At 31.1% G+C, this 684,838-nt stretch carries 561 protein-coding genes, 31 tRNA genes, 4 rRNA genes, 3 other RNA genes and 4 pseudogenes; 334 read left to right on the top strand and 269 right to left on the bottom strand.

Going from position 1 to position 684,838, the window contains the following annotated elements; all coding sequences use genetic code 4:
* Window positions 1-290: 290 nt before the first annotated feature.
* From rpmH to yidC, 3 genes are read left to right on the top strand one after another with little or no spacing between them, the layout of a single operon-like run.
* A complete protein-coding gene (gene rpmH, locus ACSH40_RS03015; RefSeq protein ID WP_438341802.1) occupies window positions 291-440 on the top strand; it encodes a 50S ribosomal protein L34 in 150 nt (49 codons plus the stop codon).
* A 6-nt stretch (window positions 441-446) separates the two neighbouring features.
* The gene (rnpA, locus tag ACSH40_RS03010) at window positions 447-779 is read left to right on the top strand and encodes a ribonuclease P protein component (RefSeq protein ID WP_438341521.1); all 333 of its coding nucleotides are present in this window, start codon (window positions 447-449) and stop codon (window positions 777-779) included.
* Window positions 748-2,784 (top strand): membrane protein insertase YidC, encoded by a 2,037-nt coding sequence (yidC, locus tag ACSH40_RS03005; RefSeq protein ID WP_438341520.1) that lies wholly within the window; start codon window positions 748-750, stop codon window positions 2,782-2,784. Before rnpA ends, yidC begins: the two co-directional genes overlap by 32 nt.
* 152 nt (window positions 2,785-2,936) lie before the next feature.
* Here yidC and ACSH40_RS03000 read toward each other — a convergent pair whose 3' ends face one another.
* The 9 genes from ACSH40_RS03000 to ACSH40_RS02960 form a co-directional block, all read right to left on the bottom strand.
* Entirely contained in the window at window positions 2,937-4,160 is a 1,224-nt protein-coding gene (locus ACSH40_RS03000; protein ID WP_438341519.1) for an MIP family Ig-specific serine endopeptidase, read from the bottom strand.
* Window positions 4,112-5,491: a hypothetical protein gene (locus ACSH40_RS02995; RefSeq protein WP_438341518.1), complete on the bottom strand. Its 1,380-nt coding sequence runs from the start codon at window positions 5,489-5,491 to the stop codon at window positions 4,112-4,114. The genes ACSH40_RS03000 and ACSH40_RS02995 overlap by 49 nt, the downstream gene beginning before the upstream one ends.
* A gap of 47 nt (window positions 5,492-5,538) precedes the next feature.
* Window positions 5,539-7,821 carry an ATP-dependent zinc metalloprotease FtsH gene (gene ftsH, locus ACSH40_RS02990; RefSeq protein ID WP_438341517.1) on the bottom strand — a complete coding sequence of 761 codons (2,283 nt, stop codon included), beginning with the start codon at window positions 7,819-7,821 and terminating at the stop codon, window positions 5,539-5,541.
* Between the two features lie 57 nt (window positions 7,822-7,878).
* Window positions 7,879-8,754, bottom strand: coding sequence for a tRNA lysidine(34) synthetase TilS (gene tilS / locus ACSH40_RS02985; protein ID WP_438341516.1), 876 nt, complete (start codon window positions 8,752-8,754; stop codon window positions 7,879-7,881).
* A complete protein-coding gene (gene pth, locus ACSH40_RS02980) occupies window positions 8,747-9,301 on the bottom strand; it encodes an aminoacyl-tRNA hydrolase (RefSeq protein ID WP_438341515.1) in 555 nt (184 codons plus the stop codon). The genes tilS and pth overlap by 8 nt, the downstream gene beginning before the upstream one ends.
* Window positions 9,302-9,310: 9 nt before the next feature.
* Window positions 9,311-11,488, bottom strand: a complete 2,178-nt coding sequence (locus ACSH40_RS02975; RefSeq protein WP_438341514.1) for an ATP-dependent DNA helicase — start codon at window positions 11,486-11,488, stop codon at window positions 9,311-9,313.
* Window positions 11,489-11,573: 85 nt separating this feature from the next.
* Window positions 11,574-20,039 carry a hypothetical protein gene (locus ACSH40_RS02970; protein ID WP_438341513.1) on the bottom strand — a complete coding sequence of 2,822 codons (8,466 nt, stop codon included), beginning with the start codon at window positions 20,037-20,039 and terminating at the stop codon, window positions 11,574-11,576.
* A gap of 20 nt (window positions 20,040-20,059) precedes the next feature.
* The gene (locus ACSH40_RS02965) at window positions 20,060-28,528 is read right to left on the bottom strand and encodes a hypothetical protein (RefSeq protein WP_438341512.1); all 8,469 of its coding nucleotides are present in this window, start codon (window positions 28,526-28,528) and stop codon (window positions 20,060-20,062) included.
* A 32-nt stretch (window positions 28,529-28,560) separates the two neighbouring features.
* Window positions 28,561-28,818: a hypothetical protein gene (locus ACSH40_RS02960; RefSeq protein WP_438341511.1), complete on the bottom strand. Its 258-nt coding sequence runs from the start codon at window positions 28,816-28,818 to the stop codon at window positions 28,561-28,563.
* 258 nt (window positions 28,819-29,076) lie between these two features.
* On the opposite strand from ACSH40_RS02960, the gene serS reads away from it, so the two are divergent.
* Both serS and ACSH40_RS02950 read left to right on the top strand, forming a co-directional pair.
* Window positions 29,077-30,342, top strand: a complete 1,266-nt coding sequence (gene serS, locus ACSH40_RS02955) for a serine--tRNA ligase (protein WP_438341510.1) — start codon at window positions 29,077-29,079, stop codon at window positions 30,340-30,342.
* Window positions 30,342-31,811, top strand: coding sequence for a DNA recombination protein RmuC (locus ACSH40_RS02950; RefSeq protein WP_438341509.1), 1,470 nt, complete (start codon window positions 30,342-30,344; stop codon window positions 31,809-31,811). Before serS ends, ACSH40_RS02950 begins: the two co-directional genes overlap by 1 nt.
* A gap of 119 nt (window positions 31,812-31,930) precedes the next feature.
* Here ACSH40_RS02950 and rplA read toward each other — a convergent pair whose 3' ends face one another.
* A complete protein-coding gene (rplA, locus tag ACSH40_RS02945) occupies window positions 31,931-32,620 on the bottom strand; it encodes a 50S ribosomal protein L1 (RefSeq protein WP_438341508.1) in 690 nt (229 codons plus the stop codon).
* Window positions 32,620-33,057 (bottom strand): 50S ribosomal protein L11, encoded by a 438-nt coding sequence (rplK, locus tag ACSH40_RS02940; protein ID WP_438341507.1) that lies wholly within the window; start codon window positions 33,055-33,057, stop codon window positions 32,620-32,622. Before rplK ends, rplA begins: the two co-directional genes overlap by 1 nt.
* Window positions 33,058-33,253: 196 nt before the next feature.
* Between rplK and ACSH40_RS02935 the strand changes: the two genes are divergently transcribed.
* The 13 genes from ACSH40_RS02935 to pip all read left to right on the top strand — a co-directional run bounded on the left by ACSH40_RS02935 (window position 33,254) and on the right by pip (window position 48,512).
* Window positions 33,254-34,381, top strand: a complete 1,128-nt coding sequence (locus ACSH40_RS02935) for an MnuA family membrane nuclease (protein WP_438341506.1) — start codon at window positions 33,254-33,256, stop codon at window positions 34,379-34,381.
* A 180-nt stretch (window positions 34,382-34,561) separates the two neighbouring features.
* Window positions 34,562-35,428: a hypothetical protein gene (locus ACSH40_RS02930; RefSeq protein WP_438341505.1), complete on the top strand. Its 867-nt coding sequence runs from the start codon at window positions 34,562-34,564 to the stop codon at window positions 35,426-35,428.
* A complete protein-coding gene (locus tag ACSH40_RS02925) occupies window positions 35,421-36,455 on the top strand; it encodes an aromatic motif membrane protein (protein WP_438341504.1) in 1,035 nt (344 codons plus the stop codon). Before ACSH40_RS02930 ends, ACSH40_RS02925 begins: the two co-directional genes overlap by 8 nt.
* Window positions 36,448-38,250, top strand: coding sequence for a hypothetical protein (locus ACSH40_RS02920; RefSeq protein WP_438341503.1), 1,803 nt, complete (start codon window positions 36,448-36,450; stop codon window positions 38,248-38,250). Before ACSH40_RS02925 ends, ACSH40_RS02920 begins: the two co-directional genes overlap by 8 nt.
* A complete protein-coding gene (locus ACSH40_RS02915; RefSeq protein WP_438341502.1) occupies window positions 38,250-38,969 on the top strand; it encodes an ABC transporter ATP-binding protein in 720 nt (239 codons plus the stop codon). Before ACSH40_RS02920 ends, ACSH40_RS02915 begins: the two co-directional genes overlap by 1 nt.
* Complete coding sequence (locus ACSH40_RS02910) at window positions 38,956-39,876, top strand: aromatic motif membrane protein (RefSeq protein ID WP_438341501.1); 921 nt, start codon at window positions 38,956-38,958, stop codon at window positions 39,874-39,876. The genes ACSH40_RS02915 and ACSH40_RS02910 overlap by 14 nt, the downstream gene beginning before the upstream one ends.
* A 115-nt stretch (window positions 39,877-39,991) precedes the next feature.
* Complete coding sequence (gene asnS, locus ACSH40_RS02905) at window positions 39,992-41,335, top strand: asparagine--tRNA ligase (protein ID WP_438341500.1); 1,344 nt, start codon at window positions 39,992-39,994, stop codon at window positions 41,333-41,335.
* A gap of 5 nt (window positions 41,336-41,340) precedes the next feature.
* Window positions 41,341-42,336, top strand: a complete 996-nt coding sequence (locus ACSH40_RS02900; RefSeq protein ID WP_438341499.1) for a glycosyltransferase family A protein — start codon at window positions 41,341-41,343, stop codon at window positions 42,334-42,336.
* Window positions 42,336-43,010: an RDD family protein gene (locus ACSH40_RS02895; protein ID WP_438341498.1), complete on the top strand. Its 675-nt coding sequence runs from the start codon at window positions 42,336-42,338 to the stop codon at window positions 43,008-43,010. The genes ACSH40_RS02900 and ACSH40_RS02895 overlap by 1 nt, the downstream gene beginning before the upstream one ends.
* Window positions 43,011-43,026: 16 nt before the next feature.
* Complete coding sequence (locus ACSH40_RS02890) at window positions 43,027-45,210, top strand: ATP-dependent helicase (RefSeq protein WP_438341497.1); 2,184 nt, start codon at window positions 43,027-43,029, stop codon at window positions 45,208-45,210.
* A 2-nt stretch (window positions 45,211-45,212) separates the two neighbouring features.
* The gene (locus ACSH40_RS02885; protein WP_438341496.1) at window positions 45,213-46,736 is read left to right on the top strand and encodes a hypothetical protein; all 1,524 of its coding nucleotides are present in this window, start codon (window positions 45,213-45,215) and stop codon (window positions 46,734-46,736) included.
* Window positions 46,729-47,577, top strand: coding sequence for a DegV family protein (locus tag ACSH40_RS02880; RefSeq protein ID WP_438341495.1), 849 nt, complete (start codon window positions 46,729-46,731; stop codon window positions 47,575-47,577). The genes ACSH40_RS02885 and ACSH40_RS02880 overlap by 8 nt, the downstream gene beginning before the upstream one ends.
* Window positions 47,577-48,512: a prolyl aminopeptidase gene (gene pip, locus ACSH40_RS02875; RefSeq protein ID WP_438341494.1), complete on the top strand. Its 936-nt coding sequence runs from the start codon at window positions 47,577-47,579 to the stop codon at window positions 48,510-48,512. The genes ACSH40_RS02880 and pip overlap by 1 nt, the downstream gene beginning before the upstream one ends.
* Before the next feature lie 70 nt (window positions 48,513-48,582).
* On the opposite strand, the gene ACSH40_RS02870 is transcribed toward pip, so the two are convergent.
* Together ACSH40_RS02870 and ACSH40_RS02865 are read right to left on the bottom strand one after the other, a co-directional pair.
* Entirely contained in the window at window positions 48,583-49,482 is a 900-nt protein-coding gene (locus ACSH40_RS02870; protein WP_438341493.1) for a nucleotidyltransferase, read from the bottom strand.
* Window positions 49,482-51,695 carry a hypothetical protein gene (locus ACSH40_RS02865; RefSeq protein WP_438341492.1) on the bottom strand — a complete coding sequence of 738 codons (2,214 nt, stop codon included), beginning with the start codon at window positions 51,693-51,695 and terminating at the stop codon, window positions 49,482-49,484. Before ACSH40_RS02865 ends, ACSH40_RS02870 begins: the two co-directional genes overlap by 1 nt.
* Before the next feature lie 244 nt (window positions 51,696-51,939).
* On the opposite strand from ACSH40_RS02865, the gene mnmE reads away from it, so the two are divergent.
* Window positions 51,940-53,271 carry a tRNA uridine-5-carboxymethylaminomethyl(34) synthesis GTPase MnmE gene (mnmE, locus tag ACSH40_RS02860; RefSeq protein ID WP_438341491.1) on the top strand — a complete coding sequence of 444 codons (1,332 nt, stop codon included), beginning with the start codon at window positions 51,940-51,942 and terminating at the stop codon, window positions 53,269-53,271.
* Window positions 53,271-54,584, top strand: a complete 1,314-nt coding sequence (gene rlmD / locus ACSH40_RS02855) for a 23S rRNA (uracil(1939)-C(5))-methyltransferase RlmD (RefSeq protein WP_438341490.1) — start codon at window positions 53,271-53,273, stop codon at window positions 54,582-54,584. Before mnmE ends, rlmD begins: the two co-directional genes overlap by 1 nt.
* Before the next feature lie 63 nt (window positions 54,585-54,647).
* Here the strand turns inward: rlmD and ACSH40_RS02850 are convergent, their stop codons facing one another.
* Window positions 54,648-55,382, bottom strand: a complete 735-nt coding sequence (locus ACSH40_RS02850) for a hypothetical protein (RefSeq protein WP_438341489.1) — start codon at window positions 55,380-55,382, stop codon at window positions 54,648-54,650.
* Between the two features lie 610 nt (window positions 55,383-55,992).
* Window positions 55,993-56,958: a hypothetical protein gene (locus tag ACSH40_RS02845; RefSeq protein ID WP_438341488.1), complete on the bottom strand. Its 966-nt coding sequence runs from the start codon at window positions 56,956-56,958 to the stop codon at window positions 55,993-55,995.
* A 912-nt stretch (window positions 56,959-57,870) separates the two neighbouring features.
* Between ACSH40_RS02845 and ACSH40_RS02840 the strand changes: the two genes are divergently transcribed.
* From ACSH40_RS02840 to ACSH40_RS02830, 3 genes are all read left to right on the top strand, one after another.
* On the top strand, window positions 57,871-58,323 hold the full coding sequence (locus ACSH40_RS02840) for a type IV toxin-antitoxin system AbiEi family antitoxin domain-containing protein (protein ID WP_438341487.1): 453 nt from the start codon (window positions 57,871-57,873) through the stop codon (window positions 58,321-58,323).
* Window positions 58,324-58,510: 187 nt separating this feature from the next.
* The gene (locus tag ACSH40_RS02835; RefSeq protein WP_438341486.1) at window positions 58,511-58,918 is read left to right on the top strand and encodes a type IV toxin-antitoxin system AbiEi family antitoxin domain-containing protein; all 408 of its coding nucleotides are present in this window, start codon (window positions 58,511-58,513) and stop codon (window positions 58,916-58,918) included.
* The gene (locus ACSH40_RS02830; protein ID WP_438341485.1) at window positions 58,911-59,756 is read left to right on the top strand and encodes a nucleotidyl transferase AbiEii/AbiGii toxin family protein; all 846 of its coding nucleotides are present in this window, start codon (window positions 58,911-58,913) and stop codon (window positions 59,754-59,756) included. The genes ACSH40_RS02835 and ACSH40_RS02830 overlap by 8 nt, the downstream gene beginning before the upstream one ends.
* A gap of 94 nt (window positions 59,757-59,850) precedes the next feature.
* On the opposite strand, the gene ACSH40_RS02825 is transcribed toward ACSH40_RS02830, so the two are convergent.
* Genes ACSH40_RS02825 through ACSH40_RS02810 form a run of 4 tightly spaced genes read right to left on the bottom strand, consistent with a single transcriptional unit; the run spans window position 59,851 to window position 64,782 of the window.
* Window positions 59,851-60,234, bottom strand: a complete 384-nt coding sequence (locus tag ACSH40_RS02825) for a hypothetical protein (RefSeq protein WP_438341484.1) — start codon at window positions 60,232-60,234, stop codon at window positions 59,851-59,853.
* Window positions 60,218-61,015, bottom strand: coding sequence for a hypothetical protein (locus ACSH40_RS02820; RefSeq protein ID WP_438341483.1), 798 nt, complete (start codon window positions 61,013-61,015; stop codon window positions 60,218-60,220). Before ACSH40_RS02820 ends, ACSH40_RS02825 begins: the two co-directional genes overlap by 17 nt.
* Window positions 61,008-64,424, bottom strand: coding sequence for an AAA domain-containing protein (locus ACSH40_RS02815; RefSeq protein WP_438341482.1), 3,417 nt, complete (start codon window positions 64,422-64,424; stop codon window positions 61,008-61,010). The genes ACSH40_RS02820 and ACSH40_RS02815 overlap by 8 nt, the downstream gene beginning before the upstream one ends.
* Window positions 64,414-64,782 (bottom strand): hypothetical protein, encoded by a 369-nt coding sequence (locus ACSH40_RS02810; RefSeq protein ID WP_438341481.1) that lies wholly within the window; start codon window positions 64,780-64,782, stop codon window positions 64,414-64,416. The genes ACSH40_RS02815 and ACSH40_RS02810 overlap by 11 nt, the downstream gene beginning before the upstream one ends.
* Window positions 64,783-64,949: 167 nt before the next feature.
* On the opposite strand from ACSH40_RS02810, the gene trpS reads away from it, so the two are divergent.
* The 9 genes from trpS to ACSH40_RS02765 all read left to right on the top strand — a co-directional run bounded on the left by trpS (window position 64,950) and on the right by ACSH40_RS02765 (window position 78,681).
* Window positions 64,950-65,939 (top strand): tryptophan--tRNA ligase, encoded by a 990-nt coding sequence (trpS, locus tag ACSH40_RS02805; RefSeq protein ID WP_438341480.1) that lies wholly within the window; start codon window positions 64,950-64,952, stop codon window positions 65,937-65,939.
* Between the two features lies 1 nt (window position 65,940).
* Window positions 65,941-67,692: a threonine--tRNA ligase gene (thrS, locus tag ACSH40_RS02800; RefSeq protein ID WP_438341479.1), complete on the top strand. Its 1,752-nt coding sequence runs from the start codon at window positions 65,941-65,943 to the stop codon at window positions 67,690-67,692.
* Between the two features lies 1 nt (window position 67,693).
* Complete coding sequence (locus ACSH40_RS02795) at window positions 67,694-68,182, top strand: hypothetical protein (RefSeq protein WP_438341478.1); 489 nt, start codon at window positions 67,694-67,696, stop codon at window positions 68,180-68,182.
* A gap of 41 nt (window positions 68,183-68,223) precedes the next feature.
* Window positions 68,224-68,328 (top strand): 5S ribosomal RNA (rrf, locus tag ACSH40_RS02790).
* Window positions 68,329-68,443: 115 nt separating this feature from the next.
* Entirely contained in the window at window positions 68,444-72,439 is a 3,996-nt protein-coding gene (locus ACSH40_RS02785; RefSeq protein WP_438341477.1) for a hypothetical protein, read from the top strand.
* A gap of 149 nt (window positions 72,440-72,588) precedes the next feature.
* Window positions 72,589-73,371 (top strand): hypothetical protein, encoded by a 783-nt coding sequence (locus tag ACSH40_RS02780; RefSeq protein WP_438341476.1) that lies wholly within the window; start codon window positions 72,589-72,591, stop codon window positions 73,369-73,371.
* An 82-nt stretch (window positions 73,372-73,453) separates the two neighbouring features.
* Window positions 73,454-74,455 carry a nicotinate phosphoribosyltransferase gene (locus tag ACSH40_RS02775; protein ID WP_438341475.1) on the top strand — a complete coding sequence of 334 codons (1,002 nt, stop codon included), beginning with the start codon at window positions 73,454-73,456 and terminating at the stop codon, window positions 74,453-74,455.
* Window positions 74,456-74,620: 165 nt separating this feature from the next.
* Window positions 74,621-77,518 carry an endonuclease gene (locus ACSH40_RS02770; protein ID WP_438341474.1) on the top strand — a complete coding sequence of 966 codons (2,898 nt, stop codon included), beginning with the start codon at window positions 74,621-74,623 and terminating at the stop codon, window positions 77,516-77,518.
* Between the two features lie 131 nt (window positions 77,519-77,649).
* Window positions 77,650-78,681 (top strand): endonuclease, encoded by a 1,032-nt coding sequence (locus tag ACSH40_RS02765; RefSeq protein ID WP_438341473.1) that lies wholly within the window; start codon window positions 77,650-77,652, stop codon window positions 78,679-78,681.
* 30 nt (window positions 78,682-78,711) lie between these two features.
* Here the strand turns inward: ACSH40_RS02765 and rsmA are convergent, their stop codons facing one another.
* Both rsmA and ACSH40_RS02755 read right to left on the bottom strand, forming a co-directional pair.
* A complete protein-coding gene (gene rsmA, locus ACSH40_RS02760) occupies window positions 78,712-79,491 on the bottom strand; it encodes a 16S rRNA (adenine(1518)-N(6)/adenine(1519)-N(6))-dimethyltransferase RsmA (RefSeq protein ID WP_438341472.1) in 780 nt (259 codons plus the stop codon).
* Window positions 79,481-80,251, bottom strand: a complete 771-nt coding sequence (locus ACSH40_RS02755) for a TatD family hydrolase (RefSeq protein ID WP_438341471.1) — start codon at window positions 80,249-80,251, stop codon at window positions 79,481-79,483. Before ACSH40_RS02755 ends, rsmA begins: the two co-directional genes overlap by 11 nt.
* 61 nt (window positions 80,252-80,312) lie before the next feature.
* Between ACSH40_RS02755 and ACSH40_RS02750 the strand changes: the two genes are divergently transcribed.
* On the top strand, window positions 80,313-81,677 hold the full coding sequence (locus tag ACSH40_RS02750; protein ID WP_438341470.1) for a Sapep family Mn(2+)-dependent dipeptidase: 1,365 nt from the start codon (window positions 80,313-80,315) through the stop codon (window positions 81,675-81,677).
* On the opposite strand, the gene ACSH40_RS02745 is transcribed toward ACSH40_RS02750, so the two are convergent.
* Window positions 81,674-82,135, bottom strand: a complete 462-nt coding sequence (locus ACSH40_RS02745) for an NUDIX domain-containing protein (RefSeq protein ID WP_438341469.1) — start codon at window positions 82,133-82,135, stop codon at window positions 81,674-81,676. The genes ACSH40_RS02750 and ACSH40_RS02745 overlap by 4 nt on opposite strands.
* Window positions 82,136-82,220: 85 nt before the next feature.
* On the opposite strand from ACSH40_RS02745, the gene ACSH40_RS02740 reads away from it, so the two are divergent.
* From ACSH40_RS02740 to ACSH40_RS02695, 10 genes are all read left to right on the top strand, one after another.
* A complete protein-coding gene (locus ACSH40_RS02740) occupies window positions 82,221-82,973 on the top strand; it encodes a PQ-loop domain-containing transporter (protein WP_438341468.1) in 753 nt (250 codons plus the stop codon).
* 90 nt (window positions 82,974-83,063) lie between these two features.
* Window positions 83,064-83,489: a hypothetical protein gene (locus ACSH40_RS02735; protein ID WP_438341467.1), complete on the top strand. Its 426-nt coding sequence runs from the start codon at window positions 83,064-83,066 to the stop codon at window positions 83,487-83,489.
* 8 nt (window positions 83,490-83,497) lie between these two features.
* Window positions 83,498-85,069 (top strand): transcription termination factor NusA, encoded by a 1,572-nt coding sequence (gene nusA / locus ACSH40_RS02730; protein ID WP_438341466.1) that lies wholly within the window; start codon window positions 83,498-83,500, stop codon window positions 85,067-85,069.
* Between the two features lie 2 nt (window positions 85,070-85,071).
* On the top strand, window positions 85,072-85,362 hold the full coding sequence (locus ACSH40_RS02725; RefSeq protein ID WP_438341465.1) for a DUF448 domain-containing protein: 291 nt from the start codon (window positions 85,072-85,074) through the stop codon (window positions 85,360-85,362).
* Window positions 85,329-87,137, top strand: a complete 1,809-nt coding sequence (gene infB / locus ACSH40_RS02720) for a translation initiation factor IF-2 (protein ID WP_438341464.1) — start codon at window positions 85,329-85,331, stop codon at window positions 87,135-87,137. The genes ACSH40_RS02725 and infB overlap by 34 nt, the downstream gene beginning before the upstream one ends.
* A complete protein-coding gene (gene rbfA, locus ACSH40_RS02715) occupies window positions 87,130-87,468 on the top strand; it encodes a 30S ribosome-binding factor RbfA (protein ID WP_438341463.1) in 339 nt (112 codons plus the stop codon). The genes infB and rbfA overlap by 8 nt, the downstream gene beginning before the upstream one ends.
* The gene (gene mnmG, locus ACSH40_RS02710) at window positions 87,461-89,293 is read left to right on the top strand and encodes a tRNA uridine-5-carboxymethylaminomethyl(34) synthesis enzyme MnmG (protein WP_438341462.1); all 1,833 of its coding nucleotides are present in this window, start codon (window positions 87,461-87,463) and stop codon (window positions 89,291-89,293) included. Before rbfA ends, mnmG begins: the two co-directional genes overlap by 8 nt.
* Entirely contained in the window at window positions 89,283-89,717 is a 435-nt protein-coding gene (locus tag ACSH40_RS02705) for a 23S rRNA (pseudouridine(1915)-N(3))-methyltransferase RlmH (protein ID WP_438341461.1), read from the top strand. The genes mnmG and ACSH40_RS02705 overlap by 11 nt, the downstream gene beginning before the upstream one ends.
* 131 nt (window positions 89,718-89,848) lie before the next feature.
* Window positions 89,849-89,945, top strand: an RNA gene (gene ffs, locus ACSH40_RS02700) — signal recognition particle sRNA small type.
* 9 nt (window positions 89,946-89,954) lie between these two features.
* Window positions 89,955-90,611, top strand: coding sequence for a hypothetical protein (locus ACSH40_RS02695; protein ID WP_438341460.1), 657 nt, complete (start codon window positions 89,955-89,957; stop codon window positions 90,609-90,611).
* Window positions 90,612-90,776: 165 nt separating this feature from the next.
* Here ACSH40_RS02695 and ACSH40_RS02690 read toward each other — a convergent pair whose 3' ends face one another.
* Window positions 90,777-91,103: a hypothetical protein gene (locus ACSH40_RS02690; RefSeq protein ID WP_438341459.1), complete on the bottom strand. Its 327-nt coding sequence runs from the start codon at window positions 91,101-91,103 to the stop codon at window positions 90,777-90,779.
* Between the two features lie 376 nt (window positions 91,104-91,479).
* Window positions 91,480-93,015, bottom strand: a complete 1,536-nt coding sequence (gpmI, locus tag ACSH40_RS02685; protein ID WP_438341458.1) for a 2,3-bisphosphoglycerate-independent phosphoglycerate mutase — start codon at window positions 93,013-93,015, stop codon at window positions 91,480-91,482.
* Window positions 93,016-93,060: 45 nt separating this feature from the next.
* Here gpmI and ACSH40_RS02680 point away from each other — a divergent pair, with 45 nt between their 5' ends.
* The 5 genes from ACSH40_RS02680 to ACSH40_RS02660 all read left to right on the top strand — a co-directional run bounded on the left by ACSH40_RS02680 (window position 93,061) and on the right by ACSH40_RS02660 (window position 98,904).
* Window positions 93,061-93,861, top strand: coding sequence for an alpha/beta fold hydrolase (locus ACSH40_RS02680; RefSeq protein WP_438341457.1), 801 nt, complete (start codon window positions 93,061-93,063; stop codon window positions 93,859-93,861).
* A gap of 278 nt (window positions 93,862-94,139) precedes the next feature.
* Window positions 94,140-95,396: an ABC transporter thiamine pyrophosphate-binding lipoprotein p37/Cypl gene (gene cypl, locus ACSH40_RS02675; RefSeq protein ID WP_438341456.1), complete on the top strand. Its 1,257-nt coding sequence runs from the start codon at window positions 94,140-94,142 to the stop codon at window positions 95,394-95,396.
* Window positions 95,389-96,150 (top strand): phosphonate ABC transporter ATP-binding protein, encoded by a 762-nt coding sequence (locus ACSH40_RS02670; RefSeq protein WP_438341455.1) that lies wholly within the window; start codon window positions 95,389-95,391, stop codon window positions 96,148-96,150. Before cypl (ACSH40_RS02675) ends, ACSH40_RS02670 begins: the two co-directional genes overlap by 8 nt.
* 179 nt (window positions 96,151-96,329) lie before the next feature.
* Complete coding sequence (locus tag ACSH40_RS02665) at window positions 96,330-97,931, top strand: PhnE/PtxC family ABC transporter permease (RefSeq protein ID WP_438341454.1); 1,602 nt, start codon at window positions 96,330-96,332, stop codon at window positions 97,929-97,931.
* Window positions 97,924-98,904: a S66 family peptidase gene (locus ACSH40_RS02660; RefSeq protein WP_438341453.1), complete on the top strand. Its 981-nt coding sequence runs from the start codon at window positions 97,924-97,926 to the stop codon at window positions 98,902-98,904. The genes ACSH40_RS02665 and ACSH40_RS02660 overlap by 8 nt, the downstream gene beginning before the upstream one ends.
* Window positions 98,905-99,001: 97 nt before the next feature.
* On the opposite strand, the gene ACSH40_RS02655 is transcribed toward ACSH40_RS02660, so the two are convergent.
* The 8 genes from ACSH40_RS02655 to ACSH40_RS02620 all read right to left on the bottom strand — a co-directional run bounded on the left by ACSH40_RS02655 (window position 99,002) and on the right by ACSH40_RS02620 (window position 107,741).
* Window positions 99,002-99,076 (bottom strand) — tRNA-Gln (locus ACSH40_RS02655).
* Between the two features lie 5 nt (window positions 99,077-99,081).
* Window positions 99,082-99,165, bottom strand: a tRNA-Tyr gene (locus ACSH40_RS02650).
* Window positions 99,166-99,258: 93 nt separating this feature from the next.
* Complete coding sequence (locus ACSH40_RS02645) at window positions 99,259-101,175, bottom strand: M13 family metallopeptidase (RefSeq protein WP_438341452.1); 1,917 nt, start codon at window positions 101,173-101,175, stop codon at window positions 99,259-99,261.
* 2 nt (window positions 101,176-101,177) lie between these two features.
* On the bottom strand, window positions 101,178-104,114 hold the full coding sequence (locus tag ACSH40_RS02640; RefSeq protein ID WP_438341451.1) for an AAA family ATPase: 2,937 nt from the start codon (window positions 104,112-104,114) through the stop codon (window positions 101,178-101,180).
* A 1-nt stretch (window position 104,115) separates the two neighbouring features.
* Window positions 104,116-104,808, bottom strand: a complete 693-nt coding sequence (gene rnc / locus ACSH40_RS02635; protein WP_438341450.1) for a ribonuclease III — start codon at window positions 104,806-104,808, stop codon at window positions 104,116-104,118.
* Window positions 104,801-105,796 (bottom strand): phosphate acyltransferase PlsX, encoded by a 996-nt coding sequence (gene plsX / locus ACSH40_RS02630; RefSeq protein WP_438341449.1) that lies wholly within the window; start codon window positions 105,794-105,796, stop codon window positions 104,801-104,803. Before plsX ends, rnc begins: the two co-directional genes overlap by 8 nt.
* A 5-nt stretch (window positions 105,797-105,801) precedes the next feature.
* Complete coding sequence (locus ACSH40_RS02625; RefSeq protein WP_438341448.1) at window positions 105,802-107,442, bottom strand: DAK2 domain-containing protein; 1,641 nt, start codon at window positions 107,440-107,442, stop codon at window positions 105,802-105,804.
* Window positions 107,442-107,741 (bottom strand): Asp23/Gls24 family envelope stress response protein, encoded by a 300-nt coding sequence (locus ACSH40_RS02620; RefSeq protein WP_438341447.1) that lies wholly within the window; start codon window positions 107,739-107,741, stop codon window positions 107,442-107,444. The genes ACSH40_RS02625 and ACSH40_RS02620 overlap by 1 nt, the downstream gene beginning before the upstream one ends.
* Before the next feature lie 142 nt (window positions 107,742-107,883).
* Here ACSH40_RS02620 and rpmB point away from each other — a divergent pair, with 142 nt between their 5' ends.
* From rpmB to ACSH40_RS02575, 9 genes are all read left to right on the top strand, one after another.
* Window positions 107,884-108,078: a 50S ribosomal protein L28 gene (gene rpmB, locus ACSH40_RS02615; RefSeq protein ID WP_438341446.1), complete on the top strand. Its 195-nt coding sequence runs from the start codon at window positions 107,884-107,886 to the stop codon at window positions 108,076-108,078.
* A gap of 64 nt (window positions 108,079-108,142) precedes the next feature.
* Window positions 108,143-108,865 carry an ATP-binding cassette domain-containing protein gene (locus ACSH40_RS02610; protein ID WP_438341445.1) on the top strand — a complete coding sequence of 241 codons (723 nt, stop codon included), beginning with the start codon at window positions 108,143-108,145 and terminating at the stop codon, window positions 108,863-108,865.
* A gap of 135 nt (window positions 108,866-109,000) precedes the next feature.
* Window positions 109,001-109,984 carry a ribose-phosphate pyrophosphokinase gene (locus tag ACSH40_RS02605; protein WP_438341444.1) on the top strand — a complete coding sequence of 328 codons (984 nt, stop codon included), beginning with the start codon at window positions 109,001-109,003 and terminating at the stop codon, window positions 109,982-109,984.
* A complete protein-coding gene (gene rsmG / locus ACSH40_RS02600; protein ID WP_438341443.1) occupies window positions 109,947-110,651 on the top strand; it encodes a 16S rRNA (guanine(527)-N(7))-methyltransferase RsmG in 705 nt (234 codons plus the stop codon). The genes ACSH40_RS02605 and rsmG overlap by 38 nt, the downstream gene beginning before the upstream one ends.
* Before the next feature lie 111 nt (window positions 110,652-110,762).
* The gene (locus ACSH40_RS02595) at window positions 110,763-118,982 is read left to right on the top strand and encodes an ABC transporter permease (RefSeq protein ID WP_438341442.1); all 8,220 of its coding nucleotides are present in this window, start codon (window positions 110,763-110,765) and stop codon (window positions 118,980-118,982) included.
* Entirely contained in the window at window positions 118,982-119,806 is an 825-nt protein-coding gene (locus ACSH40_RS02590) for an ABC transporter ATP-binding protein (RefSeq protein ID WP_438341441.1), read from the top strand. The genes ACSH40_RS02595 and ACSH40_RS02590 overlap by 1 nt, the downstream gene beginning before the upstream one ends.
* 151 nt (window positions 119,807-119,957) lie before the next feature.
* Window positions 119,958-120,467, top strand: coding sequence for a DUF262 domain-containing protein (locus ACSH40_RS02585; protein ID WP_438341440.1), 510 nt, complete (start codon window positions 119,958-119,960; stop codon window positions 120,465-120,467).
* Window positions 120,400-122,235, top strand: coding sequence for an HNH endonuclease family protein (locus ACSH40_RS02580; protein WP_438341439.1), 1,836 nt, complete (start codon window positions 120,400-120,402; stop codon window positions 122,233-122,235). The genes ACSH40_RS02585 and ACSH40_RS02580 overlap by 68 nt, the downstream gene beginning before the upstream one ends.
* Window positions 122,236-122,339: 104 nt before the next feature.
* A complete protein-coding gene (locus tag ACSH40_RS02575; protein ID WP_438341438.1) occupies window positions 122,340-124,358 on the top strand; it encodes a DUF262 domain-containing protein in 2,019 nt (672 codons plus the stop codon).
* A gap of 72 nt (window positions 124,359-124,430) precedes the next feature.
* On the opposite strand, the gene ACSH40_RS02570 is transcribed toward ACSH40_RS02575, so the two are convergent.
* Both ACSH40_RS02570 and ACSH40_RS02565 read right to left on the bottom strand, forming a co-directional pair.
* Window positions 124,431-125,453 (bottom strand): hypothetical protein, encoded by a 1,023-nt coding sequence (locus ACSH40_RS02570; RefSeq protein WP_438341437.1) that lies wholly within the window; start codon window positions 125,451-125,453, stop codon window positions 124,431-124,433.
* An 8-nt stretch (window positions 125,454-125,461) separates the two neighbouring features.
* On the bottom strand, window positions 125,462-127,132 hold the full coding sequence (locus tag ACSH40_RS02565; protein ID WP_438341436.1) for an MAG3240 family lipoprotein: 1,671 nt from the start codon (window positions 127,130-127,132) through the stop codon (window positions 125,462-125,464).
* A 127-nt stretch (window positions 127,133-127,259) separates the two neighbouring features.
* Here ACSH40_RS02565 and ACSH40_RS02560 point away from each other — a divergent pair, with 127 nt between their 5' ends.
* Window positions 127,260-128,270 carry a ZIP family metal transporter gene (locus tag ACSH40_RS02560; protein WP_438341435.1) on the top strand — a complete coding sequence of 337 codons (1,011 nt, stop codon included), beginning with the start codon at window positions 127,260-127,262 and terminating at the stop codon, window positions 128,268-128,270.
* A 2-nt stretch (window positions 128,271-128,272) separates the two neighbouring features.
* A complete protein-coding gene (locus ACSH40_RS02555) occupies window positions 128,273-129,040 on the top strand; it encodes a hypothetical protein (RefSeq protein WP_438341434.1) in 768 nt (255 codons plus the stop codon).
* A 17-nt stretch (window positions 129,041-129,057) separates the two neighbouring features.
* On the opposite strand, the gene uvrB is transcribed toward ACSH40_RS02555, so the two are convergent.
* Window positions 129,058-131,055: an excinuclease ABC subunit UvrB gene (gene uvrB, locus ACSH40_RS02550; protein ID WP_438341433.1), complete on the bottom strand. Its 1,998-nt coding sequence runs from the start codon at window positions 131,053-131,055 to the stop codon at window positions 129,058-129,060.
* A 58-nt stretch (window positions 131,056-131,113) separates the two neighbouring features.
* On the opposite strand from uvrB, the gene ACSH40_RS02545 reads away from it, so the two are divergent.
* On the top strand, window positions 131,114-131,932 hold the full coding sequence (locus ACSH40_RS02545; RefSeq protein WP_438341432.1) for a leucine-rich repeat domain-containing protein: 819 nt from the start codon (window positions 131,114-131,116) through the stop codon (window positions 131,930-131,932).
* Window positions 131,933-131,972: 40 nt separating this feature from the next.
* Here ACSH40_RS02545 and ACSH40_RS02540 read toward each other — a convergent pair whose 3' ends face one another.
* Complete coding sequence (locus ACSH40_RS02540; protein ID WP_438341431.1) at window positions 131,973-132,320, bottom strand: hypothetical protein; 348 nt, start codon at window positions 132,318-132,320, stop codon at window positions 131,973-131,975.
* Between the two features lie 38 nt (window positions 132,321-132,358).
* Window positions 132,359-133,894 carry an MATE family efflux transporter gene (locus ACSH40_RS02535; RefSeq protein ID WP_438341430.1) on the bottom strand — a complete coding sequence of 512 codons (1,536 nt, stop codon included), beginning with the start codon at window positions 133,892-133,894 and terminating at the stop codon, window positions 132,359-132,361.
* Window positions 133,895-133,988: 94 nt separating this feature from the next.
* On the opposite strand from ACSH40_RS02535, the gene ACSH40_RS02530 reads away from it, so the two are divergent.
* Genes ACSH40_RS02530 through ACSH40_RS02500 form a run of 7 tightly spaced genes read left to right on the top strand, consistent with a single transcriptional unit; the run spans window position 133,989 to window position 142,375 of the window.
* Entirely contained in the window at window positions 133,989-134,438 is a 450-nt protein-coding gene (locus tag ACSH40_RS02530; RefSeq protein WP_438341429.1) for a hypothetical protein, read from the top strand.
* 56 nt (window positions 134,439-134,494) lie between these two features.
* Entirely contained in the window at window positions 134,495-135,553 is a 1,059-nt protein-coding gene (gene ftsY / locus ACSH40_RS02525; RefSeq protein ID WP_438341428.1) for a signal recognition particle-docking protein FtsY, read from the top strand.
* A complete protein-coding gene (locus ACSH40_RS02520; RefSeq protein WP_438341427.1) occupies window positions 135,546-135,788 on the top strand; it encodes a sigma factor-like helix-turn-helix DNA-binding protein in 243 nt (80 codons plus the stop codon). Before ftsY ends, ACSH40_RS02520 begins: the two co-directional genes overlap by 8 nt.
* A 60-nt stretch (window positions 135,789-135,848) precedes the next feature.
* Window positions 135,849-136,565, top strand: a complete 717-nt coding sequence (gene pyrH / locus ACSH40_RS02515; protein ID WP_438341426.1) for a UMP kinase — start codon at window positions 135,849-135,851, stop codon at window positions 136,563-136,565.
* Between the two features lie 21 nt (window positions 136,566-136,586).
* Window positions 136,587-137,138, top strand: a complete 552-nt coding sequence (locus ACSH40_RS02510) for a ribosome-recycling factor (RefSeq protein ID WP_438341425.1) — start codon at window positions 136,587-136,589, stop codon at window positions 137,136-137,138.
* Window position 137,139: 1 nt separating this feature from the next.
* Window positions 137,140-138,063: a phosphatidate cytidylyltransferase gene (locus ACSH40_RS02505; RefSeq protein ID WP_438341424.1), complete on the top strand. Its 924-nt coding sequence runs from the start codon at window positions 137,140-137,142 to the stop codon at window positions 138,061-138,063.
* A gap of 10 nt (window positions 138,064-138,073) precedes the next feature.
* Window positions 138,074-142,375 carry a PolC-type DNA polymerase III gene (locus ACSH40_RS02500; protein WP_438341423.1) on the top strand — a complete coding sequence of 1,434 codons (4,302 nt, stop codon included), beginning with the start codon at window positions 138,074-138,076 and terminating at the stop codon, window positions 142,373-142,375.
* A 66-nt stretch (window positions 142,376-142,441) separates the two neighbouring features.
* Here ACSH40_RS02500 and ACSH40_RS02495 read toward each other — a convergent pair whose 3' ends face one another.
* The 5 genes from ACSH40_RS02495 to ACSH40_RS02475 all read right to left on the bottom strand — a co-directional run bounded on the left by ACSH40_RS02495 (window position 142,442) and on the right by ACSH40_RS02475 (window position 149,720).
* Entirely contained in the window at window positions 142,442-143,362 is a 921-nt protein-coding gene (locus tag ACSH40_RS02495; RefSeq protein ID WP_438341422.1) for an NAD(P)/FAD-dependent oxidoreductase, read from the bottom strand.
* Complete coding sequence (gene lgt, locus ACSH40_RS02490; protein WP_438341421.1) at window positions 143,355-144,302, bottom strand: prolipoprotein diacylglyceryl transferase; 948 nt, start codon at window positions 144,300-144,302, stop codon at window positions 143,355-143,357. Before lgt ends, ACSH40_RS02495 begins: the two co-directional genes overlap by 8 nt.
* Window positions 144,303-144,352: 50 nt before the next feature.
* Window positions 144,353-147,175, bottom strand: coding sequence for an excinuclease ABC subunit UvrA (gene uvrA / locus ACSH40_RS02485; protein WP_438341420.1), 2,823 nt, complete (start codon window positions 147,173-147,175; stop codon window positions 144,353-144,355).
* A gap of 118 nt (window positions 147,176-147,293) precedes the next feature.
* On the bottom strand, window positions 147,294-148,901 hold the full coding sequence (locus tag ACSH40_RS02480; RefSeq protein WP_438341419.1) for an MATE family efflux transporter: 1,608 nt from the start codon (window positions 148,899-148,901) through the stop codon (window positions 147,294-147,296).
* A gap of 54 nt (window positions 148,902-148,955) precedes the next feature.
* Complete coding sequence (locus ACSH40_RS02475) at window positions 148,956-149,720, bottom strand: hypothetical protein (RefSeq protein WP_438341418.1); 765 nt, start codon at window positions 149,718-149,720, stop codon at window positions 148,956-148,958.
* A gap of 76 nt (window positions 149,721-149,796) precedes the next feature.
* On the opposite strand from ACSH40_RS02475, the gene ACSH40_RS02470 reads away from it, so the two are divergent.
* Together ACSH40_RS02470 and adhP are read left to right on the top strand one after the other, a co-directional pair.
* Complete coding sequence (locus ACSH40_RS02470) at window positions 149,797-149,949, top strand: hypothetical protein (RefSeq protein ID WP_438341417.1); 153 nt, start codon at window positions 149,797-149,799, stop codon at window positions 149,947-149,949.
* A gap of 112 nt (window positions 149,950-150,061) precedes the next feature.
* Window positions 150,062-151,111, top strand: coding sequence for an alcohol dehydrogenase AdhP (adhP, locus tag ACSH40_RS02465; RefSeq protein WP_438341416.1), 1,050 nt, complete (start codon window positions 150,062-150,064; stop codon window positions 151,109-151,111).
* Between the two features lie 46 nt (window positions 151,112-151,157).
* Here the strand turns inward: adhP and rpsD are convergent, their stop codons facing one another.
* A complete protein-coding gene (gene rpsD / locus ACSH40_RS02460; protein ID WP_438341415.1) occupies window positions 151,158-151,757 on the bottom strand; it encodes a 30S ribosomal protein S4 in 600 nt (199 codons plus the stop codon).
* A 251-nt stretch (window positions 151,758-152,008) separates the two neighbouring features.
* Between rpsD and ACSH40_RS02455 the strand changes: the two genes are divergently transcribed.
* From ACSH40_RS02455 to gap, 8 genes are all read left to right on the top strand, one after another.
* Window positions 152,009-153,721, top strand: coding sequence for a hypothetical protein (locus ACSH40_RS02455; RefSeq protein ID WP_438341414.1), 1,713 nt, complete (start codon window positions 152,009-152,011; stop codon window positions 153,719-153,721).
* Window positions 153,721-154,878 (top strand): tRNA uracil 4-sulfurtransferase ThiI, encoded by a 1,158-nt coding sequence (gene thiI / locus ACSH40_RS02450; RefSeq protein ID WP_438341413.1) that lies wholly within the window; start codon window positions 153,721-153,723, stop codon window positions 154,876-154,878. Before ACSH40_RS02455 ends, thiI begins: the two co-directional genes overlap by 1 nt.
* On the top strand, window positions 154,865-157,852 hold the full coding sequence (dnaE, locus tag ACSH40_RS02445; RefSeq protein ID WP_438341412.1) for a DNA polymerase III subunit alpha: 2,988 nt from the start codon (window positions 154,865-154,867) through the stop codon (window positions 157,850-157,852). Before thiI ends, dnaE begins: the two co-directional genes overlap by 14 nt.
* Window positions 157,842-158,723, top strand: a complete 882-nt coding sequence (locus tag ACSH40_RS02440; RefSeq protein WP_438341411.1) for a 5'-3' exonuclease — start codon at window positions 157,842-157,844, stop codon at window positions 158,721-158,723. Before dnaE ends, ACSH40_RS02440 begins: the two co-directional genes overlap by 11 nt.
* Window positions 158,723-159,274, top strand: coding sequence for a dephospho-CoA kinase (gene coaE / locus ACSH40_RS02435; protein ID WP_438341410.1), 552 nt, complete (start codon window positions 158,723-158,725; stop codon window positions 159,272-159,274). The genes ACSH40_RS02440 and coaE overlap by 1 nt, the downstream gene beginning before the upstream one ends.
* A 72-nt stretch (window positions 159,275-159,346) precedes the next feature.
* Window positions 159,347-160,255: a DnaD domain protein gene (locus ACSH40_RS02430; RefSeq protein ID WP_438341409.1), complete on the top strand. Its 909-nt coding sequence runs from the start codon at window positions 159,347-159,349 to the stop codon at window positions 160,253-160,255.
* 3 nt (window positions 160,256-160,258) lie between these two features.
* Window positions 160,259-161,218 carry a hypothetical protein gene (locus ACSH40_RS02425; RefSeq protein ID WP_438341408.1) on the top strand — a complete coding sequence of 320 codons (960 nt, stop codon included), beginning with the start codon at window positions 160,259-160,261 and terminating at the stop codon, window positions 161,216-161,218.
* Between the two features lie 85 nt (window positions 161,219-161,303).
* Window positions 161,304-162,308, top strand: a complete 1,005-nt coding sequence (gap, locus tag ACSH40_RS02420; protein ID WP_438341407.1) for a type I glyceraldehyde-3-phosphate dehydrogenase — start codon at window positions 161,304-161,306, stop codon at window positions 162,306-162,308.
* Window positions 162,309-162,488: 180 nt separating this feature from the next.
* On the opposite strand, the gene ACSH40_RS02415 is transcribed toward gap, so the two are convergent.
* Genes ACSH40_RS02415 through ACSH40_RS02400 form a run of 4 tightly spaced genes read right to left on the bottom strand, consistent with a single transcriptional unit; the run spans window position 162,489 to window position 170,685 of the window.
* Window positions 162,489-164,138, bottom strand: a complete 1,650-nt coding sequence (locus ACSH40_RS02415; protein WP_438341406.1) for a hypothetical protein — start codon at window positions 164,136-164,138, stop codon at window positions 162,489-162,491.
* A gap of 6 nt (window positions 164,139-164,144) precedes the next feature.
* Entirely contained in the window at window positions 164,145-165,956 is a 1,812-nt protein-coding gene (locus ACSH40_RS02410) for an ABC transporter ATP-binding protein (protein ID WP_438341405.1), read from the bottom strand.
* A 13-nt stretch (window positions 165,957-165,969) separates the two neighbouring features.
* Window positions 165,970-167,799: an ABC transporter ATP-binding protein gene (locus ACSH40_RS02405; protein ID WP_438341404.1), complete on the bottom strand. Its 1,830-nt coding sequence runs from the start codon at window positions 167,797-167,799 to the stop codon at window positions 165,970-165,972.
* A gap of 60 nt (window positions 167,800-167,859) precedes the next feature.
* Window positions 167,860-170,685 carry a cation-translocating P-type ATPase gene (locus ACSH40_RS02400; protein WP_438341403.1) on the bottom strand — a complete coding sequence of 942 codons (2,826 nt, stop codon included), beginning with the start codon at window positions 170,683-170,685 and terminating at the stop codon, window positions 167,860-167,862.
* A 105-nt stretch (window positions 170,686-170,790) separates the two neighbouring features.
* On the opposite strand from ACSH40_RS02400, the gene ACSH40_RS02395 reads away from it, so the two are divergent.
* Genes ACSH40_RS02395 through ACSH40_RS02385 form a run of 3 tightly spaced genes read left to right on the top strand, consistent with a single transcriptional unit; the run spans window position 170,791 to window position 173,443 of the window.
* The gene (locus tag ACSH40_RS02395; RefSeq protein WP_438341402.1) at window positions 170,791-171,624 is read left to right on the top strand and encodes an HAD family hydrolase; all 834 of its coding nucleotides are present in this window, start codon (window positions 170,791-170,793) and stop codon (window positions 171,622-171,624) included.
* A 9-nt stretch (window positions 171,625-171,633) separates the two neighbouring features.
* Window positions 171,634-172,617, top strand: coding sequence for a lipoate--protein ligase (locus tag ACSH40_RS02390; protein ID WP_438341401.1), 984 nt, complete (start codon window positions 171,634-171,636; stop codon window positions 172,615-172,617).
* Entirely contained in the window at window positions 172,607-173,443 is an 837-nt protein-coding gene (locus ACSH40_RS02385; RefSeq protein ID WP_438341400.1) for an alpha/beta fold hydrolase, read from the top strand. Before ACSH40_RS02390 ends, ACSH40_RS02385 begins: the two co-directional genes overlap by 11 nt.
* A 32-nt stretch (window positions 173,444-173,475) precedes the next feature.
* Here ACSH40_RS02385 and ACSH40_RS02380 read toward each other — a convergent pair whose 3' ends face one another.
* Genes ACSH40_RS02380 through ACSH40_RS02370 form a run of 3 tightly spaced genes read right to left on the bottom strand, consistent with a single transcriptional unit; the run spans window position 173,476 to window position 177,741 of the window.
* A complete protein-coding gene (locus ACSH40_RS02380; RefSeq protein WP_438341399.1) occupies window positions 173,476-174,810 on the bottom strand; it encodes a C1 family peptidase in 1,335 nt (444 codons plus the stop codon).
* A 2-nt stretch (window positions 174,811-174,812) separates the two neighbouring features.
* Window positions 174,813-176,150: a C1 family peptidase gene (locus ACSH40_RS02375; RefSeq protein WP_438341398.1), complete on the bottom strand. Its 1,338-nt coding sequence runs from the start codon at window positions 176,148-176,150 to the stop codon at window positions 174,813-174,815.
* The gene (locus tag ACSH40_RS02370; RefSeq protein ID WP_438341397.1) at window positions 176,128-177,741 is read right to left on the bottom strand and encodes an ABC-F family ATP-binding cassette domain-containing protein; all 1,614 of its coding nucleotides are present in this window, start codon (window positions 177,739-177,741) and stop codon (window positions 176,128-176,130) included. The genes ACSH40_RS02375 and ACSH40_RS02370 overlap by 23 nt, the downstream gene beginning before the upstream one ends.
* Window positions 177,742-177,993: 252 nt before the next feature.
* On the opposite strand from ACSH40_RS02370, the gene lysS reads away from it, so the two are divergent.
* From lysS to ACSH40_RS02330, 8 genes are all read left to right on the top strand, one after another.
* Window positions 177,994-179,469 (top strand): lysine--tRNA ligase, encoded by a 1,476-nt coding sequence (lysS, locus tag ACSH40_RS02365; protein WP_438341396.1) that lies wholly within the window; start codon window positions 177,994-177,996, stop codon window positions 179,467-179,469.
* A gap of 66 nt (window positions 179,470-179,535) precedes the next feature.
* The gene (gene fmt, locus ACSH40_RS02360) at window positions 179,536-180,390 is read left to right on the top strand and encodes a methionyl-tRNA formyltransferase (RefSeq protein ID WP_438341395.1); all 855 of its coding nucleotides are present in this window, start codon (window positions 179,536-179,538) and stop codon (window positions 180,388-180,390) included.
* Window positions 180,371-181,036 carry a uracil-DNA glycosylase gene (locus ACSH40_RS02355; RefSeq protein ID WP_438341394.1) on the top strand — a complete coding sequence of 222 codons (666 nt, stop codon included), beginning with the start codon at window positions 180,371-180,373 and terminating at the stop codon, window positions 181,034-181,036. Before fmt ends, ACSH40_RS02355 begins: the two co-directional genes overlap by 20 nt.
* A gap of 65 nt (window positions 181,037-181,101) precedes the next feature.
* Window positions 181,102-182,076 carry an aspartate--ammonia ligase gene (gene asnA, locus ACSH40_RS02350; RefSeq protein ID WP_438341393.1) on the top strand — a complete coding sequence of 325 codons (975 nt, stop codon included), beginning with the start codon at window positions 181,102-181,104 and terminating at the stop codon, window positions 182,074-182,076.
* A 9-nt stretch (window positions 182,077-182,085) separates the two neighbouring features.
* Window positions 182,086-183,444 carry a M17 family metallopeptidase gene (locus tag ACSH40_RS02345; protein ID WP_438341392.1) on the top strand — a complete coding sequence of 453 codons (1,359 nt, stop codon included), beginning with the start codon at window positions 182,086-182,088 and terminating at the stop codon, window positions 183,442-183,444.
* Between the two features lies 1 nt (window position 183,445).
* The gene (locus ACSH40_RS02340) at window positions 183,446-184,801 is read left to right on the top strand and encodes a M17 family metallopeptidase (RefSeq protein WP_438341391.1); all 1,356 of its coding nucleotides are present in this window, start codon (window positions 183,446-183,448) and stop codon (window positions 184,799-184,801) included.
* Between the two features lie 257 nt (window positions 184,802-185,058).
* Window positions 185,059-185,634, top strand: a complete 576-nt coding sequence (locus tag ACSH40_RS02335; RefSeq protein WP_438341390.1) for a hypothetical protein — start codon at window positions 185,059-185,061, stop codon at window positions 185,632-185,634.
* Between the two features lie 61 nt (window positions 185,635-185,695).
* A complete protein-coding gene (locus ACSH40_RS02330; RefSeq protein ID WP_438341389.1) occupies window positions 185,696-187,600 on the top strand; it encodes an MIP family Ig-specific serine endopeptidase in 1,905 nt (634 codons plus the stop codon).
* A gap of 34 nt (window positions 187,601-187,634) precedes the next feature.
* On the opposite strand, the gene ACSH40_RS02325 is transcribed toward ACSH40_RS02330, so the two are convergent.
* From ACSH40_RS02325 to ACSH40_RS02315, 3 genes are read right to left on the bottom strand one after another with little or no spacing between them, the layout of a single operon-like run.
* Complete coding sequence (locus ACSH40_RS02325) at window positions 187,635-188,075, bottom strand: hypothetical protein (protein WP_438341388.1); 441 nt, start codon at window positions 188,073-188,075, stop codon at window positions 187,635-187,637.
* Entirely contained in the window at window positions 188,059-188,496 is a 438-nt protein-coding gene (locus ACSH40_RS02320) for a hypothetical protein (RefSeq protein WP_438341387.1), read from the bottom strand. Before ACSH40_RS02320 ends, ACSH40_RS02325 begins: the two co-directional genes overlap by 17 nt.
* Window positions 188,489-188,974, bottom strand: a complete 486-nt coding sequence (locus ACSH40_RS02315) for a hypothetical protein (RefSeq protein ID WP_438341386.1) — start codon at window positions 188,972-188,974, stop codon at window positions 188,489-188,491. Before ACSH40_RS02315 ends, ACSH40_RS02320 begins: the two co-directional genes overlap by 8 nt.
* A 91-nt stretch (window positions 188,975-189,065) precedes the next feature.
* Between ACSH40_RS02315 and hrcA the strand changes: the two genes are divergently transcribed.
* From hrcA to ACSH40_RS02295, 4 genes are all read left to right on the top strand, one after another.
* Window positions 189,066-190,067 carry a heat-inducible transcriptional repressor HrcA gene (gene hrcA, locus ACSH40_RS02310; RefSeq protein WP_438341385.1) on the top strand — a complete coding sequence of 334 codons (1,002 nt, stop codon included), beginning with the start codon at window positions 189,066-189,068 and terminating at the stop codon, window positions 190,065-190,067.
* A 1-nt stretch (window position 190,068) separates the two neighbouring features.
* Entirely contained in the window at window positions 190,069-190,932 is an 864-nt protein-coding gene (locus ACSH40_RS02305; protein ID WP_438341384.1) for a nucleotide exchange factor GrpE, read from the top strand.
* 138 nt (window positions 190,933-191,070) lie between these two features.
* The gene (dnaK, locus tag ACSH40_RS02300) at window positions 191,071-192,873 is read left to right on the top strand and encodes a molecular chaperone DnaK (protein ID WP_438341383.1); all 1,803 of its coding nucleotides are present in this window, start codon (window positions 191,071-191,073) and stop codon (window positions 192,871-192,873) included.
* 93 nt (window positions 192,874-192,966) lie between these two features.
* Window positions 192,967-193,836, top strand: a complete 870-nt coding sequence (locus ACSH40_RS02295; protein ID WP_438341382.1) for a Cof-type HAD-IIB family hydrolase — start codon at window positions 192,967-192,969, stop codon at window positions 193,834-193,836.
* 168 nt (window positions 193,837-194,004) lie between these two features.
* Here the strand turns inward: ACSH40_RS02295 and ACSH40_RS02290 are convergent, their stop codons facing one another.
* Window positions 194,005-195,432 carry a phosphotransferase gene (locus ACSH40_RS02290; protein ID WP_438341381.1) on the bottom strand — a complete coding sequence of 476 codons (1,428 nt, stop codon included), beginning with the start codon at window positions 195,430-195,432 and terminating at the stop codon, window positions 194,005-194,007.
* Between the two features lie 38 nt (window positions 195,433-195,470).
* On the bottom strand, window positions 195,471-196,769 hold the full coding sequence (locus tag ACSH40_RS02285; protein ID WP_438341380.1) for a CNNM domain-containing protein: 1,299 nt from the start codon (window positions 196,767-196,769) through the stop codon (window positions 195,471-195,473).
* Window positions 196,770-196,975: 206 nt separating this feature from the next.
* On the opposite strand from ACSH40_RS02285, the gene ACSH40_RS02280 reads away from it, so the two are divergent.
* The 4 genes from ACSH40_RS02280 (at window position 196,976) to ACSH40_RS02265 (ending at window position 205,549) form a co-directional block, all read left to right on the top strand.
* Entirely contained in the window at window positions 196,976-198,928 is a 1,953-nt protein-coding gene (locus ACSH40_RS02280) for a ribonuclease J (RefSeq protein ID WP_438341379.1), read from the top strand.
* A 96-nt stretch (window positions 198,929-199,024) separates the two neighbouring features.
* Window positions 199,025-200,599 (top strand): M28 family metallopeptidase, encoded by a 1,575-nt coding sequence (locus ACSH40_RS02275; protein WP_438341378.1) that lies wholly within the window; start codon window positions 199,025-199,027, stop codon window positions 200,597-200,599.
* Between the two features lie 306 nt (window positions 200,600-200,905).
* Window positions 200,906-201,511, top strand: coding sequence for a hypothetical protein (locus tag ACSH40_RS02270; RefSeq protein WP_438341377.1), 606 nt, complete (start codon window positions 200,906-200,908; stop codon window positions 201,509-201,511).
* 30 nt (window positions 201,512-201,541) lie between these two features.
* Window positions 201,542-205,549 (top strand): hypothetical protein, encoded by a 4,008-nt coding sequence (locus tag ACSH40_RS02265; RefSeq protein ID WP_438341376.1) that lies wholly within the window; start codon window positions 201,542-201,544, stop codon window positions 205,547-205,549.
* A gap of 136 nt (window positions 205,550-205,685) precedes the next feature.
* Here ACSH40_RS02265 and ACSH40_RS02260 read toward each other — a convergent pair whose 3' ends face one another.
* Complete coding sequence (locus ACSH40_RS02260; protein WP_438341375.1) at window positions 205,686-206,879, bottom strand: phosphopentomutase; 1,194 nt, start codon at window positions 206,877-206,879, stop codon at window positions 205,686-205,688.
* Window positions 206,880-206,990: 111 nt separating this feature from the next.
* Here ACSH40_RS02260 and pyk point away from each other — a divergent pair, with 111 nt between their 5' ends.
* A complete protein-coding gene (gene pyk / locus ACSH40_RS02255; protein WP_438341374.1) occupies window positions 206,991-208,373 on the top strand; it encodes a pyruvate kinase in 1,383 nt (460 codons plus the stop codon).
* 200 nt (window positions 208,374-208,573) lie between these two features.
* Here the strand turns inward: pyk and ACSH40_RS02250 are convergent, their stop codons facing one another.
* Window positions 208,574-208,942 carry a YigZ family protein gene (locus ACSH40_RS02250; protein ID WP_438341373.1) on the bottom strand — a complete coding sequence of 123 codons (369 nt, stop codon included), beginning with the start codon at window positions 208,940-208,942 and terminating at the stop codon, window positions 208,574-208,576.
* Between the two features lie 53 nt (window positions 208,943-208,995).
* Here ACSH40_RS02250 and ACSH40_RS02245 point away from each other — a divergent pair, with 53 nt between their 5' ends.
* The 10 genes from ACSH40_RS02245 to ACSH40_RS02200 all read left to right on the top strand — a co-directional run bounded on the left by ACSH40_RS02245 (window position 208,996) and on the right by ACSH40_RS02200 (window position 220,207).
* The gene (locus ACSH40_RS02245; protein ID WP_438341372.1) at window positions 208,996-209,901 is read left to right on the top strand and encodes an RluA family pseudouridine synthase; all 906 of its coding nucleotides are present in this window, start codon (window positions 208,996-208,998) and stop codon (window positions 209,899-209,901) included.
* 75 nt (window positions 209,902-209,976) lie between these two features.
* Complete coding sequence (locus tag ACSH40_RS02240; RefSeq protein ID WP_438341371.1) at window positions 209,977-210,921, top strand: hypothetical protein; 945 nt, start codon at window positions 209,977-209,979, stop codon at window positions 210,919-210,921.
* Window positions 210,921-211,976, top strand: a complete 1,056-nt coding sequence (locus tag ACSH40_RS02235; protein WP_438341370.1) for a hypothetical protein — start codon at window positions 210,921-210,923, stop codon at window positions 211,974-211,976. The genes ACSH40_RS02240 and ACSH40_RS02235 overlap by 1 nt, the downstream gene beginning before the upstream one ends.
* Before the next feature lie 148 nt (window positions 211,977-212,124).
* Window positions 212,125-212,544, top strand: a complete 420-nt coding sequence (gene rpsL, locus ACSH40_RS02230) for a 30S ribosomal protein S12 (RefSeq protein ID WP_438341369.1) — start codon at window positions 212,125-212,127, stop codon at window positions 212,542-212,544.
* A 57-nt stretch (window positions 212,545-212,601) separates the two neighbouring features.
* Window positions 212,602-213,072 carry a 30S ribosomal protein S7 gene (gene rpsG / locus ACSH40_RS02225; RefSeq protein WP_438341368.1) on the top strand — a complete coding sequence of 157 codons (471 nt, stop codon included), beginning with the start codon at window positions 212,602-212,604 and terminating at the stop codon, window positions 213,070-213,072.
* Between the two features lie 20 nt (window positions 213,073-213,092).
* Complete coding sequence (fusA, locus tag ACSH40_RS02220) at window positions 213,093-215,186, top strand: elongation factor G (protein ID WP_438341367.1); 2,094 nt, start codon at window positions 213,093-213,095, stop codon at window positions 215,184-215,186.
* A gap of 68 nt (window positions 215,187-215,254) precedes the next feature.
* Window positions 215,255-216,316, top strand: a complete 1,062-nt coding sequence (locus tag ACSH40_RS02215) for a hypothetical protein (RefSeq protein ID WP_438341366.1) — start codon at window positions 215,255-215,257, stop codon at window positions 216,314-216,316.
* A gap of 144 nt (window positions 216,317-216,460) precedes the next feature.
* Window positions 216,461-217,495, top strand: coding sequence for a hypothetical protein (locus ACSH40_RS02210; protein WP_438341365.1), 1,035 nt, complete (start codon window positions 216,461-216,463; stop codon window positions 217,493-217,495).
* A gap of 2 nt (window positions 217,496-217,497) precedes the next feature.
* Window positions 217,498-218,361, top strand: a complete 864-nt coding sequence (locus ACSH40_RS02205; RefSeq protein WP_438341364.1) for an MAGa7180 family putative nuclease — start codon at window positions 217,498-217,500, stop codon at window positions 218,359-218,361.
* The gene (locus ACSH40_RS02200) at window positions 218,351-220,207 is read left to right on the top strand and encodes a DUF2779 domain-containing protein (protein ID WP_438341363.1); all 1,857 of its coding nucleotides are present in this window, start codon (window positions 218,351-218,353) and stop codon (window positions 220,205-220,207) included. The genes ACSH40_RS02205 and ACSH40_RS02200 overlap by 11 nt, the downstream gene beginning before the upstream one ends.
* Window positions 220,208-220,261: 54 nt before the next feature.
* Here the strand turns inward: ACSH40_RS02200 and ACSH40_RS02195 are convergent.
* The 3 genes from ACSH40_RS02195 to ACSH40_RS02185 form a co-directional block, all read right to left on the bottom strand.
* A tRNA-Lys gene (locus ACSH40_RS02195) sits at window positions 220,262-220,337 on the bottom strand.
* Between the two features lie 49 nt (window positions 220,338-220,386).
* Window positions 220,387-221,895 (bottom strand): cardiolipin synthase, encoded by a 1,509-nt coding sequence (gene cls, locus ACSH40_RS02190; RefSeq protein ID WP_438341362.1) that lies wholly within the window; start codon window positions 221,893-221,895, stop codon window positions 220,387-220,389.
* A gap of 65 nt (window positions 221,896-221,960) precedes the next feature.
* Window positions 221,961-222,051, bottom strand: a tRNA-Ser gene (locus ACSH40_RS02185).
* 192 nt (window positions 222,052-222,243) lie between these two features.
* On the opposite strand from ACSH40_RS02185, the gene ACSH40_RS02180 reads away from it, so the two are divergent.
* From ACSH40_RS02180 to ACSH40_RS02140, 9 genes are all read left to right on the top strand, one after another.
* A tRNA-Asn gene (locus tag ACSH40_RS02180) sits at window positions 222,244-222,318 on the top strand.
* Between the two features lie 3 nt (window positions 222,319-222,321).
* Window positions 222,322-222,397 (top strand) — tRNA-Glu (locus ACSH40_RS02175).
* A gap of 9 nt (window positions 222,398-222,406) precedes the next feature.
* Window positions 222,407-222,482, top strand: a tRNA-Val gene (locus tag ACSH40_RS02170).
* 96 nt (window positions 222,483-222,578) lie between these two features.
* A complete protein-coding gene (locus ACSH40_RS02165; RefSeq protein WP_438341361.1) occupies window positions 222,579-222,992 on the top strand; it encodes a GNAT family N-acetyltransferase in 414 nt (137 codons plus the stop codon).
* Between the two features lie 53 nt (window positions 222,993-223,045).
* Window positions 223,046-223,121, top strand: a tRNA-Thr gene (locus tag ACSH40_RS02160).
* 3 nt (window positions 223,122-223,124) lie between these two features.
* A tRNA-Leu gene (locus ACSH40_RS02155) sits at window positions 223,125-223,209 on the top strand.
* Between the two features lie 93 nt (window positions 223,210-223,302).
* Window positions 223,303-224,160 carry a DNA adenine methylase gene (locus ACSH40_RS02150; protein WP_438341360.1) on the top strand — a complete coding sequence of 286 codons (858 nt, stop codon included), beginning with the start codon at window positions 223,303-223,305 and terminating at the stop codon, window positions 224,158-224,160.
* Between the two features lie 135 nt (window positions 224,161-224,295).
* The gene (locus ACSH40_RS02145) at window positions 224,296-224,766 is read left to right on the top strand and encodes a hypothetical protein (RefSeq protein ID WP_438341359.1); all 471 of its coding nucleotides are present in this window, start codon (window positions 224,296-224,298) and stop codon (window positions 224,764-224,766) included.
* A gap of 1 nt (window position 224,767) precedes the next feature.
* Complete coding sequence (locus tag ACSH40_RS02140) at window positions 224,768-224,986, top strand: TM2 domain-containing protein (protein ID WP_438341358.1); 219 nt, start codon at window positions 224,768-224,770, stop codon at window positions 224,984-224,986.
* 43 nt (window positions 224,987-225,029) lie between these two features.
* Here ACSH40_RS02140 and rpmE read toward each other — a convergent pair whose 3' ends face one another.
* The 3 genes from rpmE to ACSH40_RS02125 all read right to left on the bottom strand — a co-directional run bounded on the left by rpmE (window position 225,030) and on the right by ACSH40_RS02125 (window position 226,297).
* Window positions 225,030-225,239 (bottom strand): 50S ribosomal protein L31, encoded by a 210-nt coding sequence (rpmE, locus tag ACSH40_RS02135; protein ID WP_438341357.1) that lies wholly within the window; start codon window positions 225,237-225,239, stop codon window positions 225,030-225,032.
* A 68-nt stretch (window positions 225,240-225,307) separates the two neighbouring features.
* Entirely contained in the window at window positions 225,308-225,946 is a 639-nt protein-coding gene (locus ACSH40_RS02130; RefSeq protein ID WP_438341356.1) for a thermonuclease family protein, read from the bottom strand.
* 72 nt (window positions 225,947-226,018) lie between these two features.
* Window positions 226,019-226,297, bottom strand: coding sequence for a hypothetical protein (locus ACSH40_RS02125; protein WP_438341355.1), 279 nt, complete (start codon window positions 226,295-226,297; stop codon window positions 226,019-226,021).
* Window positions 226,298-226,699: 402 nt separating this feature from the next.
* On the opposite strand from ACSH40_RS02125, the gene arcA reads away from it, so the two are divergent.
* On the top strand, window positions 226,700-227,920 hold the full coding sequence (gene arcA, locus ACSH40_RS02120; RefSeq protein ID WP_438341354.1) for an arginine deiminase: 1,221 nt from the start codon (window positions 226,700-226,702) through the stop codon (window positions 227,918-227,920).
* 160 nt (window positions 227,921-228,080) lie between these two features.
* Window positions 228,081-229,871, top strand: a complete 1,791-nt coding sequence (locus ACSH40_RS02115) for an APC family permease (RefSeq protein WP_438341353.1) — start codon at window positions 228,081-228,083, stop codon at window positions 229,869-229,871.
* A gap of 100 nt (window positions 229,872-229,971) precedes the next feature.
* On the opposite strand, the gene plsY is transcribed toward ACSH40_RS02115, so the two are convergent.
* Window positions 229,972-230,643: a glycerol-3-phosphate 1-O-acyltransferase PlsY gene (plsY, locus tag ACSH40_RS02110; protein WP_438341352.1), complete on the bottom strand. Its 672-nt coding sequence runs from the start codon at window positions 230,641-230,643 to the stop codon at window positions 229,972-229,974.
* A 120-nt stretch (window positions 230,644-230,763) separates the two neighbouring features.
* On the opposite strand from plsY, the gene ACSH40_RS02105 reads away from it, so the two are divergent.
* The 10 genes from ACSH40_RS02105 to ACSH40_RS02060 all read left to right on the top strand — a co-directional run bounded on the left by ACSH40_RS02105 (window position 230,764) and on the right by ACSH40_RS02060 (window position 241,399).
* Window positions 230,764-230,840, top strand: a tRNA-Arg gene (locus ACSH40_RS02105).
* Window positions 230,841-231,074: 234 nt separating this feature from the next.
* Window positions 231,075-231,557: a hypothetical protein gene (locus tag ACSH40_RS02100; protein ID WP_438341351.1), complete on the top strand. Its 483-nt coding sequence runs from the start codon at window positions 231,075-231,077 to the stop codon at window positions 231,555-231,557.
* A 69-nt stretch (window positions 231,558-231,626) separates the two neighbouring features.
* Window positions 231,627-232,151 carry an adenine phosphoribosyltransferase gene (locus ACSH40_RS02095; protein WP_438341350.1) on the top strand — a complete coding sequence of 175 codons (525 nt, stop codon included), beginning with the start codon at window positions 231,627-231,629 and terminating at the stop codon, window positions 232,149-232,151.
* Entirely contained in the window at window positions 232,151-233,977 is a 1,827-nt protein-coding gene (pepF, locus tag ACSH40_RS02090; protein ID WP_438341349.1) for an oligoendopeptidase F, read from the top strand. Before ACSH40_RS02095 ends, pepF begins: the two co-directional genes overlap by 1 nt.
* A 60-nt stretch (window positions 233,978-234,037) precedes the next feature.
* Window positions 234,038-235,783 (top strand): hypothetical protein, encoded by a 1,746-nt coding sequence (locus ACSH40_RS02085; RefSeq protein WP_438341348.1) that lies wholly within the window; start codon window positions 234,038-234,040, stop codon window positions 235,781-235,783.
* A complete protein-coding gene (locus tag ACSH40_RS02080) occupies window positions 235,773-237,467 on the top strand; it encodes a GIY-YIG nuclease family protein (RefSeq protein WP_438341347.1) in 1,695 nt (564 codons plus the stop codon). The genes ACSH40_RS02085 and ACSH40_RS02080 overlap by 11 nt, the downstream gene beginning before the upstream one ends.
* Before the next feature lie 188 nt (window positions 237,468-237,655).
* Window positions 237,656-239,452 (top strand): translation elongation factor 4, encoded by a 1,797-nt coding sequence (gene lepA, locus ACSH40_RS02075; RefSeq protein ID WP_438341346.1) that lies wholly within the window; start codon window positions 237,656-237,658, stop codon window positions 239,450-239,452.
* A gap of 8 nt (window positions 239,453-239,460) precedes the next feature.
* Window positions 239,461-240,420 (top strand): MSC_0882 family membrane protein, encoded by a 960-nt coding sequence (locus ACSH40_RS02070; protein WP_438341345.1) that lies wholly within the window; start codon window positions 239,461-239,463, stop codon window positions 240,418-240,420.
* A 15-nt stretch (window positions 240,421-240,435) separates the two neighbouring features.
* Entirely contained in the window at window positions 240,436-240,663 is a 228-nt protein-coding gene (locus tag ACSH40_RS02065) for a YneF family protein (protein ID WP_438341344.1), read from the top strand.
* Window positions 240,664-241,252: 589 nt separating this feature from the next.
* Window positions 241,253-241,399 carry a hypothetical protein gene (locus ACSH40_RS02060; protein ID WP_438341343.1) on the top strand — a complete coding sequence of 49 codons (147 nt, stop codon included), beginning with the start codon at window positions 241,253-241,255 and terminating at the stop codon, window positions 241,397-241,399.
* Between the two features lie 34 nt (window positions 241,400-241,433).
* On the opposite strand, the gene ACSH40_RS02055 is transcribed toward ACSH40_RS02060, so the two are convergent.
* Window positions 241,434-241,985, bottom strand: a complete 552-nt coding sequence (locus ACSH40_RS02055; protein ID WP_438341342.1) for an NUDIX domain-containing protein — start codon at window positions 241,983-241,985, stop codon at window positions 241,434-241,436.
* A gap of 83 nt (window positions 241,986-242,068) precedes the next feature.
* Between ACSH40_RS02055 and rrf (ACSH40_RS02050) the strand changes: the two genes are divergently transcribed.
* The 23 genes from rrf (ACSH40_RS02050) (at window position 242,069) to ACSH40_RS01940 (ending at window position 264,537) form a co-directional block, all read left to right on the top strand.
* Window positions 242,069-242,173, top strand: a 5S ribosomal RNA gene (gene rrf / locus ACSH40_RS02050).
* Between the two features lie 47 nt (window positions 242,174-242,220).
* Window positions 242,221-242,310 (top strand) — tRNA-Ser (locus tag ACSH40_RS02045).
* 50 nt (window positions 242,311-242,360) lie between these two features.
* A complete protein-coding gene (gene whiA / locus ACSH40_RS02040; RefSeq protein WP_438341341.1) occupies window positions 242,361-243,188 on the top strand; it encodes a DNA-binding protein WhiA in 828 nt (275 codons plus the stop codon).
* 2 nt (window positions 243,189-243,190) lie between these two features.
* Window positions 243,191-243,994, top strand: a complete 804-nt coding sequence (locus ACSH40_RS02035; RefSeq protein ID WP_438341340.1) for an MAG0110 family membrane protein — start codon at window positions 243,191-243,193, stop codon at window positions 243,992-243,994.
* A gap of 179 nt (window positions 243,995-244,173) precedes the next feature.
* Complete coding sequence (locus tag ACSH40_RS02030; RefSeq protein ID WP_438341339.1) at window positions 244,174-245,355, top strand: acetate/propionate family kinase; 1,182 nt, start codon at window positions 244,174-244,176, stop codon at window positions 245,353-245,355.
* 118 nt (window positions 245,356-245,473) lie between these two features.
* Complete coding sequence (gene rpsF, locus ACSH40_RS02025; protein WP_438341338.1) at window positions 245,474-245,875, top strand: 30S ribosomal protein S6; 402 nt, start codon at window positions 245,474-245,476, stop codon at window positions 245,873-245,875.
* Between the two features lie 21 nt (window positions 245,876-245,896).
* The gene (locus ACSH40_RS02020) at window positions 245,897-246,427 is read left to right on the top strand and encodes a single-stranded DNA-binding protein (protein WP_438341337.1); all 531 of its coding nucleotides are present in this window, start codon (window positions 245,897-245,899) and stop codon (window positions 246,425-246,427) included.
* Between the two features lie 15 nt (window positions 246,428-246,442).
* Window positions 246,443-246,697 carry a 30S ribosomal protein S18 gene (gene rpsR / locus ACSH40_RS02015; protein WP_438341336.1) on the top strand — a complete coding sequence of 85 codons (255 nt, stop codon included), beginning with the start codon at window positions 246,443-246,445 and terminating at the stop codon, window positions 246,695-246,697.
* Between the two features lie 61 nt (window positions 246,698-246,758).
* Window positions 246,759-247,310 carry a ribosome biogenesis GTP-binding protein YihA/YsxC gene (gene yihA / locus ACSH40_RS02010; RefSeq protein WP_438341335.1) on the top strand — a complete coding sequence of 184 codons (552 nt, stop codon included), beginning with the start codon at window positions 246,759-246,761 and terminating at the stop codon, window positions 247,308-247,310.
* Between the two features lie 51 nt (window positions 247,311-247,361).
* The gene (locus ACSH40_RS02005) at window positions 247,362-249,353 is read left to right on the top strand and encodes a DHH family phosphoesterase (protein WP_438341334.1); all 1,992 of its coding nucleotides are present in this window, start codon (window positions 247,362-247,364) and stop codon (window positions 249,351-249,353) included.
* Window positions 249,334-249,774, top strand: coding sequence for a 50S ribosomal protein L9 (gene rplI / locus ACSH40_RS02000; RefSeq protein WP_438341333.1), 441 nt, complete (start codon window positions 249,334-249,336; stop codon window positions 249,772-249,774). The genes ACSH40_RS02005 and rplI overlap by 20 nt, the downstream gene beginning before the upstream one ends.
* A gap of 12 nt (window positions 249,775-249,786) precedes the next feature.
* On the top strand, window positions 249,787-251,235 hold the full coding sequence (dnaB, locus tag ACSH40_RS01995) for a replicative DNA helicase (RefSeq protein ID WP_438341332.1): 1,449 nt from the start codon (window positions 249,787-249,789) through the stop codon (window positions 251,233-251,235).
* A gap of 24 nt (window positions 251,236-251,259) precedes the next feature.
* Window positions 251,260-252,486: a YitT family protein gene (locus ACSH40_RS01990; RefSeq protein WP_438341331.1), complete on the top strand. Its 1,227-nt coding sequence runs from the start codon at window positions 251,260-251,262 to the stop codon at window positions 252,484-252,486.
* A gap of 70 nt (window positions 252,487-252,556) precedes the next feature.
* A complete protein-coding gene (locus ACSH40_RS01985) occupies window positions 252,557-253,876 on the top strand; it encodes a YitT family protein (RefSeq protein ID WP_438341330.1) in 1,320 nt (439 codons plus the stop codon).
* 191 nt (window positions 253,877-254,067) lie between these two features.
* Complete coding sequence (gene argF, locus ACSH40_RS01980; protein ID WP_438341329.1) at window positions 254,068-255,111, top strand: ornithine carbamoyltransferase; 1,044 nt, start codon at window positions 254,068-254,070, stop codon at window positions 255,109-255,111.
* A gap of 4 nt (window positions 255,112-255,115) precedes the next feature.
* The gene (gene arcC, locus ACSH40_RS01975; RefSeq protein WP_438341328.1) at window positions 255,116-256,051 is read left to right on the top strand and encodes a carbamate kinase; all 936 of its coding nucleotides are present in this window, start codon (window positions 255,116-255,118) and stop codon (window positions 256,049-256,051) included.
* Between the two features lie 92 nt (window positions 256,052-256,143).
* Window positions 256,144-256,608 carry an rRNA maturation RNase YbeY gene (gene ybeY, locus ACSH40_RS01970; RefSeq protein WP_438341327.1) on the top strand — a complete coding sequence of 155 codons (465 nt, stop codon included), beginning with the start codon at window positions 256,144-256,146 and terminating at the stop codon, window positions 256,606-256,608.
* A complete protein-coding gene (gene era / locus ACSH40_RS01965; protein ID WP_438341326.1) occupies window positions 256,608-257,489 on the top strand; it encodes a GTPase Era in 882 nt (293 codons plus the stop codon). Before ybeY ends, era begins: the two co-directional genes overlap by 1 nt.
* A gap of 39 nt (window positions 257,490-257,528) precedes the next feature.
* Window positions 257,529-259,193, top strand: a complete 1,665-nt coding sequence (locus ACSH40_RS01960; protein ID WP_438341325.1) for a hypothetical protein — start codon at window positions 257,529-257,531, stop codon at window positions 259,191-259,193.
* A gap of 318 nt (window positions 259,194-259,511) precedes the next feature.
* Entirely contained in the window at window positions 259,512-261,137 is a 1,626-nt protein-coding gene (locus ACSH40_RS01955) for an ATP-binding cassette domain-containing protein (RefSeq protein ID WP_438341324.1), read from the top strand.
* On the top strand, window positions 261,137-261,973 hold the full coding sequence (locus tag ACSH40_RS01950) for an ABC transporter permease (RefSeq protein ID WP_438341323.1): 837 nt from the start codon (window positions 261,137-261,139) through the stop codon (window positions 261,971-261,973). The genes ACSH40_RS01955 and ACSH40_RS01950 overlap by 1 nt, the downstream gene beginning before the upstream one ends.
* The gene (locus ACSH40_RS01945; protein WP_438341322.1) at window positions 261,966-262,808 is read left to right on the top strand and encodes an ABC transporter permease; all 843 of its coding nucleotides are present in this window, start codon (window positions 261,966-261,968) and stop codon (window positions 262,806-262,808) included. Before ACSH40_RS01950 ends, ACSH40_RS01945 begins: the two co-directional genes overlap by 8 nt.
* Complete coding sequence (locus ACSH40_RS01940) at window positions 262,786-264,537, top strand: hypothetical protein (protein WP_438341321.1); 1,752 nt, start codon at window positions 262,786-262,788, stop codon at window positions 264,535-264,537. Before ACSH40_RS01945 ends, ACSH40_RS01940 begins: the two co-directional genes overlap by 23 nt.
* A gap of 21 nt (window positions 264,538-264,558) precedes the next feature.
* Here ACSH40_RS01940 and ACSH40_RS01935 read toward each other — a convergent pair whose 3' ends face one another.
* The 5 genes from ACSH40_RS01935 to ACSH40_RS01915 form a co-directional block, all read right to left on the bottom strand.
* Window positions 264,559-264,939: a hypothetical protein gene (locus tag ACSH40_RS01935; protein ID WP_438341320.1), complete on the bottom strand. Its 381-nt coding sequence runs from the start codon at window positions 264,937-264,939 to the stop codon at window positions 264,559-264,561.
* Window positions 264,923-266,953: an Mbov_0121 family peptidase domain-containing ABC transporter gene (locus ACSH40_RS01930; protein ID WP_438341319.1), complete on the bottom strand. Its 2,031-nt coding sequence runs from the start codon at window positions 266,951-266,953 to the stop codon at window positions 264,923-264,925. Before ACSH40_RS01930 ends, ACSH40_RS01935 begins: the two co-directional genes overlap by 17 nt.
* Window positions 266,954-267,023: 70 nt before the next feature.
* Complete coding sequence (locus ACSH40_RS01925) at window positions 267,024-267,209, bottom strand: hypothetical protein (RefSeq protein ID WP_438341318.1); 186 nt, start codon at window positions 267,207-267,209, stop codon at window positions 267,024-267,026.
* 41 nt (window positions 267,210-267,250) lie between these two features.
* A complete protein-coding gene (locus tag ACSH40_RS01920) occupies window positions 267,251-267,616 on the bottom strand; it encodes an NAD(P)H-dependent oxidoreductase (protein ID WP_438341317.1) in 366 nt (121 codons plus the stop codon).
* Window positions 267,617-267,718: 102 nt separating this feature from the next.
* Window positions 267,719-267,792: transfer RNA gene (locus tag ACSH40_RS01915), tRNA-Gly, on the bottom strand.
* A 225-nt stretch (window positions 267,793-268,017) separates the two neighbouring features.
* Between ACSH40_RS01915 and glyA the strand changes: the two genes are divergently transcribed.
* The 52 genes and pseudogenes from glyA (at window position 268,018) to hpt (ending at window position 304,764) form a co-directional block, all read left to right on the top strand.
* Window positions 268,018-269,265 carry a serine hydroxymethyltransferase gene (gene glyA, locus ACSH40_RS01910; protein WP_438341316.1) on the top strand — a complete coding sequence of 416 codons (1,248 nt, stop codon included), beginning with the start codon at window positions 268,018-268,020 and terminating at the stop codon, window positions 269,263-269,265.
* Window position 269,266: 1 nt separating this feature from the next.
* Window positions 269,267-270,121 (top strand): tRNA pseudouridine(55) synthase TruB, encoded by an 855-nt coding sequence (truB, locus tag ACSH40_RS01905; RefSeq protein ID WP_438341315.1) that lies wholly within the window; start codon window positions 269,267-269,269, stop codon window positions 270,119-270,121.
* Window positions 270,121-270,939: a YcsE-related riboflavin metabolism phosphatase gene (locus ACSH40_RS01900; protein ID WP_438341314.1), complete on the top strand. Its 819-nt coding sequence runs from the start codon at window positions 270,121-270,123 to the stop codon at window positions 270,937-270,939. Before truB ends, ACSH40_RS01900 begins: the two co-directional genes overlap by 1 nt.
* A gap of 2 nt (window positions 270,940-270,941) precedes the next feature.
* The gene (locus ACSH40_RS01895) at window positions 270,942-271,766 is read left to right on the top strand and encodes an FAD synthase (protein ID WP_438341313.1); all 825 of its coding nucleotides are present in this window, start codon (window positions 270,942-270,944) and stop codon (window positions 271,764-271,766) included.
* Window positions 271,767-271,837: 71 nt separating this feature from the next.
* On the top strand, window positions 271,838-272,104 hold the full coding sequence (gene rpsO / locus ACSH40_RS01890; protein WP_438341312.1) for a 30S ribosomal protein S15: 267 nt from the start codon (window positions 271,838-271,840) through the stop codon (window positions 272,102-272,104).
* Between the two features lie 213 nt (window positions 272,105-272,317).
* Window positions 272,318-273,837, top strand: a 16S ribosomal RNA gene (locus ACSH40_RS01885).
* A 240-nt stretch (window positions 273,838-274,077) separates the two neighbouring features.
* Window positions 274,078-276,974: ribosomal RNA gene (locus tag ACSH40_RS01880) — 23S ribosomal RNA — on the top strand.
* Together the 16S and 23S rRNA genes form the textbook arrangement of a ribosomal RNA operon.
* Window positions 276,975-277,074: 100 nt before the next feature.
* Complete coding sequence (locus ACSH40_RS01875; protein WP_438341311.1) at window positions 277,075-277,395, top strand: hypothetical protein; 321 nt, start codon at window positions 277,075-277,077, stop codon at window positions 277,393-277,395.
* Between the two features lie 163 nt (window positions 277,396-277,558).
* Window positions 277,559-277,864, top strand: coding sequence for a 30S ribosomal protein S10 (gene rpsJ / locus ACSH40_RS01870; protein ID WP_438341310.1), 306 nt, complete (start codon window positions 277,559-277,561; stop codon window positions 277,862-277,864).
* Window positions 277,865-277,945: 81 nt separating this feature from the next.
* Window positions 277,946-278,620 (top strand): annotated as a pseudogene (rplC, locus tag ACSH40_RS01865) (50S ribosomal protein L3); the annotation flags it as partial.
* Between the two features lie 143 nt (window positions 278,621-278,763).
* Window positions 278,764-279,435 (top strand): 50S ribosomal protein L4, encoded by a 672-nt coding sequence (gene rplD / locus ACSH40_RS01860; RefSeq protein WP_438341309.1) that lies wholly within the window; start codon window positions 278,764-278,766, stop codon window positions 279,433-279,435.
* Entirely contained in the window at window positions 279,435-279,836 is a 402-nt protein-coding gene (rplW, locus tag ACSH40_RS01855) for a 50S ribosomal protein L23 (RefSeq protein WP_438341308.1), read from the top strand. The genes rplD and rplW overlap by 1 nt, the downstream gene beginning before the upstream one ends.
* A gap of 97 nt (window positions 279,837-279,933) precedes the next feature.
* Window positions 279,934-280,779 (top strand): 50S ribosomal protein L2, encoded by an 846-nt coding sequence (rplB, locus tag ACSH40_RS01850; protein WP_438341307.1) that lies wholly within the window; start codon window positions 279,934-279,936, stop codon window positions 280,777-280,779.
* Window positions 280,779-281,057, top strand: coding sequence for a 30S ribosomal protein S19 (gene rpsS, locus ACSH40_RS01845; RefSeq protein WP_438341306.1), 279 nt, complete (start codon window positions 280,779-280,781; stop codon window positions 281,055-281,057). The genes rplB and rpsS overlap by 1 nt, the downstream gene beginning before the upstream one ends.
* Entirely contained in the window at window positions 281,057-281,392 is a 336-nt protein-coding gene (rplV, locus tag ACSH40_RS01840) for a 50S ribosomal protein L22 (RefSeq protein WP_438341305.1), read from the top strand. Before rpsS ends, rplV begins: the two co-directional genes overlap by 1 nt.
* A gap of 16 nt (window positions 281,393-281,408) precedes the next feature.
* Complete coding sequence (rpsC, locus tag ACSH40_RS01835) at window positions 281,409-282,083, top strand: 30S ribosomal protein S3 (RefSeq protein ID WP_438341304.1); 675 nt, start codon at window positions 281,409-281,411, stop codon at window positions 282,081-282,083.
* Complete coding sequence (gene rplP / locus ACSH40_RS01830; protein ID WP_438341303.1) at window positions 282,061-282,489, top strand: 50S ribosomal protein L16; 429 nt, start codon at window positions 282,061-282,063, stop codon at window positions 282,487-282,489. The genes rpsC and rplP overlap by 23 nt, the downstream gene beginning before the upstream one ends.
* The gene (rpmC, locus tag ACSH40_RS01825; protein ID WP_438341302.1) at window positions 282,489-282,689 is read left to right on the top strand and encodes a 50S ribosomal protein L29; all 201 of its coding nucleotides are present in this window, start codon (window positions 282,489-282,491) and stop codon (window positions 282,687-282,689) included. The genes rplP and rpmC overlap by 1 nt, the downstream gene beginning before the upstream one ends.
* Window positions 282,689-282,958 (top strand): 30S ribosomal protein S17, encoded by a 270-nt coding sequence (rpsQ, locus tag ACSH40_RS01820; protein ID WP_438341301.1) that lies wholly within the window; start codon window positions 282,689-282,691, stop codon window positions 282,956-282,958. The genes rpmC and rpsQ overlap by 1 nt, the downstream gene beginning before the upstream one ends.
* Entirely contained in the window at window positions 282,958-283,326 is a 369-nt protein-coding gene (gene rplN / locus ACSH40_RS01815; protein ID WP_438341300.1) for a 50S ribosomal protein L14, read from the top strand. The genes rpsQ and rplN overlap by 1 nt, the downstream gene beginning before the upstream one ends.
* Window positions 283,326-283,658, top strand: coding sequence for a 50S ribosomal protein L24 (rplX, locus tag ACSH40_RS01810; RefSeq protein ID WP_438341299.1), 333 nt, complete (start codon window positions 283,326-283,328; stop codon window positions 283,656-283,658). Before rplN ends, rplX begins: the two co-directional genes overlap by 1 nt.
* Before the next feature lie 10 nt (window positions 283,659-283,668).
* Window positions 283,669-284,217, top strand: a complete 549-nt coding sequence (gene rplE / locus ACSH40_RS01805; RefSeq protein ID WP_438341801.1) for a 50S ribosomal protein L5 — start codon at window positions 283,669-283,671, stop codon at window positions 284,215-284,217.
* Window positions 284,218-284,227: 10 nt separating this feature from the next.
* Window positions 284,228-284,413 (top strand): type Z 30S ribosomal protein S14, encoded by a 186-nt coding sequence (locus ACSH40_RS01800; RefSeq protein ID WP_438341298.1) that lies wholly within the window; start codon window positions 284,228-284,230, stop codon window positions 284,411-284,413.
* Between the two features lie 9 nt (window positions 284,414-284,422).
* Window positions 284,423-284,824 carry a 30S ribosomal protein S8 gene (rpsH, locus tag ACSH40_RS01795; RefSeq protein WP_438341800.1) on the top strand — a complete coding sequence of 134 codons (402 nt, stop codon included), beginning with the start codon at window positions 284,423-284,425 and terminating at the stop codon, window positions 284,822-284,824.
* Between the two features lie 9 nt (window positions 284,825-284,833).
* Window positions 284,834-285,373, top strand: a complete 540-nt coding sequence (rplF, locus tag ACSH40_RS01790) for a 50S ribosomal protein L6 (RefSeq protein ID WP_438341297.1) — start codon at window positions 284,834-284,836, stop codon at window positions 285,371-285,373.
* A 25-nt stretch (window positions 285,374-285,398) separates the two neighbouring features.
* Window positions 285,399-285,746, top strand: a complete 348-nt coding sequence (gene rplR, locus ACSH40_RS01785) for a 50S ribosomal protein L18 (RefSeq protein WP_438341296.1) — start codon at window positions 285,399-285,401, stop codon at window positions 285,744-285,746.
* Window positions 285,746-286,411, top strand: coding sequence for a 30S ribosomal protein S5 (gene rpsE, locus ACSH40_RS01780; protein ID WP_438341295.1), 666 nt, complete (start codon window positions 285,746-285,748; stop codon window positions 286,409-286,411). Before rplR ends, rpsE begins: the two co-directional genes overlap by 1 nt.
* A gap of 13 nt (window positions 286,412-286,424) precedes the next feature.
* Complete coding sequence (gene rplO / locus ACSH40_RS01775) at window positions 286,425-286,871, top strand: 50S ribosomal protein L15 (RefSeq protein WP_438341294.1); 447 nt, start codon at window positions 286,425-286,427, stop codon at window positions 286,869-286,871.
* A complete protein-coding gene (gene secY, locus ACSH40_RS01770; RefSeq protein WP_438341293.1) occupies window positions 286,871-288,307 on the top strand; it encodes a preprotein translocase subunit SecY in 1,437 nt (478 codons plus the stop codon). The genes rplO and secY overlap by 1 nt, the downstream gene beginning before the upstream one ends.
* Complete coding sequence (locus tag ACSH40_RS01765; protein WP_438341292.1) at window positions 288,301-288,978, top strand: adenylate kinase family protein; 678 nt, start codon at window positions 288,301-288,303, stop codon at window positions 288,976-288,978. The genes secY and ACSH40_RS01765 overlap by 7 nt, the downstream gene beginning before the upstream one ends.
* The gene (map, locus tag ACSH40_RS01760) at window positions 288,968-289,726 is read left to right on the top strand and encodes a type I methionyl aminopeptidase (protein ID WP_438341291.1); all 759 of its coding nucleotides are present in this window, start codon (window positions 288,968-288,970) and stop codon (window positions 289,724-289,726) included. The genes ACSH40_RS01765 and map overlap by 11 nt, the downstream gene beginning before the upstream one ends.
* The gene (gene infA, locus ACSH40_RS01755; RefSeq protein ID WP_438341290.1) at window positions 289,727-289,942 is read left to right on the top strand and encodes a translation initiation factor IF-1; all 216 of its coding nucleotides are present in this window, start codon (window positions 289,727-289,729) and stop codon (window positions 289,940-289,942) included.
* Window positions 289,943-289,956: 14 nt separating this feature from the next.
* Window positions 289,957-290,070 carry a 50S ribosomal protein L36 gene (gene rpmJ, locus ACSH40_RS01750; protein WP_438341289.1) on the top strand — a complete coding sequence of 38 codons (114 nt, stop codon included), beginning with the start codon at window positions 289,957-289,959 and terminating at the stop codon, window positions 290,068-290,070.
* A 6-nt stretch (window positions 290,071-290,076) separates the two neighbouring features.
* Window positions 290,077-290,445 (top strand): 30S ribosomal protein S13, encoded by a 369-nt coding sequence (gene rpsM, locus ACSH40_RS01745; RefSeq protein WP_438341288.1) that lies wholly within the window; start codon window positions 290,077-290,079, stop codon window positions 290,443-290,445.
* Between the two features lie 2 nt (window positions 290,446-290,447).
* Complete coding sequence (gene rpsK, locus ACSH40_RS01740) at window positions 290,448-290,822, top strand: 30S ribosomal protein S11 (RefSeq protein WP_438341287.1); 375 nt, start codon at window positions 290,448-290,450, stop codon at window positions 290,820-290,822.
* Window positions 290,823-290,835: 13 nt separating this feature from the next.
* Window positions 290,836-291,834 (top strand): DNA-directed RNA polymerase subunit alpha, encoded by a 999-nt coding sequence (locus ACSH40_RS01735; RefSeq protein ID WP_438341286.1) that lies wholly within the window; start codon window positions 290,836-290,838, stop codon window positions 291,832-291,834.
* On the top strand, window positions 291,834-292,196 hold the full coding sequence (gene rplQ / locus ACSH40_RS01730) for a 50S ribosomal protein L17 (protein ID WP_438341285.1): 363 nt from the start codon (window positions 291,834-291,836) through the stop codon (window positions 292,194-292,196). The genes ACSH40_RS01735 and rplQ overlap by 1 nt, the downstream gene beginning before the upstream one ends.
* A 42-nt stretch (window positions 292,197-292,238) precedes the next feature.
* The gene (gene rpmF, locus ACSH40_RS01725; protein ID WP_438341284.1) at window positions 292,239-292,433 is read left to right on the top strand and encodes a 50S ribosomal protein L32; all 195 of its coding nucleotides are present in this window, start codon (window positions 292,239-292,241) and stop codon (window positions 292,431-292,433) included.
* A 72-nt stretch (window positions 292,434-292,505) separates the two neighbouring features.
* Window positions 292,506-293,123: a hypothetical protein gene (locus ACSH40_RS01720; protein WP_438341283.1), complete on the top strand. Its 618-nt coding sequence runs from the start codon at window positions 292,506-292,508 to the stop codon at window positions 293,121-293,123.
* Between the two features lie 128 nt (window positions 293,124-293,251).
* Window positions 293,252-293,692 carry a division/cell wall cluster transcriptional repressor MraZ gene (locus tag ACSH40_RS01715; RefSeq protein WP_438341282.1) on the top strand — a complete coding sequence of 147 codons (441 nt, stop codon included), beginning with the start codon at window positions 293,252-293,254 and terminating at the stop codon, window positions 293,690-293,692.
* 11 nt (window positions 293,693-293,703) lie between these two features.
* Complete coding sequence (gene rsmH, locus ACSH40_RS01710; RefSeq protein WP_438341281.1) at window positions 293,704-294,585, top strand: 16S rRNA (cytosine(1402)-N(4))-methyltransferase RsmH; 882 nt, start codon at window positions 293,704-293,706, stop codon at window positions 294,583-294,585.
* Between the two features lie 3 nt (window positions 294,586-294,588).
* Complete coding sequence (locus tag ACSH40_RS01705; RefSeq protein ID WP_438341280.1) at window positions 294,589-295,761, top strand: hypothetical protein; 1,173 nt, start codon at window positions 294,589-294,591, stop codon at window positions 295,759-295,761.
* Between the two features lie 17 nt (window positions 295,762-295,778).
* Window positions 295,779-296,927 (top strand): cell division protein FtsZ, encoded by a 1,149-nt coding sequence (gene ftsZ, locus ACSH40_RS01700; protein ID WP_438341279.1) that lies wholly within the window; start codon window positions 295,779-295,781, stop codon window positions 296,925-296,927.
* A gap of 130 nt (window positions 296,928-297,057) precedes the next feature.
* Complete coding sequence (locus tag ACSH40_RS01695; RefSeq protein ID WP_438341278.1) at window positions 297,058-297,762, top strand: hypothetical protein; 705 nt, start codon at window positions 297,058-297,060, stop codon at window positions 297,760-297,762.
* A 29-nt stretch (window positions 297,763-297,791) separates the two neighbouring features.
* Entirely contained in the window at window positions 297,792-298,910 is a 1,119-nt protein-coding gene (mnmA, locus tag ACSH40_RS01690) for a tRNA 2-thiouridine(34) synthase MnmA (protein ID WP_438341277.1), read from the top strand.
* Window positions 298,911-298,912: 2 nt separating this feature from the next.
* Window positions 298,913-301,585, top strand: a complete 2,673-nt coding sequence (alaS, locus tag ACSH40_RS01685) for an alanine--tRNA ligase (protein ID WP_438341276.1) — start codon at window positions 298,913-298,915, stop codon at window positions 301,583-301,585.
* A complete protein-coding gene (ruvX, locus tag ACSH40_RS01680) occupies window positions 301,578-302,006 on the top strand; it encodes a Holliday junction resolvase RuvX (RefSeq protein ID WP_438341275.1) in 429 nt (142 codons plus the stop codon). Before alaS ends, ruvX begins: the two co-directional genes overlap by 8 nt.
* Window position 302,007: 1 nt before the next feature.
* Complete coding sequence (locus ACSH40_RS01675; RefSeq protein WP_438341274.1) at window positions 302,008-302,268, top strand: hypothetical protein; 261 nt, start codon at window positions 302,008-302,010, stop codon at window positions 302,266-302,268.
* Window positions 302,261-302,947 carry a BC85_0335 family putative methyltransferase gene (locus ACSH40_RS01670; protein ID WP_438341273.1) on the top strand — a complete coding sequence of 229 codons (687 nt, stop codon included), beginning with the start codon at window positions 302,261-302,263 and terminating at the stop codon, window positions 302,945-302,947. The genes ACSH40_RS01675 and ACSH40_RS01670 overlap by 8 nt, the downstream gene beginning before the upstream one ends.
* Window positions 302,948-302,957: 10 nt before the next feature.
* Window positions 302,958-303,428 carry a transcription elongation factor GreA gene (gene greA / locus ACSH40_RS01665; protein ID WP_438341272.1) on the top strand — a complete coding sequence of 157 codons (471 nt, stop codon included), beginning with the start codon at window positions 302,958-302,960 and terminating at the stop codon, window positions 303,426-303,428.
* A 134-nt stretch (window positions 303,429-303,562) separates the two neighbouring features.
* Window positions 303,563-304,222, top strand: a complete 660-nt coding sequence (locus tag ACSH40_RS01660) for a deoxynucleoside kinase (protein WP_438341271.1) — start codon at window positions 303,563-303,565, stop codon at window positions 304,220-304,222.
* On the top strand, window positions 304,222-304,764 hold the full coding sequence (gene hpt / locus ACSH40_RS01655) for a hypoxanthine phosphoribosyltransferase (protein ID WP_438341270.1): 543 nt from the start codon (window positions 304,222-304,224) through the stop codon (window positions 304,762-304,764). Before ACSH40_RS01660 ends, hpt begins: the two co-directional genes overlap by 1 nt.
* Before the next feature lie 34 nt (window positions 304,765-304,798).
* Here hpt and pgsA read toward each other — a convergent pair whose 3' ends face one another.
* From pgsA to rnpB, 3 genes are all read right to left on the bottom strand, one after another.
* A complete protein-coding gene (gene pgsA / locus ACSH40_RS01650) occupies window positions 304,799-305,377 on the bottom strand; it encodes a CDP-diacylglycerol--glycerol-3-phosphate 3-phosphatidyltransferase (protein WP_438341269.1) in 579 nt (192 codons plus the stop codon).
* Window positions 305,361-305,975: an MHJ_0274 family protein gene (locus ACSH40_RS01645; protein WP_438341268.1), complete on the bottom strand. Its 615-nt coding sequence runs from the start codon at window positions 305,973-305,975 to the stop codon at window positions 305,361-305,363. Before ACSH40_RS01645 ends, pgsA begins: the two co-directional genes overlap by 17 nt.
* 173 nt (window positions 305,976-306,148) lie before the next feature.
* Window positions 306,149-306,457, bottom strand: an RNA gene (rnpB, locus tag ACSH40_RS01640) — RNase P RNA component class B.
* Between the two features lie 81 nt (window positions 306,458-306,538).
* On the opposite strand from rnpB, the gene ACSH40_RS01635 reads away from it, so the two are divergent.
* From ACSH40_RS01635 to rplS, 34 genes are all read left to right on the top strand, one after another.
* Window positions 306,539-307,057 (top strand): MAG0490 family ComEA-like DNA-binding protein, encoded by a 519-nt coding sequence (locus ACSH40_RS01635; protein WP_438341267.1) that lies wholly within the window; start codon window positions 306,539-306,541, stop codon window positions 307,055-307,057.
* A 344-nt stretch (window positions 307,058-307,401) separates the two neighbouring features.
* Complete coding sequence (locus ACSH40_RS01630) at window positions 307,402-308,337, top strand: ComEC/Rec2 family competence protein (RefSeq protein ID WP_438341266.1); 936 nt, start codon at window positions 307,402-307,404, stop codon at window positions 308,335-308,337.
* Window positions 308,338-308,456: 119 nt separating this feature from the next.
* Complete coding sequence (gene holA / locus ACSH40_RS01625) at window positions 308,457-309,404, top strand: DNA polymerase III subunit delta (protein WP_438341265.1); 948 nt, start codon at window positions 308,457-308,459, stop codon at window positions 309,402-309,404.
* A gap of 2 nt (window positions 309,405-309,406) precedes the next feature.
* On the top strand, window positions 309,407-310,978 hold the full coding sequence (locus ACSH40_RS01620) for an alpha-amylase family glycosyl hydrolase (protein WP_438341264.1): 1,572 nt from the start codon (window positions 309,407-309,409) through the stop codon (window positions 310,976-310,978).
* 140 nt (window positions 310,979-311,118) lie between these two features.
* Entirely contained in the window at window positions 311,119-311,616 is a 498-nt protein-coding gene (gene rplJ / locus ACSH40_RS01615; protein WP_438341263.1) for a 50S ribosomal protein L10, read from the top strand.
* A gap of 14 nt (window positions 311,617-311,630) precedes the next feature.
* On the top strand, window positions 311,631-312,002 hold the full coding sequence (rplL, locus tag ACSH40_RS01610) for a 50S ribosomal protein L7/L12 (protein WP_438341262.1): 372 nt from the start codon (window positions 311,631-311,633) through the stop codon (window positions 312,000-312,002).
* A gap of 176 nt (window positions 312,003-312,178) precedes the next feature.
* Complete coding sequence (gene rpoB, locus ACSH40_RS01605) at window positions 312,179-315,766, top strand: DNA-directed RNA polymerase subunit beta (protein ID WP_438341261.1); 3,588 nt, start codon at window positions 312,179-312,181, stop codon at window positions 315,764-315,766.
* A 2-nt stretch (window positions 315,767-315,768) separates the two neighbouring features.
* Entirely contained in the window at window positions 315,769-320,130 is a 4,362-nt protein-coding gene (gene rpoC / locus ACSH40_RS01600) for a DNA-directed RNA polymerase subunit beta' (RefSeq protein ID WP_438341260.1), read from the top strand.
* Window positions 320,131-320,332: 202 nt separating this feature from the next.
* Window positions 320,333-322,249 carry a DNA topoisomerase IV subunit B gene (gene parE / locus ACSH40_RS01595; protein ID WP_438341259.1) on the top strand — a complete coding sequence of 639 codons (1,917 nt, stop codon included), beginning with the start codon at window positions 320,333-320,335 and terminating at the stop codon, window positions 322,247-322,249.
* A gap of 8 nt (window positions 322,250-322,257) precedes the next feature.
* Window positions 322,258-324,936 carry a DNA topoisomerase IV subunit A gene (gene parC / locus ACSH40_RS01590; RefSeq protein WP_438341258.1) on the top strand — a complete coding sequence of 893 codons (2,679 nt, stop codon included), beginning with the start codon at window positions 322,258-322,260 and terminating at the stop codon, window positions 324,934-324,936.
* A 261-nt stretch (window positions 324,937-325,197) separates the two neighbouring features.
* Entirely contained in the window at window positions 325,198-325,791 is a 594-nt protein-coding gene (locus tag ACSH40_RS01585; protein WP_438341257.1) for a hypothetical protein, read from the top strand.
* Window positions 325,792-325,862: 71 nt separating this feature from the next.
* Complete coding sequence (gene metG / locus ACSH40_RS01580) at window positions 325,863-327,425, top strand: methionine--tRNA ligase (protein WP_438341256.1); 1,563 nt, start codon at window positions 325,863-325,865, stop codon at window positions 327,423-327,425.
* A gap of 77 nt (window positions 327,426-327,502) precedes the next feature.
* Window positions 327,503-328,300, top strand: coding sequence for an energy-coupling factor transporter ATPase (locus ACSH40_RS01575; protein ID WP_438341255.1), 798 nt, complete (start codon window positions 327,503-327,505; stop codon window positions 328,298-328,300).
* Window positions 328,291-329,265 carry an energy-coupling factor transporter ATPase gene (locus ACSH40_RS01570; RefSeq protein ID WP_438341254.1) on the top strand — a complete coding sequence of 325 codons (975 nt, stop codon included), beginning with the start codon at window positions 328,291-328,293 and terminating at the stop codon, window positions 329,263-329,265. Before ACSH40_RS01575 ends, ACSH40_RS01570 begins: the two co-directional genes overlap by 10 nt.
* A complete protein-coding gene (locus tag ACSH40_RS01565; protein WP_438341253.1) occupies window positions 329,266-330,195 on the top strand; it encodes an energy-coupling factor transporter transmembrane component T family protein in 930 nt (309 codons plus the stop codon).
* A gap of 2 nt (window positions 330,196-330,197) precedes the next feature.
* Window positions 330,198-332,195: an NAD-dependent DNA ligase LigA gene (gene ligA / locus ACSH40_RS01560; RefSeq protein WP_438341252.1), complete on the top strand. Its 1,998-nt coding sequence runs from the start codon at window positions 330,198-330,200 to the stop codon at window positions 332,193-332,195.
* A gap of 253 nt (window positions 332,196-332,448) precedes the next feature.
* Complete coding sequence (locus ACSH40_RS01555; protein WP_438341251.1) at window positions 332,449-334,014, top strand: type I restriction-modification system subunit M; 1,566 nt, start codon at window positions 332,449-332,451, stop codon at window positions 334,012-334,014.
* A complete protein-coding gene (locus ACSH40_RS01550; protein WP_438341250.1) occupies window positions 334,014-335,186 on the top strand; it encodes a restriction endonuclease subunit S in 1,173 nt (390 codons plus the stop codon). The genes ACSH40_RS01555 and ACSH40_RS01550 overlap by 1 nt, the downstream gene beginning before the upstream one ends.
* The gene (locus ACSH40_RS01545; protein WP_438341799.1) at window positions 335,140-335,775 is read left to right on the top strand and encodes a restriction endonuclease subunit S; all 636 of its coding nucleotides are present in this window, start codon (window positions 335,140-335,142) and stop codon (window positions 335,773-335,775) included. The genes ACSH40_RS01550 and ACSH40_RS01545 overlap by 47 nt, the downstream gene beginning before the upstream one ends.
* Window positions 335,776-335,799: 24 nt before the next feature.
* Entirely contained in the window at window positions 335,800-338,973 is a 3,174-nt protein-coding gene (locus ACSH40_RS01540) for a type I restriction endonuclease subunit R (RefSeq protein ID WP_438341249.1), read from the top strand.
* Between the two features lie 142 nt (window positions 338,974-339,115).
* Complete coding sequence (locus ACSH40_RS01535) at window positions 339,116-339,637, top strand: tRNA (cytidine(34)-2'-O)-methyltransferase (protein ID WP_438341248.1); 522 nt, start codon at window positions 339,116-339,118, stop codon at window positions 339,635-339,637.
* Window position 339,638: 1 nt separating this feature from the next.
* The gene (locus tag ACSH40_RS01530) at window positions 339,639-339,803 is read left to right on the top strand and encodes a DivIVA domain-containing protein (protein WP_438341247.1); all 165 of its coding nucleotides are present in this window, start codon (window positions 339,639-339,641) and stop codon (window positions 339,801-339,803) included.
* A complete protein-coding gene (gene ylqF, locus ACSH40_RS01525) occupies window positions 339,796-340,626 on the top strand; it encodes a ribosome biogenesis GTPase YlqF (RefSeq protein ID WP_438341246.1) in 831 nt (276 codons plus the stop codon). The genes ACSH40_RS01530 and ylqF overlap by 8 nt, the downstream gene beginning before the upstream one ends.
* Window positions 340,627-340,634: 8 nt before the next feature.
* Window positions 340,635-342,860 carry an SGNH/GDSL hydrolase family protein gene (locus tag ACSH40_RS01520; RefSeq protein ID WP_438341798.1) on the top strand — a complete coding sequence of 742 codons (2,226 nt, stop codon included), beginning with the start codon at window positions 340,635-340,637 and terminating at the stop codon, window positions 342,858-342,860.
* Window positions 342,860-344,017: a YbhB/YbcL family Raf kinase inhibitor-like protein gene (locus ACSH40_RS01515; RefSeq protein ID WP_438341797.1), complete on the top strand. Its 1,158-nt coding sequence runs from the start codon at window positions 342,860-342,862 to the stop codon at window positions 344,015-344,017. The genes ACSH40_RS01520 and ACSH40_RS01515 overlap by 1 nt, the downstream gene beginning before the upstream one ends.
* A gap of 556 nt (window positions 344,018-344,573) precedes the next feature.
* Window positions 344,574-347,519 (top strand): OppA family ABC transporter substrate-binding lipoprotein, encoded by a 2,946-nt coding sequence (locus ACSH40_RS01510; protein WP_438341796.1) that lies wholly within the window; start codon window positions 344,574-344,576, stop codon window positions 347,517-347,519.
* 3 nt (window positions 347,520-347,522) lie between these two features.
* Window positions 347,523-348,620: an ABC transporter permease gene (locus ACSH40_RS01505; protein ID WP_438341795.1), complete on the top strand. Its 1,098-nt coding sequence runs from the start codon at window positions 347,523-347,525 to the stop codon at window positions 348,618-348,620.
* Window positions 348,601-349,917 (top strand): ABC transporter permease, encoded by a 1,317-nt coding sequence (locus ACSH40_RS01500; RefSeq protein ID WP_438341794.1) that lies wholly within the window; start codon window positions 348,601-348,603, stop codon window positions 349,915-349,917. The genes ACSH40_RS01505 and ACSH40_RS01500 overlap by 20 nt, the downstream gene beginning before the upstream one ends.
* An 8-nt stretch (window positions 349,918-349,925) precedes the next feature.
* Complete coding sequence (locus ACSH40_RS01495; RefSeq protein ID WP_438341793.1) at window positions 349,926-350,990, top strand: ABC transporter ATP-binding protein; 1,065 nt, start codon at window positions 349,926-349,928, stop codon at window positions 350,988-350,990.
* Window positions 350,977-353,430 carry an ATP-binding cassette domain-containing protein gene (locus tag ACSH40_RS01490; protein ID WP_438341792.1) on the top strand — a complete coding sequence of 818 codons (2,454 nt, stop codon included), beginning with the start codon at window positions 350,977-350,979 and terminating at the stop codon, window positions 353,428-353,430. Before ACSH40_RS01495 ends, ACSH40_RS01490 begins: the two co-directional genes overlap by 14 nt.
* Window positions 353,420-353,956: a hypothetical protein gene (locus ACSH40_RS01485; protein WP_438341791.1), complete on the top strand. Its 537-nt coding sequence runs from the start codon at window positions 353,420-353,422 to the stop codon at window positions 353,954-353,956. The genes ACSH40_RS01490 and ACSH40_RS01485 overlap by 11 nt, the downstream gene beginning before the upstream one ends.
* Before the next feature lie 149 nt (window positions 353,957-354,105).
* A complete protein-coding gene (gene rpsP / locus ACSH40_RS01480) occupies window positions 354,106-354,363 on the top strand; it encodes a 30S ribosomal protein S16 (RefSeq protein ID WP_438341790.1) in 258 nt (85 codons plus the stop codon).
* A 5-nt stretch (window positions 354,364-354,368) separates the two neighbouring features.
* Window positions 354,369-355,040 carry a tRNA (guanosine(37)-N1)-methyltransferase TrmD gene (gene trmD / locus ACSH40_RS01475; protein WP_438341789.1) on the top strand — a complete coding sequence of 224 codons (672 nt, stop codon included), beginning with the start codon at window positions 354,369-354,371 and terminating at the stop codon, window positions 355,038-355,040.
* Window positions 355,033-355,392: a 50S ribosomal protein L19 gene (gene rplS, locus ACSH40_RS01470; RefSeq protein WP_438341788.1), complete on the top strand. Its 360-nt coding sequence runs from the start codon at window positions 355,033-355,035 to the stop codon at window positions 355,390-355,392. The genes trmD and rplS overlap by 8 nt, the downstream gene beginning before the upstream one ends.
* A 127-nt stretch (window positions 355,393-355,519) precedes the next feature.
* On the opposite strand, the gene ACSH40_RS01465 is transcribed toward rplS, so the two are convergent.
* Genes ACSH40_RS01465 through dcm_N form a run of 4 tightly spaced genes read right to left on the bottom strand, consistent with a single transcriptional unit; the run spans window position 355,520 to window position 357,909 of the window.
* The gene (locus tag ACSH40_RS01465; protein WP_438341787.1) at window positions 355,520-355,987 is read right to left on the bottom strand and encodes an MAG4270 family putative restriction endonuclease; all 468 of its coding nucleotides are present in this window, start codon (window positions 355,985-355,987) and stop codon (window positions 355,520-355,522) included.
* Window positions 355,956-356,102, bottom strand: a complete 147-nt coding sequence (locus tag ACSH40_RS01460) for a hypothetical protein (protein WP_438341786.1) — start codon at window positions 356,100-356,102, stop codon at window positions 355,956-355,958. Before ACSH40_RS01460 ends, ACSH40_RS01465 begins: the two co-directional genes overlap by 32 nt.
* A 47-nt stretch (window positions 356,103-356,149) precedes the next feature.
* Window positions 356,150-356,758: an MAG4270 family putative restriction endonuclease gene (locus ACSH40_RS01455; RefSeq protein ID WP_438341785.1), complete on the bottom strand. Its 609-nt coding sequence runs from the start codon at window positions 356,756-356,758 to the stop codon at window positions 356,150-356,152.
* Window positions 356,746-357,909 (bottom strand): DNA (cytosine-5-)-methyltransferase N-terminal subunit, encoded by a 1,164-nt coding sequence (gene dcm_N, locus ACSH40_RS01450; RefSeq protein WP_438341784.1) that lies wholly within the window; start codon window positions 357,907-357,909, stop codon window positions 356,746-356,748. Before dcm_N ends, ACSH40_RS01455 begins: the two co-directional genes overlap by 13 nt.
* Window positions 357,910-358,118: 209 nt before the next feature.
* Between dcm_N and ACSH40_RS01445 the strand changes: the two genes are divergently transcribed.
* The 13 genes from ACSH40_RS01445 (at window position 358,119) to ACSH40_RS01385 (ending at window position 380,522) form a co-directional block, all read left to right on the top strand.
* The gene (locus ACSH40_RS01445) at window positions 358,119-359,099 is read left to right on the top strand and encodes a leucine-rich repeat protein (protein WP_438341783.1); all 981 of its coding nucleotides are present in this window, start codon (window positions 358,119-358,121) and stop codon (window positions 359,097-359,099) included.
* Window positions 359,100-359,296: 197 nt separating this feature from the next.
* Window positions 359,297-359,554, top strand: a complete 258-nt coding sequence (locus ACSH40_RS01440) for a hypothetical protein (RefSeq protein WP_438341782.1) — start codon at window positions 359,297-359,299, stop codon at window positions 359,552-359,554.
* A 24-nt stretch (window positions 359,555-359,578) separates the two neighbouring features.
* The gene (locus tag ACSH40_RS01435) at window positions 359,579-359,896 is read left to right on the top strand and encodes a hypothetical protein (RefSeq protein ID WP_438341781.1); all 318 of its coding nucleotides are present in this window, start codon (window positions 359,579-359,581) and stop codon (window positions 359,894-359,896) included.
* Window positions 359,860-360,390, top strand: coding sequence for a hypothetical protein (locus tag ACSH40_RS01430; protein ID WP_438341780.1), 531 nt, complete (start codon window positions 359,860-359,862; stop codon window positions 360,388-360,390). Before ACSH40_RS01435 ends, ACSH40_RS01430 begins: the two co-directional genes overlap by 37 nt.
* A 182-nt stretch (window positions 360,391-360,572) precedes the next feature.
* Complete coding sequence (locus ACSH40_RS01425; RefSeq protein WP_438341779.1) at window positions 360,573-363,152, top strand: hypothetical protein; 2,580 nt, start codon at window positions 360,573-360,575, stop codon at window positions 363,150-363,152.
* A gap of 139 nt (window positions 363,153-363,291) precedes the next feature.
* Window positions 363,292-368,274: a hypothetical protein gene (locus ACSH40_RS01420; RefSeq protein WP_438341778.1), complete on the top strand. Its 4,983-nt coding sequence runs from the start codon at window positions 363,292-363,294 to the stop codon at window positions 368,272-368,274.
* A gap of 17 nt (window positions 368,275-368,291) precedes the next feature.
* A complete protein-coding gene (locus tag ACSH40_RS01415) occupies window positions 368,292-370,883 on the top strand; it encodes a hypothetical protein (RefSeq protein ID WP_438341777.1) in 2,592 nt (863 codons plus the stop codon).
* 108 nt (window positions 370,884-370,991) lie between these two features.
* Entirely contained in the window at window positions 370,992-371,729 is a 738-nt protein-coding gene (locus tag ACSH40_RS01410; RefSeq protein WP_438341776.1) for a hypothetical protein, read from the top strand.
* Window positions 371,717-376,450, top strand: coding sequence for a hypothetical protein (locus ACSH40_RS01405; RefSeq protein WP_438341775.1), 4,734 nt, complete (start codon window positions 371,717-371,719; stop codon window positions 376,448-376,450). The genes ACSH40_RS01410 and ACSH40_RS01405 overlap by 13 nt, the downstream gene beginning before the upstream one ends.
* Window positions 376,416-376,901, top strand: coding sequence for a hypothetical protein (locus ACSH40_RS01400; RefSeq protein ID WP_438341774.1), 486 nt, complete (start codon window positions 376,416-376,418; stop codon window positions 376,899-376,901). The genes ACSH40_RS01405 and ACSH40_RS01400 overlap by 35 nt, the downstream gene beginning before the upstream one ends.
* 90 nt (window positions 376,902-376,991) lie before the next feature.
* Window positions 376,992-379,493, top strand: coding sequence for a hypothetical protein (locus ACSH40_RS01395; protein ID WP_438341773.1), 2,502 nt, complete (start codon window positions 376,992-376,994; stop codon window positions 379,491-379,493).
* Complete coding sequence (locus tag ACSH40_RS01390; RefSeq protein WP_438341772.1) at window positions 379,493-379,729, top strand: hypothetical protein; 237 nt, start codon at window positions 379,493-379,495, stop codon at window positions 379,727-379,729. Before ACSH40_RS01395 ends, ACSH40_RS01390 begins: the two co-directional genes overlap by 1 nt.
* On the top strand, window positions 379,701-380,522 hold the full coding sequence (locus ACSH40_RS01385; protein ID WP_438341771.1) for a hypothetical protein: 822 nt from the start codon (window positions 379,701-379,703) through the stop codon (window positions 380,520-380,522). Before ACSH40_RS01390 ends, ACSH40_RS01385 begins: the two co-directional genes overlap by 29 nt.
* 48 nt (window positions 380,523-380,570) lie before the next feature.
* Here the strand turns inward: ACSH40_RS01385 and ACSH40_RS01380 are convergent, their stop codons facing one another.
* From ACSH40_RS01380 to ACSH40_RS01360, 5 genes are all read right to left on the bottom strand, one after another.
* Complete coding sequence (locus ACSH40_RS01380) at window positions 380,571-380,894, bottom strand: MMB_0454 family protein (protein WP_438341770.1); 324 nt, start codon at window positions 380,892-380,894, stop codon at window positions 380,571-380,573.
* On the bottom strand, window positions 380,872-381,435 hold the full coding sequence (gene efp, locus ACSH40_RS01375) for an elongation factor P (RefSeq protein ID WP_438341769.1): 564 nt from the start codon (window positions 381,433-381,435) through the stop codon (window positions 380,872-380,874). Before efp ends, ACSH40_RS01380 begins: the two co-directional genes overlap by 23 nt.
* Before the next feature lie 15 nt (window positions 381,436-381,450).
* The gene (locus ACSH40_RS01370) at window positions 381,451-382,068 is read right to left on the bottom strand and encodes a signal peptidase II (RefSeq protein ID WP_438341768.1); all 618 of its coding nucleotides are present in this window, start codon (window positions 382,066-382,068) and stop codon (window positions 381,451-381,453) included.
* The gene (ileS, locus tag ACSH40_RS01365; protein WP_438341767.1) at window positions 382,061-384,712 is read right to left on the bottom strand and encodes an isoleucine--tRNA ligase; all 2,652 of its coding nucleotides are present in this window, start codon (window positions 384,710-384,712) and stop codon (window positions 382,061-382,063) included. The genes ACSH40_RS01370 and ileS overlap by 8 nt, the downstream gene beginning before the upstream one ends.
* 101 nt (window positions 384,713-384,813) lie before the next feature.
* Window positions 384,814-385,506, bottom strand: coding sequence for a potassium channel family protein (locus ACSH40_RS01360; RefSeq protein ID WP_438341766.1), 693 nt, complete (start codon window positions 385,504-385,506; stop codon window positions 384,814-384,816).
* Window positions 385,507-386,071: 565 nt separating this feature from the next.
* Here ACSH40_RS01360 and ACSH40_RS01355 point away from each other — a divergent pair.
* Both ACSH40_RS01355 and ACSH40_RS01350 read left to right on the top strand, forming a co-directional pair.
* A complete protein-coding gene (locus tag ACSH40_RS01355) occupies window positions 386,072-387,508 on the top strand; it encodes a potassium transporter TrkG (RefSeq protein WP_438341765.1) in 1,437 nt (478 codons plus the stop codon).
* A 19-nt stretch (window positions 387,509-387,527) separates the two neighbouring features.
* Window positions 387,528-401,894, top strand: coding sequence for an SGNH/GDSL hydrolase family protein (locus ACSH40_RS01350; RefSeq protein WP_438341764.1), 14,367 nt, complete (start codon window positions 387,528-387,530; stop codon window positions 401,892-401,894).
* 111 nt (window positions 401,895-402,005) lie between these two features.
* Here the strand turns inward: ACSH40_RS01350 and ACSH40_RS01345 are convergent, their stop codons facing one another.
* A complete protein-coding gene (locus tag ACSH40_RS01345) occupies window positions 402,006-402,236 on the bottom strand; it encodes a hypothetical protein (protein WP_438341763.1) in 231 nt (76 codons plus the stop codon).
* Window positions 402,237-402,270: 34 nt separating this feature from the next.
* Between ACSH40_RS01345 and ACSH40_RS01340 the strand changes: the two genes are divergently transcribed.
* From ACSH40_RS01340 to ACSH40_RS01325, 4 genes are all read left to right on the top strand, one after another.
* Entirely contained in the window at window positions 402,271-402,666 is a 396-nt protein-coding gene (locus ACSH40_RS01340) for a hypothetical protein (RefSeq protein WP_438341762.1), read from the top strand.
* A 486-nt stretch (window positions 402,667-403,152) separates the two neighbouring features.
* A complete protein-coding gene (locus ACSH40_RS01335; protein WP_438341761.1) occupies window positions 403,153-404,397 on the top strand; it encodes a DNA cytosine methyltransferase in 1,245 nt (414 codons plus the stop codon).
* Window positions 404,381-405,736, top strand: coding sequence for a DUF262 domain-containing protein (locus ACSH40_RS01330; RefSeq protein WP_438341760.1), 1,356 nt, complete (start codon window positions 404,381-404,383; stop codon window positions 405,734-405,736). Before ACSH40_RS01335 ends, ACSH40_RS01330 begins: the two co-directional genes overlap by 17 nt.
* A gap of 300 nt (window positions 405,737-406,036) precedes the next feature.
* The gene (locus tag ACSH40_RS01325) at window positions 406,037-407,266 is read left to right on the top strand and encodes a GmrSD restriction endonuclease domain-containing protein (protein WP_438341759.1); all 1,230 of its coding nucleotides are present in this window, start codon (window positions 406,037-406,039) and stop codon (window positions 407,264-407,266) included.
* 83 nt (window positions 407,267-407,349) lie between these two features.
* Here ACSH40_RS01325 and ACSH40_RS01320 read toward each other — a convergent pair whose 3' ends face one another.
* A complete protein-coding gene (locus tag ACSH40_RS01320) occupies window positions 407,350-407,724 on the bottom strand; it encodes an NUDIX domain-containing protein (protein WP_438341758.1) in 375 nt (124 codons plus the stop codon).
* 89 nt (window positions 407,725-407,813) lie between these two features.
* Between ACSH40_RS01320 and tpiA the strand changes: the two genes are divergently transcribed.
* Window positions 407,814-408,575, top strand: a complete 762-nt coding sequence (tpiA, locus tag ACSH40_RS01315; RefSeq protein WP_438341757.1) for a triose-phosphate isomerase — start codon at window positions 407,814-407,816, stop codon at window positions 408,573-408,575.
* Window positions 408,576-408,624: 49 nt separating this feature from the next.
* On the opposite strand, the gene ACSH40_RS01310 is transcribed toward tpiA, so the two are convergent.
* The 4 genes from ACSH40_RS01310 to ACSH40_RS01295 form a co-directional block, all read right to left on the bottom strand.
* The gene (locus ACSH40_RS01310) at window positions 408,625-409,284 is read right to left on the bottom strand and encodes a ribonuclease HIII (protein ID WP_438341756.1); all 660 of its coding nucleotides are present in this window, start codon (window positions 409,282-409,284) and stop codon (window positions 408,625-408,627) included.
* The gene (locus tag ACSH40_RS01305; protein WP_438341755.1) at window positions 409,274-410,224 is read right to left on the bottom strand and encodes a Cof-type HAD-IIB family hydrolase; all 951 of its coding nucleotides are present in this window, start codon (window positions 410,222-410,224) and stop codon (window positions 409,274-409,276) included. The genes ACSH40_RS01310 and ACSH40_RS01305 overlap by 11 nt, the downstream gene beginning before the upstream one ends.
* Before the next feature lie 69 nt (window positions 410,225-410,293).
* Window positions 410,294-410,599 carry a hypothetical protein gene (locus tag ACSH40_RS01300; RefSeq protein ID WP_438341754.1) on the bottom strand — a complete coding sequence of 102 codons (306 nt, stop codon included), beginning with the start codon at window positions 410,597-410,599 and terminating at the stop codon, window positions 410,294-410,296.
* A 44-nt stretch (window positions 410,600-410,643) separates the two neighbouring features.
* Window positions 410,644-413,019 (bottom strand): phosphoketolase family protein, encoded by a 2,376-nt coding sequence (locus ACSH40_RS01295; RefSeq protein WP_438341753.1) that lies wholly within the window; start codon window positions 413,017-413,019, stop codon window positions 410,644-410,646.
* 174 nt (window positions 413,020-413,193) lie between these two features.
* Here ACSH40_RS01295 and ffh point away from each other — a divergent pair, with 174 nt between their 5' ends.
* Window positions 413,194-414,543 carry a signal recognition particle protein gene (gene ffh / locus ACSH40_RS01290; protein ID WP_438341752.1) on the top strand — a complete coding sequence of 450 codons (1,350 nt, stop codon included), beginning with the start codon at window positions 413,194-413,196 and terminating at the stop codon, window positions 414,541-414,543.
* A 58-nt stretch (window positions 414,544-414,601) separates the two neighbouring features.
* Window positions 414,602-416,329 carry a hypothetical protein gene (locus ACSH40_RS01285; protein WP_438341751.1) on the top strand — a complete coding sequence of 576 codons (1,728 nt, stop codon included), beginning with the start codon at window positions 414,602-414,604 and terminating at the stop codon, window positions 416,327-416,329.
* A 43-nt stretch (window positions 416,330-416,372) separates the two neighbouring features.
* Here ACSH40_RS01285 and ACSH40_RS01280 read toward each other — a convergent pair whose 3' ends face one another.
* The 7 genes from ACSH40_RS01280 to ACSH40_RS01250 form a co-directional block, all read right to left on the bottom strand.
* Window positions 416,373-416,645, bottom strand: coding sequence for a hypothetical protein (locus ACSH40_RS01280; RefSeq protein WP_438341750.1), 273 nt, complete (start codon window positions 416,643-416,645; stop codon window positions 416,373-416,375).
* On the bottom strand, window positions 416,646-418,871 hold the full coding sequence (locus ACSH40_RS01275) for a hypothetical protein (protein WP_438341749.1): 2,226 nt from the start codon (window positions 418,869-418,871) through the stop codon (window positions 416,646-416,648).
* Between the two features lie 177 nt (window positions 418,872-419,048).
* A complete protein-coding gene (locus tag ACSH40_RS01270) occupies window positions 419,049-420,320 on the bottom strand; it encodes a hypothetical protein (RefSeq protein ID WP_438341748.1) in 1,272 nt (423 codons plus the stop codon).
* A 36-nt stretch (window positions 420,321-420,356) separates the two neighbouring features.
* A complete protein-coding gene (locus ACSH40_RS01265) occupies window positions 420,357-424,667 on the bottom strand; it encodes a hypothetical protein (protein ID WP_438341747.1) in 4,311 nt (1,436 codons plus the stop codon).
* Window positions 424,582-424,920 (bottom strand): hypothetical protein, encoded by a 339-nt coding sequence (locus tag ACSH40_RS01260; RefSeq protein WP_438341746.1) that lies wholly within the window; start codon window positions 424,918-424,920, stop codon window positions 424,582-424,584. The genes ACSH40_RS01265 and ACSH40_RS01260 overlap by 86 nt, the downstream gene beginning before the upstream one ends.
* A 413-nt stretch (window positions 424,921-425,333) precedes the next feature.
* Window positions 425,334-425,636: a hypothetical protein gene (locus tag ACSH40_RS01255; protein ID WP_438341745.1), complete on the bottom strand. Its 303-nt coding sequence runs from the start codon at window positions 425,634-425,636 to the stop codon at window positions 425,334-425,336.
* A 384-nt stretch (window positions 425,637-426,020) separates the two neighbouring features.
* Window positions 426,021-433,991, bottom strand: coding sequence for a hypothetical protein (locus tag ACSH40_RS01250; RefSeq protein WP_438341744.1), 7,971 nt, complete (start codon window positions 433,989-433,991; stop codon window positions 426,021-426,023).
* 413 nt (window positions 433,992-434,404) lie between these two features.
* Between ACSH40_RS01250 and ACSH40_RS01245 the strand changes: the two genes are divergently transcribed.
* On the top strand, window positions 434,405-435,778 hold the full coding sequence (locus tag ACSH40_RS01245; protein ID WP_438341743.1) for an FAD-dependent oxidoreductase: 1,374 nt from the start codon (window positions 434,405-434,407) through the stop codon (window positions 435,776-435,778).
* 50 nt (window positions 435,779-435,828) lie between these two features.
* On the opposite strand, the gene ACSH40_RS01240 is transcribed toward ACSH40_RS01245, so the two are convergent.
* The gene (locus ACSH40_RS01240; RefSeq protein WP_438341742.1) at window positions 435,829-436,545 is read right to left on the bottom strand and encodes a pseudouridine synthase; all 717 of its coding nucleotides are present in this window, start codon (window positions 436,543-436,545) and stop codon (window positions 435,829-435,831) included.
* Between the two features lie 79 nt (window positions 436,546-436,624).
* On the opposite strand from ACSH40_RS01240, the gene ACSH40_RS01235 reads away from it, so the two are divergent.
* Window positions 436,625-436,699 (top strand) — tRNA-Thr (locus tag ACSH40_RS01235).
* Between the two features lie 104 nt (window positions 436,700-436,803).
* Here ACSH40_RS01235 and ACSH40_RS01230 read toward each other — a convergent pair.
* The 34 genes from ACSH40_RS01230 to ACSH40_RS01065 all read right to left on the bottom strand — a co-directional run bounded on the left by ACSH40_RS01230 (window position 436,804) and on the right by ACSH40_RS01065 (window position 465,669).
* Window positions 436,804-436,878, bottom strand: a tRNA-Trp gene (locus tag ACSH40_RS01230).
* A gap of 26 nt (window positions 436,879-436,904) precedes the next feature.
* Window positions 436,905-437,132: a phosphopantetheine-binding protein gene (locus tag ACSH40_RS01225; protein ID WP_438341741.1), complete on the bottom strand. Its 228-nt coding sequence runs from the start codon at window positions 437,130-437,132 to the stop codon at window positions 436,905-436,907.
* 8 nt (window positions 437,133-437,140) lie between these two features.
* Window positions 437,141-437,662, bottom strand: a complete 522-nt coding sequence (locus tag ACSH40_RS01220) for an MHO_1590 family protein (RefSeq protein ID WP_438341740.1) — start codon at window positions 437,660-437,662, stop codon at window positions 437,141-437,143.
* Entirely contained in the window at window positions 437,637-438,809 is a 1,173-nt protein-coding gene (locus ACSH40_RS01215; RefSeq protein ID WP_438341739.1) for an MHO_1580 family protein, read from the bottom strand. The genes ACSH40_RS01220 and ACSH40_RS01215 overlap by 26 nt, the downstream gene beginning before the upstream one ends.
* Before the next feature lie 522 nt (window positions 438,810-439,331).
* A tRNA-Phe gene (locus ACSH40_RS01210) sits at window positions 439,332-439,407 on the bottom strand.
* Between the two features lie 4 nt (window positions 439,408-439,411).
* Window positions 439,412-439,487: transfer RNA gene (locus ACSH40_RS01205), tRNA-Asp, on the bottom strand.
* 5 nt (window positions 439,488-439,492) lie between these two features.
* Window positions 439,493-439,568 (bottom strand) — tRNA-Met (locus tag ACSH40_RS01200).
* Between the two features lie 42 nt (window positions 439,569-439,610).
* Window positions 439,611-439,701, bottom strand: a tRNA-Ser gene (locus tag ACSH40_RS01195).
* Window positions 439,702-439,703: 2 nt separating this feature from the next.
* Window positions 439,704-439,780: transfer RNA gene (locus ACSH40_RS01190), tRNA-Ile, on the bottom strand.
* Between the two features lie 23 nt (window positions 439,781-439,803).
* Window positions 439,804-439,880, bottom strand: a tRNA-Met gene (locus ACSH40_RS01185).
* A gap of 4 nt (window positions 439,881-439,884) precedes the next feature.
* A tRNA-Ala gene (locus tag ACSH40_RS01180) sits at window positions 439,885-439,961 on the bottom strand.
* A gap of 8 nt (window positions 439,962-439,969) precedes the next feature.
* Window positions 439,970-440,046 (bottom strand) — tRNA-Pro (locus ACSH40_RS01175).
* Window positions 440,047-440,136: 90 nt separating this feature from the next.
* The gene (obgE, locus tag ACSH40_RS01170; RefSeq protein WP_438341738.1) at window positions 440,137-441,402 is read right to left on the bottom strand and encodes a GTPase ObgE; all 1,266 of its coding nucleotides are present in this window, start codon (window positions 441,400-441,402) and stop codon (window positions 440,137-440,139) included.
* A 71-nt stretch (window positions 441,403-441,473) separates the two neighbouring features.
* The gene (locus ACSH40_RS01165; RefSeq protein ID WP_438341737.1) at window positions 441,474-442,514 is read right to left on the bottom strand and encodes a M24 family metallopeptidase; all 1,041 of its coding nucleotides are present in this window, start codon (window positions 442,512-442,514) and stop codon (window positions 441,474-441,476) included.
* Window positions 442,515-442,539: 25 nt separating this feature from the next.
* On the bottom strand, window positions 442,540-442,692 hold the full coding sequence (rpmG, locus tag ACSH40_RS01160; protein WP_438341736.1) for a 50S ribosomal protein L33: 153 nt from the start codon (window positions 442,690-442,692) through the stop codon (window positions 442,540-442,542).
* Between the two features lie 79 nt (window positions 442,693-442,771).
* Window positions 442,772-443,602: a deoxyribonuclease IV gene (locus ACSH40_RS01155; RefSeq protein ID WP_438341735.1), complete on the bottom strand. Its 831-nt coding sequence runs from the start codon at window positions 443,600-443,602 to the stop codon at window positions 442,772-442,774.
* Window positions 443,595-444,773: a potassium channel family protein gene (locus tag ACSH40_RS01150; protein WP_438341734.1), complete on the bottom strand. Its 1,179-nt coding sequence runs from the start codon at window positions 444,771-444,773 to the stop codon at window positions 443,595-443,597. Before ACSH40_RS01150 ends, ACSH40_RS01155 begins: the two co-directional genes overlap by 8 nt.
* A 52-nt stretch (window positions 444,774-444,825) precedes the next feature.
* Window positions 444,826-445,605: a Nif3-like dinuclear metal center hexameric protein gene (locus ACSH40_RS01145; protein ID WP_438341733.1), complete on the bottom strand. Its 780-nt coding sequence runs from the start codon at window positions 445,603-445,605 to the stop codon at window positions 444,826-444,828.
* A gap of 1 nt (window position 445,606) precedes the next feature.
* Window positions 445,607-447,145 (bottom strand): RNA polymerase sigma factor, encoded by a 1,539-nt coding sequence (locus ACSH40_RS01140; RefSeq protein ID WP_438341732.1) that lies wholly within the window; start codon window positions 447,143-447,145, stop codon window positions 445,607-445,609.
* Window positions 447,132-449,060 (bottom strand): DNA primase, encoded by a 1,929-nt coding sequence (gene dnaG, locus ACSH40_RS01135; protein ID WP_438341731.1) that lies wholly within the window; start codon window positions 449,058-449,060, stop codon window positions 447,132-447,134. The genes ACSH40_RS01140 and dnaG overlap by 14 nt, the downstream gene beginning before the upstream one ends.
* Window positions 449,047-450,423 (bottom strand): glycine--tRNA ligase, encoded by a 1,377-nt coding sequence (locus ACSH40_RS01130; protein ID WP_438341730.1) that lies wholly within the window; start codon window positions 450,421-450,423, stop codon window positions 449,047-449,049. The genes dnaG and ACSH40_RS01130 overlap by 14 nt, the downstream gene beginning before the upstream one ends.
* Before the next feature lie 85 nt (window positions 450,424-450,508).
* The gene (locus ACSH40_RS01125) at window positions 450,509-451,384 is read right to left on the bottom strand and encodes a tetrahydrofolate dehydrogenase/cyclohydrolase catalytic domain-containing protein (RefSeq protein WP_438341729.1); all 876 of its coding nucleotides are present in this window, start codon (window positions 451,382-451,384) and stop codon (window positions 450,509-450,511) included.
* Entirely contained in the window at window positions 451,384-451,599 is a 216-nt protein-coding gene (locus tag ACSH40_RS01120) for a DUF2188 domain-containing protein (protein WP_438341728.1), read from the bottom strand. Before ACSH40_RS01120 ends, ACSH40_RS01125 begins: the two co-directional genes overlap by 1 nt.
* A gap of 818 nt (window positions 451,600-452,417) precedes the next feature.
* Window positions 452,418-457,205 carry a valine--tRNA ligase gene (locus ACSH40_RS01115; protein ID WP_438341727.1) on the bottom strand — a complete coding sequence of 1,596 codons (4,788 nt, stop codon included), beginning with the start codon at window positions 457,203-457,205 and terminating at the stop codon, window positions 452,418-452,420.
* A 1-nt stretch (window position 457,206) separates the two neighbouring features.
* Window positions 457,207-458,211 (bottom strand): ECF transporter S component, encoded by a 1,005-nt coding sequence (locus tag ACSH40_RS01110; protein ID WP_438341726.1) that lies wholly within the window; start codon window positions 458,209-458,211, stop codon window positions 457,207-457,209.
* Between the two features lie 37 nt (window positions 458,212-458,248).
* Window positions 458,249-459,193, bottom strand: a complete 945-nt coding sequence (locus tag ACSH40_RS01105; RefSeq protein WP_438341725.1) for a YihY/virulence factor BrkB family protein — start codon at window positions 459,191-459,193, stop codon at window positions 458,249-458,251.
* 76 nt (window positions 459,194-459,269) lie between these two features.
* A complete protein-coding gene (gene gatB / locus ACSH40_RS01100; protein ID WP_438341724.1) occupies window positions 459,270-460,676 on the bottom strand; it encodes an Asp-tRNA(Asn)/Glu-tRNA(Gln) amidotransferase subunit GatB in 1,407 nt (468 codons plus the stop codon).
* Complete coding sequence (locus ACSH40_RS01095; protein WP_438341723.1) at window positions 460,676-461,995, bottom strand: amidase family protein; 1,320 nt, start codon at window positions 461,993-461,995, stop codon at window positions 460,676-460,678. Before ACSH40_RS01095 ends, gatB begins: the two co-directional genes overlap by 1 nt.
* Complete coding sequence (locus ACSH40_RS01090; RefSeq protein WP_438341722.1) at window positions 461,988-462,281, bottom strand: Asp-tRNA(Asn)/Glu-tRNA(Gln) amidotransferase subunit GatC; 294 nt, start codon at window positions 462,279-462,281, stop codon at window positions 461,988-461,990. Before ACSH40_RS01090 ends, ACSH40_RS01095 begins: the two co-directional genes overlap by 8 nt.
* A gap of 9 nt (window positions 462,282-462,290) precedes the next feature.
* Window positions 462,291-463,130, bottom strand: a complete 840-nt coding sequence (locus tag ACSH40_RS01085; RefSeq protein WP_438341721.1) for a pseudouridine synthase — start codon at window positions 463,128-463,130, stop codon at window positions 462,291-462,293.
* Window positions 463,123-463,743 (bottom strand): SMC-Scp complex subunit ScpB, encoded by a 621-nt coding sequence (gene scpB, locus ACSH40_RS01080; RefSeq protein ID WP_438341720.1) that lies wholly within the window; start codon window positions 463,741-463,743, stop codon window positions 463,123-463,125. Before scpB ends, ACSH40_RS01085 begins: the two co-directional genes overlap by 8 nt.
* Entirely contained in the window at window positions 463,730-464,494 is a 765-nt protein-coding gene (locus ACSH40_RS01075) for a segregation/condensation protein A (protein ID WP_438341719.1), read from the bottom strand. Before ACSH40_RS01075 ends, scpB begins: the two co-directional genes overlap by 14 nt.
* 5 nt (window positions 464,495-464,499) lie before the next feature.
* Window positions 464,500-465,363 (bottom strand): lysophospholipid acyltransferase family protein, encoded by an 864-nt coding sequence (locus ACSH40_RS01070; protein ID WP_438341718.1) that lies wholly within the window; start codon window positions 465,361-465,363, stop codon window positions 464,500-464,502.
* A 9-nt stretch (window positions 465,364-465,372) separates the two neighbouring features.
* Complete coding sequence (locus ACSH40_RS01065; protein ID WP_438341717.1) at window positions 465,373-465,669, bottom strand: holo-ACP synthase; 297 nt, start codon at window positions 465,667-465,669, stop codon at window positions 465,373-465,375.
* 93 nt (window positions 465,670-465,762) lie between these two features.
* Between ACSH40_RS01065 and recU the strand changes: the two genes are divergently transcribed.
* On the top strand, window positions 465,763-466,254 hold the full coding sequence (gene recU / locus ACSH40_RS01060; protein ID WP_438341716.1) for a Holliday junction resolvase RecU: 492 nt from the start codon (window positions 465,763-465,765) through the stop codon (window positions 466,252-466,254).
* On the opposite strand, the gene ACSH40_RS01055 is transcribed toward recU, so the two are convergent.
* Genes ACSH40_RS01055 through prfA form a run of 8 tightly spaced genes read right to left on the bottom strand, consistent with a single transcriptional unit; the run spans window position 466,244 to window position 472,921 of the window.
* Window positions 466,244-466,519: an HU family DNA-binding protein gene (locus tag ACSH40_RS01055; RefSeq protein WP_438341715.1), complete on the bottom strand. Its 276-nt coding sequence runs from the start codon at window positions 466,517-466,519 to the stop codon at window positions 466,244-466,246. The genes recU and ACSH40_RS01055 overlap by 11 nt on opposite strands.
* 2 nt (window positions 466,520-466,521) lie before the next feature.
* On the bottom strand, window positions 466,522-467,517 hold the full coding sequence (locus tag ACSH40_RS01050) for an NAD(P)H-dependent glycerol-3-phosphate dehydrogenase (RefSeq protein WP_438341714.1): 996 nt from the start codon (window positions 467,515-467,517) through the stop codon (window positions 466,522-466,524).
* Window positions 467,510-468,826 carry a ribosome biogenesis GTPase Der gene (gene der / locus ACSH40_RS01045; RefSeq protein ID WP_438341713.1) on the bottom strand — a complete coding sequence of 439 codons (1,317 nt, stop codon included), beginning with the start codon at window positions 468,824-468,826 and terminating at the stop codon, window positions 467,510-467,512. The genes ACSH40_RS01050 and der overlap by 8 nt, the downstream gene beginning before the upstream one ends.
* A gap of 4 nt (window positions 468,827-468,830) precedes the next feature.
* Complete coding sequence (gene cmk, locus ACSH40_RS01040; protein ID WP_438341712.1) at window positions 468,831-469,502, bottom strand: (d)CMP kinase; 672 nt, start codon at window positions 469,500-469,502, stop codon at window positions 468,831-468,833.
* A 2-nt stretch (window positions 469,503-469,504) separates the two neighbouring features.
* A complete protein-coding gene (locus ACSH40_RS01035; RefSeq protein ID WP_438341711.1) occupies window positions 469,505-469,909 on the bottom strand; it encodes a hypothetical protein in 405 nt (134 codons plus the stop codon).
* Between the two features lie 46 nt (window positions 469,910-469,955).
* The gene (gene dnaJ, locus ACSH40_RS01030; protein WP_438341710.1) at window positions 469,956-471,092 is read right to left on the bottom strand and encodes a molecular chaperone DnaJ; all 1,137 of its coding nucleotides are present in this window, start codon (window positions 471,090-471,092) and stop codon (window positions 469,956-469,958) included.
* Window positions 471,093-471,119: 27 nt separating this feature from the next.
* Window positions 471,120-471,833, bottom strand: coding sequence for a peptide chain release factor N(5)-glutamine methyltransferase (locus tag ACSH40_RS01025; protein WP_438341709.1), 714 nt, complete (start codon window positions 471,831-471,833; stop codon window positions 471,120-471,122).
* A 5-nt stretch (window positions 471,834-471,838) separates the two neighbouring features.
* Window positions 471,839-472,921 (bottom strand): peptide chain release factor 1, encoded by a 1,083-nt coding sequence (prfA, locus tag ACSH40_RS01020; protein ID WP_438341708.1) that lies wholly within the window; start codon window positions 472,919-472,921, stop codon window positions 471,839-471,841.
* Between the two features lie 99 nt (window positions 472,922-473,020).
* Between prfA and ACSH40_RS01015 the strand changes: the two genes are divergently transcribed.
* The gene (locus ACSH40_RS01015) at window positions 473,021-473,752 is read left to right on the top strand and encodes a nitroreductase family protein (protein WP_438341707.1); all 732 of its coding nucleotides are present in this window, start codon (window positions 473,021-473,023) and stop codon (window positions 473,750-473,752) included.
* A 90-nt stretch (window positions 473,753-473,842) separates the two neighbouring features.
* On the opposite strand, the gene ssrA is transcribed toward ACSH40_RS01015, so the two are convergent.
* From ssrA to ACSH40_RS00955, 12 genes are all read right to left on the bottom strand, one after another.
* Window positions 473,843-474,224, bottom strand: a transfer-messenger RNA (tmRNA) gene (gene ssrA, locus ACSH40_RS01010).
* A gap of 30 nt (window positions 474,225-474,254) precedes the next feature.
* Window positions 474,255-474,689 carry an SsrA-binding protein gene (gene smpB / locus ACSH40_RS01005; protein ID WP_438341706.1) on the bottom strand — a complete coding sequence of 145 codons (435 nt, stop codon included), beginning with the start codon at window positions 474,687-474,689 and terminating at the stop codon, window positions 474,255-474,257.
* Entirely contained in the window at window positions 474,667-476,826 is a 2,160-nt protein-coding gene (rnr, locus tag ACSH40_RS01000) for a ribonuclease R (protein ID WP_438341705.1), read from the bottom strand. Before rnr ends, smpB begins: the two co-directional genes overlap by 23 nt.
* Window positions 476,816-477,058 (bottom strand): preprotein translocase subunit SecG, encoded by a 243-nt coding sequence (gene secG, locus ACSH40_RS00995; RefSeq protein WP_438341704.1) that lies wholly within the window; start codon window positions 477,056-477,058, stop codon window positions 476,816-476,818. Before secG ends, rnr begins: the two co-directional genes overlap by 11 nt.
* Before the next feature lie 3 nt (window positions 477,059-477,061).
* Complete coding sequence (gene aspS, locus ACSH40_RS00990; RefSeq protein ID WP_438341703.1) at window positions 477,062-478,759, bottom strand: aspartate--tRNA ligase; 1,698 nt, start codon at window positions 478,757-478,759, stop codon at window positions 477,062-477,064.
* Between the two features lies 1 nt (window position 478,760).
* Window positions 478,761-480,032 (bottom strand): histidine--tRNA ligase, encoded by a 1,272-nt coding sequence (gene hisS / locus ACSH40_RS00985; protein WP_438341702.1) that lies wholly within the window; start codon window positions 480,030-480,032, stop codon window positions 478,761-478,763.
* A 9-nt stretch (window positions 480,033-480,041) separates the two neighbouring features.
* Window positions 480,042-482,558 carry a protein translocase subunit SecDF gene (gene secDF, locus ACSH40_RS00980; RefSeq protein ID WP_438341701.1) on the bottom strand — a complete coding sequence of 839 codons (2,517 nt, stop codon included), beginning with the start codon at window positions 482,556-482,558 and terminating at the stop codon, window positions 480,042-480,044.
* A gap of 66 nt (window positions 482,559-482,624) precedes the next feature.
* Window positions 482,625-483,566: a Holliday junction branch migration DNA helicase RuvB gene (gene ruvB, locus ACSH40_RS00975; RefSeq protein WP_438341700.1), complete on the bottom strand. Its 942-nt coding sequence runs from the start codon at window positions 483,564-483,566 to the stop codon at window positions 482,625-482,627.
* Window positions 483,547-484,191: a Holliday junction branch migration protein RuvA gene (gene ruvA, locus ACSH40_RS00970; RefSeq protein WP_438341699.1), complete on the bottom strand. Its 645-nt coding sequence runs from the start codon at window positions 484,189-484,191 to the stop codon at window positions 483,547-483,549. The genes ruvB and ruvA overlap by 20 nt, the downstream gene beginning before the upstream one ends.
* A 129-nt stretch (window positions 484,192-484,320) precedes the next feature.
* Window positions 484,321-484,396 (bottom strand) — tRNA-Lys (locus ACSH40_RS00965).
* A 6-nt stretch (window positions 484,397-484,402) separates the two neighbouring features.
* A tRNA-Leu gene (locus tag ACSH40_RS00960) sits at window positions 484,403-484,489 on the bottom strand.
* 88 nt (window positions 484,490-484,577) lie between these two features.
* Window positions 484,578-484,661: transfer RNA gene (locus ACSH40_RS00955), tRNA-Leu, on the bottom strand.
* A gap of 50 nt (window positions 484,662-484,711) precedes the next feature.
* Between ACSH40_RS00955 and ACSH40_RS00950 the strand changes: the two genes are divergently transcribed.
* On the top strand, window positions 484,712-485,194 hold the full coding sequence (locus ACSH40_RS00950; protein WP_438341698.1) for a dUTP diphosphatase: 483 nt from the start codon (window positions 484,712-484,714) through the stop codon (window positions 485,192-485,194).
* Window positions 485,195-485,258: 64 nt separating this feature from the next.
* On the opposite strand, the gene ACSH40_RS00945 is transcribed toward ACSH40_RS00950, so the two are convergent.
* The 8 genes from ACSH40_RS00945 to infC form a co-directional block, all read right to left on the bottom strand.
* Window positions 485,259-485,333: transfer RNA gene (locus tag ACSH40_RS00945), tRNA-Thr, on the bottom strand.
* Between the two features lie 50 nt (window positions 485,334-485,383).
* Window positions 485,384-485,460: transfer RNA gene (locus ACSH40_RS00940), tRNA-Ile, on the bottom strand.
* Window positions 485,461-485,490: 30 nt separating this feature from the next.
* A complete protein-coding gene (gene rpsI / locus ACSH40_RS00935; protein WP_438341697.1) occupies window positions 485,491-485,883 on the bottom strand; it encodes a 30S ribosomal protein S9 in 393 nt (130 codons plus the stop codon).
* Window positions 485,883-486,317, bottom strand: coding sequence for a 50S ribosomal protein L13 (gene rplM / locus ACSH40_RS00930; protein WP_438341696.1), 435 nt, complete (start codon window positions 486,315-486,317; stop codon window positions 485,883-485,885). Before rplM ends, rpsI begins: the two co-directional genes overlap by 1 nt.
* Window positions 486,318-486,583: 266 nt before the next feature.
* Complete coding sequence (locus ACSH40_RS00925) at window positions 486,584-487,249, bottom strand: 16S rRNA (uracil(1498)-N(3))-methyltransferase (RefSeq protein WP_438341695.1); 666 nt, start codon at window positions 487,247-487,249, stop codon at window positions 486,584-486,586.
* A 65-nt stretch (window positions 487,250-487,314) separates the two neighbouring features.
* Window positions 487,315-487,671, bottom strand: a complete 357-nt coding sequence (rplT, locus tag ACSH40_RS00920) for a 50S ribosomal protein L20 (RefSeq protein ID WP_438341806.1) — start codon at window positions 487,669-487,671, stop codon at window positions 487,315-487,317.
* 10 nt (window positions 487,672-487,681) lie between these two features.
* Window positions 487,682-487,870 carry a 50S ribosomal protein L35 gene (gene rpmI, locus ACSH40_RS00915; RefSeq protein ID WP_438341694.1) on the bottom strand — a complete coding sequence of 63 codons (189 nt, stop codon included), beginning with the start codon at window positions 487,868-487,870 and terminating at the stop codon, window positions 487,682-487,684.
* On the bottom strand, window positions 487,851-488,513 hold the full coding sequence (infC, locus tag ACSH40_RS00910; RefSeq protein WP_438341693.1) for a translation initiation factor IF-3: 663 nt from the start codon (window positions 488,511-488,513) through the stop codon (window positions 487,851-487,853). Before infC ends, rpmI begins: the two co-directional genes overlap by 20 nt.
* Before the next feature lie 176 nt (window positions 488,514-488,689).
* Between infC and cdd the strand changes: the two genes are divergently transcribed.
* Both cdd and ACSH40_RS00900 read left to right on the top strand, forming a co-directional pair.
* Window positions 488,690-489,094, top strand: a complete 405-nt coding sequence (cdd, locus tag ACSH40_RS00905; RefSeq protein ID WP_438341692.1) for a cytidine deaminase — start codon at window positions 488,690-488,692, stop codon at window positions 489,092-489,094.
* 10 nt (window positions 489,095-489,104) lie between these two features.
* Window positions 489,105-490,496 carry a hypothetical protein gene (locus tag ACSH40_RS00900; protein ID WP_438341691.1) on the top strand — a complete coding sequence of 464 codons (1,392 nt, stop codon included), beginning with the start codon at window positions 489,105-489,107 and terminating at the stop codon, window positions 490,494-490,496.
* 41 nt (window positions 490,497-490,537) lie between these two features.
* Here ACSH40_RS00900 and ACSH40_RS00895 read toward each other — a convergent pair whose 3' ends face one another.
* From ACSH40_RS00895 to ACSH40_RS00720, 36 genes and pseudogenes are all read right to left on the bottom strand, one after another.
* Window positions 490,538-491,320, bottom strand: coding sequence for a tRNA1(Val) (adenine(37)-N6)-methyltransferase (locus tag ACSH40_RS00895; protein ID WP_438341690.1), 783 nt, complete (start codon window positions 491,318-491,320; stop codon window positions 490,538-490,540).
* 101 nt (window positions 491,321-491,421) lie between these two features.
* On the bottom strand, window positions 491,422-492,315 hold the full coding sequence (gene tsf / locus ACSH40_RS00890; protein ID WP_438341689.1) for a translation elongation factor Ts: 894 nt from the start codon (window positions 492,313-492,315) through the stop codon (window positions 491,422-491,424).
* Window positions 492,316-492,317: 2 nt separating this feature from the next.
* Complete coding sequence (gene rpsB / locus ACSH40_RS00885; RefSeq protein ID WP_438341688.1) at window positions 492,318-493,169, bottom strand: 30S ribosomal protein S2; 852 nt, start codon at window positions 493,167-493,169, stop codon at window positions 492,318-492,320.
* Window positions 493,170-493,363: 194 nt separating this feature from the next.
* A complete protein-coding gene (gene lon, locus ACSH40_RS00880; RefSeq protein ID WP_438341687.1) occupies window positions 493,364-495,814 on the bottom strand; it encodes an endopeptidase La in 2,451 nt (816 codons plus the stop codon).
* Between the two features lie 89 nt (window positions 495,815-495,903).
* Window positions 495,904-496,541, bottom strand: a pseudogene (gene upp / locus ACSH40_RS00875) (uracil phosphoribosyltransferase).
* Window positions 496,542-496,545: 4 nt separating this feature from the next.
* On the bottom strand, window positions 496,546-497,190 hold the full coding sequence (gene deoC, locus ACSH40_RS00870) for a deoxyribose-phosphate aldolase (protein WP_438341686.1): 645 nt from the start codon (window positions 497,188-497,190) through the stop codon (window positions 496,546-496,548).
* Between the two features lie 7 nt (window positions 497,191-497,197).
* A complete protein-coding gene (locus ACSH40_RS00865) occupies window positions 497,198-498,487 on the bottom strand; it encodes a thymidine phosphorylase (protein WP_438341685.1) in 1,290 nt (429 codons plus the stop codon).
* Between the two features lie 8 nt (window positions 498,488-498,495).
* Entirely contained in the window at window positions 498,496-499,242 is a 747-nt protein-coding gene (gene deoD / locus ACSH40_RS00860; protein WP_438341684.1) for a purine-nucleoside phosphorylase, read from the bottom strand.
* A 46-nt stretch (window positions 499,243-499,288) separates the two neighbouring features.
* Window positions 499,289-500,026 (bottom strand): DNA-processing protein DprA, encoded by a 738-nt coding sequence (locus ACSH40_RS00855; protein ID WP_438341683.1) that lies wholly within the window; start codon window positions 500,024-500,026, stop codon window positions 499,289-499,291.
* A 173-nt stretch (window positions 500,027-500,199) separates the two neighbouring features.
* Window positions 500,200-500,574 (bottom strand): hypothetical protein, encoded by a 375-nt coding sequence (locus ACSH40_RS00850; RefSeq protein ID WP_438341682.1) that lies wholly within the window; start codon window positions 500,572-500,574, stop codon window positions 500,200-500,202.
* Window positions 500,564-501,982, bottom strand: a complete 1,419-nt coding sequence (gene atpD, locus ACSH40_RS00845) for a F0F1 ATP synthase subunit beta (RefSeq protein ID WP_438341681.1) — start codon at window positions 501,980-501,982, stop codon at window positions 500,564-500,566. Before atpD ends, ACSH40_RS00850 begins: the two co-directional genes overlap by 11 nt.
* Window positions 501,983-501,994: 12 nt before the next feature.
* Window positions 501,995-502,849: an ATP synthase F1 subunit gamma gene (atpG, locus tag ACSH40_RS00840; RefSeq protein ID WP_438341680.1), complete on the bottom strand. Its 855-nt coding sequence runs from the start codon at window positions 502,847-502,849 to the stop codon at window positions 501,995-501,997.
* A complete protein-coding gene (gene atpA / locus ACSH40_RS00835; protein WP_438341679.1) occupies window positions 502,849-504,411 on the bottom strand; it encodes a F0F1 ATP synthase subunit alpha in 1,563 nt (520 codons plus the stop codon). The genes atpG and atpA overlap by 1 nt, the downstream gene beginning before the upstream one ends.
* Window positions 504,412-504,423: 12 nt before the next feature.
* Window positions 504,424-504,957 (bottom strand): F0F1 ATP synthase subunit delta, encoded by a 534-nt coding sequence (locus ACSH40_RS00830; protein WP_438341678.1) that lies wholly within the window; start codon window positions 504,955-504,957, stop codon window positions 504,424-504,426.
* Window positions 504,947-505,504 (bottom strand): F0F1 ATP synthase subunit B family protein, encoded by a 558-nt coding sequence (locus ACSH40_RS00825; protein ID WP_438341677.1) that lies wholly within the window; start codon window positions 505,502-505,504, stop codon window positions 504,947-504,949. Before ACSH40_RS00825 ends, ACSH40_RS00830 begins: the two co-directional genes overlap by 11 nt.
* A 4-nt stretch (window positions 505,505-505,508) precedes the next feature.
* Complete coding sequence (atpE, locus tag ACSH40_RS00820; RefSeq protein WP_438341676.1) at window positions 505,509-505,808, bottom strand: ATP synthase F0 subunit C; 300 nt, start codon at window positions 505,806-505,808, stop codon at window positions 505,509-505,511.
* Window positions 505,809-505,819: 11 nt separating this feature from the next.
* Window positions 505,820-506,611 carry a F0F1 ATP synthase subunit A gene (locus tag ACSH40_RS00815; protein ID WP_438341675.1) on the bottom strand — a complete coding sequence of 264 codons (792 nt, stop codon included), beginning with the start codon at window positions 506,609-506,611 and terminating at the stop codon, window positions 505,820-505,822.
* Window positions 506,595-507,065, bottom strand: a complete 471-nt coding sequence (locus ACSH40_RS00810) for a hypothetical protein (protein WP_438341674.1) — start codon at window positions 507,063-507,065, stop codon at window positions 506,595-506,597. Before ACSH40_RS00810 ends, ACSH40_RS00815 begins: the two co-directional genes overlap by 17 nt.
* Window positions 507,066-507,161: 96 nt before the next feature.
* A complete protein-coding gene (locus ACSH40_RS00805) occupies window positions 507,162-512,021 on the bottom strand; it encodes a hypothetical protein (RefSeq protein ID WP_438341673.1) in 4,860 nt (1,619 codons plus the stop codon).
* A 355-nt stretch (window positions 512,022-512,376) separates the two neighbouring features.
* Window positions 512,377-512,637, bottom strand: a complete 261-nt coding sequence (gene rpmA / locus ACSH40_RS00800; RefSeq protein ID WP_438341672.1) for a 50S ribosomal protein L27 — start codon at window positions 512,635-512,637, stop codon at window positions 512,377-512,379.
* Window positions 512,638-512,644: 7 nt separating this feature from the next.
* Entirely contained in the window at window positions 512,645-512,944 is a 300-nt protein-coding gene (gene rplU / locus ACSH40_RS00795; protein ID WP_438341671.1) for a 50S ribosomal protein L21, read from the bottom strand.
* A 121-nt stretch (window positions 512,945-513,065) separates the two neighbouring features.
* The gene (locus ACSH40_RS00790) at window positions 513,066-514,157 is read right to left on the bottom strand and encodes a nicotinate-nucleotide adenylyltransferase (protein WP_438341670.1); all 1,092 of its coding nucleotides are present in this window, start codon (window positions 514,155-514,157) and stop codon (window positions 513,066-513,068) included.
* Window positions 514,158-514,305: 148 nt separating this feature from the next.
* On the bottom strand, window positions 514,306-515,568 hold the full coding sequence (locus tag ACSH40_RS00785; protein WP_438341669.1) for a Y-family DNA polymerase: 1,263 nt from the start codon (window positions 515,566-515,568) through the stop codon (window positions 514,306-514,308).
* A complete protein-coding gene (locus tag ACSH40_RS00780) occupies window positions 515,561-516,004 on the bottom strand; it encodes an iron-sulfur cluster assembly scaffold protein (protein WP_438341668.1) in 444 nt (147 codons plus the stop codon). The genes ACSH40_RS00785 and ACSH40_RS00780 overlap by 8 nt, the downstream gene beginning before the upstream one ends.
* Complete coding sequence (locus tag ACSH40_RS00775) at window positions 515,976-517,133, bottom strand: aminotransferase class V-fold PLP-dependent enzyme (protein WP_438341667.1); 1,158 nt, start codon at window positions 517,131-517,133, stop codon at window positions 515,976-515,978. Before ACSH40_RS00775 ends, ACSH40_RS00780 begins: the two co-directional genes overlap by 29 nt.
* A gap of 3 nt (window positions 517,134-517,136) precedes the next feature.
* Window positions 517,137-517,874 (bottom strand): TlyA family RNA methyltransferase, encoded by a 738-nt coding sequence (locus ACSH40_RS00770; protein WP_438341666.1) that lies wholly within the window; start codon window positions 517,872-517,874, stop codon window positions 517,137-517,139.
* Window positions 517,862-518,353: a hypothetical protein gene (locus ACSH40_RS00765; protein WP_438341665.1), complete on the bottom strand. Its 492-nt coding sequence runs from the start codon at window positions 518,351-518,353 to the stop codon at window positions 517,862-517,864. The genes ACSH40_RS00770 and ACSH40_RS00765 overlap by 13 nt, the downstream gene beginning before the upstream one ends.
* Window positions 518,340-518,765: a transcription antitermination factor NusB gene (locus ACSH40_RS00760; RefSeq protein ID WP_438341664.1), complete on the bottom strand. Its 426-nt coding sequence runs from the start codon at window positions 518,763-518,765 to the stop codon at window positions 518,340-518,342. The genes ACSH40_RS00765 and ACSH40_RS00760 overlap by 14 nt, the downstream gene beginning before the upstream one ends.
* Before the next feature lie 13 nt (window positions 518,766-518,778).
* Window positions 518,779-519,591 (bottom strand): TIGR00282 family metallophosphoesterase, encoded by an 813-nt coding sequence (locus ACSH40_RS00755; protein WP_438341663.1) that lies wholly within the window; start codon window positions 519,589-519,591, stop codon window positions 518,779-518,781.
* A 77-nt stretch (window positions 519,592-519,668) separates the two neighbouring features.
* On the bottom strand, window positions 519,669-520,640 hold the full coding sequence (recA, locus tag ACSH40_RS00750; protein ID WP_438341805.1) for a recombinase RecA: 972 nt from the start codon (window positions 520,638-520,640) through the stop codon (window positions 519,669-519,671).
* A 90-nt stretch (window positions 520,641-520,730) separates the two neighbouring features.
* Window positions 520,731-522,899, bottom strand: coding sequence for a phenylalanine--tRNA ligase subunit beta (locus tag ACSH40_RS00745; protein WP_438341662.1), 2,169 nt, complete (start codon window positions 522,897-522,899; stop codon window positions 520,731-520,733).
* An 11-nt stretch (window positions 522,900-522,910) separates the two neighbouring features.
* Window positions 522,911-523,855 carry a phenylalanine--tRNA ligase subunit alpha gene (gene pheS / locus ACSH40_RS00740; RefSeq protein WP_438341661.1) on the bottom strand — a complete coding sequence of 315 codons (945 nt, stop codon included), beginning with the start codon at window positions 523,853-523,855 and terminating at the stop codon, window positions 522,911-522,913.
* Window position 523,856: 1 nt separating this feature from the next.
* Entirely contained in the window at window positions 523,857-525,059 is a 1,203-nt protein-coding gene (locus ACSH40_RS00735) for a replication-associated recombination protein A (RefSeq protein WP_438341660.1), read from the bottom strand.
* 105 nt (window positions 525,060-525,164) lie between these two features.
* On the bottom strand, window positions 525,165-525,683 hold the full coding sequence (locus tag ACSH40_RS00730) for a hypothetical protein (protein WP_438341659.1): 519 nt from the start codon (window positions 525,681-525,683) through the stop codon (window positions 525,165-525,167).
* A gap of 154 nt (window positions 525,684-525,837) precedes the next feature.
* Window positions 525,838-526,581 (bottom strand): nuclease-related domain-containing protein, encoded by a 744-nt coding sequence (locus ACSH40_RS00725; RefSeq protein WP_438341658.1) that lies wholly within the window; start codon window positions 526,579-526,581, stop codon window positions 525,838-525,840.
* Complete coding sequence (locus ACSH40_RS00720; RefSeq protein ID WP_438341657.1) at window positions 526,574-527,299, bottom strand: YgjP-like metallopeptidase domain-containing protein; 726 nt, start codon at window positions 527,297-527,299, stop codon at window positions 526,574-526,576. Before ACSH40_RS00720 ends, ACSH40_RS00725 begins: the two co-directional genes overlap by 8 nt.
* Before the next feature lie 82 nt (window positions 527,300-527,381).
* Here ACSH40_RS00720 and rpsT point away from each other — a divergent pair, with 82 nt between their 5' ends.
* The 4 genes from rpsT (at window position 527,382) to ACSH40_RS00700 (ending at window position 530,124) form a co-directional block, all read left to right on the top strand.
* Window positions 527,382-527,651: a 30S ribosomal protein S20 gene (rpsT, locus tag ACSH40_RS00715; protein WP_438341656.1), complete on the top strand. Its 270-nt coding sequence runs from the start codon at window positions 527,382-527,384 to the stop codon at window positions 527,649-527,651.
* A gap of 67 nt (window positions 527,652-527,718) precedes the next feature.
* The gene (locus tag ACSH40_RS00710) at window positions 527,719-528,267 is read left to right on the top strand and encodes an inorganic diphosphatase (RefSeq protein WP_438341655.1); all 549 of its coding nucleotides are present in this window, start codon (window positions 527,719-527,721) and stop codon (window positions 528,265-528,267) included.
* A gap of 47 nt (window positions 528,268-528,314) precedes the next feature.
* Entirely contained in the window at window positions 528,315-529,403 is a 1,089-nt protein-coding gene (locus tag ACSH40_RS00705) for a M20/M25/M40 family metallo-hydrolase (protein ID WP_438341654.1), read from the top strand.
* A gap of 1 nt (window position 529,404) precedes the next feature.
* Window positions 529,405-530,124, top strand: a complete 720-nt coding sequence (locus tag ACSH40_RS00700) for a phosphotransferase family protein (protein WP_438341653.1) — start codon at window positions 529,405-529,407, stop codon at window positions 530,122-530,124.
* Between the two features lie 125 nt (window positions 530,125-530,249).
* Here ACSH40_RS00700 and ACSH40_RS00695 read toward each other — a convergent pair whose 3' ends face one another.
* Both ACSH40_RS00695 and nadE read right to left on the bottom strand, forming a co-directional pair.
* A complete protein-coding gene (locus ACSH40_RS00695) occupies window positions 530,250-530,939 on the bottom strand; it encodes a pseudouridine synthase (protein ID WP_438341652.1) in 690 nt (229 codons plus the stop codon).
* Window positions 530,918-531,754 (bottom strand): NAD(+) synthase, encoded by an 837-nt coding sequence (gene nadE, locus ACSH40_RS00690; protein WP_438341651.1) that lies wholly within the window; start codon window positions 531,752-531,754, stop codon window positions 530,918-530,920. Before nadE ends, ACSH40_RS00695 begins: the two co-directional genes overlap by 22 nt.
* Window positions 531,755-531,820: 66 nt before the next feature.
* On the opposite strand from nadE, the gene ACSH40_RS00685 reads away from it, so the two are divergent.
* A complete protein-coding gene (locus ACSH40_RS00685; protein ID WP_438341650.1) occupies window positions 531,821-532,561 on the top strand; it encodes a YebC/PmpR family DNA-binding transcriptional regulator in 741 nt (246 codons plus the stop codon).
* Window positions 532,562-532,645: 84 nt separating this feature from the next.
* On the opposite strand, the gene ACSH40_RS00680 is transcribed toward ACSH40_RS00685, so the two are convergent.
* From ACSH40_RS00680 to tyrS, 6 genes are all read right to left on the bottom strand, one after another.
* Window positions 532,646-535,153: a hypothetical protein gene (locus tag ACSH40_RS00680; protein ID WP_438341649.1), complete on the bottom strand. Its 2,508-nt coding sequence runs from the start codon at window positions 535,151-535,153 to the stop codon at window positions 532,646-532,648.
* 146 nt (window positions 535,154-535,299) lie between these two features.
* Window positions 535,300-536,217, bottom strand: coding sequence for a hypothetical protein (locus ACSH40_RS00675; RefSeq protein ID WP_438341648.1), 918 nt, complete (start codon window positions 536,215-536,217; stop codon window positions 535,300-535,302).
* Window positions 536,201-538,042 (bottom strand): type I DNA topoisomerase, encoded by a 1,842-nt coding sequence (gene topA, locus ACSH40_RS00670; RefSeq protein WP_438341647.1) that lies wholly within the window; start codon window positions 538,040-538,042, stop codon window positions 536,201-536,203. The genes ACSH40_RS00675 and topA overlap by 17 nt, the downstream gene beginning before the upstream one ends.
* An 85-nt stretch (window positions 538,043-538,127) precedes the next feature.
* Window positions 538,128-540,764: an MnuA family membrane nuclease gene (locus ACSH40_RS00665; protein ID WP_438341646.1), complete on the bottom strand. Its 2,637-nt coding sequence runs from the start codon at window positions 540,762-540,764 to the stop codon at window positions 538,128-538,130.
* A gap of 95 nt (window positions 540,765-540,859) precedes the next feature.
* The gene (locus tag ACSH40_RS00660) at window positions 540,860-541,645 is read right to left on the bottom strand and encodes a hypothetical protein (RefSeq protein WP_438341645.1); all 786 of its coding nucleotides are present in this window, start codon (window positions 541,643-541,645) and stop codon (window positions 540,860-540,862) included.
* A gap of 291 nt (window positions 541,646-541,936) precedes the next feature.
* Window positions 541,937-543,166, bottom strand: coding sequence for a tyrosine--tRNA ligase (gene tyrS, locus ACSH40_RS00655; protein WP_438341644.1), 1,230 nt, complete (start codon window positions 543,164-543,166; stop codon window positions 541,937-541,939).
* Window positions 543,167-543,286: 120 nt separating this feature from the next.
* On the opposite strand from tyrS, the gene ACSH40_RS00650 reads away from it, so the two are divergent.
* From ACSH40_RS00650 to ACSH40_RS00630, 5 genes are all read left to right on the top strand, one after another.
* Complete coding sequence (locus tag ACSH40_RS00650) at window positions 543,287-544,168, top strand: DegV family protein (RefSeq protein ID WP_438341643.1); 882 nt, start codon at window positions 543,287-543,289, stop codon at window positions 544,166-544,168.
* A 9-nt stretch (window positions 544,169-544,177) separates the two neighbouring features.
* Complete coding sequence (locus tag ACSH40_RS00645; protein WP_438341642.1) at window positions 544,178-546,310, top strand: Tex-like N-terminal domain-containing protein; 2,133 nt, start codon at window positions 544,178-544,180, stop codon at window positions 546,308-546,310.
* A gap of 776 nt (window positions 546,311-547,086) precedes the next feature.
* On the top strand, window positions 547,087-547,635 hold the full coding sequence (locus tag ACSH40_RS00640; protein WP_438341641.1) for a dCMP deaminase family protein: 549 nt from the start codon (window positions 547,087-547,089) through the stop codon (window positions 547,633-547,635).
* 103 nt (window positions 547,636-547,738) lie between these two features.
* A complete protein-coding gene (locus tag ACSH40_RS00635) occupies window positions 547,739-549,862 on the top strand; it encodes an ATP-dependent Clp protease ATP-binding subunit (RefSeq protein ID WP_438341640.1) in 2,124 nt (707 codons plus the stop codon).
* A gap of 90 nt (window positions 549,863-549,952) precedes the next feature.
* A complete protein-coding gene (locus ACSH40_RS00630) occupies window positions 549,953-550,675 on the top strand; it encodes a hypothetical protein (RefSeq protein WP_438341639.1) in 723 nt (240 codons plus the stop codon).
* Here the strand turns inward: ACSH40_RS00630 and ACSH40_RS00625 are convergent.
* The 9 genes from ACSH40_RS00625 to ACSH40_RS00585 all read right to left on the bottom strand — a co-directional run bounded on the left by ACSH40_RS00625 (window position 550,672) and on the right by ACSH40_RS00585 (window position 558,815).
* On the bottom strand, window positions 550,672-551,715 hold the full coding sequence (locus ACSH40_RS00625) for a DNA adenine methylase (protein WP_438341638.1): 1,044 nt from the start codon (window positions 551,713-551,715) through the stop codon (window positions 550,672-550,674). The genes ACSH40_RS00630 and ACSH40_RS00625 overlap by 4 nt on opposite strands.
* 92 nt (window positions 551,716-551,807) lie before the next feature.
* Window positions 551,808-552,647: an Hsp33 family molecular chaperone HslO gene (locus ACSH40_RS00620; RefSeq protein ID WP_438341637.1), complete on the bottom strand. Its 840-nt coding sequence runs from the start codon at window positions 552,645-552,647 to the stop codon at window positions 551,808-551,810.
* A gap of 8 nt (window positions 552,648-552,655) precedes the next feature.
* Window positions 552,656-553,348: a chromate transporter gene (locus ACSH40_RS00615; protein ID WP_438341636.1), complete on the bottom strand. Its 693-nt coding sequence runs from the start codon at window positions 553,346-553,348 to the stop codon at window positions 552,656-552,658.
* Complete coding sequence (locus ACSH40_RS00610) at window positions 553,348-553,983, bottom strand: chromate transporter (protein ID WP_438341635.1); 636 nt, start codon at window positions 553,981-553,983, stop codon at window positions 553,348-553,350. Before ACSH40_RS00610 ends, ACSH40_RS00615 begins: the two co-directional genes overlap by 1 nt.
* On the bottom strand, window positions 553,970-554,350 hold the full coding sequence (locus ACSH40_RS00605; protein ID WP_438341634.1) for a hypothetical protein: 381 nt from the start codon (window positions 554,348-554,350) through the stop codon (window positions 553,970-553,972). The genes ACSH40_RS00610 and ACSH40_RS00605 overlap by 14 nt, the downstream gene beginning before the upstream one ends.
* A complete protein-coding gene (gene gltX / locus ACSH40_RS00600) occupies window positions 554,341-555,732 on the bottom strand; it encodes a glutamate--tRNA ligase (protein ID WP_438341633.1) in 1,392 nt (463 codons plus the stop codon). Before gltX ends, ACSH40_RS00605 begins: the two co-directional genes overlap by 10 nt.
* A gap of 6 nt (window positions 555,733-555,738) precedes the next feature.
* Window positions 555,739-556,272, bottom strand: a complete 534-nt coding sequence (locus ACSH40_RS00595; protein ID WP_438341632.1) for a hypothetical protein — start codon at window positions 556,270-556,272, stop codon at window positions 555,739-555,741.
* A gap of 35 nt (window positions 556,273-556,307) precedes the next feature.
* On the bottom strand, window positions 556,308-557,927 hold the full coding sequence (gene argS / locus ACSH40_RS00590; RefSeq protein ID WP_438341631.1) for an arginine--tRNA ligase: 1,620 nt from the start codon (window positions 557,925-557,927) through the stop codon (window positions 556,308-556,310).
* 63 nt (window positions 557,928-557,990) lie between these two features.
* The gene (locus ACSH40_RS00585) at window positions 557,991-558,815 is read right to left on the bottom strand and encodes an MAGa3780 family membrane protein (RefSeq protein WP_438341630.1); all 825 of its coding nucleotides are present in this window, start codon (window positions 558,813-558,815) and stop codon (window positions 557,991-557,993) included.
* Between the two features lie 151 nt (window positions 558,816-558,966).
* On the opposite strand from ACSH40_RS00585, the gene cysS reads away from it, so the two are divergent.
* From cysS to nusG, 6 genes are read left to right on the top strand one after another with little or no spacing between them, the layout of a single operon-like run.
* Entirely contained in the window at window positions 558,967-560,181 is a 1,215-nt protein-coding gene (gene cysS, locus ACSH40_RS00580) for a cysteine--tRNA ligase (RefSeq protein WP_438341629.1), read from the top strand.
* Window positions 560,181-560,870: a 23S rRNA (guanosine(2251)-2'-O)-methyltransferase RlmB gene (gene rlmB, locus ACSH40_RS00575; protein WP_438341628.1), complete on the top strand. Its 690-nt coding sequence runs from the start codon at window positions 560,181-560,183 to the stop codon at window positions 560,868-560,870. The genes cysS and rlmB overlap by 1 nt, the downstream gene beginning before the upstream one ends.
* 60 nt (window positions 560,871-560,930) lie before the next feature.
* Window positions 560,931-561,437, top strand: a complete 507-nt coding sequence (locus tag ACSH40_RS00570) for a hypothetical protein (RefSeq protein ID WP_438341627.1) — start codon at window positions 560,931-560,933, stop codon at window positions 561,435-561,437.
* 40 nt (window positions 561,438-561,477) lie between these two features.
* Window positions 561,478-561,627: a 50S ribosomal protein L33 gene (rpmG, locus tag ACSH40_RS00565; RefSeq protein WP_438341626.1), complete on the top strand. Its 150-nt coding sequence runs from the start codon at window positions 561,478-561,480 to the stop codon at window positions 561,625-561,627.
* Complete coding sequence (gene secE / locus ACSH40_RS00560; RefSeq protein ID WP_438341625.1) at window positions 561,627-561,878, top strand: preprotein translocase subunit SecE; 252 nt, start codon at window positions 561,627-561,629, stop codon at window positions 561,876-561,878. The genes rpmG (ACSH40_RS00565) and secE overlap by 1 nt, the downstream gene beginning before the upstream one ends.
* Window positions 561,879-561,886: 8 nt before the next feature.
* Window positions 561,887-562,474, top strand: a complete 588-nt coding sequence (nusG, locus tag ACSH40_RS00555) for a transcription termination/antitermination protein NusG (protein ID WP_438341624.1) — start codon at window positions 561,887-561,889, stop codon at window positions 562,472-562,474.
* Window positions 562,475-562,504: 30 nt separating this feature from the next.
* Here nusG and ACSH40_RS00550 read toward each other — a convergent pair whose 3' ends face one another.
* Both ACSH40_RS00550 and ACSH40_RS00545 read right to left on the bottom strand, forming a co-directional pair.
* Complete coding sequence (locus tag ACSH40_RS00550; RefSeq protein WP_438341623.1) at window positions 562,505-563,089, bottom strand: DUF402 domain-containing protein; 585 nt, start codon at window positions 563,087-563,089, stop codon at window positions 562,505-562,507.
* A complete protein-coding gene (locus ACSH40_RS00545) occupies window positions 563,082-565,073 on the bottom strand; it encodes an MYPU_1760 family metalloprotease (protein ID WP_438341622.1) in 1,992 nt (663 codons plus the stop codon). The genes ACSH40_RS00550 and ACSH40_RS00545 overlap by 8 nt, the downstream gene beginning before the upstream one ends.
* A gap of 58 nt (window positions 565,074-565,131) precedes the next feature.
* Between ACSH40_RS00545 and trmB the strand changes: the two genes are divergently transcribed.
* Window positions 565,132-565,740 carry a tRNA (guanosine(46)-N7)-methyltransferase TrmB gene (gene trmB / locus ACSH40_RS00540; protein WP_438341621.1) on the top strand — a complete coding sequence of 203 codons (609 nt, stop codon included), beginning with the start codon at window positions 565,132-565,134 and terminating at the stop codon, window positions 565,738-565,740.
* 140 nt (window positions 565,741-565,880) lie between these two features.
* Window positions 565,881-568,544 (top strand): DNA gyrase subunit A, encoded by a 2,664-nt coding sequence (gene gyrA / locus ACSH40_RS00535; RefSeq protein WP_438341620.1) that lies wholly within the window; start codon window positions 565,881-565,883, stop codon window positions 568,542-568,544.
* 147 nt (window positions 568,545-568,691) lie between these two features.
* On the opposite strand, the gene ACSH40_RS00530 is transcribed toward gyrA, so the two are convergent.
* A complete protein-coding gene (locus ACSH40_RS00530) occupies window positions 568,692-569,900 on the bottom strand; it encodes a phosphoglycerate kinase (RefSeq protein ID WP_438341619.1) in 1,209 nt (402 codons plus the stop codon).
* Between the two features lie 115 nt (window positions 569,901-570,015).
* On the opposite strand from ACSH40_RS00530, the gene ACSH40_RS00525 reads away from it, so the two are divergent.
* From ACSH40_RS00525 to mgtE, 3 genes are read left to right on the top strand one after another with little or no spacing between them, the layout of a single operon-like run.
* Window positions 570,016-570,417 carry a hypothetical protein gene (locus ACSH40_RS00525; protein ID WP_438341618.1) on the top strand — a complete coding sequence of 134 codons (402 nt, stop codon included), beginning with the start codon at window positions 570,016-570,018 and terminating at the stop codon, window positions 570,415-570,417.
* A gap of 9 nt (window positions 570,418-570,426) precedes the next feature.
* Window positions 570,427-571,005: a diadenylate cyclase gene (locus ACSH40_RS00520; protein ID WP_438341617.1), complete on the top strand. Its 579-nt coding sequence runs from the start codon at window positions 570,427-570,429 to the stop codon at window positions 571,003-571,005.
* An 18-nt stretch (window positions 571,006-571,023) separates the two neighbouring features.
* The gene (gene mgtE, locus ACSH40_RS00515; RefSeq protein ID WP_438341616.1) at window positions 571,024-572,487 is read left to right on the top strand and encodes a magnesium transporter; all 1,464 of its coding nucleotides are present in this window, start codon (window positions 571,024-571,026) and stop codon (window positions 572,485-572,487) included.
* A 121-nt stretch (window positions 572,488-572,608) separates the two neighbouring features.
* Here the strand turns inward: mgtE and ACSH40_RS00510 are convergent, their stop codons facing one another.
* Genes ACSH40_RS00510 through mutM form a run of 3 tightly spaced genes read right to left on the bottom strand, consistent with a single transcriptional unit; the run spans window position 572,609 to window position 574,594 of the window.
* A complete protein-coding gene (locus tag ACSH40_RS00510) occupies window positions 572,609-573,529 on the bottom strand; it encodes an SPFH domain-containing protein (protein WP_438341615.1) in 921 nt (306 codons plus the stop codon).
* Between the two features lie 8 nt (window positions 573,530-573,537).
* Window positions 573,538-573,765 (bottom strand): Smr/MutS family protein, encoded by a 228-nt coding sequence (locus ACSH40_RS00505; protein WP_438341614.1) that lies wholly within the window; start codon window positions 573,763-573,765, stop codon window positions 573,538-573,540.
* Window positions 573,758-574,594: a DNA-formamidopyrimidine glycosylase gene (gene mutM, locus ACSH40_RS00500; RefSeq protein WP_438341613.1), complete on the bottom strand. Its 837-nt coding sequence runs from the start codon at window positions 574,592-574,594 to the stop codon at window positions 573,758-573,760. Before mutM ends, ACSH40_RS00505 begins: the two co-directional genes overlap by 8 nt.
* Before the next feature lie 51 nt (window positions 574,595-574,645).
* Here mutM and ACSH40_RS00495 point away from each other — a divergent pair, with 51 nt between their 5' ends.
* Window positions 574,646-575,113 carry an L-threonylcarbamoyladenylate synthase gene (locus ACSH40_RS00495; RefSeq protein WP_438341612.1) on the top strand — a complete coding sequence of 156 codons (468 nt, stop codon included), beginning with the start codon at window positions 574,646-574,648 and terminating at the stop codon, window positions 575,111-575,113.
* 12 nt (window positions 575,114-575,125) lie between these two features.
* Window positions 575,126-575,581, top strand: coding sequence for an RpiB/LacA/LacB family sugar-phosphate isomerase (locus ACSH40_RS00490; RefSeq protein WP_438341611.1), 456 nt, complete (start codon window positions 575,126-575,128; stop codon window positions 575,579-575,581).
* A 130-nt stretch (window positions 575,582-575,711) separates the two neighbouring features.
* Here ACSH40_RS00490 and ACSH40_RS00485 read toward each other — a convergent pair whose 3' ends face one another.
* The 8 genes and pseudogenes from ACSH40_RS00485 to ACSH40_RS00450 all read right to left on the bottom strand — a co-directional run bounded on the left by ACSH40_RS00485 (window position 575,712) and on the right by ACSH40_RS00450 (window position 585,379).
* On the bottom strand, window positions 575,712-575,873 hold the full coding sequence (locus ACSH40_RS00485; protein ID WP_438341610.1) for a hypothetical protein: 162 nt from the start codon (window positions 575,871-575,873) through the stop codon (window positions 575,712-575,714).
* A gap of 2 nt (window positions 575,874-575,875) precedes the next feature.
* Window positions 575,876-576,856, bottom strand: a complete 981-nt coding sequence (locus tag ACSH40_RS00480; protein WP_438341609.1) for a carbohydrate ABC transporter permease — start codon at window positions 576,854-576,856, stop codon at window positions 575,876-575,878.
* Complete coding sequence (locus ACSH40_RS00475; RefSeq protein ID WP_438341608.1) at window positions 576,798-577,826, bottom strand: carbohydrate ABC transporter permease; 1,029 nt, start codon at window positions 577,824-577,826, stop codon at window positions 576,798-576,800. Before ACSH40_RS00475 ends, ACSH40_RS00480 begins: the two co-directional genes overlap by 59 nt.
* A complete protein-coding gene (locus ACSH40_RS00470) occupies window positions 577,826-578,542 on the bottom strand; it encodes an ABC transporter ATP-binding protein (RefSeq protein ID WP_438341804.1) in 717 nt (238 codons plus the stop codon). The genes ACSH40_RS00475 and ACSH40_RS00470 overlap by 1 nt, the downstream gene beginning before the upstream one ends.
* A gap of 1,155 nt (window positions 578,543-579,697) precedes the next feature.
* Window positions 579,698-580,096, bottom strand: a pseudogene (locus tag ACSH40_RS00465) (ATP-binding cassette domain-containing protein); the annotation flags it as partial.
* A gap of 17 nt (window positions 580,097-580,113) precedes the next feature.
* Window positions 580,114-581,163, bottom strand: a complete 1,050-nt coding sequence (locus tag ACSH40_RS00460; RefSeq protein ID WP_438341607.1) for a hypothetical protein — start codon at window positions 581,161-581,163, stop codon at window positions 580,114-580,116.
* A 4-nt stretch (window positions 581,164-581,167) separates the two neighbouring features.
* Window positions 581,168-583,387, bottom strand: a complete 2,220-nt coding sequence (locus tag ACSH40_RS00455) for a P68 family surface lipoprotein (RefSeq protein WP_438341606.1) — start codon at window positions 583,385-583,387, stop codon at window positions 581,168-581,170.
* Between the two features lie 192 nt (window positions 583,388-583,579).
* Window positions 583,580-585,379, bottom strand: a complete 1,800-nt coding sequence (locus ACSH40_RS00450) for an MATE family efflux transporter (RefSeq protein WP_438341605.1) — start codon at window positions 585,377-585,379, stop codon at window positions 583,580-583,582.
* Between the two features lie 237 nt (window positions 585,380-585,616).
* Between ACSH40_RS00450 and metK the strand changes: the two genes are divergently transcribed.
* Window positions 585,617-586,744: a methionine adenosyltransferase gene (gene metK / locus ACSH40_RS00445; RefSeq protein ID WP_438341604.1), complete on the top strand. Its 1,128-nt coding sequence runs from the start codon at window positions 585,617-585,619 to the stop codon at window positions 586,742-586,744.
* Between the two features lie 60 nt (window positions 586,745-586,804).
* Here the strand turns inward: metK and recO are convergent, their stop codons facing one another.
* From recO to ACSH40_RS00430, 3 genes are all read right to left on the bottom strand, one after another.
* Window positions 586,805-587,464: a DNA repair protein RecO gene (recO, locus tag ACSH40_RS00440; RefSeq protein ID WP_438341603.1), complete on the bottom strand. Its 660-nt coding sequence runs from the start codon at window positions 587,462-587,464 to the stop codon at window positions 586,805-586,807.
* A 119-nt stretch (window positions 587,465-587,583) separates the two neighbouring features.
* On the bottom strand, window positions 587,584-589,191 hold the full coding sequence (locus ACSH40_RS00435; protein ID WP_438341602.1) for a HinT-interacting membrane complex lipoprotein P60: 1,608 nt from the start codon (window positions 589,189-589,191) through the stop codon (window positions 587,584-587,586).
* 2 nt (window positions 589,192-589,193) lie between these two features.
* Window positions 589,194-591,362, bottom strand: a complete 2,169-nt coding sequence (locus ACSH40_RS00430; protein WP_438341601.1) for a HinT-interacting membrane complex protein P80 — start codon at window positions 591,360-591,362, stop codon at window positions 589,194-589,196.
* A gap of 153 nt (window positions 591,363-591,515) precedes the next feature.
* On the opposite strand from ACSH40_RS00430, the gene ACSH40_RS00425 reads away from it, so the two are divergent.
* Both ACSH40_RS00425 and ACSH40_RS00420 read left to right on the top strand, forming a co-directional pair.
* Complete coding sequence (locus ACSH40_RS00425) at window positions 591,516-592,322, top strand: hypothetical protein (protein WP_438341600.1); 807 nt, start codon at window positions 591,516-591,518, stop codon at window positions 592,320-592,322.
* Window positions 592,323-592,403: 81 nt separating this feature from the next.
* Window positions 592,404-592,802 carry an MscL family protein gene (locus ACSH40_RS00420; protein ID WP_438341599.1) on the top strand — a complete coding sequence of 133 codons (399 nt, stop codon included), beginning with the start codon at window positions 592,404-592,406 and terminating at the stop codon, window positions 592,800-592,802.
* A 104-nt stretch (window positions 592,803-592,906) separates the two neighbouring features.
* Here the strand turns inward: ACSH40_RS00420 and ACSH40_RS00415 are convergent, their stop codons facing one another.
* Window positions 592,907-593,875, bottom strand: a complete 969-nt coding sequence (locus tag ACSH40_RS00415) for a lactate/malate family dehydrogenase (RefSeq protein WP_438341598.1) — start codon at window positions 593,873-593,875, stop codon at window positions 592,907-592,909.
* Window positions 593,876-593,971: 96 nt separating this feature from the next.
* Window positions 593,972-595,192, bottom strand: a complete 1,221-nt coding sequence (locus tag ACSH40_RS00410; protein ID WP_438341597.1) for an AEC family transporter — start codon at window positions 595,190-595,192, stop codon at window positions 593,972-593,974.
* A gap of 270 nt (window positions 595,193-595,462) precedes the next feature.
* Between ACSH40_RS00410 and ACSH40_RS00405 the strand changes: the two genes are divergently transcribed.
* From ACSH40_RS00405 to ACSH40_RS00370, 8 genes are all read left to right on the top strand, one after another.
* Window positions 595,463-596,428, top strand: a complete 966-nt coding sequence (locus tag ACSH40_RS00405; protein WP_438341596.1) for a TMEM164 family acyltransferase — start codon at window positions 595,463-595,465, stop codon at window positions 596,426-596,428.
* A gap of 124 nt (window positions 596,429-596,552) precedes the next feature.
* Window positions 596,553-598,919 carry a DNA polymerase III subunit gamma/tau gene (dnaX, locus tag ACSH40_RS00400; protein WP_438341595.1) on the top strand — a complete coding sequence of 789 codons (2,367 nt, stop codon included), beginning with the start codon at window positions 596,553-596,555 and terminating at the stop codon, window positions 598,917-598,919.
* Between the two features lie 9 nt (window positions 598,920-598,928).
* Window positions 598,929-599,222, top strand: a complete 294-nt coding sequence (locus ACSH40_RS00395; RefSeq protein WP_438341594.1) for a YbaB/EbfC family nucleoid-associated protein — start codon at window positions 598,929-598,931, stop codon at window positions 599,220-599,222.
* A 2-nt stretch (window positions 599,223-599,224) separates the two neighbouring features.
* Window positions 599,225-599,806 carry a toprim domain-containing protein gene (locus ACSH40_RS00390; RefSeq protein WP_438341593.1) on the top strand — a complete coding sequence of 194 codons (582 nt, stop codon included), beginning with the start codon at window positions 599,225-599,227 and terminating at the stop codon, window positions 599,804-599,806.
* A gap of 10 nt (window positions 599,807-599,816) precedes the next feature.
* Complete coding sequence (gene tmk, locus ACSH40_RS00385; RefSeq protein WP_438341592.1) at window positions 599,817-600,473, top strand: dTMP kinase; 657 nt, start codon at window positions 599,817-599,819, stop codon at window positions 600,471-600,473.
* A complete protein-coding gene (locus ACSH40_RS00380; protein WP_438341591.1) occupies window positions 600,473-601,366 on the top strand; it encodes a hypothetical protein in 894 nt (297 codons plus the stop codon). Before tmk ends, ACSH40_RS00380 begins: the two co-directional genes overlap by 1 nt.
* On the top strand, window positions 601,356-602,069 hold the full coding sequence (gene rsmI / locus ACSH40_RS00375; RefSeq protein ID WP_438341590.1) for a 16S rRNA (cytidine(1402)-2'-O)-methyltransferase: 714 nt from the start codon (window positions 601,356-601,358) through the stop codon (window positions 602,067-602,069). The genes ACSH40_RS00380 and rsmI overlap by 11 nt, the downstream gene beginning before the upstream one ends.
* 40 nt (window positions 602,070-602,109) lie before the next feature.
* Window positions 602,110-602,185, top strand: a tRNA-His gene (locus tag ACSH40_RS00370).
* A 204-nt stretch (window positions 602,186-602,389) separates the two neighbouring features.
* On the opposite strand, the gene ACSH40_RS00365 is transcribed toward ACSH40_RS00370, so the two are convergent.
* Window positions 602,390-602,944, bottom strand: a complete 555-nt coding sequence (locus tag ACSH40_RS00365; RefSeq protein WP_438341589.1) for a thymidine kinase — start codon at window positions 602,942-602,944, stop codon at window positions 602,390-602,392.
* 190 nt (window positions 602,945-603,134) lie between these two features.
* Between ACSH40_RS00365 and ACSH40_RS00360 the strand changes: the two genes are divergently transcribed.
* Genes ACSH40_RS00360 through ACSH40_RS00345 form a run of 4 tightly spaced genes read left to right on the top strand, consistent with a single transcriptional unit; the run spans window position 603,135 to window position 608,809 of the window.
* Window positions 603,135-605,963, top strand: a complete 2,829-nt coding sequence (locus ACSH40_RS00360; RefSeq protein WP_438341588.1) for an OppA family ABC transporter substrate-binding lipoprotein — start codon at window positions 603,135-603,137, stop codon at window positions 605,961-605,963.
* Window positions 605,923-606,918 (top strand): ABC transporter permease subunit, encoded by a 996-nt coding sequence (locus tag ACSH40_RS00355; RefSeq protein WP_438341587.1) that lies wholly within the window; start codon window positions 605,923-605,925, stop codon window positions 606,916-606,918. The genes ACSH40_RS00360 and ACSH40_RS00355 overlap by 41 nt, the downstream gene beginning before the upstream one ends.
* A gap of 1 nt (window position 606,919) precedes the next feature.
* On the top strand, window positions 606,920-607,996 hold the full coding sequence (locus ACSH40_RS00350) for a hypothetical protein (RefSeq protein ID WP_438341586.1): 1,077 nt from the start codon (window positions 606,920-606,922) through the stop codon (window positions 607,994-607,996).
* A gap of 9 nt (window positions 607,997-608,005) precedes the next feature.
* Complete coding sequence (locus ACSH40_RS00345) at window positions 608,006-608,809, top strand: alpha/beta fold hydrolase (protein WP_438341585.1); 804 nt, start codon at window positions 608,006-608,008, stop codon at window positions 608,807-608,809.
* Between the two features lie 228 nt (window positions 608,810-609,037).
* On the opposite strand, the gene ACSH40_RS00340 is transcribed toward ACSH40_RS00345, so the two are convergent.
* Complete coding sequence (locus ACSH40_RS00340; protein WP_438341584.1) at window positions 609,038-609,358, bottom strand: carboxymuconolactone decarboxylase family protein; 321 nt, start codon at window positions 609,356-609,358, stop codon at window positions 609,038-609,040.
* 179 nt (window positions 609,359-609,537) lie between these two features.
* Between ACSH40_RS00340 and proS the strand changes: the two genes are divergently transcribed.
* From proS to ACSH40_RS00255, 17 genes are all read left to right on the top strand, one after another.
* Entirely contained in the window at window positions 609,538-610,977 is a 1,440-nt protein-coding gene (gene proS / locus ACSH40_RS00335) for a proline--tRNA ligase (RefSeq protein ID WP_438341583.1), read from the top strand.
* A 110-nt stretch (window positions 610,978-611,087) separates the two neighbouring features.
* Complete coding sequence (locus tag ACSH40_RS00330; RefSeq protein WP_438341582.1) at window positions 611,088-611,393, top strand: thioredoxin family protein; 306 nt, start codon at window positions 611,088-611,090, stop codon at window positions 611,391-611,393.
* On the top strand, window positions 611,393-612,187 hold the full coding sequence (locus ACSH40_RS00325) for a Cof-type HAD-IIB family hydrolase (protein WP_438341581.1): 795 nt from the start codon (window positions 611,393-611,395) through the stop codon (window positions 612,185-612,187). Before ACSH40_RS00330 ends, ACSH40_RS00325 begins: the two co-directional genes overlap by 1 nt.
* Before the next feature lie 187 nt (window positions 612,188-612,374).
* On the top strand, window positions 612,375-613,157 hold the full coding sequence (locus ACSH40_RS00320) for a hypothetical protein (protein ID WP_438341580.1): 783 nt from the start codon (window positions 612,375-612,377) through the stop codon (window positions 613,155-613,157).
* Between the two features lie 1,163 nt (window positions 613,158-614,320).
* A tRNA-Cys gene (locus ACSH40_RS00315) sits at window positions 614,321-614,395 on the top strand.
* A gap of 4 nt (window positions 614,396-614,399) precedes the next feature.
* Window positions 614,400-614,476 (top strand) — tRNA-Arg (locus tag ACSH40_RS00310).
* Window positions 614,477-614,559: 83 nt separating this feature from the next.
* Window positions 614,560-616,839, top strand: coding sequence for a P68 family surface lipoprotein (locus ACSH40_RS00305; protein ID WP_438341579.1), 2,280 nt, complete (start codon window positions 614,560-614,562; stop codon window positions 616,837-616,839).
* A gap of 115 nt (window positions 616,840-616,954) precedes the next feature.
* On the top strand, window positions 616,955-618,604 hold the full coding sequence (locus ACSH40_RS00300; protein ID WP_438341578.1) for a ribonuclease J: 1,650 nt from the start codon (window positions 616,955-616,957) through the stop codon (window positions 618,602-618,604).
* On the top strand, window positions 618,594-619,883 hold the full coding sequence (locus ACSH40_RS00295; RefSeq protein WP_438341577.1) for a hypothetical protein: 1,290 nt from the start codon (window positions 618,594-618,596) through the stop codon (window positions 619,881-619,883). The genes ACSH40_RS00300 and ACSH40_RS00295 overlap by 11 nt, the downstream gene beginning before the upstream one ends.
* A gap of 3 nt (window positions 619,884-619,886) precedes the next feature.
* On the top strand, window positions 619,887-621,755 hold the full coding sequence (locus ACSH40_RS00290; RefSeq protein WP_438341576.1) for a hypothetical protein: 1,869 nt from the start codon (window positions 619,887-619,889) through the stop codon (window positions 621,753-621,755).
* Window positions 621,756-621,798: 43 nt separating this feature from the next.
* A complete protein-coding gene (locus tag ACSH40_RS00285; protein WP_438341575.1) occupies window positions 621,799-622,044 on the top strand; it encodes a hypothetical protein in 246 nt (81 codons plus the stop codon).
* 1 nt (window position 622,045) lies between these two features.
* Window positions 622,046-622,447, top strand: a complete 402-nt coding sequence (locus ACSH40_RS00280; RefSeq protein ID WP_438341574.1) for a LemA family protein — start codon at window positions 622,046-622,048, stop codon at window positions 622,445-622,447.
* 116 nt (window positions 622,448-622,563) lie between these two features.
* On the top strand, window positions 622,564-624,507 hold the full coding sequence (gene gyrB / locus ACSH40_RS00275; protein WP_438341573.1) for a DNA topoisomerase (ATP-hydrolyzing) subunit B: 1,944 nt from the start codon (window positions 622,564-622,566) through the stop codon (window positions 624,505-624,507).
* Between the two features lie 3 nt (window positions 624,508-624,510).
* Complete coding sequence (locus tag ACSH40_RS00270; RefSeq protein WP_438341572.1) at window positions 624,511-625,269, top strand: phosphotransferase; 759 nt, start codon at window positions 624,511-624,513, stop codon at window positions 625,267-625,269.
* Entirely contained in the window at window positions 625,247-626,692 is a 1,446-nt protein-coding gene (locus ACSH40_RS00265) for a phosphotransferase (RefSeq protein WP_438341571.1), read from the top strand. The genes ACSH40_RS00270 and ACSH40_RS00265 overlap by 23 nt, the downstream gene beginning before the upstream one ends.
* 63 nt (window positions 626,693-626,755) lie before the next feature.
* Window positions 626,756-627,565 carry a hypothetical protein gene (locus tag ACSH40_RS00260; RefSeq protein WP_438341570.1) on the top strand — a complete coding sequence of 270 codons (810 nt, stop codon included), beginning with the start codon at window positions 626,756-626,758 and terminating at the stop codon, window positions 627,563-627,565.
* Entirely contained in the window at window positions 627,565-627,897 is a 333-nt protein-coding gene (locus tag ACSH40_RS00255) for a hypothetical protein (RefSeq protein ID WP_438341569.1), read from the top strand. Before ACSH40_RS00260 ends, ACSH40_RS00255 begins: the two co-directional genes overlap by 1 nt.
* Window positions 627,898-627,982: 85 nt before the next feature.
* Here the strand turns inward: ACSH40_RS00255 and tuf are convergent, their stop codons facing one another.
* From tuf to rsmD, 10 genes are all read right to left on the bottom strand, one after another.
* Window positions 627,983-629,170 (bottom strand): elongation factor Tu, encoded by a 1,188-nt coding sequence (gene tuf / locus ACSH40_RS00250; RefSeq protein ID WP_438341568.1) that lies wholly within the window; start codon window positions 629,168-629,170, stop codon window positions 627,983-627,985.
* Between the two features lie 209 nt (window positions 629,171-629,379).
* On the bottom strand, window positions 629,380-630,333 hold the full coding sequence (gene tsaD / locus ACSH40_RS00245; protein WP_438341567.1) for a tRNA (adenosine(37)-N6)-threonylcarbamoyltransferase complex transferase subunit TsaD: 954 nt from the start codon (window positions 630,331-630,333) through the stop codon (window positions 629,380-629,382).
* Window positions 630,333-630,872: a hypothetical protein gene (locus tag ACSH40_RS00240; RefSeq protein WP_438341566.1), complete on the bottom strand. Its 540-nt coding sequence runs from the start codon at window positions 630,870-630,872 to the stop codon at window positions 630,333-630,335. Before ACSH40_RS00240 ends, tsaD begins: the two co-directional genes overlap by 1 nt.
* Window positions 630,872-631,258 carry a tRNA (adenosine(37)-N6)-threonylcarbamoyltransferase complex ATPase subunit type 1 TsaE gene (gene tsaE / locus ACSH40_RS00235; protein ID WP_438341565.1) on the bottom strand — a complete coding sequence of 129 codons (387 nt, stop codon included), beginning with the start codon at window positions 631,256-631,258 and terminating at the stop codon, window positions 630,872-630,874. The genes ACSH40_RS00240 and tsaE overlap by 1 nt, the downstream gene beginning before the upstream one ends.
* A 2-nt stretch (window positions 631,259-631,260) precedes the next feature.
* Window positions 631,261-631,920, bottom strand: a complete 660-nt coding sequence (locus ACSH40_RS00230; RefSeq protein WP_438341564.1) for a ribulose-phosphate 3-epimerase — start codon at window positions 631,918-631,920, stop codon at window positions 631,261-631,263.
* A complete protein-coding gene (rsgA, locus tag ACSH40_RS00225; RefSeq protein WP_438341563.1) occupies window positions 631,913-632,761 on the bottom strand; it encodes a ribosome small subunit-dependent GTPase A in 849 nt (282 codons plus the stop codon). The genes ACSH40_RS00230 and rsgA overlap by 8 nt, the downstream gene beginning before the upstream one ends.
* A 3-nt stretch (window positions 632,762-632,764) precedes the next feature.
* On the bottom strand, window positions 632,765-633,748 hold the full coding sequence (locus ACSH40_RS00220; RefSeq protein ID WP_438341562.1) for a serine/threonine-protein kinase: 984 nt from the start codon (window positions 633,746-633,748) through the stop codon (window positions 632,765-632,767).
* The gene (locus ACSH40_RS00215; protein ID WP_438341561.1) at window positions 633,748-634,497 is read right to left on the bottom strand and encodes a PP2C family protein-serine/threonine phosphatase; all 750 of its coding nucleotides are present in this window, start codon (window positions 634,495-634,497) and stop codon (window positions 633,748-633,750) included. Before ACSH40_RS00215 ends, ACSH40_RS00220 begins: the two co-directional genes overlap by 1 nt.
* Before the next feature lie 3 nt (window positions 634,498-634,500).
* Window positions 634,501-635,094 (bottom strand): guanylate kinase, encoded by a 594-nt coding sequence (gmk, locus tag ACSH40_RS00210; protein WP_438341560.1) that lies wholly within the window; start codon window positions 635,092-635,094, stop codon window positions 634,501-634,503.
* Between the two features lie 43 nt (window positions 635,095-635,137).
* A complete protein-coding gene (gene rsmD, locus ACSH40_RS00205; protein ID WP_438341559.1) occupies window positions 635,138-635,674 on the bottom strand; it encodes a 16S rRNA (guanine(966)-N(2))-methyltransferase RsmD in 537 nt (178 codons plus the stop codon).
* 98 nt (window positions 635,675-635,772) lie between these two features.
* Here rsmD and def point away from each other — a divergent pair, with 98 nt between their 5' ends.
* From def to secA, 4 genes are all read left to right on the top strand, one after another.
* Window positions 635,773-636,324, top strand: a complete 552-nt coding sequence (gene def / locus ACSH40_RS00200; protein ID WP_438341558.1) for a peptide deformylase — start codon at window positions 635,773-635,775, stop codon at window positions 636,322-636,324.
* A 1-nt stretch (window position 636,325) separates the two neighbouring features.
* Complete coding sequence (locus ACSH40_RS00195) at window positions 636,326-637,042, top strand: hypothetical protein (protein WP_438341557.1); 717 nt, start codon at window positions 636,326-636,328, stop codon at window positions 637,040-637,042.
* On the top strand, window positions 636,984-637,391 hold the full coding sequence (locus ACSH40_RS00190; RefSeq protein WP_438341556.1) for a hypothetical protein: 408 nt from the start codon (window positions 636,984-636,986) through the stop codon (window positions 637,389-637,391). Before ACSH40_RS00195 ends, ACSH40_RS00190 begins: the two co-directional genes overlap by 59 nt.
* 90 nt (window positions 637,392-637,481) lie before the next feature.
* Window positions 637,482-640,139 carry a preprotein translocase subunit SecA gene (gene secA / locus ACSH40_RS00185; RefSeq protein WP_438341555.1) on the top strand — a complete coding sequence of 886 codons (2,658 nt, stop codon included), beginning with the start codon at window positions 637,482-637,484 and terminating at the stop codon, window positions 640,137-640,139.
* A gap of 15 nt (window positions 640,140-640,154) precedes the next feature.
* On the opposite strand, the gene ACSH40_RS00180 is transcribed toward secA, so the two are convergent.
* Window positions 640,155-641,171, bottom strand: coding sequence for a DHH family phosphoesterase (locus ACSH40_RS00180; protein WP_438341554.1), 1,017 nt, complete (start codon window positions 641,169-641,171; stop codon window positions 640,155-640,157).
* Window positions 641,161-642,132 carry a DHH family phosphoesterase gene (locus ACSH40_RS00175; RefSeq protein WP_438341553.1) on the bottom strand — a complete coding sequence of 324 codons (972 nt, stop codon included), beginning with the start codon at window positions 642,130-642,132 and terminating at the stop codon, window positions 641,161-641,163. Before ACSH40_RS00175 ends, ACSH40_RS00180 begins: the two co-directional genes overlap by 11 nt.
* Window positions 642,133-642,270: 138 nt before the next feature.
* Here ACSH40_RS00175 and leuS point away from each other — a divergent pair, with 138 nt between their 5' ends.
* Together leuS and ACSH40_RS00165 are read left to right on the top strand one after the other, a co-directional pair.
* On the top strand, window positions 642,271-644,682 hold the full coding sequence (gene leuS / locus ACSH40_RS00170; RefSeq protein WP_438341552.1) for a leucine--tRNA ligase: 2,412 nt from the start codon (window positions 642,271-642,273) through the stop codon (window positions 644,680-644,682).
* A 20-nt stretch (window positions 644,683-644,702) separates the two neighbouring features.
* Entirely contained in the window at window positions 644,703-646,061 is a 1,359-nt protein-coding gene (locus ACSH40_RS00165; protein ID WP_438341551.1) for a M17 family metallopeptidase, read from the top strand.
* Between the two features lie 229 nt (window positions 646,062-646,290).
* Here ACSH40_RS00165 and ACSH40_RS00160 read toward each other — a convergent pair.
* The 6 genes from ACSH40_RS00160 to cypl (ACSH40_RS00135) form a co-directional block, all read right to left on the bottom strand.
* Window positions 646,291-646,364, bottom strand: a tRNA-Trp gene (locus ACSH40_RS00160).
* 5 nt (window positions 646,365-646,369) lie between these two features.
* Window positions 646,370-647,476, bottom strand: coding sequence for a redox-regulated ATPase YchF (gene ychF, locus ACSH40_RS00155; RefSeq protein WP_438341550.1), 1,107 nt, complete (start codon window positions 647,474-647,476; stop codon window positions 646,370-646,372).
* A gap of 112 nt (window positions 647,477-647,588) precedes the next feature.
* On the bottom strand, window positions 647,589-648,059 hold the full coding sequence (locus tag ACSH40_RS00150; RefSeq protein WP_438341549.1) for a hypothetical protein: 471 nt from the start codon (window positions 648,057-648,059) through the stop codon (window positions 647,589-647,591).
* 58 nt (window positions 648,060-648,117) lie between these two features.
* Complete coding sequence (locus ACSH40_RS00145) at window positions 648,118-648,618, bottom strand: hypothetical protein (RefSeq protein WP_438341548.1); 501 nt, start codon at window positions 648,616-648,618, stop codon at window positions 648,118-648,120.
* 23 nt (window positions 648,619-648,641) lie between these two features.
* A complete protein-coding gene (locus ACSH40_RS00140) occupies window positions 648,642-650,213 on the bottom strand; it encodes an ABC transporter permease subunit (RefSeq protein WP_438341547.1) in 1,572 nt (523 codons plus the stop codon).
* 101 nt (window positions 650,214-650,314) lie between these two features.
* Window positions 650,315-651,400 (bottom strand): ABC transporter thiamine pyrophosphate-binding lipoprotein p37/Cypl, encoded by a 1,086-nt coding sequence (gene cypl, locus ACSH40_RS00135; protein WP_438341546.1) that lies wholly within the window; start codon window positions 651,398-651,400, stop codon window positions 650,315-650,317.
* A 126-nt stretch (window positions 651,401-651,526) separates the two neighbouring features.
* Here cypl (ACSH40_RS00135) and ACSH40_RS00130 point away from each other — a divergent pair, with 126 nt between their 5' ends.
* Genes ACSH40_RS00130 through ACSH40_RS00120 form a run of 3 tightly spaced genes read left to right on the top strand, consistent with a single transcriptional unit; the run spans window position 651,527 to window position 654,343 of the window.
* Complete coding sequence (locus tag ACSH40_RS00130) at window positions 651,527-651,895, top strand: S1 RNA-binding domain-containing protein (RefSeq protein WP_438341545.1); 369 nt, start codon at window positions 651,527-651,529, stop codon at window positions 651,893-651,895.
* Window positions 651,879-653,174 (top strand): hypothetical protein, encoded by a 1,296-nt coding sequence (locus ACSH40_RS00125; RefSeq protein WP_438341544.1) that lies wholly within the window; start codon window positions 651,879-651,881, stop codon window positions 653,172-653,174. Before ACSH40_RS00130 ends, ACSH40_RS00125 begins: the two co-directional genes overlap by 17 nt.
* Window positions 653,174-654,343, top strand: a complete 1,170-nt coding sequence (locus ACSH40_RS00120) for a hypothetical protein (RefSeq protein ID WP_438341543.1) — start codon at window positions 653,174-653,176, stop codon at window positions 654,341-654,343. Before ACSH40_RS00125 ends, ACSH40_RS00120 begins: the two co-directional genes overlap by 1 nt.
* 47 nt (window positions 654,344-654,390) lie before the next feature.
* Here the strand turns inward: ACSH40_RS00120 and lpdA are convergent, their stop codons facing one another.
* From lpdA to pdhA, 6 genes and pseudogenes are all read right to left on the bottom strand, one after another.
* Window positions 654,391-655,818: a dihydrolipoyl dehydrogenase gene (gene lpdA / locus ACSH40_RS00115; protein ID WP_438341542.1), complete on the bottom strand. Its 1,428-nt coding sequence runs from the start codon at window positions 655,816-655,818 to the stop codon at window positions 654,391-654,393.
* Between the two features lie 311 nt (window positions 655,819-656,129).
* A pseudogene (locus ACSH40_RS00110) lies at window positions 656,130-656,360 on the bottom strand (biotin/lipoyl-containing protein); the annotation flags it as partial.
* Window positions 656,361-656,362: 2 nt separating this feature from the next.
* On the bottom strand, window positions 656,363-657,091 hold the full coding sequence (locus ACSH40_RS00105) for a 2-oxo acid dehydrogenase subunit E2 (RefSeq protein WP_438341541.1): 729 nt from the start codon (window positions 657,089-657,091) through the stop codon (window positions 656,363-656,365).
* Window positions 657,092-657,103: 12 nt separating this feature from the next.
* On the bottom strand, window positions 657,104-657,316 hold the full coding sequence (locus tag ACSH40_RS00100) for a hypothetical protein (RefSeq protein WP_438341540.1): 213 nt from the start codon (window positions 657,314-657,316) through the stop codon (window positions 657,104-657,106).
* A 169-nt stretch (window positions 657,317-657,485) separates the two neighbouring features.
* Window positions 657,486-658,484 (bottom strand): alpha-ketoacid dehydrogenase subunit beta, encoded by a 999-nt coding sequence (locus ACSH40_RS00095; protein WP_438341539.1) that lies wholly within the window; start codon window positions 658,482-658,484, stop codon window positions 657,486-657,488.
* Between the two features lie 43 nt (window positions 658,485-658,527).
* Window positions 658,528-659,625 carry a pyruvate dehydrogenase (acetyl-transferring) E1 component subunit alpha gene (pdhA, locus tag ACSH40_RS00090; protein ID WP_438341538.1) on the bottom strand — a complete coding sequence of 366 codons (1,098 nt, stop codon included), beginning with the start codon at window positions 659,623-659,625 and terminating at the stop codon, window positions 658,528-658,530.
* Between the two features lie 263 nt (window positions 659,626-659,888).
* Here pdhA and ACSH40_RS00085 point away from each other — a divergent pair, with 263 nt between their 5' ends.
* Window positions 659,889-660,860 carry a phosphate acyltransferase gene (locus ACSH40_RS00085; protein ID WP_438341537.1) on the top strand — a complete coding sequence of 324 codons (972 nt, stop codon included), beginning with the start codon at window positions 659,889-659,891 and terminating at the stop codon, window positions 660,858-660,860.
* A gap of 22 nt (window positions 660,861-660,882) precedes the next feature.
* Window positions 660,883-662,070, top strand: a complete 1,188-nt coding sequence (locus tag ACSH40_RS00080; RefSeq protein ID WP_438341536.1) for an acetate/propionate family kinase — start codon at window positions 660,883-660,885, stop codon at window positions 662,068-662,070.
* A 721-nt stretch (window positions 662,071-662,791) separates the two neighbouring features.
* Here the strand turns inward: ACSH40_RS00080 and tig are convergent.
* Genes tig through ACSH40_RS00065 form a run of 3 tightly spaced genes read right to left on the bottom strand, consistent with a single transcriptional unit; the run spans window position 662,792 to window position 665,406 of the window.
* Window positions 662,792-664,189: a trigger factor gene (tig, locus tag ACSH40_RS00075; RefSeq protein ID WP_438341535.1), complete on the bottom strand. Its 1,398-nt coding sequence runs from the start codon at window positions 664,187-664,189 to the stop codon at window positions 662,792-662,794.
* Between the two features lie 58 nt (window positions 664,190-664,247).
* On the bottom strand, window positions 664,248-664,958 hold the full coding sequence (locus ACSH40_RS00070) for a hypothetical protein (protein WP_438341534.1): 711 nt from the start codon (window positions 664,956-664,958) through the stop codon (window positions 664,248-664,250).
* Window positions 664,948-665,406, bottom strand: coding sequence for a hypothetical protein (locus tag ACSH40_RS00065; RefSeq protein WP_438341533.1), 459 nt, complete (start codon window positions 665,404-665,406; stop codon window positions 664,948-664,950). Before ACSH40_RS00065 ends, ACSH40_RS00070 begins: the two co-directional genes overlap by 11 nt.
* 135 nt (window positions 665,407-665,541) lie before the next feature.
* On the opposite strand from ACSH40_RS00065, the gene eno reads away from it, so the two are divergent.
* Entirely contained in the window at window positions 665,542-666,909 is a 1,368-nt protein-coding gene (eno, locus tag ACSH40_RS00060; RefSeq protein WP_438341532.1) for a phosphopyruvate hydratase, read from the top strand.
* 41 nt (window positions 666,910-666,950) lie between these two features.
* Here the strand turns inward: eno and ACSH40_RS00055 are convergent, their stop codons facing one another.
* The 7 genes from ACSH40_RS00055 to ACSH40_RS00025 form a co-directional block, all read right to left on the bottom strand.
* Window positions 666,951-667,940, bottom strand: coding sequence for a hypothetical protein (locus ACSH40_RS00055; RefSeq protein WP_438341531.1), 990 nt, complete (start codon window positions 667,938-667,940; stop codon window positions 666,951-666,953).
* A complete protein-coding gene (locus ACSH40_RS00050) occupies window positions 667,940-669,166 on the bottom strand; it encodes an ABC transporter ATP-binding protein (RefSeq protein WP_438341803.1) in 1,227 nt (408 codons plus the stop codon). The genes ACSH40_RS00055 and ACSH40_RS00050 overlap by 1 nt, the downstream gene beginning before the upstream one ends.
* 131 nt (window positions 669,167-669,297) lie before the next feature.
* Window positions 669,298-670,506, bottom strand: a complete 1,209-nt coding sequence (locus ACSH40_RS00045; RefSeq protein WP_438341530.1) for an ABC transporter ATP-binding protein — start codon at window positions 670,504-670,506, stop codon at window positions 669,298-669,300.
* 7 nt (window positions 670,507-670,513) lie between these two features.
* The gene (locus tag ACSH40_RS00040) at window positions 670,514-671,500 is read right to left on the bottom strand and encodes an ABC transporter permease (RefSeq protein ID WP_438341529.1); all 987 of its coding nucleotides are present in this window, start codon (window positions 671,498-671,500) and stop codon (window positions 670,514-670,516) included.
* Between the two features lie 29 nt (window positions 671,501-671,529).
* A complete protein-coding gene (locus ACSH40_RS00035) occupies window positions 671,530-672,588 on the bottom strand; it encodes an ABC transporter permease (protein WP_438341528.1) in 1,059 nt (352 codons plus the stop codon).
* A gap of 2 nt (window positions 672,589-672,590) precedes the next feature.
* Entirely contained in the window at window positions 672,591-675,626 is a 3,036-nt protein-coding gene (locus ACSH40_RS00030; protein ID WP_438341527.1) for an ABC transporter substrate-binding protein, read from the bottom strand.
* Window positions 675,627-675,634: 8 nt separating this feature from the next.
* Window positions 675,635-681,286, bottom strand: a complete 5,652-nt coding sequence (locus ACSH40_RS00025) for a PDxFFG protein (protein WP_438341526.1) — start codon at window positions 681,284-681,286, stop codon at window positions 675,635-675,637.
* A 232-nt stretch (window positions 681,287-681,518) separates the two neighbouring features.
* Here ACSH40_RS00025 and tpx point away from each other — a divergent pair, with 232 nt between their 5' ends.
* Window positions 681,519-682,001 (top strand): thiol peroxidase, encoded by a 483-nt coding sequence (gene tpx / locus ACSH40_RS00020; protein WP_438341525.1) that lies wholly within the window; start codon window positions 681,519-681,521, stop codon window positions 681,999-682,001.
* Window positions 682,002-682,073: 72 nt separating this feature from the next.
* Here the strand turns inward: tpx and ACSH40_RS00015 are convergent, their stop codons facing one another.
* The 3 genes from ACSH40_RS00015 to ACSH40_RS00005 are packed head-to-tail and all read right to left on the bottom strand — an operon-like array spanning window position 682,074 to window position 684,820.
* On the bottom strand, window positions 682,074-682,289 hold the full coding sequence (locus ACSH40_RS00015; protein WP_438341524.1) for an RNA-binding S4 domain-containing protein: 216 nt from the start codon (window positions 682,287-682,289) through the stop codon (window positions 682,074-682,076).
* Window positions 682,289-683,425 (bottom strand): DNA polymerase III subunit beta, encoded by a 1,137-nt coding sequence (gene dnaN / locus ACSH40_RS00010; RefSeq protein WP_438341523.1) that lies wholly within the window; start codon window positions 683,423-683,425, stop codon window positions 682,289-682,291. The genes ACSH40_RS00015 and dnaN overlap by 1 nt, the downstream gene beginning before the upstream one ends.
* 9 nt (window positions 683,426-683,434) lie before the next feature.
* Window positions 683,435-684,820: a DnaA ATPase domain-containing protein gene (locus ACSH40_RS00005; RefSeq protein ID WP_438341522.1), complete on the bottom strand. Its 1,386-nt coding sequence runs from the start codon at window positions 684,818-684,820 to the stop codon at window positions 683,435-683,437.
* Window positions 684,821-684,838: the final 18 nt, after the last annotated feature.

Genomic DNA, 684,838 nt, shown 5'->3' with positions numbered 1-684,838 from the left:
CATTTACTTTATAAAGTAAATTTGAAATAAAAATTGTCAATTTGTAAAATTATTTACATAGTTATTGACAATTTATTTACACAAAAAGCACACAAAATGAGTGTTTTTTTGTTTTATTGACAAAATTTGCTTGTCGTTTTTAAATTTTTTGTTTAAGGGTTGCAAACAATACTTTGCTCGCTGCCCCTTTATACTTAATGTATAAAAGAATAAGGTTTTTGGTAAAATAATATTACATATTTTCAAATTTATCAGCTTGAAGATAATCAAAATATTAGTTAAAAGGAGTAATTGTGAAAAGAACATATCAACCTAAAAAACGTAAACACATTAAAGTTCACGGTTTCCGTGCTCGTATGCAAACTAAAAATGGTAGAAAAGTTTTAGCTGCAAGAAGAGCTAAAGGAAGAGCTAAATTAACAGTTTCAGATGAAAAATAGTTAACAATGAATAAAAAACACGTTGTTAAGAAAAATTGAGAGTTCCAAAAAATAATTGATGGCAAGAAGCAGTTTGTTTCTCGCTATGTAATCGTTTATTATGAAAAATGACCTACATTTCAAGTTGGAATCTCTATTCCCAAAGCTTTTGCAAATGCTTGCACTCGTAACAAATATAAAAATCAAATACGACAAATTGTTCGTAAAAGCGATTTTTTTAATATCAGTGCTCGCAGTGTCATCATTGTAAGAAAAGATTTTTTTACAATTGATTTCGCTAAAAAAGAATTGGAAATAAAAAAACTATATGAAAGGATTCGTAGTGTCGTACAAAAATAGATCTAAACATTACGACTTCTTTAGCCCTAAATCAAAACAAGGAGCAAATACACCTGAGGGTCGGAAAAATATCCTGAAAAAGATTTGAAAATGAATCAAGATTTTACTAATTATTTTCGTAATCGGAACAGGACTTGCTGGCTGTGTGCAATCGTTTGTTCTTCGTTCACCAGTTAAAATCGGAACAGGTTTTGAAATGTACGGTGCGAAAGAAGAAGTTTCGCCTAACGTAGCACCTCTACGTTACAACGACAATACTGGTACTTTTGAAAACGTCAACACTGGCGGATTCACAAATGGTAACCCTTATGTTTGAAAAGAAGATAAGCAAGAACTAGAAGCTATCAAAAACCAAATCAATAACAACGGTGGAAAATATGGTGAAAAATACACACGTAACCTTGCTTTCCAATTGCGTGATAGTAGTAATGCTTTAATTAACAACTCAGATGCTAATAAGGGTGTAGTTTATAACAATGGCACAAACTACATGGTTCTGTCTTATGGACAAACCAATAAAGATGGAAGTGTGTCAAACGCCATTACAAGCTACGACTATGTAACAAAACTAGAAGACATTTATTTCTTTGACTTTGCTATTACAAGTCTTCCAAAAACAAATAACTCAACTGATGCTACAACTAACAATAATTCAGAAGCAACAACAAATGATCAAGTTAGTGATAAATACAAACTGGCAATCAGTAGTTTCTCAGTGCTACCGGCGTACAGTAACGCCAACGGTAATGCACTAATTAAGTTCTACCGTGACATGTACCAAGCATTTATTAACGAAGGTAGTGAACAATTCAAAAAACACTATGACAAACAAGATCTTAATGATGCAAGCTTGTATGTTGATAAAGAAAAAACAACAACATACTGACAAAAAATAGCTTCAGAATCAGGATTGACTGAAGAACAATTGCAAAATGCTTCAGCGCTTGATGTTATCAATGCATTTATCTTGAATTTCAAAAATAACAAACAAAATGTTGAAGTAGATGAAGCATATTACAAAACCATTAGTAAACTTAGAGAAATTTCAATTAACAATTTCAGAACTTATGGGTCATACACAGGATACAGATTATTAACAAACAAAACTGATAAAAATGGTGCTAATTTAGTTGGTTACACATTGCTAGATAATTACAATAACTATGTAAATCCTAGCCAATTGCTAAGTGGACTAGTTGGAGAAGCACAACGCCCTATTGCTACATATGGAGATTATTGATCATACGGACCATTCTATGGAATCTTCGTTTGACCTATCTTCAAAATGTTAGTGGGTATGATGCGGGCAATGGATAGTATTGGTGGTTGATCATTCATTATTGCAATTATTATTACTATTATTGTTACTCGTCTAATCACAATTCTATTGTCATACAAGAGTATTCTTGCTTCAACAAAACAAACAGAATTAAATGCTAAAAAAGCAAAAATCGAAGCAAAATATGCACCTTACAAAGGTGACAAACAAATGGAACAAAAAAAACGGATGGAAATTAACGAAATGTATAAAAAGAACAAAGCCAATCCGTTTACCGCTTTAATTAGCTCATTTATAACGTTACCTATTCTTTTGGTTATGTTTAGGGTTATTCAAGGGTCTCCTGATATTAAAAGCACAGTGTTCCTTGGTTTAGATCTAACTGCAACTTCTTGAAGAAATTTAGTATACAATCGCGAATTCGGTTACTTACCGGTTATATTGATTTCAGTTGTAATTCAATTATTCGCTCAACTTTTACCAAGAATATTGAATCGAAAAAAAGATAAGTTACGTACTAATGCTGTTGAAAGAGAAGCGTTTAAGAAATCTAACCGTACTCAAACAATTATTACAATAGTATTCGTTGGTTTTGGAGTTATCTTCCAGGCTGGACTTCAAATTTACTGAATCTTTACTGGTATTTGACAAATATGTCAAACATTGGCAGTTTATAAATTAGAAAGAACCTCATTCTATAAAACGAAAATCTTGCCAAGATTATAAAGTATGATAAAAAGCACGCTCTTAACTGACGCGTGCTTTTATTCATATCAAATTAGAGAAATGTTTCAAATATATTTATGTTTAAAAAAGTTATTTTAAACACACTAACATTATATTACTTCACTGATTTAAAGTCAAGTACATAAGTGAATCTATTTAAAAAGTTTCGTCTTGTAATTGCTTCCATATTTAGCAATTAGCTGTTCACGATAAGAATTTGTTTGGTGTGGATATTTTTGTTTGTCTGTGCCATCTATTAAATTAAAAGCATAGGCAATTCCATTTTCAGTATATATGTCTTTTTGTTGTGTAAAAGGTTGCACTATATTAAGTGAATACTTACTCATTGTACCATCATCATTTTGCAAATCATATCAGCCTTGATTACCGTAAATTAAACCAATAGGCATCATTTGTGCATTCAATACCATCCCACCGCTGACTCCACCTACTGGGCCTACTTTTTGATAAATACCATACGAAAGTCCATAGTACAGCGATTTAGCGCTTTCATTAAACTTAGCACCGTGACTTGCAATTGGTTGATTGTGAAACAGGGATTGAACTGTAAAAATGCTCTTAGTAACCCCATCTTCTTTATTGACATTATTTGTTGCTAAATATTGATTAGGTACTGAAGCTAAAAATTTTCATTCAATACCATTCACTAAAGGAAACCCAGCTCAATACACATTATCAGTAGATGAATTATATTGATAACCATGTAAGTATTTTTTCACAAGTGCTGACTGTGATTTTGCTTGTTGTTCGCTTGTAGGTAATGCAGATTCGAAGGTTTTTGTAACATTACCTGATTTTTTTATGTCATTGACAGTGGAATAATCTAAGCTCAATAACTTGTCGGTTTTAGTTGCATTGATCAAAGTATCTACGTCTGGATTTATGTCAAAATTGTTAACAATTCTCAACAATTTTCTCCTGAATTCAAGAGCATCTTGTTTTGTGGTCTTATATTTTATAGCACTCAATTCATTAAGATCAACAGTTCATTCAATAACAGCGAAATCAGCATAATGATAGGGATTTTGATTGTAATCCATAGCAGTTGAATCCATAAAGTTTTGAGCTAAGAAGAAAATTCTTGGTCAATTATCCTTTGGTAAATTTAGTAAATACGATGGTGTGTTAGATGAAGAATTATCTTTTCAATTTTTAGGACTTAGCAATCTAATATTTGTTATTGTATTGGTTCTTTTTAATTGCTGATACTCTTTAAAATCTTTGTCTCCTTGATAAAGTTCCAAGGCAACATGATAATTGGTGGCAAAGTAAAATGTGTATTTAGAATCAGTTAATTTTTTATAGTCTAAAACTCATACTGTTCCGGCGTGTTTGTTCCGTCTTGAAAATCTCACATTAATGAAAAACTTTGATCAACAATCTTTCGCACGTATTGTTCATTAGTTCAATTTACAGGCCTATTTTCGCTTGTTTCTTGATACTGTTTTTCTTCTGGATGTTGTTTAAAAAATTCAACTGCATCAAAAGTTTGTTCTTCAGAATTTGCTTCCGAATCAGTGTTATTTTGTTTTTTGAAATTTTCTATTTGCTTGTTTAGTTCTAATATTTTTGCTTCCAGATCCAAATTCTTTTGTTGAATTTGATTGTAGTCTTTAAGTTTTTCTTCTAGAGAAGATATAGCATACTGATTTTGAGTAATAGTTTGTTGTAAAGACTTAATATTTTCACCTTGTTGCTTGTTAGTTTGTTGTAACAAGTTTAACTGATTTTGCAAGTTTTTATTTTGTTCTTGAATAGTGTTTATTTGATTTTGATACTGAGTGATTTGAGTATTCAATTGAGTGGATAATGAGTCTTTTTCAGTCTTTAGCTGTGTGAGTTTCTGCTGCAGATCACTAATCTGTTTTAAATAGTTAGAATCTTTTGTCTTTAATGCTTCTAACTCTTGCTTTGCTTTTAATATCTCTTTATCCTTCGTGTTAACTTGTTCTATAAGTGTTTGAATGGTAAATTTCAATTGTGCAATCTGTGCATTTTCATCGTTTTCGTTTGAATGTTTTGTTTCTTCTAATTGTTTTTTAAGAATTTCAATTAATTGGTCTTTATTTTTAATTTCAGTATTCAAATCAATAATTTGTGTATTTAAACGTAAAGAAAGAGCGTTATTTTCAATGTTTTTGGCGCTAATTTGTTTTTTTAATTCTGAAATTAGTTCATCTTTGTGTTTTAGGATCTTATTAAGATTGTCTACCTGGGCCTTTAACAATTGAATGTCTTTGTTATCAGTGTGAGACTCACTCGTTGAAGAAGTTTTTTTAACATCATCCAAGTCATCTTTAAGCTGTTCAATTTCTTTATCTTTTAACAAAATTTTGGCTTTTAAATCATCAATTGTACTTTGATAACTTTGAATTTTTAGGCCGCTTTTATCCTCGTTATCTTTAAGTTTTTCTTGAGCTGTTATGAGATTATTTTTATATTCATTCACTAACTTGTTTAAATCGCTAATTTTGATCAAAAGATTACTTTTTTCAGTTTCGTTAGTTGCAAGTTTTTTGCTAAGTGAAATGGTTTGATTTTTTAAGTCTTGAATTTGTTTTTCAAGTATATTTATATTGTTTTGTTTTTTATTATTTTGATTTATTAAAACACCACAGGCAATAGATGTGGGAATAATTGCGGATGCTAATAATGCTAAAACTGACAAAAAGATTTTTTTCTTCATTAGTATATTAATTGTATTAAAAAAGCCAGCTTAAAGCTGACTTTGGACTAATTATTAGAGTCTTTTTTATTTTCTTTGTCTTGTTGAGCTTTTTTTCTTCTTTCAAGAATTGCTTTTTCACGAGGTGTCAAATTGTTTTCATCCAAGACTTTTTCTTCTTTTTTAGATTCAGATGATTTCTTTGAAAACATTGAAAAATCTAAAACGTCATTTGAAACTTTTAGTTGTCCTACTACTGCAGGAGCTGAGTCTTCAGCTTTTTCTTCAACCTTAGTTTCTTGTTGTGGTTTTGCCTCTTCTTTGCTTGGTTGTGTTGCTAATGAAACTAACTCTTCAAATGAAGGCTCATCATCATTTTTAACATCATAATGTTCTTTATCTTTTAGAACTTCCTCAGGCAATGACATATGTTTTTCAATATATTCAATTTCTTCTGCAACAATAGTTTCTTTAATAATTAGAGCTTGTTTAATTAATTCTAATAATTCGCGATTTTGAGAAATGATTTCTTCAGCTTTTCTTTCTGCTTCAGTAATGATGTGTCTAATTGCTAAGTCAATTTCTTGCGCCACTTTAGAACCAAATGAAGCACTTTTAGCATAGTCACGCCCTAAGAATGGGTTAGAACTATCTTCTTCATATTTGATAGGTCCTAATTCACTCATACCTCACTCAGTAACCATACGACGAGCAATTTGAGTTGCACGAGAAATATCATCACTAGCACCTGTTGAAACATTGTCGGCACCGTAAATTATCTTCTCTGCTGCTCTTCCACCCATGTATGAAGTTATCACAGCAATTAAGTCGTGTTTAGACATATTGTATTTTTCTTCTTCAGGCATCATCAAGTTGTAACCACCAGCATTTCCACGAGGAATGATGGTAATTTTTTGAACTTTGTTTCCGCCTTTCATTTTTAGCCCAACAACAGCGTGTCCGGCTTCGTGATAGGCAACTGCAATGTTTTCATCTTTTGAAATTGTTCTTGATTTTTTAGCAGGTCCTGCCATTACTCTATCGATTGCTTCATCAATTTGATCCAGAGTAATAACTGAAGAATTTTCTCTAACACTTAGTAACGAAGCCTCATTAATAACGTTTTCTAATTGTGCTCCACTAAAACCTGGGGTACGTTTTGCAACTTTAGCAAAACTTACGTTTTTATCCACTCTTTTTCCGCGAGCATGTAGTTTTAGAATTGCTTCACGCTCTTTAACGTCTGGTAATCCTACAGTGATGGTTCTGTCGAAACGTCCAGGACGCAATAGTGCAGGATCTAAAACGTCAGTACGGTTTGTTGCTGCCATAATCAGCACACCACTATTTTCTGTAATACCGTCCATTTCAACTAGCAATTGGTTAAGAGTTTGCTCTCTTTCATCATGTCCTCCACCAATACCAGCTCCACGTGTACGACCAACTGCATCTAGCTCATCGATGAAAATGATAGCCGGTGCATATTTTCTTGCTTCACGGAACATTTCTCTAACTCTTCTTGCTCCCATTCCAACAAATAGTTCAACGAAACTTGAAGCAGAGATAAAGAAGAAAGGCACATTAGCTTCTCCAGCAGTTGCTTTTGCAAGTAAAGTTTTTCCTGTTCCTGGAGGACCTCCTAATAAAATACCTTTAGGAATTCTTGCTCCCGCAGCAGTATATTTCTTAGGATTTTTAAGGAAATCGACAAGTTCCATAACTTCTTCTTTTGCTTCTTCATTTCCAGCAATATCACTAAATTTAGTTTTTGAATGAATTCTGATAGCTTGACTTTTTGAAGCATTTGCCCCCAAGCCACCACTTTGTCCTTGTCTCATCATTAAGAACATGATTAGACCAAAGAATAAGACATAAATGATGATTGGTAATAGAAGACGAATTCATGAAACAAATCCGTTTTCTCTTGGTACTTCAACTGATTTAAATGAACCTATAACAGTTTTTCCATCTTTTACATAAGATAAAGCATCAGTTCAGATTGCATTGTTTACTGGGTATAGTTCATATAAACTCTTCATCTGATTTGACGAAGCATAAACATAACCATTCAATGCTGATCCATTGTTTACATATTCAAAAGCTATTTGATTTGTAAATGGATTATCGCTAATCGAAGTAAAGTAGATGTTATCTGATGTACTTGCAGACGCATCTTTTAAGGCTTGTTGGAATGTGTTGAGATCAATTGCAGTAGCATTTGTTCTTCTTAAAACACTAACAACAACGATTCCGATAATAATTGCAACAAGAACTAAAATAACTATTGCTCATTTAGTTGCTTTTGAGCGGAAGAAACCATTTTTTTTCGGTTTGTTGTTTTGGTTATCCATTACTCTCCTTTCAAATTATTAATAAAATTATATGTGTTTTTATTCAAAATAAGTCTTTTACTTGATTACTAAGATGTTGTTTTTCTTCGCTAAAAAGATATCATTTGCCAATTTGTATTGCTTTGCACCATTTTTTGCTTCAATAAATTGTCAAATTGAATTCATTTTTTTGTTGCTGATATTAATTGAACCAAAATGAATAGTTAGAAAAAGATATAGTACTTCATTTTTATTTTTAATAGCTTTTAAAACTTCAGGACGACAAGAGAAAAGATTGCTTTCTCAATATTTGTATTGTCTTTTTACTTTTAAATTACTAATACTTTTTAGTAAATTTATGAATCTAAATTTTCAAAAAATCAATTGCTTATAGAAATAAGATTTTGACTTTAATTGATTGCGAATTTTGTTTCTTTCATAAATATCTAAATCGTTAGTATAGTCTAAAGCATAAGGAATTTTCTTGCTTGCTAATTTCTTTAAAATTTGTTTTTTGCTAAGTTTATAAATAAATGGACGATAAACATTCATCCCATTTATATAAGTATGTTTTTTGATTCCGAAAAAAATTTTTTTTCGTTTTTGTTGTTTTTGCAGCAAACAAGTTTCAATAAAGTCGTCTTTGTGGTGGGCAACTACTAGCTGATAACAATTTTCTCGCTCATAAATTGTTTTAAAGAACTCATAACGAATTTTTCTAGCATGATCTTGGAAGTTGCTAACTTTTTCTTCTTTTTCATTAACATTTAGAACTTCAAGTTTTAAATTGTATTTTTTGCAAAAATCACGCACAACCTGTTCATCAATGTCGCTATCAACACGTTTGTGGTAGTTGACGCAAGCAACAATAACATTTGGTTCTTTGCGATACTTGTAAGCAAGTAACATTGAATCAGGACCACCACTGACTGCAAGCAAAATGTTTTTAGTCATTATTCTCTGTGTTAAATTGCGTTATTGCAAAGCGAATATCATTAAAAATGTATGTTTCTAATACTTGTGCTGATTTTTCCATCACTTGTCTTACTATTTTGTCTTGTTCAGGACTAAAACGATTAAGAACATAATTTTTTAGATTACCAATTGGTCTTCCAATTCCAATCTTTAATCTCTTAATTTCTTTTGTTCCTAACTTTTGAATTATGTCATCTAAACCGTTGTGTCCACCAGCCGAACCTGAAGTTTTAATTACTGCCTTTCCTACTGCGTGATCCATATCATCATAGACAACAATCAAGTCATCTATGTTAATTTTGTAAAATTGCATTAAAGCTTTAACAAAATCCCCACTGCTGTTCATAAAAGTTAGTGGTTTAGCAAGAATGTAATCATCAGTTTTACTATATTCTCCTTTAAATTTTTCACGAAAAGCAGGAGCTTGTAATCTTGAAGCTAGAATATCGATAACATCAAAACCAACATTGTGGCGTGTGTGTTCATATTCTTTGCCAGGGTTGCCTAAACCAACAATAAGTTTCATGTTACCTCCTTATAATTTTTGTCACAACAATTTGATTGATGTGTCTCTTTTTGAGTCGTTGTCATTTTGAATTCCAAATTCTAGTGTACTTTGTTCACCATAAATAATTGAAAGTTCTTTTGCTCGTGTTATCGCAGTATAAATCAGTTTCTTGGATAGCAATCTTTTGGCTTCGCTAAATAAAACTGTCAGTACAACATCACATTCTGAACCTTGATATTTATGCACGCTAGTGCAATAAGCCAGCATAGTTTTGTTTTTAAACTCAGAAGGAGTATAAGCTATTGTTTTTCCATCTTCAAAAACTACGTATACAAATAAAACATTACCTTCTTCGTTAGCTTTGGAATAACTAATTCTATCGACATAGCCAATTTCACCATTGAAAACATTTTTTTGCACATCATTTTCTAAATTAATGACTTTATCATTTAGAAAAACTTTTCTTCCATTTACATTGTGCTCTTTTTTGTTTTCATGCTGCGATCAGAAATTTTGTAATTTTTCATTTAAGTTATCTATTCCGACTGGAAAATCATAAATCGGTGAAAGGATAGCAATTTGTTTCTTGTTAAAACCTTGAGAAATCAATCTTTTTACTTCATCAATAATTTGGTCTGTTAAGTTTAAACGTTGTGTTGGTATAAATTTTGAACGTTGTTGAGAAAACAACGGCAAAAGACCCTGATTTATTTGCTTTGCATCATCAATGATGGCAAAGTTTTCTTTCTGACGATAATTTTTTTCTAGATAGATAGTTTTAAAAATATTGTTCTCAATAAAATCACTAATCAAGTTACCAGGACCTATTGCTGGTAATTGATCGCAATCGCCTACTAGAATAATTTTTTGTAAACTGTTGTTCTTTATTCCTTTTAGTAAGTGATAAAAAATTGTATTTGAAACCATTGAAAACTCATCAATGATTAGAACTTTGATGTCTAAAGCATTATTTTCATTAACATAGAATTTTTGTGCGTCTGTATCTCATTTCAAAAGTGAGTGAATAGTTGAAGCACGTACAGTGTTTTTTTTATTAAGATTAATGGTTGCCCTTCCGGTTGGGGTTACAACAGCTATGTCATCTTCATGGTATAAAGTCATTAACTTGCAAATTATTTCAGTTATTACAACTGTTTTTCCGGTTCCTGGGGCTCCAGTAATTAGTGATAATGGGTTATTAAGTGCTTCTTGAACTGCATTTGTTTGAATGCTATCAAGATATGATGATGAGTAACTCACTTTTTTTACATTAGCATTATTAGCAATGTATTTTAATCTTCTAACAATGTAAGTTTCTTGTTCGAACAATTCCCGCGGTTCTAAGATGTTATAGTTTCCGCGTTTAATTTTTAAAATGTGTTTATTTTGTTCTAGAGTATCAACTACTTTTTTAAAATCTGCAGGGGTTAAAACAATATTCTTTGCTTCTAATTCAGTTCATATTTTTGACTCAAAAACTCTTGTATTTCCTGAACTAAAACAAAAATCAAGAATTAAATCATAGATTAAAGCCATAGTTTTTCAGAAAGCATCATTTTTGTCTAATTTTGATGCTATTTTTTCAACGTCCTTGAACTTCGCTTCTGCCATGTCAAAGTAAAGTTGTCAAGGATTCGAACCATATAAATCAAAAAAGCTGTTGCTTTTGCAATGTTTCACTAAATTTGAGTAAAAGTTGTCGCTAAGCCCACATTCATATAAGAAAAGTTTAAGCTTGATGTTGTCTTGTGAAGAAGTTAAATCTGTTTTTAATAACTCAAAAGTTTCTCTTGAAATATTAAGATCTTTTTCTGAAACCAAGTTTTGCTTAATTTTTTCTAACACGTCTCTACCCAAGCTGTCCACAATTTCCTTGGCCTTTGTTGCTCCTATTGATTTATAAACATTCGAAGATAACAACTTTATCACGTTTTGATAATCGGCATTTGTTAACTTTTCCATTTTCATAACTAGATAAGTGTCTTTGTAACGCGCGTTATTAGCGTTCATCAAGTCTAGTTTATAAATGGAGTTAAACTCAAAATCGACATTCGAAGTATTGATAGAAATGCTACGAAATCTGTTTAAAACAAAGCTGGGGCTTGTTTTAACTTGTTCATCAACTACAAAACTTGAAATTCTAAAGGTATTATCTTTAGAAACGAATATATCTCTGACAAATCTTCCTTTTACTGTTTCACTCATAATATTTATTAATTTTACACATTTATACTGCCTTAAAACTAAAGTTTTAAGAAAAATTACCCAGCACTCAAACTGGGTAATTAGATTATCTAATCTTGAATTTAAAGAATTTTGTTCCTGAGTTAAAGATAAGTGGTTCTTGTGTTAGATCTGATGTTGTGGTTGTTTGAGTTGGGTTATCACTTGATGATCAAATCAATTTTCCTCTTCCACTCGCTTTGTATATTTTAGCAAATGCATCTGATGAGATGAAGTCATCATCTTTTAAATAACCTTTACCATATCCACTTGTTGTAATTGTTGAATTGTTGTTAGGTACAACACTTCCTGTATCTACATTGCTTGCATACTTATTTAAAACATTGGCAGCAATATTGATAATTCATTTTTCTGGTGCAACTTGTCAAATTTGAGTGCCTGGTGTTCCACCAGTATATGAAATAGTGTAAGGGGTATAGTTTGAAGATAAACTTGGATTTACTGAATCATGGAACGATGGATCTTTGTAATAACTTTGTGTTTCCATTCAACTATTGTATAAATACATCTTGTTATCTGATTCATTGTATTCAAACTTGAATTTGTATAAATAAACAGTAGCAGCAGGCATTGTGTATTGATTTTGGTACACAGAAATACCAGCTTTTGTAGGCGCATATGCCTTTCCTTGACCAACTAGATCACCATATTCACTAGAATTGGCAGCAGCTGATGCAGTTGGCCCAGAAACTAATGTACCAGGTACAACTTCCACTAGAACTATTTCCTTATTGGTATCATCGGCATTTATCACAATCATTTGGTTAGCTAAATCTTGATAAATAGCTGAGAAGCCAGCTCTTTCGTAATTTAGAACAGGTGAGTTCAAGAATTCAATTTTCATGTTTTCAATGTCAGTATTGCTTGGTTTAAACATCACTAAAGCATTATTATTTTCTTTTTGAACTACTTGGTTTTTATCTAAATCGGAATTATTTGCTTTCAATGTATTTTTGAAAGCTTCGAACATTTTGTTTTCATATTGTTCTTTGGTTAAACCGGTTGCTCAACCAGCATCATTAACATCTAATAGAGCAACTTTTGATTGATAACCAGTGTTTTCACCTTGGAAAATTAACTCGCTACTTCCATCTGAAACTTGAGCTCAATCTACTGAATTAAATGATACTGTGACATCATCAAAACTCATTTCACCTGTTTTGACACCGTTTGTGTAAACATCGTACGGACCACTTCCTGTGATGATTGAAAGACTTTCAATGTTTTTGAACTCAGTTAAATTGTTTGGAGTGTATTCGAATTTTAATCTTAATGTTGCTTTTTTAATGGCCTCTGTATCTTGAGAAGGATCTACTTTGTACCATGAACCGTCTTCTCATTTTAATATTTTTAATCTAACGTTTGTTGAATCGAAAAACGTTAAACCACCAAGACTACTCAAAGATGAGAATTTTTCAAACAAATCAGTAAATGAAGTTGCATTTGTTACATCTATCTCATTCGAGTTTTCCCTGGCTAAACTAGACAAAATTGCACCGAATTTGGTCCGCGTTGTTGTACTTTCAGGTACAACATGTTTGTAGTCCACATTATTGTAACCATTTTGAGGCGCTTCATAACGACCACCATATAAATATAAACTAGTGAATAAATCAGTTATAAATTTTGAAGGAAGCTTAGTAAAATCATAAACTTTATCAATTAGTTTCTTCAATGCAAAAGTGGGACTAGAATCTTCGGGAACAACATTTAAATTACTTTCAACGTCACTGAAAGTATTTGCGTTTACAGTTTCACTATTGTAATTATTTAATATTTCTTTTCATCCTTGCAGATTTGCATTTAACTTATTTTTTGCTATGTCTTGTCATGTAGGGTCAGAGCCAAGAACCTCTCTAATTAAGTTATCAAAAACATGCTCATTATTATAAATAGTGTTGGCTTTTGACTTAATTGCTGCGACAAATGAATAATATGAATTTAATGTTTCATTCATTGAACTGGCTTCTTGTGCAAAGATGCTGTCATAATCAAATTTCGACAAGTCTTGAGTTGCAGAATAGGTTGAACTTAATCCAGAATATTTTGGTAAGAATTCGCTAACAAAAATATTTTTAGCATCGGTCATTTCTGATTTGGTGAAAATATCGTTTGTTCCTGTTTCTAAAATATATTTCATACCAAATTCACTATCTTTCTCAATAAGAAATGCTTTAAGTTTATCAAATAGTCCAGTTAAATCACTCTTAACAAGTGTGTGCAGTTTTTGATTCACATTGTTTGCTAATTGAGTAGGAAAATCTCCTAACTGTCATCAATAGTCTCTACTTTGTTTGAATCAAGTACTGAAATCCTGATTTTCTGATAAACCTAACGCTAAGTAATTATCAATATTAAATGTTTGGTTTGAATGTTGAGATGCTTGCGAAGCTAATGAATTCATTTGAGTGTAAATATCATTTCCAGCATAACTTCTAATTGTTGTGTCTAGGAAATCATTCTTAGTTTCATCAGCAGTTTTTATTGCATTATCTAAACGACTTTTTATAAAGTCATAAGCTTTAACAATAGCTACTGAATAAGTTTCGAGTGCTGTGTGAATTCTCTTATTAACTTCATCAATAGGGTTTGAGTCAGCTGGTATTTCCTGATTTAACAAATCTAAAGTTTTAGCGTCAAAATCAGAATCTAAAATCTGTGAAAAATCAGCATATTTTGTTTGCTCGCTATTGTCAATTTGTTCTTGAATTTTATTTTTTAATCAAGTGATTTTTTCTTTAACTTTATCAATATCAGATTTTCTTTGTTCAATAAGCTCACTTATTGCTGTATTTAGTGCTTCAACTGATTCCTTTTTATGTTGTGTTGTTCCAGATTGTAAGTTTTGGTTTGCATTTTGAACAACAGTACGCAATGCACTATATTTTGTTTTTGTATCAGAACTATCTTCATATGATTTGATACCAATATTTTCATATGATAGATACTCGTTTGCTTTGTTGATTGCCAGTTTTAAAGCAACTGTGTTTTCAAACACAAAAGGAATCGATTTTTCTGTTTCTGTTGCATTGTTCAAGTATGTATTGTAAAGATCGTCATAATCAGCAGCACTACTATTATTTGTATCTATTGAATCTAATTTGCTTCTAAATTCAGTGAATAGAGACTCTAAATATGCTTTTTCTGATTGACTTAACACTCTATCAGCATCAACTTGCGCCCTAATGATTTGGTATTTATTTAAAAGATTTAATTTAGCACTTTCACTTGCAAGCTCTTTTGTTTTTTGATTGATAGAAGCAACATCTGTTGAAACATATAAATCAATAGCATCTTCTAATAGATTGCTTAGTTTTGTTTTACTACTCATTACCTCTGGATAGTTAGCTTGTACACTATCGTAGATGGTATTTGAGGCCTTAACTTGTTTTGCTAGTTTTAATAAACTTTCGAATGCATCTTCCAATTCTTGTAGTTTTTTATTGACTGCAATGTTACCGCTTTCAGCCTTCAATTGACTTAATTCTGTTGATTCAATATTTTGCTTATTAATTGCACTTAAAGAACGTGAGATGTATTTATAAAGTGTCGCAAAATCAGTCTTGAATGAATCTTGCTCTACTTTAGATGTTTTAAATGACTCAATATTTTCATTATTTGCCATTCTTGCACTGTGTAAGTCTTGAATAGCTTGTAGACTTGTTTTTAAATTATTGATTTGAGTAACAATTTTTTGTGAGTCTTTATCATCTTCGTACCATTCGCTAGCCTTAGGTGAATTTGTTCACAATTTTGAAAGCAATAATTCAATATCAGTTGCATACCCACTGTATGTGTTTTCAGGTGCTTTTCAATCAGTAATTTGGTCTGAAACTACCTTAAGCTGTTGCATTAATTCCAAGGCTTTTTGAGCTCTTGCCTTTATTGCTGGTAAAAGCACCGAATTTTGTGTTCCGTCTGTTGCAAGTGAGTCGTTTTGAATACTATCTAATCATTTGTTAACTTGTGAAAGTTTTGTAGTTCCTGGTGTACCTTCGAATTCATAATATTTGACTCCGTTATCTTCGTTTGGTTGGCCATTAAGAACTAATTTTGCTTGTTTGATTAAATCTTCAATTTCTAAAGCTAATTCTAAATTATTTCTTGTTTCAATAATTTGTTGTTTTAGGGAATTTAACGTGTCAATGTTCATATCTTGTGGCACATAATTATTTTGTGCTTTTTCAACAAGACTTTCCAATTCTCTTTTTAGATTTAGTGCGCTCAATTGTGTTGTATCTTTAGCATTTTCTAGTGTATTTTTAGCTTTTTGTACTTCTTTTGATAAATCAATAACTTTGTCTTGATTGTCTTTTAATTCTTCAATAAAATCTTGTAATTTCTTTAGCTCATCAATAGATTTTGCGTCATTGTTTTTTTGTAACAAATTGTCTAGTTGTTCTTCTAATTTTTGCTTTGTGTCAGGATCTACTTCTGTTGCATTTGAGCTTAAATCATCGTTAAGTTGTTTTTTGATTCCACTAGTTTGATCTTGAATTGCATTGAAGTTATCAGTTTTTCACTTATCGGCTTCTTTCGAAAAATCATATGCTTTTTTCAACTCTTCATATTTTTTTGGACTATCGTTGTAATCTAAGTCTCTGGTTGGATAAGACTTGGTTAAAGCAGTAGCAAGACTTGACAATGATTGTTGTTTGCTTTCTTTTTCACTTGCATCCTGAATAGCATCTCATTCTTTTAATTGTTGAGCAACATTTGATTGCAATGAAGAAAGCTTTTCGCTGTCCGAAATCTGTTGCTTATATTGATTTATTTGTTCTTCAGTCAAGTCAGTGTTTGTTAATTTATTTTTAAGATCTTCTGTAAAGGCAAGAATTTTTGCCTTTGTTGTGTCAATAGCATTTTTGGCTGGATTTTCGACATTATCTGTATTGAAGTTGTCTGAATTCGCTAAAGCTTCTAGTTTTGTTAGGCGGTTGTTTAGCTTATCTCTTTCAAAAGCATTCAACATTTCAGTTTTTAAGTTTGCTAAAGTTTCTAAATCTGTGCTTGGATCTTCTTTAGCAGCTTCATATTTAGCTTTTGCCGCATCATAAAGTGGGAAAGTATCATTTTCATTTCCGCTCACTTGTTTTAAGGCTTCAATTGCAGCATCTGTTTTGTTAACAACATTTGTGTCAATATCATCAACAGCTTGTTGTCAGTTTGTATCTATTTGTTTTTTAGCAGCTAGAATTTCAGCAATTTTGGCATCCAGTTCTTTTTTCTTGTTGTCTAATTCAGTGCTTGACAGGAAGTTAGAATCAACATAACTAGAATATTCAGCTGATAACGATTCAACCTCTGCTACTAAGTCTTCGTAAATTACTTTCTTTTTGTCATCTTGAGTAAAGATGCTATTTAAATTATCAAGTGACTCACTTAGACTTAATTTAGACTTTGCTACCTCGAAAGCAGTTTTAATATTTTTTTCTTTTTCTTGCGAGCTTTCTACTGTGTCATTTGCTAATAGAAGATTATCACTAACCACATCTTCTAACTCACTAAAAATGTTGTCATATTTATTGTTTTTGTTTGAAGCAACTCAGTCTAAAGCATCTGCTGTGGTTTTGTTTAATGAGTCTATTGCTTTTATTTTGTCTAAAGCATCTTCAAGAGAAGTTGTTGAATTTGAGTTAACTAAGCTTCCATATCAAGTATTGGTAATATTATTTTTAGCATTTTCATATTGTTTTGCAACTTCAGAATCGGAGTCAGTAGTTTTATTAGCAATCCCTTGATTATATTTAGTAATTTTATCTTTTAATAAAGCGTTGTTTGTTTCGGTCTCACGATTTTTCAACGCATCGATTTCACTCTGTAAAACACGAAGATCAGGAACTAAATCAGAGTTGATTTTGCTTACCAATGAACGAGCTTCTTCGATTTGTGCGCTATTTAGTTGTTTTGCACCATTAACGAAATCTTTAGCATCGGCATCTGATGTTACTTTTTGTTCTTCAGTCTGCAGCTTCTTAATTTCTTCTTCAATTGAATAAGTTAGAGACACAGCATCTTTTACTTTGTATATTTCTTGTAATAGACTTGCTTTATCTTCATCTGACAATTGCTTTTGTTCACTTAGCTTCTTTAAGTCAGCGGCTTTTTGAACTATTGTTTGGTATCCTGGTTGAGATTTTAATTCATCAGTGTTGTAATATTTGTCCAACTCTTGTTGAATCAAGTCTAGACCGTTTGTCAAGTCAGCACTTTGACCTGAGTCTTTTAGTGAGTTTAAAGCTGATTGTAATTGTTTTTTGAGTGATTCAATATCTTCTTTTTTAGCATTTTCATCAGCAAACAATTGTTCAGATTGTTCTTGTAATTTTTTGATGTTAGCTATTTGGTCTTTTAATTGTTCTTTTTTAAGTGGGTCTTTAGAAATGTTTTCAATTAAATCATTAATTTCTTTATTTGTAGCGTCAATGTCGTTCAAAGAATCAATGTTTTGACGATAGTTTTGAATTGATTTATTTAGCTCATCAAGTTTTTTAGTTAGATCGTCAGAAGGTTCTTGGTATCAAGATTGATAATTTAATTTGTTATATTCGTCAAGATACTTATCCAACATATCTAATTGTTTTTTAACTGCATTAGATGGTTTTCAAATTAAATCATTAGCACGGTTATATGTGATACGAGCATATTTATCCGCATCATCGTAAGCTTCTTTTAGTTCAATAGTTTTGTAGATAACCGAAGCCTGAGCAAGTTCTTTCAATCTTCTTATTAATGCATCTTTATAAATTTGAGCAGTATCAGTTGTGTCGTCTGCAATTGATTTTGTATATTCCTCTTCGATGAAATCTTCGATTTGTTTTGCTAATTCATCAGTATTTGGCTTGTTGTAAATCAATGCTAAGAATTGTGCAATTTTTGCATCAATACCGTTTAGAGATTCAATTAAAGTTTGACGATATTTTTCTTCTAAAGAAGCACTTAATGTCTTAACATCTTCAGAGCTTAAATTTTTGTTATTGAAAACTGAATCAATTTGTAAATAAATTTCTTTTAGTTTAGCTTTCAAAACATCTTTGTCATCATTAAATCAAGAAACGTTCGAATATTGTGAAATTTTGTTGTTTAAGTCTTCAATACTTTCTTTGGTATTTTTAGCAAAAAGCTGTGCTGAAACAACAGCCGCCACATCGCTGGCAACTTTATTTATTTTTTTATCAAGACTTTCAACAGTTAGATTTGCATTAACCGACTGTGTTAATTCTTGTTTTAGTAAGTTGTATTTTGCACTATCAATCAAATCTTCGTTAAAACTATCACTTAGTGATTTGTGAATGTTAGCTATTTTTTGTTCTAATAGTACTAAGTTTGAAAACTGATTTGTGTAATTTGCTTTTGACTCTATAACTTCATTGTAATTGTTGTTTTCAATAAAGTTTTTGTAGCTATCAGAATTTTTGATGTTTTCTGCGTAAGGTTTCAAGACTGAAATTTTGCTTTCTTGCGATGAAAGGTAAGAATTTCAGTTATTTTTAATTTCTTCAATACTTTTTGTTCTATCAATGGCGTGAGTTGCTGCATTTGAAGTTTCAGCAGATAACTTTTCAAAGTCATCCACACTTACACAGTTATTTAATTTATCAAGATAATTATTTGCTAAGTCAATTAATTTTTGACTTACTACAGAATTTTCAGTATTCTGAGTAGCAAAAGTCTTTAAAACATTGATGTTTTCATTGATGTTCTCTACGAAATTATCAATTTTGTCTTTGTTACTTGTGTAAAGATTTAAAACATCTTGTACTTTATTTTTTAAGATTGTTAATTCATTGTAACTATATTTTGATTCTAGCAATTTAGATTCAATTTGATTAATTAAATCATTAGCTTGATTTTTAAGAACTTTGCTTGGTAATGAATCAATTTCTTGTTTGTATTGCACTAGATAATTAGTGTCATTTGCTCCTAAAACATTATCCAAAAGTTGTGACTGACGGCTGTTTGCGTCAGTTAACATTTCACTAAAATTGTCTAGTAATTTTAGCTTATCTTCTTTTGAAATATTGTTATACCCCGAAACAAATGTGTCAATATCAGTACTAAATTGTGGATTGTTAGCATAGTAGTAAGAATAAACGCTTTGTTCTTGGATACGGTTTCTTTGTGAATAAAGAAAACTTTGTAGCTCTATTTGATTGCTTGAACTTAGGCTGTAGTCAATATTGTTTTTTAGTCAATTAATTACATTATTTAAGAAAGTATTTTGGAAATCATTGATTGCTTGAATTTTTTCTTTAAGTGTTTTAGTTTCATCTGCTCAACTACTTTCAGCTGTTGTTAATTTTTGATTTAAATCATTTTGTGATTCCTGACTAAAATTTCAAAAATCTTTGTAAGTTTGGAATTGTTCTTTTGAACGAGTAAAAGTTTTATATAAATCGCTTTGATTTTTATCAAAGTCTTGTTTGGTTAGAGCAAGTCCTACAGTTGATGCAGTTATAACAATACCCAAAACAGAACTTAATGCAAGTAGTACTTTGCTTGATTTAGTCATAATATCTCCTTATTTCCTAATTAGTGTAATTTCATTTTTATGTTTATTGTTTCTACGACCTCAACAAATTTCGGATCCCCTGGATAGTAATCACCATTTAAATAAATAGCCCCGTCTCATCAGGTACCTTTATCTCAGCTACTATCTCAAATAGAACGTAGACGGTCGGCACGTCCAGTGATTGTTTCTGCAGCTCGACGAGCATAAATTTCTGGAATGTATTTAATTAAGCCATTCTCTTTTCCTTCATTTAGCGCTAGTGTTAACGAATTTGCTTCAATATTAGTGTTGATTGTTTTTTGTGTCCCATCACTCAATGTAATTGTTTTTTGAGAACGAGTAGAACTTTGCTTAGGTCAAAATGCTCTTCATTCATTTCCTTCTAAACCATTACCACTACTTTGTTTCGAATATCCTAATTTGAAACTGAAGTTTTCATTTGATGACGTGTCAATGCTTCCACCAACAAATGTATGCAAGTTGTAAATTGCTACTCTTGGTACTTCTGTTTCTGAAACAGTTTGATTTTCTTCTACCATTGGAACCATAATATCGATGTAATATGAGTATTTATATATGCTTCCTTCAACTTTAAATTTAGTTTCCATTGGAGCTCAGTAAATTATTGCATCTCCATTTGGACGCACATATTGTTTGTATTTATATCCTTCTATATTTAATCTAAAGTCATCTTTGAATTTGAACTTAACTTCAAAGTTTTCATTTTGCTTATTGTTAACATCATCTCTGCCTTCTGAAGAACCCAATGTTGAGTATGAAGCGAATGACTTAATTTTTCTCTTTAGTAAATCATAGTAAGAATATTTCAAGTAAGCTGCTAAGTAGTTAGGTACTGCAGTATATTTGTTTCATCCTGCTTCATTCATTGTGAACAGCGATGCATTTTCCATAGCATCAGGACTCGAAAAGTTTTCTTTAGTTAATGTTGAAACATCGAGTGTTTTAAACGTTAATAATTGTGTTTTAAGATCTATTCAGAATGGGGGAACGTCTTTAAATACGCTGTTTTGCTCGTAGTCAGCAGGTGTGTATGAAATTCTTATGTTAAAACTTACTTTCTTTGTGGATGTATCAGACTGCAAGATGACTTTGGCAAAATTTTCTTCACTTTGTTCTTTGTAAATTCAGACTTTTACGTTATTTACGTTATATGTCTCAAGTTCATCTAAAAAATTCACTGGTGTTTTTACAACAGGGAATCAGCGGAACAAATTAATAAATGCAGTTTGATTATTAATTTCCTTGTACTCATACACCTTGCCATCTTTTATAAATGTATTTTGAGATGTGGGAATATCGTTTAGTTTTTGTATAAATGTTTCCGCAAGAGTATTTGAGTCTGCTAAAGCAATTCCTCCTCAATATGAGTCTTCCGAATTATATTGGTATTTAACTGGTGAATAAAAAAGATCAAGATTTGTTGGTTCTTCTAGTCATTTTCACAAGGTGTGAGTGGATTTATATGCTTTGTAAATGCTATAAATAGAGTCAGCAAGACTCATGCTATCTTTGTTTCATTTGGTTATAAGTAAATTTTTAAAATCATAAGTACTTTTAGCAACGCTTTTGTAGCTGTTTGTTGCTATTAAAAATGCGTCGTTACTTGCCCAATCTCACTGTGGTCCAAATACCTTACCACCGATTTTTCTTACTACAATATTTTTTAAAAATGGAATCAAATCAACCCGGGCATCTACATAGGTAGCAAAAATATTCTTCAATGACACATCTTCGTTTGAAGAAGTTCCATAAACCATGTCGTTGAATTTTTCATGTCTTTTTCAAATATTAGCCACTGTTGTAATTCAACCATTCATTGATTCATTTACTTTATTGCTTGCATCACTTTGATCTTCTTTGACAGTTGCTTTATCAAAAGTAAATTTGTATTTCGAAAATGCAAATGGAGAGTTTTGATAGTTAGCCCATGCAGTTTCTGACGAACTTGTGTCTGAATTTGCAAAAGCAGTAATAAGATTTTCGATTTCTGAATATCTATCGATATTTTTTAGAACTTGAGTAAAGTATGTTGAGTTTGAATCATCTGACAAGTGTGACTTAATTTCATTAGCAAAGTCATTATATTGAGCTAATAAAGGCGGGGTGGTTATAACAAACTTAGATCATAAGTTTTTGATTTGTGATTCTAGTGCTTTTTGAACAGGCACATAGTTGTTAATAATATTTGAACGGTAATTGGCAAATAAGTCTGTTCCTTTTGCTGTGTGAGTTTCATCCGGTTTTTGTTCTAAATCAAAGCTAAAGCTGTTTAGATATGTGTTGAAACTTTTTAAATCTTGTTCAGTCATATTCATTGATTCTAGAACTTGTGATTTTTGCAAGTTTTGTCAATCTTGAGCAGTATTTGCTGTTCCTGCATTATTAATACTGTCAATGAATTGTTTTAGTCATTTGTGTTCTCAATAGATTCTAGATCATGAACTTTCATACAGTCATGAAAGATTTTGTTGATATTTTGTAGTTGCTTCATTAAAGTTTTCAGAAATAGCATTAAATTTGTCAGTGTCTTGAATTTGAACATTATTCATTGAACTGAATGGATCATTAGAAATGCTATCAAGTGTTTCTATTCCTTGAAGTGTCATAAAGCTGAATAGTGATTTTGATTCATCATATAAATTACGTGCTTCTGATTCTTTTGTTTTCTTTAATTTAGCAATTAATCCATCAAATGGATCACTTATTTTATTAATGCTTTCTTCTTTGTTTGAATTTAATAAAGCAATCACTTGATCAGTTGTCATATTTTGAGTGTTTTCACTCTTAGCAGTAGCAATTGTTTTGGTTGTGTTTACTTTTGCTTTTTCAATAGCAGTTCCTAATTCTGTAAATAAACCTTGAATTGCTGGAGTTTGTGCATTTACATCTTTTTGGTTGTATCAATTTTGAGCATCAGCAATAATATTTTTTAGTTGGGTTGTAGCATTGATTGCTGTTGTATATGAATAAGGTCCTGAACTCTCAATGTATTTTTGTCTTAGAGAGTTGTAACCTTCTTCATTTTCTAAAGTGCTATCGTTAGCTAACAATGTAAAAATGTTTTCTAGAATGTCTCTAATTGGTGTCTTTTCTTCTTCTGATAATGAATTATTGGTATTTAGCTGATTTAATGCAGTTGCATACGCTGCGATAATTTTTAATTTTGCAATAGCATTTAAAATTTCAGTGTTTCTTGTTCTTAGGTTTAGATTGACAAAATCTTTAGCATATGTTTCTTTACCTTTTTCGATTAGACCTTTTACAGCAGGATTTACACTAGCATCTCCTTTTAGTACTTTCAATTGTTCAACAACTTTTGGATTGTTTTTAATATCATCATTCGACTCTACACTTGTTATTTCTTCTTGTGCTTTAGCAATGCTGTCAGCAATATCTTTGTATAAACTTAGCACACCAAAAGCATTGTTAGAAGATTTTTTAACATCTAACAATTTATTAATAACATTGTCAAAGTTGTTTTGTTGTGGGACAACAGCAGGATTTACAAAGTTGATTGATTTTGTTTTTTCTAATTGACTGGTGAAGTAATTTACCATAGCAGTTTGCAAGTCTTGATATTTTGCTTCGACGTCTTCTGATGATTCCTGTTTCAATGCTGCTTTGGTTTTATCAATCAAGTTTTCGTTTGGTGTGTTGATGATAACGTTTGCAACTTCTTTTCTTGTTTGATAAATCTCATTTAAAGAAACAAACATATCATCTAAATCACTTGCCAAGTCATTAATATTTGATTCCTGTAATTTTTGTCCTGATAGCGCATATTTAGGAACACTTCTTAAAATGGCATCAGCCATGTTGGTTGTATCAATATCAAATTTGTTTGTTTGATACAAGATTTCATCTTTAATACTTGATTGCACTGCAATTTTTTCGATTTGTTTATCAAATAAATTGCTAAATTTGTTCATTTCAAGGGTTATTCTTGTTACTTCTTCATTTGTTGTGTCAGATGCTTCTGACTGTTTTAACAATTGGTCAATGTAGTTTTGAACTTCTTGTTTTTTGGCATCTGGTGTACCAAAATTATTACTTCCTTGTGGGTAAGTAATTGTCGCTAATTTTTCTTTAACTGAAGCATATTTTTGACGCAAGTTGGTTGAACTACGTAATTTATCTAATAGTTCATTAATTTGTTCTGAAAGTTCAAAAACATCTGCTTCTGTTGCACTATCTGAACCATATTTTGTCTTAGCTTCTGCTATTTTTTGTTGTAGCTTTTGAACCGCTTCTTGTTCAGCTTCACTTAGATTTTGAGTTCCAGTGTTGGTGATTAAATCACTTGCTTTCTTAACTACTTTAGCTAGTGAACGAGTTTTTTCTAAACGTCCAACAAGATCATTTAATTTTGTGTCAACAACTTTTACGTCCGCAGTTGTATTAGCATCTGTATTTTCTTGTGAAAGTTGATCAAATAAGGCATCAATAGCATCCTTGTAATCTTGATCAGTTTCACTTAAGTTAATTGAGTTATCGAAATCTTTTTTAGCAGTATTGATCTTTTGTGCTTCTTGTCTTTTAGCTTCTTCTAATGACAATGAGTCAATTAAAGCGTTTTCAAGATTTTGTTTTTCAGTTTTTAGTTGCTCAGTTGTTGTATTGTCAGCAGCTGAAGGAGTGTTGTCACGAATCGATTGTTCTAAATAATCAGGAGTGATAGTTACATCGGTAGGTGGATTATCTTTTAGGTCCTTAATTCTATCGAAGACTTTCTTTTGAGTATCAACTAAAGAAACTAAGTTTTTTAATCTTTCAGTTTCGTTAGCGATTTCTTTTTCATCTCCTACTTGAAGACTTTGCACATGATTGTCAATAGAATTTAAATATTCTTGTAATTTTTGTTTTGTTTCTTGTGCTAAAGGACTTTCTGAGTAAGGGCTTTGGCTTAGTTCATCAAGTTTTTGTTGAGCTAATTGTTTTTGGAAATCAAATAAATCGTTTTGATATTGATAATTCATTTGATTATAAATATCATCTAGTTGTTGTTGGGTGGTACTATCAGCATCTTTTAGTTGTTGATATTGCTCATATAAAGCATTTAGTTTAGGTACTACTGCTTCTGAACCATTGACAATATCTTTTGCCTTGGCGTCGTTTACTAAATCGTTATATTTAGCTTCAATATCACTTTTAGCTTTGGCAAAATCACTAGTGATTTGATCTTTTTCGCTATTGCGTTTTCTTAATTCTTTAACTGCTTCAACTTTTAAGTTCTTTAATTCAGAAATTGTAATTGGTTCATTGTTTAAGCTTTCACTCAACTTGTTAATTTTTTGTTCAAGTTCATTTGCAGGAGCTGAATAGATAGCCTTATTTTTCTCCGCATCATTGTAAACACTTTTTAGTTGGTTAATGGCGTTTTCAGCTTCTATGTAACTATTTGATTTTGAAAGCTCTTCATTTAGATTATTAATTTTTTCTTGAATTTGTAACGCATTGTCACCATCATTAACAAGTGGTTCATTGATGGTGTCAGCAAATTTTTGTCAAGCAACTGGATTAGTTTCTTTATCGATTGCGTCTAAACAACTTAAAGCATCGTTAAGTTTATTAGCAAGCTTTTGTTGTCTTGCTAGTTTTTCAGTCATCTCTTGAATTTGTTCCACAGTAGCATCAGGGTTGGCTAAAAGTTGATCTTTTTGATCTAAAAGAGCTTGAATTGAATTATTTACTGAAGCATAAGGTTCTAAGTTTTTGTTGTCTCCAGTATACAAACTTTTTGCAAGATTTGCTGCTTCATTTTTCAATTCTGCCAAAGCAACTTGAATTTGTAAGTTTTTATTTGCTTCATCAATTTGAGCTTGAATTTGGTTGTATTCGCTAGCCTCATTAATATTGTCTTTATTGAAATCAGCACCATTACTGTATGTTTGCAACAGCTCTTGTGCTTTGTTGTACGCTTGTTTTAACTCTGGATAGTTTTCGCCATTTTTATTTACAGAAGAAGCTGAGTTATTGTATGTTGATTGCAAAGCTTGCAAAGCAAGTTCTAAATTTGCTGCTTGCGGGGCAGATTTTTGCATTGTCAACATTTGGTTTTTAATTTTTTCACGTTCATCAGTATCTTCAGTTGCTAAATAAGCTGTCTTTAAAGCTTCCAATTTATCTAAGAAAGTTTTTTCGATTGCAGTTGGTTCACTTGAGTAACGAGTTGGCACAAAAGCATCTTTAATTGCTTGTAGAGTAGGTTTGTAAATACTATTAACATCAAATTGTTTTTTCTTTTCGTTGAAATCTTCGATTGCTCTTTGCAATCTTTCGTATGTATCAACAGGATCTGAATTTTGTGGATTGTCAAAATCTTCTTTTGCTCTGCTTAGCAATTTTTCAATGTTTTTAATTTCTTCACCTAGTTCAATCTTTAAACTTTCAGGTAGATTTGAAATTGTGTTTTGTGCTACTGGGTAAATAGTGTCAAGTTTGTGGAAATTCTCAGCATTATCATTGATAGCTTTAATTTCTTGGTAGATTTTTTGTAATTGTTCCTCTTTTTGCTCAACACTTAAAGTTTTATCTGAGTCTACACGATCAGCATCGTTTCTTAAAGTGCTAATTTGAGTAAGTAAGATTTCTTTTCCTTTGCTTCATTTTTCACCAAAAACATCCACAACTTTTTCTTTTGTTACATCAGCATAACTTTGAACATCGTCTTTTTTAATTTTTACTCTTTGGTAAATATAAACGTCCTGAGCTCAAGCAATATCTTGTTGTAATTCTTGCCGAGTTGAACCATCGTACAGGGTAGCAACTAAAAAGACATCATTTAGTTGTCATTTATCAAGTCAGTTTTGAACGTTTTGTTTTTCAGTTTCATCAACAATTGAATCTTTTAATTTACTTAAGGTTGTGACTCAACCTTTAAGTTCTTCTTTGTTAATTTGTCTTTCTTCTTCGGTTAGTTCAGCTAATGCCTTTTCATTTTCACTAATTGTGTGGCTTTGTGCAAGGTATTTAGATAACTTATCTTTAAGGTTTTGAATTCTAGTTTGATTTTCTGAATCCAATTTTGTATATTTTAAATTTTGATAAGAAACTTTTACTTGTTTTTCAAGTACTTCTAATTGATTAATTAATTGTTCATTATAAGAAATTGATGTGGCTAATGAATTGTATAAATCTGATAATTTTTTAACGAATTCACCTAGATTTTCAACATTTTGAGTTAGTAATTCATTGTTAATGTATTTATCAAAATCATCACTACTAATTGAGTGATTGTCTTTTGCATTTGTAAGTAATTGTTTTAATTTTTGACTGTAACGGTTAGCAGTTGAAATCAAGAAGCTATTGTCTAGCATCTTGATATATGTTTCCACATTCACAGAACTTGTGTCAACTGAAGTAATTAATTTTTCAACTTGTGAGCTAAAAATTCCGTAGTTATCTTTGTTTTCTTGATAGCTGTTTTGTAAGGTTTGAGCTGATTTTTTTAGTTCTTCATCTGTTAAGAAGTTGGCACTAATTTTTGAAAATTCCGTATTAATAAAATCACTAACATCGCTTTGAGCACTTAAATTGTTTGCTGGAACTAAAGCGTAAGAATTTAGGATTGCTTCTTTGAAATCGGAAACTTCTTTGATAAATTTATCTTTTGAATCTTTTTGTAGTTGTGAAGCATTAATTTCGTCAATTAGAGAGTTTAATTTTGTGTTGATACCTTCTAGATTTGCTGTGCTTAAAGACTGCATTGATTCATCAATGTTAGTTGCTGCTGTATTTAAAACATTAGCAAAAATGCTATTTAAGGTTTGTAAATAATCTTTAGTTAAGTTTTTGGCATTTAAGTTTGTTCTAATTGTGTCGATAGCTGAAAAAACATTTGCTTTGTCAGTTGAATTTTTTAAGAATGAATTGTCATAAATGTTGTTTTCAATTAGGTGATAAAATTCTTTTTCAAGATCTCAAGTTGACTTGTTACTACTATTCACCATTCCATCAAAGTTTGAATAAAATTTAGTGAAATCAAATGAGTCACTATCAGCCTTAACTTTTTCGTAAAGTGGTTTAACAAGTACTTTTAGCTCTTTATCTTTGATTAAGTTACTTAGGTTATTTAGAGCAGCATCAACTTGGTCTGTTGTGGCATTAGTGTCTTTTACCACTGACTCAAATTGAGCTTTTGCAACTTTATCAACTAATTCATTTTTCAACTGATACATTGTGTTTATATCAGAATTCTTTTGCTTAATTAATTCTTCAGCTCTTTTTACAAGATCATTAATGTTGTCAACATTATTTGCATCTAGATTTTTGTTATCTGCTAATTGTTTTTTTGTGTCAACTACTTGTTGTTGTAATGCTTGATAAATATTTTTATCTTTTACGAAGTTTTCATTTTTTGAATCTAACTCATGAACAAGAGCTAAGGCAGTTGCAAGTCCTGCAGCCGCTGCTAGAGTTGTTCCAAGAAAAATTGAAGCATTTAATTTTTTGTTATTTCTTTTAGCCATAAATCTCCTTTGTGTTTTAGTATTTATGATTTCTAGTTATTTTTGAAGAATCCAAAAATTCCATTAACTCTTTGTGCCTTAGTTAAAAGTAAACCATTTGCATCTGTGTTATTGAAACGAATAAAATCTGCTAGATATGCTATTTCTACGCACAAAATTAAAAGTAAAAGTAGTGTTAGTATGATAGCGATTGCTAGTCAAATTTTTTGTCCTTTGGTCATCGCTTTTTTTTCTTTTTTTGCTTTAGCTGGTTTTTGTTCGACAGCTTGCATGTTATCTGTTGAGTTCATATTTACTCCTTGGAAAATAAATGTTTGAAAATCTATTGTTAAAACATTTTGAAAATAAAAATATTTTTAAAATTATACTACAAATTTATAAAATTTGTTAGAGGGCTTAGATAAAAAAAAAAAACATTTTTACTCAAAGAAAGACTGAAAAATTGCTTTTTTTGTTTGCGAAAATGTCAAAAAATTATTGAAAAAACTAGCAGTTGTCATTTTTTTGTGCTGTTGTATAATTTAAATAATTATTTAAGGCGGTAAAAAATGTTAGATTTAAAATGATTATTAAATAATGAAAATATAGCAAAAGAGGGACTGAAAAAGAGAGGTTTCAATGTTGAAGTTGTTGATAATTTGATAACTTTGACAAAACAAAGAAATGCAGCAACACATGTTGTTGAAAATCTTCAGTCTCAACGCAATAATTTGAGTGAAGAAATAGGTATCAAAAAAAGAAATAAACAAGATGCTTCTGAGTTGATTCAAAAAGTAAATGAAATTAAAGAAGAAATTGAAAAACACAACGTTGAACTAGAAAAATTGAACCAAGATGTACTAAACTTAGCAAGTCAAATTCCTAATGTCCCACACGAAAGTGTTCCTGTTGGGGCTGATGAAAATGACAACGTAGTTATCAATGAACATGCGAGCTTAGGAAGAGGTTTGGTTAAAGGTATAAAACCTCACTACGAAATTGCTAAAGATTTAGATATTGTTGATTTTGAAAGAGCAGTCAAACTGGCGGAATCAAGATTTGTCACATACAAAAAAGATGGGGCAAAATTAGTTCGTGCACTAGCATCGTTCATGCTTGACACACACATTGCGAATGGGTATGAAGAAATTATGCCAGCACACTTGGTTAACTCAAAAATGCTTTTTGGAACCGGACAATTACCTAAATTCAAAGAAGACCTATACAAATTGGAAAATGAGGATTTATGACTTATTCCAACAGCAGAAGTTCCAGTTACAAACTATTACAATAGTGAAATTTTAGATTTAAGCAAAACCAAAAAATTTGTAGCATACACTAAGTGTTTTCGTTCTGAAGCGGGGAGTGGCGGAAAAGATACTCGTGGTTTAATTCGCCAACATGAATTTCACAAGGTTGAACTGGTAAAACTTTCGAACAATGAAAATGTAATGCAAGACTTTTTTGAAACAGTTGAAGATGCAAAAAGAATTTTGGAGCTTTTAGAAATTCCTTATCGTGAATTAAGTTTAAGTACAGGAGACATTGGGTTCAGTAGTGCTAAAACTACTGACTTAGAACTTTGAATTCCTAGTGAACAAAGATATCGCGAAACATCATCAATATCTGTTTTCTTTGATTTTCAAGCTCGTAGAGCAATGATGAGATATCGTGACCTGGAAGGCAAAATTCAATATGCCAACACAATTAATGGAAGTGGATTAGCAATCGACAGAGTAGTTGCTGCAATATTAGAAAACTACCAAAATGAAGATGGAAGCATAACAGTTCCTAAAGTATTGGTACCATACATGAAAAAAGAGGTAATTAAATAATGGCTGTAGAATTATTGATTTTAACTTTTGTCATCATTATTTTATTGATGGCAATTGGGGCAGCAATATATGCGTTTATAAAATTAAAAAAATGAAAAGATTCAAATAAGGAAACAAGGGAAATAATTGAAAAAACGAATAAATTAAATGATGAAACAAATAAATTGTTACAAGAATTTAGAAGTGATTTCAAATTACTTGAAAACGATCTTGTCACTCTTAAAGCTGACTTTAAAAACAATGTAGAAAACATTGAAAAAGAAATAAAGAATTTCAAAGAAGAATTAAATCCAAAAATTGAAAACTTTATTAATAATTACGACAAAAAGTTTTCAAGCGCTGTTGAGTCGTGAGAAACAAAAGCACAAGCAAATCATGATGCATTAGATAAGATTTTAAAAGAAGGTGTTAACAACAATACAAATATCACAAATAAGTTTGTATTGGACTTCAGTGAAGCATTAAACATTAAATTTGAAGGTTTAGACGTAAAAATCGACACAAAACTTACTGAAATTGAAGATGCTTTCAAAAAACGTTTTGAAAACGAAATGACTGCTAAATTGAAGGAACATTTTGCAAATGTAACAAACACAATGAGCGAGCTTTCTAAAAACTTAACCAAATTTGAAACAGTGCAAGATTCTGTTAAAAACGTAGAAAAAATATTTAGCAATGTAAAATCGTTTGGGGCATTTGGTGAAAAATTTGCTCAAGATTTAATTGAAGAGTCATTTGGAAAAACTGATTCTTTAGTAGAAATACAAAAACAATTTGTTGTTAGTGATTCAAAAACAAATGAAGAAAAAACTTACAAGCCTGATTTTTCAATCAAAGTTTTTGATGTGAACGGTGAATCAAGAAACTTGTTTTTGGATGCTAAGTTCCCGCTACAAAAATGAAAAGATTTAACAAGTGCTTTGGAAGAAGGGAATAAAAGCAAGGTTGAAACTGCAAGTAAAAATTTAACAAGTGCAATCAAAAACAATATTAAAGACATTAAAAGATATGTTGATCAAATTGAAACATCTATAGATTTCGCTATTATGTTCTTGCCTTCTGAAGGATTATATGCTTGATTTACCACAAATAACATTTTAGTAAGTTTAGCAAGAGAAAATAATATTGTGGTTTGTGGACCAACAACTTTAGTTGCTATCATTAATACAATTAAAACAATTAACGAAGTTGCTGCTTACTCATACAACTCGTTAGAACTCGTAAAGCAAGCTAAAACTTTGAAAAAGAGTGTTACAGCACTTCTAACTGACATCGAAGACGCAAAAAAATGGGGTCAAAGATCAGTAGATACACTTACAAAAGCAGTGGGTAAAAGTTCTACTGTATTTAAAAACATCGAAAATGTTGGTAAATTTGAAAAGTTTTTACCAGATGTTGAGATACCAAACAGCTCACACGTATTAGTGTCTCCCTCTGGAATTGATGAAGTCGGCACAGACAAAGAATAAGTTGTTAAATTTTGATTTTTAAACAAGGCGAAGGTCTTGTTTTTTTTGTTTTTTGTTGTTGCTAGTTACAAATTATAAAAAAATACCAGTCCGCAGACTGATATTCTCGCTAGCTTATATTAATCAATTTTAATTTTAACTGCTGGTCCCATTGTTGCTGAAACTGTTAGGTTTAGCATGTATGTCCCTTTAACTGCAGCTGGTTTTAATCTTTTGATTGTTTGGATTAAAGTTTGAGCGTTTTCTACAAGGTGTTCTGTAGACATTGATTTTTTACCGATAAGTGAGTGGATAATTCCACCTTTTTCAGCACGGTAGTTTGCTTTCCCTTTTTTGATTTCTTCAACAGCTTTTCCTGGTGTTACAGTAACTGTTCCTGTTTTAGGGTTAGGCATTAGACCTTTAGGTCCAAGTTTTTTCCCGTATTTTCCTAAAACAACCATCATTTTAGGGTCGGCAACAATGATGTCAAAGTCATATTTGTCTTGATTTAAAACTTCAGCTAATTCTGCTCCTGAATAAACAAAATCTGCTCCCGCTTCTTTAGCTTGTTGTTGAGCTGTTGCATCATCTGTAGCAACTAAAACTCTTACAACTTTTCCTGTTCCATGTGGTAACACAACTGCTCCACGTAGTTGTTGATCTGCTTTACGAGTATCAATGTTTAATTTGATTGCTAAATCGATTGAAGCATCAAATTTTGCATATGAAGATTTTTTAGCTAATTCAATAGCTTCTTCTAGTGAATAAACAGCATTTTTATCTACTAATGCACGTGCTTTAGCTAGATTCTTAGAAACTTTTTTCATTAGTTGCATCCTTCACTTTCATCGTATCCTTCAACAACAATACCCATGTTTTTAGCAGTACCAGTAATTGTTCTCATTGCTGATTTTAGGCAATCTGTATTTAGGTCAGGAAGTTTGTATTCTGCGATAGCTTTTAGTTGGTCAACTGAAATAGTTGCAACTTTTGTAGTTCTTGAATTTGAAGAACCAGATTTGATTTTTGCAGCTTCTTTTAATTTGTATGATGCAGGTGATGTATATGTTTTAAAGTCAAATGATTTGTCTTTGTAAACTCAAATTTTAACTGGAACTGGTTCACTTCCACGGTCTCTTGTAGCGTCGTTGAATTGTTTTGTGAATTCAGGCATAACAATTCCTAATCCAGCTAAAGCAGGACCCGGTTTAGCTTGACCAGCATTGAATTGCAATTTAGCAATTCTAACTAATTCCTTAGCCATTGTATGTTTCCTTTCGAAATATGTGGTGCAAATGATTTACATAGAAATCTCCCACTTGCTAGAGGCAATTAAAAATTGCATTAATATTTTATCACAAAAAATACTTTAAAATAGGACAATATTTTCTAATCAAAAAAACACTCAAAAATAAAGCTTTTTCATTAAAATTGTTTTATTACTAAACTTGGAGTAAATAATGGCTAAAAAACAAAATTCTAAATCTAGAAATACTAAATCAAAAAAACCAAAAACTTTAGTTTCACTACTAACAGCTTTAATCGTGCTAGCAGCTGGTGGTGGGGGAGTGGGATACTACTTTGCAAATCAAAAAGAAAAAGTAGTTTTAAATACATCAGTGAGCTTAGAAAAAACTTCTGACTTGCGTCTTATGAGCTGAAATGTTCTAAATTTCGGTGGTTCTAACACTGCCTATAACTCAAACAAAATGATTAACATAGCAACTACTATTTTGAGTTCGCAGGCTGACGTTATTGGATTGGAAGAGATTAACTGAGGACAGGAAACAAGTGTTAAAAACTTGGTGAAACTTCTTAACCAAAACAATCAAGAAGAAACTTGACAATATGTTATCAGTCCACTCAATGTAGCTTCATATCGCAAAGAATTCGAAAATTCTAGAGAACAGATTGCTGTTTTATATCGTAAAGATAAAGTTAAGGTTCTTAATTCAGGATTTAAAGGTAAAGAAATTTATGCAAGACCACTTTACTATGTGCAATTTGAATCTGTAACAAAATCAGATTACAAGTTTGTTTCAATTTTTGGTCATTTTGATGCTCCTGATGTTAATACGAAAAACGGCGAGACAAAATCAAATGAATATTCTGGACAAGGTAACCAAGAAATAAAAGAAGCTAAGGCCTTAGCACAAATTCTGGTTGAACTCAAGACACAATACAACTGCGACATTATTTTCGGTGGTGACACAAACATTAAGGCAAAAAACAATTCGGCAATTGAAAGTGAAAAATATGCTCTAGGTTATGTTGATTTTGAAACTAATCTTGAATATTACAAAACATCTCTTTCAAACAAAGTTAAAGCTTATTCTGAGCCTTATGACAAATGAGCGATTATTGACACTGGAACAAAAAATGTTTATTATGGACAAAACTACCCATACAAAATAGATATTATTAGTGCTTTTAAAGAAGATGCAAGCGGGCATAGTTTATGAAATAGACAGGAAAGTGTTCAGAATTATAAAAGATATAAAAACGATAAACCAAATCCAACTGATCTAGAATTAATCCGTGATGTTAGTGACCATGCTCCTATCTTAGTAGATATCAAGTTTAACTAATCCCTTAAAAACAATAGCCAAGCATAGCTTGGTTTTTTTTAAGCAAAAGAAATGGAAACAAAAAGACATAATTTTTGTTTTCTTTTTTTATAAAAGCACAAAAAATTATTACCTTTGAGTTAATTTTTTTTGTAATTATTGAGATTTTTATATATAATTGCCATATATCAAAGGAGAAAAATGTCAGCGAAAATTAAAAAAATCTTGGCTTTTTCATCGTTTGTTTCGGTTGTTTCAATTACACCTTTAATTCCTTTGAGTTGTAATCAGCTCAAAAGTGAAAAAAGTACTCATAATGACACAAAAAATGAAGAAAATAACAATCAGGAAGAGTTCAAAAATGCAAAGATGGATGAACTTCTTTCATTAGTTTATGATCCAATTGAAAATGACAAAACTCAAGATGAAGCCAACTTGCAAAAAGCTTCTTTTCTTGCAAGAATGCAAGAACTAGAAGTGGACAACTTTTATATTAAAAATGTGCGTGAAGCGATGCTTTATTTTAACGGACAAACTTTTTACTATATAAAAGGAGAAGATATTTCTTATCAAAACATTAGCTCCACATTGGTGAGAATTCCTGACATTAAAACAAGTCAAGAATTTTTCTATCAACTTTTACGAGAAAACTGATATTTAGCGCTCAAATGAAGAAGTGATTTCACTTTTGTTGGTGACTTACATCAAGCTCCAAGTTTTGCATACAACAATCCGCAAGATTTTGCTGTGGTTTATCCTAATGAAGCCCTTCAAATTACTGGTGTTTCTAACAAATTGGTAGATTTGAAATACCAATACAACAAAGATAAAAATAGTTATTGAATCATGCTTAAATTCAGTGACGATACGTATCAAGCAATGTATGTCTATCGCAATACTGGAGCAATTATGTTGGAACCAAGAATATACAAATTTAAAAAAGATGATAAAGATGCAGAAATTTCAATGGATGATGCTTTTGATGTTGTTGTAAATTTAACAAAAAACGATTCAATCAAAGACATCGATATAGTTCCTTATGACATTAAGAGGTTAAACAATGTTTAAAAAATGAAAACTATTTTTACCTGTTTCACTGAGTATTTTAACGCCGCTAAGTCTTGTGTCTTGTGTTACAACTGAACAAGAAAATCCAGTTATTAAAAATAATCTTAATCTTGATGTTAAAGCTTTTTTGAATCAAAATGCTGTCCAAAGCGTCTTAGATGAAGTTTATAAAAAAGATTTTTGGGATGAACAAAGTCAGGAAGAATTAGACAAGCAAAAGCAAGAATATATTGATTCACAATTGTTAGAAAAAAATATCAAGAAACTTGATAAAGAAATGGAAAAAATTTATGCTAATTATTCTTTTGCTCGTTTGCAAACAAATGCAGCAATAGTTTCAATTAGAAAAATTGATTTTTGACGACCTAATCGATACAATCCTTTGATATTTACAAAATACAGTGATCAATGAGATGAGTTCAAAAGACAAAACTGACTGTATCTTCTTTATCGTGTAAATTGCTTTACTGCTGTTGGTTATCAGTTTGCTAAAACATCAGACAGCACTAATTTCAGAGCAACTTATCGCAATTCGCTTCCCATCACTTGACAAATGAATTCAAACCAGATAATTGATTATGCTAGTGAAAAGTTTCCGCTTAAAAGTGGACTATGGAGTGACCAACCTACTCCTAAAGAAGGTGATAATTATCAGTTTTCGACGCAACTGTTTTTATTCAAATATCCTAATGACACTTTTTTAAAGTTAAATATTGTTAAAGAGCAAAAATGAACAAATAACACACCTTCAAGACTGAAAACTGTAACTTTTGCTCCCGATAATGCTTTCAGAAGTTTTCAAAGAACATTCAACAAAGAGGTAAAAGACTACTCAGCTTCTGAAGTTTTACCATACATTATTGATATTTCAAGAGACTTGGTAGCAAAAAATGATTTTATTAGCTTAGACATTCCTGATTCAGGATGAAATCCAGATTTTGAGTTAGCAAAAGTAGAAGATAAATTTGGATCATATGTTTCATGAATATTTGCAGATTTTATAGTTCAAGGAGACAAAAATGACTAATATCAATTTAAAAACAAACTTTTTAAAGTTCTTACTTTACTACTTGATAAATAAGAAATCGACATTGTTGATGCCGATTTTGGGTTTTGCATTAACTCTTGGACTAAGTTTTATGTGTCTTGCAGCCAACAATTTGTATCAATTGCAAATGTTTATGATCGCACCGATTGTTTTATCTTTAGTCAACACAGTTGTGTTTTCTAATCTTTTAGCTATTAATATTTTTAAAAGTATTGAAACAGACGGAATGGAATTAATTGTCACTTCGAAACCAGTAAGTAGACATAGTATGGTAAATGTAAAAATTTTAATTTTCTTTGCCTTTAGTTTATTAAACGCCTTGTTAGTGTTACTTGCATTTGTTATAGGATTAAGTCCTGTTGCAAGTCAATACACTACTTACTATAAATACTTAGTGGGTGGTTCATTTGTCACAAGTCTTTTCGGATTTTGCTTCTTTGGTTTAATAACAGCACTGATTTGTACACGTTCTTCAAGAAGACTGGCTTCAACATTGGCTTCTACTGTTTTTGTACCATTATTTTTACTAGGAACATTCAGTTCTTACTTTGCTGAGCCTGCTATTAAATCAATGGCTAAGCAATTAAATAATAATTACAACGATTTAAATGTATATTCTTTTGCAACTAACAAAAACGATGACAGTTTTTACATTGTTGATAGACAACCAAGAGACATTAAAGGAGGTATAAAACCTTCTAATGAGTCAACTTATTCAACATCTCCAGAACAAAAATTGAATACTTTATTCAATCAAGTGAAAGATAATGCTGCAATCGCTCAAAGTCTTGCCTGATTAAATATTCCTTACCAAATGTCGACAATGATGACACAAAACGGAACGGATTTAATTAATACATTACAAAACAATAAGTCCAAATTTTTAGATAACATCATTAACTATTCAAACAACAATGATTTGAAATATAGTTATCAACTAATTAATAGTCAACAAATGAGTCAAGAGCAAAAAAACATTGTGTCACTAGTTCCTACAGCACCACTAATCAATGACGACATTGACTATGCTCAACAAAAATGACCTACTAATGAAATTATTTACGCTTGAGAAAAAGCTGATACTAATGAAAAATTAGCACAAGATAGTTTTGGATTTTCAAATATCGAAAACTTTGTTGGAAGGCTTAAATGAAACATTATTTCTTCTCTCTTACATAGTTCTATTTATCAAAACGAATTCAAAAACGATTTCAAAAATGATTTCAATAAGCAATTAACCGTTGATGAATTTAATGACAAAATTTATCAATTGATGAATAAATATTTAGAATTAAACCAAATTGCAAAATGATTCGATTCTTCTGTTTTAAATCATGAAAAACAAATTTATCTATATGTGGTAGCATACTATAATCTGTTTTATAACTTCAACCAAAGTTCTTTATACAAATCAGTCGTTTTAAATTACAACACTCAGGATAACGAAACAAAACCACAGCAATATAAATTCAAAGTTTATATGAATGAATACGAGACAAGAAATTATTTTGTTGGAGGATATAGCTCATTTATGCCTATCCTGACTGTCTTACAACCAGAAAATGATAGTGATAAAACCAATCAAAAAGTTGCTCGTTACCAACTAACAAAAGACTCAAATATGAATCTTTTTTCACACATAAATAATGTATATTTAATTCAAAGAAAAGCAAATATAGTTCCTGCGTCCGCAGTAATTCCTGTGTGAGTGATATTAATTGTTTTCTTAACATTAATTACTATTTGAGCGCAACGTAGAAAGGATTTTAGATAATGGAAAAAATTATTGAAGTTAAATCACTTTCAAAAAGTTATGACAAGCAAAATTACGCTATTAAAGAATTGAACTTTGATATTTTACCTGGTAAATTTCACGTTTTTATTGGTTCAAACGGTTCTGGAAAAACAACAACTATTAAATCAATTGTTGGCGCTTATGCTAACTATGAAGGACAAATTCTTATTGGCGGACTGAAAAATACACAAGCCGAAGCAAAAGCTAAAATTGCTTACATGCCGGAAAACCCAAACTTCCCTAAGGAATTGAATTTAACAAAATACATTTATTCTTTTGGTTTATTGAGTGGTTTGAGTAAAAATGAAGCAAAAAAACGTACTGAAGAAATTATTGAAAAACTAAACATTAAGTCATTTGCAAACAAAAAACCAATCAATTTTTCGAGTGGTGAAAAAAGAAAAGCACTGCTTGCTCAATGTTTGATTAGTCAACCGCAATTGATGATAATGGATGAACCTGCCGCTAACTTGGATCCAGAATCTCGTCGTGAGTTATTTAATATTCTTAATGGTTTCGTTGCCCAGAATCGTTCAATCTTTATTTCTACACATGAACTTCATGAAGTTAATCGTTTCACTAATTATGTAACCATTATTGACAAGGGAAATATTGTTTACTCAGGCGATTTTAATCCTTTAGACGATTTGGAAAAATTCTATTTCAGTCAAGTGGAAAGCTATTATGCTAAGAAATAAAAAATTCTTTATACTTTCTTCGCTTTCTTTATTGTCTTTAACTGCCATTTCGTTTGCTAGTGTGTCTTGTTCAATCAAGTTTGTTGATGAAAATCCCATTCCTGCACCAATCAAAAAAGTTGATGAAAATAGTAACATTAACATTGATAGTTTCTTGAAAAATTTCGTATTTGCTAATAAGGGTGATGCTGAAATCAACACTTTTAAAGAAAGTCAAAAAGTTAGTCAGGAATGAATTAGTGATTTAAATAAAAAAATTACTGAATATCAGTCTCTTTTCAGTGAAAACACTGAAGCAAATAACTTGAAAATGAGTAATTTGGAAACTGAAATTTCTCAACTTTTAAGTGACAAATGATACTGATACTTAACACATTTAAATCATTTCAATTTTGCATTCTCAGGTGTTGATAGTCAATTTGAGCAAATTCCTAAGTTATATAACTTTAAGCCTTCAGTGGAATATTCAAGCGCACAAAAAGACATCATACAAAATCCTTCTAAATATGTGAGTCTGACTTATCGTTCAAAATGACCTGAAGTGGAAAGTATTGTTCCAATTGAAAATGTTGATTCTGATGCCAGCGGAGTTTTTGCAGCAAAAATTAATCAAAACTTCTTTATAAGACTTTGACTGACCGAAAAAAATGGACAACCTTCAGTCGAAGTTCCATTCTTTATTTATCGTTTTAGTGAAGATAAACAAATCTTGTATACTCAGTTTCAACATTTCTATCACCAGTTTATATACCACACCAACACTTTAGGTGACGTTGCTCCAAAATTATTTGGCCAATGAGAGCAATTTGTAAAACAAAATGGTTTTTGATTGAATTATCATATTTCAAAATGAAATGATAGTGTCGGACCAAATAAAAATGTAACCGACTTACCGGTAGGACAATAACACGGATTTTCCGTGTTTTTTTTTCATTCCACACTCACTACAAGAGGCTTTTGTAACTATATTTTGGTAAAATTATAAATATTAACATATTTATTTAATGGTTAAAGGATAAAAGATGACAATAAAAAAATTATATGATTCACTCCAACAACATGATGGTAAACACTTTGCAATTAAAGCATGGGTGGCAACAAATAGAGGAAATAAAAAAATAAGATTTATCGAAATTAATGATGGAAGCACAGTGCAAAACTTACAAGTTGTACTAAACGAACAAAATGTTAATCTAGATGAAGTTGAATCAGCAAGAAGTGGGGCTGCTATTGAGGTAAGTGGAACATTAGTTCTAACACCACAAGCAAAACAACCTGTCGAACTTAAAGCTGATTCTTTTAAATTGCTTGCTAACGTTGACGAAGACTATCCAATTCAAAAGAAAGAAACAACATTAGATTTTTTAAGAGAAGTTCCACACTTAAGACACAGAACAAATCTACTTAAAACTGTTATGTTAATCCGTTCAACACTAGCTCAAGAAGTACACGATTACTTTAGAAATCATGACTTCGTTTATGTAAATAGTCCCATTATCACTTCGAATGATGGAGAAGGTGCTGGGGAACTTTTTGTTGTTGACGACGAGAATGAAGACATGTTTTTCAAGCAAAAAGCAACACTGGGAGTAACTGGACAATTGCATGCTGAATCTTATGCCCTAGGGTATAAGAATGTTTATACGTTCGCTCCTACATTTAGAGCTGAAATGTCACACACATCACGTCATGCCGCTGAATTCTGAATGATTGAACCTGAATGTGCTTTCTATGATTTAAATAAAATCATTGATCTTGCTGACGATTTATTAAAAACAGTTATCAAAAAAACAATTGCAAAACATCCTGCTGAGTTTGAATTCTTGACTAAAAATGTTAAAGCTGATCTTCTTGACACATTGGATAAATTCATTAATACTAAATTAACAAAACTTGAATATCGTGAAGCTTTAAAAATTCTTGAACAAAACAAAGAAAAATTTGAAGAGCAAAACTTTGCTTTCGGTACTGACTTAGCTTCAGAGCATGAAAAATTTCTTTCTTCAGAAATTATTGGTGGGCCTGTGGCAGTTATAAACTACCCAAAACAAATCAAAGCATTTTACATGTATCAAAACCCAGACAACGAAACAGTGGCTGCTTTTGACTTGCTAGTTCCAGGAATTGGTGAATTAGTTGGTGGATCACAAAGGGAAACAAATTACAACAAATTGTTAAATAGAATGAATGAACTAAATATGAATATTGAACCATTGCAATGATATTTAGATTTGCGTAGATTCGGTGATGCTCAATCTGCAGGTTTTGGAATTGGTTTCGAAAGATTAGTAATGTATGTAACTGGAATGTCTAATATTCGTGATGTTATCCCTTACCCAAGAACAACTGGAAACTTGAAGATGTAGGTTTTATGTTAGAAATAATTATTCCTATTTACAACCCAGACAATTCAGTTCATGAAATCTTGAAACAAGTTTATAAACAAAATTCGCGGAACTTTTCAGTTTCAATAGTTATTGATAAACCAACAGATGAACACTTGGTAGCGATTAATGAAGCTCTAAAAAACTTTGATGCAAACAAAATAAAGTTAGTTATTAACTCAAAGCATCAACCTTTAAATTCAGTCATTTATGAAGCTTTAAAACAAAGTGATAAACCTTATTCTTACATTTTGTTTTCAAACACTGAATTGGATGAAGACTTCGTTACAAGAGTAACAAAGGCAATTAAGAAATCACAACAAGCAGACATCATTGAGTTCAAAGCGGTTTATCGAGGTCTAGTGCGCCATGATGCACCCACAAAACCATTTGAAGAAAAAACTATTAATTTAAAGGAGAATTGAGAACCATTGATAGTTACTTCTCCTGTTGTCTTCAATAAAGTTTTTTCTAACAAACTTGCATTAAGTATCTACGAAAACAATAAAACATTAAAATCTACAAACAAACAATACTCAATCGATATTACAGTTAACGCTTTTTTAAAAGCAGCAACATATTTTTACACATCAAGCATTGAAGTTAGAGATTGAAACTACCAACTTGCTAACTTGAATGTTAAATCAATCAATCTTGAATGAAAACAAATTTTGAACCAAACAAAAGAAGCAAGTGATGATTTAAAAGATGCTTTGAACTTGCTACACATTATTCACTATCGACTTTTTCTAGCAGGATACATTGGTTTCATAAAACAATGAAAAATGTTCATCGTTCTAGGAAAAACATTGAAAACACAAAACATTAAAGATGTGCTAGCAAAAGAGTTGGCTGCTATTTATGGTTCAAATCCTGACTTAACACAAAATCGTTACTTTGCTTGATACAAATGATCTGCTTTAATCGATCCTAAACTTGTTGACGAAAAATACTGATCTGATATTTTTCACAAAATTTACTAATGGCACAAAATGAAATAGTAACAACCAATAAAAAAGTTGGTTTTTGAATTAGATTCACCATAACATTCTCAGATCTATTTGTTTTCTTAATCTTCTTATTCGCAATAACTTTCGCAATGATAAGTCCAGACAAAAACAATGTTAGTTTTAGACAAAATTACTTGTATTACGTTTGACTAAGTTTAATAATAATCTTTATTTTTAGCTGATGAATATTAATTCCATTCCTAACTAAAGGTCAAACAGTGATAATGTGAATTTTCAGAGTCAAAATCATTCCAAAAAAGAAAAAACAAAATCTTTTTCTTGCTTTACTGTCAAGACAATCATTCGGAGCAATTTTTTGAATAATCGTAATGTGGGCTTGAATGATTTTAATAAGTCCAGAAAGTTTTGAACAAGTAGCATTCCAAAGAAAACATTTAACTGAACTACCACCAATAACTAGAGCCTTCGTCACCTTTCCTTTATCACTAACATCATTAGCATTATTGATTGAAGTTATGTTCATCCTTTCGGTTGCTAAACCTAACAAAATAGGATGAAATGACTCACTATCGCAAACATACACAGTTTACAAAAACAAATACACTACTGAAAGAATTAGTAGTTGAGATCAAAAGTCTGTAAAGCCAAAAAGCAGACCCTTACCTGACATAGACATTCAATTTTAAGACTAGGAGGTTTTGAATGAGTACAGAACATCTCGATTTGACTATGCTTAATGAAAAGCAGCTAGAAGCAGTAAAACACACCCAAGGACCACTGAGATTAATTGCTGGGGCAGGTAGTGGTAAAACTAAAGTTTTAACTACCAAAGTAGCCTACTTAATTAAAGAAAAAGAAATTGTTCCGTCAAAAATTTTGGCCGTTACTTTTACTAAAAAGGCAGCAGATGAAATGCTGGATAGAGTTGTGCGGATTATCGGCTCGAGTGAAGAACATCCACACGTTTCTACTTTCCATAGTTTATGTGCCAAAATTTTAAGAAGTGATATCCATGTAATGGGTATACCGAATGATTTTAAGATAATTGATGACCCTGAGCAAAGGCAAATTTTAAAATTAGTCTATGACAAACTCGATATAACTAATGAAGATTACACTTATGATTCTGTGCTTTCTTATATTTCTAAAGAAAAAGTCTCACTAAGAAAACCAAAACATAGTCTTGAAAATGCAGAAGATAAAAATGATTTAAGACCAACAATTTATAAAGAATACGTTGAATATCTAAAGAGAGGTAAAGCTTTAGATTTTGATGATTTGCTAGTCTATGTACATGATCTATTCCATAATCCTAAATATGAAGCTACTCGTCACAAATGAGAATCTAAATTTGATTATGTCTTAGTTGATGAGTTCCAGGATACAAGTCACGTTCAGTATGGTATTGTAAAAGTTTTAGCTAAAAAAGGTGACATTACAATAGTTGGAGATCCTGACCAAACTATTTATTCTTGAAGAAATGCTGATATTAATATCATTATTAACTTCGAAAAGGATTTTCCAAACGTTACAACTATATTGTTAGAAAAAAATTATCGTTCAACTAAAAAAATTCTTAATGCTGCTAATAACTTAATTTCATACAACTCATTAAGAATTAAGAAAAAACTTTACACCGACAATGAAGAAGGTGAAGACATTGAATTCAATTGTGGTTTCAGTGATGAAGATGAAGCGCGTTGAATATCAATGAAAATCAATGAACTAAAGAAAAACCGTGTGCAACTTAAGAATATTGCTATCATTTATCGTGCAAATTCTTACTCACGTGCAATTGAAGGTTCTTTAATCAATGACAACACTAATCACTATGTTGTTGGTACACAAAGATTCTATGAACGTGAAGAGGTTAAAGATGCCCTAGCCTACCTTCAACTAATTTATGCTCCTGATGATTTATCTTTACAAAGAGTTATTAACAAGCCTGCTAGAGCGGTTGGTAAGGAAACAGTACGTAAACTTTATGATTTTTCACTGCAAAAAGATGTTTTAATGTTTACGGCTATTGAAGAACATATTAAAGAAATTTACGAAACACTGAAAATTAATATGAAAACAATGAAAGGTCTTGCTGATGTTGTTAATAAAGTTAGATGAGCAAGAACTCAAATTTTTAAACACAAACAAAAACCTACACTAATTCTTAGAAAATTAATGTACGACGAATTAAAATACTTTGAATCGTTAAAGGTACAACCTGAAACACTGGAAGCAAAAGAAGAAAACTTCAATGCTTTAATTAATGCTATTGACGCATGAGAAGAACAAAACAAAAACAAAGAATTAACCGACTACTTACAAGAAGTTGTTATTTTAGGTAATGAAAAGCCTGGTGGAGATCCTTTAAGTTCTGTTGCTTTAATGACAGTACACAATGCTAAAGGATTAGAATTTGACTACGTTTTTGTTGCTGGTTTAGCTGAAGGAGTCTTTCCTAATGCGCGTGCTCTTAATGTTAAAAACAATGACTCCACAAAGAAAAAAGGTTTATTGTTTAATAAACTATCTTCAGAACAGATTGAAGCACTAGAAGAAGAAAGACGTCTGGCTTATGTTGCTTTTACACGAGCTAAAAAGAAATTGTTCTTAAGCTTTTCAGCAGCAAGAAATGGACAAGAAAGTCGTTTTATTAGTGAAGCGGGTGTAAAAGGTGGAAAAAGAGGTATTCATATTGCCTCAATGTTTGCGAAAAGTGAAACCGAAGATACAAATAATCTTATTGAAGGTGACTCAATCATTCACTCTAAATTTGGAGAAGGAAAAGTTCTTCAAGTGCAAGGTGATGTAATACATGTTAAATTCCAAGGTGACGGAATTAAAACACTAAACAAAACTCACCCATCTATCCGCAAAAAAGAAGATTAATCATGAATTTTGGTTATTTAATTGTGGTACTAATTATTTGTTTGGCAGCACTTGGAATTATCATTTACTTTTGTTATTACAAGTTTATTGTCAACAATAATGCCACTGTTTCTTTTACATTTGACTTTGAAGAAAACAGGGTAAAACTTTTAGCTTCAGAAGTTAATAAGAAAAATAAAACTAGAATTTTTCATAATAAAAACTTAACCCGCGGATATTGAATATCATTTGAGGATTTTAGTAAAAGTTTTGTTACAGAGAGTGCTCGCTTATGTGTGAATTCACTTGCAAACTTTTTAGACAACAACAAAAATATTGATATTGTTTTAAATCTTAAAAATGTCACAGACAAAGAAAAATATCAATGTCGTTTAATGATTGAAAAGTTAGCAACAAAATCAAAAACTGTAGGTGTTATTGCTTGAAAAAAAGTTTCTAAAAGCCACAAAACTAATATTTTCTTTTTACGTAAGCCATTTGAGTTTATGGAAATGAACAAATCGCTCAATTTTGTTGTTTTGCTAGGCGAGCACCAGTACTCACAAAGAGCGAATGTACTGAACTCAATATACAAAAGACTGGCTAAATTTCACAACATAAACTATGTTTTTTATAGACAATATAATGCAATTGTACTAAGTGTTGTTCCTAAAAGTCAAGTAGTTAGCAAAAAGGTACACAAGTATTTTGTTGCTAAAATGCAAGATTTAGTAAATCAAAAGAAGTGTCAAACAGTTATTTTTGTTGATGCACACTTTGACTGCAGTCTATTGAGTGGTCAAATTCTATTGGACTACTTAACTCTATTAGGAGCAAAGCACGACAATTTTTATCAAGTAAAAGTGCAAGATTTTGACGAAAATGTTATTTATGAATTTACTTCAGCTTACAAGAAAACGCAAGCCCTTGTTGAAAAGAAACTAATAATAGAAGATCAACATTTAGTTATAGACACACAAAATCAAATTGTTGCAATGAAAATTGATTCTGAGTTGCAAAGTTTAGATAACTACAGTAGTTTAATTCTTAATACATCATCATTAAAGACAAATTACTACAATAATATTTTTCCACTTGATGAGGACAATTTTGACAAAGTTAAGTTCGTTTCCTTCAAAGATAGTGAATATGTTTTTTTAAGGGATAGTACAATTCCTTTAATAGAACCTACAAAACAGAAACTAATTTGCTTTTTAGAAAGTGAAGAATTATCAGAACAAGTCATTAAAAGAATGAATGAATTTAAACAACGTAACATTGAAACGTATTGAGGTTTTGTTGAAATTAACACAACTTTTTACTCAATGATCAGTAACTATCCAACTGAATATGTTTTCATTTCTAAGAAAATGACTAACATGTTTAATGACAATAACATTTTTCTAAAATTCATGAGCTTTTTGGAATATGCTAAGAAACGTAACATTAAGGTTGTAATTGAGGATTTTAATAAAGACAAATTTTTAGCAAAAATACTAAAAGTGAACAAGGACGTTTTGCTAACAGAAAGGATAACTAATGACTAAAATAGGAGTAGTATTAGACTCGTATTCGGGGTACACAAAAGACGAATTAAAAGAATATGGTTTTGAATTTTTACCACTTCAAATAAATATTAACAATAATAATTATTTAGAGGGTATAGAGATTGACAAGGTTGAAGTTCTTTTGAAATTAAGAGAAAAAAAAGAAGCCAAAACTTCACTTCCGCCTTTCTTATATATGGAAAATTTGATGAAAGAATTAGACTCTAAGTATGATAAAGTTGTAATTCTTCCTATTAATAGTAACTTATCAAGTGAATGTGGTTATCTTCAAACGATTGCTGCCGATATTAACAAATCAAAATTTATTATTTTTGACAATAATTTTAATGGCGAGCAATATTTATGAATGGCACAAAGAGCAAAAAGCATGCTTGAAAATGGCAAATCAGATGCTGAAGTTATTAAGTTTTTAAAAGAATATAACGAAAGCTCGTTAAATTTCATTGTTCCTGCTTCATTAGATCCATTTATTAAAGGTGGAAGATTAAAGGGAGCTAAAAAGATTTTAATGACTTCTCTAAAGCTGGTTCCTTTACTTAAAAATCAAGATGGAGTTACTGTTGATGGAGTAAAGAAAACTCACAAATCGGCTGTTGTAAAAGTAGTAGAAAAACTAATTGAATTCATTGGTGGTGAAAAAAATATTCAATTTTATGATTTTTGAATATTGCAAACCGGGGACGGACAATTAATAGATTTTGCTAATGAAACATTAGCTAAGTATTCAATTGTGCCTGTTTTCACTCGTTTAGCTTCTTCTTCAACAATGATTCACGCTGGAATAGACTCAATTTCAATAGGAGTTTCGAAAAAATTATAATGTTTTATGAACACAACGAATTTGAAGAATACCAGCTAGAAATTGATGGACATACAGTTAACTATCAGGTTTCTGGCAAAAAGAATGGTATACCAGTAATTTTTGTTCACGGTGGTCCAGGTGGCGGCACTAGTCGTGATGATTGCAAATATTTTGATCCTAAATATTATCGTGTTATTCTTTTTGATCAGCGTGGTTGTGGTAAAAGTTTACCAGCAGCTAAAATAGAAAACAACACAACTCAAGATTTAATAAATGACATGGAACAAATTAGACAGCATTTGCAAATTGAAAAATGAATTCTGTTTGGTGGTTCTTGAGGTACAACCTTGAGTCTTTTATATGCTCAGACTCATCCTGATAAAGTAATAGAAATGGTGTTAAGGGGAATATTTTTAGGTCGTCAAAGTGATTTAGAGTGATTGTATGGTGCAAATGGAGCAAGTAATTTCTTTCCTCGTGATTATGAAATTTTTACTCGTTTTGCCGAAACAACCGATGTAAAAACTCTAATTAGTTTCTACTATGAAAAAATCAAACTTCCTGACATGCGTAAATCTTTCGTAGCTGCAAAAAAATGAGCAGATTGAGAAAATGGTCTTGTTACTCTCGTTCCAGAAAGAAGAGACATCGCTAGAGTTCAGGATACAATAAATTTTTCACTAATGGAAACTCATTATTTTGCTAACAATTGCTTTATAGAAGAAAACCAAATTTTAAAAAATATGCACCGAATTAGACTGATACCAACAACTATTGTTCATGGAAGATATGATGTTGATTGTCGTCTTTCTGGAGCTTATGAATTAGCAAAACAATTGAAATTTGTAGACCTACAAATAATTGAACAAGCAGGACACTCTTCTAGGGAAAAACCTATTGCTAAAGCACTTTTGGAAATAATGGACAAATTAAAGAAAAAGATAATTTATTAACACTCGTTTTGAGTGTTTTTGTTTTGTTTTTTTAAACAAAAAAAAGCACAAAGGGCTTTCTCTGTGCTTTCTATTTTTTGATATCTAAAAAAATATATAAAAGAATTCTTTGAATTCTAGTTTTTGTATAGCGTCTACTTGTGCAAGCATCAACAAAAGCATCGAAATCAGTAATATTTGAGTGTTTTTTGAGTAAATTTTCAATGCCTTCACTTACTAATTTATGTTCAGCAAGTATTTTTGGATCTGTGTCTATTATTTTTTGTCTGATTGAGCTAAAATGATTTTTCAATCTGTCTGGTTCTTCATAAAAAACAACAGGAGTGTATTTTTTATAATCTTCGTTTTTATCAAAAATCATCTCTCTTATTTTTGAAGCACTGGCAAAATTTTCTTTCGTTTCTAAAGAATGAAAACCTATGGTCCTTTTCATACAAAATGCTTCGATTTTATAGTTATTTTCTACTATCTGTTTAACGTACTCTAAACCTAAAATATCGTTGGGTAGCACAAAGTTTTCTCCATTTATTTCTTTTAACGCTTCAGCAGATGCCCTTACAAATGAATAACCTTGTTTGAGTCAAAATTTAACGTTTGTATTATATTGTTCTTTGTTGTTTTTTAAAGTTCTGGCAGCTTTATAAAATGATTCAATATTATCTGTTTCGCTACCAAAAAACAATTTGTCAATGTTATTCTGAGCTATTAATTTTACTGCTCCATGAGCAAAAATGTGTGCTGCTTGGGTTGAAGAATCAAAGTCTAGAGCAATAACTTTACTAGCACCATATTTTAATGCGTATGTCTTTCTTTGTTCAAAATCCATAACATTAAAATCGCCTCTTTGTGTATAGTTGGAACTCAATATTATAACTATTTCATCATTAGGAAATAGTTCTTTAGCTTTTTTTAATTGATAAATGTGGCCATTATGAAAGGGGTTGTATTCTGCAATTATTGCTACTGCCATTAACTAAATTCCTCCACTGAGAATAGGAGAGTGTCTTGATTTACATCACTAAATTTTTTACTATGGTGACTAATTATTTTTTGGTTATTTTTACTTTCAATCGAAAGCAAAATTCTTAAAGATTTGCGAGCAAAAATATTTTTTTCAAAGCTAAATTCAAGAAGTTTGTTTCCTTGATGAACAAAAGAGTTGGGAATTTGTTTAAAAATTGTGTATTTATTCAAATCACCTTTAAACAAAATTTGCATTTTTATTGTGAAATTATCATTTTTTATCGTTATTTCGTTTGTTACATTATTGAACGATTCCACCATTCCTGATATTTGGCTGTTTATTTTGTTGCCAAATTTAGATAAACTAAACTCTCAAGTGTTTGCATTCAATTGAGCAACTTTACCCGCAACTGGAGAAGAAATGAAAAATTCTGTTTTTCTTTCTTTGTTGTCAAAATTTAGCTCAATTACTTCTTTATTTTCAATGTCATAAACTCCAGTCATGACTTGGGTTTCGCTATAGTTGGATTTTTCTAAATTGTATTTTTGTGTGTCTTTTTTAGTGTTAGACGTGTTATTTATTCAAAATTCTTGAGTCGGTATTGAGTCTTCAAGATTAATGGGTTGTTTTTGTTTGGAATTTCTTGATTCGAAGATGATTGATACATCCATTGACTTACAATTACCCATTCCTGGTGTAAAAGGCTTTGTTTTCAAAGCAAAGAAGTAAAATCCTATTGCTATTAATAAACCAATTAGTAACGCAAAGATAAATATAAATGCAATTCCTGTTTGATTCTGTGTTCTAGCTGCTATATTGATATATTCAAAGAAGCCATAATTACTTGTTTCTGCACTCAAGCCAATTCTAGCTATTATTAATTGCATTATTGGTGAAATCAAATAGAAAATAGCAATGTACATTAGTGGGCTTGACATTAAAACAATTAGTGTTATTGTGTATTCTGTACCTATGAAAAATGAACCAAGAACTGAAGCAATTACAACTTGAGTTGTGAAAATTATTTGATCTTTGTCGGTTAATAAAATCATTACGATTCCTAAAAATGGAATAACGAATAATGAATTTAATAAAGTGGCTACATTGAACTTACCGAACATTAAATTGAATGCTTGCTGGGTGCTAGGATCAATAAAATACACTGAATTTGACTGGTTTTTTCATCAGGCAGATGAATTGTGATTGAACTGATTTATATTAAATAAAAATGAATTATCTAAAGTTGTTATTAACTCTTTTTTATTTAAATTGCTATTCAACATATTGAACAATTGTTCTTTTGTTGTTGCAAAATCTAAATTGGAATTAAGTAATGTTTTGTATGTTTCAATGTTTTTAGTAGAGGAATCAATAACTTGTTGTGGCTGATTGTTAATTATTACTCATACTTGTTGATTGAGATCAAAATTAACTGTAGTGAAATCGCTCACAAGTGATTTATTCATTCCGAACGGTATCAAAATTTGCTCTAATAATCCCACAACAAAAGAAGCTGATGTTTTTGTGCTAAACCTATTATTCTTTAGCGATGAAAGACTTGTTGCAAAAAAACCCATAAATAATAGGTGAATAAAAATTAGAACAAAAACAAGCATTGGAGCAAAATACATTACAACACGATTGAAATTTATGTACTTAAAGGTTTTGTGCTTTTCGGTTTTGTTTAAACAAAATCCAATTAAGTAACCTGTCAAAATAGCGTCAATAAAATTAAAAGAAAATCCTTTTATTTCACTAATTCCTAAAAAATTATTAATATAAGACGAATTTATGTTTTTGTATCACAATACTTGATAAATTCCGTCTGTTGATGTTTTATGTATAAAAAGCGTTTGACTAAAACAAAATACAACTCATATTATTATTGAGCTAAATGTTGCTAAGACAAACTTTTTGGAATAATACATTGCAATACTGATTGTTATTGTTAAAGGAAACAATTCTAAAAGAAATTTAGATAAAGTTTCCAACACTTTAATTCATTCTGGAACAAACGAATAATTGATTTTAATTAAATAATTTTCTTTTGTAATGACAAAAATGGCATAAAAAATAGAAAACACTGACAAATATGCAAAAGGCAGTAACAAAAGTCTTAAAATGCTACCCATTTTTGTTGAACGAAGGTAAAAGAATTTCTTCCATTTACTACTTTCAATATTTATTAATTGTGTTTTAGAGCTTTTAATTCAATTCATGTCCTAAATTATAAAAAAATAACTATATTTTTACTCAATGTCAATAACTCTTAGTTACAAACATTTTTTTGACAATATTTTTTTATAAAAAATATCTTTACACAAGATTCTTTTTGAGTTTTGTAAGTTAAAAACAGAGTATATAAATATTATTAAATAAATAAAACAAGAAAACAAATAAGATCAAAAAAAATCAAAAAACTAAACTTAAAATAAACATTAAATAATTTAAAATTTATTTATTATGTGAGATACAATAACGGCAATTAGTTCAGGAAAAATTAATCAAGCTGTTTCTATTATTAGAATTTGCGGTCCTGAAGCAATAAATATTATTAAAAAAATTTTTAGAGGTAAAGAAGGTAAAAATAAGGAAATAACTTTTGGATCAATATTTGATGGCAATCAAAAAATAGATGAAGTTTTAGTAGCATGATTTCCTGGAACACAAAACTATATAGGCGAAGATACTGTGGAAATTAATGCTCATGGTGGAGTTGTGGTTTCAAATATGATTTTGGAATTAATTTTAAGACATGGTGCAAGAATTGCGGATCCTGGTGAATTTAGTAGAAGAGCATATTTAAATGGCAAAATCGACTTAATTAAAGCAGAGGCTATAAATGATTTGATTCATGCAAAAAGCGAAAAACAAGTTAAAATGAGTGTTAATAAGTTTGATAATAGGCTTTCAAACAAAATAACTGCTTTTTTGAATGAAATCGAGTATTTAATTGGAAATTGTGAAGTTAATATTGACTACCCAGAAATAACAGATATTGAAGTTTTAACAAATGAAACTCTTTTACCAAAAATTAAATCTTTAATCAAAGGTATAGACGAATTAATAAAAGTTAGCTCTGATGCACAGAAAGTTTATGAAGGGATAAAAGTTGCTATTGTAGGAAGACCGAATGCCGGGAAATCTTCATTGCTTAATTGTTTATTACAAGAAGAAAAAGCGATAGTAACTGAGATAGCAGGAACTACTCGGGATGCGATTGAGGCACAATTTCAATTAGACGGAGTTTTGTTTAATCTTATTGACACTGCGGGTATTAGAGACACTGAAGACATAGTGGAAAAAATTGGTATTCAAAAAGCAAAGCAAACCATTGAAAAAAGTGATCTTGTTATTCACGTTGTTGACCAAAAAGAAAAATGAAATGAAATTGACGAACAAATTAAACAACTTGCCAAAGAGAAAATTTATTTACAAGCCTTAAATAAAACAGATTTAATAACAACTAATAAAATATCTCACGAACCTAATCAAGCTCTTATTTCGGCTAAAAACAACGAAATAGAGTCGCTTTTGGATTTAATCAAGCAGCAATTTGCGAACATTGATTTCAATAACCCTGATCTAATCTATAATACACGTCAACTTTCGTTGATTAAAAGCGCTAAAAATAATCTTTCCGACGCTTTAGATGCTCTTGAACAAGGTTTTGGTACTGAAGTTATTGTTGTTGATTTGACTGAAGCATGAAAAGCAGTTTCAAGCATTATTGGAAAAGGCAAAGAAAGTGATTTGCTTGACTCAATATTTTCAAACTTTTGCTTAGGTAAATAATGTATAAAATAAACGAAATACTCACAAATATACACACAACAGAGTTCAGTTATGAAGGTTTAGGTGTGTATCGGACAGAAAATTATGCTATTTTTGTTTTCGGGATGCTAGAAGACGAAGTGGCGGACATTCAAATTACTAAAGCTAATTCTCGTTTTGCTTTTGCTTCAGTAGTTAGATTAATAAAAGCTAATCCTAAAAGAATAGAAATTAACAATAAAAATCTAGTTACAAGTGGTGTAGCACCGCTTGCAATTTTAGATTACCAAGATCAATTAAATTTCAAGCAATCAATAGTTGAATATCTATTCAAAAGACAGTTAGATTTTACTGATATCAATAAAATTCAGGCAAGTGATAAAGAGTGAAACTATAGAAATAAAATAGTTGTATTTGTTAAAGATTTTGAGTTAGGTTTTTATAAAAAGAATAGCCATGAATTCATAAAACAAACATCATTTGATTTAGCAAGTGAACCAATAAATAAATTTTTGCAATATTTAAATCCGCTAATTAAAAAATATAAATTAACAAATATTAGTAGAATTGTTGCACGAAGTTCAGATATAGACAATTTTCTACAAATCGTCTTTGTCAATAAAATAAAGAAAGAATTGCCACAAGATTTCATACAAAAAATTACGAATGACTGGCTAAATGTTGTTTCAATCGTTAGCAGCATAGAAGACACAAAAAACAAAGACAATCTTGTTGGAACCGATCTAAAAACACTGATAGGAACTGATTTTTTGACACAAAAGTTAGAAAATTTCGAATTCAATATATACCCACACTCATTCTTTCAAGTAAATACTCAACAAGCTGTTTTGATGTATAAAAAAATGATTGATAAACTCAATCTACAAGAAGGTGACAAAGTTATTGACATGTATTGTGGTGTTGGAACAATAACTTCATTTATATCTAAAAAAGTCAATAGAGTTTATGGTATCGAAAATATTAAACAAGCGATCGTTAATGCTAACGAAGCTATGAAAACAAACAAACTAAACAACATTGAATTTATTCTGGGCGACGCTTCAAAAGTAATCAATAATCTTAAATTATCAGATTTCAATGTAATCACACTTGATCCACCACGAGCTGGATTAAGTCAGGAAGTTATAGACTATATAATAAAAGCAAACCCCTCAAAAATTGGATACATCAGTTGTAATGTTCATACATTAGTGAGAGATTTGGTTAAATTGAAAGATTATTATGATATTGAGTTTGTACAACCTTTCGATATGTTTCCGCAAACTCACCACATTGAAATCGTTGTCACACTATCTAAAAAAATAACTCAATAAACCAAGGAAAGGATTTATTCTTTTTTATCTTGGTTTATTTTTTTTTTTTTTTTTTTGATTTACTTACTTGACTATCAAGGAAAGCAAAAAAAAACGATCAATATATGCTTCGTCCAAGAAATTGCAAGCAAAAGAAATTAAAATTTTTGCTTTTTCTTGTCTGTTAAGATCTAATTTTCATATTTTTGTTTTGTTAACAAAACTCAATACTCTATAGGCATAAATTGAAATTGACGAATATACTCGTCTATACAAACCAAAATTTAGATTGATTTTTTCTCAATTTGTGCAATAACGTGCTCATTTACTAAATTTATGCTCTATCTTTTTCAAATATTCATCTTTAACAAATAAAGATAAATATTTTCTGAAATCCATATTCAATATTTCATTTTTATCGAAACACTTATAAATTTGTCCGTTTTTTATTAAATATCTAATTTGAAGTAAAATAGGAATCCAAAGAAGAAGACTAACAATATAAAAAGGTAAAAAGATACAAGCAAAATTAAAGCAACTTACATTACCTATGAAAATCATTTTTTTCAATTGCCCATGAAAAACAATCATTAATATAGATGAGACAAACAAAAGAACAGTATTAAAAATTACAAGACTTATAGCGGAAATATACTCACTCTTCGAAATTCATTTGTTTTTTCGAAAAAATTTACTGATAAGTAACAATAAAGGTACAAAAAGCAAAATACAACCAAAAACAGCAAGTTCTATACAAAAGATCTCTGGCAAAAGATTTCGTTTTGAACTTAAAGTTAAATCATAATTCATGTTTTTCATATAATCTCTTTCTTGTGTGATTGGGTATAAACTATACATTTGAAATATTAGAGTAACAAAAAAAAAAAAAAAAAACTTAACATCTAGAATGTTAAAGAGACATTTATTAATCACTAATGTATATCATTTAATAAATGTCGATTTAAAAGTATTGAAATACTCGAAAAGTGATTAATATCAAAATGTTGCAATAAAATATAACTCTATCATGTAGCCTTGGTTAAGTCTCAGTTGTAGATATATTTAAAAAATGTAAATACTCATTTGTGAATAATTAATAATAATAAAGTAATAATGAAAGAAAACATAAAACAAAAATGTTGTAACCAAAAAATACAAGCATATTCAAATAACTAAGTTTCAGTGATTTTTTATGTTTACAAAATAAAATAAAAACACGCGTAACAAGCTAACAAAAACAACAAAAAAAAAAAAAAAACGGAATTACAACAAAATTTATTGATACAAAAAACCTGATTTAATATTTATTTTGTGCTTCTTACAAAGTAAAATTGCAAAATGCATAAAGGCAATTGCCCTAATAGACATTAACATATAAAAAAAGCGAGATAGGAATTATTGGTTCTGCCCGCTTTATTTAAGTTGTTAATTAACCAAGATTATCAATTTTGGTATTATTCTTTATTGTTCTCACATATCAACCTTTGATACTATCATTAACTTTTTGTAGACCCATCAATCTAAGTTCGAACTGTGATTTATTTATTAAATCATTTACATTGAAAATCTCTCCAGTTTTTATGTTTTTAATAACTAAATTCTTACCACCATAACCTTCTTCTGAATAATTACCGTACTGTTTGGTTTCATCTATAACAACCCATCTAACTTTGTCTAGATAATTCTTACTTATTTTATTCAAGTTTTGTATTTCATTTCTAATTTCACTTACTAAACTATTTATTTCATAGAATTTTTGAAATTCACTTACAACATCTTTAATATCAAGTCCAAAAGAAATGGTAGAAAGTGCTAGTGATCCTATTTTTGTTCCTATTTGCGCAATTTCAATGTTAGATAAAGAAGCTAAGTTGCTAATTTTTTCAAAAATAGATTTGTTCAAAACATTTCCAAATATTAAGGATGCCGCTCCATTTTTAAGCGACGAACTTTGTTCTTCAGCCAATTTGATAATGTTATTAATATTGTTCATTCTCTTGCTCACGGCAATGTCGATACCAAGAGAAATTGCACCGCAAATCCCTGCAAACCATCCTGCAGTAGTAGCAACAGCTGCTAGCGGGGGAAATAAAAAAGAACCAACAAAGGATGCGACGGAGATTCCGGCAGCAACAGCTGCGGCTGTTTTAATAGCGATTGAGGCTTTAATTAAACCTTGATTCAAATTGCTCAAAGCATCTTTTTGAGAAACCAAATATTTTAATTTTGTGTTTATTTCAATAAGCTTTAAATGTATGTCTTTAGAATTTTGACCTATATCACTGCTATCGAAATTTATTGAATACCCTTTTTCTTTATCTATAATTACGGAATCTTTTACTTGCAAATCTTTCGATGGTTTTCAAGTAGAAGCATTGTTTATATTAGAGAGCATGGAATCTATTGATTTTTTTTTACTTTGCTAAGCATATTTTTTTCTTCCGAAGCCGAAATAGTTTGAATTTCTATACCTTCATTAGAAAGTATGCTTTTTACATGTGAAACAATTTTTGACAAACTTTTATTTGTTATTTTTTTGTTGCTTCTTTGTTCATTTAGTACATCAGTTATATAGCTGTCACTTTTAATTTTTTCAATAAATCTTGTAATTTTATCATCTTGTTTAACTAAATTGATATCTTCTTTGTTATTGATAGCATTATTAGTAATTGTTACTGTGCAGATATAGGATCTTGTATAAGTGGATTAATTTGTAATGGGGTTGCTACCGCATTTAAAATATCGAGCTTTTTCATATATTCTTCCTTCTTGTGTAATAATTTTGCATCAATATTATATTTAATTTCAGAAGGTAAAATTACAAGTTTTTTGAAATTTTAAAGGACGAAAAAAACAAAAAAATTAAAAGACTTTTTAAGTAAAAAAAACAAGTAAAAAGACTGAATTATTGGCATTTTTTTGAGTTTTAAGTAAAAGAAAATAACCTTAAAATTTTACCCATAACACTTATAATGGGTGAAATTTAGAAATGAAATAAAAACACATAAACATTAATATTTACCAAAAGTTAAACTTTAAAATAAACATATTTAAAAACAATTTTACAATTCAAAATTCAGTCTTTTTAAAACACATTTATCAGCTATCTTATTTTTACTTATACACGAAAATTGTTTAGTACAAAAATCATTATATGCTTAATAATTCTTACAAATTGGGTTGATTTTTACATATAAGAGACAGTTTGTTACGCAAAAAACAATAAAAATAAATTTATTAATTTAAAATTTAAATATCTAAAAAACTCTTTAACTTTTGTTTTTTAAAGAGTGAAAGTGACAAAATTATGAAAACAAGACTGACAAAAAAATTAGATTTTTATAAGACTGCCTCAAAAAGTAATAACATCATTTTCTCACACTCATCAGCCGTCAATCTCCTTAAAAATGAAGATCCAGTTCGTGTATTTGAAATTACTGTTCCGCAAGGTTACAATGTTATTCACATTACAAAAAAATATAAAAATGTCAAAGTTCATTATGTAAAAAAAGAAATTTTCGATTTTGGAATCATCGAAAAAGAGATTTCTGATAATGTGAAAATTAAGTTTTATAACTGAGAGAGAACATTTTGTGATTTAGTTAAAGCAAAATTTAAAAATGGAAGTACTTTTTTTACTTCAATAATTGAAGACTACTTTATGAGTACAAAATTCGATTCCAATCTTTTGCATAAAACAGCGAAATTTTTAAAAATCGAAAGTACACTCAGTGAATTAACCAGACTATGAATTTATTAGGGATAACATATGGAAAAACTATTTAATTTTTTAAACGAGAATAACTTCGTTAATTCTAATGATTTAAAAAGCTTGAATATAAGCCAACGAAAAATTAGATATTTAGAAAAAAAGTATTGTAGAAAGAATTAAAAAAGGTATTTACAAAGAAAAAGATTTACCTTTTAGTGTTTATAAAGAAATTTCATTGAACAATAACATTATTTTTTCTCACGCTACCGCGCTTAGTTTTCATGATTTATCACTAAGAGAACCTTTAAGATATGACATTACAGTCATGCAAGGCTATAATGCAAAACATATAATCAAAAAGCACGGAAATGTTGACGTTCATTATGTAAAAAAAGAGATTTTTGAATTAGGTATGTCAACAAAAAAAACCATTTTTGGTGATGCGGTTCCTTGTTATGATGTTGAAAGAACTATTTGCGATGTAATTAAATGACAAAAAAATATTGATCCTGAGATTTTTGCTCGTGCTATTTCAAAGTATTTTCAGAACAAAAATAAAAATTTAACCAAACTTCTGACATATGCAGAGAAAATGAATATTTTAAACAAAGTAAAGAGAGTATTAACATTTTTAAATGTATAACGAAAGTTCTGTTAAAGATAGGCTAAAAAATCTTGCAAAAAAGTTCAACCTTAGAAACGACGAGTTATTTTATATTTTTTTCATAGAAAGGTTCCTTGAAAGATTAGCTAAAAGTTCTCATAAAAAGAAATTTGTTATTAAAGGTGGGTTAATAATATCTTCAATAACTGGTATAGATAGAAGAACAATGAAAGACTTGGATGCATCAGTTATTGGAAAAAAACTAGGACTTAAAGAATTGGAAGTAATGCTATTAGAGATACTGAAAATTAGCTTAAATGATAGTGTAAAAATTGAGTTGGAAGAAATAAAGAAAACCAAATTTCATAACATTTTTCTTGGATACGAAGTTAAATTAAAATTCACCTTAGGAAAAATAACTAATAAAATAGTCTTTGATATAGTAATTAATGATGTTTTACTTGAAAGAGCGATAGATTTTGAATATAAAAGCATAATAGAAAACAAAGCAATTACTATTAATTCATACACAGTAGAAATGATTTTGGCCGAAAAACTCCAAACACTTTTATATCATGGAATTTTTAATACAAGAATGAAAGATTTTTACGATCTGCATATTTTGTGAAAATTAAAAGAAGAGGAAATAGATTTGAAAAAGTTATTTTTAACTCTCAAAGATGTTTGTATAAAAAGGCAAAAAGCTAACTTGCTTGATTCATGACAAATTATTTTAGAAGAGATTGAAACCAATGATGACATTCACTCTAAGTGAAATTTGTATAAGGACTTATATAGCTTTACTAAGAATTTAGAGTTTAAACAAATAATTGAGGAAATTAAAACCCTGCTGCAAAAAACCACATGTAAACAATAAGCAAGAATTAAAAACACCCCAGTATTTCTGGAGTGTAGAGGTGCAATTTATGTAACACCCGAAAACCAGGGTGTTTTTTGTTTGATAAGTAAATCTATTTATTAAAATTTTGCAAGTTTAAAACAGCACTAGCATTGCGAATTGAGTTTTCCAAATCTAAAACAAGGCTTTTGAATTCTTGCTCACTCAAATTGGAGTCTTTTAGTCCTTTCTCAGCTCTTTCAATACTTAATTGTAATTTTGACAAAAACTCTACAGGGAAATTGTTTGTTGTGTTAAGTTTTGCAAGATATTTTTCCTGGATCTCCTGAGCTTGTAAGAGCAGTTTTTCTATTTTAGTTTGTTTTTCTTTTTTATTTTTAGAAGAAATAGAAATAATTGAAACAGTGGTTATTATTGGAACAACAACTATCAATGCTCCTACAGCAAATAAAACTCAGAAGAATTTTCAATTAAATTTTTTAGCTTTTTTGCTCATTCGTTCAACTTAATTCTTTGGAGATGGTATTTGAATTTATTTGAATATAAGCCCCAATGTTTCTTGAATATTCGATGGTTCAAAAAACTAAAGGTACAACAATTTTGTTATTTGCTTCAATCTTTATGTCGCCATTAATGTAGAAAGACACACTTCGCGAGAACGATGTTTTAAATGAGCTAACAAAAGCATTAGCTTTTTCTTCCATGTTTTGAATTCCATTAATTCTCTCGACGACATCTTGCAAGGTTTCATTTTTTAAATCAAATACAGCACTAAATTTGAATGAATTTGCCTTTTCATCACTAATAAAAGTTGGTTCACTTTGTTCAAAGCCTTTTAGCTCAATATCAAAAAATTTATTATTTGCCCCGACCGTGAAAATCACTGAATTTGTTGAATCATTAATTCTTAAATTAAATATGTCATAGTCCATTTTTGGGTCGGCAAGTTTTACATCAAAATATTCATTTAACGTTTTATTGTCGAATTTTTTTGTTTTACTGAATTGTGCAACAAAATCTTTTGCTGAAATCTGACCTACATTTTCTTTAGGTGTGATATCTACATAAAAAGTTTTGATTTCTTTTTCATCATAAATTTTATTTTTGTATGAATAAAGTCTCCATTCATTGCCGTTTGCTCTTAAAACTATTGCTGATGTACCAACTGCAATAATGCAAATTCCCAAAGTTCCTCAAAGAATAAATTTGCGATATCTTTTGAAAAAACTTTCTTTCTTTTCAAAACCTAATTCAGGCTCATTGTTTCTTTTAAACATTTAACCCACCTTCTTCATCATCAAACGGATTTAAAGAAAACTCCTGTCCGCTACTGTTTGAATTAGACTCTTCACTTTGTTCATTAAATATATTGTGTGTTTCTGTTTCTTGACTCTGAATCTTAGCGAACTCTTCGTTTTGAATTTCAATCTCGTTTTGATCTTCAACTAAAATATCTTCAGTCTTATCCGTGTCAAAATATGCATTTTGTTGTTCGATTAGATCACTATTTTCAGTCTTTGTTGTGTCTATTTTCTTTTCTTTTTCTTTTAGAGTTTTAAAGTAGTTATTGATTGCTTCTCTGGCTTTTGTGATAAAAATGTCTTTGTTTACTTTTCATTCAATCTCATGAATTAAAACAATTGGATAATTTTTTGATTCTAAGAATTTTAGTTGATCATAGAATTTCAAATAAGCCTTTTCATTCCCACCGTATGAGTAATTGTCGATAACAAAACCTTGAATTATTCTATTTGTGTCATTATCAACAATAGCTAAATCTATTTTTTTTGTTCCAATTGAATAATCTAAATATAGTTGCAATGTAGGTCACTCACGAACTAGTGGATTCAGTGTTTTATATACTTCATTTAATAAATCCAAATTAACATCAATAACCGAAGTTTGAGTTCAATCTTCTTTTTTATCCATTTCAATGTAATTTTTCTTTTTTGCTTCACTTAAGTCTAAAAATCTCAATCATTCACGCAAGGTAATCAAGTCTTTAGATGAGTATTCATTTAACTTAATGTCATCAGCATAAATAGATTTAATAACAATCATTTTTTCTTTAGCTCTTGATATTGCAACGTTCAAGGCGTTTTTTCCGCCAGGACGAGCAACATAAGTTGATGAAAGGTTTGTGTTAGCATCATAAACAACACTAATAATTACTAAGTCTGCTTCATCACCCTGGATATTTTCAATGTTTTTTAAACTCAAACGCTCATCTTGTAAAGCTCTTTCTAGCTCTGGAAAATCAGAGAAAATTTTGTTAAAGATGTACTCTTGTTGCTTAACGTTGAAAACAAGCAGAATAATTTTTTTGTATTTATCTAGATTTTCCCTTACTTTTTGAATAGCGATATTTGCTTCTTTTTGGTTCAGTGAGTTGTCTCAAAATCCATCAGTTTGAATAACTTCAATTGTTTGTTCATCATTATCAATTTTGTAATCATCAACAACATCCAATTTTGAATCATAGAAAATTTTCGAACTAAAGGTCATCAAAGAAGCTCTTTTTGAACGATAGTTTTTGTCTAAAAGAATTTTGAAAACTCCTCTAGCAATAGCGTAATCTAATAAGCTTTCAATACTTCCTAAATCTTCATCATCTTCAACTGTGTATGAAGCACTAAATCATTTGGTGGGTTGCATTTGTTTGTCATCTCCTGCAAACACCTTACGTTTTGCAAGATAAAGAATTGGCAATCCTTTTTCAAGAAAAATTTGACTAGACTCATCCAAAATAGCATAGTCGATTTCGTTTTTGGTTCACATTGACAAATCAGTATCAGGAGTTGCAACAATAACCGGGAATAACTTTTTGATCATGTTTTTGTGCTTGTGGAAAAACTTGTAAGGTTTTAAGTTAGCACTTCTTACACTTAAAGCAAAATCACGATATTCTTTTTCTTCTTCTTTTGTAAAGTTAGACATTTTAGCAACGATTTTTTCAATTAACATTTTTGCTAAAACTTTCGATGTGTTAACTTCAAGAGTTTTGTTACGCAACTGAATTTTGTAGAAGAAATCAATCTTTTTCAACGCATCAATATCAACACTTTGAATGTTTTTTACTACACGATTAATATTAATTTTAAGTAAGTTAGGATTTGAAGCTAAAACCATAGCAGCATCCTTAATGTTTTTTGGATACATATTAATCAGTGAAAGCAGTTTATTTTGCTTCTTATTATTGTTTACTTCATATAGTTTTTTAACAATTTCATTGTAATCAGTGGTGTCAGATTTGAAGCTGTAATTTAGATAAGGGTCTAATTTTTTAAGATCCTCTAAGGTTTGTTCGTTAATCTCGGCATTAGCCATCCCTGAATATACATTAACTACTTTTTCATAATCTGGAATTGAACGAATTTCTTTTGCATAGTCAACATATCTTTTTTCTTCCTGAGTAAGAATTTCAATGTATGGCTCACTTGCATTTGAGTTAAAGTTCTCAATTTTGTTTAAAAAGTCGTTTAAAGGATCATAAAATTGATCAAGTTTCATATTTTTGTCATTTAGCAAGAAAATACAAAAAATAGACAATTCTTTAAGTCTTGTTCTCAACACTTCAAGGGCTGCTCTTTTTTGACTGACAACTAAAGCGCTTCTGTCACGAGCTAGAATATTAGCAATGATGTTTGTGATGGTTTGACTTTTCCCTGTACCTGGAGGACCTCAAATTATTGTATCTTGGTATAGAGCACTAACGGTTGCACAGTCTTGTGAAAAGTTTGTTTTCTGAATTTTGTAAAACTTGAAGTTTTTATTAAAAATAACATCATCGATTTTTTCACGATATTCGTTTTTGTTAAATTTAGTTGCCAAGATTTCATCAAGCTCATCGTTTTCAATAATTTTCTTCATTTGGTTTCATAAGTAACCACTTGACACATTGAAAAATCCTAGAATCAATCCTTCATGGAAAACAATGTTACGATCTAATTCATCAACAGAAATTTTTGGAATAGTATCTTTAAATTTTTCAGGAATTTTGAAAACTTTATTTCAAGAATTTCTGAAATCGTTGTAAACATCATAAATGGTTTTCTTAGTAAAATCGTACGAACTTGTGTCTAACGAATATCCAAATTGTTGCAAGAAAGCAACAAGTTTTGAGTTAATTTTAATTTCCGAAGCACTCTTTAAATAAACTTGTGAGTTTTTAATTTCAATTGTTACTTCTTTGAAGAACAAGGGTGCAAAAATGTCTTTTTTCTCAGTTCTTACTCCAACAAAGAAAAATCCAACATGCAAAGGTCAGATGTTTGTTTCAATATTGATGTCTTGTGCTTTTTTAAGGATTTTTTTTCACTTAGTAATTGATTTTTGATAACGATTTTCTAAATTGACAACTAACTCTTTTTTAGCAAATTCAAAATCACCATTCAGTAATGAATTGGCATTTTCAGGTAAGGGAATATTAAATTCTTTGAACGAGTCAGTAATTTCTTCAATTGTTTGTGCATTTTGAACTTTACGAATTAAATCTTTGTGCCCGAACTCATTAAATAAAATTTCAAAATCAGCTCTTGAACAAATCTTTTCGAAAGTTTTTTCACCATTCATTTTGAAGATATCAAAAAATCTTTCATTGTCAACCTGACAATAAAGTGAAGAGTCGTTATTGTTGATGTCTAAAAGGTTTGTAAGCAAAAAATCGTAATTGTGTTTATTTGACATTTTCAACCCTTTCCATAATTAATTTTTTAATATAAGCAGCGTTATTCCCGGTAACTAAACTTATAGAGGATGATGTTGCTACAACACCTGAAATTCCATCTAATTTTTTTATTTTTTCAATATCTATATCTTGGCGAACTTTAAAACCAATCTTAATCTTTTTGTTTGATGTTTCGACATTTAAAATATTCTTCTCACCACCCAAAAACAAAATAAGATCATTAATTGAAAAATCTATTTTTTCAGTAGTTGACAAGCGATCTTTAACTTCTTGTTGACGATATTTCTTTCATTTGAGTTTTATTAAACCTAGCGTGCAAATAATTAATGTGTAATATTTAATTTTATTTTTATTCATACTTAACCCCAAAGTGCTTAAATATAAGAAATTATAACAATTTAACGCTTGGGCTTCATTTTAAATATTAATATTTAATTTAAATCAAGTTTTGGTCTCTATCTATGTGTGCTTTTGAATGCTTTCAAATGTAATATAATATAAAATATTATTTACAAAGGATTTTTATGAAAAAAATAATTAGTGGAATAAAGCCGACAGGAGAGCTTACTTTAGGTAATTACATTGGAGCTTTAAAAAATTTTATAGACTTGCAAAACGATTATCAAACTTATTATTTTGTTGCTGATTTACATGCCTTAACAATGGGTGATAGCAACGCCAAAGAATTAGCAAAAAGCCGTCAAGAAGTTGTTGCTTTATACTTGGCTTGTGGTTTAGATCCAAATAAATCAGTAATTTTTTACCAAAGTGATATTCTAGAGCATGCCATGATTCAGTGACTGCTATGTACTGAAACGTCACTGGGTGAGTTAAACAGAATGACTCAATTTAAAGATAAAGCTCAAAAAGCAGTCAAATTAAGTAATGGGACTGAAACAATTCCAACTGGATTGCTGATGTATCCAACTTTAATGGCTGGAGACATTCTTCTTTATAATGTTGATGCCGTTCCTGTTGGTGAAGATCAAACTCAACACATCGAACTAACAAGAACACTTGCTAAAAGAATTAATAACAAATACAAAACTAATCTTAAGATTCCTGATGCCTTCGTTCCTAAAGTGGGGTCAAGAGTTAAGGATTTACAAGATCCAACTAAGAAAATGTCGAAGAGTGAAAAAAGCTCAAAAGGAACAATTTACTTACTTGAAGATCCGGAACAAGCCTACAAAAAAGTTCTCAAAGCAGTGACAGATTCAGAAAACAAAGTTTATGCTTCAGAACAAAAACCTGGAGTGACAAATCTACTAAATATTTATGCAAGTTTAAAATCAATAACTCTACAAGAAGCAGAAGAATTCTTTAAGGACAAAAACTATAAAGAATTCAAAGAAGCGGTTGCTCTAGAAGTTAAAAATTTACTAACAAAAATCCAAAATAATTTCCAACAAGCACTACGTGATGTAGAAAAAGTAACGCAAGAAGGAGCACAAAAAGCTCGTCCTGTAGCACAAGAAACACTTAATGAATTAATGACAAAAATGGGGTTCTAAAATGAATGACAAAAATGATTACAAATCAAAATTAAATCACACCACCAGCCACTTATTAGCAGCTGCAATTTTGAAACTATACCCTAACACAAAACTAGCAATCGGACCTTCAATTGAAGATGGTTTTTATTATGATTTCGATTTCGAACAACCACTAGTTGAAGAGGATTTAACTAAGATTGAAAAGTTAATGCAAGAATTAGCAAAACAAGACTATGAAATGGTTGAAGTAAGTAAAGATGAATATGATCTTTCAAATCAACCATACAAGCAAGAATTGTTTAATGAATTCAGTAAAAAGAGACGTAAAATCACTTTTTATGCACTGAAAAACACCAAAACAAATGAAACCTTGTTTGTTGACTTGTGTGCTGGAGGCCATGTTCATTCAACAAAGGAGATTAAACACTTTAAGCTTCTTTCACTAGCAGGCGCTTACTGAAGAGGGGACTCAAAAAACAAAATGCTGACTCGTGTGTATGGAACAAGTTGACCTACAAAAAACGAACTAATGCAATACCTTGAAATTCTTAAAGAAAGAAAAGAAAGAGACCACCGTAAAATAGGAAAAGAATTAAATATTTTCACACTAAATCCACTATGCGGTCAAGGTTTTCCAATCTGACTTGAAGATGGAATGAAAATCCACAATGCAATTCGTGATTATGTTTTAAAACTAGACAAACTTTATGGTTTTAGAGAAGTTTTAACCCCGCACTTTGGCGAAAAGAAATTGTATGAAATTTCAGGACACTGAGCTCACTATAAAGACACAATGTTCAAACCTATTAAGATGGATAATGAACAATTAATTGGACGTCCAATGACTTGCCCACACCACATTATGCTTTTTAATATGACAAGACGTTCATATCGTGACCTACCTATGCGTTATAGTGAACAATCACGTTTATATCGTTATGAAAAAAGTGGAGCTTTAACTGGTCTTGAGAGAGTTAGAGGAATGGATTTAACTGAAGGACACATTTTTGTTCGTCCTGATCAAATCAAAGACGAGTTTAAACATTTATACAAAATGATTTTACAAGCACTAAAAGATTTCAATATAGAAGTTGATCACATCTCACTAAGTTTAAGAGATCCTAAAAACAAGAAAAAATTCTTTGATAACGACGAAATGTGAAACAAAGCTGAAGATGATTTACGTGAAGTTTTGCAAGAGTTGAATGTTGAATATAAAGAATTTGAAGGAGAAGCTGCATTTTATGGACCAAAAGTTGATATTCAAATTAAAACAGCTCTTGGAAGAATCATTACTATGTCGACTCTTCAATTAGACTTCTTACTACCAAACCGTTTTGAAATGCAATATGTCGACGAAAATCAAAATTTAGTTACTCCTGTTTTAATTCACAGAGGATTAATTGGTACTTACGAAAGATTTGTGGCTATTCTTTTAGAACAAACTAAAGGAGTTTTACCTTTCTGATTAAGTCCAAAACAAGTGGTTATTGTCCCTATTAGTGATGACCAAATGGATTATGCTCGTGAAGTTTATGAATTATTATTATTGAACGATTTTAATGTTGAACTAGATGCAAGAAACGAAAGAATGCAAAAGAAAATTCGTGAAGCACAAATGTCAAAAGCAAAATATGTTGCTATTTTAGGACAAAACGAAAAAGAACAAAAAACTGTCAGCCTGCGTGCTTATGGTTCACAAGAAACTACAACTTACTCACAAGAAGAATTGCTAAATCACTTGACCAAATTAAAAAGAGAATTAAAATAAAATGTCTAAAAAAATTGAATCTTATCGTGTAGCCAAAATTTTAGGCCTTTCTTACCATGCGAGAATTGCTCTTTTTGGTATGGTATTCATTGTTATACCTGCCTTTATTATGTATTTTGTTTTAGGTAAAGATGTTCCTACTGTTTACGAAGCTTATTCAAAAAACTTTACTTGATGACATCTAACACTAATTACTCTAGGAACCTGAGTATTATTGATGTTTCTTGCCTTTTTATTTATTAAAGTATTTCGTTGATTCGGATTTGAAGCGTATAACTTTTTTGTTCCCCTTTCATTAGTTATGCTCTCATTTACAGTCACAAGCGGGCTAAATGACTTATGATTTGTCCGTTTACTAGTTGTTGCTGTCTTATTTTTAACAATTCCACCAGTGGTTTTACTAAATAGAAAATTAGCAACTAAACAACTTAAAGCAAAGAAACAATACGATGAAGAACAAAGAAGAAAAAATCGTTCTTTATTAGATTAAAAATTTTTATCAAAATACTTTTTATTGTGCTACAATATATTCATAGCGACCAAAGCGAAGGTGTCCACCTGAACCCATTCCGAACTCAGCAGTTAAGCCCTTCAGCGCCGACGATACCTCCAAGGGAAAATAGGGCGTCGCTTTTTTTTATTATCTTTTTTTACTTAAACTTAAGGCAACCTTTTTAATGGGCTGCTTTTTAATTTAATTTATAATTAAATTGATAAAACATTTAAGAAGAAAGAACTAAGGAAAGACAAAATGAAAAAAACCAAAAAGACAAAGCTTTTAGCTTTGGCAGGACTTGTTGCAAGTACTGCAATTATTGCTACGCCTTTTATAGTTTTAGAAGTAAATAAAACTAAGAAAATTGACCCCGAAACAGGAATAAATAATCAGCCAGTAAGTATTAAATTCCTACCAGCTTTAAGCACTAATACAGGAGCAATAAATAAAGCACAAATACTTGCCAAAGATCTACAAAACAGTCTTGTTTTAAACAACTCATCTTCAACTAAGAATTTGACAGACGCAATCAGCGAAGGAAAAAGATTTTTCTGAAATAAAGAAAAGCAAGCAGTTTATTTTGCTAATAAAGAATTGCTAGTTAATGAGCTAAATGACAATAATATTGTTCTTAGTATAAACAGCGAAAAAACTAGTTTATTAACTGATGAAATTGATTTAGCTAATCACTTTTTACCAATTATCGACGTTGATGGTGTTAAACAAATCAATCATGAAATTAAAGCGAAAATTACCGATGATAACAACATAACATTTCTATTTAAAGTTGCGGTTTTAGATGGTAACGGAGAATATAATTTTTCAAAAACTTCAGTTTCTAACGTTATTGAAGCACAAAATCTTGTGAGTCAGTTGCCAAGTGATATCAAAGCAACTTCACCACTTTTAAGTGAAGAAAACCGTAGTGCTGAATCTGTTTTAGTAAAGAAAACACAAATTCGTGAAGTAAGCAAAAAAGATCTTAAAAAAGCAGCACTAGACACACAAAAATACACTCAAGAATTTGAAAAAATCCTGACTGATGCAAATGAGAAATTGAAACTAGCACTAAACAATCCAACAATTTTAAATAAAGTTTTTGCTGAAGGTATAAGCCTATATTTCAACACAACTAATCGAACAGTATTTTGATCTCCTAACGATCAATATTTTGCTTCAAATTCAAATGCTCCGATGTTTACGTTAGACTCAGCTATTAGTGACAAATTAATCTTAGTTAATGATGAAGCACCGGTAAGTAGTTTTAATTTACCAAATGTTAAATTGAATTACTCAATTGATACCGAAACTGAAACAATAACTATTAAATATAAAGAAGCATATGTTTACAAAACCTTGCAAACACCTTTAGTCAGCCAAAAAACATACCAAACTTCGATTCAAATACCAGGGCTTGTTCATGAAAAAACCCCATTGACTGAAGAGCAAATTTTTAAACAAAGTGAAGCATGAACTAACTTTGTTAACTGATATTCAAATACTGAAAACTTCAATCTTCAAATCAATGATCCTGACAATAAATTAGAATCAAGATTGAAACAAAAAAGACACTTGTTGTTCAATGATTCAAACAACACAATTTCTTGATCTACAAAACTTAATCCAACTGAACAAACTAGAGAAAAGAATAAAACTTTCTCTTTTGTAACTCCACTATTAGACAATGTAGTCTTAAGAAATGCTAATGACGAAAATAGTGATTTGATGGATTACACCTATGATCAAGAGACAAGAAAATTAGTTCTAAAATTCTACCCTTATATTAAAGACGGAGATAAAAAATACAAGGCAGAGCTTGAACAACCAATTGAAGCAAGTGTGGTCTTGCCACAAGTTCATGAAGAGCCAGTTACACCACCTTCACAACAAGACTTTAAACAAAGTCAAGAATGAAACGATTTCAAAACTTGATATCAAAATCTAGAAAACTTCAAAGTGAAAGTTCAAGATAAAGACAAAAAGCTTGAAACAAGACTAACAAAAGGAAATCTATTCTTTAACGATTCTAAAGACACAAGTGGTAAAAATAGTATTTCATGATCAACAAGTGTGTCACCCTCACAAGCAACAAGAACTAAGAATAAATCATTTGTTTTTGAAACTACATTCCCAGAAAACACTGTACTAAGAAATCCAAATGACGAAACAAAAGATAGTCTTACATTCAGCTATGATAAATCTAATAAGACTGTATCAATTACTTTCTACCCATACATTTCACACGAAAATAAACTATACAAAGCAGAGCTTGAACAACCAATTACAATTCAAGTTAACTTAGAGCAACAAGAACAACCGAATACTGATAATAACACTGAAAATCCAACACCGCCAACACACAACGATACTGATAATCAAGGTTCAAACACTGAAAACCCTGATGCAAATAATCCTCAACCAGCACCAAATCCAGAACAACAATTTAAAGCAAGTGAAACATGAAGAAATTTTGTTTCTTGATATTCAAATAAGGATAATTTCAAGACTGAGATTACTAATCAAGAAAAGCTAACTAGTGCAATAAAACGTAAATATCACTTCTTCTTAAATGCAGCAAGTAATACAATTGCTTGATCTTCATCTAAAACTCCAAAACAAACAACTTTAGATAAAAATAATGTTGTTAACTTATTAACAGCTCTTCCTGAAAATGTTTTAATCAAAAACGATTCAGATACTGATAACAAATGATTAAATACTGAATACAATGATGAAACTAAAGAGTTAACCATTCTATTCCATGCATATATTCAAAATGAAGGAACAGAATATAAAGATGAGAGTCAAGAACCTTTAAGAATTAAAATTTCACTACCTATTGACACAAATGAATTCGACACTTGAGCTGTAGGAGCTACAAACGGATTCCAAGTGATCGAAAACAAAAAAGATTTTTTGATTTCTGAACTTCAAAAAGAAGGCAAATTATTCTACAACGAAAACACTCAAAGTATTTTCATTGTAGGCAAAAAAGACAATCCAAATAGTGGAACTCTTGCAACAGACAATACAGTTCTTGAACTAAAAACTAAACTAGATCCAGCTGATGATAGATATCTAGTTGTTAATGGCGGTGCAAAACAGTACACTAAGAAAACAAATAAAGAAACTGGTGAAGTAACATATTCTCCAAACAAGTTTATAACTTATGAATACGATCAACAAGCCGCTAAATTAACAATTCACTACACAACAATGCTTATGTTGCCAGGTGATAGAGAACCTAAAGTTTCAGAACAAAAAACTACATACGAAATCAACCTTACCTCATCTTCTGAAACTCCAGCTTCAGATACAAACACCACACAACCTTCAAATGAAGGAAATGAAAATCAAAATATCGAGATAAACACATTTGATGATTTTAAAAACAGTCTAAAAATTAATGCTCTTAAATTAAAAGATGGTAAGTTAGATGCACTGAAAAAAGCAATCAAAGACAATAAATTAGACTTATATTACTACTACCGTTCAGGAACAATCGTTAACAAAACCGGTAAAAAATTTGATACAAGAAATACCATCTTTGAGCTAGTTAATAAACCAACAAATACAAGTTACCAACTTGCTTCTCCAGATTCAGAGCAAGGCACAACAGAAGCTAATAGAAAACTTGAAACTGAAGTGGCCAACAACGTACTAACTATTAAATTTAAAGCATTAGAATACAAAGGAAAACAAGGCCCTCACAATGTTTCTGATGAAGTTTATACATTTACATTTAATTTAGGACAAGATTCATCTAATACAGAAGATAATGATTCTTCTTCAGGTTCTTCAACTGCACCTGAAACTGAAACTCCTTTAAATGAACAAGCTTACGAAACTTGAGCTAGATCATTAACTAGTGAAGATTTCACCCTAACAAGTGATACTGAAAAACTTAACCAAGCGAAAGAATTACTAGCAAAAGAAAAAGGAACAAGTATCCACTACGATCCCGATGCCCAAACACTATATTTCACAGAAGGCGATAAACCTACTGCTAAAAAGGCAGAAAAAGCTAACGTTCTACTGTCACTAAAACCAGAAAAACAAAACCAGTCAGGATATGTTTTAGCAAATGATTCCAGACCTATAAATGGAAAGAAAAAGAAAGTTCCTAACTATTATCTTTCATCAACTTATGATGCTGCAAACAGTCAATTAACAGTATCATTTAAAGCATTGAGTTCTGAGTCTAATCCAGAAGCTTCACAAAACAGTTACTCGCTAACATTTACCATTTAGTTGTATTTAACGCCCAATTTAGGGCGTTTTTTTTTACTGAAAAAACACTCATAATAACACACTTTTTTGACTAAAATGGCAAATATAATATAATTTAATTATGGAGAATTGTTGTTCTTCATTCAAACACAAGGAGAAAAAAAGTCTAAATGAAAAAAACTAAAAAATTTTGAAGTTTGATTTCAACTGTTGCCATAGCATCAGTATCGCTATTATCAGTTCCTGCTATTGCAGCTCAATGCAAGAACACAACTGAAGATCCTAAAAAATCTGAAACACCAGCCAATCCAACTCCTGAAACACCTACTCCAGCAACACCATCCACTGATGCAACCACACCAGCAACTCCAGTAGAAGGTTCAAATACTCCCGCTACTCCGGTTGAAACTCCGACAGTAGAAAATATTACAACTGCAGAGGAATATGGTAAATATGTATCAGAAAAAGGATATAAAGTTAAAGACGAAGCTGCTGGAAAAACACTATATGAAAAACTAAATGCAAACAAAAAACTTTGATATGAAAGAAACTCAAGATCAATTATTTGATCAGATGGTGATACGCCTGTTTGAAAAACCGAAGCGAGCGCTAATGCTGTATTAGTTTTACCCGAAGACTCATCAGTAAATCTAAATCAAAATGTTCAACTTGCTAACCCTACAGATCCAACCTACACTAATAAAAGAAACCAAACAGCTATCTCATCTCAAATAACATATGAATTTACAGACAGCAAGTTAACACTAAAATTTAAAGGTGCTAAATTCATTCCGAACGCTGCTCCAGAAATTGGTCAAACTGAATATTCAGTAACAATCGATTTAAGTGCTTACAAACCACAAACCACTGAATCACAGCCTTCATCAGAAGCAGCCACTACAACACCTTCAGAAACAGCACCAGCAACTACAGAATCTACAACAACTGCTTAATACAAATCAAACTCATTATTAAAAATAAAAGATCCCAAATTTGAAGGGGGTCTTTTCATAAATTACTTAGGAAGATAAAAAAATGAAACTCGAAGACAAAACAGCCATTTATTTTTCAAAGACAGCAAACATTTCAAAGACTTTTTATAATAACCAAATTGTAACTTTGCAATTTTTTCAAAGGGAAGACGATGTAATCCTGTGTGGAATGACAGAAGTTCTAAATTTGCTTAAAAAACATACAAATATTAATAATTATGCAATCAAATATTTGCCCGAAGGAAGCCATCTACAAAGTAAGGAAGTTGTCCTAGAACTGATTGGACCTTATCATGAATTCGGACTTTATGAAGGAATTATCGATGGAATTTTAGCTAGACAAAGCTCAATTGCAACTAATGCTTATCGAGTTAAAAAAGCAGCAGGAGAAAAAATAGTAATTTCTATGGCCGACAGAGCTGATCACTACCGTAATATTCGTTCAGATGCTAAAGCTATAGAAATAGGTGGAATATATAACCATGCAACAAAAGCAAGCGCGGTATCAAAAAAATCAAAAGTGTTTGGATCAATGCCACATGCTTTAATTCAAATGTCTAAGGGTGATTTAGTAAAAGCTTGTCAGTACTATACTGAACTTTATCCAAATGATAATTTAGTTGCTCTTGTGGATTTTCACAATGATGTTATAACTGATAGTCTAAAGGTCTTAAAAGTATTTGGTAAAAAATTATTTGCAGTACGTGTCGACACGTCAAAAAATATGAAAGATAAAATGTTTCAAGATAACGAGCAAGAATATGGAGTAACTGTTAATCAAATTAAAAGACTTCGTGAAGCCTTGGACAAAAACAATGGACAGCACGTAAAAATATATGTTTCAAGTGGATTTAATGTTCAAAAGATTGCTGAATTTGAGTCTCAAAACGCTCCAGTGGACGGGTACGGAGTGGGTGCTTCACTACTTAAAATATGAGTAAATTTCAGTGCGGATGCAACAAAATTGAATGAAGAGTTGATAGCAAAGGCAGGAAGGGGATATAATCCCAATCCAAAGTTAAAAACTTTTCGCTTGAGAAAGTAAATCCTTTGGATTATAATTTTTATGGAAATGAAAGAAAAAAACACACAAAAGTTTGTAAATTGCAGAACCTTCGTGGCCAAGTGTGCCATTGTGTTTTTAGTAATCCAAACCCACTAATGACGGCATTTTTGCCGTTATTTTTTTATTAAAAAAAGGAAAGAGAAAATGAAAAAAACGAGCAAAACTAGGCTTTTTAAAATCTTAGGTGTATTGTTGGGAACTTCAACATTAGCTATGCCTTTTGTTGCGGCTCAATGTAATAATGAAATTGCAAACCCAACTCCAAAGCTAGGACAGTCTAACGACAATGATACCAATAATACTCAGGCCTTTGAGGAATGAAGAAGCAAATTAAATAATGCTTTTAAATTAAAAAAAGAGGATATTAAATCATTCACTGAAGCTTTAAGTAGAAACAAACAAGCTATATATAATCCACAAACAAACACAATTGACTTCGTAGATAATAATCAATCAATATTATCTATTTCTCTAAAATCTGAGCTACTACCTTCAAATTCAAATTTCACAATCATCAGCTCGACGGACGACAGTAACAAAATCTTGTACGACTTTGATGTTGATACAAAAACTGTAACCTTTAAATATCGAGCAAAAAACAATTTAAACAATACAGTTTCAGTGGAAATTTACACAACTCCTATTAATCTACTGGATTACATAACAGAAGATGATATTGATATAGCGTTAAAATCACTTGAGGAAATATTGCTAAACACTAAGGCTTTCCAAATAGAAGAAAATAAAGAAAAGCTATTGATTCAAAAAGTAAATCAAGAAAAAAAATTACACTACAACTCAAAAACACAATCAATTTATTACAAGGACAATGAAAATGATACATTGACTGATGAACAAGAAGAAACCAATAAGGTTTTGATTGTAAATCCATTATATGTAGATCTTTTTAAAGATGTTAAAATAGTTGGAACTGATTCAACTGCTGAAAAAATGACTGACAACATTGGTGCAGTTATCAATGAAAATGTCTTAACAATCAAATTCACTATCGCTTTGCAACACAAAGATAAATTAATTTTATCTAACATTGAAATTTCGAACAGTTTCGTTTTAAGTGAAAGCGACAATGTTGTAAAACCGGAAACAAAACCCGAAGAACCTAAACAACCTCAACCAGTTCCCCGACCAGACAATGATAAAAATGAAGTAATTCATGCAGGATTTGAAGAATATCAAAAAGAAGACTTAAATAACGTTTTCGAATTCGTTAATGAAGAAACAAAACAAGAATTAATTCAAGGACTTCAAAGTAATGAACATGCTGCCCTACGTTACGATTTTAAAGAACAAAGAATAGTGTTCGCTCCTAATGGATGAGTTGATTGAAGAAAAGAAAATAAAACATATTTAACACTGAACAAAAAACCAAGTGTTACTAATATTCAGTATGTAAATAGCGATTCTCCATTACAGAGCAACGGAAAACCAAACAGCATCATTAAATATGAAATAAAAGATAACAAATTGATATTAACTTACAAAGTCGTGCTTTATGATGCTAAAAACCAAATTGCACAAGTTAGTCCTGAACAATGAACAACTACTTTCAATTTAGAAACCAAAACAAGCAATGAACAAGAAAAACCACAACCTGAAAAACCAGTTGTAAATGAAGAAGAAAATAAGGAAGAAACAAAAGAAACTCCAAAACAATTAATGGCAATTGAAAACTTCTTTGATTATCAAAAAAGTCTAGAAGAAGACGGTTTAAGAATCATTAAAGACAAAAAAGAATATTTTGTTAAAGCACTAAAAGAAGGCTACACACTTCGTTATGATTACGTAGCACAAGTAATTTTAGCTATTCCTCAAAATGAACAACCTGACTGAAATAATTCAAAAGAAAAATATGGAGTTCTTGAATTTGTAAATAAACCAAAAGATACAAAATATCAAATTGCTAACGCAATTGATTCTATTGGTAAAAAGAATTCTCCAAAAGCAACAATTGACTATACATTAGAAGGTAATATTGCTACTCTTGAATACAAAGCAGCTCAATATAATGGAAGAAAACAAAAACCTTTAATTGGTGAAAAAGTGTTAAAATCAACATTTGATTTAACAAATCTGCCTGAGTATGCATATCCTAAAGAAGAATCTAAGGAAGAAGATACAAATAACACATTACCAACTGAAGAAAACACAAACACCGAAAACGGCCTTTCTGTTGAAAATAAACCTTCATTACTAGGTGGTACCTTAGTCTATAACAATAAAGATGAGTACTATAAATCATTAAATGGATTAGCAGGACAAAATTTAGTAAGCAACTTAATAAAATTGCAAAGCGATATTATTAGAGATAAAATGCCTAATGTTATTTGAAAAAAGGCCATTACAAGACCAAATTTAGCAAAAATTTTCAGCGACACAATGTTTGATGACGACAAGTCGATAATTGACATTTATTCAGAAAATCCAACAGGGGCAGACGCATACAAGTATGTATTAAGTAGTGGAGTTGGGTCTAAAGGCGAAGCTGGTGGATGAAATAGAGAACACACAATTCCTAAATCGTGATTCGGTGAGTCAAATAAGTTAGCAGCAGATTATCAACAAGTATGACCTTCAGATACATACTTAAATGCTATGAGAAGCAATTTCATTTATGGTGAAGTAAAAGACGTTAAATATATATCAAAAAATGGAACTAAATTTGGAAAAGACAGTAAAGGAAGAACAGTTTTTGAACCTATTGATGCTTTTAAAGGTGATATTGCAAGAATCTATTTCTATGCAGTAGTTTCATATAGTTCACTAAACAAAACAAACGGTCACGGTGCTAGTGTATTCACTGACCAGTTCCCTTTCTTCCAAAAAGATTATCTAGAAATGATGACTAGATGAGCTGCTATGGATCCTGTTGACAAGTTTGACGTCATTAGAAACCAAAGAACTTATGATGTTACTAACACAACTAGAAATCCTTTCATCGATTATCCTGAGTTGGCAAAAATTTTCACCAATGCAGAAGGTATTAAATTTGAAAATAAAGGAACAGCAATAGACGTCAAATAATAGAAGACTGAAAAAGCACACAAAATGAGTAGTTTTTACTCATTTTTTTGTTGATTTTCACATACTGCTCTATATAATTAAATAGTGCCCTTATTTTGAAAGGTACATACTAAATTTTGTTTAAGGATGATATGAAAAAAGTAAATAAATTCAAAGTTTTTATTAGTTCATTAGCATTGACTTCACTAACTGCTTTAGTGACCGCTGTTACAATTTCATGTGTTAATAAAAATCCAGAGACTGATAAAACTCCAGTTAAAAATCCCGAAACTACTCCAAAAGTAGAAATGGATTCTTTTTTAACTCAAGGTCTTAAACCAACATATGCTGCAAGTGACTATTACGACTCACTAAAAGATAAAAGTGGTGAAAGCCTTCTAAACGCATTAATCACTTTACAGGAAGAAAAGACTAAAAATTTACCTGCGAACAAGACTATAAGCCAAGTTGTTACTTGAGACAAGGTTGCAAAGATTTTTGTTGACAAGTATTATGAAAAAGATAATACATTATTAGATATTTATTCAGAAAACCCAACAGGTTCAGACCCTTATGAATACCCACTAAATTTCAAAGATCACAGTACTGGCGGTAGTGAAGGTTTAGGATTTAATCGTGAGCACACAATTCCACAATCATGATTCAATAGACAAGCCCCACTAGTCTATGATTTCAACATGGTTTGACCTACAGATATTGAAGTAAATAAAGACAGAGCAAACTATCCTTATGGTGAAGTTGTTACAGTTATCAAAACTTTTAGAAATGGATCTAAATTAGGAAAAGATAAAAATGGTAACACAGTCTTCGAACCCATTGATGCTTTTAAAGGTGACATTGCTAGAATTTACCTATATACAGTGGTTTCATACAGTAAATTAACTAAAACAGTCGACAAAGAAAAAAATGGAATTAAGGTATTTAGAGAAGACAATGTTTACCCATTCTTTACTGAAGATTATTTGAAATTAATGGTTAAATGATCTAAGTCTGATCCAGTTGATAAATTTGATGTAGACAGAAATAATACAACATACGAAGTTAATGGGAACGCAATTAGAAATCCATTTATCGACTACCCTTCACTAGCAAACTTGTTTATTGAAGCAAACAAAGACAAAGTATCAATTGACGTACAAGGAATACTTAAAGAACTTAATTAAAAACTAAAAAAAGAGGCCAGCTATTATGTTTTAGCTAGTCTCTTTTTTAGTTAACTCTAGATATAGAGATTCATAATCTGACACGTTAATTTCTTGTGGGCGAACTGTCAATTTGTAATTATTTTTCTCTATCGCTGCAATTATTTTGTTTTTATCATAATAAATCATTAAGTTGTTAAGAAGTGTTTTTCTTCTAAAAGCAAACGATTTTTTAACAAAATCGAAAAATGGTTCAGTCTTTTCTCAGTCAATTTTATTGAAATCAAATTCCACGACACTCGAAAACACTTTTGGTGCAGGAACAAAACAAGTGGGTGAGACATCAAAAAGTTTTGTTACCTTTGATAAATATTGACAGCAAACACTAAGTTTTGAATACTCACTTGAACCTGGATTTGCAGTGATCCTTAATGCTACGTCTTTTTGCATCATAATAATTGCTTTTTCGAATTTTTCAACATTCTCGAAAACTTTAAACAAAATATCAGAAGTTATGTAATAAGGGATGTTAGCAACCAAGATATTATTGTTTCCTATTTGTTCAAGATTAGCTTTTAAAAAATCTTCATGTTTGAGAATAAAGTTATCATCATTTATTTTGTTTTGTAGAATTTCTATCATGTCCTTGTCAATTTCAAAAGCAGTCAACCTTGCTGCCTTTTTTACAATTAATTCAGTAATTGCGCCTTGACCTGGACCAATTTCTATGACTTGTTTATCTTTAAGATCAACAGCATTTACTATTTTTTGGATTATGTTGTTATCAATTAAAAAATTTTGCCCTAATGATTTTTTTGCTTTAACTTGCATGTACTTTAAAAACTTTCTCTATATTTTCTTCAATTTGTTTTAGTAAGGTGGTTTCACTCACATTTTTCATAGCAGCTATAAATTTAGTTGTATACATAACGTAAGGACTAATGTTATCTTTACCGCGCATTGGAGTTGGTGCAAGATAAGGTGTGTCAGTTTCAGTAAAAATTCTGTCTATTGGTATCATTTTTACTGCTTCTTGTAGTGACTTGGCATTTTTGAAAGTTACTACTCCAGAAATTGAAAAATATACATTGTTTAGTCTCAATAATTTTTCTGTTTCTTCTGCATTTCCACTGTACGAATGAAACACAAAAGTTAAATCCTTATATTGCTCTTGGGACACAAATTGGATGGCATCTTCCATAGCATCGCGGATGTGCAACATAACAACCAAATTGTGTTTTCTCGCAACTTCAACCTGACTTTTTAAAGACTCTAATTGTATTTCTTTTGATGGAGTGTTGTCATAGTGATAATCTAGACCGATTTCACCAATTGCAATAATTTTTTTAGTTAAAAGTTTTTCGATAATTTCACCATCAATTGCACCATGTGACTCGTTTGGATGAATGCCGATTATGCCTCAAAGATTGTCAAATTTTTCTATCATTTTCACAACTTCTTTTGAACTAGGTTCATCTACTCCTACAAAAAACATTAATTTCATATTTTCTTTAAATCACGAAGAAATTACTTGCTCTGGATCCTCATAATATTCTAAAAATGGGTGTGTATGGACATCAAAGTATTTCATGTCAACTCCTTTATTACAAATTGTAATAAAATTATAACAACATAGATAGAAAGGTCTAGATATGAACAAAATAATTCGTTACAAACAAACAGAAAAAGAATTCAAAGAAATGGTGCAACACATTGCAAACGTGTGCGCCATCCCTTCGATTTCAGTGGCTGATTTAACTAGTCAATACCCTTTTGGTAAAGAAGTTGATAAAGTTTTAGATTATGTTTTAAATTTATCAAAATCTTTTGGTTTTCAAACCCACAAAGATAGTAAAAATCGTTATGGTTATGCACAAATTGGTAATGGTGAAACTTTAATTGGCATCCTATGTCACCTTGATGTTGTTCCAAGTGGTGACAATAGTCAATGAGAAAGTGAAGCCTTTAAGCCACTAATAAAAGAAAATGAAATATTCGGAAGAGGAACTTTAGATGACAAAGGGCCAACAATTATCACTTTGTATACTCTAAAATACTTACTTGACAATAACTTGGTGAACAAAAAGTACTCAATACGAGTGATTTTTGGACTGAGTGAAGAAACAACAATGGAAAGCATGAAATTTTATTTACAAGATTTTGGCGCACCAGATCTAGGTTATACCCCAGATGGTGAATGACCTATTATTTTTGCTGAAAAGCTTATTTTTGATTATGACTTAATTTTTAGCCAATATGATGATTTTGTACTTGAAGCAGGTGAGGTTTACAACCAAATTCCTGACGCCTTAAAACTACATTCAAATAGAGCAAAAGAAATTGCTAATTATTTCGACAAAAAGGATGTTATTTTAAAAAGTGATACTGAGCTAATTGTCAAGGGTGTGGCAGGACATGGTTCTACTCCTTATGCGGGCGACAATGCAATATTAAAATTCGTTAAAGCAATAGTTAAAAACGAATCACAAGCTCTAAAAAATGATTTTTTTAAATTCATGTTCAACAACTTCCAAAATAGTGATTTTTCAATGTCGAACATTTTTCAAAATTATCGAGATGACAGCGGGCTTTTGACATCAAATCCTGCTTTTTTAAGAACTTCCAATGGCCATGTTTCAATCGGTTTTGACATGCGTGTACCCGCTACTATCAAAGCTGATCAAGTGCAAAAAGACTTGCTTGAATTTTTAGACAAAAATAATTATCAATGTGAATTTAAAATGGTCGGATCTAAAAATGCAAAATATATTCCTAAAGATTCTTGATTAATTCAAACACTAATTCAAACTTATCGCGACTTAACAGATGATAAAGGTGCAGAACCAATAGCGATTGGTGGCGGCACTTATGCAAGAACATTTGAAAATTGTGTTGCTTTTGGTGCTACTACTAAAATGGAGCTAATGCATGCACCAAACGAAGTCTTCACATATGACGAAATGAAACAAGATTTAGAGATTTACATTAATGCCTTGATTAGATTGCAAAAAGACTAATTTGTCTCTCAATCCCAAAGAAGCGATTCAATATCGCTTTTTTTATTTCATTCAATTCGTTGATTTTCAAACAAAGAAACAAAATTTTGAAGATGTTTTCTATCTGTTTCGTGTGTCAACATTTTTTTGGCTTTTTTAAAAGAAACAAACTTAGCAGCCAAAGATTCAGTTGGATTTCTTTTTGCTTTATTGCTGTTGCTGGTAGCTACAAATCAGTACACAAATTTCATAATATCTGGTTGAAGGTTGTATTGGCTGATCGCAAATTTTTCTATTAATTTAGCATCAATATTTGCCTCTTCTTTAGTTTCTCTTGTTGCTGCTTGATAAGCTTTTTCACTACCTTCTAGATGTCCTTTTGGAAATCCTCAGGCCTTATTTTTGTTTTTGACTAGTAGAATCTTAGGTTTTTTAGCCAAGAAAACACACAATGTACCAGCACTTTTTTCTATCTTCATTTTCTGTCCTTTGAGTTCATATTGTTATTTTAAAATATACACTCAATAAGTTGTTTTTTAACCAAAATAAGTTAAAATTTTATGTATGACAACAAATCAACACTTAATAAATGCCGGTGAAGTATTTGGTTGATTTGCAGCAGTTGTTACAGTCTTATTAGGAGTTCCCCAATTAATCAAACTTTTAAAAGAGAAAAGAACCGGAAATGTTAGTTTTGTTTCATTTTGAATCTTTTATTTCGGTTTATTTGCTTGAGTAGTTCTTGGTACATTTTTACCAGGATCACTTTTACAGACTGCTGTAGCAAACTTAATTTCAATCATTATTTATTCATTCACAGTTTTTTATTTATATTATTATCAATACGACCATAGTGGGTCGAAAAAACATTCAAAAGCAAAGTTGTTTAATGTTTCAACAATTCTAGGAGTTTTTGTTTTAGCCTCAATTGCAATAACTATCTTGTGTGTTCTAAACGATGAAAGAATTAACAAAATTGATGTTACAATCAAAAACACAGCAGTTTCAACAATTCTAGGTGCCATCGTACCAGTGTTTACAACCTTTGCTTTCATGCCACAACTTATTCTTAGCTTCAAAAATAGAGATTTTGGTGGTGTAAGTATTTATATGATCATGCTTTTTGTTTTCAATAACGTTTTTTGAATCATTTTCTGAGCTTCAAAAATACACATTTTACAAGTTGAAAACAAGTCAATTTTACCTATTGTTATAGCTACAGTGTGACAATCAGCATCACTAGTAATTTATGGAATTCAAATGATTTTCATGTTAATAGACAGATGAAAGAAACCTTTGGCAAAAAGTCATAATTAAATTTGTTATAATAATAAAGCCTAATTTTGAAAATATTTTTTAAAGGGCTGCCAGCAATGGCAGGCCTTTTTACACTTTTAAGGAGCGGTAATGATAGAAAAATTAAAACAAGAATTTGTTAATGTAGTAAGTAAAGTATATTGAGAAAATCGTGAGGGCCAAAAAGTGCTAAACATTGAGCTGAATGTGTCAGATTTTGAGCAGGTTCAAGAAATAAGTGCACAAATCAATACTTTTGTTGATGCTTTTGACTCAGAATCTTTTGTTTTAGATATTTTTTCAAGCGGAAATAATTTAACTATTACAAAAGATGACCTAGAAAAATACGTTGACCAAAAAATAGTTTTGTCATTGTCAAAGCCATACCTTAATGAGTATAAAATAGTCGTAAAATTAGTTGAAATTAAAGAAATGCAATTATTAGCAATTAAAAATAACAAAGGAAGAATGCAAAAAATTCTTATCGATAAAACTAACATTACAAACATTGAAAAGTTTATAGATATTAAAAAATAGGAGACCTTATGTCAAACAATTTTTATACAAAATTATCGGATTTGTCAAATATTAAAAACATTCCTGAATCTGAAATTCAAGAAATGGTAAAAGACTGTATTACCAAGATTTTTGAAAAGAATTTTGATGCAGATGCAGAACTTGAATTTATTTTCGACCAAAAAAATAAAGAATTTAAGTTAATCAACCGAACAAAATACGTTGTTCCAAATGTTGATAAAAGTCACTTGAGTGAAGATGAAGAAGGTTATGAACCAAGTTGTGAAATTCCACTGTCTGAAGCTCGTTTAATCAATCCGAATGCACAAGTTGATGATATTATGAGTCAAGAAGTTGACTTTGATCGTTTTTCAGGAAAAACTTATACTCAAATTCGTTCACTATTTTTACAAAGCATTCGTGAATGAGAAAAACAAGCAGTATATCGTAAATACTTCCCAAAAATTGGTGAAATTATCAAAGCAAGATTGGAAACCAAGACATCCAAATCTTACTTATTTGTTTTGGAAGATGGGACTGAAGCGTTCATGCCTAAATCAGGAAATTACATTCACAACGTTCCAGTAGGAACTATTATGGATGTTGTAATTATTGATGTTTTAGAAGAGTCTAAGAACGCACAAGTAATTATCTCTGGTTCTGAAAGAGCAATCCTAGAAAAAATTCTACGTGAAGAAATTCCTGAACTATCACAAGGAATTGCTGAAATCGTGGACATTGCTAGAACATACGGAATTAGATCGAAAATTTCAGTGCGTGTGGCCGTAGGTCAAGATGCAAGCATTGATCCGGTAGGAACAATGATTGGACCAGATGGAAATAGAGTTCAAAGTATTGAATCAAAACTTAATGGTGAAAAAGTCGAAATCGTTGCTTGAAGTTCTGACATTAAAAAATACATCATTAATTCTTTGACACCAGCAAGAGTTATTGATGTTGTTAGAAATGAATCACTTGATACTGAAACAATGCAAGCTTTTGATGTAATTGTTCCAGATCGCCAACACACCCTTGCAATCGGAAGAAAAGGAAACAATGTTATTTTGGCTGTTGAATTAACTAAGTCAAAAATCAATGTTATTTCACAGAGTATAGCTATTGAAAATGGAATTCATTTTGAGTGAAACGGGAACATTACACAAGAAGAAGTTGAACAACTTGAAAGAGGACACAGATTGAAAGCTAGTGTTCCTACTAAAGCTTCTGTTCAAAAGAAATCACAAAGAAAATTCGAAAACTTCAACATTGACAAAATGTGAGAGTCTGAAATTGCTCAATTCCACTCAGAAATGGACAGCTACCAAAATGATGACTTTGAGAAAGCATTGATGGAAATGAATGCTAACACAGATTTCATTAGCGACGACATGATTAAAAACTATCTAGATGAAATGCAAAATGAAGAAGAATCAATGGTGCTAGATGAAAAAGAAGATAGTGATGTTTACTCAAAACAAAAACAACAACCTTCTGAAGATTATGAAAAAATTACCAAAACCAAAATGAAAGACTTTAAAGTTGACAAAGATTTAGCTAGTGGTCTTGAAAACATTAACTGAGACGACGAGGACTGAGATTAACATTGAAAAAAGACACAGTTTTACGCAAAAATTGCGTTGACAATAAAGTATATAGTGCAAACTCAATGTTAAGATTTGCCAAATTTAAAGATAATACGTTTCATTTTGATCCTGAACATAAATTAGGAGGCCGAGGAGGATATTGTTTAAACGACGAACAAACTATTAATACAATGTTTAGTCATAAATACCTAAATCGCGCCTTTAGAATGAACATTCAACAAGAAATTTATAAACAACTAGAAGAAGAGGTGAAAATATGGCTTGCAAAACAAAAAGAAAATCAAATTTAGAAGACGTAAAAAGTCATTTAAAAAACGCTGAAATAAAGTTGCAAGATGGTGTTTTTTACTTTACTGGACCAATGACTATTTCGGACTTTAGTCAGTCAATATCAATCAAACCAAATGATGTTATTATGCACTTTTTCAAAAAGGGTATTGCTAAAACGCTGAACACATCATTAACTGAAGAAGAAATTGCTGAACTATGTTTAGAATTTGACTATGACTTTGTCAAAAGTGAAAATGTTAACGCCCAAAATGTTGTTGACTCATTGGTTATTAGTCATGAAGGGGCTAAACTTACACAACGCCCACCGGTTGTTACAATAATGGGGCACGTTGACCATGGGAAAACCACACTGATTGACAAAATTAGAAACTCAAATGTTATCTCAACTGAATTTGGGGGAATTACTCAACACACTGGAGCATACCAAGTAACACACAACAATTCAAAAATCACTTTCCTTGACACACCAGGACATGAAGCATTTACTGAGATGCGTTCAAGGGGTGCTAAAGTTACAGACATTGTAGTTTTAGTTGTTGCTGCAGACGATGGGGTAAAACCACAGACAAAAGAAGCGATAGCACACTCAAAAGCTGCTGGAGTTCCAATGATTGTTTTTGTTAACAAGATGGATAAGCCAAATGCTGATGGTGAAAAAGTTAAAGCACAACTTTCTGAAAATGATGTTGTTTCTGAAGAATGAGGAGGAGATGTTCAATTTGTGTATGGTTCTGCTCTTCAGGGTAAAGGAATTAACGAATTGTTTGATGCTATTTTTGTTTTAAGCGAAATGTTGGAATTAAAAGCTGATTTCGACCGTGAAGCAATTGGAACAATAGTTGAATCGCGTTTAGATAAAGGTAAGGGAGTGGTTGCAACAGTTATCGTTGAAAATGGTACATTGTTAACTCGTGATTTTATTGTTGCTGGTTCACAATATGGAAAAATTCGTTCAATGACAGACAGCGAAGGAAATGAAATTCAAAAAGCAACCCCTGGTATGCCTTGTGTTATTACTGGACTAAACAAAAACCCTTCAGCTGGGGACAAATTTGTTGGACTGAGCGACGAAAAATATGCTAAAAAACTAGCTGAAGAAAAAGCTTTTTTAGATAAGCAAAAAGAATTAAGCGAAAAAAATGTTGTTGTTGCTGATGGTGACAAAAAAATCGTTAACGTAATTATTAAAACTGACGTTCAAGGGGTGGCTGAAGCAATTAAAAGCGCTCTTTCAAAACTGGGAAATGATGAAGCAACTTTAAACATTATCCAAGCATCAAATGGGGATGTAACAAAAGCTGACGTAACACTTGCTTCAACATGTAACGGAATTATTTATGGTTTCAATGTGTCGATTAATGAAAGCGTTAAATCTCTTGCAGATCAAAAAGGTGTAGAAGTTAAATTACATAATGTTATTTACAAGATTGTTGATGAATTGGAAGCAAAACTAAAAGGGTTAAAAGAACCTGTCTATGAAGAAAAACAAATTGCTGAAGCAATTATTTTACAAATTTTCTACTACTCAAAAGTTGGAAACATAGCAGGATGTAAAGTGTTATCAGGGCAAGTAAAAGCAAATTCCAAAGTCGAAGTAATTAGAAATAATAAAGTTGTTTATAAAGGTGTAATTGACTCACTGAAAAAAGAAAAAAATGATGCAAAAACCGTTGATAATGGGTTTGAATTCGGTACCCATATCAAAGATTTTGATATGATTAAAGTAGATGATACATTAAAATTTTACGAGGACGTATTAGTTGAAGATGAATAAAATACAACACGAAAGAAAAGAGTCATTGCTAACTCAATTGGTAAGTAATGCTCTACTAGAACTTAAAGACTTTGATGTGACAAATGTTGCAATCAATGATGTGGTATTATCTAATGATGATCAACATGCAAAAGTGTATGTGACTTTGTTCAAAGACAAAGAAAGATACTATGAAAAATTGCAAGCAATGACACCTTTTATAAGAAGTGTCGTAGCTCAAAGTTGAAAATATTACAAAGTTCCACAGTTAATTTTTTCTTTAGATACAGTGGAACCTAAAGCACAAAGAATCGAAAAGATTTTGGCAGAAATCAAAAAAGAAAATGAATAACAAGTTTGATGCCATCGTTATTGGTGGCGGTCATGCAGGAATTGAAGCAACTTATGCGTTGGCAAAACGCAATCTAAAAGTTGCTTTAATTTCTTTAGATAGAACAAAATTGGCAATGATGCCTTGTAATCCTTCAATTGGTGGTTCAGCAAAAGGAATAATAACAAGAGAAATCGATGCCCTTGGAGGAATGCAAGGGTATTTTGCTGATATGGCAATGATACAAATCAAAATGCTTAACACATCAAAAGGTCCTGCTGTATGAAGCTTACGGGCACAAATTGACAAAGATAAATACTGCCAAATCATTTTAGAAGATATTCAAAATCAACCTAATATAACCTTGTTTGAAGATTTAGTAACTGACTTAGTAGTTGACAATGGTGTTTTAAAAGGTGTAATAACTCAAGAACATGGTGCTCTTTATGCAAACGCTGCTGTTATGACTACTGGTGTTTACATGAATAGTCGAATCTTGCAAGGAGATGATGTTAAACAATCAGGTCCTGACGGACAAAGAACTGATGTTAACTTGAGTCAAAATTTAGCAAAATATGGTTTCAGAATTCAAAGATTAAAAACTGGAACTCCTTGTCGTATTTACACAGATTCGATTGATTTTAGTCAAGTGGAAGAAGAACAATTAGAAGAAAATGAATTAAGTTTTTCAACAAGAAGTGGAATCAAGTTAGACAAGCAAACATCTTGTTGGCTGACACATACTACTGAGGAAACAAAAAAAATCGTTTTGGAAAATTTAGACAAATCAAGTATGTATTCAGGACTTATTGTTGGAACGGGACCAAGATATTGTCCTTCATTTGAAGATAAGATTGTTCGTTTTCCGGAAAAAATTGGACACCACATCTTTTTCGAACCCGAAACTAATCGCGGTGACATTATGTATATTAATGGACTTTCAACATCTATGCCAGTTGATGTACAAGATAGAATGATTAGAACAATACCTGGTCTAAAAGATGCTAGAGTGCAAAAATATGGGTATGCCATTGAATATGATGCAATTAACCCTTTAGATCTAAAAAGAAATCTTGAGACTAAACTAATACAAGGATTTTTTAGTGCTGGCCAACCTAATGGAACTAGCGGTTATGAAGAAGCAGCTGCGCAAGGTCTAATAGCTGGAATAAATGCTGCTAACTACATTCAAAATCGTGAACCTTTATATCTGGATCGTTCAGATTCATACATTGGAGTACTTATTGATGACTTGGTCACAAAGGGGACAGCTGAACCTTACCGTATGTTAACTTCTCGTGCTGAGTATCGCTTGTTACTAAGAAATGATAATGTTGATCAAAGGTTATCAAAATACGCTTATGAAAACTCAATGATTTCAGAACAAAGATATAAAGAAATAGTTAATAAATATCAGCTTATCGAGAATAAAATTCAAGAACTTAAAAATACGTTTGTAGGTTCAACTTCAGAACTAGGTAAAAAATACAATGTTGAACATGGACTTAGCTATTTAAAACTATTGGCACGTCCAGAAGTTGATCCTTATGATGTTGTTGGAAATTTCCCTTATATCAACGAATTAACTGTCAATGTGCGTTTGTTTGGATATATTGAAAAACAACAAACTCAAGCAGCAAAAATGAAACGTCTAGAAGAATTAAAAATACCTGAAGATATAGATTATTTTAAAGTTGAAAACTTGGCATACGAAGCAAAAGAAAAATTATCAAGGGTAAGACCAACAACCATTGGTCAAGCATCAAGAATAAGTGGAATTAATCCAGCAGATATTCAAATGTTAATGTTCCACATGGACCAAAAGAGAAAGAAAAATGAAGCTTAATTTGATTTGTGTAGGTTCTTTAACTGGAGATTTTCAAAATCTTTACGACTCTTATTTAAAAAAGTTAAAATTTTTTACAACTGTTAACTTGATTGAAATAAAAGAAGTTAAAGAAGATAATATTGAATTGAAAATTAAAAAAGAGACTGAAGCAATCTTGGCAAAAATTCCCAAGAATAGTGAGATATATTACTTTAGTTTACAAGGCAAACAATATAGTTCTGAGGAGTTTGCAAAAATAGTAACATCGAAAGATAATATAACCTACATAATAGGTGGCTCGAATGGAGTGGATGAGAGCTATTTTGACAAGAAAATAAACTTTTCTCCTATGACCTTTCCACATCAACTTTTTAGAGTAATGGCAATTGAACAAATTTATCGTTCTTTTGCTATAACAAACAACATTAAGTATCACAAATAATCGCGTGATACTTTTTTTATTTTCCGACTCAAATAATACTCATTTTGAGTACTTTTTTACCGGTAGAGTATAACATTAAAAATAGTGACAAAAGTCCATGTGAAACAGTTTGTATGTTGGTTGTGGTATAATTATGAAGCCATGAGAATGATAACCTTGTAACCTGGTCAGGATGGAAACATAGCAGCCATATCGAGAAGTGTTGTGTCTTGTGGTTTTTTATTTAAAAGGAGCAATATGTTTTTTATAAACAAAGCCTTAATTCCATTATTTAATAAACCACATCATTTTGTATTGCTTTATAAAAACCCGGAGATCGCAGTGTGAACTCAGTTGTATCGAAAAGACGCATTTGACAAAAAACCTGAGTGAACAACTCTTGAAGAATTTGTGCCTAATGCTAGTCAGTACGATAAAGAAAACTTTACCAATTTTTACATTGATCCTTCATTTTTCTTTGTAAGTGGCAGTGAAATTTTTGATAAAACTATTTATCCCGACAATGACTGAGACTTTAAAAAAGAAGAAAACAACTACATAGGTTCGCAATTAGTTGTAGAGTTAATGAGATCATTTTTAAACTCATTGGCTGAAAATGAACCAAGTGGATGCATAGTGTTTTATGAACAAGACGTTCAATCGAAACAATTTGAGATTAGACCATATTACATGTGTATAAATGTCGAATTAGCGCAAAGAGATCGTCAAGAAATAGAAAATCAAACTGAAGACAATAAAGAAATTTTTACTAAATTTTTAGACCAAGTTTTTGAAAAAGAAATTGTTTCAGCAAATGAAATTTGACAAACAAATCCTAACGTTCAAACATATAAGGCGAGATTGAAACTTTACACACAGCACTTTATAAAAATAGCTCAAAAAACAGTCAAATAATTTTATTAAATTAGACACCGTCGCTTATGCAAGTGTCTGATTTTTTTTTTTTTTTGCAGTGTAAGTTTAATAATAACTTGTATAAAAAAGATTTACGTAACCCCATTTGGTTAATAAAAAAGCATTTAGACACAATTGATTTCTAAATGCTTTTTGATCTGAATTTTACTTGAAATACAAATTACAGATTTCTAAGAATTTGTTTTTTTGCTCATCCTCTAATTTTGAATAACAAACAGAAAGAAGGAATTCTAGTTTTTCCTGGGCTGTTATCTCGCTTTTTCATTCATAATAATTTAGCTGATAGAAAACTAAAACAAAAAAGTCGAAAGTTCTAATTGACAATTTGGCTTTTGTTTGTTGTGAGTGAATCGAAAAATGCAAATTATTCATTGTTAGCTGTATTGTCTTTTGTTTTTTTCCTCATGATCAATTTGTTCTAAATAGAAAAGGTAGACTAGGATTTTCTTTGTTTAAAATTTTTTCATTCAAATCTCTAACATTATTGATATTTATTTTTGATATTACGTGATTTCTATTTATAAGTCTGTTCATTCTTAAAAAAATAAACAAGAGAATAAACCAGAATAAAGGAAACAGCAAAATATAGATTATCAATAAAGTATTTGTTAAGATTTCGCTTTCTTCAGAATTAAAGAATTCAATAGTTCAATAAACCAAAGGAATTTCTAAGATCAAAAGTAGAAAAGTAAACAATAAAAACTTCATAAGGCTTGCTTTTGCTATTTGTTTGCTAACTCAAAAACTTTTTCGTTTTGATAAATCTAACATTCTTCAGGTTGGTAGCTTATAAAAATTTATTCCTTGAATTATGAGTATGCAACCCAAAGCATAAAGTGTTATAAGATTATAATTCATTATTTTTTTCTTCCTTTTCGCAATTGATAAGATTTCTACCAATCATCTCAATCGGAACTTTTATATTTAAATAATTTAATATTGTTGGAGCAACATCGCATAGTGATCCATTACCAAGATTTATATTTTTGTCACTTGTAACAAACATGACAGGAAAAGTAGTGTGCTTTGTAGCTGGTTTATTGTTTTCGTCTTCAGTTAGTTCAGCATTTCCGTGATCTGCAGTTATAAATCAAGTGATATTTTTATTGTTTTCAACGTAATCCAAAATTCTAGCAAATTGAGTATCTAAAATTTCTATTGCTTTGATTGTGGATTGTAAGTTCCCTGTGTGTCCTACCATATCAGGATTGGCATAATTCATAACCACAAAATCAGTATTTTCTACATTTTCCAACAATCGATCTGTGATTTCTTTAGCTGACATTTGTGGGGCATTAGCATAAGATTCCACTTTTAATGAAGGAACCAAAATTCTTTGTTCTAGTGGGTATTCAACGTCTTTTCCACCATCAAAAAAGAAAGTAACGTGTGCATATTTTTGAGTTTCTGCTAGTCTTAATTGTTGTATTTTGTTCTTAGCTAAAACTTCACCTAAAGGAGAATTTACTATCATTTCTTCAAATGCAATTTGAGTATTCAAACCTTCGTATTTCATCATCGATACAAAATTGTCAATTTTTACTGCATTCTTTGGAATGTAATTGTAAAGATCTGAACCAATAAACATATGTGTTAATTGTCTTGCTCTATCTGGTCTAAAGTTAAAGAAAATTATTGAATCTGAATCACGTATGAACTTTCCATTTCTGTTTTGTGCAGGAATAAAAAATTCATCATAAATATTTTTACTATATTGTTGCTGAATATAGCTATTTACATCATCATAAGCATTACTGCATTCACCCACTAAAGCATCAAAAGCCTTTTGGTTGCGATCAAACATTTTGTCACGATCCATTGCATAAAAACGGCCACTAATTGAACTTATTGGATAACCAAATTGATTACTTAATTTTATTAGCGTGTCAAGTGAATTTTTTATTGACTGAGGTTTTGTGTCACGACCATCTCCAAAAATATGAATAGACACGTTTTTTAAACCTTTTTGGTGTACTAGTTTCATTAATTCAAACAAATGTGTGTCAAGTGAGTGAACTCCACCATTACTCAACATACCAATCAAATGCAGTGTTTTTTGTGTCTTTTTGACTGATTCAATGACATCCAAAAAGACTGAATTATTTTTAAATTCTCCTGTTTCTATTTGATTATTAATTAAAGAAAGTCCTGTGTAGACAATACGCCCGGCACCGATATTTAAATGTCCTACTTCACTATTACCAATTTGCCCTTCCGGCAAACCAACAAATTTTCCTGATGCTTGCAAGATCGAATTAGGATACTCACTTAGTAATTTATCAAAAGTAGGATGCTTAGCTAAAGCAAAAGCGTTACCTTGCTTTTCCTTTCTTATTCCTAGTCCATCAATTATTGTTAAAATGATTTTTTTATTGTTTTCCATATAAAAAATTATAATAATTAAAACATTGTAAGTAAAGGAATTTTTATGAATAAAACAATCAATATTTGTAACGAAGAAATAAATTATTTCATTGAAATTGATGACACAAAACCTTATGTTCTTTTTATTCACGGATTTGGCGATTCATTGAATATCATGCGTTCAATTGAAAGAATTCCTAATCGTGATTTCAATATTGTTGCTTTAGATATGCCTGGATGTGGTAAAAGTAGTTGAAACACTCGGCCTTTGACTTTAGAACACTATTTCGAAGTAGCCAAGACATTTATAAAAGAAGTTTTAACAGACAAAGAACTATACATTGTTGGACACTCGCTAGGTTGTTTGAGTACGTTATATTGTTTAAAACACACACATGCTAAATATGGATTATTAGTTGCTCCAGCACATTATGTTCTAACCAAAGCAAGAAAAGAGTTCGGATTGAAATTTTTAATCCCTAAAACAACAGAAGATGCAATAGAATCCTATCTATTACTGAGTCACAAATATCAGGAACAAATGAAAAGAAGTGCAAATATGTATGCTACTAGTGTGGTTGATAAAGATCAAACTCGCTACAAAAAATTTGGATGAATGATAGAAAACCAAATGTTAAATCTAGACTACACATATAATAACTATTTCAATCTTTTTGCTGGCGTTGATAATTACAAAATAGTAAGTGGTGATAAAGATTACTTTACTAACATATATGAAATTTCTTTAGTTGCTTACCAACAAAATAAAGAACTAACAATTCTAAAAGGTGCAGGTCACGCGGCCTTTTTAGACTCAGGACAAGAAATCTATGAGCAAATAGTAAAAATGACAAAAGAGCACTAAAGACTGGAAAAAAGACACAGAATTACCTTCTTTTGTTCTAGCTACAAACAATATAATCAAAAAAGATTTTCTTTTTATTATAATTTAAGTAAACAAGGGTGCTCGAAAGGGCTGAGATTATACCTATAGCTGATCAGGATAATACCTGCGTAGCTCGTTTCTCAATTTTATACAAGTATTGCACTCCTGTTATCAACGGGAGTTTTTTATTTCCTTGTTAGCAAAACTTGTTTGAGAAAAGGTAAATTTTTTTATCAATATTTTTAAAGGAATGCAAAATGACAAAATTCAAAAAGGCCATTTTTTCTCTACTACCTTTAGCTGCTTCAATAGCTGGAATTAGTGCCGTTTCAGCTGCGTGTGCCAACACTGAAATTGACAAATGAGACAAAGACATTACTATCAATGTCAGTTGAATCAACGACGGATGGCAAGGAACAGAAGCAGAAAAAACTTATGTTTCAAAATTGACAGAAGAATTTAACAAGTTAAAAAATGCTGATGAGGAAACAAAACAGTTTCCAGACGTGAAATTCAAAGTTTCTCAAGGTGAAGTGGGGATTGATGACTTGAAAGCAAACAAGGCAAATGCTGACATTTTTGTTGCTTCTTATGCTAAATTTGCAGATTCACTATCAGATAAAAGCAATATTGACACAAACACCTTGCCTGTGGTGGGGCAAACAGCAACATGAAAATTCTCATGAACAATTGGTGATAATACTGCAAGATATACTGATGGTTCTGAATCTGACCCACTAAGAATTCAAGCTGAAAACGAAAACCAAATTCAATTAGCTAATAGTGATCTAGGTGAATATTACACTTGAGATGCTAATAATCCTAAGTACAAGTGAAATGGTTCAGTTTACAACATTTTCTACGACAAATCAAAAACTGACTTCACTTTCTACTACCGTGGTGCAATCTTAATGAGTGGAGATGATGCCCAATTAAAAGCAATTAAAGATGCTTGAGACACAAAAGACTTTAACAAATTTATGAGTTATGGTCTGGTAGTCGGAAAAACAAAAAGTGCTGGAAAATATAGATTCCAAGTAGCCTTGCTTGCAAAACACTTTGGTAAAACTACAGAAGAAGTAAACAAAACAATTCTGACACTGAAAGAAAACAACAAAGTTAAACAAGGTGATGCAAGTGATTTACTAGGTAAAAATGGATTTAATATTGCTTTTGATGATGAAGGTTCATTCAACTGAACAAAATCAGATGGTTCTAAATTTAAACCAAGTGATGCTAATGCTAAAATTCGTGTTTTAACATTGACTGAGGCAGCTCCATATGACATCATTTTAGGAAGAAAGAACTTGAATCCAGTACAAGCAAAACTAATTGCTAAAGCACTTTCTTCAATCAAAGGTGAAGAAAATACACTAGGAGTCTTCACAGGATACAACTACTTCATGAATCCAAAGAATTCAGACTTGTATAAAAAATTATTTGATATTTATTTAGCAGCCAGCGATCCAACTAAGACAATCACTGACATGCCATCTGTAAAAAGTTATGAGTAAAAACAACAAGTTTATCGAGTTCCAGAATGTTAGCTTAAAGTATCAAAATACTAATCAAACAATATTGCAAAACTTAAACTTCAGTATCGATGAAGGCGAAATGATAGCAATAATCGGTCACTCTGGTGTTGGTAAAAGTACTCTATTCAAAGCATTTGTCAAAGCAGTACAAATTACTGAAGGAGACATTTTCATCAACGGCAACTCATTTAATTCTTTCTCTAAAAAACAACTAAAAAGCTTCATTAAAAGTATTGGTTTTTTGACACAGAAAGCAAACTTGATAAACACAGACACCGTTTTTAATAATGTAAAAAAGTCAGCTGTGGATTTTAAAAATCCCTTCATGGCTTTTTTTAGTTTATTATCAAGAAAGCAAAAGGTTGAAATATTTTCAACTTTAGATAAATTAGATATTCTTGATAAAGCATTCTATCGTGTTAGTGATCTAAGTGGCGGGCAACAACAAAGAGTTGAAATTGCAAAACTTTTAATTCAACATGCAAAATTACTTCTTGCTGATGAACCAACATCTAGTTTGGATAATGCTACATCTAATGAAGTCTTAACAATGCTAAAAGAAATCAATCAAAAAAATAAAACTACAATTCTGGTGAATATTCATGATTTGAGTATGGTAAAAAAATATTTCACTAAACTTATTGTTTTACAAAAAGGAAAACTAGTTCTATGAGACTCAACAACCAACATCAGTCTAAGCGAAATGAAACAACTAGTAAACAAAACTACTTAAAATTTGTCTATCGATTATTTTTTTACTATGTAGAATCACCAAAAGCCAAAACCACAAAAAAAATTCGTCCGCTTTGAATCCACATTGCCATTTTTATTGCTCTTGCATTTATTATCTTTCTTTTTTCACTCAATAATTACTCATTAAATTACAATAGTTTTTCTGTATTCCGAGAAAATGTGAAGAAAATTTTCACCTTTTCAAATGTTTCCGACTTAAATGGTTTTGACCAAAATTTGGTCAAGTTAACTTTTAAATATTTAGGAACAACCCTACAATATGCACTCGCCGGAACATTCATAGGTTTTGTTGCAGCAATCATTTCTGCTTCGTTAAGTTCTAAAAATTACAACAACAAATATGTCTCATTCTTTGCTCGCTACTTTGTTTTATTTTTAAGAAGTATTCCAGAAATTGTTTTTATAACTCTTTTCAATCTTTCTTTTTATAGCAAATTAGCCTTGATATTAATATTTTTATGATTTAGCTGGCTGTGATTACACAAATATTTTATTGAAGCTATTGATAACTTAGATAAAACCCCTTATTACATTGCTCGCCGACAAGGAAAAAGCCACAGTAAAGCATACTGTAGTGAAGTTATGCCAAGATTATTTAACAGGTTCATGTCTCTTTATTTATATAGTTTTGAATCTAACATGCGTTGAGCATCACTGCTTGCGGCTTTAGGTGCTCCTGGGATTGGTCAATTGATTTATCACAGCACCGAATTAACGCAAAACATGAGTCAGTTAGGTATCCCATTAGGCATCCTGCTGTTAGTAGTTATTGCATTAGAGGCAATTAATTTAGTACTTAAAAAACATGTTTTTGAAGTTAAATCCAGAGACATTAAAACACGCAATTACAATCAATTAGCAAAGCAATGAGACTGAAGATTACTGATAAAAACACTGATTTTTATTTTCAGTATAGCTATTGCTGTATGATCTTTTGCTACAATCAACTTACAGAAAATGACTGCTTCAGCAACACTTTCTAACTTTTTAAAAAACATTTTTACTCCTGACTGAAATATTTTCGAAAACGTTTTAGAGCCAAACTTTTTTGAAAGTAATTTTGGGATGTTAGTACAGAGCTTAATGTTAGCAGTGATGACATTGACAATAACACTCGTTCTTTCTTTTGCACTAGCACCTTTTGCAACAACAAGACTTTCGAAATCAGGCTCAGTTTATTGCTCAAAGTTTTTCATTGCATCACTAAGACTCATTCCAGAAATCATTATTTTCTTTATTTTTAAACCTATTATCAACGATGCAACAACACTTATCATTTTCATTTTAGGAATATGTTCGATGGGCTCATTCACTAAACAATTTGCGGAAATGATTGACAATGTCGATGAGGAGATTATTGCTAATTTAAAAATGCAAGGCTGGTCAAAATCAAAAATTTATTTCAGATATGTCTTGCCTAGTGTCAAAAAAGATTTAGTTAGTTTAAGCTTATTCTACTTTGAAAACGCCTTTAGAAATATTATTACATACAGTGCAATAGTTGGTCAGAATATGATAATGGGTTACAAGATTTCTAATCTATTAAATGAAAGAGGAACTCATTTATCTAAAGCGGCAGCAATTATGTGAATAGCAACGGCAGCCATTTTTGCAATCAATATTTTGAGTGAAATTATAATTTGAAGAATTAACACTATTAGCTATGACATAAGCTACTGACAAAAATTAAAAATTATGTTCACTAAAAAAAGCCACTCTTTTGTAAAAATAATAAAATTGAAGAGAGGTAAACATGAATAAGTACTGAAATTTAAATAAAGGCGACGAAATCAGAGTAATTGCCCCTTCAAGAAATCTTAATTTAATAGGTAAACCTAACACTGACCTTGCTATAAAAGCACTAGAAGAAATGGGCTTCAAAGTAACTTTTGGTAAAAATGTTTATGAAAACGGAAGACGTTTTTCATCATCTATAGAAAGTAGAGTTAATGACATTCACGAAGCCTATCAAGACAAAAATGTTAAATTGATTTTAACAGTTATAGGTGGGTTCAATTCTAATCAATTACTGCCTTACTTGGACTGAAGTTTGATAAAAAATAATCCAAAACCTTTGTGTGGATTCAGTGACATTACTGCCTTAATTGTGTCAATTTATGCTAAAACTCAAAACATTAACTTCTACGGTCCTCATTTTAGTAGTTTTGCAATGATTCAAAATTCAGAGTTCATTAAACAACAATTTAAAGAAATGTTTTTAGAAACTGACGAGCCATTCAAAATGAAAGAGTCAGACAAATGAAGTGACGATATGTGATTTTTAGATCAAGAGAACAGAGTTTTTGAACAAAACACGAAAAGATTTGTTATTAATCCAGGAATAGCACAGGGAAAATTATTTGGTGGTAACTTATCAACCATTGCCTTAATAAGAGACACGGAATACTGACCTGACTTAAATGATGATATGATTTTCTTCACTGAATCAGTTTCGGCATATTCTTATGATGAATTTGAAAGAATGCTAGTATCATTAACACAATCAAAATGATTTAAAAACGTTAAAGCTTTAATGATCGGAAGAATGCAAAACGGTTCAAAACTGAGTCTTGAGGAAATCAAAGAAATTATCGACAACATTGATGTGTTGAAAAACATTCCTGTTATTGCCAATTTAGATTTTGGACACACAATGCCACTAAGTATTTTACCTGTTGGTTTAGAAGCTAAACTTGATACAAGTAAAGAAGATTTTCTAATTGTCGAAAGATAGAATTATCACTCATTATGAGTGATTTTTTTATTTTTCTTTTGAGAAATTAAGAAATAAAAAACACTCTCATTTGAGAGTGTTGATCACGTTAATGATATGGCTGCCCTTGTTAGATTCGAACTAACGCATGGCGGTACCAAAAACCGCTGCCTTTCCGCTTGGCTAAAGGGCAATTTATGGTGGGAGGGGAGGGATTCGAACCCCCGAACCGTAAGGAAGTGGGTTACAGCCACCCGCGTTTGGCCGCTTCGCTACCCTCCCATTTCTATTGCTTTAATAATTATACACAATTTTAATTTTTTGTGAAATTTTTTGTTCATAAAGAAAAATAGCCCCTAAAGGCTATCTCGCTAATTATCAAATGTTGACTCTTTTTTCTGGAGACATATACATTGGATCGTCTTCAGTAATATCGAATTCTTTGTAAAAATCATCCATGTTTGCAAGTTGTATATTTGCTCTTAATTTTGTAGGAGCATGAACATCGGTTTGAAGCAAGTTTTTAGCAGTTTCCAGTAAATATTTTGCTCTTCAAATAGTTGCATAATTAATCATAAACTCTTTAGCATTAAAATCTTTTTCTAATTTAGCTGCTTCATATGCACAAGCAACTCCACCATTATCAGCAATGTTTTCACTGACAACTAGTTTTCCATTACATTTACCTGCAAAAGTTTCAACACCATCAAATTGAGCAATGATTCCCTGTGCCTTTTGTTCAAAGTTTTTTCTATCTTCATCAGTTCATCAATTTACCATGTTTCCATTTTCGTCGAAATTTGCACCATTATTATCAAAGGCATGGCTAATTTCGTGAGCAATAACAACACCAATTCCACCAAAATTTTGTGAACTAGTTTGTTCTAGTGAATAGAAAGGAGCTTGTAAAATAGCGGCTGGAAAAACAATTTTATTTTGAGTCGGACTGAAATAAGCATTAACTTCACTAGGAGACATTGATCATAGTTTGTTGTTTGAATCTTTATCTACATTATTTAATACTCACGCTGTTTTAAGTTCAACAAAATTTAAAACGTTTTCCAGTAAGTTTGAACCCTCTTCATATGTTTTAGTTTTCATTAAATCATAGTAAGATTCAATTTCATCAGGATACCCAATTGACACTTCCATAGTATCTAATTTTTTTAGTGCCATATTGATTGTATCTTTTGACAATCAAGTGTTTTTTGCTAGACGTTTTTTGTAAATTTCAATCATGCTTTTTGTTAAGTGCTCAACGTCAGCTTTGGCTTCAGGACCAAAGAAATGCAAACCATAGTAAGTTCCTACTGGCATTTTGAAGAATGATAAAGAACTTAGTAATGCAATTCTTTCTTGACTTTCAGCTTCTTTTGAACCGGTAAATGCTCTTCTGAATTCACCAGCAATAATTCTTAATTCATCAGAAAGATAAGCTGAGTAACTTACTAATGTTGCGATGTATAATCTTGCTTTGTAATTTTCAAAATTATCATCAGATAACAATGTATCAATTTCATTTACAAACTTAGGATATCCAACAACAACCATTTCAGGTTTTTTGTTAATTGTTTGTTCAATTAACTGAGCTAAATTAACTTTTGAAGATTTAGTTTTAAGCTCTTCAAGTGTGGTTGGATTGTAAAAATTAGTGTAAACAGCTGCGTATTCAGGCTCTATTGATAAAGGTAATAAAGTTTTGTCGAAAGCAAAGGCTTTTTGTACCATTTGTTTTGCATCTTGTTCGCTTTTGCCAACAAAAGCAAGCAATTTAATAGCCATTTTTTCATATGCATCTAATAGTTTAGTTTTTCTTTCTTCTTCTTGGTAAGGTTTAGTTGAACCTAAAATCAAGCTGTTTGGAAAAACAAATAGAACTTGTTTTTTCGAATTTTTGAAATCTGCTTCTACATCAAATTCAACCGGAACATACAATCCTTTTAGAACAAGTAAACGATAATTCTCAAAAACATCTTTAAATGAGTGCAATTTTTCAATTTCAGCAAGTAAAGGTAAGATTGGTTTTATTCCTAGTTCTTGACGCTTGTTTCAATCTAAAGACATTTTAAAAAACTTAACAAAATTTTGAATTTTAGAGTCATTTGGAACTGATTTTTCGTCATTTTTTCAGTTAAAAAATAACTCTTTTAGCTGTTCTTCAACTTTGTCGTAGATGTCAACAAATGAACCGGCAGATGTACGATCAGGCTTGATTTGAGTTTTTTCCATTCACTCTTTGTTTATTTCTTCATAGAAGTCAATTTTAAGTTTATTGGCATCGTATTTTGACATTATTATTTCCTTTCTTCATCAACTAATTCTTTCGCTTTTTCTAAAGCCACCGACAAGAATGTAGTAATTCCACGGTTTTGCATTGTTGCTCCATACAGTCTATCTACTCTTTCCATTGTTCCTTGACGGTGAGTAATAACTATAAATTGAGTATCTGCTTTCAGTTTGTGCAAGAATTCAGCAAAACGAATAACGTTAGCTTCATCAAGAGCAGCTTCAACCTCATCCAAAATACATAGTGGCAGCGGTTTAGCTTTAAGGATAGAGAATAATAGAGAAATTGCAATTAGCGCTTTTTCTCCCCCTGAAAATAGTTTTAAATTTTTGATTGATTTTCCTGGTGGTTGAGCAATGATGTCTAAGCCTGAATCTAGAAGGTTATCGGGTTCAGTAAAACGAATTTCAGCCATACCCCCACCAAACATCTTGTTAAAAACATACTTGAACTCATTATTGACCAAGTTGACGGTGTTCTTAATCTTAGCAATGATCATTTTGTCCATTTCGTCAATAGCTTGATTAATTTTGTTTACTGCTTCAGTTAGTTCATCTTCAGTTTTCTTGTGAATGTCATAACGTTCTTGAACTTCTTTTACTTGCTCGATTGCTTGAAGGTTAACATTACCTAGCTCTTTGATTTCTTGTTGTAGTTGAAGAACAATTTTCTTAGATACTGAATAGTCAATTTCTGGGTTGTAGTATTCTTCTTTAGCAACTTCAAATGTTAAAGAATATTGTTCACTTAAACGTCTTGCAGCTTGTTGAATAATTGCTTCGTTTCTTGTTTTTTCAATCGAAACACGGTTAAATTGCTCGCTTTCAAAACGATATTTGCTGTCTAATTTTGTTTTCTTATCAATAATTAGATTTAAACGTGCATTAACAGCATTTTGGTGCTGCTTTGTAGTTTCTAAAAGTGCTTCTTTTGCGCTTTTTTGACTAGCTAAAATTTCTATTGACTCAACGAAATTGATATTTTCATTCAGTTGTATTTTCTCTTTTGCTAGTGCTTCATAACGAACTGTTAATTCATCAAATTCTTTTGTGTCTTTTAACACGTTTTCATTGATTTTAACTGCTTCAATCATTAATTCGCGAGCAGCACTAGTATGTTTGTTGTACTGTAATTCTAATTCTTGTACTTCAGTCTCGAAACGCGTAATTTCTTCTTCAATATTTGGTAGTAAGTCTTCAAGTTTTTTGATATTTTCATCTAATTGGAAAACGTTGTTAGTTTGTGGTGCTTGTCCTCCAGTAATAACCCCACCAATACGAATGATATCTCCTTCAAGAGTAACAATCATGTATCTTTTTTCAAGAAGTTGTGAAATTTTTGTTGCTTCATCAATGTTATTAGCAAGGATGATGTGTCCCATTAGAAAGCGTTTTAATTTATCAAATTCAGGTTTAGTGTTAATAAAATCCGCAAGAACTCCCACAAATCCAGGGTGTGTTTTTGCAACTCTTATATGGTCTTCACGAATACTTCTTTCACTAATTGAAGCAAGGGGGATAAATGATGTTCTTCCACCTTTGTTTTTCTTCAAGAATTCAATTGCTTCAACAGCTGTTTTGTCATCAGTAACAACAATGTTTTGAAGTGCATTAGCTAAAACCACTTCGACAGCTGTTGCATATTGAGATGGAACTTCTAACAGCTGAGCAACTGTTCCTTTAAAACCTTTAAATAAATGTGAGTGGTCTAAGATTAATTTTGTTGCACGAGCAAAGTTTAGACCATTATCTTTCATATCTTTAAGGTTGCTAATTCTTGCTTGCACATCACTTCTTTGCTTGTAAACAACAGATCTTTTGTTTTTTACTTCATATATGTTTTCACTAAATTTAAGTGCTTGTGAAGATTCTGTTTGTGACTTTTCTTTGTAATCTTTTTCTAATTGTTTAAAGCTGATAATTCTAGCATTAAGTTCTTCAATTCTTGCTTTTAGTGTTGAAATTTCTTCTTCTTTCGAAACATTAATTTTTCCTTGAAGAATTCATTCTTGTTGTTGTTTTGTGCCTGCATCACGAAGTTTTAGATTAACAATTTGTTCACTAATTTCTTCAATTTCTGAACGCAATTTTTCAACTTCGGAATCAACATTGGTTCTTTCTTTTGAGACAACTGTTGCTTCATTTTCTAAAGCTTTAATTTCGTCACTTAATTGTTTAAGAACTTCTTCACCTGCTCCATTTTCATTTTGAATTTTTGAATTTTTGTTTTGTGCTTGGTCAATTTCGTGAACTAAAAGACTGATTTCTACATCTTTCAATTGGTTGCTTTTTTCAATGTATTCTTCAGCTTTTGAAGCTTGTCTTTTTAGTGGAGTAAGTTGCTTATCTAATTCTTGAACTTTAGCTGCAATAACATTCAGTGATTCCTCAGTCTTTTGAAGCTTACTTAGTGCTTCTTTTTTTCTTGTTTTATACATGCTGGTTCCAGCCGCTTCTTCAAAGAATTCTCTTCGTCTTTCAGGAGTAGCTTCAGCAACATCGCTAATAGTTCCTTGGCTAATAATAGCTAGCGAAGATTTAGAAATACCAGATTGCATTGCAATCTCTTTAATATCTTTCATTCTTGCTAGTTCGCCATTGATGTAGTACTCGTTTGAACCTTTTCCACGGTTAAGAACACGGCTAATAGTGAAGACATCGTGTGGAATATTTACTGCTCTATCACTGTTGTCAAAAGTTAAAATAACTTCTGCTCTTTCCATTGGTTCTTGACTCTCAGAACCAGCAAAAATAACATCACTCATTGTGTCACCACGTAATGCTTTTGAGCTAGTTTCTCCAAGAACTCAACGAATAGCATCATTAATATTACTTTTTCCTGAACCATTTGGCCCAACAATAGCAACAATTCCTCCGTCAAATTTTAGAGTTACACGATCAGCAAAAGATTTAAATCCATGTGCTTGTACTTCGATTAATTTCATATTAAACTCCTAAACTTTCTAAAGCGTGAAGAGCAGCATTTTCTTCAGCTTCTTTTTTACTCTTACCTTCACCCGTTCCATAGACAGTTTTATTGCAAAAAACTTTCGAAATAAAACCATTCTCATTGGTAAGAGTTTCATAGTGAATAGTTTTCTCAGCAGATTGCATATATTCTTGAAAAAGTGACTTAGGATCTTTATTTTCTTTTTTAACTAATTTATCAAGAGCAGGATAAATAGTTTTTTGTAAAACTTTTTCTACACCATCAAATCCGATTTCTAAGTAAATTGCAGCGATTAAAGACTCAAAAAGGTCAGCATTAGCTTTCTTAGAATCTTTTAATCCTGTTGCTCCTTTTGAGACACGCAATAAATCAAACAATTTTAACTCGTGACTTATTTCGGCAATGAAATTAGTTTTGACTGTGGCAGCTCTAAGTGTTGTTGCTTTTCCTTCAGTCAAACTCTGAAAATGATTGAATATATACTCAGTAACTTTTAGTTGTAATACTGCATCGCCCAAAAACTCGTGGTATTCATATGATTGCTTTAATTGATTTTCATTTGCAAAAGTGCTATGAGTAAAAGATATTACGAAATTGTCTCAATTTTTGACTTTATTAGCATCAATATCAAAATTACTCAACAAATTTGATACCTTAGTTTTAAATTCTTCAAAAGTTCAATTATTCATTTTGCTCCATGGTTTGTTTAATTTTATTTACCACGTCATTTTCCAAGGCTAATTTAATTTGATTTAAAGCACCTAAAAAAGCTTTTTCATCACTCGCTCCGTGTGACTTTAAAACTATCTTATCAAGACCAACAATGAAGGCTGAACCAACGTTCCGATAATCAAATTTTTCTTTGATTTTGTAAAACGGTTTACGCAAAATTAAAGCACCAATTTTAGTGAAAAAGTTTTTTGTAATTTCTTTTTTTAGCAATCTTCCAAATGTTAAAAAACTTGTTTCCATAGTTTTCAAAACCATGTTTCCTGCATAACCATCAACTATAACAACATCACAAATATCCTTGAATAAATCTTTTGGTTCCACGAAACCAACATATTCATAATTTAATTTTTCGAGCGTTTTAATTTGTTGATTTGCTTCTTTAGCTCATTGTGGTCCTTTATAGTCTTCAGAACCAATGTTCAATATTCCTACACGAACTTTATTGTTGTTAAAAAGTACTTTACTAAATTCAGAGGATACACTTGCTCACTGAGTCAAATATTCAGGTTTTGTGTCTAAATTTGCACCAACATCAAGCAACAATCAGTGCCCGTCAATTGCTTTTGGTATCATTGGCATAAAAGCGGGTCTAGAAACATTAGGAAGCCTCTTGATTTTTAGCATAGCCATTGCCAAATACGAACCGGAATCCCCGCTGCTTAACAATGCTTGTGCATCACTGTTATTTAAGTAATTAATGGCATCCAACATTGATGAAGGCTTTTTAATAACATCGCGAAGGTTATCGCTTTTTTCTAACAAGATTGGCGAGTGATGAAACTCAATGTTTGTTGCTAAAGGTTTGTTTAATTGTTTCAAAATTGTTTCATCACCAAATAGAACTAATTTAAATTGCGGATTCGCATTAGCAAAAGAATTTGCTGCTTTCAAAGCTTCTAAACTTCCATTATCATTGTTTAAAATATCAAAAACTATTTTTTTCATATTTATTATTCAACACTAATGTAGTAAGGGTAAAGTGCCTGTCCACCAGCATTGATTTCAACTTCGATTTCATAATTAGTTTGAATGTAATTTTTTAATTCTTGTGCGTCAGCTTCACTTGCTTCCTGACCGTAGAAAATGTTAACAATTTCGCTATCATCATCAATCATTGAGTCAAAAAGACTAATAGCAGCTTGATTATGCGTTTTATGAGTTGAAACTACTTTGCCCTTTGAAATTGCAAGATATGAACCTTTTTTAATCTTAACACCATTCAATTTAGTGTCTTTTACAGCATAAGTAACTTCAGCGGTTTTTACTGAACGAACTGCATCTTTCATATTTTCTTCATTATCTTTAGCACTAGAATCTTCATTAAAGTTTAAGGCAGCAGCAAGTCCTTCCATTTGGTTTTTAGTTGGAATAATAACAATATTTTTCTTACCACTAATTTGCGAAGCTTGTTGTGCTGAAAGAATGATGTTTGAATTATTTGGAAGAATGAAGACAGTTTTAGCATGAATTTTTTCTATTGCTTTAAGAATATCTTGGATTGAAGGGTTGTTAGTTCATCCTCCTTCAATTACAATGTGTGCTCCATATTCTTTGATTAAATTTGTAATACCTTCACCAGAGTTGCATGAAATTAATCCACATTTAACTTGGATTTTTTCATTATTTTCAGTTGTTTTTTTGGCTTTTTCAGCATTTTCTTTTGACTTGTTTGCTTGTTGAGTCATGTTTTCAATCTTGATTTTAATAAACTCACCCAATGATTGCACTGAATTTAAAATATTTCCAGGTTTAATTGCATGAACGTGGACTTTTAAATATGAGTCATCTTGAACGACAACAATTGAATTTCCATGTTTTTCTAATTTTTTAACCAAGTAATTTTTATCGAAACTATGTGGTTTTTGTAATTCAACAATAAATTCAGTACAGTAACCAAATTCACCATCAAAAACTTCATTGTCATTGATAAATTTATTAATGCTGTCAGTGCTTTCTTTCTCTTCAACAGGATTTCCAGATAAGTATGCTGAAATACCTTCAAAAATCTTAACTAGACCTTCTCCTCCTGAGTCAACAACTCCAACTTCTTTTAAAATTGGTAATAGTTTAGGGGTTTTATCACAACTTTGACGAGCGTATTCATAAGCTTTGCTAAAGACATTAGAAATTTCGGCCGAAGCCAAAACATTTTTAGCAAGTTGTTCGCTAGTTTCACGAATAACTGTCAAAATTGTTCCTTCAACAGGTTTTAAAACGGCTTTGTATGCTGTTTCTTTTGCTGATTTAAATGCTTGAACAACTTCTGATGCTGTGGCTTGTTTTTTATTTTTAAATTCGTTAGCAAAACCTCTAAATATTTGTGAAAGAATGACTCCCGAGTTTCCTCTAGCACCCATAAGCATATTTTGTGCAACTAAGTTAGCAACGTAACTAAGTTCTTGGCACTGACTATCATCTATTTGCATCAAGGCGTTTCGCGCTTCTTGGATTGTTGCATTCATGTTGGTTCCAGTGTCTCCATCAGGAACAGGGAAAACATTCAATGCGTCTACTTGGTTTTTATTGTTACTTAAATTGTTTGCCGCGGATATAACTGCATACTTTCAATCTTTTCCGTTAATAGTCTTCATTATTCAATACCTCTAATAAAAATATTCAAATTTTGCAAGCTCATTTTTTGTTTTTCTAATCGATAGATAATTCTTTGACTAATTTCATCCGCTAGTCCTTTTACACTAACGCTTGAAAGAATTATCAAAGCAATTTTGATGCTTACTTGATTTTCGTTAATGTTGATTTCAATTCCTTTGTCAAAATCATTTTCTAATGTAGTTGCAGGTTCATCAAAATTAAGCGACGAAAAGCCTATAACTCCTACAACTCTTGATACAATTCCAGTGATTTGTTCTTTGATGTCTACTGTTTTCATATTTGAGAATTATACCACACCTCCTTTTTTCTGTTAGGTATAACCTAACAAGCTTCCTAAAGACTCAAAAACAAAAACAAGTGCCTTTTTGTGTTAAAATAATACATATTATTCGAATAATCTATACGTAAAGGAGTTTTAAATGCCAGGAAAAGATCAATTAACCGGTAAAAAAGCTCTAAGCGGTAACAAAAGATCACACGCTCTAAACGCTACAAAAAGAAGATTTGATCTAAACTTACAAAAAGTTACTGTCTTAGAAAATGGGCAAAAGAAAACATATCGTGTTACTGCAAAAACTGCAAGAACATTGAAAAAATATGGACTTACAGCTTAATTAAAATTCATGAAATGATGTGTCGCTTAGGCGGCATTTTTTATTGCTTGTATAATTAGAAAATATGGAATTAAATAACGTGATTAAATTTATTAATTTTTCAGGATCTTATACTAGTTCAAAGTCAGCACAACTCCACAACATAAATACAGAAATTCAAAAAAGTGATTTTTTAGCAATTATTGGACCTTCAGGAGCAGGAAAAAGCACTTTTTTAAATGCTATTTTCAAAGAATTAAAGTCAGTAAGTGGAGATATAGAATTTGAAAATATTTCAATTTATAAAATGACTAAAAAGCAACGCAAAAACATGCTAAAAAATATTGCTTATTTTTCACAAGAAAATATTCTGATCGAAAATGATACTGTGCTAAAAAGTATTGCTCGTGAGTACTTTTTCAGTTTTCTGACTGCTAAAAGGTTTGATAAAATAAATTCAATTTTAAAAGAATTGAATTTAGCAGACAAAAAATATGAGCCCATTGCTAAATTGAGTGGCGGACAAAAGCAAAGACTGCAACTAGCAAAGCTATTTTTAAAGAAAAAAGATCTTTTTTTAATTGATGAACCGACAAATAATTTAGATATAAAAATGAGTGATATTTTTGTTGAAAAATTGCAAAAATTACATAGCGAACAAAATATAACTATAGTGGCAATAATGCACGATATCAGTCTTGTTAAAAAATATTTCAAACATTATATCGCTATAAAAAATGGCACAATTTTCAGCCAGGGAAAAGTTCAATTATTATCTGAACAAGAGATTCAAAAAATCTTCGAGTAATATTTCAAAAGCAGTCATTGACTGCATTTTTTGTATCTTTTTACTTACTTTTTGTCTCTCAAGAGATTGAAAATGCAAAGCAATATATTAAAATTTAAATAGTTAAAATAAATATTAATTACTTAAGGTTCAAGAATGGAAAAAATATATAAAGATTCAATTATTTTCGGTATGGATAATTCTTGAGAATTAGCTCAAGAAATTGGACAAATTTTAAATATTGAGGTTCAAAAGCCAAAAAAAACTGTCTTTAGCGATGGCGAAAGAATGATTTCTAGTGAAATAACAGTAAGAAATTTAAACACTTACGTTATTTGTAATACTGGTTCACCAGTTAACGATAACTACATGGATATTTTGATTTTTATTGACTCGCTAAAGAGAGCAAGTGCAAAAACTATTAATGTTGTTATGACTTACTATGGCTATGCACGTCAAGATAGAAAAGTAGACGGAAGACAACCAATCAGTGCCAAGTTAATGGCCGATTTATTACAAACTGCTGGAGTCACAAAACTTATTACTGTTGACTTGCACAACTCATCGATTCAAGGTTTTTTTGATATTGCTCTAGATGATTTAAAAGGACAATTAATTTTTGCTGAAGAACTAAGAAAACGCGAGCATAAATTTACTGTTACTAGCCCTGATCATGGTGGTGCTGTTCGTGCACGTCAGTTGTCAGAAATTATTTCTCATGATGTGCAAATTGCAATTGTTGACAAAAGAAGAACTGCTCCAAATGTGAGTGAAGTAATGGGAGTTTTAGGAGATGTTAATAACAAGAATGTTGTTATCATCGATGACATTATTGATACAGGTGGAACAATCATCAAAGCAGCCCATGTTTTAAGAGAAAATGGCGCAAAACAAGTTATAGTTGCTGCTACTCACGGAATATTTTCAAAAGGTTTTGAAATGTTTGAAAATGATGATGTTATTAGCGAAGTTATCATCACTAATTCGCTAGCAACAGAACACTTAAAAAAATTCAAAAAAATCAAAATTCTTTCGCTTGGTTTCTTATTGGCTCATGTTATAAAATCAAACATTGAAAGAAAATCAATAACAGGAATTTATAATGCTTTCAAAACAGAAAACTTCGAAGATTTTTCTTAATTATTTACCCAACTTAAGCAACGATCAAATTGATAAACTTTATCAATATTATGAAATGATTGAAGAAAAAAATCAAGTTATGAATTTAACTGGTTTCACCGATGAAAGACTAGTCAAAGAAGGCTTGATTGAATCAATTTTACTGCTTGAAAAAGCTTTCGACTTATCTGAAAATAAAGTTTATACTCTTGCAGATATTGGTGCAGGAGCTGGTTTTCCTAGTGTACCTTACTTAATAGTAAATAAAGATAAAGTAAAATTGAGCGTAATCGAGCCGATGCAAAAACGATGTTTGTTTTTAAAGGAAGTATCACAGAAATTAAATCTAAATATTGAAATAATAACCAAACGCGCCGAAGACGTAAAAGACAAAAAGGAATATTTTGATTTAGTAACAGCACGCGCAGTTACAGAATTAAAGAAACTTTTAGAAATAAGCTGTCAGTTAGGAAAAATAGGTTCACAACAAGTTTTTATTAAAAGTAAAAATATTAATCAAGAACTACAAGATTCAGAAAAAATAATAAAAACACTGAAAATAAACACTGAAATCAACACTTTTTACTTTGAAAACACCCGTGAAAACAACTTGGTGAAAGTGTATAAAAAAAATTCAGCCCCTGAGTCTTATCCTCGTCCTTGAGCAGTCATTAGCAAAGAAAAATAATAATTTTAGATAGAGTTTCAAAAAACTCTATTTTTTTGCATTTTTTTGCATTTTTTTGAATTTTGCTAAAATATTATTATTTATTAATAATAAACACCAAAAGAGGTAGACATGATTCGTTTGTTAAAAGAGGTTTTTAAATCACTTTCTAAGAACAAGATTACAGTCATAGGTTTGACAATTCTAATGTTTATAACTTGTGGAATTTTTACACTTCTATTTGACGTTAAAAAAAGTTATACAACTACTCTTAAAAATTTCTCACAAGTTTCTAGACAGCAAGATTTAACTGTTGACTTAGACGTTAACCCTTCAGGAACTGCTCCTAATGAATGATATAGTCAAGTTGATGATAATGGTAATACAACCACTCAACCAGATATATATGTTCCTGAAGAAAATACAAGCTTCAATTCAGTTGAACGTAATTTAAACATCCCGACTGAATATATGAACTACTTACCACTTGAAAAATTAACTAAAAACTCAAATGATAAAGGTTCATATGTTGATACCGAAAGCTTTCAAACCTGATTTTGAAATTCTTTAAGGGGTAACAGAAATGTGGTTTTTGATTTTGAAAACAACAAAATCAAATTTTTAGATAACGAAGTTGCTAACTTATACAAAGTTGTTGATAACGAATATGTCTTGCAAAAAAGCAAAACAACAATTGATAAAAATACTCAATTCAAATTCATTAAACCTTTTAAATTAAGTGATATTGCCAAAGTAATAAACACTTCCGGTGACGACTATGTTAAAAAAGACGACTATCTAGTTAACCCTGGTGATTTATTTATTAATCCTTTTACACAAGAAGCTACTTTCGATATATCACAATATCAAACTTGAGACTTGACTGAAAATGTGCTAGTTATTAGTGGAAGCAATGTTTTAAAATCATTAGGTTTTGTTGAAAATAATGGTCGTTGATACTTTAGTAATAGTGCAAAAGATTTAAGTTTTAAAAATAAAGATGACATAACAAAAAGAGATATTAATCCTAATGCTGTGTTAAATGATACTTTCAGCTTAACAAATTATTTTTTGGACAATAATTTAAAAACTTTAGAATTCAACAAAAATGCAACGAAAACTTTTTCAAGTAATGATGAATATACAATTCCAACAGATTGAGTTCAAACAGTTGAAAAGAAGACTGAATTTATTCGTCGTAATTACAAGCTAAATTGAGACTACAACGAGCAAGAATCAAAATCAAATTGAACCGGAACATATTTAACTTACATAAGCCAAATTTACAATCAAAATAACAAGCAACTTCCTAAAGATATTAAAGAATTTAGCTATTGAGTAAAAAATATTAGTACGAGAAGATCAATAGGTAACAATCCTTTTGGTTCTTGAAACTCAGTTTTAGAAAACATTTCGCCAGAAGATACTACTATCAAACTTGCAACGAAAAATAATCATCCTACTTCTTTAACAAAAGACACAATCCGCGAAATAGAAGGCTATGACGATAACTGGACCACACTTGCTAAAAATCAGTGATTTAAGAATATTTCAGACACATCTATTTTGCAGCAAAAAAGAAACAACATAAGTTCAGGAGCAAGCAAAATTGCTCAAAACAGCATTATTGATGAGGTTATTTCTAAGGCAGGCCTAGAAAATGTTGGATTAAGAAAAACTATCACTGTCGATAATATTAATGATGAAGAAAATACAAAGACAGTTTTCCACTTTATTAATACCGGTGATCGTAACATGGTTGTGGATGGAGTTAAACAAAATGTTGGAAAAATGTTTAATGAACAATCAAATCCTTCAATTTTAAACTCATCAATTAATCCTCAAAATTTAGATGAATACTTATTGGTAAAAGATGAATCTAAAAAAGATAGAATTTACAAATTACCTTCAATTTATGCATCTTCAATCATCACATACATTTATCGTGGATATACTCCAGATCCCGCTTATTTAGATGTTAATGTGTTGTTTGAAAATTACACTGACTACTATCCAGAAACTAAAATTCCTTATCAAAGAGCAGCAAAGATAGTGACACTGACTTCGGAAAAAACAAACACTATTAATGTGCAATACGGAATTACAAAAGCACCTTCAAAAAGTGGTGCAACAAAATACATTATTCTGGAACTAAAAAATGTAAATGGTCAAGAGATTTGACAAAAAGCACTATTTTCAAACCAGTCTTCTGAATTAACCATTGAACAGTTAAGTGATTTTTTAATTAAGAACAATTTAACAATTAATGCAAAAATTGGTGACAATGGTTGAGCAAAAATTGACAGTGTTTATAAAAACTCAACATCTTTACCGTTACTAGTTGGGTCAGTTGACTCAAACGCTGTTGAAGATATTACTCAAAATAACTCAATTGGAGTTTTAATTAAACAAATTAAAGATGCTGTTTTATCTACTCAGTTATCAAAAATAATTACTGAGAATCAATTAGATAGAATTCTTTACTCAGGACAACTGGCTGTAGAAAAAAATAAATTTCACAACCTTCTTGCCACAGGGAAAACTAACGACCAAATTGTGCAACTTGTTATTTTTGACTGACTATATAATTTAACTCAGCCACTGAATATTGATGGTGTGACTGTTGCAAATACTAATGGAAATGCCTTCATTTATTCAATCTTTAACAATATTATTAATTACATTCGTTCTGAGTATCAAAAACAAGCCACGGACGAACAGAAAAGACAATATTTGAGTGACCAATTGAACTCAATTGAGTCTTTAATCAGTAGTTTTACCGGCGCAACTAACGGATTGTTAGGCAACATTATTCCGAACTTTAGACTTGGAGACTTGACTTGATACATTAAAGATTTTGAAGCGCTGTTAAGCAGTGTTAGTCAATTGATTAGCTCACTAGACTTTATTAAGTTTTCAACCTTAGTTCACAATTGATATCAACAACATCCATACAAAATTTATTCAAACCCTAATTCTGAATACTGAATCCTTTCAAATGAAGAAAAATTAAACTTCTTGCTACAAAGTTTTGATGAATTAAAGCTAAAAACAGCACTGAAATCTTTGGTTTCACAGATAAATTTCAACGCATTGTTAAATCCGTCACAACCGCATAGTATTTATCAACTAATTGTCAAAAGTTATGTAGATGCAGACAAAGAATTGAGTACCGCAAACAGAAACTCGATTAAAACACTGTTTGAAAAATTTAATGCTTACAAAGACGGCTCAAAAGAACCTTATAGCAATGTTGCTGAAGGTTTAAACGAATTAATTGATTTATTTTCACTGAAAAACCTAACTCAATCATTCAATTATTTCTTAGCAAAAAACCTACACAAAATTGAATTGGTAATTGGTTCAATCAGTTTCAAAAATAATTACACAAGAACGATTAAACAAAACGAGTTTTTAGCCTCTGTCATTGCTTCAATTAGTCAAGTGTCAGAACAGTCAAATACTAAATCAGTCAATAAATTCAAACAATTTAAAGAAGCGCTAACAACAATTTTCAACTTATCAAGCGCAACCTACAAACCTATTGACTTAATCGGTTTACAGCTTCCTGCCGAAGATAAAAATAAAATATCAATTACTGATGTAGGACTATTTAGTCTATTAGGTTTTGCCAAAAAAGATTCAAAAACTAGTTATGTTGACAATTCTATAGGTGCTTACGATTTAGACAAAATGTCAGCATTAAGAAATAAAATCGCACAAGGAAATAGTGACTTAACAATCGAAGAAACTAATTTCTTGTCTTCAGTCGTACAAGTTTCAAGTGCCGATTTTAATGATTTAGCTAAAGTAGTAGTTAAACTTGATAACTATATTAATCTTGTTAAAAAACTAAAATTACAAAACTACGGCTTAACAAGCAATCAAGTTAATTTAACATTTAAAGACGACGTAACCAAACAAGTTAAATCTTTTGGAGACTTAGCTTATCGTTCAGCTTTATTAAACCCACAAGATCCAGTCTATGACGGTTACTTTAAGCTTCTTTACAACAACATTAGTCCGCTTTTAAAACAATTTATGGCTAATGACACAAACGGAACAATCAATCAGGAATTAGTACTGTTTTCACCATGAATTAGTTTGGCCTACCAATTAAGAAATTCAAGATCTGAAATTTCATTAACTGATGTACAAAAAATTCTTTTAAACTTATTTGAATTTGCACAAAGCCAGGACGTAAAAAATATAGTTCTAAACTATGGTGCGGTTGCTAACCCTATTCCTTCATTTGGTTCAATATTAGGAGCGGATGAAAACAATAATGCAACTAAACTAAAAATCAGCTATGGATTAAGTGACAATCTTGCCACAACTCAACAAGTAATTAATGCAAACATAATTGATAAATTTATTGCACAATTACCAGTTAATTTGCAAACTAATAATCAAATTATCAAACAAGTATTAAGTGATAACATTTATCAACTAGTTCAACAATTTAGCTTGATTAATTCTGCAACTATTTTCCCTACATTCTTTGTTCAAAGTCAAAAAGAGTTTCTAAATAGTTTTATAAAATCAAATGCTTCTACATTAGAACCTTTAGTTGTTAGCGATTATGAATTAGACATTCTTTATCGCGATATGTTGGCTGCTACAAAATTATCAAAAACAGTAAGCATTTTTGGTCTAAACAGTGCAATTTTAAACCCTTACATTGCTCTAAGTTTTCCACAAATTTTACTATGATCAGCTATTACTGAAAAGACTAATGTCGGAAATCTAAAATACATCTTGGATAATTTACCAAACACAATTGAAACAATGAGTCTTGATCAGCTTGCTAAGATGCTTGAACCTTTATACTTTGCTCCGCTTGATAAAAATGCCGGAACAAATGAATCTGAAGGAGATAAAAACATTGAACTTGACGTTTCATACTTAAACTGAATAAGCGCCAAAATTAGTAGTTTTAATAACAATAATCCAGTTATTTTTGGCCTTAATATTAATGACATTTTCCGTCATGTTTTCTACTCAGCCACAGGAAATATTGTTATTAATAACTTAATTGTTTACTCAGATTCTGCTTCATATTTAGCAAAAGTTAATAATGCTTTCTTAACAAAAAATAACAAGGAAGTATACAAAGGCGATCTAAGTAAATACTTATCTAATCCATTTTTAATGGCTCAGTTTGTCTCACAACTAGATCCAAAATACAAGATTGTAATTAACTCGCTTGAATACGTAATTATTGGTGATGATATTTCTGCTGACTACTTGTACCCAGTAATTAACGAAGAAAACTTACAAGTCGACACTAAGAAGCAAGCTCTAGTTTATGTTAATGAAGATGGATTTGACCGGGTAGTTAGTGCCTATCCTACATTTGCTATTAAAAAATATTTACTAGTTGATACAAATGGTGATAAGAAAAAAGCGGCTACTCTAAAATCAGAATTCAATAATTTCATTCGTTCTATTTCAATAAATATTTCTGACAAATCATACCTAGCAGAAGAGCTAGATCCTTTAAACCCTGAACGTAGTATAAGAATTAAATTGATTAATTCAATCATTACTGCTATTGGCGCTGTGCAAACGTTCTCTATTATGATTTTGATCATATTAGTAGCAATCAGTGTTTATTTCATTATTAGACGCTATATTAATGTTAGAAACAAAGTTATTGGTATTTTAAGAAGTCAAGGATACCGCTCAAGAGAGATTGCTTTTGCCTTTTCGAGCTTCTGTTGATTGAGTACATTTATTGGTGGATTATCAGGTTACATAGTAGGTCACTTTGCTCAACCTGCAGCCTTTAGAGTATTCTCTTCATACTGAACCTTACAAACTACAATCATTGGTTTCAACTGATGAACTTTATTGGTTACAATAGCAATTCCTATCATCACAACATCAGCACTAATCTTCTTAATTACATACTTATCAATGAGAATTAAACCGATTGAAATGATGTCTGGATTGAGTGATTTACAAATTGGTCCAATCGCTCAAAGAATTGCGGTTTCATTCAGAAAATTACCGCTTAAATCACGTTTTGTGGCAATGTTAACACTAAATAACTTCTGAAAATTATTCTCATTATTTATTTCATTTGCAATTACTGCCTTGATAACGATGTTCAGTCTTTCAAGCTTTAACGTCTTTCCTAAATCAATTAATAGAACATATCAAAACCGTAGTTACACCTACAAAATGGACTTAGAAACACCAACAACTGAAGGTGGACCTTATGCTCTATATAACAAGAATGATTTGGAAGACCTATTATACATGCCAGATGATTTGAGCGCTAGTGCTTCTTCGACTGAAAAGAATCAAAATGATTACAACTCTCCTTACTTCTTTAAACCTGGATACACATTTAACACTGACGTTGTAAACAAACCTTTTGCTCCTTCAGTGCTAACTAAATCAAGTTTAGACATTGCTTTAGACACTTCAGTAGAATTATCACCTTGAGACATTGTTTATGCTTCATTGCCAGAAACTCAAAAAGCAAGAGTTGTACAAATCTTTAAAAAAGCTTCAAGTGATATGATGCTGACTCAATTTATTTGAAATGCAAACACTAAGAAGAGAATCACTGATGTTGACGAATTCTACAAAACATATGATATGTATGGTGAAAACGGAATTTACGCAACTGCTACAGAAAATAATAATGCGCCAAAAGTTTCTTGATTCTTGTATCAAAGAGCAAACCAAGATTTATCTTCAAACTCAAATGAAATTGGTAAATTCGTCTTCATTGAATATGACAAAGAAATAGAAACTTACAAAAAGGCAATTATTATCAAAACGGACAAGGTTAGAGTTTTATACCGTGACTTTTTACTAAATGCAAGTAGAAATGGTAAATATACCGACTTCTTTATGTCGTTTGGCGGAGTATTATGAAACGATAATACTAATGAAAAATACTCTTACGCTAAAACAATATTTAGAAATCAAAATATCAATGTATATGGATACAAAGATGATTCTAAATTCGTTACTTTAGAAAATCAAAAAGGTAAAAATCTTTTATCACTAATTAATACTGATTTTGATTTCAGCGTAAGTGATGAAGAATTCAGCAAAAATACTCTACCAATCATCATTAACAACTTATCTGCAAATAAATACAACTTGAGTATAGGTTCAGTCATTGAAATGCAAGTTACAAACAATATTAATCGTTTTGTCAGTCAAATAGTGCATTCTCCAGTTGCAACTAAATATCATTTCAAAGTAGTAGGAATTAACAACACTTACATCAACAATGAATTCATTACATCGAAAAAAATTGTTGACAGAATTACTGGTTTAGACAAATTAAGTACTGCTTTCCAAAATGCTAGAATGAGTGAATTAAATGCTCTTGAGGCTCGTGCTAGTGATGAACAAACTAAACAAAATTACAGAAAATGATATATGGATCATTATGAAGCATTCAATGGTATTTTGTCAAGTGATCCTATGCCATATCAAACAACATCTTCATTAACTACTTATTCTTCAAGTGGTTATTGGGGAGCAATACAGACTTATAATGCCAATACAGCTGGTGATAAGTCAGTTACTTCATTCTTCAAAAAGCTGTTTGTTGGATATCAAAATGCAGACGGACAAACTACAATAAAACCTATGTTCCAAGCAACTATTGAGTCATACAATGCAATCAATAATGCAAATGAAGATTGACAACAATTGCTTGCTCAGTTCTTGAATGTTGATGAAAAAGAAGTAAAAGACATAAACTATAACGGAAAAAACAACTACCATACTTGGGGAAATGAAACCTTAGAATCAAAACCTATTGCTAACCCTGCTTTCCGTAAGAATATGATTGACGCAATCAACAAGTTCTATGCTGCTGAAAATTCAATCTATGGAAAAGACATTCTATATGCAGCTTCAAATAATGTAAACTCAAAAGACATTGAGGCAGGATTTATCGAAGAGATTTCAAAAACTATAACAAGTATCACTATTGCCTTTGTTGTTATAAGTTTCATTGTGTCAATAGTTATCTTGATTATGATTACTAACTCAATGGTTTCAGCAAACGAAAGAAACATTGCAACATTTTCAATCTTAGGTTATACATCAAAAGAAAAAATTTATCTTTTCTTCTTCAATTACATACCTGTTATCTTGATTGCTTCACTATTAATGATTCCAGTCACACTGGCCTTAATCGCTGGTTTCCAGGCCTTCTTGATTGCCACGAGTCAAATGGTACTGCCACTGACACTTTACTACTCAACTATTCTCTTAAGTATTATTCTTGCACTGGTTGTTTTTGCAGTCACATCAATCTTTGCTTGAATTGGATTAAACAAAATTAAACCTATTTATCTATTGAAAGGAAAATAATGTTTGGGCACAAAAGTAAGAAAAATAAAACTGATAACGAAAATCAAGTCTCAAAACAAGAATTACGCAAAATTATCAAAGCTAACAATACGCCACGTTCAAAAGATAAGTTTAAAGACGAAAAAAACACTGATGATAACATTGTTGAAGTAAGAAATGTGCGTAAATCATATGTGTCAGGAACAAACGTTACAGAAGTCTTAAAAGGTGTAAGTTTCGAAATTAAAAGGGGAGAAATTACAGTTCTTTTTGGTAAATCAGGTTCTGGGAAAAGTACCTTACTTAATTTAATAAGTGCTTTAGATAGACCGACAGAAGGACAAATAATTGTTAATAATGTAACTCTTCCTTATCTTTCTGATGCTAAACAGACTTTATTTCGTCGTAAAAACATTTCGTTCATTTTCCAAGACTATAACTTATTACAAAATTTAAATTCATACGATAACGTTGAAACAGGAGCTCATTTACAAACTGATAAAAGCAAAAGAATGGATATTAAGCAATTATTTGTAGATTTCAATCTAGAAAATTGTATGTACAAATATCCTTCGCAAATGTCGGGAGGACAACAACAACGGGTATCAATTCTTAGAGCTTTAGCAAAAAACTCAGAAATAATAGTAGCTGATGAACCTACAGGAGCTTTGGATGAAAAAACTTCTTTGGTTGTCCAAGGTATTTTAACTAACATCAATAAAAAATATAATTCAACCATAATTATTGTTAGTCACGACCCGGATATAGCAAAAATGGCTCACAAAGTTATTTATTTAGAAAACGGTTTAATTAAAAAAATTGACATTAAAAACCCAGGAGAATAGTCAGAAGCTAAGGTATATTAATACCTTAGTTTTTCTTTATTTTTTCAATAAAAACGAGTGGGATTTATTGTGTTTTTTTGAGTAAAAAATACCAAAAAATCACTCGAAACGAGTACTTTTTATGAAATGTTAAACCTGCTATAATATCAGTATGATCGATAGTTATAACGCAAATGAAACAGTAATTATACTTCAGACTCTTGGACAAATTCTTTATCCTAAAGAAATAAAAGGCTTTGAAAGATTTATAATCCCACGTTATCAAAGAAGATATTGTTGAACTAAGACGCAGTGAGAATCCTTAATTCTAGACATATTTAATAATAAAAATTTATTTTTAGGAATTTTAATATTTCAAAAAATATTTAAAGAAAAAACTTTCGAACTGAGTTATGTTTTAATCGACGGTCAGCAAAGAATAACAAAATTATGATTATTGTGGCAAGCTCTTTTGAGATACGAACCAAAGCAACCAAAAAGCGAAAACCGGATAAAAATTGACAAAAGCATGCTTGAATCAAGAAAAATTCGTTCAATAGATTTTGTTAGTAAGTTGGACTCAGTTTTATTCGAGAAACTAGAAGAATTATTTGATGAACAAGAAAGTAAACAAAATATCAAAAAAAACAGAAGAAAACCTTTTTTACAAAAATTTCGTTAGCTTAAAAACATACTTAAGTGATTTTTTGGATACTCAAGAGAAATTTGATCTTTTTGTTGATAATTTACTTAATGCAAAATTTGCTACATGGTCAGTTGGTGATGAAGAAGATGTGCACAAAATTTATTCAACTATCAACACAAGTGGAGTGAAATTAAAATCAATTGATTTGGTCAAAAATTTTCTTGTGACATTAATTAAAGACCTTGAAAAAGCAGATAGTTTATTCTTGGATTACTGACCTTGTTGAGAAGAACAAAAAATAGATTTGACTAAAGTTATAAGAACTTTTGTTTCGTACAAAAAACAAAGCGTAATTAATGAGTCAGAAATTTACAAAAATTTTAAAGACTGAGCAAATGATGTTGTTGGAAATGAACCTTCAAATGCAGAAAAAGTTTGAAATGAAGTAGATCGTTTTCACAAAAAAATGATGAATCTTTACTCGAATAGTTTAAGTAACGATAAGCTCATTAAAGAAGAACTTGATACTTATTTAAAATTACCCGGAACAAGTGCTGATAGTTTTCTTATCGAGCTTTTAGGTTCAAAAGTTGAAAATAAAAATCGGTCTTCAGAAATAAATATTATTAAGTGAACTAATTCATTTATATCAAGGGCAATAATTAAAAACATTAGTATTTCAGTTATCAATTGAGCTTTTGTAAGCCTATATCAAAAGGTAGAGAACCACAACAAGCAAAATAATTTCCCAACATTTTATGATGCTTTTAAAGATTATTTGAAATTACACCCATTTGAAAACGTACAACTTGCTAGTGATGAAGAAATAAGAACAAGTTTTAGAGATGATAATTTTTACTCAAGAGACATAAAAAAGAGATTGGTAAAATCATTTCTTTATTTATGAGAAAAAGCTAAATCAAAAGAAATTGCAGAGCTTTCAAGCAATTTATCAATTGAGCATATAGCACCACAAAATGCAAAAGGTAGCAATTGAATTGATCTTTTTGGTTCAAACGATGTGTATTCATCATATTTACACAAAATTGGAAATTTGACATTGACAGGACATAATACAGAATTAGGTAATCTAGATTTTGAGTCTAAAAAAGCTATACTTAAAAATCGAGAAAAAACTAAATTCTTGTTAATAAATGAGTACGTAATTAAGTGTGACACTTGATCAAAAGATCAAATTAATGAAAGGTCGCAAATAATGGCAACTAAATTCATTGAAATGTTTCCATATCAAAACATTGGTTTCTCAGCCCAGAACGAAAACATTCCAGAATATAAAAACTTGTTATCAAATGATGATGTAAATACACAAAGTAAAGACATCTTCCTAAATTCAATTACTGCTGATAGCAGTGTTTTGAATGAAAACAATAACATCGATAAAACGGATACTTACATTAGATTTAATGATGTGCCTAAAAAAGGTTCTTTCACAAAAATAACATATTCTCAAATTGCCTTCAATGATTCTAAAATTTGAAGAGATGATAGACAATACTCTAGCACTCGTACTTTTTACAAAGACATAGTCAAAAAAATATATGAAAATTACCCAAAAACCTTACACAAATTAGCGGAAAAAAGTACAACACGGAGATACAGGAACACTCGCAATTTACATGAGTTTAAACATAATAGATATTATCGTTTGAGTGATGATTTCATTGTCGATCAAGACTTAAGGCAAATTGATCAACTCCATGTTATTAGTGACATCTTGAAAGCATGCGGTGCAGATCTTGTTAATTCTTATGTAAAAGTAGAAACTAAAGATAAAGGTGAGTAAAGCTCACTTTTATTTTGCACAAATTTGACAACGTTGAGTATTGCTATAATTTAGATATAAGTAAAAATAAGAATTTAAATACATTCAAACGCTCAGTCAAAGATATGCTAGATAAAGAAAATAAGCTAGAACTTGTAATTCCTAGCTATCAAAGAGACTATTGTTGAAATAAAAAGAATTGTCGACAATTAGTTATTGATATAAAAACAAATAGAAATCTTTTCATTGGTATCACTATTGAGCAAAGCATGTCCGTTTATGATAGGGTATCGCAAAAAATAATAATTGACGGACAGCAAAGAATCATTACTTTATTTCTTATTTTTTTGGCACTCAAAAAGATAAGCAAATCATATAACTGCGACATCAGTGGTCTTGAGTGGTATAAAGAAATAAAGTTTGATAACTATTTAGAAACTCCTAAACTCGCAAGCTGTGACAAAAAGACTCAGTCTGGTAACTATAATCAGTTTGCTCAAAATTATGAGAGTATTCTCTTTCTCTTGAAAAACTCGATATCAAGCAAAAAAGAATTTGAAGAATTTTTAGATAACTTTTTCAATGTTTATTTCATTGTTTGAAATGTAGATGATATTGACCAAGTACACAGAATTTATGAAACCATCAATACCCGTGGAGTTAATTTAACAAACGTTGATTTAATTAAAAATTATCTTTTCATGAATAAGAGTTATGACGATGAAAAATTCAGAAAATATTGATTAGAGTGAGCTAAATGCCCAGTTGGAATTGATAAATTATTAAAAAACTTTTTAACTTATGTCGACGACAGAATTTATTCCGAACATGAAGTATATGAAGCGTTTCAAAAATGAAATGCCAGAACATATGAAAAAACGAGAAGCATTGATTCTGTTTTGCAACAAATTAGTGAATTTCAAGATTTATATCAAGATTTGATTGATCAACAAAGAATAAACTCAAAAGAAATTAGACAAAAAATTGAGATGTATAAAACATTGCCAGGAAGTTATGCAGATGTTTTCATTCTAAAAATATTAAAACAACATAACTTACATCCTGAAGCATTACCAGAAAATGAAGTAATTGATATCTTAAATTGAACCATATCAATAATAGCAAGAAATATCTTGATAAAAACAAGCGCTTCAAAGATTAGAATTTCTTTTGCCAGTTTATTTAAAAAGATTGAAAATACTAAAAATTTACACTCAGATTTGAACTTTTTTCAAACATTATTAAAAGAAACAAATGATATTAGTTTTTCACTTTCAATGCCATCAAATGACAAAATACAAGTGATTTTTAGAGAGGAAGATTTTTATAATAATCAATCATTAAAAAAATGAGCTAGAGGATTTTTATTCTTTTTAGAAAATAGAAACAAAAAGGAAAAAATTGAGGATTCAGACAAAATTTGAATTGAACACATAATGCCCCAAAGACTATCAAAAGCATGAATTAAATCGTTATCAGAAAGTGACGTGAAGAATCACAATTTTATAATGGATAGAATTGGAAATCTTACCTTGACTGGTTACAATCAACAAATGAGCAATAAGCCTTTTCAAGAAAAACAAGTTATTTTAAGAGATAAGAACCTATCGAAGTTTTACACCATACATGAATCTGTTATAAACGCTAAGGAATGAAATAGTAGCATGATTGAGAAGAGATGCTTATGACTTTATGACAATTTCATTGGCATTTTTGAATATATAACAATTACAAATTTATTAGTGCAAAATGAAGAACAACAAAAAGAAATCACTTTTACACTTAAAAAACCTATTGATTGTAGCAGAAAAAAACCTATTTCGTATCTAATTCCTTTATCAAATAATCAAGTATTGAAAAGTAATGAGTTTACTAAAAATTGAACAAAATTGTTTGAATTCTTAGCTAAGGAACTATATAATTTGTATCCAAATGAATTGGAAACATTTGCAGCCGATGTTGATGTAAAGAATTTCGCAAACCAAACAAATGCAACTTATGCAGCGGGAACTAAGTGACATAAAATAAGTGATAAGTTTTGAATTAATACACATTCTGACACAAACAATAAAATAATAAGACTTTCAAATCTTTTAAATGTTTCTGGAGTTGACTTGGACAAATGCATTATAAAAGTCAAGTAGTGGCTTGGTATAACAACTGAATATAAGTTTCTCGATAAAAAACAAAAAACTCAGTCCTTGGACTGAGTAATTTTATATTTTTGCCAAAAGTTCATTAATTTTTTGTCAGTGGTCTGAGTTTAAAAAATCATTCTTGATATTTTGAATATCTTTTTGAAAGTCTTCGTGTGAAATGTTGTTAATGTCATTGATTTTAGATTCTAGGTCCTGAAGTTGAGCTTCAATTGTTTGAACTTTTACTAGTACTTCTTTATGTTCGCCCAGTTTGTTTTTTACTTCTTCTAACAGCGAATTAATATCTAACTTCATTTTTGCAATAACGTTATCTTTTGCTATGTCATTTTTAAATCTTGCTATTCAGTAAATATTTTCAATACTTAAGTTTACATAAGCGTGTGTATGGAATTTGTTTATATTTGATGAGTTATTTACAAAATTATCTAAATCTCCAAGAGTATTAAGTTTATTTGCATCAAATATATTAGTTTTTACGTATTCATTTATTCGTTTTAGAGATTCTTCGCTTGATGAGTATCCGCTTGTATCTTGTTTGTTTTGTTGTGCTGTAAATAGAAGCCTTAGATTCAATAGTGCTTGTGATAATTCATTGTTTTGCTTAAACGAACTTTGATTAATAAGTAAGCTATTTATTTTATCTTCAGTCAATACTAGCGTGCTTTGAGATTCTTGATTTACGTAGTACATTTTTGAAAACATTTCACTTGATTTAATTTCAGCAAGTTTTGTACCATTATCAGAAAGATTAACTCTTAGAAAATATTTTCTTTTAACATTGTCTGCTTTTTGAATTAAATCTGAATCGGAAACTTTTACAGTCAATTGGAGATCATCAATACTTCTACTTAACGAATCGAATGAGTCTACAAACTTTTGCGTAAGAGCGCGATATTTTGTATTTATTTGACTGATTTTTGTTAAATCTTCACTCAACAAGCGATAATTTTCAGTCAATTGATTTACTATTTCTGTTTTATCTTCCTTTGAATTTTCATTGTCACAACTCATTGCTAAAACAGGTATAAATGCAGCAAGGGGAACTAAAGAAAATAGTGTTAAAAATTTCTTTATTTTCATCTTAACTCCTAATTAATTTCTTTTTCTAAAAGGACGATTCCATTTTTATCAACAAATTGAACTACTAGTTTATAGTCTCTATTGTTTTCTTCAAAACTCTTAACTTTTAAATGATTTACTCCAGTATGAATGTCACCTTTTTGAGTTCCTATTGCATACTGTAAAGAGATTATGTTTAGTCAAGTTTCGACAATTTTAGTTTCGTCATCTCAACTTAAGTCATTTATGTTTTGTTTCATTGTGTGCGCTTGTTGTACGCTATAGATTGCGATAGCCTTAAATAAAGAGCTATTTGCAAAATCCACAACACTTATTCCTTCAAAGTCAGGAACTTTAGCGATATTTTGCAAATCATATTCATACAAGTCTGTGCTATCCACAAGCTCAAGATCTGGGGTGTATTGTTTTAACTCTTGAAGAGTTTTTAGATTTTTGATTAAACCTTTCATTTTGTGACCATGATCGTCAAATGCACTGCTTAATCATCAATAATAAACTTTTGAACCATCTAATTTTGTTACTTCGATTTTAATTTTAAGAATTTGGTCAGTGTTATAGTAACTTGTCAATTCACTAGAAACAAAGCGATAAGATTTATCTTCATTTTTTTTGTATTCAGGAACGGGAATATTAATGAAATGATCACCTCAATTGTTTAATCAATAATTAAATGAACGAGCACTGAAAAATTCTAAACTATCAATAGATTTTAGAATGTAATTAATGTCATAAAAACCAAAAATGTTTTTGTTAAATGTTAGCAAAGGATTGACTAAATATTCATTAAATAAATTATCCATGGAATCATCTAAATCTTGTCCTACCCCAAATATTGCATCAGTTTTGTAGTCTCTAAATGTTGGAATGTAAAATACTTTTTTAGTATTTTCGTCTCTTAATATATTTTTACCATTTGTGTCGTAAACCTTTGAAATACTGAAGCTTACTAATTGATCTTCAGTGTTTTTTCAGTCAATTTCGATATCCTTAATGTCAAGATAGAAAAAATTCAAGTAAGCAAGTAAAACGGTTTTGAAAAACTGTTTTTGTAATTCTTGTTTTATTCAAGCTTGCGATCTAATTCAAGAAAACTTATAAAAGATGCCACTCATAAATTGTTTTGGCAGCACGCTATTAAAATATGAATTTGAATTAAGATCACTTATGATTTTCAAAATTATTGTTTGGATATCAGCAAAAACTTCAAGATTTTCACTATTATAGTAAGTATTGTATTTGATAGGCAAAATAATTTTTAGTCATGACTCGTAATTAGTAACATTTTTTACATCTTCTTTGTTGTATTGAGTAAAAAAGTTATTAATATCCATATAGCTTGAAGGTTGTTTTTGTTTTGTTATGTATGCCTCGTTAACAACTTTTATTTCATTACCATCGGCATCACTAATACTCTTTTTTCTTGTTTGCTGAACATTGTAAGAACGATTAAGCAACAAGTTGTCAGTTTTGTTGTCATGTAAGAAAGGTTTATAGTTGTTAAAGATCTTGACTTGTTTGTCATTGAAATTTTTCAAAAATTCTTGGCTCACAACTTTTGAGTCAAAATCTGAAGCTCTAAAATCTTGCTTCAAACCCTTAATAATTACGAAAGTTGACACACTTGCTAGAACAGTGGCGGTCAGTAAAGCGGCAATAAATCATTTTTTGGATTTTGTCATGTTATTTTTCCTATATAATTAAACAATATCTTAAATTTTACAAAATAAAAAGTACATTGGTTATAAAAAATTAGGAAATTTTCAGACTGTATTTGACAAAAAAAATATAAGGAAAGGTAAATAAAAAATGTTTTTTACACAGTCAACATTCAACAATAATTATGGTTTAACAATTTTTGTTAACCTTCTTCTTTACATTTTGATATTGCTATTAGGACCAATGATTATTTCATTTTTAGTTGGACTAGTCAAAAAAAATGTAAAAAGCTCTAAGATGATTTATTTATATGCATTTAGTGCCGGAATGTTTTTAATGATAGGGGCACTAGGATTTATGAAAGAATCATCAACAGGATTAGAAACTTGATTTCACTCGAGCGATCAAGGAAAAAGTCTAACCGGCGGCAGTTCAGCAAAAGAACAACTTTACATGGCTTTAATTATGGGAATAAGCTCATTTGTCGGTTTGGGTCTAGTAATAGGCTGAAGATTTGCTATGGTTAAATTAAGCAAAGAGGAAGTTCATAAATCACACACCGATCACAACCACTCAGATCACTTTATTTCTTTAACTGATATAGACAATCCAAGAGCAGCTTGAGTAGCAATTTTCATGCTATTGAGTCACAGAATTATCGACGGTATAGTTTTAGGATATAGCGTTTTTCAATTCACTAGTGACGACTATACCAACCCAAACATATCATTAATAGTTACTTTTAATATTCACATACTAATTGAATCCTTAATTATTTATTACAGACAGTTGCAATATGGACAGACTCGTTGAAAAGCACTTTTATACAATTTCTACACAATGTTATTAATCATTCCAGTGATGTTTATTGGTGCTTATAGTGGTCCCTTATTTCTAAAATCTGGTTGATTATTACCAGCATTACAAACTCTAGCTGGAGCAGTAATTGTTTTTACTTCAGTCTTTGAACTAATTCCTGAATTTATTCACGCACGCAATGACAAACCCAAAGTTGTGTACCTAACATTTATTTCGTTTAGTTTAAGTATTGTTTTTTCAATCATTTTATTATCATTCCACACTCACAATGGTTCAGTGTCATTGCAAGGCGGTGATATCATTTACGAACAAGCAAAAAATCTTAAATACATAATGGTCTAAGTATGAGAAAAAGTCTTAAATTTATTTTCGGTTCGTTAGTTTTAACAGCATTTCTTGCAACACCAATGATTGTTACTTCTTGTGATAACAAAACAAATGACTTAAATGTTTCACAATTAGAAGAAGTTTTCAAAGGTTTTAAAATTGAAGTTAATAGTACCAACAATCTTTCTTTTGAAGAATTTCGTTCGTTGTTTGAAAAAACATATAAAAAAGTAAACAAAGATATTAAAAAAGTATTTAAAGATGAAGAAATTGCAAAATCAGTCAATGTAACATTGTTCAATGTTAATAAACTTTCATCAGGACACACAATAGAAATAAATCCAGTATTCAATAACAGCACAAAACAATTTAAATTAAGAGTCAAAATTATTCACACTGCCGGAGAGTATGTAGAAGGACAAAAAGACATAACACAGGTAGGTTCTTTTGTTAAAAAAGGCTTGAGTGAAGAAGAAAGAAGCCAAGCTATCCAGTCATTCAAAAATGACTCAAAAACACTGCTTTTTACACTCAAAGAAGACTCAAAATACCAAGATTTCATTGACTCAATTGATACTAAAAATGTTTTTAGTTCACTATTGAAACAAAGTGTTATTTCTTTTAAACCACAAACAAATTCATATGACAAAAATATTTACTCAACATCATACAATCTTCAAACTGATGATGAAAGCAAGACAGCAACATTGTTAGTAGAACTTAAACAAAAAGAAGGTTCAGTTGTTTTATATTCTTATTCGAAAAAGATTGAGTTCAAAAAATAGAAAGCTGCAACAGCTTTCTATTTTTCTAAATCTCCACCTAATTCTAAAATCATGTCTCTTAATTTAGCAGCTCTTTCAAAATCAAGTGCTTGTGAAGCTTCACGCATTTGCTGACGTAATTTTTCAAAAAGTTTTTCTCTTTCAGTAACAGGAACTTTTGATTTTTTCGCTTCTTGTGCCATTTGTTCAACTTCTTCAAGTAATTCTTCGTTTTCGATTGGTTCAACAATTTCTTTAATAATAGTTTTTGGAACAATGTTATGTTTTTGATTATATTTGATCTGAATTTCTCTTTTTACCTTGTTGTCTTGAATTGTTTCTTCCATTGCTTTACTCATTGTGTCAGCATAGAATATAACTCTCCCATGATCATTTCTTGCTGCCCGTCCAACAATTTGAATCAAACTTGTTGTATTACGCATGAAACCATTTTTATCTGCATCAAGTAAACAAATCAGACTGACTTCTGGTAAGTCAATTCCCTCACGTAAAAGATTAATTCCAATAACAACGTCATAAATTCCTTTACGTAGTTTCCTTAAAATTGTATTTCTTTCAAAAGTGTTAAATTCTGAGTGAATGTAAGCAGCCTTTACGCCCTTTGAAACTAAAAACTTATTCAATTCTTCAGCGTTTCTCTTGGTTGTTGTAAGAATTAGAGTGCGATCATTATTTTCTTTTTGTTTCTTAAGTTCATCAAAAATATTTTCCATTTGATTTTCGGTTGGTCGTATTTCGATGATAGGGTCCAGCAATCCAGTTGGGCGAATAAATTGTGTAATAACTTCACCTTCTGTCTTATCAACTTCATAATCACCTGGTGTAGCAGAAATATAAACTTTTTGGAAAGGATATTCTTCAAATTCGTGGAATTTCAAAGGTCTATTATCTAGTGCCGATGGCAAACGAAAACCATATTCAACAAGAGTTTGTTTTCTAGAACGATCTCCATTAAACATTCCGTGTAATTGTGGAAGCATAATGTGACTTTCATCAATAAAAATAATTGCATCACTTGGTAAATAATCTAATAATGTGTATGGTTTTTGTCCCGGCTCACGTCCATCAATGTATCTTGAGTAATTTTCAATCCCACTAACATAACCGAATTCACTCAAACTATCCATGTCATTATTGATTCTTTCTTTCAGTCTTTGATACTCAAGAAGTTTACCTTGCTGTTCAAATTCTTTTAGTCTTTGCTGTAATTCTTCATTAATTTCACTGACTATTTTCTGTACTGTTTCAGGTTTAGTAGTGTAGGCTGTGGCAGGAAAAATGGTAGTAGCATGAATGTTTTTTAATACCATTCTGCTAACAGGATCAACAGTGACAATTTTTTCAATTTCATCATCAAAAAATTCTATTCTTAAATTGAATTCATCAGTTCAAGAAGGAGCGATTTCAAATGTGTCTCCTTTGAGTGAAAAATTACCCCTGTTGAGTGTTAATTGGTTTCTTGAATAACCCATTTGAACAAGTTTAACCATGAAGAAACGGCGATCAAAATTCATTCCAACTTCAATTGGCAAAAATGACTCACGATACTCACTAGGATTGAAAGCACCATAAATTGATGCAACAGACCCAACAACAATTGTGTCTCTTCTTAAGCTTAAAGCATTAACTGTTCTGTGTCTCATTGCTTCAATTTCTTTGTTATTTTTTGAAGTTTTGTCAATAAAAATATCTCTACTTGGTATGTACGCTTCAGGACGGTAGTAATCAAAATATGAAATAAAATATTCCACCCTGTTGTTTGGAAAAAATGTTTTTAATTCACTATATAACTGACTGGCTAATGTCTTATTGTGACTCAAAACTAAGCACGGACGATTAACACGAGCGATAACGTTAGCGATAGTAAAAGTTTTTCCCGATCCAGTAACCCCAAGCAATACTTGGTCTTGAACTCCATTGTTTAAATTTTCAACTAAGCGCTCAATTGCTTGCGGTTGGTCACCTGTTGGTTGATAGGCAGCAACAAGTTCAAATTTTTTATCTTCTTTTTCCATACTAACCTCCAAATTTATTAAAAATTATATAAGTTTTGTATTTGGTATAATAGTTTTTATGAAATTAACAAAGAAATTATTACTAACTTCAGTGTTATCATTGAGTGTTTTATCTTTACCAATTGTAGCTTTAAGTTGTGGGCAAACAGCGCAGGTAGTTAATGACTCTTTTGCAGTAACACAATGACAAAAATACCAAGATCAATATAATTCTTCAACTAAAACTTGAGATTTATCACAAGCCGACATTAAAGAAATTCCTAATCAAGGATTCAGTTTCATTGCTTTAGCAAATCTAACATATGGCGAAGAAAGAAAAGCAGATGGAACTATTGACAATTCTAAAGTTAAAATAGCAGTTATTGAAAATATTATCTTACCAGCTTCATTACAAAAAATTGGTGACAGAGCCTTCTATAATGTCAGTGCATTAAAAAATGTCGATTTTTCAAAAGCAACTAGTCTATCATCAATCGGTTCTAATGCGTTTGAAGGAACAAGTATTGAAAATATCCAACTTCCTGAGAGCTTAACTCAAATTGGTTCAGAGGCCTTCGAGAACACAAAACTAACCACAGTAAAAATTCCATCTTCAGTAAAAATCATTGAAAATAGTACATTCTTCGGTGCTAATTTACAAAGCGTAACTCTTGATGGAGTACAAAAAATTAGAGGTTATGCATTCGGAAATAACCCAGAACTAAAAGAAGTTGTACTTCCTGAATCAGTAAATGAAATGGATATCACTGCATTTGATAATGACCACGGTCAAGAATATCAATCACCAGTGAGTTTAACAGTAAACAATGCCGAACTTAAACAAGCACTAACAACAGAATTGCAAACAAACACCAATCACAATTTCACTATTAAATAATGAGTATGAAAAAAACTTGGTTCAAACAACCAAGTTTTTCTTATTCCATTGGAATTTTGTGAGTGAAATCATCCTTTATTAGCTCGGTATAATCGCTCATATCTTCCATTTTGAAAACATTGAAGCTGATCAATGATTTCTTGAATCATTCTACATCACGAAGACGTGTAACTAATTTATGAATTTTAGCTAAAACATCAAGAGTTTTACTAAAGTAAAAACTGTTTGATAATCAATGGAAACCATATTTACGCATCAAGGCACGAATTTCTTCATACCCTTGGTGATAGTCGCCTTTGTATTCTTTAATTAGTTTTTCTTTGTCAAGGTAAAAAACAATTCCGTACATCTGTTTACCTCCAAAATAAAAGCCCGTAACGGGCACCATTTTTCATAGATTTATAAAAATATTATAACAAAGTAAGACTAGAATTGCTTAATATACTTGTGTCAGGTCTTTCTTGTTCATCGTACAGTATAGATAAAGGATCTTAATAATGGGTCGCTAATTAGGCCAACAAATACTCAAATAAAGCACTCACTGGCTGTTTTGATTGATCCTTGTCCTTTATTGTAACCGACATTGATAATTAGATAAACTATTGATACTTGTACTGCCATCATAGTTACTATCGAAATAAGAATAGGTACTCAAATGTCACTAGCACTTCATAATGCTCTTAAGAATGTTAAATTAGCAACGTCAGCCAGGATTTTTGCAAGTGTTAGTGCTACAATAGCATATCCTAATGTTTTGATAACGTCCTTATCGACTTTGTAAAGCATGAAGAAAGGATGTGTTAGTGCTAAAAATACTATTCCAGAAATAATGGTTATATAGATACCTACCATAAATAATTGTCAGCCAAGATTGTAAGCTCTTTTTAAGTCATTTCTACCTATTTCAACTCCTATTAACACATTAGTAACAGCACCCAGAGCAGTGTTGAATGCAGAAAAGAACCCGCTTAAAACGACAATAACTCTTCACAATGCTACATATCTATCGCCTAGTTCACCATTACTAATTGCACTAGAAACTAAGAACTGACTTATAGTTCACACTCCATATTCCAAAGCAATAGGAGTACCTAATTTAAACGTGTCTCAACAGTATTTTCACTGAAATAGTTGTTTTATAGGAGTAGGGTATTTCCTCAAAATTAAAAAGTAGCAAAAAGCAAAATTGATACACAATTGAATAAAGGCACTAAGTACGTAATATGCGGATGCTCACATGATTGTGTCACCACTTTTTGGAATATATAGAACCATGTATAAAAATGCTATACCAACAAAATTACCAGTAATTGCACCAATAACAGCTATATTATTTTTCTTAATTGATTGCAGTGCGGCAGCGAAAACTTGTGCTGCTGAGTAAACAAACAGTCAATAAAGCATATTACGTAAGTATTGAGTAGCAAAAACTAGCTCACTCTTGTGTAACACACTACCATTGACATCATAAATTGCTTTTGTATCTCTTGCACCCATTGCTTTTAACAATACACCAGCTAAAAAGTACATTAGAACAAAGAATACGAGTGAAATAATTAAATTGACTACTACTCCAGTTCAAATTATCTTTGGTAATTCTTCTCTTCTTTCTTGACCAATAACATTAGAACAAATTATTAATACACCACTTGTAACCAAAGAGGGAATAAAATTAATCAAGTTAAAAACGAGAATAATCTTGGCGGCAATATAAAAATATGTCCCAGTTGTATCATTAGTGTCAGAGTGATAAATTTCTTTGTATCAATTAATACTTAAAGAAGCAACTAGTGTTGCAATCACGGTAATAAACACTTGAATAAAAATAGGGGTTGTTAATTTCATAATCATGCCGAAATCACGAGGTCAAAATAATTCTTTTAATGAACTAGTTTCAGTCTTTTTAAGAATTCATGACTTAATTTTGTTCGGTTTTTTTGTGATTTGTTCTTGATTTTGCATAATTTAAAAATTTTATAACATTTCTTAATTTTTTAAAATCCTTTTTGTTTGCTTGTGGTTTGCTTTTAGACCAAAGAATATATAATTAAGAATTATGAATAAGAAAAGAAGATTTTGTTTGCAGCTAATAGGAGTTTTGATTATTTTAAATCTTTTTTTATTACCCGTTTTACTTCCTATAGCGCATCATCTTGATAGTGTTAATTGAGTCAAAAAATATTTCTTGAGTGTAGGACCAAATCTTGGATTAATTATAATTTTGTACTCATCTTGTGTACTGTTTTTATTAAAACACGGAAATACTTGATACCACTCAATGTTCTTTTTTGCGAGTGTTAAGAAGATTGAAATTACGTTTAAAAAGCAAATATATTTACAAAAATTTTCAGGTCTAATAATATGCCTAGCCGCATGCTTTTTGACAATCTTTTTGAATGTTAGAAATGATTGATATTGATACATAAATTTAGGTTTTACACTGGCATTTTTATCAGATTTAGTTGTTGTCAATATTGTTTCAAGAAAAGAAAAATTGATTTTTTAAGTAAATGGCTTTGCCATTTGCTTTTATATAATTACTTATGATTAATGGAGTAAAATATGGGTTTTTTCAAAAAATTAAAAGACAGAATTTTTAAATCTAAAGAAGATGAAATAGAAAAAGTTAACGAAGAGATAAAAAACAAAAAAGCAAAAGAAATAGAAAAAGAGCTGTCAAACAAGAAAAAAGTTGACAAATACATCTCAGGATTAAGTAGGTCGAATACATCTTTCAGTGAAATGATTAAATCACTTGAAAATCAACACAATGAAATTGATGAAGACTTTTTTGAAGAGTTAGAAGAAGTTCTAATTATGTCAGACATCAGTGTGAAACTGGTTGACATAATAGTTCATGAAATCAAAAAAGAAGTAAAAAATGAAAACATTAAAGATATCAAGTTAATTAAAGAAATTATTGCTGACAAATTATTTACCATTTACACAGCAAACAGTGTGGTGGATACAACTTTAGATATTCAAAAAGGACGTTTGAACGTCATTTTAATGGTTGGAGTAAATGGAACTGGAAAAACAACTTCCATCATCAAAATAGCTAACAAGTTGAAAAATGAAGGTTATAAAGTTTTAGTTGCAGCAGGAGATACATTTAGGGCAGCCGCTGTAGAACAACTAGAAGTATGAGCACAAAGAGTAAATGTTGATATAGTTAAACCTAATGAAAACGAAACAGATCCAGCTAGTGTGGCGTTTAGAGCTTGTGATAAGGCTCTCGAAGGACACTATGATGTTTTATTGATAGACACTGCCGGAAGATTGCAAAACAAAGCAAATCTTATGAATGAACTAGCGAAAATAAAAAGAGTAATAAGCTCTAAAATCGAAAATGCTCCACAAGAAACACTTCTTTCCATTGATGCAACAACAGGACAAAATGGAATCAGTCAAGCAAAATTATTCGGTGAAGTTACTCCATTGACTGGAATTGTTTTAACAAAAATGGACGGAACATCAAAAGGTGGAATTGTCTTAACAATTAGAGATGAACTGGGTATCAATGTAAAATTCATTGGACTTGGTGAAAAAGTGGATGATTTACAAGAATTTGACTTAGATAATTTCATTTACGCGCTGACAATGGGGTTAAGTGATGAGTAAAATTGATGATAAAGACTTAGAAGAACGTGAATATTTAGTTGAATTATTTGAAAAATATCAACAACTTTTGCCAACTTCACAACGCCAAGCACTCTATCTTCACTTAATTGAAGATCTTTCATTTAGTGAAATGTCAGAGGAATTAGCAATGACTCGTTCTGGCGCTTTCGATGCAGTGAAAAAAGGCAAGAAAAAACTGTTGGAAATTGCAAAAAAATTAGAACAAAATCCATAGCTTTTTGACTTTAGGCAGTTAAAATGTTAAAATTTATTTAATAAATTTAGGAAGGTGGCTATGGCTTATAAAAGAGTTTTAATTAAATTATCAGGAGAAGGATTAGCAAACAAGTCTAAATCTCTTGCTATTGACTATGAACTAGTTAAGAAATTTGCCTCACAACTTAAAAAAATAGTTGCTAAAAATGTTGAAGTGGCAATTGTTGTGGGTGGAGGAAACTTTTGAAGAGGAACCAGTGCTGAAAAAAACGGAATTAATCGGGTAAGAGCTGACTACATCGGAATGTTGGCAACAACCATGAATGCTTTGGCACTACAGTCAGGTTTCGAAAATCAAGGTCTACAATGTCGTGTTCTTAATTCATTGACAATGGATCCAAAAGTGTGTGAAGTGTATGTTAATGAGAGAGCTAAAAAATATCTACAAGATGGTGAAGTAGTAATCTTTGCCGGTGGAACAGGTAGACCATTCTTTACTACCGATACAGCTTCAACTTTATTTGCTTCAGAAATCGGAGCCGAAGCTATTTTAATGGGTAAAAACAATGTCGAAGGAGTTTATGATAGCGATCCTAAATTAAACCCAAATGCCCAAAGATTTGATGAAATTACATATGACGAAATTCTTGCAAGAGACTTAAGAGTAATGGATCAAACTGCAGTATCAATGGCTAAAGATAACGATATTGAATTATTAATTTTTAACATTAATGAGGAAGATTCACTATTGAAAGCCATTGATGGCAACATTGTTTCAACAAGAGTGCACAAATAATTTTTAATAAGGAGACAAACTATGGAATTAGATTTTTATTTAATGCAATTAGAAGAAGAATGTCAAAAAGCAATCAATAATTTTGAAATTCAAATGCAAAAAGTAGCCGTAGGAAGAGCGAATCCTAATTTAGTAAACAAAGTTAAAGTTAATTACTATGATTCTATTATGAACCTAGATGAAATAGCAGCTATCTCAGTTGCGAGTGCATTGCAACTATTAGTAAAACCATACGATATGGGTTCAATCAAAGAAATTGAAAAAGCAATCAAAGATTACAAATTACCAGTTTCAGTTTCAAACGAAGGAAATCAAATTCGTCTTTCATACCCAGCAATGACCACCGAAAAAAGAAAAGAAATGGTTAAACAATTAAACCAACTAACTGAGCAAGCAAGAGTTGGAATTCGTCAAGCCCGTCAAGATGTTAACAAAGCAATCAAAGCTGACAAAGAATTAAGTGAAGACTTGCAAAAAAATTACCTTGATGTAGTGCAAAAACATGTTGACAAGCAAGTTGAAGTTGTTAACAAAATGAGCGAAGAAAAAGAAAAAGATTTAATGACTATATAAAATGAAAAATTTAACAAAAAGAGCATTCAGTGCCACGATTTTATTTTTAATACTAATACCTTTTGTTTTTATTACTTACTATGCCAATTTTGTCGGAAGAATAATTGGCATTTGTTTTTATATTACCTTCGCACTTTGAGCAAGCTGGGAAATTATTAAGCATTTTAATATCGATTTAGCCTCAAAAATACTGCTTATGACTGGTATTTTACTCATGATGTTGTTACCTTATGAGATCTTTGCCAATCTAAAAAATCAGGCATTTTGAGCAATAGATTCCAAAATTTTATTGAACCGTTATGCCTTTTTGGCAATTTCGTTTAGTGACAAGCTATATTTTACAGACCTGATTTTTGCTTTTATCCCCTTTTTATTAGCCATGCTTTTAAATATAAAAAAAATCATATGATCACAGTGGCTTATTGCCTTGCTAGTACTGCTTATTGTGCCAATTTTTAGCAAGATTCTATTCATTGTTAATGTCAAAAATATTTATATTTTATTAGCAATAGAATTAGTGGCAGTTTCTGTCGATACTAGTGCAATGCTGGGTGGTATGGCTTTTGGACAAAAGATCATTAAAAGAAAATTTGCTCCTAGATTGAGTCCCAAAAAAACATGAGAGGGTGCGTTGTGTGCGTTTCTACTGGGTAGTTTAGCAGTCTATATGTTATTTTGTCTTCCAGGGATGGTGGTCAAAAATAGCATCACAACAATCTACACAAGTGATTTGCAAGTTGCTTTTGGAGTTTTGTTTCTTGCTCCTATTACAATCTATGCGGATTTATTATTTTCCGCTTTCAAAAGAAGTCTTAAAATTAAAGATTTCAGTAATTTAATTCCAGGACACGGTGGAATCATGGATAGATTTGATAGTGTGTCAATTCTTACCATTGCTTCAATGCTAATTTACACATATTTATAAAGAGGTAATTATGGAGATTTTTAAAAAGCTTTGTCTAAAATGTAATATTAAAGTCGATGATGAATTTAATTCATTTTCAGTACCGTATGCTAAATATAGTGAAGCAACCGGTGCGATTGAGATGCAAATTGTTTTTGACCACCACATAACTCTTTCAAAATTCCGTTATTTTTATGAGTCATTAAACAAATGCTTTCCTAATTTAGATCTTAAGCTTTCAGTGCGTTTTAATTCAATGGACGCACACTTAATTTTTGACTATCTTCTGTTAGCAGCGGAGATGAAAAACAAGCCCCTTTATAATGAATTAATTAAAATATCTAAAACTAATGTTTCATTATCAGATGGAACATATTTAACAATTATCAGTTCTTACAAAAAAACTCTTGATGTTCTTAGCGCCTACAAAGATACAATTAATGCTTTTTTAGTTGGTTGGGGATTCAAAAATATAAGTCTTAAATTATCTCTTAAAAAAGAAGAAACAAAAGATACAAATAAAGAAATTGAAAGACTCATTTCTGAAGCATCGGCACAAATTGAAGAAAGCAAAAAAATGGTCGAGAACGAGCAAAAAAAAACTGCTTTTGTTCCTCGAAAATCTTCACCACGTGAATACAAGCAAATAGCAATTAAGGATATTGATATTGAGTATGTTGAAAACGTTGAAATTAAAGGTCAAGTGTTCGGTATCGATGAAAGAAAAATTCGTGATAACTTTGTAATAAAAACCTTCACGGTTAGTGATTTTTCTGAAGCTATTACTGCCAAAATAATTAATAAAGACATTGAGATAAAGGAAAATTCCTTCGTTTCTATTAAAGGAAAAATAGAAATGGATCCGTATTTAAAAAGAAAAATTCTTCGTGTCGATTCTGTTGTCGAAATCGAACCACTGTGAAATAATAAAACTGACAATGCTCCAGAAAAAAGAATTGAGCTTGCATTGCGTTCAAATATGTCAACGCAAGACGGAGTTGTGTCAGCCTCTGATTATATCAAAACAGCTCAAAGATACGGACACCAAGCACTAGCAATAACTGATATAGATGGTGTTCAGGCCTTTCCAGATTTTTTCAATGCTACTAAAAAATTAGATTCATTAAAACCTATTTATGGAGCAACTTTATCTTCTATCACCAAGGATAATGGAACTGTATTATCAAGCCAAGATTTTGACTTAGCGACTCAAAGATACATTGTTTTTGACTTAGAAACAAGCGGATTGAGTCCGATATTTGATGAAATCATCGAGTTTGGAGCAGTGATAGTTGAAAACGGCGAGACTATTGACAAAATTCAGTTTTTTGTTAAACCTTCGAAACCAATATCTAAATTTACTACTGAACTTACTAACATTACTAACGAAATGTTAGAAACATATGGAATTAGTCAGGAAGAAGCAGCACACAGAATTCACAAAATTCTTTCAAGTGGTATCGCAGTAGCTCACAATGCAAATTTTGACATCAGTCACTCAAAAGAACTGTTTAAACGTTGAAATTTACCATATCTAGATATTAAAGGTATCGACACAATGTTTGTTGCCAGAATTTTATTTCCACTAAACAGCAAATTCAGATTAGGAGTAGTGGCAAAAAAATTCGATGTTGTTTATGATGAAGAAACAGCCCACAGAGCCGATCAAGATGCGAAAGTATTGGCTGAAATTTGAATTAAAATGATAAGTAAACTAGCACGGGATTTGGAAATTACTACATCAGCTCAGCTGCGTCAAAAAATCGATCCTGAATTCTATCGAAAAAAATTTCCTTATGAAATAAGATTGTTGGCAAAAAATCAAAAAGGATTGAAGAAACTATTTCAAATTGTATCTAAAGGAAGTACTGAAGACTATCACAATGGGTTAAGAGTATTTCTTGAAGATATACAAAAAGGTGAAGATTTATTGATAGGAACTTCTACTCATCTTTCTTATTTCTGAGACAAAGTTTTCACTGGTTGTTCAGAAGATATAGAAAAAGAAATTACTCATTATGACTATATTGAATTCGCTCCCTTATCAACAATGGAATATCGTGTAGCGCGAGGCGATATAAACAGTCTGGAAGCAATAAAAACTGCTTATAAAATGGTTATTGAATTAGCAAAGAAACATAATATACCTTGTGTTGCGGTTTCAGATGCTCGTTATACTGAAGAAATTGAAAAAATTCTTCACCATGTGTATATTTTTGCGGATGGTGTTGGTGGTAAAAAACACTGATTGTACTCATTTAAAGATCAAAACACTAAGGCATACCCGGTTCTAGATTACAAGACAACAGAAGAAATGCTGGCTGAATTCAGTTTCTTGAATGACGATAAACTAATCAAAGAAATAGTTATTTATAACACTCATTTAATAGCAAACCAGATTGAAAAAATTGAAGTAATCAAGAAAGATTTATTTAAACCTATTTTTGATGATAGTACCAATAAATTGACTGAACTTGTATACAAAACAGCCCACGAAAGATACGGTGAAATACTACCTGAAGCCATTGCAAAAAGAATTGATAGAGAGCTTAAACCAATCACTGAAAATGGATACAGTGTTATTTATTGAATAAGTCATAAGTTGGTAAAAAAATCTAATGATGAAGGCTACTTAGTTGGAAGCCGTGGTTCAGTAGGTTCATCTATCGTTGCAAATTTATCTGGAATTTCAGAAGTTAACCCCTTAAATCCACACTACTTGTGTTCACAATGTAAGTTTTTTGAAATGTTCGATCCTAGTCCTGAATTATCAAGTGGTTGAGATCTGAAAGATAAATTGTGTCCGAACTGTGCTATTCCTTTGACAAAAGACGGACACTCAATTCCTTTTGAAACATTTCTAGGTTTTAATGCTGACAAGGTTCCTGACATTGATCTAAACTTCTCTGGAGACTATCAAGCATACATTCACAACTATGTTCGTGAATTATTTGGAGAAAGTCACACTTTTAGAGCTGGTACCATTTCAACTATTGCTTCAAAAACAGCATATGGTTTTGTTAAAAAATATGATGAAATAGTCAATGCTCAATCACGCTCATTTTCTACCGCCTACATTGAATTTTTAGCAGGAAAATCAACGGGAGTAAAACGTACAACAGGACAGCACCCTGGAGGAATTATCATTGTTCCAAAAGAATATGACGTTGAAGATTTTACTCCAATAAACTATCCAGCTAATGATAAAAGCAGTGATTGAAAAACTACTCACTTTGATTTCCATTCTATTCACGATAACTTACTGAAACTTGATATTTTAGGACACGATGATCCGACTGCTATTAGAATGCTAGAAAGACTAACTAAAATAAATGTTAAAAATATTCCTAAATCGGATGAAAAAGTTATCAAGTTATTTTCTACAACTGAGTCACTGAATATTGATCCAAATCAAATTGGCGGTGAGGTAACAGGAGCTAAAGGATTGCCAGAATTCGGTACTCAATTCGTGCGCCGGATGTTAAAAAGTGCAAAAGCCAAAAAATTTAGCGATTTAATTTCTCTTTCTGGTTTGAGTCATGGTACAGATGTTTGAACTGGTAATGCTGAAGAATTGATTAAAAAATACAATTTTGATCTATCGCAATTAGTTTGTTGTCGTGATGATATTATGAACACCTTAATCTTGCATCAAGTAGATCCTAAAAAAAGCTTTGATATTATGGAAAAAGTTCGTAAAGGTAAAGGATTGACTCCTGAAGAAGAAAATCTTCTAAGAGATCATAATGTACCTGATTGATATATTGAATCACTGCAAAAAATTAAGTACATGTTCCCCAAAGCCCATGCTACTGCCTACGTTATTATGGCCTGAAGAATTGCTTGATTTAAGATTTATTATCCACTTGAATACTACGCAACATATTTCACTACTAGAACAGAATCAAATGACATTAAGGTACTATCAGATTCAAAAGAAGCAATTGATCAAAGAATTGAAGAAATTAACACACTAATTAGAAATAAACAATCAACTACTAAAGAGCAAAATTATTTGGATGGTTTAGAAATCGGTCAAGAATTATATGCTCGTGGTTACAAGATTCTTAATGTTGACTTAGAACGTTCGCTTGCTAAAGAATGAGTAATTGATTATGACAAAAAAGCTTTGATTCCACCTTTTATCAATGTTGATTCACTTGGAGAATCAGTGGCAGAATCGATAATTAATGCTCGTAATCAAAATCCATTCTTATCTGTTGAAGATTTGCAAGAAAGAACACAAATCAACTCTAGAATTTTAGAAAATCTAAAATCTTTAAATATTTTAGACAAATTAGACGAAAACAATAATATTAGTTTATTTGATTAAAATTAGCCTTGTGCTAATTTTTTTGTAACAAAAAAAAGCACCCAAAATGAGTACTTCTTCAGTCAATTATAGTTTGTTAGTAATATTCTTGGCAGCTATTGTTCCGTCGCTTACAGCTGTAGTAATTTGACGAATCTCTTTTACTCTAACGTCTCCTGCTGCATAGATATTAGGAACCGCTGTTTCCATGTTTTCATTGGTTATAATGAAGCCATTAGGAGCTAAAATATTTAAATCCTTTAAAAAACTTGTCGAAGGAATGAATCCAATGTATGGAAATAGTGCTGCCAATTTAATTGTTTTTATTTCTTCACCCATTTTAACCACAACACTTCCTACACTATCATTTTCATTAGGAAGTATTTCAAGAATTTGAGAGTTTTTAATAATTTCAACGTTACTTTTAGCTTCCAGTTCTTCGACTAGTTTTTTCTCAGCAATAATTTCATCTCTTACAAAAATATAAACTTTAGATGCAAAAGAAGCAACATATGCCCCTTCTTCAATGGCAGAGTTTCCACCACCGATGATTCCAATAGGTTGGTTTTTAAAGTTAGGCCCATCACAAATAGCGCAGTAACTTACACCTTTACCATCAAAATAATCAATACCTTTGATTTCTTTTGGGATTCTGTTTTGCATTCCGGTCGCAATAATTATTGTTTTTGTTTCAATAACTTGTCCATCATTTAGAATCACTTTTTTAGCAAAATTATCATTAGGATCGTTTTCTATTTTAACAACTTCACCATAAATAAATTCCGCACCATTTTCTTGTGCTTGTTGAAACATTTTTGTCGCTAACTGAGCTCCTTGAATTAATAATTCTCCGGGTCAATTTTCAATCTTTGACTGAAATGGTAATTTTCCACCAGGAACTTTGTTTTCAATAAAGACAGTTTTCAAACTGCTTCTTGTTGTATAAACTGCGGCAGTTAGTCCAGCAGGACCTCCCCCAATAATAACCACATCATACTTGTTATTCATGTACCGCCTCCAATTTTTCTTTGTTTTTTAGCAAATTGATTCTTTCAATTTCTTTTTGGCGGCGCATAGTAAATGAAACTGAATCTTCTCAAACAATGAAGTAAATTCATTTGGTTCCATACTGATTAACTTTGTAAATTGTGTAGCGTTTGTTAGTTGTGAATTCAAATACAAGTACAAGAAGTACACCTACAACTATGTAAATTACCGAAAGAACATTATAGAATGTATAACTTTCAGCACGTAAATTTTCCATTGATAAACGAACCACACCGTATCAAATTCAGTATAGTCCACCAGTAGTTCCTGGTCTCAATCAATTTCATTTATTTAGAACTCAAACTAAAATAATATATCCTAGCAAGTTTGCCATCGATTCATACAAGAACAATGGAGCACGGTATGCTGTTTCACCACCGTCAGTTATATACATGTGTGATTTGATGAAGTTTGGCAGTCAAACTATTGATCAATCGTCAGCACCTACAATTTGTCCAAAAACTTCATGATTTGCGAAGTTTCCTCATCTACCAATTGCTTGACCGATGAAGACAGTTGGCAAAATGATTGAAAGACATTTGCGTAAATCTACTTGTTTTCTGAAAAATGATAGAAAAATCAAGTCAGCAATGGCAGCAGTGACAACCCCCCCTTGAATTGAGAGTCCACCCTCTCAAATTTTGTACCAATGTTTAAGTGTTATTCAATCCTTGACTGCAATTCTTTCGAAAATAAAGAATAAACGCGCTCCAATGATAGCTGAAGGTAAAGTGACTATTACTACTCACACGAAAAGGTCAAATTTATATTTCTCTCTTTTTCAAAATCAATAGACGGTAAGAATAGCACAAAACATTCCTAGCATCATTAAAAAAGAATAAAGACGAAGATCTCCTAATTTTAAGACCGTACTTTGATCATCAGGGATATATGCTGTCATATTCCTCCTTTATGTATCTTAAATTTTAATAAATAACCTTTAATATTGAGTTATTTTTTCAACATTTCAGCAAGGTATTTACCTGTCAGCGAACCGTTTACTAAGCTAACTTGCTCTGGAGTACCAGTAGCCACTATTTTTCCACCATATCTTCCGCCACCTGGACCTAAGTCAATTATGTGGTCAGCAGACTTAATTACATCTAAATTATGTTCTATTACTAAAACACTGTCGCCACTATCAACAATGCGGTTAATTACTGAAAGTAATTTTTTAACATCGTGAGTATGAAGACCAGTAGTTGGTTCATCAAGTACATACAATGTTTTACCTGTGGGTTTCTTTTGTAAAAACGTTGCTAGCTTGACCCTTTGGGCTTCTCCACCACTCAATGTTGTTGCACTTTGACCTAGCTGAATGTAATCTAAACCAACATCCATTAGTGTTTTTAGTTTGTCTTGAATTTTCTTTTTAGCAGCAAAAAATTCATAAGCTTCTTTTATTCTCATATTTAGTACATCATTAATGTTTTTGCCATGATATTTGATTTCTAAAGTTTCCAGATTGTAACGTTTTCCATCACAGTGATCACAGTCAACATAAACATCAGGCAAGAAGTGCATTTCGATTTTAATTACTCCGTCCCCTTGACATTTATCGCAACGCCCACCAGGAACATTGAAACTGAAACGGCCTTTTGTGTATCCTCTGAATCTTGACTCTTCAACATTAGCAAAAACATCACGAATATCATCGAAAACAGAAGTATAAGTAGCTGGGTTAGAACGCGGTGTACGACCGATCGGACTTTGTGTTATTTGGATAATTTTGTCGATATTGACATAACCACTCATTTTTGCTATCTCAGACTCATAATTGAACTCATTTATGTATTTATTTAATTCATTAACTATAACTTCATTTACTAAAGTACTTTTCCCTGAACCACTAACACCAGTAACACAGACCAATTTACCTAAAGGAATATCAACATCAACCTTCTTTAAGTTATTCATTGATGCACCTTTGATTTTTAACACTTTGCCATTTCCACTGCGGCGTGATTCTGGGACTGCGATTTTTCATTCTCCAGAAAGATATTTACCAGTGATAGACTCAGGTGCTTTGGCAATGTCTTCAACTGAGCCAGTAGCTACAACATAACCGCCTTCTTCTCCAGCTTTAGGTCCTATATCAACAATATAATCGGCATCAAAAATTGTTTCTTCATCGTGTTCTACAACAACAAGAGTGTTACCGATATCAACCATTTTTCTTAGTGAATTCAGTAACTTACGATTATCAGCCTGATGTAATCCAATGCTTGGTTCGTCTAAAACATATAAAATTCCAGTTAAATTTGCTCCAATTTGTGTGGCCAAACGAATTCTTTGGCTTTCTCCCCCACTCAATGTTTCAGCCTTACGATTTAGGGTTAAGTAGTCTAAACCAACGTTTACCAAAAACTCAAGACGGTGTTTAATTTCAATAAGAATTAAGTTAGCAATTTCCTTTTCGGTTGCATCTAATTCTAAGTTATTAATAAATTCAAGCAAGGTGTTTATGTCATTTTTGCAAGCTTCATAAATATTTTGATTTCCTAATTTAACTGCCAAAGCTTTAGGATTTAATCTAGCTCCCTTGCAAGAAGAACAAACAATTTCTGACATAAATTTTCCATATCAGGCTCGAATATCTTCACTAGTGGTTTCAAGATATTTACGTTCTAACATTGTTGCAATACCTTCAATGTACCCACTGCGATTATATTTATTTCCTGAAGCTGAAATCAGTGTATAAGTTAAAGGTTCATCTGAACCATACAATAAAATTCTCATTTTATCTTGTTCGATTTTCTCTAGCGGTAAGTCAATACTAATGTCATAGTGATCAAGCAGTACTTTAAATTCTTGTCACTCAAGATTCGTTGTGTTGACTGTATTTTCAAAATATTTAATTCCACCACCACGAATGCTTCGTTTGAAATTAGGAATTAATTTGTTGACATCAACTGATTGTTTAACACCTAGACCCTTACATTCCTCACACATTCCAAATGGAGAGTTGAATGAAAATAATTTAGGTTCAATCTTAGGCATATCAAAATCACCATACTCACAAGCATGGAAAATTGAAAATTGTTGAGTAGCACCATCAACTTCATGAACATTGACTAGTCCTTTTGAGTATCCTAAGGCAATTTCAACTGCTTCAGAAATTCTTTGACGCATGTCATATTTCAAGGTTAAACGGTCAATGACTATATCAATATTTCAACGTTTATTTTTATCTAATTTTATTTCATCGTCAAGACTAAAAATTGCGTCATTAATTTTGACACGCACGAAACCATCTTTTTTTAGTTTTGCTAGCAGTACTTGATGAGTTCCTTTTTCACCTTGTACAACAGGAGCGAGAATATATAATTTAGTATTTTCCGGTAGTTGAAAAATTGCATCAATAATGTCTTTTAATTTTTGTGCCTTTATTTCGATATTATGTTTAGGACAATAAGCTTTTCCAATTCTTGCATATAACAATCTTAGATAGTCATAAATTTCTGTAACAGTTCCAACAATTGAACGAGGGTTATTGTGAGTAGTTTTTTGCTCGATACTGATCGAAGGACTCAATCCTTCAATACTATCAACATTTGGACGTTTTGTGTTACCTAAAAATTGACGTGCATATGAAGAAAGTGAGTCAACATATCTTCTTCTTCCTTCTTCATAAATTGTGTTGAAAGCAAGGCTTGATTTTCCTGAACCACTAAGTCCTGTAAAAACAACTAATTTTCCTCTCGGAATTTCCAAATCAATATTTTTTAAGTTATTTTCTCTTGCTCCTTTAATGATAATCTTGTCATTTTCCATAATTCTAAAATTATATTCTATTGAATATAAAAGTTAAAAAATTAATTTTTCAATGCTTAAATGGAAGAAAAATTGCTTTTTTGAGAGATTTAAAAAGCAATAAAAAAACTAGGACAACCTAGTTTTCACTTTGTACTTGTTTTGCAGTTGTAATTTTTTCAATTTCGTGGTTGACATTTCTTTTTCAGTCATTTCTGTGTTGTACGACTTCATAAATTGCTAGCCTTACTAGGTCTCAACAATAGAAAATAAAGTATGCTCAAGCAATAGAAATGTTTGTATGTGGCACTATTGCAAAACGAATAATAATTAAGAAAATGAATTGAGATCATTGTGCTACTAAAGTAGTTAAACTACTCAAGTTTGAACGCCCACCACTAGCTATTAGTGCATTAGTTGTGTAGAATCAAGCTCATAGTGGATTAACTAAAGCAACTGTCAATAAAGTTCAACAAATCAAATTACTATTTACATTTTTTGCATAGTTACTCATTGCTGTGATTAATGCATCTTTATCTGTGTTAGTTCAATCATATAATGAGTAAAATTTACTTCCTTGAAGATCATTTTGAATTGTTGAAAAGTCTTTATCTTTGTATAGTGTTTGAATCTTTTCAGCTATTCCACCAGACAACATTTCAGTTTGATAAATAATAAATACAAATATCAATAATATTAATGAAAATAAAGCACCCGCTGTAGCATGGAATCCTTTTAAGGCATGAGCATGTTTATCTGCTTCATCAAAATCATTTTTTCCTAGATTTGATGCAACAAACACACTGACATTAGCCCCGCAGGCGACTGTCACCGCTCCAAAAACAGTGGAAATACTTTCTGTTAGTGAAAGCACAGCAGCAGCATTCATATTCATTCATTTTTCGCCTACTCTGCCAGGTATAAATCCATCGTTTCAAATCGGCATTCGCAATGGAATAACAATCATTCCCGCTATTGCAATACCAAATGAAAAACCTCTCTTAAAAAATAAAACTGTAATTTCGCGACTTATTTTAAATAGGTTTTTAACTTTTATTACAATCTCTTTTCTTTTCCTACTCATTCAAAAATTATCCAAAAAGATTGAAATAAAGACCGAAGCAATTGTTCCATAAGCAGCGGAATAAGCTCCTAATTTAAAACCATAGATACAAATAGCATTAATTGTTGCATTGATAGACAAGTTTAAACAAGCAGTAAAGAAAGCATATTTTGAGTGTCCTGTCTCATTCAAAAGTCCATTAGTATTTCAAGCAACTGCCAACAATATTCAACAAATAGCAATCAAGCGGATGTAACTTACTCCGGTGTTAACTGCAGGTTCATCATCTCTTCCAATCAACCGAATCATTTCAGCCGGCATCGACCAAGCACAGATTGCAAAAATTACTCCAATTGACACATAGGTTCAAATTCTTAAAGCCATTATTTGATTAATTTTTGAATATTGTTTACTTCCATAAAATTGTCCTACTAACATTCCGACAATCATATTAATGGTAATGAAAATAGTTGTTACTATTCCTGATCACGTATTAGCATAGGAAAGCGCTGTTGTTCCATTTTCGATTGGAGCAACCATGAAATTATCAATAAAAGAGGTTAAAGAAAAAACTAACTCTGCCACGACTACTGGTAGAGTGTTTTTTAAATATCTTAGTCAATCTTGTTTCGAAGCAGGAAAATGTCTTCGAATAATATTTCTTCTCTTAGTGATTTTCTCCATACTTAAAGTATTGTAACAAAAAAAGCCAGTTTTTGACACTGGCTTAGTTGTTGTCTAGATGTCCCAAATTTTTTCTTTCAGTTCCTTTATCGTCATTGAGTCTTCCAACTGAAATTGATTCAACAATTTTAAAAATTCTTTTTTATGATTCAACAATTTTATCATTTCATCAATATCGTCTCTGCGTTCATCAATTCAGAACATTTTTAAAACATCATCTTTTGAATATTGTTTTAATTCTTTTAGAACTGTTTGCCGACTAATTTCCAGGTTGTATCTTTTAAAGGGGATTTTTCTTTGTTTTTGCATACAAAATAACAAGCATCCCACAAAGCTAGCTAGTGAGCCATCATGGACAAATTTATTTTCTAAAACATTATTTTTAGTATTTGAAAGAATCGCATTTCTTACTTCGGTAAAGTATGGCTGATTAAAATCTTTGTGAGTTATTAAGTCAAGCGAGACAGTTGCATGTGATAAGAGCGGTTTTACTTCATTGTTAGGAAAAAGTTCTTTAATTATTTTCTTTTCCAACACTGGGTTGTGACCTACAAAAATAACTTCACTCATTTTTATTGTGTTATCGATGCGGTTAATATCTCTGATTATTGCTTCACGCATTACTTTCATATAATCAGATTTTTTGAAGTCATTTACAAATGTATGAGTTTTTATCACATTAAAATTATTTTTTATTCCCAAAGTATAACAATATGGAGTTCCACTTTTTAGACCAATCATTTTAGCAAAAGGATTAGTTATTGCCTCAAAATCGATATATATTTCAGTTTTTTTGTGATTACTTGACTCTTTTTTCATAACTTTAAATTTTACTTACTTTTAAATAAACATTGTAATTTTGAACCTATTTTTAAAAAAGAATATAATAAGCATTATGAAAAATAATTCATCAAACAATGTATCAGAAGTAAACACAAAGAAAAGTCCAAAACAAACTTTGAAATTAATATTATCAATTTTATTACCTTTATTTGTTGTTGTGGTCTTTATTGCTCTTTTAAGTTTTTTACCCAACGCTAACAGTTAGAAGTTTTAGAAAAAAGTACTTGTTGTGAGTACTTTTTTTGATACCTCTTGACTTTAATTTAGGCATTTAATATAATTTAAGTGAAAGAAAAAACATTTAAGGAAGCAAAAAAATGTCTGCAAAAATGAAAGCATTTGTGGTGCGTTCACCACGTCAATGAAGTGTTGAGGAAGTTGATATTCCTGAACCAAAAGAAAAAGAAGTTTTAATTAAAATGGAAACTAGTGGTATTTGTCATACTGACTTACATGCTGCTAATTTCGATTGATTAGTACAACCAAAATATCCACTAATTCCAGGACATGAAGGAATTGGTATTGTAACAAAATTGGGTCCTGGATGCACCCACTTAAAAATAGGAGACAGAGTTTGTTTAGCATGGTTACATGATGCATGTGGACACTGTGAATACTGTTTAACAGGTAAAGAAACTCTATGTCCTAACCAAAATATGTCTGCATATACAAAAGATGGATCATTTGCTGAATATGCAATCGGTCATGAAGACTATGTAGGAAAAGTTCCTGCAAATCTAGATATCATCACAGGTGCTCCAGTTGTTTGTGCTGGTGTTACAACATATAAAGCAGTAAAACAAGCAAAATTAAAACCTGGTGAATATGTAGCAGTTATCGGGGTTGGTGGACTAGGTCAAATGGCAATTCAATATGCCAAAGCAATGGGATATCGTCCTATTGGAATTGACTTATCGGATGACAAGGTAGAACTAGCATTAAAATCTGGTGCTGAATATGCATTCAACTCTAAGAAAGTAAATGCAGCAAAAGAAATTTTAGAAGTTACTGATGGTGGAGTTCATGCGGTAATCAACACATCAGTATCAACAAAAGCTGCTTACGAAGGAATGGAAATGTTACGTCGTGGTGGAAGACAAGTTTTAGTGGGTCTTCCAGCTAAAGACAACTTAGGAAAAGATGAGTTCCCTGTTTCTGTCTTCTGAACTGTATTATTTGAAAGAGAATTAGCAGGTTCAATAGTAGGAACAAGAAAAGATCTACAAGAAGCTCTTGATTATGCTGCAAGAGGATTAGTAAAAAGTGAAGTTACAAAAACTGTTAGCCTAGAAGAAGTTGCTGATATTTTCGAAAAATTGGAAAAAGGTGAGTTCTTAGGAAGAGCAGTTATTGACTTCAAAAAATAAGTTAATAAAAAAGTTCAGGCGCAAGGGCTTGAACTTTTTTTGATAATTAACGGTTGTAGAACTCAACGATTAGTGATTCGTTAATGTCTTTATTTAATTCATTTCTTTCAGGTAAACGAGTGAAAGTTGCTTTGAAGTCTTCTCTTTTTACTCATTCAGCAACAGCTCTTTGTTCCATAGCTTCTTTAATTTCTGAGTTATTTCTTGATTTTTCTTTTAATTCAATAACTGAATTTACTGATACTAACATTGAAGGAATGTCAGCCTTGTGTCCGTCTAGTGTGAAGTGTCCGTGATTTACTAATTGACGAGCTTGTGCTCTTGTTTTAGCAAATCCTGCACGGTATACTAAGTTATCTAGACGTGATTCTAGAGTTTGTAGGAAATTTGTTCCTGTAACCCCTGATTTTTTAGAAGCTTTAACGAAAGTATTGTGGAATTGTCTTTCATTTAGACCATACATGTAACGAACTTTTTGTTTTTCGTATAAGTGTAGTCCATAGTCAGTTAATTTTGCACGTTTTTGTCCGTGTTGTCCTGGAGCGTATTTTCTTTGTTTTCCTTTTGCAAATTCTTTATCGTTTTCTAGTAATGAAAATCCGTAACGACGTGATTTTTTAAATAAAGATCCTCTAAATCTTGACATATTTTAATCCTTTCCGCAAGGACACAAAAACTCTTTATAAATGTTTTTTATTTAATGATTTCGGTTTTGACAGCTTACTTACTTTCAAATCTACACGAATTCAAAACAGTTTTATAAATGTTTTATTGCTGTATCAATGCTTTATATATTGTACACTAATTTATTTAAATCAATTAAATACTATATTTACTATTATTTCCCCGTTTTTCTTTTATAACTTGTTTGCTGTTATAAAATTTAATAAAATGAGTATGGACAATCAGACAACGTTAAAAATTTTTATAGTTTTTCTTTTAATTTTATCTTTTGCAGCTCTTGTTATGGCAATAGCTGTTTATGTTTATTTTTACTTTCAGGTTTATCTAAATCAATATTTTCAAAAGCAAAAAAAATGGCTTAGCGACATCAATGCTAAACACTCGAAGACAAATGAAATGCTAGAAACATACTCAAAAAGCAGCCAAAAATATGAAAAAACTTATGAAGTCTTTTTAAGAAATTTCTACCAGTTTGTTTCACTTAAAGACAAAATTTCTTTTAATATGACAAAAGTTTTAATTTTGATCAACAAGAATGCAAATAAGATTTTCAAAGAAAGAATAAAAAATTTCAAAAAAATTCACGATGAGTCAAAAGAACTGAAAAAAATGATTCGTGAAATAAAAGTTTTAAGCAAAAGACTGACACACTACACAAAAGAAAAAACATCAGAGACGCAATTGGTATTAACAAGATACCAAAAAGTACTGTATGCTAACTCAGAAATTTCTTCAATAATAGTCCAACAAAGCGATAAACTTACGTTTTTTAAGGCAGAACTAGAATTACTTGCTAAAAAATGAAAAAAAGAAGTTTCATATTTTTCAGAAGACAAGCATTTAAATAATGTAGAACAACAAAATAATTTCAAACTTGAAAAATTAAATTCTATAGTTCAAAACTTATGTCTAATAGTTGGTGAAGGTAAAAAAAGCTTAGATTTTTACAACACGAAGATTCGAACATATGATGAGCGAAGATTAACATACATTATGCAAAACTACGATGTATTTGAAAAATTGTATCAGGAGCAAAAATTAGAAAAAAAAATTTATGCAATAAGAGCAAAAAATAAAGAGATAGAAAAGCTTTTTAGTCAACAAGATTATGTAGCAAATCGTGAAAGAATTCAAACATTACTAAAAGATAATTTCTTACTCATGTCAGAGTTTTCAGCTATTCTTAATTTTGAAAATTCTGCACGTAACTATTTCGAAGAACAAAGTTTTAGTTTAGAACAAATAAACCAAACAATATCAGAGTTAAATAAACGTTTTTTTACACTACAAGAAGATATAAAAGTTTATAAGTTAGATTCAAATTTCTCACACACCAAAATCAAAAAAATAAATCAAATCATGAAAACTAATTTCTACGAAGCAATAGATTTTCTACTGTCTGATAAAACAATTTCTTCTACTCTTCGTTTTAAAAGACTAGAAGAATTTTTAAAGAAATTAGATCAAGCAGACAGGCTTTTATTAGAAATTGATAATGAATTAGAACAACTAAAACAAATTTTAAATACATTCAGTGATTTAGAAAAAAAGGTGATGCAATTATCATTCGAGTGACAAAGCAGTGAAATAGTAATGAATCCACAGCGTAACTTTTATCTCGAAGCAGTCTATAAACAACAAAATAGAATTCAGAATGCATTAGAACAAAATTTAGTGAATTTTGATCAACTTAAAAACGAAATAGACCTTTTTGAACTTCTGGTTAATGGATTAGATGTTGAAAATTTAGTAACAAAGGATGCTAATGATGTTTTCTATGTGATTAGTAATCACCTAAATAGATATCGATCTCATAAAGAAAATATTGCAGCAATGCTAAACGTTGCAACAGTTGAAAACAATTCAGGAAAGTATGTTAAAGCTTTAGAAACAATCAAAGAATTCTTAGCAAAAGGAGAAAACTAATGGAAAAGAAAATCTTACTACGTTATGGTGAATTAACACTAAAAGGTAAAAACAGAGAAAGTTTTATTAAAAAGTTACGTCAAAATTTAGAAAATATCATGGAAGGTGAAGTGGTTTGTAAGTTTGACAGGGGATATTTAGAATATAGCCAGAAAAACATTGAAAACCTAGCATATATTTTTGGTCTTTCAAGCTATAGTGTTATAACTATCACTGCTAACGATTTTGAATCTATTCAGCAAGCGATTTTAGAAGAGTTAAAGGACAAAAACTTTGAAACTTTCAAAGTGGATACCAAGCGTTCAAACAAAAACTATCCATTAACTTCAAGTGAAGTGAGTCAAAAAATAGGTGGTTTTGTGTTAAAAAACACTGAAAATAAAAAAGTAGCAATGTACAATCCTGATTTAACTATTTTTCTTGAGTTAAGAGGGGATAATTGTTATGTTTTTTCAAATTGACATCAAACAAGAGGTGGAATGCCAGTTGGTATAACTGGAAAAACGTTGCACTTGATAAGTGGCGGGATTGATTCTCCCGTTGCTGCCAACTTGTTACAAAAACGTGGTCTTGTTGTTGATTATTTAAACTTTATTACTCCGCCGCACACGGATGAAAATACAACACGTAAAGTAGAAGAAATCATTCAACAACTCACAAAATTCCAAAGTCATGCAACTTTATTTCAAGTAAATTACACAAAAATAATGAACTATATTGCACTTATAAGCCAACAAAAGTACAAAATTACATTGATGCGTCGTAGTTTCTATCGTATTGCTTCACAAATTGCCAACAAATATAATTACCTATCACTTTCAAATGGAGAAAATATAGCTCAAGTTGCTAGTCAAACATTGGAAAGCATGGCTGTAATTAATGAAGTAACAAATATGCCTATTTTTCGCCCATTACTAACTTTTGATAAACTGGAAACAATTAAAATTGCTCAAGAAATTCACACACTTGAAATTAGTAATCAAAAAGCATGCGAAACTTGCGAACTTTTTGCGCCAAAAGAACCAGTGACCAAACCGCAACTAAAAGACGTTCTTAGAGTGGAACAAGAATTGCCATTACTTGCCCAACTTGAACAAGAAGCAGTTGAAACAGTATCGATTTTCAAGTTCAAAAATACTTTAAATGAAACTAATTAATCTTCATACGAACACAACTTTTTCTTTTTTAGAATCAACAATCGAACTAGACAAATTGCTTCAATGAGCTCAAGAAAACGAATTGGATACTGTTGCAGTAACAGAGCACAACAACATGCTAAGTTATGCAAGTTTTTGCACTAAAGCTCACAAATTGGGTATTAACACAATTTACGGGATTGATTTAGATGTAACAATCGAATCAACTGTTTATCGTTTTATTTTATTAGCAAAAAACTTTTTAGGATTGCAAGAATTATTTGCAATCAATTTTGACTTTTTCAAAAACCATAAAGTAGATTTAGAACAAATTCTAAAAGCTAAAAACATTATCATTATTGACCACCCAACTAAAGGTTTTTTTGTGTCAAATAACTCAGTCTTACTGAAAAAAGAAAATTTTTATACTGGACTAACCGCGGATCTAGCAGAAAAAATTGATATCGATTTTGACAAAAACAATTTTTTATTAGTTAATGAAAACCGATGTTTTGACAGTTTCGAATCTAAAACCCTTTCAACTTTAAATTGAATTAAAACACAAGAGCACGAAAATAAATTAGCCACCGGAATATACACAAGTTTTGAAAATCCGAGCCCAAGAATGGCTCAATTAATTGAGAAAACTAACAATCTTGCCAAACAATTGGTTGTTAAAATTGAGCACAGTAAATTCAAAATGCCAGTCTATCCAAATCCCGACAATGTTTCAAGTACTGAATATTTAAAGAAGATAATTCTTGAAAATATAGATTGAAAATTGAAAGGTAAACAATCACTTTACAACACATACAAAGCCAGAATCAAATATGAACTAGATGTCATCGAATCATTAGGTTATTGCGACTACTTTTTGATTATTTGAGATTTTATTAAATGAGCTAAAGAAAATAATATTTCAACAGGACCCGGAAGAGGTTCGGCTGCTGGATCATTGATTTCATATTTAATGGATATAACTCAAATGGACCCCATTGAATACGGTTTACTTTTTGAACGTTTTTTGAATCCAAAAAGAATTTCGTTGCCCGATATTGATATAGACGTTCAAGATGATAAAAGACAAGAACTAATTGATTATTTAATTAGAAAATATGGAACCGAAAATGTTGCTACTATTGTAACTTTCTCAACACTTGGAGTTAAATCATCAATGCGTGATGTTGCAAGAAGTTATTCAGTCCCTATTCCACAAATTGATTCATTAGCAAGAAAAATTCCTTCCACAGCAATTACATTGCAAGAAGCTTATGACGAAAGCTTCAGCTTTCGAACTGAACTTAACAAATATATTAACAATCAAACAGGCAATAATGACTTGATGGAAGCATATGAAGAAGCATGTCAAATTCAAGGTTTTTATCGTCAAAGTGGTACTCACGCAGCTGGAATTGTCATTAGCCAGGACAAAGTTGCAAATAAAATACCAGTAATGCTTGATAGTCAAGATCACCTACAAACACAACTTTCAATGGATTATCTAGAAGATTTCGGACTACTGAAAATTGATATTTTAGGTTTAAGAACATTGACAATCATTAATGAAATTTTGATGCAAGTTTGAAAAATTAATCCTGACTTTGACATTAATAAAATTGATGTTAATGACAAAGAAACATTCCGACTTCTTTCGGAGGCAAGAACTGCCGGAATTTTTCAACTTGAAAGCCCTGGTATGCGTTCAACATTATTGAAAGTTAAGGTTGATCATTTCAATGATATAGCGGCTATCATTTCACTTTTCAGACCAGGCACTGCACAATATATAGATCTTTATGCAAAAAGAAAAAATGGTCTTGAAATTATTAAGAAAAAAGATCCAGTTTATGACGAAATTATGGCTTCTACTTACGGAATAATGATTTATCAAGAACAAATTTTGCAACTGGTGCAAAAAATTTCAAACATGGATTGTGCTGAGGCAGATTTATTGCGTAGAGCAATCTCAAAGAAAAAGATTGAAGAATTTGAAGAATTTAAAGCTATTTTTGTAGAAAAATCAGTCCAAAATGGCTATAGCGAACAATTTGCACTTGACATTTTTAAAGATATTGAGAAATTTGCAGGATATGGTTTTAACAAATCTCATGCTGTTAGTTATTCACTGATAAGTTATCGTATGGCTTATTTAAAAGCTCATTTTCCGCTGGAATTTTACTCAGCTATTATCTCTTCAAGCATTAATTCCTTAGAGGATATGAATAAATATTGTCTCGAAGCACAAGACTTAGGAATAAGAATTTATAGCCCTTCTTTAAATCATAGTTCAAACATTTCAGTAATTGATCGTGAAAAAAATGCCATTTATCTTCCTTTTGCCATGATTAAAGGTTTAGGTAAGGTAACTGAACGCGACATTATCCTAAAAAGACAAGAAAGAGGCGAATTCAAAAACTTATTGGAAGCCATTTTGTGTCTAAGAGAAGCAGGAATCGGTGAAGAAAAAATCAAACTTTTGGTTAAAGCTGGAGTTTTTAGAGATTTCGGCAATCAAACAATGATTTTAAATAATCTAGAAAATAGTAGTGAGTTAAAGTTTGAAATTGCGAATGCCTTTGATGCCAGAAACAAAAAAGTCTTTTGGGACAAAATTGATTGGAATATTAACTTGTTACACTACAAGCAAGATATTGACCAAGAAATGATTAATGAAATTACTTATTTAGGAAGAACCTATAATGTTAGTCCAACTATTGGCTATGAAAATAAAAATTGTAAAATAATAGACATTCATCGGGGAACTCAACATGTTGTCGCTGCTTATGTTAAAGATGCAGTAGTAAAAATAACTAAAACCAATAAACCGTATACACATGTTGTATTATTAGACTCTAGTGCGACAATTGATGTAAGAATTTGAAAAGAATCTGACATAGTTAATGCTAAAAATAAAGTCATTTATGCAACTTTAACAAAGAAAATGAATGGTGATTGAGTTCTTGGAAAATGAGAGGAGAAACATCGTGAAGAATAAAAGAATTATTGTTGTTGATGGGACATATTTGATGTTTAAGTCATATTATGGAACATTGTATTCAAATCAAAGATTAGAAACATCAACAGGAATTAAAACTAATGCTTTAGTTGGCTTTTTCAATACTGTTTTTAAATTAAACAATTTGTATCAACCTGACCACATTTACTTTTGTTTCGATGCCTATGGAAAAACTTTTCGCCATGAAGAATATTCAGAATATAAAGGACAAAGACCAAAAGCTCCTGAAGATTTTTACACTCAGCTTGTATTAATTAAAGAACTTTTAACCAACCTTAACATTCCTACGTTTGAATATTTAGGCTTTGAGGCTGATGATATTGTTGCTACAATTACAAACCAGACAAAAAACGAAAATTATGTGCTAATTTTTTCAGCAGACCAGGACTTAAATCAATTAATCGACAAATCGGTAGCAATTTTGAAGCCAAAAAACCGTGATTTAGTTGTTATAAATAATAAGAATTTTTATGAAACTTATGGATTCAATCCTTGACAAGTCACTGATTATAAAGCAATAGTTGGTGATTCGAGCGATAACATTAAAGGAATCAAAGGTGTAGGACCTAAAACTGCATGTAAGCTGTTAGAAAAATATGAATCAGTTGAAAACATTTACAGTAATATCGAAAATTTAGATGCCAAAATGAAAACTAAATTCATTGAAGATAAAGAATTAGTTTTCAAAAACAAATTCCTTACCCATCTTCGTGATGATGTTCCAATTGATTTTAAAAAATTAGAGGCTGAATTTTTGGACTTGCGTATTTCTCCTAAAGCACATGAAATTTTAGAAGAATTAGAACTTAAACAAATTTATCACCGCCTGAAAGATTTGGAGTCAAACTAATGATCGCGATTATTGGAAAAAGTGGTGTGGGAAAAACGACAATTCTCAACATTCTGGAAGCGAAGGGTTTTAGAACTTTTAATGCTGATATTTACGTGAAAAATCTCTATAAAAAAGGTGGTTTAGGTTATAAAAAAATGCAAGAAAAATGGGGTAATTTATACATAAATAATGAAGGGGTTGACAAAAATGCCTTGAGAGCAAGGCTTATTGAAGATCCAAACTTTATAAATGAGGTTGAAAAGCTTATTTACCCCTTGATTGAAGAACACTTAAAATTCAATTATTATGACTTCGCAGAGGTGCCAAATTTGTACTCTCCTAATGGAAATTTTGTGGGACTTTTTGACAAAATAGTCAGAATTGAAATGGACGAAAAATATAGACAAAAAAATTTACAAAAAAGAAATGTAAATAAATCTCAAAAAGCGGTGATTGATACTTTAAATAAGGGCTTTTTTGAGAAAAATGTTGTCAATATCAAGTGTAAAAAAGTTACTACAAAAAGGTTTTTTGACAATCTTATGGAAATTTATTTTGCTGCTTTTTAAAATATTGTTACTCTTCAGCGATGAAGGGTCAAAAGTTAAAACAATATTAATATAAAAAGGCAGGACAAAATCATGAAATATGACAGTTTTTACATTGAAAAAAATTTAGTAGTAGATCAAAAAGATTTTGAAATTGTAAGGCTGTTATATCTACCTATTATTGGTGTTGAAGCTTCGAGTTTTTATTGTGCTTTAATTGATGAAGCAACTCTTTTACAATCAGCAAGAGTTCGTATTAGTCAAAAAGAACTCGCTTATTTATTAAATATAAGTTCACAAGAATTAATACAAGCAAAAGAAAAATTAGAAGCTGTTGGCTTAATTAATTATTTTGAATCAGATTTATACAATAGTGGGCTAATTGAAATTCGTAAACCAATGGATGTGAAGACATTTTCAAATAGCATTATTAGCAAATCATTAATCGCTAAAATCGGACAACAAAGATTTGACAAAATTCTTAAACACAACGCAATTAATAATTATTCAAGATCAGATTATGCTAACAAAACTAAAAAGTTCACTGAAGTTTTTGCTAATGAAGAACTAGGAGTTTTTGTTTCAAATAATCATGATCTTCGCGCAACCCAACAAATTGATTTAGATGATTTAGAAAATGAAAAGAGATTGTCGCCACGTGATTACATCAAGCATTTAACCAATTTAGAACCTAGTCCTTCGCAAATTAATATGGTTTCAAAACTTTCAGACTTAGGTTTTACTTTTAATGCAATAAATTTATTCATTGATTATTCAATGAAAATTAATAAAAGTATTGTTTGCCAATACATTGAAAAAATTGCTCGTGATTACGCAAATAAAAATATCAAGTCAGATATTGATGTTGAAAACGAATTACAAAGAGCACTTTCATATAAAATTTCAACTAATACTCAAATTGACACACAATATTTAGTAAGAAAAAGCTTTAAAGAAGAAGAATCAGTTCTAAACTGAGCAGAATTAGGTTTTGAGGATTAATTTATGTCTGAATTAAAACAAGTAAGAAACTTATCTCAATTGTCAGTTTCTGATACTCAGCATAGCAAAAGCCGTCTTGACGCTTACCGTCAAGAGGTTTTTAATAGTGAAATAATCAAAAAAGTAATCAAAAAACTTAAACTGACTGACTGACAAATTAAAAACGGTGAAACAGTTCTCTTCGATTATTATAGCTATTTTAAAACGCATAATAAATTGCCAAATTGAAGTCCGATTTTAAACGCTAACAATTCTCTTGATCGTGATTTTTCAAAAGAAAGTTGATACAAAAGTGCTTTAATGCGCGACAAGTTTTGACTAACCGCAATAACCCCTTTAGAGCGTGACCTTGATTCAATAATTGACAAAAAATTAAAAAAATCTTCGCGTGAAGGTAAAAGAATGATGGACGATTTAGAATCGATTATTTGCGATACTAATTCATATTGAACAAAAGACTTAGATTTACTCAAAAAAGTAGTATCTCCAAAGTATTCTTTACCAGCTTATTCGCTTTATTTAGTAGATTACAACATTTTTCGCTCTTTGACAGTTCTGAAATTTCTAGCTTATCAAGAGGCAAGCAAAGGACACAGTGTAGCACTGTTAGACTACAACGATTTGTATCTTTTTTACTCAAAATCAAGCAATGAAGAAAGAAGAACACTGACAGATCTACTGAGCGAAGTAGATAATTTATACATTAGTGATTTTGGCTCAGGTTCAAAACCAGACTGATATGTTAACTCATTCATAAGTTACATTTTAAGAATCCGTGTAACTTATGAAAAAAGTACTTTTATTACTGCTTCGGATGATTATTTTGATGGAAAATTGTCGCTAATAACCAAAAAATCCAGTGTCGAAGACACACAGAATTCCAAGATAATTCGCAACTTGAAACTAATAATCGACAACGGATTCAAGGTTATTAAACCAAAGCGTTCAAACAAAGCTTTTTAACCATTTTTATGTCCCCAAACGAACATTTTTTATTTGACATAAGGGGTTAATTTTTTTATAATTAAGTTAAATAATAAGGAGAAATATGCAACCTAAAAAAATAGCTATAAATGGTTTCGGAAGAATCGGAAGATTAGTGTTCCGTGAAATCTATAATGACCCAAATTTAGAAGTTGTTGCTATTAATGATTTAACAGATGCAGCAACACTAGCACACCTATTAAAGTACGATACAGCACACCGTGCTTTTAAACACGACGTTAAAGCAGAAGATAATATGCTTGTTGTTGATGGTAAAAAATTCCCAGTTTTTGCAGAAAAAGATCCTTCACAATTACCTTGAAAAGACTTAAATGTTGACATTGTTATTGAAGGGACTGGGCGTTTTGTTACTGAAGAAGGTTCATCACTACATCTACAAGCAGGAGCTAAAAAAGTTCTAATTACTGCCCCTGCAAAGAATTCAAAATCAGTAAAAACAGTAGTTTACTCAGTAAATGAAGAAATTTTAACTAAAGACGATGTTATTGTTTCAGCGGGTTCATGTACAACTAACTGTTTAGCACCAGTTGCGAATGTACTTGAAAAAGAATTCGGAATCGTTAAAGGATTCATGACAACAGTTCATGCTTACACAGCTGATCAAAATCTACAAGATGCTCCTCACCGTGACTTACGTCGTGCTCGTGCAGCAGCTCAAAACATGGTTCCTACTACAACAGGTGCTGCAAAAGCAATTGGAAAAGTTATTCCTACACTAAGCGGAAAATTAGATGGTACATCATTACGTGTTCCAACAATTACTGGATCAATTATTGATCTAACTGTAGAACTTGAAAAACAACCAAGTGTTGAAGAAATTAATCAAGCAATTAAAAACGCTTCTTCAGATTCGTTACTATATACAGAAGACGAGCTAGTTTCAAGTGATATTATCGGAACAACTTATGGTTCAGTTTTCGACTCAAAATTGACTACATTTGTAGAACATGAGGGAAAAAGATTATACAAAGTTTTTGCTTGATACGACAACGAGCAAAGTTTTGTTTCTCAATTCGTTAGAACACTAAAACACATGGCAAGTCTATAATTTAGGCACTTCACAAGGACACTTAATGCCCTTGTTTTTTTTTTTTTTTTTATTCTTTGAAACTTTTGCCATAGAAGTTTTTTACTTTTTTAGCAAAAAAACATTTTCTTGAGTGCTAACAATCAGTAAAAGTTCACTTTTATCTAATGTGACTAAAAAACATTAAAAAAAATGGCATTATTAGCCATTTTTCGAACTCAGTACTTTAGAAAGTGAGACGGAAATATTTTTTTTATCTTTCTTGTTTAAAAGTGAAATTACTTTCTTAAAGAACTTTTTAGTTTGTGCAATATCCTTTTTATTTTTCAAAACTTGATTATAGAATACTAATTCGTCTTCATTCTTGTCAAATTTTATTCCGAGTCATTCACTATTATCAAACACTACTTTATACACATATTGATTTTCATATGAACGATAATCTTTCATAGGTATTTGATTAAAAATATAACGATTAGCAATTTTTTTAAGTTGCACTAATATTTCAAGAAAATCCTTTACAAACTTTCTATTAATGGGCACTCTGAAAATGTCCACTATTTCATTACCATATAGTTTGTTTTGTTCTTTAAAAACCTGTTTAATGCTCTTATTTTGACTTTTGAAATAGTTAAGCATTTCAATCATAGTAACAAAGAACATTACAGCATTGTTTTCACTCATTAAAGGTTTTTTTACATACATTGCACCATCTTCATCGAAGCTCATGAAATATTGTGCTCTAATCAATAAGAAATCTCTTTTATCTAAAAATATTTTTTTGTGAATGTTACCATAATATTTTTCGTCCAATTTATAGATATTGTTTCTTAAAAAAGGACTAATGTAAATTTCTTCATAACGTAAACTCTTTTGATTTTGTTTCATTTGACTTCCGACAAAATCTAAATAAGCCATAATCAAGTCATTAGGATTTATTTTCTTATAAAGGAGCAGAAATTTCCTTTGATAAACATTTAAAACTTTTATTTCAGGATTAAAAACAAACAAAAAGTTATCATGCTTATAATTGGATTTTTTGAATTTTAAAAAATCTTTATTGAAAATTAAAGTTGCATTTTTATGAGTTTTTTTAGTTTTCAAGTAAGAATAACTATAGTCCATCTTACCTAGTATTTTTTGCACAGCTAATTGTGAAGCAGGATTATTTACTAGTTTGATTTTTAGTTCTTTTTTGTCAAAAGGTCTAATTTGTAATTTAAGAATTTCACTTACATATTCTTCCATTAACATATCTACTTTTAGATAAAAGAAATCATCTAAAAGACTTGGTGTTAAGAATATGTTTACATTTTGTAAGTAGTAATTGTAAATTTCATTGATATCTTCGTCAAAAAAACGTCTTAATCTTTCATCAAAGAAGTACAGTGCTTTTGTTTTGTGTGACTGACTAAAATCACTGAAGAAAACTAGATTATGCAAGTCTTTTGTTTTTTGCATCACGTAAAAGGCAAAGTCTTTTGAAACATGAGCAGATTTTTCAAATAAGTAAACCTTGATATTTGAAGCCATCAAGACTTGACCGAATTCGTTGATTAAGCGGCTGAATTGAGCATCACTTCCATCAGAAGCTAGCAAAATTCTTATTGGTTGTGTGGAATCATATTTAGATTTAAGGAAATTGGCATATGAGTGTGCTAAGCCCCTGATTGTGGCTTCATTGAATTTATTGTATCCATAACCAGTTTGAGCGACGAAAACTCCTTCGTTTATTTTAATATCTTGATAAAATTCACTGTTTTCATCAGATGACTGGTATTTTTTTATTTGTCTAAGAGCTTTACGATTTTTACCATAAAACTCACATCATAATTTATATTCTTTTTGCATCTTTAATTAATCATTATCCTCAAAGTTTGAATGGTACATTTTTTCATACATACCTTTCAATGCTAATAGTTCTTGGTGATTTCCTTTTTCTACAATTTGCCCTTTATCGACAACCAATATACATGTAGAGTTAACTATTGTTGAAAGACGGTGAGCAATGATGAATGAAGTTTTTCCTTTCATCAAGTTAAGCATTGCTTTTTGAATATTTTTCTCTGTGTGTACATCGACATTACTTGTTGCTTCATCAAGAATTAAGATGTCCTTATTACTTAAAATAGCTCTTGCAATAGCAATAAGTTGTCTTTCTCCTTGAGATAAGTTTGAACCGCTTTGATCAATTACAGTATCATATCCGTGTTCAAGTTTTTGAATGAATTCATCAGCATGTGCTAATTTAGCGGCTTCATGAATTTCTTCATCAGTAGCTTTTAAGTTTCCATAACGAAGATTTTCTTTGATAGTTCCTTTGAATAAGAATGTGTCTTGAAGAACAACAGAAATATTGTCTCTTCATGATTCTTCGCTATATTGTGTTAAGTCACGATCGTCAACCAAGATTTTCCCACCTAGTGGTTGGTAGAACTTCGAAAGCAAGTTAACAATTGTAGTTTTTCCTGCTCCGGTAGGCCCCACAATGGCAATGCTTTGCCCTTTCTTAGCTCAAAAACTTGCTTTTTTAAGTTGTAAGTTTTCCGGATTGTTTGTGTATGAAAAGTCAACATTTTCAAATTTAATATCACCTTTGATATCGGTAATTGTCAATAATTTCGAATTGTCAATTTCTGGTTTTAAAACCATCATTTCACTGATTCTAGAACTAGAAGCAACTGCCATTTGAATAGTTGAGAAAACGTTCATTACTTGAATAAATTGGTTGGTAAAAATTACTAAATAGATATTAACTGCTGATAATGCTCCAAGTGTCATAACTCCATTACCACCAGATTTGTTATTCATAATTAGAAATGCCGCAAGACTGATTACTGCTAAACGTAAAATCATAGCAGCCAGATTTGAGTAAGGATATGTAATTCCTCCCAAAATTCCAGCTTTCATTGCAGGTTTAACTAAATTATCGTTGTGTACTTTGAAACGTTTAATCATTTCTTCTTGGCGATTGAAAGAAGTAATAATATTTTGTCCCTTGATAATTTCTTCAACAAATCCGTTAACCATTGAAATACTGATTTGTTGTTGATGGAATGCAGGCATAGCAAATTTAATAAATAGAAACATTGCAGTGTAAAGAACTGGAATCAAAGCAACCGTAAATAGTCCAATGAAAGGAGCTGTTACAAATATCGCTATTAAACAAATAATAGTAAAGTTGATAGTTATCATTGCTTGTGAAATCAAGGTCATTAATCCCATGGCAACGTTATCAATGTCATTTGTAAGTGTTGACATTAATTGTCCACTATTTTTAGTTTCAAAATAGCTTAATGGCATTTTCATTAAGTTTTTATAGGATTGTAGCCTCATTTGTGCTGCAGCCCGCATAGCCATTTTGGCACTGAATCAGTTAATTATTAAAATGAATGCTTGTCCTAATATGTAACAAATTGCTAGATATATTAGGAATATTATGAATTTGTTTTGGTCAAAACCAGCAATTTTATTAGGTAAAAAGAATTTATCTATAAGTTTACCTACTAAAAAGTTTGCAAGAACAGTGACAGCAGCAGAAAGTAAACTAACAAAAAAGATTGAAATTGTTTTAAGTCCATTTTTGTCAAAGTACTTATTCATTTTTTTGAATTCTTTTCAGTAGCTTATTTTTCTGTAGGGAACAGCATGCATATTATATCTAGACATCATTTCCTCCTAACTATGCTTCAGCCACTTCACGATAGTATTTATTAGTTTTTAATAAGTTTTCATGATTGTCAAACGCTGTGATTTGTCCATCTTCAATAATTGCGATTTTGTCACATTCAATAATTGAAGAAAGTTTTTGACTGATGATGATTGTAGTAGTATCTTGATAATATTTTTTAATGTTTTGACGAACTAACTTGTCAGTTTTATTATCAAGTGCTGATGTTGAGTCATCAAAAATTATGATTTTTGGATTTTTCAGCAATGCTTGAGCAATAAAAATACGTTGTCTTTGTCCGCCACTTAAGTTAGTTGAGCCTTGACTCACAGGGTGGTCTAGACCGTCATTAAATGAGTAAACAAAGTCATAAGCTCCAGCGATTTTTAAAGCATGATCTATTTCTTCTTCAGTTGCATCAGGATTTCCAAAAAGCATATTTGAACGAATAGTTCCTGATAACAAGAAAGGTTTTTGATACACGTGACTTATTGATTTGTTAACGTTGGCAATACTATAGTCAGTGATATCAATGCCGTCGATAAGTAAATTTCCTTCAGTAACATCTCAGTCATGAGTAATTAGCTTAGCAATTGAACTTTTTCCTGAACCGGTAGGTCCAATTATTCCAATAGTTTGTCCTGCTTGAATTTCAAGATTGATATTTCTTAAAACATATTCTGGTGAGTCTTTGAAATATTTAAAGAACACATTGTCAAATTTGATTGTTCCTGCTTGAATTTCATCTTTTGAGTCTAAATTTTGTTTTAGACTATTTTTCATTGCCATAATGTTTCATACCCGTGAGGCTGACACTTGGCTTCTAAAGAAAAAGACTGAAACAAAGATTGACATAATTAATCCGCTCGAAACAACCCATAGATATCCAATAAAGGCGTTAATCGATGTTAAGAATTTTGCATATTCAGCTAATTTTTCTTGAATTTCATTACTTTGTAATCCGCTTAAGTCCGGTCTTTCAAAGATACCAGCAATAACGAAGATAACTAGTGTACTCAATTTTACAATCAGTGAAACAACTGGGATTGCCATACTTTGAATCAGGTTGGCACGAGTTGAAACACTTAGTCAATTATCATTAGCTTTAATATATTTTTTTTCTTGATTGTTTTCAAGATTGAATGATTTAATAACTTTGATTCCACCAATGTTTTCTTGACTTTCTAAGTTGATAGCATCTAATGCAGTTTGTTGCTTCTTAAAGTAAGGAATACCTTTAATTGCAACAATAACTGTTACTAAAAGAAGTAAAGGAATTAAAATTGCCATCGAAATTGAAAATTTTAAATTAGTCATTAAGGCCAAAATGAAACCACCAATAAAGAAAATAGGCCCTAGAATCATTGTTCTCAATGAAGTCAGAATTCCATCTTGAATTCTTGCTATGTCACTAGTAAAAGTAGTTAACAAGCGAGGTTGTGAAATTTGAGTTAGTTTTTTAGCATTCAGTGTCTGAATGTGAGCAAAAAGATTTGCTCTCAATCTTTGTGCTGTTTTAACAGCGATAACATTAGCACAAACACTGGCCGAAACTCCTAGAATTAGTCCCACAAAAAGAGTAACTAAAAAAATAATAGTTATCCCAGTCATAGCTGATTGTGGATCTTTGTATGAGATATGGATAATATTTAGAATATCAATCGAAACCGGTTTGGTTTCCATTAATTTTTGATTGGCCTCATAAAGTCCAACTTGTGTTATAAGTTGTGCTAAGAAGTTAGGCGCTAGAATTGAAATGATTACTTGTCCAATTGACATGAAAACAGTCAACAAGGCAAGCATCTTGTATTTGAATTCCATTGCCCGAAAAACTCTTCACATATTTTCCGTCCTTTCTAAAAAATAAACAAAAATAGATTTTTCAATCTATTTCTTTAAATTTTATTCTTTTTTAAAACCTTTTTTGAAAAAACCAGTAGGTTTTTGGATAAGTTCAAAACTAGTAATTTGGTGTTTTTTCATTCTTGAACTTATCACTAAATTGGTAATAATTTTATGAACTACACACACTGGAATAATTATTGCTACTAAACCATACGCGTAGGCATTAAGTATTGAATATTTAGCAAAGTTAGTCATTAAGTTAAATACTTCAGCAATGTTTGATACGTATGTTACTAGCAGTAAAAATCCAATTGAAAAGATAACAGAACTGTAAACTTTTCAGTATTTTAATGGGTTTAAGCAAATAATTGGTTTTCTAGACATTAGTGTCAATGTATTAAATGTTGCACCAATTCCTAGAATGATGAAGGCTACAGTAGAACCGGCATTTACGAATTCTGAACCATGACCATTTTTTAGCGCTCAACTAGCTCCTAATCAGTAACCTATGACTGATAGTGAACCCATAAAAATTCCTTGTCAGATTGTATTAATACCGATTCCACGAGCAAAGATAGATTCATGTTTTGAATATGGACGTCGGTTCATATAATTTTCATTATTTTCTTGCAATCCAAGTGCTATTCCTGGAAAACCGTGAGTAAATAAGTTAATTCACAATAATTGAGTAGCTGATAGAACAAAGAAATCTGATCCAGCAACTTCTGAACTGTATTTATTAATTTCATTTTTGAAAACTAAGCGGAAAATGATTAGTCCAAAGAAAACTAAAACAATTTCAGCAACAGATGTAATAAGTAAAGACTGAATGACATTCTTAATTCTTTGGTAAATTGAGCGTCCATTTTTAACAGCTTCAACCACAGTTGCAAAGTTATCATCTACTAAGATCAAGTCGGCAGCTTCTTTTGAAACTTCAGTACCAGTAATTCCCATTGCACAACCAATATCACTGGCTTTTAAAGCAGGAGCATCATTAACTCCGTCTCCTGTCATGGCAACTACTTGATCTTTTTGTTGTCACATCTTAACAATTCTAATTTTATCCTTTGGAGCAACACGAGCATAAACCGAAATGTTTTGAATTTCATTTAAAAGCTCTTCATCACTCATTTTTTCAAGTTGTACACCATTAACTGTGATGTCACCTTCTTGGTAAATTCCTAGTTCATGAGCAATTGCTTTTGCGGTTACTAAATTGTCACCAGTAATCATAATTGGTTTAATTCCAGCTTTTTTACAGATAGCAATTGCTTCTTTTGAAGATTCTCTTGGTGGGTCAATCATTGCTACCATTCCACCAAAAATTAAATCATTTTCAATACTTTGCTCTGATAGTAAGTCAATATTTTCAGCTTCTTTTTTATTTAAAGGACGCATTCCTAAAGCTAGAACACGATAACCTTGTTTAGCTCATTGTTCGTTAATTTTGTGTAGTTCATCTAGATTTGACTTGTCTTGTAGAGCATTGAAAATTTGTTCTGGTGCTCCCTTTACAATAACTACTTTCTGATTGTCGATTTCATTAATAGTAGACATTAATTTTCTATCGCTATCAAATGGGAATGATTTAACTCTTGGATATAAAGAACGAATTTGATCAACTGTTTGATTATTTAATTTTTTTAGTGAGTGAAGTAAAGCAGTTTCAGTCGGATCTCCAACTTCTTTTAGCTCATCGTTTTCATAAAAAACATTAGCATCAGTACATAAAGCAAACAAAATTGCTGTTTTTTGAAAATCTTTCTGATTATTCTCACTCATGAACTGATTGTTTCAGTAACTTACAACAGTCATTTTGTTTTGAGTCAAAGTTCCTGTTTTGTCAGAACATATAACTGCAGTTGACCCAAGTGTTTCTACTGCCATAAGACTTTTTACAATTGCTTTTCGTTTTGCCATTGAGCGAACGCTCAATGAAAGAATAATAGTTGTGAAGGCAACTAATCCTTCAGGAATTGCAGCTACAGCAAGTGAAATTGAGTTAACTAGGCTTGAAGATCAAAAACTAGTTTTATCAAAACCTTGGTGTCCAACTGCTTGGAATATTATTTGCATAATGAATGAAACTACAAACAATATAATTCCACCAAACCCAAAAACTTTTCCTAGTTTGTTAATTTTGATTTGCAATGGAGTTAATGAGTTTTCTTGTTCAGATATTAGAGTAGAAATATTTCCGATTTGAGTTTGTTGACCAACTTCAGTAACTAGAACTACTCCTCTTCCTGTTGCAACGGCGGAAGAAGAGAAAACTTTAAAGTCTTGATCTGCGATTGGTAAGCTCAAGTCTCGAGTAGCTTTTGCATCTTTTTGACTTGCAGTAGATTCTCCAGTTAGAGAAGATTCAATACAGCTTAGATTTGTACTTTCAAGTAGCAAACCATCAGCTCCAACAATATCTCCGGATTCAATAATTAAAATATCACCAACAACAATGTCTTCGGCTTTAATGTTTTGTAAAATTCCGTTTCGAATTACTTTCGACATTAAGGGAGACATATTTTTTAAGGATTCAACAGCTTTTTGACTTTTTATTTCTTGTACTGTTCCTACTATTGCATTTGTCATTACAACAAATAAAATGATGAATGGTTCAACAAAAGAAACCACTAGTGAGGTTTGTCAGTTTCATTTTGTGTGTACCCCTTCGAAAATTGCAAGTGCAAAGGCGATAACGGTAGCAACAAGTAACAAAATAACCATTAAATCTTTAAATTGTTCCAAATAAACAATAAGTCAGTGCTTTTTCTTTGCTTCTTTCAAACTATTTTTACCAAAGAGTTCACGACTTTTAGCAACTTCAGCATCGTTTAAACCTTTAGCAATATCATTTTTAGAAAAGTATTCTTTTGAGTCCATTTTCCTCCTTAAAATAGTGCTTATCTAATATTATAAATATTAACATACAAAACAAAAAAAGCACAATTTTAATTTTTTGTGTCTAAAAAATATAAAATATTTTTTATGAATACAAAAAACCTAAATTATTTTATTTTTGACCTAGATGGGACTTTGTTAACGAAAGAAAAACAAATTGACCCTAGAACATTAAATACTATCAAGGAGTTAAAAAAACACGGAAAAAAATTCTCACTTAATACAGGGAGAACACCTTTTCTATCTTTAAAATTTATGGATCAAATTGAGCCTGATTTTCCTTGCTCTTTCTGCAATGGAGCACTAATTTATGACTGAAAAAATAAGTCTTTCATTTCTAAACATGCGATTCCATTAAGTGATGCAACGAAAGCATTCAATATTCTTTGAAAAGAAAAATCAACTATTTTAGTTTATACTCAGGATTCAATTTATTACAAACACTTCAATGAGCAAAGTAAATGAGTAAATTTCATTAAAAAAACTAATGATGCTGTTGAAAAGGAATATCGTGCCAAAGTTTTAGAAATTGACTTAAATACTTTCAAACTAAGTGACCATGAAATTTACAAAATCATTTGCATCAGTGATGAAGTATTGGGAAGTATTGAAGAAATTAAAAAAGAACTAAATGAATTGCAAGACTGCTACCCACTACAATCTAACTCAGCAATTTTAGATATAATTCCTAAAAACATCGATAAAGGTACTGGTTTACAATACTTGATTGATAACAATTATGTAAAAAAATCGGAAACCGTTGTTTTTGGTGACGAAAACAACGACTTACCAATGTTTGAGGTCAGTGACTATTCAGTAGCATTAGGGCAAGCAAGAGATGTTATCAAACAACAAGCAACTTTTGTTACTGAGTCAAATGATGATAATGGAATTGGAATCTTTTTAGAAAAAACCATTTAAGGAGCAAGTATGAAAATATATTTAGCTAAAAAATATTCACCTTTTTACACTCTTACAATGGAAGAGTTGTTAGTTAAAGATGATTCTAATACCGAAGATATTATTTACTTTTACCAACATGAAAATGCAGTTATTATTGGACGTAATCAAAATGTCTATGAAGAAGTTAAAATCGATGAATTAAACAAAAATAATGTTGAACTTTACCGTCGTTTAAGTGGTGGTGGAGCTGTTTATCATGACCTAGGAAATGTTAACTTTAGTTTCATTACAAAACGCGAAAACGGACAAAGTTACGAACAATTTTTACAGCCAATTTTAGAATTTTTAAAATCTTTAGGTGTTAATGCTTATTTCAAAGGACGTAACGATTTAGTTATTGATGGACTTAAATTTTCAGGAAACTCACAATTTATTTACAAAGACAAAATTGTGCACCATGGAACATTACTTTTCGACGCTAATTTAGAAAAAGTTGGAAACTATTTAATTCCTTCGAAATTAAAAATGCAATCTAAAGGAATTAAAAGCGCAAGACAAAGAGTTACAAATATTATTGACACATTACCAAATAAAATTGACGTTAAAGAATTTGTATCAAGACTTGTAAGCTTCTTCGAACATAAACATAATGTTAAAGTTGAAGATCTACCTGCTAAATACGAACAAGAAATGCTTAAATTAGCAGAATATCGTCACTCAGATGAATGAGTATTTAAAAAACAATTCCCATTCAGTGTTATCAATGAAGCAAAATGAGATGGTGGAATTTTAAAAGTAAAATATTCAGTAAAAGAAAACGTTTTTGAACACATTCGTCTAGAAGGTGACTACTTATCATTAACAGATCATGATGAAGTTGAAAAACAACTAACTGGAAGCGAATATAAAAAAGAAGTGACAAGAAAAATTCTTGAATCATTTGATAATTTCAGTGAAATGTTTGGAACACTAACCATTGACGAAATTATAACAACTATTTATGGAGAATAATAACTGACTAAATATTCAGATACTCAATGAAAATGTTCATTGCTATGTAGAAAATAATAACCGTGCTAAAAAAGTTTTATTTGTGCACGGTTTTAATTCTTCATTAAATATTTGAAAAGCATTCATTGATACTGAACGTGATTATGATATTGCTATGCTAGATTTGCCTGGGTGTGGGTTCACTACTGCTTGCAATCAAATAACTATTGAATACAATCAAAAAATTGTTGCTGAATTTGTTCGTAAAATTGGCTATGAGGATTGCTTAGTTGTGAGTCACTCAATGGGAGCATGCATTGCTTTATATCTCTTAGAAAATAACTTAGCAAAATATGGAATTCTGTCTTCACCTTTCAATTACAAAACAAATTTCTTCACTTCTGAATGAGCTAAAAACTTTTTCAAATCTACAAACTCATTTCTATCCTTAGCAAAAGCAAATAAAAATAGTGACAAAAATAATACTTTATCACTTACAAAAATCACTAAAAATTTAGTGAAAAAAACTTCAGCTTTGATAGGTGCGAGTAATAAATTCGCTTACTTAGTAAGTACTCAGCTAATGAACAAAAAATACACATCTAACAAAATAAAAGAATTGTACGAAAATGTACACAATTACATGTTGATTACCGGTTCAATTGACACTTGTATTCAAAAAGATGATGTTGAAAATGTAGCTAAAGAACAAGGTGTCGAAATTATTGTTTTTGATAATATAAACCATGGTTTTTGGCAACAGATCAATAGTAAACAATTTCAAGACATTGAAAAATTAATAGATGAAAAATTAAATCAGATACAAAAAATAAGCCGACAGCTTTAACTAAGAAAGCAATTGTCGGCTTTTTATTACTTTTAGTGTAAGTATGCTAACGGATCATTAATGTCAAGCATGTGTGGTTCTTCATCTAAACCTTTTAGATACTCAGGATCAACATATTTTTTGTCAACTACACATTGGAAGTTTCATTCTTTGAATCACTCATTTGACATACTGAACATACCTTTATCAGCGATGTCGTCACCTCATGAGTTTTCAACTTTTCATTTGATTACTTTACCATTTTCATCTAAATCAACTCCAACAAAATTCATTAAGTGAGTTGGAAGACTCATATGATAATTTAGTCTTTGTGCTTTAGTTGTGTAGATATTGGCTACAACATCTTCAAATTTGTATAACTCTTGATCCATAATCCCAAGTTTACGATCATGAAATTTTGAAACGTCACAAGCAAATGGAACACTAATGTTGTCTAAAATTGATAATTTTGTAGCTTTAACTAATTCTTCAATTGGTACATTTAATTGGTTGTTTCCAACAGCTTCATAAACACTTCTAAAGTATTTTGAACTTAAAACTTTTCCGTATGGGTGCTCTGGACGTGGATCATTAACAAGACACACTTTGTTTTTCAGTGAATCACCAATAGTCAAGTCAAAGAATTCTTTTGGAGTTGTGTTTAATATTTGTTGAAATTTCTTGTCCTTGTCATAGTATTTGTAGTCAAAAGTTTTTGGTGGAATACCCAAACTTATGGCGCAGATTGAGTAAATTTCACTCATTGTCTTTTCTTTTAATTCATAAAGTTTTTCAACATTGTGATTCTTTTGTCAGTTTTGTCTTAACTCCATTGCTGCTTGTTTTAGTTTTGAATTTAGAACGAACATTAAAGTATCAGTGTTTTGGGCTTCAAATACATCTGGCATTACTGATTTTGGCACAATTCCATATTTATTAATAAGAGCTAAGAATCATTCTCAGAACCCACCATCGTCTGCCGGACCATCCATTAGTTTAACAAACAATGTATCATTGAAGTCAAGCTCTAAACCATATTCAATAAAGTTTTGTAAAAATGTATTTGATTTTTCGATTTTGTCATAAAAAAGTAAGAAACTTTGACTAAATTCAATGTCTTCGATGTTGAGCTTTTTAGCAGCATTAATTCTTTCCATATTTAATGAAGCAAAAATTCAGCATCTTCCTGAATGTTTTTGATTCGTTACTGCCCCTGAATTAATAACACTTGAAAACACGTGATTGTGTTTGATTTTTACTTCATTATTGAAACTTACTTCTTTAATTCCGTTTTTTGTAACAGCATTTATTAGTGTTTTATTAAAGTTATTTTTAACAAAATCGGCTTCAAATTTTGTTAGTAATTCTTGAGTTATTTCTTTTTTCATAATTACGCTAGAGGGTCTCAAGGTTCGACAATAATAGGATCCTCTTCTAATCCTTTCAAATATTTTTCGCTTACAAATTCTTTATCTACAATCACTTCGAAAACGTAGTCATCAAATCACTTATCTGACATTGAAAAAATTCCTTTTTTAGCAAGATCTCCGCCCCAAGAATTTTCTACTTTTCAGTTTTTGGTTGTGTCATTTTCAATGTCTACACCAGTCAAAGTCATTGCGTGGTTGAGTGAAATCAGTCCTGTTGCAAATTTTTGTGCTTTTGTTAACTGTGAAATTTTTATTCCCATTGCGTCATAATTGTAAATTTCAGAATCAAAAATTCCTAGTTTTCTATCAACCATTTGACTAACATCACACCCGAATCAAACCGCTTTATTAGCTAGCAATGATTTTTTAGCTGCAAGTTTCAGTTCTTCAATTGGAACATTTAGAGCTTTGTTTAAACTTCCTTCAACAGCGGTACGGAAATATTTTGCCTCAATCATTTTTCCATAAGGATAAATTTCTCTAGGATCTGAAATAAGGGTAATTTTTTGACTCAATTCATCCTTAAGAAATTTTTCATAGAAACTCATTGGTGTCATATCTTTTAGACGATGAAATTTTTTATCTTTGTCATAGTACTCAAAATCAAATTCATAAGGAGGAATTCCGAAAGCTTGAGCACAAATACTGTAAACTTGGTCTAAAGTTTGAATTCTAATTTTATCTAAATCAGCCTTTTTGTTGTTTGCATATTCTTGACGCATTTTTAAAGCGGCCATAATGACTACATTATTCAATAACTCACTTACTTTGTCAGTTGCTTCAGAACTAATTGTTTCTGGCATTACTTGTTTTGGAACTGCTCCATATTTGTGAACCAAACTCTCTCATCAAGCATAATAACCACCATCCCCAACTGGATCTTGTAAGAATCTTTGCATCAGGCGATCATTAAGATCCAGTTCTAAACCATAAGCCATAATGTTAGTTAAGAAAGTGTTAGCTTTTTCTACTTTTTCTCAAAAATTGAAGTAGTTTTCACTAAATTCAAAGTTTTCAATGTTTAGTTTCTCAATGCTTTGAACCCTTGCCATATTCAAAGAAGCAAAAATTCAACATCTTCCAGATTGTTTTTGGTTAGTTATATCTCCAGTCTTTAATTCGTGACTGAAAACATGGGGATGACGAGCAATAACATCATTATTGTAAACTGTGTTATTAATTCCGTTTTTGATTATCGAATGACTCAAAACATTCAAATTTTTGTTGCTTTTGAAATTATTTTTTCATTTATTTAACAATTCTCAGTCAATCATATTAGTACCCCATTGCTTCTTCATATTCATCTAAGTTTCCGTAGAATAAGAAACTTTCATTATTTTTAACTTCTAAAATCACATTAGCTGCTTCTTTAACTAACCCCCGGTTGTATGTGGTGAAAATAGTTCCAGATTTATATTTTTGAATAGCTTCAACAAGCGAGTCAATGCTTTCTGAGTCCAAGTGGTCAGTAGGTTGGTCAAAAACTAAGAAATTACTTTCTTCTAACATTAGTTTTGAAAACATTAATCTTGCTTTTTCTCCCCCAGATGTTACTTTTACTTTTTTAAATACTGAATCATTCGAAAATAGCATTCTTCCTAAGTAAGCACGCATACGGTGATCTGAATTATCCTTAGTTTCTTGTGTCGAATTGTTTAGTGGTCATTGACTAATTCACTCCAAAATAGTCATATCATTTTGGAAAAATTTTTCGTTGTTGTTCGGGAAGTAGTTAGGAGTAATAGTAATTCCCCAGTTTACTGTACCACTAGTTGGTTTCTCAAGCCCCATAATGATTTCTAGTAATTTGGTTTTAGCAATGTCATCGTCACCAATGATTGCCATTTTTTCACCAGGTTTCAAGGTAAATGAAACATTTTGGAAAAGTGTTTCGCCCTTATCATTAATGTAACTTAAATTTTCAACTTCTAAAATTTGTTTACCAGGTGCACGGTTAAGATCGAAGTTGATAAATGGATATTTACGCGATGAAGGTTTAATTTCGTCAATGACAATTTTTTCTAAAGCTTTCTTACGGCTTGTTGCTTGACGACTTTTTGAAGCATTAGCACTAAAACGAGCAATGAATTCTTTTAATTTAGCTGCTTGCTCTTCTTTTTTTAGATTAGCTTGTTTTTGCATTTCCATGATCAATTGACTTGATTGTTTTCAAAAACTATAGTTACCAGTGAATAATCTAGCTTCGTTAAAATCGATATCAACTGTGTGGGTACACACAGCATCTAAAAAGTCACTATCGTGGCTAACAACAATAACTATGTTTTCATAATCAATTAAAAAGTTTTCTAATCATTTGATTGTTTTTAAGTCAAGGTGGTTAGTAGGTTCATCCATTATTAGAATGTCTGGATTGCCAAATAAAGCCTTAGCAATCAATACTTTAACCTTTTCATTAGCTTTTAGCTTAGCCATTGGCATGGTTCATTTTTCTTTATCAATTCCTAAGCCAGATAGTAAGGTTTGGGCATCATTTTCAGCATTTCATCCACCCATTTCACCAAATTTTTCTTCCAAAACGCTAGCTCTTTCATAATCTTCCTTCGAAGCTTCAGGATTAGCATAAATGGCATTTTTCTCTTCTTGAATTTTGTATAAATCTTGATTACCCATAATAACAACTTCGGTAACAATAAAATCGTCAAACTCATTTTGATTTTGACTCAATACTGAAAGACGAGAACCTTTTGATTTAATAATTTCTCCGCTACTTTGTTCTTCTTGTCCTGCTAGGATTTTTAGAAATGTACTTTTTCCGACTCCATTTGCCCCAATTATTCCGTAAGTGTTCCCAGGTAAAAACTTCAAATTAACATTTTGAAACAGTTTTTTATCACTGAAAATTTTGCTTAAATTTTGTACTTCTAACATAAAACCTCCATTTAATGTATAACATTAACAATTTTACAACAATTGCAAATTTTAGGCCAAATAATATTATTTACGTGTTTCACAATAGATTATTTTTGTGTCTTTTTTCAGTCTCTTGAATATTCTTTTGTTTACTTTATGACCTTAAGAAAGCAATTGTGTAAATTCTGTAGTCTTTTTTTATAAAATATTAAGCATAAATATTTTTAAACTCATGTTTAATTAATTTTTTTTGACTATTGGAGACACATTATGGAAAGAAAATTTTCAGAACAAGAACTTGTCCGTCGTGAAAAAATTGCACAATTGCAAAAACTAAATAAACCAGCATTTAGTTTAGCGATCAAAGCAAGTCACAACTGTGGACAAATCCATGAACAATTTGATTCATTCGACCGCGAACAACTAGAACAAAAAAACGTAATAGTTTCAGTAAACGGACGTCTAATTGCTAAGCGTGGGCCTTTTTTGGTGCTTCAAGACAGAGAAAACACAGTGCAACTTTACATTGATAAAAAATCACTATCTGAAGTACAAAACGAAGTTCTAAAATTAGTCGATTTAGGAGACATCTTACATGCTGAAGGGTTAGTTTCAAAAACTCACACTAATGAAATTATGGTTAAGGTTGCTAAGTTTGAATTGCTAACTAAAGCTCTAAGACCATTGCCAGATAAATTCCATGGATTAGTTGATCAAGAAGAAAGATACCGTCGTCGTTATGTTGATTTAACAGTTAACAAAGATACGAAAAGAACATTCATTTTACGTTCAAAAATTATTGCTTCTGTGCGTCGTTTCTTTGACTCAAACGGCTATTTGGAAGTTGATACACCAGTTCTTCAACCAATTTTGGGTGGAGCAGCTGCTAGACCTTTCACTACATACTACAATGCTTTATCAAGTGATTTTTATTTACGTATTGCAACAGAATTACCACTTAAAAAATGTTTAGTAGGTGGACTAGAAAGAGTTTACGAAATAGGTCGTATTTTTAGAAATGAAGGAGTTGACACAACTCACAATCCTGAATTTACATCTATAGAATTCTATGAAGCACACTCGAACATGGAAGGAATGATGGAACGTTGCGAACAACTATTCAATTACTTGGCTAACGTTTTAGGATTTGAAACAGTAAATTTTGGTGGTCAAACTATTTCATTTAAAGCACCATTCAAACGCATTAATATGGTGGATGCTGTGAGTGAAAAAGTAGGATTAGATGTAAGAAAACTAAATGACCAAGAAGCTGTTGAACTTGCTAAAAAACATGGAATTAAAGTTGAAAAATATTTCAAATTAGGACACGTAATTAACGAATTGTTTGAAAAATATGTAGAAGAAACATTGATTCAACCAACATTTGTGTGAGGACACCCAATTGAAATTTCACCTTTAGCTGCTAAAATGCCTGAGGATGAACGTTTCACATTAAGAGCAGAATTATTCATCAACAAAAAAGAATTCGCTAACATGTTTACTGAGCTAACTGACCCAATTGACCAATTAGAACGTTTTGAATCACAATTAGAAGAACGTGAAGCAGGAAACGACGAAGCTAACGAAATTGACTGAGACTTTGTCGAAGCTTTAGAATATGGAATGCCTCCTGCTGGTGGATGTGGAATCGGAATAGATCGCTTAGTAATGTTACTAACTGAAAATGAATCAATTCGTGAAGTTTTATTATTCCCACAATTGAAAAATTTACCTAACCATGAATAATATTCAAGTGCCCAAATGGCACTTTTTATTTTCTGTTGCCAACAAGGTTTTTGTATAATTCAAGACATGAAAAAAACTAGAGTTATCCTTGCTGGAACTATTGATTTCAGTGCCAAAATTTTTTCTCATTTTATTAATAACGAAAAATATGAGGTTGTAGCAATCGTTTCACAACCGAATCGTCAATTTGACAGAAAAAAACAACTTTTGGATACATCAACTGCAAGCCTTGCTAAACAAAACGCTATCAAGTTATACCAACCTGAAAAAATTGGCGAAATTTATGATGAATTGTCTTCGTTGGACTATGATTTTTTGATTACTGCTGCTTTTGGACAATATATTCCTGAAAAAGTTCTTAAGTTAGCGAAAATAGCATCAATAAATGTGCATGGTTCATTGCTAGAGAAATATCGTGGAGCAGCTCCTATTCAACATGCGCTGTTGAATGGAGATAAGCAAACTGGAGTAACACTAATTTATATGACTAAAGCAATGGATGCTGGTGACATGATTGCACAAGTTTGCTTTGATATCGAAGAAAATGACACTGCTTTAGAGCTTTATGAAAAAATGGCTGATCACACAACAAAGAATATTGATAATTGACTGAATGATTTAATTCAAGGTTCAAATGAAGCAGTAGTTCAAGACGAAGCAAAAGTTACTTGAGCACCAAAAATAGAAAATCACGAAGCCGAAATTCTGCCAGCTGATTCTATTGATAAAGCGCTAGCAAAAATTAAAGCTTTTAATGACCAACCAGGAGCATTTATAGTTGAAAATGGAAAGAGAATAAAAATTTTCCGAGCAACTAAGAAAAAGGTTTCTACTCCTATGAAAATAAGTATTAACAGTGAGTGATTGTACTTAATTGAATATCAAATAGAGGGGAAAAAACGTGTCAAACAAAACGTTTAGTTTCAATGACTTTTTAGAGCAAGAGCAAAAGCAAGAATATTTTGTCAAAATTGCAAATAATTTGAATCAAATCGAAGATGAAAAACTAGCTCCATCAAAAGACAACATTTTTAAATGCTTTGACTTGGATTTTGAAAATCTTAAAGTCATAATACTAGGTCAGGACCCTTATTTTACCAAGGGAGTTGCGGATGGTTTAGCTTTTAGTTCCAGCAGTAACAAACGACCACCTTCATTAAATAATATTTTCAAAGAAATTAAAAATTCATATCCTGATTCAGCCTTTTTGACCAATAATCTAATAAATTGACGCAATCAAGGAGTTCTTTTGCTTAATACAACATTAACTGCTGAAATTGGTAAGGCTTTGTCGCACAAAGACTGAAATTGAAACATTTTTACTGCCAAGACTCTTAGTGAAATTTGTAAAAGACACAAAAATTTAGTGTTTTTAGTTTTTGGTAATTACGCCAAAAATTTCTTAATCAAGAACAATTTGATTCTCAAAGACAATTTTTACTTGTTCACTTCTCATCCTTCAGGATTAAGCGCTTATAGAGGTTTTTTGGGTTCTAATGTTTTCAAAAAATGTAATGACATATTGACTAGTTTAAACAAAACAACTATTGATTGATCTACTAAGTAACTGCGATAATACAGTTATTTTTTTCTTTTCGAAAAGTTTTAAGAGATTGCATTAAAATTTATTCTATGAATAAACTAAACATAAAAGAAACACAATTTGCTATCGAAAAACTTAAAGACATTTTTTCTCATAACTTACGTAAAGAACTAAATTTAACAAGAGTATCTGCTCCATTATTTTTAGCCAAAAATAGTGGATTAAACGACACATTAAATGGTGAAAAAGCAGTAGCATTTTTTGCTAAAAATTTTGAATACGAATTAGAAGTTGTTCACTCACTTGCAAAGTGAAAGAGACATGCTCTTAATCGTTATGATTTTCATGTTGGAGAAGGTATTTATACTGACATGAATGCAATCAGAAGAGAGGAAATTTTAGATTCCTTACATTCATTTTATGTCGACCAATGAGACTGAGAGAAAGTTATTGGCGAAGATCAATACAATATCAAGTACCTTAAAAAAGTAGTTGAAACAATTTACAAGTGTCTAAAAAACACTGAAAAAGCAATCAATCGTTTATATCCGGTTTTGGAACAAAAATTACCCAAAAAGATAACATTTATCACTTCTCAGCAACTATACAGCCTTTATCCAAATTTAGATCCAGGACAAAGAGAATATGAATTTATTAAAAAACACAAGGCTGCGTTTATTAGTCAAATAGGGTATGATTTGCCAGACAAACAACCACACTCGAAACGGGCAAAAGATTACGACAATTGATTATTGAATGGTGATATTGTGGTCTACGATGCAACTAACGATCAAGCACTAGAATTGAGTAGTATGGGAATCAGAGTAGATGCAGAATCAATACAACGACAATATCAATTAAGTAAAGAAGAAATTAAAGCAATCAGTCCTTATCATGCCAAAATTATTGATAAAACTTTACCGCTTACAGTAGGTGGAGGTATTGGTCAAAGTAGAATAGCAATGTTTCTTTTAGAAAAGCACCACATTGGAGAAGTACAAGTAAGTGTTTGAGATGATGAAACGGAAGCTCAAGCAATTATGCGTAAAATTCCACTTTTATAGGAGGTTGAAATGTTGAAAAACTATACTAATAAATTACCTAAAAACAAAAAAGTTTTGCAGGCTGTATATAAAAATGGCACTGCTCCAGAATTTATTTCACGCATCAATGATAAAGTGACTTACGATAATGCCAACAAAAAATATTACGTTTATTTAGACAAAATTAAGAATTATGTTGAATTAAGAAAAGCGGTCGATAAAATCATAAATTCTGACTATGAATTTGATGTTATTGACTTAGACTCTTTTGTGAATGAAAAAATATCAAATGAAGACGTTTTAACTGCTTTTTACACACGTTATCCATTTTTTAAAGAAAATATTTACAATGTAAAAACTGAAAAAACCAAATCTTTCAAATATCCTACATTGGTTATGAGTGATGCCAAATATCGTTCTTTAGTAAAAGAGTTATTGATTATCAGTGAAAATGTAACAAGAACTCGTGACTTACAAATCACCCCGCCAAATGTATGTAATAGTGAATGATTGGCTGACTATATAGTTGAGGATTTTAGAAATCTAGAAAATGTTGAAGTACAAGTTTTAGGAAGAAAAGAAATCGAAGATCTCGGAATGGGTCTAATGTTGAGTGTTAATCGCGGATCAACTTTTGAACCACGAGTTGTAGTAATTAATTACACAGGAAATACTAAAAAGACGCAAAGAATGGCTTTTGTTGGTAAAGGAATTACTTTTGACACTGGTGGAGTTAACACTAAAGGATATTTCATGGAAGGTATGAAATATGATATGTCAGGAAGTGTAATTGCTGCTTATGCTTTAAAATCAATAGCACAACTAAAACTAAAAGTAAATGCCAGTGCAGTGATGATGATTACAGATAACAGATTAGATGGTGATGCTTCACTACCTGAAAACGTGTATGTTTCAATGTCTAAGAAAACTGTTGAAATAGTTGATACTGATGCTGAAGGTCGTTTGGTTTTAGCAGATGGTAATACTTATGCAAAAGATGTTTTAAAAGCAAACTTGATTGTGGATGTGGCTACTCTAACTGGTTCAATGGTAAGAGCCTTAGGTTCAGTTTATAGTGGAATTTATTCAACTAGTGATGAAAATTGATTGCTTTTTGCGCAAGCGTCACAAATTGCAAGAGAAAAAGTTTGAAGAATGCCTTTACATGAAGATTTTCATAAATATAATCAAGAATCAAAAGTAGCTGATCTATTAAACTGTTCAAATGACACACCAAGTGATAGCAATACAGCTGCAATGTTTTTAAAAGAATTTGTTGACGATGTTGATTTTATTCATTGTGACGTAGCAGGAACTGCTGACAGAAAACAAATTCCGCAGGGTGAATTGGTCGCAACACTAACATATTTCGCAAAATTGAGAGGTTAAAATGACTAAATTAGAAAATCAAAACAATAATGCTTGATTACTAAAGGCCGACTATTCTTCAAAAGCAAAAAACAAGCACAAAAAAGTTGAAGAAGATGTTGTAACAAAACAAGCAAAACTATATTTAGATTTAAATAAATTAAAAAATGTCAGCGACTTTAGTCAAATTGCCAAAAATTTAGTTACAGATGCTAATCGTGAATACACTTTTGAGCTAGATTCTTTTAAAAACAACAAATTTGAACAATTAGACCAAATTCTCTACTGACTAACTTATGGTCTAGAATATGCAAAGTTTGACTCATTTACTTGAAAAAACAATGACAAAGTACACAAATTTGATCACAAGATTTTAATAAGTGAGACTAGTGAAGCATTTGACAAAGCTTATCAAAAAGCACTGATTGTTTCAGAAGCACATAACCAAGCAAGATACTATCAAGCAATGGCACCAAACATTGCCAACAGCGAATTTTTAGCACAGGAAATTGTTAAAAAATTTAAAGGGCTTAAAAACATAGAAGTAAAAGTTCTTTCTAGAAAAGAAGTTGAACAATTGGGAATGAATTTATTCTTGAGTGTAAACGCAGGTTCTGTCTATGAACCTAAATTAGTAGCAATAACTTATAAACCAAACAAAGACTCACAAGAAAGTTTAGCTCTAGTAGGTAAAGGAATCACCTTTGACTCAGGTGGTTACCAAGTAAAAACCAAAAAAGGAATGCCTGGAATGAAATATGACATGACAGGAAGCGTTGTGGCCGCTTTCAGTCTATGAGCGATAGCTAAACTGGGTGGAACTAAAAACATGAGTGCTATTTTGATGTTAACTGATAACAAAATAAGCTCACTTGCATCAACACCTGACACAGTGTATCGTTCAATGAATGGTTTAAGTGTTGAAGTTAACAATACTGATGCTGAAGGTCGTTTGGTTTTAGCTGATGGAATTACTTATGCTGTAAGAAATTTAAAAGCAACTCAAATTATTGATATTGCCACATTGACTGGAGCAGTAAGTTACTGTGTTGGAGAAACCTACAGTGGAATTTTTTCTTCGAGTCAAGAACTTTTTGATAAGCTAGAAAATGCTAGCCAAGTTGCTGGTGAGCTGATTTGACAATTGCCTCTAGATGATGAGTATTTAGAAGGATTAACTAAATCAAAGATTGCCGATTTATATAATTCAGATTCCTCTGGAAATGCAGGAAGTTGTACTGCCGCTATGTTTTTACAACAATTCAAAGAAAACGCAGATTTATTACATATTGACATTGCTTCAACTGCAAAGAAAAATAACTACTCAACTGTGCCTATGTTGTTGTCGTTGATTGAATTAGGATTACAGGAGGATTAGTCACAAAGACATTCATTAGTAGACTGAAAAAAGAATTTACTTTCAGTGTTTATGATTTAGCAGTATTCGGAATTTTATTAGCTCTTTACTTCATTATTGAGTCAATTGAAAGATACGCTTTTGTTGGTGCTTTTAAAATTTCTATTACTTACACTTTGTTTATTATTTTTGGAATAGTTTTAGGACCAATAAAAGGAGCATTTTTATCATTTTTCTGTGACCTTGTCACACAACTAATCTACGGAATTCATTTTTATATGTTAGTTTATGCCATTATTCCACCTTTGATTGCTATTTTGGCATGATTGATGTTTAAAATGCGAAGTTTATCAAAAAAAACTATTTTTCTAACAGGATTCGGTACTTTACTGCTTTTAACAATTTTGTTTGTAGTATTCATAAGTACCCAGTACTCACTGATTCAAAGTGGAATGAGTGCTAAAAAACCAAAATTAGTAAGTATTCAGACAGTTATGATTGTTTCTAGTTTGTGTATTTTAACAATATGAGCAATCGCCATATTCTGTTTATTTATGAGTGAAAGAAAATCATTTCAAAACTTCTTTGTTATATTAATCATCGTATTTACAATAATTATTATTTTTAGATGGTTATGAGGACCTTTTGCATATATAACTTTTTATAATCGTTACTTTGCAAGAAGTTCAAAATGAGCGTATGGTGATTACTATTTCTATTTTATGATTCCGATAATGTTTAAAACATTAATTGAAATTCCAGTTTACGCATTCATTTTATTTGGATTGCAACATCTAATTATTTGAATGCAAAAGCAATTCAAAAATCAACAAAAAATGCGTTATTTTAATTAGTTAAAGCTCTCGGGCTTTTTTTCTTTTTGTCCTGCATTTCACTAGTATAATATTTGTAATTATGAAGAGAAAACTATGAAGTTTTATGACACCTTTAGCTTTGTTGCCTGTCATTAGTGCACCAGTTATGTTGAGTGCTTGTGATAATAGTGCTGAAAAGAAAAAAATAACTGAGCTTGAAATAAATATCCAACAATTAACTCAACAACTAAATAACAACAAAGATATAATTACACAACTAAATAAACAGAGCCAAGACCAACTTAGTCAAATTCAACAACTAACTCAGTCATTGAGTAGTGAAAAGACTGAAAAAGAGTCAGCACAAACACAACTAGAGCAAAAAATTAAAGAATTAAATGATACAAATAGTCAAATTCTTGCTCGCAACGAACAAATAAGTTCTTTAGAAAAACAGCTTAATTCTTTACAAGACTCATTAAAAACTCTTAGTCAAAACTATCAGGACATTCAAAAACAGAATCAAGATCTGACTAAAGCAGTCGAAGATATTCAAAAAGATAATGATGACTTAAAGCAAAGTAATGAAAAGTTGCTTAATGAATTTAAATACTACTCATTTGACAAAGATAAATACTATAGTCAAAACCCACAAGTAACATCTTTTTCAACAACTACTGAGTCAAAAAATAGTCAATTAGTAACAAATCAAGACTATTTAAATTCAATTGCTAATCGTACATTTTCATTCACTATTTACACTCCTTCAAAAGATCCAAACAAGATTACTGCTAATGTTGGAACTACTTGACTTTTAGATTATAAAAACATTGCCGAAAACAAATGGCGTTTATATCTTGCAACTAATTATCACGTTGCTTTGCTATTTAGTCAATTAGATAGAGATTTTGCTGAGTATAAACAACCTGATGTAACTAGACCAATAACAAGTATAAGTGTAAACTTCATAAACCCAGCAACTGGCAAAATAGTAGTAAACCAACTAGCTAAAAATGCTTGACCAAAAATATTTTATATGGCAAGAAACTTCATGGATAAATCAGCACTATCGTATCCTGATCCAGACAATGTTGATCACTATGCTGACTTTGCAGTTCTTGAATGAAACATTAACACTGACGAATTTCTAGATAATTGACTTTCGGATAATAAAAGATCTTTAAATGTCTTACTATTGAATCATATTCTTGATGCCAAGCAAGAATTTGATAGTTTAAAAAAATATGGACAAGAACATACTTTGACAAATATTAGTAAAGAATCAGCACCATATATGAACTTAGATTATGCAACAGTTCAAAGCATAGCTGATACGAATTTTTTAAACAGACAATACACAAAAGACAATATAACTTCAATCCAAAGAGCAAATGAGGCTTCGGAAGATGCAAAACAATATTTATCTTCTTGAACTAAATACACCGCCATTCCAAATGCAGTCTATTGAAATGGATTCTTTTTAGATAATAAGGCTAAGAATTTAGTTTCGCAAATTTACAACATCGGTGACGAAAACTTGGAAGATATTGATTTTTCTAACTCGAAACCTGCCAACAAACTACTTTTTCAAGTAAAAAGTACTCTTAACAATCGCATTATCAGTGAAAAAACTTCATTCAATGGACGTGGCGGAGCAAGATATTACGGAATTCATTATCAAACCCAAGCCTTAAAAGGTTCAAGGGGTGGAACCAGCGGAACTATGGTAACTAATAGTGAGGGAATGACTATCGGCTTAGTGTTTGGCAACATGGTTGAACCTGTTTCATACACTGGTTCTGATGGCACTAAGTATGAACTAAAAAGCACACTTATCCAACCTCTGACAGTAACAAAACCAATTATTAAAGACAATATAAGAGTGGAAGCCTACAATTTAATTGATAATACTGATAAACAAAAATACCCTTATCAAAAAACTTCTTATCGTCAACAATTAATAGCGAAATATGGACCAAGCTACAAAACAGCATTATTTAGTTAACAAAAAAAATCAGCCAAATTTTACAGGCTGATTTTTAATTGTTGTCTTTTTTAGAAATATCGTAAATTTGATTAGCAACTTTTGAAACTTTGATACTTTCGGGATTTGCAATGTACTCATCTTTTAGTTTTTGCAAGTTTCTTAGTTTTGCCATTTCAACTTCTTTTGAACCTTTAAAGTCAAAGAATAATAAAATTGATTGCACGAATGCTACAATTGCACTAAGAATTGCTACTGCCAAAAACAAATCTTTCAAAAGTTGTGTTTCATTTCATCGAATAGCAAACAAGTTTAGAAGAATTTGCAGTGAAGAAATGATCATAATAACTAGTGAAATCATGATGTAAGTAAGACGCGAAATGATGTATTTTTTGCGGTAAATTAAGTAGTTAGTTTTGCTGTTTTTAAGAACTGATAAGTCTTTATTGTGTGGGTTTTCAACTATTCAATCTTCATTATTATTTTTCTTCTTCATATTTTATCTCCCAGCTCATACTGCAAATATCACACACATTTTTATAGAATTTCAAATCACGATCTTTTGAAAAATACTCACCTATTTTTTGTTCATAAAGTACTCATTGAACTTTTAATTTTTCAATCCGTGATTGATATTTAGAAATTTTTACTCGTAGGGCGAAAAATGACATGATTGAAGTACAAAAAGTGGTGATTGCTGTGATTGCATTAGTGTATAACAAATAATCATTTCAAGAATTAGGACCGAACAGCTTACTTCCTGAATAAATTTGTAAAGTACTTAATATTGACAGCACTAAAGCAACTAAAAGCACAATAATATTTAAAGAAACAAATCAAAAACTTCAAATAATGAGTCTTTTTTTCATTTTGCTTTCATAGTCTTTGATTATTTTTATCAATAGAGAATTATTCACCTTTTTCTCCCCTCAGTGTTTTAATAACTATATTTTTAACTCTTTCATTGCTTTTGTTTTTTTCTAATGCCATTATTTCTTCAATGTTGTATTGATATTGTTTTTGTTCAAAGTTAGCATCATAAATGTATACATTTTTCATAAACTCGATCGACTCATACATCTTTTTATATGTATAAGTTTTAGCATATGTTTTGTAAATACTTTGTACTATAGCAAGAATGAAAATCAAAATTGTGAAACTAGCAACAATAATTGAAATGGTTACATTAACTTCAGCTGCTTTATTAGTTTTAAGAATTTGTTGTCCTTTGTAAATTGCAAAAGAACAAATGGCAATAATTGTTAAGTTAATTAAAATTATTAAAAAGTTAAAAAAAGACTGAAAAAAACTCTGAAATTTGATTCTTTTTGAAATTTGTTTGATTTCACTATCAAAGTAAGCAATCAGTTTTTCATTGATTTCTGGTTTGTTCATGCCTTAATTATAACAACTAATAATTTAGCACTAAGCAATTTTGACTGCTAAAATGGTGCTATTTTTTGTTATAATAACTTTCAGAGGTTATATGAACAGGTTAAAAGAAACAGAAGAAAATATTTTCAAATACATTGTTGAAGCCTACATCGAAACTGGTCAACCGGTAGGTTCTAAATTTTTATGTGAAAGATATTCTCTAGATTGATCGCCAGCAACAATTAGAAATATCATGGCTAAGTTGGAGCAAATCAATTTCTTAGCAAAAAACCATACATCAAGTGGAAGAATTCCTTCAACTGAAGGTTTAGAATATTACGCCAAGTTTCTAGCCTACAATCCAGAAAAATATTTCAAAGATCATTTAGAAGATTTACTAGCAAAAAGAAGATTGTCAATCGATTGTACTGTTGAACAAGCAGCAAATGCAATTAGTGAGCTTGCAGGACTTACTTTAGTAACAGTATCAAACAATGCAAACGAAGTCTTGAAATCAATTCAGTTAACTGTTTTGAGCGAAAATAGTGCAATCATTGTTTTGGTAACATCAACAGGAAGAGTGGAATCGAAATTATTTAATTTTGATAACGAATTAATTGACATTAATGATGTTAGAGTAGCGGTGCGCTTATTTAAAGATCGTTTAATAGATGTACCTTTAATTGAGCTAAATCAAAGAGCAAAATTACTAGCACCAATCTTAGCGGAGCAAGTTAAAAATTACGAGCAATTGCTGCAACAATTTGTTCGCGAAGTCTTGACATTTGAAGAAACTATCAAATCGCGTGTTTACAACAAGAATCAAATTATCCTTTCGCGTGACATAAGTCGTGAACAAATTACTGAAATTTTTGATCTTATTGAAAATCACTCAATATGAGAAGCGCTAGAACGTGATTTAGACGAAGAAAATTCAATTAAATTCAATATCAATGACCAAAACGTAAGTGTTATATCAAAAAAAATTAATTTCAACAACAGCGAAAATATTCGTGAAATTTCTATTGTTGGTTCAAATAGAATGAATTATGGTGAAGCAATAGAGGCTATGACCTTAGTAGAAAAATTATTGATGTATAAAAAGGAAAAATAATATGGAAATGAAACAAAAAGAGCAAAAAATACACAAAAAATCACACGAAAAATTGCCTTTAGAAAAATTTGACTCTCTTAATGTTGAGTTTGAAGTTGAAACAACTAAGGATAAAAACATTGAAAAACATACCAAAACAATTGTTTTTGGTTTTTATGAATTAGGCCAAAAAGTTGAAGAATTACTGCAAAGAGAAGCAAAGCACATCAAGTTAGATAAAATTTATAAAACAGAAGAGGATAACAAGGAAACAAAATATAAATTAGTTGTAAAAAAAATTTACAAAGCCAATTCACACACTAAAAAAGATCGTGAGCAAATCGAACAATTACGTCAAGCCTTATTAAAAAAACATCAAGAATTAGTCTTGGCGAATTTGCAAGTTTTAGAGCAAAAGAATATTAATGAAAAAAATGTTGAAGATTTTAAACGAAAAATAGAAGAATTTCAACAAAAAGCTAGTGAAGAATTAGCGGCTTTTAAAGCTAAAAATTATGATCATATGCAAAATGAAATGGCAGAAAATAAAAAATATGCTATTCAAGGCTTTGTTGAAGATATTCTATTACCTTTAGATAATATTGAAAAAGCGGCCTCAGCAGGATTAAATAGTCAAAATCCTGAAGTTCAAGCATACACGAAAGGTTTTGCAATGCTGCTAGGGCAAGTGGAAAATGTAATGCAAAATTATGGAATTAGTAAAATTATTCCACAAGTAGGTACTGATTTTGATCCTTATACACAACAAGTTTTTGAAACTCAAGATGCGGGACTGGAAAAAGAAAAAATCATCGCAGTTAAAAGCATTGGTTACAAACTACACGATAGAGTTATCAAGCCAGCATTAGTTGTTGTACAAAAATAATATCTATTCATTAGGCAAGGTTAATTTCTTGCCTAAAAATTTAAAAAAGAAAATTTAGCACTCTAATGTTGCAAGTGCTAAAAATATGGTAAAATATAGTTAGCTTATTGAATTAACAAAAAATTTAAGGAGTTTATTATGGCAAAAGAAATTATTTTAGGAATTGACTTAGGAACTACAAACTCAGTTGCAGCAATTATTGAAAACAAACAACCTAAAGTTTTAGAAAATCCTAATGGAAAAAGAACTACACCTTCAGTAGTAAGTTTTAAAAACGATGAAATTATTGTAGGAGAAGTGGCAAAAAGACAACTTGAAACTAACCCTAATGCAATTGCTTCTATTAAAAGATTAATGGGAACAAGTCAAAAAGTAAAAGCAAATGGAAAAGAATACACACCAGAACAAATTAGTGCAATGATTTTAAGTTACATTAAAGACTATGCAGAAAAAAAAGCTGGACAAACAATTAAAAAAGCAATTATTACTGTTCCCGCATACTTTGACAACGCACAACGTGAAGCAACTAAAAACGCAGGAAAAATTGCTGGTTTAGACGTTATCCGTATCATTAACGAACCAACTGCAGCAGCCTTAGCTTTCGGTCTTGATAAAGATAAACAAGAAAATCAAAAAGTTTTAGTATTCGACCTTGGAGGTGGAACATTTGACGTTAGTGTTCTAGAAATGGAAGAAGGAACATTTGAAGTTCTTTCAACATCAGGAGACAACCACTTAGGGGGAGACGATTGAGACCACAAAATTGTTAATTGAATGGTTGAAAAAATCAAATCAGAATACAACTATGATCCTTCAAATGACAAAATGGCTATGGCCCGCTTGAAAGAAGAAGCTGAAAAAGCAAAAATCACATTATCAGCATCACTAGTTGCTAACATCTCATTACCATTTTTAGCAGTTACATCAGAAGGGCCAATCAACGTTGAATTAGAACTAAGTAGATCAGAATTTGAAAAAATGACTCAAGATCTACTAGATAGAGTAAAAAAACCTATTTTAGATGCTCTAAAAGAAGCAAAAATTGAAGCCAAGGATCTTGATGAAGTTCTTTTAGTTGGTGGTTCAACTAGAATGCCAGCTGTGCAAGAATTAGTTGAAAGAGTTTTAGGCAAAAAACCTAATCATTCAGTTAACCCAGATGAAGTTGTTGCAATGGGCGCAGCAATCCAAGGTGGAGTTCTAGCTGGAGACATTGATGACATTCTATTATTAGATGTTACTCCGCTAACTTTAGGAATTGAAACCGAAGGTGGAATTGTTGCTCCTTTAATCCCACGTAACTCAAAAATTCCTGTTACAAAATCACAAGTTTTCTCAACTGCATCAGACAATCAAACTGCTGTTTCTATTGTTATCGTGCAAGGTGAAAGACAAATGGCTTATGACAACAAGATTTTAGGGCAATTTAATCTTGAGGGTATTGACCCAGCTCCTCGTGGAGTTCCGCAAATCGAAGTAAGCTTTACAATTGATGTTAATGGAATTACCACTGTTACTGCTAAAGATAAGAAAACTAATAAAGAACAAACTATTACTATTCAACATGCAAGTCAATTATCAAACGATGAAGTTGAAAAAATGGTTAAAGATGCTGAAGAACATCGTGAAGCTGACCAAAAACGTCGTGAAGAAGTTGAAACAAAAGTCCGTGCTGAATCAATGATTAATCAATTAGAAAAATCATTAGCAGAACAAGGTGACAAATTAAATAGTGATCAAAAAATCAAAGCAGAAGCAGAACTAAAAGAATTAAAAGATTTATATGAAGCAGGAAAATGAGCAGAATTAAAATCAAAAATTGATTTATTTGAAACACAAATGCGTCACTTCCAAGAACAAATGCAAGCAAGTGGAATGAAACCAGAAGACTTGGAAAATATGATGAATAACCAAAACAATGAACCTAAGGAAGAAAACTAATCCTTCAAGTTTATTAAATTATCTAAATGTGGCACTTGCCACATTTTTTTCAACAAATAATGTTATAAAATAACTAATTAGTAAGGAGTAAAAATGAGTAAAATTATCAAACCAGTTATTTTTAGCGACATGGATGGAACTTTATATGGCAAAGATTTTGTAATAAGTAAGGATACAAAACAAGATATTAATTTTGCAATTCATAGCTCGGAAGAAAACCTTAACCCAGGAGACTTCAATCTGGCAACAGGAAATCCTTATTTTGAACGGGTGGCAGAAGTGTGCCAACAATTAGGAGTAAGGTTTGCAATATGTTCATCCGGAGCGCAGATTTTTGATGTTCAAAATCAAGAATTTGTGTATGAAAGATACATAGATGTTGATAAAGTAAAACGAATTATCAATGTTATTAAAGAAAATAAGTGACCTACAACTTTTTTTAATTCTAACAAGTATTATTACTTGAATATATCGGATAATAATTTTCTTGATTATGTTACTGATTTTCACTTTACTAATAAAGAACAAAAAAGTATCATTTCAGAGTATAAAGATGAATCGCTAGAAGAGATTGTTAAAATTGAAATTTGAGCCGAAAGCGCTCAAGAACGTAACCAAATTGCTGAGTTATTGAGACCTATTTCTGAAGATGTAGTTGTTGGTAATTTTGTAGTAGAAGTAACACCAAATAATGTTTCAAAAGCTAGTGGTATTGAGTTTTTACAAAGCACCATTTATACGCAACATTCATTTGAAGATTTTATGGCTGTAGGCGACAGTGGAAACGATGTATCTATGCTTTCGTTATGTGGTTTTTCTTATGCCATGGCGAATGGTGATAGTAAGATTAAAAAACTTGCTCATTTTCACACATCATCAGTTGAACAAAACGGACTTGGTGAAGCAATTATTGATTACTTGTACCGTTTTGATAACATAGTTAAAAAATTCTTACTCCACTAAAATAAAGCAATTTGACATCTGTAAGAGAATATTTTCTCTTGCTTTTTTTATATAAAAAATGCAGTTTTACTTAATGTTTGACGCATAAAACACTCTTTTCGGGAAAATTACAAGTCGTTAAGACAATATAAAAATCTACTCAGCCATTGACTGAGTAGTCTGCAATTTTTATTTTAAATATTCTTTATATTTATTTATATTGTTGATATTAACACACAAATTGAATTCATCATTGATATCAAGAGATCACAATAAACCGTAGAAATTAACTAAACATTTCAATCGATAGTATTCACTTCAATCAGTTACTTCTTCATAACAAGACAGTAAATATTTTTCTTGTTCGTCAGTCAAAAAAGCGTTGCTTGAAAAATATGCAAGGTCGAAATATTTTGTGTTAAAACACACATATTCTAAATCAATAAATTTTATTATTTCATCTTTTGTATAAATAATGTTTAAAGGATTTAGATCATTGTGGCTTACAACATTGCTATCAAGTAAATGAAAATTTTCTAATAATTTTTTCTTTAAGTTTTCATCTAATTCTTCAATTTTGGGATGATAATGATACTCGTGAAACCAAGTTTCAACCCTATCTGACACATTGTTATGTTCAACATTGATATTCGAGTAATGCATTTGTTTTAAAGCTAAGGCTATCTTTTTCAATATCGTTGGACTGCTAATTTCAAAGATGGTATTTTTTATGAAATCACGAACTACAATTTTGTCATCTTCATAGACAACACTTACGTTTCAAGGTTGATTGTTAAAAATCATATGATTGTTAAGATGATTGTATCCGTTGTATTTTTTAAACTGAATGAATTTATCATTTAGAACATAACTTTCGTTTGTTAGTCCGCCTTTTATCTGTTTTAAATTCACATTGTTTTGTAACAAATTAACATATGTTTGTTTGTAAGCATAAAATCTAAACTGCTCACATAAATACTCGAAATCAGTGAAATATTCTTCACTCATTCCAAAGCTTTCTTTTAAAAGTTCTTTGTCAAAACCATTTTGATACAAACTTAGTACATCAAAAGCTTCATTACATTTGCGCACTCATTCAAAATCCAGTAACACTATTTCATTGTTGTTTGTTAGCAAAATATTTTTGAGCGCAAGGTCACCATGTGATGTAACAAGTGTTTGGTCTTGATATTTTTTAACCAATCTTTTATATTTAGGATCTTCAATGTGATACACATCTCAGTCAAAAGCAGCAACATCAATGTTTTTGGTGTGAAATTGTTTGACTTTTTCAATTACCTTTTGTTGAATTTCAGTTGTTACTCTTACTTTGTCTAGCGTTTTACCTTCATATCATTTTTTTATTAGTATTCCTTCGTTGTAGTACAAAACGTCTTCCAGTTGACTGAAAACTTTGTTTTCATTTTCTCAATTAACAAAATCATTGCTAGGAATTCTTAACTGTACTGTTTGTCCGTTAAATATTGCTTTAAATGTTACATTATGAAAGCCTTGATAGAAAAATTCAATATTGTCTAATTGCTTTTTATTCATGAATTGTTTGAGAATTCCTTGATATTTAGGTGCTATTTGATACTCATTCAATAAATTATCCATGTAATAATTTTAACAACAAAAAAGTTGCTGCCGCAACTTTATAAAATGTATACCTCTATCAATCCTGGACTCTTTTCACTCTTTGATGTTTCCAATACTTTGAAGCTTACGTATTCTTCTCATTCATATCTATCATTTTTTCTAAGCTTGTGTTCTAATTTTGTTTCTAGTCACTGTTCTAATGAAAGATTCAGTTCATCATCCGACATTTCGTTGTCAATTTCCAATTGTTTGAACAGTTGTTTCATTGTGATGTTTGCTTTAGCTCGAGAACGCTGTAAAGAAATTTCATAAATGTCTTCATCGTTGTCATACTCATCATATATTTCTCCAACTAATTCTTCCAAGATATCTTCTATTGTGATGATTCCTATCACTTCACTTGATGAATTGTTGGCAGTAACAAAGGCCATTTGTGCTCTATTTAGACGCATTTTTTCAAGCGCACTTGACAGCGACATGTTAGCAGTAACATTAGGCACTATTTTTAGATAATTAATTACTTTTCCACTTTTTTTATTGAAAATATCTTTTAAGTGAACAATTCCAATTAATTCACCATTTTTAACTACTGGTAAACGTGAATACTGAGTTTCTGCAAATAATTCAAAAGCATCAACAAGTGAAGCACTTGATTTGATAGTTTGTACGTTTTTCAGTCTGATGTAGTGAGTCGAAACTTTAGTTGAATCCAAGTCAAGTGCTTTTTGAGTAAGAATTGATTCTTTAGTTTCTAAAACCCCTTCCTCGCTGGCAATATCTAAAATAGATTTAATTTCTTCTTCTGAATTTGTTATCAGTGCTTTTTTACCGATTTTAGAAATTAAGAAAGTTAGTGGATAAGAAATGATGTATAAAAATTCAATGAAATAACAGAATATTTTTAAGTATCCAATAGGGTGTGATTTAGCAACAATTTTTGGTGTTATTTCACTAAAAACGACAATTAATGGGGTCATAACAGCAGTAGAAATTACTGGAATTAAGTTATTACCTGCCCCCATTCATATTCCTAAAATGAATGAGGTTAGTGTTGAGGCGCCAATGTTAACAGCATTGTTAAATAATAACAAGGTACTCAATGTTTGGTTGAATTTATGATAGTGTTTTTGAATAATTTTTGCACTACGCACTTTCTTTTCCACTAACATATTAACTTTTGCTAAATTCAGTGATGTATAAGAAGTTTCTGCTCCTGAAATAATCCCTGAAATAGTCAACAATAATAACAAAATAACAAATAAAACGATTTGGATTGGTGTGGCAATAGTAGTACTTGTAGTAACACTTGTACTATTTGCTAAATTTACCAAAATCTGCTGGGAGTCTTCTAACATATATTTTCCTTTTTATATATAAATGTACTTAAAATTTTACTAAATTTCCTTTTAAATGTTTGAAGATAACTTACAAGAGATCCCACAATGATTTAAAGAAGCAAAAACTATGGGAAGAAAAATGCTTTTGAGTTATAATTGTATAAGTTTTTATTTTGAAAAATACTATAGATTCGCAAAAATAATGGACATTTAGGAGAAAAAAAATGACACCGACTAAATTATGAGGGCTAGGTGGAATGCAAGAGATTGGAAAATCCACTTTAGCAATCGAACATGAAGATGTAATTTTCATTCTTGATTCAGGAATTAAATTCCATGATTCTTTCACTACAGGAATAAAGGGTTCAATTCCTGACTATACATATTTACACGATAACAACAAAAAAGTTCAAGGACTTTTCATTACCCATGGACATGAAGATCACATTGGGGGAGTTCCTTACTTAGTACAGCAAGTAGACGTTAAAAGAATTTTTGCACCAAGAATAGCTATTCAATACTTAAAACTAAAATTTAAAGATTTAAAACTAAAAGTAAACGTTGAATTCATTGAACTTACCGCAGATTTTGAATTCAAAATAGGCAATGTCAAAGTTGATACTTGAACAGCACAACACTCAATTCCAGATGCTTTCGGAATAAGATTTACTACCCCAAATGGTTCAATAATGTGTACTGGAGATTTCAGAATTGATTACACACCTATTGGTAATTTAACTGATTTCACTAAGCTGCATAAAATGGGTGCAGAAGGGCTAGACATTTTACTAAGTGACTCAACAAATGCAATGCGTCCAAATCACTCACCAAGTGAAAAAGACATTTTAAAAGACATTGAAGAGCATATGTTAAATGCAAAGAAAAAAATTATCGTTACTGCATTTGCTTCAAACCTAACAAGAATAAAAGCAATTATTGAATTAGGTTCGAAAATGAACAAAAAGGTTGTTGCTTTTGGACGCTCAATGGTTCAGGGTATTGATATCGGACGGCGTTTAGGTTATATAAATGCTCCTGATGAAGTTTTTATCGATAAAAAGAATATTTCGAAATATGATGATAATGAATTGTTGATTTTAACAACTGGATCACAAGGTGAAGAAATGGCAGGGCTTGCTAAAATGTCTTACCAAAAACACCCCCAAGTTACTATTAAAAATGGTGATGTAATTATTTTCTCTTCTTCACCAATTCCTGGAAATCGTTCAAAAATCGAGCTTTTGGTCAACCGTTTATATAAACTAGGAGCAATTATTAAAGAAAATGGTCCAGATGGTTACCTACATACATCAGGGCATGCTTACAAAGATGAACATAAAACCATTTTCAATATTGTCAAACCCAAATACTTTATGCCTTACCATGGTGAGTATCGGATGAGTGTAGTACATGGTCACACTGCTATTGAATGTGGAGTTAAGCCAGAAAATGTTGTAGTTGCTAAATTGGGTGAAGTTTATGAACTAGTTAATCATGAACTAAAACTAAGTGACCAACGCATTTATACTGGTCCTGTGTTTATTGATGGTGAAGTTGTTTCAAAAGTTAACACTCAAATTTTAAAAGAAAGAATGGAATTGGCAGCTAACGGATTTGTGCATGTGATTTTAGCTATTAATAAAGAAAAAAATATTATTTTAGGGCGTCCAAGAGTTGTGTCTCGTGGAGCTTTCTATGTTAAAAACTCTGCTGATTTAATTGAAGAAAGTAAAAGGTTAGTTCACAGTGCTGTTTTATACACAATTAGAAACAAAAAAGACTGAACTGTGCCTGAAATTAAACAGTTGATAAAAGATCGTTTGGAACCATTCTTCTACAAAGAAAAACGTCGTAATGTAGTGGTAATTTCAACAATTTTAATAGCTGATGAAACTGTAATGAAAGAAACGAAAAGTCCCGCTAAAAAACAAAGTAGTAAAAAAAGAGTTGAAGAAAAAATTGCTGTCAAAGCTAAAAGTTTAGAAAAAAAAGTGAAATTAGAAACCACTAAACTGAGAACCAAAAAGCAATTAGCTATTAACCAAGAAACTCAAGACTCAAAAGCATCAACAAAAATTGAGTTGAAAAACCAAAAACCAAAAACCACGAGAAGACCACGCAAAACAAATCAACCAAACACCACTAAAATTGAAAAAAGTACTCAGGAACAGGCATAATTTGACCTGTTCCTTTACTTTTTATTTCTCTTGTTTATAATTTAATTAGGACACTTTTTAAAAGTTTGTCTAATAAACAAAATTTGTAAGGAAGAAATGAAAAAAACACATAAAATGATACTTTCAGGTTTGGCACTTGCGAGTATTTTAAGCCCACTTTCAGCAGTCATGCTGTCTTGCCAAAACATTGAAAAAAGTAAGGATGGTGTTGATATCAATAAATTTGTTACAACTAAAATTTTCAATGGTCTTTTAGAACAAACTAAAGGACGTTGAGCCGGAAATAAAAGTAACATTACAAACTACAACAGTGAAACATTTGCAATTGATCAAGAGCAGTTGACAAATAAAAACTTGAAAAGGTTGTATCCTTTGGATGCTGATGTAAAAGAAGATAAAAACTATGGTAGTTTGCACGCTTATGAATATATCAAGCAACAAGTTATTAATCTAGGATACACTGACCATACTCCAGAATTTTCATACCCAAATCAAAGCGTAATTTCAGTTTCTAAAGATGAATCTACAAGCAAAGAAGTTGCAACTTGAACATTAGGTCAAGATACAAGTGAATCGCAACTATCTGACAAAACTTGAATTGTTTACAACAACTCTTTAGAGCAAAGAAATAGATATCATGATTTAATGAAAAAAGATGGATTAGTTTCACAAGGTTTCTTGTTCCACACTTCAAAGACATATAACAACCTTGGAACAAATCTTATTGTAACAGTTAACCCAAGTTCTAAAAACTTTGAAGCAGGAACTGAACCAAAAGATTTCTATATTGCTTCACACTATGACTCAACAGCTCAAGGACCTAACAAGAGTTCTTGAGGAGCGACTGATAATGCAACTTCAGTTGCAGTAAATTTAGCACTTCTGAAATATTACTCAGATGAAAAAAATCGTGAAGACTTAGGAGTTAGATTGCACTTTGTTTTTGTCGATGCTGAGGAATTAGGAAAACTAGGTTCTTATGCATTCGTTAAACAATTTTTAAGTAGTTCAGATAACAACAAAAATAGTATGAAAGATAATTCCGTTGGAATGATAAATCTTGATACTGTTGCCGGTGGAGATGTATTGTATGTTCACTCACCAGATGCTAAAATGTTTTACTCAAATACAGATAGCACAATTAGAGATCAATTACATGCCATTTCAAGAGCAAAAAGCTTACTCGCTAATAGACCAGATTATCTATTAGAAATTCACCCATACTACACTGCAGGTGAATATAAACCAGGACAGACTGGTTATTGATCTGATCATGCCCCGTTTTGTACTGAAGTAGTTATCCCTGTCGCTTACATAGAAGCAACAAACTTCGCTATTAAATCAAATTATGGTTCTTTTGATGGATATTCGCAAGTAACTAATCCGAAAGCTTGAATTACTAAAGATGGAAAAAACGTTGAGCTAGTAAAAAGTAAATTAAATGGTTCAATAGTTGATGTTTATGATCTACCAGAAGGAATAAAAAGAGAAGATATGGTAGTTGCTGGTAACATTTGACACTCAGACTTAGACCGTTTAGACTGAGTTCAAGCAAACATTGGTAACAAACTATACGAGCAAATGAATGTTGTTTATGAACTATTGATTGACTACTTTAAAATCATTAGTGTTAAAGATAATGAAGGTAAGGTTGTCAACTTACTAATTTAGCACCAAAATCACTCATGCTACTGACAAGAATTTAGTTAGTCAGCACTGAGTGTTTTTTTTTTTTTTTTTTAAAAGTTTCTTGTTCAAATTAATTGAAAGTTATTGTTTTGAGGATTTTTTTGACTTTTGCGTTTAAAAGTTTGTGCAAAAAATCGAGAATAAAAACAAAAAGACTTATTTATGAGAACAAAAAGGACAAAAAGAAGGTCATATTGCAACTTTTTTGCACCAATTTGTTTTTTTTTTTTTTTTTGATATACTTCAAAAACTTTTTTACACATCATCTCTAAAAGTCTAAGGAATTTAATGAAGAAAACTAAAAAAATGGCAATCATCCTATCGATACTAAGCACACTAGTTATAGGAGGTTCTGTTGCTTATGTGATAGCATCACGTTCGCATCAAAAAACAAGTGCTTTAAACACAAAAAATTTAGATAAAACATTGCAAGAAGTTGCAATCTTTTTAACAGAAAATAACTCTAACAATGAATACCAAGAATTGAATCAAAAATATGAATCAGTAATCCAATCAAAGAATAGTTATACAAATCAAAGTCAGATTGAAAAAGATAACAATGATTTAACAGACTTACTAGCCAAAGCAAAAGAGAATCTAGCCTACAGAACAGAGCTAAGAGAAAAACAAAAGCAAGCAGTTTTGCAACCTATTGAAGAAAACACAAAAGTAGTGACTGAAATTGACAATTTCATAAAAGATAATCAAAACAATCTTTCAGAAGAAGAAAAACAACAGCTAACTGATTTCATAACAAAAAATAAAAATGACATAGCAAAAGCCAGTGAAAATAATGACGCTGACAAAATTCAGGAATTAACTAAAGAATTAAACGATAAATTGTCCAATGTTAAGTCACAAGTGACTCAAAATAAAGAAGTTGCTAAAGAATAATCACGCAGTAAATCATCAAAAGCAAGCGAATTGATTGAAAAATTAGATGAAAATCAAAAAGAACAATATTCTAACTCTATTGAGTCAAATACAGCTTCTGACAATGATAATTTAAAGGCTATTATTGAAAAAAATAAAGATTTAGACAAAATTATCAGTGATATTAACAATCAAATTATTGAAAATACTCAAACAAAAGAAGCAAACGATGCTTCTCAACAACAAGCACAAAATTTATTAGAGTCATTATCTAACAACACTGACGTTGATACTCATTCACTAAAACAAAAACTACAAGAAGCTATCGAAAAAAATAATAGTGATTTTGTTAACTCGTCAACTACTGAAAATAAAAAACAAGCTACTAACAATTTAAACACTGAGATTGAAAAAATTCAAAAAGAATTTGAAAGCTTGAAACATCGAAAAGCTGTTGGTGATGCAAACAAACTTATTGATTCATTGAGTAATTCTGATACAGACTCAAATCTAAAGAATAAATTACAAGATATATTGAAAAATAATTCAGTTGCAAGCGATGGTTCAACAAGTAATTTAGAAGACATAACCAAGAAAATTAATAAAGCAATCGAAGAAATTAAAAACATTCAAAACCAAGAGTTACAAGAAGCTAAAAACAATTTAGAAAAGTCACTAGATAAGGCTCAAGAAACGCTTAAATTTTTAGAAGAACTTAATAACCAAAAACCAAGTAACGCACTGAGTGAAAACATCGAAAAACTGAAGAAAGCCTTGCAAGATCAAAACACAGTTGATGCAAAGAACAAGCAAGCATTAACAACACTAAACAATGCTATTAATCAAGCTGTTGAAGATGCTAATAACGAAGTCAAAGACTTGCAACAACTAGCAAAATCTAACTATGATAAGCTCCTAACTAGCGTTAAAGAGTTAAGAAAAAATAGCACTGATGAAAATTTAAATGCATACCTAGACAAAGTAATTGAAGACAATTCAAATCTAAATAACCCAACTACATTGACATACAACAAGGCTATTGAAAATCTAGAAAATGCTAGTGCTAGAGCACAACAAGCTAAAGGCTTTAATACTGAAAAAGACACCATTTTAGACTGAATTGAAGCGAATAACTCTAGTGTTGATCCTAAACTTATAACTGACCTAAAAGACAAATTAAAAGACATTAGTAAAAATTTTGATAACAATTTCAATAATCAAAACTCAAAAGCTAGTGATTTAAGTAATCAGGTTCAAGCATTAAAAGATGCACTTAACAAAGCAAAACTTGAGAACAAAAAGAATGAACTGGATAATCTACAGTCAAAAGTAAACAATGAGTTAAAAGATAATGATAATGATCCAAAAATCAAAGCAATAAAAGAGGAGTATGACAAGCTGTTAGAAAAAGTGAGAAATTTAAACACTGAGTCACAAATAAGTGATGAAACAGTTAAACAACTTGAAGAAACTACTGACAAATTAAAACAACAATTAGCCAAAAGTTTAGAACAACAAAAAGGTAGTGATCTGATTGCAAAAGCTCAACAACTACTTGATGGCAATAGTAGTCTAAATCAACCAAAAGCAAAAGAAGAACTAAGTCAAAAATTAGGTACTTTAAAACAAAAAATCGAAAACAACGAAATTAGTCAGGAAGACTTAGGAAAAGCAATTGAAGATCTTAATAAAGCCATTGATGATGCACAAAAAACTAACAGTGACTTAAATTTAAAAGACAAGATTGAAGAAACAAACAAAGTATTAGAAAATCTTCCTGAAGAATATAAAACAAAACTAAAAGAAAAAATAAAAGAAGTACAAAATGGTACAAAACTTGAAGATTTAGATAAAGATCAAATTGATAAGTTATTAAATGATTTAGATCAAAGTCTTAACAAAGCAAAAGTTGATAATAGTAAAGAAATTCTTGACAAAGAGTTAGAAAAAATCAACCAGCTGACTGAAAATAACACAGAATTAAATCAAAAAGCGAAAGAATTAGCAGACAAAGCTAAAAAAATGGCTTCACAAGATAGTATAAGCGATGCTGAAATTAAAAAGTTGGAAGAGGAAATAAAAGAATTAGATCACGACATTGATAAGCAAAAAGGCAAAGAACTAATCAAAGATATTGAAGACTTTGTCAACAGCCCTTCAAGTAACCAAAATCCTAAGAATAAAATGACTAAATTGCTAGATGAAGCAAAAAATTCTATTGAAAGTAGTAAAACTTCTCCTGAAGAATTGAAACAAAAACTTCAAGATTTAAAAAATGCATATACTAATGCTCAAAATGAGAATGCCAATATAAATCTAAAACAAAAAATTAGCGATGTTGAAGCGTGACTAAACACAAATTCTGTTGAAAACAATCGTTTAGTAAATAGTCCTTCTAATTCTTCTGGAATTCTAAAATCTTCACTAACTAGCTTAAACAACGCCCTATCGGATGCAAAGGTTAAAAGCAATTCGAACGAACTTAATAAAGATGACTTTGACACAATAACAGAAGATTTAGATGCTAAATTAAAGAGAGTAAGACTTGCAAAAATTACTGAAAGCATTAATGTAGAGAACAATGCTTCATTGAATAAATATGTAGAAAAAGCGAAACAACAAGGTTACTTGACTGAAGTATCTTCAATTTCAGAAAATTCAAAACAATTATTAAATGAAGCGCAAATAGATACATCACAAGTAGTAAATTTGGAAAACCGTTTGGACGCATATAACTTGAATATTGCTAAAGAAGGAATGAAATATTACTTAAATAAAGTACAAAATTTCGCAAATCAACCTTCGACACTGCAAGAAATTAAGTCAAAAGCTAATGCTTTGGTGCAAGAGTTAAACGATGCAATTGGTAAAGAAAATATCAATGTAAGTGAAGCTAAACAGTGAATAGTTGATGCAGATGCAAGACTAAATAATCTTGAAGATGAAAATAAGAACATATTAAAAAATAAGATAACTAACCTAGAAACTCAGGTAAGCAGCTGATTATCACAAAACGCTGTACAACAAAACTTAACAACAACGCAAAAAGCACTAAAAGATCAGCTAAATTCTACTCAGTCTGCTAAGAATTCTAATTCAGCAGCAACAATGTTTGAATCACACCAAAATTTAAGTGAGAAATTTGAAGCAGCTAAGATTGAACTTATTAAAAACAATGCTACACTAGTAAAAACTAATTTGGAAACAACATTAAGCGAAACTAATTCGTTACTGGAAAAAGTTAATAATGATTTTGCGTCTCAAGATATACCAGAAAAAACAAATCTAGCAAATATTAGAAATGAAGTGACTCAAGCAATAAGTGAAGCAAGTTACTTAATTAACTCAGATTCGCCTTCAAAAGAAAAAGTTGATGTACTAACAGCAAAAGCTAAAAATTTTGCAAATTCTAAACTAAAAGAAGAACAAAGATTAAACAATCGTTTATCGTTAAAAAACACTATTGCAAGTATAGATGGCCCAAATGATCCTAAACTGACTGAATTTGTAAACAATATGTCATCTAAATATACTGAAAAGCTAAATGATCCAAATATGCCTTTAAGCGAATTAAAAGACATAGCTAATAAGCTGAATAATATTAATAATATAGTTTCTGCTAAGAATACATACAATAAACAAGCTAATGCCATTTTATATTATGCGAATAAATATCCTGGTGCAGCTTATGTATCTGATGTTAAATGAATGTTAGCAAAATATAATCCTATGGCTAATGAACAACTAAGAGAAGACGGAAACCCTGGACTCATTTGATCGTACAAGAGCAAATTTTTCCATGCCTTGCCTGCTATAAATTGAGCAAATAAAGAAGGATTCTGAGTAGCGGACGCTTTATTATGAGAGCTAAGACAAAATGGATCACCATATACACAAGAATTAATTGAAGCCATTGAAAATGCAAACCACTTAGATGGAAAAGATATAAATGAAACTAATGTCAAAGAACCGGTAAACAAATTGCAAAGAGAAATTGAAAGAATCAAACAATTGGAACAAGAGCGTCAGGAAAAATTGAAAACCAGTGAGCAAAGCTAGATAGCAAAAACATTCAAAAAAAACAAATAAACTCTTTTTACTCCACTAATGTGGAGTTTTTTATGCTTTTGGCCAGTTTATAACTCTAAACAAGACACAAAAAAAGACAAGAAATTCTTGCCTTTCATTATGGAAATTAGATCAGTTGGTCAAAAATGTCTTCACCGGTTTCTAGTAATGGACAATCAAAGTTACGAGCAACAATGTTTCCGGCTGTTCCTAAACCCATCAGTGGTTGTTTGAAAGCATGTGGTTTTGTGAAAGATTTCGAAAATACTGTCAGTGGTAACGCTTCACGTGTATGATCACTTCCTGGTCAAGTAGGATCATTTCCATGGTCTGAAGTCATAATCAATAAGTCATCTTCTCGCATTGCATTTATTAGTTTTGTTAGTTTAATGTCAAGACGTGAAATGTTTTCACTGTATCCAGTAGGATTACGACGGTGTCCGTAGTGGCTATCAAATTGAACTAAGTTGACAAAAACAAATTGATTAGTCGAATCAGAAGAAGCAATGTCGATAGCGATATCCATATTTTCATCGTCACTTGCAGGTCCATAAATTGTTTGGATTCCTACTCCTGAAAAAATATCTTTAATTTTTCCAACTCCAATAGTTTCAACACCTTTTGCTTGTAAATCCTCTAGTAAAGTCCTCTTCGGTGGCACGTTAGCGTAGTCGTGGCGGTTAAATGTACGAGTAAAGTCACCATTTTGTCCGATGTATGGGCGACTGATAACTCTTGCTACATTTCATTCTGGTCTAGATGAACAAATTTCTCTTGCTTTTTTAGCATATTCATTTAGTTTGTCTAGTCCTAATGCTTCTTCGTGCCCACAAATTTGCAATGTTGAGTCAGCTGATGTATAAACAATAATTTCTCCAGTTTCCATTGATCTTTGACCTAATTCTTTTAAAATTACTGTTCCACTTTCTGCTCTGTTACCAATAAGCTTACGATTATCTCAAGCTTTTGATAACGCTTCTAGCATTTCTTTTGGAAATCCATTTTCAAGAAACTGAGGACTTGGGGTTTTAGTCAAAATTCCCATCATTTCTCAGTGTCCTGTCAGTGTATCTTTTCCATTTGAAAGTTCATGGATTCTTCCAACATATGCTAGCGGTTTTTTATTTCTTGGCACGTGTCCTGCCATTTTTGCAACTTCAGTAATTCCTAGTTTATATCATGTAGGAATTTTGTAAGGTAAGACTTCTGAGGCGTGTAAAAATGAGTTAGCCCCCTTGTCTCCAAATTCTTCTTGACGTGGTTCAGGACCAATTCCTAGTCCATCAGTTACCAACATAAATATACGTTTAAATTTAGGCATTTTATCTCCTTTGTACTCCTTAATTTTATTACACATTTTTCACAATTATGATATATGGGGTAAAATTTTAATACTAAGCAAAAAGAATGAAATAAGGAGAAATTAAAGACAATGCAAAAAACCAAAATTGTAGCCACAATTGGCCCTTCAAGTGATAATTTAGAAACCATGAAATCGTTGCTTTCAAATGGTATAACTTGTGTCAGAGCAAACTTTAGCCATGGAAGCGGACAAGACCACAAACACAAATTTGATTTAGCTCGTCAAGCAAGTGATGAGTTAGGAGTCAACGTATCTTTAATGCTTGATACTAAAGGTCCTGAAATCAGAATAGGAAAAATGTTAAATGATATTCAACCTATTCAAAAAGATCAAACATTGGAACTTGTGTGTGACCCTAGTCAATACAAAGAAATGGTAGGAAACAGTCAAAGAGTTTGTGTCTCTTATGAAATGCATAAAGACTTAAAAGTGGGTGACACAGTTCTATTAGATGATGGTAAATTACAAACTAAAGTAATTAAAATTGAAAATAGTTCAGTATTTGTCAAAGCAAATAATAGCCACAATCTAAAAACTAACAAGAGAATTAACATTCCTGGAGTTGAATTTTCACTACCATTTATGTCACAAAAAGATCGTGATGATGTCTTATTTGGTATTGAGTATGGTGTTGACATTATCGCTGCAAGTTTTGTTAATAATAAAGAAAACTTGATTGAACTAAGAAATTACATGCACAAACATGGTGGAGATAATATTCAAATTTGTTCAAAAATTGAGTCTCAAAGTGGAGTTAACAACATCGATGAAATAATTGAACACAGTGATTCAATCATGGTTGCACGTGGAGACTTAGGATTAGAAATTCCTTTTTACGAAGTTCCTAGAGTTGAAAAAATGATTATTAAAAAATGTTTAAAAGCCAAAAAACCAGTTATTGTTGCTACTCAGATGCTAGACTCAATGGAAAAAAATCCATTACCTACAAGAGCTGAAGTAACAGATATTTATTGAGCTAATGAACTGGGTGCAGATTCAACAATGTTAAGTGGCGAAACTGCAAGTGGAAACTTCCCATTAGAAGCAGTGAAAGTAATGCATAAAGTAAATCAAGCAGCAAATGAAGATATTTTACACTGTCCTACTAAATTCAAAAATTACATTACTAAAATCTTTAACTATGCTGATGAATCTGAAAAATGAGCTTATGATATGGCTCTAGAACTATTTAACGATGAAAGTAAATACCTTATTGTTTTCTTACAAAACGATATTAACAAGCTTAAAACCTTAGCTAAATATCGTCCAAAACAAGAAATGATTGTTTTCGTAAATGACGAAAATCTTAAAACAAGATTCGGAATTGATTACAACATCAACATTCAAAAACAACTTCTTTCGTATGATGAGTTCAAAAAGTCAGGATTTTCTTCAGAAAAACTAAAAAATTCAATTTTTACTGAAAAAAATAGCAAAATTTTAACTTTTTAGTTCTATAATGGTTTTATAAAAAAACAAATTAAGGAGCTAATATGGGATCATGCTGTAAAGAAAAAACAGCTTGCAAATGCAAATGTGAAAACAAAGAAACCCAATGCAATTGCAAAGTTGACCAAAAATGTAGCTGCAAAGAAAAATGCAACTGCTAATTGTAGTGAAATAGACAGGTTCTTGCCTGTCTATTTTTCTAATTACTTTTGTGTGTTTAAAAAAGTTTCAATTTCTTCTTTGGCAGCTTTAATATAAGCTCCTGGCAATTTTGAGCGACCTAACAATTTTCCACCAAAGTAACGAACAACAAAAACTGCCAAGTTTTCAACATTTTTAAGCTGTAATAAATTCAATAAAGGCAATCCTGCTGAGTTTTTTGGTTCGCCATCATCAAAACCTTTTTCGCTCATTGAACCATCATTGTTTTTAATTCGATATGCATAACAAACGTGACGACAACGTTTGTGTTCTTTATACAGTTGTGCATAATAGTTGTGAATTTGGTTTTCGTTACTAACAGAATAAACATATGCCAAAAAACGAGATTTTTTTATTTCAATTTCATACATACTCAATCTTTTTAATTATAAAGAAATCAACTTGCTAATTGTATAATTGAAGAATGTTAAAAATTGAAGTTAAATACAGCGACAGAATAGACAAATACATTACAAATAATAGTGAAATTACGCGTAACGATGCGCAAGCTTTAATCAATGAAGGGGCAGTTAGCATCGATGGTCAAAAAGTGAACAAAAATAAATTCATTGTCAATGAAGGACAAGTAATTGAGATTGAAAAATTGATTGATAAACAGGTAAAAATTGAGCCCCAAAATATTGGGATCAATATTGTTTATGAAGATGACAAATTGTTAGTTATTAATAAAAAAAGTGGGATGGTAACTCACCCTGCACCAGGAAATTACAAAGATACTTTAGTTAATGCTTTAATGTATCATTTCAAAAATAATTTGAGTAATGAAAATGGTTTAAACCGCCTTGGGATTGTACACCGTTTAGATAAAGATACAAGTGGACTTTTGTTAGTTGCTAAGGATAATGAAACTCACCGTTTTTTAGCAAAACAGCTAAAAGATCACAAAATAAATCGCCGCTATCTTGCGATTGTCGATGGGATTATTGAAAATAAAATCACAAATATTGATTTGCCTATTGGAAGAGATCCTAAAAATCGCCAAAAAATGGCTGTAACCAAAATTAATTCCAAAGAAGCACAAACAAAAGTAACTGTTTTGGACTATGTGAAAATCAAAGATAAAGATAAAACTCTTATTGAATGTGAGCTAAAAACTGGAAGAACACACCAAATTAGAGTTCACCTTTCTTACATCGGACACCCAGTTTATGGTGATCCCGTTTATGGAAAGGATGTAGATGATTTCAAACAAAGATTACATGCTTACAAAATAAGCTTTACTCATCCTAATGGCAATTACATGGAATTTGAAATTGAAATGCCTTGAAAAATGGATAAAGATATTCGCTTAAAAGGATATGATCAGTAATTTAGCAATTTAAGCCTTAGAGTGCTAAATGTGCTATAATTTTATTAATTGATAGGGGGTAAAATGTTTCCACTAATGCCGAAACCACCAACCAAAGAAGAATTGATGCGTGATGAAAAAGCAAAATTCAGACCTTGATTCATTTGAACAGGGATATTGCTATTCTTCTTCTTAGCTTCGACCATTGCCAACTTTGTAATTTCAATCATTCGCAGAGATTTCTATATAACTGCTTTTGATAGTCTATTAAGACAAGCGAATGCTGATGCTGACCAAAGTAGAATAACTGCCACTGCAGTTCAAGAAGCAAATGTAATTATTATTTACCAAACTGTATTTTTATTAGTTACCTTAGCTCTATCAACAATATTTGTAATCAACTTTTTTAGAGCTTTAAAAGATAAGGATTATGGCAAATTTAATCCAACAATGATTAGCTATTCAATCCTAGTTATAGGTTTCATTTTCTTTAGTCAGTACTCAATGTATTCACGTTTACAGACTTTGGGATCACAGGACTGAGTAGCCATTATTTCAATTTGCGAAATTATTTACTTTGTTGCTTGATGAATATTCTTCTGAAGAAAATGTCTGAATGTGATTCGTCAATTCAAAATGTATGAATTATGACAAAAACAACAAGAACTACAAGAAACTATGTTGCAAGGAATGAAAAATCAAAATGGACAATTCCCATTTTTCCCATTTGCACCGTCACAAGACAATGGAGAATCTAAACAACCACAATTTGAAAATAACACTGAACCACACACAGTTGCTACTGAAAATAATAAGTCAGTCGCAATGGATGAAAAAGAAAAAGAAATTTTTGACAAATACCCACAAGTGAAAGATTCAAAATATTGATCTTCATTAAAATCATTAACACGTGAGCAAATGCTAACAATGGCTCACCGCTTAAATATTTTTGAACCAGAAAATTTGTCAGATCTAGAATTAAAAGCAAAAATTACTATGATTTACATTGAAAAAGAAACAACAAAAAGCGAGGCTAACTAATGCTGTTTTTAAGTGAAGAAACTGCTAATACAACTCAAGAAGTAGCAACTAAAGAAAACAATAACAATTTAGCACAATTAGTAGTAGTTTTAGCATTGATAATTTCTGCTTGAATGGCATTTAAAATTGTGTCGTATTTTAAAAAAAGCTTGCAAATTTATCAAGCTGTACAAGGTGAAAAATTAAGAATAAAACACACATATGGACTAAAGAAAAACTTTAATATGTGAGTTTCTCCTGTTATAGCTTTTGCATTATTATTAGCAATTTTCATAGCAGGAATTGTGTTCTTGGCAATTGAATTGACCAAAAAGGAGCATAATTCAACATTATTAATTCTTTATAGTGTGTGAGCAGTAGTTTCAGTTGGAATAATTCTGGCCACTTCGCTATCAATGTTATTAATTTATAGAAAAGTGTACAGTTCTGAACTTTACCAAAATAAAAATTGATCTTCAATATTGAAGGGTGACTTAACAAGAGCATATGGTAATAATGAATATGTTGAAATTACTTTAGATGAAGAAGGGTTGAAAACTAAAAGTTCAATGCTTTACAAAGCTCTTAGTCAAAGAATAGATCAATATAGATTGCTAGGTTCTAAATCTGTTCTAGAACAGTACAAAACAGTATTAGACATCAATTTTGTCGCAGAGTATTTACCACACTATGTTTCTGAATACACACTTTATGGAAATGTATTTAACCCAACAAGTGTTGATGACGAACAAAACATAGAGCCGTCAACACAAGATCCAAGCATTAGAGAACAAATCGCGTGAATGAATGCAATTGACAATAAATTTAGTGCTAAGAAAGATTTTGAACAATCAAAAGCAAATTTAGTGTCTGAGCAACCAAGATCGTCGCAAACTAGAAAAATTCAAAAAGCTAATCTTTATTTCATTAATACCAATGAATTTATGTGACTATCGTCAGAACCGTTTACAAAAATTAACGTTTTAGTAAATAATGAAAGACAAGCATTAAGAGTGCATGAATTACTAAAATTAATTAGTATTAATGCTTGAATTAAACTTAAAAACAATCTTTAATTTCTAAGGCAAACTAGCTAGTCTGGTTTGCTTTTAATTTAGCCCAAAAACAAAATAAAAAATTTTTTAGCACACCGGTTAAGTTGTTGTATAATTATGAATATTTTTAATTTCAATCAAAACAAAAATCATATAGAAAGGACACGATATGCCAACAATTAGTCAACTTATCACTAATGGTCGTAAAGATAAAGTTGTTAAACCAAAAGCACCTGCATTGCTATTGTCATACAACTCTTTACTAAAAAAAGATAAGAAAATTCCGGCACCATTCAAACGTGGTGTGTGTACTCGTGTTGGGACAATGACACCTAAAAAACCTAACTCAGCTACACGTAAATATGCTCGGGTAAGACTTTCAAACGGAATGGAAGTTACAGCCTACATCCCAGGAGAAGGACACAACCTACAAGAACACTCTGTAGTACTAATCAGAGGGGGAAAAGTTAAAGACCTACCTGGAGTTCGTTACACAATCGTTCGTGGAACACAAGATACAGCAGGAGTTAACAACCGTAAACAAGGACGTTCAAGATACGGTGCTAAAAGACCTAAAGCAGCAAAATAATTTAGTACATTTTTGAAATAAAGATATTAATACTTACATTTATTAAAAGGAGAAATCATGTCAAGAAAACGCCAAGCGCCAGTTCGTGATGTTTTAGCAGATCCAATTTTTAACTCAAAAATAATTACTAAATTAATTAATGGAATTATGCTTGATGGTAAAAAATCAATCGCTGAAAATATCTTGTACTCTGCATTTGAAATTGTTAAAGAAAAAACTCAAAAAGACCCAATGGAAGTTTTCAACCAAGCTATTGAAAACATTACTCCACAATTAGAAATTAGATCACGTAGAATTGGTGGAAGTAACTACCAAGTTCCAGTTGAAGTTAGTGCACGTAGAAAACAAACTTTAGCACTACGTTGATTAATCCAATATTCTCGTCTAAGAAGTGAAAAAACAATGGATTTACGTTTAGCAAATGAAATTATTGATGCATCAAACAAAGTTGGTGGATCAATCAAAAAACGTGAAGACACACACAAAATGGCAGAGTCAAACAAAGCCTTTGCTCACTTTAGATGATAATTTTTTAAGGTTAAGTTACTATGGGAAGATCAGTTCGCTTAGAAGACTACCGTAATATTGGAATCATGGCTCACATTGATGCCGGAAAAACAACAACAACAGAACGTATTCTATTCCACACAGGAAAAATTCACAAAATTGGTGAAACTCACGAAGGGGAAAGCCAAATGGACTGAATGATCCAAGAACAAGAACGTGGAATTACCATTACATCAGCTGCTACAACAGCTTTCTGAAAAGGAAAAAGAATCAACATCATTGATACACCAGGACACGTTGACTTTACAGTCGAAGTTGAACGTTCACTTCGTGTACTTGATGGTGCCGTAGCTGTTCTAGATGCTCAAAGTGGGGTTGAACCTCAAACTGAAACAGTATGAAGACAAGCTACAACATACAAAGTTCCTCGTATCGTTTTCGTTAACAAAATGGATAAAGCTGGAGCAAGTTTCAAAGATTCAGTTGCCTCAGTTAGAAGTCGTTTAAACGGAAACTGTCACGCAATCCAATTGAACATTGGAGAAGAGTCACAATTCAATGGAATCGTTGACTTAGTAGAAATGCGTGCTTATGAATTCGATGGGCAACCTGAAGAAAACATGAAGGATATTGCTATTCCTGAACACCTAGTTGAAGAAGCACAAATCATGCGTCAAGAATTAGTTGAAGCTGTTAGTGACTTCGATGAAGAATTAATGATGATGGCGCTAGAAGGAGAAGAAATTAGTGCTGAAAGATTGAAGCAAGGTATTCGTAAAGCTACCTTAACATCAGAATTCTTCCCAGCAGTTTGTGGAACCGCTTTCAAAAACAAAGGTGTTAAATTAATGATTGATGCTGCTGTTGATTATCTGCCTTCACCAGTAGATATTCCAGCAATCAAAGGTCACCTAGGGGATGAAGAAATTTCAGTGCACCCTTCAGATGATGAGCCTTTTGCAGCACTAGCATTTAAAGTTATGAACGACCCTTATGTTGGAAACTTAACTTTCTTCCGTGTTTATGCCGGAGTTCTAGAAAAAGGAAGTTATGTTAAAAACTCAACAAAAGATCAAAAAGAAAGAATTAGCCGTATTCTACAAATGCATGCTAACTCTCGTGAAGACATCAATGAAGTTAGAACAGGAGACATTGCAGCTGCTGTTGGTCTAAAATCGACAACAACTGGAGATACTCTAATCGCTGAAAAATCAGCCGACATTGTTCTAGAAAAAATGGAATTCCCAGAACCAGTTATTTCTCAAGCTCTAGAACCTGCTTCAAAAGCTGCTACTGAAAAACTTTCACTATCATTGCAAAGACTTTCAGCAGAAGACCCAACCTTCAGAACATATACTGATGAAGAAACAGGACAAACAATTATCGCTGGAATGGGAGAATTGCACCTAGATATCATTGTTGACCGTCTAAGAAGAGAATTTGGAGTAGACGTAAACGTTGGAGCACCTCAAGTTTCATACCGTGAAACAATTACTAAAACAGCAGATGTTGAAGGAATTCACAAGAAACAATCTGGAGGAAAAGGACAATACGGACACGTATGAATTAAATATGAACCTAACCCAGATGGCGGATTTGAATTTGTTGACAAAATTGTTGGAGGAAAAATTCCAAAAGAATACATCAAATCAATCCAAAAAGGTCTTGTTGAAAAAATGGAAATTGGTATTCTTGCAGGATACCCAATGATTGACATTAAAGCAACACTATTTGATGGATCATACCATGAAGTCGACTCTTCAGAATTAGCTTACAAAATTGCTGCATCTAAATCACTAACCAAAGGAAAAGAATTATTAGGAACTGTTCTACTAGAACCAATCATGGACGTTGCTGTTACTGTTCCTGAAGATTACTTTGGAGACATCATGGGAGATATTTCACGTCGTCGTGGACAAGTTCGTGGAGACGAAACACGTAGTGATGGAGTTCACATCATTAAAGCATTCATTCCACTAAGTGAAATGTTTGGTTATGCAACCGACTTGCGTTCAATGACAGCTGGACGTGGAAACTACCAAATGTGATTTGACCACTACGAAAAAATGCCTAAAAACTTATCTGATGAAATCATCAAAAAACGTGGTGGAAAAGTTAAAGTTGAAGAAGACTAATTATCTAAAAAAGCAAGCCAATAATAAGCTTGCTTTTATTTTGTTAAAATTTCTTAAGGTATTACATCATGAAATTACTTAAAATTCTTAGATTTAAAAAAAACATTTCCCGTGTCAAAAATCACTCTGAATGTAAGAGACTTTTATACGATAATATTAATTTAATAACCTTTGTTTATACGAACACGAGAAGAAACAAACCACAATTCAAAAATGCATTTTATGCTTTATTTGAAGTTGTTTTACTGGCTACATTTATTGGTGTCATTGCGTTGCCTTTTTTCAGTATTTATAATCTAGCTGTAAAACAAGAACCTAATAAAATGTATTATTTATGGATTTTTGTGGCTGCAAGTATATTGGCATTTGTTTCACTGCTGATAGTAAAAATAATCCAGATTATTTTCATCAATCATATGCACAAATTGTCTGAAATTATTCGTACCTTTTTGAAAAATGAAAAATTAGATAACAATGAAAATGTTATTCTAAACCAAATTGTTAATGAAAGATTAAATGTCTTCAAACTTGATTTTGCTCCTTATGCAAAACATTTTAATCTAAACAAATTGGATAAGTTTTTAGAAATGGTCGAAGATACTTTAGAAGTTGCAACTAAAGATAAACGTAAAAACATTTCAACCTGAGTATTGGAAAAGTTATCAATTTTAGCTATTTATTGCTTAGCTTTATTCTTACTGGTAGACTTTTTAATTGAATTGCAACTGAAATTGAGTAATAATCATCAAGAAATTTCGTCAGGTGGTTTTGTTTCGCTTGTTTCTAGTCCTTTGGTTTTGATTATTTTTCTTGTAACACATCATAGTAAAGTAAAAGTCACTAAAAAGATTTTTAAAGTTGCAATAGGTGCATTAGTTGCAAAACAATCAGATATTTATTTAAATCTTCAAGTTGAAAAAACCCTTGAAAAAATCAAGTACTATCGTTATTTATTAGAGAAAAATGAATTCAAGCAAAAATACATTTTTATGATTTTGCAGCAAATTAATATTTTTGCAAATAAAGACGTCGTACATGGAATGAACAAAAATTATAGTTACATAAAAATTGATATTATCAGTCAAAATTTAATGGCAATTCAGTCTTTTTTAGAAAAAACACAACAATAGAAAAATGGATTTTGCGGAAAATGTCGAACTTTTCGACATTTTTTTATCTACTTTTTACAACTTTTTTGTGTCAAAAAAATGAACAAAATCATACTTTTTTGTTTTTGTTGCATATAATTATTACTATGTAATAAAGGAGCATAAATGTCAGAAATACCAACCATCGATCAGTTCGAGAGTTTTAGTGATGAAATTAAATTCTTACTTGATAAAAACGAAATGAGTCAAAAAGAACTTGCTTTGCGACTGGGTTTGAGTTTAAAACATGTTAATAGTTTTTTAAATGAAGATAGCAATGTGATAACAACAGGAATAATTGAAGGTTTAGAATTTGTTTTTCAACTTCCTAACGGTTCACTTTGAAGGCATTATCAACTATATCGCAACCGTAAACAAGGTCTTGATATGGGGGATAACCTAAAAATTCATCTAGAAAGTTATGGAGTAAAATTTCTAATCAAAAATCCACAACTTTTAATTAAGCAAAACATTCAGATTCGTGAAGAAATGGAAGACTGAAGAAAATTGATGTTATTAAAAGAATTTTATGGGGTCAATAAATTAGAAAATTACAAAGAGTATTTGGAAAAACACATTTTGGCAGAATCTAAAAAATATTACAACAAGCCTAATACATATGTTTGAATTCGTTTCTGTGAATTGGGTATTGATCACAACCTAGAAGTTGGAAACTTTAGAAATAGTCAATTTAAAGTAACTCTAAAAAAAGTGCTGAACATTATGTCAAGCAGCGTAACTTTTAGTGAAAAGATCGAACTTTTAAAACATTTTCTAGCAAGCAAAGGGATAGTTTTAGTAACAAAAAAATATATAACAGGAGCAAAAATAAGAGGTATTACTCTTAAAAAACGTGCTAAACGTTACATTTTCTTGAATGACATTTACAATCGTGAAAGTTTTATTTTCTTCAACTTATTGCACGAAATTATTCATTGTTACCTACCAGATTTAAAAGAAGAAGAAATTGACAAAAAAGTTTTTGAAGAATATGACAATTGAGAAAGTCATGCTCATACAAACTATAAAGCAATTTATGATGCAATCATTTCTATCAAACAAATCACAAGCCTAAGAGAAAAAAGCCCAAAAGCAGACATTTCACACATTTGAGAAACTATTCAACAAAAATATGAAAGTGTTAGTTTCGAAGAGGAATAATAATGGAAACCACAGAATTAAGAGAAAAGCTTTTGGCATCATTTCCAAGAAAATACTACAATGATCGCCACTACACACTTGACGAAGAAAAAAGAATAGTAATATTAGAACCTTTTTTTCATAATATGCTTTTTAAAAATGAACCAGGTTCATTCGCGGGATTTAAAAAAATTGGGGGTTCATCAATAGCTAAGGTTTTAAATACTGACGTTTTTAACAATCATTTTCAAGCCTTTTGCCATATAAGTCGTTTAGCGTTGCCAATGTTAGATCCTAAATATGTTAATGCAGGGGTTATTTTAGAACCTAAAATAATTGCAAAATTAGCAAGAGAAGCGAAAGTTGAAGTGCAAACATTTAATGCCCGTGAGTACAAGTATGACTATTTTGCTGACAAAAATAAATATGTCGGTGGTATTCCTGATGGTTTCATTGAGTCAAAAAATACAGTAGTTGAAATTAAAACTGCTGGTGTTAAAAAATGGGAAGAATGAAAGAAAAATGGTCCAAGTCTCGCTTATATCAAGCAAGCTCAGTTATATGCTTACTTGATGGGAGCTGAAAAATTTGGTATTTTTGCACTCTTTTTAGAAGAAGAAGACTATCAAGATCCAAATAAAGTTGATGTCAATAAAAGACATGCTTTAGCCAATATATACCCATTAGACGAAAAGCAAGCACGTGACGATTTAGAATACGTAATAAACTGATTTAAAAAAACAACTATTAATGGTTTTTCTGAACATTATGATCCAGTTATTGATGCTGATCAAGTCGACTATCTGCGCTGTCGTAATGAAAATGACTGAGCAAAATTGCTGCTTAAGTGATATGAAAATGGAAAGGTTGTAATTCGTGACAAATAAAAAATACATTCAATATAAAGACTATTTTACATACAATGTTTCATCAGAGTACTGATTAACACACACTGAAGAAGATTTTTTATTAGAACATAATGTAGAAAATGCAAGTTATTATGATGAAGACGATGATGAATTAGAAGACGATGATGAAAATAAAGAGTGAGCTAACTTCATAGGTCTTTTTGAAACTACTGAAGAATTCAACTATTCAGACAAATTTGGTCTTGATTTGTATCGCGCTCATGCTGACAACAAGGCTTTTAATTTAGTAAACAAATCTATCAACTTGTATATCAATAAATATTTTCAAAATTTCAAATCAGTAATAATTCCTCTTTCAACCAAACTGGAACAAAAAATTGAATTGACTAAAAAGCATTTAGATGACCCGGAAATAGAGGTAATTATTGGTCCAGTTTTTGAGTATAAAGATGCTTTGGCTAAACCTGCTGCATACAACAAAAAAACAGGTTTAATGCTAGACAAAAAACCAGTAGCTAAAAGCTCACTTGACAATCTTTTAAAAGGTTATTGAAATTGCCAGATAGCAAAACTTTCTGGTGTCAAAAATTTAACAAGTTATCGACTTCTTGTTTTTAATAAAGACGCAAACAACACTCAAAAAAATACTTTAGATTTCTACTTGGCAAGTGAAGTGGCAAGCACGAAAAGTCAAAAAGAATTCATTGCCTGGTTAGACGACAGCAAAAAGTTTTCTTTCGATAAAGTAATTTTTGAAAATGACGGAAAAGTAAAAAAAGATTTACGATGTGCTGATGTTGAATACTTTATAAAAATAATTAAAGAGTTAAGAAGTAAAAAAGAAAAAACTTCTTATGTTCTAAGTGAGAAGGATGATTCAAGCAAATGATGCAAAAAATACAAGACAAAAACAAATCTTGTCTTCAACACCCTATATCCAACTTTTTCACATATTCATGGTTCATTTGTATCTAAAATAGCCGAAAAAATTTTTCACGACCAGCCATATGATGATATATTGCAAAGAACCACTTCTCAAGCTAATGCTCTCTACAAGATTTTAAGAAAAGAATCTACACTAAATGAGCAAGTGGTTGAAAATATAATTAAGCCATTAAGACAAAAAGATAAAGTGGTTGTTTGATACGATTTTGAAGGTTTTTCTATGCCTTATCCAATTTTTGATTACACTTTGCCATATCGACAAATAGTTTTCCAAGTAAGTGTAATTAAAACAATAAACAATCAAATAATAAGCAAGGAAAATGTTGTCTTAGATCCTAGAAATCTTGAACTATCACAATATTTGGATTTTATTAAAACAATTTATGATCCTAATGCCTGTGCGTATGTAGTCTTTAACAAATCTTACGAAAATACTCGTTTAAGAGAAATGGTTGAACTTTACGAAATAACTAATTTAAAAACAGGCGGTAAAGCAATTTCACAAGAGCAAATTGATGAATTGAAAAAAATGGTTGACAAAATTATAAGTGAGGAATTGTGTGTAGATCTCGAAAATGTTTTCAATTACTCAAAAAATGCTATCTATTTCCACCAGCTAAGAGGTTTTTCTTCAATTAAAAAGATTGAAAAATTAATAACTAAATCAAAACTACAACTTCCTGTAATGATTACTCCTTATAGTGAGTTAGAAGTACAAAACGGAACAATGGCAATGACATATGCTATCTGCCGTTATGCTGACACAATTCAAGATAATAAATGAGAAGAAGTAGTCAATAATTTAAAAATATACTGTGAAAATGACGTTATGGCAATGATTATGGCATACCAGTTCATTGAATTAGTACTGGAAAAAGGTGTTAATATCATTGATAGGGACCTAAATATTTTTGAATAAAAAATCAGACCTTGCTAAAAAAGTCTGATTTTTTTTGTGGTCAAAATGATGATATGGTACACCGTACAGGGTTCGAACCTGTGACCCGAAGATTAAGAGTCTCCTGCTCTACCAGCTGAGCTAACGATGCATATACTTAAAATGATAGCACTTTTAAACAAAAAAGCACCAAAAGTGCTCTATAAAACCGGTTTAAAAATTCTCAATAAGTACTTAGCTATCAAACCGTTTTTCTTGTTCAACAACTTTTTAAGTTGCTTTTCATCATGTAAACGGTCGTAAGTTTCAAAAATATATTTTATATCTTTTGTTGCTTCACCACTGTAAAAATTGGTTACTTCAAATTGAGTATAGAAACTGCGATGGTCAAGATTTAAAGTTCCCAAATATGCTAATTCATCATCAACTAAAGCAATTTTTGAGTGTAAAAAGCAATTTTTTACTAATTTAACTTTTAGTCCTAGTTTAATCAGAGGTTTTAAACAAGAAATAGTTGCAAAATATACATATGCCTTATCTCACAGACCAGGAATGTAAAGAGTAATATCAATTCCTTGTGCTAAAGCATCACTTAATGCCATCGAAAGTCTTTTACTTGGTATGAAGTACGGTGTCGATAATTTTATTGATTTGTCCGCTTCGCTTAGCATTTTAACCATTGTTGACTCTATAAATGGAAAATCACATGCTGGCCCGTCTTCAATGGTTGTGATAGCATTTTCATATTCATTATGTTCGTTATTTGATGCCAAAAAATAGCTTTCAATATTACCTATTTTTTTACCCGATTGTTTGTATCAATCATAGCCAAAAAGTCTTGTGTAATACTCAACTATTGGTCCTTGTAAGCTGATATTTGCGTCTTTTCAAATTCCATATTTTTTTGAAAAGTTAGCATATTCATCACTAATATTACATCCACCTGTAAAAACGTAATTGCCATCAATAATAACAAATTTACGGTGACTGCGATAGTTGGCATTTCCAGTAATAAAAGGAAAAGGGATTTTTTCAAACTGAACAATTTTTATTCCAAGATTTTCAAGTTCTTTAAATGTGCTACGCGGTAAGTCTCAAGAACCAAAATCGTCAACAATAATTTTGACTTCTAAACCTTCAGAAACTTTTGAAATTAGAATTTGCTTCAGTTCTTCAAAGATTTCTCCTGGCTTAATAATGTAAGTTTCTAAAAAGATGAATTTTTTAGCCTTTTTTAATTGGTTAAAAAGTTCTTGAAAAAAGAAATGTCCATTATCAAAAGTTATTATTTTAGCTGGATATATGTTTTTAGCATTCATTTTGGCAATTTTTTGTAACTTTTCGCAGTTGATTGACTCATTCAATTCATATGTTTTATTGTTTTGTAAAAATGAATTTCTTTCTTTTACATAATCTTCAAAGGACAAAACTTTTGAATATTTTTGTCCAAAGATAATATAAAGAATATGTCCAATTAAAGGCAATGAAATAAAAACAATAATTCAACTTTGCCTTGTTTCGTTTGGCCGATCTTGAGTAAAAACAATGATATTAAAAATTAAATTTAGAAAATAGATAGCAGCAAGAGTTGAAATTAAGGCAATATTGTTGCTGTTTTGAATTATTAAATATATGACTCCAAAGAGTCCTAGAATTAATATTAATAACAAAATATAATAGCAAACCAACTTTAATTTACGCTTATCCATAAGTAAAATTTTACAATTTTGTGCCATTTTTGTCTACTTTTAGGTCAAAAAAGTTATAAAAAAAATGGCGGGCTGGAGAGGATTCGAACCTCCGCGGGAATTGCTTCCCCTACAGTCTTAGCAGGACCGCCTCTTCGGCCTCTTGAGTACCAACCCAAATTTTGTATATCTATTATAACATGTTTTATGTATTTTGTTTTGTCTTTAGTTGCTGACCAACTAATCCAATTGTTGAGTAAACTTAAAAAATTTGTTATAATATTCAAGCGAAACAGCCAAACAAACAATAAAAATATTTTTTGAAAAGAAATTTATTTTTATGTATAATTATTAAGCAATTTAAAAGTTGCCGACATAGCTCAGCGGTAGAGCAGTTGGCTGTTAACCAATTGGTCACAGGTTCAATCCCTGTTGTCGGCGCCAGTTGGCCCTATGGTGAAGCGGTTAACACACATGGTTTTCATCCATGCATTCGCGGGTTCGAGCCCCGCTAGGGTCACCATTTTTTATCGGACGATTAGCTCAGTTGGGAGAGCATCGCCCTTACAAGGCGAGGGTCGTGGGTTCGAGCCCCTCATCGTCCACCATATGTTAAATCACCAAGCACACAAGTGCTTTTTTTATTTGCTTTTTTGTTATTATATTTGTGTATTATGGATATCAAAATTAAAAAACTTAGTGAAATGACAGGTTTGGAAGCAATGCATATCTTTGCTTTGCGTCAAAATGTTTTTATGATAGAACAGCAGTGTTTATATCATGATATCGATGAAATTGATGCTACTGCCAGCCATACCTTTTACTATATTGGAAATGAAATTGCTTGTTATTTGAGATATTTTGAAAGTGATGGAAAATACAAAATAGGTAGAGTTATAACTAACCCACGTTATAGACGCCAGGGATTGATGCGAAAGTTTCTGTCTGAAGTGTTGCAAATTGTAAAGAATGTAGCACAACAAAAAGGGTTACAAATATGACTATCGGCGCAAGTTTATGCATTAGGTCTATATGAAAAATGTGGCTTTGTAACAGTAGGTTTTGAGTATTTAGAAGATGATATTCCCCACATCGATATGTGTCTTGCTGAAAAATAAAAAATTTTAAAAATTTGTTCTTTAAATTGTTATAATATTAAAGCAAATTAAAAGCCTCCTTAGCTCAGTTGGTAGAGCAACTGACTTGTAATCAGTAGGTCGTAGGTTCGAGTCCTATAGGTGGCACCATTTGCGCGAGTGGTGAAATTGGCAGACACGCTAGTTTTAGGCACTAGTGCTTCACGGCGTGAGGGTTCAAGTCCCTCCTCGCGCACCATATCAAGAAATTGACCAGAAAGCCCAAAGGGGCTTTTTTTGTTTCAAATTTGTCTTTGTTTATGTTAGGATACTAGATCCCTAGGAGGCAAATTTGAAAGTAGAAAATAGCAAAAAAGCAATTAGACCAATCTTAAAATGAGTTGGGGGTAAGCGACAATTATTAGATGAAATCTCCAGGTTGATACCACCAAAATTTAATTGATATTTAGAGCCTTTTGTAGGTGGTGCAGCAGTTTTGTTGGCAATTTTACCTAATAAAGCAATAATTAACGATCTTAACAAAGATTTATTAAATATTTGTATAACTGTAAAAACACAATCTTATGAGCTACTAGAATTACTTAAAAAACACCAATCAAATAACTCAAAAGAATATTTTTATTACTTGCGAAATCAAGACAGAGATTCAGATTTTAGGCAAAAAGACTTTCTCTTTAAGGCTTCAAGGCTAATTTATTTAAACAAAACTTGCTTTAATGGCTTGTATCGAGTCAATAAACAAGGTCATTTTAATAGTCCGTATGGATATTATAAAAATCCAAATATAGCAAACAAAGAATCCATATTGGAATTATCTAGCTATCTGAATGAAAATCACATTGAAATATTTTGCAGAGATTATAAAGAAGTTCTTAAAGTGGCAAGAAACGGCGATTTTGTGTACTTAGATCCTCCATATATGCCAATATCTAAATCTTCATCATTTACAAATTACACAAAAGAAGGTTTTACTAAACAACAACAAATTGAACTAAAAGAAGAATGTGATAAATTACACTCACGTGGTGTGAAATTTTTGCTGTCAAATTCTGATCATGAGCTTATAAGAGAACTTTTCAAAGAATACAAAATTAAAGCAATCCAAGCTAAAAGACTAATAAATAGTGTTGCAACCAAGCGAGGCAAAGTAAATGAAGTTTTAATTTGGAATTATGACTTAAACAATTAATGTTACACAAAGTAAAGATACAATCACTAGTAGAATAGTTTAAAAAAATCAAAAAGACAGCCAAAAAATAAGCAAATTATGCAATTTTTAAAAAATTGTTATAATTTGAAATATATATTTTAAATAAGGAAATTTATGTACGAACAACGCGAAGAAGTAGAAATAGTGGATGGAGTGAAAACAGGGAAAGCAATTTATTACTTTCGTTGTGGTTCAACCGAAACTTACTCATATGTTAATGGACAAAAAAATGGTCCTGCCAAAATGGTAGTTCCAAATGGTGATATTGCTGAATACACATATGTTGATGGTTTAGCACAAGGTCCTGGTTATTTACAATATGCTAATGGTGATCGTGAAGAATTTATTTATGTTGACAATCTAAAACACGGGAAAGCAACATTTTATAAAGCTAACGGTGATCGTGAAGAATGCAATTACAAAAACGACATGCTAAATGGGGATGCAACAACATACTATGCAAATGGTGATGTTGAACGTTACAAATACTCAACAGGTAAAAGACAGGGGGACGCTGTCTACATCACTAAGGATGGTAAAGAAAGCCACTATAAATACTTTTGAGGAAAGAAATACGAGGAATAAAATGAACGCAGTTTCAGATAAAAGTAGATTAGTATTAGTTTTATTATCTTGATTTTTAGGTGGACTAGGAATTGACCGTTTTTACGCCGGAAGAACAATGTTGGGCATTTTTAAATTATTAACTTTAGGACTTTGCGGAATTTGATGATTTATTGATTTTGTTCTAGCTTTATTAGGATCACAAAAAGATTCAAATGGAAAACTAATCGCTAATTGATAAAAAAGGCATAATAAAAAACTCTCAACACGAGAGTTTTTTATTATTATTTTGAATTTTTACCGAATCTACGGTTGAATTTTTCAACTTGACCAGTAGCTTTAGCACTTGTACGGTTACCTGTATAAAAGGCGTGACAACTTGAGCAAACATCTAAAGAGATTTTACTTGCAGTTGTTCCGAATTCGTGTTCTGCACCACATGATGAGCAAGTTATTTTAATTTGTTGATATTGTGGGTGAATATCTTTTTTCATAATATGTTGCTCCTTTTAATGTTGTATTGCTTTATAATTCTACCAAAAAATTAACTTTTTTTGCTTTATTAATATAGAAGGCCGATAACGTATGCTTTAGTTCCAAGCGACCACATACCGATTTTATTTAAGATTGCTTGGTTTTCAGCTTTTTCTAGCTCCATGTAAAATGTTGTGTCACTTGTGTAATATTTATTTTTTCTTTCCAAACTAATATAACGCTTAATTGCTAAACCCTTTGTTACTAAGTCTATGTTCAGCATATGTTGCTCGCTAAGATAAATTTTTCCCAAAGATCGAGAGTATTTATCCTTTTTAGGATTTTTTGGCACTCACACAAAGTCTTTATTTTCAGTTATTAGTCTTTTTAATTCTTCTTTAGCTTTTGTTCCCCATAAATGTTGGTCTCCAGTAGTCGGTTCTCAACTTCCGTCAGGTGCATGTTTTCTTGTTTCTGGAGTGTCAATTCCACTGAATCTTCACTTAGTAAAATCATTGTTATTCTCAGTCACGATAGTATCACCATCGATAACTTCCGTCACTTTTGCTTTGTAATACTCACTTAAAAATTGTTGACTAAATTTTGTTTCTTCTTGTGGGTGTTTTGTTTCAACATTATTACATTTTTGGGCTGAAAGTAAAACAGTTGGAATCATCAAACTAGTTAGCATTAAAGGTAAAAGTCATTTTTTAATTTTTGTCGCCATATACAAAATTATTTCACTTTCTCTTCCATTAATATAAAAATGAAAAAAATCAGGGAATGAAGCCCCTGATTATTAACGATTTGTATTCTCAATTGGTCGGTTAATGGTTCATCTTCCATCTGCTAAGCGGAAAAATTTACCATCAATAGTCAACAATTTATACAATTGCCCTCTTTTTAATTCATCAATTTCATCTTCACTAAAATTATTATCGTTTTGTGAGAATTGTTCGATTCAAAATTGAATAAATTTTTCACGAACGTATTGATAAATTTGCTCAAAAGTAAGATTTTCTTTATTCATTGTTTTAAAAGCTTCTAGAGCAGTTGAAAGCATTGTTTCATTTTGCATTGTTATACTCCTTAATCCCCAAAGCACTTGTGTTTCTAAATTTAAACATTAATAAGAATTATAAAAATTAATTAAGAAAGAATGAGAAAAGTTTATTTAAAGAAAGAAAAAAACAAAATGTTGAATATTAAAATACACAAGAAGGTATACAAAACACAGTGTGGGGTCTTGAATATTTATGTTAATAAACTATAATATTATTGTATAAATATTTTTTTGCGTGTAGCTGTTGTTTATACCACCAAATTGAGTTAGTGGTTTTTATCACAAAAATAAATTTGCAAATAAAAACAGTGTAATTTTACCATAAAATTTCGAATTACACAAAAAAATTTATTTATGCAAACAACAAAATTTATTAATTTAAAGATCTATTAAAAAACTATTTAAGGAAGGCAATAAATGTCAGTTTTTAATGAAAAATTCAAGGGAATCAACGTCTACAGTGAAGTTGGTGAACTTGAATCTGTATTAGTACATGAACCAGGGCGAGAAATTGATTACATTACCCCTGCTCGACTAGATGAACTATTGTTCTCTGCTATCTTGGAAAGCCATGAAGCAAGAAAAGAACATAGATCATTCGTTGAATCACTAAAAGGACATGGAATCAATGTAGTTGAACTACTAGATTTAGTAACAGAAACCTACGAACTAGCTAGTCCGGAAGCTCGTAAACAATTTATCGAAGACTTCTTAGAAGATTCAAACCCAATTCTAAGTGAAGAAAAGAAAGCTCTTATTAGAGAATTCTTCAGCAAACTTTCACCAAGAAAAATGGTTGAATACATGATGTCAGGAATCACAAAATATGATTTAAACATTGAATCAAAACACGAATTAGTTGTAGATCCAATGCCAAACTTATATTTCACACGTGACCCATTTGCATCAGTAGGTAATGGAGTTACAATTCACTTCATGCGTTACAAAGTGCGTCAAAGAGAAACACTGTTCTCATTATTCGTTTTCAAAAACCACCCAAAACTAGTTAATACTCCTATTTATTACGAACCAAGTCTAAAACTTTCAATCGAAGGTGGAGATGTATTCGTATACAACGAAAAAACACTAGTTATTGGAGTTTCAGAAAGAACAGACCTAGATACAATTGAATTATTAGCTAAAAATATTAAAGCTAACCCAGAAGCAAAATTCACACGTATTGTTGGGGTTAATGTTCCTAAATGAACAAACTTAATGCACCTAGACACATGATTGACAATGTTAGATAGAAACAAATTCTTATACTCACCAATCATGTTAGATGTTCTAAAATTCTGAGAATTTGATTTAACAGAAGATGAACCAAAACGTAAAGAAAGCGGAGCATCTCTATCAGACTTATTAGAATCAATTATCGGTGAAAAACCAGTTCTAATTCCTATTGCAGGAAAAGGTGCAACTTTAATGGAAATTGAAAGAGAAACACACTTCGACGGAACAAACTACTTAGCTTTAGCTCCAGGAGTTGTAATTGGTTACTCACGTAACGAAAAAACAAACAAAGCTTTAGAAGCTGCTGGAATTAAAGTTATTCCATTCCACGGAAATCAATTATCACTTGGAATGGGAAATGCTCGTTGCATGTCAATGCCTTTATCAAGAAAAGACCTTAAATAATAATTAATAAATTTATATTTGTGAACATTCATAAAATTATTAGCGTTTATAAAAAAACAACTTAAACCCATTTAAATTCATTCTTTTTCTTAATTTTTATAAACAAACAACAAAACAGTAATAAGAAAAACTTATTACACAACATACGAAAGGATAAACAATGTCTGACGAACAATTAGTTGTGACTGCTGACAAGAAAAAGAAAATTAGTTTCTTTTCAGCAATTTTAATTGTTATCGGTTCATCAGTCGGAGCAGGAATTTTCCTACGGGCAGATAAAGTACTTGCAGAATCTGCTGGAAACATTTTCTGATCTATCTTAGCTTGGGGACTAGCAGCATTTGCGGTTATTGCCATGGCAATAGCACTTGTTGAAGTTGCTTCAGGTCGTAATGATAACCTTGGTATGATTGGGTGAAATAAAGCGTTCAACAGTCTTTACATCTATAAAGCATGTAAAAACTTCATGACTTTTATTTACTTACCTTTCACTTACTACTTTATGCCACTATATGTAATTATTCAAATGCAAGACGCTGCTGGAGGATTTGTCACAGATGGTGGTTTACTAATCAATAAAGCATTCGGAAATAATGACTGAATTATTATGATGCTTTTTGCTTTAGGAATTTCATTCTGATTCTTATTTACATCAGGATTAAGTTCAAAAGCAGGAAACATTCAAAACTTAGTTGTTACTGCTATTAAATTCTTCCCACTTATCGCAGTAACCATTATCGGATTAGTATTTGCTGGTCAAAAACTATCTGAACAAGTCAGTGATGGAAGCACAGTCACTGTCGGTCAACAAATGACACAAATTAAATGATGAAATCCACAATCAACAAGCCTAGCAAAACTATCACCAATCTTTGGTATCTTCACAAGTATGGCTGCTATCTTCTTTGCATATGATGGATTTTATGTAACAGCCGGAGTTCAATCAGAAATGGCTGAACCTAAGAAAACACCACTTGCTCTAGTTATTGGACTAGTAACTGTAACTATTATTTACTTGATTCTTGCTGTTACAATGACAATTGGTGCTGCTAGTGGAGGATTCTATGGATTCTCGGATCAACTAAAATCAATTAAAGCAAGTTGATTATTTGGATTAATTAACTTTGCTATTGCAATCGGAATCTTAGGAATCATTAACGGATTCACAATGTGATGTACTCGTTTCATTGAAGACTTAATAAACGAAGGTGAGTTGTGAGTTCCACTTAAAGTTCATGCAAAAATGCAAAAAGCAAAAACTCCAATCGTCGGAACTATCTATGCAATCATTCTAACAATTCCTGTTACTCTAATCTTTAATGTTGTTGGATCACTTGCTTACTTCCCAGGTGGATATGACGGTTTATATGGTTCAAGAAACTTCAACTCAAATATGAACTTCTCTGACTTAATGGCTAACTGAATGGCTGTTATCTCATTCGCATTCATTATTGTTGCTATTTTTGGAACAATCAGAAACCGTAAATTGAACTTTATTAAAGTTGAAAAAGGAAAACACACAGTTTGAGCAGGTTGAGTTGGTATTGTATTAGTTGCTTTAGCATTAGTTACTTATGCAATTAATCCATATGTATCAATCGCTTTAACTGAAAAACAAATCGAAAACTACTTTGACCCTAAAGTAGGACTAATTACAACAGTAGAAAAAACAAAAGACATGACTGATGCTGCTTTTGTTAAAGCTCAATGAAAATTATTAGAGAATTTACACTATGAATGAATCGGAAACATCGTAACAGCAATTCTTCTTCCTTCATTTGTATTAATTATGTTCGGACTTGTTCCTATTGAAAAAGCAGTAGTTTACAAGAGAGCTAAAAAATACGAAAAAAGACTTGCTAAAACTTCTGATCCAGTTCTAAAAGAAAAATTAGAAAAATTAATCAGCTTCAACAATCTAAGAATTCAAACTTTTGAAACTGCACGTTAATTAGCATATATTGAACACAGGATAAGCCAAGTGCTTATCTTGTTTTTTATTCTTGCTTTTGCTATATAAAAAGCTTAGTCTTTTTGACTAAGCTTTAAAACTATTTTTTAAGTCTTAACTTATTTTCTGTTTTATTTACCAATCTTTTAATATTGGTGCGATGCATAAAAATAACTATCAAGTCAGCAACAAGTAAGACAATACCTGGAATATAAAACCAATCTTTATTAATTGAGCAAACACCAAGAGGTCCAGAAGCAATTCAAGGAATAAATGCAAATAAAACTAGTATGAATGGAACAACTATTGAACCAAGTGAAACATATTTTGTTATTAATACAACACTTAAAAATAAAACAATACCAATGAATAGTAAGATGATGTTGGTTGCAATAACCATTCCTAAGAAACAAGCAGCTCCCTTACCACCTTTAAATTTAAAGTAAATAGGTCACACATGTCCAACCAAGGCACCTAGACCAGCAATCAATGGAATCAATGAAATACTGATGCTTAAGTCTCTGATTACTCATCTTTGCAAAATAACAACGAAAAAACAAGGTAACATCGCTTTTAAAACATCAAAGCAAAAGACAACTAAAGCAAATTTCTTGCCGTAGACTCTTAAAGCATTTGTTGAACCCGCATTATTTGAACCTTGTGATCTGATATCTTCTTTTTTAAGTTTTTTAGACATGATAATTGACAGATTTATTGAACCAATAAAATATCCTGCAATAAAAATAAAAATGTTAATTCATCAATATGGCATTACTCTATTATATAAGGTTTAAAAATGGCAAACAAAAAACAAAATATTTTTTGTACTTTTTCAGTTAAAAATAGTAAAATTACAAATGTAGCCAAAAGCACTTGACTACGAAAAAAAAGTGGTCGCGTAGCTCAGCTGGATAGAGTACGTGCCTTCTAAGCATGTGGTCGTGGGTTCGAGTCCCGCCGCGATCGCCATTTTTTTTATTCTTTTTTTCAAATTTAATTTATATAACAGTTTTTAAAATCAAATAATTCTCATTTTTTCGTTTAAAAGCAGCCGGGTTTGGCTGCTGCTTTTTTAAAACTAAAAACGACTAAAAACAATACCAAATTAAGTAAAAAAAATACTAGAAACAACTTTGTTTTCGAATTACAATATTTGTGAAAAAAAGAAGTATATTCACTTTAAACTTCAATAAGGAGCAAATAATGAATTATTTTAGTCCCAACAAATTGATTAGTTATCTACAAACAGCAGCATTTTTGTATTTTTTCTCGTGATTCTTTAGTATGTTTATTTATGTTGGTATTTACATGGGTACATGAGACAAAACATTTATTGTTGCTAGAAATGCAATGATTATTTGCGGGATTTTGCTAAATTTATTGGTTTTAGGATTAGGTTATTTGATGTATTGAAAATATGAAAATGAATACAACACCAAAATCAAAATATCAGCTACTGAAGTGCTTGTAGCAAAACATAAGAGTCTACAAAAACACAAAATTTGACTCATTTTGTCAGTCTTTTTACCTGGTTTTGCAAATTTAATATTGGTTTGAATTTTTTGAGCAAGATCCAACAGAGTTATTGCTGTTTTGCATAATAATTCAATAAGCAAAACTGATTTAGATTCATTTGATAATGTTAATAATCAAAATGATGATTCAAGAATAAAAGGAGATTTTTAGAATACTGCTTAGCAGTATTTTTTATTGCTTTGTCAAGTAAAGTAAGCCAAAAGGTATAATTTTAGTATTATGGATAAGAAAGAACTAAAAGATTTGATTCGTACAGTGTACGATTTTCCTGAAAAAGGAATTGTTTTTAAAGATATTTCATACTTGTTAGCTAATGGAGAAGCTTTACATTACACAATTGATGAAATAGCTAAATTTACCAATGATGCCGATATTATCGTTGGACCTGATGCACGCGGTTTTTTATTTGGGACACCAGTAGCAGCTAAAACAAAAAAACCGTTTATTATGGTGCGTAAAAAAGGTAAATTACCTGGTCCTGTGTTGTCTTGTGACTACGGGCTTGAGTATGGGCGCAATGTTTTAGAAATTCAAGATAGAATCACTAAACCAGGACAAAAAGCAGTAATTATAGATGACGTTTTGGCAACTGGAGGAACATTAGAAGCAATCATTAAACTTCTAGAAAGAGAAAAAGTGGAAGTTTTAAGAGTAGTTGTTTTGATGGAATTAGATGGATTTGATGCAAGAAATAGACTAAAAGTTCCAGTTGAATCACTAATCAAAATTAACAAAGGAGAATAATGAAAAAATACAATTCATACAATGGAGTTCCTAAAGATTACAAGTGAGATTTAGAAGATATTCTTAAAGGGACAACACTAGAAAAATTACAAAAAGAGTATTTTGATTTATACGAAAAAATTATTGAACTTAAAGACTCCAAATACAGCTCTAAACAAGCTTATTTAGATTATTTAAAAATTTATGACAAAAAGCTTGAAGTAGATTTTAAAATCGGAAACTATTTATCAAATAAAAGAAACATCAACGTTGTTGATCCTGAAATTAATAAATTGATTGCTGATTTTTCAAATAAAGATGATGATTGTGAAGCAAGATTAGGTTCTGAATTAAACAGAGTAAAACAACACAGAGCAAAAATTGAAAAATGAGTAAATGATAAAGATTTTGCAGCAGTTAAAAAAGACTTTGAAGAAGCCTTAAGTGCACTAGATCACAAGTTAAGTGATGAAGTTGAAAATTACTTAACAGAGGCAAATAGTGGTCACCCTTCAGTGCATGCTGTTTTTAGCATCTTAGAATCAAGTGAAGTTGATTTCGGTTATGCTATTTCTTCAAAAGGTTACAAACAAAAAATTACTCGCGGAACTAGAATTAAACTAGCAAAGTCAAAAGATGAGCAAACCCGTAAAACAGCTTATCAAAATTACTTAGCAGGTTTCTATAAACACAAAGAAAGTTTTGCTAACTTGCTAATTCAACACTTTAAAGAATACTCAACTAGTGCAAAACTAAGAAAATACAACTCATCAATTGAAGCTTTGCTTTCGGATGACAATATCGACCCAAAACTTTTAGAAATTATCTATAACAATGTTGCTAATAATATGGCAATGTTTAAGCGTTTCAATAAAGCCAATAAAGAATTCTTCAAAATTAAATATAAAAAAGAACGTAAAGTTTGAGATAGTGCTTTAGATTTAGTGGATATTAAAAATGAATATTCTGTTGAAGAAGCAAAGCAAATTTTTGTTGACTTGATGTCGGTGATGCCTACTCGTTATGCACAAGTTGCAACAAAAGCAATGCAAGAAAACTGAGTTGATTTTGTTAATGTGCCAAACAAACGTAGTGGTGCTTATTCAATTGGTGCTTCATACGGTCTAGACAAAAAATACATTTTGATGAATTTTAATGGTTCACTAGATTCAGTGGGGACACTATGCCACGAAATGGGTCACTCAATGCACTCATACTTTTCAGACATTACACAGGACATTAAAAGAAGTCAATACCCAATCTTTTTAGCAGAAATAGCATCCATTTTTAATGAATTAATGCTAAACGATTACTTAATTTCTAAAGCTAAAAGCGACAAGGAAAAGTTTTATTTATTAGGTGAAAGCATTAATGATTTTGTCGGAACTGTTATTCGTCAAACTCAATGATCTAATTATGAGTACAATCTTTATCAAGCAATGGATCAAAAACAACCTATTGCTTCATACAAGGACTTAGAATCAATCTACATTGATATTGCTAACAAGTATGCAATGAGTGATAAAAAATCAAAACCTGGCGATCATATAAATATTTATTCAGTTACTGTGCCACACTTTTACTACAATTTCTATGTTTACAAATATGCTTTAGGCTACATTGTAGCTAATGTTTTCTACAACAAGTACAAAAAAGAAGGCGAAAAAGCACTGAACGAATACATTGACAAGTTTCTTTCAGCCGGAGATAGAGATTGACCTGCACAAATTTTAAAAGATGCCGGAGTCGACATTTATTCAGACGAAGTTTATAAAATGGCATTTGAAAATGTAGAACAAAAAATTAATACTTACATTAAGTTGGGTAACAAAATTTTCAAAAAATAACACATAAAAGCTGCTTTTGCAGTCTTTTTTACCTTAAACGCAACAAGATAGGAGTTTTTGATGACAACAAATGAAAAAAATAATAAGACAGAAGACAAGGCAAAAAAACTAGTTGTATACAAATATATTCATTTTGATAGCTGTGACTATATAAAATTGAAAGAAGACAAAGAATCTAAGTATGAAGTGCATGATCTTCAAGATAATATTTATTATTTAACTAATTCACTGCGAAAGTTTATTACAGACAATGGAGACAACAAGGAATTCTTTAAAAGAACTAAAGTTATTAATGTGCTAAAAGGTGAAAATAGCTACAATGGAACTGAATATACTTATCACTATGAATTTAGGCTAGAACGATATATAACTGATGTAAATTTCATAGTGATAAAGGCTACTTTTGACTTCCCAAATTATAAAATCGACGAAAGTATCGAAGAAGCACAAAAATCGATTCTTAATGATTTAAGTCCTTCTGCAACGCGTGAATTTCTATTTGATGAAGAGAATCATGATTACATAAACTTTCAAAATTTTCTTATAAATAATGTTTTTGCAAAAAACTTTTTGTTTAGAAACAGCCTAAAAGAAGAGTTTCAGGAATGAGTTGCTGATAAAAAAAATAAAAAAAAACAAAATGAACATAATAATCAATTAAATACCATATTAACTTATGTGAGAAATGCTTTTACTTATGCATTTGTGTATGTCAATAAAAATGTAACAAAAGATATAGAGTCAATTAATGATCACAATAATGAAGATGCTCGTATGATGGCATGAAATTTTTGAAATTATGATCCAGGAAATACAGAAGTTTTAGCGAACACAAAAGAGGCGATAATTACTAAGGCTCATTCAATCATTACATATTTTTATTCTTTGGATGAGACAAAACATTCGACGCACTACAACATATTTGAAAGTGATTATAAAATTTTGTTTATCATTGCTTTAGTGCAAAAATGAGGCTACACTCAAGCGCTAAATATTTTAGACGATCTTATATCTTCGTTTAAGAAAGTGAAATCCTCTAACCTTGGTAAAAACAAAAATGTAAATAATAAATTGGTTGATAAAACAGGTAGTTTTGATGCTCTAAAAATTCACAAAACACTAAGCACTCTTGAATTTGGATTCGTGTCTAATGACAATAGCGAACAGCATTTTTATGAAAGACTTTATAGTGACTTCTATATTGAAAAAATAAAGAAAGAAATTCACGATGTTTTAGAAAGAGAATCAATAATCGATAGTTTAGAATCAAGAATCACAGTAAACCATGACAAAATAGATCAAATTCTTCGAGACAATAATCGTTTTATTAGGGATATTCGTAGTTCAAGAGCAGTTTCAACACTTTCAATTTTGACAAACGTTGCTGTAGGTGCGACTTTTACTCAGGTGTCACAATCTTTCATTGATGATAATTACCCAAATTTAAGTTATTTAAAATGAGTAATTTCATGCAGCATTTTTGCTTTTTTCATTTTACTTGCATTAATAATTTTCTTCATCATGGATAGGGGTAATGCAAAAGTACTTTTAAGCGATCTAAAAGAATCTTCTAAAAAAGCTGTTGAATTACTCTTAAAAAATGAGTGATTAATCTCAGATAATGACTCAGAATCTCACAAACAAAAAAATGAGCTAGTAGAACAATACAAGAATTATTTAGACAAAACTAAACGAAAAAGAAAGATTATTAAAGCTGCCAAATGCTTAAATGTTGACTATGATAAATTTAAAGCTAGTTGTGAAAAATCATTGTTAATTTTATTAAAGAGACAACATGACAATTAGCGACCTAAACGACATTCCACATTTGCCTGGAGTTTATTTTTGAAAAAATTCTAATGACGAAATAATATACATTGGTAAAGCAAAAAATCTTTACAAAAGAATGCGTCAGTATTTTTTAGGTGCTCTTAATTCTTATAAAACTACTAAATTAGTTGAAGAAATTGCTTCTTTTGAATTTGTTACCTTTCAAAATGAAAAAGAAGCCCTATTATATGAACAATTATCAATTACCAAGTTCAGACCGCGTTATAACATCTTGCTTTTAGATGATAAAAAATATCCATATCTTAAAATATCTTTAACTAATAAGATTAATATTCAAATTGCCTGAAAATACAAAAAAGAACCAAACACAATTTATTATGGACCATTACCACCAGGATATGGTTCTAGTGATTTAAGAAAATATTTAGAAAGTCAAGTTTTGTATCGAAACGGTTTTTTGATTGAAAATGAAAGTTATGAATATTGAAAAAATGCTTTTAATAAAATAAAATCGATTTTACTTTTTAAAGAGAAGAATTTTTTAAAGCAATTAGAATCTAATATGCAAGAAAGCGCATATAATTTTCGTTTTGAAGAAGCCGCTAGCTACAAAAGACTGATTGAAACTGTTAAAAAAATTCAAGATAAACAGTTGGTTGAATTGCAAAATTATGAAGATGTTGATATTTTTTATTTCGCAAGAAAAAATGAGTATGCAGTTTGAGGAATTCAAGTATATCGCTTCGGAACATTATTAAATAGCGAAACTGGTGCTCTTAACATAGTTTTTGATTTCGAAGAAACCATCAATGCATTTTTAAATGCTTTTTATGCCAAAAACCAAAAACCAAAAACAATATTTTTTAATCCTGAACTTAAAGATTTTGATTTTGACATAAGCCATGAAATCAAAAGTCAATATCCGCAAAAAGGTCAGTTTGAAAAAATTATGGAAAATGTCAAAACTAATGTCGAAATAAAAGCTGACAATGAAATTCAAAAATTAAACAAATATGAAACTAAAACTGTTGCTAACGTTGAAAAATTACAAAAACTACTCAACATCAAATCAGCGAGAGACATCGTAGTTTTTGACAACTCTCATTTTGGCAATCAAAATCCTATTAGTGCAATGATTAGAATTATTGATGGAAACGTTTACAAAAGTGAGTATCGTAAGTTTAATTTGGAAGTGGTCGACTATCGCAAGGCAGATGTTGAGTATATGAAACAAGGGGTTCAAAAATTTGTTGATATGACAAAAGATGGCCCTAAACCAAATTTATTGATTGTAGATGGCGGCGTTGCCCAAATTAATGAGGCTAAAAAGGTGCTAGCCAAAAACAATTGACAAGATGTCGATTTGATAGGTTTAGTAAAAAACGACAAACACAAAACTGACCACATAATAAATGCCAACAAGTTAGCGATAAAAATAGATGATATCGATTTGTACAATTTCCTTGCCAACATTCAGGAAGAAGTTGACAGATATGCCAAAGCAAATCAGTGAAAAAAATCCATTTCTTCAAGTTTAGAAGTAAGTTTATTAAAAATACCTGGTGTAGGTTTTAAAACTGAAGAAAAGCTTTTGACTCATTTCGGTTCTTATTCAGCAATTTACAATGCTTCGATTGAAGAATTGAAAAAAGTTGTTTCTGAGTCAGTAGCTTTCAAAATCAAAGAAATTTTTGAGTAATCAATAAATGATAGAAGGCTAAAAACAAGCCTTCTTTTTAATTCATATTTTGAATTAAAAAAGACTGAAAAAAGCACTCAAAATAAGTATCTTTTTATATTAAGATGTTTGCTAAAAAATATTACTTCTTTTTTATGTGTTTTATAAACACACAAAAAAATGGCGCTCTTTGATAAAATTAATAAACTATGACTAATAACAAAATAAGAAATTTTGCAATTATTGCCCACATCGACCATGGAAAAAGTACTTTAGCTGACAGAATTCTTGAAATAACTGAGACTATTGAAAAAAGAGATCTTGAAGCACAACACTTAGACACAATGGACTTGGAAAGAGAAAGAGGAATTACAATCAAACTCAATGCAGTCCAAATTAAGTACAAGGATTACATTTTTCACTTAATCGACACTCCAGGCCACGTTGACTTTACATATGAAGTTTCTCGCTCGCTAGCAGCTTGCGAGGGTGTTTTGTTATTAGTTGATGCAACCCAAGGTATTGAAGCTCAAACACTTGCCAACGTTTATTTAGCACTTGAACACAATTTAGAAATTATTCCTGTTATTAACAAAATTGATTTACCTTCAGCTGATCCGGAAATGGTAAAAAAAGAAATTGAGAATGTTATTGGCATCGATGCTAGTGATGCTATATTAGTTTCAGCAAAAACTGGACTAGGGATTGAAAATATTATTGATGCCATTATTAGTCGCATTCCCGCTCCAAAAGAAGCAGATCCTGAAAAGGAACTTACTGCCTTAATTTTTGATTCATACTTTGACCCATATCGTGGAGTTGTCTTGCTAGTTCGTTTGTTTAACGGAACTTTAAAAGTCGGTGATGAAATCTTACTAATGCATAATGACAAAAAATTCCACGTGACTGAATTAGGAATTAGAACTCCAAAGGAAATTAAAAAGGAACATTTAGAAGCTGGGGAAGTAGGATGAATTGCTGCTTCTATTCGTGACGCTAAAGATATTCAAGTTGGAGATACAATAACACTGGCTAAAAGACCTTCTCCATTGCCTTTGCCGGGATATAAAAAACTGAAACCGGTAGTTTACACTGGTTTTTACCCAGTTGATACTCGTGATTTTAATGATTTAAAAGATGCCTTAGAAAAAATTTCTCTATCTGACTCAAGTATTAGCTATCAACCTGAAACATCAAAAGCCTTGGGTTTTGGATTTAGAATTGGATTCTTAGGAATGCTTCATATGGAAATTTTGCAAGAACGTTTAGAAAGAGAATTCGGTCTAGATATTATCGCGACAGCTCCTAGCGTTGAATTCTATGTAACTAAGACTGATGGTGAAACCTTAAATATTACTAACCCATCATTATTGCCGGACAGAAACTATATTGAAACGATTGAAGAACCCTATATAAAAGCAAGTATTTTTCTACCACAAGATTACTTAGGTGCAATTATGGAATTGTGTCAAGACAAAAGAGGAAAATATATTGACCTTGAATATATTGATGATAATCGCCGTAGATTAATTTATGAATTGCCGCTAAATGAAATAATTTTTGACTTTTTTGATTTACTGAAATCTTATTCAAAAGGGTATGCATCATTTGAATATGAATTCATCGGATTAAGAGAAAGTGATTTAGTAAAAGTTGACATTTTATTAAACGGTGAAAAAATTGATGCCTTGGCTATGATTGTGCACCGTGATTCAGCATATGTGCGTAGTCGTGAGTTGTGTGAAAAACTTAAAGATGTAATTCCACGCCAAAACTTCGAAGTTCCAATTCAAGCTGCTATCGGTGGTAAAATTATTGCAAGAGAAACTGTTAAGGCATATCGTAAAGACGTTACTGCTAAATTGTATGGTGGAGATGTTACTAGACGTCAGAAACTACTGAAAAAACAAAAAGCAGGTAAGAAAAGAATGAAAGCAATCGGAAGTGTCGAAGTACCACAAGAAGCATTCTTAGCAATATTGAAAACAGACACATCGAAAAAATAGGAGAAAGAATGGGATTAAAACCTTTTGGGCAAAATTCGAACAACAATATTAAGACCGAAAATGCACTACCTAACAATAGTGCTTCATTACAAAACACTCAGTCAATATTACTAAACACAACAATTGAAGAAAAAACATTTGAAAGTTCAAAGAGAATTGATAAAAAAGGTGTCATACCTAATGGAATAATGCGTGTTTTCAATTCTCAAATCAGAGTTAAAACTTTTAATATCATCTGTGTATCTTTGCTTTTATTTGTTGCTTTTATCTTGTGCTTATTGTTTGCGTTTAAGCCAACACTTTTCATCGAGGCAACAGAGAAAAATCCAAATCCTTCTTCACCTTGAATTTGATACGTTTTACTAGCAATTGCTTCAATACTATTGACCTGAAAATTAATAATTGATGCAATTAGTTTAGTGAATTTAAAAAGAAGCATCAATGAGTATCGTGATGCCATTAATAAAGGTACACAAGAAGTTCCGGCATTTGTTTTGTTACTATACCGCAAACTAATGTTTAACCAAGTAACACATAATTGAATTACAATCGCCTTTGTATTTTATTTTGGTATTTTCACTCTTATTTTCTGAGCTTTGAAGGATGCTCAATGAATCAAATTTGATGGTGCAACTAGGGCTGATGGTTCGCAGGTATATGTCTTGGATTTCAAAACTTGAATTCACAACTCATTCCCTAACACTAATTTATGAATTGTACTGTTCTCTGCAATTATCGCAGTAGTTGTTTTAATCCATATTGTTTTTTCAATCTTAAGAAAAATAAAAATATCTTCTATTCAATCTTTTATGGGTTTAGGGGCCTTTAATTTCAATGAAATTGCAAAAGAAAAACGTAAATATAACATTACGTTAATGAAGATATTTATAATTTCAATATTAGTGGTTCTAATATTACCATTTATAATATATTTTATTGCTACACGTATTATTAGAAGAAAGAAGTAGCGAAAAGGAGTTTATATGTCAACAGGAGCAATCATTGCACTAGCACTAGGAATGGTGGCATTAGGAATTTTAATTGGTGGTTTTTTGGGTATGTGAATATCACAAAGAAAAATTAAAAAACAATTAGAAGAAAATCCGCCAATTAGTGAAAAACAAATTCGTGCTATGTTTATGCAAATGGGAAGAAAACCATCTGAAGCACAAATTAAGGCAGTAATGCGTTCAATGAAACAAGCAAAATAATAATAACTTTTCACAAGCACTTAGAAATTGGGTGCTTTTATTTTGCTAATTTTGAGTCAAATTTTGAATTTCTTATTGAACTATGACTGGCTTTTGTTTGGAAAAATCTTTTACTTCCTTGCAACCATTAAAATTTTGGATGTAAGAAAAAGACACAAATTAGAGTGAATTATTTGCTGCTTTGAATGTTTTCTATTATTTGTTTTCGAGCAGTGGTTTCACTTATTTCTTTGTTGCAAAGGCCTATTTAAAACCAGTACTACACTTATTTTTAGTTGTATTTTCGTATATTATAGAGAGATAACAAACAAGTAAAATAGTTCTAAATCTTACTAAATTCAAGTATTACACTTGTTGTATTATCAATAACGATTGAATGCGTGGCCAAAATTTTGAGCTTTAAACTTTACAAACAAAAGGTGAGTGAATCACAACTGTCACTTGAACAACATTAGCACATGCAATACTAATAGTACTGAAATTTCGACTCCATGACTGAGAAAGAATCAAAAAATTTGCTACAAGTTATAAATAGCTAATAAAAAAGCATTTCATTAAAAATGAATTTTCTAGATCCAGTACTCATGTGATGAGAGTATTGTTTTTGATAGCTTTAATAGTTGAAATAAATAACTTCACTACTTTAATAAAAGTTTCAATCATTACATTAATTCTTACTGTTTCATTAATAGCAAATGAAACTGTGGCAATACATAAATTCAGAAACAAAATGTAAAAAACCTCAGTTGTTATGACTGATGCCTTTTTTATTATATTAAGTTCATTTTTTGTTTGAAGAAATAATAGCAGTGCACTAATGCAGTAAGAACCATTCCACTATTAATTATGTTTTGTAATTCTTGTTCGCTAGCTCAACGGTTGTAACTTATTTGTTCGAAAATACTTCCATCCCCTAAAGCTTCATGCTGCTGTAAGCCGGTAACATCAAAAATGTAACCAAAAACAATTTCATTTGCTTGTGTTGAAGCTAAAAACTTAAAAGTTTCAAAAACATTATTTTTGTTAACAACAAATCCCGCTTCTTCTTCAACTTCACGAATAGCAACTTTCAAACTATCAGTTTCATTGTTTTCAAATCCACCAGTTATTGGGCAAGGGAAGCAATCATCTCATTTTTGTTTTTCAACAATTTCAGGCAAAGGTTGATAACGAATTAAAAATTCAAATTCGTTATTTCCTTTTCTTCTAAATAATAAAACCGCTACTGAATTAACATTACGACGTTGGGCATAAACAAAACCTTTGTCAGTTTGGTATAAGGATAATCAATAGGCATCATGCAATAATTTATCTTTTTTCATATCCATTAATTATGAACTAAATAGAATACGAAAAACAAAAAATAAAAAATTGCAAATAATATTTTTTTGTGCTAGAATATAAACGTAGCGACCAAAGCGAAGGTGTCCACCTGAACCCATTCCGAACTCAGCAGTTAAGCCCTTCAGCGCCGACGATACCTCCAAGGGAAAATAGGGCGTCGCTTTTTTTTATTATCTTTTTTTAAGTATTGAACTATAATTTACAAATATATGTCGGTAGTTGCTCGAGTGGCTGAAGAGGTTTGTCTCGAAAACAAATAATGTAGCAATACATTCAAGGGTTCAAATCCCTTACTACCGGCCATTTTTTATTACTTTTGCAATTGCAAGGCTAAAATTTTAGTGGAGTAAAAAATGAAAGAAACATTTACATCGGAAATTAAACAAGAAATCATTAGTAGAAAAATCACTAAAAATGTTGCCGTTAATTTTATTCACGGCTTTTTAGCAACACAAAAAGATGAAAACTGTTTCTTTACAATAAATAAAGAATATATAAGACAATTTGTTTTTCAAATTTTACAAACTTTGCAAATTGAATATAGTCAACCACGCAAAAATCAAATTAGTTTTGTAGTGCCAAAAGATATTAAAAAAGCCAATTATGTCAAACAAAACGATTACTTTGCCGCTATTTTTCTATTGACAGGCAGTGTTAGTGATGTAAGTCAAACCATGTACCACTTGGAAGTTAAGTTTTCAAGCCAACAAAAAGCTAAAATGATTCAGAATTTTTTGGAAAAATACGACATTTGTTTTCGATTAATTGAAAGAAAAAAACAATTTATTCTATACATCAAAAAAGTAGAAAGCATTTGCGATTTTCTTAAAGCAATAGGTGCAATTAATGCTTACATGAAGTTCGAGGAAGCCAAAATCAATCGTGACTATACTAATGCAGTTAATCGCTTAACTAATTTTGATTTTTACAACCAGCAAAGACTTGCGAGCAAAAATACTGATTTTTTAGTGCAATATCAATTCATTTTGGATAATAATTTAGTTAACCAATTTACTCAAGATATGTTAGACTTTTTCGAACTGAAAAAACAAAATTTAGATTTAGGTCTAAGTGACTTAGTTTTGCTAATGTCGCAAAATGGCGAATTAAAGTCAAAATCAACATTGTATTATTATTTGAAAAAGCTATCAAAAATTTACTTAAATAATCAGGAGGGATAAACATGGATTTTGGTTCAAGAATTGATGATAACACTAACTATTTTGCTCAATCAGAAGCAACTAAATTGTTAAAAAAGAAACAAAACAAACTACTTTCAATAAGTTTGCTTTGATTTAGTTTGGGGATTTTTATCACTTTTCTATTTGCCGGACTATTTTCATACATTCCGGCTTTAGGAAAATTAATTGTTCGGCCTGAAAGCAAAGATACTTTTCAACCTTGATTAGTTATTTTAATTGCTTTAGCAGCTCAGATTGGTGTATCAATAGTTATTAGATCGTTCTTTAATATTAAAAAATTAGGTAGTATCAAAACAGTATGACTTGCAGTTGGGTATGCAATTTATGTAGCATCTTCAACCATAATTTTGACTATCATGGCCACCTTTTTGAAATGAAGTGGTTATCTTGATGGATCAACACTAACACTTTCATTCTTAATACCATTTGCAATTTTTGTTGTAACTGGTTTGTTAGGATATTTCGGAATAATCAAATTTGAAAAACTGTGACCTATTATAATTGTTTGTCTAGTTGCTAGCTTTATAGTTATGATAACAACAATGTTCACTGTTTTTAGAAATCAAAAAGCTTATTCTCTCCTATCAGTTTTATTTATTGTTATTGCAACAATATCAATAGGTATCAACTTTAGAGCAATAAGACTAGCAACTGAATCTACTAAGAATAACTTAGACAACGTTAGCATGTGAAATCTTGGACTATTTTTTGGTTTTGATTTGTACACCAATTTATACTCATTGACTTTACAAACACTTAGCTTGTTCTCTTATCTAAAAAGTTAATTAATGACAGGTTTTACCTGTCTTTTTGTTACTTTTTACTTTCCAAAAACATGACTAAAGTAGTTTGGTTTCACAAAAAAAATTTTAATTCAAATCAACTATTGACTTTCTAAGTTAAAAAAAATTAAAAGTCTTATAATTAAAAAGTATTTATAAAACACATTTTTAAGGAATATTATATGAGCAAAAAAATACTTGTTATTAATGCTGGTTCTTCATCAATGAAGTGATCACTTTTTACAAAAGATAAATTAGAATTAATTGCTTCAGGATTAGCTGAAAGAATTAATATTGATGGTAATTTAATTTGCAAATACCAGGGACAAAAATTTGAAAAGAAAATTGGACTAAAAAATCACGAAGATGCAGTTCGTGAAACTCTAGTTCAATGACAAGAAAATCACGTTATTGAATCAATTGATGAAATCGATGTTGTTGGTTTCAGAGTTGTTAACGCTGGTCCAGAATTGATGAAATCAATGATAATTGATGATTCAGTAGTTGAAACTATTGAAAAATACACAAAATTAGCTCCATTACACAACCCAGGAGCAATTCAAGCTATCAAAGCTTTTGATAAGTTATTACCAAATGCAAAGAAAACAATGAATACAGACACTGCTTTCCACGCAACTATTCCAGAAATTAACCACGTTTATCCAATTAATCGTGAAATTGCTAAAAAACACAATATCCGTAAATATGGGTTCCATGGAATTAGTCACCGTTACATGACTGAAAGATTAGAACAAATTTTAAATAAAAAACCGGTTAACTTTGTTAGTTTACACCTAGGAAACGGGTCATCACTATGTGCTGTTCGTGACTCAAAATCATACGATACTTCGATGGGATTCACACCATTAGCAGGGGTTATGATGGGAACACGTTCTGGAGATGTAGACCCATCAATCGTAGCATATTTAGCAAACGAACTAAAAATTGACGCAAAAGCAGCAACTGACATTCTTAACAAAGAGTCAGGACTTCTAGGAGTAAGTGGAATCTCAAGCGATATGCGTGATCTAGAAGCAAAACAATTAGTTGATCCAAATGCACGTTTTGCACTAGACTTATTTGCCCAAAAAGTAGCTGATTATTTAGCGGTTTACTTGAACAAAATTGCTAACAAACCAGATGCAATTGTTTTCACAGCCGGAATTGGTGAAAACGACCCTCTAACAAGACAAAACATTATCAACAGAATTCACTCATATAACGTTAAATTGAGTGAAGCAAATACCCAAAAATTTGACGATTACATTTTAATTAGTACACCAGATAGTGAAATTCCTGTGTATGTAATTAGAACAAACGAAGAATTAGTAATTGCAACTGATGCTAAAAACTTAGCAAAGTAGCACTAAAATAAGTCTTTTTCAAGTATAATAACATAGTTATTTTTTATAAATAACAATCAAGGTAAGTTAAACTCCTTGATCTAAAATTAGATCCAATTTAAAGTCCAAAAGGAGAACAATGGCAAAATACGAAATTATGGTACTATTGGATTCAACTGCTAACGAAAGTGTATTGTCATCACTTTTATCTTCAGTTTTCAAAAACAAAGCTGAAGTTACTAAGTTAGAAGAAACCCAATTAGCTTACCCAATCAAAAAGCAAAATACTGCACAATACTTTGTTGTTAAAGTAGATGCTCAAGGCGAAGAAATTAAAGAATTTGGACGTCGTGCAAATCTAGAAAAACAAGTTCTAAGAAACCTAGTAATTAATCTAGATACAGAAAGAGCATTACAAAGAAAACCAAAAGTTAACAGAGCTAAAAAGTTCCAAAAACCAAAAAAACAAGCAGATAGAAGACCAGTGGAAAACAGACAACCACGTGACAAAAAAGACGCTAACGAATCTTCAGCTGAGTAGTTTTAACTAATAAGGGGTGTTATGAATAAAATTTTATTAATTGGAAGATTAACTGACGATCCACAAGGTGGAAAAACTAAAGCTGGTGATCGTGAGTATGCTAGATTTACACTTGCTGTTACAAGACGTCAATACGGACCAAATCCACCACTAACAGATTATATTTCTTGTGTTGCATTTGGAATAACAGCATCAAGCATCAACAAATTCTTAGACAAAGGGGCCTTAATAAGCATCGAAGGTTCTTTACAAGTAACTTCTTCAATTGCCAATGGGCAAAGAATTACAAACTATTCAGTTTTAGTTGATAGCTTTGATTTCCTTGAAACAAGAGAAATTGCTGAAAAACGTCGTAACAAAACAAATAACGATAATCCAAGACCAAGCTTCCAACAAACCCAGCAAAGAGTAGGAATTAATCTAGAAAATGCCTACGAAATGGATAAAAAACAAACTAACACTTCTTTTAAAAATGAAAGTTTTAGTCAAGACGAGGAAGAACACGTTGATTTTGATATTGACGATTTCCAAAACGTTTTTGACGAAGATTAATAAGGAGATTTTTATATGGCAAGAGTAGTTTCTAAAAAACCTTTTGTTCGTCGTCGTCCATGTCAATTCTGTCTTTCAGATCACCAATACATCGATTACAAAGACAGAGAATTGGTTGAAAAATATGTTAACCAACACGGAAAAATTCTATCTTCACGTATTACAGGAACATGTGCTCGTCACCAAAGAAATTTAGCTACAGCAATCAAGAGAGCGAGACTTGTTGCTTTACTGCCTTTCATTGGAAGTAACAAAGTTAACAAAAAATAATTTTTAAGAGCCTTTTCGGCTCTTTTTCTTTACAATTTAAATAGTTTTAAGGAGTCATATTATGTGAAATTTTATTAAAAGTGCTGACAAAATGGATTCTTGATATCAACATGACAATGAAGAAATTGCTTTTTGAGGTCGTTCAAATGTTGGTAAATCTTCGCTGTTAAATGCACTAGCAAATCAAAAAATCGCCAAAGTTTCTTCCACTCCTGGACGCACAAGACTATTAAATTATTTTCAAACTGATAATCAAAAAATTATTGTCGACTTACCAGGTTATGGGTTTGCAAAAATGTCAGCAAGCGAGCAAGTGCATATTTCTAAAATGATTGCCAATTACTTAGAAAAATCAAAAAATTTAACTAAGATTTGTATTCTTATAGATTCAAAAATTGGAATTACTCCAATTGACAGCGAAATGATTGATTATTGCACCGAATTAAATCTTGAAATCTTGTTAGTAGCCACCAAAATCGACAAAGCGAATCAGAAACAATTGCACCAAACCAAAAAAGATATTCAAACACTGTACAGAGACATGGATATTATTTTTGTAAGTTCAAAAAACAAAAAAAATCTAGAATTACTCAAAGAAAAAATAGCCATTTAGTTATCTAACTAAAAGCCAGCTTTTTTGGACTATAATAATATAGATATAGACATGAACAAAAAGAGTAGATCTAAAACTTGAAAAAACATCAAAATATGATTGGGAATAACATTGCTTTTTGTTATTCCTTTTATTCTATTTTTTGTTTTTAAAAGTCTTTATAGCACTAACCAAACACTAAGCATAGTTTTTATTTCAATTTTTTCAGCAATGATGATTGCGAGTCTTGGACTGTTAATTTACAACTTGATTGTCATTTTTCAGCGTAATAGTTTGATCAAAAACACACTGAATTATCATATTGAAAATGAAATTGCTAAAGAAGGGGTAGGAGTAGTAATTTTTGACGAAAGAACCAGAATTATATGAGTGTCAAAATTCATAAGTCAGCGTTTCGGTTCGTCAATAATCGGTAAAAATTTAAAAAATTATGTCGATTTTGACAACATTGATTCAGAGCAATTTTCGCGTAAGATAAATTACGAAGATTTTGACTATGAAATGAATGTAGACTTGACTAAGAATGTGGCAGTTATAAAAGATGTGACTGATGAATTGAACGTTTTTAGAATTTACGACAATGAAAAAATTACTTTTGGAGAAGTTGAAATTGACAATATGTCTTTATATCAATCGATTTATTCAGAAGAAGAAATTTTTAAAATTTATAATGCTGTAGTTAGTGTTTTAGATGATTTGACCGCAAAGCATGATTTTGTTTATCGTCGGTATGTAAATAACAATTTTTTCATTATTACAACTAATGAAACACTAAAAAAATTAATGTCTTTAGACTTTAAACAACTGACTAATATCGAATGTAATGATATTCGTGACAAAAATATAAGAATTCCAATTTCAGTAGGTTTTGCTTATGGCTTAGAAAAGTTAAATGATTTAACTGAAAAAACTAAAGATGCTTTAAGTCAGTCTAAGGCGCGTGGTGGCGATCAGATTACAGTAATTGAAAAAAATAACAAACCAATTTATTTTGGGTCGCGTTACGAAGTTGCTCACACTACCAATAGAACAAGAATGGCCCACTTTACTGCTGAAGTGATGGAAAAAATGCGTAGTAGCAAGATAGATACCGTTTTAATTTATGGTCACAAACTTGCTGATTTGGATGCTTTAGGTTCAGCATACGCATTTTATCTAATTGCTCACTCTTTAAACAAAAGAGCCTTTATTCAAAATAAAACTTTTGATCCTACTTGTCAGCGATCAATCAACCGCTATTTAAACAAAAATCAAAATATTTTTATCACCCCAAAACAAGCAACTAAGCTTAATAGTGATTCAACCATGGTTTTAGTAGTCGATTGTGCTACTGAAGATAGAATTGAAAACAAAAATGCTTTTAAAAACGTTTCTCAAGACAATATTTTTGTTTTCGACCACCATCGAATTAGTTGTAGTCCTGACTATGTTTTAAAACAGAATTTATATGTTGATACCGGAGCCTCAAGTGCATCAGAAATAGTGACTGAATTCATTATGTTTAGTCATAAACAAAAAGCAATAACAAAAGAAGCAGCACAGATGCTTTTAGATGGTATTTACATGGATACCAATAGATTTTTAAAAACAACATCATCAAGAACATTCTTCGCTGCTAGTTTCTTAGAAGAACTGGGGGCTTCAAGTGCAACAAGTATAGAAACACTTAAAATGGATGAAAATGTTTATGAAATAGTAAGCAAAATTTTGAGTAATTTACGAGAAGTAAAACCAGGATATTTCTTGGCAACTTATGAAGGTGATGTGGAAAGCGATGTTGTTTCTATAGCAGCCGATGAAATTTTAAGAATTCAAGGAAGAAAAGCAGCATTTGTGGTTGCTAAAATCCCAGGAATGAAACAATATAAAATGTCAGCCAGAGGAATCGATACTAATGTTCAAATTATTGCTGAAGCTGTCAATGGAGGAGGACACTTTGCAGCTGCAGCAGCCGTTAGCGATGAAAATGAACCAATGGAAACATTTGTCGATAATATAATTCAAGCAATAGTGAGTGTGAAAAATGAAAGTTATAATAATTAAACCTTATCAAAAATACAAAGTTAATGAAATCATCGATGTAGCAGATGGTTTTGCTAAAAATTTCTTAATTAAAAATGGTTATGCCCAACCATTAAATGATGCAACTCTAAAAAACCGAAAAAACGTGCTTAAAAATTTAGCTGAAACTGAAAAACAAAGAATTCAAGAAGCTGAGGCTTTAAAAGCACAAATCGAGAGCGTAACTTTAGAATTTGAGCTAAAAGTTAACAAAGATGTAGTTCATGGTTCAATAACAACGAAAAACATTGAAAAAGAATTACAACAAAAACATAATATTAAACTTCCAGCTCATTCATTAGCATCAATGAAAATTGCAACTTTAGGTATCCACGGAGTTCCCATTACTCTTCACCCTGAAGTTAAAGCATTCTTAAAAGTAAGAATCAACGAAGCAAAGTAGTAAAGGAGAAAAATGTCATTCAGTGAATCAGAGTTAAATAACATTCTTAATAATGAGATTTCATTACTAGGAATTTTGATTAGAGATTACAAAGTCTTAAGTGACATCAATGATTCAATCACTGATGATATTTTTTATTCTAAAAACAATCTTTTAATTTATAAAGCACTGTGTGAAATTTCAACTATCAATGAAGCGTACGATATTGAAGTTATCACTACCTTCTTAATCAAAAATAAGATTTATGAAAAACTAAACGAATTTGAAGACATAAAAGGTGAAGATTACTTTAATTATGTAATCGAAAATGCCGGATACAAAGATTTAATTTCGCAATATATTTTAGCATTAACTGAATTTGCTAAAAAAAGACAATTACTTTTAGCGATGGAAAAGGCACAACAAAACTTGCAAAGTCCAATGGAAGTTTCAAAAGTAATAAGCGAATTACAGCTAAGCTTGATTAACATTGATCTGAGTGAAAATAAAGCTCATTATCAATCCCTTTCAGAAGTAGTCCAGGAGACTACAACCATTCTGCACCAACGTCAAAATAATTTAGAATCAACTGGTCTAAAAGTTGGATACCGCAATTTAGACGCTTTGTTACTAGGCTTCAATCCGGGAGACTTAGTGATTTTAGCTGCGCGTCCTTCAATGGGTAAGACTGCTTTTGCTCTTAATATTGCAAGTAATGTAGCAGAACAAAATAAAACTGTTCTTTTCTTCAGTTTAGAAATGACTAACCAGCAGCTTGTTGAAAGAATGGTTTCAATGAATTCTTGAGTAAAGTTATCGAATATGAAATCTGGTGCCGTCACTGAAGAAGATTGAATCAAGATTGATGCAACGACTGAAAAATTTCAAAATTGACATTTTTACCTAAATGACAAATCAGCTTTAACGTTGAATGATTTAATTGCTATTTGTCGTCGTTTCAGTCGTGTGAGGCAGATTGATTTAATAGTTATTGATTATCTGCAATTAATTACTGATTCGAAAACAAGTTCAGACAATCGTCAGTTAGAAATTTCTAAGATATCACGCTCTTTAAAACAGTTAGCTAAAGAATTGGCTTGTCCTATCATTTCGCTAAGCCAATTATCAAGAAGAGTTGAAATGCGTGAAGACAAAAAACCAGTACTTTCTGATTTACGTGAGTCAGGATCAATTGAGCAAGATGCCGATAGTGTCTTATTCTTATATCGTCCTGATTATTATCGCTTAGATAAAAAAGCAAATTCACTTGGTGATTTTAATGATACAGCTTCTACATCAAAGCAATCACCACTAACCTTTACCCTTACAGTTGATAGTTCTTCAAATTTAACTTTTGAAGCATCTTTAACTTATGTCATTGTGGCAAAAAACCGGAACGGTGCAACAGGAGAAGCAGAAATTCTTTTCTTCCGTGAAGCTAACAAATTTAAAGACAAAGACACTCAAGAAAATAATTTTTAAAACTTAATAAATGAAAGGAGATGAATGCCTAAATTACACTTTTTAAAAAATAAAAAAACCGAGCAAAGCCTTTCAAGTTCGCAATCTAAGAATAAAAAAACAAAAGAAGAAAAAAGGGCCAAAAAGATTCTTAACCGCGAAAAAAAACAGCTTGCTGATGCTGAATGAAAAGCAATAATGAATCCATACAATGTCAACATGATCAATGTCTGAAGAAAATTCCCAATGAAAGTAATTATCATGTTTCTTTCGGCATTTTTCTGAAACCTAGCTGTCGGAACATTTTTAGGTAAGGCTGCAGCTGTTTCTACTGGAGTTTCTGCTCTTACACAAATTATTACTTATACAATGGACTGAGGAAGATACTTTGGATTTTTCTATGTGCTTTTAAACTTACCAATCATCTTTTTCTTTTGAAAAAGAAATCCTCGACTTTTCATGGTATTAACAATTTATTGAATGATTTTCCAAGTTATTATCCAGTTAATTATCGGTAATATCAAAGTTATTGATAATTTCATTAAGGCTGAAGTTACCATTTACTCTCCGCACATTGATGGTCTTAAAGAGGGTACAAAAACCTACTGAAGAGCATTTAATTATGATGGAGCAGCAGCAAATGGAGTATACGATGGACAAACTTGACCTATTTTTGCTTATGCATTTATTGGGGCCGCTTTGGATGGTTTAGCATCTGGAATTGCTTGAAAAGGTGGGGGTTCAATTGCTGGTTCTAATATTATCATCTACTATATCTCAAGAGTTAAAAAGATTTCGGTAGGTAAAGTTGGAATCATCGTCAACTTGTGTATTGCCACATTTTCAACTATTGTGTTAGGTGGACTAGAAATTGGTAATTTGATTAAATCTCGCCCTTGAAGAGTTGAAGATCAGCCACAAACAAGATTTATAGTTAGAGTCATAGCAACAATTCTATACATTGGTCTATACAATGTTGTTGTTGATAAAGTTTATCCAAAATACAAAAAAATCAAATTTGAAATATATTCAACAAGACTTGAAAAGATTTCAATGAAATTGCGTGAAACAGATTTTGCTCACTCATGAAATATTTACTATGGAACTAGTGGTAAAACACACAAAGACATTGGAAGAATTGAAATTACATCGCTGTATTTAGAAAAAGATTTCATCATTTCTTTAATTCACTCAGTGGACAAATATGCTTGAATTAGTGTAGTTCCGATAAGTGAAGTTAAAGGAAAATTTAATACTAGCTCGATCGATTAAAATATTGTCTTAACGGCAATGTTTTTTTTGTATAATTTTCAAGTATTTTTAAGAAGTAAGAAAGGTAATTATGAGCAAGTTAGAGCAAACAATTCAAGACGCAGACAATCAAGAAATAAATAAGAAGAGTGCCAAAAAAGCTAAAAAGGCAAAAAAAGTACCTAGTTATTTTGATGTAAATCCTTACAATGTCAATTTTTTGAATGTTTGAAAAAAGTTTCCTAAAAAACTGGCTTGAATGTTTATTTCAGCTTTATTATTTAATATTGGGATTGCCTTTTTCTTAGGAAAAGCAGCCACAGTTGCTTCTGGTTTCAGTGCCTTAATTCAATCTTTAACTTATACTCTTGATTTTTTAAGAAGTTACTTTGCTTTACTTTACTTGTGCTTAAATCTTCCGTTCATCATTATTTTTTGAAAGAAAAATTCTCGTTTATTTATGATTTTGACAACATATTGACTAATTTTTCAAGTAATTAGTGAACTAATATTCAATGGTGTTGGTCAAAACTATCCAATCAAAGAATGATTAGATAATGATTTTAGTATTTACTATACCCGTCACTCACTTGGACAAAATAATGAAACCCACATTGCATGAAATGTTTATTCAGGAACTTTCTATAATGTGCAAGTTGATGAATTTGGTAATAAAATTGTTGGAACCTGAAAATCATGAAAATTAGTTTCAGATATAAAAGATAGTAGTGGCAACATCATACACGCAAGCGGCTCACTAAAAGGTTGAAAAGAATTTAGTGCTCTAAATCCAAACTTCAATGTTTCAGTTGAAACTTGACCTATTATCATTTATACCCTTGCAGGAGCACTGCTAGGTGGAACAGCAGCAGCAATTGCTTGAAAAAATTCAGGTTCAACAGCCGGAAGCGACGTTATTATATATTACATTTCAAAAGTAAAGAAAATGTCAGTTGGTAAAGTTAGCTTTTTTGTAGCTTGCATGTTTGCTGGATTTTCAATTTTAATGATTGGTGGAGTTGAGCTTGGTGGACTAGTAAAAGATCACCCTTGAAATCTTTCAACTTTTGTTGTTAGAGTTATTTCGACAATTCTTTACATTGGAGTTTACAATCTTCTAATTACCTTTATATATCCTAAATATCGCAAAATCAAAATTACCATTTATACAACCAAAATTAATGAAATTTGTGAGCACTTTAAAGCTATTAACTATTGACACGGTTATAACATTGTTAAAGATCGTAGCGGATTCACTGGTATGGAAAAAGAAAGAATTGAAACTATTGCTTTATTCTTAGAACAACAAATATTGGAAAAGGAAATTTTAAAAATTGATCCAAAAGCTTGAATAAGCGTTCAACCAATAATGCGCATTCGCGGCGATTTTGACACTAAAACAGTTGATTAATATACTGACAAACAGGACTTAAGTGTCCTGTTTGTTTTTTACATTTTTAAGCAAATCAAGCAATTATTTTCAACAAAAATATTTGACAAAAAATTCAAAACTAGTAAAATTAAGGTATGTTTATATGGTTTATATAAATATGCTATTTTTAAAAATTTATTTATACATTTTAAATTTCTAAAGGAGGCAAAATGCCTGTTAATTTGAAAGGAAGAAGTTTAGATACAGCTCTAAATTTCACAACAGAAGAAATTAGATACTTATTAGATCTATCAAAAGATCTTAAAAAGTCAAAATACCAAGGACTACACACAAATTCACGTCCTTTAACTGGTAAAAACATTGCTATTATGTTCCAAAAAGACTCAACTCGTACACGTTGTGCATTTGAAGTTGCTGCTTTTGACCTAGGATCAGGTGTTACATACATCGGACCACAAGGTTCGAACTTTGGTAAGAAAGAATCAATCGAAGACACTGCTGCTGTTTTAGGAAGATTCTACGATGGAATTGAATTCCGTGGATTCAAACAATCAGATGTTGATGCACTAGTTAAACACTCAGGTGTGCCAGTATGAAATGGACTAACAGATGCTGAACACCCAACACAAATGTTAGCTGACTACATGACAATGGAAGAACACCTAGGAAACATGAAAGACAAAAAAGTCGTTTTCGCTGGAGACATTAAAAACAACGTTGCTCGTTCATTAATGATTGGTGCTGCTTTCGTTGGAGCTCACATTGTTATGTGCGGACCAAAAGAAATGCACGACTTAGTTAAAAATGGTGAAGGATTCAAAGAAGTTTACGACGAGGTTCAAAAACTATTCGCACGTAATGGTGGATCAGTTTCGTTCAGTGACAACAAAATCGAAGCAGCTAAAGATGCTGACGTTATTTACACAGACGTTTGAGTATCACTAGGAGAAGATTTCTCACTATTCAAACCAAGAATTGCTCAATTAGGAGCTTACCAAGTGGATATGGCAATGATGAAAGCAGCTAAACCAACAGCTATTTTCCTACACTGCTTGCCTGCATTCCATGATGATCACACTGAATTCTCAGCAAAAATTAAAGCTGAATTTGGAAAAGAACACCCAGAAGTTGCTACAGGAGCTATGGAAGTAACAGACGAAGTGTTCCAATCAAAACACAATAAAGCTTTCGATCAAGCTGAAAACCGTATGCATACAATTAAAGCAGTTATTCTAGCTACAATCGGATACTAATAAGATGGCAAGAATAGTTATTGCTTTAGGGGGAAATGCTCTAGGAAATAATCCTGCTGAACAAAAAGAATTAGTTAAAATTCCAGCACAAAAAATTGCTGAAATGGTTAAAGCAGGACACCAAGTTATCATTGGGCACGGAAATGGACCACAAGTTGGAATGATTTTCAACGGATTTGTTTCAGCTCATGAAGTAAATGCAAAATCTCCATTAATTCCACTACCAGAATCAGGAGCAATGTCACAAGGTTACATTGGATTCCACATGGTAAGTGCTATTACTAACGCATTTAAAGAACACGGTGTAAAAGGGCACGAACCTCTTTACATTCTTACTCAAACATTAGTTGATGCAAACGACAAAGCTTTTTCTAACCCAACCAAACCAATCGGACCTTTTTACGACAGTTTAGAAAAAGCACAAGAAGCAAATCCAGGAAGCATAATTAAAGAAGATGCTGGACGTGGATTTAGAAAAGTAGTTGCTTCACCACTACCATTAGGATTTGTTGGATTTGAGCAAATGAAAAATGCAATTGAAGCAGGTGCTACTGTAATCGTTGGAGGTGGAGGAGGAATTCCTACAATCATCAACGAAAATGGTGATGTTGAAGGTGTTGATGGAGTTATTGATAAAGACTTCGCTCTAGCAAAATTAGCTTCTCTAGCTAAAGCAGATTACTTTGTAGTTTTAACTGCTATTGATAATGTAATGGTAAATTACAACAAACCAGATCAAAAAGCTTTAAAACATGCAACAAAAGCTGAGTTAGAAAAATACATCTCAGAAAATCAATTTGCACCTGGAAGTATGCTTCCAAAAGTGCAAGCTGCTATTAAATTCGTTGAAGAAGGCGGAAAAGCCGCATTCATCGGAGACTTAAAAGATTTAGAAGACATTATTGCAGAAAAAACTGGAACAAAAATCACTTTAAATTAAGCCCAAAGACCAAGCTAAAAATGCTTGGTTTTTCTTTTTTATTTTTGATATTTTTTTGAAATATTTACTTGTAAATATTTATAATTTTTCTTATGTTAAAACAAGAGCAAATCAATCAGATCGAATTAACAAACGAAACTGATTACCAATTTAAATATTTAAAAAAATATCATCAAATTCTAGATGCAGCAGCTCAAATTCAAAAAACTAGAAAAGCCTTGTTTGTTGATTTAGTGATTGTTGATAATGAAGAAATGCACAAATTAAACAAACAATACCGTAACAAAGACTATCCAACTGACATTTTGTCTTTTCCCTTTGCCGATGATGAGATGAATTTTATGGATGTCAAATTTTTAGGCCAAATTATTATTTCATATGAGAAAATAAGACAACAAGCACATGAATATAATCACTCAATTCAAAGAGAATTTTGTTATATTTTTGCTCATGGAGTAATGCACTTGTTTGGATACGATCATCAAACCGAAAAAGAGGAAGAGGAAATGAATGCTTTAGTTGATAAAATCATGGACAAAATCAAGGTGTACAGATAATGAAAGTTTGCACTATTTCGATTGTAGGGCGCCCAAATGTTGGGAAAAGTACTCTTTTAAATGCAATAATTGGTTATGATTTGGCAATTGTTACAAATGTTGCTCAAACAACACGTAATCAAATTAAAGGAATTTACACTGACGAAAATTACCAATTAATTTTTACTGACACTCCTGGGATCCACAAAGCTACTCACTTATTCAATGAAAAACTTAATAAAGCTTCGTATGACTCACTCGAAGATGTTGATTTAGTGTTATTTTTACAACCAGGAAATGAAGAAATTGGTAAGGGTGACAAATTCATTATTGAAAAAATTAAAAACATTAAAAATAAAGTTGCAGTTATCACAAAATTAGATCTAATTGATAACGACATAGCAAGCCAAAAAGCTGAACAACTTAAACAACTTGGTTTTGAAATTGTTGTTGGAGTTGGCCAAAACATTGATTCATCATACAAACATCTTTTAGATCTAATTAAACATGAATTCGCAGACCGTTTACAAGATCAAGAACCATTTTACGATCCAGAAGAATTTACTGATATTTCAATGCGTTTCATTGCTAAGGAAGTTATTCGTGAAACTGCTCTAAAATACTTAAAACAAGAACTACCTCACTCTATTGCTGTTGTAATTGATAGTTTTGAGGAAAAAGAAGACAAGCCTTATGTAATCCATGCCACTATTTTTGTGAAAAAAGACTCACAAAAAGGTATTGTTTTGGGTAAAGGTGGACAAATGATTAAAAATATTTCAATGCAGTCAAGAAAAAAACTAGCAGTGCTTTTTGACCATGCGATTTACTTAGAAACAAGAGTAAAAGTCAGTGAAGACTGAGTTGATAAAGAAGATAAGATTACACAAATGGGGTATTAATTAGTGAAACAGATACGATTTAAGTTCAAAAAACTATGAATGATTTTTATTTTGATATTCATAGGACTTTTCGCTATTTTAGGAGTGAGTTTTAAAATTAGCTCACACTACAAACCAAGTATTTATAATTATGAATCATACATGTCAAAAGATTTGATTCACAAAATTAACCAAAAATACTCATATCGTTTATTTGGTGAAGTTAATGAATTTACCCGTGCTCTAGACCAAGGAAAAGCATTGGCAGGAGTAGGTAGTGATTATCAAATTGCACAATTAATTTATCAAAATCAAATTCGTAAAATTAATTATTCAAAACTAAACAAAAACATATTAGACTGAGATGATGTAAAAACCAAACAGCAAGAAGAAGAAAATAAAGCAAAAATTTTGTCACTTTTCAATGATATCATTGTTAAACATATGGCTAAATTTGATGATTTTATCAAAAGAGAAATTGAGCAGAAAAACCCTAAGAATGTCAAGACTAAGCCGCACTTACTGTTTGATGAAAACAATCAATATGTAGGATACAGTGTTGACGGAGATGACAAAAAAGACGAATTTTATCAATATGTTATCCCTTACTTTTACCAAGATAAAATCGTTGCTTATAACATTAATAAGCAATCAAGGACATACATTAAAGACATTGAAAACGTTGAACAAAAAATGCTTGAAATCAAAAATAAAGACTATGCTGATTGAAATGAAATTTATCAAGTATTAAGAAATGCTGGTTACCACAATTATGGTTGAACTAACTCATTTTTAGATAATTTGATGCTAGGTTCATTCTATCAAAATTCACTTTCACACTCAGATCCTAACTATAAGCAATGAATTGATAAAAATCACCAATTAATTCCTTTTGATGAAACTAATTACAAAGATTCAATTGAAATGTTTGCTAAATTCGTGCAAAAAGCAACTGGTCATGATCTTAAAGAAACAAAAAATAACAAGTTAATTTCGAATGGATTACAACTTGTTACAGACTTAATCGATCCCGACTCAACTAAATTAGATGTTGGTTTAATGTATAACGGTGATGTTTTGGATGCATATTATTCAAATGATAACTTTGCGTCGTTAGAAGACGGGCAAAGTGTAGGATACATTCGTCCAAGTGAAAACATGCTTCTTTTGGATGCTTGAATCATTTCAACAAAAACTCCAAAAAAAGAAGCTGACAATTTCCTTGAATATGTTTCTGATATTTTGTTCACTGACTTAAAATACTCAGTAAAAGAATTAGAAAAACTTTACTACGAAGAAATTGAAAAAAAAGTTGTGGAGCAAATTTTGAGTGAAAAAAGCAATACCTTGAGTGAAGAAGAAGTTAAAAACTCAGTCAAAAATGCAATGTATGTCAATCCTAAAGATGAAAACTCTGAAATAAACAAAGAATTTTTCCAAGACCACTATGACGTATTTTCAGACTCATTTGATTTCACTGATTCAATCATTAACTTTGATGCAATAAATTACACTCCAACAGTTAAAAGTACATACGAATTTATCAAGAAATACTACTTCAGAAATGAAGATATGACTAACGATGAAAAAGCGTTAGATATCTATAAAGTTGAAGAAAATTCTGAAAATCAAGGTGCAAAAATTTACCACCACATATATCAACCTACTGACAATAAACTAAGAAGCAAAATCATTCAGGAATACTACAACAAAACTGTTTCTTAAGAAAGATTATTCGCCCAAAAATCGGGCGAATTTTTATGTCTTTTTTGAGCCCCAAAAAACTATGTTTTTTATGGTAAAATTTTACTTATGCTAAAGAGTACTAAACTAAAACTAAAAAATGCAATCAAGTGAATTTTCTTCATTGAAGTTTTTCACTTATCTTTTAGCACTCTTAAGAGACTAATTGAAGAATATAGTCAAAATATGTACGATCTCGCCCTCCTTTAGTTGAAATTAAATCAAGGCAAATTTATAAGTCGCGATTTAGTTTCATTTTGGTTACAAATTTACATTTTTAAATCAAAGTAAAGGATCATAATGGAAATTAATAACGATATTAAAAAAGACAAAAAGAAATATCCAATTATTGAGTTAGTAGACGTTACTAAAGAATATGACGAAAAAATAGTTCTAGACAATGTTAATTTAAAAATTAATCGTGGAGAATTTGTAACATTGCTAGGACCTTCTGGATCAGGAAAAACTACAATCTTGCGTTTAATTGGTGGTTTTGAATGAACTACTCGTGGGGAATTAAAATTTGATGGAAAAGACATTAAAGATTTATCACCACACAAAAGAAATGTTTCAACCATCTTTCAGGATTATGCCCTATTTCCACATCTAAACGTTGAAAACAACATTAAATACGGATTGAAATTAAAACGTATTGCTAAAGATATTCCAACTCCAGAGGTTTTAGATAAACTAGCTCGCCAACAAAAACAATGAACAAAACATGCTACTCAGCAAAAACAAAAATTAAATAAAAAAGTAGAAGATTACAACAGAGAATTGCAAAATATGCAGCTAAGCCAAAGTCAACGTCAAAAGATTCAATCAAAAATTGATGCTGTTAATCAAGAATGCTTAGAATGAGATAATTATGTGCAACAAAAAACTGAAGCATTTGAAAAAAGACACATCACTTTAAGTGAAACAGCTAAATCTGAGCTTTTAGTGAGATTAGAACGTCAACAGCAACAATGAAAAAAATATGCTGCACAAAAAATGCAAGAACTTGACAAAAAAATGGCTGAGTATGAAAAAGACTTAGAAAACAAAAAACTAAGCAAAAGCAAACGTCAAAAAATTCAATCATGAATTGATGATAGTGATTTCAACTACTCATACTGAGAAAACTATGTAGACTTGAAAACTGAAGCTTTTGAAAAGAAACACACAACTAGAAAAATTAGTCCAAAAGAAATGGATAATGCTGTTGCTGACATTGTTAAACTGGTAGGGCTAGAAGGAAATGCCCAAAAGCCAATTAATGCACTTAGTGGAGGAATGAAACAGCGTGTTGCCCTTGCTAGATCGCTAGTCATTGAACCGGAAATTTTACTTTTAGACGAACCTTTAAGTGCATTGGATGCAAAAATCAGAGAAAAAATGCAAATTTTGTTGCGTAGTATTCAACAAAAATTAGGACTAACATTTATTTTTGTTACTCACGATCGTGATGAAGCTCTGCAACTAAGTGACAGAATCGCAGTTATCCGTGACGGGCAAGTTGAACAATATACTAAACCACATGAACTATACGATTACCCAATCAACAAATGAGTAGCTAATTTCATTGGTGATTCAAACTTTTTCGATGCTTCTTTTGTGCAAAAAGGAAAAGTTCACTTTATGGGCAAAAACTTTATGACTATTCACGATGAGTTCGAACCAGGACAACAATTAGATGCCTTAATTCGTCCTGAAGACATGATTATTTCACGTGATAAATCTAAAGGTAAATTATCAGGAACTGTTACAAAAATTGTTTACAAGGGAAGTTATTATTTCATCGATGTTGATGTAGACGGAAAAATCGTTTATGTTGAAACAACCAGAAAATTTGAACCCGGTACACAAGTTTATCTAACTTGAGACACTGATGCAATTCACTTAATGAACAAAGATTCTAAAGAATGAAATAACGAACAAGTCTAATGTTTAAGAAAATCAATAAAAAATTAGGGTTTAATCTTCGTTTATCGCTGATTCTACCTTACATATTATTTGCTTCAATATTTATTGTTCTACCATTAATCTTTGTTTTTATAAAAGCGTTCAGTCCAATCGATGGTCAGTTAGACAACTGACACATTATTCAAGACAAAAGTACTTGAAAAATTTTGTGAAGAAGCGTTTGAGTAGGGGCTGTAGGTGGACTATTTTGTTTATTAATAGGTTTTCCATACACTTACATCCTGGCAACCGCAAAATCAAAAATAACAAAAAATATTGGTTTAAGTTTAATTTTTTCACCTTTGTTTATTTTTACTATTTCAAAAGCATTATCACTTAGAGGATTATTTAGTGTGATGTTTGATGAAAATAGTTTGAATAATGAAGCTTTCATGATTTTAGGGGTTGTTTACTTGTATTTACCTTTCGTGATCATGCCTTTATATCAAGTTTTAAAAGATATGCCTAAAAATATCTTGGAAGCAAGTGAAGATTTAGGTTATTCAAAAGCTAAAACAATTTGAAAAGTTGTAGTCCCATACTGCATGAAAGCATTGCTAGCAGGTTTTAGCACAGTGTTCTTGATAACTGCAACTTCAATTATTTTGAGTGACAGATTGCTTCCACATGGAAGTCAAAATCAATTGATCGGTAACTTGATTCAAAACTTTGCTAATGCATCAAACCCGTTTGATTTGGCTGTTGCTTCAACACTTGTTTTAATAACATTAGCGATTTTAATGTTGTTGTATAGTGTAACCTATCTACTGCCTTTACTTTTAAACAAGTATCGTTTCAAAGGAGGTAAAGATGAGTAAGTTTTCTACCTTTTTCAAAAGATCATACATTGTAATAATCTTAATTTTGTTCTACATTCCAATAGTTTTTGGAACAATTTATTCATTTAATGCACCAAGTGATAAAGGTGTCTTCAGTGTTACAACTTGAAACAGAACCTCAGCTGCTGCATATAAAGCACTTTTTTCAACAGATCACGCTGGTGCATTCATTAACTCTTTATTAATAGGATTGTGTGCTTCGGTTTTAGTGATAGCAATTTCACTACTAACTGTCTATGGTTTGTGAAGACAAAAAAACAAAAAACCTAGACAAGTAGTTCAAGGAACAGCAAACATTCCTTTAATCAACAGTGATGTTGTTACTGCTTTAACGCTAACAATCATTTTGACTGCCTTCTTTGGAGTCTTAAGTGCTACAAGTGAGGGATTTGTTCGTGTTATTGTAGCTCATACAGTAATCATTCTTCCATATGCAATTATGATAATGTTGCCAAAATCTGACAAGTTTTCAAAAAACATTTTTGAGGCTAGTCAAGATTTAGGTTATTCAAAAGTAAGAACTTGATTCAGGACTTATTTTGTTTATATGCTAGGTTCAATTGGATTTGTATTTGTAGTTTCAATGGTTTTAAGTTTCGATGACTTCATTGTTACCAGAATTGTCTCAAATACAGAAACTTTAGGAACTCAACTTTACGAAGGACAATTCCAAGCCTGAAGTTTAGCATTGGGTGCAATATGTTTAATGATTGTTTTAGTTGCTAATTTAATTTACATTATTACTGCAACAAAAGCATTAACACTTCTAAAAAATAAAACCAAAGCATATTTTGCAAAGAAATCAGGTAAATAAAATTAAGGAATTTCTAAAACGTAATTTAAAACGTTTTGTAACATTCATAGTATTTCTATCTATTTTACTTATTGCAATTTTATCTTTTGGTTTTAAAGCTAAACACCCATATTCACCAAGTCTTTATAACTATGGTTCTTACTTGAAAAAAGACATCATTGACAAAGTTAAGAGTCGTGGATATAATTACAAAGTATTCAACGACATAAATGATTTTACTGTTGCTTTAAATAATGGAAAAGCAGCAGGTGGAGTTGGAAGTGATTTCCAAGCAGCCCAACTAATAATTGAAAATCGTTTGAAAAAATTTAATTTTGCCAACGTTTTCAACACAAATGATTCAAAACCTTTGATTGAACAGTTGGCAAATGTCTATCGTCCAAGTGTAATTGAACACTTGAAACAATATGATCAAATGATTTTTGACCTCATTGCAACTAATGACGAATACAAAGCTAAAAGAATTTTAGATCCTGTTTCGAAGAAAATGGTTGCATATGATATTGACAGAGATGGAAAAGAAGACCATTTCTGAGAATACATAATTCCTTACTACACTCAAGACAAGGTTATTGCTTATAGTATTGATTATGAAAATCGACCTTACCTAAAACTTTCGGCCGAACAAAAACAAAAATTGATTGACGAAGGTTTATATGATGAAGAAAATGAATCAATTATTTTTAAAGACCTTTCTTGAACTGGGATAATGGAAACACTAAAAAAATTCAATTACAGAGTTTTTGCATGAAATAATGCTTACTACGACAATATGATGATCGGCGCTTTTTATGAAAATGATAAAGGCGAAAAACAGTGAGTAGTTAATAACAAACTAAAACCTTTTAATGAGGATAACTATCTAGAAGCGATAAAAGGTTTTGAAGAATATGTAAAAGCAGCATCGGGATACTCGCTTAGAGATACAAAACACAACTTTTTAATTGGTGATGGATTAGAACTAGCAAATAATCTTATTGAGCCAAAAGAAGGACGTGCTGATGTTGCTGTTATGTATAACGGTGATGCAATTGATGCTTACTATTCGGCTGACAATTTTAGTTCTTTAAAAGAAGAAGGATTAGTAAGATACGTAAGGCCTAAGGATAATTTCTTACTAATGGATGGCTGAATTCAAGCAAATGTGATGACTGATGATGAATCTATCAAATTAGAAAAAACTATTGGTGAATATGTTTTTGGCAACATTGATGCCCAACAATCATCTCAGTCTAGAGTTTTAGACCTTGAACAAAGTTACATTAACACTTTGAAAAATCTTCTTATTTCTAATTCTGAAATAAATGAAGAGATTAAAGAAGAATTAGAAAAAATAAAGGACGAAGACAGCTCATTGTATGAAACCAGTATGCAAATTTTAAATATTTTAAAAGAAGATAAAGAGCAATTTTCACAGCAAGACATTGACAAAATTTTTGGATTGCACATGGAAAATGAAGATGCTTTATCTGATTATTTTGCTGAAGCATTTACAGATGATAACATTGCGGTTGAAGTAGAAAACTTTGACTACATCAACTACACTCCAGCTAATCAAGGAATTTTTGCTTTCATTGAAAAATGATATTTCGGTAGTGACGAAGTTGCTAAGTCAATGTACATTCAACCAGAGCAAAGTGATGATTACAAAGTGTTTCTATATCAAATCATCAATCGAAAATTGCGAACAGCAATAAGCTTACAATACTTTAAGATCACAAAATCATAGAAACTGGCAATGCCAGTTTTTTTATTTGCTGAAAATAACCTCTCAATATTTTTTTGTTTCTTCCGTTATTTCAATGCAAGCCTTAACGGTTTTTGTAAAGTTAACATCTTCAGTGAAAGATATTTTTGCTTCAAAAATATTTAAATCGACTGGTTTTATTCACAAAATCTTTGCTTTTCAAAGCTTATTGTTTATTTTCAAGTTAATAGTTTGATTAAAATCAAATTCATGATTTGTCAAATTTTGGAACTGAATAATATTTTGTCTTTCATCGAAATTAATGATTTTGAGTTCTTGTTTTACTTTCATTTTTCAAGTTGTTAAAACAAACATAATGGCAAAAATTACAATAAGGCTTATTATCAAGATTAATAATTCTCATTTTTTAAGCTTTAAATTCATCAAAATTCACCACCTTTGCTTTCTCAAAAATATATTTTTGCGAGTGTGAAACTTCAATGACTATTTTTTTACTCAAAAGTTTTTGTAGGAAAGGTTTTAATTTTTCAAAAATGTTTAAGTCAATATTCTCAAAGCATTCGTCTAAGAGCACAACTTCATTCTCATTAGCAAATAACTTCAAAAGCTGGATGAATTGTTTTTGTCCTGCTGAAAAATTTTCACCATTCAAAACTATTTGGTCCGCAAGAGATAACTTAAAGTAGTCAAAAAATTCTTGAAGATTGTATTCAATAAAACTTTGTTCGAATCTAGATTTAAGAACAGGGTTATTTTGATGAATATTGTTAGCAATTGTATTATTGAAAAGTGATTGCGATGAATTGATATAACTTATTTTTGTTCTAAGAAATGATGTATCTAAATTCTGAATATCAACGCCATCAAACAAAATGGAGCCATGATAGTCAAAGAAATTTAACAAAAGCTTAAGAAAGGTACTTTTTCCACACCCATTTTTACCTATTAAGTGATTTTGAGCTTTTAATTCTAAGTTACCTATTTTGAATAGATGATTATATTCACTATATCCAAAAGCTAAATTTTTGATAGTAATATTTTTGATTTCAACTTTCTGATTAAAGTATTTATTATCAATTTCCAAATTTATATGGTTAAAGCTATTTCACAATTTACTAGCTTGCATAAAGTTTGAATATTGAGCAATATTGTTTGCTAGCAGCTTAGCAGGATTAATTAAAAAGTTGTAATAACTGACAAAAATTAAGAAATCACCAACATTTTTATTGTCATTTTGAGAATATCAAAACAAATAAATTATTAAAACAGGACAAATAGCAAGAATAACGTCTGATAATGTAGCAAAAAGTGAATTTAAATAAAAAAACTTATTTGTTGCTTTTATTTGATTCTCAGTATTTTTTGTATTAGTTTGGAAGATGAAATTAGGCACATTTTGCATTCTAGTTTGTTGAAAATTATTAATAACAAACAGAGTATCAGAAACAACTTCACTGTTCTTTATCAAAAGCTCTTGCCATGGTTTTTTTCGCATGTAATTAGCCAAAATGTTAACTAAAAACAAAAAACTTATTGCGCAAACAATGAGAAGTGTGACTTTGAAATTGATTGTGACTAAAAAGAATCCTGATAGTACAATGAAAGCGAAATTAGCAAAAGTTTGGAGGCTAAGAGATGCTCGATACGAAGCTAAAAACCCAAAAGAACTATAAATTTTGATCAAATCTTGCTGGCTATATTTTTGTATTTGATGTACCCTTCCATACAGCAATTTATGATTGAATATTTTTTGATACTGGAAAAGATAAAAATTCACTATTTTTCTTGTGCAAAATTCATTAATAGTTGAAAACGATATTTTCAGTAAGCTGCAAAAACCCAAAATGATTAAAAAATGCAAAAAGTAGGAATCTCTTGTTTCTTTAAGAGCACTGTTAAAAAGATATTTACTTATTTGTGAAGCAAGAATTGACAACCCAAATACCAATAAACTCATAATTGAATTTAGAAATGTGTATTTATAAGTAGTTTGGAAATAAGTTACACTGTTTTCTTGATATGAGTTTTGTTCACAACTAGTTTTGGTGACATCAATGATTATTGAAGCATATTGTTGTTGCAATGTTTCTAACTTCATTTTTAACTTACCAATAGCAGGATCGAAGATAACAACATAATCATCTGTCTTTTTTGTAACTACAACAGTGTGCAATAAATTTTGCTTTGCAAGGACAATAATTATTGGATGCTCTAATTTTAGATTAACAAAACTATTTCACTCACCTTGCATAATCTTAAAATCTAAGCCAAACTGCTTAGCTTTATGTTTGAGTTCCAAAAGATTTATTCCTTTTTCTTCATAATTTGTGGCTTGTTGCAAGCTTTCAATATTCAAACTCTTTTTATACCAGTATTTATACAGTTTACTTAAACACAATAAACCACAATCTCTTGTTTTTTGTTGTAATTGTTCCATCTACTCATTAAAGTAAAAAAAACAGCAAAAAAAAAAAAAAAAAAAACTGAGAAAATAAAATTTCCCAGTCTTAGAATTGTGAAGCAAGTTTTTCAATTTCGTTTCGGTGCATGGCAACAACTTCTTGCGCTGATTTGGTTGCTAGTTCACCAACTTTTGTTCCGTCAATTAAAAAACTTTCATTCAGTTTTGCATAAACAAACTTAAATGTTCCTTCAAGATATTTAACATGGTTTCCTCATTCATATCATCCCAATGGAGCACCTTGAGTTGCTAAGATTTGAACTTTTAGATGATCTAACAGCCCGACAGCGTCTCCTTTTTTTGAATATTTGTAACAAATGTTTTATTCGCTACTAAAACTCTATCTAAATAATTTTTTAATGTTGCAGGAATGTTGAAATTATACATTGGAGCTGTTATAACTACTTTATTAACACTTTTTAATTGATTAATTAGTTCATCACTTTCTGAACCAAAGAATTGAACAAAATTTTGCTCGTTTAAACTTTGTTTAGCAGCTTCTAATTCATTTAAATCTAAATATTGCACTTCATCTTGAGGATTTAGTTGCTGATATTTGTTTACAAAAACCTTAGCCATTTGGTTAGTAATTGATTTTTGTCCGTTTACTCAAGATAAAATAACTAATACTTTATTCATTTTCATCCTTTCTCTTCATTAGAATTGTATGGCATAAAAACCAAAAATGCCAAAAAGGAATTAAAAAAGTGGCCTTTTGCCACTTTTTGGTGATTTAACATATGGTGCAAGCGAAGGGAATCGAACCCTCACAGTCAGCTTGGAAGGCTGAAGTTCTACCATTAAACTACACTCGCATTTGCTTGTTGCTTTAATATTATACATAAAATTTTTTCTTTTGCAAATAATTTTATTTTTTTAAAGCAACAGCTAGTCTGAAAACACAATTCATTATATAACAAAAAACCTAATTTCTTTTATTTTGAGTTTTTGACTTTTTGTCGCCTAGCATTTTTTGGTTACATATTATATAATTTTAAAGCTATTATGAAACTATATTCATAATCCCTAAAGGAGAAACTATGTATCGCAAAATTGATTTAAAAGATAACGAAATTGCTGAATTAATTAATAAGGAATTGCAACGTCAAGAAACTAATATTGAACTTATTGCTTCTGAAAATTATGTGTCTGATGATGTTATGAAAGCAGCAGGATCTTGCTTGACTAATAAATATGCCGAAGGTTATCCAGGTGCAAGATATTATGATGGTTGCGAATACGTTGATCAAATTGAACAGCTTGCTATTGATCGTGCTTGTCAATTATTTAATTGTGCATATGCAAATGTACAACCATATTCAGGTTCTGTTGCTAATGCCGCAATTTACATGGCCTTATTGGAACCAAATGATCGTGTTTTAGGTTTGCAGCTTTCATCGGGAGGACATCTAACTCACGGATTCAAAATTTCTTTTAGTGGTAAATTTTATGAACCACACTTTTACACAGTTAATGAAGATGGAATTCTGGACTACGATGAAATTGAAAGAATAGCTTTAGAAGTAAAACCAAAAATGATTATTACAGGATATAGTGCTTACTCACAAATTATTGACTTTAAGCGTTTTGGTGAAATTGCTAAAAAAGTTGGTGCTTATTTACTTGCCGATGTAAGTCACATTGCCGGATTAATTGTTACCGGAGTTCACCCTTCTCCTTTTCCTTATGCTGATGTTGTAATGACTACCACTCACAAAACATTACGAGGAACACGGGGAGCAATGATTTTAACTAATGACGAAGAATTGGCTAAAAAAATTAATCGCTCAGTTTTCCCAGGATATCAAGGTGGACCTTTATTGCATCAAATCGCAGCCAAAGCAGTTGCTTTTAGAGAAGCACTAAGTCCTGCTTTCAGTAGTTATGCTAACCAAATTATTCTTAATGCCAATGTTTTTTGTCGTGCTTTTATGTCAAAAGGTGTCAAAGTTGTTTCTGGTCTTACCCAAAACCACCTATTTATTATTGATACAAAAACTTCTTACAATTTAACTGGAAAACAAGCAGCTGACATCCTTTCTTCAATTTCAATTACTGCCAATAAAAACGCTATTCCTTTCGATAGTGAAAAACCAACAGTTACTAGTGGTATAAGACTGGGTGTTGCAGCTATGACATCACGCGGATTTGAAGAAAATGAATTCGTTACTATTGCCAATTTAATTCACAAAACACTAAGTGAGCCTGATAATGTTGCTTTACATCAAATCATTAAAAAAGAAGTTTTAAAACTTTCAAGCCAATTTCCAATCAAAAAAACTTACTAACATGTTTTTCAAAATAAATAAAGCAAAAGGTGTGTCAAGTTTTAAAGCAATTAGAGATTTTGCTAAACAAAACAACATTCAAAAAATTGGTCACTGTGGAACCTTAGACCCTTTAGCAACTGGTCTATTGATTGTTGCAACTGATCAAGATACAAAACTCTTAAATTACATCCTAAGTCAAGACAAACGCTATATTTGTACAATGCAACTTTTTCGCCACAGTGCATCTTGGGATAGTGACTCCATTGTCAGCATTTTAGAATGAAAAGAAATTTCTCATAATCAATTAGAACGAGCTTTCGAGCAAATTAAAAACTCAGAAGAACAAATACCTCCAGTTTTCAGCGCCAAAAAAATTAATGGTGTGCGAGCTTATGAACTAGCGCGTAAAAATATAGATGTTAGTCTAAAACCAAACAAGATTAAAATTCATGAACTAAAAATTCTTAACTATGACTTAGAAAATGATGAAGTTACATTCGAAGCTTTTGTTTCGAAAGGTACTTATATTCGCTCGATTGTGCATGATGTTGCTTTGCTTTTAAATACTGATGCAATTATGGTTGATTTAAAACGTACTCAGGTCGGAAATGTACTTTTAGATGAGCAAAGAAAAGTTAGCGAAATTGACAATATTGAGCAATTATTTGGTATAAATATAGTTACCCTAAACAAGGATGAATTAAAAACACTTTTCAAAGAGCGCGTGGTAAGAAAAAAATACAATCTACCAAACGCTAATTACTTATTAAAACATAATAATAATTTTTTAGGAATAGTGCAAATATTTGATGATCAATTAAAAGTCATCAAAATTTTTTGACCCCTACTAGAAGCTATTATTAGGGAGGAATAATGAAAAAATTCAAATTAGTAGCCTTTGATATTGATGGTACTATTCTACCATTTGAAGATGGTAAAAAAAACAATGACTTAAGTCAAGTTATTGTGCAAATGTTTAAAAAATTAAAAGATGCTGGATACATTACAGTTCTATGTACCGGAAGAGACATTTTTACTGTTGGTAACAGAATTGAGACTCCTAATGTTGATTATTTCATTGGAGCTAATGGTTCATTTATTATTGACTTAAAAACTAATGAATACTTATTTGAAAAATCAATTTCTTATCAAGATTACAAAGTATTTTTAGAAGCAACTCAAGCTCGTAATTTACCTTTTACTTTTGTTGGTAAACAAAAAGGATACTACAACAATCTTTTTGACATTAACCACTGATTCTATGAACCTTTCAAAAAAGATTTCTATGACATTAGTGAATATAATGAAAATTCTACTGATACAAACTATTTAATTACTGTAAATTCAGATGCTAGCCGTGAACTTAAAGAATTTTATGATGATCTTTTTGCTAAAAATAATTTAGACATGTGAGTTTTAGCAGAATGAACTAATGGGGTTTTCATTTCAGCAAGAGATGTTAACAAGGCTAGAGGACTAGAAATTCTTTGTGAAAAACTAAATATTAAACTAGATGAAGTTATAGCTTTTGGTGATTCTTCAAATGATGTTGAAATGTTAAGCGAAGTTGGACTAGGTGTTGCAATGGGTAATGCCGAAGAAGAACTTAAAGAAGTAGCTGATGATGTTTGTGGTGATGTAAGTGACCACGGAGCATACAATTACTTACTAGAAAAAGGATTTATTAAATAATTATGAAAGTTTATAATTGGCCAGTTGACAAAACTTTTGAAAATCAAAAAATTGCTATTTTAGGAAGTTTTGAAACTTTGCACCTAGGTCATTATGAACTATTCAAAATCGCTAAAAATTTAAAAGCTCAAAATCCTGAAAAAGAAATTGTTTGCTTTTTGTTTGATAACAAACATCAGCAAAAAGCGAAAATGTTCCAAATCAAGACGCGTTTATATACTTTATATAATATAGGTATAGACGAAGCTGTTATTATTCACTTTGACCAAGATTTTCGTAATCTTTCTGCCCAAACATTTATTGATAAATTGAAAGCAATGAATGTCAGTGATATAGTTTGTGGCCAAGATTTTCGTTTTGGTTTCAATCGCTTAGGTAATGTTGATGCTTTAAAAGCTAACTTTAATTGCCAGATTGCTAGTCTTAAAAAAATTAATGGCATGAAAATAGCTTCTTCAATAATTAGACAAATCATTGAGGATGGTTCAATCGAGTTACTAAATACTTTGCTAATTGAAAAGTATGCTTTTATTATTGAATTAAATACTGATGATTATTCTTTTGAATGACCTAACAATTTAGAAAAAATACATGCCGGAACTTATTTGGCCAATGTAGTAATTGAAAATGTTGAATATCATGCAATTGTCAAAATTGGTTTAGAAAAAAATGAAATCGTTTTTCTAGACCTTAAAAAACAATATTTGCCCAAAGTCGAAACTTTTGTTGAAATTCTTAAACAATTAAGATTTATTAATCACATGGCGGATGACAAAGTTTTCAAAGACGAAATAAAACAAGCCTTTAAATTTTTTAGTATAATGTAGTGCATCAATAATACATTAATTTATTGCTCGGTTGTAAAGTAAATTTATTGCTGGGTTGTAAAGGAGAAAATATGGTAGACAAAAACACCAGACTTGAATTAATTAAAAAATTCGGAAAAAACGATAAAGACACAGGTTCAGCAGCAGTTCAAATTGCTTTGTTAACAGCTGACATTGAAAGTTTAAAAGTTCATTTCCAAAACAACAAAAAAGATTTACACTCAATGCGTGGATTTATGGCAAAAGTTAACCAACGTAAATCATTATTAGCTTATTTAAAAAGAACTAACTATAACGAATACCTAAACTTAATTCAAGAACTAAACATTCGTAAATAAAATCTCGCTGAGATTTTATTTTTTTTATTTTTTTAATGTATAATTAGAAAGCAATTTTTAGCAAGTTCAAACAAGTTGATAAACAATTAAAAAATAATTTATTTTTTTTAAAACAAACAACAAATTATGCTATAATTGTTTTTGTAGACCTTGAGAGTTCTACAAGAAAATAGTTCTTTGAAAACTGGATATAAATACCATAATCGTCAATTTTTTTATAAGAGTTTGATCCTGGCTCAGGATGAACGCTGGCTGTGTGCCTAATACATGCATGTCGAACGAAGTAGCTTGCTACTTAGTGGCGAATGGGTGAGTAACACGTGCTTAATCTACTTTTCAGATTGGGATAACAGTTGGAAACGATTGCTAATACCGGATACGTGACAAATTCGCATGAAATTGTCATAAAAGGAGCATTTGCTTCACTGGAAGATGAGAGCGCGGAACATTAGTTAGTTGGTAGGGTAATGGCCTACCAAGACGATGATGTTTAGCCGGGTTGAGAAACTGACCGGCCACACTGGGACTGAGATACGGCCCAGACTCCTACGGGAGGCAGCAGTAGGGAATATTCCACAATGGGCGAAAGCCTGATGGAGCGACACAGCGTGCACGATGACGGCCCTCGGGTTGTAAAGTGCTGTTATTAGGGAAGAAAACTCAGCGGAGGAAATGCCGCTGAGCTGACGGTACCTGATCAGAAAGCGATGGCTAACTATGTGCCAGCAGCCGCGGTAATACATAGGTCGCAAGCGTTATCCGGAATTATTGGGCGTAAAGCGTTCGTAGGCTGTTTGTTAAGTCTGAAGTTAAAGCCTGGGGCTCAACCCCAGCCCGCTTTAGATACTGGCAAGCTAGAGTGAGATAGAGGTAAGCGGAATTCCATGTGAAGCGGTGAAATGCGTAGATATATGGAAGAACACCAAAGGCGAAGGCAGCTTACTGGGTCTATACTGACGCTGAGGGACGAAAGCGTGGGGAGCAAACAGGATTAGATACCCTGGTAGTCCACGCCGTAAACGATGATCATTAGTCGGTGGAAAATTCACTGACGCAGCTAACGCATTAAATGATCCGCCTGAGTAGTATGCTCGCAAGAGTGAAACTTAAAGGAATTGACGGGGACTCGCACAAGCGGTGGAGCATGTGGTTTAATTTGAAGATACGCGGAGAACCTTACCCACTCTTGACATCTTCCGCAAAGCTATGGAGACATAGTGGAGGTTAACGGAATGACAGATGGTGCATGGTTGTCGTCAGCTCGTGTCGTGAGATGTTTGGTTAAGTCCAGCAACGAGCGCAACCCCTATTTTCAGTTACTAACGGGTTATGCCGAGGACTCTGGAGATACTGCCTGGGTAACCAGGAGGAAGGTGGGGATGACGTCAAATCATCATGCCTCTTATGAGTGGGGCGACACACGTGCTACAATGGTCGGTACAAAGAGACGCAAGACAGTGATGTGGAGCAAATCTCAAAAAGCCGATCTCAGTTCGGATTGAAGTCTGCAACTCGACTTCATGAAGTCGGAATCGCTAGTAATCGCAGGTCAGCCATACTGCGGTGAATACGTTCTCGAGTCTTGTACACACCGCCCGTCACACCATGGGAGCTAGTAATGCCCGAAGCCGGTTAGTTAACTTCGGAGACGACTGTCTAAGGTAGGACTGGTGACTGGGGTGAAGTCGTAACAAGGTATCCCTACGAGAACGTGGGGATGGATCACCTCCTTTCTACGGAGTACACAGTACAACATTTTTTAAAGACTTATAAAGTCTGTTTCACAAAACAATCAATCTTTTTTTAAGGTTATGGTAATTTATATCCAGTTTTGAGAGTTCTATTCTCTCAAATATATAGATCTTTGAAAACTGAATAGAAAAGACATTTGTATATATTAATATTCAAACGTTTTGATCAACCTATAGAATACATCATATCTATCTAATAACAATTAGACAATAGGAACATACTATTAAATAAGTAAGAGTTTTTGGTGGATGCCTTGGGTCTGGAAGTCGATGAAGGACGCGATTACCTGCGATAAGCCTCGTGGAGCTGGAAATAAGCTACGAAGCGGGGATTTCCGAATGGGGAAACCTAACTAGACTAATCTCTAGTTGCCTTGCCAGTGAATACATAGCTGGAAGCGCGAGACACGTTGAGAACTGAAACATCTTAGTACCAACAGGAAAAGAAAATAAATAATGATTCCCTCAGTAGCGGCGAGCGAACGGGGAAGAGCCCAAACCAACATTGAAGTTGGGGTTGTAGGACTGTCTACATAGAGTTACAAAACATACAGATAGCAGAACAAGTTGGAATGCTTGACAATACAGGGTGAAAGTCCCGTAAGCGAAATTTGTATGTCTCTTGATGGTATCCTGAGTAGGGCGGGGCACGTGAAACCCTGTCTGAATCTGCCGGGACCACCCGGTAAGGCTAAATACTAACCAGACACCGATAGTGAACTAGTACCGTGAGGGAAAGGTGAAAAGAACCCCGGGAGGGGAGTGAAATAGATTCTGAAACCAATTACTTACAATTAGTCAGAGCCCGTTAATGGGTGATGGCGTACATCTTGCAGTATGGACCGGCGAGTTACGACAACATGCATGGTTAAGTGGAATAAAGCGAAGCCGTAGAGAAATCGAGTCTGAAATGGGCGAAAGTATGTTGTTGTATACCCGAAACCAGGTGATCTATCCATGAGCAGGCTGAAACCTAGGTAACACTAGGTGGAGGGCCGAACCGTAGTACGCTAAAAAGTGCCCGGATGACTTGTGGATAGGGGTGAAATTCCAATCGAACTTGGAGATAGCTGGTTCTCTTCGAAATAGCTTTAGGGCTAGCGTGTGGTGTTAAGTATTGGGGGTAGAGCACTGAATATGGAATGGCGGCGCCTAGCTGTACTGACTATAATCAAACTCCGAATACCAATATGAATTGCCATGCAGTCGGAACATCGGTGATAACGTCGATGCTCGCGAGGGAAACAACCCAGATCGTCAGCTAAGGTCCCAAAATTGTGTTAAGTGAGAAAGGTTGTGAGATTTCTTAAACAGCTAGGATGTTGGCTTAGAAGCAGCCATCGTTTAAAGAGTGCGTAATAGCTCACTAGTCGAGAGATCTTGTGCCAATAATTTAACGGGACTAAAACACAATACCGAAGCTACGGGCTAAATTTTAGCGTTAGGAGAGCGTTCTAAGGGCATTGAAGCCAGACCGTGAGGACTGGTGGAGCGCTTAGAAGTGAGAATGCCGGTATGAGTAACGATTCAGTGTGAGAATCACTGACGCCTATTGGGGAAGGTTTCCTGGTCAAGGTTCGTCCACCCAGGGTTAGTCGGGACCTAAGACGAGGCCGAAAGGCGTAGCCGATGGACAACTGGTTAATATTCCAGTACTTCCTTAAAATGTGATGGAGTGACGGAGGAGGATAACATTACCACTTATCGGATTGTGGGGTAAGTATTTAGAAGGTTGCTGGAGGCAAATCCCTAGCGACATAACTTTGAGATACGATGCATAGTGAAATGGCAACAAAGTAGCGAATTATGTGATTTCATACTTCTTAAAAAAGCTTCTAACTTAAGTTTTAAGGGACCCGTACCGAGAACGGACACACGTCCCCAAGATGAGTATTCTAAGGCGAGCGAGAAAACCAATGTTAAGGAACTCTGCAAAATTATCCCGTAAGTTCGCAAGAAGGGATGCCTATAGCAATATAGGCCGCAGTAAAATGCGAGGGGGAACTGTTTATCAAAAACACAGCTCTATGCTAAGTCGCAAGACGATGTATATGGGGTGACGCCTGCCCAGTGCCCGAAGGTTAAGATGATACGTTAGCATTTGCGAAGCGTTGATTTGAAGCCCGGGTGAACGGCGGCCGTAACTATAACGGTCCTAAGGTAGCGAAATTCCTTGTCGGCTAAATACTGACCTGCACGAAAGGCGCAATCATCTCTTGACTGTCTCAACATTGGACTCGGTGAAATTATGGTCCCAGTGAAAACGCTGGGTTCCCGCATCAAGACGAAAAGACCCCGTGGAGCTTTACTATAACTTCGTATTGAATTTTGGCTTAACATGTGTAGGATAGGTGGGAGACTTTGAAGAGTAGACGCTAGTTTACTTGGAGTCGTCGTTGAAATACCACCCTTGTTAATTTGAAATTCTAACCTGTCACCGTCATCCGGTGAGGGGACAGTGCGTGGTGGGTAGTTTGACTGGGGCGGTCGCCTCCCAAAGGGTAACGGAGGCGTTCAAAGTTACACTCAATACAGTCAGAAACTGTATGTAGAGCATAAAGGTAAAAGTGTGATTGACTGTGAGACCTACAAGTCGAGCAGGTGCGAAAGCAGGACTTAGTGATCCGGCGGTACATCGTGGAATGGCCGTCGCTCAACGGATAAAAGCTACCCCGGGGATAACAGGCTTATCTTCCCCAAGAGATCACATCGACGGGAAGGTTTGGCACCTCGATGTCGGCTCATCGCATCCTGGAGCTGGAGTCGGTTCCAAGGGTTTGGCTGTTCGCCAATTAAAGCGGTACGCGAGCTGGGTTCAGAACGTCGTGAGACAGTTCGGTTCCTATCTGATGTGGGCGTTGGAATATTGATGAGAGCTGCTCTTAGTACGAGAGGACCGGAGTGGACGTACCGATGGTGCTCCAGTTGTTTCGCCAGAAGCACAGCTGGGTAGCCAAGTACGGAAAGAATAACCGCTGAAAGCATCTAAGCGGGAAGTCTCCTCAGAGATGAATATTCCCTATTAAACTCCTTGTAGACTACGAGGTTGATAGGCTGGAGGTGTAAGTGTAGTAATACATTCAGCTGACCAGTACTAATAAGTTGATTGATTTAATAGTTTAATTCTATATGTTGATTAGTCTTTCTATTCAGTTTTCAGAGATCTAGGAAAGCCCTTTTTGGGCTTTTTTATTTATCTTTTTAGTACAATATATGAATATGAAACAAATCACTAAACAAAGCAAAAACTATCATATTAAAGACATCACTAAGGCTTTGCAATTGCTACTTTTTTATTTTTTGATTGTAGCTATCTTTGCTTTATTTATGATGATGGGAAAATATATAAACAACGATCAATACTTCAAGAATAAGTTAGTTATTTCGTATTGATTAATTGCTGTAATATTAGTTAGTCTTTGTTGTGCAACTTATGATTTTATAAATTATAAAAAAGGTTGAGTAGCAATTAAAATATTTGCTTGGTTTAGTCTTGTTTTGTATATTTTAGCCTCGGTAATATTTGTCATTATTGTTTAAGAAAAGGCTAAAAAATCGTTTTGTAAAAAAATCGTTTTTTGTTATAATTAATAAGCAACTACGACTGTGATACATAAGGTTGTAATACTCCGAGCTTAGTTGTTCTTCTCGGAGATTAGTTTTTATGTGGAGTCAGTTCAAAATTAATGAACAAGGAGAACAAATGAAATTACAAATCAAAGTTAAATCATTCGAACATGCTTTAGTTGACCAAGCTAGTGTGAAAATTGTTGAATTAGCTAAAAGCGAGAAAGCTAATGTAAGTGGACCAATTCCATTGCCAACAAGAAAAGAAATCATCACTATCTTGCGTTCAGTTCACGTTAACAAAAAATCACGTGAACAGTTCGAATCAAGAACTCACAAACGTTTAATCATTATTGATAACGTAAGTGAAAAACTAGCTGATAGATTCAAATCTTTAGAATTGCCAGCTGGAGTTGAATTAAGTATCAAATCTGTTAAGTAATTAACAGTTTGTTTTTATTTTATATATGCGCCCGTGCGTACATATAAATATCAATTTCAATAACAAAATGAAAGGATCAAGATGAAAGGAATCTTAGGAAGAAAAGTTGGGATGACTCAATTATTCACAGCTGAAGGTAATGCAATTCCTGTTACTGTGATTGAAGTTAAACCAAATGTTGTTACTAAAGTTCTAACAGCTGATAAAGACGGTTATGTTGCTGTGCAATTAGCTGTTGAAGACAAAAAACAATCAAGAATCAAAAAACCTGAAGTTAATAGATTCGCTGCAGCCAACACAACACCTAAGCGCTTCGTAAAAGAAATTCGTAACATGTCAGGTTACGAATTAGGGCAAATGGTTGATGTAACTATTTTTGAAGCAGGAGAAGTCGTTGACGTACAAGCAACTTCTAAAGGAAAAGGGTTTGCAGGAACCATTAAACGTCACAATCAAAAAATCGGACCTAAGTCTCACGGGGGAGGGGGAGGAAGCAAACCTATCCGTCAAACTGGATCAATCGGGGACATTTCTGGAAACCGTGTTGTTAAAGGAATGACCATGCCAGGTCACTTAGGAAACGTTAAAACTACTGTACAAAACTTAGAAGTTGTTGCTACTGATAAAGAAAACAACTTAATCATTATTAAAGGTTCAGTACCAGGACCAAACAAAGGATTTGTAACAGTTAAACAAAATGCAAAACATATTGCTAAAAGACCAGCTATTGAATTAGTTGATCTAAAAGTTGCAATTGCTAAAAATGAACTATTCGAAGAAGCTAAAAAATATGGTGTGGTATTAGAATCATCAATGTCACTAGATGAAATGAAACAACTATTAGAAGAAGCAAAACAAAAAGCTGAAGAAGCTAAAGAACAAGAACAAGAGGTTTAATAATGGCAGAAAACAAAAAAGCTACAACTAAAAAAGAAGCTAAACCAGCTGTTGATGTTGTTAAAACACAATCTCAAAGTCTAAAATTTGCTTCAGATAAATTACCACAAAGATTATTCGGATTAGAAGAAGTTCACGCACAAGCAATTTTCGACACTATTTTAAGTGATCGTGCTTCAAGAAGATTTTCAACTCACAAAGTTAAAAATCGTGGAGAAGTTTCAGGGACAGGTAAAAAACCTTGAAGACAAAAAGGAACTGGTCGTGCACGTGCAGGATCAATGCGTTCACCAATTTGAGTAGGTGGGGGAAGAGCATTTGGACCTACCACAGCTAAAAACTACTCATTAAAAGTAAACAAAAAAGTTCGTGCTCTAGCAGTTAAAAGTGCTTTAAGCCAATTAGCTCAAGCACAACAAGTTTTTGTTCACGAATACAAACTTGCAAAACCTTCAACTAAAGAACTAGTTAGTCAATTAAAGGCAACAGGTCTAGCTGATGTTAAAAACGTTTTATTAGTAACTAGTGATGAAAATGTTTTCCTATCAGCAAGAAACTTACAAAACGTAGTTACTGTTAAAGTAAGCTCACTAAGCGTTGAAAGACTATTAGCAGCTGATGTGATGGTAATTAGTGAAAACGATGTAAAAGTATTAGAAGGGTTGGTTAAATAATGAACGTTAATGATGTAATTAAATATCCAATTTTAACTGAAAAAAGCTACAACCAAATGTCAGACAATATTTACACATTTGCAGTAGATCGTCGTACAAACAAAGTTGAAGTAAGAAAAGCTGTTGAATTCATTTTTGACGTTAAAGTAGCAAGTGTTAACATTCTAACAGTTGCTGCCAAACCAAAAAGACTAGGACGTTTTGCAGGATACACAAACAAATACAAAAAAGCTTTAGTATATCTACAAGATGGATACAGCATCAATTTCTTCCCAGAAGAATCTAAAGCTGAAGAAAAAGAAGAAACTGCAGCACAAACAGAAGTTGCAGAAAACAAAAAAGACGCTAAAGCAGTAGAAGCAAAAGTTGCTGAAAAATTAGCTAAAAAAGCTGCTAAATAATTTATCTTGCTAACCATAAGATAAGTTTTAAAACAGAATTAATCACCTAAAAGACAAAATCTCATTATTTTTAGGTCAATCATTAAAGGAGAATACGATGGCTATTAAACATTACAAGCCAACCTCTAATGGTCGTAGACACATGACATCGTTAGATTACAAGAAAAATCTAACTGGTCATGCTCCTGAAAAATCTCTACTAGTTACTTTAAAAAAACATGCTGGTAGAAATAATCGGGGAGTTATAACAACTCGTCACCACGGAGGTGGAACTAAACGTAAATATCGTATTATCGATTTCAAACGTAACAAAGATGGAATCGAAGGAATTGTTAAAACAATCGAATACGATCCAAACCGTAGTGCAAACATTTCATTAGTTGTTTATCGTGATGGAGAAAAACGTTATATCCTTCACCCTAAAGGACTAAGTGTTGGAAGTGTTGTTGTTTCAGGAGACAGTGCTGACATTAAAGTTGGAAACAGCTTGGCACTAAAAAACATTCCTGAAGGTACATTCGTTCACAACATCGAATTACAGCCTAAACAAGGGGGAATTATTGCCCGTAGTGCTGGAACAAGCGCCCAAATTTTAGGTAAAGATGAAGAAGGTAAATATATTATTCTAAGACTAAAAAGTGGTGAAGTACGTAAAGTTCTTGGAGAATGTCGTGCAACTATTGGAGTTGTCGGAAATGAAGAACACTTATTAGTAAATATCGGAAAAGCAGGACGTAACCGTCACCTTGGAATTCGTCCAACAGTACGTGGGTCAGCAATGAACCCTAACGATCACCCACATGGAGGGGGAGAAGGGCGTCAACCAATCGGACGTAAAGCTCCACTTACACCATGAGGTAAAAAAGCTCTTGGAGTTAAAACTCGTTCAACTAAGAAAGCTTCAAACAAGTTGATTATAAGAAGAAGAAAGGCAAGTAAATAATGGCTAGATCACTAAAAAAAGGTCCATTTGTTGATGACTATTTAATGAAAAAAGTTGTTGCTATTCTAGAAAACAAAGCACCAAAACGTCCAATTAAAACTTGAAGTCGTCGTTCAACAATCTTCCCAGAATTTGTTGGATTAACATTCCAAGTTCACAATGGAAAAGTTTTCAACGATGTTTTCGTAACAGCTGACATGGTCGGACATAAATTAGGAGAATTCTCACCAACCCGTACATACACAGGACATGGTGCAGATAAAGGGAAGAAGAAATAATGAAATCAGCAAACGCAAGTGTTAAAACACAAAGAATTTCTGCTCGTAAAGCCCGTCTAGTTGCTGACTTAATTCGTAACAAATCAACTCAAGAAGCTATCGCTATTCTAAAAACTACTAATAAAAAAGCTACTTACATTCTTTTAAAACTTCTAAAAAGTGCTATCGCTAATGCAACCAACAACCACGGTCTAAATGCTGATAAGTTATACATTTCAAAACTACTTGTAAATGAAGGTCCAACTTTAAAACGTTACCAACCTCACTCACAAGGTAGAGCATATCCAATCTTAAAGAGAACAAGCCACTTCTTTATTGAAGTAAGTGAATATTAATTAAGGAGAGTTTACTATGGGACAAAAAGTTAATCCAAATGGTTTTAGATACGGAATTACTAAAGACCACAACTCAACTTGATATGCTGACAAAGCACAATATGCTGCTAACTTATTACAAGACCAAGCAATTTACCGTTTCTTCAATAAATTAGTTCGTAACTACCAAATTGGAAATGTACAAATTAAAAGAGACAACAAAGAACACATTTCAGTATTATTGCACACAGCAAAACCAGGTGTTGTTTTAGGGACAAACGGAGACAACATTAAACAACTTACTGCTGATTTGAAAAAAGCGTTAAGAAATAAAAATTTAAATGTCAACATTGAAGTTGTTGAACTTAAAAAACCAGATTTAAATGCTAAATTACTAGCAGAACAAATCGCTGTTAAATTAGAAAACCGTGGAAGCTTTAGACTAGCTCAAAAACAAGCTATCAAGGCTGCTATGAAAGCTGGAGCTAAAGGTGTTAAAACTGCAGTTTCAGGACGTCTAAATGGAGTTGACATGGCTCGTAAAGAGGGATACAACGAAGGTGAAATGAAACTTCACACCCTTCGTCAAGATGTTGACTATGCAACAGCAACAGCTCGTACAACATATGGAGCACTAGGAATTAAAGTTTGAGTATCATTGGGAGAAAAATTAGAAAAAGGAGCTAACGATGTTACAACCAAAAAGAACTAAACACCGTAAAATGTTCCGTATCCGTCACGACAAAACCAAAGCATTTCGTGGAAACAAAGTAAGTTTTGGAGAATACGGATTGCAAGCTAAAACTTCTGCTTGAGTTTCAGCTCGTCAAATTGAAGCAGCCCGTATCGCTATTACCCGTAAAATGGGACGTGAAGGACAAGTTTGAATTAGAATTTTCCCACATATGTCAAAAACTTCTAAACCTATTGGAGTTCGTATGGGATCAGGAAAAGGATCTCCAGATCAATGACTAGCAGTTGTTAAAGAAGACACAATGATGTTTGAAGTTAAAGGTGTTAAAGAAGAAATTGCTCTAGAAGCACTACGTCTAGGTGGACACAAACTACCAGTTAAAGTAAAAATTGTTAAACGTGAAGAAACAGAAGGAGAAAACTAATGGAATTCAAAGATTTTCAAGCTAAAAGTGTTGAAGAACTAGAAAAATTAGTAGCTGACTACAAAGCTAACTTATTCACTCTTCGTTTCAAATCAAAAACTGGACAATTAGAACAAAACCACAAAATCAGAGAAGTTAAAAAAGATATCGCAAGAGCACTAACAGCATTAAATGAAAAAAAATCAAAGGAAGTTAAATAATGGAAAGATCAAACAACCGTAAAGTTTTAACTGGAAAAGTTGTTTCAACCAAAAATGATAAAACCATTATCGTTTTAGTAGAAACATATGTAAAACACCCAATTTACCAAAAACGTTTCAAAAAATCAAAACGTTTTGCAGTACATGATGAAAACAACCAAGCAAATTTAAATGATGTAGTTAGAATTCAAGAAACTCGTCCACTTTCAAAAACCAAACATTTCCGTCTAGTTGCAATTAAAGAAAAAGCTCTAGTGGGAGAAAACTAATGTTACAAGAATTATCAAGAGTTGTAGTAGCTGATAACTCAGGTGCTAAAGAAGTCGGAATTATTCGTAACTTAGGAGGAAGTGTTAAGAAATTTGCAAACATTGGTGATGTTGTTATCTGTTCTGTTAAAAAAGCTCTTCCAAACGGAATCGTTAAAGAAGGACAAATCGTTAAAGCTGTTGTTGTAAGAACTAAATACGGAATTCAACGTAAAAACGGTTCAAACATTCGTTTTGATGATAATGCTGTAGTAATCATTAAAGAAGATAAAAACCCACGTGGAACTCGTGTTTTCGGACCAGTAGCGCGTGAACTTCGTGATAAAGGATACTTAAAAATCGTTTCATTAGCACCGGAGGTACTATAATGGCTAGTCAAAAAATTCGTAAAAATGACACAGTTGTAGTTATCAGTGGAGCTCAAAAAGGTAAAGTATCAACCGTTCTAGCAATCGATCCAGTTAAACAATTAGTTACTTTAAAAGACGTTAACAAGAAAACTAAACACCACAAACCAAGCCAACAAAAAAATGAAGGTGGAATTGAAATTAAAGAATTCCCTATCCACATTTCAAATGTTGCTATTCTAGTTAAAAAAGGAACAGCAACAACCCCAGCAACATATTCAAGAGTAGGATTTAAAGTTGATAAAAACGGTAAAAAAGAAAGAATTGTTGTGAAAACTCAAAAAGCTATCTAATTAAGGAGACATTATGAATAAATTACAAAAACACTATAATGATGTAACCAAAGCTGAACTTAAACAACAATTCAACTACAAATCAGATATGCAAATCCCACGTATTGAAAAAATCGTTTTAAACATGACTGCTGGAAATGAAGTTTCAAACTCAAAAGCAATTGAAGAAGTTATGAATGAACTTGCTTTAATCGCAGGACAAAAACCATACCAAACCACAGCTAAAAAATCATTAGCTTCTTGAAAATTACGTGCTGGTATGCCAATGGGAGGAAAAGTTACTTTAAGAAGAGAAAGAATGTGATCATTCTTAGCAAAACTAATTGAAGTAGCACTACCTCGGGTACGTGATTTCCACGGTACAAATCCAAAAAGCTTCGATGGTAATGGAAACTATGCAATCGGAGTTAAAGAAGAAATTATCTTCCCAGAAATTAGTTTCGATAAAATCCGTAAACTAAAAGGACTAGATGTTCTAATCGTTACAAGTGCTAAAAATGACAAAGAAGCTTACGCTTTACTAAAAAGTTTAGGAATGCCTTTTGCGAAGGCTGAATAAGGAGTAATTAATGGCAAAAAAATCATTAAAAGTTAAAGCTAAAAAGACTCCAAAATTCTCAACCCGTTTCTATACACGTTGTGAATTATGTGGACGTCCACATGCAGTTTTAAGAAAATACAAAATCTGTAGAATTTGCTTCCGTACATTAGCTCACGAAGGTAAATTACCAGGAATTAAGAAAGCGAGTTGATAATATATGGCTATTATTATTGATCCAATTGCGGACATGTTTGTTCGTATCAAAAACGCTAATGCTCGTAAACACCGTGAAGTAGTTGTTCCTCACTCAAACAAAAAAGTAAAAATCCTTGAAATCTTTAAAAACGAAGGATACATTGCTGATTTTAAAGAAGTTGAAAAAGATAACCATAAAGCAATTTCAATTTCACTAAAATACAAGGGATACACCGGTTCACAACCAGTTATTAGTGGACTTAAAAAAGTTTCAAAACCAGGACTAAAAGTTTATGCATCAGCTAAAAACTTACCTAAAGTTCTTTCAGGATTTGGAACTGCAATTATTTCAACATCACAAGGACTAATGACCGATAAAGAAGCAAGAAAGGCAAATGTTGGTGGTGAAGTTATCGCCTACATTTGATAGGAATTAAGAATGTCTCGTGTCGGAAAAAGAGTTTTAAATATCCCAGCAAACGTTGAAGTTAAAATCGAAAAATCATTCGTTGAAGTTAAAGGACCAAAAGGAACACTAAGCTTTCAATTCTCAGATTTAATTGAAATTAAAAACGAAAACAACCAAATTACTACACACCGCCTAAACGAAGAAAAAAGCACCAAACAATTACACGGAACAACCAACTCTTTAATTAGTGGAATGCTAAAAGGAGTTAGTGAAGGATTTAAAAAAGAAATCGAAATTAAAGGGGTTGGATATAAAGCAACTCAAAAAGGTAACCAAATTGAAGTTATCGCCGGTTACTCACACCCAGTTTTAGTAGACATTCCTGCTAACTTAAAAGTAAGTCTACCAAAACCAACAAACATTGTTATTGAAGGAATTGATAAACAAGCTGTTGGTCAATTCGCAGCAGTTCTACGTGACATTCGTCGTCCAAGCGTTTACTCAGGAAAAGGAATTATGTACAAAGACGAAGTTATTCGTCGTAAAGAAGGAAAAAAAGCTTCTAAATAATCGAAGCTAGAAAGGTTAGACAAATATGCAAAAATCAAGAAATGACAGACGTAAAGTAAAACACTTAAAAATCCGTCAACACTTAAGTGGAACAGCTTCAGTTCCTCGTGTATCTGTTTACAAATCTTTACATAATTTCTATGCACAATTAATTAATGACGAAAACCACACCACGCTAGCAGCTGCTTCAACCAAAGATTTACCACAACATGCTAATAATATTGATGCGGTAAAACAAGTAGCAAAATTATTTGCTAAAAAATTACACGAACTAAAAGTTGAACAAGTTGTTTATGACCGTTCAGGATACATTTACCACGGAAAAGTTGCTGCTTTTGCTGATTCACTAAGAGAAGAAGGGATTAAATTCTAATGGCAAACGAAAATAAAAACGTAAAAGAAATCACCGAAACAAATGCAGAAGCAAGAAAAACTAGAGTAGTTAAAAAAGCACGTCCAAACAACGCTGATGAAACTAAAGCAGTTCGTAAACCAAGAAATACTGAAAATAATCAAGAAGAAAGAAGACGTCCAAATCGTCAAAATTCTAATCGTGAATTAAATTCAGAATTCGAAGAAAAAGTTATTGACATCGCCAGAGTTACTGTCGTTGTTAAAGGGGGGAGAAGATTTAGCTTCTCAGCCTATGTAGTAGTTGGAAACAAAAAAGGAAAAGTGGGATTTGGACACGGTAAAGCAAACGAAGTTCAAGACGCTATTAAAAAAGCTGTTAAAGATGCACACAAAAACATCTTTGAAGTTCCTGTTGTAAACGGAACAGTTCCACATGAAATTCAAGCTAAATTCTTAGCTTCAAAAGTACAACTACGTCCTGCCTCAAAAGGAACAGGATTCAAAGCTTCAAATACCGTTCGTAGTGTTATGGAATTAGCCGGATATACTGATGTTTCAACAAAATCATTAGGATCAAGAACCAAACAAAACGTTGCTCACGCTGTAGTTAAAGCTTTAAAACAACTAAGAACCACTCAACAAGTAGCTGAGCTTAGAGACATTAAAGTAGAAGATTTACAATAATTAAGGAGATTTTATGAAACAAACATTAAGCAATTTATCATACACTCCTGGTTCTCGTAAAGAAAAACACCGTGTAGGACGTGGACACGCTGCTGGAAAAGGAAAACAAGCAGGACGTGGACAAAGTGGTCAAACTAAACGTAACACAGTAAGACTAGGATTTGAAGGGGGACAAAACCCATTATTCAGAAGAATTCCAAAACGTGGATTCAAAAATGTTAACCACGTGGAATACCAAGTTGTTAACTTAGATCAATTACAAGAATATTACCAAGCAAATGAAGTTGTAAGTTTTGAATCTTTATTCAATAAAGGTCTAATCAAAAAATACGATATGCCAGTTAAAATTCTTGGAAGAGGAGAACTATCAAAAGCTTTAGTAGTTGAAGATGTTCACGCTCTAAGTCAATCAGCTAGCGAAGCAATTGTTGCAGCTGGAGGAAAAATCGAGGTTAAATAATGGCCTTAACAAAGAAAAAAACAAGCACTAACAATCGCAAACAAAACCAAGTGCGTTTCGATGCGAAGTGAGTGAAATTTAAAAATAGTTACACCGAGTTTTGAAAAAACCATGATCTTGTAAAAAAGATTTTGTATACTATTTTTCTTTTAACAATCTTTGTTGCAGCGGGAACTATTACTGTTCCAGGAATTAATTTAGTTAACCGAGATCAATTAAATGGTGGAGACTTTTTAGGAATCTTGAATCTAGTTGGTGGTGGAGGACTAAGAAACTTTAGCATTATGGCTTTAGGAATTAGCCCCTTCATTACTGCTAGTTTGATTATGATGATTTTACAAACTAAGCTCTTTCCACCAATCTATCGTCTAAGTCAAGCAGGACCACAAGGGAGAATAAAAATTAATATTATTACTCGTTTTGTAACGTTTGGCTTTGCAATTATTCAGGCTATTGTTTTAACAAGAGCCTTAAAAAACCCAACAAGTGGGTTCGGAATCAGAATTGTTGATAGTTTGAATACTAATGCTTATGCATTCTTCTTACTACCTTTAATTCTGATTGCTGGTAGCCTCTTTGCCTTATTTTTAGGTGAAGAAATTACTAACAAGGGTGTAGGAAATGGAACAAGTTTAATCATTTTTGCTGGAATCGCTTCGAATTTGATTCCAACATTCAGAAATGCTTTCGAGTTTTTAGTTCCTTCATTCAAACAATCTAGTGCTACACTAAAAGAATTACTAAACTTTGGTGTTTATGTTCTTGGCTATTTATTAGTTGTAATGATAGTCGGTATCTTCTATCTAGCAGAAAGACACATTCCTATTCAACAAGTTGGAGCAGGGCTTTCAAGAAATGAAAAAGAACTTTCATATTTACCTTTAAAAGCCAATCCAGCTGGAATTATGTCAGTAATTTTTGCTTTAATGTTTCTAAGTTTACCAACTATGATTGCTGGATTATTCAATCCCGCAACGAGTGCTTTTTATCACTGAGTTTATACTAATTTACAACTAACCCAACCAATCGGTTTCTTCTTATTTGTTGTAATAACCTTTGCTTTCACACTTCTATTTGGTTTACAACAATCTAAAATTGACAAAATTAGTGAAGATTTTGCCAAAAATTCAACCTTCATCCCTGGTGTTAGACCAGGGGAACAAACCGAAGATTATTTAATTGCCAAAATTCTTAATTTAAGTTATTTTTCAAGCATTTATTTAATCTTAATTGGGGCTATGCGTTACATCGAAGAAATTTTAGGAATGCCACAATCAATAGCGTTCGGTGGAACTGGATTAATGATTTTAGTTTCAGTAACTATTGAAACAATCCAACAAATTCAAGCGCGTTACAAGTCTCAAGAACTTGCTCGTAAACGTAAAAAAATATTATATTCACAACAAAATGGTGAAGAAGGTGATTTATTGTGATAAAAGACTGAAACAATGTTAACCTAATATTCTTAGGTGCTCCGGGAGCAGGTAAGGGAACCATTGCGGAAAAATTATCCCTTCAAGATAATTTTGCCCACCTATCAACCGGTGCAATGTTTCGTGAAGAAATTAATGCCAAAACGCCATTAGGTTTACAAGTTGTTGAATTGACCAGCAATGGCCTATATGTTAGTGATGAAATTACTAATCAATTAGTTAAAAACAAGTTGGAAAAATTGACACTTGCAAAACGCCACTATATTTTAGACGGTTACCCTCGAACCGTTGACCAGGTCAATTTTCTTGACAATTTAGACTTTACTAAAATTGACTGAGCAATCTTATTAGAAATCGATTCAGAAAGTGTTATCAAGAGACTAAGCGAAAGAAGAGTATGTCAAAAATGCTCGCGTACCTATCACTTGTCTTACAATCCTTCAAAAGATAACATTCACTGTGACGATGATGGTGAGAAATTAGTTCAAAGAAAAGATGACCAAAGCGATGTTGTTTTAAGAAGATTAAATGTTTATGACCAGCAAACAAAACCACTAATTGATTTCTACGCATCAAAAGGAATTTTAATTAGTATCAATGCCGACCAAGAAATTGAAAAAGTTTATCAAGACGTGGTTGATGCATTGAAACAAAAGGCTGCAAATGAATATTAAAATTAAAAATAAGCAACAAATTGATGATTTAAAAAAATCATGTGCTATCCTGGCAGAAGTTAAATACTTAGTTTATGACTTTATAAGACCAGGTGTTTCTTTAAAAGAAATTGATAGCATCGCTTTTAAAGAAATCATTGCTCGTAAAGCAAAACCTGCCTTTTTAGGCCAATATGGGTTCCCTAATACTTGTTGTATAAGTGTTAACGAAGAATTAATTCATGGAATTCCAAGCGACAGAGTTTTACAAGAGGGAGACTTAGTCAAAGTTGATATGGGTGTTATTTGAAATGGCATGTACAGTGATTCAGCTTTTACTAAGTATGTAGGTTCAAACCCAAGTGAAGAAGATAAAAAACTAATTAAAGTCGCCAAAGATGCTTTTTATGCCGGTTTTAATGAAGTCAAAGTCGGTAATCGAATTGGAGACATTTCAGCTGCTATTTACAGAGTCATCAAAGCAAATGGAATGTTTACTCCAGAAGAATTCAGCGGTCACGGTATAGGTACTGAGTTACACGAAGATCCCTTTGTGCCAAACATCGGCCTAAAAGGAACAGGACCACTAATTCGCAATGGTATGGCAATTTGTATTGAACCAATGATTTTGCAAGGTTCAGCAAATGTTAAAACCTTAAAAGATGATTGAACCATAGTGAGTCGCAATAATAAAAAGACAAGTCACTATGAACAAACAATTCTTATTGAAAATGATCAAGCAATCATTTTAACAGGAGACAAAATTTAAATGGCAAAAGATGCAATTAAAATGACTGGTAAAGTAACCAAAGTCCACTCATCAAAAGCCTATGTTGTAATGCTTGATAATGGTCTAGAAATTCAAGCTACAATTTCTGGAAAAATGGCTTTATACAATATTCGTATTATTCCAGGAGATGGTGTTGACGTGGAAATGAGTCCTTATGATTTAACTAAAGGACGAATCGTTTATCGTCATAAATAGCGAAAGGAAAAACGATGAAAGTTCGTGCTTCAATCAAACGTATTTGCAAAGATTGCAAAGTTATTAAAAGAAATGGTACAAACCGTATTATTTGTATTATTCCAAAACACAAACAAAGACAAGGATAGTAAATTATGGCTAGAGTTTTAAACGTTGAAATTCCTAACAATAAACGTGTAGTTATTTCTTTAACATACATTTATGGAATAGGAAAAAGTTTGGCACAAGAAATTTTACAAAAAGCTGATATCGATGAAAATATCCGGGTAAAAGATCTTTCTGAAGACCAACTTACAAAAATTCGTGACATTGCTAAAGAATACACAACTGAAGGTGATTTACGTCGTGAAGTTTCTTTAAACATCAAACGTTTAATGGAAATTAAATCATACCGTGGAATCAGACACCGTAAAGGATTACCAGTTCGTGGACAATGTACACAAAAGAATGCTCGTACAAGAAAGGGACCTCGTAAAACAGTTGCAGGTAAGAAAGGTAAATAATAATGGCTAAAAAACAAAAAAAAGTTATTACTAGCGGTATCGCCCACATTCACTCAACTTACCAAAACACTATTGTTTCATTTAGTGATGACAAAGGTAATGTTTTCGCGTGATCTTCATCAGGAGCAATTGGTTACAAAGGAACCAAGAAAAAAACCCCTTATGCAGCTGGTTTAGCAGCTGCTGCAGCCCTAGAAAAAGCTAAAGAATTTGGACTTAAAGAAGTAAAAATCTTAGTTAAAGGGGTAGGAGCTGGAAAATCAACAGCTCGTAAACAAATCGAAACTTCTGGTTTAATCATTAAAGAAGTTAAAGATGTAACACCAGTTCCACACAACGGAACCCGTCCACCTAAGAAAATTTTAAAAAGAAAGTAGAGCTTAAGTAATTATGGAAAAAATGGCAAAAATGAATTATTCAGAATTAAACAGTGAAAGAGTTGATGAATTTAGTTCAACATTTAGCTTAAAACCACTTTCAAGAGGTTTCGCTAATACACTGGGTACAGCGCTTCGTCGCACATTGCTATCATCAATTACTTCTTGCGCTCCATTCGCAATCAAAATCAATAAAGTCGAACATGAATTTTCTACAATCGACGGTATCAGAGAAGATGTTGTTACACTATTACAAAATTTGACTAAAATTCGTTTCACATACAATGAAGAACTATTTAACAAAAATCAAATTGTTAAAGTAAGCTTCCGTTCGAACAAAATTGGTGAAGTTTATGCTCGTGATATCGAGTTTCCAAGCGGTCTAGAAATTGTTAACAAAGATTGCTACATTGCTGACATCCAAAAAGATGGAGATCTAGAATTTGATATGTTCTTACGTGCCGGAAGAGGATTTGTTGATTTCGAAGACAACAAAGCTTACATCCAAACATTAGAACAACGTCTAGATTCAAAAATCAAATCAGGACAATATTTAGCAGTTGACAGTGATTTCAGTCCTGTTAAAAAAATTAGCTTCCAAACTATTGAACTTAACTCTTCAAGTGCTTTAGTGGAAGAAGAATTACTAATGAGAGTAGAAACTGACGGAACAGTTGAAGCTCGCGAAGCATTAAGTCAAGCATCTAAAATCTTAATTGCTCACTTGCAAGTAATTGGAAATGTCCAAAACATTGAACAAATTGATCTTTTTGAAGATGAAAAAATCGAAAAACCAGTGGACGATAAATTAATTCTTCCAATTGAAAAATTAGACTTAACTATTCGTTCAGTTAATGCTTTACACCGTGCTGGATACAACACCATCGATGATTTAGTTAAATTAAGTGAAGATGAATTAGGTAACATTAAAAATCTAGGTAAAAAATCAGTCGACGATATTATTAAGAAAATTCAAATGTGAAAAGAATCAACCAATAAAGGAGATGAATAATGGCAAATCCTGTTCAAGTTTTTAGACGTAATTCAAAATGAACACGTCACTGACAACGTTCACTAGTAACAGATGTTTTAGTAAACGGAAAAGTTGAAACAACTTTACCACGTGCAAAACAATTACGTCGTAAGGTGGAAAAAGTTATTACCTTGGCTAAGAAAAATACTTTAGCAAGTCGTCGTCAAGCAGCAGCTTACTTAAGAGATGTTCAAATGAAAGATGGACGTGATGCTGTGCAATACTTATTTGAAGTTTTAGGACCTCGTTACGCAGAACGTAATGGTGGATATACTCGTATTATCAAAACTGGACCTCGTCGTGGAGACGGTGCTCCAATGGCAATGATTTCTTTAGTTTAATTACTAGCAAATTAAATTAGAAGCAATAAAGGAGATTAGAATATGGCTATAGTTCCAAAACGTAAAACTTCAAAACAAAGAAAACACCTACGTCGTGCACACCACGCTTTAGATGTTAAAGCACAATCAAGCTGTTCAAACTGTTTAGCACCAGTTTTATCACATACAATCTGTAATGAATGTGGTTTCTACAAAGGTGCTAAAGTAGCAAACTTCAAAGCTAAAGCTGACAAATAATTAATTTAATTAAAACCTTTGCTTCGGCAGAGGTTTTTTATTTTTGGTTACAATTAAAGTAAAGGATTTATTATGCGTTTAATAATTTTTGCCAATATCAACCAGGACAACATCAGTATTGAAGATTTTATTCATTTCGAAAAATCATTCGCCAAAAAAGATAATCAAGTAGTTAAATTTATCAGTTGTGGAAATAGCGAAATGCCCGATAGTCGAATTAAAAATCATTTTGACTGAGCAGTACGTGGTCCAAAAGATATTAATAGCAAGTTGGATAACTTTTTAACTGTTACTTTAAATTTTGCCAACAATATTCAGAAAAGAGTATACCTAACCTACCAACCATCAGGAGCAAAAGAAGTTGATTACAACTCAGAGCTCTCAGTTGCAACTAAGGTAGAAGAGTATTTAGCCAGCAAAAATCTTGAAATTGACAACAACATTTTTATTCACGGTTTTGGAAGATACCCGTTATTAGTACAAAATGAAAAATTTACCACAATCTGCCCTGGAGCATTTATTGACCCACTTTTTGGTAGCGCCGAAACATATCTAAGTCTAGATTTAGACAACAATAGTGGTAAAATTACAAAATTTGAATTCAAAAAAGAAGGACTTTTAAACCACTATTACGAAATGCATAATCTTCACACTTATACGCTTGAAGATGTTACCAAGAAGCAAAAATAACCATTTTTACATAAATACCTATTATTAAGGTATTTTTTTTATTACTTTTCTTAACCAAAATCAAAATATTTTTGATATAGGTGGAAACAAATGTATTATAATATGGGTGATAGTGGGAGGAAATGGGAATGTATGGTAAATATGACCGAACATTAGACGAAAAAAACCGTTTAGTTGTACCTTCTAAGTTTCGTAATGAGTTAGGAAACACTTTTTTCATAACTTACGGACTAGATAGTTCAATCACTGTTCGTAGTCAAGAACAATTTGAGTTATTACAACAAAAATTGAATCAAACCAATATGCTAGATAAAAATGCCCGTAATTTTGCTCGTTACATATTCGCTAATACCGAAGAAGTAACATTAGACAAGTCAGGTCGTTTAAGTCTACCCCTACGTTTCATTACTCGTGCCGCTATCAAAAAAGATGTTGTGTTCATTGGTATGGGTCAATATTCAGAAATTTTCGCTAAGGAAGTTTATGAAGCGACCGAAGGTTCAATGGATGATGATGAGAACTTTGACAAACTAGCCCAAACATTATTTGAAAGTGGAGTTAGCTTATAACCCACATTCCTGTGCTTCTTTATGAAAGTATTGAAGCTCTTGACATAAAACCAAATGGAATTTATGTTGATGTTACTTTGGGAAGGGGTGGTCATAGTGAAGAAATCTTAAAAAAATTAACAACTGGCCATTTATATTGTTTCGATAAAGATAAACAAGCAATTTTAGAAGCAAACGAGCGCTTGAAAAAAGTATCAAATAAATTCACCTTGATACATAGTGATTTTGCTTCTTTAAAAGAACAATTGCGAACTTATGGCGTTACAAAAATAGATGGATTGATTGCAGACTTAGGAATTTCAAGTCCGCAAATTGATGATGCTAGTCGCGGCTTTAGCTATTCAAAAGATGCTAAATTAGATATGCGAATGAATCAAGAGCAAGAAATAAGTGCTTGAGATATTGTTAACCAAACTAGTGAAGAACAATTGGCAAAGATTTTGCAAAAAAACGCTGATGTTAAGCTTTTTTCAAAAGTTGCGAAGGCCATTTGCAAATCTCGTCCAATCGATAGTACTTTGCAATTGTGTGAGGTTATTAAAAATGCTTATCCTGCTGCAATATTGCGTCAAAAAAATCCTTATCGCGCCATTTTTCAGGCAATAAGAATTGAAGTTAATCAGGAATTTGAGGCAATTGAAAAAATGTTGCCACAAGCTGTTGAATTACTAACTAAAAATGGTAAATTGGCAGTTATCAGTTTTCATTCTTTAGAAGACAGAATAGTTAAGAACTACTTTAAATCGTTAAAAATAAATAGCGATACTTACAAACTTCCGGTGCAAATTACCGAAGGTTATAAATTTAAAAAAATTACTGTCACCGAACAAGAAGCGACTGAAAATTATCGCTCACGTTCAGCAACATTACGAGTATTGGAGAAATTAATTTAAGTTATGGAAAGAAAAGTTTTGGTTTTTTTAAAACTGAAAAGCAAAAACTTTGAAGTTAGTGCCTTAGAGTGCATTAACAATAACTTTTATACACTTTTCCAAAAAGATATTGAATTCAAACAGGCTTTAGCGCAAGTTAAAAATGCATTTGAAGAAATTCAAAGAATTGTTAATGTTAAAAAAACAATTAACAATGTTATTTGTGTTTTTGATAAGCCAGAAAGTCTAAAAACTCAAGTTATAAATTACCAAGCAAATTATCACGGCCAAAAATTTGATGCTCTTTGTCTAAAAGAAATCGAAAATCATTTTGCTAACAATTTAGGAAATGATTATCTAATTTCAAAAAGAGACTTAAAAGTAGCTGCTAATGTTGACAACAACTTCCAAGAATATAAAAATTTAAAACAGTTAATCAATAAAAATGTAAACCAATTAATGCTAGAATCTCGTTTAAGTTTTATTGATAGCGAGGCTTTTGAAATGATGCAAGCTTTAGTTAAAAAGTTGAATTTAAAAGTCGAAAAATTCTTGTCGCAAAACGAAGTTAATGCCATTTATTTAGCAAGCAACGTTTATAGTTCTCTAAAACAAATTAGCGTTACTCTAGGAAAAGAACATTTAGAATTAAGCCTTATTCAAAAAGATAATTTAATCAATTACAAAGCAATTAATTTTGGTCTAGCAAATTTAGTAAAACAAATTGCTAAAAAACACAACTTAAATTTTCAAGAAGCACAAAATATTTTAGTAAGTTATCCAAAAATGGTAAAAGATGCATACCAAAGTTTAACTTATAGAAATAATTTAAAAACGTATCAACTATATTCATTAATTAATAATTTTTGAGAAACAATTTATCAAGAAATCAAAGCTTTTAGTCAAGAAAATGACTTAATTGGTGTTAATGTGGTTATTAACAAATCCAATTTAATCAATTTAGAAAACATGATGCAGTTTTTTAAAACAATTTCCGAAGACTTTACATTTTCTTTAAACAAACAAAGCTTTGTAGACAAAAATCTAAAACTAAACAATTCAGCAATAATCAATTACTTATGCTTTAACGATTACGAACAAGATATTACTAACACCTTTATTATTGATACAAACGTTATTAGAGATGTTAAAATTAAAACTAGTATTTTCAATCGTATTCGCATGTTATTTAATTAATAAATATAAGGAGCATTATGGATCAAAAAGAACTTTCAGCAATTGCCAAAATTAAAGTTATTGGAGTTGGTGGAGCAGGTAATAATTCAATTAAAAGTTTAATCGATGTGGTTAAAATTGAAGGGGTTGAATATATTGCTGTTAACACTGATAAACAAGCTTTAAAAGATATTGCCGATCAATCTATCTGCTTGCAAATCGGGCACGCAAGTGGTAGAGGTGCTGGTGCCAATCCCGAAGTTGGTCGCCAAGCTGCCATTGATAGTAAAGAAGAAATTCGTGAAAGAATTAAAAATGCTGAATTAGTAATTATTGCTGCAGGAATGGGTGGAGGAACCGGAACTGGTGCTTCACCTGAAATAGCAAAATTAGCTAAAGAATCAGGAGCTCTAACTTTAGCAGTTGTTACAACTCCTTTCGGTTTTGAAGGAACCAAAAGAAGACAAACAGCTGACAAAGGTTTAGAAGAACTGAGAAAAAATGTTGATGGTTATGTTGTTGTTTCGAACGAAAAATTGTTAGAAGAATATGGAAATATTCCTATTGATGAATCTTGAAAATATTCAAACAGAGTTTTAAAACAATTAATTCGCTCAATTATTGATATTACAGTTTTACCTTCATACATCAACCTAGACTTTGAAGATTTAAACACCCTAATTCGTTCTAACCCAGGAGAATTTGTGGTTGGAATCGGACAGGCAACTGGAACAGATAAAGCGCAAAAAGCTGTTGCAGCTGCTCTAAAAAGTCCAATTTTAGAATCAAGTATACTAGGTGCAACAGAATGTATAGTTCAAATTTCAATCGGTAAAAAAGGTACTTTAAACGACGTTAACAACGTAAACGAAACAATGAAAGAAATCATTGGAAGTGATGTTAATATGATTTTCGGTTACAATTCACAATCACAAAGTGATAAAGAAACTGATGATTCAATTATTGTTACAATTATTGCTGCCGGTGTCGAAAATAAAAAACAATCAAGTCATGAAATTTCAGAAGAAATTAATGAAAGAATTAAGAGTTCAAATATTCAGTTCGAATCAGATAAAACAAGAGAAATTATTTTAAGTAAAGACTCGCATTCAATGCTAAATGAATTTAACAAAATCGAAGATGAACACAGTTTTGAAAATGAGCTATCAGATGTCTTTGGTGAATAGTGATGTTTCGAAGCTACAAATGCAAAAGATAATCATTTTAACAAGAACCTAACAAGGTTCTTGTTTTTCAATTTATATCTTATTTTGAGTACTTTTTCAGTCTTACTAGCAATTAAGTATAATTTAAGCGATGACAAAGAAATTTATTGATGAATGACTAAAACAAGTTACTCTAGAACCCTATGATGAATATCGACATGGTTCGCTAAAAGGAATTTATTTAATAAGAATTCAAAACTTACTTTATGTTGGTCAAACTGGTGAAAATTTTAAATCACGTTTTGCTTCTCATAGAAGAGAATTTTTAAAAGCCTCAAAGAATTGAAAAAGCATGAAAGAATCAGGAAAAACTAACATGTATACCAAGTGTTTTGAATACTACAGTAGATCACACAAAGATCCTGACTGATTGATTAAAAGAACTAAGTATTTCATTCTTGAGTCTCACGGTGTTGCAATTTTTGAACAATTAAATCGAAGCGAACACCACTACATAAAATTACTGAAAACCCAGATATATGGATTGAATCAACTCTCAATTGTTGCACATGAGAAACATCATCTAAGAAGAAAAGCAACCAATTGAGATGAGAAAGCACAAAAATATTGAGAAAAAGATAAACAAGAATTTCGTGCCTGACAAAGAGAGGTGGTGCAAGAATTGGAACAAAAAGACAAGAAACTACTAAAACTTTTACTCAGAACTAATGAGCGCTCCGCTGAAAGAGTTATTGGCGAGATTGAAGGTCACAAAGCATTTTGATTCATTTTATTAATAGTGCTAGTAGTGGCAGTCGTGTGTTGTATAATATTAGCATTAACTTTGAAAAAATAAAATAAATATTTTATTTAGAAAGGAATTAGATGGCAAAAATTGTAGTAGGAATGAGTGGTGGAGTAGATTCTAGTGTTGCAGCATATTTATTAAAAAAACAAGGCCACGAAGTTGTTGGTCTTTTTATGCGTAATTGGGACAGTATGTTGAACAATGATTTTTTAGGAAATGATGATATTTCACAAGATATTTGTCCCCAAGAACAAGACTATCAGGATGCTCTTGCTGTGGCTAAAAAACTTGATATTCCACTACATAGAGTAGATTTTGTTAAAGAGTATTGAGACAATGTTTTTTCTTACTTAATTCGTGAATATGAAGCAGGAAGAACACCTAATCCAGACATTTTCTGTAACAAATACATTAAATTTAATGCTTTTGCTGAATATGCTTTCCAGACACTAAAATCTGACTATATTGCAATGGGTCATTATGCCAAAAGTGTAGGTGATCAATTGTTTAGAGCCAAGGATAATTCCAAAGATCAAACTTACTTTTTAGCCCAACTTTCTAATTCACAAATTGCTAAGTCATTATTCCCACTGGCAGATTATCTAAAAAGTGAAATTCGCCAAATTGCTCACGATCTAGATTTAATCACTGCTGATAAAAAAGATTCAACCGGAATTTGTTTTATTGGTGAAAGAAGATTCAGTGACTTTTTAGAAAATTATATTCCTGCCCAACCTGGAAATATTATTGATATCGAAACAAAGAAAATTGTCGGTAAACACAAAGGGGCAATGTACTACACAATCGGACAAAGAAAAGGACTGAACCTTGGTGGTTTTGAAAAGCCTTACTTTGTAGTAGGACACAATATTGCTAAAAAAGAAATTTATGTTGCCAATGAAGATAATAAAGAATACTTACTAAGCGACAAAATGATTGCAAATGATTTTAATCAAATTGCTCACGAGTGAAATAGTGATAATTTAACAGCTAAATTTAGGTATCGTCAAGAAGACATTAAATGTCGAATTAAAGTTTTAGCAAACAATCAAATTGAAGTAATTTACGATGCCACTGAAGCAGTAACACCAGGACAGCAAGTTGTTATTTACGACGGTCAAAAAGTTGTTGGTGGTGCAATAATTGATAAGATTTATTATCAAGACAAATTAAAAACATTTTTATATGAGGACTAATTATGTTAACAAGCAAACAAATAAGACAAATGTGATTAGACTTTTTCGCTTCAAAAAACCACATGGTAGTTGAATCAAAAAGCCTTATTCCAGTTAATGATCCTTCACTTTTATGAATTAATAGTGGAGTAGCAACTTTAAAAGATTATTTTAGCGGTAAAAAAATTCCCCCATTCCCAAGACTAACTAATGCGCAAAAATCTATTCGTACTAATGATATTGAAAACGTTGGAATCACAACTCGTCACCACACATTTTTTGAAATGTTAGGTAATTTTAGTATCGGTGATTATTTTAAAAATGAAGCGATAGCTTTTGCATATGAATTTGTATTTGATGTTCTGAAATTTGAAAAAGAACGCATTTATATTACTTTTTACGAAGAAGATATGGATACTTACCGTCGTTGAGTGGAACTGGGTGTGGATCCAAACCACATGATAAAAGGGACAAAAGAAACTAACTTTTGAGATATCGGTCAAGGTCCTTGCGGTCCTTGTACTGAGATTTATTACGATAGAGGTCCTAAATATGACAGTCGTGGTGTGGAATTAATTAAAGATGACATTGAAAATGATAGATTTATTGAAATTTGAAACGTCGTTTTCAGTCAATTTAATAATGATGGAGAAAATAATTACACCGAATTAAAACATAAAAACATTGATACTGGAGCAGGATTCGAACGTTTATGTGCCATTATTCAAGATGTGCCAACTAATTTTGATACTGATTTATTCCAAACAATTATTCATGAAATTGAAAAATACACACCTTACCGTTACGATATAAATAATTACTTCACAAAAGAAAAACAACAAGCAATCATTAACAGTCAATTTAAGATTATTGCAGATCATATGCGGGCAAGTGTTAATGCTATTAACGACGGAGTGAAACCTTCGAATGTTGGAAGAGGTTACATTATTCGTCGTCTAATTCGTCGCTCATATCGTTCAGGATTGAAGCTAAAAATTGAAGGTAGCGCCTTTTTATACAAATTAGTCCAAGCTGTTAAAGATTCATTAATTTACGACATTGATGTTGAAACGGTTTCGAAAGTAATTTACGACGAAGAAATGTTATTTTCAAAAACTATTAATCAAGGTGAAAAATTACTTGAAAAAGAAATAGAAAAAGAAGGAAATATTTCAACCGAAATTGCTTTCAAAATGTTTGATACTTATGGATTCCCAATTGAATTAACTAGCGAAATTTTGGCTGAAAAAGGTTTAAAAATTGATATTAGAGAATTCAATAAATACCTAGAAATGCACCGGGAAAAATCTCGTTCACAAGTAGCAAGCGGGATGCAAAAAGTTATTGCTTCATTAGATTTAATAACAAAATTAGAATCTGAATTCACAGGATATAGCGAAACTCAACATAACAAAGCTAAAATTCTTTACTTACTAAATGAATTTGAAGAAATCGAGCAAACCAATAACAGTGAAGATGTAAGTTATGTAATTTTAGATAAAACTCCATTCTACGCAACCAGTGGAGGACAATTCCACGACTGAGGAAAAATAGTTCAAGATGGTGAAGAAATTGAAATTTTGGACGTTTTCAAAGATAAACACTGAAACCATGTTCACAAAGTTAAAGGAAAAATTCAAAAAGACTTGCCTGTCGACTGTTTTGTCGATGTAGAAAAAAGACAAGGATACATGCGTGGGCACTCAGCAACACACATTATGTTCCATGCTTTAAGAGAAACATTTAATGATGAAAAGATCGAACAACTAGGTTCAAGCATTATGCCTGAATACTTCACATTCGATTTCCCTGCTGATAAAAAACCAACTAAAGAGCAAATTCAAAGTATCGAAGCTAAAATGAAAGCATACATTGCTCGTGATGTTAAACGTGAATATAAGATTATGTCAGTCAAAGAAGCAGAAGCATTCGGTGCATACATGACTATTGAAGAAAGTGATTATCATGACCAAAGCCATGTTCGTGTAGTTGTTTTTGATGGAATTACTAAAGATTTATGTGGTGGAACACATGCTCCAAGCACTGGATTTTTAGAAGATTTTAAAATTATTTCTGTTGACTCAAAAGGAACTGGAATTTATCGTTTAAGAGTTATAACATCAACTAAATTAGTTAAAGAATACTATGAACAAAAAATTCAAGAACAAATTGAATTACTAAATGCATTAAAAGCAAAAAACATTGAACTTGATGCAAATTATCAATATGAGTTGAGTCTTTTTGATACAACTAGTTACACAAACGATCAATTACATGCTTACTTAGAACAATTGGAAAACGAAGAAGATAAACTAAGAAATGACTTCAAAGAACTACACAAACAAAAGCAAAATGCGAGTCTTGACTTGAGTGGTGTTGAACTTAAAGTTTCTTCAAATGGAACTCAATATCTAATCTTGCAAGCAGATGAAGCAAGCCTAGTTAAAAAGACAGCTATCGAATTAAGAGAAAAATACCAGGAAGCACTAATTATTGCCTACAGTCTAAATGAAGGTAAAGTATTTGTAACTGTTGCATCTAAACAAAAACCTTCAAATTTAATCCTTAAAACCATTCTTGACAAAAATAATGGTAAAGGTGGTGGAAATGCAATAGCAGCGCAAGGAAGTTTTGAAACCGAAAAAGATAGCACACAACTAGAAGAAATGTTTTTATCAATTATTAACAATGCGTAAATTAGCTTTCGATTTAGGAACAAAAACTTGTGGTTTTGCAATTACTGATTCGGATTGCATCATTGCTAGTGGTTTGGAAAATTTTCGCTTTGAAGAAAATAATTTTCAAGCAGTTATAAAACGCGTGCAATTGTATTTAGAGCAATATAAAAACGATATTGATGTTTTTGTATTGGGTTATCCATTAAGAAAAGACAATTCTAAATCAGAACGAAGTATTATGGTTGAAGAATTTAAAACATTACTAGAACAAAATTTCAGTCAAAAAGTTATTTTAGTAAACGAGCACTCATCAACAATCGGAGCTGAATCAATCTTAATCAATGCCGGTTATTCAAGAAAAAAACGCAAAGGAGTTAAAGATAAATTAGCAGCTCAGTTAATTTTAGAAGATTATCTGACCTACTATTTTAAAAATTAATATGGCCAAAATTTATTTAAGTGACCCAGAAAGAAAAATTACTATCATGAGTGATGATAATCAAAGTCAGGATGCTATAGTTTTATTTGAATATAGTGAAAATGGAGACGAATATCTATTTGTTGTTACTGATGATGAAAAAAACGAAGCAATAGTGTTTAAACGTTCAGAAGGAAAATTGGTAGCTTTACCAGATGATGAATTTGCCATCATGGAAGAAGTTTTAAACCAATTTTTAGAAGAAAACGAAATTTATGAATAAAGAATGAGCTTCTTGAAAAACTCCACTTTTAATTAGTGTTTTTGTTGTTATTGTAATTGCCGCTGTTGCTTACTTCATTTTGCATCGTTCAGTAATAAAACTTAGAAAAAAATACGAAACCAAAATGCGTGAGGAAGCATTTGCTGAAGCTGCTACCTTCAGTCCAGATTTCGAAAAACATTTGATTGCTTTACAACAAAAAACTGAAAATTGAAAAGCTAATGATCTATTGAGTGCGTTCTTAGTTAACACAACCTTTATTAATCAATTTAAAGACGTTTATCTTGAAGATAATGTGGATGATTTTGTAGCACAAATATTGTTACGTAACAATCCTGGCTTGAATGTTGATATGCTTAAACCAAAATCTGAAGGTTTTGTTGATATTGACTCACAAAATACAGTAAACAAAGTGGACTCATTGCAAAAAGACTATGATTTATTACTCTTGTTGAGTAGTCTTGATGATGATTATGAAAAACAATTGCTAAAATTAAATTATGCAAAACAAAGTGGTATGACAGTTTTAATTTATAATTCTTATACCAAGAGACAAGTTAAGCATATTTGTGAACTTTTAGAACAACGCCACTACCGCTTTGAAAAAGTTGGTTATCGTTCTGTTTCACTATTGTTGATAGTAAAAGATGACAAAAGCAAAACTACTTTAAAAAAATAAAGAGGATAAAATGGAAGAAAAAGATATTATTTACTTATCAAAAGAACGTTTAGACGAATATGTTGCTGAATTAGATTATTTACGTAATGTAGTTCGTCCACAAGTTATTGACGAAATTAAAGAAGCACGTGGACAAGGTGACCTTTCAGAAAATGCTGAATATGATGCAGCCCGTGATAAACAAGCCCAAATTGAATCAAGAATTAACGAAATTCAACACATTATAGAAAATCACGTTTTAATTGACACAAAAAACAAAAAAACCACTGTTTCAATTGGTTCTACAGTAACAATCGAAAACAAAAAAAATGGTGAAAGAAAAGTTTTAACCATTGTAGGTTCTCTTGATGCTGATCCTTTTGCAAAGAAAATTTCAAACCAAAGCCCACTAGCAAAAGCAGTTTTAGGTAAAAAAGTTAACGAAGAAACTGAAGTTGACGCGCCCGAAAAATACATCGTAAAAATCATTAATATCGAATAAAAAAAACAAATCACTTCGGTGATTTTTTTGTCAAAATTTTGACAAAAAGTGGTAGTCAAAAATTATTCATTTTTTTATTTCAAAGTCCCAATTTTTACTCTAAAATAGAAACATAAAAAACGGGAGGACACATTATGATTATTGGTATCAGTGGAATGATTTCAAGTGGAAAATCATCACTATCGGACAAACTACAAAAACACTATGAAAACGCCAAATTACTACACGAATTTGACGAGAATGATGAAGTATTCAACACATTTTTAAAATGACTATACGAGAAAAAACCAGATTTAACGATTGGTTTTCAATCTTACATAGTTGAAAGTCACTCAACAAAATTCAATCAAATGATGAAGGATTATTTAGCAAGTAATCCTAATATGCAAAAAGATCACATTTTCTTAGACCGTTTTAGTCTAGAACATTACATTTTTGCAAAAATCATTTTGCAACAAAAAGGTGAAAGATATCTAAAAGCATATGATGCTTTATTCGAACACTTAATTACTGAAGATGAACTACCTGATATAGCAATTTATTTAGACATCAACTTTGATACATTCCAAAAAAGAATTTTTCAAAGAGGTCGGGCAAGTGAAGTTGATAACTGAGAAGCAAACTATGACTATTTCAAACACTTGCATGCTAATTACTACTCAACATTTTTGGAATTATGTAAAAAATACAATCTAAAACATGTTGTTATTGATACAAATAATATGACTGAAGAACAAGTCATGCAAAAAGCAATCGAAATTATTGACAATTACGCCAAGGATTTTAAAAAATAATGATTGATAAACGCATTGAAAAAGTTCTTTTTACTCAAAGTCAACTTGAAACGCGAATTACTGAATTGAGTGATTGAGTAAATAGTCAGTATCAAGATTCCAAAGACTTGATTATTGTGTCAATTTTAAAGGGTGCAATACCTTTTGTTGCTCAGTTAATCAAAACTATTAGTGTTGATTTTATTCTCGATTTTATGACAATTTCTTCATATCATGGTTCAACTAAGAGTTCAGGTAGTGTAAAAGTAGTTTTAGACTTGGCTTTTGATATTGAAAACAAAGACGTTTTGATTGTTGAAGATATTGTTGACACAGGACGTACAATTTCAAAAGTAGTTGCTATGCTAAAACAACGTAATCCTAAGAGTTTAAAAGTTTTAAGCTTACTTGATAAACCAATTGGTCGTGAAAGTGAATTTAAAGTCGATAAAAGTGGTTTTGAAATAGGCAATGAATTTGTTGTTGGATTTGGTTTTGACTATCAAGAAAAAATGCGTAACCTTCCATATATTGGAACTCTCAAAAAAGAATTAATAAAATAAAAAGCTCACTTGTTTAATGCAAGGAGCTTTTTGATTATTTTAAGTATTTGTTTAAGTAGATAACTCCACTAATTAGGGCAATAATTGCTCCTATTATTAACGGAATATTGAATAATAAAATATTTAAGCCTGTTGGTGCAAATATTGCAAATGATAATACAATCAATGCTAAAGAAATAACAATAGTTTTAACTTTGCCTCAAACTGAAGCAGATACTTCTTTATTTTTACTAATAGCTCAAATTCTTGCGCCGTCTACAAAAATGTCACGAACAATAATAACAAGTACTAAAGGAATATATGTAAGCCCTGCTGATGCTAAAAATAGAAGCATACACACTGTTATTGCTTTATCGGCTATAGGATCAAAAATCTTTCCGAACGTTGATACAACTTTTCATTTTCTTGCTAAAAAACCATCTAGAAAATCTGTGATCATACAGAAAATAAAGATAGCAACGTTGGTGAAGTAAATTGGTATTCATTTCGTTGAATGCATGGCGTTAGCGTATCTAAGAACAATCATTAAAACTATGAAAGGAACTATTAAAAACAAACGACAAAGGGTTAAAAAATTAGGAATTTTTGTTTTTATATTATTGTTTTCCATCATTTGCCTCTTCAAGTTCTAAATCTTCATCGTCATAAAATTTTTCTCTAATACTTTGTTTAGCATTTTGACGATATGTTTTCAGCACATCATCATCAATCAGTTCAGTCTGCAATTGTTTAAAATAGTTCATTTCTTCCTGACATTTTTTGTGTCAAGTATTCAATGAAGTGTTATTTAGAGTAACCAAAGCTTTTACAAAATATTGATATTTTTCACTTTCTTTAAAATCTTTAAAGTCTTCTCTTTCATATAAAACTTGTAAAAGTTTAGCAGCTCCATTTTTTAGTTCAGACATTTTTCTTTGTCCAACACTAACTTGGAATTTGTCTAATTCTTCAAGTGAGTAATCAATAATTTCATTGATAGTTACAACATATTCACGATAAACTTCTTTGTTTACTTCGATTCTTTTGATACGTTTTCTTACTTCCCGTTTTTTATCAACAAAGTGCTTAATAATTTTGAAAATAATGTAACCTACCAAAATAACTAGAATACCACCCAAAATTGCATAAGTCACTCATGACATTGCGCTAGTTGGTCGTTGCTGAGTGTTTGTTGCTTCAGCAAAATTGATTAGTAATTGATTGTTCTGCATGTTAGTTCCTTTTATTAATGAATTAATAACTTCTAAAATTATAACATAAGCAATCTTAGTCTTTTTTAGCCTAAGCTAGCTTGATTCCCACATTTTTCTCATCCCTTGACTCAACAAAATCGATATAGTAAAATTAAAGTGAGTAGATAAAATAAAAGCACCCGAAGGTGCCTGCTCTTAAACCCGGTTTTGTATCAATGTAAATTGATGTCGATTATTTATCTAAGAATATTGATATTCTTCTCGGTTTTGGTTCAATTCCCTTAACCAAGCTCCCTTACCATAATTTAGGTTTCTAGCTTGCGGAGTTTAACCTTTGCACTCTTACCCTAACGGGCAGACTTAGTTTCTGTGTCACTAGTCGTCAGCATCAAATGCTGCCTGAATTTATTAGATTCAGCACAAACACTACTTTCATCGCAGAAAGTGCTAGCCGGGATTTTCCTCTACATTTTTTACAAATGCAGCAATCGACGAGCCATTAAGAATTATAAATTAATTTTTGAAAAAAAGAATATCTACTCGATTTAAAAACTCGCAGCAAAATTTACTTAAATAAGTAGATGAAAAAGTTTAAAAAGATTAAAAACGTTCTAATTTTCATTGCCCTAGGCAGTGTTTTGGTTGCTTCCTTATTGAGTATTAATCATTTGAAAAACCAGTCAACTCTAAAATCTAAGAAAAGGAACAATGACAAGCATTACAACGAATTTTTTCAAATCACTGTCAGTGGCGCAATAGAATTACCTGGAACATACTACTTCGAAAAAGATGCAACTTTGAGAACCGTTTTGAAAAAAGTCGGAATAATGAAGCAAGCTGATTGATCAAAAATTGATCTAAGTATGCATCTAAAAGACAAAATGAATGTTGAAATCCCTTTTAAGCCGGACTTTAAATTGCCTGTGAGTTTTTTTAATACAATCGAGAAGTTTAAAATCCTTAACATTGCACCTAAACAAGCTAAGAGTCTTTTCAATTATTTCAAAGAAAACACTTATTATCAATGAGAAGATATTGCCAAACTTGATCAAATTGGTGAAATTACTATTGCCAAATTGCGCGAGCATTTAATTTTGTAAAGCATGGTTGAGTAAGTCTCTTGACTGTGATTTTAGGTTATTATTTTTTTCAAAATTACAACTTTTATTTACTTCCAATTATTATTCTTTTAATAGCATCAAAAATAGCAAGTTTAGGTTTTTGAAAATCCATTTTGATATTATCTTGTTTGTTATTGTTAGCACTATTAATTTCTAATCTCGCGTGACAAAATGCCCAGCACTTTAGTGTTATTGTCAGGCCAAAAATAATATTCAGAAGAGGTCTTGTTTTCCAGTTTTTAAACAAAACTTTTTTAGTTCAAAACGTAAATTATATTAAGCCTCAAAACTATTATTTTATACAAGGTTGTATTGAAAAAAATTTGAATGAAAACACTCAATCTTTTCTAGACCAACTAAAAATTGATTTTGTACTTAAAACCAGTACTTTTTCAGTCTTTAATAATAATAAAATTTACAATTTTTTAATTCACAACATTGAAAGAAACGATGTTGTTTCCCAAACGTTTCTTAAGCTTTTATTACTTGGTATTAAAGATAAAAATGACATTGTGGTTCAGCACATTTATAAGTTGAATATTAGTCATATTTTTGTGGTTAGCGGATTTCATTTTGGACTAGTAGGATTTGGTTTAATGACAATGTTTAAAAAGTTAAAAATCAATAACCACATTTGTTACTTTTCAACATTTGTAATTTTGTTTTTATTGTTGTGTTTACTGAATTTTTCAATCAGTGGTTTAAGGTGCTTTGTTTACTTTGTAATTCTTTATCTTTTGGATTGCAAAAAACCAAACAAATCAAATAAAGTTTTAGCTTTTTATTTAACGCTCTTTATTAATTTTGTTTACATGCCTACTCTTTTTTACAACATTGGTGCAATAGCTAGTTATAGCTTAACTTTTATGTGTTTGAATGTCGCAACAAAAGACACACGATTGAAGTTTATTCAAATTAATCTACTTGCTTATATTCTCAGTCTCGTTTTATTTTCATCAATAATGAAACGAATAAATGTTTTGGCTTTATTTTATCAATTGCTCTTTAGCGCAATAATTCCATTCATTTATCTGAATTCACTTCTTTTCTTTTGGTCACCATATACTAATTATTTGATCTTTAATTCTTTGAATTGAATTTTGAATTTCTTAACATCATTACCTTCCACTATTCCTATCCTTAGTTTTGGTACAACATCGTTTCTATATTTCTACTTATTTTGCCTACCTTGATTTTATTTTCAAAAGCAACAAAAAGTAAAATCAAAATGAGAATTCACAACTCTTAAATACACTTAATCAATATTGGTGAAAATCTGTGCATTTTTTCGACTGGATAACCTTTCTTTCTATAAGAAAAAGTCGACTTTTTACAATATCACTTTTCAGCAAAAAAGTTAATGGGTATAATTAGAATTATGAATTTTGTTTATGGTGACGAAAAATTTTTCGTCGAATTTTATATTAAAAAGTTTATAAAGGCAAACAAGGATGTTTTTGACCGTCGTAAGTTTGATGAATCTTCTGATTTGGAAGATATTTTTGATGCACTTTCTTCAGTTGATATTTTCGATGAAAAAAGATTGGTAATTATTGAAAATTTAGTGCTATTTAAAGACTTAAAAAATCAAAAAAAAGACATCGACAAATTTATTGAGGTTCTTGATAATTTATCGCCAACAGTTGAAGTTTTGATTTCTTTATATAGTGAACAAGAAGCTAAAATTAGTCAATCAAAAATATTCAAATATCTAACAAAAAAAGCAAATGTCAAAAAAGTTAATAAACTAAAAGCATATGAAATGAATGCTTTTATCAAGAAATATGTCGAAGATAACAAGGGTTCTATTACTCCTGATGCAATAAACGATATCGTTGCTCGTTATGGTTCGAATTTATTCTTAATTTGCCAAGATTTAGATAAATACTTAGTTAACAAAGAACAACCAATAACTCTTAAAACAATGGAAAATGATGAAATAATGTTTTCTGAAAATCCTGAATTTGCATTTGGTGATGCCTTTCTAAAATGTGTAAGCAATGAAAAACTATACGAAAAATTTGAAGAGCAAATGCTTATGGGGACTCCTTTTGCATTACTTAACACTTGAGTAGTAAATATCTTAGAACAAGCAATAAAAATCCACGTTTTAAGGCAAAATAAGCTGTCAGATTCAGAAATTATAATGATTCTGAAATTACATGCCTTTCGTTTCAAATTAATCAATAACTTTTTAAATTTTCATAAAATCGAACAAATTCAAAGCTGAATGTCACAAGTAAGCCAACTTGATTTAGATTTAAAAGAAGGTTTTTTATCTGAAGAAGTTTGTTTAAGCAAGTTTATAACTGTTTTAATGGAGTAAAAATGAATAATGATTTTTTGAATAAAAAATACCCAAAATTAAATTTCTATGAGCTAAAAGTTGACAAATTTTTAGACACAAATAATTCTGGTTTTGGAGATTATCAAGGAGTAGAAAGAAAAATTGAATATTTTGAAAAAATGAATTTTAATGTCATTTTGTTCAACAATATCCTTGACTACTACCAGGAATTAGACAACATCAATGAAATCCATAATCGCTATGGATCTCTTTATGACTTGCGAAGAATGGTGAAATTATTAGCAGAGAAAAATATTGCTTCAGCTGTCACAATAGACATTAAAAAAATTCAACAAACTTACACGAACTTTAAACGTGCTAATCAATTTTATGACAACAACAAAACACTTAAAGAACAAAAAGAATTATCAAGTTTAGAACGTTATGTATCTTTCGAACATGTTCGTGAAAACAAAATTGATCTAAACTCGAACATCTTAAGCTATTATGAAACAATCCTGAAATTCTATGGACGTTTAGGATTTAAGTATATTTTTATTGAAAATGCTGAAGTTTTACAAGTACAAAAAAGCGACACTTTTTCTTCTGAATTGATTCAAAAATTGAAAGAAATTTACATCATGACAAAACGTTATGATGGTGAGATTAAATTAGTCTTATCAGCCGACAATGTATCTCATAAATTCATAAAAAAACTTCTTTCAGCTGATGCTACTATTTGCGATTATGTGTTTCTAAATTACTTTGCTTTAATTGGAAGAGACAAAAATTATAAAAACTACCTGATGCGAACTTTCCGGCCAGCAAAATTATTTAAAGAAATCAAAAAATACTCAAAATTGCATCAATTTATTATTTCACTTGCATCAGATAAAACAGGAAGAATTAATTCACGTTGGGGTGATGAAAATGCTTACAAATTTGAGTCTGCTAAGTCACTGGCCTTGTTGTTGTTCTCTAGTGCTAACTCAACATCAACTTATTATGGTGATGAACTTGGAATGTTAAAAGCAAAGATTTCTGATAATTCACAGTACAAAATTGCTAATTTTAATGAAATTAAACGTAATCTTGAATCAAAAAATATTAGTAACGAAAAGTTTTTAAAATCAATATCCTATCAACACCCAATTAGTACTAATGGGGTAATGAGCTGATCTAATCAACTTAATGCTGGATTTTCACAACAAAGAGAAATTAGTTTTACAAAACCAGAAAACTTTAAGGAAATTAACTTTACTTCAGAAGCAAACAATAAAAATTCACCGCTTAATTTCTATCGCTTCTTACTAAGTCTTGTTAATGATGATGATTGAGGTGATTTAATGAAGTATGGTTCAACTCATTTTAGAATCTCACTAAATCGCAAAATTTTAAAAGTTATCCGTAAACACCAAAATCAAAAAATGATATTTGTTGTTAATTTAAGCAAAAAACCTCGTCACTACAAGGTAGGTAAAAAATGACAAATTTTTGCTTCTAGCTACTCAGATAAAACCTACACCACAATACCAGAGCAACTAGATGCTTTCGAAAGTTTAATCCTAGTTAAAAAAGACGATGACATTGAGAAATTTAATGCTGAAAAATAAGCTAAAAACTTATGTTAATTATTAATTAAAATGTGATAAAATTGAAAAGCAATATATGAAGACAATAACTGCGAAAGCTTAATTTGTTATCGAGTATAGAAGTTTTGATGTATTGTATCCAAATCTTAAAAGGAGACAAAATGAGCGACTTAAGAAATGCTAAAGTTTTGGTAGTTGACGAAATTACTAATGCTTTAAAAAATTCTCATGCTCTAGTTGTTGCACGTTACCAAGGATTAAACGTTGAACAATTACAAACATTGAGAAAAGAAGCTAAAGCTCTAGGTGTAACTTTAAAAGTTTACAAAAACCGTTTAGTAAAACAAGCTACTCCTGCTTTAGGTCACGAAGCTCTTAACGACTACTTAACAGGTGCTAACATTTATGCATTTTCAAATAACGATGATATGTCAGCAGCTAAAGTTATCGCTAAGTTTGCTAAAGAATTCTCTCAACTAGAAGTTGTGGCTGGAATTTATGAAAACCGGGTAATTGATGCCCAAGAAGTTCAAGTAGTTGCTTCTCTACCAAGCTACGAAGAAGCACTTATGTTACTTGGAAACTCACTACTTGCACCATTGAGAAATCTTTCAATTGGTCTAGATATGTTAGTAAAAGAAAACAAATTACAAGGATAGGATAGGTAAAAACTATGGCAAAATTAACAAAAGAAGAATTTATCTCTGCATTAAAAGAAATGAACATTAAAGAAGTTATGGAACTAGTTGAAGGACTAAAAGAAGAATTCGGAATTGACCCTTCAGCAGTTGCAGTAGCAGCAGCCGCTCCAGCAGCTGGTGCAACAGAAGAAAAAACAGAATTCAATGTTACTCTAAAATCAGCTGGAGACCAAAAAGTTAACGTTATTAAAGCTGTTAAAGAAGCAACAGGATTAGGACTAATGGAAGCTAAAAAATTAGTTGAATCAGCTCCTGCAGTTGTTAAAGAAAACGTTAAAAAAGATGAAGCTGAAGAAATCAAAGCTAAACTTGTTGCTGCTGGTGCAGAAGTTTCAATCGATTAATAATTTTCTATAAACATTAAATGGCTCTATGCCATTTTTGTTGTTTTATTAAGGCACTTTTATTTTTCGCCTAAAAACACCAAAACCACTCAAAACTGAATAAATTTTGTATACAAAAAACATTTTTTAAACAAAAAATTTGGCTTAAGCCAAGCATTATTTCTGAGGAGTTAAATATGGAACAAAACCACCAAAAATTTATTGAAAGAAAATTCGGGCCGATTACCACTCGGCGTGATTATTCAAAATCTCCTAAAGTTTTTAAAACCCCAGACTTTTTAAAAATGCAACGTGATTCTTTTGAACAATTCATTGACCAAGGAATTGAAGAAGAACTAAACTCAGTTTACCCTATCGAAGTTCCTAACAAAGTAAGAATTGAATATAAGAAAAACTCACGTGTTTTTGAAAAACCAAGTAAATCAGAATTCGAATCAATAAAAACCGCTAAGCAAAAAGGTTCTTCATACGTTGGAAAATTAAAAGCAACTCTTCGTCAAACTAACACAACAACTGGTGAGACTGAAGACTATGAAGTTGTTTTTGGAGAAATTCCAATTATGACTGATGGTGGAACATTCATTATCAACGGAAGTGAAAAAGTTATTGTTAGCCAATTAATTCGTTCAACCGGAGCATATTTCGGAGTAGGAGTTCGGAACAAACAAGCTAACGACCTGTTCAACAAACTTGAAATCTTCCCACACGTTGGTTCATGATTAGAAATTAGCCACAAAGTTACTGGAGTTAGTGTTGACTCAGTAAAAATTAAGATTGACAAAAACAAAGGAATTTACTTAACTACATTTTTAAAAGCATTAGGATTAACTGAAGCATCAATTACTAATTTGTTTGGTACAAATGATGTTTTAGCTGAAACTTTAAGAAAAGACAAGGTAAAAGAGGATGACCGTGAAGAAGCTATAAGACTTTCACAGGAACAAATTTACCGTATCATCCGTCGTGGGGATAGAATGACTGATGATAGTGTTAGAAATCTATTACCAAATGTACTATTCAACGAAAAACGTTATGATCTAGCAATCACTGGACGTTTTACTATTAACCGTAAACTAAGTGTTATCGATCGTATCGTAAACTCATATTTAGCTCAAGATTTAATCAAAACTGATGAAGACGGAGTAGTAAGTGTAGTTTATAAAAAGGGAACATTCATTACTCCTGATCTAGCAACCAAAATTAATGATGATTTTAAAAATGGAAACATTGATTTAACAAGATTACCAGATATTAGTGAAACAATCTATGCAAATCAATTAAGTACCCCAACAAAATCATTAGCAAACAAACTAAATGTTTCAATGGTTCGTATTTGACCTACTGAAAAAGCAATGGAATTAAATAGTGAACCTGTTTTAGTTATCGGAAATGATCAAAGTTCAGAAGATAAACACTTAATCATTCCTGACATTATTGCTGCTGTTTCATACTACTTTAATTTATTAGAAGGAGTAGGAACTAGTGATGATAATGACTCGCTTGTAAATAAGAGAATTGTTACAATTGGAGAATTATTACAAAACCAATTCAGAATTGGATTACTAAGACTTGAAAAAGTTTCACGTGAAAAGATTTCTGGAAAAGACATTGAAAAAATTACTGCTAAAAATGTAACAAACAACAAGCCTATTTACAACCAAATGAAGACATTCTTCAACTCATCAAAACTTTCACAATTCATGGATCAAGTTAACCCACTAGGAGAAATTTCGAATAAACGTCGGGTAACCAGTTTGGGACCTAGAGGACTTAACCGTGATACAGCACAATTCGATGTTCGTGACGTTCACTCAACTCACTATGGACGTATTTGTCCGATTGAAACACCTGAAGGACCAAACATCGGACTTATCTTAAATATGGCTTCATATGCCAACATTGATAAACACGGATTCATTCAAACTCCATACTTTAAAGTAAATAACGGAGTTGTTGATTTTAACGATGTTCGTTACTTATCAGCAATTGAAGAAGTAAATTACTCATTTGCCCAATCATCAATTAATATCGATGAAAATGGAAAAATTTTAGATCCTAAAGTTGTTGTTCGTAAAAACAATGACTATATTGAAGTTGATGCTAAAGATGTTAACTACCTAGGAGTTAGTTCACGTCAAATGACATCAATCGCTGCTTCAGCTATTCCATTCTTGGAAAATGACGATGCTAACCGGGCACTAATGGGATCAAACATGCAACGTCAAGCAGTTCCATTAATTAAACCTGAAGCGCCATTAGTTGCAACTGGAGTTGAAGCAGATATTGCTAAATACTCAGCTGCTAACATTCGTTCAAACCACGATGGAGTTGTAACTTTCGTTGATGCTTCAAGAATTGACATCAAACCAAACGGACAAAAACAAGCAATCAAATACTGATTACGTACTTTTGAGCGTTCAAACCAAGGAACAGTTATTCACCAAAGACCAATCGTTAAAGTTGGACAAGAAATTGCTAAAGGTGATTTACTAACTGATGGACCAAGTATGGAAAATGGGGAATTAGCTCTAGGTAAAAACGTACTTGTTGGATTCAGTACCTGATTTGGATACAACTATGAAGATGCTGTTATTCTTAACGAAAGATTAGTTAAAGATGACGTTTATACATCAATTCATATTGAAGAACAAACCATTCAATTCCGTCGTTCAAAAGCTGGAGACGACATTCTAACCAGTGAAATCCCTAACGTTTCTAACCGTTCAAAACGTTTCTTGACTGAAGAAGGAATTGTTAGAGTTGGATCAGAAGTTAGTGCTGGAGACATTCTTGTAGGACGTGTTTCACCAAAAGCTGAAGAAAACCCAAGTCCTGAAGAAAAACTAATGGCTGCTATCTTTGGGCAAAAAACATCAACTCACAAAGATACATCACTAAAAGTTAAACACGGACACGCAGGAACAGTTGTTGCTGTTGATGTTCTAAGTCGCGAAAATGGTGATTCGCTAGAAGATGGAATCGAAAAAATCGTTAAGGTCTCAATTGCACAAAAACGTAAAATCAAAGTCGGGGACAAAATGGCCGGACGGCACGGAAATAAAGGGGTTGTTTCAATCGTTTTACCAGAAGAAGATATGCCATATCTAGAAGACGGAACACCACTTGATATTCTTCTTAACCCACAAGGGGTTCCTTCACGGATGAACATTGGACAAGTTCTTGAATTGCACTTAGGACTGGCTGCAAGAAAATTGAATACTAAAATTGTTTCACCAATTTTTGATGGAATTAGTTACCAAGAAATCAAGAAAATCCAGCAAGAAGCAGGAATTGATCCAAGTGGAAAGATGACTGTCTACAGCGGACAAACCGGAGAACCATTTGATAACCCTATTTCAGTTGGAATCATGTACTACTTGAAGCTATACCACATGGTTGATGACAAGATGCATGCTCGTAGTGTTGGTCCTTACTCATTAATTACTCAACAACCTCTTGGAGGAAAGAGTCAAAATGGGGGACAACGTTTCGGAGAAATGGAAACTTGAGCTATCGAATCGTATGGAGCAACAAACGTATTGCAAGAATTATTGACATACAAATCAGATAACATTATTGGACGTAACCAACTTTACAATGCTCTTGCTACAGGTTCAAAACTACCACAACCAGGTACTCCAGAATCATTCAGCGTTCTAAGTTATGAACTAAGAGGATTAGGAATTAAATTAGAAGTTAGTGAGCAAGAAAAAAATAAACATGTTGGTGAACAATTACCACTAGAAGCGCAAGGAGAATACTAATTATGGCAAAAAATTACAAAGGTAATCATGACTCAATTTCACATATTTCACTTGCACTTGCAACTAGTGAAGATGTTCGAAACTGAAGTAATGGTGAAGTAACAAAACCTGAAACTATTAACTATAAAAGTTACAAACCAGAACGCCACGGATTATTTGATGAATTAATTTTCGGACCAATGATTGACTTCCGTTGTCCAATCTGTGGTCACAAATACAAAAAAATTAATGAAGGACAAAACTGTTCAAAAACTGACTTGTGTAAACTAGAAAAACCAGTCATCTTGCAAAAAATGGCTCGTCGTAACCACATGGGTCACATTGAACTATCCGCTCCTGTTGTTCACTTTTGATACTACAAAGTTGACCACTCAATTTTGGCAAAATTGTTAGGTTTAAGAGTTGAAAATACTAGTGAATATGTTCGTCGTGCGGATTATGAAAACTTAATTTACTACAAATCACACATTGTTTTAGAATCAGACGGACTGAAAAGCCTACCAAAAAACAAAATCATTGAAGTTAATAACGCTGGACCTATCTACCGTGATGCTTTACAAGAATTAGCATATCGTTTTGAAGAAGGTAGTGAAGAACGTTTAGATATTGAAGAAGCAATCGAAAACTTGATTGAAAAAGGGGAATCAAAAATCGGTCAAGACTATGGGATTGACTTCTATGAATTCAATGACATTATTCAAGAGTACTCAAATGCTAAAATCACTACCGGTTCAAAAGCTATTGAGTATTTACTAAAAAACATTAATCTAGAACAAGAACAAAGTGAAGTTGAAGCAGCAATTAGAGAAATCAATCACGAAGAATACACAAATGGAGTAATTTCTTCAACTCAAAAAACTAATCGTGAAAAACTTTACAAACGTTTACAAGTAATTAATTCATTCATTGAAAGTGGTCAATCACCAACCTCAATGTTGATTTACAATCTACCAGTTATCCCTGTTGACTTGCGTCCATTGATTCAATTAGATGGAGGACGTCACTCAACTAGTGACGTTAACGAACTATATCGTCGTATTATCATCAGAAATAACCGTTTAAAACAATGAATTGAAAAAGAAGCACCTAACTTGATTATCCAAAACGAATTACGGATGATTCAAGAAGCAGTTGATGCTTTAATTGACAATGCTCGCCGTAGCCCGAGCCCAGTCCTTTCAAAAGATAACCGTCCATTTAAGTCAATTAGTGATGCGCTAACTGGTAAAAAAGGACGTTTTAGACAAAACTTGTTGGGAAAACGTGTTGACTACTCGGGTCGTAGTGTTATTGTTGTTGGTCCGAATCTAAAAATGCACCAATGTGGTATCCCACGTGAAATGGCTGCGAAACTATTTGAACCATGAATTATTAACGTTTTAATTGAAAAAGAAATCGCTTCAACCATTAAACAAGCCAAAAAAATGATTGAAGATCAAAACCCAGTAATCTGACCACATGTTGCTGAAGTAATTAAAGGAAGATTAGTGCTTCTTAACCGGGCACCAACCCTTCACCGTCTAAGTATTCAAGCATTTGAGCCAGTTTTAGTTCGGGGGAAAGCTATTAGATTACACCCACTAGTATGTACTGCCTTCAATGCTGACTTCGACGGGGACCAAATGGCTGTCCATGTTCCAGTTAGTGATGAAGCATTACTAGAAGCTCGTGAACTAATGCTTGCTAATAAAAACATTCTAGGTCCTAAAGATGGAGAACCTATCATCAACCCTTCACAAGATATGATTTTAGGTCTTTACTACTTAACTTTAGAAAAGCCAGGATCTAAAGGAGAAGGAAGAATTTTCCGTGACTTTGAACACATGATGCGTGCTTATGAAGCTAAAAGAGTAGACTTACATGCTCGTGTTGCTATGCCAATCGAAGCAATTAAAGATAAATCTGAATCAATTTACAATCCTGAAGACAAATACATCATTTCTTCAGTTGGAAAATTCATCTTTAACTCAGTATTCCCACGCTCATTCCCATTCATTCACCACGCTGATTTTGGAACAACAAATGAAGAAATCAAACAAAACTCAAGACGTTTTGTTCTAAGAAGTGGTCAAGATATTGAAAGTTACATTAAATATGAGTTAGGAATTCAAAAAGCATTTACCAAGAAAAACATTGCCAAAATTGTTCGTTTAGTATTCGATCGTTATGTTTCAGTTGTTTCAATTAAAGATATTGCAACAGTGATTGATAAATTAACTCCTGAAAATTACAAACAAACCTTATCAGAATACATTCAATTGCTAGATTACAATGGTAAAAACATTAATGCTTTACACGCTAATGAATTAGCACAACTAACAGAAAAACACTTTGAACACTGCTTTAATAAAGCAAAAACAGACGCAAACGGTAACTACTACAGCTATTTATCAAGTGCTGAAAAAGCTCGTATTTTAGATGGTGTTTGATTTGATTACACAAACAAAGTAGCTTCAATTCTAGACAAAATTAAAGCTCTAGGATTTGAGTACTCAACAAAGAGTGGTATTAGTATTGCTATTAGTGACATCATCGGAACTGACAAAAAATCGGATTTCATTGATGAAGGGGATAAATATATCAACGAACTAAAAGAATTCTATAACTCTGGAGAATTAACTGATGACGACCGTTATAACTTAACTATCCGTAAATGAACTGAAGTTAAGGATAAAATTCAAAGTCAACTAAGTGAAGTTATTAAACAAAATACTTATAACCCAGTTATTATGATGATTGACTCAGGGGCTCGGGGAACAATTAATAACTACGTTCAATTAGCAGGTATGCGGGGACTAATGGCAAACAACACCAAAACCCTAAAAGCCGATGCTAAAAACGACCGGGTAGTTCGTTCAACTGTTGAAGTTCCTGTTAAATCTTCATTCCTTGAAGGACTAACAGCATACGAATTCTATTCATCAACTCACGGGGCTCGTAAAGGACTAACCGATACTGCTCTTAACACCTCAAAATCTGGATATCTAACCCGTCGTTTAGTTGACGTTGCACAAAACATTGTTGTTAAAGAAGAAGACTGTGGATCAGATTACGGATTCTTAATTAGAGACATTACTGACACAAAAACAAAGCAAACAATCGTGTCAATGTTAGACCGTATTGAAGGTCGTTTCTCTAACCAAGATGTTTATGATAATAACAACAAATTATTAATTGCTAAAAACCAACTTATTACTCCTGCTGATGTAGCTAAATTACGTAAAGCTGAAATTAAAGAAATTGAAATTCGTTCAATTTTTGGATGTAATACACGTAATGGTGTATGTAAACACTGTTTTGGAAAAGACTTAGCAACAAACCGTCTTGTAAACATCGGAGAAGCAGTTGGAATTATTGCTGCTCAAAGTATCGGGGAACCAGGAACTCAGCTAACCATGCGTACCTTCCACTCTGGAGGGGTTGCTGGGGTTGAAGATATTACTGGTGGATTTACCCGTCTAACTGAATTAATCGATGCTTATGAACAACCTTGAGGAACTCCGGCTGTTATTTCTCCTATTGAAGGACAAGTAGTTGGAATTGAAACTCAAGAAGGAAAAGAAGGACACTATCTAGTTAAAATTGAATACACTAACAGTAACAAAGAATCACAAATTCTTACTCAACACGTTGAAACTAAGAAAAAACTACGTGTTGAAGTTGGTGACAATGTTCGTATCGGGCAAAAAATCTCAGAAGGTCCAATTATTCTTAAAGACTTACTACAAATTGCCGATGCTCATGCCGTACAGAATTACTTGCTAAAAGAAATTCAAAGAATTTATCGTTCACAAGGAATTGCAATTAGTGATAAATATATCGAAATCATTGTTCGTCAAATGATGTCTAAAGTTGTAATTACTGATCCAGGAGATTCTAAATTCTTTGCTGGAGCAATTGTTGACATTTTTGACTACCAAAGTGAAAGTGGAAAATTATTATCACAAAACAAACGTCCTCCATATGGAAATATCATCATTAAAGGAGCAAAACAAACTCCTTTACTAAGTGATTCATTCTTAGCAGCTGCTTCATACCAAGAAACTACAAAGATTTTAGTTCATGCAGCAATTTCTAACCAAGTAGATCCATTAGAAGGACTAAAAGAAAACATCATTGTTGGTAAGAAAATTCCTGCTGGAACAAACTTCTTACCAGTAGAAGAAAATTCAAAATACAACATTCGTTCATTTGCTAGCTATTTCAAAAACGATGACGAAATGAATTTAGATTTACAAACAGTAAATAAAGATTTAGAAGAAGAATTAACTCAAATTCACCAAGAAAGAGAAATTGAAAATATTTACGAATATTTCGATGATTCAAGTACTGATGAAGATAGCTATGAAATCGATGAAGAATAATTAAATAGCCCAATTTTTGGGCTGTTTTTTTATCTTTTTTGCCCCAAACACCAAAGCACTAAAAGCAAAACATTTTAAACTTGTCTAAGACTGAAAAAGTACTCAAAATAAGCATTTTTTTGGATTTTAAAAATTCAGCAAAATCTCATTTTTATATTGACTAAAAACCTTTAAAAGTTGAATAATGTATAATTATTTAACAATGAATACAAATTACGAATCAAAAGACTTAAAAGTACTTAGAGGTTTAGAACCAGTCAGAAAAAGACCAGGAATGTATATTGGTTCTACAGATATCAATGGACTACATCACTTAGTTTGAGAAATTATTGATAACTCAATTGACGAGGCTTTAGCGGGTTTTGCGACCGAAATTACCGTTACTCTTCATAAAGATCAATCAATCAGTGTTGAAGATAATGGAAGAGGAATTCCTGTTGATTATCGTGAAGAGTTCAAAAAGACTGGAGTTGAGTTGGTTTTCACAGAACTTCATGCCGGAGGAAAATTTGACGACTCAGTCTATAAAACCAGTGGAGGACTACACGGAGTAGGTTCAACTGTAGTTAATGCCCTTAGTTCACGCTTGGTTGCAACCATTTATAAAAACAAAAATATTTATCAAACTGAATTTAAACAAGACGAAATAGTTCAAAGAACAAAAATCATTGGCCCAACCACAAAACAAGGAACCCTTGTTCATTTTTGACCTGATCCTACAATTTTCAAAAAAGTTAAGTTTAATCCCCAAACAATCATTGAAAAAATTCGTGAATCGTGTTTTTTGATTTCAAAATTACAAATTACGTTCATTGATGAAAATACTGAAACCAGTGAAACTTTTAAATATGAGGATGGTTTAAAAGAATATGTTCGCTTTGTTAATGAAAACAAAGACTTAATAACTGACATCATCTTTTTTAAATCACAATTTAAAGGAATTGACGTTGAAATTGCTATCCAATATACTGATAGCTACTCGGAAACTATTGTTTCATTTGTTAATAACATTAAAACTAAAGATGGAGGAACCCACGAAACTGCTTTCAAAACTGCATTAACTAAAACAATTAACGAATATGCACAAGAAAAAGGTTTTGCTAAAGGTAAAACTAGTTATGATGGAAGTGATGTTCGTGAAGGTTTAACGGCAATTATTAGTCTAAAAGTTCCTGAAGCTATTTTGGAATTCGTGGGACAAACTAAAGATAAATTAGGAACTCCAGAAGGACGTGAAGCAGTAGATGAAGCATTAAGTTCTAATTTAAAAATTTTCCTAAACGAAAATAAGCAAGAATCAGAAAAAATTCTTAACAAAATCAAGAAAGCATTCGACGCCAGAACTGCTGCCCGTAACGCTCGTAATGAAGTAAGAAAAGTAAAAGATAAATTACAAAACAAAAAGATTATCAGCGGAAAATTAACTCCTGCCCAATCAAAAAATTCGACTGAAAAAGAACTGTTCTTAGTCGAAGGAGATTCGGCTGGTGGGAGTGCTAAACAAGGTCGTGATGCTAAAATTCAAGCTATTTTGCCACTAAAAGGTAAAGTTGTTAACTCAGAAAAAGAAAAATTACTTGACATTCTAAAAAATGAAGAACTAGCCACAATAATTAACATTTTAGGAGCTGGAATTGGAGAAGATTTCAATCTTAAAAATCTCCAATATAACAAAATAATCATTATGACTGACGCCGACACTGATGGAGCACATATCCAAATTCTTTTACTCACATTCTTCTTTAGACACATGAAACCATTAATTGAAAATGGTCATGTCTACATCGCTTTACCACCTTTATACAAAATTAGTGGAAAATCTAAAACATACGATCCAGTAACTTATGCCTGAAGTGATGAAGAATTGCGTCAAATACTAGCTGAATTTTCTTCTTATACAGTGCAACGCTATAAAGGGTTAGGGGAAATGAATGCTGATCAGTTATGGGAAACTACTATGAATCCAAAAACAAGAACTTTAATTCAAGTAAGTTTAGAAGATGTAGTTTTAGCTGAAAAAAGAGTTTCAACTTTTATGGGTAAAAATGCTGAAGCAAGAAAACGCTGAATTGAAAATAACATTGACTTTTCTCAAGAAGATGACTATAAAATCGATTAAGGAGTTTTATGGCTAAAAATCGTGATGAAATTATTGAAAAAATCATCAATGAAAGCTTAGACATCATCATGTCTAATGGTTTTAATCGTTATTCAAAATATGTTATTCAACAAAGAGCATTGCCCGATGCAAGAGACGGATTAAAACCAGTTCAAAGAAGAATTCTTTATTCAATGTGAGAAATGTCACTAACAAATGACAAACCTTTCAAAAAATCAGCCAGAGTAGTAGGAGATGTTATTGGTCGTTTTCATCCACACGGAGATAGTTCAATTTATGAAGCACTAATCAGGATGTCACAAGAGTGAAAAATGGCTTTACCATTAATTGAAATGCATGGTAATAAAGGTTCGATTGATGATGATCCAGCCGCTGCTATGCGTTATACTGAAACAAGACTGGAAAAAATCGCCAATCCTTTAATGGGCGAAATCGATAAAAAAATTGTTTCTTTTGCACCTAACTTTGATGACACTGAATATGAACCAACTGTTTTGCCGACTTATTTTCCTAATTTACTAGCCAACGGAGCTAAAGGAATTGCTGAAGGGTATGCAACCGAAATACCGCCTCACAATTTAAATGAATTACTTGATGCTTGTGTCAAAATCATTCAAAATCCACACATTTCAAATGAAAAATTGTTACAAATCATTCAAGGTCCTGATTTTCCAACTGGTGGAATTATTAGTGATATTGATGGCTTCAAAGAAGCATTTGAAACCGGAAAAGGAAGAGTTGAAATTTATGCTAAACATCGTTTAGTTTATGACAAAAATAATAATGTTGAAGCAATTGAAATTCTAGAAATTCCTTATGGAGTAGTTAAGGTTGAATTAATTAAGCAAATTGATAATCTTATTTTTAATAAAACTATCAATGGAATCAAAGAAGTTCGTGACCAGTCTTCAAGAAATGGAATTAGTATCTATATTGAGTTAGAAACCGAATCAAATGCACAAGCAATTCTTAACTATTTGTTTGAAAAGACTGATCTTAAAAAATATTTCAATTACAACATGGTGGCAATTTGCGATAATGCGCCAAAACTTTTAGGTATTAGACAACTTCTTGATATCTTCTTAAAACACTTATTTAGCTGTAAAACAGACGCTTTAAAATATGATTTTGAAAAAATTTCGCGTCGTCTAGAAATTGTTGAAGGATTGATTAGAGTTAGTGAAATAAGTGATGCAGTAATCAAGCTGATTCGTGAGTCAGACAACAGCAAAAAAGGTGTAATTGAAGCCTTGATGCGTGAGTTTAAATTTACTGAATTACAAGCAACAGCTATTGCCGAATTGCGTTTATATAAATTGTCTAGAATGGATCAATTAGAGTATCAAAAAGAACGCCAGGAACTTCAAGAACAAATTAATTGCCTAGACTTACTTCTAACTAATGAGCAAGAATTCAAAAAATTCTTAATTGATCTTTTACACGACATTAAGAAAACATATGCTTTACCACGAAGAAGTGAAATTTCGCATGTCAAGATTGAAACAGAAATAAACACAAAAGCACTGGCAAAAAATGAAGATTTCTATGTTTTTGTATCAAATGATGGTTATATAAAACGTTTAAGCAGCAAAATTTTTAATGCTAACTCTTTTGATACTTACAATTTAAAAGAAAACGATTTTGTTATTTTTGGACAAGAAATTAACTCACTATCACAATTATTATTTTTCACATCACAAGGTAATTATTTTGTTATCAATGGTTTCGACCTAAAAGAAAACGGTTGAAAAGAACTGGGTACCCATGCAAGTGACTATGCTCGTTTAGAAGGCAGTGAAAAAATTGTTGCTATTTATAATCTCAAAAATGCCCGTCAAAATAATAATGTTTTACTAGTTTCAAAATATGGAGTAGCAAAGCAAATTAACCTTGAAGAATTGAGTCAACAAACTAATCGTAAATTCCTTGCTATCAAACTAAAAGATGAAAGTGATGAATTAGTTGCAGCTCAAATTGTGAGTCCACAAAGCAATATTTTTGTCTTGCTTTCCGACGGACTATACCAATATTTTGAAAATAGTCAAATACCTCTATATAGTCTTAAAGCAAGTGGAGTGCAAATGACTAAACTAAACGATAATTATGTTGCCAAAGTGCTAGTAATGAACGAAAATGACAAGTTATTGTTATCAACTTCACAAGGACAATTCAAAAAAGCATTGGCTAAAAATATTGTTGATGTTAAAAGAGTCAATGTACCAAAAGTTTTCTACTACATCCTAAAAAACAAACCAATTGTAATTCAAGATATTGCTACTTATGAATCAGGAATTGAGTTCTGGTACACATCGCAAGAAAATAAATTGCAAAGATGATTAGTTGAAGATATTCCCGCTTCACAGCCAAAAGAAAGTTTTGGTGCTGTCAAAATTAATGATTTAAACGTTGGTAGATTTATTAAAAATGTATTTATTAGTCCAGATAAAAATTCCAAAACTAAAATTCTTGATGAATCTGAAAATGATAATTTAGATGTAGATGTTATGGAAACATTCATTTTTGATGAGCCTTTATCAAGTGAAGAAATAGCAAGTGAACAAAAAGAAGAAAACGAGCCAAAACACCAAAAATCAAATCAGGATAATGTCGGAATAATAGATTGATTTAATGTTGATGCCTTAATTGAAAAAGCCAACAATCTCGAAAAAAACAACAAAAAAAATTAGTATAATTTTTAAATAAATTAACAACATTAGGAGGGAAAATGCGTATTGAAATCAGACAAAGAAACAAAGTTAGAGCTGAAAAAAGAGCTAAAAAACTAGCTAAAGAACGTGCTCGTGACCAAAGAAGAGATGCACGTGCTGCTGAAAATAAATAGATAAATGCACACTACAAAAATTGATCTAAGTAAGATATTTAAAGTTAATTGAATTAGTATCTTAGCTATCAACATCAGCTTGTTTTTTATATTAATATTCGAACCAATGGCTGTTTTGGGAATTTTTGCACCAATAATCGCAATTTTTGCGTACTCGGTGTTAGGTTCATTTCTAGCCTTTGAAACACTAAAAGTGAAAAAAACTACCGTTTGAAGAAAAACGGAATCACTTATCGCTAATTTATTCTTAGTATTTTTAATTAGCTTTTTTGTTATCAAACTTGTTAACTTAGTATTACAAGCCATACTTTTTGACAAACTAGATAAATGACTTTTAGCAACACAAATTTTTAGTACCTTTGCTTTTGTCGTAATGATCTTAGTATTGGCAATTTTGATTTGATACTTTGTTAAAAAAGTGCGCGAAAATCGTCGTCCAACAGTTTGAGATGTAACAGATAAGTTAAAAATCATCGATCTTATTTACTATCCAACTACATTCTTGATGTTATTCTTAGCAGTAATCTTGAAACCAATAATGTTTTTTACTAATGGTTTTTGATTATCATATCAGATTGTAATTTTACCAGTTTTGTTAAGTTTAATTGTTGCTAATAATGTTTGATACGCAATAGTAAATTACAAAAATTTTCATTCAAAGAATAAATCAAAATTGGATGTAAAAACCTTTTTAAAATAGGCACAAAAAGCCTATTTTTTTATATCCTGGCTAGTTTATAAACTAGCGTTTTAATCTATAATTAAAAGAATATGGAGAAAGCAATGAAAAACAAGACATTTTACATTACAACACCTATTTATTATCCTAATGGAAATTTACATATCGGTCATTTTTACACAACAACGATTGCTAAAACCTTGGCAAATTACAAAAAAATGCAAGGATATGACACATTTTTTGTAACTGGTATCGATGAACACGGTCAAAAAATTCAAAAAAGTGCTCAAGCTCAAGGTATTGAGCCTCAAGCCTTTGTTGATTTACAAGCTGAACAATTCAAAAAGTTATGAAAAGATAGTCAAATCGAATACGATTTTTTCTCAAGAACTACTGCCCCAAATCACCAAAACGCAATTCGTAAGATTTTTGCAAAAATGCTAGAAAAAGGTTTAATACGTTTAGGAAAATATAAAGGGTTATATTCAATAAGTGATGAAGAATACCTTACACCTTCACAAGCACTTGAAATTGATGGTAAATTCTATCACCCATCTTCAAAACATGAATTAGTTGAAATCGAAGAAGAAACTTACTTTTTTGAAATGTCAAAATTCAGTACTTGAATCGAGGCTTTTTACCAAGAAAATCCTAACTTTATGACTTCAAATAAGGTTAAAAATGAACTTTTAAATAATTTCATTCAAAAAGGTTTAGAAGACTTGAGCGTAACAAGAATTACTTTTGATTGAGGAATAAGTGTTGTTACTCCTTCACAGTTTAAACACGTTATCTATGTGTGATTAGATGCTTTATTTAACTATTTAACTGCACTTGGATATTTAACAGATGATGAGACAAACTATGTTAAATACTGACAAAACGGTAATGAAATTGTCCATGTTGTAGGTAAAGAAATTACTCGTTTTCACTGCATTTATTGACCTATCTTTTTGAAAAGTTTAGATTTAAGATTGCCAACTTGCATCTTGACTCATGGTTGAATTGTTACTCCTGAAGGAAAAATGTCAAAATCTAAAGGTAACACTGTAGATCCTTACTTTTTAATTGAAAACTATGGTGTCGAAGAAACAAAATATTTCTTCATGTCGCAAATTAATATCAATAACGATGGAGTGTTTGAACTAAACAACTTCATTAATACACTAAATGCTGATCTTGCTAACAACTTTGGTAACTTATTAAACCGTACAGTAGCAATGCTAAATCAGTCTTTTGACAATGGAATTGTTTACAAAAAGCAATCATTAGAGTCTATTGATTTAGAAATGTATGAACAAATTGCATCAAGTTTTGTTGAATACCAAGAACATTTTGATAATTTTGAGTCTGATAAAGCACTAAAAGCTGCAATTGCACTTTCAAAAGAATTGAATTTATATATTGACAAGACTACACCTTGAAAACTAAAAGACAATTTAGAACGTTTAAATGATGTGTTGTGTGTACTTTTAAATGGAGTGTATGCAGTTAATGTTATGTTAAGTGTTGTTTTAAACAATAAAAGTCAGAAAATCAACAAATTTTTAGCTCAGAACGAGTTAAGTTTTGAAAAAATATATGATTTTAGCAAGTTTGACAACAAAAAATGCTTAGTTAGCGAAATCTTATTCACTAGAATCAAAACTAACTAAGTTGTTGCTAGCAAGTCTAGCAACTTTTTTATTGCTTGTATACTCTTAAAAAGAGTATAACTTGTATAATATTAGTCATGATAAAAATTAAAGACTTGTATTATAAATATCCTGAAAGTGATTCTTTCGCTTTACAAGGAGTAAATTTAGAAATTAAAACTGGCCACTATGTGGGTATTTTAGGACACAATGGAAGTGGAAAGAGTACTCTTTCGAAACTAATAAGTGCAATTTATAAAGCTACTGAAGGTCAAATTTACATTGACGATATTTTGTACTCAAAAGAAAACTTGCAAAAGATTCGTTCAAAAATCGGAATTGTTTTTCAAAACCCAGACAACCAATTTATTGGAGCGACAGTTGAAGATGATATTGCTTTTGGTTTAGAAAACAAACTAGTTCCGCGTGAACAAATGAAAGAAAAGATTGAAAAATACACAACTTTGGTTTCAATGCAGGATAGTTTAGATCGTGAGCCACAAAATTTAAGTGGTGGACAAAAACAAAGAGTTGCCATTGCTTCAACTCTTGCTCTTGATCCTGATGTTATTATTTTTGACGAAGTAACTTCAATGCTTGATCCTAAAGGAAAACATGAAATTTTGGAAATTATTCATAATTTGCATCGTGAAACTAATAAAACTTTAATTTCTGTTACTCATGATATGGATGAAGCAATATTGTGTGATGAATTGTTAGTTTTTAGCGGTGGAAAACTAATTGCTTCAGGAAGTCCAAAAGATATCTTAAATAACAAAGAAATTGTGGAAATTGCAAAAATTGACTCACCTTTTATCTACAAGCTTAGTGAGTTAGTTGATGGCGTAGAACCAACTTATAACGAACAGGAGTTAATTGAAGCAATATGCAAATAAAAGTTGACAATATTTCAAAAGAATTTGATAAAAAATTACCTACTCACATTCAAGTTTTAAAAGATATTAGCGTAGATATTTCTGAAGGTGAAATTATTTCTATCATCGGACATACAGGAAGTGGAAAAACTACTTTTATCGAACACCTTAATGCATTACTAATTCCAGATAGTGGAAAAATTACTTTTAAAGATGTTACAAGTCTTAAAAAATCAAAAAAGAATTTGTTTGCTAAATTTAGAAAAACAAAAACAAGTCCTGAACCAGAAGATGTTGAACTGGTAACAATGGATATTGAAATTGTTAATACTAAACGCAAAATTAAAAACATTAAAGCACTGAGAAAACAAGTTGGAGTAGTATTCCAATTTGCTGAATATCAATTATTCGAAAAAACTATTGAAAAAGATATTATTTTTGGCCCTGTTTCAATGGGTATGGATGTTAATAAAGCAAAAGAATTAGCGAAAAAATACATCAAAATTGTTGGACTGCCTGAAAGTTATTTGACTCGTTCACCTTTTAATTTAAGTGGTGGACAAAAACGTCGTGTTGCCCTTGCTGGAATTTTGGCAATGGAACCGAAATTCTTAATTCTTGATGAACCAACTGCTGGACTAGATCCAGCTGGGGTTGAACAAATGTTGCAACTTTTCTATGACTTACATGTTAAAGAAAACAAAACAATCATTATTGTTACTCATGATTTAGATAATGCTTTACGTTGAACTAAAAGAACCATTTTGTTTAAGAATGGTGAAATTATTCGTGATGGTGACACCTACAGCATTCTAAATGATGAACAATGTTTAGTTGAAAACAATTTGCGTTCAACACAATTGCTAACTTTTGTTCGTAAATTAGAACAAAGAGGAGTAAGAGTTGGAAAAGTAACTAATGTTAATGAATTAGCTCAAGCAATTAACAACTGAAAACAAAGACAAAGACAATTGAAAGGAGAATAAATGAATGCCATTATAGGAAAATATGTCAATCTTAATACTCCTATCCACAAAATGGATCCGAGATTGAAATTTATTGCAAACATTTTATTCATCATTTTATTCTTCTTAGTCGATCATTTTGTTACTCTTGGGATTTTGTTAGTTTTCATTGCTTGTGCTTATTTACTGGCTACTCATTCAGTACGCTCATTAATTAAAAAGATTCGTTTACCAATTTATATCGGTCTAGTCTTAGCGCTAATCAACTTTTTTACCATTAAAGGGGCAGGTATAAATTATGTTCCTTTGAGTGGTGAGAGTAATGTTGATGCTTATGTAAATTACAATGGTTTGATTTTGGTAAATGACACATATTGAGCACCAGGCGGACCTAATAGTGCTTTCCAAATTACTCGTTTCTCACTAATGCGAGCAGCAAGTATCACAGCAAGAATTTATGGAATCATTCTTTCAACTACAATCCTAACTTTTACAACTAAACCAGTTCTACTTACAAAAGCAATTAATGACTTACTTTATCCTTTGAAGTTATTAAAATTTCCAAGTGAAATTATTACAATGATAATTAACATCGCTTTACGTTTTATTCCTACTTTATTAGATGAAGCGGGCAGAATCATGAAAGCTCAATCTTCACGGGGAGTTGACTTTAAAAACGGAAGAACAAAAGAGAAAATTAAGTCAATGTTAACCTTAATTATTCCTTTATTCGTTTCTTCTTTTGCCAAAGCAAACGACTTGAGTGATGCGATGACAGTTAGAGGTTATAATCCTTACCAAAAAAGAACACACTATCGTTTGATTAAACCAGTTTGAATTGACTTTTTAGCAGTTGTAATTTTAATGGGTATTTCAACTATGGTTATTTTCTTCCAAGTACAGTCGCAATCATTACCACATTGATGATTACAAACTTTTGTTAAGGTATAATGATGACAAAAAAAGAAAAAGATATTCGCCTGGAAATATTAGAATTACAACAACAAATTCAAATTTGAAACAACGCCTATTTTGATAATGATGATCCATTAGTAAGCGATGCTGAGTATGATGTTGCTTTAGTTAAACTTAAAGAACTGGAAACTCAGTTCGCTTATTTATTAACTGAACAGGAACTAAAAAACAGTCCCACAAATCGCATTGGGGCTTCAGTATCAAATGCTTTTGCTAAATTTCAGCATGCAAAACCTATGCTTTCATTGCAAAAAGCGTATGAAAAAGATGAACTAAAGCGTTGAATTGAAAATGTTGAAAAGGCTAATTCGCAATCAACTTTTTTCATTGAACCTAAAATTGATGGTCTCTCGATTTCTTTACATTATGAAAATGGAAAATTAATTCGAGCAGTAACTCGTGGAGATGGAACAGTTGGTGAAGATGTTACTCACAATTTATTGGTAAACGAAGAAATTCCTTTACAAATTGATTACTTACAGCCATTAGAAGTTCGTGGTGAAGTTTATTTAAAACTTTCACAATTCGAACAAATCAATAAACAATTAGCACAAGAAAACAAGAAGCTTCTTGTTAACCCCAGAAATGGGGCAAGTGGAACACTGCGTCAATTAGATAGTCAAATTACGAAACAAAGAAAATTATCAGTATATTGTTATGCTATAAACGACGCAACCAAGCATAATCTTTATACCATTGATGAAGTTCGTGATTTTTTACACACACACAACTTTCCAGTCACAAAAGAAGGTAAAAAAGTTTACAATCTGGAAGAAATTTTGACTTGGATTAATGAATTTAAAGAAGTCAAAAAGACTTTAGACTATGAAACTGATGGTGTAGTTATAAAGGTAAATGAGTTTAATGTGTATGACTTATTGGGTCAAACTCAAAAATTCCCTCGCTGAGCGATTGCTTTTAAGTATGAACCTGATGTTGCTACAACTGTTATTTTAGATATTTTTACTACAGTAGGAAGAACTGGTTTTATTACCTATAATGCTAAACTTGAACCAGTCTTTTTATCAGGATCGACTATCAGTGCTGCAACTTTACATAATTATGATTACATTAATAAGTTAAAAATTGACATTGGTGATTTAGTTTATATTAAAAAAGCTGGCGAAATTATTCCTAAAGTCATTGGAACAGTGAAGCAAAAAGGTTCGACCAGTTACAAAAAACAAAAATATTGTCCTAAGTGTGGTTCACTGCTAGATGATAGCGAAACCTTAATTGATCAATTTTGTACTAATGATATGTGTCCTGAGGTTAGACTAAGAAAATTGATTCATTTTGCTTCAAAAGGAGCAATGAATATTGACTTTTTAGGTGAAAAAACAGTAGAAATGTTATTTAATAAAAATCTTGTTACTGATTACTATGATTTTTACTCTTTAAAAGATCATTACGATGAATTGATTCAAATTGAAGGATATGGGAAAAAGAGTGTTGACCAAATTCTAGCAAGTATCGAAAAGAGTCGCCAAAATTCTTTAGCAAGACTGTTACATGGTATTTCTATTAAACACATTGGTGAAAAAAATGCTTACTTTATTGCTTCGGAAGTGCAAAAATTCAGTAACTTTTTGACTTTTGATTTTGATAAGCTGATTAATTTTGATGAAATCGGGCAAAAAACGGTTGATTCGTTAAAGAATTTTGTTGCTAATGAAAAAAATGTTGCAATGGTTAACAATTTACTTGCCTGCGGACTAGATTTAGAACATCAAAAAAATATTAAGTCTTTAGAATTAGCAAATTTAGTTTTTGTTATTACTGGAACTTTAAGTCAAAGTAGGAAAGAAACTGAAAAAATGCTAATTAGTAGGGGTGCTAAAGTAACAAATACTGTAACAAAATCAACATCATATTTAGTCGTTGGTGAGAATCCGGGTTCTAAGTATGAAAAAGCTCAGCAATTAGGCACTAAAATCATTTCTGAACAAGATCTAATAAATGAATTTCTAAACTAATAAATTACTGATTTTAAGCAACCAGTTGGTTGCTTTTTTGTCATTTTTTTTCAAAAAAGAGGATCGCATAGCAACAAGACGTTGCTATTTTGCCGAACACAAAAACACTTAAAATGTAGTTTTTTTAACCTATAGGTTAATTTTTTTTGAAAAAAGTCAAAAAAATAGACCTTTTCCAAAAAAAAAAAAAAGTGTTAACTTTTTTGTGACTAATTTTTTACAAAAAATTAGCCTACAAAACTAGGAGTACACTATGGATAACAAGAAAGAAATAGAAAGAGCTGAATTACATAAAGCGATCTGAAAAATTGCCAATGACTTGCGTGGTCAAGTAGATGGATGAGAATTTAAAAACTTCGTATTAGGAACAATGTTTTATCGTTACATTTCAGAGCATATCACAAGCTGATGGAATGAAAATGAACAAGACAGCGATCCAAATTTTGATTATGCTAACTATGATGATAAACTTGCAGATGAAGAATTCAAAGAAGCATCTATTGAAGAAATTGGCTTTTACATAAAACCTTCGCATCTTTTTGCAAACGTTCGTAAAAACGAAAGACAAAATGAAAATTTAAATACCTTAATTGCAAACATTTTCAAAAGTATTGAAGATTCATCTAAAGGAACAAGTAGCGAAGAAGATTTCAAAGGTCTTTTTGATGATTTTGATGTTAACAACATTAAACTTGGTACAACAGTCGCAGAAAGAAATAACAAGATCATCAAGTTGTTAGATGGTATTGGAGACATGAGACTCGGAGAATTTTCAGAAAATACCATCGATGCATTTGGGGATGCATATGAATTTTTAATGGGAATGTATGCATCAGATGCAGGAAAAAGTGGTGGTGAATACTATACGCCACAAGAAGTTGGTCAACTTCTAGTAAAACTAGCAATCAAGAACAAAACGAAAATCAACAAAATATATGACATGTGTTGTGGTTCTGGTTCACTTTTATTACAAGCAATTAAATTGCTAGGTATTGACAAGGTTAATGGCTTCTACGGTCAAGAAGTTAATCCAACAACATATAACTTATGTAGAATCAATATGTTTTTACACAAAGTTCCATTCAATCAATTCCACATTGCATTAGGGGACACACTTAAAGGCTCAGTATTAAAAGATGAAGGCCCTTTTGATGTTATCGTGTCTAACCCTCCTTACTCACTTAAATGAGACGGAAATAAAGATATAACACTTATCCAGGATGAACGCTATGCCCCTGCTGGAGCACTTGCTCCGAGAATGTATGCAGACTTAGCTTTTGTAATGCATGCAATTCATTATTTATCTTCTGATGGAATAGCAGCAATAGTTTTATCGGTTGGAGTTTTGCATCGTGCTAGAGAAGAACAAAAAATCAGAAAATATTTAATAGAAAAAAACTTGGTTGATGCAATTATTCAATTGCCACAAAACTTATTTTTTGGAACATCTATTGCTACGTCAATCCTAGTATTGAATAAAGCCAAAAAAGATACCAACATCCAGTTTATTGATGCATCAAATGAATTTGTAAAGGTTAAAAATAATAACAAGTTAAGTCAAGAAAATATTGACAAAATTTTAAATACTTACTTAAATAAAGAAGTTACAAAACACTTTTCAAATATTGTTCCGCAATCTCAAGTTATAGATAAAAAGTACAATCTTTCAGTTTCTAATTATGTTGAACCAAAAGATACTAAAGAGCCAATCGATATACAAGTTTTGAACAAAGAAATAGCTGAAATTGTCGCTAAACAAGAAAAGTTGAGAGAAGAAATCAGCAAAATCATCGAAGAAATCGAAGGGTTTAATAACTAATGTTTGAAAAAGAGATAAATAAACTAATGTCATCTTGTACATTAAAAAAAGAGTTGCTCGAGAATATTTGTGTTTTTGGGAATAAAGGCAATATTGCAAAGAAAGATCTAAATAAAAATGGAAAATATAATGTTGTAAATTCGTCAATTGATTACTTTGGAAAAATCGACAAATTCAACAACTCGGGAGAATGAATTTCAATTACTTCGCATGGTGAAAACGCAGGGCACGTGAAATATTTAAACGAAAATTTTTATGCAGGAAAACTATGTTACATACTGAAAAGCAAAGATGAAAATTTGATATTAACTAAATTTCTTTATTACTATTTAAAAAATAATGAAAATGTAAAAGTAAGGACTAATGTAATCAAATCTTCTATTAAGTACATGAACTTTCAAAGTTTAATAAAAATTGAAATAGCCATACCTGTTGTGGAGGTACAAAAAAAGATTGTCGAGATTTTGGATACTTTTCAATCATCTACAGCGGAGCTGACAGCGGAGCTGAATAAGAGATTAAAACAATATGATTACTATAGAGATTTACTATTATCTAATGATAATGGTGTTTTTAGTGTTGTAAATCAATACAATCTTGATGAAATCTGTGACTTTAAAAAAGGTAACATTGTTCGTTTATCGTCTTTAAAGACGGGAAATATTCCAATTGTTAGTGGTGGCAAAGAGGTTTCGGGATATACCGATAAATCCAATTTTGATGGTGAAACAATTGCGGTTGCTGCTTCAGGTTCAGCAGGTTATGTTTCTTGATGAAATGAACCAATATTTGTATCGGACGCATTCACTCTTAAAAACAAAAATAATGATGTTTTGAATTTGAAGTATTTATTTTATTGATTAAAGTCAAAGCAAGACATTATTTATTCGTTTAAGAAGGGTGTTGGTACACCACACGTCTATATAAGCGATGTTTCCAAAATGGTAATAACACTGCCACACATTGACAAACAAAACGAAATTGTTCGTTCATTGGACAACTTCTACACAATATGCAAAGATCTTAATATTGGACTTCCTGCCGAGCTTGAGGCTCGCAATAAACAATATGAATTCTACAGAGATAAATTGTTTGAATACATTGAAACAGGCAATATCAATGTAGATAACTTGAGAGAGAGAGAGAGAGAGAGAGAGAGAGGATCTAATTAGATTCATAGAGAACTTTGTTAGCTCAATATCATTCTTAAATGCTAAAAAAATATATTTACTCAAAGATGTTTCAACCATCAAAAAAGGGAAACAAATAAATAAAGTGCTTTTAAGTCCAATTAGAACTGACACATATTGTTATCCTGTGATGAATGGTGGTAAAAACCCATCCGGATATTGACATAATTTTAATGCTGAAAACGTTATTTCTATATGTGAAGGTGGAAGTGTTGGTTATTTAAGGATGATGAATGAAAAGTATTGGTCTGGCGGCCATAATTACGCAATATCAGTAGAAAATACTCAAAATTGGGTAAACATTGAATATTTATATTTTTATTTGAAACAAAATGAAACAAAACTAAAACGACTTGCAAATGGTGTGGGGATAAAAAACTTAAATTTTAGTGATTTACAAAATTTTATGGTTCACTTGCCAAACAAAAATATTCAAGATGAAATTGCTTCAAAACTAATAAGATTCGAAAGTCTTACTAATGGGATAACTGAAGGAATTCCACTACTAATTGAAAAAGTTGAACAACAATACGAATACTATCGAGATTTATTATTTAAAAAAATTGAGTAAAAAAACAAAAACTAGAAGGGTAATATGAATAATTCGCAACATATTTTTGAGACAAACAAAAATACTATTGTTGGTGAATATGAGCCAACAATAAATAACAAAAATAGATCTTTTTCAGAAGAATCTACTCTAGAAAATTTCTTGATTGAAATGCTTGAAAATCAAGGTTATGAATATGCTAGCGAAATTAAAAATGAAGAACAATTGCTAGCTAACCTAAGAAATCAGATTGAAAAGTTAAACAACACAAAATTTTCAGATCAAGAATGAAACATCCTAAAAAGAGATTATTTGTGTAAACCAAACGAAAGCATTGAAGATAAAACACAAAGAATTCAAAATGATTACTTATATACTCTCAAAAGAGACAATGATGAGTCTGAAAACATAAAAATCATTAATAAAAAAGACATTCACTCGAACTCTTTACAAGTAATCAATCAATTTAGAGCGGATTCTAAAATTCCAGGAAGAAAAAATCGTTATGATGTTACTATTTTAGTCAATGGTTTACCTTTAGTTCATATTGAACTGAAAAAAGCTGGTGTTAATATTGAAAATGCTTTCAATCAAATTGAACGCTACCAGGCTGAGTCTTTTGATGAAAGCGAAGGATTGTTCAATTATGTACAAATATTCATAATTTCTAATGGAACTTTAACCAAATATTACTCAAATACTACTCGAAAATATGCTATTGATCAGCGAAAACAAGCAACCAAAAAAGAAACTCGAAGCTCAAATAGTTTCAAATTTACAAATTACTGAGCCAATGTCAACAACAAATTACTAGAAGGTATTGAGGATTTTGCCAGAACCTTTTTAAGAAAGTCTGTTTTGTTAGAAGTTTTAACAAAATATTGTGTCTATACTGAAGATAAAAAGTTATTAGTGTTGCGTCCATACCAAATAGCTGCGGCTGAAGGAATTATCAACAAATTAAGACTAGTAGTTAATTATCCAGATAAATTTAAAGGAAACAAAAAAGGTGGTTATGTTTGACACACAACCGGTTCTGGTAAAACATTGACATCATTCAAGACTGCTCAGCTAGCAACACAAATTAGTGAACTTAAAAAGATTATTTTTGTTGTTGATAGAAAAGACCTTGATTATCAAACAATAAATGAATTTAATAAATTCCAGAAAGGCTCTGTAGCAAGTACAAGAAACACCAATATTTTGGCTGGTAAAATCACCAGCACCAAAGAAACTGATAGAGTAATTGTTACAACTATTCAAAAACTTTCTCGTTTTGTCAACAAAAATCACTCTAATTTAAGTATTTTTAATGAAAATGTTGTTTTCATCTTCGACGAGTGTCATCGTTCGCAATTTGGTAAGATGCATGCCCAAATTAAGAAGAAATTTAAAAATGCTATCATGTTTGGTTTTACTGGAACACCAATTTTGGATGAAAATTCAGCATCTGCTTCAAATAATTTAACGACTGAAGCACTTTTTGGTGAAAAGATACATTCATACACAATTATTGACGCAATCAGAGATGAAAATGTTTTGAAATTCAATGTTGAATATGCCAAAATTGAGCACAATTTACACTTAAGTATCAGTGAAGAAGACATTTATATGCAATCTGGTTATATTTCAGCAGTTGTTAGTCATATATTAGATAATTTTGATAAAAAAACACTGCAAAATGAAAGTTATAATGCAGCAAAACTAACAAATATTAAACAATTGACAACAAGAAATGATGGTGCTAAACAAATGAGTGTTTCGGTACAACAAAATGGATTTAACTCAATTTTTGCTGTTTCAAGTATTGCACAACTAAAACTTTATTATGACGAATTAATTAAACAAATTGAAAAAAGACAAAGCAACATCAAAATTGCTGCTATCTACAGCAAAAGTGCTACCGATTCAGAAGAATATGAAGATATTGACGGAAATGACTTTGAAGCAGTTAATTCGCTTTCGGATTCTGATAAGAAATTCTTAACCAAAATTATCAACAATTACAATAATCATTTTGGTACAAATTACAGTATTGACGATGAAGGTTTTGCAAGTTACTACAAAGACATTTCATTAAGAACTAAAAACAAAGAAATTGACATTTTGCTAGTTGTTAATATGTTTTTAACTGGTTTTGATGCACCAACATTGAATACATTGTGAGTCGATAAGAATTTAAAACACCACAGCCTATTGCAAGCATTTAGTCGAACAAACAGAATTTATAACAATGTAAAAGATTCAGGTAATATTGTTTGTTATCGTGACCTAAAACAACAAGTTGATGAATCAATTAGACTGTTTAGTGATGAAGATACAGCATCAACTATTGTGTTGATGCGTACTTTCGAAGAATACAACAACGGTTATTACAATGATAAAGGCGAATATCAACCAGGTTTTAGTGAAATTCAAAATAACTTAAAGCAAAAATTTAATCCCAATGATCCATATGTTTTTGATAAGTTATTATCCTTTGAACCATTTAGAAATGATTTTTTACGCCAATATAACTCTTTTATCAAATTGAAAAATATAATTCAGAGATTTGATGAATTTAATGAAGAAAAACATGCCATTGTAACAAGTGACGAAAACCTTAAATACAAATCTTGATATTTAGAATTGCATGATCGTGCCAAAAATACTAGCAAAGATCATACACCAATTGAAATTCCGGAAGATATTGTTTGAAATATTGAAATCATTCGTCAAGATCAAATCACTGTGCTTTATGTTCTTAACTTAATTAACAAGTACAAACAAGCAAATAATTATATTTCATCAGAATATAGAGAAAAAATTATGAATGCGGTTAATTCTGCAATAGACACAAGACGTTTAGCTGATATTTTTGAAAAATTCATTGATATTTGTATTTCTAAAGAAGCCGACGAAGACGATATTGTTTCGCAATTCAAGAATTTTGCTATTTCTAACTATGAGCAAGAAAAAAATAATTTGATAACTAATAAAAAATTAAAACAAGATAAGATCGATGAAAAAATGGTCGATTTTTTCAAAGAAGCTAAAGTTAATTTGGAAGGTTCTTTAAATGATTTAACTGCTCAAAGAATTTCATCACGTGGTGATTCGAAAACAAAGAGACAACAATGATTTGAAGAAATCCGTGAAGGAATTAATTATTTATTCAATAAATATTTTGTAATCAAAGATGACATCGTTGCTGAATATGAAAAGAGTCTTTCAAATTAAAGCAAAAGAATACTACCTAATTCAAAGGGCAGGAATTTAATTCTTGTCCTTTTATTTTCGATTATTAAATACGAAATTAGACCCAAGACAACTTAAAGGTTTTTTATTTCATAAAAAAAGCGGAATGGTTATAATTTTTCATATGATTAATATAGTTTTATACCAACCTGAAATTAGTCCTAATACCGCTAATATCATTCGAACTTGTTTTAGTGCTGGTGCTAAATTGCACATTATTAAACCAATTGCTTTCGATTTACACCCACATTGAATGAAAAGAGCGGCAGCAGGAAGATTTTTAAGTGATATCGAGCACGAAATTCACAACTCATACCAAGATTTTTTAGCCAAATATGGCTCAAAAAATGTTTACTATGTAACTCGTTATGGATACACTACATATGCTGACATAGATTTTAAAACTGAATTTAAACAAAATGATGAAGTGTGAATTATGTTTGGTACTGAATCTACCGGGATACCAAAGAAAATTTTGCAAACTAATTTAGATAATTGCTTGCGTATTCCAATGACACCAGAAAGTCGTTCGATAAATTTAGCAAATAGTGTAATTGTTGTTTTATATGAGGTTTTAAGACAATTAGATTTTATGAACTTATCAAAATACGAAGTGCAAAAAGGAAAAGATTTTATCAAGGAGTAAAATGCCAAAACTTACTGTCGACCAAATTGTGAAAATGAAATTTAGTCCGGCAATTAACGGTTACAATGCTGATGAAGTTGATGAATTCATTGATCTTTTGATTGAAGATATTGTTGAATACATTGATGAAATTGAAAAATTGAAGGCAAGGTTAAAAAATGATTAATTGATTTCCAGGACACATGAAAAAGGCATTCGACCAAATCAAACAAAAAGAAAAGTTGTTTGATGTTTTTATTATTGTTTTGGATGCCCGTTGTCCAATTAGTTCTTACAATGCCGAATTTGATAAAATCTCACCACACAAAAAGCGGATTTTTGCTTTTACCAAAATTGATCTTGTAGATAAAAATCGTTTTAATCAAGTTGTTAAATCATTTAACAATCCCAACGATGAAATAGTTTTTTTAAATTTAAAAGACAATAATAAGTCTTACAATGCACTAACAAAAGTAATTAAAAAAATTTATACTCAAAAACAACAAAATACTAAAAAAGGTTTTAAAGTTCCACCATTAAAAATTGGAGTATTAGGAGTTCCAAATAGTGGCAAAAGTACGCTAATCAATATTTTAGCTAAATCTAAAGTAGCTAAAGTTGGTAATGAAGCAGGAATAACGCGGTCAGAGCAGTGAGTAAATTGTAATAACGAATTCATTGTTTTAGATACTCCTGGTTTGCTGTGACCTAAATTTGATGATCAAATGCAAGCTGTCAAATTAGCTGTCATCGGTTCAATAAAAAAAGAAGCATTAGACTTAAAAGATTTTTGTTATGAAGCATACAGGTTAGTTTCACAATATAAACCTCAAGCCTTAGAAGCTTTAGATTTAGAAGCATCGCAAGAAGATGAAATAATTTATAACAACATTATTCAACTTGCTAGACAGAAAAACTTTTTAGATAAAAACAAACAAGTTTTATTTACTGAAACTTATAATTTCTTAATTAATTATTTTAGAAATCTAAAAAACATTATTTACGACTAGGAGAAAGTATGGATTTTCGTGATTTTGTTGAATTTAAAGATAACAATAGACTACCAATACACACAAAAGTTATCGATTCTGACTTGAGAATTGTTTTTTTAGGTGATTCAATTTCAGCTGGTTTTAACTCAAAATTTGGTTTTCAGTCTTGTGGTTATTTGGACAAAGAACAAAGAAAAGTTATAGGTTTAAGTTATCCTGCCTATTTAGTGCGGATGATAGAAGAAATTAGACCCCACTTTTTAAGTTCTTATGATAATTTTGGTTTTAGCGCAATAACAGCAGCTCAATATAGTGAGTTGCTAGATTTTAAGCGTGAAGTTTCAGTTTCATTGCAAAATGAAATGGATTTTATTCGTTCAATTAATGATAATGATCAAAACCCTTTTCAACATGAATTAAACCCTTACTTTAAAAACTTTAATTTCGGTAATGGTGATTTTGACATAATTAAGGCAAAAATTCAAAATGCTAATGTTGTTGTTGTAACCTTAGGAGCAAACGATTTTTTAGCTAAAATTCCTTGAAATTTATTACGTAATTTTTATGCTGTTAAAAATCTTTCACGTCGCGCCTTTGCTTTTTCGCAAGTTGTAGAACATTTACATATAACAAGTGAAAAAATTGTTAGTGATTTAGAGCAAGTAATTACTAAAATTAGAGCTTTAAATAGCGAAACAAACATAGTTTTAGTTGGTTATCCTTTACCTTTAATTCACTTTAAAAATGCTTTAGATGACACATTTTCAACCACTGATATCAGTTCTGAAAAAATGAGTGATATTATGTTGGGATATTTAAATGCCGCAATCAAAGAAGCTGCCAATAGAACTAACAATATGTATGTCGACAGTTTTGATCGCGATTTTTGAATCACTAACAAAAATTTCTTATATGAAAACATTTTAGACATTCATCCAACTGAAAAAGGGTACAAACATATGGCACAAAGTATTCTTTTAAAACTTGGATTAGATGACAATTATGTTTCAAAAGTCTATGGGGATGATTCTGATAATATTTTGAATTTTTTACCAAAATTCAATATCTACAAAAAAGATTTCAATAGTTATCGCAAAATTTTCAACCTTAAAGCCAATAGTTTAGGTTTAATATTGGCAGTTTTAGGTATGAATCGTGGAGATAAATTATTTTTAGACGATTACTATGAACAAGAAATCAAAAACTTAATGTTACCCAACTATCGCATTTCTGAAGCAACTAGAGCATTAGAAAAACATTTGCAAATGGGATTCGGAAGTACATTAACAAGATATATCGAGAAAAAGTTTGCTTCCGCACCACAAGAATATAAAACTAAACAAAATCTTTTAAATTTCTTAGAAGGTAAGAAATGAAGTCAGGAAATTTTTCTTACCTTACTTGAAAACAACCATGTTGATAATTTTATTTACACAGTTCAAACAAATTTAACAAAGAAAAATCAAATTGCTTGAACTGATATTATTGAGTCAAAAAATAATGTTATTAAGAGACAAAATTTAGTTTACCCAGTTGCTCAAAATTTACTAAAAGCAAAATTTATTAATGATTCAAAAGAAGAGTTATGAAATATTGTTTATGATTTTATGACTGAAATTTTGACTACTCCGCTTCTGGAAACACTCATCAATCATAAATTGGATGAAAGATATAGTTACAGTCGTGATTATTTGGCGCAACTAGAAAGTTTTAAAGAATTTATTGATTTCTTATTCAATAACTTTATGTTAAATATCAAAAAATACTCAGAATTAAGATCTTTTGACGAGTTATGATACGTCTGATTAAAACAAAACCACTACAAAATCATTTTCTATTTTGACAAGATTCTAAAAGAAATCAGTTCAAAAGAAAACTTTGCCAAATCAATTCAGTTCATTAAATTAAATTTATTTTCAATTTACAAAATTAATTTTGAACTAAGCGAAAAAGAAAACGCAAAAATTGAAAGAGCAATTTCAAACTTGCTATATTTTGTTTCTGACAACAAGCCGAAACTGAACAAATTGTTAACAATGTTGTTGCAAGAAGCACAAACAATTTCAATTTATGATTATTTATTCAGTGCCGAAAAACAAAAACGTCGCAAGATGATTAAACGTAAATTCTTTGCCAAAGCTTATTTATATTCAAGAATTTTTGGAAAAATCTTTTATTCATCAAGTTCTATCCACTTAATCTTAACCAAAGCTAAAAAAGCACATAGTCAAGAAACTAAGAAAGGAAAATAATGCGTGTATATTCAAAAACAATGAATGTTTATAATGTCATTGAACTAAAAAACGGTTTAGGTTCACCACACTCACCACACATTGGTTGAGAAGAAGTAAAAGGTGCAAAATCTTATGCTATTAGTTTAATTGATCATGAAGCTAATGGGGTTGTGGGAATGTCATTTATTCACTGAATAGCATTCAATATTCACAATGACCATATATGTCGTAATTCAAGTATTTCGAAAGCAAATGAAATAGTGCAATTTGAAAATTCACTATCAAAAAATGTTAATGAAATTTTGTTACCAAGTCAATATTTAGATGATAATGCTTCACGTTATTACGGGCCTTGTCCTCCTGACCAAGATCATACTTATGAAGTGCGTGTTTATGCTTTAGATTTTGAAGATGTAAGCAAATTTGTTGATACATCAAAACCATTATTTTGAAACGATATGGAAGAAATAATTGCAAACCACGTTATTGATGAAGGGGTACTAACTTTTGCTTCGCAACAAGCATTAACTGATTCAGAAGGTAACTTATATGCCGATGAAAGTCAAACTCATGGAATGTTTTATGTCTTAAATGAAAACAAAGAAGTCGACGGCCTAAAAGTTACTATTCCTGCTTTGGAGCAAGATGATAAAAACATTCTTCACTTGCCCAAAAAATATTATTTTGATATCGACAGTGTGTCAAAACCAGACTTGAAGGTTTCAACTCCCTTAATAAAAATTAAAAACATTAAAAATGTTAAAGAATATGCAATTTTTATTTTCAATTCTTCGACAGCACAACAATGAGGATTAGTAAGTTGTGAGTTTGCATGTTTAGGTATCAAACCACAAAGTGGAGATTGAACAATTATTATAGAAAACGACTTTACTAAAGATGAAGAACGGAGCGCTCGTCACTACATTAATAATTCATTTAGTCAGCAGTCGATTATGCCAGAAGAAATTAAAAAGTATTTCGTTAATCGTCAAAATAAGTGAAATGTTTTTAAAATCAAAAAGTCAAAAACAAAAAACAAGTTCCATTGAATGGTAGTTTACGCTTTAGATCAGAACATAACTGAGCGCCAAAAAGCTAACAACGTAGCGGATGCCTATCGGCTAATTAAAAATAAAGTAATAGCCGAAAAAATCATTAAATTCAAACTCAAATAAAAATTATGGTGGGTTAAAAACCTACCTTTTTATTAAAAACACTAAAAAAGACTGATTATTTTGCATCTTTTTCGTATTTTTTAAGATTCTTAATTTCATGCCAAAGAAAATTTAAAAAATAATTTGAAAACAAAAAATAAAAATATGTCTATAATTATTTGCGAAAGGAAAAGTAAAATGACTACATTTAACTCATTACGCAAGTGTACATTTTATATGACATACATGTTTATTAACACATGTATTATTTTCTTTTCAAATTTTGATTTTATTATTAAGTGAATTATTATTAATTTATAACCAAAAACTAAATTTGAAAGCAATCTAGCTTTTTGCCAAAACTTTAATTCGACAAAAGGCTAAGAAGTCCGTTTTTTTCACATAAATAAAGTCAAAATTAATTGTTATTCTTGTGGTTTATCCCAAAATTGAAACTATTTTTAATAATTTTAATTCTAAAAGCTAGCAATTAACTTTGTCGGTTAAGTGCTAGCTTTTATTTTTTAAAAGCAGCAAGAAATAACAAAATTATCTAAAAACAATTAAGGAGAAAAAAATGAAAAAACTTAAGTGACGTAAATCGCTTCTTCTCTCATCATTGACAGTTTTAGGATTAGGTGCCAGTGCTGTGCCATTTATCGCTGCTTCATGTGATGATACAAATAGTGGTGGTGGTACTGGTGGTGGTAAAACCGAAGGTGGAAGCCAAGATGGAAGTCAAAATTCACAAAACAGTGTTGAACCAAATATCGATGTAAATGATTCTTTATATAAATCTTATTCACCAGATTTACAAAGTTATTACAATGCTAAGATTTCAAAATCAAAAAGTGATGCTCTAAAATACTGACAAGGTAAACAAACAGTTGCAAGTCTTAAAAAATGATCAACAAGTTATAACACTGATGCTCCAAACCGTGCCTTCATATATGAAGGTTCAAGAGGATATGGTTCATTAGGAAATGCTGCAAGTCTTTCAGAAACATCAACATTATTGGTTCGTATGCAAGGTTTAAATCAAGCAACGTATGAAACAAAATTAGTGATTGATGATGGTAAACCAACTACTCAAATTTTGATTACTCGTCCTTCATACTGAAGATATACACTTGATGGTGCAAAGGCCATTTTAGTTACTAAAAACGATGGTTCAGTAGTTGTTTTCGACAATGATGAAGTAGATTCAATTGATAAACAAAAACCAGTAATGTTAGCAGATGGTATTCATTTTAGATACATGGATAACCAAGCAACTTCAAGTAATGATCGTTCAATTAACTCACAACACTTCAAAGATGTCTTAAAAGACGCAAAAAGTATGCAATTCGTTGTTCGTGAATATGCTTGAGTAGATGGTGATGGTAAAGATTCAGGAACTAAAACAAAAGCCGAAGACTACTATGTAAGTTTTGTTCGTACTGTTGCTAATTCAAAAGGGTTCAGACTAGAAAATGGTGGAACTGAAAGTTTAGACAAAATCATCAATGAAATCTCAACAAGAATGGGTTCTCCAGACATTTATGGTGAAAAATCAAAATATCCAAATGCTTACATCTACCAAGCCTTCGGAATCGACTTATCAGCACTATTGGATAAATCAAAAGCTATAACCAAAACACAAACATCTGAAGCTCAGTACAATAATTTAGATGCTTATACTTTTAGTCTTGTTGATGGAGCAACAGAGCCTAATTTCTATGGTTTATTTGAACAAGTTGCTAAATCATTTGAATGATCAGCGGCACCTAGTGACTGAATTAAACAAAATACCAATAATATTGATGCAAGTTCTCCATATTGAGGAAATCTTGAGAGTGATGAAAAAACTCAATTAGAAAGTGCACTAAAAGATTCTCAATACAATAGTCTTGCAAAAGAAGCAGGAATTTACTGATATGGAATTACTCCAAAAGCTACTTTATACTCAGGACGTTACTTACCAACAAAAACAATTAACTCAACTGAACTAAGAAAAAACCATTCATACTGAAATCAAAATTGAGTAAATTCAGGATTAACAATTGATACAATCGTTGAAAATTACAACTTAAGTCAAAACCCTGAAGCATTCAAAGTCCAACAATACAACCAATACAAAGAAGGAAGTACATCAGCAATTTCTTATTCTTCTTTAACATCGGCACAACGAAGTGAATTTACTAAAGACATTTGAGGTTACAGATATAACCAATCAAGAAACTTAAAAACATGAGTAGCTCGTGATCTTCTTTCTGCATTCCCAACTAATCTATCTTCTTTAGTAAAAGATTTAAAATCAGACAAAAAATACACTGATCAAGTGCCAGGATGACAAGCTAAATACCCTTACAATGATGCATATGCAAAATTAATGTACGGTGCTTCATTAGAAGATATTGCTAATGGAAATGTAAAAGATGTAACATCATTTATCGCTGGAAGTGGTTTAGAATTCAGAACATTAACTAATGCTGCTTTAAACTGAAGAAAAATAGCATTTACTGTAAGCCCAAATGCTCGTGAATGATTAGTTCGTTTTGCGCAAGATACACCTTTTGGTGGAACAAACCAAGCTGAATGAGCTGCTAAAGATGAAGTCACTCCACGTGATAAATATAATGAAATTAACGCATTGTATGCAGTTGATAAAGACGGAAACAAATTAGGTTTAAATGACAACAATTCTTCAATCACTCCAAAAGACAATGAAAATGCAATTCTAAAAGTTTCAGATGACTTAGATCAATACAAATCAGCTGCTTATGACAAAGTAAAAGTGGCAGTAAAAGCATTGTTGGACAAATTCTATGCAGAAAATAATCTATCAAATGATGTAAAAGTAAGTTGAGAATTAATTTATCCATATTCAAATATTTCGGCTAACGACACTAAATTGTACGAAAATGTGCAAAAAACTTTGAACTCACTAGATTCTCGTTTAGATGTTAAATTCAATGCTACAATCGGAAACTGAACTGAAGTGCAATATCCAAAACTTGTAGCAGCAGGCCTTGACATTGTATGATGAGGATACGACTACCAAACAATAGGTTCAGGATTTGACGCTTACTCATGAATGGGTTCATTGTTACCAACACTATATGAAATTGCAACTAAACCTGAATTACAAGCTAGCTTGCAAAAAGCATTCCCTCACTTAGTTGAACTATCAAAAGAATTGAAAAAATTCTATGATGACAATAAATCTAAATTCAGCAATCTTTTAGATGCAGATAAATGATGAAACACTGCGCTAAAAGAAGGAAGAGATTATTACTCAAAATTCGGTGACAATATTTGAACTTTCTCATACCAATTCTGACAAAATATTAACAGTACAAGTACAAATGAAAAATTACTAGCACTTGCAAATGAAGTGTCAGTATTCACTGGACCTTCACTTGATGGAAATATGGTAACAGCACGTTCAGCCTTTATTCCATACTTAGCATCAATTCAATATGACATTCCAAGAGTTGGGACAGACTACGTATACATTGCAGATTACAAACTAAATAAATAGAAAATGACTCGTTATATTTTAGAAAGAATAGGTTTTGCACTCTTAACCTTATTTCTAATTTCTTTAGTTTCGTATGTTTTAATGGCAGCTTTTTCACAAGAAAACCCATTTTTAACTTACGCTCAATCCAAAAACATTAGTCCAGTAGCTGACTATGTTAAAGCACAAGAAATTAAATATGGTTGAAACTTACCTATTATTGTTCGATTTTTCAAATATTTAGGGGGGATTTTTAAAGGTGATTGAGGTGCAATTTATAACCCTGATATAGCAACCAAGTTAGGAATGGAAAATAGTACAATTCCAAAACTATTCTTTGTTCCTTTAGTTTACTCGATCCGTATTTCATTACCAGCCTTTTTCATTAGTGCAATTATCGGAATAGGGTTAGGAACTTTATCAGGATACAAAAGAGGTACACTAACCGACAGTATCATCAATACTTTTGTACTTATCTTTATTGCATTGCCTTCATTCATCATCGCCCCACTAGCAATCAATTTAGCCGTTAAATTAGGTTTACCTTCACGGGTATTCTTAGAAAAGGACGGCTTTTCTCAGTCTAGACAGATTTTGTCATATTTAACCCCAATCATCATTGTTATTCTAGGTTCACTAGCAACTTATACTTCATATACTCGAAATCAAATTATTACTGTTTTAACTTCAAACCATGTTTTAATCGCTAAAACTAAAGGTTTGAGTAATTGACAAATTTTCTGAAAACACGTTTTAAGAAATATTTCCATTCCGTTGTTTTCAATCATTTTTCCATCATATATTGGTTTATTAACTGGTTCGATTGTTATTGAAACGTACTGAAGCGTGCCAGGAACATCACAAGTTATTATTAACTCATTCCCTAAAGGTGAAATCAATATTGTGATGTTTAACATTGTATTCTTTACATTCTTATCAGTCTTTACTGAAATTATTGTTGATGTCAGTTATGTAGTTCTAGATCCAAGAATTAAATACGCATCAGCTTCAAAATACAACTATTTAGGTTACCTAAAATCTTGAAATGAAAGAAGAAGAATCTTCAAATCAATGCAATTAGAAATTAGCGAAGGAGGACAAAGTGAAAGCAGCAGAGTTTAATAAAAAATACAAACTGAGTAATGAATTAAACGAAAAAATTCATTTTGTTGACCCTAATAAACGTAAAATCATTTCAAATATTGCTGGTAAGCCCAAAAAAATCGTTATTGAAATCTTCAAACGTTTCTTCAAGAACCCTTATGTAGCGTTTTCATTCTTTATTTTTGTTGCTTTATTGTTGTGTGCTTTTATCATTCCAGCAACATCGCAATATCAAGCAAATAAACCAGTCACCGGTGATAACTTAGAATTTATTAAATTTTTACCACCTAACAACAGTCCGATAACAACTCGTAATGTTACTTTAACTCCAGGTTCAGGAGCAGAAGCAGTCAGTGATCAAGTTTTTGCTACTTACTTAAGAATTAAAGACTTAGTAAGCAAGGATGACACTCCAGAATATGTAAAAGATTATTTCCAAATCTTGTTAAATTCTTCATCATTTTCACAAATTGGAGAATCAGTTCAAGTTTCCTTTACTTACAATAGCTATCAAATGTATCAATCTTATGTTGTTTACGCAAAATTATTTGCTTATTTAAGTGAAAATAACAGCAATTTCCCAGCTCAAGATGTTTTCACCTCTTGAATAAACTCAGCACCAAAAGTTAATTCGATTTTAGGAACTGATGTTTACGGAAGAGATGTTTGAACAGCTTCTTGATATGCAACTGCTGAATCAATCAAAATTGCTATTTTAACTGCTATCGTGCAAACCATTATTGGAGTATCAATTGGAGCTTATTTAGGTTTCAAAGCAGGAACAAGAATTGATACCATAACAATGCGGGTAATTGAAATTATTCTTTCACCACCTTCATTAATTTGAATGCTACTATTCGTATCAATTTTAGGAGTTAACAACTGAGCTTTAATCTTGTCACTAATCATTACTGGTTGAGCATGACCAGTTTCTTCAACAAGAATGTTTATTATTACTGTTAAAGATGAAGAATACATTACAGCTGCAAAAAGTATTGGTGCTTCGACCACAAGACAAGTATTCATTCATGCACTACCAGCAATCTTAGGAAAAATTGCTAACTCATTTGTTAAAAGAATTCCGTCAATCATCTTGTCTCTTGCTTCACTTGCCTTCTTAGGTTTCTACAAAGACAACAACAATGTTAACTTAGGACAATTATTAATTGATGCAACACCACAAATTTCAAATAACTTCTGAATCTTATTATTGCCTTCATTAATCCTTCTAACTCTATCACTTTCATTGCATTTCATTGCTATCGGAGTACACGATTCACTCGATCCGCGTATAATTAGTGCGAATAAAAAATAGAGGTTTTTATGTCAAAAAGTAAAAAAGTCGTTTTAGACGTTGAAAATTTATCAGTCAGTTTTCGCACTGGTAAGAAAAAAATCTTAAACATCATTCGCGGTGTTGATTTAAAAATTTATGAAGGACAAATTGTTGGATTAGTTGGTGAATCAGGTTCAGGAAAAAGTGTTACATCCAAAAGTTTAATTAATGTTAATGGTAAAACTATTTTTAAAGCTGACAAGGCAATGGCTGAAGATGTTGATTTATTGAGTCTAAAAAAAGATAAAAGTTGGCAAAAAGTGCGTGGTTCAAAAATTGGTTATATACCTCAAGACCCACTTACTTCGTTAAATCCAACTCGTAAAATCGGGAAACAATTACTTGATGCCTTAAATCACAATAGTGAGTGAAAAAAGGCTTCTTATGCTGCCAAAAAAGATTATTTAATTGGCTTGTTGAAAAAATTTGGTCTAAGAAATGCAGAAGAAATTTTCTACATGTATCCACACACATTAAGTGGAGGGATGAAACAAAGAATTGTTATCACAATGGTGGTTGCTTTAAAACCAAAAATTATTATTGCTGATGAGCCAACAACCGCTCTAGATCCTACTGTTCAGGCTTCAGTATTGGCATTATTTAATGACATTAATCGTGAGTTTGGAATATCAATTATTTTAATTAGTCACAACATTTCAGTAGTTGCTAAATTCTGTGATTACATTTACGTAATGTATGCTGGAAGAGTAGTTGAACGAGGAACTAAAAAAGAAATTTTCACTGACCCACGTCACCCATATACTTGAGCATTAATTAGCGCAGTACCAGAAAATAAAGAACAACGTCTTTACTCAATTAAAGGTACTCCACCTGATATGGCTAATTTATCGTTAGGTGATCCATTTGCACCACGTAATGACTATGCTTTAGAGATTGATTTTATTAAAGAACCACCTTTAATCGAAGTCAGTCCTACTCACTCAGCTGCGACTTGATTATTGCACCCAGATGCACCAAAAGTTGAGCTTAATCCTGATTTAGTAAAACGTTTAGAATCATTTAGAAAGGTTTTTGAAGATGAACAAAGATAAGCAAAAAGTTGTTTTAGAAATAGACAATCTAAAGAAATATTTTATTCATGGTTCAAACGTTAACAAAGCAGTAGATTCAGTATCTTTCAATGTCCATGAGTCAGAAATTGTTGGTTTAATCGGAGAGTCTGGTTCAGGTAAAACAACTGTTGGACGTTCATTAATGCGTCTGTATGATGATTACAACGGGTTCGTTCGTTTAGATGGAAGAATAGTTAGTGGTCGCAAAATTAGCCGTGATACTGAAAAGTTTCTACGTCGTAATGTACAAATGATTTTCCAGGATCCACATGCTTCTCTAAATGGACAAAAAAACATTTTCTCAACACTAAAAGAACCACTTGTAGTAAATGGGATTATGCGTGAGAAAATGAAAGATCTATTCAGTGACTGAAGACACGTTAAGAAAAATTTCCGTTACACTTTTAAATCATTAGCACAAGAATATGAAATCATTAATTTAAGTTCATTCAATAATATTGCTAAAGATTTTGTTGTTGAGTGAGAAAATAAATTCAATAATTTAACTTTTGACAGCCAACTTTCAAATGAAGATAATTTCAATCAATACTTTGCATTTTTAGAAGAAAAGCAAAGCATGGAGACTGAAGTTATCAACACCATGTACTCAAATACAAACAAATTGATTGACTTTTATTACCAGAAACAAAAAGACTACCGTGAAGACAATATCGACTTAGATGAAATTGAATTACGTAATGCTTTAAAAAATTACAACAATGCTAAACTAGGTCTTCGTTACACAAACGAACAAGTTAAACTTTACCATGAGTATAAAAATATTAGATCTCAGTATAAAGCACTCAAAAAAGAACACAGTGAGTTTTTAAAAGTTTCTAAAAATGCTTTTACAAATTATATTTATGAGTTCAAAAATGAAAAAAACATGCTAAAGAACTCACGTTTGCTTTCGACAAATTTAGATTTTTATATCTATAACCTAAAAAGAGAATTAATTAATTCAAAAGCAAATGAATTTCTAAAAGAAGTGTATCCTGAACTGAAATATTTAGAGTTTGAACAAATCAAAGCTTTAATTAAACACTTGCGTGAATACATGGTTGGTTTTTATAGAATCAAACTGAATGTTGAATACTCAAAACAAGCAAAACAATTGTTACAAGAAACTATTGATTCTGAGTTTAATTTCAATATCGATGAGTATTTAAAACAGTCAAAAACCAATAAAGCTAACTTTGATAAAAGATTTAAAGACATCGAAAGCCAAATTGCTTTCTACATTGAAAATTTGGCACCTAAAACTGTTGATAAAGCACAAGCTAAACAAGATTTAAATAAAGCAAAACAAAGACTTTCACTGGCTGAAGATAGCTATCAAAAACGTTATATTCAACATGTTAGTGAAAGAAAAGAATTAATTGCAGCAACTGAGGCCAAAATTGTTGAAATTAATGAAACTTACTATGCTTTAAGAAAACAAATTAAAGAATTAGTTAAAAGATTTAAATCAGTGCACAAAAATTTCATTCAATATCTAAAAAATCAAGAAGTTGCTAGCGAAAAAGTAGCTAAAAAACAACAAAAATATGAAATTATTTCTTTCAATACAGTTGTTAACGCTAAATTAGAAACTCAAAAATCATTTGCTATTGAGTATCGCTACTTGGTTAAAGATATTCACAACATTGACTTACTACTAGGAATAAACCATAATTTAGTAGACATCATTTTCAAAGACAAATATCCAAAATTGCGTTTTATCTATTCAAATTACATTTTTGCTCCTTTTGCTTGAATTAGATTAAAGAATCTTTTCTATAAAACAATAATTTACAAAGCTTTAGAAGATGTTGGTTTATTAAAACAATTTGCATATCGTTATCCACATGAATTTAGTGGTGGGCAAAGACAAAGAATCGTTATTGCGCGGGCATTGATTACTCAACCAAAAGTAATTATTGCTGATGAACCAATTGCTTCACTTGATATTTCAATTCAGGCTCAAGTTGTTAACTTGTTAAAAGATTTATGTAAAGAAAAAAACATTGGACTAATATTTATCGCTCACGACTTGTCAATGATTGAATACATTGCTGATAAAGTGCAAATTATGCACCTTGGGAAAATTGTTGAATCAGGTGACACTGAACAAATTTATGCTCACCCAGTGCACCCTTACACAATCAATTTATTCAAAGCGATTCCAAAAATTTCCAATGCAAATGAAAAATTTGAAAATGTAAGTTTCGAACTAAATTACTTAGAACAACAAAAATTCCCTAACGTTCCGAAAACTTGACAAATTGGTCAAAATCACTTCGTTTACGGAACTAATCAACAAGTTCATGAGTGAACTAAAGAAATTAGTGATGTTAAAACTTTAAAACTAAATAGTGATGATGATAGTTATTTTGAAGAATTAATTTTAAGCAACGAAGAAAAGAACAATGACAAATAAAGAAAGATTAACTTTTAAGCAACGATTTTCAAGTTATGTAAAAAGAGGTTTCAACACTGGAACAATCATCTTTTTAGTTGTCAATATAATAGTTTTTTTGACTTTCTTTTTAATATTATTTTTTCGTTACCGTGCTCAGGCTGAACAAAACAAAATCGCTTTAACAACACTAAAGATTTGTGATGCATTAACGGTAGCTAATATTATGGTTTTTTCATTAAATATTCTTGCCTTGATTGTTAGAAGAGGATTTGGAAGAGGAATTATTCGTTTTTTCCGACAAACCTTTAATGGTATGAAATATTACAAAGACGATGATACATTTCGCAAATCACAACAAAGAAAACATAATAATAGCTTTAATGATGATTATTATGATGCCTTACGAAATCAGAAAAACCAGCAACCAAAAGAAATTAGTTCTAAAGATCCCATTAGTTGAAAAAGTTCATCTTTTATATTCATATTTCTTATCTTGTTAACTATTATTTTACAAATCATTTTAATACCTTTTATGGTTAGATAATTTTGTTCCTGACTAGGGTCGAATAATCAGACTCTAGTCAGTTTTTTTATCTTCGAAAGGTGTTAAGTAAAATTGCTTGACACCTTAACAAAATATGCTATAATTTGTTTTATTAAAAACACATCACATTATTATGAAAGGAAAACGCTATGGTTAAATTAAGACTAAAACGTAATGGAAAAAAATTCCAAGCTATTTATAAAATTGTTGCTGCCGATGCTCGTTCACCACGTGATGGACGTTTCATCGAAGAAGTAGGTTTTTACAACCCTCACTCAAAAGAAGTAGTATTAAACAAAGAATCTCTAACTAAATGATTAAACCAAGGTGCTCAACCAACTGACACTGTTAGAAAACTTCTAAAACACGACAATTTCTACGCTGAATACACAAAAAACCGTAAATAATCAGTATGAAAATTAATATTTTGACTTTGTTTCCGAAATTTTTCGAAAATTTCGTTCAAGAATCAATTATTGCAAGAGCAATCAAATTAGGTCACTTGGAAATCAATATTATTGACTGAAGACAATTTTCAAAAGATAAACACCAAAAAGTAGACGATGAAGTTTATGGCGGTGGCCAAGGGATGTTGTTGCAAGTGGAACCATTAGATTTAGCGTTGCAAACAGTTGGTGGTAAAAAGATTCTTCTTTCACCACAAGGAAAAGTTTTCAATCAACAAAAAGCTCGTGAATTTGCTAAAGAAAATGAAATAACACTAATTGCCGGACATTATGAAGGTTTTGATGAAAGAATTCTAAATTTTGTCGACGAAGAATTAAGTATTGGTGATTATGTATTAACTGGTGGCGAAATTCCGGCTATGATTGTGGCGGATGCTATTGCTAGACTTGCACCGGGAGTTATTAGAAAATCATCACATTTAGAAGAAAGTTTCGAAGGTGATGGCTTGCTAGATTATCCACAATACACAAGACCAAGAGTTTACAAAGGTTTTGAAGTACCAGAAGTACTGTTAAGTGGTGACCATAAAAAAATTGAAGCTTGAAGACAAAAAGCAAAATATGAAAAAACATTAAAAAATCGTCCAGATATAATTGAAAGGTTAAAAAATGAGTAGAGCAAAATTATTAGAAATTGTTGAACAAAAACAATTAAGAAGCGACTTACCAGAAATTAGAGAAGGATACAATGTTCGTGTTCACGTTCGTATTAAAGAGGGAGACAAAGAAAGAATTCAAGCTTTTGAAGGTCTAGTTATTGCTTTAAGCGGAACAGGAACAGCTAAAACATTTATAGTTCGTAAAAACTCATACGGAATTGGTGTTGAACGTGTATTCAACTACAACTCACCTCTAATTAGCCACGTTGAAGTGCTACGTAAAAACAAAGTTAGAAGAGCAAAACTATACTACATGAGAGAACTTAAAGGTAAAGCAGCAAGACTTAAAGAACTTAAAAACACAAAATAATCGTGAGTGTTTTTGATTGCAAATCAAGCAAAGCCACTGTGCTTTGCTTTTTTATTTAGAGGGCAAATAAAAAGTCGCAAGCGCGACTAAATTTACAAAAAGACACAAAAACAACCAAAAAAGACTGCTAAATTATCTTTTCTTGTGAAATTAATCCATTTTTTGATAGGTAGTCATTTCTTTTTGATATGAATTTCTTAAGCTCATTATTAAGTTTGCTATGTTCTATTTGCTTGTAAGGTTCTAAGTATGTTGCTATACGTTCATTTTTAGCTATAGTGTCATCCAGTATTACTTGATTTCCATTTTTAGCATCGAATGTAAATTTATATCCGTCAAACATTTTATGAACAGTAGCATCTAGATTAAGAAAGTTATATTTGTTAGATATATCAGATAAAATGTTATTAATTTCTTTTTCTAACTTACTCTTTTTTCAGCTAGTGTTTTGATGTGCGTATTCAATAGCATCTCTTTTGATTCAACTAACATTATAGATGTGTGCTTTTTCAATAGCTTCTACAGCAAAATTTTCAAATACAAGTCACTCTGATGTTTTGTCTCTATATTGTGCTCTTTGTTTTTTTTGCTTCATCTTTAATGTATTGAATGAATCAATAGTACTTTTCACTCTTTTTTAAAGTCTTTTCACGTAACATTTTAATTTCTATGTATTTTTGGTTTTTTAGTGATTTATCATACTTATTCAATAGTTTTATCAAGTTGTACAAAAATTCACAATCGGATTTAATGTATTCTAAAAAATCATTGAAAGATTCAACATTTTTTTTCTAGTATTAATTGTTAAAAATTCATTTAAATTTTGGTACTTAAAGTCATCGGTATCCAGAAAAACTGAGTCAAAAGCTAATGCTGGATTGATTATTGTGAAGTTATCTTTTTTACTTGGGAGACTTACAATTTCAGAAGAAGATGGATTTGTAACAGAACCCCCAGGATTATTTCCTTTAAACAGGTAAATTAGACCCTTCAAAGTGCAACCATCTTCAAAATAATTGTTGTTAACATAGTATTCAAGCGATTTTAACTGCTCGTCATCAAGAGTCTTGATGAGCTTAGCTTTTCTGTCGGGTCTTTCTTGAATTTTGAAACCAAGTCTTTCTTCTAATAGTTGTTTTCTGTGTCTGAAATTCTTAGGATTAGTTTTGAAGTGAGAAGGAGTTGTATACAAGTCAATTTGAGCTTCTAGAAAGTTAGCATATCATGTCTTGATATAAAGAAACTTAGTGTCAAAAACAATATATAAATCGAACAGGACTTTTTCGCCTCTACTTCTTTTATTAATGTATGACTTAGAACACAAAGGGATTTTAAAGATTCTAGTGTTTTTGTCTATTTTAAACATTTTAGTATTTGGCTAAAAAGTTGTTCTAAAACTTCAACACAAATTGAATTTCCACATGTGTAAATCATTTTTGTTTCAGAAACTAAATCACTGCTTTTTACTATCTGTCAGTCACGCTTTTCGAATCCCATATACTCGTAAGCTTCCTGAGAGTTAATTACCTTAAGAATTTTAGATCTTTCAAAATAGAATTTTAATCTGGCATTAGCACCAGAAGCGGTCAATGTAGGTCCTTTATTAATTGGCTTATAAACGTATGATTCTGAGTTAAATTCAGTGTAATTTAGTAGTCTTGCCTTAGTTATATTGTTGGCTGTTGTTACAAAATCAGTCATTTCATATTTTTGTGCTAAATTAAGGCGTTTATCATTGCTCTTGACTGTGCGAATGATATCTTTTAAACTTTTACCATTTTCAACTTTTTGAGGAAATTCAAATTCTTCTGATAATTTATCTTTCAGGATTGAAATAGCAAAAACTCTTTCGCGATTTTGAGCACTACCCATATCAGCGGCATTAATTACTTTTCAATAACTTTTATAACCTAATTTCTTGAGTGTGTTCAGTCAATCTTCAAATTGGTGAATAAATTTTTGTGAAGCTAGCGCTTTAACATTTTCAAGTACTAACACTTTTGGTAAACGATCCTTATTTTGTTTTAAAATTCGTTCGACCTGGTATAACAGACCACTACGAGTTTCCTTAGTTAAACCTCGTTGTTTACCTTGCTGGCTCAAGTCCTGACAAGGAAATGAATAAGTGAAAATGTCAATTCCTTCTGGTAAGGTTTGAAATTTCGAAATATCAGTGTTACTACTTGCTTGTTTGTCTTTTTTGAAACCATATTTTTGATGAAAGTAATCATTGTTAACATACGAATATAAGTAAGGAAAAATTGATGCCAACTTTTGTTCATTCATTTTCATAAAATAATTATTGCCAACTGGCTTTTTGCTATCGGCACTAAAAGTATATTGTGCTAAAAGATTAGCCATTTGTTCGTGGCTATATTTTGTTTCTTTTTTTAGTTTTCCATAATGAATTAGTTGATATGAAATAATAGCATCAATGTATCAATCGATTGTTCCTAAATTGATTACTCTATACTTAGATTGCCTTTTAGAGAGAGAGAGAGAGAGAGACGCGCTCAAGCGCTCTATATTGGCTTCCTATTCCAGCGAAAGCCTCAAATAGTGTAATTTCCTTTTTCATGTCTAAAGTATTATAACGAAACGATATACAAAAACAACGATACCCGGCGTTCGAAATTGACAACTAATTATCATTTTTAACGTCATAAGTAAAACGACACAAAAAATGTTTTTGACTTTATAATTTTAGTAATTCTAAGGAGGTATGTATGAATGAAAAAAATGAACTAATTATGACAATTGATAAATCATACATAAATAATGAAAAAGACGGTTTTATTTTAATTGTTGAAAATAACAAATTAATTGCTTATCGTCAAAAAATTCCTTTTAAATTCCGTTTAGTTTTAAATGATATTGATGAAGTGGTTCAATCAGTTTTTGTAACTAATAAATACTTAGTTAGCGTCGAGATGAATAACGTTAAAACTATTGGCACAAGAGCTTTTTATCAATGTATTAATTTACAAGAAGTTAAAATGAAAAATTTACAAGAAATTGGTGTTGCTGTCTTTGAAGGTTGTGTCAGTTTGAAAGATGTTGAGATGCCAAGTATTAAGAAAATTCATGCTTCAGGGCTTTCTTATACTACACTTGAAAAACTTGATGCCCCTGCTCTTGAATACATTGATTTTTATGCCCTAGCATATTGTTACAAATTACAAGAAATCAATGCTCCTAACTTAAAACACATCGCTCCATATTCTTTATTTGAAACAAAAACATTATCAACCATTAATCTTGAAAATGTTGATTTTGTAGGTGAATATGCTTTCGAAAACTCAAGCCTAGCACAAGCTAAATTTCCTAACATCAGTTATGTTGCTAAAAATGCTTTTACTGGTGCAAAATTCTTTAATGACAACAAATTAGACACTAAAAGCTTATTAATTTACGACAATATTTTAGTTGAATCAAAACAAGAAGTAAGTGAGTTAATCTTAGGTTCTAACATTCGTCTTATTGCACAAAAAGCCTTTTATTTCGACAATAAAATAAATAAAATTAGTGCTGAAAATGTACTTTTTGTAAACGATTTAGCCTTTGCAAATTCTTCAATTTCAAAAATCAAAATGCCAAAAGCAAAGTGACAAAAATCCAGTCTTTTTGAAGCAAGAAAATTGAATTTTTTAACTCGTTTAAAATTCAAATTTAAAGACGCAAAAGTGTTTGAAAAACCAGAAAATTAAACCAAAAAAAGACTGAATTTTTTTAGTCAAAAAAACCGGTCAAAAAACTCAAAAAAACAGTATTTTTCCGCATTACGAGCAATATTGCTCGCATTTTTTTTTTTTTTTTTGCAAAGCCGACAAATTTATTTAAATTTGTAGTAAGAATTTTAGAAATCTTGTTTTTACAAAACAACAAATTAAGGAAGTGATTTTTTATGGAACAAAGAACAAGCCAGGAAGTTGCTAAAAGCAACTCAGAAAGCAAAAATAAAGAAAAAAAGCCAATGACTAAGGGGCAAAAAATTTGACTAGCGATAGCAATCATTTTGACTTTGCTTCTGCTTTTGATTTTGTGTGTTGAAATCGCTTATCTAGCAGACTTTATTCGTTTCAATAACACTGATGCAAATGGTTTGCTTTTAACTAAAGCACAAAGAGTAAATGGAATTTTTGGATTTTTTAAAAATAACTAATCATCAAAACTAAGGAGAACAAGTATGAAAAACAAATTATTAAATTCAATGATAGCCTTGGGTACTGGAACTGCAGCTGCTGTTGGTCTTACTACTGCACTTCTTTTGGTAAAACAAAGTTCTGTTGAAGAAGTTAATTATGCAAAGAATAACAACATTTACCAAGCAATGGAAGATGAAATTAAGAAAACTCAAGTCGAGTTGGCTGAAAACAAAAATCTAAGTGATGACAACAAGCAAAAAATTAGTGACTTAGTACAAAGAGCATCAGAATTTGTAAAACAAAAGATTCTGATGTTGCGCAAATGTATCGTCTTAAAAATGAATTATCCCAGTCGGTAAAAAAAGCAAAATTTGAATCTGTTGTTGCTAATAAAGAAGCTACAAAAGAACAAATTCAAGCATCATTAGACGAATTAGCATCACTAGTTAAAGATAATGAATTAAAGGCAAAAGTTACATCACTTTATGACAATGTAAAAAATAGTGACGCTAATGATTTTGATTTTGACAATTTCTATGCCAATTATGATGCATTGCTACAAAAAAGTAATGAATTTTCAGATCAATTAGAACAACAATTTTATGAACTAATTGAAAAAGATATTTACAACGATAATTTCTTCAAAAACTCAACTGACAAAAATAATGTTTTCCAAGCTCTAGACACAATTAAAAATGAAATGGCTAACCCAAATACTAGCCGTGACTTTGCACAAACTTTAAACAATATTTTCAACCAAGTTCTAAGAAATGCAGCAAGCAGTACTCAGGATGCTTTAAACACTTTATCAAAAGAAACATTGATTCAATCAATACTAAATTTGATGCATTAGTTAAAGAAATTCAAAGTGCACAATTAGACGAAGCAACAAAAGACTCTTACATTAAACAAGCTTCAAGCTTCAAGCAAGCAATATTTGATTCATATGCCAAAATTCCTGCTAACAACTTAACAGTTAAAGAAGATATTAATGACTTTATTAACACAAGTTTTTCAAAAATCAGTGCTAATTTCTTGTCACAAAATGATTTAAAACAAGCCATTCAAACTCTACAACAATATTTTGCTAACAACGCTCAAAACTATGGAATCTTAACAAATTGAGTAAATGACAACATTGTCAATGTAGACATACAAAATCCAAGTGTGCAACTTTATAACCAATTGCAAGACAAAAAAGTTTTATTCAATCTTGCTTGACGTTACACACAAAAACTTCATGAAGTCTTAGAAAACGCTAAAGATACTAATTTAATCACTTTAGAAGATTTTGAAAAACTTGCAAATGACCAATTACTAAAAACCAATGTTGATAATATTGGTGATTTTATTACTAGCCTTTCAAATGTGTACAATAATTTAATCAGCACTGTTGCTTATAATCAACAACTAGTAAATGAAATCAAAAAATTACAAGATCAAGTAAAAACATCAATCAAAAACGAAGAATTCACTGGCTTAAATGTTGAAGATAAGCAAAAACTTACTTCATTAGATAATTCAATTACAAACCACTTGTCTGTTCCACGAACTATTGAAGCGAATACCAAATTTTTAGCAAGTGCAATTGAATCATTGCGCACTATTAACAAAGATGAAATCAAAAACTTGGTGCTAAATTTAAAAGCTATTCAAAACGATATTCCTGACGTTTCAATAAAACAAAATGTTCAGACTTTTGTTAATAAATGAGAGTTAAATGATGTTTATTTAGTTACAAGTCTTTACGATGGTGCTACTCGTCAAGAAATGCAAAATGATATTAATTGAGCGCAAGAAACTTTATTAAACCAAGAAGCTGCTATTAGTAGTGCGAAAGTGCAAAAACAAGTTGAGGATGCCAAAAAGACAGTTAATGATAAATTTGGTGACAATTCAAATGGTGGAAAAGAAAAATTACTTAACTTATTAGATGCTTTAAAAGCGAAAGCAGTTTTAATTTCAAAAAATAATGATTTAACTTTAGAACAAAAAGAAGAACAGCTAAAAGCTATTGAAAAACAAATAGAATCAGTAACTACCAATCTTGATAAATACAAAACACTTGATGATTTGTTAAAACAAGCAAATGATTTAGTTGACAAATACAATCAAAATCCCGATCCTAAATTTAGTCAGGATATTAAAAATATCAAACAAATCATCAAACAAGCTGACGAATCATTCAGTAATCCACAAAACACTGATAAAACCATAGATTCAATTCAAAAAGCATTAGATGATGCAATCAAAAACACTGAAACAAAACAAAACCAAACCAAAGCAAATGAAATTTTTGATTCTAATTTAAAAGCAATTGTTGATGCTTTTAAAAATGCGCATGAAATTTCACAAACTCACGCAGTCGAACAATCATTTTTAAATAAACTTGACAAACTATTTCAAGATTATTCAAATGCTGAAAACGAAGAACAAAGAAACAATGTAAAAGCACAAATCGAAAAATTAAGTCAAAATGCTCCAAGTGGTGCAAGTTTAGAAATTTCACTAGCAAAATTACAACAAAGTTACGAACAAGCATCAATCAAGAAAGTTGACTTAGATAACACTGATAGCCATAAAGATTTTGATCAAGCATACCAAAAAGCAAAAGCACTTTTAGATCAGTACAACAAACCAGAAGCTTTTAATCAAAAAGAGGTTAGTGAACAAAAACAATACCAAGAAGTACAACAACAACTTGATGAAAGCAATAATGAACTTAACAAACAATTATCACTAGCGCTTCTTGATAAAAGCGGAAGAGATCTAAGTGATGCACTATATGAAGAAGATGAGCAAAATTCTCAGGAATCACCTTATAAAGAAGTAAATGAAGTAATTAAATCACTTTTAAATGAAAAAGAAAATTTACTTTCTTCTGCTGATCCTAATTTGGAAAAATTACAACAATTAACAGATAAAATCAAAAAAGTTCTGCCACTTGTACAAAAATTGTCTAATGCTTTAAATTCATTAGATGATATCAACAAGGATGAAAATCCATATGCTTGACAACATCTAAAAGACGCAATTTTAGACTCTTTACCAAACGATAAAGATGATGATGACCAAATAAAACAAAAAATTGATAATCTAAACAATGCGCTTTCAAAAAATAAAGATTATATTGAAACAGAAAAGGCTATCAATAAAGCTAAAAATGTATACACAGATAAAGAAAAGAACTCACCAAATTTTGCTACTAAAGCTTCAGAATTAGAACAAAAGATAAATGATCTAGAAACTAAGGTTTTAAACAAAGATGCTTCAATTTTGGATCTAAAGAAAGCAAAATTGGATGCCGAAACATTGTATGACGAAGCAACAAAAGATAAAAATGATTTCTACAACAAACTAGAAGAAGTAAATTCTGAAATTTCTAAAAAAATCAATTACTTATTAAAAGATTCTTCACTACGTGGAATCCAAGTTCCAACTCTTGAGTCTGTTATCAATCAATACAATGCCGATAAAAACTCTCCCGAAGCTAACAGTGAAAATCTAAAAGCATATTTACAAAAAATGGATGACGCTTACCAAAAAGATATATTTAATGCTAAAAAAGACGAGACATTAAAATATAAATTCTTTAAGGGAACATCCATACACTAATAATCCACTTGCTTCCGAAGTTGCTCAAAAGCTAGAAGAATATGTACAAAATATTGTCAACAAAGCTAATGCTTTAAGCAGTTCGGATAAAGAAGAACTAAGCAAGTTAAAAGATAAATTAGATGCAATAAACTCTTTAGTGAAATCACAAAAAGAGGCTTTTGATCGTATTCAAAATCTTAAAAATCAAAATAATGATACTAATAACCAAAAAGCTGTTGATCTTGAAGATAAAATTAAACAATCACTACCATCTACAACTACAGATGAAAGTTCGCAAGAAATATTAAATAAAAAGCAAGATCTTGATAATGCGGTAATTCAAACCAAAACATCACCAGAAAACAAAGAAGATATAACAAACAAAGTAACAGATGCTAAAAATGATTTTGACCAAGGTTCATTTGAAAATTTAGATCCTGGTTTCAAACAAAAAATGGACGACCTTTTCAATGGGTTGCAAACTGATGCAAATAATATTACAAATAATGAACAAGCTGCTGAAGTTAACACTAAGTTAAATGATTTAATTGATTCAATTGATAATAGCAAGCAAATTGCTAAATTAGTTAAAGATACAAACGATTTTTATCAACAAAAAATGTCTGAAGTCGAAGATGAGAATCACGAAAAAACTCAATTGATTGAAAAAGCATTAACCGAACTAAATAAAGCAAATGAGCAGTTAAAAGACTTATATGGTTCGAAAGATTTAAATGACAAAGATGTCTATGATTCAAAAGAAAAAATTGAAAATTTAAAATTACTAGTTGATTTAACAACAAGATTGCGTGAACTTTACCTTCTTTCTTTACAAAAAATTAATAGTATTAAATATCCAGAGGGAACTGGTAATTTTGGCTCAGCAAACGGTGAGCAAGAGGCTTTTGAAAATTATGTTAATAAATTGTATTCAGGAGCAACAAGTGAAGTATTGAGTCGCGAAAACATAATTGGTTACATTGAAAAATTCAACGACATAATTAATTTATTAAACAAACAGGAAGAATTGATTACTAAGCAGCAAGAAGTAGCAGCATCAAGACTATACAGAACCGTAAAAGATGTAGTAGATGCCAAAAACATGGCTGATGCAATTTTAAGAAGTGTTCCAGTTGATGCTGTCTGAAAAAAACCTGCTATAGGCGATGTTGTTAAACCTGTTAATTACATTTTGAGTCTTCAAAAAGTTTTAGAAAACGATTTTACAAAACTTTTAAATATTGCAACTTTAAGACAGGACATTGCTGATGACATTATTAACAGAAACCAAACTAACTTATTCGATTTAATTGAAGAACGTTATGACGAAATTTATTGAGTTGACCTAAATGAAACCGCTTCAAAACAATACATTAAGGCTTACTATGAAAACCTTTTAACTGAATTATCAAATGCTAATTTAGATTCGCTAACTAAAGCTCCTAGTGATTCAAGTTTTAATAATTTAAACAATAAACTTGAAGAGATTAGAGCAAATGCTTTTGATAAATATGCTAATCTCTACTTCTATGAAGCAATTATGACTAATGTGAAAGCTGTAAAAGAACAAAATGATTACTTAAAAAGTCTTTATCCTGATGCTTTCACTGACTCAGAAGTTATTAAACAATACACTGAAAAACTATTTGGCTCAGCCCAAGATGTAAATCCTCCTGTTGTAGGTTTAGTAAATAAAATTACTGACAATTTATTAAATGATGACATTTCTAAAGATACACTGATTGAGTGAAGTAAAGAAATGTTAACAATCTCAGCTGCTTACATACCGGCTCTATATTATTCAAAAAACTATTATTTCACTGCATGACCACAAATCAAGTTATCAGACGAACAAAAAGCACCATTAAATGAAATAGTTGATCTAGCGTTACAAAAACTTAAATCACGACTAATTGTCAACGATCAAAATTATGATATTGTCATTCCTAGAAGACAACTAGAGTTAAAATATCTTCAATTTGTTCCTAATACTTACAAAATTGAAGTTCCAACAAATGGATCATGATCAGAATTGTATGTAAATAAAGATGCTGCTAATGCTCATACATTCAATCAAGCATTCTGAGACACATACAAATTGCAAGCCAACATCCAAATTGCTCAATCTTGATATGCACTAAAAGATACTTATGCTCAAGATGACACAATGAAAGCTGTTTTTGAAGAATTGAATCAAGCTATTCAAAGAGCAATTCAACACACAACTGAAACACTAGAACAAATCAAGCAATCAGATCCAAGCATTACTACTGACGATCAAGCGATTGTCGAAATGAGTAAAAGAAAAAATGCCTCATTCAAAGAACTAAGAAATATGCAAACAGGATTGTTGCACAAACTAAAACAAACCAAACTGAACCAAGCTAAAACCTTAGCAAACAACTTTGTAAAATTGAGCGTTTTAATGCTTCAAAATAATATTAGACCAACACTAGAATACTCAAGCGATCCAGATTTTACATACTTGTCTTCAGTTAAGGGTATCAATGATAAGGATACGTTCAATGAAATTTCTGAAAAATACAACTCATTACAACAAAAATACCAACAAAATGTCTTGAAATTGTATCAAGGTCTAAAAGCTAGAATTTATTGAGAACATAAATGATTAAAAGACTTTGCTGATTTAATAAATAGCGTCGAGGGAACATCAAAACCACAAGATTGAGAAGATTTAACTAAAGCACAATTGCTAAAAATTATGCAAGCAAGTGAAGATGATTTAAACTCACTAAACACATTCTTAAGTGAGTTCAATTTTGACCTAACACAAGAATTAAGTGATGAAACCGTTAAACCAGGAAGCGACCTTTACGAAAATGTGTTCACTACTGCAGTTGATTCATACATGGCACAAATCAAATCACTTGATACACAATTACAAACACTGAATACTAAATTCATTAGTACATTAAATAAATTAGCAAGAGAATATAGTGATTTCAAAAGTGATTTTGCTGCTAAACAAAATAATGATGCGTATGCAAATTACTTTACAACTATCTTAAGAAGCATTAATAAATATAGTGATATTGAATCAAGTCTAAATAGTTTTAAAAACGAAGGTCTAGATGCAGCCACAATAAGCGTTGTTGAAACACTTAGCTCGCTTGTTTCATCTCTAGCTAATAACGATTATACAGATACTTCAGTACAAGCTCAGTATCCACAAACTGGCGACCAAGTTCAAAAAATGAACAACGTAAAAGAAAAACTACAAACACTAATTGGTCAAATTTATAAAAATCAAAAACAATTCAACAACCTAGTTTATGGTGCAAATGACAACGCTAATTCACTTGTAAAAATTTACAAAGACTACACTGAAACTTATTCTAATTTTGGTTTGCTATTTTCACAAGTTGTTAATAATATTAGCCCTTACAACATATACGAAAATAGCAACAATATTTCTAGTCGAAATCCAGATTTCAGTAATTTCATTAAAAATTCATATAAAGAAAAAGATGCAGTTAAAAAGTTAAAAACTGATATTTTAGCCAACTGACAAAAAGACGTTACTCCTTTCGACATGGTATTGAAAAACATTGAGAGTTCATACGATTCAATTAAGCAATTAAGAGATTGAATTGGTTACAAGGATAATCTAAATGAAATTTTTAGCTATTTAGATGTCGTTCCGGACTGACAAAAACCAAATGAAGCAAATTACAACGATATCGTTGTAAAAGAAGGAATTTGTGCTGAAGATATCGTTGAGAAATGAAATCAAGTAAATACTTCAAATGTTGAAGATCCTAATGAACCTAACCCAGAATATGACTATGCTTCTATTAAGGATAAAACTGAATTTTTAGACTTGTTCAATAAGTTCAATATTCTAAAGTCTAGTGAAAATCAGAAATTTAACCTAAATAATGTTGATGTTCAATTCTATAAAGCTAAAACTGATTCTCAATACATTAAAATATTCAACCAAACCGATGGTTTAACTAAGAAAATTAAATTTAATTTAAGGTTCATTTACAAAAAACCTGAAGGTAGTTCATCTTATCCAGGCGTAGATTACATTGCAAAATACTATGACGGTGTAACCATTTCAGTAAATACTTTGGACGAAGTTTTTATAACACAACAAAGCTTAGGTTCTACAACAAAAGAAAAAAGCAAAATTTTCGACTGAAATAAAGCAGGTTGAAATGCACAAAATGTTATAAATAATTATGTTGGCGCATTTGCTAAATATTCACTCTTAGACATGGCAAAGCGTAATATAGACATATTTTCTTCAGAAGTAAAAAATTATGGAAATATAAACAATCCTGAATCAAGTACAAATAGCAGAGAAGATGCACAAAACGACAATTTAAAAGTAAAATTGAAGTTAAAAGACGATTTTCTTTTAACACTACGAAAAAGTAAGGCTGAACCACTATCCGATGGCGACTCATACAAACCATCTGTGTCTAGTGATGGAAATCAATATATTTATTGAACTGTTAAAGATATAAATATTAAAAAATATTCAGAATATGTTGATTATATGATTAAACTTCGTATAGCCTTTCCTATGGTAAAGGTCAAAAATTATGAAGAAGGCGAATTTAAAGATAGAGCAGTTTTAATTCTTGATTTAGATTTAGGAAATAGACTTTATAAAAATAGTGACGAGGGAGAAACTAATCTTCTTACTGGATATATAAATGACAGCAATAATTATGTAAAAAAACCTAATACTTCTGCTAATTGAATGTTCAAAACTTATAACTTTGGAACTCTAGATGATGAAGCAACAGAAAAAACAGTACATCTAAATGATGGGACAACACAAACTTATAAAACCCAAATCAAAGCAGACAAATTAACTGAGTATTTAAATATGGCAAAGGCCGAAGATTTGTTGAATGATCTCGATGCTTTTAACACCAAACTTTTACTTAAAGATTCAATTGTGAACAATGATGAGACTTACATAGAAAGATTTGGTGATTTTACTGCAAAGAGCTTTTATTCTTTGTGACACCCTTCACATGACAATCCAGATTTTGAGGGAGTGGTTCAAGATATTGCATTTACTCCAAAGGGTGAAACCATATATAAAACTTCTTCTTATAAGACAAACATTGACAAACTAGAAATCAAATTGAAATTACACTAATTTAAGAAAGGTAAAACATGACAAAATCAAGCAAAATATTATTATCACTAAGTGGACTTCTAGGTATAGCGGTTTCATCTTCAACAATTGCACTAGCTTTACAAAAGCAAGATTTTGACAAAAATAAAAATGACTTTTATAAAACTTTTGACCAGTCAAAAGATCAATTTCAAACATACAAAGATGTATGAAATTTCAGTCCAGAAGTAAAAGAAGAGTTAAATCAAAAACTTACTAGTGCTCAAAATTATTGAAATGATGATAATAAAAATTTCAAAGAAAAAGTTACTGCCATCAATGATTTTCAAAATTCATTCTTTTCTAGTGTAATCGATGATTTACAACAAAATACTAATAGCAATCTAACTCAAGATCAGACTGTTGAACTACAAAGTTTTCTATATACTCAAAGAAACAGAATACAGGAACAAAGTATTTATTCATATTATTTTGCCAACAATCCGCAATTCTCAACTGATATCGATAATTTTGTCTCAAACTGAAACTCGCTTTCGGTACAACAAAGACAAGAAAAATTAGCGGCTTTTAAAGATTTATTCACTACTTCAGTAGAAAAGCAAGAAAAATTACTAAATGATGTACTTGAATCTAATGAGAGTGACTATTTAGCATCACTAAAAAGTGATATCAACTCTTTACCAAGTCAAGCGCTTAAAAACCAAGCCAATTCTTTAATAGATAATATTGAAGCCAAGTTGGTACAAAAATCATTTAGCTACAATGAAATCAATATTTTAAAAAATGATGCTAAAGAAATTGTTAATGTTTACAAGAAAGATAAACAATCTATTGACCAATTAGTTTATGAAATTAATGGTTATTTAGATCAATTAAATTCTTATTTGAAAAATAACGATGCAAATAAGGAAATTGCTTCACAATTGCAGCATTTAATTTCTTCATTTAATGTTCGATTAAATTCATCTACCTCAAAAGATGATTTTGAGCAATTGAAAATTGACTTACAAAACACTGTTTCAAAAGTTTTTGACAATACTAAAAACATTGAAGAAATTAAATATAACTGAACCTCATTTCTTGAGATCCAGAAAAAACAAATTAAGCATTTAACTAAACAAGTAGAACAAATGCAAAATTCGAGTGCTTATGAAGACTTCGTTGCAAGTACCGAATATGATAAAGTTATCGAAGAGAAAGCTAAATATAGTGCTCAGCTTTCACAATTAAACTTATTAGATAAGAAAATTTCAACTATTCTTAAAAATTTAGATGAAAGTCAAAAACAAAACCTAATCAGTTTAGATAAAAATCATGAGTACAAAAATGCTTTAAATAATTTGATTAATAGCAATCTAACAACTGAAAGTTTAGACAAACAAATTAATGAAATTGCTAACAATGTTTTAGCCGATGTTAGTGCACAAGTTTATGCAAAGGAAACTAAAAATGACATCGAACAACTACTAAACGCCTTGAATGCTTATGCTGATCTAGGTTTAGCAAAAGAAAATAAACAACTTTTCAGCGCTCAATTGCAAGAAATGTATCTACAATTAGATTCAATCCTCAATAGCGATAAACTAAAACCTACTGATGCTAAAAAATTAAGTACTGCCCTAGAAGAAAAATGTCGTCAAGCATTGCTAGGAATGTTAAAGACTTTGGACGATACACTAGCCAAATTTTTAGCTTCAGTTTACAATGATGCAAACTCAGCTTACATTGTGAAAAGAATTCAAGATTTCATTGATCAAGAGTACTCACAACAAAACATTACTTCTGACACAACAAATAGCTCACAAGCATACAAAAACGCAATCATTCGTCGTTTAAAAGAATTAGCACGTTTACCTTTAATTAAAAAAGCCAGTCAAATTAAACAATATCTATCTAATACTACAGATAATGCTTACATTACTTATAATCGTAAAAATGATTTAATTTGAAAAAGCTCACAAGACATCCAAGAGCAATTACAACTTCTAAATGATTATCAATCTCAATTAGATAGTTTATCTAATGATGCCTGAAATGGTGAACCAACTGAAACAACAGCTAAAAATTTGGATGCTTTAAATGAAAAAATAGCATCATATGCTAAAAATATTGATGCTCTAAATAATTTAGATGCAATCAATGAAAAAATCAATGACTACATTCAAGAAATTTTCAAAGATACAATTGGAAACGAAAAACTTGAAAAACAAATTATTGCTATTAGAAGTCTTCAAAATAGTTCACATAATTTATTTAAAGATGACAATGTTGATTCTTCAGCAATCAAAGATGTAAGTGACAAATTAAGTCAAGCCTTCAATCAATTACAAAGTACAAAAATCGATTCTAATTTATCTTCAAAAGCTGAAGACGCTAAAAAAGAATTAGACAACCTTTATCCAGATGAAGAAGATAAAAAGTTGACAAGTTATCAAAAATTAAGTCAAAAATTAAATGATTTAAGCAGCAAAATTCAAAATCAATCACTTTCACAAGATGATGTTGATGCAATTAACAAAAACATTGATAATTTAGAGCAAGCCTTACCTTTGATTCGTAATTTAGAAAAAGGGACTCAATCATTAAATGATGCTGAAAATGAAGTATCTAACGATTCAGATGCCGGATAATATGTAAATAAAGCAAAAGAAGAAAATGATAAACTAAAACAAAAAATCAATGACTTAATTAATAACGTCAATACCGACGAAAACATCAATCTTGAAAATCTTCAAAACTTGCTAGACTCACTAAAAGAACGTCTACAGGACACAAAAAACAGTCTTTTAAAAGATAAAATTGCCAAAGTTAATGCTCAAATCAAATACACAAAACCTTCAGACTATGTTGTGGGTGTTGCAATTAAGTATAAAAGTGAAAAATCAAAAATCACTGATGGCTGATTTGAAAGTTTAATGAATAGCAATTCAGATGAAAAATTAAAAGATGCACTGCAAAAATTTGAAGCAATAAAATCTCTAAATGATTCACTAGTTGAAGCACAAAACTGAATTTTGCAACATAATAAAGAAACAAAATATCAAGAAATTATTGACAAATTAAGTGAACAAGTAGCAGATAATATGTTTGCTTATGATGATACTGTCGAAAATTCACAAAATAAAAAAGCAGAAATTGATAAAAAATTAGCAGAAGCAAAAGCTAAAGTTGAATTACTATCTTCAATCGATGATTTGAAGGCTATTTTAGGCAACCAAAATGACCAACAAAAAGCAATTTATCATGATTTGTCAAACGAAATCAAACAATTAGAAGCAGAATATAGTTCATACTTGGAATCTAATGATTTAACTAGTGAACAACTAGCCAACAAAAAAGCTGAATTAGATGCAAAAATTACTGAACTAAAAGCTAAAAAAGAAGCAATTGATACACAGTTGCAAAATCTAATCAATGATATTGACGCAAACGTTGTTAATAAGACAGATAAAGCAATGAAGCATTGAAACAAGTAAGCGGTAATGAAAATGATTCATTCCCATTGTATGAAACAACTAAAGCTGATTATGAACAGCAAAAAACTGATCCACAGATTACCTTAGATTCGCTAAATAGTTTTAAAGATAAAATACAAAAGGCGTTTGCTAAAGATAAGCTAAACAACAAATTAAATAAATTAGCTAAGTTAACAAATCTAGATGAGTTCGACACAACTAATGTCGAAAATCCAGCTTTAGATGCAATTAACAGTGTCAAAAAAGGTATTCAATCATTTGTTGAAGACTTAAAAAATAGACTAAGCCAAGACGATTTAAATCAAGAAGATTTTGATAAAATTAATGGCCAAATTGATAAGTATTTAGATTTAATTAACACTCAGAAAAAAGTCGCAAAACAACTAAAAGACTGATTAGCTACTGAAGATAGTCAACAAAAACAAAATCTTCAAAATGCAATTCAAACATTATCAAAAGCATTGCAAAATTCACAACCAAGCATTGAAAAAGACTATGATGATACAGAAGCAAAAAATTCACAACTGCAACAAGTTTATGATTCGCTAAAAGATCAACAAAGTAACAAAGATGAAAACAAAGATGCAATAGATAATCAAGAAAATGGTTTAAGACAAGTACTTCAAAATACTTTAGCTGAAAACGCAAGCGATGTTGATAGTGAAGCACAAACTAAAATTAACCAACAATTAGATGAGTTAGTTAACAAAAACAATGGTGCAACATCTGACGAAGAAATTCAAAAAATTAAAGATTTTATCAATGACTTAAAAGCAAATAAAGATAACGTAGTTGAACTTGCTAAAGAAGTAAAAAATGCCCAAGACGCACTGAATGCAACAACTGATACTGACGATTCGCACATTAATCGTCTAAAAGATAAAGTTAAAGATTTAATTAAGAAAGCTCAAGAAAATTATGTGCCACAGAATTTGGACACAACTACTCTATCAAAACTAAAAGATGAGCTTACTAAAGCAGTAAAAGAATTGAAAGATTCGACTGAACTTCAAGACTTAATTAAACAAGCAAAACTTATCCTAAATGGTGATAAAACTCAAGAAGGTATTGAATTCTATACATATAAAGGTCTAGAAGACAAATATCAAAAAGCAAGAATCAATCAATTTTTGGATAACATTCAAGCAGATTCATTAAACGAAGACGGAAGCCAAAACTCAGCCATTTTACCTCAACTAAAAGCAAGAGTTAGCGCAACAATAACCTTGCTAAACACATTAAAAGCCATATCACAACAAATTAATCAATGAAAAGGTGAACAAACTGATAAAAATGAAGTTTACAACATCGATATTGAAGCATTAATCGATACATTGTGAACTAACAGTCCACAACCAGAACAAAGATATCAGGATGACCAAGATAATGCTAAAATTTCGGCTAAAAACACAGCAGCATCTCAAAAAGAAAATGAAATCAAACAACTTCACAATCACAGACTTGCAAACTACAATTTAGCCAAAGAAATTTTAGAAAAGGCTGAGTCAAATGACTTAGCAAATTCACTTCCTGAATTCAGTCAAACGATTGCCGAACGTGTAAAAACATTGATGGCACTGAATGTATCTTCAACAGATGATAGTGTATTATTCAGTCAAAGTAATTCTGAAGCTATTAATCAACAACTACAAGTAATTAAAGATTCTTTTGACACCTTAAAACAACTAGCAACAGTAATTAAATCAATTGAAAATGATGGTTCATCAACTAAATATGCATTTAATAATGACAATGAAAACATCAAACCATTCTATGATGAATTTACAAACTTAATTGCTAGTGCTAAAAATCTATACAACACTAATGATGTAGCAAAAGCACAAGAGTATACTAAAAAATTGGCTTGATACCAAAAAGTTGCTAACTCATTTTTACCAAGTTATGTAAAAAGTATCAAAAAGGTTAATGGTAATGAACAATTATCAGATAAAAACTTGAACACAAAATTAGTGGAAAAATTAACATCGCAATGACTAGAAGCTAAAAATATTTCTCTCGATGCTAGTGAAGAAGATTTTGAACATGCACAAAGTGATTACGAAGCAAAAAATAATGCTGTAGTTGATTTAAAAAATGCCTTATTTGAATTAGATGAAGCTTTAATTGATGCGCAAAATTTCCTTGATTTTGAACCAACAAGACAAAATCAAGAATACATTCGTAGCAAGCAAACAAAACAAAGCATTGAACCACTAAAACAAACAGTTGCGCAAGCCAGTGCAACTTTCCACAGTAGTGATTTATCGCTAGAAGCAGTAAAACAGGCTAAAAGTGATGTTTTAGATAAAAGCAATGAAGTAGCAATTAATATTTCGCATGATGTTGACAAATTAAAAGAAACTTGTCAAGCTCTTTACGACTATGTAAAAGCTAAAAATAATGATTCAACAACATGAAATGTAACCATTCCTGACGGATTTACATATGAAGTTTTAGATAGACTTAATAAAGCTAAATCAACAAATATCCATGACCATTCTTTCATAACTACTGAAATTCTTGACTATGGAATTAGAAAATTAACTGAATTCATGAATGATGTTTTCAATTACGAACAAAGCAGAATGTTTGAAAAAATTAAACTTCTTCAAACGTACAAAGATGCTTTCAGTAGTTCGAAAACAAGAGACTATGAAGGTGTGCAAGATGCATACGATGAAATAGTAAGCACACTCACTGATTTACAAAACATCAGTGATGCAAGTTTATTCAATGTATTTGGGTATGCTTCAGTTGATGCAACAAAATCTTTTGAAAGTGATTTTGTCGATACTGTGGAACAAAAAATTAGTGCAGTTCAATCTAAAATTAATGCCTTAGTGTCTAAAGCAAAAGAATTTTTCAGTATGTTATTTGATAATACTGCGGATAGCCCTCTTGAACAAGGCTTATTCTTTAGATTTGAAACTACTTTCTTAGGTGAGTATGCTTCTTATGAAATGCTTTATGCAATTGAACCTTACAAGATGATTAATATTGAAAATCCAAATTTAGACGTTTACAAATTTTTAGGCTTCAATGAATCACGAAGAATTTGAGTTGAAAAAATTCATCCTGCGATGCAAAAATATGCAAATTTGCTAAAGCAAGATAAACTTCTAAGTGGTTATGCAAGTGCTACAACCCTAGCAAAACTTATGCTAAACACAAATTCAACATTGAATGATTTTTATGATTTTTGAGAAACTCTGTTAAAAGAATATAGTGCGAAATATGAAGAAATTAGAAATTATTCTTTACTAAAAGAAGCAATGGCTGATATCTACGCAACAAAAGACATTAATAGTAATGACGCTAACATAGAAAGTATCAAATCTTCCATTAATAGCATATATAGCAATTATTTGGACTTAATACACGTAACAAGAACATGACGTGATTTGGTAAATCTCTTCTGAGTAAGTTCTAAAATTCCTGGAACTAATGAATTCTATAACTCAAAACAATTGTGATTTATAACTGACATTTCAAAATTAGCGCAGCTATCTACAATGATGAGAACAGTTAATGAGCAAGATCCAAGCGATGGACGACTTAATAGTTATTTTGCTTCACTAATGTCAAAATTAATGAAATACGACTACACCTATGGTCGAAGATATTTAGCCATAAGCGTTTCAAATACTGCTACAAGAGAGCAATTCTATCAAGCGCTGATGAAATATTCAAAACCAGGTGATACAGAAATTGACATCACCGAAAATGATGAAATCCTTTCACTATTTAATTTATTTGCATTTACTAAAAAAGACAAGTCAAGTGATCCATCTGATTTTAATTTAAAAAATGTAAGAGTTAAAATTGTAAAACAAGATGATGGTTCTTGATACAAAATACCTAACGCATCAAATTCTCGAAATATATCATTTAGACTTAAATATGAATATACCCCAAGCTACTTACCGGACTATATAAAAGTAGATCCAGTGTTAAGTATAAGAACGTGAAATTCGTATGATCAAAATTCAATGCAATCATTGATAAAAAACGACAACACAAGATTTTGAACTTCCGAAGAGGCTTCTGAGTTTCCAGCACAAAATAAATTTGGCGACGCTTCTGTCAGTTTCGTGGCTGCAGGTGGTTATGCTGGTACTGATGAAGACAAGCCTTTTACTGAAAGCAATAATAAATTTGGTTATGATGCAAAAACACCTTTCTTTGATGTGGCAACTTCAAGTTGAGACAAAAACTTAACCAAAGATCAATATGAGCAAAAGATTTCTGAAGACATTGCATGAGCAATTAAAAATTCAACTAACAGCCAGGCACTAACAAAAGTTTTCGTTGATAAAGAAAATAATGCTATTTGACAAGACGCGTCTTATGACAATAATCAAAGTAAGTTTGACATCAAGTTCACAAATCCTAGATTTATTAATTATCAAAATAATGGGCACAGTGCTACATATCTATATTTAGAGCATCAATTCCAAATTATGCAAATGAATATCAATAAAAGAGAATTAACTGTAATTCAAGCGATTCCAGGAGAGTTTATATCGGCTCCTTATAGAAATACAGAAGCTGACTCAGAATTCAATGATCTAGTTGGACTAGGCAAAGCATTCGTTCCTAGTGATGAAACTAGCGCTTACTCATACGTTAAGGAATATAATTCACCAACGGTTACAGTTTATTACTACAAATTCAATTTTGAATACAATGAAGAAGATAAAAAAAATCTACATTTGAAATAGTTGAATGGAAAATCAAACATTCTATAAGAATTTTACAGTATGATCGACAGGCAAATTTTACGCACCAATGTTTACTGAGCATAAAGTTACTTACCCAGGACAAACTAGTGAAAAAACCATACACACAATATCACCAGTCAATGCAGCAATTCTTTTCTCTAGAGGTGATGTTATGCAACAAATGGGATTAGGAACATCAAAATCTTGAAACTATGATGATGCTAAAAAAGATACATATATCGACATAAGGGAAAATGCAGATCATGTTTTAACAATACAAGATGCTGCTGGAAAATATAATTCATTCAAAGTTTTCAAAAACGATATGAGTGGAAAATTAGTGTGATCAGATCCTGACAATCCTAAAAACACACACGTTACTGACGATCCTACTAAAAAATCAATTTTATATAATGCTGGATTAATTAAATTCAAAACCCAAATTCAATAATACTTCAACGTGACACTCCAAAATTACTTGGAGTGTTTTTTATTTTTAAAATTGGTTTCATTTTTTACTTTAATAAGTGAAAGGAGGAAAATGCAGAGTGCTGCAAATATTTACAAAAACACAAGAACAAATCCCAAAGATCGCAAAAAAATATTTGCATTTATCGCCTTAGGCTTAATGGCATGTGCAAGTGTAACAACATTTACAATTAGTGCTATTACACAAGTACAAAAAAAGTCAACGTTGCGCAAAAGCAATGAAAAAATAACGGATTTAAGAACTGAATTAAATGACTTAAATAAGCTTTTAATTGAAAAACAAAATCATAACAATGCACTTTTAGAACAAATAGAATCATTCAAGCAAAATGCTTCTTCTGACGAAAATCAAAAAATTGCTCTTAGTGAAAAATTACAATCTTTGACACAATTAGTAAAGAAATTAGAATTAGAAAATTTACAAATAAACAAAACGTTGCTTGAATCGAACAGCAAAATTTCAACACAAAATTCATCGCTAGAAGATTTAAAAACACAAAAGCAAAACTTATTAGTTGCTTTGTCAAAAAGCAAAAGTGAAGTTCAAAAATATCAACAAGAAATAGAAAACGTTAAAAATGACTTAACTAAATCTGCAACAGAAGCTAAATTAATGTCCGATAAACAGATAAGTCAATTAGTAAATCAATTGGAACAATACAAAAAAGATTATGTTCTACTTACTGAAAAATACAATCAAAATCTTGCTGAGTACAATGCTAAGCTTATAACTAATAAACAAGTTTTAGATGAAGAAATACTTAGATTACAAAACGTTTTAAATGGTTTGAATGCTAAATATGCGGCTGAAAAAAATGAATTACAAGCAAGAAACAATACCTTAAATGAACAACGTGATAGAGAAAGACAAATCTATGAGTCGCGTATTGATGTTATTACAAACGAAAATGAACGCAATAAAAAGAACATTTCATCACTGAACAAACAAGTGGAATCTTTAAATAATGAAAAAAGCATTTTGACCGAAAAAATAGCTTCAGCTATTGAAGACAAAAAACAAACTGAAGATAAGTATAAAAGTATGTTAGGAGCTTTGAATACGAAAATAGACGAATTAAACAACGCTAATTTTGGTTTAAACAATAATTTGATAGCTTTACAAAAAGAAAATGAAGAAGCAATTAAGAAGATAAATGAGTTGCATGAATCAGAAACAACGAAGCTCAATATTTTAATTACTCAACTTAAAGCAGACAATTCAAAATACACAGAAAACGCAAAAGCATATGTTTTAGTAATTAAGGCAATAATTGAGAAAATGCTAATAAATGTTGAAACCACGTTCGCATCTGCTAAAGAAATTTTCAAAGGCTCAAGTTTTGAAAAACTTAAAGACTTTTATGGTAATACTGAAACATTTATAGCATTTTTAAAAACATTCAAAAGTGACGTGCAAGCCATGATAAATGAAAATAAATTCATTCAAAAGGAAAAAATGATAACGAAATCCGAGACTATGATGTTGAATTTTGAGTCATGATTAAAATCTTACAATCTTTTGAATTGAAACGTTGTTGATGTTTATTTTAAACATCGTCAGACTATCTTGGAATTAAGAGACGAAGCAGCAAAACTTAATCAAAAAATCGGATTTCTTCAACAAACTATAACTAATAACCAAAACTTGCTTACTACATCACAAGGTAACTTAAACAAAATAAGCCGGGACTTATCTGTTGCAAGATCTGAAATTATTGGCTTAAAACAAGATGTAAAATCTAAAGAACGTACAATAAGTCAAAATGAATTAATAATCCGAAATTTAAAAGACGACATAAGTAAGTTAAGAGTTGAAAATGGTGATTTAGTAAAATACAAAAAACAACTTTCAGAAATGACTGCTAAATTTAACAAATCAAATGATGACTTAAAACTCGCTTTAAGTGAAATAGAAAACAAGAAAGCACTTATAGAGACACAAAATCAAAAAATTCAACTTTTAACCAACAAAGAAACAGAATTAACAAAACAAGTTCAATCATTAATTAAGGAAAAAGAACAACTTGCCACAAGTATTGCTGAATTAAAAACTAAAATTCAGTCAGTAGAAAGTTTATTGCTTCGTGCCCAAAGCAAGTGAGCTAAGGCAATAATAGATGCTAAATTTCAAACATGAAAATTATATTTAAACGATATCAATAGATATATTGGCTTCCACAACAATTTAAGTTCTAACTCATTTAGTGGAATTAATGCTAGAGCATACGAAATATACACATTGAATCAATTTGACGGCAATGAAAGTATTTTCATAAAATTGGATGGCGATTTTAGTGATGCATTGAGAAAATATTACAACACTTCTTACTATGAAGTAAACGCTATGGATGACAAAATAAAAACACTAGCACAAAATATTAAAGCAAATAAATCAAGTTTATCAAAAGGATATGGCATTACCACTGCTAATCAATTAATCGATGGCATTAATAGACATATTTCAAATGATTTTTCATTTTTAAGTAGTCTTAGACTAAGTACAATGCAAAATCCACCAAAAGTTAGAGGAAGACCAAAAGGACCATACCATTAATGAATAATTTCAAAGAAATAAGTGACACAAATGCAGCAAAAATTCAAGTTGGAAGCTTGATAACAGTTCTTACTACACTGATACCGCTTGGAATAAACTTAATATCTTCACTGATTGGTATAGGTAAAATGGCAACATCACAAAGCGGAGAAATTAAAACAAAAGATGTAACATATAAGTGAACTAACGAAGCTGCCAAGGAAAATTATGTATTTCCAGTCCATTACAACATCTAATTTTGCAAATTACCAAGTTAGCAAAGAAGTTAGTGACGCTATTGATTATGCTAAAAAGAAAAATAATCATTTTTTTAGCTCAAAACAAAACTTGATAGCATCTTTAAAATATCTTTCACACTTATTACCTTACGATTTAATTAATATTTGACTGCTTGAAAAATATCAAAGCAAAGGTTTAGTTCATGATGATTTTGAAGGTTGAAAAAAACGTGGCTACTATGTTAAAAAAGGACAAAAAGCTTCCTACATAGTAATGCTTAAGAATGTTTCATTTTTGATTGATAAAGAAAATAATGATGTAAGTTTAGTTGAATTTAAAAGGGCTAATTCAGATCAGATCAAGAAGTATCAAAATGGCGAACTATTTCTGTTAAAAAAGAAAATGTATACGCTTGTACCTGTTTTTGATGAAAATCAATTAAACAAACCTTTTGAAAATAAAACTAAAAACGTCAATTTTGATACTTTCAAAAAGATTATTATCCAAATTGCTAAAGAGCTAAATTGCTACGCGGAATTCGATTTTAGTGACAATCAAAAATTTAAACAGCAATTTTACAATGTGTTAAAGCTTGTATTTGATCTAAACAATTCTAATAAATCGATTGCCAGTTACAATTTAAACTTAGAAATGATAGCTTACTTGTTGTTAGAACATTTTAATTTAAATGATGTTAACGATTGATCATATGACTTTGAATTTTTGCAGTGATATGATAAGAATTTAGATGAAACAGAAAAAGAAAAATTAATTATAACAGTACATAACATAGCTTTATTTTTTGCATAGAAAATTAAAAAAACCCTAGCCTAACATCTGGCTGGGGTTTGTGTTTAATTAATATGTTCCGCAATATTCTAAATTAACATTAATAGGTTTAACATTGATTAAGCTGAATGTTTTTTGTTCAACAAAAAAGATTAGATTCTTAGTTTCGAAAACAAAATCAGCATTTTTCTTTACTTTGTATTTAATTTTGAAAGAAACATTATTTTTGTTGTTATCAATACTAATTTGAAAATCATCTAGAATGTTAATATTTGCATGTTTTTGCTCACAAATGGCTTTTTTTAGTACATCGATGTGAACTGAATAAGTTACATTCATGCCTGAATTAACATTAATTCATTCTTTCATTTTATTTGTTTGCTCTTCCAACATATTTACCTGATTCAGTTGATACTAAAATTGTTTCTCCTTCTTTAATGAACATTGGAGTTTCAACTTCGAAGTTAGTTTCAACAATAACTTTCTTTTGTGGGTTATTTGCTGTGTTTCCTTTAACAGCTTCAGGTGCTGAGATAACTTGCAATTCAACGTTAGCTGGCAATTCAATGTCTAAGACTTCTGTTTCATATTTACGTACTAAAACTTTTAGTGAAGGTTTCAAGAAATTCATTTCTCACTCAACTTTAGCAACTGGAATTTCAATTTGCTCGAAAGTTTCTTGATCCATCAAAATAATGTTTTCTCCATCGCTGTATAGATAGTCCATTGAAGATTTTTCAATTCTAGCAGGCTTAACTTTATCTCCACCGGTGAATGATTTGATTGTAGTTGAACCGCTACGTAGATTTTTAACTTTTGCTTTAACTGTTGCTTGTCCACGCCCTTGTTTTGAGTGTTGTGATTCTAAAACAACATAAATATCACCATCTAATTCAAATGTGATTCCTGGTTTAAATTCATTAACATTTAACATATTGTCTCCTTATGATTATTTTAATTGTTGATGTTGTGCACTAGTGTGTGCTGATTGGTTTTGATTTTGGTGCTTTTTAGAGTCTAAAACTCAAAAAACAATGTTTGAAATAACAACGTATAATGATGTGAAAATTGCTCCACACACTAAGCTTAAGTCTGCTCAGTTGAATACTCCGTGACTAGCTCAAGGAACGATAAAGATATCTCTTACTCCATCGTAGTTAATTCTGTCAGCCATATTTCCTACTGCACCAGCACTAATACTTGCTAGTCCAATAATAATCGCTAAATTTCTTTTGTTTGTTATTGATACCGTAATACCATAACTTAATAAAACTATTACGATACTCAAAAAATGTAAAAATCCATATGAAAGTGAAGAACCAAAGAAGGTTGTTCCAGGATTAAGAACATGTCTTAGGCCTCATAATCTTCCATAGTCAACTGCCAAGGTGGCATCGTTTTTATTATAGATTGAATATTTAGTTGCTAAGTCAATAACCAGCATTAATCCAAAAACAGCAAAAAAGATAGTTGTGTTTACAAGAAATGTGTAAAAAGTGATTTTTTTGTAGTGAGCAGCAATATCATGAGCTGCCTTTTTTAGTCATTTTTTAGCATTATTAAGCATTGATGACCTCCTCACATCTTGAACATAAATCATCTTTGATTTCACTAGATTCAAAATGGTTTCAACATCTCTGACACTTGATACTATCTTTTAATGGTTGTACTTTTGTTTCGTTAGCAAAATCTACTTTAGCTACCATCAATAGAGAAACTAAATCTAAAGACTTGATAAATTCACTGTCAGTTTTAATTGTTACGTAAGCTTCATTCACTCTCTTGAATTCTTGGTTTTTAATAGCATTTTCAATTAGTCTGTAAACTTCATCCTTTAGTTCAAAGAATTCTTTTCATTGATTTTCGATTGTAAAATCAAGTGATTTAGCTTTGAAAAAGTCAAGCAAGTGAACTGAAGATTTTTTATTTTGGTGTTTGAAATATTTATAAATTTCTTCGGTTGTAGTTGGCAATATTGGCGCCAAGGCAGTAATTAATGTTTCAATGATTTTGTAGAAGTTGTATTGAATTTGTAAACGATTTGCATTATTTTTAGCATCTGCATATAAACTATCTTTCGAAATTGAAATATAGTAAGAACTTAGATCAATAACGAAATTGTTGATATCCTTGATTACGTTAATGAAGCGATAATTTTCGTAATTTTCAACAATTTTAGCCTCAAGGTTTTTTCTTCTTTCATCGATTAAAACATGGATTGATTCAAGTTTAGTTTCGTGGAACTCATAATCACTAATTGCTCCCAACATAAACTTAAATGTATTTCTTAATTTACGGTAAATTTCAACATTTTGGTCAAGAATTTTGTCATTAATTGAAATATCAGAAGTGTATTCACTATTTGCAACTCAAAGTCTTAAAATGTCTGCTCCGTATTTTGAAACGATGTCCAAAGGTTTGATGATATTTCCCTTTGATTTTGACATTTTCTCACCCTTACCATCTAGTAAGAAACCATGTGATACTAATTGTTTATAAGGTGCTGTATCTCTTCAAGCAATTGAGTTGATTAGACTAGAGTTAAATCATCCACGATATTGGTCGCTACCTTCAAGATATAAATCAAAAGGTGCCTTAATCCCTTCTACATCCAGACCAATTGAAGTTGAACCTGAGTCAAATCAAACGTCCATAATGTCATTTTCTTTGGTGTAGCCTAAATTACGGAATTTTTCTGGTAATAATTCATCCGCACTTAGTTCATATCAAATATCTGTTCCATGTTTTTCAACCAACGCAATAATGTGATCCATAATTTCATCGTTGAATACTGGTTCTTTATTTTTGTCATAGAAAACAGTAATTGGGACTCCTCAAGATCTTTGTCTTGAAATAGTTCAACTTTCTCTTGCTTCTAGCATTAGTGACAATCTTTTTTTGCTTCAATCATTGAAAGTTTGGACATTTTGAATAGCATCCATTATTTCTTTTTTGATTGGTTTTAAAGATACGAATCATTGTGGTGTTGCACGGTACATTATTGGCAAGTGTGTTCTTCAATCGTGTGGGTATGAGTGTTTAATTTTCTTGAACGCAAGTAGTAAACCTTTTTCTGTTAGAAGTGCTCCCACTTTTGGATTAGCATCATCATAGAATAAGTTAGCAAATTGACCTGCTTTATTATTTAACGAACCATCGTCTTCAACATGCATAATCATTGCTAAATTGTTCTTTTTCCCAATTAAAAAGTCATCTTCACCAAAAAGTGGAGCCATATGCACTAAACCTGTCCCACCGTCCAATGTTACGTGGTGACCTTCAACAATTGGACAAACTAAGTCATTCACTGGCGAAAGGTACTTAGCATCTAAAAGTTTTTGTCCTTTAAATGTGTCTAAAACTTGATAATTTTCTCACTTAAAAATTTCGACTAAAGACTCAAGCAACTCTTTTGCAACAATGTAATTTTGATTATTAGCACTAACCTTAACATAATCGAATTCTTTACTTACTGCTACCCCACTATTGGCAATTAGAGTTCAAGGAGTAGTTGTTCAAATTACAACGTTATCGTCTTTGGCTAAGACTTCATTTCCTTCAACAATTTTGAAAGCAACATACATTGATGGAGAGATATGGTCAGCATATTCAACTTCTGCTTCAGCTAAAGCACTTTGACTCGAAGGCGATCAGTAAACTGGCTTTAAATCTTTGTAAATTAATCCGCGATTAATCATTTTTTGTAATAAACGCAATTGATCCGCTTCCATTTTTTTATCTAAGGTTTTATAAATGGTTTCAAAATCTGTAAGCAGTGATAATTGTTTGAATTCTTCTTTTTGTAATTCAATTTGGCTTAGTGCATATTCGGCACAAGCTTTTCTTAGTTCTACAACACTGAAATCATTTTTATTTTTCTTAGCTTCAGAAAGCATTTTGTGTTCAATTGGTAAACCGTGAGTATCTCAACCAGCAACAAAAGGAGAATAAAATCCGGCCATATTTTTTTGACGAACAATGATGTCTTTAAGCACTTTATTCATTGCGTGTCCGGTGTGAATGTGGCCATTTGCATAAGGTGGTCCATCATGTAACACGAAACTTGGCAAGCTCTTATTTTTAGCTAAAATTTGACGATACAACTTATCTTGTTCTCATTGTAAACGGTAACTTTTTTCTTTGTTAGCCAAGTCTGCTTTCATTGGGAAATCAGTCTCAGGCATTAACAACGTATCTTTGTAATCTTTCATATTGCTCCTCGTTTTAAAATCAATCATTTTTTACAATTTGACGTATTATGTAATATTTTACCAAAATATTAAAGAAAAACCGACAAGCAGTCGGTTCACTCTTAGCTCTTCACTTCTGAAAATCAGTCAATGATATTGATAATGTCTTCCAATTTTGCAATTACAGTAACTAAATCTCCTTCTTCGATGACGAAGTCCCCTTCAGGTAAAAAGCTTGAAAGTCCACGTTTTATTAACACAATTGATGCATTTTTGCTACGAACATCTAGTTCACGAATGGTTTTTTTAGCTAGTTTTGGGTTCTTAATGTAGGCTGAACCAAACACAAAGCCATCCCCAGCGTCTTCTAAGTCTTGCGAGTATGAAATTAGCGATTGGTTGGCAACAATTAAAGCAGTTTTAATTCCTGCTTCTTCTTCAGGACTAATAATGACATTTACTCCGATTTGCTTTAATACCCGTGAGTGACGTACTGAATTTGCTCTGGCAATGATGTTTTTAATTCCAATTTCTTGTAACGCTGCCACAATTTCAATGTTATCTCCAGTTGCAACAACAACGGTTTCAATGTCGTTAATTGCCATTGCCATTAGCGCTTTAGGATCGGCCGCATCTGCCACAAAAACTTTATTTACTTCATCCCGGAAAGGAATTAAATTCTTTTCACTTTCGTCAATTAAGGTTAGGTGTAATTTATTATCATAAGTTTTAATTAAATTTTGGACAACACTTTGTCCATAACGACCCATTCCGATGATGCAAATTTCAACAATTTTTGACTTATTTTTTTTCATTTTTACCTCTGTTTTTTGCAAAATATTGCAATTTTTACGTTAACTATTATAAATATTTTAATTTGTGTTAAGCAATTTAGCACAATTTTAGTTTCTTAAAAGTCCAAAAACAGATTTTTTAAAGCCTTTAATCCTTATTTTTGGTATACTTACTTAAAATTTTTTTGTTCCTAATTGGCAAAAAACACAAATCCTCTTTCAAATTATTTATTAATAAATAATTGATGCTTATCAATCCTGATAATTTGTTAAAAAATACGTTTCGAAGCTAAAAATTAGCCTTTTTTTGCCTTTTTTTGCCTTGAAAAGACCTAAAAAATATTTTTTTATTTACTATGTAAATAAACTAAAAGACTAAGTTTCGGATATTTATAGTAAAATTTTCAATATGAAAAAAATAGCCAGCAAAGGTAAAGTAGTCAAAAAGATATTTAATTTCTTTAACTACTTTAAGCGAATGGGAAGTATCAAACATATTTTTCTCATTTACCTATTAATAACCTTTATTATCAGTTTTCTCTTGTATTCGAAAATTACTTGAAATCTTGATAGTAACGGACAACCTATGGGAAAAAAAGATTTTTCTTATAGTGATGCTTTATTTTTAGCCGCTAGTGCATTTAGCGATACCGGGCTAAGTTCTGTTAATATTAGTGAACATTTCAATGCCCTAGGTCAAGCGATAATTGCAATTGGCATATTAATTGGAGGTTTTGGTTTTTTTACCTTGAAGCTTTATTTCTTCAACTTGGTAATAAGACACTTTGGATGAAAAAGTACTAACCATGATGTCTCTCTAACTCAATTTGAAAGAGGAACGGCCGTCATTGGTGATACAAAAAGACTAGTTAAAGTTAGTGTGACCACCTTATTTATCACAATTATCATTAGTTCGATTGTTTTATTTTTATATTTTTACTTTTCAAATGATGGTTTTTATGATGATAAAGCTTGAGTACAAGACTGAAAAGCACATCATAAATTTGATCGAGTAAGTAGTTTTGATCCGATAGTAAGTGGTAAGTTCGACCCTAAGGGTAATATCGAAATGTCGCTACGGTATGCTGTTTTTCACTCAATCAGTGCAGTTAATAATGCTGGATTAGACATTTTAGGTGGTAAATCTTTACAAGTTTATTACACAGGATACGGAATTCAAATCATTTTACTAATTTTATTCATTATTGGGGGAGTTGGTTTTCCTACTATTTATGACATCTATCGTAAATTAGAATCACTAGCCACCAAAAAGCGTTACCGTATCACTTTATTTACAAAACTGAATATCACAACATGATTAATCATTTCAGTAGTTGCTATTGCCTTGACTTTTGCTTTAGAAACAACGGCATCCAGTCGCATGGCATTCTGAAAACAAGAACAATATGGTTCAACAGCTAACAAAAGCCTAGCTATTTTCTTCAATACAATGGCAACTCGGAGCGCTGGATTTTCAACTATTGATTTTTATGTTTTGACCCAACCAACCTTAGTTTTACACGGAATTTTAATGTTTATTGGGTTTGCTCCTTCATCAACAGCCGGAGGGGTAAGTAATATCACTATTGCAATACTATTTTTGAGTATTTTTAGTGTTATTCGGGGAAGAAAAAATATTGTTACTTTCCGACGTCAGATCGGAAAAGAAACCCTTATCAAAGCAATTAATGTTTTTGTAATCGGGTTAGTTTTAGTATTTATTGGTATGTTAGTAGTCACAACTTCAGCAAACGGACTAACAAATGAATCATGAAAAGATTATGACGGTTCACAAAAGAAATTTAATTTCGTTTTAGTATTTTTTGAAACTTTATCAGCTTTCGGTAGCTCCGGAATATCAACTGGACTATCAGCCAACCTTAATATTTATTCAAAAATAACACTGATTCTATTGATGTTTATTGGACGGATTGGAATTAGTTCAACAATTCTAATATGAGGAAGACAAAAACACTATAGTTCAAGAATTCAATACATTTATGAGGATATTTCAATTGGATAACTTGGAATAGGAGATTAGTATGCAAAAGAAAAGAAAAATTGCTGTTGCTGCTTCATTAGGGCTTTTAGCACTATTAGGAGCAACAATTCCTACATCGATTTTATTGACAAAGAAAAACTCAAAAGAAGAACCTAAACCACCAGTAGTGGAAAATAGTTATGCTATTAGTGGAAATATCAAATACGCTGCTTTAGGAGACTCTATTGCAGCTGGTTTTAATGTTAAACTAGGATTTGATCAAGGTGGATATTACGATAGTGAAAACAACGAAGTACAAGGAATGTCTTATTCTTCTTTTATTGCCAATGCAATTCGTGAAACCAATCCTAATCGCCTTGAAAGCTTTTATAATTTCGGTTTGTCAGGAACAACAATCACGGATTGACTATATCTTTTAGACCCACAATCTGCAAGCGAAAATGAAAAGCAAAAAGCTACTTCGAACTTGAAATTTGACTTAAATATTGATAGTGACAGCAATAATCCAATCACTATCCAAGGACAAAAAAGATTGCAATATTTATTCAATAATTTTGAACAAGCTAACAATGAGTTTGGTATTTTACAGCAACAAATTAAGAATGCTAATTTGATGACTATTTCACTTGGGGCAAATGATTTCATTAACCAAGTTGACTTATTCAGTATTCTTTCAACGTTAAGTTTTGATGAAACAAATAATTCTGAATTAATCAAAAAATATTATGATGATTTTATTTCACAAGCTCAACAAACAAGCCAAAACATCATTGAAAATTACACAAAATTAATTACCAAACTTAAAGCAATCAATCCGGATTTAAGAATTAATTTAATTTCTTATCCAATGCCTTTTTTAAGACTTTCACCACTTATTGATAAAAAATTCAGTCTTTTAACTACTGATTTGACTGAAAAAGCATTAGATATCTTAAATGGTGCAATTAAACAAACAGCAGCTAATACTAATGTTCAATACATCAATACTTTTGACAAAATTTACTGACTAAAAAACGCTAACTTGTTATCAAGTAATATTTTTGACATTCACCCAGATATTGCTGGATACAAAAAAATGGCACAAGATATCTTCTTGAAAATGTCACTAACTCAAGATGAAGAAAACGGTCAAATAGTAGCTGATAAAAATTATCTAGATAGTGATGCAAACAGTTTTAAACAAAGTCTAAAATTTGCCAAAAGCAATATAGAACTAAAAAGAATTGTGTTGAAATTGAGTGCTTCAGGAGTGCAAAACACCGATTCTATCGATGTTAGATACGACTTTGAACAAACTGTTTATAACAAAGCAATTTACAATTTCTTATTAAAAAATCCAGTTGTTGATTATGGAAAATTAATTAAATTCTGAACTAGCGATTCGGCCTTATTATTTGAAAAAGAAAATTTTGAATCTTTACTAAAACGAATGTTTAAAAATATTGGTGTTGACTATGATCAAATGCCAAATATTAAAGCATTTTTTGCTAAGTTGATTGCCGACAACAAGCAATCTTCATTTATGCCAAAATTAATTGATGCATTTGTTGAATCAAAATATATCGATAAGCTTTTTGCTAATTTACAAGCTGATTTAGACAAATTAATCAGTGAAAAACAAATTGAAAACATTTCAGTTAATGAAATTCAAAACGTTTTTGAAAAAAACATTTTCAATTTGCCACTAATTTTTGCAACCTTAAAATCGATTTACAAGTCTGATGTAGTTAAAAATGAGGAAGATAAAAATTACTTCAAATCATTACAAAATGCAATCGTTAAAGATTTATTAACAAGCAAAATTGTCTTAGAACTAATCGATAAAGATCACAAAGATGTTGTTAATGCAATTTTAAATGATGAAAAAATCAATAATTCTATTTCTTCTGCGGCTTCAGCAGTTTTAGATGATTTTATTGATAATTATGATTTTTATTTTGCTTCTTCATACTCAATGACCGACTTATTAAGCAAAGTTTACGAGCACCACGGCGCAGAGATTCGTAAAGTTATTGCTACACTTATCGACTTTTTAGCTAACAATAGTTCATTTGAAAAGTATGTTTCAAACGTTGTAATTAATCAATTAGAAAATACTTTTGCAACAAAATATAGTGATGAACAAAAGGCCAATATTGCCCACTTTGCAGTTCAAAGTTTAAAAGTTATTCCAAGCAAACCATATTTAGATGGAATGCTAGATTTAATCATTTCTAACTTTATAAAAAGCATTGAAAACAACAACTTTAACTTCAAAAACTTTATGCTTCAAAGCATTTATGGTGCAATTTTAAAACCATATAAAGGTAATGAAAATGCTGAAGTTATTTTAGATTTTATTAACCAAATAGGTAATGATGAAAAATATGCAGCAGGTCTAAAAGATATTCTTGAATCATTCGTTAACAGTAACTTGATTACTGATATTTCATTCACTGACTTAGGACAAAGTCAAATTAGTGTCGAAGAAATCAAAAAATTAGCAGTAATCTTGATTAATAATGAACAGCTAGTAACTAATGAAAATCTAAAACAAATCCTAAAAGATATTTTCAAATTATTAGTTGAATCAAACGTTTTAAGATCTGACTTAATTCCACAATTTTTAAGTGCCTATGCACAAGGGAATTTAGTTAATAAAGTTTATGCCTTCTTAGATAAAAACAACCTAGTTAACGGACTTAATTTACGTTATCTAAATCAAGGTGGACTAAGAGAAGCAATAAATGAATGAGTTTCAGCGTTATTAAACGATATTTTTAGCAGTTCTAAATTTAGTGATGCATTAGTAGAAATTTTCAATAATTTTATTGATAATGTCGCTAAATTCAAAGGTGCTACATTTGAAGAAATTCTGGCTAACTTAGTAAAAAATATCGATTTATTGAAACCAGAAAAAGTACTTTCAGCTCTAGCAGAAGTAATTAACCAGGACTCACAATCAAAACAAAAAGGTTTAGATCTTTTCTATAACGCTTTAGAAGTTTATTTTGACATTGAATTATCAGGACAACAAAAAACCTTGTTGCAACAAAATATTGCAGCTGTTCTTCAAAATTTACCAAATACTGTTTTATTTAAAGAATTAATTCAAAAAGTAACACAAACTGAAATTCAAAACAAAACTCCAGCTGACTTTTTTGAAGAACTCGCTAAAAACATTAATAGTATTTTCAAAGTTAATACAATCGAACTAATTAACAAGTTTTTTGGTGTAATTTTTGCAAAAGATAATAACAACAACGATTTTGTTAATGTTAAATTAGACAAATGACTATTAGCATTGCAACCAATCGTGCAAAGCCCTAAATTCTACAATGTTGTATTCGATAATTTAAAACTTAAAGACAAATTAATTAGTTTGATCAAAAATATCGATCTAAGTTCATTACAACTAGAAGATAGTTTAAGACAACAATTGCAAAACATCATGAACCGTTTAGGTTATGTAGTCGAAGAAAAATTTGACACATTAGTCAAAGAAGCACTTGAACAAATTTTTGCTTCTTTATTCAATGAAGAATCAATCAAAAGAGCACAAGCTAGTCCACACAATTGATACAAAGACTATGCAACAGTCAAAATCACTGAAGCAATTGATAAACTATTAAACAATGTTTTAAGTACTTTACTAAATGATTCTGAAAATACTCAAAGCATTGCTTCATCAGTAGCTGATTTCATTGTAAATTACTTAAAACAACACATTCAAGCTACACAAAGTGATTTTGACACTATCAAAAAACTACTTGAAAAAGTTTTTGCTGAACTTACTCAAAAAGATTTCGTTCGTTCAACAGCTAAAAGTATTTTTGACAAATTATTGAACTCAATTAATCTAAGTGATGATTTAGTTGTTTCACTTCAAAATACAAATTTAAGTAATTTATTGAATGTAAAAAGTGTAATTAACACTATTTTGATTGATAACATTGATAAATTGCTTGATCTTCTAACTGATAAAGAAATTAACACCATTGTTCGTGTATTAGACAATAACTTCGATACTGTGGCCAAACTTTTAGTGCCGAAAGAAAACAAGAATTCTGAAACTAATGCTGAAGTTAATAGTGGAATCACAGATAATGTTGAAGTTAACATTCAAATCAATGGCGAAACAATATTTAAAGTAATTAAAGCATTTAACAAAAAATTAACTGCTTCGCAATATAGTCAAGACACTAGAAATCACTTGGATAGTTTAGTTGATAAACTTTCAAATAATGACTCAATTAAAGACTTTTTTGTTCAAAAAATCGCTTCTCTACTAACTATTGACGAACAAAAAAGTCAGGAAATTTGAAACTTACTAGCACAAGATAGTCAAACTAAGACTATTCTAAAGGATGCTTTAAGTCAAACTTTAACTGCTAACAATTCAGAAGTCAACAAAGCTAACAACTTTGCTAATTTAATTACTATCTTTGTTAACAAGAACAGAGAAGAACTTTCATCATACATCGATTCACTAGTTCAAAAAATTAACAATGTTTGAGTAATTAGAGATTTTGTTATTGACAAAATCACTGATTTGATGAAAAAAGAGTTAAAAATCGACTCATTAAACAAAGAAGTAACTACCGATATCAAAGAAATTCTTTCGCAAGTTATTTCTAAGGCTAATACATTAGATGTTTACCAAAGTTTAAAAAATCAAGTACTTGATAATTTCAATAAACTAGATCAAAAAGATATTAATGATTTAAATTCAATTACCTGAGCTAATTTATTCGAAGGCTTAACAGTTGAAACATTATTAAATAAACACGACATTAACTTGCTAGTTAATGCTCTTTTCACTAACGAAAATGTAGCTCGTTTAACTAGAATTTGACTGGCAATCAAAAAACCGGTTCTGGATTTAGTGTTAAGCGAAAAAACTAACGAACAATCACAAAATCAAGAAGCAAGTGATGAAAAACAACAACAAAGCAGTCAAAACACAGATCCATACATTGGAATTATCAAGAAAATTATTAATTCTGTAAACTTCGAAAACGAACAAATTAAAACTAATTTGACTTCGTTTATAACTTTTGCTATTAAAGATTTTGTTGAAAATAACTTATTTGACATCAAACAAATTAAAGATGCTTTAACTGAAGATCAAATTACATTAATTAAGCAATTAAGCATTAATTTCGTTAGTGATCCAGATTTTAACGAACTAGTAAGCTCATTTGTTACAAGTGTTATTGCTTCAAATCGTTACGAAAATGTAACATCAACAAAAGATTTTGTTAATCAATTAGTAAAAGACAATGTTGACAAGGTCATTAATTTAGTCAAAAAATCATTATCACAAAGTTTAACTACAGAACAAAATCAACAAGCTTGAATAGATTTAGTAAACGAATTAATAATCAAAGAATTAAAACTAAATGATGAACAACAAGCGACTTGAAAACAATACTTTGAACAAGTTGCTAAAAGATTACTTTCTGTTATTCCTTCAACTGAACTTTACAACAATGCATTCGCAAAAATAAGTGAAATTTTAACTAAAAACGATTTATTAACTAGCCTAACTGAGATTAATCAAGAATTAGTAAAACTTATCAAACAACAATTATTAAATGTTGATTTTGTATTTGATTCAACATCGAAACCAGACGTTGATAAGATTCTAAATGCTTTATTTGTTTCGACTGACACTGAAGATCAAGATGTTGAATCAATTTATCAATTATTGGTAATTGTTATTGATTCTCTAAACACTAAAAATAAAGAAGCTTCTAGTGAAGATAAACAAGAAAATGTTCAAAGGGACACAAATGTAACTTCTTTAGACTGAAAATCACTAGTTGTAAAAATAGCTAAATTAGCAAATAATTCAGTAAATCACAATGGTGAAATAATAGCCCACAAACTAGTCAAATTAGGTCTAAAACTAGCTGATAACAAAATCAAAAATCAAATCAATAAGCTAGATCTTTCAGAAGACATAAAACAATTAATCAATGATTTTGAAAAACAAGCTTTAGAAAATAAACAAATTATTTCGCTTCTAGAAAAAACAATTTACAATGTAATTTCTAGTCCTGACTATCAAGGAATTGAAACTTTTGATGCTTTAGTTAATAAAGCATTTGAACTAAACAAAAATGATTTCATTTCGGCAATTAGTTCAGTTGCAAAAGACTTCATTTCACAACCAGATAATAAAGCAAAACTGGCTAAAATCATTGCTTCCACAATTAATGAAAAACTTAACAATTTAGCAAGCAAACAAGAAAAAAACGCTTTACAAAATTTAGTGCAAAAACTTCTTGAATTTGTGTCTTTACAAGACATAATTGATACTATTAGCAAACGAGTTCAAACAGTTCTTGAAAACCAAAATAATTTAATGGCTGATGGCAAATTGAATACAGATGTTTTCCAATCCGTTATCAATGGATTATTGAATGAAGAATTTTTAACTTCAGTCTTTAATACTGAAAATGTACAATCTTTATTACAAAAAGTATTGGGAACTGAAGAAAATGACACTGAATTAGATGATTTAGTAAATATCTATCATTACGTATTAAAAGTTGTAAAAGACCAAAACAAATCTTCACAAACTAGTGATCAAAATACTCAAACAGATTCACAACAAACAACAGGCAAAAACACTATTTCAATCCCTGAAATCAATTGGGCAAAAGTAATAATCAAAGCATTTAGTAACTCGCTACCTGATAGTTTTGACAAAAAAGATGTTTTAGTTAACAAACTAGTAACTTTATTAACTAAAGTTGCTGCTGATTATCTAGACAATGATTTAACAAAATTAGATTTTTACACATCATTAACTCAAGAACAAAAAGACTTATTGCAAAAAGTTAAAGCAAAAGTTTTAAATTCTTCAAATCTTCAAAACACTCTAAAAACTGTTTTATCTGACTATTTATCAACAGATAAATATCAAAATGAAGAGACTGTTGCTGATATTGTAAATGATTTTGTTAAAAACAATAGTCAAGTAGTTCTAGATTATGTAAAAAATGAAATTTCTTCATTACTAGGTGATAATGAAATTGCACAGCCTTTAAATGATGTGCTTCTTCACTTAATTGAAAAGAAATTAGAAATTAAAGAAGAAGATAAAGCAACATTTGAACAAAATGCTGCACCTTTAGTTTCGCGTCTAATTGCTAAACTAAGTTCTAGTGACTTGTATGCTAAAGTATTCGAAAAATCAAAAGAAATTTTCGATGCAAAAGATTTACTAACTCCAGAACTTGCAATTAATCAAGAATTTGTTGAAGCATTCAAAAAACTTTTTGGTTCAATCAATTTTGTATTTGACAATGCTTCTAAAGGTGATGTCAAAGTTTTAGCAAACATCATTTTTGACGTTAATGACAAAGAAGATAATGATGTTAAACAACTAGCAAAACTTTACAAAATTCTATATCCAGAAATTGTTAAATTAATCAATAAATCGCAACAAAACGAAGGTTCACAAGGTTCTGAAGATAGTCAAGATAAACAGACTTTAGACTGAAAAGACTGAGTCGTTAAAACTGTTAAAATGCTAAATAATTCAGTGGATGAAAACGCTGATATCATTAGCAAAAAAGTTGTTTTATTGGGACTAAATATTGCAAGCGAACAATTAAATGATTTAGTAGATAAGAGTCAAAATCTAACTCAAGAACAAAAAGACTTAATCAAACAAGTTATTGAAAACAGTTTTGCAAATACTAAATTCAATGAATTTTTAACAAGTGCAATTCAACAATTAATTAGTCAAAATGACTATGATGATTTAACTACTTTTGATGCCATAGTTAATAAAGCTTTTGCCTTAAATAAAGAACAATTAGCTCCAATGCTAGAAAACTTAATTTCTGATTTAATGCAAAATGAAAATTTAAAGACTAATTTAGCTAAAATAATTGTCGATTTAATCAATACAAATCTAAATAACTTAGCTTCAGAGCAAGATAAACAAGCAATGATTAATGTGGTGCAAAAACTGCTTGATTTTGCAAACCAAAATTCTGTGTTAAATCCAATTATTGAAAAAGCCACTCAAGTTCTAAATGCAAATGAAACAATCATTAGTGATGGAACTTGAAACAAACAAATTGTTCAAGATGTTGTTAACGCTTTAGTTGATAAAGATTTCATTAATAGTCTACTAACTGATAAAAATATTCAAGCACTAGCTGAAAAAATCTTGGGAACAGGACAAGGAAAAGATGAGCTAAATGATTTAGTTCAAGTCTATCGTTACGCTCTTAAAGTTGTTAAAGATAAAGCAAATAACCCGCAAGAAGCAAATACTGATTCACAACCAGAAAATACTAACGAAACAGATAGCAATCAATTCAAAATAGAGTTGCCACAAATAGATTGAAGCTTACTAGTCTTACAAGCTTTCCATAACTCAATGCCAAATGATTATGCAAATCAAGAAGTAATCATCAATAATCTTTTAGATTTAGCTAAATTAATTAGTCAAGATTATTTAGATAACGAGTTTAAAGAAACTGCGACATTTAAAAACTTGACAACCGAACAACAAAATCTATTTAATGTTCTAGAAACAAAACTATTAGTTTCTGAAAATGTCGATAATGGACTAAAATCAGTTCTAAAAGATTATCTTGCTAGCGACAAGTACAAGACTAAAACTTCAGTAGCAGACTTCGTTAATTCACTAGTTAAGGCTAACGTACAAACTGTAACGACTTCACTAAAAAGCGAAATTACTAATCGTTTAAGTGACAATGATGTTAAAGAGTCGATAATTCAAGTTGTCTTAAAACTAGTTGAAAAAGAATTAAAAATTGAAACTGAAAAAATTAGTGATTTTGAGCTTAATGCAACTCCACTTCTAAGCCGTTTACTAGCTAAAGTTTCAACAACTACCTTGTTCCAAAAGGCATTTGAAAAATTTGCTTCAATCACTGAAGCTAATGACTTGTTAACAGCTTCACTAGAGTTGAACAACACTCTTGTTGAAGAATTGAAAAAAGAATTCTTAACTTTTGATTTCGTGGTTAAAAATACTGCAAAACAAGATATCAATGTTGTTGCAAACACAATTTTTGACTCAGCTGATGCACAAAATCACGATGTTGAACAATTATTTAAACTTTACGAAATTGTTTATCCAAACTTAAAAGAGTTATTAACTTCAAAACAACAAGAATCAAAATCTACAGATGCTGAAATCAGTCAACCAGTTGATGGGAATTCACAAGCCAGTCAAGGTCAAACACAAGAACAATTAACCTGAAAAGATTATGTTGTTAAAGTCGTAAAACTTCTTTCAAATTCAGTTTCAGATAATAGTGAACAAATCAGTCAAAAAGTTGTGCTTTTAGCGCTAAAAATAGCTAATAAACACTTAGTTGAATTCTTAGATAATGAAAACAACAACACTCTTAGCCAAGCACAAAAATCACTAATTGCTTCACTAAAAGATGTAGCAATTGAAAATCCAAAACTAAACCAAACTCTTGCGAATGCTGTTGCTAACTTAATTGCTTCTGAAAACTATGAACAATTAGAAGATTTCGATGCAATAGTTAACAAGGCATATAACTTAAATAAAGAAGCTATCATTGATTCACTATCTTCAGTCATAGCACAAAGTTTAGCAAGCGAAGACATCAAACAAAAACTATCACAAGTTATTACTGAAGCAATTAATACTTCTTTTGATAAACAAGCAAACGAACAAGATTTACAAGCATTAACTAACCTAGCAAATAGACTAATCGATTTTATTAGTGAACAACAAATCTATGACTTAGTTTTAAATAAAGCTAAATCATTCCTAGCAACAAAAGATAGCATTATTACAAATTCCGCTTGAAACACTAACCTGGTTCAAGAGTTTGTTAACGACGTAATAAATGAAGAGTATCTAAAAACCATCCTTAGCGCACAAAATATTCAAAAATTACTTGAAAAAGTACTTGGATTAACTGCTAATGAGCAAGAATTAGATGACTTAGTGCAAGTTTATGACTATGCATTTAAGGTAATTAAATACAAAAATGAAAACTCTTCACAGGAAGCTAACACTGAAAGTCAGGAAACTGTTGATAATAAATTCCACTTATCAGTTCCGAGCTTAAATTGAAGTTTAGTTATTGCTAAGGCACTTCATGGATCACTTCCTGAAGAATATGAAAACAATGCAATCATAATTTCAAAAATATCAAAATTAATTAACAAAATTGCTAACGAATTTGTTAACAAACAATTAAAAGATTTGCCAGAATATGCAAATCTAAGTCAAAATCAGAAAGACTTGATCGAGCAATTACGTCAAAAAGTTTTAAATCAAGATGATTTGATTAGCCTAGTAAAAGATTTAATTAAAGATTTTGCTTCAACTCACAAATATGAAGAAAAACAAAGTATTGAAGAATTTGCTAATGCTGTAATAAGAGCAAATGCACAAAGAGTGATTACATATCTAAAAGAGAAAGTAGCATCTCTATTGCAAGATGATGTAGTAAACAATTTAGTCGCTAAATCGTTAGCAGATGTTGCACAAAAAGTAACAAAACACGATTTTGTTGAAGACCAAAGAGAAAGTTTTGAAAGATTAGCACAAAGAATTCTAAAAACAGTTGCTAGTGTTCCTGCATACAACGTAATATTTAATAAGATTTCAACAGTCTTGAGTGAAAATGATATTTTTGCCTTAAATTGAAAAGTTAAAGATGAATTCATTAGGGCAATAAACAATATTTTTAGCTCAAGTCAAGCAATTAGTGAATTGTTAGATCAGCCAAGTCTAAAAGCAGTAATTAATGCTATTTTTGACACTGAAAACGATATCGATCAAGCGCAAGACGACATCTTAAATGTTTATAAATGAGCAAGAACTATTGATAACAAACAATCTTCATCAAACAACACTCAAGAACACTCAAATACTGATAAAAATACTGATTCAGAAAATCAAGACACTGAACTAGATACCGAAAATAGTCAAAAAATTGATCTAGCATCACTTGCAACAAACATCATTAAAACCTTAAATGGAGTTATTGAACAAGATAATGTAAAACTAAAAAGTGCAGTTGCTAATGTAATGTATAACATTGCTAAATTTGAGATTAGTAATTTAGACTTAAAAGATACATTAAAAGATTATTCATCACAAGAAACTAACATTAAAAACTTGTTATTGGCAATTTTAGAAAATCAAAAACCAACAGATCTTGAGTCAATGAATACCAGTCTTTTAACATCATTGATTTTCAAATTCTTAGATAAAAGTTATGATTTAACGCCAGCTCAAAATGCCAATGAAGTAATTAAAACATTCATTAAACTTGCTAAAGGTGATGTAGTAGTAGGAATTGAAAACTTTATCAATTCAGTTCTTTCAGATGAAAATATCAAGTCTTCATTAAAAGAAATTCTTATTGAAGTACTTGCTAAATATGTTGGTGTAGAGCAATTAACTGATGACCAAAAACAAGCAACTAGAAATGTTTTGGAAAGTTTATTCACCTTTATCAAAGGCACAGATGTTTACACAACAGCCTTAACGAAAATACTAGACAAACTGCAAGATGTTGACTTTATTAAGGATTCACAATTTAATAAAGCAGGAATTGTTAGTGCAGTTAAAGAAGTGTTTAAAGATCTTGATCTAAGTGAATATGTCACTGAAAAGAACACAAAATTACTAATTAACTCTATGATTAATTCAGAACATTCAGCAAAAGACTTGATGACTGTTTACAAATTAATTAGATCTAAGAGTCTAGAAGCAATTAAACAAATCACAGATAGCAATGGCACAGACTCTTCAGAAACATCAAATCCTGAGTCAAGTTTAGAATCGGATAGTCAATCTGAAGAACAAGCAAAACAAAAATCGAATAAAATTATGAATGCCATTTTGGTCGTTCTAAAAAGTTTGAATGGTTCAACAAATGAACAAATTTCTCGTTGATCTTCTGACTTTGTATCGCAATTCATTAGATATGAATTAGGCATTGAAACAGATAAAAACTTAGTAAAAATCAATTCCGATTTCATTTCAGATCCAACAGTGCAACACATTCTGTCAACTGCTGTTAACAATGAGGAAGTTGATGCATTGTTGCAGGGAATAGTACAAAAATACTTGTCAAATAAATTAGACGAGTATCAAAATGCTGAAGATTTAAACAATTTTGTAAAACAATTCATCTCCCTAAACATTGAAGATCTAAAAAATATATTGATCAAAGGTTTAGACGCAGCATTTTCAAAAGAATCAAATACACAAGAATTCTCACTAGACTTATTTAATTACATCAATAATAAATACAAAATAGGTTTAACAGTTGGCAACGAAAATGTAATTCAATTCAGATACTACATTGAAGCATTATTATCAAAACTAGCAAAACAAAACTTTGCTAAGAGATTGATTTCTGATGCAATGGAACAACTGAAAGATTTAGATATTCTTGATGGAATGGTACTAGACAGTAAGATTTTTGACAAACTATTAGTAAAAATCATCACTAATATTGATTGAAATGCAATTATCACTAGTGAATTACCTGAATATGTAATTAATACTATGATTCCTGATGAATCAATTGATTTTGCTGATAGCAAACAACAAGATGAAGCTGTAAGTACTCAAACAGATAAACTTGCCAACTTCTTAGATTTCATTATGCAAATTGTTAAAAAGATAACAGAACAGGAAGCGAAAGCAAGCGAAGGAGCAACAAGTGATACTCAAGACGTTCCTTCAACTGAACAGGATCCAGAATTAGAACAAAAGAAACGTGAAAAACTTGAAGGTATTGTTCTTAACTTGCTACGAGTATTTAACAACTCAATTCCTAACCCAAATAATGAAACAATTCCTAGACTCAAAGCACAAATTATTTCTGATGCATTTATTCGTCTAGCACGCAATGCTATTTCCAACATTAATATTGCTTACTTGTTAGGAATTACTGATGAAGAGCAAGAAAAAGAAGTTAACAAACTTGTTAAAGACATTTCAACATATGATAGTATCAGTAGATTTGTTCGCCAATTATTAAGCGATTTCTTCACAAGTGATCTAAAAACTTGAAAAGAATATACATCAGGTGATGAACAAAGTCTACAAAAGGTTTTAAGCCTATTAATTAAACACGAACAAACGCCAGTTAAAACCTTCATTAAAGACACTCTTCTAACTTTCATTGGCAAAGAAGAAAACCGAAGAATTTTTAGTAAAGCGGTATTTAAAGTTATGAAACTTGATAATACTACCGATGATGACATTACTACATTCAGTACATTTATCCAAAGAGTGTTGCCTCAAATCATTAATACTAACTGATTTGAAAATAAAATTCTAAATCGTTCATTCTGATGATTACAAAAAGAAGCCCTAAATTTCAATATCTTTAAACCAACAGAATTCATTACCAGTGCTATGAATAAAGTAATTTCTAGAATACCAATTGATGATATTACTATTCTTAATAGTTTGATGGGAAGAACTGATAACTGACCAATAGGTCCAACAATGATGGTTAAACTTATTAACTTATTTATCGGAAAATCAAATTTTGAAGATTCTCCACTATATAATGGTTTAAGAAACTTAAATATGGATCCAGATCCTTCAAAAAGAACAAGTAAGAAAGATATCGATAAAATTACTGGAAGCTCATTTTTTGAAGTAATCGGAAAACTAACTGCCAAATCTGGTACAGCAAATGTTCCTGAAGGTGAAAATAAAGACTACTGAGTACCAAGTCCGGGAGATATCGTAAGTTTCCTTTCTAAAACATATGAATTATTGGCAGTTGCCTGGACTAATGCAAAAGTTCCTGATAATTATAAAGATTTCAAAAAACGTCGTCAATATGAAGAATACAAAGCTGTTTATAGAATATTTACATTGGTAAATTACGCAGTATTTAATATGTATTATCGTGAAACTTATGTTGATGATAGAGAAAAAGGAGTTATTGGAATGTTTACATCAGACATTGCAATATTCTGAGCATTACAAGAAGACTATGCTTCATCTTTTTCACTAAATAAGTTTTTAGGAGCTTACTTTAAAGGAAACAAAGATACCGCTTTAAAATACAGATGAATAAGAGATGAATTAAATCAATATTACATATCTGATAAAATATGAAGCTGATCTGATTTTAAATACGTTTACAAATATGCTGACGAAAATAATTACAGTCCGGATTCTATATTCCACATTTTGATGACTTCTGGATTTAAAGCAGGAGATCCAAAAGCAACAAGTCTTTATATCAACTTTGATGCTTATGGTGATGGTCGTCCACATATAACTAAAAAAGAATACGTTCTTAAAACCATAAAAGACGGTGGGTGAGCCATCTCAATGAATAATTCAGGAAAAGTTTCAATAAATGGGTTCTCAGGTATGAATCAAATCGAAAAAGGACAATACTAATAATATTTTCAATATAACAAGAAGAGCAAAGCATATTGTTTTGTTCTTTTTTGTTTACTTTTTAGCACATACTCGAAATAAAAAAGTAAAATTCCCCTAAATTTTTCGAGTTTATGAGATAAACATGGTTATAAAAAGAGCTAACTTGGTGATTGAAAAATCTAAGCTATGAGTTGTTAAGTTGTCAGTTGCTAAAAAACTTTTGTTTTGCAAATTTTGTTGATTGGGCTCTAGGATGTAGTCAAAAAATGCTTTGACGAAAGGTAAAGTAGGTCAGTTAACTGAGCTAAAATTTTCGTAACTTTCTGTTAGTCAGTTTTCTTTTGTTAACGGTTTTTTCATGTTATTCTCCTTGGGGGTTTTATAATTTACTTATATGAAAGTATTAAAAACCTTTAAATTTAAATTGTTTTTTTGAATAAGTTTGACAATCATTGGTGTCTTTGTAATTCTTTTTACTTCTATCTTTTTACATTTGGGTAATGATGCAATAACGGTTAAGAATGGTGCATGAAATGGTAGTTTCAATTTCGCACAAAAGCTTGTTTGAGGTGGTTCTAATCCATTAATAGTTACCAATAAGTATGAAGCTATAAACGATTTTTACATCATGACATATCACAGATCGGTTCAAAACACCCTTTATGCTTTTTGTTCTCTTTTCATTATTTCTGGTATCTTTTTAACAAGTTTTGCAGTTTACAAAATGGTAAGAGTTATTAAATTAAACAAATTAGAAGCACAAGCACAAAAAACTAAATTAGTTAGTTAATAATTTTTAGAAAGGATTAAGAAGTAGTCAATAGACTGCTTTTTAATTTATTTATGAGTTCTTAAGTGAACTTGTTTTGTTTTTTTTCACTACGTTATTCGACTAACTAAATGCTTTTTGAATAATTATTGAAAAACTAATACAAACAAGCTGTATCAAAAAGACTCAAAAGATACAAAACATTTGTATCAAAACATCTTTTTTTGTATTTTCGAGAAGAAACATTAATATAACAGCTATAATCGTCTTTTACTAAAAAGGCTGTGCTGTACTGAAAAAGTATTACAGTATAATTAAAATTATGTCTAAGTACAAGATAAATATGAAAACAAATGATACATTAAGTAACGTTATTTGACGCGAAGCGTCTCTCTCTCTCTCTGAGCTCAATTTAGAAACATTTTTAGTATAAATGTTCTAAACTTTTTCATCTGCAATAATTTAATCAATACTTTTTGCCTATAGTTTTCTATAGGTTTTTTAGCTTTGACTAAAATCAGAGTTTTCGAAGCATTTGCAGGTGTAGGGGCACAACATTTAGCAGCAAAAAATGTTAACAAGAAAAACAATGCTAAAGATTTTTTCAAGATAGTAGCGACAAGTGATTGAGACGTGAGAAGTAACATAAGTTATGCTGCTTTTTATCACAACTTGAGTCCGCAAAACATTAGTGACTATATTCAAAAGTACAACATAACTGAGCAACAAATTAAAGATTTTATAAATGGGCAAACTTTTTCACTAGACAGTAAAAAACCGATGAGAAACTTTAATTTTAATAACAAGGCTTTTGCTGAAGCCATATTTGTTGCTAACAAACTAAGTAACAATTTTCCTGACATCACACAAGTTCAAGGTAAGAATTTAGATGAATTGAAAATTGATCTATTTACATACTCGTTTCCATGCCAAGGTCTTAGTGTTGCTAACATGGGGCGCGAAAAAGGGATTATTAATGAAAGTTCAACTTCACACTTAATTTGACAAGTCGGAAGAATTTTAAGTGAAATGGAACACAAACCTAAATACTTATTATTAGAAAATGTCACTCAATTGGTTAAAAAATTCGGTCACGAATATGATGAGTGAAAAGCATATTTGCAAAAAATGGGATATAAAACTTTTACAACAATTATTGATGCTCGTGAACACGGTTCATTGCAAAAACGACAAAGAGTTTTTGCTTTGAGCATTCAAAAGAACAGTGTTCCTAAGTGGTTGAAAAACGATACGGCTTTTGACACATTTATCAAGAAATTAGGCAAAGAATATACTCAATCAAGAACTAAAACAAAAGAAAGATATTTCAATGAAATCTTTAGCTTTAACTCAAATAAATATTTAGACGAAAAAATGCAAGCGGCACTTAAAGATACACCTTCAAGACAAAAATACATAAAAGAAGGAAGACAAATATCTAAAGAAGACTATGAAAAAGCTATTCCAACGGTAACTACAAGACAAGATAGATTTCCTAATGTTGGTATTATTCCAATTAACAAAAATGAGAAAGGTTTTTTAAACTGACGTATCATCACCCCGCGAGAAGCATTTAGAATTATGGGTTTTACAAACAAACAATATAACAAGCTAAAACCATTCATTGACTCACAAATTACTAACTGAACTGCCTTGTACCGCCAAGCTGGTAATTCGATTGATGTTAAAGCTATTACCCCTGTTTTTGAATTAATTTATGAATTGGAGAAAGAGAATGACAGAAAAAAATAATATTAAATATTGAAAAATTGGCACAAATGTAAGTCGATATCTCGATACTTTTTTTGAATCTTGAATGAAGAGCTCCGAAATACGTAAATATCTTCTCGAAAAACCTTCAGAATTCACTATCGTTTACGAAGAGAAAAAGAAAGATAATAATCAATGTGAGCTCTACTTCAAAGAGTTGAAAGATTGTTTCGTTTTTCGGGATAGAACTATTCATCCTAAGAGTACCATCACACAATTTCTTAGAATTTTACTATTTACTGAATTAATAGTTATAAAAAACCAAACAAATGATGAAGAGTATTGTGTCGAATTTTCTCTTAGTCAAGATGTAATAGATGCTGTAAACTTGCATGACAAAGACTCAAATATTTCTAAGTTAACAGAAAAATTAAAAAAGCATGTTTATGATAAGACAATGAATAATATGCAAAATTTAATTAATCAAAACCAGGATTTTTTAAGTTCAGAATCGCGGAAATGAAACAATAATAAAGTTGATTTCTTTTATTCAATATTATTTACTATTGTTTACAACAAATCAGATAACAAAAAGAAAAACGAACTAGCTAGAACTTTAGACACAGACATAAAAAATATAAACAAGTCACTTGGTTATTATATGTTCATCGATAACTATAAAAATGAAATTTCTAGAAAAAATAACAAAATTTCTTCTTCCGAAAACTATCTAGAAAATAAATTCAAAACATGGCTTTACAAATACCATGGAATTGATGGTAATAATGATTCAATCAAGGTAGACATTAATACTAGTTTTGAACATCTTTACAAAAATGCTAAATATTTAAACTTTAAAGATAGCAAGAGAGAAAGTAGTATTGAACCTAATTTTGAAGCTGAAAGAATGACTATTCAAGAATATTTTAAAATGTTATTTCTTAACAAATATGGGGATTTTTCAGTTTTAATCCCTTTGTTTCAACGAGGTTATGCTTGAAATAACGAGCTGATTCAGAGATTAGTTAAAGATGTGTTTTCATTAGCTAATTCTGAAAATGAACAAGAAACGTTAGATTTAGGTTTTATTTCGTTGTTAAAAGACAATGAAAGCTCCACATATTGACTTATTGATGGTCAACAAAGAACAATGACGTTATTAGTTATTTGTTATTGAGCCATCAGAATGCTATATTCAAGCGAAGCAAAAGACTTAGAAATAAATGGTTATGACAATTTAGTTGAATTATTTGAACCCAAAACTATCAATGGATCAAAAACTTTATATGTTTTAAATAAATTTGTAGATCTTCAACAAATCAAGTGTTATAAAAACTTAAATGAATTCTTCATGTATCCTCAAAAATACAAAAATAAATAAGCAATAAAAGAATTTTTAAAAACAAAAGAATTTATTGAATCAGAATTGAACTCATATAAAGTCAATAAACGTGCTAAAATATTGGCAAAATTCATTGATTGTTTACTTAATAATATTATAATTGTTGCGAAAGTAAATAAAAAGAAAGAAGATACCTTCAAATTTTTTGAAAGCATCAACACTCTATCGAAACCTTTACAAACGTACGATATATTTTTCTCAAAACTTTACTCGCTGCACGTGTCTCATTACAAAGATAAAGGTGAAGCGGAAAGGCAATTTCGAGATTTCAAAAAACAAATGAAATTAAATGCTAATAATAAGGATATTTTAGAAAATATATTCCAAATTATCATGCTAAAAAATTTCAAAAAAACTCAAAGTGAAAAAATTAGCATCTATAACATAGGTAAAACTATAGAAGAAATCATTGATCATGAGGCTGTTAATGATGTTGAGAATAATAATAAACAAAAAATTGTAGAGAATTTAAAAGAAAATCTAATAACTGAGCTTTGGAGAATGTCATATATTAAGCACGGAGATTTAGATAACCCAAAAATCATAGACAAAGAAAAAAGAAACCAACTTAAGTTTATTTATACCCTTATGGTTTCAAAAATAAAAGGTATTTTTATAGTGAAAAAGGCTGAAAATTTACCAGATGTTGCTATCAATTTAATTTATATTATTCTGGATAAATTTGGTGTTTTTGATGATGAATGCTTGAATGATTATAAAATTCATGAATTAAGATTGTGACTGAAAACATTGGAAAAGGTTATCATTTGATGAAAAACTAAAGGTAATTTTCATGATAGGTCTCTAAGATCAAATTTCGATAGAATTGCAATCAAAATTCTAGACTGAAATGATAAAAATTCGAAATACGAAATTGATACTCAAGAAGAGTTAAAGATACATTTAATAAATGAAATTTCCAACATTAAAGAGGTAACTTCATTCGACCAAGATTTCAATAAATTAGTCGAAGATGGACTAAATGAATGAAACAAAGAAGAAAACAAACATAATTTAAATGAAGTTTATACTAGAATTTGACTTAAATTAATCTTGGAATATATTTACCCAAAAAATGATAATTTGAGTACTACACCTATTGATGAAGTAGATACAATATACAACAAAATTATCCATGCAATAAACAAAGACAAAAACAAGGATAATGAATTAAGTTTAGAGCACTGTCACCCACAAAAACCAAGAGAAGGATCTAAACTTTTTAAAAACGAAGATGATAAAAAATATCTTTACTCAATTGGAAATACTTGTTTAATACCAAAGAATTTAAACTCAAAAATGTCAAACAAAGATTTTAAAGAAAAGATAAACACATATCCTCAAGATAAAGCTCTTAATTTCTTATTAAAAGAAATGAAATTTCCAAATGCAACAATTTTGGGAATCGATTCATTAGATCAAAAAACTATTAAAAAAGTTGTTCAAAACATCAAAGACAGACAAGATAATATTATTAAAGCATTGCAAGAAATTTATAAAGGCGTTTAATATACAGATATTAGATTACCCTTAGTCTCTAAAAGTTAAGCAAAAACTGGCAAACGCCAGTTTTTTCTTCTTCCTTCTTCCTTTTATAGTTTTGAAACAAATTCGTGTGCTGCTTTAGTCATCGGAATTTGCAATGCTTCTTCTTTGATTACCCATTTAGCTTCTTTGTGTTGTAATAACTTGATGTCACCCTTCACTTCAATTTCATAGAAGTTAACTTCTAGCTTCCCTAATTCGTGAACGTGTGAAATTTTTCTTAAAAACTTGTAATTTACAACATCAACATCTAATTCTTCTTTGATAATGCGTTTTAGTTGTTCTTCTTTATCTAGTCCAAAATCAAATTTTCCACCAGGCAACTCAAATAGGTGTGGATTGTGTTTGTGTTCTGGTCTTTTAAGCATCAAAAATTTGTTTTCCGAATTCTTAATTAATCCTGCTACTACTTCTAAAATCATACTTTTATTATAAATATTAAATGGCCTTGGAACTCAAAAATTTCTTAAAAAAGTTATAATTTTTTTATTAAGTGTGAAAGAAGGAAAAAATGGATAAATATTTTTTAATTGGTAACCATAAAATGAACTTAACATTCACTGAAGAAATTCAGTTCATGGTAAAGCTAGATGAATACTTTTCAAAGCGTAAAAAAAGTAATGGTGTATTCTTTGGAGTAGCTCCATCGTTGTGTAATTTAGCAGTTAAGACATTGCCAGGAGTGAGTCGTTCAGATATCAAGGTAGGAGCACAAAATATTTCTATGTTTGATAAGGGAGCTTACACTGGTGATATATCAGCTGCACAATTAAAAGATCTTGATTTGGACTTTGTAATTATTGGGCACTCGGAAAGACGGCTATTTTTCGAAGACAACGGGCACAAAATCAACCGCCGTATTAAAAATGCATTGACTGTTGGATTACATGTTATTTTGTGTATTGGTGAAACCTTAGAAGAGTATGAAAACAACCAAACCTTAGACTCACTAATCAAACAACTAGATGAGGCATTAGAAGGAGTTAGTGACCTTAAAAATGTTATTGTTTCATATGAACCAATCTGAGCTATAGGAACAGGAAAAGTTGCTTCAAACGAACATCTTATTAAGGTTTATGATGTACTAGGTAAAAAACTACCAAACGTAAGTTTTATGTATGGTGGTAGTGCTAAACCAGAAAACATTAAACACTTGCTAGAAATCCCTTACATAAGTGGTTTTTTAGTGGGTAAGGCATCATTGCAAGCTGAAAGCTTTTTTGAAATGCTAGAAATTATGGATAAAAACATTGAACTGTTAAACCAAAAATAGTTATCCAATTAAGACTAAAGCCAGTATCTGAGTGAAACTGGCTTTTTTGTTAACCTAGAATGGCATCGGTAGTTTTGAAATTAGTTTTTGCAACAACATTAAGCTCTTCTTTGCCATAGATTTTGATAAATTCTTTACCAAACTCAATGATTTTGTTGCTTGCTCCAAATGGAAAAATTACTTTATATTTTTCATTTTGTTCTTGCATTGCTTTTAAAAAGAAATAACGTGCCAAAATTGAAGCAACTGCAACACTTAAATAATTATCTTCAGCTTTAGTTTCAAATAAAACTTCGTAATGCGGTTTTTGAAAATTTAAATTAGTTTTAGCTAATCTTGCTTCATAGCCAGCAATGCTGCGGAGAGTAGAAAATTGGTCAATAATGGCCGGCTTAGAGATTTTTTCTTGTAAAGCAACAATATTTTTGTAGTGATAAAGTAATTTAACTTCATTAACATTTAAAAATCGAGCAAGACTATTGTTTCCTTTTTGGGTTAAAGTTGTTTTTGTATAAAAAACCTTGTCAAGAATTTGACTAGCAATCTTGACTATTTTTTTATCTGATAATTTTTTAGAATCTTTAACACCTAAATTAATAATTTCTTCTTTTGCTTGGTCTGGCACATAAGCTGCTACAAAAATAATGGGGCTAAAATAATCTCCAACTCCGGTTTCATCGCAACCGATCAAATCTAAATTATTTTTCATCTTCGTAAAAGTGTGAAGCACTTACTAATTGTAATTTTTCTTTATCTAATTCTTTATGGAAGGCTTTGGCTTTTTTGATGTATTTTTCAGGATTGTTTAGGAACTTTTCAATAAAAATACCAACAGCTCCTTCTTTATTAGTTTGTTTCATTTTTTCACTTGCTAATGATTTTATGAATTGTTCGGCATTAGCAGGGGCTACTCCAATGTTACATGTTTCAAACATACTTGCATCATTGAATGAATCTCCAAAAGCAATAGTATCATCAATATCAATATCGTAGTAACGCATTAATAAACTAATTACTTTGGCTTTTGTTACTCCGATTGAAGTAATATCAACAACTGGAGTTAAACCTTCTCCTTTAGATCAAGAAGAAAATTCTCCTAAGTCTCCATATCTTTTCTTTAGATAACTTAATAGTTCAACAACATCAGTAGTTGGTTTAACATCAAAAACAATTCCTGTTGGTTTTAAAGGTAATTTAGTAAGTTCAATTTTTTCTTTAAATTTTGTTGCTGTATTGAAGTTGAAAACTCTTTCTAGAGCTTCGTCGCGGTGCATTAATTGTACTCAGTCAGGTCCTTCAATAGCGTAGTTAGAAATTTCTGCTTCAACCTTTTTATCACCTAAAATGTATAAAACTTCATTTAAATCTAAATAAGAAATAGTTGGGATAAAAAATGGGTCATTAGGATTATGAATGTGTGCTCCATTATAGTTTCCAACAATAGCATTAAGTCCTAAGCGATCATAAATTGGTTTTGTACTTCTTCAAGGACGTCCAGTGATGATTGAAACAACGTGTCCTTCATCAACTGCTCTTTTAATTTGTTCAACTGTTTTTGGGTGAATAGTTTGTTCAGCACTGCTTGCTAACAAAGTACCATCCAAATCAATCGCGAATAGAAATTTTCTTTGCTTGTTTCTTCGATCCATATATCTCCTTATTAAAAATTATAACTTAACACACAAAAAAGCGAAAAAATACTCATATTGTGTGCTTTTTTACTTCTTCTTAAAGATTAAATAAACAATAACAGCAATGATTCCTACTACTGAAATACTAAGTCCAGCAATAATTAAAGCATTTCAAGGAGCTGTGCTTTTAGAAACAGTTTTAGTTTCTTCTTTAGTAGGAACGAGTGTTGTTTGGTTTTCTAAGTTAGTAATTATCGGCTCGGCATTAATTTTTTGAGTCTTTTGATTGTGATTTTGACTCATATTTTGAACAACAACTGGACTAGCAACAACAGTCAGGCTAGTCAAAGTTAAAAGTGATGTTAGTGCAAATATTTTGGCTAGTTTTTTCATATTTAAAATTATACAAAAAGCCCGAATCAATCGGACTTTTGTAATTATTTAATAGGTTGTCATTTTCAGTTTTTAACTTCGTCAATGTCTGTTCCTGCTTCACGAATATATTGGTTATGGTAAGCAATTTTTTGCGCCATTTCGTTTACAAAATCATTTGCTTTTTGATCATATACTGCTTTAGCTGCGGTAGCTGCGATGTCGAAACGATCCATTTTACTCATTACCCGAATATCAAATGTTGTGGTAATGTCTCCATTTTCACGATAACCATGAATGTGAAGATTGTGATTGTGACGTTTAAAGAAAATATCTCTAATTAAAGCTTCATATCCGTGGAAAGCAAAAACAATAGGTTTATCTTTAGTGAAGATTTTGTCAAATTCTTCGTCTGTTAGTCCACGTTCATCGATTTCTGGACTTCGCAGTTTTAATAAGTCAACAACATTAACAAAACGAATTTTTAAATCTTTGTATTGATTGTGTAACAAGTTAACTGCTGCTAGTGCTTCGATTGTAGGTTCCGTTCCAGATGAAACCATTACTAAATCAACATCTTTGTCAGTAGCAGTTGAAGCTCAATCAATAACTTTTAGTCCCTTGTCAACTAATTCTTGAGCTTCTTCAACACTAAAGAATTGGTCACGAACTTGTTTTGAAGCGACAATTAGGTTAATTACATTACGGTCTGAAAATGCTTTATCCATAACTGCTAATAATGTATTTGTATCAGCAGGTAAGTATTCACGAATGTATTTTGCTTGTTTGTCTGCTAAGTGCCCCAAAATTCCAGGATCTTGGTGAGTATAACCGTTGTGGTCTTGTTGGAAAGCAGTTGAAACAGCCATGATGTTTAATGAAGGATAATCATTTCTTCAGTGCACTTCATCAGCCTTTTTGATTCATTTCATGTGTTGAGTAATCATTGAGTCAACTACTCTTAGGAATGCTTCATAACTAGCAAAAACTCCGTGTCTTCCGGTTAATACATAACCTTCTAAAAATCCTTCAGCTTGGTGTTCTGAAAGTTGTGAATCAATAACTCTTCCTGAAGGCGCTAATCATTCATCTAGTTTTGGATTAATACTTTCTAATCATTGACGTTTAGTAACTTCGAAAACTTTGCTTAAACGGTTTGATTTTGTTTCATCAGGTCCAAAAATACGGAAGTTTTCAGGGTTGTTTGTAATTATTTTTGCTAAATAACCACCTAATTCAACCATATCTTGTGCTTTCATTTCACCTGGTTGTTTGAAATTTAAAGCAAATTCTTTTCAGTTAGGTAAATCTAATTTGACTGGTTTGATTCCTCCATTGGTGATAGGGTTTGTTGACATTCTCTTGTCACCTTTTGGAGAAATTTGACGGTATTCATCTTTGAATGTTCCGTTTTCGTCGAATAATTGGTCTGGGTTATAACTTCTCAATCAAGCTTCCAACTTATCTGCATGTGACATTTTGTCAGCTGCTACCGGAATAGGAACTTGGTGTGCTCTGAAGCTTCCTTCGATTTGAAGATTATCTCATTGTTCAGGTCCAGTAATTCCTTTTGGAATCCGAGCAATAAGAACTGGTCAATTTTGGCGAGTTGCGACTTGTGCACTTTTAGCACGTGCTTTTTGTTGAATTGCAAGAATTTTTTCAATTGCTTTATCCATTTTTGAAGCCATTAAAGCGTGTTGGCTTGAAGTATTATCAATTTTAACGAAGATAGGATCTCAACCTAATCCTTTAAAAAACATTTCTAGTTCTTTATCACTTTTACGTTCTAGAATTGTTGGGTTTGAAATTTTTCCACCATTTAAGTACAAAATTGGTAAAATTGCTCCATCTTTTACTGGGTTAATGAATGAATTTGAGAATCATCCAGCCATTAAAGGTCCAGTTTCAGCTTCTCCATCTCCAATGACTGTTGCAGCAATCACATTTGGATTATCTAAGATTGCTCCCATTGCATGGCTTAAAGCGTAACCTAATTCTCCACCTTCGTGAATTGAACCGGGAGTTTCAGGAGCGGCATGAGAAGCAATTCCGCCTGGGAATGAGAAAATTTTGAATAATTTTTGCATCCCTTTTTCATCTTGAGTAATTTCTGGAAATAGTTCTGAATAACTTCCATCTAAGTATGAGTTTGAAACCATAACTTGTCCACCATGTCCTGGTCCTTCGATGTAGAACATGTTTAAATCGTATTTATTAATCACACGATTTAAGTGGGCGTAAATGTAATTTTGTCCTGGGATAGTTCCTCAGTGCCCAATTGGATAAATCTTAACATCATCACTTGTTAAAGGTTTACGTAATAATGGATTGTTTCTTAAATACATTTGACCAGCAGAAATGTAAGTAGCCGCTCTAAATCAAGCGTCTAATTTGTCAAAGTATTCTTTGGTTGAAAATTTATCGTTTTTGAATTTCATTTTTCTCCTTCGTAATAATGTGTATATTACTTATTTATTGTACCATTAAAAACCTTCAAAATGTAAGTGCTTGCAAAGAAAAAATGAGTAATTTTGTTTATCAATTTGAGTCTTTATGGCTGTTAAAAGTCACTGCAAGTACTTAAAAAAGGTTTTAGGTTATAATTAAATATTATGTTTGAATTTATTGGTAATAGAATACAAAAATCAATTGAAAAAATGAATAAAAAAACTCGCATTGAGGAAGCTGATGTTTTAGAAATAATCCGTGAAGTAAAACTTTCATTACTTGAAGCTGACGTTAACTTAGAAGTTGTTAAAACTTTTACAAAAGAAGTGAAAACAAAAATTCTTGAAAATGGAAAATTAGGTAATTTAGACACACAACAAACCGTAGTTAAAATCTTCCGAGAAGAATTAGTTCGAATTCTAGGTTCAAAAGCAACAGAAATCAAGATAAAATCACAACCTACCAAGATTATGATGATTGGGCTACAAGGTAGTGGGAAGACAACATCGACTGCCAAATTAGCAGCATTTTTAAGAAAGAAAAAAATCGCTTCTAAGCCATTATTAATAGGAGCGGATATTTATCGTCCGGCTGCTAGAGATCAATTACAATCTCTTGCAAAACAAATTGATGTTGATTTTTATACTGAAAAAGTTGATGACGCATTAGCGATTGTTAACAACGGATTACAACAAGCCAAACAAAACAGCAACGATTTAGTAATTGTCGATACAGCGGGACGTTTAGCAATTGATGAAAACTTAATGCAAGAGTTAAAAAATATCAAAAAGAATATTCACCCAGACTACATTTTCTTAGTAGTTGATGCAATGAGTGGGCAGGATGTTATTAATGTTGCCAAAATTTTTAATGATGAGTTGCAATTAAACGGAACAATTATTACTAAACTAGATTCTGATACTCGTGGTGGAGCTGCTCTTTCAATCACTCATCTTTTAAACGTTCCAATCATTTTCATCGGAACAGGAGAAAAAATTTCCGCTTTAGAAGCCTTTGATCCCCAAAGAATGGCAAAAAGAATTTTGGGAATGGGTGACATTGTTGGACTTATCGAACAGGCAGAAGAAAATATTGATGAATCAAAAGCTCGCAAATTAGGACAAAGATTTTTTAGCGGTCAATTTAGTTTAGAAGATTTAATGGAAACAATGGCACAAATCAAGAAATTAGGAAAAATGACTAAAATCTTGAAAATGATTCCTGGTTTAGGAAATAAAATTGACGAAGATCAAATTTCAAGAGCAGAAGAAAAATTCGACATTTACAAGATTTTAATGGACTCAATGACCAAAAAAGAACGTAAAAATCCTAAATTATTAAAAGATGCAAACCGCAAAGCAAGAATCTTGAGTGGTTCTGGTCGTAGCGCGCGTGAATACAATATGTTAATAACTGATTATGAGCGCATGGCAAAGCAAATGAAAGAGATGGCTTCAGGAAGAGGTCAAATGAATATGGCTCAATTGATGAAAAATGGTGGTTTCGGTTTCTAAGTAAAAATAACCCAAAAATTTTACCTAGAAGCACTTTTAGTTGTAAAAAGGATAAATAATGAGAAAAAGAGTTTTATGAAGTGCATTATCGCTATCAATTAGTCCACTAGTGCTACTTCCAACTGCATTAGTTTCTTGTGCTAATAACGCCCACGATAAACAAAGAATTGCTGATTTTAGTCAGCAAGTTTTTGACTCAAACTACATTAAAATTAAGCAATCGAATGAAAATCAAAACCTTTTAGATAATCTTGAAAGTCAAGTTAAAAAATCTCCATTCGAAAACTTAAGGCTGTTTTTTAACATTAAAATTCTTGAAATCAAAAATCAAAATTACAACTCTTTAGAAACTTTTAAACAACTAAAAAGTGACATTGATAACCTTTTTTCAACTGAAAATATTGCTACTTTTATTAAAGAATTTGAAACGAAAAACAATATTAATAAGAAAAATGATTTAGTAGTTCAAAACCTAATTAACGGTAAGTTTTCAAAAGAATACAACGATAACATTTCGTTACTTTTAAATCAAAAATCAAAATATCAAAATGATAATAATGTAATCAAAATTAGAATTAGCAATCTAAAAGATACTTATGAAACAATTCAAAAAGCAATTAATGATTTTTATACTAAATTAAACACTTTATATAGTGGTAATAGTGTTGTTTTTAAGCGTATTTTTGAATTATTAAGTCAAAGATTTGATACCAAAATTAATACAGTAATCGAAGAATACAAAACTTTTATTGACACTAATCCTAGTGTTTTAGTTAACCGTATTAATCGTTTAAGCATTGAGTTTGATAACTTAGTAAGTAAGTGACAAGCGTTACTAAATGGTAGTGATTTTATTGAAACTTACAATACTTATTATGCTAAGTTTTTAAATCCTGAATTAAAAGAATTTTATACTGTTTGAAAAGATAAATTAAGTCAGGAAATCGAAAAAATTGCGTCTTGAAGTGACAGTGAATTAGAAAATAAATTAACCGTTTTATTTACTTCAATGCGTGATTATGGTAATGATACCTGAATGGTATTTTCACAAGATAAAGCAGTTAATTTAGATAGTTACACTCACATTACTCCTTTTGTTAGAAAGGATTTGTCAAAATCATATAATTTTCAGTACGATGATGTTTACCAATATATGCTTAAAAAAGCAACTGAAAAACAGTTAAATATTTGAGTTAATTGAAAAGACCTAAATGAAGCACAAAAACAAGAAGTGAGACAACTATTTGAAAAACAAATTTCAATCGTAAAACACTTTGTTTCACAACTAATTTCTAAAGACTTTAATTTAGACCAGGTAGCATTAGTTTTGACTAGATTTTTAAGCATTAAAGTAATTTATGAGTATGGTTATAACAAGAAATTAATCGACTACATTACTATTTTTGATACCCCTATTGATACTACTAATTATGCTTATTTTAATTGTCAAGGATACAGCGAATTCGTTTACATTGCTTTAGATATGCTAGGATACAAGAATTTAATGTTTTATGGAAAGTACTATAAAATTTCTAATAATGAAGATTTTCAACACGTCAATGCAGGACTAGTTTTAGACGGTACTGAAATGGTAATTGACGCAACTTTTAATGACGATATAGGTGACTGGAAAAACAATTTTGACTTACAAAAAACAATAGATTGATTTATATACAATAAGTCACACTATCTAGTAACTAAAGCAAGTTATATGAATGAATATAGCCTTTACTACGACAAAACTCCTATTGAAATTAAACACACTAATGATAATCTTCCATTTTAGTAAAAGAAAAGTAGACTTCAAAAAAGTCTACTTATTTTATTAATTAGTTATTTCCTTTATAGTATGATAGTGCTTGATTGACTCTTCGTAATAAGTCGCACATTGAAAGAAATGCTATCGCTTCTTTTTCTAGTCAGATTTGTGAATCAATTCTTAATATCTCACTTTGAAGTTGTAAAGCATTAGAAGCATATGTTCTTGGTGGACTTGTCTCGTATCTCATTAATTCATAAATACCGTTTTCCACGTCTTTTTTAACTTTTTTATAAAGATTTCTAAGTGCTTCTTTTACGTTTTCAAGTCCTAATACTGACAATTACCTTTCAATATAATCATTTTTTCCGTTACCGCTAATATCCGCACCAGACATTGCTCCATAATTGTCTTGCGCAACTCCAATTGCATATAGCATTTCTTCTCGATTTTCATATCAAGGAGTACTAAAAGGTACACTCACTTCAGTAGTCAAGTCAACTAAGTTTACTTGTTTATACACATTATCAATAGTTCACACAAGTTGTTTCATTTCTTGTTTTTCGCTATTAGTTCTTTGTCTTGAAGTTAATTCTTTAACTTTTTTCAGTGTTTGCAATTTTTTAAGTTTTTCAAAATCTTTTTTTAAAAGGTTTCAATTTAACATATAGTTGTCAGGTTTAAGCGATCGCACAATAGCAACCTTTGCTTTGTTTGTTAAGTCAATGTCACTGAATAAACTATCAAAATCCTTTTGTCCTTTCTCGACTTGTTTGAAAAACTCCGTATTTGGTGTGTTTCAAGAGTGATATTCTCCTTGTCGAATGTTAGGACGTTCTCAATTAATCACTTCGTCACCTTGTAAAAATTCTAGATATTGTTTTGAAAACACTAAAATGTTATTAAACTTTTCAATAAATTTCTTTGCTTCACTGAACTTTTGTCAATCTTGATAATCAAGAATATATAAGTTCAATTCCTTATTTTCTCCTTTTAGTCTATTAATTTCCTTAGTGTTTTCCGAAATTGTTGTATTTAATGTCTCAATTTGTTTTTGTAGTTCGCTATTCTTTTGTTTCAACTGACTATTTTCTTGTTGTAATTCAGTATTACTTTGCTCTAGTTGTTGTAACTTTGGATTTTTTTCCAACTCTTGAATTTTTTTTCCTTGTTTGTCGATAATTCTATTCTTTTCTCTAATCTCACTATCTTTTGCTTGAATAGTTGCTTCTAAACTTGCTTTTTGTTGTTTTAAACTTTGAATTTCGCGACTTAAAGTTGAAATTTGACTATCTTTTGAAGTAATTTGACTATTTAAACTATTAATAGTAGTTTGTTTTTGTTTAATATCGTTATCTTTCGAAGACACTTGACTTCTTAAGTCACTAATCGTTCTTTCATTTTGTCTAATTTCACTTTCTTTTCTAGTTTTATCTCCTTGCACTTGTAAAAGAGTTCTTGTTGTCGTAGTCAATTGACTTTGTAAATTATCTCTTGCTGATTGTAATTCTTGTTTTTCTCTTTCAAGTTGACTAATTCGTTGCTTATCTTCTTCTTTTGATTTTTGTTTTTCTTGTGCTAATTCACTTTCTAATTGACTAATACGTGTGTCTTTTTGTTTAATTTGTTCTTGTAAGTTAGACACTTGACTACTCAAGGAAACTTGTGATTTTTTCAGTGTGTCTAACTCACTAGTTAAACTGCTAATCTTTGCTTCTAAGGTACTAATTTGTTCCTGCAATTGTGTCTTTTGAGTCTCTAAAGTTTGAATTTGTGTATTCTTAGTTTCAACCTGTTTACTCAATTGTTGCTTTTGAGTTTCTAATTCTTGTTTTTGTGTACTTAAAGTTTGATTTTGTTTTTCAAAACTATCTTTTTGTTGTTGTAAAGTCACAATTTGATTTTGTAATTGTTGAATTTTAGTATCTTTTGTGCCAAGATTAATTCTTGCTTGTGCCAAATCATTTTCCAATGCTAGACTACTTGTTTCTTGCTGCTTAATTTTCGCTTCTAGTTCACTAATTTTTTGATTATTTTGTTCGATTAATGCTTGTTTTTGTTTTAGTTCTTTATTCTTTAGTTCAATATCATTTCACAATGATTTTAATAATGAATTATCTTTTGCGTTTTGTGGACTAATAGTAGTTAGTTCGTCAATATTTTTTGTTCCTGTTAATGTTAAAAGTTTATCTTCTACTTTTTCAATCTCGTCTTCATTTTGTGCGTTAATTTCACTGATTTTGTTATCGTAATCAATAATTACTTGCTTATTGGTATTAAATACTTGACGTACTTTTGATTCTATATCGGCTAACAATTTTAATAACTTAGCAAGTTTTTCATTATTAACATTTGCTTGATTAAAAAACTCATTTACCAACTGATTATCATTTAGTTGTTGATATTGTGTTAGTTGTGCTTTTAAACTATCTAATTGTGTAGTTGACATTTTTTCGCTTAAATATTGTTTTGGACTCTTATTATCTAGTCCAGGACTAGTCTTCTCACTCGCATTTTGGATGATATTATCATAAATTGCTAATGTGTCAATAGTATTTTTACCATTCAAAATAACCTTTTTAATAATAGGTACAAGTTGCTGTTTCGCACTTTCTAATGAAAGTTGTAAGTTTTTAGTATCTTCATTATTTTTACTGTTTCGCTAAAAACTTGTAATAGGACATACATTTGGAAAATAACTAAAAAGCTCCAACTAAAAGTTGGAGCAAAATTTAGCATCAATTAACTAAGATTGTTCTTCTTGTTTAAGTATTTGTGTTACTTCGTCTTCAATTTCTTGACATTTTTTGTTATATTCAGTCATGATTTGAACAATTTTGTTAGCGCCAAGATAAGTATTTAATTCAAAAGGTCTCAGGAAAAAGAACTTTATGTCATTTGTTAAAGTCATAAAATGTGTTTTGTTGAAACTTGGTGCTAGTTTTTCAATTAAAGTATTTGTTTCGTTGTATTTTGGAGAATCACCTAAAGATCCTAAAGAACTTGATATCATTGATCCTAAAATGTAGTAGTCAGTAGAAGAAGTAGCATTATAATAAATGTTTTTTAAGTCTTCATTTTCTAATATATCACCTATTTTTCTGTTTACATCATCGATCTTACTTATTATTTCTTTATTGTTATCTAAACTAAAGTCAATACTATGAATAAGCTGTTTAATTTCATCAATTTTCGCTTCTTTTGCTAGTGCAAATCATTTTTGTGTTATTGTGCTGAATTGTGGCGCTGAGCTTAAATTGTCAAAATATTGTCTTACATTAGAATCAGTGATTTGATTTTGTTTGTAGGCATTATAATCACTTTCTAAAGTATTTAGGCTATTTATTAATTGAACATAATTATCCACACGATTCAATATTTCCCCATATTTAGTAATTATTGATAAAACGTCACTTACGCTAGATATGTTTGCATAAAGGTTTTCAACTAGATTGTTATTCATTATATCCAATGAATTGAAATGAACTCTATCAATTTTGATATTCGGCATTATTGTGTTTTTTAATTTATTTACGAAGTTAGCAATTAAATTATTTCTTTGGTCTTGTGTCATTAAATTATTATTATCAGAAGTCAAGATTTTTTTGACTTGACCGTAATTATAGAAAACTTCATAAGCCTTACTGTTTAATTTGTTTTGAATGTAACCAAAATATCAATAAGTAAGCAAATTATCATCATTTCTAGCTATTACTTGATTGTGTGATAATTTTCTTTCTTCGCTAGCGTAATCATTTCTCAATTCCGGAAATTGATAGTAAAGTGGAGCCCCTTCAACTGGATCATCAAATTCAAATTTTCCGGTTTTGAGTAAATCTTGATACTTTTGATAATATCTTTGAAGATTAGACTGAACTTTTTCTGATACTTTGCGCAGTGTAGGTAAATCGCTACTTAAGTATTTGAAGCGCTCACTATCTTGCGAATCAATGAATTCTCATCTCGTAAAATCAATAAAGCTATTGTAATTACGTATTATGGTTAGTAGTTTATACAAACAAAAAAGCACTTAGGTTTTGCTAAGTGCTAAATGTTAATTTTCTGTTGAAAGTGAATTAATTAATGAATCAAGAATATTGAAAGCTTTATTAGCCTTTTGTAACGAATCGTATGTTTGAGAATATGAATTGTCATCAAGATTTTCTTGTTTAACTGAAGCTTGATCATAGTAATTTTGTGCTTCGTCTAGTTTTTGCAAAATATCAAAGTATTTTGATGATAGTTTGTTTTCAATTTGTTGTGCTTTTTGTTTGATTTTGCTTACTTTTTTATTATATAAATTCTCAATAACTAGATTTATCTTATTTTGTGTTGATATTATAGCCTGGATGAAGTCATAAGCATTTTTGCTTTTGTTTGTCATATATCCATTTCCATCTTCATAATACTCTCTTAATTGTCACTCTATTCATCAACCTAGTTCTTCATGTTTTGCATACAACTCAGCAACCTCTTGATGATTTGCTTTAATTTCATCTTCTCTGCCTATTTTTATGAAATCACTATTATCCATTGATGAATAATTTTGAAGTGAACTAATCGATTGATTAAAATCACTATTCTGTCTTAGCTCATTTAATAGAGAATCATTCACATTATCTTGCTGTAAACTATTTATTAAATTCTCATAACTTGATGCAAGATGTTTTATTCTAGTTATAACTGTTCCATCTTTATCTGTGTGTAGAAGAATAAATGTGTAAAATAAACATTTTTTAAGTGTTTCGATTGCTTCATTTGGATCATCTTTTCGATCTTCTGCTAAATAGTCACTGTAGTTTATACATGTGTAATCTTCAAACAATGCTTTTTTAATTAGAGCATATTTATTTTTTAATTTTGAAACAATCTCTTCTTTGTTTTGTTCTCAATTAGGATATGAACTATTTAGATCAAAAAAGTCTAAGAATAATTCAAGTGATTTGAATTGTTTTAAATCTTCATTCTTGATTTCGTTGTAATGTTCGACAACTAAATTGCTAATATTTCGATATAGTTCTAGGTATTCATTTCGATTGTCATCATCTGCATAATTTACTATTTTTGTTCAACTAGCAGTTTTGTTATATGCTTGTTTAATAGCGTCTAAATCTTGCTCATTGTATGCTTGCTCGATTTTTTTGTAATTAGTATCGATTTTACCAATAATGAACATATGATATCATCCTCTTTTTTCGAAATATTCAGAGTCTTCAGCGCTTCTTCACATGTCAAAAATGTTTCAACTAGCAATTTGATACAGTTCTGAACTAATGTTACTAAATTTAATTACATAATCATCGGCAACCATTTTTATAATCGCATCTTTAACATCTTGATATTGAGTAGAAGTATTGTAAGAAGCTATTTTTTGTTTTACATCTTGAATATCTTGTTCGACATTAGCTAAGATTCCATGCAAGTCGCTAACATCATTATTTTGTTTGTATTTATTTCAAGTATCAGTTGTATCAACTAAGGCTTTTGTTACTTGTGCTAAAGCAAAAGTGTTAGCAAGTCCTGATTTAAGTGTTGGGTATTCTTGTTTGACTTGCTCCTTAGTTTTAGCTTCAATTTGGGCAATATTGTTAGTTAAATTCAAGTAGTGTGGATAAGCATATAAATAGGTATTTGCTAGAGCTCAAGTTTTAGCTTTTGAAACATCCAATTGTAAGTCTTCATTATCTTTTTCATCTAGAGCAGTTTGGTAATCTAAACCTAGTTGTTTTAAAGTCTGGCTGACAATATCTTTGTTACCGTTGTCATTAGCTTGGCTAAGAACTGTTTGGTCATGGTTTTGAATTTTGGCTTCTAAATCAGTCACGTAACCAGGTTTTGTGTCAGTGTATTTTGATAGAAAATCATTATTAATTTCAGTCTTATTATCAAAGTATTTTTCTACTTCTTTAGCCAATCCCAATTTATTAGCAAGCGAAGTTGCTAATTGTTTCAACTGATTGAAACTCGAATTTTTGCTATCTATTACGCCTAAACTTGTTGTAAGAGTAGGTTGCAATATATTCTTAGCCAGTTCGCTGGCAGTTGAAGAGTCATTGTAAAAATCATTAGCCTCAGTGTATTTTTGGCGCGTTAATGAACGTTGTGTTTCAGTTTGAATAATACTTTGATAGTCACTAAATGCATTAGCAAGCTTAGTTTCATCTTTATCTGTAACTTTGTTACCATTTAGCAACTCGTTAGCAATTTTTAGTGACTCAGTGATGTTATCATTAACTGCTGTAACAACTGATTTTTCTAGACTATTATCAGTCAGTGTTGGAAGTAAGTTTTGATTATTTTTAAACAAATTACTTAAATCAGAAACTGATTTAGCAACTTTAGTTTTGTTGAAAATTAAAACAAGTTTATCTTTTAAGTTGTCGAAGTTTAAATCAGGGTTTTGGTTTATTGTTTGATTAACATCATCAATTATATTTTTCAATGTCTCAAGTCGATTGTTTCCAATGGCTTGGCTGTTTTTTGTAATTCAATCTTGTGCTTCATTACATTTATCTTGAAGTTGAGCTTTTGAAATTGAATTAACTGCTATTTTCAAAAAATTGTTAATGTTTATTTCAGTTTGATTCGCCTCATTATCTAAGATTTTTGATTGTAAAATCTTGTCTTCAATTTCTTGGATTTTAGTATTGATTTCACTCACTAACTGTTGACGCACTTTAGCTTCTTCTAATTTGCTATTTAAAGTTTCTAAAGCTTGATTGTTTTGCGTTTGGAACTGACTCACTTCATCTTTTTTAGCATTTAAACGAATGTGATTAAAATCATTTTCTAGGGATGAAACTACATCTGACATTGCTTGTGAGTTTTTGTTATTTTCATCCAAAAGATTATCAATATTAGTTTGTGCTTGAGTTTTCTTATCAGTAATTTGAGTCTTGTATTCATCGGAAATGCTTAGATTTTGTTCTAACCAGGTATCAATTTCTATCTTTTCTTTTTCAAATTCTTGATAACTTAGTACTTTGTTGCAAGCATTTTCTAAATTGGCAGCCGCATTGGCATAAGTTTTTAATTCTTGATCTTTTAAGTTACTATTTTCTTGTAATTTTTGAGTCAAGTAATTTTTAAGCTTTTCATTGGTTAAAGTAGTTAGTAATTGCGAAACAACATTATGTTGTTGCTCGTATCACTTGTGTGCCACATCAGTCAAATTGTTCATTCTTTGTTTGATAGAATCCATATTTTGAGTCAAATTTTGCACTCTTAGATCATATTGCTTGCTATCTTGGCTAATTAAATTATCATTATCTTTAATAGCTTTAGTTAGTTCCTGGATTAAGCTCTTTAACTCATCAGTTGACTCGTTTGGCATTGCACTAACAAGGAAGTTTTTTAGTTTTTCAGCTTGCAACAGAGTTTCATAATATTGATTCTTAGACTTAATTAGTCTTCTTTGATATCAATATTCTAGCTCACTTGAAATTTTAGCTAGTGAATATGAAGAATTCTGTAAATCAGTGTTACTTGAATCTTTTGTTTGAATATTGTTATCAATTAATTCTTTAGCTTTTGGTGCTAAATCATTAGCACCTTCTTGTTGTGCTAAATACGCGTATATTTCATTCGTTTTTTTGCTTGCTAACTGATATTTATTATAGAAAAAGTCGTGCTCAACTTCGTCATTAGTTTTTTGTAATTTCTTAACTTCGTTTCAGCAACTTTCATTGTTAGTTAATTTAGGATAGATTTCATTATTTGCATTTATGGCATCTGTGATTTTATCTTTAAGATTTTCGTTCAAAACATTATTTGACTCGTCTAATTTAGTTTTTATGTCCAAAGCTCTATTTAGTTGTTCTTCATTTGCCTTATTAACTTGTAAGTATTCTTCTTTTCGTTTTTGAAGACTTGTTATTATTGCTGAAAGATTATCATTTTTTGCTTGAATGGTTTTATCATTGTCATCTGCTGCAAAAAAGTTGCTTGTTATTGTTTTTTGAATTGGATCATTTTGCAATTTCAAGTCTAAAACTAACTGACTAGCAGTTTTGAAAAGCGATTGGTTTTGTTCTTTTAAATTATTTGTTTGTGCTAATGAATAATCATCTTTTAATTGATTAAATTTTTGTTCCAATGATTGTGCATACTTCAAAATAATGTTAATATCTTTATTTTTGTATGCTTTGTTAATAGAATCCAAATCATCGGCTATTTGCTTTTTAAGTTCTTGCCAACTTTGCGGTAGTTTATTACCAAAAACTTGCTCAATATACTCTTGAATAGTTTTTACTAAGCTGTCATTTTCGTTTTTGGCATCATTAAGTTTTGAAACATCGTCCAAAATTTTTCTTAATGCTTCAAATGCATCACTTAACATCTTTTCTAAATATGCACTTTTTTTCATCAACTGATTTTTGATCGTAACTTTTATATTGCTTAGAAACTTCTTCATAAATGTTACGCAACACTTCAAATCCCGGTTGATCTTTGTTTTGTTCCAAAAACGAGTCAACTTTATTAAGAATTTGTTCTAGTTTTGTGTAAACTACTTTCACTCTTCTCTTAGTATTGTTATAAATAAGGTATGCAATACTTATTGAAATTGCTATTAAACTTAAAGTGCTGACTGAAATCAGCATTTTGCTGCTTTTTCTCATTTTTTCTCCTTATACAATGCAAAAATGTAGCATTGCCATACATAAATTGTAATGCTTGTAAAAAAAAAAAAAAAAGTGTTAATGTTTATTAACAATCTTGACACAAAAAACGCTGGCATTTAGTACTCAAATACTTACTTGTTTATTTATTAGTTATTTCGGATGAATTAACTCTTTGTGCTATATAATTATTGTTATGAAAAATGAAAGTAATAAAGAAAAAAGTTTTCTAAAATACATTGTTATTGGTTCTATTTTATTAGTGGGTTCAATTATTTCTTTAATTGCAATGTTTGCACACTTAAGATAATCAATTCTTTAAGACATTCGCTAAGGCGAGTGTTTTTTTGTCAAAAAAACGCGAGTAATAAGCTCACGGTTTTTTATACTTATGTTTAGTGTTTACTTGGATTTTAGTGTTGTGACAAATTCAATCCTTCTAATGTTTTGGTTCAAGTATCGTTAACAATTTTTGCTTGTTCTTCTGTTATGCTGTTAAGTTGTGAAAAAACAGGCTCTAACTGAGATTTAAGTGTGTCTCAAATTCCAAGTGATTTGTATGCTGTTACAAGTTTGTCAAGTGTTACTCTTAATTTGTCTCTTTCAGGTGTAGCAGATTCTTTTTTGTTTCCACAAGAGATTACTGGTGCTGAAATAGCAATAACTGATGCTGAAACTAATCCCATCGCTATCAGAGTTTTTTTAACTTTTGTCATTTTTTCTCCTGATTTTAAATTTAAAAAACATGTAAATCCTCTTGTATTTGCAAAATAAAGTAACAAGAGTAGTCAAAGAAATATTAACTAAAATAAACTTCATGAAATCTGAATATAGGAAGTCAAAAAACCAACATTTATCTGATTATTTTTGAGGCATTTCCTGCTTTAAAAAGCTTCTAAATCATATATTAATTTAGAGTCATTTTTTGTTTGTTGGTGCTTTTTTCTTATTTCAAACCAATGGAGTAGTATTTTACTACATTGTTAAAAAAGTGAAGTTTAAAAGAAAAACACAATTTTTGTGCCTTTTTAGGTTAATTTTTGTTGCTTTTGTGTCAGGACAAAGAAAAAGTGCCCGACAGGCACTTTAACTAGAAATTATTATTTGTTTCTTTTGTTTTTGGCTCTAACTAGTCCTAGTGAGTAAATTGCAGCTCCTAAAACGATGAATGGTAATGTTGCTAGAGTTCAGATCATGTATTTTCTATTTTTGATTGCTTTAGCTTTGTTTTTGCTTGCTTCATCATTGAATTTATCGAATGCTTCTGCTTTAGCTTTAACATCATCTAAAGTTGCATTTGTTTCTGAATCGGCTTTTACTAATTCTTGTGAATCAGCTAAGTTTTGTTTGTATTCAGCTAAACTCTTAGCAGATAAGTGTTTTAGGTTGTCTTTGTCGATTTGTTTATTAGCAATAGTGTCTTTTAATTTACTCATTGCTTGATTTAAATCAGTAGCTTCTTTATTTAAATCATCAAATGATTTTTCACCTTGGTAAGCTTCATTTATTAATGCAGCTTTTTGACCCTTATTTAGATGGTTGAAGCTTAGTTTAGCAAATTTATCTCCCACTGTTTGACCGCTTAGCGCTTTTAGAAGATTTTCTAAGGCAACTTTGATTTGTTCTGGAGTAGCACTTGAGTTTTTGTAAACGTCTAATGCTTCATTTAGTTTTGATTCTAAGAAGTCTGAGCGATCTTCTAATTCCATTGCAATGTTAATTGTTTCAGTTAGAACATTTTTATTAACAGCATCTTGTAATTGTGATTGTGCTTTTGTAATTTCAGCACTGGTTGCGTTAATATCATTCAATACTAAATGAGCTCTGTTAATAGCAGGAGTTAAGTCCATTGATTTTGATTGAATTTCATTTGCTGAAACTACTAGAGTTTTAAGTTCTTCTTTTTGTGAAGAAATCATTGTGACAACTTCATTTGCTAAATTGTATAGATCATCAGCACTCGGAGCATTTTCAACTTTTTGTCCACTTACTTGTTTCAATGCTTTATCTAGATTTGTGTTAACCTTAGTTTCTAGTTCTTTTGCTTTTGCATCAATAGCTTCATCAATGTAAGGTTTTACTGATTGCAATAATTCTACATTGGTCATGTATGCATTATTTTCAGCTTTTGTACTTAGTTTTGCTTCTAAATCTTGCAATTCTTGTACTGTTGCCGGCATTTGTGCATCTAGATTGTGTTCTGAGTCTGAAGCATGTTTGTATTGATCTAAAACATTGTTTACTTCGTTTAAAGCAGTTTGTAAATCGTTTGATTTTTTAGCAATTGTTTGTACTTGATCAACTGCTAGTTGTAGTAGAGCAGCTTGTGCTTGATTTTCAAGTGCGCTAGTTCACTTGCTTATTGTTTCATTTGTTAGTTCATCGCTAGAATTTAGAACTAATTTGTCTCCACTGATTGAATCGATACCTTTTGAAGCGTTAAATACACTGTCAACACTTGGATTTGGAACAACAATGTTATTTTTGTAGTTGTTTCATTTGCTGATGTAGTCTAGCAAGTTAATTGCATTTTGCAATTGGTTATATGTTGTTTGATAGTCATCTGTGTAACCATTTGCATAAGCATTGAAGTCACTTTCTAGTTTAGGTAAAGCATTAGGTAGATAGTCTTCATATCCTTGCAATTGTGTTAATAATTTTGCCATTCTTGCAATATTTGTTTGTCTTTGTAAATCATTTGCTTTAGCAACGATTTCACTAGTAATTTGATTGTTTGTGATTGCTTGTTGAATATCCTGGATTGCTTGTTGTTGTTCTTGAGTAGGGTTTTCAATGTATTTCTTAGCATTATCAACAATAGTTTGTAGTTCTGAAGCTAAATTGGTTTGTTCTTCTTTTCCATCTAGAAGATTATTTAGTTTTTGTGCTTCGTAGTTGTATCAAGCAGCACTTAGAGTTTGTTCGTTATTGTAGATCGCTTTAGCTAGAGTTAATTCTTTAGCAACACTGTCTTTCTTAGCTTGTTCTTCATCATTTTTAGCGTCTACTGATAGATATAGTTTTGCTTTATTAATAGCTTTTTGTAAGTCTTCAGCAAGCATTGCTTTATCTAAATTTTTTAATGCTTCGCTAACGTGTGTTGCTTTTGTTGGAACTTCATATAGATATAGAGTGGCTAAATCAATTTGAAGTTGTAATTTAGGAGTTGGGTTAGCGATTTCATTTGCTTTAGTTACTAAATTACGTAACAATTCTTTGTCAACAACTAAATTCAAGTTGTCAGCTGCTTTATTTCAATCATTAATTACTTGCGAGCTTTGCAATACATTTTGTGCTCTTTGAATATCTCTTGCTAAATCTTTAGTAATTTGTGATTGAGCATGCTGTGCTTTTTCGATTGCGGTTTTTAGTTTGTTTTGCTGTAATTCTTGCACTAATGTTTTGTGTGCTTCTTGTAATGCTGTTGTGTTAGATTCAGCATTTTGTAATGCGTTTTGTGCTTCTGTAACAGCTTTTCTTAAGTTTGATGATTGCGCGCTTAATTGGTTTGCAACAGTGACATTGTTTGTCATTTTTGAACGTAGAATTGCTTTTTCAAGATCACTGATTTGAGTATTAACTTCTTCACTTGTTGCATCATTAGATAATTCTTTAGCACTTTGTAATTGTTTGCTTAGTTCATCAGTTTTGTTTGCTAATGGATCTGCTTCGCTGATTAAACTTTGAAGTTGTTCCATTGCCTCAGATTTTGCTTCTAGTTCTGCATTGTAAGCTGATAGTAATTCTTCAGAAGCAACTGTGTAATCATTTTGAGTAAGTGCTTTGTTTTCGTATGTTGTTTGTGCTTTTTTATTTTCAGCATCTAAAGCAGTAGCTAGTTTTGGTAAAGTAGCAACTTTTTGTAATACTAATGCCAATCTATTCGAAGCAATTGCATATTTTAATTCAGTTGTTTGGTTTTCAACTTTTGTATTGTTAGCAGCAAAATCTTGATTGTTTAGAATTGCTTCTTTTTGGTTGTTTACTAATTGTGTACTTGCATCAATTGCAGTTTGTAAAGCACCTGAGATTACTAAGATGTTGGCTTGTGAAACTGAGTTTGCTAATTCATTAACTAATAGGGCTGATTTGATTTGGTTTGCTAATGTTTGCACTTCTTCGACACTTGGTTGGTTTGGATTTGCAACATATTCATTAGCTTTGGCAATTAATGAGTTGAATAAATCAGTCAATGTTGAGTTAATTGCTTGAGATTTTAGTTCTTGGTTATAAGCATCAAGTTGAATTTGTAAATCGTTTAATTTTAGGCTTGGTGCTGCATCATTAATTGCTTCATATAAAGCACGAGTAATTAATAAATCAGAACTTGAGTTTAGGCTTTTTGCCATTGCATAGTAAGGAATTGAGTATAGTAATTCACTTGCTTTTGTTTGTCAAGTTTTTAGTTCTGAAGAAGCAGGACTAATTTTTTCAACTTGGTCTAAACTTTTGTCTAAAACATTAACTTTATTATCTTCTAGGTAGTATTTTGTATATGCAAGAGCTTTAGTTAAATCAGAAACTGAAGCATTTTCGTCATTAACAATTGCTTGTGCACAGTCTTTTAATGAAGTAGGTGTTTTGTGAATTCAAGCATTGTGTTCTTGTCCATCTTTGATTATGTCGTTTACTTCATTTCTTAGTAGTGCTTTTTGTAAATTATTATATTGAGTTGCGATTTCTTCAATTGTAGCATCTTGTTTTGTTAACAATTGTTGAGCATTTTGTAGTTCAGTATTTAATTTATCACTCTTAGCATCCTGGCTAGCATTAACTTCATTTACTAATTTGGTTAAATCACTTGCTGAATGTTTGTAAATTAAAGTGTTGAAGTAGTTGATTGTAACAGCATTTTTGTCTTTTAATAAGTTATTTTCTTTTAAGAAGTTTGTGTAGGCTGTTAGTAATTCTTTTGCTTTTGACAAGAAATCTTGTGTTTTGGTTGAGTCTTCTAAAACATTATTTAGGAGTTGTTTTGCTTCATTATTTAAGCTTGTTACGTTTTCAGGAAGACTATTTTCTTCTTTATCAATTGTATCTGAAAGTTGTTGTAGTTCTTGAGTAGCTAAAACTTTGAAAATGTCGTCAGTAGCTTTTTGAATTTGAGCTGCTTTTTGACTATCTTCTAACATTTCTGAATTGAATGTTGTTAGTAAGTTTTTAGCATTTTGTTTAACTTCGTCTAAGTGGTTTAGTCCATAAGCAGTTGAAGCTACTTTTAAAGCAGTTTGTAATTTAGCTTTGAGTACAGCTAATTTTACATTAGTTGTTAATTGATCATAATATTGAATTGTTTCACGCGAAGGAGCAGTGTATCTTTTTACATTTTCTAAGAATAGTTCGTATTGTTCATTGTATGCAAAGTCAATAACTGATTTTAGATCTGAATTAGCATAGTAATTTTGGTCGTTATTTTCAATTACTCAGATACTTGCTAGATTAATAGCGTTTACTAAGTTAGTTCTGCTTATTTGTAATTCAAGTGCTAGCGCTTGTTGGCTGTAGTTTTGTCCATCTTTTGCCAAAAGTGCTTGTGAAGTAGCAATTTCTTGTACTAGTAGTGGGTTTTTATTTTCTATTGCTAGTGCTTTATCTAAAGCTAGATTTAAACTGTTTTTAGCAGTTGCTGTTTGGATTTGGCTAATGATGTTGTTTAGATTTTCAACACTTTCATCAATACTATTAGCAGCTGAAGCAATAACTTGTGAAAGTTGTGAGCTTAGTCCTTTATCTAAAGTGGCTTGATTGTTAGCATTAGTAATTGCTTGTTGTAATTTAATTTTGATTACTACTTGTTCAATTGCTTGAGTTGCTTTTTCAAAGTCACTTGCTTCATAACTATTGCTGTCGTCTAACATTTTCTTAGCTTCATCTAAAACTAATTTAGCAGCTGAATTTCATTGATATTGAACATTTGCTAAGTAAGTATCTTGTAGTTGTTTATAAGCTGAAGATCTTGATAGTGCATAGTTAGTTAAAGCATTTTGTAACATTGAAGCAATTTCAGTTGCTTTCTGATTGTCAAGGTTTGTATCTTCTAAAGCTTTGTTTGCTTGTTGTAATTCATTTTGCAATGCTTTAGCTGCCAATTGATCCTGGTTAACTCTATCAATTTCATTGCTAATAATGTCTTGGTTTTCAGCTAAAACTAAGCTTGCAATAACATCGTTTGCTAAGTTTTCATCAGTGCTAGTTAAATCAGCAAGTTTGTTTTGAGCTTCTGTTACTGCTTTGTATAGATGTAGACCAAAGTGTTCTGAGTTTTGTTTGTTTGCTAATTCTAAGTATGCTTCGTTTAGTTTAATTGCTCTTTGTAAACTTTTAGCAGCATTTTGATAATCTTCGGCTGAACGGGTTGCTCTTTGTGGATTTGCTAAGTAATCAGTAGCTTTTGTGATGTTTTGTTTTAAATTGTTTGACTTGTTAACTACATCATAAGCATCTTCTAAAGCATCATATAGTGGTTGTTTTGCTTCGGCATCTGTAATTCTTGCTGTAATTACAAGAATTTCTGCTTCTGTTACAGCATCTTTTTTAGCCAATTCTCTTGCAAAGTACAATTTGCTTTCTAGATATGGGTTTGTTTTGTCATGACTTGCATGGATTAGAACATATAAAGCATTTTTAACTAGTGCACTGTCAATTTTAGCAATAGCATCTGAAACCATTTTTGGACTGATTTCACTATCAGCAACTTCGATAACTTGGCTTGCTTCATTAATAGCTTCTTTAGTTTCTGCTTGTAAATCAGCAACTTGATTTGCCTCATAAACTTTTTGTACTAAAGCATCTTTAGCAATAGCAACAAATAGACTGAAGTAAGCATTTTGATAGTCTTCAGGACTTTGATTTTCTTTGTTAGCAACTTCATTTGCTTCAGTGATTTTAGCAGTTAAAAATTCTTTAGACTTGTCACTATTAACAGTATCTTGAGCAACTGAAATTAAGTTTAATAGTCTTTGTTTTGATTTATCGACTTGTGAGTTGTATGTATTTAATGTGTTTAATGCTTCTTGACCTCAAGCTCTTCATTGACTTAGAACTCTTGTTTGCTCGTTTAGTCTTTGTTTTGCAAAACCTAATGCTTCTTCAAGAGTAGTGTTTCTAGTTTGAACTTTTTCAATTGATTCTACAGCGTATAGTAATAGGTTCTTTTCACTTAAAAGTACTAAATCCTGGTCTGCTTTTTCGATTTCTTGAACTGAATTTGAAGATGAAAGTAGTTGTTCTAGATTTGCTAATCCTTGACTTACTTGGCTTGAAATTGGATCTTGAGATAGATTAGTTTGTTTAACTACTAATTCAATATCTTGTTTTGCTCCATAAACAGCATTTGCTAGATTTAGTTGGTCAGCTTTTTGGTTAAGTTGTTCTTCAGTAGCACCTTCTTGGCTTAATGCTTCTTTTGCTTCAGTAATATTTTGTTTAAATGTTTCTAAAGCGGTAGAAAGTTTTGCTTTAACGTCACTATTTTCTTCTAAAGCATCAACTTTTTGATCTGCTAATTTTGCACTTGCTTCTGCTTTTTCAACTGCTAATTCTAAGTTGTTTTTGTTGTATGCCTGTTCGAAATTAGTTAAAACTTGGTCAACTGCACCTTCAGTTTTGTAAACATCATTTAAATTTTGAAGAGTTGCTTGAACGCTAGCTACTGATTGTGAAAGTGAAGCACTTTGATTTTCTACTTTGCTTGCTTTATCTAATGCTTGTTGTAGTTTTGTTTCATAGAATACTTTTGTTAATTCGTCAACTGCAATTTTTAAATCGCTGCCACTTACTGTTTGGCTTGCTACTTTTTCAACATAAGGTTTTAAGAATTCTTCTTTTTCGCTTGTTAGTGATCTAATATTGTCAATTTGTTTTTGTAATTCTTGTTTTAGTGAATTTAAATATGACTGTGAAAATTCAGTTGCTTCTTTAACAATTGAATTTAATGTTTCTTGATTTGCATCATATGTTAAAAGAGTGTTGGTAGCAACTTGTTGAACTTTTTGTAAGTATTCATCTTTTTTACTTTGTTCTAGATCTAAAGCATTAATGTCATTTTTAGCTTTTTGTTTGTCTCCATCCAAAGTAGCAAATGCTTTCACAACAGCGCTAGTTTTAGCTGATAATTTGTCAACTTCAGAATTTACTTGTTCGATTGATTGACTTGGATAACTACGTGCATTGAAAGTTTGATCTGCAGTTGCTAAAGAACCTAATTGACTCAATAAACCATTGAATACTGAGTACTTATCTTGAGTTGAAGAGTCACGTAATGTTTTGTATTTATCTTCACTACGAACTTTTGCATAGTCTTGATATGCTTGATTAGCATTGTCTAAAGCAGTAATGTAAAGTTTTGTAGTTTCTAGACTTGAATTTAAAGTTTCTAAGTTTTGAGCATTTGCTAAAACTAAGTTTAAAAATCCTTTAATATCATCTGACAAGTCTGAGTTCTTAACAACTTCAAGAGCTGATTTTAAAGTGCTTAGACCATCTAAAGCTAATGATGCTGATTGATAATCGTTTTGAGCTTTTGATACAAGTTGTTGGTTTGCATCATTGTTAGAATATGAAACACTCCCTTGATCGTCAGTATTAAATTCTGGTGCTAAAGTTTGTAATGATTGCTTGATTTCACTTGTTTTTGCACTAAATGATGTTTTAGCATTTTCACTAGCAAATTTTTTGTTTAAAGCTTCTAATAATTTAACATCTGCACTACCATCAAAAATTGCACTAACTTCTGAATTGCTTTTAATGTTTGTTTGTGTAGTTGTAGCATCATCAATTTTGTTAATTAATTGTTGTGCTTCGTTTGCTAGTGAAGCATAAGCGTTAACGGCGTCAAATCATTTTTTTCCACCGTTTGTGAAATTTTCAACTTTGTCTTCACGAATTTTAGCTGCAAATGTCTCTTCTTTATCTCCTAATCCTGCATTAGGTAAATAATCAAGAACACGTTGTCTTGCCGCTTCTAAAGTTGCATTGTCTTCTGAAGTTGTTGCAGACAACATTGCTCCTGATAGGGCAATTGTTGAAATAACAGCAGAGCTACTCAATAAAACTTTTTTGCTTTTACTCATTGTTTTACTCCTAAATAAATTAATGTTTTGTAAACATAAATAAAAATGTAATTTTTAATATCTTTAATTATACATTACTTACAGCCTTTAAATGCTTCGAAATTTGACTATTTAGCCATTAAAAACAAAACAATTTCAATTTTGAAAACAATTCATTTTTTTCAGTCTTTTTAATTTTTTGTTGCACTATCAAACAGATTTAATATTTTTATAAAAGCGGTTTTTTGTGTAAAAAAAACACTGAAAAAACTACTTTTTAATTTTTTATCAATATTAATCAGGACAAAGACCGCTAAAACGATGCATTAGTTGAGTCTTTTACATATAAAAAATTGATAATATCAATTTACATTTGTAATAAAATTAGGTTACAAATATGTATAAATAATTTTTAAAGAGAAAGGAAACTAACTATGAAAATTTTAGTAGTTGGAGCAAACCACGCTGGAACATCATTTTTAAGAACTTTAAAAACTGTTAATCCTGATGCTCATGTAGTTGCTTATGACCGTAACAATAACACATCATTTTTAGGATGTGGAATCGCAATCTGAGTTGGGGGAGAATTTACTGATCCTGCTGGATTATTCTACTCATCACCAGATATTCTAAGAAATGAGTACGGAGTTGATCTAAAAATCAACCATGAAGTAATTAAAATTGACCGTGCAAACAAAAAAGTAGTTGTTAAAAATGTTTTAACTGGTGAAGAGTTCGAAGATAGTTATGACAAACTAGTTTTTGCTGGAGGAACATGACCAATCGAACCTCCATTCCCAGGACGTCAATACAAAAACATTTTACTTTCAAAACTATTCCAACACGCTGAAGAAATCGTTGAAAAAGCTAACGATGAAAAAATTAAAGATGTTGTTGTTGTAGGAGCAGGATACATTGGAGTTGAATTAGTAGAAGCATTCCACCAAAAAGGTAAAAATGTAACTCTAATTGACCTACAAGACAGAGTAACACCTAACTACTTTGATAAAGAATTTACAGATGTAATGGAAAACAACATGAAAGCTTCTGGAGTTAAATTACATCTTGGTGAATCAGTTAAAGAATTCAAATCAAAAGATGGAGAACACGTTTCAAGTGTTGTTACTGACAAAGGTGAATACAAAGCTGATTTAGTAATTCTATGTATCGGATTTAAACCACGTACAGATGCTATTGACGGAGTTGAAAAATTACCAAACGGAGCAATCAAAGTTGATGAATTCCAAAGATCAATTTCAGATCAAGATATTTATGCAATCGGAGATTCAGCTGCAATGCAAAACGTTGTTCTACACAACTACGCACACACAGCACTTGCAACAAACGCAGTTAAATCAGGACTAGTTGCTGCTTTACACCTAGCAGGACTAAACGTTCCATTCCCAGGAGTTGCAGGAACAAATGCTATTAACGTATTTGATTGTCACTATGCATCAACTGGACTGACAAAACAAATGGCTCTGAAACTAGGATTTAAAGAAGACGAAGTTGCTGAATCATCATGAACAGACAACGACAGACCAGAATTTATGTCAAACTATGAAAAAGTTTCATGTAAAATCGTTTACAACCCTAAAAACTTTAAACTTTTAGGAGTTCAAATTGGTTCTTGAGGTAAAGCAATCCACACTGAAGTAATTTACATGTTTGCTTTAGCACTACAAAAAGGATTAACACTTCCAGAAATCGCTCTAACAGACGTTTACTTCTTACCACACTTCAACAAACCATTCAACTTCTTCTTAGTTCCAATGCTACACGCTTTAGGTCTAAAATACAAAAAATAGTTAACATAGCTTAAAGATAGAAAAAGTCCCACCGTTTCTCCGGTTGGGACTTATTTTTTTACTATCATTTTTTTGAGATTATTGACTTCCTGATCAGTTAGAAATCTTCATTTTCCAACTCTCAAACCTTTATCGGTTAAAGTAGCAAATTTTTGACGATGTAGTGAAGTAACTTTATTATTAACTTCTAAAAACAAGTTTTTAACGTGATGGTAACGTCCTTCTTTTAAAACTACTGAATAATCATTGTTTTGAATATGAGTTACATTTTGAAGTGAACGTTTTCCTTCAATGAAAACATCTTTTGAATTAAGAAAATTAAGTTCTGAATCAGATAAAGGTTTTTGTAAGGTAGCAATATATTCACGCTCAACTTCATTGCTCGGATGCAATAAATTATTAGTTAACTCACCATCATTAGTTAACAAAATGATTCCGGACGTATCAAAATCCAGTCTTCCTACTGGGTAAATATATTCTTTAAGATTGACAATGTCTTTAACTGTTTTTCGGTTTTGCGGATCGCTAACGGAAGTAATAACGTATTTAGGTTTATTCAGTAAAACATAAACTCTTTTTTTATCAATTACTAGCTTTTTATTTTTGTAGAAAACTGCATCATATTTTGTTACTCTGTCACCTAATTTTGCCACATTGCCATTGATTTTAAACATTCCTCTTTGAATTTCTTCTTCGGCTTTTCTTCTTGACATCAACCCTGATGCTGAAATAAATTTCTGTAACTTTTCACTTTGATTATTTTGCATAGCTCCTCTTTAGATAATAATTATAGTTAAAAACTAATTTTTTTAGACTTTTCAAGTATAATTAATTTATTAATTAGTTGCCGTCATAGCTCAGGGGCAGAGCACTTCCATGGTAAGGAAGGGGTCGCTGGTTCAAATCCAGTTGACGGCACCATTTCAAGAAATTGTCCGAGGTAGCCAGAGCTACTTTTTTTGTGCTTTTTTGGCTAAAAAACAAACAAAAAACCGGCTTTTAGCCGATTCTAAATCTATCAATAATGGCAGGGGTAGCAAGACTCGAACTCACAACACACAGGGTTGAAGCCTGTTGTTCTACCATTGAACTATACCCCTAAATAAGCATGCTAAGATATTATACATTATTTAGCTTGCTTTTTATTAATTAAATCAATGATGTCCGATACTTTTTTGATTGATAAAAGCTCTTCATCACTTATAGAAATGTTTAATTTTTCTTCCAATTCAGTGACCGCTTGCACTAAATCTAGTGAATCTATACCTAAACTTTTAATTTCAGAATCACGTGAAATAGGTTTGCGGGTCATGGTTTTTAGTTCTTCAATAACAGTGTTTTCAATGTTTTTCATGTCTTTAATTATACTTCATATCCGACTGTAAATAAATACTTTCTGTTGACCTCTTGATTTTTATATTTCCATACAAAATCAAGGTGGAGTTGTTGCCTAGTAGGTTGGAAATATCCGGCTTCAACATCACCATAATTGACTGATAATTTTTTAATCACATCTTGAATAATATAAGCAATCATGTCATCAGTAATAACTGGCATACCTTTTTCAATGCGAATTAAATCATAATAATCAGAAATGGAAATATCGGGAAAAATATTTTCAGCTTGCAAGGCATTTTTGTCAATTGTTTCTTTTTTAATAACCTTAGGCTTGTTATCGGTTTCAGGACTCTTATTATCCTTAGATTCTATTTTAGGTTCATCATTATTCACTTTATCGTCAATCGGTTTTTTAGGTTTATCTTGAGTGGTTTTGAGACTAAAAGGTCAAAAATAATATAACAATGTTGCTCCAGCAGAGGCTAAAAGTAAGGAAATAAAGATAAAGATGTATTTTTTCTTAATTGAGAGCTTTCGCATTGGCATTATTTCTACTTATGTCTATTAAATTGTCTAAAGTTAGTTCATTTTGATAGATTTGGTAAAAATCAGCATTCTTTATTTTTAGCCAGTACATGTGGTTAGCAGTTGCAACATCTTTTTCAATCTTTAATTTCACCAATCCAGAACGGATATTGAGTAAAGGACGTTTGATTTCTTGTTGGTAGCCGACAACGAAAATTGACTTTTCGTCGAAAATAGAAAATGCCATCGTGTGCGACAAAATACCACTGAAATCTAAAGGTATCATATAACCAAAATCACTATTTAGATTGAACCCTGACACTGTTTTGCGTTTCTGGTAATCATAGTAAAATGGACTCAAGATTTCAATTTGACCAATCACAAATTCACCAGTTGGCAGTTGTTGTGAATTTTGAATATTTAGGCTAATATTAACGTCTTTAAAAACCTCTCCATTAACTATGAATTGTTTTACTTTGAAGTTTTTTAGTTCACCAAAATAAACTGGTCGAATTGTTCTGTTACCATTCTTTATTGCTCCACTGATGTCATAAATATCTTTGTTATTAATGTTTTGGAGTAATTTTTTGGCCTTAAAATACAAATCAACATATTCAAAATCAATCATACGGCTATCATTTTCTTCTTGATAAGAACCGGGATTGATATCAAAATCTAGCATCTTTGGAAAACTAACATTATATTTTCCTGTTGTATCAGGAGCACTATTTGCTTGACTGAGATGATTGATTTCAATATGATTTGCTCACATTAGCTTGCGTTGTGAACCATTTTGCTGATAAATATCAACATTTATATGCCTTATGTCTTGGAATTTGTAGTTTTTAATCTTGGTTTTTTTATCTAATTCTTTGCCTGAATAGAAGCTAAATTTGTTTTCGACACTTCATGAATCAAAAACTGGAAGAATATCGTTGTTAATTTGAACAACTATAAAAATTTGCCTACCGCTTGTGTTTTGGTACTCAAAATCAAAGTGTAATATATCGCTTGGTAATTCACGGTTAAGACGAATTTTTAGTTTGTTATGATCAGATAAATCTTGGCTCAATTTTTCGCTTTTAATCTTAATTAAAAAATGTTTGGCAATCAAACTATCTAAAAATTCGCGTTGCTGATAATTTTGATTATAGGTTACTGTGTCCAAAATACCTTCAAGATGAATTTATAACCGATTTGATACGACGATAATATGTACTCTTTGAAAAATAGTCAAGGAATCAAAATTGATCTTCATTCACTTCTCAGAACTCATTGAAAAATATTAGCCTATCAATTTCAGATAGTGTTTGGCTGAAATAATCTATTATGGCTACATACGTTTTATATCTCGTTTTCAAACTAGCTTTGTTTTTTGCACTTTCTATAAAATTACGACGATTTTTTACTATTTCATCATGGTACTTAAGTTTCAGAAAGGCACAATATTCACGAATTTGTTTGCGATGTTCTGATAGTGATAATTCACTTGAGTGTGAATTTGATTCTATTCCCCTTTTCAAATTTAATTTTAATGACTGAGTCTTTTACAACGAATATCAACTCTATTTTTATTTTATTTCACTTATTACCTTCAAATTATTAATATTTTGCGTTTTGGGAAAAAATGAGCAAAAAAGTAAGAAAAAAAAAACACCTTGCGGTGTTAATATTTTTGATCAGCTTGATATGGTGGCTCCGGCAGGAATCGAACCAGCGACACACGGAGCTTCAGTCCGTTGCTCTACCAACTGAGCTACAGAGCCATAATGGCGGTCCAGACGGGAATCGAACCCGCGATCTTCTCCGTGACAGGGAGACGTATTAACCACTTTACCACTGGACCGTATTTGGTTGCGGAGGCAGGACTTGAACCTGCGACCTTTGGGTTATGAGCCCAACGAGCTGCCGACTGCTCCACTCCGCTATATGAGGAATTTACATTGGGCTTTGACCTTCTGTAAATATATGGCGGGCAATGAGGGATTTGAACCCCCGCGGGCCGTGAAGCCCCTGGCAGTTTTCAAGACTGCTCCCTTCAGCCTCTTGGGTAATTGCCCATTGGTGGACCCAGCAGGACTCGAACCTGCGACCGACCGGTTATGAGCCGGTTGCTCTAACCAATTGAGCTATGGGTCCAAATCCTATTGAGTATATCCGTTTGGTGGCTCCGAAGAGAGTCGAACTCTTGACCTTCCGGGTATGAACCGGACGCTCTAACCAACTGAGCTACAGAGCCATAATGGTGGAGAGGAAGGGAGTCGAACCCTCTACCTCCTGCGTGCAAGGCAGGCGCTCTAGCCAGGTGAGCTACCCCCCCATAACAAATGGTGAAGAAGACAGGATTCGAACCTGCGACCGCTTGAGCCCAAGTCAAGTGCTCTACCAAGCTGAGCTACTTCTCCACAACATTGCTAATTACTTCATTTAATAATTGCTATATTATTATACACAATTTTAAATTTTTTGTAATTTATTTTTATGAATTTTTTGACCTAATCTTCATTATTTCAGGTAAATTCATAACCTTCAATCCGAACAGTATCACCTTCATTGATACCCATTCGCATTAATTCTTCTCAAACCCCTAAATTTTTAAGTTTGCTATTAAATCTTAACAAATTATCGTGTGAATTTAACGGAATTCTTTGATAAATTTCAACAACCTTGTCACCTGTTACTTCAAAGTGGTCAATGTTAATTCTTCTTACTTTGAAATTATCTTCCGGTAATGTTATTGTGACTTCTTTTTGTTTAGTTTCTGCAAAAATTAAATCTTCTGCTTCTTTAATTGCATTTCATAGACTGTTTTTTATCTCATCCAATGATTTTTTCTCATCTAAAAAGGTATGTTTGATAATCTTTAAATCTGAATATTTTTGTTTAAATTGTTGATATTTAGCATCAAAATCCTCTAAGTCGCTTTTGTTTGCAATCACTATTTGAGTTCTTTTTTCAAGTTGAAGATTGTACTTGCTTAACTCATTATTAATTTCTTCATAGTCCTTGATTGGATCTTTAGTAGCACTACCAAAATCAATAACATGGCAAAGTACTCGGCATCTTTCAATGTGTTTTAAAAACTGATGTCCCAATCCTTTTCCTTCACTTGCACCTTTAATTAGTCCAGGTAAATCGGTGATTACAAAGCTATTTTCATGATATTTAACTAATCCCAATTGCGGTACTAAGGTAGTAAAATCGTAGTCGGCAATTTTTGGACGAGCATTAGAAAGGGAAGAAAGTAATGTACTTTTTCCTGCACTAGGTTTTCCAATTAATCCGACATCAGCTAAAACTTTAAGACTTAAATATAATTCAATGTTTTTAGTTTCTTCACCGTTTTCCGATAGCCGTGGAGCAGTGTTAGAAGAAGTTTTGAACTTAACATTCCCTCTTCCGCCTCTTCCACCTTTAGCAATTAAATAAGGTTTTTGTTCAACAATATCAGCAATTAATTCTTTTTTGTGAAAAACTAATGTTCCTAATGGTACTTTTACATAAGTATCTTTTCCATTTCGTCCGTAAGCGTTTTTGCGTTTACCATTTTCACCATCTTCAGCAGTGATTTTGTTTTGGTAGTGAAAATTTAGAAGGGTATTAACTCCGGCATCACCAACAAAATAAATGTCTCCACCCTTACCGCCATCACCACCATCAGGACCTCCACGATCAACATGGGCTTCACGACGAAAGCTGATTAGTCCATTTCCACCTTTTCCGGCTTTTACAATAATTTTTGCATCATCTATAAATTTCATAATAAAAATAATACCATAAATTCAATTTTAACCCTTTAAGGCAAAAGAAAAAATCACCGAAGTGATTTCTCTTACTTGTAATCTTCTGGACGGCTTAAAACTTTGTGTGAATCTGCAGTTACTAAAATTGTATCTTCAATTCTAGCCCCACCTAAACCTTCAATGTAAATTCCTGGTTCAACAGTGATGATCATTCCTTCTTCAAGAACAAAATCACTCAAAGCACTTACATTTGGTAATTCGTGCACATTAATTCCAACTCCGTGTCCTGTTGAGTGAGTGAAATATTCACCATATCCTTTTTGTTCAATGTAGTCACGGCAAATTTTGTCAATATCTTTGGTTTTCATTCCTGGTTTAACGGCTTCACGACCCAATCTTTGTGCTTCAACAACAACATCTAAAACTTCTTTTAATTTTTCATCGCTAGCATTTCCAAAGAAGAATGTTCTTGTAATATCGCTTGCATAACCTGCATATTGAGCTCCAAAGTCGATTTTAACAATGTCACCACTTTTTAGAGTAGCTTCAGTTGGGTGATGGTGTGGTTCAGCAGCATTTTTACCAAAAGCAACGATTGATTCAAAGCTTTCTTTTTCAGCTCCAAATAAACGCATTAAGTAGTCTAATTTGTTAGCGATTTCTCTTTCAGAAACTCCAACTTTTAGGTATTTTTTAACTTCGTATAAAGCTTCTAAAGAAATTCTACATGCTTCTTCAATGATTGAAACTTCACGACTATCTTTTTTAATCCGGTATTGTTGTCCAACAACTTCATGGAAATTAGCTGTTGGCATCATTGCTTTAAAACGATTGAACATATCTAATTTTAGATAGTCTTTTTCAACTCCAACGTTTTGGTAATTTTTTTGGCTTAAAAATTCTTTTAATGAATTTGCTTGTAATAATCTAACTTCGACATTACGAGCTTTTGATTGACAATATTCAATGTAACGTCCATCAACAAATAGGTAAGCATTATTTCTTTCAATAACTAAAACACCATCTGTTGTTTGTACTTCTGCCATTCATAGTCTTGTTTCAGGCGCTTCTGAAATAATGGCATCTAATTTTAGGTTATCAAAGGTTTTTAATAATTCGTTTTTTAGCATTTTGCGTCCTTTTTTTACTTACTAATTATTTTTTTTCTTTGTGAGTTGTGTGTGAGTTACATTTGTGGCAGTGTTTTTTAACTTCCATTTTTTCTGGATGTAACTTTTTGTTCTTTTTGGTAATGTAATTTTCCATTTTACATTCTTCACATCTTAAAGTGATTCCATCTCTTGGCATTTTTACTCCTTTACTAAAATATCGATATTTGGTAATTGAAATATTTAATATTATAACCTAATAAGGTATTTTGATAGTGCTATTTTTTATTCAGAAGCATACTAATTTCTTCATCATAAATTGGTTTATTGTCAACTCACGGTGTTTCAAGAATAATTGGAATGTTGTCAAAATCTGGGTCAAAAACAAATTTTTGCAGTGTTTGTAGTCCAATGTATCCTTTGTCGATGTTAGCATGGCGATCTTTGTGGGAATTTAAATCATTTAGACTGTCATTTAGATGGATTACTTTGATATGTTGTAACAAATCTCAGTCTTTTAATTGTTTTTTGAAATCATCATAATTTTTAATATCATAACCAGCATCTCAAATGTGGCAAGTATCTAAACACATTTGGATCCTTGACTCATTCAATGTTTTGATAACATATTTCATTTCTTCAAAATTAATAAAGACTTCAGTTCCTTTACCTGACATTGTTTCTAAACATATAACAACATCTTTAGTTAGTGACAAGATTTTCTTTAATGACTCAATTAAGCATTCCAAAGATTCTTGACGAGTAAATGTTGTTGACGCTCCTGGGTGTAAAACTAAGTATTTAGCACCAATATAATTCATCCGATTAATCTCTTGAACTAGAAAATTAATTCCAAATAAAGCTTTTTCGGGATTTGAAATATTGACAATGTAAGGCGCGTGAACTACGATGTCTTCAGCTTTAATTTGTGATGAATATTTTTCTTGGTATTTTTTTAGATTGTATAGCTGTACATCGACTCTTTTTGTAGTTTGTGGCGCACCTAAATAAATCATCATGGTGTTTGCTTTATTAGCAATTGATTCTTCACAAGCAGAAACTAAATAATCTGGCGATTTAAAGGAAATATGGCTACCTAATTTAATCATTACTTGTCTCCTTTTGTGTGTTAGATTCAGTGTTATGTGAGTCTTTTTCAGTGTTATTTGATTCTTTTGTGTAATATTGTTGCATATTTGACAAGAATGCTCCTGCTACAATTCCAGAAGGAATAGCAATGATTGCAACTCCTAGTAAAGCAACAACAATCACTATTGCTCGAGACTCAAAAGCGTGAGGCGCAAAATCTCCGTACCCAATTGTTGTTAAAGTGATAGTCATAAAATAGAATGCATCATAAAATGTTTGAATTACTCCATTTCCTAAGGCTTGGAAATCATCATTTTGACTAATTTTTTCATACCAAAGTGGCATATAGGTCAAGATATCATTTTTAGTTTTTAAGCTGTTTATGAATGTGTCAATGTTACTGTTGAATCAAGTGGAAACAATTGATTGCAACGTTTCTGGACTGGAGTTATTTCTTACTACTGTTAAAGGTGCTTCAGTATATAGTTTACGAATTTCAGGAAGCAAGAATTCGTATTGCTTTTGACTCAAATAAGCAGATTCATTATTTCAGACAACTAGTGAAAATATCAAAATTAAAATGATTATCATCACAAAAGCAACAATCAAAATTCTCTTTTGTTTTTGAAAAACATTCAAAATAATTCCAAAGGGTGAAAATAAAGAAAGAATAAAAAACAATCTCACAAATCTTGCGACATTCAGTGAACGGAAGAAATTAAAACCTTTTATTGATTCAGTATCGGCTCCAAAATATTGCACAACGTGTACTGAACCTAGAATGCAAATCAATAAAATTATTCCTAAAAATGTTATAGCAAAACCATATTTAGCTTTTCATAAATTAGCACCTATCATCGACTTGCGGTAACGATAAGTGATAAAGTGTAAAACAAAGTCAATAATAAAAACAAAAAAAGTAAATATTTGCGAAAACTTGACAATTTCTAAATATGTATTGCGAAAACTTGGTGACGGATTAATCAATGATAAGGCCGATACCAAACAAGAAAAGCTAATTAAAAGTGCGTAAATGAAGCGTAATATCCTAATTCTCGTCTTGTACTCACTCAAGTGAGTAGCGATTTTAGCTTCACTTCACACAATAATTCTTAAACATTCAGTCAAAAATGTGATTCTAGGCTGATTAGTTTTGTGCATTTTAGTGTTAATATTGGTTGCTAAATTCATACAAAAATAATACTACAAATGAATGCTTTTTTGTTCTTAAAGAAAAAACTTGCTAAATGTTTTTTAGCAAGTCTTGCGGTCAAGAAACTAACACTTGACCTTCATTATTTATAACTTTTTGCACAAATGGTAACATTGAATTAATAAATTGTGCTTCGAGACTATGACTAACATTAATTAGTCTTACACCTTCATTCTTGTAAGCTACTAAATCGCTTCATTTAGCATCTGAAGAAACAATAACTTGAGCTTTCTTAGCTGCTTTAATTAGTTCAAAATAAGGACTAGAACCCGGGAAGATTGCGAGTGTCTTGATTTGTTGATTTTCAGTGTCAAAATTGGCTTGAATATGTGTTATTTTCAGTCTTTTTATTTTCTGAATCAATTCTTTTGTGTCAATATTTGCTTTAACAAACAACACAAATTCACCGAATTCTTCTTGTGTTTTTTTGATAAATTGTTTTTCTTCAAAACCAAGTCCTAAAGCGATTGATTTAGCAGTCAATTGTCTTGTTTTATCAAAAGCCGTATGAAATGAATAAGTGCAAATTTTGTGTTGTTTTAGTAATTCATACTGTTTTTGTTTTGCTTGAGAAAAAGCAAATTCTTTTTCTTTTGTATAAAAAATGAATGGGTGATGACTAATAATTAAATTAACGTTATTTTTGATTGCTATATCGATGGCATTTTGGTCAATGTCTAAAGTGATTAAAACATTAGTTAATTTCTTTCTTCCTCGTGGTGAGATTGAAAAACCAACAGGATCTCAAGGTTCTGCTTCAGCAATTTTCAATTCTTTAGCTAGATTTAAAACAAAATCTTTAACTAACATCTTATTCGCTTTCAGATTGGTAAAACTCTTTTAATTTTTTACGTTTTTGTGGGTGTTTTAGTTTACGAAGAATTTTAGTTTCAAGCTGGCGAACTCTTTCTTTTGAAATATTTTTCTCACGTGCTAACTCTTCAAGTGTATGAACGTGATATGGGATACCATTTTCGTCTGTTCCCACACCATAACGTTTTTGAATTAAGACTCTTTCATCATCATCTAAATGCTTTCTTAACATGTCATCAATGATTCCTGAAAGTTCTTCTTTTGCTGAAAAATCAACTGGATTAATAACATTTTCATCTTTAACAAAGTCACTGAAATTTGAGTTTTCTTCTTTACCAATTGATTTATCTAATGAAATTGGATCAATATTGATTTTACGAATGTAACGAACTTTGTCAGCATCCATATCGCCACCATAACGACTAGCAATTTCATCATCTGTTGGCGCATTTCCGGTTTCTTGTTGCAATTCTCTTTCAATTTTGATAATTTTGTTGATTGTTTCAACCATGTGGACTGGCACACGAATAGTTCTTGCTTGATCTGCTACTGCTCGAGTGATTGCTTGACGAATTCATCAAGTCGCATATGTTGAAAACTTGAATCCTTTAGTGTAGTCGTATTTATCAACAGCTTTTAAAATTCCGGCATTTCCTTCACTAATTAAATCGATAAATGATAATCCCCTATTTTTGTATTTTTTGGCATTGTTGATTACTAAACGAAGATTACGATTAACCAGTGTATCACGCGCTTTTTTGAATTTACGTCTGTTACCACTTTCCTTTGCTTTAGCCATTGTTTCGGCTAATTCTCTTTCTTCACTTGGAGTTAGTAATTTACCGTATTTTCCAATTCAACGCATGTATCATTTAACAATATCGTTAGTTTCACTTAGATTATTAGATAATGTGTCCTCATCACTCTCACTTTCATCATAATAATCGTCATAGTCTTTTAAAAGATCTTCAACATTTTCTTCATCATCATCCAGATAAGAAATATCGTGTGAATCAACATCAGCATACTTCTCTGTGTCATCTTCTTCTTGATCTTCGTCGCTGTCTTCATCTTCATCACGAGTAGTTGAATCATCGTGATATTCGTCTAGATTTAATTCATCACTATCATCAAAGTCTTCATCATCTAGATCGTCACCATCTTCAAAATCTAAACCGTCTTCATCTAAATCGTCACTCATTATTTCTTCATCATCATCAAGTGATTTTTTGCTTTGTTTTTTATTTTTATTTTTTTTGTCACTTTTAATATCATTTAGCAAATCATTTTCAGTTACTTCTGCTAAATCTTCTTCACTTAGCTCATCTTCTAATAAACCTTCGTCTGCTAGTAAGTCAAATAACTCAACTGTAACATCTTCATCTAAAAAGACTTTCTTTTTATCAAAAAACTCAAATATTTCTGCTTGACTAAGGGCGGTTTTTTTCTTATTTTTAGTTTGTAATTTTTCTAAGTGAGTCTTAAGACCTTTTACTAAATTATTTAAACTTTGTTTTTCATCTTTATTTGTTGACATAACGTAATCCTTTCGATTTTGAACGCTGTTTGGTGTCATTTACAACCCGTTGAAATGTAGTAACAAATTCATCATCACCTGCAAAACCGTGATAATCTTGATAAATTTTTTTACATTTATCAATTTCAATTAGCATTTCTTGCTTAGTTTCTAGGTTTCAGTAAGAATAATTTTCAATAGCTGAATAAATTTGTTCAAAAGTTAATTCTTTTTTTACTTCTATTAATTCGATTGCAAAGCTTAAAATTTGATTTTTAACTGCCTTTGAAAAAGGAGGATTAATGATTAAAAGTAAATTTTGTTCTTCAGAAAAAAGTTTTACTAATCACTTCAGTTTATCAGGATATTTAAGGCAATGATATAAAACTTTTGCTTCCGTGATTTCTCGATTTGAGTAAAAACGATTTAGTTTTTTTGTCTCACGTTGCAGCGGAATTGAGTTTGCTTTTGTTCTCGTATATTGTCTAAAAGAATTATTATTTTCATATCGATTGTATTGGTTTTCGCGGTTGATTTGTTCAATTAAATCATCACTAATAACTGGTGGAGTGTTTGGTTGGTATGTATTATCATCTTGTGTCACCAAATTAGTTTGATGACTGAGTGCTTCTTGTTCTGCTAAGTCAATAACTTTAGTTAATTCCTGAAATTGATTTTTGGCTTTTTGGCTAATATATTCACGATCAATTTCAGATAGAAATGGATAAAAATCTTGGTATTTACTGATTGCTTCTTGCTTTTGTTCCAATGAAGAAGTGGCATCAATTTGGCCAAAACTTACAGCGTAAATGTAATCTAAATAAGAAATTTCTTTTTCAATTACTGATACAAGATTTTTACCGCCTGGCAAAGAAAAATAAAGCTCATCAGGATCTTTTTTAGTGATATTCTCGATTATGCCAACGTTAAGTTTGAATTTCTCTTTGTTTTGTAAAATAATTTTCAAATTCTTAATGGTTGCATTTTGTCCTGCTTTGTCACCATCAAAAAACAAAACAATGTGGCAATTTCTTAGCATTTGCAAGTGCTTTGAACTTAAAGCAGTACCCATTACTGCTAAGGCATTAATTATTTTGACACGGTACAAAGCAATGACATCGAATTGTCCTTCAACTAGATAAACTTTTTTATCACGAATCAAGTTATTTTTAACATTTTGTCAGTTAAAAAACAAACTGTTTTTGTGAAAAATGCTATTTTCTGATGTATTTAAATACTTAACATCATCATGTGCATCAATAGTTCTCCCGCTGAAACCAACACATTGCAATTGATCGTTAAAAATAGGAAAAATGATTCGATTATTGAAAAAATTTTGCTTTACGTTGCGGGATGAAATTAAACTTGCTTCAACAATTTTTTGCTCATCATAACCTCGATTTATTAATTCATCATAAATAGAAATATCACTGGGAGCAAAACCCACTTTGAAATGGTTAATAATTTCTAAATTTGCAAAAGTTAAATCTTCTAGATGGCGGTTTTTGATTGCTTGTACCAAAGAAATGTTATTTTTCTTTTTTTCTTTTAGGTAATTACGCTGAAAAAAGTTCAATGCATCATTATTTATCGCTAGTAATTCAGCATCTGTTAAATTTTCTACATATTCGTATTTTTGGAATTGTGATACATCGACACTAACTTTTTTAGCTAATTTTGTTAGTGCTTCAAAAGGTTTAATGTTTTCAATGTATTCAATAAATTTAATGACGTTTCCGGATTTAGAACATCCGAAACATTTGAAAAATTGTTTTTTCTCACTAACTACAAATGATGGTGTTTTTTCACCATGGAAGGGACAAAGACCAGTGTAATTAGTTCCTTTTTTTGTTAATGCTACATACTCACCAATGACATCGACAATATTTGTTTTATCGACTACATCTTTTCAAATACTTTGATTATTTGCTTGCATATTGATTCAAGTAATCTAAAATCTTGTCAATATCAATACGATCTTGTTGCATTGTGTCACGGTTTCTGATAGTTACTTTATTATCGTTTAAAGAATCATAATCAAAAGTAATTGCAAAATAGGTTCCGATTGCATCTTGACGACGATATCTTTTTCCTATTGAACCACTTTCTTCTCACGATACTCTAATTTTATTTTTTCTCAACATTTGATAAATTTTGTCAGCTTCATTATTTAATTTCTTAACTAATGGCATAACACAAACTTGATATGGAGAAAGATCGTATGAAGTTTTTAAAATAACTCTGTCTTCATCGTTATCAACTTTTTCTACTTCATATGCTTCAACTAAAATTGCTAATAGTAAACGATCTAAACCAATTGAAGGTTCAATAACATATGGTATTGACTTTTGTCCGTTTTCATCTACATAGTACAAATTTTCTTTTGATAAATTAATGTGTTGAGTTAAATCGTAGTTACCACGATTAGCGATTCCCATCAATTCACCTCAACCGAATGGAAACATAAATTCAATATCACTTGTTCCTTTTGAATAGTGGCTTAATTCTTCTGCTTCATGTGGACGAATGCGAATAGAATTTTTGTTAATACCCATTTTTAGTACGAAATTAAAACATTTTTGAATGTAATATTCGTAAAAGTTCATACTTTGATCTTCTGAGCAGAAAAATTCAAGTTCCATTTGTTCGAATTCTCTTGTTCTGAAGATGAAGTCACGCGGTGTGATTTCGTTACGAAAACTTTTACCAATTTGTCCAATTCCAAAAGGTAGTTTAGGACGCATTGTTCTTAGAACATTTTTAAAGTTAACAAAAATTCCTTGTGCTGTTTCAGGACGTAGATAAATATCACTTGCACTGCCTTCTACTACTCCGGCCTGGGTTTTAAACATTAAATTGAATGAACGAATATTATTTCATTCACACTTAGTGTTGTCATAAACGGAAACCTTTTCTTTAATAAATGTTTCCATTTCTTCTCTCGACATCTTTTCAACATCAACTTCAGGAAACAAATCTTTAATGATGTGATCTGCACGATAACGTTTTTGATTTACTTTGTTTTCAATTAAAAAATCGCTAAAGTTATCCAAGTGCCCACTTGCTTTTCAAACTAGTGGATTCATTAAAATTTTTGAGTCAATTTGAAAATTATTTGATTCTTCATTAATGAAAAAATCAATTCACTTGTTCTTGATTACATTCATCATTGCTGTCGCTAATGGTCCGTAATCTCATGTGTTAACAAGTCCACCATAGATTTCCGAGTTTTGGTAAACAAACCCATTGATTTTTAAGTGATTAATTATTTCAGCAATATTTTTCTTATTATTCTCCATCACAACCCCAATTAAAAAATCTAATAAAATAAATTATTTTATTATTATACCAATTTTATCTTTGGATACTAAAAAATGGCAAAAACTACAATTTCGCCAAGTCAATTATTTGTTTGAAATGATTATAAAATTCCTTGTTTTTTAAGCCGAACGCTTTCATTAAATTAATTATAAGTGCAAGTATTGTCATCGGTCCTACACCGCCTGGAACAGGAGTGATATTTTTAACAAAACCATTCAATGAATTAAAGTCACAATCACCAGTTATTTTGTTGTTTTCGTCCCGATGAATACCAACGTCAATGATTGTTGCCTCATTGTTAGTTTGACTCACATCAATTAAATGTTTTACACCAGTGGCGACGATTAAAATTTTGTGTCTATTTCAGTTTTTTTTGAGTGTTTCTTTGGTATAAACACTGATATTTGAATTATGTTTTCTAAGTGCCAAATATAATGGATAACCAACCAAATTTGACTGACCAATTATGCCCAGTTCTTGAGTGTAAAAATCAATATTATAATATTTCATCAGCAACACAACTCCAAGTGCAGTGGCAGGTAAAAAAACATCGTTATTTTTTTCCAAATAGCTAAGAGTTTTTGAGTTTAAGCCATCAATATCTTTTTCAATGTCGACAGCATCTAAAACATTCTGCTTATTTATATGTTTAGGCAACGGTAATTGAACAATAAGGCCATCACAATTTACTTGAATTTTTCTAATTTCTGCAATTAGTTCATTTTCCTGAATGGAATCTGGATAATTAAATAACTTTGCCTTAAATCCTAACTGATTGGCAAAGTTAATCTTATTATTAACATAAATAGTTGATTCAAATAAGTTTCCTACTTGAATTATGGCCATTGAAGGCATTTTACCCATATACTGCTTCGCTAAGTCAAGAATATCTTGTTTAATCTTGTCACGAATAATTCGACCATCTAGTATTGTGGACATTATAATTTTCTGAATGATCCTTCTTTAGATTGAAGCATAATAGTTTCGCAGTTTTTTAATGATTTTGCATAGTCTATTGCTTCTTTTTGAGTCTTAGTGTGTTTCAGAATTCTTCCACCACGAACCTTGATACCTCAACCTTTGTTACCTAAAGAATCAGTATGGTTGACAACATAGTAAACTGTTGACACTTCTTTTTTTACTACTTCAGCCATTTTTTCACTCCTTTACTGAGTTTTATATTGATATTAATATTTCACGTGTAAGTTATCAAAAAAATTATACTAAAAAGCAAGAACCGAAGTTCTTACTTTAGCCATTCTTGTTTACTTACTAAATTTTAAATTAAATTGAATTGCTGAACCTAATGTTAAGATACACAATCTTAAAATATTCAACTTACATTAAAAAGTGCTCTTAATGTAATTTCTCCACTTTATAAAATGTCATTTTTAACATATAGAAAAACTAAAGATGTAAAAGCGCTAATATTGTCCTTTGTTGAAGCGTTATTGTGGCAAAAGATGGATTTGAAATTTTTTGTAATTGGTTTTTAACAACACAAATATTAATACCAAAAACGCTATCAATGCTAACAGTGATATAGCATAAAAGTGCGACCAAAACTATTGTTTTTGGTTTTTGGTAAAAATTTCATTGTTTAATAACACACATTCTCATTATCCACTCAAGCAAAAGGAACTAAAAATCTTTTGCTTTTTACTTAACATTTAAAGTTTTTTGTTTTTGTTAGAAGGAATAGTTCCTATTCTTCTATATACAATAATGCAATATTTTCAATAAATTTATTGTCTTTAGGACTATTTGCTATCACTCTGGGAACAGCAATATATTTCACAATAAGTAACAAAAATGTTATAAGTAGATTCTAATCATATTTTTGAATTAAATATTGGTCAAAAGAAAAAATAACATATTAAAGTCGCAGAAATGCGACTTTTTTCTTAAAAAATAAACTTAAAAGTTTCAATGCGATTATCAAAAAAAGCGGGAATCGCCCCGCTTTTATTCATTATTTGTTTTTCAGTTTATCTAACTCTTGTTCGTATGATGCTTTTTTAGCTTCAAACATTGCTAATTTTTCTTGTTCTTGAACGATTTTTTCAGGTTTTGCTCTTTGCATAAAGTTTGGATTATTTAACATTTTTGAGGCATGGTCAATATCAACTTGATTTTGTTCAATCATTTTTTCTAGACGTTGAATTTCAGCTTGTTTTGTTTCTTCATCCATTACTACAAATATTTTGAAATCACTTGCTTGAATTAATGTGTCTTCATTTGCTTGATATTCAAAATTGGCTAGTTTGGAAATTATGTTTAAATCTTCTTCTTGCAATATTTTTAAGTCAATTGCAAAATATAATGTTTTAGCTTTCGAGATATTTTTTTGTTCACGGTATTTACGTAACTCAGTGATTATTTCAATCATTTTTTCCGCTTTTGTTGTGTCTTTTACCGCATCAAAAACTGGAACTTTAGCTTCGTATAAGTCTTCATTATACATTTGTTCGAATAAATAATCAGTTGTGAAAGGTAAGAATGGTTGCATCAAAATCAAGATTTTTTTAAAGATTTTGTGGATAACAGTTGATTTGTTTTTAAATTTTGCAAACTCTAAGTATCAACCACTAAATTCATTTACTATAAACTTTTGAATTTCTTTGTAAACAACAGTGAATTCATATTTATCCATGTTGATGTTGATTTGTTCTTCAAATTTATTTAATCTATCAACAATATAGGCATCATAGGCATCTAATTTTGAGTTTGTCGACTTATTGATTTCAAAATTGTTAACCAAACGAGCAATATTCCAGAACTTGTTAACAAATAGTTTCGCTGTGTCAAGTTTTGAGTTACCAAAATTTATATCCTGACCTGGAGTTGAATTAAATAATAAAGCAATTCTTAAAACATCTGAACCATGTTGTTCAATTACTTCAATTGGATTTATACCATTTCCTAATGATTTGGACATTTTGCGTCCTTGTTCATCTCTTAAAAGACCGTGAATTAAAACATGTTCAAAAGGTATGTTATTCATAAATTCTAGTGACATAAAATACATTCTAGCTACTCAGAAGAAGATAATATCATAAGCAGTTACTAAAACTTGAGTAGGGAAATAACGTTGTACTTTTTCAGTCTTTTGTGGTCATCCTAGAAAAACGAAAGGTGCTAATCCCGAACTAAATCATGTGTCTAAAACATCTTCGTCTTGCACTCAACCTTCTCCTGGCTTAGTCAAGCTGACTTTAATTTCTTGACCTTTATATCATGCCGGGATTCTGTGTCCTCATCATAATTGACGAGAAATAGTTCAGTCATAAACATTTTCCATTCATTGTTTAATTACATCTTTAAATCTTTCAGGATAGAATTTTACTCCATCTTCTTTTTCAATGTTTTCTAAGATATTTTGTGACATTTTGTTCATTTTTAAGAATCATTGTGGTTGCACTAAAATTTCAATTGGTGCTTTTGAACGTTCGCTTAAACCAACATTAGAAATTGTTTTTTCAACTTTGATTAAATAACCTTCGTCGGCAAGTTTTTGTGCAATTTTGTCCCTTGCTTCAAAACGATCTAGGCCAGCAAATTCACCTGCCAGTTCAGTCATTTTTCCTTGTTTATTGATACACTCATTGATTTCAAGACCATTCTTATTAATGATATCAATATCGTTTGTAGCATGGGCACTAACTTTCATTACTCCTGAACCAAAACTAGGATCAATATAGTCATCAGAAATTATTGGAATTAGTTTTTTAGTTAAAGGATGCAAGATGTTTTTACCTAAGAATTTCTGATAACGAACATCAGTTGGGTTAAATGCTACAGCAACATCACTTGGCAATGTCTCAATTCTTGTTGTTGCAACTTCTAAATATTCATTAGAATCTTGCAACGGGTATTTAATGTAATACATTTTTTGTTCAATTGGTTCACTTAAAACTTCAACATTAGAAAGTGCTGTCATTTGAACTGGATCTCAACTTATTGCTCTTGTACCACGATAAATTATTCCTTTGTTGTATAAGTCAATGAAAACTTTAAGAACTGCTTCGTTAGCTTCTTTGTCAAGTGTAAAACGCTCTGAAGAATAGTCTAAAGCTAAACCTAATTTTGCTCATTGTTCGTGAATGATATTTGAATATTTATCTTTTCATTCTCAAACAACTTTCAGAAATTCTTCTCTACCCATTTCGTGCTTATTTTTGCCTTGTTCTTGTAACATGGCTTCAACTTTTGCTTGTGTTGAAATACCAGCATGATCAGTACCTGGTAAAAATAATGTATCGTATCCTTGTAATTTTTTGTAACGAATGATTGTGTCTTGAATATATGTATCAAGAGCATGTCCAATGTGAAGTTGTCCTGTTACATTAGGAGGTGGCAAAATGATTGTAAATGGTCTTTTAGCTTCATCGTGTTTTTGAAATGTTTTTTTATCAAGTCATTTTTGGTAACGATTTTTTTCAACGATTTTGTGATCAAAATTCTTATCCATTTCTTTCCTTTCATATTTACTATTTGCTAAATCGATTATTAATGTATCTTTTAATATGCTATTATCGACAATGTTTTTGGTTTTCGATTTTTTTGTGACTTTAATTTCACTATTTTGACTAGTTCAAGCTACAAATTCGTTAATCGAGCAATAAACTGAATGATTTTCGTCAATTTTGAATAATTGAACTTGCTTGTTAGGTTCATTTTGAAAAATTACTTTTTGGTTGTTAATTAATTGTTTGGTGATGGCGTGAACTGGATTTTGTGTGAGTGAAGAAGTTTTACCAGATTCCACAACCATATTGTCATGCATTATGAATAAATGGGTTGAAAAATTAGCTGCGATATTCATATCATTGAGAAAATAGATTGCCATGGCTGATTTTTCAAACACATATTTATTTATTTCTTTTAAAATTCAATCTTTTGTTTCAGTACTAAACTTATTTATTTCACTACCGATGATGATAACTTTAGGATTTTTATTAAAAATGTTTGCAACCCTAATTTTTGCAATTGTCGTTTCATCTAAATTCGCCACACTGCGCTCTAAAATGTGTGCTTTTAAATCATAGACTGACAAAACATTGTATAGATACTGTTTGAATAAAAATAATAAAACTGAAGATGAACTAACTTCTGATTTATAAGTAATAACATTTAATAACTTGTTTAAATCAAGATGATATTGTTTTAATTTATCATCTAAATAATTTAAATATTTGGCTTTCGGTTTGATATCCAAAAGTCAAGGTAAACTTGGTTGCAAACGATTGATTTTCAAAATTTCACTATTGAAGTTTTTAATTAAATTATTAAATTGATTAGCTTGCTTACGAACATTATTTTTAACTAAAAACAACTGATTTTCAATCTGTTTTTCTTTGAATGAAATTTCTTTGAGAGTAGTTTCACGATTTCAGCGGTTATTTAAGTTTAGTTCATTTAATAAAAAGTCGTAACGTCTTAGTTTTAAGCGATCTTTAGTTGAAAAATTCACTTTCTCGTTACTACTAATCAAACCACTAATATTGAAAAGATTGCTTAAACGACTGAAAAAATTAGCATAATAATCTTTTTGTTGTGATTTGTAATCGCTCTTGAAATATTTAAAGCTTAAACTTACGACATCTTCAACTTGTTTTTTGATGTTTTTAATTAAGTCTTTTCTTTGTGAATTGTTTCGATAGAAAAGAACCAAAGCACCTGCTGCATTTAATTTAGCATTAATTTCTAGTAACAACAATTCTAAATTTTGCGGACTCAAACGAGTAATTAAACGATAGTGAAATAGCAAAATTTTTAGCATCAGTTTATTAGCATAATATTTTTTATAAAAATAAATAAATGCTTCTAGATTTTTAGTTGTTTCCAAATACTTATTTTTATAAAATTTAACTTTTATTTTTAAATCACTAATAAATTTTAAAACAACATGTTTTGCTTGTTTGTTATTTGTTTTCTTCGTTTTTACTAACTTGAGTAGTTGATCGACATTAGTTTTGTAATTATCCGAATCATCATTACTTGTATGCTCGCTGATGAAATCATTTCTTTCTTGCCGTAAATTATTTATTTCTTGGTAATTGAGAAATAATTTTCCTTCACGATAACGTTCTTGATAACTAACATAAGTTTCAATAATATTTTTTTCAGTCTTAGTAATTAAATTTAAGTGCTGAATTAGAAAATCATTTGCAAGATTAAAAAATTCAGTCAAATATTCAGTATTGTTTTGTTTCAATTGCGCAGTCGAAGTATTAAGTGTAGAAAAGAAGCTATTAAATAACTCTTCTAAATCATTATAGTATTCAACTTCTATTTGTTTTCTGTTAATAGATAAAGCTGTTTGGTACTCAACAAGAACGTTTTTTCAGTCTTTTAGAAAATCTTCGGAATTAAATTTGTGAGTGTCGCTGTCAATAAAATATTGATAAAGGTAATCAATTAGTTTAGTTTTTGTGTCAGTATTATTTCAAGCGTCTCGGAAGCCCCAACCTAAAAAATGACGATAATTTTTTCATTGTTGTTTCAGTGATGTTTTACTGAATATGAAATTATCATTAAACACTAAAAAACCTAAATTGTTATTTTTACTTTTGCGTGATGCAATTAACATATCGAAAATTGCATTTTGTGTATTTTTGTTAGTGTTAATGATAGAAAGAATTTGATTAGGATAAAGAGAAAAATTGATGTCGTTAACATCAATTGATTGTTTATTTTGCGAAATTTGACCTAATCTTATTGCTTGTAAGAAAGTTTTCTTTTTTGAATAACTTTCCATGTTAGAAACCAGTTACTTCCCTTTTTTGGATTAAAGGCGAAACGATAGTATAAGTTGCATAAATGACAGAAAGATTAAATCAAATTTTGACAGGACTCAATAGAGTATGAGAAGTTAAGTTAACTCAAAAATCAACTTTTAGAGACATTGTGTCCCCTCAAGAAAGTAATAAAACGTTTAAAAATTCTAAGATAGCACAGAAAGAAACAATGGCCATCATATCAATGAAACGTTGATATTTTCTTCGTAACACTAAACGATATATTGTTACACCTACCATCATGGTGGCGAATCCAGCAGTAGTTATTAAAATATAGAATCATTTACTTTTAATTCAACGGTTGTTAGCAAAAATTGTGTCAGATAAACTAGCGAAGATTGCAAAAATGATCAAGATTTGCACTGCTAGAATAATCATTGTTGAAAAATAAGCAAAATTAATTAATCCATATGGTTTAGATTTAGATTCAACTAAAATTAGTTTTACTTCATAATAAGCGACTTTTTCGGAAAAATATTGTGCTTGATCTAAATCTTCTTTATTGATTGCTTCTTGTTGACGAAGATTAAAGTAATCAATAATTTGTTTTAAGCGATAAATACGATAACGATTAGAGAAAAGTAATCCTCCCACATTGAAGTAATATCAAGCAGTAATTCCAGGCACAATTCCCGCTACTGCAACTGCAATTGTGTATAAAACATTGTAGTAAGTGGGAATTAGCGCAAAAGATATTAAGTCAGCCAAAACACCAGTAATTGCTCCGATGAAAGGTCCGAACAAAAATCCAGTAATTTTCACTGGTAAACCTATAAAAGAGAATTTAAAACTTGGTAAAGCGCTTATTGGTACAATTCGCACACTAATGATGAAAAACACAACACTAATTGCAATTAAAACTCCAACAAAGGCAATTTTTTTAGAATTTCATTTACTAAAATTGATGTCAGTTTGTGCTCTTAGTCAACTTAGATAGTGACGAATTCCACCTGGCAATTTATCCATATTTTCTCCTTTCTCAATAATTTTAATACATAAAGTATTAGTAACGTGATAATTTTAGATTTTTGTCAATTGTAACACTAGAAATAAAGGTCTTGTAATAACTTGCATTAAACAATATTCCGATGTAAGTGAAATAAGACATAAACAAAATAAACAATTGCACATACATAAATGAAGAAACAGATCCTCATTTTTCATATTTTGCAATCGAAGAAATGAAACCAAAGGTAATACTAAAAATTGACGAAGGAATAGCACTAATAAAAGCACCAATTGCAATATCAGAAAATTTAAGTCTAAAATTGGCTGCAAATTTAAATAAAAGTAGGTAACCAATTATAAAGAAGACAACAACAAAAAATGTCATCAATATGTAATAAATTAGTAAAAATTGTCATCCTTTGTGATCATAGCCTTCAGAACGTAAATAAGCTAAGAACAAGGTAAAAAGCAAGATCACAACATATAAAAATGCAGTCAAACAAATTACTATTCACAAGGCTTTAATTTTGGTTTTGAAGAAATTTGATGGTCTATCGTGATTATAAAAAATCGAAATAGACTCAATAAAACGAGTATAACCTCGACTCGAAATTCACACTGCACTGACAATTAATAGTATTGCAATTAAACTTCCGCCTGATTGGTTTTTAGCAAATAAACCAGTCAAGTTAGGCATAACCTTATTAATTCCTGGAATCAAACGAGCAAGAATGTCTTCACTCAAAACATTAGCATATGTGATTGACTCGCCATTGACTTGATTAATATAAGGGCTAGGAATTAGTCCGATTGTACTAATGATTACCAAAATCGGAATAAATGAAACGAACAAATAAAGAGCGGTTCCAGCTGGAATGTAAGCAAATTCTTTACTTCTTATTCTTGTATAAGTTTCATCAGTAATTTTATTCAATTTATCTTTTGAAAGCTTAGATGAAGGAACAACAACTTTAGCAATCAAAAGAATGAAACGCTTCATAATTAGTTCAATAAGATTGCTAAAGCGTGAATTTCGTATTGATCGAGATCTAATTCTGCGATTTCTTTGACTCATGTTATGAAAGTTTTTTAGCTAATATTTCTTGTGCTTTTTGTGCGTCGGCTTGTCCTTTTGTTTGCTTCATTACTTGCCCTATGACAAATTTGTTAACTCTTTCAGGACGTTGTGTGTATTCTGTTTTTAAATCAGGATATTGTTGTAAAACATTGTCAATAATTGAATCAATTTCGGAACTTAAATCTTTTGCATATAAGTTATTTATATTAAGAATTTCATTTAGACTCAAATCTGATGATTGTTTTTGCTCTAACACAATTTTTACTGAATTTTTCAGTATTTTATTTTCTTCAAGTAACAAAATCAACTGCTTTAAGTCTGAAGTTGAAATTTTTAAATCTTTTAGTACGATGTTTTTTTCATTTAAAAATGAAACAATATCACTGAAGAAAATGTTGGTTGTTTTTTTAAAGTCATTAGAAGCGATTGCATCTAAAAAATTAGCATATTCAATATTTTCAATTAATTGTCCAATTTGCACGTCATTTAACTTATTATCTAAGTAACGTTGTCTTCTTTGTCAAGGCAGTTCATTGATTTTTATGCTTGAAATTAATTCATTTGATAAGTGAACGAATGGAATATTAGGTTCAGAAAAATATTTGTAGTCAACTGCTCCTGATTTGCTACGCATAGTTTTATTTGTCTGAGTTTGTTCATCGAAACGTTTTGTTTGCTGTTCAAAGGTTTCATTTGCTAAATATTTAGCTTTTTGTCACTCAATTTCCCACTCTATTGCTTTGGCAACATTATTTAAAGAATTTAAGTTTTTAATTTCAACTCTTGTTCCATATGAATTTGATCCTTGAGGACGAATCGAAATATTGACATCAGCGCGTAAAGAACCTTCTGACATTTTTGCATCACTGATATTTAAACTCAAAGCAATCAAACGAATCATATTAATATATTCAACTGCCTCTTGAGCTGAGTGCATGACTGGACGTGAAACTATTTCAATTAAAGGTACACCTGCACGGTTGTAATTTATAAAAGTTGACCCGTTTTCGTGAAGTTGCTTAGCAGTGTCTTCTTCCATGTGAATACGTTCTATTGCTATATACTTTGTTTCATTATTTATTTGAATTGGCAATTTTCCATCTCGTCCAATTGGACGAAATTGTTGAGTAATTTGAAAACCTTTTGGCAAGTCAGGATAAAAGTAATTCTTTCTATCAAAGTGAAGCTCATTATCAATTTGCATATCTAGCGCTTTAGCTAGTTTGATTGCACTTATGACTGCTTGTTTATTAAGTAATGGCAGTGTTCCTGGGTATGCTAAATCAATGACACTTACTGCTTCATTTGGTTGAAGATTGAAATCATTAGCGGCATAAGAAAACATTTTGGTTTTTGTGTTTAGTTCTAAGTGAATTTCAATCCCTATAACTGCTTCAAATTCCATTATTTTTCTCCTTTGATAATATCTTCAATTCATAAAGCATGCTGCAACATTTTAACATCTTGATATTTAGCACTGTCAATCGCAAGCGAGTAAGGCATACTATTTTCATTTTTACCAAGCGGTAAAGTTAAAGAAGGATTACCTACTAGGTTAGCATAAGTTAAAATGTAATCCATGAATGATTCATCAGATTGAGCATCAAAACGTGGCGCAACATCTTTAGCTGCTGGGTATATGAAAATATCACAATTTTGGTGAATATTAGCGAAATAGTTAGCAAGCAAACGACGCATTTTCTGAGCTTTTTTCAAGTAACGTTCTTGATTTTCTTGTTCTAAATAATATGAACCTAAAATTAAACGTCTTTGAACCATTGGCCCTAATCCTAATTGACGAGTTTTAATATATGTTTGCATTCAATTATCTTGCTCTTGTCTTAGTCCGAAAGCTGTTCCATTTAAATTAGCAAGATTACTGCTTGCTTCCGTAAAAGCAATGATTTGATACACAACAGACACTGATTTTAGTAATTTTTCATCAACTTTTACAGGTTGTAATGAAACTCCTTCTTGTGACAATTTATTCAATAATTTTTGATAACTATCTTTTACACTCTTACTTAAATAGTCAAAACAATCCAGGTAGGCTATCTTTTGCGGTTTTTTAGTTTTTATTTCTTCTTTGCTAAAACTTAAATCTAGAGATGTGTTGTCATTTGAAAAATCTTGTTTGAATAACACTTGCGCAATTTCAAAACTATCGTTGACATTGTGACTAAATCAAGCAACAGTATCAAGTGAAGAAGCAAAGGCAAAAAGACCATATCGACTGACTGCTCCATATGTGGGCTTGAATCCTACTCTACCTACGTATGAAGCTGGTAAACGCACACTATCTCCAGTATCTGAACCTATTGCAAAACCTACATTTTCAGTAAATGAAGCAGCCGCTCCTGAAGAACTTCCGCCTGCCAAGTAATCTTTGTTTAAAGGATTGCGAACTAAGCCAAAATAAGAAAATTGTCCGGTTCCACCTAAACCAAATTCGTCTAGATGAGTTTTGAAAGCCAAAGTAGCACCTGCTTGTTGTAATAATTTAACAATTGTTGCATCATAGTAAGGAATGAAATTTTCAAGAATATGACTAGAAGCATGTGAAATACTGTCTTTGGTTGCGTAGTTACTTTTTAGCGAGTAAACACAATTAGCAAGAGTCCCTTCATTATTTAACCTAGCATCTTGATACACATAACTGACTGCATTATTTGTGTCATTTGCTGCTTCTATGAGCGCTTTTTGCAAATTTCCTTTGTTAATCATTTATAACCTTTCTTACCTTAACAAAAGTGTCGTCTTTGTCGTATGCATTGGTTAATAATTCTTGTTTGCTTATACCTGGTTTAGGTTCATCTTCGCGCAACATATCAAAATCAATAGCTTTTTCGTTAATGTGTGTCATGGGCTCAAGATGGTCTAAGCCAAAACTATTCAACAATTCAAGTTGTTTTTTGATGTTTTCATGTTCTTCATTTAGCAATAAAAAAACCTCTTCTTTCGGTTCAAACAATAAGTCATTAGCTAGTTTAATCATTTTTGCTTTTTCCACATTAGCCTCCTATCATTTTGGATATGAAACAAATTCCATGTCGTTTAAATAATCAAGTTCAGGAAGTTGTAAATTTCTGATAACAATGCGATAAGCATGTAAAAAGACACGATGCGATTTTTTGCCACCATATTTTGTGTCCCCTAGAATCGGCACTTGCATGTGCGCTAAAGTTGCTCTAATTTGGTGTTTTTTACCAGTTTTTAAAGTAGCAAATTTTTTACCGTTTTGTGTGAAAAAATGAGTTGTTGCTTTTACTCCAAATTTGTTATCACGATCTACTACCATCTTTTCTTTTTCAATGTCTTTTTTTAATCTAACACTTACTAATTCATCACCTTCAAAATCGCTAATGAATTGATATGTTTTTTCAAAATCATTATGTCTTGCTTTTAGTTCAACTAATGTTTTATAGTTTTTGGCATAAATTATCAGTCCTGATGTTACTCTATCCAAGCGACCAATTGAATCAGGAACAAAAGAAGCAAATTTTTCATATTTTAGGTATGTTAAAACTTGATTTTGTAGCGAGTCTTCTTCACCAACCATTGTCACACTTGCTTTTTTATCAACGATTAAAATATTGTCGTCTTCATACACTTTTTTGAAAGTTACATTGGTTTTTTGCACTCTTTTTTCAATGTTGGCATTGTCAATTCCATAAACTGTGACTTCATCACCATTGCTTAGTTTTAAGGATTTATCATTAGTTTTTTTACCATTTAGTCGAACATCTTTTTGACGAAATGTTTTTTCAATTTTTGAAATTGGAACATTGTTACAATTCTTGATTAAAAACTTGTATAAAGTTCTACCTTCATCATTTGCTGTTGCTTTTAGTTTAATCATTATATTCTCAATCCTGAACTATTGCATCTTCGTCATCACGACGTTGTGAATTAAATAAGTCGTAACGTTCTGCCTCAACTTTTTGCTCATCTTCTTCGTATTTGTCGAATTCTTCAAAAATCGGTAACTCTGAAAGTGACTTAATTTTGAAATAATCATAGAACTTGTTGGTAATTCCGTACAAAATAGGTTGTCCTGGTGTAGAAGCTACTCCTACTTCTTCAATCAATCCTTTAGCTAGTAAAGTTATAACAATATGATCACTGATTACTCCCCGGATGTTATTGATCATTGAACGTGTGATAGGTTGTTTGAAAGCAATAATTCCTGCAACTTCGACCGCTGCTTGACTCAAAGTTTGTTTCTTTGTGACACTTACTAAATTGCTGATTGCTTCTTTTGCTAAAGGAGCAGTTAAAAATTTGAAAACTTTGTTAAATTCATGAACTTCAATTCCTCTTGACAAAGAATTAAAGTATTTTTGAAAATCTTGTAAAAGTGTGTAAGCTTCATTTTCATTATTTAGATTGAATACTTCTTTCATTTGTTCAACTGAAAGACCTTGGTCGCCTTGAACATATAAAAGTGCTTCAATAATTTTATTGTTGACCATATTTTTCTCCTTTTTTGATTGCAACAATTTCTAATTCTTCATTTTCACTGATAACAACTACTTGTTGACGTGCTAGATCTAGTAAAGCAATTAAACTAATTACAAAATGCCCGTATGTCGGAACACTGAAAACATATTCAAAATTTAGAGTATCAGTGTTTTTAGTTTCAAATAATTGCAAAATTCTTTGTTTTTGTTCTTCTGGCGAAACTGCTTTAGTTGAAAGCGAAATATTTTTTAATGTTTCAGCATAAGTTCTTTCAAACATTTTTCTTAACACTAAAGCAAGTCTTGAACCTGATGAGTGTCCTGCTAGTTCATTAGGATCACCTTTTCGCACAAAAGGACGTAAATCACTAATGGTTTTGTTATATAAATCTTTTCTTTGTTCTTCGTGCTGTTTTAAAACAACACTCAAGTCTTTGAAGCGTTCATATTCAGCAATTTGACTCAACAAACGAATTTTTTCTTTGTTTGCTTCTTCTTGTTCTTCTGGATCTTGCAAAATCATTTTAGCTTTTAGATTAATTAAAGTTGCAGCCATTACTAAGTATTCAGAAGCGGTATCAAAATCATTTTCATTAAGATTGTGAATAATTGCTAGATATTGATCAGCAATTTCGTTAAGATCAATTTCTCAAATATCAATATTTTTATCTCTAATTAAAGTAACAAGCAAGTCCAAAGGACCTGCGAATGATGAAAGCTTAATGTCTAAGTAAGAAGGTTCTAATGATTCATTTGGTTCCATAAAAATTAAAAGTCCTCAAGTTTACGTGCTTTTTCTTGCAATTTTGCTTCTTTTTTAGCTTGTTTTTGGCTGTATGTTAGTTTTTTAGGATTGCGTTTTTTAGGTTGTTTTTTTGAATTGTAAACTTCTTGATTTTGATATTCTGATTGTACTTTTTGTTTTACTAAGTTAGCAATTTGACTTGTTTCAGCTTGGTTGATTTTCAAAGTGTCAATAGCATCATGAAAAATTACTTCAATAGTGATTTTTTTTCTTCGTTTTGGATCTAAAGCAATCCCACTTCCATTAATAGTCACTGGCACAACTGCAAAAGAATTAGATTTAACCACTTTGAATGCTCCTGCTTTAAATTCCAATAATTTGTCATCACGTGCTCTTGTTCCTTCAGGAAAAATTACCCCCAAAGTTCTTTGATCACGAACAAAATGACCAAAGGATTCCAATGTTTTAACGCTTTCACGAATGTTTTCACGATTTAGGTAGAATGTATCAATGATTGAAAGTGTTTTACGAGTTAAATATTTATCTTGTAGTTCCTGTTTTGCTAAAAATGTTGGTCTTAAATTGTCAACGTTAACATCTTTAGTTTGTTTGTCCATTGCTGCCATTATTGCAATAGCGTCAATATTTGACACATGGTTAGGATACAAAATTGCGCCATGTTTTGGCAATTTATCATACCCTTTAACAACTAATTCGATTTTTAAAAATTTCAATAATCATTTAGCTCTTTTAACTAAGTAATCTACTCTTTTTTGAACTGTAAAGACGCTTGGATTATTTTTTGAATTTCTAGCCGTTCTCAAAATTCCTAGAATTCTTAATCCTAGTCATGGGCTACACAAAATCATCTTTGTCTTAATATTCATTTTTGCTCCTTAATTTTTGATTGCCATAGCAATAACAAACTCACCCTCGCTAGATGTTGAAAGTGAGAAATTTTTGTAACGATAGGTTATATCTTTTGAAATTGAAATATCTTTAAAAGAATATTCACTATTGTCAGCTTTATAAATTGCTTCTTTAAGTGCTCATCTTGTCGCTAAAAATATATCTTTGTTTTCGCTTTTTTGATAGTCAACATATTCAATGTCTGACAGAAAACGTTTAATAAAATGTTCTTTTACTTCTTTAAACCGATTAATGTTTACCAAATCAATTCCTATCTTATACATGTTTATAATTATACCTGTGGTTTATATTTAAAATAAATATAAAAATTATTTTTTTCTAGCTATGATTTCTTACTTTAATAAGTAGGAGGCAATATGAATAAAAATAAAGGTATGCTTTTGGAAAAAATAATTAATCAAACTAATGAACGTTATGCCCTACTTAATCTTGCATTAATTCACAAAAAGAATCTTGATATTAAATTCAAACAAGTAGTAAAAAAGGACAAAAAATTACTGATTGAAGATGCTAAAATAGTGCAAAAATCGACAGTCGACTACTATGGAATTTATAGAGGTAAATTCATTGCTTTCGAAGCAAAAGAATGTGAAGGTGACACTTTTTCCTATCAAAATATACGTAAGCATCAAATCGAATATTTGGACTTAATTAATCGGCATCAAGGGTGTGGTTTCTACATAATTTTTTTCAAAAAATATGATGTCTTTTATTGAGTAAAAAGTACTCATTTACACACGTTTTTTGAAAAAAAGAGATCACTGAAAATGAGTGATCTCGACAAGATAGGAAACAAGCTAGAATTGATATTTCCTGGGGTATTAAATTATTTAGATTTTATTTGTTAATTTTACTTTTTAGAACTTTTGAAAATTTGAATTTAGGTTCTACCTTAGCAGGAACAATAAGTTGTTCTTTTGTAAAAGTGTTGATAGTTACTTTTTCGTCTTTGTGTACTGTGCTGAATGTTCCAAAACCTGAAATAGCAACTTTTTCTCCTTGTAATAATTGTTCAATAATTACATCTTCAAGAGCATTGTAAAATTGTTCAACTTCGCTAATTGACTTGTCTAATTTTTGAGCAATTTCGCTAATTAATTCTTTTTTGTTCATAACTATTCTCCTTTAAGATCTCTTTTAATCAAATTTTTCAACATTAGTTCTAAATCATAATCTTCATAAATTACTTTATATAAACCTTCAGTTATCGGTAATTCCATTTGTTTTTTACTTATAACATTATCATAAATCGCTTTTAAAGCAGTTAAACCTTCTACAGTCATTTTTGTATCAAGGGCTTCTTTACCTTTTTGACCGTAAAGCTTACCAAAACTAAAATTACGAGAAAACTCACTAAATGCAGTAACGATTAAATCACCTATTCCTGTCAATCCGAACAAGGTTTCTAATTTTCCACCGTTAGCTTCTGCATATTTGCGCATTTCAACAAGTCCTCGAGTAATTAGTGCTGCTCGAGTGTTAATTCCATAACCCTTTGCATCCAGAATGCCTGATGCAATAGCTAAAACGTTTTTATAAATCGAACCGATTTCAGCTCCAATTTCGTCTGTTTGAGTATAAACACGGAAATAATCATTTGAAAACAGTTGTTGTACCAATTTTGCTTTATTTTCATCGCAATCTACTGAGTCAACAACAGTTATTGAGTCTTTAACAATTTCTTCAGCGTGTGAAGGACCTATTAAACTAACAACACCTTTCACATTTGCATTGTTAGCTGTTTTTCGCTTCATAGCAGTGTGTAAAGGAATAATTGTTCCTGGATAAAAACCCTTAGCAACATTGATAAACATAACTTCAGAATTTAAATTTGCCAAAACATCATTAAATACTTGATCCATAAATTTAGATGGCACTGCTAATAAAACATAATTAGTTTTATCTAGTGCTTCTTTGAGATTGTTAGTTGTTTTAAAATTTGGTAAATATATTGATTCTGGAAAGTACTTTAAATTTTTGCCTTGTTTTAATTGTTCTAATTCAGTTGTATCAACACCATAAATAGTAACATCGTGACCGTTTTTATGCAAAATTTTTGCACAAGCTGTTCCCATTGAACCTGAACCGATAACAGTGATTTTATTACTCATAATTTCTTCCTTCGTTTTTGTTTCTTAACAGAATATTAATCGGAGTTCCCTCAAAGTCAAAATACTCACGTATTTGATTTTCGATATAACGCAAATATGAAAAGTGGGCATACTCACGATTATTAACAAACAACACAAATGTTGGTATTCTTCCTTCTATTTGTTGGGCAAAATTTATTGTTAAACGTTTACCTTTTAATGATGGTGCTGGCTTGAACAATTGCATTTGCATTATTGCTTCATTTAGTTTTGATGTAGGTATTTTTCTCTCAAGATTCTCTCTTACTGTAATTATTAGTTTTTTCAACTTATCTAGCCTCTTGTGACTTTTAGCACTTATAAGAACTATCGGAGCCCAGTCTATAAACTTAAATTTTTCTCGCAACATTTCTTCATGACGAATCATTGTATTAGTTTCTTTTTCGATTAAGTCTCACTTGTTAACAACTATAATAATTGGTTTTCTTTGTTCAAAAGCAAAACCTGAAATACGTAAGTGAAAGTGACTAATGTCTTCAGTTGCATCTAGTACTAAAAGAGTTAAATCACTTTCTTCCAAACTATTCATTGCACGCATTAGTGCATAATGTTCAACACTGTCAATAAGCTTGGATTTTTTCTTGATTCCGGCTGTGTCAATAATTTCAAATGTTTGGTCTTCTATTTTTACTAAATCACTAACGCTATCACGAGTTGTTCCACTAACGTCACTAACAATAGAACGATACGAACCGCTAAGAGCATTTAATAGTGAAGATTTCCCAACATTCGGTTTTCCAATTATGCTTAATTTGAAATGCTTTTCAGAATCTTCATCATTTTTGGTAATTTTTTCAACAATCGCATCTAGCAACGAACCTAAACCTTCTCCATGAATGGCACTAAGAGCAAAAATTTCATCAAAGCCTAGCGAGTAAAAAATAGGATTAAATTCACCACGCTCGCCTTCACACTTGTTAATGGCAAGAATAATTTGTTTTCCTGATTTACGCAACAAATTAGCTACATAATAATCTTCATTAGTTAAATCTTGGCGTCCATCAAGCATAAAGACAATAATATTTGCTTCTTCAATTGCTATTTGTGCCTGAATTGAAATTTGGTCTTGCATTTGGTCATCACTCACCGTGATTCCACCAGTATCCACAACTTTAAAAGTTGTTCCAGTTCAAGTCACTTCATCGTATAAACGATCTCTTGTAACTCCTGGTTGATCATGAACTATTGCTTTTCTTTTATTGATTAATTTATTAAAAAGAGTGCTTTTACCAACATTCGGCTTTCCAACAATTGCTACTAATTCTTTCATGCTTTTACTCCTTAATTTTTTCTAAGGCTAAAGCACGTATTTCTGCATAAACCTCTAGAAGACTTTTTTTCGATGAATCAATTCTAATCGAACCTGGTGAACATATTAATGGATCTTCTTTGCGATTCATATCTTGTTCATCCCTTGCAATAATTTCTTGCAATGTTTTGTCATAGTCACTATCGAAACCTAATTCAGCATTTTGTAAAACTCTACGTTTTGCTCTAATGTCAGCATCAGCTCATAAGAAAATTTTAAGTTCAGCAGTAGGAAGAATACGGTAAGTTGCATCACGACCATCAATGATAATTCCTTTATAAGAAACAGAATATCATTGTAAAAAGTCAACTACTTTTTTACGAACAGAAGGATAAACTGCAATGTCACTTGCTGCTTTGGAAACTTCATCTTTTCTTAAATCATGAGTAACATTACGACCTTTAAAATACACTTGTTCTTTTTCATCAATTTTGATGTCTTCGAAATTTCATTGACTATTCACTTGACTCTCATTTGTTAAGTCCAATTTTTGCTCAATTGCGTTTAGAGCAATTAGTCGATAAATTGAACCACTTGAGATAAAGAAATAGCCCAATTCTTTGGCTAGAAGTTTGGCAACACTAGATTTACCAACACCGCTTGGACCATCAATTGCTATGTTAATGCGCTTTTCCATAATTATTCTCCTCTTAGTTTACTTAATTCTGTTTCAACGATATTTTGAATTGCATCGATTTTTGCATCATGTAACAATGGCAAGAATTTTTGCTCATAAATCATTTCACCATCCAACTTATTTTTTTGTTTAACGGTTTCAAGATTTGCAATTTGTTTTGTAATGAAATCATCATTACTAGATTTTGGTTTAGCAGAATTCACTTTTTCTTTAATGATCGTTTCATTTTCAACATAAGTTTTGAAATCGTTAAATTCTTTTTCAAAATCTTCAAAATAACCCGTTAGCTTATCTCTTAATTTTAAATATTCTTTACGGGTTTTTTTAATAGTTTTTACTAAAGAACTAGTCTTTTTTAGCTCTTCACGATAATTTTTAAAATGCTGCTTTCTACTAGGCAAATTCATAAAAGAATTATAGCCACATAATGCTTTAAAAAAATAAAAAAGTTAGCTATTTTTTACTAACTTCTTTAACTCATTTTTCATAGGTATTATCTTTATTATTTTCAAGAGCTTGAACAACGATTTTTCGCTCTGAATCTGATAAAGTAGGAATAAATGTTTTAATTCTTACAATCATTTTTCCATATTTATTTTGGTTTAAGAACTTAAATCCACAATCTTTGATTATGAATGTGTCACCATCTTGATTTTTTTTGTCAAGTTTTATTGGTTTTTCACCATATGGCGTTGGCACATAAATAGTTTCTTCAGCTATTATTGATTTAACTGATACAGGAACTTCTAAAATAATATCATTATCAATTCTACGGTAGTAGTCATGACGCTTAACTTCAATAACAAGTCGCATATCTCCGGTTTGTCCACCATTTTTTGATGGAATTCCGAACCCTTTTAGCAAAAGAACTTGACCACTCATTATTCCTGCTGGAATGTCAACTTCTTGTTCAACATTAGTTCTAATTGAACCATTACCTTTACATTTTGAACATTTTTTGACAATTATTTTTCCAGTACCAGAACAATCAGGACAAGTTGTTACACTTTGAAATAAACCAAACATTGAAGAAGCAACTTTACCCCCGCCATCACAAGTAGAACACTTCTTAAAGTCTTCGTCTTTTTCAGCTCCTTTGCCTTTACATAAATCACAAATCTCGATTTTTTGAAGTTTTAAGGTTTTTTTGACTCCGAATACTGATTCAAGAAATGTTATTGTTATTCTTTGCTCTAAATCAGCTCCTTTTGTTGGACCATTGGGTTTTGAACGTCCAAAGGCACCACCAAAGAAATCACCAAAGCCATCGAATTCATCAAAGCTAAATGCTTTTGAAAATCCACCAAAAAATTGTTTGAAGATATCAGACGCGTTCGAGAACCCTGAAGCTCCACCCATTTGGTCAAAAGCAGCATGTCCAAATTTATCGTATTTAGCTCTTTTCTCTGGATCACTTAAAACTTCGTATGCTTCCGAAACTTCTTTAAATTTTTCTTCTGCTCCTGGTTCTTTATTTCTGTCCGGGTGATATTGCATCGCTAGTTTACGATATGCTGATTTAATTTCTTTTTCAGTTGCTGTCTTAGAAATTCCTAATACTTCATAGTAATCACGTTTTTTATCTGCCATAATAAATATATTTTAGCACAAAAAGGACTAGAGTGCTAAATTTTCTAATTCTTGCTTTGTTATGACTACTATTCTTTTCTTGCCATTAATGTCTTTAATAATGTTGCTTTTAGGATAATTTTTTTCGAAAAATGGTGCTACAAAATCATCGATTTCAAATATTAAAACACCGTTTTTATTTAAAAATAAATGTGCTTTTTTAAGAATTTTTAAATAATCTCTAAGGCCTGAATCTTTAGCATACAAGGCATATTTAGGATCAAATTTTGGTTTGTTAATGACTTCTTGATAGTTCAGATAAGGCGGATTAGAAATGATGACATCATATTTTTTTGTAACTTTTTTGAATCAATCGGAGCGAATAAAATTGATTTTAGTTTCGTTAATAAAAGAGTTCTTCTTGGCTTGTTTTAGTGCAAAAAAGTTCTTTTCTACTGCGTCAACATAGCATTTTTTGTTTTTTTGTATCGCTATTGCTATGAAACCACTACCTGTTCCAAGATCTAAAACTGTCGAGTCTTTGTTAATGTGGTTATAAGCTTCTAAAATAAGTTCTTCCGTTTCATAACGAGGAATTAGCACAAATCGATTTAAAAAAATTCGGACATTTTGCATTTCGCAAAAGCCGATTATTCTTTGTACTGGATAACCTTTTTTAAGAAGCTTTTGCTCTTTTTTTGAAACTTTTAGTTCTAAATTGTTTCGGTGTTTTTCACGCAAAAGTTCTTCTTGTGTAGGCATGTTAATTATTGTTCTCCAATTTGAGCAATTTTTTCTGCTCTTTCTTCAGCTAATAATGATTCAATTAGCGAAGTCATGTTTCCATCCATAACATTTTTAAGCGAAGTTGAAAATCCTATTCTATGATCTGTAACTCTGTCTTGTGGATAGTTATAAGTTCGAATTTTTTCACTTCTATCACCTGAACCAGCAAGTTTGCGAATAGTTCCTTCCTCCTCTTCTCTTTTTCTTACTTCCATTTCATATAGTTTAGATTTCATTAATTTCATTGCTTGTTGACGGTTAGCAATTTGTGAACGTTCATCTTGCGATGTAACTACTAAACCTGTTGGAATGTGAGTAATACGGACAGCACTATCGGTTGTATTAACACTTTGTCCACCTGCTCCTGAAGAACGGAAAGTGTCCACTTTTAAATCTTGTGGTCTGATTTCAATTTCGACATCATCATCGACAGCAGGAAGAACTGTTACAGTAACAGTTGAGGTATGGACTCTACCTTTTGTTTCGGTAGCAGGAATTCTTTGTACACGGTGAACTCCTCTTTCAAATTTTAATTTTGAAAAGACTTTATCTCCACTCACTGAAAAGACAACTTGACTAAATCCACCAGATGCTCCAAATGTTGAATCGATCATTTGGACTTTCATATCATTTAGATCAGCATATTTTTGATACATTCTAAACAAGTCACCAGCAAAAATGTTAGCTTCATCTCCACCGGCTGCTCCTCTAATTTCGATGATAACGTCTCTTTCGTCATTTTCATCTTTAGGTAATAAAAGAATTTTTAGTTCTTCTTCAAGAGTGGTCATTTCTTCTTCAAGCGATTCAATTTCCATTTTTGCTAATTCTAACAATTCAGCATCTTTTTCGTTTTTTAATACTTCTTTAGCTTGAATAAAAGCATCATTACTTTTTTCTCATTTTACGAAGCTTTCATAAATGTCACGAATTGCATTTTGTTCTTTTTGCAATTTTGCATATTTTTTGGTGTCATTGTAAATTTCAGGTTTTAATAAATCTTCTTGAATATCCAAATATTTAGTTTTGATAGCACTTAGGCTTGAAAGCATTGTCTTTTCCATAATTAAATTATTATACAATAATTTGTCTTGCTTTAGGGTACTAAGATTTGGACAAAAATAACCTTTTTGGACTAAAATATAACAAAAAAGGAGAAAAATATGGATTTATACCAAGCAATTTTAAAACGTACAAGTATTAGAAAATTTAAAGATAAAGCAATTGACGATGAATTAAAAAAGAAATTATTCGATGCTATCAAATTGGCACCTAACTCTTCTAATTGACATTCTTCAAGTGCAATAATAATCACCGATAAAGAACAACTAAAAGCAATCGGGCAGGCAAATAAATTTGCTCGAGCTGTTGAAAGCTGTGCAATGTTTGTTGTTTTTGTGGCTGATTTCAATCGCATGAATTTAGCTCAGAAGCACTACCCAGAAATTAAATATGATTTACACACAAAAGAAGGATTTTTAGTTGCTGCTGGAGACGCTTACATTCAAGCTACTATGTTACAAGACGTTGCCATTTCGAATGGTTTAGGTACTTGCTTTTTAGGTTTAGTAAGAACAATGATTCCAGAACTAAGACAACTATTAAACATTAAAGGTCAGGCATTTCCAGTTATCGGTTTAGCACTTGGATATCTTGATGAAGAAGTTAGTGTTAAACCTAAACTAAATAGGGTTTTTGAAGGTAAATATGACATTGATTCATTAGATATCGAAGCTAAAAGATATAGTAAAGAATTGGAAGATTACTTTACAAAACTAGCTCCAGATAAAAAAGCATATTCATACTATGAAGCCTCGATTCTAAGTGCATCTAGATACAACATGAATACTAAAGAAATCGAAGAAATTTGAGACCTTAAATTACAAAACAAATAAAATAAACACACTCACAACTAGGAAAAAGATAATTTTTTCCTAGTTTTTTGTTACTTTTTCAGTCTTTTTAGCAAAAAAGATATAAAAAAATGGTGGAGATGCGGGGAATTGAACCCCGGTCCACACACAAACTTACTTGCAAGTACTACAGTTTAGTTGTCTTTGAAATACATTAACAAATCAATAAGACAACAAAATCAATTTGTTAATGGCAACTCATTTTTCAGTTTCAAAATAGTTGCACTTTTGAAACCTAAGCCCTAACGACAACTTTTTCTAGCGGGCATAGAAAAGTTGACTAAAATTCATTAAGCGAATAATAGATTTGATTGACGATTGAAGAATACAGGTGAAACTGATAGTTCTTCGTTTTCGCTAGTTTTTCCGGTCATTGAAAGCCTAGAAGCAATTATAGTCTGCCACACTACTGCGCTTTTAAGGAGCTTGTGCCTGTCGAAGCCATTACACCCCCATTAATAACAATAGCAATTATAAGCTATGGTTAGTATTGTTTCAAGATTTTTTGCAATTTTTTATCATTTTCCTCTTGAATTATTTTTTGTCTTTTGTCATGTACTTTCAAATGCTTAGCAAGAGCAATCTCTACTTTTATGTGATTATTTTTTCAATAGACTAGAGTCGGAATGATTTGCAGTCCCAATCTCTCTACTTTTGATTGAATTCTAATAATTTCATTCTTATGAAGTAAAAGCTTTTTAGTTCTTTCTAAATCACCTTTAACATTCATATACTGTGAAATGTAAAAATTATTGATTCACATTTCATTACCTTTAATGGTGCAAAAAGCATTATTTAAATTGGCATTTTGAGCTCGTAATGATTTTACTTCTCATCCTTGTAAAGAAATACCACATTCATATGTTTCTTTGATTTCATATTCATAACGAGGATATTTATTTTTTACTATTTGCTTCATAATAATCCTCTGGTAATAAGGCGTTGATTTGACCCTTTGCTTTATCAACGCTTGCAATTACAATTTCATAATCTTTGTCAGCTTTGAATTCTAAAGTTGGTCCCTTAGCAAGAAGTGGTGAGATTTGTGAAACCATTTCTCTTTGAATATCTTCGAACCTAAGAAGAATAGAGGTTTTATAGTTTGGCAATTCGAAAAATACTCCGAATTTTTCACAACTGATCACTTTAGCTTTATATTTTTGCGAAACAAAAGCTTCAAAAAATTCTGCTTTTTTAAGATCAACTACATCTCTTTCAATTGACATTGCCACAACTTCTGAATCAGTGTTCTTTTGGGCGATGTCACTGATTTTATTTTCTAATAATTCCTTTGTTTCATCATTTAATGGCTGACTATTAAAAATATAATCTCTTATTAGGCGATGCAATAATAAATCAGGATAACGTCTAATTGGACTTGTAAAGTGAGCATAACAACTGCTTGCTAACCCAAAATGACCAATATTTATTTCTGAATATTTTGCTTTTGATAAGGTTCTTAGTAAGTGAGCCTTAAGAAAATCATCAAAATGATCTTTTTCTTTTATTTTGTCAATCATTTTGGCAAAATCTTTTGAAAGCCCAGTGTCAGGAACTTTAACATTTAAATTTAAAAAGTTTAGAACTTCTTGCAAGTTAAAGATTTTTTCCGGTTCTGGCTCGGCATGAATACGATAAATTGAAGGTATTTTCTTGTCTGCCATCATGGTCGCAACTGTTTCGTTGGCACGAACCATAAAATCTTCAATCATCATTTCACTGATGCCTGATCTTTTTATTACGATGTCTACTACCTTGTCACCATCCATAATAATTTTTGGCTCTTCTATTTCGAAATCAACATACCCTTCGTCATTTTTTATTTTTCGAATTAGTTTACTTATATCTAATGCTGTGTCAAGTAAATAAGTTGTCTCGAAATCAAAAATGTGAGGTTTTTGAGCATAATAATCGTTAACTCTTGAATAAGTTAAACGATAATTACTTTCGATTATTGATGGATAAATTTCATAAGAAATATTTTTACCATTTTCATCAATGTGCATTTGCAATGTCATTGCACATCTTTTTTGTTGTGGATTTAGTGAACAAATTCCATTTGACAATTCAAAAGGAAGCATAGGAATAACTTTGTCGGGAAGATAGATTGATGTTCCTCTTTCCAATGCTTCTTTGTCAATTGCATCATTTTCTTTGACATAATGTGAAACGTCAGCTATGTGAACTCACAAATCGAAAGTTCCGTCAGATCTTTTTTGACAACTAATTGCATCATCAAAATCTTTTGTGTCATCGCCATCAATGGTAACAGTAAATAATTGGGTTAAGTCTTTACGATTTTGATAATCAGAAGCTAAAACTTCTTTTGGTAATGATTTTGAAAGCTGTTCAACTTCAGTTTCAAAATCTATTTCAATATTATTTTGAGCTATGATCTTCTTTTCTATTACACGTGGATTATTGATGTTACCTATGTATTCAATAAACTTAACATCTACTCGTGACCCACCTGCTTTAGGACTTAAGACTTCCATTTTTGCCAATTGCTCGGTTTCGTAAACAAAATCATCTGGCAATTTTTGCACAAAATATTTGGCTCTGTCGCGATCATCAAAAGCTTCAAAAAAGAATGTCGGCACATTAAAACCTTTTACAAATTTACCAACTACAACTTTCTTTTGATGTTCCTTAACGTGAGTAACAAAAGCACGATAAAATGTTTTTTCTTCTTGTTCATAGCCGTAAATATCAGCATGGACAATATCTTTGTCTAAAACATTGTTTAGTTGGAATGGTAAAGCCAGAGCGCTTTTATCTTCTTCAAAATCAATAAAACCTAATCTTTTGTTAGTTATTGAAATTTCAAAAAAACCACCTGTTACATAGTCAAGAGCAAAATATTGACCTTCACGGTTTTTTTCTACTAGCCTTAGCTTTTCGCATTCAAAAATCAATTCGGACAGTTCTTTATTATGAAATTTAGCAACTTTTAGTTGCTTTGCTATTTCGATAAATTGAAGTGGTTTTTTTTCTTTTTTTAGTAAGTCAACAATGTCTTTAGTTTGTAAATTAAAACGTTTATAACTATTTGCCATTTTGAATTACAACTCTCAGGACAATAGCAATAATTATTAATAAAAAACCGAAAATCATCATTGAATATTTAAGAAATTTTTTGAAACCTCTTTCTTTTGAAACTTTAAATAAGTCAAGGTCTCCACTACCTACAAGGGCACCACTGAAACCATTTGAATCTGGTGACATTAAAAAAGAAATAATGATGATTATGATTGCCACTATAGCAATTAAAACTAATCAAATAGTCATTAACTATTTTTCTCCTTTCATTGCTAAAAAGTACTCATCTAGTTGGTCTTTTGTAACCATTGAAGGAGAGTTTGATAATAAATCAATTTGTTTTGCATTTTTTGGAAAGGCAATAACGTCACGAATTGATTGCGAATTAGTTAGGATCATCAAGATTCTTTCAAGTCCGAAAGCCATTCCACAGTGCGGCGGAAGACCATATTTGAATGCTTTTAAGAAGAATCCAAATTTTGATTCATATTCTTTTGGTGACATATTTAATTTTTCAAACATTAATGATTGAAGTTTTGGATCATTAATACGAACTGAACCTGAACCTAGTTCATATCCATTTAAAACTAAGTCATATGAACGAGCGCGAACTTTGTCATATTCATTGTTTTCAAAATAAGACATAGTTTTTTCATCAATCATAGTAAAAGCATGGTGAGCTGGTTCATAAGTTTGACTATCTTCATTAAATTCAAACATTGGTCAATTTACGATTCATAAGAAATCATAACGATTTGGATCAGCAAGAAGATATAAATCATTTAAAACAACACGAACAGCTCCTAAAGATTTTGTTATGTCACTATATTTACCAAAGCATACAAATAGCGAACCATCACTAATGTTTGCTTTCGATAGTAGTTTTTCAAGTTGGTTATTGTCTAGACTATTCCCTATTGTCATTTGGTCTGTTATTTTGTTAGATTCAATTTTGTAAATAGCAAAATTTTTAGCATTATTTTTTGTTGCTATTTCGGTTATGTATTTTCAATCGTTTGAACTATCTTTATCAAAAGCAATAAATTTTAAAGCATCTTCGCTTGCTAGTAGTTCTGAATAATCAGTTAGAAGATATCCGTATCTTGTGTCTGGTTTATCATTTCCATATTTATCCATTGATTCAAAGAAATCCATTCTTCTAAATGGAATGTTCAATTTTAAACCTAATGAGTTAAAAATGTGTTGATAGTAATTTTCTACAAGTTTAAACAATTCTTCTTCTGTTGAAAAAGACATTTCGAAGTCAATTTGAGTAAATTCAGGTTGGCGGTCTTTACGTGAGTCTTCATCTCTGAAAACTCTTGCTATTTGGAAGTATTTTTCAAACCCTGAAGCCATTAAAAGTTGTTTATACAATTGCGGAGATTGTGGTAGTGCAAAAAATTTACCCTTTTTTCTTGTTGGAACTAAAAAGTCACGTGCTCCTTCCGGTGTTGATTTACATAGAATAGGAGTTTCAATTTCCAAAAATCCATTGGCATCGAAAAATTTACGGGTTTCTAGTGAAACTTTATGTCTTAAAGCAATGTTTTGTTGCATTTTTTCACGACGTAAATCTAAGAAACGATATTCTAAACGAAGGTCTTCATTAGCTTCAGTATTTTTTTCGTTGTCATTGATTTCAAAAGGAATTTGACTCGCGCTGTTAAGGATTTTGTATGATTCAACTTGAACTTCAATCTCTCCAGTTGCTAAATTTGGATTAGCTTCCAGTCTTTTTGTTACAGTTCCCGTTACTTCAATTGCACTTTCTTTAGTTAATAAAGGATCTGAAACATCAGTAAAAATTACTTGAATAATTCCACTTCTATCTCTCAAGTCAACGAACAGTTGTTTTTTAAATTTTCTTTTGTTCGCTATTCAACCATAAAGAGTGACTTTTTGTCCTTCGTTTTTAATGGTCAAACTTGTGTTAAATATTGTTTTCATATTAAATTTCCTCAATAAATTGTTCGATATTTTTTAGCTCAATTGTTTTTTCAGACAGTAAGATTTTTCCTTTGTCAACATATTTAATCTTATAGTGATTTTTAGCTTGATTTAACTCTTTGAAAATGATGATGTCTGCTTCAATTTGCTCTGCTTTTTTAAACATTTTTTTAATTGAAAGAGGCTCATAGAAAATTTCAATACTCAATTTGGCATTACTGCTTCTTAGTTGACTAACTAAATTTGTCATTTCCTCTTTTTCATCTTCATTTAAATAAGCCACTAAAACTTTTTTGTATTGCGAATAGTTTTTGTTTGAATTGTTATGTGTCAAGATTTCAACTAATCTTTCCATTCCAAAGGCAAAACCAATTGAATCAACATCAGGTCCACCTAACTGTTTTAACATCCCATCATAACGTCCACCAGCTAAAATAGTAGATTTTGTTCCCAGCGCTTGTGAAGTGGATACAAATTCAAAAACTATGTCATTGTAATAATCCAGTCCTCGAACTAAAGATTTATTAACAGAATAGTTGATGTTGTGCTTTTCCAATAATTTACATAATGAATTAAAGTCATCTTTTTCATGTTGTGAAAGAAAATCTCATAATTGTGGTGCATTTTTGACAAAATCCAAATCATTTTGTTCTTTATCATCTAAAATTCTTAAAACATTATTTTCTAATCTCTTTTTATTGATTTCAGACAATTTGTCTTGATACTTAGCAAAATATTTCTGTAAATGTTGAGTGTATGTTTTACGCGAAGCATCAGAACCTAATGAATTAATTTCTAAAACAAAATCTTTGATGTTAATTTGGTTTAGAAAATCACTTGCCAACTTAATTATTTCAAAATTAGTGTCAACACTTTTGGGAGCAAGAAATTCTACCCCGCCTTGTCTAAATTCGCGATAACGACCTTTTTGTGGACGCTCATAACGGTACATATTGCCATAATAAAAAACTTTTAAGTAATTATTTGTTGCTAACTTGTTTTCAACAACACTGCGAATTACTGGAGCAGTACCTTCAGGACGAAGACTAATCATTTTTTCTCCGCGTGTTTGGAAAGAATACATTTCTTTATTTACAATGTCGCTGAATTCACCAGCAGAGCGAACAAATAATTCAGTGTGTTCGATGATAGGTGTCTCTATATAAGAAAAAGAATATTTTTGACAAATATTCTTAAATGTATCGACTATCTGTAAATATAAATTTGCTTCCTGACCAAAAATATCTTTTGTTCCTTTTACTTTTTGATACATATTTTCTCCTTACTTATTGAAATCATTGATTGTACTAAATTCTTGTTCTTCAACTTTTGAAGTAGATCAATAGAAAGTATCAATACGTTTTTGTTTGCGAGCAAACTTGTTGGTTAACATTCATTGTCATAGAAGTGGTGCAAGCAAGAAATCAAAACTAAAAATTGATAGATTGATTAATAAAATTGCTAAAAACACATTTTGCATTTCACTGGTTGTAAATGCTAATGACAATGAAATTATCGACACTAAAATCAAGAATCAAACAGATGTTCTAAATGATTGATTGATCAATTTTTTGACAATTGTTTTGATTTGTTCTGGAGAATAAATGTAATTTTTTAGATTTGTATCTTGGTGAGTAAGAATTTTAATTTTATTAGCACTCATTAAATGTGAGTAAATAACAAAAACATGTGCAATAAAGAAGATTAGAGCAAGATTGTAATCAAATTTAATTTTGAAAATAATCATTAAAGCAATAGTTAATAGAAAAACATTATATTCTTTGATGAAATAAATTAGAGTTGTTATCAATGAATAACGAATTCAGATATAGATACCTACTAAAAGAAGAGACACAATTAGTGGTATTCAAGAAAATCCTAATTGTCTTAAAAATCCTTTAGTTGATCAAGTTCAATTTTCAAGAATAAAATTGTTTGCTAAATCAGTCGAATTCAATGCTGTTGCTAAATCTAACGATTGTGAAGAAGAAACTAACATTGTGTATGTGTTGTTATCTAATGAATTTTGCATTATTTGCACATTTTCGATATTCAATGCACTTAACTGTTTTTGAACCGCTAAAGCAGTGCTTTGTGTGATTCCATCAAGGGTTGTAATTGCATAGTTATTTGTTGTCTGCAATAGTGGTGATAAATCTAATGATCTTTCAAAACTAGTTCCATGTGAAAATAGAATGATGAAAGCAATTGGTAAAACTAAAGCGAAAAAGATTGTGTTGTATTTAGATACAAAATTTAATGCAATTTTTGATTTAAATCTAAACTCTTTTGTTAAAGATAATAATCAAGGATAGTAAGCAAAATGATCAACATTTGTTAAGTTATAAATGATAATGTTATTTAACCCAATAATGATTATAGTTGTAAAAATAGAAGCAACTATCACCATTGAAGCAAAGACAGAAACAACATTGATGCTTAGGTATAAAGCCATGATTGATGCTACAACTAAACAAAGCAGAGTGTCAAACGAAGCAAACAAAGTTGTTTTTTGTGATTTTTGAATTGCTTTAGAAGGTGTCATTTTTTTGACTATTTCACGTTTAAATCTAGCTAAAGAATTATTCATTAGTCCAAATGCAATTAGTAGTGTTGTTATTAGACCTGCAATTAATAATGGACTTAAAGAAATTCCAAAACTTGTTAGCACTAAATAAATTACTAATCCATTTAATCCAAAAGCTAAAGAAGAAATCAACCCTAATATTCTGTAATTGAAAATTAGATAGAAACCAATAATTGCGAAAACAATAATTAAAACAAACTTAATCGCTTGGTAATTAAAGGTTTTTGTCGCGTAATTAGTTGCTAAAACTTTTAATTGATAAGGTGAATAGGCATAATTAATGATTGCGCTTAATTCTTTGTTTGAGTATGCTTGATAATTGTTGAATAAGTAGATGATTTTATCTCCTGGTTTTGCATAAGTCATCACCGACGGAGAAGAAACTGATACTAAATATTTACTTGCATTAAGTGAATCATTTTTTAATACTGGTTCTTTAACTTTTTTAGTAGTTTGATCATATGAACCAACTGCATTATTATTCTCGTATGCAAAGTTAACTGGATTTTTATTTGCCGCAGCTCAATCAGAAGCAAATTGATTTTCTGCTAAATTAACAAACTTTTTAAGATTAATCCAGAAATAAATTCTTTGATTTTGGTAGTCCTGTTTTAATAAATCTAATTGGTGATTACCTTTGTCACTTAGAAGTAAAGATACTCGATTAGAAGCTTGCTTGGTATTTCAATTTGCTGGATTATTTTCTAAAGGCAATGCAAAGTCTGCTTCATTACCCTTAAGCAATTTATCCAAACTTACATTGTCATTTGAACCTGGTTTGAAATATTGGTTTTTGTAAAATAAAGGAGTTCCTGTTGAATCGGTTACAACAATGTATGATTTATTCGCTAATTTATTAACAAGTTCATTTAAATCGTAGTCATTGTTAATATTTGTTTCTAATTTTAAAACTCCATTACCGTCATACAAACGATAATTTTCATTAAGGTTTCCGTATGAAAGCAACTTTTCAATACCACCAAAAACTTCCTGGTTAGAAAAGGAAGTGTTTTCACTCAAGTTTTCATTGTCAGAAGTGTCAATTTTAAGAACTACATTAGCTTGCTTAACGGTTGAATTAGCATTTGAATTACTACTTTTAAAACCTAATGATACTGCAATTATTAATGCAATCGAAATTAACAACACTCCAACGTAAGTAATCAGTCATCTTAGCTTGTTTTTTGGATTTTTATTGTTTTCGTAATTCATATTTTTAAATTATACTAGAAAGCCAGGTTTTTAATCTATGATTAAACCTTGCTAGAATAATAAAAATTAGATGTATTGACTTATGTAATCAACTCCTTTTGATGTAATCATTCGTCCTCTGAAAGTTTTGATAATAAACTTGTTAGCTAATAAATGCGGTTCAACATCATGCAATATTGTTTGCCTACTTTCACGTAAAAGACTACATATAGCATCCAAAGAAGCAGGTTTTTGGTCAAAAATAGTAACTAACGTTTTTAAATATTGTATCTGTAAATCACTAAAACCTAGACTAAAAACCCCTAAATAATCAAAAGTCTTTTGAACCATTGATTTTGTTATTACATCATGGTTTTCATATAGTGTAAAATCATGACATCTCTTTAATAAATTGTTAGCGATTCTCGGCGTGAAACGAGAATTTTTTGCAATAAAATTAATGGCTTCTGGGTCTATTTTCATATTGGTTTTCAAAGCAGAATTTTCAATTATTTTGCATATTTCAGCGTTACTGTAATTTTTGAGTCTAGCAATGTATCCAAACCTATCTTTAAGTGGTTGAGTGAGTAATTCAAACTTAGTTGTAGCAGCAATTAGACTAAAATTATTAAGTTTTAAACGCATGATTTTTTTGTCACCATCTACACCTAAAACAATATCAATTTTACCTTCTTCCATTGCAGAATACAACAATTCGTGCAAGGTTTTGTTGACAGAATGAATTTCATCAATAAAAATGATGTCGTTTTCTTGAATAGATGAAAACATAGTGATTAAATCACTGCGTTTTTCTAGTAAAGGTCCTTGAACGAAAACTATATTTCTCTTAGTTTCGTTAGCGATAATTGTTGCTAAGGACGTTTTCCCTAATCCTGGCGGACCATAAAAAAGTAAATGATCAATTAGCTTGTGCTGTTTATCTGCTGAATCGATCATAACCTTCAAAGTTTCTTTAATTTTATCTTGCCCGATAAATTCATCGAAAGTACTAATTTTGAATAATTGCATTATTGGCGTGTTTTGATGAAATTACTTTAATTGCTTCTTCAACAGCTTTATCAAGTTCTTGATCAACATTTATTTCTTGCATAGCTTCTTTTATCTGACTATTTCTAAACCCTAAGATACGCAAACTTTTTTCGATGTTATGAGCATTTTCTGAAACAATAGTCTTATTTTCTCCTTTAGTTGCTTCAAACTCATTGTTTTCTGTTTCATCTTCAGGAGTTTTCTTTTGCAAGAATTTTTCATATTTAGGTTGATATTCAAAGATCAGTTGTCTTGCTGAGCGGTTACTTAGATAAGGAATTGAATTCAATTTGTTAATGTTTGCACTAGCAACATATTCAACTACTTTTTCTCAACCTATATTTAGTACTGATAATGCAGTTTTAGGTCCAATTCCTTGTATTGAAAGCAGATCTTCAAAGACTACTAATTCCTTGAAATTTTCAAATCCATACGTTGTTTTAAAGTGTTCTGTCTCGTACTCATGGACAAAAACTTTCATATTTTCGTCTTTTTTAAATCTCTCAACCATTGGAACATAAATTAGTTCTCCAACTCGGTTGTTTTCTAAAATAATGTAATTTTTATTAGTGTGAACAATTTTTCCATATTTATAAATTATCATTTTCGTTTACCTCAACCTAATTAAACAACACAAAAACAACACGGATTGTTAAATGGGAAAAAATGAGAAAAATGTGAGAAAGATACAAAAAAAATAGCCGTGAAGGCTATTTTGGTCAATTTCTTGAAATGGTACGCCCTAGAGGATTCGAACCTCTGACCCAATGGTTAAAAGCCATTTGCTCTACCTGCTGAGCTAAGGGCGCATATCATGGTGCCCAGAACTGGACTTGAACCAGCACGGTGTTGCCACCGAGGGATTTTAAGTCCCTTGCGTCTACCTATTCCGCCACCTGGGCAACTCTGCTTAGATTGCTTTAATATTATACACAAATATAATTTTTTATTTTATAAAAAATAAAAAAGTTTGGTCGCTTTACTGCGCTTTGGTGCCCGTGACTGGACTCGAACCAGCATGAATCTCTTCGGTTGATTTTGAGTCAACTGCGTCTACCATTTCGCCACACGGGCATAACTAATATTATATAGCAAAAATACGTATATCATATATAATAAAATACATGAATTTAGAACATATTTTCGCTGCTCAAAAAGATTTAGATGAAGAATTTAGTAAAAATATTGCTCCAGGTGAGCAAGATTTAAAATTGAAATGTGTAATAGCTTTAATTGTCGAAATTGGTGAATTTGCTAACGAGTTTCAAGAATTTAAATACTGAAAAGTTCACAAAAATATTAACCGTCAAGCACTTTTAGAAGAGTATGCAGACGGAATTCACTTTCTGAGTTCTTTAAGCGCATCTATGCATATTAGTCCTATTATTGAACCATTAGTATTAGCTAAGACATTCAGTCGTCAACTGGCAGAAGTGTATAAAGCAAGTACTAAACTGCTAGATGAATTAAATAGTAAAAATTTAACATATTGCTATAGACTATACTTAGGACTTGCTAAAGTTGCTAATATTAGTGAAGAAGAAATATTAGCCAGTTTTGCGAGAAAGAATCAAATTAATCATCAAAGAGCACACAATAAATATTAAAAAAATCACTCATATACAGTACTTTTTACTGAAAGAGTGATTTTTTATTTTGCCTTTTGACATATGGTGCCACTTACAAGACTCGAACTTGTGATAGATACTTACGAGATACCCGTTTTGCCTGTTAAACTAAAGTGGCACTTTGTAAAAGAAAACAGCCGTTTGGCTGTTTAGGTCAACTTAATGAAATGGTGCGAACGAATGGACTTGAACCATCGACCTCACGATTATCAGTCGTGTGCTCTAACCAGCTGAGCTACGCTCGCATGTAATTGGCGAAACATCGCCAATTTGTATTAACGTTTTGAGAATTGTCTTGCACGACGCGCTTTACGTAATCCGAATTTTTTACGTTCTTTAACTCTAGCGTCACGTGTTAACATTCCTGCTTGTTTTAATGCTGGACGAAAATCTTTATTTACTTCTAATAATGCTCTCGCAATCCCTAGTCTAACAGCTCCAGCCTGTCCACTTAGTCCACCACCGTTAACATTAGCAATAACATCATATTTAGCAGTTGTTTCTGTTAATCCAAATGGTTGAGAAGCATCTTTTAATAGTATATCACTATTTAAGTATTCTCTTGCTTCTTTTCCATTGATTGTGAATTTTCCATTTCCAGGAACTAAGTAAACTCTTGCTACTGAGCTTTTACGACGTCCTAGACCGTAGTATCTTACATCTGCCATTATTTAACCTCTAAAACTTCTGGTTGTTGTGCTTGGTGTGGGTGTTCACTTCCTGCATAAACATATAAGTTATTGAATTGTTTGTGTCCTAATTTGGTGTGTGGTAGCATTCCTTTAACTGCTTTTTCAATTAAAGCAATAGGTTTTTTAGCTCTTAGGTTTTTAGCATTAATTTTCTTTAGCCCTCCAGGGTATCCTGAGTAGCTGTAGTAAATTTTATCTTCTTCTTTTTTTGCTGTCAATTTAACTTTGTCAGCGTTGATAATGATTACATTATCTCCCATATCCACGTTTGGTGTGAATGAAGGTTTATTTTTTCCTCTTAGAATTGATGCCACTTGCGCGCTTAGACGTCCTAAAACTAAGTCTTTAGCGTCAATTAGGTATCATTTTTTTTCAACTTCTAAGTGTTTAACGATTGTAGTTTGACGCATGTGCTTTCCTTATGTAATTTAATTTAAAAAAATAAATGCTTTAACATTATAACAAAAAAAGGTAATTTTGTTAAAATTTTGTAAACTTGTTTAACACTCAAAATGGTGCTAATTTAAAAAATAAATATAGCGCATAAATGATTTATTCATTTCGGGACTAACAAAAGCTTTTTACTCGGAACTATTAGAGCTTTTGTGCGCATTTCGTGAGCTAGAATTTTGCAAAATCTAGTGATTTAATTTTACCAAAAAATCACACTTTTTATCTATTCATCATGTAATTTTGCAATTACATAAAGAGCAGCAGTCTCAGCACGAAGAATTGTTTTAGTTAATTTAATTGATTCAAAACCGGCATGAATAGCTTTATTTACTTCTTCATCACTAAAACCACCTTCAGGTCCAATTAAAAACAATGAAGATGGTAAGAAAAATTTATGTCCTTCGCTTTGATTTTTTTCATGAGCAATATAACGGTGGTCAAAATCTTTAATTGCTAATACATCTTCAAAATTTAACACTGAACTTAATGAAGGTATTTTGTTACGAAATGATTGTTGGCAGGCTTCAAAAATAATTTTCTCAAAGCGTTTTCTTTTGTTTTCAAAATCATCAACCTTCATTTCGCTGTAACGACTTTTGAACGGATAAATATGACTGACACCTAATTCTGTTGCCTTTTGTAAAATTAATTCAAAGTTTTTTCAATTTATTAAACTAACTGCTAAACCAACAGGCTTACTGAACTCATGGTTTAAGTCTAATTTTTCGATAATATAAGCTTTTTGGTCTTCATAGCGGCACTGATAAAATTCATTTTCATAAACGCAAATAAATGTTTTGTTAAATTGTCTAGCAACTCTTAAGTGATGAATAGTTTCCTGGTCTAAAATGAAGTAATTATTTTCTTTTTTATTAACAATAAAGCGCATGTTGTTCCTTTTTTTGTAAAAATTATAATTAAAAAAGTAGCACATTGCTACTTTCAAAGTGAATATTAGTATAAAGCTGCTTTAGCTTTTTCAACGATTTGTTCAAAAGTTTTTGGGTGGTTAATTGCTAGTTCAGAAAGCATTTTTCTATTGATAACCACGTTAGCTTTTTTAAGTCCATCGATTAAACGTGAATATGTTAATCCTAAAGGTCTTGAAGCCGCATTAATACGAGCGATTCATAGTTTTCTGAATTCTCTTTTTACTTGTTTACGGTCTCTAAATGCATATGTTCATGATTTAACAACCGCTTGTTTTGCAACTTTGTAACCGATTGATTTGTGTCCTCAGTATCCTTTAGCTAATTTAATTCATTTTTGTCTTCTAGCTCTTGTAACTGTTCCGCCTTTTACACGCATAATAAGTTCCTTTCTAGATTAATTCTTTAATTCTCTTGTAATCTGATTTTGAAATCATTCCAGATTTACGAGATTGTCTTTTTTGTTTTGTTGATTTATTTTGAGCTAGGTGTGAACGATAAGCTTTTCCACGTTTAACTTTTCCGCTACCAGTGATTTTGATACGTTTAGCTAACGCTTTTTTAGTCTTCATTTTTGGCATCGCTGTTTTCTCCTTTGTTTGAATTTGGTTTCACTTTTTTCTTATCTTTTTCTAAATACATATCTAGAAATTTTTCATTGGTTAGAGTAGGTTCTTTAGTGATTTTAGCAATATCTTCGACTGCTTGGTAAAACTTCATTAAAACTTCTTGACCAATTTCTGGTCTTTGCATTTCTCTACCTCTAAACTTTAGAGAAACTTTTACCCGATCACCATTTAGTAGAAATTCACGAGACTTACGTGCTTTAGTTTGCAAGTCATGATCACCAATCATAGCAGTTAGACGAACCTCACGATTAACTGTGACTGATTGTTTTTCTTTAGCTTGTTTAGCTTTTTTCTTACGGTCGTATTTAAATTTTCCGTAATCAAGAATTTTTGTAATTGGTTTGTTGTCAGCAATTGAAATTAAAACTAAGTCTTTCTTTTCGCTTTTTGCTCTTTCGATTGCTTCATCACGTGACATAACACCAATTTTTTCTCCGTCACTATCTAGAACAAACACCTTCTTGTAAGGAATTTGTTCGTTTAAAACGTGTTCTGATTTTGGTCTTTTGTCTTTATTGTCGTTAGATTGAATAACTATCTCCTTTAAAAATAAAAAAGTGGTATTAATCCACTTCTCCACTACATAAAAAAACATATAGTAGCAACCCGATTTAATAAAACCCAGGTGAGAAATGAATCTTCTTTTTGCTTTGAATGCTTATAAATAATACCACATTTAGTATAAAAATTTGTAAAAATATATTGCCGTCCGAGTCCAAAAAAATTATTAATTAGCCTAATCTAGATTAACCATTTGCTAAAATTTAAAGTATGAAAATAGATTTACAAAAATTACGTCAAAATCTTGACAAAGCTTATGCTCCATACTCAAAATTTCATGTGTCTGCTTTAGCAATTGATGAAAATGATAATCAATACTGAGGAGTCAATTGTGAAAACATTGCTTTTCCATCTGGATTATGTGCTGAAAGAAGTGCACTATTCTCAGCACCAGTACAAGGTGGCAAAGTAGGAACATTCAAAGAAATTCACATTATTTCATCTTCTGAAAAACCAGTATTTCCATGCGCTGGATGTCGTCAAGTAATGTGTGAATTTATGAAACCTGATAGTTTAGTATATTGTTATTCAAATGACACAAAAGAAGTAATGAAATTCAAACTTGAAGAATTAGTACCAAATGCAATCTGACCAACAACTATTAAAGTAGGTTAAACATTAACATATGAAAAAACAATTTAAATTCTTACTGCCTTTAATTACAGTTGCAACTACTTCTTTGCCACTAGTAGCAATAAGTTGTAACAGTACAAATGAAAAAGATCCTGTTAAAGAAGAAAAATGAATTCAACCAGAAAGTGATTTAGTTGATAAAACAGTTGAAGCATCTGAAGATATAAAAATTACAGATAAAAATTTCGCTTGAATCAATGAAATGAAAGAAGACATTAACAAATCTCTTTGAATCAATCCAATCGAAAAACGACGTTTAATTGCCGATATAAATTTAACATCTAGTTCATTACAAACATTACCATTCAACTCTGAACAACTAAAACTATATATGAAGGGAATGGCACTCGGTGAGCTGTCTAGTAACTCAAAACTAATCAAATTTTTATTCGTTGACTGAACACAAACATTTTTTAGTAAGTTCATTACTCATATTTTGAACCCTTTTGAACAAAAGGATGAAGATATAACAAATTGAATAAGCGTTCAAAAAGCCAAAGCAAACAAAGTATCTATTGCACTATCTGAGGATCCTTGAAATTTGGTGAAAATAGGTGACGAAATCTTGATTGAACAACACAAAAACTTAGATGACACAATCAAATTTCTAACTAACAAAAATAAACTTCAAGTAATTACATATCCTGCAGAAAATAAAACTAAAACACTCTTTGCTTTCGATGCTAACAATGAATACATAAATCTTCCACAAAATATGGTTAAGATTGAGAATGGTAAATATATTGTTAGCTATCCTGGTTTAGATAAACCAAATGAAATAGAAATACAAAATCCAACAATACTTAATGTTACAAAAAATAGCAACATTTTAGAACTAAAATCACTTGCGATAAATAATCAAGTAATTTATGGTGGTTTTGATATTAATTTATCTGCTTCTAAAATGTATGATGACAGTATGGTCTTTTTGGATAACAAAGTGATTGATGATGAAGATTATGTTAGTGAGGATGCAAAAATTGAAAATACACAAAATTCTTCAAATAATACTAACAACAATCAAGAAGTTACCATCTTAGCTTCGATGGAAGACTTTGTTAAAAACACTGATTTTACTACTCAAGCAATTATTTATATCAGTAATCCAGCACTAAAAAAAGAATTTATCGACCCCGAAACTAATAAATATATTGATTTCATTGCTTTAGATACTGATTTTAGCAAGCAAGAATACAATGATGAAAAAGTTGCTTACATAACCAGCGAAGTAGAAAATAATGAAGTTGCAAGATTTAGTTTTGCTTTAAAAACGCCTCCTTGCCTTTTGGTTCGTGTTTCAAAGCAATTCGCACTTTCTTACATAGAACACAAAGATGCACGAGTAGCTAAATATTTAGCAAAACAGGATAAACAACAAGCATAATGAAAAGAACAAGAGGCTTTTATCTCCTGTTCTTTTTTTTGTTATTTTTTAGTTTTAATCGGAACGTAAAGTTTTTTAACTTCGTCAGTGTAAACGTGTTGTTTTTTATCTTCGGGATGCAAGTAAATGTTAGGTAAAAATTCAGTCCCTACATTTTTTGTAAACATTGCTTCTATTAAGCAAAATTTAGGAGTAGCACTAACACGTGGAAAGACTAATTGAATTCTTTTTGGTTCAAAACCATGTTTTTTCATTGCTTCAAGGCAGTCTACAAAACGATTAATAGGCAAAACTACAGATAAATATCCATTTTGTTCAATTATTTTTCTTGAACCAGCACATAATTGATCTAAATTTAGATAAATCTCATGAGTAGCAATTTCTTGAAAAGAAGTAGAGGATTTTCTTTTGATGTTTGCATCAACTTTATAGTAAGGGGGATTACAAATTATAAGATCATATTTTTTTGCTAATTTATTGCCCACTCTATAAGCATATTCTTGTGCATAGTCATTAAAATCTGCTTCAATTATGGCAATTTTGTTTTCAAGATTATTCTTTGTTACATTAAAATTGGCAATTTCTACTGCTCTTGGTTGTATTTCGATGGCATCAATTTTGATTTTTTCACTTCTTTGAGCAACGAAAATACTCAAGGCTGCATTGTTAGTTCCTACTTCTAGGATATTTGTTACTGAGCGATTTAAAGTACAAAAATTTCCTAGCAAAATAGTGTCAACTGAGTATGAAAACATCTCCTTATCCTGCATTATTTTTAAACCATCTTGATAACCTAAATTATTTTCTTTTCAACTACTTCTCATAATTATTAATTGTATAGTATTTTTCACTTGTCCAAGTTAAGCACATAGAAAACAAAAAAGATAGAATCAAACGATTCTACCTTAAAAAATATCTTTTTTTATTAAGCAGCTTTCATTTGTTCTGCAACTTCAGCAGCAAAGTCAACTACTTTAACTTCAATACCTTCTCCAACTTCAATACGGAATGATTCAACTAGTGATAGTTGGTTGTCATTTAAATATTGAGCAACAGTTTTTGAGTCTTCCATAACAAAAGCTTGGAATAATAAAATTCCTTTTTCATCGTAAGCTTTACGTAATTTACCTTCAAGCATACTTTTTTGCACTTTTTCTGGCAATTTATCTCATTTTGGATTTGATTTAACATCTGCTAAAGCTTCTTCTTCAATTTGAGCTTTTAATTCAGCTGGTAAATCATTTTCTGTATCGTAGTTTGGATTTAAAGCAGCAACGTGCATTGCAACATTACGAGCTGATTCAGCATTTGATCCTTTAACTAAAACAGCTGATGCAATACGATTGTTAGCGTGAGTATAAGCAGCAACTACTTCACCTGCAGCAGGAGTAATTTTAACTACACGACGTAGAGTAATTTTTTCTCCAATTTTTGCCGTTGCATCAGTAACTTTTTGTTCAACAGTTTCTGATCCAATTTTTAATTTCATTACGTCTTCTAGAGTTTCGAAATCATTAGATAGAAAAACGTTTTCGATTTCACTTACTAGAGATTGGAATAATTCATTTTTAGCAACGAAGTCTGTTTCAGAGTTTAATTCAAATAAAACAGCATATTTGTCGTTTTTAGCTGCACGAACAATACCTTCAGCAGCAACTCTTCCTGCTTTTTTAGCGGCTTTAGCTACACCTTTTTCTTGTAGTCAAACAATTGCTTTTTCAATGTCATTGTTTGTTTCTTCTAAAGCTTTTTTACAGTCTAGGAAACCAGCATTGGTACGGTCTCTTAGTTCTTTAATTAATTTTGGTTCTGCGGCCATGATTATTCTCCTTTTGAATTGTTAGGACGACGGAAATTTCTTTTTGGTTGGTCGTTTGCTACTTCTTTTTTAGGATCTTCAGGTAAAACAATAGCATCATCATTTTGGTAAGCAAATAATGCATTTTGTCCTCTTCCTGTTGCAATAGCATCAGCTAGGATTGTTAGGATTAAGGTGATTGATTTTACTGAGTCATCGTTAGCTGGGATTCCGAAATCAACTGCATCTGGATCAGCATTTGAGTCTAGAATTCCAAAAACTTTTACACCTTTTTTGTGTGCTTCTTTAATAGCGATTTCATCTGCTAGTGGAGAAGCAACGATCATAACATTAGGGATTTTTTTCATGTGACGAATACCACTTAGGTTTCTTTGTAACTTAGCGATTTTTTTGTCAAAGTTTAATCCTTCTTTTTTGGTGTATCCTACATACCCACCAGCTTGTTTAGCTTCTAGTTCTGATAGTAAGTTAACACTTTTGAAGATTGTATCTGAGTTTGTTAAGGTTCCACCTAATCAACGTTCAGCAACATATGGTGAATTAACTCTTTTTGCTTGTTCTTCAACTGCTTGTTTAGCTTGTTTTTTAGTTCCAACAAAAATGAATGAAGCACCTTTTTGCGCTGCTCTTTGAATCATTTTGTATGCATATTCTAATGATTTTTGAGTTTTAGCAATGTCAATAACGTGAATACCTTGTCTTTTTTGGTATAGGTATGGTTTCATTTTTGGATTTCATGCACTTGCACGGTGTCCAAAATATGTTCCTGCTTCAAGTAGTTTACTTCTTGAAACGATTTCTTTTTGTGCTTCAGCTTGTACTGGAGCTTTTGTTTCTTGATTTTTGTTTTCCATAAATTTTCCTTTGTTTGTCTTCCCAAAATTTCGAAATGATGGAATCATATACGACACAACCATCAAAATCCATTTTGGTGCTTGATGAAATTAATAAAATAGGTACCAACTAGGTTAGTACTTAAATATTTTAGCATAAAAGCCTCGATAACAAAAACCGGCAAGAAAAAATCTAGCCGAAGCTAGATTAGTGATTATTTAAAAATGTAGTCAAAAATTTGTTCGTAATGTTCGACTGGAATAAATTTGATTACTTTTTTAACTTCATCAGGAACATTTACTAAATCTTTTTCGTTTGATTGTGGAATAAAGACAGTGTCGATACCAAATTTTGAAGCTGCTACTGACTTTTCTTTCAGTCCACCAATTGCTAAAACTTTTCCACGCAGTGTAATTTCTCCTGTCATGGCAATTGTGTGTGGTACTGGACGTTTCGACAATGCTGAGATAATCGATGTTGTAAATGTTACTCCAGCACTTGGCCCATCTTTAGGAACTGCCCCTGCAGGTACGTGAATGTGAATGGTGTTGTCATCAAATTTAAAATCAATGCCAAATTTTTCTGCATTAGCTTTAACATATCCTAGAGCAATTTGTGCCGATTCTTGCATAACTTCTTTCAGCGAACCAGTCAATTTGATTCCTTCTTTTCCTTCAAAAGTTGTTACTTCTATTGGGAGTGTTGAACCACCGTATGGAGTTCAAGCAAGTCCATTAACTGTTCCGATTTGTGGTTCTTTATCATTTTTAGACTCATCATATTTGATTGGCCCTAAAAATTCATCAACTGCACTTAAATCTACAACAAATTCGTCTTTTACTTCTTTGTCTAAAATTTTAACAACTATTTTACGACCGATTTTATCTAGTAAACGACTTAGTTCACGAACTCCGCTTTCTAGTGTGTAGTACTTAATGATATAGTTAATCACATCATCGCTAATTTGGTATTGTTTTTCAGTTAATGAGTTAAATTCAAGAACTTTTGGAAGCAAGTGACGCTTAGCAATTTGTAGTTTTTCAATTGATGTGTATGAACTTAATTCAATCAATTCAACCCTATCGATCAATGCCTCAGGAATTGAATCATAGTAGTTTGCTGTCGCAATAAACAACACTTTCGAAAGATCATATTCAACGTCCAAATAGTGATCTTGGAAGTTTACGTTTTGTTCTGGATCTAAAACCTCTAAAAGTGCTGAAGTAGGATCTCCACGATAATCAGCCGACATTTTATCAATTTCGTCTAATAAAACAACTGGGTTTGAAACACCTGCTTTTTTGATGGCATTAATGATTTTTCCAGGCATTGCCCCTACATAAGTACGACGGTGTCCACGAATTTCAGATTCATCTTTTACACCACCTAAACTTACTTTGATGTATGGTCTTTCTAGAGCATTAGCAATTGAACGAACTAAAGTAGTTTTTCCTACCCCTGGAGGACCAATTAGTGTCAAGATTGGCATTGGTCTTACTGCTTCATTTACAAGACTTCCTTCTTTTGAAACAAATAAGTTTTTGTCAATTAGGTGATCTTTATCGTTAGGAATCTTTACATATTCATTTTTATGTTGATTTTGTGCTTTATTGTGATTCATTACAGCAATAAATTCCAAAATTCTTTCTTTTGGTTTCTTTAAACCATAGTGTTGTGAGTCTAAAACTTTTTTTACATTCTCAATGTCTAAATTTTCTGCTTTTACTTTTCTTCAAGGTAAAACTTGTAATAATTCAATATAATTTTTAGCAATATTTGCCTCGGGGCTTGATGGCATCATCTCTTTGATACGTGCTTTTTCTTTGGCAATTGTTGTTTTAACAACATCTGGATAAAGTAGATTTAATTCACTATTTTTGATTGTTTTTTCGTATTGTGTTTCTTCTTCATTACCACCTAGTGAATCTTGAATTATTCTCATTCTTTCACGTAGTAAGTATTCTTTTTGTTGTGAGTCTAATTCATTTCTTAGAGCAGCATCAATTTCTTCATCAATAACATTTAATTGTCTTAGTTTAATAAATCCTGAAATTGCTAACGAAAGTTTTTCAACATAATCGTTTTGTTCAAAAATTTTATATCTATCTTCAAAATCCAGTTTTGAAACTGAACCTAACAAAATATCAGCAAAAGGCATTAAATCTTCAGCTGTATAAATTGTTTCAATTGGCGCTGTAAAAGCTTCTGAACTTTCACTATTGATAACTTTTTGCAATGCTTTTGCAAGTTTTGATAATAATGCTTTAGCTAAATTTAAGTCAGAAACATATTCTCTTACTTCTTCAACAACAGCACTTGCATTAGACATTAATTCAGGAATGTCTTCATTTGATAAAACAGTTAAATCCTTTAGTTCTAAAAGTTTTACTTTTTTAAGTGCTTTGAAGTTTATATCTTTTACTTTTGATTGACCGTTGACTGGTTCTCAAGTTACTACTGTTCCGTATTCTAAATAATCATCAAAAGTTAATTCACCAGTTTTATTTAGACTGCTTGGTTTAATTGGGAAAAGCGCCATTACATTGGCATTATGATCTTCAGCATGTTTTCAAATCGATAGGCTGCGAGTCTTACCAACTTTAATTTTTTTAGTTTCGCCCACTGCAACAAAATCATTTCTTAGTCCGATAAATGGGTATTGCATTCTTGCTCCTTTCTAAGTTGTCCTAATTATAGCATAAATTAGCACTCAACAATGTAATGTGCTAAAAATACAAAAAGCCCAAATTGGGCTTAAAATTTTAAATCCTTGGTTCCAAAAATACGATCACCTGCATCTCCTAAACCTGGAATTATGTACTTTTTATCATTTAGATGTGAATCTTGACATGCTAAGAAGATATCAACATCGCTAAATGAAGAAGTAATCTTTTTAATTCCTTGCTCAACACCAACCAAACAAACTAGTTTAATGTTGCTAAAGCCATCTTTTTTTAGCTCATTGATAGCGCATCGTAAGCACTTGTTCCGGTTGCTAACATCGGATCAACAACCATTACAACACTGTCTTTGGCAACATCTGGAATTTTGTAGAAATATTTATGAACTTGAAATGTTTTTTCATCGCGATATAAGCCAATATGACCTACTCTTGCCTGTGGAATTAGATTTAAAATTCCATCTACCATCCCTAGTCCTGCTCTTAAAATTGGAACAATAACAATTTCTTTATCTAAAATGTATCCAGTTGTTTGCGTTTCTGTCGGCGTAATGATCGATATTTGTTTAGGTTCGTAATCACGCATTATTTCAAAAACCATTAATGAAGCAATTTCATTAAGATTTTTACGAAATTCTTCATGCGGTGTATCTTTTTGACGCATTGTCGTCAATTTCGTTTTAATAAGCGGGTGATCAAAAATCTTTACCATAAGATTAGTCCTTTTTGAAGATTTCAACTGATTTTGACATACCGAATCTTGTTGCACCCAACTGGTACATTTTTTCCATATCTTCTCAAGTTTTAATTCCACCGGCTGCTTTAATTTCAATTTTGTCACCTACAACATCTTTCATAATTTCGATGTCTTCAAAACTTGCTCCACGGTATGAAAATCCAGTTGATGTTTTGACAAAATCCGCTCCTGAAGCTAAAACTATTTCAGTTGCTTTTCTTATTTCTTCGTTAGTTAATAAAGCAGTCTCAATGATTACTTTTAGAATTTTGTCTTTACATTCTTTTTTAATTTCTTTGATTTCATTTAAAACAAAATCGTATTGTCCTTGTTTGAAACGACCAATATTAATTACCATATCGATTTCATCGGCTCCGTGTGCCAAAGCTAATTTTGTTTCATGAACTTTAGCCTGTGTTACCATAGCTCCTAATGGAAAACCTACTACTGTACAAACTATAGTATTTGAATTGGCTAATTTTTCTTTGGCATGTTTAATTCAAGTTGGATTTATACACACACTTTTGAAATCGTATTGGATTGCTTCATTGATTAATTTATCAATTTCTTTTTGAGTAGCTTCTGGTTTTAGTAAGGTGTGATCCACCATTCTGTTGTATTGCATTTTGCTCCTAACGCATCTTTTTAAAAATAATTGGATTATCAATAGGTTTTTGATTGAATTTGTATGATTTTTCTATTTCTTCAATAACCTCATTATTAATTGGTTTTGATGAATAAAAAGTAAACAATGTTTCACCTTTTTTAACATACTCATTTGTCACTTTGTTTAAATAAATTCCTGCTTCGAAATCTAGCATATCTTCTTTTGTTTGTCTTCCTGCACCTAGTTTCATTGCTGCTAGACCAAAATCAAGAGCACTAGTAATTTCTAAATAACCTTCGTTTTCACTCTTTAATTCATAAGTATATTGTGGCTTAAATCAATCTTTTGATTCAAGAACTTCAGTGTTTCCACCTTGGTTTTTAATTCAAGCTAGAAACATTTTATAAGCAGTACCATTTTCAAGATATTGCTTAATTAGATCGTATGCTTGTTTTTCTGAACTAACTTTTTTAGTTTCTAATAAAAATGCTGATGCTGAAGAATAAATTAGTTGCTTGAAATCTTCAGGACCATGCCCTTTTAATGTTTCAATTGCTTCCAAAACTTCAATTTTATTACCAATAGCACGACCTAAAGGTTGTTGCATATTGGTTATTTCAACCATTACTTTTTTACCTAAATTTTTTCCAATATCAATCATTTGTTGACCCAATTCAGTAGCCTGCTCAATATTTTTCATAAAAGCCCCTGAACCACATTTGACGTCTAACAAAATAACATTTGAACCAGTTGCTAGTTTTTTAGACATGATACTTGAAGCAATTAAAGGTATTGATTGTACTGTTCCGGTAACATCTCTTAAAGCATAGATTTTCTTATCAGCTGGAACCAGTTTTTCGTCTTGTCCTACTAAAGCAATGTTTAATTCTTCAACTGCCTGTTTGAATTCTTGGTCGCTTAAACTTACTTTAAAACCTTCGATAGATTCCAATTTATCAATAGTTCCACCAGTTTGTGCAAGTCCACGTCCTGACATCTTTGCTACTTTTAATCCTAAACTAGCTAAAAGAGGCATCAACACTAGGCTTGTTTTGTCACCGACACCACCTGTTGAATGTTTATCAACAATATCAGTGTTTAGATATGATCAATCTAGAACTTTTCCAGAATTCATCATAGCTTCGGTCATATAGGCAGTTTCTTTATCGGTCATCGAGTTCAAACGAATAGCCATTAAGAAAGCTGACATTTGATAATCAGGAATTAAATTTTGAGTATAAGAATTTATTATTCAGTTAATTTCTTCTTTAGTTAAAGTAATTTTGTTTACTTTTTTATCAATTAAGTCTACCATTCGCATAATTAACCTGCCAATGATAATGCTAATTCCATCATTTTGTTGAATGCTTTTTCACGCTCTTCTGATGATGTATATTGGTGAGTTACAAGATTATCACTAATTGTTAAAATACATGCTGCTTTTTTGTTTAGTTTTTCAGCTACAGTGAATAGTCCATAACTTTCCATTTCAACACACACAGCACCTTGTGAATTTTTAATTCTTGTATCAACTGCTACATCTGTGTAAAAAGCATCTTCTGAATAAACGTGTTCTAAACGAACTGGAATGTTTAATTGTTTAGCATTTTTTAAAATTTGATTATTTAATTCTTCTGAAGGATAAACAATATTTTCTTCAGTTCCTAAAAAAGCTTTTCTGAATGAAGTGTTTTCTCCAAAACAGCTTTTTGTTAAAACAATATCATATAGAGCTAAATCTTCAACGAAGGCTCCACTTGAACCAATTCTAACAATTGATTCTGCATCATAAAAGTTAAATAATTCATATGCGTAAATCCCGATTGAAGGGATACCCATACCTGAGGCACAGACACTAACTTCATGTCCGTGGTATTTACCTGTATACATTAAAACATTTCTAACATTTGATACTAAACGAGGATTTTCTAAGTATTTTTCAGCAATGAATTTTGCTCTTAGAGGATCTCCTGGCATCAAAACTAGTTTAGCAATGTCGCCTTTTTTGGCATTAATGTGTGGTGTCATTTTGTCTCCTAATAGTTGTAAATTTCAGGTATTTTCTACCATATTAATTTTATCACAAAGACACAATCGGCTTGGTGGTATGACAAGGCTAAATTTCAAAAGAGGTAATCATTTTTGCTCCTTCATTTATAAGTTCGTTATTGTTGTTTTTTTCATCGTTTTCAGTGCTTGGAAATGCATATACATCTTTATTTCTATCAATGAAATGGTCGATCAATTTATCAATATTTTTATCCTCTTTTAAAGAAGAAAAAATAACTAACTTACTTGCTAACGAAGAACATAATCGCTTGGTTGCTTCAAAATGTTTCTTTTCCAATTTCTTAACTGGTTTATATAATTCACTGATAATCACCAAATTGTCATTTATAGCTGATATTTTTAGTTTATCTAGTGTACTTTGAGTATCGAGTGTTGAAATTAAAATTACTGGTTTGTTTGCATCATAAAATTTTCAAAATATGTAGCGTTCTACTTCATTATGAACTGTGGTCACTAGGCTACAATCAATATTTTTTAATTTTTCAAACACCATATCAATCAAGGCTTCTATCTTAGTGTCTAAATATGCTCCTGTAAATGCTAATTTGTTCTTATTATGTAAATTTTGTATTTTGCCTTGATAAAACAGAGTAAAAGGCGGTTTAGCTAAACGTAAAAATTCATCGGGATAATTTCTATTAAAAAGTGATAAGCAATTGCTAAATTTATCTTCAATATTTTCTAGTTCTTCATCTTTAATAGGTTCTTGTTGTTCTAAAGCATGGTAAATTTTGTCTCAATCACCATTGTATTTAATTGAAAAATATTTTACAATTTCATTCATTTTGTCTCTCCTACCTATTAAAGTAAAAAAACCGATCATTTTTGAAACAAAATTTGATATTTTTGTTGTCTTTGCTGAAGCTAAAAAAATAGCAAAAAAGTCGCAAACCAAAGTTGCGACTTTACTTTATTATAATCAAAATTTAAGTATATGTTGTGCCTTGATAATTACTATTATCTTGAATTGTTCAAGGCTTTTTTGATATTGATTTCTTCGATAAAAGAGTATTTTTTTGAGTCTTTGTCTTCAGTATAAGTAGTTTTTAAGTTTAAAGGTTCTGTTGAAATGTTATTTACAATGATGTCAATTCTATCAGCACGTGAGTGCACGATACCTTTATTAACATAAAAAACTTTTCTTTCTGAAGCATCAATTCCTGAACCACCAACAAATAATTGACTGGTTACAATAGCTGCGGTAAATTCTAAACAATTTGCTTGTAAACCAATGTATCCTTCAGTTGTTTTTAGAGTAACAATATCTGTTTTAGTTTCTAAAAAACTTCCATAAGGAGTGGTTATTGTGACTGAAATTAAACTACTTGCCATTTGCTAGTTTTTGTGCTTTTTGCACTACTTCTTCAATTGTTCCAACATATAAGAAAGCTTCTTCAGGTAAGTCATCGTATTTACCTGCCAAGATTTCTCCGAATGAACGAACTGTATCTTTTAATTTAATGTATTTACCTTGGTAACCTGAGAATTTTTCAGCAACGAAGAATGGTTGTGATAAAAAGTTCCGAATACGACGAGCACGAGCAACAACTTTTTTATCTTCTTCACTCAATTCGTCCATTCCCAAAATTGCAATAATGTCTTGTAGTTCTTTGAATCTTTGTAAAATATTTTGAACTCCACGAGCAACATTGTAGTGTTCTGTTCCAATTACTTGTGGATCTAGTAGACGTGATCCTGAAGCAAGTGGGTCAATAGCAGGATAAATTCCTAAAGCTGCAATGTTACGGTCAAGAACTGTTTTAGCATCAAGGTGAGTAAAGGTTGTAGCAGGAGCAGGGTCAGTTAAGTCATCGGCTGGCACATAAACAGCTTGAACCGAAGTAATTGATCCTTGTTTGGTTGAAGTAATTCTTTCTTGCAATGAACCCATTTCAGTTGCTAGTGTTGGTTGATATCCAACGGCTGAAGGCATACGCCCTAACAGAGCACTAACTTCACTACCAGCTTGAGTGAAACGGAAGATGTTGTCAATGAATAAAAGCACATCTTGATTTTCACGATCACGGAAGTGTTCGGCCATTGTTAGAGCTGTAAAAGCAACTCTCATCCGAGCTCCAGGAGGCTCGTTCATTTGTCCGAATACTAAAGCAGTTTTATCTAAAACTCCACTTGCTTCCATTTCGTGGTAAAGGTCATTTCCTTCACGTGTTCTTTCTCCTACTCCGGCGAAAACACTTATTCCCCCGTGTTGAGTAGCGATGTTATTAATTAATTCTTGAATTAGAACGGTTTTACCAACTCCAGCTCCACCAAAAAGACCAATTTTCCCTCCTTTAACATAAGGCATTAATAGATCGACAACTTTAATTCCTGTTTCTAGAATTTCAATTGTTGATTTTTGGTCTTCAAAAGCAGGTGCAGGGCGGTAAATAGGTTCATATTTAACATTGCTATAGTCGAAATTTTTGCCATCAATAGCATCCCCTAAAACGTTAAACATTCTTGAAAGCACTTGTGCTCCAACTGGTACACTAATTGGCGCTCCAGTGTCAATAACTTCTAGTCCACGGCGCAAACCGAATGTTAAGTCCATTGAAATTGTCCGTACTGTGTCATTTCCAATTTGTTGTGCTACTTCGAAAACATACTTTTTATTTTCAAAATTTAGCACTAAAGCATTGTTGATAAAAGGAACGTGTCCTTCACTAAATTGAACGTCGACAACAGGTCCTAAAATTTGAACAATTTTTCCAACGTTTGTTTTTTTATTTTCTGACATATAACTCCTTTCTTAAGAATTTGAACCACTGATGATTTCAGTGATTTCTTGAGTAATTTTTGCTTGTCTTGAACGGTTGTAATTTAATTGCAATTCGCCAATTAATTCATTTGCATTATCAGTTGCATTTTCCATCGCAGTTCTTCTTGCACTAGTTTCACTCAATTTTGCATGTGCTAAAGCCAAATAAATACTTGCTTCAAAATAGATAATGAATGAAGAAGCCAAAATCTTAGTTGCACTTGGTTCATAAATTGATAAATCGGTGCGATTAATTTCTTGTGTTCTTCCAGTGTGCTGCAATGGAAAAATTTGTTTAATTTTCGGTTCAGTAGTGATTGAGTTAATGTACTGAGTGTAAATGATATTTACCTCTGAAATGTGAACTTTTTGAATCACATCGTAGATTTTTTGACTAATGATTTGTGTCAAAGAATAGTCTAAACTATCTCCAACGTGAATAAATGACTGAATAACTTGATCACCATATTTTTCGTTTAAAAAGTTAAGAATTTTACTTCCTAAAACAATAAATAATGGTTTTTCATCGTTTAAATCACGAATCATTTTGTATAAATTAGCATTGTATGCACCACAAAGACCTAAATCAGAACCAATTACTATATAAAGTTTTTGTGGTTTTGTGTCTTTAGGAGATTGTGAGTTAAGGATTTTATTAATATCCTCAGCATGTAAGAGAATGTTGTCAAAAACAGCCATTACCCGATCATAGTAAACATTTATTTTATTGAAATCGGTTTTGATTTTGGCAATTTTGGCAGTGGCCACTAATTCCATTGCTTTAGTAATTTTCTTAGTGGTTGTTACTGATTCAATTCTGTGTTTGATTCCTAATAAATCAGCCATTATGCAGGAATAGCGTTGTATTGACTACTATCGTAGTTAGGAATAGTCTTTAAGAATGTATTAAGAATAAAATCAGTTAATAATTCTTTTAGATTTGCTACTAATTCATTATCAAATTGTTTGTCTTGTTGTAATTTCATTTTTAGTGACATTGCTTTTTTGTCTTGCTTGAAAAATGATAGTACTTCATTTTTAAATAAAGCAATATACTCAACTGGAATAGGGTTAGTTAAACGATATTTGATACAAAATAGCAATAATGCTTGGTCATATTGGTCTAAAGGTGAGTATTGTGCTTGTTTTAGAAATTCGTAAACTTTAGCTCCATGTTCTAAGATCATACGAGTATTTTCATCAAGATCTGAACCAAATTGAGCAAATGCTTGCATTTCGTTGTATTGTGCTAATTCAAGTTTTAGTGAACCTGAAACTTGTTTAATAGCTTTAATTTGTGCACTACCCCCTACCCGACTAACACTAAATCCAACGTCAACAGCTGGTCTTTGTCCTGAATTGAACAAACTTTCTTTAGTAAAAATTTGTCCGTCAGTGATTGAAATTACGTTAGTTGGAATATAAGCTGAAATATCTCCCGCTTGAGTCTCAACAATTGGTAAGGCAGTACATGAACCACCACCATTTTCTTTGTTTAAACGTGCACTACGCTCTAAAAGTTGTGAGTGTAGATAGAAAACATCTCCAGGGTATGCTTCACGTCCAGGAGGACGACGCAATAACAATGATAGTGTCCGGTAAGCAACAGCGTGTTTTGATAAGTCATCATAAATAATTAAAACTTCTTTACCGTGTTCCATTCACTCTTCAGCAATAGTGATTCCAGTGTATGGAGCAATATATTGCAATGGTGAAGCTTCACTAGCTCCAGCATTAATGATTGTTGTGTAACTTAAAGCATCATTAGCTTTTAAAGTTTCTACAATTTGGCTAACAGTTGAATTTTTTTGTCCGATTGCAACATAAATACATAAAACATTTTTACCTTTTTGGTTCAATATTGTATCAATAGCAATGGCGGTTTTTCCTGTTTGACGGTCACCGATGATTAGTTCACGTTGTCCTTTTCCAATTGGAACTAAGGCATCAATGGCTAGGATTCCAGTTTCTAGTGGTTGATTAACTTCTTCACGAGTCATAATACCAGGAGCAACTTTGAAAATTTCTGAATAATAAGAAGCAGAAATTGGGCCTTTTCCATCGATTGGGTTAGCAAGAGCATCCACTACACGCCCTAAAAGTCCATCTCCAACTGGAGTTGAAATAACTTTATTAGTTCTTTTAACTTCGCTTCCTTCAGTAATTTTTTCATCATTTCCTAAGATAACAACTCCGGCTAGTTCTTCTTCTAAGTTTAGAACCATTCCATAAACATCATTTTCAAAGGCAATTAGTTCTCCTAGTTTAGCGTTATCTAAACCACTAATAAGAGCAATACCATCTCCAACGGTAACAACCTCACCAATTTCAGCTGTTTCAATTTGCTTTGCAAAATTTTTGACTTGATTTTTAATAATTGCACTTAAGCTTGTTGGTTTTAAAGCCATGGTTACCTCCTTTTAATTTAAAATAGTTTGCTTCATTTTTTTCAACTGAGCCAGGATTGAATTGTCAACAACATTATCCCCGATAACGATTTTGATACCACCAATAAGATTTGGCTCAAGTTTATTAACGAGAATGATGTTTTTGTTAAATTTGGTTGTCATTTTTTGTTCAAAATCTTTTATTTCTTGTTCACTTAATTTGATTGTTGAATAAATAATTCCTTGTTCGATATTTTTCTTTTCGTAATACATTTGTTGGAATTTAGCAAAAATGTCACATGTTAAACCGATTGTACGATTACGCACTAAGACTTTCAAAAAATCAATTAAGATTGGTTGTCCATTGTGCATAATGTCATCAATTAATTTGAATTTTTGCTCATCTTCAAGTGAATAAGATTTTAAAATTTTTAAAATTTCTTTATTTACGTTAATTGCTATATCAATAGCTTGAAAATCATTGAAGATATTTTCAAGATTATTATCCTCATCTGCTAGTTCATAAATGGCCAATGCATAGTTAGCAATTTGTTCACTATAGTTCATTGTTTGCCTCTTCTAGCAATTGTTGGATCATTTTCTTGTTTTCTTCATCTTTGATTTCTCTTCCTAAAATTTTCTGGCTGATTTCGATTGCATTTTCAACAATAATTTTCTTTTGTTGACTTTCAAAATCTCTTCAGCTTTTAGTGATTGAATTGTTAGCTTGTTCGATGATTGAGTGTGCCTTGTTTTTTGCTTCTTCAGTTTTGTCATCTATGATTTTTTCACTGTCGATTTTGGCATCATTAATCATTTTGTCAATTCTTTTGTATGTGTCTAAAAGCGATTCATTTGCTTCATTTTTAATTTTTAAAGCATCTTCTTTAGCTTTTACAGCGTCATCAATGTTTTGTTGAATATAGTTTTGTCTTCTTTTTAGCATTTTTTTAGCAGGACGATATGCTAATAAAACTAGAATTGTGACTGCTAAAAGAAAGAATGTTAAAGTAAAAAGAAAATAAGGTCATGAGAAAGAAAAAGTTTCGAAAATATCTCTTAGTTTTTGTGAAACTGTTTCTTCTTTCATAACTACTAAAGCTGTGTTTTGCATAAAATTAAACGAAAATTAGTAAGAATGAGATAACTAAACAGTAAATAGCTGAAGTTTCAACGAATGATAGACCGATAAGCATTAAGCTGGTTAGTTTTGATCTTGCTTCTGGGTTTCTTCCGATTGCTTCAACAGTTTTACCAACTAAATAACCTTGTCCCATTCCGGCTCCACCAGCACCGACCATTGCGATACCAGCACCAACTAAAGCTAGACCATAAGCTAGACCTGCTGCTTCGCTAGCAGTTCCATTGTCTTTGATTTGTGAAATGTTAAATAAATTTGTAACTAATTCTGTATTCATAAAATTCTCCTTTATGCGGTTTGATTAACAACCATTGTTTCCATTTGTTGGTTGATTTTTTTTCGTTTTTCTTTTTTCACTTCTTCACCCACGGCTGTCGCTCAATAACTCATTGTCAGAACCGTGAAGACAAATGCTTGAAGAAGCGAGTCAAACATGTCAAAATACAAACTTGCAAATGGCATGATAATTAATGCTATAACGTTAAATGTCAAAGCTGATTCATTATTTCCTACAACAAAACGTCATAAGTAAGTAAATAAACCATGCAATAAAAGCATTAATAAAACACCACCAGTGATGTTTCCGAACATACGGAAACTAAGTGAAAGAATAGGTGAAAAAATACCTGGTCAACTGATTGGATTTAATCATTCTTTAAAATATCTTATTTTTTGGCAACTTATACCAATAACAAAAGTCATAATTCAAGTAACGGAAGTGATTGCCAAGACGAAAGTAAGTGATGTTCCGACTGGTGCGAGTCCGGCGACTCCGACTAGGTTACCTAAGGCTAAAAAGATGAATAAACCAAAGAAATATGGCGAAAACTTATTTAGTTTTGAATCTGTCATATTGTCAGTTAAATCTTCAATAAAATAAATGTAACTTTCAACTACAACAACAATTTTCGAAGGTACTTCGTTTTCTTTTGTTTTACGAATCATGAAGTAAAGTGTTATGCTTGCTAAAACAATCATGATGAAAACAACGGCTAAACTAAATAATTGGTTTAAAGATAATACTTTTGGTCCTCATGCTTGAGGATTAGATAGTCGCCCATGATTAAAAATCTTGTCCATTTATCTCCTTTCTCTTATTTTTTTTACTGATAGTAAATGCAAGGCAAAACGAAAGTGGTAAAACGGTGATTGCAAGGCAATAAAAAACAATATTGATTGGATATAAACCACCATGTAAATGGCTAAAACCGATTTTGTTTGTGACATAACGATTAAACAAAAAAAGTCCAAGCAAGATACAGGCTGTCAAGATAATACTGACATAAACCATTCCGATTGCTTGTAATTTACTATATTTTTTATTTGCAAACTTGTTATAGATTCAATAATCCACAACTAATATTGCTAAAGAATTTGTTAGTCCTACCAAATAACCCCACAAATATGTATAGGTTTGAGTCTTAACAAAGGCTAAAACCAATAGACTAACAAGCAAAAAGCTGTGAAATAAAAATAAAATTCTTCCTAAGTAATTTAAAAATCTTTTATCAAAATATTTCATAACTTGTCTCATTTTGGGTTAATTGAATTATAGCACCATTAATTGAGAAATGAAAATGCAAAATTAAAAAAACATGCCGGTTTATTGGCATGTTTTCATTAATGAAAATTAGTTTTGTACGCTTTCTTCGCTTGGGTTAGATTGTGAAGCATCTTGGTTGATTTGTGGAACTTGTTTTCCGTTCAAGAAATCATACATTTTTTCAATATTTTCTAATGAAGAAATATCAAAGTTAGCTTCAGTTTTTGATCTAGCAACAAAGTCAGCAGATAGTGCACGGTAAGCAGCAATATCTCTAATTTGTTCATCTGTTAGAGTTTGTTTTAGAGATAGGTTTACATGTCTTGTTGCATCTCCATATGCCATGAATTTATCCATGATGTCATATTTAATTTGTAACAATTTAATGTATCCTTGAGAAATCATTGAATATTTAATTTTTGTTGCAGAAGTTGCTTTTGTTCTAGCTGAATTTCCATTATCTAATAGTCAGTATTTTGTAGCATTGTAGAATTGTTGATTTGAGAAGTATTTAGCCATATCTGAAGACAATTTAGCAAAAATTCTTGATTTATCTTCTGTTGGCTTGTAGTAATTTTCAATAAATGCTGATAGAACACCTTTTTGCCCACCTTCTAGAACAACTGAGTTGTTTAAAAGTTCAACTTTGTCAGTTTTAGCTAATCAGTAATTGTATTCTGATGATTGTCCTCATGCATATAGGTTTACATACATGTCAACTACTGAGTTTAGAACACCTGTGCTAATTAGTTCTCTAACTGGATCAACATCTGCTTGTGCTTGGTATGAAGCATTTTTAACAAATTCTGGTTCTAGAGTATTTGTTACGAATGCTTTTAATGTTTCTCCATAGAAAGGAGTAAATTGCATATCTTGTTGGTATCCGTTAGTTGAATCTAGTAGTTTGTCGTCAATAATTGATTTGATTTCTTTTAGGGCTTCTGAAGCTTTAACAACGATGTTTTGGCTTGCTTTAACTTGTAGAGCAAGTAGCATATCGTCGTGTTTTTTGAATTGTTGTGATGTTGTAAATAATTGGTCATCTTTAACAATTTCATTGAATTCAGCTTGGTATTTAATTTTGATTAGTTTTGTATTTTGATCATCTGGTAATGAGTTAATCAAGTTAAATACATCATCTTTATCTGTGAAGTATTTTTCTTTAGCTTCTGCTAGAGCTGCAACTTCTTCAGCATCAATAATAGCTTTTCTTAGAACAACAATAGCATCTTGAATGTTTTTGTCATTTAATTTATCTTCAACGATTGGTTGTTCTGGTTCTGCTAATGCTTTTGCATCAGTAATAGCTTTATCTAAAATAGCAATTGCTTCAGGGTATCTTGATAATCTTGCATCAGTTTTTTTAGCTTTAACAATTTTCATCATTGCATCATCGTACTTTGATTGGTAGTTAACTAGTGAGTTGTTCATTGCTTTAACTTTAGCTAGGATGTCAGCAAGTGTTTGGTCAACACCATTTTTTAATAAGTCAGTGTGGAACATGTGTTTTTGAACTTCTTGATATTTTTCAATTCCTCATGTCATAACTTTAGCTTTAACACTGTCATCTTCTGAAAGTGTGTCATTGAAGAATTTACCATCGTTAGCTGTTCATTTGTCATAAATTTTCTTCAATTCAACAAATGGAACTGCTCTTTGAGCAACGTTTCTTATTGAGTACATTGACAATAATCTTTGTTTTCATTGATCTCATGATCATGTTTTGTAAGATTTATCAGCGATGTAGCTTTCATCACGGTGCACTGATTCTTTAATTGAAATTTTTCAGTATGGAGCAAATACAAAGTCAGCAACATCTCGGTTTTCAGCATAAATTGCTTTTGTTTCAACAATTAAGTTTTTGTAATCAATTAAAGCTTTATCTTTTCTTGCTTTTTCAAATGAATTTTTAATACCTCTTAATGCAGCAGCTGATCTACCAACTAAGTCAATAACTTTGTCTCTTAGACTTGGGTATGTTGAACCTTCAGGTTGAGCTTGGGTATCTGATGATTCTGTTGTCCCTTCAGTTTCGTTTGTTGTAGGAGCAACCACTGGTGCATCAATTCTGTTAGATAGAACATTTAAGAAGTCATTAATTCTTGTTTCTAATTCTTGTTTAATTGTTGAGTATCCATCAACATTTTCTGAAATACGTTTGAATAATTCTTCAGCGTCTAGGTTTTCTAGAACATATTCAGAATCCGCTGTTACAGGCTTATTAGTTTCAAGAACATTATTTTTGACAATAGTTAAGTTTGATTTGTAATCATCAGCAACATCTGATTGAACATTAATTGATTTATTTGATCAGATGTAAGCTTTGTTTACTAAAGCTTTTAGATCGTTCATTTGTGTTTGTAATTTGTGAGCAAATACAAAGATTTCTAAATCATCTCCAAGAGCAATGATTTCGTTAGCTACTTTTTCGCCCTCTTCAACTGAACGATATTTCTTCAATGTTATATTGTTGTTGTTTTTGTCTTTTGAAGCGACTGATTTTTCATCAACGTATTGACGATATAAATCAATTCTTTCTTGTATAACTTTTTTGTCTTCATCATTGAATCTAGCTAGACTTCTTGTTGCTACAGTTTCTTTCTTAGCATAGTATTCTCTAGCTTTTGTTAGCATATAGTTATTTGCATTATCAATGAATAAAGGAATATTTTTAGTAATTGCATCATTTAATGCTTTTGCTTTTGTTTCATAATCTGCTACAGTTTCAGGATTTGCAGCTGTTTTGTTTGCATCAAAAGTATCCATTAGATCTTTTTGAACATCATAGTTAACATTTGTGTCTGAACTTGTTGCACTTGAATATTTACCATATTTACCATTTCAAGCTTCAATTTTGCTTTGTATAACACACAAGTCTGTTAGAGCTTTTTGTCATTTTGCTTTAGCTACTTCAATTTTAGCTTTTTCAATAGCTTCTGTAATTTCTTGAGCAGCAGGGTTAACTTGTGATTCATAACTGTCTTTTAGTTTGTCATTTTCGTCGTAAAGTTTTGATTTAGCTGAAACTAAAGCTTTCTTTAGACCATCTAATGCTGTTGGGTAATCTTTGTTTTCATCCATGAATGCATTTGCAGCTTTAACTGCTTGTGTGTATGGATATAGATTTTTAGCAACTTTAGCATCGTCTAATGCTTTTTGTAGAGCGTCAGTAGCATCTTTAATTGTGTTTGGTTTGTCAGTTGATTGTTCTACATCTTTTGAAGCTTTAATTGCTTCGTAAATTTCATTAACTCTTCCATCTAAAACAGCTTTTTTGTCTGTTAAATCTTGTGAATAGTCTGTTATAGTGTTATTATTTTTACTTTTATCTTGAGCAAGTCATTGTTCTACAACTTTTTTCAAGTCATTGTATGCTTTTAGTTCATCTGTTGCAACAGCTTCTTTCATTCTTCAACTTAGGTAGTCGATTTGTGATTGAATTTGGTTTCTGTTAACTCTGTCAATTGTTGTATCTCTATCAACATCAGCAGGTAATCCTTTTTCTTCTCAAACTGTGTAGTTTGCTTGGTTAACTGCTTGGTCAACAATAACTTTCGAAGCTTCTTCAGTTAGTTGAGCTTTTCTGTCTTCAACGTCTTTTCTTGTTTTTAGGAATTCTTGTAGAGTATAGTTTTTATCTACTGAATCAACTAGTTTTTGCAATTCAATAGCAGCTTTTCTAACAGCATCAAAACCTGATTGGTTTGCTTGTGCTGTTGAAACAGTAGCATCAGTTTCACTTAGTTTTGATTGTAGTTGTTGTTTGTATGAGCTTACTAATGCTCTCTTTGAATCAAGAATGTTTTCATCTGTATCAACATCGTTTAGTTTTGTTGATAATAAGTCATTTGCAGCTGTTTGAGCAACTTTATAGTCAGCTTTAACTGCATCTAATTTAGCATTATTTAGAGCAGCTACTAGTGTGTCATATTGATTTGATACTTCTTGCAATTTAGCATCTAAAGCAGTATTATCAACTAGTGTTCTTACATCACCGATTGATTCTACATAACTTGTAGCTGTTGTAACTGCTTGGCTCAATGTTTCAGCAATTTCGTCGTAACGAGGACTTTCTTTGGCGTTTTTAAATGTTTGTGCTTGAGTGTCAGCAGTTGTTGCAAGTGATGTAATAGCATCTTTTTTAGCAAGAATTTCATCTTGTTTGTCGATAATTTTTTGATCTTCTTTTGCTTTGTTGTATGCTTCACTTAATTTGTTGTATGCTTCAACAACTTTTGCGTCTTCACTTTCTTTTGCACCTTCAACAACTTTACCTTGTTCGTCTTTAACGGCTTGTAAAGTTGATTTGATGTTTTCGTATGAAGATTTATTTAAACCTTCTAAGTAACCTTTAACTTCTTTATCTAATTCTTTATAAACAACAACTTGGTATAGTTTGTTTGCTTTAGCTTTAGCTTCAGTCAAGGCAGCATATTGTTCTCTTCAAGCTGAATCTGTGTCAACCTTGTCTTTAGTTTTTCCATTTTCATCTTGATCTTGGGTTTTAGCAACTGAGTCTGTAATTGCTTTTTCAAAATCGGTTGCACTTAAGCTTTTAGCTTTTAGATTATTTAATAGTTCTTTTGATGAGTCAACCAATTTTTTGTATTCTTGAACCATTGCACTTGCTTCGCTTGTTTTTTGAGCAATAATGGCTTTAGCTTTTTCAATTGCAGCTTCTAACTCTTTTGTTTTTGCTACTAATTCTTCACTTGAAGCTTTGTTGCTGATTGATTTTGCGTCATCAATAGCTTTTTTAAAGTCTTTCAAGTCTTCAGCAAATGCTGAATTGTCATCGTATAACTTTTGAGCTTCAAATAACTTAGTACCTAAGTCTTTTAACTCTTGACTTGCACCACAACTTGCTGATAAAAATGCTAGCGAGATACCAACAGCTGTAGTAGAAAGAAGTCCAGTAATGACTGCGACTTTTTTACTTTTTGTCATACAAAGTCTCCTTATTTTGTATTTTGTACGTATTTGTTTTTCGAAAAACATTTCGATAATAAAACTGTTTTATTTTTTAAAAAGTGTAAAACATAGTTTCAAAGTCAAATTATTAATAACATTTAAAACTCCCAAAATAATAGTAAATTGGCACAACTTTTTTGTACCTTACTTAGCAACGTTTTACTATGTAAAACTATCATTTTCTTGTTTTACGTTTCTAATTATAACCCACTTTAATAAAAAATGGTATTTTTGGACATTGAAAAATGCTGATTTCAAGCATTTTTTTAATTAATTTTTATTTTCTAAATAAAAAGTGCCACAATGGGCACTCTTAGATGGTTATTGAAAATTATTCAGCTTCTACTTCGTAAACTGAAGCATATTTACGGTTTCTTCTTGTTTCGTATTTTACAATACCATCAACAAGAGCGTATAAGGTGTCATCATTTCCTCTACCAACGTTTTTTCCTGGGAAAATTTTTGTTCCCCTTTGACGGTAGATGATTCCACCTGCTAATGTAAATTGTCCGTCTGCTAACTTAGCACCAAGTCTTCTTCCGGCCGAGTCACGACCGTTATGGGTACTTCCACCTGCTTTTGTCTTTGCCATGTTCTAATTACCCCTTGATCTCTTCAATTTTTACTCTTGTGTAAGGTTGACGGTGTCCTAATTTACGTTTGTGAGTAGATTTAGCATTGTGACGATACACAACGATTTTTTTAGCTTTTCCTTGTTTTTCAATAACTCCAGTAACACTAGCTCCTTCAACATATGGTGCTCCGATTTTTGATTCTAGAGCAACTACTTTGTCAAAAGTTACTTTGCTACCAGCTTCTCCATCGATTTTTTCGATGAAAATTGTATCTCCTGGTTTAACAATTAGTTGTTTTCCACCAGTTTCAATAATAGCGAACATAGATGTCCTCCTTATTTGATGGCTCGCCCTTAAGGTGCTATGCTTAAAACCTGTTTGGAACGGTTACAACAAGTAACGTTTTTAATTATAAATTATTTTGTTATTTTGTTACTAAAAAACTTTACAATGTAAACTTGCTATTTGTAGCATAAATTTTTTGTTGTTTTGCATCAATAAGTTGTCCTTCAGAAGTTAAGAATTCTCAAATTGAAGCAACCAAGTTTGCAAAACCTAAATCAAAGTTTTGTTCTACATCCTGACGTAATTTTTGAATGCCAGGTCATCTTCTACCTGGACCAATTTTGTCGCTGACATAAACAATTTTTTCTAAAGTTGTTGGTTTTATACTCAAAGTAGTGTGATGTTTGATTGCATGAAGAATGCTTTTGTTAGTGATTTTGTATTCATTTTTAAGAAACAAGTAGGCAGTTAATTGGTGGTATTGATAAGGATGATAATCCTTAACATTTAGTCCATATTTTTGAATCATTTGCTCGTGTTGTTCGTTAGTTCATTCTTTAGTAATATCGTGTAGCAAACCAGCATAATAAGCAGTCTTAACATCATAATTTAACTGTTTAGCAAGTTGAGCTGCATATTCTCCAGTTGAAAAGCAGTGACTATTTCTTGAAATTGAAAGAGTGTTAAGAATTAAATCGCGAGCGTATAAAAAGTTTTTCCCAATGTATGACTGAACCCTTGAATCAACAATTTTGATATTACCTTGACGATATTCAGTTGCTGCAAAATCTCATAGTGGGTTATCCAAAATCAAAACGTTATACTTTTTTGCATTAATTTTAGAAAAATTCTTAGTACGACGAAAACACACAAGTTTCACTCACTTACTGAAATCATTAACACCTTGTCACTTGTTTAAAGAACTTAAATTGTCAGAACCTAGAATGAAAAACAATTCATCTTGTGAATATTTTTGTTTAAAGTATTTCAGTGTTTCGAATGTGTATGAAGGTCCTGTTCTTTTGATTTCAAAATCACTAACTTCAAAATTATCAAAATCCTGAATAGCAATTTTAACCATGTTGTAACGGTCTTGATTAGAAGCAGAAGGTTGATTTTTTTTATCGGGATTTTGATTAGCAGGAATAAGAATAATTTTGTCTAAATTTAGTGTTTTACAAGCATGTTGAGCAATCAAAATGTGTCCTTTGTGGATGGGATCAAAAGTTCCGCCAAATAAACCTATTTTCATCTTGTTTCCTTTCTTATTTTGTGCAGTTGTAATTATTATGTGACATCAATATTTGTTTGTTAGGCAAATATATCTTTTATCATTTTACACAACTATAAAAAATTTCAAGTCTAAAAATAAAAGACTACACTTGCAAGTATAGTCACAGTTATTTTTTCAAAATTGATTGGTCAATATCAATTAAATCATTATTGTCATAGTCATTGATGCTGAATTTGATTTGGTCAGCACGAACGTTTTGCATATTTTCATGTTCTTGGCCAGTAAAAAGGGTTTTTGAGCCAAGTGAAAAATTAATTTTATCGATAATGGCTTTGCTATCATTTTCTTTTTCTTGTTCGAAAAGCGAAAAAGGTGTTTCATTGTCTTGTGAAGAAATTAAATTGTGAACTCTTAATCCTATTCCTCTTAGTGGTTCACCATCTCAATTTTCTTTTAGAAGTTTAAAACAAGCTTTAAAAATATCTTCGAGATTGTTTGTTGGTACCTTGATATTACGTTGAAAAATATTTCAACTTTTATCTTGATTACGAACTTGAACAGAAACTACGGAACATAGATAATTTCTTATTTTCAAACGATTTACAACTTTTTTAGTTAAGGACAAAAGAACATTTTTGAGATGTTCTTCATCAAAAATATCATCTTGCATAAAGGTTGTAGATTGACCTATTCCTTTTAGTTCAGTTGGTTTTGCTTCTTGTGATTGAACTGTTATCCCTTTTGCCATTTGCTGAAAGCCGTAAAAGTTAACACCCAGTATTGAACGTAATAAAGCAGTATTCTGGCAATATACAAAATCGCCTATTGTATTGATATTTACTGCTTTGAGTTTTTGTGTACTTTTTCTACCAATCATGAAAAAATCACCAATATCTAGTGAGTAAAAATTATTAGCAATGTCTTCTTTTTCAGTAAAAACTATTCCGTGTGGCTTAGCAAGATTAGTAGACATTTTTGCTAAAAATTTGTTGTAACTAATTCCTATTGAACAAGGTATGTTAAGTTGATTCCAAATTGTGTCTTGAATGATTTTGGCATATTCGATAGGAGAAGAATAATCTTGTATCACATCACTAACATCAAGATAGCACTCATCAATTGAATAAACTTCAATGTTTTTACTAAATTTTGTTGCTATTAGTTCAAAAATTCTAGCACTCACAGAACGATAATAATCTAGTCTTGGTTCCAAAACCAAAAGGTTAGGAATTTTTTGTTTGGTAACGTAGATTGGCTCACCTACTTTAGCACCTAATTTTTTAGCATCAGAACTTAAAGCAGTAGCAATTGAACGTTTAGTATTTTTAGAAATTGCAATCGGTACATTTTTTATATCTGGTCTGATTGCTCTTTCACAAGATACAAAAAAACTATCCATATCAATATGGAAGTAAATTTTATTATTCAAGGTTTAATGCCTTTTTGACTGCTCTGATAATAAGTGAAGCACACTCAACACGATTTAAGTGTTTTTTAACATTTTCAAAAACTACTAAGTTATTCAATAATTCCTTGTTTTCCGTGTGATTTTGGTTAATCATCGACTCATAGTTTTCCAAAATTTCTTTAACTTCTTCAGTACTTTTGTTTTTTATTAAATCTAAAACCAAATCAGTTGAAGAAATAAAAATAGAACAACCGCTACCACTAAATTGAGCATTTTTAATAACGTTATTTTCCACCACTAAACCAATTTCAAGATTATCAGCACACCCACTTCTTGAGTAAGCTTGTCCTTGCAAACCACTAAGTGTTTCACTTTTATTGTTTGGGGTCAAATAGTGTTGATAAATTAAATCCCTTTTTTGTTGATCACTAAATGAAGTCAAGAAAATCACCTCCATTGATTAAAGCTTCTATCAGTCTTTCAATATCTTTTTCATCATTGTAAAAGGCAAGTGAGGCTCTCACCATTGTGCCATGAAAATTAGGATCAATTTCAAGTAAATAAGCACAAAAAGTTCCACTACGAACGTAGATATCACGGTGTCCTAAGTACGAAGCAACATCTTGTGAACTAACATTTTGGATGTTAAATAAACAAATATTATCACCAGGCTTAGAATACAAAATAATATTTGGCACTTTAGTTAGTTTTTCATGCAGTTTTGTAGATAAAGAATACATTTTTTCATTCATTTTATCAAAACCAATTTCATTAATAAAATCAATAGCTTTGTTAAACTGATAAATCCCAGCAAGATTTAAGGTTCCTACTTCATATGCACTGTAGTCCATATCATAATTTGGATTACTGAACGATTTTGCAGCTCCACCACCAAATTTTTTAGGCATTACAAATGAAAAAACACGATCACTTATACATAAAACTCCAAGACCTGTTGGACCATACATTTTGTTTGCAGAAACAGCGATAAAATCACAATTTTTGATAGTTACTTTAGTGTGTGGCGCAGCTTGTGCAGCATCGTTAACCAAATACACATCATTTTTTAAACATGCTTGATAAATTGAGTCTAATTCGTATTTTTCGTTAAGATTATTTGTTTGCTGACTAAGGGCAACAATTTTAGTTTTTTTATTAATTTTTTGCATTAAATCTTGTTGTGTGGTGAAATATACAAAATTAACATTTTTGTCTTTTAAGAAATAAAAATATGGCAAAACATTGCTCGCATGATTGTATAAAGAAAGTAAAATTTCATCACCTTCATTGACTAAATCTGCTAACATCATAGCAACTTGGTTGAGTGCTTCACTTGCTCCTGAGTAAAAAATTGTCTTTTTTCAATCAGCTTCAAAAAAAGAAGCGACTTTTTGACGAGTTTGATTAACTATGTCGCTAACTTCCAATCCTAGTCTTGAGTCTTTTGTTCGAGTTGAGATCGAAAATTTAGTATAAAAATCATTACCAGCTTGACAAACTACTTCCGGTTTCAAACCTAATGCGCCATTATCTAAATAAGCAATGTCATTATTTTGCAGCATTGGAAAAAATTTCTTATAATCCATTTTTTACTCCTTTTCAAATAGTGAAATATACTCAATATTTTTCGATTTATTACCCAAAATAGGACTTTCTTGAATTGCCAGGAACTTGAAACTGCACTCTTTTGCATATTCAATTACTCGATTAATTAAAAACTCGTGATGTTGTTCTTCAACATATCCACCTTCAGAAACGTATTTTGAGCTTGCTTCGAATTGCGGTTTAATCAAAGCAACTATTTGCTTTTTCGAAGCTAAAAAATCTTTACAAACTTCAAACACGTGTTTAAGCGAAATGAAACTAACATCAGTCACAACTAAGTCAATATTTTCAGTAAATGAAGATTTAGTTAGAGTCTTAAGATTGGTCTTTTCCATATTTATGACTCGATTATCATTTTTTAATGTGTAGTGCAGCTGATCGAAACCTACGTCAACTGCATAGACTTTTTTTGCTCCGTTGAGCAATAAAATTTGCACAAAACCACCAGTACTCGACCCAATATCAACACACACAAAATCTTTAGGTATTATCTTGAATTCTTCGATAGCTTTTTTTAATTTATATGCTCCTCGAGAAACAAATTCTTTTTGATTAATTAAGTCCAGCTTTATATCAGGGCGGAATTTTAATGAAGGAAGAATTTCTTTGTTTCCATTAACCAAAACATTGCCAATTCGAATTTGAAAATCAGCTTCACTTAATTCTAATTCAAATTTGTTGCTAATCAATATATCTAATCGTTGTTTGGTTATTTTACTCATTTTAAAATTAACCTCACATAATAATTAAAGTCAGGAGTTACCTTTTCCAATGACATACAAAAATCATTGAACAAGTCTCTTTTTCGAGCATTTGAACTAGTTATTCCATGGATTTCAAAAATGTTGGGTACTTGATGTTTAACATCATAATAGTAAGTTGATGTTTTGAAAATGTAGTAAAGAAACTTTCCAAAAGATTTTCAATCACACGACTGAAATTTTTCATCGATTGAGTTGACATGATTAAGTAAAATAGTTAAAAACATGTTCTTTTGGAAATTACTATTCATTAATTCTATTTCTACTTCGGCCAGCTTATTAATTGAATAGTTAGTATCGAATAAAATCAAAATTTTTGAAATCAGGAAGCGCATTTGTTTGTTTCTAAATCTTTGACGATATTTTAAAATAACCTGATTTTTTACCAAAATCAAGTTTATTTTTGCAACAGTTTGTTTAATATAGTTACTTTTTATCATCTTTATTAATTTTATCCAAAATAGCGTTTACAAATTTGTAATTAACATTGTAAATCTTAGCAATGTTAATCATTGTATCTATGACAATTTTAGGATCATTTTTACGCATTTCAAAAACACCGTAAATTAAAATCGCTCTTGCTAAGGCTGGAATTCTATCTCAAGTTCAATTGTCTAAAAGATAGAATTGAATAATTTTTTGAATTGTTGGGATATTTTTTTCTAACAATTCAATAACTTTCATTTGCGAGTCACTAAATGCTGAGTTTTCAAAAATATATTCACTGTTTAGTGGTTTATTAAAAAGTTGTGACTGATAAATAAGTGTAATGAAAACCATTCTCTTTTTAATCATTAACTCATTGAAAGCGACCTTTTTCGCTATTTCATTTAATTGCTTGTCTGTTTCCATATTTTTTCCTAAATTAGTCATAGATATTAATTAATTTTATTTTTTGATTATCTTTATTTTTTGACAGAGTAAAAACTATTGCGTTTACCTGACACTTATTAGGACTGACTTTAAAAGCACTTCGTCCATTGTGGCGCATTTTGTCATAAACCTCATCATAGTTAGCACCAATAGCACTATTGTAAGGACCACACATCCCTACATCAGTACAATAATAAGTTCCATTTGGTAATATTCTTGCATCATTAGTTTGCACATGGGTATGAGTCCCTAAAACTGCGCTTGCTTTACCATCAACGTAAATTCCGAAGACATTTTTTTCACTTGTTGTTTCACCATGAAAATCTACTATCATATAGTCAAATTGGTTTTGTGAATAAATTTCGTCGAATTTGTCAAAAAAGCAGTCTGCTTGTTCTTCATTTCAAGGTGACAATAACGGATTGAACTGTCTTCCCATCATTGAAGTTACTAAAACTTTTTGATTTTTGACTTCAAAAATTCCGAAACCCTGACCTGGATATGCATAGTCTATATTCGCTGGTCTGATTACGTCTTTGTTTTCAATGATTTCGCTAATTTCAGCTTTAGCTCAAACATGATTTCCAAGCGTAAAAACATCTATTCCAATTTGTTTTAATTTTTCATAATCTTGAGGCACAAAACCTTTTCTACCAGAAACATTTTCGGCCTGTGCGATAACAAAATCTATGCTATTTTCAGTTTTTAGTTTAAATAAATATTTTTCAACTATTTCTATTCCTGGTTCACCAAAAATATCGCCAAAAAATAGTACATTTATGTCTTCATTACTTTTAGTTATCATAATTAATTTTAATTTTATACTAATTCAAAAAAATCCTAAGATAAAAGCAAAAAGATTGTCAACACAATCTTGATTGCCTAATTTTGTTCTTTAATTTTTTGTTGGACTTTTTGCTCTATTTCATCATATTTATCTTTATTAAGAAGTAGATATTCACGAACTTTTTGTTTTCCTTGAGCTATATTTTCATTGTTATACGAGTATCAAGAGCCTTTCTTCTCAATAATTTTGAATTCTTCTGCTAAAGAAACAAGTTCGCCAGTTTTGTCAAATCCGTGACCAAAAACTATTTCCACATTAGCAATTTTATATGGGGCAGCCAGTTTGTTTTTAACAATTTTTACTTTTATCCCATTTCCGTTTATTTCGTTATTTTCACTAATGTTTTGCGTCTTTCTTACTTCAGCTCTAATTGAAGAATAGAATTTTAGTGCTTTACCACCAGGAGTAGTTTCGGGATTACCAAAAATGATTCCAACTTTTTCTCTAATTTGATTGATAAAAATAATTGTTGTTTTATTTTTAGCTAGTGAAGCGGTAATTTTTCTAAGTGCTTTTGACATTAATCTTGCTTGAGCACCAATAACTTGGTCGCGCATTTCGCCATTTAATTCAGCCTCAGGAACCAAAGCGGCAACGGAGTCAACAACAATCAAGTCAATTTGTCCTGTTTTAATTAAAATATCAGCAATTTCTAGAGCTTGCTCTCCACTATCTGGCTGTGACAATATTAAATTCGAAATATCAACACCTAAAGCCTTAGCATAAGTTGTATCGATTGAGTGCTCGGCATCAATAAATGCTGCTATTCCGCCATTTTTTTGGACTTCAGCAATTGCATGCAAACTTATTGTTGTTTTACCACTGCTTTCGGGTCCGTATATTTCAACAATTCTTCCCTTTGGTCATCCGCCTATACCCAGCGCACCATCAATTGCTATAGAGCCACTTGAAAAAGTTTCGCAGTTTTGATCTGGTTTGTTACCTAAAAACATGATTGATTCTTTACCAAATCTTTTTTCTATCTCTTTCAAGGTTGTTTCTAGCATACTTCTTATTTGTTCTTTTTCCACTTTTTCCTCCTACTTATTAAAGTAAGAAATTAGCACAGTTTTTAAATCAAAATAAAAAGTGTTGGTTTAACCCAAAACACTTTCTAATTTTTTAATTGCTCAATCTTCGACTAAAAAGCTAAATGTTACATTGACACTACCGTCATCTTTTTGATATTTGTCAATAACACTAACTTGATAGATACCCTTAAGTTTTGCAATTTTATCTAAAACAGTTTGAACACTTTCATGATTTTGTAAATTGATTGTAAAATCTCTAGTTTTTAAAGGATCATGCTTGTAATTTGCAAAGATTGGTGCTTTAGCTTTATCTTCATCTAAAAAGATTTCAGCATAAATTGCATCGCTTTGATATACTTGTGGATTCAACTTACCTAAATATCCAATCATTTTACCGTTTTTGAAAATTAAGGCTGAATAATTCGGGTGCAAATATTTGTTTTCTTGTTTTATAAATTCAACTTGACAATCAAGTAAGTCGATAATATCTTGTTTCATTTCGTTGAAACTTTTTTCGTTTGAAGCTAGTCCTAAAACATTGCTTTTGTCCTGAATCATTCCAATTTCGAAGATTGACATTTTTTTAATGCTTCGTTTTTGATTGTAGTCTAACACTTCAGCTAGTGAAAGAGCAAGTGAGTGACGCAACTGATTTCGATCACTAGAAGCATAAGTTGCTAAATCGATTGTTGAATTGAAATCAAAAGGATTTAAAATATTGGCCTTAGCACTAGTCAGGGTGAAAGTACGCACATTTTGATATTTCATTGCTTTTAAAATGTTGTTGTAATCTTTGTATGTAACATTTTCAACTTGCTTAATTTCTGGTTGAATAATGGCAAAATTTTCATAACCATAGAAGCGGAACACTTCTTCAGTTAAATCTTGCATTGTTTTTAAATCATAACGATAGGCAGGCGCCATTACTTTTTCGTCTTTAATCTCAATGCCAAGAGTATTTAATTTTTGTAAGGTTTGTTTAAATTTATCAGTTGCTGTAATCTCAAAACCAGCATAAAAATCTAAATAGGCTGCATCATAATCAAAAGTGTGTTGTTTGGCATCTTCATAACCAATAATTTGGCTAGCCTGATTTACTTTTGATTCTAGATATTCATGTGCTAACAAAATTGATCCCATGCTAATTTCTTTTGAAGCACGGTTAGCTGAATTTGTTTCTATTTTGACTTGTTTTTTTGAATTTCTTACTTCTTTTAAATCAAAAGAAGCAATTTCAAATAAAGCTGATGTTGTTTGACTATCGCAACCACTATTTTCGCAACCTATAACAGCTGCCACTGAAACAACTTTGTTGTTGTTTAAAACACATAAGCTTTGGTCAAGTTCAACTTCTTTATTACCAAAAACTACTGCTTGGCCTGTGTATTTTTTCACTTCAAAATCTTTTGAATTTAATTTTCTTACATCATAAGCGTGAGTGGGTAGACCTGCGTATAGGAGCACTAAATTTGATAAATCAACTGCTTTAGAGATTGACTTTATCTCATTTTTCATTAAAAATAGTTCATCTTGTAAAGAAATTTTAATATCTTCAACTTTAATTTCTCTAAGTGTAAAGTGATTGGTTTCTTGCAGTGATTTGATACTGAAATCTGAATGAAACTCTTTTGTTAGCAATTTGTTTAAAGATAAAGGAGTTGTACCAAAATAAGCAGCTAATTCTTTTGCCATTATTAAATATGAATTAGCGTCTGCTCGGTTAGATAAAATGCTGATATCGATGATATAGTCATCTAAGGCAAAATATTCAATTGGATCTAGGTTTAAATCTACTTTGTTTTCAAAGACGAATATTCCATCATTTCACATATTTTTTTCGCTAATAGAATCAGGTTTAAAACCAATTTCTTCAAGTCCAACCAACATTCCTTCACTAATAATCGAACGCATTTCACGAGCCTGAAAAACATCTTTTTTGCTTCTTGAACCAGGTACAAAAGCCATTAAGTAGTGACCTTCTTTTACATTGGTAGCATTAGTTTGAATAGTTCTGATTTTGTCATTAAATTCAATTTCACAAACAGTTAAACGATCTGAATTAGGATTAGGATAAGTCTTTAAAACATGGCCAAATTTGATACCTTCAACATCAGCAAAGCGTCAATGTTCTTCAACTTCAAAACCAATTGAATTGATTGCCTTAGCAACTTCTTCTATTGTGATGCTTTCATCTAAATTTGCTAAACGTTTTAATTCTAAAAATGAAAATAACATCTTGTTTTCTCCTATCTAAATTGCTTTAAAAATCTTTCATCGTTTGTGTAGAATTCGCGAATGTCATTGATTCCATATTTAATCATAGCTATTCTTTCGATTCCTATTCCGGCTGCAAAACCATTCATGTCATTTGTGTAACCTGCCATTTTTAACACGTTTTCATGTAACATTCCTGCTCCTAAAACTTCGATTCAACGATTCTTGTAAAATACATCAACTTCAACGCTAGGTTCAGTGAATGGGAAATATGAAGGACGCAAGCGAATTTCTACTTCTTCTTCCAAAACATATGACAATAAACTTTTTAAGGTTCACATTAAATTACCAAAATTTGTATATCCAACCGACACAAAATCTAACTGAGTAAATTGATGTGAGTGTGTTTGATCTTCTTCGTCATTACGATAAACTTTACCAATAGCATATTGACTAAATGATTGATTTGCATATTTTTGCAATGCTCTTGCACTAATTCCTGTGTTATGAGTACGTAACAATGTGTTTTCATCGATAAATAGTGAGTCTTGCATGTCACGTGCTGGATGCGATTTTAAAATATTTAAACGTTCAAAATTATATTCGTCTGTTTCGATTTCACTCGCTCTAGTTTCAAAATATCCGTTTGAATTAAATCAGTCTTGCATTCTTGTGATAATCAAATTGATTGGATGAATTCCACCTTTCTTAGTAACTGGTTCATTAACATCAATTCAGTCTTTAGCGATAGATTGTTCAATTTCAAGTTGTAAAATGTGTTCTTTTGCTTTTTCAAAAAACGTTTCAGCTTCTTCTTTTAAAACTTTAATTTTTTTACCAATAGCAGCTTTTTGATCCGGACTAGCTTCTTTTAATTGTTGCATTAAAAGTCCAATTTCACTATCTGGAGCATTGAATTTTGCTTTTAATTGCTTTAAATCTTCTAAATTTTTGATTTCCGATAAGTCAAATTTCATCTTATTCTCCTTTTATTTTCTTTCAGTAGTTATAAATTTTTTGCTCATAGCTATTTTCACTAGCAGTGTAAAATTTTTGACCTGTTAATTCATCTGGTAAATATTGTTGTTTTACTCAATGATTTTGATAGTTATGTGGGTATTTATATTCAACACCATGTCCTAATTTTTTTGCCGATTTATAATGCGAGTCCTTTAAGTGAGTAGGAACATCATATGCACCACGATTTTCGACATTTACTGAAGTGTTTGACCAGGCTTCAATGACACTGTTACTTTTAGGACTTAAGGCAATATTTAGAATTGCAAAAGCGATAGGTAGATAACCTTCAGCTTCACCTAATCTTTCAAATGCTTCAATGGCTTGGAGTGTTTGCGAACCACAACTTGGATTAGCTAGTCCGACATCTTCATAACTGGCGCAAATCATTCTTCTAAACATATCATCAAAATTTTTGCTTTTATACAACAAATATCCTCAATACAAAGCTCCATCAGGATCACTTCCTCTTAATGATTTGTGAAAAGCACTCAAATGATTGTAAAATTCATTACCATCTTGATCAATTCCAAAATTGATAACTGAAAAAATTAGTTTTACTTTATTTACATCTATTGTTTCTTTTCTATACAATTTAGCCAATAGTTCTAAGTCACTTAGTAAGATACGAAAATCTCGATTAGCATGCTTTACTAAAACTCGATAAACATCTTCATTTTCCACTGTGAATAATTCCAATTTTTGATTAATATTTTTTGCATATTCAAGCATCAATTTGTCAGTCGGCTTTTTGAATTCAAAAATATTCATACGGCTTCTTAAGGCAGGATTAACCTTGAAAAAAGGATTTTCAGTAGTTGTTGCGTATACAGTGATGCTTTGATTTTCAAGATGTGGCAACAAGATATCTTGTTTGTCTTTGTTTAGTCTATGAATTTCATCAACAATCAAAATTTCGTTTTCTTCAATTAAATTGACTAATGTTTGCTTGTTATCGATAGCAGCATTGAAATAAGCAAAACTCTTTTGCATTTCATTAGCAAGAATTAAACTGATTGTTGTTTTACCACTTCCTGGGGGACCAAAAAATAAAAATGAACGATCATCTTTAACTTGAATAATTCTTGCAAAAAAATCTCTTTGTCAGTCTTCACAAATGAAATCTTCGAGATTTTTTGGGCGACGTAAACTTGCTAAATTCATATATTTATAAATTTTATATTAATTACTTAGTAATTTCTAAACACTTTCTATAAGAAAGGCAATAAAAATAGACCGGCTTAACCGGACTATTCTAAATTTTTCTAATTATTTTTTAGCAAAAGCTACAGCAACTAAGATAATGCATACAAGAACTAAAATAAGTAGCAATGAAACTAGAACATAGTATCCTTTAGGAACTTTTTCATATGTTACAACAGTTGTTGTTTGACTTTGTTCTTCATATGAAACTGGTTTTGCTTCTTCTACTGGTTGTTGTTGTTCTTCTTTTTCTTCTTCGTCTTCTTTTTTAGATGAAGATTCAATTAGGTTTTTTGAAACCAAGTAATCTGTTGCTTCTTGTGAAGAAACATTATTTGCTTGTAGTTCTTCAATACTTTTTAGAGCTGATTCCATTCCCATGCTTCCACGGAAAGCACCATTTTGGTGGAATCAAACACGTGAGTCACCTTCTAATCCTTTAGCAATTTCGATAAATTTATTTAAACTGTCTTGGAAATTGTCGAATGTAAAGTAATTATCTTGTTTAGCACGTTTTAAATGTCATGTTAGGTTATTTTCTTCATCACGTTTTTCAATGATGTAGAATCTTGTTCTTACTGCCATTTTATTCCTTTCGAATTTTATAATGCTATATTAATTCATATTTTTAAAAATATGTACTAAGTTTATCACAATAAAAATTTTTTTACTCAAAAAGTACACATTTTGACACATTTTGACACAAAAAAAGACACACAGGGAGACTGGTGTCTAATAATTATTTAAAGAAAGTAGCAAATTTAGCTTTATCTTTTGCTGAATGAGTAATAGCTTTTTCAATCTTATTGTATGTTTCTACAACATCTTGACGATCATAACTTGATTCAATTGCTTCTTTATAATACTGCATTTTTGACTCGAATTCATTGTCCTTAAATACCAAAGCTCAATCAGGAACTGAAGCAATATTTATTTTGTTTGTTCCAAAATTTTCATAAATTAAAAAAGAATAAACATTTATATCTTTTCCAATGATGTTTTGTAAGTGTTCAATGTGTTTGTCGTTTTGTTTTAAATGATTTTTAATTTCATAACGAACTTTTGGTTTTACTTTTCATCAAACATTATTGTTGTAATCACCTTCTATATCAGCATTAAACGACTTCATTTCAATAACAATAACCCCACGATTAGAAATTAATATACCATCCACTTCAAAAAGTTTCTTTTCATATTTTAGTAATGAACTAGGAATAAAAAAGAAATCTTGGCTAGAAGATCATTGTTGAATTTTTTTGGCAAATTCTTTTTCAAAATCTCTTCCCCGTCCCAATTTTTTCTTAATTTTTAAACGATAAAATAGAAAAATTACAAATCCTGCCACGGCTAGCAAGATTAAAATAACCATAGCTGCTATTAAACCATTTTTTATTATTGTTGGATTAGCAACAGACGCAGCATTATTAGTTTCTACAGTTGTATTTTGAATTTCTTCTTTTAGTACAGTCAGTAAATTATTCATTGCTATTTCCTCCGATTAAACTAAATTGATTGTTGCTTAAATATTTGTTGAGTTGTTTGTAATTAGGAACATATTCTTTCAGTGTTTTTTTAAATTCTGGTCCGTGATTGTGATGAGTAATATGAACCAATTCATGAATTATGACTGAGTAAATTATGTTTGGATCGAAATGTATCAATCTTAAATTATATTTGAATGTTTTTTCATTATTTTTAAGAATGTATTTACCTCAAAACGAAGTTACTTTGACAATTTTGATATTTTTTTCTAAATTCGATATTTGCATTAAGTTTTCACATCACTTGTGTGCTAAAAAAATAAATTTTTCTAACTCTTTTTTCAAAAAAAGACTGATTTTTTTACTTATCTCACCTTTATCATCTTTAGTTAATTTCAATTTTCAAACTTTTTCGTTAATTTCAAAAATGACGTGTTTATCAGTTATTGAAAAAAATATTTGTTGTCCGAAGTAAAAAAAATACTGTTTTTTAATATTAATTGCTTGAGTTGCAAAATTGTAATCATAATATTTTTTAGCAACCAATCTTCTTACTCAGTTTCAGTCGATTTGTTGGTGGTAGATTGAAAGACTAATTTCAAAACAATCATCACGCGGCCTTAAGATTGTGCGACTATTATTAGTTGGTACAATTACAAATTTAAAGGTTTTTTCGCCAATTTGTAATACAATATTATTACTCAGTCCAGTTTCAAGCATGACATAAATTTTATATGATTTATGTTTAAGTTTTATTTTTTTGGTTATAATGCTTTTATCAACTAATCGAGGAGACAAATAAATGGCAAATATTAAATCAAAAATGAAAGCTATCGTATCAAACGAAAAAGCAAGAGTTAGAAACGCTGCAATTAAATCAAGAGTTCGTACAGCTATCAAGAAAACTAAACTTGCTGCAATGAATAATGCAGAAAATGTTAGTGAATTACTTTCAAAAGCTCACCACGAAATTGACAAAGCCGTTTCAAAAGGTGTACTACACAAAAATAATGGTGCACGTAAAGCTGCTCGTTTAGATGCTTTTGTTGCTAAAGCTAAAGCACAAGCTTAATTGTATTCAGAGAACCTTTTGGTTCTTTTTTTATTATTTTGATTAGTTTTTAACTAAAATTAAATTTATGAAAAAAATTACTGTAAATATTGAGATTTCAAAAGGAAGCTCAATCAAATATGAATACAATCGTAAAACAGGAAAGATAGCTGTTGACAGAATTTTGAGAGGAGATTTTAAATATCCTGCAAACTACGGTTATATTGCTGAAGCATTAGATTGAGATGGAGACGAACTAGATGTTTTAGTTTACTCATCTGAAACATTCATGCCTGGAGTAAGTCTAGAAGCAAGAGTAGTTGGAGCAATGAAAATGATTGATGATGGTGAAACTGATACTAAATTAATCGCAGTACATGCTGATGACTATCGTTTAGATCACATTCAATCACTAGCTGACTTAGATCAAATGTGACTACAAAGTGTGTCAAACTTCTTCAGTACTTACAAAAACTTTAAACGTGAAGGAATTACTCAAGTTACTGGATTTGAAAATGTTGAGTGAGCTGAAAAAGAATACCACGAATGTGTTGAATTAATGAATAAATACGGATCAATGGATAAAGATGATTTCATTGAAAAAATGAAAAAAGAACATCCTGAAAAATATCTTTAATCACTAATCAGTACATTAACGTACTGATTTTTTAAAAGGAGAAACATATGGACAAAAAGACATTTAAAAATAAGTTAATTTCTTACATGGAATTAGAAGCAATGAGTCGTTATGAAGAGCCAGTTGTGCAAATGCTAAAAGAAAATCTAAAAGATTCTTCATTCACCTTCAGTCGTGATGGTTTTGGATCACTAATTATGCTTAAAAAATCAAAAAAATCGAGCGCACCAAAAGTTATGATTACCGCTCACATGGATGAAGTTGGTTATTTAGTTCGTTTAATCGATAAAAAAGGGCAAATGCTTTTAACTCCTGTTGGTGGAATTTGACCTTCTGTTGCAATTGGAACAAAAGCAACATTAGTAACCAATAAAGACAACAAAAGGTTCACTGGACTATTTGGGCATACTTCAATTCACATTATGAGTAACGAACAAATTAAAAATGCCATGACTAATAATGAAATTTATGCCGATTTTGGTTTCAAAGATGATGAAGAAGCTCGCCAAAATGGTGTAGAAGTAGGTGACAGAGTCTACATGTCTGGAGAAACTATTCACTTTGCTAATGAAGACTTAATCGGTGGTAAAGCAATGGATAACCGGGCAGGAGTTACAACTTTAGAATACTTAGCCCACCTGGTTGACAAAAAAGAATTAGACTGTGATTTATATTTAGTTGGAACAGTACAAGAAGAAGTTGGAACACGGGGAGCAAAAAGTTCTGTAAGTTTAGTTGAACCTAACATTGCAATTGCCTTAGATACTACTTCAAGTCATGATACTATTGGCACAATTCCAGGAACAACAAAACTAAGCCACGGTGCCGCATTACGAGTTTATGATCGTGGAACTATGATGGATCCAAATTTAGTTGAATGAATGGCTAGCGTTGCTCGCGAAAATGATATTAGAGCTTATAAATTTGTGGCTGCGGGTGGAGGAACTGATGCAGGCGAATTGCAATACGGAAAAGGTGGAGTAGCAACAATGACGGTTTCATTGCCACAACGTTACCTACACTCACCAATTGGAGTTTGTGATATCAATGATTTAATGGCGGCAGGTCAACTTTTAGCGCAGTTTGTGCAAGAAGTTAATAGTGAAAGTTTTGATGCTAAATTAGCATACAAATAAGATGCAAAAAATTAAAGAAGGATATACAAATACATCATTTCGCGATAATGATAGATTTGTTCAAGTTAAAAAGTTAAACGGTTGAAATCACAATATTGACTACACAATTTTTAAAGACTTAGACTTTATTCCTAAACTAATTTCAAACACTGAAAAAGAAGTAGTTTGAGAATACATTGAAAATAAAAAAAATATTTGAGATCAATACACAATTAGTCAAATCGCAATCAATTTTAAAAAATTACACGATTCAAAAATCTCGTTACCGCCGAAAAATTTAGCGGCAAGATATGATAATTACAGAAAAATAATAAAAAATAAAAATCTGGACATTTTGGAAGTTAATAATTATAAAGATGTGGTTAATGAAATTTTAGAAATGTATCCCGATTCTTGACCAGTTCATAACGACTTGTATGGTTCAAATGTTATGACTGGTGTTGACAACAAGATATATTTTGTTGACTGAGAATATGCCACAATGGGTAATAAAAACTGAGATCTTGCTTTTGTTGTTGTGGCAACTTTATTCAATGAAGAACAAGAACAATGACTACTTCAAGCATATCAAGAATATGATCTTGAGGCTTACAATCGCTTTAAAATAGTGGTTGCTTACTTTATTGTTATTTGGGCTTATTCATTGGACCAAATGCCTATTGATATTGAAGCTTGAAAGCAAAGACTAACAAATTTAGTTAACAAATACTGAAAGAAATAATTTAAAAGACTGAAAGGTTTTTGGCCTTCAGTCTTTCTTTGTGTCAAAATTTAGTTTTACTACTGGTATTCGAGTAAAAATATCAATCTTTTTTGTGTTTGCTAAAATCAAGTTCAAAAAAGATATTAACTGTTTTTCAAGATATTTATTTCATTTTCGGTCAATTCTCTTCACTGACCTAGTTCTAAATTTTTGTCTAGTTGAAGATTACCAAAACTGAGTCTTTTCAAATAAGTTACCTTGTTACCCACTGCTTCAAACATTCTTTTAACTTGATGAAATTTTCCTTCACTTATTGTCAAAAGACACTCATTTTCGTTAATAATTTCAAGCTTTGCTGGCTTTGCTTTGAAATTTTCTTCGATCGTGACCCCATTTTCAAAAACTGAAATATATTCCTGACTAACTTGTTTTTCAGTCTGTACAAAATATTTTTTATTTACATGTTTCTTAGGTGACAATAAATTGTGTCCTAACTGTCCATCATTCGAAATAATTATTAGTCCTTCTGTGTCTTTGTCCAGTCTTCCATAACTAAAGAATTTTTTGTTATCTAAACTTGTTAGATCAAAAATTGTAGATTGAAAATTATCTTCATTAGCACACACATAACCTTGTGGTTTATTTAACATATAGTAGAAAAATTTTCGGTATTTTATAATCTCATTATCAATGCAAATAGTGTCATTTGCAGTAACTTGCTGAGTCTTTGTTACCATTTGAGAATTGACTAAAACTCGTTTGGAAGCAATTAATTTTTTGATTTCAGAGCGACTTAAGTTTGTTGCATCACTTAAGAATTTTTCAAGTCGCATGCAATTACCTTTTCAATATTCTTATTGATAGATTTGTAATTTGGTGTTTGTGTAAATTGTTTGATTGGTTCGACTTTGTGACGATTGATTTTGATTCTTTTTACAATTGTTTCAAAATTACTTCCATTAGCGTTGCCTAAAGCAATTTCTTCGAATTCATCATAACTAAATCCCATTTCGTCTTCATCATTTTGACCTTCTCACAAGTCAGCACTAGGTTTTTTGTGAACAATAGAGTCAGGAACTCCTAATATCATTGCAATTTGATAAATTTCACTCTTTAAAAAATTGCTTAGTGGCAATAAATCACAAGCACCATCACCGTATTTAGTGAAATAACCTAAATGATATTCATTAGCATTATCGGTTCCTAAAACTAGTGCATTATTCTCTTGTGCTTTAGCATACAAAAACACCATTCTCATCCGTGCTTTTAAGTTTGCTAAAACTAGTTTATCTTCTGTGTTAAGACTCTTTTTTAAATCTAAATATGCTTGAGTGAGATCAACATATTCAACTTGGGTACACAACTGATTTTCTAATTGTTTAACGTCACTCAAATTTGGCTTGTCACTTAAAGAATCGCTTATTGTGATCGAATAAAAATGATTGTTTTTTAGCTCAGGCTTGTTGTCTAAAATCATTGCTAAAGTGCTTGAATCTATACCACCACTAAGTCCTAAAACATAGCCTTTTTGATTTGAATGTTTTAAATTTTGGACTAATCATTCTTGCAATTTATCAATTGAGTCAACTAATTGTGAATAAGAATTGCTTTGTTGTATCTCTTTTAATGTTTTTTCTTGAATTTTCATGCTCTAATTTTAATCAAAAAGACTTATAATTATTTTTATATTTATGCTTAATTTAAAGGAGAAATAATGTCAGGACACTCAAAATGAGCAACAACAAAACACCATAAGGCTGCTCAAGATGCTAAAAGAAGTAAAATGTTTCAAAAATTCTCAAAAGAAATTATGGTTGCTGCTGCATTGGGAGGACCTGATCCAGATGCTAACCCTGCTTTAAGAATGGCTATTGCTAAGGCTAAAGCACGTTCAATGCCTAAGTCAAATATTGAAAAAGCTGTTCAAAAAGGTTCAGGTGGTTCAAGAGAAGGATCTAACTTTAAATCATATATTTATACCGCCACAGCTTTTGGTGGAACCAATTTCATCGTAAGTTGTCTAACTGATAATTTCAACCGTTTAGCTTCAAACATTCAACACTACTTCAACAAAGTAAATGGGCAAATGGGTAATGGTAAAGTGCCTTACACCTTCGATGAAAGAGGAGTTTTAGTAATTGCTAAGGCTGACAACTTAAATGAAGAAGATTTAATGATGGCTGCTTTAGATGGTGGAGCAATTGATTTCATTACTGAAGACGAACAATATGTAATTTATTCAAATCCTGAAGATTTTAGTGAACTAAAGAAAAATATTGAACAACAATTTAACATTGAAAACTTCTTGACAGCAGAAATCAGTTATATTCCAAACATGGAAGTAGAAATTCCTGCTGATAAAGTTGAAAAATTTGAAAACTTTTTAGATACACTAGAAGACGACGAAGATGTACAAGAAGTTTACCACAATGCAAAATTCCCGAATGAAGAATAATTTGTCAAAGATAGGTAAAACTTATCTTTTTTTGTGCAAGAAAAAAGTCGCAATTAGGTTTGCGACTTTTATTTATTCTATATTTTAAGCAAAGAAAGACTCGTCTGTTACTCTTTCATAGTGTGGCATTTCTTCACCTGGACTTGCAACTATTCCATTTTCTGCAAGCATTTTTGTAAGTTTATCAATGTATTGGAATGCTCTGCTTATTACTTCATCATCACTTTTTGCTTTATCTAGATATGTGCCGTTATCGAAAAATTGTGTTGACATTCAATCCAAAGATTCATATAAAAATGCAAATTCTGCTCTATGATCAGGTAAAAATTCCTTGTATTCTTGACTTTGTTTTACATTTTCTGGCGCCACTTTTATCAATCATTGAGTAAAGTAATGAAGATACATATACACTTCAAAATAATAAGATTCAAGTGGACCAAAGCCCATGTGTTTGTATTCTAATTTTTTAAACAATCCCTTTTCAGTAAAAAATTTATCTTTTAGCTCAAGTAATTGTTGTAGGTTTCAATCTAATCCACCCATAAAATAATCGGTTATTTTCTGATCTGGATCACCAAAAAGGTCGCTTGTTGTTTCTGTTTTTCAGTCATATTTGAAGTTATCATTATTAAAATCGACTAGCTTATTGTAGTAGTAATATATCAATCAAAAGACTAGTCATTTTTGTGATAACTCGTCACTGTCGCCACTGTCAGCATCTTTTCACATTTCTTGGATTTTTTCAAAGTCTTGAACTGAGTTTTCGCTTTGCAATTCAACTGCTTCTTGTTTCGTTGCCTTTGTGTTTTCTGTTATTTCATTAATTTTTTCTCTTGCTTTATATTCATCTGTATATATGTAGCTTTGACGTTTTGTATTATTAGCAATTAATTCATCACTCTTTTGAACTATTTGTTCTAACATTGCATTATTTCAAGCTTTTACTAGCGAATCATACAAGGTTTTAACATCAAGATTTTCGTTAGTTTCCAACGCATTTGTAACAGCAGTGATTTGATTATTTAATTCAATCATTGTTTGGCTTGGTTGTTCACCTTTATTTTGATCATATCAAGATTTTGCATCTTTATTTTTGAAATATAAGTTAAGTTCTTCAATCATTGAATTAGTTTCATTAATTGTTTGAATTGCTTGTTTATAAGGTGTCACATCTTCTGAAATCACAACGTTTGTTGCTAACAAGTTTTTAGCAATTGTGTCAATTTGTTGCTGTTTTTCGTTTTTGTCTTCACGCTTTTGAATTTCATTAAATTCTAAAACTAAATCATTTGAACTAACTTGTAGAGCATAGTATTCATTTTTAATTTTAATGAGTTCATTTCTACGTAATATGGTAATATTTTCAACAACTTGATTAATATTGTTTGTTGCTCTTGTAATTTGACTGGTTGTACTTAAAGTGTTTTTTGTATTGTCGTTTAGTACTTTTTGCAATTGTTGTTTATATTTGGTAACATCATCAACTGAATTATTTAGTTTTTGCATTAGTTCACTAGCTTTTTGAACTGCTAGATTATATTGTTCTCAAGCAAGAGCTTCTTGCGCTTTTTCTATAGCTGTTCCAAGATTCTTATTGATTTCTTGTTTTTGTTCAATTGGTAGATTCTCTTTAAAATCTGTTGCATTTTTATCCAAGGCATTTTGGGCATCTTGTGAAGCTTTCAGTGAACTTTCAGTGTTTACTGAGTCTAATGCTTTTTTTAGTTCAGTTAATTTTGTCACTAAATCAGTGTTTTGATTGTTTTGGTTGTTGTTTTCTGCATCTTGTGTTTCTTTGGTAATTTGATTTTCTAAATCACTAATTAATGTTTTCAATGAATCATTTTTAGCAACCAAATCGCTATTTTTATCTTCTAAAGCTTGAGTATTTTGAGTGATTTCTTGACTATATTTATCAGCATTTTCACTCGTTTTTGTTAATAATTCATTTGCTCTATTTATTAAGTCTGAATTTTCTTTTTTAAGTTGTTCGTTAATTTGATTGTATGTGTTTTTAGCATTATCAAAATTTGTTTTAAGCTCATCATTTTGAGAAGAAATTTTAACTAAATCATTATCATTTGTCGCTTGGGTAATTAATTCATTATTTTTAGAAAGTGAAGCATTCAAAGTTTCATAATTATTGTCGTTTGCAATATCTACTTTGTTTGTTTGAATTCACTGATTTATTTCTTCTATTAAATTCTTATTGTCGTTTGTTTTTGAATCAAAAATGGCCTTTTGATTAGCTAATTGTTTATATTTCTCAATTTCTTCTTTTAATCTTTGTAGGAGACTTTTTAAATTCTCATTATTTTTATCTAGTTGATCCTGAGTTGATGAATTTAGACTTTCTTCTGTTTTAGCAATTATTTCGTTGATACTATTGAATGCATCTTTGAATGCTTCATTTTCTTTATTCTGTTCCAAAAGACTCTTAATTTCATCAAGAGTTTTTCTTATTTCGCCTTGGTCTGCTTTTGGTTCTTGTTTCTTAGCCAGATTGCTTTGCGCCAAATAAGAAATAGACATACCTGTTGCTACCGCTGTTAAAAAAACTAACAAAGCACTCAATTTAGTAGTTTTTTTCATATTACTCTTTTTTTTCTTTTTAAATATTCTATAAAATGTACTACAAAAAAGGCCTATGTGAGTTTTTTAGCACTATATAAAAGGTGTTTTTCGCTTTGAATCAAATATAAAAAAGCAAGAAACTTACAGTTCTTGCTTGAAAACGATTATTCAATGTAAAAGGCAATCTTTTGACCTTCCGAATCAAATTTCGGGTCAGTTTTTGACCGAAAATAAAAACTTACGGTCAAATTATTTTTAGCCTTTTTGGCATCATAAGTAACAAAATTTGTGTTGCCTAGCTTACTGAAATCATAGTCACTCACTGGATATACATTTGGTCTTTGACTATCAATTAACTCTTTAAATCAATCAAAAATTCGTTGTTTAAATTCTTGTGACTCAAAGTAAGTTGAATCTGAACTACTTGGATCATTGATGATTGCTTTTAAACTTGGTAATTTTTTGTTAAAGGCCAGAATGAAATCGGAAGACTGGATGTTAATTTTAGTTTGCAAAATTTTAACTTTTACATCTTGGAATTTGTATGTAGGAAAATTTGAGTATTTATCCTGACTTGCACTTACTCAATAAGAAATTTTTAAATAATCAGGTTCATTTTCATCCCAGTTGAGCGCAGTGAAAGTTACATCTATGTTTTTATTTTGAGTGAAATTAGCATTAAAAGAAATTATTGTGCGAATAAATTCATTTGGACTCTGCTTAGTTACATCTTCAACAATTGGTTGAGCTTTTTCTTCTGTTGTTGCATCATTAGCAATTTCGGATTGTGTTTCTTTTTGTGCTCTAATTTCTTGCGGTGTAAATTTAGGCGCTAAATCTGGATTAACATTAGCTAAATATCTTTGATAAATTTCTTTAGCATTATCTAAACCAATTTTATCCATTTGTGTTAATTTAATAGAATTGGCATCTTTTTCATATTGTTCTTTAGTATATTTTTTTTCATGCACTGTTTGCGAGTTGTAGTACACAAAATAAATAATACCTGCTAGTGAAAGAACTGAAAAAACTCCAATAATTGGTCATAAAATGCGCGGTGAAATACTAATTTTCTTCTTCATTTGCTACCTTACGTTTGAAAAATCTTGGTTTAGCATTTGGATCTGGTTTAGTAAATTTACATTTAGGAAATTGTTCGCATCCGATGAAACGTTGACGATTTGACTTGTTATAACGATAAACTAATTCATGATCACATAGAGGACATTTTTCACCAACATACTCTCGCTCTAGTTGACTGACTTCCATTGTTTTTGAAGCACTATCATAAACCTTGTTAAAACTTGTTCAAAAATTATCCATTACTTCTTTTAGTTGCTCTTGACCTTCAGCGATTCTATCTAATTGTTCTTCAACTTGCGATGTATATTCTTCATTGATAATAGTACTGAAATTATTAACTAGTTTTTCATTGATTACTTGTCCAAAATTGGTTGGTACTAGACTAGTTGCTTGTCTTTCAACAAACATTCTTTTCTTAATAACGCTAATAGTAGTTGCAAAAGTTGAGGGACGTCCAACTTTAATATCATCCAGCATTTGAATTAATGAACCTTCGGTGTATCTTGCAGGTGGATTAGTTTGTTTTAATTCATGAATATATTCACTAACTTTTAGTTTTTGACCAACTTCAAAACTTGGAATCTCAATGCTTTTTTCCTCATCATCTTTTTTAACTAAGCTATAACCAGGAAAAATTATTTTCGAAAATGATGTTTTGTAGCTAAAAGAACCATCTCTTAAATCATATTGATAGAATTCGCGAACTGGTGCCTTCATTAAAGACATCAAAGTTTTGTCATAAACTAATTTGTAAATGTATGCTTGCTGAGGTGATAAATTATTAATTTTCTTAGCACTTGCTGGATCTAAATCAAGTGATGTAGGACGAATCGCTTCATGGGCATCTTGCTCTCCACTGAAGCCTTTAACTGTTTCTGTTACATAATCTTGACCGTATTTTTTAGCAACAAATTCTTTAGCTTCAACAACAAACCGATCTGACATTCTAGTTGAATCAGTTCTTGGATAAGTAATAAGTCCGAGTTCAAATAATTTTTGTGCTGCATTTTGTACAACTTTTGAGTCATATTTGGCTTCACGATACAAAACTGCTTGTTTATAAGGGGTAACATCTGTGTCTTTTCGTTGACTAACTTTGAAATCAACTACTTCTAGGTAATGGGTTTTTGTTTTGAGCGCTTGAGCAGCGATTTCTGAACTTAATCAAGTGTTTTTGTCAAAAATACTTGGTTTTAAGTATAAATCAGCAACAACTCCATTTTCAAGTTTTGCTTGAATTGTTTCGTATTTAACCGGAACAAAATCATTAATCTCTTTTTCACGATCACAAACTAGTTTTAAAGCAATTGATTGCACTCTTCCGGCCGATGGTAAAGTTGGAGTGTTTTTTGTTGTTTTCTTCATTAGTTTTGACAACTTAAAACCAATAATCCGGTCTAGCATTCTTCTTGCTTTTTGGGCTGAAACTAAGTTTTTGTCAATGTCATGACTATTTTCAATTGCTTCTTTGATAGCACGAGCAGTAATTTCGTTATATCTTACACGACGATATTTATCTTCTACACCTAAATAATCAACTAAATTTTGAGCAATCGCTTCACCTTCACGGTCAGGGTCAGTTGCAATATAAACAACCGAAGCATTTTTTGCTTCAGCTCTTAACTTTTTGATTATTTCTTTTTTACCTTTTTCTTCGGCATATAGTGGTTCTCAGTTGTCTAAATCAATTCCTAATTGATCTTTTCCTGTTGTTTTTAATTCTAAAATATGTCCTTTTGAAGCAAGTACTTTGTAATCAGAACCTAGATATTTTTGAATAGTTTTTTCTTTATTAGGTGACTCAACAATTAGTAATTTACTCATAATGTATAAAGTTTATAGCAAAAAGGGTTAAATAGGTTAAAAAAATACTTTTTTAGTTGGCAATATAAAAAAGCTAGTCATAAGACTAACTTAAATTAATTACAGCACTGATTTGAACTGGTGCATGATCACTTACATAATTAACAGCATAAATTCTTGTAATGTCTTCTTTTAATTTGTTTGGATTCTCATTTGCAATTCAAGTTTTTACATTTTTGTAGTCAAAATCCTTTTTAAAAAGATCTCACATTTTGTAACGATAAGGATAAGCAAAAGGAAGGTATTTATCTTCTAAACTATGTTTTTCTTTTTTATCTATGACATCTATATCTTTACTTTCAATAAATAAGAAACGATCATATTTAGATGACCATGCTCTTTCACTATTTTTTAAAGTCGTCAAATCGGAATTGTCCGTTCTGAAGTTGTACACTTTTACTCCATTATTGTCACGATCGATTTTTTGAAAAATAGTATCTTCAATAATATTTGTGTCAGCACCAAAAATAATAGCTGAATCTGGGTTGGAAATTCTTTTTACTATATTTAATAAATATGGAATAAAAAGTGCTTCAGCAACTTCTTGCTCTCCTTGTCCTTTATAAAATTGTGAAGGTTTCTCAATTTCTCTTCTTCCTGCTCCTGGCGAATCAAAATGAGCAAAAATGGTCGATATGCTTCTTTTTGGATTAGCTTTCAATTTAAATTGCAAGGCAAATGGTGGACGAACATAGTAACGCTTATTTGCGATTTGTTCTAAAAATGAAAAACCTATTTTATTTGTCGAAAATGGAATTGGTTCAACTTTGTTGCTATCGTAAATTATTGCAATAGATTCTCTGCTTTTTTCGTAACGCGGATCGGTTGAAACACTTTCATTTTCAGGTTGAGCAATGTATTTGTAGTTTTTGTTGGTTAGTTTGTTTAAAACATCAACAATGTATTGGACTTGGTCACTTCTACCATCATTGATTTCGGTCAAACCGAAAATGTCTGGTTTTTGTTGAGAAATTATTTTAGCAATCGCTTGCACTTTGAAGGAATTTTCACTCATTCAAGAATTACCATAGTTTTTTATATTTCAGTGCATTATGTTTAAAATTTCGTACTTGTCTCACGACAAGAATGAAGTTTTTGTGTCTAATTGTGTATTTTCGTTATCAATAGGTTCTACTTTTGGTGGTATGGGATTTTCTGTTTTATTGTCGGAGTTTTGACTGTTTCCTGACTCGTTATTAGAAACTTCTTTATTGTCAATATTAATGGTTAATAAGTATTGCTTTGGACTTTCTACATTACCTTCATCTTTGAATTCTAAAATTTTGAAATTCAAAGTTAAATTGTTTGACTTATTATTGAAAGCAAAATCAATTTGTGTAGATTCTGAATTAGACACATTGCCTAGAGCAAAATCTTTAGGCAATATTTCAGAAAGATTTATAAAGACATTGTTTTCTAAAGTGGAAGTACTTGGAGTTTGAGAACGACTGAAAGTTCAAGATATTGTTCTTAATTCATCACTAAAAAATAGTCTACATCTTCTATCTTGAAGACGTGATTGCAATTTACCATCTTTGTTGTTTATAACTTGTAGTTTAGAATCTTTAATTTTGTTATAAACTGCATCAAATTTGCTGACATTTTGCTGTTTATTATCGTCAGGAGAAGTCGGATTATCTTCTTTTTTGTTTTCTTGATCATCAACTTGTTTTATATCTTGTTCGTTATTGTCGACAGGTTTATCTTTTGGAGTGTTTTGGTCGGTATTTTGATTTTCATTTTTGCTATTATCTATTGGTTTAAGATCGTCATGTTTTTGTGTGTCAATTACGTTAGCTAAATTGTCAATTTCAACACTTAAATTTAGATCTTGATTTGTTAAAAAAATTACTTGGTTATCTTTGTAAATTGCCGCTTTGAAAAATATTTGGAAAGTATTGTTTTCAACTTTGTAATCTAGTAAAAGATTAGGTTTTTTTCATTGTTCTGATAGCTTGTTAACTAAAATTCAATCTTGTTTTCATAATGATTTTATTTCATCATCAAAGACAAAAAGTGGGTTATTTTCAGTATTAATTGTTTTATTTTGAGTGTCAAAAATCAATGAATTTTGATTTTTTATCAAGTTAACTAATAAAGAAATGTTATTTTTATTTAACAAAACATGATTCTGAATTTTTGAAGCAAAAAAATCATTAAATCTTTTAAAGTGACGAGATAAATTAAAATGTTTCTCGAAAGGTCTCTTGTCAAAACGATGTCGATTATTAACAAAACTTTTTTCAACCAATCAGTATTTGATTCGTAGAATTCCGTTTATTGGATCAAATGAATATTTTATGTCATTATTTACATTGTTTGAATCCAAACCTTGATTTGACAAAGTGTCTTTTTCGAGAGTTGCTAATTGATATTCATTATTGTTTAGTTGCAATATTTTTTGTTTACTTTCAGCATCTACTAAACAATTAGATGTTGAGTCAAAAAGCAATATTTTTTGTTTACTTAATTCTTCTCACAGTATTTCATTATCTTGATTTTCATCGACTAAATTGAAATCTAAACTGTCATTGACTTTTGTTAAGTCAAGATTGTAATCTTTTTCAGGTTGTTTTGGATCTGTAGCAGTATTTTTGCAACTTGCTATCGCAGTGGGACTAATTAAAACACCAGCAAGCGCAAAATTTGTTATTAATAGTTTTTTCTTCTTGAACTTTTTCATCTTTTCTCCGATACTTTAATTTTAACAAATCGCCTTCTTGCTTTTTGAAAGCAAGGCAAACAAAAATTTGCCTTCTAGGGCAAATTAATGTTGAATTATTTTAGTTGATCTTGTAGATTGTCGATTTCAAAGGTTGTTTTCAATAATTTTCCTGCAACAATTGCATCATGGTAAGCAACGAATTTTGAAGCTAGATAGTAAACTGTAACATTGTTTCCATCTACAACTACATTTAAAACGTTGTTTGAAGATTTTGTTGTGGTCCCGTTGTAGCTGTTATCAACTAAAGGAGTTGAATTGCTTGTTATTTGGAAGTATTTTGATCTATTTCCATCATCTGGACGCACCACACTGTCACTTCATTTGAAAATTACATTATTTGCTTCTTTAGCTTTTTGTCAATCATTTGTTTCATATGCGATAACTGTTGAGTTGTGATAATCATAGAAAAATGTTCAATTGTTTTTTAAAGCTTTTATTAACAAATCTTTACTATTGTCATTTGCGTAAACTAAATTATTATCAATTGAATTAGCTCATTGAAGTAGTAAAGTGTTTGTCGAGTATTTAACATCTGGGTTTACTTGAGTTAATGGATTTACACTAGGTGTACTTTCTTTATTTGTTTCAGTGTTGGTAGTAGTGTTTGTTTCAGTTTTGTTTTCAGTGTTTGTTGTGTTATTAGTTGTATCAGACTCTGTGTTTGTTTCGATATTTGTTGTGTTGTTAGTGGTTGTATTGGTTTCAGTTTTGTTATTTGAAGTTTTAGTGTTTTGGTCATCTTCTTTGACTGTTGTTTGACATGAAATAGCTGACACTGCCCCCACTATCGGAACTAAAGTAAAAAGTGAAAATGATAAAAGTTTTTTAGATAGTTTCATAAAATTGCTCCTTCGAAATTAAAGTTATTGACGTAATTATAGACAAGTTTTTGACATTAATTTCGAGAAAAAAATATTTTTATTTTCGCGCTAAAAAGACAAAAAAATGGTATTAGTACCAAAAATTAAAATGTTTTCGATCGAATTTTGTTTATTTAGATTTCCAACTGATCATCAAGTTTGTAGTTATTGACAATTTTGGCATTTGACTATAAATTAAATTTTGATTAAGCGTTTTGCAAGTTCAAAAATAAAAGAAAAAATCAGGTATTCCTGATTTTGAATCACGTATTATTTTTTGAAAACGATATAAAAATCACGTTTCCCTCTTTTTAAAAGACCCTTTTTACCATCAAACTTGTCAAAGTCTAATTTGCTTTGTGAATCTGTTATAACCTCAGCATTAAAACTTAAAGCCTTATTATTTAAAAATTCATTGAATTCACGACGAGAACTTAAAATCGAATTGTTTACAACAAAATCAATGACACTTTCATCTTGATATTCGAAAACTGGTAAAAATCCTTTTAGAAGTTCAAAATCATCGTCGCTTAAGTTTAGAATGTCGTTTGCAAAAAGTTTTTGACTAATTTCTTCACATTGTTTGGCCGTTTTTTTCCCGTGAACAATTTTAATTGTTTCAAATGCTAAAACTTTTTGGGCGTAACGTTGTCTTTTATCAGCATTTGATTTTTTCATAATATGTTCAATTTCTTCTAAAGAAACAAAAGTTAATCATTTTAAAAGTTTTTCAACGTCTTCATCGCGTTGGTTGACTAAGTATTGATACATACTATATGGCGAAGTTTGTTCACGGTCTAATCACAAGCTTCCCCCACCAAACGACTTACCGATTTTGTTACCATTCGAGTCTGTTAATAAATTGCAAGTGATACCGATTGCTTTATGATCTTCACCATGCAATGTTTTGATAATTTCTAGACCGGTTGTGATATTACCTCATTGATCTGAACCACCAAGTTGAATGCAAACATTGTGTTTTTCGTACAGTAAGTTAAAGTCGAGTCCTTGAATTAATTGATAACTAAATTCAGTAAATGTCATTCCATTTTTTAATCTTTGTTTTACTGAATCCTTAGCTAACATATAACTTACATTAACTAATTTTCCGTTATATTTAAGAAAATCTAGAAACTTCAAATCTTTATAAAATTCATAATTATCAATTACTTTTAAACCAAAGCTTTCTAATTGTTTTTTAATTTTGGCTTTGTTAAATTCTAGAGTTGATAGATCTATTTCCTTTCTTTCACTTTCACGAAAAGAAGGATCTCCTACCATACCAGTTGCTCCGCCCAAAACGGCAATAGCATTAAAACCTGCTCTTTGAAATCTTAGCAAGTTAACAATATGAATGTAGTTTCCTAAGTGTAAAGAAGTAGCGGTTGGATCAAATCCAGTATAAACTCCAGTTGTGTGATCAAAAAGATTGATTTTATCTTCTTTAGAAATATCTTTAATAATCTGACGTTTTTTTAAATCTTCAATTAATTTTTGCATCTTATCTCCTAACAATTTGTGCTTGGCTTCTTAGTAATCTAATATAATTAATATTTAAATTATAAGACTAACAAAATATATCTTTTAATTATAAGTATTTTTTAAATTATTGGAGGAGTAATGAAAATTGCCATTGTAGTTGATTCCAGTTGTGGGCTTACTAAAGTTCAAGTTGAAAAATTAGGTTGATTTTATTTACCAATTCAAATAACCATTGACGACAAAAGTTATTCAGACGGAGTTGAAGTTGATGCTAAAACTATTTGAGCAAAACAAAATGGTGCTAAAAATGTTTCAACTTCTGCTTCTTTACCACGTGATATCGAAGCAATCAAAAGTCAAGTTGCTGAGTACGATAAAGTGTTAATTTATCCAATTAGTACTGAATTATCACGTCAATACCAGTCTTTAAAAATCATGTTTGAAGACTGAGAAAGTGAAAATAAAGCATACGTTGTTGAATCAAAAAAAATCTCACATGCGATTGTGCTAGATATTTTACGTTTTCAAAAAGCGATTAAAGATGGTGCAAGTTTTGAAAAAGCTATTGGGATATTTGCTAAACCGCAGGACAAAACTTTACTAATCCCGCAAGAAAACGAAGCATTAGTAAGAGGTGGCAGACTATCTCCTGCTGCTGCAAGCATTGCAAAATTATTAAAAATAGTACCTGTTATTGAATTTCGTGATGGTTTACTAGACAAATATGCCAAAGGAAGAATTTTTGAAAAAACTTTAACTAAATATGCAAGAGAACTTTACGAAAACAATACAAATGCTGAAGACAAATATTTCTTGTTTAACAATGCTGATAATGTAGAAATTCAAATGCTAGTAAGCAAAATTTTAGAAGAAAATAATTTGAGTCGTGCTTTTGTGTTTCCATTGTGTCCTACTATTGCCATTCATACTGGTAAAGGCGCAATTGCTTTTTCATACCTAACTATTACTAAAGATGAAATAGAAACACTAAAACAATTTGGATACGTATTTAAAAAATAGGAGTAATTTATGGATTTAAGTTTAAGTTTTGTAGCTAAAAAATTAAATTTAAAAGAAGAGCAAGTTAGTGTTGTATTGAATCTTTTATCACAAGGGGCAACTGTCCCTTTTATTAGTCGTTATCGGAAAAGTGAGACTGGCGGACTAGATGAAGAAACAATCGGTGAAATTGATAAACTATACAAATACAACACAGAATTAAATAAACGTAAAGAAGCAATCATCGAAATTTTGACTGAAAAAGGCCTTTTGACTGAAGAAATTAAACAAAAAATTAAACTTTCAGAAACTAAAGCAGAAGTCGAAAATATCTATGAGCCTTTCAAAGTTGGAAAGAAAACAAAAGCCACTGAAGCTATAGCTCTAGGGCTAGAACCTTTGGCTAAAATCATTTTTAGTACTCGTAACACCAATTTTGATCCTAAAAAAGAAGCAGCTAAATACGTCAATGAAAAAGTTAAAGATGTCGACTTTGCCATTGAACAAGCTTCATTCATTATTAGTCAGTGAATGAGTCAGGATCTAGGAGTGCGTGATTATGTTAAACGTCAAATCTTGTGAAATGGGCTTTGAAAAACTAAACTAAAGAAAAATGCTATTGACGAAAAGGAAGTTTTCAAAGATTTTTATGATTCCGAACACAAAATAAATAAAACAGCGAATCATAGAATTTTAGCCTTAGCAAGAGCACAAGAATTAAAAATTATCAATGTGTCTTGAGTCTTTGATGAAAAAGCAATCATTGAACAATTAAAAAATAAATATTGCAAAAATCCTTCTACCAGTCAAATTAATCTTCTTGCTTTAGAAGATAGTTTGCAAAGATTAATTTTCCCTTCAATTGAAAGAGAAATTGAGAGTGAATTATTCGACAAAGCACAAAAAGCAGCTATCGAACTTTTTGCACAAAATTTAGAACAAATGTTACTTGCACCGGCAGTTAAAGATAAGACTATTTTAGCAATTGATCCAGCTTACATCAATGGATGTAAAATTGCTGTTATTTCAAAAACTGGAGCCGTTTTGAAAATTGACATTATTTATCCAACACCGCCGAAAAATGATTTCGTAGGATCCAAAGCAACACTGACAAAATTACTTCGTCAATACAACGTTGACATTGTTGTTATTGGTAACGGAACAGCTTCAAGAGAAACTGAAGAATTTGTTGCAAAAGTGATAAATTCAGAAAAAGATTTTAGCCACATTTTCTATGCAATCGTGAGTGAAATTGGTGCCAGTGTTTACTCAGCTTCAAAGACTGCTATTGAAGAATTTCCTGACCTTAGTGTCGAGCAAAGAAGCGCAATCAACATAGGAAGAAAATTCCAAGATCCACTTAATGAATTAGTCAAAATTGATCCTAAATCTATTGGTGTAGGTCAATATCAACATGATGTTAATCAAAAAGAACTGGCTGAAAGTCTTACTTTTAAAGTTAATAAGGTAGTAAACCAGGTTGGAGTCGATGCTAATACTGCTACAAAAGAAATTTTGACTTACATTTCTGGACTTAGTGCTAAAACAGCAGCCAATATTGTTGATTACCGTAATGAAAATGGAGCCTTTAAAAATCGTAAAGAAATTCTAAAAGTTAAAGGACTTGGAACAAAAAGTTACGAGCAAGCGATTGGATTTTTAAGAATTTATAATTCTGAGAATTTTTACGACCGCACTCAAATCCACCCTGAAAGCTACGCTCTTGCCAATCAATTAATTAAAGAACTAAAAATTGATCTAAATAACATTGATACTGCAAAATTAAAACAAGCAAATAAAGAAGAACTAGTAAACAAGTTAAATTCAAACAAATATGATATCGACTTGATTCTAGAAGCGCTGATAAATCCAACCAAAGACATTCGCGACCAAAAAGATGGATTCGTCTTAAGAAAAGATGTTTTAGATATTGAAAATATAGAGCAAGGGCAAATTTTTGAAGGAAACGTACTGAATATTACTGACTTTGGAATCTTTGTTTACATCGGAATAAAACAAAGTGCCTTTGTCCACGTTTCGAATCTGTCGCAAAAATTTGTTAAAAATCCACGTGACGTTGTTTCAGTGGGTCAAAAAGTTAGAATCAAAATTCTTGATGTTGATGTAAAAAGAGCGAGAATAAGCGCTCAAATAGTTGAATAAGAAAAAGTAAAAGCACTGCCTCGGCGATGCTTTTTTTATCATCTTTTATAGACACTTAATCTAATAGAAAGGAGGTTATGTCACGAAAAATATTATTCGCTAAGACAACATTAAAAATAATATCACCTATAACAAATTTAAAAAAGAGACAATCATGTAGGAGCATTAAACATGAAATATAACTTAAAAATTATATTAACCTGAAGAATAAAAAATATAAAAATATTAGACGATTATTTTAAAAGTGAAATATTTAATGATAAGAGATATAAAAAATAAATAAAATATACAATTCAATGAAAATTAATATTATAAGGTTAGGATATTTAAAAACATGAATTGAAATAAACGAAAAATTGAAACTTTTTGTATTACGAAATTTAAGGAGTTTAGGTTTAAATTCCGAACTTTTGACGATTTTTATAAAAATTTGAAAATTATGTAAAATAGAGAAAAATAAATAAAAATAAAATAGATATATAAGAGTGAATAAGAGCCCTACTTTTTCGGCCTAGCCCGGGCTCTCAAAACTAAGCCGAACTCTTTTTTATCTTTACATAATAATTTTAAGATTTTTGCTTGCTAAAGTATATAAATTTTTAATTTTTTTTGTTTCAGTTTAGTTACAGAAAATATGCTATAATAATATCGATTCGGTTAAAAGCTAACTGGATTTATTTAATAAATGTCTTACCGAGGTTCATACCTTATTTCATTGAATAATAGAAAGCAGCGTTTGCGGAGGCTGTTTTTCACTTTTATGGTACAATTTCTTTATGAAAATTAAAAATAAAAAAATGTTAAATGAAAAAGGTGACTTAAAATGAGATTACTATTTTATGTCCCTTGCCAAACTTAGTGCTTTACGTTCAAAAGATCCTACTACTCGTGTTGGCGCTTGCATTGTTAATCAGCAAAAATATGTTGTTTCACTGGGATACAATGGAATGCCAACTAATTTTCAAGGTGATGCAACAATAGTTGACAATGACAAAATTTTTCCTTGAGAAAGACCACAAGAAAACGGTAATGTCAAGGATTCTAAATATGCTTATGTAGTGCACGCGGAAGAAAATGCCATAATTAATGCTAATATTACTAATTCAAAAATTGAAAGTGGTTCAATAATGTATATTACACACTCGCCATGTTTTAAATGCGCGCGCTTAATTGTACAATCAAAAATTAAAAAAGTAATTTATGCAGAGGCATATCGACCTGAAAGTGAAGAGTTTGAAATTAGTGAATTTATTCTAAAAAGCATGGGTGTCGAAATCGAAAAAATGAATATTAATTTTGATTTAAGTTTTGAGATTAAGGACTAGTGATACAAGTATCACTTTTCTTTTGTCAATAATTTAGCACTCAAATGTTAAGAGTGCTAAAAATGTGCTATAATATTCTTAGAAAACAAATGGAGGTAAAGATATGGAAGCAAATTGACAACCAAATGAAAATACCAAAGATCCATTAAAAGAATATGGACGCAACTTAATCGAAGCTGCTAAAAATAATAAATTGGAGCCGGTGGTAAACCGTGATGACGAAATTCGTCGTTTAATTCGGATCTTAAGTCGTAAAACAAAAAATAATCCTGTTCTAGTTGGAGAACCAGGAGTCGGAAAAACTGCGATAGTTGAAGGACTGGCACGCAAAATTGTTGAAAATCAAGTTCCTGAAAATCTTAAAAATAAACAATTGTATGAAATTGATCTTCCAGCTATGTTTGCAGGAGCATCATATCAAGGACAATTCGAAGAAAGACTAAAAAACTTGATGAAAGCTGTTGAAAAATCAGAAGGTAACATTATTCTTTTCATCGATGAAATTCATATGTTAGTTGGAACAGGAAGAAATGGTCAAAGTGCTATGGATGCTGCTAACATTTTCAAACCTTTAATGGCAAGGGGACAATTGCACTTAATAGGTGCAACAACTCTTGATGAATATCGTCAATATATTGAAACTGATCCTGCTTTAGAAAGAAGAATGCAAAAAGTTAGTGTTAACGAACCATCGATCGCTGACACAATTACAATTCTAAGGGGAATTAAAGAAAGGTATGAAACATATCACGGTGTAAAAATTGAAGATAAAGCTCTTGTGGCTGCTGCTAACTTAAGTGCTCGGTACATTTCGGATCGTTTTTTACCAGATAAAGCAATTGATCTAATTGATGAAGCTGCTGCAACTATCAGAACTGAAATGAATTCACAACCTGAAGAATTAGAAAAAGTTAACCAAAAAATAGCTCGTTTAGAAATGGAAAAAGCCGCTTTAAAAAGTGAAAAAAATACTGCTAATGATGAAAAAATTACTGAAATCAAGACACAATTGCAGTCTTTAAACCAAAAAGCAAAAGAACTAAACGATAAATGAACTAAAGAAAAAGCAACTATCGAAGCAATTAGTAAATACAAAAAAGAGCTTGACTACTTAAAAAATCGCCAAAATGTTTTGCAAGGAAATGGCGATTATGTTGAAGCAAGTAAAATCTTGTATGTTCAAATTCCGGAAATCAACAAAAAATTACAAGAAGCTGAAAATTACATCAAAAATGAAAAAAATCGCTTGCTAAAAGAAGTAGTTGACGAAGAAGAAGTTGCTGAAATTGTTTCAAAATGAACCAAAATTCCAGTTGCAAAATTGATTGAAACACAAATTAACAAAGTTTTAAACCTAGACAAAACTTTAAAACAAAGAATTAAGGGTCAAGATAAGGCTTGTGACGTTGTAAGTGAAGCCATTTTACGTTCTAAAGCAGGAATCAACGACCCTAATCGTCCTCTAGGAAGCTTCATTTTCTTAGGGACTACTGGAGTAGGGAAAACTGAGCTAGCAAAAGCATTGGCTTATGCTTTGTTTGATAATGAAAATCAGTTGATTCGTCTTGACATGTCTGAGTATATGGAAAAACACTCAGCATCGAAACTAATTGGTTCGCCTCCAGGTTATATTGGATATGAACAAGGTGGACAGTTGACTGAAAAAATTCGTCAAAACCCTTACTCAATTGTTTTATTTGATGAAGTAGAAAAAGCCCACCCTGATGTGTGAAACATTCTTTTACAAATTTTAGATAATGGTTTTGTAACTGACTCAAGAGGGAAAAACATTAATTTTAGAAACACAATTATTATTCTTACAACGAACCTAGCAGCTTCGCTAATTTCAAAAGGAAATTACACTCAAGAAGATATAAGAAAAGAACTTTTGAGTGTGTTTAGACCTGAATTTTTAAATAGAATTGATGAAATTGTAACATTCAATAAACTAGATGAAAAAACAATCAAAAACATTGTTCGTTTAGAAATGGATAAAATCGTCAAAAGAGTTAAAGAGCAAGTAAAAATCAATCTAAACTATGACGAAAATGTTGTGGATTATGTGGCTAAAGAAGCATATGATCCTGAGTATGGAGCCAGACCTATCAAAAGATTCTTGCAAACAAATCTTGAAAACTTATTAGCATACAAAATTGTGGCAAAAGAATTACAAGCGGACGATAAAGCAAAAATAACTCTTCAAAATCACAAAATAGTCATTGAATAACGAAAAAAGGCGACATTACTCGCCTTTTTTAATATCTTCAGTAAAAACATTCAGTAAAAACGCAATGTTATAATTATTAAAAGGTAAAAAATGAATTTAGATGAATATAAAACTGAAATCATTGGTGTTTCGGCGGAAATAGCTATAGCACAATATTTTGACTTAAATGTTGAAAGCAGTTACAAAAAAAGAGCAAATGAGTGGATCATAAACTTAATACATAAATATGTGGGTATTATATTTGAAAAATCCAATATACCTAGACCCATTTCATTAGTTTCTCAAAACAAAAATAGTATTGATTTCATTTTACAGAATGGACAAACGCTTTCAGTAAAAACGAATAAGAAAACTTTAGGAAAAGTAGCACCACAAAATGTTGGACAGGCAACATCTAAAACATATTTCGAATATTTTGGAGACTTGTTAGACAAGCCTATTCCTGCTGAATATGCTTCAAAAGTAAAGTTGTTTAAAGAATTTACATTGACTAACATATCTAAAATTATTGAAAGATATTGAGATAACTTATTTCACTGCGACTATTTGATTTATATATATGAATTCTTAAATAAAGAAGGTAACTTGAATGGGGAAATCAAGTTTCTTGTTTTAAAAAAATTTTCTTCACCAGAATGAAATGAAGAAAATTTCAGCTTTACCAAAACAATTGAAAATTGAAATGAAAGCAACACTGTTAAATACGAAAATGTTTCAATTGGAGAATTCCAAGTTCATAGTAACAGAGATTGTTTTAAGTTTAGGTTTAATATGAAAAAGCTACTGAAAATTTTAGAAGAGAAAAATAACTAGAAATTTTCTTTTTCTAGGCAATGAAGATACTCAAACACAGTGGTTTTTTTGTGAGTTCTATTAGTATCTTTGTCTGCTTTGAACCTCTTATACTCTTGTTTGTAATATGTATATTTACCAAATTTAGACATTATATTTCGAATTTCTTCCATCGCTATAATACCCTCGTCATTATAACTTAATACTATATATTTGAACTTGGCATTTTTAACTAAATCCTCTAAGGCATCACGAGCGTATTTTTTTGTTGAATATAGAGATTTCTTGTTGTCTTCGTCTCTTATTCCTGCCTTTCCTTTAATTTTTGGATTGTCATATTTGGCAATAGTTTCTAGCAAATGATAATTTGTATTATATTTTCTTGTATTGTAAGGGGGATCTAAGTATAAAATATCACCTTCTATTTTTCGTATTAAATTGTTCGCATCTAGGTTATAGACTCTGTGATTTTTATTGTCTGACTTTATTGTTTCAAGTGGTTTTAGAATCAATGGTTTAGAGGCACTCTTTTTTATTGTTTTTAGATAAGATTCATATACTGAGGCAGTATTTGCTACTTTATCTGCAGATTCTATCAAACAAGAAATTAGAAAATAATATTCATTACTTGTTATTAATTTTCTGTTTTTTCAATACTCTATTTCTTTTCGGATTGCATCTACTTTCATAGCATTTTCATCAGTAAAATACAGACGCTGATGAATGTCTGAACTAGTCCCTGCAAGAGAATAATTATTATAAATAAACCCTTTGGAACCCTTTAATGAATTTAGAAACGAAAAAGGTTCAATGTTTTTCTTTTTTAATCCTGAAAAAGTTAATTCAGTATTATTTTCAATAAAATGTTTTGCATTTATGTAGCTATATGTTTGTAAATCATTTGAAATTATTGTATATCCCTTGATTTTAAAAAACTTCGATACTGATGAAGTTCCTGCAAAAAGATCGCAGAAAACAATATTATTTTGTTCTTTGACTAAGTCGCTAATAGCGCTGTCTATAAAACTTAGTAATGAGTGTTTAGATCCTATGTAATTCATCCTTCTCCTAGCATTATTAATATTTTACCCAAAAGAATTGAACAAAAACCTTTTGTTATAAAAAAAGAGCAAGACGAATCTCACTCTAAAATTTATTGAAGCTCGCAAGTGTTTGCCAAATCTTCTTTAGTAAAATAATATTTTTTATGGCAATAATGACACTCTGCTTCAATGTTACCTTTTTCTTCTAATAGTGATTTTATTTCTTGTTTAGATAACAATTTGATGGCGGCTAAATACTTTTCACTAGAACAATCACATTGTGAAATTCAAGGAGTTTCATCAATCAATTTGGCCCCTTGTTCTAGCAGGTATTCTTTGTAGAATTTCAGTCCTTTTTCATGGAAAGGATTTTTTTCTATAAAGTCATAAATTCAGTCTATATCAGAGTCAGTTACTGAAGGTAAGGCTGTGAAAATTGCGCTTGATGACTCTTCTAGGTCTTCGTTATCTTTAAATTTAGTACATGATAAAACTGCTGATCTAATTTGCTGTGACTGATTGAAAAAATAGGCCAAATCGTCGACCAAAGTTTCGCTTTGCATGCTTACTTCGGATTCATAAGGAACCATTTTGTCTTGCATCACTTTAATTCTTAAGAATGCATTACGAAAGCCAAAGAATGTTATTGCTTCATTTAAATCACCTTCTCAAATTATTTCTGGATTACTTATTAGCGCTTTAACATGATTTTTTTCATTACTATCGACAATCAAGTTTTTAATGTTTCCTTCGGAACGAATCAAAGTAGTAGTTCTTCCATTTTTAGTTAAAATTCGTGGTAAAGGAGCAAACAAACTTACTGCTTTTGCCAAAATGAATGAAGAAAGTGATGTAGTTTCTTGCTTTTTAATAATATCTTGACTAACTGAAGTTAAATCGTTTAAATAAACCAAACAGTTTTTGAATTCCAAAGTTATTGTTTTTGACATATTGCCTCCTATTTTATAAGTCATGGCTGGAATAAAAGAAGTCCGAGCACAATTGATGAAAGAATTAAAAATAACAAAGGTACTCTTCTCTTTTGTAAATAAATTGTTGCCACAATTGCAATTGGTGAATAAATAAACAACACAATTAGTCTTCAACCTTTGAAAATGTTTAATTTAGAATGCGTTGAAGATGAAGACACATTGACAATGTATGAAGTTGAATCATTAAACTTAATCATTGGGAAAGTAGTACCGATAAAAAGTTGAACAGCAAGAGAAAACATGACTCCTGCCAAAACTGGTTTTAAGATGATATTAAGATTTTTAAAGTACTTGCTACTTTTTGATTTCGCTAAGGCTTTAGCACTATAATGCATTATTACTATAGCAGGAACAACAATAATTAGATAGGTTACTAACATTGCAATGTAACCTCATCATTGTGCGTTCCCACTATCGTCAATACTAATTAAATAACCAGTGAATAAAGCTAATTTGGTTCCAATAACTCCAGGAGTAGCGTTGGCAACTGCAAAAACTTGATCAATTGTTTCAGAATTAATAGTAACTGAAGAAAAGTGTTGGCTTAGAAATTCATAAATTCACTTGTATATTGGCATAAATACTTGTCCGCCACCAAAAACAATGAATGCACTTGCCAATACCAATCCGCATGCTGCTAAAAAAGAAACAAATTGCATTATTTTGTGTCCTTATTTGAGTCTTTTTTGTTCATTTTGCGTTGCTTGATAGTTTGCCATAATGCATAAAAAGCAAAAACTAGTATTATTGCTATCATTGGTATAGCAGGAATGTTGTACGGCGATGGAATGAATAAACAATAAGCAAATGAAATAACAAAAAGACTAATTCACAGCCATAGACTAAATGGTCCACGTTGAGCTTTTAAATATCTTCAGCCAAATGTTAAAATGACTCCGATAATAATTGGCATTACTCCTGCTGCTATTGCATACAAGTAATTATTGGCATATTTACGTAACAATATAAACACTACCAAAGCAAATAGTAAATGTGGCAAGGCAGCCAAAATAAGTGCTAAACTACCTTTTCAAAAACCTATAGCCTTGATTGAAACAAAAGACAAGGTTTGGATAACTGAAGCTCCAGGAATCATATTTGAAGTAATGACTGCATCGTCGAATTCTGACTCAGTTATTCATTTGTTTTGTTTTACCGCAATTTTATTAATCACTGGTAAAATAGCATTCCCACCACCAAAACCAATGAAAGTACACATTAAAGAAAAAAGAAAAACATTTCAAAAAGTTGCCTTACGAGGTGCTTTTTCTTTTCTTTTATTATTTTGTTTCAAGACTTACCTTAACTGAACCAATAATGTTTTTCTTTTCGCCAATGTTGTCTAGCAAATCGTATGTAAAAGAAACTATTTTAGTGTCAATTATTACACCAGTCAAATATCAATACAATGGAATATCTCCATGGGCTGTTTTATATCAGTGCTTACTATATTTGTGCATATACAAATCTCAAGTAAAGTTATCTGCGCTTTTAATTTGAACTTGCTGGCTTGAAACTGCTATTTCTTGTTCTACTTTTTGAGGATCTAAAAAATTAAAAACAATGAACTCGTCCCGAGTTGTTTCACTATACGGTGACTCGTACTCAGTAACAAGTTCATTGTCATTTTGTGTTACAACTGAACGAAATTTTAAATTCACTCTTTAATACGTTCTTTTACAATATTTTCACCGAACAAGAAAATGGCTTTCGCTAATTCAGGACCGTGTTCACGGTATGTGGTAGCAATTCTAATTGGCATAAATAAGTTTTTACCTGCAACTTTTAAGTTTTGTTTTGTTAAATCAATGGCTTGCTGAATATTTTGAATGCTAAATTCTTTATCTTTTAGGTTGTTTCAAAATTCTTTAATTACATCATTTGTTTGGTAATCAATAGTTAACTTTTTATCTGGGTGAGTATACATTTTCAAAGCATTTTTTAAATCATTAAGAGTTACAATATTTTGTTTGTAGGTTTCGATGAAAATATTCATTCACTCTTTGGAATCGTGGAATTCTAAAACATTGAAAAAGTACTCATTTTCAGTGTTTTTTCAGTAATTTTTACTGAATCATTCCATCTTTTGAATATCAAATTTTGATGGTGATTTTGAAAGGCGGTGAAAATCAAATTTACTTATTAATTCATTGTGTGTCATGATTTCTTGAGCATCTTCACTACTTCAACCTAAAAGAGCTAAGAAGTTAAAAATTGCTTGATTGTTATATCCTTCGTTTTTATAGTCTTCTATGAATTGTTTTAGACTTGAATCACGTTTTGAAAGTTTTTTACCTTCCATGTTTGTGATGATTGTTAAGTGTCCGAATTGTGGAGTGTCTCAACCAAATGCTTCGTAGACTGCTAATTGTTTTGGTGTGTTAGTGATGTGTTCTTCACCTCTTAAAATATGACTAATTTCCATTTGATGATCGTCTACTACTACAGCAAAGTTGTATGTTGGATAACCGTCACTTTTTCTGATAACAAAATCTCCAATATCATCGCTATTTACACTAATGGTTCCACGTACTATATCTTCTCATTTATACACGTGATTTTTAGGTAAGGCTAAACGCACTGAGTATTCACCATTTTGATCACGTTTTTGTTTTTCCTGGTCACTAATTTTTAGTCAATTTCGATCGTAACGGAAAGATGGAATACAAGCAGCTTCACTTTCTTCTTTTTGTTTTGTTAACTCTTCTGTTGTGTCATAAGCTTTGTAAGCATGTCCGTTAGCTAATAATTTTTCAATTAATTCATCATAAATATCTAATTTTTCACTTTGACGATATTTGCCATACTCTGCTTTAGGATTGATTGGGCTTTCGTCTGGAATAATACCTAATCAAGCTAGATTCTCCAATTGACTACGTTCACCATTTTCAACGTTTCTAGCAACGTCTGTATCTTCTATACGAATAATAAAATCGCCACCAAAATGTTTGGCAAATAAATAATTGAATAATGCCGTTCGTGCACCACCGATATGTAAATATCCAGTAGGGCTAGGAGCATAACGTGTACGAATTTTTTTCATTTTTACCTACCTTTTACCAAATTTTAGTTCAACTACGAATTTAGCTAATGGACGATTTGATGAATTTTTCATTTTACTTCAATCACCATTAACTTCATTCTCCGCTTTTATAAATGACGGATCTTGCACCGCAATAGCTTCAACTGGTACATAATAAATTTCTAATTTTGCTCTGAATGGATCAGCAGTGTCAACAACATATCACTTATATGAATAGTTTTTTCCGTATTTACTGATTTCTGGAATAGTTACATATTGTTTTAAATGACTGCTATAAAAGTCAACATTTTTTAATTTTTTATCATTTGGTAAATTTTTATTGCTTTGTTCTGCTTCTTTTTGGTACTTAGACAAGTCTAGATACATATTTTTGTTTTCGGTTGCATTTTTTTGCAATTCTCAAACTACTTCCGATTTTGATAAATCATTTTTAGGATTAGTTTGATATGGTCGATTGATACATGAAAGGGTCACTAATGGAACTGAAACTAATGTAGTTAATGCTGCTAAAGAGCTTAATAAAAGTTTTGCCTTTTTCACGGTTATAAAGAAATAAACCCGAAGGTTTATTTTAATTACATTTCTTCAGGGATGTCTAAGTCCATTAGTTTTAGACCATTTGCTAGAACCACTTTAGCTGCTTTTGCCAAAGCAATTAGACTTTCTTCATTTTCTGAACCAATAATTTTAACGTTTGAATAGAATGAATTGAAGGCTCCAGCTAAGTTTAACAAGTATGGAGGCAACAAGTTAACTTTGTATGTTTTAGCCATTGTTTTAATCAATTCTGGGTATTCTTTTAATTCGTTTATTAATTTGATTTCACTATCTTCACTGTATTCTCCAGCTTTAGCAAAATCTGCATATTTTGAATTTTTAATTAATTGATTTGCTCTTGCATGAGCATATTTAATAATGTACATTGGATTTGATTCTGATTTTTCGTTTACCTTGTTAATATCAAAATCAATTTTTGAATTGTATGAACGGTTGATTAGGAAGAAACGAATAGGATCTTTTCCAACTAAGTCCATTAATTCTCTTAGAGTTAGCGAAGTTCCTAAACGTTTTGACATTTTTACTTCTTTTCCGTCTTTAACAACACGTAATAGTTGGAATAAAACCATGATTGTTTGATCATCGCGGTATCCTAAGTCTTGCATTGAATATTTAATTCTTTCTACATAACCTGAGTGGTCTGCTCCTCAAATATCAATGATTACTCCATTAGGATCGTTTAAACGTTTTAGTTTGTCTTCATGGTAAGCGATATCAGCACACATGTATGTGAATGTTTTATCGCTTTTAATAATTACCCGGTCTTTATCATCTTTTCCACCAACAGTAGTTGCTAGTCAAGTAGCACCGTCTTTTTCATAAACATTTTTTAAACGTCCGATGGCATCAAATACCATATCTTTGTCATATAGTTCTTGTTCACTTGATCAAACATCGAATCAAGTTCCGAATTCTGCCATTGTTTTTTTAATTTCGCGTAGTGCTATTTGGCGTCCATATTCTCTAAAGAAAGCTCTATTAGGTTCATACTCTGCACCTTTGTATTTGTCACCATATTCTTTATGAAATTCTTCTGCAAAATAAACAATATCTCCACCATTATATGCATCTGCAGGCATTGGATATGATTTATCAAAAATTTGTTGGTAACGAGCAAATAGTGATGCTGCTAAGTTGTTCATTTGATTTCCAGCATCATTAACATAGTATTCTCTTACAACCGGGTGTCCTGCTGCTTGTAAAACGTTACATAATGTTGCTCCGATTGCTGCGTTACGAGCATGTCCGATGTGTAAAAATCCAGTTGGGTTTGCACTAACAAACTCAACATTAATTTTGTTAAGGGAATCAGGTGTACCTTTTCCGTATTCTTCACCTAATTTGTTAATAATGTCAACAACATCAGCAAACACTTCATTTTCAACATAGAAATTCATAAATCCTGGAGCAGCAATTTCGATTTCTTTAATTGAGTATTTTTTCTTGTCAATGTTATTTACGATTTCTTGTGCAACCTCCATTGCACTTTTTCCTAATTCTTTTTGTAAAGTTAAAGCTATATTTGAAGCAAAATCCCCATGATCTTTAGCTTCAGTAAGAATAACTTTCTTTGAAATATTTAATTTTTGCAACGCTTCTTCTATAGAAGCGATAATTTTTTCTTTAGCACTAGTCATGCTTTTAATTATACCACCACCACAAAAGTTAAAAAAGATTATAAATAAAACAAAAGCAAGCTTTTACTGCTTGCTAGTTGTGGTTTTTGAGCTTTGCTGCAACTTGATTCTAAGTGCAAATTTTCACATTCAACCGATACCTACTGGTACAAAAAATGCCATTAAAATAATCACTAGATTTAAAGCAAAAACTACACCCTTGTTTGTTCCTGAGTAAAACATTGGATTTTCAAAATTTAAAAATCCGTATATTACCAATTCTAAACGACCATTAACATCATCCAATTCTGGCATTTTTTGACTTACATAAGAAGCGACATTTTGTCCCATGTAGAACATTCCTAAAGCAAAAATGTAGTAAACAATCACAGCTAAATTAGAAAATCACAGTAATTTTTTAGTTAAAATAATGCTTTTTCTTCTTAACACTAAGGCAACCATACCAATCAGTGGATTTACAAAGTGAGTTAATGTCTGTGAAACAAGTGACATTGATAAAACAGTTTTATCTGTGTTATTTGCTTTGAATTTCAAAATCACTTGGAAAAATATTAAACTTCAAAAAATAATGAATGTAATAGTGATGTTTAATACTGACAAAAATAATGCTTTTTGAATTTTAGATTTATCTCAAATAATTGCGTATGCAATCAAAATAATTGCCAAAGCAAAGTTTGAAATGTAAGTAAAAGTGTATGTGCTAGATCAAAATTGACTCATTAAACCCTGCGCAACACGACTATGAATTACTTCTTTTACTATGTCTCCATTGTATTTGGCACTGAATTTTTCAATGTTTTCAATGTATAAGAAAGTTTCTGCTTTTCAACTTAATATAGCAGCCAAAACAAGAAAAACAAAAGCTAAAATCCCTCCTCAAAAAATCAATTTTCTTTTTCGTTCTCAGTTTTTGTAACTTGTGAAATACTTGTTATTTTTTATGTTTTGTAAAGTCATGCTAAAAAATATAACAAAAAAGGTCAAAAATAATTGATTTTTGTTTTATATTTTTTGGATTGAAAACAATATAATTTTTGTTATGAATAAAGAAAATATAAAGAAATATTATCTATGTGGACCAACTGTATATAACTACGTTCACATCGGAAACATGCGACCAATTTTGACTTTTGATCTAATGATTAGAGCGCAAAGAGCGCAAGGACAAAACATTCAGTTTTTACACAATATCACTGATATCGATGACAAAATAATCAACAAAGCAATTTTTGAAAACAAAACTGAGACTCAAATTAGTGAGTATTACACAGACCAATACTTAAAAATGCTCGAAGTTTATAACATTCAAAAACCAAATATTATTGCTAAAGTCACAGACCATCTGGACATAATTTTTGATTTTATTAAACAGCTAATCAACAAAAAATCAGCCTATCAACGTGGAGTAAATGTTTATTTTGATGTTATGAAGAATCGTCAAAATTATGGTGAAGTGAGTGGGCAAGTTGTAGAGAATTTAGAAGCGGAAAATAATGATGAAAATAAACTAAATTCAGTCGACTTTGCCCTGTGAAAAGATACTAATGTTGGCATCAAATATGATTCACCTTTTGGTAAGGGAAGACCCGGGTGACATACAGAGTGTGTTGCTATGATTAATCAATATTTTGGCAATGAAACTATTGACATACACGCAGGGGGAGTTGACTTAACATTCCCGCACCACGAAAATGAAAATATCCAATTTAGAGCCTTAACAAATAACCCACTAGCTAAACAATGAATTCACTTTGGAACGGTTAATCTAAACAATGAAAAAATGTCTAAATCAATAGGAAATATTGTTCTTGCTAAAGACTTTTTAAAAGATTGAAGCGCAGACACATTGAGAATGATTTTTCTATCTTCTGCTTACTCAAAACCTATTAACATTACTGATGAATTACTGATGTCAAACGAAAAAATGATTTCTAAAATAGATTTATCACTGAAAAAAATGCAATTAGAAGATGAGTCAATGCAAATTGATGAAGTTTTGGTTAAAGAAGTTATTGACAATGTTGCTGAACTAAATTTCGCTCCTGCAATGAAAATAGTACATGAACTGATGAAGTCAAAAAACAGTGCCACTCTAAAAAGAGTTTTAGAGCTTTTAGGTTTCAATGTAGCCAATGTTTTAGTCAGTGAAGATGATAAAAAAATGTATCAAGACTGAAAACAATTGGTTGAAAACAAAGATTACCACAAAGCTGACATACTTCGTGAAGTGCTAAAAGAAAGAAAATTAATCTAATGAAAAACTTTATTTTTGGTCGTAACTCCGTTATTGATGCTATCAATGAAAACTTTCCGATTACTGAAATTTGAATTCAAGAAAATATTAAACTAGATATCAAATTCAAAAATGTTAAAAAAGTATCAAAAGTAAAACTAGATAAGATTACAGAACAAAATCACCAAGGTGTTATTGCTTTTATTAAAGATTTTGAATATGCTGATTTCGAGAAATTGTTACGTAACAAACCTGACAATGTATTAATTTTAGATCACATTCAAGATGTACAAAATTTAGGTGCAATTATAAGAAGTGCAAATGTTTTTGGTGTAAATTGAATTTTGATACCAACAGATCGAGCAGCTAGTGTTACACCTGTTGCTTTAAAAATTTCTTCTGGTGGATTTGTTAATATGAATATCATCAAAGTTCCTTCTTTGTTTAATGCAATTGAAAAATTGAAACAAAATGGCTACTGAATTTACACAACTGCACTTAACCAGAATGCTAGCGATATTAATAAAACTAAGTTCAATCGTCCAAGCGTTTTGGTAATCGGTAACGAACAAAAAGGTGTGTCAAATACAATTATCAAAGCTAGTGATCAACTAATTTATATCCCACAAAAAGGTACAGTTCAGTCACTGAATGCTTCTGTAGCAACAGGGATTGCCCTTTTCTGTCTAACTAATAATCCAAATGAATAATGATAAAAAAGTGAGAAAAAATCGGGACTCACTTTTTTTCTTTTTTTTCATAATAAAAGTATGAAGAAAAAAATGAAAGTAATAAAGAAATTTTTAGAGCTAGAAAAAAGGATAAATTTTGTCGCAAGACAGATTATTGAAATTTACAAATTAGGTATTGACGAACAAGACTTAATTCACAATTGTTGAGTAGATATTGAAAAAATATTAAGCAACACTAATGACAAGTATCTTGATGTTTATTTAATTAATGGAATCAAATTTTTGTTTATGAATTGAGCAAAAAAGGCAATAGGCAAAAAACGCAACTTTGAAATAACGATGAGTGATTTTGAAGAAAATTTCAGTGATGTTTGCGACGAAGAAAAAGATTTTTCACTCAAAAATCTTAAACTTGAGCTCACAATGTTATTGAATATGAGTGAAAAGGAAAAGGCTATTTTTGAAAACATTTGTAACCAAAATTACAACAATCGCATAATGTCACAAGAGCTAAAAATATCACCATATTTAATTCAAAAAACAAAAGACAGGCTAATTGCTTCAATAAAGGACTTGGTGATGTAATTATAAGTGGTTTTTAGTTAATTATGTTATAATTAAAACCATGAAAAAAGCAAGTAACAAAATAAATTTAGCATGTGATGTTTGCAAAAGAAAAAATTATGTCACGAATAAATCAATAATTGAACGCATGCAATTAAACAAGTATTGTCGTTATTGCAATGCTAAAACTCTTCATAAAGAGGAAAAATAATGTTAGATCCACTAAAAAATCAAAATTTTAAAGACACTGAAGCACTAAAACCTAAAGCACCAAAACCAGAAAAAGAAAGACGCTTTCGTGCTTTTAGAAAAGATATCAAAAGAATTATTTGACCAAGTGGTAAAAAATCTTGAGTTTGATTTGGTTTAACAGTTGCGTTCGTTGTTGTTTTCGCTATTTTCTTTTTTGTTGTTACCTTGTTATTTACAAACTTATGAAATGCAGTTGGAATTAAGTTATAGGAGTCAATATGGATAGTTCAGAAAATTCATACAAATGATACATGGTCTCAACAGTGTCAGGAAAAGAAGAAAAAGTTATTGAAACATTATGAAACAAAATTGAAACAGAAAACATGAGTCACTATTTCAATGACATTCGTATTTTCACTGTTCCACACTTAACAAACCGTGAATTAGAGAAAAAAACTAAAGGTGAGGCATACACACCAAAATATATCAATTTATACAAGGGATACATTTTCGTACAAATGATTATGAGTGACCCAGCTTGATACTTAGTGCGTAATACTCAATATGTTACTGGATTAGTTGGATCGAGTGGTAAAGGAGCAAAGCCTACTCCTATTTCAAATCGCAAAATTCGTGAAATGGAACAAAAAGAAAAATCATTACGTGAAGAATTTGAAAAAGGAAATATTGAAACAGCTTTTAAAGAGTCAACAATTGTTAGAATTGTTAACGGTCCTTATACAGATCAAAACGGAGTTATCCTTAAAAATGATGATGTCGCACAAAGAGCATTCGTGGAAATTGAAATCTTTGGACGTAAAACACCAACTGAATTCGATTATGAAGATTTAGAAATTATTGGTTAATTAATAAAATTAAAATAAAAGCAGAAAGGCTTAAATGTCCTTCTGCTTTTTTAATATTTCAATATATTGATCGATGAAATCTTCACCAAAAATTTCTTTACGTGAATTAAATAATAAAAATAGATAATCTAGTTCATCATAAATTTTATAAATTAATTCTTTTGGATAATTATATTGACTAATATTATTTTTGAAATCAGGTCAGTCAATAACGTTGAAATCATGGTCTAAGTGCGTTTTAATGTCTAAATCGAAATCGATATACTTAATTGTTTTATCTTCTATGAAGAAAGGCGTTGCTAAATTTACATAAACATATTTTTTTTCATCTCTTAACAAAATAGTTGCATTAAAGAAATGTTCCTTACTGAAAATGAATATTGTGGGCTCACTAACTACTCAATTAATTGTTGCTTCAGCAACCTTAGTTTTCAACATCAAACAAGCAACATAATCTTGGTTAAAATCAATTATTTTGACTCCATTGTACTCACGATACAAATGCCCATCATATTTAAAGCACTGAATGTTAACAAATTCGCCTCTTTTTAAGCGATGTCTTCTTGGTGCTGGAGTAGTTTGTGAGTCAAAGTTGAAATCTTCTCTATTATTCATATTTACTTAATTCTAAACCATTGAATGCGTTTGAGTATGTTAATTGATATGTTTGATATCTTGATTCTTTTCATAAGAATTGACGGTATGTGCTTATTCTTCTTTGTATTGCTTCATTTCTTTGTTTAGCTAGTTTGTAATCAAAATAAGTTTTTTCGTTTTCCTGAATTATATTATCATTATTCGCATCTCTTCAGAAGAATGCTTCCAATTTTTTGTTCGGATTTCATTTATCTATTAAGTAAGGTTTTGTTGTGTAATAACTTACATAATCTTTATAATCATTACCCAATACTCACTCAGGGCCGTAGTCTTGAGTAATTGAGTCCCAGTCTTTTTTAGTTCGATAGTTACCCTTGTTAAGAACAATAGGTAATTTAGTTACACTATCACTGTTAGCATCTTTAAAAACAAGGTAATTGTTGTTTTGAGCATTAAATTGTTGAATATAAGTATCAATGTTTTTATTTTCTAGATCAGTGCTTTTTAATTTTAAAAATCCATTGAAATATAATTCGTTATCTTTTATATTTCTAGAAACTGATAAATCATAATTATCACTTTGTGAAGCAACATCTAGGGCAGTTGTGTCAATTGACATTTGACTAATTGGAAGCCCATAACCAACTAAGTCAAGATAAGCCTTGTAAAGTAATTTTTGGCGTTTCAGTTGATACTCAGTCGAATCAACATCTCTTGAAACCCATCAAGCATAAGGTGTTGGAAATACTCAGTTTGAACCGTAAATTCTCGCACTACTTTCATCTAGGGCTTGATATGTAAAATTATCTTGAAAACTATATTGTTCTAATTTATTTATTGACATAAGACGCATTAAATCATCTCCATGCGATGAAATGAAAACGTTATTTGCACCATTGACATAGGCATAGAAACCAGGATTTAACCCATTATTGTAAGCAACATTCAAAGCAGTCTTAGGAGCAAAACTTAGTTTTAAAAACTCCCTTGCAAACAATTCATCAAACGAAAAGTAATAATTTAGTGTTGAACCGCTAACGCTGTCGGCATATTGGAATGCTGAGTCCATCGAGTTGTTAAATGTATTGTTTTTAAACTTATTTAAATAATTTCAGTTAAGCGACTCATTGTCTTGTTTTGAATTAGCAATTTCGAAAAGCTCGTGCGCTGAATATGAAGAATAAATAGGTTTGAATGAAGAAGATAGATAGTCTCAAAAACGTGGTCTTAGTATTTTGTCTAACTTGAATAATGAATCATAAAAATCTGTGTAAAACTTTTTATTAGTTGTTTTTAGACTTGCTGAGTGCCCGTGATAATTATCGCCACTGCTATTTTCATACACATCATTGTTTGATAATGTGTCTTTTTCTCTGGCTGACATTGCATAAATATTGGCGACATGGTGCATATATTCATGTACTAAAGTTGGCAACACTAATTCGACCTTAGTTTTAACTGGGACATCAGTTCAAGGATATCTCAATTTACGTACTTGATGGTTTGAATCATAAATAAAATTACTAATACTTAAATAAATATTTTCATAAACAGGAACGAAAAAACCGTTAGCATTTGATGTATTTGATAGATTTTTAACTTCAGGGATATTAATGTTGACATTATTTAATTCGCGCATTTCTCCACTGAAACCACCCCTTTGATAAAATTGTTGAGCCAAAACCTTCATTCCTTCTTGGTTAAAAAAGTATTTCTTCTCAACTACACCATTTGTGCTATCAACAACTTCGGTGTATGGTCATTCGTTAATAGTTAAATAGCGAGGATCATAATTTTCATTTATTTTGCCATCTTTGTCATACTTTGCATTAAAAGTTATTCTATCCTTATAATCTGGTGTATAAATTGGACTTTTTTGACTCAATTTGCCACTTAAAGCAAAAAATAAAGTCACTCCAACTACTACTGAGAAAACTACAATTGCAAAAGCTATTATGCTAGCTAAGATAGATTTAGATTTTTTGAGATTTTGATTCTTCATTGTAAACATATTTAAATGTTATTACATTAGCAAAACAAAATTAGTAAAATAGTTAAATATGAGACTTAAATATAATAAAGATGCAGCTGACATTATTTTTCAATCAGCTTTTCAAATCAAGGAATTCCCTATTCGAGTGGACAAAACTACATATTTAGAAATAGGAATGGGTAAAGGTCAAATGATTACGCAATTGGCAGCACAAAATCCTAATATCAACTACATTGGATGTGAAAAATATCCGACAGTTGCTCTTCATGCTTTGAAAAAGATTGAGCAAATGGAACTAAAAAATATGATGTTATTAATTGAAGACGCTAACAAAATTGATGAGTTATTCGCAAATAAAATCGATCGCATTTATCTAACTTTTTCAGATCCGTGACCTAAAAAACGTCATGCTAAAAGAAGATTATTACATCGCAATTTCTTATTAAAATTCAAAAACATTCTAAAACCAGGAGCAAAAATAATTTTCAAAACTGACAGCGACAGCTTGTTTGATTTTGCAATTGAAGAAATTCAAGCCATTAATGCAAAAATGACTTATATGACTCGCGACTTGCACAATAGCGATAAAAATAAGGACAACATTATGACAGAATATGAACAAAAATGGTCATCACGCGGAAAAAACATTAATTACTTGGAATTAGAATTTGACTAAAACGCTGAATTTTCAGTGTTTTTTTCTTTAAAAAGTAACTTTTTTCTCGAAAATTGCAGATTTTTATGCCCAAAAGCAGCTCTGATGCTTTATGGTATAATATTAATAATTATATTTAATTATTAATTTAGGAGTTTTTTATGTCTTTTGATGATGACAAACTTAATGATGAACTAACTAACGACGATAAGTACTTAACTGAAGATGAAGAGATTAAAAAAGTCTTCGAAGAAGAAGTAATAGTCGAAGAAGATGAAGAAGAAATTCCACCGCAAGAAAAAGAAGGTTACCAAGTTAAATCTGCTATCTTAGAAGAAGAAAAAGATGGACTTGCACCTGTTAGTCTTGTTGCGGAAATGAAATCTGCATTTATTGAATATGCAATGAGTGTTATTGTTTCACGGGCTCTTCCTGATGCTAAAGATGGACTAAAGCCAGTTCACCGTAGAATTTTTTACGCCATGAGTGAAATGGGGATGTTTTTTAACCAGCCACACAAGAAATCAGCCAGAATTGTCGGGGAAGTTTTAGGGAAATACCACCCACATGGTGACTCATCAGTTTATGAAGCAATGGTGCGTATGGCGCAAGATTTCTCACTTCGTTATCCTTTAATCGATGGTCATGGTAACTTTGGATCAATCGACGGTGACGAAGCTGCTGCAATGCGTTATACTGAAGCAAGAATGTCTAAAATGGCTTCGCTACTAGTAGATAGTATTAAAAAAGAAACAGTTGATTTTATTGATAACTACGACGCCACTGAAAAAGAACCTGTTGTTCTACCAGCAAGATTTCCAAACTTATTAGTTTCTGGAACAAGCGGAATTGCCGTTGGTATGGCAACAAGCATTCCGCCACATAATCTAGGAGATGTTATCAATGCTGCAATTGCATTAGCAGCAAATAGTGACATAAGTATTGATGAATTAATTGAAATAGTTCAAGCTCCCGATTTTCCAACTGGTGGTATTCTATTTGACAAAGCAAGTGTTGTTAATGCTTACAAAACCGGTAGAGGTAGTGTAACTAATCGTTCAAAAGCACATATTGAAAGATTTGCAAATGGTAAAAGTAGAATTGTTGTAAGTGAAATACCTTATGCAATCAAAAAGACTGACATCATTGAAAAAATAAGTCAATTAGTTAAAGAAAAAAGAATTGAAGGAATTGGAGATTTTAGAGACGAATCTAACCGTGAAGGCATCAGAATTGTTATTGATATTAAAAAAACATTCCATCCAGAAGTTATTCTAAATACTCTTTACAAACTTACTCAATTGCAATCTAAATTTTCAATCAACACTATTGCTTTAGTTAATAATGAGCCTAAACTATTGAATCTAAAGGATGCATTGCAAGTTTACATCGACCACCAAAAAGATGTAGTTACACGTCGTTTAAAATTTGACCTAGAAAAAGATGAACAAAGAGCACACATTTTACATGGTTTAAAAATTGCTGTCGAAAATATTGATGAAGTTATTGAAATTATCAAAAAATCAAAAACTGATGCTGAAGCCCAATCTAGATTAGCACAAAGATTTTCATTATCAGAAGCACAAACAAAAGCTATTGTCGAAATGCGTTTAGGACGGCTAACAGGTTTAGCAATTGAAAAAATGAATGAAGAAATTGCGATGTTAGAAAAACGTATTGCCGAATACAAAGAAATCTTGAACTCAGAAGAAAAATTAATTCAACTAATCATTGAAGAATTGAGAGAAATCAAAGAACAATATGCAGACAAACGTCGCAGTGAAATTCGTTGAGATTTACAATCATCAATAGAAGATGAAGATTTAATCCCAGTTAAAGACATTGTTATAACTTACTCAGCTAATAACTATATTCGTCGTACTGATTTAGACGAATATCGTGAACAAAGACGAGGTGGAATTGGTTCGAATGCAGCCAAAACATATGCCGATGACAAAGTTGAAAATATTATCGTTACTTCAACTCACACCGATATTTTAATTTTTACTTCAAGTGGTAAAGTCTTCCGGCTAAGAGGACATGAAATTCCTGCTACATCCAAAAATGCAAAAGGAACTCCAATAATCAATATTCTTCCTAACATGGATAAAGATGAAAATATCCGTGAAATTATTTCAACCAATGACTATGATTCAAACAAATACTTACTAACGGCTTCAAGAAATGGTATTTTGAAAAAAACAAGATTAAGTGAATATCGTTTGATTAATAGAAACGGAAAACGTGCCCTAGGCCTAAGAGAAGATGACCAACTTATTGCAGCAATGATAATAGAAGAAAACGAAGAAATTTTTGTTGCTGCTTCAAACAACAGACTAACTCGTTTTGATGCAAGTGAAATCAGGGCGCAATCAAGAATTGCCACTGGGGTAATCGGTATTAAACTAGACGAAGGTAGTCGTGTAGTATCGGTGTCATCTTCAAACCAAGGAAAATTGATTTTCTCAATGGGTTCTGAAGGTTATGGAAAAATGAGTGACGTTGAAGACTTTAGAAAAACTTCACGTAATGCTAAAGGAGTTATTGCTCTGAATGCAGCTAAGTCGGGTGAATTAGTTTACGCTGCTGCTGTTAAAGGAGACGAAGACCTAATTATTATGACCAAAGAAGGTATTGCTATTCGTTTTAATTTAAGACAAGTTTCAACCACTGGAAGAAATTCTAAAGGTGTTAAATTAATTACTCTAAAAAATAACAACGATCACATTGTTGCCATTGCTAAGATCAACAGTTTAAATGATGATGAAGAAAATACTGACGTTACTGACGCAAATCAAGACGTCAAAAACACAAGTAATGAATAAAAAACTACTTTAAAGAATAAAAAAGTTTATAATTATAAGTAGCACTAGGGATTTATATTCCTTAATCATGCATTTGCATTCTAGTGCCGTTACACAAATATAAATTTAAAAAAAGAGAGCTGGTCACTCTCTTTTTCTTTGTCTTTTTTATTTGTCTTCAATGCTTTCATATCCTGGTAGCAATTTGCCTTGGACATATTCTAGGCTTGCTCCACCACCAGTTGAAATGAAGCTAAAACGGTCTTGATAGTTTAATTTATTAATAGCAGCGACTGAATCTCCCCCACCAACTACTGAAAAACAGTCTGTATTTTGGGAAATGGCTATGGCTATCGATTTTGTTCCTACTTCATAATTACTAAATTCAGTAACTCCCAAGGGACCGTTTCAAAAAATAGTTTTTGCTTTTTGGATTTCATTAGCAAATAATTTCACAGTTTCAGGACCAATGTCCATTGAAGTGCAGTCAGCAGGTATATTTTTATTTTCGGGGCTTGAGTATTGTGGTTGGATATCTGCAAATTCTTTAGCATAAGCATTATCAATTGGTAATAAAATCTTTGTTTTATTGTTTTCATAAAGATTTTTTGCTAGTTCTAAGTAATCATCTTCAACTAGTGAAGTACCTATTTCGACACCTTGTGCCTTTAAGAAGGTATAAGCCATTGCTCCACCAATTAAAACCTTGTCACATTCTTTAATAAGCTGTTCTAAAACTTGAATTTTATCGCTTATTTTAGCCCCACCGATGATGGCTACATAAGGTCTTGCTGGATTATTTTTTAATTTAGCAAGATTTTCGATTTCTTCTTGCATTAAAAATCCTAAAGCACTTTCTTTTATGTTTGAAGCAATTCCAACATTTGATGCGTGACTACGGTGAGCAGTAGCAAATGCATCATTAACAAAAACATCGCCTAAAGAAGCTCAATATTTTGCCAATTCAGGATCATTTTTTGACTCAGCTTTGTTGTTTAAATCTTCAAAACGAGTGTTTTCTAAAAATAAAATTTGTCCACTTTTTAGATTTTTTATTGCTTCTTCAACTTCACTTCCTCTCGTTTTAGGGACAAAAAATACATCATTATCAACATATTTTTTGAACTCTTCAACAACTGGTTTTAGCGATTTGGAAACTAAGTCCTCTTCGGTTTTTACTCTTCCTAAATGACTTAATAAAATTAATTTAGCGCCCTGTTGAGTAATAAAGTTAATAGTTTTCAGTGCCTTTTTGATTCTGTTAGCATCAGTTACATAGTATTGATTATTGTCGTTTTTTGCAAGTGGCAAATTGAAATCAACTCTTGCTAAAACTATCTTATGTTTTAAATTAACATCATATAATGTCTTTTTCATGTCTTTCCTTTCATGCTATTAATATTATACTAGCAGCTAACTTATAAACAAAGTTTATAAATTTAATTTTTATTAAGTTTATAATTATTAATATTTACCATTTCAAGGAGGAATTATGGCTCAAAAAATGCGCGACAATCGCCAAAATGATGACATTGTAAAAACCAGTGTGTCTAACTACTTAAATGAGTTTGTGAACTTCGCAAAACAACCGCGTTTAAAAAAATATAATGAGCAAGCATTAATTGAGATATTCGAAGGCATTACCTGAATGTCACAAATTGATAGAAAACTTGCTAAAAAACAACAAGAATTTCGTAAACAACATGCTTTAAAAAATAACAAAAATGCTGTTGAATATGAATATGCAAAATGAAGCCAAGACTCGCGGGCACAAAAAATTGAAGAAACATCAACAAAATGACCTAGAGTAGTTGCAATTGGAGGTTTTGCAATTGCTCTAATTGTTGTTGTTCTATTAATTTTAACTGTAACAGTGTGAGCTCCAACTAAGTAGAGGTTATTTATGGAAAATGCATTTTTAATCATCATTTTAATTTTTGTTGTCCTAATTTTTCTCATTATGGTTATTTTGGCTTTTCATCAAATTTTGAAGTTTTTATCAAAATTCAAAAGCTTGAAACAGAAAGTAAGTAAAAGTTCGAAAATTAGATTAATCCACCAACTAAAAGAGAGTTTAGAATTTTTATCAAAACACAAAACGGGAGCTATTATTACTATTGAAATGAAAGAAAGACTTGATAACTTACGTACTGATGGAGTTATCATCGATGCTAATATTTCTTCTTCATTAATTATTAGTATTTTCAATAAACACACTCCTTTACACGATGGGGCAATCATTATTCGTGATAATAAAATTGTTTATGCTGCCACATACTACAAAATTACAAAAAAATCAATTGACAACAAATATGGAGCAAGACACCGTGCTGCTTTAGGAATTAGCGAAATCTCCGATTCCGTAACACTGGTTGTCAGTGAAGAAAACGGAAATATCACTCTTGCTAGAAATGGTTCGCTGAATTTAATTGCTATCGACCAGTTGCAAGAGTCTTTAGTAAACATTTTCAAAGATTACTAATTTAATAAGGAGGTAAAGATGAAAGACGTTTTAACCTTAAAGCAGCTAAAAAACGCCTTACAATTCAAAAACGTACACCTTATTCGTACTTTCGTTGATGAGACTCCTAATGCTACAATTGCTGACAAAATTGAAGAATTAACACCTTATGAAAGAATTTTCTTTTTCCGTATCATCAAACCAAAGGATAGCGGGGAAATTTTTTCATACCTTGAAAATGATATTCAAGAAGAAATAATTAAAGCATTTACTGACGAAGAACTCGAAGCTATTTTGGATGACTTATACTTAGACGACATTGTTGACTTGATTGAAGAAATGCCAGACAACATTGCACAAAAGATTTTGAGTCACGTTAAAAATAGTGATGATCGCAACAAAATTAATCGTCTTTTAAAATATGATGATGATTCGATTGGTTCAGTTATGAGTGTGGAATTCATTGCTTTACAGGATGATATTAGTTGCTCCAAAGCAATTGAAGAAATTCGGAAACTAAGAGAAGATTCTGAACTGGTTCACTACTATGTTGTTTTAGATCATGAACAACGTCTTCAAGGAGTAACCACTCTTGAAAATATTGTCTTTGTTGATTCAAGAAGAAATACAAAAATATTTGAAGTCACGGAAGCAATTGCAAGCGTTTCAGTTAATGACAAAAAAGAAAAAGCTGCTCGGATTTTCGCTGAGCAAGATATGTCAGTTCTTCCAGTTGTAAACGAAAAAAATCATGTTATTGGAATTATTACTTCCGACGACGTTATTGACGTTTTAGAAGAAGAAGCAACCGAAGATATTTATAAAATGGCCGGGATTAATGCTGAAGTCGAAATTTCATATAACGACAAAAACATTGTTCGCAAAATCTTTAAATCTCGGATTTTCTGACTAATAATTTTGATGGTTGGTTCAACATTTTCGCAATTAATCATTCAAGTATTCCAGGATAAGGTTGACAATAGTATATTGTTCCAAAGTGCAATTTCTTCAGCCATTATAGTTTCTATGGTTCCAGTTATTTCTGGAACAGCTGGTAATGCAGGTTCACAATCAGTAACAACCGTTATTCGAGCTATATCACTTGGTGAAGTGAAGAAAAAACCTTGACGCGTTGTTGGAATAGAAATGCGATCGGGACTATTGATTGCCACTGTCTTATTCATTGTCAATTTTGCACGTTTAACATTGTACTTTACTGCTACTCGCGATATCATGGGAAAAATTGGAGCAGATGGACATGTGGAAGTTACTACTGCCGGAGTATTGATAATGTGTTTAGTTTCAAGTTTAGCAATGTTTGTAGCAGTTATTTTTGCTAAATTTGTAGGTTCAGTTGTTCCTTTATTGGCCACAAAACTAAAAAAGGATCCGGCAGTTATGTCAAGCCCTATTCTTGCTACTGTTACTGATGCCACTTCGACATTGATATTCTTTAGTTTTACAATGCTAATGTTTTCACTGTTCAGTCCAGTTATCCACTAATGAAATTAAACCTATTTTAAAGTCACAAATGATGTGACTTTTTTTAGGTTTTTTATACAAATTACGAAACGCTAAAATAATAAAAAAGAGCAAGAATCAATCTTACTCTGAGTATATAATATTACTTTTTGCTTTTTTCGTTATCCTGAAAGACTTCTTTACCAACTGCCATGATTTTAGCTATTTCTGAAAGGTTAGGTGGAATGATTATTTTTGTTGCTGTTCCATTAGCCAATGTTTTAATTTCATCTAAAGCTTTGTACTGTAAAACTTCTTTACTGATTTTAGCTTCATTCAATAATTCTATTGATTGTTTCTTAGCTTGTGCTTCTAACAAAATTCTTTGTTTTTCAGCCTCAGCTTGTAAAATGATTTTTTCTTTAGCAGCTTCAGCATTTAGGATTACGCTTTCTCTATTCCCTTGAGCATTAAGAATCAGTGATTGTTTGATTCCTTCTGATTCTAAAATTCTTGCTCTCTTATCCCTTTCAGCTTGCATTTGGCGAATCATTGCTTGCTCTACTTCTTTTGGCGGAATGATGTTTTGAATTTCAACTCTATTTACTCTAATTCCCCACGCATCTGATGCTTCGTCTAATGTTTTTGTTAGTTTCGCATTAATTATTTCTCTCGATGTCAACGACTGGTCTAATTCTAGTTCTCCAATTAGATTTCTCAAGGTGGTTGCTACCAAGTTTTCGATTGCCTTGAAAGGATTTTCTGCCCCATATGAATATAGTTTGGCATCAAAAATCTTCAAGTAAACTACTGTGTCTACTTTAATTGTGGCATTATCTTTTGTAATAACACTTTGAGCAGGGAAGTCAAACACTTTTTCTTTAATATTTTCTTTTACTACTACCCGGTCAATGATTGGAAAAATGAAGTTAACTCCTTTTTCCAATGTTCTGTGATACTTACCTAATCTTTGTACAATTCAAAAATATGTTTCTGGCACTATTTTGATTGAAAGACATAATAAAACAATTACTAAAAGAGCTAAAAATCCGAATACTATTCCTAAAATTGCTGCTGTTGTCATATTAACTCCTATTTATAAACTCGAAAAGCAGACTGTTGACTGTTGTCATAACTTCAGTCATAACACTCTTCATTTAAAATATCTTCAACTAAATTCTTTAAACTTCCTGTTCCGTTGCCAGTAACGATTAATAATTCATCTTCATAAGAATTGTAGTCAAAACTTCTTAGACTATTAATCACTACCGCTGCTGCACGATTAATATCTAAACCATGTAAGTCTATTTTTCTAGTCATTTTGCTTTCTTAATTTCTGGCATTTTGGGCAGAAATATGTCCCCCTTCCATTAGTTTTCGTTTTTTGAATGATAGTTTGACAAATTGTACAAGGTTTATTTACTTTAGTATGAACTTTAAGAAAATGTTGATACTGACCTTCTTGCTTGTTGAGTGATTCATAAGAATCAATCGTTGAGCCACCAAGTTCTTCACTTTTGTGCATAATTTCTGAAGCTTTTTGCATCAAAAGCTTCAATTCTTGTTTGCTTACGAGTTTTGAAGGTGTTTGTGGGTGAATTTTGGCTGCAAATAAGCTTTCATCAGCATAAATATTACCTATTCCTGAAACCAGCTTTTGATTTAAAATCATTGTTTTAATAGCAGTTGAAGATTTGCTAGTTTTAGCATAAAGTGAATCAATATCCACTTTGTCAGGTGTCAGGGCCACTGAAGCTAGCGGTTGACTTGTCAAGTAATTGTTTTTATTGCGTAAATGAAAAGTACCAAACGCCCTAGAGTCCACATATTGTAATTGTGAATTATCGCTAAAATTAAAAACTACATGGGCATGTTTTTCGAATTCGTGTTTTTGGTCATAATAACGATATTTACCTTCCATACGCAAATGAGAAATCATGACTAAGTTGTTAGTAAAAAAGAACACAATGTGCTTTGCAACATTGCTAATATCAATGATTTTTTGATTTTTTAGTTCATTTTGAAACGCTTCACTATCAACATCTTTGATCATTTTTGTTTTGTTAACAATGACTGAATCGATAGTTTTATTCAAAACACATTCTTTGAGTTTTTTTACAACAACTCGAACTTCTGGTAATTCTGGCATATAACTTAATTTTATCAAATCAGTATAGTCCTAAGACTTATAATATTTATTATGACTAATAAATATGATGATGTTTTTGTTACCACAACTGACACGGTTTTAGGTCTAGGAGTAAGATTAAAAGATAATAATTTAGACTTGCTTTATGAATTGAAACAACGTGATTTTACTAAAAAAATAATAATTTTAGTTGCCGATATAGAGCAAGCAAAACAAATCGTGGAATGAAACCAAAAAGCTGAACAAGTGGCAGAAAAATATTGACCTGGTGCGGTGAGTTTAATTGTTAAAGGGCAAGGTTTTAGAATGCCGAATCAGCCAAAACTTTTGGAATTTTTACGCAAAAATGGTCCTTGTTATGTTACAAGTTGTAACATCAGCAATCAACAAGTAGCCAAAAATTTAGAAGAAGCAAAAAAAATCTTTCCTCAATTAACCAAATTTTACGATTTTGGTGAACTTTCAGGGCAACCAAGCAAGATAATAGACTTGGATAATGGTAAAATTATAAGGGAATAGATTGGAGAAAATATGGATAAAAAGACAGTAGCCATTGCTTCAGATCATGCTGGCTATGAGTTAAAAAGTGAACTTGTTAATTCATTAGGTAAACAAGGTTACAAAGTTATTGACTTAGGAACCAAAAGCGGTACAGAAAGTGTTAATTATGCCGATTATGGTTTCAAACTAGCTAAGTACATGAAAGACCATCCTGATGTTGAAGGAATAGGAATTTGTGGAACAGGACTAGGAATAAGTTACGCTCTAAATCGTTTCAGCTTCATTCGTGCGGCAAGAATTACAAGCAATGAAGATGCTAAACTTGCTAAACTACACAATAATGCCAATGTTATTGTTTTTGGCGGACGCCAAACAAGTCCAGAAGAAGCATTGGAAATGTTTAAAATTTGACACAATACAGATTTCGAAGGTGGCAGACACGAATTACGTTTACACACATTAGAAACTAAAGGTTCGCAAGATTAATTAATAAGTTCAACTTTTTGAGAGACACAACTTTTGAGTAGTTGTGTTTTTTTATTTGCTTTTTTATAGTTAATAAAAAACAAGAACCGCTGGTATTAACAGTTCTTGTTTGTATATTGTTGATTATTCATTAACGTCAGTTAATTGGTAAGAAGATTAGACATCAAATAGCTACTCCAGTAAGAGATAGTCCCGCAATTGCTGAAATTACTATGAAGGTTAGATTTCAGTATTTACGAGCAAATTCCTTGATTGAGGTAAATATTTTTTTGAAAACACTTTTGCTTTGCATAATTATCCTTTTTGACCGCTTCCTTGTCTTGAAATTGCTCTCATAATTCTTCCTCTAAATAAGAAGTAAACGACAAGCATAGGTAGAATAACAAGAACGTTGGCAGCCATCCGAATATTTCTGTAAATAATTGATTGTTCACTTGAGTCATCTTTACCAGTAGTAAATAATCACACGTTCATAACTGTGTAGCTTCCTTGTCCTTTTGCTCCCAAAATTAATTGTGGTCACATGAATGAGTTTCAAGAAGCAAGTGCAGTTAGAATAACAACAGTTCAAATAGTTGATTTAACCATTGGGACAGCAACACGAACAAAGAATTTTAGCTCGTTTGCCCCATCGATCATTGATGATTCACGTACTGAATCAGGAATTGCTTCGAAAGCATTTCTGAACATAAATCCAGAGAAAACACTAGCTGCAAAAGGAATTGTTAAAGCAACAAATGTTCCCTGGTTAGCATTTAGTCCCATCGTAACAATAACTTTGTACTGACCGGCCATTAAGGCTGTTTCAGGTAGAACTAGTAATGCTAAGAAAAATCCTCAAGAGAAATTTTTGAATCTTCATTTTCTTAAACTAAAGGCATATCCAAATGTCATAGCAAAGAAAATACGACAAGTAACACTGAAGGCAGTTATCGCCGCAGTGAATACAACAGCGCTTCAGTATCCTTCTTGGTATGCTTTAGCGAAGTTATCTCAATGAGCTTTGAATTGTGCTGATTCTCCATTACGTGGATATCAAATGATTATGTCTTTACGGTTAGCAGCATCTGATGAAATCAGTGATTGAGAAATCATGAAGTAGAAAGGGAATAAAATTAGTAGACCAAAAAATGTCAGAATTAAGAATTTAAAGATGAAGGCAAGAAGTTGTCCAACAACTTTATTGTTTTCAACTCCTTTAGTTAAATTCTCAACTTTAGAATTTAAAGACTTTTTTTGTAAATGGTGTCTTGCTATTAATTTTACGTGATACACGTTTTACTCCTAATGTTGTACTCAATCTAAATGATACGGCTACTAATTTACGTACTGAGAATGAAACAAATACTCCCAGAACAAACAAAATAAGTGATGCTGCTCCAGCTAAGTAGAAGTTTCCTTCTGCTACTGCTTTATAAACGAATAACATAATGGTTGCTCCACCATTATTAACAGCATCTGTTGGGCTGTTGTTGAATAAAGCAAGTGGAAAAACTTTAATTCCCCCAATTATTCCGATTGTAATTAAGAATGAAATAGTTTTACGAATAGAAGGTAATGTAACTGAGAAGAATTGTTTTAATTTGTAGGCTCCATCGATTGAAGCTGATTTGTATAATACTGGACTAACTGATAACATAGCAGTTGTCAAGATAAGAATTTGGAATGCTAAGCTTCCTCAAATTCCGTTGATTAGAATAGCAAAGAATGCTGTTCAAGAATTGGTAGACGCTGATGTTAATCAAGGAACCCTTTTACCAATAATGGCATTTAAAATTCCGGCATCTGATGCGAATAAGTATGAAAATGTAACAGCAACAGCAATTGAGCTGGTTACATATGGTAAGAAGAATAGTGTTTGTCAAAATCCTCTTGCTCATTTTTTAACCACGTGGGCGATTGCACTAGAAATTAAAATAGAGCAAGTTAGAGATAATGGCAAGGCCATCAAAGAATAAATAATTGAGTTTCTTAGTCCGATTTGGAATTGTTGACTTCTTAATAGAGTTTTAAGGTTATCAATACCAGGACTTACGTCTGAAACTAGAAAACCTGTTTGCACTTTGAAGGCGTCAGTAATTGTTATTATGAAAGGAATAATAATAAATAAAGTAATAAGTAATAATGAAGGCAAAATCAGAATAAGAGGTTTGTAAAATTTCTCTTTTCTGTTTAAAATGCTTAAACTGGTTAAATGTTTTTTAATGCGAAATTTCTTCAAGAAGAAAGATTTAAAAGAAAACATTATTTGTTTACTCTTTCACCAGTTTCTATGTCGAATAAGTGTAATTTATCAATGTTTTTTACACCTAATTTAATTGTGTCACCAACTTCATAACGATCTTTTGCAGTCAAGTAAACGTTAGCAATGGTGTCAATGTTTTGTAAGTAAACTTGTGATTGAATTTCTTTTCCTAGATACTCAACAACTTTAATATCAGCATCAATAAATCCATTTGCTGATTCGGTTAGTGATTCCGCTCTGAATCCTACACGAATTTTGTTTTTGTTGTAGTTATCTACTTTAACAAGTCTGTGATTGTTAACAACAACGTAATTATCAACAACGTCGGCATTAATAATAGTCATTTCAGGCATTCCAAGGAATTTAGCAACGAATTCGTTAGCTGGTTTTTCATATAGTTCCATTGGAGAACCCATTTGTTGTACTAAAGCAGTTGACATACATACAACTCTGTCACTAATTGACATAGCTTCTTCCTGGTCATGAGTAACAAAGACTGTTGTGATTCCACTTTCTTGTTGCAATTTTCTAATTCATTTACGTGTTGAGATACGTAATTTAGCATCCAAGTTTGATAGTGGTTCGTCCAATAGAAGAATTTTTGGTTTTTTAACAATTGCCCGAGCAATAGCTACCCGTTGTTGTTGCCCTCCACTTAATTGTGTAGGTCTTTTTCATAAGTTTTTAGTAATTTCAACTTTGTTAGCAACTTCCATAACATCACGGTTAATTGCTTCACTGATTGTTAAAACATCTTTTGACAGCTCAACAATTTGAGCTCTTACTTCAGGTCTTGATTGTTCAACTAAAGCATGAACTTTTTCGTTTAGTGAGTAAAGTTTTCTGTTATATTTTCAACCTTGACCTTGTTTTTCAAAAATTGGGTCGAAAATTGTATACAAGTCTTGTTTATATTTTTTGTTGATTTCGTTTCTTAATTTTTTAGCTTTTGCAACATTTTCTTTAATTTTTACATTGATAATGTGGTGGTTTGCAATTGCTTTATCTTTTTTGAAAATTCTTTTTGCTTGTCTGTATAGGATAGCATTTCTTACTTTTGTTGTTTTATACTCAAATTTATAAATTTGTGAGTAAGCATTAATGATGATTTTAGCAATTGATTTTTCGATGATATCTTGTGGATCAATTTTATTTTCACCAGCAAATGCGTTTTTAACAACGTCAGCACGTCATTTTTCAAAGTTTTCAACAGTTCGTTTGTAATCATTGATTCTACGTACTTGATCATCAAGAATTCTTAGTTTTGACACTGATTTCAATTGATCAAAAGTAGCTTTTTCAATCTTACATTCTAAGATTTTGTTTACTAATTTGTTATTTGGATGAATTAAAACAGGTTTTACTGAATCCATTTCAGCTTTAGTATTAACTGTTTTAGCTTCCATTAGTTCAGGAGCAATGTAGTGCAATTGTTTTCTTTCTTCTGAACGTAATTTTTTTTCAATTTGCTTGAATTGTGCAATTGAAGCAACTAATTTTTGTGCTTCTTTTTGAATTTTAGGTTGAATATCTACATATCTCGAATCGATTTTTAAGTTAAGTGCGTTTTTAGTTTCGCGTACATTTTGGTGTAGATCTTTTGATTTTTTCAAAACATCTTTTGTTAATTTATTTAATTCAGCAACTGATTTAGATTCTAAACGCCCTACTTCATTTGAAGAATGTTCATAAATATTGTTTTTTTCTGATTTTAGTCCTAAAATGTATTTTCTACTTTCTTTAGGGTTGTCGATTGTCATGTAGAAAGTTTTTCTTAGTTCTTTAATTTCGTCTTCAGAAACATTATTTTCTTTTAGAATCAATTCGTAAATTTTGTGTTGTGCGCTACGCGAATTTTCAATTGTTTCTTCTTTTCAGTGTTGATCATTACTTAATGGGAAGGCAATATTGTCATACACAGTCATGTGTGGATAAAGAGCGTAGTTTTGGAAAACTAACCCTAATTCACGTTGTTGTGGTGAATATTTAGTTACATCTATACCACGGAAGAAAATTTTTCCGCTTGTAGGTTTTAGTAATCCTGAAATAGCATTCAGAGTTGTTGACTTACCACTTCCTGATGGACCTAATAGAGTAACAAGTTCACCTTCGTGAATATCAAAAGTAACATTGTTTACAGCAACTGCATCACCGAAGTCAATAACTAAATTTTTAATTTCAATAGCTGGAATTTGTTTTTTTAGTTCATATCTTTCTTTGGCATATTGATAAACTTTTTCTTGTTCTTTTTCAATATTTAGTTCACTCATTTGCACTCCTTTCTTTGTTATTTATTATCTTTTGTTTCAGACTTCAGACTACCGTCGGAATTGACTAAAAATTGTTCAAATCCGCCTTCTCTTTCACTCAAGAATCTAGAAAGATTGTTATCTCTTTCAGTGGTTATTCAGCCACCTTGAGTAAATTCGGGTAGTAACATAAATTGAGTCGTTGGATCTCCGTGTGTCACGTATACTCTTGGAACAAAATCATAAGGTTTATTAGCACTGAACAATTTATAAAAACCTTGCTTGTGAATTATTCCGTAATTTGTAGCGGCCCAGAAGTAAGGCATGAATAGAGTTTGGAAAGAAAGAAAATCATCAGATACTTGTGAAATGAATTGTAGCAATTCAGATTCTCCCACCCTTGGAGTGGAAAAACCATTTTTCAGAACTTCAAATTCGTAACATTTAGTGAAATCTGATAACTCTGTTGGATTTGGCTTGTCTGAATATAATGATATTCCTACTAAACGATCGTATGACATACTACTTACAAGTATTTTTATTTTTCTTCCTGGAGTCAAAATTGATTCAGCAAATTTTGTATCTTGATCGCTAGCAAATTGCTCTTCAGTGTGTTTTGGATCACCATCAACATATGTTGTTGGTCCTGGTGCCTCAGGAGTGTCTAGTGCTCAAGAACGGATTCTTGCTTGCATTTCTTTGCCATCTTTTATGTATTTAACAGTATAAGTATCTCCATCACTTACTCTTACAACAGTTGCATCATATACAACAAATTTATCTCAATAAGTTTTGTAAGAAGTAGTTATTTCTCCTGTACTTGAATCAAAATTTTTCTCTTCTTTCTTTATCGATAGAATCTTTGAAAAATCAACATTGACTAAATTTTCAATAGCATCATAAACTGTTTGCGATGATTTTTTTCAGTTATCAACTTTAGATGCTTCTTCATTGTTGCCACGATTTGATCCGCCTCTGTTATCACTACCACCATTAACATTCACACAAGAAACAACTGGAAGGCAAGCAAAAGCAGTTAACGATGTAACTGCTAATGTGCTTAACAAAATTTTTTTGTTTTTTCGCATGAAATTATTCTAAGCTCAATGATTCTTTAATTGCTTTAACGTAGGCATTAAAATCAATTGCACTTCCATTTGCTGCTTTGTTTGCTAAACCTTTTCCTGCACCTGTTATCGCGCTTCTTAAACGTTGTGATTTAGGGGCAGCAACGTCCTCTACAATCTTGTTATCTTTTGAGTCATGTTCAATTGTGATTAATTCTTTTGAAATTATTTTAATAGCATCATTTGCATCAGAACTATCTACTTGGTCAATTGACATGCTTAATTTAGATTTTGTTGGAGCTAAGTAGTCAGCCAATTCAGCTAGTGATTCAACTGGAGCTTGATCTTTAGCTGAGGTTTTTGTTATATTTCTGTTTGTGAATGTTATTTCATCTGAATCATGGTTCACTGTTAACATTCATTTAACAAATTCTAATGTTGCTTTATCTTCAGTGTCGTTTGAATGTACTCCAATAATTGAAGGACCTTGCAATAATGTGAAGGTTTTTTGTGAAGAAGCTTTTGCTTTAGATGGGGCACCTAATCACATCATATCTTCTTTTTGTGCTGAGTTTGCTGAACCTGATTTTTGTTCAAATAAATCACTTGGAACTCAATATACTTCAAAATCTTTTCCATTTTTATCAACAACAGTTCCATTTAAGAATTTAGCACCATATAGTATTCCTTCTCTTCCATTTCTTGAGAATTTGATTTTTCCATTGCTTTCAACAGAAAGCACTTTTTGTTCTGGATCTGTACTGCTGAATATCAAGTAACCATTAGTTAAGCCAGCAACAGCAGCTTTTAATTTAGTTGCATCGTCCGCTGTCTTAGGCGAATAGTCGTATCCATTTTTTGACACATCTTCTGCTACTGTAGGTAAAATTTTATTTTTATATTTACCAAAGTTAACTATACTTTTTGATTGATCTGCTGAGGCAGAAAGTGTATTTACAAGCCCTTCAGCTGAAGAACCTTGTAGCAATGAACCTGCTTTAGATCCAAATACAAGAAGTTTTGAAGATCCTTGAGTGAATGTTTTACTTCAACCTGCTGTTGAACCTAGAGAAATAGCAAGGTTATGGATAACTAGTTCATTTGAACCATATGCTCCTTCTCCACCAATTCATAAACCTTTATATTGGAAAGCATCTTTCATTAAATCATATGCAGCTTTTAAACGTTTACCTTGTGGAGTGTTTTGATCCAGAAGATTCTTATAGTTGAATCCTCCATCTCTTACTTGTGAAGCATCTTTGTTGATTAATGAATCTTCATTTTGTCCTGCTAGTGATGCTGCAATTGTATAAACAGCATTAGGGTATGAGTCCATTCCCAAAACATAGTTTTTATTATTTGGGAAAACCCTTTTAGCGAAAGCAGTGAATTTTAATAAGTCTTCGTAATCTGTGAAGATATTATCATTCATTGTGTAATTTGCTAATGCTGCTTGTAATGAAGATTTTTGTGAATCATTGTATTTTCCACTATTTCAAGCTGCTTTTACTGCTGGTTTATCAGATTTTTCATCATCTGAAAGACCTTCTCAGTATGTTTTCAATTCATTTACAACTTTTGAGTTTTGAGTATCGATTTTTGCTCCGGCAGCAACTAATTCTGAAATTAGCATACCTGTTACTGGTTTGTTGATTGATAGCATTTCACCAGATTTTGAAGCAGGAATTGTAAGGATACTATTGTTTTTATTTCCTGCTATTAATTTATTTACTTCCAAGAAAGAACTTGAGTATAAATTGTTGATTTCTGTTTTAAGAGAATCGAAATTTAACCCCATTTGGTATTGTTGCAATACTGAAGCAACAGTAGGGTATTGAATAATCAAGTTGTAGAAGTCATTTTTAGCTTTTACTTTTAGTTTGCTAATGTATGAACTATCTGAATATCCTGAAGGTGCAATAACAATTACAACTGGTAAAATATTTTTACCTTTGTAATCTTCTTTCAATACTGCTTTTTTCACCTTACTGTTGTTTTCAATTTCTAATTCAGAAAAGTGTGATTTATTGTAAAAATCTACAAGCGCTTGTAAAGCAAGTCCTTGGTAGTTAGTTGCAGATCAAGGCGAGTAAATTCTTAGCAATCCATCATTATCTTGTTCAAATGAAGCAGGACCCCTTTCGTCTTTTGTTGTATTATTACTACAAGAAACTAATCCTGCTACCCCTGCTATTGGAACTGCAATAGCAGCTAAAGCTGTTAAAAATTTAGCTTTTTTTGTCATTTTCTTTCTCCTAAATTGTTCTTTATAAGAAAAAACAAGAAAACATATCAAGCGGGTACTTAAACCCGCACTTTTCTCAGCTTTCTTGTTACTTCATTTTGTGTTTTCATACTTAATCTTTTACACTCTAATTATATAAAAAAAAAGCATAGTTGTCAAAAGTTTTACCTTCAATTGACAATATGCTTCTTACTATTTATATTGGTGTGTTTTTTCGTATTCAATGGCACGATTGAAAAAGGCATTTTCAATCTTCAAACTTCAAGTTTGTTTTTGTTTATCAATGTGTGGTAAACGTTTATATAGTCAGTGCACTGAAAAGATGGTAATGATAATACCAACAACCAGGGCGTTAACAACAAAACCAACACTAACCATGTATGAACAAGTTTCTTTGCTGTGTCCTGAATTGTATAAACCGAAACCTATTCCAACAAAAGTACCCATAACAAATCAGAAAGTGATAAATGATTCTAAAGCAACAACTAAAATCGCCATTTTAATGTTATTAGTTGCTCTAAATAACAATATTCCCCCAACCGCGAATGAGTAGAAAACCATTCTTACCATGTTTATTCTTAAGAATGTTGAAACTTCTTCCAGGCGTTCATTTGGTACATTTAAAATTTTGATGAAATATGGTGCTAAGATTGCCACTATTGAATAAACAAAAACGGCATAAATGACTGCAATCATTAGAGCATATCAGTACGTTTGTCTTACTCTTTGCACATTGCGTTTTGTGTAGTTGTAACTTAATAATGAACTAGATCCATCTGCTATTCCAAATAGAGCTAGGAAAAATAGTGTAATTGAAGGGGCTGCCTTGGCTCAGTTATAAACGTTGACAAATCCATCACTATATGGTAAGTAATTGAATAGTAAAGTGATCATTAAGTTGGTAACTGCTACTCCAAAAGTACGTACAAAAGCACTTAATCCCAATAAAGATATTGGTGCTATCAAACGGTAACGAAATCTAAATTTAAATAAGTGTTTTAGATCAATTCAAGTGTCATTTTTCTTGTCACTAACAATGACATAAGCAAAGTAGGCTAGCACATTAACAATTCAACCTACGATTGTTGCTGCTGCTCCACCCAAAATTCCTCACTTTAGAACAATAATAAAAATTGCATCAAAAATTAATCCTACAATGTTGGCAATGATAGCTCATATCATTACATAAGAGTTTTTACCTTCTGCCCGAATTAAGTAAGAAAGTAATAAGTAAAATCCTTGCAATAAAGTTCCAGCGGCATAAACATAAATGTATTGTTGTGCTCATTTAACTGCTATTTTGTGACCGGCATCAAAATATTGACTTAATATAGCACCGGCATTAGGATTCGACAATTTTTCATTTAGTTCACTAAACTTAGTTACATCAAGGTGAGTGTGGCTTGCTACTTTATCTACAAGTCCTGCTCAAATGGCAATGAAAACAACTAACATTGCAAAAATAGCTAATCCTGAAGTTGTTCAAAAAGCAGTTGCTCATAAGTCTTTAGCAGTCATTTTAACACCTTTTGAGATGCATTTTGTGTAATAAACACTAGTTCCCATAGGTACTAAAATAACAACCGCGTTGCAGAAAACGACGAAGAAAATAGTTGCGTTAACACTCAAAGAAGCAATAACATCACTAGTTAAGTTACTAATATTTGCTCCACTTATTTGTTTATATGTGTTGAAAATGGTATTAAATTGCTCTCTTGTGACATGATTGGCTGCAAAAGAAGGATCTAAATAATTGTAAATTAGGCCCGAAGTATTGGCAATATCGCCATCTAGCATCGCTAATGTTTTTGGCACAAAATTTAAAATAAAAACTTGATTAAAAAATGAATATAAACCCATCATCAACATGGTCAAAAGACCTGGTATTGCTACCATTCATATTGCTTTTTTAATAGGAGTCTTTTCAAAAAGCTCAACAGCTCTTTCTTGGCCTTGTTGCGAGTTATTTTTTCGCTTGTTTCAATGTTTCATAATCAAAAATTGTATTCCTATTTTTCAAATGTTGACATGAATTTTTACAGATTTTTTTTGTTGCTTTGTTATAATGTTTAGCGTTACATAAGGAGTACGGAGCGTAGCTGCTATGAAGTCACCAACCTGCTAATAAGTAAGGTGGTAAGCGAGGGGTTAATAACCTAACATGTTGCTTTATTTCATATAAGATAATTAGAATCCTCCTACTCCTTTCATTTGAAAGGGGTTTTATTTATGAAAAAGTATTTTACTTCAGAAAGTGTTGGAGCAGGACATCCAGACAAAATTTGCGACCAAATTTCTGATGCTGTGTTAGACGCAATTTTAGCAAAAGATAAAAACGCAAGAGTTGCATGTGAAACATTTGCGACAAATCGTTTAATTGTTATTGGTGGAGAAATCACTACAACTGCCTATGTGGACTTGGTTTCTATTGCTTGAAAAGTAGTAAAAAAATTAGGATACAAAGAAAATGACTTTACTATTATTAGTGCTATCAATTCACAAAGTCCAGATATTGCAATGGGAGTCGACAGAAAAGATAGTGAATTAATTGGAGCAGGAGATCAAGGAATTATCTTTGGGTATGCTTGCAATGAAACTAAGGACTTTATGCCATTAAGCATTACTTTAGCACATGAGTTAGTCAAAAAAGCTGAAGAACTAAGACTCAAAAAGCAGCTACCACATGCTAAAAGTGATATGAAAAGTCAAGTTACAGTTGTTTATGAAGATAACAAAATTAAAATTGACAAAATTCTTATGTCAATTCAGCACTTGGAAAGCACAGACTTAAATCGTTTTAAACAAACTATTAAAACAAAAGTAGTTGATCCTGTTGTAAAAAAATATAATTTAAATTCCGATTTTGAATTTCTATTCAATCCAACAGGACGTTTTGTTGTTGGAGGACCAATCGGTGACACAGGTTTAACCGGAAGAAAAATTATTGTTGATACATATGGTGGGCATGCACACCATGGTGGTGGGGCATTCAGTGGTAAAGACTACACAAAAATCGATCGTTCAGCTGCTTACATGGCGCGTTATGTAGCAAAAAACATTGTTGCCGCTGGCTTAGCAAGCGAATTTGAAGTACAACTTTCATTTGCTATCGGTTTACCCTATCCACAGTCAATTTTTGTTAACTCATTTGGAACATCAAAATTAAGCGATCAAGAGTTTATAGATATAATTAATGCCAATTTTGACTTATCAACAAACGGAATTTTTAAAACCTTGGATTTAAAAAATGTTAAGTATCAGCCAACTGCAACATTTGGTCATTTTGGGCGTGACGACATTGAATTCAATTGAGAAAAATTGGATAAAGTAGATACCTTAAAACAATACTTAAAATAAAAACAAAAAATCACTCCTACAACTTTATGGGAGTGATTTTAATTTCCTTAAGTTTTGTTACTAAAGGAAAGTATTTTCCTTAATATAAATTCATAAATCTTCAATTATTTTCAAAACTGCATAACGGTTGGCATTATCAATATAGTTTTCAATATTACCAGTGGTTAAATACACAGTTTGTAAATAGTCAGGATGTTTAGAGTTTTTTGCATGTCGATTACACAAGAAACCACCTTCATGGGGTATGAAATCAACAATGTTGTTTTTCGTTTTGCATATCACACAACCATCAGTTTTGACTTTTAAACCAGTACAAGTTAAAAAATCGAAAATCAAAATCAGTAAGTAAAGATTATCATCGCCTTTACCAAATTTATTGACTAAAAAGAAAAAATCACTAACAAATTCATAAGGATTTGAGTCAATGTTTTGTGCCATTAATAATAATTTATTGGTTACATTAATGTTGGTATTAATGTCAAATTGGGCAATCAAATCAGCACGTTTGAGTTTACTCATTTTACCTTCAAGACGGGCTTGAAAAATTTCACATTCGACAACATTTAAAAGCTGTAATCTTGACCTGTTTTTAGATTGTATTTTTCTTGTTCCTTTAGCCAAAAATGTAATTGGTTTATTCATTGTCAAGATTGTAACAATTTCATCATATTCATCATAGTCAATTTTGTTGATAACTATTCCCTGGTGTATTGTTTCCATATCAAGATTATAACATTTAGCCTAAACATTACATAGTCGATGTTATACTGCCAAAAATGAAAGATTCGAGTAAAAGAAAGCAAAATAAAAGCCAGAAATTGTACTTCTGGCTATAAAAATTAAATAAGATTTTCGCTTTTTAGGTAGTCAATGATTTTTGTGTCGGTTTTACTTTTATCAATAGAAATTCCTAAATCTGAAAGATATTTAGTTGCAGTTTTATAAATGTCTTCATCTAAGAAAAGAATATTGTAAGCAATTTGTTTTTGTTTTGTTTCATCTTTTCAAGGAGTAACATCTAAACTTCATTTATAAACAACCTTGTTATCAACAATTGAAGAAGTTAAAACTGGTACTAATTTAATTAAATATTTAGCCTCAATTGTTTTTGAAGTAGGATTGTAGAAATTGATTGCTGTTGGTAAAGCGTTTTGGTTAAATTCTTTTGATTGGGTTTGTGAATCTTTTGTTAATTCAGTATCAAAATCGTATGTTAAACGAGTTTTTAAAGCAGGTATTGACACACTGATGTTTAGTTTGTAAACATTATCGCTTCTTTTTTCAACTGAAGCAACCTTAAATGTTACTGTGTAGTCTTTTGAATCATAGCTAAATGTCTTAGATCAGTCTACTGAATTTGAATTTGTATAACCTTCAGCTTCAATATCGGTTGGGTTAACGCTAGCTGTTGTGTTAGCAGTAGATCTAATTTTGAAAACAGGAGTGTTTTTTACTGCTTTTAATAAAATGTTACTGAATAAAAAGTCATCTTGGGAATAAACTACATTGCTTGTTGGGTTAACAAAACCACTGATTACTTGATCTTTTTTTAGTTCTCATAGTGAGAAGTTCAAGTCTCCGGAAGCTGTTGAAGAATATTTTGAAACACCTTTGTAACCTAATAACTGACTAAAATCGATGTTATCGTTTGAACCGACCAGAAGTGGATTGTTAGCGGCTGTTTTTAAAGTTAAATCATTTGGATTTGCTAAAGCATTAAAACTTGCCAAATCATTTACGTAAGCATTATTACGATATAAACTTAAATCACTGTTACGGCTATATTCTCAAGTTTCAATTAATTTGTTTTCTACTAAATATTTCATTAAGTATAAATTTTTAGCACTTTGATCGTAACCATTAAACGAATTTTTTTCATCAGTTGTCATTTTGCTTGTGTCAGTTAATGACAATACTTTGTCTTTAGAATTAGCAACGCTTAGTGATAACAAAGTATCATTTTTTATTAAATAGTTGTAGGCTACCATTTTTTGCAAAATGTTTAGTTTAATGTTGTCATCTAATTTGTCTGAATTATCATAAATAAATTTCATTTCAGCATCAGTTGGTACTTGTCAACCTTGTGGATTAAAAGAAGAAGTGTCAACTGATTTTTTGTTAAATTCTTGTACTAAATTCACGAAAAACATTGGGTTAGACTCAATTTGTTTGAATGCATAAATGTCAAAAAGGGTTTTGTAGTCTTTATAAAAACTTGAGCTAGTGTCCTCTAAGCCTTTTGAAACATCTGAACCATATAAAACTTGTAATTGTGTACTAGCTAAAGTTGTTAAAACTTTATTCTTTGTTGCTGTTGATGTTAGAATTGTGCCAGCACTTGGATCTGAAGTTTCAGTATTTTTACATGCAACTAAAGGAGCAGAAACTAACGATGTTGTGGCTAAAAGTGCCGCTGAACTAAATAATATTTTTTTTGTTTTAGTCATAACTAGTTTCCTCCTTGTAGATTTTTTTGAATAACAGAGAAAATAAATTGGTTATATTCTTTGTCTGTGTGGTCTTTAACTACTCACTTGTTATTTACTTTTTCATAATCAGCATTTAAGTTTTTAGTAATTAAATTATTTACATACTCTTTAATTTCACTGTTTTTGGCCACTAACAGCGAAATTAGACTTGCATATTGTTGTGAAGTAACATATTGTTTTGCTTTGGCAATAGTATCGTCATCAAAGTTTGCTTTTTCGCTACTTGTTTGTTTTTCATATTGTTGAGTTTTTAAATAAGTTACAAAATCAGGATTTGCAAGCATATTCAAGACTTCGTAGTTTTCATTAAATAATGAATTAAAAATGTTAGTCATGTTAAACAATGGTTTTAAGGCATTGTTGTCGTTTTTATTTGCACTTCTTTGTAAATCAGAAAGAATCAAAGCCAAAGCATTGCTTTTATCAGTTACTGTTTTGGTGTTTATAAATACTAAACCGCTTGAAGTAAAGAAAGCGAATTTATTTTCATCAATTTGGTAAACTGATGACACTTGATTTAGTTCATTTACTTGCAATGCTTGTTTAATAATTTCATCAATTAAACTTTCGTAATTCGAAAGTGAATCTAAATAATCACCGATGCGTTTGTTGTATTCTGCAGCTTTTTGCGCATTTTCGTTGCTTCATTCCATTGCATCTGCATTTAAAATAGTTTGTAATTCTTGTGAGTTAGCAAATAGTTTTTCAACAATTAATTTTTTGAAATTAGTAAAGAAATTATCTAGTTTGTGGGGAGTAAAAATGGCATTATTTTGAACTATTGATGTGTATGGTACATAGAATTCAGCATTTTCTTTCGAATAAATTTCATTTAGTGATCTAAATCCTTGTGAACCATATGTTGAAGCATTGTTTTGTCCCAGATTTTCTAATAAGGTAGTGTCATTTTTAGCTTGCAATGCTTCTTCATCAGTCAAGTTTTGACCACTAGCAATGTTTGTAATTCCTGCAAAAGAATCTAAACGATTGATTGCTAAATCAATTACATTTTTGTCACTATTTGCATAACTGCCGAATGAAAGTAGTTTTTTCAAATCATTTTTTGCAAAAGCGAATAATTGATCTGATGATTTTTGGTTTTGGGTAATGTTTAAAGTAAATTGTGAATAAATTACTGGTTTTGTTTTTAGTCAATCTTCAATGTATTTAGTTGCATTACGAGCGCTTGCAACAAATGATTTGGTTACAAAAATGTATGCTTTTGCTTTAGTTTCATCTAAAACATTTAGATTATTTGTAGGTAAGACTGTATTAACATAATCACCACTTAACGCGAAGTAGTCTTTTAAGTCGATTATTTCACCTTTTTTGGCTAAAGTAACAGTTTGCTCTTTATTTGCAGCTTCATCTCAGTAATGATAAGTTACATCAGCATTAGCTTTAACACCATTTTTAATTTCGTCAATTGTAAAGTCAGTATTAATTTCAGTTGAAAATCTTCTTAAAGCATCAGTTTTTATTTCTTTTGAAACTAAATAATCAACAGCTTCTTGCTCTGTTTCGCTTTTTCCATAATTTTCTTTTGCTAATTCTTCTTTAAATTTGGATTCTCATTTTCCATAACCGAATTGTTTTTGGAAACGTTCTTTTAATGTTTCAATTTCTTTTTGCTTAGCTTCACGAATTGTTTTTAGTGATTTTAATGAAAGGCTTTTCTTTTCACTTAAAGTTTTGTCAGCATTATAAATTGCATTGTATTTGGCACTTGCTTCGTATTCTTGTTGATATAAATATTTATAAATTTGAGCGCTTGTAGCATTAAAGATTGTGCTATTTTCACTAGCACTTTCATTAATAGCTTTTAAGTCTTTGTATTTTAGTTCAACTGTTTTATCACTATTTGGGACTTTAACAGTGTAAACCACATCATCATCGTTGTAGTTTGTTTTTTCTTTTTTGTATTTTGCGCCTGCCACTGACAATGGAATAGCAAATCCAGCTACTAAAACTCCAACGATTGCTAAACCCAATACAACTTTAGGTCATTTCTTTTTAACAACCATTTCTTCATTGTGGTTTGCTTCTTGAAGTTTTTCTTTTTTACGTTGTTCTGCTTTGGTGGTGTTGAAACGAGCAATTTTTTTAGCTCAACTATTGTTTTTTGCCATTTATACTCCTTTTAGGTTTTTTATATTTTAAATATAAAATCATTAAGAATTATACCAACAAATGCAATTTGCAATGGTATTTTGACAAAAAGGCAAAAATTACCATGGCAAAAGACTAGTTGAAAATTTAATGAATAGTATAATTATGAGAATATGTATAACAAATTAGAATTATTGAAATATTTTATTGAGTTGTGTCAAAAATACAATCTTTGATACAGTTTGGATGGTTTAAGTTTGGTTTCAGCAACAACCAATAAAGACCTAACTACATCACTAGATTTTTTTGAAGTAATGATGAAACAAGATTCATATGACAAATTAAAAATGATTGCTCCTGACAATGTTTTGGATAATACAAATTATTCTGAGTATTATGATTTTCAAAACAAATTTGTTGTTTCAAAAGAAAGTCTTTACAAAACCAATTTCTTCATAAAAATTAACATTATTGTACCTACAACAGTCAAAAAGGCAAAGAAATTTCTATCTTTTTACAACTTGCTAAGAAAAAGTTATCAAAAACACGCCAATTTTCAGGATGTCGCCATAGCAAGCATTTGAATCAAAAAGTGACTGCTTTTTGGAGCGTACAAAGGTAAAATGTTAAACCCATTAACATACTGAATGTTTGGTAAAAAAATCACATATCGTGAGGCAATAAATAAACTTTCAGAAAGTAAATATGATGGTTTTTTAGTTATTGACGATTTCAAAACGAGATACAAACGAACTTGAATTACTAACCTTACAAACAAACTAATTTCAGTTCATTGAAATGGTTTGGATGTTAACGTTCTTTCAGAATACAAAGAATATCTTGAAAACCGTTATGGAAAGAATCTAAAAAGACTGCCGAGAAAACCACAACCATATGGATATAAAAACATTTTTGACTTATACAAGATTAAAAATACTGAAACGAATACTAATCTAAAAAGCGAGGAAAGTGCTGAATAATAAAGCATTTTTCGCTTTTTTGTTACTTTTAACAAACAAAAAGTTGTAGCATTTTCCGAAAAATAAGCTACAATTGTATTTATGTTTAAAAAATCATATAACGACGCTAAAAAAGTTGTTCTAAAAGGTAACATGTTCATGTTGGCTATTGGAATGGTACTTGGTACAGTATTTGGTGCTGTAGTAACATCTCTAGCTACAGATATTATCATGGGAGCAATTAACTATAGTGTACTATCTAAACTTCCAAAAGATATGTCATTAGAAAACCTATATGGAATGAACATCCAAAAATTCATTGGTGCTTTAATTGCATTTATCGTTGTAACATTCATTATATTCTTTGCTCTTCTATTAGTATTTTTAATTAAAAACTGAAGAGACTCTAAGAAACCTGCTCCAGCACCAGTTACACCTGTTCCTACAACAGAAGAACTAATTTTAGCTGAACTTAAAAAAATGAACGCAAACAAAAAATAAAATATAGGAGAAATTAGAAACCCTGGCTTTTGAAAGCTGGGGTTTTTAGTTATAAAAACAAAAAAAAAAAAAAAAACCAACCCAAAGGTTGGCTTTGAAAAGTATTATTGGAATGATTTTTTGATTCCGATTAAGTTCATAACATCTTCATGTACTTTAGCAATAGCTGAAGTTGATTTTTCAAATGCTGCTCATTCATCATTTGTCATGTTTGGTTTTGTAGGTAAGTATTCGTATCCATTTTCTCCTACGATAACTGGAATTGATGAATAAATTCCGGCATTTTTGTAGTTTTCTGGAAGTTTAACCCCTACGGTCATAACTTGACGTTTGTTGTTGATAATAGCATCTGTAATTTCATAAATTGATGTTCCAATTCCAAATTGTGTGTTTCCTTTACGTGCATAAATGTAAAGTCCTTCTGCTACTGTGTCTTTTAGAATTTGTTCTTTGTCAGCTTCTGTGAATTTTCCAGCTTTAATTAAATCTTCAATTTTTGCTTCTCCAACTTTTAACATTGATCACGGAGCCATTAATGAAGCACCGTGTTCTGCTAGAGTAACAGCTTGAACTGAATCTGCTGAAACTGATAGACGTTGAGCAATGAATTTTCTAAATCTTGCTGAGTCTAGAAGTGTTCCTGTTGAAATAACTTTATTGTATGGTAGTTCTGATGCATAATGAATTGCTGCTGCCATAACATCACAAGGGTTAGCAGCAATAATAACTGTACCTTGGAATCCTGCTTTTTTAAGATCATCTCCAAATGATTTCATTAATTTAGCATTGTCTGCTGCTAGCTGTAGACGGTCTGCTAATTTTTTCATTGGGATTGATGCTGTAATAACCACAACATCTGCATCTTTTGCGTCTTCTAAAAGAGTTCCTCTTCTAAAAGTCGAGTTATTTCTTGGCATTAAAGCCACTTGATCTTCGAAGTCACGTGCATGTGCTACACACACTTCTTCATTTAAGTCTGCAAACACATAGTTTGCTTGTAATCCACGACTTACAGCGATGTTAACGAATGTGAATCCTACGTTTCCCATTCCTACTACAATAATTTTTTTCATTTTTATCCTTAAAAATATTAAAGTTTAGTTTTTGAAAGAAAAGAGCCAACCATTAACAATATTAATGATTTAGCCCTTAGTTTGTCATATATATTTCTATGCTGTTGCTGTGGCTGCTACTTTCGCAACTGGAGCTACTGCTTTTGTTGCGACGCTTGCAATAATTACTCACACAGGCATTGCAATTAAACATAATAATGTAGATAATGCTGAAACTTCAGCAGTTAATGCTACTTCTGGGTGTTTTGCAGAAACAGCAAAGATAATACATACGGCAGCTGGTGGAGTTGCACCAAATAGAACTAACAAGGTTCCTGTACTTGGAGATAACACTCCTGCATGTACCAATGGAAGAGCGATTACTAACATAATTAGTGGCATTAAAACTAATTTTAGCGCTGTTGCTACTCAAACTGATGGGTTTTTAGCTGCTGCCTTCAAGTTTGATGTAGCAAGTGTTCCACCAATAACTAGTCATGCTAATGGTGAAATAATAGATGTACCTGCATCTAGAATTTTTCCAAATACTGGTAGATTAGTTTTGAATCCATGTCAGAATTGCATTCCACCTTCAGAAACTTGAGTATATGGTTTACCATCAACAATTTTGTATGTGTGTGGAAGTGCAAATTGTAAAGCTCACATGAATAGTGAGAAGTATAGACAGCACATCATTGGGCTGAATACTGCTTTTAGAATTGGTTTAATGTTTTTTGCTGAGACTTTTTGTCCTGAATATTGAATCAATACGTATGAGAATGCTCCAATCATGTATGGAATACATCATACTTGAGCTAGTGCTAATGCACTTTCGTCAAAGATTGATCCCTTCATTGCTATAACCATAGGGTAAGCAAAGAATTGTAGTGAACCATATGAAATCATCATCATAATGGTTAACAATTTAGCTTCAATAGAAGCAATAGCTGCTTCTCTTTCGTTTTCACTAGCTTCTAGTGAACCATTTTGTTTTTCATATAAAACTAATGCTTTACGTTTTACTAAACCTGGAACCATTCTTGGTCCAAATTTAACAACTAATTTTGAAATAATTGCAGCAAGAATGTAGAATGCTGCACTTATTCCGATCATTGTACCTATTTCTTTACCCAACTTAGCAGAAGCTGGTTGCATAAATGCTATGATGCAAAGAAAAGGTAGAGCTCATTGAAGGGTGAATTTAGAAATCTTTTGATTTACTTCTTTAGTAAATAAACCCATCTTTGTAACTATAAAACCTATAGCAACGAAGGTACATGTAGCAAGAACTCCTCCCCACATACCTTGTTGACTTATAACATTTACAAAGTCTTTCATTTTTTTCCTTGATTTTTTGACACTCAAATGTGTCTTATAAAATATTTGATTTTTATTCGGCTTATGCCTCACTCATAATTATACAATAAGACACATATTTAAAAACTTTAAGCAACTCACTCAAATAAACAAAGAAATAATTTTTTAACAATCCATGAATAGTGCTTTTACCAAGCATTTTTTTGCTTTTTTAGATACAAAAAAATAAGACAAAAAACTTGTTTTTATTGTGTTTTGTAAACAATTATTTACTTTATAATTTTACTCAAGATGACCAGAACTAGCCTTGCACCTCTAGATCTTCCGACTCTAAAAGTCTTTGAAAAAGGATTTTTTCATTGAGCCGGCGGACACTGAAATTTTGAGCAATCCAAGCCACTTTATTATTCACTAGTTGCGTTAGTTGCACTAACGTGCATTTTGTTGTGATTGTTTCGTTCGCTGATTAGACAACGTTACGAAAAAAGAGCACAAATTCTTGGTTTAAAAAAGACAAGCTTTTGAACTTTGTTTGGAACTATATCTTTGATTTGTTTTTTTGGTAGACTATTGATTTTATTTACCAATGGGTTTCCTAATTATTGAGAAATAATACCTTTACACTATTGTCGTTTGTTTATATTTTTAGTAATTCTGTCAATTATCTTCAATCGCTTTGATTATTCAAAATATTATTGCATTTTTGCTTACATTGGAGCTTTAATAGCATTTAGTCTAACTGATTTGGCAAATAACGAATTTTGGCAAAGAGCAAATCACGGAATACCAATCCATTGAGGATTAGACTCATTTGCCTTTTGAGATTTCTTTTTTGCACATGCTTTTTTGTTAATTATGTCAACTTTAATAACAATTTTAGGTAAACAAAAAGTCACTAAGGTGGTGGTAAAAGACTCACTTATTACCATGATTTTGATTGCCATATTTGTTTTTAGTTTAAATTATTTAACTACAAAAATAACTCCCGATGTTCGTTGACATGCTAATTGGTTTTATATGGGAATTGATCAAGCTAATAGCCAAAAAGACAGTTTGGGTATACTGACTCGCTGGCCGTACCATTTATTTTTATACATTGGAATTTTTATTATTTTCTATTTCATCGGACTTGGTATTTGTTTTCTAGGTTCAAAAATTGGTTTATATAGAAACGAAGAAAACAAAATCAGATTTTTTGTGCAAAAATCACAAGTTTATGCAGATTTTAAACAATCGAAATGAATTGTTAGACATTAAAGCGCAAGCGGCGCTTTTTTGTTTAAAAACCAATCTCTTAAAACTTTAAATTTATAGCAATTTAGTCTATGATAAAATAAAATAAATTAAATTAGTATTATTTAATTTCATTCAAAGGAGTCTTATGGCTGATAATGGTTATATTGCTTTATATCGTCAATACCGTCCCCACACATTTGACGAAGTAAAAGGGCAAGATCATATTGTTAACACACTTAAAAATGTGATAAAAACACACAAAATTTCTCATGCTTATTTATTTTGTGGACCTCGTGGTACTGGTAAAACATCAGTTGCCAAAATTTTTGCTTCAATTTTAAATTGCCAACATGATGAAAAAAGTGAAAACTCACCTTGCCAGGAGTGTTTAGTAAACATCGATCGTAATCTTGATATTTTAGAAATTGATGCTGCTTCAAATACTGGAGTTGATGACATCAGAACGTTAAAAGAAAATATTGATAACCTTCCATCTTCATCACCTTACAAAATCTACATTATCGATGAAGTTCACATGCTTTCAAAAAATGCTTGAAATGCGTTGCTGAAAACTATTGAAGAACCACCTAAACATGTAATTTTCATTTTGGCAACAACTGATCCACAAAAAATTCCTGTTACTGTTTTAAGTCGGGTACAAAGATTTAATTTCAAGAGAATTGATAATGAAGTTATCTTCCAACAATTGGTAAATGTTTATAAACATGAAAATATTGGTTTTGAAGATAAGGCTTTGAAATTGATTGCTACCTTAGCAAATGGAGCAATGCGTGATGCCTTGAGTATGGCGGATCAAGTGTCAATATTTGCTGGTGAAAATGAAGTAAAAGTTGAAGATGTTGAAAAAATGTTTGGTTTGACATCAACACAAAATATCATCAACCTAATTAATCTTATTGCTGCTAAAAACATTAATGAAGTTTTAGAACTTGTCACCAGTTACATTGAAAATGGAGCCGACATTGAAAGAATGCTTTTAGCAATGGTGGAGGCGGTTAAAGATTTTGTTGTTTGAAATAAAACTAACAAAGCTAAATTTTTAAAATCTCTTTCAGTTGAACAAATTCAGCAATTAAAACTAAACATTGCAAGTGCTTATGTGATTTTGAACCAACTAGTGGATGCACTAAAAGACATTAAATATAGCGACACAGTACAACAAACTTTCGAATTGGCACTATTAAAAATTTGTACTAGTGATTTTGCAAGCCCTTCTGGTGAAAATATTGAAAGTCCAGAAGTACTAATGGAACAAAAAATCACTAATTTACAAAATAGCTTCTTGGAAAAAGAAAAAAATATTGTCGACGAACAATATAGTAATTTAGAAAGAAAAACAATTGATTCAATTGTTGATGAAGCTCAAATAAAACCACAAACTAATAGTGTTGTTGAAGATTATTTTGAACAAAATGAAAGTCAGAGACAGGAAAAACAAACAATTCAAATTGACAATGTTTTCATTAATCCATCTATTGAGAAATACAATGTTAAAGAAAGTTATGAACAAGAGTTAAAAGAACAAAATAACGACTTTTTCGACTTAAAAAATGAAGAAACACTAGACAATGAAGATTTGTTGCAAGAAATTGAGGCTGATGAACAAACTGCTATCACAACAACACACGTCCCTGAACTGATTGTCAGCCAAGCAACACTAAATCCAGTACAAAAATTGACAGAGTCACTAAATGAGTTGAGTGATTTAGATGGCGGTGAGTACAGTCAACAACATGCTAAAAAACATGAGAAAAATTATGACCGTCTAAACCAAATGCTAAGTTATGATGATATCTCAAACGATAGTTTTTATGCTCGTTCAAACGCAAGTGTTGAAGACATTTTGCAAAAAACACAAGAATTCGCAGTTGAACAAAATCAAGTCACTGCTGAATACAGTGTGATTGAAGAAGATATTCTAACAAATAATAAAACTGAAGAAAATTATGCAATCGCCACAAAAGATATTTTTGGTTTAGATGATGTGATTGAAAACCAAAGCACTGACTTAACAATGGATGAGTTAATCAATTTAATGATGTTGTCAGCAATGTATAAAAGTAAAACTAATAATCCGCGGGCAACTAAAACTATTTATGATTCAAAAATAGCACAAGCTAAAGACTTAAACAAATATGATGAATTTACTCCATTTATCAACATTTTGGAAAATTTCAAAATTGTTATTAGTACTGATCAATTCATTATTTTCCAAAGTAATTATCAAAGTGTGGTTGATAAATTTAATCAACTAAAAAAACAAGATGATTATTGAAGATTTGTACAAAGTGTTTTTGGCAAAAGTTTACACCTTTTTGCTGCTACAGGACAACAGCTGGAAAGAGCAAAGAATTTTTACAAATCTAATTTTGAATTAATAAGATCAAGACAAGTTCGTCCTTTGCCACCGTTACCAACACTAAAAAAAGATGATAGTTATGAAAAACTACAAGACATTTTTGGTGATGCCTTAAAAACAGATTGAAGTTAGGAGATAAATATGAATATTAATGAAATGTTAAAACAAGCTAAAAAATTACAAGCTGAAATGGAATTAAAAGAAAAAGAAATCTCTAAAAAAGATTTTGTTGTTGAAAAACAAGGAATCAAACTAGTAATGAAAGGTTCAAGAACCATTACCTCTTTAAAATTAAATGAATTACTAGTTGACCCAGAAGATACAGAAACACTAGAAGATTTAATCATTATTACTATTAATGAAGCACTTGAAAAAATCGAAAATGAATATGAAGAATTAAGTAAACAAGTTCCAACAACAGGACTACCATTCTAATAATGAATAACGAGCAACTAGAATTGCTAAAACTAGCAATCAAACAAACCTTTGGATTGTCACAGGGAATGGCAGAAAAAGTTGTTTTCAAAATTCTAAAAGCTAGCAGCAAGGAAATTGATAGTCTTTTAGAAGTAATAAAAAACACAAAAAGCACTATCATTGAGTGCAAATTGTGTCACAATTTTGGCAAAAATGAGATTTGCGAAATTTGTGAAGAACGCAAAAACTCCAAAAAAGTTGTTTTTGTAGAAAAAGCTCAGGACATTAAATCTTTTGAACAACTTGGCACTTACAAAGGAAAATACTTTGTTTTAAGTGATTTACTAAGCACTAAAAAACAAAATTTTGACCAAAAACTTATTGAAGAAATTTTGCAATATTGCACTGGTATACAAGAAGTTATTTTAGCCTTGCCAACTAATCTAAACGGTCAAATAACCATGCAAAGACTAAAAACTATTTTGGGTGCTAATAATATTGAAGTTTTTCAATTAAGTACTGGAATTCCTTTTGGGGCAACCATTGACATTGTTGATCCGATCACCTTAAAACAATCATTAGAGTACAAAGTAAAGATGTAAGGAAGTCATTATGAATAAAAGAGCAAAATTTATCACATTTGAGGGTATGGATGGAGGTGGAAAAACTACTGCTTTAAAGCATGTCAAAGAGTACTTAAAAGCAAAACATCCAAACATTGAAGTAATTTACACAAGAGAACCAGGAAGCAGCAATTCTCGTGAAGCTGAACTAATTCGTCAAATGATTCTCGATAACAAAAATAATTTTAGTCCTGCTGTGGACGCTCTTCTATTCGTTACAAGTCGACGTCTAAATTTAGAAAAATGCATTTGACCTGCGCTACAAGAAAATAAAGTTGTAATTAGTGATCGCTACCTTCACTCATCTCTAATTTATCAAGGAGTGTTGGGTAATTTAGGTATTGATGATGTACGTCAATTAAACAAAATTGCTTTATCGCTAGGTAGCAATAAGCAAGTCATGCCAGATTTAGTGATTTATTTCGACCTAAAACCAGAACAATCACTAGCAAGAATTACTAATAATCGTCAGAATTTAGATCGCTTAGAAGATCATGAATTAGACTATTACCAAAAACTTTACGATGGATACCATAAACTTATCAGTCAGGAACCAGACAAATTCAAGATTGTTGATGCTTCTTTGCCAATCGAAGAAGTTTTAAAAACAGTAACTGAAATTTTAGAAAATCACTTGGTTAAATAATGGCAAGTGGAGAAAATATTTTTCAACTGATTGATAATGCAACACACTACAATAAAAAAATTCAAACAATTTTATTTTCAACAAATCAAAAAGTCGACTTATCACCTTATGTCCTTTACTTTATAAATCATATTCAGGATATTAAATTTGATTCAATATCGCAAATGCAAAGTCATTTGAATTTTTCGATTTTAGAAAGCGATAAAACTCTTACCAAAGAAGCAGTCAATGAAGCTATTTGCAAAACTACTCAATCAATGAATAGTTTAGAAAGCAAAATCATTCTTATTAAAAATATTGAAAATGGTAATGCCAGTTCGCTAAACTTACTTTTAAAATTCTTGGAAAACCTAGAGCCAAACGTTTTTGTAATAATGACTACTAATAACAAAAACAAGGTTTTGAAAACAATTTTTTCACGCTCGGTTGTAGTAGATATTAATTCAAAAAATGAAACAAACATTTTGAATAATACTTTGTTTGAAAATTCAAAATTTAAACATTTTTTTGCTTTCTTAACCGATAGCGCTCAATTTATTGAGTCTTTTTATACTCAAGAGATTGAAGATAGTCTAGAACTGTTATTGCAAGCATGTAACGAACAAAACTATTCACAACTAATCAATCTTTTGGTGCAAAACTTGACAAAAGAAAACAGTTGGATATTGTTACAATTTTTACACACTTACTATTCAGAAGTTTTATTACAACAAAATAATTTTTATCGTGAAGTTTTATTGATAAATCGTGAAGTTTTATCAAGCAATCTAGATATAAAACAGGCTATTGAAGTGACTAAAAAATATAAATTGCTATTGTCAAAAAACAACGTAAATTTCAATGCCCAAAAAGCACAATTTATACTTGAAATGAGTGATTTGTATGGAAAATAAACTATATATAGTAGGGACTCCAATTGGTAATCTAGAAGATATTAGTTATCGGGCAGTAAGAATCTTAAAAGAAGTAGATTTAATATTGTGCGAAGACACTCGAACATCGAAACCGCTACTGAAACATTATGAAATTTATACACCTACTTCAGCTTATCATAATTTCAATGAAAAAACTTTTGCACCAAAAGTTTTGCAAATGATCCAAGACAACAAATCTGTTGCTTTGATTAGTGATGCTGGAATGCCGGCTGTCAGCGATCCAGGATTCGAAATAGTTCGCTTATGCAAACAAAATGACGTAGATGTAGAAGTAATTGGAGGACCTACTGCTTTAATTCATGCTTTCATAAAAGCTAATTTCAGCTCGACATTCAGTTTTATTGGTTTTTTAAAAGATAAAAGCCAACAAAGAATAAATTATTTCAAAACATTGACTCCTAATACCTACATATCATATGTATCACCACATAAGCTAATAGCTACACTGAATGATTTTGATGTTGTTTTTGGAAACAATATTGAGCTATATTTAATAAAAGAAATGACTAAGAAATTCGAAGCTAGTTATCAAGGGAGTCCTAAACAAGTTTTAGAACAGCTTCAAGATAATACAAAAGGAGAATTCGTTTTAGTCTTTAATATCCCTGAAGTTAAAAAAGAAAAAGTCAATAAATACGCCCATTTAAAAAATGTGAGTTAATTTGCTTACGTTGTGCTATAATTTTATAGCTTAATAAATGGCGAAAGTGGCGAAGTGGCTAACGCACTGGGTTGTGGCTCCAGCATTCGCGGGTTCGATCCCCGTCTTTCGCCCCATTTTTTTATACCTTTTTTCAAAATATTTCTTAATAAAGAACATTAAACTATTTATGACAGAGTAATATCAACTCTGTCTCTTTTTTATTAAAAATGTCATTTTCAAAGCAAGCAAATCGGTAAAAACTTATTTTTTAATTTTTAAGCAAATAAAAACACCCCACAAGGAGTGAATTACAAACAACAACTCATTTTTTTCTTTTACTATTTTTTTAGAATGTGACAATTACGACAACGTGCTTCGTATGAAGACTCATCATCAATTAGAATAGTTTTTTTGCTATTTACTGTCCGATAAGAACAAGAAGCACGATTTTTACATACAACACAAACGGCATATAATTTTGTAACTTTTTCAGCAATCGCCATTATCATCGCCATATTTTTAAAAGGTTTGCGACGATAATCTTGGTCTAAACCACTAACAATCACCAAGTATCCTTTGTTTGCTAAATCGTCAACAATTTCAACAATTTCATCACCAAAGAATTGCGCTTCATCAATAATAATGGCATTTGTATCTTCTTCTATTAATTGATAAATATCCTTTATATCTTGTAGTGAATGTGTCTCGTGTTTTATACCAGATCTTGAAACAATGTTATCCTTTCCAAATCTTGTATCAATTGCTGGCTTAATTATTGTCATCTTATAACCGGCATATTCCAACGTTCTTACTCTTTTTAATAATTCTTCACTTTTACCACTAAACATTGGTCCAGTAATAACTTGAATAATACCTTGATCAAAATATTGCATACAACTCCTCCCAACTAATATGCTTCTATTTTAACCCTTTTATTTTTTTGTTTTAACAATTACTAAATTTCCAAAAATATTGCATTTTTGCTAAAAAAGTGGACTATTTTGTTAAATTTTTAATTTTTTGTGTAGTATTCTAGGATAAAAAATAATTTTTAAGCAATTTTTATAAAGAAAAGGACAAAAAATGAAAAAATCTTTTAAATCAAAATTTAAAGCCAAGCGTTACTTTTTAGCGCTAGGAGTTATGGCTTTGCCCATTTCATCAGTTGCTTTTATTGCTGCTTCTTGTGATGACAAGCAACAAGAAGTTTCAAAAGAAGTTGTTTTTAATTTAAAAGACAACCTTAGACAAGGTGCATACTTTTTAGACTATAGTGCAAAATTAAGCATCAACTATCAAGATAATCCAGTTTTAGAAACAGCTGTTTCAGGACAATTATTTAGAAATATTACTATTTCTTCACCAGAATATGATACAACAACTAAAGCACTTAAAAAATCAGGACAAGTTGCCTACAAATTTGAATTGGCAAAATCAATTACTATTACTTTAGAAGATGGTAGTCAAAAAGTTTATGACAAAGACGACTATGAACTATCAACATCAGACACCAACCCATATGAATATCAAAAATCTTCAGATTCACGTTCAATCAACTCAGAACAATTTATACAAGACATGCGTGCCGCAAACAAAATTTCTATTCAAGTTCGTGACGATGTTTATTGAACAGATGCTGATGGCAACAAAACACAATATAAAGTGGTAGCAGAAGACTTCTGATACTCATACTTACGTTCATACTTCCAAGGACGTTTCCAACGTCAAGAAGCTGGATATAATGGAACTCCAGATCAAGCTAAAGCAGTTGATAAAAATATTCAATCTGTTACAGGAGTTAGCCCAATTGAACGTTTCGGAAAACAACTATTCACTCACAATCAACTAATGGAAATAAATGGAATTAGTAGCGAAAAATTTAGAGCATACGACAAAACGACATATGCTCCAGTGAATGCTGTTAAAGACAATAGTTTAGTTCTAGAAATAGACGAAGATTTCAAACAACAAAAAGATATTTTTAATTACTGAAACTTAATGTTTATTAACTCAAACATTTTTGCAGCTGCCCCAAGTCAATACATTAAGGAATTGGCTCAAAAACCAGAGTACAACACTATGTCTACAGTAACAATGGAAAATCCGAAAACTAAAGAAAAATATGATGTTACAGTTAAAACATATGGTTACGACATTGTACATGCATCAGGTATTTATTTCTATGGTGTAAAAGATTGAGAAAATAACCTTTATGCTGGTGCATACATTCCATCAAAAGATTCAACAACTTCAAAATTCATTCTAAAACAAAATCCAAATTACTGAGACCAAGACTGAGCTAAGAGCAAAAATTCAGTAAAACAAATAGTTTTCAATTCTTTAAGTACAGACAACTCAAGAAATTACAGTAACTTTAAAAATGGTCAAAATGCGTTTATGACGTATGATGTTCAAGACCAAAGTACTAAAGACGCATTGAATAAAAACTCTTCAAACTACTCAGTTGTGCCTTTCAAACATTTCCTAAAGACTAAAACTACAATCAAGAGCGTGTTTAACTTTACTCCTGCTCCAAGAGTCGCATATGACGATGATACAAAAGTTGCAGAGGTAAACTATGAAAGTATTGCATTTAACAACAATTATGCAAAACTTGTTTATGGTGCTTCTATTGATGAAATTCAAAAAGGATATGTTGGTACAGACTTAAATCACGTGACTCGTTCAATTACTAAAGGTGCTCTAAGCCCATTATCAGCAAGTTTTAAAACAATGATTAACAAAGCAATCAACTGACAACAAATTGTTTCAAAACTTAACCCTGATGCAAATGTGGATCTATGATTAAATGGTGCAGCGCCTGATGCCAAAATTGGTGGAACAGACCAAGAGACATCGCAATACAAAACACCTCGTGATGCGAAAGATATCATCAATGATTTAATCGCTATTGATGCACAAGGAAATAAATTAACATTAACAGCTAACAACGCATACAAAAATGACACAAAATCAATATATTTTGACTCAATTAAACCAGCAATGAAAAAATTACTAGATGATTTCTACAAAGAAAATTCATTGTCAAGCGACCAAAAAATTACTTGATACATCTACAACAGCTCAGTTGTTAACACAGCGGAAGAAAAAGCATACAATGACATGATTCAAGTAATTAAAGACTTAGACAGTCGTTTAGATCCAGTTTTCAAGAAATTAAACACTAACGAAGATATTGTGAAAATTTTTGGAGCTGACAATGGTACAGGAGCTAACACTATTTCACAACATTTAGTTCTTAACTATGAAGATGACTCTCAAGCTTCATACCTAGATAAAATTACTCACGCAATTGGACAAAGTATGTTCCCATTATTCCAATTATTTGCTGATGCTGATAAAGGAAACAAATCACCACTTGCTCAAAACTTCCCAGAACTAACCAATTTCGCTAAATTTATGAAGAAACAATTCGACAACGGAAACTTCAAAATGAACGAAATTTACAAACCGAATGCTGCAGATAAAAATCTAGAAGCGCAATTTAAACCTCTAACTTGAAATGATCTAGACAAAATGAACTCATATGAAGAAAGAAACTTATATTTAAGGGGAATTTGAATAGATGATCTAAAAGCATATTCATATAGAGGACTAGGTGGGCCTGCATATAAATATGATGCTTCGAAAGGAATTTTCTCAATCGACAATATTACTGAGGCTGCTAAACTTGCTCGTGATTATTTAAAAACTGTAACTAACGAACAAGTTGTGCAACTACTGAGAGAACTAAATACCTGAAGAGGGGTAGAAATGAACTTAGAAAAATGAATTCCAAGTTTAAATAACTTAGATTACAGATATAGTCAAAAATACTTATCTGCTCCAATCGCATTTAATGATATAGATTATGTACAAGATATGAAAATCAATACTACAAAGGAAAAATAGACAACATTATTTTTGAAATTTTGTCACTAAAATAGCCTTAAGTTTAATCATTCTATTTCTTATTAACATCATCATCTATACCCTAACTACTGCTTTTCACCCAGTACCTTTAGACATTGAAAAAATGTCAATGGCGCCGGATCAAACAGGGTATGAAAGACTGTTAGAAATCTATCAACTGGATAAACCTTTGGCACAAAAAGTCTTCCAATATATTGGAAGGCTCTTTACTTTTAATTTTCTTAATTTTCAGGTTCTAGATCAATCAATTGGTGTCTTAAACCAAGAAAATTTGAAACTAAGTAACTACTGAATCACACAAAATCGTTACAGCTACACAATTGGTTTAATAAGTTTATTAATAAGCCTAATAATTGGTTATTGCCTAGGTTTGCTTGCAGCATACAAAAGAAACAAAGCTACTGACTATTTAATAAATTTTGGAGTTATCATTTTCATTTCGATTTCTTTATTGATATTAATTCCAATCATCAATTTATTGTTTTCAGAGACATCAATGATTATTGATTTTGACGTACACAAGTTTTCAACCTATTTGTTGCCAATACTCAGTCTTAGTCTTATTTCGATGTCTTCAATTGTGCAAGTGACAAGAAGTGAAACAATTAAAGTTCTTAATTCAAGTTACTATTTACATGCCACAACATTAGGAATGAATGGTTGACAAAAATACTGAAAAGTTGTAATTAAAAACTCAATTAGTCCAGTATTGACACTGATTCCTTTTGAAATATTGTCACTTTTCATTGCAAGTATCTTTTTAGAAAGTTATTATGCTGTGCCAGGAACTTGAAAATATTTATATTCAGTTATCGCCACCTATCACAATGAAGCACTTTGCTATTTAGTTGCCTTTTTATCAGTTACGTATTTAAGCTCACTATTAATCACAGAAACTATCAAATTATCAATTAACCCATTTGCAAAGGATTAGAATGGAAAAATCACTTTTTCGCTTTGCATCGCAACGCAAGCACAATCTCGATATTGTTGGTAAGAAGCAAAGTTACTTTAAAAGATTTTTTAGCAATAAAATAGCAGTCTTTTTATTGATAATTTGACTTTTGATGATATTTATTAGTTTCATAAATATCTTTTTAAACTCTTCTCCATATGAAGAATTTGCTAATTTGAACTTAGATAAAAACATAACAGCACATATCACCGTGTCAAAAGATAATCCTTTACTTTACACAATTGAAAAAAGAGAATCTGACAATATTTATCAAACTATTTACTCAATAGTAAGTAAAGAAGATAATCACATTTATCATACCTTTATAACTAACAATTTGCAAAGGGAGTATTTAGTTTTTAATTTAGATCAATTCTTTAGTTCTCAAGCTAAACATGACTACCGTTATGCATTACTAGGGACTGATAGAAATGGTTATGACGTTTTAGTTCATAGTTTAAAATTGTTTTTCTATTCTTTTGGTTGTGCGATGTTGTGTTTTGTTGTAGAAATGTTTTTTGGTTTTAGCTGTGGAATATTTTTAGCAAGAAAACAGAGTCAATTAAGATCATTTATCAAAAAATCACTTGGTTCAATTGTTGCTATTCCTGACATTATGTATATTTTGATTTCGCTTGTAATATGAAATTCAATTACTGGAGTAATTGTAGCAATCATTGTAACTGGATCGGTAAGACTAACTTACTGAGCTGCTTCTTATGCTGAAGAAGAATGAAATAAAGAATATGTAAAAGCTTTGATAGCAATGAATGCATCGGTTTTAAGAATTGTTTATGTTCACATTTTGTGAGCGATTTTTGGAAGAATACTCATTTTATTTGCAAGAAGATTGGGATATATTATTTTCCTGTTAGCAACAATAAGTTTTCTAGGTTTTACAATCAATTGAAATATTGCTTCACTATTCAAAGAAAATTGAACTGATCGCGCTAAGAATATGTGGCAAATTGTCTTTCCAACTTTATATTTATTTATTTTCTTGATAACAAATCAACTTTTAGCCATTCAAATAGCAAGAGTAGTTGATAACAATTAAGGAGTAAAAATGATTAAAACTTTTAAATGAAATGATTTAGAACTTGAATATTTGCACATTGATAACAAGAAGGATAAAAACTTAATTTTTGTTCATGGTTTTGGTTCGGAATTTGCTTTCTTTGAACCTTTGTTTAATTCATTTGCAAATGAGTACAACATTTGAGGCTTAAACATGCTAGCAAGTGGTAAAAGTCAATACAAACCGGAAGTCATGAAGTTTCTAACTTTTTGTGATATTTTTGATGCTTGAATTAAAGAAATTAATGTTGACAATCTTTATCTATTCGGACACTCAATGGGTGGAGGAATTTCAATGTCAGCTGTGTTGAAAAACAGTAAAAAAATCAAAAAGATTGCTCTTGTGGGGCCAATGTCACGTTCTGGATTAACAAGAGTAAAAGAATTTGACGAATGCTTCTTTCCATTGAATACTGAAGAATGAAAGAAACTAGTTAACCTTTGCTATTATGATCCTTCAAAATTGCTAAATGATGAAAACAAATTAAAACAAATGGATAAATATTTTGCAACTCACCAGGAAGAATTAAGAAACATCTATGCCCTTGGTAGAATCTTGCCAAGTTTAGAAAATATGGATAGAATTGACGAAGGAATTAAAAACGCAAAAATGCCAGTAGGTCTTTTCATTGGTGCTTATGATGGAATAATTGATTTTGCTAATATTGCAAATTATTACCACAGTGTTAACAAAGATGTTCAAGTTTTCGAATTTCAAAAAGCAGGACATTCAATATGATTGGAAGACTTTGACAATTTTATTGATACTCTCAAAGATTTCTACGCAAATTAATTAACAAAGGCAAAAAAACATAATGCTTAAAAGCTTATTTGAACAGTACTTATTATTTACAACACGGCGCAATGCTGTGTTTTTTTTGTACAAATTGAGTCTATTTTATTTTTTAAGTTTTTTCAAAAAAGTAACGTAAATTAATCTCCAAGTTATTTTTTAGTATATTTAGTAGTGTTTCAAGACAAAAAAAAAAAAAAAATCGAGCAGTGTTTGCTCGATACAAAATTATTTTTCTAACTCTTCCAAAAGTTCCATTACGTCGTTCACTACCGAACTATAAACAGGACCTCCACCGAAACCAACAGGAACCAATGCTGCATCCAAAATTTCTTCGTAATTAGCACCAGCTATATAGGCTTTTTTGATGTGTGCTTTCATGCATGGTTTACATCTTTTTGAAACTGCTACTCCAACAGCAACTAGTTCTTTAGTCTTTTCATCTAAGTAATTGGCAGAATAAAGCACTTTTGTAAGTTCACTGAATGCTTTAACAAATTCTGGTCTTTTTTCGACTAAAGTTTCATAACCACTTTTCTTTTTGTCCATAACTTCCTCCAAAAAATTACATTTATACCTAAATTTTAAAGCAAAAACACACTTTTTGAATAAAGCAATCATATTCAACCAGTATTTCAAAACTACATTTAGACTTGATTTTTGACCAATTTCTAATATAATTTAATTCAATGAACCATACAAATAATATTAAATAGAAAGTAATAAATATGGCAAAAAAAATAGACAAAATTACCCCATTAAAAGAAGATTTTTCAAAATGATATTTAGATGTTATTAAAAACGGAGATCTAATAAGTTACACTCAAGTTAGAGGTAGCATCATTTTCAAACCGCTTTCTTACGGAATTTGAGAAAACATTCAAAGAAATCTAGACAATGAATTTAAAAAACTAGGAGTACAAAATGTGTACTTTCCTTTACTTATTCCAGAAAGTTTAATCAATCGCGAAAAAGAACATGTCGAAGGTTTTAGTCCTGAATTGGCCACAGTAACTCATGTTGGAGACAAAAAATTAAGCGAAAACTATTACATCCGTCCCACTAGTGAAGTCTTATTCAATGAGTATTTCAAAAATGAAGTTGAAAGTTATAATGACTTGCCTTTAGTTTATAACCAGTGAGCTAATGTTGTGAGATGAGAAAAAACAACTAACCCTTTCTTAAGAACTACTGAATTCTTATGACAAGAAGGACACACAGTTCACAATAATGCAATTGAAGCAAGAAAATTGACTCGTACAATGCTAAAAGTTTATGCTAAGTTCTTAAAAAATTATCTTGCAATTCCGGTTATTCAAGGAAAGAAAACTCCGCGTGAAAAATTTAGTGGAGCATGTTCTACATACACAATTGAAGCAATGATGAAAGATGGTAGAGCATTACAAGCAGGAACAAGCCATTATCTTGCTCAAAACTTTACTAAAGCATTTGATATAACCTTTAAAAATAAAGAAAATAAAAGGGAACATGCTTATGGAACTAGCTGAGGAGTAACAACTAGATTATTGGGCGCATTAATAATGGCGCATGGAGATGATCATGGAATTATCATCCCACCGAAAGTGGCACCGACTCAAATTGATATTCTAGAAATTTTCGGACATAAAGATCCTGAGGTTAAAAAAATGGCAGAACAAGTTCGTTCAGTTCTTGCTAAAAGCTGAAGAGTAAAAGTAGATTCAAGTGAAAAAGGTCTTGGTTTCAAGGCTGCAAACAGTGAGATCCATGGTACTCCTTTGAGAATTGAAATCGGTTCAAACGAAGCTAAAGAAAGAAAAATGCTTCTTGTTCGTCGTGATACATTACAAAAGATTGAAGTTGCATTTGATTCTAATCTTAAGAAAACAGTTAAGACTCTTTTAGAAGATGTTCATAACAACCTTTACAACTCAGCCTACAATAGAATGATTGAAAATATTGTATTCACTGAAGACTACGAAGAATTTAAAAAACTTATTGCCGAAAACAAATGGGTAATGATGCCATTTTGTGGTTGTGAAGAAGCTGAAGCCAAAATTCAAGAAGAAACAGGAGCCACTGCACGTTGTATCCCATTTGAAGATCCTATCCCAACAAATAAAAATTGCACTTGTCCTGTTACTGGAAGCGAAACAAAACGTAATGTAATTTTTGCTAAAGCATATTAAAAGACAAAAAAATGCAAAAGCACTCGTTTTTTTACTGAAAAATAACTTTTTTGCTTTTGTGTAATATAATTTAACATATTATTTATAACCCTAAAAAGGAGAGTAAAATTATGATCAAAAAAATCGAAAATGCTAATGATTTAGACATCAAAAACTTAAAAGGGAAAACATTCATTCTATTTTCAGCTGACTGATGTGGAATGTGTGTTATGTTAAAACCAGAAGTTCAAAAATTTGCTGAAAAACACCCAGAAGTTAATGTTCTAACAGTGGATGTTGATGAAAATAGAGACTTAGCAAGACAATGATCAATCAACTCAATTCCTGCTTACTTTGTTTTTGAAGATAACATTCAAAAATTCGGTGGAGTAGGGTATAACACAGTTGATAAATTAGAAAAAATTGCAGGATTCTAATGAATTTCCAACCAAAAGCTATATTTTTAGATCTTGACGGAACATTGGTTGATAAAAAATCAACAATTTCACAAGAGAACATAGAAACTATCAAAGAAATTAACAAGTCTGTACCTTGCTTTATTTCTACTGGTCGTGCTTTTAACGAAAACCTGTTGCAAATAACAAATACTCTTGGTTTAGACTACGGAATAGCTCAAAATGGAGCAATAATTTTCGACAAAACAGGAACAATAATTAGAAAAATTACTATCAACGATGAAAAATTCAATCAAATTATTAAGATTTTGATTGAAGATAAATTCTCGTTTATTGTAAATTCAAGTTCAACGATTTATTCAAATAACCTGTTTGCCAAAATGATTCCTGTTTTCAAAAAGAAAATATATGTTGCCACTTACAACAAAATGCCAAAACAAGATGATGTTACTAAAATTTTAGTTTTAAGCTTCTCAACAAAAAAATTGGCACTTTTGCAAAAGAAATTACTTAAATATGTTCCAAACATTAATGTCGCAATGACTGCAAACAATAAAGCGCTAGAAATAAATGATATTGAAGCCTCAAAAGGCTTTGCTGACAGCTATGTTTGTGCTTTAAAAAATATTGACCCACAAAAAGCCGTGCATTTAGGCGATAGTATGAATGATGCCAGTGCAAAACAGTATTTGGGTGCTTTGATTGCGATGAAAAATTCAAGCCCACAGCTAAAAAACCTTGCAACAGAAATCGGTGCGCACTATAAAAAAGCCGGAGTTTCTAAAATATTAAAAAAACTAATTAATGCAAAATAATAATTTTTCGAGCAAAACAAGTGTTTTTGCTCTTTTTTTTACACAATGTATTTCTTGATAAAATTAGACGAAATAAGTTAAGATAGTTCATTCAAATATCACAAAAATCGCTTTTTTTCTTTGTATTCAATGATGTTGTTCATATCAAAAGTCAAAATACAGTAATATACAAATATATAATTTAAATATGAATGATAAAAATAACAATAGAACATTATATTTTTTCAAAACTATTGACCAATGTTTGAATATTGATGAAATATGTGAATCGATTAAGGAAAAAAAATATTCTAAGAGTGAAATCAGTTCAAATTTATTTTGTAGTCATTGTAAAATAGCGAGATTTACTCTTGCAACGAATGAAAACGGAACTTTATGAATTAGATCTTATCCAATTAAAACAAGTGGTAAGCACGATATTTCTTGCCCTTTTTTAAAAGAACAAAATAAAAGCGTAATTAATGCTGATAAAAATTACAAAGAAAATGAACTTTTGTCGTTTTTCTCTTCTTATATAAATAAAAATTCCAAAAGAGAAGGTAGTCATCATGATAAAGCTTTGAATGATGTTCAGAAACCTTCGGAACAACAACAAACAAGAAAACGAATTCAAATAATAACGCCAAACAATTTTGACAAAATAGAATATCACAAACTGTCGTTACTTAAAGGGAAATTTAAATGTCGTTTTATTTATAAAGATGACAGCAAGTTGTTCATAAATTTTTTAAACGAAAAGGGTATGACTGAATTTTCTGTTCTTTGAGACAGTGACATTCTAAAAAAAGTGATGAATGACATCAAGTGATTGAATGAGGAACTCGAAAAGAAATCTATTTTGAAAATAGATGTAGAATTATGCTTGAATGGTTTTACCAAGTCACAAAATCCAAATTACAAAGACAATGAAGGTTATTACAGCAGAATGCAATATCATCGACTAATCATTAAATTTAATAAAGTGAAATAAATTTATTTTAAAGTAGGATAAATTACTTATAATTAGTTATCTTTTACTCAGGAAGGCCGTGTGTTTTCAGTTAGATCTAGAGTATAGGATAAAAAGGTCGTACTTTCAAATAATAATGAAGTTTTCACTCCATCAATGATGGGGTGTTTTTCATTCAGGACAACATTGAATTTTTCATTGTTGTATCACTGGATATAATCTTTAACCAAATTTTTTCAATTAGCAAGAAGTCGTTTTATGGGTTGGTTGCGAATATAAACATTCCAATTTTAAAATAGAGAAAAAGTATTTAGTTTCTTCGCTATCTGAGACTGTTCATGCTTTTTCCATTGCGATACTTTTGCGCCATTTTTTATTGTATTAGTATATTCCGTTAGTGAATATCCATGAATGAATAACTCATTCTCCATCAAATGAATATTTCTAATATAGTTGGCAACAAGGTTAACATCATTTAAACGCTTAAGTTCAAATTAAGTACTTTTTTATTTTTGTGATGTAATACTATTAACAAGAAAATTGATTTTGCGCAACATCTTTTATTGACGAAGATGAGTTACATTAGCAAAAATAGCATTTAATTTGTTTTTTCTAAAATTTCTTTTGACAAGATCCAAAAATTTAGTATTTGTGTTTTTAATTTCTCTTTATTTTATTTTTTGTCTAATTTTGCAGATTAAAGCACATATTTGCAGATATAATTTGTCTATTTTTCAAGATTTATTCTGTTTTGTAAATGTTTTTTTAAAGTAATGATGCAATTTTTAGTTATACACAAAAAACTATTCTAACTAAGAGTTTTTGAATATTTTTTAGTTCTTAAGAATTATTACTAGCTTTTGTCTGTTTATTTACTAGGTTTAGCAACTCTTTCTTTTTTTATGTGCAAAGCCGTTTTTAGAAAGAATATTATTTTGTATTTCAAAAGGTTCATTTTTTTACCCTATTTATTATTTAGTAACCTTTCAAACTCAAATTTTTAAAGATTAAAATTAAGTAATATACAAAATAAGGTGACAGTATGCAAAATCTAAATTTTAAATTAACCTTATTTTTAAAGTTGTGTACAACAGGTTATTGTTTGATATGAGTTTAATTTTTATCACAAAAATAAAAAAAGTATTATAATTTAATTTGCTTAATAGCATTAGAAGCTATGTGTTGCCACCATAGCCAAACGGCCAAGGCAAAGGTCTGCAACACCTCGATTACCGGTTCGAATCCGGTTGGTGGCTCCAAAATGCGCCCGTAGCTCAATTGGACAGAGTGTTTGGTTACGGCCCAAAAGGTTGCGGGTTCGACTCCTGCCGGGCGCGCCATTTCAAGAAATTGACCCTTAAAAGAGCGTTGTGCTCTTTTTTTGTTACTCTTTTAACACTCAAAACAAAGTATAATTAAATACATGCTTAAATTAAAAAAGACGAAAACGATATTATTTGCACTTGCGGCAGTTACTACACCAGTCGTGGCCTTAACATCTGCTTCATGTAACAAAACTAAGAGTGATTTTGAAATTCCTGAAAGAAATAGAGTAGTTTTAGCAACAACTTATACACCGCAAAGTGATTTAAAAAGATATAGTGCACTAGTTGATTTAGTAACTAAATATAACGAATATGTGGAAAAAACCAATAAAGAGATTAAAGAATCAAGCAATCCAAAGCAAAGTCTTTTAAAACCGGTGGAATTACAATATTTTGCTGGGTCACTAAATGACTTGTACTTGAATTTAAAATTAAAACTTAATGCCAAAGATGTCAACACTATCCCAAATGCAGTTCTCGCTTATCCTTCAACTGCTGTTCTGTTATCTAGTTACAACAAGCTTTTAGACTTAAAAAATGTTGACACTTCAGATATTAAAGATGAATTTTTAAAAGCTAATAGTAACCTAATTGGACCAAAAAATATTCAAGTGGGACTGCTTCCTTTTGGAAAAAGTAGTGAAGTAATGACAGTTGACTTACCTTTATTAGGTTACATATTAACAACACTAAACACAAAGTATGACTCTTATTTAAAGAATCTTACTCAAGAACAAAAAGTCAATTTAAAAACTAACTTGATTTCAGCTACAAATTCAGAAACCTTACAAAAAGCGATAAACCTTTGAAAATCAGATTCTATCAGTGAAAACGAAAGAAATTTAATTCAAGAGCTTTGAAAACTTGACAAAGCTAATTTTGATTTCAGTAAAGTACAAAACTTTACACTAGATAATTCGATTATTTACACATATGACAATCAAATTTCTTTTGCTAACTTCTTAGCAAATTCTTTAGAAACTAACACTAATGAGTTTTTTGTTCTTGGAGTTGACTCGGTTGTAAATTACTTGTACTTACAAATGTTCAATGTAGCAAAGGGTGATTTTAAAAATTATTATTTACAGCCAGGAATAAAGAAAGACTATCTAATTGATTATTGAAAAGTCTTGAATGATAATCAAAACGACACAAATTCTAAAGAGTTTTACTCAAGAATTAAACAAATTGTTGACTTAATTAACACAAAAAGATTTTATGTTCAAAGAGACTCATCAAGAGATTTTAACTCTTCACGTCTTCAAACAGCACACAAGGTTCTTTTTGGATCTGGTTCAACATTAGCATATAATTATGTACGCTTTGCTCAAGATCCTTTCTTCTACAAAAATCAAAATATTTCATACTGAGCTAATGGGGATTTAATCAAAGATCAAGAAACAACAAAAATGACAATTGGTTCAAAAAAATATATGTTACCGACTGACATTGACAAAAAACAAAAAGTTGTGAGTTTACTGAACTTTGACTCAAACAACAAACCTACTACTGCTTCAAAGACACAAATTTTGACTGAAAATCTTATTTCTATAAATAAATTTATGGAAAACGCAAACAATGCAAAAGTGTTATATAACTCAACAGAAGCCAAGGAATTTATCATTAATAATTTGAGCGATTTTGTTAAGTTTTATGTGTTTGACACATCAAACCCAATGACTGAAGAGCAATACAACTCAGTATACAAAACAATTGATGATATCAATACTGCTTATGCTTCTAATTTGGCAGTCAAGGACAAACTTGAAAAAATAAGCGAGCTTGAAAAAAGTCTTCCAAAGCAAGTAGATTCTTGATGATTGTTAAAAGATTTTAAGCCACAAGGAAACAAACTTTCATTAAAGAATACGTTAATCACTACACCACCACAAAAAAACAATGATGAAGACCCAAACTACAATGGGGCATATGTTCTACAGGGTCCTTCAATTGTTGCAATTGATGCTGGACAAAAAAATAATGCTTCAACTTTAGCATTTATCAATTGACTATATAGTGATGATTTTAAACAAAGCTGAAGTGACTTAAAAGAAGGTGTTGAATTAACCCCAGTCGAATATTTTGCTTATCGCGCTGGGTACTTGTTTCCGTCGAAAAATTTCATCGAACAAAGTCCAAATTTAAATACCAATGCCTTTTTGGATATTTTCATCAAGCAAGTGCAAAAAACCGAGCAAGGTGATGGTCAAGTTCCTTTCGAAGAACCAGCTGATAAAAACAGTGATAAATTCAGAGGAACGCTAAAAGGATTGTTTAATACTACTTATGCTTCACGTGATAATCAAGTGCAATTTAGTTATCAAGACTTCGTAAAGGCGCTAAAACAAACAATGGATATGGTAGAAGAGCGAGCATAACTCGCTTTTTTACTTTTAAAAATGTAATTTTTAAGTTATGGCAAGATAAAAAGTGTTATAAAATTAATAATATTAATTTACTGCAAGTTTCAAACAATAATATGAAAGGATTAATATGTCAAAGATTAACTTTTTTGCTCTTGGAGGACAAGACGAAAATGGTAAAAATTGTTATGTTTTAGAAATTGATTCCAAAATTTTTGTTATCAATGCCGGAACTAAAGTACCAATCAATTCACATAATGGAATTGATACTTTAATTGCTGATTTTGATTATTTAGAAAAACATGCCAATAAAATTGAAGGGATTTTCATTACTGATGTTCACAACGAAAGCTTTAGTGCTATTCCTTGAATGTTAATGAAAATCAAAAACGTCAAAATCTATACATCTACATTCAATAAGTTTGTTGTTTTAGACAGAATTTCAAAATACAGTATCGAACATAATGACTACGAAGTTATAGCAATTAACAAACCTTTTAACATTGGCAAAATAAAAATAACTCCACTACCTTTAGCAGGGGGATTGCCAGGAACATTAGGTTTAAATTTCAATACCGATAATCAAAACATTTTATTTATGACTAATTTCGTTATCGGTAACCTTGGCCCTTATGGGCAAACTAAATTGCAAGATATTCAGCAAAAAATTGGTTCTGATCCGATCAAAATATTAATTATGGACTCAGGAAAATCAAATCAACCAGGTAATACTATCAATAAACTTTGAGTAACTAATCAAATTGAATACAAATTTATGGAAGCAAAAGAAGACCAAAGAATCATTGTCGGACTATACGATGAAGACATGATTACCGCTAATGAAATCTTGCTTCTAGCTATCAAATACAATCGGCCAGTCATCACATACGGTAGAAATTATTCAATTTTGATTGATTTGTTGCAAAAAATGCATCCAAACATGAAAATGCCGGAAGTTATTGATTATCGCAATGCCAATAGTGTTCACAATGCTGTTATTTTAGTCACTGGAGCAATTGAAAGATTACACAATCGTTTCTTAAGAATTGCTTCAGGAAATGACGTTTACTTGACACTAAGAGGAAATGATAAAGTTATTATGATTGCTCCACCAGTTAATGGTTTAGAAGTTAATTATGCAGTTACACTGGATGAAATTGCTCGTACATGTTCAGACTTAATTGAACTAAGCTCAAGCGAATATTACTCATGTAATCCAGCTAAACAAGACATTATTGATGTTGTGAAATTCTTCCGTCCAGAATACTTTATCCCAATTCAAGGTCTATATCGTTATTTTGCATTAGCAATCAGTGAAGTAGTTAAACATGCTTTTATGAATCAGAACAATTGCATTATTTTGAATAATGGTAAAGTTGCTCAATTTGTTGATGGTAAACTATTTTCACAAAAACACACTTTAAGACATCATGGTGATGTAATAATTGATGGTTTTGGAATCGGAGATATCAGTCACGAAGTTATTAAAGAAAGAGAAACACTAGCAAGAGATGGTGTGATAGCAGTTTCAAGCTTAATTGACTACAAAACTAAACAGCCAATTGGACAATTAAATATTGCTAGTTATGGAATTATTTCCAAAGAAAATAAAGAAGAAGTTACACAATTGATTGAAAAAATGTTTAATAAAGAATTTGAAGAAGCAGAAGAAATTAATTTAAAAGATATTCAAGAAAAATTACGTCGTACAATTAGAAAAAAAATGTTTAAAGTGCTTTACAAAGAACCATTAGTGGTGGTGACTTTATATGAAATCTAGTAAATTTAATTTTTTAAAATTATCAAAAGAAAATAACACCAATAAAACCAAAAAACACTTTGGATCAAAACGATTGTGACTAATTTTAACAATTGTTTTAAGTGTCTTTTTCTTAGTTTTTTCATTCCTGCCTGTGCCAGTTATAACCACAATTCACAGTTACACAATGGGGGCATTATTTGGAGCTTTTTCGACATTCATTTACTTATTTGTTATCTTATTTGCACTAAAATCACTTTTTAAATTTGAAAGTAAATTTTCATGAAGAGCTTTTCATATTTCAATTAACAAATCTATTTTCTTGGTAATCAGTGTTGTTTTTTTGACAACCACTCTTTACACTATGAAACAAAGCTTGGGCGAAATCTCTGGAAAAATTGATGCACCACAAAATGCTTTCAAACCAATATTCAATATATGATTTTCACAATTTAGCAAAGCTTATAATGGTAATACTGCCTTACCAAATCAGTACACAATGGGAATTGTTCCAACATTCTTTTATGCAGCTTTTGCAAGCATGGGTTCAACAGTCTTGGCACTCGTTTTATCAATCGTTTTGTTGCTAACTAGCTTAGTTTTATTAATTGTTTCACCTACCGTTTTAAACCGTTTTGCTTTTTCTAAATCAAAACGTGAAAAGGCAAAGCTCGAATCACTTAAAACTACAACAACCAAATATACTCAAAATAAAGCTACACAAGCACAAATCAAAACATTTGATGATAAAAATGAAGACAATCTTGCTTTCTTGAATTTACAAGAAGACAAGCCTCAAGTTGACAATAACAAAATTGTTTACAATCAAAATCAACGCGTTTCTTATAACGAAAATATTGAAGAACTATCAGACATTAACAATGAACACCAAACTGATGAATTGATAATTCAAAACAATGAAATTCATCAAAAAAGTATACAAACACAAAGCAATATTGATTTTGATGTTGATCCGTTTGATACAAGAGAAATAAACATTGATTTTGATTCGCCAAGCGAGCAACAATTCACTGAAAATACACACGAAAACATTGAATCACATACACAAAGAGATAACGATTTTAATAACATTTTTTATCAACCAAGTCAAGAAACAGATGATCTGAGTGAATCTGAAATTACTGAAATTAGTTCTGAAGATTCAATTTCAAATAAAAATCTAGAAGATATATTTGAAGACAACAATATTCAACCATTTGAGAAAGAAGAAAAAGCATCAAGCCAGAAAACTACTAAAAAATATAGTTTGGTTGATGACGACGATTTAGGATTGGATTAATTTATGGAAAGAAGAATTGATGATAGCTTAGCAATAAACGACATTTTCATAAACCCGACAAAGACTTTTTTTGAAACTAATGAAAGCAAATTGGGCGACATTTTTGATGATTTTATCAATGAAAGAATAAAACAATTTGATCCAGAAGCTGCCAACAAGGTTACATCACTAAGAAAAGAGATATTAGACAAAAAAGTTTCAATCGAGAAGCTTTATCAACATCTAAACATTGGTGGTAAACGTTTTGGAAACATCATGATCATTTTGAGTTGTTTCATTCTGATAGGTTTTATATTTCTAGCAATGGGAATATACCGTAAAAATTGTGAAGCAATTGAATCGTTTGAAAATGAAAAACAAAAAGCATACAAAGAAGCTGATAATTTAAGAATTGAAAAAGAAGCAATTTTGTGTTCAGTTTTCAACACTTTCAGTCCAGAAGACTTAAGATCATATGCCTTTAGTAAAATAGGAATCAATAAAGTTGAAGTAACTGACTGAAGCGATCTAAAACCGGTTTTCGCAGACACAACTAACCCGGTTTTCATTCACGCAGTACAAAAATATGACATCCGGAACACATATTTTTACGACATTTTTTATCGTGTTTTAACGTATGAACCAATCGAGTATACAGGTTCGATTGTTGTTAGCTATAGAAATGGCGACAAAACTTATAGCAAAACTATTGTGGCCTATTATCAACACACTTCACCTTTTTTAAAAAGCCGTTCTTTATTCTTATACCCAAGTAATTACTTACCAGAATTAAGTTTCATTTCACAACCTCTTGAAAGTGAAAGAAAAATAAGAAAAACACTGAAAAAGAGCACAGTTTTACTGGAAAATCGTGATTTTTACCAACATTTTAATCTTGAATACAACAACGATGTTGCATTTGTAAACTTTTTCCAAATGTTAATACAACAAAGATACATAGATTGAAAAATATATAGTCAAAAATTAAATCTATTCACTCCTGATTTTGAGAAAAAACCAACTGCTTTCTTAATCAACAACTGAAACATAAATGATGCTAAATTTTATTCTGAACTTAACTACAATGCAGTTGAAAATATAAGATTTGAAGAATCAGATATTGATAGAGTTAAGAAGGCTTTATGACCATTCTTTTACACAAATATGTCAAATCTTTTGGCTTCGATAAATTTTGTTTTTCAAAATAAATATTTAGCGGCTGAAAAGTACACTAAACCAGGTCAACGTTATCAAATTGATTACAAAGATGATCAAATTGTGTCAAATCCAGTAGATACTAAATTAGATGATACTTTAATAGTTAAATCAAAAATTTACAAAGAAACTTACTTAGAAATGTATAGTAAAGAAAGATTGAGACCCATCATTTATGAAATTGATTCTCAACATAAATCTTCTGACACTTCGATTTTTAACATCATTGCAACAAGCTGATACGGAATTGAAAAAGTTGAATATGTTAGAGTTTATGACCACGATTGCGGTACTGTTAATGTTCCAGTTCCTTACACTGACTACACCATGTTTAAAGAGCCTAAAATCGTTCTATTTAACTCAAAAATACGTCTAGAAAAAGGACAAATGATTAATTCCGGACTTGTTAAAAAAACTTTTTCAAGAAATAATGCAACTAAGATAGATCAACAGCTAATTGATGATAATAGAATGTATTTCAACTATCATTTTGTGAAAAATGAAGAAAAAGCATTTACAACAACAAGATGAATCAATAATTTTAATCGTCAATTCAATAAATATAAAGATACATACAAATTAGAAATCAATGAGCATGGAATATTTGTCTTTATTGACAAGCCAGACAAATTGGAAAAAAGTGTTATCGATCAGATGGCTGCAGCAATGAAACTTTAAATTAAGATATAATTTAAAAGAGCATAAATTCTAAGGAGAAAAAATGTTATTTGATTCAAGAAATGAACAAGTGGAAGTTAAATTAAACGTTGACAACCACATTCAACCAGCTAAAGCAACTAGTGCACAAAAAGCTATGTATATCTTTTTCATTATCATATCTTTATTCATCTTCTTGATTTTTGCATACAAAAAGAAAAATTCTTTCAATACTATGCAAGTAGAAGCACAAGAAGCTAGTTCGCAAATTCAGGCTGCGCAAGCAAAAAAGAAGAGCAACATTGATTAAAATGATGGATGGAGTAAAAAGCTACAGAAATCACGAAGCAGGACTACTAGAAAGAGTTACAGAATTACGTTCAAAGATCGCTGATGTTGATAAAACAAACAACTTACAAGAAAAACAAGCAATTCTAGAAAATGTTACTCGTGGACTTTCATTAACTTTCGAGCAATACCCAAATTTAAAGGCAGAAAGTCTATACTTGCAATTCAATACTGAAGTTGCTTTACAAGAAGATGAAATCTATGCAGCACGTAGAGTTTACAATATGAGAGTAAGACGTTTCAACCAAGAAATTTATGTTTTCCCTTGAATCGTTTTAGCTGAAAAAATGGGTCTACACAACCTAGCATTCTTCACAGCAACTGAAGAAGAAATTAAAGATGTAGATACTTCAAGCTTATTATAAGAATTTAAATCGCCTCTAAGGGCGGTTTTTTCTTGCTTTTTGCTAGTCATGGTGCTTCAAAATGCCTAAAATAAGGTAAAATTTTAATATATTTATATATTAAAAAAGAGGTAGCAATGGAGCAAAAAAATCATAATAATTACGATTCAAGCAGCATTGAAGTTTTAAAAGGTCTAGACCCAGTTCGTAAAAGACCGGGAATGTACATTGGAAGCATCGGTTTCAAAGGTCTTCACCACATGATTTGAGAAATTCTTGATAACTCAGTCGACGAAGCTTTGGCAGGTTTTTGTAATGAGATCACAGTTAACTTATATCCTGATAATGTAGTTGAGGTTATCGACAATGGTCGGGGAATACCGGTTGACAAACACCCAGGAACAGGACTAAGTACAGTCGAAACAGTTTTCACGGTTTTACATGCTGGTGGTAAATTTAACTCAGATGCCTATAAAGTTAGTGGGGGATTACACGGGGTAGGAGCTAGTGTTGTTAATGCCTTAAGTCAGGAATTTGAAGTATGAGTTACTAGAGATCAAAAAGTTTACTATCAAAAGTTTGCTAATGGAGGGCAAAAAGTAAATGAGTTGGCTGTTATTTCTGAAGCTCCTGAAGGAATTAGCGGAACTAGAGTTAAATTCAAACCTGATTTCACAATAATGGAAAAAAATGACTTTGACTTTTCAATCATTGCAGACCACGCAAAACAAACAGCATACCTTAACAAAGGATTAAAACTAAATATCAACGACAAAATTAAAAGTGTTGAAAAACAATTTTGTTTCGAAGGTGGAATAGTTGACTACGTGCGTGAGTTAGGGAAAGGTAAAAAAGTTATCAATCCAGAGATTGTATACGCTGAAGGAAGTTTCAAAGATCCAAGAATGGGTGAAGACGCAAAAGAAGTTAGTGTTGAAGTTGCTTTGCAATATAACGAAGGATTTTCAAATAATGTTGTTTCATATGCCAATAACATTTCAACAAATGAAGGTGGAACACATGAGCAAGGTTTTAGTGATGCTTTAGTAAGAATTTTTAATCACTGAGGTGAAGAAAATAAGCTAATCAAAGATGAAAAAAACCGTTTATCAAGAGATGATATTCGTGAAGGATTAGTGGCAATTATTTCAGTAAAACACGCAGATCCTATTTTCGAAGGTCAAACTAAGGGGAAACTAGAAAATAAAGATACTCGTAGTGCAACTAACAAAGTTTTAAGTGAATCGCTAGAACGTTACATGTTAGAAAATCCTGCTATAGCTCGTTTGATTGTTGAAAAATGTATCAAAACTCAACAAGCTCGTTTAGCTGCTAAAGCAGCAAGTGAAGCGTCACGTAAAAAAGATGGACTTGAGTTTGGAAACCTACCAGGAAAGCTTGCTGACTGTTCAACTAAAAATGCTGAATTAACTGAACTTTACATTGTCGAAGGGAACTCTGCTGGTGGTAGTGCCAAAATGGGTCGTGACCGTTCAATTCAAGCAATTCTACCATTGCGGGGAAAAGTTATCAATGCCGAAAAGAACAATATTCAATCAGTGTTAGAAAATAAAGAAATTGGAACTTTAATTCACGCTCTTGGAACTGGAATTCGTGATGAATTCAATATTAACAAACTAAGATACCACAAAATCGTTATTATGACTGACGCCGATGTCGATGGAGCTCACATTACAACCTTATTGCTAACCTTTTTCTATCGTTATATGCGTCCTTTAATTGAATATGGTTTTGTTTACTTGGCGCAGCCACCACTATACAAAATAAGTTATGGTAAAAATGTACAATATGCTTACAATGACAAGCAAAAAGAAGAAATTTTAGCATCTATTGACAAATCAAAAGTTAACATCCAACGTTACAAAGGGTTGGGAGAAATGGATCCAGAACAATTGTGAGAAACCACAATGAATCCTGAAAATCGTCGCATGTTACAAGTACAAATCGAAGATGTAGCTGCAGCTGACACAATCTTTACCACTCTAATGGGTGAAGAAGTTGAACCACGTCGTGATTTCGTACAAGAAAATGCTAAATATGCTTCAAATATCGATTTTTAATTCATGAAACATCTATTAAAAAATCAAGGTTTTACCAATAAAACTTATTTTGATGATAAACAAAACACATTCATTAAAGAAAAACAATATGATGAATTCAATCACAAAATTGATTATCAAATCCTTAACAAATTTGATTTCAGCCCTAAAGTTTTATATGATGATGAAAAAACTTTAGTAACAGAATTTATCAAAGGTAAACAACCAGAATTAAACAAAGAAAACTTAATAAAAATCGGTCAAATGCTGATTACAATTCACAACTCAAAATTACGTTTTCCTGCTAACAATTTAGCAAGAAGATTCAAAGTATATCGCCAAAAGGTTAGTGAACTAGGACGCAAGATTGACGTTTTAGATAAACACTACAAAAAAATTAATCTCTTCTTGAAAAATATCGACAACTCTGCTCCTTGCCACAATGACTTGTGACTATTCAATTTTATTGAGGATGAAAACAAAAATCTCTTCATTACTGATTGAGAATACGCCACAATGGGAGATGTTCACTTTGACCTTGCTTACTTTATTGAATCACAAAGTCTTACCGAAGAACAAACTCAGTGATTATATGAAGGTTATGGCGATGACTTTGAACCTTACTATGTTCACATTCACAAAATTTTGGTTAATGCTTTAGTTGTGCTATGGATAAACAAACATCCTGTTAAACCTTTTGATGACAGTCTTTACATTAAAAGAGTTGATGAATATATGAATCAACTAGAAGAAATTAAAAATGCTACAAGACAAACTCAATAAAACTGAGTCTAAACTTGTTATCGAAGAGTTAAGAGGAGTTTTTGGCTCGGTTATTAGTGAAAAAATAAGTGATATTTACTTTTACTATGAAGGCTTTAAGAACAAGACTTACCGTGCTAAATATCGTGGTGAAATGGTCCAAATCAGAATCCCAAAGTTTGACGAAGACTCAAAAATGACTAAAAAAGTCATTGCTAAGAATTTTGATGACTATTTATTTTACAAAGATGGGTACCTAATCAAGAAATGATATAATGGCCAAGATTTGACAAAAATCAAGATTAATCGAACAATTATTCGCAATCTTATTGTTGAAGTAAAAAAACTACACAACACAAAATTCAAGGCTCCAATTTTTAATTGATATAGTTGTAAAATTGATGACACAAAATATGATATGCTTCTAAAAAAATATGCCAATGATGACTTGGTATTGTGTCATAACAACATAAAGCGTTCGAATGTCATAGTTAATAGCCTGGGAAAAATTAAATTGATTGACTTTGGTGCTTGTTCTTACAATTACCCTGCTGCTGATGCTGCTATGATGTATATTAATTTAGGTATTTCAAAACAATTGTTATGTGATGAATTCGATATTACCTTAACTCAACTGGAAGATTTTATTTATTTAGTTAAGACAAGGGAAAAAGCAACTTTTAGCCAATTTTATTCACACCTTGAAACACCGCTGCCAAAAATAGCAAGAGCATTATATCTTTACCAAAACAAGTTCTATAACTACCAGTCTCGTTTCATAGTACAAAAAGTCAAGGATGGCTTTGGAGATCGTTTAAACATTGATTTACTAAATGAATTTTATTTTGTGCCAGTCTATGTGTATCAAGATGACAAAATTATCATTTGACGTTGAATGGAAGCAAACACAACAGGTTTTTTGACTGACAGGAAAATTCGTTCGATTGCTCGTGCTATTAAGATTTTGCATACTTCGAAAATTGAATTTCCGCCTTCAGTTTTAGATAAAAAGATTAAAAATTCTCTAAACCAAATTGGTATCGAAGCATTAAAGGAAGATTTTGACTCAATCTTTATTCATAATATGCGTAAGTGAGTATCTCAGTTAAACCTTAATGCTAACTGTCACAATTCACTTTCAATTGATAATATCTTTTTTTCAAAAAATCAAAGTGTTTATATTACTCAGTGAGATCAAGCTGCTAAAGGAGATCCATTGGTTGATATTGCTAATTTGTTTGAAAACATGGGATTGAATGAACACCAGGAAGCAATCTTTTGAAAGACTTATGGACGTAAATGTCCACAAGATTTCATTAAATACCGCGTCATAGCTCAGTTTCTTGCTTATTTAGCAAATAAAGTAAAACTTGATGATGAATTTCACTCGCGGATTAATATTAAAAGAATTAAAGATCTGATTTACAACTGAAACAAACACTAGTGAAAAGATGGCATAGCCATCTTTTTCATTGCTTTAGTGTCTTGTTTAGTATAATTTTTAATTATGGAAAATCAAAATCAAGAAATTATTCAGAAACCAAAAGCAAAAAAACATAAGCTGCGTTCTGCACTAATATTTTCAGGGCTTGCACTTTGTTTTATTGGCTTGATAGCTATTATTCCAATTGTTACCAAAGCTAAAAAACATGAAACACAAAAACCACTTCTTGAAGGTTATGTCGGCGCAAATAAAGAGCAAGAAACAAAAGTAGAGCTAGTTCAAAACTCAGAATCAAAAAAATGAGAACTTCAGAGTCAAAAATATGATTTTGTCAATGCTTTTGCTTCTGGAACTATGATTAGAGAGTTTTCAGTTAAAAATAATAACGTCTTTAAATTTAAGATTAACGAACAATTAATTGGTACTCTAGTTAAAGAAAACTATGAAAAATACTTAAAAGAAATATATAAAGACGATAAACATTTTTCAAACGAAAGTTTCACCTATGAAAATGTAAAAAGCAATGATGAATTGGAGTTCAATGTGTCAAACATTTTCAAGGAATGATATGCAAACGATGAAGAGAAAAAGGATAGCAAACTAACATTTAAAACATTGCTAGACTACATCGATCACTTTGATTTTACTGCTACATATGGTTATATCAAAGACAGCACTACGAAATTTAAACTAACATCAGCTATAACAATCAAAGCTCTTTTTGTTGCTTTAAAAAATTATGAACACCAAAATCCACAACTAGCTGATCTAGAAGTAGAAAAAATGTCATTCAAAATAAAAATAATATTAGATGAAGTCAATCAAATGCAACACCTACTTTTTGAACCGATTTTGATTTTAAAAGGAGAATAATGACTAACGCAGATTTTGAACAAGAAAAAATGATGGCTTTACAAGCATGAAATGCTGTATATGGAAACAAACAAGAAGCAGAAGATTTTGCCGGGAGAAAAATAGTTCGTGATGAATATAAAACAGATTCAGAATTTTCTTGAGAAATAGATGTTCTGTATCCTGTCAAAAAAAATGAACTGCCTACTAATGATAATTTAATGATTATGAGTAGTTTAACACAAAGAGAAAAAGGACTAAACGGTACATTTAAAGCTAATAATAGACATTTTCAAATAAGAAAAACTCTTGACGGTTATGAATTATTTGAAATGTACAACGATGAAAAATAGGCAGCTAAAAGCTGCTTTTTTTGTGTTTTTGTCACCAAAAAGCAAAAAAGAAAAAGCAACTTGAAAGTTGCTTCTTTGAAAATAATTATTTTAGAACTTCTGTAACTGTTCCAGCTCCAACAGTTCTTCCACCTTCACGGATTGAGAATTTTGTTCCGTTTTCAACGGCGATAGGAGCGATTAGAGTAACTGTTAAGTCAACGTTTTCTCCTGGAACAACCATTTCACGTCCATCTGTGAATTTAATTCCACCTGTAACGTCTGTTGTACGGAAGTAGAATTGTGGTTTATAGTTAGCGAAGAATGGTGTGTGACGTCCCCCTTCTTCTTTTTTAAGTGCATAGATAGCAGCTTTGAATTCTGTGTGAGGGATAATTGTTTTAGGTTTTGCTAAAACTTGTCCACGTTGAACATCATCACGGTCAATTCCACGTAGTAATAGTCCAGCGTTGTCTCCAGCCATAGCTTCTTTTAGGTTTTTACGGAACATTTCAATTCCTGTAACAACTGTTTTTTTGGTGTCTTTTAGTCCAACGATTTCAACTTCTTCGTTCAGTTGTAGTTTTCCACGTTCAACTCTACCTGTTGCAACAGTTCCACGTCCTGTAATTGTGAAAACGTCTTCAACTGCCATTAGGAATGGTTTGTCAGTTTCTCTTGGAGGTTCGTCGATTCATGTGTCAACTGCATCCATTAATTCCATGATAGCAGCTTCATATTTTGGATCTCCTTGTAGAGCTTTAAGAGCTGATCCACGAATAACTGGTGTGTTGTCTCCGTCGAATTCGTATGATGATAATAGGTCACGAATATCCATTTCAACTAGGTCGATGATTTCTTCTTCACCTTCTAGCATGTCAACTTTATTTAGGAAAACAACCATTTTTGGAACTCCAACTTGTTTTGAAAGTAGGATGTGTTCACGTGTTTGAGGCATTGCTCCATCAGTTGCAGCAACTACTAGGATAGCTCCATCCATTTGAGCAGCTCCAGTAATCATGTTTTTAACATAGTCAGCGTGCCCTGGACAGTCAACGTGTGCATAGTGACGTTTTTCTGTGTTGTATTCGATGTGAGCTGTGTTAATTGTAATTCCACGTTCTTTTTCTTCTGGTGCATTATCGATAGAAGCATAATCACGAGCTTCTGATAGACCTTTTTTAGATAAAACAGTAGCAATAGCAGCTGTTAATGTTGTTTTACCGTGGTCAACGTGTCCGATTGTTCCAATGTTAACGTGAGCTTTTGAACGGTCAAAATCTAATTTTGCCATTGTATTTCCTTTCTGAAATTTGTTTGTAATTTATAAAACTATTTTTCGATTTTAATTTAACGCGTTAAACCAACCTAAGTATAGTCTTTCACCTATATCCTGTCCATTGCGTTAAATACTTATTAAATTTTAGCAAAAAAAACTCTTTTTTTTCTTATTGGTGTTTGTTCTCTACTTTGTAGAGAAACAAAATGAGTATTTGTTAAGAGTTATTTTTTAGCCTTCTTAAAACTATCTTTGTAAATTTCAATTGCTGCTTTTGCAATCATTGCTCCATTATCAGTGGCATATTCTTTAAGTGGAACCAAAGCATTTGGATGAATAGTTAGGAACATATTTCTAATCGCATTGTTAGCACTAACACCACCACACAAAACTATTGATTTTGGTTGAAAAGTTTCAATTGCTTTCGTCATTTTTTCTTTTAAATACTCAACAATGGTTTCTTGAAATTTGGCAGCTATATCCTCGACTGGAACTTGCTCATTTCGGTTGCGATAATTATTAATGAAGTTAATAAATTGAGTTTTTATTCCACTGAGTGAAAAATCATACTCATTTTCAGTGTGTGGGATAGAAAAATGATGCTTAATATTACTTTTATGAGTTGAAGCAATTTTGTCAATTTTTGGACCTCCTGGATGTTCTAAACCTAGTTTACGTCCGATCTTGTCATAACATTCTCCAACTGCATCATCAATTGTTGAGCCTATAACACTCATTTTAAAACTATTTTGAACAAGAATTATTTGTGTGTGTCCACCAGAAACTACCAATCCTAAAGCTGGATATTTGATTTTTTGACCTATTGAAGCTGAAAAAAAGTGACCTTCTATGTGATCAATAGGAACTATAGGTTTTTGCAGTGTCATAGCGATTGCCTTTGCTGCTAAAAAACCAATTTGAAGTGCACCAATCAAACCTGGTTTTGCTGTGTATGCAATCAAGTCAATTTTATTTAAATCAAAATCTTTTTTAATTTCCTCTAATGCTAGATAAATGTTTTTAACATGCAAACGTGAAGCAATTTCAGGAACAGTTCCGCCATATTTTTTGTGTACTTCAATTTGACTTATTGTTACTATTTTTAAAACACCTTTTCGACTGCTAACAATTGCTAGTGACGTATCATCGTGACTAGTTTCGATTCCTAATACAAGCATTATTCTAGTCCTCCAATTTGTGGGTCATGAAAATACTTAACATCAACGCTTTCTAAGTCTTCTACTAATGTGAAACATTTTTGATACTCTTTAAAATTTATAAGTAATTCACTGTAGTCAATTTCATCAACAACAATGTTTTTCACTAACTCGTGTTTTTCATCATTGTTTGTGTCAATTTTGTATGAAGCATATTTATTAGCCTTGATGAATAAAATGTCATTTTTCAGTTGTTTTTTCAGTAGTTGAATTGTCGAAGTAACATATAGTTGAGTGTTTTTGTGTATTTGGCAAATTGTTCTAGCAAAAGTAAGGGCGATTCTACTACCTGTAAAAGAACCTGGTCCTACATTGATATAAATAGCATTCAAATCAGTAACTTTTGCACTATTTTGAGTAAGAATTTTCTCGACCAAATGTGGTAAAACATCTACTTTTTTATTAAGTTTGTCAATGATAATTTTGTCTATAAGTTTTAATTTCGAGTTATATAAACCAATTGCCAAATCTTCTAAACAACCATCTAAAAATAAATTCATTACACTTCCTCTACTTCAAAAATGTGTTGACTATCCTTAAGATAAGCATTGACTTTTGCGTAGTGACTAAAATTGTGACTAATATTATCAGACCACTCAACAACCACCAAGTTATCCTCAAAATAATCTTCAAACCCAGACAATGAACCTGTTAGTTTATAAGCATCGATGTGTACTAATCCTTCATAAACAAGGATAGTATTGAATGTTGGTGACACAATTTCTTTTTCAATATTCAGCATTTTTGCAATACATTTGGTTAGAGTGGTCTTCCCTGCACCTAACTCACCATTCATCAAAATCGCTTCAACATTTAAAGACAGTAAATAAGAAGCCAGTGGCTCTAGTGATTGATTATGTTCAAAGATGAAAACCTTTTTTTGCATTTTTATCCAATCAGTTTATCAATTGTTTGTTTTGAAAAGTTTTTAACTAAGTATGAACCGACTACTGCTAATTTAACTCCTGAACTAAAAACATTTTCAATAGTAGAACCATTGATACCACCATCCATTTGAATTTCTATATCAAGGTTGTTTTCTTTGATGTACTTACTAAATTCTTTAGCTTTAGCAAGAGTTTCAGGCATTAATTTTTGCCCACCAAAACCAGGTTCAACACTCATAATTAAAATTCTTTTTACATTTTTTAGGATTTCAGGATCGATTGAAAATATGTCAGTTTTAGGTTTAACTGCCAGTCCTAAACCAACTTTTTTGTCAGCAAAATATTTTTGATAAATTTTTCTTAAGCGCTGAGTATCGACCGCTTCAACATGGAATGTTATAACATCGGCAAAAGAATTAAATTGTTCAATATATGACTCAACATCTTCAACCATCAAGTGAATATCCATAATGTGTTTAGGACATTTTTGTGAAATTTCTTTGATTATTTCAGTACTTAAAGCAATGTTTGGTACAAATTTATTATCCATAACGTCATAGTGAACATACTCAATTCCTCAGTCAATTAACTGCTTTACATACTCAACTTGCTTATCTTTAGGTACATCTAAAATCGAAGGTGATATTGTGTGCTTATGCATAGTTGTCCTCTTTCATTTTTCTTAAAAAAGTCAAATAGTTCTGATATCTTTCATGCTTAATTTCACCACTTTGAACCATTTTTTTAATTTCACAGTCATCAAGAGTTTCTTGATCATGTCTACAAGAACTAAATTTGCATTTGACTGCATTTTCGCGAAAAACTTTAAAGGCAGTTGGAAGTTCATCAATTGTCAAATCAAAATCAATCGAACTAAAACCAGGAGTGTCAATGATTTCTCCGCCATTGAATTCAATCAAACTAACTTCCCGAGTTGTATGTTTTCCTCTGTTCAAAGCTTTAGAAATTGCTTGAGTCTCAAAATTCGTTTTTGCTAAATAATTAATCAAAGTAGTTTTGCCTACTCCAGTCTGCCCTACAAAGAAACTAGTTTTATTTTTAAAAACAGCACTCAGACCTTCTAATGTTTGTGGTTGTGTGTAATCAATTTCAAAAACTTTGTAACCTTGTTTTTTGTAGTATGAAATTTTTGAGTCGCTTGTTAAATCTTTTTTTGTCAGAACTATAACTGGTTCAACATTTTTGTTTTCAATAATAATCAAAAATTTATCAATTAGGAGCGATGAGTATTCAGGTTCGACTAGCGACATGACTACAATCGCTTGATCAACATTAGCAATCTTGGGACGAATAAAAATGTTTTTACGTTCATAGATTTTATGAATCAAACCATCGGGAATGAAATCCACTCAATCTCCAACAGTGGGTTTAATATCTAGAAGACGTAGTTTACCACTTCCTCTAGTTCTAAAAATTTGACCGCTTTTAGTTTTCACATCGTAAAATCCAGCAACTGATTTTATTATTTTTCCGTATTCCATTTCTTAACCTTTAACTGCTAGATAAATCAAAATAGCCACAAAAATAGCAAATAGAACTGCTGTTACAACAATTAAAGAGACAGTGAACTTTTTATTGTGGAATCACTCAAAACTAGTCTTTTTCTTGTTTTTAGAAAATGAGATTTCGCTTTCAAAAGCACGATATGGATCTAAACAGGTGTTAAGATCATTGTATAACTCGAAACAACTTTCGTAGCGATCTTCAGGTTTTTTAGCACAACACTTGTTGATAATGTTTTGCACTGGCATTGGTATTGTACGATTTAAGTTTGTAAGTTTGGGAATTTCTTGATTTACATGACTTAGCAATTGATTTTTCATTCCTTCAACATTGCTATATGGGTTGTGCCCTTCTAACATTTCATACAACAAAATTCCAAATGAGTAAATATCGCTTTGTACTGAAGGACCTTGTGTTTTTTCAATCAGTTCTGGTGCTATATACTCTGGAGTACCAACCACTTTGTTGACTTGAGTTAATCTTGGACTCGCTTCATTTAAGGCAATACCGAAGTCAATAATTTTCGCGCTTCCTGTTTTTGTTTGAATAATATTACTTGATTTAAGATCACGATGAATTATACCTGCGCTGTGAATATCAGCTAAACCCAAAGCAATGTATTTTGCTAGTGTGATTGCTAGACCTGTTTCGAGACCACCAGTTTTTTTAATTAAGTCTTTTAAAACTGTTCCTTCAACATATTCCATAACTATTCAAGAAACATTGTCATCGATTTCTGCATCATAATAACGAACAACATAATTTGATTTAATTTGTTTCATTGTTTCAATTTCCGAAATGAAACGTTGTTTTTCGATCGTCGAATGGTCTGATTTTATGACTTTGACTGCTACTTGTTTTAAGGTTTCTCTACTGCGACACAGGAAAACGCTACCCATTCCCCCTGTCCCGATCTCGGAAACAATTTCATATTTTTCTTCCATTTTTTGAGTATTTACGTTCATTATTTAATCTCCACTAGTAAACAGGTCATATTGTCATTTGATTTATTTTTCATTGCCGTATTGATTAATTGCTGGCATTTTTGCGAAAGAGTAGAATTAGAACTTTGCAAGATTTGCTCTATTGCAGGTTTACTTGCAAAATCATGAATTCCATCAGTAGTTAAAAGTAAAAGTTTAGGATGGTTTTCTTTTTTAAGTAAAAACACTTCACTTTTAGAAGGTTTGTTTGGTCCTAAAGCAGAAACTAGTTTTGCATAATTTATATCTTGCATTGCAATCTCAGGAAGTATTTTCTGCTCATCAATCATAGTGTTTAAAACATTGTGATCTTTGGTTACTTGATGTAAAAATCCATTATATAAGTATGTGCGTGAGTCACCAATGTTTAATATGTAAACTGTTTTGGTCTTTTTAAAACACAAAAACATAGTGATAGTGGTCCCCATATCACTGCTTGCTTTTTTCAATTTAACAAGCTCTTTCATTTTTGCTTCAGCTTTTAAAATCCCTTTATTCAATCATGTGCGAACTTCCTCATGATTATTTTCATCAAGAAAATTAAAATCCGTTTCATTAAAATACTTGCTAAATTCATCCACTGCAACTTGTGAAGCAACTTCACCATTTTCATGGCCACCTAGTCCATCACAAACTACACCCATTGCAACAATGTCGTTTTGTAAAAAACAACCGTTGTCTTCATTATTACTGCGAACACCTATGTCTGACTTAAAACATCAGTCGAACATAGACTAAAGATTGAATTCCTTTTCAATAATTCTTTTGACTTCTTGGTAGGTTCCATCAACAGTATCATTTGTAACAACATAATTAAATTGACTTATGTAACGAACTTCGTCGTATGCTTTTTCCATCCGTTTTTTAAGAGTTTCAGGAGTTTCTGAACCACGTTCTTCAATTCTTCTTTTTAATTCTTGAAATGAAGGTGGCATAACGAAAATAGAAACAATCTTGTCAAGATTATTTTTCTTAGCATATTTGTTAATTATTTGTAATGCGCCATTAGTTTCAATTTCTAAAAATGGGATATATCCTGAAGAAGAAATTCTTTCTAGATCACTGTATAAAGTTCCATAGTAATTATCGAAGTGTTGTGAGTACTCCAATAGATCACCATTTTTTATGTGTTGTTCAAATTCTTCTTTGGTTTCAAAATAGTAGTGTACCCCTTCTTCTTCGCCAACACGTGGTTTACGAGTTGTTGCTGAAACTGAAAGCTTTAATTTTAATGCTACATCCCTGAAAAGTTGCTTTTCTATTGTTCCTTTTCCAACTCCAGAAGGCCCTGTAAAAATAATGATTTTTTTATTAAATTCTTTTGACATAAAACTCCTTAATTTTAGAATTATATTCTAAAAAGCAGTAAAACTAACGCTTTTCTAAAAAATAAACTCAGCTGATTGAATATTTCTTAACTTTTGTAGTTTCGAAAAGGGGTGTTGAAAAGTCTTTTCGAGCTGTTTCAAGAATAATTTTTCCATTTTCAGTCAATAAATCTCTTTCGCTTATCAATCTTAAAGATTCAGTATAAAGAGTTTGATTTGCATATGGCGGGTCGATAAAAATAAAGTCGAATTTTTGTTCCGTTTTTTGCAAAAAGATTAAAGCATCAGTGTTTTTTAACTCAAATTCAATCTTTTTGAATTTTTCGGCGTTTTTTGCAATAACCTTATATGCTTCGCGATTTTTCTCAATCAAAATGCTTTTTTTGACTCCTCGACTGATTGCTTCAAAACCAAAAGCGCCACTGCCTGCAAACAAATCCAAAAAGATTTTATCTTCAAGCTCAAAACTTAAAGATGAAAACAATGCTTCACGAAGTTTTTCACTACTTGCTCGAGTGATTTTTTTATCTGGTTGTTCTAAACGTGTATTTCGATATTTTCCAGCTACTATTCTTAACATACAAATAATTATAATACACTTGCATTTTTCAGTCATTTTGAGTATTTTTTAACATAGTTAAAGAGTTTGATAAGGCCTTTTTTGTTATAATTTCAAATATGTTTGAAGTAAAGTTAGTAAAGTTACCTAATAAGGTACTAAGAGAAAAGTCGAAAGACGTTCCAATTCCCCTGACTCAAGAAGATGATCTATTGATTCAAAAAATGATTTATCACATTGATGATAGTCAAAAAGAAGGATCAAAATTTAGAGCAGGTGTTGGAGTGGCCGCTGTTCAATATGGAATTTTGAAAAATATTTTTTACATTATGATTCAGGATGAAGAAGGTAATATGATTTTTCGTGATGCACTAGTTAATCCACGCGTGATTGCCCACTCAGAATTAAAACAATCGCTTGCTGAAGGAGAAGGGTGTCTAAGTGTTTCTGAAACATGACCACATCAAGAAGGATATGTTCCAAGATACCGTCGCATAAAAGTAAAAGCATACTCATATTTTGAAAAAAAAGAAAAAACATACGATGTTTCTGGTTATGAAGCAATTGTTATGCAACATGAATTAGATCACTTGCAAGGTAAATTATTCTTAGATCGCATTGACAAAAATAACCCTTGAAAAGAAGACAAAAATATGGAGCTGTTAGGATAATATGATTTGAGCATCAATTGGACTTGTTGTTGTACTGGCCATTATCGGATTTTTAATTGGATTTTTCAAGCGTTGATTGTGATCTTTAATTACTTTTGTTATTAGTGCTGTTATTGTTTTTTCAATTATTTTAGCAAGTGATCCAATATTTAACCTTGTTACAACAATCGAGGCATTTAAAAAATACAAAGATTACGCAGAAGTTGCAAAACCTTACATCATTACCATTGTTGCACTTGCAATTTTATTGGTAATTTGACTATTTTCTTTGATTGTTTTTGCAATTGCGTTCTATTTTGTAAGACGCAAAAGAATTTTAAGATGTTACAGCAAAGGTTGCGAAAAGAAACACATTGCTTCAAAAATTGTGGGTGGATTATTAACAATGGCAATTACTGCTCCTATTGGAATATTGGGTGGTTCAGTGGTTGCTTTAGCCAATAAAAACTACGAAGAAACTTGATGAGATAGACTTGTTATAAAACCAGCAATTAAAGCTATTACACTTGGAAAAGGTGAGTCAATTTCATCAGAAATACCAGTCATAACAAAAGCTATTGAATATTCAACAAATACTGAAAAAAGAGAAGAATTAACTAAAGATTTGGAACAAATTGCTAATGCTTTAGAGGACATTAAATCCGATGCAAATTCATCAAATGAATCTGGAAACGAAACAAACAGTTCCTATTACTCCAGAAACAATCAATACTGTTAGAACGATTTTAAATTCAGATTTAGCTTTACCAGTAATCAAAACCATTGTCAATAATCCTGAAAGTGATTTGGGTGAAAAACTTGAAAAAGTAAAATTCGATAAAGAAGCAGTAGACTACTTATCAAATCAAGAAAACATTGAAAAAGCGAAAAAAGAATTTGAAAACATGTCATTGGATTTAAATTTAACAGACAAAGAAGTAAGCAATCTAAAAGAAATAGTACGTACATCTTTTGTTAATACAGACTACCAAAAGGTATTGGAATCTTCACCACTTGAAAAACAGAGATTTGAAGATGTTTTAAATAATTTTGCCAATATTTTTACAAACAAAACTAAACAACAATAATTACAAATTCGCCATTGGCGAATTTTTCTTTACGTAAAGGGTTTTTTACTTTAAGTAAAAAATAGTCATTAAAAGGGTAAAATTGTAATTATGAGTAAAATTTTGAACAAAATTACTAAAACAAAAGACCAACAAGTCGATTCTACTGAATATGTTATTCCTCGCAGACCTGAAGAAAAAAGTAAATGATACAAACCTAAATTTAGAACTGCTGAAATGCGAATTGCTTACCTCACTCTAAATCAAATTAATAATTGAGAAAATGAAATTCAAAAGTTAAGTGATGATGAATTAAAGAACAAAACAGCTGAATTCAAAAATCGTTTATCAAAAGGTGAAACATTAGAAGATATTAGAGCAGAAGCGTTTGCAGTAAGTAGGGAAGCAACAAAAAGGGTTTTAGGAAAACGACCATTCGACGTACAAATGTTGGGTGGAGTTATTTTAGACTTAGGTTCAGTAGCTGAAATGAAAACAGGAGAAGGTAAAACCATTACTTCGATTGCTCCTGTTTATTTAAATGCACTCAGTGGAGAAAATGTTATCGTTTCAACTGTTAACGAGTATCTTGCAGAACGTGATGCTACTGAAATGGGTGAAGTATTCAATTGACTTGGTTTGAGTGTTGGAATTAACAAGGCACAAATGTCTCCGGAACTAAAACGTGAAGCTTACAACTGTGACATTACATACTCAATTCACTCAGAGCTGGGATTTGACTACCTAAGAGACAACATGGTAATGCGTAAAGAAGAAAAAGTTCAAAGAGGACTTAACTACATCCTTCTAGACGAAGTTGACTCAATTTTGATCGATGAAGCTAAGACGCCGTTAATCATTTCTGGTGGAGATACAGGTGAAAGTTACTTATACAACACAGCTGACTTGTTTGTTCGTAATTTAGATGAAGAAGATTATTACATTGATGAAGAAACAAAATCTGTTTATTTAACTGAGCAAGGTATTGATAAAGCTAACTTATATTTCGGTCTAGCTAACCTTTATGACATTGAAAATTCTGAACTAGTTCATAGAATTCAAAATGCCTTGAGAGCACACAAAATAATGAAAAATGATGTTGAGTACATTGTTCGCGACAACAAAATTGAGTTGGTTGACTCATTTACAGGACGTATTATGGAAGGGCGTGCTTACTCAGAAGGATTGCAACAAGCATTACAGGCAAAAGAACAACTAGAGATTGAACCAGAAAACAAAACACTTGCTACAATTACCTACCAAAACTTTTTCCGTTTATTCAAAAAATTGAGTGGTATGACTGGTACTGCCAAGACCGAAGAAAAAGAATTTATTGACATTTACAACATGCGTGTAAACGTTATTCCAACTAACAAACCGTTGCAAAGATATGATGATCAAGACTTAATATTTGTTGATATGCACTCAAAATATATGGCTATTGTTGAAGAAGTTAAAAAAGTGTATGCTCGTAAACAACCGATATTAATCGGAACAGCACAAGTAGAAGACTCGGAAAGATTACATGAGTACTTGGTTAAAGCAAACATTCCTCACACTGTCTTAAACGCAAAACAAAATGCTGAAGAAGCAGATATTATTGCTAAAGCAGGACAGCTAGGTGCAGTAACAATTGCTACTAATATGGCCGGTCGGGGAACTGACATCAAACCTTCTGACGAAGCAAAAGCTGTTGGAGGATTATATGTTTTAGGTACTGATAAGGCTGAATCTCGTCGGATCGATAACCAACTTAAAGGACGTTCTGGACGTCAAGGAGATGTCGGATACTCAAAATTCTTTTTAAGCTTAGACGATCAATTAATTTTACGTTTTAGTTTACAAGATAAATGAAAAGAAATGTTTGCAAGTTATAAAGATAGACCAATTGATGGTAAAGCTATTCAGATTGCCTTTTTAAGAGCACAAAAGAAAATCGAAGGTTTCAATTACGACAATCGTAAAAGCGTCCTAAACTATGATGATGTTATTCGTCAACAAAGAGATCTTATTTATCAACAAAGGGACTGAATTTTAGAACGGGACGATTTAAGTATTATTATTAACAAAATGATTATTTCGACTGTTAAACAAGCAGTAAATAACCGTTTTTTCGCTTTAAAAAACAATGCTATTGATTTTGAAAAATTTACTGAATATTTAAACAAAAATTGATTAGAAAATAACAGCGACTATCGTTTTTCAAAAGAAGAATTATCAAAATTTGAAAAACCAGAACTTGTTGAATTCATTAGCGATCGTTTAATTCAAGAGTATGCAATGATGCGTGAAAATGTGATTGAAAAATATGGAGTGTTTGCCCTTGTTTCAACTGAAAGAACAACTATTCTTAAAGTTTTTGATGCAGCTTGACAAGATCATATAAATACAATGGATAAATTACGTCAAGCATCCAACTTAGTTCAATACTCACAAAAAAACCCATATCAAGTTTATACACAAGAAGGATCAAAACGTTTCGAAGAATTAACTGAGCGTATTGCCTTAGAAAGTGTTGTAAATTTAATGAATAATCCTGAAGCAAGCAAACCAAACGCAGTCCATGAAAATATGGATGCCAATGCTAAAGACATTGCAAACAAAATTGGAATCATAGAACAAATTCTTGACTATCATAAAGACTCACTAATTAAAGAAGGAATGAGCGAACAAGAAATTGAAGAGCAAGTCGAAGCGATGCGCGGTTTACTAGAAAATCAACTTGGTATCAATACACTAAAAAATAATAAAAGTTACAAAAAAAAATAGAGCTCGAAAAGGGCTCTATTTTTTGTTGTCGTATCCTTCCAAATTAAGTGCTTCTTTTTCACAATCCGCAATTATCAGTGGGATTAACGAAGCATCGTTAATTTGTGCTCCTGAGGCACGATGGTGTCCACCACCACCTCATTTGACTGCGACATTTCTGACACATGCTCCATTAGAGCGAAATTCACAACGAATCTGATCTTGAGTGCTTCCGTCAGTACCTTTTGCTTTTTCTTGAGTGAAAAAAACTCAAATCTTGTTGTCATCAATGTTAGCTAACGTATAAGGTCGATTAGCTCTTAACGGATCTAAGATATTGAAGTTTCTTTGTGTTTCTAAATCAAAATAGAAACTTACAACTTGATCTTTTATTTGCATATTAGATTGAATAAAAGCGTCCACTTTCATATCTTGTGAAGATTTTTTCGCCATATTAACGAAAATTAAATCTTTTTTAGCACCACTTGCTCACAGTTTTGAAACTATGTCCAATGTGCGCGAATTAGTTGTGTTTGTTGTTAATCTAACGCTATCGGTATAGATTCCTAAAAATAGGTATGTTGCTGCTTGTGGTGAAATTTTTCAACCTAATTTTATTGCTATCTCAGCAACTTGTTGAGCAGCAGCAGGCGCTTCTGATTCGACTCAAACTAATGAAGCATTCAAGTCATCATCATTTGGGTGGTGGTCTACTCTAATAACTTCATCAAAAACATTTTCATCTAAGAATTGACGACACTCAATTCTTTCTTTAAAGTTAGCATCAACAATAATTGCTAGTGAATTTGGTAGTTTCTTTAGCTCTAAATTATCAAATTCAAAATCTAAATAACTGAATAAACCTTTTGAGTCTCCAATTGTGTAAACATTTTTGTTTGGAAAATTGGTTTTAATCAATTCTTTAAATCCAAATTGCGACCCTAAGCAATCACCGTCAGGACGAATGTGGTGAAAAATAACAATGTTTTCAGCTTTCTTAATTTTCTTTTCGATTGCTTTGAAAACTTTCATTTTTTGGCGATTATCTAGCATCGTTTTTCAAAACCTCTTGCAAGTCAGCTAATAATTTTTTCATTTCTGACTTGTTTTTAACTGTAGCTCCGGCAGCACATTCGTGCCCTCCGCCTCTTCATTTGTTAGCTACTTGATTAATTCACACACCATTTGATCTAATTCTTACTCTTGTGTCTCCATTGTCTGAATCAATGAAAAATACTCAAATTTTGCAATCTCCAATATTCGCTAGAACATTAACATCATTTGCTTGGTTTTCGTCAAGTTTGAATTTCTTTTGAATTCTTTTAGTAACGTGGAAGTAAAGAACTTGCCCATCTTTTTTGTAATTTAATAAAACATAAGCCATGAAACGTACTTTTTGTTCTTCACGGCGTGAAAGCGGTAAGTTAACATCGTAAACTTTAAATCCTTCAGCGTTATGTAAATAACTCACAACATCGAATGTACGTTTCACAACACTTTCAAATTGGAAACGACCACTATCAGTATTGATTGCTAGATAACATAATTCTGCAGCTCTTTTATTTAGTTTTCATTTCGCCTTCATTGCAATGTAACCCACTTGTTCTCCAGCTGCAACGTATTCATTATCTTCTCATGTATAGTCGTAGTCAATATCTGGATCAACTGGATGGTGGTCAATACGTAAAGTTTTAGTAAATCTTTTTTCAAGTATTAAATTAACGTCTTGAATTCTATTTGAAGAGTTAGCATCAACAACAATTGCTAAAGAATTTTTAAAGTTTTTAGCAGGAATGTTTTCAATTTTGTCATGTTCTAATTTCATGAATGGAAATGATCCAATAGTATCACCAATTGCATAAACGTTTTTGTCAGGGTAGTTTAGCTTAATCATTTCTTTTAAAGCAAACTGCGAACCTAAACAATCTCCGTCAGGACGAATGTGGTGAAAAATAAAAATATTTTTAGCTTCTTCGATTGCTTGGACAGCAATCTTGTAACTGTTTTTAGCCATGTAATTATCTCCTTGATTTTTATTTGCATTTTAACGATTACAAAATGTTTTTTGCAATTGTTTATAATATTAATATTATATTTATTTTAAGCCACTAAAATAATAAAAATTTAAGACAAATTTAGCAAAGGAATTTTTATGTACGATCACCGTAGTGTAGAGAAAAAATGACAGGCAGTTTGAGAAAAAACTAACGCATTTAAAACTGAAGAAAAAAGCAACAAAAAAGCCTACATATTAGACATGTTCCCGTATCCTTCAGGAGCAGGCTTGCACGTTGGACACCCAGAAGGTTACATTGCTACTGACATAGTGAGTCGTTATAAACGTTTAAATGGTTACGATGTTTTACATCCTATTGGATGGGACGCTTTTGGTTTACCAGCGGAACAATATGCTCTTAAAACTGGTAATGATCCAGCTGAATTCACTCTACATAATATTAATAATTTTCGCCGTCAACTAAAAATGCTAGGTTTTAGCTATGACTTTTCAAAAGAAGTTAATACATCTGATCCTAAGTTTTACATCACTACTCAATGAATTTTCAAACAACTTTACAAACATGGTTTAGCAAGTATTGAAATGGTTGATGTAAACTGATGTGAAGAATTAGGTACTGTACTAGCAAATGAAGAAATTTTGGAACAAAACGGACAAATGGTTTCAGAAAGAGGAAACTATCCTGTTGTTAAAAAACCAATGCGTCAATGAGTTTTAAAAATTACTGCATATGCTGAAAAATTGCTTGAAGGTTTAGATGAATTAGACTGAAATGACTCAATCAAAACATTACAAAGAAACTGAATCGGAAAGAGTGTTGGTACTGAAATTGATTTCAAGGTTGACAATAAAGATTTCAGCCTTACTGTTTTTACCACTCGTCCTGACACGATTTTTGGAGTTAGTTACTTGTCAATTGCTCCAGAACACAACTTAGTTTCAAAATTAGTGACTGAAGAAAACCGCCAAGCAGTTGAGCAATTACAACAAGCAGTGATTTCAATGAATCAAATCGAAAGATCAAATGACTCACGTCCTAAAAAAGGAGTATTCAGTGGTTCATATGCTATTCACCCAATTACACAAGAATTGATTCCAATTTTTGTATCAGATTATGTATTAAATAGCTATGGTACAGGAGTAGTCATGGCTGTTCCTTGTCATGACCAAAGAGACTGAGAATTTGCTAAAGCACACAATTTATTATTTAAACCAGTCATTGAAGGTTCATGAAGTGAAAAAGCATACACTGAAGATGGCGTTCATATTAATTCTCAATTCCTAGACGGTCTTAATAATAGTCAGGCAACTACAAAAATTAATGAGTATCTAGTTAATAACAAAATAGGAAAAATCCAAACAAAATATCGCTTAAGAGACTGAGTGTTTTCACGCCAAAGATACTGAGGAGAGCCATTTCCAGTCCTATTCGATGAAAACGATAATATTCTTTTAGTTGATGATATTGTTGAGCTACCGAAATCAAAAAATATTAAACCTTCAGGAACTGGAGAGAGTCCTTTAGCAAACTTAAAAGACTGATTGTATGTTGAAATCGATGGCAAAAAATATCGTCACGATACTAACACCATGCCACAATGAGCAGGTTCAAGTTGATATTTCTTGGCTTACATATTAAAAAACAGTGATGGAACTTATGAACCTATTGACAGTGAAGAAGCTAAAAGAAGATTTAAAAAATGATTGCCTGTTGATCTATATGTAGGTGGACAAGAACATGCTGCCGGGCACTTGTTATATGCTCGCTTCTGACATCGTTTCTTATTTGATATTGGTATAGTTCCGACCAAAGAACCGTTCTTGAAATTAGTAAATCAAGGAATGATATTGGGAACTGATGGACAAAAGATGTCTAAATCATTAGGTAATGTTATAAACCCAGACGATATAGTTGAAGAATTAGGGGCTGACACATTACGTGTATACGAAATGTTTATGGGGCCTTTGACTGACACAAAACCTTGAAGTGTTGATCCAATAAATGGAATTAGAAAATGACTGGATAGAATTCTAAATCAAGTGACTCGTTTGATTAATCAACCTTTGAGTAAAGAAGTTAATGTTGAACTAGAATCAGAAATAAATATTTTGATTCGTGAAGTAAGTGAAAATATTGAAAAAGTAAAATTCAATATTGCTATTTCAAAAATGATGGTCTTTATTAACTTTTTAGCAAAATGTGAAAGTATTCATGATCTAAAAATCTTGAGAGACTTTGCTATTTTACTTTCACCTTTTGCTCCCCACTTAGCAGAAGAAATTTTAGAAATGCTAAATGAAAAACAAATTAAAGAGCAAACTTGACCTTTATTGGATGAGGCTAAAATCATAAAACCACAAACTATAATAGCAGTCCAAGTTAATGGAAAAGTGCGTGGTGAAATTGCAATAGAAGAAGATTGAACAGAAGAAAAAGTTGTGCAAGAAGCGCAAAAAGTTGAAAGTGTAAAAAGACACTTAGAAAATAAACAAATTGTTAAAGTTATTTACCGTCCGGGTGTTATACTTAACATAATTAGCAAATAATTAATTTTAAAGGAGTAAAAATGATTAAGTTAATTAATGAAAAAAATGATGCTTTAGTTCTAAAAGCAGCATTCGAAGAAAGCAAATTACCTGAAGTTGTTCTTAAAAAAGATAATGTAGTAACTGACTTATTCAACAAAAACACTTCATACGTATATTTAGGAAAAAAAGAAGAATTTGGTGCAGAAAAATTTGAGTCATTTATTAAAGCGTTTACAGCAAATCTAAAACGTTCATACCAATTAGATGTTGCTACATTCACAAGTGCAAAATTAAGTGCAAGCGAAGTTGTTAAATTGGCGGTTGAGGCTTACGAATTCAATCAACCTATTTACAATCTAAAAACTAAAAAAGATGATAAAAAAGATGAATTAGATTTCTACTTATTATCAAAACGTGATTTAAGTGCTGAATTTGAAGAAAGTTCAAAAGTCGCAAGCGTAGTTAGATGAGCAAGAAACCTACAACAAATGGCTCCAAACTATGCTACATCAGAATATTTAGCAAAAGCTTATGACGAAGAATTGTCAAAATACAAAAACCTTCACGTTAAAGTTTTAAACAGAAAACAAATTGAAGATCAAAAAATGGGACTATTTTTAAGTGTTAACAGAGGAAGTGTTTATGAACCTCGTCTAGTTGTAGTTGAATACAAAGGAAATCCAGACAGTGACCAAGTTTTAGGATTAGTTGGAAAAGGTATAGCTTTTGACTCAGGAGGATACTCACTAAAACCATCTAGATACATGCTAGGAATGAAATATGATATGTCAGGTAGTGCTGCTGTTGCTGCTGCTATGATGCTTATTTCTTACTACAAACCAAAAGCTAATGTTGTGGCTGTTATGCCTTTAACTGATAACCGCATCAATGGAGATGCATCATTACCAGACTCAGTATGAACATCAATGAATGGTAAAACAGTTGAAATCAATAACACTGATGCTGAAGGGCGTTTAGTTCTTGCTGATGGTATGACATATGCAATCAGAAATCTAAAAGCTACAAAAGTTGCTACTGTTGCTACTCTAACAGGTGCAATCTTAGTTGGACTAGGAACTACCTACACTGGTGTTTGAGCCTCAAATGATAAAGATTGAAAAGCAATTGAAAAATCTGCTAAAACTACCAATGAACTAATGTGAAGAATGCCTCTACATGAAGACTTTGCTAAAAACATTAGATCTTCAAAAGTTGCTGACTTAAAAAATACTGACTTATCAGGAAATGGTGGAAGTATTTCTGCTGCTATGTTCTTAAAAGAATTCGCTGAAAAAGCAGACTTCATGCACTTTGATATCGCTGGTACAAATGAACTTTCAGAAATGCCACAAGGTGTTGCAATCAAAACTCTAGCTGAGTTAGCAAAAAACTTATAGTATCAATATAAACTAAAAATTGCTCTGACTGAAAAAGTCAGAGTTTTTTTGTCTCTTTAAGACTGAAAAAGCACTCAAAATAAGAGGTAAATTAAAAAAAGCCAAGTTTTAAACTTGACTTTAATGTAAGTAAATTGAGAGAATAAAAAAATAAAGCATATTTAAAAAAAAAATCAGTTGCGTTTTTTTGTTGCTATGTTTTTTTGTATTTTTATAGTGAATAAACACATGGCAGGGGCTACAGGATTCGAACCTGCACCGAAGGGTTTGGAGTCCTTAGTTCTGCCGTTAAACTAAGCCCCTTGACATTATTTGGCTATTTTGAAATAACAAACATCACCGTCTTGCATTATGTAACTTTTTCCTTCTAAGCGCATTTTGCCAGCTTCTTTAGCCGCTTGTTCTCCACCTAGAGAAACGTAGTCATCATATGAAATCACTTCTGCTTTTATGAATTTCTTTTCAAAGTCAGTATGAATAATTCCAGCACACTGAGCAGCATTTTGTCCATTTTTAAATACTCAAGCTCTTGCTTCTATTTCGCCTGCAGTAAAATATGTTTTTTGATCTAGCATATAAAAGCTTGTGCGAATTAAATTATTAAGTCCACTTTCTGAAAGATTGTATTCATTTAAAAATGCAAGTTTTTCTTCTTCGTCTTCAAATTTTGAAAGTTCATATTCAAGAGAAACACAAATAGGAATTAATAAGTCTTGAGTCTTAGCAAGATGATTTTTCAGTGTTTGATAGTGTTTGGCTTGTGTTAAATCACTTATTTCATCTTGTTTTAGGTTGGCAACATAAATAATTGGTTTAGCAGTTAAAAGTTGTCAAGATTTGATTATTGTTTTTTGCTCATCACTCAAATCTAACTCACGAACATTTTTCTCTTGCTCTAAAAAGCTACGAATGTCAAGTGCTGTTTGATATTCTAATTTTAAATCTTTATCGCCAGAATTTTGAGCTCTTTTACCGATTCTTGCAATCACATTTTCAACAGTTTGTAAGTCGGCTAAGATTAGTTCCAGATTAATTGTGTTTATGTCGTCTAATGGATCAACTTTTCCATTAACATGCATTATATTTGAGTCTTCAAAACAACGCACTACATGAACAATTGCATCAACTTCACGAATGTTAGCTAAAAACTTATTCCCTAAACCTTCCCCTTTTGAAGCACCTTTAACCAATCCTGCTATATCAACAAATGTAAATGTTGCTGGAATTATAGTTTTTGTTTTAGCTAATTCTGCTAACTTGATCAATCTTGGATCATGCAATTTAACTATTGCTGTGTTGGGTTCAATTGTGGTAAATGCATAGTTTTGTGCCTCAGCCTCATTCAAAGTTAAAGCATTAAATAATGTACTTTTTCCGACATTTGGCAATCCTACTATACCTGCTTTTAAACTCATATTAACTCCTTTTTGGCAATAAATAGTATTATAAACAATTTTTACACACTTGTTAGTCTAGAGATTTCAAAAGTAAAAATAAATGCAGAAGGTATTCTTCTGCATGTAGAACTTATAAGTCTGATTTGATGTCGTTATCTGAATTGTTGTGGTTTTGATCTTCAATGTTATTATTCATTGTTGCTTGTAATTTTTTACCTTTAATTACAACAATAAGCGCTATAACTGCACCTACTAGTGAAAGAACACCGATAAATAATCCTACAAGTAAAAATATGAAAGCAACTAGTGAAAGTGATTCAATTTGCTTTACATCGTGGTTTGGTTGAGAACCTTCATTAATTGCTTGAGCACATTTTCTGATTGAGTGAATTGCAATTATTGTTAATATAGTCATTACAAGATTAACAATTGCAACAATTAAAGACACTACTTTTAGTGCTATGTAAGTGCTGAAATTGCTACTTAATGCTACACCAACAATTCAGAATACAAATCAAGCGACACTGATTACTAATGTTGTAATAATCAATTTAAAAGCTTTGGCTGACTTATTTTTCAAATCTTCCATTGAGTAAATCATTTTTCTCCTTAGAATTTATAATAATTTAAACATTAAATATTTTATAACATTCTAAGAATTAATCTAAGTTTTTTAATTTTGAAATAGTCATAAATTTAGCAATTAAACTAACTAATGGAATGAAGAAACCGATAATTAATAGGATTTTTATGTTCGATAATCCATCGGCAGCCATTTTTTTCTCCATGTTTTGTCTTGCTAAGGCAGGATCTGCATTTGTTTGCTCTTGTGAATAATAATCGGAACGCGAAAGTTTATTTTGTAGTTCGTCTACTTTAACAGTTAATATAATTGATAAGACAAAATTAATGATTCCTAAAATTGATAAAACTATTATTGGTGCACTAATGCTTGTAATAAGATCACTTAATGCTTTAGATACTTCTGATAGGCTATCTGAGCTTGATTCACTAGTTGTTGCAATTTTAGAAACATTAATTACAATTTTTATGATGAAAACTATGAATGTGATTCATATTGCAAAGTGAAGAATAATGCTCGAGATTGCTAAACCTTTAATTTTTTTAATACTTTCATTCAAATATTGATTGTTTTCCATAATACCTCTCTCTACTTAAAATTTTATCATGTCATTTTTTGAGATTTGGCTACTTTAAAGACTCGGGTTCCTTTTAGTCCAAAAAGAAAGAATGGTTTTGAGTGGTTTAGATAAAAATAACGAACTGTTTCCGAAACCAAATTTAGCATTAACAACAGTAGTAAACTTATTCATACATATGGAGCTATATCCTGATAGTTATTTTTTTCGCCATAACTTATTGCTAATCCAAAACCAGAAGCCCCAAAAGTCCCATAGTTAATAAAATTACGAATGTTCTTTTCGATTTCTAAAAACAAAAACGTGTATATTGAAACTTTAACACTGGCTAAAATGAATGAATTAAATATTTTTAGCTTATTTCATCCTTGTTTTTTCAATATTTCAATACTATTAGTTTCGATTTTACTAATCGCTTCATTGATTTGTTTAGAAACAACTGTCGATGAGTGTAAAGCAAAAGCAAACACAAATCCTGACACAACATTACTAAATGCGTATCAAAAAATATAGAAAATTGTCAAAGTCGGAATAATTCGTATAAAAGTAAAAATAAAGCGATTAATTCAAACAAAATATGCCTTATTTGTTTTATTGTTGGTTAGAAAAATGTTTACATAGCTGAACAAAATACAAAAAATAATTGTTACGAATACCTGCACTAACAAGTCAAAAATAAGATTAAGCACATTCTCATTCGTTTGCAAAATTTTTCAATTTGGATTGAATAAATCATTCAGAATTGTCTGGCTTTTTTTAATGCCAAAACTTGGCATTGTGACAAATGAGCAAATAACAAAAATCAAAATCAAAATCAAAAATATTCACTTCAAAGACTCATAAAGATTGAATTTTTTTAAACTATTGACGCGTGTTTTGTGTGATTTGAGTGATTTATTATTTTTGTTAACGACGCTGTGACTTAATCACTCAAGACCGAAAATAAAAGAAACCAAAAATAGCAAAGGAATCAATAACTCATGCATTTTATACATTGTCAATGATGCTTCATTCAATAACTCACCTATTCCAATCAAGCCTAAAAAACTAAACACTGAAGTTCAACGCATATTTGATTCGAAAGAGTAAAGAATATAAATGACAAATTTGTTGACTAATTGTGGCAACAAAAAACGAACAATAACGTGTGTTTTTGAAAAACCTTTTTTGAGTCAAATGTTGTATGCTTTGACATCTAAATTTTCAATTGCTTCACTCATAAATTTATGTAGTCATATTCAAGTAAATCAACTAATCAAAAGTGCTGTTGCTAGTTGCTTGTGAAAACTAAATACAAATAAATAAATATAAATAATTTCTGGAATGCTTCTGAGTAATAACATAAACACCTTAACAACAAAACTTCAGTACTTGTTGTTTGTTTTGTAGTTTGTTACTAATGCTGTTAAAAGTGCAAGAGATGCCCCTAGAATAGTTCCTAGCAATGTAATTTGAATAGTCAATAGTAAAAATTTGAAACTTAGTCAAATTAAAGATTCATTTTGAAGATATGATGATTGAAAATAAGGAGTAAAAATATTTTTAATTCCCTTTCAAAAATATTCAGACCCACCTAATGAAAAACTAAATTTCATATAGACAAGACATAAAACAAAAAGAACAATTAGCAGTAAAAAAATCAGTCATTTTAGACTTTTTTGTTTAAAATAGCGACTTTTAAAAAAGTTATTATTCATTATAAAGCCTTCTTGTAAAACTCGGTAATTTTGTCAGCATTTGTTTTTTCATAACCGTTAATTCCTACTCAGTAACCTCAGTCATCTTTTGAACTCAAAATTGCATTTTGTAATAAACTAATCACATCATCACTCATGTATTTATTAGCAACTACAACATTAAAAAGTATGGGATCTGTTGTTGTTAAAATTTCAACTTGTTCATCAGTTTTTGCTGGTGTGTAAAGGGTTGGTTCTTTTTGTGAATTGTGATATGCTCATTCACCTTCTTCTGCTAAAAAAATGTGTACTTCAGGCATTGATTTCATATCTTTTGCTCCACTTCCTTTTGGGTAGGTGAAAAAATTAGAACTTGCTTTTTGTTTTTGAATAGCAAAAGAGTCAAATTGATTTTTTTTCAAATTGAAGTGCTTTTGAAATAAAAGTTCAACAAATTTATATTTTGAGGAAGATGAACTTTCACCCAACGCAATGTTAAAGGAGCGAAACGTTTGTCAATCCTTTTCATTTCAGGCAGTCTTGATCATTGACCTAGTTTCTGGTGAACCTACTATTAAAATATCCCCGCGATAATATGGTATTTTTGTTTTTAAATCGTAAAAAGACTGATAAATTCCATTTTTATACTGATATTCATCGTTTTTTCATTCATTGAAAGGTTTCTTTGTCAGCAGTTCATTTCTTTGCATTACTGATTGTTGTAACGCTTTAGCATTGTCTACTCAAAAAAATCCTTCACTGTCGTACTTAGGAGCAAGAGTTAAAGTTTGCAAAAAAGGCTTGACCAAATTAACTTGATAGTCAGTTAAAGATGCTCTTTGCAGTAAAAAATTAGAAGTAGTTATACTTATATTGTTTTTGTGTACCAGAGCACTATCGAACAATGTTCTATCGTCACTTATGATGTTAACTTTGATTTTTATGTCTGGCAAGTCTTTAGTTTTATCATTTAATTTTTTCAACTCATTGTATTTTTGTTCAATTTGTTTGAAAAAAGTTATTTTTTCTAAATTGAAACTTTTTGACCAGGCTTGTGGCACGTTAATAATTATTTCATTATCGTTTTGCGCACAAGATACAAGCATAGGACAAAAAAGACTGCTTCCAGTCAAAAGAAAAACAAGTGGTATTGTTTTTTTTAGCTTTATTGGCATCTTTCTTACTCCGTTTATTAATATATTTAATTAATGTAATTATATAATTTTAATAATATGAAACAAAAAACTCAACAAGGAGTCGACATGCAAGCAGGATTAATCGTCAGTGCTAAAGTAAAAAAAATTTATCGAACATTTGTTTTGCTTGAAACAAGACAAAAAAATACGTGTCGTTTGAACCTTAAAGAAGTAAGTGATTTTTTTATTGCTAATTTAGAGGATATCTTCAAAATTGGCGATATGGTCGATGTTCAAGTTTTGAATTATGATGACAAAAAAGAGACATATAGTGTTAGTTTTAAGTCAATTAGACCACCGTATTTAAGAAATCCATTTAGTTTTGTATTTGATGAAAAAAATGCTTCGTTTGAAAAATTAATGAAGTTTTGCAAGAAGGAGTTAAAAAATGACGGAAAAGATTAAAATAAATATCAAAAATGCTCTTAAAGACACAATCTATTTTACTTATAAAGATTTAGTAAAAGAAATTGATTATAAAATTCAGACTCGCACTGCAGAAGGGAATGAATTTTTTGGTTTTCTAGATTTACAAAGAGATGGAACTAAAATCATTGACACAAAAGATATTATCAAGACCGCAAAAGCATTGAAAAAAGATGTGCAAGCCTTAGTAGTTGTTGCTCCTAATTCACTTGCCTTACAGTCAAAAGCTGCTATCGAATTTTGTTTCGGTAAGCAAAACTGAGGAAATGCAGGTGATGTTGAAATCATTTACATCGACCACATTTTGAGCGGACGTGAAGCAGCATCTTTGAGTGAGTATTTGAGAAATAAAAAATTCGCCATTAATTTGATTTCAAAAAGCGGAAATGATATTGAAGTTTTGGCTAATTTCAAAATTGTTAAAGATATTTTAGAGCAACAAATCGGAACAAGAAATGCAAATAAATTCATAATCGTTACAACAAATGCTAACTCAGGTAGATTAAATCATTTAGCAAGAAAAAATGATTACAAAACCTTTGTTATTCTTGATAGCGTCTCAGATAGTTACTCTGCTCTTACTCCTGTTGGTCTTTTTGTTATGACAATGGCTGGTATTGATATCGATAAAGTACTGAAGGGCGCTAAAAAAGCACATGAAATCTTTAGTTTCAGTGAATTGAGTCAAAATGCAGCATACTGTTATGCTATAGCTCGTTTTGCATTACAAAAACACAACATTAATCACGAGCTGTTTGTTGCTTACGATGAAGATTTAAAATCGGTGGCAAAACTTTGACAATATCTTTTTGGTGAAGCCGATAGCAAACAAAAAAGATCACTTTATCTGGATACTGCGATATTTTCGAAGGACATTTCAACCCGAATTCAATTTATACAAGAAGGATTCAATAATCTATTTCAAACATTTTTAAGTATCGACAAAACTAACATGGATTACAGAATTCCAGTCGGTCAAGATGAAAGTGAAGACATCAAGTCACTTTCTTCGTTAACAACTAATTCACTTAAAAAACAATCTTATCAATCAATTATTAAAACGAATCACAGAATTGGGAAAATAAGAAACATTGAACTTATAGTAGAAGATCAAAGTTTCGAATCGTTTGGACATCTTATAGTTTTCTTACAAAATGCTAGTTTGATGAGCAGTTACCTACACGGACTAAGTCCTTTCCACAATCAATCACAAGGTATCTATGAAACACAATTATTAGATGAATGAAAGGGAAGATAATGGCTAACGCAACAGTAATTAAAAAATTAGAAAAAATCAAAAAGTTTGTTGATGAATATGATACAAAAATACAAAAAGTACTTAACAAAACACACACAATCGTAAAAGATCCAGAGGCTGCATTTGACAAAGCATCGGTTGCTGCTGATATTTTATTTGTTATAGCTGATTATGATGATTTTGATCCATACAATCAATATTTCAACTTTATTCAAGAAACTGAAATGGATATGTATGATGATTATACTATTTACAAGTATGAAAGCAAACTATCGGGACATAGATTTGATGTTCTATTTTCAGGAGTAGGAAAAGTTAACGCATCACTTGCTTCAACTATTGCACGTTTATATCCAAATACATACTCAGTAGTTTACAATATTGGTTCAGCATGTTCTATTCGAAAAGATGTACCTGTTTTGAGTACTCACGCAATTAGTAATGCTCGGTACTGAGATGTTGATGCAACAGCAATAAAAGATGATTCAGGTTCATCTAAATACACTTTAGGTCAAATTCCTGGAGAACCTATTAGTTATGACATTTTACGTAATGAAGAACATAGTGTAATGACTGATTACCTAGGAATAGATTATGTTTCATGAATACTAACTGGCGACAGTTTTGTTACTAAAGATAATCCAATTTTAAGTAATCCGGAATTCAAAAAATATCAACTTGTAGATATGGAGGCAACTGGATTTATTCACGGAATAATGAAAGTTTTTGGTTCAATAGGTGTAACCGGTATTTTTAAGGTTGTTTCTGACAATATTTATGATGATAATAACCCAAAAGATTATGAAAAAAATAGGGAATTGGTTTGTCAAAAGATTTGCAAATTGATGGATACACTAGTGTATGAAATTTCTATTTACGAACAAACATACCAAAAACTTATTTCATCCAAACATAAACAATTGAGCTCTATTAAAAGCAATTGCTCGTACCTGGAAGCACTTTATGTGGAAGCAAAATTAATGAATACAGATAACATGGATTTGGTCTTTAGTAAACAAAGAGATAGAGAGCTTATGTCATTTATTGACAATCAAGATGAAATAATGGAATTAGCAAAACATGCTAAATTTGGATTTTCTAAAAATCATTGAGATGATGACGATGAAGACTATGATGATTTCGATGATGATGATGACTGAGAAAATTAAGTAAAACAAAAAAACAAAAAAGCAGCCTGCGCTGCTTTTATTATTAACTATTTTCCTAATTTGTGAACTGCTTGACGCGCTGTTTCTCATAAAATTTCTGAGAATGTTGGGTGTGGGTGAATTACATTTGCTAGGTCGTAAACTGTCATTTTATGATCCATTGCCATAGCAATTTCTGAAATCATGTCAGTTGAGTTAGCTCCAACTAATTCAGCTCCCAAAATTTTTCCTGTTGATTTTTCAACAATTAATTTTGCAAATCCATAGTCACGGTGTGCAGCAATAGCTTTTCCTACAAATCCAAAGCTATATTTAGCAGCAACATATTCAACACCTTTGTCTTTTGCTGCATTTTCAGTAAGACCAACCGAAGCTACTTCAGGGTCAGTGTAGATACATCCTGGAACTGTTAGAGGATCGTAGTTAATGCTTAGGTCAGATTTTCCTTCTTTACGTAGAATATCGTAAACTGCAATAACTGCATGTTTGTATGCAACGTGAGCTAACATGTTTTGTCCCACTAGGTCCCCAATTGCGTAAACGTTTGAAACATTAGTTTCACATTTTGAGTTGATTAGAACTTCTTGTCTTTGTCCTAGTTCAACTCCTGTGTTTGATAAGTGAGCTGAATTTGGAATACGTCCAACAGCACTTAAAACAACATCTGCTTCAACTTTGTATTCTTGACCATCGATTTCGTAAACAACAAAATCCCCTTCAAGAGCTTTAGTTTTAGCATTGAAAATAAATTCAACACCGTTAACATTTTTTAGACGTTTTGTAACTTCATCAGTAACATCTTTGTCTAAGTTGTAAAGAATTCTATCTAAGTTTTGAATGATTGTAACTTTTGTTCCAACAGCTGAGTAAACTTGAGCAAATTCAACTCCGATTACTCCTCCACCGATGATTACTAAACTTTTTGGAATTCTATTGAAATTGATTAGTCCAGTTGAAGTAAGAACTTTACCTGATTTGTATCCTTCTTCGAAACCTGGTAAGTTTAGACGACGGTTGTGTGAACCCATTGCATAAATCATGTATTTTCCACGGTATACCTTGTCTAACACTTTGATTTCGTGGCTTCCTATGAATTCAGCTTCAGCTTCGATAGCGTCTACTTTGCTTCCTTTCATTAACATTTTAACCCCAGCAGTTAATTTGTTAACTGTAGCCATTTTTTGTGCTTGCATTTTGTCTCAGTCAACAGCTACTGAGCTTAGGTCTAAATTAATTCCTAAACCTGCTAATTGGTTTTTAACTAATTTGTTGTATTCTTCTGTTGAGTGTAAAAGAGCTTTGGTTGGAATACATCCAACGTTTAAACAAACTCTTCCTCAGTATTTTTTCTCAACAATAAGAGTTTTTAGACCATGTTTACCAGCTTCTTCTGCTGCTAAGTATCCACCAGGACCTGCTCCAATAACGATTAAATCATATTCTGCATCAATTGGTCCGTTGTAATTTGAACTCATTTTTCTCCTTTTTGACGTTAAATTTAATAATTATAAATTATATAACTTTAGGTTAAAAATAGTCTTTAAAAGGCCAAAAAGCACCATTTTACACTTTTTTAAATTTTTGCCTACTTTAATAAAAAACTATTCTTTTGATTAAAAAGTACGAAGAAATAGCAGCAACAATTGTTGCTCTAGGCTTTTAGATAATGAATGTTGAAAATATTTTTTTCCAAAAATCACTCATTTTCTTTACAATTTGACGTTTTTACAAAAGAAGTAACAAAAAAACTGCCAAAGTGGCAGTTTGGCGAAGCAGATTATTAAGCTTCTTCGATGTAGAAAATTTCTTCTCCAACTGTGATTTCTTGTCCTGGTTGGATTAAAACTTTAGCAACTTTTCCTGAAACTGGTGCAGGAATTTCAGCTGTCATTTTATCTGTTTCAACTGAGAATAGGTTGTCACCTTCTTTAACTACGTCTCCTTCTTTAACGAAAACGTCAGCTACTGTTCCTTCGTGTAGACCTTCTCCGATGTCTGTAAATTGCATTTTAAACATAATTATAAATCTCCTAATTTTTCTGGTTGTTCTAATAATTCTTTAACTCTATAGTTAAATCTTCCCATATCTCCACCATCTACTCAACGGTGATCAGCTGCGATTGTTAGTCACATTGATTTTGCTGCTACAAATTGTTTGTCTTTAACAACAACATCATCAATGATTGCTCCAGTTGCTAAAATAGCAATTTCTGGATAGTTCATGATAGGTGTTCCGTAAAGAGCTCCTACGGTACCTATATTGGTAATTGTAAAGCAAGCTCCTTGCATATCTGACATTTTTAATTTTTTGTCTCTTGCTAATCCTGCTAAACGAACGATTTCTTGTTGAATTTCAACGATGCTTAGTTTTTCTACGTTTCTGATTACAGGAACAACAAGTCCGTATGGTGTGTCAACAGCAATACCGATGTTTAATTCTCCTGGGAACTTTACTACTCCAGCTTCTTCATCAACTTTTGCTGAAAACATTGGTTGTTCTGATAATGTAATAGCAACAGCTTTTACAATAAATGATAGGAATGTTAATTTAACTCCTGTTTTTTCAACAACATCATTTAATACCGCTTTACGGTAGTTTCATAATTCAGTTGCATCTACTTTAGTTACTAAAGAACAATATGTAACATGATCCATAGCATTTTTTAGATTTTTCGCAATAGCTTTACGAATAGGAGCTAGTTTTTCTTCTTTAGCTAATAATTCTTTTACTTTAACAATTTCTTCCATAAGTTATTTTCCTTATTCTGCTTTTTGTTTTCTTTCAAGAATTGCTCTTTCACGTGGTGTTAGTTGTGCTTCATCTTTCGATTGAGCAGAGCATTCTCCGTCACATTTTTTAGGTTTTTTACTGAACATTGAAAAATCTAGTAAGTCGTTTGAAACTTGTAGTTGTCCTACAACAGCAGGAGCATCTTGTTCTTCGACTTGTGGTTTTTTATTTTCATCAGCCATTTAAAGCCTCCTTCATTTGATCAAGCAGATCGATAAAATTTATTAATTTATTTATACGTTAAATTATATATTAATTTACAAAAAAGAAGAAAAAACCTTGCCTTTTTTCGCTGCAAATAGCGTTTTTGGCAAGATTTTTATTATTGAGTTTTCAAGTTAATTTTGATGACTATTTTAACATTTCTTTAATTGTTTGAGCAATCTTGTTTTTGTCAACCATGAATTCTGGTTCTAATGCAGGTAGAGGAATGGTTACGTCTGGAGCTGCTAAACGAACTGGTTGGTGTGTTAAGTAGTCAAATGCATGTTGGTTAACACGAGTAATAACTTCTGATGCGATTGAGAATGATTGAACTGATTCAGTAACAACAAGAACTTTTCCTGTTTTCTTAACTGATTTAATAATTGTTTCTGTATCTAATGGTTTTAGTGTACGTAAGTCAATTAGTTCAACTCTTCCAGCAATGTCAAATCCTTCTTCGTGAAGTTGTTTTAGAGCAGCAGTAGTTTCGTGAACCATGTGTCCGTAAGTAACTAATGTTAAGTCGTCTCCTTCAACAACTACGTTAGCTTTTCCTAATTCAACTGTGTAGTATCCTTCAGGAATTTCTTGTTTGAAAGCACGGTAGTCACGTTTGTGTTCTAAGAAGATAACTGGATCTGGTGATTCAATAGCAGCTAACATTAACCCTTTCATGTCGTAAGGTGTTGATGGCATAACAACTGTTAGACCTGGAATGTGAGCGTAGATAGCTTCGATTGATTCTGAGTGGTGTTCTAGAGCTTTAACTCCTCCTCCACAAGGCATTCTGAATACAGCAGGAACATGGTATTTTCCACGTGTTCTATTTCTTAAACGAGCAGCATTTGTACAAATTTGAGCAAGAGCGTAGAATGAGAAACCTGAGAATTGGAATTCAACAACTGGTTTTAGACCTGCAACAGCAGCTCCGATTCCCATACCAGCAAGTCCTGATTCTGAAATTGGAGCATCTCAAACTCTATCTGAACCAAAAGCTTTTTGTAGACCTTCTGTAGCACGGAAAACTCCACCTTCAAACCCTGCATCTTCTCCGTATAGAACTACTGATGGGTCACGTTCCATAGCAACGTGTAGGGCTTGGTTTAGAGCACCGATGTTATTTACTGAAATTAATTTTTTATCCATAAAAATTCTCCTAATAAATATTCTTTTAATAATTGGCTAGCAATTATTTTTTGAATTTTAGTCCTTCTGCGTGTTGTTCTTTTAGTTCGGCTGGCATTTCTGCGTAGGTGTATTTGAAAATGTCGTCGTATCCTTCTTTTGCTAGGTCTTTTGTTGATTCTTCATATGCTTCTTTAGCTTCTTTTAGAGCTGCATCTCACATATTTTGTTTCATTTCTTCTGTAAGAATTCCATTGTCAAATAGGTATTTTTCAATACGGTGCATTGGTTCTCATTTTTCTTTTTCTGCTTCTTGTTCTGCTGTACGGTAGATACGTGGGTTATCTGATGTGGTGTGTTGTCCTTGACGTCATGTAACGAATTCAATTAAAACTGGACCATTTCCTTGACGGATGTAGTCAGCAGCTTCTTTAGCAACTTCGTAAGCTGCTAGTAAGTCGTTTCCATCTACACGTAGTCCTGGCATTCCATATGAAAATGCACGTTGTGAAAGTGTTGGAACGATGTAACTGTTGTGTTCTGGAACCGAAATAGCTCATTGGTTGTTAATTGCAGCTACTAATACTGGTAGGTGACGAACTGCAGCTAGGTTTAGTCCTTCATGGAATTCCCCTTCGTTTGTTCCCCCGTTACCGATTGTTGTAACAGCAATAGCATCTTTTTTACCGGTTTGTTTTAGTGCATAAGCAACTCCAGCTGCTTGTGAAATTTGTGAACCGATAACAACTTGCATTGGTAAAGCATTAACATCTTTAGCAAAGTTTGAACCTTGTTCTGATCCTCTTCAGTAGTTAAACACGTCTTTCATTTTTACACCGTGTGATAGTTGTGCTGCAAGTACACGGTAGTGAGGAACGAATCAGTCTTGTTTTTGCATAACTGCTCCAAGAGCTGATAGGGTAGCTTCTTCTCCTAAGTTAGGAGCAAATGTTCCCATACGTCCTGTTTTTTGTAGTTGTAGAGCGTAGATATCTCATTGACGAGATCTAACCATTGTTTCATACATTTTCAATAGTTCTTCATTTGATGCTGATGGTTTGTATGATTTGTCAATTAAGTTTCCATCAACGTCTAATAAACGAACCATTTCGTTTTTATCTGACATAACATATGTAGCAGATTTAATATATTTGAAACTCATTTATTTTTCCTTTCATTTTTCTTACAAGTATTGCACTTTAATTATAAATAATTTTTAATTCTTTTTTACTTGCTTGGAGCGAAAATCTTTGCCCTCTATTTTCCTTAAATTTAATAAGTATTAAAGATTTGCAAAAAGTAAAAAGTAAGATATGGCCAATCAAAGCATATTAATATAAGGTTTTTAAAATATTTACTTTGAAAAGGGTAAAATTTAGATTATTATAGTTTTTTATATTCAAAAACAAGATTTAAGGAGACAAAATGTCAAAATTTAGTGAATATATCAACAGTTTAATCAAAGAAAAAGCTGCTGAAAAAGTTCTAAGTGTTTTATTCATCGATGGGGATGATGAAAGAAGCCGTGAAGCTGCTAAATATCTACAAGAAAATAAATTAGCTAAACCTATTATGTTGTTAGAAAACGAATCACAAATCGTAAATGATGGTTTAGAAAATATCGTTATGACACAAATGGCTGACAAGATTGAGGAATATGCTCAAAAACTTGTTGTTATCCGTAAAGGAAAAGAAGATTTAGATACATGCCGTAAAAATCTAAATCAAAGACCATACTTTGGAGCTATGATGATTAGAACCAAAGATGTCGATTCAGCAGTAGGGGGATTAATTTACTCAACAGCTGACATTCTAAGAGCTGCTTTTAAATGCATCGGAGCAAAACCAGGAATCAAAACCATTTCATCAATTATGGTAATGCACAAAGATGATGAAAAATTCATTCTAACTGATCCTTCAACAGTGGAAAAACCAACTGCTGAACAATTAGTTGACATCGCTAAAAATGCAACCGATTTCGCTCGCACAATGAAAATGAACGACTTGACCGGATTCTTAACATACTCAACAAATGGATCTGGAAAAGGAGAAAACCCTGACCTAGTTCGTGCCGCTGTTGCTTTAGCACAAGAAACAGACATTAACATGATTAATGGAGAAATGCAATTCGACTCAGCTTACGATTTAAAAGTTAGAGCACACAAGTTCCCTTCAGCACCTCAAAAAGAATTAGGAATTTACGTATTCCCTAACCTAGAAAGCTGTAACATTGGATGCAAAATTGCACAACGTTTAGGAAAATACGGAGCTGTTGGAGCTATTATGCAAGGAGTTAACGGAGCAATCAACGACTTTAGCCGTGGAGCAACAGTTCAAGACGTTATCGACGTTACTTCAATTACAGTTCTAAAAGGATACGAATTTTTAGACAAATAATTACTTAAGGATTAATAAAAATATGAAGAAAATTTTAGTTGTTAATGCAGGTTCTTCTTCTTTAAAATGAGCACTATACTCAGCTAACAAATTGGAACAACTTGCTAGCGGTCTATGTGAAAGAATTAACTTAGACGGAAACATTATTACCAAGTTTAACGGTCAAAAATTTGAAGATCGTGCTTACTTACCAAACCACGTTGAAGCTGTTAAAAATTTAACTCGTTTATGAGTAAAATATGGAATTATCAAAAATTTAGACGAAGTAATCGGAATTGGTTTCAGAACTCCTTTATCAGGACACAAATATCTAACTCCTGTTCACTACAATGAAGATGTTAAAAAATCAATTGAAGAAGCTGCTAAATTCATTCCGTTACATGCGCCTGCTACACTAGCGGCTGTTGAGGCTTTTGAAAAAGAATTGCCACATGTACAAAAAATTATTGCTCAAGACACAGCTTTCCACGTAACAATTCCAAAAATTAATGCGACATTCCCAATCAATCAAGAATGAGCTAAAAAATACAACATCTATAAATTTGGTTACCATGGTTTAAGTTATGACTACATTAATGACAAAATGAAAACTATTTTAGGTAAAACTAAAAACAATATTGTTGTTGCACACTTAGGATCTGGAAGTTCAGTTTGTGCTATCAAAGACTCAAAATCATTAGACATTTCAGTAGGATTTAGTTCTCTAGATGGGTTGATGATGGGAACACGTTGTGGTGCAATTGATCCAGGAATTACTGACTACTTAGTGCGGGTAGAAAAACAAGATGTTGAAGAAGTATTCAACATGATGGTTAAAAAATCTGGTTTACTAGGTGTAAGTGGTATATCTAACGACGTTCGTGATCTACATGCCGCTTGAGAAAATGACAAAAATGAAGATGCCAAATTTGCAATTGATTTATTCTGCCGTAAAGTAGTAGATTACATTGCTCAATATATTAATAAAATTGGTAAACCTATTGATGCCATTGTCTTTACAGCTGGTATTGGTGAAAACGATGATATTGTTCGTGATCTAGTAGTTAAAGGTCTAAAATCATTCGGTGTTAGACTATCGGACAAAGCAAACAAAGAAAAATATGCAGATTACAAATTAATTTCTTCTCCTGCTTCAAAAATTCCAGTTTACAAAATTAGAACAGATGAAGAAGTTGTTATTGCTAAATATGTAAAAAGTTTAGCTAAATAATTAATGCATACAAAGCCTTTATTGGCTTTGTTTTTTTATAAGTTTTGAACCTAAAGTGCTCATCAGCAACGAAATAGAACAACAAATTGAATTTATAGCTTTAATTTATTTAAATCTCAAAATTTTTTATTTTCTTTTGTGAAACGTTTTTTTATAAGATGAGTATATAAAATCTTGGAAAATAGCTATATTTAAACAAATAAAAAATAGCCAACACACCTTTTTATAGAAAACTAACTGTGACATAACTTATTAAAGGCAGCGTCTTTTAGTTGATGCGCTATAAAATCACAACGTCCTGAGAGATTAATGGTTTTTAAAAAATAACTGCTAGTGAGTTTTGACTCATCCGTTTAAATATCTAAATATTCACTTAAATAAAAAAATCCCAGAGGATGCTGGGATGCCAATTTCTTTGTTAAAAGAACTGAGATTTTTGTTGATTTTATTGCTAACTTTAATTAAGTTTTCGACAAAACACTAAGTTTTACTTGTTTTTTTTACTGAGTTTTCGTCTAAAACTATTTGGTCTTTCTTTTTAAATAAAGTTAATTATTATTGATCAGCGAAGATTGTTTACTGAGTTAGCGAATCAAATGATATTTTTTCAATCTTTTTTAATTATTTTGGATATTTAATTCTTATCCTTCAATACTAAAATACCTATTGATTTTAAACAAAAAGCAAGACTGTAATCAATCTTGCTTAACTGTTTTACTTATTATTTTTCTGATTTTTTAGCACTTGCTTTTTTGGCAGGAGCTTTTTTGTCTTCGCCAGTTTTTACTTCTTCTTTTGGTTCTGGTAAAAGAATGTCACCAAAAACTGATTTGTAATTTTTAGGGTCGTTGTATTTAGCTAAAGTAGCAATAATTTTTTTGTTAATTAGAGGTAGTTGAATTTGTTCTTTTGTAATGTATTTTTTAATTTCTTCTACATCCATATTGTATAGTTTTGCTAACAATGAGTATTCATTTTCGTAATCAGCATCTTCAACTTTGATGTCTTCAGCTTTAGCAATAGCAGTGTATGTGAATGAAATTTTTAAATTACGAACAACTTCAGTTCTGATTTCTTCTGCTAGTTTCTCTTTAGTACTTTTAACAACTTCTAAGTATTGTTCAACTGATGCGCCTTGTTGTTTTAAAGATTGTTCAAAACGTTTGTAGTATTCTGACATTTCTTTACGAACAATTTGATCTGGAAGTGGGTATTCTGAAGTTTCAAGTAATTTCTTCATAATTTCTGAAGCAAATTTTTCTTTTGATTGTTCGATTTTTTCACGTTTAGTTAGGTCTTTTAGGTAAGATTTCAACTCTTCAACAGTGTTAACATCTTTAATTGCCAATGTTTTTACAAATTCATCGTTTAATTCTGAAAGCTGTGGTCTTTTAACTTCGTTAACTTTAATTTTGAAAGTAGCTTTTTTATCTCTCAAGTATTCCATGTGGTAATCTTTAGGGAAAACAATGTCAAATTCTCCTTCATCACCTTTTTTGAATTTCTTTAGGTTATCTTCAAATCCTGGGATAAATTGTTTTGAACCAATGATAATATCAAAGTTTTCAGCTTCTCCGCCATCAAATGCTTCACCGTCTACAAATCCTTTAAAGTTAAAGTTTACCCTGTCATCTTCTTGGATTAAGTCTTCAGCAACTTCTAACATTGCATGACGTTTTAGCATTTTTTGAATTTGTTCTTCAACATCTTTTTCGCTTACTTTGATTGAAGGTAATTTAATTCCTAGATCTTTGTATTCTCCTAGTTTAACTTCAGGTAGTAAAGGATAAACAAATTCTAAAACTAGTTTGTCTTTGTCTGCTTCTAAGATGTTTCATTCTGGAGCATCTAAAATAAAATCTTCTTCTTTAACTTTAGTTGCAGCTTGTTCAGCAGCTTTTGGTAATAATTCTTGAACTGCTTGAGCTTGTACTTGACCTTCAGTAATGTATTTATCTGCCTCAGCGGCTGGAACTTTACCTTTTCTAAAACCTTTAATTTCAACTTTTTTTCTTAGTTCTTTACGGGCTTTTTCTTGTGCTTCTTGTCAAACTTTAGCTTCGATTTCTACTGATACTGATAATTCAGATTTTTTCTTATCGATTTTTCTTTTTAACATAAAAAACTCCTTTGTTATATTCTATAAAATTATAAACTAAAAACACTTTGTTAGTGTCCTAGACATTGCTTGTTTTCTTCAACACTTCGAACAATTTAGTTTCTTCAGCATTCAAACTTTTTTCATCTTTAATTCCTAGCAATGTGTCAGTTACATTGACAATAGTGTCTAAACAATTAATTTCTTTGCCTAGCGCATAATCTTTTCAATTGCTAGTTATGAACACATAGAAAACTGATATTGCTGTTTTAGCTCTTACAACATCATTATTCATCGTGTCAACAATCATTTTTTGTGTGTTTGTAATTTCATCATTATCTTTCAAACTCACGCATTTTGCAGGATTTATGACTGTTTCGCCTATTTTGTAGTCATAGTCAATTTTCTTTTCGCTTAATAAAGTAAAAATCAAAATGTCAATGTCTTCTTTCTTATTAAACAATTTATTAAAATGAGTAGCTTTTTGTTTTAAGTCATCCTTCATTTTTAGAGCATTGTAAAAAAGCATTCAGTCATATCCCATTGGGTTTTCTGCCAACAAATCAATCAATTGTTCTGTGGTGATTTGAGTTTCAATGTGTTCTCTTTTTTTCTCTAAAAGTCTGTGTAAGATTGCTTGTTCCAGCTCTCTTAATTCTGGGCGATACTGAAACAAATCAACATCTTTGGCTGTTAATCTTAATTCATAAAGACTTGCAATTGGATCATTTTCTCAGTTAGCAAGTACTCGTGCTTTGACTTTTTGAAGTTCCAATTCTTTATTGTTCATTATTTTCCTCTTGGGCTTTTTTAGCCATTTCCAAGAAATTAGCAAGTTCTTTTTTCTCTTTTTCCAAAACTATTTTCTTATCGTTTACATCTTTTAGTCTACCTAATAAAATTAACACTAAATCTCATCCAGCTGAAATGATACTAATAGCAAAATATAAAATTGAGAATCCGATTGCCAAGATTCATCCAATAAATACTTTTGAATTTGTTATATTACCTTTACTATCCTTAGCAATATCAGTAGTGTTTATAATTACAGCTCCAGTAATAATTAAAGCAGTTGCTAGAAGCCCTAATAAAAATCAAACAAGGGCATTAATTTTTTTTCCTAAATATAGACTCGGGATGCCAAATCCTTTAAAAATTAATAGACTCAATAAAATGGTTGATTTTTTGGTTGAATTTTGATCAATCACTTCTTGAATTTCTTCGGGTTTAAATACCATTTTTGTCCTTTCTATAATTTATATAAATTTTATTACAACATACACTCAGATTGACTATTTTGACACAAAGTTGGGAAAAAAATCCCTTGCTTTCTTATTCTAATTTGTATAAAATTAAGAATAAAGAGAGGTAATATGTCGAAAATTACAAAAATACACGCTCGTGAAATCCTTGATAGTCGAGGAAATCCAACTGTTGAAGTTGTTCTAACAACTGAAAAAGGAGTTACAGCAAGTGCTAAAGTTCCTTCAGGTGCTTCAACAGGTTCAAGAGAAGCTTTAGAGCTTCGTGATAAAAATTCACAGTATGCTTCAAACTGATTCGGAGCAAAAGGAGTAATGCTAGCAGTTGATAATGTTAATCAAAAAATCGCTCCTAAACTTGTTGGTTTTGAAGTTTTAAACCAAAGAGAAATTGACCGTGTGCTTAATGAACTAGATGGTACTGAATACAAGTCAGTGCTTGGTGCAAATGCAACATTGGCAGTTTCAATTGCCGCAGCTCGTGCCGCTAGTCAAGAACTAAACATTCCTTTATATCGCTACTTAGGAGGAGTAAATGCTCATTTATTGCCACTGCCAATGTTAAACGTAATTAATGGCGGAGAGCATGCTTCAAACACTATTGACTTTCAAGAATTTATGATTATGCCAGTAGGGGCAAAATCATTCCGTCAAGCATTACAAATGGCTAACTTTGTATTTCATACTCTAGCTAAACTACTGAAAAAAGCAGGACACGGAGTACAAGTAGGAGATGAAGGTGGATTCGCACCTAACTTACACACTCACGAAGAAGTTTTAGATTTCTTAGTTGAAGCTATTAAGGAAGCAGGATTTGAGCCCGGACGTGAAGGTGATAATGCTGTTGCGATAGCAATGGATGCAGCTGCAAGCGAACTTTACAACGAAGAAACTCAAAAATACGTGTTTAAAAAATTCCATAATGCAGTTATAAACAAGATGCCCGGTTTTAGAAAATACAACAAAACAAAATACGAATTTACTAGTGATGAATTAGTTAAATACTATGGGAAATTAATTGATAAATATCCGATTATTTCAATCGAAGATTCGCACTCAGAAAAAGACTGAGCGGGATTTGAAAAAATGACTAAATTGTACGGAAACAGAGTGCAAATAGTTGGTGATGACTTAGTTGTAACTAACCCACGTTTCATCAAAAAAGCAATTGAAAACAAATCAATCAACTCAGTGTTAATTAAAATGAATCAAATTGGTACATTGACTGAAACAATTGAAGCTATCCAAATGACAAACAAAGCTTCAATGACTGCTGTTGTCAGTCACCGTTCAGGAGAAACAGAAGACACAACATTAGCTGACTTAGCAGTTGCTTTCAACACAGGACAAATTAAAACTGGTTCTCTATCTAGAACTGACAGAATTGCCAAATACAATCGTTTGCTAGCAATTGAAGAAGAATTAGCAAAAGATAGTGAATTTAAAGGTTTAGCATCATTTTTCAATCTTTATAAATAAGTAGCAAAAAAGACTCCGAAAGCCGGAGTCTTTTACTTTTATTATAGATTTCCAGAATTATTCATTTGCTCTAGTTTTTGCTTTAAATAAGTGTAGTTTATTTGTTGTTCTGGATCCATTGTATTTCTAAAATCATTATAATCCTTGCTTGGATCACCAAAAAGATTATTATATATATCTTCTGACATTCTCGCAGTATATATAGCGTAATCTATTCTTGAAATTACTGCTGTGGTAATTACTGATTGTGTTTTTCCTAATAGTCCTCATTTTGAAGTGAACGTATTTTGTCTAGTCTTCTTGTTTGTACCGATAACATTTGTAAGTGGTTCAAAGAAAGTATCAATTACAAGCTGTCTTAGGTCTTTAAATTTATTCAATAATTCTAGATTTTCATTACTTGGAACTAAATTAATTCCCTCTTTGATTGTTGGTGCTTGTAGCGGAACAAAATAAGTAGGGTTTGTTTTTGATCTACTGTCAAGTGTCAAGTATTCTAAAGTATCATCTTTAGCTCTTAAATCAGCATTTGGTATTGATGCAGTGCTTGCTGATGGTTTAACATCATTAATTTCAAAAGTACCTTTTTGTCCTTCTTCAGCAGAAACTTCAAACAATAATTTATTTTTTGCAAGGTCTATAGCAACTGCTGCCTTTAGTGTGGTGTTTGCTGGAACTTCAAAATCACTTGCTAGTTTAACCAATTCTCGATTAATTAGTTTCTTAACATTGTTCTCTGTTATTTCAGTTGTATAGTAGAATAGTTTTTTCTCTTGATCGTATTTAAGTTCTAATAAGTTACGAGCAGCACCATTTTGCAATCAGTCTTTAGTTTTTTGTTCTGATTGAGTATCAGAAGTGACTAGAGATAAGTTTTCAGCAATTCTTTCTGATAAAGATTTTTGTTGCACTGGATTTTTAGTGTCTTTGTTATTTGTTTCTACACAAGAGATAGCTGCTAAAGGCATAAAAGCAGTAAGAGAAAGTGTAGAAACAGCGAATATATTAAATATTTTTTTGTTTTTTCTCACTATTTGTATATTCCTTTCTTTCATTCTTCTAATTCTTGTTCGGTTGCTAGAACAAAGTGATCATCATTTACTTTCAATCATTTTGGTTGGTTTGATTCTGAATATTCATGAATTTTTGAATCATATACATACCCAATTAAGCTTCCTTGTTTTGAGTCAATTGAAGGAACTGCATCTAAAAGTGATTTTGTGTAAGGGTGTAATGAATTGTGCATTATTTGTTCAGTAGTTCCAACTTCTAGAACCACTCCTTTGTTCATAACAACTATTCTGTCACTAATGTATTCAACCATCCGCAAGTCGTGGGCAATAAATACAATAGTTAAGTCATATTTTTCTTTTAAATCGTTGAAGATATTAACAACTTGAGCCTGAATAGAAACGTCAAGCGCTGAAATCGGTTCGTCAGCAACAAGAAGAGTAGGTCTTAATACTACTGAACGACTGATACCAATACGTTGTTGTTGCCCTCCTGAAAATTCTAGTGGATAACGACGTAAAACCGAATCATCAAGTCCGACACTTTTTAAAATCTCCACAACTAAGATTTTTTTTGCTTCACGTTCTGTTATGTTTTCTTTTTCTTCACGAATTTTTTTGTGTTCCATTAGAACATCATGTGCTTCTTGTTCTCTATTTTCTAGAAGTTCTGAAGCAAAGTTTACATAAAGACATTCAAAAGCATCTTTTGGATCTTGCTTAATTTCTTTATATAAAATTGGTTTTCTTGTTTCAAATTTAGCTAAATCTTTAATTTTTTCATATGTTGCAATTATCGCTGCTTGATCTAAAGAATTTAAGTAAATTAAACGAGCATTCTTAGTGTTATTTAACCCTTCTGAAACAACTGATTCAACATTAATGTGTGGGTTAAGTGAGTTAGCAGGGTCTTGGAAAATCATTTGCACTTTATTAACCATGAAGTTTTCAATTTCTTTATATTCTTTCAGTGCTTTACCTACTTTTCAACCTCTTTGTAATTTTTTAGGTAATTCTCTACCTAACATCTTAATCTGGCCAAAACTATAAGGAATTAGTCCCACTAGTGCTTTACCAATGGTACTTTTTCCAGAACCTGACTCCCCTACAAGTCCTAGAACTTCGCCCTTATAAATATTTAAATTCAAGTCTTTTACTGCTTTGAAAGCTTTTGAACCAGAACCATAGGTAATATCTACGTTTCTGATAGTTGCTAACACTTCTTGATTATCTTTGTTAGCCAACATTTCGTTAGTTCCGGGAGTTTTGATTCTAATTTGTTGTTTTTTTACAAAACCTCATTTTTTGGTTGTTTCAATGTAAACATCATTTTCAGTAAGAAGTTTGTTTTCTGTATTGTTATTTGTTGTATCCATAACTATTTAGAATTTTTAAACTCCTTTCATAAGTCTTGAATCAATTGTGGTGGAACATATTCTGGCGCCCTTTTATCAAGTAGAGCTGATTTTACTCTGTGAGTTTCACTTACTCAGTAAAAATTTGGTTCTTGTACAAAGTCGATATCTAAAGCATAGTCGTTACGAACTGCAAAAGCATCACCGACAATGTTATTTAGATTCGAAGGAACTGAACCACGAATAGTTGCTAATCTAGAACCTTTATTAACATCAGGCATACTCATAATTAGTCCTCATGTGTATGGATGTTGCGGGTTTTTTAGAATTTCTCTAGTTAAACCTTCTTCGATGATTTGTCCCGCGTACATAATTGAAATGTAATCGGCTATTGACGCTACTACTCCGATGTCGTGAGTAATGAAAACGATTGATAATTTCAATTTTTGTTGTAAATCTTTAATGACATCTAAAACTAAAGCTTGAACAGTTGGGTCAAGAGCAGTTGTTGGTTCGTCCATAACTAGAATTTTTGGTTCTAGGGCAACAATTGCTGCGATAACTACCCGTTGAATCATTCCCCCACTCATTTCGTGTGGGTACAATTTCATAACAGCTTCTGGGTCATTAATTTTTGTCAATTGAAGGAATTCGATTGCTCTTACACGAGCTTCTTTACGGGTTTTTACCACTCCGTTCAATAACATTCCTTCCATAATTTGTTCTCCAACTTTCATTGTCGGATTTAGTGTTGACATTGGGTTTTGAAAGACTGCTGACACAACTCTTCCACGATAATGACTACGTTCTCAATCTTTTAGACTGAATTTTTCAACATTGTTATTGTAAAGTTTAACTTCACCACTATCAATAATTGCATTTTCTCCGGTTAGCCCATATAGTAAAGAAGTGATAACACTCTTTCCAGAACCAGATTCACCAATGATGGCGTGAACTTTACCTTCATAAATTTTTAAACTTGGGCCACGTAAAACTTTGTTTTTTTGTCCTGGTACAGCAGGGTTTTTGAATGATAAATTAACATCTTTAATTTCTGCTGCAATTTTTAATTTTGTTCCGTCTTTAAATTCTTCGAATTGAACATCTTTGAAAAAATGGTCTCAGTCAAAGTGTTTTTGTTTTCCCGGGGTAAAAAAGTATTTTCAGTCAGTGTTTTTGACCTTATTTATAAATTTACGACTTCTTTTGATTAGGCAATATTTTTCATTCATATCAATCCTATCTTTGTCTTCTTAAAGCATCTTGCACACTAGCACCAATTAATTGCACGCTAGTTGTGATTAAAATCAAGATTGAAGAAGGAACAAAAACATATCTTAAGTATTGAGGGAACACTTTTTGACCTTGACTAATTAAGTTTCCAAGAGTTGAAACATCATCAATTGATAAACCTATGAAGGCTAGTGATGTTTCAGAAAGAATAACTCCAGGAATGGTAAATACTAATTGAGTAATTAAAATTGGCAAGATAACTGGAACATAATTTTTCAATATTTTTCAAGTAGGAGTACCTAAAACTTTTGAAGCAGATACTCATTCAAAGTATTTTGCTCTTTTAACTTGAGCTCTTATTTGGTTTGCCATTCCGGTTCATCCAGTTAGTGATAGTGAGAAGACAATTACTCAGAAACTTGGGCTAACAACAACAGTCATTAGAATCAAGATTAAGATGGTTGGAACAACTGAAATAATTTTGATAATGAAGGTTAAAACAACGTCAAATTTGTTGAATTGTCCCATCATAATACCAAATGTTACTCCAATCACAACTTCAATCAAAGTAACCATAAATGCAAGTCCTAATGAATAACGAAGACCATGTCATAATCTTGCTCAAATATCACGTCCTAGATCATCAGTTCCAAGGAAGTGGTAAACACCATTACTGTCAGAACTACTGAATGTTAAGAAACGATTATTAACGTCTTGGGTATTTGGGTTAAGAGTAAAGAATGGAATAATTAAGGCAAAAATAATTAAGATTGCAAGAATTAAGAATCCTACTACTCCTCCAAAGTTTTTAGAAAAACGATAGACGAATTCACGGAAGATTTTTGGTTGAGAACCCATGTGAGTATCAGCTTGATAATCAAATGCTTCTCCAATTAGTTTTCATTTTTGGTAGTTAATTGGTTGAATAAACTGATTTGGTGCATCCATGATATTTTCGCGGTTTGTTTTTCCCAATTCTTGTCTTTTCTTCATATTACTAAATTTATTTTTCAGTCAACTCATTATTTACCTCTTCTTCTTCTTACCCGTGGGTCAATTGCTTCGTAAAGCATGTCACGGAAAGCATATGAAAGAATAGTTAATAGGGCAAACATAGCAATTAAGAAAAGAATAACGTTATAGTCTTTTGATTGAATTGCTTGTAGTAGAGTTGCTCCTGAACCAGCGATGAAGAAAATTTGTTCAATGAAGATACTTCCAATGAATGATCCAAAGATAACAGCAGGGAAGAAAGTGGCAATTGGGAAAAGTGAAGGTTTTAATGCATGTTTTCACACAAAACGGTTTTTCGATAAACCTTTTAAGTAAGCAAACTTAGCATGCACTGAATTTAGCTCACGGTTTAATTCGGTTCTTATATATTTAATGTAAACAATAATACTTCCAAGCGATAAAGCTAAACCAGGAAGAATGTAAGTTGCGAAGTTTTGTTCTTCAAAAATGTAAGGAAGATTAACTAGACGACCAATGAATAGTAACACTAGCGCAAAAACAATCGAAGGCACTGAACTGAAGATTGAAACAAAGAAGGTTGAAACGTTATCAACAATTTTTCCTGGGTTTTTTCCTACTCAGATTCCTAGTGGAATTCCGATTCCAACAGTTAGTAAGACTGAGAAAATTCCAACTAAGAATGATTTATAGAAACGAGATCAAATAAATGAGTTAATGTTTTGACCTGGGAAAAGAGATAATGAGATACCGAAATCTCCGTGGAATAGATTTTTTAGATAACTTAAGTATCTTAATCCTAGTGGTTGATCTAAACCGTATTTTTTCTCAATTGCTTGTCTTGATGCTTCATCTAGACCACTTGTTAATGAGTTAGAACCTGGGACTAAGTTAATTAAAAAGAAAGTAATGGTAATAACAATAAACGCAATAATGATAAATTCAAGAGCGATTTTTAGAACTTTTCAAAGTGCACGAAGAACAGGAGAATCGATAGCAGACATTTTTTGCATAAATGTCATTTTTCTGTTTCTCTGACTACCAAAATGCACTTTATTATCATTGAGCTGGTAGATTTTGTTATCGAATAAAACTTTTTCTTTTGCCATTATTATGTTCCTCTCTGTCTTGGTAGTCCTGGTCTTGGTGGTTTGGTTACATCATAAGCGTATTGCAAGTTGAATGTATATAGGCTTGAAGTTCCACCAACTTTTGTAATTTCTCAGTTGGTGTCAACTTCCATTAGTGGTACAACTGGGCTGGCATCACGCACAACTTTTTCTAATAAAGCAATAAATTGGAAAATGTTTGCTTCACTATCTCAGTATTGTTCTCTTTCTTCTTTTGTAAAGTTTCCTGAGAAGAAAGCACTTAGTCTAGCAGTGTAATCCACTAATGATTCACCTTCTCTTTGGTAAGCTAAATCAATAAATTTAGCTCAGTAGTCGGGTTGTGACTCAGTTGCATTTTTCAAGTGTTCATCAATCATAAGTCTTTCTTCAAGACTTTTTTCATCTGGATAGTTAGGATCTTTTTGTTTTGTAAAATCAATAATTTGATTGATTGTGTAAGTATGTTTTACATAAAGATTGAATAAACGATTTATTCTTGAAGCTTTAATGTTGTCATTTGTTGTTCAGTGGTATTCTAAAGCGTTTTTTACCACTGTGTCAGTTCATAGGTTTTCATCTTTTGATTCTGCTTTAAGAGCAAGTGATTTAGCAATAACTTGTGCATATTTTTGCACAAAATCACTTTGTTTAGCAGTGCTATCTGCATTTTGGAACTTGTCAGCAGCAACATCATTTGTTTCTTCTAAAACTTTGTTGATATAAGGCAGTACTGCTTTTTCTTTAGTTAAATCACTTTGCCCTGAATTTTGCAATGCTTGTAAAACATAGTCCGATAAGTAATCAGCGTATGTAAATGAACCAACTGGGTTGTTCTTAAATCCAATGTTTTTCTGTGAAAGTGAGTCAATTTCGTCAGTTTTAAAGAAAGCAACTACATAGTCAGACGCACCACTACCACCAATACGGTCATAGTTTTGGTAAATGATGTCATATTTTCCTTCTTCAATTCAAGAAGCATATGTGTTTTCTGGTAACGATTTGTTTTCAATCACAATAAATCCATCTGACATAACTTTTAATGCTTCTTTTAGATATTGACCGGCTTTTTTATGTTCATCTGTTGAATTATTTATGTAACGTAGTGATATTGATTTTAAGCCAGGGTGTTTTGCTTTGAATCTATTTAAGTAATATTTAGCAATATCTTGACTGTAAGCTAGGTCACGACGATCAGTTTTTTCAAAATTGTATGATTTTGACTGGTGTACAAAGAAATCATAGTTTTGAATTGGTAATTTCACATTGTTTCTTGTCAATGTGTCTTGATCATTGAAATATAACTCAATGTTTTTACCATCTGCTGCTTTATATTGTCCAAAAGCAGTTCAAGTAATAACTGGGAAACTAAAGTCTCAACCAACTGATTTAAGAATGGCTTCACGATCTACTGCATAGTAAATTGCATTTCTTAAATCTTGATCTTGAATATAACTTTGCGCATTTGTTTCATTATCTAGATTAAATCCAAATGCAATTGTTCCATATCCGGAGTTTTTGTTTAGATATTGTTTATAAACTGGATCAGATCAGTAATTATTAATTTTGTTTGCTGGAATGTATGCTTGTGAAACATAACCATCTTCAAACAATGTTGAGTTAATTGTTTTATCAGTTGAGAAATAAATCTTAATTTTGTTTGAAATTACATTATCTGCATCAAAGTAGTCTTTATTTTTAGTTAGGATTAAGTATCCTTGAGGCCCTAAAACAACATCACCATCTTTGATGATAAAAGGCCCTGAAGTTAAGAATTTTGAAGGTTCTGAACCATAATTATCAATTCCTCCAGCTTCCATTTCGACATATTTACGATTGATTGGATAAAGTTTGTCTAAAACTCGTGAAAGAAGGAAAGCTAAACTTGGTGTTTTGTTTTCATCAAAAACAATAGTGAATGCATTTTCATCGTTTGAAAGAGTGGCAATATCAGCAGTTATGGAACCATTTGCTGAATCTACAGTAAATGATTGATAAGGATTCAAGAATTCGTTTTTGATTAATTTTACTTTGTAGGTCTTACCATTTTTCAAAATTGTAAAGTCTTGAATGTCACTGTTAATTGAAAATGCTTTGTTTTCTGTTAGTGACAATGATTTGGCAACTTCTTCATTAGTGTAATCTCTAAAGATTTGCCCTGTGTAGAAACCAATGTTTTTTGCAGCTTTTTTGATTTTTTCAACGTATTCTTGGTCACCAGGAACTTGTGAGCTTCAAGCTTCTTCTGAGGCATCTTCAATGTATTCTTTTTTATCGTTAGTTGATCAAGGTGCTTCAATATATTTACGGTAACCAAAAGGATTTTTATAGTTTCTTCCGAATTTCAGTGCGTATTCTTTTTGAATTGCGATAAATTCATCAACACCTTTTAGACCAATTTTTTCAATGTTGTTTAGTTTTTGCGAACCTGTGTTTAGATCCAAAATGTATTCTAAGTAAGCACGAATATCGGCTGCAGTAACGAAATCTCCATTGCTTCATCTATTTTTTTGATCATTAACAAACCCTGTTACAGCCATGTAATTATTTGGGTTACGAGGGTTTCTGAAAGCATAAAGTGATGCAAGTCTAGTAGGATCTGCTCCTAAAGAAGGACGTCCGGTTCCTCCTAGAATTTGGAAATCATGAATTCCATAGTATGAACCACTAACTTCACCATATCCATTTTTTTCTTTCAATTTGTCTTTTGATATGTTGAAAAAGTCATCAAAATTTGATGAATCTTTTAGTTTTGAAGTATCAACCATTGACATATAGAAGTTATTTGTTTGAATGATTGATTTTAAGTTAGTTGTTGGCCCATTTTTAAGGAATGCATCAACTAGTGAAGGTAAAATTTTGTCCATTGATTTATAACGAACATAGTTTAGGTTATTGATTGGTTCAGCAGTCAGACCCAAGTCATAACTTAACTTTATTTCTTCGTTTGAACCACAAGAAACCGCAATAGCTGGTACTAATGCAATACTTGCGAGTGGCAGAGTGGACAGTAATTTTAACAAGTTATTTTTTTTCACTGTTCCTCCTATCCTGTTATGTTGAATTGATAGTCAATATCAATAATTACTTGGTTAATGTCGCCATTTGCGTTGGCTGCGTTATTAATTAATTTAACTGGTGCTTGCTCAACAGCTTTTCCGTTTTCTGACATAAAGTCAAATCCAGTCATGTTAAATCCTGGCAATGTTTCTTTGTTTTCGTTAGCAAAGTTTACATAGTATTTGTGTTTTGGTTCTAACAATGTGTTTCTATATTTAGCCATTAGAGCATAGTCACTTAGTCATGAAGTGTATCCATATTTATCTTCAAGGGTTTGTTTTGAAGTAATGTCACCTTGTTTTTCTAAATAGAATAAGTTATTAGTTTTAGCAATATTTACTGGTAGGTATAGCTTTTTACCACTATCAACATCAGTAAATTCTAGATATTTGATTTTTTCAGCTTGTTCTTTTTTAACAAAACCATACATTGAGATAGCATCAAGTTTTTTATTTCTGAAAATTCCAGCAACAGTTCTTTCACCAACTCCAAAGTTTTTCATTTGTGAAACAAAGAATGCTTCAGGACGGTTTGTGATTTTGTTTCCATTTCAATCCTTGATACGAATAGTATCGTCTTGGATAGCATTTAGATTATCATCGTAAAGCTCAGCACCAATAGTTTCTTTTTGTCAACGATCTTTGAAATATCCATTACTCTTAGTAATAAATTGTCCAAAGTATGAAGACCTAGGCACTTGGTCCGTATTAATATCACTTGCTTGAATTGAATTTTTATTCATTTCTTCAGTTAATGCAACAAGTTCCTCTTGTCTTTCTTTCGAGATTTTTAATAATTCTTCAGCAAGAGCAAGTTGTTTCTTTTGAATATCCGCTTTTTCTTTGGCACTTAGAGTTTCACTATTGTCATTTAATTGCTGACTTAGTTTTTTGTATTCACTTTGTTTTTCTTTTAGATAGCTATATTTTTGATAGATAGCTTGATCTTTTTCTAGACGATCAACACGCGCTTTATATGATGACGCAAGTGCAACTGAATTAGCAATAGAATCAATATCGATTAGTGTTGAATTAATGTAATTTAGTTGTGTACCATCAACAACGTAGTCAAGTCCGGTTGTAGCTTCGTTTACATTGCTCAAATATTTAGGTAAGTTACCAAAGTTTTGAGTTGAAGGAATGTATGTAGTTTGCACATAATCACGTGTTAATGTTTCTGGTAAGTTGTAAACATAGTCAGTGAATTTATCTTGAATTTGTGATTCGGTTCTTGTTGCTGCATAGTCAATAACATCTGATGAAGGTTCACCATCTGACAATATTCCATAGTAGATATCTACGTAATATGAACGAATTCCGTAGTTTTGGAAATATAAGATATTACCCATAAACATCGATAAGTCATGAGCATCAAAGTTGTGCTCTAGAGTTTTTAAAAGGGTTTCTTTTTGTTCATCATCATTTGCTCTTCGATTAGCAATCGATTCCATTTGTTTCTTAACTGCATCAATAATTTGATCATATGAATAAGCAAGGCTGTTTTTGTCCTTTGCTTTTTGTTCAGCAACAAGTTGCGGATCTTCATAGTAATTAGCAAATATTGGGCTTAAAACATCAATTCCATAGTCTTTTGAAAGAAAGGCAGCATTTTTGTCTAAGCTTTCAACGACACTAAAGTTTTTAACCCCTAGGAATAGCCCTGAATGTCTGAAACGATACATCATTTCATTAGCTAGAGATTGTTCTGACTCAGTTATTTGATTTAATTTTTCATTGTCTTTTTCGTTTTCTAACAAGTATTCTTTGAAGCTATCTAAGTCAAATTTTGATTTTACATAATCAATGTCTCAGTTTCATGTTACTTTAGAATCGTTGATTGATTTAGTTGCCTTTGAGTAATCGATTGAACCGAAACTCATCAAGTCATACATTGACATGAATACTGGTGTAGGTTGTAATGAGTCACCTACTTTTACTTTTAATCATTTTGCGTTTTTGCTATTGATGAAGTTTACAAGTTTATATTTTTCTACTTGCATTGCATAACCAGTAGTTTTTATTGCAATACCGATAACTTCTCTTCCTTGTTCATCAAAAAGAGCATCTCTAAGTGCTCCGAACGAAGGAGTAGAAACTAATTCAGGAACTAATTTATTATCTTCAGTTTGAGTTGCTCTTACTAGCGCAAACTTGTTTTTTGCTAAGTCTTGTGGATCAGTGCTTCCACTAGATAAAACTCCTAAATAATCTAAAAATCCGAATCTAAAGTCAGACATTAACTTCCCATAGGCAGCTGGAGCTCTAAATCTTTGAAGTGCTGATTGTATGCTCTGTGTGAAACCGTCATTAGATGAATAAATGTTTTTTAAGAAAGCAGCATCTTTAGCATATGGAAATACAAATTCATCATATTTTTTACCTGATTTTGTGAATCCTAGTACTTTCGCAAAGTTAGAATTATCAATTTGTGTATATGCTTTCTTACCTAACTGCACTTCTTGCAATAGTGTGTTGTAAGTTAGTCACAAGTCATAACCTAAGTTAGCTTGATTTCCTACTAAATTGAAACGAGTATATTCACCACGGTTTGGTTGTTGTGGGTCATTTATAAACAATTGGTTGTTGTTTGAAGAAGTGAAATCAGCAGCACTTGAATTTCTTTTAATTAGTGATTCTTCAACATCTGTAGAGATTCCTGATTCAGCAACACTTCTTGTTGAAACGTTAGCACTTCCACCTAAAAATGTTCCGGCATTATTTCATCCACTGTCATTAAATTGAGTGATTACTAAGTTGTTAATACTTGAGTTAATTAATTGTTCTTGAGTTCTTAGATAATTAATATCCGAAGCTGAAAGTGGAGTGTTTAATGTTACATTGAAAATTGGCTGATTGTCTTTTGTTTTTAAGTTAACTTTGGCAATAACCGTTTGACCATCTTGGTTGGTTGCCCATTCAAAAACTCTTACGTTGATTTCACCATCTGGTTGAACTGTTGAGAATTGTGATAATGGTGTGTTTTGTCCATCGGTAAAGTTACTTAAAACTTCTTGTGCGGTAGCAGGAACGAATTTGTAAGTTGCTAATTCACCAGCTCCTGCAGTCGCATTATTTTTTTCAGTTTTTGTAAATACTTTAGCATTATTAATTCCACTTAAAGCACTGCTAATGAATGGGTTTAGAGTTCCAGAATTTTCATCAAATGAGTTAGCAAAGAATAAATCTCTTAGCCCCACTCCTCTTAGCTTAGCGGCCTCAACGATTCCATCTCAGTCTTGCAAGAAACGGCGTTCTTTATTTGCAACAATTTCTGATGTTGAAGCACTTGTTGAACTTTTTCCTCAAATTAAGTCTTTTGTTTCGGTAATTCATTCACCCTTGTTGTTAATAAATTTGTATCTTACGAAATTCCCATTTTCAGTTGGGATTCCATTAGCATCTACACGGTCGAAATCTAAGTTAGTTCTAGCTTCTAAGTAATTTCTCAGCGCTTTTGCTGAATAGAATGAGCTATCTGTAGCTCCTCCACGAGTTGAAATTCCTCCAACTAGAACTGCATTGTTTGAATCATCAATAGCTTGAGTTCTTTCTAATGTTAAGTGGTGTCCATATTCGTGGGTTCCAACGTATTTTAAGAAGTCAGTTGAGATACCTTCAAAATCATCTAAAACTGCTTGCATTAGTAATGGTAATCCTACCCGATCAGAATCTTTAAATCCATAGAATTCTCCATTTTCTAGAGTATATTCATAGTAACCTTTGTCATTTAGATGTTTTGCAATGTGAGGTCCTGTTTGTTTATAAAGAATTTCAGGGAATTTACGAACAATTTTATCTAAAAGTCCTGGGTAAGCTTCAATGTAAACTTGATATTTACGTCTTTCTAATTCTGGTAGTAAATTTCCTTTTTCATCAGTGGCACTAACATCAAGTGGAGTCATTCCAGTAATTAGTGGGTTAATTGATCCAACATATCCCAATGAATCTTTTAGTGAGGTAAATAAGTCAAGCTGTGCTTCATTTCCTTTGTTTGCAATATCTGTTGAAAATGAGCTTACACTGTTTAGAAGATTTGTGTCACTATCTTGGGTTGTATTTCTAGCTTGTGAATTATTTTTTGAAGAATTTAAAATTGATTGAATATCACTTCAATTTTTATCGCTGTCACCTTTAATTAAACTACCCAAGATATCATTTACTTTGTCAACTCATGCTACAGAAGAATTTTCTTGGCTAGCAAGTTGGTCTTTTTCAGCTTGTGCATCTTCAAAAGTGATTTTTAGATTTCATTTATCGTTTTCATTAACAACGTCTAATGATTTTATTGTTGCACTAATAAGTTTGAAATTTTGGCTTCTTGCTATTTTTGAGTTTAATGCTGATAGTTTTGAACCAAAGAATTGTTTTTGGCTTCCATCTTCACTGCTAATTAAATAAACTTTTTGATTTGCGTAATTTTGCACATCATAGAAGTCAAGGAACCCTTTGATATCTTCTTGCCAAGCTGATGATAGAGATAATTCACTTCTATTTTGTGTTAAGGTTTTTTTGTCTTTTACCAGAGCAGTGTCTACTACATTACCATCTTTGTCTTCAAATCTTACTCATAATATTTCATGACTACCTGCTGAAGTTTGTTTTGTTCCAGGAGCAAAACCTTTCAGGGTCATTAATTTATAATCACTCAAACTTGTATTTCAGTCTTTGTATTGTGAAAGTGTTCCGTTTTGTAGATTAGCAAACTCTTCCTGAGTAATATTTTTTGGAAGAATAATAGTTTTTAGATCTTCATTAACAACTAAAACAGAAGGGTCTTCGCTATATTGTAAGTTCTCTTTGTCTAAGACTAAAAATTGCTGCCCAATAAGCGCACTTGGATAGATGATAGCGTTAAAAGGTTTGACTGCTTTGCCATTAAATCCTTGAAGTTGTGTGTTTTGCAGTACTGTTGCTAAAGGAATATTCTTTAAGAATGTATCAATTGTTGCTTTGTCTTTATTGTCTTCGAATACTGAGAAAGTTAATGAGTCACTTGCATTTCCTTGTCCCCCAGCTGATGAGAACATAGGCATTGAACCAAAGAATGCATCTGGGAAGAATTTAATTTCACTTTCTTCCTTGTGAAGAGTTGAGTGTGATCCTAAAGTGATTGAGTTACCGTTTTGTTCAACTCCTGGCACGATTCTAAAACTATCTAAAGTCATTAAATCTGGTCCTCAAGCGACATTAGTGATAAATCATTTGGTAAATTCTAAGAATTGTTTCGGTTTAACTGCTAGAACATATTCATCGTAGAAGTGAAATGATCCATAAGTTACTTTGAAAATAAATGATTCTTGATAACGTTTGTAGTATTCTGAGTAGAATTGTTCAAACGTTAATTTTGTGTTTTTGTCTTCATTGAAGTAGAAAAATACATTTCCATCAGCATCTTCCACATAGCCAGCAACATCTTTGTCTTTTAGCGGGTTAGTAATTGCAATTTCAGGACTTAATTCATTGTTAGCATACATCTTGCTAAAGTCGTTGCTAAACTTATCTTTTTCAGTTGGAGAAATTTTCCCTCTAACTTCGTCCGAGTTTTTAGCAAAGGCAATCATAGTACCAATAACAGCACCGGATGCTGCTGCGATTGCTCCTAGAGTGATTGCTACTTTAACACTTAATTTTAATGCCATAAAAATCCCTTTCTGTTGACACTCACAACACATTCTGGTGTGTTATTGAGTGAAAATTTTGTATATATGAAATATATAAAAAAATAAATATACTTAATAAGTATAACATATAAAGAGGTTTTTTGTGTTGTTAACAGTTGAACTGTTCATTACAAAGGGGGCATTTTTGTGCATAAAAGTTTGTTAACTATTGATAAAATTAAGGTGATTAACCACTCACTAAGGAGATAAAATGCAAGTTAAATTTAAAGGAAACAATGTAACTTTAGAAGCTTCACAATTAAAAGTTGGAGACAGCTTTCCAGAATTTGTTGCAACAAATCTAGATCTTTCAGACTTTAGTTCAGCCGATCTAAAAGGACAAAAGCGTCTAATTTTTTCAATCCCTTCAATTGACACAGGTGTTTGTGAAATGGAAACAACAAGATTCATGAATGAATTTAAATCGAAACCTAATCCAGTTGTTGTTATTTCAATGGATTTACCTTTCGCTTTGAATCGTTGATGTGCAGCAAAAAATAATGAAAAAGTTGTAACAGTAAGTGATTTTAAATATCGTGACTTTAGTAAAAAAACAGGAACAAGAATTGCTGAATTAGGACTTTTAACAAGAGCAGTGTTTGTAGTTGACGAAAATGACAAAGTTGTTCATGTTGAATATTGTCAAGAAGTTGCTTCAGAACCTAACTATGAAGAAGTAATGAAATTCTTTTAGACTGAAAAAGTACTCAAAATAAGCACTTTTTTCAACAAATAAGCAGCCCGTAAAAGGCTGCTTTTGTTTTAATTATTCTTGTTTTTCAACGATTTTATAAATTTCATCATCAATTCAAACGATATCACCAACATAGACTTTTTGTCCACGACTTGTTACTTTTTCACCATTGACAGTTACTTCGTGTGTAGCGATGAAATATCTTGCTCTTCCACCTGTTTCAATGATGCGCATTTTTTTTAATAGTTGCGAAATTTTAATTTCTTTACCTGTTATTTCAATTAGCATTATGAACTGTGTCCTTTCTGTGGTGTAAGTAATTGTACAATATTTTTATTTTCTTGACTAGTTACAACTATTCTCTGATTATTTTGTGCGAATAAGATATTTAATTGTCCTTCAAAAACATTGATGGCATCAGTCAAGTAACGATTAATTACAAGAATATCAAGTTTTTCTTCTCCATATTTGAAATCAGTAGTTTTAATTTCTGCTTTACCAACTTCACTTGTTTGACTTGAAACGCTTAATACACCATTAGCAATGGTAAGCCTAATTTTGTTGTTTTTTTCACTATTTAATAATTTTGCTTTCGTCAAAAGACTGCTTAAATTTTTCTTATCGATTACTAAAACGCTGTCAAAAGTTTTGGGAATAACCTTTGAAGTATCTTTATATTGAAGACGTGAAATGCTTGATTGAATGATTGTTCCATCATAAGTAAGACTGATTTTTGACTCGTCAACATTAAAATCAACTTCGCCCTTAATTTCGAAATTCAAGATATCTCTTAAGTTTTTAGGTAATATCAAGAATGAAAATTCAACATCTTTATCAAATGGAATTGACATTTTTGCTAGTCTAAAACTATTAGTTGCAGTGGCTATTAAAGCTCCATTTTTTGCTTCAATGTTAATCATATTCAAAACTATTTGATTTGTCACATTGTTAAAATCTGTTGCAAAAGCGACATTTTTGTAAATTGATTTTAAATCTTCAATATTCAAGCTTACATTGTTTCCGATTTGTCTGAAATCCATTTCTGGATATTCAAATGGATCCATTAGGCTGATTTCAAATTTGTCGTTTTCGGTTTTTACCAATAAATTTTGTCCGCTTTTCTTAAGTTCAATAATACCATCTAAGTTTTTTACTATGTTTCTAAATAAAATTAAAGGAACCAAAATTTTTCCGGCTTCAATTACCTGACATGTTTCCATGTCATAATGTTCAATTTCTTTACCTGTCGAAAGAATAGTATGTTTGATTGCCAATTGTTCACTTGAGACAATGAATGTAACTTTTGAGTCGATCGCTTCAATCAAAATTCCTTTCAGCGAAGCTAGATATGTGTTTCCGTCGTAAATTTTAGCCGCTCTTTCTAAGGCTTTATCTAGTTGAGTTTTTGAAATTTTTATATACATCTTGATCTCCTATTTCAACTTGCGAATATTATCATCAATTTTTTTTAGTGCTGTTTTTAAAGCATTGTTTGTTTTAGCTTCTGCTTCAATGCTTTCAACACTTGCCATTACACTTGAGTGTGCTTGAGCAAAAATGTCTCCAATTTCCTGGAATGTTTTATCTAGGTTAGTACGAATCACAAACATTGCAATCCGGCGTGCTTGCACAATTGGCTTAAGTCTTGTTTTGCCAAGAATATCCTTTTTGTTGATATTGTAATATTTACCAACAGTTTCTATAATTTTTTCTGGTGTTATTGAATCTATGTCAGCTTCAGTGTTTTGGAATACTGTGCGTTTTAGATAAGTTAATGTTGGTCTAAAATCAGTATCATTCTTTTTGAAAAGCGCTATTTTATTGATTGCTCCTAAAATTGCCCGTACTGATGAAGAAAAATTCCGCACAAAAAAGCTATAACACTCTTCATCGAAAATGTTTGGATCGATATCAGCTTGTTTGAATTGAAATCTAAACATTTCTTCAACATCATTATTATTAAAACGGTTAATTTGCAAAACTAATCCTGCTGAAAAACGAGTAATAAAACGATCTTCAAATCCACCCAGTTCACGTGGTTCTTTGTCAGCAGTTACAATAATTTGTTTCTTTTTGGCAATATGGTTGTTGAAAATGTTAAAAAGTACACTCTGCGTTGAGTCTCTACTTCCATATTCTTGCACATCATCAAACATTAAACAATCATATTGTCCTAAACTTTCAATTAATTTAGCAATAGCTTGTTGATTTTTATTTTGCAAATTTAAAACTATGTCACGAGTAAAAAGCTCAGGAGTAATGTAAAAACAACTTTTACCCTTTTTTTCTAACTCATTAGCGATAGCATGCAACAAGTGGGTTTTTCCAAATCCTGATGCTGAATAGAAAAATACTGGAGTATAAGTAGCCTCTTCTCCATCGTTAATTATTACTTTTGCTCCCATTAATGCTGACTTGTTAAATTCTAATTGCGCATATTTATCCAGTGTTAATGATGATGAAATTCTGTAAGACTTTGCTACACGTGAACTAGGTTTTTGGCGAGCACTGCTTTGAATATTTTTAGGCAAATCATTGATATCAGTTATATAAATTACGTGCTTGTTTTCATTAAAAACATCTTTGATTACCCGAAACACATAAGCTTTAACATTTTCATCTTCAGTCAGTTTTAAATTATTCTTGTTAGTTAACAAGAAAACTCTATCATCATACTCTGCAACTAACTTTAGTTCACTCAAAAATGTGTCATAAAGAATTTGGTCAGTATTAGAAGAAAGAAAATCTTCTTGAATTAGGGTGTTTTTGCTTTCTAAGTCGAATTCTTTTGAAGTAAATTCATTGTGATTTGAAGTCATAAAAAAAATTATAAATAA

It is taken from the genome of Mycoplasma sp. 3341 (genome assembly GCF_051549855.1).
Taxonomy (GTDB): domain Bacteria; phylum Bacillota_I; class Bacilli_A; order Mycoplasmatales; family Metamycoplasmataceae; genus Metamycoplasma.
This window is presented reverse-complemented; position numbering and strand designations above follow the sequence as displayed.